Here is a 922,746-nt window from a genome sequence, read left to right as displayed (position 1 = left end):
TGAGATCCACATTCGCGGACTTCATATCGACAAGGGATCTCGGCGCGTTTTTATGAACGGCGAAGAGGTCGCAATTACAACCAAGGAATTCGATCTGCTCGTATTTTTGGCGAGTCATCCGAACCGTGTGTTCAGCAAATCCGATCTGTTCGAGCGGATTTGGGGCATGGATTCCAGCGGAGATATAGCCACAGTTACTGTTCATATTCGCAAGCTGCGCGGAAAGCTGGAGACAGATCCCAAAAATCCGGATTACATTGAAACCGTATGGGGTGCGGGTTACCGGTTTACCGTATAAGTTTCGAGAAAAATTAGCTTCAGTTTATATTTTGTTAATAATTTAGCCCTTAGGAGTTTCTTTTTGTCCTCTATTCTATAGATACAGGCAAGAACAACCTATAGAGGAGGAATTCAATCATGAATCCGACAACCCGAAAAATTGCTACATTTCTAACCATATCTGCATTAGGTACAGCAGTATTCCCGCTTGCTGCGAACCAAGTACATGCAGCTACATACGTTACCAACGTTGCCGCAACAACGGTACAGCTTAGCAGTCAGCAGATTGAGGCTGCCATCAAGGAATTGAACGGCTTGGGGATCATGAACGGTTATGCCGATCAATCCATGGGTGAACAAAGAGCCATCACCCGCGCGGAACTAGCTTCACTGGTGTACAAAACCTTCAGTCTCGAGAACAAGACGGGAGAAAGTGCAGAATTAACCGACGTTAATCCGGCTGCATGGTATGCGCCTTATGCAACGAAGCTCGTTGAACTGGGCATCATGGAGGCAAACGAGGGGCAATTCAATCCGCAAATCCAAGTATCCGATGCAGAACTTGAGCAGGTTGTATCCAAAGCGATGCAGCGTGACGTGAAATCCGTTCACCATTGGATGAGCACGTTCTATGCCGAGAACGGGGCGTCTACTCGCGGCGAAACAGCGGTACTGCTCAATACGGCACGCAAGGCCATTCCTTCCGAGCAGGCTCAGATTGAGAGTGTCAGATCGCTGAATGCCATTACGTTAATCGTGACTTTTGATAAACCACTCACGGCAGCAGATGAAGTATTTGCCAAAGCGCAAACGGACTTTGCGCTCAGCGGCGGATTGACGTTAACCAATATGCCTCGCCTGAAAACAGGATCAATTGCAACATACATCGTTCCAACGTCTGTTCAGAAAGCTGGTGAGGTGTATACCCTCACTTATAAAGGCCAGGATGCGGGTTCCTTCGAAGGCAGCGGAACGAAGTTAAATATGACGAAGGTTAGTCAAGTAACGAACGATACGTTCGAAATTGAAGCATTGAAGGAAAACGGTGTAGTCGATTACGGTTATATCATTTCAGCTTACAGCGGTGGTCGAGGGGCAAATGCATTTGTGCTGAATGACCAGGAACAAGCGGGAGGACAAACGTATCAAATTATCTCTTCCATGCAGGCAAGACAAGTTATGATTACGCCTGAAGGCGGAGAACCGATTGTTGCCAGATATGTTCCGTTCACGCAATCAACAGACGGCAAACAAGAACCGAAGTTCCGATTGCCTGAAGGACAATCGCTGCAATCCGGTGTCCAATATACGGTATCTTCTGACTGGGCGAATATCGATAATGCTACATTCACTGCACAGTCGTTTGATGCGCTGCAAGTTGCAAGTGCTCAGGCGGTGAGTGAAACTTCCATTGAAGTTACTCTTGCACAAGATCCTGGGGATGAGCTGTTTTCGGGCCGAAGTGTAACGTTAACCTCCCCGAGCGGTGACACCCTGACGGCAACATATAAATACTCAAGCCGGAAAGGTGCAACAGGAGTTTTCGACCTCGTTAACGATGGCAAGTTAATCCCAGGCACTACCTATGAGATCAGCCCCGTTGGGGATTGGAGTGTCGCTTCATCGGTTACAGTAACGCTGCAATAAGGAGGCAATATGAGCAAGTTGCTTTTAATGGCTATTTTAATCAGCAGTGTGTTCATCGTCCAAGGCTGTGCACCGGCAGTAGAAAATAACTCTACGGTGGAGGAGCAGGCAGCTTCACTGAACGAACAGCTCCTAACGGCAGCGGAGGAATCAGACCCCCAGAAGATCAAAAGAGTGCTTCAAGAGGGTGCGGATATCAATGCTCAAGATGAGGGAGGAAGAACCGCTGCCATGATTGCGACCTACAACAATGATCTGGCATCGGCTCAAATACTGATCGAAGCTGGTGCAGATGTTAATATACAGGACGATATGGAGAACAACCCGTTTCTGTACGCTGGCGCAGAAGGGTATCTGGATATATTGAAGCTCACGATTGAGGCGGGTGCAGATCCAGCGATGACGAATCGCTATGGAGGAACAGCACTGATTCCCGCTTCAGAGCACGGATATGTGGATGTAGTACGTGAGCTTCTCACTCAAACTTCTGTGGATGTGAATCATGTCAATCAATTGGGCTGGACGGCATTGCTGGAAGCGATCATTCTGAACGATGGGAATGAACACCAGCAAGAAACGATCCAGCTACTCATTGACCATGGCGCAGATGTGAACCTTGCGGATAGTGATGGTTTGTCACCTTTGAGCCATGCCAAGAAGAAAGGGTTCAGGGAAATCGAAGAGATTTTGCTTCAGGCTGGTGCGAAATAGAGTGTGAATTGGATCTTTAATAGGATGAAAAGAAACACCCACCCTAGAAACGTAGAATGTTGATTATCTATTGTGCATATGATTTGTAGAAGAAGTCGCCGATATGGCGGCTTTCTTTGTTTTAGGGAAAAGAAGTTCAGGCGAAGAACCGATGAAATGTAATCCGGACAACTCGTTTTCAGGGCTTCAAAATCGTAAATGCAGACTGATTTATAGTACTGTTTATCCCCTGGATTATATAAATCTATCTTTATTGGTGTAATTTGGTTTATCATAGGAATGGATGAGGTTTTGCGGTGTTGAATTTCAGGTGAGAAAGGAAACAAGGTATGGAACAAACCTATAAAACGATTTATCCCAGGGCGAAAGTCAATCTGATTGCCATGTCCATGTTGCAAATTTATCTATTTGTTAATCTCAATAGGAGCGATGAAAGATGGCCTACGCTGGTATACTCGTTTATGACCATATACGTTTTGACTTATATCATTGTGCTGTTAAAAATGTTATTTACGAAACTGACGTTTACGTTCGGAACAGAGTATGTTGTTTCCTCGAAGGGAAAGAAATTCGAAGCTTCTCAAATCAAGTGCATCTATATAAACTATGACAGAATTGGTTTTAAACTATATGGTCGGTATCTAGTGCCGATGGATTTATGTTTTTATTTTGATGAAAACGAGGAGTACGTAGGGTTGCAGCAGCTGCACCAATGGGCACAGCACAATAAGATAGAAGTGAAAAGGAAATTCTTTCAGGCATGGACGTAGTATTCAGTTCAATAAGAACTGGACAATCCGTAAGGGAGAGATTAAATCAATCGTGATAACGCTCAGAAAGATTACATTGGATAACCGACGTGTCATATTTAACCTGGAGGTAGCAGAAGAGCAACAAAAATATGTTGCTTCCAATCTTTCGAGTGTAGCCTCGTGTTTTGTTTTAGCGACCAATGGAGGTTCACCTTTTCCATTTGCAATCTACGCAGATGAACAACCTGTTGGGTTTGTAATGATTACGTATGGAATTACCGGTTATGATCTTCCCAAAATTGCTGACAATAACTACTGCATTTTACGGCTCATGATTGACAAGCAGCACCAGAATAAAGGATATGGCCGTGAAGCAATGAAGGAGGTAATTGAATTCATTCGTACTTTTCCGGCTGGTCCAGCCAAACTTTGTTGGATTCCATATAGCCCAGATAACCTGGCTGCGAAGAAGTTATATGAGAGCTTAGGCTTCAACGAGAACAGTGAAGTTTGCCACGGCGAGATTGTAACCGTATTAGAACTCTGAAATACTCATATAAAAATAAAACCATGACAGTCCTAATGTCATGGTTTTTCTCATGGTTGGAGGAATAGTAAGCTACCATTTACCGATAAAAATCAGTTTATAATGGAAAGTTACCTATTTCCAGTACATCATCTTACCTATAATTAACTATATAGGATCATAGCCTACTTAAAGAGGAGAAAATACATGAAGGATTTTTTTCGTTATGACTCGATGAAAGACAGAAATGCTCTGCTGGATAGAGCCAGAAATGTCGCTCTATCTGCATTACAGCAGTATGATTTGGCGTGGGAACGCATCCAGTATATTCAATTGTCGGATACGATTACTTACAAAGTTGAAACAAATACATCTGATTCTTATTTGCTTCGGATTCATTCCGATCGTTGGAGTAAGGAAGAAATACAATCAGAACTTATATTTCTTCAATCCTTGAATGCAGTGGATGAAATTCTTGTCCCCGTGGGGATCGTCTCTCTTACAGGTTCTCATGTATTAGAGGTTGATACGATTGAGGGTTATAGAAAACCGTATGTGACGGTGATGAAGTGGGTGGAAGGAGAGCATGTAAAGGGTGAGATTACGGGAGCTCTTGTTTCTAGAATGGGATCGATGATGGGAAAGCTGCATGAAGCAGTTTCCGGCTTAAACTTGCCTCCCAACTTTGTACGCCCCGTTTGGGGAGCAGACTCTTTTAGAGGTGAGATAGCGAAGCTTGAGCGTTATTATACACGATTTTTGTCGGATCAAGCCTGGACGGAATATCAGCATGCTGTCGAGAAAATATTAAGTACTCTTTCTGGTATGGAGAAAAATGGTCAAAACTACGGAATAATTCATGCTGATTTGCATGCCGATAATATCGTTTTCAAAGATGATCTACCGTATCCAATAGATTTCGGAAGATGTGGCTTTGGCTATTTTCTCTATGATCTGGCAGGCAGTTTATTGGGTCTTTATCCCAGAGAACGAATGACCTTCATCCAAGGTTACGAGAACGTGAGAAGACTGGGAACAGATTATATTCGAGACTTGGAATGTTTCTTCATTATGTTCATGATTGAAACCTACTGTCATCACGCATCTAACCCCGAAGAGAGCACAAGATTAATGGATGAACAACCTTATGCTCAAGCATACATTAGAGAATTTTTAAAAGGGAATCCTTTTTTGTTTGTTCCGATTGAACCGGAGGACATGGATAAGGTTCAACAGTGAATTTGAAATTAAGAAATCATGGAATCCCTTGATACGAGTTATGGTTGATTCTTCACTCCCCATTCACATAACTCCTCCATAATCGGTAGCAGGCTCTCTGCTTTGGCGGTGAGACTGTACTCGACTTTGGGAGGGACTTGTGGATATTCCTTCCGGCTCACCAGACCATCTGCTTCCAATTCTTTAAGTTGTGAACTTAACATTTTGTACGTAATCGCTCCAATCTGCCTCTTTAGATCATTGAATCGAACGGTTTGACCTTCAGCCAAGAGGTAGAGGATCACCATTTTCCATTTACCCCCGATTACAGACACCGTATAACCAAAGGGGGTATCCTGGATGTTCTTCACTTTACCTTTATATTCAGCCATGCTCATATGTACACTATCCTTCCGGGTAGTACCTATCATTAAAGTGCGTACTACGATATTATTCTCGTTCAGTTTATACTAGCCTTACTTTCAAGTAAAGGAGAGTATCGCATGTCTACAAAAACAATACGCCTGCTAATGCCACAGTGGCAAGGAGGCAATAATCCTAACTATTCTTTTGGTGCCGAACTTCTAGCCTGGCTGGCTCCAGATAATGATCAACCACTCATTAAAGTCCCTGTTCAACCTTATGATGGAACTCCACTTGTGAACGAGAACGGCATGAATGGAAGAACACAACTAATAGAACAACTGGAGGCTGCCGAGCATATCATCCAGGCTCACAAGCCGGATCGCATTATTATGTTTGGAGGCGACTGCTTGGTCGAACAGGCTCCTTTTGCCTATCTTAACGAACGATATGGTGGCGACCTCGGGTTAATTTGGATTGATGCACACAGTGATTTAGTTCGATATGTTGGCTATGATAACGGACATACGCTACCACTCGGGAATCTTCTGGGTGAGGGAGATGAGGAGTTCTCGAGCCATGTGAAGGTTCCTCTGAAGCCCGAAAATATCTTTATGGCGGGATTGGCCGTTCCTACGGAGCAAGAAGCAAAAGTTATCTCGGAAGCATTCGAAAGAATGGGTGTGTATTCGAAGGAATCGGACACGGAAGTCATTCAAAGACTGGGGATCAAAACAGCTGGAACAGAGGAGCTATCCAATAATCCAGATGCGATCAAAAAATGGATTAGAGAAAGTAATATCAAACACCTGGCGATTCACCTCGATTTGGACGTACTGGATCCCCAAAAATTTCGCTCATTGCTGTTTGCTAACCCTGACGAGCCGTATGTTTTCTCACCTGCGGGAACCATGCAATTACCTAAGCTTCTGCATTTGATTAAGGAGCTGTCGGAAGAAACGGAGGTCGTGGGCCTGGGCATAACCGAGCATATGCCGTGGGACGCGATTTATATAAGAAATCTGCTCAGCGAGATACCGATATTAAATACGTAAATGAAAAAGATTCAAACTTGATGTGGCTAACATTTCCCCGGAATATTTGATACTATTTAGGTAGTCTGAATCAATAGGAGAGAGATCTAAGAAAGGCAGGCTATCTATGAATCTTATATTTCCGCAAGTTAGCACATTAGAAGAAATCGCTGAATTGTCCCGATTGGCCGCCGAGATTTGGCAGGAGTATTACGTATCCATCATTACGCTTGAACAGATTGATTACATGATCCAAAAATACCAATCTGAATCAGCCATAACAGAACAAATTCATGAGCAGGGTTATGAATATTACTTCATTCAACGTGAAGAAACGCCTGTCGGCTACATGTCTGTAAGAGTAGAGGAAGATAAAATGTTCCTGAGTAAATTTTACATCGGCAAGGAACACAGGGGCCAAGGCTACGCCAGCCTAGCGTTTGCTTTTCTGGAGAAGCTATGTATGGAACGAGGTATTCATCTGATCTGGTTAACTGTCAATCGTCATAACGAATCAAGTATTGCTGTCTATGAGAAAAAAGGATTCCGAACTGTCCGGGAACAGGTTGCGGATATCGGCAATGGTTTTGTAATGGATGATTTTATTATGGAAAAGGCAATCCACATTTCTTAAACGAAAGATTCAGGTAAGTACAATATGATGAGACAGATGGTGAATAATTTTTTGATCATCATGAGCAATGAAGTCGCTGTTATAGCGGCTTTTTTTATTTAATAAAACACGGAACTGAAAATAGTTATATAAATGAAAGCCCTTTCTTCATTCTATGATATACTACGTTGTAACTGACATACCATGAATAACGAAGAGATTTTCCAGCAGGTTATCCTCTCACTTTCACGCGCAAAGGAGATGTCTTGATGTTTAATGTTCTTGTTGTGGATGATGAGTGTGTTCAAAGAGAAGGAATCAAGGAATTGATCGCACGTTATGGCTTTCCTTTTCACATCATGGAAGCGGAGAACGGAAAGAAAGCAGAGCAGCTATTGGTACGAAATACGATTGATATTCTGATTACCGATGTTAAAATGCCACTCATGGACGGACTGGAACTTAGCAAGATCGCACGCAAAACGCAGCAGAATATAGATATTGTCATTTGCAGCGGATACGATGAGTTTGAATACGCGCGTAGTGCGATTCGGTTGGGTGTCGTCAATTATCTGCTCAAACCGCTTGTGAAGGAAGAGTTTCTGCAAGTGATGGTGGATATTACGAAGATGAGTCCGTACGCTGGGAAGCCTGAGCCTGAAACCATGGAAATGAGGGTGATCCGGCAGGTTAAGGACTATGTGAAGGATAATCATCAGAAAGATATCTCTCTAACAGAAGCAGCTCACGATGTGTATCTGTCTCCTGGATATTTAAGCATCCTGTTTAAGAAAGAAACCGGAGAGAACTTCTCCAAATATTTGACGGATTACCGCTTGAGCCGTGCAAGCCATCTGCTTGCTCACTCTAATATGAAGATTAATGATGTTGCGATGGCTGTAGGCATTGACAACCATTCTTATTTTGCCAAGCTGTTCAAAAACAAGTTCGGCGTTAGTCCGTTACAGTTCAGAGAGTGCGGGGTGCTTCATGATCGGGTGGATCAAGAGCAGGTTCAATGATATCAGGTTCCGCAATAAATTATTACTATCTCATCTCGTTATTGCCCTCATTCCGATTCTTCTGCTTGGGCTGCTCTCCTTCATTCAATCCTATCGTATTCAGATGAAAGAGCTGCGAAGCGAAGCTGAAGCGAGCTTGGAGCAGGCAGCCAGCATTATGGATTACAAAATCAATCGCTACAATACGCTAAGTGAGTTTATGGTACTTAATCGAGATTTCTCGCAGATATTCACCAAAGACTATGATGAAAATTATTATCAGATGTACCTGGATTTTCGTGACATTATGGAGCCCATGATCTCAAACATCAAATTGATGGACGATGATATTGAAGGAATCACCTTCTATACCTCCGGAGAACTGCTCGGAATTCGCAATAACATTTTGCCCATAGGGGAGCTCAGGAGCAAAACATGGTACGACGGTTTCCGGGGCAGGCGCTGGATTGTGGATGGGGAGAAGCTCTATCTGGTTCAGGAACTGATCAGCAATCCAAAAGACAGCAACTTCATGGTCATATCCATACAGCATGACAGCATATTTGGGGATTTGGATAATCTGTCTGAGCACATATCCGTTCAAATCGAAGCCCAGGATCAACAAATCATTTTTCAGGAAAACAGAGAGCAGAATGCTGCAGCCGAAGTGGTAAAAAGGGAGCAGGGTGACCTGAGTTTGAGCCGATCCCTTGCCAGTAATGGCTGGACGATCCATTATAGTTTGCTAAATACCAATGCGTATGCGAATGCGATGAGCATTTTTCAAATTACGCTGTTTGTCATTATCCTCAGTCTGATCATTACTTTTCTGCTGATATATATCATCTCCAATAACTTTACCCGCCGAATTCTTCGTCTCAAGACGAAGGTCGACAAGGTGGAACGAAACAATCTGGACGTGATCATACAGAGTTCATCCCGTGATGAATTTGGTGAGCTGACAAACGGTATCGGTAAGATGCTCAGAAGGATCAACAGTCTGATCGCTCAGGTGTATCATGCTGAGATCGCCAAGAAGGAAAGCGAATATAACAGACTGATCAGCCAAATTAATCCTCACTTTCTGTATAATACACTCTCATTTATCCGGTGGAGGGCCGAGAAGAAGTCAGATATTGAAACAAGTTATATGGTATCGGCATTAGCCCGCTTCTACAGAACGACATTGAACCAAGGGAGACATATGACCACGATTGAAGCTGAAATCCAGCATATTAAGGCATACCTGGATTTGCAGCTTATTATGAACGATGGTCTGTTTGATGTGGATTACGATATTGACGAAGAGGCATTGCAAGCGAAGGTGATTCATTTTGTTTTACAGCCCATTGTTGAAAATGCCATTAAACACGGCTTTGTTGAAGCAGCAGCGACGGATTACTGCTTGCTGATTACAATTGGACGAGTGAGCGAAGGCATAAAATTAGCCGTTACCGATAACGGCGTAGGCATGACGCCTCAGCAGATCACTCGGTTGCTAACCAGTGAGAATGGGGGTTGCGGCGTACGTAACGTGAATGACCGAATCAAGCTGTACTACGGACAGGATTATGGACTCGTCATTCGGAGTGAACCTGGTCACGGAACAGAAGTGTCTATGGTGATTCCGGCCTCTTCAACGTAAACAATAGTTAAACCAATATAAAACGTTACGAAGTGAAGGCGGTTGCTGCGGCAGCCGCTTATTTGGTTTCCTCACAAGGTAACTACTCTGTCTGAAGGAAGATGGAGGTCATGAAAAAAGTAATACATATCCGAAAAAAATTGCATATACGTCAAAATTGAAAACGCATACAATTTGGTTATCAAGCAAATCAAATAAAGGGGATGACAGGATGAACAAACGCAGTAAGATCGCTTCACTGCTGATTGCCAGTATGGCGCTGGTTGTATTCAGCGGCTGCAGCGGGGGAAACAGTGATAACGCTCAGCCTCAGATATCGGAGCAGGACTACGAACCTTACGGCAAATATGAGACACCCGTCGAATTTACTATAGGTCGTAATACCAACCATGTGAATAACTTGCCTCCCGGCGATACCATTGAGGACAATTTGGCCACACGTTATGTAGAAGATCGGGTGAACGTCAAGGCCAAGGTGGCTTGGGAAACGGACGACATGGATCAGAAGCTGTCCTTATCCATGACCACGGGTGATCTGCCTGATGTTATGCTGGTCAGCCGTGAGATATTTAACCAGTTAGTTGACAATGATCTGATTGCCGATATGACAGAGGTTTACGAGAAAACAGCATCCGAAGGTGTGAAGAGCATCTATGGCTCCTACGGAGACTTGCTGCTGGATCAGGTTAAGGTAGACGGCAAAATCATGGGGCTTCCGATGACGAACATTGGTAATCAGCATCAATTGCTGTGGGTCCGGAAAGATTGGGTGGATAAGGTCGGCGCGAAGCTTCCGGAATCTGCTGAGGATGTATGGAATCTCGCCAGAACATTCGTGGAGAAGGACGTATCTGGCACAGGCAAGACGGTGGGCATGGTGATGGATTCCAATGCGATGAACTTTACACCAATATATGCGGCCCATGGTGCGTTTCCAATGAACTGGATCGAGAAAGATGGCCAGGTGGTATACGGATCCGTTCAGCCAGAGATGAAGCAAGCGCTGGCAGAGGTTAGTGCCATGTATAAGGAAGGCTTGATTGATAAACAATTTGCTGTCCGGTCGAGTGAAGAGAAAGAGGCACTGGTGATCAACGGACAGGCGGGCATGGTTTTTAATCCATGGTGGATCGGCTATACCAACTACAAAGATTCCATCAAACAAGATCCGGATGCAGTTTGGGTTGCAGTATCGGCACCACTGGACGATAACGGCAAGTTCAGAACGATACGGCAGGATCCGGTAGGAGGCGGTATTGTTGTAGTAAACAAGAACTTTGCCCACCCTGAAGCGATTATGAAGTCAGTCAACCTCACAACGGATTTCCTCTATGCCTTAACTGAGGATGCGATCAATTACAAAAAGGAACATCCCGATGAGATGCTGACTGATGCGAGCCGCTGGAACAATGATCCAACACAGATTCCGATGCAAGTCGATTATGACGATGTGTTGAAGCGGTATTACGAAGATTTAATGAAAGCTGATGAGACCGGAGATGCTTCCTCTGTTCAGGAAGACCGGGTCGTCTCATTCAAGGCCTATCAGGAATTCAAGGAGAAAGGGAATGCCGTTGACGTAAACACATACGGCGAATACCTCTCACGGATTGAGGGACAGCGTGAGGCGAATAATCCCAATCTGGAAGTCACTCCTGCAGGCTTTTATGGGACAACAGAGACCATGAAGCTGAAGTGGGCGAACCTGCAGAAGCTCGAAGAGGAAACAATCCTCAAAATTATTATGGGGCAAGCTTCTATTGACGAATTTGATACGTTTGTCGACACATGGAAACGGACGGGTGGAGACGAAATTACTGAGGAAGTCAACGAAATGAGCAAAAGGTAAAATAGCCGGATTGTAGTAGAAGCGTAATATAGCGGAAGCCTGATGCTGGACTTCCGCATGCGCTTTTACCGATAAGACCTGCCTACAGGAGGCAGGATGGAGGTGAAACGGGCAATGGCACAAGCGGAGGCGACGATACATCCAAAGACGGAAGTAAGTTACCCAGGCAAAAAGAAACGTAAGCGATTTGATGAAATGACCTACCATTTTATGCTGCTGCCCGGCATGGTCATGCTGTTCATTTTCTCCATAGTGCCCATGTTTGGCGTAATCATAGCCTTCCAGAAGTTCATTCCTGCCAAAGGTATATTCGGTTCCAAATGGGCAGGACTTAGTAACTTCACTTATATGTTTCAACTGCCGGACGCGAAGCAGATATTTGTAAATACGCTGGTGATTGCGGTCGGGAAAATTGTGCTGGGATTAATTGTCCCAATCGTTTTTGCCCTTCTGCTTAATGAGGTGCGTCTGAAAGTGTTCAAGAGTTCGATTCAAACCATTGTGTACTTACCTCACTTTATGTCTTGGGTTGTCCTGGGTACGATGCTGACCATGATATTTTCCTTTGACGGCATGATAAATAATTTCCTTGAAATTCTCGGTTTGGAGCGCATTATGTTTTTGGCGAGCAATGATTGGTTCAGGCCTCTGTTAATCGTAACAGATACCTGGAAGGAGTTTGGTTACGGAACCATTGTCTATCTGGCTGCATTAACGGCGATTAACCCTGCCTTGTACGAATCCGCTGCAATGGACGGTGCGAATCGCTGGAAACAGACTTTAAACATCACGCTCCCGGGAATGTTCCCAACCATTATCCTTCTGGGTACGCTGAGCCTTGGGAATGTGCTCAATGCAGGATTCGATCAGGTATTCAACCTGTATAATCCACTTGTATATGAAACGGGTGATATCATTGATACCTTCGTGTACCGCATGGGTCTGATTAACATGCAGTATTCATTCGCGACGGCCATTGGTTTGATGAAATCGGTTATCAGCTTTGTTCTGATCGTCATCTCGTACCGGCTGGCTTCGAAGTATGCGGGGTACAGAATCTTCTAGGAGGGTTAGCATGATTCAATCCAAAACACTCGGTTCCAGGTTATCCCGCCTGTTGATTATGTTCACGTTGATCCTGATCACATTCATGTCCCTGGCTCCGATCGTAAATACGATTATGGTCTCCGTCAGCAGCAGTACGGCTGTTAATGCCGGCCGGGTCTACTTTTTTCCAGTGGAACTGAACTTCTCTTCCTACGCACAGATTTTGAAAGATACGAAGTTCTGGAATGCTTTTCTGATATCGGTTGAACGGGTGCTGCTGGGCGGTGCAATTAATATGATTCTGACCATCCTTATGGCCTATCCGTTGTCACGGAGCGTCACACAGTTCAGATCACGGAACACATACATGTGGATAATTGTATTTACGATGCTATTCAGCGGGGGGATTGTTCCATGGTACATGGTGATTAGCAAGCTCGGATTGATCAACAGCATATGGGCGTTGATTCTGCCGGGTGCGGTTCCTGTATTCAATGTAATTCTTCTCATGAACTTCTTCAAGGGAATTCCCAAGGAACTCGAAGAGGCTGCATTTATTGACGGCGCGGGTCCAATGAAAATTTTGCTCAAAATCTTCATTCCGATCTCGATGCCAAGTCTGGCGACCATTATGTTATTTGTCATCGTTGGACACTGGAATAACTTCTTTGACGGCATCATTCTGATCAATGACAGCTCCAAAATACCGCTCCAGACTTATCTGCAGCAGCTCAGTCTTACACGAGACCAAATGCAAAATCTCTCCGTTGAACAGCTACAGCAATATAATAAAATTTCTAACACCACATTGAATTCTGCCAAGATTTTGGTCTCCATGATCCCGATATTACTGATTTACCCTTTTTTACAGCGTTATTTGATCCACGGAATTGTTCTCGGTGCAGTGAAAGAATAATAATCGGATGACTAAGAAGGGATGGAATAAGATGAGAAAAAAGAAAATCATTAGCCTGACGGTTGTACTCAGTATTATTTTGGTAACCACCATGGGTGCCAGCGGTGGAGGCAAAAATCAATATACCCGACAAGCGCAGTGGGCACAAGAGAAGCTTCATGAGTACTACTGGAACGATGAAGCAAAAATGATGAATAACGCTTATCCATCGACAACGGAAGGAGAACAGGCTCTGAATTACTGGTGGAAAGCTCATGCGGTTGATGCACTGGTAGACGGATATGAACGGACAGGAGACGAAACGTACACGGAACGTGCGGAACAACTGGTTCGCAGTATTATTGAACACAATGGTTCGCTTCATAATGAGTTCTACGATGATATGGAATGGCTGGCCCTTGCCGCTCTTCGGCTCTATGATGCGACAGGCAGTGAAGAGATGAAAGGCTACGTGCTTGCTCTCTGGGAAGACATTAAGACAGCCTGGTGGGAAGATGATCTGGGCGGCATGGCGTGGAAGAAGGATCAACGGTATAACCGTAATGCATGTTCAAGCGGACCAGCTTCCATCCTGGCAGCAAGATTGTATGAGCGATTCGGCGATCCTCAGGACTTGGAATGGGCGCAAAAAATATATGAATGGGAGAAACGGTATCTCGTAAATCCGGAGACGGGACTCGTCGCAGATGGCCTGGTGCTGCGTGAGGACGGCACGCTTGATGTGAATGAAGACTGGATCTTCACATACAACCAAGGCACGTTCATTGGTGCCGGAGTGGAACTCTACCGCATTACGGGAGATCAGGTGTATTTGCAAGATGCGGAGAAGACAGCAGCAGGTTCCCTGAAGACTTTGACGAATGAGAAGACGGGAATTTTCAAAGAGGACGGGGATGGCGATGGCGCTTTGTTCAAAGGCATATTGATTCGTTACATGGCTGAGCTGTATGACATCGGGCACAACAAGAGTCTGAAGAAAGCGATCTACCGCAATGCTGATGCGTTACTGAAAGGCAGTCGGAAAAACGGATTATTCGGTCAGGCGTGGGGTCAACCGGCCCAGAACCCACTCCACCTTACTGCACAGCTCAGTGGTGTCTTTCTGCTGGAGGCCGCTGCGGAATTGGAGTCAGGCAAACCTTCCAAGCCAGTTAAGCCAAGAAGATAGGAACACTTAGAATACATGGATTGCACGGATTATGATTTCATAGAGCATAAGGGGATGGGGAAATGCATTATGATACAGAACTTCCAGAGGCGATCAGACGCTTAACGGACGCGGTGCGCGGGAAGCAACCCGAAAGAACAGCGGACATGTTTGAACGGTGTTTGGCTAACACTTGGAAGACCACATTGAAACGGAAGGATGATGGCACAACGTTTGTTATTACAGGGGATATTCCTGCCATGTGGCTTCGCGATTCTGCGGCGCAGGTAAGACCATTCCTGGTCCTTGCGGAAGATCCGGAAATCCGTGACATGATTCAAGGGGTGGTACGGCGCCAATTCGATTATATTTTGCGAGATCCCTATGCGAATGCATTTAACGATTCTCCCAGTGGTGCAGGGCACCAGAAGGATGTAACCGATATGAGTCCGTGGGTATGGGAAAGGAAATACGAGATCGATTCACTGTGTTATCCGATTCAGCTCAGTTATTTGTTGTGGAAGAATGCCGGGAGTTCGGACCATTTGGATGAAAACTTTCGTACAGGAGTACACCAGATAATCGCATTATGGAAAAGGGAGCAGAGGCATGAATCTGATTCAACGTATACGTTTGAACGCTTCAATTGTCCAGAATCGGATACATTAGTTCGGAATGGTAAAGGATCAGAAACAGGATACACCGGGATGACCTGGTCCGGCTTTAGGCCTAGTGATGACGCATGTATGTACGGGTATTTGGTTCCATCTAATATGTTTGCTGTTGTTGTGCTTCATTATGTAAAGGAAATAGCGCAAGAAGTCTTTAGGGATCAGGAGCTTGCAGAAGAAGCAGAGAAACTTGCAGTACAGATCGATAAAGGCATTCACGAGTATGGCATATTAGTAGATGAAGAATGTGGACCTATCTATGCATATGAAGTTGACGGACTAGGGGCTGCCAATTTGATGGATGACGCCAATGTCCCTAGCTTGCTATCCCTTCCTTATCTGGGGTATACGACTGCAGATGATCCAGTCTATATGAATACGCGAAAATTCATCTTGAGCAAGCGTAATCCATACTATTACCAGGGAAAGTCGGCTTCTGGAATTGGTAGTCCACATACGCCGAATCAATACATCTGGCATATTGCACTTGCGATGCAAGGCATGACGTCTCAGGACGACATCGAAAAACAGTTTCTTCTTAATGTGCTGCTCGCGACAGACGGAGGAACCGGGCTTATGCACGAGGGTTTTGACGCCGACAATCCGGAAGAATTTACCCGTCCTTGGTTTTCGTGGGCTAACATGATGTTTTGCGAACTCGTTCTTATGTGTTCCGGAATTACTGTTCAACGTTAACTGTGCAAAGAGTCTTGAGAATGTCAGTTTAAGTTTAAATGTATAGGTTTTTATTAGACAATTTTGAAAAAAAGAAGCATCGAATCCCTTCATATAGGGTGACGATGCTTCTTGCGTTTATTCAATTTTTCTAGAAGTACGGAGACTACTTGCTAGGGGGCAAATGCTTACTTTCTCGAATAAGGGAGAAATAGTCATCCGCTCGCACTACCTTAAATTCCGGTCCCAATTCTTCAGTGACTGCCAAGGCATCGGATGGAGTCATGCTCCAGGCAAGCAATCCAAGGGAAATGAACAACGGCGATGTTCCATCCCAGTTTGCTTTTGCCTCATTCAGTACCTGTAACCCATCCTGGACTGTACTTATTCCACGAATCGTAGACACCGGCAAGCTCTTGCCAACGATCTCAACGCCATAGTGGTCTTCATAGCTAATGAATAACCCTGGAGAATGATAATCCTCTTCGTAAGCGCTTGCCTTAAATGGTGTGAGAGGTATATTCTCGCTGTCTTCCCGGTTCAGAACATATGAGATCGTCATGCCCGTCTTTTTTAGATACTTTTCGGTCTGTTGCAAAAACGACCGGAAGCTGGAGTCTGGCCATGCACCCGGATAGAGGTAACCTGCTCCGGATGGTCCGGCAATCAGCAGATCATTGGGAGTTGCTGTATTCACATAATGATTCAATATCGCCGGTGCACCCTCATAAAGAAGCGGGCTTGAAGTCCAATTGATTGGAACCTTGCCTCGTGCAGGATCATCCCACATTACACGCATACGGTGCTGGTTGTACTGAAAATTATCACCTTCAGTGAAGGTATACGTTACGTAGATTTTGTTCTCCAGCTTCGGACGTGGAGATTTTTTAACGGGCTTGAACTTCGCCTCGGTTCCCGAGAAAACGGTGAGATTACTGAACCAGTCGGCAGCAAGTACGTAGACCCCATAACGCGATGCAATCTCAACGGAGCTGAACTCACCTTCCACATCATTGCTGAACCATCCAAGGTAGGGAGTTCCCGGATTCACGTCGGACATGATTTTTTCAAAAAGTGCTTTTTGTTCAGGCACGTTGGAGTCCAGCCAAAAAACCATCGCTTTATTGGCGACTGCATAGTCCCGCAAATAACCGTAGGGTTCCTGCTGCTCAGCAGAGAGCGGACGGATATTACCCGCTGAAACTTTAAACTGGTTCCACATGTCCACCTCAGCCGTCAGTTCCTGAGTTCCCGCAGGAGGGCTGAATTCATATACAAAATAATTGCCATTATCGGCGAAACGGTGACCGCCCTGACCCTCTGCGACCTTGGAATTTTGTCTATCGTACAGCAAAAGTTCTTCTTCTGGCGTTCCAGCAACGAAGTTTGCTATGACTTCGCCATCTGCCTTCACCGTAACTTCATGTACTGCGGGGCCCCAGCCATCTTGGGTTAAGGCATCATCAAACCGGAGATAAACCTTGGATTCCCCAAGCAGCGAAGAAAGGTCAAGCGGGTAAGTGTCTCGGTTGCTGGCATCTCGTATGGGCTGCTTCTCCTCTGCAATGGTCACAAACGACTCGGGAAGACCGGATGGAATACGGATGGCTGTATCCGGATCAAGTCCGACTAACATCTGGTGGGTTGTATTCTTCCACAGATTCTCATATTGCCAGGTATAAGCATCAATCCGACTGCTGAATTTACCCTGTAGATCATCAAGGATATTCAGGTTATACGGTGCTTTGGACAATTGGGCTGCCAGCTCGGGACTTGCAACAACAGCATCCTTTAGACCAGCAAGAGTGGTTGCCACATTAATAGAATCAGGTAACTTGGGATCATACACAATCATGCCTTTGACTTCGCTGCGATATGCCGAGAAGACGTCCCAATAATCCTGGTGTAGCGTATAGGGCACATGGAGATCCTTTAGCCAGGTCAATTTTCCTTCTTCCTGGGATTCGATCAGATAGATTCGCGGTTGTTTCCGGTTAACAATTCCCTGCAGCGTTCCAAGCAGCAATTTGATATCACCTGGTGCATCATAAATGTCAGCAGCATCCAGATGTTTTGGCTTCTTGAAACTGGGGAGCTCACGGTTAGATTTGGAATCCCCAGATTTAGCTGTTTGAACATTGCTTTCCGAAGCGGATACCGAACCAGCAGTTAAGGAAAAAGCGCAGACGAAGGCTAAACAGAGTATCGTGAATCTACGAGCCATGGCGAATTCACTCCTTGTTATAGTCGGAAATTAGAGCGTGTGTATCCCTTCAGTGATTCCGCCCTCCTTTTTTGGCAGAAAGCCAATCAACACACCTCAACTCAATATATATTAAATATATACATATATGTTATTGCAATAGATTCGACAAAAGTTCCCAAAGTGTAAGAAAAAGAGACATTTTAATCATGCCATCATCCTGGAGAGGTTAGATTGAACTGCAGATAAGTTCAGCTTGTTTGTTGCGAATGCTTGTGAAAGAATATATTATATATCTCAAATATTATGAATGAATTGGTGATGTGATCCGAATGAACACAAATGATCGAGTTCCGTTGTATCAACAAATCCAGGACTATGTCAGAAACATCATAACTACACAAAAGATGAAACCCGGTGATCGAATACCGACAGAGAAGGAGCTGATGGATCAGTTTCAAGTCAGTAAAATCACTGTAGCCAATGCCTTGACAGGGTTAGCGAATGAGAAGCTGATCGCCCGAGTACCGGGCAAGGGAAGTTTTGTTGCGGAAGAAAACGATATGGTATCAGTGACGTCAACGCCGGCGAATGCAGCAAAGGGCAGAGAAGGCACAATGTCTACGGGAATGGTCGGTGTGATTATGCCCTCGATCCATGACTACTTCGCCATCAGACTTGTTGAAGGGATTGAACAAGCTCTTAGCGAGAAAGGTTATCGAAGCATGATCATGTTTACACATGGCAGGTTGGATAAAGAGAAGGATGTCATCAAGGAACTGAAGGCTCTTGGCGCTGAAGGTCTGTTAATTTTTCCTGTCGATGAGGAAAACTATAACGAGGAGATCCTGGGCATGAAACTCTCGGGTTTTCCATTTGTACTGATCGACCGCTATCTGCCTGGTGTCGAGACACACTATATTGCGGCGGACGGAAGACGCGGTACCAGACTTGCTGTAGAGCATCTGTGGGAGCTCGGGCACCGGGATATCGCCATCTGTTCAGATTCGCCCCTGCAGACCGTCACGGTCCAGGAACGGATCGAGGGTTATATTGAGGCCTTGAAAGCTAAAGGGTCTTTAATCAATCCGGCCCATATGATCACAGATTTCCAACCCTTGAGCTTGCTGAAAGATGCAGAATCCCATCCCTTGTATAGGTATATCGTAAACCGTATGGTTACTGCATACATTTCGCTTAACGGAAGGCTCGGTGTGCAGATTCATCAAATGGCCAAACAAGCAGGGCTAAGGGTACCTGAAGACGTGTCCATTGTAAGCTTCGATGATCCCACGTCTATCGTAGAGGAATTCAGCATATTTACCCACGTGAATCAGTTTGAGCGAGATATGGGATACCAGGCTGCCGTTAAATTACTTGAGGTGTTGCATGATCACGACAAAGCGAAAATCTACAGTAAAATACTTATTGAGCCTGAACTTGTGGTGTGCCAAACCACGGGCAAGGTTCGTCAAAGCTAATATGGATTTACAAGAAAACCTTCTCCGTCAAGTACGGGGGAGGTTTTTTGTTTTAAAAAACATATTGAATATATTCAAATCATATATTATAGTCTAGAAAATGATGGATAGTCATACAACACAATCCAAGCGATAGCGTCACTAGGGGGTTAGAATGTGTCACGAGACCGGACAGAAGAGCGCACCGGATTTCAGGAATCCGCTCCGTATCATCCCGATTATGATCTACAGACTGACTTTGTCATGGTATATGGCATTGACGAATCGATGCCGAAACGCATCAAGCAATGGAAAGAGAAAGGATATATTGTTCACCTCATGACCGGGGTTGCCTGGGGAGATTACACCAGCTACCTTGATGGTGAGGTGGATGGCATGCCCCACTGGGATGAAGCTCAGACGGATCGTCACCAGCAGATGATTCTTCATGGGGATCAGCCCATTATTCCGTACATGGTGCCTACGCTTTCATTTGGACGTTATTTAGCGGAGCAAATTCGAATCGCTGTAGATGCAGGTGTTGAAGCTATCCATCTGGAAGAACCTGAATTCTGGGTGAACGGTGGATATTCTGAAGCTTTTAAGAGAGAATGGCAGCTGCATTACAAGGAGCCTTGGATTCCGCCGCATGCCTCGCCTGATGCCCAATATCGAGCTTCGAAACTAAAGGCATACTTATATACGCGAGTCCTGGATCGGTTATGTGCCGAGATGAAGGATTATGCATTGCAACGCTATGGCCGTGTCCTACGCTTTTATGTTCCAACGCATAGCCTGATCAATTACACGCAGTGGCGGATCGTCAGTCCGCAATCACAACTTGTTGAACTGGCCTCCGTTGATGGATATATTGCACAGATCTGGACGGGGACATCCCGTACACCAAATGTGTATGAAGGGATTCGCAAGGAACGCACATTTGAAACCGCTTACCTTGAGTACGGTGTAATGCAGGAACTGGTGCGCGGAACCGACAGACGCATGTGGTTCCTGCATGATCCGATCGAGGATAATCCGAATTATACCTGGTCGGATTACAAGCAGAACTACTTGAAGACCGTGGTTGCATCACTTCTGCATCCTGGGGTTGCCCATTATGAAGTCGCCCCATGGCCTCGAAGAATCTTTCAAGGGACTTATCCAGCGGAAGAAGGTTCTAGTAAGGAGAAAATCCCGGCAGACTATGCAACGACGCTGCTCCAGGTCATGCATACCCTAGGTAACATGGATCAGAATGTGACCGAAAAGGATGGGAACTCGCTGCAAGTTGGCGTTCTAATTGCCGATTCGGCTATGTTTCAGCGAATGAAGCCTGATCTAGAGGCGCCTAATCCTGGAAAATATGATGGAACGGACCCTGAAAGCTTTCAAGAAGAGGGTGATACCGAGCTGCTCGATTTCTCTCCTTTTTACGGTCTTGCGCTTCCACTGCTAAAACACGGGATACCCGTTCGTCCCCTTTTACTCGATAATGTACGACGGTATCCGGGTTATCTGTCACCTTACCATGTCCTTGTACTCAGCTATGAGTTTATCAAACCTGAGTATCCGGATATTCATTATGTACTGGCACAATGGGTGCAGGATGGCGGGGGGCTGATCTATGTTGGGGATGATAGTGATCCTTATCATGATATACGTGCGTGGTGGAATCTTGAGCTGCAGGATAGGAAGTCTGGAACCAAATATTATTCCCCACGTGAGCATTTGTTCGAGCAACTTGGTCTGAAGGGGATGGGAAGCGGTGTCCAGCGGGTAGGAAAGGGCGGATTTGCGTGGTTGAACGAACATCCGGCTGAATTCACCCGATCCAAGTCAGGATCTGATCGTCTCCGCCAATCCGTTCAAAATATGATTGCTGTGCTCCAGCGACCAGCTATCCAGTGGGAGTCGAGGCCATATTTCAAAATCAGTCGGGGTCCCTACATCATCGTATCTGCTTTGGATGAGTCGGTAAGCGAGGAGCCACTTGTCATATCGGGTCCAGTTGTGGATTTGTTCGATTCGAAGCTGCCGGTGCTGAGACAGGTCGTTCTGAAGCCTGGCGAACAGGCTCTGCTCTATGATGTTGAATCAGGACGTCCAGCGGCTGGAGAAGTTTCCCTCATCGCGGCTTCTTCCCGAATCGAAGCTCTGTCCGTGTCGGGCACAGGTTTTCGATTCGTGGCGAGAGGGCCAGCCCGCCTGCAAGCTACTGCACGGCTGTACAGCGCAGCGATACCAGTATCTATCCAGTACATTGTTCAAGGCAAAGCAGTTCCCGCTTCTTGGGAATGGGACCGAGATACGCTAACCGTGCTTATTCAATACGAGCATGGGGACGAGAACCGTACGGAGATACATGTGCGATGGTCTTCCTGCTGATTCCTTAGAGGCAATCATCGTAACAGAGAGGAGCAAAAGTATGCCATACGAACCGATAAGGCCGGAACGTTTAAAACAGATGTTAAACAAACTTCGAGATGCCATTTATGAACCGATTACCGAACTAGAAGTAAAGGCATGGGTTTCACCAGAGCCTGTATCCTATGAATCTCGGATGTCGGGTAAGCAAGTGAATCTCCATCAAGGAGAACACTGGGGTGAGCTCTGGGACTGTGCCTGGTTCCGTTTTGCAGGCAAATTTCCAACCCGTGATGAGGTCAATGCTTATGAGAGGATCGTCCTATTGTTGGATGTCAGCGGTGAACTATGTCTCGTCGATCATGAAGGAACGCCTGTCCAGGGTTTGACGACCATTAACTCCGAATTCGATTTCTCCTTAGGCTTGCCCGGCAAACGTGTCGTTGAGCTCAGCAAGGGATATGTAAGCGGAGATGATATCGAAGTATGGGCAGATGCAGGCAATAACGATTTGTTTGGCAAGTATCAGGGAGGCACTCTAAGAGAAGCCGTTATCGCGGTCTGTCGGGAAGACATTCGCAATTTGTACTACGACACTGAGGTTCTCCTGGAAACTGCAGAACATCTGCCCACCGGATCAGCGCGCAAGGAAAGAATATATCAGACACTCTATGACGTATCGTTGCAGCTGACTGATTTTTCGGAAGAGCGTATCCGGCTAGCGAAGAAACGAACGGATGAACAGCTCAGTTTACAAGGTGGGGATCCGGTCTTAACGTTGAGCGCCGTAGGTCATGCACATATCGATTTGGCGTGGTTATGGCCGATCCGTGAGACGATCCGAAAGGGTGCCAGAACGTTCTCGACCGTGCTTCGCATGATGGAACGTTATCCCGATTATGTATTTGGTGCAAGTCAGCCCCAGCTGTACGATTGGATGAAGCAGCATTACCCCAAATTATATGATCAAATCAAGGAACGAGTGCGTGAAGGCAGATGGGAACCTCAGGGAGCCATGTGGGTTGAGTCGGATACAAATGTGCCTGGTGGTGAATCTCTTGTTCGGCAGATTCTGTATGGCAAACGCTATTTTCAAGAAGAGTTCGGGTTGGAAATGAGATCACTTTGGATGCCTGACGTATTTGGTTATTCGGCAAGCTTGCCCCAGTTATTGAAGAAATCCGGAGTCGATTACATGATGACCCAGAAGCTCTCCTGGAGTGAGTACAATCAACATCCCCACCATTCGTTTATGTGGGAAGGGATTGATGGCTCAGCGATATTAACGCATATGCCTCCCGAGGATACGTATAACAGTCCGGCAGCACCTCGTTCCATTGCCAATGCAGAGCAGAAATATCTCGATAAAAATGTATCCGAACATGCGCTGATGCTCTTCGGGATAGGAGATGGGGGAGGCGGACCGGGAGAAGAGCATCTGGAACGGCTCGCACGGACCAAGAACCTGTTGGGATTATCTCCCGTAGTCCAGGAGCCTTCCTGGGCATTCTTCGAAAAGCTCCATGGTGAACGAGAGAAATTCCAGACGTGGCGTGGGGAGCTGTATCTAGAGAAGCATCAGGGCACCTTGACCAGTCAAGCGCGAAGCAAGCGGTATAACCGAAAAATGGAGAAAGCATTGCGTGAATTGGAATTCGCCTCCGTTCTGGCGGCAGCCCAGTTAGGAAGGGGTTATCCCTCCGGTACACTCGAAACCATATGGAAGGAAGTCTTATTGTACCAATTTCATGATATCCTCCCGGGATCTTCAATTAAACGGGTATATGATGAATCACTCGCCAGATACGAAGAACTATTGATCCAGACAGAGAACATGATTGCAAACACCTATAGCAGTTTGGCGGATCAGTTCGCTTCCAGCCATATGTCCACATCGGAGGAATCTACAGTGGTGTTTAATTCATTGCCTTGGCAGCGACAAGAATGGCTTAATATCCAAGGACGGTGGATTAAGGTTCAGGTTCCCTCCATGGGATACGCAGTTCTACCAGAATATCCTAACGAGAGTACCACCCGTAAGGTCGGAACTTACATTGAATTTGGATCGGGAACACTGGGTTCAGAGTTACATGTAAATGTGGAAGAACGAATCATAGAGAACGACGCATTCATCGTAAAGTTTGATCAGGAAGGTGCCATCATCTCAATCTTGGATAAAGCAGAATCGCGAGAAATCATTCCTCAAGGAGAACAGGGAAATAAACTGCGTGTGTATCATGATGAAGGAGACGCTTGGGACTTTAGCCATGACTATGCAGTGAATCAGGGTATACCGCTAACACTGCATGACATTCGTGAGCTTCGCGAAGGGCCAAGGGTTGGACTAATCTTTCAATACAGATATGGAGAATCCGAGTTTACCCAGAGCGTTATTCTTACTGAGGGCAGCAGGCGAATCGATTTTGAAACGAATGTGCATTGGCGAGAAAACGCCAAGATGCTTCGCACGTCATTCCCAGTGAATGTCCGTACAGAACAGGTTCATTGTGAAATCCAGTTTGGGAGTCTGTCCAGACCGACCCATCGCAATACAACGTGGGATTTTGCCAAAGATGAGATCTGTGCCCACCAGTGGATAGATCTATCGGAGCCCGATTATGGAGTGGCGTTACTCAATGATTGCAAGTATGGTCACAGGTCCATGGATAATGTGCTTGACCTTAACCTGCTTCGCAGCAGTTCGTATCCTGATCCGGAAGCAGATCGTACGGAACATGCTTTTACTTATTCACTATTTCCGCATCAAGGAAATCATGTTCAAGCCGAGATCTATCGAAGAGGCAATGAACTGAACATTCCTCTGCGGATGATTTCCTTGTCCTCTGTAGGGAATAAGCAGGCTGGAGATATTCCATTATCAAAGTCCTTCCTGCAACCGGAACATGCACACGTCATGGTGGAGTCCGTCAAAAAAGCAGAAGATGGGGATGAGATCATCGTTCGCTTGTATGAAACTTCGGGAACACATGCCAATACGGTTATTCATCTTGGATTCGATGCCGCTGAGGCATGGATAGCTGATTTGATGGAAAATATTATTTCTCCGATCCCGATGACAGATCCATCTAAGATCACGCTATCGTTCACACCATTTGAAATCATTACACTGCGTTTGAAGTTGCTGCAGGTATAGCAGTGACAGCGAATGTCCGTCATTTTGAGAAAGGAGAGGTGGGAATGTGATCAAGACGAGAACAACCAATAATCGATTGATGAAGCGAATCTGGCAGCATAAACTCTTCTATTTGTTTATGCTGCCAGGCATTGTCTGGTTTTTTCTTTTCTCCTATGTCCCCCTGTACGGAATCCAGGTTGCCTTCAGGGATTACAACTTCATCGGTGGATTTACCGGGAGTCCATGGGCTGGTTTCAAGTATTTCGAACAGTTCTTCAATTACTATCAATCCGGTGACATTATCCGTAACACGATCATCATTAGCTTAATGAAATTGCTGATCGGATTTCCGATGCCCATCATTCTCGCACTTCTGTTAAATGAAATTCGCATGATCCGGTTTAAGAAGACGATTCAGACATTATCCTACTTGCCATATTTCGTATCCTGGATTGTTGTAGTTACCCTAATGCAAAGGCTGCTGACACCGTATGGTGGACCAGTCAATGACTTCATGGGTGCCATGGGAGCGGAATCGATCCAGTTCCTGAACAATCCATCGTGGTTTTATCAACTGATTGTTGGATCGGATATCTGGAAGAACATTGGCTGGAATTCCATCATCTTTATGGCTGCCATCGCAGGGATCGATCAGCAGCTCTATGAAGCTGTCAAGATTGATGGTGCAGGCCGTTTCAGGCAGATGTGGCACGTGACACTTCCAGGCATTCGCAACGTGGCCATCATCTTGTTCATCCTTGCCGTAGGCAGCCTGATGAGTGCAGGTTACGAACAGCTGCTTCTCCTGAATGGACCGGCAACCGCGAGCATCGGGAGTGTACTGGATGTGCACGCCATCAACTCCGGGATTCGCGAAGGGCGACTAAGTTATGCTGCAGCGGTCGGGCTATTCCAGAGTATTATTGGACTTGTCCTGGTACTTACTGTTAATCGCATTGCTCGCAAAGTCAGTGATGTATCCCTGTTCTAAGGAGGTGAAGATATGGAACGAAAATGGTCTGTATTCTCGGTGTTCAACTATACCTTTCTTGCGTTGGTTGGTTTCTCCATGATATATCCATTTATTTATATTTTGGCCTATTCGTTAAATGAAGGTAAGGACTCCATGCAAGGGGCGATTTATTTTCTGCCCCGGAAGTTTACATTGGAGAATTATGCCGAGGTCTTTGATAATGCACGGATCTGGAAAGCGTACCAAATCACCCTCATGCGCACCGTGCTGGGTACGTTCCTGCATGTCATATTGTGTACCCTAATGGCTTATGCACTCTCCAAAAAAACGCTGCCCGGCCGCTCCTTTTTTACTTTTTACATCTTTTTGCCCACGATTTTCAGTGCGGGTTTCATTCCGTTCTTTATTACGCTTCAAAAGCTGCATCTGATTAATACCTTTTGGGTGTACGTTTTGCCTCTGCTATTCAATTTCATGCATATCATCATTATTCGTACGTTTCTGCAAGGTATACCGGAGGAACTGGAGGAGTCTGCCCGCATTGACGGATATGGCGATTTCCAGATCTTTGTAAGAATCATCCTGCCTCTTTCGGGTCCGGTGCTCGCAACCATTTCACTATTTATCGGAGTAGCCCATTGGAATGACTGGTTCTCTGGTGCCTACTACGTATCCAACAAAGATCTCATCCCGGTGCAGACCTTATTGCAAGAAATGCTGACGGAAGCGGAAGCACTATCCAATTCCATGCAGCGAGCAGCCCAGCAAGGTGGCCAGACGGTAGGCGGAGTCGGTGGGGCCGGAGCAACACCCGAATCCATGCGCATGGCCCTGCTTGTCATTACGGTTTTCCCCATCTTGTGCATCTATCCGTTTCTGCAACGCTATTTCGTCAAAGGGGTCATGATTGGCTCGGTTAAAGGTTGATCATAACGGACTTACCTGCCTAGACTCTACCGTGATTCATTGATATCCATATCCAGGAGGCGATTGGTTTGAATAGGATTTGGTCGAAAGGCATGTCCATATTGCTTGTATCCATTATGACTGGAAGTTTGCTAAGTGGTTGTATGAATTCATCAGAGAATGGAGAAGGCGATGGAGAGGGTAATGGCACCACGCTAAAAATACTGCACAATTGGAATGGTTCTGGTGGGTCGGACAATGGAATCACTCCTATAGAGGAAGTCATTAAGGAAAAGACCGGGGTGACCCTGGAGTGGGAATATACCAAAGGCAGTGAGACAGAAAAGGTAAATCAGATTTTCGCCACGCAGGATTTGCCAGATATATATACCGGACCTGCTTGGGGAGGCGAGCTTGACGGAATCATCAAGGCAGCCAAAGAAGGTCAATTAGTCGATATATCTGATAAGTTGGACAATTATCCTAACCTGGCCCAATCCATTGCGGAAGAAAATGTACCACCAGCTTTGTATGAAAAAGCGATTAATGCGTATGACGGGAAAAAGTATCTGCTTTTGCAGAACCAGCCTGCTACAAACGAAGACGGTATTGATTGGCTATACGGGTTCTATGTACGCAAGGACATTGCCGAAAAGGTCGGTGTGGACCCGCAGTCGGTGGTAACGAAAGAGGATTTTTATGCCTTTCTCAAAAAAATCAAAGACGCCAACCTGCAGGAGAACGGGCAGCCCGTGTTTCCGCTGGGCGGATTCAGTAACGGCTGGTCTGTAGGTATTGGCAATACGATGTTCTATTCGGGCGCTGGCTACGTAGACAAAGGCGATGGTACGCTGGAGCACAGTTTCTTCACTCCAGGTTACGAAGAATATATGTTGTTCTATCGTAAAATGGTAGCAGAAGGGCTGTTGGATCCTGATGTTTTTACCCAGACAGATCCGATCGCCAAAGAAAAAATTAATCAAGGTCGTATTGCTATCCTTGCGGCACATTACCCGGCCATTTTGGATGCTTCCAAGGAATATGTAACCTCACATCCTGGAAGCGATTACATCCCTGTCGGTCCATTAGAGCGGGCTGATGTCGACCCGAGTCGACCCGTGGATCTTGGCATTCAGGGCAACAACGTAACGGTTATTACCAAAAACTGCAAAGGCGCATGTGTAGATGCAGCGCTCAAGTTTTTGGATTACATGGCCTCTGACGAGGGTTTTATGCTGTCCCGTTACGGAGTACAAGGTGTTCATTGGGATTTGAAGGATGGCAAGCCTGTAGCCAATAAGGAATGGTTTGATAAATTCGCAGCGGATCAATCCGGTAAAGTTCGCAAAAACGTAGGTATTTCCATTGGTTTGGAATCGTTAACAGGACTTGATCGCATCAACTCGTACGCGGGTGGGGACATCTGGGCAGATCAGGATAGAGTGGATGCAATGGATCATGCTCGAAAGGTACTTCGTCCAAATGGGATACAGGTGATTACAGCTTATAATCCGGGTGATGTCATCACCAAAGCGCCTGAATGGGAAATGTTGAAGCCATCCATGGACCGGATGGGAGATGCTTGGAAAGAAGCCGTTTTTGCAAAATCGGATGAAGCTGCCATGAGCATTATTAACGAGTTGAGGGACCAACTGAGGAACACCGGATACGATCAGGCGATGCAGTTTACCAACGATAATTTGAAAGGAAAGGAAGTCGTAACCGTCCAGATGCCGAACTGATTTAGATATTGGTTGAAAGCAAAGAATAAGAATCCAAAGGCTTTGCCATGCCTTCCAGAGAAGGCAGCGGAGCCTTTTGGGTTAGTTGCGGCTACCAATATGAAGTTGATGATGTGCTTAGATATATTGTTTTAATTAGAAATAAGTTAAATAAGGAGAGGTGAATCATGACAACGACTTTCAGGCCACCAGCTGTGCCGTTGGTAACGGTCGACCCCTATTTTAGCGTATGGTCAGCGGCCGACCAACTCTATGAAGATCACACTCGGCACTGGACCAACAAAACTCAGGGAATGGTAGGCATGGCCGTGATCGATGGCAAGATCAGAAGATTTATGGGGAAAATAGGTCTACATGATCGTTCTGCAAATGTATTGGAACCCGGCGTACTTGTACAAACGAGTCTGACTGTTGAGCCAGTAACAACTCGGTATACTTTTGAGGGGGAAGGCATCGAGCTGGACGTTCAATTTACCACGCCGCTATTATTGGATGATCTTGAGTTGTTATCGAGACCCGTGACGTATATTTCCTTCCATGTTCGTGCAATCGATCACAGGAAACACGAAGTGAAAATCTATTTTGATGTGACAGGCGAATGGTGTGTGAATACAGCATCACAACAAGTCACCTGGTCATCTTCTGTGATCGACAATCAATTTCATGCATTGTCCATGGGAACGGTTGAACAGCCGATTCTAAAGCTTGCTGGCGATGATACGAGAATAGATTGGGGATATATGTATCTGGTGGTTCCTCTATCCCCCCATAGCAAAGCGGTTCATCATTCGATATCAGGCCGTGTGCATTATGCTCGAACAGGCCAGTTGAAGGTAGAAGAGGATGAATATAACCCAAGGGCTGTCTCTGAAAATATGCCTGTTATGGCGGTGGAAATGGATATGGGACTCGTCGAAGAAGAAACGGCTTGCCGATATCTGCTGTTAGCGTATGATGACATTCACTCGATCGAATATTTTCATCAACCCTTGAACGCTTACTGGAGAAAGGACGGAATGACCTTTCATCATATGCTGGTCATGGCAGGACAACAATATGAAGAGATAAGTCAGAGATGCCAGATCTTCAACCGTGAACTCCTGGAAGAAAGTCAGGCGGCAGGGGGAGATTCGTATCGAGATATACTGGCCCTCACTTATCGGCAAGCGATTGCTGCACATAAACTGGTTGCTGATTACGATGGCAGCGTATTATTTTTCTCCAAAGAAAACTTCAGTAATGGCTGTATTGCTACGGTGGATGTTAGCTACCCATCGATTCCGCTGTTTCTAAGATATAATCCGGAAATGGTCAAAGGCATGATGCGTCCAATCTTTAAATATGCCAAGAGCAGTGAGTGGGCGTTCGAATTTGCACCCCATGACGTGGGGACTTACCCCCAAGCGAACGGCCAGGTCTATGGCGAGAACAAACTTGAATACCAGATGCCGATCGAAGAGTGTGGGAACATGCTTTTGATGGCGGCGGCGGTAAGCAAGTTTGAGAAGCATGCAGAATTTGCACGTGAGCACTGGGAACATCTGAAGAAATGGGCATCATATCTGCTGCAGCATGGTCTGGACCCGGCCAATCAGTTGTGCACCGATGACTTCGCAGGCCACCTTGCACACAATGCAAACCTGTCCATCAAAGCGATATTAGGCATTGCTGCCTACGCTTATATGTGTGAACAGCTTGGAATGCGGGAGGAGGAGACCTTATATCGTGAAGCGGCCGCAAAGATGGCACAAGAGTGGGTATACATGGCGGAAGCCGATGATCACTACAAGCTGACGTTTGACAGCCAAGACGAAACATGGAGTATGAAGTACAATCTGGTGTGGGATCGTCTATTGGACTTTAACCTGTTTCCCAAAGAGGTTGCTGAGAGAGAACTCAACCATTATAAGCAAAAACAAAACCGGTATGGCACGCCTCTGGATAGCCGGGATACGTATACCAAATCCGATTGGCTCGTATGGTGTGCCTTCATGAGCGAAACGAAAGAACAGTTTGAACAGATGATCTTGCCACTATGGCAATTCATGAATGAGACAACAAGCCGTGTACCCGTAACCGATTGGTACGATACCCTTACCGGCCAACAAATGAATTTTCAGAATCGATCCGTCGTAGGGGGATTTTTCATTTATCTATTAAACAAGGGAACATCCCATAGTCATTCTAACTAACAAGTGAAGTTAAAAAGGATTGACGTATCCTCATCTGGGAACTAATGTAATAATGTAATGAACCGGAATCATTGAGGAGGCATTATGAAATTACGTTCCCTTTCTTTTTTATGGAAGCTATTGTTATTCTCTATTATCATAGGAACTCTCCCGGTAATTGTTCTCGGTACCTTTTCCTACTATAATTCCTCCTTGACCGTTCAGGAAAAGGTGAATGAAGGTAATAAATTGTTACTGCAGCAGACGCAGATGGGTGTAGAGCAAATGCTGAGAACCGTAGATAACTCGGCAACGCAGTTTTTGCAGTCTCCGATCGTTAGACAGGCATTCACCAAGCCGATTACGAATCAGGATTTTGAAATGGTTCATGAGCTGTATAAGGGTATTGCTACCATTCAAACGTATGAGCTCGGGATTAAGGAAATCTATTTGTACAGTCTGAACAAGAAATGGCTGGTCACAAGCACAGGTGTGAATGAGTACAGCTCCCCTGAATTCAAGTCACAACTTGAGTTATTTTCTCGTGAGCAGGCTGGCTCTTTCTGGAGCAGAGGGCATGACAATCAGCCGGATTCGTTGGAATCTGTCTATTTCGTAAAAAAGTACCCGTTTAACGCTGCGAATCCAAAAGGACTGATTAGTGTAGCGCTGTCTCCCGACGTGATTCGAAGAACGTTATCCGTTCAAAACGGAAAAATAGCAAACGCTTTCATATTGGATCGTGATTATAGGCTTATCCATCGAAGTGATAGAGGTTCATCACCGGGAAGCAATATGTCGGGAGAGTCTTATCTTCAAAGGCTTAAAGAAACTGATGCGACTGCCGGGCAGTATATATCGAAGCTTGAGGGGGAGAAGGTAACCGTCACATATCGTAAATCCTCTTACAATGGCTGGATTTATGTATCGGTTGCCTCTAACGAACAAGTAAATCAACAGAATCAGATCATTGGCTGGATTACCTTGCTCGTTTGCTTTTTGATATTGCTGGTCACTCTCGTTCTGGCCTGGTTCGGATCGAAGAGAATGTACAGCCCGATTCAATCCATCTATTCAACCCTTGCAGCTGTAGCTTCCCCGCAAGCAGGGAGGGAGAAAGCTGCTGGTGAGCTGCAAGTTATTGGAGAGCGGGTAAACGATCTGATCCGCAATCACTCCGTTGTCATGAACGAACTACAGGGCCAACAACTGCAGCTGAAAGAATTTTTTATGCATAAATTGCTAAAGGGTGAGATTGGCCATACCGATTTTGAAGAGAAATTGGGACTGTATGGCGTGCAGCGGGCATGGTCGTCCATGAGCCTGGTGGCGATCCAGATGGATACCCTCAAAGGTACCCGCTACGAGGAGAGGAATCGAGACTTACTGTTGTTTGCAATCAGTAATATGGTCGGTGAACTAATACCCTCCGATAACAGGTTGGTACCGGTGGTGACCACCGATTACCAAGTTACCCTAATCGGGTCATCCAAAGCGGGAGCCGAGCTCAAGGAAGAGTTATTCATGTTGTCTTTGAACGCCCAGAAGGCGATTGCCCAATACCTGGGAATACGGGTTAGTATCGGTATTAGCCGTCCGTTTCACTTTTTTGACCATGCCAGGAATGCATTGAATGAAGCCATGACATCACTGAAATTCAGTGTGGGACTTGGACAAGAGTCGATTCTGTTTATTGATGACGTGCAGCCACAGAAGAATGATCCGGGCATGTTTCCACATGACCGAGAGCAGGCGCTATTCGATGCCATACGAGCAGGAAACCTGGCTCAATCTGAGATCGAATTGAAAAAATTTATGGAGGACCTGTTTCCGGCCCAAACACCATTTCAGCATTACCATTTGTCACTCTTGCGGCTGCTGGTGAATTTCCTTAAATTCGGTCATGAACTTTCTATTCCAATGGAAGGGCTTGAGGGAGACGAGTCTTCATTAATTGATACTTTATTCAAACTGCGGAACGTTACTGAAATGGAGTCCTGGTTTTGGACATTATTTGTTGTGCCATACGCCCAGGAACTCGAAAATCGCCGTGAAACGCAGTTCAAGCATATTTCGGAAGCCATCATCGACATGATTCAACGGGAGTTCGATTCGGAGTTAACGTTGGAAAGTTGCTCAGCACGAATCAATTATCACCCTCATTATGTGAGTCGTGTGTTTCGTCAGGAAACGGGGGTTAACTTTGGAGAGTATCTGACAATGTATCGGATGGATATGGCCAAGCGATGGCTTAAGGAGACAGATATGAAAATTGCTGAAATTTCAGAACGCCTGCAATACAATAACGCGGCCAATTTTATTCGCTCCTTCAGGAAAATTGCAGGAACTACGCCCGGCAAGTACAGGGAAGAACAATGACGGTTCCCATACAACTCATAGAAAAATAGCCCCTAGGATCACAGGATGAGTTGAGATCAAGATCATCGTCCTAGGGGCTTTTAATCGAATTAGGAGATCAAACCAGATATTACTTTTTTGCAGACTTGGCGTAATCCGCATTAATCTCTTCAATAATATTGCTTCCGCCGCCTTGCAGCCACTTCTCCACTGCCTGATTCCAATCCGCTTCACTGGCGGTGCCCATAATGAATTTGACCGTGGCATCCTGAATGATCTTGTTTAATTCATTGCCCAGCTCAATGGCGGTATTGGAGATGTAGGGAGAGGCTGGATTCTGGATGGCAAAGGTGGCGTTGTCTTTGAACAACTCGGTGCTGAGTTTCTCCAGTTCGGTACCGAAGTTTTCCACCTGATCCTGCAAGATCATAAACTGATTGCTATCCGTCATCTCTGCCCGTAATTTAGGATCCGGGTTCTGCTTGTATTCTCCGTTTTCCACCGTGTACTGTTTACCTTCAACGCCATACTTCAGCAGGTTTTGCATGTCCTTCTCCGATACCTTATCGAAGTAGGCAAGAATTCGCTTCAATTCATCTTCGGTTTTGACACTCGTTTTCGGAATCATATACATGCCCAAATAACCTGTGCCTGCTCGCGTGGCGTCTCCATTCGGGCCGGAGATCCGGTTAATCAGATCAATTTTGGCATCGGGTGTAACCTTCCTGATATTCTCTTCGATGTTTTTGCCATCCAGCATATTGTCAATCCATACTCCGGCTTTGCCTTTGTACATCACAGACCGACCGTCCTGAACCAGCGCAAAATCCTGATTGATGAGCTTCTCATCATACAATTTCTTGTAAAACTTCAGGGTGTCCATATACGCACTGGTCATGTGAGCAGGGATTAACTGCCCGTCTTTCAGTTCCCACTCATTTGGACCTCCAAGATACACTAAGATGTCCTTGAATCCAGCGATATTATTCCCCTGCATACCTACCGCAAGACCGACGGTATCCTGTCTGCCGTTTTGATCCGGATCCTCTGTAGCAAACGCTTTCAAAACTTCATAAAGTTCATCCACATTCTTCGGAGCTTCCAGTCCCAGATTGTTCAGCCAGTCCTGGCGGATCATCAAACCGAAACGGGCAATATCCCGTTCGCGATACAGGCCATAGATTTTGTTGTCAATGGATGAGTTGCTTAACACAACATCAGACATCTTGCTCAGATTTGGATAACTTTTGAGATATGGTCCCAATTCCCAGAACATGCCCGACCGGGCAGCATTGATGATAAAAGATGCTTTTGGCTCCAATGCAACAAAAGTTTTGGGCAGCTCGCCGGAGGCAACCGTAGCACTTAATTTATCCGTGTAGGATGAGGAGGGGACCCAGGACACGGTTAGATCGGTATTCGTTTTCTCCTCAAGCAAAGCCAATATGGAGCTGTTCGCATTCATCTGTTCGGCACTATACGTTGGCAGCATCATGGTCAAGGGAAGAGCTCCTTGCTCACCGCCCGCACCAGTTCCTTGAGCCTCGTTGGAGTTGTTCCCGGCACAAGCTGTGATGATTAAGCTTAAGGAAGCGATGAGAGCTCCAGTACTAATCAATGACTTTCGATGTTGTTTTTTCATATATAATCCCCCTAATCGTGAATTCATTGCTTAAGTTACGGTCAACCTTTCACAGAACCGAGTAATACACCCTTGGCGAAATGCTTTTGCAAAAATGGATATACGAGCAGGATCGGCAGAGTAGAAACAACAATGACAGCCATCTTAATGGATTGTTCCGGTGGGGAAACATAGTCGGATTCCATTGCAGTGGAGTCTCCAATACCGCCAGAGGCCAAAATAACGAACTGCCGCAATAGCACCTGAATTGGCCATTTGGTGTTATCGTTAATATAGAGCACAGCGCTAAAGTAAGTATTCCAATGCCCTACAGCATAAAACAGCGAGAAGGTGGCAATTGCCGGCATGGAAAGAGGGAGCACGATGCGAAAAAATACGCTCAAATCATTGCATCCATCGATCTTGGCTGACTCTTCCAGGCTCTCGGGAAGCTGCTGAAAGAAGTTGCGGATAATGATCAAGTTAAAAGCACTGATGGCTCCTGGTATTAGCAAGGACCAGTACGTATTGATCATACCTAACTGTTTGACCACAAGAAATGTTGGAATCATGCCGCCACTGAACAACATCGTGAATACGATCAGCATGAGAATCGGCTTGCGGAAGTCCATGTCCCTGCGAGCTAAGGGATAGGCCATTAAACAGGTCAAAAATATGTTAATCAGTGTGCCGAACACGGTAATGTAGATGGTAACAAGCAAACTTTTGACAAGAGTGGGGGTCGAGAAAATGTACTTGTATGCATCCAGTGTAAACTCTGTTGGAAATAAAATGAACCCACGCAGCAATAATTCCTTCTGAGTGGCGAAGGAGCCGGCAATAACGTAAACGAAGGGGAGTACCGTGAGCATAGCAAACACAGTCAACAGCATGATGTTCAGTACATCGAAAACCCGACTTCCCACGCTAGGTTTAATAGGCATTCCATGATGAGCTCCTTCCTTAGTAAATTCCTTCCTCGCCAAATCTCTTGGCCAAATGATTGGCTACAACCACAAGCACCAAACCTATCAAAGACTTGAACAAACCAACTGCCGTGCTGAAGCTGTATTGCCCTTGGCTAATCCCCACGGAGTATACGTAAGTGTCGAACACTTCTCCGACCTCACGATTCATGGCGTTGAGCATTAGGAAGATCTGTTCGAATCCGGTGTCCAGGAAGTTCCCCAGGCGAAGGATCAATAGAATGATGATGGTGCTGCGAATGGCAGGCAGGGTAATATGCCATAGCTGACGAAGTCTGTTTGCTCCATCCATCCGGGCCGCTTCATACAACTGCGGATCGACCCCTGACAGGGCCGCAAGGAAAATGATCGTGCCCCAGCCGGTTTCTTTCCAGATCACCTCAGCGGTAACGATGGTTCGGAACCACTCATTGCTTGCCAGAAAATTTATTTTCTCCCAGCCAAAGTACACCAGAAGATCATTTACAATTCCGCCTTCTGTAGTTAAGAAGATGTAAGCAATCCCCACCACAACTACCCATGACATGAAATGTGGGATATATACCAGTGTCTGAATGGTTCGCTTAAACAAGTGGTGGCGAAGTTCATTTAACATGAGTGCAATAACAATGGGCAGGGGGAAGAAAAACAAAATGTTGAGCATGGCAAGGACAAGCGTATTCCGGAAAAGAACGATAAAGTTAGGATCGTTAAACAAACGCTCAAAATGTTTGAGCCCTACAAAAGGACTATCCCAGAAGCCAAGGAATGGTTGGTAATCCTTGAAAGCGATGAGTATTCCATACATGGGCCAGTACTTAAATAGAAGAAAGTACAGCAGGCCGGGCAGAAGCATGAAATACAACCAACGGTTTCTAACCATTCTGCCTAACAGCGTTGGTGCTCTGGAGGCTGGGAACATGAGTGTTGTGGCTTTTGTATTTCTTTGCATCTGACTTCATTCCTTTCCTCAAGATTCTCCTATGGGGATGCAACAACCATAGCTGTATCATAGTGGAGAGATAAAATTACCGTCGATAGTCCTTGATTGTGGAGATGTTCATTAGAGCCCGGAGTAGCGGGCTTTTACAGCGAGTAGTCATCCGTTGCGCCGGTGTTCATTACTTGCTTTTTGCCCTGTAAACAGTGATATAGCGCTATCAAGAAGCAACCCTTTTGAAGCCACAACAAAAAAGGAACCCATTAATTGGGCTCCTTATCTATCTTAGAATTCTTCCTATGGATCGGGGTTGTCCAACCAACCAAGGCTATTACTGAATATATATCCAGAGAGAAAGTACGAACTCATACAAAAAATAAAGCGAAAAACCGAGCAGAAGTATACCTGCAGCAACAGAAACCAAATGGATCATTCGCGGGCTCATCACTTTTCGTGTGACAGAAACCAGGGTGACCAGACCCAGGTCGTGGATTAAAATGCCGCACAGCACCCCGCAAGCCGCAATAGCAAAACTTTCCTTCCCGGCAGAACGATATGAATCAGACAGTACGGCTCCGAAGACCGATACCCAAAAGATCAGATTACCCGGGGAGATGGCAACAAGCAGGCCGTTACGGTATGTCTTCCAAAAGGACTTCTTCACCTTCGCGTCGGCTGACGTGATATCCTGATCTGCATTTCGGATCGAGTCATAGCCGAGATAGGCAAGAAACCCGGCTCCAACAAGCCAGAGAGGAATCTGAACATAAGGGAGGGAAAGGATGGAGGCAAATCCAAAATACATGGCGAGAATCAAAGACGTATCCAGGGTCATTCCGCCCAAACCAACTGCCCAGCCGTGAATGAAGCCATTTTTCAAGCCCTGTTTGGCCATCTCTATGGTGATTGCTCCAATAGGCATGGCGATAGCTAGTCCGATCAGAACATATTTGATATACAGTTCCATTTCCATATTCATTTCCCTTTCCTGAATCCGGTTACTGAGACACTCCTCCTAATATCTGCAGAGTACAGCTTATTCGGAGGAGAGCACGTTTAGGACAAGGAAGGGTAAACTCACTTCTATTCCTGAATCTTTTCCGCTTGAAGAGCGCGAAGAAAAGGACAATGTGAAGGGGAGGTAGCATCATCTCTCAGGAAATACTGCTTGTATTCAAGATTCCCCTGCGAACCGTATTGTTTTAATTCAGGATGAGCGGGTACGGCATCGTATGCTGCAAGTCGTTCACGAATCTTGGGCCCAATGGCTGCAGCTTTCTTGGGGTGAGCATTCCATTGGTCCAGTACCCAGCGAGGCGTCATTGCGAGCATGAAATAAGGAAAATTTCGACTCTGCCTGGAAATGTGAGCCGGGGTCCCGCAATAGACGAAATATCGTTCATCATCATAACAGAACTCCCATAAGGGATTCTCCGGGTTCTCCGGAATATCTTCGGGCCATGGCTTTACATCCAGATTACTGACCTGGCTTAACAGCTGCCAGAATACCGATTCATACTCCAAAACCGATCTTGACTGATCCGTTAATTCAAGAAAGACAATCAGGGATGAATATTCACCAAAAGAACGCGATGCCCGGCCGTATTCCGAAATGATATCTGCCAGCTTACGATCAACGGGCTCGCAATCCAAGCCAGAAACAAAACCATACCGGAGATGCCCCATGGCGAAGGCCTGAGTCGCTGGAATACAAGGGAAACGTGCTTCCCGATCACTCATTTTGGAGGCAAACAAACAGTACGCATCCTTTTTCCATGCTTCCAGAGGAGCATTGTCGTTCTCCAGTTCAGAAGGTTGATACAAAAGCGACATGAAACAGTCCTCCTTTTACCTATAGGATATCGGCCAGAGGCAGATTGGTGACTGTCCCACATCACTTCCGTGTGATACGCAGGTTTATACCATTCAGTAATTCAGAAGGCGCCCATCGTCATTCCATTGACCGTAGATTTTGTTGTCTCTAGTGTGTGTAATGAATTTATCCAATCTGTGATTGAACATTGCAGGGTGATTCTTAACGCTCTGTATCGTATCAATGCGTACTCTTGTATAGAGGGCGGGAAAAGCCATGAAATTCTTATATGTTTCTTGATCCTCTCTAAGCCTGATCTCAATATCCTCAGCTATGCGAAAGGAATCCCCTTCCATGTTCGGCAGCACCTTTCTTCCTTCATCACTCATGAATCCCAACGTTTCAAGACGCCTGACCCGTTCTTTGTTCAATTCAGTCCAGGAACTGTTTTTGCTTCGGGGTGACAGTCTCTGTGCAAGCTCTGTGTCAGACAATTTTTTCTTTATCCCATCGATCCAACCAAAGCAAAGACATTCTTCCACCACGTCCAAATACAATAGGATTCCCGGCTTTGGCTTCATGCTCACCACAACCAAGCAGGATGTTTCAGTCCTGCAATGGGTCTGCAACCATGATCTTAAGTCTTCTCTTGAGCTTAGGGAGAGCACATTCTGAATTTCCATTCTTCGCCTGCTCCAATCCATATTAACATGATGAGCTGTACATTTAAGAGGATTTCACGGGTTCCTGATACCAATATAGACAATAGTCATTCATGGTGGATGCATGTCCCATTTGACGCAGCATTGTAGAAATATTGCCCCTGTGGTAGGTACCGTGATTCACCACATGCAGCAGCATCTTGGACAACGTTGTTTCGCAGATGCCGGCGTATGGGTTATCAAGCTGGATGGTTTGCTCCAAATCGGTTTGACGCTGTATCCATTCATGGTACCGCTCTGTCAACTCGGCGAAGGAGTTTATATACTCTTCCACAGTAGGGAGCGTTTTTCCATTCAAAGGCATGCATTCTTGCAGCGCCTCACGCATTTCCATACCAGATAAAATGAGATACCACATCTGATCAACTGCGTAGATATGGCTTAGGGCATGGGCGATCGTGGGGAACGAACTGTTCAATTCCTCACTCAGTACCGATGAGGGTAATTCCTTGATCCTGCCCAGGATAGTTTGGTTCGCCCAGGTGTGGTAATTGAACATCTCCGTTGGAACATTTGTCATTTGAATCGTCTCCTTTTATTGTCGAATCGTTTGTTTTTGAATCTGTAGTAATTATAAAAAAAGAAGTATGACAACAGAGTGTCATACTTCTTCGTATAGCAGGAGTGCTTGTTGAAGCTGTTCTTTCAGGATTCCTCGTAGTTCAGGCGGTTCAATAACTTCGACTCCACTTCCTAAACTTAGCAGAAATGACCTAAGCCATTTTGCCTGAAGTGGTTGATAAACGGGAATTCGCATAGTCATACTTCCATCTTCGTTAAATTGCTTCTCTGCCTGATGAAAATGATCTAATGCTTCAGCTAATGCCTCAGGGGCAACCCGAAAGACAACGTCACTTATCTGATTGTGCCAATCCTCGTTTCGCAGTACAGTCTCTTTCGGTACCTCGTTATGCGGTAGAAATGTGTCTTGGGTTAGCGATAGATTCATCATTCGAGATAGACGGAATTCCCGGTAATCCTGTCGTGCTCGGCAAAAACCATACACATACCAATTTCGATATTTAAAATAAAGCATCACCGGTTCCAACTCACGGGTTGTACGTTCATTCCGGGTATTGATGTAATCGAATCGGACAACGAGGTGCTTTGTAATCCCAGACCGTAACTCGCGAAGCGCATGGTGGTCGGTACGGTGAGTCTCCAAGTTCACCGCCAAGCTGGGACCCTGCTGCTCGGACCCAACCGTTTGCAACCGTTCAATCGTGCCCTGGGCACGTTCATCCTCAAATACGGTGGAGAGACTGCGTAGAACCGTAATCAGAGACTGAACATCGTACGACCCGAGCAAGCTTTTGTCCATTTTGTATCCGTCCATCAAGCCATAACCGCCGTTCATTCCCTGATAGGAAACAACTGGAAAACCGGCAGCGCAGATCACATCGATGTCCCGATATATGGTTCTTGAGGATACCTGGAACTCTTCGGCCAGCATGGAGGCAGAGACAACTTCGTTGTTCAGCAGCTTATAGATCATAGAGATTAATCGTTCCAATTTCATGAGTAAGGACCGCCTTATACACCGATTTTATCATTGTAGTTGGTCGTTCGTTATTATATCACAGTATGAATTGATGATATAATAACAATAACAATACAATAAAAATCGATAATTATTTATTGTAAAACGATAAATAATATGATAAATTCAAATCAATTAAAACAAGTGAGGTGCTTTTTGTGAAACGAGGTTCAACAATCTTTTTAAAAATGGCTGTTCTGCTTATTGGACTTCCCATTCTTGCCTTGTGCATCTTCGGCATACCTTGGTTAGCCAATCATCCTGTGAATCCAATTTATGCCGGCTCGCTATACCCCATTGTGTGCATTATGTATGTCTCCGTCATACCGTTTGTCATTGCGCTGTTCCAGTCGTTCCGTCTTCTGAGCTACATTGACAAGAACGAAGCATTTTCTTCAATCTCAGTGAAATCTTTAAAAATAATAAAATATTGTGCTATTGTAATCTGTAGCCTGTATGTTGTGATGCTCCCGTTCGTTTTTCTCGTAGCAGATAAGGATGATGCCCCTGGGCTTATCATTGTTGGAATGGTTCCTATTTTTGCTTCATTAGTCATTGCGGTGTTTTCCGCTGTTCTCCAGAGACTGTTACAGGAAGCCATTGATATTAAATCCGAAAATGACCTAGTGGTTTGAGGTGAAAATATGGCTATTATAATCAATATTGATGTGATGTTGGCAAAACGGAAAATGACGGTTACCGAGCTTGCAGAGAGAGTTGATATCACGATCGCCAATATTTCCATATTGAAGAACGGGAAGGCAAAAGCGATACGTTTGTCTACGCTGGAGGCAATCTGCAAAGCACTGCAATGTCAGCCGGGAGATCTGTTGGAATATAGAGCTGATGAAGACGAAGACTCCTTAGAGAAGTTATGATCGCGAGTGAAGAAGACTCTGCATTTTGTGTGCAGAGTCTTTTTTATGAGAAATGTTCCTCTTTCATATGATTGTGAATATTTCGGAATTGCATTGGGGTGACGTTTTCTTGGCTTCGAAAACATCTAATGAAGTAGCTTGACTGTGAAAAACCGGTCTCAAACGTGATTTGCTTAATGGAAAGGTTAGTCGTAGCTAACAATTGCTTTGCATGCAATAACCTGGATTCCATTAGGAATTCCGGAAAAGAGATTCCAAACGTTTGACTGAACTTGCGGCTAAAGTATGAAGTACTATAACCGGCGATCCCGGCTGCTTGTTCAAGAGTGATGTGCTCATTACTGTGGGAGCGGACGTAATTTGCTGCTTCACGAATCCGCTCTGCGGTTGGATGCACGGAAACATTGATTTGGCTCGCTCCGGATTGTAATCTTGTCAAAAGTTCATATAGCGTTGCGGCAATACTGTGCTCATCCTCAACCTGAAATCCCCTGCCTAATTCCAGTAATCGATCCATCAGAGCTGTAATCATTGGAAAGTTGGAACACTGAAACAGCCATGGCTCGTCAACTCCTTTTCCATTCAATAATTCTTCAAGATGAATACCGTAGAAGTGAATCCAACGAATACTCCAGGGTTCATCAGAGTCCGAATGATAGGTTTGCCTGAGACCAGGACCGTAAAGAAATCCCTGTGCACGCGTTAACTCATAAGAATTGGTTCCGCTGTGAAGGAATCCTTTTCCGTCATATACAAGGTGCAGATTATAGCATTGATCCAAGTTGCTTTCTTTGGTCCGATATTCCCGATTCACACGATGCTTCGGAAAATTACTGTAGCCTCCAATAAAATCCGGGAAGCAAGTATGCCTGGGGAAAACCGGCTTAGGAAGAAAGAGGTGCTCTTTCACGCGTAACCTCCATTTGAACGCAAAATTTTGATGTCATTATTAAAAACAAAGCTATTCATCAGTTCTATCATTATTTATGGATGTCAATATTTTATTATAAGTCGCATAATCTTGTCATTTATTATACGCGGTTGGTCCAATAGAATGAAGGCAGTATCGTAAGTTAAGGGGGACAATGAGATGGCGAAGTCAATACAAATGGACGAATTAAAACTGGGTGTCTGTTACTACCCGGAGCATTGGAATGAGCAATTATGGGAGGACGATTTCCGCAGAATGCAGGAGATGAATATTACGGTCATTCGGATGGCTGAATTCGCATGGTCTATCATGGAACCTGAAGAAGACCGATTTGATTTCCGTTTTTTTGGACGTGTAATGGATCTTGCGCACCAGTATGGTTTAAGTGTCATTCTGGGGACCCCGACCGCAACTCCGCCAGCGTGGTTAACAGAAAAGTATCCTGAAGTGTTAAACGCCAATAAGGATGGCGTATTGTATCGACACGGCATGCGACGTCATAACAACTACAGCAGTCCGATCTACAGACAGCAATGTGAAAAAATAGTGCGCAATATGGTTCTGGCATATAAAAATCATCCGGCTGTCATTGGATGGCAGATCGATAACGAACTCAACTGTCACATGGATGTTTTCTATGCTGAGGCAGACCATGTCGCCTTCCGGGCGTGGCTTAGAGATCGATATGGCTCACTAGAACAGCTCAACCAGGCATGGGGAACGGTATTTTGGAGTCAGACCTATACAGCGTGGGAACAAATATATCTTACACGGAGCATGGTCAATTCTTCACCTAATCCTCACCTGGCACTGGATGAAAAGCGCTTCATATCGTCGAATACCATTTCGTTTGCCAAGCTTCAAGCGGATATCATACGTGAATTGGACCCGGAACATTGGATCACAACAAACGGTACGTTTGGACATTTGGATAATCATGAATTGACGGAGCATCTTCTGGATTTCTTTTCCTATGATTCGTATCCACAGTTTGCCACGATATTTCCAGGTGAAGACGAAAACCCATTGCAAGACCGGGCATGGAGCATGAAATTGTCCAATGTACGCAACATGTCACCGAATTTTTGTGTAATGGAACAACAGTCAGGGCCAGGTGGCTGGGTTGATAGCATAGGTATGGGCACGCCAAGGCCTGGTCAGATCAGATTGTGGTCGTACCAATCCATTCTTCACGGAACAGACTTACTGGTATACTTCCGCTGGCGTACAGCCACATTCGGAACCGAGATGTACTGGCACGGCATCAACGATTATCACAATCAACCCAACAGGCGAGTGAGAGAGGTTGCACAGGTTGGGCAAGAGTTTGCCCAAATCGGACGTGTTATTGCGGGTACGACATATCTGGCGGACGTTGCCATCCTGCAGGATTACGATAATATGTGGGACGGAGAGTTAGACGAGTGGCATGGTCCGCTTCATCATCAGAGCACACGTGCTTGGTATAAGCAGCTGCAATATCGCCATATCCCTACAGATGTAGTTACCCTGCGACCAAAGACCGTATTGGAAAACCTGTCCAAATATAAGGTAATCATCTATGCTCATCCGGCAATCATGACGGACGAAACAGCAGAACTTCTTCGAGCATATGTGAGCCAAGGAGGTACGCTGTTATTCGGTGCACGTACCGGATATAAGGATCTCAAGGGACATTGTTATATGAGACCGTTCCCAGGAGCGGTTGCGGCGTTATGTGGAGTAACGGTGGAGGATTATACCTTAGTCAAAGGAACCGTTACCGGAGCCAAGCTGCAATGGAAGGGAAAAAGTGAGCAAGGGCCTCAGGGAATACAAACGGTTGGGTTCAACGAAATTCTTCATGTGGAAAATCCCGAGGTACAGGTTGTCGCCGAATATGCTTCCGAATACTATGCAGGTCATGCTGCAATGACGAGACGTGCAGTTGGTCAAGGAGAAGTATGGTATTATGGCGCAGCATACAATGAACCAGTAGTCGATGCTATCATGGATGAAATAGGACTGTCTTCACCTGTCGATGACTTGGTAGAGGTGCCTTCCGAAGTTGAAATCGGTATCCGTTCCGCAAAGGATAAAGCATATCTATTTCTTCTCAACTACTCGGACCAGGAGGTCTTCATCAAGTTGAAGAAGGAAGTCAAAGAGTTACTTTCGGGAACATCGTATAAGGATAAGGTGAACCTGTCACCCTATGGTGTGTTCATTTTTGAGATAGGACAATAGCTAGTACAGAGGGCAGTCGAACGACTAAGTTCGGCTGTTTTTGGTTGAGAAATAAGAATTTAAACATTATTTGAAAATAATTTTTATACTTTTGTGAACCAAATGAAGCCTTTGACGATCTAATGATTAGATAGAATTGAGGAGGAGGGGAAATCTTCGTGGATTTAACCGAGAAAGCAGAACTTGCACGAAAAGGAGATAAGCAAGCATTTGTATCATTAATACGGACGCTTCAGCAAAGCCTCTATGTTATAGCAAGATCAATCGTAAGGAACAACGAAGATAGCGCAGATGCGATACAAGAGACCATTACCAAAGCATTTACTAGTATACATACTTTGAAAGAACCCGCTTATTTTAAAACCTGGATTATTCGGATCCTAATCAACGAGTGCAATCGTATCAACAGAAAATTGAAGCGAATTTCTCTTATTCCTTATGACTTGAGACAAACATCTTATAAGGATGAATATGAACATATTGAACTGTTTGACATCATTGATGAACTGGATGATCAACTTCGAACGATGGTCACGCTCTTTTATATCGAGGATATGTCGGTCAAGGATATTTCCAACGTGCTTGAAATTTCTGAAGGTACTGTTAAGTCACGTTTGTTCAGGGCTAGGAAACAACTCTGTGAGCTTGTACAAGGGGAAGGGGAAGATAAATATGAGTTATCATGATCCAGTTGATCACGAAATTAAACAGTTTTTAAAGCCGAAATCACAAGACCTTGTCCTCCCCGATTCAGTTACACTTGCTATGGAGAATGCTTTTTCTTCCCTTTCTGAGCAAAAGTCGAGAAAGAAATCTCGCTTTAACAAATGGAGATGGACTGCTGCAGCTATAACCATCTGTTTTGCCCTAGCGGCGGTCATGATCTATACAGTGCCAACGTTTGCGGAAATAATTAGATCTCTGTTTTCCAAGGACAATCCCGATATCGGACTCCTGCGAGCAAAGGAGCTGGGATTGGTACATAATCCACATATTAAAGTCAATGACAAGGGCTACACCCTTGTTATTGAGGAAGCTGTAGCAGATCCTACACGAGTGACGCTTGCGCTCCAACTTTTTGATAACAAAGGAGAGCATGACCGGGACAAGCTGAGTCTTGGAGAATCGAACACCATTACTATTAAAGATGCTGAAGGGAAAACCGTGGGCAGTATGTACGATATGGGATATACAAATGATTTTTATTATATGGTGGAGTTCTTCAGTGAACCGCTGCAAACGGACAAGATTACAATCGAGGGGAATATTAATACGCTTGGAAACAGAAATGTACCTGCAATAGAAGGGAATTGGAATTTTAGCTTTGACTTGGATATGAAAGAGGCAAACAGCAAGACCCAAGTAGAGGAACTCTCTGGAACTTATACAACACCACATGGACTGACTGTTAATTTAAAACGGATCACACGAATGGTGCAGGGGGTACGATTCGAACTGGAGACTGAGCTTGATGATGCAGCAATGGCTAGATCCCCAGGTGATTTGTGGGAAAACCAAACATTGAGCTTTCACTTTGAGAACTTAAAAAACGAAGAGATACATTCAGTGAATCCAAGAAAATCCGGTTACATGGACAGCCTGATGACATTTGACTATAGTGTGATTGAAGAAGGGAAAATGCGATGGAGCTATACTTTTAAGTATCTCCCTGAGCATGAACCTTACCGCTTTGTTCTGGATGGATACTCAATTGCTGAAGTGGATGGTAGCAAGTTTTCCTTTAGACCTGCGGAGTTATCAGAGCCTAAATCTTTTAAGGTTTTGAAGGATAGAGTGGAAGTGATAGGGACTTCGTTGGAAAGATCGCAAAGTGGTGGCGAAACCAACGAACTGGCTGTTTTATTTTACGGAGAAATGGATAATGAAGTTCGTAATGATGCATGGAAAGCATATGATTCGGCAGGTAAACAATATAATGTAAGCAAAAGAGGATCATCGGGATTGGAAAATAGCTTGCCTGATCATTGGAGAGAGGGATTTATCAGCATGGGAGATCGTAAAATGAATAGTCCTTTTGAATACCGAATTGAGGGCTTAGATCATATTCCAGAGGAGCTCAGTCTGGTGAGAGAAGTGGTCGATAAACGCTATAAAGATCCTAACTGGTCCGTAATAATGAATGAATAGCAAAAAAACGAACTTATCCCTGTCAGGGAGTTAGTTCGTTTTTTTCTCTTTGTTCTTATCCGGCAATGACCTAGTGGCTATTAAAACAACAATAAAAACGAATACTAGTATTGTATTAGACGGTATTGTTTTGAATATGTAATCTTGAACCAATAGAATGATGATGGATACGGCCAAGATAATTCTCATAACGCGAGCCGATGAACGGCTGGAGTCTTTGGAATGTTTGGACATAAGGAATATGACATACCACCCCCCAAATAAAAGGAGTAAAGAACCTGAGTTTACGATTGCAAACATTGAAGAACACCTTTCAAAGAGCGATTTCGTTAAACGATTAGTTCATATTTCATAGTTAAAATTAGATCCTTACCGATGCTTGAGTTGTGATAGATTTCTCTATGGCCAGAGACAAACGCACATCCTTAAGAGCTTCAGTCAGGGGATAAAAAGGACTATTCTCTCTCACAAAGGTAGACATTCGCGTCAATATTTCAACCATGGCCAGCTCTTCATCAGAAAACGGGGCAGAAGGGAAGGGGTTACGGTACATGCACTCTTGGCCTGCGCGAAGCTCACGGAGGGACAGCGGTCCCAGACTTCCTTCCATGCCGCTTTGAATTCGTTGGATGGCGTATGTATCGTACACATCGGTACCCAAGCTGATGGTGACCTCGTTATCCCGGATCTCCCCATGGGAACCGCGAATCAGAACCCGGTTTTGACGGAGCGGCGAAAAGTATTGAGAGCGGGTGAAATCGAGCACAGCGCTCTTTCCGTTACGGAACGACAGCATGGCGATATCTTGCACTTCATTTTCGATTCGATCCTGGACTTGTCGACCACGGTAAGGTACTTCCAGAATCGGAAGTTCGAAGCGACGGGCAACGATTTCACAGCTGATTTCCGTGAGCGACAGCCAGTTACGAATCAGACTGATCCCGTGATAACCGTGTGCTATTGATGCTTGCACATGATGAACCTGACCCAAATTCCCTGACTGTATGAGGGACGTTCGAGCGATATGATGCGGCTGCAGCGGATACTGTTCTGCAACCTGAATCTGGCCGTTTTTCTCGGCAAAAGTGGACATGATTCCAAGGCTTTCTTCATCGAATGCCGGTGGTGTTTCAACCAAGAGAGGCACTTGTAGTGAAACAAGTTCTTCAAGGACGGCAGGGACGGATGCTTTGGAAACAGCAACCAACAGAAAATCACAGTGGCGGGCCATTTCATGAGGAGTCTCGTAAAGGGTCAAGCCCCAACGTTCGGCAGCTTCCTGATATTTGGCCGGATTGCGAACGACTATGCCGCTGATTTTGAACACATGGGGGAGCTGCTTCGCGATCCGAAGATAAGCTTCTGCTCTCCAGCCGAATCCTATAATTCCAAAACAAATCGGTTGACTCAAAAGAATCTCCTCGCTTCTCATGCTTCTTCTAAATGAAATATGTACTAGATAAGTATGTTACCTATATTTTCTACTCAAGGATATCACGAAGCAAAGCATTTTCAATAAAAGTATGAAAAAAAAGCCCTGAATTGGTTCGATCTGAACGAATTCAGGGCTTAATAACATTTTAAATGGAAGATGAAACGGATAATTGTCCAACCGCTGCGGCCGCTTTCACTGGATACAGCGCGACCCGATATTCCGGAATGGGTTCAATGCGACGAAACTCGGCGAGCTCTATTCCCTCGAAGCGCTCGATTTGTGCCTGATTGACAAAGGTATGAACCGTTCCTCTGCGCTGCGGGGTTATGGACAAGTGCAATTCAGAGGATTCAAGCTGAGTGTAGAATTCCTTGAGGCCAATGGACCAGGTCTTTCCGTAAGAAATGTGATCCGTTATGAGCCGTCCATTCAGGAACGCTTCAGCCACATCACCTTCATAATCCACCTCAAGCCATACATCGTGAACATGAGAGGGCCACTCTCCGGCAAATTGCAGCAGAGCCGATTTCTCTGTGGGTTTCTTAATCAACACGTCTGGCGTATATTCAGGCAGATCTATGGTATAGGTAGTGAAGAGAGCTGCTCCATCTTTTTGAGAGTGAACCGTGGCACGATGGGTTTGTAAATGGTGCTCGGGCTTGGGATACAGCGAAACAGCAAACCGGGAAGCTCCTGTTGATGTGCAGATAAGCTGGTGATTGCTGACCGTAACGGGACAATCGCTAATGACCAGCGTTTGTTGTCCCCACAGTTCAAAGGTATATGCTTTCTGCGCTTCTTCTCTGGAAAGCACCACAAAGCGTACGCTGCTCCCGTCAGTGGTTAGGAAGTTGACTGAATGGTGTTGGTCCACGTTCGGTTGAATCACATAGTAAGATCCTTGATCCATTAATACACTTTCGTTACACTGCACATCCTTTAGATTTGTTTTGGAAACGACGAATTCCGGTTTCATCCCTTCATGCGCATAGAAGAAAACCGTTTTTTCTGCAGAAGTCTCGACCACTGTGAGCAGCGGAGACGTTGCACTAAGTAGTGACACGCCATGAAGATCCAGATGGAACGGCAGCATCAACCCGATTCCTTCAGGCAGCTCAAGTTCACCTTCGGCAGGGAAGGCAACGTGACCCTTGGATGTTTCCAATTCGATTCGTATACTGCGGCGGGGCATGTCCACCTGGTCCTGAAAATTATTCAAGAAAACAAAACCAGAGCCGTCCTCATGTCTGACACACCAGCGTAATGTCTCTGTATCTGTCGGATCTATGGTAGATTGTCCCTCAGGCAGGACCGTTTTCATCGGAGCAAGGACAGATCCGAAAGACTCGAGAAACAGAGAGATGGCGCGGATGCGGTCATAGGATGCACCGACTCTGCCGAATTCACCCAAGGGAGACTGGTAGTCATACGTAATCTTCGGCAGGAATTGCTCATTCAGATAACTCTTCTTGCCAACGGGATTGGAGCCGCCATGATACATATAATAACCGAGCAGATTGCTGCCGCTGGCTAGCTTGACAAGGGTCATGGCCTCGATGCTGTTCTCGGGAACGTACGGCCTCACGTTATAACTGACCTGCATGCCACCGGCCATTTCGCAATAGGCAACGGGATATTCGCGCGTGTCATACTGAACGGGTTCCGCAGGAGTAACATGAAGATCGCGATATATAAATTCCTTGCTTGGAGGCTGGTCAGGCAACCAGGAAGTATAGGCATAACCTGCAAGCATGGGCAAAAAGCCTTCCTCGGGAACGGCAGCGCCGCCCCAAGCGGTAGCCGTGAAGAACAGAGGACGAATCCCTACATCCTCCGCAATACGGCGCAGCTCGGCAAGGTGAGTTGTACCTCCGGTTCCAGAGGACAGAAATTTCCCTGTTTTGTAACCCCATGCATCATTCGGCGCCCCGGCGTGCATGAATTCATTTTCCAATTGCACAGCTATAACAGGTCCTCCGTCCTGATACAGGCTGCCTTTCATCTGACTGGCGATTTCCCGATACATCCTGCGTGTAAGCTTCAGATATTCGGGATCATTGGAACGGATCTCAATAGGCTTGGATACTACCCAATCCGGAATTCCTCCATTACGAACTTCGCCGTGGCAGAACGGACCGATGCGAAGAATGAGGGGCAGATCCAGTTTGGCGCAAAGATCGATGAAATGGCGCAGGTTCCGATTACCACTCCATTCAAAAACTCCTTCTTCTTCCTCATGAAAATTCCAAAATACATATGTTGCAGCGATGTGAATGCCGCCGGCTTTCATTTTCAGCAGTTCTTCTTCCCAGTGCAAGTATGAAAACCTGGAGAAGTGAAATTCTCCCACGACAGGAATGAAGGGCTCGCCATTACGAGTCATATAATAACTGGTAAATCCAAAGCTATCTCCTTTGGGGTTTGCTCCACCATTCATTCCCAATTTTCCTGAATGGATTTCCTTATTATCTGCATCCAATAATGATAATTTCGAAACCTGGCTCATTGCTGGGACAACCTCCTTGTGATATGTTTTATACGACGAATTCTACTGTTTTAGAAAATATAAGAAATATCGATACAGCTACATTTTATACGGAATAGATCATAGCGAGGTAGTGTGATAATGGCTGAAAAACATGTGGATTATGCTATACTTGGACACCGGCCCTTTGGAATATTGATCGCAGGACATTATAAGGAGTTGAAGGGATATGAGATTCACCGGCCAACGGGGAGCATCGATTGGTTATTAATGTATACGCTTTCTGGAGAAGGAGAAATACAGCTTGGCAAGAATTCGATCACCTGCACAGCTGGGGATGTGGCGATCCTCATGCCAGGGCTGCCGCATCATTATCGAACGAAGCGGGAACATTGGGAATTTATATGGGTCCATTTCATTCCCGATCCCAACTGGAGTACATACTTGAAGCTTCCTGAAACCTCCGATCGTTTCGTATACCAGCGAATTGTTTCGAAGGAGACACAGCAGGATATGCAGAATGCTCTTCGAAGATTGGTGCGTCATGGGTTTTCGGAAGGGAGCTCCGAACAGCATCGCCGATTATCTGAGCTTGCCCTGGAGGAGACGTTGATTCACATTCAACAGACATATCCTCCGGATGTTCCAGCAGCAATGGATCCCCGAATAGCGGAGATCATGTGGTATTTGCAGTTGCATCCTGCGCAGAAGATAAGCATACCTGAACTCGCTAATCGCTGCTGTTTATCCACCTCACGCCTCTCTCATTTATTTAAGGAGCAGGTAGGCGATACGATTCTGAACACCGTTTACAAGTTCAGGTTGGAGAAGGCAGCACAGCTTCTGGCTGGCACGAACCGGCAAATCGCGGAGATTGCCACGGATGTCGGATTTGAGTGCGGCATTCATTTTACAAGAAAGTTCCGCGAAGCGTTTGCCGAGACACCGTCAGCATTTCGGAAACGAAAAAATAACCTTCATGCGTGATTGTTGGAGTGTCCCCATATAGTCCATGAAAAACAGAGGATATTGAATGGTACTCCGCCGTTCATTTTTCTTACTATGGATACATTGACAGTTCACAAAAGGAGGAAGCGTTATGAGCACAAGAGAGCCGTCTGTACCTGTATCCAAGGGAGTTCACGTATGGGAGGAACAGACTGAGATCCCTACCTATGGCACAGGAGAACCAGACAAAAATCCAATGTTTCTGGAAAAAAGGGTCTACCAAGGGTCCTCTGGACGCGTCTACCCCCTTCCGGTCATTGATAAAATCATGGATGATAAAGAAGTGAAATTGTATCGAATGGCTATTCTCGAAAATGAATATGTGCGTATTGAAATTTTGCCTGAGATCGGTGGTCGCATCTATCGGGCGTTAGACAAAACGAACCATTATGATTTCGTTTATTACAATCGCGTCATTAAACCTGCCCTCGTAGGGCTAGCCGGGCCCTGGATATCGGGTGGAATTGAATTCAATTGGCCGCAGCATCATCGTCCAAATACGTTTGGACCCGTAGAACATACCATGACTGAAAATGAAGACGGAAGCGCTACCGTATGGGTGAGTGAGATCGACCGTATGTATGGAACGAAGGTTACAACAGGCTTCACACTGTTTCCGGGCAAAGCCTACCTCGAAATTACGGCACAGATGTTTAACCGGACTTCAGAGCCGCAAACGTTCCTGTGGTGGGCCAATCCTGCTGTTGCGGTTAATGACCATACCCAGACGGTATTTCCTCCGGACGTTACGGCCGTATTCGACCATGGCAAGCGTGATGTGTCCAGATTCCCCATTGCAACAGGAACCTATTATAAAATGGATTACTCGGAAGGCGTGGACATTTCACGTTATAAAAACATCCCTGTACCTACATCGTATATGGCCTACAAGTCGGATTATAATTTTGTTGGCGGATACGACCATGGCGTCCAAGCAGGACTGCTTCACGTAGCAAACCATCATGTGTCCCCAGGTAAGAAACAATGGACCTGGGGTAACGGTGAGTTCGGCCAGGCGTGGGATCGCAGTTTAACCGATGAGGACGGACCCTATATCGAGCTGATGACAGGTGTGTTTACGGACAACCAGCCAGATTTCACATGGCTTCAACCTTACGAGGAAAAATCGTTCAAGCAATATTTCATGCCGTACAAAAATATCGGTGTCGTGAAAAATGCATCGATTGATGCAGCGGTGAACCTGGAAGTAGATAAGACAAGTTCTACCGTGACGGTGATGGTCTATGCCACATCGGTGTTCGAGAAGGCAAGGATTGAGTTGAAGGGCCGGAAGAAAACGTATTTGAAAGATACGGTTACGACCTCACCGGAACAGACCTATCAATCGGTTGTAGCCTTAGATCCCGAAGACCAGGCACATGATCTGATCGTAACCGTCCATGATGCGTGCGGGCATGAACTTGTTTCTTACCGTCCGGCGAAGCCATCCATAGAACTGGTGCCTGAACCATCCAAACCGCTTCCTCTACCGGAGGAGATAAAGAGTACAGAACAGTTATATCTGGCAGGATTGCACCTGGAACAATATCGGCATGCCACCTTTGAGCCTGAGCATTATTATGAAGAAGGTTTAAGAAGGGATGCCTCCGACATTCGTCTTAATATCGCATATGGCATGACGCTGCTTCGTAAGGGCTGGTTTGAACGGGCGGAAAAACATTTCCGGACGGCCATTAAATCGTTGACTTGGTGTAATCCGAATCCGTACGACAGCGAAGCTTATTATCAGCTTGGTCTGGCTCTTCGTTTACAGGAGCGGAATGAAGAAGCATACGCTGCGTTTTATAAATCGGTTTGGTCTGCGGCGTTTCAGGACAGTGGCTATTATGCATTAAGCCAAATCGCCTGCGAACGAGGGCATTATGCCGAAGCTTTGGAGCTAGCGGAAAGATCTCTGGTACGAAATAGCAGAAACTACAAGTCAAGACTCGTGAAGACCGCGGTTTTACGAAAGCTTGGCCGATATTCGGAAGCGGCTCTGTTCGCGGAGGAAACCTTGAAGCTGGACATTGCCGATTTTGGGGCAGCCTGCGAGAAAGCTAAAGTGTTGGAACGATTGGGACGTCATGAAGAAGCCGATGATACGCGAATCAAGCTCGGAAAAATCATGCGTAACGATGTGCACAATTATATGAACCTGGCTTCGGATTATGCAGGTAATGGCATGTACGAGGAAGCAGCAGAAGTATTGGAGCAGATTCGTTTGATACACGGCAATCACACCTACCCGATGGTTCACTATATGCTCGCGTATATGTACGACCGAATGGAACCTTCGGAGAAAGCAGATCAGGAGCGACGGTTAGCCCAGAACGCTTCACCAGATTATTGTTTCCCAAACAGCCTGTTCGAGCTGCACGTACTGCAGCATGCAATTGCCATGCATCCATTGGACAGTAAGGCACACTATTATCTGGGCAATCTGTATTATGATAAAAAGCGAGCAGCAGATGCCATTCATCATTGGGAACAATCCGAGGAAATCGACAATCATTTTGCAACAGTACATCGGAATCTTGCCCTGGCTTACTATAATAAACGGAACGATGCAACAGCTGCGTGTGAATCGCTTGAAAAGGCTTTTGAGTGTAATGAAGCAGATGCCCGCGTATTCTACGAACTGGATCAATTGTACAAAAAGGTAGGCGTTACGGCTCAGGAGCGGATGGCCAAACTTCAGCAGCATATGCAACTTGTGCATCACCGAGATGACCTTTACCTCGAATATGTAACCTTGCTCAATATACTCGGCCAGCATGAAGAGGCGTTAACAGCTCTGTTAGAGCGTCGATTTCATCCATGGGAGGGCGGGGAAGGTAAAGTCACGGGACAATATGTTCTCGCGCTTGTTGAGCTTGGAAAGCAAGCGAGTCAACAGGGTCAATTCGAGGAAGCCGTTACATTCTTAAAACGTGCCTTCCAATATCCCGAGAATCTGGGAGAGGGTAAACTGGAAGGTGCTCAGGAAAATAACGTACATTACGAGCTTGGTTACACCTACAGCAGATTAGGCCGGCAAGAAGAAGCGGTGTATCACTGGACAATAGCCTCGCAAGGTTTGGAAGAGCCCGCCAGTGCCATGTATTATAACGATCAACCGCCAGAAATGATCTTCTATCAGGGGCTAGCATGGATGAAACTAGGCAATCCAAAAGAAGCAAGACGCCGATTTAACAAGCTGATTGATTACGCAGAGAGACATCTATTTGATGATGTGAAAATTGACTATTTTGCCGTATCTTTGCCGGATTTTCTCGTATTTGAAGATGATTTGAACAAGCGCAATCAGGTCCACTGTTTGTTTATGCATGGTCTGGGTTTGTTGGGGTTAGGAAAAGCGGCTGAAGCGAAAAAACGTTTTGAAGAAACGCTGCAATGGGAGCCATATCATCTGGGAGCACGAATTCATCTGCCGATGTGTTCATTGGTCAAACAAAATCAAACCATTTATAATGGTTAGAATGTACAATACGTTCTACGGTATACAGCATCAGAGGAGGACAAGTGCAGCATGAACCTTTTTCATATCCAATCCACAATACACGGCATCGATCGAACTGCAACTTTCCTGGAAGATAACTTTGTCGGGATCGATTGGCCAGCTACAGGGGATCTGGAACAAGTACCGGCTGAAGAATGGAAAGAGCAAATCGTGCAGCATTATGCAATACGTGAATCGGAACTGAGTCGGGTAGTAGGGACACTACAGACGTTTGTAAACATTATGCAGGATGGAGACAATGTCTTAATTCATGACGATGAGTGGGCATACGTTGGGGATGTGGGCGACTATTTTTACGATAACTCCACTAGCATTGGAGAAGATTCGATATGTCATCGCAGAGGCGTAACATGGTTGGGACGAATTCCACTGACAGCAATAAACGATAAAGTACGTGCTCTGATTTCGGATACTTCTATAATCTCAACATTCGGGCATCCACGATCACAGGCTCAATTGGATCCGTGGCTTTCAAGAACTCACGAAACGGAAACCACAGACCGTAATTCGGTTAGCGTAGATGACGTTACGGTCCGGGAAGCTCTTGAGGTATTGAAAGATGCATTGCACAGTGAAGACGTGGATATTCGTATTCGTGCAGCGACGGCCATTTTACAATTTGCCAAAAAATAAAGAGGACAAGAACCAGGTAAGTAGTAGCAACGGAAATGGATATCACATGTGAATATGCTAACAATCGGATGAAGCATTAGCCCTGATGTTCACACCAAAAGAAGCACGCTAAGCCCTCATGAATAGAGTGGGCTTTGCGTGCTTTCTTACATAATATAATGTTCATTCAGATTGCATGAAGGCTGATTTGATCGTGTGTTCGATCAGTGTAGCGATTGTTACCGGACCAACGCCACCCGGGACGGGTGTAATGGCGGAGGACTGAGCCAAGCAAGATGAATAGTCCACATCACCTACATTGCCTTTATTGTAGCCTGCATCAATGACAACTGCACCAGGTTTAATCCAGCTTCCTTTTACAAAACATGGTTTGCCGACGGCAGCAATCACAATATCTCCCGACTTCACGATTTCGTCCAGATTGACGGTTTTGGAGTGACAGGTGGTTACCGTTGCATTTCGGTTAAGTAACATGGCTGAAACGGGCTTGCCCAGGATTGGACTTCGCCCGATAACGACAGCATGTTTGCCTTCGATCGGAACCTTATAGAAATCTAGAATACGAATAATGGCCTGTGGTGTGCAGGAAGGGAAAGCGGCGATTCCAAAAGCATTTAGTGCAAATCCTTGGGTGGTAACGCCATCCACGTCTTTCTCTATGCTAATTGCATCAAAAGCGGCTCTTTCATTGATATGATGCGGTACCGGGTGCTGCAGCAGAATGCCATGTACGGATAAGTCTTGATTTAATTTGTTTATTTCTTGAATTAATTGTTCAGTCGTCGTTTCTGCAGGCAAAACCACTTTAATGGAATGTACGCCTACACGCGCACATGCATTGCCCTTCATACGTACGTACGTTTCGGAAGAGGGGTCATCACCGACCAAAATGGTAGTGAGACAAGGGCGTATTCCCTTCTCCTTCAACAAGGCAACTTTCGCCATCATTTCTTCCTTCATGAAGTCCGCTACCGTTTGTCCATTTAAAATTAGTGTCTCTGTGCTCATCTTCATCATCGCCCTTTCCACATAAAAAGAGGCAAGGAAATAAAACTTCCTTACCTCTGCCCAGGCGTACGGCTTGATTAGAAATCATATGCTCCCTCACGGTTCACCGTGTTCGCCAGTTACATATGATCATTACATAATAAATTGATAGTACTTCATTTTGAAATTTACTTCAATCCTTTTAGGTTTAAATGCAAGGACTTTGCTATACTTGGAACTGTGTCTAGATTGGTATATACTTTTTGGAGTTGAGAAGATCAAAAGGAGATTATAAGTAGTGTATATTAAAAAAATGGTTAGGTACCGTACTCATTATTCTTGCGACGATGCTGTTCGCAGGCTGTTCACTTGAATCGCTATCTGTAGATGAATCGTCTCAGACCCATGCTGTCTTGAACCAATTTGATGAAGTTGCCCATTATATTACCGAGCATCAGGAACTTCCGGATAATTATATTACCAAGAAGGAGGCCAGGGCTCTGGGCTGGGTACCAAGTGAAGGAAATCTGCAAGACGTGGCCCCAGGAAAAAGTATCGGCGGTGATCTATTTCAGAATCGGGAAGGGCTGTTACCCAAGAAAAAGGGGAGAACATGGTACGAGGCAGATATCAATTATTCCGGGGGAACCCGGGGAAGTGACCGAATTCTCTATTCCAGTGATGGCTTAATATACAAAACAACCGATCATTATCGTACGTTTGAACAAATCAAATGACCAAAGGTAGGATGGTATGAAGACAGTAATCATTGATGGAAATGATATTCATGGTAAAGAAGAATTGCATGATATTCTACAGGCGAAGCTCGGGTTAGATGATGATTATGGTCGGAATCTGGATGCGCTTTGGGATGGCTTAACAGGTTTCATTTCCATTCCACTGACCATTCAATGGCTTAACTTCGAGGCCAGCAGGGCTGCGCTTGGGGAATACGCTGATCAACTGTTGGAATTAATGCGTGAAGCAGAAGAAGAATTGGATCAGTTCCAATTTGATCTGAAAATGTAAAGTCGAACGGGCAGTCCGCTGAGGACTGCTTTTTTTATTATGCAACATGTTCCTTGAGATTTCCGTTAATGAGTTAAGGAATCCATAGGAGGTGAGGGTCATCCCCAGGAAGTTGTTGTACTTTATTTATGTTCTATCACTGGTTAGTCTGACAACATCTTGTGCGAGCACGTCCACGAATGCAGATGCTGATAACGATCTAAGCGGACTATATATTGCAGCATTGGAAGAGGTCATAATGACAGATTCAGCTCTTAATAGATCGATGGAGTATATATTAATAGACTATAATCAGACTCCTGCATTAAGTGACTCTGACGGACAAGAAATAGCGAAGTTCTTACAAACGAAATATAAGGTGGACGTTTATAACCTAACTTATGAAAAATTGCTTAAGCAAGGTTTATATGAAGGTGATGAAAGCAATCTTCGAGGGATTCTACTGCGGATTGAGAAGGTTGAGCTGGCGGAAGATCAGAATAAAGTCATACTCGTGGTAAGTAAATATCGATCGAATGAGGGTGCCATCTCTGTAAAACTAACGTTGCAATATAGGGATAACAATTGGATGGTAGTTGATCTTGTTACCTTGAAAGAGAGCTAATACTGGAGAAGATTGCGAGACTATAAAGTTTTACGAAGACTAAACAATCTGTCTTAAAAGTCGCCCATGGCGGCTTTTTTTGATCCTAGAAAGGAAGTCTGTCAACTGGAATGTTGGCTGTAGAGAAATACTATGATACAAACTATTCTAACTCTCGTATTATGTTGGATAGAATCAATAAAGTTGTAATTGTTATTGGTAACGCTCTGAATACCATTATTACTACTTACAAATTAGATAGCGTCAGCACAATTCAGAATCGAGTTTCTGAAGGCCGTTGGATTAAGGGCGGTGTTAAGTTTAAATAATTTAAGTTTTACTTAAAAAAACAGACTGGGGAGAGAAGATTAATGCTCTCTCCAGTTTTACAATCATGGAGGTAAACAATGCCTATTTTAAGAGATAAAAACTTCCCGGTTAATTACATTGAATTTACTGTCGTTAAACATAATCCCTCTCCAGGTGAAGGTGGTTATTATAATTATAAATATGTTGTTAATTCTGAAATAGTGAAAGAAGCTAAATTTGGTAGGACAAACATGGTTTTAAACAGCTTCATTCCAATGCTGAAAGAATTCCCTGAGGAAAAATGGAAGGGTTACATTAGTCATTTTGAAGAGAGTATGGAAATAAAATGGATGCATGAATACAAAACAGATCTCTACTTACTTATCTTTATGGATTTAGGTCATTTATACACTCTGAAAGCGTCCAAAGAAGGTATTAGGGAGTTCGGAAATCAATTTGAAGAAGAACTTAAGTCTTTTTTGAATTAATTTTATACGATGTGATCCCGGTATTTCATCCTTTATTTTTCCAATATTACCTAACCAAGTCTTAAAGAGATGAAGGGGCCTATTTATGCCAACCTATTTTGAACCAAAGCTTACAGCTTTGGTTTTTTGTTTGGATTTTGTCGTTCTTTGCTTTGCTGAAATTGAATAAATCAGGTTAATGGATCTGCATTACCACACATCGGATAAATCAATAAATATTATATGTAAACAAATGTATATAAATTGTAAAATTTATAAATTAATGAAACATTTTAGCATTATGCTGCGTCTAAATTATTGGAACAACACCTAAGATTCTGAATGGAAAGGAGGTCGTACATTGAAGCATATATCCCTTATTCTTATGATTTGTCTTGTCCTGTTTGGTTGTTCCGATTCCTCACTGAATAACGATGCTATTAGTACACCCGATCAAATTCAAAAAGATGGCGATCAAATTATAGCTAGTAAACAATCTGGGGATTATGAACTCAGATTAATCATCAAAAAATCAAATAATGATACATTCATTTTTGAACCAGGTCTGAAGTATATAGGCAAGGATGCCGATAATCAGATCCTTCATTCAAAAAAAATACTTGATGTAGATTTGCAAACTGATGGGGAAAGTATCCTTCCTCCAAGGTCAACAACAACTGAAGGAATAACAACAAAATTAGTGAAGGACCAATGGTATTCTGAAAGTTATGAAATTACACTAAGTTCAGATCAACTTCAGCAAATAGCAAGTTCAAACGTCAGTGTCGTCCTAAACGCAGTGTTTCAATCTGATCAATCGAGCTTTGAAGATGAAAAAACAATGATAATCAACGCAGAAGAGGTCATGTAAACTGAATATATACGAGGAGGCATCTATGGATCTCAAAAAAATAACTACATTAATCTTTGGTGTAGCCCTTACATTATCTATTAGTGGAGTAACTTATGCTGAGAACATTGAGAAAGATAGCCAGGCCTATACAAACGAAAAGTATAATTTAGAAGAAAAATTCAGAGATGAATTTGGTTTCGAAAAGAGCACTAATCAACTCCTCTCTATTCAAAACGAATCTTCTGTTCAGAAATATGGTGTCTCTCTATCAGAATCTGAGGAATCTGAGATGGATAGAAGAGTTGAGATTGAACAAAAATTTATACCTGATCTTGAAAAAGCGATCCAGGATTCATCAATGTCTGAAAATTATGCTGGAATGTATATACAACAAGCTCCCGAATACAAGATTATAGTTAGATATACAGGAGGTTCTAATAAAAATATTACTAGTAGCAATCAAGAGGAACAGGCGTTTGTTGAAACGGTAGAACAATTTACAACTAACGTCTCTAACAATGCAGCTTCGTTAATCTTGCCTAATGAAATTGTGTATGAAAAGGTTGATTATAGCGAAAAACAACTAATGGGCTTTGTAGAGAATATAGTCAGTAAGCTTGATCTTTTAAAAGAACAAAATGTTAATGTAACGAAAATTTATTCAGATTACCCTAATCAGAAAGTTGTGGTTTCCCTCGGTAATGAATTAGGTCCTGAAAAACAGGAAATTGTTCAAACAATGTTTAACAAATACCCCTTGGAATTTAATGACGACCCGGGGCTTATCGAACAGACTGCAAGAAACACATATACAGGAACAATAATGGGTGGTCATGAGATAAATAGTAGTGGGAAATGTACAGCGGGCGTACCTGCAAAATCAAGATCAAACGGAACCCTATTTCTTGTTACTGCAGGTCATTGCGGGAGTCAAGGTACAAATTTTAGTCAAGGAGGATACCTTCTTGGACCCTTGTCTAATATCTATATGGGCTCATACGCCGACTCTGGTGCTATTAGGTTAAGCGGTGGGAATCACACTCCAAGTAATGTCATTTATAACACTTCTGGAATCAACCCAGGTAATCCAACAAGGCTTACTGGAGTTCAAGCGCTGTCTTCAAGTAAAATAGGAGAAACTGTAATTAAGTCAGGCGCTACTACGGACACAACTACTGGCACATTACAGAGAAAAGACGTTTACTTTACTACAGCTGGCAGATATCTCTTTGAAACAAGTACAGTTTCACAACCAGGCGATAGTGGAGCACCTGTTTTTGCAGGTTCTGGTTTTAAAGGAATAGTGCACGGAAGAATTCTCAGTAATGACAGCATGCTATATACTCATGCTGAGAGAATCCTGAACGGATTAAACTTAGATCTTTATGTGCTTTAAAACTTTTTCAGATGAGAGGGACGGCTTTCTAATCCAATCTATCTCAAGTTAATCATTTAGGATCACATTTTCCCCAAACTAATTAAAACAAAAAAACCAAAGCTAATGCTTTGGTTTTTTGTTTTAATCCTCTCTGGCTAAAAATCAACATTCCATTTAGCAGCTAACAATAGTATCAGAGCGCACATAATTTACTTCCAGAAAATAATCAAACAGATAAGGATATTCATCTGGCTTCATTTACTCGTCTTGCATGCCATAATGACCGTGAGCGACACATGCTATCGCGGTAATAGAAGAATAGTAATACCTGTTATCCGTTGAGATGTGGATAGGAGATACCCATATTGACCTGTATGAATCTAGGTAACAAAAATAGGAGTCCCAATGGAGGGGCTACTAAACGCACTAATTATCTTCTTGTTAATGTATCAACCCTTAAAGCAGCTCCAGTCATGGGTACTTCATGTTCTTGACCATCCTTGCGTAATTTAACATGTAGTTCTTCGATTTGGTGTGACTGGTGATCTATTAAGTCAATGAATTCAACTGTTGAAGTGATATCATGTCTGTGGGGTGAAACATTCAATATTACTACATTTTACAAAGAGAAGTTGAAATTAGCTTGTCAAATAGACTGCATCATGATAAAGTGATAACGATTATCAATATCAATTAAAAAGGGTGGGTTTACATTGTTGAAACGGTCCAATTCGATTTTGCTTATACTGGCACTAACCGTGCTGTTTGTATTAAGTGCATGCGGTCAGTCATCGACGACCAGTACAGCAGCGGATACTAGCGCAAACACGGCTGAGCAGACAACTGATTCAACATCTGCAGCTGAACCAGCGGCGACTGATGAAGGAGAGACGGTTACATATCAATCGGATGCAGGAGAAGTACAAGTACCCAAAACACCTCAGCGTGTCGTTGATTTGACGGCTTTCACAACAGGTTACTTTGTAGCACTGGATGTTCCGGTGGTAGGAGCCCTCTCGGGTGCAATGGGCAATAAGTATATTAAGGATCAATTGATAAGTGAAGGAACAACCGATCTGGGTGAGCAGCCTACAGCGGAACAACTGGTAAGTCTCAAACCTGATCTGATCATCGCTTATACGGGTACAGAGGGTCTTGATCAATTGTCTCAAATTGCTCCTGTGGTGCAGATCGAGTATGGCAAACTCAATTATAAAGACTTGATGCTTGAATTAGGCAAACTGACAAATAGAGAAGATGCAGCGAAAGCCTGGATTACAAACTGGGAATCACAGATTAACGAATGGAAACCCAAAGTAGAAGCCGCCGTAGGCGATCGAACGGTGTCCATCCTGAATCCATATGCGAAAGGATTATATGTATTCGGCCATAACTATGGTCGTGGCGGTGAAATCCTTTATGGAGAATTTGGCCTCAAGGCCCCAACCAAGGCTCAGGCGGAAGCGATTGACAGTGGAACAGGCTTTGCCTCGATCTCCATGGAAGTGCTGCCGGAATACGCAGGTGACATCATCTTTACCAGCCCGTGGTCTGGAGATACAAGTGATGCCGAGGTCGTATATAGCAATACGTTGTGGGAGAATCTGCCTGCAGTTAAGGCAGGACATGTCTTCCAGCTGGATAACACTTCGGACACATATAACGACCCTATCACTTTGGAAGGACAATTGAAATTTATTACGGACAGCTTGCTTTCAGTGAAGTAAGCAGTAGAATAACACTCCTGACCGTCACAAAGTGACGGAGGAGTGTTATTTTTTTATAGCTGAATTATAATACGTAGGATTCTCCATCCTCAGGAACAGCAATGTTACTGGTGATCCCTTTATCCTTCAAAAAGCTTCTTAAGTCTTCTCTGGAAAGACCCCAATGGTTAACTGCTTCCATATGGACTACAATGATTTTCGCGTCTGGTGCAGCTTGGTATACTTTATAGATATCGTCTATGCCCATAACCAAGGAACCACCTTCCAGAAACTGATTATCTCCTCCATTCACAACGATAACCTCAGGTTTGTGAGTTTGGATCACTTCTTGAACAGACTCGACCCAAACGGTGTCCCCAGCTACATATAATGTTTGCTCATTTGTGTGTTTAAAGACTACGCCGCATACTTCGCCAGCAAGCTTCAAGATTTCTCCTCTGCCATGCTCCCCTTTTGTTTTAAACAGTTGAATTCCATGAAATACTGAATATTCATGAAGAATCTCTACGTTGTTAAAGCCAGCATTTTTAACTTCAGACGCATCAGCTTCGTTCTGTACAAACATTTTGATATCTTTGGGCAGCGCTTCTTTTGCCGCATCATCAAAGTGGTCCAAATGAAGATGAGTAACGATCACCGCGTCGATACCACGGACTATATTTTCAATAGTTGTCGGAAGGTCGACCAATGGATTCATCTGATCCTGCCTCGCAGAATTTGGGAATGGAGGATACACGCCCTTGTCAGCTAGGAATGGATCAATTAAAAAATGTTGTCCTGCGTATTCAACGATAATCGTAGCATTTCGGATCTGAGTTATTTTCATTGTAATTCTCCTTTGATCATGAATATATAAATAGCTTACACGCTCCGCATGTCTGCGTACATGCATAGAATCAAGTCTTTCTTCTCATTTGCTTGAATAATGAAAGAATTTCTTTTCATGATGGGTTTGTATGTAGAATAGAGTAAGCTTTACTTATCTCATGAATTGGGTTTTCATTGGTGATGATACTAAAATTAAAAGGGGGAGGATAACGAGTGCTCGATCACATAGATGAATTAATTATTAAAGAGCTGTCCGAGAACAGTCGCATTACGATGAAAAAGCTGGGGGAGAAGGTTCATCTCACTGGACAAGCAGCTGCTTCGAGAGTTTTGAAGCTGGAGGAAAACGGAATTATTGAAAAATACACCGTCCAAGTAAATCAAGTCAAATTAAACTGTTTAATCCATGCGTTTATCACGATCAAACTGACGAATCCACATCATCAGTCATTCCTGTCCTTTGTTAAAAAGGAAAATGATTATGTAATTAATAACTATAAAGTGAGTGGAAACGGATGCTACATTCTGGAGACCAGATTTCCATCCAATGAAGTGTTAGATCAATTCCTTGTTCGTTTAAACGAACATGCGAACTATAGTCTTTCCATTGTGATTAACAAACAAAATTGAATATGAAACAAGAATAAGGACGCCTGATCCCTCCAACTCTAGCCATCGGAGAGTACTGGATTGGACCGAGCATCCTTATTATTAGTCTAAAAGTACGAGGCGTAAAAGGTTATTTTGTTTTCGAACCATCAACTTAGTCATCGGAATACACAGTTGCGTTAAAACTTTCGGGTCCAAGTCGGACATTGCTTACGCCGGTATCCGGACCGTAGGAGAAAGTCGCATAGACCGAATAAACGAGCTGGCCATTTCCCGGCGGTGCCACATTATAATCGGAGCCCGTAAAACTGAGCACACATGGGCTGAAGAAGGGATTGCCGAGAACAGTCTTTTCGGCCCGGTACACAAGCTGCTGCGAGGCTCCCAGACCACGATATACCTCAATAGCAAGAGAACCGTTATTAAATAACTGATTGGCTGTTACTGTAACGATACCTGAGAAAAGCGTTCGGATGATTGGGCCCGGATTAATTATTTGCAGCCCAACTTGAGCAAACAACAGCGGAACGCTGTTTGTGAAACTGGGAGTGAGAACGCCCTGACCTTTAGAGCCCTGGGAAGTTCGTGCATCTAATGTTTTAACCATGTGAAGTCCTCCTTTCTTCAAAGCTAAGGAGAGATAGGGACGTGGTGTCAATCGTCGCTGTATGCGACCGCATTGAAGCACTCCGGTCCAAGACGAGTGGCTTGTTCAGTTGCGGATACAGGGACAAACGTTGCAAAGCAGGAGTAGATGAGCTGCCCATTGGCAGGTGCAGGCACATTGTAATCCGATCCTTCAAAGCTTGCAAGAATGGTACTATCAGCAGGAAATACAGGCTGGGAAACCACATAGATCGGTTGGCCCGTATAAGTTGCCCCTCTGAATATTTCAAAACGAATAGAAGAAGGCAAGGAAGACACATTGGACACCGAGATCCGATAGGTCCCATTGAATTGGCTGCGGATCAGCGGCCCCGGATTGAAGATATTGAGTCCAACAATCCCGAGCAGGGTAGGTGTATTTGCGCCAAGCGGAACGTTAAGCGGGGTAATGCCGGCTGACCCCAGAGACGTACGGGCGTCAAGTGTACGAACCATAGCAATTCCTCCAATCTATCATTTTGTAATTAGGATATGTTGTTCAGTGGAAGGAGTTGTCCGCTTAGCGGCAAGAAGTTAAGGGTTTGAGAGAGGGGCTTAATTCAAACGGATTTTTGTTTGGAGACTTGCTACAAACGTGTATACTTGAGAAACAGGGTAAGATGACAAAACACGCTGATCTAAACTACTTTTCTACATAGGAGGAACTTCGCTTGGAAGAATTTGAAGAATTTCTGGCACGGATGGATAACCCGGAATACCGTGCTCGAACCGAAGAAGTTTTGAGTTGGGTGGCTACGAAATTTCCAAACTTAAAGGCAAAGATTGCGTGGAATCAGCCGATGTTTACGGATCATGACACCTTCATTATCGGATTTAGCGTAGCCAAACAGCATTTGGCTATTGCTCCTGAGAAGGCAGGTATTCTTCAGTTTTCAGATGAGATTGTTGAGGCTGGCTATGATCATACGAAGGAATTGATTCGAATCAAATGGAGTCAACTCTTGGATTTTTCACTGCTGGAGAGAATTATTGCTTTTAATATTACAGATAAGGCAGACTGCTCGACTTTTTGGCGGAAGTAAAAGCAAAGCATGATATAACAGCGTTTCGCGAATGACAATGGTTAAGTAAAGTTTAAATAGAAAGGTGTGAGCCAGATGGGGCAACATACTGGTAATCAAACTACAGGTGATTTCGAAGAGACATCTGCTGAAGAGACTGTAGGATATGGCATGAGCGATACACCGGATTCATTAATGGTATCGTTCATGGAGGCGGAGTATATCGTTGGCGGTCATGGCAGTCGCAAAATCAAGGTTCTCCAGGAAGCATTTCAGCATATTGACGGTGAGATGGACAGCGATCATTACGGGAGCGGAGAAACCATTGAACATTTCCAGCGGCAGATGGCTGAAGTACTGGGCAAGGAGGCGGCTATCTTTTTCCCAAGTGGTACCATGTCACAGCAGATAGCGCTGCGGATTTACTGTGAGCAAAAGGGACTGAAGCGTGTAGCTTATCATCCCCTGTGTCACATTGAAATTCATGAAGAGAATACGTTGAAGGAGCTTCATCAGATTGAAGCGGTTCTGCTTGGAGACAAGGACCGATTGATACGATTGGAAGATGTACAAGCTATCGAAGGCGACATAGCCTGTCTATTGCTTGAATTGCCCCAACGGGAGATTGGCGGCCAGCTGCCTCCATATGAAGAACTCGAAGCCATCTCGGCTTATTGCCGTGAACAGGGAATCAAGCTGCATTTGGACGGAGCCAGATTGTTTGAGATCACACCTTATTATCAGAAGTCGGCAGCAGAGATCTGCAGCTTGTTTGATAGTGTGTATGTATCTTTTTACAAAGGCATTGGCGGTATTGCCGGAGCCATACTGGCTGGAGATACGGATATGATAAAGGAGTCCCGAGTTTGGAAACGCCGGTTTGGTGGGGATCTGATCGGTCTGTATCCTTATATTCTAAGTGCCCAATATTATTATGATCAACGCATTAATAAAATGGGAATCTATTATGAACAAGCGAAGCAGCTCGCTTCATTGCTGAATCAATGTTATGGAGTACGCACGTTGCCCGAAGTACCCGTGTCGAATATGTTTCATGTGTACATCGAACGAACCCCAGCTGAGGCTGAACCCATTCTTAGCAGAATGACGCAGCATTTTGGAATAGGGTTAACTTCGTATCTAAACGAAAACAGTGAAACCGGGCATTGTTCATTTGAACTTTCGCTGGGAGATCGATATGAAACGGTACCGGAAGATAGGCTGCAATCTGCTCTGATATGGCTGGATGAACAACTACGTTTGCATGGTCCGAAGCGCTGAGTAGGACTTCATTGTGTAGGAAATCGATCGAACTGGAAAAATCAGTCTTTAGTCGGAGGCGTGGAAAGATGATGTCCGTATAATTATGATTTGAAAGGAGACGTCATATCATTAAAGTATTGGACATCTTTATGACAAATGGAGGTTGAGGGGATTGAGTAGGCAAGTCCAAGGCACTAATGCACCAAGCCTGTTTCGCAATCGGTTTCTTCAGACAATCTTGTTATCCAGCGTTCTCCTGCAGATCGGCATCTGGGTTCGGAATTTTGCAATCCTATTGTATGTGGCGGAGACAACGAATAATGATCCATACGCCATTTCACTCATCAGCGTGGCCGAGTTTGCCCCGATTTTTGTTTTTTCGTTCATCGGAGGTACCTTTGCTGATCGCTGGCGGCCGAAACGAACGATGATTTGGTGTGATGTATTATCTGCCGTATCGGTATTTGCAGTTCTCCTGACCATCCATTACGGCTCATGGCATTCTGTTTACCTCGTTGCATTTATTTCGGCAATTCTGTCGCAGTTCTCCCAACCTTCAAGCATGCGATTGTTTAAGTATCATGTTGCAGAAGAACAGCTGCAGCAGGGCATGGCTCTATTCCAATCGCTGATGGCCATCTTTATGGTGCTTGGCCCGATGCTTGGCACCTTCGTATACAGCACGTTTGGCCTGGAAATATCCATCGCTGTTATGGGCATCGTTTTCCTGCTATCCGCACTCGTTCTTGTTCGTCTGCCCGAGGATCAGATGCAGACACAAACAGCTGCGGTTAAAGGGCAGTTCCGAAAAGAATTCGTGGAAGGGTTTCGTTACGTTTGGCAAAGTCAGGTGCTCCGGATGCTCGGGCTAGCGTTTATACTTGCTGGTCTCGCCGTTGGCGTAGCCCAAGCGCTCAATCTGTTCATTGTTACGGAGCAACTCGGTAGGAGCAAGGAATTCCTGCAATATCTTCTGATGGTGAATGGTGCAGCTATGCTAATTGGTGGGGGAATAGTAGCCACATTTGCAAAGAAGGTTCCACCACAAATTCTGCTGGCGATTGGAATGGTAGCCGGTGCGGTCTGTACAGCCATCGTGGGTTATTCGACAAGTGTACCCGTCACGCTGACCGTTCAATTTCTGAATGGACTGGTGTTCCCATGCATTCATATTGGAATCAGCACCATGATTCTGAAATGGTCGGAGGCTTCCATAGTGGGCCGCGTGAATGGCGTTTTGAATCCGATGTTCGTAGGCATGATGGTCATTTCCATGTCCTTCGCAGGTGCGTTAAAAGATGCCTTTTCACTGAGCACCATCTATAGCGGAGCAGGGTTTTTATTTCTCATTGGCGCATTGGCCATGATTCCAATCATGAATCACAAAGCACCGGATAAAGCACCACCTGTTGCACAAGAGGCATAGTATCAGCGATATCTACACGTAATTTTTGATTCAAAAGAACCGACAATGAAAAGTGTCGGTTTTTTTATTTCAGTTCGTTAACCACCGAAAAGGTATGGAGCTATGTGTCTGAATTTCAAGGGGAGGGAGAACAAATGCTGAATGTCGAATAAAAGGGAAAAGGAGTGTGATTATTGAATGAATAAACGCTCATTGCAGATTAACGTGCTGCCGGGTTTTGAACCCGAAATCGGCCGATGTCTCTGGTGTTTGGAGGATGTACGGAGGACTGTTCTGGAAAGGGTGAGTGCATTAAACCCTGACCTGCTCGATCGGAAAATGGATGGAAGGCACAGTATTGGCTCGTTGTTGTATCATATTGCGCTTATTGAGGCAGATTGGTTGTATGTTGAAGTCCTCCAAACCGAATATGAGACGGATATTCGTTCCCTGTTTATGCAAGAAGACAGGTCGGAAGATGGTTCGCTGGTGCAGGTCGCAGGTCAAACCTTGGAAGAGCATCTTCATCGGCTGCAGACTGTACGCGACAAGCTGCTTTTTCATTTTAAAACCATGGATATGACCGATTGGAGAACTCCAAGACAGCTTGAAAGCTATGACGTAACCCCTGAATGGGTTATATATCATTTGGTTGAACATGAGGCTCATCACAGAGGGCAAATATTCGAACTTTTACGGAATCTGGTATAGAATCGGAAGAAGACGATACGAATCATATGGAATTATCGAGTTAGACAGTAATGGAGGAAAAATAAAAGATGACGTTGGAAGAATTAACGGAGTACTGCCTATCCTATCCCAGCTCATATGAAGACCATCCTTTTGGAGAAGGTTGGACTGCGATACGGCACCAGGGAAACAAAAAATTGTTTGCACTCATATTGCACAATTACAACGGACATGTCAGTGTGAATCTGAAGTGTGCTCCAGAGCGTTCAGATTTCCTGCGGAACGCATTCCCGGAGGTAACGCCCGGTTACCATATGAACAAGGAACACTGGAACACGGTTAATGTGGAAGGTGATCTGCCTGTGGAGGATGTGCAGGGAATGATCAAACACAGCTTCGAATTGACAAGGCCCAAGCGGGTAAAAAAGAAGAGCGAAGCTTAAATCAGGGGATGTTATATCCTTTAAGCTAAAGACCAAAACAAAAAGACAAAGATAAAAACCCACCTGATTGGTGGGTTTCTTTGGGTTCCCATTTATAACTGCGAAGCGAATGTAAAGCTGATTAGCCCTTGACTGCTCCAGCCGTGAGGCCGCTTACGATGTATTTCTGACCGAATAAGTAAAGGATGAATACAGGCAGTGAAGTCAGTACAAGATTGGCAAAAATCAAATTCCAGTCCCGGCTGTACTTGCCGTAAAAATTGTAGATCGAAAGCGGCATCGTCCATGTTGAGCTGTCTGTCAGGAAGTAAACCGGGATGGTGATGTCATTCCATACTGACATGAACACCATGATGGCTACCGTCGCGTTAACAGGCAGAATGAGCGGCGTGACGATCCGGAAGAATACACCGAACACGCTTGCACCTTCCAGAAACGCAACTTCGTCAAGTGCTCTTGGAATGGTTTTGATAAAACCACTGTACAAGAATACACTGAACGCCGTATTAAGCGCGGCATAGATCAGGATAACGCTTGTAATGCTTCCGTAGAAGCCCAACCCTTGCACGACCCGAATCGTTGTAATGATCGACATGGGAGCAATCAGCCCCATGAAGAAATACATGTAGATCGCTCCGGAGGCTTTCGTTTCTCTGCGTGCAAGAATGAATGATGCAGCCGAAGAAGCCACGATATTGATGATCGAGGATACGCCAGTAATCCAGATACTGTTGAGAAATGCCCTGGATAGACCGCCTTCTTCGAAGACGCGGGCATAGTTCGAGAACTGCCATGTATCAGGTAAACTAAGGGAGAAGCTGAGTACCTCGGCGCTTGTTTTGAATGAACCGAAGATCAGAATCACGAGCGGCAGGAGAACAATTAGGGAGGCCAGGATTAGAAATCCTTCCACAATGTAATTGCGGATGGCAAGTTTGCGAGTATAGCCCATGTTATTCAGTAACCTCCTTACGACGCATGAAAATCAACAGCGGAATGGCGATAATGGTGACAACGACGAACAGCAGTGTGTTGACTGCGGTACCGAGTCCCCAGTTGCCTTCACCGAAGGAGCGCAAAATAATGGTACCCACAACCTGAGATGCGTTGCCCGGACCTCCGCCGGTCATGACGTACACTTCCGAAAATACTTTGAGTCCACCGATAAGTGTCAGCATCAGGTTGATGTTGATGGCGGGCAGCAGCAGCGGCAGTGTGATTTTAAAGAAGCTTTTCCATGAGCTTGCTCCGTCAATGGTAGCAGCCTCGTAATATTCCTGGGAGATGGATTGCAACCCGGCCAGATAGATGGCCATTTGAAACCCGGCGCTTTGCCAGATGGAGACGATGGCGATTGTCCAGATGACGATGGACGGGTTGGTCAGCCAAGCCTGGCTTAAGGAATGCAAGCCTACAGCTTCGAGCAAGTTGTTAATCGTGCCTTCGGTTCGCAGCATCGGTGTAAACAAAATACTGATGACGAGAATGCTGAGAATGGAAGGGGAATAGAAGATGGCACGCAGCAGATTTTTGGTTCTTAATCTCATGTTAAGTCCTACGGCCAGCAGTAGACCGATAACATTTTTGCCGATGACAGTGACAATCGCAAAGATCGCCGTGTTTTGCAGCGCCAGAATCAGCGTTTTGTCAGAGAAGATCTTCTTGAAATTGTCCCAGCCGATGAACTGAAGCTCCAGTCGATCCAGCCGCCAATCCGTAAATGAATAGTAGAAGCCTGCGATGGCAGGAATGACGAAAAAGATCGAGTAGATCAGCAATGCTGGATATATCATGTAATATGAATAAAGATTTTTAGCCCTTTTCATGTCTCACACTCCGTAATAGCCCGGACAGCATAGAACTTGAGACTCTATGCTGCCCAGTGTTTTATCTTCTTAGAAACCGGCCACACCTTTGTCTTGCATCAGCTGGCTGAACTTCTCGTCCCATGCCTTCAGTACCTCTTCCGGTGTTAGGCCCCCTGCAAATTGATCCTGCAGCAATCTGTACAGTTCACTGCGGTCAACGAGCATGTAAGCATCGGTCGTAAGCACCGTTTTCTTAGGCGTAATGTAATTGTCCACGATATCCTGCTTGTAGGCAGGCAGCTCAGGCGTTGTTACATCACTGAAATTGGATACATAACCTTTGGAATCCACGATCTGCTGCGCAACTTCCTTGGAAGCAATAAAGTTCAGAAACTGTTTGGCTTCTTCCAAATGCTTGGATTTCTTAGGAATGAACAGTTGGCCGCCGAGTGGACTCGCACCCAGACTTGCATCCTGGGAAGACGGAATAGGGAATACGCCGAGTTCCATGCTAGGATCCTGCTCGGCAACGCCTTCGATTAACCAGTCACCCATAAACATCATGGCTACTTCCTTGTTCAGGAATTTACCCACGGCCATATCGTAGCTGTCACTAAGTACGTCTGTGTTGGTGTAGCCTTTGGTGTACACTTCGTACTGCTGCTCCAGGAAGGTTTTGAACTCCGGGATATCGGACCATTTTTTCTTGTTGCTGTTCAGGTCATCAAAAAACGTAGGATCATTCTTGGCTACAAAATCGGCAAAAGCTGCTGCAGGCCAGATGTTGGCTGCCCAGGCATCTTTGTAAGGCATAAATACGGGTGTGATGCCACTTGCTTTGATCTTTTCGCATATGGCCAAAAACTCTTCGTAGTTTGTCGGAATGGATAAACCGAGGTCTTCAAAGATCTGCTTGTTGTAAACAACACCTTGCATGCCTGTATCCTGGCTGACATGGAAACTGTAGAGATGACCGCCAGATGAAAGGACGTCCTTGTTCACAATTCTGCTGGCCCAAGGCTCGTTATCCAAAATTTCAAAATTACGTTCCAGGTTCAGATCCGTCACTGCGCTCGCCAGGTTGTATTGAATGATGTCAGGTGTTTCATCGACCGCCAGCTTGGTTTGCAGTACGGTCGTGGTCTGCTCTGCTGGAATGAGCTGCAGATTTACGCGTACGTTTGTCTGTTTTTCAAACTCATCCAGAATGTCCTGCTGAATAAAGGCAGAGTCCTGCGAACTTTTGGAGATGGCAAGTTCCAGTGTGACCTTGGCACCTTTGCTGTCTCCGCCAGCAGCTGTTCCGGAATCGCTTCCCCCAGATCCGCAAGCGGTTAATGAAATGGATAAAAGACTGGCCAAAACAATGGATGCTGCTTTTTTTCTTTTATGCGTCTTCAATGCAAATCCCCCTCTAAAACGTTTTATGAATTTTATATGAATCCGTTTACAATCTCGATTATAAATTTTTATCTCTCCCCGGTACATGTCTGTGCTTGAACGTTGATGTGTAATATTCTGAACTTGAAATCGCTATCATTTCAATTGTTCACATGATACAGTAGGACATAAATGGTTGAGAGAGACATCACGATGGGGGAACAGGAGGACTTACAGAAAAATGATAAAGTTGATACATCGGGCAACGCAATTCAGTTTGCAAACGAAGGTGTTTTTGACATTTCTGGCCCTGCTATTGTTTGTGTTGGGCTGTTTTATCGTTTATGTGAACATGGTCGTTATCCGCCCGCTTAAACAAAAAACGGAGCAGGATCTGCTCGTGACAGCGACAAAGGTAAGAGAGCAGGTTGATCTCTATGTAGAGCAGCAGAACCAGTTGTCCCAGCGAATATTGGCCAGCAAGGATATCTTTGCAACGATGGAGAAAAGTACCGCGGCTCATAGTAATTACGAAAGGCTGAATCAGATCCGGAAGCTGAAAGACATTATGTTTCAGGCCATCGGACCCAGCATGAATATGAAGGACATGACAATCTATGACAAGGAAGGTGTGCTGCTTACATCATACCTGGGAAGTGGAGATCTTCCCGCCTTGTTGAGCAATATGGTCGCTAACAGCGGGGATAGACGAAAGTGGGAAGGGAACGGATTTATTCTGTTGCGCCAAACGGATACGATCTCCTTCGTTCGCACGATCAATGATCAGAACGGGAAGGTGTACGGTTATCTTAGCATTCAAATGGATCAGGCTTACATACAAAAACTCACTGAAGGAATTGCTGCGGGCGATGTGTATATTCTGAACCAGCAAGGTGACCAAATGACCGGATCGGAATCCGGAACCAATTTGTTGAAATGGACCAAGCCGTTATCCGACGAAGGATTGGACGTGGACAAACACAATAACTACATCACGCATTCGACTTCCCCCAGCACGGGGTGGATTACTTATATCGTTACACCCAAACAGTCGGTATTAGGCTCCATCCATTCGGTACAGAGCATGTCCATTCTGCTGATTACAGCATTGATGCTGGTGTCTTTTGTGTACATCTTCCTGACCACACGCAATTTACTGCTTCCGATCCGCAAGCTTCGCAGCCAGATCTGGCGTATTAATTACAGCAACATGAATCTGAAGGTAGACGAGAGACCGAAGAATAATGACTTGCTGCTGCTGAATGAAGCTTTTCAGGATTTGATGGAACGATTGCAGCAATCTATAGAGCGTGAAAAGGCGGCATTGCATGAGGAGGTCATGGCACGAAATTCGGCTTTGCAAGCTCAGATTGCTCCTCATTTTATACACAACGTCCTGTATCTCATCAGCATCGCAGCACAGGAGGGAAAGACCAAGGTCGTATCGGATATGTGTAAACATCTCTCGGACAGTCTGCGGTATATCGTCTCCTCGCCTTACGCACATGTGACTCTGGCTGATGAACTGGAGCACACCAGACATTACTTATCCCTTGTACAGCAGAAGTACGAGGAAGATTTGGAGTGGGAGATTCATGCCGACGCTTTAGCAAGCGAAATTCGACTGCCGAGGCTGGCCATCCAACCTTTTGTAGAAAATTGCATAGAACATGCCTTTTCCAATACTGCGCCGCCTTGGCGTATTCAAATTACGGTGAAACAATATAACGGGTTATGGGCTCTAGAGATTAAAGATAACGGAGAAGGCTTCCCTCTCGATAAAATTCAGGAGATCCTCGCAAAAGTTCAGGAATCTGATGCTGGAGAAAACCAGCTTCTCCATCATCCAACGTCCCTTGGTAATATGGGGATGCTCAATAGCGTCAACCGGCTCAAGCTGATGTATAGCAACCGGCTCTTTTTCAACATGTTCAACAATCACGCACATGGCGAAAAAGGAGCCACCATTCAAATCATCGGCTCGCTGACAAAGGATTTCTACTAGGCAAAGGAGAGACATGCGATGTATAACGTCATGATCGTAGAGGATAGCAAACCGATACTGCGTAATATAAAAATGCTTTTGGATGCGCTTACCCTTCCCATTCGCGTGGTGGCCACAGCGACGAATGGAGAGGATGCCCTGGCAGCGCTTCAGCATGAGCCCATTAATCTGCTCTTAACCGATATTCGGATGCCCAAAATGGATGGCTTATCGTTGATTGAGCAAGCAAAGATGGCGAACCCGGACCTGAAAGTTATTCTGATTAGTGGTTATAGCGACTTTGAATACACACGAAAAGCGCTCAACTTGCAGGTGTTCGACTATTTGCTGAAGCCTGTGGAGCAGGAGGCGTTAGAAGAGGTCATGATCCGGGTTATTGACCAGCTCGATCAACAGAAATCCAAAAATCAGATTGAACTGCAAGAGATTGTTGATCCTCAGTGTTATGCCGAATTGCAAAAGGGAGATGATTTCTCGTTGTTTGCTCAGATGATGGTTATATTGCGCAAGCAACCTTTTACTCCGGGAAAGGAACAATGGACACAGCAGACGCTTCGGGAAGCAATGGAGGATTACTTTGCTCCGCAGCCTTGTCGCGTGTTACGGAGTCAAACGCCGAATCAATTTATCGTTTTTGTTAACAAGGGAGCGCTTGCTCTGTATTCTTCCATGCATGAATGTCTGGAATCATTACGACGGCATTTGGTTATGCATAACATGGATGCGATCATTGGGGGGCAACTACTGTCGTCCTCTGATTCGGAAAATCTGCCTCAACTATATCATCAAATAACGTCAATATTGTCTGCGCAGCAGCGGTTGAAACAAGGCTTGGCGCTCGATACTGGAAATCCCGTTTCAATGGCCAGACTGGAATCAGGATGTCTGGATTCCGTATTGGAATCCGCTTTTGTGAAGATGATACAGGCTCACCAGAAAGATCCGTTTACGCTGAAGCTGTCCGAGCTGCTGGACCGTTGGGCGGAGGGTCATGTACATGTGAGAGAGGTAGAGCGTTTCATCGGGCTATTGGTGGATACGTTCGCTCATCTGTATGAGGAACAAGGCTCGGGAATGAGGCTTGGTCTTGAACATCGGGCCAAACAGCTCTTGGAAGAAACGACATACGCCGACTTCTGCCGGGAACTAAAGGAATGGACAGGGCAGTGCTTTGATATGCTGCAGTCGCACGTTCGAAAAAGCAAGGAGCTCCTATTCGAGCAAATTGATGAGTACATCAAGCTTAATAAATATTCCCACTTGTCCATAAACGACATCGCTTTGAAGTTTCACGTCAGCCCATCTTATGTGAGCAGGGTGATCAAAAGCGTAACGCAAGCCACGTTTGTTCAGTATTATACCCGGCTGAGAATTCAGGAAGCCTGCAGGCTGATGGAACAGCAACCTGATATGAAGTTTAAGGAATTATCGGACCTTCTATCCTTCAGTGATCAGCATTATTTCTCTAAGGTGTTCAAGGAGTATACGGGATACAGCCCTACGGAATACAAAGAATTGATGCCTAGCAATGGGTATCATAAATAAAATTCATTTACGAAAGAAATATCATAGAATCTGTAACCTTACAGAAAAATGGGCAAAAAACCTAGCTCCCAAAGGATACTAGGTTTTTGGTGTTTTTTTAATTCGTCATCGCTTGACCCATTTTATCCTTTTTATGAATATCTTCCGTTCCAGCAGCAAGAGCAGTTTCATAATAGGCACATTTGTGTTCAATGACTTCCATGGTCTTTCTGAGTTCTTGCATCTGTGCTTCAACACTCGCCTTACGTTCAATAAACATGTCGTATCTCTCCTGCAGCGTGGAGTCACCTTCGGAACACCATTCAATGAAATCCTTGATATCCTTAATCGGCATACCGGTAAGTTTCAGACATTGGATGATCTTCAAAAAATCAATGTCGGATTCTTTAAACTTGCGCACTCCGCCAGGGGTACGTTCTACAAAAGGCATAAGGCCTTCTTTATCGTAATAACGCAATGTGTATACAGTGAGATTCAACTCTTTAGCAACTTCGCTGATCGAATATGTCATACGGATTCTCCTTTTCTTACGGCATAGACTTCGAGTTAACTCTAGTTTCTGTGGGGAATCTTATCATGGTATATACAGGATGTCAAAGTGAGCAAATACATAATGGAGCTGGAGAGTATCTTTGATAAATTTCTTGAAAAAATTGAAAAAGACATTTGACCTAGAGTTAACTAGAGGGATTAAGATGACTTTGCGAGAGAAAAGAAGGAAGGGCGGTCAATTGTATCAACCGTGATTCTTGTCCATGTATGGACCTTTTCTCTTGGAAAATGAACATCTTAGGAGGTTTCTATTATGATAACTGCTAAAGCACGTGCTGTGGACGGACCGGATCAATCGTTCCGCTCAGCTGAAATCAAACGACGCGATCTGGACACACATGATGTCCTGATTGAAATCAAATATGCCGGCATTTGTCACTCTGACATTCATACGGCTCACGGTGAGTGGGGCCCTGTGAATTATCCGCTGGTTCCTGGTCATGAAATTGCAGGAATTGTCACAGAAGTAGGACCTGAAGTTTCAAAATATAAAGTGGGTGACCGAGTAGGCGTCGGATGTATGGTTGACTCCTGTGGGGAATGCGAAAATTGCCGCCGCGGAGAAGAACAGTACTGCCTTAAAGGCAATATTCAAACGTATGCTGGGGTTGATAAATACGGTGAACCCACACAAGGTGGATATTCGACTCACATCGTTGTAACGGAAAATTTCGTTGTCCGGATTCCGGATAACATTGCGCTGGATGCAGCTGCACCGTTACTCTGCGCAGGGATCACGACGTACTCGCCTCTCCATCATTGGGGAGCAGCTCCAGGTAAAAAAGTAGCGATTGTAGGTATGGGCGGGCTCGGTCATATGGCTGTCAAAATCGCACATGCCATGGGTGCCGAGGTAACAGTGCTGTCTCAATCCCTGAATAAAAAGGAAGATGGTTTGCAGTTTGGTGCAAACCATTATTACGCCACAAGTGAAGCTGAAACGTTTGAGAAACTTGCGGGTTCCTTTGATCTGATCATTAACACGGTAAGTGCCAATATCGACATTAACGCTTATTTCGGATTGCTTACGCTGGATGGTACACTCGTAAACGTAGGTGCACCTGGTGAGCCGCTCGCAGTTAACGTCATGTCTCTCATCGGTCACCGTCGATCATTTGCAGGCTCCATGATCGGTGGTATTCGTGAGACTCAGGAAATGATGGACTTCTGTGCGAAACATGACATCACACCTCAGATCGAAGTGATCTCGGCTGATCAAATCGACGAAGCTTACAAACGCGTACTTGCTTCGGATGTGAAGTACAGATTCGTTATTGATACAAGCACAATGTAAGTGCTGAATTAAAATTAAACTTCATGTAAAAAGACTGTGAGGATGTCTCCAAAGTGTTAACTTTGAGGACATCCTCGCTTTTTTTACTGGCAGTTAGTTATAAGTTAAAATGTGAATTTCTATTGTTTAACTCGGGGATTTTCTTTTAGATATAGTCGCACTTGAATTCAGAGAATTCTGCGAGAGCCCCTTCGCCATAGGCATATAAACCGATGACTACACCAGTAAATCCGCCAGCAACCTCAGAGGAAAGGTATTTCGTATGTGCACTGCCTAATTCGATCTCCTTATCCTGGTTTCCCAGACTAAAGGTATACCGATCGTTGGTTGCCCGGATCTTCAATGTGGCTTGGTTAAAGCTCCCGAGCTCCACTTCGTTTTCAACCGATTTGATATCTCCAATATTAAGGCGCTCGATAACCTTATATCCTTCAGCGTTTTTCCGTATAGCCAAATCGTAATGGTGGTGTTCATCCATATACAGGCTGATGCCTGCTTCTCCATCCGTAAGATCAACATTACATGAAATGATGGCATTAAAGTCCTTTTGTCGGATACCGATGAAGGTAGGGGTGCCCGGTTGATCGAGCGAGACGTCTGTTCCTTTAAGCGTTAGCTTGTTGGATTGTAGCATATAATTCTGCTGATGAGGATGTCTGAGATAGCACCAATCCTTGTCCCATTCTGTGTTGTCAAAAGTAAATGACTTCTTCTCAACCTGAACGACAGATTCGGATATCCGGTCAGTTTCAAAAGCTAATAACGTCGTTCCATTGTGACCTGCTGTAAACCAGCCGTCTTCATCAAATGTTACAGGTGCTACAAAAACTTCGCGACCAAGATGGTGAAACGTCTGCCATTGTCCGATCTGCCGGAATCCCAAGTGGAAGAGCCACCAATTTCCCTCAACATCCTGAACCAGATCGCCATGCCCAACACCCTGCAGTTCATAACCGCCCAGGTTACGGTTGGTTAACACCGGATTGTGAGGATAAGCTTCAAAAGGGCCGGAGACAGAGGATCCGCGTGCATACGTTTCCATGTGACCATATTCGGTGCCTCCTTCAGCAGCCAGCAGGTAATATAGACCGTTGATCTTATACATATGAGGACTTTCCAGGTAACGTCCCCCAGTTCCTTGCCATATTGTCCGGCTCGGCGTAAGCTTCTTGCCTGTTTCAATCTCAATTTCACATTGAACGATCCCCGAGACGCCGAAATCGTCAGAACCGTTACTCATGAAGTACGCTTTTTGATCTTCGAAATATAAGTCCGGATCGATTCCACCCTGGTCCACAAATATGGGCTCAGACCACTCACCATAGATATCGTCTGTCCACACATAGAAGTTTTGGCGAGTCGTATCATTCGTGGTCGTCATATAGAATCGCCCGTTATAGTGACGAAGGGTAGGAGCGAATACGCCTCCTGAGCTGTTCACATGTTCGAGTTGTACCTGACTCGTTTTCGTTAGACAATGACCAATCTGCTCCCAGTTAATCAGATCTTTACTCTCAAAAATCGGTACTCCGGGGAAGTATTGAAATGAACTGCAGATCAGGTAATACGTATCGCCAACTCTGCAAACGCTTGGATCTGGATAGAACCCTTTGATGACGGGATTGTTAAACTTCATTCGTTCTTTCACCTCGATGATAAATTCATAAAAATAAGAATTCTAATAATATGAAGCTACTGAAATTAAACACCAACCCAAGGTGTATTTCAATAGAATGGGGTTGTAATTTCATTGAATATTCTTTAAATTTATATAAATGTGATTTCATCAAGAGTGACCAGGAGAGTGTAAATGATGATCCAATCGAACGGGGAGCCCCGGTTTATGCCTTTATACGATGCGCTTGCCAGTGAAGTTCGCTGGCGGATTATGGAATTGATAGCCGATCAAGAGATGAGCGTCAAGGATATTGCTGCACAGATCAAACTTAGCCCATCCATTGTCACGATGCATATCCGAAAACTGGAACAAGCCGAATTAATCGGAAGCCGAAGAGTCCGGCGAAATGGGGGAACACACAAAATGTGTTTTCTCAAACAAAAAAAGATCGAAATTGAGCTGCCTGCGCCCAGCAGAGTCACGAACATAAGAGAACAGACCATTTCCGTTGGTCATTATACTGCTTTTGATATTCATCCCACTTGCGGACTGGGTACAAGGGAAAAGGAAATTGGGGTATGGGATGATCCTCGTTATTTCCTGGATCCTGAACGGGTTCAGGCTTCCATCCTCTGGTTCGGAAGAGGTTATGTGGAGTATAAAACGCCTAACTATCTATATCCCGACCCTAGTGCTGATGCTATAGAAATTTCCATGGAGATTGCTTCTGAAGCCCCAGGCTTGGGAGATGATTGGCCATCTGATATTACCTTCACCTTTAATGGCATTGTGCTGGGAACCTGGACAAGTCCGGCAGATTTCGGTAGGGCGGCACGCGGCAAATATACACCGGAATGGTGGCACCGCAACGTGAATCAATATGGATTATTGAAGACGATACGAGTGGATGCTTCCGGGACAACCATGGATGGCGAGTGGATGTCAGACGTGACTTTGAATGATATTAAGCTGGGTGAACCGTTCTGGACACTCAGGTTTGCCGTTGAAGAAGAAGCGGATCATGTAGGAGGGTTAACGTTGTACGGGGCTGGCTTTGGTAATCATGACCAGGACATTGTGATCCGTGTATATGTCGATGGCAAATCAGATTATGGTTAACATATCCATTCCATTTATGCTATAATACAAAACAAATAAGGCTTGTTACTGATCTTTTTCAGGCAATACCTATGTATATACATGCTCAACGTTTCTTTGAGTGTGTATATATATGGGTTTTTTTGCGTTTACATACATCATTAAATTATCAATAAGGAGGGACTTGCATCACTGAAGCAATGTCGGTTACCAAGCAATATTAGCTATTAACAAAAATTAAAATATACACCATTAATTAAATTATTTACTAGAATAACCGATATATAGATTTGTTCTAAATTTATCATGAGAGGGAGATCCATTTGAACGAAAAAGAGAAAAAGAAAAAAGGTTCATTTTTCAAAAGACTGGCATTTGTTTCACGTTTAATGAGCACCAGGCTCATTGCAGCTTTCCTTACGGTTCTCATCATTCCAACCGCACTTATCGGATATTTCTCTTATCACAGTGCACAAGACCAGGTTCAAAAAAGTATGACAGATCCCATGAATACAATATTAACAATGACAGGACAGCATATTAATAATCTGGTGGGGACAAAAGCAGAACTGCTAGGTTACATAGACAGTATGTTAAGCGCTGATGCCAGTGAGATAAACATTGAAGCAGTCCAAGCAGAATTCAACCAGTTAGCTGATACATATCCTGATATTCTAGCGATTACCGTAGGTACCGAACAGGGCAGCTTTGTTACTTCTCCAGAGATCGAGGAGGCAGTATATGATCCACGCAGTACGGAATGGTACAACAATGGTAAAAAACATAGTGGATCGGTTTATTTTTCTAATTTCATGAAAGACCCGGATTCCGGGAAGATTTATGTGGACATATCCAAGGCTCTCTCAAGTGGACAAGGCGTAGCAAACATTAAACTTGATCTGGCGCCATTAGCAGAAGAGATATCGTACGTGGATGTAGGAGGTAATGGAAGTTTGATTGTGGTCGACTCCAATCGAACCATCGCAGCCTGGGCCGGTGCCATTGTTGAAGGTGGAGGAGGAGAGCTTGGCGGTGCACTTATTGATGGAATACCAGTCCATCCCAATACAGCGTCAAGTCCTGATGAACCCATGGCATTCTCCCAATTTGTCCGAACGGACCTGGAATATGATTTGGAAGTTTATAACGGTGTTAATGCGTTAACAGGCTGGAATGTCATCGCTTTGATGGGTCATGAAGATTTCATCGCAGCTGCGAAACCCATTCTGGTTACTAGTTTTACCGTTATTGTGATCTCTACATTGTTAGCTGCAGTTATTATATTCTTTATTCTTAGATCCTTTATGGTACCTATGCAAAAATTGCGAACGGCAACACGACGTGTGCGTGAAGGAAATCTGACGGAACGGGTTAATCTTAGAAATAAAGATGAATTTGGCATATTGGCGAATGATTTTGACCAAATGACCATTTCATTACAATCCGTGGTTAGTGAACTTAATCAGACATCGTCTTTACTAAATCATACCTCACAAATGATTCAGGAAAGCACAGAACAAACGACTGCTTCGGTTCAACATGTTGCTGAAACCATTCAGCAGACCGCCGAAACGGCTGTCGTTGGAGCAGAAAGTTCGGAACAAACAGCGAATGCGGTGGAAGAGATGGCCAGAGGTATCAGCACCATAGCTGAATCGGCTGCTGCCATTGTGGATTCGGCTGAGGAGACAGAGCGTGCAGTCGCGGACGGCGGGAAAACCATCAACCAAGTCGGAGACCAGATGGAGCACATTCTGACGGCCGTCGAAGAAACCTCAGCCTTGATTAACGAGCTGTCTAATCTATCAGCTGAAGCCAACAGAATGAACGAGGCGATTGCGGATATCTCTCGCCAAACGAATCTTCTGTCACTGAATGCTTCAATTGAAGCAGCGAGAGCAGGAGAAGATGGAAAAGGTTTTGCTGTCGTTGCAGGTGAAGTACGCATGCTGTCCTTACAATCCAAGCAAAGCGCAGAAGAAATTGGTGCAACCATCGGCAAAATGTTCGACCTGATCGAGAAATCCACTTCATTAATGAATGAAAACGTTCGAAATCAAGTTGGCGAAGGGATGCGGATCAGCCGGGAGGCTTCAGCAACCATATCGAACATTGAACAATATACGGCTCATATCGTGGATCAAATCCAGGACATATCTGCCGTATCAGAGCAGCTGTCAGCAAGTACGGAGCAAGTCTCTGCTTCGGTAGCAGAAATGGCCAATATTTCTAAAGTGTCTGCTGACAGTGCCCAGACCACTTCGGCAGCTGCCCAAGAGCAAATGGCGGCTATGGAGGAAATTGCTGCATCATCCGTCCAATTATCCAATACGGCTGAGAATATGCAAAATCTGGTCCGTCGATTCACTCTTTAGGTTTGTTATAGGGTTAGGTTTATATGAAAAGGCGCTCCTTCTGGGGAGCGCCTTTGTGCTGTTACCTTAGTCGCCTAAATGCTGTGTTGAGGATCTACAAGATCAGGAAGACACCTGTTTTACGGATTGGATGCAGCATCATCCCCGTACATATCTTTTTGATTCCGCTTGCGAAAGCTTCGTGGCGATTCACCAACCGTTTTGGTAAAAAGAATGGTGAAATAGTTAGGGTTTTCATAACCAACCAGCTTGGAAATTTCCCATATTTTTTTCCTGGTCGAGACTAACAGCCGGGTTGCCTCACCCATTCGACGTTGGATCAAGTAATGATAGGGGGAGGTGCCGTAGCGATTTTTATACATATGAATCAGGTAATAGAAGTCGATATGAAATTGTTCAGCGAGTTCCTTCAATTTAATATTTTGCCGGTAGTTGGTATCCAGATAGTCTTTAATACTCTCAGCAAGGGTGCTGCTCCGTATGATCTGCCCAGCCGTTTGTTGATGGCGGGACATGCGTTCGATGATCAGCAGTACTGCTTTCAACACATGCTGGGAGATGCGCTCGTATCCATCCTCACGAATGGAGAATTCACTGAATAAGGTCTGCATTAACGAATGAAGTTCTTCCGAATATCGGTTTGCCCGAATAATCGGCTCACTATGTGGTGGTACAACCCAGTCGGCATCACCCTGGATACCCTCTCTGTAACGAAAGCCACAATAGAAGGTGGATAACGGATATTCAGGATCGGATTTTTCTTCGTGAAGTGTCCCTTTATTGTAAATGAGCAGGTCTCCCTTTTGGGCCAAGTGCTTCACACCATTAATGGTGAAAGAACCTTTTCCTTCATTTACGTAAATGATCTCATGCAGATCGTCATGTTTATGAGTCGGAAAACTCCAATGGGGATTGCCCGCCAGCTTCCCGACATAAATAATGATACAATCCTGATCTTCATGGAGTTGTCCGGGTTCGTGGCGTGTATTCATCTATGTCTTCCCTTCAAGATTCTATGATGAAAAATGACAACATTCATAATGTTTTAAATTAAAACCACAACAACCTTAATTGCCGTCTGGCAAGTCTGACAGTACAATTTCACTATCCAATATGTACTATATATCGAAACTGAAGGGATGGGAAAGCAGAAAATACATAGAGTAAGAGCTGTCTTGTGAATTAAAGCGCTTGCAACATTAGAAAGGATTAGTGAATTCAAATTGATGACCAGGACTAGAGAAAATCTACTTATCTTAACGCTTACGCTCGTCAGCTTCGTACTCGGAACAACCGAGTACGTCATCGTAGGTGTGTTGAAAGAAATCGAAAGTTATATGAAAGTATCTCTCGCTGCTGCAGGCGCCCTTGTCTCAGGCTTCGCTATTGCATATGCAGTAGGAACTCCATTCGCCGTGGCATCCTTGGCCAAAATATCCAGAAGAAGCTCGATTTTAATTGGGTTCGCCATTGTGCTTGTGTTGAATGTATTAACCGTGTTCTCAACCACGTTCCCTTCCTTGATGGCCATTCGTATCGTTTCGGCCGTGGCTTGCGGACTTACGATATCGCTTTCGATCTCGATCGCAAGCGACGCCGTTCACCGGGAGCGGAGAGGGGAAGCTATCGCCTGGATTTTGGGCGGTTTTTCCATTGCGAATGTGCTAGGTGTGCCGCTCGGTACATTTATTGGACAGCATCTGAACTGGTCCATGACATTCGTCGTTACGGCTTGCATCGGTGTCGTGCCGTTTGTATTCATGTTCCGAATCCTTCCGCGCCGCACGACAACCGTCACCGGCTCGTTTGGCGATCAGATGGCTCTCTTTATGAAGCCGCGCATATTGTTGGCCTGTTTAATCCCGGTGCTGGGTAATAGCTGTATCTTTGTCATATTTACGTATATTACACCGCTTCTCAGCGAGTCTATGGGCGTGCCCGTGCGTTGGATTAGCGCTATACTCCTGGTCTATGGAGCCTGCAGCATTCTGAGCAACTGGATCGGTGCCAAAATAGCCAAAGGTGATTTTCTGCCCAAGTTGAAGTGGCTTTTTGTCATCCAGGCGGTTATTTTCCTCGGACTGAGTTTCGCTGTGTCCAATCTGTGGCTTGGTTTGACGTTCCTGCTCCTGATCGGCTGTCTGTCGTCTTCCATGAGTGCAGCATCCCAGCTATATCTGTTTGATGTATCTGGAACAATTGCGCCGGAATCCAAAGCATTTGCTTCCACACTGCTGCCTGTGGCAGCCAATGTGGGTATTGCGCTCGGTTCTGGTGTCGGTGGACTTGCTGTCAATTTGGGCGGTGTGGCGTGGGTGCCTCCGGTAGCCGTGGTATTAGCTTTGCTGGCTTTTGCAATTACAAGAATATGCCAGCGATCCATTCAATTGAATTCTGAAGAAGTGACCACTTCAAACGCGGCCTAGATTAAATGAGTACAAAAATGACCAGGTATATGGGGCTTTACCATGTACCTGGTCTTTATTTTTATAATGGATTAAGAGGTATGATATATAGTGTTCCATCGTCACCATATTCTGCATAAGCGATATCTTTTATATTGTCATAGCCCTGCTTTTGGATTTCTATCAGGACCATATCCATATCGATATGTTTACCTTTCATGGACTTCTTAAGCAGTTCTCCTTTATCAATTACGGTTACGGCAAAACGATCAGGTGATGTCTTCATGCCCAAATCTTGAGCAGTAGGGGGTTCATACTCAGGCTTGCGAAGAACGGATAACGATCCGTCGGTTTCCAGTATCGCATACTTCACTTCCTGAATAGAAAATACATTCTGTTTACGGAGCATGGAAAGCAACTGTTTAAATTCAATGTCATATTTTTTTAATAAGCCTTGATTGACTTCTCCATTATCAATTAAGAGCACGACTCGTCCTTCTGCGACATATCCGAACTTCACAAATCGTGTTGTAGCTTTCTCGAAAAGATAAGCGAGTGCAGTCCAAAGTGCCAATGCGAATAATAGATGAGATACCTTGACCTGGTCATCATACAGCGTATTTCCCACAATCTCACTGAGCACTAATGAGGATAGGAAATCGAGTGGTGTAAGTTGGCTTAGCGTTTTTCTGCCTGTAATGAAAGCAATGGCCCAAAGCCCGAAAAAGCTAATGACTAGCTTAATGCTTAACTCCATGAACATTCCTATCCCTCCCAAGTTACAATTCTTGATTAACATTACCCGGTATATTCATCAAATAACATGATGGAATTTTTACCAATGTAGCTGAATCTGTAAAATGTCCTCGGGATTGTGCAAGGGAAAGAGTAGGAAAATGCAATGATTTGGTGAGTTTGTATATAAGGAGATCTGATAAAATGATGTATAGATTCCCGTTCCAACCAAGCGATCCACATGAAAATGATCATTAGGAGGTAACCCAATGAAAAAGCCCATGATCGGAGTTCTGCCACTGTATGATTCCAACCAAAAAAGTTACTGGATGCTTCCAGATTATATGAAAGCAATAGAGGATGCTGGCGGGATTCCAATTATGCTGCCGTTGACTACAAATCTCGAGATTATCGCAACCTTGGCGAATGAGCTGGACGGGTTCTTGTTCACGGGCGGACATGATCTTAATCCGGAGCTTTATCATGAACATGTAGAGGATACCTGCGGAGAGTTATGTATCGAACGCGATATGATGGAGTCACTGCTATTTCAGAAAGTAATTGAACTCGATAAGCCTGCTTTTGGCATATGCAGGGGCTTACAGCTGTTTAACGTGATACTTGGTGGATCTTTGTATCAAGACATTCCTACACAATTTGAAGTAAGCAATACCGTTAATCACAAGCAAAGCCCGCCATACACGAATCTTGTACACGATGTACATATTGAAAAAGGTAATTTGCTGCATGACATTATTCAAGCGGATACTGTTAAAGTGAACAGTTATCATCATCAAGGGATCAAGACGTTATCCGATAAGTTGATACCAGCGGCAATTGCTGAAGATGGACTTGTTGAATCCGTAATTATGCCGAATCATAAATTTGTACTGGCTGTTCAATGGCATCCGGAGTACAGCTACGCAGTAGATGAATATAGCCAAAAGTTGTTTTCAGCGTTTGTTAGCTCTAGTACATCCCTCGGCTATGATATCAATATCGACGAGATAACAGCATAAAAAATAAAAGCAGTTCGATCCGTGTGATCGGCTGCTTTTTTCAATATGGACGTTTGATTATTATGAACCCATAACGCCTTTAGTAATTTTGGACAAGATTTTATGTAAACAGACATGCAGCATGGATAGTATGGTGACCACAACTAGAAGAAACGCAGCAATGCTAAGTACTTTAGTCGGCATTAGGTCCGCAATCCAATTTCCTCCCAGGTATATACAAACAAATGCAATGAAGATTGCCAAACCGTAAGTAACGATGATTGCTATAATTTGTTTCGGTGGACATTTCCTTAATAGATGTAGTTGCTTCCATATTAAAAATATTAGTAACATTACACTGATTATTGTTGTGATGATTTCCTGGATTTTAACCAACTCCTCTCTATTATAGAACGTGGGTATTACAGAGGAAGTTTTAACTATAATGATGTTCTGAAGATGATACTTTTTATAGCCGAGATTTGTGATATAGGTTGGTTGATGATTGTAGATGAATATGTAAAAAAAATGTATGCACAGAGAAGTTCCGTGTTAAACTTGATTCAAATCTTGATGGAGGTGGAAAGTTTGCGATTACCACTTTACATATTGCTCTTATTGTTTGTACTAACAGGCTGTTCTGCAGAAAGTGCAGATACCATTATACCTGATGAATTGAATCCGAACAGCATCACGTTAACTCCTGTCGATTTGACCCAAGGGGAAGCAGCAAAATTAAGACCTTTCCTTGGAACAATGTCCGGTGCATTTAAATTAAGGTATGAGGGAGAGAAACCGGGCGCCAGTTTGGATATGGACATTTGGGAGAATGGAAGGAAAGTTGATTCTGCAGGATCTATAGGGGACTTATTTTTCAAGCCGGAAGGGCAGATAGAAAGCGGCACTGAAATTGAAGTTATTATATCCATTGATACAGTAAGAACAGAGGAGCAAAAAGAAATATGTATTGTTAAGATCAGTGCAGGTTCAGGCTTAGCTACGTTTACTCTTCCTTGGAATTCGGAGTTGAAAGGACGAGGGTTGATTCAACATACTGAAGCGTTAACATTTACAACTGATCGTCCGGTTCCTGCGTTTGCCATGCATGCCACAAGTTCAAATCAGGTATTTGCTGGAGACTTCTCAGAGGATACATTAAGCAAAACGGAATGGGCGCTTGTGTTCACTGTGCGTTTTGAAGAGTAGAAGATTCTGAAAAGATAGTGTTTGAAAATATATTATTATGGATTAGATCGTGGAGCAGCTGCGGTGGCAGCTGCTTTCTTATATTGTTCTAAGTTAAGTTGAATGAAATGACTCACACAAAGTACTAATCGATGTTTTCGATACGCCATTTGCCTTCTTTGTTTTTTGTAAAGAAGTATGTAATGGCTTCATTCTCAATACGCCCATCCGGATGTTTCTTGGCATGTTGAACGCCTATCCGGATTTGTTCACGCCCATCCATTTTTATTTTATCTAGCAGGTCCAGATCATAAAACATAAACTGAACGTTTTCTTCATCGAAGAAGAGTGCTTCTTTCCGGGAACCTTCATAGAGATGAACATTAAATTTTTCTTTATTATTTTCAACTATGCCTTCAAGATTGCCTTTGAATTTAGTGATGATATCATCGTTAAAAAATTCTTTTTTGTAGCGTTCAAAATCAATGAACACACCTTTTTTAAAGTCTTCCGCTTCAATCTCCTTGAATTCTAATCCCTCCGGATCAATTAATCTTTCCAGTTCCGTTGTGGCATTTGTTGAAGCAGGTGTTTGACTAACTGGTGTTTTGCTGCTTGGATAATGTCTTTGGTTAATATCATTCATTAATTCTCCATCGGATGTTGCACAAGCAGTTTGAAGCAAGAGCACAGTCAATATAACAGAAAAAATGCCATGATACCCTATCTTCAATTGAGAGATCCGCGATTTCATTTTCACAAGCCTCCTAGTTACTATCTACTATTTCAAATTAATTAACAAAAGGAATGGCAAAAGGTTTGAAATGACGAAAGAAAGGTTTCAACCAACCTCTAATTATAAAATTTAATCGTATGAAAAATTCACAACAGCAAAAGCTTTCCACGTACTTTGCTTCTACGCACATTAACACTCCACGTTTGCTCACCCTCGTTGTTGTAAAAAATTCACCATGATTAAGAAAAACACAAGAACTTTTTTTGAGAATCATGATTATATTAGCCTGGTGAACCCTTTGAAATAAAACAGAGATGGAAGTAACAAGCGAAAAATAATATGAGAACGATCGGTAAAATAATTCTTTACTGATCATTCTCATTATGTTAGGATGATTCTACAGGAAAACAAACCAATGATTTATCCGTAAATTATTCTATAAAACCTTATAAACACACTGCAGGTGTGTGAAGGGAAGGATTCAATTGGCAAGAAGCAAAGAATTTGAGGAAAACGAAGTTTTGGACAAAGCCATGAAACTGTTTTGGGAACAGGGATATGAAAAAACGTCGATGAGTGATCTCGTCGAGCACATGGGCATCCATCGCAGAAGCATTTATGACACGTTCACAGATAAACGGACCTTGTTCTTCAAAGCAATGGAGCGGTTCGGAAACCGTACCGATGCCAAATTGGCTGCAGGTGTCAAGCAATCGCAAACAGCCAAGGAAGCTCTTCAATTTATCTTCAATTATATGAGCAGCCCTGAAGAAGGCGAGCCGCCTGGATGCATGTTTGTAAATTCTGCAGTAGAAATGGCTTGCCGGGATGAAGACGTAGACGCCAAAGCTGTGGGAGCCTTTGAAAAAGTGGAGCATCTTCTTGTGGAGATCGTCACCTGGGGGCAAGAAAACGGTGAGTTCTCAAGTCAATACGGCACACAAGAACTAGCAGAGTATCTGCAGAATGCCTTAATAGGGATAAGGGTAATGGCTCGGACGTCAGTGTCAAAGGAAAAGCTCCAGCGTATATCCGCAATGAGCATGCTCATATTAGAAAAATAAGAAGAGTATGTTTTCTTTATCAGATATTTAGCAATGACATACTCAATAAAACCAAAGACGGACTGTCAAGTGCAGGAGCTTGCTCCTGCCTTAACCAAGTATAGAACGAGTTTTTGCACCGTTATTAGAACGATCATTCCCGTAAAGGGAACATGGAGATTTTTAATATGAAAACATTAATTATTGTAGCCCACCCGGATTTGCAATTTTCGCGGATCAATAAAGCATTGGCTGATAACATGAGCGAGCAGCCGGATACAACTGTACATGTGCTGGATGAGTTTTATCGAGATCACATTAACAAATAAATCATAAAATTTCCGAGGAGGAACAGAAATGACGAATAAAATTGCATTGGTTACTGGAGCGAACAAAGGAATTGGGTATGAGATTGCCCGACAATTGGGGGAATTGGGCATTACGATTTTGGTTGCCGCAAGGGGCCAGGCTACAGCCGATGAAACAGCAAAACAACTGAACAAAAAGGGCATTGACGCTGTGGGTATAGAGCTGAATGTGACGAACTCCGATCATATCGCGGAGGTAACCAGATGGATTAGTCACACCTACGGACGATTGGATATTCTGGTCAATAATGCGGGAGTGTGGGTTGAAAAAGAGGAATACGAAGGCGATGCACTACGTGATACGTTCGAAGTTAATACATTTGGTCCTTATTACCTCACAGAGTCATTGATGCCTCTGCTTCTGAAAAGTGAGTCTGGCCGAATTGTCAATCAGAGCAGCGCTCTCGGTTCCATACAATTTCTGCTTACCAATGAGCTTGCGCAGCGGATTGCCACCCCTGCATATTCAGCATCCAAGGCAGCGTTAAACATGCTAACAGCATATTGGGCTCAAAAAGCGCAAGGAACGAATCTTAAAGTGAATTCCGTACATCCCGGTTTGGTGAAAACGCAAATGGGCGGCGAAAAGGCAGAGTTATCGGCAGAGGACGGTGCGAAAACTGCTGTGCGTCTGGCTACCTTGTCTGAAGACGGTCCAACAGGTGGCTTCTACTATATGGATAGTCAGCTTCCTTGGTAAATCAATTTTTACAGTAGAACGCTGAGAATCTGCGCAAAGCGCATCTTCTATTAGAAACTGGACGGACAGTCGGTAAAGTTGTACTTGAGCATTTTTAAGCAAACGCATGCACCCGAAGCCGCATATTTGCGGCTTTTTGTTGTTATAGTATGCGTGAAGAAAAAAGCAACAAACATTCCTACCCATACGTCTAATATAGCAGATAGGCTCATTGTGAGGTGAGGAGGATTAAGAATGAGAATAGCGTTCATAGGTATGATGTTATTCGTTCTATTATTTACACTTAGTGGATGCCAAATCTTCTCAGCAAACGAAAAAGGGGATTATGTCATTCTGAAGGAAGAAGAACGAATCCTGGTAGCTGAGAATATACTTCGAGAAGAAGCCGATCGCAGTCTTGCTGATCTCAGAGAGAAAAAGGTTAAAGTAATCCAATATATTGTTGAAGATTCCAAACTCATTGACAAAATAGAAGTAGGGGACAAAGTAAAAATTACTCCTGAAGTTAATGAGGAGGGGTTCTATCTTGTTAGACAATCTGATCCACCTCAAATTATAGCGGGCAAGATCGAGATAGAGGAAAGAAGCAATTGATTCGAAGATTTCTAAGTAAATTAGTACAAATAAAAGAGCAAACAATATAAATGGGTAAAGGTGTAAAGTTTCGATATCTTTAGTAACTATACTAATGCTTGTAGATAAACATGATTCCATTGATAACTTATTGTGTCCGAGACTGCAGAATAGACGTGCATTTCTTGCAGAGAGGGGGGATTAATCAATTGAAAACGGTTTTCTTCAGCGGGGATGATGTTTGATAAGAAGCTAGTGTTAGATTATGCAAACTGCAACATGTAGTCTGAGCAGCTGAGAAATCATATCAAAATGTCAAAAACAACAAGGAAAGTTACACGGAAAAAGGATCTGCTGACATGGGTAACGGTTCGTCCAAAATGAGGAAAAAATATTTTTTGAGTTATCCCTTGATTTTTTTAAAATGGTTTGTTATTGTTTAACCTGTGATTTTGGAAAGCAGATATGTCAATTGGGATTAGAACTTTCCAGCAGATAATTTTGACCACTTCCTTCAGGGAGTCAAGGCCATACGGACAGCCGGGTCAAACGCCGATTGGCAACTTATGTTGCCTTATTGATTGAGTTAAAAGCTCAAATTTTATAAGTTGGTTACTTTACAACCAGTGCAATTGCACATCAACTTGTGAAACGGTCAATAAGAGTGGTAAAGGCGAATTATTTGCTATATAGACTCTGATCTGATATTGATATACATGAGGGAGCTTTCCACCAGAGGAGTTCTTTGAACTTTTTTGGTTATGGAGACTTTACGTTTTTTCACGATGTATATCGACAAGCAAGTGTGATGATGCGCGGGTTGCGGCATTTATTCACCTTGCTTTTTTTGTTGTCAGGAATTGACTGAAGTTGGAAAATGAGAAGACCTTGAAACGGACGTTTGAATCAAAAAACAAAAAAATCTACATATTGGGATAGGAGAATGTAAAAATGGGAAAAGCACTAATCATCGGCGCCGGCGGCGTGGCTTCTGTGGCAGTACACAAATGCGTTCAAAATAGCGAAGTTTTTGAGGAAATCTGCATCGCGAGTCGTACCAAATCCAAATGTGACGACCTCAAAGCTAAGCTGGACGGCGGCAAAACAAAAATTACGACAGCACAAGTGGACGCAGACAATGTAGATGAACTAATCGCTCTGATCAACGAAGTTAAACCGGATATCGTCATGAACCTGGCTCTGCCATATCAGGATCTGACAATCATGGATGCATGCCTTGCAACCAAAACGCATTACATGGATACTGCAAACTATGAGCCGGAAGATACAGCAAAATTCGAATACAGCTGGCAATGGGATTACAAAGAGCGTTTTGAAAAAGCGGGAATTACTGCACTGCTCGGCAGCGGTTTTGACCCAGGCGTAACTGGCGTATTCTCTGCCTATGCCCTGAAGCACTATTTTGACGAGATCGAGTACATCGATATCCTGGACTGCAACGGCGGCGACCACGGCTATCCGTTCGCAACTAACTTCAACCCGGAAATCAATATCCGCGAGGTTTCGGCAAACGGAAGATACTGGGAAAATGGTGAATGGATTGAAACCAAACCGATGGAAATCAAACGTGTCTATGACTTCAAGGAAGTTGGCGAAAAAGACATGTACCTGTTGTACCATGAAGAGCTGGAATCTTTGGCGAAAAACATTCCTGGCTTGAAACGGATCCGTTTCTTCATGACATTTGGTCAAAGCTATCTCACTCACCTGAAAGCTCTTGAAAATGTGGGCATGACTTCAATTGAACCCATCGAATTTGAAGGCAAACAAATCATTCCACTGCAATTCCTGAAGGCAGTACTGCCTGATCCGGCATCCCTTGGACCACGTACTGTGGGCAAAACGAACATCGGCTGCATTTTCAAAGGTAAAAAAGACGGCAAAGACAAAACGTACTACGTTTACAACATCTGCGATCACCAAGAGTGCTACAAAGAGGTTGGTTCCCAAGCCATCTCGTATACAACAGGCGTTCCAGCAATGATTGGCGCAGCAATGGTTATGACAGGCAAATGGAACAAACCAGGCGTATACAACGTGGAAGAGTTCAACCCGGATCCGTTCATGGAAGAGCTGAACAAATGGGGACTTCCATGGGTAGAAGACTTCAACCCGGTTCTTGTTGACGAACTGCCAGAAGAAGCCAAAGAATCGGAGCTCGTTCGTTAAGATGCGGTTTGAGCAATTACCGACTCCATGCTTTGTTGTTGATGAGGCGCTTATTGAGAAAAATGTGAAAATCCTTAACGGCGTCATGCAGCGTACAGGTGCCAAAATTGTGCTCGCCCAAAAGGCATTTTCCATGACAGCGATGTACCCGTTAATCGGACAATATTTGAGCGGAGCAACGGCAAGCGGGCTGTATGAAGCCCGCCTGGGCCATGAGGAAATGGGCAAAGAAAATCATGTCTTTGCTCCGGCCTACCGCGAAGACGAGATCGATGAGATTATTTCAATCTGCGATCACATTATTTTCAACTCTTTTTCGCAGCTAGCAAAATTCAAGGATAAGGCACTTCAGGCTGGCCGCAAGATTGGCTTGCGTATTAACCCAGAATGCTCGACTCAGGAAGGGCACGAGATATACGATCCGTGCTCTCCGGGTTCGCGTTTTGGTGCCAAACAGGAGGATTTCCGGGCAGAGCTGCTGGAAGGCGTCTCCGGTTTGCATTTCCATACATTATGCCAACAAAATTCCGACGATCTGGAAACAACGCTGAATGCGGTTGAAGAGAAGTTCGGACAATGGCTGCCTCAGATGGAGTGGATTAACTTCGGCGGTGGGCACCACATTACGCGTGAGGATTATGACATTCCAAGACTGGAAGCATGCATCAAACGTATGCAGGACAAATATGGTCTGGAAGTATACCTGGAGCCAGGAGAAGCTGTTGCGCTTAACGCAGGTTATCTGGTGACCTCGGTGCTGGATTTCCACAAAAACGGAATGGACATTGCCATTCTGGATACTTCAGCCACATGCCATATGCCAGACGTCCTGGAAATGCCATATCGTCCGCCGCTTGTCGGCTCCGGAGAAGCAGGAGAGAAGCCTCACCTCTATCGTCTTGGTGGTCAAACCTGTCTATCTGGTGATGTCATTGGAGATTATTCGTTTGATGAGCCTCTGAAAGAAGGAGATCGTTTGGTCTTTGAAGATATGGCGATCTATTCTATGGTCAAAACGAATACATTCAACGGAATGCCATTGCCAGCCATTGCTGTGAAACGAAAAGACGGCGATTGCGAAGTGGTCCGTGAATTCGGCTATCAGGACTTCAAAATGAGATTGGCATAGCTAGCTATTATATATATCATCAATAATAAACCGGATTCCGTGACTAGGAATCCGGTTTTTTTATGTCTCATCTTTAGATGCACTAATACGACTATAGTGATTTATAATCTCGGCTGATCACATCTATAACCCGTTTTCCCCAAATCGATGACTCCGAATCTGGTTCATTCCAAGCATAGGTGATAAGTGCTTTCCATAATGCCCATCCACGTGCACGGTTAATCATATCTTGGTCAGCATTCATTCGGCGGAGAAAAATATCACGACTCCTATCATCAAAAAAGTTCCATGCCATCACCAGGTCGCTGGAAGGATCACCTACGCCCATCGTTCCGAAATCAATGACACCGCACAATCGGCCGTTTTGTACGAGCAGATTTCCTACAGCAACGTCACCGTGCAGCCAGAGCGGTGCAGCTTCATATTTTGTGGCAAGGGCAAGCTCCCATATTTCCAATAACAGCTTTGGATTGTACTGACTGGGTAAAACGTCTATGACGGATCTGGTGTCCTGGTCATAAACAGCCAGGTTTCCTCCGCGATGAAAATTTTGGATGCCTGCGGGAATACCTTGGCTTGCATCAATCGCTTCCAGTTCAATTAGAAAACCAGCGAGATCCTCAGCAAATGTGTTCAGATCAGTAATATTTTCAACTGTGACTGTGCTGCCTTCAATCCATCGGTTAACAGACCAGGGAAGAGGATATTCTACCGTTGGTTCACCTTTTGCAATTGGTGCCGGAATCGGCAAGGAGAGATAAGGCTTGAAAAAGGGCAGCCATGTCAATTCCTTTTGAACAGCAGAGGCATATCGCTCATGACTCGGTAAACGAACAGTCATCTCATTTCCTAATCGATAGGTCCGATTATCGTGTCCACTTTTGTCTACGGGTGCTATGGATAAGTGCTTCCACTCGGGAAATTGACTCTGGATCAGCTGACGTACCAGTTCTGTCGTAATTTCAATCATGTTATTCCCCCCTGCGGAAGTGGTTAGGTGTTCGTTGATGCTGTTTTTTGAAAGACTGAATAAAGTGATTCACATGATTGAAGCCCACTCTATGAGCTATCTCGGTTATTGTATAGTCGGTAGAACTTAATAACTCGCAGCTTTTTTTAATTCGATACTTAATCAAGTAGGCGTAAGGGGTCATATGAATTGTACGCTTAAAACTTCGGGTGCATTCCGAAACACTCAGATGAGCTGCATCCGCAATGTCCAGCAATGTAATCGGCTCTGCATAGTTCTGATGGATGAAACTGAGCATGAATTGAAGTCTCTCCTGTTGCCGCTTCACGTTCGCTGATGCTTCCTCTGTCGATAGCGAGAAATTGGAGATTATGGTCAGCCACAGCTGTACCGTCTGAATGGAAACCTCGTATTCCCAGCCCCATTGTTTGGTCTTCTCAAATTTTGCTTTCATATCCCACAGCATTTCTAATACTTGGATTTCCCATGTAACTTCGCCTTTGATTACAAGTGATACGAAAGACGAGTTGGTATAGGGGACGACATAGTTTCTCTCCATAGCACTATCAGAGTAGAAAGCCAGCAGTTTCTCCGGAAAATTAAAACTGACATACTGTCCGTTATGCGTCAAATGGGTCGTAACATGAAGAATGCTTTTATTGATCAGAATGGCCTGACCTGCATGTAATTCATGATCCATCCCGTTAACCTGGATCACCAGTGTTCCTTTGGTAACCAATGTGATCTGTAAATCTTCATGCCAATGCAGGTCGTTAAACCCTCTCCCTTCAGGGATGCTACCGTGGACCGTATGCGTGTACATGATATAAGGGAAGGAAGTATCGGGATATTGGATGGTCTCATGCAAGGGTTTTTCCATGGGGTTAAGTCCTCTCAAATGACGATATTTCGATATAAATGAAAGATATAGTTACACAAATTAACCATAAGCGGTGATATTATTATATCAGATCTTGGGTTTCTCAATACAATCCTGTGCACAGACGATTGGATCAAACATCTTGGAGGACGTACATGTGAAAATAAATCAATCGTCATTACCGCTTCATCCATATGTATTGCTTTTGATCAGCATCCTGTCTGTTTCGATCTCGTCTATTATGATCAAATCCTCAGATACGGCTACTGCTGTGGCAGGAATGTACAGATTGTACATCTCCGTAATCATTTTGCTTCCTTTTGTATCCTGGAAAACCCTCCAAATCTCTGGGATAACCAGAAAAGAATGGTTTACCGTCCTACTTGCAGGACTATTTCTTGGATTACACTTTTTATTTTGGATGGAATCCTTGGTCCACACTTCGGTGGCGAGTTCCATGGTCATCTTGTCATTGCAGCCTTTATTCGTAATGATAGGCTCTTATTTTATGTTCAGAGAGCGAAACAGCTTGTTAACTATTTCTTGTTTAATTACTGCCCTCATAGGTTCAATTATTATTGCTTGGGGGGACCTCGGGATTTCGCGAGAGGCGATCTTAGGAGACGGGCTATCCTTATTGGGAACGATTTTGGTTTCTGCTTATATGCTTGCAGGGCAAAAGGTAAGCCGGAAAATAAACTCCAATTTCTACAGCATCCTTGTTTTTTTTCTGGGCGGGACCGTGATGCTGGTTTATTGTTTGTTCGATCATATCCCTTTGGTGGGTTACCGTTCTTCGGATTGGACCTATTTCTTTTTGCTTGCCATCATCCCAACCATTTTTGGTCAAAATATTTTTAATCTGTTGTTAAAAACGATCGGAGCCACGACGGTTTCGGTAGGGATTATTGGAGAGCCTGTTCTGGCAATTATTCTTGCCTATCTGTTTTTGGGAGAAACGATTTCCGCATTTCAATTAGCAGGTGGATTGATCACATTACTAGGCATGGGCATGTACTTTTGGATCCGTTCCTCAAGTCACATCGTAGTTAAACAAGAATGGATTTAGTGTATTATATTGGAATAAAACAAAAATGAGGAGATTTTACACATGGCAACGATTGATGATTTTATGAAGCTGGATATCCGTATTGGAACGATTATTCACGCTGAGTTTTTTACAGAAGCTAAAGTGCCTGCGATCAAGCTTGAGATTGATTTTGGAGAAGAGATTGGCTATAAAAAATCGAGCGCACAAATTACGAAAAGATATGAAACGGAAGTGCTCATAGGGAAACAAGTTATTGCTGTTGTTAATTTCCCTCCGCGCCGGATAGCCGGATTCAAGTCGGAGGTATTGGTTCTAGGAGGTGTACCCGAAAAAGGGGATGTCGTGTTGTTAAAACCGGATACTGAATTACCACCAGGAACACCTATAGCGTAAAAGATACTCGGGATAGCGATCGAAGTAAAAATCGTACGATGTAGAAGCAACAAATAACGACGTAAAATATAGAGGCTATTTCAAGGCAGTCCATCTGTCTGTGAAATAGTCTTTTTATTTTTCATAGATAAAAGTGATATAAACGGTTGTTATACTGTCATGTTAAGCGTGATTTGATCATAAGATGGGGAAATAAACTGGACAAGCGAGTAGGAGTGAGGAAGTCTTGAGTGTTCAACTTCTGATCAGTTATATTTTCCTTGGTTTGACGCTTGCTGCTCCCATTGGGCCAGTGAATTCAGCCCGATTGGACAAAGGCATCAAAAATGGTTTTTGGCATGCCTGGATGGTCGGAGCAGGTTCCATGATCGCCGATGCCGCCTTTATGCTGTTGATTTATATGGGTTTGGTTCAATTTCTCAATATCCCCTGGGTACAAATTCTCCTCTGGCTCGTTGGCGGGTTCACACTAACCTATACTGGCATCGAGAGTATTCTGCAAATGAACAAACTGAAGCTACATTCAGCCAAAAATCGTAAGGATTCCCTCTTTCACTGCTTCATGCTGGGATTTTTGATGTCCATTACCAGCCCGATGTCCATCATTTTCTGGTTAGGGATTTATGGATCCATTCTGGCCAAAACGGCAGTATCATTTGGGACAAGTCATCTGTTGATTTACAGCAGCATGATCTTCATTGGATTGACGCTCTGGGATTTGCTTGTGGCGGGGTTAACTACAGGAATGCGGCGTTATCTCAATCAAAGAAGCCTCTCCATCATATCCGTTGTATCCGGTTTGTCTCTGGTTGGGTTCGGCGTTTATTTTGCGCTTCAAGGGCTGCGTGCATTGTTCTCGTAGAGGATGGGCGTACACCCAAATGCTTCAATTCTGGAGTGGGACAACGCGACACCGCCATGATAGGCACATAGACTGCTCTCATCAGTTATGCAGAAAACTGCATGATAATCAAACTGAAGGGACGATGTACTTTCATGCTGCGAACGATAGTTGTACCGAACATGTACAAACCGATGCTGAACCTAAGGGAAACTGCCGAGGCCATACATTTTTCAAAAAAGAAGTTTCAGGAACGATTGGAGCAGCATTTAAATCTCATACAGGTACCCTCACCTGTTCTTTTGCAAGAAGGTACAGGAATTAACGATAATCTGAACGGGGTAGAGCGTATCGTTACTTTCGATGCATCGGATATGGAAGAAGGACAGATTGAAGTTGTTCAATCCCTTGCGAAGTGGAAACGGATGGCTCTGAAAACATATAGCTTTCAGGTGGGTGAAGGATTATACACCAATATGAATGCCATTAGACGGGATGAGTGGATGGATAACCTCCATTCCATCTATGTGGATCAATGGGACTGGGAGAAGGTCATTGCTGAAGATCAACGCAACCTAGAGACCCTGAAGGAAGAAGTAAGCAAGATCTATCGTTCAATTCAAGCAACAGAGCAAGAACTCTATACTCAATACTCATGCCTGGAGCCCATTCTGCCCGATCAGATTTTCTTCATTACAACACAGGAGCTGGAGAACCGATATCCGGATCTTACCCCAAAAGAGCGGGAAAATGAGATTACACGTCAATACGGTGCTGTTTTTATCATGCAGATAGGTGGGCTGCTGAATTCAGGCATTGTGCATGACGGTCGTTCACCGGATTATGATGATTGGACGTTAAACGGAGATATTTTATTATGGTTTCCGGTGCTGGAGCAGGCTCTGGAAGTCTCATCCATGGGAATACGTGTGGATGCCGCTGCACTTGAAAAGCAATTGAACTTGAGTCAAGCGAACGAACGGGCCGCTCTTGATTTTCATCAATCTGTCTTGAATGGAGAACTTCCTTTCACGATTGGAGGCGGGATTGGTCAATCCAGACTGTGTATGTTTTTGCTGCGAAAAGCACATGTTGGAGAAGTGCAGGCGTCGGTGTGGAATGACAGAACGTGGCGGGAATGCGAAGAGGGAAATATTCCTCTTTTATAGATCGTATGAAGCGTTTGAAACAGAAAAAGGATATCCTTCGCGGGATATCCTTTTTTTTGCTATGTCGAGACCTTGTGTTTTTTCCACCATCTTGTCATGATCCAGGTGACCAGAGCAATAACAAAAATCATGAACAGACTTACAAAAAAGCCCACTCGGATGTCCGGTTTCATTAGCGTCCCGCTAACAGCGCCTAATAACAGAATCAATCCGGATATGCCAAGTATCATATCTCGAGTTCGGATTCGAAGTATTTTGAACGCCGCAATAATGATAAAGGACCAATTATACATCTGTAAAATCCCTGCTGCAGTAGTGATGTACTCATATATCTTTCCTGGAAGCAGGAGGGCTGTCACAATGGAGGCGCACAGTCCAACCGCAGCAAGCGCAAGGGAAGGTAGAGGAAGTTGTTTAAACTTCAGCTTCGCCTTAAATAACTTAGGCGCGTCTCCATCCTTGGACATGGTCACCAACAGGTTAACGACAGCAAACAAGGAAGCACTCATAGCTGAAAAACCGGCCAAGATGATGGCCCCATTGAATACATGGGGAAAGAATTCTAAATGATACGACGATAGAGCCGTGACAAATGGGCTTTCCTTTTCATTCATCTTGGTATAGTGCACCATGAATACAGCCAAGCCGATCGATAACATGTAAAGAATTGAAAGGCCGGTTAGCATGACCTTCCCAGCTTTGGGTGCATCCTTTTTATCCTGTAACTGAATGGACATGAGACCTATGGTCTCTACACCACCATATGCGTAAAACGCATAGAGAAGAGATGACCAGAAGGCAGGGAATTTTCCGGGAAACAGTTCAGCAGCTGAACTTGGCATGCCAGGCCGTCCACTGCTTCCTCCATGAATCCAGCCAAAGAGTGCGGCTGCGGCCAGCAGAATAAACATGACTATGGCTGCCGTTTTGACCACGGCGAGGACATTCTCAATTTTGTCAAACCACTGTGTCCCGAGTAAGACGACGAAAATGGACAGTACGGCGTAACCGGCCGCGAATATCCAGAGCGGAACATTTGGAAACCAAAATCGGGAGAGAATGGACAAGGCCGTTAACTGGCTTCCCATAATTAAAATTTTGGTGCTCCAATAATTCCAGCCGCAACCAAAGCGGGCCCAACGCCCAAAGGCTTTACCGGCATAATAGCAGAACGAACCTTCCTGAGGATCTGCAGTCGTCATTTTAGCCAGAAAATGAAACACAATATAGGTACCCAGCGCTGCGATCAAAAAGGATAGTACCATTGAGGGTCCGGTCTGTTTGATACCTATTCCCGAACCCAGAAAATATCCGGTACCAATCGTGCAGCCAATGCCGAGCAGGGATAGCTGCCACCATTTCAACTTTCCGTTCTCCTTGCCTTCCGATGATGAGGAGGCATCTTGTGCTGTACAGCTTAAATCCGTCAATGTAGGTACACCTCTCCTTCTCAGATAAGGTGAACCAATTGAGGATAAAGTATGCCTCTTCTTGTCACTTACGCTTTTTTCGGAAAAAGAATGAAGGTCCGTTGACATGGCTTTAAATGGTGCCTTACAATCTAAACGTCATTGGATGGTGTCTACTACCAAAACCGCCTAAATCAAATGGGGTCATCAAAACCAATAATTACTTACAAAGTCCAAGCCATGGCTGTATCTTAATCATGAATAAATCGGAGGGTTCTTACGCATGAGTGAATCTAATCAGGAGTACATTGTACTCACTGGTGCAAGGGAGAACAACCTCAAGAACGTATCCTTGCGCATCCCGAAGCGTAAAATTACGATCTTCACCGGAGTATCCGGATCTGGCAAATCATCGATTGTCTTCGATACCATTGCCGCAGAATCCACACGATTGTTGAATGAAAACTTCAGTATGTTCGTGCGTACGTTTTTGCCTCGTGTACCGCAGCCGGATACCGATGCCATCGAAAATCTGAGTATGGCGGTGATTGTGGACCAGAAGCGGCTCGGCGGTGGATCTCACTCTACAATGGGTACGATCACCGATATTTCACCCATTCTTCGCCTTCTATTCTCTCGCGTTGGTCAGCCTTACGTCGGGCCAGTCAATATGTTCTCGTTTAATGACCCACAAGGCATGTGTCCCGAGTGTAACGGAATCGGACGAAGGCTTGGCGTGAATATGAGCAAGGCTGTGGATATGGATAAATCTCTAAACGAAGGTGCTCTCATGCTCCCGGACTATGCCGTGGACGGCTGGGATTGGAACATGGTGCTGCAATCAGGGGACTTTGATCCCGACAAGAAGTTAAGCGAATACTCCGAAGCGGAATTAAATCTGCTTTTGTATGGTAAGGCAAGAAAAGTAAAGATGGACTTCGCTGGTAAAGCAACGAATATTACAGTAGAAGGAGTTATAGAGAAATTCACCAATAAGTACATCAAGCAGGATGTGAAGACAAAATCGGAACGCACGCAAAAAGCGGTGATGCCGTTTATCTCAGAAGGTCCTTGCTCCAGCTGTAACGGTGCACGACTTAGTCAGGCAGCGCTCAGTTGCAGAATTAATGGACTGAATATTGCAGAGATGTCTGCCATGGAAGTGGGCCAGCTTATTCGCATCATTCAGGAACTGGATAATGCAGCTGCAGCCCCGGTCATTAAGTCCTTATCAGTACGGCTGCAGCATCTGGTGGATATTGGACTGGACTACCTGACATTGGATCGTGAGACAGATACGTTATCCGGCGGAGAGTCGCAGCGCGTCAAAATGGTAAAGCACCTAAGCGGCAGCCTTGTAGATGTCACTTATATCTTTGATGAGCCTAGTGTTGGCTTGCATCCTCGTGATGTACACCGATTAAATGAATTGCTTCAAAAGCTGCGTGACAAGGGTAACACCGTCATTGTTGTTGAGCACGATCCGGATGTCATCAAGGTTGCAGACCATATCGTGGATGTCGGACCTCACGCGGGTAACCGCGGCGGTACCATTGTATATGAAGGTAATTTTGTTGGACTGCTGGAATCAAATACACTGACTGGCACCCACATGAAACGGCCTCTGCAATTGAAACAAGACTGTAGGCAGCCATCTGGCAAATTGTCTGTTCAGGATGCAACCTTGCATAACTTGCAGAATGTGAGTGTAGACATTCCGACCGGAGTGCTTACGGTGATTACTGGTGTTGCCGGATCGGGGAAAAGTACGCTAATTAACGAAGTATTTCTCAGCCAGCATGCAGATGCAATCGTCATCGACCAATCTGCAGTGGGTGTATCAACACGTTCGAATCCGGCCACGTACACGGGCATTATGGATGACGTGCGCAAAGCCTTTGCCAAGGAAAATAAGGTGAATCAAGGCTTGTTCAGTTTTAATTCCAAGGGAGCGTGTGATAACTGTCAAGGACTTGGTGTCTTATATACAGACCTATCCTTTTTGGACAGCGTGAAACTTCCATGTGACGTATGCGAAGGCAGGAGGTTCAAAGAAGAGGTGTTAGCGTACAAGCTTGGCGGTAAATCTATTGCTGAAGTGCTGGAGATGACCGTTGAACAAGCGCTCGAGTTTTTTCAATTAAAAGAAGTGGTACGCAAGCTTCAGGCGATGAGCGATGTCGGACTAAACTATATTACACTTGGTCAGCCGCTGAGCACACTCTCCGGCGGGGAATGCCAAAGAATCAAACTCGCAAGTGAACTGCACAAAAAAGGCAGTATCTATGTAATGGACGAGCCAACGACGGGTCTTCATATGTCGGATATCGGCCATCTCCTGGAGATCATGAACCGTCTCGTGGATGCAGGCAACACGGTCATTGTTATCGAGCATAATCTTGATGTGATCAGTCAGGCGGATTGGATTATCGATATGGGACCGGATGGAGGCAGCAAGGGTGGACAAGTTGTATTTGAAGGTATTCCATCACAGATCATCCATGCAGAACAGTCGATTACGGGAAAATACTTGGAAATGAATTGAATGAATATTTGACGTCCGGCACATGATTCAGAATGCCTGTTGACTACTTGCTTGGATGGAAAAGGAACATATTTACGGAGGTTTACGTTGATGTTGATCAGAGAGATAGAAGAAAGAGATAATCAACAGGTGGAAAATCTGATCAGAACGTGTTTGATCGAATTTGGAGCAAACAAGCCAGGAACAGCTTGGACGGATCCGCACTTGGGAGATTTCTATAATCTGTACAAGAATGAGGGGTCAAAATATTGGGTGGTAGAGCAAGATTCAATGGTCGTAGCGGGCTGCGGTATTGGACCGATCGAAGGTTTTCCACGGATATGTGAGTTGCAAAAAATGTATGCTTTCAAAGAAACCAGAGGTACAGGTATTTCAAGCGAATTATTGCACGTTGTCCTGAATTATGCGAAAAATCATTACGAACAATGTTACCTTGAAACCCTGAGCAATATGATTGCAGCCAACAAGTTCTATGCCAAGAACGGTTTTATTGCATTAGACAAGCCTTTAAATGGAACAGAACATTATGCATGTGATACCTGGTATATAAAAACGTTATGAATGATTGATTTTTCAAGGGATTCTCAAGTAACCGATAGACCCATCAAAATAGGGTTTATCGGTTTTTTTATTCTGAGATACGGTTTTGTGCTGCCATCACATTGTCTTAAATTTATAGCATATCAAGCTTAAAAAAGTGCATACAGACATTTCAAGACGAGTGGTATTCTAAATTCGATATGCATACCAGATAGATAATGACAAAATCCTATAGAAGAAAGAAGGACTGATGCATGCTTACATTAGACGACAAAACGGTATGGGTAAATTACGTTGTAGACAAAATTACAGCAAAAATGGATTGGGTCAGTGAGAAATCCAAAAACAAAATCCCGTATACGACCATTGATGGCGAACATGATGACAGGTCGGTCCATAACCCAACCCATTCAATAGACGACGGAATATGCTGGTGGACGAATGGATTCTGGGGAGGTATGATGTGGCAGTTGTATAACGCGACCGGAGATACAAAATACAAACAAATCGCTGAGATCTCTGAAGTGAAATTGGATTCCTGCTTCCAGCAGTTCGATGGGCTGCACCATGATGTAGGATTTATGTGGCTGCCGACTAGTGTCGCCAACTATAAACTTACCCGGAATCCGGATTCCCGCAATCGAGCTCTTCATGCGGCCAATCTACTTGCTGGCCGGTACAATCCAGCGGGCGAATTCATCCGCGCCTGGAATGATATTGAGGGTGAAGATACAAGGGGATGGGCGATCATTGACTGTATGCTTAACATTCCACTCTTATACTGGGCATCCAAGGAAACAGGTGATCCGCGTTTTCAGCATATAGCGAGGAAACATGCCGATACCACCATGAAGACCTTTGTAAGACCAGACGGTTCGGTTAACCATATCGTTGAATTTGATCCAACGGTGGGCGGGGTCATCGACACCTATGGAGGACAAGGATACAAGGAAGGTTCTTCTTGGACACGGGGACAAAGCTGGGCAATATACGGCTTTATGATGAGCTATAACTGGACGCATAAGGAGGAGTATCTGGATACGGCTAAACGAGTAGCCCACTATTTTATCGCGTGCATTCCTGAACACGGAATCATTCCCATTGATTTTAGACAACCTGTAGAACCTGCTTTGGAGGATTCAACAGCAGCTGCTATTGCTGCCTGTGGCTTGATTGAGATCGCCAAAATTGTCGAAACTCACGAGAAAGGCCTATACTTGGACGCAGCGATAAAGCTCCTTCAAGTGCTAGATCAATCACGGACAGATTGGACTTCCAGCTGCGATTGTATTCTCCAAAACGGCTCAGCAGCTTATCACGCCAAAAGCCACCATCAATCTATCATTTATGGCGATTATTTTTTTATTGAAGCGATATTCAAACTAAAAGGCACGGATTTATATATATGGTAGAAACTTGACTATAACGTTAAACCTGTATACAACAACCCACGACCGTGGGTTGTTTCGTGTTATTGGAACACAATGAAGAGCAACGAATGATAACGTGCTATTATGCAATAAGAGGATATATCCTTCTTCGTGCTTGTGATAATTTCTGGTCTAGATACGAAGCTTATGTTGGAACCATTTGCTCTTTATGAAGATTCGGATGGTTCATTTATTTTCACCAAAGGTTAAGGAAGGTGCTTCTATGGAATACATAAAATTATTACTTGCAGATGACGAACCCATCATATTACGCGGGCTAAAAAAACTGATATCCTGGGAACCTCTTGGAATCAGGATTGTGGCTGAGGCTAATGATGGGACCGAACTTCGAGATCTGATAAGCAGACATGAACCTCAACTCATTATTAGCGATATCAGTATGCCAGGCGGAAGTGGTATAGATGTGATTACGGAATTGAACGAACAGGGATACAGCGGAAAGGTTATATTTATTAGTGCTTTTCAAGAGTTTGGATATGCTCGTCAAGCGATCCAGTTAGGAGCACTGGATTATCTGGTAAAGCCAATAAATAAAGTTCAATTGGAAAGGGTTGTTGGAAAAGCAGTTTCCATGATCCGAGAAACAACGGACAGTGAACGAAACAAAAAGATGTTGAATTACTATGAGGAAAAAAATCGGACCCATACCATTGAGCAGCTTCTTGACGGATTACTGGACGGTGATAAGAATACCATGGCTGACCTGACACAATTGGGTGTCATTGCAATTAGTCGATATATTACGGTTTGTGTATTGGAAATGGATGACCATGCTCATGCCTCCCGGTGGGAAGAGCGTGAACGTAATTTGGTGAACTTTGCAGTGTCCAACATTATTCGAGAGACAATGGATCAGGAGCCGAATAAGGGAAAGGGTTTGCTGGTTCAAAAATCAGGATTGTTCACCATTCTGATTCAGCATGAGGAGAAGGACTATCCGCTTCAATTGGCACAAGACCTTCGTCATAAGATTCAGCAATATTTGAAGCTAAGTGTATCGTGCGGAGTTGGTCCGAGCTTGCCAGGCATGGAGAAAGCAGAAGAAACATACCGCGATGCATTGAAAGCGCTTAACAATACATTTTTTATTGGAACTAATCAAGTCATTCGGTTTGGGGAAGCCATCACGGAAAACCATAGAGAATACAGATCCATAACCGAGCTTCAATCACATGTATTAAAAGCATTAACTGGCATGGAAAAAGAAAAAATCGAGCCGCTGATTAAGGAGCTCCTTGAACAAATCAGGATGCAAACAGGGAACAACAAAAAACTCGCCCTTACAGGGGTATATAATGCAGTCATGTCGTTGAGTCAGGAATTGGAAAAGTTCGACGTAGAGTTAGAGGAACACCAACGTGGGTTTTTCGAGAAACTGACTGAATGTTCTTCTTACGCAGATGTTGCTCATGAAGTCGAAGCGGTTATAACCGAAATGCAGCAGCGAGCTGCAAGTAAGGTGTCAGGGAAAGAACGCGCGCTGCTTACGAAAGTCAAATCGTATATTGAAGAAAACTATCACAGTAACATCACACTGGAATCCATGGCTGCCCTGGTCTATATGAACTCCTATTATTTCAGCAGTTTCTTCAAAAAGCACACAGGCCAAAATTTTAAAAACTATGTCACAGAAGTGCGTATGAGCCAAGCGCTAAAGCTGCTTATGGAGACGGAACTCTTGATTTATGAGATTGCTGATCGTGTAGGCTACAACAACGTAAGGCACTTTAGTGATATGTTCAAAAAAAAGTATGGGAAGGTGCCGCAAGACTATCGGCAGACCTTCCGTAGGCACGACCCATAACGAATAAAGAAGGTGTTCCCTTCATGCGCTTCTTGACCAAAAGCATATTTGCCAAATTCTCAGTTTCCTTTATTTTAGTGGGGCTAATCCCGCTCTTTGCACTCAGCTATTTCTCTGTACAAATATTCTCGAATTATGTGGAACGGTACACGACGAGTAATCAACAGCAAATGATCATGTATATGAGTTATAATCTGAATTCGGCATTCCAGCAATACAATGACATTTCCAAGCTCATGTATAACGTACGTTACGAGGGCTTGGCCGAAAATATAAACCAGAATCAGACGTTCAATGTCAATGAGCTGGAACAAATCAATTCAATTCCCATCGACTCGTTTCTAAAAACATTAGTGTTTAGTGACAATTATATAACAGGTGCTTATTTTGTGAGGTCGTCAGACAGAAAAATCTACTCCCAAGAAAGAGAGAATAGAGCCCTTACAGAGGATGCACTTCCGGTCCGTGAATGGAAAGAGAAGTTGAGAAGCCAGCCTTCAAAGGCCGCGCTTTTCCCGACTCATGATGATGATTACTTTATTGGTTCCAAGCGTGAAGTATTTACACTTGCACGCAATTTGATCGATACCTCGGGACGGCTTACACGAGAACCTAAAGTGGTTGGTACACTGTTCCTGGATGTGGATACCTCCATGTTCCAGCAATTTCTAAACGAGCTTTCACTTGGTGCTCAGGATGAGTTGGTTCTGCTCAATGATCGGAATGAGATCTATTTCAGCAACCACAGGGACAGGACCCTGGATGAATTCATATTGAAAAGTAAAGATACCGAAATGCTGGTGCTTCGGGAAGACATTCCTTTCATTGACGGTCAATTGGTCGCCATGATTCATCGAGCGGGCTTGTTCGAGCAACTTTTCTCCGCCAGGGCTACCGTATATATGGCAATCCTCATATGTTCCATTGTATTAATTGTTATGGGGGCTTGGTTTTCACGCCGACTTGCTGCACCGATTCGCAAACTGATCCAGCAAATGGCCATCGTGGAGTCCGGTAAACTGGATACCAGACTTCCCGTTACCAGCAATGATGAAATAGGCAGACTGACTCATGGATTTAATCGAATGGTTGAGCGGTTGCAAGAACACATTGATGAAGCCTATGTCGCTCAGATCAAACAAAAGCAAACTGAACTAAACGCGCTGAAAAGTCAAATAAGACCGCACTATCTGTACAATACGCTTGAAGTTATTCGCATGAATGCAGTGGACAAAGATGCAGAAGAAGTCGCTGATATGATTCATTCCTTGTCTAATCAACTGAAATATGTCATCGATTACGGCGAAGATCGGACAAGTCTATCGAGAGAGCTTGAACATCTGCATGATTATTTCTATATCATTTCCATTCGTTATGAAAACAGATATGTACTCCAATGTGACATTGCTCCTGATGTGCAAATGGAATGGAAAATCTTGAAATTGTGTTTGCAGCCTATCGTCGAAAATGCCATTCAGCATGGACTTCGTCAAAAGAAAAAGGGGACCGTTAGGGTAACGATAGAGAAGAGAGAGCAAAATCTGGTGATTGTTATTTATGATAATGGTATAGGCATAAGCGAAGAGAAGCTGACAAGCATTAATGAAAGTTTGCATATGCCAACTCCTTATAGCAGATCCGTTGGGTTGAAAAATGTGCATGAAAGAATCCGATCAATGTATGGTGAAAAGTATGGTCTCTCTGTGAGTAGTCAGGAACATATCGGGACGTCTGTACTGCTCAGCTTTCCTGTTCCTGAATAGAGTCTCCTTAAGAGCGGATGAACCTGTCTGCTCTTTATTTATTCTTAAATTTCCTGCACATGAGGCTTAAAAAAGTTCATACAAGCAACAACCAGGCAATGCTATTCTAAACTTAGAAAACGCTTACCTGAAAGGGGAAGCTGATTTCAACTTTGTTGATAAGGAAGGGAGTTTATAAGATATGCTGAGTAAATCAAAATTCAAGTTAACGGCTGCATTGCTTGCAGTGACTCTGACATTAGGTGCTTGCAGCACAAGCAGCAGTACGAATTCCGATGGAAACGGGTCAACGAGCAGCAGTGAGAAAGTCAGTTTCACCATTGGTTATGCTTCAGGAGATCCTGCTGCCAAAAAGGCAATTGCCGATTCCATCAAAAGGTTCACGGATGCCAATCCGAGCATTGAAATTAAGGATATGAGCGAGAACACAAGCAATTCCTATCTGGACTGGTTGAAAACAAAGGATGCAGTTGGCGAATTTCCTGATCTTGTTGAAATGAGGGATACGGAGGTTTTTGCGGATGCAGGCAAAATCGTTGAACTTCCTTCAGATCTGATTGAGCTGTTTGATTCACCGCCTGAAGTTGACGGGAAAATCTGGAATGCCCCTATTGCCAATAATGTGCCTCAAGGTATGATATACAGCAAAAAAGCCTACGCCGATGCGGGGATCACTGATCTTCCCAAAACATATGACGAATTCATTTCCATTCAGGAAAAATTAAAATCCTCCGGTATAACTCCGATAGTCGTTGGTGGCAAAGATATCTTTCATATGGGGTTCTGGGTGAACAAGTTTCTCATTGATGAGGTATATGCGGAAGATCCTGATTGGAATTCCAAAAAAACAGAGCAGGCCGTCAGTTTCGCAGATGATAACGTCGTGCAGGCGATGAAGGACTACAAAGAGTTGTTCCAAAATTATGTAGACAAAGGTTGGCTAAGTACACCGGATAACCAAACAGCTTCTTTTCTTATCACAGGAAAGGCGGCCCAACTCTACTCAGGTACTTGGATGTTCTCACAGATCGAAGAAGCCGATCCAAGTTTTGAATACGGTTTCTATGCGATTCCTGACCGAGAGGGTCACGTGAATGTGATCGGGCTTCCATCGCCTGCCGGATGGACACTTTCTGCCGAAGCAGCTAAGGATCCGGAGAAGACGGAAGCAATCAAGAAGTTTATTCGTTTCTTCTTCGAGCCAGAGCAGTACTCTCAATATCTTGCAAGTGTGAACGGAATTCCTTCCACCAAAGCAGAAGTGACATATGAGACTGGAGAAGCGATGCAAACGGCGCTTGATCTGATGTCAGATCCGAACGTAACCAAGTCCTTGGCGATTAACAATTGGTGGGGAGAGAACTTAATACCGCCACAATTCCGAAACTGGTTTTATAAAAAACTGCAGGAAATGGTCCTGAATGATGCTGATGTGAAAACGTATATGGAACAGGTTGATGCGGAATACGATAACCAGATCAAGGCAAATTCGATGTAAATATAATTCTTGGGGAACCGTTCTAGGTGGTTCCTTCTTGGATAAGGAAGGAGTGTTTGAATTGGGAATACCTGCGTCAACGGAAAAAGGAACATTGGCGACTGCATCTGCTCGAAAACGGAAGAAAAAGCATCATCCTTTTGCCGTTGTTTTTATACTTCCATCGTTAATTCTATACACGCTATTTGTTATTGTGCCTACTCTTGGGAGTGCTTATCTAAGCTTTACCTCCTGGGATGGCATAAGTGAAGATATCCGCTACATCGGTTTTGCTAATTTTATTGAGATATGGAGCAGCCCGCGGGTTCATAATGCCCTCAAAAATACGCTCATTATGACGGTGAGTCTGGTTGTTCTGGAAAACATCGCTGCGATTGCCATGGCCCTAATGGTGGATAAAGTCCGTTGGTTTAAAAATTTGTTTCGGAGCCTATTTTACTTTCCTACCTTACTAAGTGGAATCGTAATGGGCTTTGTGTGGGCTATGATCCTGAATTACAACTTTGGTGTGGTTAATCAAATACTGAACAATATGGGTCTCGGAAGCTGGACAGTGGATTGGTTGGGAGATCCCAAATACGCTATGCTGTCCGTGATCCTGTCTACGGTTTGGAAAGGTGCGGGTTACTATATGATCATTTATTTGGCTGGGCTTCAGAGCATTCCCGCTGAACTGTCCGAAGCGGCCAATATTGACGGTGCAAATGGCTGGCAGCAATTTCGATTCATTACCTTCCCGCTGCTTGCGGGGTCCGTTACCGTATGTATGGTTCTCTCGATGATTAGTGCGCTGAAAATATTCGATCAAATTGCGGTAATGACTGACGGAGGACCTGGTTTTGCAACAGAAACACTGACTTATATCATATATAAGGTTGGTTTCGGGGAGTTAAGGCAGGGATTCGGGACAGCTCTTGCCATGGTACTGTTTGTGATTATTCTCATTATCACCGTGATTCAAGTGAAAATCCTCCGGAAGCGGGAGGTGCAATATTAAGATGAGTATGCAGAGACACCAAAAAACAAAGGATATCATTCTCTTCGTCACTATTCTGATATTCGCTATCCTTTTCTTTTTTCCAATTTTCTTCAACTTAATGTCTGCCTTCAAAAGAAACGGTGAAATCATGCGAAATGCTCTATCGTTACCAACGTCATTGTATCTTGAGAATTTCAAGTATCTGTTGACCGAAACAGAGTTCCCGAGGGCAATTTTGAATAGTCTGATCCTGACCGTGGTCTCCATTGTGATGCAGATATTGATCATACCTATGGCAGGTTATGCCATTGAAAGGAGAAATGCCAAATGGACGAATTTTGTATTCCTCTACTTCCTGGCAGGAATGATGATTCCATTTCAGGCTTACATGATTCCGTTATTTAAAGAATTGAAAATGCTTGGCCTTTATGGCAGTCTCGCTGGTCCAATATTGGTTTATATCGCAGGTGCTATTGGATTTGGTTGCCTGTTGTATACCAGCTTTGTTAAAGGGATTCCCAAAGAAATCGAAGAAGCAGCGGAGATTGACGGCTGCAGTCGTTACAGCATTTTCTGGAGAATTGTATTCCCGCTGCTCGGACCGGTTACAGCCAGTATGATTATATTAAACGGCCTGGGCATCTGGAACGATTTTCTCATGCCAATGCTCGTTCTTCCTTCCGGTGAGCCCAAAACCATGGTTGTTGAAATTTACCGCTACATCGGTGAGTTCTCGTCCAGATGGGATATGATATTTGCTGGAACAGCCTTGTCGGTTGTACCCCTGCTGATTGTTTTCGTTGCCTTACAAAGATACTTTGTGAAGGGGATCTCTGCCGGAGCGACAAAAGGATAAACTTCTATTAACTTCGTGTAACAGCTTATTAATGTAATGAAATGTGAGTCGCCATCACTTTAGTAATGGCCAAAGACGCCTACCCAATTCGAATCTATAACTGGTAGGCGTCTTTTGTTTATCTTTTGTCTTACAAAAGCATAGGTAGAGGTGATTATGAGACCATTCGATCATAAGGAATTCCAAAGTGAGTTTAGTCGACTGGCCTACATACGAATCGGAGTTGATCTGATCAAGTTGGTGCAGAGATTAATAGAAACGATAGAGTCGTACGCCGTGCGGAGGCACATTTGTCTGCAGTACGCCTCCTGTAAGTTCGGCTGGGGTTTCATTCCACAGCTCGGTGCCGGAGGTGTAGTCCGTGAGACCAATGTGGTCAACAGCCAGACTTAGGGGCAGCTCGGAATCACCTACATTGAATAGTGCAGCGTAACGGGATTGATCAGCGGCTTCAGCTGTCCAGACAATGAGATTACCTTGGCGAAGCGTTTCCTTGGCTCCATGACTATCCTGATTCATGCGCAACACTTCCCGGTTGGTTAACAGGGAAAGAGTCCATTCGTCACAGTCGCGAAGCTCCCCGCCGAAAATGAGCGGAGATCGGAAAATGCTCCAGAGCGACATCATCGTCAGCTGCTCATCACGGGTGAAGCGGGTCCAGCGATCCGCACCGCCCCCGTCAACGGATCGGATTCCGATATGACCGAGTGGGAGCATGTCGCAGTCCGGCCAGCATCCTTCCTGCGGGATACCTTGCCAAGTTCGGCAGCGGTCAAACATATCCAGCAGAAGCGGCCATTGATCCCAGAAGTCATCCGTGACCCGCCACATGTTGGCATGATCAGCGAAGAACGCCGAGTATTCCACAGGAGCGGGACCAGGAGAGAGACTCAGTACCATGGGCCGGCCACAGCACTCAATGGCTTTGGAGATTAGCTCAATCTCAGGCTGATGGGTATCATACAGCCTGGAGGCAGCGATGTCGTCTACCTTGACCAAGTCAACGCCCCACTCGGCGTAGAGTTCAAAAAGAGAATCGTAATAGGCCTGTGCACCTTCCTTCGATGCATCAACGCCATACATATCTGTATTCCATGGACAGATGGAATTGGTATGTGCGATATCTCGTGCTGTTGCGGTTGTATTCAGAATCGGGCTAGCTGCATGCGCAGCCTGTCTTGGAATACCGCGCATGATGTGAATGCCGAATTTTAATCCAAGGCTATGTACATAATCGGCTAATGGCTTGAAGCCTTGACCGCCCTCAGCAGAGGGAAAGCGGTTCTCGGCAGGCATAAGCCGGGAATATTCATCCATCACCAAAGGAACAAAGGGCCGGTATTGAGAGGAGTTTGCATAAGGCTCATACCATTGAATATCGACGGTAATGTAGTTCCAGCCAAATGATTTGAGATGTTCAGCCATGTATTCCGCGTTACCGCGAATTTCTGCTTCCGTTACGGCTGCACCGTAGCAGTCCCAGCTGTTCCATCCAAGCGGTGGTGTAGGTGCTGCAAGCTTATGATTCATTGTAAATCTCCTTTACTAATTAATTATTGCTCTGGTTATGTTCATCTTAATAAAGGAGATTAGCAATATCTATAGTAATCTTGGGAGCTGAATGGTACTATATTGCTCTTAATCAAAGAACAACTTGCGATAAGCGAGGCTCTCGCCTCCGCTGCGGAATTCGCCTGGTGTAAGTCCGGTCATGGTTCGAAAAGCTTTTATAAAATAACTTCCACTGGAATACCCGATTCGCTCGGCAATCGCTTCAATGCTAAGTTCGGTCCCCCGAAGCAGTGCCATGGCCTTCTCAATGCGAATACGAGTTAGATAAGCAACGGGAGTTAATCCCGTGCTGGCCGAGAAACGTCGAATCAGATGATATTTGGACAAAGAGACATGTTCGGCTAACTGATCAATACTAATCATTTGTGAATAATTTTGCTCTATAAATTCAGCTGCACGCTTGACGTTATCTGACCAGGTGTTCCTGTTCTGCAGAGTCGTGATCTGTAATCTGGCCAGCTCGGTCATGAATTGATATACCGAAGAAGAGGCGATCAAGGGATCGGAGATCCGGCCAGCCGCTGCATCGTTCACAATCAATCGTAACAACTTTATAGGTGCACAATCTGCTGGGAGAAATGGGACTTCCCCTGCTTCGCGTAAAAATTTGCGCCAATGAGGCAGAATCAGATTCGGCCGGAAGAGCAAAAATAGAAATTCCCACGGCTCACTGGACTCAGGGTGATAATAATAGCGATGGGGTCCAGGAATTTCCGCGAGAAAAGCTTGTCCCGCAGTGACCCGGTGCCTCTGTGTTTCTGATTCATACCTACCTTCGCCAGAAAGTGTGTACTGAAAAAGAAGGAGCGGCCCGTCATTTCGCACCAACCCGTCCCAATGATAAGAAGGAGTGCTGATGGAATCACAACCTGCCGCAAATAATATGCACAATTGCAGTTCGGGATCATCAGCGAATCGAAAGCCATATGTACCTTTGGGGATGTTCATGAATGTCTCCTTATGATTCTAAGAATAGGATGCGGTTAGCTAGTCGAATAAGTTTGATTATAATAGAAATAGAGGACGATTGTTATGCTTACTGTTTTTGATCATTCATGAGTTCTGTTGACGGGCATGATGGATGAAACGTTCCAAAATCTTCTGGATCATAGGCATGAAGAAATTCAATATCAATCCGCCTAAACAAACGGTTAGAATCGTTCCCATACCGATGGGGCCTTTGAGGATCAATGCTAATCCTAGAAAAATAAGATAAATGAATGTTCTTGCTGCAAAGAGATTGGTTCGGGTAAGTTCCTGTATAATTAATGTCAATCGGTCCAGTGGGATCGGAGCAAAATGGGTCAATAAGTATGTAGCCGTTCCTAGTCCGATAAGGATCAGGCCGATGACCATGTATGCCATCTTACTAAGCCACAGCTCAGGTTTAGCCCAGCTGTGCAGCATAAAAAGCCACATATCGATCCCAATCCCCGTAATAAATGCGGTTAACAATCCTAATACTTCCGGTCTTCGTTTCAGTATGAGTGAATTACAACATAGCAGAAGTAACGCTATGATAATTTCCCAACTTCATACAGAGAGGCCGACCTGAACGGACAAACCCACCAAAAGGGCGTCAAAAGGGGAGGTTCCAAGGTCGGATTGAATCGTGAGTGAAATGCCGAGAGTCAATATTAAAATTCCAATGCAAAAAAATACTACCTTCAATTTGTTCTACCTCTTTTTTGTTTTTTTTGTTGCAAATACAACAATTATAAAGTAGATTGAATATAACCCTTTTTTATTGCATTTGCAACAAAAAAAGAGTGGTTGAGTCGTATGTAGATGAACAACAACACGACAAATGTTTATTTTATAAAGGGGCGAATTCTTAAAATGACAGTAAAAATTACAAAATGCTTCCGTGAAGATTTGCAGAAACTCCAAGAGATCAGTATCGAAACATTTCAAGATACATTTCAAGATCAGAATACACCCGAGAATATGAAGGTATATTTGGAAAAAGCATTTCACTCGGAGCAGCTGGAAAGGGAGTTATCCAATCATGCATCCGAGGTTTATTTCATTTATTTTAACGAAGAACTCGCTGGTTACTTAAAGGTCAATGTAAATGATGCGCAATCCGAGAAAATGGGGGAAGAGTTTCTTGAGATTGAGAGGATTTATATCAAAGGCGAATACCAAAATCATGGGCTTGGTAAGCATCTGCTGAATAAAGCGATGGAAGTAGCGAATGACAAGAACAAAAGCAAAATTTGGCTAGGAGTATGGGAAAAAAACAGGAATGCAATCGCTTTTTATAACAAGATGGGATTTATTCAAACAGGTGCCCACTCCTTTTATATGGGTGATGAAGAGCAAACTGATTTTATTATGAGCAAAACGCTCGCATAACACAGCAAAACTTTATAGTTCTTGTATTGTGAGTTTATAAAAGGGTAAACGAGCAAAAAAGAGCCTGAATACTGCATTCAGGTTCTTTTTTTGCTACGCAGAGAAGGAGAAATCTTCTGATGAAAGATGGATTCCACTCACATGGCCTCTTCAATCTCTGGCAGCACCTTGGATGCTGAAGAAGATCTCATTCGCTGATTCGCGTACAGAAGGAGGCCTAGAGCGATCCAGCCTGTACCAAGAAGCAGAGAGGAGGCTTCAAGCTGAGTGATGAGATACAGAATGAACATAGCTCCCAATAAGGGGAAGAACATTCTCACAATCCAGTCCTGCAGAGTGCGCTTTTTCTCCCGAATGATGTAGTGACAGATAACGGAAAGATTGACGAACAGGAAAGCCGTTAGCGCACCAAAGCTGACAAACATGATGGCTGTCTCCAGACTGATGAATAATGCAGCCAGGGAAATGACGCTGACCAGCACAATGTTGAACACAGGAGTACGGAATTTGGGGTGAATTGAACTGAACTTTCGAGGCAGCAAGGAGGATCTTCCCATGACAAACAGCAGCCTTGAAACGGTTGTCATAGATGACATGCCTTGCGCGAGTACGGAGAAAATGACGACAAACGTAAAGATGGATGCTAGTGTTCCTCCGCCTATGGCCTGCATTAATTCGAATCCTGCAGAGTCCATATGTGTAAACGTGAAGGAAGGATACATCTGTTGAATTAAATATGCTGTTGCGAAGTACATGATACCGGCAACACTAACAATAATCAGAATGGCCCGAGGGATCGTTTTTTCGGGTTTTCGCGTTTCTTCTGCCATCGTTGTGATGGAGTCAAAACCAAGGAACGAGAAACAAACAAGAGAGGCACCAGCTAGTACGGCGGAGAAAGGAACGCCTTCCACGGACTGAAGAGGATTAAATCCGGCAGACACGCCTTGTGTCATCGCTTTGTATACAAGAAACGCACAGAAGCCTGCTATAAATATAATCTGCATCAAAACGAAGATTTTGTTAACGTTTGCTGACGTTTTAATGCCGATCACGTTGATGGTCATCACAATAAGGGTAAGAAGCACAATCCAGACAGGAGAAGGGATGGAGGGAAACTGGGCATGAAGATTAATGCCAAACATGAGTACAGCCACAATGCAGGAAAACAGATAATCAAGCAGAATCACCCAGCCTACCAGAAAACCGATAAACGGATTCATTGCCTGACTTACATAGGTATATGCGGAACCTGACACAGGAAAAGCCTTGGCCATCTGTCCGTAGCTGCCAGCTGTAAATAAAATGGCTACAAAAGCAAGGACGTAGGCAGCCAGCAGCATGCCCTGAGAACCTTCATGCAGAACGCCGAAACTTGTGAAAAAAATCATGGGAGACATCCAGGCCAGCCCCATGGTCACCACATGGCTCAAGGAGAGATTTCTTTTAAGTGTTATATTTTGTGACATTGTAAAACCTCCTTCAGAAATCAAAAATGATACATCGTTTTGCTATGTCATGACACTTCACATTTTTACAGGGGTTTTATTAAAAATCAAGTTATTTTTTTAGATTTAAACGAACATTAGTTCATTTTCTATAGAAGGTATTTCGTTATTTTGAGAATATTAAGAAAAAAGTGCAAGCCAAATTCAAATTTCTGTCTTTTGTTTTGAAAAAAGTATTGTGAAATGTAATTTTACATGTTAGTATTCATAACATGAGTTGAATAAAAATGTTTTCTAGGGTTCCGAGCCATCCACTGGCTGACTGGTCCGAGAGAAAACGCATTGGGTAGCTAAACCTAATGTACACGGCGGGATAAAAGCCCGGGAGAATCGATCAAAGAGCAATCTTTGATGTTTCTCCCGGGCTTTTTTCTATACTTTTCTACAGGAGGAATGAACAATGACAGCCCTATTTACAATGACGATGCAGCCTGGTAACAAATGGTCTGCTCATGTAGGAAGAGGAAAAGCAATCACATTAACGGCAACAGGGGATCGTGCCAATCTATCGGCTTTGTTATTCCATGCACAAGATCCAGCGGAACGCTACAACATGCCTGATACGCTTAAAGCCCAACATACCGCCTTTTTGACAACTGGCAATATATTAATGACGGATCAAGGAAAGGCGCTTGCTTCTATTACGGAGGATACGGTAGGCTGGCATGATCCTTTATCAGGATACACAACTCGTCAAGCTACAGATGAAAAGTATGGGAAGACAACATATCAGGACCAGCGCAATGACTGGCTGAGAAGTGGGGAAGAGAACTTCAAGGTTGAACTGTTCCGCCACAATCTGTCCCCACGTGACATCGGGGTTCCGGTCAACTTTTTTTCCAAGGTCGTTTGCGAGCTGGATGGAACGATGAAGTACATGTTGCAGGAAACGGCAGCACGTTCGGTGACGATCCGTACGGAAATGGATATTCTGCTCGTGTTATCGAACACACCACATCCACTTGATCCTTCTGGACAATACCCGGACGCATCCATCGTTGTTTCCGTGGCAGATGCCGAACCTGTTTCTGAAATGGACCCGTGTGTAGTGCACTGCGAAGAGAACCGGAGAGCCTTTGAAAATACGTGGAATGCATACGCTTTGCTGAAGGGAGCCAACTAATATGAGTACATTTCAACCTGTAGACAGTCCATTGCTGACGGAACAAGCCATGTATGAGCAAGTTATCCCAGCCGGTGATGGCTGGTTACATGATCTGCTGCCAGGCCAAGTTCTTCGTATTGTCGATATGGAAGGCAATCAGGCCGTTGATACGCTGTTCTATTCCACGGAGGATCCGACAGATCATTATAGCGCAGTAAGAACGATGACCCGCCAGGGAAATTTGTATTTGACAACAGGTTCGACGCTGCTCGCCGAATCAGGCCGAGAGTTGATGCGAATTACGGCTGATACATGCGGAAGACATGACACCATCGGCGGCGCCTGTTCCGCTCAGAGCAATACCGTCCGCTACGCTCATGATAAGCTGCCCATGCACAACTGCCGGGACACCTTTATGCTGATGCTCTCTCAGCGGGATGAATTTACCAAGCGTGACCTCGCGCCAAATGTCAACTTTTTCATGAATGTGCCCGTGACGCCGGAAGGGGAGTTAACCTTCGCTGATGGACTGTCCGCACCAGGTCGTTATGTTGAACTGCTTGCTTTGGCCCCGGTAACCGTTCTGATCAGTAACTGCCCGCAGTTGAACAATCCATGTAATGCTTACAACCCCACACCAGCCAAAGTGCTTATATGGAATGCAGAAGGAGTGAGTGCCCATGTTTAAAAAGGTATTGATCGCGAATCGGGGTGCCATTGCAGTACGAATTATTCGGACCTTGCGTCAAATGAGCATCTCCAGTGTAGCCATCTACACGAAGGCAGACCGAGACAGTCTTCATGTTGAGCTTGCGGACGAAGCCATACTGATTGGAGAAGGTCCGGCAAGAGAAAGCTACGTCAACGCCGAATTGGTGCTCCAGACTGCAACAGAGACAGGGGCGGATGCGATCCATCCCGGGTACGGATTTTTGAGTGAGAACGCGGCCTTTGCCAAAGCATGCGCCGAGCAAGGTATTACGTTTATTGGTCCTTCTCCTGAACATATTGAGCTGTTTGGCTTGAAGCATACAGCCAGAGCAATGGCCGAAGAAGCTGGCGTACCCTTACTTCCAGGCACGAGCTTGATGCATTCTCTGGATGAAGCAATTCAACAAGCTAGTGTAATCGGCTATCCCGTGATGTTGAAATCGACTGCCGGCGGTGGTGGAATCGGCATGCGGGTCTGCGAACATGAAGAGGTGCTTCGGGAAGCATTCGAATCCGTAACTCGACTGGCTTCCGCCAATTTTAATGACGGGGGTGTGTTCCTCGAAAAGTATATTGCCCGTGCACGTCACGTCGAGGTACAGATTTTCGGCACAGGTAACGGTGAGGCAGTGGCTTTGGGGGAAAGGGACTGTTCCGTGCAAAGGCGCAATCAGAAGATCATTGAGGAAACACCGGCGCCATGCCTGCCAGATGTTGTCCGGCAGGAGATGCACGAGTGTGCCCGTAGACTGGCAATTTCGGCAGGTTACCGCAATGCGGGAACAGTGGAGTTTCTGTATGACCCTGATAAACAGCAGTTTTATTTTCTCGAGGTGAACACCAGACTTCAAGTAGAGCATGGAGTTACAGAAGAGGTGCTTGGCATTGATTTGGTGGAATGGATGGTCAAGGAGGCAGCTAACGAGAGCCATTCACTGAACGTTACGGTGCCGGCCCCAACAGGACACAGTCTTCAGGTACGCTTGTATGCTGAGGATTGCATGAATGATTTTCGGCCGAGCGATGGGCGTATTGATGCCATTAACTGGCCTGAAGACGTGAGAGTTGAAAGCTGGATTCAGCCTGGATTGAACGTAACCACGTTGTATGATCCGATGCTGGCAAAATTAATTGTGCACGCCAATACGCGCAATGAAGCTATTAGCAAAATGAAGCGTGTCCTACGTCAGCTCCGGGTATATGGTGTCACCACCAATCAGTCGTATATCGAAGCATTTCTGGATAACGATTCATTCGCGAATGGGGAAGTATACACCCGTATGCTATCGGACTTTAAACCGTTGGACCATGCGATCGAAGTTATAGACGGAGGAGTTCAGACTACCGTACAGGATAGTCCCGGCAGAATCGGCTACTGGGATATCGGTGTACCGCCGTCCGGCCCGATGGATCAGCTTGCTTTTCGCATTGGTAACAGGCTGCTAGGCAATGATGCACAAGCGGCCGGACTGGAGATGACGCTGCGCGGGGGAACTTACCGCTTCAGGGATGAAATGACCTTTTGCCTGACAGGAGCAGACATGAAAGCCGAACTGGATGGCGTCAACGTTGAACCTTATACACCGACAATTGCTTCTCCGGGCACGATCCTGACTCTTGGCGAAGCCAAACAAGGCATGAGGACTTACCTGCTCGTATCCGGGGGTCTCGACATGCCGACTACACTTGGCAGCTCAGCAACATTTACCTTGGGAGGATTCGGTGGACATCGGGGGAGTGCACTGCGAACGGGTGCAGTTCTCCGGGTGCATGAAACCGATGAAAATGTTCGGACAACGCTTGCTCCTCTCACAGCAGATCGCAGACCGAAATACAGCAATGAATGGACGATCGGCGTGATACCGGGGCCTCATTGTACAGACGAATACGTACTTCCAGCGTATCTGGATCAGTTGATAGAGACAACATGGGAAGTGCATTTCAACAGTTCCAGAACAGGCGTCAGATTGATCGGTCCAGCCCCGCTGTGGGCAAGAGCTGACGGTGGGGATGCAGGACTGCATCCTTCCAATATCCATGACAATGCCTATGCCGTGGGTGCACTGGATTTGACGGGTGATATGCCGATCCTGCTCGGTCCGGATGGACCCAGTCTTGGAGGTTTCGTCTGTCCGGTGACTACAGCCACCGCTGAATTATGGAAGCTGGGCCAACTAAGTCCTGGTGACAAGGTGCGTTTCAGACTCGTGACCGTCGAAGAAGCCGAACAGTTAAGAGCGGAACAAGAGCTGTATCTGAGGGAACTGGATGTTCAGCAAGTGTTGCCCGTTTTACCCGAAACATCAACTGGTGAGTATATGCCAATTCTGGCCCATGCGGTAGAAGGCAGACGCTTCTCCATTACCGTTCGCTGCTCTGGCGATGAAAATATTCTGGTCGAATATGGAGAACGGGAGTTGAACCTGTTATACCGATTCCAGGCATACGTGCTCATGGAAGCAATCAAGGAGAGTGGAAACATTCCTTATATTGAACTGACACCAGGCATTCGCTCTCTGCAAATCCACCTGGATGCTTCCCGTATGACAGTAAAAGAAGCGGCGGCACGGATTATGGAGCTGGACCTGCAGCTTCCTGAGCTGGAAACCATTGAAGTGCCTTCACGAATCGTCAAATTACCTTTGTCTTGGGATGATCCGGCGACGCAACTCGCCATCGAGCGATATCAGCAAAACGTCAGACCTGATGCACCTTGGTGCCCCAGTAACCTGGAGTTTATCCGGCGTATGAATGGACTAGGCTCGCTGGAAGAGGTGGCCGAAATCGTATTTAACGCTTCGTATCTCGTCATGGGACTTGGTGACGTGTACCTAGGAGCTCCTGTAGCCGTGCCACTGGATCCGCGCCATCGGCTCGTAACCACCAAGTATAATCCTGCACGGACGTGGACCCCGGAAAATGCCGTTGGCATAGGCGGCGCGTATCTCTGCGTATATGGCATGGAAGGCCCTGGTGGATATCAATTTGTTGGGCGTACGGTACAAATGTGGAATTCGTTCAGGGAAACCAGCAACTTCGAGGCAGGAAAGCCTTGGCTGCTGCAGTTCTTTGATCAGCTTCAATTTTATCCTGTTTCAGAAGCTGAGCTGCTGAAAATGCGCGAGGAGTTCCCGCGAGGAGGCTTTAAAGTTGAAGTGGAGGAAACCACATTCCATTTGGGATCCTATCTGAACTGGTTGAAAACCATTGAGAAAGAGTCCGGAACTTTCCGTCAGCAGCAGCAGAGCGCGTTCCAGGCTGAACGAAATTACTGGAAGGAACTCGGTATTGCTGAGTATGTATCCGAGCCTGAAGCAGCGGCAGCCCTGGAAGTAGTAGAGGTGCCAGAAGGGAGTTTGGGCATGAGCAGTTCGATGTCGGGCAGTGTATGGAAGGTGCTGGTTGAGCCTGGTCAGGACGTGCGAAAGGGAGACACTATTATAATAGAAGAAAGTATGAAAATGGAGTTCCCGCAGCTTGCTCCAACGGATGGAATTATTGCTTCCCTTTACGTTTCGCCAGGTGATCAGATCAAGTCGGGAGACTGGATCGCTGCCATCATTCCTACGATCAAGGAGGAGGTTGCACAATGACGATAAATGCCATCCCCAAATACATGTCGGTGAAGGCACTACGTACAGGATATCTTCGAGGCAGCTTCACACCTGCGGAAGTGGTAGAGAGCATCATTGAGCGGGCAAAGGATACCGAGGACTACCATGTCTGGATCACGCCTCCGTCCTTGGAATGTATTACTCCGTACTTAGAGAAACTTCAACACTTGTCCATTACCGAATATCCACTGTGGGGCATTCCATTTGCCATCAAAGACAACATTGAGGTTCAAGGGTGGCCTGTCACGGCTGGTTGCCCTGAGTTCTCATCTGTTTCTGAACAACATGCCGTTGTTGTAGAAAGGCTTATTGCTGCTGGAGCCATACCTGTAGGTAAAACCAATCTGGATCAATTCGCGACAGGACTGGTCGGTACGAGAAGTCCTTATGGAGAGACGCATAACGCATTGCGGTCCGAACTGATCAGCGGAGGATCAAGTTCAGGCTCGGCGGTTGCAGTGGCGCTTGGGCAAGTGGCCTTCTCACTTGGGACAGATACTGCCGGATCCGGCAGAATTCCAGCCGCGCTGCATGGCCTGGTTGGTTACAAACCTGCAGTAGGTGCATGGCCTTCCTCTGGTTTGGTGCCTGCATGCCGCAGTATTGATTGCATCACCGTGTTTACCCATGACCTGGAAGATGCTGTTTCTGTTGACCGGACCGTGCGCGGGCCACATGCCGAAGACGCTTTCTCTAAAGCACGCCCTTTGGGTCCAACAAGTGCACCTGCCAAATGGTTGTTACCCAAGGGAGAGCTGACTTTCTTTGGTCCCTTTGCAGAAGCATACGAGAAGGCTTGGCAAACCGCCAAACAAACACTGCTGCAGTCGGGATTACATGTCGAAGAGGTAGATATATCGATGCTGCAAGAGGCCGCAGCACTCCTGTATGAAGGACCGCTTGTTGCTGAACGATGGGCCGATCTGGAGTTGTTCGTCAGGCAGCATCCTGGAGCGTTGTTTCCGGTAACGGAGAAAGTGCTTCGAACAGGCAGCAAAGAAACATTTACGGCTGCTGCACTATTCCGTGCACAACACCGTCTAGCCGAAATTCGGAGAAAGACAGAAGAGTTGCTGCAAAATGCCGTCCTGGTATTGCCGACCTGCGGTGGAACATGGACAAGAGAACAAGTGCTGCAGGATCCGATTCAAACCAACAGCCAAATGGGATTGTACACAAACCATTGCAATTTGCTTGATTTGAGCGCAATCGCTGTTCCGGCAGGCAAGGTAGCAGAGGATATGCCTTTTGGAATAACCCTGTTTACTTTGCCTGAGCAGGAAGCTTCCATGGTTGAAGCGGCAAGATTACTTGAGCCACACCAAAAACGTCTGTTGGTTGCTGTCTGCGGACTGCATATGAAAGGCATGTCATTGGAGCCTCAGATGACCGGGTTAGGGGCCTTTTTTGTGGAAGAGACCCGAACTGCTCCAGTGTATCGCCTGTACAAACTAAACACGAGTCCGGCCAAACCGGGTCTGGTGCATACCCTTGAAGGCGGTGTATCTGTTGATCTGGAACTGTGGAGTATGCCGCTTTCTTCCTTCGGTGCATTCACTGCAGCAATTCCCGCTCCGTTGGGCATCGGAAAAATTCAGCTGCATGACGGCAGGGTGGTATCGGGATTCATTTGTGAAGCTTCGGCAGCTCAGAATGCGGTGGATATGTCTCACCTGGGTGGCTGGAGAAACATCGTTTCAAATGATGTAGTAGAGAGAAGTAATTGTTTGTTTAAGGTTGGCAAGAAGCAATAACGTTGATTAATCAATTACTGAACATATCTCACATTGAAGTCGCTTTTATAGCGGCTTTTTTTTGTATTGTGATCATATGTAGATCTAACAAATGTTGGAGCGTAGAAAAGCTGAAAGTACTATTCTGGACAACTCATCTAAAAATTCATCTAATAAACCAATGAGTGTTCATATTATTTATTATGTTAACCGAATTCTCATTTTTAGAAATGGCATTTTGAAAATTTAAGAAGATGGGAGATCCTAATATAGGATTTGATTAAAAATTGTGGGGGATACCATAACACATAGTAAGAGAAATAGGCAAATATATGAGACAAATGAGATAACAGGTGCTCTTCCGACTGTTGCATAATAGGACTAGGCGTTTCATGGATTGCCTATACTATAAATTGTCTTGTTTAGCCTGAATAGGAGGAATGAAGAATGGAATATGTAACTTTAAATAATGGTGTACAGATGCCGATCCTCGGCTATGGAGTTTATCAAATTCCAGATCAGGACGAATGTGAAAAATGTGTGCTTGATGCGATAAGTGTTGGATACCGTTCCATCGATACCGCACAGGCTTACCGTAATGAAGAAGCTGTGGGTCGTGCCATTCAGAAAAGCGGCGTGCCGAGAGAAGAATTTTTCATCACGACGAAAGTCTGGATTTCCAATGCAGGCTATGAAAAGGCGAAAGCTTCTATTGAAGAGTCTTTGAGAAAACTCCAGCTTGATTATTTGGATCTGCTCCTGATCCATCAGCCGTTTAATGATTACTATGGGACATATCGGGCAATGGAAGAATACTATAAGGCTGGTAAGATCAGAGCCATCGGGGTAAGCAATTTCTATCCGGACAGATATATCGACCTTGTACAGTTCAGTGAGGTTGTACCTGCAGTCAATCAGGTAGAGACGCATGTTTTTAACCAACAGGTTAAAGCGCATGAGATTATGAAGAAATACAATACGCAGATTGAATCGTGGGGTCCTTTTGCTGAAGGAAGAAACGACCTGTTCCGTAATGCTACTTTGCAACAAATCGGGGATCAATACAATAAGTCGACAGCACAAGTCGCTCTACGCTTCCTCATTCAACGCGGTGTGGTCGTTATTCCGAAGACGGTCAATAAAGATCGAATGGAGCAAAACTTTAACGTTTTTGATTTTCAATTAACCGCGCAGGATATGGAAAAATTAGCTGCTCTGGATACAGAAGAAAGTGCATTTTTTTCTCACTATGATCCGCAAACCGTTGAATTTTTGACCGATTACGCCAAAAAAGGGTTGGAATAAAGCTGTAATAGATATGTACTCCTGATGACCGTCCAATTGGACGGTCTTTTTTAGCTGTAAGACGATGAGGATGCCGGTGATTCTACTGCTGCGAAGTTTATTATTTGAATTAGTACCAATACTACATATCCAAGGGGGCTGGTGAAAGTGAAGTTACAACACGAATTTTACAAGCAAATTCGTAAAAATATGGATCTCATTTGTGACTTCATGGGAAACAGTTCTGATTTTGTTATTCGCGAGATCACCATAGGCAGTTACCACGCGGCTCTTTTTTATTTGGACGGTATGACAGACATGCAGAAGGTACAGGATAATGTCATTCGTCCGTTGCACGAGACTTCTTCGGATGATATCAGTTTGGCTTTTTTAAAAGATAGTGTTCTTGATGTTGGTGAAGCAAGTTTTACTGATAACTTTCAAGATGCGTTGGATCAGATTCTTTCAGGTGGATTGCTCCTATTAATCGATGGAATGAATGATGGATTGGTCATTTCTCTGCCTGGATGGGAAGAACGCAGTATAACGGAGTCGAAGACGCAGCCTGTGATCCGCGGTCCACAAGAATCGTTTACGGAGAATTTGCGTACGAATACAACGATGGTCCGGCGCAGGGTGAAGGATACAAGAGTTCGGCTAACGAGCGTCAAGGTTGGCGAGAAAACAAAGACAGACATATCAGTCATGTATATGGATGGAGTTGCCGATGAGGAATTGGTACTAAATGTGGTATCCAGACTGAAAAACATGAATGTGGATCGCGTGCTTGAAGGGCAGTACCTTGAGGAATGTTTAGTCGAGAAAAAGCAGTTTACTATTTTCCCAATCTTTTATAACTCGGATCGTCCAGATTCAATCGCAGCGGGCGTAATGGAAGGGAAAATTGCGATTTTTGTCGATGGAACTCCCTTTGTCATTCTGGCACCTGCCGTGTTTGTTGATTTTATCCAATCCGCGGAGGACTATTATCAATCCTACATTTACAGCAGTATCATTCGAATACTCAGATACATCTCCATGGTCATCTGTATGCTGGCTCCGGCGATATATGTTGCGTTAACGACATTCCATCAGGATATGATTCCTACGGTTCTTCTATTGAGTTTATCTGCGCAGCGTGAGGGTGTACCGTTTCCTGCATTTGTTGAGGCCATGATTATGGAGATCATATTTGAAATCCTGAGAGAAGCAGGTCTGCGGATGCCGCGAACGGTCGGTCAGGCCGTCTCGATTGTGGGGTCCATAGTCATCGGCCAGGCAGCCGTAGAAGCTAACATTGTTTCACCTGTTATGGTCATTGTCGTCGCCATTACGGCCATTTCAAGTTTTGTCATCCCGTCCTATACCATGGCTATTCCTATCCGGATATTACGATTTGTGTTTATTGGAATGGCCGCCATGTTTGGCGTATACGGTTTGACGGTCGGCATCCTCATACTCCTGGTACATTTAAATGGTCTACATTCATTCGGTGTGCCGTATATGAGTCCAATAGCCAACTATCAATCGTCCAAGCAGCGTGATGCCATACTACGGTTTCCATTTAGGAATAAAACCAATCATCACAATAAACAAAAGGAGTAAGCCAATGAACTCGTACCGTTCCACCATGTCCACAGTGCTAGTATACATCTTGCTTATGGTCGTTGTTACGGGTTGTTGGAATAGTAAGGAGTTAAACGAAATATCCGTCGTGATGGCTATGGGTATTGATACCGTAGATGACCAGTATGAGATCAGTCTGCAAGTGGTTGATCCGTCTCAAATGTCTCGTAATCGGGCAATGGAACGGTCACCTACAATCGTTTTTTCCAGCCGTGCGAGCACTCTGTTTGAAGCCCTTCGAAAACTGACAACGGAATCCTCTAGGAAGATGTATATGTCTCACTTGAAGTTTGTGATCTTCGACGAGGATACAGCAAAAAAAGGAATCAAGAAGCCGCTGGATTTTCTGTTCCGTGACCATGAAGTGCGTCCTGACTTTCATTTGGCCGTTGTCAGAGGCAGCTCGGCTAAGGACGCCGTTACGTTTGTAGCTCCTACCGAGGTTTTACCTGCAATGGATATGTATAAAGCTTTGAATGTGTCTGAAAAGACATGGGCGCCCACTTCCGCGGTCAATGTCAAAGACCTTCTGCAGCGTTTGAAGAAAGATGGCATCGAGCCGGTCTTGACTGGCATTCGACTGAACAATCTGGACAAAGGTCTGAACGTGGATAATGTGACCAAGTCACCACAGCATGCGAATTATTTATTTACGGGAATTGGTGTCTTTCAGGGGGATCGCCTGATCGGCTGGATAGAAGAATCCAAGAGCAAGGCATTTACCTACATATCGAACCGTGTTTCCAGTTCTGTAGCTTCCATCGGGTGTCCGAATTCAGAAGGGAAGTTTGCTTTTGAGATCATTCGCAACAACGTCAAAATTAAACCGGAAATAAAAGACAATGAACCGAGTATCACTCTTGTCGTGGAAACAGAAGCCAACATCGGAGAGGTTGCATGCACTGCTGACCTGAAGGATGAAAAGGCCTTTAATGAATTTCAGGAAGCAGCCAGAAATGAACAAGAACAGATCCTGATGGAAGGCATTCAGAAGGCACAGCAGATTGGTTCCGACATATTTGGGTTCGGAGAAGCTTTTCACCAACGGTTCCCCCGTGAATGGCACCAATGGAGAGGGGATTGGAAGCAGAAATTTCAAAAGCTTGAGGTAAAGCTTGATATCCATTTCCATTTGAACCGTGTTGGGAAAATAACTAATCCCATCGACGCTGAACCGCAACATTAGGAGTGAATGTACATGCTGTATGTGGTACTGATCATTTCGGTCTTAGCTATGTTATATGAATTTAAATATTTGAGGGAAAAGCGTTATGTCCGCGAAATTGTAGTTAGCTCAGTATTGTTTACGATCGGCGTCATTTTGATTGTCCTGCAAATTGCACACCTTGAACTGCCTAGTCCGCTGATAGGGATCCAGTTCATATTTCAACCGGTAAGTCAGTACATTGCAACAATATTATCTTAAAAGGGGGCATTGGAGTGAATGCCAAGTTGACCGTTTGGCAGGCCACTATGTGGTTTGTGCTGTATCAAATAGGGAGCGCTTATTTGGTGCTTCCAGCAGCTCTTAGTTCTGTCGCGAAACAGGATGCTTGGCTTTCCATTCCCATTACCCTGGCCTTTCATTTGCTTTTGATACCGCTCTATACTTCCATCGTCAGACACATGAAGGGCAGGACTTTTGTGGAGTATCTCCGTAGTCTTTTTGGACCCATGGGCGGAGCGATTGCCATCGTTTTCATTTTTGCCTTTCCGTTTCTGGAGTGTATCATGACGCTCCGAAATCTGGGTGATTTCGTCACGACGTCCATTATGCCTGAAACTCCTTATGATGCCATATATTTTATTATGCTTATAGCTGTATATTGCGCCGTCCGATCGGGTCCGGTTGTCATTGGACGTTGTGCCGAAATTCTTTTCTTTTTCCTTATGGCCCTATATTTGTTGGTCAGGATAACACTGTTTTCGGATGCGGATCTGAACAATCTTCTTCCTATCCTGGAGAACGGTCTGAAACCTGTTGTTCTCGCATCCATTAATTTATTGGCTTTTCCTTATCTGGAAGCGGTCCTTTATCTTTTTTTTGCACATCACTTCCCGGACCCGAATAAGTGGAGAAAATCGGTGATCGTAAGTGCTCTGATTAGCGGTGGCATGTACTTTTTCATGGTTTTGCAAATCATCGCCGTGATCAGCGCGGGTGTAGTAGCCGATTTGACGTTTCCAACGTTTTTTATTGATCGTACCATAAGCATTGGCGAGTTTCTTCAACGATTTGAGATCATCCTTGCCATCGTTTGGTTTGTGACCATTTTTTTTCGGCTGTCCTTGCTTCTGTATATCTCTGCGCAGGGGCTGGCAGATGCTTTTCGGCTTCGAAGCGCCAACGCTTTGTTCGTTCCTTTGATACTGATTGTGTTAACCATGGCCAATTTTATCTGGCCGAGTATTTCATTCATCATTGAATTTAATCAAATATGGCCTTACTACGCCATGATCTTCGGTATTGTGTTCCCTATTGTGCTTTGGTTGACTAGCAAGATGAAGGGGTCATTAGATTCCATTAACAAGTAGCATCGACTCTGAATTAAGAAAATATAATGTGAGCAACTGGTCGGCTGAGCGGTTACCTGGTATCACAATGATCTGGATTTAATGTAAAACACCCTGATTGCAGATCCATCCACAATCAGGGTGTTTACGTATTAGAAACAGCTGAACGAGCTGATTCGCTGCAGATCAATGCCGGTGTACAGCCAGAAGAAACCATTCCAACGAAAACCAGCTACTGAATTTCTGCCGACAAAAACCGGGTACATCCAGAAGCCTGGACCTCGATTCGGCCAAATAAACGTGTATCGGAACAGACAACCAGATATGGCTCTTGGATCTACAGCAAACAAGGAAGGGGATTGCTGTGGAACGAATGAAGGCGGTGGCCCAGGTGGGGGCTGTACGCCTTGCGGTCCACCACCTCCACCACCAGGGAATGAGGGAGGCCCAGGCATTCCTCCAGGACCTCCGGGGCCACCAGGACCGAAAATGCCTCCTGGTCCACCAAACCCACCACCGGGTCCAAAGGGAGGTAAAAATGTCATACAACATCACTCCTGTTCATTAGTCTAGGGTATTGTATGTAGGCACTTGAGCAGGGGGAATGGGTTGAAGCCCAATGATGGCCGCAAATTTTATGGGCTTTTCGGTTTTATGAAAGCAGCTCTTGTCCCGATACAGGATCATAGTTGCTTATGATCAGATGATTGCAAAGAATTAATTGTATAATACATGAGAAACGTAATCTGGTAGAGAGAGGGTCATTATGCAGCAATATTATCAAACACTTCAGTCTATGGCTTCTCAAGCTTCCATATCATCTACAGAATGGGACTGGTTTGTGAATGCCACTACTGTTAAGCGTATTCCCAGTGGAGTTGCGATTGTCCAATCAGATGATGAAGTAAGTCATGCCTATTTCTGTACAAATGGGTTATTTCGTCTGTATTATACATTGCCTGATGGAAGAGAATATAATGTTGCCTTCACGCTGGAAAATGACTTTGCAACTTCCTACGGGGCAATGATAACCGGGTCTACATCAATGTATACAATTCAGGCTATGGAAGATTCCACAGTGATCGAGATCCCCAATGCTGCCTTAAAGATGCTTATGGATCGAAGCCATATGTGGGAACGATTCGTTAGAACGGCCGTTGAACGACTTTATATCCGAAAAGAAGAACGTGAAAGAGAATTATTATACCTGTCTGCGTTAGAGCGATATCAAGCTTTTTTAGTGAAATATCCAGGGCTGGAGAAGAGAATCCCCCAATATCACATTGCTTCCTATTTAGGTATCTCACCTGTATCACTAAGTCGAATACTACATTAGAGTGATTAACCTATGTTAATGCCATCCTGATTTAGGCACGTTAAAATGGTATCAAAACAACCATTACTCAGACGAGGTGACAGAAATATGCGGCAAATGATGATTGTATTATTGGAATTTTACCCCTCCTGGTTAGCACTACCTCGTGAAGAGCGCAGGAACTATGCGGCCTCATTACAGGAAATTATCAATAAGTACAGTCCAGAGATTAGTGTGCGATTCTTTGATGCTGAGGCTTTGCCAGGCAAAGACTACACTGATTTTGTGGTATGTGAGACCGAAAATATCAAACAGTATCACTATATGTGGGAAGAAATCCGTGATTCGGAGCCGTATACCAAGGGATATATGAAGATTAAGGATGTCATTATGGGTTTGGAAGATGCATTTCAATCCTATGAGAAAGAGGCATTACGCATGCCAGTAGAATAAAACAACTATCTTTTAGCATCACCAATTAGTAAATATACAGCCACTACACCTCGTAAGAGGTGTTTTTTTACTGGGAATATAGCAATAATTATAGGATGAAATGTTAAAAGGCAAACGTTTAAAACGCTGTTGACATGACACCAATTGGTGTCATATAATCAATTCGACACCAAATGGTGTCTGATTAGAACATATCACAACATATAAGGAGTCACATAAAAAACAAACAAATCCTCCGTATCATCCATGTTCTGATACAGCAGATTGGAGGGAAGTGGTGTGAGTGAGAACCTCAGATTTCGCGATGTATTCGATGCCATTGCAGATCCAACCCGGCGCCAACTGATGCAGCTGTTAACAGAGGCAGAGGAGGTACCGCTTCATGAGCTGACGTCACAGTTTGAAATGGGCCGGACAGCGGTATCCAAGCATTTAACCATTCTTAAAGAGGCGAATCTGGTTGTTGACCGAAAAGTCGGCAGGGAAACGAGGTACAGACTAAATGCTGCACCATTAAAAGAAGTTCAAGATTGGGTGGCTTTTTACAGCAAGTTCTGGAGTATAAATATGATGCGCTTGGACCAATTATTAAAGGAGGAAGAAGAATGAGTTTAACATTAGAACTCGATTATCAATACACGACGACTGTCGAGAAACTCTGGTCAGCTTTAACCGATTCAAGCAAGCTTGCCAAGTGGGTGGCCAACATTCACACCGGTCAAGGAATGGATAATGATTTCAAACCAGTCGTTGGGCATCGTTTTCAATTTCGCACACAAGCTACGGATTACTGGAACGGCATTATTGAAGGAGAAGTCCTGATCGTGGAAGAACCGTATCGATTGTCCTATACTTGGGAAAGTGGTGAGAAGCACACGGTCACCTGGACCTTACAAGACTTAGGAAACGGTAAGGTAAACCTTCATCTTGAACAGACCGGAATTTCCAACCCTCAAGCACTGGCCGGGGCCAAGTATGGCTGGAGTAAATGGTGCGATGAGCTTGAGAAAGTTTTGGTTTAATTAAAGGGGGAGTTTCGATGTTACAAGGTGAAAGAAATACAAAAATTGATCCTTATTTCAACAAGCTCAAGACTTGGAAAGAAGAATTCGGGTTGTTGCGAGAGATTGTTCTTGATTGCGGGCTGACTGAAGACTTTAAGTGGATGCATCCCTGCTACACTTTGGACGGGAAAAATATCGTTCTGATCCACGGTTTTAAGGAGTATTGTGCCCTGCTGTTTCACAAAGGGGCCTTGCTAAAAGACCCTCACGGGATCTTAATCCAACAGACAGAGAACGTACAGGCGGCCCGTCAGATTCGGTTCACCAATGCTCAAACGATTGATGAAATGCAGCTGATGATCAAAGATTATATTGAGGAAGCTATCCACATAGAAAAAGCAGGTCTGCAAGTTGAGCTCAAAAAACATGACGAGTATGCCATACCTGAGGAATTAGCCAACAAATTCGTTGAAATACCCGATCTAAAAACGGCTTTTGAAGGGCTGACACCAGGGCGCCAAAGAGCATACATTATGCATTTTTCTTCACCCAAACAATCCAAGACCCGGGAATCAAGAGTCGAAAAGTACATTCCGCATATCCTTGACGGCAAGGGCTTAAATGACAAATGAATGAATGATTGTAGTCAAACTAAAGATCTGCTATTAAGTCGCTAATTTAGCGGCTTTTTTATTTGGTTTAAGTCTTACAGGAGCCAAAACTAACGGGGCTTTCAATGGGTAACACGAACGAATAAAGCTATACTAACAGTCATAATTAATGCGATAAATTTGTCAAATTGGTGATAATTAATATAAACTATACGTTATGAGTTGTTATCCAAGGAGGAAATTGAATGCATCAAAGAAAGAAACCAAAATCGAATAAGGCAAGAATATTTTCAAAAGTAATATTGATTATCATCGGGGCTTTTATTACGGCATACGGTCTAGAAGCCATATTGATCCCCAACAATGTCTCGGACGGTGGTGTGACCGGTCTGAGTATCGTGGGTTCACAATTGTTTGGATTGCCACTCGGGATGCTGATCGGTATAATCAACATACCTTTTGTATGGCTGGGATATAAGCAAATAGGTAAAAGTTTCGCGCTTTATTCCATTATCGGTATTGCCTCACTCGCAGTAAGTACCAGTCTGATGCACCATGTACCTACAATTATTGAAGGCGACACATTGCTGGTTACCGTTGTTGGCGGGATTATCATCGGTTTTGGTATGGGTCTGGCACTTCGTAACGGCGGGGCATTGGACGGAATAGATATGCTCGCTGTACTGCTTTCACGAAAAGTCCCTTTTGGTACCAGTGATCTAATTTTGTTCCTAAACATGTTTGTATTTATCGTTGTTTCATCTGTATTTGGTCTGCAAGGGGCCATTTTGTCGGGGCTAGCTTATTTTATTGCTTCTAAAGTCATTCATATCGTTGAAGAAGGCTTGAGCGGTTCCAAAACGTTTAAAATTATCACGAATCAACCCGAAATCATGGTCGAAACCATTCGTGACCGATTAGGTCGTGGAGCAACCTATACGGATGCATACGGCGGTTACTCCAATGAACAGTTCAAGGAAATCACTTGTGTGATCAACCGTATGGAAGAGAGCAAAATTAAAGAAATCATTCATGAAATTGACCCGAATGCTTTTGTAGTTGTGTACGATGTAGCAGAAGTTAAGGGCGGCAGCTTCAAAAAGAAAGATATCCACTAATACTTAAGCATAATGGAGAGACACAACATAGTTACAACCAAAGGTCGCTAATATAGCGGCCTTTTTTATGTGCTCAAACATCAATTAAAGGCTTCCGATCCGTTTCAAATGGGAACAAGGTTCGAGCAGCCTCAATAAAGGCATTTACCGCAAAAGTCCGTTCATTCTCAGGACTCGTTGCGACATGAATATCCCGATAGGCTTCAGGTGACAAACGTTTCAGACAGATGCCCGGCGGCAAATCCAGGAGGGACAACTCGGACATGACAGCCAAACCTTCCCCGGCAAGAATCATCTGAAGTGATGTTCTGTAATTGTAAAGGATGTACTCGACTTGTGGCGTGACTCCGGCACTTTCAAACCACTTCAGGACAGGCGGCTCGTATCCGGCTTTCCAGAGCAGCATGGGCTCATCCCGCAAATCTTCAGGGTGAATGATGTCTTTCTCCGTTAAAGGGTGATCTTCTCTCATGACAGCATATATGCCTTCACGATAAAGAGGGAACGAATCTGTCGTCTCTTCAGAAGGAATGAGCAGCCCGACATCGATCTGTCGATTCTCCAACCATTCCTGCACCTCCGCAATCGTGCCTTCCATGATACTGAACTCCAGGTTTGGGTATTGCTGCTTCATGTAACGGATCAGTTTTGGAACAAAGTAGGACGAAGCTACCGGAAAAGCACCGATACGGACCGAGCCAATCTCCAAACCTTTTTCGCTCGAGATTTCCTGATCGATTTTCTCATAGCCTTGCAGGATTTCTCGGAAAATCCGGACGATGCGTTCACCGATCGGTGTGAGTGCAACACCGCGACGGCGGTCTCGGATCAGGAGCGTAACTCCGAGATCACGCTCCAGAGTAGTGACTGCACGGCTGACTGCGGGCTGTGTCATATTCATTTTTTCGCTGGCGAGAGTGAAGCTGCGGGTCTCCGATATGGTGACGATCAACTGCAGAAGAGATTTGTTCATATCAAATTTGGTAACTCCCTCATAAGTAATATTCATTTTATTTATATATAAGCGTATTGTATCATGTTTATAGAAAAGCAGAAAAGACAATCCCGAAACAAAATGTACTTGATTTCACTGACCCATAGCACTTTAGATTCGGGGATCTGTAATAATACAAGCGGATAGGAGAATGAGGATGATGAAAGTAAGAGCGTGGCTATTTTTGATCTCGGCTAATTTATTTTGGGCTGGAAACTTGATGTTTGGAAAGGCCGTAACCTCCGATTTTCCGCCGACCTGGGCGTCCTTCTTAAGATGGGTGATTGCGGCAATCGTATTGATTCCGCTTGCGCAGCTGGTGGAAAAGCCAAATTGGCTGAACGTATGGAAGAAAAACTGGGGCATTCTGCTATTCTTATCACTGGTAGGCGTTGTATCCTACACACTCCTCACATACACGGCATTGCAGCACACATCGTCTACTAACGGTAGTTTGATTAATAGTCTGACTCCAGCCGTAATGATTGTGTTGTCTCTGGTTTTCCTCAAAGATAAAATAACCGGATGGCAGGGCGCAGGATTGGTATTATCCTTCCTTGGTGTACTGACTGTACTGACGAAAGGCCATTTGCTTGGGATATTCAGTACGCATTATAACCAGGGAGACGGTATCATGCTGGTGGCGGTATTTTTATGGGCCCTCTATTCAATCGTAGGCAAAAGAGGACAGCATCTTCCCCCAATAACGTTCGTAGGTTTTACAGCTTTTATCGGCGTTATTGGTATGATTCCGTTGTTATTCCTCGAGCCGCTGCATATGGAGAATATTACGACTTTTGGTATAACCGGTATTATTTATCTGGGATTATTTCCTTCCATCGGCTCATTTCTGTTCTGGAACCAGGGCGTTAAGGAACTCGGGCCGGGGAAAGCCAGTATTACGATGAATTTGATGCCCATATTCACTGCAATATTGTCCGTCATGGTGGGTCAGGAACTGCTGATTTCCCAAATCGTCGGCGGGGTGATCGTCATTATGGGAATGTTGTTATCGGCAAACTTAATGTCACGGAAGGAAACGTCCAGAGCATTTTGGAAACGTACGGGGAGAACCGTTTAATATCGTCATGGCTTACATTCATCAGACAAAAAAAGAAAATAAAGAAGACTGAGACTGATGTCCCTGTCTTCTTTGCGTTTAACCTATTTTGCCGCCAGATTCATCTCTACGCACATGAGTATGAAGGCGCCGGCCCCGTGCAGATCGTTTTCACTGGTCGGCCGAGCAATATAGTGGGCATAATCGCCGATTCCCGTGCCAATACAGATGTTGCCGATGATGACGTTCCCGTTCTCGTCAAACTTTAATGTATCAATAACGCCTTGGTAACCTTTCCAGGCATACTGCAAATATTTAGGGTCCAGATATCCGAATCGAACCGCTTTGGCAATGGCATGTGCAAAGAGTGCCGTACATGAGTTTTCATGCCAGTTATCCGGACGATCGCCTTTGTCGATGACTTGATACCATAACCCGGTGGCAGGATCCTGATAGTTGGTCAGCGCAATCAGCAGATCTTGTACAATGGTGACAAGCTTCTCTTTGTCCGGATGATCCTCCGGCATGTGTTCAAACATTTCAAGCAGAGCCACCGGATACCAGCCAATCGCGCGGCCCCAGAATTCCGGAGCAAGACCCGTGACGGGATCGGCCCATTTGGCTTCTTTTGTTTCATCCCATCCGTGATAGAGCAATCCAGTATCAGGGTCTTTTGTATGTTTTTCCATAAGCAGTGCCTGATAGACCATCATGTCGATGTAATCGCTCTCACCAAAGGTTTCGGCAAATTGCACCGCGATAGGCCCTGCCATATATAAACCGTCCAACCACATTTGATTTGGATAATGACCCTTATGCCAGAATCCGCCGGAGGCATTCGTAGGCCAGGATTTCAGCAATGGGACCAAGGTGTACAGTGCTTTTTTGTAGCATTCATCTCCCGTCTGCTCGTAGAGAGTGAAGAGAAGAACGCCCGGCTGGATGTCATCAAGTTCATCAGACTTATACTTTTTGATGCTGCCATCCTCTAGGATCTGACTATCGACCCAGCCCTTCATGTAATCATAGAGCTTTTGTTCTCCCGTCTGTCGCCAGCATTTCTCCATACCAGATAAAAAGACACCCTGATGGTAATGGAATCGGTCTGGCGGAAGATTTTCCGGTTCGAATGTATCCATTAGTGCTTCACAGGCTTTTAACGCCCATTGAATTGGCGTTGTGGTAGATGAGGTGGTTTGCATGTATCCTTCCTCCTTGATTGGTTGTACTCCCATTTTACCACCGGATTATGTACATCTTTTGCGGAATCTGGATATTTCTTCTTATTTCTTGCGATATAATATAAACATCTAGTACTGCACGGAAGGGAGCAACAGTTCAATGGGGAACCTATATTTTGAGAATCCGGAGAGTACATTTCTGGTATCCCACCGGAAAGCATTAAGCCATCATATGCCGGTAAGCCATTTTCACAGCACGTATGAAATCTATGTCCTGATGTCGGGGGAGCGCGAATTTTTCATTCAGGACCGGACCATTACGATATTGGAGGGCGATGTGGTCATTATTGCTCCTAACGTTTTGCATCGCACGACCAATGCGCAACGGCCGAAGCATGAGCGTCTCATTATTAATATGCATGCGCAGTATTTTTCAGTGGATGGCTCGCATGAAGAAGCGCTTCAACCCATGCTGAATCGGGATTATTTGATCCTAAAAGGTTCATTGCGCAGCAGGGAGCTGATTGAAATGCAAACCAGAGCCATTATGCAGGAGATGCAGGAGCGCGGAAGCGGATTCGAGTTGTATGCCCAGACACTTGCCTTGCAGCTGCTCATCATGTGCTGTAGATATTTCAGGCAGCAAGACGCTGAACCGCTGGCCTCACCAAGTCTCATGCATGAACGGATTTCAGAGATTGTCCGTTATATCAACGAACATTACATGGAGGAACTGTCGCTTCATTTGCTGGCGGATAAGTTCTATATCAGTCCTTATTATTTGAGCAGATCCTTCAAAGAGGCGACAGGGTTCGCTTTTGTAGAATACGTCAATAGTGTACGAATCAAGGAGGCCAAGCAGCAGCTTGAGCGCTCCAACCTCAAGGTGAACGTGATTGCGAGGAAAGTGGGTTTCGGGAGCGTAACGCATTTCGGACGAGTATTCAAAACCGTTACAGGCCATTCACCACTACATTATAGACGTAAAGGGGAATGAATTTCATGCATAAGCTTGGCTCTCTTATGGAACACTTCTGTAGTGCGGATAAATAGCACGGATTCCATTTTTGGGGAGGTGAGATCTATGAGCAAACCGGATAACCGTGAGGATAACGTGCAGCATTTGCAAAATGCGGTACAGAACACGATCGAAAACTACAGGGAAGCCGAGGATTATCTCGAAGAATTCGGAGATGAAATTCCGGCAAAGGAAAAAGGTCAGATCGAGGAAAAAAATGAGCGTCGTAAACATAGCATTTCCGGATTCCGCGAAGAAATTCAAGACGAATCCAAACATCAGCAAAATTCATAATGTGGAGACTATTTTGATTTTGTAGGAGGGTTAACATTATGACGAATCAGGATCCACAAGAACTTCTTAAGCAAAAACACGAGCAGGACGAGCATAAAAGGCAGTTCACTAACTTTGCTCGAAGCGTTTCCGGTCAAGGAGAAGTGGAAGCCGGACAAGAATTCAGTCATGACCGGCAGGATGACGATCAAAACCGCATGAAATCTGTTGAGAACAAACGCGCTTAAGCATAACTATTTCATAAATAAGCCGATCCATTTCCGGATCGGCTTATTTGTTAACTTTACTTTTGCTTTTATTGTTATTATTTTATACCGTTGTAACCCTCACCTGAATTTCAGTCAGAAATTGATCGGTAACGATGGTATCCCGATTATCGATTTCATAAATTTCAAAAGGATCTCCGATTATGCGCAGCCCGTGTTCGCTTGCATACGTAATGACATCCAGCATTTTCTCATGGCTTTGACGATAATCACCCCGATAGTAAAGTGATAAATAATCACCAGCAGGCAACGTATAATCCGGGTCCATTCGTTCGGCTTCATCCGAATTAAATATAAAGAACACCGAATTAAATACATCTTTCACTCCTTGCTCCAAGTCCTCAAGCGAGACCGATGCGCCATACAACTGATTGCCAAAATCCAGGACGTGACTTTTATGCTTCTGGTGCAGCTTCTTGACGGCATAATCCATCTCTTCATCTCTGGTGATACGAGTATTGAACTGCAAGCATGGTCTCTCGGAGTAAGTTTTGATAGTGAAAATACCCGTCTTGATCTGCATCGCTTCGGTCAGTACCTTGATTCTGCTCTGAATCATCTGCTGCGTCGTTTCAAGCTTGGCGATTTGTTCCTTGATCAGCTCTTCTTCCTTGAATAATAATTCAAGCGTATTTTCAACACTTTGATGATCCAGATACGCCTTGATCTGCTGCATTGTGAAGTCCAGCTGACGCAGGTCGCGTATGATGTTCAATTTATACATATCATGAAGACTATATAAGCGATATCCGTTGGAATCCCGTGAGGGAGCCAGCAGTCCCAGTTTCTCATAATAACGAAGGGCATCAACACCTATACCGTAGAGCTTCGCGATTTCATTGATTTTATAATCGTTTTTCATGGTGTTCCCTTTCTATCTGCACTTATCTATTTAATGCGTAAGCGTAAGAGTCGGAGACGCCGTACACTTCGTTGTACAATACTTTTCTCATTGCTTCAAACTCGCTTGAGGTCAAACTTTCCGGGTAACTCATGATCTGCAAGGGTAAGGGGCGGTGTCCTGTACGGAGTGCAGGCTGAACATACGCATAATCCTCCAAGTGGAATCCCAGTCGTTTGTAGAAACCAATTCTTCTGCGTTTCAACTCATCCTCAGGCCGTTCAACTTCCAATATAACGGGTTTGTCGGATTGTTTCATGAAACGCTCCATCATCCGTTTGCCTATGCCGCCTCCGCGAATGGCTTGTGAGACTGCTACATTCTCAATGTACCTGAATTCTTCGAACTCCCAGCCTGCGAGAAAGCCGGTCGCTTCATTCTGCTCATTCTTTTCTGTCAGTAGTTGATAACGCGCATTAGACAGCAATCTCTTCTGTTCCGGGTATGGCCGATACTCGGATTCGGGAAAAGACTGTTTCATGATTTCAAATATTTGATCAAATGGATCGATAAACATTAGTATTCCCCCTGACTTGTGAAAACCATATCTGCTAAGGAATACGATAAACCCTGGTACGATACCAGAGTCAAGTCGACTGGAATCGTTGTTCTAAACCGGACCTCTCAAATCTATACATGAAATCGGCTCCTGTACCCTCAAAATGAAACTACAAATTTTTCCGAGCGTATCAGTTGTTTGAAGGCCAAAGATATCTCTATCGAATGGAGAATGCCCATGAGTGGAATGAAGATGACTGACACCGGAATATCCGAAAAAGTGAACGCAGCAGTGATGAATGCGGTGGTCTATGATAGCTACGGAACGCCAGAGGTCTTGCGAGTAGAACAGGTAGACATTCCGACGCCGAAGGACAACGAAGTATTAGTTGAAGTCTATGCGACTTCAGTTAATTCATGGGATTGGGATCTTCTTCGCGGGAAACCGTATATTAACCGAATAGGTGCCTTTCGTCACCCTCGTTACCGGATTCTTGGTGCAGACATTGCAGGAAGGGTGATCTCGGTGGGATCGGCTGCCAAACGATTCAAACCGGGTGACGAAGTGTTCGGAGATCTATCCGGCTGTGGCTGGGGCGGATTCGCGGAGTATGTGTGTGCGAACGAGGAGGCGCTGACTCCCAAGCCCGCGGGAATCACGCATGTTCAAGCTGCAGCCATTCCACAGGCAGCCGTTCTGGCTCTGCAAGGACTGAGAAGTCAGGGGAATCTGCAAAAGGGAGAACATGTCCTTATTAATGGAGCAGGTGGCGGGGTTGGGACGTTTGCCATTCAATATGCCAAATTGCAGGGAGCAGAAGTGACCGCGGTGGATCGTGGTGAGAAACTGGATATGCTGCTTGAAATAGGTGCCGACCATGTGCTGGATTATACCAAGGAGGACTTCACGGCGAGCGGACCAAGCTATAACCTGATTCTTGATGTCGTCGGCAACCGTTCTGCCTTCGCACTGAAGCGGGCGTTAGTGAAGGGAGGCACCTATGTCATGATCGGGGGGCTGATGCCTCACATTTTACTTACCTTAGTAGGGAGTCCGTTCGTTTCTTGGCTGGAAAAGAAGAAATTAACCCTTCTTATCCATAAACCGAACCATGGAGACCAGATGATCTGGAAGGAGCTTGTTGAATCAGGCCAGGTTACTCCATTTATTTATCGGGAATATGCTTTGAACGAAACATCTCAGGCAATTCGTGATCTTGGTGAAGGACGGGTGAGAGGAAAAGCCGTTGTCTGCTTGAAGAAAGGCTAATCAAGATGAGTATTTATGCGATGTACGATATAGAATGGATAGGCGATACTGAACTGTTTTCTTTTATAATTGAACAAGAAGATTGCAGCCGCATACTTGCGGCTTTTTTGTTTTGCTTCTCTGTATTACGCTAACCTAAAAATTCTGTACTTTAATGCACAAACAAAATGCACTGTAAGCCCCCTTATAATCAATTACTGAAAGCGATTACAAATATTAGGGAGGGGTACAGCACATGTCGAGGCTTTTGAGACAAAAAGTGGGTAAAAGGATGCTCTCAATGGTAACGATTGCGAGTCTGATGATGGGTTCATGGGCCACTATACCGTCATCTGTATCAGCTGCGAACGAAGTGGAGTTCAAAACTCAAACAGGAGGCGTGTTTAATGGCATGCCCTTGTTTGACGGTAATCCGGAGCATTTAAACTCGTTCGTTGATGCTTACTTTGATTACACCGGGCTTGAAGGACCGGCAGTCTATGTTACAGGTTCTCGTAACCATTATACTCTTACGAAGGGAACGAATGCTGGCAAGGTGATTCCTGGCGCATTGTCTGCTGCAGATAACGTGCAGGGTGTATCGACGGATTTTCCTGCGCTCATCGGCATGGGGCAGAGCTGGAATAAGCAGCTTTTGTCCGATATCGGAGAAGTGATGGGCAGTGAGAAAATCAGCAAACTGAAGGTCAAACAGGGAGAATCCAACATCCACGGCGGCAACGGTGCTTCTCTAAGCGTTGCGTTCACAGTTGTCAGCGACATGCGAATCAATCCACTCAGCGGCCGCTTCGACGAAGGATTTTCTGAGGATGCGAATATGGCGGGCGTGTTGATTAACAAGATGGCTGCGGGTCTAAGCGGAGTGGACCAACCCGCTAGTGAGGATGGATTTTGGATGAGAGCTGCCGTAGGAACCAAGCATTATTCCGTCTATAACGCACAATGGTTCAGGCAAACCGCCAATAACAGCGCGGGAGCGCGTTCATTATTCGAGTATCAAACGAAAGCAGCACTGCCGGGCTTCGAATCGGGTGCGTTAGCTGGTACGATGACGTCCTATGGACGGACAAACGGCATTCCTAATATCCTTTCTCCACTACAGCTATTGGCCAATATGAACGCCAAATATGGCGTATACAGCTCCCCTGATTTTAATGGAGATGCCATTGTATCTAACGCAAACCAACTTGGGAACGGGTACGATGATCGGTATGCTGTGGATCGTGGTCATGCTACTGTCCTAATGGCTCTAGCCAAAGCAAATGCGGGACGTCCTTCAGGTACGACGCCTGCCGACGTGACTGACCTTGTAGCCCTTGTGGAACAAGGAGAGTACGGCATAACCAAGGAAGAGCTTATTGAAGCAGCCAGACCCCATGTGAACCAACTGGTGCGTCTCGGAGTTTTTAATGAAACCGATGAGCAAGGCATTCCGAAAGGTTATCCGTTCGCGAGTGAAGCCAAGGACGTACGAACATCTCCACCTTCGGACTACAACGAGGTGGACCATCAGGAAGTAGCACTTCGTGTAGCTCAGGAAAGTATTGTGCTGCTCAAAAATGACAGTACGCTTCCACTGAAAAAAGGAAATCGTGCGGCTGTTTCCGGAGTGTACGCCGATGCGAGATTCAAAACGACGTATTCAGTGGGCACGACACCAACACTGGAAAACTCCGGTGAATCCCCGCTGCGCTCCATCATTAAAATGAATGGCAGCAGTAACGTAAACTATGTCCCGGGAGGTGAAGTCATTGCATTGACCTCCAAAGCCAATCAACAAACGGTTACCGCAGATGTGTACAGTTCAAACGACGGGATGGATGGAGCGCAGCTGATCACGACTCCGGATGCGCCAGAAGTGGACAGTTGTTCCCACTTGTTCCGCGTATATGATTGGGGGCAAGCGGGGTCCAGTTTGTTGTCACTCCATAACCAACGCTGGATTACTTCTCCTGCGACCAATCATGCAGCGGTAGGTAATACGGATGGCACCAGCCTGAATCTGACGAATAACGATTGGAGCCTTCCGGATATGATGGGAGACACAAGTGCCATCCCTCCAACGCTGCGAATGGAAAATAATGAAGATGGATCCATATCTATTGTGGCCAATGGCTACCGTACCGGATTCTCCGGTGACTTTACCAATTGGTATTATGCCAACGGGCGCTTCATCCAAGTAGATGGGGAAGGAAAACTAGTGACTGCATCCACTCCACTTGGAAGCAAAGAAAATGCCGCGAATCGCCCGGATGTGGTGAAATTTGAGAAGATCATTGTGAAAAATGCGGGCGAAGAAGCCGCAGTAAGAGCAGCTGAAGACGATTATGCCATCGTCTTTGTAGGCGCGCCACCACGTCACAGTGCGGGCGAGGGAAATGACCGCTCCAGCTTGGATATGGGTGAGGCAGATTATGCATTAGTGGATCATGTATCTGCTGCGTTTGCAGCCGAAGGCAAGAAAACCGTCGTCGTCGTTAAATCGAGCTTTCCTGTAAGTATGGAACGCATTCAAGACAATCCAAACGTATCAGCCATTGTGTATCAGCCATACGGCGGTCAATACGATTCGTATGCACTGGCCCAGGTGCTGTATGGAGATTACGCACCGACAGGACGCTTGACGTCCACATGGTATGCGGGCATGGATGCTTTCCCGGCGATTAATTCTTACGTTGTTCCGGAAGGAAACTCATCCGGTCTTGATACAATCGATCCCCGGTTTACGGTAGATATGACGAATGCAGATCCCATTGAATCCGGGTTGACGTACATGTACACGGATGCCGAGGTGACCTACCCGTTTGGATACGGGCTGTCTTATTCTGATTTTACGTACGATTCTCTGAACGTGCCATCTTCGGTTACAGGCGAGGAGCCGTTCACGGTATCGGTCCGTGTAACCAATACAGGTGACGTGGCGACATCTGAGGTCGTGCAACTGTACGCCCGTAACAGCAGTTCCGCCTACGGTGCTTATGCTCCCAAAAAGAAATTGGCCACATTCGAGAAGATCTACCTCGAACCAGGTCAATCGAAAGAAGTACTGCTGCAAGTTGATCCGCAAACGCTCGCATTATGGGATGTGAATCGGAACGAATGGATCGTTGAACAAGGCAGCTACGATTTAATGATCGGAAGCTCGGCTGCTGATGCGGACGTGAAAACTTCAAATTCATTAAGTATTCGTGGGAAGTCTATGGCGACCTTGTCTCTTACCCAACCGATCAATGTATTTGATCATTCGTTTGCTTCCAACGAGGTTGTCTATCACGAAGTGTCCAAAGAACGTACTGCAGCCCAGTTAAAAGCGAAATCGATCGTAGGAGGCTACTATGCCGTTCGTTCGAAGCAAGATGGATCGTGGGTTGCCTTGCCGAAGGCCGATCTGACAGGGGCGCAGAAGGTGAAGGCATCCGTCGCCTCTAATGCACACGGGGGTACGATCTCATTGCATGCGGATAAACCCGATTCTGTCCCACTTGCTGTATGGAACGTCCCGGTGACGGAGCCAGTCTCTTACAAGATCAGTAATGCTAACGTCTCGGTCAAGGAGTTAGGTTACGTTGAAGTAGAAGCTGATATTTCTTCTGCCGTGAGTGGTGTGCACGATCTGTACCTGGTATTTCATGAACCGGATCTTCGAATCGAGGGATTGTCATTCACACTGAAAGATACGGAGGTCAATCCTGGGAACCCAGGCACGAATCCGGGGTCGAATCCAGGTTCGCCAAGCACGCCTGGCTCGGGTAGTGTTGGTACACCTGGTGAGACACCCGCATCAGAATCCGAGAACGAAGGCGAAACCGATTCGGGCGGTACTCCCATTGCTGCAGTTACCGTACAAGAGGGAAGCGAGATGGATCAGCAGAGGGTAAAAAGCATTCAACAATCTGGCGTCCAGGTTATCGGGAAGCCGTGGAATGTGACCATGAAAGATAAGCAGGGTGCGTTCGTCATCGCAACGCTGCCGGTTACGGCTGTCGTTGGTTCAGACGCTACAACAATTGCGTACATTGGAGAAGGAGGCGCACTTACTCCGGTTCCCGGAGTGCTGACTCAGGACGCGAAAGGTAACAAAGTATGGAACGTGCTGCTTAATCAAGGAGGCACCTACGCAGCTATTCAGGCATCACGCACATTTGTTGACATTGATTCGTCGGCATGGTATGCCAGAGAAATAGCTAAAGCAAGCAGCTTGCTTCTGATCAACGGCGTTTCGGATTCACGCATGCAACCGCAGGGATCAACAACATCCGTCCAAACGTTAAAGGTAGCTCTGAATGCGTTAGGCATCGAGCTAGAAGCATCTGCACCCAATGAAAAATGGTTTGATCCGGTATTACGAGCTGCGTTGAAGTATGACCTGATGGAAGAAGGGCAATACGAGTCTAACGCCCCAATGTCCAGGGAGAACATGGCGGTGGTACTCGTTCGAGCATTGAAATTAGCTGGAGTGAATACAGAGCTGTCGGAAGCCGAGATCGATTCCTGGCTGGAAGACTTCAAGGATCAGGGTCAGCTAACGCCAATACATCGGAAAGCCATGGCAACAGCCATCAAGCTAGATTTATTCCAGGGTTCACCGAACGGACTTCTGCAACCACAGAGCACGCTGACACGCGCCCAACTTGCTGCAGTCATTGTCCGAGTGCACGATCAGGTTGCAAAATTGTTAGACCACTAAGCAGCACAACGAATAACAAGGAACCAGGCCATTAAACGTGGCCTGGTTCCTTGTTGTTTGCGGAGAAGGATTTATGATGTTTTCGAAATTCCTCAGGAGTCCAGCCCGTCAATTTTTTAAATACCCGGAAAAAGTACTTTGGATTATCATAACCCAGCTGTTTCGCAATTCGGTAGATTTTGTCGTCCGTACTCGCTAACAGGTGTTTGGCTCGCCCGATACGTAGACGGTTCACATAATCGGTAAAGTTTTCGGAGGTTTTTTCTTTGAACAGGTAGCTGAGGTAACTCGGGTTCAGATAGAACAGGGAAGATACCCATTCCAGCGTCAAATCCTTGGCAAAGTGATTATCGATATACTTCTTGACGTTATCGATTACCTGATCCGATGCGTAGGGGTTATCATCCTTCAGGAGAAGTGCGGCTCCTGTCAGAACCTTACTCATGTATTGCCGGATGCATTCCATATCGAACGAGACGTTTAGAACGGCCTCAAGACTTGAGGAAGCATTCGTGCTGCTCCCGTTTTGGAGATAATCATTTAACAGCCTCTTGGTTTCTGTAATGATGTCCCGGCACTGCTCCTTCAAATGAGTAAGCAAGGTGTCAGGCTGCCGGATGTAGTAGGCAAAAAAATCGGTGATGAGTTCTTCAACCTTTTGTGCATTTCCACTCTCAATGAAGAACAGCAGTTCAAACATTCGAGTCCACTTCAGCGGAGTGAACGGAACGTTTCTCTCGGAATATATGTAACATTTGCCGAAATCGGTAATGGATCGTTCATCCAAGGCAAGAATGGTTTGATGGTGAGCTTCTCGGACCCCTTCGATACCTGTGAGAGGAGAACTGATCCCGATGCAGATGTCTGCAGATTGGGCTTTCGTTAAAATCATGTTTGCTGTTTGAATAGCCTTTTCCTGCAATTCTTGAATTGTGCATTCCGGATCATGAATCAGGAAAAACAGCAGCTGATCCGATTGTGGATGAGCAATGTACAGACCATTCGAAAATGTAGGCAGCTGCTGTGCCGAGAGCGGTTGAGGGCTATAGATCGTCATTAGAACCAACTGCTTAGATGCAAACATGGCGGCAAATTCAGCAGAACGGAAATAAGGTATTTTGCTAGATGCATTGGGAGCCAGTACAACATTCAGGAAGGCCTGCATGTCGGCACCGATTTTCATCTGTTCCGTTTCGACGGTTCGGAGAATGACCTCACGCTCCAAGGAGCGTTCCTGTTCGATGGCATGGATGGCCTGGTGGAGCGTGCTGTGAATCTCGTCTCTACTAAAAGGCTTCAGCAGGTAATTTACGACCTTGGCTGAGATGGCCTCCTGCATGTAATCAAAATCGGCATGACCGCTAATGACAATGAGCTTTATGCGCGGATATTGCTGACCTACCGTTCTGATTAGCAGTTTGCCATCGACCTCAGGCATGCGCATGTCCGTAAAGATAATGTCCGGCTTGGATGAATCAATCAGAGCTAATGCATCTGCACCGTTATCCGCCTCGCCAAGAAGCTCAAGCGAATGATCAAAAGTCTCTAATTTTTTCAACAGACCTTTGCGTATTAACGGTTCGTCATCCACTACGATAAACGTGTACATTTCGGTCACCTCTTTTCCCAGTAGGCTGGAATCTCAATCGTAATTTGCGTTCCCTTGTTCATCTCGGTATCGAATGTGAGGCCGTAGTTCTCTCCGTAATACAGTGCAATTCTTGAATGTACGTTTTTGATACCAATACTTTGTTTCTGCCGCTGGCCAACGGTGAAAAATTCGGGTGGCTGCAGGAGCAGTTGTCGAAGCTCTTCCGCCTGTGTCTCTGACATGCCAATACCATCATCCTGAATTTGAAAAACGATTCGGTCATCCTGAAAGAAGCCTGTAATGGAGATCGAGCCTTTTCCGCGTTTGTTCTCAAGCCCGTGATAAATGGCATTTTCCACAAGGGGCTGCAGCAATAATTTCAGCATGCGACGGCCTTGAATCTCCGGATCCACATGAAGATTAAACCTGATCTTGTCACCGTACCGGATTTGCTGGATGGCCATGTAGTTTTCGACATGTTTCAGTTCCTCGCTGACCATGACCAATTCGCTATCCGTTTTGATGCTGTAGCGGAACATATCTCCGAGGGACTTGGTCATCACCACAATGCTCTCGACTTCTTCAATCTCTGCGATACTATTGATTGATTCCAAGGTGTTATAGAGAAAATGGGAGTTAATCTGCGCTTCGAGCGCTTTCATCTGTGAATCCAGCATGAGAATTTTGTTTTGGTAGCTCTCCCGTATATGTGTATCGATGTCCTTCATCATTTTGTTGAACTCGTGATACAAAATGCCAATCTCATCGACTTGTTTTGTCACTTGAGGTTTGATGGTTACGAATCGGTGAGATTTGGTTTTACGCATCATTTTGGTCAATTCAATGATCGGTTTGGTAATCAGGTTCGACAAGAAGAAGGAAAGCAGAAGGAAGATGACACCACAGCTCACGGCTACATAGAACAAAAGCTTCTGCGATATATTGTATTCCTCATACAGCCGATCCATGGAGATATTGGCGATCACGTTCCAATTGCGTCCAGGTACCTTCTGGATCACCGTCATCAGGTTATCCTGGATTGATTTGTACTGGGCATTGCTGCCGACTTGCTGAGTTGCCGTAACCAGAGAAGCGGAGAGAGGCGTACCCACCTTGATTCCGTCTGATGAATAGAGAATCTCCCCAGCATCATTTGCTAGGTACAGATTCGATAGACTTGGGGCCGGATTGCGATTCAGTCCGTCGAAGATGTTCATACTGCAATCCAGCATAAACACACCAAGAAATTCGTTGTTTTTTGGATCATAGAGTGCTCTGGAAAAACCGATCGATTCCTTGGCGTTAATGATATAAGGTTTGATTCCGACTTCACCGATGTATAGATCGCCTTTACGCTGAATCGTATCCAAGTACCACTCATCACGAAGAGCGATGTAATCGAGGCGCAAGTCGGTGCCGCTGCTGCCATAGCTAATCCATTTGCCATCTGGCGTAAACAGGTATAACCCATTGATGTAATTGTAGCCAAGCAGGATGTTTTCAAAGATTAATTTCAATTTGCTGCGGATCATGAAGATTTCATACTGATCGTTCGTCCCGTTTAGCTTGATGAGTTCGTCACTCACCGTGCTGTAAGCGGTTGCATTAGAGGATTGCTGAAGTAACGTGACGGAGATTCGGTCAATGTTCTGCAAGATCTCTTCCATGCTTTTGACCGAATTGCCGATGGTTGTCGACGTCACGAGTGAGGTCTGCTCATTCACCAGCTTCGTATAACTGCGATAAGAACTGACAGAAACGACGATAATCGGCACAATCGACACGAGGACGAGGACCAGAAAAAGTTTTGTTTTGATGTTGAACAGAATCATACGTGCTCCTCCCGCCATTGTCAAATCTAAAAATAGTGCACCAAACGAGCCAAAGCAAATGCACTTAAGCCCACCGTATGATGAGAATGTGCACAAAGCAAGAATAAACATGAATTGGGGGAATGACAAGATGAAAAAAAGAAAACAGCTCTGGTCCTTAACATTGGTGCTCCTCATGATCTTTCTGAGCGCATGCAGCTCTGCTAGCCAGGAGGGGAGTGAAGCGGATAATAGCAATGGGGGAACAGATGAGTCTGATAAGGCGATTACGTTAACAATGATGCTTTCGGGAAACAAGGCCTCTGAAGGAGAAGACTTTGAGCTGGAAACCTTACCGCGCCTCGTTAAGGAAAAGTTCCCGAATATTACGCTGGAAGTGCAGAAGCTGCCTGACGATCAGTACAACACTTCTGTGCGGACCAAGCTTGCAGCCGGACAGGGGCCAGACATTTTCTGGATCTTTCCCAAGAATGCGGCTGGCGGCGTCAATGATTTTGCGAAGGCAGGATTCGCTGCAGATCTATCCGACCTGACGTTCTGGGATAATATCAGCCAGGGAGCGAAGGAAGACATGTCCTACGAGGATAAACCTTATGGAGTGGCTGAAGGACTGGATTTTCTGGGTGTTTACTACAACAAGGAATTGCTACAACAGGCAGGGTATACCGAGTTTCCGAAGGACTGGCCCTCTTTCCTGGAATTGTGCCAAAAGCTGCAAGCTGCGGGGGTCACTCCAATTGCAATGGGGGATAAAGACCCTTGGATGATTCAATTCGGCATGTACCCGATTGCTGCCAACGTTGTGTATCCGGATGAGATGGATTTTGATGTGAAGCTGCAAAACGGTGAGAAATCTCTGACTGATCCCAAATGGGTTGAAACGATCTCCAAATATAAAGAACTTTATGATAAGAACTACGTGGTTAAAAATTCGCTTGGCATTGGAAGTGCCCAATCTGCTCAATTGTTCATCGATGGGAAAGCAGCCATGACCTTTACCGGAACGTGGGATTACGCTTCCATGACCTCCAAAGGAGCGGCTGAGTTCACACGCGGATTTGCCTCACTGCCGGGTAATGAGCCTGGACAGCCGGTGTTTGTATCGGCGGCAACGTCTGCCGGGTACGCTCTGAATGCGAAATCGGCGAACCTGGACGCCGCCAAGGAAGTGCTGAACTACCTGTTTGACGGTGAATCAGACCTTTTCAAAGCGTTTGTTGAAGCCAACAGTTCCATCAGTGTCTATAAAGATGTGCAGCTTGAGAATGAATTGTTCAAGGAAGTCAACGACAACTATCAACAAACCGGAAACTCCGTATATTTCAGCAACCAGATGTGGCCAGCAGGAGTGTCGGATGTCATGCAATCGAAATTTGCTGAAATCATCGCAGGTCAGAAAACAACGCCTGAGGATGTGGCAAACGCCATGGAAACCAAGTTCAGAGAGCTGTGGAAAAACTAGAATGATGCTGTCTGCGGCAAAGGGGAGGAAAGGTAGCCTTTTTTCCCCTGCTGCAGGCCTTCTTGGAAAGGATGGAGCAGGATGAGCTCTACTGTAATGAAAAAGTCCATGTACTGGTTTGCCGTGCCGGCATTACTCTTCTACCTGACCTTCTGGATCTTCCCGATCCTGCGGTTGTTCCAGTACAGCATAACGGACTATAACGGATATGCCCAGGCTTACAACTATATCGGATTCGCCAACTATAAGGAATTGTTCGGCAGCGATATCCTTGGCACTTCATTAAAAAATACGCTGATCTATACGTTCGTCACGGTGATCGCCGGCAATATGATCGGTTTGGCACTGGCTCTGCTGTTAAACATGAAAATAAGAGGAACCGGGATCTATCGTTCGCTGGCGTATATTCCCACCTTGTTTAGTGCAATTGTGGTTGGATTTTTGTGGAGCTACGTCTATATGCCGGATTACGGGTTGATCTCTTCCTTTCTCGATAAATTGGGTATCGCGAATGAATTGAATTTCCTGGGGGATTATTCGACTGCCCTATATTCAATTATCTTCGTGGAAATCTGGAAGACGATCGGAACCACGATGATTATTTTTCTCGCAGGGCTTCAGACCGTTCCGACCGACTTGCTGGAGGCCGGTCGAATGGACGGCTGTGGTTCTTGGAGATTGCTGCGGCATGTCGAGATTCCATTACTGGCAACAGCAATTACCATCAACGTAACGCTAAGTTTGATCAATGGCCTCAAAGCCTTCGATTTCCCGTTTATCATGACGAATGGCGGCCCAGGCACGGCTACTAATACGCTGATTTATAGCATTTATAAAATGGCATTTACGGAACAGCTCTTCGGTAAAGCTTCGGCGCTTGGTGTCATTTCCTTTGCCGTAATTATCGTTATTACCGCCGTCTTTGTGCTGAAAATGAACAAACGGGAGGTGTCGGCATGACGCTTCGTAAATGGCTCAGCAAAGGGTCCATTCAGATTGTTGTACTCGTCGTTATGGCCCTGAATCTTATTCCGCTGATTATTGCTTTTTCAACTTCGCTGCGCGATCCGAGCAATAATACAAATCCGCTGGCGCTATTTCAGGAATTATCGCTGGCAAGTTATAAATCAGCCTTTGAGCGTATGCATTTCCCTGAAGCGCTCTGGAACAGCATTGTATTGACAGGTGTATCGGTCATATTCGTGGTTCTATTCGCGGCCATGGCTTCGTATCCGATGGCACGTTTGAAGACAAAGTTAAGCAAGTTCATGTATTTGTTTTTCTTGTCGGGACTCGTGGTACCTGCGCAGATGGTCCTGATCCCGATCGTACAAATGATCAACGCGCTGCATATTCCAACAAACCAATACACGCCCATCTTCATGTTTATTACCTGCAGTCTTCCGTTCTCCACTTTCCTATATACCGGTTTCATTCGAAGTGGTGTTCCTGAAGAAGTGGAGGAAGCTGCACACATCGATGGGGCAGGATTGTTCCAACGCTTCTGGACGGTGGTATTTCCCTTACTTATTCCCGTGACCGTATCCGTCATTATTACGCAGGGTGTCTGGATCTGGAATGATTACTTCTTCAATATGATCTTCATCTCGGGAGCAGATGACTCTCCACTGCCACTTGCCATGCTTGGATTTCTTGGGGATCAGCAAAATCCCACGCAGTGGAACGTGTTGTTTGCAGCGTGTTTTCTGTGTGCTTTGCCGCTGCTGCTCGCGTTTCTGTTCCTGCAAAAATATTTCATTGGCGGCATGACCGTCGGGGCGGTCAAAGGATAGGGAGGACAAGTCCATGAATGAACACATGATAAAAACGACCTGGTTAGACCAAGCAAAGCAGCTTACCCCTGAACTGAATCAACAGAAAGTTTACCCGGAACGTATGGTGAATGTGGTTCAAGATGAGGATGCTTTCCAAGGGTGGAGCGTCGAGCCGGTTGGCTCGACTGCTCAACTGTACGATCGGATGTTGAAAAAAGGGGATCGGATCACGCTGGATTTTGGAACTCACCATGTCGGTTATTTAACGCTATCGCTTCAGAACGTGCGGAGTAATGCCGATGCGCCACTCAGACTTCGATTGACATTCGGTGAAATGCCATGCGAAGTTGGTGAGGATTTCAGTGAATACAACGGATGGCTTAGCCGGTCCTGGCTGCAGGATGAGATCATCAACGTGGATGTGCTGCCGGGAACGATCACGCTGAATAGACGTTATGCATTCCGTTATCTGAAGATTGACGTCCTTGAAACCTCAATTCGTTATGATGTCCAACTTACTGATCTGTACTGTACGACCGTTACCTCTGCCGATTGGGCAGCAGTCCCTCCATTGCGACAAGGCATCGGACCGGAAATAGCGAACATCGACCGGGTGGCTGTGCAAACGCTGCGGGACTGCATGCAAACCGTCTTTGAGGACGGACCCAAGCGGGATCGACGTTTGTGGATCGGAGATCTACGGCTGCAGGCACTCGTGAACTATGAAACCTTCGGCCATAACGACCTTGTGAAACGCTGCCTGTATCTCTTTGCCGGATCAAGGCTTGAGGGTGGTCAAGTGGGTGCTTGTTTATATGAGTATCCAGAGCCATATGTGGACGAGACTTATCTGTATGATTATGCGCTGCTTTTCGTAGCCGCTCTATACGATTATTACGAAGCGACAGGAGATCGAGTCACGCTGGAAGAATTGTGGCCGGTGGCATACGAGCAGATTCACATTGCACTCGCGAGATTAGACGAGCAGGGAATTGTACAAGACGATGACGCATGGTATTGCTTCCTGGATTGGCATGAAGAACTCAACAAGCAGGCTGGGGCGCAAGCGGTACTCATCTATAGCTTGAGAAGAGGCTTGAAGATTGCTCATGAACTGGGAAGTACAGAGCAGGAGACTTGGATCACCGTTCAAACTCAGAAAGCCGTGAATGCAGCGCTGACATATTTATGGGACGAAGAACAGAAGTATTTCATTAGCGGGAAAGAGAGACAGGTCTCTTGGGCATCCCAGGTATGGATGATACTAGCTGAGGTTATCGATGCACCAATCGCAGCAGCACTGCTCGAACGACTGAAGCATCATAACAATGCCATTGGCATGACTACCCCCTATATGGTTCATCACTACGTGGATGCATTGCTCTTGTGCGGAGAAAAGGAAAAGGCGCTTGAGCAAATTCGGAATTATTGGGGAGGTATGTTAAAGGACGGAGCGGATACCTTTTGGGAGTTATACGATCCGAACGACAAAACGTACTCTCCTTACGGCAGCAATTTGGTCAACAGCTATTGTCATGCATGGAGCTGTACTCCAAGCTATTTTATCAGACGATATTTTTCATAATACCTTATTTCTGTTCAGTAAGATTACCAAGTCGCGATTTCTGCGACTTTTTTTAATTTTAAGGCACTGAATTCGAATTGTTGGCTGCGCGCAGACGAATAAAACTGAACTTGTATTTGGAGGGTTTTCAGCTTGACGGACAGGTTCGTACGGGGCTAAGTGGATCTGGAGGAAACTTACCTGTTGCTAAAATGACATTCTATTGTACAATATTTTCGCAACGGATTAGTTTAGTGTTAGAGGTCAAGTCTTGGATTTCAGGAGAGGTTGATGGAGTTTGATTAAACGAATTCAATTAGAACCCGGAACGTTTAGCCGGTGGCTTCACGGTGTCTCATTTAAACAAAGAGTTCGATTCTCCTTCATCATTATGATAACGCTTGCAATAGGCTCGGTAGGCTTGACAACGTATTGGATAGCTTCTAAGGAAATTCAAAAAAACGCATTCGAATCCAGCCAAGAGACGGTAAACAAAACCAACCAGATCTTGGACGATAAGCTGTCGGGCATCTCCAATTCGGTTCGTTCTCTAATGTTCAGTTACGCTTTTAAAGACATGATGCTGGATGTTCAGAGCAACGATATTTCAAACTATTATGTGCACTTGTCCGAACTTCAATATGTATTCTCCCAAGTTTCCTTTAATGAACCACTGATCGACAGCATCCTTATAGCCACGCCCATCGGAGACTTTTACCCGATGTCGCAGCGTCGTACGCAAAACCAATCCTTTTATGAATCCAGCATGTATTATGATGTCAAGGAAAATTACGGAGGAATCTGGGTGAAGGGACATATTGACAAGTTTTTTACCGGAAACAGTCGCGTCCTATCCTTTGTGACGAAGGGAACACTAGATAACAATTCCAATACCCATGTGTTTATCGTCGTCAATGTGAATGAGAGAGGGTTGATTGGTACGGTCAACAAACATTCTTTGAATGATGACAGTGACTATTTTGTCATTGATTCAAAAGGCGAGGAAGTGATTCGAACAGCGTGGTCCTCCAGCCATAACCTGATGAAGGACAGCATGCTTTTGGCGAACTTATCCGAAAATACGCAAGGTTCTTTTTTTCATGTATTCGACAATACCGATTATCTGGTGAACTATTCCCGGTCTTCCATCATGGATAACTGGAGTTTATTCGGTATTCAGCAGAAGGATAAACTGCTGGAGCAAATGAACAGTGTCAAGCGAACCACTTTTTTTATTATGCTTTTCTTTTTACTTCTTGCCTGGTTTTTATCCGCGAAATTGACGGCACTCCTGTTAAATCCGCTATATAAACTGCAGCGGCTTATGAAGCAGGTAGAGGATAACCGCCTTGACGTCCGCTTTAAAAGCCATTCTACCGATGAAGTAGCTCAGGTGGGCTATCAATTTAACCGAATGCTGGATGAAATCAACCGGCTCATTGATGATGTAAGACGAAGCGAATCCGGAAAAAGGAAGGCAGAGATGCGAGCGTTAACCGCACAGATGGAACCTCACTTTTTATACAACACCCTTAACACGATCTATTGCAAATCCATATTAGGTGAAAATGATGAAGTCAATGAAATGATTTTATCTTTATCCCAAATGTTCCAGTTAGGGTTGAGCGGAGGGAAAGACTGGAACACGCTTGAGGAAGAGCTGCTCCATGTGAAACAATACTGCCTCCTTCAGCAAAAATGTTATGAAGAGATGTTCGATTTTGAAGTGACTTTGACTCACGATTCGTTACTAACTTCTCTCTTGCCGAAAATTTTGCTCCAACCGATTGTGGAAAACAGCATTCAACATGGTTTTAAGGATATGAGCTCAGGTGGTCGGATTAGCTTGCACGTCACTCTCCAGGATAATCTATTGCATCTGACTATAGAGGATAACGGAACAGGAATGGATGTTGAACAAGTAAGCAGGCGGATGCGTGAGCCTCGGAATTCCAACAAAGGGTATGCCCTGAACAACATTGTGAATCGGCTCAACCTCTTTTATGGAGAAAAAGCCGGAATGAAGCTGACCAGTCTTCCTGGAAAAGGATCAAGAACGGAAATATGGATGCCCATTCTAGAAGGAGAGGTGGAAGCATGAGTCATGAAGAACCAATGGTAAAGCTCTGCATCATCGATGACATTCGAAGCGTGGTGGATATGATTGCAAGGAAGCCCCCTTGGAAGGAGCATCATATTGAAGTGGTTGGTACAGCACTAGACGGTGAGGAAGGAATCCGCCTTATTCAGGATAGGAAACCCGAAATCGTGCTCACAGATATCCGCATGCCCAAAAAGGATGGTCTCGCCATGACCCAAGAAATCCTCGAAAAATCCCCTTCTACCAAGATCATCATTCTGAGTGCATATACGGATTTTTCATTTACGAGACAGGCCATTCGTTTAGGTGCATTTGACTTCGTGAAGAAGCCGTTCTCGATCGACGAGATCGTCCAAGTCGTATTAAAGGCGAAGAAGGCTTATTTGGAGGAATGGCATGAACATAGCAAGATGCTGGAACTGAAGCAGAATGTGATGAATAGCTTGCCCGCGCTGCAACAGGAACACTTGTCTCTCTTAATTCATCATCGGACGAATGCAGCGACTGCCTATCTTCGATGGCAAACGCTTGGCATTCAGCTTGATTCCAGAGACTTCAATCTCTTTATCGTTGAATTGGATCGTTTCATGGACAAATACAAACAGCAGCCTGCGAGGGAAGTGGAGCTTATCCGATTCAGTCTGCGAAATGTTCTGGAGGAAACGATTCGAGGTTTCACCCGTGGTGTCGTTTTTGGCGAGGCATTAAACCGTTTTGTCTGTCTGATCAATTGCAGGGATATGGAGCTGGCTGAACGGATATCTGAAGCATGCCGGACGAATATGTATCTATTCACACATTCATCCATTTCGATTGGGGTTGGAACCTGTGTGGATGCTATTGATGAACTGCCTGATTCATATCAAAAGGCATTACAAGCGCTGGAGTATCAATTCTATACCAATGGCTTGAATAGTTATACGGACACTTCGGAGGATGAGAAGACGCTCTTGAATTACACTGCTTCGACGGAGCAGGAATTGCTATTTTCCTTGCGCTCCGGTCATCGTGAGAAGTGTCGGTTGATTTTGGAGCAAATTTTTAATGATCTATTGCAGCGGGATCCCCTGCCCAAGCCTCAGCAAGTCGAGAACATATGTTATGAGCTGTCATCCAAAATTTGTAGAGTGATGTCGGAACATTACCCGCATGAACGGGTGAAAAGGCTTGAGGATCAATGGAATGCAGTAAGGCGTTCAGGTCTCGTTTCATTCCAGCTGATGCGGGATACGGTAAAGGGAATATGCCTTGAGGCTTGTTCGTGGATTGAACATGAACGATCCGATGAATCCACAAAACTGATCTATCAGGCGAAGGAATATATATGTGCACATCTGCATACCAACTTATCCCTTGATGTTTGTGCCAAGGAGTTTAATATCAGCCCCGGATATTTTTCAAATCTATTCAAAAAAGTGCTGAATATATCCTTTCAGCAGTTCGTCGTTCACCAGCGGATGGAGAAAGCCAAGGAGATGCTGATCGACGATTATCAGGTCCAGGAGATCGCTCAAAGTCTTGGTTACGAACATCGCCGCTATTTCAGCGAAATGTTTAAGAAGCATACGAACATGACCCCATCGGAATTTAAGCTGTATAGTACAGGGAAAATCAGTACATCTGCCGATCTGGTCTAGAGCTGCACGTTTATAGATTAAGCCTTGTTTCCGAACGTTATTTGGATGCAGGGCTTGTTTTTTTGAAAGAAGTCACATTGATGAAGAAACCTGCCCTTGATGTGTGGTTACCCGCATTATGGAAGTGTAAAGTACCCTCTATACTGAAGGAGAAAGAACGGGATTGCAGATACGATGGGGAGGTAAGGTAGATGAAAATCAGCAAAAAATTTCTCATCTCGGCGATGTTTTTGGTGCTTACAGGGAGTTTGGCAGCTTGCAGCAGCCCAAAATCCTCGGATCCAGGATCGGGAACAGAAGCTAATGCCAAGACAAAAATCGCATACTGGACGGGAGATCGCCATGATTCCGAGTTTGTCAAAGAAACGATCAATACATTCAATCAAACGAATAAGGACAACATCGAGGTTGAGCTTGTCATCAAGGGAGACGACTTCGATCAGGCACTGGATATGTCTTACCAGACCTCAGAGCCGCCGGATGTGATCCGCGTGAAGGAAAATACCATTCAGACGTTCTATAAAAAAGGATTTCTATCCCCCATTGACGAGTTTTTGACGGACGAGATGAAGGAAAAGTTCCCGGTTATGGAGGACCTGAACAGTTTTGAAGGTAAGCGCTACAGCCTGCCAAACTATGGCACGACGATGCGATTGATTTATAATAAGGAACTTTTTGAAAAAGCAGGCATCGAGCACCCACCAACCACTTTGGATGAGCTGGTCGAAACGGCCAAGAAATTAACCGAAGCGGGCAAGGCCAGTGGAGCCTATGGATTCGCTCAGAATTTTAAAAGTCCTTCGAGTGCATTTGGGCGCTCTGCGCGCGTGATTGCAGAGGTTAGTGGGTTCGGAGGCTTTGGATATGATTTTAAGACGGCACGCTACGATTTCAGTGGTTTTAAGCCGATTATTGAGGCTTTCAAAAAGATCAAAGAGGATGGCAGCATGCTGCCGGGCGTTGAGTCGCTGGATATTGATCCGCTGCGTGCACAATTCGCGGAAGGCAAGATTGGCATGTATTTATCCTTTTCCGCAGAGGCAGGGGTCTACCAATCGCAATTCCCGGCGAAGATTGACTGGGCCGCAGCACCCGTGCCATCCATTAATGGACAATTCAATGGTGCCTCCGGTTTCCTGGGCGGACAGTGGTTGGCTATTAGCTCAAAGTCTGAACATAAAGAAGCTGCATGGAAATTTCTCACGTACATGTACAACGAATCCATCCTGAAACAGTACCAGGAAAAAGGATTTGGAATATCGATGGTTCCTTCCGTTAGTTCGGTTGCCGCCAAGCCGGAAGTGAAGGGAATTGACGGATTCCTTCCGAACCAATACGACGGTGTCTGGCCGGTGTATCCGTCTGTACCAGTCCAAGGCATAAAGTCGGATGATGCGTTTTTCAGTTATATGCTAAGCGGTGGCGATTTGGATTCCATCATTAGCGATTTGAACGCTCGATATAACGCCGCTTTGGATGCTGCTATCGCAAGCGGGGATGTGAAGGCAGAACCGATCACTGACTTTAATCCTCTTGATCTTGCCGGGAAATATGCCAAATAGATGTAGTCACAGATGTCACAGAGGAGTGAGAGGATATGAATAAAGCGAAGAATGTTGCCTTCTCCTACAGCTTTCTTTTCCCTAGCTTTATTCTGACCATGGTTTTAGGCATTTACCCCATGATATGGGCGCTGAGATATATGTTCTACGACTACAAAGGGTTTGGCGCCGAACGATTTGTAGGATTGGCCAATTTCGAGCGCGTCATGAGAGATCAGCAGTTTTGGGAATCTGTTGCCAATACGTTTATTTACGCCGGAGGCAAACTTCTGTTATCCATTCCGCTTGCCTTGATTTTGGCTGTTATTCTGAACTGGAATATCAAAGGAAAGAACCTGCTCAGAGCCATCTTTTTTATGCCGACGATCATAAGTACGGCGGTCATGGCAGTCGTCTTTTTTACGATCTTCAACTCGTATAATGGCATTCTGAACCAATTTCTGATGAAGTATCTTTTTATTCAGAGTGCCGTCGATTGGCTCGGCGTGGATTATGCGATGCTGACCGTCATTCTGGTGGCCGTATGGGGAGCGGTTGGAAATTACATGCTTTTATTTCTGGCGGGTCTGCAAAATATTCCCCAGGATGTTTACGAGAGCTCTGCACTGGATGGGGCAAACAAATTACAGCAGTTCAGATACATTACCATTCCAATGCTTGGCCCCGTCATGCAGATGATTATCATGCTCGCCATCATCAATGCGCTCAAAGGTTATGAAAGCATCATGGTCATGACCGATGGAGGTCCGATTGGGAAAACGAATGTCATGTTCCTCTACGTATACAAATTATTTTTCCCGCCGGCAGGCGGAGCAGCTGCGACGCAGATCCAGGAGTTTGGTTATGGCAGCGCTGTTGCCTTTGTTACTGCCGTGATTGTTGGCATCATCACAATACTTTACTTCTATGGCTCTCGAAGAATGAGTCAGAACGATTAAGGAGGAACGTTCATGAAGATCGCCTGGAATACAATACTATGGACGTTTCTGATCGTTGTTGCATTCCTGACCCTGTTTCCTGTGGTAATCACCTTTCTTGGTTCTTTCAAAACCAATGCCGAGCTTACGGCCGGGGCTACATTTCTGCCGGCCGATTGGCAGTTTTCCAACTACCTGGAAGCATGGAAACAGGCGAATTTTTCAACGTATACACTGAATAGCCTCTTCGTTGCCACCGCCTCGACATTAGGTACTTTGCTCGTAGCTTCCATGGCAGCGTACGTCGTGAACCGCATGGATTTTATCGGTAAAAAGATTTACGTCAGTCTTCAGGCATTTACGATGTTTGTGGCCATCGGTGCAGTCGTGCTTCGACCTCAATTCGACCTCATGATTAAGCTTCATCTGCATGAGTCTCTGTGGGGAGTCATTCTGATTCTGATCAGCGCTCATGCTTCGGCCTTTTTCATCCTGCTGAGCTTTATGAACGGGATTCCCAGGGAGTTGGACGAAGCAGCTCGGATCGACGGCTGCTCATCGGGAAGGACATTTTGGAGAATCATTATTCCCTTGCTTACGCCAGGTCTTGGCGTATGCGCGTTGTTTGCCTTTCGAGGAGCGTGGAACGAGTATCTGCTGCCCTTTGTATTTACGCTTAGCAAACCTGAATTACAGACGCTGACCGTCGGCCTGGCCAATCTGAAATACGGGGTTGCCGCAGCTTCACAGACACACTTCATGATGGCTGGAGCGTGCCTCTCCATTCTACCGATTCTGATCGCGTATATTTTTGCTAACAAATCCTTTATGCAAATGACCGCCGGCTCATTAAAGGGCTAGCAGCAACCTATCTCACAAGGAGGTATATAGCCATGAATACACTTCATATCGGTGATCTGACATCTAGTTCCGTCATTAAACGTTATCCGGATAACCCGGTTCTGGATGCATCCCGGGTTCCATATCCGACTGCACTTGTATTTAATGCAGGGGTAACTAAATTCAATGGAACATATGTGATGGTGTTTCGGAACGATTACGGTTCCACCGAGCAGCGGACTCTTGAACCACATCATACCACTGACCTTGGGGTCGCTTTCAGTGCAGACGGTATCCATTGGGAAGTACGCCCGAAGCCTTGCTTTAAGCTGTACGATCAAGAGATCATACGTGCATATGACCCGAGACTTACGGTGCTCGGAGGGCGTTGTTATATGTGTTTCGCTGTGGATACGAAGCACGGTATACGCGGTGGCGTTGCAGTTACGGACGATTTTGAGAGCTTTGAAATTTTAAGTCTGTCTACCCCGGATTTACGCAACATGGTTTTGTTCCCCGAGAAAATCGGTGGAAACTATGTGAGGCTAGAGCGGCCATTCACCGTGTACAGCCGGGGAGGAGTGGACCGGTTTGACATGTGGATATCCGAGTCTCCGGACTTGAAATATTGGGGCAATTCCGATCTGTTATTGGCTGTTGAAGATGTTGCTTTTGCCAATGACAAGATCGGACCCGCTGCACCTCCGATTAAGACCAAACATGGATGGCTTACGACATTCCATGCTGTGGATATTGATCACGCTCGGGGAAAAAACGGTTGGGAAGCATCCTGGAAAAAGCGGTATACTGCCGGCTTAATGCTGCTTGACCTGGATAATCCCAAGAAGATCATTGGCAGGGCCAAGGAACCGTTAATGGCACCTGAAGTAAGTTACGAGATCGAGGGAGGGTTCCGCAATAACGTAATCTTCCCTGGCGGAATGATCCTTGAACCTGATGGTGAAGTGAAAATGTATTACGGAGCAGCGGACGCAGTGGAATGTTTGGCAACGGCACATATCGATGATCTGATCAAGCTATGCCTAAACGATTAAAACGAGGTGGATAAATAATGACAATATGGAACCTGCTAAAGGATCCGCCTGCCCGTTATCGAACAAAACCATTCTGGTCATGGAATGACGATTTGAATAAGCGCGAGCTTTTAAGGCAGATCGAAGAAATGCATGAGGCAGGCATTGGCGGTTTTTTTATTCACGCCCGAGGAGGCTTAACGGTACCATACATGGGTGAGCAGTGGATGGAATTAATCGGATTCTGCATCGAGAAAAGCCAAGAACTCGGTATGGAGGTGTGGCTGTATGACGAAAATGGCTGGCCCAGCGGCTACGCTGACGGTAAGCTGCCTGCCCTCGGTCATTCCTACCAGCAAAAGCGTCTGTCTTATGAATGGGCTCCCTTTAGGCAAGAAGAAAAGATGACGATTGCCACCTATATTCAGATTGAAGACAGGCTGCATCTCCTCGATCAAGATGATCCACGCAGACCCGACTTTCGAGTGTATTACGAGGTCAATCCCTATTATATCGATACGCTTAGTAAACATGTGGTAAGCACATTTATTACGATGGTTTACGATGCGTACTGGTTAAGGCTTGGCACAAAATATGGTTCAGCAATCAAAGGGATATTCACGGATGAACCACAGTTTGGTCGGGGCGAACTTCCGTGGTCATTGGAGCTTGCGAATGTATTTGAGAGCCGCTGCGGTTATTCCCTATTCGAAGCACTTCCAGAACTGTTTCTGGAAACCGATAACTGCCGGAAGACGAGGCATGATTATTGGTCGTGCGTAACCACAATGTTCACAGAAGCCTATGCCAAGCAGGTAGGAGCGTGGTGCGGGGAAAGGGGGTGGATGTCTGTCGGTCATGTCGTAGATGAACAAACGCTGATGAGTCAAGTTACCTCGGTAGGCGATCCTCTTTGCTTTTATGAACATCTGCACATTCCGGGTTGTGACTGGCTCGGCCGATCTGTTGGCGAAGATCCGCTGGTTCCCAAACAGGTCAGCTCCGTTGTCCGTCAACTCGGCAAAAAACAGGCCATGACCGAAAGTTACGGCTGTTCGGGATGGAATATTAGCTTTCAGGATCTGAAACGAATCGGAGAGTGGCAATTTGTTCATGGCATGAATCTCTTGTGCCAACACTTGCAGGCTTATACGTTAAGAGGTCTACGTAAGCGCGATTATCCGCCTTCTCTTTTTTATCAGCAGCCTTGGTGGGAACACTATCATCACTTTAACGATTATTTTGCCCGGTTATCGATGCTTCTGGTGGAAGGTACCAGACAGGCCGAAGTATTGCTGCTGCATCCCATCAGCACCGCTTGGGTGGAACAAACAGGGGCGGATTCAGCACGTATCGAGCCATATCATCAATCGTTTGCACAGCTGTCCCGTTGGTTGTGTCAATCGTTCATCGAACATGATTACGGCAGTGAGGGAATGCTGGAGCGTCATGGCCATGTTGATGGTGGACGATTCGTTGTAGGGGAAGCCAGCTACTCGGTTGTTGTCATACCCCCAAGCGTCACCTTAAGCAGCAGGACCGTCCAGTTGCTTCATCAGTTTATCCTCCAAGGGGGAATGTTAATTGCGCTAGAGCCGTACCCGCGTTTGATTGATGGCGAAGAGAATGAAGACATCAATCGATTAATCCATGCTGCCCTAAAACCCACCAATACCCGTTTATCCATAGCCAAGTTGATTTCCGGTAAGGTTCCACCATCGATTTCAGTAAATGACAGGTGGGGAAATCCAATTGCATCCGATATGGTTAACGTCCAGACACTGAAGCTTGGTGACTCTTTTCTCTATTATTTGGTGAATTCAGGTGACGAGGCATATTCAAATACGGAAATAACCATTCATCAAAAGGGAACGCTTTCTCGTATTGATTTGCAAAGTGGCGACTTCAAATCAGTGAACCAAAAGACAGTCGATGGCGGTACACAGGTCGTCTTGACGCTCTATCCTGCTCAATCCTACATGTTCCGGCTCGCACAGAGTGATGTGCAATGTTATTCCGATCCAATTAAACGGCTTCAAACGCACTTAACCGATAGTCATATTCATCACTTGGATAACCAGTGGAAGATCGAAGAAATGGATGTGAATAGCATTACGCTGGATACCTGCAGGTATCGTGTGGAAAATGGTGAGTGGTCCACTGAAATGCCTCTTATTTTCATTCAGGAAAAGTTGCTGCAGATCGGTTCCCCTGTTCATATGGAGTTGGAATTCAGTGTTAACCTTGCTTTTGAACCCACTGAAGAACAAAAATTGTATTTGGTCGTGGAAAATCCGGAGAAAATGCAAATCGTTGTGAACGGAAATCAAGTAGAATCGACCAGCTGTGGTTGGTGGAGGGATATTTCTTTCCAAAAGATAGATATCGGAGGGTACCTTACTTCAGGACTTAACAGGATTAGGCTCCACCAGTATTTCTGGAATACACCCGAAACGTATGCAGCGATGACTCGGGCAAGCCAATTCGAATCCGAAGCGAATAAGCTTACATTAGATACGGAAATTGAAAGCATATATATTATCGGTGATTTTGCTGTCAATTCCCAATCAGGTTATGTTGATGATACACGTGGAGTCAAATATACGGATGGACCGTTTGTGCTCGCCGACGCTCTACAAGTATGCTCGCTGGAAGAAGGCTTGATCAGTCAAGGTTTACCGTTCTTTGCGGGGAGCATTAGAGTTGCGCAGACTGTTCAAATACAACTAGATGACGGAGTTTCCTGGTATTGGGACTTCGCTTCACCACCAGATGCAACAGTCACCAGGTTAAGGATCAACGGAGCAGATACTGATGTTTTCTTATGGGAACCGTTTGTCTCGAATATTACGGAATATCTTGAACCAGGAGAAAATCTCATCGAGCTCGAATTGACTGGAAGCTGCAGAAACTTACTCGGGCCTCATCATCATATTAAAGGGGAACCCATCAAAGTAGGCCCCGACAGCTTCAAGGATAAACCCGGATGGACGGATAAGGATCTGGAACCGAATACATCTATTTACCAAAATCGCTATGCTTTCGTGCCGTTTGGACTCTCTGCTGCTCCCAGGATGATTTGTATTCCTGAATGATTGGAACATTATGAGAATTCAAATTCAGAAATATTGTATGCGCTTTCGAAGTGGAGAAAATAACAGGAGGCGATATGTAATGGGATGGCTTAGAACAAATTTTCGTGCAAACATTATGCTTACCATTGTTTTTGCTTTGCTGCTGACACCCTATTCGAATTCTCACGTTAAAGCATTGGAAAGTGGAGAACAGCATCTTCAGGCAAGTCCAGCCACAATTATAACCTACGAGCCTTCGGTCCGGTATGCACCTTCCGTAAATTACACGCTTAAGGCAAACGGAGTGCCTGTTCCTGTAGTAAAGGGGTTCAGCGACTATGACTATGCGCATTTTTCGATGTCAGAAGGTCCTGTTACTTACGAATTAACGATCCTGAACACGGACAAGGTGCATGAGTATTCAATAAGTCCGAAGAAACTCGGAATTCAAGCCGACAAGATCGAGGGCAGAACCATCACCTTTACAACTCAATCCGACGAATACCTCATCGTCATGATGAATAATCGCAAGACACGCATGGTCATCGCTGCGGATCCACTCGAAACGGATGTCCCCGCTACAAGCGGCGAGGGAATCTTTAATATTGGAGCAGCACCGTATCATGTAGCATCTTCGGGTTCGTCAGCAGCTGGAGTTTCAGCCAGAACCCAGGCCATTCAACAGGCCATTGAAGATGCCAGCGAATACGGAACCTTAAATGGTGGAGGAGCTCAAGGGATTGTTTATGTACCTGCAGGGACTTATTATATTGGCAATTTGGTCTTGAAAAGTAATACGGCGATCTATATGGCACCTGGAGCCACTTTGGTAGGTACGGGCAAAACTGCAGATTATGCGGAGCACTGGTTCAAGGATTCGATGGGACGACCGGCAACCTGGTGGATCTCCACCGCCTTCCAATCCGAGAACATTCGAATCTATGGACGGGGTACAATTGACGGCAATGGTCAAGCCTTGCATGATGACAAAAGTACTAACGGAAAGGGAATGATTAATAATCTGGTCGTTCCGATTGATACGTCCCACTTTGTGATGGAAGGCATTGTCATCAGAGAGTCAGCAGGATGGGCTGTGGTTACGGTTCGTTCAGATGATCTTGTCTTCCAAAATCTAAAGCTATTTAACAGTTTGGGGATGGGCGAGAACGACGGTATTGATGTTTGTGAATCCCAAGATGTCATTGTACAGAATGCGATTGGAATCTCGCTTGATGATCCGTTCTCCACAAAATCGTGGAAATCAGATACGGATATCGCTTCTGGAAAAGTGCCATGGCCGGGTAATCCTGAGCCTGTTCGGAATGTGCTGTTTGAGGACACGATAGCCTGGACGTTATGCTACGGATATAAGGTTGGCCAAGGCGTTATGCAGAATCAGTCCAATATCGTATTTCGCAATGGCGTTGTTTATAAAGCGGCAGTGGGGTTCGCGATTCATCACAAATACGGCACCGGCTCAGTTAGTGATGTCCGGTTTGAATCGATGGATGTTGAGGACATCAGTGGAAAGAACGAAGATAATAGTGCCTGGATGACCCTCTTCACGGTGAATAGTGGCAATAACGGTGTTGGACCCATCAGTGATATCATGGTTAAGGATATTACGGTACGTGACGCTGGTGAAAGTTTTGCGAAAATGAAAGGGTTGGAAGGCGCCAAGATCACGGATGTGACTTTCGAAAACATTTATATGCCTGGAGCAAGCCAGCCTGCGACTACACTTCACGAGATGAATTTTTTGAGCAAGGAACATTACGAAGATATTACAATCAGACCGGTTCAAGATGAAGAACCGCTTCCAAGAACCAACTTAGCGCTTCATCGACCGGCAGTAGCTTCATCTCGGGATGGAGTCGAAGATACCGCCCCATTCGTAAATGATGGGAATTTCACTACTCGCTTTGGTTCAAAACGGGGAGTGGACCCAGGTTGGGTATATGTGGATTTAGGTGAAACTAAAACGATAGATGAAGTGAGGCTGTATTGGGAAACTGCTTATGGCAAGAGCTATCGAATACAGGTTACCGAAGATCCGAGTCATGAGGGGAATTGGAGAGATGTATACAGTACCACAACAGGTCAGGGTGGTATAGAGACCGTAACTTTTGACGAAGTGGAAGCACGGTATGTTCGAATGTATGGAACGGTTCGGGCAACCATATACGGTTATTCGATTTGGGAGTTTGAGGTTTACGGTCCCGAGTAAAAACCAAATGTCAGCGGCAGTCTCATCATTGAATCGGTCTATTCCGAGACTGCCGCTTTTATATTGGTTTATTCTAAAATTTAGACCTTTCTCCAAGCACGGTTATGAAGAGAACAGTGCTTCCGTTGCAACCGGCTTATGGACCGGGAGTGGCTGAAGAGCAGTGGTCTGATCAATGTGGACAACCGCATCATAACGGTCTGCCATGCTGGAAGGTACATAATTGCCAAAACGTTCAAGCTTTGGATCATACACCACACCGATGGCTCGGTGGCCAATGATTTTATGCAGTAGGGAGGACGCTTCGGAGAGCATGACCATGCCATTTCGTCCGCCTCCTGCCTGGTGCATATAGTCCTCCCAGCTTCCTGGCTGTCCGGGAGGTACAATCATTTTCTCAACAGGATCTCCCCAGGCTCTTCCGGCAAGGACTTCTCCTTCGTAGGTTCCGAAACCAACGGCAAACACCCGATGTTGCGGATCCTCACGCAGCAGCTGACCTACATTCACCATGCCATCTTCCTGCATGTCCGTTGCCCGTGCGTCTCCGATGTGCGTATTATGCTCCCAGACGATGGCTTTGGCAGAAGCCCCATAGTAGGACATAATTCGCTTCAGTGATTCCACCATATGTCTATCCCGTATATTCCAGGACTCCGGTCCGCCGCGAACCATTGTTCGATAATAGGCTTCTGAGCTGGAAGTTACCAGCATGTTAACCTCTGCGTTCAATTCTTCTTCACTAGCCGGGTGCGCCATACGCTGTTTCTGCATCTGCTTTAATAGTTCGACTACTTCATTCTCGCAGCTCTCGGAGAGTAATCCTGCAGCAATACCATAACTCTGATGGTCCTTGTTATATGGATCGAAGCAGGCATACGTGCGGCGGGCCTGCTCCAACTGAGGAGACTTGGTTTTCTCCAAATATCCAATAATAGCCTCCATCGATTCCCATAAGGAGTACATATCGATCCCATAAAATCCGATCTTAGAACGTTCATTGCTGCTACCGTGTTCAGCTGCATTATATTCTTTAAGCCATTCGGTAAAATCACGAATATCTGTATTCGCCCACATCCAAGTCGGCCAGCGAGTAAAATCACCCAGTGCCTCTGCAGCTGAAGAATCGGCACCTGGAGCCCCTTTTATATACCGATTCAACCGATAAGCAGCGGGCCAGTCCCCTTCAACACCTATAATGTTGAATCCCTTGGTTGAAATCAGCCTTTTCGAAAGCTCAGCCCTGCAACGATAGAAGTCAGCTGTTCCATGACTCGATTCCCCAAGGAGCACAATATCTACATCACCAATCGCATCAACCATTCGGTCCAGATTCTGCATTTCGTCCATAGGGATAAATAAGGCACCCAGTTCTTTCAAATATGCACTCTTCTCTGAGCGAGAGTCATTGGAATTCATGAAATTCTTCCTTCCTATAGGCGGTATGAGAGAATTATTTCCGAATTGTTCACTGAATAACCAAATCAAGCCGCTGAGGTGGAAAACATAAATTAATGGTGTCATTTATAAGGCCTTCTTTAATGCTCTATTTTCCGCTGCTTCCAGGGTCCTTACGGATTTTCACTGATAGAAGTTGTTCTGAATCAAGGCGAAAATAACAAATAGTGCACCGTAAATTTCATTCATGCTGATATTATATCCTTGCAACACCCCATAGCACATGGAGGAGCATGAAGAAAATACCAAAAAAGGACCAGACAAAATTAGTCAGGTCCTTTTTTGGTATTGCATATAAAGTAACACGATGGTATGATCAGTTCGCGAGAATATTTTGTATGTAGGCATAAATTATCTATCTTATATTTTTATTGTAGCATGCCGCTAAAATCTTGTCAAAGGATTTTTTTCAATTTGATGATTAGGAGAGATGTTGAATGAATTCTATGGTTCTGGGTTTCCAGGAGATCGAAAGGACACAGCTTTGGCTTGTTGGCGGGAAGGGATTGAATCTAGGCGAATTATCCAAGAGGGAAGGGATTCAAGTTCCTGAGGGATTCTGTGTTACAACGTTGGGATATCAAAAAGCCATCGAACAGAACATCACATATCACTCTTTGCTCTGTCGACTAACGATGCTTCATGCAGAAGAGCGTGATCAAATTGGTGAAATTAGCAGAGAGATTCGGCAGCTCATTTTGGATTCGGAAATTCCGTCCGATGTTGTCGAAGCCGTAAGCCGCTACCTCAGCCAATATGGAGATGAACATGCATATGCGGTGCGTTCCAGTGCAACAGCAGAGGATTTGCCGCATGCTTCTTTTGCAGGGCAGCAGGACACCTATTTGAACATTATCGGCAAGGAAGCCATTCTGCAGCATATTCGCAAATGTTGGGCATCCCTATTTACGGATCGGGCGGTAATCTATCGTATGCAGAACGGATTTGACCATAGCCAAGTATATTTGTCCGTTATTATACAGAAGATGGTTTTCCCGCAGGCATCAGGAATTCTATTTACTGCTGATCCTATTACGTCCAATCGAAAGGTGTTATCCATTGATGCCAGTTTTGGACTAGGAGAAGCATTGGTGTCTGGTTTGGTATCTGCTGATAGTTATAAAGTACGGGGAGAAGAAATTATTGATAAAAGGATTGCAGCCAAGAAACTCGCGATCTACGGACTAAAAGAAGGCGGAACAGAGACTCGGATGATCGAACCTGACCGGCAAAAGACTCAAACACTTACCGATCAACACATATTAGAATTGGCCCGGATAGGAAGACAGATTGAAGCTTACTTTGGTTTCCCGCAGGATATCGAGTGGTGCTTGGCGGATGACACATTTTTTATTGTGCAGAGCCGGCCGATTACGACGTTATTTCCGATCCCTGAAGTGAATGATCAAGAAAATCACGTATACGTATCTGTTGCCCATCAACAAATGATGACCGATCCCATCAAACCACTTGGCTTGTCATTTTACCTCATGACAACTCCTGCACCCATGCGTGTAGCGGGCGGAAGGTTGTTTGTTGATGTAACGGCTATGCTAGCCGCACCTGCCAGCAGAGAAATGATATTAAATAATCTCGGTCAATCCGATCCGCTCATCAAAGACGCTTTGATGACCGTGATTGAGAGAGGGGATTTTGTAAAATCGTTACCAGGCGACAACAAAGTGCAGAATCCCGGTGGTGGCAATAAAGGATTGCCCCCAGTAGGATCTCCATCACCAATCAATGAACAAGATCCGTCCATCGTTTTTGATTTGATCAAGAACAATGAAGCATCTATTGAAGAGTTAAAACAAAACATTCAAACAAAATCCGGATCTGACTTGATTGATTTTATCCAGGAAGATATTCAGGAACTTCGAAAGATATTATTTGACCCGCGAAGTTCAGCTGTAATAACAGCTGGTATGAACGCTTCCTTTTGGCTCAATGACAAAATGAACGAATGGTTGGGTGAGAAAAACGCAGCAGATGCAATTTCCCAGTCTGTGCCAAACAATATCACTTCCGAAATGGGGCTCGCGTTATTGGATGTCGCAGATGTGATTCGTCCTTATCCTGAGGTCATTCAGTACTTACAACATGTTAAAGAGGATCAATTTCTGGAAGAGCTCGTTCAATTCAATGGTGGGCAGGAAGCATCAGAAGCGATCCATGCATACCTTAACCGATATGGAATGCGCTGTGCCGGAGAGATTGATCTGACCCGAACACGTTGGATTGAAAAACCACTGACACTTGTCCCCCTGATTCTGGGTAATATCAAAAACTTTGAGCCTAACGAAGGCAGTCGGAAGTTTGAGCAAGGGCGACAGGAGGCTATGAGAAAAGAAGAGGAGTTATTAGGACGATTGAAGCAGCTGCCTGATGGAGAGCAAAAAGCAAAAGAAACAAAAGAAAAGATCGATCTCATTCGAAATTTGAGCGGGTACAGGGAATACCCCAAATACGGCATGGTTCATCGTTACTTTACTTATAAGCAAGCTTTGCTCAAGGAAGCTGAGCGACTAGTTCAGGCGGACGTTTTGCGGGAAAAAGAAGATATATATAATCTTACTTTTGAAGAGCTTCGGGAAGTGATAAGTCACCGTAAAGTTGATTATCAGATGATCAGTACGCGAAAAGACGAATACAAATTATATGAAAAACTAACTCCACCACGTGTGATCACGTCAGATGGCGAAATCATTGCAGGTAAGTACAAAAGAGAAAACCTACCAGCCGAAGCATTAGTTGGTCTTGCTGTCTCATCAGGTGTTATCGAAGGGCGTGCACGTGTGATTCTGAACATGGAGGAAGCTGAGCTGGAAGATGGAGATATCCTCGTTACCGCTTTTACAGACCCGAGCTGGACACCGTTATTTGTATCCATCCAAGGGCTAGTCACCGAAGTAGGTGGACTCATGACCCATGGAGCCGTTATTGCACGTGAGTATGGCTTGCCTGCAGTGGTTGGCGTGGAAAATGCAACGAAACGGATTAAAGACGGGCAGCGAATTCGTGTGCATGGAACAGAAGGGTATATCGAAATCTTGTAGTGTAGTTACACCATCAAAAAGGCAACATACAATAGAGTATAACACTGCGTTGGTTGCTGCTAGAGAAATGTATTTAACTTCAAGTCGCTAGTTTAGCGGCTTTTTTTCTTTTTGTGGAACAAGTTACTTCGGATGGTAGTCAACGCTTACAAATGGTCGTATAGTAGTGATATGTGATTCGTGGAGTTACCATGGTTCACATTGTGCATTAATAAACGATTCTACATAGAAGGACGGATAAACATGGACTTTAAACCGCTTGCTTCATTTATTGATCGCATCACATCCTGGAGAATTCCGTGGGCAGAGGTGCTGGTCATACATCAAAATGACACCGTTTTCCACTATCGTAATGGTTATGCTAACCTGGAGGAGAAAACACCAATCGCCGATGGGGCCATCTTCAATCTCTACTCCATGACCAAAATCATGACCTGCGTTGCAGCACTTCAGCTTGTAGAAAGAGGGCATATGCTGCTCAGTGATCCAGTGTCCGACTACCTGCCTGAGTTTGCGGAGATGAATGTGAAGAAAACCATGCCGAATGGCGAAATCAGACTGGAGAAAGCGACAAGGGCCATTACGGTACGTGATTTGTTTACCATGACAGCGGGCTTCTCGTATGACGTTGGTGCGCCATCCATCCAAGAAGCCGTGCAAAGCACCAATGGAAAACTGCCGACACGTGATTTTGCGAAAGCGCTCGCGAAGGAACCGCTTCTATTTGAGCCAGGTACGCATTGGAACTATAGCATGTGTCACGATGTGCTGGGAGCATTGATCGAGGTTGTAAGCGGCAGACGTTTCGGGACATATCTGCAGGAACAAATCACCGGACCCCTTGGCATGAACGATACAGCTTTCGATCTGAACGACGAGCAGCAGTCACGTCTGATTCCACAGTACGCATACAATGATGAACTCGAAAAAGCCATCCGCATGGATGGTAACGGGTTCCGTGTAGGCACGGAATTGGAGAGCGGTGGGGCGGGGCTGTTGTCCACCGTACGGGATTATGCGCTGTTCCTGAACGCGCTCACTGGGAAAGGCATCAGTCCTGATGGCGTTCGCATTTTGTCACAGGCATCCGTGGAATTGATGCGGACAGATCATCTGAATGAGATGACCCGCGCTGATTACTCTTGGGATCATATGGGGGGATATGGTTTTGGACTCGGTGTTCGTACGCATATCTCCAAGTCGGAAAGCGGCTCATTGAGCCCGCTTGGCGAATTTGGCTGGAGCGGAGCTGCCGGATGCATGGCGATCATCGATCCGGACTCGGGGCTCACCGTGATGTATGCACAGCATCTGCTGAACAGCCAAGAGCCTTACATTCAGAGACGTTTGCGAAATGTTGTCTACTCCTGCATGTAGTTTGAAGGCCGAGTGTCCATACTGAAATGAGTTCTCTGGATGGAGCCGTTTACCAGAGTATCGAATGTCGAATAAACTTTGAAAACGAAAGAAACAGCAGCAGGCGCCCAAACCGTGTCCGCAGCAACCGAGAAGCAGCTAGCCTCCATGCAAGAGATTAGCTCTTCTTCTACCTACCTGGCTCGTATGGCGGCAAGACTTCAAGAGTTAACAGAGAAATTTAAAGTCTAAATGCAGTTTTCTCATAATTGAGCAAATAGCTAACATGAATGAAAATTCATACGATCTGTTTCGTTGATGAGTGCTAAATTAAACATATGTAGTATCTATTTCTAACAACCGTTACCCGATGATTACATCGGGTAACGGTTGTTTAATTTTCTGGAATCAAGCCCGGTTATAAAATTGATATAATGAATGCAGTTTTTTTCGGAATTTGTGCAAAGTTGAAACCTCACGTTGATATTAACCATCTAACATACATCTACGTGAAAGGAGGGGGATTTATTGGACGTAACCAAAGAAGTAAGAAGAGCTCAAAGAGGCAACGTTCAAGCTTTCGAGAATCTGATACAAGCACATAAAGTCGTTATGTACCTTCTAAAAGCGTTCGAAAAGATCAAGACACTGCGAGAGCCTGTTTTTTTCAAAACTTGGCTGCTACGGATTGTCATTAACGAATGTAACCTGATTCATCGGCAAAATAAAAAAGTGACGGACCTCAGTGATTTTGCTGTTCCTTTTACATTTGAGAATGGATATGGACAGATCGAATTGGAACAGCTACTCGAGGCGTTACCCGGAGAAGACAGGCGACTCCTTGAGCAGTATCACATTAATGATATCTCCATCAAGGATTTGGCTGAGATCTATCAGAAGTCTGAGAACACGATCAAAACGAGGTTACGCCGCGCTCGTGAAAATGCACGACATATCTTGGAGAAGCAGGAGGGCTATGCATGGAAAAATGGGAGCAGCAACTAAAGGAACAAGTGAATCGTCCACTTCCTGAAAACATGGATATGTTCATGACCCAAACGCTTAGCGAACTATCAACAAATCAAAAACATAAAAGGTTACATAAACGATTGTTCTATGCATCCACAGCAGTAGTTGCTTCGTTAGCCTTTACGGTAGGCATAGCGTCTTTGTCTCCTGCATTTGCAGATGCTGTGAAGTCCATTCCGATCATTGGATCTGTCTTTGAGTTAATAGGGGAGGATGGAGTGAAAAAAGCTAGCAAGCTAGGATTATCACAGAAGCTCAATCAGCAGGTACGAATTGGTGATCAGGACATTACGTTTACAGAGAGTCTATACGACGGTTCTAATATAAACCTTGGCTGGATTACATCGGATCATGACAAAAATATCTATGAGTTTTTGAATAACATCAGTTATACAGTGAATGGTAAGCGCATTTCAGATTACGCTGCGAATGCTCCTGCTCTTAAGTTGGAAAATGGCACTTATGGTGGATTGCTTCAGATTGATCCCAAAGATAAGCTGCCAGACAAATTTACCCTGGGTGTTGTGTCCCGTGATGAGAAAACAACCTACGTTGAAATTTCGGTTGAGCGTCAAGGAAGTTATCTAACGATTCCAATTGCCAAATCGGGAATGTGGAACGACTATGAAATGAATTATGATGCACTTGCGCTGTATCCAACGACAACGGAGTTGACCTTTCGCCTACAAGGTACTAATAGTGCAATCGGGATTTTAAAATTTATGGTGAGGGATGAGCGTGGTCATGTTTTGAGAACCACTGGTAACCAATTCTCGAGTGCTCAAAACAATAGTGAGTACAAGTACCTTTTTGAACCCTTTAACTCTAAGCCCAACAAAGTCACAATCACGCCTTATATAAGTACAGCCTATACAACGGAAAAATTAAACTTGGAATGGAAAGGGAGACCGATAACCGTTCCACAAGGAGCAGTGGGATCTATCATTGTATTGGATCAGCAATGGGAGAAAAACCAACTGACCCTTACTTTTGAAGTCACAGGAGAACGCATTAATGAACAAGTAAGCAATATTTGGCTTTACGATCGAATGGGTAATTCATTTCCAAGAGTCAACCCACCCATTCGGATTGAAGGTAGCGATAAGTATGAGGTCACGTTTGCCAACGTCAACAGCACGGAGTCCATACAGATCGCCACACCTGTATTCAATCCAACGAATTATCTCCAGGACCTTGAAGTCACAGTTGATTTAGAAAAAACGAACTGAAGGCATAACATATTTATCCATGCGAAATGAAGCTTTCCTCGTGAGGTATAAAAACTGAAAGTTATATATATCCATATAAATCACTTCATATGTATCAAACAGGAAAAATAATGTTACACCATTACAAGTCGCTAAGTTTAGCGACTTTTTTGGTTTCAAGTTTGGAGTTCGTCTTTCTAAAGCAAAATGAATATGCACGAGAATAATCGTCATAATAAGGAAATGCTGCTTGAAGAAGGGAGTGGAGGGTAGTGACTGAGTCATCTGGAACGAACACGAATGATGAATGCATAACTGAAAACTTGAACGAATCCATTGCCAAAATTCAAGAAATCTTTACGAATACTCATGACTTGATCATTCGAAAGTTGTGGATCAAACAAACTGGTGAACAGGCAGCCATCATTTACATGGACGAAATGACTGACAAAACGATGCTTCATCACGACGTTCTTGCACCACTTCAGCTGGAGTCCGGTAATCCTTCCGAAGACTTCATCACGACCGTGGGGAATGTGAAACCTCAATCCAAGTGGGCAGAGCTTAAGCTTGCCATTATGATTGGCTACAGTGTGCTTTTCATCGATGGGCGAAGTGAAGCCTATACACTGGATACCAAAGGTATTCCTCAACGTGCAATTGAGGACCCTCAGCAAGAGCCTTCATTGAAAGGGGCGCATCATGGATTTATAGAAAACGGTGCACAAAATATAGCCATGATTCGACGTTATATTGCGGACAAAGAATTAAAGCTAAAACGGTATATTGTTGGGACACGCGGACAGACGGCCGTATCCCTGCTTTATTTGGAGGACGTGGTTGAACCTGAGGTCGTTAAAGTTCTTGAAGAACGCATTCAATCCATTGATGTGGACGCCATTATTAACACGGGCGAATTAGTTGAGTTTATTGAAGACCAACCGCTTGCCTTGCTTCCGCAGATTATTACGACTGAAAGACCGGATACTGCTGCTTCGCGAATACTTTAAGGTTGGTTCATTACCAATTTGATGTAGAAGTTGATCTACGAATCGCTGCCACCGGGGCAGTAGAGTAATCTACAATAACTCGCTATGTATTCGGTCATATTTACAATAAATAACGTCTTGAATTGGAGAATTTCACATATTACATTCTCTCGGAACGGTGGATCCAGACCATTCCTATGTTTATGAAATATCGCAATATCTGCTCGTTTTTCTGGTGGTTAGGGGATTGGGATGGGATGAAAGTCGTCTTACAGAAGATCAACAAAACGGAATCGACAATGCAGTTAAACTCATTGAACGAAAGTTGCCTTTTGATGGATGCGATTTTCATATTTAAAAAATCTCATATCATCCTTGTGAGCAGTAGATATTAAACGTAATATTTATTATGTAAACTATATTTTTTGGAATCTTGATAACGCGATTGAGCATTTAGCCATTCGTATCAAAATTAAAACATGTAATACACATTTCATAGCAGATGGAGAAAATTGAACACATAACTAACTCCGTTACACCTTGATATACTCAAGCGGTAACGGAGTTAGATCAATATTTGTTTCCCTTAATCAGGGAAAAGTGGATTTCCCTTCATTCCGATCCAAAGTCCGGATGCTTCCAACTGACCAGCCAGATGGAGCAGCCAGTCTTCACGCCCTTTGGTTGCCATAACCTGTACGCCCATTGGCAAGCCATCAGGTGTCAGGTGTAGCGGAACGCTCATCGCAGGCTGGCCTGTCAGATTTGCGAGCTGGGTGAATGGGGTGTAGGTGAGACTTGGCTCAAACATCTCATAGATTAATTGCTGCTGATGCACCTTGTCCAATTCGCTAATCTGCATCAGATGCTGGATTTGCTCCTCATGAGGAGTCAGTTCTCCAACTTTTGGTGCAGGAAAGGCATTAACGGGTGTTACATAGAAGTCATATCGCTCGAAGAGCGTTGACATCTGCGCGGCGGCTACGTCCCATTCTGCAAGACTGTGAACGAATTCTGCAGCCGATACCTTTTTGCCTGCTTCAGCCAGAACCCAAGATTCAATCTCCATATCACTCGATGTCAAAGGTCTGCCCATCGCATGTTCCATGGAGGCGATCATCGCCGCCATTTCACCGCTGTTCATCATGTAATAGTTCTGCATCAACCGAACGCCATTGACCGGGCTCAGTTTTTCCTCAACATGATGACCTTGTTCCTCCAGCCAGCGGACCAGTTTGTATACCGCTTCCTTCGCATCCTCACATACGGGTGTTCCCACCGGCGAATCCGTGGTATAAGCAATCCTCAGTTTGCGTTGATGTGGATAGTTCATATCTGCCAGGTAACTGCCCGGAAAGAGTGGGGCATGGAACGCGGCTTCAGGCTGAATGACCTGCAGTGTATCCAACAGGGCTGCACTGTCTCGCACCGTACGGGATAACGCAAAGTCGATGGATGCACCTTGCCATTGCCGGCCAACACCGGGCCCTACAGGAGTCCGTCCGCGAGTGGGTTTTAGTCCGAAAAGTCCGCTAAAGGAGGCGGGAATCCGGATCGAACCACCGCCATCACTGGCTCCGGCGAGCGGAACAATTCCCGAAGCCACAGCAGCAGCTGCGCCGCCGCTTGAACCTCCTGGAGAATGGTTTGTGCTCCATGGATTGCGACTCGGGCCGTGAAGACGTGGTTCAGTAATATTTTTGAGGCCGAATTCCGGTGTATTCGTATGTCCAATGATGACGAAGCCAGCATCACGGAGTCGGGATACAAAGTTGGAATTGCGTAATGCCCGATGATCCTTCAGAAGACGGGAACCGGAAGTCAGAATTTCCCCTTCTAGCGACTGCGAGATGTCTTTGAGGAGTAATGGCACGCCTGCAAAAGGCTGTTCGCCTGGACGAACGTAGCCAGCTTCCTCGCGTGCACGTGTTTCATATGTACGAATGACCGCATTAAGCTGAGGGTTAACTTCTTCCATACGTGCGTATGCCGCTTCCAGCAATTCAACGGGGGAAACTTCCCGCGCCCGAACCAGTTCAGCCAGACCTATGGCATCATAGGACGTATATGAAAATGAAGACATGACGATCGTTCCTCTCCGAAAATATGAAATAGAATAAGTACCTTTCATATGTCATCGTACCACTGGAATTATAAAAAGACAAAAGGCACTGCAGATCCAGATGGATGTGTCAGTGCCTTAACAAGTATAAGTAGGATCTTATTTACTCGGCCCGAAGCTTAGGAGCTGCGTCTGAAGCTGTGGTAGATCGTTCCTGCTGTTTGGAGATGGCGAACAATGCAATCCAGATCAGAACGAATCCAATCAACTGTTCCCAAGTGATAAGCGTCCGGAACGCAATCCAGTTCACAAGCACACCAGCCATTGGGAAGCTCAGCTCAGCCAGTGTGGCCACAGAGGCTTTCGTGGAAGAGAGGCCTTTATAGTATAACAACAGACTCAGCAAACCAGGCAAAAGCGCCTGCCCCAAAATGTTGAGCCCAACAGCCGCCTGTTCTCCTGCACCGGATGGCAAGGTCCAAGCTGCACCTTCGTTCCAGGTCATGAGAATCAAAAGCGGAAGAGCAACGACGAAGCGGAGCGAGGTGACCGTCTCATAACGGGTTTGCCCCAGCATCAGTCGTCCCATTACCGTAGAGCCACCCCATAAGGCAGCAGCGCCAAGTGACAACAGGCTGCCCGCATGAATCCAGTTGTTCCAGTTTCCAAGCGGAAGTGTGAATCCAAATGTAAGCAGATAGGTTCCGATGAGAGCAACAATAAATAACCAGCCGAAACGGCGCGGTAGTGTTTCCTTTAATAAGAACTTAGCCAAAACAATCGCGAAGATGGGCTGCATTTTTTGCAGCAACAAGACGGTATTGGGATCATTATGTGTCAGTGCCAGCGTGAATAGGACCGTTGCCAGTGCTGAGCCGCCCCATGAGATAAAGATAACAGCGATCCAGTGACGGGCTCGCAGATTTTTCAGGTCGGCGCGGAATTTCCATAAGACAGGTATAGCTATTAAGCTCACGATGATATGTTCCACCAGTACAATTTGAGTGGAGGTCATCGTTTGCAGCAAAATAATGCGGAACAATGGATCTACGCCCCAAAGGGCTGCACCGAGAACAACGAGCCAAAATCCGGTATTGCTTCGTTCCTTGCGATAAACGGTTGATGCATGCTGTGTCTTTTCCATATTCAGGACTCCTTCGTCAGAACACGGAATCTTCAGTTGGCAAAATCGACAAAAGCCCCCGTTTTGGCATACACCAAATAAACGGGGGCTCATCCATGAACATATCGTCAGGTAAGAAACCTTCCCAATAAGCGGTATGTCATGTGTTGATCTTCTCTCATCCGGACTGTACCGTCGGCCTTGGAGTCACACCAAGTCAGTCGCTGTTACCCTAAGCAGTCAACAGCGAGTCGCGGGCTGGTTCCAGAAGGAACATCACCGCCGGTTGGGAATTGCACCCTACCCCGAAGATCCTATTCAATTTATAGGTTATTGTACAAGTTGTAACTTTAATAAGTTCATCTTATTCCTGTAAGCGCTAGCAGTTCAAGCAATTTTTTTAGAAAATGATATTCCAGCTTCCTTGCTGCCTGCGCAGAAGCACAATCTGGCCGGCGTGATAAGCATCGTGAAGCACCCAGCGGGCGAGTTCGTGTCCCCACTTTTCCGCTGTGTCCATATATGAAGCTTCCAGATCCGATGGCTGTAAAGAGGCTATTTTTTCACGAAGCCCTGCAGCCACTGTATTGAGTTCTTGCACAAGATGATTCCATCCATCGTAGTTCTTCGGCTCCCCAGGGTCGCCAAAAGTGGAAACATTGCTTTCAGCTGGAGGTTGAGAAGGTGTAGTCCCTTCAAGCCGACTTAACAAACGATTGTTGTAATAATACATATGGTTGACCATCTGCCAGATGCTTAATCCACCGGACGGAGGAACCCAGGCCGCCTGTTCGGCTGTCAGTCCTTCAATCGCTTTTGACAAAGGGACGATCCAATCAATCTGATCCCAGGTACTATCTTTCTGAATGAGCAATAGATCTGTTGCCGTGGTATTCATTAATATACCTCCCTGAATACATGGTAACTAGCTAAAGTTGTTCAAAGTAGTTACAATTAATGTAACACAATTACTGATTTTTGTAACCATCATTTTTATATATAGATAGTTACACTTTTCGGAGGTACGAATGGACAGACTTTGGACGGATTTTGTAAACAGTGATTACCACGATTGGCGCGGGGGAGAGCGGTCAGAGGATCGATTAGCGAAGCCTGAGTGGCAGCAACGCTTTCTGGAAAGGTGGAGCCTGCAGGCTGCCATACCTGCTTCAATGGAGGAAGAGAACTCGATGAGAATACTTAGAAATGAATTACATGCTTTGGCAACCGAGCTATCTCATGGAGCATTATTAACAGATGAGAACCGAAAATGGCTTAACGCTATCATGGAGAAAGGCCGCGGGTATCGAGAACTGACTTTTGTTGAGCAGAAGCTGGAAGTGGAGTGGATTTCAGTCGGCACAGAGTGGCAGCAGATTATGGCAGAGGTCGCAGCTGATTTTGCAATAACACTTGCAGAAGGAGAGGCAGCGAGAATTCGAATCTGTGACAATACGGACTGCCGCTGGATCTTCTATGATGATACACGAAGTCGTACTCAGAAATATTGTGATGACAAAATGTGCGGAAATCTGATGAAGGTAAGACGGTTTCGGGCCAAGCGAAAAGCAGAGCGAAAAAAGTGACCTTACCGTACAGGATGTAATGTCATTCCTTAAAACAAGAGAGAAAGCCGCATCTATGGATGTGGCTCTTTGTCGCGGTATAACGTTTAATCCCTTGTTTAAGACAGCTTTTGCAGGTTAAGGACAGTGAAAATAGACGAAAATAGCCCACATTTTCAATAATGCATATAACAACGCATTAATGATAAAAGCGAGCGAAAATAAGGTGTTAAAAAACTGCGCATAATATAAATTATGCGCAGTTTTGTTTTATATCGATTTTCATTTTGCAAGTTAACCATCAGTTCACGATATTATTCGCCTTAAAAGCACAAAATAGTACAGTAATCATAAAAATTTAGCGTAGTAACGCCACAGCGTGTAGGATACGATTGATTTTTGTAGGTGACCGGTAAGATAGAACAAACGACTTTTTTATAGAACAGATCGAGAATGAAGCAGATATGAAGGTATACTTCAATCTACGTTCGTAATGAGAGGAACATGTTTATGTCAGAGAACCAGAAACGATCTTCGCTGCTTCGGAAAAAGCCAATTGCCTACGGGGAAGAAAACAGCAGTGTGCTAAAGAGGGTGCTTGGTCCTTTGGACTTAACCACTCTAAGAGTTGGAGCAATTATTGGTACGGGAATTTTTGTACTAACAGGAGTCTCAGCGGCAAAATATGCAGGTCCTGGATTAGTGCTCTCTTTTTTGCTTGCAGGCATCATCTGTGCATTCGCTGCACTTTTTTATTCCGAATTTGCATCCAGCGTACCTGGTTCAGGCAGTGCATACACGTATAGTTACACCGCCTTTGGTGAAATCATGGCCTGGATCCTTGGTTGGGATCTGATCCTGGAGTATGGATTTGCGAGCGCAGCCGTGGCCAGCGGATGGTCCGGGTATTTTCAGTCGCTGCTGTCAGGCTTCGGATTGCAGTTACCCCAGGATCATTGATTTTGACAGGCCTCGTGCCTTTCCACATGCTGAATGTTAGCGACCCGGTTGCTTTTGCGTTTGAATTCGTGAATCTGCACGGTCTATCCTGGATTGTGGCCTTGGAGCAATTACCGGGATAACTACCGTTTTGCTCGTCATGATGTATGGGCAGACCCGACTATTATATTCCATGTCACGTGACGGATTGCTCTCACCGGTGTTCTCGAAGATCAGTGGTAAAAGCCAAACGCCGGCAACAGGTACATGGGTGGCAGGGATCATCATTGCGTTATTCTCAGGTTTCATCTCACTGGGCCATTTGGCTGAGCTTACCAACATCGGTACATTGTTTGCATTCGCCGTCGTGATTCTGGGCATTATCGTTCTTCGGAAAAACAACCCTGATCTCAAACGCGGCTTCAAGGTACCTATTGTTCCCTGGATTCCGATTCTTAGCGCAATCGGTTGTGTGTATCTCATGACACGCCTTGCTGCTCTGACATGGATCACGTTTTTCGCTTGGCTGGTTATCGGATTAATCATTTATTCCACGTATGGTCGACATTACAGTCACGTGAATCCTCTACGGCAGGGATCAGCAGCTGATCAAGCCAAAGGGAAATAAGAAATAAACAGAGTTGCTAATTGCCACTAAATATTCTTGCTGGATTCACTACCCCATAATGCATGGCTAACGCTAGGGCAGTATGGGGTTTTCTATTTTAAATTGAAGGGGAAAACGAGGAAAGAAGGTTGGCTTAAGCTATAATTTCGGGTATCTATTAAAGGACATGTTCATTCTCGACCATATCAGTCGGGGTTGCGGTCAATTCAATTATGAAATATATTGAGGGATGTGACATGCCATCAGACATAGGAGAGGGGATGTATCATGAACACACCAATACATATCAATCAGCTTCACCGAAATCCGAATTTCGGATTTGCACTAGCAGACTCTAGCGTACTTGCAGAGGCGAAGGTGACTATCTCACACCCTGAGGAGAAGGACGTCTTTCAGTTGGAAATAGACCCTGATCGCAAGTTGAAAGATGGACGCAAGGTATCCGTCATTGCACAGCAGCTTGATGCACCGATCCACCGGGATGACGCTGCGATCATATATGGTCAGGAGCTTGGTTCCGTTCAATATTCTGTTTCTTTGAAACCTGAGAGCACGATTTCATTGAGCTCCATAGAAAGTGTCGAACAGCCTGTTCAATGGGGATGGGCCGATTTTACAAAAGGTGACTATGAACTTCGGATTTCATTGCACCTGAAAACACCCCGGATTGCAGAAGGCCCACTGGAGCCTGAACAAGAAGCCATGGTAAAATACTCACAGGTCGTTACGGTATGCATGACGTTATTTCCATCAGAAGCGATTCAGCATCAATCTGCCGTTTCATCCAAATGGGGCAGGAATCATCATGTATTTGACGGTTATGGTCGTGGTGGATTTATATTAGCGGATCTACCACGTATGTCGAAACGAGTGGAAGAACTTATTGGTTCTGGTAATCATAACTTGATTGAACAATTCGGAGAGGGTGACCTTTCGGACACTTTACTAGATGAAGGGCTCATGGCTATTGCATGGAGGGTGTCTCCGTGGTGTTACTCACTCTACTCTGCACCCGACAAGCAAGCGTCCTCAACACTTGCCGTAGACAAACTTGGTGAGGAGCCTGAGTTCAGAGGAGTTTACCGGATTGCTCCGGCTGTACAGCAGTTAAGCATCGTACCTGCTCATGAACTGGCCAACTGGCCGGCATGTGCCGAGAAAGATTGGCCTTTGATTGATGTATCAGGGGAAGGTGAGACTTTGCATATGGACCTCTATGTACAGATCTGCGAGTCTGTTAACGGTTTGTACGAAAATCCGCTGCCATCATTTGTACTTACTCGCAGTGAAGGTCGTCCGAAGGAAATCAGTCCACTGATTGACGTGGTCATTGTTGATTAAATGAAACGAAGTTTAGATTATGAGAATGAAGTGAGCAGCGTTGTCTGGTCTTACTTATACACTAATAACGAATCGTGGTGACGAAACAGATGATGAGCGAGGAAATTCAGGAGCAATACGCTGATGAACTTGAAGCTTTTCATATATGGATGAAAGACGCCGGATACACGGGACACACCGTCAAATCATACACCGGTGACGTTGCCGAATTTCTCGATTCTATTCATGGAAAGTCGCTGGAGCAGGTGAAAAAGCTGCATGTCTTGTCATTTCTGTCGCGTGCCCGCGAACGGGGAGTTAGTGATGCTACGAGAAACCGCAAACATGCAGCGGTAAATTGCTTTTTTAAGTCACTGATTGAATTAGAAGTGTTAACGAATAATCCGGCAGCAGGGATCAAAAAGTCCAAAACCGAGAAAAACCGAGCCCCAGTCTTTCTGGATGAGAGCGGTCTGGAGCGATTTTTGCAATCGGTAGAGGGAAAATATCGCAAGCGTAATCTCGCGATCTTTTTGTTAATGGGCTATATGGGACTGCGGGTTGGTGAAGTCCACGCGCTTAACTGCAAAGATTATAATGTAGAGCGGCGCACGCTGGATGTCTTCGGTAAAGGCCGTAAATGGCGCACACTTCCTGTTCCGGAGATGGTTGCGGAGCTGTTATCCTTGGCTGTTGAAGAGCGTTTGTCTCCATGGCGGGCCAAGGAAGAAGCGTTGTTTGTTTCGCAAAAAGGGAAGCGATTATCCATTCGCAGTATCCAGCTCATATCCACAGAAACCTTCGAACGTTTCCAGCAGGAGTCTCCGACTCATCAGCGTTTGCACTATTCGAGCCACAAGCTTCGACACTCGTTTGCAACCATGATGCTGCGGCGTGGCGCTGACCTGCGTACCGTCCAGGAACTGCTCGGTCACGCATCGATTCAAACCACAACTGTATATACGCACGTCACCAGCCGGGAGAAGGAAGAAGCGATGGCTCTGCTGGACGTCAAACTTCCAGAGTTCGTAGGTGTCACAACCACCTCATGATTAGGAGAGATGTGAGAAATGGGAGGGAACAAAGACACACCGAGGATGGACGGGCCACAAGGGAAAATAGCATCTCTATGGGAATTGCTCCTGGTGTCAAGTAAACTTGGATTGACTTCCTTTGGAGGACCTACTGCACATTTGGGTTATTTTCACAATGAATACGTACGCAAGCGCCAATGGATGGATGAGCGGAGTTATGCGGATCTTGTGGCGCTGTGTCAGTTTCTTCCTGGTCCGGCAAGTAGTCAGGTTGGGATTGGAATCGGTGTAATTCGTGCAGGTATTATTGGAGGCCTGATCGCCTGGATCGGGTTTACACTTCCTTCAGTGATTGCTTTGGTGTTGTTTGCTTTCCTATTGAAGGATTATGATATAAGTAATTCCGGATGGCTAAACGGTTTGAAGATTGTAGCTGTTACGATTGTCGCTCAAGCGATTCTGGGAATGGGTCAAAAATTAACGCCTGATAAAATGAGGGTTACGCTCGCTGTGTTGACTGCTACAATTGCTTTATTATGGACTGCTGTATACAGTCAAATCGTTCTTATCTTATCAGCAGGATTGATTGGTTTATGGTTGTATAGGAAATCAGCTGCCCTGCAAGTTCCTGATTTTGTTGTCCCGATAAGTCGAACAGTCGCCGTAATGTGCTTAACTACCTTTTTTGGTCTGTTCCTAGCACTACCGATATTGCGACAAGTTACAGGGATTGAGTGGTTATCCTTATTCGATTCCATGTACAGATCCGGTTCACTGGTCTTTGGTGGAGGGCACGTCGTTTTGCCACTTCTGGAGCAGGAACTGGTACCCAGGGGGTTATTGAGTAAAGAAGATTTTCTGGCTGGATATGGGGCAACGCAGGCAGTACCAGGACCATTGTTCACTTTTGCTGCTTATCTCGGAGCAATCACAATGGGATTATCAGGGGCGATTATTGCGACGGTAGCCATTTTTTTGCCTGCTTTTTTGCTCATCATCGGTACGCTCCCTTTTTGGAGCTCCCTCCGCAAAAATCAGCATATGCAAGCGGCACTGGCTGGAATCAATGCTGCGGTCGTTGGTATTCTTCTGGCAGCTCTCTATCAGCCGTTATGGACGACAGCCGTTAAGTCGCCTGCTGATTTTTCGTTGGTATGCATTCTCTTTATCATGCTTGTTTTCTGGAAGTGTCCGCCATGGTTCATTGTCATTGCCGGAATTATAGGTGGTATGGTGTTTGAACTAATTTAGAAACAACTAATGAATCCGTAGATTCATTAGTTGTTTTTTTTGTTATTCGATGATTTGAAAGAAGTGATTCTGGTTTAGTGGAAGGATACAATGAATATATAAAATAAAAAATTATTAAATAGAATAATAAAACATAATAAATATTATGTAAATAAAAGCGGTCATCGGACTACTTCCAGGCAGATACTATTTAATACATACGAAAGGACCATCCGAATCAGCATTATACATGATCAAGATGGTCCTTTGGTTATATTAAAATAATGACATTATTCCAATCCGGCAATCTGTTCCTTTAATTTGTTTGCTGAAGCCTGGAAAGCGACTTTCTCTGTCTCGTTCAGTGGAAGCGGCAATATCTCACGCACACCATTGCGATCGACTACACAAGGAACACCCAGATAAACATCCGATACGCCATTGTAATCTTCCAGCAATGTGGAAACGTTCAGTACGGAACCTTCGTTACCCAAAATGGCTGCTACAATGCGATCCAAAGCAAGCGCGATTGCATAGGAAGTGGCTCCTTTGGCATTAATAATCTCATAAGCTGCATTTTTGGTACGATCAAAAATGTCCTGCTGCGTTGCCTCATCCAGTTCGAGATCGGTTCCTGCCACGTTAGCAAGGCTCCATACCGGTACTTCGGAATCACCGTGTTCCCCGATAATGTGCGCATGAATGCTGCGAGGATCAATGCCTTTGTTTTTACCAATCAGGTAGCGAAAGCGCGCGCTGTCCAGCAGGGTACCGGACCCAATTACTCGTGAAGCAGGCCAGCCGCTCTGTTTCCAGGACGTATATGACAATATGTCTACAGGATTGGTGGCTATGAGCAAAATACCGTGAGAATTCACTTCGGTAATCCGTTCAATGATATCTTTGAAAATGCTTGCATTTTTCTTCAGCAGATCAATGCGGGTTTCACCAGGCTTCTGGGAAGCTCCGGCTGTAATGATAATGATGTCTGCGTCTTTGCAGTCCGAGTAGTCACCAGCCCATACTTTGACGCCTCCGGTAAATGGTAGCCCGTGGTTCATATCCAGCATTTCGCCTGTAGCCTTATCATGATTCACATCCACAAATACCAACTCGGATGAGCGCTGTCTTAACATCAGCGTATATCCCGTTGTTGTTCCCACCGCGCCCATGCCAATAATGACTACGCGACTTGGTTTAAGCAATGCACTGTTTACCATGTTCATATCCTCTCCTTTTTGGGGTAGACTTCCATCCATATTAAGGTATAAATGTTTGAAAAGGAAGCGATGTCTATAAACTTTTTCACTTTAGTTGTCTGTTTAAGGAAGATTGAGTCGAAAGTACGGCATGGGTATCCAACCATGGAACGAGTACATGTTTCGGCTTACCTCCCGATACCCTATTACCCAAGATGAGCCTTTTCGACATGGTTTGTGGTAGAATGGGAGAAGTGGATTCGAATGAATCGTAAAAATGTATACCGATTGGACAGGCATGCGCGCCTGCTATTGGATGAGAGAGGTGAACTCCACTTGCGTTTGCAATGGACCAAAATCGCGCAGACAGCATTGCTGTCTATAGGAATAGCTGCTCTACTGGCTGCCTGCACCGACTCAGGTCAGACCCCGGTGGCAGAACCGCCCCAAGAGCAGGAAGAGATCGTAAATACCGGACAGACGTTAACGGTTGTTCCTCCGGAGAACAGTACGCAGACTGCTGCAGATACGGCGGAATACCAGATCCAGACACGTCTGACCGACTTCCAGCTGCTTAATGACAATGGAGGATTGGCATGGGGTGTTACGAGAAACGCACTGCGTTTGTATTACACTCAGGATCAGGGCGTAACCTGGACGAATATTTCACCTTCGGAGAATGTACAATTTCCGGCCAACCCGCAGTATGGGCAGAGCATTTATTTTGTAGATCGTACTCATGGATGGATTGTTCGTGAAGGAATGGGTGGAACCGACACGATGGTCTTACGCACGAATAACGGGGGAGTAAGCTGGAGCTTGTCCTCCTTGTCCAAGACAGACAAAGTCACAGCCATCTCCTTTGTATCTCCAGAGAAAGGCTGGATTCTGACTACGGTGGATACTTCGATCGGGAAACAGGATAAAAAGCTGTATGTCACCGAGGATGGGGGGATCACCTGGAAGGAGATGTCGTCCAGTGATGAGGATGATAAGCCGGCTTCGACGGAGATTCCGACACGCGGATATACAACTGGCCTGACTTTTTCAGATCCGAAACACGGCTTCTTGACAGCTCTTGAATTTGGAACTCCGAAACTGTATGTTACCACGGATGGCGGAGAAAACTGGAAGACTGGGCCTACATTTTTTGACCGGGATGACTTCAATGGATGTGGCAATTTCAACATTGGTTCACCTCAGTTTTTTGGACGAGAAGCGAAGGGAGCTTGGATGCCTTTATCCTGCTCCAGCGGGGATTATACCAAGTTCCACGGATTCTTCACAGATGACGGCGGTAAGAGTTGGACGTTATCGACATTCGGCCTGAACAAGCAGAAGGGGATCAATCGTAACCTGACTCCCGCTTTCATGAATGCTTCAGAAGGCTGGGTCGTTCAGTCTGGGACAACTTACCAGACCAAGGATTCGGGAAAAAGCTGGAAGGCACTGCCGGGCAGTAAAGTTTTGGACGGTATCCTGGAGGATTATCCGGAGATCGTGAAGCTGCAGATGGTTTCCTCCAAACTGGGCTGGATTCTGGTAGAGAATACGGATACCAAGAGGTCTCTGCTTCTGCAAACCATAGATGGCGGAATTCATTGGAAAGTGCTGTAGATACAAAGGAATATAGATGTTCTAAGAAGGAAACCGGCGGGTTTCTTTTCTTTTTACATACTTTGTGAAATAAATCACAAAAACAAATATTAAATGATGTTATATTGAATTCAAGAAGAGATGGGAGTGATGAAGATGAGAACCAATGAACAAACTCAATTCACGCAGGCGGACGAATTAACAAGATACATGCTTCAATTATGCTACAATTGCGATGATGCCAATCGTTGCACAACCGAAGAAGAAGTGCGGGCCTGCATGGCTCAATACGTGCAGCCAGAAGAACCGGAGGGCGCGGAAGCAACCCGCGGTTTCATGAATTTGATGTACGCCTAACAAGAGGTGCCAATCAAATAACCATACAGAACTGAAATCCTATTGAGTAACGTAATGCCCCCAACTGGGGGCTTTTTATTGCAGAAAACATCAAATTCATGATGTTATAAAATTAAAGAGGTCGTTCGCGCGATTCATGTCTATCGTTCCTTACAATTTGAATCCCGATAACAAGTTCCATAATACTCGCGCATATATATTTACTGGAGACGGGTCAAGACTCTGGCTGTCCTAGGTGTAAGAACGGAGGGGAGAGACATGGGCATTGAATCATCCTGGATGTTTGATTTTTTCGGAACCGTCTTTCCGGTCGTGTTTGTTCTGATTATAGGCATTGTGCTTCTGTCCATGGGGAAAGAAGTATGGAGATGGGGGCGTAACAACGCCGAGCCTCTGCTTACCGTACCTTCGCGGATAACGGGCAGAAGAATGCAGATCAGTCAGTCGCAAGCTGAACCAGGCAGTTCAGCCCGTACACTGTATTACATTACCTTTGAAGTAGAGAGCGGAGATCGGCTCGAATTCAAGGTGAACGGAGAAGAGTACGGACTGTGCTCCGAGGGAGATGAAGGCCGTCTTTCTTTCAAGGGAACGCGGTATATAGGCTTCGAGCGCTACAACCGCCTGTATTCAGAAGGTGTACGCGGATAATCCGGCTGGCTTGCGCCATTGTGGCGTAAGCTTTTTTTAATATTCTTTTTCTTGGACAAGCGTTTCTTAATGGTGGTATCGTGTTTTTATATAAGGAGAGAGTCTTTATAACAATAAGGTTTCTTGATTCGACATATTTCATATGCGCTGACAGAAGCATGTTAATAGAGGAGGAGTTCATTATGTCATTTACAGATCAAGTCGTTGTTGTTACGGGAGCGGCTCAGGGGATCGGACGCAGTGTAGCCGAAGCGTATGCGGTTGCTGGAGCCAAAGTTGTACTAGCCGATTATCAGGAGGCGGAAGGTGCAGCTGCTGCAGCTTCGATTCGCAATGAAGGCGGAGAAGCCATCTTCGTACAGTGTGATGTTCGCAAGGAGCAGGATATTACGAATTTGATCCGTACAACCATCGAAGAATTTAAACAAATCAACATCCTGGTGAACAATGCCGGCGTAGCCAGGTGGAAGTCTCCCTATGAGCTGACCTTGGAGGAATGGGACGATGTGCTCAATACGAATGTAAGAAGCTGCTTTCTCGCAAGCCGTGAAGCGGCCAAACATATGAAACAAAATGAACATGGAGGCTCTATAGTCAATATGGCATCGACACGTGCGTTTATGTCTGAACCTGAGACAGAGGCCTATGCAGCGTCAAAAGGAGCCATTGTGGCCCTGACACATGCGATGGCAGTCTCACTTGGCAAGGACGGCATTCGGGTCAATTGTATCAGTCCGGGATGGATTGAGACAGGCAATGTGGACGAATTGAAGCCGGAAGATCATGAGCAGCATCCTGCAGGACGTGTAGGCATCCCTTCGGATATCTCCCGAGCATGTTTATATTTGTCGGATCCAAGCAATACCTTTGTCACAGGGACCAACCTGATGATTGATGGAGGTATGACGCGAAAAATGATATATGAGGACTAGAACCGGGATTCCCTCGGTCTGTTGTACAAATTGAATGCCATAGAAGCCGTAAGCCCAAGTTAAGCACTTGGGCTTATTTGAAATTTAGAAGTCGGTTGCTATAATGAATGAGATTTTACAACAGAACAGGAATGGAGGGAGTATATGTTCGGGAATTCATCCCGGAAGATCATTGGCCTATTACTGCTGATTGGAGGGATCATAATGACAGGATTTGCTTCGCCTGTGGAGGCAGGTACCGACATACGGGCAGCCTGGGTATGGCAGGCCAAGTCTGTCCAAGATGGTGGAGGAAACGAGCTGCTGGCTAACGCAGCTAAACATAAGATTAACAGACTCTATGTGAACGTGGATATGAATTTATCCAATGAAGTATATCGCACGTTTATCTCCAAAGCCAGCGAGGTAGGTATTGCTGTTGAAGCCCTTGGAGGGGACCCGTCGTGGGCCGTTCAGGGCCGTGAAGCACCGATGCTCCGTTTGGCTGCATGGGTTGCAGAATATAATAGGGGAGCTGCTGCGGAAGAACAGTTTGACGCCATCCATCTGGATATCAAACCCTACGTTCTGCCAGCATGGCAAGAAGATTCAGAGCCACTGGTTCAGTCCTGGGTTGCCAATATGGAATTGTTGCTCGAACAGGTCGAGGCAAATGGTACAATCAACATTAATGTTGATCTGCCTTTTTGGCTGGATTCTTATACGGTTGCTGGTACAAAAACGACAGATGATACGGTTAACCCGCCGTTATCACGCTGGTTCATGGAACAATTCAATCATGTTACTTTACTAGCCTACCGCGATAATGCACAAGGGAATAACGGAATTATACAACTGATTGAACAGGAAATGAATTGGGCCGATGCCAGCGGTGCGTCAGTCACCGTTGGCGTGAATACGAAGCCGATGCCTGGTGAAGAGTTTACGACTTTTGCCGGAAAGGGAGCAGCACAACTGGAGAGTGTCATGACAGAGGTTGCGGAATCATTACGCAATCACGCTTCATATGCAGGCTCTGCCGTGCATGATATCGTGTACTGGGGACAGCTTGAACCGGAAGAACAGCCTGCGCCGGAGAAGCCAACCCTTCAGCCTGAGATTCGTGGAACCTACATCTGGGAGGCTTCCCAGGTAACGAATGATGGCGGCCAACATATTCTTGATTTTGCCACGGCGCAGAATATTAACTTTTTGTATGTCCGGCTTGATCTGGATCAGCCCTATTCAAGTTATCGCAGTTTTGTTAAACGAGCCCAGGCACAAGGGATCGAAATTCATGCCATGGGCGGCCATCCCATCTGGGGAAGATCTGAAAACAGACCACGGATCGAGCGCCTGATCAATTATGTGAAAAATTATAATGCCGAAGTTGAACCGGAAGAACGGTTCAAGGGCATTCACCTGGATATTGAGCCCTACACACTGCCGGAATGGAATTCCGATCGGGATGCACTTTTGACAGAGTGGGCTGCCAATATCGCCTTTTTCCAGGAAGAAACGAAGAAGGACAGCAGTTTGGAGACCAGTGCCGATCTGGCTGTATGGCTGGATAGCTTCCCTTTGCCAGGACAGGACATGTCTGTCAGTGAGTTTATGATCCGCACATTGGACCATGTCTCTCTCATGGCTTTCCGTAACACGGCTGAAGGGTCCAATGGCATTGCAGCAGTAGTCAAACAGGAGATGGAGATTGCCGAACGTTTGGGCAAGCCGCTGCTGATTTCCGTAGAAATGAAAGAGAACCACGAAGGCGCCCATATTTCATTTTACGATGCGGGTGCTGCCGAGATGGAACGTCAGCTTGCGAAGCTGCCTGATCTACTGAAGGAATATGAAGCGTACCAAGGTAACATGGTACATGCTTACGATTACTGGATTAATGCCAAGCCTTAATTAGGCTGGTTATATAGGAAATGTTTTGTCTCGGGACTTCACATGGGGTGAGGTTCCGAGTTTTTTTGTGAAAAAAAAGACGGAATCGTGTCACCGAATAGGCTCCTGCACAATACGATGTACGGTGATGAAGAGCTGAAGCAAGGGAGGAAACAGAACATGGCTGTTATTAAAGCCAACTCGGAAGACGTCAGACTGCTGGCAAGGCTGATGAGGGCAGAGGCTGAAGGTGACGGCGTACAGGGCATGCTGCTTGTAGGTAATGTAGGTGTGAACCGGGTACTGGTGGACTGTCTGGATTTTGGGGATATTCGTGACATTAACCGCATGGTATTCCAGAATCCCGGTGGGTTCGAATCGACTCAAAAAGGCTACTTCTATCAGCGGGCAAGACAATCCGAAATTCGTTTGGCACAACGTGTAATTAATGGAGAACGGATCTGGCCGGCCAGCAATGCCCTGTGGTTTTTCAGACCTGTGGGTGACTGTCCTGCAACCTGGTATAACCAGCAAAATACGGGCCGTTTCAAAGCACACTGTTTCTTCAGTCCGACAGGTGAAGATTGTCCGGAAGTTTACTAAATTTTGGGAGGAATTACAATGATTAATCAACCATATCAACCAACAACACAGGCACTGGGTCAACAAGCCAACTCGCAAGTTCAAGGAACATCCTATAAAATCGGTAACGGCATGCCTTCGATGTCGCCAACACCTGGCATGGTTTCTCCAAGCATGGTGTCACCGAGTTCCACAAGCGTGCCACCGCTTGTATCCAGCGGAAGCCCAATGACACCAACAGGTGGAGTCGTGACTACGACTGCTCCGCAGTTTGAACAATCATACATCGAAAACATTCTGCGTCTGAATCTCGGTAAATTTGGTACGTTCTACATGACATACGAAGGTAACAAAGAATGGAATGCACGCATTTTCCAAGGAGTCATTGAAGCTGCAGGACGTGATCATATCATTATCAGCGATCCGAAAACAGGAAGACGTATTATGCTGTTAATGGTTAACTTTGATTATGCTACGTTTGATGAGCCATTGTTGTACCAATATCCGGGCGTCATTGGAAACTTCCCTCAAGCTCCAAGCAGATTCTAATTCGTAAGGTAGCGGGGTCATACTTTCATATAAATACAAATCAGGCTGTCCCGCATGTGGAATCGCATCCACAAGCGGGACCGTTTTTTTAGTTATAATAGAGATTGTAGTAACCTTTACTCGCAATCATGGCACTTATACATATACAGGCTGAGCACGACGCTTACAGAGAGGAGTTTACATCATTGAATGAGTGGATTGAGGGAGCCATCCGGGGCGAACCTGAGGCTTATGAGCAGCTAATGAAACAGTTCCGCGGAATGGCGCTTGCTGTAGCCTATCACAAACTGGAGGATGCTTTCTGGGCTGAAGATATCGTACAGGAGGCGTTCACGGAAGCATTTGCTAATCTGTCGAAGCTGGAGAATGCGGAAGCCTTCCCAGGATGGTTCAAAGTGATCGTTGAAAGGCAGTGCTATCGTTGGTTAAGGCGCAAACAGCACAGCACTTCCCCTGTACAGGATTTACTGTACAATGTGGATTCGAGCGATGAGGGAGATAATCCCGAACAACTTGTTTTGCAAAAGGAAAGGTATCGCATTCTTCGCGATTCGATATCCAGTCTGCCGTCATCCATGCGGCATGTGGTGGACATGTTCTATTTTCAGGGATATTCGCTGAAGGAAATATCTGATTTCCTCAGCGTGTCTGTTCCAGCACTGAAGAAAAGGCTGTTCGATGCCAGGGCGAAGCTCAGGCGTACATTACCGGTTGCGGACGTTATTACCGTATTTAATGAACTTTATGAAGGGGGCAAAGGCATGCTGCATATTACGAATGGAGACCATGCCGCAGATCGTTTGCGGCGCAGCGGGATCGAAGGAGAGGTTATCGTCTGGCGAGAACTTTACACATTTGGTCCTGTAGCCAAAGATATGGGGAACGAGATGGAGAGAAGCAAGCGCGCAGCCTATCTGGAACAGCAGCTAGGAATTCCCCAGACAGAATATCTGCAAATCGCGGAGCTGGAGCGAAAGCTGCATGCGTTCCATCAGTACAAGGAGATTGTACTTTGGTTTGAATATGATCTCTATGATCAGGCGATGTTATCCTTTCTGTTGCATTATTTTAATGGTCAATCGCTTGGGGATACCAAGCTGAATCTATTATGTATCGATGCTTATCCGGAAATCGAGGTCTTTCGGGGACTGGGCCAGCTTACACCCGGACAAATCGGACGTTTGTCAGGCACCTGGCATGTGATGGGAGCTGAGGAGATTCAAGCGGGAAGTCAGTTCTGGCAAGCATACACCTCTTCCGATATTCAGGATCACATGGATTATTTACAACAAAACGGTACGGTTCTCCCATTTGCGCATGCTGCCTTCGAGGCTCACTTGTCCCGTCTGCCTTCACAATCGAATGGTCTGACTTCAATTGAACAAGCGACATTGGAAGCTGTGAATCAAGGTGTCGACCATCCATATTCGCTTTTTAAACATGTGAGTGAGCGGCTCCATGTTTTGGGGATGGGTGATTTGGAATATTGGGCACATCTAAGAAGAATGACCAAGGAGCCCTATCCTTTATTACTACTTAGCGGAGTAGAGACGTTTCCTGATTTTACACAGCACAATGAAAACTTCCGTAATGCCGTATTGTCTCTGACCGATCTCGGTATCCAGGTATTGTCTGAGGAAGCGGATTGGGCAGAATTACGAAGAGACGAAATGTGGATTGGAGGTTTGTGGAACGCACAAGGTGAAAAACCGCATTGGCGTTGGGATCGGACGTCTCATTTCCCTGTCGAAATGAGCACATAACGTCCTTAACTTAGCGCAGAACCATCAAAGAGTATTCCCCAAATTTGGATATCAACGGGGAATACTCTTTTTCGTTTCGCATTTTTGCTTGCATTCGCTTCAGACATCACCACCTCCTATAAGATAAAAAATCAATAACCCGCTTGAGAATTATTCAGCTACTCAGTTAGCAAATGTAAATAAGACGGCGCATTCGCTACCTTTGTAAAGTATTTAGCTGGTTAGCATCATTTCGTTGTCATAGGACACGGATTGACTGTGTAGTTTAGAGTTATATAATAAAAGAAGCATATCCTTTTTATTCGACACAATCCAGAAGGAGGTGGAAGCATTGGGAAGTTGAACCTGCATATGAGCGGCAGAATGGCTAATATCCTACATTTTCGAAGGAGGTGGACCTATTTGCCGAAGAATGACGGCGAATAGGATGACAATTTGAGTGACCCCTTACCGAGTATATTAAATTTATTTTTAATTGCTTTGCTTGTACTGATGAACGGTTTTTTTGTCTCGGCAGAATTCGCGATGGTAAAAGTTCGCGGCAGCCGAATTGAGGCTTTGGTGGAAGCAGGCAACAAAAGAGCCATCTATGCTTCCAATATTGTACGTAACCTGGATGCCTATCTGTCTGCGTGCCAATTGGGCATAACGCTGGCTTCACTGGGACTCGGCTGGCTCGGAGAGCCTGCCATTGCACATTTGCTTGAGCCCATGTTTACCGCGTTTGGACTCGGCCCGGTATATGTACACGGAATTTCAATTGTGATTGCATTTGTTATTATTACGATTTTGCATATTGTACTCGGGGAACTTGCTCCCAAGACGATGGCAATCCGCAAATCGGAGACGGTCACGTTATGGTCTGCGGTACTGCTTACGTTCTTTTACAAATTGATGTATCCCTTTATCTGGGCTTTGAATGGTATGGCGAACAGCCTGCTGAGATTGTTTCGAATGGCACCTGCTTCGGAGCATGACTCGGCACATAGTGAAGATGAAATACGCATTCTGATGAAAGAAAGCAATAAGAGCGGTTTAATTGACAATACTGAATTGGCGCTTGTTGATAATATATTTGATTTTACGGCAACATCCGCCCGTGAAATTATGATTCCGCGGACGGAAATGATCTGTCTGAATGCCAATCAGTCCATGCTTGAAAATCTGGAAATCGCCAGTGAAAGCATGCGAACCCGCTATCCAGTCTATAACGGTGACAAGGATCACATTATCGGCTTTATTCACATCAAGGATCTGATGCGGTCTCAGCTCACAGACACTATTTCTGTAATCCGACCTATTCTTGCCGTACCGGAATCGACGCCGATCAGTGATCTGCTGAAGCGTATGCAGCGCAGCAAGACACAGATTGCCATTCTGATTGATGAGTACGGAGGAACTTCAGGAATGGTAACGCTGGAGGATATTATGGAAGAGATCGTTGGCGAGATCCAGGATGAGTTTGATCAGGAGCGTCCTGCCATTGAGAAAGTGGATGAAATGGAATACTCCATTGATGGCATGATGCTGATTGAAGAAGTCAGTGAGCGATTCGAACTGGACATGGATCGGAGCGACTATGATACGATTGGTGGCTGGCTGTACTCCAGAGTGGAGACGATCCCGCCTGAAGTCGGTCAATCCGTGGAATATGGAGGATATGTATTCGTCATTCAGGAGACGGAGCATAAGCGGATTTCACGGGTAAATGTAATTAAGCTGGAAATGTTAGTGGAGGAAGAAGGGGCTTGAACCAAGCCGCTTATTCGAATAATTTCAATAAAGCAGTCTAGAGATGTGAATCATTTCTAGGCTGCTTTTTTATGCTTTTCACGTTTCTCAATTATGGATGAGGCGCATGGATTACGAGATTGGCATAACGGGATTCGGTGACGAAAGCGCTCTGAATGCCAATCCGTTTAAAAGTGACGTAAACTTGCTCCCCTGTAGCAAGATCATACTGGGAAGATTGAAGCCATGGAGAACTTTGCTTCTAACGGACTTGACAAGAAATAAGGAAATCCGCATATTTAACATAGATACTTTATAAAGTTAATTTATTAATAAAGGGATAATTACATCAAGAGAGGAGTTACCATGATGGCAACCTCGTTTCACAACGTAATCTATCTGACTTTAATAAGTCTATGGCTTCCGGAGCTATTTAGCGCTGAAACAGTCAATCGTTTACTCCTCCAATCTCAGAAAGTGGGGAGGTGAGAAGATGGCATATATTATATTAGCCGCGATCATCTGGGCTGGAGCTTATGCTTGTTTAACTATCTCGAAACAGTCTATTGAAGTGGAGTCGATTCGCTCATTTGATGATTTGTTTGAGTGAAGTTGTAGGGGTTCAGATAAATAATTTGACATGGAACCAGTTTCATGAAAAAAACGTCAATTGAATGGGAGTTGAAAACATGACTGAGGAAGAACGGATATTGAATGGGATTTTATTCAGTCCCAGCCATCCGGAACTAAAGGCCATTAAACTTCGTTCGCATAACTTAAGCCATCAATACAGCCAGATGTTCGAGGATCAGGCAGAGGAACGTGAGGCGATTCTGACGCAGATCCTCGGTCGCAAAGGGGAGTCCTGCTTCATTCAAGGTCCTGTGTTCTTTCATTATGGGGTACACACAGAGATTGGTAATCATTTTTTTGCGAACTATAACTTAACTGTGCAGGACGATGCCAAGGTGACCATTGGAGACCATACCAGTTTTGGACCTAATGTAACTATTGTTACTCCCATTCACCCGTTTATCGCCTCCGAACGCCGGCAAATGCTTGATCAGAACGGTGATTCGAAGTCTCTATGTTACGCCAAACCCGTAACGATTGGAAACGATGTATGGCTATCCGCTAATGTAACCGTATGCGGAGGAGTTACCATCGGAGATCGCTGTGTAATCGGTGCCGGTAGTGTGGTGACCCAGGACATTCCGGCAGACTCCTTCGCAGCAGGTGTCCCCTGTAGAGTCATTCGCCAAATTACGGAGGCAGACAGTATGCGTTATAAACCGGAAGTTCTGGCGGATTGCCGTGTGATCGAATAGAAATTCATTATTAAGGGAGCCAGTGCTTGTCCTGATCCGGATAAGAACTGGCTCCCTTTGCTGACCATGGCTTCTTCTGGGAACCCCGAACCATCATCCTTGACCCACGAATCCTTTCCATGTTAAGTTTTTTGTATCTGAAATTTGAAACCAAACGATTTTAAAGGGGGATAGAGTTATGACTGAATTAGAGGTTGTAGATGTTTATGTGAACCTGTCACTGGATATGAACGTTGGCATGGTTCACCAAATCATGAATCGGAATTCGGAGCTTTATCCATTTACGCATCGATTTACCTCGCGTTAAGCTTCGAGTGCTTGGATTAATCCAAGATCGGATAAAATAAGGGAATCATGTCATGGTCATAACCTCATTTATTTAGCATCTGAATATAAATGAAAAGGATGATCCCTTATGTCAATTATAAACGTATCAAACCTGACTTTTGCCTATGATGGCAGCTACGATAATATTTTCGAAAATGTGAGTTTTCAATTGGACTCCGACTGGAAATTAGGATTTACCGGAAGAAACGGGAGAGGGAAAACGACTTTCCTTAACCTCTTGCTTGGTAAATATGAATACAGTGGTACCATCTCGGCTAATGTTGATTTTGAGTACTTTCCTTTCCCTGTTGAAAATAAAGACTCGATGACTCTTGATGTGATTAGTGATGTATATCCAGACTATCAGCATTGGGAACTGGTGCGGGAGCTTAACCTTCTTAAGGTTTCCGAAGATGTTTTGTATCGACCATTTGATTCCCTATCCAATGGAGAGCAAACGAAAGTCATGCTGGCTGCCTTGTTCATGAAGGAAAATCAATTTCTGCTCATTGATGAGCCTACCAATCATCTTGACATGCATGCGAGAAAGCTCGTCAGTAGTTACCTAAGCAGAAAAAGTGGTTTTATCCTGGTTTCGCACGATAGATCCTTCCTGGATCACAGCGTAGACCATATCCTTTCGATTAACAAAACGAACATCGAAATTCAAAAAGGCAACTTTTCCGCCTGGTGGGAGAACAAGAAGAGACAAGATCAGTATGAACTTGCAAGCAATGAGAAGCTAAAAAAGGACATCAAACGTTTATCTGACTCAGCCAAACGGACTGGTGGGTGGTCACATGAAGTTGAAAAGTCCAAAAACGGTACTCGAAACTCCGGCTCAAAGGTGGATAAAGGTTACATTGGCCATAAGGCTGCCAAAATGATGAAACGTTCCAAAAACATTGAACAACGGCAGCAATCTGCCATTCAGGAAAAGTCCAAACTCCTCAAAAATATTGAAAGTGCAGAACGGCTGCAGATTCATCAGTTGGATTTTCACAAAAATGAAATTGTTCAATTGGAAAATGTGTCGATTGCATATGGCTCAAATACAGTTTGTAAAGATATTAATTTTACGGTTGAAAGAGGAGACCGTATCGCTCTTTACGGTAAAAATGGTTCTGGTAAATCAAGCATTCTTAAATTGATTTGCGGCGAGGATATTGCTTATACAGGTCATCTTCGCAAGGATCCTCAGGTTAAAATATCGTATGTGTCACAAGATACATCTGGTCTTGCTGGAAGCTTATCAGAGTATGCGATTACAAAGGGTATTGATGAGAGCCTCTTCAAATCGATATTGCGGAAACTGGATTTCTCAAGACTGCAGCTGGATAAGGATATTTCAACGTTTAGTGCCGGACAAAAAAAGAAAGTACTGATTGCGAAAAGCCTCAGTGAGGAAGCACATTTGCATGTTTGGGATGAACCGCTCAACTTTGTTGATGTCATTTCCCGCATGCAGATTGAAGACTTGCTGCTTGAGCACTCGCCAACCCTTCTTTTTGTGGAACATGACAGTGAATTTTGCTCGAATATTGCCACGAGTATTATTGAGTTATGAATAGAGCAGATGTGACACTTTAAAGGCTATACGACATGGAAAATATTTAGGTTTCACTCCCGCTACAGATTCAACAGTAAGAAGACGCTACCGACACGAAGGTCGGAGCGTCTTTTTTTATTTTTGAAACCTATGAGCCACTCCGTCCGTTTATACCTTACACCAAATCAAATAGGACATTGGAGGAGGAATGAATATGTTGAAAATGAGGCTGTCATCCATTCTGAAAATTACCCTTGTTGCTGCATTATCGGTGCCTGGAATCTTATCCATCCCCGTAAGCAGCACAGCCGCAGCTAGTCCAAACATCGTATCTGGTGCACTCACCGCACCGCCGCCGCCGGAGGAGCCAAGTTTTCACTCGCTAGCAGCACTGAAGTATATATATCAGGCTGCAGGAACCGTTTCACCAGGAGGTGGGCTGACAGCAAACGTAAATACATCAACAACCACCTACAAGGAAATGAAATCCCTTCAGGTTGAATACCGGCTGGAACGCTGGACGGGCTCAAATTGGGTGACGTATCGGTCAGGTACCAAAAGTAAAACACAAACACAATCCCTGACGGCACAGTCGACCTGGACGGTGATCACAGGTTATTACTACCGGGTCGTTAGCACACATACTGCCAATGACGGAACGAATTCTGAGAATACAATCCATATTTCAAATAATGTATTATTTTGATTCATTGTCTCGTGCTGCCAGGGAATTTTTGTTCCTGCAGGTCATTGGCAATGGCGATCATTTCTTCCTGCGTGACCGTTCCAAACAAGCTCATGTTGACCGAACCCATCATCCACTGAAAGGTATTATAGGGCGGGCCGATGGATACAAAAGCATCACTACCGTCAGCTAATTTGACTACACTGGTTTCACGAAGCATGGTTCCTTCGATGACCTGCCCAGGCTTAACATAGTAATAGTCAAATTGAATAATTTCTTCTTCACCATTGACGCTCTCACCCGTGTAGCGGACTCTCATACGATCGGATTTATAATAGTCATCTGAATCAATCGGAATTTCAGGATTCACGATCAGTTCAAATTTTACCTCTTTAAAACGCTCGGGTATAGCTCTCGACAACAAAAAGTCACCATTGAATCCCGAGCGGGCGATTTCTTCCGTTACGACTATATCATCAAATAAAATGTCTTTCTCCACGGGTTGTTTTCGCAACGCCTCGGCCTCCTCGCCAGTTGCAATTATAGGAGCTTCGTTAATTCCGGGTTCAGGCGGTGGGAGTGTTTTGGCGGTAGAAGGATCTGCGCCGAGCTTTGTGGTGCGATCTTCAATAACGATGGATTTCATACCATTGCCCCAATCCTTGATGGACTGAACAAAAGGGGACACGGCCTGCGTTCCGGATGGCAGACTGAAAATGACGCCACCGATCGTTAGGGAGGCAGCTACCACAACGGACAATTTCAAAGTGCGCATTCTTTTCTTTCTAACGGCTATCCGGGTAATTTCCTTCTGAACACGGAGCCAGGATTGTTGCATCTGCTGGGAGTCGGGAGCGGGGGGAGCAGAGACAGCCTGATGGAAAGCTTCATCAAACGCCAGATCAAAGGCGGCATCAAAATACTCTTCTTCTTGCTCTGTATTAAAGTGCTCAATATGTCTATCTGACTTGCCTTTGCTCAATGGTCCCACCCCATTCCTTATGTAATTGCTTCTTGATACTGCCTCGGGCCCTGAACAAACGTTGTTTCACAATTTCTTCCGAAGTTTCAAGCAGCTCAGCCATTTCCCGATAGGACAGACCTTCTTTCCAGCGCAGCTCTATTAATACCCGGTATTCCGGTTTAAGTTGCTCTAGATAGAACTCAATAGATTCCTGCATCATTTGCGTCTCCACGGTGCTCTCTACGGAAGCTGCTGTCTGATTGATCGTCTCCATATCTATAAAAACACTATCCGTATCCAGTTGGTTACGGTTATTTTTATTTTTTCTCAGATAATTAATGGCGGTATTCCGGGTGACGACCTTGAGCCAGGCTTTCAGTTTGACTTCGTTCTCGAAGGAAGGTTTGTTTTTAATAATTTTAATGAATGCTTCCTGGATAATGTCTTCTGCTGCAGCACGTTCCTTGATGATATAAACGATGAGGCCATGAACCATATTATAGTATTCGTAATACACTTCTTCCTGAAGTGTGGGGCTCAAATTATGGAAATCTGAGGCCAAGAGTAATTGGAGCCGATTGGCCATGATGTTCTCCTTTCTGGTGAACAATCCACAAACATTGGTATCATTTCATTTTACAACATTATATGGAAACGATACAATGGGAGGTTGCACAGGCAGCGGTAGAAAGGTTTACTCAGATCGCAAAAAGACTGCCCGCCAAACCACTCATTTGGGTTTAGCAAAGCAGTCCAAGAACAAACAATATGGAATGTTATGGAGTTAGAAAATGCTTAAAATGCCCAATCCCCATTCAGGAAAACGGCTTCCCGTTCTCCGCTTGCTGTAATCCCGTAAATGTTCGTTTCCGGAGAACCCATCATGAAATCTACATGCGTGATGCTGGAGTTCATGCCACGAGCAGCAAGTTCTTCGGACGACATGGTTTTACCGCCTTCGATATTGAACGCATAGGAACTGCCGATCGCCAGATGACATGAAGCATTCTCATCATACAACGTGGTGTAATATAGAATGCCGCTCTCGGAAATCGGAGAATGGAAGGGCACAAGCGCAACTTCGCCGAGATAGTGGGATCCCTCATCCATGCTGATTAATCTTTCCAGCGTATCTTGGCCCTCTTCCGCATGAAAATCGACGATACGGCCATTCTCAAAGGTGAGAGAGAAGCGATCAATGATACTGCCGCCATAACTAAGCGGTTTGGTGCTGGACACTTTACCGTTGACGCCATGTTTGCTGGGAGCCGTGAACACTTCCTCTGTCGGAATATTGGCGACGAAGCGAGTCCCTTGTTCGTTCACGCTGCCCGCTTGAGCCCATATATGACCTTCAGGAAGTTCGACCGTCAGATCTGTTCCAGGGGAGATAAAATGCAATGCTTTATACTTTTTGCTGTTTAGGGCAACCGCTTTATGTTCTAACCGATCAATATGTTGTTCCCAAGCTTCAACAGGATCATCCAAATCTGCTCTGACGGCGGCAAAAATGGCTTCCCAAAGCTGTTTTATCTGCTCCGTGGCAGGTAGGTCGGGGAACACTTTTGCTGCCCAGTCCGGGGAAGGGCAGGCTACACCTGTCCAGCTCATTTTGTCAGCCTGCTGATACTGTCTGTATTTGGCCATGGCTTGTCCGTATGTACGCTGGTGAGTCGAGATTCGTTCAGGATCAATCCCTTTGAGCAGATCCGGACTTGAAGAGAGTACGGTCAAAAAGGCAGCATTATTCGCTGCCAGCTCTTCAAGCTCCGCAGCATGCCACTTCGGCTGCTCCTGAAAGGATTCCAGCGGAGCCATTTGAAACCTGAGCCGATTGACGGTTTCATCGCCGTATTTTACGATAACTTGTTTGGCACCGGCTTCGTAGGCTTTACGAACGAGCAGTCGTACAAATTCAGCCGTATCAATCATAGCGCTGATGACCAGGATTTGACCGGGTTGAACGTTGGCCCCCACCTTGACAGCAAGCTCGGCATAACGGTCCAATTTTTGTTCAAAACTTAACATGGTCGTGACCTCCATATCTATCAATTTACCTGCTTACGCAGGAAAAGAGAGGAGAAATCTCCTCTCTTCATGTAGCGAAAAATTAAAATGCCCAGTTGCCTTGCAAGAAGATCGGTTCTTCTTTTCCTTCAGAAGTGACACCGTGAATGTTCATGTCTGCAGACCCAACCATGAAATCCACATGGGTAAGGCTCGAGTTCAAACCATTATCGATCAATTCTTGCTTCGACATCGTTTTACCGCCTTCCAGACAGAACGCATAGGCATTACCGATTGCCAAGTGGTTGGATGCATTCTCATCGAAGAGGGTGTTATAGAACAGAATGTTCGTATCGGAAATCGGTGATTTATGGGGAACAAGAGCTACCTCACCAAGATAGTGCGCACCTTCATCCATTTCGATCAGGTTTTGCAGGGCATCATGTCCCTGTTCAGCAGTGAAATCAACAATGCGGCCATTCTCGAACGTAAGAGAGAAACCATCGATCAGATTACCTCCGTAGCTCAGTGGCTTGGTGCTGCGCACAGTGCCGTTAACACCTGTTTTCAGTGGAGCTGTAAATACTTCCTCCGTTGGCATGTTGGCGATGAAGACATGACCCTGTTCATTCACGCTGCCACCGGAAACCCAGATGTGTCCTTCAGGAAGCTCGATGGTCAGATCTGTCCCAGGGGCAGTATAGTGCAGTTTTTTATATTTTTTCGTATTGAGCAGATCGGCACGGGAATCCAGGTTTTGCAAATGTGTTTTCCATTCGGAAACGGCATCCTGCTCTCCAATGCGAACGGTTTTGAAAATAACATCCCACAGCTTATCCATTTGCTGCTCCGCAGGCAGATCCGGGAATACTTTGGCAGCCCATTCCGGCGAAGGCACTGCAACGATGGACCAGCTGAATTTATCAGCCATCTGATAAGCACGATATTTCTCCAGTGCTTTACCGCGCACTTTTTGGCTGGTCACGATACGTTCTTGAGCCACACCATTCAGGAGATCAGGGTTCTCCGCGATGACATGAAGGATGGCCGCACCTTCTTCAACGAGTTCAGTCATTTCGCCCGCAAACCATTTTGGTTCGATCGAGAATGCCTCATCCGGTGCGAGATCATAGTGAAGACGTGTTACGGTTTCATCACTCCAGTTTACTTTGACCAGCTTGGCACCCGTTTCATAGGCAGCCTTCACGATCTTGCGTACAAAATGTGCTGCAGTGATTGGTGCATTTACAACGAGTGTTTGTCCAGGATGGACGTTTACTCCCACTTTGACAGCTAGTTCCGCGTACTGCTGTAGATGAAGCTCAAAATTATTATTCATGCTATATTCTCCTCCTGTATATAAGGTTTTCGTAGCTCGTTCACTGGAACACGAAGCCCTCATTTCATGTATGTAAGGATACTCCCGAGGGCCTTCATTTGAATATGGTATACGTTGCTACGTTATATATTGTACAATTAACCAATAATAATTACCAAACTAGGTTTACCATAATTGTTGTAGACCTGTTACAGATGAGAGATTAAAGGAGTGTATGTTGGTGAATATCGAAATTATTCGTGCCGAGATGCGTCGGGAAGACGAGAAATCCTATATTGGAACAACCGTTTTTCGTGCAGAAGGGGAAAAGTCCATTTATGAGGTAACGTTCATGAGCAAAAACGGAAAAGACTGGGATTACAGCCTCCATTTCACGGAGCAATCCGGTGATGAAGAAGAACTTCTTCGGATGGACGAGCTGCTCGAAAACGACGATGATGTATACGACAAGCTGCTTGACGCGGCTTTGGATGCCTTCCCTGCATAATCAGAACAGAGGTAGTTGTTCTATTATGTGAATAAACAGACTATACTAGACGGTGTGTGCCCAAACGGGTATGCATCGTCTATTTTTATGAGATGAGGGAATAGATATGCCAAAAAGGGGCAGTCTATGGATGGCAAACAGAGGGACAATCGCCTGAATGGGAGGTAACCGTGGATGACATCTGACAATCTGATCACAGCAGGAATGACGGGGCTTGAAGAAGTCGCGCACGATATCCTCAGTCTGCGTACATTATTTGTTAATGTAGTATTCATCGGTGAACCGGGAAGCAGGAACTGGATTCTAGTGGATACCGGTATGGCGGGATTTACGGATCATATCGTGCGGATCGCAGCAGAACGGTTTCAGGGACCGCCGTCCGCCATCATATTGACACACGGTCATTTCGACCATGTGGGTACTGTGATTGAGCTTGAACAGTTCTGGGGTGTGCCTGTCTTCGCTCATTCACTAGAATTGCCTTATTTAACAGGCTTAAAAGATTATCCACCAGCTGATCCCTCCGTAGGTGGCGGGCTGATGGCGAGATTGTCTTTTGCCTATCCCAATGAAGCAATCAACCTGGATGATCGGATTTTTAGCCTGCCGGGAGATCATACGGTACCTGGAATGCCTGGCTGGCAATGGATCCACACTCCAGGGCATACACCGGGTCATGTGTCGCTCATTCGCGAGGAGGACCGTTTTCTGATTGCAGGTGATGCCATCATTTCGGTTAAACAGGAATCGCTATGGAGTGTGCTGCTGCAGGATGAACAGATGCATGGCCCGCCTGCATACTTTACGACAGACTGGGACGAGGCACATCGATCCGTTCATGTGATCAGGAACTTGGAGCCACGAGTAGTGGTCACGGGGCATGGGCATTCACTGACAGGTGATTTTTTGCGTGATTCGCTTGAGCAGCTTGATCTGGATTTTGAACAGGATGCTGTGCCGGATCACGGCAAATATGTCGATTAAACGAAATGGAATTGTCATACAGAGGACAGCCGCGGGCAGCGCAGCTGTCTTTTTTGTCGTCAGATGATGAGAATGTTCTATATCACAGATTGGTATTTTGTGCCCAGTCATGATATATTCGAGCCGTATAATATAACCCTAGTATGCAGGAGGTACATATAACAATGACACAGCAGAATTCAGCGTATGAGGAGCAATTTGGCGGAATTCCGGCGGTATGGCTTCGCTTTAATCAATTTGAGGCGGCTATCATTCCAAGCGTGGGTGCCAATCTGGTTGCGTTTCGTGATACTGAACGCGGTCATCGCTATCTTCGTGAACCGGATTTGAATAATATGGATGCGTTCAAGGCTGCCCCGGCCGTATATGGCATTCCCGTTTTGTCTCCACCGAATCGGTATGAGGATGGCCGTTTTCCTTGGAATGGCGAGATCTATCAATTACCTGTAAATGAACCTGCTACGGGTAATCATTTGCACGGATTTTTGCACGAGGCGGATTGGAAGGTAGAGGGATACGGAACGACTGAACTGGAGAGTTATATCCTGCTCAGCCAAGAAATTAAAGAAGGACACCTTTTCCATCAATATTTGCCTTTCACGTTTACGGTAACCCTTCGATACTCTCTTGACAGCACCGGACTCCAGCAGCAGCTGAAGGTTCGCAATAACGGCAAAGAGCGCATGCCGAATTTGTTTGCGTTCCATACAGCCATTAATGTCGCCTTTGTACCAGACAGTGATGTATCGGACTACACCACCAAAATCACTATTGGTCAGCGTCGTGAACTGAACGAACGTTCTTTGCCTACCGGCCAATTTCAACCGCTTTCACCGAATGAGGAGAAGTTAAAGGCAGAGGGTGTCAGCCCATTCTTCGAATCCATGGATAATCACTATACAGCGGAACCACAGAATGGTCGAAATTACATGGAGCTCACGAACCAACGTACAGGGGATAAGTTCGTTTATGATGTTGGAGCTTCGTACAAACACTGGATGATCTGGAACAACAACACCGAAGGCGGATTCTTCTGTCCTGAACCCCAGATGAACCTGGTTAATGCTCCGAATGTGCAAGGTCTACCTGCCGAAGAAATCGGATTAATTGGACTTGAGCCTGGTGAGATCTTTGAACAAGCCAGTCGTTTGTATCCAATCTACTCGTAATCTCGTGAATCCATAATCGATGCATGTTTTGAGGTGCGCTTACAATTTTGTCGAAAAGGTGAAAACCTGAAGGACAATCATGTATAATATGACGAGATAACTAAACTTTCGAGAGACTTAAATCATCTTTTTGGAGGAGGAAAATCAAGTGGAATACCGCATTGAAAGAGATACGCTCGGAGAGATGAAAGTACCAGCAGACAGGTTGTGGGGGGCCCAGACGCAGCGCAGCAAGGAAAACTTCCCGATTGGTCGCGAGCATATGCCGATGGAAGTCATCCGTGCACTTGCCATTTTGAAAAAGAGTGCGGCAGCGAGCAACCATAAACTTGGCAAGCTGTCTGCCGCCAAATCGGATGCGATTGCTTATGCAGCGGACGAGATCATCGCCGGACGGATCGACGATCATTTCCCGCTCGTAGTATGGCAGACCGGAAGCGGCACGCAATCCAATATGAACGTGAATGAAGTCATCGCTAATTTGGGTAACCAGCTTCTTGAGCAGAAGGGCAAGGAAGAACGTTTGCACCCGAATGACGATGTAAACATGTCTCAGAGTTCGAATGATACGTTCCCGACTGCTCTGCACGTTGCAGGTGTGCTTGCTGTCGAAGACCAGCTCTTGCCGGCGATTGCTGTACTCAAATCTACCTTTGCAGACAAGTCCCAAGCCTTCAAGGATATTATCAAAATTGGACGTACCCATCTGCAGGATGCTACCCCAATTACATTGGGACAGGAAATCAGCGGCTGGGAAGCCATGCTGGACAAGAGTGAGCGCATGATTCGCGACAGTGTTCAGTATATGAAGGAACTGGCGATTGGTGGTACGGCAGTGGGAACGGGAATCAATGCTCATCCTGACTTTGGCGATTATACAGCCAAGGAGATCGGCAAACATACAGGTAAGGATTTTGTATCGGCACCGAACAAATTTCATGCACTGACAAGTCATGATGAGGTCGTTTACGCTCATGGCGCTGTTAAAGCGCTTGCAGCTGATCTGATGAAGATTGCAAATGACGTTCGCTGGCTTGCAAGTGGTCCGCGCAGTGGTCTCGGAGAGATCCGTATTCCAGAGAACGAACCGGGCAGTTCCATCATGCCAGGTAAAGTGAATCCAACCCAGAGTGAAGCGCTGACGATGGTGGTGACACAAGTGATGGGGAACGATGCGGCGATCGGATTCGCAGCAAGTCAGGGTAACTTTGAACTAAATGTATTCAAACCGGTCATTATTTATAATTTCCTGCAATCTGTACAACTGCTTGCGGACTCCATCATTGCCTTTAATGATAAATGTGCAGTGGGGATTGAGCCTAATCTGGGTCAAATTGAACATAACCTGAACAACTCGCTTATGTTGGTTACTGCTCTTAATCCGCACATCGGTTACGAGAATGCAGCCAAAATTGCGAAGCTGGCCCATAAGGAAGGATTGTCGCTGAAAGAGGCTGCTCTGCAGACAGGACTGCTTACCGAAGAGCAGTTTGATCAGTATGTGGATCCAGCGAAGATGATTGCTCCAAAAGCTTAAGCTTTTTATAGTTAAAAACGCTAGTGCCAGAAACGACCTGCATATGCAGGTCGTTTTTTTGAGATAAGATTGTGTACTAAACCTTCAGCCTGTAATCTGAATTTGATACAGCTTTCAACTTCAGAACATTCAGACCGGCCGAATTAGATTGAAATTGCGTATAACCCCCAGAATGACAGCTTTCAAATATGCCAATTCAAAATATGCGGTGAATGGATATAATACTTGTCAGACTTCATGTATCCATATAAACTACATATGCAGATCTAAATTTTTGTGCGGTGAATTGTTGATTTTATTGGAGGTTTCCGCGTTGTCGAAGAAGAGAAGGTTTACGATACGCTCCAAAATTTTGTTGGGCTATCTTGTGGTTGTCCTGTTATTCGGAGCTGCCTTGCTGGTTTTATCGGCTCAGATTAACGAATTACAAAAAGAAAACGATTTTATAAGCCATCATGACCTGGAAGTGCATAACCTGACCAACGCCATTGAGAAGGATGTACTTGATATGGAGACCGGACAGCGAGGATTCATGCTTACAGGAAAAGACAGCTACCTGGAGCCTTACAATCAAGCACTATCGGAGTGGAATTCGAATTATGACCAATTGTACGGGCTCATCAGTGATAATCCCTCCCAGCAACAGAGTTTGCAGACGATAAAAACGCATATTGTACGCTGGATCGAGATTGCAGGAGAACCTTCCATTGAATTGAAAAAACAAGGTGATCAGGAGCAAGTGGTTGCATTTTTCCAATCCGATCCCGGTAAAAACGAAATCGATTTACTTCGTGCCCAACTTACAAGCTTTCGTAGTACAGAGGCTGCTTTGACCGAAGCGCGAGTAAGCAGTCTTGCAGAACGTAGCTCCACTCTGCTCACTATCATGTACACATTATGGGCCGCTATTGCCGCATTTTCAATCGGAGCAGCAATCATGGTGTCTGGTAATATTGTCAAAACGCTGCGTGAGGTAAGACAAACCATTAGCGATATAATCAAAGGCGGCAACCTGACAGAACGGATTCATGTGCGGACGGAGGATGAAGTAGGTGACCTTGGGCGGGAGACCAACATGCTGCTCGACAAGGTGCAGGAACAGAATCGGGTGAAGGACCAGATTACGAGTGTCGCTACACTTTTGCAGAATCCGAATAATCTGGAGGGATTGTCACGCCTGTTCCTGAACGAGCTTGCCGCTCTGCTGGAGGTTCCCTACAGTGTACTGTACTATTGGAAAGATAATCGGCTGCTGCGTGTAGCTGCTTATGCGGCAGACGGGGATAAAGAGCGCTCGCTTGGCAAAGTGTCACTCGCACCGGGCGAAGGGCTCGTGGGTCAAAGTGCGCTGGAGAAACGGATACTGCGCATGAACGATCTGCCACAGAACTATATCCGAATCTCTTCGGGATTGGGCCATACTTCTGCGACATCTCTTACTGTCGTGCCCGTTATCTTCGAAGGTCGAACGATCGCGGTCGTGGAGTTGGCTTCATTAAAGCCATTGCTGGAGAAAGAACTCGAACAGCTAAGTGAATTAATTGAAATATTCAGCGTATCTCTCCACTCCACGGCGACTCGCATGGAACTTCAGCAGTTATACGATGAATCCCAGGTTCTGAACGAGGAACTTCAGGCTCAATCGGAGAAGCTTCAGGTACAGACCGAGGAGATGATGTCCCAGACGGAAGAAATGCAAATGCAAACTGAAGAGCTGCACATGTTGAACGAGCGTCTGGAGGTACAAAAAAATGCAGCTGAGACGTCAGCCAGCGAGCTTGCCAAAGTGGCAGACGAACTGCGAACTAGCTCGGGGTACAAATCCGAATTTTTGGCTAACATGTCGCATGAGCTGCGCACTCCGCTGAATAGTATGCTCATCCTGTCCGAGATTTTGGCTGAAAACAAACATCAGCACTTGAGTAGTGAAGAGCAAAATTACGCATCTGTCATTCATACTTCGGGCAAAGATCTGCTTAATCTGATCAATGACATTCTGGATCTATCCAAAGTGGAAGCAGGGGAGATGGACATTGATCTTGGGGACGTTTATCTAGGCGTGCTGCCGGAAACGATGAATCAGTATTTCTTAAAAACCGCTGAGCAGAAAGGAATCGACTTCCGAATTCAGATGCAAAGCAATTTGCCAGAGACCATTGTCACGGATGAGATGCGCTTGCATCAGATTTTAAGAAACCTGCTCTCGAACGCATTCAAGTTTACTCACGAGGGCGAAGTTGCCCTGACCATCTCCCGAATGAATCTGGCAAGCCCGGAGGCTGGTGGCCCGGAAACGGATGTTATTGCTTTTTCGGTCAGTGATACGGGGATCGGCATTGCTGATGATAAGTTGCTGCAGATCTTTGATGCATTTAAACAAGCGGATGGTGCTACGGCAAGAAAATACGGTGGGACCGGGCTCGGTTTGTCCATTTCTCAATCGCTTGCGACTTTACTTGGGGGCTCCATATCGGCGACCAGCCGCGAAGGGCAAGGCAGTGTATTCACCCTTTTCTTGCCATTGAGACCAGAGGAGCCTGAGACAAAGAGCCATTCACGACTGTTTATGAATGAGGTAGCTACAACGATTCCAGTGGTAGACCCTGTATCAAATACATCCAAGGATGAGATTTTGCTGACTCCTTTGGAAGAATCGCTATTGAGCGGGCGCCAGGTTTTTGTCGTAGATGATGATATTCGCAACGTATATGCACTTGCCAATGCACTCGAACAGTATGGCATGCATGTCATTACCGCGCAGAACGGGTATGAATGTCTGGAGATGCTGGAACGCGGAGAAGCCAGTCCCGATATCATTTTGATGGATATCATGATGCCGGAATTGGATGGTTACGATACGACACGTCAGATTCGGGAACGATTGAATCTCACCCGAATGCCGATCATCGCCTTAACGGCTAAAGCCATGAAAGAAGATCGCGATAAATGTATCGCAGCAGGAGCGTCGGACTATATTAGCAAACCGCTGAATATCAAAGAGGTATTATCCCGAATGAAATTATGGCTAAGTCCGGAGACGCTAGAGATTTAAGAACTTATTTATCGTAAATTAATCATTTCATACAAATTTAGAAAACCAATGATAAATTGCAAAGCCTAGGCTGCAATGTTGTCATTGGTTTTATTTTTACCATGTAAGCTTTGAATCTGAAAATGATGTTATAATACTTAACAAATGTAGTGGTTTTAATAAATAAAGTGTGTGTAGGTTAGAGGATTTGAGTTACTTATTTCCATATTCAGAGAAAAATATAACTCATCAGGTTATATACGTGGGAGGTTGTGTCCGTGCAGCTTACGGTGAAAGAGGCTTTACAAGTATATCCTTTGTCTGAGGCCAGACTCGTTGCTGGTGGGGAAGGGACTTCACGGATGATGAAATCCGTTAACGTCATGGACGCTCCAGATATCGCGGATTGGATTAAATCCGGAGAGCTGCTATTCACTACCGCTTTTATCATGAAAGACAACGAGACGGATGCACTTCGCTTGATGCGCCGACTGAATGACCGTGGATGTGCAGGGCTTGGCATTAAACTCGGGCGTTTCTGGCAATCCATCCCCCAAGGAATTATTGAAGAAGCGGATCGTTTACGCTTGCCGCTGCTGGAACTGCCGTTTCAATTCACTTTTTCGGATCAGATGAATGCTCTGTTCAAGGCAGAACACGAGCGGAGCCATCGACTGCTTCATGAAGTCGTACAGAAACAGAAAAAGCTGATGCATTTTGCATTACAACAGCAGCAGCATCGGAATGTGTTCGCCGAGCTTGCAACCGTATTGAACTACCCGCTTGCAGTTATTGGCTCACGAGGACATGTGCTCTATGGCAGTGAAGGGATTGCGGGAGATGCAGTGGTACAAGGCTGGCCATGGAAATCCGTTATGCACCGAGTAAAATGGAATCAGGGCAGTTGTCATCGGGTTCCCATCAAACAAAATGATGAAGAGTACGGGTTCCTGCTCGTGTTTACGGATTCGGCACTCTCCCTTCGGGCAGAGGAAGAATTATTTCAGCAGGCCGCAGACGTACTGGCTTTTTATATGGATATGACCTACCGCGAACATATTAATCCGACCGTGCAGGATGAAATGCGTACACTGTTAACCCAATACCTCGATAACAAAATGACGGTGGAGGAATTGACCAGACTCAGTGAGAACAAAGGCGTTCACCTGTTCCAGGGAACGTATCAATGTGTGCTCATTACGCTGGAACCTTCGGTCTTCGCTGAGGGGAAACTGCTCAAACAAATTCATCGCGAACTGCAATATAACCCATTGATGCAATTTACGGCGTCGCAGCATTTTCAGATGGAAGATGGGATCCTGTCCATATATACGTGCCCCACAGGCCGCGACTATGGTGAGGAATTATCGGGTTTTCTGCTCAGTCGCTTCGCGGATGTGTTATCTGGCCAGGAAGCCAAAGGAGAATCTGTGCCAAGATTCTGGATTAGCAAGATGAAACATGAGCCCAAATCATTGCGTGAAGCTTACCAGGAATGCCTGGATACTCGGCAGCTGGCACAACGCTTCGGCATGAAGGATCGTGCACTGCAGTTTGAGATGTTGGAGTTTGCATACGTGTTCCAGCATGTCCCGGACAGCATTATGGAGAATTATTGCAATAAAGTGCTGGAACCCCTGCTTGCTAGAGATGGCGACCCTAATCAGATATTGATGAACACGCTCGAATCCTTCATTGAGAATGATGGACTGATCAACGAAGCTGCCAAGCAGCTGTTTGTTCACCGGAACACCATTACCTACCGCATGGAGAAAATCGGAAGCCTGCTGCAGATGGACTTCAAGAAAACCAATGACTTGCTAAAGTTAAAACTGGTATTTACGTTCCGCAAATTTGGCCGGGATAAAAGACCGGCAAGACCATGAATATTCATTAAACAGAGAGCTAGCAGCTTCAAGTAGAAAGACACAAGGTATAACGCAGAGAAATTGGTTGGTGCAGGCTTCTGTGCATCATTACAATAATAAAAATCTAGAAAAAAACCGTACGCCCCTTATCGGGCGTGCGGTTTTTTTAGGTTTTATGACATGCAAAGCCTTAATCCCTGTGCACAGATAACAGTTCCCGAATATGATGTTATGTTATATTACAAAATTGCGTACATATTATTGCTGCATCCCACCCTGAACCGTAAAATGAAGAACAACAATTCATAAAAGACCGGAGGTTCTGACATGAGCGATTTTATTAAACTCGTTAACAGCTGGTCTGTCACACAGTTCGTGCATACCTTTGGTGGATTATTTGAGGAATCACCGTGGGTGGCTGAACGTTCCTGGACTTTGCGTCCCTTTGATTCATTGGAACACATGATGAATGTCATGAAGCGTGTCGTTGAAACGGCTGATGACAAGGTCATCCTGCAGCTGCTTCGCAACCATCCCGATCTCGGCGCAAGAATCAGCATGAGCAGCAATTCCGTGAAGGAACAAGCTGGCGCAGGACTGGATTCTCTCTCGCCTGAGATGTATAGCGAACTGAACCAATTAAACAAGGAGTATACAAGCCGATTTGGCTTTCCATTCATATTGGCAGTCAAAGGTCATACTGCTCAGACCATTCTCGATTCGATGCGTCAGCGCCGTGGGCGGGACAGGGAGGAAGAGTTTCAGACGGCTTTGAAGGAAGTTTTCAAAATTGCATCCATCCGTCTGGAGAAGTGGCTGGTTCAAATTGGTCATGAACATGAAATTGGACCGAAGCCTGCGGGGGCCCCTAAGCGAACCATGTATTACGGCAAAGGCGACGTGTGGTTGTATCGCTCCTATGCCAAACCTCTAACCGGGATCGGATCGGTTCCGGAATCTCCATTTACCGGAAGAAGCAACGTTCTGTTCGGCATGAACATCAAGGTAGCTGTACAGGGTGAGGCATTCTTGCCTTCGTTTACGAAAGGAGATAATTCCTGCATAGTTGCAACAGACTCCATGAAGAATTTTATTCTCAAACACGCTGCGAGCTATACCGGTGCTACGGTTGAAGGTTTTCTTGCGTATGTGAGTCAGCTCTTTCTTGAGACATACCCTCAGATGACGAAAGTTCAGATGACAGCGGATCAGATACCTTTTGAAGATGTACCCATCGGATTCGATGGAAGTTATCGATCAAGCACGATGGTATTCCGTTATTCGCAAAATGATCGGGGTACGGCTGCAATAGAGGCAGAACGAAACGGTAACCAAATTGAGCTGAGTAACCATTTCAGCGGGGTAGCCGATCTGCGACTAATCAAGGTTAAGGGCAGTGAATTTGCGGGATTTATCAAGGATGAGTATACAACACTGGCTGAGGCGAGAGATCGTCCCTTGTTCATTTTTCTGGATATCAACTGGCGTTACGACGACCCAAGAGATGGGATGGACGATACACGTGGACGTTATGTGGCCGCTGAACAAGTACGTGATATCGCTGCTGCCGTGTTCCACGAATGCCGTTCTGCGTCCATTCAGCACCTGCTGTATCAGATCGGACTTCGTGTATTGAAGCGATTCGGTCAATTGAGTGAAGTTTCGTTTGAATCCAACAACCGGACATGGGATACGGTGCTGGAAGAAGTGACCGAAGGAGAAGGCAAGGTGTATACCGAACCCAGACCGCCATTCGGGTTTCAGGGGTTTTCAATGACAAGGGATGATCTTGAAACAGAGGACAATGACTCGAAGAGAGTAGGTAGATCGTAATGTCGAAGATTGGTGGACGCATAACCACACATGTACTGGATACATCCAAAGGAGTACCGGCTGCGGGAGTTCGGATAGAGCTTTATTTTGTACAAAAGGATGTAGAATCGGAATCCAAGTTAAAAGTCACGGAATCGGTGACCAACGGTGATGGCCGTCTGGATGCACCTTTACTGGATGGAGGCGGGCTGGAGCAGGGAATTTATGAGCTTCATTTTGATGTCGAAGAGTACTACGCGACGCGTTCAACCGAAGAATCGATGCAGGCATTATGGACGGTCGTACCGATCCGTTTTGCCGTATCCGATACTGCAAGTCATTATCATATCCCTTTATTGATCGCTCCAGGAGGCTATAGTACATACCGCGGAAGTTGAAGAAGTTTGAATACTGGTACTGACTCAGGGAGGGCATCCAAATGGCAAATTTTGATTCGATCATCCGGGGGGCCCGGGTCGTGTTAAGAGATCGTGTGCAGGAGCTGGAGATTGGTATTACAGATGGGAAAATCACGGCTTTGTCAGCCCAACTGAAGGCTGATGAAGGAACTGAAGTCATAGAAGCAGCTGGCTTCACTGTAATGCCTGGCGTAGTGGATATTCATGTTCATTTCAATGAACCTGGACTGGCAAGTTGGGAAGGATTCCGTTCGGGATCCGCTTCGCTCGCTACAGGGGGAATTACCACTTATGTTGATATGCCGCTTAATGGGGTACCTCCAACGACAAGTCCGGAAGCTTGGGATATGAAAATGAAAGCTGCCCAGGCCCGCTCCTATGTCGATTATGCATTTTGGGGAGGACTGGTTCCGGGTAATCGGCAGCAGTTAACGAACTTAGCCGAGTCCGGTGCAGCCGGATTCAAGGCATTTATGTCAGAGCCAGGTGGAGAAGGAGAGGACATCTTTGCGAGAGCTGATGAGCAAACGCTTTTGGACGGAATGCACGAGATTGCCAAGCTGAATCGCGTACTTGCTCTTCATGCCGAAGACGAAGAGATGGTTGCACAGCTTGGCGCAAAAAGCGTTGCCGAAGGAAAAACAGGTCCAATGGATTATGTGAAATCCCGTCCGGCAGAAGCTGAAGTCTTCGCCGTAACCAGGGCGCTTCAATACGGAGAGCAGACGGGTTGCCCGCTGCATTTCGTGCATATCAGTACGAGGGAAGCGTTAGAACGGATTGCGGAAGCCAAGCGGCGCGGGCAGGACGTCACCTCGGAAACTTGCCCGCATTATCTTACGCTCACGGACGAGGATGTGGTTCGGTTAGGCGCTGTAGCGAAGTGTGCCCCACCTCTCCGCAGCCGCGCTGAACAAGAGTCGTTATGGGACGCTCTGGCATCCGGGCTTATTGACGTCATCGCATCCGACCATTCACCGTGCCCGCCATCCATGAAAGAATCCGATAATTTTTTTGAAATATGGGGCGGTATTTCGGGTGCGCAGAGCACGCTGCTGATCATGCTTGATGAAGGTTATCTTCGCCGCCGTATTAGCTTACCTTTACTTGGAAGAGTTCTTGCTTTGGAGCCTGCCAGAAGGCTTGGCCTTGAGAGCAAAGGGGAAATTGCGGTCGGTAAAGACGCGGACCTAGTGTTTATTGATTGGAATACGACGACCACATTGAAAATGGATGATTTGTTATATACCCACAAACAGAGTCCATATATCGGACGTACATTCGCGTGCGCCGTTGCAGAAGTGTTCTGCAGGGGGATCAGAGTATACAGTGCTAATGCAGGGCTGTCCCCTAATCCTGCAGGACAGTTTGTTGCAGCTGGTTCGTTTGGAAAAAGTGGAGCGCGCGGAACGGAGGAGCAGCATGACAGAGTTTGAAACATTCATGGGTTCCGGGACGGAAGTGCAGATTGTTCCCTTGCCGCAGCTGGCAGAAGTGAAGCTGCAGGCCATGCTGGATTGGCTGTCCGCATTCGGTGCAGATGCCAAGGGTGGTGTTACTCGCTTGCTGTACGACAAAGCCTGGTGCGAGGCACAGTATGCACTCGCAGCACGGATGGAGGAAATGGGACTGCTTCCCGAATTCGACCAATCCGGTAATCTATATGGCACGTTACAAGCAGCAGATTCAGTAGCGGGAGCTGAACAACTCCCCATTGTGACCGGATCACACATTGATTCTGTCGTGTACGGTGGAAGATATGACGGTGCCTACGGTGTAGCGGCAGGTGTACTTGCGCTGGAATACTTACGCCGGCATTTCGGGGCACCGAAGCGTACGCTTCAAGTGGTTTCGCTATGTGAAGAGGAAGGCAGCCGATTTCCGTTTGCCTATTGGGGATCACGAAGCATTACGGGAGTCACCTCTCTTGAAGATATTCAACATTTGACGGATAAGGACGGGATACCTTTCTCACAAGCGATTCGAGAAGCCGGTTTCGGATCAGACAGTGGCTACAGAACGGCTGCCCAAAAGTACGGTGCCTTTATCGAACTTCACATCGAACAAGGCCAGATACTTGAACGGCTTGGTCATTCAATTGGCATTGTATCCGATATCGTTGGTCAGAAACGATTAAGTATTACTGTTAGCGGCGAAGCAAATCATGCGGGTACGACGCCTATGTCGTGGCGGAAGGATGCACTTGCAGGTGCAGCCGAGATGATCACGGCGGTTAGAACAATTGCTATGGCAGCAGGTGAACCACTTGTAGCAACTGTTGGCCGGATCACAGCTGAACCTGGTGTAGGTAACGTGGTCGCGTCACACGCTGAATTCTCGCTTGATATTCGTCATATCCGGCAGGAGAGTATTGATCGGTGCTGGCAAGACATGCTTCAGGCCTTCATCGGTATTGCATCCAAACTTCAGCTGGAATTGAACTGGGAAGAACACTTGTCGGTCACACCGATTCCAATGAACGAACAGATCACAGCGGATATTCAAGACATTTGCAAGCAGGAGCAGCTGTCCTATATGCAAATGCCCAGCGGGGCTGGACATGATTCGCAGATCTTTCAGCCAAGCTGCCCGACAGCGATGATTTTTGTGCCAAGTCAGGCCGGGATCAGTCATAGCCCCCTTGAATTCACAGCTGAGGAGGACCTGATGCGAGGATTTCGGGTTCTCGTTCAGCTACTCTATAAATACGGTTACGGGAGTTGATTGACCATGTCCAACTATAGAGAATTATCCCCGTCCTTGCGAACCATCATGACCCCGGGACCAGTTGAAGTCGACCCCAGAGTTCTAAGGGCCTTGTCCTTCCCGATCCTTGGACAGTTTGATCCGGAGTTTACGTCCCTGATGAATGAAACGATGGCTATGCTGCGTGAATTATACATGACGAACAATGAGTGGTGTTATCCGGTGGATGGCACATCACGTTCCGGCATTGAAGCAGTGCTGGTTAGTCTGATCCAGCCGGGGGATAAGGTACTGGTCCCCATATACGGACGATTTGGACATTTGCTTGTAGAAATATCGGAGCGCTGCGGTGCCGAAGTAGTAATTATTGAAGCCACTTGGGGATCGGTCTTTGATCCGGAAGAAGTGATTAAGGCCATTCATACTCATAAACCAGATCTCGTGGCCATGGTTCATGGAGAGACATCCACCGGTCAGATGCAGCCTCTCGCTGAGATCGGCAAAGTATGCCGGGAATTGGATCTTCTCCTCGTCGTTGATGCGGTTGCCACTATAGGCGGTACGCCCGTTAAGACGGATACCTGGTATCTGGATGCGGTAATGGGCGGAACGCAGAAGTGTTTATCTGTTCCTTCCGGCATGGCCCCGTTGACATATAACAGCCGCGTGGAAAAAAAACTGATGAGCCGCAAAACGGTCGAACGTGGACTCCGTGACGCGACAAGCGCGAGGGCAGAGGCCCGAACCATTGCAAGCAACTATTTTGACCTGAGTCAGCTGCAGGATTATTGGAGCTCTGCCCGGTTGAATCATCATACAGAGGCTACTTCGATGCTCTACGGTCTTCATGAAGGTCTGCGAATTTTACTTCAGGAAGGACTGGAAGCCCGTTTCGAGCGGCATCGGATCAACGAAAGCGCGCTCGTCGCCGGAATTCAGGGTATGGGACTTCAGATTTATGGAGACATGTCCAGCAAACTTCCGGTGGTTACATGTATCCATATTCCTGAAGGGATCGATGGCGAATCGGTTCGAGGCATGCTTTTGCATGATTTCGGGATCGAAATTGCGAGTTCATTTGGCCCTCTTAAGGGGAAAATCTGGCGGATCGGAACGATGGGCTTCAGCTGTCAGCGCAAAAATGTACTGCATGTGCTTGGTGCACTGGAGGCTGTTCTGCTCCGTCATCACCACGGGCTGCCTGCGGGCGAGGCTGTGCAGGCTGCACTGGACGTGTATGCCGGAAAGGAGGGAGCTTTATGTTAAACCACATGCCCGTTGCCAGAGAGGTGATGATCACCTCTCCACATTATCTGGCGAGCGCGGTTGGAAGCTCTATTTTGCAGAAGGGCGGTAACGCTTATGATGCAGCTGTCGCCGTAAGCGCAGCACTTGGCGTAGTTTACCCGCATATGACTGGGCTTGGAGGAGATGCCTTCTTCCTTATTCATGATGGAGCAAGTGGAGAGATTACCGCTTACAACGGAAGTGGCCGCTCCGCTGCAGGTATTCATGCTGATACGTTCAAAGCGATGGGCATGAATGCCATTCCCCAGCGCGGTGTGCTAAGTGCAATAACGGTTCCGGGAATGGTGGATGCATGGTGGGAAGTGTGGTCACGCTACGGGAAAATACCGTGGGAGCAGCTGCTTGAACCGGCAGCACAGTATGCTGAGAAGGGATGTCCTGTGTCGCGCAATCTTCGCCTGTGGCTGGAACGGGATGAAGAGTTCATTATGGGGCACACGCCACTGCGCGCGGTATTTGCTCCTTATGGCACACTGCTTCAGGAAGGTGAGCTGCTCGTCCAGACCGAACTCGCTGCTTCCATTCGCCTGATTCAGGCGGGAGGACGGGATTCCTTTTATGCAGGAGAGCTGTCGGATCGCATGACTTCGGCCATTCTTGAAGATGGCGGCATGCTTGCACCTCAGGACTTTGCAGCACACAAGGGGGAGTGGGTGAAACCTGTCAGCACGGAATATCGGGGTTATCAAGTGCACCAGCTGCCACCCAACTCGCAGGGTTTCTCGATCTTGATGATGTTAAATATGCTCGAACATATAGACCTCTCTTCCGTAGGTCGTACTTCGCCGGAGTTTTACCATCTGATGGCCGAAGTGGTGAAAAAGGCGTTTCGTGATCGTGATCGGTATCTCACCGATCCAGATTTCCGTGAAATCCCGCTGGACCAACTATTATCGAAGACATACGGGGATGAGTTATGGAGTGAGATCCAGTCTGCGCCTCCAGTAGCACAGCCCTTCTTGTCCAAAACGATCGGACAGGATACGGCTTACGCTGCTGTTGTCGATCAGGAAGGCAACGCGGTCTCGTTTATTCAAAGTCTGTACTTTGATTTTGGCGCAGCCTACGTTCCGGGAGATACTGGCGTAATTATGCAAAATAGAGGGTCTTTTTTCTCTCTCGATCCAATGGATGCGAATGTGCTTGAACCGAATAAACGCTCTTTTCATACGCTCATGCCTGGTCTTGTCACCCGTAACGGGAAGCCTTATATGCTTCTGGGTACACAAGGCGGAGAAGGGCAGCCTCAGACGCAGTTATCCGTGCTTACCGGCGTTCTCGACTATGGTCTGAACATTCAGGAGGCGATCGGTCTCCCTCGATGGGTGTATGGACGAACCTGGGGCGAAGAAGGCGACACTATGCGAGTGGAGAATCGTTATCATGATGACGTATGCGAAACGCTGGCCAAGTGGGGGCATAACGTGGAGATCAGAGCCCCATGGGATGACATTATGGGACAGTCACAAGGCATCGTTATCCGTGAGGATGGCATGATTAGCGGAGCTGCCGATCCCAGAGGAGATGGCATGGCCATCGGTTGGTAACCACGCTTGGTTGTTGCTTGTATTGATTTCTCATGAATACAACGCAAGAGAAAAGAGATAGATACGATGGGGGAGATTATCATGGGAACGATCCTGCTGAAGGGTGCACAGCTCGTCACAATGAACGCAGAAGAAGACGTATTTACAGGCGATCTGCTGATTGAGGATAACAAAATCAAAGAGATTGCCGAGCGTATCGACGTTCAGGCCGATCAGGTCATTGATGCCCGTGGCAAAGTACTGCTGCCAGGGTTCATTCAAACACATATTCATTTGTGCCAGACACTCTTCCGCGGCCGTGCGGACGACCTGGAGCTCATGGATTGGCTTCGTCAGCGGATCTGGCCACTGGAAGCGGCTCATGATGAGGAATCCGTCTATTATTCGGCGATGCTTGGGCTCGGCGAACTGATTTCGAGTGGAACCACGAGCATTTTGGATATGGAGACCGTCCATCACACCGATTCGGCTTTTCAGGCAATGGCACAGAGCGGCATTCGGGTGATCTCAGGCAAGGTCATGATGGACCATGGCGACGAGGTGCCTGAACCGCTGCGTGAAAATACGGCAACCTCACTGCAGCAAAGTGTCGATTTGCTGGAGAAATGGAATGGCTTCGGAGGCGGGCGCATTCAGTATGCCTTTTGTCCACGATTCGTCGTTTCTTGTACAGAGGAACTGCTTGTTGAAGTACGTGATCTATCGAACAAGTATCAGGTGAAGGTGCATACGCATGCTTCGGAAAATCGGGGCGAGATTGAACTGGTAGAACACGAACGTGGAATGCGTAACATTGTCTATCTGGATCATATCGGTTTGGCTACCCCGCGTTTGGTCCTTGCACATTGTGTCTGGCTCAGTGAAGAGGAGAAGGAAATCATTCGCAAGCGAGGCGTAAAAGTCACCCACTGTCCCGGATCAAACATGAAATTGTCCTCGGGTATCGCGGAAATTCCTGACCTGCTTAATCGCCAGATCGCTGTAGGACTCGGTGCGGACGGCGCACCATGCAACAACAACCTGGATATGTTTCAGGAAATGCGCCTGACGGCGTTAATTCAAAAGGTTCCCCATGGACCGACAATTATGGATGCACGCACGGTTCTGCGCATGGCAACGATGGGCGGTGCTGAAGTGCTTGGTCTGTCGAAGGAAATTGGCAGTCTGGAGGTGGGCAAAAAGGCAGACATGGTGTTATTGGATCTGGATGATTTCCATACGTATCCTTCTTATGAGACAGATGTCTATTCCCGTGTAGTTTACTCCGCGACTCGGAGCTGTGTGGACACGGTCATTATTGATGGAAGCATTGTGCTCAAAAACCGGAAGATCCAGACCATTGACCGTGGCATCGTTCTTCGCGAGTCGGATAAGAGCATTGCACGCTTGATGAAGAGAATCTGACCTAGGCTAAGTTTCTGGGAGAAGCGTTGAATTACAGCTGCTGGCAGAAGACATTTCGGAAAGGTGGAGACGAATATGGAAATGCATGATCTGTGTGCAATTGCAGCAGGCGAAGCACGCTGTGTACTTGCGACGGCGGTCAAGGTGGAAGGTCATGCTTACCGTAAGCAGGGAGTCTCTATGCTCTTGACCGAAGATGGCAGGATGTATGGCAGTATCAGCCCGGGATGTCTGGAGAGTGATCTGCAAGCACGTGTAAAACGAGTGCTGGACACGGAACATATAGCATTTGCCGAATACGACATGCGCCCTGAAGATGATCTCTCCTGGGGCGAAACGATTGGCTGCGGAGGATTGGTCGTTGTCTTGCTTGAGCCTGTCTGCGGCGAACTGAGAACCGTATTGACTGAGATGCACGCTTGTTTCGAATCTGGTTCAGCAGCGGAGTTGACCCGGTACTTTCAGAATAAGCATTCGCGTGTTCAGTATGGATGGAATCGGGTTAAGCCAATCGATAGGAAACTTGAATCTGCCCTATGTCTGTCACTTGTAACAAAGGGAAAAAAATCAGCTGAGGCAGAGTTCTGGAATTTGCCAGTACGGATAACTGCCATGTACACCCCCAAACCACGTCTAATTATAGTCGGAGCGGGAAATGATGCCATACCTGTTGCCAGACTTGCCAAGGCAGCAGGATTTCGTGTCATTGTTGCTGATTGGAGAGAAGGTTTGTGTACGTCCGAACGGTTTCCGAATGCACATCTCGTCCTCGGTTTCCCCTCTGAAATCATGTCTGTACTGGATATACACCGCGGGGATTATCTCATTCTGATGAGCCATCAATTCCCGCGTGAACGCGAGTTCTTGGAGCTATTGTCAGGCAGTGAGTACGCTTATCTCGGTATTATGGGGTCCAAAACACGAACAGCACGATTATTGAATGAATTACCGCCGCTTCCGCATCTCCATTCTCCCGTTGGGTTAAGTATCGGTGCAGATGGTCCAGAAGAAATCGCCATTAGCATTGCTTCAGAACTGGTTGCATGCAAGCGTGCTGCCTTGACTGAGAATCGGTTAGCTCAAAGGGGGAATACGCGTGCGACTAACGGGCATTCTGCTTGCAGCAGGTAAGAGTACCCGTCTTGGCCGGAACAAATTAGCACTGGCTATGCCTGATGGGAGAACATTGGCGGCCTGGTCGCTTCAAGCGGCACTCGATTCTGACCTGGAACAGGTCATTTGTGTGGTGAAACCGGAGGATTCCTTGGCATGGCTTCCCGAAAACATGCTTCTTTCATCTTCCAATACCTATAGGAGAGAGGCTAAGCTTCAGATTGCTCTCAGTACAGCATATTCGTCTGGCATGGCCGCATCACTTCAAAGTGGCCTAAAGGCAGCCAAGGAGTACGGGGCGGAGGGTGTAGTGATTCTTTTGGCGGACCAACCTTTGATAAGGGCACAGGATATTAATCAGGTTTCGGCAGCGCTCGCTGCGAACAAACAGTCTGATTATGCAGCTGCTGCGGACGGCGAGGGCGGCAAACCTCCTGTTGCCTTTCGCTCCCACATGTTTGAACCCCTCCAATCTCTTGGCGGAGATGAGGGGGCGCGCAAGATTATGCATAATGACACATACTCGGGAATCCGGGTCACTTTGCCTGAATTCTGTTTCTGGGATGCCGATACCGAGGTGGAACTGAAACGCATTATGGATTATGTAAGTGAATCAGCTCATAAGAATTAATCTCGATCCAAGAACATGCCCCACAATTGAAAACAAAGCAGGAGAAGTTGCCGAGTATATCTCCTCTCTTAACATGAACAGGTCATCCAGTTAGTTGGATTGGCCTGTTTATGTCGTTTCATCATTTTAAAGAGAAGCAGTGTCAGGTTTGGATCGTCCTATCATGCATGAAGCACAAAACGTGGATCGTATTTATACATTTATCCAAATCGATGTGAAGCTAATTGACGCTGCCCCTTCAGTCTCATATGATTTGAAGAATTATTTGGATCATGCGCCATGAATTTGCTCATGAAGCTTCGACTATACGGATTGGATCCAGAGATGACAAGGATCTGCTTGGTGATATCCAGCGGCCCATAGATGCAGAAAGAGAGAGGAGATGGAACGATGGTTATACCGGCATATGGATCAGGAGCGATGCCATTGGTATGGCAGCCGGAAGATCTGGAAGAACTCCAGATGTTGAAGAACAGGCTGAACGGAAGCTTTTGTTATGCTGCAGGCGCAACATTGCTGCGGACCCAGTGGGAAGGCGGTCTTGTACCCGCACCGGAGCACATGATCAGTCTGGCCCGTATTCCAGAGACAAGTGACGTTTATATGGATGGAGAACGAATTGTGATCGGGGCCCTGACCCGGTTGAATAGATGTATAACGGACGGGTCGCTTCAGCATCTGCGGTTACTGAAAGAGGCCGTGAAAACGATAGCTGCACCCTCCATACGCAATGTAGCGACAATCGGCGGCAACATTGTATCAGGAGTCGGAGATACGTTACCTGCATTGCTCACCTATAATGCAGAACTGCATTGGATGACAGACACAGGGTTGGAAACTCGTACACTGGACTCCTGGTTAAAAGGGGGACGTGACGGCAGTCGCAATCCGAATGATGTGTTAATCTCGATCCAGATCCCGATGGAGAAGTGGTCTGTCACCAATCCTGATCGTCCTACAACTGACGTGAGAGAAATTGAATTTTATCGTAAGCTGGGCCGGCGGGAGACATTTAGCGCATCTCTGGTGACCATTGCTTTTCGGGGAGAGATTGCTACAGATGGTACTTGGAAAAAGGTTGCGATAGCTGCAGGCGGAGGATCCGGCATGCCCATGCGACTCCCCGAGTCGGAGCAATTATTACTCAGCGGCAAAGCCTCCATTATGCAAACCACAGCGCTTGCAGATGCTGCAGCCTCGGAATTCGTGACCTATGGTGATGCATTTGCTACCGAACACTACCGGAAGCGGACTGCAGGTAATTTGCTGGGTGCTGGACTTTGGGAAGCACTTCATTAATTCAAGTTTGGTAGTCCTGATCCTAAATCATGGAATGAGAGGGTTCTATTTCGTTCTATAAATTGGATTGCGAATCTTATGCTAGAAAAGGGGGGAGAGACCATGCTGCTGAATCGGGAACATAGTGGAAAACGGTGGCATCTGAGACCGGATGGGATTCCAAAGGTAACAGGACAACTTCAATATCTGACGGATATGACTCTACCCGGAATGCTTCATGGAAGAGTTCTTCGCAGTACCTATCCTTATGCGCGCATTTTATCTATAGATACTACAAAAGCAGAGGCGATGGAGGGAGTGTATGCCGTCCTTACCTCCAAAGACGTACCCGGACTTAATCGTTTCGGGATTGCAACACCCGACCAGCCGGTGTTTTGCGACGATGTTGTGCGTTATGTTGGAGATGCCCTTGCGGCAGTAGCTGCGGATTCCCCGGAACGGGCAGCACTGGCTCTGGATGCCATCCAAGTGGAGTATGAGGAGCTTACTCCGCTGGACAGCACGGATGCAGCTCTCGCCCCTGGCGCACCAGAGCTGCATCCACATGGACCAGGCAATGTGCTGCATCGCACCGAAATCAAACGCGGGAATGTGGAGCAAGCTTTTGCTGCATGTAAACATATCGTTACAGAAACGTACTATACACCTCGTCAAATGCACGCTTATATGGAGACGGAAGGTGGTTTGTTTGTTCCGGATGACGAAGGAAGGCTGAATGTCTACGCAGCAACGCAGCACGGGTACAAGGATCGAATGCAGCTCGCGCGGATTATCGGTTGTCCTGAGGAAGATATCCGTGTCGTATCATCACCCATCGGCGGTTCTTTCGGCGGGAAAGACGAATTGAACGTACAACCTTATGGAGCACTTCTTGCATTGACCAGCGGACGCCCCGTGAAAATGCACAATTCCCGCAAAGAATCCGTCCGTGCAGGTCTGAAGCGTCATCCGATGAAAATTGAAATGCAGACCGGAATCAGTCGCGAAGGCATCATTCAAGCTCACCGGGTTCGCATTACGGCGGATACAGGCGCGTACGCTACGCTTGGAGCGCCAGTGCTGAACTTCTGCACGGAGCATTGTCTCGGTCCTTACTCCATTCCTAATGTGGATGTGGAGGGCGTGTCCGTGTATACCAATAATGGGCTTTCAGGTGAATTTCGCGGATTTGGCGGCAATCAGGCCATTTTTGCAGTGGAGGGCCAAATGGATCGACTTGCGGAGATCATGAATATGGACCCATGGGAATTTCGGAGACGGAACATGAGGGGAAAGGCTGACCCTGGTCCGTTAAATCAGCGAATTCTGGCTACAGATGGACTGTCACAAGTATGGGAAGCGATGGATCGTTCTGAGTTATGGCAAAAACATCAGCACCCTACGGCTAATCCTTCTCTGCCTCCCTGGATCAAGCGCGGGGTTGGAGCTGCAATTGCCATGCACGGTGCCGGATTGGGTTACGGGATCCCGGACCCGGCAGGAGGCCGCTTATCCCTTAATGCCGAAGGCAAGATTGAGGTGGCATTCAGTTACGAAGAATTTGGTCAGGGATTGATCGCTACATTGGAGATCATGCTCTGCGATCTGTTTCAGTGCAGTACTTCGGATCTCAGCATCATCATTGGCGATACGGATCGGGTTCCTCATAGTGGTTCGAGCACTGCTTCACGTTCGACAACCATGGCCTGGATGGCTCTGCAACGATTGCAGACTCCATTTCGTTCCAGAGTGCTAGCGGTAGCTTCTGCCTTGTCGGGTATCCCGGCTGATGAACTGGTGACAGGACCTGGTGGTGTATGGCGTGAAGGCCAACTGCCTAGTGATGTTATGGCGGCAAATTCAACGGAACAGAAGACAGTGGGGCAAGTGACTGGAACATCACTTGTTGATGCCCTGGAGACTTCTTCTCTCTCTGTTGATAAGACGATGACATCGGGCTTCATTATTGCCTATACAGAGTTGGTGAGCCAAGGCACTGCGGAGGAATGGGTGTTTGATACTCATTTCGACTATCCAACCACACCGGATCATGTGGTGGGCGGACACTACTTATATACGTACGCGGCGGTTGCGGCAGAAGTAGAAGTGAACACTTTAACAGGAGAAGCCAAATTGCTCGATACACGTCATGTGGTAGCCGCAGGACCCGTTATTAACCCAATGGGATTTATCGGACAGATCGAAGGCGGAAGTGTGATGGCGCTCGGATTTACGTTAACGGAGGATGCTGTCATGCAGGACAGTCGATATCTTATAACCAATCTGGACACGTATCTTATTCCAACGATTCGGGATATTCACACCAATTTGGAGGTTGAGGCTATTGAAGACCTTCCTGAAGGAGATCCTTTTGGACCAAGAGGGATTGGCGAGATTGGATCTGTGGCGCTCGCTCCGGCAATAACTGCGGCAATTCATCAGGCTACCGGTGTTTGGGTGAATCGATTGCCCGTTCCGCGCGAACAATTGGTTCAATCGCTACATGTACCTTTACAGGAAGGGGTGAGTCCCTCATGAGCAAGCCACTTGGTAACACCTGGTCAGCAGTAGTGAATGGGGAAGAGAAGCAACTGAACATTGCTCAAACGACCCGGCTGGTCGATGTGCTTCGGACTCATTTGAATCTGACCGGAACCAAGGTGTCCTGTGAGGTTGGTCGCTGCGGTGCATGCATGGTGCTTATGGATGGAGAGCCGGTCAACTCCTGCCTGGTTATGGCTTATCAATGTGAAGGACGTGAAATAACGACCATTGAAGGGCTTCATGGTGAGCCGGAGGGAAGTCTGCATCCGATTCAGCAGGCCTTTGTTGAAGAGGGCGGGTTTCAATGCGGTTATTGTACACCAGGGATGGTCATTGCCACGAAGGCACTGCTTGATCATCATCCTCAGCCTACACAGGAACAGATTGAAACGGGATTATGCGGCAATCTGTGCCGCTGCACCGGGTATGGAGGCATTATAAGAGCAGTTTGTAAGGCGAGTGAAAGTTGTGGTGACTCAACTATTGCATCAACAGACGATGGTAGAAACAAACGAATGACAGCTGTACAGCAAGAATAAGAATTGAGGGGAAGAAAGACCAGAGAGAGGGAACTCCTTTTTCTGGTCTTTTTCTGTCTAATCCATACCCATTTTACCAATGAAGGTGGAGCATACGATGACCCAAAATGAAATTGGTTAGATATAAATAGATTATCTCGGCTGAAATTTACACATAATATTTATTATGTAAACTTATAATTTTCAATGCCCCCTATAAGCTGTATCTATATTGCTAAATGAGGATGATTGAAGATCATGATGATGATCTGGACAATCTCATTCCTGACTTTACCAGCAAATGTTTTAATATTTCATTTCAAATATGATGTGATTTCGGGAATCGTCATGTTATAAATGTCTCGCTGTAAATCGTTTTCGATATGAGGTAAGTAAGGATGGTTTGAGCCAGATATATTCCGTTTATTATGTTGTTTAACTATTGTTAGATGAATTATTTATGGTGAATCAATTCTGCTATAAGCTGTTCGCTAGAAAAATGAGGTGCTGCTACCAAAAACGATTGAATATTTTAAATTTTTCAACAATCAATGAATGTACCAACAGAATAAAATTCATCAAAAAAGGGAGAGTTACATTACTTGATCACTTCCAAACGAAAAGCGGAAAAACTTCCAAATGGGGCGTGCCGCCTTGATTTTAGATCATTTTGATATGGATTTGCGATGGATTTAGTAGTGCTTTCCATGTATGCTTTTGAAAACTGGAAAGGAAGTGGGAAAAATGGAACGCGAACTGGCGTTGGAAATTGTCCGAGTAACAGAATTGGCTGCGTTAGCTTCAGCCCCCTGGATGGGAAGAGGTGACAAGAACAGTGCAGATGAAGCGGCTACTTTGGCCATGCGCGCCATGTTCGATTCCGTGTCCATTCGCGGCACGGTGGTAATCGGTGAAGGAGAAATGGATGAAGCACCCATGTTGTACATCGGCGAGGAAGTGGGTAACGCTGAAGGACCCGAGGTAGACGTTGCTGTAGATCCTCTTGAAGGTACAGAAATCGTGGCCAAGGGCCTGAACAACGCTTTATCGGTTATTGCAGTGGCGGGAAAAGGAAACCTGCTCCATGCACCGGATATGTATATGGAGAAACTGGCTGTAGGTCCAGCACTTGTCGGCAAGGTCAGCATCGAAGACCCGGTAGAGGTTACGCTAGAGAAAGCGGCGGCTGCATTAAACAAAAACATTTCAGATCTGACCGTCATGATTCTGGACCGTACCCGGCATGAAAGTACGATTAAAACACTGCGCAAGGTTGGCGTACGGATCAAGTTCCTCAGCGACGGCGATGTAGCGGGTGCAATGGCACCTGCTTTCCCTGAGGCAGGCATCGACTTATACGTCGGTTCAGGCGGAGCTCCTGAGGGCGTGTTGGCTGCAGCAGCGCTCTCTTGCCTCGGAGGCGAAATTCAAGGTCGATTAATGCCAGCTAATGCAGACGAGTTCCAGCGATGCCTGCAGATGGGCATTGATAATCCTTACAAAGTGTTAACGATGCAGGACATGATCGGTACAGAGGATGTTATTTTCGCTGCAACTGGTGTAACGCCAGGAGAAATTTTGGGCGGTGTACGTTATCTTGCGGATGACCGGGCCGAAACCGATTCGATTGTTATGCGTGCCAAAACCAAAACGATTCGGTTTATTCGCTCGGTACATTTCCTGCCCAACAAGGAAGTGCTGCACAAGGTAAGAGAGCTTCAGGCCAGACCGGAACCTTCGGATTCCATCCAGAGCCCGGCTAAAATACTGGAGCAGGCAGAGTTTAGCCAATCGTCGGTAGATCAGAGTGTGTTGACATAAACATGACGGAGTTCTAAAGGTCTAAAAGTCGCTGTCAAGCCATAGGCTAGCTAATAGACTCGTCCATGACGCTTTGGACAAGATTTGTGCTCTTAGGTTGATCAAACAGGAAGGGAATCTACTTATACGGATCCTCTTCCTGTTTTATGTTAAAAGCATTGACAACGGTTACAACACATGAGAAAATGTACGCGCGTACATAAAATCAAATTCTATAAATAGTATCGTATTTAAAGGACGTAAGGAGGTGAAATCCATGGCATCCCGCAAAGAGGTGGCTGACTTGGCAGGGGTCTCCGAAGCTACGGTGTCTCGTGTACTTAACGGGGTTGGACCGATCAAAGAGGAGACTCGCCGCAAAGTATTGGAAGCTTCCAAGAAGCTGGGATATGTGCCCAGTGCAATTGCACGCAGCTTCGCCAGAAGCAAAAGTGGTAACCTTGGTGTTGTTTTGCCTTATGTTCCGAAGGCGCATCTGTTTTCTGCCTATTTTTTCTCGGAAATGCTGAGCGGTATTGGAAATAAGGCCAGAGACAGCGGTATGGATCTGCTGGTCATGTTCAGATCACCCGGCGAAGTCATGAATTATGCCGACCTGTTTCGACGTCAAAAAGTGGACGCCTGCATTATTCTTGGTGCCAGAGATGACCCCGGGGAACTGGCAGCCATGCAGCAGTTACAAGAGGAAGGTCATCCTTTTTGTGTCATGAACCAACACTTTGCAGGTGAAGCCTTTGTGGAAGTGGATGCTGATCATGTAGAAGGCAGCAGGCTCGCCATTCGCCACCTTACCGATCAGGGTTACCGCAACATTGTTTTTCTCAACGGTCCGGACAGTTATTCCAACAGTCAGGAGCGGCTGCAGGGTGTCCGGATTGGTTTACATGAAGCCGGAATGGAGCTGGATCCTAGCCTCCTGCTTGAAGGGAATTACAGCAGAAGAAGCGGTGTGGAGGCTGCAGCCACGATTGCAGCGAGGCTTGACGAGATAGACGCCGTGTTTGCTGCCAATGACCGCATGGCTATTGGTGTTATGCACGGATTGCGTGAGCGCGGGATTAGGGTTCAGGATTTCCCGGCTTTTGTCGGCTATGATGATTCCGATGCTGCCGAGATGGCCGTGCCACCGCTAACGAGCGTCAGGGTTCCTTTTTATGAGATGGGTGAACTGGCAGCTTCGAAGCTCATTCATGGTTCTTTGGTTGGAAGCGCTTCAACTGAGGATTCGGAATTTTCATCTGAATCGCCAAGAGCGTTATTGCCTGCAGAGTTAATCATCCGTGCTTCATCGATTCGTAAGTAGTTTAGAGCATGATTTTAGATTCCAAAGGAGGAAAAGAACATGTCAAATCGTCTACGTGTCGGAATGGTAGGATACAAGTTTATGGGGAAGGCCCATAGCAATGCTTATCGCAGTCTGCCCATGTTTTTCCCGTCAGCACCGCTACAGCCTGAAATGTCGGTCATCTGCGGCCGGAATGAAAAAGGCGTACAGGAAGCAGCGAACCAGTTCGGCTGGTCCGAAAGTGTAACCGATTGGCGTGAATTGGTGAAGCGCGATGATATTGATCTGATTGATATTAACGCACCAAGTGATGCGCATAAGGAAATTGCGCTGGAAGCAGCCCGTCAGGGTAAACATTTATTCTGTGAGAAACCGCTGGCCTTGTCGCTTGCCGATTCGAGAGAGATGCTTCAAGCAGCAGAAGATGCTGGAGTAGCCCACATGGTTGGATTCAACTATCGCTTCTCCCCGGCTGTGCAGCTTGCCAAGGAATTGGTTCAGAGCGGTCGCCTGGGTAAAATCTATCACTTCCGCGCGTTTTTCCTGCAGGACTGGATCATGGATCCTTCATTCCCGCTTGTGTGGCGTTTGCAAAAGGAAGTAGCTGGCTCGGGATCACACGGGGATCTGGGTGCACACCTAATCGATCTCGCACGATTCCTAGTGGGAGAGTTCCAGGAAGTGATCGGAATGAGCGAGACGTTTATCAAGGAACGGCCACTTGCTTCCGAAATGACTGGACTCAGTGCCAAAGGCAGCTCGAATGCGGATGCACCGAAGGGTGAAGTGACAGTTGATGATGCTACATTGTTCCTGGCCAGGTTCACAGGAGGCGCACTGGGCAGCTTCGAGGCTACACGCTTTGCAGCAGGTCACCGCAGCACGAATTCATTCGAGATTAACGGCAGCCTAGGCAGTGTCCGGTTTGATTTTGAACGAATGAATGAACTGGAAGTTTATTTTACAAAAGATGAAGAAGACGTTCAGGGATTCCGGCGCGTTCTGGCTACAGATCCGGCACACAAGTATGCCGAGGCATGGTGGCCAGCAGGACACACCATCGGATTCGAGCATACGTTTACACACGAAATGCTGGAGCTGGTTACAGCCATCTCAGAAGGACGTCAGCCGTCACCAAGTTTCCATGATGGGGTTGCCTGCCAGGCGGTGTTGGAAGCGGTGGAACGTTCCGTTGCAGAACGGCGCTGGGTTTCGCTTGAAGAGATGTGAGCAAGTAAATAGTACGTTATGAATACCGGAGCATTTGAGATGAAGTGAAGATCAAACGATCAGCGTTTTAGCGGTGTACTTGCAGGATCTGAAAAAACACTATTCGAAAGCGAGTGATGAAACGATGAGTAAGGCACTGATTGTGTGGGGCGGCTGGGATGGACATGAACCGGAGCAGGTAGCAGCGATTTTTGAACGCATTTTGAAGGAAGAGCAGTTTGAAGTCGAGGTTTCGAATACACTAGAGGCCTATGCGGATGCCGAGAAGCTGCTGGGTCTGGATCTGATTGTACCCCTGTGGACGATGGGACAGATTGAACAGGAACTGGTGAATAACGTATCGGCTGCCGTTCAGAGCGGTGTTGGCCTCGCAGGTATTCACGGCGGGATGTGTGATGCGTTCCGGAACAATGTCGATTGGCAATTCATGACCGGCGGTCAGTGGGTTGCGCACCCGGGCAATGATGGCGTGGAGTACACGGTTAATATCAAACGAGGTTCAAGTCCGCTGCTGGACCACATCGAAGATTTTCAGGTGAAAAGCGAGCAATACTATCTGCACGTTGACCCTGCAGTGGAAGTGCTGGCTACAACTCGTTTTCCGGTCGTGGAAGGTCCCCATTCAGCGAATGGGCCAGTGGATATGCCGGTTGTATGGACGAAGCGCTGGGGTGCTGGTCGTGTGTACTACAACTCGCTCGGTCATCATGCGGATATCGTAGAGATGCAGCAAGTCACTGAAATGATGCGCAGTGGCTTCAAATGGGCTGCAGCAGGCAAAGCGGTTGCTGAAAATAAAGCAGGCAAATCAGCCGCAGTGTACACAGGCATGGCCGATAACCAAACTTAATTTCCGCTCATTATGTGATGAAACAAGTGTCATACGTTAGAAAGGAAATCTTGACCAGCATTCCACAATACCGATCCGCTTGAAGGGGGCCCACCTGCATGAAAACAATGAAAGTAGGCATTATTGGCTGTGGTAAAATCAGCAGTATTTATATGGAAAACTGTCATCGATTCGAAATTTTAGATCTGGTTGCCGTAGCGGATATTGACCGCAAGAGGGCTGAAGAGCAGGCAGCAGCCTATAACGTTCCAAATGTATACACGGTAGATGAAATGTTAGCGAATCCGGAGATTGAACTGATCATCAATTTAACGATTCCTGCTGTCCACGCAGATGTTTGTTTACGCTCTCTTGAAGCGGGAAAACATGTCTACGTCGAAAAACCACTCGCCGTTACACGTGAGGAAGGTCAGGCTGTACTGGAAACAGCCAAGCGCCAAGGATTGCTGGTAGGCTGCGCGCCCGAAACCTTCTTCGGATCAGGCATTCAGACGTCACTCAAACTGGTGGAGGATGGCGTCATTGGCAAGCCTGTAGCTGCTACGGCATTCATGATGAGCCGCGGGCATGAACACTGGCATCCCGATCCGGAATTCTACTACGCTTCAGGCGGCGGACCGATGTTCGATATGGGCCCTTACTATCTGACAGCTTTAGTGCAACTGCTGGGTCCAATCAGCTCCATTGCTGGCATGACAGGCAAAGCGATGGAGGAGCGTACGATAACGAGTGAGAAAAAGAGAGGACAGACCATCCCGGTTGATATTCCAACGCATGTGGCAGGGCTATTGCAATTTGAGCAGGGAGCCATTGGCACGCTGATTACGAGCTTTGACGTTTTTGGAGGAAGCTCACTGCCACCAATTGAGATCTATGGCACACACGGCACGCTGCAGGTACCTGATCCCAATACGTTTGGCGGCCCTGTACGTTACCGATTGCTGGGTGAACAGGATTGGACGGAGGTTCCTCTTCTTCCAGGATATCAGGAAAATACACGCGGAATCGGTGTTGCCGATATGGCTTATGCTGCTCATAGTGGCCGCGCTCACCGTGCAAGCGGAGACCTTGCCTATCATGTGCTTGAAGCGATGTGGGCATTCCATGACTCATCCGATGAGCAGACTTTCTATAAAATGAGAAGCACCTGTCAGCGTCCTGCTGCTCTGCCGGAAGGTTTGGCACGATATACCCTTGATCAATAATACATCGATTATCAAATGCTAATATAAACAAAGAAGCCCTGTCTTCCGCTTAAGGAGACAGGGCCCTTTATTCTGGAATACCTACCATATCTAAGGTTCAAATCCCGCCTGACTGATCCAGATTTCATGTTCCGCAAATTTCTTTCTCATACGCTCTTCCACGATGCGATAGGCCTCTGGCTGATACCACTCGTCCATACCTACCTCCTGATAAAGCTTTTCCACGCCCAGTCTGCGGGTTCGTTTGCCTTGGCTGCCATCCCCCATGAAGTAATCATCAATACATACACGCTGAACCAGAGGCCGAAGGAGGGAAGGGAAGTTATCGCTGCTGGGCAGCACAGGGGCAATCGCAACCTGGGTAGCTATACCTGCATCCCTTAATTGTTCCAGTGCACGTAATCTTCCGGCAATGGGTGGTGCAGCCGGACTGAATTGCTTACGAACATCATCCCGATCCGTCTCAATCGTCATGCTGACACGCACACGGTCACCCAATTGCTGCAACAGATCCACATCCCGTGTGACGAGAGGACTGCGGGTTTGAACCAATATGAAATCCGGAGGTTGCTCGATCATGACTTCGAGCAGTGAACGCGTAATTTGTTCCTTATATTCGACAGGCTGATATGGATCTGTACTGGATGACATAAATATCGTGACTTTGCCTTTGGAGCGAGCACGCTTGAGCTCCTTGGCAAGTACGCTTGCAGCATCCTGCTTAACGTCAACCCAGCTGCCCCAATCCTCCTTGCGGAACAAGGAAACAGGCATTTGTCTTACATAACAGTATGAGCATCCAAAAGAACAACCCGTATAGGGATTAAGCGTGTGTGTATACCCGTTAAGGAAACCGGTCCCTTTGTTCAACAGTGTCTTTGATGTTTTATATAAAAATTGGGGTTTCTTCATTTGAGTTGCCCCTGTTCCCGATATTGAGCAGGTGTCTGCTCTGTAAGCTTGCGAAACACAGCACTGAAATAGGCCGGATTGGCAATGCCTACTTGGCGACCGATATCTGAAACCGTGAGCGAAGTGCTCACGAGCAGCTTTTTCGCTTCGGTTATTCGAATGTTCTGAATATATTGAAAGGGAGTCAACCCCGTAATCCGCTTGAATACGCGATGCAGATGATACGGGCTGCCATGGCTAATCTGGGCGAGCATATCAAGAGTAAGAGATTCTGAATAATGATGTGTAATATAGTCCGTTACGACGGAAACCCATTCCTGGTCAGGAACACGCTGTCCTGTAGGTTTGCATCGTTTGCACGGTCTAAAGCCTTGCGCTAGTGCATCTTCAGGGTGACGGAAACCCAATACGTTATCGTATTTTGGTGCTTTGGATTTGCATGAAGGTCGGCAAAAAATGCCTGTCGTCCTGACACCGTAATAAAATTTCCCGTCATAGGAGGCGTCATTGCTGATAACGGCATTCCATTGCGGTTTATCTATCGAAAAAGAAAGGGGTTCGTGATTTTCCCGAAGCTTCATAGGATCACCTCACGACACATTATACCCTTGTTCGAAAGATGTTCAACAGCTTTTCACATGAAAAAGCAAGATCTCAATGGCAAGAAGAAAACGATCGCTTCCGTCCCATGGAATGAAATATGCTACAATGAGCAGGATGATGTACATGCGAAATTCATATATGAAAGAGGTAGGTAATAATGGTCCGTTTCGGAGTTGTAGGTACCAATTGGATTACAGAAAGGCTTCTTGAAGCTGCAGCACATGTGAAGGGCTTTGAATTAACAGCTGTCTTTTCACGGACGGCCGATAAGGCGAGTGCATTTGCAGATAAATATAACGCCAAACATCGATTCACTAACCTGGAGGAAATGGCAGCGAGTGACGCAATAGATGCTGTCTACATTGCTACGCCAAATACATATCATGCCGATCAGACAGCGTTGTTCCTGAGAAACGGCAAGCATGTATTATGTGAGAAGCCCCTTGCTGCCAATGCTGCAGAGGTTTCCCATGTCATAAACACAGCTCGTGAGAACAACGTTGTGCTCATGGAAGCGATGAAGTCAACGCTGGTTCCCTCGTTCAAAAAGGTACAGGCCCATCTGCATAAAATTGGACCCGTGCGCAAATATATCGCGGGTTATTGTCAGTATTCATCCCGTTACGACAAGTACAAAGAGGGCATTGTGCTCAATGCATTCAAACCAGAACTTGCCAACGGCGCTTTAATGGATCTGGGTGTGTACTGCCTGTACCCGCTAATTACACTGTTTGGTGCGCCAAATCAGGTTCAAGCTCAAGCCATCATGCTGGATTCAGGCGTCGACGGGCAAGGCAGTGTACTGCTGGGCTACGATGAGATGGAAGCTGTGGTGACTTACTCCAAAATCTCCAATTCCCTTGTACCAAGCGAAATTATGGGAGAGCGCGGGAGCATCATTATAGATAAGATCGGTTCCCCTGAACATGCGGAAATACGATACAATGACGGTACGGTAGAACCATTGACAGTCGAGCAGACCTATCCTGCTATGTATTACGAGGTGGAGGAATTCGTTAACCTCGTTCAGCAGGGGAAAAAGGAATCCGAGATGAACACCTATGAGCGCTCCTATGCAACCATGCAGGTGATGGATCAGATCCGTAAGCAGATTGGTCTGGTTTTCCCGAACGATTAATGAAGTTATAGGAAAGTGAGCTGAGACGAGATGAGTAGAGAAGAGCAGCAAGCAAACAAGAGCCTGGGTCTTGAATTGGAGAAGATTATTTTTATTGGACGAACGTATGAGGAATACATGCTGATGTTCAACCTTACTCCCGAAGATCTCCATGGCAGATCCATCCTGGACTGTCCGGGCGGGGCATGTTCATTCAGCAGTCATGCTCGCAGACAGGGGGCGGATTCCATGGCAGCCGATACGGCGTACCAACATGAAATAGACCAATTGGAATCTAAAGGACAGGAAGACGTTAAACAAACCTTGAAGCAATTGGAACAGGTGCGTGACAGATACAGGTGGGACTATTTCGGTTCAATGAATGGTTTGAAGCAAGCAAGAACGAGCGCCCTTCGGGATTGTGCGGCAGATATGAGAAGTTTTCCCGAGCAGTATATCTATGCCGAGCTTCCCGCGCTGCCTTTCGCTGATGAACAATTTGATATGACTTTATCTGCACATTTTCTGTTTACGTATGCAGATCGATTGGACTTCAGTTTCCATGAGCAAACCATTCTTGAATTGCTGCGCGTAACTAGACAAGAGCTGCGGATTTTCCCTACAGTCGATCTGTCGGGGAAACGCTATGCACATATGAATGAGCTCAAATCCTTGCTGGAGAGCCGAGGATTAGGTGTTACTGAAATCAGGACGACATATGAATTTCAGCAGGAAGCCCATACCATGCTGATCATTGCAAAACCCGAATCCTAGGTCATGTGATAACAGGTCATTCGATCTTTGAAACACACGTTAACTGTTGCACTACGGGGTATATTTGATGTAGTATTGCAAACCTCGTTATAATAAGTGAAACACCAGAAGAGGGTAGGAGGTCTATCGGATGAAAAAAGTACTCATACTTGGCGGGACACGCTTCTTCGGCAAACGTCTGGTCGATCATTTGCTGTGGGAAGGCAAATCGCAAATTACCGTTGCGACGCGCGGCAAAACGAACGTGGACTTCGGGCCGGAAGTGAACCGGATCAAGATGGATCGTGAGGATCCGCAATCTCTAGCTGAAGCAGCACAGATTGACCAGTGGGATGTAGTGTACGATAACATCTGTTACTCGCCGGATGCTGCGAAGTCGGCGTGTGAGGCTTTTGCGGGGCGCACACAAAGATATGTACTTACATCAACGCTCTCCGTGTACGGCGATCCCAAACCGGGATTCACGGAAGAGGATTTTGATCCATACACGTATCCATTGAGATACGGGAATCACGAGGACTTTTCATATGGAGAGGGCAAGCGGCTTGCGGAGGCTGTGTTCTTTCAGGAAGCAAGTTTCCCGGTCGTGGCGATGAGAATTCCAATTGTACTCGGTATAGACGACTACACGAGAAGACTGCATTTTCATATTGAACATGTGCAAAAAGGGAAACCGATCGGCATGCCGAATCCGGACGCCGAGATTGGATTTATCAATTCAACGGAAGCGGCCAGATTTCTTGCCTGGTTAGGGCATTCGACGATTATCGGACCTGTAAATGCAGCCTCGAAAGGCTCCATTACGCTGTCTGCCATGATGGATCTGATTGAGACTGTCACAGGCATGCAGTCCCAAGTGTTACGCGAAACAGCTCAGGAGGATATGTCGCCCTTTGGGATCTCGGAATCATGGACGATGGATACAACCAAGGCAGAACAGGCGGGATATACATTTGAAGCACTGATGGACTGGTTTCCGGGTCTTGTACGTGAAGTGGCACTGGCATTGCAGTCCGAAGGTTAAATGTTGAAGAATAAGCTTACAGGAAAACAGGACGCTCAGGAGCGGGTAACCCTTGGTGTCCTGTTTTTTTTATCTAAAGCAAACCTGGTAAGACCCATCATTATCCCAATGAATCTGTCTGCCCTAACGGTACGGAAGCTGAAGCACGGATACGAAGCTCCGATGGAAGAATGACCGTTTGCGAATCAGACGGCGCGGTACCTTCAATTCTATCGATTAGCATATTCATGCCTTTGGCTCCAAAATCATAGGCAGGCTGCGCAGCTACAGTCAAGAAAGGATCAAAAGCAGAAGCCAGATCCAGATCATCAAAACAGACGACTGAGATGTCTTCCGGCACACGCAGCCCTCTTTTGCGCAGCAGACGAATGACCCCAATCGCGAGCATATTATTGGCTGCGAAAATAGCCGTTGGTTTATCCGGTTGCGTAAGTAACTGTTCCATTCCAGCCTCGTCACTGAAATCACGATAACCCGTTCGAAGCACAAGCTTCGGGTCAACCTTAACTCCTGCTTCACGTAATCCCTCAGCATAGCCTTCTTCACGTAATCGGGCAGTGGATACCTCGGAAGAACCGTTGACGAGCGCAATGCGGCGGTGACCCAGTTCCGTAAGATGTCGAATCAATAGAAGTGCACCCTGCCGGCTGTCTCCTGCAATTACATCCGATGTAATCCCCGGTACTGTGCGATCCAGAATGACAAACGGGATGTTCCTCTCATGTAATTGCTTCAGGTGATCGAGAGATCGATCCCCCGCGGGGGCGAACAGGACACCGTCTACACGTGTGGACAGAATTGTCTCTACGTAGTTCTTTTCCTTGTTGTAATCTTCATCGCTGTTTCCGAACAAGAGCCGATATCCACGAGCGTTAGCTGCATCCTCGGCGCCGCGTGCAAGTGTCGTATAAAATGGGTTGGTGATATCTGTAATCAGCAGGGATAACATCTGTGTTCGCTGGAGTACAAGACTGCGTGCATTCGAATTAGGGATGTATCCGAGTTCATCAATGACCTGCTGTACGCGTTCCCTGGTGGCCGTGCTGATGCGGCCAGTTTGATTAATCACTTTGGAGACCGTCATGGCAGAAACATTGGCTTTCTTGGCAATATCATAAATAGTGATCAATAGAATCTAACCTCTCATAACATAGTCTTACCATTCTATAGGAAAATGCCGATTGACAGCAATATGGGTGCATGCTATGTTAGGGTTACCGATAACCCAAATGGTAAAAAGATCGATTTTCTTCATCGTGAACATGTTACTTTATCCGTTCTTTTTCCGCTCTAACCATGTGCTCCGAGAGAGACAGGACTACATCATTGTGATCCATACATAGAGTGGATTTTTGTAAGATTCTAATTTGTAAACGCATTCAAAATTTAGTTTATTTCTTGTCTTCGACTGGTGTACCCATGGGTATCGGGAGTACTTCTCCATGAACAGACCGTATTAATGCATCCTGAAAGACAACGTGAAATCAATTCGTACCTATCCAGAAACCAACTGAAGGAGGACGTTTTAGTATGACACATCAGGATTACCGTTATAAACAGGCTTTTCCCAAGATTGGTATTCGCCCCACTATTGACGGCAGACGTAAGGGAGTCCGTGAATCTCTGGAGGAACAGACGATGCGCATGGCAATTTCGGTAGCTGAACTGCTCACTGCAGAACTGCGTTATCCGGACGGTTCCCCGGTCGAATGCGTCGTTGCCGAATCCTGTATTGGCGGTGTGGCCGAAGCAGCAGCAGCGGCTGAGCTGTTCAATCGTTCCAATGTGGGGGTCACGATTACCGTTACCCCATGCTGGTGTTATGGAACGGAAACGATGGATATGTCCCCATCCATTCCAACCGCCATCTGGGGTTTCAACGGGACGGAACGGCCTGGGGCGGTCTATTTGGCAGCCGTACTCTCTGCCCATGCTCAGAAGGGCATTCCGGCGTTCGGGATTTACGGCGAGGATGTTCAGGATGGCGGGGATACAACCATTCCAGAAGACGTTCGTGAGAAATTGCTTCGCTTCAGCCGGGCGGGGCTTGCAGCCGCTACGATGAAGGGTCGGGCATATCTGTCCATTGGTTCGGTATCCATGGGGATTGCCGGATCGATTGTGAACGATTCCTTTTTCCAGGAATATCTCGGGATGAGGAACGAATATGTGGATATGAGCGAGCTGACCCGGCGGATTGAGGAAGAGATCTATGATCCCGAAGAATATAAATTGGCGATGGCTTGGGTAAAAGAGAACTGCATTGAAGGACCGGATAACAACCCATCCCATCTTCAGACAGACCGGAAGCGCAAAGAGTATGAATGGGAAACCGTTGTGAAAATGACTCAGATCGTACGTGATCTGATGGCAGGCAATCCAAGATTGGCAGAGCTCGGTTTTACTGAAGAATCGATGGGGCACCACGCCATTGTGTCTGGCTTCCAGGGACAGCGGCAATGGACGGATCATTCGCCTAACGGCGATTTCCTGGAGTCGATTCTGAATTCATCGTTTGACTGGAACGGTAAACGTTCACCTTATCTGGTCGCTACAGAAAATGACAGTCTCAATGGAGTGTCCATGCTGTTCGGCTCGCTGCTCACCCATACAGCTCAAATTTTTGCTGATGTACGTACGTATTGGAGTCCGGATTCGGTAGCACGAGTGACTGGACACCAATTGGAGGGGAGAGCGAAGGATGGCATTCTGCATCTGATCAATTCGGGCTCCGCAGCACTTGACGGTACTGGACAGCAATCCATAGATGGCCATCCAGCCCTTAAGCCTTTCTGGGAAATTACAGATGAAGAAGTTCAGAGCTGCCTGCAGTCGACGTCATGGAGACCTGCCTCCGTAGAATATTTTAGAGGGGGCGGCTACTCCGCTGATTTCCTGACCAAAGGCGGTATGCCAGTTACAATGACACGCCTTAATCTGGTTAAGGGTCTTGGTCCTGTATTACAGCTCGCACAGGGTTACACCGTGGATCTTCCTGATGAAGTGCATGATACGCTGGATCAGCGGACAGATCCGACTTGGCCATCCACATGGTTTGCCCCGATTTTAACAGGAGCAGGTGCCTTTACCTCTGTGTATGAAGTCATGAACCAATGGGGCGCCAACCACGGCTCGATCTCATACGGACACATCGGAGCAGATCTCCTTACTCTGGCTTCAATCCTACGGATTCCGGTGAGTATGCACAATGTTCCTGAGTCGGAGATATTCCGTCCACGAGCATGGGGGTTATTTGGAACAAGCGAACCGGAAAGTGCAGATTATCGTGCTTGCAGCGTGTTTGGCCCGTTATACCGTTAGACTATCCTGTCAGACGCCATAATCTGCTATTCAGAATGTGGCGTTCTTCCAAAAAAAGGAGGCAAGAGAGATGGGAAATAAGGCAAACCATGTGCTTGCTGCTGACTATGGTGCCGGAAGCGGCCGGGTGGTTAGGGGGAGTTTTGACGGTGAAATGCTTTCGTTACATGAAGTACATCGATTCAGTAATGATCCTGTCCAGCTTGCGGACGGATTGTATTGGGATTTTCTCAGATTGTTCCATGAACTTAAGCAGGGCATTGTAAAGGGCACGCAGGGACTGACTAATCCGGTTCGTTCGATAGCCGTCGATACATGGGGCGTTGATTATGGTTTGGTGGATGGAGCGGGAAGATTATGCTGGAATCCCCGTCATTACCGTGAATCGCGTAATGCCAAGTGGATGAAAGAGACGCTGCTTTTAGTTAATGAAGAAGATCTATATACCATGTCAGGCGTCCTGCCTCAGCAGATTAATACGGTATTCCAATTGGTTGGTAGCTTACGGGACAACGCTGAATTAGTACCCGATATGCGGATGTTGTTCATGCCGGATCTGTTTCATTTTTATCTCTCGGGACAACTGGCCTGTGAATACACAATTGCCAGCACAAGCGGACTTTTGCATGCCGGAGAGGACCGCTGGAATGAATCACTGATTGGCCGCCTCGGTTTACCTGAGACACTCTTTCCCCCCATTGCTCGGCCAGGCACCGTGCTGGGACGGTTAACGGATGATCTGTGCTCGGAGTTAAGGATCGAACCCATGCAAGTCATATCGGTGGGCTCGCATGATACAGCATCAGCACTCGCAGCTATTCCTGCGTCAGATCCGAACTTTGCTTTTATCAGCTGTGGAACGTGGTCATTAATGGGCATGGAACGTGATTCGCCAGTATTGGATGAACGCAGTCGAAGATTGGGATTCACGAACGAAGGAACGGTCAGTGGCAAGACAAGAACCTTGAAAAATCGATCCGGTCTTTGGCTGCTGCAGGAGTGCAAAAGGCAATGGGAACGGGAAAATAACATGTTCACTCATCAGGAACTGGTTCAACTCGCTGCCTCCGCCCCAGCGCTTCAAAGCTTTATCCTTCCGGGGGATGAGATATATTTAACGCCCGGTGATATGCCTGAGCGAATACGCCAGCAGTGCACTGCCAGCATGCAAACTGCTCCGGAAACGATCGGAGCAACTGTACGCTGCATTTTGGAGAGCCTGGCACTGGAGTTCAGGCAGACACTAGATGAACTTGAACTTGTTACGGGTAGTAGACCTAACGTCATTCACATGGTCGGCGGAGGAGTACAGAATCGTTTACTGTGCCAGTTCACGGCCAATGCAACCGGTGTTCCTGTTGTAGCAGGACCTGTGGAGGCAACTTCGGCCGGGAATTGCATGCTGCAGTTCATGGCACATGGTGAAGTAAGCAGTTTGTCAGAGGTCCGTGAGATTGTAAAGGCTTCCTTCGCACCGGAAACCTATGAGCCAGAGGATTGCCTGCCATGGCAGGAAGCCTATGGAATCTATCAAAAACTGAATGGGCGGTTAGCGGAGGGTTTTATATAAAAAGAAGTCGAAGGAGTGGAGAAACTCATGACTGAGCAGCTGTTAAGAGAAGAACTAACCAAATATGCCCGTAAGTCGGTAGCTCAGGGGCTCGTGGTTGGCCCTGGAGGCAATTTGAGTGCCCGTTCAGAGGGGACGATGCTTCTCTCTCCGAGTGGTTATGCACTTGAGGATATTGAACCGGAGGAATGGATTGCGGTGGATATCGGGACAGGAGAAACCCGCGCCGGATCAACACGTCCTTCCTCAGAAGTGTTAATGCATCTGTACAGTTATCGCGTGAATCCTGATATTCAAGCAATTGTTCATACGCATCCTGCATATACGATTGCCTTGAGCCTCGTGTACGATGAGCTGCCTCACCTTTTTCCCGATCAGTCTGCACTTGTAGGGGATATCGGGTTCATTCCTTACGTTCTTCCCACGACCAAACTGCTTGCCGATGCAGTCGCTGCTAAGGTGGAGTCCCATTCGGCCCTTATTCTCGTAAATCATGGACTGGTCACGACAGGGAAAAATTTGCGTGAAGCCTATTATCGGACCCAAGTGGTGGAGGAAAGTGCAAAAGTGTACATGATTGCCAAGGCAGCTGGTGAGCCCAAGATCCTTACAGCTGAACAATATAAGGAGATCCAATCTTTGGAGAGTGAAGCGTATCGGGTTCAGCTGTTACAACAACTCAAGTCATAATATAAGTATCGGGCATTATTCGCTACATTTAGTCAGGATTCGACAATAAAAACAAGAAGCCGCAACTTTTTCCGACACCTATTGCATATCCCGAAAAACCGAGTATAATACTTGGTAAACAGACGAAAAGGGGATGCAATAAACGATGAAAACACATGCTGAATTAAACTCACTTCTTGTTGACGATTATCTGGATCTCCTGAATATAGCTACACATTTAGGTGATGAAGAGTGGAAAAACTCCATTTTGCAATCACTAAAAGAAGAAGTGGATGCTAATCGTCACTTGGATTCTCAAGAAGTAAGACAGGATCTCTGGACCCAGTTTGAAGGGATTAATGAGCAGATGCACGATCTCCTGATGCAGCTCAAACATGCGGATTCTCCTGAAGAGAAAGAGCAAATTGCTGAAATGCTCTGGGGGTTGAAAGTGGACCGTAATGCCATAACCCGCAAGCTTGAAACCATAAGTCGTGCCAGCGCCGGTCAACAATAAGTAGTAGATATCATTCAATTATATAAAAGCCCGCTGAGTGCGCCCTTTAGTAATTACATGGGCACTCAGCGGGCTTTACTGTTTCTATTCCGTCGTTAAAACTGCTTCGCAACTGTACGAGCCTGTTCAATTGCATCCTGTTTAATCTGATCCGCCCGTTCTCTGAACTGGTTGTGGCCTTCAACGAAAATCCCATCCAGCTTAGGAACACCGAGGAAGGACATAATGATGCTCAGATAGCGATGCCCGGATTCCGTTTGAGCTGCAGGACCTTCGGAATATATACCGCCGCGCGCCTGAATATGCAGTGCCTTTTTATTCGTCAAAAGTCCGATCGGACCTTGTTCCGTATAGCGGAACGTTTTGCCAGCCACACAGATGGAGTCGATGTAAGCCTTCATGATCGGGGGAAAAGAGAAATTCCACATCGGAGTAACAAAAACATATTTGTCAGCAGATGCAAACTGATCTGATAGCTCATTCAGGCGGGTGACTTTGGATTGCTCCTCCGCTGTTAGTTCACTGCCCGATTGGAGTTTTCCCCAGCCACTGAACACATCTGCATCAATATGCGGAATATTGGAGCGATACAGATCAAGATGCACAACCTCATCCGAAGGATTGCTCTTCCGGTATGCATCTATAAATGCTTGACCTGTGGCCATACTGAAGGAGGTCTCATGATCGTGTGGATGGGCAGTAATATACAATAGGGTTGGCATGCTATTCGTCCTCTCAGTCATGTATTTTGGTGAATAAAAAAAAATTCTCAAACGATAAAGCGACCGCTGTAGTTTGCATCTATAAGTTCTTTTTATACTTAAATACGTAAATCTCGTCTTATGTCATTAGCTACAGAAGGAATAGTGACCTGGTACTTCATGATGTATAATAAACTGGACTAGCAGCGAATTGAATGTATGTAAGCAATATGGAACAAGGAATTTCAAACGATACCATGGATGAGTGAGATGAATGCAGATGGGAATGGACCTGGAGAAACAACGATTAAGCATTGAGGCAGCCAAATTGTATTATCAGTCGGATTACAGCCAGCAGGATATTGCCGTCAGGCTGGGCGTGTCCCGGCCAACCGTATCCCGCTTACTCCAGTATGCCAAGGATCGCGGGTACGTTCGCATTGAAATTATGGACCCGCTCGAGGACATTGATATTATTGCCGGAGAACTCAAAGCCAAATATGATCTGGATACCGCTCTTGTATGTTTTGCACCATTGAAGAGCGATGAGGAGATACAGAAGCATATCAGCAAAAGAGCTGCGGACTATCTGCAGGACACCGTTCAGGATGCAGATATTATTGGTGTGACATGGGGAACGACGATGTATGCCGTAGCCAAACAGCTGCGGGCCAAACAGGTAAAAGGTGTTGAAGTGGTTCAGTTAAAGGGGGGCGTAAGCCATTCCCACGTGAACACGTATGCAGCAGAGATCGTGCATTTGTTCGCGGAAGCGTTTCACACTGTTCCACGATACCTGCCGTTGCCTGTTATTTTTGACAATATTGAAGTCAAGAAAATGGTGGAAGCCGACCGGCACATCGGTCGGATCGTAGAGCTTGGCAGGCAAGCCAACATTGCCTTGTTTACGGTGGGTACGGTTAAGGAAGATGCACTCCTGTTCAAGCTGGGATACTTCAACGAAGAGGAACAGCAGCTGCTGATGAATTCGGGTGCAGGTGATATCTGCTCACGTTTTTTTGACGCCGAGGGTCAATTGATCAGCGAAGAAATTAACAGTAGAACGGTAGGGATTGATTTAGCCGAATTGCGGAACAAGGAGAAGTCAATCCTTGTTGCAGGTGGACAACGCAAGATCGAAGCGATCCATGCAGCGCTTAAAGGTCACTATGCTAATATTTTGGTAACAGACCAGTACACAGCACAGGCTTTGCTTCGATTCTAAAACTAATGATGACAACATCTGCCACGGAAGACTGGCGGATGTTTTGCTTTTTTAGGCAGAAGCTATAAGCGTAGTTTCGCTCACTAGAGGCATTGAACAAAAGTTCATATTGATTTTTACATATGTTCATGTTAGTGTAAGGCTATAAATAATCAGTTCAGATAAGGGAGAGATTCAATTGACTACAGCTCAATTAGCCAAAATGATCGATCATACCTTGCTTCGTGCGGATGCAACGCAAAGTGAAATCAACAAACTGACAGAAGAGGCAAAACAGTACCAATTTGCTTCGGTATGCGTTAATCCGGGCTGGGTTTCCTATGCAGCAGGGCAGCTTCAAGGCAGTGGCGTGGATATCTGTACCGTAATCGGATTCCCTCTGGGAGCTTCCACTTCCGAGACCAAAGCGTTCGAAACGACAGACGCGATTGCTAAAGGTGCTACGGAAGTGGACATGGTCATCAATATCAGCGCATTAAAAGATGGTAAAGATGACTACGTGGAACAGGATATTCGTGCAGTTGTTGAAGCGGCGGCGGGTAAAGCATTGGTTAAAGTCATTATCGAAACTTGTCTGCTTACGGATGAGGAAAAAGTACGGGCATGCCAGGCAGCCGTCAAAGCAGGCGCTGATTTTGTCAAAACGTCCACGGGTTTCTCCACAGGCGGGGCAACACCAGAAGATATCGCTTTGATGCGTCGGACTGTTGGACCTGACATGGGCGTTAAAGCATCAGGCGGCGTACGCAGCCTGGAAGACATGCAAAAAATGATTGAAGCAGGAGCAACTCGTATTGGTGCAAGCTCCGGTGTGAAAATCATGCAGGGTGGACAATCTACATCCTCTTACTAAACACAGGTCGTTAATCTGTTCTTCAGAATCCGGTATGTACACCGGTTATGGGGAGCAGATTCCCAACCTTTATAAAATGGATTATTTGTAAGCGCTTCATAAAATTTCTGAAAGTTAAATTTTATTGTATGGCCTTTGAGCTGAATTCAACATCTGGCTTAACTACCTTCAAAGGAGAGATCAAATGAAATTTCTGATTGCCATTCTTGGCTTACTTGTTGTGTTTGGACTGGCCTATATCGCAAGCAACGGCAAGAAACAAATTCGCTACCGACCACTAATCGTCATGATTGTTTTACAGATTATATTGGCTTATGCCTTGCTGAACACCGGCATTGGTACGTTCTTGATTGGTGGATTCTCCACGATATTTGAAAACTTGCTTGATTACGCAAACGAAGGGATTGCCTTTGTATTCGGCGGTCTCACGACCATTGAGGCTGAAGGCGGCGGGGTACCGTTTTTCCTGAACGTGCTGATGCCGATTGTCGTCATCTCTGCCCTGATTGGTATATTGCAGTATATCCGAATCTTGCCTTTTGTTATAAAATATATTGGTCTGGTATTAAGCAAAATCAACGGAATGGGCAAACTGGAATCATATAACGCGGTTGCTTCCGCCATTTTGGGGCAATCTGAAGTGTTCATCTCCGTAAAAAAACAAATCGGTTTGCTGCCGAAGCATCGGCTGTACACGTTATGTGCCTCGGCCATGTCCACGGTATCGATGTCCATTGTCGGTGCCTATATGTCCATGATCGATCCGAAATATGTGGTTACAGCGCTTGTGCTGAACCTGTTTGGCGGTTTTATCATCGCTTCCATCGTGAATCCTTACAGGGTAACCGAGGAAGAAGATATATTGGAAGTGCAGGAAGAGGAAAAACAATCGTTCTTCGAGATGCTGGGTGAGTACATTCTGGACGGATTCAAAGTGGCGATCGTTGTTGCAGCAATGCTCATTGGATTTGTTGCCCTGATTGCGCTCATTAACGGCATATTTAGTGCTGTTCTCGGCATTTCGTTCCAGGAACTGCTTGGTTATGTGTTTGCACCCTTTGCGTTTATTATGGGCGTTCCTTGGAAGGAAGCGATTCAGGCGGGAAGTATTATGGCAACCAAAATGGTGTCGAACGAATTTGTCGCCATGCTGGATCTGTCCAAACAAACTGCACTGTCTGCCCGTACGACAGGCATCGTGTCGGTCTTCCTCGTATCATTCGCCAATTTCTCCTCCATCGGTATTATTGCCGGTGCGGTCAAGGGACTTCATGAAAAACAGGGCAATGTGGTGGCCCGCTTCGGTCTGAAGCTGCTTTACGGTGCATCGCTTGTCAGCGTGCTGTCTGCGATCATCGCCGGACTGTTCTTGTAAGCCGGATAATTGGAAGGAGTGCATGAGTTATGTCAACATTTAAAAGAGTACATCTGATCGTTATGGATTCTGTAGGTATCGGTGAAGCGCCGGATGCGGCAGAATTTGATGATTACGATGTGGATACGTTTGGTCACATTGCACGTGAACGCGGGGGTTTGAACATGCCGAATATGGCAAGTCTCGGACTGTCCAACATTAAAGAAATCGAGGGTATTCCTGTCGCGGATGCACCTAAAGCGTATTATACAAAAATGCAGGAAGCGTCCCGGGGTAAAGACACCATGACAGGTCATTGGGAGATCATGGGACTCTATATTGATACGCCTTTCCGCGTATTCGAGAACGGCTTCCCGGATGAGCTGATTCAGCGCATCGAAGAGAAGACAGGCCGCAAGGTCATCGGGAACAAACCTGCCAGCGGTACGGAAATCATTGATGAGCTTGGTGAAGAGCATGTGAAAACAGGTGCCCTCATCATCTATACATCCGCGGATTCGGTTTTGCAGATAGCAGCACATGAAGACGTGGTTCCATTGAAAGAGCTTTACGAAATTTGTGAATTCTGTCGGGAGATTACTCTCGATGATCCATACATGCTGGGCCGCATTATTGCTCGTCCTTTCGTTGGTGAAGTCGGTAACTTCAAACGTACAGCCAACCGTCACGACTATGCGCTCAAACCATTCGGCCGTACGGTAATGAATGAGCTCAAGGACGGGGGATTCGATGTGATTGCCCTCGGTAAAATCGCAGACATCTATGATGGCGAAGGGGTGACTAAGTCCGTCCGGACTGTGTCCAATATGGATGGTATGGACAAACTGTCCGAGACGATGGATGAAGAATTCACAGGGCTCAGCTTCCTGAACCTGGTCGACTTCGACGCATTGTTCGGTCACCGCCGTGATCCTCAAGGATATGCTCAAGCACTCGAGGATTATGATGCACGTCTACCTGAAATTTTCGAAAAAATGACAAACGATGACCTGCTCATCATTACGGCTGATCATGGTAACGACCCAACATACCGTGGTACAGACCATACACGTGAGTATGTGCCACTGCTTGTGTATTCCCCACGTTTCAGCGAGGGTAAGAAACTTGAATTGCGCAATACATTTGCAGATCTTGGTGCTACGGTAGCCGATAACTTTGGCGTTCAATTGCCGGAGTATGGTACAAGCTTCCTGAATGATTTGAAATAGGATACGGTTGTTTAATCGAAATCAGATGCAGGATTGGATTGGAAAATAAGTTAGACAGGTTCACCGGAGCAGCTTAGGCTGTCCGGGAACCTGCTGTAACTATATTAATGGATAAACTGGAGGAGATTTAAACCATGAGTACACATATCGGAGCCAAACCTGGAGATATAGCAGAAACGATCCTTTTGCCGGGAGATCCGTTGCGCGCTAAATTTATTGCGGATACGTATCTGGAAGATGTCGTTTGTTATAATGAAGTTCGCGGAATGCTGGGCTTTACCGGTACATATCAAGGACACCGCATTTCGGTGCAAGGTTCAGGCATGGGTATTCCTTCGTTCGCCATCTATGCCAATGAGTTGATCAGCGAATATGGCGTCAAAAACCTCATTCGTGTCGGAACATGCGGAGGTATGCAGGAGCATGTACGTGTTCGTGACGTTATTTTGGCACAAGCGTCCTGTACGGATTCCAGCATGAACAAGCTTGTGTTTGGCGGGTATGATTTCTCTCCAATCGCAACATTCTCCTTGCTGAAAGAAGCCTATGACCGTGCGACAGCCAAAGGCTTGAAAATCCATGTCGGTAACGTGTTCAGTTCCGATTCGTTCTATCGTGACGATCGTTCCGTTACCGAAAAATTGATGCAGCACGGCGTACTCGGCGTGGAAATGGAAACAACAGCACTGTACACGATTGCTGCGAAGTTTGGCGTTAATGCCTTGACCATTCTGACAGTAAGCGACCACTTGCTGACCGGTGAAGAAACCTCAGCCGAAGAGCGCCAAAAAACGTTCAACGACATGATGGTCGTAGCACTGGAAACAGCAATCACGCTGTAGGTTTTATTATTCAAATCAATTGGTTTTCTATTGAAACTTTTGGTGAAGCACGTAGTGAAGGCACCGGAATCAATTCTGAAGAAGCGAAGCGTTCGCCTTTGTCTCCGAGTTTCTCCATTTGAAAAATGGTTCAAAGAAACTTGGAGACAACAGCGATTGGAAGAATGATCCGGGGACGAAACGGACTCTGCACAAAGTGTTCTATATAAATCACATACACGAGGAGAGATCATCATGAGAATGGTAGACATTATTGCCAAAAAACGTGACGGAAAAGAACTGACAACAGCTGAAATTGATTTTGTTGTTCAAGGATATACCCAAGGGGAAATTCCGGATTATCAAGTCAGCGCTTGGGCGATGGCGGTTTTCTTCAAGGATATGACGGACAAGGAACGCGCTGATCTTACGATGTCGATGGTCAATTCGGGTGAAACGATCGATCTGTCCGCCATTGAAGGCATCAAAGTAGACAAGCACTCCACCGGGGGCGTTGGTGATACAACGACATTGGTGTTGGCGCCGCTCGTTGCTGCGCTGGATGTTCCTGTAGCGAAAATGTCCGGACGTGGTCTGGGTCACACAGGCGGAACGACAGACAAACTGGAGTCCGTTGCCGGTTTCCACGTCGAGCTGGAGAAGGAAGAATTTATTAGACTCGTAAATGAACATAAGGTAGCGGTAATCGGTCAAAGTGGTAATCTCACACCAGCTGACAAGAAGCTCTATGCACTTCGTGATGTTACAGCAACGGTAAACTCCATTCCGCTGATTGCCAGCTCCATCATGAGCAAGAAAATTGCAGCAGGCGCAGACGCCATCGTACTGGATGTAAAAACGGGTGCGGGTGCATTCATGAAAACGACAGAAGATGCAAAAGAACTGGCACATGCCATGGTCAGCATCGGTAACAATGTAGGGCGCAAAACGATGGCGGTGATCTCCGACATGTCCCAGCCGCTGGGCCTCGCGATCGGTAACGCGCTTGAAGTAAAAGAAGCTATCCTGACACTGCAAGGTAAAGGACCGAAAGACCTGGAAGAACTGTGTCTGGCTCTTGGACGCCAAATGGTATTCCTTGCGGGCAAAGCAGACTCCTTGGAGCAAGCGGAAGAGAAATTGAAAGAAGTGATCCAGAACGGAAAGGCACTGGAGAAATTCAAGCATTTCCTGGCCAACCAAGGTGGCGATGCGTCTGTAGTCGACCATCCGGATCGTCTGCCACAGGCAAAATATCTGATAGAAGTTCCGGCTGACCAGGATGGTTATGTCGCTGGAATCGTTGCGGACGAGATCGGTACCGCTGCGATGCTGCTTGGTGCGGGCCGTGCGACAAAAGAGTCCGAGATCGACCTTGCTGTCGGCTTGATGCTGAACAAAAAAGTAGGTGACCCGGTGAAAGCTGGGGAGTCACTGGTAACGATCCATGCCAATCGTGAGGATGTGGCAGACGTAATCGCGAAGATCAAAGAAAATATTACGATTGCAGATCATGCCGATGCTCCTGTGCTCGTTCATGATATCGTAACTGAATAAATATCAGGTCATCAGAGTGTGATTCATCTTCGATCTGTACCCGAAAAACCCGAAGCCATAATTTATGGTTTCGGGTTTTCTCTTTGCGTCCTTAGCGTATATTTACGTTAAATTAGCTGCCCACCAGTCTTTTATCGTTAAGTAAAATGGCGATCAGTTTTGATTTTCGTTTTGATCGGTACGTGGTGCATAAGCGCAAAGAAAGACGCGTACGCCTTCAGTGATGATACGTTTGGTTTGTTCCTCTTCAAAAGTCCCCGTTTTTCTCGGTTGATCAAATACCAATAAAAACGTTAAGGCAGCGAAGTGCTTTGTAGCCATTACAGGATCTGGCACATCGAGCAGTCCGGTTTGTCCAAACTCGGTAAACCTCCTGATAATCCCCTCTTCCGTTGCGTTATCCAGCTTTTCTAAAAACGAGGCTGGCAGGTTGGCGGCTTCCATTGTAACCAGACGGATCAGAGCGCTGTAATCGGACGAACCGTTCGCAGAAGCTACGAATTGTTCGCAGAATAAGATGAGCGCCTGCTCCAGATCCTCGAATTCCCAGAGGTAGTCTGATATCCCTTGCTTGATCATGTCCAGAACCGCCCGACTGGTTTCTTCCACAACAGCAAGCAGCAAGTTCTGTTTGTCGCCATAATAATCATAAACGGTCCGTTTGGAAACTCCCGCTTTGGCTGCGACTGCATCGACGCTGGAGCGATCAAACCCATCTGAAAGAAACAGGTCTCGTGCCGCTCCAATAATTTTGGCTCGTTTGTCTGAAGAGCCTTTGCGGATTTTTTTGTTTTCCGTGTTATCCATGCTTACGTTTCCCCCTTACAGGTATACTATCAAAAATGAGTTCCACTTTACAAACTACACTGCACGGTGTAGTATAGCGAATGTAGCATATCAAATTAATAAACAAGGGAGGATTCTATCCATGAAAACCGTGCAGTCTTCTGTTGATGTTCTCATTGTCGGAGCCGGACCAACAGGGCTTACACTTGCCTGCGACCTTGTCCGTCGAAACGTCGACCATCGTATTATTGAACGAAGCGCCTTATATAACGTAGCGTCACGCGCCAAAGCAATCCAGCCCCGCTCGCTTGAAGTCGTCGATGATCTGGAGGCCGTTCGTTACATTATTGAAACGGGTGTCGTGGATTTGCCTGTTCGTTATTATACTGCAGATGGCAGGAGTGTGGACAAGCCGGCTATTACCGCTGCAGCCAGCGCCGAACTTGAGACACCCTATCGTGATCCGGTCTGGATTGCTCAATTTGATGTGGAAAAAGCATTGCGCGACCGATATGCAATGCTTGGCGGTCAAGTTGAATTAGGCATGGAAGCAGTAGGGCTTGTTCAGGATTTGGATGGTGTAACGGTAACCGTGAAAACACCACAAGGAGAAGAGTTGATTCGCGCTCGTTATGTCGTCGGCGCCGACGGGGGCAAAAGCAATATCCGCAAGTTGATTCAGTTACCGCTGGTTGGAGAAACACACGAAGATGAGCGATGGTATCTTGGCGATGTACGATTGGAAGGGTTGGACCGTGACCGTATCCATATCTGGACATCTTCGGAGGGGATGGTCGGGGTAACACCGCTGCCGAAATCCGATATTTGGCAACTGCAGGCAACAATTCCGGCAGACATCGAAGAACCAGAGCAGCCGTCGCTAGAGGCGTATCAGGCCATGTTTGACCGGCGCGCCGGGGCCGGACGTGTTCGGTTCACGGATGCTTCCTGGCTGTCCATCTACCGGGTCAACGTCCGTATGGTTGAAAGTTACCGCAACGGCCAGGTTTTTCTTGCCGGCGACGCCGCTCATGTTCATTCGCCCGCTGGCGGCCAAGGCATGAATACGGGGATGCAGGATGCATACAACCTTGGATGGAAGCTGGACGCCGTCTTACACGGAGCAGACACCGCCTTACTCGACACGTACGATGAGGAGCGTCGCCCTGTAGCTAAAGCCGTGCTCGAGGACAGCACGAAAAAGATGGGAGGGGTCATAGGAACGGCGACTGAAGGCGGAGGGTTGTCCCAATCCTTAAGCACTATATCCGACGATCTGACGAGTGGGCTTCTCATTTCCTATCGGTCAAGTTCTCTTACCCGCCCGTCTGCTCGAACGAATGCTACCCGTTCATTTCCAGGAGATCGTGCTCCTAACGCTACGGGCCTGCAAGGCACCGGGTTTGCAGGAGGCGTCTTTGACCTATTGCGCGGCCCGCAGTGGACGCTTTTGGCTTTTGCAAACAGCATCGATCCTTCGCTGAAGAACCTCACCAACGACGAACTCCATGTGCATTATATCGTGCCAACGAAGGTGGAGGGGGCGGAAGGCATAATCGACACAGCAGGGAATGCCTATCGAATTTACGATGTAGCAAGTAGTGAACTCGTATTGATTCGTCCCGACGGTCACATCGCACTGCGCACCTCCACTGATGATACCGCATCGATTTCGAATTACTTGAATTCCATTTATCGCGAAAACTGATTTGGAAAAGCCGGCGGCGATCTTTTACAACATCTCAGGTGACTGCCGGCATTATTAATGAACTGAGTTTAAATTGATGATACGGGAAGGACTGTTTCTATGGAAGAAATTATTCGAACCGTTAACCTGACAAAGCAATACGGAAATAAAGTCATTGTAGATCGCGTTTCGATTTCCGTTAAAAAAGGAGAAATCTATGGATTTCTGGGATTGAATGGCGCAGGGAAAACGACAACCATTCGGACTCTTCTCGGAATGAGTAAGCCTTCTTCCGGAGAAGTGTATTTGTTTGGTCAGCGCTGGGCGAATGGGAATCCAGATTTGTCGAGACGAGTAGGTTACATGGTGGAAGTTCCTTATGCCTACCCTAACTTTACGGTTAGGGAAAACTTGAATTTGATGGCCAGGTTGCGAGGGTTACCGGTTCCGAGGGCAGTTGACGAAATTATGGAGCAATTGAATTTGACCCAATATGCGGATAGTAAGGCAAGAGATTTGTCACTTGGTAACGCGCAGAAACTTGGATTGGCCAAAGCGTTAATTCATAAGCCGGACGTTCTGATTCTTGATGAACCAACCAATGCACTTGATCCAGCCGGAATTGTCGAGATAAGGGAAATGCTGAAAGCTCTAGCTTCTCAACAAGGGATTACCGTGTTTATATCGAGCCATATCCTTGAGGAAATGTCCAAAATGGCTTCTCGAATCGGCATTATTCACAAAGGCGTTTTGCTTGAAGAACTGACAGCAAAAGACTTTGAAACCATCCGCCGAAAGCAGCTGATGGTCGGAACGAAGGATGCCCGGAAGGCTCAAGCTATTCTTTCAGACTCCGGGTATGCAGTACATTCGACTTCGAATAACTGCCTTGCACTTCAGGATGATCATGCCGTGAAGCATCCCGAACATATTGCGAGATTGCTTACTCATCATGAAGTGCCGCTCACCATGCTTAACATTGAAGAAGAAAACTTGGAACATTACTTTCTCAAAGTAATCGGAGCAGAGGAGGGAAAACGGAATGAGATCATTGTCGACTGCCTGTAGCGTTGAAGTTTACAAATTGCGTCGATCCTTTGTTTTATGGGGCACCCTTCTGTTTATATTGTTTGTCATCACGTTGTTCTTGGGACAGCCCGATTGGCCTTCTTTTTTTGAACGGACTGCGTTTTTGTATGCATCCGTGTTTGGGCTGCTGGGGTTTGGATTGGTGACAAGCTGGACATTTGGCCGTGAGTATTCTGATCGGACGCTCAAGGATTTGCTCGTTTTGCCTATATCTCGGGGTAAAGTAGCGATTGCCAAATATATCGCAATTATTTTCTGGTGTTCTGTAATGATGTTGATCAGCTTTGCATATGCCTTAGTGCTTGGTTTTGCTGTTGGGCTTCCTGGCTTTTCGTTTGCAATTGTACAACATTATTTATTTCTAATACTTATCATTGGCGCTCTCCACCTATTATTAAGTGCACCTCTTGCCTTATTGGCCTGTATATCGCGCGGTTATCTGGTGCCGATCGGCTTTGCTTTTACAACTTTGATGCTGGCATTGGTATTCGGTCCGACTGCCATTGGCACGTATCTGCCTTGGTCTGTACCTGCTTTGCATTTGAAGGAAAACGGCATCGCATTATTCCCCTTGGAAGGTATCAGTTATTTTCTGGTGTTTTTAATAGGACTGGTAGGCTTCATTGGGACGGTTAAATGGTTGCAAAACATGGAGCAACGATGATTTACTAGAAAATGCTTCTGCATAGAAATACATTTGGAAGGAGACGATGCACGTTCAACTGTGCCTTCTATCTCTTTATATCTCTTTATATCGCTTTTAAAAACTCTGCGTATATTTTTGTGAAATGTTGTCCAGTCCCTCAAGTAGGGAAATGTGCAAAATGATCTCTTTATTCACTCTGGAGTTTCTCATAGGCCATGACAGAATCCGCGTTGGTGTAAATATAAGGCGTGGATGGCTCGGAAACCGGAGTTATTTTCGTTGCTCGGATCTCAATGGTGTCCTTGCCATTCACCTGGGCAGAACCGATGCTGCCATCAATCTGTACCCAGCTGTCGGTGGGGAAGGTGTCGGCATCCGGTATGTGAATCATTACGCCAAATGGCGCCGCATCTGCCGGGCAGCACATGACGAGGAACCGACCAAGCGCAAAGTGCGACTCATGATCCATACTTTCATCTCGATAGACAAAGCCAGTGAGGGAGATCGGCTTGCCTGCAAATTGTCGTTGAAACATGTCAATGGTTCCAAGCGTTTCCGAGAAAATCTCGGGAAAGACCTGGATGACCGGTTCTGCATATAATTTTTCCGCCAACTCAGCAAATTCTCGGCTGTATTCATCAGGAGGAATAAATTGGACTTTACTCACTGACCCGGCTGCAGCGGTTGGTTGATTCTGTGCGAAATCCTGGACATTGAGTCTGGCAGGTTCCTCTGGTGCAGGCTCTTTACGCCGAATTTCGGGAGGAGCATAAGATAGCGACATGCCTTTCTGACTGGCCATGGAACTTCCGAGTGCTTGATCAGGCAGTAGAAAGCCGAGTAACAGGGGAAACATAATCAGACCGTAGGTCACCAAGCTTCGAAGCCATCCGGACGGAGGTGGATGCTCACAGTCGCAATGAATCTGGCCGTGACCGAAAAGTCCGTGCCAAGCCATAATGACCGCAATGAACATGAGTGGTATGGGACAGCATAACAACAAACGCTGCATCGTTGGTGCCAGATAATAATGTAGAGAATCATTCGCGTTCAAATGGAAGATGTATACGGCAAGACTACCCATCCATATCGCACGAATTAATGAATGCCACTGGATGGAATGCCTCCTTGGAGTGTGAGTGTGGATGTGAAAGGTTCCAGGATGAGTCATCGAATCACCTCTTATCATTATTGAAGTGAACATACATGCTTGATGAAGCCACTATAAACTTCTCAGTTGAACCAGGCAGTAAACTCTACTGCGTGGTACAGAACATTTCATATCACCAGCTTCATTATGAATAGATACTGAAATGTCATTTAGTTTTTTTCACCCTATACCTATACCAGAAGGTTAACCAGCCACGATCCGGCGAAGACGAGAACAATAATGGCTATGCTTAACCCAATGACAAACCTTGTGCGGAAAGTAGACAGCAACATTAGTGTGCTCTTGAAATCGAGCATGGGACCAAGAACAAGAAATGAAATCAGCGGACCAAGTGCGAAGGTATGAGAGAACGCAGAGGCCACAAATGCATCAGAAGTGGAGCAAAGAGATAATACATAAGCAAATCCCATCATAAACACATAGGAGGCAACCGGACCGTTCCCCAGCGCAATCAAATCACTTCGACTAATAAACGTCTGAATGCAGGCAGTAATCAGTGCACCAATGACCAAATACTTGCTCATATCCACAAATTCATCTCCGGCATGGATAAAGAAGCTGCGCCAGTTTTTCTCGTGATTATGGTCATGCTCTTCAACATGAGTATGTGAGTGTGCCATTTTAAATCCGGAGTGAGTCTTGACCTGTGTCACGGTAACCTTGGCTTTGCGAAGAGGATTCTGCCGCACAATCAAATAAACCAACAAGCCAATTGAAGCTGCAACTGCAAAAGCCAGTCCCATGCGGGCAATCGTGATTTCGGGATGAGATGGAAAAGCGAGCAATGTTGCGGTAAACACGATAGGATTGACTACAGGACCACTAAGAATGAAGGTAACCGCGATGTAGGCGGGCATGCCTTTATGCATCAACCGCCGAACAACTGGTATCATGCCACATTCGCAGATAGGAAATATGATTCCGAGTAAACCAGCCACCAAGACACCACCAATGGGGTTCTTTGGCGTGAGTTTACGTACCATTTCTTCCGATACGAACCACTGCATGAGCGAAGAGAGCAGCACACCGATGAGCAGAAAAGGAGCAGCTTCAAGGAAAATGCCTATGAATACGGTTTTCATATTTTGCAAAGCTTCGCTGTTCCAGGCCTGTTTCAGATCAGAGGACATTGTGATGAGCACGGGAACAAGAAAGGCACAGGGAACTAGGATGGACAGGAGCTTCAGATTGGCTGCAAGCTTCATACAACAGACCTCCACAACCGGACTTTTAGTAAACTATATGCTTGTACCTTCAGCAACATACGCAGTTTGGTCTTTTAATCATAAGTTTTACGATTTATTGGTTAACGTTAAATTGAGAAGTTGACAAGCTAATAGTTCGTCATGTATAGTTTTGGATGTTAATCGTAATAATTACGATTAAAGTCTAGAAAATAAATCGTATTGGTTTTTCCATTAAAGAACCTTGGAGTGGAGGAATGGGCATGTCTGAAATACAAGACAAGCGCCGGGTACCGGTGACCGTATTAAGCGGATATCTGGGAGCAGGCAAAACAACCCTATTGAATCATGTGCTTCATAATAGGGAAGGCATGAGAGTCGCTGTTATCGTAAACGACCTGAGTGAAGTAAACATTGATGCCGGATTAATCCGGGATGGAGGCGGACTATCACGTATTGACGAAAAGCTCGTGGAGATGTCTAATGGCTGTATCTGCTGCACGCTGCGGGAAGATCTCTTGAAAGAAGTGGAACGTCTCGCTCTGGATGGTTCTTTTGATTATATCCTGATTGAATCGACGGGCATTGGAGAACCTGTTCCTGTTGCACAGACGTTTACATATATCGATGAAGAACTCGGGATCGATTTAACGAAGTTTACCCGTCTCGACACCATGGTAACCGTTGTGGATGCTGCGCAGTTCTGGCGGGACTTTTATTCGAAGGAAACATTGAGGGATCGGGGACAGGAAGCAGGAGAGGGCGATGTCCGGGGAATCGTACACCTGTTGACTGATCAGGTTGAATTCTGTGATGTGCTGATCCTGAACAAGTGTGATCTCGTCTCGGAGGATGAACTGTTGAAGCTGGAGAAGGCGCTGCATGCGATGCAACCCGAAGCCAAGCTGATTCGAACGACACACGGGCAGATTGATCCCAAGGAGATCTTGAATACGGGGCGGTTTGATTTTGAAAAAGCCAGTCAGTCTGCAGGATGGATCCGCGAATTGATGAAGGAAGAACACACTCCGGAAACGGAAGAGTATGGCATTCACTCGTTTGTCTATCATCGGAAACGTCCGTTTCATCCGGAACGATTGCTGCGCTGGATTGCCAAGTGGCCGGAGAGTATCGTTAGATCCAAAGGTTTGATGTGGCTGGCTACACGGAACCATATGGCCATTTCTTTCAGTCACGCAGGCACTTCCAAGCAGCTTGGACCCGCCGGTTTATGGGTAGGTGCAATGAGCGAAGAAGAACGGCAAATGCACTTTGGAGATACGTTGCCAGCCATTCCGGATTGGGATGATACATGGGGAGATCGGGTAACGAAATTAGTATTTATCGGAATCGATATGGACCGCGCAGAGATTGAGCGTACATTGGACGAAACACTACTTACCGAAGAGGAAATGCTGCTCAACTGGCGTAAATTGGAAGATCCCTTTCCAGCATGGAGTTGACAAAAGAAAAAGGATGGGATAGTATCATTAAACAGTAATCATTACGATTAAACAAAAGGAGGCACAACCATGAGAGTCATTGTAACTTTAGCTTGTACCGAGTGCGGGGATCGCAACTATACCACGACGAAGAACAAACGTAACCACCCGGAGCGTCTTGAAATGAAAAAATATTCACCACGATTGAAGAAAATGACGATTCACCGGGAAACGAGATAAATTTTTTTTCGTTTTTAAATCGTAATACTTACGAAAAGAGGACCTAACCATGATTCTATCCTCCATGCGCAACGTGGTTTTTGGATATGGCAAAGAACCCGTTATTGATCAATTATCGCTGGATATTCATGTGGGAGAATTTGTAGGCATTACTGGACCCAATGGTTCTGCGAAGACAACCATGCTGAAATTGCTGCTGGGGCTGTTACAGCCCTGGAGCGGCACGGTACATATGAATATTCAGAACAACCCTGGCAACAAAATGGAGATCGGGTATGTGCCCCAGCAGGTGGCATCATTCAACAGCGGGTTTCCCAGTACAGTCATTGAACTGGTGCGATCCGGATGTTACCGCAAACTTGGTCTATTTCGAAAATTCTCACCCGAACAGGAAGCCGTAGTCGAACGCAGTCTTCGGGAAGTCGGCATGTGGGAATATCGCAATACACGGGTAGGCGCGCTGTCGGGTGGACAGAAGCAGCGCATCTGCATCGCCAGAGCTCTGGCAGGACAGCCCCAAGTGCTTGTACTGGATGAACCGACAACAGGCATGGACAGTCGCAGCCGGGAGGGCTTCTATGATCTGATGCGACACTATGCAGATGTACATGGATTGACCATTATTATGGTGACACATGGCCTTGAAGAGATGGGCAACCGATTGGACCGGACGATCACCCTGGAGCGTCAAGAAAGTGAGGAATGGCAGTGTTTGAGTACGAATTCATGCAGCGAGCCTTTTGGGCAGGCGGACTGATTGGCATTATTGCTCCGATTCTTGGAGTCTACCTAATGCTTCGTAGGCAGGTGCTGATGGCCGATACGCTGTCCCATGTATCACTGGCAGGAGTGGCGCTTGGTTCGGTCATGAATCTCAACCCGGTAATCTGCGGCTTCGCGATTGCGGTCATGGGTGCATTATTGGTCGAACAATTGCGGAGAAGCTATCGTACGTATAGCGAAGTGCCTGTAGCGATTATCATGACGTCAGGCTTGGCACTGGCCGTGGTGCTCATGAGTCTGAAAACGAATTTGTCCAAAACCTTCAGTTCCTATCTGTTCGGTTCCATCGTTGCAGTCAGCAATATCCAGTTGTGGATGATGGCAGCTGTATGTGTCATTGGTTTGGTATTTTTCATTGTATTACGCAGACCTTTATATAATTTGACGTTTGACGAAGAGACAGCTTCCATTGGAGGCGTTCAGGTAAAAGGTTTATCATTTGCTTTCGCCGTACTGACAGGTCTGACGGTTGCTTCAGCCATGCCGATCGTTGGCGTACTGCTTGTATCCGCATTGATTGTGCTGCCAGCTGCGCTGGCCCTTCGAATCTCTCGCAGCTTCGCTGCTGCATTGGTGATTGCCATTATAACCGGGTTGATCGGCATTTTTGGCGGATTGACAACATCTTACCATTTGAATACTCCGCCTGGCGGGACGATCGCACTCATATTGCTGGCCTTTCTATTGACTGGAATATCAGCACAAAAGCTGATTCAACTATACAACCGTAAACGCCACCGCAAGGAAATAAAACAGCAACGCGCAAGGATTTTAATACAATCAAGGGAGAATACACCACATGAAATTCAGTAAAAAATCAGCAATGGGACTGTTGTTCAGTCTCACACTTATCGTAGCTGGATGCGGACAAACCAAATCAGCATCCGAATCGGATGCGACTTCGACAAGCGCTCCGGCAGCAACGGAGAAGAAATTGGACGTACAGGTCAGTTTCTACCCTATGTATGAGTTCACCAAAAATGTAGCAGGCAATCTGGCTGATGTACATACACTCGTTCCGGCTGGTATGGAGCCTCATGACTGGGAGCCAACACCACAGGATATAGCAAGCATCGAGAAAGCAGATGTACTCGTCTATAATGGCGCTGGCATGGAATCATGGATCGATCAAGTGAAGGACAGTCTGAGTAATGACAAACTTGTACAAGTTGAAGCAAGCCAAGGCATTGATCTGCTTGAGGGCGTAGAAGATGGCCATCATCATGGGGAGTCTAGTGCAGAGGAACACGATCATGATCATGCAGATGAAGCAACGACAGAAGAGCATGACCACGATCATGGAGAAAAAGCTGCCACTGAAGAGCATGATCATGAACATACAGATGAAGCGGCGACTGAAGAACATGATCATGAACATACTGCCGACACAGAGGAAGGGCATTCACATGAACATGGCGGACTTGACCCGCATGTTTGGTTATCGCCTGTTCTGGCCATTCAGGAAGTGCGGAACATCGAAGCGGGACTTGCGCAAGCTGCACCGGAGCATGCAGAACAATTCAAGCAAAACGCGGATGCGTACATTACCAAACTGGAGACACTGGATCAGGAATTCAAAGCGGCTGTAACCGACAGCAAACGAAAAGATTTCATTACACAGCATGCAGCGTTCGGCTACCTTGCACAGCAGTATGGTCTGCAGCAAGTACCTATCGCCGGGTTGTCTCCCGAACAGGAGCCATCAGCTGCACAGATGGCAGCTGTAATCGATTTTGCCAAAGAACATCAGGTCAAAACGATCTTCTTTGAAACATTGGTATCTTCCAAAGTATCCGAGACCATCGCCAGTGAAGTGGGTGCCAAAACAGCAGTGTTAAATCCCATTGAAGGATTAACCGAAGAGGAAATTGCTGCAGGTCTGGACTACATCGGTGTTATGGAGCAGAATTTGGAGGCCCTCAAACTGGCATTGAATGAATAAGCAGTACTCCATTTGATGCCAGCCATCGAAAAAGGTACAATGGTACAACATGCTGAGGAACGGCCGTGCCATTCCTTTGCCTTTTGCCACGCAGAGAGCACAGCGATGTGCTCTTTTCGTTGTGTAAGACGATCGGAGGACCAATGGGGGATAAGGAGGAGAAGAAGCTTATGGGTCTAGGTGAAGAACAGGAAGTATTGCTAAGTCAGCAGCCGCCTCATCTATGGAGAAGACGCAAGCAGGAGCTGCTGCACTGGACGGAACGCGATAAATATACGGTGTCTGCGAAGAAAACGGTGTTGTGGAATGGCCTAGAAATAGATGCGGAGCTGCACGAAGCCTTATCCTTGCTTCAGGAAGCTGGCGTTGCGACCGAGTTTTCATGTGCCGGAGTTAGTCCGCTAGATGAACCGGTAGACCATTCCCTGTATGCTTATGTTACACTAGTGCAAAGTAAAACCGCTGATCAATTCGTTCAGTTTGCGCTGGAACATATGCGAAATCGCCTGCTCGTTACGCTCGAGGTCGAGAAGGGACGGTATGATTTGTCTTCTTTCTTCATTGGACATAATCGCAGCTTCTGCTGGTGGATGGAATATTGCGCAGCACATTTCACAAGGAGAAACGGGAAGAGGGTTGAAGCGTAATATAACGATGGGCATGTTTAGTCGGAGATAAGGAGGGAACACGAAATTGAATAAATGGCTCAAAACCATATTATTTTTGGTGGCTTCAGTCTTCCTAACTCGTTTCATTCCGTTTTCTTCGTTGTTCCGGAATTTGGACACGATGATTCATGAATTCGGCCATGCCGTAATGACCCTCCTGCTATCCGGGAAAGTATTGCGGATCGAATTATACGCGGATCACAGCGGCGTCACCTACTCATCCATGTTAACACCGGGCAGATCGATACTTGTGTCATTGGCAGGGTATGTTACAGCATCCCTTTTTGCCTGGCTGTTATTCTACCTATACCGAAAAGGGCTGCATATGTGGGGCCTGGGTATCATGACCGCTGTAGCGCTGGTTTCCCTTTTGTTATATGTAAGAGGAGAATTTGGCATGTTATGGCTCACAGGTTTCATTGCCCTGAACGTTGTGATCATGATCTTTGGCGCCAAAATCGTGAAGTACTACTATCTGTTACTTGCTTTCCTGACGCTGGAAGAGTCCGTGGTTAGTGCCATGTACGTCGGTTTAATGTCCTGGACACAGCCTTCACGGGCAGGGGATGCAGCTAACTTGGCCCAGCAAACGTTCCTGCCAGCCCTGTTCTGGGGTACACTCTTTGCTCTGTTTGCGTTATGGTGTGCGAAGGGGGCACTGAGTCTGTTTTTCCGCAAGGAAAGCACATCTCGCAGTTCACGATCACGTGGTGTACGTTCGCGAAACGCTTAAATGCAATCAGAAAAGGCACTTCCTTTTGGGATAAAGGAGGTGCCTTTTTGCATAAGTTGTGATTTGGTATACCACTAATCTCCGAGATTGTCCCATAGGACGTAGAAATAATAAATTTCTTCCATAATCGCCTGATCATCTTCAGCAGCAACGCCTCCCCTGATTCGAGCAAGGGTACCCAGAATGTCATAAATGGTCTCTCGTTCAACACTATACTGAATTCGATTGACAATTCGTTCCCAGGCTTGCATGGCATATTCAACTTGAGACTTGGCCTCAGTCCACTGTTTCTTCTCCACTTGCTTTTCCAATGTTTGTACGGATTCGAGCAAGCGGTCCTGTGTGCCAAATGGTTTTTTGAGAAACGACCCCGTGGCCATAATCGCTACAAACAGAACAAGCATTAAAATCGGCAGTACATACAGCAACCAGAAACGTGTTTTCATTCAACCGCCTCCATACAGATAGTAAAAGAAAATCAGAATGGCCCCTTGTAATCACCCATATCCGTTTTTTCTGAGAAACGGTCTTCAAAAAGATCGACATACAGTTTGTCGTTAGGCAAGATCGCTGCAAAAGCGATGTCCTGGATGGTGATGTTTTTCTTTTTTAACTGTTCCGTCAGCCAGTTCATGTCTTTATTTCGTTCTTTCAGGTTCTGCCTGATTAGGACACCATCAATAATGAGCTCGGTCATCAGTTTGCTTTTGGGTGGATGCATATGCATGTCTTTTGCTGTAACTGGCTGATTCTCGGGTTTCAAAACGACGGAGAGACTGCCGTCTGGTTCAAGGATTGCATAATCCAGTGTCGTAATGTCAAATACGTCCTTTTGACGCAGCATCATGGTCAATTCATCGAATTTCACTCGCATTTTATGCAGGTTCTGTTCAAGGATTTTACCGTTCTGTATGACGACTGTAGGATCGGAGTCCATCAGCTTGGAAATCGTTCGATTTTTAAGTGTTATGAATTGAAAGATAATCGTAATGATTGTGAAAATGGTTAACGCTACGAAATGAATCCATGCCTTGGACGACAAATCAGTAGCAAAGGTTCCCGCAATGGAACCAATGGTAATGCCATTGATGTAATCGAAATACGTAAGGTTACCCATTTGCTGTTTGCCGAGCACTCTTGTATAGATGATCAGAGTCAAAAAGGCAATAATGGAGCGTACGACCACAACCCATGTTTCTTCCATCATATATGTATCACCTTCCTACACTTGGCGAACTGGAACGTCATTTCTAATAGAAGACATTCAGCTGCCAATGTTTATTGTTGACTATTACAAGCTTTTCCTCGACTGGATGATCTTATTCGGAATACGTAAAAACCCGAAACCGGGGATTACACACTCCAGGTTTCGGGTCTCTATAACATTTTAAAGAATTGAGCTCAAAGCATCATTATTAAGTTAGCTTAGATATAGGTATAGATCAGAGCCATTAGACGCCAGCATAAGCCATAAATCCTCCGTCGACAGGGATAACCGTGCCTGTAACGAATGCAGACTGCTTCTCATCCGCGAGCCACATTAACGTGCCCAGCAGGTCTTCAGGCTTCCCGAACCGGCGCATGGGTGTGTGTGCAATGATTTTGCTGGAACGTTCAGTAGGAGAGCCATCGGGATGAAGCAGCAAATTGCGGTTTTGTTCCGTAAGGAAAAATCCCGGCGCGATGGCATTAACCCGGATTCCCGATTCGGCAAGATGTACTGCTAGCCATTGCGTGAAATTGTTAATTGCAGCCTTGGCAGCACTATATGCTGGAACTTTGGTCATGGGTGAAGGTGCACTCATCGACGAGATATTAATGACTGTCGCTGGTACATCACGGTCAATCATTTGTCTTGCAAAGATCTGGGTCGGAATAAGGGAGCCCACAAAATTCAGATCCATGACCTGGCGGAATCCATCCACACTGACGTCAAAGAACGTAGTGACATCAGGCTGCTCAAGATCTTCCAATCTGAAAATTTCATTCGTCGTATTGGCACTGGCATGATTACCGCCTGCACCATTAATCAGGATGTCGCATGGACCTAGCTTTTCCTGTACAGTTGCCGCCGCAGCCTTCACACTGTCCACTTGGGTTACATCACAAGCAACCGCAATGGCGGTTCCGCCAGCTGCTTCAATTGCAGCAACGACTTCTTCACCTTTGGAAACCGTACGATTGAGAATGGCTACACGGGCCCCGTGACGCGCAAGTTCTTCGGCCATGGAACGACAGAGAACGCCGGCACCACCTGTAATTACCGCTGTTTTGCCTTTCAGACGTGAAGATGTTTCGAATACATAGTCGCTCATGCTTTTGTCCTCCTTTGCAGGGAATCCCAGACGCCCCAGAGATACATGATGCCCAACGCGCGATCGTAGAGACCATAACCTGGTCTGCATTGTTCGCCCCAGAGGTGACGTCCGTGGTCTGGTCTTGCATAACCTTCAAATCCAATGTCGTGGTAAGCTTCAACTACGCCTGCAATATCAACGTTACCATCCTGGCTGCGATGTGAAGTCTCAATGAAGTCCCCGTTTTCATATACTTTGACATTACGAATATGGGCAAAAGGAATCCGGTCACGGAATTCATGAATCATGCCAATAATATCATTATCCGGGTTAGCTCCAAGAGATCCGCTGCACAGCGTTACAGCGTTGTAAGGGCTATCATAAAGATTCAGATATCTACGCAAGTTATCCTGGCTGATAATAATTTTCGGCAAACCAAAAATAGGCCATGGCGGGTCATCCGGATGGATCGCCATTCGAATGCCAAGTCGTTCTGCCGTAGGAATGATCTCCTGTAGAAAATAACGGGCATGCTCCCACATATCTTCTTCGGTCACATCTTTGTAAGCTTCGAACAGACCAGTCAGGTACTGCAATCGTTCCGGTTCCCAGCCTGGCATCGTTAACGCAGAATTTTCGGTGATGCGCCGAACAAGCTCCAGAGGTTCAATATTCGCAAGCTTGTTGCTCTCATAAAAGAGGGCAGTGGAGCCGTCCTCCATCTCCTTATGAAGATCCGTGCGCAGCCAGTCGAAGATAGGCATGAAATTATAACAGATGACTTTTACGCCTACCTGAGCAAGCTTTTCCATCGTTTTTTTGTAATTGTCGATGTATTGGTCCCGAGTAGGCAGACCCAGCTTGATGTCTTCATGAATATTGACGCTTTCCACCACGTCCAAATGCAATCCTGCCCGATCGGCCGCGGCTTTGACAGCCAATATTTTGTCCATTGGCCATTCATCGCCTGCCGGAACATCATGCAGTGCCCAAACAATGCCCTCCACACCCGGAATCTGCCGGATATGGTCCAGCGTCACCGTATCATTGCCTTCGCCAAACCAGCGAAAAACCATTCTCATCACGTTCACCTCATCATGTGTAGTTAGGAAAAAGCAAGACATGTCATTGTTGAAAATAAGAAGGATATGTATCCCGAAGGATGGCCAGATCTGTGACGGTCAGGTGAAGATGCTCCTGCATAATTCGTTCCGCCGTCTTGGCATCATGCTGCTGAATGGCCTCCATCATGGCCCGGTGTTGATGGATCAGATGATCCCACTGATGATCCGAAGACAAACGAAGCATACGGCTTCGATTAAGGTGCACGTTCATTTGCTGGATCACGGTCCATGTCTTGCTTTTGTTGCAGCCTGCAAAAAGGGTGCTATGGAATTCCTCGTCCAGTTGAAACATTCGTTCATCGTCCGGTTGGAGCAAACATGCTTGCTGCTGAGCAAGGTTCTGCTCCAATAATTTCATCTCCTGATCCGGAAAATACTCGCATGCAAGCCGGATCACGGCCCGTTCCAGCTGCTCACGCATGAAGCGTGCTTCCTCAACGAGGTCTACCTGAATAAGAGAAACATACGTACCGCGCTGTGGATACACTTCAAGCAAACCTTCCTGTGCAAGTCTTACAAAGCTCTCCCGAATAGGAGTACGGCTTACTTGAAACTCCAGCGAAATTTCCTTCTCGGAAATAGCAGTTCCGGGAGGCAATTTCAGACTTAGAATCAATTGCTTCAAGGTGACATAGACTACATCCCGTGTTGAGGAGGATTGCTTATTCATGGACGACAGACTGTTTAGGGAAGACGACAAACCGGCTTTGGACGAGAACTTTGGGGTATATTCCACAACTTCAACTCCTTCAACGCCATACTACCATACTTGTATGGTAGTATGGAAGCGCTTTTACCATATTTTAATTGAAATAAATATTGAATGTTTGAGTTTTATCTGAGGAAGAGGTAAGATGGGTGTTAATACGTTTAAACATTTAAACCGAAGGACATTACAATAGACTAAGATTAAACAGATTGAGGTGAAAACATGGGTCAAAAAGCAATAAACATTTTCCAATCCTGCATTCCTTTGTTCCAGGTGCTTAGCGATAACCACCGTCAAAACATTTTGTTAATTCTGAGCGAACGAGGTCAGATGACCGTTAACGAAATTACAGAACAATCCAGCCTGTCCAGGCCAGCAATATCACACCATCTCAAGTTACTGCTTGAGAAAGGGCTAATATCCGTGGAACAGAAGGGTACCCAGCGGTATTATTCAGCGTCCCTGAAGCCATCCGTCGAGCGGTTGAAAGAACTGGTTGCTGCGTTGGAGGAAGAGTGCCTGTAGAAATTAATGAATCACAAAGATGAGGCAAAACCCTTTTCAGTCTCATACGTTCGTTTGTTTAAACATTTTAAGTAGAGGAGACCAAAAGATATGAGCACCTTTCAGGAATTAGATCGTGATGCGGTTAAGCTGATTTTGGAGCAGCAGCACCAGTTTTTCCGTTCTGGGGCCACGCGTTCAGCGGAGAGTAGAATTGCGCGTTTAACCCAGCTGAAACAGGCCATTCAGAAATATGAATCAAAGCTCACCGAGGCGCTCGATCAGGACTTGGGCAAAAGTGAGTTTGAATCCTATACGACCGAAATTGGTTTTATGATGGACAGCATCAAGCACACGATACGAAAAGTGAAAAAATGGGTCAAACCCGTTAAAGTAAAAACACAGATGGCCCTGGTCGGCTCCAAAAGTTACATCATTCCCGAGCCATATGGATCCGTGCTGATTATCGGACCTTTTAACTATCCGTTCCAGCTTCTGATTGAACCTCTGGTTGGTGCTATTGCCGCGGGAAATACCGCTGTACTCAAAGCCTCGGAAAACACGCCGGCCGTTTCGGCAGTCGTCCGAGAAATGATCGCTTCGGTTTTCGAGCCGGCTTACGTACATGTCGTGGAAGGCGCCAAGGACACAACGACAGCGCTCATTAATGCTCCATTTGATTACATCTTTTTTACGGGCAGTGTACCGGTAGGCAAAATCGTCATGGAGGCAGCTGCCAAAAACCTCGTTCCTGTCACCCTGGAGCTTGGAGGTAAAAGTCCGGTCATTGTGGACGAGAAAGCAGATCTTAAAGTTGCTGCTGAGCGCATCATATGGGGTAAGCTGCTCAACACAGGACAGACCTGTATCGCTCCGGACTATTTGCTTGTGCATGAACGGGTGAAGGAGCAGTTGATCTCGGAGATGAAAACAGCTGTGGAATCCTTCTTCGGTACCGATATACAGCACAATCGCGATTATGGTCGGATTGTCAATCAGGCTCATTTTAGACGATTAACGAATCTCATCGAAAGGGACCGGGACAAAGTGATCTATGGCGGTCACTCTGATGAAGCGGATCGCTACATTGCACCGACACTGATTGATGCTGAATCCTGGGAGGCAGCCACGATGGAGGATGAGATTTTTGGACCGATCCTGCCCATAATCAGTTATCGCAACATTGATGATGCGATTGTCGGAATTTTAAAGCGTCCAAAGCCGCTGGCTCTCTATCTGTTCACATCAGATATCCAGCTTCAGGATAAAGTGTTGAGTGAAGTTTCTTTTGGAGGCGGTTGTATTAATGATACGATCACCCATGTAGCCAATCCACGTCTGCCTTTTGGCGGCGTAGGACATTCCGGTATTGGCTCTTATCATGGGCGGTACAGCCTGGAAACCTTCTCACATATGAAAAGCGTGCTCAAAAAAAGCACCAAACTGAATTTGTCCATTTTGTACCCGCCGTACGATGGCAAACTGAAGACGATTAAGCGCCTGTTGAAATAAGTACTGCTGCACGAGCAGCGGGTTTGCAGATTCATCTGTTTCACGCTTCAGACGCATAGACTCTCAAAATCACTGTACAGCAGGTTGTTCCTGTCTGAAGCGGGATGGTGACATGCCTGACCAACGCTTGAATTGACGGCTAAAATGGGCAATATCCTTATAACCGAGCATCGCAGCAATACTTTGAACCGACAGTTTCGGATTGCCAAGCAGAACCTTCGCTTCGTGCAGAACCATCTCGGAGAGTGCCACGCGCGGAGACTGACCAAATACCTGCTTGAATACTCGGTTACAATGCGAGGAGCTAATCCCCAGTTCCGCTGCAATGTCATCAATGCCATAGTGGCTGTCCGTTTCATGCCCTTGCTTAAACTGCTGGCTTACGAGCCCTTGCAGTCGATTACGAATCTGGTGGGCAAGCTCAATCCGTTCGTAGCCTTCCGAGAACAGGTGCGCCGCCTCCTGAGAGACGGCTTCCCACAAGTGGCCGAATAATTCGAATACAGCAGACTGCAGCTGCATGCGCTGTACCATCGTATTCGAGGTGGTTTCTTCATTTGCTGAATTCATTAATTTTCGCAGGACTGGCTCTATTTGTAGTGTGACCGGATTGTCAGCATGAAACAGGACTTGCTTGATTCGTGCAAGTAATGAGAGGAACAACTGATCATCAATATCAAAGTGCATGCAGAAATAGGTGAATCCCTGGCCGTCCCGGCTCTGGCTGGAATGAACGCTTCCTGGAGGAATCAGAAGCAGTTCGCCAGCCTTTTGTGTATACAATTGCCCGTTCACCGACATGAGCTGAACACCTTCTGTCACATAGTTCAGCTCGTATTGCGGGTGTTCATGTGCCGGATAATTCCAGTCCGCACTAACACTCCGCAGATGAATGGCGAATAGATTGACGGTGGTCTGCACATCCGGGTAAAAGACTTCATGCACACTTTCGCCCAGAGCGGGAGGCAAATAAGTAGAAGACATAGGAGACCTCCTTTATAATAGAAACTATCAAAATCTGCAGTCAGCCTTTCGTGGCTGATTTGCTCATATTGAAATGTAATCGCTTTATTTTATTATAAACCACCAGCTTGATTTGGGTAAATATCCGATTGATTTGTCCATGGTCTAGGGCGGAACGACCATGTTAGGATGAGGCTATGAAAACGCATGCAAACCATTTTGAGAGGGGTCATCGTTCATGAGCTCAACCAAATCAATCTTTTATAACGCCCACCACTCACCGATCGGGGCTTTTGCAAGTTTTACACTTGGATACAAAGGTGCCAAGGGCGGACTCGGCCTGGAGCTGGGGAAACCTGCAGACCAAAATATATATATAGGATTACAATCCCGCGAAGGCGAACATTATGAGGCACTGCCTTTTTTTGCAGCGACCGAGGATGAGAGTGTCCGCTACGATGTAGAGAAATTGGAGAACACGGAAAATACCATAGAAGAGGGAGCCGGAACACAGGCGCAATCCCAAGAGTTATCTTCAACCCCATCTCAGCGTCCGCTCGTTTCTGCATTTCGGGATGAAGAGATTAAGCGTGAATTCAAATCGGGTACAGACACTTGGACAGCAGGAGATCTGACTTTCCGGATCTATTCGCCAGTTCGTCCTGTACCTGAACCCAAGCAGGGTGATCTTGAACAATTAAAGGATGCTTTGGTTCCAGCGGTTCTTGTGGAGATGACGATTGATAACACGCAGGGGCAGCAGACACGGAAAGCCTATTTCGGATATCAGGGTAATGATCCGTATTCGGCAATGCGCATGATCGGCGGACCCGAGGGCGGAAAGCTCACGGGTGTCGGACAGGGAAGGCTTACAGGGATTATGTCTACAAATGATGGACTATGGCCTGCCCTTGGGTTCACGCTGGATAAGATCCTGCAGGAAAAACATGTGGAGAACCTGGCTTTTGGATTGGGCGGTACTGCCGCGTTGCTGATGGAAGTCCCTGCTGGCGAGAAGCGTACATATCAATTTGCGGTTTGTTTTTACCGTGGGGGCATTGTCACTTCCGGTCTGGATACGACGTACTGGTATACCCGTTATTTCGCGGATATCCAGGAGGCGGGCCAGTACGCCCTGGATCGTTTCAATGCACTGACATCTTCCTGTGTGGAAGCAGAACAGCGTCTGGGCACCAGCTCTCTGTCGGAAGATCAGGCATTCATGCTCGCTCATTCCATTCATAGTTACTATGCAAGCACACAGCTGCTGGATGCAGACGGAGAACCGTTCTGGATCGTCAACGAAGGCGAATACCGGATGATGAATACCCTTGATCTGACAGCGGATCAGCTGTACTTCGAACTTGCCTTGAATCCGTGGACAGTACGCAACGAGCTCGAGTGGTTTGTGAAACGTTACAGCTATACGGATCAGGTTCGCTTCCCTGGGGAGGATCAATTACATCCAGGCGGATTGACCTTTACTCATGACATCGGTGTAGCGAATGTATTCTCTCGTCCAGGTCACTCGGCCTATGAACTGGTGGGGATAGACGATTGCTTCTCCCAGATGAGTCATGAGGAGCTTGTAAACTGGCTGTGCTGTGCAACCGTCTACATCGAACAAACCAAGGATCAGGAATTTGTGAAGCAGATGCTTCCCGTCATCCGGGATTGCTTCGAAAGCATGTTGAACCGGGATCATCCGGATGAGGAGCAGCGCAACGGACTGATGGGTCTCGATAGCAGCCGCACGAAGGGCGGAGCAGAAATAACGACCTATGACAGCCTTGATGTCTCACTCGGTCAATCGCGGAACAATATTTATCTGGCGGGTAAATGCTGGGCTGTATATGTTGCACTGGAGAAGCTGTTTGCTGCGGAGAAGCTCTCGGATTTATCCCTTCAGGCGGGACGTCAGGCTGATCGCTGTGCAGCGAGTGTTGCAGCTCAGTTGACGGAAGGGGGCTACATCCCGGCCGTCATTGCGGAAAATAACGATTCCCGTATTATTCCGGCTATTGAAGGATTGGTATTCCCTTACTTTACAGGTTGTGAAGGTGCACTGGATGTTGGCGGCCGTTTCGGTCCTTATCTGCAGGCACTTCGAACCCATTTGAAAACGGTTCTAGTACCCGGTACTTGTTTGTTTGAAGATGGGGGATGGAAGCTGTCTTCGACAAGCAATAACTCGTGGTTAAGCAAAATATATCTGTCCCAGTTTATTACTAGAGAAATACTGGGCATGGAGTGGGATGAATCAGGGCAGGCATCCGATGCAGCACATGTGAACTGGCTGCTGCACCCCGAAGAATCTTACTGGTGCTGGAGTGACCAGATTCTGTCGGGTGTTGCCGTGGGCAGCAAGTACTATCCACGCGGAGTTACATCCATTCTGTGGTTGCTGGAAGGCAAGGGTAATCGTTTGGAACAGATCTATGCTGGCAAGGAGGCGGTACGATGAGTCGTTCAATGGTTCAAAAAAACGTAGCCGGCCCGCAGTATGATGCGTGGCTTGGATATCTATCAGGTGAGTATAGTCGTAAGGGAGCTGCAAGTCAGGCAGTCCCTGCTTGGGCAAAAAATATATATGCGATAGAGAAACATGAAGTAATCGCTACAGCTCTGGAAGAACTTACGCAGGGACTGGAAAAATTGTTCGGTGAGAAAGAAAAACCCGTGGTTACAATAGCCGATCTTGCGGATGAGACGGCTCAGCATGCTCCTGGTATATGGATTGGCACGTGGGCAGGCCATTCACTACTTGCCGATGCGTTCAGTGATAGTGAGCTTGCGGCTGTTCAAGGTGAAGGCTTTGTCATCCGTGAAGACGAGGAACAAGGCAGGCTCTTGATTGGTGCCGAGACACCTCAAGGTGTACTGTATGGTACATTCCATTTGCTCAGAGAGCTGGTTCTGGCGCAAGGTCGTTCAAGTGAAGCTGATGCATCTGAAAATAAATGGAGTCATGTGACTGAACAGCCCCGTAATGCTCTGCGGATGATTAACCAATGGGATAACGTGGATGGCAGCATTGAGCGCGGTTACGCCGGTGGATCGATTTTTTATGAAAATGGAGAATTTACGCAAGAAATCGAACGGATCCGGGATTATGCCCGTTTGCTCGCTTCAACAGGCATCAATGCCATATCAATCAACAATGTCAATGTCCATCAGCGCGAAACATTGTTTCTGACAGAACGCTTCCTGAGTGATGTTGCTCGTGTGGCCTCTGCATTCAGAGCGTACGGCATTCGACTGTACCTGAGCGCAAACTATGCAAGCCCGATGGAAATCGGCGGTTTGCTTACCGCAGATCCACTGGATGAACAGGTACGCGAATGGTGGAACATTCAGACTGCCAAAGTGTATGCGGCCATTCCTGATTTTGGCGGTTACCTGATCAAAGCGGATTCCGAAAATCGGCCGGGTCCATTCACCTATAATCGGGACCACGCTGACGGTGCGAACATGCTTGCTGAAGCACTTCGTCCATTTGGAGGATTGGTTATTTGGCGCTGTTTCGTCTACAACTGCAAGCAGGACTGGCGTGATCGCTCCACAGACCGTGCGCGTGCTGCCTATGACCACTTTAAGCCGCTGGATGGCCGGTTTGCAGATAACGTCATTTTGCAGATCAAAAATGGTCCGATGGATTTCCAGGTTAGAGAAGCCGTTTCTCCGCTGTTTGGAGCGATGGAAAAAACCAATCAGGTGCTGGAATTTCAGATTACCCAGGAGTATACAGGCCAGCAACGCCATCTGTGCTACCTGGTTCCACAGTGGAAAGAAGTACTGGATTTTGATACGTACGCGAAGGGGCAAGGATCGGAAGTTAAACGTATTGCGGATGGTTCCCTGTACAACAGACCTCATAGCGGCTTTGCAGCGGTTTCGAATATTGGTGCAGATGCATGCTGGACAGGACATCCGCTTGCCCAGGCCAATCTGTATGGGTATGGAAGACTGGCATGGAATCCCGAATTGTCTTCGGAAGAGATCGCGGATGAATGGGTCAGACTCACGTTTGGACATGACGAAGAGGTTGTTCGTCTGATCTCTGATATGCTCTTGAACTCGCTGGAAATCTATGAGAATTATACGGCACCACTCGGAGTAGGCTGGATGGTTAATCCGGATCATCATTATGGTCCCAATGTGGATGGATACGAATATTCCAAATGGGGAACGTATCATTTCGCAGATTGCAAGGGTATCGGCGTAGATCGAACCGTACAGAGCGGTACAGGCTATACATCGCAGTATCATACGGAAAATGCGGAACGGTATGAGATTGTCACAACCTGTCCGGATGAGCTGCTGTTATTTTTCCACCATGTTCCTTATACACATGTGCTGCATTCAGGCAAAACCGTCATTCAACACATCTATGATACACACTTCAAAGGTGCGGAACAGGCAGAAGCTTTAGCGGATACATGGAGAAAGCTCGAAGGTAAAGTCGATCCTGAAATATTCGAAACCGTAGCCTCGCGTCAGCAAAATCAGGCCGAGCATGCCAAGGAATGGCGGGACATGATCAATACGTATTTCTACCGCAAGAGTGGTATTGAGGACGAGCAGGGACGAACCATCTATTAATAGAGACATCAACTGCACGTACCGTTTGTACTTGAATTTAAGGACAGCATAGGCAACCATGAGGAGGCGAACAACGAATGGGACAGCATCAATTACCCGAGACCATGAAAGCAGCTGTAATGACTGAACCAGGACGAATCATCACCCGGGAACAGGCAGTACCCAAGCCGGCAGAGGACGAAGTCCTTATTCAGGTCATGGCAGTGGGCGTATGCGGGTCGGATGTACATTATTTTGAACACGGAAGAATCGGCAGATTTGTCGTGGAAAAGCCCATTATCCTTGGGCATGAATGCGCCGGTATCGTAGCTGCTGTAGGCTTGAACGTATCGCGCTTAAAAGCGGGAGATCGGGTTGCCATTGAACCAGGTGTTACTTGTGGACGCTGCACGGCATGCAAAGAAGGACGTTACAACCTGTGTCCGGATGTACAATTCCTGGCAACCCCACCTGTTGATGGCGCATTTGTACAGTACATGACCATTCGTGAGGATATGGTTTTTCCAATCCCGAATCATCTGTCATTTGAGGAAGCTGCCATGAACGAGCCTTTCTCTGTGGGAATCCACGCTGCACGTCGAAGTAAACTTGCTCCTGGAACCACGCTGGCGATTATGGGCATGGGGCCTGTTGGACTGATGGCTGTGGCAGCTGCAAAATCATTCGGAGTCGACAAAATTATCGTTACAGACCTGGAGGAAGTTCGGCTTGAAGCTGCTCGGCGCATGGGAGCCACACATACCATTAATGTGCGGAACGAGGATGCACAGGCGGTCATCCGTGAGTTAACGAATGGAGTCGGTGTGGACACGGCATGGGAAACTGCCGGGAACCCCAAGGCCCTCCAATCTGCATTGTACTCATTGCGACGGGGAGGCAAGCTTGCCATTGTGGGTCTGCCGGCACAGGACGAGATTGCACTGAATGTTCCTTTTATCGCCGACAACGAGGTCGACATTTACGGAATATTCCGATATGCGAACACCTATCCAGCCGGGATTGAGTTCCTGAGTTCGGGTCAGCATGATGTGTTGTCCTTGATCACCGATCGTTATTCCCTGGATGAAACTCAACAAGCGATGGAGCGGGCACTGCACAATAAGAGCGGCAGTCTGAAAGTGATGGTTTATCCCAACGGTATTTGATTCTCTGCTTAGGAAGTCCCGAATCCGGGGCTTCTTTTTTTGTTTTTTCACCAAATTAATGATTATACAAGCTCCCATTACATGGTATAATTCATGGAGATTTTAATATATAAATGGATACAAACCACTCAAGTTGGTAAGCTACTTAGCGAAAGGAACTGAAGGTTGTGAGAACACATGAATTTACGATTCACTCTGATTTTCACCGGGATGATCTGATGTCTGTATCTTCTCAAGCGTCACGTTTTGCCTCGGATATTTCGTTGTCGTTTGTCGGGTCTGAGCATGAGCATCGTGTTGATGTTAAAAGCCTGCTTGGCATGGCGCTTCTTCCGATTCGTCATGGTAGTGTAGTCAGATTGCAGACGAGAGGAAGAGATGAATTGGAGGCTCTGGAGTATATGCTAGATGTACTGGAGAAGGGAATAACTTAGAACGAAGATCAGGTGCAGATTGTAGCGAATAGGTAAAATTTATCGTTTCTTCAAATCCTGCTGGTACTTTGTCCAAAAAAAGAGTATAATAAAATTTAGTTCTATTCAAGGAAGTACCCATTTAAAGGAGTGTAAATAGATTATGCCAAAAGCTGATATCCATCCAAAGACACAAACTGTCATTTTTTACGATGCAAGTGCTGATTACAAATTCCTGAGCTCTTCGACTAAATTTTCGAACGAGACAATGGAATGGGAAGATGGTAACACTTACCCTGTAATCCGTGTGGACACTAGTTCCGCATCCCACCCTTTCTTCACTGGTAAACAAAGAAACGTGGACATCGGTGGTCGTGTTGATAAGTTTAACCGTAAATACAACCTCAAAAACTAGTCTGTCCATAGATGACAAGATCAACCTCGGGAATTCGTTCTCGGGGTTTTTCTATGTTCTTCAGAATCACTTACGAGGTATACCCATGCTCCAAACTCTGACATATTTTATTAAGGATTGCGCTTACATATCATTCAGAGGTAAACTAGGAAAGGAGTGAAATCATATTGGAGGAGGAAATAGAGATGAGTAGCATTACACATATGGTTACGTTTACACTTTACGCTGGCAAGGATACACCTGAGGCTGAGGCTTTTCTGAAGGAAAGTGCGGATGCGCTTGCAGCCATTCCGGGCGTGGAGAACTTTCAGGTACTGCGTCAGATAAGCGCCAAAAATGAGTTTGACTACAGTTTCTCAATGGTTTTCGCCGATCAAGCAGCTTACGATGCCTACAACGATCACCCGGTTCACCGCAAATACGTGGAAGAACGTTGGGAGAAGGAAGTCAGCCGTTTTCAGGAGATTGATTTGATTAAACACGGGAATATGAATTAAATAAATGGTTTAGGGCCAGAAATGATACGTTCCGAAATCGTTTTAGTTCATCAAGCTGCATTAGCAGTTATTCATTCATTGATTTAGAACCAGAGAGGTGCTGTCTCCATGCAATTGGATCTTACAGGCAAGACCGCGCTGGTCACTGGCTCCACTGGACAACTCGGGAGAGTGATCGCCCGTACGCTGGCTAGTTGTGGGGCCAATCTCGCGCTGCATTACATAAACAATGAAACAAAGGCTCTCGAACTTAAGCAAGAGATTGAGGCGAGTGGCAGACAGGCAGTGATCGTTCAAGGGGATATTACGAAGCAGGAAACGGCTATGCAGATGCGGGATCAGATTCAGGCTGGTCTCGGCGTCGCCGGGGTTGACATTGTCGTCGCTAATGCGGTTATTCAATATGAATGGACCACCGTACTGGAACAATCTCCTGAGGACTACATCAGCCAGTTCGAATCTTGCGTGCTGCAGAGTGTATATCTTGCAAAAGCATTTATTCCGTACATGAAGGAAGCCAAAGGCGGTCGATTTATCGGCATCAATACGGAATGTGCCATGCAGAACTTTGCGACACAATCAGCATATACCGCAGGTAAGCGTGGTATGGACGGATTGTATCGGGTACTTGCCAAGGAAGTCGGAGAGTATCAGATTACTGTTAACCAGGTCGCTCCCGGCTGGACGATAAGCGATCGTGACCGCAACAGCGAGCCTGGACATGATGAGGCGTACACACGTACGGTCCCTTTGAAACGCAGGGGTGAAGACCAGGAGATTGCCAATGCGGTAGCATTTTTGGCCTCGGATCTGTCCTCTTTTATTACAGGTGCCTATATCCCGGTCAGTGGCGGCAACGTAATGCCAGCTATTTGATTGAGATGTGTTCATTTAATTGCTAATATATTGTTGGAAAAGAAACAACGAAACACCCCTATCTAGCTCCGTGTAGACGGAGCTAGATAGGGGTGTTTCTGTTTGATATACCCAAAAATACATATGATTTTGATTCGGGTTTCGAAAGATTGGGGTATAAGAATAGGTATATTACCGGGGTGGAAACATAACTCAAAATAAGCGATTAAAGGAGATCAGTCATGAAAAAAACAATCGCAGATGTACTGGTTGAAGCATTATTAAATGCAGGAATCAAACGGATATATGGTATCGTGGGAGACTCTCTTAATGCAGTACTGGATTCCATCCGGCGATCGGGTAAAATCGAATGGATTCATGTTCGCCATGAAGAAGTGGCCGCATTTGCTGCTGGAGCTGATTCCCAGGTAAGTGGAAGTATCGCTGTATGTGCTGGCAGCAGCGGGCCGGGTAATATGCATCTGATTAACGGCTTGTACGACTGTCACCGAAACCGCGTGCCGGTCCTCGCCATTGCTGCTCATATTCCTAGTGATGAGATCGGGAGCGATTATTTCCAATCGACTCATCCCGAATATCTATTCCAGGAATGCAGTCATTATTGTGAGGTTATTACGACAGCCAAACAAATGCCTCGTTCCGTTACCATGGCATTGCAAACTGCTGTCTCGCGTTCAGGCGTATCCGTCATTGTTCTTCCAGGAGACGTGGCAGGTCTTGAGGCAGCGAATCTGCCGGTTCCCGAGCATGTCTATCATGTGACTCAGCCTGTAGTTCACCCTTCTGAACAGGAACTGCGGAAATTGGCCGATTACCTGAATCAGGACAAAAAAATTACGCTGCTATGTGGGGCGGGATGTGCAGGTGCGCAAGAGTCCCTTATGCAGCTGTGTGATCGTCTGAAATCCCCAATGGTTATAGCTTTGCGGGGTAAGGAGTATCTGGAGTACGACAATCCCTATTCAGTCGGCTTGACCGGCTTAATTGGATACTCATCCGGTTATCATGCCATGATGGACTGTGATGTGTTGTTGATGCTCGGAACGGATTTTCCTTATCGTCAATTCTATCCGGAGGATGCGATCGTCCTTCAGGTCGACATACAATCATCTCACCTTGGTCGACGCACGAAGCTGGACTATGGGTTGTGCGGAGATGTCAAATCGACTATTGAGGCTTTGATGCCTTTACTGACACACGAGCATAATGACAAACATCTGCGTAAGAGCGTGGACCACTACCTAAAGGTACGAAAGGAACTGGATGAACTTGCCGTCGGAAAACCCGGAAAAAAACCGATCCATCCGCAGTATTTAACCAAAGTGATTAGTGATGCTGCAGGGGAAAATGCAATTTTCACATGTGATGTAGGTACACCGACGGTATGGGCCGCACGCTATCTTGAAATGAGTCGCAACCGAAGATTACTTGGTTCATTTAATCATGGTACCATGGCAAATGCACTTCCACAGGCGATAGGAGCACAGGTCGCGAATCCGGGAAGGCAAGTGATCTCGTTGTCCGGAGATGGCGGGCTTGCAATGTTGATGGGGGATCTACTAACACTCAAACAGCATAATCTTCCGGTAAAAGTGGTCGTGTTCAATAACGGTGCACTGAGCTTTGTAGAACTGGAGATGAAAGCGGCAGGATTCCTTGAATCGGGCACAGAACTTGTGAATCCCAACTTCGCTATGGTTGCACAGGCGATGGGTATCGAAGGCATTCGGGTGGAAGATCCCGCCGAACTGGAGGGAGCGGTGGAGCGTGCCCTTCAGCATGATGGACCTGTTCTGATTGATGCGGTGGTGAATCGTCAGGAACTGTCCTTGCCTCCGAAGATCAATATTAAACAGGCTGAAGGATTCACGTTGTGGATGATGAAGGCTGTACTGAACGGACGTGGCGATGAATTGATCGAGCTTGCGAAAACCAACTTGCTTAGATAATGATGGGTGTGGTTCGAATGCTTGTAATGTACATCTCATGAGAATGGAGAGTGAAAATTTCACTTAATGGTGAAGACTCTCCTTCTTGAGATGGCCAGACTGTGATCCATATCATGGTATGCACTTATATAATATGGTTTGTTTTTATGTTGTAAGTCCATTAAAATAGGTAAAGTCAGGCAGGATTTATGTCAGTATAAACCTACATATGTCGCAAATTGTTGAATTACGTTTCATAAGCAATGTGTCGATCCGATGACAAGATGACTAACACAACTGGAGGAGATCAGAATGAGTCACACAGGTAAAGTAGCCATTATTACCGGAGCAGGAAGTGGATTGGGTCAAGCAGCTGCACTGAAGCTGGCAGAGAAGGGCGCATCCATTGTGGTTGTTGATCTCGTCGAAGAGACCGGACAAGAAACAGTTAAACAGATTGAGAAGCTCGGAGCCAGAGCCATTTTCGTACAGGCAGATGTCAGCAAGGCCAGTGACGTAGAGAATTATGTCAAAAAAGCAGTAGAAGAATTCGGGCGAATTGATATGTTCTTCAACAATGCAGGCATTGCAGGACCTGGAGTCAAGCTAATCGAACATACGATTGAACAGTTTGACCAAATTATCGATATTAACCTGAGAAGTGTATTTTATGGTCTGAAATATGTCATTACCGAAATGCTTAAAACAGGTGGCGGTGCCATTCTCAACACGGCCTCGACTGCGGGTATTGTCGGCGTTCCGGCCGTTGCCCCTTATGCAGCTACCAAGCATGGCGTCGTTGGTTTGACCCGTACAGCAGCCATCGAATACGGTAAAGACAACATTCGGGTAAATGCAATTGCACCAGGAACAATTGAGACGCCAATGGTTATTCAATTCGGCAAAGACAACCCGGAGGTGTTCAAAGCAACCGTGGACAGCATTCCATCCGGACGGCTTGGGAAACCGGAAGAGATCGCGAATCTGGTTGCCTTCCTGCTTGGAGATGAAGCTCCTTATATCAATGGGGCTGTATATCCGATTGACGGCGCAGTCACTGCACAATAATAATTGGAAAAGTAAGGAAAAGAGGGGGCCTGTAAGTGTACAGGCCCTCTCTTTTTGCTGTTGTCTACAAATTCAACTACACATCTTTTTTCATGCAACGTTATTTGCGTCTATTGGTGAAGGTTTAATTGAGGTAGAGCGGTAAGAAAGCATCATGATGATCAATGCAATAGTAACGCCGGCAGCTCCAATCCAGGTAATGGATGACAACGAAACCGAGTTGACGGCGATTCCGCCAATTCCAGCACCGGCAGCCATTGCGAGCTGCATCACCGAACTGTTCAGACTCAGCATGATGCCAGAGGATTCGGGTGCCATGGTAACCAGATTATATTGTTGAGTTGGGCCCGATGACCACGCTGCAAATGACCAGAGAATGAGAATGGCGAAAATGGTCACAGAAGCGTGGGCCGTCAAGTTCAGCATCACCAAACTGACAATATGCAATGCCATACCTATGAAAAGAGTACGTTTCACCCCTATACGATCCGCGCTGTATCCCCCAACTTTGGAGCCGATCAAACTCGCAATGCCAAAGGCAAGTAAGGCCGAACTTAGCACAGCTTCACTCATGCCTGCGACAGAGACCAGATAAGGTGAAATGTAAGTATATGCAATGGAATAACCACCAAGCCAGAAAAACGTCACCAGCAACGCCAATCCAATTCGAGGTTGCTTCAGCAGAGATAATTGTTTTTTCAGTGGGACAGGTGCTTCTCCGTCCGATGACGGAATGGATAATGCAATCACAATCATGGCAATCACACCGAGCACGGCAATCCCTGCAAAAACAAGTTTCCAGTCCCATGAGGCTGCTACGATTCTTCCCAAGGGTACACCAATGATCAGAGAGGCTGTGAACCCAGTGATGACCGTGGCGATAGCACTCGCTTGTTTGCCTTCAGCAGCAACTTTGGAAGCCACCGTCAAGGCGGTAACTACAACAACTCCGGCCCCTAAAGCCATTAGTACACGGGCAGCGACGAACAGCCCATACCCTGGCAGGAGATAAGCGAGAACATTGGCTACAACAAACAGACCAAGGAAATAGAGCAATAGCTTGCGCCGATCGAAGCGGAAAGTCAAGGCAATGATAATCGGTGTGCCAAGTGCATAAACGAGTGAAAATATGGTGATCAGCTGCCCGGCAGCAATTAACGAAATATGCATGGTATCTGCAATACGATCCAAAATACCCGCGATAACATATTCGGAGGTTCCTACAAGAAAGCTGACTAAGGCGAGAACATAGATTTTCCAGGTGTTGGACATGAGAATATAACCTCTTTCTAATTATAATTTTTATATTATTAGAAATATAGAAATAAAGACGAGACAAACGATTTAAAATCATTCTTTATCGACTAGATGTTAGGATCAAAAACCTGTAACAGTTTAACAGTAAGATTCGATATTTCTAGTTCTATTGAAATATTGAATAAATTTTTTACTTGTTCAGCAGATAAGGAGCAAATTTTTGCACAGTGTCCGTATTCAAGCTGTAGTAGATATAGGTTCCTTTCTTTTGAGATGTAAGCAGACCACAATCGGACAACTGTTTCAAGTGATGTGACAAGGTGGAGAGGGCCACGGTTACAAGTCGATTTTCCAGATCAGCAGGACAAAGATTGCTTTCAGCAGACAAAATCTGAATGATTTTGTAGCGTGTTTGCTCACCCAACGCTTTGTGAATTTTGACAGCTTGCTCTATTCCAATTGAGGTATGGTCCATAACGATCTGTCCTTTCGTCTTTATTTCTTATTTCTAGTAATATTGAAATAACTATATCATTATTGCAAACAAAAATAAACTCCCTACAATAAATTCGTTTCTTCAGTCATTTAGGAATGATCTGACCAAACAAAAATTTAGCAGAGAGTTTAACGAACTCACCACGACTTATGTGCGATCTAAAGCATCAACATAATCTTTGGCATCTTTAAGAGAAAGGTTTGTGGCTTCGCGAAGCTTTTTAATGGCCTTTATCTTATTGCCTTGTTCTATCATTAGAATCAACTCATGATCAAGCTCTGACAACTCCGTTTGCGGTCCGGACGAAGGTGACAGGCTAGATGGTGAAACAGAATAATTCAATGGGGAACGTGGCGTTATGCTAGCTCCATTCTCCAATCGTTCCACATCCCGTTTGAGTTCATTCAGTTGGCTTTGAAGACTAGTCACTCTGGCGAGTAGTATCACAATTAGAAGTAAAAAAACAATAAAAATAATGGTGTTAATCTCCATGGTGTAAAATGCCTCTCTTTCATTACGTGTGGATCATTTTGTCATTTGAGTTGAACCGGAATTTCCTTCACTCCCCGAACAATCATGCCGGGTCTCCACTCCAGTTCGTTAACATCCGTCTGAAGCTGTATCTCAGGATAACGGGCGAGCAGCGTATTAATGGCAATCTCGCCTTCCAGACGTGCCAGAGGAGCACCAAGACAGAGATGAATGCCTTTACCAAAAGCGAGGTGTGAACTCTTCTCCCGTGTAATGTCGAAGATATCGGCATCCTGGAATTTGTCCGCATCCCGATTGGCGGAATCAAGCGCTACGATCACAAGCTCGCCTTTGGCAATACTCTGTCCGCGGAATTCAACATCTTCCAGTGCCCAGCGGGACGTACTGAATTCGACGGGACCATTGTAACGAAGCATCTCTTCAATTGCATTATGAATAAGCTCTGGCTTCTGAATCAGCAGATCCCGCTGCTCCGGATGTTCAAGTAAGGCTAGCACACCATTGCCAATCAAGTTAACTGTGGTTTCATGGCCGGCAATAATAAGCAGGGAGACAACCCCTAGCAATTCATTTTCAGAAAGTTGTTGTCCCGATTCCTCCGCGATAACAAGCTGGCTTATCAGGTCTTTGCCCGGATTTTCGCGCACTTTGGCAAACCAGTCGGTCAGGTATTCGGTAAACTCCTTCGCATGCTGTTCAAACATCTCAGCGTGATCTGAACTCGACGCATCAATGATGGAATTGGACCATACGCGAAACTTGTCCTGATCCTCAACAGGTACACCCAGAATTTCGCTAATGACAATAATCGGAAGAGGAAAAGCATATTCATCAATCAGATTCATTTTATCCCTGGAACCTATGTTGTTCAGCAGATCATCGGCGATGTCCTGAATGTGGCTTCTCATATCTGCAATCAATTTGGGCGTGAACGCTTTCTGTACAAGTCCTCTCAGGCGGCGGTGATCCGGCGGGTCGGAGAATAGCATGTTATTTACAAAGACAGTTTGATTTTCGGGTCCATATCGTTTGGCTACATCCTTACTGAAGCGTTGATCCTTGAGCACCTCGACCGCATCCTCGTACCGGGTTATAATCCATCCAAACTCACCATGAGGAAACATGACCTTGAAAACAGGGTCAGTCTCTCTCAATTTTGCGTACACGGGATAGGGGTTTTGTGTGAATTCCTTGGTAAAGAATGCCGTTTGTGAAGTTTCATTCGTATTCAATTCAATTCTCTCCTCTCATCCAAGAGCTCAAATATGAAGTCCTCTGCTAAAAGGATCATATGTATGCTTCTGCAGCTTGATACATAAAGTCTGCATCCTCTATATATTCAATATAAAGACTGTTGAACCCTTGTTTTTCATTGGAATAGGTATTCTTAAGTTGGACAGAGAAGAAGAAAGCGTACCCATGGACAGGAACATTTTGTTGGAAGAGGCAGGAAAATAGAATCTACAAAAAGAAACAGTAGTGAATCCTCGAGTGAAAGTTGCGAAAAGAAAGGAGTACTCTGTTATGAATGAATCACGACTTCCCTTGAATCGTCACCAGATTCCCGCGAGTCCGCTTGTACTTGGCTGTATGCGATTTGGAGGTGAGTGGGACGGACTTCCCATCACCGATGATTTAGTACATGAAGGTCACAAGGCCGTCGAGGCAGCTCTCGAGATCGGCATTAATCATTATGACCTGGCTGATATTTATACACGTGGCAAAGCAGAGCATGTTTTTGGACGAATCCTGTCAGAGAGACATGGCTTGCGAGAACAAATTATCATCCAATCGAAATGCGGCATACGTTTGGTGGGGGATGACGAAGGGCCACAGCGATACGATACTTCCGGAGCCCATATCCAAGCCAGTGTTGACGGTATCCTATCTCGGCTCGGCGTGGAATACCTGGATATTTTGCTGCTCCACCGTCCCGATCCCCTCGCGCATCCGCAGGAGATCGGTGAAGCACTTGCGAAACTTCATCATTCAGGCAAAGTCAGACATTTTGGTGTATCCAACATGGGTTCGGAACAGATTCGGCTGCTGCAGCTGAATAGTTCGGTGCCTCTCATCGTGAATCAGCTCGAGATGAGTTTGGACAAAATCGGATTTGTGGAGGCGGGGGTTACCGTGAACCGTCCACAAGCCAAGGATCAGGTTTTCCCTTATGGCACGATGGAATATTGTCAGGCAGAGAATATCCAGCTGCAGGCATGGGGTCCGCTCGCACAGGGGAGATTCACGGGCCGCGTGGTTGAAGGTCAGAGACCGGAAATTGAACATACAGTCCAGGTAGTGAATCAAATTGCCAGGGAACGGGGCGTCACGGCTGAATCCATTGTACTCGCATGGTTAATGAAACATCCGGCCGGGATTCAACCTGTTATTGGTTCAATTCGGCCTGAACGTATTCGAGCCTGCCGGGATGCAACACGGATCGAACTGACGCGATATGAATGGTATGAACTGTATTCGGCTTCCTGTGGAAGAAGAATGTAAGCAGGGTACACGTGATTACAGGTTAGCGGGATCATTTTCAGAAACCAGAACGAAACACAGGCCGGCGGTCTGTGTTTTTTTGCGGACACACAAATACATAAATGTGCTATATTCCATGTCCATAGACTTAGTTAAAGTTCTGATAAGAGGGACGTTTCAACCATTTTTCCTGCTTTCTAGGGTGGTTCAGAGACCTCTGTGATAAAATAATAGGAATAAGAACATACGATCTGTTTTGTGGAAGGAGATTAATGATAACGATGGAAATGCTTAAGCCACCGGCTGAAACATTATACGAAACTGAATTGCGCGCACTTCGGGAGGAAGACAAGGGAAGACGGCCCCCTAATTGGTTATTATCCCCTGCTTATGTGCGAGACTTCATTATCGGCAGGGAAAAGCCTGCAATGTTGGATGGGGAAGCCATTCCGATTACTCGAAAATTTTACGGGAATGACGTATTAATTGAACGTGCCGTCGTAACGCTGGCGGGTAATCGCGGCTTAATGCTGGTGGGAGAACCGGGAACAGCGAAAACGATGCTCAGCGAGCTGCTGACCGCAGCGATCTCGGGAACCAGTCTGAACACCATTCAGGGTACGGCAGGCACGACAGAGGACATGATCAAGTATTCTTGGAACTATGCCATGCTCCTTGATAAAGGTCCATCTGAAGCAGCTCTCGTACCCTCCCCGTTGTACAGCGGCATGAAGAAGGGTATCCTCACCCGTTTCGAAGAGATTACACGTTGTCCCGCCGAAGCGCAGGATAGTCTGATCAGTATTCTAAGTGACAAAGTCATGAGTATTCCTGAACTCGATGGCGGTGTGTTGTTTGCCAAGCCGGGGTTTAACGTTATCGCTACAGCGAATATTCGTGATAAAGGCGTTAACGAGATGAGTGGTGCGCTGAAACGCCGTTTCAACTTCGAAACGATCAAGCCGATCAGCAGTGTGAAGATGGAAGCGAAAATTATCGAATCCCAGGCACGAAGCCTTTTACTACATAGTGACATTGATATCGAAATTAATCCGGATGTGGTCGAACTTCTTGCCACGACATTCATGGAACTTCGTACCGGTATGAGCCGCGAAGGGTACAAGCTGGATACGCCACAAGCTTCCATGAGTACTGCAGAAGCCGTATCCGTATACGTACAAAGTGCAATGACTTCGTACTATTACGAGGATAAGGGAATCGCTTTGGATCGTCTGGTGCAGAACATGCTGGGAACTATTGCCAAGGAAAACGACAAGGATCTGTCCGTTCTCAAAGCCTATTTCTCTAAGGTAGTGAAGGAGCGCTCAAGAGACGAGGGAATTTGGAAGGACTATTACGAGGAGAAAAAATGGATCGGGTAGAGCAACCATTAGAGTCGGATGTTACCCAGTTACAAATTCTCTTTGAGTCTCAGGTGTTTAACTTGAACAAGGGTACGATTTATTTTCCTATAAGGCACCATAGCCCGGTTTGCTCCTATCATCTGTTACAGCTGATTGAGGCATACAAGCCGGACAGTATTCTGATCGAAGGACCCGAGAGCGGTAATCCATTTCTCTCCGTATTGGTTGATGAAGCAACGATCCCTCCAGTCAGCTTGTATTATACCTATGAGAGCGAGGATGACCGCGCTGCGTGTTACTATCCGATGCTGCGCTATTCCCCTGAATATGTAGCGTTACGGGAAGCATCAAGGCTTGGCATTCCTGCACAGTTTATTGATCTCGATTACTATCATTTCTCCAACAAGGAGAGAGCAGAACAGCACGAAATATCTGTTCAGGACGAGACACTGCTGGCCAGTTCGGATTTTATCAACCGTCTGTGTCAAAAAATGAACTGCCGCAGCTTCGATGAACTGTGGGAGAAAGTGTTTGAGATCGGCGGCTTGGAGAAATCCACACAGAAGTTTGTGCAGGATGTATTCACGTACTGTACGTTATCTCGTATGTGTTACACAGCTGAGCGGTTAAGCAGTGCTGGTGATCTTGCCAGAGAGGAACACATGCGAAGTTGTATTCATGAGGCTTCCCAAAAATATGAGCGTGTGCTTGTCATCACAGGTGGATTCCATACTTACGGACTACTGAGCCTGGATGCCGACAAGTCTCCGGACAATCCTGTGAAGAAGAACATAAGCTCTACAACCAAGGATTCGGTACATCAGCAGATGTATCCTATGGTTTATACCTTTGCGGAAGCGGATCGTCTGAATGGTTATGCGAGTGGTATGCCTTATGTGTGTTACTACGACACGATATGGAGCGAGCTGCTTCGCAAGAAAAGTACAGCTTATAGCGTAACGGCGGTGAATCTCCTGTCCAAGCTTACGCGTACACTGCGTAAAGGTCATGAGCACGTATCAACCAGTGACGCGATTGAGGCATACAGCATGATTCAGGGCCTTGCAGCGCTTCGGGGCAAAAAAGAAGGCGGAGTCTATGAGCTGATGGATGCGGCACTGTCTTCTTTTGTCAAAGGTGAGCTTACACTTGCTACAGAAAAACCGCTGCAAGAGCTCCAGCATCTCCTGACCGGAGATGCGATAGGAAGTGTCGCCCCTAATTCATTCAGCATTCCGATCGTTGAAGATTTCAAAGTGCGCTGTGCCGCATCGAAGCTGCAGATTCGTACAACTGGACAGCACAAAAAAGTACTTGATCTGTATGCCAAACCAGAGCATCGGCAGCTTAGTCAATTGTTCCAATGCATTACCTATCTGGTTCCCGAATTCGCGAAACGTCAATCCGGACCAGACTGGATTACCCAGCGGGACATGAATTTGGTCCGGGAAACCTGGATCTATATCTATTCGTCAAGAATTGAAGCAAGATTAATTGAAAACTCCCTCTATGGCGGTACCATTCAGGAAGCGGCTGCCCGGAAGCTGGCAGAACACATGCAGGATATCCCGGATCATCATAGTGGTGATCTTGCAAAATCCATGCTTCAGGCTCTGCTTATGGGTTTACAGGATACCGCAACGCAATTGTATGAACAGGTGCGATCAGCACTCAGAAAAGATGGGAATTTTCTATCCCTGTGCGGGAGTCTTGACATTCTGGACCGAATTCATCAGCATCGAAGATTGCTTGGTTTATCGGATGACAGTCATCTTCCGGAACTGGTCGCCGAAGCCTACAATAGTGCAGTGGATAAATTATTGCAGCTTGCGAGAACGAATCCTGATGAACACAAGTCTATTATTCAGGGATTGAAGCTGCTGGCGATGCTGGCCGAATCTTCCGAGGAACGTTACCAGGATGAAACCTTCAGATCTCATTTGAATGAACTGCTGGCAGACCACAAGCTTCCGGCTCAACTCGAAGGTGTATGTTTGGCCATATCTTCGGGACTCGGCGATCGTTCAAGGGAAGAGATCGTTGATCGTGCTCGGGGATACATTCGCGGAACGCCTGATCAAATGCGGCAGACTGCACTCTATTTACAGGGCGTGTTTTCCGTGGCACGAGACGCATTTTTATATGAAGATCAGCTGTTATCTGAACTGAATTACATGATAGAGCAGCTTGATCATGATGAATTTATGTTGATGATCCCGGAACTTCGTCTTGCATTCACCTATTTCACACCTATGGAGACGACACTGATTGCGGATCGGGTTGCGAAGCTGCATCAGGTTCAGTCTGAAGAGATGGCGATGCCTGGCGTAGACGAACAAACGCTGATTCAGGTGAAATCTTGGGATGAAGCCATTCGGAAGGAGTTTGAGGCATGGAAGCTGATTTGAACAGAGGGAAGATAGCTCCAGATCATTTGAAGGGCGTTTCTGATCCCAAACAGGCTGAAACTCTGAACCGGTGGCGGCTGATCTTAGGCGAATCTGCTGAAGAAGGATTGTCCAATGCAGAGGCATACGACGCGGACCATTTTAAATATACCGAAATCGATGAAATTCTGGGTTATCTGTACAATCGCGAGTACGGGGAGGAGCAGGGATACCGAAAAGAAGGAGGACGCGGTTCCTCTAATCTTACGGTCCCAAACTGGTTACATAAGGTAAGGGAATTATTCCCCAAACCAACCGTGGAATTGCTGGAGAAACAGGCATTGGACCGTTACGGGCTGACAGAGCTGTTAACCGATAAGAAGCTGCTTGAGTCTCTAGAACCCAACATGAATCTGCTGAAAAACATCATGCAATTCAAAGGACGAATGAAGGGGGATGTACTCCGAAGTGCAAAAGAAATCGTACGAACTGTCGTTGAGGATCTTCAGCGCAAACTGGAATCCCAGACCAGAGCCAGCATCATGGGTAAACGCAGCCGTTACACGCCTAGTTCTGTACGTTCGCTGCGCAATCTCAATTTTAAACGAACCATTACCAAGAACCTGAAAAATGTTGACCGAGCCAACCGCAGATTTGTGATTGATCGTCTCTATTTCGACGGTAACATACAGCCGCACAATAAATGGAACGTTATCATCTCTGTGGACGAAAGCGGCAGCATGATGGACTCCGTCATCTACAGCTCGGTAATGGCCAGTATCTTCTATCGTTTGAATGCGCTGCGCACCCACTTGTTTATATTTGATACCCAGGTTGTCGATCTGAGCGACAGGTTGGATGATCCGGTTGACGTTCTCATGAGTGTACAGCTCGGCGGAGGGACTCATATTACTAAAGCCCTGCGTTATGGTGAGACGTTGATTGATAATCCCGGCAAAACGATTTATATCCTTGTGAGTGATCTGGAAGAGGGGTATCCGATCCAACAAATGTATAAAGCGTGTAAGGATATTATGGATGCAGGTTGCAAATTGCTTGTCCTCACTGCACTTGATTTTAATGGGGATACCGTCTACAACAAACATGCTGCACAAACCTTGACCAATATGGGAGCGCATGTTGCCGCAATTACCCCCAACGAGCTTGCGGACTGGATCGGCGAAATGATCACGTCATGAGTTTATAAAAACCAAATTCACTCAAATATAAGGAGGAATGCGTAATGCTTACTACAGATCGCGCTGTTGAGGCGTTAGTTGAGAAGTTTGCTGAGATGTGCTCGAAGGATTACTCACTGAAAACCGATCGGAGTCAAGAAATCATTGATTATGTGCTTGGAAATACGGACAAGTTTCCTGAAATGTTGGGGAACTCCAGTCACTATGTCTATTATACAATTGACGCTCTCATGAAGCTTGCCAAGAAAGACGATGGAGATATATTTTTCCGGGCAGGGGCAATCGTCATTCACCTGGAATCCCATTACTCCAGACGTAATTCATGGGCTACCGATGGCTTCACCATCTGTCTCGGCAATGATTCAGAAGCTTACGGTCTAAGCGGCAAGAGCAAAAATCCGGACCGGATAGGCGGTTTGCTATCCCGTTTGGAGAAAATCCGTCAATTTGCCGGAGAAAAAGAAATTGTGGACGAGCTCAAAAGCAGACTAAGCCGTGTGCAGGTGTTTGTTGATTCCAAAAAAGGCAATGGCTATGGCAACCATGAGCGGGAAATTATTGACGCTCTGCTTCTCCTGAAACTGTATTCCCAACTGGACGGCGTTACCTCACAGGCAGCGCAGTTACAATTACTAAGCAACCACCTGCCTGAGTTACTTCAACTGGTGGTTGCTGATGTTGCAGAGCAGATCCGCCCGACGTTACATAAGCTTATTGAGCCACTGGTTGTGTGCTCCATGCAGAGCCGGTCTAATCGGTCCGTGCATGATCTGGATCCGGAATTTCTTCAGCAAAAACGGAATCGCCTGATTGAAGAGCTTTATCCGGGTACTACATTGAATAAAAAAGAGCAGCTATCTCAGAATGTGTTCCACCAGACCATGATTCTGATAAGCAGCTCGTTGTTGTATTTAATCAATATCCATGGGGGCAAGGATCGGTTCCTCGAAAACAAAGGCGAAACGGGTCATGCTCTATTGGAAGCAATAACTACTTTGCATGAAATATATCCTTTTGAAATGCGCATGTACCTTATGAGCATGGATTCCAGAGCCAAGAATGCCGACGGACTGCTTGCTGGTCTGCTTCCTCTGGAAGAGCCATACCAATTAATCGAGCTCATGAATAACGAATTGAATATGTATACGATATCATGGCATACCATTCAGTCGGCCATTACGAGTGATCCGGAACAATCCATACGAGCTTATCATATTCTGAAAACCCCGTATCTCAAGTTGGTTATCCAAAAGATGTTGGAGGATCAAGGCCTGGAAATACCTGATGCGGACGGTACGGTTGAACAAGCCGTCTCTGCAGTACTCCGAGAGCCACTCGATGGAGGTCGCAGCGGCCTTGCCATCGCACGATATCTGGAAGGCCAGACTTCCTTTGATGATTATTGGAAAGACTCAAACAGCCGCAGTCTGTTTAACAATCTGAATCGTGATAAAAAACGCATTCAGAGCCTTATTGCCATCAGTTTCCTGCCCGTGGATTCAGAGGCGATGCGCCGGTTTGTGATTCTAGCTACATATCCAGAGTGGACGCTTGATATCGTCTCAGATATGTATCGATCATACGCTTTTAGCGGTGAGAAGCTGCTGCAGCGTTATGGACAAGATCCGGAGGTGCAGCAGGATAAACTGTTAACCAGCCTGATCTCACTTAACGGGATGACGGATTACAGGTACAAAGCAATGCCACAGGATGAGTATCGCCGGATCATCAAGCAAAATCTGGATTATGCTCTGGGACAGTATAAAAAGCTTCCCACGGACACACGTATTTTAATTCTGGAGATTACCTTCGAGCAACGAAGCGAACTCAAGGCGGAGAAACTGGCCGAGGCGATTCGCGCTGGGTTGCAGGATTCATCCAAAAAAGCAAACGGAATGGCATTATCCGAATTCAATCGTTTGGCTGATCCAGAACTGTTCACAACGATCTATCGTTCAGAGAAGAAAGCAAGCGTGAAGGAAATGGCGCTTAGTGCGATTCGCAGTCTGGATCAAAATAAGGATCTATACCGTGAGCTACTAAAAGGAGAGAAGTCGGCAGAATGGAAGAACTTGATCCAAATTCTGCTGGATACCGCAGATCAAAGTCCGGAGTACGCCCATGCTGCGCTCGCTGATCAGGCGGATGCCAAAAAGCTGGCTAGGTTTAGTTGGTTATCCCTAAAGGATTTACCTTCGCTCATTCGTTCTGAAGACAATCAACCGTTGGATGATCGAATCAAGCAATATATTCTGGTGCAATCGGTAGATCATACATCTGCGCCGAATGAAAGGCTGAATGAACTGCGTGAGTATGCCAACGAGGAATCGTTATCGCGATTCGCCACTGAACTGCTCCAGTTATGGATTCAGGACGGTGCTCCTGCCAAGGAGAAGTGGGTGATGTATATCTCTGCACTCTTTGGAAGTATCCAAATCGTGAACATGTTGACGCCTCAAATCAAGGAGTGGACCGAAAACAGCCGAGGGGCCATCGCCGCAGATGCTGTGAAGGTACTGGCATATCTGAAAGAGCCATCTGCTCTGATGGCCATAGACAAGATTAAACGCAGCGTGAAGAACCGTCAGGTGAAGGGCGCGGCGGAAGAAGCACTGCAGCTTGCGGCCGACAATTTGGGACTTACGCCGGAACAATTGGAAGATCGACTTGTCACCACCCTCGGTTTTGATGAGTCCGGCACACTGCGGCTAAGTTATGGTGAGCGTTCATTCCTGATTAAAGTGAATGGGGATCTGCAGGTTGTCGTTCTGAATGAAGAAACGGGTAAAACGGTGAAAAGCTTGCCTGCCCCTGCACAGAAGGACGATGCAGAGCTTGCGGCACAATCCAAGGCGCGTTTTACCCAGCTGAAGAAAGATCTCAAAACGATGGTGGGCATTCAGGCACAGCGACTGGAAGAATCACTATCCAAGCAGCGTCTATGGTCCGCAGAAGAGTGGAAAGCACTCTTTGTTCAAAATGTGATCATGCAAAAATTCGCTGTAGGTTTGATCTGGGGTACGTATGAAGATGGTCAGCTGATCAGCACTTTCCGCTATATGGAAGATGGCACGTTTAATACCGTGGATGAGGATGAATACGAACTGCCTTTGAATGCGCAGGTAGGACTCGTACATCCTCTTGAACTTGAAGCATCGATTTTGGAAGGCTGGAAAACGCAGCTCGAAGATTACGAAGTGAATCAGCCTTTCGAGCAGCTGGAACGTGAAATTCATCTGCCTGAGGAAGAGGATATCAAGCTGGAGGAGTACGCACGTCTTCCCGAATCGGAATTTTCACCAACAGCTTTCCCCAAAGCACTGGAGAAATACGGATGGATCAAGGGGCCGGCAATGGACGGCGGCTGGTATCATGAATTTTACAAGGAGTACGATGAATACGTAGCTGAATTGCATTTCAGCGGTACCAGTATCACCTATTACGAGGGGATGGACGATATCACGCTGGAATCCCTTCATTTCTTCAGACCGGAGAACAAGAAAAACTATTATTACAGCAGCAACAAGAGCGTTGCTCTGGGGCAGATTCCGGGCCGTGTCTTCAGTGAAACGCTCTACGATATCCTAAGAGCTTCGGGGCGTTGATTACGTGAGTGAATTTGAACAGAAATTCAGGACATTTTTGAAGTTGTGCACGGAAGATTATCTGATAAGACATGCGAATAAGGGATTATACAAACGCTCATTGAAAGACATGGATAGCGGTGTGACTGTGCAATATACGTGGAATGAATCATCAGTGAGCTGTAAGTTAAGTGATGAAACCCTCTGTACACTCGAAAATACGCTCGATCACTGGAATTGCTCCTGTCCGTCAGATCACATCTGCAAACATGTTCTGATCTCGATCCTGTATTATCAGCGTGAACATCAGACGGATGAAGATGCTACGGGTGAAGCTATTCAGACAGAGACGGTACTATCTGAAGTGACTGACAATGCTTCACATTCCATTTCGATTGCTATGGATGCAGATGAGTTAACTCCAGATCATGAATCCCGTTTCCGCTGGATGACAGAGTTTGACCTGTCTACGTTAATCAAATCGTATAGTTCTTCAATGATCGAAGAGGTTTGCTTCCGGCTAAGGTACCCCGAACAGATTGAAGTGCTGAAGGATTCGCTCCTAACCGTGCGACTTGTTAGACAAGACATCGAGGTTTCATTCACCGAGGAACCCAGTCTGGCGAAGGCGCTGTGTAAAGTTAAACAAACGGCTGGAAATATGGCGAAGCTGGAAGCTTTACTTCGATATCGCAGACAACAACATGTGGACGATTCAAACGTACTAAGCGGAAGAGTATATGATACCAAGTTTTCAATGCAAACGGTCCGTGAATGCCGGAACATGCTTGCCGATCTGTTAAAAACCGGGCTGGCCAGGCTGCCGAAGTCCTTTATGGCCCAGCTGGAGACGTTTGCTGTAGCTGCACACAGCGGTAACCTGCCTGATATTGAGCGAAGTTTACGGGGAATTCAGGGTGAATTGCAACTATTTTTCGATCGACATGTCCGCTTTTCCATGCAAACCATGCTTGATCGGGTTTCCAAACTGTATCTCGCCCTGCAGGTCCTTGAGCAGGAGAATACTTCTGCCTTTATGCAGAGCCAGCTTATTGGCAGTTTTCGCAGTAGATATTATACGGTTCCACAGTTGCATCTGTACGGTCTAGGGGCAGATGCATGGGAGACCAGGTCCGGTTACCGGGGCATTACGTATTATTTCTACTGTTTTGAAGACGAAGAAATATACACGTACAGCGATGTGCGAGCTGTTTACTATGACGACAATTCATTTTCATACGCAGAGCATTATGGGGCGTTTACACCATGGCTCACCAACGTAACCTTCCGTCAATTCGCCGGGGAAGAGCTGCAGTTTCAAACGGTAAAAGTGAATAACGACCGCAGGCTCTCTTCAGGAGAAGGCGCGAAGCTGGAACTCATGACGCGATCAAACGTGGAAGATGTTAATCTGAACAAATACATGAATGATGTTCCTTCTCTACTTCGTGAGGATTCACGGACATTTGAACTGTTTACCAACCCGAAGGAACGTCTTGTCATCCTTCGGGTTGCCCGGATCGTAGATCACAGCTTTCATAAACGAACTCAACATCTTAACCTTACCATTGAAATGGAGGAAGGGGAGCTGCTTCATCTGACGCTTCCCTATTCCATGGACTGGCAAATGATGATCCAGCGTCTGGAGTCCGGATATGGAGCCGCCTCCCTCGAACATTTTTATGCTTTTGTTCGGATGGAACAGGGTAATCTCTATCCGATCAGCTTTCTGAAGGGGCAGAGGGTACTCAGCCTGAAATTGGATATAGGCTATGGAAGGACGGGAAGACTTGGAAGACTATAGTCAGTTCATGCAGCAGATTGGCAGCTGGGCAGAAGAATTACTGCTGCGCGGAATATCCCAATTTACCATGAAGGATGTAAACGTGCTGGAACAGTTTCTTGAGCAGATCAACCGGTTCCAATTAATATTTCTCAAGGAAATTGTGGAGCTATTCATTGCGGAAGGGCGCAACCTGGCTCTTGGTAATGGCAATGAGGAGCTTCTGCTGAACCATTATTGCCGCTTAACCCAATATGTACGACTAAGTGTTCAGGAAACGATCTGAACCGAACCCAAAGATTTGCAGATGCGAAAGCCTCTGCAGATCTTTTTTTTGTGGGGAATGCGTTAATGGGTTGGTAAATCCGATTCATCCAAGTTAACAACGTGCAGCCCACTATTCAGGAGTAATATTCGTTTAGATGTCATATCCCGGTTTATGATGCATACCATTAGGCGAATGCGGTCATAAGGGAGGAAACAGACATGTCGATGAGCGAGCCGCTGTTAACTCAAATCGTAAAACAACAACTTCCGGCCGGCGCTAGTGTTGTCACTATACTTAAACCTGTCGAACATCCAGCCATCTATGCGGCAGATCTCACCGGAGACGGGATGCCGGAGATCGCTGCGGTTTATAAACTGGATGGAGAATTAACCCTGTTGATTTTGAAATTTGTGCAAGGTCAGTGGACGAAGATGTCAGTCACCAAAGGATTGGGGTACAACGCAACCTTGCTGACAGCTGCGCCTGTAACATCCACGGCAAGAAACAATCTAATTGTCGGCTGGCAGCTCGGTTCCATCTGGTCCAAACTTGCTGTATATGAATGGACAGAAGCAGGATTAACGGATGTGGCGCCAGATGATCTATATTTCAGTCATGCCGAGATTATTGATATGCCAGGTCAGCATGGAAGAGATGGAAAAGTGGAGATTGCCCTTTGGACGCATGATACAGGAGAGGCATATCGGGTTGACATTATCCGGTGGCAAAATGGGAAATGGGTTCCTGCCACAGATGTGTATATGTATTACTTTCCCAAGGTCGTGCAGTACTATGAACAATTAACGCAGCACTATCCGGACTACACCTTTTACTGGTACTATCTTGCTGACGCCCAGTATCGCGCCGGGTTATTGCCGGCTGCCCTGAATTCAGTTCAAAAAGCATTAAGTTTCAACGAGCCTTACCCATCGCGGGAAGCGCTGCTTGAATTGGAGAAGCAGATCAAACAAAGTATGGGAGGTAGTCATGTACGTGAAACTACCTGGTTATTCCCGATTTCGGTAAGAACGATCCAGGGAACCCGGTGGGGCTATATGGATGCACAGGGTCGGATCCGGCTGGAGCCCGTACTTGATGACGCTCGTGATTTTCAGCCGAATGGCCTGGCTGTAGTTGTGAAAGACGGCAAGGCTGGCGTGATTAATCTGAATGGCCAGTATGTCGTTCAGCCTGTATACGATTCCATTAATTCATTCGAAGAAGAACGGACAATTGTGATTGACGCTCAAGGCTTTAAAATGATTGATGAACAAGGTCGTGTGCTCACGAAACGGGCTTATCCCTTTATCGCGAATATGAAGGATGGGCGAGCACTTTTCTATGATACTTCCGGAGGTCAGTCAGGTGGAGATGTCAGTCGTTACGGCTACCTGGACGCTGCTGGTCATGAGGTGATCCGTGCACAATTCAGTTCAGCCTACGATTTCAGCAACGGAAAAGCGGTTGTTCAGGTCAGAGACAATGAGTTCGCACTCATAGACCGTAATGGAAATCGACTGGCTACATACCCTTACGCGTATGTAGGACCGTTAGGAGACGGTTTACTTGCTTTCCAGAAGGAGACACCCGGAAAATACGGATATATAGATGAACGAGGTCAGATCCAAATTGAACCTAAATTTACGACAGCACTTCCTTTCAACGGTGGGCACGCGATTGTGAATACAGCAGAGGACTACAAATCGATTTATGGTGTCATTAACAAGCAAGGAGCTTTTGTCATTCAACCGGCTTACAATGATATCCGAGATATAGGGGAGCACCGTTTTGCGCTGGGGCAGGCCATTGATCAGGAGCAGCCTTTCATTGGCTCATTGTATGCGATTGCAGATGTTAATGGCAGAAGACTTACAGAGTTCATTTACAGGGACGTAGGCGACTACAAAGGGGGGCTCGCTTCTGCATCGGATGGAAGACAGACTGTTCTGCTTGACCTGAGTGGACGCCCAGCACCAGGATATCCCCGAGTAGAAGGTTCCGGTACACTGGAAGTCGTAGCATCGGATTTGATCAAAGCAAACGTTGATCAGCGTCTTTTGTATGTCAATCGAGCCGGACAGATCATCTGGCGGCAAAATACGATCGTTCCCCTTCAGCCACCTTACCGTGTTCGTGAAGAGAAGTATAAACCCAATATCGATTATCTGGTTTATTATCCGCAGGTGGAGGGATTAACCGACCAGGCCGCACAACTGGCACTTAATTTGAAATTGAGGAACTTGTCTCAAGTTAAACCGATTCCTCCAGACCAAAAGCTGGATTACAGCTACACAGGGGATTTTGATATTACTTTTTATCAGCAACAGCTGCTTCAGCTGCAGCTTACGGGATATAACTATCCCTTTGGGGCTGCACACGGTATGCCTACAATGATCTATGCCATTATTAATCTCAGCAGCGGGCAGCTGTATGAGTTAAAGGACTTGTTTAAGCCGAATAGCGACTACGTAAAAGTATTAAGCCAGATTGTAGGAGATCAGATCAAAAATGATCCTCAGTATTCTTATGTATTTCCGGATACCTATGAAGGAATTAGCCCGAACCAGCCATTTTTCGTGACGGCAGACGCGCTGCATCTGTATTTCAATCCATACGAGATCGCTCCGTACGCAGCCGGATTCCCGACATTTACGATTCCTTTTGTCCAGATCAGAGACATTATTAATACCGAGGGTTCGTTTTGGAAAGCGTTCCATATGTAATTTTAAATTCATAGCGTATATATGTGAGGCCATAGGCTAATTATGGCTTCTTTTTTATTTGATGATTTGGAAAGTGTGCAACATGGTTTGACACCATGATCGAAGACGAAGAATATAAGAGCCTTGATGATTAAATGGAAAGTTTATTTATGCTATCTGAAGATTTACGCAAACAAATTAAATTAAATTAATGTCTTGGTAAAGGAGTTTTTTCAATTTAACCAGTTTGGAGGAAACATCTTGTATAAAGCTGGCTTTTGGATAAGGCTCGGTGCAAGTATTTTTGATGGTATTATTATTGGGCTGCCTTTGATGGTTATCGCAGGGCTCATTACAGGTAACTTTGACAGCGATGAACCTATAGCGCAAATATTAAGTGCATTATATTCCATTTTATTGCCGGCATTCTGGAACGGAAGAACGATTGGAAAATGCATCTGTGGAATTCGAATTCGAAAATACGATACACAGGAGCCCCCGGGAATTAGAACCATGCTGATGCGAGTAATTGTAGCAGGACTTGTATATGGAATAACTTTTGGCATTGGTTTTATTGTAAGTGTCATCATGGTTGCTGTACGTGAAGACAAACGTGCAATACATGATTTTATCGCAGGTACCGAAGTCGTCTGGGACTAAACATGAGAAGGCGTGCCCTGGCCAACATATACGATGTATTCAAATCTCTTCATATTCACTCACGTTACAGATTATGAACCTTGTTCGTGGTCTGTTTTTTTGTGTTGTCAGTAGAACGGTCATAAACCCGCGCCAACACGGCAAATTCAAAACATTCCAGATGATTATTTAGTGAATTCGTCTATCATTTTGGCTAAATGATCAGTTGCTTGCGGACGAAATCAACATATCATTTCATCTTTTGCGAATATCTCTGCAATGCGCTCTCCCTTACTCTGAGATAGAGCACAGACATTCCCAAAAGGTGGAGGATACGGTCCATGAGAAGAAAAGTGTTATCTACGAGTTTGATGATTCTGTTATTAGGTACAACGATCCTGGGGTGTTCGTCCGGAGCCAGTACAGCGGGCGATACCGATAAAGGGACACCAAGTGGATCAACGGAAGCAACCACCTATCCGATTCAAACGGATAAGACGCTTACGTACTGGGGTGAAATTAACGGAAACTTGATCGGGGTCAAAAATTCGCACAGTGAAATTCCATTCTTTCAAAAATGGCAGGAAAAAACCGGCGTGCCACTCAAATTCACCGCACCACCGACAGGTCAGGTCAGAGAATCCTTTAACGTGATGCTGGCATCCGGGGATTTGCCGGACATGCTGGAGTACAATTTCATCGGAGATTTCCCCGGTGGACCAGAGAAAGCCATTAATGATGGTTACATTCTCAAGCTGAACGATCTGATTGACCAATATGCTCCGAATCTGAAGAAATACCTGCAGGACAATCCGGACATCGACAAGATGGTCAAAACGGACAGTGGCAGCTACTATGTATTCCCGTTCATTCGGGGAGATGAGTATCTGCGTGTCTTCCAGGGACCCATCATTCGTAAGGATTGGCTGGATGAGCTGGGACTGCCAGTACCGGAAACGATTGATGAGTGGACAACAACCCTGAGAGCTTTTAAAGAGAAAAAAGGCGCTGCCGCTCCATTCTCTGTTGTAAGTAAGCCACGATTCTTTAACGATTCCGGTAATGGTGCTTTCCTTGGCGCTTTCGGTGTAAACCGCGGATTTTACCAGGAAGACGGACAGGTCAAATTTGGTCCTGCGGAAGAGGGTTTCAAAGAATATTTGACGTTATTCCAGGAATGGTACAAAGAAGGTTTGATTGATAAAAACATCTCGACAGCGGATACCAAATCCGTTGACGGTAACCTCGCTTCGGGTGCTACTGGCGCAAGTGTAGGTAACGCAGGCGGAGGGATCGGCAAATGGCAGCCGCTTGTAGAGGCCAATGATCCGGATGCCGTCCTGGTCGCTGCACCATATCCGGTGCTTAACAAAGGTGATATTCCTAAATTCGGCCAGCTTAATCAGGGCTATGCCTCAGAAGGTACGGTTGCCATCACGACGGCAGCCAAGGATCCGGAACTTGCCGTTCGCATGCTGGATTACGGCTACAGTGAAGAAGGGCACCTGTTCTTCAACTTCGGTGAAGAGGGTGTCAGCTATAACATGGAAGGTGATTATCCGAAATTCACGGACTTGCTGCTGAAGAATCCGGATAAACTCGCTCCTGCACAAGCGATTTCACTATATGCCCGCAGCAGCTATAACGGTCCATTCGTTCAAGATAAACGTTATGCCGAGCAGTTCTTTGCTTTGCAAACCCAGCGCGATGCGATTGATATCTGGAAGAATACACAGGCCGCAAAATATAATTTGCCTTCAATCACACCTACACCTGAAGAGAGCTCCGAATACGCGACCATCATGAATGATATCAACACGCTCGTCGATGAGATGACCATCAAGATCATTCTGGGCAACGAGCCGGTGGATCAATTCGAGAGCTATGTCGCGAAAATGAAATCGTTGCATCTGGATCGGGCAATTGAAATCCAAACCGCAGCACTCGAACGCTACAACAAACGGTAATTGTAAAAGGGGAGGGCTCTGGCCCTCCCGATTGAAAAGAGGTGAAAAGGTACATCATGAGCAATCGTCAATCCTTTAGAAGCCGGTTCGTGCGGGACTTCATGATGAATAAGTATTTATACATCATGATGATTCCTGTGATTGGATATTATTTAATATTTCATTACGGTCCGATGTACGGCGCAATTATTGCCTTTAAAGATTATTCTCCGATGAAGGGCATTTTGGGGAGTGATTGGGTTGGGCTGAAGCATTTTGAAGAGTTTTTCAACAGTTATTATTTCTTGCGTGTGCTGAAGAACACCCTTCTTATCAGTTTGTACACGCTGGTCTTTGAATTCCCCGCACCGATTATTCTGGCGCTGCTCATCAATGAAGTTCGCAAACGTACGTTCAAGCGGGTCGTTCAGACGATAACGTATATGCCTTATTTCATCTCTCTTGTCGTCATATGCGGTATCATTACGGACTTCACGAACGCGGATGGTTTAATCAACCGTCTGATCATGATGCTCGGATATGACGGTCAGGCGATGCTGCAGAAGCCCGAGCTGTTCCGTCCAATCTATGTCCTGTCTGAAATATGGCAGCGAATCGGTTGGGAATCCATTATCTATATCGCTGCGTTGATGAGCATCGACCTGGAGCAGTATGAAGCGGCGAAGATCGACGGAGCGAGCCGTCTCAAGCAAATGTTTCACATTACGCTGCCCGGGTTGCTGCCTATTATTACAATCATGTTCATTCTCCGGATGGGTAATATGCTGAATGTTGGGTTTGAGAAAATCATTCTCCTTTATAATCCGGTAACATATGAAACAGCTGACGTCATCTCCTCCTTCGTATATCGAAAGGGATTGCTGGAGTTCGGATGGAGTTACAGCTCGGCAGTCGGCCTATTTAACTCGGTGATCAATCTCGTTCTTCTGATTTCGGCGAACTATATCAGCCGCAGAGTGAGTCAAAACAGCTTATGGTGAGGTGGGAACTTTGATTAAGGAAAGCGGTTGGTTTGACCGGATCTTCACAATCTTCAATTATACATTTCTAATCCTGCTTGTCATCGTCACATTGTATCCGCTTCTCTACGTGTTATTTGCGTCCTTAAGTGATTCGGCGCAGCTGTTAGCAAACAAAGGTCTGCTGTGGAAGCCAGTGGGCTTTAGTCTGGAAGCTTACAAGAGCGTGCTTGCCAATCCGGGTATAGCCACAGGATTCCGCAATACGTTGTTTATTCTTGTGTTTGGCGTCATCGTTAACCTGTTCATGACAGCGCTCGGAGCGTATGTGCTGTCCCGTAAAAACGTGATGTGGAACAAGGTGTTCATGTTCTTTATCGTGTTCACGATGTTCTTTGGCGGGGGGTTAATTCCGCTGTATCTGGTTGTCAAAGGCGTTGGCCTGTTAGACACACTGTGGTCGACCATTCTGCCTTTTGCCATCAGCACGTTTAACCTGATCATCATGCGAACGTCATTTATGGGTATTCCGGACAGCCTGGAGGAATCGGCCAAGATTGATGGAGCGAATCACTTTACCATTTTGTTCCGTATTATTATTCCGTTGTCCATGCCCGTCATTGCCGTGATGATTCTGTATTACGCGGTAGATAAGTGGAACGGGTGGTTCTATGCATCCGTGTTTATCAAGAGCCGAGAGCTGTTCCCGCTGCAATTGGTGCTGCGTGAGATTCTAATTGCCAATTCCACGGAGAGCATGTCAGCCGGAGCATCGGCCGGGGATCGCTTCCAGATCGGGGAGACCATCAAGTATGCAACGATTATGGTAGCGACGATACCAATCCTGTGCATCTATCCGTTTTTGCAGCGCTTTTTCGTAAAAGGTGTCATGGTTGGTTCATTGAAAGGTTAAATCTGAGAATTGAAGAGCGGTAAGGAGGTATGACAACATGAACGTATTAAATGAAGTGAACAAGGACGTGTGGGATCAGATTAAAAGTAAAGCCGATCAGATGCTTGTAGCCATCGGTAAAAAGTCTCCGCATGTTGCTGGAGCCAATGGCATCTATGACGACATGAGAATCGATTGGTGGACCTCGGGATTCTGGCCGGGCATGTTATGGATTGTGTACGATATGACGGGTGATGAGAAATATAAAGAGGCTGCATGGAATTGGGATGAGCGGCTATCGGAACGGTTTCTCGAAAATAACTACTTTGATCACGATGTGGGCTTTCATTTCCTGCCCACGGCTGTCATCAAATACAAGCTCACCGGAGATGCTGATGCGGCTAGACGTGCCTTATTTGCTGCCAACTTCCTGGCTGGGCGCTTCAATACCAAAGGCAGCTTCATTCGGGCCTGGAAAGGAGACATGCTGGGCTGGTCGATCATCGACACCATGATGAATCTGTCGTTGCTTTTCTGGGCATCGGAGGAAAGTGGAGACCCACGTTTCAGCCATATCGCCAAAGCGCATACAGATATGGTCATGAAGCATTTTGTCAGGGAAGATGGCTCTGTGCATCATATCATTCGGTTTGATCCCGAGACAGGCGAACGGGCAGAAGCGATAGGGGGTCAGGGAGCGGCGCCGGATTCGGCATGGAGTCGTGGAGCTGCTTGGGCTTTATATGGATTAACGAATACGTATCGTTATACAGAGGACCCGTCATATTTGGATGCTGCACAGCGTGTGGCGAACTTCTTCATTTCCAGCCTGCCTGAGGATAGCGTTCCGCATTGGGATTTCCGTGCTGAGCCGGAAGAAGGGGAGGAGATTTCACGGGATAGCTCCGCGGGTGCCATTGCTGCTTCCGGATTGCTTGAGCTTGCAGATGTGCTTCCTGATCCAGAGGGCAAACTCTATGCTACCGTTGCCAAACGTATCCTGAGTTCCCTGCGGGATCATTATGGAACTTGGGATCTTCCTGAACACGAAGGTATGCTTCTGGAGGGAACCGGTCATAAACCGGCAGGTCAGAACGTAAACGTCTCACTTATTTATGGTGACTATTTCTACGTCGAAGCGAGTGCCAAATTAAACGGTTGGAAGCATCGCATTTTCTAAAAATGTTCTAAAAACAATTAAAAACATTCTCATTTTGATACCGAATGCCCGATAGACGAAAGTAGTCTATTCGGGCTATTTGTGCTTGATTTGACGGGAAAAATCGATGCTTGCTGCCCTTTTTGTCAATTGAATTGAACTTTTTATCTATATCCCAATCTCGCTCTTGCCGTTATAATAAATTCCTGATCCAAACATCGATAATCTACGAAGAGTTGGGTGATGAGTTGTTGCTAAACATTCGATATTTGTGGCAAAAACGAGAAAGCATAATTGTGACCTGGCTTTTCTCTTACAGTGCTGTTTTGATTGTGCCGATTCTGATCAGTTTGGTTATTTACATGCAAGCAAATGAGACATTGAAGAGTGAAATACATCGGGCCAACGATTCTTTATTGAAGCAGATGCGATATACGATCGATACACAAGTCGATCTGATGAAGCGGTTAAACATGGAGATGACGTGGAGCCCGAATCTGCAAACGCTGATGTATTCCAATCAGCCAGCCAAAGAGGCGCCGTACACGGCTTACCAACTGGTAAAGGAACTCCGTCTCTATAAAACATCCTACGCATCCATCGATGAATTCTATGTCGTGTGGAAAAAAGATCAATCCATTCTTCGTTCAGGTAATATTCGGGATATGCGAACGGCATTTCATACCATACATAATACAGGTGCAATGTCTTTCGAAGCGTGGCGGGATCAGATTCTGGGTACAGAGATGAATCAGTTCGTCATACTGCCACATCAGACTGCAGCACCGACGGAGTCTTCCATTGCGTACATTACACGTCTGCCCGATGATTTGAATGGTCAGGAGACGGGTACGGTTGTCGTCATGGCGGATACGCGAAGATTCCAGGAAGCAATTGAGAGCATTTCCGGTTTTAGTGATGCCACGCTGCTGATTCTGAATCAGAATAACGAGATTCTGATGAGCAATCATCCCGGGTCAGAGGAATTGAAGCCATTCATGAATGGCAATCAGGTTCAGTTGGATAACGCGAAGGTAGGCAAGTCGGAGATGTTCTACATGGACTCTGCGGTATCCGATCTGAAGTACGCATTGATTATTCCCAGCAGCCTGTATTGGGAAAAGGCAGTATATGTCCGCAATTTTACGTATATCAGTATCGTGGTAAGTCTCATTAGTGCGGGTGTACTGACCTGGTTCTTCATGCGCCGGAATTACTCCCCAATTCAACAGCTCGTGGAATCACTAAAAGATAAAAATAGTCAGAACGAACCCGCTGATCGGAACGAACTTCGATTTATTCAGAAGGTCATTATGAACACACGATCAGAAAAGAATGAGATTGTTCAGCAGCTGCAGAAACATCAGCAGGTGCTGCGCTTCAATATGATTAATCGGCTTCTCAAAGGCAAACAGGATACGCTCGTGCCCTATGAAGATGCATTCCGTTCCTTTCATATGCCGCTCTATTCAAGTGAATTTGCTGTTATCTTATTTGTCATTGAGAATGAAGAGAATCTCTATGGAAAACTGCCGGGTATTGATATCAACGAACGAAACAAGTTAATCCATCTCATTATTTCAAATGTGGTTGAAGAACTGGCTTCAGAGCGTCAGCACGTCGGATATGTGGCAGAAGTCGATGATATGATGGTCTGCCTTGTAAATATGAAAGCGGATTCTTCGGATTGGAACCAGGATCTTCATCACATTGCGGCAGAAGCGCAGCATTTCCTGGAACGCTATGATATGGAACTGACGATTTCCATCAGCGGACGCCATATGTCGTGGATTGGCATCGCCGAAGCATACCAGGAAGCAGTAGACGCGATGGAATACAAAATGGTGCTTGGCAAGAAAGGCATCATTACCTATGGGGATGTACGCAGCGATGCGATGGCGGATGACCCATTTGGCTACTACTATCCGCTTCAGGTGGAACAGCAGCTTCTTAATTTTATCAAAGCGGGAGATACCGACCAAGCCAGTGCTTATATGAACGAGATTACAGAGCGAAATTTTGATAAACCGATTATGTCGCTCACACTTGCACGTTGCCTGATTTTTAACCTGGTAGGTACAATGATCAAGGCTATCAATGATCTGGGGGACAGGGATAACCATACGCTAACCCAATACCCGCATCGGATTGAGGACATTATTGCGGGTGATACCATTCAGGAGATGCAGGAGGCATTGCAGAACTTGCTTGAGGAGGTATGTTTCTATGCCGCTGACAAGCGCGCAACGAATGTATCTCAAGAACGTGAGGATTCCCTGCGTCATCTCAGTACCCAAGTCACACAGTATATTGAGAGTAACTATACTGACGTGAATTTGAACGTCAACGCAATTGGTGAGCATTTTGAGCTGAAGGGCAGTTACTTGTCCAAACTCTTCAAGAATCAGACTGGTGAGGGTCTGCTGGACTGCATTCATAAGTGTCGTATCCGACAGGCTAAAGAAATGATGGAGCATAAACAGGAATCCATTACCGAAATATCCCGATTGGTCGGATATAACGATGCAGCAACTTTCATCCGGGTATTCAAGAAATATGAAGGCATTACGCCCGGTAAATATAAAGAAATCAGTTGATTTGAAAGGAGACCGGAACATGAACGTATTGAGGAAGTTGCCATTCATAACAAAAGTAACAGGATTCATCCTGCTGCTTGGCATGCTGACTGCTTGCGATCAGAACGGGACAGATTCGGATGCCAAGCTGGATGAACGTTCCGGCTCATCAGATTACCAGACCATCTCAATTGCTTCACCCAATGACAATGGGAAATTAACCTACTGGGCAGAATTGAATGGTAATGCAGCAAGTATCAAGTCCAGCTTCAATGAGGTTCCTTTTTTTCAGGAATGGCAGCGGAGAACCGGAGTCAACCTACAATTCATCCGGCCTCCCGCCAATCAGGCCAAAGAAGCGATTAATGTGCTGCTTACGTCCGGAGAACTGCCGGATATGATTGAATACGAGTGGAGCAATTATCCCGGCGGGCCCGAGAAAGCGATTAAAGATGGATATATTCTGAGATTAAACGATGTTATTGATCAGTACGCACCTCATCTGAAGCAGTACCTGACCGAGCATCCGGACATTGATATGCAGATTCGTACAGCCAGCGGAAGTTATTACGCGTTTCCTTTTATTCAAGGAGATGATGAGCTGCGAACCTATCAAGGGCCGATTATCCGGAAGGACTGGCTGGATGAACTTGGACTTGATGTGCCAACAACGATTGATGAATGGCATACGATGCTTCAGGCATTTAAGGACAAAAAGGGAGCTGACGCCCCGCTTACTTTTCTAGGTGTTCCGAATCCGTTGTTCGGTATTGAAGGCGGCGGTTTTATTGGCGCTTTTGGCATTAAAAAGGGGTTCTACGTGGAAGATGGCCAAATTAAGTTTGGGGCACAAGAACCTGAATATAAGGCGTTCCTATCCTTATTTCGTGAATGGTATGCGGAGGGACTCATTGACAAGAATCTAGCTGCCGTCGATTCGGAGACTCAGGATACAAACATGACCACAGGACGCAGCGGTGCGAGTATCTGGAATGCAGGGGCGGGAATTGGTACATGGCTCCCCATCTTGCAGGAGACGGATCCCCATGCAAAGCTTGTGCCAGCGCCATATCCTGTCATGAACAAAGGAGATCGCCCGAAATTTGGTCAACTTGCTCCCGCTATCGGTTCCAGTGGAGTCGCTATATCCAGCAATAGTCATCATGTAGAAGAAGCAGCACGGATGCTCGATTACGGATATGGGCCTGAGGGACATTTGCTGTTCAACTTTGGTATTGAAGGTGTCAGTTTTGAGATGAAGGACGGGTATCCGACGTATACCGAGACTATTTTGAAAAACCCTGATAAGTGGTCGCCGGCACAAGCGCTTGCGATGTACACGAGAGCGAGTTATTTCGGTCCATTTGTCCAGGATACGCGATATATGGAACAATATTATATTTTACCGGAACAGAAAGAGGCGGTGCAGTTATGGTCCAGTACAGATGCTGTTCTGCATCAGGTACCAACCCTTCCCAAAACCGAGAAAGAAAGCACGGAGATGTCAGTCATCATGCAGGAAGTGAACAAAGTGGTAGACGAGATGTCGCTTAAAATCATTTTTGGCATGGAGCCGGTGGATGCTTTTGATACGTATGTCGAGCAAATTAAGTCATTGCAGATTGATCGTGCGATTGAGATTCAGCAGCAGGCGTTAGAGCGATATAATCGCGCTGTATCCTCTAAATAAATCTTTATATTGTATAAAATGGGCATTGAAGTGTCGTTTTTGTTAATGTAATTTCGTTCCCTCGTGCTCTACAATCGGTTATGACATGCTGAGTTGGCATGCACATGACTCTTGCTTAAGCAGGATCGGAGGTGACTACAGGGTTTCTTGAAACCGCTCACATACTCTGAAATCCAAAAGGAGGAGAACGAAAGAATGCGTAGAAAGTGGCCTTTATTATTGTTGGCATTTATGTTGACTGTTGGATTGTCTGCACCTGGAGTCCATGAGGTTCGAGCGTCGGAGGGTGACTCCCAGCCATCTATTGATCGTATTAGTGAGATTCTATCTCTGGGTACGGATGGCAGAAGCAGACTCTATCCAAACGATTGGTATCCGGGATTTAAAGACGAACAGGGAAGGTTTCTGCATGACTTTTCGTATGCCGGTTATCGGCGTGGGGAAACAGAACTACCTAAAACGGCTAAAAACAAACGTATTGACGTTACCAAATCACCTTATTTTGCCGATCCTTCAGGGAATCGAGATGCAACGCAGGCTATTCAAAAGGCAATTGATGATGCTATTGCGTTAGGTGGGGGTGTCGTGTATCTTCCCATGGGTACATATCAGGTTAACCCTCAGGACGGCAAGGATTATTCACTAAACATTCCTGCAAGTCGTGTAGTCCTGAAAGGTGACGGGATGAACAAGACTCATATCTATAATGCACAGCAAAATATGAAAAACAAGGATATTATCCGGATCGGCAACGGAGATTGGAAGAAAACCGGAATCTCTACGAAACTTCGCAAGTCGGTTACTGATCCAACTGTCCTGCTACCCGTTGAAGATACAAGTGGGTTTGAAGTGAATGATTACGTGGTCATTTCATTCGAAACGACGCCAGGTTTCTTACGTGAACTTGGCATGCAAAACAAGTGGTCGTCACTTCTTGGTAAAGTAGAACCATTATTCTATCGCCAAATCGTGGGCGTAGATTCAGAGAACAAAACGATTACGTTAGACATTCCGACGCGTTATCCCATGAAGCTGCGTGATGATATTACGATTAGTCAGACCGCAGATCCGATTGTCGAGGTAGGTTTGGAAGATTTCTCGATTGCAAACATTCAAAATGCGAAGTCGGGGCTTGGTGAAGATGACTTCAAAGTCGTTGGCACTGCTGGGTATGAAGCCGATAATGCCAAAGCGGTCAATGTGATTGCAGTGGCCAACAGCTGGATTCGAAATATTAACACCTATAAGCCAACTGGCAATGCGAATTATCATCTGTTATCCAAAGGGATTATTCTGGACCGTACGAAGAACGTCACTGTGGATCATGTAACCATGCAGTACCCGCAGTATCGTGGAGCGAATGGGAACGGTTATTTATATCAATTTATTGGCAATGATAATTTCATTAAGAATAGTAAGGCAATCGGAGCTAGACATAGCTTCACATATGCCAACTTCTCTGCGAACGGGAATGTCCTGCAAAGTTCGTATTCTGAGAAGCCTTCATTATTGACTGATTTTCATATGTATTTAAGCATGGCGAACCTGATCGACAACCTGGTCGTTAACGGGGACGGGATCTCTGCCATTACACGGGATTATGGATCATCCGAAACGAATCGTCATGGGGTAGTAACCACGGAAAGTGTGTTCTGGAATACGACCGGTCAGGCGGCACACCCTAGTAAATCCGGCGTTATAGTAGAATCAGAACAATTCGGGAATGGATATGTCATTGGAACAAAAGGAAAGGACAGCGGCGTGAACGTCAACATTGTGGGTTCCATACCGGATGCGAATACGCAGCCATTTGATATGGCAGAAGGTATTGGGGAGGGCGATCGTTTGTCCCCGCAAAGTTTATATCAGGATCAGAGCAAGAAGCGAATCAAAGATATTCATCTGGGGCTTCAATCCCTGTTGGTTAATGGCGAAGCTATAGGGGGTATGCAGTTCTTAAGAACGGATTACGATCATACTTTGCCTTATGGCACAACCGAAACGCCGATCATTTCTGCAAAAGCTTATGCCCAGGATGCAAAGGTTAAAATTAAGCAACCGCAAGGAACTAATGGAACTGGAGAGATTACTGTATCTTATCGGGATCACACCCAGAAAGTGCGAGTGAAGTTTAAGGTAGCTGATACACCCGTACTTCCAGAGAACACTTCCATCAGTCCTAATAAAACAGTACCCGGCTGGAGAGTCGCAGGGAATGCGATCAGTGCAGGCGAAAGCGGAGAATTATCCTCGTTTCTAACATTAGATAATGGTGAGATCGTAAACATTGCAGAATTGAATGTTCCTGTGACGTACACATCAAGTGATGATACAATCGGATATACAGAAGGAACTACATTCCATGCGGTAAAAGCGGGAAAAGTCGACATCATCGTGAGCTGCGTCTTTAATGGCGTAACGGTCGAGGCACGGGAGAAATTTGAAGTTAAAGAGCCTGTGGCCGAACCGGAGGGACCTTTCGCTGTCGTAACCAAGGTTACGGCAAGTGCAGATGATGGCAATCTGCCGATTCATACGATCGACCGTGATCCGGACTCCAGATGGTCTGCAGATGGAAAGGGACAATACCTGCAGTTGGAGCTTGAGCAACAGACTCAAGTAGGGCAGGTAAGCATTCAATTCTATAATGGGCATACGCGATCCAATTATTTTGACTTGGAGATATCAGTTGATGGTATTAATTACCAAAAAATATTAAGTAATGTGGCAAGTCAAAAACAGGCTGCTTATGAGACATTTGAATTTGAACCAGTTCAGGTCAAATTCATTCGATATGTCGGGCAAGGAAACGAATCCAATACCTGGAACAGCATTATTGAATTTTGGGTAAACGAGAATTAAAAATGACGTAGGATCAGATTAAAAGAATTCGATTCAGATTTATAGTATCGAATATCGAATATAATATGTGCTTATTTTAAAACTAAAATGGGTGCATATTATATTTGGATAGATTGGATAGCTGATTGTGAAGAAGTGATATTAGAGATGTTATTGTGATTCGTATACAGATCACATATTTATCCATATGAAATTGAAAAGATCTCGGGGGTTATAAATCAAAAAAGCCACATTGATCCATGTGGTAAGTTACTAAAACTATGGTACTGTTTCACAAAACTCGTATTTTGTACATATGTATTAAGTTTGGTACAAGGTCTTCATTACCAACAAAGAACTGCAATATTAGGCTGTGCTACTATAATTAACCTGATTCACAAACTGCCCCTGCATATGAACGCCGTTACATTTCTAACGGCTATATCCATCAGCCTCCTCCGTGCCATAAGCGTGCGGTGGTTCTGCAGATAGCACGCCACGCGCGGTTGATCAACTCATCAATGGCGGATGTTAGGGGGCAGTGTAGGCTAATGACATCAGCCTCTGCAAGTAGTTCAGGAACCTCCACTCCCTTTGCGCCCTTCCGCATAGGCTGCCAAGTCCTCTGCTGTGCTTTCTCTACGCCGCGTATACAGCACGTGCATGCCAAGCGCCTTGGCAACTGCAGCTACCTGCCTACTGATTGGCCATAGCCGACTAAACCAATCGTTTTGCCAGCTAGTTCCACCAACGGTTCAGCTATAGTAAAAGGATAAGTAATAATATCCTCATACAGAAACTACAATTATTTAATAATCCAAATATCTTATGATATCATCTGAATTCAATACGGTTATACCAATATTTCTTAGTTCCCATATGCCCTGATCGTAGACACCTGATATAGCATCAGCAGTCATAACTACATTGGATCACAGCCATATTAGATACCCAGAAAAAGAAGAAAATACTGGAGTTACTCGATGAAAGTTATACATTAACAAAGGATGCTTAACCTATTTGAAATTATTAAACGAAAAATAGCAACTAAGGATGATACATTCTTAGTTGCTATTTTTTACAGACCCCTAATTCTCAAAAGGTTACTCCTAATAATATCATCGGTATTAGCGTAATTGAGTATTTAATTCCCTAGCTCTCGATGCAGCAGAATTTATCGAATAAGTACTTTACAGGTTCCCCTCCAAAAGAAAAGACATGCATGGTATTACGTAGTCTTGCTCTTCGTCTGTTCTCAGTAAGGAAGACCTCCTTTAAATTTTTTAAAAGAAGTATATAGAAGCGTTGAGATGAAGATTGATTAAACGCATTTCTATCATACTCAGTATACTAACAACCCTGCTCAGCAAGGGCATTATACAATATTTAATATATAAAGGCGCGGTATAATTAAGGTTTGCATTCGACGATCCCGGCCAATGCAAACGAATAAACAAACAGCGACAGACAAGACTCCATATGTTTAGAAAGTCTTGTCTGTCGCTGTTTGTTTGATTTCCAACCTAGAGAAACATACATTCAATGTTCATAACAAATTATTTTTTCACTTTACGTTTGGGTTTTGTCAGGTCAAAACTATGTTTTACCATATCGTGAAGATCATCCTCCGGAAGTTCTCCATCTAGGATAACCGTATTCCAATGCTCTTTGCTCATATGATATCCCGGTTTAACTTCTTCAAATGCGTTTCGAAGGAATTCGGATCGATCAGGATCACATTTTAAATTAACACAAAGATGGCCATCTTTTTCAAATATTAACGCAAATATCTTCTCGTTTCCTTTGTGGCGTATGGCTGTCCAACCATCTCCAAAAGGATGATCCTCATATGAGGCTGGATATGACAAACCGTATTCCACGATTTCTTCTAATTTCATTTTAATTTTCTCCTATATTACAATGTATTTATTTTTGATTGTTGTTCTGCTTGTGCCATGCTGAAATTTCTTCCATCCTTTGTTTGATTTTAAATTCAGACCCTTGTGTTGTCGGATGATAATATTCGCGTCCGATCAGGGAATCTGGCATAGTCTGCATGGTTGTTAGCTTTTCTTCTGTGTCATGGGCGTACTGATACCCTTTACCGTAGTTTAGTTCTTTCATAAGCTTCGTTGGAGCGTTCCGAAGTTGCAAAGGAACAGGTTCACTCATGGAGTGTAAGGCGTCTTTTTTTGCATAGCGATAAGCCAAGTAAGCCGAATTCGATTTGGGAGCCAGAGTCAGATAAATAACGGCTTGTGTTAGATGAACATCACACTCTGGCATTCCTATAAATTGACATGCTTGAAACACCGAAACAGTGATTTCCAACGCCCTATTGTCTGCTAAACCTACGTCCTCACTTGCAAACCTAACCAGCCTACGAGCGATAAATAAAGGATCTTCACCGGATTCCAACATTCGTGACAACCAATAAATAGATGCATTGACATCACTATTTCGCATGGATTTATGCAATGCAGAAATGATATTGTAGTGTTCTTCTCCATCTTTGTCATACAATAGTGATTTTCGATGAATAATTTGAAGCAGCCCTTCTTTGCTAATTAGAATAGCTTCATCTTGTTTCTCTCCATTTAGCACAGCCATTTCTAAGGTGTTTAATGCCACTCTGGCATCACCATTTGAATATTCTGCGATAGCAGAAAGTACTCCCTCTTCAAAACTGATCTTCTGATCTCCGTATCCTTTAGGATCCACAATCGCTTTTTTTAATAAAAAAACAATATCTTCACTGCTTAATTGTTGAAGGACAAATACTTTGCTCCGAGATAACAAGGCTGAGTTAACTTCAAACGATGGGTTTTCAGTAGTCGCACCGATGAGAATAATGCTTCCTTTTTCCACATACGGAAGAAAAGCATCTTGCTGCGCCTTGTTGAAGCGGTGAATTTCATCGATGAATAGAAGGGTTTTCTCCCCTAGTTGCCTGTTTCCCTCAGCTTCCTTCATTACATTCCGGATATCTTTAATACCGCTAGTTACAGCACTAAAATCAATAAACTTAGACTTGGTTTGATTGGCAATAATTTTAGCTAGTGTTGTTTTCCCAACACCTGGAGGACCCCAAAATATCATAGAAGACACTTGATCATTTTTAATCATATCTTGCAGAACTTTTCCAGGGCCAAGTAAATGTTTTTGTCCTATAAAGTCTTCCAACGATTGAGGACGCACACGATTAGCCAACGGTCGATCATGTTCATTATCAAATAATGTTCCTTGTATCACAGTATCACTCCCTTTTGAACAACAAATGTGTGTCCTTAAAACTCTTGTAATGGTTATACCAAATTCTTTAGAGGTGTTCCCCACTCATGTACTTTAGACATAATTAAAAAAATATAATTAAAGGTTCTGCTTTCGGAATTCTACGGGTGTAAAACCAGTTTCCCGTTTAAAAAATTTACTAAAGTGAGTCGTTTCTTGGAAGTTAAGCATTTCTGCAATGTCGCTAATCAAGTAATCTGTATGCATTAACAAACGTTTAGCTTCGAGACTAATTCGAGCTGATATGAAAGCTTTAGCACTTATTCCAACAGCTGCGACTGTAACCCGTGTTAACGTTTTTTCTGTGCAATTTAAAAGGGCAGCATAGTCACTAACATGATTTAATTTGGCATAATTTTTCTCCACTAATTCTTGAAACTTTAAAAACTTTTGTGAGACCTGATAAGTAGAAGGGATTTTTTTTTGTTTTTGAATGATGTTAAGCCAAGCTACAAATGCATAAAGCTGAAACCGTAACAATATATGAACATCTTCTTTAGCTACTTGAATTAAGGAGTCTTGAACCATTTGCTCTATCAAAGTGTTTGCTCGCTGCAGCTCTGTAGTATTCAGCGTTAAACCCTTAGGGGTTCTGCCAATATCAAACGTTAAATTGAGTTCGTTCAACGTAAGTGAAGTAGGAAGAAGGAATTGTTCACGGAAAAGAATAACCCATCCATCCCAGTTCTCATCGTTTCCAAAATTATGGACTTGTCCAGGTGTTACTACTATCAAAGTTCCTTCCTTACAAGGGATGGGCTCAAAATCGATCCATTGAGTACAAGTTCCTTCGGTGACACAAATGAGCATATAAAACTCATAACGATAAGTGATTTTCATACTTTCCTCTGGGGTCCGCTCTTTGAGAGAAGATACACTAAAAATCTCCATATCATATGGGTAAGAAAACACTGGTTTATATATAAGAGGTTTTATTTTATTTTCCTGTTTGAATGAATCCAACGTTCACACAAACCTCCCCTAAAAGCATTTGATAAATAAAAATGTCCTTAAAATATCATTAAATATCCCATTTTTGCCTTCATCATATCTAATTAATGACCTAAAATGATCATATCACATTTTTGGAACGAAACAAACTTGTAGTGGGTCAAAGTGACACACAATTCTGATGTGCAATACCTTAGGACAAGGTTTAGTCGTGTTATCAAATTTTAATGGTATGGTTCTAACTTAATTTAACTCAAAAAAAATATTACGTTGTTGTCTCAACAACGCAGCACATATTATCCGTAAATTAAATTTTCACGTTACTTGTAGTGATTGATTCGATAGCTCTTTATTTTAATTGAGGTTCAGCATTCACAATAAAGGAGGCTAACATGCAGGTTAATAGTATAACAGCAAAAAAAATCTTAACTGAAATGAAAGGAGATTCCTCTGTCGGTTTCACACATTCATTAAATCCGTATAGTGGTTGTGCTTTTGGATGTAGGTATTGCTACGTTAGAGAAATGCCTATTCAAAGGTACAGTGATACTCCGTGGGGAGAGTGGGTAAGCATCAAAACAAATGCGGCCGATAATTATCGGAATGAGATAGTCAATCTCCGCGAAAGAAATAAACCCATTAATCTTTTTTTATCTACTGCAACAGATCCCTATCAACCACTGGAACGGAAGACGGAGCTAACTCGCTCTATTATAGAAGAAATGATCAAACACCCTCCAAATTTCCTTCAGATACAAACACGAAGTCCTCTTGTCGTAAGGGATCTGGATCTCTTACTTGAACTCAATCAAAAATGTGAGGTCCTTGTCTCCATGACTATAGAAACAGATCGGGAAGATATGAAACAATTGTTCGCTCCCCATGCTCCAGGCATTAAATTACGCTTGAAGGCATTAAAAGAAGTGAATAACGTAGGAATTGCTACCCAAGCTTCCATTTCGCCTGTTCTTCCATTCACACCCGATTTTCCTAAAACACTGGAGTCTTTCGTTGATCGGATCTATATCGACACACTTAACATTGGAGATGGGACAAGGGGAAAACGTTCTGAGCGCTTAGGAATGCCATTTTTGTTTAAAGAGAACCAGTTGGCCGAATGGTACCACATGGATATACATCTTAGAGTGGAAAAGTACTTTAAAAAGTTTTTTCCCGAAGAAATGATATTTGTTTCTTCCGATAAGGTGTATCCCTTAAAAGGAAAAGTATTTAAATAGTCGGGTCCTACCCTACTCTTGTGGATAGGAAGATAAAGGAGAATGAACTATTGAATTTTACAGCTATTGATTTTGAAACTGCAAACTTAAACCGATCGAGTGCGTGCTCTCTGGGTTTAGTTCAAGTTAGAGATGGGATTGTAACTGGTGAATATGAATGGTTAATTGATCCACAACAGCCGTTTAATCGAATGAATATTGCCATCCATGGTATTACACCTTCCATGGTTGACAAGCAACCTATATTTAAAGAACTTTGGACAACCATTGAACCATTAGTATCTGGAGAAATTATTATTGCACATAATGCTGTTTTTGATATAAGCGTACTAAGGTATTGTTTAGATGCCGCTGAAAAAAGCTATCCAGGGATACAATATTTATGTTCGTACAGAATTGGGAAAAAGCTGCTAAAAGAGCTTTCCTCCCATAAATTAAATATTATCTCGAATCATTTCGGAATTAGCCTAAATCACCATAACGCACTCGATGATGCCCGGGCATGCGCCCAAATTATGTTAAATTTTATGGAACAGCAACAGGAATGTGATCCGCTTCATTTTGCGAAATCCCTGGGATTTCAGGCGGGATCAATGTATTCAGATGGGTATACGCCTTTCAGGAAACGTAAATCAATCAAAAACAAGTAAGAAACAAAGCGGAATAGATTTGTGTAGTCTCTGGGTTATTACCTCCCTACACCAGTCAATGAACCACATGTTATCAACCATTGACCTTTTGAATAATTAATCTGTTTAACATTGTATAGAATGGATTTTATATGTTCATCACCCAAACTGTAACCAACGAAAAAAATGGATGTTCCATAGAAAATGCAAATAGTTTAGCAATGAAATAGATTTGTTTTTTAAAAGTTTTCGTAATGTTCAATGGTCGGTAGCTGCGGCATTCAAGATATCGTCCCTCATGTTGGACGTGTACACACCAACACAGCATACTTAAGATGGAACTGACTGATATGTCCTAAATATGTCATCCTAAGTCTAGATTTCACCTTTTCTTATTACAAATAATGGACTAAAATTATCATATCGCTTCACCTATGAAAGGAGAAACACAAATGAAACCTGACCACACCCTCAACGGAAGAACCGAACACATGAACAACACCGCTACGGCTGCCCGAGCGATCCGCTCCTGGCTGGGCATTCCCTACGCCAGCGCAGAACGCTTCCGCCGCCCCATTTTGCTACCGTTCAACCCAGATCTGCCATACGACCAGAAGGGACCTGCACCGCTGCAACCCGGCGACAATAGCTGGTTAGAGGCCGACAACGGATTAAGCGAGGACTGCCTGAACCTCAACGTTTGGGCACCGGAAGACGCTGGGGACGAACCGCTTCCCGTGATCGTCTACATCTACGGCGGCGGCTTCGAACACGGCGCGAACACCCAGACCACCTCGAACGCCTCAGGTCTCGCCGCGACCGGCCGCGCTATCGGGGTGTCCCTGAACTACCGGCTCGGCCCGTTCGGCTGGCTCTCGCTCTCTCAGTACGGGGGCCCGTTCGCGGACGCCACCAACCTCGGCCTGCAGGACATCATCACCGCGCTCAGATGGGTGCAGGAGAACATCGCCCGCTTCGGTGGCGATCCTCAGAACGTTACCGTCACCGGTCATAGCGCCGGCGCGTACTCCACGATGGCCCTCCTCGCAGCTCCGATTGCAGACGGCCTCTACCAGCGCCTCGCTGCTTTCTCCGGCGGCGCATCCCGGATCGTTCCCGCCTGGTGGGCCGAAGAACTAGCGAACACGTTTCTCACCGAACTCGGCATCGCAGACGATCCCGAACAACTGCACACCATGGATGGGAAGCTCCTCGCCGAGACGCTCATCAAGGTTAGCCCACGCGACATCGGCGACCGACACGGTATCGACAACACGACTATAGGCATCGTGAACGACCACTCTCAGACCGGGGCCATTCTTGCCGACACGCCGCTGCGTGTCCTCGAATCCGGGCGTCACCGCGACATCGACATTCTCTTTAGCACGGCGACGAACGAGGCAGACTGGTGGGTCATCAACGCGACCGAGAAGTTTGACCCGGGCAGCATCGACAACCTTGTTGACGAGCTGGTAACGAAGTCGAGGATCCCCCGAAGCCGTGCACGGCGTATCGTCGCCGCCTACGACGTCAACGGACGCACTCCGGTCGAGGTCCGCGGGGCGCTCCTTACCGACTACTTCTTTACCCTACCCGCCGCCCGTGCGGCACTCGCCCACGCCGCTGCAGGCGGCAACGCCCACTTGCTCGCCGTTGGCCCTGTCGAGGGTGCTCTAGCCGTACACGGCACGGAGATGTACGGCATCGTCGGCCAGCAACGCCCCCGACATAGCGACGAACAAGCCATCCGGGACACCTTCGTCCGCGACACCCTCCTCGACTTCGCCGCAGGCAACCACGACCGGCTTTGGAACTCCGTGACCACGGAACCTATCACACATGGGATTGGCAACCCATCATTCGACCCTACCGCGCATGCAGCCGAAGTCCTGCGCACCTTCGCGGGCATTGAACGGACCTGAGCTGCCCCAAACGTGCACGGGGTCGCGCACCGATCAAACTCAACTCACTTTGCATCGCCGGCGGCCCCACCGGCAGCACGTGAGATGACTACAAGTACCGATAAAAGGAATAAGATGCCCTGTTGAGGCAGCAAGTCCATTATCCATTCCAGAAAACACTCTTCAAGTCATCTAATTTACGCTATCCTGCCCGTTGGTTAATGAATAAACAGGGAGAACATAGATTAGATAAACGGCTAATCGGTAATAGGAACATGTTCGTGTCCAATACAGTAATCGGTACAAGTTCTTGTCCTTGGCTTGGGACAAGAACTTGTACCGATAAAATAAAAAAGCCGCTAAATTAGCGACTTAAATGGGACCATGTTCTTGACCTTCGACACCGTCAGAAATACTTCTAGTAATTTCCACTTTAGCTAATTCGCTGTACCTTCCTTCAAAATGGCAATTATCCTATATTACCATTCATAAAATACCAGCGGTCACCTCTATTATGAAGGTTCCCTTTTTTCTTCAGGGTCCTTAATTTTTTTAAAATAGAAGCTTGTGAATTCGTTTCTTCCGTTACTAATAAATCTTGAATCCAAAAATGAAACAATCTTCTTTGCGCTTATTTCTGGGTGTTCTTTTATACAAGTGAGGATAATGTCCTCAATTCCCATTGGTTACATCACTCCTCTATTTAATCAAAGTATAATCTATTTTCGGCTCTTCAAATTCATATTGAATATCTATTTTCTGGAAAATAGAGTCCCAAATAACCACGCAAAGTATATGATTCATATTCTTTACGGAAAATACCTTTTTCTTGTAAAATAGGAACCACCAAGTCAACAAAATCTTTTAGACCTGTTGGATATTCTTGTCGTACCAACAACATATCTATGGCACCCGCTTCATACCATTCCTGAACTTGATCGGCTACTTTCTCTGCCGAACCAAAAAATAACGTCGCAATAATAAAATCTGCTGCGGATCGCCCTTCTAAATCAACCCGTGCGTAGCGGATGTTCGCCTCAATTTTCGCTAAGCACGGATCGACCAGCGGGGCGCGCTAGGCGTTTTTCAGTACCTACTACCCGTCGATGAGCGTCATACTGCAGATGATCTTCTGGTCTGTCAACGGGTTCCTCCTGTCGATCCGGTTGCGATGCGGGTGTCGAGTCCGTACTGCGTTGGCAGTCCGAGGTGATCACGGAGGGTCTTTCCCTCGTAGCCGTCGTGGAAGAGGCCGCGTTCGCGCAGGATCGGGACGACGTGATCGACGAAGTCACCGATCCCGGTGTGGAAATCGTCGAAGTTCGTCACGAATCCGTCCGCTGCCCCGGCTTCAAACCATTCCTGGAGATGGTCGGCAACTTGCTCGGCGGTGCCGGCCACGTAGGGATTGGGATCGAACACACCATGGGCGAGTATGTCACGTGGCGACCATCCTGCTTTGGCCAGCTCGACTGCGCGAACAGACCGTGCGTCGTTTGGATACGCGCGGACGGAAGCGAGCTGCGCCGCGGTAAGGGGCTCGTCGGGCAGTGTGAGTTCCTCGTGCAGACCGAGATAGGCGCTCAGGCGTGACAGCTGCCCATGGACATCTATCCGGTCATCTAGCGCGCGACGTGCGTTCAGGGCTTGGCGTTCAGTGTCGCCGACGGTGTAACCGACGAATGCGACGAACTTGATTTCCTCGGGGTCCCGTCCGGCCTGTGCTGCGGCCTGTCGCACAGTGTGACGTATGGCTCGGCCTTCCTCGATGCTGGATGGCATTCCGATGACGACGTTGGCGTACATGCCGGCTGCTTGCAAGCCGTATCCGCTGCTGGCGGGCATCATGATGACCGGTTGGCCCTGCTCGGATGGCGGGACAGGAAGGGGTCCGCGTGCTCCGACGTGCTTGCCTTGCAGGTTGACCGGGCGGATGTGGGCCGGGTCGGCATACATGCCGGCTTGGTCGGGCTGGCCCGCCTCATACCCCCAGCTTCCCCAGAGCGCCTGGACGACCTGCATCGTTTCGTGGAGACGTTCGTATTTGTTCTCCCTGGGCGGTAGTACCTTGCCGAAGTTCGCGAAGGCGTCGGGTTCGTAGCTCGGCACGGCGTTCCATCCGGCCCGGCCGCGGCTGATGACGTCGAGGACCTTGAGCTGACGGGCCAGCAGGTATGGCTCGGTAAAAGAGGTGGACGCCGTGCCCATCAGTCCAATTCGTTCGGTCGCCTGTGCCACCGCCGAGAGTGTAATGATCGGGTCCATGTTGAACATGGAAGGTGCTGTGGACAGGTCTCCATTCATGAAGAGACGGTCAGGCAGAAAGACAAACTGCAGTCCCCCTCGTTCCGCTGTCCGTGCCTGCTCCACCGTGGCATCGATGTTCGTGTAGGACCGAGGGTCCACGTGCGGCATCCGCCATGTGGCGGGGTGCATACCAAAGTTGTTCCCCAGGGTCACGCCCAGGATCATGTTCTTGTTTTTCATATTTCTATTATTCATTGATAAACCTTCTTTTTTACTAGAATTAGTAAGAGAATGTTGTCACCTTAGTAAAACAGACATAGCTGTAGTATTGCTAAATAGCCATTCTATACATCGCCCTGTCACTGAAGTGAAAACAACATGCCTTCCTCCTGTAAAATCAATAAAATGATTGTATAGTTTCTTTAATAGTTAAAAATTCACCGTAAGATTCTCGGATAGATTTTAACATTACGACATTTTTTCCAATTTGGCTCAAATCGTTCAGGTATGTCTACTTTCAAAAACCTTCATACAAGCATACGCGTACGAAGACCGCCACGTTTATTAAGGATTGTGTGTCTAGAGCTATTATGCTTTCATCAATTCAGCGAATAATGTATATCCTTTTAATCGCGTACGCTGATCTGCATAAAAATCCGCGACCATAATCTCGTCGATGAGTGCTCTACGTTCAAGTTCTTGAATTTGTGTTTTAACTTGCTCGGGATTCCCAATAATAAAACGCCCTTTATTTTGTTCACGGATGGCTAGTTCAAGTGGAGTAAATTCATAGTTAGCAGCTTCTTCCACCGATATTAATTGCAGTTCTTCTGTTTTTGAACCCTTATACATTCTCATCCAGCTAATTTCAGCGGGTAATGCCGCTAGCTTTGCCTCTTCCTCAGTGTCCGCCACGAAAATAAATTTCGATAAAATGCTATATGGCTTTTCTTCATGACCTTGCGCTTCAAAGCGATGTTTATATTGCTTTAATAATTGAACGTCTTGACGAGGGTTTAATTGACCTGCAAAAGCGAATTTTAAACCAAATTTTGCCGCTAAGCTTAAGCCACCATCGGATGAGCCTAGCATAAACATATTTGGCTTATACGGTGCACCAGGAATTTTTAGCTCTTGTAATGGATGTCCTACTGGGAAGGATTTCGTTAAATGATAGATGATCTCTTGAATCTGATCAGCTGTATTTACCTCAATCATTTTCTCCCTCGTCATCTGGAGTGCAATTTTTGCTAAAAGGTCTGTACCAGATGCACGTCCCATGCCTAAATCCACACGATTCGGAAACGCTGCTTCTAATATTGCAAAGTTTTCCGCCACTTTATAAGGGCTATAATTAGGCAACATAATGCCTCCTGCCCCGATGTTCATATTTTTCGTTAATGTACCTGCGAGCATCATTAATAAATCTGGTGCCATACTAAAAATTGTCGTTGCGTTGTGATGCTCTGTAAACCAGTAGCGCTTATAGTCTAAAGAATCAGCTAATTCCAATGTTTCTTTTGTATTTACTAGGGCTTGTTGCGGGTTTTCTCCCTTAAAAATATGCACATAATCAAGTATTGAATAGTTCATATTGTCATCTCCAGTTTAACTGCCTTTAGTTACTTTAATTGCTTGGCTAGTTCTCTTAATTTTTTTCTGCATAATGTTACGGTATAAAAGCTAAATCTAAATTTCCTCTTAACGTATCTGCATGATAATCAATTTTAAAAACCACGTTTCTGTAAAATGGGAAGGACACGATGATAAAAATTTTCGAAGCTTTCCTCCCTGTACCTATATATGAATTATTTTTTTGCAAAGCCTTGTTTATTTAAATACTCAAGCATGAAGGGTTGTTTACTTCTTTCAAGATGATCTTCGATATGATCTTTCCATCCCTTTACTCTCTTCACTGTGAAAGGCGCGCTGACAGGACGATCTTGATAATACTCACGCATTTGTTGATCATAAGCTGCTAATTTTTCTTCATCGAGTGGCTGGTACTGATTATTAAACATGACCATCGATTGAGGCAAACGTGGTTTTAGTCCAGGTTTCTTTCCATTAGGCTGGCCTATACATAGTCCCACTAAAGGAATTACATACTCTGGTAAATTTAATACCTCCGTTAATTCTGCTATATTAAGTCTTACTCCACCGATATATACACCACCGAGTCCCATTGATTCAGCTGCAGTTAACGCATTTTGAGCCATTAGCCCAGCATCGAATGAACCGATTAAAAGAAATTCAATGTAGTCAAGGTCAACATTTGGGGCAATTTGATGATTCCGGTTAAAATCTGCACAAAAAATCCAAAACTCTGCTGCTTCTTCAATATAAGGCTGATAGCCAGATAGCTGCATCACTTTTTTTCGAAGATCTGGATCTTTAATTCTAATGATAGAAACGGCCTGTAGAAGGCTAAATGACGAAGTTTGATTAGCTGCCTTAAAGATTGCCCCCACTTGTTCCTCTTCCAGTGGTTGATTCGTATAAGAACGAATGGATGTATGATTATGAAGCAATTCAACGGTACTATTCATTTAATCCTCTCCTCTATTATTAAATATTAGTATTCCAATCTTCCGTATTGAAAAGGAACTCCCATATTTTCACGCAGTGTTTTTCCTTCGTATTCTCTGTGGAACAAACCACGTTCTTGCAAAATTGGGACAACCAGGTTCACAAAATCAGCAACTCCATCATAGGCTATATCCGGAACAACCGAGAAGCCGTCACATGCGCCTGCCAAAAACCATTCTTCTAAGAAGTCAGCAACTTGTACGGGGGTACCTGCAACTACCGGGTGATAGTTGATAACCCCATGAGCAAGAACATCTCGAATAGATAGTCCTTGTCTTAGCCGCTGTAAAGCGATCTGAGAACGTGGATCCATTGGATTGGCATAGGCTTTTTTCAACAAGTCTTCCGGTAAAGGTTGATCAATATCTATCGAATTCACCGAAAGTGGTAAACCAACCATGGAACCAAGGTAGCTTACCCTGCTCGGAATCTCCTGAGGATTAAAACTCATAAGCTGTCTTCGCCGTTCTAAAGCTTCTTCTTCGGTTGAACCTATGGAAAACATAAAACCTGCATACATCTTAATGTCATCAGGATTACGGCCAAAACGTACAGCACTTTCTCGAAGCGCTTGCCTGTGTTCTCGAGCAGATTCTATATCATAAGGATTTGCATACACACCAGACGCGTACCTCCCCGCCAATTCCAATCCTTCATTCCCTCCACCTGCTTGAAAAATAACGGGCTGACCTTGTTCAGAAGGGGGGATTGGCAAAGGACCACGCGATGCATAATACTCCCCTTTAAGATTTATAGGTTTAATTTTGTCCATGTCAGCAAATTGTCCGTCTTCTACATCTAACGTCCACGCGTCTTGTTCCCAACTTCCCCACAATGCTTGGACAATTTGGATAGATTCATGAGCCATGTTATATCGTTCTTTCCGACTGGCAACCTGAGCACCAAAATTCGCTGCAGCTGCTGGATTAGATGTGGTGACCGCATTCCATCCTACACGTCCATGACTTATAACATCCAGTGCTTTGAATTGACGTGCTATATTATATGGATAATTAAATGTAGATGAGAGCGTAGCAACAAGCCCAATATGTTTCGTTTCCCTGGCTACAGCCATCAGTGCTAACAAAGGATCCATAGGGAAACCAGGGGTTTGAGGGCCTAAATTAACGTCTAATACAGGAGTATCCGCGATGAAGATCATATGGAATTTTCCTTTTTCGGCTAATTTAGCTCGTTCCACATAAGCATCCGTATTCGTGTAAGCTGCTGGATCAGTGCCGGGCATTCTCCAAGCACTGAATTCACCTCCGTATCCCGAAACCATTTGTAGCGCTAGTTGCATTTCTTTTCCTTTATTCATGTTTCTTTTCTCCTTAATTTTTAATAGACATATGAACAAAAAATCTAATGAATTATTTAAACAGGCAGTCTTATATCGTTAACAGATTAAGTATAATTACTGTTTATTCGGATTGATTTAAATTATTTAGCCTGCTAAATAAATGAGTTTAGTTAGCATACTAAGTATGATCATAGGAGAAAACTTAGACTAAGTTACTCTCCATTTGCTTCAAAAGCCGCCTTAATAATAAGCGATCTTCCGGTGAAATTGACTGCAGTAATTTTTCTTGCTGCTCTCTCCATTTGGATTCAACCGGTTTCTCTAATTCTCTGCCTTTGTCTGTTAGAAAAATCCGCATAACCCTTGCATCATGTTCATCACGTTTACGGTATATAAACCCATTATGCTCTAGTGACTTAACCATGTTTGTTACCGTAGGCGGTTCGCATTTTAAATGTTCACATAATTGCATTTGTGTTACTCCATCGCCTAACCACAAACGAGAAAGCAAATTATCTTGACCTACATAAAGGTTAAGTTCCCTCAGTGATTCGCTATAATCTCGACGCATTTGGGAAGAAACTCTATCTAACGACTGACGAATATCACAGTCCACTGTATCTGTCATTAATACATCTCCTCAGCCAGTCAACCAGCAATAGTTAGCCCACTAAATATATCACGGTGATATCTTTGTGTCAAACAGGGGGCAATTACCTTAATTCAACAAGGGATCTGATGCCATCATCGTGATATTATAATTATCAGTTGCATCGTAGGCAGATATTCACATAGCTACAACGTTCCCCTGCCCGTTAGCTTAATGGATTAACAGGCAATTAAGATTAGATATACACCTAATCGGGAATAGGAACATGTTCTTGTCCGAATACGGCAATCGGTACAAGTTCTTGTCCTCAACTGCAAGTTTCATTACAATATTACGCTTCTTTAATACCTAACCGCTGAAATTTAAATCTTTCATCGTTTCAGTTATTCTATAACAATGTGAGCATTTTCATTTATTATGGAACATAAAGCGGTTTTATGCGTATTCGCACAATGTTTAGATATTCATCTAATCGGAAATTGGACTATGTTCTTGTCAATTCCGGCAATTGGTACAAGTTCTTGTCCCTCGACATGCTTCTCTACACTTTATTCTAATTGTCTATATCACTTTCCCTTAACTTTCTAATAAGAAACTGTTCTTCGATACATTGTATTGCCTCACACTCATCTTGACCATCAATTCTTACAATGATTTCTGCGCCAGGATTGATATCCAAAGACATAATCTCACGGAATGAAGTGATTGGATCTTGTTCGAGACAGGCAATTCTACCTTCAAACTCTATAGATATGTTTGATCTATACATCCTACCAGCTGTAACAAGTAATGTAGCAGGACGAGCAAAACCAGTAGTTATAGTCATTTTAAAGTTTTTCTTCAACAACGCTAATCTCACCCCTATATAGCATTCATTTTAATTCGACAGCTAGTCTAAGATAAAACTCACGATATGAAAACTCCCATTCAATGTATGAAGGGAGTCTAGAAGGCGTTGCCATCTTACACTATTCTTTGTTAATGGTTGACTCAATCTAAATCCTCACCATTAGACTCAATCACTTTTTTGTACCAGAAGAAGGAGTCTTTACGACTACGTGCAAATGTTCCTTTTCCTTCATCATCTGCATCAACATAGATGAAGCCATATCTTTTTTTCATTTCACCGGTACCCGCACTAATGATATCTATGCAGCCCCAAGTTGTATAACCGATTACAGGAATGCCGTCAATCTCCACAGCTTTCTTCACTTCCTTAATATGCTCTCTCAAGTAATCGATACGATACGGATCATGAATGCTTCCGTCCTCTTCCACTTTGTCCACTGCACCGTAACCATTCTCTACAATCATCAGAGGTTTTTGATATCGATCATACAACGTATTAAGTGCATATCTCAATCCTTGTGGATCGATCGTTGCGCCCCAATCGGACTTTGGCAAAAAGGCATTGGTATAACCCGTATTTACGCTGCCGTGATCGAATGCCAAATTAGAATTTTTACCTACGACTAGCGTGAAATAATAACTAAAACCAATGAAATCTACTGTGCCTTTTCTTAGAATCTCATCATCCCCATGCTCTTTAAGAATTTGAATATTATTTCGTTCAAATTCTTTTAACTTGCTTGCAGGATAATACCCTCTACACATAACATCGCAGTAGAAGAGCATCTTGTTCGTAAATTCAGTATTGGCACGGATGTCGTCCGGATCACATGAATTTGGATAAGAGAACAGACCTCCGTACATCATTCCTATTTCAAAGTTTGGATCGATTTGATGTCCTAATTCAACGGCCTTTGCACTAGCTACAAACTGATGATACGCCGCCTGCATTAAGGACTGTTCATCCGTATTGACTATACCTCCAGCCAGCCACGGCATGATAGACATACAGTTGATTTCATTGAAAGTCAGCCAATACTTAACTTTGCCTTTATAACGATTGAAAAGAGTCTCACAATATTTTAACGAAAAAATCAACGGTTTTTCTGTTCAGCCAAGATTCGTATTTATCAACCAAAGCTAATGGAGTTTCGTAATGCGATATTGTAACCACAGGTTCAATTCCATATTTACGGCACTCATCAAATACAGCATCATAGTGTTTTAAGCCTGCTTCATTTGGAGTATCGTCATCTCCATTTGGAAAAATACGCGTCCAATTGATCGACATTCGGTATGCCTTAAATCCCATTTCGGCGAACAAAGCAATATCTTCCTTATAATGTCCGTAATGATCCACGGCAACATGGCTTGGATAGAGAAACCCTTCCTTCACATTCCTAGTGTTTATTCTTTCCTTTGTAGCACTACCTGAAGTCATAACATCAGCAGTGCTTAGCCCTTTGCCATCTGTAAGATAGGCTCCCTCGCTCTGATTAGCAGCAGTTGCTCCACCCCATAAAAAATCTTTCGGAAATGTCATATATATACCTTCTTTCTAAAACGTTATGATTATATTTTTTGCTCTATTGTTTCTGTTGTTATCTTAATATAATCACACCTAAAAAACTGGTCAAAAATAGACCAGTTCTGGGTTTAGGAAGTATGTTGATAATAGAACTTATTGAAACATTACATCAAACAATCGTAATAAAGTCTGACTACTGACTGCGGTATTTTCAATTTTTCCACATTGTAAAACTTCATCAAATACATCTTGATGTTGGTGTGTCTTTGAAAATGTAATGAGTAATTTCTTCCCCATTGTTCTTGTGATTTTCTCAAGAAAGAACTCCTCAGATAGTATGTATCCTTGAATAGAGATCGTGACAACGAGATCCTCCTCCGTCAGTTCGTCGAGAGCAGCCATTTGTTTAAACAGATTAGTGTCACATTCGCAAAATTTCCCGGTTAGAAGTAACTTTTTCTGTAACTCCATAGCTTGTAGTTGATGTTTTTCAAAGCTTAGTATTACAATTCTGCTCGATTCATTAATTTGTTTAACAACCCGTTCAATCTGTTCTCCGGGGATATTCTCGATTATTTCTACATTTTCTTTTAACTGCTCGATAAACCCGTATGCATTTAAATTTGAATCTGTTTTTTCCAAACATGCACCGTACTTGTTAACAATCATATTCCTTAAATTCGAAAAATTCCTAAACCCTATTTTTTTGCAAAAACGATTGATTGTAGAAGGAGCTACACTACATGCTTCTGCTGCTGTTTCTAATGAAAACCCCTCAATCTTATCGAGATTTTCCAATAAGCGTTTTGCAATATGATAATTTATATCCTTATCAAGAGAATTATTCATATATGCTAAAAGTCTATAAATCAACGCTTCCACATTTCTCACCTCTGATGAATAGTTTACCGTATTTTATCAAAGTGTCATTTTCAGACCTTCATTCAGTATAACTCCGAGTACACTTTCTTATGTGCAAAAAATTTAAGTACTCTTTACCCAGTGCATTTTATTCATTGGACTCTGCTACTCTCTGATTACTACAAGCTATTAACCAGCGTCTTAAAGCCAGCTATCCTAGTAATACCCGAGAAAGCCTCTAGACACATATCATGTCTGGAGGCTTTTCGTTTTGGCAAGGTATAAATTAAAGTTTGCTTCAATTATACATGGCACTTTGGCGATTAATGTGCAATGTCTACGTAAAAAGGTGTAAACTCTGCTTAAGCCTTCGCAAAGACATTTCGTTCTGGATCGGCTATCCTAATGCCCGTTAATCAAGTCGCCATCGATATATGGTATTATATTTATCATTTGAATCAGTTCCATCTATTAATTAAGGTGACGTTCTCCCTACCCCAATGAGCCATTATTTCAATTATTTTACCTGATTCATCAAATTTCATGACGTCAATAATATCTATAGTAACTACTTGTCCCCCCACGTCCATATAGAGTTTAAATGCCATAGCTGCTGAATTCCCGTAAGATGTAGAAATCGGAGATATTAATTCGGCTTTTATCGGAATATATTGCACATCATCTTCTTTAGGAGTTTCTGTTTTAAAACCCTTGGTAGTTAATCGAGGTTTTGTACCAATTGGATCTTCACCCCTAACATTATCTGCAAACAAATTATGCATAGCTTCTGGATTCTTATTATTAATTGCTTCGATATAGCTTTGCATAGCTTTCTTCATATGTTCTTGTGTAGGCATGTTTGTTGGAATATTCAATGTTTCTTTATTTTGCGTAATATCTTTTAGAACATCTTTCCAGCTCATTTCTTTCCAATTAAGTTCTTTGTTCATTTTTTATAATCCCCTTTAATTTATATTCGCTTAATTAACTTTCTTAAAAATTAAAATTAAAATTAAAAGGATTCTTTCTTCTATTTCAATAATATTTTGACGTTCTCCCTACCCCAATAAGCCATTTGTTCAATTATTTCACCTGATTCATTAAACTTTATGACCTCAATAATATCAATTGAAATATCTTGACCATCAACTTCCGCGTAAAATTTGAATGTCATAGCCGCTGCATTCCCAAAACTTGTGCTAATGGGTGCTACTAATTCTGCTTTTTTCGGAATAAATGGCACATCAAAGAATTTTGCGAAATCTTCTGTCAACCCCTTTTTACCTAAGAGAGTTGTTGTTCCAACTGGATCTTCAGCTCTTATATCATCAGCATAATAAAAAAAAGTAGGTGTAGTACCTATTTTATTAATCATGTCAATATGACCTTGCAGAACCTTTCTCATATACTCTTCCGTCGGTATACTTGTAGGGATATTTAATGTTTCATTCTTTTGTGTTAAATCTTCCATGAATTTCTTCCAACTAAATTCTTTGTTGTTCATTTTTAAATCCCTTTGTGACATATTGCTTTAAATGGTTATCTTATTTGTTTTTATTTTATTAACTTTCAACAAGGCTTACATTATCCCTACCCCAATGAGCCACTACTTCAATTATTTTGCCTGATTCATCAAATTTCATAACGTCAACAATATCTATAGTAACTTCTTGTCCCCCAACATCCATCCACAGTTTGAATGCCATAGCTGCTTGATTCCCATATGATGTACTAATTGGAGATATTAATTCGGCTTTCTTCGGAGTAAATTGCACTTCTTCATCTTCAAAATCTTCTGCTGAAAATCCATTGCTAATGGTTAAAGCTTTTGTACCAAATGGATCTTCAAGGGTGTAATTATCGGCAAACAAATTAAGTGTACCTTCATGATAGTTTTTATTAATCATATCAATATAGCTTTGCATCGCTTTTTTCATGTGCTCTGGGGCAGGCGTGCCTGTAGGGATATTAGATGTCTCTTTATTTAGCGCAATATCTTTTAAAACTTCTTTCCAACTAATTTCTTTCAAATTAAGTTTGTTGTTCATTTTTTATAATCTCCTTTTATATTGGTTTAGAGGATCATCATTACAATACATATTAGGTCAAGCAGTTCAATCCCGTACACCACCTCCTTCAAAGGATAACTCCCTTCTAAAGAAAACGAATAAGAATTAAGCTTTTTCATTTATTAAGCTTTATTTATGAAATCGCTTATGATTTCGTACGACTTGAGGCGGTCCTTGTGATCATAAAAGTAAGAAGTTAATATAATCTCATCTGCTTGAGTGTTTTCAATAAAGGTTTGAAGTTGATCCTTAACGGTTTGCGGACTCCCCACAATACTTCCTTTTAAGGATTGAGAGATAAATTGCTTTTCATTTTCGTTCCAAATCGTATCCATATCCGCTGGAGGTTGGATAGGTGCTGCCTTACCCCGAACCATGGCCAGGCTGCTTTGTTTTAAGGAAGAAAAGAGCCAATTTGCCTTCTCATCTGTATCTGCTGCCGACAGGTTCAAACCCATCATGACATAAGGCTCTTTTAATGATTCTGAAGGTTTAAAATTCTCCCTATATGTTTGAATCGCAGGGAATGTGTAAGATGGAGAAAAGTGACCTGCGAATGAAAAAGGAAGGCCTAAATAAGCGGCTAACCTTGCACTGAAATCACTCGATCCTAATAGCCATATCGGTATTTTCAACCCCTCCCCTGGAATCGCTTTTACTGGATTCTCTGAGTCGGATTTAGATGGATCAAAATATGCCATTAATTCATTGACTTGTTCAGGGAATTCAATTGCTCTTTCCCTTCTTAAAGCTCTCGCTGTGGATTGGTCACTGCCTGTTGCCCGGCCTAATCCTAGATCGATGCGATTCGGATATAGTGATTCCAAAGAACCGAACTGCTCTGCGATTACCAATGGCGCATGGTTAGGTAACATTATTCCACCAGATCCAACTCGTATTCTATTTGTACCTGCTGCAATGTGGCTTATTAGAACAGATGTAGCCGAGCTTGCGATAGGCGCAAGATTATGATGTTCTGCCAACCAGTAACGATTAAATCCCCAGGCTTCAGCATGCTGTGCAAGATCAAGCAAATTTTTAAAAGAATCCGCAGGTGTACTTCCCTCACTAACTGTTGCCGAATCAAGTATTGATATTGGAATTGCACCTAACTTCTTTTTTGTTGCAGTGTTTTCAACGGACATGTTTGTTCCCCTCTTCTTTAGAAAATGAAGCACTAGCTTGTATTTTAGGATTAGTTGGCCACGTAAATTAGACGATTCTTACTGTAATTAATGAATTTCTAGGGAAAATTTAAAGTGAACTTTTTTAGGTTATCCACTAATTCGTTTATAGCCCATTTCGCAAGATGCTAAAATCCCTTTAATAGAATTTTTAAAAAATACTCTTTTTACTATTCTCCATCAAATGATGTCTTTGAATTATTCATTTGTATATACACATGATAAACAAAAAAAGAGTGTATCTTCTTCTAATTGAACGATAATATATAACTTAACTATTCAGTTGTACATGCAAACGATTAATTAAAAAAAAGAGTTACAAGCCCTCTTTTTTTAAGATTTCACTCGCTTCGTTAAGGTTCTTTGCAAGTTCATTACTTTTTTCTATTCCCAAGATTGAAAAATATCGTTTGTCAAGTTTATCAAAACATTTATCCAATTTCTCGCAAAAATCGATCCCTTTTTTTGTCAAATGTATATGTGCTTCCTTCCATTCTAATCGTCGATAAACTAATTCAAGTTTTTCAAGTTTATCAATAAATCTTGTACTCGTGGAAGGAGCAATTGACAATTTATCAGAGATTTCTTTTTGTGTGATTCCAGGATACAGATTTACAATTGTTAAGAGATACAAGTAATTTGGGGACAGATCAGTCTCTGCAAAAGCCTCTTCTGCAATCTTTGTCATGTAACGAGCAAAACGATTCGATGTGAAATATAAACATAAAGACAAAATTGATTCATCTCTTATCACTTTTATTCACCTCTCATTTGCATATACAAATTAACACATGATCCATTTGAAGTCAAGAGTTAAAACAGATGTCAACTTCTAAAATGCGATTTTTTAACTAATTAACCTTCATAATCGAATTCAATTCTAAGATATTCTTTCTTCTTTTTTAAGATCTTATTCCGCACAAAAGCCAATCGCTCTATGTTTGTACAATTGTTCGAAGTTTGCGCTAACCTGCCCGTTATGTTAATGAACGGGCGAATAACGATTAGATATACATCTAATCGGTAATAGGAACATGTTCTTGTCCAATAAGGCAATCGGTACAAGTTCTTGTCCTTGGCTTGGGACAAGAACTTGTACCGATAAAATAAAAAAGCCGCTAAAAAAGCGACTTCAATGGGAACATGTTCTTGTCCCTCGACATGTATGCTTCGTAAGAGTCCCTCGACAATTTCAGCTGCTTCCTTAGTTCTATTAAGCTATTGTTTCCCGTTAGTTTAATGAATTGGAGCAATGAAAATTAGAAAATACCTATCTAGTCAATTAAAAGAAGCCCATTTCAATACCCGGGCAACATACATTTTTGTATGAGTTACTTACTTATAAACTCAACCATCTTCTGATGCAATTCCTTCTCGGAACATTGATAGATACCATTAAAATCCTGAGGGTTGCGGATCAATTTGTTTAAAAGGTCTATTCCATATTGCTGAACAACAAACTTCACGAATAGGTACGAGAACTGAAAACCCTTCATCGTATCAAAATCCCAGGTATCATTATCTAATTGTTCGAACGTTGGGATTGCTAAATGTTGAATAGCCTCTTTCGTTGTATCTTCAATATAGTCCTGAGTCATCAGTTTGGCTTCATATCCACCAATCCCCTGCCTTATCCATTTTGGAGCCTTCGGATTGATTTCACTTATTAGCCACATGGTGAACAAATGAACTGTTCCTTTGAGAATTGATTGATAGGTATGCTCCGGTCCTGGATTTAATGGAGATACAATCTTAAGAATACTTCCTTCATAGGTACCCATGAACCAATTCGGAGCATCTGCTTCTCCGACCGCTTGGTGAAACGATGGCAGATCAGGATATACTTCAATAGTTACTTTTCGTGATGGATGATAATTGTACTTTAACGAGATTCGTTCAATATGATCACTTAGTTCATTGAACAGATCATGGTGTACCTTTTTGAGCCGGTTATTTAAACCCTCGTTTTCACCCTTATTAACAATTGAAATCAAATCTTGAATAGACATGATCGTAACGCCTCCCCATTCTTTCAGTTCCTTTTTAAGTTTTTCTAAAGCCCTATAGAGTCTGTTTTTCACTGCACTTTCACGCATCCCTACGATCTTAGAAATTTCAAGCAATGTGCAGTCCACGAAAAAGCGTAATGCAATGATTTCTTGGTCCTTCTCATCTAGCTGTTTTAGTGCAACTCCAATATCAATTCGAAAATCAACATATTTCGTAAATTCAAGGGAGATCGACTGGGATTCATATCCTGTGAAATCAAACGGAGATTCTTTTTTTCGCGATAACCTTCGATATTCGTTTTTCACTGTATTCTGAGCAATCTTGAATATCCACGTGAATAAATTTGATTTACCTTGAAATTGGTGAAGATTCTCGACAGCTTTTAAAAAAACCTGTTGAGTCAAATCATCTGCAACCATCGGATTCAACTTCAACGAAAAGTACTTGCAGATTCTTTGTCGATACCGCTCATAAGCGTCTTCAAAGTTGGTGATACTTTCCTGTTTATCCGGATAAACAGGATTTGTGTCATGAGCTCCTGACATGGTAAAGAACCTCCTCTTGATTTACATTGAATTAGACACCAGAGACAGTCAGAAGGCCACGAAAAAGTAAAATAAATATGTATTCAACCTTTCAGGCTTGTGGTTTGCTCAACTACTTACTTACAGTACTAGGCAGATATAGATTCTAAGTAAACAAAAAAAAGAATGTAAAAATGGAGCAGAGCCAACGCAGCAAACTGCTCCAAGATGATTTTGATTGAGCTAACGTTTCCCGTTAGCTTAATGACTTGTGACGCCTTTCACCGTGATGAATTCATTCAAATGCTAAGTAAATACATCATTATACAAACAAAAAAACCACTCCCGACTTGAACTGCACCCCAATTGTTAGACACAACTACCAATTGGAGGTGCAGTTTTTTTATGACTAATTTCAGTTCAGAATCTCGAAACTTCTTTCGATGAAATGTTGAATAACCGCCCCGTAAAGGGGCGGTTTTCTTAGGCTTGCATAAATGATTCTAACGGTTCCAGAATCGCGAACGTCTTCTTTGCATCCTTCTTCCGTTGCTCATCATAGAGTTTGGTCAACTCTTCGAATGATTTAGCTTTAATCTTCGTATAACTCGATTTGGTGTATCTGATTATGTACGTCTTTACCCCTTCCTCTTCACTCCACTCGTAAACGACATCATATTGGTCCCTCAAATTCTTTAAATGAAGTGACCGGCGCAACACTGCAAAGTGTTCTTTAATGGCTTCATCGCATTCCTCCATAATCTTCTCATATGTGCAGCCAACTCGTATCAGAATCTCCGATGCCCGTTCATCGCCGTATCTCGCGAGAAATTCCTTCAACGAAACCAGCGCATATAGCAATATTTGTTCCTTGTCATTCGGATTCCTATATTCATAACAGCCTACAACCAATTTGCGGTCGGTCATCTCCTCCTTACTGAATTGCATATTAAACAGATACTCGAGTGTCTTTTGCTTCATAACGGTTTCCAACATCTGTTCTTTATCAATCCTGATGCCCGTTGTCACCCACGGAAACGGTAGTTGGCAGTTACCTTCACGCGGTATGCTGCCCCTAAGATTCAAAATCGGCATACCCGTAGCAATTGCGTACGACCTGTTATATCCTTCGTCCGCGAATATTTCCTGTTCTTCTAGCATGTGTCCTGCCTCCTTTTAGTACCAAGTTCCATTCGGTGACTATTGCATATCCATAAAACTACCACTTTTTTGTGCTGGTCTCTTATTAGTTCATCAGCGCTTTTCATTAACCCACGAAGATATTTCTGGAATATATTGTATCACAAGAGAAAAATAAGTCCATTTAATGGTTCCGTTATCCTGGCCGTTGACTAATGCCGGCTGCCAGTCTAACAATTTATTTTCACAGAACAGCTGAAGCCCAGGCGACCGGCACGCCGCTGCTCTCTCCGATCCGGACGAGATCCGCGCAGCTTCATAGCGCCCACCGGCACAGCTCACACCCAGGACGGCCCACTAGTGTACTCCTTTTACAGGCTAAGAGTGATGTCCGGATTATAAATTCCTGAATGACGTTAACCTATTTGTCTGCGACTATAATTATAGGTTACTGAGTGCTGTGAAGTCATTACGGATGTAGTATATAATGGTAAAAAAATAGACCTTATAACTTGACTGTATTTTTGAGCACATCGGATAACGAATACGCGGAGGGATGGTTTTGAACCGGAGGATTTGGTTTCTGGCTGTAATCACATTGATATTAACAGTAGCATTAACAGCCTGTGACAGACATTCGACATCAGAAAAAAAAGCAGCAACCGCGAAGATTGAAAAACACCTTGCGGAAAAGTATGAAAAGGACTTTGCAGTGGAAACAGCCGATGATTTCTTTATACACGTTCCGGGAGAACTCACTGGAGATATAGTGGGCTTTGAAACACAGGCTTATCCGGTAGATGCGCCCGAAGAAACGTTTAAGGTAGAGTATTGGGAAGAAAAGGGCATCATTGAGGATGACTACATAAATCACCTTATGGCAGGGAAATCGAAAAGCGAATTATCGGAGCTCATATCTCCCATTTTGGGCAGGGACATTAAAATCGACGCCGGATATGATAATAGGGCCTGGGGAAATATGCCGGAAACTAAATACACTCCCGCTACATTAACCGGGGATTATGATTACTCTGCTCTTGTAGACGTATATGTGAAGCAAACGAAGAGCATAGATAAAATGGCTGAGGCAAAAAACATTGACTTAATCCAGAGAAGCTTGCTGCAAAAAGGGATAGAGGATGTAATTATCGCTTTCTACTACATGAGTCCTGATGAATTTGAGCTTATTGAGCAAATCAGAAAAGAAGATGAAGAGAACAATCTCTATCAGATATGCCGGGCCTCTGCCTCATGCATAGTTGCTTCCGGAAGGGTAGATGAAGGCGAAGTTGTGGACGGCTATAACTAGATATTGGCGGAGTTTGACGTGTATAGAGAGGCTCCTTATCAGGCCGAGGAGTAACAAAAGCAGCTGATTCGTTCTTTATTAATTGTTTCGTCATTTAAAAGAAGCAGGACAGAGATTCTCAACTATTGAAGAATCTCTGCTTTTTTTTGATCTCCTGTGGGGTGCTTCAGCACGGAGCAGCGGTTCTTTCGCAGGGCGTCCGGAGGGAAAATAACAGTATTCCAGATAAGCGCAGGTTGGCGGACCGAGTTAGATTCTGGAGAAGATTTTCACGTGTCACGCGTAGACTATATAAAGGGGCAATACTAATATGAATACACATATGATTGAGCAATTTTTCGTAGACGGCCCAGGCCGTCCTTTGTCCGTCTCCGGAAGTACCGAGCGGCCAAGCACGCCTAGGAGCGCCCACAAGCGGAAGCCCAGGCGACCGGCACGCGTCCGATCCGGACGAGATCCACGCAGCTCCATAGCGCCCGCCGGCGCAGCTCACACACCCAGCACTTTCCTATTAAGCTAACCTGCCCGTTAGTTGACAAAGCAGCCGACCACTTGAGCACACCCCAATTTGTTAGATGTTGTCTAACAATTGGGGTGCATTTCACACATGGGTCAGTTGCTTTCTTCAAAGTGTTAAGATAACTTTTCCCGCTAGCTTAAATTGATTTTTGTCAATATTGAGATAGCTGATCTCGAGTACTTAAAGTTTCGTAAGTGCAATCCTAAAACCAAGATCATCTATCTTGAAATCGGGCATGCTTTTTCTTCTGCTCGTAGAACCACAGTTATTCTCCACTTCTGCCCAACTCCCTCCTCGGAAAACTCTATAGTTCCCATATCGCTCCGTATCATATAGGTCCCAGCACCATTCCCAAACGTTTCCGATCATATCGAAGATCCCCCATGGATTAGGAAGCAGTTGTCCTACTGGATGAACTGCTCCATGGGAGTTCTCTTGATACCATGCAATTTGATCAATTTTCGCATAACGATATCCCGTGGTTCCCGCTTTGCACGCATACTGCCACTCAGCGTCAGTTAATAAACGAAAGCCATTCGCTGTTTTGTTATATCTTGTCTTCTCACTTTCATTCGTGATTGTATAGCATTCAGTCCTACCAAGCACTCTAGACAATTCGTTACAAAAATTGATTGAATCTTTCCACGAAACATCCGTCATTGGCGAGTAATTTAGAATTATCTCTTCTTCTTTGTGCATGATTAAATGATACAATTGCTTTGTTATCGGATATTTCATTACATAGAATGGTTCAATCGTTTCAGTCCATGTGACTGAATTCTTAACACTTCCAGGGTTTGATAACGTGTAATCCGAACTAAGCCATTTATCCGTATTAAAATAATCACGTAATTCAATGGTTCCTCCCTTAACCGGCACCATCAAATTAATTAATTCTTGTTGAAATCGTTCTTTGTCACTTTTGTACTTTGGATTATTCATCATTCCCACCTCTCCATATTCCCTAGATTTACTTAGTTAGCTGATGAAATCCCTTTCGCTGCTCATATTTAAGTCCCTCAAGAAAGATGATCTCGTGTCCGCCTCACATAAACATTCTCCCATGCAAATTCACTATCCTGCTCAATGAGAAGCAATCACTTATTTCCATACCTTTTCTCCTTGATGTGGGATAAAAAATCAATGCATAAAAATAGCCGCAACTGCGACTTTCAAAGTAAATATGTTTTGTTCTGTCTAACATTGCCAGAGGACTAAATACTTCGTAATTGTTATCCTGTTTTATTCCCATTCTGTTAAGATCCGATACGATATATAGACTCCATAAATGGAATCGAACCACAGAAGTAAAAGTCGGATTTTTTGAAGGAACAACGGTTTGTGTGCGTATCATATTGATCTGGAGTTTAGTTTGTTTTGTTATACTATAGTTTCCCGTTAGCTTAACGTCGGTGCGTCTTAGTTCATTTGCCTTCCTCATCGGCCGTGGGACCGTAGAGGCCTGGTAATGGAATGTCGAGAAGCCGCAAATAAACTCCGAGCTGCGCCCGGTGGTGAATCATGTGGCTAAATCCGAAGGTGCGAAGCGCGATCGCCCGCGGTTGGCGCAGGATGATATGGTCACCATTCCGCAAGGTCCATTCCTCGCCGAGCATATTCTCGTCGCATTCGGCTAACAGCTTTTTAAGCTTGAAGACGTTCGCGTCGAATTCCTCCAGCACGTCTTCGCGTGTTTCCAAGGGTTCCCGCGGAAGCGGAACGGTCGAAAGATTAAATTCAGGGTAAAGAAAAATCGCCATTTGCCAGTTCAGCAGGTTGATCAGGTGCGTGGCCAGTCCGCCCAACGTCATCGATTTCACGTGTGGTTTCCACGTCATATGCTCTTCAGGCAAGCGCTCCAGGATGCGGCGCGTAGTGGTCAGCTCATGCACGGCGTCTCCGACGATCAGTTGTTTCACCATCGATTCTCCTCGTCTCTCTTTTATTTAAAATGTACTCAATATATACTAGCATATATTGTAAGTAATCTGCCCATTAGTTAAGAAAACGGCAGTCGTTGTTACTAACCACCAGCCCTATTCAAGTTCGCTAAAAAACTATATTTTTTCAGGTTCTATAGGTTCTATCACTTTGAATAAGAATGACCTGTCATTTATGTATTCTGTAATATAGGCCAGAGCATATTTTTGTTCCTCGATTAAACTAGGTATTTCTCTAGTATCAGACGAGTGATGACAATAGTTTTCAATCATAAACATGATGAAAAAACATTCTAGGTCGCGAATGTAATCCTTGCCAAGTTTGACTACGCTCTCATATCCTTGAATAAGTAACCATCGATGTTTAGGATAAAGCTCCAACAATGCAGCTGCCATATCATACAAATAGTATCCAAACCCGCATCTTCCAAAATCAATTGGGTATGGGAGTCCGTTGTTGAATACAACGTTTCCGGAATGCAAATCCGCATGAATTAGACCGTAATTTCGAACATCTCGTTGCATGCTGGCCAATTGATCAATGATCTTATCTATGGCTTTTTGATATAGCATCCATGATCCGCCCGATAGAAATCGTGGATAATAACGCTCTAATTTGGTTATTTCTTCCCTGAAACTAGAAATCCCCCAATGAGGTCGAACAAAATTATGTGATGCATCTAAACTTGCTGAAGTTTCATGCATTTTCCCCATCATAACGCCAATGCTGAACACATGACTATCTGTGAACTCTCCACTCCAACGCTCTCCCTCGACCCATTTCATTATTGTGACACAAGGTTTCCGATACCCATCCTCTGTTTCACATTCCAAAACATAAGAGCCATTGCGACTCATAATCCCTTCAGGTACTAAGTCACCTATTTTCCTTAATTCATTAAGAAAAATAAGTTCAGAAATGATCTCTTCTTTGTTTACTCTTTCTGAATGAATGCGAAGTAAATAATTACCCGTTGTATTGGTCTCTATTTTGTATGTAATGGTACCTGACAATTGAATAAAACGAATACAATTCCATTCAATTTCATACTCTCGAATTGCCCATAGAGCAACATTTCTTGCTCGTGAGAGCAAACTTTGTCTTGTTTCGTCTGTATCAAAGTGGAAAAAAGGTTTCAAGACTTCACCTTCCCTGTCTTTAATATTCTCGCCCCAATTTCTGATAACATCTTATTCACGAACTTCGTAAACAATTCCATATGTAGGGTAATCGCGTTGTTTGTCCATAAACATACTCATCGTAATGCTTCCCCTTGGTAAAAATCATTTCTCTGAGTATCCCTCCTTGGACAAATCCAAGATGCTCCTGCCAAGCACGTGACCCATCATTGAAGGAATACACATATGCGTTTGCCTTACAATAACGTAATTCCTCAAAGTAATAACGGAGCAATATCCTTATAGCCTCGGAAGCATACCCTTTTCGCCAATGTTTACGAAATAGAGCTACCCCGTATTTAAAGGTGCCATTACGTGTATCACAACTGCTTGCGGTGATACTGCCAACGAGAGTTCCTTCGAGTGTTTCAATTGCAAGAAATACATTATCACCTTTTGACGCATTGGAGACTGTGCGTTCCGCCCAATCCTTTGTCCCATCCTCGGACCTCGGAAAATAAATAGAATCGGATAGTCTTGCACCTTCCGAATCTTGATCATTTTCATGGAATTCCTTCCAATCTGATGTTATCACAGGGCGCAATCTAACTATTGTGCCTGTCCAAATGTTTGTAGCCATTCTTTTCTCACCCTTATTACCAAAGTGCACCACTCACTCTCAGAGGAAATCTACTTAATTAAACTCCCGTTAGCGAAATAGCGGCTTTGTTGCTGTAATCGTCCAGCAACGAGCTTGTGTAGTACAAAAGCACCTTATCAGGTAAATTGATAAGCTCCAGCCCAAGCACCAACAATACATCCGACTCATGCAAGATTATTAAAGCGGAAAATAAGTTTATGTCCATCGAAGGTTTCCCCGAATTCCTCCATGTAATTGCCATTCGTATATTTAGAAACCGTTTTTCTCCAAAACCTTTGTCCAACAACGTTTTTGGCTGAAGGGTTAGTAAACAGCTCCCAATTCCCTCTGAATTGTTGAAACACCATAGTTGCCGCCAGTTCAGCAATCCCTTGACCTCTTAACGATTGGATTAAAAAGAAATCATTTACAAAATAATCAATTCCTTTATTACAGTACGGAGGGGTCGCTACTCGAATAAACCCCGCTGGTATCCCATTTGCCGAAATTAAATAGGGAAATAGGATGCCAGGCGGCTTCTCCCACCAAATATTTTGAACCTCATACTGCTCACTTAATGTTCTGCAGTCGTCATTCTCCTCATAGATCCCATGTGCATTTGGAAGTCTGTCATAATGGCCGGATAGGTCATATAGGTACAACGGTAGCAGGTTTTTAATCACATATGCATTATTTTTGTCCGTTAATTGTACGTCAACTTTCATTGCACTTCTCCTTTAATGGGGTATGGATTTTCTCGAAATTTTACGCAACATATTGTGATATCGCAATAGAAATATTCATTATAGCTAAACAATACTGCCGGTTTGCATAATAAAAGGGAGCAGCTGCTAACTGGCAAGTTGCTCCGTGCTATGTAGTTCAACGAATATCGGATAACCTTGTTTATTACAAAACCTATGAATAAGGAACAACCTCTCTAATTACTCACTTTTTCAGAACTCGTGCTGAAGCGAAAGACTAGCATTTCTCCAACATCAGGATGATGACCAAGTTCTTCGGAGTATTTCCCGTTGATACATGTGTTAAGTGTTCTACGCCAGAAACGTTTCGCACGTTCGTTTCGTTCGGTGGGATTTGTTTGCACTTCCCATTGCCCTGGCATCTTTCCAATAATCTGTCGCACCGCTTCTTCTCCAACACCCTTTCCTCGATAATTACGTAATAGAAAGAACTCATTCATGTAATAATCGATATAGTGAGGACATGGTATGAAAGGGGAAGTAGCCACAAAAGCAAGCCCCGCAGGTATATCATCCACTGTGATAAGATAAGGGAATAATACGTTCGGGTGTTCCCACCAAATATCAAACACGCGATTCTGTTCAATCAAAGTTCGGGTATCATCATTCTCAAACACCCCATAACGATTGGTCTTGCGTTCCCATACTTCAGACAAATCATGCAGATAAAGAGGATAAATATTATTGATAATGAACTTCTCCTCCATACCGCATAGTCTAGCGGTAACATTTAACTTATTTACTTCATGATTAACGCAATCCATTTTGCAACTCCTCCGATTCCGATACTCTCAATCAACGATATCACTGATACCATAATTCTTGTCTAGCATCAGTATAAGGTGAATATCGCATCCTTTATAGGCAGAGTATTTATCTATTCATTTTTTACATAAAACAAAAGGCCCGTGTTGGTTTTATCCAACATGAGCCTTTTGTTATGCCTGCGTTTTATAAACAATCTTCTTAATGCTGTCATGGGATAGACAGTAGGAACTCGCGAGTTGATCCACATTCATACCCTGCCTGAAAAGCTTCCGAATTTCTGCATTCCGGTTCAAAAGAAATTCACGTTGCCCTGAATCATGTCCCCACTTTTTTCTACATCCTTTGGGTGCGGGGATATATAAAGTCTTGCCTTGTATATAATTTTGTATTTCACGAAGTAAATTTTCTGGTAAAACCTCACTTGCTGAAACATATTTCATCAGCTTCGCCCCTTCATCTAATATCGATGGTAAGTTGCAAAGCCTACATGAGAAACGGTTTCTTGCCGTTAATTCCTTGTTATACGGTAAGAATAATAAGCTCCATGCAAACAACCGCGTTAATGTCATATAGACTTTGCATGGAGCAAGTCTCGAAACCTTGCATCGGTAAATTTTCACAAAGCATAGATTCACTAACACACTTCATAGCGATATCCCTCTCTCTGATGATATTTACTTATATAATTATTTCTTCATCACCATGATGAATTCCTTCTGAAGAAAGGATTAAACCATTAAACTAAACTGCCCGTTAGCTTAATAAAACAGATAAATAATTTAATTGACTAGAGGCCGATGAATGAAACCAAATTCCTTTTCCCTTCCAATCCTTAAATTATCCAACCAATACCCTTATCTAACCAAAAACGAAGCGAAAGGAACACGAATACAAGAATTGTGTGATTGGGATGGCGGAATTTGCTACTTTTAGAATGGCAGACTCCCGAAATTCTTTCGAAGTATAGATAAAACCCAAAATTCCAAAGGCCTGCTCGATGCCTCTACATAGATACTCTGACTGGAGATTCCCGCCCTTCCATTCTTCAAAGATGATCTTGATATCTCTCGCGGTTATGGACTTTAAAAAAAACCTAAGTCCGGATACAAAAAAATCGTTACGCATGCGAATTTTTAAATTCATGTGCTTTTTTTTTCGCCACATGATATCCATCATGATACTATTTAGATAATTACCTAATCCGAAATGACACATTGTTCTTGTCCTCAGCTTGGGACAAGAACTTGGTTCCTTAAAACAAAAAAGCCGCTATAATAGCGACTTTGAATGGAACAATGTTCTTGTCCCGCGACAATATAAAGCTCGGGATGCTCTCTGCCCCCCGCATTCGATAAATCGGTTTCTACGAATGATAACATCATTCACCCTCCCTGATTCAAATCAGCTACACGCGTCATTCGCAATCAGGATCCCGCTCATAACGGTACGTTCGAACTGATTATCTTCAATTAGGGCCTTTCCGGAACTGGTCGCAAGGATGCCGCGGGTTGGAATTCTGGAAAAATGATTGTTACGTATCTCGACATCCGGATTCCATTTGACCGGGGTTATCGTGTGTGATTCATCTGATTATGGTTATAGAATAGAATTCTTAATATAAAAAGAACGATAATCGGCTTATATTCATGGCTCTTTTCGACAATCTGTATATTTTGTTGTCACTCGACACCGTTTATACCTGATTAAATGCTACTAGGAAATTAGTGACAATGATCTTGCCGCTAGAGAGCAGCGTATCGAGGATTAAAGAGTTTTCAGCAATTTATACACACATGGCTGTCAATCATACTGCTGCACTGGTCCAACGTTCACGGTATGCACTTTAAATCGTGCACTTCAGGGATTTATCCGTATCTTTCTTCTCCAAAATGTCTCCACATTTGCGTCAAAATCCTACAATGGGGTCACATTTGTGCATTTTTTAATGACACAAATCAAACCCCATAAAATAAAAAAAAGCCCAGAGAATCAGGCTTTAGTACTTTCCGTAATGGGGGCGTGTCATTAGACATATATGATGTGTCAATTCTGACGCAGCTAGCTGCCCCAATCCCGGCAACGACTCATAGCTTCTTTTCCACAAATATGTGCGTCCATTCTTCTCGGTGACGAATTTGACCTCGGAGGTTCCATTCTCGTTGATAAAGCTTCATCCGAAGTGTTCGTCTCCTTATCGACAGGAATGGTCAGCTCTCCGTCCTCGCTCTCGGAACTGTGAATCACTGCTGGCGTAATAGCCTGCTTGCTTCATTACAGCTTGCGGTACCCTAGTCTTTACGGGCTTAGCAAATGATTTGTCCGGCTTGAAGCTCTTGATTTCGTCCTTTTCCTTGAGTGCTAGCAGCAACAATTCGCTTGCCAACAGTTGATTTGTTCCACTATTACCGCCGGAAGTTAACACAGCAGGTGCCATATTTTTCTCAGGAAGCTCTGGCCAAATGCCTTTCTTGTATTCCTCCTGTTCCATCGCCCGAACCGACTTGTCTGAAAGAATATTGTTTGTCTGTCCCATAAATATTTGCGAGAATCGTACCATATCTTCTGCTGTGGAATGAATCCCCCCCGCTAGCAATCACATTAACAAAATAAGTTCTAGTGCGGAGACTGAATGTCTCGGCAGGACTATCCCTCATCAAGGTTATGTGGCTTTGGGCCAGCCCCTCAATTAACGTCTATGAGCTTTTAAACCTTCAATAAATATGCGTTGTAATCCATCAAGAACTCGTTGGCTCGTAAAGCCTTCATCTTGGAGATGGTAATCGATATTGTGAAGCACGGCCAGCAAGGCTTCAATGGTATATGGAATGTCCACCCCGGATACGTCTCCCTGTTCAACGGCCTCATTTAGCAGATTTATGCTTATATTGCGCATCCATTGACATAACGGAGATTGTAACGGACGATGCCCGGTTGAGGCCCGACCCACCTCACAGAGCCAAGGAACTTTTGTCTCTAAAAAAGAAACATATCTTACTATTACATGGTAAAGCCGGTCCAAGGCAGCGGTTTCTGGGGATTGATCAAGAAATGCTTGAACTTCATCAAACAAGGGTTGGTACTCTTCACACGCGATCTCCAGACAGATGTCGCCCTTATCCGAGTAGCGGCGGTATAGGCTTGCTTGACCTACTCCAGCAGTCTTCGCAATCTGATGCATATTGACATTGTCAACACCGTTTTTGATGAAAAGTTCTCTAGCTGACGCCAAAATTCGTCTTCGGTTTAACTCCTCTCTGGGAATTTTCGGAGAGGCAGATTGCGATTCTGAATTCACTATAAACATCTCCCTTTATCTTAAATTAACTGTTATTTAATGTGAAAAACGGACAATATGTCCGTTTTTCGTGTATGGGACATGTTGTCCGTCAAATTCATATTATCATACATTTCGTGAAAATTAAAAATACATTCACTTGGGGGACCGATAAACCTTTTTTTTATTTCTTGGTATAGTACTTTTTGTAAATTGGAGGAAAATGCGGTTCAATGCCCGTTAGGTCCAGTTCCATCAAACTTGCGATCGTAGGAATAAACTGCTCGTACGCTTTTTTGTTGTCGCTCGTCGTTTCTGTTCCGGTTTCGGTCGATGCTTTCCTGTTAACTTCAGAGTTAAGTTGCTTCTGTTCCATAGGATACCCTCCATCAAATTTAGTCAGGCTTACAAATCCGGATGTCTCATGTGCCAGTCGGTATTCATCTCATAAGTATTGCCGATACCTAGTACTGTCGCTTCTTCGAAGGGGCGTCCAATCAATTGCATATTAATCGGCAGACCGGAAGGTGAGAACCCGCAAGGCATGCTCAGGCTAGGCAAGCCGGTCAAATTGGTCGGAACCGTAAATGAGTTCAATCTGAATACACTAGCATTATCATCTGCACGCGGCGCGGTGATCGGTGTTGTCGGCGTCAACAGGATGTCGATTCTGGACAATGCATTCAAAAAATCATTGACAATTAGTTGTCGGGCCCGCTGAGACTGGAGGTAAATGGAAGCCGGAATATCTCTGCTGCTTTCGAGAAACATTCGGACATCCGGACCATACTGTTCTAATTCTGTCTCAAGCCACTTTTCGTGGTTGGAGTACATTTCCGTCATCATAATGGCCATCGTCGCGCTTTTAACATGTTTGATCATGGGCAGGCTGACTTCGATGATTTCCGCTCCCAGTTCTCGGAATTTATTGATAGCGGCCTTCATCGCGGCTTCCACTTCCGGCATCAAATCCTCGTAATAGTAGCTTGTCGGCAATCCGATACGTACCCCCCTGAGACCATTCGGATACATCTTGATACCTGGCGCAGGCAGATCGACCGTCGATTCATCCTTCGGATCGAAGCCTGACATCACATCCAAGCACAGGGACGCATCCATGACGCTTCGGGTCAACGGACCTGAGTGGTCCAGTGACCAGGCCATTGGAATGATACCATACCGACTGACCCGACCGTACGTCGGCTTCATCCCTACGACGCCGCACAAGGCGGCGGGTATGCGGATCGAGCCTCCAGTATCCGAGCCTGTGCCCAGATAAGCAAGTCCAGCCGCCAAAGCAGAAGCCGAGCCGCCGCTTGAACCTCCCGTTACAAGTTCTGTGTTCCACGGATTGAGGCAAGGACCGAAGTGCGGGCTAGTTGTTGTTAATCCCGCAGCGAACTCGTGAGTCTGTACTTTGCCCAGCAGAACCGTGCCAGCCTCATGTAGCTTAGTTGCAACCGTCGAATCGTAATCGGGGACGAAGCTGTTCAATATTTTTGAACCGGCAGTTGTTCGGATCCCTTTCGTGTAATATAGATCCTTATGAACGATGGGAATCCCGTGAAGGAGCCCTTTATACCGACCATGCATAATATCGCGTTCCGCTTGCTTCGCTTGTTCAACCGCCAGCTCGGACGTTTGGGTAACGAAAACGTTCAGTTTCGGATTCAAACGTTCGATGCGATGAAGCGCATGTTCTGTAATCTCTACCGGGGATATTTCCCTTGTTCGGATCCCTTCGGCCAGCTCATGAATAGCAGCAAAGGACAGTTGGGAATTTAATTTACTCATCTCGTCATCCTCCCTATCTTTTGGACAAGTCGTCCGTCTACCAAACTAATTACCATAGCTTCCGCTAGGATTTGTTTTTCTTGCAAATAAGTATGTCAGGATTGCCAACAGGGCAATGGTAAAATAAACAACAGAAAAAGGCATCTTTAGATCAATCAGTCGTCCGACCAGCGCAGGACCGAACGCTCCGCCTAGCAGATAGGCCAGTGTGAAAATACCCATCCCCACACCCAGCTCAGCGGAACGGAGTGTCGTCGAAACTAAATTGCTGCTAGAGGTGAGGACACCGTTGAATCCAATCATAAGGATAATAATCAATAAAGCATCGATCCATGGCGGCAAATGTACGGATACACCCAGCAGTATAAATCCGCCGATGACGAGACTTTGCGATATGACAAGCACGCGGGAGCTTCCGAAACGATCCGTCCAGCCTCCGATCCGGGATCCGAGCAAGGCTGCGCAGGCGGCACCGGGAAGCATCAGCAGACCGATTTTGCTAGTCGGTAAATGAAAGGTGTTCTTCATCATGACAGGAAGAGTAAAGGTTAACCCCGTGTTACATACGAAGGTAAGAAATCCAATCCCTAGAATTCGTCGGTAAGGAACATTTTTCATGAAAGATGCATCGATAAATGGATGTTCTTTTTTCTGAATATGAATACCGAACCATAGAAGAACTGCTGCTCCTGCAATGAGCATAAACCAATAGTTCGTAACCCCTAGCAATACCAACGCCAGTCCGGCGGAGAACAAAACAGCTCCGAGATAATCGAATGAACCTCGGTCGTGTTTCTTGCTTGGAACATACTTGAATACCAAAGGGATAACAAATAGGCTTAGACTGGACACGATGAACAAAGCACGCCAGCCAAAGTATTGCTCTACGAAACCGCCGAACACAGGCCCGAAGCCGGAAGCAAAGGCAATTGTGGCGGATAACGTTCCCAGTACCCGTCCCTTGACGGCAGGCTTAAAATATAGGGTTACTGCCGCATAAGACAGGGGAGAGATGGATGAGGCCCCTGCTGCTTGCAGCAGTCTCCCAATGATGACTTGCAAGTATGAAGCTGCAAAGAAACCGATCATAGAGCCGAAAGCAAAAAGGATTAAACCAATGACATACAGCTGACGGAAGGAAAAGGACTCCGTTAACTTGCCGTAAGTACCGGCGCCGATAGCCATCAAAATGCTGTAACCGACCATGACCCAGCTCACCTGCGAGGAGGTCAGGGCAAAGTCAGCGGAAATCGACGGTATAGCCAAGTTAAACATAGTCATATTGATGTTCCCGAAAATAATGAGCAAGCAAAGTGTCCCCATTAATTTCCGCTCATTTCCAGATAAAACCATTGATTGAGTATCCATAGCCTATTACTCCATTACAGGAAGTCAGGAAAGGTGCGGCATGTTTGCGCTTGATCTCTATCGTGTCCCAAGAAAACATAGGACGGCCGAACATCCTGAATCAACTCCTGCATGCGAATAATCGATTTGTCAGCTATCTCTTGATCGAATGTCAAGAACGGTACGTTACTCTCGAAGTTATCCCGAGTATAAGCAACATCAATCGTCAGAAGCACTGGACCCGACTTTTCTGTTGTGACGAGGACTGATTGATGCCCAGGGGAATGACCCGGAGTGAAGAAAATTTGAACCCCCGGAATCAATTCATGGTCACCCTCAATGATTTGATATTGTAAATCGGGTAGCCTGCACTCTAATGGAGAGTAATCCTCGTTGCCTATGGCCGCATCATACTCTGCCCTTTGAATAAGGATAGGTGTATTGCGGAAATGTCCGTTTCCCCCAGAATGATCCAAGTGTAAATGGGAGCTAATGACCATCTGAATATCGTCAGGTCGATAACCGACACGCTTTAACACATTCACGATCGAGTCGCCGTCCGACATGTTGGGGACGACGCGCCCTTCACGTCTAGTCCCCTTGTAGTAATCGGGATTATTGATAAAAGAGTCGGGCATTCCCGTATCGATGAGTATCGGACCGCTGGTCGTTTCCAACAGAAAAGACCACACAGGCATTCCGACTAACTTCCCGGGGACAAGGGTTCGATTAACAGCCGATTGATCTAGGAAACATTCACCTACAGGTAAAAAATACAGCTTCTTGACATACATCCAGTTTCACCCTTCATATTATAAATTCGGACAACTTGTCCGGTGTGGATTTATTGTAACGGACAAGTTGTCCGATGTCAATCATCATCAGAAAATAAGGCCGATCATAACAGTATTAATTACCTAAAACTTATCTTCGCTTGTTATACGAGGTCTACCGCCCCTACCAGCTCAAACATGGTTTTTTGGAGGTCGTGGGAGAACTGTTTTTGTTACAAGGTCCAAAGCCTCTAAAGCCCCTTCGTTCTCCCGGCTCCCCCCATCGTAAAACAGCAAAAAAAAGGGCAACCAGTAATAACTGGCTAACCTGATAATACGAAAAGCCGCCGATTTCCATATTTATACTTGAGCTGGGCATGCTTCTCGAATATAATTAGCGAACTTTTCCCTTTAGATAACCAACTAATCCGAAATGACACAATGTTCTTGTCCCGCGACAGTACCACATACTTTGGCAAATGTAATCGTCGATGAGTGCTGTACGTTCAAGTTCTTGAATTTGTGTTTTAACTTGCTCGGGATTCCCAATAATAAAACGCCCTTTATTTTGTTCACGGATGGCTAGTTCAAGTGGAGTAAATTCATAGTTAGCAGCTTCTTCCACCGATATTAATTGCAGTTCTTCTGTTTTTGAACCCTTATACATTCTCATCCAGCTAATTTCAGCGGGTAATGCCGCTAGCTTTGCCTCTTCCTCAGTGTCCGCCACGAAAATAAATTTCGATAAAATGCTATATGGCTTTTCTTCATGACCTTTCGCTTCAAAGCGATGTTTATATTGCTTTAATAATTGAACGTCTTGACGAGGGTTTAATTGACCTGCAAAAGCGAATTTCAAACCAAATTTTGCCGCTAAGCTTAAGCCACCATCGGATGAGCCTAGCATTGTTCGTTATTCAAACAAAAAATACCCAGTCAAGTGACTAGGTATTAACTGTGTCTGTCTATCAAAAGTATTATCTATTACTTCACTGACTTTAAGAAGATTCGTTATCCCCATCGATAACATAGTTACTTAGACTTATTTCTCCAATTAACTATTGTATTCAATCATAACAGCAATCATAATAATTAATTCAGCTACCTTCTTGTTTTTATTGAGCCCTCGTTTCTACGTTAGTTCAATCTCCTAGTATTCGTAAAAGATTAAACGAAAATTAACGTGAATAATCTCATGTCCTAATGATATTATTCCCCACCTCTAATGTACTTTTCATCAGCCTCATGCATGAAGAGTTGGTGCAATGGACTAGCGATTTGTATTGGTAAAATTTACTCATTAAACTGTGTTCTCATCTTTGTTAAAGTGGATAAGCATTATGAAGACAAAGACGGGAGTTTTAATTGACATGAACGTTCGCACCAAATCCATCATTGGGCCTGCTTTGCGTGACGACACTAGCGGGTACGTATTTCAGTTATACGGAGCATCAGAATAATCGACAATGGGAGGCGTAATACGCAATACGGGTCGCATATGCAATCGATCTACTTGCGCGAATTCGACTAATGCGCTTGCAGAGTCCCTTGCGGCATCTACGTTTACAGATCGGCAAGCAGCCCTTCAATCTGCGATTGAAAGTGCCAATGTTATCTTGCAATATGTAAGGAGTGCCTCCGCTACAATGAACTTTCCATCTTGGTCCTCGTATGAGTCGTTCATCACGGACGGCAGCTGCTACTTGGCCTATCCCGCCAGCGAGAAGGGAATCTCGCTCAACCCGGATCAATTAGAACAAATTCAGCGTTTGAGAACGTTCGCGAAGACCGCCCGCCCGTATCTCAAACAGGTGAGAAAGAAAGCTGTTGATTCCTCTTCATCAGATGTACAACAGATATCAACTGAAATGGAAGAAGCTTTGTCTCAGCTCGACTCGGTCTCCACGTATGGAAATAAAGCCTTTAACGAGTTTCTGTACAACCAAAATCCTTACATACCTTTGAAGCCAGGAACCGTTTTCGCCGGTGAAACCACTTATAAGGCTACGGAGCTTGCGGCCAAAGCGAAAATCTTCATGGGAGAGGCTTGGAATAAAGGAGCAGGTAAGCAAATCGTCCACATAGCCTCTGGCGGGAGCAGCCCCGAGTTCGGAGAAGTCATGGATTTCAGGTTATCGGACACTGATGGAAAATCAACCAGCTCCTATACTGCAACACTAAGTAAAAGCGGACACGTGCTCCAAGTTAGACGCAAGGGCTCGATTTCCAATGATACAGCTGCAGGGCAATCTATGGACTTAAAGCAGGTTATTGCAGTTGCGGACGCCTGGATGGCTCGTTGGTCTGACGAACGTCTGACATTAGTAGCGAAAGAGATAAAAGAAACCTCTCACGTATATTCCGGTCCGGGAGCAAGTTTCCATTTCGCAGATGAAAGTCGTATGGCAATTTGATCGCAATACCGGTACGTTGAAGAGCTTTGATGCGTCTAATTATTTTTCCCATTACAAATAAAACCTTCCCCATTCACCCGAAGCTGACAGCGGAGCAAGCCTCCGCGAAGCTTGGCCCAAAAGTAAAGGCCTCAGGTAAGCCAAAGCTGGAGCTCCACAACGACAAGCTCGTATATGCATTTCCCGTCACTGGGATCGAAGGCGTTTCTCACGTATACGCAAACGCCCGCACAGGCGCTGGCGAAGGCATTGATTATAACTTGTAACCACAACAAAACGAGGCAGCCCCGCGAATAGCTTCGCCGCGGGGTGCCTCGTTTTTGTGTGCCAATCTTGGGTCAGCACTTCTTTCGTGCACGGAACCTTCGGTATGTCTGCGGGTTGTCCAGGTCGATTTACAGTAACGTTTCCCGTTAGTTTAACGAATCATAGAATTTCTAATTACTTATTTTTTATTCGTTACATATACGGAAAATTTATGCCACTAAGAGAGCCCAATAATGTGGACTCTCTTTAGGATTTTAGCTGAGTTATAGTTCAACTTCTACATCCCGATCTGGATCGGTGTATTTATAAATACCGGGGTTTAGTTCGATTATCTCATCCAATGGAATACCACTATAGCTGTCAATATTTATTCCTATAGATACCATTCCCTTAGGTGTAATTTCAGGTACGACTTCTTTGCCGTTGATCCGTAAAGTAGTTTGGTTCACACCCCTAAAGCCTGGAGATTCGGAGTGTGATTCTACAATCAAACTTTCCCCTTCTGTATAATACGTGAACTGAATCTCAAATCCATCAACATTGAGTTTGGTATATTGCTTTTCTTGTTTTGGTTTATCTAAAGTAATCCAGTTTTTAGTCGTATCCCGTTTCTCAACGACAGCATCTTTTAATATCAGCTTCATTGGAACATCAGACCAGTTTTTATACCACTCCGGAGATTCAAATTGAATTAAATGCTGAAAGCTTCCCGGAAGGTCTTCTTTCAAATTTCTCCCTCCAGTAATTATGCTATCCCCTATAGCCAATTGTGCAGTGTTGTAATGAACTATTCCATTCTTTAGAGAACCTTCTTCGTTTATTAGAATTTGAACATCTAAAGGAGTAATCACAAGTTGTTCCAAAGTGATGGCTGATTTTTTTTGAAATTCAGACCTAGTAAGTAATTTTCTAGTGTAAAGAGCCTCACTTGCTTTTTGGCCATCTGCTTTAAAGTCAAACTTCCAAGTTCCCAATATCTGCTTGGCTTCTTCGATGTAACTGAAATGAATATTAGCGTCCGTCCACTCTGCTTTGGTCATATTGAATACCTGCTCAATTAACAGATCTTTATCTTCGCTCGGTAAAATAGTTGGAATTGCGTTTAATTCGTTCTCACTGGTTTGAACTACTAAATGAGGATTACCACGTCCAAAGTCAGATGGTGAGGCAGCGACTTTATAGCGGATAACCGTTTGATTATTATCCTGTCTAACGGATTCGATACGAATTGAAGGATATTGTGCAACTCCTGTCACAATTGTATCTCCAGCTTGGTGATTAGAATTTAAGGGAAGCTCCCGATCACGGTATAAAATAAGATTTTGGGCTTCAAACGAATATTCTTTGGTTTTATCCTTTAAGGTATCAGGTGTTTCATAGACCCCAATGAGTTTCTGACTAGTCGGATCGTATCCTAAGTAACCATATACTTTCATCTTCGATCCGTTTTCACTTTTCATGGTATTTATCTCTGTGGCAAATCCTGTATATTGCTTCAGATCAAATGAAGTGTCCAGAGATATGAGCATCTTCATTTTTTCTCCATCAGTCACAACGCCGTTCAAATTCATGGTCACACCAGAACTGGAAGATTGTAGATCGTATTGCTGACCAATTCCGTTGTTTAACGCTTTTGCTACGTTACCTCCTCCGATTCGCTCCCAATCAATCGTCACACTAGCAAACACAGGGATGGCGACAAGTAAAAAACAAGAGAAGACGATACTGATAGGAATAACTTTACCACGTTGCCGAGTAGTCTTCTGAAAAGTTCGCAAATTGACTCGGCGATTATGTGCTTCCTTTTCTATGGCTGTCCACATTAAGTCATAATCCGGCTGAGGAGTCTCCTTAACCTTTTCAATAAAACGATTCATTACTTCTCATCTCCTTTAGTTGAGGTTCAACCATTTTATTAAGAAGTTTTAGTCCCTTGCTTAGTCTGGATTTTGCAGTTCCTACTGGTATGTTCATTACTTTTGAAATTTCTGGAACAGTCAATTCGTTGATAAATCGAAGGACAACCACCATTCTAATTTTGTCAGGGAGCTCACTATATAGCCCTTGTAGCTCATCCTTCGTTTCTCGTTGGTTTAAGCATTCTTCGACAGGGTTGTAGTCTTGAGTTTTGGATAACAAATAATGCCGCACTTCTTTCATCCATCCTGTTTTACGTCTTCTCAAAATACTGTTACATTCATTTGAGGCAATTCTTAATATCCAAGATTTCAAATTCCTTACCTTAGTTCTGTCTGCCATGATTACTTTGACAAATACTTCTTGGCAAATATCCTCAGCATCAGCTTCATTTTTCATTAAATAGTAACAAAAATAATAAACATGCTCTTTATACATTTCGAAAATCTCTCGATCATTCATTCTCTAGCACCCCCTTTTGTTTTCTCATACATAAGACTGATAAGGTTATGTAATCGTTCATTTTGGTTACACAACTCAGGAAAGTCCTTGATTCTATAAAAAAAGACGCTGAATTAGCGTCTTTGAGTTGTACTATGTTCATACATTACAAGAATGTTTCGCGAGCAAATAAATACTTTTTATAAGATATAATTCTCTGCTGTTGTTTAACTAACCTGCCTGTTAGTATAACAAAAAAAAGCTGTTGATCAGCTGCCCATTGGTTTTTAGTGCTAATGTTTTCTTGCTAGTTCAACAGATCAAATGACTACTCGGGTACTATCACTTTTTTCTCTCGTTTTGTCCATCTTATTGTTTGTTCAGCTAAATTAAGTGATTTAGTTTCAATCATTTTTTGCGTGAATTGCTCATGTCCTTTTGTCAAAAAAAAGATATCGTGTATCTTGAACGAACTTACAGAAAGGAAGAATGTTATGCACAGCCTGTTACACGCAAAGGGCGTGACCAAACTCTACAGTCCCGGACAAAGACCTGCCTTGAACGGAATAACTTTTGAAGTTCACGCCGGAGAGTTCATCGGCATCATGGGGGCTTCCGGCTCAGGAAAAACTACACTGCTTAATGTATTGTCCACCATCGACATGCCAAGCGGAGGACAAATCACCATTAACGACATTGATATCAGCGATCTGGACGATACTCGTTCTGCCGATTTTCGCAATGAACATCTCGGGTTTATATTTCAGGAATACTTCTTGCTGGACAGTTTAACGGTTATGGAGAACATTGCTGTCCCACTAGCTTTGCAGGGGCTCCCTGCGGCAGAAATCGATCGCTCCATACGAGCTTTAGCCGAGCGCTTCGGCATATCCCAGCAGCTTGGGAAATACCCGAGCGAACTCTCCGGCGGACAGAAGCAGAGAGTTGCAGCAGCAAGAGCCATTGTCAAGAAACCGGCGATCTTATTCGCAGATGAACCGACCGGAGCACTGGATTCCAGTTCAGCAACCGAACTGCTGCGTACCTTAAGCGAAGCTAACGAGGAATTGGGTACAACGATTATGATGGTTACTCACGACGCTTACGCGGCAAGCTTTGCCAAGCGAATCCTGATATTTAAAGACGGACGGATATTCAATGAGCTTAACCGCATGGATCGAGACCGGCGCAGCTTTTATGAGACCATTCTGGAGCAGATCGCGCTGTTGGACGAATCCCGCTGAAGAGGTGCAATGATGAAATTAACAACCATAGCTTTTAAAAATGTAAGGAAGAATCTGTCGTTCTACTCTCTATACCTGTTCTCGGTCGCTTTTATTTTGACGGTATTTTTCACCTTCGTGTCGTTCTCGATGAATGACATCATGATGGAGAAAATTTCGGAAGACGGCCGCGTAGAAACAATGACTCGGACCATCTCCGTCTTTTTAATGGCTTTTGTATTATTCTATATGTCCTATTCCAATACATTCTTTATGAAACGCAGAATGAAAGAGCTGGGCATTTATGCGCTGCTGGGATATCGAAAGTCCGCGATGCTGAAATTACTGACCTTCGAGAACATCCTGATCTGCATAGGAGCACTTCTCATCGGTATCATAATGGGTGGTTTTGCCCACAAAGGAATCGTAAGCGGCATCTCTATGCTGCTCGATTTGAGGATCAACTCCGGCATCATTCCGTTATTTAACGGAAAAGCCGTGTTCTACAGTCTAGTATTTGTCTTTGTGGTTGTTCTTGCCCTAAGCTTTTCGAATTGGAGACTACTTCGTAAAACGACACTGTTAAGTCTTGTCCGGCTTGAAAAGGCAGTCGAAAAACCGATCAAGATCCGAGTTCCCGCTGCTGTATTGGGTCTCTTGCTCATCATTGCAGGTGATTGGGTGGCCATTGATGCGATACGAGGAAAAGAATCTCTATGGAAATCTATTGGCGTAAGTCCTATGGGTCTACTCATGGTGATGCTGATTACAGCCGGTACTTCATTGTTTATTTACTCTTTTGTACCATATCTCATGCGCAAGCTGGAAAAGCGGAAAAGCCTGCTGTACAAAGAAATTGCTATTGTCACGATACCCAAATTTATATACCGAATCCGGACAAACGCTAAAACCTTAATTATGCTATCTTTGCTAATTGCGGGCACTTTAGGGGTATTCGGTTCTACGGCATTAACTATGTATTATCCCGTGGCGGCAATAACCCGAATCATTCCTTCCGCAATGGAATTCCCGGTTGAGAAGCCAGAACAGGCTGAACGGGCTATTCAAGCATTACATGAGGTAATTGGCCCCGGTCAGTATGAAGCTCTTCAAACAACCTTTTTGAACGTTCGTTCCCAGTCGGACAATCTACCTACCGAATACACACTGGGCAAGGAGCCGGGATTTGAATTGATCGCTTTGTCCGACTATAACCGGCTGCTGGCTCAACAAGGTAGGAAAATAGGCCACAAGCAACTGGAAACGAATAGCGCCCTTTTGGTAAAATATCGTTCCGATCCGGAAAAGAAGGATGTCGGCCAAATCTATCGGCTCTCCCTTCCGGACAACCAGTCGCTTGATGTCACAGTCCGGGACACAACGCTGGCCAACCCCGTCGGCTTTAACATCAGCGTAGGCATCCTGGTCATCTCCGATGAATTGTATTATCGGTTAGCAGATCACAAACTCCCCGAGTTTTCTGTCATGAGCATAGATGGTCCGGACTTAAGGCAAAGCAAGACGGCTTATGAGGCACTGCAGCCCCTATTGAAGGACAATCCTTATTTTGCCAGCGCCTATGCCCGAACCTATGAAATCATGTACGCTAACAGCTCCACCTTTTTATTGCTCGGTTTTCTGACGGTGCTCTTTTTCATTGCGGCTGGCAGCATCCTGTATTTTCATAACATCTCTGCAGTTACTTATGAGCAGAAGGATTATGAAATTCTCAGCAAAATGGGTTACAGTAAGAGGAAGATCCAGAAAATGATACGGAGGCAGATTCAAGTCATGTATGCCATCCCGTTCGGGATCGGTTTTGTCCATAGCATTTGCGGGTTGGTCTGCTATAAATCGCTGCTCATCGACGATGTCCTTGGCCAAAGCCATCAAATTATCGTACCGGTCGCAATGGCCTTGGCCATTGCCGGAGTTATATTCTGCCTTTATTATTTCATTACCAAGAGAGCTTGTTACCGGGCCGCATTTCCCCGTTAATTCAATTCGCTGTAAGGTTATCGTTGAAGGAGGCGAACCAGATAAAAAACAGCTACCTGTACAGACAAATGATACTCATCGCGAATGAGCTGATGATTATCTTTTACCTCGCTTACGGGCATTTGTCCGGACTTCGGAGTGTTACCGCCGTTGCAGACGTCATCCTGTTGGTCCTAATGACTTTAATCGCCGCGGACGCCATATACATCAGCAACATAAATTTGAAAAATAGCGGTGTATTGACCCGGTTTACATGGTTGTTAATCTTATCGGGCTGGTACACATTATGGAGCATCGATTCGGGAGAGGAGCAGTTAACCAAACTGCTCTCTTTCTCTGGTTCGGTACTTTTATACGTCTCCTACCGGTTTATATTCGCTTTTTTCTTTCAAGATTCGGCTTACATGTACCAAAAGCAGACGGACCTCTTATTAAAAGCGACATGCGTTATAACGCTGCTGGCAGGCGTGATCCGGGATTCATGGTTTCATTTACTTTTTCTAGTTCAGCTATTGCTTAGCTTTGGAGCAGGCGTCTTCCTATGTTATGTGCATCGAAAGCGAATCCTGTTTGTTCTCCGGAGCGAATGGAAGCAGTTTGGCGCTTCGGCCTTGGCGGCAGCTGCGATATTTGTCGGCTATGTGCTGTGCTTTGGAACACAACCGGAATATGTCGAGGGACTTGGAGTCTACCCGCTTCTTATCCTGCCCTTGTTCAGCATCCACCGAATTGCATTTACATATGCCGGGGACCTGCCTGTCATGCTGTTTCGAGGGAAAAGGGCGCTGGCCCTTTTGTTCGGGACGGTGGGTTGGTTTAGCTCGATTGCCCTGCTGCTGCGGCTTCAGCCAAGCGAATATTTTGTCATCGCTCACGGCCTGCTCGTATGCATACAAGTATATGCTCTATTGTTGTATCTTCACGCTAAGAAACGGTCAGACGAGGCCAGCGAAAATTCGATGAGGAGTATGGACAGCTATTATGCAAGGTCTCTGCATCAAATCGAACGGGAGGAATCGATCAAAAGAGATTTTTCGCATTATCTGCATGACGACATCCTTCAGGACTTGCTGTCTGTTCGGAATATGATGAACAAATCGGACCGGCCGGATGTCCGCAGCTTGATCATGGAAGCGCTGGACCGTCTGAACCTGTCGATCCGGCAGCAGATGCAGGAATATCATCCCACCCTGCTTAATACTTTGACTTTCAAGGAAAATCTGAGAAATCTTTTGAGCATGGTTCAGCAGACGTATCCAACGAGAAGATTTAACATTTCATTTGATTGCGAAGATACCTTTTTCTTGGTTGAGCCTTACAACTATATCGTGTATCGAGTGCTTAAAGAGCTTACCACCAATGCCTTAAAACACTCGAAAGGAACCTCTCTCTACATCAAGCTCTCTCTGAATACAGGCCATGTGGAGTTAATGGTACAAGATAACGGCATAGGCTTAAAGCCATCTGATCCTAACAGGACGGGAATGCCGAAAGGTATGCAGTCGATTCGGGAACAGCTCGCTCTGATCGACGGTTCAATCATCCTGGACTCGGCCCCTGGTGGAGGTCTGTCAGTGAAGGTATACTTTCCAATGAAAGGAGAAGGATCTTATGCGCATTATTTTGATCGATGATCATGCCCTGTTTGCCAAAAGTCTGGAAATCGCTTTGGAAGGCACTCCGGAAATCGAGAGATTTCAATCCGTATCGAACGTATCCGAAGCGGTTTCCGTCATCAAGAGGGAGCAGCCCGACATTATATTGATGGACATCCACTTAAGTTCCTCCGGGAATGAGGACGGGATTCTGCTTGCCAAGCAAATACTGCATGAAGTTCCGGAAGCCAACATCGTGATGCTGACCGGCTATGATCTGCCGGTATACCGGTATGAGGCGCAAAAAATAGGGGCCAAAGGTTTTCTGAATAAACATATGGACCCCGAAGAGGTTGTTCAAGCCCTGCTGGATATCCAGAACGGGCTGCTTCATTTCCCCACTTCCATCGAATTTATCGAGACGCTGACAGACAGTGAGAAGCAGATTCTTCAGCTGTTAAGCGATGGATATAAACGCAGGGAAATAGCTGGCATGCTCTATATCAGTGAACGAACGGTCTCAAACCATCTGCAGCATATTTTTGAAAAGCTGAAAGTCTCCTCCTCGCTGGAAGCTGTTTCAAAAGGAATTCAACTGGGTTACATTCAGCCTATTTTTAAGACAAACTAAAGCGAGCACAAGTATGCTCCCCATTGTCCTGCCCGTTAGTTTAACAAACATTTAGCCTTGTTACTTAATCTCCAATCTTCTTACCATCCTTATTATAGTATTTATATTTAAATGCATAGGTTTCATCCTTTGATTCAGGTTTGTCGGTGCAAGTAACAGACTTCTGGTTGACGTTAAACTCCTGTTGTATCATTTGTTCATTTACACGTAATTGCATTTTTAGCAATATCATTAGCCTGATTTGTTACAACCATAAAATTCATTAATGAGCATGAAGAAGGACTGAGATCCACGCTAGCAGGCCTGGCTGCTCTTCTTGAGTAACGGCAAACCTTCCGATATACTCGCAAATATGTATGAAGTTTTCGCGAAGTCATTAATTTAACCTGCCCGTTAGCTTAATGAGCCATCATGAGTAATTAATATTTATTTTTTGAACATTTTTCTGTTCTCTATCGTCTGTAAAGGTATACCTTTACGGCCATAAAAAATGGGTTGTCCCATAAGTACTTCTCTGGCGCTTCATAAGACAGTTCACTCTATGAAAAAATCAGCCAAATGAAAGAAAGGGCGGTGCCAGGGAGGTCATCCCTGCACCGCCCTTTCTCGCTTTCGGTCTATTACCGCCTTCTTGAGCAGATTGTAGGCGAGCGATAGCCACCCGACCTCAAGGCTCACTTTTCGCAGGCCTCGAATCAGAAAACGTCTGAATCCCGATTGTTTTTTTATGTCTTTTGTGCTGCTTTCATAGCGAAACCATTGCTTGCGTCCAGCCGCACATGTCCATGTATCCTCTTCCTCGTTGTATTCCCAGTTGTCCAGTTTGCTCATGCCTTGCTTTCAATGGCTTTATATTTTGATTGGTGTAGCGTTTGAAGTATGTTGGGTCCTAGCTTTTGAGAACCCGCTTGCGCAAAAATAATATACCAATCACGGCTGCTCCCAGTGCCAGAAGGACATATACGGCATTGGAATACAAGTCCATGTAACCCACGATCTTCTCCCAGGAAGCTCCGACTGCCGAACCCAAATATACGAGAGCCGTATTCCAGATCAATGAACCAATCGTTGTCAGGACAAGGAAAGGCAGAAAACTCATCCCGGTGCTTCCGGCAGGAACGGAGATGAGGCTGCGAATCAAAGGTACAAGACGACCCAGAAAAACGGCCCATGATCCATGCCGATCGAACCAGTCATATGACTTCCGGATATCTTCGGGTTTCAAACGCAGAAATTTTCCATATCTCAAGATGAGTGTTTCCAGCCTGTTTACAGATAACATTTTCCCGACCCCATAGAGGCAGATTGCTCCTGCGACCGAGCCGGCGGTTGCGGCAGCGATGACTCCGAATATGCTCAGACCCGATTTGGTGGTCATGAACCCGCCAAAGGTAAGAATGACTTCCGAAGGAATGGGGGGAAACAGATTTTCCAATGCGATGAGCAGAAAAACGCCCAGGTAACCATACGCATCCATAATTTCGGTTATCCAATGTTCCATATTGGCACACCCCTTAGCTTTTTCAAGAAAAATACTCCTTCACTTTCTGGTAAAGGAATTTATCGAACGTTTTATATAGAACAAACAGCGCGATGAAGCATACGCCGTAAACGGCCAATACAACCTGCATAATATACAGGAACAATATTTCTTGGGTAGTCATCTGATCAATGATGGTTAACAAGCATGCCGCGGCGAACGCAAGCAAAGCGTAACCCATCAAATAATGATGCCCGTGGATTTCGAAAGGCCGCGTATGTTTGGACATCGACAGGAATTCTTTGACTTTAAACTGGTTAATGGCCTCTTTGGCAGCCTCCTCTTTCGGCCTTCCTTGCCGCTCCAGATCCGCTGCGAAATCTTCCAGATAATTCTGGAGTTCCAGTTTATCCTCTTTATTTAAAGCAAGCTGGGCAACGTAAGTATGGATATCATTTTGCCTGCGGTATAGACTATTCATCTGAATATGTCTCACATAGTTCGTCAAACTCCACACCAATGCCAACGTGAAAGAGACATAATAAGATAACGCCAACCAAAATTGGTCCTCAGGATTAAAATACTCGTCGTAAAAGAACGTAATGCTGCAGATCGCGATCGAGAGCAGCAAGATCCACCCGAACCTTATTTCTCCCAAACTGAATGCTTTCCGTAAAAAAATCATCATTATACTCACCTCCCGGGTTCAAATGAACCGATTCACGATCTCGGTTGTAGTCTTCCAGTCCATAATGAACTTGGCAAACAATCGCTTGCCATCTTCGGTGACCGAATAATATTTGCGCCGGCCTCCATGACTTTGATCCCCCCAATATGCTGAAATCGCTCCTTGCTTTTCCAGACGCTTCAAAGAAAGATACAGCGTGGCTTCCTGGATTTCGAATGCCCCCTCCGTTTGTTCTTTAATGGCCTTGGAGATTTCGTAACCGTAATTGTCCTGCCTGACCAATACAGACAAAATGAGGAGATCGATCGTTCCTTTGAGCATTTCCGCATTCATGGCATTCCCTCCAGATTAATTACTCAATATTATTGAGTACATAACGATCTTAAAATATATTACTTAATAATGCAAGGTACTGACAGACATTTTTTCTTTATGATTTCCAAAATATAATCCAGGGGCCAAGGTAATCCTTCTGCTAACTTAACAAGTTATATACAAGGGCAATTTTTATACCTATTTAACGGCATTTGTTTTACTGATAATGAAGGAGCACATATTTTTTACTTCAGGAGGAGTCTTCAATGAGAAAAACTGTCATCATGTTAACTGTTGAAAGAAAAAAAAGTATTAGACTGCCGTTGTTGATCTGACGAGATTTCAGAGTTTGAATAAGCTTCAGGTATTGAGAAATAAGTTTTAGACTACCCCGAATATTTCAAACGACTGCAGCTCTGAACGAGAAAATAAAGTCATAGACTACGCTTTGTTGTTGAACTAACGTTTCCCGTTAGCGCAATGACTTACTCTGTTGAATTTCGTGTTCCTCAACATGAAGCGGCATCAGAGAAGGCGGATCGTACCTTATCGCGGCCTTTAAACGACAAAATGGTGCCGATAGCCTAGCCCCATAGCCGCAACGAAATAATGAGCCTAATCCGACAGTGCCCGCATGATGTTGGATTTCGCCTCTACCGCAATCGCTTCATTCCCGTCATCGACCGCTTGCATTAAGATCAGTATGGGGATGTATACCGCGATCAGCCGCGCCAGCAGCTTCGTTTCCTCGTCCGCTCCTCCGTACGTTTCGAAAAACACGCCGCGAGCGTAAGGTGGTAAAAAGCTATAAGCAACGCTCAAATCACAAGCCGGATGGCCTACGTTCAGATCGCCCCAATCAATGATGCCGGTTACGATCCCGTTCTCATTCACAAGCATATTTTTGAAATGAAGATCGCCATGTAGCAGTGCATTCACCACCTCAACACGGTCCTTTTGCAGCCTGCTAATATACGCTTCGATCACACCGGACTCCTCCGGCGACAAGTGTTCAGCCACCTTCGATAGAAAGCCCTCCAATTTCACTTTGCGCGATGCTATGTCCGTCAAGTTTCGATGATCTTGCTGAACTCCGCACTTCAGCGCCGCCTGCACCGGAAACTCATGCAATCTCCGTAAAAATTTCGCCAACGTCTCTGCCGATAAAGCCCGGCATTCTTCCGTCAAACCGATTGGGAAATCTCCTGGCACGTAGGCATGGCCAAGAAATGGTGCCGGGTATTCGTCACTTGCTTCGCCATAAAACAACGGTTTCGGATAGGGGATGGTCATATATGCCTCCAGCTTCGGCAGCAGCTTCCTTTCCATGCAAATCGAGCCAACCGCAATCGTTCTTCTTGGAAACCGGAACACGTACTCGTCACCGATGAGAAAAACCGTATTGTCCCAGCCCCAGCCCAATCGCTTTACTTGCTTCGATGACAGCTGAGGGAATTGTCTGCCGATCAGCGTCCGCGCCTGCTCTTCGTTAACCTCCCACTCCGCATCCCATACATTCGTTCCTCCCATGAATTGTCTGCCTCCTCATTCCTTACATTATTTAGATGTTTACATTCCCTGGAAGTTACGCATAACTGTCCGTTAGTTGAACAAAAGCAGCCGATCACATGAATCAGCTGCTTTATTGGTTTTATTTAGTATCGTTTCCCGTTAATTTAATAAATGTTGTTGACTAAGAAGACGGGATTCAAATCAGTGAATTACATTTCCCGCCCAATCCACGAATATGAGACTATCTTTATCCATCAGACCCCATTCAATTATGTTTTTTACCAGACCTGGCGCTATAACATCGTCATCCCACAAAGGCGTCTGTACTCTAACCCATCCTTTACGTCACCATTTTCTAACCCGGCAAACTCTATGCCTATAATTACGATGAAGGGTATTCGTTCTTTTTGGGATTGGTCAACTTCGTAAGAGACGATAAATTTTTTATCATCTGTAACAATAAAAAGTTTAATTCGTCCGTAATCTTCATCATCTTCTTTGTCGTACCAATAATAACTTCTTCCGCCATGAACGATCTTTCTTTTTCCCTTTGTATTTACACCCAAATTTGTCGTCCCCACTTTTCGACTTTAATCCCGCTACACTTGTGCATGCTAATTAATCATTGTTCAGGTTGGGCATTTGGTATCTCAAACTAATAGTGTTGGGCCATATCGTATAATATCAGTACTTCCACCCCTTCTCCAATTGCATTAAATGTGCGAGTTCCCAGCATCATTATAATAATCCACTTTTTGAGTTAATCGCCACGCTATCCTGCCCGTTAGTTTAATGAATTAACGGTTATAAAACCCCGCACTTAGATATTCATCTAATCGGTAATAGGAACATGTTCTTGTCCAATACGGGAATCGGTACAAGTTCTTGTCCTTGGCTCGGGACAAGAATTTGTACCGATAAAACAAAAAAGCCGCCTGTCCCTCGACAGCAACCTATCCCATTGCTATCTCCATAACACTGAGTACTGGTGAGATTGGTGTCGTTACAGCAATCGACCCACATGTCCCACACCATCCCCGTATTCGTGTACTTAAGGATACGAACGGCCAAATGTTAAAAACAGCTTATGAAATTGATTTGTCTATCGTATTATCGATCATGATTACAGCAGTGGATGGCATGGATAGTTTACCTCCTATTTCTGTGGATCCTTATTACTTTGAGAGATAAAAGAAAATGAAGAAGAATAGATGTTTGATAATGATGCAAAATTTGATTTGGTCTAAACCCGTTTTAATAAAAAGTGTCGAGTGCCTCAAGCGAAAATACTTCTTTAGGTCCATCTCGGATCTTGTTTACCCAATTTCAAAATCAATTGCAATCAGCCCTCCATAGGCACAAGCCATCTGATCCAGCAAACCGGACGGTTTGTTCCAATAGTGATTCTCCGCGTATTGACCAATCTTCGCCAGAGTTACGACATCCAGCGTACTCTCGTTGTATAAATGATTCAAAATCGTACAGATCAGCATCTCGAACGATGCCGACGAGCTCAGCCCCGACGCCGAGAATACGTTACTAGAGATGTAGACCTGGAAGCCACCCACCTTATATTCCGAACTCCCCGAATCAAAGCCGTAGTGCCATCGTCTCCCGCCTTCGGTGCCAAATCCGTGAGATCGATTACATATTTCTGGTCATAACCTTCCGAATAAAAGGTAATTACCGAATCTGTCGTTGGCGCAGCCACCGCAATCGTATCCAGCGTAATACTGCCCGCGAGCACCTTACCATGGTTATGATCCATATGGTTGCCCCCGATTTCGCTGCGTCCAGCCGCGCTGAATAACTTGCTGCCCTCTTGTACGCCAAAATACATGATTGTGAAGACATCAACTTAAAAAACGCTTACAAACTTTCAATTCTACCCTACCTTTTCGGACGAAGCTGAGATAATGGAAAAGTAAACGGGCATGAAGTAATCCCGCTATCGTTCATCATTCACATAGAAAATTAAATGCTGCATATCCATAAGAGGATTATTAATGACTACACAACCATTGGCACTGATCCAATCCACTTCGGGCTAAGCGACGGGCTTAACGTCACTCCAATGTAAATTGATTAATTCAGAAAAGGTGCAATGCTCTCCTCCAACGAAGTTATTGGTTTGCCCATCAATTGCTCAAGGTCCTTAGACGTAGATCCGGTATCAATACTGCTTAAAAAAGGATAGATCCAATGCTGTACCGACACATCCTCGATGTGCATGACAGGTTTATCCGCCAATGCTGTGAGCACCTCAGCCAGATCAGCAAAGTTCCAAGTCTTTGGCGCGGCCAACTCATATATCCTCTGCTCATGCCCTTTCTCTGCAAGCACGTTCGCAATGGCTCGTGCAAGATCACTGCGTGTAACCGCATTAAACCGCCAATCTCCGGCTGAAGTTGTTAGCACGCCACTTTGTATCGCCTCCTGTAGTCCAAGGACATTCACAAAATCAATATACAGCCCATTGCGCAAAATCGTATACTTCATCCCCGAATCAAATATGACCTGCTCGGTAAGTCTATGCACGCTACTCGAACCTTTAAGACTCGTCTGTGGGAAAGCAAAACTGGTATAAAGGATATGTTCAACTCCAGCGTTCTTCGCCGCATTGATTACACTTGTATGTTGAGTTAGCCGGACTGTATCATCGGTATGTGAGCTGGAAATCAGCAGCAATTTATTCACACCGGCAAAGGCTTTCTGTAGCGTTTCCGGCCTATCATAGTCAATACAGCGAACCTCCCCACCCTGATCCTTTAAAGCTTTTAAGGTTGCGGACATCCCCCCATTACGGACACCTGCGATAATTTCTGTAGCGGGGACCCGGACTAGCAGATTTGCAATAATCAGATTGCCTAGTTGTCCTGTGGCTCCTGTGATCATGATCGTCATCCTGCTTTTCCCTCCTGTAAATGAATTGCATCAAGTAGTTAAGTTATTAACTAAATGAACAGAGTGATTCACTGGACTACAACACATTCCTCGCTGAACCAATCCCATCCCTTTCCAAACATATCCTGCCTCAGAATCGACTGGTCTTAGATTCGTTTTAAAGTGTATTAAGGATCAAGACCTGTTCAGCTTCTGTAACAGAACAATCAACTGATGCTGCTCCTGTTCATCCAACTTGCCCATTTGTAAAGCCACAGTTTCACGGTTACCCGGTAGATGCTCCCTCAATAATGTCCGTCCTGCATCGGTAATGGAAATCACCGTCTTGCGACCATCTCGGGCATGTTCAGCCCTCGCAATGTATCCATCACGCTCCAGCGGAGTCAGCAGCAAGCTAATGTTGGCCTTGGTGACACCGATTTTTTCGGCAAGGACTGAAGGCAGCATCGTTCCACCATCTTTTGCAATCTCTACAAGTATGCGAATTCTTGCTCCATTCAGCCCTTGGGATTGCCAGTATTTCTCCGACACGGCCACCAGATTGGCAGTCGCCTCAACCATCGTAAAAAAAGCTTCATTGGGCAGCGGCAGACTAAGCAAATATTCTTGCAGCGTATCTTGTTTAGGATCAATTGGCAGTAAGTTCTCTTCTTGCAGATTATCCATGTGTTCTGTCATCTCCATTTAGTTAATAGCTTAACTATATGGGCAAAGATAACTTACCCCATAGAAAATGTCAAATCATTTCTTTTCTATGAAAATCAAAACGCTCGCATGCTGGACTTCGTCGATTAAAGGTAGCCGTTTTATTCCTTTATTATGATATTCCTATTTTTACGAATATAAAGTTTAGAAGTTTCAGATCTCTACAAAATAAAATATGTACAAGAAAAGAATGAATAATCAAGAAATTAACAGAGCTTTAATCAAAGAACCTCAAGAGCATTTAACTAATTAACCACTATAAGCACTTCTACTGTTGTATCAGTTATTAATGTAACTAACCTGCCCGTTAGTTTAACAAAAGCAGCTGATCACTTTGACCTGCTGCTTTCTTTGTTTTATTACGCTATCGTTTCCCGTTAGTTTAATGCACCATCGTCATTCACAGAATCATTCACAATCAATTTGGTAATTGTTTTTCTCCTTCTTTTACCTGCTTCTCCTATCCAAATCGCACACAATAGCAAGACAGCGCCAATAAGTTGTTGAAAAGTCATCTTCTCACCAATAATCAAGATTGAAATAAAAAGAGAGGTTAAGGGATCAACGTAACTCAATACAGCGATGCTCTGGCCATTAAGTCCCTTCATTCCTGCGAAGAAAAGATAAAAACCAATACCACCATGAAAGATACCTAAAACAAGCATCAATATTACTGTGGTGCTGTCAACCGAATAAACAGTGCTACCCTCTGTAATCAATACAAATGGAATTAACATAATAACGGATAGTCCCAGCTGCAAGAGCGTATTTGCTAATCCATCTAGACCACGAATAAACTTGTTAATCAGAGTCAATCCGGTATAGAAACCGGCAGCCACTAATCCATAACCGATACCGATGAGATGATGTCCATTAGTCTGCATCCTACCATTATGCAAAATGAGGAAAAGCCCGAGCAGAGCAACGATAATACATACTGCCTTTTTGTAAGACATCTTTTCTTTTAACACCAGAGGGGAGAGTGTTACAACTAAAACAGGTGCAAAATAGTAACTTAATGCCGCATTAGCAATGGTAGTCTCCTTATATGCTTGGAAAAGAAAAATCCAGTTTCCACTGAGGGCCATACTTGCAAAGATTAAAGCAACAGCATTTTTTTTCACTTGTTGCCACGGCATTTTTTGCTTTGAAGAAACGAAAATGATTAAAAGGAACAGGGCACCAACTAAGCTTAAAAATAGTGCAATCTTACTTGAAGACAAATCTATATATTTTGCGAACACGCCAACTGCACCAAAGATAATCATCGATATAAGGAAATAAATTGTTTCTTTCATTTTTTGTATCGCTTCACTTTCTTAAATTTGTATCACTTTTGGTAAATGGTCAGTGTAAGGTAAGAATTTATGGATTACATCCGATGTTCTAATTTTCATATAGCCTGTCGTTGTCCCGTCGCTACATCCATACCATTCTTGGGCCACTATGTCTTCGTCAAGTACAACTTGAACAACTTGATCTTTATCCAATAAGACACCAAAAATAGTTGCAGCACCTACTTTCACACCTATCAAATGTTCCAATTGATCAGCCGAAGCAAATGACACACGAGAAATACCAAGTTGATTGCTAAAGTCTTTAGCTTTAAATTGCTTACCAGCTGTAGTAATAAGTAAATAGAATTGGGTTTGTTGTCTATTACAAAGAAAAAGTGTCTTCACCATATTTACATTTAGTTTTTCATTAATTTCAATACAGTCCTCCATAGAGATTGCTTCATCTGTATTTACGCGCTCAAAAGATATTTGTAGATTTTCTAATGTTTCATAAGTTTTTTCTTGTAGTTGTGTCAGGTACTTCTCCGGCGTTGAGGTTAAAATATCACTTATAAAAAACATGTATAAGATCCTTTCATACTGTAGATTTTTTATATTTGTGTTTGTTTGAATAAAAGTGTATCATCGTTTTCACTATTACAAAAGCGACTGTTTATCATGTTTATCATGACAAAACCAGATACAGAGAGGAGAACAAAGGATATGGATAAGAATATTCAGAAATATTTAGCCTTAATTAAAACTGTTGAATACGGAAGCTTTACCAAAGCAGCCGAAATGTTGAATTATTCACAGTCGGGTATCAGCCGGATGATCAACGATTTAGAATCAGAATGGAAAATATCCCTTCTAGAACGCGATCGCTCTGGCGTACGTCTGACTTCCGAGGGTCTTAAAGTACTTCCTTATGCGAAGAGTGTATGCAATGAATATGAGAAACTACAATCCCAAATTGACGAACTACATGGACTCCAATCTGGGATTATACGGATTGGAACATTTTCAAGCGTGGCTACGCATTGGCTTCCCAATATAATCAAAGCATTTCAAAAAGAATATCCGAACATTGACTATGAACTTTTACTGGGTGATTATACGGAGATTGAAAGCTGGATTTCGGAAGGTCGTGTGGATTGTGGCTTTCTAAGGCTCCCCACACAAACCAAACTTGACACGACATTTTTAGAGGAAGACAAGTTGCTTGTGATCATACCGGAAAACCACTCCATGGCGAGCTGTGATCGTTTTCCTGTCAAAGCATTAGGTGAAGATCCGTTTATGCTCTTAGAGAAGGGTGCAAAAGCTGAAATTTCAGAAATTTTTGAGCGATGTAATATTACACCAAAAGTTCATTTTACGACATGGGACGATTATGCCATCATGTCGATGGTGGAAAGTGGGTTAGGGATCAGTATTCTTCCTGAACTTATTTTAAAACGTACCCCCTATCGAATTGTTGTAAAAGAACTTGAATTCCCAGCCTACCGTAAAATTGGCCTAGCAATGAAAGATAAAAACTCTACCTCTCTTGCTCTCAAACGGTTTTTAAATTATCTACAATATAGAAATATTACTGAAAACTCATAATTACTTAGATTTTTTGAGTAGAAAAGAAGGATTTTTTATAAAGCAACATTAATCTAACCAGCCCGTTAGCTTAATGAATTAAAAATAACGATTAGACATACGCCTAATCGGCAATCGGACTATGTTCTTATCCATTCCGGCAATCGGTACAAGTTCTTGTCCTTGGTTCGGGACAAGAACTTGTACCGATAAAATAAAAAAGCCGATAAAATAGCGACTTCAATGGGACCATGTTCTTGTCTTTCGACATTTTTCAACATACCGGGACAAAGATGTGGCCACTACATTATCTATTATAGTGGCCACAATTCTATTTGAACTTAGGGTTTAGTGCTGCTACCTCTGAGCATCAGCTCAACTGCTTGTGGTGTATAAGAACTCATTTCTTTAATGTTGAGTCGAATATTTTCATTTTGATATAGGCAATCGTATTGGTTAATCAGCGACTCATTTTAACGTGATGGTACTCGACATAAGTTTTCTACTCATTAATACGACACTTGAGAGCAATAATCAGAAACGCCCGATCTCTCATTTAATGACTTCTTTCCATGGAGGAACAATTATTTCTTCACATCCCTTCCCTGCTATATCAAACCATGCACTGAAGAGGTTTCACTATATTGAGTGACTAATTTTTCAAGAACCCACAATATAATTCTTCTATCAATACTATTGTGCATCTTTATTTGATAATTTATAAGTTGTGTTGTAAAGTGCTCTAAATGCTCTTCAATTAATAAAGGAGCTGTAGTAGAAATCAATTCATTACTGAAAGGATTAAATCCATAAAAATTCTCTTCCATCAATAATGATTTTCTCCAAAAAACATAGGCATATGCATAGGGGCAAATTGCTGGGAAATCAGACATGCATCCTCTTTTCTTAGCTCCATTAATTGAGTGATGCAGTCCTGATGGTTCCCAAGGAATTCTTGGAATAGAATAATCTTTCTTCTACTATTTGAAACGCATTTGAGCAAATTTTTTGCTGTTCTTTTCGAAACAAGTTTGAATAAAAATAATCTTGCTGAATAGATTCTATTGGATCAAAATATTTAATTTCTTCTGGCTCATTTTGAAGTAACAATTTTAAATTACAATGCTGTTCATGAACAATCCATTTCGTTTAGTTGAAGCCAGCTGAGAATGGACTGATTTATTTGAGGGGGCTCCTTCCAATCGTTCCAATTTGAAAAACGAAGGGTAGCAAGGCTATATCCACACTTACATTGAAAAGCATTTTCCAGTTGTTTGTTAGACAATTAGAAGGGTATTGTCTGCAAACAATTTGGGCAGGTATCAATAAGTTTATCTTCATGAAATGCACATGTACCGAAGAGCTTAAACTGATGTAACCAAGAATGGAACCAAGCTCTTGGCAAAAGCGTCAACAACCGAACGGTCAAGGAAAATATGGAGCGCACAGTTAGAAAAAGCGGTTTAGGATCTGTTCGATCTCATTTGGCTCTGTGATCTCAGGACCGAAAGCAGCTTTAGGTTGTTTATTGTTATTCCAAGGCTCCAACGTACAAGCATCATGAACATTTGCTATTTTCCAGGTCAGTGCATTGGCAAAAGTTGTACCTGTGTTCTGTCCATGAATATGATTAATCCATATTGGTTCGTTGATATGAATGAATTCCCTGGGAACCTTAAATGCATCGCGCCAGGTATAACGGGCCGCTTGTCCTCTCAAATACTCATCCACTTTGATAATAGTTACACCGTAGCTGGGAAGCCAGAAAAAAAATTTTCCCAGCCGCTTTTGTACCGAGTCGTAGATGTAACCGTATTGCGGTATTAAGGCAACCGTATCTTTGTGAGGTTTATAGGCGTGCAGCTTTTTGATAAAATCTTGGTGATACATATCGTCACTGGACAGATACACACGGTACAAATACTTGAACTTTTCAATATCTCGGATAATATGAGACTGGTAATCTTTAGGTGTTACAAAACAGATATTGGAAGGCAGGGAAGGATACTTTTTTAGTATCTCATTTATAAGCTTCTCTGACTTCGGATCATACAGCACATAGCAGGTAAAATCCTGAGAAGATTGAAGGAGTAGGCTTTTGAGTGCATATTTCATGAATAAATCTATTCTATATTCTATCCATCGCATAGTCAGTCGATCCGCTGTCGCTCCCCAGTTATTAAAGAGCATTTCTACAATGAGTTTTTTTTCCTTAGACACGCGCATAGCCCTCCTTTGATGTTCAGGAATGATCTAGGATGTGGAGAGCGGATATTTCCGCTCTCTTTGAATTCAATCAAGCACACCTTTGGTCAGACCATGAATTCCCGTAATACCTGTTCAATCTCGCTTCCATTCAGCCGATCTTTAAGTGGAACCTTTTTTACCGAGGTATTACTGGAATGAACGACATTGATATAATTGCGTGGAGCCAGCAACTCATGTGGCAGATCGATGACATTCCCATGAGTGCCTCTGCCCGGTAACTTGATGCGGTATCCTGAGGCGTATTGCTCCGTTTTATACAGATACACATAGAACTGCGGTGAACGATGGAACGTCGGTGCCATCTCATTATTGACGCTGTCCCACAGATATCCGTTCTGGTTGATTAGTGCTATCGTCTCTGGCTTTGGCTGCACGCTATAAAGCTGCTGGACAAACGTTCTGTGGTACAGGTCATCCGAATCTAGTCTGGCAATATAGATATCTTCATGTCCTTCAGCAAAGGAGAGTATGGCGCGAACACTCTCGATATGCGTACCGAAACGGATATTGGCCGGCAATGGTTCCTGCTCTGCCAAAATTTCCTGCATCAACTCTCCTGATTCCTTCGAGAGCTTTACTACGGTCAGGAAATCCTGATTCGTCTGTGCCTTGAGACAGTTCAGCGTATATCTGCGAAAAATGTCCATTCTCCGCTCCAACCATTCCCTCGTCAGACGCTGCGGGTCAAAACCGTAGTTGTTGAAGTTAATCTCAATCACGACTTTTCTTTTCATATTTCCGCCTCCTCTTAAAATCTTGCAACCCTTCCTGTCTAAACGAACTTACTGTCTTCATCCAATTCTGCCACTCTATAAGTTATGAAAAACTAAACAAGACGTAACGGACACTTGAACTGATCTTGATGAAGGTATGGGGTAAATACCCCACAAGTTTAGACCGAGTGTAAAAAATTGCATGAAAGCTTCCAATTTTACAGCACTAAAATCGAAATGGGTCACCATATGCACCTACTTCAATCGGCTCTCTCTTTCTGTACATGTTAGGAAGATTCTCATATCCAATGTAATTAAATCACAGTACATGAAAAACTTTTGCATAAGCTCCTACTGTTTGGTGCAATGTAGTGATACAGAGATTATAAAGATCTTATTACAACCATGGAGGGATCGTTTTGACTAAGAGCAAACAGCAACAAGAGGCGCATGGAATCGGACAGATCGAACATCAGCTGAATCATCAGATGGAGGCGGCTGCAGAAATTCAAGGACAATCGAAACTCGACCAAGAAATTAAAAAAGCCACGCACCGTCATCTTGATCAATCGAACAAGCTTTCAGAATAAGGAGAATTCTCATGAACAAACAAAGAGCGATTGAAATTTCGGAATCGGCCATTATGAAAAATGTAACTTACCAGGATGCCCCTATCGTAATCCAGCATGTGAATGAGGATGAAACGGCTCGAATCTATCCGATCGGAAACTCGGAGCAGGAAATGACCGTTCCTTTGTCCAGTCTGACTGAGTATCCTTAGAATGCGACGGATTAGGAACGCAATCACCTTTCAACACACCCTTAAAACTTATTGGTGTACAATAAAACCGGAGCGTTTAAGCTCCGGTTTACAAAACATCAGATAAATTTATTTCATAATTAAAATGAATGTGAAGGCATCGATTTTTATATTGTGCTATTCATAGTCTATTTTAAGAAGAACATACTCTTTCTTTGCGTTTAACTTTGTAGGAACCTACACTGGAAGAGAAAAGGACGCCCCATGATTGCTTGCCGATTTTGCCTTCCGATGTGCCAGAATCACCCAGCTTATTTCGTGTCTTAAACTGCGGGACAGCATACAGCCGTGTTCGGCCCGAATTTCCCTTCTGCAACAAGCGCTTTTCCCTCATCCCCTGTGTAGCCTAATTCGCTTTCTCACTCCATTACTGTTCGTCTTGTCGGTACTGACTGCCATTTAAATTTAGTGAGAGTTGAGTTTATTGGAGGGCATCTGCTTGAATTGGTTATATATCGTCATGTTCGCTTCCCTATGGCTGCTAGGCATCATGATGATGTCACAACATTTCCGCAAAAACATCTGGATATGTCTTTCTTTGGCTATGCGGTGGCATGGCAAGTTTTACCTTTTCCATCCATTTAACGATCGTTCCTTATCTGCTTAGCAAGAATTTGCTGAACCCACTCTCAAGCAGCCTTCTTTATACAGCCAGCATTGCGGCCATAACCGTTTATTTTTACTTGTTTGCTTATGTTTTTTGCATAAGCGGGATATGGTTCGGTGTTATCCGCAAGAGAAAAAACGCAGTTCTGATCAGTATTGCTTTAACCATACCCGCAGCTTGTCTGCTCGGCGACCATCTGCTGAACGGACTTCTGGACAGCTTTGTAATCAGCCGCTTTCGCTGGTGGGACGGCTTCTACTTTATTCTGGGCTGCTGCCTGTATTTCGCCTCCTACCTATTAGAAAAGGACCCCGAAGCAAGACGGTCAAAGCGGCGAGCAGCCTTCTTGTTCTCAGCAGCTATCCTTTGAGCTTTCTCAACGGACTTCCTTGGCTTTAAAACACTTCGTTTGGAACGATGGCAATTTCAACTGGAAAGTAATAACGCGTGGAAGAACAATGTGTTCGTTGTGCTTGGTCTAGTCTTGGGCATATTATATTTCACGCTTAGATACGGGTTCCTCGGCATTAAATTGCGAATCGAACGTGAACGGCTGAATTCCTCGATGCGCGCTCTGACACTGGGGGTACCGATCCTCAATCATTCCATTAAAGCGGATGTCCTCAGCTTGGGATAAGAACTTGTACCGATAAAAAAAAGCCGCTAAAATAGCGACTTTGATTGGAACAATGTTCTTGTACCCCATTGACGATTGACGTTGTTCTTCCCTTCATTTTATCCGGGTAACGCCAAACCTCCTCTTGGTGCAGATTCTTTTGTATTTCTACTCGCTTTGCACAGTGAATTTATATTAACTTTAAGCTTTGCGAAGCATTTGTCTCTCGCTTAGGTGTGAAAGCATATCCTTCGTCATGGCCTTTAAGTCGTAGCGGGCATGAAATCCCCATTCTGTTTTTGCTGCCGTCGCATCAATGGAATGCGGCCAGCTATCGGCTATCGCCTGTCTCTTCGGATCAACGTCATAATCTAGGATAAAGCTGGGAAACTCCTCCCGAATTGCTGCAGCGATCGCCTCCGGATCCACGCTCATTGCGGTGACATTAAATGAGTTTCGGTGTATCAACCGGGAAGAATCCGCTTCCATTAAATCGATGATAGCGTTTAGGGCATCCGGCATATACATCATGTCCATGTTTGAGTCTTTGGCGATATAAGATGTATACCGGCCAACCGTCACGGCTGCGTAATAAATTTCCACCGCATAATCCGTCGTTCCTCCGCCGGGAGGCGTCATATAAGATATCAATCCTGGGAATCGCAACCCCCTAGTATCCAGGCCGTACTTGTGGAAATAATAATCACAAAGCAGTTCGCCGGACACTTTGTTCACGCCATACATCGTATTAGGCCTCTGGATCGTATCCTGCGGGGTATTGTATTTCGGAGTCGTAGGGCCAAAAGATCCAATGGAGCTTGGAGTGAACAATTGGCAGCCGAGCTCTCTGGATATTTCAAGTGCATTCATCAATCCGCCCATATTCAAATTCCAGGCAAGAAGGGGTTTCTCCTCTGCGGTAGCCGACAGTAGCGCAGCCAAATGGATGATGGTATCCACTTCGTACCGCTTGGCGATTTCGAACATTGCCTTATCATTCGTCACGTCCAGCAGCTCGAATGGTCCTGATCGGGTAATTTCGTGGGCTGATGACCTGAGATCCGTAGCAACGACGTGATCCGCACCATAAATCTCACGTAATTTAACAACTAACTCAGAACCGATTTGGCCCAGTGCTCCGGTCACCAAGATCTTGTTCATAAGACATTCCTCCCGAAATATACTCCCGCGAATGCAGCTAAATCAGCTTCATTTCCTTGCCAACTTTCTCATAAACAGAGATCACCTGGCCCAGCATCTCCTTGGTATGGGCAGCTGTCGGCATGTTGCGTATTCTTCCAGTTCCTTTCGGGACCGTAGGAAACAGGATTGCCTTGGCATAAACGCCTTCTTCATAGAGCCGTTTGCTGAACTGTTGGGTGGTTACTTCATCGCCAATGATACAAGGTGTGATCGGAGTTTCACTTTGGCCTACATCATATCCAAGCCGGCTCAAGCCATCTTTCAAATGATTGCAATTCTCCCACAGCTTATCGATCAACTCTTTGTCATTCATCAAAATGTCGATAGAAGCGCTACAAGAAGCGATTGCAGCCGGAGGTAGCGATGTCGAGAACAGAAACGGACGGCTTCTCAGCTTCAACCATTCGATCAGTTGTTTTTTACCCGCCACATAACCGCCGACAACGCCGATCGCCTTGGAAAGAGTACCAATTTGAAAGTCAATGCGGTCGGACAATTCAAAATGTTTCACGGTTCCCGCACCTGCTCCGAGAACGCCCGAACCGTGGGCATCATCCACATAAGTAATCAGATCGAATTCTTCTGCTATTTTCACGATTTCGGGCAGCTTTGCTATATCACCATCCATGGAGAAAACCCCGTCGGTGATGACCATAATTTTATGGTACTGACCGGATTCCTTGGCCTCTTTCGCCTGCTGTCTTAAATCATTCATATCCGAATGCTTAAAGCGAATCACCTTGGCTCTCGACAGGCGGCAGCCATCAATAATTGAAGCGTGGTTCAGCTCATCGGATAAAATCGCATCATGCTGGTCCATTACCGCGGATATAGCAGCCATATTACAGTTAAATCCCGATTGATACACGATAACGGCTTCCGTTTTTTTGAAACGAGCCAGTTTTTCTTCAAGCTCAATATGAAGATCCATCGTACCATTAATTGTTCTCACAGCCCCTGCCCCTGCCCCGTATGTCTGCGCCGCCTTAACTGAAGCATCAATCAGGCGGTAATCTGTTGCCAAGCCCAAATAGTTATTAGAAGACAAATTGATTAGGGACTTTCCGTCAATACGAATAACAGGACCATTTGCACCCTGCAGTGTATCGATGAAGTTATATAGACCTTTATTCTTTAGATCTTCGATGTTCGAACTTAAAAATTGGTCCAATGCTTGACTTGACATTCGATTCCCTCCTCGATATACGTTTGTCCTCATACAGGAGACATGTTATTCTTCGAAAAACCTTGTTATAAAGGGGGTTAGACTAATTTCAATGTAGCATCTTTTTTTATTCTTTGTACACATGTGGAGGACAAAAACCAAAAAAAAATACGCAAATATACATAGTGATTATTCCCCCATCCCCGGAAGCAATCGCTATTAAATTTTTGTTTATAACTTTTGCTGCTCGGTAACTTCTTGTGCAGCCATTATTTCTTTTGTTTATTCCTTTAAATCAATCGATTCCCCCCCAGTCTAAACGGGATTCTTCCGTGGCCAACGCAATGAGATGAGTCCGTACGGGAGCGCTTGCCGAAGTTAGGCTCGCCTCACCACTTAGATATCCATATAACCGGAAAAAGGACTATGTTCTTGTCAATTCCGGCAATCGGTACAAGTTCTTGTCCTTAGCTAAGGACAAGAACTTGTACCGATAAAATAAAAAAGCCGCTAAAATAGCGACTTCAATGGGACCATGTTCTTGTCCCTCGACAATTGTTTCTCCTGCTTTTCAATTTTCAGTAAAATTCCTTTAAGCTTTCCGGATTTATCGCCAAATGAGTTTTTAAACCGAGTTTCTCCCGGGGTTCGTTTAAACAACACAAAAAAAACCGTCGATCTTTTCAGATTAACGGTTTCAAAAACCAATTTTTTTACATATGTCTCGACTGTTTTTTGGAGCATCTTATGCTTATCGCTTGGAATAGATAATCCAAATTGCTAAGATTAATATAAGTTTTTTGAAATTTTTTGTGCCATGCACTCAATTCTAGGGATCATCAAGTTGTCATCCATCATTTTAATTTTATCAGGTTTAAACAACTGAAATTTCTTAAGATTGTAATAGTCAAATAGCACCTGATACACAGTCAAATGGTTCTCCATCAGGTACTTTACATCTAAAACGTTACTTAAAATCTCATCTTGCATAATGATAAGCCTCCCATCAATCTTATTAAAAAAACCCTCTTTTATTCCTTCATCATAAAAAGCCAATTCCTGATATTCTCGTTGCTTCATGGCTTCTTTTAGTCGCTCATAGTTCTCAGGATAACTATTTTCAAGTTCCCTTAAGAAAATGTCTGTGATGTACTCTTTTAATAAGATTGTTTGTTCAAATGTTTGCTGAAATCGCTGAACAAATACTTGATCAGCATCAGAATCTTCAATAATTTCGTGGATGTATTCGACAAATGTACTCACAATAAACGAAATAATATCTTCTTTGGTAGAGAAATATTTATATAAAGTCGCCCTGCTTATATCCATAATCTTTGAGATTTCATCCATTTTCAAACCTTGAAACCCATTTTTTCTAACGTGAAATAACAATCTATTAGTAAGCTTTTGCCTCATCTGATGTTGTTTTTCAATCTGCCGATCCATCTAACTGCCCCCTTATAAATTATATTATATCTCATAATCATCATTTTAAACAAACTATACTAAATAGACATTTTATATACTTTTTGTTTACTTTATTCAACTCCCATGCTATTATGTTTTTTGTTCCTATGAATAACAGTGATGAAAATTCATATTGAACGAGCTAAGATTGGATACCTTTTTATCTAGGCTTTAAACACTAGGTGATAGTATGATTTAAGGAGGAACAAAAATGCAAACCCGAAGTCTTGGTCAACAAGGTTTAAAAGTCTCTTCTATTGGTTTGGGTACGATGGGGATGACAATGGCATACGGTCCTTCAAATGAAGATGAAGCAATAACAACTATTCGTCGAGCTTATGAGCTTGGAGTTAACTTTTTTGATACGGCAGAATTATATGGATATGGCAATGGTCACAATGAACAGTTGCTGGGTAAAGCTGTAAAGGATTTTCGTGACAAGGTAGTACTGGCTACCAAGTTTGGCTTTGATATGACAGCCGAGCAGATTGGAACACGTTTTAACAGCCGGCCAGAAAATATTCGTAAGGTAGCTGAGAACAGTCTTCGCTATCTGCAGACTGATTACATTGATGTGTTCTATCAGCATATCCCAGATCCCGATGTTCCTATCGAAGAAGTAGCAGGGGTCGTCGGAGACCTTATCAAAGAAGGCAAAGTTAAATATTTCGGTTTGAGCAACACCGGTTCAAACACAATTCGTAAAGCTCACGCGGTTACCCCGGTCTCTATGCTTCAGACTGAATACTCGATATTCGAACGGGAGATTGAGGACAACAATATACGAAAAACATTGAATGAACTCGGTATAGGTTTAGTGCCTTACGCTCCTTTAGGCAGAGGGTTCCTGACAGGTGCTGTTAAACCAGCCCAAGAGTACGCGGAAGGTGATATGCGCCGTTACGATGAGCGCTGGCAAGGCGAAAATTATATCTACAATTTACGAGCAACGGAACAACTTAATGAACTGGCTTCTAACAAAGGTATTTCTGTAGCCGAATTGGCACTAGCTTGGCTTCTCGCCCAGGGAGAAGATATCGTTCCGATCCCGGGTACACGAAGTGCTAAGCGGGTTCAGCAAAACGTTGCTGCTGCTAACGTTAAACTTACAGAAGCTGATCTTCAACGTATTAAAGAGATCCTTCCACACGGATCAGCCGGTAGCCGGTATCCAGCCGGAATGATGGAGAATTTCACGAGAGATTCATAATTTTTATAGAAAATTAAAAAGATGAATAAAAAAACAGCTAACTAAGGACATAGTCATAGTTAGCTGTTTTTTATAAACACACTTAAAACTCCGTATCATCCTGTTCGAAAAATCCTATATGCTTAAGTGTGTTACAATGATTTTTCACATATGCTTCAACTGAGTATCATTTTTCCTCATTAGGTTTACTGCCTCTGAGCATCAGCGCAACTGCTTGTGGGTGAATTAACGGCAAAATAACGATTAGACATACGCCTAATCGGCAATCGGACTATGTTCTTGTCTCGTACGGCAATCGGTACAAGTTTTGTCCTATAAGTGCGCTGTTTCTACTTTATGGGGTGGTCTCGCGGTAAGCTGGCAATGAATGATGGTATCCGAAAACTTCCTTATGTATTTTTGGTTCGGGCAGTAATTTCAGCATCACTTTATGTGACAGCAACGCAACTACATCGCAGGACTTCTTACAGTAGTTAAGATCAGCTTGAGCATATTTATTATGTAACTGCTTGGAGATTTTCAGCCGCTTCAGGAGCCTTTATAGATTAATGAACTAACGTTTCCCGTTAGCTTAGTCCACAATAGCTAAAGGTGTTTGGTACAGTTATATAATTGGCATGCCCACTTGTTGTTAGTGTGTGTAAGAATGGTTATAGAAGTATTATCTATGTACGTTTTTTGGAAATGTTGCGGCAAAAGATGTTGTAATGACAGCCCAATCAATGCTCCATGACTTATAACTAATATTCTTTTATCAACATATTCTTTAATCAGTTTTTCGAGAAAAGTTAGACCTCGCTTTGCGACCATTTGGAAATCTTCCATACCAAGATTTTGCTCACGCCAATTTGCTCCCCAACGAGTGAAACGCTCTTCCTCGGTGGTGCCCTCAATTAGCCCGCAATTAATCTCTCTAATACGTTCATCAGTGAATACGGGTACTCCTAAACATTGCTGAATGATTTCGGCAGTTTGCCTAGCTCTCGTTAGATTACTGGAGAATATAACATCCCATTCTTCGTTTGAAAGTCTTTTTGCCAGTGCAGCTGCTTGCTCTATTCCTTCTTCGTTTAACGGTATATCAGATATTCCTTGAGCCTTGCTAAGATTATTCCATTCAGTAACCCCATGTCTAATAAGACCTATTGTGGTCGCCATACCTGCCCCCTTAATGACTACAATTTCCCCCATCATTGCCCAATCAAATAGTACCACATATTGGAACTATACTGCCCGTTAGTTGAACAAAAGCAGCTAATCACAATGATCAGCTGCTTTCTTGTTGTTAATGAGCTAACGTTTCTTCGTTAACTTAACGATTAAAAACTTATAATCCTCGAAGAATCCCCTACGGTTTCCAGTGTTGAAGCACTGTAACATGACCTCTTTTTTCACTGTCCACTATGAGGGGAAAATACCAATCGTAAAACAGCCCGACTCAATTTAATCAAAAAAGCGAAACCAGCGTATTTATTTCATTATCGATCGATAAGATGTTTCCCCAGATCTTATCATTAAATACTCCGTCTTCACTGATTAATTGACTCTGCTGCAATGATAGATCTTTATAGAGAGTAGATAGCTTTTTCAAAAGATCCATCTGTTGTGTTGAGAGTTTATTTTCTTTGAATGTTTCGTAAGTATAGTCACTCGTGTTGGGGCCGTTGAGCAGATGTTGATACTTGTTATCAAGAGCAACATGCAAGGCATCGGATTCATAACCGTAAAGTGTAAGCAGGGAACGTATAAATTCGATTTCAACCTTATTATTTTCCACCCCGTAGGTCAACGTATCGCTTATCCGCAATTGAGTTTGCCATATTACTCCGTTTAATAAATATAAATTATGTGGATTATCGTTTTGTTTTTCCTGGAACTTTTCTTGAACTACGTATACTACACCACAAATAATGATCAAAAGGCCTAAGATATAAATGATCTTTCTTTTCAAGTGAACACCCCGTTAAAATTTTGGTTAAATATAATGAATTGCCTCCAATAAGTGATAGTAACTAAAATTCATGACTATAATATGTCATAATTTTTGGCATTACAAAGAAAGCTAGTGATATTCCAATATTACATAGGAATACTGCCTTAGCTTTAATAAACATTTTATTCGTCCCATCTGTTTGCTCCTCAAAGAAGAAGTATGCCGCAGTACCTCCATCTAAGTCTGCGGAAGAGAGCACTCCTGCAGTTTTACTTGGAAGATCGGCTTTCTTAGCAATAGCGCCGTTCCCTGTTGTACTCCTTATTTTGCGTTCAGCATACGCTTTCCAACTACTCATGACATTCGAATCTATTGTCGCTGTAGTTACCCCTAATGTAGCGTTTTGATAAGCAGCCCAAGTGGTAGCCAGTAGGTTATAGGCTTTTTTCAAATATCCCTTTAAGATTGGAATTTGTATGGCTTTAACTGGTGTGCTATCAAGGGGATAACTTAGATCTTTTCGATAATTGATTAGTAATGATGAGTTACCTGCACCAACAACGAACATGTCTAAGTAAGCCGTCATCACTTCTGTTCCATACATATTATCCTCTGTGGCTTTAAGATACTCTTCTAGAGCGGGTGGTAACTCCATGCCTTGTTTCGATCATAGAAGAGCCATTTTCCGCTTGGGGTCTCTCTCTAGTGTATATATTGACGCCCAGAGTAGCATATTTTGCTGCCGGAAAACTACTTGGTGTGCCTGTAGCTGTTCCAGTTTTACCTATCGCTTGAATTCTTTTGCACTCTCCAATATGTAAATTTAGCTTATTAAACTTATCACATATAAGTGTATGTTTTAATGTCCAATTAATGGTAAAAAAATAGGTACTCCACTTGGAAGTTAGGCTCTCGTTTGATTTATCATTAGACCTGAGCATTGGATAAAACAAAAAGATTCCGTTCTTTAAGAGGAAGTCGTCAAAGTTATACCCTTTAGCTTATAAAAGAAAATATCTCGTCCTACTTGTTAGACAGTTCACCCCATTGAACTTCATCGCGCGCGATAAATCTGCTCCACTAGCACTAGCCGTATGAGCCTTTATAGGAGGTAGAATTGAACAGACACTATATTTTAATTCATCATTTCTATTTGGCATTCATATAAGAAACTCTGGTGTTAAATATTTCCAAATGCCAGACTAACCTACCCGTTAGCCATCCATGCCCCTCTCGGGGCACCACAGCGTAATGAAAATTCTGATGCGGCGTTTTATGCTATTCTTACGGCAGGTGAGGAAGGTCGTTAAGCTATGGTGTCTCGAACCCATCCGTTAGCCTGACTACAACGGCCATGGTGCACCACGGTATGTCGCTCCTTTTTGGAAGCACTGGGGGTGTTCGTGGGCTGGCCTAGTTCCTTGGCAGAATGAAAGTGCCGGAAAACGAGAATCCTCGAAACGCGCAAAGGCAACAAATATCTCTGAGCGGCACTAATTGAAGTCGCCCACTCCATCATGGCCATAGTTTACCACCTTCTCACACGGCGAGAAGATTACTAAGATTTAGGCAGTGACTACTTTGAGCAGCGACAGCAAGAAGCGATCGTAAGACAAGCCGTACGAAGGCTCGAGTATCTTGGTTTTCAGGTTGCGTTATCTGCGTCCGAGGACTCTTTAACGTTCTAACTTCTCATACATCCTGAGAAGCACAGTTTTTAAAAACCACTAAAGCTGGGCTTAGTTTCATGCTGCCATTTCTGGATTTCTGCTAAGAGTAATTTCGGGATAGATTCACTTTTTTCGCATAATTCTATGACGACAAGACGGCTGCCAAGTAAGGGTATCTCTCTAAAAGAACAGCTCGGTCCCTGCACAGATTACAGAATAAGAACGGACTGCGGGGGTGATATTGTTATGATTAAAAGAGAAACGTTATTTTGTTTTTTTAGCAGCATGGCGGAAATATTTTATCACCCTTCGATACATTGTCTTGTCCTTTAATTGGTTGAAAATATAAGGGTCCGGTTTGACGTTCACCTCAATAATCCAGGGTTTCAAACTCCGATCCAGCCCAATATCAACGCCGATTTGCTTAAGGTACGGGTATTTTTTCTTCATGTGGCGTGCAATACGTAATCCAAGCTCATTCATCTCCTGGATGAGTTCATTTCTGCGTTTCAGGGATGCATGAGATTCCAGCAGTCTGTGAACATCCATTGGTTTACCACCGCTGTGATAATTGGTCACGATTTTTTTCGGATGACCGAGTCGGCCGATGATTCCCGTAGCCTCCCACTGATTGTCGGGACTTAACTGTATCATGACTCTGATATCAAAACGCCTCTTGTTGTGCTTAAGCAGATCGATTCCTCTCTGAATGAGATAGCTTCTTTTATGCACCAGACGTACAAGACTTGCATGGAACGAGTCAAAGTTATCAAACGACAGTCGTTTTTGTTCAATCTGATAGGCAAAATTCTGATGACTCAGCATCTCCGCCTTTATGACACCCATTCCGTAAGTGCCAATCTCGGGTTTAATATAAACCATACCGTATCTGCTGATCATGGACCACAGGTTGGCTTTGTTATATCGCTGCGTATCAGGTATAAATGGTTTAATAGAACCATTATTGAGGATCACTTTTGTTTTCAACCATTTGCTTCTTAACGGCTTCAATTTATCAACCCCCATATAACACTTCTCCCTTCAACAAATGAATCCAACCCTGATGTTTCATCAAGATCATGCATTATATGTAATACCGATAAAACAACCCTAAACAGATGCCCTTGTTCGTAAAAATGGTATATTCGCACATGCCCTGACCAAACCAATTTTGCACACATATCATGAACAAGATGTGACCATTTGTCCAGGGAGTTGAGAAGATGCCAGTTCAGCATGGAATAAAGTTAAATCGTGCGCCTATGATCGATGTTCTTATACCTGCGATCGAAAAAGATTTGAGCACCCTTCCTCAAGTTATCGATAGTATTCGCCGTTACGTGCGGCACCCGATTGGACAGATTTATATTGTTTCCCCGACCAGCAACAAAATCAGAAACCTTTGTTCCCGCAAACACTGCATTTTTGTTAATGAGCGGTCAGTCCTGCCTATCACCAAAAACGATATACACTATCAATCATCCCGCTGGGACCGCTCAGGCTGGTTATATCAACAACTGCTTAAAATGAACGGGGATCACATTGTGAGAGCGAAGCACTTTCTGGTGATGGATGCGGATACGGTGCTCATTAAACCTCATTCATTTATTGTTGAAAATAAGACGGTATTTTACTGTCGCGACTGGAGTCAGCCAGAATATTTCAACACCTACCGCAAGCTGTTAGACATGAAAGCGCCGCGCCCACGCTCTTTTGTCACCCATTATATGCTGTTCGAAAAATCGAAACTCTCCGCTTTGAAAAAGAAAATCGAAACGATCCATCAGCTGCCGTGGTACAAAGCGATTATCTCAAATATCAATAAGAAGAAGCAGTTTGGGTTCTCCGAGTATGAAACCTATGCCAATTTTATGTATTCGAAAAACCCGGCCAGCATAATCCTAAAGAGTTCCATGAATAAAAGTCTGAACTTGAACGCTTCTTCGTTAAAAGAACAACAAATTCGCAATTTTGCGCTTAAATACCGATCTCTTTCCTTTCACAAACGTAAAATCTATAGCAAAACTCCCCGAGCTTAAGGAGGAAGCCAATGCATATCGTACTGCTATGTGGCGGCTCAGGCAAAAGGCTTTGGCCGCTGTCCAATGAGCTTCGCTCCAAGCTGTTCGTGGATATACTTCCGTCACCTGAAGGCGGAAGGGAATCCATGATCAGCAGAGTATGCCGCCAGCTTGACAGCTCAGACCTACTCGACTCAACGCTCATTATTTCACATCAGAACCAGACCGACATTACCACCCGTCATACCAAAGGCAAGATACCCGTCATTGGAGAACCTTTTAAGCGTGGGACTTTTACTGCAGCTGCCTTGGCGAGCTTGTATCTGAAATCCTGCGGAGCGGCTGAACCTGACGATATGATTTGTATCGCGCCAGCGGATGTGTTCGCAGACGAGAACTTTTTCAGGAGCTTCAAATTACTTCCGGAAATATTGAAACAGAGTCATGCCGATATCATTTTAATTGGGACAAGGCCCACATACGCTTCAGAACAATATGGATACATCCTGCCAGGAAAAAAAGAACCTAATGGTTATGCACCGGTTACACAATTCATAGAGAAACCTGAATTGGATGTCGCTGAAACCCTGCTACAGCATGGCGCATTGTGGAACTGCGGGGTGTATGCCTTCTCTCTTGCGTTTATGTTGTCCCATATTGAAAAAAATGGCCTTCCGGTTCATTACGATCAATTGTTAACCCTGTATGAACAGTTGCCTGAACGCAGTTTTGACAAACAAGTTGCTGAACAATCGCAACGGGCTGTTGTACTGCCATATGAGGGTGTATGGCAGGATATCGGGAGCTGGGATGCTCTGTGTGATCAGTTGGATTCCAATGTATTGGGACACGGCAGAATATCCGAATCCTCCCCGGATTCCTACATCGTTAACGAGCTCCCCTACCCGATCCACGTCATCGGAGTCCCAGGTATTATCACTGTCGCAAGTCCGGACGGAATTCTCATAGCCAATAAAAAAGATTCAAATGAAATTAAAGAGCAATTGGGCAGTATTCCACTGCAACCGATGTACGTCGAGGCAACTTGGGGCAGCTATCGCGTCATGGAGAGATCGGTAGAAGACGAAAATACAACCGTAACCACATTGAATATGACGCTTTTGCCTGGCAAACATATCGGATTACGCCAGCATCGATTAGGGTGCCGAGCATGGACTGTCATTTCAGGCAGTGGGCAGGTGCTTATTAACGGGCAGATCAGGCAGGTGACCACAGGCAATCAGTTTGCGATTACCTTGAATAGCCTCTTTTCTATTCTGGCCGAAACCAGGATGGTCATTCTTGAGGTTCAGCTTGGCGTACCGGAGAATGAGGAACGCATGCCTTATGAAGCAGAGGATTGGAAGGTAATGATTGAGCTTGCAGGATCTTATAAATCACCAGATTAATGCAAGATGAAGAAAAAGCCGCCCATAAGGCGACTCCTTATGCTTACTAGACAAAGGTAAGCCTTACGGAAAGGGCTTTATCGTCCTTCGCACTCGTGAAGGACGATAAAGCTTTCCATACGTTCTTAAAGCTTATTGAGGAGCAAACGGATCACCAACCTATGATCATTTTGGAATCAACAGGACATTACCATCTTCCTGTTACTCGTTTTCTCGAAGATCATCATTAATTGTTTGAAGTCGTTAATCCGATGCTGGCCTATCAGCCAAGAATACTAATAGAATGTAATGCATGGTTTCGACAAAGGTAATAATTTATGCTTCATATCCGCTCCCCTCTATTCAGTTCGACTATGTAATTCAACTGAATAGTCAATTTATGTTTATCAGCTAAACCTATATGATTCGAAATTGGTATTGAATTTGGGGTGTAAACTTGCATTTATAAACCGATCGGTTTATACTAACACAAACGGTATAGAAAGCGAGGAAAATGTAATGAATATTTTAACTCCCCCATTCACTCGTGAGACAGCGATCCAAAAAACTCGTATGGCCGAAGACAGCTGGAATAGCCGAGACCCTCAGCGCGTCTCACTTGTGTATACTGAGGATTGTTATTGGAGAAATCGGAGCGAATTTATAACAGGCCGCCAAGAAATTGTCTCTTTACTAACTAGAAAATGGGCCAAAGAACTGGACTACCGCCTGATCAAGGAGCTTTGGTCATTTACAGATAACCGTATTGCCGTTCGATTCGCATATGAATGGCATGATGATAGTGGCAATTGGTTCAGATCGTATGGAAACGAGAATTGGAAATTCGCTGACGACGGCTTGATGAAGCGTAGATTTGCTTCGATTAATGACATGCCGATTAAGGAAGAGGAACGAAAATTTCATTGGCCTCTCGGCACGCGCCCCGCTGAACACCCAAGCCTAAGTGAGTTAAACCTATGACTCGCACTGTTTTTGAAAAGTCTGATGTCATCCCTCTCGTTGCTGAGGTATTTCGTGAATTAGGTTATGAGGGCGCATCTTTAAGTAAAATAACAGCTCGTACGCGTCTATCTAAAGGAAGCTTATATTATTTCTTTCCGGGTGGAAAAGATGAGATGGCTACTGAAATTCTTGCTCATATTGATCAATGGTTTATCAAGAACATTTTTGAACCACTCGAAAAGAATGAACCCCGTGCAGCCATTGATCATATGTGGCAAGAGGTCGATACTTATTTTCAATCTGGTCAGCGTATATGCCTTATTGGTGCATTCGCATTGGACGAAACAAGAGATCGATTCGCTGCTGTAATTCGGCAATATTTTATAAGATGGATTGAAGCCTTAAGCGCGGCACTAATTCAAACAGGTATCTCTAAAGCGACGGCTGACCAAATTTCAGAGGAAACAATTGCTAGTATCCAAGGGGCATTAATTCTAAGTAGAGCACTTCATGATGAATCCTATTTTGAACGTGCGTTGGCAAATCTATCACAACGAGTCTCAAGTTATGTTTCTAAAAGCAACTCTGGTCACTGACACAAAAGTGTTCTTAGTAAAAATAGCGTAATTTCCTCACCCAAAAAAACAGGTAATTCTTTCTTAACCATTTCATTAGCGACTTTATGGGGGGCAATATCATGAGCAATGTTGTCGCAGATCAATTGGGATTTGTTCGCCGTCAGGCAGTTGAATATGTGAGGAGTATAAATGACGCTGCGTCAGATATAATTCCACCAGGTTTGAAAAACAATATAAAATGGAATCTAGGCCACATGTATGTTATACATGAGAAGTTCGCTTTCCAACTTACTGGGGAAGAAACCAATTATCCTGCTAATTTTAGCAAGTTGTTTGATCCAGGAACGCAACCGTCTGACTGGAATATAGAACCTCCAACGATGTCTAAATTAATCGCCTTGTTAGCGGAACAAATTGAAAGGGTTGAATCGATACTTTCAAGCAAATTGAAAAAAGAAATCAATCCTCATTACAAGTCTTCTACAGGACTTATCTTTACAAATGTAGAAGAATTACTGGGTTTTCTGATTTACCATGAAGCAATGCACTTTGCAACAATTAAAAATATCAAGAGCATAATTGATAGTTAGGATTATTAAAGAATTTGTTAAATCGAATGCCTTGCCATGAAATACTGAGTGTTATTTTATCATAATATTAGTATTGTCCCTTCACTAAAACGAACAAACCGGCAAATGCAACAGGGCGCCAACGCTGATTCCTTGGACTTATCTGTAAAGCGAAATCGAAGGCACCCATTTGGGTGCCTTCGATGTTCGTACTGTCTCTCTTTGGCAAGTTGGATAAACGAACTCAAACCCATCAACCAACCTTGTTGGGTCACTCATTCACTGCACAGAACGTGCAAGTGCTGCAACCGAACCGCGGAAATCGGGTCTGCCGTCAGCCGTCCACAAAAGCTCCGTCACAAATGTATGGCGATTCGGATCGTACAGCGGATCTCCTATAACTTTCTTGTACGTTCTTGCATGGAACACAAATAGCGTCTTTTCGTCGGTCTCTGACACCGTGAAGGAATTATGACCGGGACCATACATCGAGATGCTCTCATCTGTCGATAAAACCGCTGACTGCGACTTGCGCCATGAGGCGGCATCGAGCAAATCAGCATCCGCATCGGCTTCAAGCAGGCCCATGCAATAATTGAAATCAGTAGCGCTAGCCGAATAAGAGAGGAATACCCGATTGCCCTTGCGAAGAAATGCCGCGCCTTCGTTCACTTTATAACCAATGATCTCCCAGTCATATTCCGGCATCGAAATCATCGTTTGCGACCCAGTCAGCGTCCACGGATTGCTCATTTTAGATATATACAGATTAGAGTTACCTTCGATATTCGGATCCTTTTGTGCCCATACGTAATAACGGCTGCCATTATGCTCAAAGGTAGTGGCATCGAGGGCGAAGCTTTCCCACGCGGTACGAACCTGTCCTCTTTCCGTCCAACTGCCTTCGAGCGGGTTGGCATGTTCATTCTCCAGCACGTACATCCGATGGTCGAACAAGCCTTCATTCGTATCCGTCGTGTGTGCGGCAGCGAAATACACGTACCATTTGTCATCAATAAAATGCAGTTCAGGCGCCCAGATATTGGCACTAAGGATACCAGTCTCGCGCTTTCTCCAGATCACTACAGGAGTTGAAGTAACAAGCCCCTCAAGGCTCTGGGCTCTACGGATTTCAATCCGATCATACTCAGGAACAGATGCTACGAAATAATAATATCCATCCGAATGTCGGTAAATAAAAGGATCTGCTCTCTGCTCAATTAATGGTTGAATGTCGTGTAACGCTCTTTGTTGGATTTCCATCTTATCACCTGCTTCATCATAATATACACTACCCTTTAACAGCACCTGCAGTCATACCGTCTATGAAATATTTCTGGAAAGCAATAAACAGTATGAAAATTGGAATGATGGAGAAGAAGGAGCCTACGATCAATAGGTCATAGTTATTGCCATAAGGAGTTAACAACGTTTTCAAACCGATTGGAAGAGTAAATTTACTCTGATCTCCGAGCACCATGAATGGCCACAACAGATTATTCCAGCTATTCATACCATTCAGAATGGCCATTGCTGCAAAGGATGGCTTCATAATCGGCATAATTAGTCTGAAATAAATCGCATATTCGTTTGCGCCATCAACCCGCCCAGATTGAATAATCTCTTTGGGTATGCTTCTTAGATATTGCCTGAAGAAAAATATCGTCGCGGCATTGGCTACACCTGGAAGAATGATTGCTGAATAGCTATTCACCATTTTCAAATCATTAATCAGGCTGTACAAAGGAACCAGCAGTATTTCGAAAGGCACCATCATAATGAGCAAAACACATATAAAGAGGAAGTTCTTACCCTTAAAATCATATGCTGCGAAACCATATCCAACAAATGCGCTTACAAAAAGTGTTAAAACCACTTGAACGATGGTTAAAGTCATACTGTTCCAAAACCATACAAAATAATCATGTTCTCCAGTAAACAGATAGATGAAATTGTCAAAACTCATGATACTAAAATCCAAACTTAGGTTAAGACCATATCTAATTAATGATTCACCTGGTTTAAAGGAAGATAGGGCCACTGCATAGAATGGAATCATAATGATAACGAATAGTACAATAAACAAACAAATAATTACTATTCTGGAAATAAAATTATTCCTCGTCTGACTTTTGCCCACTTTAATCCTCCTCCTTTTTGAACATTCCACTAAATTTCAACTGCGTTAAATTGATAATCATAGCAATGACTAACAGAATGATCCCAACTGCAGCTGCGTAACCCAGCTTATTCTTCTCAATCCCTTGTCTATACAAAAATCCAACAATGGTTAAGCCAATATTTTTGGGTGAATTGTTACCGTTAAACATCATCAGGCTCTCGGTAAACATGGCTAAACCTGCATAAACACTAATTGTCGTAACATATACCGTGGTCGGCTTCAATAATGGCATTGTGATCGTTCTAAACTTCTGCCAAGCAGATGCCCCGTCAATTGAAGCAGCCTCATAATATTCATTGTCAATGCTTTTCAAACCGGATAGATAGTAAAGCATATTAACACCTGTCCATCTCCAACATGCGAGGATTAACAGTGCTGCCATACTCCATTCTCCGTCTTTCAGGAATTTAATAGGCTCTACACCAAATAGACCTAGGAAACTGTTCATTAATGAACCTTCCATTTCACCAAATGTAAGGCGGAAAATAGTACCCGCAACTGCTACAGATGTCAATGCAGGGAGAAAGAACGAAGATTTAAAAAACTCTCTTCCCAGCATTAACTTACTGTTGATCATAACGGCGAATAACATGGGAAAGGGAATTAACAGCACTAAGGTTCCTAACATGTATACAACGCTATTTTTAATCGACGTCAAAAACACTTTATCTGTAAGTAATTTCGAATAATTCGCTTCACCAATCCATTTAGGATCCTGTCCCAACATCTTATCTTGAAAGCTCATTATGAATGAATTTACAAGCGGATAGAACCAGAATAACAAAAATATGAGTATAAATGGCAATACAAAAACATAAGGCGCAACCTTTTGAGAGTATACAAATTTCTTTATCATATTCTCAATCTCCCTTGACTATGGTTAAACCTGCCGACTACTATACCTGCCGACAGGTTTAATCAAATCATTTACTTATTATATTTATTTCAATTCTTGTTCAATTGCTTCTTGTGCTTCATCCAGCGCTTCCTTCACGTCTTGGCCATCTTCAAAGATAGCATTCAAGGTAACCGTATTGAAAATATTGCCGATGGTCGGTGAAGCTTTAACGGACTTGATCGCTCTAATTTCGTCCTTGATTTCATTCAAAGTATCAAATGCATTTGTTTTAAAGTATTGGACGTATTCATTATCAGGGTTTTTCGTTACTGCATCATCTTGCCATACTTCCATGTTGATTGGGTCAAATCCAAGTGTATTCCAGATTTCAGTCGTAGCTTCTTTCGAAAGCTTAGCAAAGGCTACAAATTCTTTGGCCAACTGAACGTCTTTACCATTCTTAGTAACCACTGTGCCAGTACCGCCTAAGCCAACAGAACGAGGATTACCTTCTTCAAATACAGGCAATGGAGCAATTGCATACTTCCCTTTAAGGTCCTTCATTTCGTTTACAAAGCGGGACATGTACCACTCAGGCATCAATGCGCTCGCGTAGTTGCCTTTGTTGTATTCGCCTTTTGCTTCTTCTGTGTCGGGTTGACCGCCAGGGATCGTATGAATAACATTGTTCTTCTGCAGATCGACTAACATTTCATACGCTTTAATCATTTCAGGCGAGTTCACTTTTGGATTACCATTTTCATCTGTAAAATCAGCGTTTTGTTGAGCTAGCAGCAGCGATGCTTGCCACGTAGCTGATGTATCAGCAGTACCTAAGTACTTGCCAGTCTTTTCATAAACCTTGATACCTGCTTGTTTGTAATCTTCCCACGTTTTGATTGTCTTGTAGTCAACACCTGCTTGTTCGAGAATTTCAGTGTTGTAGAAAGCAAGCGTAGCACCTACGTGATAATCAAAGCCATAAACCTGGTCGGCTTTGGAGTAAATCTCCACACGTGAAGGAACAACAACGTCTTTGTATGGTGCAAATACATCATTCAAAGATTCCAGTGGAACGTTGTCACCTTCCAAGAATTTAGGGAATTGACCCAGCTCGATATCCGCGATATCAGGAGCACCTTTTCCGCTTGTAACTGCCAATAAGAGCTTGTTGTGCATATCGTCGTAAGGCATAACCGTTACATTCAACTTAATCTGTTTGTCTGGGTTCTCTTGGTTCCATAACCCCAGCATTTTATCCAAATGCTTGCCGTGCAAATCTACGAAGGTCCAAAATGACAATTCCGTTGCATTCTCACCGGCATTAGCGCCTAATTGCTGTGTTTCCGTTTTTGAATCAGAAGGTGTACCACATGCTGTAAAAACAAGTGACATAATAAGGACTGTAACGATGGAGATTAAAGTACTGCGTTTTTTCATTTTTTCGTCATCCTCTCTTTTTTTGTTATGCATTTGAAAAGTCGGCTGACTAGTTAGTTCTGTTAATTTAAGCGGGTTCAATCTACCTTGGCACCACCATCCTTAACATAAATTCTAACCGTTCAAAGATAAGACCCCTTCGCAACAAATTCTCAGATTCCATATTGTAAGCGCTTTACATGCCGTATTATAATATAGATGAAATATGCTTTATATAACCAATTGATTATAAAATCATAAAGTTTATAGGGAGATGCAACTTTTGAAAAAGCTGGCGCTCTACAAACAAATTCGTGAAGATATTCTACAGAAAATTAAATCAGGGCGGCTTCGGCCAACGGACCGAATTCCTTCTGAGCAAGAACTAATGGACGAATTCAGAGTAAGTAAAATAACCGTCAGGAACGCCCTAACCCTACTAGCTGACGAAGGATTAATTATACGCGTACAAGGCAAAGGCTCTTTCGTCTCTTCTAGTCTCGTTGTTTCCAGCATCAATTCTCTGCCATCCCCATGCAGCGCGTCCTCCATGCCGCTCATCGGCTTCATCATTCCGACGATGAGGACCCGTGTCATTCAGAAGCTCGTTGATTACACGGAACAATTCCTGCATGAAGCCGGTCTCAGCATGATACTTAGCATCACGCGCGAGTCCTCCTCTATTGAATCCAACGTCATTCGTACACTGACGGAGCTTGGTGTGAAGGGGCTGATCGTTTTTCCGACAGAAGATGAGAAATACAACGAATCATTACTGCGTCTGTCGCTCGATAAATTCCCGTGTGTGTTCATCGACCGCTATCTGCGAAACATTGAGACGTACACCATTACTTCCGACAATTACGGCGGTGCGTACAAGGCTGTCTCCCATTTGCTATCCAAGAGTCATCAGCAGATTGCACTCATCTCACCTGAAAATGCCAATACAGCCGTCGAGGATCGCACGCTCGGCTTCGAGCAGGCGTACACAGATCAAGGCATCTCGATTGACAAGAGCTTGTGGTGTCACATCCCTCTCGACATTCTACGCGGCGAGCAAGCATTGGACTATGTAAGCGACTTCTTGCAGGAACACAGCGAAATTTCAGCAGTCTTCTCCTTGACTGAAGAAACCGCACGCCTTACATCGGCCGCTATCCGTCGTCTGAACGATCACTCAAATATCGATTTGCTATCTTTCGATAATCCACATCTTTCTGGCGTAGCTTATGTACAGCAGGATGAACAGGAAATGGCACGAACAGCCGTAAAGCTGTTACGTGAACAAATGGAAGATATTTATTCTCCTAAGAACGCCGTCATTCCCGTGCAACTCATCTTCCCTTGACACGACAAACGTTGCAGCCAGGTGATAGGTGAACTGGGCATATCGATTGGTTTTACCGGCGATGTTGTTCATGATTGTCTGCCCGACTTTTTTAAGACTCACGACAAGATTTGGACCTACTTCACCGTGCCAAAGTACTTCCGGCGGCAATCCTCATTCGGTTCGATGACTACTTTCGAACACTGAAGGAACTCAATGACCCTTTCATCCAACGGCGCTGGGAAACATCATAGACCAAGAATAGCGAAAAAGCGAAAGTACCGTCAAAAGCACGTTCGCTGCCAGCATCGACACTTCTGACACTTTTCTTTCCCAGCCTCGGGGAGTCTCCTCCTAATCGAAAATGAGATCATGTTCTTGTCTATTTCGGCAATCGGACTATGGTCTTGTTAATTCCGGTAATCGGTACAAGTTCTTGTCCTTGGCTTGGGACAAGAACTTGGTTCCATAAAAATAAAAAAGCCGCTAAAATAGCGACTTTTAATGGAACTATATTCTTGTCCCGCGACACTTTCTTTCTGTTGCTTACAGAGCGTTTTTCGCCCTTTTATAAGTAATAAAGATAATGCAACTGAGTAAAGTATATCATTACTCTTCCCACTAACTTCTAACTTCTCTAGTAAAGTGTCACTTGATCTTCTTTGTCTCATAATAACGTTGTATTCATTAACTCAAAGTAGGAATTAACTTAAATAAACAGGTTATGATTTGCTTGGGATGCTTCTCCCAGATAGTAACCGACCCCACCAATTGTAACTTGATCTATTAATTCTTCACGCTGAATGCCCATTAAATCCATGGACATTTGGCAGGCTACCAACTCAGCCCCTTGCGCAATGACGGACTCTATCAATTCTTCTAAAGACGGAACATTATTATTTTTCATCAAGCCACGAATAATCTTTGGACCAACACCAAGCATATTCATTTTGGACATACCAAGCTTCTTGCTGCCACGTGGCAGCATCATATCAAACATTCGGCCAATCATGGTTTTGGATACAGGCTGCGTCTGATGCTTCCGAATAACATTCAATCCCCAAAATGTGAAAAACATCGTTACTTTACGCCCACTTGCTGCAGCACCATTTGCAATAATAAGCGAGGCAATGGCTTTATCCAGATCGCCGCTGAAGACAACCATCGTGCTAGCAGGATCTTGGTGGCTAGACAAATTGGAAACGGGTTGCACTGATTTCTTGGCAATGACAGCCTCTATAATTCCGCCTTTGATTCGTTCCAGGTGTAAGAGCGCGGATCCAGACATGGTTGCCCATGCTTTCACATCCTCATAGAATCCTGGATCGGAAGCTTTTACCCTCAAGGTCTCTCCATCAGAAAGTTGACCCATCTTTTGCTTAACTTGTATTAATGGACCAGGACAACTTAAGCCGCATACGTTCAATTCATTATCGATGCGTTGGGGCTGTTCAGAAGTTGGTTTGATCGTCTCCGATTTTGGCGCTTCGATCACTGGTTTATTATTTTTCTTACCCCCATGATTATTATGATTGACAGAAGAAATTGGGGTAGGCTTAAACTGAGCTTGACGGTATGTTTTGTAGCCTCCACTCAAGTTTTTCACGCTGAAGCCATGCTGACGCAAAATTTGTGAAGCAGTATATCCACGCAGACCAACTTGGCAGTATACCCAGACGTCTTTTGAGTTATCTAATTCATTTAACCGCTGGCGAAGCTCATCCACTGAGATATTAATTGAACCCGGAATATTCCCATTGCGGTACTCCAGCTCACTGCGTACATCCAACAGTATTGACTGCTCCGGCTGACGTTCGGACAACTGATCATAGGTGAAGGTTTCAACACGACCGGTCAAAATATTCTCTGCTGCATAGCCAGCCATATTCACCGGATCTTTTGCAGAAGAATAAGGTGGTGCGTAACTCAGTTCAAGCTCTGTTAAATCTCGGATGTGACCCCCAAAATGAATGGCTACGGCAATGTCATCAATCCGTTTATCCACTCCGTCATAACCGACGGCTTGTGCACCTAAAATCTTACCTTCCGGTGTGAACAGCAACTTAAGCGTAACCGCACTGGAACCTGGATAATACGATGCATGAGAGGCGGGATGTACGATTACAGATCGATATTCCACGCCGAGACGCTTTAGTGTTTTCTCATTACTTCCTGTCGTAGCTCCTGTCATTCCGAATACTTTAATAATGGATGTCCCTTGTGTTCCTTTATAGGTCGAACTTAGTCCGGCAATTCGATCGGCAACAATTCTTCCTTGTTTGTTGGCAGGTCCGGCAAGTGGAATAGCTGTCTTAGTACCATGAATGGTTTCAGTTACTTCGATAGCATCGCCAACAGCATAGATATGTGGCTCACTGCTTTCCAGAGCTTCATTAACAATGATATGTCCACGTGTGCCCAGGGGAATGCCGCTACTTTTCAGAAAAGATGTATCCGGGGTTACCCCTATCGCAAGAATAACCAGGTCAGCTTTCAGAACATGACCATCAGCAAGCTCTACTCCAATGCCCTTCTCAAGAGAATGAAATCCCTGAACACGCTGGGAGAACAGCAGGTTTACACCATTCTGCTCCATCTCCTGGGCCAAAGCTGCTGCCAGTTCAGCATCAAACGGGGTGAGCAGCTGTCCATTTCCCTCAATTAACGTTACATTCAATCCGGCTTCCTTTAAATTCTCTGCCATTTCAACACCAATAAATCCACCGCCTATAACAATTGTTGATTGGTTGTTAGATGAACTAATTTGTTTTTTGATCCGATCAATATCAGGAATGCTGCGTACGGTGTATATCAGTGGATTGTCCTTACCCGGTAAATCGGGAACGATTGGTTTTGCGCCTGGTGACAAAATTAACTCGTCATAGCTTTCTTCATAGTGACCATGCTCTTGGCTCTGCACTCGAACCGTACGCTTTTGCGGATCAATCGCCATGACCTCGCTGCTTGTACGCACTTCAATACGAAAGCGATCTGCCATTCCTTTTGGTGTTTGTACCAGCAAACGCTCTCGATCCTCAATCGAGCCGCCAATATAATAAGGTAAGCCGCAATTGGCAAACGATATATAGGGGCCTTTTTCAAAGATAATAATCTCGGCATGTTCATCCAGACGGCGCAGACGTGCAGCCGCAGATGCCCCGCCTGCCACACCGCCAACAATCAGTATTTTTTTGCTCATGATTCACAGTTTTCCTTTCCAAACAAAGTAGTTATAATCTGTTCAACCCGTTGATCTGCAAGCACATAATTCACTTCAAGACCATTCCGCTCTGTAGCGACAATACCGGCACTGCGAAGCTTCTGCAAGTGCTGAGATACGGTTGATTGCGGTAGATCAAGACATTCCTGCATATATGAAACATTACATTTCTTTTTTCGCATCAATCCACGGACAATACATAAACGAATCGGGTGAGATAAAGCTTTCAGCAGATTAGCGGGTTCGTCGAACTGTTTTAGATTATTGATATCAAAAGCGGGTGTGTTCAAAAGTGTTCCTCCTAAATCAATATAACGCAATATTACGATATAATGATTTTGATGTCAATATGCACTCTTTTATTCAAATTCATCTCCCATTCTTTATTCTGAGAAAAAGGTATAACACACTTTGTAGGAGGAATTATACCTTTTTTTTAAACAAGCTTAGTCAGTAGAAGTTATATAATTCCGTTTTTTTAATTCTTGTATAGAAAAATATAAAGTATAGTTTCCATACTCGAGAATTTTGTCCAGAAAAAAGATTTAATTGCTCTTGAGAGCTAGTTTTAATTTTTAAATGGTAACAGCCTTCTCCTGATACTCGGTGAACCTCTAAGTATTATGAGATTTTAACTACATATGCTTATTATTTAGATATCAATCGGTAATCGGTACAAGTTCTTGTCCTTAGCTAGGGCCCCGAACTTGTACCGATTACATAAAAAAAAGCCGCTAAATTAGCGACTTCAATGGAACTATGTTCTTGTCCCTCGACAACTTTGTAACTTTAGTTCCCAATGTTCATCCACAAGGTCTTGCCCCCACATCAATTGCTCATTTGCTTCAGTTAGCTCAAATCCGAATTTACTATATAATCTTCGAGCTGTTTTCAGTTGACTTACCGTTTCTAAAGATAATTTTTCATATTGCGTGTTTTGGCAATAATTAATTAATGTTTGTATTAATTTCGTTCCTACACCTTTTCCACGAACAGACGTATCAATAAAGAACCATCTTAATAGAGCTGTTTTATCATCTTTTTTGACTAAACCTATGCATCCAGCAAATACCCCATCTACTTCTGCAATCCATATCTTTTCGATTTCTGCTTCAAAAGTACTTCGGAGATAAGCTATAAATTTTTCATCAAATCCACAGTTTTCTGTATAGAATTCTCTTTGTTTCTCAATCATTATTTTCTTATCATCGTCTGTATATTGATCTCGTATAGTAACAACCGATTCATCTTCATTTTGTTGTTTGGTTAATATATTTTCAATTGTCACCATTGAATCCAAAAGTTTTTGTTGATCTCTCAAACTTATATCTTCCAAAAGCTTCGCTAATTGTTGATTAGCTTTATTTTCTAGACTCTGATAAACATCTTTTCCTTCTGAAGTCAAATGAAGGAAGAAAACACGACTATCATTTTTGCATTTTTCCTTATAGATAATATTTTTATTTTCAAAACTTTTTAATACTCTACTGACATATCCCTTATCTAATTTTAATTCTTCTTGTAATACTCTCGCTGTACAAGCATTTATTTTATTTATTTCATATAACATTCTAATCTCTGGTAAAGATAAAGAGTCATCATACACATGTTGATTAAAGAAAGATTGGTAGTTAAGATAAAAACGATTGAATTTTCTGATTCCACTGACTAAAGAAAGATTAGGTTGTGGCATGATAAAAAAAACTCCTACAAATTAAATTAGTTGACAAAATCAACTTGTTAAAATAATAAGTGATTTAGTTGAAGAAATCAACTATTTTCTGGAGTTTTTAAAATCTTCTCGCTTAACCTACAAAGACCATCTTGAATCATTAATTGCAACATTTATCCGTCACCCATTTCTGTTTTGTTTCTCAGCCGTGAAATTACGATTAAGTAAATTATCGGCGATACGCTCGACTGGCTTGTAGATCCAGCTTTTGCATCAGACGTAGTTCCCTCGTTGATCCAATAGACCAAGCTCACCCTGCTCACGTTATTGCGCTTCGGTTAAACCTAGTTTTTTCCAACGATATGAAATAAAAACGACTATAGATCATCCGAATCCATCTGCTCTATGGTTGCTGCAGGTAACCATCCTTCAAGCAGTGCTCCTCCTTCCGGATGATTGCTTGCGGCAAGTTCGCCTCCGTGCTGCCTAACAATTCTTTGTGAAATGGTTAAGCCTAATCCGCTGCCACCGGTTGAACGACTTCTGGATGTTTCCCCTCGATATAGGGGTTCAAATACATGCTCAAGTTCTTCGGCAGTGAAGCCCGGCCCGGTATCGCGTATCGTAAACTTAACCTTATCACCAACTTTGTTACACTGGACTTCGATGTCACCACCTGCAGATGAGTGTCTTACGGCATTATCCAGAAGATTATTCATGGCTCGCTCTAATAAATGCATATCTCCGTGAATGTTGCAGCCTTCTGTTACATGGAATGAGATCGATATTTCTCTTTGCCGAGCCAGCGGACTCAGACTGTCTAACGAATTCCGGATCACTCGGTTCAAATTAACCGTTTTCGTGTTCAGTTCAGACTCCATATACTCCATTTTTGTAAAAGTGAAAAGATCCTCTACCAAACGATCCAATTGTGCCGATTTATCCTTGCAAACCGCCACATATTGGGCCATTTTCTCCGGAGATTGAGCGATCCCTTTCTCCAGACCATCCAAGTAGCCCCGCAAAGCGAACAACGGTGTCCGTAAATCATGCGCAACAGCCGCGATGATGAATCGGCGCTCCTCTTCCAGTTCAGCCTGTTTTCGATAGGACTGCTCAATTCCCTTGACCATAACATCGAATCCGTCGCGGACTTCAGCGATTTCAGTGACCCTCGACATGGGTAACCGAACTTCCCAATCTCCTGTTGCAATTTGTCTTGCTGCGATACCCATCTTCTCGAGTGGTTTTAGAACGAATCGTCTCATTTCCATTCCGACAACAAAAATCGCAAGCAGTAGCCCGACAAAAGCCGACATCACTTGAAATTGGTTGGATTGAGGTAAGTACAGAACAACCCTTCCCAGCAACTGGCCGTCCTCGATGACGGAGAACCGCTCAGTTGATAAATTAGTGCCGCGTCTGTCAGGATTGGAACGATAAATTTCCTGATCTTCTGCGGATTGAATGAGAACATCCATCTTTGCTTCACGCAGCGCGGAATACAATTGGTTTTGCCAGACTGGATCTGACCATTGGTCTGTGTCCGATTCAATTCGCTGAGTCATTTCCGATATATTTCGTTGCCGGGTCTCGTTATGCAGCCGACCTTGCTCGAAGCTGAGTGTCTTGGTTTCCAAAAAGTGCGCAGTAACATAGAAGATCCACGGCAATAAGAGGATAAAGAAGAAGCAAAGCATAGTAAACGTACGAATGCGGAGTGACCTCATATTACCCTCCCTCAAAGCGATACCCTACTCCCCATACGTTGACCAGGAATAGCGGTTTATTCGGATCAGCTTCGATTTTCTCGCGAAGCCGACTAAGATGGACCCGAATTGTATGCCTGTCGCCCACCCCATCCCAAAATTTCGCTAGTAATTGTTCATAGGAGAAAACATGTCTCGGATGTTCAGCAAATAATCGCAGTAACTCATACTCCCTGGGGGTGAGCACGATGTTATTCCCATCCACTAGTACTTCTCTTGTGGACAGGTTTAATTTGATGCGGCCGTAATCCAAAACCCTGTTATCCATTTGTTGTGGGGAAGCGAAACGTCGCAATACGGCTTTTACTCTGGCAACAATTTCACCCGGCGAAGCGGTTTTGACGATGTAATCATCGCCTCCGAGAGTAAGGCCTCGAATCTTATCCACATCATCGCTGCGAGCACTCAAGAACAGGATTGGTACATTGCTCTCCCCGCGAATCCGGCGACAAAACTCAAATCCATTTTGTCCCGGCATCATAATGTCAAGAACAATGCAATCAACAGAGTTTTCCTTAAATATGTCCCACGCTTGAGCGGTGTCGCAAGCGGTTTTCACTTGAAAGTGGTCATTCTCTAGAAAATCCCTTAATAGCTCAACAATATCTGGGTCATCGTCTACAACCAGAATCGTCTTTGATACGCTCATGTTTATCCCACCTTTGCTTTCCTAGTTTATCATTTTTTATAACAAGAACTAACGCGAGCTTATGTATTGTGATGATTTGTTTATACTTTTGTGATCTTTTTTCATCTTTGTTTGAGATATTCGTTTGGTATGCTTCTATTTGCGCACACGACCAGTCCCAACTTCAGGTGATCGTTTCGAACACAATGATAAAGGAGGTATACATATGGGTTTGGAAAATAACGCCTTCTCGTTCTTTCCTTTCGGTGCTTTGTTTTGTCTCACACTGTTTTCTTTCCTGGCGGTTCGAGTATACGCGATTCGTTATCGTCACAAAAACGGTCATCAAAAGAATGACATCGATATGATTCTGAAGAACAGAATGGCCAACGGTGAAATTGATGAGAAGGAATATCGTAAGCTGAAAGATTTTTTGACTAAATAGAGACAAGGAGGATTTATGGATGCTTAACATTCAAATCGTGTTGTTTGACGGCTTCGACCTGTTGGATGCGATAGAGCCTTACGAGGTCTTCTATGCTGCCGCCATGAATGCTAAAAATGCGTTAAACGTAGAGCTGGTCACCGCCGAAGGACCAAGATCCGTGCCTAGCGGGATCAACGGGTTAAGGATTGAAGCGAGTGGCAGATTGGACCCGGAACGAGCGGGCATCATTCTCGTACCTGGCGCGTCCGGCGACGTCGAAGGAGATGGGCCTGATTCGGTTCCGGCTATTCTGAGCCGGGCCATGGATACCGAATTGACCGGCATGATCGAGCAGGCTCTCCAGCACAAAGAGAAGATAGTCGCTACAGTCTGTGGCGGTTCTCTGGTGCTTGCCATGGGAGGCCTCTTGGAAGGCAGACCTGCGGTAACGAACCATCTGGGCATGGACTTACTTGGTGCAACTGGAGCAGTTCCCATCTCGGCTCGCGTTGTGGACGACGGCAATCTGGTTACCGGCGGCGGCGTAACTTCAGGACTCGATGTAGCGCTGTATCTGGTGGAACGTGAACTTGGGCCTCGTATCGCTCACGCGGTAGAGCAGTTATTCGAATACGAACGAAGAGGCACGGTTTGGAAGGATATCGGGATAACACCAAGCGTTAATAAACCATTGACGAGCGAAGAGACAAACACCGTGGTGAACCAAACAGCGATGACCCCCACGCCCCGCACCGTGCACAGCAATAGCGTACAAGCAACGGTCTTCGACGGAGATTGGGATACCGCCCTCGCTACGCCCGTTGGAAAGCTGGAGGTCTTGCTCTCGATATCGACAAGACACGGTATGATCCATGGCACGGCGACGCAAGGAGATGAAACCATCGAGTTTATGAACCCGGTGCTCCAAGATGACAAGCTGGGCTGGTCAATTCGAATCACAAAACCCATGCGTTTGAATCTCAAATTTGAAGTTGTTGTCAATGGAAATCACATGGTTGGTATAGCTAAAGCCGGCCTCCTACCAGCATCCAAATTAACAGGAAATCGAATTTCCTAGCTTCGGGAGTTGCGAACGGATGAAGAAACGAAAATCGTTATATCTATTGCTGGCCTGTGTCAGCATTCTATTAATACTACACGCCTTGGTGAAAAACTATTGGATCGATCCAGGTGCTTCGGGATTTTTAAGCCATAAGACCGGGCTGAAGCGTGAACTCAATCTCACGGTTTGGCTTAATGTCATGTACGTTCATGTTGCATTCGCATGTGTGACCATGGCATCGGGACTGCTTAACTTTTCGAATCGAATATTTGAAAGAAACCGCAGGCTGCATCGCATTAACGGCTATGTATATATCATATCCGTTCTGCTGGTTGTGCTAACTTCCGGATATATGGCCCCCTACGCGACAGGCGGCAAAATAAGCAGTATGGGATTCAATCTGCTGAATATGATCTGGCTGGTTATCACCATTACGGCGCTCCTTCAAATCAAGAGGAAAAGGATTATTCGACATCGCAACTGGATGATTCGAAGTTACGCCTTTTGCTTCACTAACATGTTGATCCATCTCATTACTTCCCTTTTTCATCAAGGATTCGGGTACGTTTACCCTACTAGCTACACCATCGGCGTTTACGGCTCTATTGCGCTACTACTAGTTATTCCTGAAATCATCATCAGAACAAATCGAAAGGAATGGGTATCAGGATGAAAAAAATACTTAGCTTATTCACGTCGCTAACGCTCGTTCTATGTCTATTATCCACCGCAGCAAGCGCAGAATCAAACAAGAATCCAGATCCATCCAAGGGTAAAAGCGTGCATGTACAAATCGTATTATTCGATGGGTTTGATCTGCTGGACGCATTAGCGCCATATGAAGTATTTGCTGCTGCCGGAATGTACACTGGTGGAAAAGTTACTGTAGAATTAGTATCTGTAGAAGGTAAGCGTTCGGTGCCGAGCGGGCTGAATGGACCTGCCCTCGATGCGCAAGATGTGTTAGACCCTGATCGTTCCGGAATTATTGTTGTTCCTGGCGCTTCGGGGAAGCCAGCGGGGAACACCGCAGATGCTATTCCCAACATATTAAGGCAGGCTAAGGATTCGGGATTAACAACGATGATGAAACAAGCTATGTATAATAAGGACGTTACGGTGGCTACCGTGTGTGGAGGTTCATTGCTGCTGGCTATGGATGGATTGTTGAAAGACAGATATGCAGTCACCAATCAGATAGGTATGGGTGCGTTAGTGGATCTCGGTGCAATTCCGGTCGACGCAAGAATCGTGGAAGATGGCCCTCGTTTGGTAACTGGCGGAGGTGTTACTTCCGGACTTGATGTGGCCTTGTATTTGGTTGAGCGTGAAGTCGGACCACAGATTGCGATTGTCATCGAGAAGTTATTCGAGTACGAGCGTAGAGGAACGGTGTGGCAAGCAAACGGCATACCGCCGATTAACTTTGAGACGAGCCAGGAAACGGCTAAAAAAGAGCAACCGTCTGCACCGGAGAAAAAAGTCGAGAAGTGAGGAATCGAGCATAAGTCGCAATGAAACATCTCGTTTCAATCTACTCGGCTATGAAACTGACTACTCCGGGGGGAAATAACGATTATAATCCGCAAAGGTAGGCATAATCTTTAACCAAGTCCATTTCACCTTTTAATTGAACTAGATCAAGTAATTCATCAGCTATCTCTTGTACACGCGAGCGCAAACTTTCCATTTGAAGGCTTTTGACACCAAATTTCGCAAACGAGTCTGGGTTTCCCGGACGGTGTTGATCGTTTTGGAGCACCGTTCCTCCCTCCATTCATCTTCAGCGTCAGCATTTGAACAGCTAATGGGATATAGAAACAGCGGCATTCTAGGACAATATCCTAGAATGCCGCTGTACGTTCCCCGTTAGTCTAACAATGCATCATCTATGCAGTTCCCAAAGGAGTTAATGCACAATGAGGACTGGGCAATTTGAAAGCTGTGAAACCTTGTGGCTGACACTTCCAAGCATCATTTCTTTTATGCCCCTTAGCCCACGGCTTCCGATAATAATAAGTTGCTGCTCGGTATCCTTTGCATAATTTAATATTTCATGTGCAGGATCTCCCTTAAGATGAACAGTTTCCGGGTTAATCCCCGCAGACTTTAATTTAGATTTGGCTTGTTGCAGCTGTTCCAGACTCGCTTTCTCCATTTCGTTCAGTATGTCTTCCAAAAAATTATCTGGTACAAATGTCATGCCGTTCGACACATAATCTTGGCTAACATTAACCAAGGTAACTTGAGTTTGTTTATTTTGGGCTATTTCAACGGTTGCATCAAGGAGTTTGTTCGTTATTTCAGCTTTATCAATAGCCACCATAATTTTGTCAAACATATTTATCGTCCTTTCCGTGGCAGTTCGTAACTATTTCGGCTACCTACAAAACGGTTGCTTGCTGCTCCTATACCGACTAAAAAGAGTAAGACCGATGCGCCAAGCAGAATGAAAAGTGGCAGGTTCCAACTATTTGTCACATCATGCAGATATCCTATAAGCGCAGGACCGATTGCGGCAAGAAGATATCCAATTGATTGCGCCATGCCAGACAGTTCCGCTGCTTGGTGCGCATTTTCAGTACGTAACCCGAAAAACATCATGGCCAAACTAAAGGCGAAACCTCCACCAATTCCGAGTATGATGATCCACAACAGAATGATATTGGAGCTTCCGTAAAGAAGTCCTAGCGTTCCCGTCAAAAGCAAAATGGTTGTGATGACCACTAACAAACGTTGGCTAGACATTCGCCCAGCAATAACGGGGACAACAAAGGTAAATGGAAGCATAGCTAACTGCATGATCGAGAGGTACCATCCAGATTGGTTGGACTCAATTCCTTGCTGCTTTAAAATTTCAGGCAACCATGCGATCAACACATAGAAAACCATGGACTGTATACCCATAAACAAAGTTACTTGCCAGGCAAGCGGGGATCGCCAAACATTCACATCGTTGCTGACCATCTGTTGACTCGTCATGGCTTTTTGTTTCGTTTGATTTCTTAATTGGGGTAACCAACAGAGGATCGATACAAAGCTTAGAATCCCCCATATTCCCAATGCTCCCTGCCATTTTAGCCCTGCGTTCATGGCTAGCGGTACACTGATTCCCGATGCGATTGCTCCACATAAATTCATTGAAATGGAGTAAACTCCTGTCATGGAGCCAATTTTATTTGGGAAATCCCGTTTAATTATACTGGGCAATAATACATTACAAACGGCAATTGCGAATCCAAGAACTGCTGTCCCAATAAACAGATTAACTGCCCCAGATAAAGATCGTATTACAATACCAACAGTCAGAAAGATTAGGGCAAGCAAAATGATACGCTCAACCCCATATCGTCGTCCTAATTTTGGTACTAAAGGCGATAATAAAGCAAAGGCAAGCAAGGGTACCGTTGTGATCAGGCCTGCTAATGTATTTGAAATATGAACGTCATCCCTTATAAGACTCACTAAAGGACCAACTGAGGTTAAGGGAGTTCGTAAATTAGCTGCAATAACAATAATGCCGAGAATGATCAGCCCTATAGAGGTTGGCACGAATTTTTTATTTTGTTTGTTCGGCATTCTTTTTTTCTCCTTCCTGTATTCATACGTACTATCTGTTTCTATTTGACAATAACCATCCGCGCGAATAACAAAAGTATATTATAATATATTTTATTTAACAATAGATATTTTATAATATACCGAATATTAGCTAAACAACAAAAATACAACTCCGAATTCACGCCATGAATTCAGAGTTGTATTTAATAAGTGGAAATTATCGACTTTTAGAAACCATATTTTAAGGATATATGGAGCACTGTTTCGCTTTCTGTATGGTTGGTATAAGAGTGAGGACAATCTGCACGAAAACTGATCGTATCATATTGATTCAATGTGTAAATCTCTCCATTGACTTGAATTTCAATGGAGCCAGTCATTACTGTCGCAATTTCAGTAGTATTCACATGATGACCTTCGGGGTGATACGAGCTATTTGGCTGTAAGTAAGCCCGACACATTTCAATATCGTTGCTTGCGTTTTTAAAAATGGGTTCAATGATCCAATTTTTTTGATCATTAGAAAATCGCAGTCCCTCGCCTGCTCGATACAAACTAACAGGTTTCTCTGATGTGAACAAAGCCAATAGCGGTAAAGATATGCCTTTTGAAATTTTCCATATAATCGCCAACGTTGGATTTGTTTCTCCACGTTCGATATTCCCCAGAGTAAGTTTGCTTACGCCCGTTAATTCCGCTAAGTCGTCTAAGCTCATATTTTTTTCTTTTCTGTACTTTTTCAAGGCACCGCCCATTTGTAATACCATTTGTTTTGATTCATTGACTTCATCCATTTAATATTCACCTCAACAATAAACTGTTATAGCTAGTATATTGTTTATCTAGATTCTTTTCCATACGATTAGTATTTGTTCCGTCACTAGCTTCTGCTTGAGTTTTACAACATTATACTTTATCTTTAAAATTATTATTAATTGAGGAGTCAAATGTTTTTTCACTGGAGAGTCCTCGTCCGGACTGCTCTTGAAACGCCAAGAACAGCGAAGTCTATTCCATTGCTTCAAAAGTTGTTTTAATATTATATATTACGTTAGGCTCAGGCATAGGAGAAAGCTTATGAAAGGTGGTTTAGCAATGAAGATTCTCATAGTTGGCTATTTTAGCGAGACCTCAAAATCAAATATTGCAAGGTATTTTCCGCAAGACTGGAACGTTGTAGTTGTCCCGCCCGGAAAAGAAATGCTGCATCATATTGAAGATTGCCAGGTAATCATTCCTGAACATATTAAAGTGGATCACAGCCTGCTTTCTAACGCAAAAAAATTAAAATTAGTACAGACAGGTGCGGGATTCGATAATGTAGATGTCTCTGCTTGTACACAGCTTGGCATTTGGGCGGCCAATGCTGCAGGAGTGAATGCGCAAGCAGTGGCCGAACACGTAATGGCATTGATATTTTCTTACTATAAAAACATACCGTTCCTTGACACCTTCATGAAAAACAAGATGGATGAACATCAATTGGACTATACCGGGAGCGAATTAAAAGAGAAAACGATCGGTATTATCGGTTTGGGCGCTATCGGAAAAAAAGTAGCTGCGTTTTGCAGGGCTTTTGAGATGAATGTGCTGGCTTATACGAGAAATGCCAATGTACAATCGGACGGTTTTGTGAAAATGACGGATTTCGATACTCTTATAAGCACATCGGACATAGTCAGTGTACATATACCCTTGAACCAGCAAACCAAACAGCTGATCAACAAAGCGACATTCAAGAAAATGAAGAATACCAGTCTTTTTATCAATACAGCCCGCGGCGGGATTGTCAACGAAAGAGACTTGATTGATGCATTAAAAAACGGGGATATTTCAGGCGCATGCCTGGATGTGTTTGAATCTGAACCGCTTCCTATTGACAGTGAGCTCCGGAATCTGGGTAATGTGATACTTACTCCCCATACAGCAGGAATGCCTGATGGTCGGAAATTTCATAAAAAAAGATATGATTTTTTTATAAAGAATATAAAACGTGTAGAAAATGGTGAAGAGCCTGAAAGCAAGCTCAATCAGTTATTATAGTTTTGGTGCAACAACAATGAGCTATCGGATGCAGCTTCGTGTATCTGGGTGCTTCCTGATAAATCCGAGCGGGGACGGGTGATGCCGCCGCCAGGCCAGCAATTGCACCGGGCCACTCACTTGGTTGTATCATGATGATAAAATCAAGGAAGACATATCTGATGGGGCCAGCTGCTTCGCAAGCCCCAGTCTAATACTCTATTTTCTTCATACAGTACCCACGCCAGAAAATAGAATTGTCTGTTTTGAAGTATATAGAGTTCTGACTGCAACTTTCATTTGCCACCTACCATTCCTCCTAAATCGGTATATAGATATACTCTATTAAAATTTCGAAGGAGTGGACACGACGTCTTACCCTGACACAACTCGGCAACCTATGAAGCATAAGGTTTTTCCTAGGGAAGGAGCCCCTTAGCCTTTGCTTACTCCACTCTCAGGTCATTTCTGGCAGATTTTCAAGGATCTACTGGAATATTCCGGGTTGATACCTCACCCTTTACTTGAACAAAAGCAGCCGATCAGATCACTATGGTCAGCTGCTTTTTGAGTTATTTAGCTATCACGTTTCCTACTTAATTTAATCATTTAGGATAGAACCTGATCAGGACTACGGAACATGTAGCCGTATCCCCATAAGGTCTGAATAAATTCACTGCCCTTCGGATAATCAAAGAAAGACAGCTTCTCCCTTAATCGTTTGATATGGGTATCCACCGTTCGATGGTCGTAAATCTTATGATGGGATGACTTCCATACTTCCCTTAGCAATTCCTCACGTGAAAAGGCTTTTTCCTGATGCGTAATCAAAAAATAGAGCAGATCGTATTCTTTCGGCGTCAGATGGACTTCGTTGCGTTGTACAAGAACACGCCGGGCTAAAGGTTGAATCACAATCTCGGCAATCAGAATTTCGCTACTTGAGGACGAATTGAAATCGAAAATATACGTCCCTTGCGTGCGAGCCATGATACTTCGAATACGCAATACGACTTCCCTCGGACTGAAGGGTTTGACCACATAATCATCAACCCCTGCCTTAAAACCTTCGATTCGATCCTTTTCTTCCGAGCGCCCGGATAGCATCATAATCGGAATACCCAGGTGATTGTGTTTCACGTATTTACAGATCTCAATGCCACTCATGTCGGGCAATAACCAATCTAGCACCATGAGATCGTATTCCCCATCGTTCATGTAGCAATTCCGAATGGCTTGTCCGCCACTGTCGGCCTCTTCTACAATGAAGCCCTCATTCTCCAGATATTTTTTCAGCAGCATTCGGACTCGCGTTTCGTCATCTACCAGCAAAATTCTTTTATGCCTAATGGTCATGTCTTACCACCTCCATTCAGATGCGTTACACTGCAGCTTCTCCAATCATTTGCAGCTCAATTTGCTTCATTTCATAAAAATATCCTTTCTTCTTCATCAACTCCGTATATGAACCCATTTCCACAATACTACCTTGCTCAATGACCACAATCTGATCCATTTCTTCCAAACCGATAAGCCGATGACAAATTAGAAGAAGTGTGTCTCCATCCGCTTGTTCGTACAGATGCTTCATGACGCGTTGTTCTGTCACGTAATCCAGCGAAGACGTCGGTTCGTCCAATAACCATAACCGCCCTTTGCGGAGCATGGCGCGAGCCATGGCCAAACGCTGCTTCTCGCCGTCCGATAAGTTCTCCCCTTTTTCAAACACTTCATCCGTTAATGTCATCGTCGGCAACTGCACTTTAGTGAGAATGTCTAATAACGTATCGTCAGCATGTTCTTCTCCATCAACCAAAAGATTGTCCCGGACCGTTCCCCGGAAAAAGTGGCTTTGCTGCAACACTACATTTGCCGTTTCCCAAACGCTCTGCTCATCCAACTCTTTCACCGAAACACCGTTTAACCGCACTTCGCCAGCCGTTGGTGCACGCAGTTTGAGCAGTAATTCGATCAGGGTTGACTTACCAGAACCGCTTGGGCCAACAATCGCTGTCTTAGAACCCGGTGAAATGTTCAGGGAGATGTCCTTGAGCGCTGGCCTCCATTCCCCTTCAAATTGAAACGTCACATCGGATAGCTCCATGGAAACAGCATGTTCATTAGACAATGTAGAGCTTGAGTACAATGACTGCACAGCAGAAGGCGGCATTGTTTCCGCCAATCGTTTAGCTGCGTGCTCACTATCTTGCTTATACGCAGGTAACGTGGCCATCGCCGCTGCTTCTTCAAATACGGTTAACGAGGCCATAACCAGCATAGCCAAAAATACCCCAGCAAGAGCCCCATCCATTATCAAATAGGCTCCAAGGGCCAGCACCCCCCAGGAAATAAGAAACGTAACAAATGCATGCAGGGATTGTCCACGCAACAAATGTTCGGCTGCTCGTTGCTGTTCGCTTGCCAACACAGCGGAAGTCTGCTGAAGCTGCTGCTCCCGCTTGGCCAATTGCCCATAAACTTTTAGATCCCGGAAACCATATAACACCTCTGTTACTTCCGTGGATAACAGCGCTCGCTGCTCGCGAACACGACCATGCATTTTCCGTTGTCCAAGCAGTACAATACCTGGTACAACCAAGGCCGTTCCCAACATCCCGAGCACAAACAAGCACGCGATCCAAAACGAAAAGGAAGCAGTAAACAGCATAGTGGCCAAAAAGACCATGACAACGATGATCGGCGGATAAGCGACACGCAAAAAATAATGTTGTAAGCTTTCCACATCCCCAACGATACGCGCAAGCAGATCCCCGCTTCTATTTTTGTTCAAAATCCCAGGCGTTAACGGAATCAGCTTGGCAAAAAAAGAGGTGCGTAAACGGCTAAGCATAGAGAACGTCGCTCGGTGAGAGTACAAGCGTTCTCCGTAACGACTAGCCGCTCGAAGGAATCCAAGCAATTTGACCAGTGATGTTAGTACAATTAAGGTGTATAGCGGTGGGGCAAATACCGTTTGCGAAATCATATATCCACTCGCGGAAAAGAGGGCCACACCGGCTATACCGGCAATAAATCCACCCAAAATTGAGAGGAAGATGTCCTTCCGCTCTCCCATCATTGCTTTTGACAAAATAGCTAACTCGCTCATGCTGAACCCCCTTTTCGTTGAACGTTGACCATTTCGGCATACGGAGACAAGCATTTCAATAGCTCGTCATGGCTTCCTGAAGCTACTACCTCTCCATGATCCATAAACAAAATCTTGTCGGCCTGTCGAATCGTATATAAACGGTGAGCCACCGTAATCATCGTCGCCGTCTTGGCTAAAGTTGCAATGGAACGTTGTAATACACGTTCGGTGTGCAAATCAAGCCCCACCGTAGGCTCGTCAAACAAAATGATGGCCGGCCGCTTTAAAAAGGCTCGCGCCAAGGCAAGACGTTGCTTTTCCCCACCGGACAGCCCGCGGCCCCCTTCACCAACTAAGGTATCAAATCCGTGTTCCAGTTGCGCGGCAATCGTTGCAAGTCCTGCTTGCTCCGCCGCCTGTTCGATTTCGGACCTGGTGACGTTACGACCAGCAGCAATCGCGATATTTTCAGCGAATGTGCCTGCAAAAATATATGGATGCTGCGTAATGTAGCTAATATGTTCGAACCATGCGGACACATCATGCTGTGAAAGCGGGTTTCCATTCACCATGATTACCCCCGACGTCGGTTTTAGCAAACCAGCAATGAGATGCAACAAGGTCGTTTTACCAGATCCACTTTTTCCAACAATGGCAATGTGTTCTCCAGGTCCAACCGAGATCCGTTCAGCCTGAAGTTCAAATGAACTGGATCCATACTGAAACCGGACTTTATTCAGTTCAATGGAGGGTGGCATTGGAATAAGCTCGGTAGGAGAGCCATGGTGTTCTTCCAACAGCTCGTTAGTATCGCTAGAGTACGTCTCTTCATGATCCATATGCTGCATAATTTCACTACCGTTGGTTTCCGCAAGCATCTTTTCAATCCTGCGAACCGCTCCCATACTTGTTCTTCCACTGTGAAAAGCCGTTCCCATATTCTTCAACAGACTGTAAAACTCCGGAACAAGCAGTAATACGAGAAAAGCAGTGTGGAACGACATCGTTTTGAAAACGAGCAACTGAATAGCCAGTTCGAGAGCAACAATACCGATACTTAACATGACGATCGATTCCAGCATGAACGTATTCGTAAACGCAACCCTCAAAATACCCATGGTTGCATCCCGATATCCTAGGCTGCTGCGTTCAATGACCTGCTGCTGACGCCGAGCCCGTCCAAATATTTTCAATGTAACCAGCCCTTGAAGCGAATCCAGAAACGTTCCAGAAAACTCGGCCAGTTGCGCATATTTTTCTTCGGATTTATTTTTCGTTTTCAGCCCCACCAAGATCATGAATAGGGGGATAAACGGAGCTGTAAACAACAGGATGAAGCCCGTGTTAGCATGTTGGAAAAACGTAACAATCAAAATCAGAATCGTAATCATTGCGACTTCCACCATACGAGGCATGTATTGACTGAAATAACTGTCAGCTTCATCGACGGCATCCAGCGCAAGGCTCACCTTTTCCCCGGTTTGTCCGTGAATGGCAAAAAGCATAGAATTCTGGGTCAATTGCTTCAACACGTCTGCTCGCATGTTCGTCTTGGCGGTGGCAGCCATACGTAAGCCGATTCTGCCGTTACCATATGACAATAGCGTGCGTACAGCCATAACGACTAACAATACACCGAGTAAACCGGTAACCGATGAAATGGAGGCTTTTTCCACGAATATCCTTTGGACTGTTTGTGCCAGCAATGCGGCCTGACTTACTATAGCCGCGCCCAGTGCAAGCGAAATGACTACGAGGTAAACGAGACGTTTTCGTTGCCCAGACATTTGTTGTGCGATCAAGCTTGTTTCTTTTTTCACATAACTCCCCTCCTCTATGTAAAACTCCTGCAAGGAGTCTTACCTCACCTACGATAATCATCGATCAGCTTACTTTTTACCTTTTACATAGTCCGCGTCAAACAGGAAAAGTCTGAACACCAGAAAAAGAGAAGGAATCAACAAACACATTCCGCCGATGAATACAACAACCAGCGCGAAGCCCATCGATGGTGCAGTGACGCTGCTCTGAATCGTAATATACGGGTCAAGGATATAAGGATACTGCCCAATCCCGTAAGCGAAAAAGGCGCAGAAAAATTGCAGCATAATGCATATGAAGGCTAAGCCATAGCGACGTCCGCTATATAACAGCCACATTGCAATCATAAAGAAAGCAACAGAGAGTGCAAGCAACCACCATAAATCCATCATATTTTGAAAATGTCGTTCATTGTGTTGACCCAAATAGATAAATGCAGTTAGTGCGATGATAATAGTCGGCGTACTCCAGAACAGTGCGTAAGTGCGCATCAATTTTAATGCACCCTGATCTTCTGCTCGGGAAGCGTAAAACGCCAGAAATGATCCACTTATGAACAGCACGGACACAATCGCCAGTCCAACAATGCTCCATGATAACGGATTGGTCAATAGCGCCCAGTAATCCAGAGAAACCGACTCACCGTGCTGAAAGATAAAGCCACCTTCAGACAGTGTCAAGGCTACTGACAACGACGCCGGAATAAGCAAACCCGACGCTCCGTATAAAAACAGATATACGAGGTTTTTTTTAGAGCCATAATTTTCAAAAGCATAGAACGAACCGCGAATGGCGAGCAAAATGACCGCAATGCTTCCTGGGACAATTAGCGCCGAACCATAGTAGTACGCCGTATCCGGAAAGAATCCAATTATGCCAATGTAAAAGAAAACAAAAAATACGTTGGTGATCTCCCATACGGGCGATAAATAACGCGAAATCAAGCGATTAATCAGATGGTCTTGCTTCGTCAATCGGGCATAAAAGGCAAAGAAACCTGCTCCGAAATCAATGGAAGCCACAATTAAATATCCGTACAGAAACAACCAGAGTACCGATATTCCAACCAACTCGTAATTCATTAAGAGTGCCCCCCCTTTGTTGTTGTTTTATCGCCCGCATGCTGCTTCCATTTCTCCATCTCGGTTTCCACCGGATTATTGTTGAACAAGCGCCGAAGGACGAGAACGCAAACGGTACCCAGTACGATGTACAGAAGAAGGAAAAGGAAAAATAGAATTCTCACACTTGGCGAGGTCGTAGCTGCCTCTTCAACGCGCATATATCCTCTTAAGATCCATGGCTGCCGTCCAAGCTCGGCGTAAAACCAACCTAGTTCAACGCCTAGAAAAGCAAGCGGCGCGCTCAAAGCAATCACTCGAAGTAACCACTTGTTGAGCTCATTTCTCTTTTTCCAAAATACAAACAGGAAATACAACAATGAAATGCCGAGCAAAGCGAATCCGATGCCTGCCATCAAGTCAAACAAATAATGCACCAAAAGTGGTGGCTGTTCATCCAGCGGAAATTCATCTAGACCGGTTACTTCCGCATTGAAATCACCATAAGCCAGAAAACTGAGAAGTTTAGGCAGGTGAAGTGCCCCAATAATTTCATGCTCGGCATTAAGCCAACCTAACAGAATCAAATCCGCGCCGCTTTCGGTCTCAAAATGCCATTCCGCTGCAGCCAGTTTTTCCGGCTGGTGCTCAGCTAAAAATTTGGCAGATACATCACCGGCTAACGTATTGAGCAATCCAAACACCATAACAACAGCCATCATAAGATTCAATGCTTTTTTGTGGTATCCAGTGACACCTTTACGAAGGATTGTAAAAGCTGCAATTCCCGCTAACAGTGCAGCTCCTGTCAAATAGGCTGAGCTTAATACATGGAACACCTTGGAGAACGTTGCCGTATTGAGCATCGCTTGCATCGGGTCAACGGCCGTGAATACTCCTCCTTCCATGGTGAATCCCCCAGGCTGGTTCATGAATCCGTTTACCGTCGTAATAAATACCGCAGACATTCCTGCCCCTGCCACAATGGGAATCGTTAGCAACCAGTGCTTGTAAGGATTTTTGAACCGGTCCCACGTATACAGATAAATGCCCAGGAAAATTGCTTCAAAAAAGAATGCGAACACTTCCATAAATAACGGAAGAGCAATAACATTTCCTGCCAGCTTCATAAAATTCGGCCACACTAAGGCCAGCTGCAGTGAAATCGCCGTGCCTGTCACAACCCCAACGGCAACGGAAATGACAAACCCTCGCGACCACCTTTTGGCCATCAGTATGTAGTGGGGGTCTTTCTTGCGGATACCGATGAACTCGGCAATCGCGATCATTAGTGGAACACCAACACCTAAGGTCGCGAAAATAACGTGAAACCCCAATGTCATTCCTGTCACCAGCCTGCTCCACAGCACTGTATCAATGTCCATTCCTTTGCTGCCTCCCTTCAAAATTCGTCAATCATTAGTAGGATATTGCACATGCCTAAGTTGACTTCTCCCTATTTACATCTAATAGCAGGTTCTGCCATATTCAACAGATTCGTTTTCTTGCGTTCAGCGCATCATCTACTTTCACACCTCTAGAAAGAGAAATTTTTCACAAAGTAAATGACAAGAAGGAGACCTGCTCCCTCAGTCTTCCTAATCTGTTCTTTGAATATGCTCAGCACATTGCAGAACCTGATATTTAAAATTATTATATCTTTGTCATTTAGCAATTCAATTGTGGTCACGCATTTGCCCCTAAACGTTCAAGAAAGGATCAATTCTTTCTGACATCTCGGTGAATAACTTAAAAACCACCCAATAGAGCTATTGATTGATTAAGCTTTACGTGATGTGTCACTACTCTAATGTTTGATATCTTATTATAAGTGCAGCATTCCATCAGCACCTTTAAAAAATTTACAATATACTGTTATTTTCACAGCAACCTGATAGGTGACACTTTTTTCTTGTCCCACTATTAGTGCCAGCCTTTATTCTTCGAAATAACTTCTTAATTCATGGAACCATAAAGTGCTTGCAAATGACTTTTGACCCTCTTGTGTCCTGCTGGAAAAACTGTTAATTGACCTGTTCTTTAAATGGAACTATACTGTGTAGCAAAGAAGGTGAGTAGATGAAACAAATAAGCAGTCGCTTTTCGATGGCAGTCCATATTCTCTCCATGATCACGCTGGACCCCATATATAGTACAGGCGATCGGATTGCCCGCAGCATCAATAGTAATCCTGTTGTAATTAGAAGGATTATGGCCCAGCTCAAAAAAGCCGGGTATATTGAAACAAAACCAGGAGTTGCGGGAGCATCTCTTCTGGTATCTCCTGATAGGTTAACCCTACTGGATATCTTTCAAGCGGTCGAATCCGTAGAAGGAAATCAGCTTTTCAATTTTCACAAGGATACTGACCCCAATTGTTCGGTAGGAATGAACATTGAATCGGTTCTATTACCCCAACTCTCTAATGCGCAGAAGGCCATGGAGCATGAACTGGCTTCTGTTTCCTTAGCTCAGATTGTGGAGCAAATACGGATGAAAGCAAATGCAAAATAAAGCTGCTCTTTTGGTAGAGTAGCTTTATTTTGCATTTTTTAATTTTTCACCAGTCAAAGAGTAGCTTGCGCAGGCTCTACATATTCAATAAAACTACCATCGGGATGTTGAACAAAAATGCTTGGACCAATAGGACCATACTGATCCCTTATAATAAGGGTATTTTGTTTTTTTAATTCTTCCTTCAATTCGTTCATGGAATCAACATACACCACAGCACGGAGTGATCTAGCAGGCTTCATGGCCTCGGGACTTCCAGAAACAATAACGTATGGGTATACAGTGGCTAAAGATAAGCCAGCTTCGGGAATATCCCAAGTGCGATCCATAGGTCGGTTAGCAAGCGACTCATAATAAGCAACGGTTGATTCCAGTTGCTCAGTAAAAACGGGGATAAAATGATTAATGATTTTCATGTTAGCCTCCAATTTTTTATTTTTTAATTATAACTACAATGGTTATAACTAGTTAAGTTATATACGATCATCTTGATCTTGTCAAACTTTTTGAGGGAGTATTCTCATGATATTATGTACTTGTTTCGTCTAATTGAGATCCGTTTGGTCACTCGCTTCCTGACAATAACAACGTTCTATGTCGGCTTAACTTAGCATTGCTTCTTTATATATACGATGGTCTGAGCTGCTCCATGCCTTACTGACGCTGGCCTTTATGCTTCTTAGCTATAAAAACGGCATGAACGAGTACATCAACAAAAGGACAAACGGCCATAAACGCCGTTGTTTACACATACGCCGACCGCGATTGGGATAGGCATGATAAAGAATGACAGAAAGCGTTTTGTTTCCGATATCAAAGCTGGAAGCTGATGCTAAAAAGAACAAACCAAGAAGAAACACTGACATTTCCCCTCTACTTCCTAACTTTATTCTTCTATCTTCGCTTTTTTTGATTTTGAACTAACCTGACCGTTAGCTTAATGAAACGGATATTACGTTACAATTTGTTTTCTTTGGGGATCTGTTCTTAACTTCAGGAAGGACTTTGTTCTTGATAACACGTCTCCCTATTTTAGCGACTTTGAATGGAACAATGTTCTTGTCCCGCGACATGTTCCAACATGTATTTAAAGGTAAATTAACGATTGATAACTGTATCAAGAAATCAATGCAGTAAAAAGACACTGATATTCTATTCATCAGTGTCTTTTTTATGGCTACTTTTTCACCAACATCATGTTTCATCATTGAACTCAGACTAATTCACTTTAGCCCTATTCGCTGTAACTCAATTCACTCACTTGTAATCATTCGATTAAAGAGTAGTAGTTTAAAGCAACTTAATTAGCTCTTCCAGCTCATCAACCATTACTTTTGCCAATTCAAAATTAGTATCTTTCAGAGCCAATTCTATTTTCATTTCAACCGCTTTTTTCTTTTGTTCAGTTTCCAAATAGTTTTTATCAAAATGAATCGCATAAATCATCTCACTAAATTCTTGCATGCTCATTTTTCTAATCGCCTTATCTTCAATGATTAAGACATAATCCATACCATTTACAACAGAATAAAAATCATGAGAAATCATGAGAATTGCACCTTTATAGTCCTCAATGGCTTTCTCCAGTGCAATTTGTGTATAGGTATCTAAGTGGCTTGTCGGTTCATCAAGAAGTAATACGTTTGCTTTACTGGCAGAAACTTTAGCCAATTGAAGCATGTTTTTTTCTCCACCAGATAAAGATTCTATCTTTTGATTAAGGATTTCTCCTTCAAAGCCATGGTTTGAAATATACGATCTAATCTCATCATAAGTTTTAAACCCAGCATCGATGAATTCATCTAGTATTGTATTGGAATCCTTTAGCATTTCGCCTTGAACCTGAGATAAATAAGCCACGTTAACATCAGCATTTATTTCAATTGAATCATGATTATTTTTAAAGATTTCTCGGAGTAAAGTTGTTTTCCCGGTACCGTTTGAACCGATAATGGCAACTTTATCTGTAGATTTTATCTCAAAGTTAACATTGTCTAAAAGCAAGTCATCAAAGGCAACGCTATAATTATTGACATTTATAACAGTGGTATCTTCAAGTTCATGATCCATACCAAAACTAATATTCGGTTGCTTAATATCAACAAATGGCGCTTTAATTCTACGCGCTTCCAATCTTTCTGTAAACCTAACTCTAGCTTTTAATGCTCTGCCTCTGGATGCTTCTGTATTATAAGTTGCGATAACTCTAAGATTATTAACGATGTTCTCGTTTCTCTCTATTTCTTCAGCTTCAGCGACTGTAAGTTCTTGTAACTCAATTTTAGTCTGAAGTAGTGAGAAGTTATAATCAATATATCGCCCATCAAACTCTTGAATCTCCGTGTTTTCAAGGTGAATAATTTTGTTGAAACAATGATTCAATAAATATCGGTTGTGCGTAACCACCAGCAGCATGCCCTTGTGGGCATTAATAAGCCTTTTGAGCGCATTTAAGTTTTCAAAATCTAAAAACACATCGGGTTCGTCCATAATCATCAAGTCTGGGCGACTAAGCATTTCCTTCATCACTTGAATGAGTTTGAATTCTCCGCCGCTCAGGTCGGATACGTTAAGATCTTTGAGCTTCATGAGGTTTGCCAGGTTTAGCTGCTTATTAATGGTGTTTTCAAAATTATTTCCGTCCATCGAATCGAATGCGTCTAAAGCCAATTGAACCTTTTCCAGCAGCGAATCCATGTCTGATGTGGTTTCCATTTCAGCATAAATCGCGTTGATTTCATCTTGTATCTTGATATATTCTTCTCCGATATACTCAAAAACGGTCATTTCTTTGGTATTGTCTGCTTGCGAGAACTGACTTACATGCCCGATTTTGCAATCCGGATCTATCTCTAACTTGCCCTCAAACAAATATCGTTCCGGATCCATCAGTATATCGATTAACGTACTTTTCCCACTGCCACTCGTTCCGATAAAAGCGCAATGTTGACCTTCTTCTAATGTAAATGAAATGTTTTTATATAATTCTTTTTGCGGAAATGAGAAGGATAAGTTATCAACTTTTATCATTGTGTTACCTTTCTTTATAACTAAAATGGTGACTATTATTAAATGTCTTGTTGAACACAGACTTTTAGAGTAACACTGTTTATCCCCAAGTACAATCATTTTTACCCCTTACCCTCACCTCCTGCATTTCCAAACAAAAAATTCGCCCTATTTATGATGCGGTTCACCGTGATCTATCTAAGCACAAAGTACAGAATATGGAACTATCGTTCCGCTAAACCAAGGGAGAGTAGTATTTCTAACATATTTCATTCCAACTCTGAAACTGATTCGCCACTAATTATCGTACCGTTATTCTTACCTTCACAAATTTCTTTCATCGAGCCTGGTTTATCGAAGTTAAACACATGCATTGGCAGATTGTAGTCTCTTGCTAAAATGAAAGCTGATTGGTCCATTACCTTTAAGTTGTGTTTTAAAACGTCGTTGTAATGAAGCGAATGAAATTTCCTTGCATCTTTATCAAATTTAGGGTCTGCATTAAGAACACCATCAACACCTTGCTTTGCAACTAATAAAGCGTCACAATTAACCTCGATGGCTCTTTGTACTGAAGGATAGTCTGTTGTAACGTAAGGTTGACCGTTCCCCCCTGCAAAAATTACAATATAGCCTTTTTCTAGATGGTGAATTGCTCTTAGACGGATGTATGGTTCTGCAACTGAAGTAATAGGTATTGCCGTCATTACTCGCACTTCCTTTTTGGTCTTGGCTTTAAGAACTCCACGAAGCATTAAACTATTTACTACAGTCGCAAGCGTCCCAATGTTATCAGCTTCTGCCCTATCTATCCCCCAGCTTTCCGCCATATTACCTCTGAAAATGTTACCCCCACCTATAACTAACGATACTTCAACGCCTAAATTTACTACTGACATAATTTCATCCGCAATATGGTCTAACCTTTCTGGCTCAAAACCAAATTCAGAGTTTCCTGCTACTGCTCCACCACTTAGCTTAACGAGAACCCTTTTATACCTTGACAATTAATACACCCCCATAAAATAAAAACACTAAAGCAATAAATGCTTTAGTGTCCTAATGGAATGGAAATATGAAATTACGCAAGTCGATTGAATGTAAGTCTTTCGTCTCCACCTCATACTCCCACTCCTTCATGTTTTTTCCATCGAGTAATTTTACATTACGTGAAGGTAAATTGCAATTACCATAACCTACATATTTTACTTGTTATCGTATCGCTTTAAATTATATTCAAAGTCGGTCTATGGATGTGCTAACGCCATTTCTGAGAGTGCCAAGCACAAAATTGATGTAAACTCCCCCCCCTTCGGCAACAGAAGCCATTCTGGTGTGTTCTACACTATATCTCCATAAATGAATTATCGGTCTTGAACGGATTAGATATATGCCTAATCGATACTGGAATTATATTCTTGTCCCTCGACACTCGACAAAAAAAGCCGAATGGATCGTTCTCATCCACTCAGCTCTTAGGCTTACTTTACAATAATTTGTATAACATCCATTACTGCTGTTCCACTTCCATTCATATACTCACCGCGATATTGATGAATGCCAGGTCATTCGGAAAGTGTCGGTTGATCTGGCACCTCATCTTCAGGCAGCTCCGAACTAACGGAATGCCGTTCGAACTTCACTGCATCAGCCCTCGTATAGATCATATCCGCAGGAAGCGTTGGTGGATCTACCGTTGTTGGAGTCTCCCTGGTTAAACGAACATACTCGCTGCCGTCTCCCGTAAAGTCGAACGTTCCTAGATTAACCCAACCCGATGAGCCGACCGTTGCATCGATATAGGTGACCTCGGTACCCGTCTTATGCTTCACTTCTACTTTGACATGGTTATCGTTTGCCGTCGTATGGACGAGCTTGTAGATCGAGACCGTATATTTCCCCTCTGGAAACTGTCCTTTCCACGTTGCTGATGAACCTTGAACTGTAGAGTAACGGGACTTGACCCCAATTTTGTATCCGGCTAAATTGCTTTGGCTCCAAGACCCTTCTGTCGTATATAACCCCGTTGTATTTGTACTATCGACGATAACCGTTAGGTCCTTGATCATGATGTTCAAAGGCGATGTGGTTAAGGTCACACCGTCAATCGTGACAGTAGCCCATACCTCAATGTGATCCGTTTCTCCATCAAGATTGAGAAGAGTCAACAACCCGCTACCATCCACTTCAGCCAGATCTGTACGATCAACGAAATACTGTACATCGGCCTGTGTCAGATCACCGATCAAACCGTTATCCAAATAGCCGATTACACTCAGTTGTACGTTTTGAGTCATCTGCAGCTCGTTTCGATCCGATTGGATCACCGCCGACTCCAATTGCGGTATTCTATTTGGATCCACCCACATGATCGCATCCGCAACTACCCTTGACTTGTTGGCCTTATTGGTTAGTTCCACGTACCCGCTATCGCCTGCTGCAAAAGGATAATCACCTAGGTGCACCCAAGTACCATTTGCCGTTGTCTCATCAATGGTAACCGCCTCAGAGCCCCCGCTATAATAAACGGTAAATGAGGCATTCGTTGCCCAGTTTTCACTTGCAGCGGTTATTTGTGGAATCTTGTAATACACACTGTAAGTGACACTTTCCGGAAGTTCAGGCCGCCATCTCATTGTGCTTGTCGCTGTGCCGGTCGTAGATTTGGCATACACATAGTTATCATAGTAATAGTCGTTGGCCGTCGTATCCCTTATCCAGACGCCTTCTGTCACCGCCTCCGTATTATCCACAATGATAGATGAACCATCCTGCCCATCATCGGGTTGGACTGGAGTTTCCGTTACCTGATCAGGCAGATAGAGTGTCCGCTTGCGGGTCTGTTTCCCTTCCGACTCCACATAATACGTGAAGGTTTGGGATAAATCGTTCACCCGTATCGACCATTCCATTGGGTATATCGTATCTGGGACGGTCGTATACGTAGCCCCTCCATCCAGGGAATAATGAATGGTCGCGGGTTTCGTCGTTTTTGCCTGCACATAAGCATCGTAGACCGTCTCGTCGGGCTTGACGATCAGCATGCCTTTAACCGCATCGATTGGACTGTGGATATCGAAGAAATAGCTTGCATCCGATGTATCCGCCGTTCTGACCTGATGCAGCGGTACATCAATGTTAAGTCCTTCTACAATGATAGCGGTGATGCCCTTACTCGAAACCGTGGCTTGAATGATTCCACCACTCATAACGGTTTGCTCTGGTGTACCATTGTCGCGGATGATCGTTACAGTATAATCTTGTGCCGGATTGAACCCAATGATTTGTTCATTCAATTCGATCGGAGTCTGAACTTCTTCTGATGATGCGTTGCTCAGCCCAATGTAGAATTTATCCCCGCTCTCTCCTGTTATCCAGTTCAATTGAGGATGATTTGTCTTAATAATCCCCTTGGGCATCCAGAGCCAAACGTCGGAAAACCCATAAAATTGACCTGGTTTATTCCCATAGAGGTGATATTTGAACCATAAAAAATTCGTTTCAAATACGGAAGGAAATGTAATACTCCCGTTCGATTTCAATGATTGTTCACTGATCAAATAATCCATCGTTTGCCCGAGCTGCCCCGGAATATGGTGATAATAGATGGATGTTGCTCCGCTTGGACCTTCCAGAGGAAAGTCCGGTTCAAGTTGGCTAACGGCGAAGCCTTTATAGTAATAACCTGGATAACTGGAATATCGACCAATAACCGCATTATGAGCAATATCCTGCAGCAGTTTATCCCCTGTATAGAGCGACAATCTCAGCATGAATGGAGCTTCCTGAGCATTCATCCGATAATAGCCGGTTGTACTTCCTGCTTCAAACGTCAATCCGCTCGGTGAAACAAGCCAACGATCCGCTTGAACGCCTCCGGCAATATCTTCTGGAAGCTTGAGCCTAGGATATTGAAATTTACCACTTTCCGGCCAATGGAACGACTCCGCGTAATTATATGTCTCAGGCTGCGGAATCGTAACGTTACCTTCAGGAACCGGACGAGCAACGAACATGGTTGCATACCGTTTGGCTTCCTTATAAGCGGCATTCAAGTATTTGGGATCCTGAGTTTCCTCATACAGCTCCAGGATCTCCATCCATAGCTTGCTATAATAGTAAATGAACTCATTTTTACTCACATCGACGGATGCAGGCGTATCGATATGCTGCGTGATATAGCTGTCGGCTGCATCCTTGGCAGCTTGCAGATACTGCGCATCTCCCGTCATCCGATACATCATCAGGGGTTGAATGACAGGCCCCCGGTCTTTCTGGTCAGGGTCACGCACGAGGTATTCTTCCTGTGCCAGCGCCCCAATCCCTGCCGAAGTGCCCATCATCTGATTGACAGCGGCTACGCTTGAAACATCGAACGGCAGGGTGGCCATTTTCCATAACGAAGGCACACCGTATACTTTCTTCTGCGTCGGCGACCAACCGATACCATTTCGCGATACGCCATACTGGACGGACGGCAATGCTCTCGTATCGTAAAGCTGGTCATCCCCAGTCAAATAGTAAGCCCCAAGAAGAACCGCATTCGAGCTTGTTCGAACGCTATCCTCGTTTTCGATATCAATAAAGCCCTTGGCACGGCTCCACCACCCGCTGGGTGACGGGACATAATTAACAGAGTCGTCCCCTTGCGGCTCAATCTTAAGTAGATCGATCATATTGAACATCGCGTCAGTAAGCGACTGATCTGAAACATTTTCCCGGTATGATGAATAATCGTACTCATTGCGAAGAATATCCGCGTAGGACTCATACAGATTGCTTTTTTGAGCGATTAGCCCCATATGAAATTGATACGTGCTTTCTGCGGTCATTTGCGAATAAGTCCCTAATTGAGGCGCATACAGGATTGGCTGCACGCTGCCTTCGTTGTTGACAAGGCTCATGCCAAGCCGTTGTTTCGTAACGCCTCCCGTCGGTTCAAATTCAACCGGAAGCTCTTCCGAAGGTACAAATACCCCATACGTCAATGGATTTCCCTCACTATCATTCTTCTCAACCAGACTCATCGGAGCGCTCAGCTCCCGCAAGCTTGTGGATTCCACTGTACCTACCATTTTGGCATGGGACCTGAATCCATTTAACACTTCATTGATGCCTGAGACTGCCTCTGTTGTGAAGGACTGGTATCCAATCACGTAGTTGCCGTCTCGGCGAGGGGTGAAGGCAAAGGAAACATCGGGTTTGTCCCCTGCCATGGACCAGTTCACTTGTAAATCGTAATCACTTCCATGCGAGGAATCGGTTAATACCGCCGTGTGGCTGTCGGGAAAAGTGATTCCGTCAAATGTAATCCAGCGTTTGTTCATTGTATCGTAGTAATTGGTTCGGCTCCCCGCATTCCCATCTAATAAAACCCATTGCTCCTCAAGTCTTTCCGATTCATTATTAATTGGAACCCAGTTTCCCGAGTCCGTGTTCTTGTAGAACATGTCACGAACGATGGATTTGCCTCCATCCCATGCTGCCTCATAGAAGGTTGCCTTATAGTTCGCATTTTCAATGCTGCCTTTTTCGGTGTAACTGAGATTCGCTAAAGTACGGCTCCGCAGCGGGGGCAACGGTGGAGCTTGCTGCCGGATATTTCCCTCAAACTTGACTGCATCGGCCCGCGTAATAATTGTCCCCGTCGTAGGTTGCGTTCGAGTTAGCCTGACAAATTCGCTATCATCACCACTAAACTCATACTCCCCCAAATCCACCCATCCAACCGATGGACCTGACGAGGGTCTAAGATCCATAAACTTCACATCCGTAATCCCGTTATGAACAATCTCAATCTTCACATTGCTATCTGCTTTATCCGCCCAATCCAGCTTATAGAACGATATCCTCGCCGTCCCTGCTTCCAAGCGTGGATTCCAGGTGATGCTTCTACCTACAGCATCCGTATATTTGGAACTGGAATTATTGTATCCCTTTACTCCTGCGCTTGTGGTCCAATAAGGAGCGGAGAACCCGTTGTTGACGTTACCTGAATCAACAGTGACGACATGATCAATGGTGAGGCTTCCATCATCAATGATGATCGTCTTATGTGGCTCTTTCTGCTCAATATTCCCTTCGAACTTGACCGCATCAGCGCGCGTAAGGATCGTGTTCGTGGTGCTGGTAGACCGGGTCAACTGAACGAATTCTTCACCAACTCCGGAAAAATAATACTCTCCCAAATCAACCCATCCTACTGGAGCGCCAGATGAGGGTCTTAGATCCATAAAGACTACATCAGTCGTTCCATTATGAACGATTTCGATTTTTACATTACTATCTGCTTTATCCGCCCAATCCAGCTTATAGAATGATATTTTCGCGGTTCCTGCTTCCAAGCGTGGATTCCATGTTATCGTTCTGCCTGCTGTACTCGTATATTTGGTGCTGGAAAGATCATACCCCTTCACCCCTGTACTTGTGGTCCAATTTGGAGCCGAATAACCATTGTTCTCGTTACCCGCATCAGGTGTCACAACATCATTGATCTGGATACTCCCGTCATCGATGATAATCGTCTGATAAGGTAAGGTCTCCGCATAAGCGGTCCTTATTCCGATCAGGCTGAAAGGGACTACGACCGTCAACATGAAAACGATGAAGAAAAACAGCTTCCTTTTGACCATACAACTCACAGCCTCTCCTCAAAATGATAACGCTTCCAAAAATTCATTGCCTTTTGCTCGAATCATCGTAAAAAAGCAATTATCTTACCCTTCTGCCTAACCCCACTCTGTTGTTTTTATCTTAGCAGTCACATCACCGTAAAATTTCTTTCATTTTAAGAATTTCTTATACGATTTTAAGTAAAAAAAGAAACCTACATCCTAATTGATTGCTCAGTTGCAGTCAGATAGAATATAGGTTTTTCAGTGTTCCAAATGTCCCTAATCTTCCAAGTGGACTAATCCATTATAATGGCGGCTGCACCAATAGCAACTTTCCAAGCTGAATGACCGTTTGATCATACCAAGCCGGATGCTGCCGAACATGCTCCATACTTCGTTCATTGCCGCTTGCCTCAAACACGGCCGCTTTGTTTGTCTTCTCGTGATCGATCTCGAAGCAAACCGTATGTTTCCCATTTGGGAGCTCCGGCAAGAAAACATATTGATTTCGATTATGATCGTTATAGGGTGTGAATCGATCGATAAGAAAGGGCTCCCCTCCATCCACCGACACCTTCAATCGGCCAGAATCCGGCCCCCCGATATCGAATAAGCCGATGTGTGTTCCCTCAAACTCCACTGTGATCGCCTCACCGGGATCAACTGCTCGCCACAGACCGGGGAACAACCAATCATACTCACGCACTAAAGGAAAATCATCAGGGGTCATGTAAGACCACCCTGCGGAGAAATGAGTAAAAATATTCAGTGGCAGCATGGTTGCATACTCCCAAGGATTGTCCGGGACCAAAGGGTCCTGCGGCAAGTGATGTTCGACCTTTCCCACGTGATCTCGAAGTTCTCTCATTTTCTCAAACGACCGTGTGATTGTATCTGTGTAAATCCGATGTCCTTCGGGAATCGTTGGATGGATCGAATCATGTGTGAAAATAACGACTCCGGGGATGGATACATCTGACTTTGAGGTGAAAATAAGCTTTCCATCCGATACCAATTGACTCACCGCTACGCCCAGATGAATCGAAGGAATACCATAATAGTCGGCGACTTCATCTTGCATAAGAGCTCCCTTCTGGTATTCGCCGGATTGAAATGAGGTCACATCCCGCTCCTTAACCGTATATACAAACAGGATATCGGTAAACCGGCTGCGCTTGCGGATCTGTCGGATAATCCCTTCGATCCGCGCCTTGGATTCGGGAACTCCTCCATCGTTACCAACAAATTCAACAAACACAAGATCAGGCTGATGACGCAGTACATCGGTCTCCAAACGGGCGCAGCCGAGGTCCGATCCTGTCCCATCAATACCTGCATTCACAGAGCGGATATCCGCATTGGGATATTGCCCGCGTAGCCAATCCGCCGTCATGACCCTGTACCCTTCCGAACGCGTATTACTGCCGCCAAAATAGACGATGGTCACACTTTCTCCATTTTCCAACTTCTGAATGACATTAGGCAGCCCTCTTCGAGGAAAAAATTCCTTCATCACGACTTCACCCGACCTCACTTAGCATTTTTAGGAGCAAAAAATTTTACAGCAAACACTTCATAATAAGGCGAACCATACGTTGCACAAAAATCAAACCGGATTCGGGTTACACCTTTTGCATGCACCTGATGTTTATTCAACGACAGATAATTCCCACGGATATTAATTTCACTCTCGGTTCCGTCTTCTAAAGTTAAGGTCACATCATAATCCTGGATAAGTGGCTCGATCGGATCGTCGAAATGCTCCAAATTCAGCTGAGAATTGAAAACAAGATGGATTTCATCCAGATTCTTGGGGCTTGCAAAACCAAATTCCAACCATTCCTGTCCTTCCGAACGTTCCGAAATCCAGCCGTTCGGCAGACCATAAGGTCTGGAGAAGCCATTGACGACATTCGCGGGATTATACATATTTTGGGAGGGCGATAGGTCTTTGAAACAAATACTCTTATTAAGCTTTTTTAGCCTGGACGGCTCTTCCGGTCTATAATAGAAGCTCACCGCTCCTGTCATTTGTTCTTCATTGCCATATACGGCAAGGCTCGTCGTGCCTTCCAATACGATGTAGATTTTGTCATCAGCAGGCTTCTTACAGCTGAAGTCCAGTGTAATCCAGTCATCGTAACCCGCTGTAATCACCAAGTTGTAGCCTTTCAGCTCGCTGACGGGAATATAGTTTTCCTTCCGCTCCCCGCCAAACAGCTTCACTTGCAGCGTTTCCGAATGCTCGGATCTATTTTTAATCTTGATCTGTACGCTTTTAGCCACGGATGTCTGAATCGGCAAGACCAAACATAACGTTTTTTCCAAGGAGATCTCTTCGGTTGGATGAAGATGTTCATAGCTGCGCTGAGACGAGGCACGAATCGTTAATCCGTCAGCGAAATAAGGGTCCAACGGCTCTTGAAGCCCTACAATCGTTTGCCCGTCTCGAAGCAGCTGCCTCTGAAGCTCACCCATATGGGCTTTGACGATGGCCGCGGGGTCTGTCTCATATTTTACGCATAACGCAGCAGCCGTTCCTACCGCCTGGCCCATACAACCACAGGTTGCCATCACCCTTGTAGACCCAAAAGCCGCATGGGTAGCGCTTATATTGCGGCCAGCGAACATCAGATTGGGAATATTGCGTGAAAACAAGCTGCGGAAAGGGATATTATACAATCCCGGCACGAAATTCCACGCTGTAGCAGGCCCCTCATCGTAGATGCCTTTATTCGCATGCAGATCCATATACCAGCCTCCGACGGATACAGCATCTTCGAAATGAGGCTTTGCTGTAAGATCGTTCTGAGACAGCATGTGTTCACCTATAAACCGTCTCGACTCCCGTTTTCCCGGAATCGGGCATACATAATCCAGGATAAGATTGTCTACATCATCAAATTCACCGCTATTTTTGATATAATCCCATATCCCATACACCAATTTCCGCAGTTCCAAGGCGATGTCTTCATTATTCTTGATAATATCCATATGTCCGCCGTATTCCAGCCACCACAATCCGCCAAGCCCGTTGATTTTTCTTGGAAAAGACCGATGGTTTAATCCTTTTCTGATACTATCAAAAAACTCCAGCTTCGTAATATCATACGCAAAGCCAGGCCTTTTGTAAGGAACGGGATAGTCTACGTTACGGGCTTGAAATAGAATCGTATCGCCCATGGTGTAGTGATCCGCCACTTCTGGAGCGAGCTCCTCCTTGTATTCATGCTTTGCCTCTCTTCCCCATCGGAAGTCAGCACCTGCTTGGTATCCAACAATTCCATCACCGGAGCAATCGATATAGGTTGGGCTTTCGAAACGAAATTTTCTTTCGGAAGCTAATTGAAGGCCCTCCACCCATTTAATTCTGCCGTTCTCCATGCCCGTTTCATGTACACATGTATTCAGGAATAGAGAAATGTTCGGCTCATCATAAACCATGTCGAGCAAAACCGTATCCGAAAGCGAAAGCATAAGTTTCTTGTTGTATAACGGATTGTAATGAAATATCTTCAGCTTGAGTTCTTCTACCAACCCGCCTTCACGAGCATAGTAGGATGGACTGTTTCCGAGATATGCCGACCCGTTGATATGAACCCTTACCTCGCTGCTCGCATTTCCCCCAAGAACCGGTCGATCATTAATAAGTGAAACCTGCAGACCTTGGCGTGCAGCTGCAATGGCAGCGCATATCCCTGCAATACCTCCACCTACGACGGTTACATCTGCTTTCATAAGCTCCATATTGATAACCTCCATGATTAGATGCTCTTATCATGGTAATGGTTTTGACCGGTCTTTTTTTACAGGATTTCACGAAAAAATCATACTTTTTTTACATCCTTATTTGGATTCCTACCGTGTCATTTTGATCCGGTATTGCTTGGGCGTATCCCCCGTATATTCTTTAAAAAGTTTGCAAAAGTAACCTTCATTGACAATGCCTACTTCCTCGCATAATTCCAATAACGAATAATCCTTCACATTTAATAGTTCGAGTGCTAATTGAATTTTTTTACGGTTGATGTAGCTAATCACGCCTTCGTTCATTGTTTTTTTGAATAAGCTGCTAAAATACGATGGCGCTAAATTCACTTCCTCCGCGATGGCCTCTAACGTTAGACGCTGTTTCAGGTTTTTCTCTATAAAATGCATAGCACTCATGATTTCTGCACGATGTAATCGTTGGCCTGCATGCACGTATTCGAATGTGAAGTCGCCAATATAGGCGAGCTGCTCTTGAAATGCCATAAATTCCATAGGGAATTCTGGAACTTCCGTGGTCATCTTGTTCCCCGATTTAAACTTTAAAGTAATATCTCTGTACAGGTCTCTAATCATTGGCGCCATGATCGACTTGTGGATTTTATGGTCCGAAACAAATTGCAGCAGCTCGGCAAGTGCATTGTCGAGCTCTTCCTTGGAAATCTTACGTTTCATCCGTACAAGAAAATCAGCCAGCTTCTGCTCAAAGTCTGCTTTTTTGTCATTATGGTACTGGAACCGATGCATCGGAGTTTTCACTACTTTTTCGGTATGATAATAGAAATCATCACTCACATTTTTAGCTTCTGTATACGCTTGTTTGATCGATTCCCAGCCTCGGTGTGGACTACCAAAAGCGACGGATACCCTTTGATTCAAATATTGATGCAAATGAGAGATGATCTGGCCTCCCAAGGATAGGCAAGCATATTCCGTTTCCATATCACTGCGGTTATTTTCCCATGATAAAAAGCCAATAAAACGATTATCGGACAGATCGGCAGCTACGCCACTGCCACCATTCGTCACCGTTTCTTCGATGATATTCGTTATCGCATATTTCAAGATGTTTTGATCTGCGGCAGCGTATTCGTTGCGGAAACTTTCATACGTATTCATCTCTACGATAAAGCAGCAATAGTTGGTTTGAAAAAAATGAAACTGCATGCGATTGGCAAAATCCGATGCCCGATGAGAAGGAATTTCACCTCGGATCAGTTCGTTAAAAAATTGTTTGCGGACTCTATATTTATTTTCAAGTACAGATACGTTTAACGAGTGAAATTCCGCTTCTTTTTTCTCAAACTCATTTAAAATTCCGGCTGCCTTATCCAACGCTCGATTCAAATCGGCTTCCCTTAGCGGAACCTTTACAATGTACTCCAATACGTTCGCATGAATAGCTCGCTGAGCGTATTCGAAGGATGAATAGGCGGTTAGAAGTATGTATTGGGTATGGGGGAGCTCCGCCTTGAGCTGTTCAATCATGGAGATGCCATCCATTCGCGGCATTACAATATCGGATATGACGATATCCGGCTTCAGTTTTATGATCTCCTCGATCCCATTCAGCCCATTATTTGCTTTTCCCACCAGAACAAATCGTCTATCTCTATGGGAGAGCTCACTAAAAAACAATTCCAATCGTTGAATGATCAGGTCTTCATCGTCAACAATGAAGCAGGTATAATCTTTCCCCATTATGCATCTCCTTTTTGCAATTCTGCCGGGAATAAAGCACGTATACGGGTTATTTCCTTAGGTATGCTAATAATATCCAGTCCGTATTGATCTCCGTAGTGGAGTCTTATTCGACCATGAATATTATTCAGCCCGATTCGTTTCCTTTTCACTTCCTCTTCACTCGGTTCTGAGCGTAAAATATGTTTTATTTTATCGGCCGTAATTCCCTCACCTTGGTCAACGACTTCGATGATGACAATGTCACCCTCCCTATATGCATGAATTGTAATAGGGCCCTCAATTCCCCCACCGTTATAACCATGGAAGATACTATTCTCCACAAGAGGCTGCAGCAGCATTCGAAAAACCGAAAAATCCAGTAACCCTGCTTCGATATTTTCAATCAAATTGAAGTTTCGATTATACCGAATGTTCTGAATCTCGATATAGTCCGCTACATTGCGTAATTCCTGGCGTAGGGAAACCTTCTCAGAAGCATCGTCTATCCCGTATTCCAATAATGAAATGAGCGACCCGATCACCACATCTACTTTCTCTATTTGTCCGACACGTATCACATTGCTGATCGAACCAAGCGTGTTATACAGAAAATGTGGGTTTATTTGAGACTGTAACACCTGGATTTCCAGCTTCCGCTCAAGTTCATTATGAAGCTCGGCTCGGCGAATCAGTTCAACAATTTGCTGTAGCATACGATCAAATGCGCGTGAAAGATCTCCAAACTCATCGTTTCGGTTAATGGTTATTGTCGTTGTGAGGATGCCTTGCTCTACCTGCTTCATTTTTGTTTTGAGTGTATAGAGTGGTTTCCTTATAAATTTGGCAACCAAAAAAGAAATGAACAAACTTAAGAGAAGGCCTGCAGCCAGAAGCTCAATATAATAGGTTTCCAATCTGGACAACGCTGCTTTCAAGCGTGATTCATCATTAACGGAGACAATAGTCCAGTTGAATTTCTCCGTCGGTTTTTTCAAAAGGGAAACCGGTGTACCATCCTTGGTATGCAGTTGAAGGTTGGTTTCTGACGTATCCAAAATTTCTTCCGCTGACGTCTCTCCGATTGAAAACGTATGATCCTGAATATTCAGTGGTCCCATATTCTCAGAAAAGCCGGCTATGATCTTGCCTGACGCGGTGATCAGAGCCAAATTCATTTGTTCCTGTTTATTGATCTTGAACAAGGTTTCTTCAATGGCATTTAGATCCAAATCAACCGCAATGGCCATAGGAAACGGAGCACCGTTAAGATATCGAACCATCGTAACGGTCCAGCCGGAATACTTTGATTTGTAAGGTTCACTAACAAAGGTAGTCCTTCTATTTTTGTCAGCCGCATCATATAAAGGCTCCCTTTCCGATAAAGGTTCATCGAATATTCGTGTAGGTGCACTTCCGCCTAGAATGGATAAATCACTTTTGATCAAATAAATATTACTAACATAGTTACTGTTGAGTTCATACAGCTCTCTTAATTGCTCTTTAATCACTTCGGTATGGTTAATATTAGCTTTCACCGAAGTTTCAACCGAGAAGAGGATCGTTTGGAAGGAAGAAAAGTTAACGGTGAAATACTGGTCTACCTTGTCTAATATTTGATTGGTGTAATAAATATCATTGGTTCTTATTTCCTTTTGGACATAGCGATAAGACAATTGGCTTATCAAGATGATGCAGCCTAATACAAAGGCAAACACGATAAAAAATAATTTTAAAGGCAAGCTGATTCTTCTTCGCATCCATCATCTTCCTTTTAGTTCCGTTTTAAACTAAGAATAGCATATGCTAATAAAGAGAGGGGCTACGAATAGCCACTCTCTCTTCGTTTATTTTACTTGATAAGGCCGGCTTCTTTAAATTGTTTGATTGCTGTTTCCTTATATTTCTGCATGTCAAACTTGGTATCCAACGTTTGGAGGAAATTGTCCCAGTTGGAAAGAGGCTCTTTGCCTGTCATAAATTTAACTAAGCTTTCATTAATGAAACGTTGGCGGTCCGCATCCAATGTATCGTTAGGGTCTGGGGTCAATAAATTTCCGGGCAACGTTGGCCCGACATATTGCTGATTGTTCTTGAAAGCTTCCGCCGTCTTCGGATTCTGGAAGCTGAAGTACTCCGCATCATCACCACGGCGCGGCATTCTATAATGATCGACCCATAGGTACTTCTCTTTCATTTCCTTCGATAATTCGGAGGTTTTATTTTTGATCTTGCCGTCTACGACATCCCAATGAATTCCTTTGATTCCGTATGCAAAATTCGGATAGGCTTCTTCATCCGTAAAGAGATAATTTAGCAGAGACAAGATGCGAATGATTTTGTCCTCGTCCGCTTTCGCGGATATGGCCCATGAATTACCTTGGAACGACTTTCTCTCTACAATCTGATCCCCGTAAGGACCTTTCATTGGAGGAATAACAATCCATTCCGGCACCTCTCCACTAATTTCTTTCATTTTCTGCTGATAATCCGGCTCCAGTCTGCGGGCATCTCTGATCATGAAGCCAACTTTACCTTTAAACATCTTTTGGTCCAACAGATCAGGCGAATTCATCGTCACCCAGTCTGGGTCAACCACTTTGGCTGCCATCATTTTATTAATGTAAGCAAGTGCCTCTTTCATTTTGGGATCGATAAACAGGAATACTGGTTCATTATCTTTTACTTCAATGGCCGAGGGAGGATTGACACCAAACATCCACATCAAGCTATCAAAGCCGTAGGTTTGCAGATTGCCTTCTTTATTCATACCGCCGATGAATCCGTACGTATCGTTTTTGCCATTACCGTCCGGGTCTTTCTCTGTAAAGGCTTTCATAACTTCGAACAGCTCATCCGGTGTCGTTGGCACTTCCAGATTCAACTTTTTCAGCCAATCGTTGCGGATGAAGAAGCTCCGGCTGATACCGTTTACATTATCATAACCTGGAACGCCGATCGTTTTCCCTTGGTATGACATCGCCTCCCAGGAGTCTTTGCCAAACCGTTTTTGTAGTTCAGGAAACTGATCCAGATAGGGTGTCAAATCCGCAAGAACGCCTTGGTCGTAATATTGCGCGAGATCAGCACGACTCTTCAAGAAGATCAAATCTGGAATATCTCCGCCCGCAATGAGTGTATTCAGTTTGGTTGTTGCTTGCCCAGCTTGAGGAATCATCATATCCAAGTCGATGTTCATCTCTTCTTCCAACATTTGGCGTTGAATATCCTCATCACGTGGAGGGATCGGAGCGGCAGCATTGAACGTACCTTGGTTAAACATTGAGATTTTCATTTTGGTTGCAAACTGGCCAGACTGCCCTTGCGAATTACTCGAAGCTGTCGATGTAACTTCTTCATTTCCCCCACATCCTGACAATAGCGTTCCAAGTCCTAAGATTGCCGACAGAATAGCAAATGAAATCTTCTTACGCTGCATATTGACCTCTCCTTTGCTTGTATATTATCACGGTTTCCCCGTAATAAGTTAGGTTGGATCGCCTTTTAACCTTTAACGGATCCCAAGAGCACACCTTTGGTAAAATGCTTTTGTAAAAATGGGTAAACGATCAAAATCGGAACCGTAGTCACAACAACGGTAGCCATCTGCACAGCGAACGTACTTACAGCTCCAGAATTGGCGAGCGACTCAGCGCTTTGTGTTGCGACGTTAAGCAGGATGTTGCGCAAGACGACTTGAAGCGGCATGAAGTTGGAATCATTGATATAAACAATAGCATCAAAATAACTGTTCCAATGCCCCACTGCGTAAAATAAAGAAATGGTGGAAATGACGGGCAAAGACAGTGGTAAAATGATCCGCCATAACGATTGAAGTTCACTTGCACCGTCAACCCTCGCTGATTCCTCGATTTCACCAGGCAATTGCTCGAAAAAGCCTTTAATGATCACCAGATTAAATGCACTAATGAGATTCGGAATAATCAATACCCACGGACTGTTTAGCAACCCCAGAGAGCGAATTAGTAGATATGTCGGAATTAACCCCCCACTAAACATCATGGTAAACACAATGAATAGTAAAAACGGACTGCGTCCCGGCAAATATTTCTTGGATAACGGGTATGCTGCGATGACTGTAAAAAACACATTTAACGCAGTGCCTATGATCGTTCGAAACAACGTAATTTTATACGCCTGCCAGATCCCATGAGAAATGAAAACTTCTTTATAGGCCAGAAAGGTAAAGGATTCTGGTATAATCACAATCCCTCTTCTTAACACTTCCGATTCTGGCGTCACGGAGACAGCAACCACATACAGAAAGGGCAGTAAACAAAGTAGTGATAAAAAAATAAGAATCACATATACGACGGATTGCCAGACTTTTTCCCCGATTGTCAAATGGATCATTTTAAGGACCACCTCACCAAATTTGCCCATCGAATTTTTTGGCGAGCTTATTCGCTGCCAGAACTAAAACAAATCCAATCACAGCTTTAAACAATCCTACAGCAGTAGCCAAGCCAATCTTGAGACGCTCCAACCCTTCACGGTATACCCATGTGTCGATAATGTCGATCTTCTCCTGGTTAAAGGTGTTGGCAAACATGAATATTTGGTCAAAGCCAGCATCCAGAATATGGCTTAATTTAAGGATCAGCATCAGAATAATGACTCCTCGAATGCCTGGTAACGTGATATGCCAGAGCTGTCTCCATTTGGAAGCGCCATCCATTCGAGCCGCTTCATATAAGCTTGGATCAATACCTGCTAATGCGGCGAGGTACAGTATCGCTCCCCATCCAATATCCTTCCATATTTCAGATGCGATGACCAGCAGTCTTCCCCAAGCAGGCTCCGTTAAAAATGAGATGGGCTGAAAACCACTTTCCTTCAAAATCATATTAAAAAGGCCATCGCCTGGGGCTAACAAGGCTACCATCAATCCATATACAATGACCCAAGACAGAAAGTGGGGTAAATAAGTAATGGTTTGTACGATTTTCTTAAACCATTGGGTATGAACTTCATTGAGCAGTAAAGCAAGTAAGATGGGAGCGGAGAATCCGAACAATAGCTTATAGAGCGATATAACAATCGTATTTTTCATGATGTCCCAGAAATAAACGCCGTTCATAAAATCCGTAAAATTCTTAAATCCCACCCACGGACTATCCCATACTCCCAAAGCCAGGTTGTAGTTTTTAAAAGCAATCAATATTCCCGCCATAGGAATGTATTTGAATACGGCAAAGTAAATTAAGGCCGGTAATAAAAGAGCATACATCACTTTATATTTTTGGATCGTCCTTATCCATGACTTCCGCTTTTTGGAGAGGGGAATGGCTTCCACTGCCAATTTCACTTGCATATCATCACCTCGTCTTTGTTTGTATTTGTATATTAGCACCCCCCTATCGGATAAATTTCTGAAATTTCAAGAATTTCTTATAAGATATTAAGGAAGTGTGCTTCACAACGAAGGGGAAGCCGCCGCTATCGCAGAATTATTAGGACATCAAAAACCCAGTACTACAAGAATCAATACAAGCGTAAAAAAAGCTTAGATCCATGGTTTTATCAAATCTAGAACATATGTAGCGTTCGTTGTTAAATAAATCATGCAATAAAACAACATCTCCATACCTTTTTTTTGGAAACAGAAAGTCAAACTGCTGCCGGAATAGATCAGTCCGGTGGGATGGTTAAGTTGCCTAATTGTTTTTATTTAAAGTTTCCGCATGCGTATTTGGCCTTCTCATGCGCAGTAGTGTACTTATTGAGGTTTGAACTACATGCGCTAAATATTTAGATATCCATCTAATCGATAATCGGAAGATGTTCTTGTCCATTACGGCAATCGGCACAAGTTCTTGTCCTTGGCACGGGACAAGAACTTGTACCGAAAATATAAAAAAGCCGCTAAAATAGCGACTTCAATGGGAATATGTTCTTGTCCCTCGACATCAATGAATAAGTCATCCAACAATCTTGTTCGAACGTTTTTGCACCGCTAAGTCCAACAATTTAATAAGTTGTGGCAGACTTATCTCCTGAAGGTTTTGGCCACTGAGTATCCCAGACCTGGTTTAGAACCAACGATAACCTTGTTTTAATTCATGTTCACCTGCTTTATGTGCTATAGGTAAGCCTTCTTTGGAAGGTGAGTTTACATCTGCTGATAAATCTATGGCGCACAATTGTATATATGTACGCCATGCAAATTATTCCTATTTTTCATTATTGGTGTATCTACTCCTTAACTCCGTTGTGCTTCTAATTCTTTCAAGGTAGGATAATCCGTGTAGCCTTTACTTCCCACTGCGAAGAAGGTTTTAGGATCTGCCTCATTTAATGGAGCTCTTGTTTTAAGGCGCTCTACTAAATCCAAGTTAGCTAATGACCATGCACCAACTGGTACGATATCAGCTATGCCGTTATCAAGATCGGTACTCAGATCTTCCAGAGCAGGTTCTGCCCGGTTGACTAATAGTGGATTGGTCCATATGGAGCGGACGTCCTGGAGCAGCTTTTCATTTCCAAGATGCATCACATGAAGGTAAGCCAAATCCAGCTTCGCTAATTCTTGGACCAGGTAGAGATACAGTTCAGGACTTTGTTCCCCATCTTGAATTCCCCCAAGAGGTGTTCCCGGTGAAATACAAAACTTGAATTGTAAATAGGTCCAAAACTGCAATAATAGACAAAGCGAAACCACTGTACGCACCTATTCAATTCTCTTCAAATTTCTTTTCTTAAATGAATAGTACGAGTCAGATGAGATTATAAATTATCTCAAATTAACAAGCAATATTGGCAATATATTTATTCTAACGAGATTAAACAAACCGACGGGTGTTTCATTATATGTAGGTTTGTTTTATTTTATCCACAGCTGGCTTTCCGAAATATTACAAGCTGGACTAGTACATACTAAGGAACAGTTGGCAGACGCTTACATAATGGAGGGCTCTTCATGGTATTTACAATCACAATTATCATCGTTGCACTATTTGCAATATGGGGAGCCGTCGCTCCTAATCAGCTGGCAGATGTAGCTAACGTTGCCTACAACTTCTCTATTCAAAATTTTGGCTGGTTTTATTTGCTAGCTACACTGTTTTTCCTGATCTTCGCTTTCTATCTGGCGTTCAGCCGATTTGGCGGTATTAAGCTGGGGGATGACGATGATGAACCTGAATATTCTACGGTTTCCTGGCTGTCCATGCTGTTTAGCGCTGGTATGGGCATTGGGCTGGTTTTCTGGGGAGTTGCTGAACCGCTGTCACATTACTTATCTGCACCGGAAGGAGCGGTACCCGAAACAACGCAAGCAGCAAGACTCTCAATGCGTTATTCCTTTTTCCACTGGGGACTGCATCCTTGGGCTATCTATACCGTCATCGGCTTAGCGCTTGCTTACTTCCAGTTCCGGAAAGGCTACAAAGGACTGATCAGTTCCACCTTTATTCCTTTAATAGGTGAGCGTCTTGCTGCAGGATGGCTTGGCAAGGTCATTGATATTCTGGCCGTCATTTCCACCATCTTCGGTGTTGCGACTTCGCTTGGATTGGGTGCACTTCAGATCGGCGGGGGTCTGAATTACTTATTCGGTATTCCTAACTCGACGATGTCCCAGGTTGTTATTATCACAATTGTAACTGTACTGTTTTTAATCTCGGCAACCTCCGGTCTGGATAAAGGTATTAAGATTCTGAGCAACACCAACCTCGTTATAGCTGTGCTATTAATGGTGTTTGTATTGGTGACTGGACCGACTTCTTTTATATTTGACACTTTCACGACAACCTTGGGCAGTTACCTGCAGAATATTATTAACATGAGTTTGAGACTGACGCCGTTCTCAAGCGAAACCTGGATTGGAACATGGACGTTATTTTACTGGGCATGGTGGATCTCGTGGGCTCCCTTTGTCGGCACTTTTATCGCAAGGGTATCCAGAGGAAGAACCATTAAGGAATTTGTAATTTACGTCATGGTTATTCCAAGCCTTTTCGGATTTATCTGGTTCTCAGTTTTCGGCGGAACAGGACTTCACCAGGAATTGTTCAATACCGCTCATCTGGCGGAGGCCGTCAAGGAAGATACGACAACCGCTCTGTTCCTTATGCTGGAGCAGCTGCCTTTAGGCACGATTGTAGCATTCATCGCTACCATACTGATTATGATCTTCTTTATTACGTCTGCTGATTCGGCTACCTTTGTACTGGGCATGCTGACTTCAGATGGCAAGCTGGACCCGAGTACAAGAGTGAAATTAACCTGGGGGATCATGCAGTCCGCCATCGCGGTAGTACTGCTGATCAGCGGAGGGTTGAACGGCCTCCAGACGGCCTCCATTGTGGCAGCATTGCCTTTCGCTGTTGTCCTTATCGGTATGTGTTTCTCCCTACTCAAGGCTCTGCAGTCTGAGGACAGAGAGCGCCAGCAGAAGGAAAAACGGCAGCGCCAAAAGCTGAAACGTCTGCTGGAGGAACAAGAAATCTCGCTAAATAAAATTACCGGCAGGTAATGTATACTCAATCTCTATAGAAATGGTACCTGCCTTCAGGCAATCGGTACAAGTTCTTGTCCTTATCTTGAGACAAGAACTTGTACCTTAAAATAAAAAAAGCCGCTAAAATAGCGACTTCAATGGGGATATGTTCTTGTCCCTCGATATCAGGTTTATGTGATGTTCTCGATTGTCTACAGTACCGTTTACGAGGACCTATATGACATCATGCGCTAGAGCATTCCCTGAAAAAGAAACCGACCTTGGTCCTGAAAAAAACAGAATCAAGGTCGGTTTTATTATAACTGCAAGAAAATCTTATACAGGACCTGAGCAGCTTCTGCTCTGGTCGTCGTTCCGGCAGGACTCAAGGTAACATTACTTCGCCCGTTTATGAAACCCATTTTAACCATTGCAGCCATGTCGTCAACTGCGTACTTTGCTACATTTGCCGCATCTGTAAATCTCTTGAGATCCTCAGCTGTACTGGTCTGATGGATTTTGTCCACTGTCCGCAAAGCCCGCATGGTCAGCACAGCCAAATCTTGTCTAGCAATTTCCGTTTCCGGATAGAAGCTGCCGTTCGTGCCCAGGGCGATCCCGAGTGCTTTGGCGATTCCGATTTCCTCATAATAGAGGTCTGTTTGCTTCATATCACCGAAGGTGGTGTTGAACTCTGCTTTGAGATCCAGTGTCCTTACCAACCAAGCTAGATACTCACCTCTTGTGACCTTTTGGCCAGGACTAAAGCTTGTTGCTGATGTCCCGTCGATGAATCCTTCGGAAGCCATTGTTTCAATCGCTGGTGCGTACCACGAATCCTTGATGACATCATTGAAGTACTTCTTCGTATACACAACTGCATATTCACCTGTGTTGGCGGCTGTAAAAACCATGGCTTGCAGAGAACTGTCGTATTTGCCATTCAGTAGCTGAACAAACGTACTGTTTGCAGCCACATACGAAACTGTAAGGTATTTGGAATTGGCGAGCTCTTCAACACCAGGTGCATAAGGCAGTCTGATTTCAGCCGGTGAATTCAAAGCTACCATTTCTACTCCATCTAATTGGACAGTTAATGCAATAACAGGCCTGCTGGTTGTCACGGATTTTACTTCTGAATGTAGCTTTGCAGGATCTAGCCGGCTCAGTGACAGTTCCACACTCTTGGCACCTGATGCATACTTCAGCATATTAGAAGGTACGGTTATGGTACCAAATTCCGTATGAATCTCGATCTTGATGTTGGCATGCTCTGCGGTTAGCGCAGCTGCAGGAAGCTCAACTGCATAGGAATTGGCTCTCTCTGCTTTCGGTATGTCCACCATGAGCGTTTTAACATTACTGCTATTCGCCTTTGCATGCTCAAGAGCCTTATTAAGGTCTTCCTGCCGGATGGGTGCTCCTTTAGCTTTGCCGGTTTTGGTATCCGTCTTTGGTGCCACAATCTTAATCAAATTCCCTTCGACTTTTATGTTTTCAGTAGTTGGTGAAGGTGCTGTGACTGACACAGGTGCATTCGTTGACGGCGGTGTTTCCGTCGGCTTCGGATTGATGACTGGATTGCTGATAACGACAGTAAGGGATTGGCTCGCATAATGAGTTGCCGTTTCTTTATATCTCACTTCGTAGATTCCGTTACCAAGACCTGTAACCTCGGTGCCTGTGATCGCATTCCAGATGCCAGCGTCTCCTCCCTCTTGCCGGTATTCCATTACAGGACTTACACCAGTGATCTTACCGTCCTTGGCCCCAACTGCACTGACATTTACAGCCTTGACCTCTGTACTGGACGGCGGACTCTGCTCCTGCTTGGTTCCGTCAGGCACAACAATTAGGATCGCAGGACTTGGATTGCTCATATCTGTTCCAGCGTACCGGAGCTCATAGCTGCCGGCCTCCAGGCCTTCAATGCTGGTTCCACTAACCGGCATGTAACCACCTTGATCCGCCTTTCGGTACTCCATATCGGCAGTCACATTTTCAATTCTGCCATCATTCCCGCCTGCTGCTGTAGGCGGTGTAATGACGAGTCCTTCCGCTGCTGGTGCCTCTCTGTCTGCCTTGGCTTCATTGCGAATGTCCACGGTTACCGGCGGACTTGCCTTTAGGCTGTCTGTGGCTGCATACCGAATCTGATAGCTGCCAGGCTCCAGATCGCTGATACTTGAACCTGTAACAGGTGTGTAGTTCTCTTCGCCCAGCTTGCGGTATTCCATGGTATCATTCAAACCCTCAATTATGCCTTTAATGTCGGTGTCCGAATTGGCGTGTGAGATCACCCATCCACTCGCATCTGGTGCAGGCTGCTCCTGTGTCTGCCCTTCCGGAATAACGACTTCCTTATCCAGGCTCGCGCTCAGCGAACCGGTCTTCATATAACGGACATAATATTTACCGGCGGTGAGGCCTGTAACCTCCGTTCCTGCAATTGCAGTATATGCTTCTTCGCCTTCCTTCTTATACTCCATTTCGCTTGTAACACCAACCAGTTTGCCGTCATCTCCATCGGGAATGGACGGTGCCACACCGGCCGGTGTGACTGGAGCCTCACGATCAGGAATGGATATGGCCTGGTGAACTTCCCATTCCCATAGGCCTACACCGTTATCGCCTGCCTGCGATTGTTTGGTCAGGGTAACCCGTAGTGCCTTTACCTCCAGCATCGGTTCAAACGTGTACGGATTTGAAGATTCTGCTGGAGAATGTTCAACCACTTTGATTCCTTCTGTAACCGTTCCCGCTGTTACCCATTGATCGGTAACGCTATCCGCCGGGATGTAGGAATACACAATTTGGGTAGGCGGTTTGATCCCACCGGCATCTGACCACAGCACCAGATTCGAACTCCGGATAGATGCACCCTGCGGCCATTCATATTGCACCCACTCCTCTGCGCCTTCATGACCCCAGGTTCCCCAATGCGAAATGTTGTTGCCATCCTTCTTACCGTCGTTTACTGCAGCCAGACTCTCCCAAGGAGAGGTATAGCTGGAAGAAGCATTTGCGAGGAAGGCCATATTGCCGTCTCTCGGACTGAGCAGACGCAAATCCGTCAGCAGCTTCTCAAGCGCCAGGGTAACTTCTTCGTCTGTGGCATTCGTATTCCTGATCACAGCAGACGCTTCTGTCTTTGCCGCTTCTATTGGCGCAATACCTGGATCTGCAAGGTTCGAAGCATTTAATGTATTTACATAGTTATAGACCTTGATCAGTTCTGACTTATCTACCGCTCCGGTATAGCCGTATACCTTCCATTCCAGAATGCCGCTGCCATTAACGGAAGGCTTCATGTCCATACGGACACCGGTAATATATGCGGGCTCAAAGGTAGTTGTATTGTATTTATTAAGTTCATTGCCCAATCCCTTTATGGCCCGCGGGGTGTACCATTTCCCATCTTCACCGCGAAGCATAAGCTGCATATCCTTCGGACGGAAGTTCCCGCCGTTGTCTTGAAATACATATACATCCATGGAAGAGGCCAGGAATGGCTGATCCCATTCATACGTCACCCATGCCGCATCTCCTTCTCTACCCCAGTTATGCCATGCACTGTTGGAAGCACCGCGGTTCGGCGAGAAATCTGCCGAGCTTTTAGGTTCAATGCCGTTATTCATCGCTTCCGGATATCCGTCGCCACCAGAGAAGCTAGCAGAGGCCTTGGCTGTCAGCGCCGCATTTTGCAGCTCCGTATTCACGACATATACGGTAGTCCGAACCTCTAAAGAACTTCCATTGACGTTTCCTCTCGCTTCGAATTGGCCTGCACTAGCATAGCTGCTTGGATCAATGGCATCCCAAGTGATTTCCTGCTCTAGATACCCGTATTCTGATAGAATATAGATTTGTCTAGGAAGTTCTGGTTCAATATCCTTCTTGGTGACAACGCTAAGTGCCCGGTAAACGTCAACGGTATCTTCCTTGATATCTATCGTTACATCCTTGCTGGCCTTCTTGTCTCCGTCTGCCGCACTGAAGGTAAACGTGTAGATGCCTGCCGTGCTTACACGCGCATAGGCTGCTGCTTTGTCACCATCCACAAATGAAATGTCCGCTGAACCTTCAGGCTTTTGCTTGACGGCCCAAGTGTACTTCAACTGGGGTTCTTCTGCCTCGCTATGCACAGGGTCAGGAATGGCCTCCCCGGACAATACCACGATACTGTTATTGGCAAAATCCTGAACCGCAGTCACTTGACCAATTGATGGAGGCTGTTTATCCGGCGGAGAAGCCAGTTCGAAGATTACCTGGCTGGAGCCAGTCAGTTGTCCATCACTTGCTATAAGTTTAACCGTATAAGAGCCTGCTTTGGTACCCGTAGCCTGTGTAATGCTTGCTTTCGGATGAGTAAAGGTTAGCTTGCCGCCTTCCGGGGCGCTGACCACTTCCCATTGATAAGACAGAGTCCCTTCCGGAGCACCATCATCGGTTACAATCCCATTCAGCATAAATGGAATCAACGCCTGTGGATGTTGTGTCGCCATCTCTACAGTGATTTGCGGAGCTTCATTTTCGCCGCCGGCAGCCTTTTCAATGATCAATTCAGCACGCTGCACGCTACCCATCTGAAACATGGCAACGCCGTTATTGTTCTGAACATAGAACTGTCCGACAGCTGCACCATTCAGCTTCAAGGTATAGTAGCCATTCTCCATCCCCACTCCATCGAACAAAATCCGTGAAGTATGCTCTTTCCCTGATGGATTCAGGAGCTGAAGAGTATAACCCTTACCATCTTTTTGAATTTGTGCGCTCTCTACTTTATCGCTTTCCAGCTCCAAATAGATTTTCTCATCGATCAGATTGATCCGCTTGCCGAAACCGTCTTTCGGCGTAATGTTGTAGCTGTTTCCTTCGTCAGTCACCAGCGCTCCATAACCGAACAGCCCAAATATCGGATCTGTAACAATATCGGAGCTGATGCTGAGCAGGGAACCATAGAGGCCTTCTTCCGATTCGCCCGAAAAATCATTCCAGCCGTTACTCATGACGCGTGAGCCGCCATCGTATACATCCTTCGTACCCGTGCCTCCCTTATACATCGAATATCTCCAAGAGGTGCTGCCAACTGAATTAGCCGAAATCTGTCCCATATTGACGGCGTTGAAGTTCGAAATCTTCCCCGCATAATTTCGCTGCTGTGCAATAGCGGTCTGCTCCACCGATCTGCCGTCATTCTCATACCTTAGCCAGTCATCCATAATGTAACCTGCTAAAGACGCAGTATATTGGAAATTCCACCAGCCTTCACCCCCGCGGAAAACGGGCACGGAATAATGGAACCAGGTTGGTTGAATCCCCCGCATGGCACGTGTTTTCCAATCGGCCATTTCCATACTTTTCTCAGCTGCACCTGCAAGCGTGTCTGTAGAATAGTACGTGCGCAGCGCCTTCGCTGCTGCATAAGCCCCTTCTTCGCCAGTATTATCATATTCAAATTCCGAGCCGTAAGGATAAGAGGCTCTCGTCATATTCCGTCCCTTGTCGAGAGCGAATTTCTTCTGTAGATTGGCTGACTCGGTCTGCATTCCCTCTTCCTTCAGTGCTTCAATCATATCCGGGATTTGCTGCTCGCCATAGAACCCAATGGCTTCGGTGGAAACACGCTTATCGTAGATGTTATATGCTTTTTCCAGATAAAACTGAGGCGATTCCCGGTACTCGATCAGATTAGGATAAGCCTTCTGGATCCGGTACATGTTGAAAAATCCGGTAGCTTCCATGATTTCGGAGAAGGTACGTGTATAAGGTTTATCTTTGTCGGTGTACGCTCCAGAGTCTTTTAGCCAGTTCGCAACGATGTAGCTATCCTGAGTATTCTTCATGTATCGTTCCCACATGAAGTCGATCAGGTATGTCTCGATAGAGCGAATTTCATCGGGGTTGGGGGCCAGATAGTTCTTCATCGTCATGAAGTTGATGTTGTCATGGCTCCAGTCATCCCCCCAATGGCTTGTATTTAGATCGATGCCGCTTGTAAGATACCAGTCGAAATAGTTCCCGTAAGTCGGACTTTCCGGATTCTTATCCTGTGTTTGCTGGACCATGAATTCGGAATGGGCATCCGAGATTGCATCCAGCTCGGTTAGAACATTGAATTCAAATTGAGTGAATTTATCCACCCATTCGTTGCCGTCCTTCAGCTTATATTCGATACGCACGCTGTTGTTGCCGATCGAATCAAACTGGAGTGAATAGATATGATGCTGTTCACCATTTACGATCTTGGTCTCCACAAACTCAACCGACTCGTTGTAGCCGGGGTTCCCGTCAGGCAGTCCACGTCCGACCCGCGAGTTGTCAACCATTTCCTTTCTGCTCTTCCCAGGCTTGATATCCGGAATATGCGCTTCGTCAAACGGATCATTCTCTGCCACATTTTGAATATCGATGGATTGTACATCAACGATACTGTCGTCGTAGTGCAAGCCTAGCTTGACAGGCATATTGATCGCTGTCTGGAAGCCCGGCACCGCTACGGCATCAATCATGCCTGATTTATATAGGATGGACCGGAGATTGGCTTCACGGTCTTCCATTGAGGTCGAACTGTTATTTGGGCTTTCGGCACTTTCCTGCGGCGTATTGTCTCCTCCACGGACCGCTGAGAATTTGAACTTATACGTCTTGGACTCATCCGGTCCTAGGACGAGGCTGGAAGCATCGGTAAAGTATCCGCGTCCCGTTTTTTGGATATCTTTGGAATGGATATAGAGTACGTTCAGCCCCGGATACCAGCCGCCACTGTCCCCTGTCCAGTTCTTAAAAGTATCTGCAGCACGCACCTCTCCAGCTTCATGCATCCAATAATCCACATACTCGATTCGAGCGCCGCTTTCCGGCACCGGAGTGAAGAGCATAAAGTTTCCCTCACCACTGGTGCGGATGGCATAAGAATACCCACTGTCAGCACCTGCGAAATTATGCACCGTCACACGGTCATCATAGGTATCGGATAAGGTCTGATATTTGTTATTCCAAGGCATCGGCAAGCCGATATCCCCGAATTCGATATACTGATTGCTCTTGTTCTTCAGCGTAATTTCCCAAAGCATTGAACCGTCATTGGTCTCCATATCAAAAACGGATTTCACATCGAAGCCCTTCATTACCCGCTGGTCTGTAGATCCCAGGTTCTGTCCAATAAAGTTGACTTCTACCTTCTTGCCGTCTGCTGATGCGGTCTTGTTAATATAGGGGTTATCCGGATTAATGGTCGAATATTGGGTAGACCCCCCGGCAGCCAATGTTTTATTGGTATCAACTTCTACAAAGCCGTCCCTGTTGTCAGGGAATTGTTCATTGGCACCCGTACGGTAAGAGAAGATCATTTCACCCATCCACTGGTGCTCGGTACCATTCTGCGGCGATGTCGTGTTAGGTAGGACGAAATTAATTGGCTTCCCTTGTTTATTCGTAGGATTGTTGTTGATAAAGAGCTCTTCAATCTGGCCTAAGTCGCCGACTTTGGCCGACAGGCTGGCATTGGAGATATCGGTTCCTACTGCAGCCGCCGTGACCTCAGGCAATGCGCTAACCAGCAACGGTAGACTTGGGATAGCCAGGAGCAGCGCGATCATCAGCGGCTTCCACTTCTTCGAAATCATTGTCATTATAACCTCCTGTATACATGTGTTCATATCCATTAAAGGTTTAATTCTCTTATACCGGTAAGTATAGTGTCTTCTACGTAATACCTTTGACCGATCCATCGAAAATGACGTTCATGCTTTCGTCTAAAGTAGAATCTCTAAGTCGTTTGTTAAGATAATCGAATCTTATAACCGTTACTCCACATACGCGGAGCTTACATCATTTAGCATCCCTTCAGATGACGATTGAATGCCCCCATCTCCTAGTTCGAAGCAGAGGCAATAATACATGAATAAACCTTGAGATATCCATTTCGTCAAATAGAGGGAGTTTGATTTAACCTTTCACCCCGCCAACCGTGAGACCAGAGATAAAGTAGCGCTGAAAGAAAAGAAACAGAATCAAGATGGGCACAATGGCAAGCACGGCTCCTGAGATCAGTTCCTCATAATGATTGCCCAATGGGGATACGAAGGAAGCCAGCCCAATCGGCAGAGTAAACTGTTCCGTTGTTCGCAGCACAATGAGTGGCCAAAGAAAATTATTCCAGCTGTTCATCGCCTGCAAGATGGCAATTGCCCCAAATGCCGGGGCCATCAGCGGCACCATGATGCGGAAGAAGATGCCAGACTCGGTACAGCCGTCAATTCTGCCTGCGTCCATAAAATCCTTGGGCAACCCCTGAGCAAATTGTCTGAAGAAAAAGATCGGCAAAGGGGCCACCACAAAAGGCAGAATGACGCCCCACACCGTATTAATCAGCTTCAGTTTAATCGTCAGTTCATACAGAGGCAGGATAATAATTTCCATCGGAATCATCATCACAACCAGCACGAAGGTGAAGATCAGATTCTGTCCTCTAAAGCGGTACACGCCGAGTCCGTAACCGACCATGGACGAAAACAACAGGCTCAGTACCGTGAACATCGCTGTAATGACCAGACTGTTTTTGTACCATGTAAAGTAGTGACCTGCTGCTCCCGATCCGGCGAAGATCGTCTTATAATTGTCCAGGCTCATTAAGGCCCAGTCCCATCGAACGTTGAGGCCGTACCGGAACAGTTCGGCAGCAGGTTTCAGTGAAGCAAGCATCAGTGCATAGAGCGGAAATAACATCAAAACAGCCAAACCCGCGAACAACACCAGTAACAGCAGCGAAGCAGCATTAATTTTATTTTTTCGTGTCCCCAAGTACTAATCCTCCTTCCTGAACATGCCCAGCACGGTCAGCTGAAGCATGCTGATCAGAAGCGTGATGACCAGTAATGTGATGCCAATGGCTGCACCGAACCCGAGATTAAAATATTGGAATCCCTGCTGATAGATATAACCCACCATCGTCAGACCGATATTTTGCGGGGAGGGTTTGCCTGCCCAGAGCATGTAGCTCTCCGTGAACATCGAATACCCGCCATACAGCGTGATCGTAATCACATAGATGGTGATCGGCTTAAGCATCGGCACCGTAATACTCGTGAATTTCCTCATTACTCCAGCACCATCTATATCTGCGGCCTCATACAGATCCTTGGGAATGCTCTGCAGTGCGGAGAGAAAGTACAGCATGTTAATGCCCATCCAGCGCCAGCCTGCGAGCACGACTAGTGCGACCATTGCGAGGGACGAACTGTATAACCACTGCTGCCTTGGAATGCCAAAAACATTCAGAATGGAATTCATCAGTGCCCCGTCGAGTTCTCCGAAGATGAGCCGGAATACAACCCCTGCTACAACTACCGAAGTCAGTGCAGGAATAAACAAGGCTGAGCGAAAGAGATTGCGCGCCATCATGCGACTCGAATTGAGAAATACGGCAAGCATCATGGGTACCGGAACCAACAGCAGCAGCGTCCAGAAGGTGTAACGTGTGCTATTCCACAGTGCGGCCTGAAAGTCGGCGTTCCAGAGTTTGCTGTAATGCTCAAGCCCCACAAACTGAACATCTCCAGGGAGAACCTGCTGAAAGCTCATCATTCCGGCTCGAAACAACGGATAAGCGAAAAAAATGAGAAATGACAAGATAAACGGTAACACAAACCAATACGGAGCCCATGTTCTTGAGTTCATTCTGATGCTTCTGCGCCTGCTAGCGCGTACGGAAGACGCTGTTTCCTTATGCAACTGCACGGTAGACCAACCTCCAACCTGGAATAAGCTATATACTCTATATCAAAAACGAACCGACCACACCATTTACCGAGTCAATTCAGCCTGCACGTCATTAAGCACTTGTTCAGGATCCTTCAGATTAATGAAAATCTCTGGCATCGCTTTATTACGCACCGCATCGAATACTTCAGGCGACTTCTCCCGAATGTGGACTGGAGCAATCTCATCCTTCACCCCGAGCAGGGTGTCGAAAATATCATCTCCGAAATAATCCGTGTATTTGTTCGACTCCTTCATGGCTGCATCTGTCCATACGTCTGTGCGAATCGGGTCAAATCCAAGCTGCTTCCAGATCTGAATGTTACCCTCTTTGGACAGTTTGGCATAAGCGAGAAATCGCTCGGCGAGTTCAATTGAAGCGGACTGGTTGGTAATGGACGTTGCAGTCCCCCCCATGCCTGCGGAACGATTACCGCCCTCTTCCCAAGCCGGCATTGGACGAATGATCATCTTGCCCTTGAGATCGGGAATGTGGTCGGTGAACCGGTTCATGAACCAGAACGGCATAAACACTGCTGCTGCATTCCCCTTATCCATGTATCCGAAGTATTCTTCCGTGTCATGTCCAGCACCTGGCGCGACAGCAGCAACACCTTCTTGGACCATTTTCTGAAAGAAATTCATCGTTTCAATATTGATGGGGGCATTCACCGTTACGTTGCCATCGGCATCCACCTGATCCGACTTCTGCTGACTAATGGCTGGCCACCAGGACCAGTTCCCGTTCCCTTCAAATGTGATCATCGGTTTGCCTGTCTTCTCGAGCACCTGCTTCCCTGCCTGCTCGAAATCGCTCCATGTCTTGATCTCATCTGCGTTAACACCCGCTTGATCCAGAATGTCCCGGTTGTAATACATGACGGTTGCCCCCACATGATAATCAATGCCGTAGTATTTGCCTTCCTTGCTGTAGATCTCCACCCGGGATTGCACAATGTTATTCATTTCGGGCTGAATCATGTCCGTCAGGTCGACCAGCTGTGGTACACCTTTCATAAAATTGGGGAACTTGCTCTGCTCGATATCAACCAGATCCGGTGCGCCCACACCGGATTGCAAGGCAAGCAACAGCTTGGTATGCATATCGTCATATGGAATCGTGGTTGCTTCCAGTTCAATCTGTTGATCCGGATACTCCTGATTCCACTGCTCTGCCATGCTCTCATAAAACTTCTGATGGGCATCCACAAAAGTCCAAAAGACCAGTTTCGTCACTCCTCCATTTCCTTCCTCTCCAGATGTCCCGCCTGATGCTTCCTTTGTGGTACTACAACCACTTAGAGCCATTACCACCACAAAAAGACATACCCCTAACCATACCTGCATTTTCTTCATGTTCAATCCCCTTTCCAAGGTTGTAATCCTGAATCCGTTTAAGGATAGAAAACCTAGTTTCGTAAGCGCTTTATTTTCTATGTTACTTGCTGTATTATAAAAAATAAATGCTCGATGCCAACATGAATTTTAAATATTTCAACCTGTTCGGAGGTGCCGGATTGGACTCGCCCATCCTTCATTTCATCACCCCGCCCATTCCCTATTTTATTGATTGCGGACGTGCTTATTACGAAGAAGGTGAATATCATATCAGCCGCAGTGACATCGGCGTTTTTGACCTGATTGTCGTTACACGCGGTTCACTCGCCATTAGCGAAAATGGGACGGAATGGCTTCTGAAGCAAGGAGATGCGCTGATCCTTAAGCCGGATGGACACCATTACGGCAGCGCAGCCTGTAAGGCGGAAACAGAAATGATCTGGATTCATTTCCAAACCTATGGCAGCTGGAGAGAGTCTGCGAACATGGACGAATGCCTCTCCAATCAGGCCGAACTAATCGAGACACATAAGGTAAGCGCATATCTGAACCACTGTGATGTCTGTTCCATCTTCATCCCCAAACATATGCACATTGCAACCAAAGATATGGAACTGCTGGAGCATTTCTCTCAGCTTGATCAGGAGCCTCAGTCCATGCGTAATTGGAAACGACAGGCGACCTTCCAGCAATTTATGCAGCATCTGGACATTGGGCTGTCCTCACTGTCCGACGTTGCTGCCATCCGGATTGCCGAGAAAGTTGAACTCTACATCCGCCACAATTACCCTCTACCGATCTCCAATCCGATGCTGCAAAAGGAACTCAACTACCATCCAAACTATCTCGCACGCAGCATGCTGAAAGTGTATGGCATGACACCCATGGAATATCTGTTGCATTACAGAATCGAACAGGCCAAAAAGCTCCTGCTGCAAACCGCCTGGCCCGTTGCTCGCATCGCCGAAGAGATCGGCTTTAATCATGTATCCTACTTCTCTTCCTGTTTCTCCAAAAAAGAGGGCATCTCTCCTTCCAACTTTCGCAGCAAGTTCACCAACACCGAAAATAAACCGTCTCACTCAGAACCAATACCCTGAAAAATAAAAAGCGTCCGCTCACCTGAGATCGCGTTATCCTATAACGCGCATCCCGGGCCTATTGGACGCTTTCCCTTGTTGTTCTCCCCTTACTGAAGAAGCACTAGACGCATTTAAACCTAAGCTTCACCTTCGCAATGCCCTGCTTTTGGTTCCTGTTCCGCAGGATGGGTAATCGTCACTGTAGCAACAGCTTTAGCTCGTTCACTTCCGCTGTTTCTTGAACGGTGAAAGTACCATCTACGCTCGCTCACCATCTTCTCTCCTGATAGACATCCCCTTATTTGCACTCTCGAATCCAAACGCTCATTTCCCCTTCATCCCGATTGGCCCAAGTGAAGTATGGAATGAACCGAAGCTCGGCAGGCTGTGTATCCCAGTGGACATCACTGCGATACAGATGTATTCCCCAGTCTTCATGAGATACAATTCGCTGCCCAATGGTTGTAAGTGCCGGAACCCCCAGAGGCATCCATTCCCCGCTACCGATATGAAACTTGGCATCCCGGGGCAACTGAATGCGATGCAATCCGCGCCCATTGTCGACTTCTTCGAGACAGTATATAAACGGTCCCCGCTGGATGGCTACTTTCCCGAAAGTGGCTTTGATGTTGTCATGCCCTTTCATCCGCAGCAGTTCCATAGGGAAGTGAAGCTTAATCTCATCACCAGCTCTCCACGTACGGTTCACCTTTATGTAACCGCATTCAAAAGTGAACTCATCCTGTTCGGTTTTCTCCCCATTAATCCACAGCTCGGGAATGTTGCACCAGTCTGGATTTCTCAGAGCTATCGTAAACAGCATTCCCTCCGGGGAATCGGGCCGAACAATCAGCTTCACTTCTCCGGTGGATGTATAATCAGAGTCCATGAAGAGGGCTGCTCTTCTCCCCTGAAGTGTGAATTCCCCTTCTCCGCCGATGTACAATTGCACATATAGCGTAGCTTGTTCCTCAACTGGGGTATACACATATTGATCCAATGAGGCAAGTAATCGTGCAATGTTCGGCGGACAGCAGGCACAACCAAACCACCCTTGCCGGCGTGTTCGCACGTGGGCATAATTAGGATTCACACGTTGAATCTCCGGATCGACTTCAAGCGGATTCACATAGAAGAAGCGTTGCCCGTCGAGGGACATTCCACTAATCACCGTATTGTACAAGGCTCGCTCCATAACATCTGCGTACCTGCTATCCTGCTCCATCTGCAGCATGCGCTTCGCCCAAAAGATCAGGCCAATCGAGGCGCAAGTCTCTGCGTATGCGGTATCTCCCGGCAGATCATAATCGCCTGTAAATGCCTCTTCTTTGGCTGATGAACCAATGCTTCCCGTAATGTACATTCGCTTACTCACGGTGTTACTCCATAACCGTTCACAGGCTTCTTTCAGCGATGTATCCCCCGTCTCAGCAGCTACATCTGCCATAGCCGCACACATGTACACCAGTCGAACTGCATGGCCTTCTGCTGTCGACTGCTCCCTAATGGGGAGATGGGACTGGGAGTAGGTGTGCCGGTGAACCATATCCAACTCGCCAAAATGTAGGGTACGGCCCCTTTGTTCCCATTCCTCTACAAAAAAATGCGGTCTCGCTCCACGCTGATCCAGAAAATAACGGCTCAGTTCGAGATACTTCTCTTCCTTTGTCGTCTCATACAGCTTGAAGAGTGCAAGTTCAATCTCCTGATGCCCATCATAACCAGGCAATTGTCCAGGCTCTGTACCAAACACGGTGCCTATATGATCCGCCAGACGAATAACCACATCCAGCAGCATGCGCTTGCCTGTGGCATGATAATACGCCACACCAGCCTCAATCATATGTCCTGCACAATAGAGTTCATGACATTCGGCGAGGTTCGTCCAGCGCGCCCCAGGTTCACGCAAGGTAAAGTATGTGTTGAGGTAACCATCGTGTTGCTGTGCCCGTGCAATGGTTTTAACAACGGAATCCACTAGGACTTCTAGTTCCGGATCGGGCTTCGCGGAGAGCAGGTACGAAGCTGCCTCAATCCATTTCGCAACATCGCTGTCCTGAAATACCATCCCATAATGAACGCCCTCTTCCTCCCCTGCAGCGATGCGGAAATTCCGAATGGCCCGGCTTGGTTCAGCTCCTTCGATACGATCATTGAGCGCCTCCCATTGATAGGGAACAACGACGTTGCGGACCAATTCGATATAATGCGACCAAAATGGATCATTGATTTTATGGCTATACCCTCGAGTCTGTGGATGGTGCGGTGCATCTGGTTTTGTCATGGGAACCTCTCCTTGTTCTATTTAATATCCTTATTTTACAAATCATTACATCAGGGTGAAATCATCATTTCCAACTGAAATTTAAACGATTACAACCTTGTACGACCGCCTTCCTTGTTACAATTGTTCTTGTTCAGGTTTTTCTCCTCAATAAGATACACGGCAGGCATAATCTTGTTTTGGAGTCTGCAATTCGGATGCAACCTGACCGATCGTGCCGGTTAAAGCCTCGCGATATAATTCGTTTCCCATAGCCTTCGTCTCTTCAACAGTTTGGTCTGGTAGGATAAGACCACCCGTACCCTATATCTCGCTAGCGGAGTTCTGTATCCCATTTACAAATATCATTCTTAATGTGTGGAACAAACTGGTCAGTATAACACCTCCCTTTTCTTATGATGAATTAAATAAATAATGGTTGCCCTCAATAAATATGTTGGGCAACCATTAATTTTGTAACATTTAGATTTTGGAGTTGTCCTGATTCTACTTTTCTAGGTTTGTAAGCAATCGGTAAATAACCGTCACCGCTTGCGCACGTGTGGTCTGGCCATTAGGGATAAAGCGGCCATCCGGCATGCCTGTAATTAAACCACCCTTACGAACAGCCTCTACTGCTGATGAGGATTCAGAAGAAAGATCCTCCAAATCAACAAACTTCGCAGAATCATCCTCCTCTTCGGTTGATAATGTAACATTTAAATTACCTGCAAGCCTATAAATCATTACAGCCATTTCCTCACGGGTAATGGGTTCATTGGGGCCAAAAGTGCCATTTGCTTTGCCTTTGACAATGCCCAGCTTATGAGCACTTGCGATTGGTGTGCTATACCAAGTCCCTTCTTTGACATCACTAAATGATGGTTTTGCTGATTCATCCAACAGATCGAATGAGTTCATTAACGTTTTGAGGAATTCTGCACGGGTTACTTGAGATGTTGGATTAAATTCTCCAGCTCCCGTTCCCTCAATAGCTCCTCTTGCTGCAAGTGCTTCAATGCCTTCCACAGCCCAGTTCACATTGGTCAAGTCCTTAAAGGTAGCGCTTACACCAAGTACTCCGAACATGCCGTTCTGCTCCATGTTAAACTCAAACATTTTTGTGGATTCATCATATTTACCGCCGACAATAGCGTGGGCCACTCCGGCATCGTTCAGCGTGAAGGCCACAACCTGATGCCCTTTTATCCCTTCCTTCAACTGATAAGGCATGGCTAGTCTAAGTCCTTTTCCATGTAGTTCTTTAGAAGATATACTTTTCCCATCTGCATTCACCGTGATGTTGCTGACCAAGTCTGCTTCTAGAAGTTTTCCAGCTTGTTTTGGCAACTGGCTTGGTTCGACGGCTTCAAAGACCACTCCCAGATTAGTGATGTCCCTAATCGTAGTTAGGAATTGATGAGGTATCGTCAACACGGTTGATCCCGTTTCAATTTTTACACTGGTTAAAGACTTCGTAGTACTAAGCGTCTTCCACGGAAGCAAGGCTTCGACTTGTTGTATTTCCAAATCCTTTTGGATGACAATGGTTAACTTTCCGTCCTTCATATCCTCCAGCGCTGCTTTGATATCGCTGTCTCTGAGTTGAACTTTGACCTTACCCTCTTTGCCGGTGGCAGCTGCTTTCACTTCGATTCTGCCTTGGCTCACGGTAATTGGCGTAAGCTCTTTCGTATCCGTAGGTGTAGGAGCTGGTGCTGGAACTGGTGTTGGAGCCGATGGCGATGGGCTTGGAGTCGGTGTAGGTGTCGGCAACAGTTTTAATCCCGCAATAGCAGAATCCAGCGCAATAACCGCAGCATCAATGTCAGCCTGTGAAGCGGATCCGCTCGTCAACAATTGTTCGGCAGTGGAGATCTTTTCCGTTAAGTTCTGCCAGCTTGCCGCCGTGTAGCGTTCTTGCTTCAATGCCCTTGCTTCATTCAGCTTTGCTTGAAGCACAGCTGTATTCACTGGCGGATTTTCTGTAACCTTCAGGACAGTGTACGTCTTCGTTGTGATTTGATCAGAACCTGTTAACGTCACTTTGTATCCAGTCTTCAAATCAATGGCCGACGTCAACCCATCGGATTCGTAAACTGCAAATGTTACACTTGCGGGAACGTTTAAACCGGCTTTAAGTTCCTCCAGCGTCGTCGATTCAGGAACAACAATTTTCTTGGCCAACTGATCCACAGAACCGCTCGGAATGTTGATACCGATAATAGTTACATTGTGTTCCTCTACCGGCTCTAGGGCTTCAAAAGCTTCCAGCAACGCTTTGTACGCTGAATCGATATCTCCTTCGGTCGAAGCGTCATTATTATACACGTCACTAGCTAACTGCAAAGCTGTTTGCAACGTTTGCCATTGTTCCGGTGTACCACTATAGTTCTCTTCGTTCACGGAAGGATCTGATACAGCATCAATTGCCGCTTTTAGCCGGGACTTATCGTATTTGACATAAATACGAAGGCTTGCTCTTAGATCGGTTCCTTCCACACTGCCAAGTACAACAAAATCGGTAGCGATGGATAGCTTATTTTCGGGAATCTCATCCCACACGACATTGGCCAGCCCTTTCGTTTTGTCTTCATAGGTCACGGTGACTTGTGAAGGCAAATCAGGCATGACGTTGATAGTCGTATTGACCGATACTGGCTCAATGGCCGTTATTGCACCATGATCCGTTTGAGGTGGCTCTTCCCCCTCAGGTTTGGCCGAGATAGCCCGCCATTCTTTTAAACCGGTGTACACCGAACTGCTTTGGTTTTTCATCGTTAAACGTAATTTGTCAGTCGTGATTTCATTGAAGGTGACTTGGTTGAATTTGCCCTTTTCCATTTTCTTCTCACTAAGTCCGCTAACCGCCACATACTCGCCCGCCTCCTGATTCCAATACTCAAAGTCGTAATCGGCAGGAACCTGTACGCCGCCTCCATCATCATAAAAGTACATTGAACTGCCAGACAGGGTCACAGGCGTTTTCCATGTATACTCCACCCAATGACTCTGGTTAGGCGATCCCCAGTTTCCGTACTGCGTTTCGATCTCTGGGTTGCCGATGCTCCCGGGAACTAAAGGAATATACCCGTCATTCACCGATTTCAAAGATTCCCATGCTGATGTGTAGGAGGCGTTTGGTGTAGCCAACAGAGCAGCATTACGATAACGAAGACCCTCTTCTGCAAGGCGCACTCGATTTGTCATGGACTGCACTTCATCCAGCGAATAATCATCTCGCGCAAGCAGTTCCTTGGCTTCAATCAACGCTGCTTGCAATGCCTGCCACGACTCCGGCGTGAAATCATCGGCATTGCGGACAAGTTTGCCCTGCGGCGATACCCGGTCTGCAAACTTGGCAATGACATTAGATAATTCGGCCGTAGCTACGTATACCGTGATGGGCACTTCTACCTTCGTGACTTCTTCCCCATCACTAACGCTCAGCTCGTAGACGTATTCTCCTACCGCGCCAAATGTCACATTCAATGTGGCCTGATCCAGTGCCTCTGCCTGCACTGCACCAGCGTCGCCTGATACTAGATTCCATGCATACGTCAAACGCCCGCTTGGCAGACCATCATCTGAAATTACTGGCGCCAACTTCAATGGAGCTCCTTGCTCCACGTTCACCGGCAGGTCTAGTTGCACTTTTGGTGCAAGATTCTCCGAAGGCGTAACGTTCAGGTCGTTATTGTAGATTTGAATCTCCTTAATTCCTGTTGAATAGCCCGATGCATGCGTAAAATGGACTCGGATAGCCTTTGTGTTCACCGCATTAAATTCAACATTATTGTAATTCGCGGCCACATAATTCGGATAACGGAATTGCCCTTCTACAGGCTTCCATGTGGTGCCGTCCGCATCCAAGTATTCCACACCAAACGTTTGTGGAGCTGCATAGCCGTTTGGCAGTCGGTCATTATAAAAGTAAACTTTTACATTATCCACCGTTTGGGCTCCATCAAATTGAAACGTAACTGAATCAGATGGGTTCGGCGAGCCGCCGAACAACGCAGTATTCGAGGTATGGTTAATGGATGCAATCGTAGAACCGTCTGCAAGTCTGCTCACATTGGAATTGCTATGGATATAGCTGGATTCAACCGTAGTACCAGATGCCGTTGCCAGGTTTACGCCGTTATGCTCCACATCAATTCCAGCTTTATTGAACATATCAACTGCTTTTTCATTGCCTCCCAGTGAAGTATCGTCTGCAGAAGCCAGATTAACAGCACTGCCAATTTCATAAATAACGTTGGTGTTTGTGTTGTCTCCAACCGCCCCTGGCACGTCTCCGTCCGGTTTTTCTACCTTGCCCGTGGCAGTATCAAAAATGATATGCGACATTTCATCCGTCGTCATGACACGTTCGCCATTGATGAACAATGAGTATCCGACGGGGATATCCTTGTAATATGGATCGCTATCGCTGTACTTGGCCGGGTCCTGCCACACAATGGACAGATTGGCATCATGATAACGCACATTGTCCACGGCGAAATGGTCATATTGGATATCAAGTGGCCATAGCTCGATTTTATCGTCCGCTCTTGGTTGAAGGCCTGCCATATCTTCCATGACGGAATAATTCATCATGCCCAGCGTATCGTGGTGAATCCAGGCACGAACCATCTTGCCACTTGGGTTTGGCGGATTCTGCGGTGTCCAAGGTGTACCGAAGAAATAATCCTCGAGCCAAAAAAACTCATTGGAATCCAGGTGATCGGTATTGCCTGGTTCAACCGTATGTAACCAAGCGCCCCAGTCAAACAATGTTTTGTAGGTGTCGGTATTGATATTCTCCACCGGATAATGACGTAAGGAAGCACGAATCGTATTGATGTAATTCCCAAAGTTGCACCAAGCGAACTGGTCCGTTCCGAACGCGCTGGTCTCTCCATTTTGGAACGCTTCCACACGTTTCATGATACTGTGCTGATCTGCCGTAAAGAATGGGAAAATCGGGTAATAGTTCGGATCACCGTAATCGGATAACTGGGTCAAGTACTTGGATTCGTATCCTGCCTCCCCTTCTTTCGGCACTACACCGAAGTTAAACACAAACATATTGTTGTCACGCCATGGATTGAATACGTCTTGTTGGTTGATGACTTTTTTGTGCAAAAAGCTGCCTTCGCCGTTCGTATCAGCTTCGCCGTCACCGTCAAAATCCGCTTCGTCGTACCACATGTTGTTCAGAATGGCGGTCCGAATTCGCTGCGCAACCTCTTCCATGCGTTTCGCGTTTGCGTCATCCCCGAGTTGTTCGTACATTTGTTGCGTGGCTACTGCGTTTGCATAAGCTGTGGAAGAACCGTCCAAACGCGCATAGTTTCCATTTCCTTTCCAGTGCATGGACACCGTGTCTCCATCATTGCCGGTAATTGGTCCGTGATTGTAATAAACCAAATCAGGATTGGTTCCCCGGAAATGATTCAGTGTACCCGTCACATCGCTTGCCGAGAAATCAGCGAATTTTTTCAATACCTTTTCTCCGCCACCATAAATCTTGTACGCTTCCCAACCGACTTGCGAGGTGTTTTGCATCATGTCCCATGTCCAGATATTTGGTCGTCCCGGATTGTTTTTGTAGTTGGCGTTTTCAGAATACTCGCCTTGGGCTAGCCAAGTGCCGTATGCATAAGATGGATCTCGCAGCCACTTCAAATCTTGCAACACCCACGGAACACTTACTGTGATGCCGTTGTTATAACCCAGCACCCCTTCCATGTTCATCGGGAATTGCCAGTCGTTTCCGGGAATGTTTGCTTCCAGCAAGTTGAAGCGATTGGACCACCAACGATAATACAGAACCTTCTTCACATTTTCGTCAGGAATATCGATGTAGGGGATATTTTGTGCCCACCATTCGTTGTATTCCTTCACTTGATCACTGAAAGCCTTTTCATTATTACTTGCTTTAAATTCAGCATACTGCGTTTTCGAGGCCGGGATCTCTTCGGCCAACCATCCCATGACCACTTTCTCATCCACCGATGTGCCTGCAGGCACCGTAATCTCTTTGACCAAATCATTGCCAACAGGCATCATGCCATCTCCGCTGAGATGTACGTCTACATGGGACATCGCTTCAACATACTCTTCTCCGGCGCGTCCAACCATGATTGGAGCAGCCACTCGTTTACCAATCAATTCATCTCCCTCGGTTTCCGTTACAAATGGAGATTTGACGGTCATCGTTAACGTAATTGGCGCATTACCGTTATTGGTTAACTTCAGTAAAGTGACAGCACTGTTAGAGGAGGTAATGAATTTACGTTGACTTATGTCCAATCCGCCGCTTTTGTAAGTCTGGTCAGCATGGCTCGGATAGTTTTTACGAGCACCCTTGTCTTCAACGACTGCCCCCGTAGACAGGGTAATGTTGTACATCGTATCCTTGTTGAGAGTATCCGCATAGTGTACCGTCCCAACAAAACCGAGCTGCCGGTTATCCTGCGTTTTCATGTACAGCGCGCTCCCCCGGCTGAAGAGCGTGTTGGCACTGCCATCATCGTTGTTATCGTCTGGGATGACACCCTCGTTAACCAGCAACTTATCGAGCCATGGCAAGTCGGCATAATCTGCAGCGAATTGGTCAAAATCAAAATCTTCGATCGCTTTCATCATTTGACCGACAGTTTCCTGACTAAAATCCACGGGCTCGCTTACGATCTGATTGTTCTTCCACGTTGCATCGCCATAATCGGTACCTACGCCTTCATGAACAAAGTCCGTCGTATAGTTCGCCGATGCAGGTATGATGCCTGTATTCAAGGTTACGACGGTGGCCAAAGCGGCCACCCACATTTTTGTTGCCCATTTCCTCTTCTTTTTCGCCATTGCTTCGTCTCCTCCTTATTAACCTTTAATTCCCGTTAACGTAATGCCTTCTACGAAATATTTGTTGCCGATCAGGAAAAACACCAGGCAGGGAAGTGTTACGATGAGTGCAAGCGCCATGACCTGCTCATAGTTTGGAATACGCATTCCGTTCACCATGTACAAGCCCATAGGCAAGGTATAATCAGCCTCGGTTTTCAGATAAATCATGGTGTAGAAAAATTCATTCCAACAATTGATGAAACTGAATAGCGCAACAACGATCATGGCAGGACGAATGAGAGGCAGCATGATCCGGTAATAGATGCGGAAATAACCCGCGCCATCGATTTTGGCCGCCTCGCTCAGTTCAGCTGGGATTGTCATAAAGAATTGTCTTAGCAGAAAAACGAAGTATGCATTGCCGCCTGCGCAAAAAAAGGCTGGAATAATTAGGGCAGGTTTGCCTGCAAGCCCAAGCGATGTATATAACGAAAATTGTGGCAGCAGTGTAACTGCACTAGGCAGCATCATACTGCTGATCACGAGCACAAACCAGGCGCCGCGCATGGGGAAACGTAATTTGGCAAACGCATATGCTGCAAAGCTGGTCGTGATCACGGTGCCAATGACATACGGAATGACGATGGAGACCGAATTCCATAGCTGCCGCCAGAACTGAATTCGTTCCAGTCCTAGCCTGAAATTCTCAAACCCAAGCTCCTTTGGAAAAAATACAGGCGGTCTGGCCAATATTTCCGAATGACTCACCATTGCGCCGCGTAACAGCCAGTACAATGGAAAAGCAAAAATGAATGCTAGCAGGAGAGATAACACAATCAAGCCGAAATGAATTGCTCTTCTTCGGTTTTTAGCCTGCTTGATGCTCGTATACTTCATCGGTGCATGTGCCGTTTCCATCATCTCACCCACTTTCGTTTGCCCATAGCATCATCACGTTTCAGCGCGCCCTGGAAGTAAAACAACACTCCCGTAATCACCAACGTGATGAGAAATACGATCCAAGCTTCTGCCGATGCTAAACCTCGCATGCCAACTTGCACAAAGGAATGGTCATAGATCATGACGTTGATAAAGTATGTCATTCGGTCAGGCGCGCCATTTCGTGACAATACCACGCTTTGGGTGTAAATCTGGATTGACGTCATCATACACATGATGAGCTGAAAAAAGAGTACGGGTTTGATCGTTGGATAAGTTACCTTCAAAAACTTATGCCAGGCGTTGCCGCCGTCCATCTCTACAGCTTCCAGCAATTCACCAGGAACGTCCTGCAATGTGGCGATAAATACAACAATCGTCCCGCCGCATGTCCACAGACTCATGATAAATAAGGTGTAGAAGATCCGAAGTGGGTCGTTGAGGAAATCCCATGGCGCAATGCCCATTTGTAGTAGAACCCAGTTGACGAGCCCGCCTTTGGCCTGATTTTGCAATAGCATCTGCCATACGATCGTTGTCGCTAGCATCGGTATGACGGATGGGAGAAAGAAGATAGCTCTTAGCAAATTTCTCCCAATAAACTTACGGTTCAACAGCAAAGCAACGATCAGGCAGAACACGATAACGAGTGCAACGTTTACAAAGGAATAAACCAGCGTAACCGTAATCGATTTTTTAAATTCAGAGCTCGGATTGCTGAAAATATACCTGAAGTTATCTAGCCCAATCCATTCCATGACCTGACTGCCGCTCATAATCGTAATTTTATGAAAACTGTAATATAAACTGGCGAGCATGGGGTACATCGTCAGCACCAAAAATCCGATAATGGCTGGGGCAGCAAATAGATATCCGGCAATGGCCTCTTTGGTGGCGCCTTTTGCAATTTTTCTGGCAGAAACGATTTCCGAACCGATTTTGCGTTCTGGATTCATAAGCATAGCCTCTCTTTTCGAATTCAAACTTCCTTCCTATGGTTAGGAGACCTTGCCGCTTTCCCACAGCGACTTGATTGCCGGCATAATTGCATCATAAATTTCTTTGACACTTTTCTGGCCGGATAATGCCTGGTCAATCGACTTTTCGTATTCTGTGTTCATTTTTAAATAAGCCGGAACATAATACGCTGGCCATTGGACAATGGCACCCTCGGTCGTAGCATAGCTAAGGATGGTTTCCTTTGCGCTAGCTGGCAGATCAGCCGTCCATTGATCAATTAAAGCTGGATCTGTATACCAGTCCGCCTGATTGGGCAGCCATGCTCCGCTTTTCAGCAAGTCTAGGCTGTTTTCTGGGTTAACCATATAGGCGTAGAACTTTTTTGCTTCCTCGATATGTTTGGATGTGTTGTACACAACGAGTGGAGCTCCAGCATTCATGGTTACTGCTTTCTCCATTTTCGGGAGCACGCCTACACCAATATCCTCATTGCCTTTGATATTTGCTAAATCCCAGGATCCGCTCACAGCCATAGCATAACCCCCGCTTAACGCATCCACAGCGGAGCCAATTCCAGAACTCCAAGTATAGCTAAAGGCAGAAGCAACTTTATCTTTGTTCACAAGATCAGCCAGTTTTTGAATACCTTCTGTCGTTTGTGGCGTATCCCATTGAAACTCTTTTCCATCCGGGGATACAATGCCTCCCCCATTGGCGTTCGCTGCCCAGAAATGATGAAATTCACGCCCTGCCGTAAAACCAAGACCATAGTTTTCAGTCAATGCAGCATCAAATCCAGCATCGGCAGCTGTCTTACCACTCGAATCCTTGGTTAGCTTCTTAGCATTGGAAACAAAGGTATCCCATTCCCAGGCTTCCTCAACCTTGGTAGGTGGATATGAAATGCCAGCCTCATCAAATTTCGATTTGCTATAGAACAGCAGTTCCATTTGGTTGGACAAGCCTACACCAATAACTTTCTGTTCTGGAGTATGGATGGTGATTGCAGGAAGTTTCTCCGGAATGGTTCCATCCGCAAGCAGGTCGGAAATGTCCTCTAAAATGCCCATCTCATTATACTTTTGAATGTCAGCTTCCCCCATGTAACTGATGTCCGGCAGTTCTCCGGATTGAAGCCTCGTCTGGATGAAGGTGTCAAATGTGCCGTCTGCCGGCAGCACCTGCGCATTAATTTTCACCCCGGTGTCCGCTGTATATTTTTCTGCAGCGGATTCCACCAGTTGCTTCTGTACATCATCCCCCCAATACAGCAGCTCAAGGGTGATGCCCCCAGCGGACGGATCCCCGTTGCCTGCTGCTGCGTTTTTGGCATTGCCGGAAGTGTCCGAATTGCCGGAACAACCTGCTAACGTGGAGAAAGCCAAGGTTAATGCGAGAGACAGAACCAACTTGCGCTTACCAAACCTCATGTTTGTTTCCTCCCTTTTTCAATGCTATTTATTTCAAGTCAACGAATTTAATCGTTTAACTTAAAAACATGGTCTTGTTTCATATCCGGATGTTTATATGGTGCTGATTGTAACCAATCCTGTACTTCCCTTTATAGAACAAGTTGGAAACTGCCAAGTTAGAAGACTGTCATAGGCAAACTCTGAACTTTCCATTTTCCAGGCGAATGCTCTTTTGCAATGTTCCTAGAGGAGCTCTGAACTCTAAGTCTTCTTCACGGAATACATACCTGGACGGATACGCCGCATAACTTTTCACGGTCCAACCATCATGCTCTTCTGTCACGAATCCGTTGACACATCTTAATGTGCCTTCTCCATCTCGATAGAGGTACGTCGTAGTTCCAAACCCCAGCAAATAAGCTACTAATTCCTCACCCATATCCCAATCATCCCCCGATACATCGGAGAACAAAGCGGCAAACAGCGGATCCTCTGCTCCCACGAACACCGATTGCCCAAAACGATTACGCGACAATTCCGGCATGTTCAAGTTGGGTGCAGATACACTATACGTCGATGCGGCTTCACCTTGCTCCAGCCTGCGCGGGGTGGATTTTACATTCCAGTCATAGCAATGAAAGATTGCCATTGTAGAGCGATAAGCTGCTTCCAGATATTCTGTATTACCGAGATGTTCATACGCAACCAATGCCGACGATGCCGCTAGTCCGCCCCATAAGGAATGAATCATTGGAGACAGTGCTTCCCACCATCGATCCGGATTCTGCTGCCTATAGTCGTTGCTGAATCCGATATTCGCCAAAATAAGCTGACCATATTGTGAAGCCTCGTCGGTATGCCCAAGGAAACATAATGCTGTGCACGTTGGACCAAATCCGGCATTATCATAAAAGTGCTCTGTAACGGCTCCGCCGTAGTGCCGAACACCAATTTCCATTTCCCGACCAAAGCGATCCCATAGCTGTCGTAGTTGATTATGTAATTCAGCATATCTTTTGTCTTTCAACGCTTGTAGTAGTTCACGTATGTAAAGAATAAACACGCCATTTAGACGCGATTCGTCCTTTTCTCGCTGACCTAAATGGCAGTCTGGATCAAGTCGCAAACACATAACTTCGGCGGCCCATTTCAAATACTCGGAAGGAGAATGCAGATGAAGCAGCTCTTCATCCATTTGTGATAATAGATAAAAAACATGCCCGATATAATCGAAATCATAAATACGATAGAAGTCACCGTACAATGGTTGCGGCCGGGACAAATCACCGTCTATGAACCAGTGCACCTTCATATCTAGCACCGCAGCTGCTTCCGCCTTTCTAACCTGCTCGGGAACAGGTGAAGACACCCAATTTTTCATTAATAGGAATGCCAATTTTCCCAGTGACTCGCCTTGGTTCGATAATGGACGGAACGCATGGGGCCGAATACTTGCCTCCCCGCCTTCATAGCTATGTGATGCCAGCCATTCTGCTCGCTTTTCAAGCAAGGTATAAACGGGTTCAAGGACATTCCAAACCAGCATGTCACGACGTCCGTCGTTGAGTATCAACTCCAGTTTACGTTCTCCCGGTACGTCAGCCGGTAGGGTTACTATGAACTCCTGTTCAACGACGGGGTTGCTAATTTGATTAGAGCCTACGTCTAGTGACATAGACTTTTCTGAAGGAACCAGTAGTGTGGAGATATCCTGCTCTTCAATGCCATTCTGGTGTCCAGGCGCACTGTATAGCTTTAACGACCTTATTTCAAGATCCCTAGGCAAACGGACTGAGGCTGTGAATTGTCCTCCTTCAGGCACAACGGGTGTAAAGTTCCAGTGAGGATGTCCGAGGACCTTGCCTTGGTGGTAGAAATCCGTCAGATTCTGGAATGACACAAATCCGTACTCCCAATTTTCCGCTTGCCCGGGCATTAACGTTAAAGAGTTGTAAGCGTCATCATAGATCCAATCGGTAAGTACCAAATCTTTCAATGAGGTCCCATCCTCCACTAAAGAAAGTCTGTGGAATAACAAGCCGTCCAAAGATGGAGAAACTTGCTCCAGAAAGCGGTTACAATAACGACAATGAGAACCCATGGTGGATGTATTCCCTCTGAGCGTGTAGATTCCCAGATGAGGTCCGTCGTTACTTCGTCGTACAGCAGCAAACTTGGCAAAGTTCCCCCCGATGTGCGTAAATACGGCGCAGGATTCATGCATGTTACGGTAAACATCTTGCGTCCGAAACATAATGTAGGCGAGAGAAAACCACACATGCAACCCTTGAATTTTAATGTTCGTATCCGATTCATTGGTCAGATTGATACCCCAGCGGAATTGATCGCCTTCCAGCAAATATGAAAACAAGATCTTGACCTGTACATCTTTGAACTCAACAGTAACATGGTGCGTACTATGTTTCGTAATATTTGGCTCAAACATCGAGCTTTGAACAAACCTATCATTCAACTGCATACTCCATTCGCCAAAGAGCTTATCCTCATCCTCTTGGAATCCAACCTCTTGCAAATAATGAGGATCTACGACCCAATTCATCTCATGCGGGTCATCTTTCATCACCAATGACTGAACGGTACCACGTTCACCAAACTCGATCCTGAATTTTTCATTACTAAGAATGGTCACTCAGATCTCCCTTTCATTGATCAGAATTAAGTTAAACGTTTAAATTAATTCAAAAAGAGAAACTTAAATTCCTCTTTGGTATTGCAAAGCCTACCTGCGTTGGTTCTATATATGGAAACTGGCATGCGTCTTTTTAGCTTTTAAGCTTCCGAACGGAATCGCGTTCGATCAAGCGACATTCCGGCATGGTTAGGTTTTGAATATCTTCTCCATTGATTAGGCGGTAAAGGGTTTCTATCGCTAAATATCCCATCTCATGAAGCGGTAATCCCATTGTTGTCAGACGTGGGCTCAGGTAATCGCTGAATTCCCGATCATCAAAACCAACTACAGAAATATCTTCAGGAACGCTTAGCCCCTTTTCCTTCGCGGCCTGAAGAACCCCGACGCCCATAACATCGTTCATTGACAGGATCGCAGTCGGCGGATTGTCCATGTCGAGTAGCTCGTTAGCGTACCTATAGCCCGAATCTCTTTCCCAATCCCCCATCTTTATTAAGGAAGGATCAAACGGCAATTCAAAATCGGTGACTGCTTTGTAATAACCGTTTAATCGGCGTCTTGAAGGGATTGAATCCATTAAGCCACTAATAATTGCGATGCGACTGTGTCCCATTTGTACCAAGTACGACATCGCTTCATAAGATGCCTGTTCATCATTATACTGAATTGAAATATCGTCTTGTGTGTAACCGTAGGTGTATATAATTGGTTTGCCTTCAACATTGATTAGACCTGTCAAGTCGCGAGTGTGAACTCCGATGTAAATGATACCATCCACCTGTTTACCAAGCAGTTCAGATACAGCACTGCCTGCATACTTACGGTAAGCTTCGACGTCTTGAAAATTGCGGCCAATACGCTTGTCAAGCCTAAGGTTGACGAGCAGTATATGCAGGTCGTGGCGGTCTCCAAAATCGTTGATGCCATCGATAATATCCGGAGCATTAAAGACAGTCACATCCTCTGTAATAACACCAATGGTGTTGGTACGGTTACGTTTGAGGCTTTTGGCAATCTCGTTCGGTTTGTAGTTTAATGCTTCGATGGCCTCCTGGACCCTTCTATGCGTTTCGGGACGGACATTGCGAGTGCCGTTGAGTACATAGGAGACTGTAGCGATAGAAACATTAGCCCTAAGTGCGATGTCCTTTATGCTGGTTTTTCTCATGGGTCTCTCCTGTCTAAGCATACGAACCATCGTTCATTAGCTGTTTAAACGTTTAGATTCCTTTTAATGATTGAATAATACCTCACAATCACTGATTTAGCAATCGTTATTTGGATTTTATTCCCACATTTTTTTGTGATGAGACACTAGCCTTGACTTTACCATGACTAAGAGCAGATCTCTTTTCTTAGACATTGAATTAACTTTAAAGTTCCATATACTATCGAACATAAAGACCCATTTAGCATAATAAAATACAACCGATCGCCGGCGCTCTAATGTCCCCCAATACAATAAGATTTCCACTTAGTATTTAAACGGAACTGGGCATCACATAGTTACCAAGAAAAAAATAAACCGACTGATCCTCTCCTTCTATGACTTTACACAGCTCCGTTAAATAGTGCTGTGCAGCAAGAACAGTAATGTCTATATTTCGTTCAGTAGAAATCTGGATCGCTTTAAAGCCCCTTTAAAAGCGTCTGAGTTGAAAATATCGGGTTCATTGATGTAATTCTATTTAACCTCCATCAAAGCCCATTTTTTCGGGAAGACAATTATTTAGTGCTTGAACTGCAATGAATTCGTATTGATAACCACTTTTTCATTCAACTAACGGAAAACACTAGTAGAGTCTCTATTGGAATATTTTCCATTTTGCGGACGAGTCTTCCTGAAATACTGCATACCATATCATAAAGACTATTGGAGGTATGCTTTATGACGAAACTGTTGGATGCTAGAACCTCTCAAAATGCAAGCTATGGTAATACAATCTCCATCCCCTTGCCTGCCAATACTCCTGTAGCAATCGGGGAGGTTGGTCTAAATGCAACTAACGCAGGTGGAAATATACGTGTACAATTTTCTGGGATAGCTGAGCTTGCATTCCCCACCGCTCCACCATTTGACTCCGTGATTTCAATTTCAATTGTACGAGGCACTGATTCACTTGTTGCATACGCCCTATATTCGGTCAGTGTCTCCGAAGCAAATCCTAACGCTGTACAAGTCGTTACTATTAATGCATCCGATTTTAATGTCCCACTACCTCCATCAAATGAATTGGTTTATACCTTATATCTTTTTTGCACAGCAGATGCGACTCGAATAGGTATGGAGAGTTTTAACGTAGCCGCATATTCGGATTAAGTGGAACGCTGCTCTCCGTATGATTTCAACTGTTCGGTCACTAAATTTAAGAGTGAAATCGTAGTTTCACGGTTATCATTGTTTGTCTGGCTTAGTTCTACATCTATTTTTAATTATCACTAACTCCCTTCACGCACGAGCTTTTACCGAAAATGCCCGTAAATTTGTATACTTGTCCTGTGTTTTTTTCTATACAGAAAAGAAACCAATGCACATAACCACCAATGTCTTTACCTTGCTTGATCGGTAGAGCTGATCAAACAATAATAATATACTGAAGACAATCTTCCTTTTTAATGAATATCGTTTGACCGCAAGAGCATAACTGCAGCTTCACATTGCCCATTGAACAAAAGCAGCCGATCTCATGGATCAGCTGCTTTCTTGGTATTATTGAGCTATCGTTACCCGTTAGCTTAATGCCGTGGCATATAAATTCGGTCAGTATCCGTATCAATTACAACACCTGGCCTAACATCTATTTTGTGCGAAGAAGGCAGACGCTCAAATTGAAACATCCTACAAAAAATATCTGTAAATTCACTTATGTTGGTACAACCGGTTTTAGCTATTTCATATTTCTTTCTTAAATCTGAAATTGAACATGTCTTGCCGATAATAAGTACAATTTCAAAATAACCATCAATTTCAACTATCAAATTCATCACCGCCGGTTGCTATCCAGCCTGTAAGCTCAAAGGTATGGGTACAATAAGATTAATAACGGCATCCTTAGTAAAAACTAAAGTTTCCCTTTAGTTCAATATACTATTTACTGAATACAAGTTTCATACCATCATGACTAGCAACAAATCCAAGTCGTTCATAAAACCTATGGGCATCTTTTCGTTTTTTATCTGTTGTCAGCTGAATCATCTCGCAACCCATTGTTTTAGCCTCATTAATTGCATAACGAAATAGCGACTCGCCAACACCTCTACCTCGATAACCCTTGTCAACACGAACACCCTCTATTTGACCCCTTGTTGTACCTAATCTTGAAATCCCCGGAATAATAGTGAGCTGAAGGCATCCAACAACTTCGTCTTTATTCATAGCAACGATGATGGAATTACCAATCTGTTGTTCAATCTTGGCGAATGCCTCAATGTATTCTTTTGGCAGTGGTATTTCATAACGTTCTCGGGTGACACCGAATTCATCGTCCGCTAATAATCGAACAATTGCAGGAAGATGGTCCACAGTTGCTGTTTTAAATTCCATAATTACCTCCAATATTATATTGAATTCCTCCGTAAGTTACCATAACAGAGCAGACTCAAAAATCTTGCTTCAAATACCAATTAACTGCATTTTTATACAGCACTTTTTCACTTTGTTCCTCATCTAGAGTATTATAAATAAGTTCAATATCAGAATCATGATAAGGTCGCTTTGCTCTCGTCGACGGCAAATCTGTCCCAAACATTAAAGCATCTGGATTGACTGAATAAATGGAACGAATAGCCTGCGCTACATCGATTTCAACCCTGCCAAAGCCCGTTGCTTTAACTCTAATTCCTTTATCAACTAAGGAAAGAAGATGCTTAAATCCCTCTTTTGATAAACCCAAATGATCTACTGAAACAGCCGGAAGACTGCTCAATGTTGATGCAATTTGAGGTAAAAAAGTGGAGTCAATATATAATTCTGCATGCCAGCCTACTAACTCATGGACTCGTCTTGCAAAGTACTCCAAATGAGAAAGATCTTCTGAACCTCCTCGTTTGACATTAAAACGGATGGCTCTTACACCGTAGCTATTAAGTTTTAAAATTTCATCATCCGATGTATCATGTGGTAATTGAGTCACCCCAACATAGTTTTGGCCGAGTTTTTGTAATGAATCAATCAAATAAGTTTGATCGAATCCTTGAAAGGAACCAGATACAATCGCACCACCTTTGATATTATAATCCTGAACCTTTTCAAGATAGTCTTTACAAGTAAAAGGATTAGGTAAGAATCCCTGGTTTTTGATTAAGGGGAATTTCGGATCAATGATGTGTAGGTGAGTATCGAATATTGTTCGCATAATTTCTCCTTTCCTCATAACTAATTATGTTATTTGTTCCGCCAGGTGAAACTTAGTTTCGTTTATGTAACAATTGTAACTTACAGGTTTTAAAAAGAAAAGCAGCAGATCACATTGATCAGCTGCTTTCTTTGTTTTTATAAAGCTCTCATTTCCCGTTAGATTAATGCATTAACTAAAAATTACATCAGTAATAAGTAAATGACAACCGAGTAAGCTACGTCATCTGCGTCGCTGTATTAAAAATATCACCACCAAGATGAACAAGGTTAGAATAATTACAAGAACTAAAAAGATTATGAATCGATGATTTAGTTCATTATTAACAGAATGCATTTCTAGATGATTATCTTGAGAGCTCGTTTTCAAAGGTTTATATCCCGTTCCCAAATCTTTAAGTTCTTCTTGTGCGGATTCCAGATTTTTAGTTCCCTCACAAAGACCTGTTTCAAGTCGATCTAGTTTTCCATATGCAAAAACGATAAATTCTTCATTCACTTCAAACCCTTCATAGCCACAACTTTCAGAACTCCATGCTGTGTAAACAGTCGTTTGAGAATTCAATTCTCCCTTCTAAACTGTTTTCACTTCGAATTGTGCTTTTACAGGATCTGCGGAAGACCATTTTTTTGCTTTAACTGGTTTTGTCAAGCTCAATAACTTGCCGGATTTTCTAAGCTTGGGGGTTCAGCACAAGAGCATGCTTTGACAGTTAAAGGCGCTGTCATTAAACATGTAGTGAGTAAGAATAAAAAAGACAGCAAGATCTTAGTCATTCTATTCCAAATTTGGATCCCCCCTCGGCAAAGTGGAAAATTCCAACCTAACTGTTTAGACGTTTTTGATGAGAGTTTGGTTGCGTTAACCTGCCCTATGGATGAGCTGGTTTTATTCATTTCGAGTTGGTTTGAAATATTTCCGGACGATGAACTGGCATCTCGATCATATTCCAGCCTTTAGCGTTATAGTCACTCAAAAAAGACCATCATTCCCACTTAGATATTCATCTAATTGGGAATGGGAACACGTTCTTGTCCATTTCGGTAATCGGTACAAGTTCTTGTCCTTTGCTCGGGAAAAGAACTTATACCGATAACATAAGGAGCCATCTTCGATAGTTTTTTACAAGTCATAATGTACTCCGGTTAACTTCTCGGATAGTAACCAAAGTTTTTCCGCAAGCTGCACGTCCAGTGCCTTTTTGGGGAAATCTACAAATTTCGGTTTCTTAGCCTTTAGTGGATTCATTCCTAGCCCTATGTAAATATCTCCGGTGATTGTCGAATCCGTCGCCGCAATAAGTGATGGCCAAGATGATTGATCAGGAGGCGTTCCAAATATTTTCATTAAAAGCAGTCCAAATGCTTTGGTTCCCTTCGGTGCGTTTCTCCCGATTCCTGTAGGACTTGTACCGGGATGTACTGCTATAGAAATGATACCTCTCTTCTTCGCACGTCGATTTAATTCTCGGGCAAACAGTATGTTTGAAAGTTTCGACCGATTGTATCCTGCCATTGGTCTGTATTTTTTGTCCATTTTTAAATCAGAAAAATCTATATCACCCATTTGAGCTGACTGTGCGCTAACTGTAACGATTCGACCTTGGTTCTTTTCAATTAACGGAAATAACAGACCTGTCAACGCGAAGTGGCCAAGATGATTGGTCCCGAAGTGCATTTCAAAACCATCGGTCGTCAGTTCACGCGTGGGAACTGCCATTACCCCTGCGTTGTTTATAAGGACATCTATTCCTTCCACTTTCCCCTGGATCGTGTCGGCAAAGCTTCGAACTGACTTCAGATCAGCCAAGTTTAATGGCTCCACCGTTACATCAATATCTGGTGCCGTTTGTTTCATCTTTATGATTGCTTCTTCGCCGCGCCTAGGATCACGGCTTCCAATCATCACTTTGGCACCGTGCTTCGCAAGCTCTAATGCTGTATAATAGCCTACCCCGGTATTGCCTCCCGTCACGATAGCGGTTTTTCCTCTTAAGTTTGGGAGATCGTCTGGCGTCCAGTTTGGTCTCATGATTTATTCCTCCGAAAGGTTATATTTTAAAATGTAATTGGGTCACTATTACATGCAAAGCTGTTTCAGTCAGTCGTGAATAAACGAGGTTTGATTGATATAACGAGCATGTTCGACTGAATCGATCATGAATCTAGCCACGTCATCACGAGAAATTTTAGCTAGCATGGAAGGAGTAAAAGCACCGTGCTTAAATTGCCCTTTGCCTGGCTCATTAGTGAGCCTTGAAGGCTGAACGATAGTCCAATCCAATCCACTTTTCCGTACAATACCATCCTGCCTTTCCTTATCGTAAAACTCTCGGAACGTTATTAAAGAAACCAGTTTTACAATCGTTCTCATCCCAATACCGAGCTGATTCCTGCTCTCTCTGCTGGTGCCAAAGCCCGTAAGAACGACCAGTCTCTTTACTTTATGCCTTCTCATCGCATTCACAATTGAATGAGTCCCACGAAAGCATAGATCTGAAGGACTTCCTGCTGTAGCTCCTAAAGCTACAAACACCGCGTCTTGCCCCTCAACTGCCGATCCTACATCCTCTTCACTAAATACATTGCCTTCTACAACTGTTAATCCCTCCCGGGTGAACGGGATTCGATCTGCGGCACGTACAAAGGATTTTACGGTATGTCCCTTGTTGATTGCTTGGTCAATTAGCTGTAAGCCCGTACCCCCGCTAGCTCCAAAGATGGTAAACTTCATTGTTCTTTTCCTCTCTTTTAACTATATTACATTAATAAGTGAACAATCATTTATTAATGGTGATAAGAACAGCGATGCTATGCATCGCTTAAAAAATTTGCTATGCCTTAATAGCGTCCCAACTCATCTTGATGGCAGAATCTAATTGTTTACTATTTAATATGGTCCCGTTCTTCAAATGTGCTTTCAACAATTCGGCTATTGGCAAGATGGAGTAAACAACTAGCATGTTAATATCCTCCTTCTTCAATATCTCCTGTCGGATGCCGGCATCAAACATCTCGAAGATCGGTTGAAACTGACTTGCCGTATCGTCTAGGCACCATTTCTGGGGCAAAGGTGAATTCATTACTTGCTCCAGAAACAAAAAATATTCTTTGAAGGATTGAATAAAATCAACATAATTGCGGATGATAGCCTCAAATCGTTCGTAAACTGGTCGGGTATGATCCACTCCCTGAAACATTTTCTCGCTCATCTTGCCTTTAATCTTCAAGTAGGTCTTGTAGAGCAGATCCTCTTTGTTCTCATGGTAAATGTAAATTGTCGCTGCCGATACATTCGCTCTTTTGGCAATTTTTGATATCGACGTATCAGAGAAACCGATCTCATTAATTAGCTGTACGGTCGCGTCGAATATGGCTTCGACTTTGTTATCATCTCTATATCTCATGAATCAAATAATAAACGATCGTTTATTTATTGTCAACATTAAGGTATTGCGTGAGTGGTTGGGGATTTTCCTTTAACCGCTGCCAGTTAGCTTAATGACAATAGGAGCATTTGCCAGGTTCAAAACTGAATTAACGTTTTCGTTTGATTAACTTTTTTCTCGCATCAAATAGTGAGTACAGAAGTTTTTTGTTCAATCACAGCTTTTATGGTCAAAACACTTTGATCGATGGATTGATGGGTTGTGTCAATAATATTGGATTCAAAATGACCCAAATTGTTAAATTGCTCCCACATCTTCTCTACCAACTCAATGTTGGAATCTTCGTCCAACTTGGAACGATTGATTGCTCGTTTCATGGTTACTTCTTTAATCGCTCTTAAGATAATATAGTGTACTTCATAATTATCTTGTACGACTTTTAGCCACGGCTCTAAGAACCAAGGACCAACAATTCCATCTATAATCACATCGAACCCACCACTTGCAAAACGTTTTGCAGCTTCCAAATAGGCTTCAATAACAATTAAGTTTTGTTCTTCTGATTCTGGTAAAAATGGAGGAATTGCCCCCTTTTTAATATAGTGATAGAAATCATCAGTGTGCAGATGCACCGACTTTGGTAAACTAGACTCATTAGCAACAATTGATGCAATTGTACTTTTACCAGTTCCTGGTGAACCAGTGATTATAATAATTCTTCCTTGTTTCATAAATATTCCCCTTAATGAACTAAATGTAGGTTTAAAAGAACACCCTTCAAACAAGCAGTGGTAGGGTTAATTTTAGAATCCTTTACATATCCTTCTTCACGACTTCTCATCCAAATAGTTTGTATCTTTTAAATGAAATATCATTCCCTCAAATAAAGTAAAGTTTCCCGTTGATTTAACGAGTTTTGATTATTTCTTGCCAGTTAAAAGGCAAGTCATAATCCCTAATGTGCTTATACTCAAGAACCACTATTGATCCGGAGTTATCTATAGTAAACCTCATCGAGTCGAGTCCAACATCCAAATGTGGTCCTACGTACGGGATAGTTTTCACCTGAACATCAATATGTGAAGAATGATATTTAACGTCTACATCAGTTCCATCCAAAAAAGGCGTAAACGTAGGTGATACGGTTAATTTATTTTTGTAGTAGTAGTTAATCTGTTCCTGTATTTTTGGAGCTAACAAAGTAAGTACAAGCCGTTTCAATGGTTCATCGTTTGGCTTTGCAAAAACGGGCTGGATTGTCATCAAGAAAATGCTGACTGCTAGCAATGATCCGATAAATCTTTTCATTTCTTAAGCCCCCATCCCCAGATTTTTAAGGGTAGTTTTCACTAAATGAAGATAATTTATTATGCTAACCTGCCCTATACGCCTACTACTACTGTCCAGTGTATATAATCACCCCTTGTAATATTTAAGAAATTCATAAAATAACTTCTTAAACAAGATAATGGCTTATGTAACTGTTCATTCCTAAAATTCAATATCCATAGATACTTCTCCTTTAATAAGCTTTACTAACCTGCCCGTTAGCTTAATGAAACAGATAAAGATTCTCATCAGAATTGGTACAATGTTCTTGTTCCACGACATTTTTTATGAGAAACCTGTCAGCTCGATACCATTCTATAAACGAGTCAATAAACGAGAAAATACCTGCCCCTCTCCCGGGCAGGTATTAAAGGTGAATCGTATGAATGGCTTACCAACATCGGTCACTAAATATTAGTCCAGAAGGCTGTAAATCTGAATGCTCTCCACCTTGGCATCCTTGATATGAAACGACATCACATCCACATAATTGGATGGCTCGTAACGGAAATCATCCTCCTCATTAGGGGCTCCATCACCAAGCAGTTTCCCCTCAGGGTAGGCGTTTTTTAGTGTATCCAGGCTATCTCCTGCTTTAATGTTTCGCACTGTCGCGTACTTAGGATCTGTAATTTCGATATGAAAAATGGAGTCTTGTTTCCCCTCCGGTATACTGATTGTTTTAATCTCCAGACCAGGATACGTATAAACCTTTTCTGTAAAACCGATTAACGTATCCATGTTTGTTCCATCGTCGGCACTGTACGTATGAGATTTCAGGTTATCCGGTTTGCCCAGCATCTGTTCCATCTGATCTTCATTCGCTGTATCCGAAATCGCAATGGTGTGCTCATTATAGACAAAAGCAAGCTCCTTCAGCACCACATTGCCTTCCTTCTCCATCGAACCTTCCTTAATCGCTTCACCACTCTGTTCCACTGAATTTTCCGAAGCAGGTGCGGAATTCGATACTCCTTCGCCTTTGGCCTGTTCGTCGGGCGTATTTTTTTCAGCCGAGTTCTGCGCCGCTTCTGGCGAATTGGCACCACTTGACTGACAGCCCGTCAGTGCCATCGTTAGTAAAATACTCAGCAGGATAACAGCTGTAGCTTTGTTTATCAATTTCATCATGATCCCTCCATAAATGTGTGATTTCTTCTTATGAAGTGATTATAAAAAAAGCATTTGTTAGTCTCATAACAGAAATGTATCAATCTTGTAACGTTAACTATTTATGCACGGGGTAACACAATCGTAACGGTCGTTCCTTCCCCGATTTGACTTTCCATGTCAATATATCCATTAAACCGCTCTACAATCTCTTTGCAAATGGAAAGTCCAAGACCTGAACCGTTTGCTGTGCTTGCATTTTTCGCCCGGTAAAAGCGTTCCTGCACTCGCTCCAGCTCATCGCCCGCGATGCCGATTCCTTGATCGCTTATCCGAATAACCACCTCACTCGGCGTATGTTCCATCTCTACTTTAATCTGTGAGTGATTGTCTGCGTATTTGATGGCATTGTCCACAAGGTTGGCGATCGCATGGGACATTAACATTGGATTTATGTTGGCGTAAACTCTTGTCGTTCTGTCTTCATCCGGTTCTCCCTCCGCTTTACTAACCATGATCTCGATCCCTTTATCCTTGGCCTTCGCTTCCATATTCATTGCAACTTGCTGAATCAGTTCGTTCATTTCCGTCTTCTGGGCTTCCAGTTCGTTAGAACCAGCCTTGTCGAAGCGGGATAGCAACAACAGTTCATTAATCAAGCGCGTCAGCCGATCCGATTCCTGCAGCAGATGAGCATAGATTTTTTGCAGCTCCTTGTTCTCGTTCTCCCCTTCAACCAAGTATTGAGAGAAACCACGAATGGCTGCCAAGGGTGTTTTTAACTCGTGAGATACGTTGGAGACAAATTGTTTCTGGTACTGAATGTAATCATGAAGCTGCCGCCCCATGGAATCCAGCCCATCTGCCAGCATGCCCAGCTCATCCTTCCGGTTTAGATGAACTCTCCGAAACTCCTGTCTAGAGAAACTTTGCGCAGCGCCAAGCAACAGCTTAATCGGCTTGGTTGTGCTGCGGGCAATCCACAGACTGGATAACGTAATCAGTACAATAAATCCACCTGCACCCGCAAACAGGATATTACGGATTTGATCCATAATTGCATAAAAGTAGGAAATGTCCTCCACGAACTCATACACATAAGCGTTTTGATAGTATTGATCCTGAATGGGAGTGGCAAAATAAAGCAGATGATCTTCCGTTACAGTGTAGGCATAACTGCCGCTGAGGGCTTTCTCAATATTCTTTTCAAAAATAAGAGGTTTGCCATCATTAATGATGATGCCATCCACAGCCAAGCCCAGCAACTGCTTTGAGCTATCATAGATACGTACTTCCTTGCCTGAAGCTTTCAGCTTCTCCAGAGCAAGTCTGACGATTTCTTTTGTCTGCGGCTCTCCTGTCGATGATCTATGCTGTGCCAACACCTCACGGAAGGACAACTCGGACAGATCCGCCTTCTCCATCATCTGTTTTTCAATGGTAATGAAGCTGTAGTAATCGATGGCTTTATTCACCGCAAAAATGATGATGCCAAAGGACAGCACGGAGAAAAATAAATAATTCAGCAGTAACCGGGTTGCATACTTCAGGCCTCGCCACCTCCAAGTTGATAGCCAAATCCATAGATCGTCCTGACATACTTCGGTTCGTCCGCGTTATCCTCCAGCTTCTTCCGTAATCGCATGATGGTCATATCCACACTGCGACTGTCTCCCATAAAGTCATATCCCCATCCGATCTGCAGCAGCTCATCCCGGGTAAAGATTTTGTCTGGCCTTTTGAGTAACGTTTCCAGAATTTTAAACTCCTTGGCCGTTAAAGACACGGGTACACCGTTTTTCAGCACCCTTCGGCTTTCCAGATCAAATGTCAGCTCTTCATGAATGATGCGTGTAGATTTCACTTCTGTTCCTTCACTTGATTCCTCCTTGCTCTCGATTCTTCTCAGAATCACCTTGATCCGAGCGAGCAATTCACGATTGTCAAAGGGTTTGGTCATGTAATCTTCCGCTCCTAGCTCTAGTCCGAGCACCTTGTCGATTACCTCATTTTTGGCAGAGAGCATAATCACAGGAACGGCACGTTTCCCGGTGATTTCCTTGCACAGGTCATATCCCGAGCAGTCAGGCAGCATCAAGTCAAGCACCACCAGGTCCGGCCCAAAAGCATCCACCAGCTGCAGGGCTATTTTACCGTTTTCAGCCGTTTGAACGTCGTAGTTTTCTCTTCTCAGTACGAGCTCGATTAAATCTCGGATTGCGACTTCATCGTCAATGACAAGTATTTTCTTCAATGTGCACCCCTTCTAGCCTTCTTACCCAGCTTCAATCATCATTTACCCTCATCTTAGCACAGACACTTTGGACTCCTCCACCAACTGGAAGATGAGGTATATTCCACTGAGCCCGACATAACTTGTAATAAACCCGGGCCGGTGATTGGCGGATTTCATATTATTCCAGCCATCGTTGGCTCGATTATTGCCCTGCTCATCTTCTTCGCTATGGCACGCGGCGGAGCCTTCCGAAGACGTTAACAAAGAGAGGTGGAAACCGATACCGTCGTTCATTAGATATTTTTATAAAGATGCTGTCAGGGCATAAAGGTACAGGATAAACATAAAAAGGACCGAAAGCATTCATCGATGGAAGATGAACACTTAAGGTCCTTTTTTATTTTTGTGGAAAATAGCCATTGCTTTAATCATGCTCACCTGTTTTATGTGATATAGGTAAACTATCTTTGGTAGGTGAGTTTTCATAACAAGCAGATTATCTGCTCATAAATCTATGGCGGACAATTGTATATATGTACGCCATAGATTTATGCAAAATATTGCTATTTTCATTATTGGTGTATCTACCCCTTAACTCCGTTGTGCTTCTAATTCTTTCAAGGTAGGATAATCCGTGTAGCCTTTACTTCCCGCTGCGAAGAAGGTTTTAGGATCTGCCTCATTTAATGGAGCTCCTGTTTTAAGGCGCTCTACTAAATCCGGGTTAGCTAATGACCATGCACCAACTGGTACGATATCAGCTATGCCGTTATCAAGATCGATACTCAGATCTTCCAGAGCACGTCCTGCCCGGTTGACTAATAGTGGATTGGTCCATATGGAGCGGATGTCCTGGAGCAGCTTTTCATTTCCAAGATGCATCACATGAAGGTAAGCCAAATCCAGCTTCGCTAATTCTTGAACCAGGTAGACATACAGTTCAGGACCTTGTTCCCCATCTTGAATTCCTCCAAGAGGTGTTCCCGGCGAAATACGGAAGCCTGTTCTTTCTGCGCCAATTTCTTCTACAACGGCTTTCGTCACTTCAATCGCGAAGCGGGCCCGGTTTTCGATTGATCCTCCATATTCATCCGTCCGTGTATTCGAATTTTCACCAATGAATTGATTAATGAGATATCCGTTAGCTCCGTGAATTTCAACGCCGTCTGCACCAGCTTCAATTGCGGCTGCTGCTGCCTTGCGGAAATCGGCAATGGTCGTCTGAATATCTTGATGGTTTAACTCGCGAGGAACAGGAATGTCCTGCATGCCTGTAGCGGTAAACATCTGAACACCAGGCGCAATCGCTGACGGCGCGACGGGCTGACGATGATGAGGTGTATTGTCGGGATGCGACATACGTCCAGCATGCATTAACTGGATGAACATAAATCCGCCTGCTGCATGAACGGCATCCGTGACTTTTTTCCACCCTTCAATATGGTGTTCGGTATAGATCCCCGGCGACCAAAGGTATCCTTGACCATCATCAGATGGTTGCGTGCCTTCGGTAATTAGAAGCCCCATCGATGCTCTTTGCGCATAATACAGTGAGCTTAATTCTCCCGGGGTACCGTCTACTTCTGCTCTGCTGCGAGTCATCGGTGCCATAGCTAAACGATGCGGCAATTCCAGGTTACCGATTTTGGTTTCACTCCACAATTTATTCATTTTTTCCACTCCTCTTTAATTTTAGTTCAAACAGTAAGCGTAATTAAAATAGATGCGGGTATAGAGTAGAAACGCCACCGGAGAGTCCAGCTTGAATCATTCGACTGTTCTCATCGGCAAGAATCTCAAAGCTGCCGCTTTCGATGCCATCAATAGCCATTTTTGCAACATCTGAAGGGTTCGATTTGGGAGCATCAACACCGGCTGTCATGTCTGTCTCCATAAATCCTACATGTAAGCCTGCAACTCTAATCTGCCGAGGATACAAATTCAAACGCAGATCGTTCGTTAACGCCCATTCTGCAGCCTTTGCAGCAGTATAAGCCCCCGCAGTTCCGCCACTGAACCAAGATAATACGGAAAGAATATTCAGCACCGAGCCTCCCCCGTTGTTTTCGATGACTGGTGCAAAAGCGCGAACCATGGATAACGTACCGAAGAAATGCGTATCCATTTCCATTTGGATTTTTGCCAAATCCCCTTCCAGCAGTGAAGCGCCTGTAGATGATCCTGCATTGTTGATTAAAAGGGTAACGTCTTTAGCAAGGCTGGCAGCTGCTGCTACCTCTAGTGGATTGGTTACATCAAGCTTTACAGGTGTAACGCCTGGAATATCGATGGTGTCGGGATTTCTTGCCCCTGCGTAAACCTTAGCCCCTCTAGAGAGAAGCTCAAGCGTAAGCTGGCGGCCAAGACCCCTGTTTGCTCCAGTAACAAATGCGACTTGTTCAGAAATGTTCATTGGATTAGCTCCTTTTTTTGTTTTTTGATTGTAATCATTCATTATAAAATCAGGATTCAAAGGATCGAGAATGATCGTTCTAATAAGGGTTCAAAAAGCACTATTATATAAAGATTATTTTAATGAGGGATAGATAAACGATTTAAGAACGATCATACTAGAAAATGCAGATTACGGAACAGAATCGCCTTTTCTAATACCACATTCTCTTCGAATTCCTTACTATCCGGTTCCCTTCCTGTTATTCAAGATAACATATCGAGAACGATCGGTAGAGAATTTTGAGGAGTCACCATTTATTCATGCTTATTGCATTGATTTTAGGAGCATTCGCCCCCACGTATGTGTGATGAAATCCGGTGCGAACTTCATGGAAAAGCGCATTACTTTCGTAAACCCCGCATTTATTCGCAGTTTATTTTTCTCCATCCCTTTAATACCAACATGTACAAGCTTCTCTAACGGCAAAGAAATTATCTTATTCAAGAAGCCTTCGTTAAAAGTGTCTGTGAGATTGGTTTCAGAAATAACCGGCGGACAAAGTTCCACTACATGTATGTTTTTACCTTTAGCCCGAATTTGCTCACGTAATGCATCACTAAACATGTGAATGCCAGCTTTTGTAGCAGAATACGTTGGTGCGTTGGCAATAGTAATATTAGCAAGTATAGAACTAACGTTAACAATCATTGCCTCCTGTTGTTTAGCTAACAGTGGTAAGAATGCCTTGGTAATGTAGATTGTCCCATTCAAATTTGTGGAAATTTCTGCAGTAAGATGCTCGTAAGTGACTATCTCATCAAACAAGTCGAATTCGTGTATAATACCTGCATTATTCATAATAATATCCAGTTTGGGATAGTGAATGATTAGTTCCTTCGCAAGTTTCTCTACACTATTGGGATCACTAACATCAGCTACTATACCGATAAGGCCGGGATTGTTTTTTACGATCTGGTCGATTCGTTGTTGTGAGCGCCCTGTTATGATTACAGTATTCTCCATATCGAGCAAACGTTTTGCAAAAGCAAAGCCGATGCCAGACGTACCGCCGGTCACCAAAATGGTTCTGCCTTTCAGTTTCATAATCATCACTCTCTTTTTTCAAAATCGGATAATCACTTTCCCTTTTGGATGACCTGTAGCAACAAGATTTAGGGCTTCATGGATATCTTCAATGCGGAACTCTGTAGGGTCTACCGCCGGTACGATCCGGTTCTCTTCAATAATCTTTGTAATCTTCCGTAACTGCTCTCCATCGCTGCCTACAAAGATGAAATGATATTCGATCTTCTTTTTCTTAGCTTTGTGGTCATACTTAGCTCCGGCAATACTGAATAACTTTTGTTTCCAGCCAGGCAATCCCATTGTTTTGGCGAAACGTTTATTAGGGCCTGTTCTTAGAGAAAGGAGATGACCGCCTGGCTTAATAATGGAGAGTTCATGATCAAATTCACTGGGTCCCAAGGTATCGATCACATAGTCAAGATCGCGAAGTCGTTCCCAATAGTTCTCCGTTGTGTAGTCAATGTAATGATTCGCTCCAGCGGCCATTGTACGTTCGCGTGCTGTTGGACTTCCACTAACGATGACCTTAAGCCCCATGCTTTTAGCTATAGGAATAGCCATTTGGCCAAATGAACCAGAGCCGCCGGGAATGAATATGCTTTCGCCAGCTTTTGCAGCTAGCTCTTCATGTAAACTTTGATAGGCTGTCAATCCTGTTAAAGGGGCAGCCGCACCGGTTACAAAATCCAGATTATCCGGTAAGGGAGCGATGGCATCCGCATGAATCGCCGCGTATTCGGCAAACGCTCCGATTTTTTGCAGCGGAAGGCGCGAATAAATGGCATCACCAACTTGGAAACCAGTGACGTTCTTGCCAATCTTCTCGACAATACCTGTGAGCTCATTACCGAGTGTCAGTGGGAACTCATAGTCCTGAATTAACTTCACGCTTCCAGTAGCAATAAGCAGTTCCAAGTGGTTGACCGCCGCAGCTTTCACCTTAACCAGAACTTCGTGATCCGTTATTTCCGGGACTGGGATATCGCGCACTTCAACTTTAAACTGCTTTGAATATTTGGGAATCTGTGCTGCTTTCATAAAAATATCCTCCTATACCCAATTTACCAAGTAACATTTAATAAATTTTGTAACTTGCATAGCAAGCATAATGTTATTTGTTACAAAAGTCAACATTTGTTACTGCATATCTTATATGCTAAAATAGATTAAAGGTATGATTACCGGTTGGTAAAAACTAATTAACGAAAGAAGGGTTGGCAGCACGGTGTGAGACTGGGGTATAACTGTAACTGATCGATTCAAAAAAACGCCCCATATTCACCGGCCATAACAAATGGCTAAAATTACGCAGCAGCTTATCATTGAAACCGCCGAGGCATTAATTGAGCGCACGGAGAAGCCCGAAGTAACGCTCTCACAGATAGCGGATGAACTGAATATCACCCATGCAGCACTCTATAAGCATTTTAAAAATAAACAAGAACTCTGGGCAGCTGTAGCAAAAGACTGGTTTAATCGGATGATTTCAGAACAAATCCGTATAAACAGGGTTAATTTGGCCTCGCCGCAGGAAGTGCTCCACGATTGGCTTTGGGCATTTGTGAATGCCAAAAAACGCGCTTATAATGAGAATCCTCAAATGTTCGCTTTGAATACACAATATGTGGACAGTAATCCATCGGTATTACGTGATGTGCTCTGGGATTCATATCAGATCATTGACGAGTTTATGAATTATCACGATCCTCACTTTGAAAGGGCAGAGGCAATTCTATCTGCTTTTGCAGTGTTTAGTCTCCCCTCTTTTAAAGAATCCTGGAATTCACCAGACTACCAAGAGCGGTTTGAACGCATCTGGAGTTTAATCAAACAGGGTGTTTGAAATGATATCCTATATATAACAAGGAGCAGTGCTGCCTGCCTGAGGTCACTGCTCCTGTTTCATTGCCAATGCTGCCGTCCTTCCTTGCCGGCAGACCATCCATATGAGATTGTTGGCTTGATTGAGAACTATGTACAGATAAATATCTTGCATCAACCCTATACTCCTTACCCTATAACCAACCAATTGATCGCTGCGACTACAAAGTGAAATAACGTTAAACCTAAACTAACCTGCCGTTAGGTTTAACGAAGTAGCAGAAATATTTTTTGTATGATCAATGTACAATGTACTTATTGCAGCTCGGAAAAAGCATTTAGTTCTCTACAACCCTTAGATATTAATCTAATCGGCAATCGAACTATGTTCTTCTCCATTCCGTTTAGGTTAATGCCACTGATGTGAATTCATCCATAGTCGTATATTATTCACTGTATAAAACGCTATAATAGCGACTTTGAATGGAACAATGTTCCTGACCCGCAACATATCCACTCGCAACGGCATCAAACAGCTTGTGGTAGTCCTCTCTTTCCATTGAAGCCATTATTATAAATGCAGGTGGAATATCAATCCCCTTGCATTCTTCGGTACTTAGTCGGAGAGATACCATTGCGCTTTTTGAACGTTTTGCTGAACTGATATATGTCAGAATAGCCACAAGATCTCGCGACATCTGTGACGGAATCGCTTGTGAACCGAAGCCGGCGAACGGCATGTTCATTGCGAAGCTGATCCAGATACTCTTTGGGACTACACCCGTAACGGGCTGCAAAGTTTCTGCGTAAATAAACAGGAGAGAAACCCGTCTGCTCCGCCAGTTCGGTAATCAGCAACTCGGTAGCAAATCCCGTATCTAGCTTCTCCTTGAATTTACGAAGAGCCCCTACTATTTCGTCCTCATCATTGTGCCTCCCTCCTGCTTCCGCTGCCTCATGTACTTTTTGCATCAATTGATACCAGACCGATTACACTTGTGCCTCGCGTACGAGATCACCAGGCACCCATTCCTTTTCGGCTTCCCTGAATAGCTCCCCCATTTCCCCCGTCAGTTCACTCTGTAAAGGTAAGAGAAATGGAAGCCGGAGCCGTTCGATCGGTTCTGGGGCACTCCATTCATTCTCATTTTTTACTAGAGAAGCGCAATCAAACAACAGCATCGTCATTCGAAGTGGGTGCGCCTCGGAAGACTTCATATAGAGTGGCAACCCTGGCCAAAGGTATACTAACGACCCACCTCCAACCTTCATATCCCTATCCTCACAACGGAAAATTCCCTTTCCGCTGTAAATGTAGTAGAAGGTATGCCCGGATACGGTCTGCCGAATATCTTCTCAGCCTGGCAGGGCTGGCTTAGCGATTGAACGAAGGTGTTTTTGTGACCCGCCTTAACGATACGATGAAGTCTGAACCTCCAAAGATTCATTAATTACCTATAATTTAGCGTTTTGCTCAAAAGGTTATGTGTCGTGTCGCCAGATTTGTATTATCATCTGGAGTAACCATTACTTTAGCCTGAAACTATGAAGCCATCAAAGAACTCAGGACACATTCTATCTACCACCTAGCCTTTTAATTCAGTATATTAAGCAAATTAAGTATACAAAAGGTGTTGTAGATTTAAAGAATTCTGTATATGGCTTATCTCAAATTCGTTGGCTGATTGCGATTACGATTAGCGGCATACAGCATGAGAATGGCAATCAGCAGGCTGATGATAACCGGAACTACAGATCCCTCAAGTCCAAAATCACCTCCAGTGAGAAGATAAGGACCTTGCACTTTCACAATTAACAGACCGGCTGTAGTGTGTCCAGAAACAGGAATACCAAGCAGACCTTCAAGGGCATTCCAGGAAAAGTGAAGTCCCATGGCAAACCACAGGTTCCGTCGCCACATAAACGCGGCTCCAAGCAGAACACCTGCTTCTAAGGTTATGGCGAACGCACTCCATAATGTTGCTCCTGTATTCCCAAGATGGGCGATTCCAAAGAATAGAGAAGTCACAGCGAGTGCTGTCCAGCTTCCCAGCAATCTATTTACGGCTTGAAACATTAGTCCACGAAAGATAAGCTCCTCGACAATGGCTGCGCCTAAAGCTGCTTCAATAGAAGCGATTAGAACAGGAACCGTATCCGCATCATTCGCCCATTGAAAGGAGTAACCTCCCAATGAAACAATAATAATAGTCGATAAGGCAATAAAGATAACCCCGGTTAATGCTCCCATAACAGCTTCAAACCCAGCGCCCTTTTTTGATAACTCAGGAATGGATCGACGGGCCAAATATTTCATGGTGAGTATATAGACTATGATGGCTAGAAAGCCCAACGTTAGTGTCAACAGAAGAGAAAGCAAGCCCGGTACTTGCTCTGCTAGCGGCCGGATGGATGCATCCACAAGAATAATGCTGATAGCCCCCGCAATCATCCAGATGATTGGAAAGCGCCAAAATAATTTCCATTTGCTTAATTTCTCATCCATTTGCGAATGCTCTTTGTGTGCAGATCTTTTCTTCATGTCCTGAATCAGCTCCTCTATAGTTTAATGATAGTTATGAGTATAGGCTGAAAAAGTCATAAAGTGACAGTGCGCTTTTGTCATATTAAAGTCATGTGACTATACCCCTAAGAAGCCGGCAACTATATAAGTTGCCGGCTTCTTAGGTAGGTTGTCTTAGTAATTCATGATTCCCGAGTCTCTGGCTTTACGGGCTGCCTCTTGTCTTCCCTTAACATTAAGTTTTGAGTAAATCGTTGAAATGTAATTCTTAACCGTTCCTTCACTAAGAAACAAAGACTCTGCAATATCTTGATTACGCAACCCAGAAGCAAGCTTTTGCAATATTTCAGTTTCACGGCTACTAAGCCCATATTCATTATTTTTAATAGCGGATCCCGTATTCATACTTTTGATCATTTTACTCGCCATCTCTTGCGAGATTAACGTCCCGCCCGCATGAACCACCCGTATGCCTGCAGCTAGATCCTTGGGATGGATGGCCTTAAGAAGATAACCTTCTGCTCCATTGCTTAATGCCGCCATGACATACTCCACTTCCTGATAGGAGGTCAGCATAATAACTTTGATTATAGGCATTCGCTCTTTGATCAGAGCTGTTGCGTTAACACCATTCATGACTGGCATATTGATATCCATCAGTACCATATCGGGCCGAAACTGATGACAGCCTTGGACTGCTTCTTCCCCATTTTTCGCTAATCCAACGATTTCTATATCATCTTCCATGGACAGTACGATATGTAGGCTCTCCAGAATTAATTCCTGGTCATCCGCAAGTAATACTTTAATTTTCCCCATGCAGCCCCACTCCTTTCAAGGGGATTTCACACCTGACTTCGGTGATCGTTTCAGCTCCCACCTCTGATGATACAAACAGGCTCCCCCCCAGCCGCTCTACTCGATGTTTCATCGTAGTCAACCCGAAGCCATATTCCAATTTTTCAATCGGTTTCCCATTATTCCGAACAACCAATTGCAGAACGAATTCGGAAAATTGAAGCTCCACATTCAGTTGTGACGCTTTTCCATGTTTTAGTGCGTTCGTAATAGACTCCTGGATGACCCGCAGAATCGCCTGGCGTACTTCAAAATGCGTGTGCTGCTCTGTTCCTAATACATTTAACGTCAGAATAATTCCGGTATGTTCCCGAAAACTGGCCACATAGGCCTTAACCTGCCGTACAAGATTCGACTCCTCTTCTTCCCCAATCTCATGAACAATATTTCTCATTTCGTCCAGATTTTGTTCAGCCAATGCTCTTAAACGAATTAACCGTTCCTTGACCTCGGCAGGCTTACGATCCATAAGAGCAATGGAAGCATCCAGACTCATAATGAGTGAGACAAAGGAATGCCCCAGGGTATCATGAAGTTCCTTGGACATACGATTGCGCTCTTCAAGCAGAGTCATTTTCTCAATTTCAGCAGCGTAGTGGGTTAACAGCTTATTTTGCTGCTCTACTTCAACCACAAGTTCATTTTTCTGGTAATACGCTTTGGCCACGAAGCTAGCCCATATGCCGATAAAGCAGAATAACACATTATCTGTCCCGCTGCTAAAGGCTTGTTCCCAAGGTAACTTTAAATAAGACTGAAAGATAAAAGGAATGAATAGAATTGCGGGAATGACCCATAGTGTCTGCTTGGTCAATAAGTACCCCATTGTTAGACTCGGCAGCAGGTAGTCTGCTTTGGAAGTCAGTTCCGGATGGATGACAGAGTTCACATAATAAGTACCTCCCAACAATAGCTCCGCGATACAAAACCAGACCTTGCTCATCCGCCGTTGAGGAAACCAGAATATCATAGGAACGATCAGCGCTGCCATTAGCCAAATGACGTTTAACCATGTTCGGTTCGACAGGTCACTTTCTGTAAACAGTCGTGATGACAGCAAAATGTAATGGTACAAACGAAGAGCAAAAATACCCCAATCCATAAAAGACAATATCTTTCTCATGTCATCATCCTACACTGTTTTTCAGTAAAAATATCCATACTTGTGAATCTAGTGTATCACTATATATTCAACCCAACAATTCTTTGAGGTGTCGATCCTTCATGTAGGTTCCCGGTGCTTCAGCTCGAGGCGATAACGCTGCTCATTTTAATAACGTTTTCGTTGGTTTTAACAGGTTATATTCCTTTTCCACCAAGTGGATGAAGTTTAATTTGCTCTATACCTGCAATTAGGGGTCTTGCCATCTGGATGAGCACTTTTGCCTCTCCTAAGGACAATGTTGTTTGATGAGCCAATGGATCATTCCATATTTCAGTAACCCCCTTGTTTTCTGCTTATCAAATACTCCAAGACAAGCAAAATCCCAGATTGTTCAACTATTTTTAACATAGAATCGCAAGTTTAAGTTAGTCTTTTGGCTTATACTTTGCTTTTAAAATTCATGTTTCCAATCCAATCGTATATTGCACCCATAACGATGTCTGATTTTCACTTCACAATTTTATAAGGTGGGCTTCTTTTTATGGTGACAAATGTGATTATAACTAAACTCTGCTGCCAGTTAGTTGAACAAAAGCAGCCGACGTGTTGATCAGCTGCTTTTTAGGTATTATTAAGCTATTGTTTCTACTTTAGTTTAATGAACATTTACAATTACTAATTCAGGAGAAACTGATCAGAACTGAACTTACCGAGAATAGCAACTCGCCTTCTAATCTCCATCGTAAGAGTAATTTCCAACAATGGTGTTCGGCTTAGTTGCTGTACGTTTTTGGATCCCTTTTGATGGGTTTTGGCGTATCATGATTTTTATCCTTCCAAAATACACATCTCATCTCATTACAATTAAACTCCATCAGATTCCTTAATTCGCCTGATTCCTTTCACGATCAGCTCCTTGATATTCTCCCGCAGCGAGTAAATGACCGGTGCCGAAGGGATGTCGAATTTCAGATGTGAGTGGGGAATTTCCGTAAGTAGGGTGCCGATAGGGCTTCCATGATTGTCATAGATCACGTTCCAAAATATTCTCGATCTCTTGTCTTCTGTACCCCATTGTTCAATGGAGTTCCGGAAAATCAAGCGCTTGGCGATAACGAAATCATTCTCTTCAAGCTTTTCCATAGTCCTGAAACCAGTACCTTCCAGATGCTCGAATATGAATGGCAAAAGTTGATCTAAATAAAGACCATAGGCTGCATCTTCGATTTCAACAAAAGCAGACGTCAATTGTTCATGCATGGATTCGTACACAGCCCTCCACTCGGACTGGATATAACTGTTGGCTACCTCACTTATTTCTTCGATTGTCATGTCTTGCCGAAAAATCTGGAATCTATTTTCCACAAGCAAACGCCTCCTTTTCTTCATTTCAATTCCATTGTATAACTTTCAAGCCAATTGGAAGGTTTAGCATCAAAAGAGAAGGAATATCAACTATTATTATAGAAAAACCTTATAAGTAAATTTAATGTTGATCCATTGTATCGAGGAGAGATGACGAGTGACGATGCGCCCAAAACAGATGGCGGCGAAATTCAAGATTAGCGCTAGTACGATTAGGAATTACGAAGCAATAGGCCTAATACCTCCAGCTGAAAGATCTTCAAATGGATACCGTATTTATACAGACCAGCACGAAGCCTATCTTTCGTGTATCCAAGCCATGGCACCAGCATTCGGAATGGAAGTGACGGCCGAGGTGCTTCGTTGTCTCCATCGGGGCAAACCAAATGATGCAATGTGGATCATTAGGGGAAAAGAAGTTGTTTTGTTTGAGGAAAAAGAGAAATTAGATAAGTTAATTCAGGATATTCGGATATACGCTAATGAGAATAAGTCTGCTTATGCCGAGAAAGCGTTCAACATCAACGAAGCATCCAAATTAACGCAGGCTCCCAAATCAGCAATCCGCTATTGGGAGCAAATGGGATATGTAAGGGCAGATCGTGACCCTGACAACCGTTATCGTCAATTTAATGGATCACATTTACTGAAAATCAGGTTGATTCAAACGCTACAAAGCTCCGTATATTCAGAAGATACCGTACATTTTAGGCAAGCCATCGTCGCGGCCGAACATACGGATCTTCAGGGGATTTTGAATGTGGCTGAGAATATCAGGACTTATCTAGATAAGGTCATCGAATCCCAAATATGTGGGATATCCTACTTACATCACTTAATTCAGTTTAAAAAAGATTCAATCTTCGACGGAGTTAGAATCATTCAACCAAATCAGAATGAACATGACGATTAGATTATGAAGGATTAAAACTGTTCAACTAACCAGAGCAACGAAAATTCTTTCTTGAAGCGGTAATGCCCCAATCTATCCTGTTGTTGAGCTATCCTGCCTTAAGCTTAATGAAACAGATAAAGCTTCTTAGCATTCTTAACCGTTTCAACAATGAACAGGTGCTTGCTTTCGATCTAAAACAACCTAGTTCCTGATAAAAAAATCGTTATTCAAGCGAAGTCTTATATTCACAATGTTCTGTCCTTAGCGTGGGACAAGACTTGGTACCTTAAAACAAAAAAGCCGCTATAATAGCGACTTGAATGGAATAATGTTGTTGTCTAGCGACATGAAAGGGAGCAGTGCCCATTGGCTAACTATCCCCTAGTGGATTTTATTTCTTACTTTTTGAAAAACGTTATACTAAGATGTTCTTGCTTGGCTGAACATTTTATTGACTTCTTTTTTGACATCCGTTTCCGGCATACCGGAATCGGATTTTTCATTTATAAGGATTCCCCATTACTCTCTATAACCTGTTTATACCAAGCAAATGAATCCTTGCGATATCTTTGCAGTGTTCCTTGACCTGCATTGTCCTGGTCTACGTAAATGAAGCCATAACGTTTACCCATTTCGGATGTGGAACAGCTAATTATGTCGATAGGTCCCCAGCTTGTGAAGCCCATCAAATCCACACCATCCGCTACTGCTTCCTTCATTTGCTCAATGTGCCGACGCAGATATTTAATCCGATAGGTGTCATGAATGGAGCCGTCTTCTTCCAGTTTGTCAGTAGCCCCAAGGCCGTTCTCAACAATGAATAGAGGCATCCGATAACGGTCGTACAAACGGTTCAGCGCAACACGAAGACCGATTGGATCAATTGGCCAACCCCATTCGGTAACTTCCAAGTAAGGGTTTTTCACTTGACTAACCAGCATGCCAGAGTTGCTGTTGTCGTTCGGGTCGTATTTTCCGATATAGGTCATGTAATAACTGAATGCAATGAAATCGACCGTGTTATCTTTAATAATCGCATCATCCTCAGGTTCCTTCACCAGTTCAATCCCGTTCTCCTCAAAATATCTATTCATGTAGGATGGGTATTCGCCCCGTGCCTGAACCTCTGGATAGAACAAATTCATCTGATCTTCCTTCAGCGTTTGCAGAACATCCTCTGGTTTACTTGATGCAGCGTACGTTTCCAGACGGCAAATCATACAGCCGATTTGGGCGTTTGGCATCTTCTCTTTACCACTTTTTACAGCCAATGCGCTTGCTACAAACTGGTGATGAGTCGCTTGATAGGCAACCTGCTCTTTGCTGCCTTTGATTTTATCCTCAAGGATACCGCCACCCGTATACAGGCTAGTAAGGATCATGTTCATTTCATTAAACGTAATCCAGTACTTAACTTTGTCTTTATAACGGTCAAACAGGGTGTTGGCGAATTTCAGATACAGATCAATGAGTCTGCGGTCCTCCCAACCATTGTACTTCTGAGTTAAATGTATAGGCATTTCGTAGTGGGAGATGGTCACAAGCGGTTCGATGTTGTGTTTCAAGAGCTCATCCAGCACATTGTCATAGAATGCCAGACCCGCTTCATTAGGCACCTCTTCTTCCCCTGTAGGGAAAATGCGTGTCCATGCCATAGAGATCCGTAATACTTTGAATCCCATCTCAGCGAACAAGGCAATGTCTTCTTTATAACGATGATAGAAATCTACTCCGTTGCGTTTCGGGAAATACACATCGGTGTTTCCTCCCAGGAACTCTTCAAGCTCTACGGAATTGACGTCAAAGGTAAAATCCTTGCCATTACGAAGTTCCTTGGGTACGAATGGAGCCATGTCCGAAGTCGATAGCCCTTTCCCGTCAGCATCAAAAGCTCCCTCCAACTGATTGGCTGCTGTAGCGCCTCCCCACAAAAAGTCTGCTGGGAATACTTTTTTAATGTCTTGTTTTGTCATGATGGTTGTGCTCCTTTTATATTGTAGTTTGTGTTTAAAGTTGGAATCACTTCATATGATAAAAATGAAAAACGTTTAGCGAACGGTGAGAAGAAGCAATTCATTCATTGAAATCACCCCCTTCACATGTACTGGCACAACATCCAAATAATCCGGTGTATTCGTTACAATGACGGGTGAAACAATATCCAGTCCCGCCGCTTTGATGCTCTCCAGATCGAATTCAACAAGCGGCTCGCCCAAGCGGACTGCTTGTCCCACTTCAACTTTGACATCAAAGAACTTCCCTTTGAGCGAGACCGTATTTAATCCGACGTGGATGAGTATATCAATCCCATCCGTGGATTGAAGCATAATGGCATGTTTACTTTTGGCCACCATCGTGACTGTTCCATCAAAAGGTGCGGTCACTTTGCCTTCTGTCGGTCTGATTGCAATCCCTTTACCTGTCAGCTCATCCGCAAATGTTTTGTCTGGAAGCTCTGAAAGTGGAACAAGTTCCCCGGTAAGTGGACTCTGTATTTCACCTTTCTTCTCTTCGATGGAGTGAACCGTAACTGGCAATCCGTTCTCCTTCGGCAAGGTTTCAGGTTTCACTTCCATCGGTGGGAAGTCTGACGCAGGCAATGGCTGTGGTTCCGAATCATCCCATTTCAGCATCAAAGTCAAGATGAACGAAACGATGAAACTCATGGCGACTCCAATTAACGCATACCAGAAGTTGGACATTCCCCCCTTCGGGTCGATGTATAACGGCAGTGATAGCAATCCGGGAACAGCAAAACCAAAACATTTCAGGCCAACTGCTGTTATAAACCCACCGCCAACGGCACCACCAACGATTGATGCGTAGAACGGTTTTTTCAACTTTAACGTAACTCCGTACAATGCAGGTTCAGTAATGCCCAGTAAAGCGGAAATGCCACTCGACAGTGCAATCGACTTCATGTTCGGGTTTTTCGTTTTGAGAAATACCGCCATTACTGCGCCAGCCTGACTCATGTTCGTGACCAGGTTGATGGGTAACAAAAGCACGTCATAACCGAGTTTGCTCAAATTTTGCAGTGTGCCCGGGAAAAATGCATAGTGCATTCCTGTCATGACGATTAATGGCATCAAGCCGCCAAGGATAATTCCCGTCAAAGGACCGGAATGGGCAAAGAGCCAAGATATACCTATTTCCAAATAATTGCCGATGTACGTGCCTAACGGGCCGATGGCAATCAACAGAACTGGAACCGTAATGACCAGTACAATCATCGATGTAAAAATGACCTTTACCGGCCCTGGAATAATCTTGTCTACCCAGCGATACACGTAGCTAAGCAACCACACACCCAAGATAATCGGAATGACAGACTGCGTGTAATTCACGATTGACACAGGGAGGGAAAAGAAACGAATCGGTTCAAGGTGATTGGCATTGAAAGCATCCAGAATGGTCGGGTACATCATTGTACCTGCCAACGTCAGAGCAATATACTCATTCACCTTGAATTTGCGAGCGGACGATACGGCTAACAGGAACGGCAAAAAATAAAAAGCAGCATTGCCGATAGAAGACAAGATCTGATATTCACCACTGGTTTCGTGCAACAGTCCCAAGGACACCAGCAGTGCCAGAATTCCTTTGAGCATACCGGTGCCCACAATAGCCGGCAAAATCGGTGTGAATATGCCCGAGATGGTATCCAAAACGGCGTTGATGCCTCTGGAGCGTGGAGGCTGTTTGTCATGCTCCGTAGAGGTTCCCTGCTTTAGTTGTCCCTCCAATTCCTCATATACCGCCGCGACGCGATTCCCGATAACAACCTGAAATTGATCGTTCTGAAACTGTGCACCGAGGACACCGTCCAGTTTTTTGATCTGCTCCAGTTGAACCTTTTTTTCATCCTTGACGTTGAAACGGAGCCTAGTGATGCAGTGCCAGGCCTGGGTGATGTTTTCTTCTCCTCCTGTTAATTGGATGATCTCCTTGGACAACTCCCTATGGTTCATGCTGATTCCTCCTCTATTTTTGGCGAAAAAAAAACCAAATGTTTAACCGGTCCGCCGCAGGTGCAGAGTCGGTAACATTTGGTGGTGCCTGATCGAATCAGTAACACTCCATATTCAATTCTTATTCATACGTGATGTGTTAGTCCGCATCGGAATGCGACGTCACTCTCTCGATGTGAATCATTAGGTAAACCATCTCATCAGGAGTAATGGTGAACTCATGCTGCCGTTCCATAAACTCCTTTATTTCTTGCGCACATTGAAAGCTGGAAGGATAACGTTCCGATAACACGTCATACAAAAAATGCTGATCCTTGAACGAAAGTATCTCCCGGTTCATTTGGCGGACGATGAAGTAACGCAGATGGGTGATGAATCTGGAATAGTTCACAGACTCCTGATCCAGCGCAATGCCGAAATGTTGGGACATGATCTCTAGGCTTTCATTGATCATTTTAGTAATTTTTATCGTTTGGTTCATGCTGCCTGAGTCGAGCTGCGAATTCACGAAGTGAAGTGCAATGGAACTCGCTTCGCTAGGGGACATCGTTACGTGAAAAGCTTCGTTAATCCGGTCCACGGCTTGTACGCCCACACGATATTCCACAGGATACAGATGCCGTATGTCCCAGTGAAGGGGATTCTGCACATCCATACCGCTTTTATGGCGTTCAAGTGCAAAATGAATATGATCCGCAAGGGTCAACAGGATCGAACTGTTAAGTTTTTTCCCAATCTTCTCCTGACCTATTTCAATAATCTCATCGGTTATATCGATGATTTGCAGAGGAATATCGTTGAAAAATTGTTCGATTTGCTGGTATTTGTCATTGGCTTCAACTCTGAACATTTTCTGGATCTGGTCCCGATCAAGGTATTGCCCTTTGGCCTTTTTGAAACCAATGCCTGTGCCTATGACAATCACCTCGCAACCTTCGTCGTCTTCGACAAGGGCGATGTTGTTATTCAGTGACTTTTTGAATCTCATGCTGCCTTCACCCCCTATATGACAAAAGCACCACCATTGTCTACAAACACAAGTATACACTCATGTTATCCAGACTGTGGTGGTGCCTGATCGAATCAGTAACACTCCTTATTTAGCTGTATTTTATACCAACAATGTAATCGGTGTCAAGCTTAGGAACAATTACTTGTCTAGGCCGGCAATCGGAACAAGTTCTTGTCATTGACTCGGACATAACTTGTACCTATAAACAAAAACCAGCTGATATTTTCAAGCATTTCAGGTTGGTGGATTTTCCTTTTCCGCGATATACTTTTTTCGACTAACCCAAATAACCTCCACGTGGAGCCTTACGATTATTTTCCTCGGCGGCGTACAAATCCGTTCATTCACTTCTTGGATCCACGGCATTATCGTGCTCTCCCAGTATAAAATGTTGGATGCAATTTGCTAGTTGTTTCGCATGAGTTAGGATAAGCATATGATCGGCCCCTTGGATTTCGGCAAACTGAATCGCAGGGACACGCTTGAAATGTTCGGCGATATTATACATGTCCGGCCATTCTATTGTTCCTTGTATGAATAGAGTACTTACTGCAATTTGCTCTAACCGTTCAATCGTAGGCGGCTCTGGCCACAGGACCTCAAAGGATCTCCACTCGGTAAATACTCTTGTCATGTAGTGAGCATGCATTTCACTGAGAAAACTCCCATGGGGGCTAGCCATCGTAGCCCGATAGTTCGGCCCAGCTAAGGACAACCCCACAAGCTTAGAAATATCGGGAGCGGCCGCATTCACCGATGTCATATAATTGGTGAATTCCTGCGAATATACAAATCCCGTCAATGAAGGAGCAATCACCACAAGTTGCTTCACCATGGAAGGATATAATAACGTAAAATCAGTCGCGACCTGCCCACCCATGGAATGGCCGACAAGTGTTACACGATTTAGCCCGAGATGTTCGAGAAGTTTGCGCAGATCTTCCACAAGTGAAGTCGGCTCTTGCATTGCAGCCGAGCGACCGGTTCCTCGACCATCGAAGGTAATGATATTGAAGGATTGCGCTAGTTCCGGCACCATATACCTCCACACCCTTGAGTCGACACCTCCCGAGTGAATCATGACTATCGGGGATCCCTCCCCTTCGATTTCGTAAAAAAGCTCCACTTGTCATCCTCCTCACTAAGGCAATAATATCCTGTTAATCATTGTAAATTATGACAGGACGTACTGTCGATAACAAAAAATATTCACGCAAATCGTATGAAGTTTTCGCGAAGTCATCACTCTAACCTGCCCGTTAGTTTAATGAAACAGATAAATATCTCTATTCGATAAGTACCATCTTCTTAACTTTCTAGCAATAGAACTAAGTTCTTGGATTATGTCAGTAAAAACCTTTTCTGATACAAAAAAATCGTTATTTATGTGAAGTCTTATATTAATATTCTTTTAGCAGCTTCTTCTTTATCTTCAGGCGATCCCGATGTGAGAAAGGGTTCTTCTTTTTTTAATAACATTGGAAAGACTCAGACAATGAAAGAAACTCCAGTATCTACCGCAGTTTATAATAGTGAGTCTACGAATTTCACTTCTGGAAAGCAGTTATTCGGTCCTTTCATTAAGGTTCCATTTTGATTTTTTAGGTACAAATCGAAGAAATCCAGCATGTATGCATTGATAGCGAAGTTTGCTCTTGCGGGTGCGATCTTTCCTGTAATGCCTAGCATGTTGAAAATCGGAGAAATGAACTGTACATCGGTAAAATTCAAATGTTCCGTATTTTCTATATAGAGGATTTGCCCCCCTTCGTCGACCGCTAGTCGCATCCTCTCAAGCTCTAACTTTTTGTCTTCCGTTACTTGATCCTCCCACTCTCTTGTTGAGCCCATACGTTTAAGCTCTGCATCCGTGTAGACCCGTTTTTCCATCACCATTTTTAATTTTTCGAGATAGCTTTCCGAGTTGATAAACAAAAACGGCTTTCGCAGACCCTCTCTGTCACTCAAACGATAAAGCCCTCCATCAAGGTCTATTCCAACCGCGATTCGCGGATCGTATGAAGCGTCATAAGCCGTCGCTCCGCCAATGGAATGACCAAACACCCCGATATGACCGAGATCCATCCTCCCTTTTAGATTACTTGGAATCTGTCCCGTTTGGATAAGCTCGAATTGGTCCAGCGTAAATATTACATCCTTAGTTAGCACTTTTCCCAACTTGTCGCGAATTCTTCTAGTCTCCCTATAATCCTGATCAGGCGAGAATAACTCGTTGGTTGTGTCGGTTGTGATTCGACCGTCCGGAAATTCGGTTGCAAATGTATTGTAGGTGTGATCGATTACTGCCACGATATATCCGTGACTCGCGAGATGCTCGGCTTGCGTCGTGTGGAGGAACCTGGAAGAGCCAAACCCTGGACTTGCAAGAATCAGTGGGTATGCGTTCAGTTTCGAAGAGACTTTGGCCTCCAAATAAGCATGATTGGATACATACTTTAGATGTTGAAAAAGAAACCCGGGAAGGCCATAATTCCCAGCCATATAACGTAAAATCTGAGTATCAGGAATAAAAGGAGCGTAATTTCCAGTGCCAGCCTGAGCCGGATACCATACCTGAACCATCAATTCCCTTTTACCTTTCGCGGTTTTTCCAAATGTCTCCTCCCGGCTTGAATCGATAAAATGAAAGACTTGCGTGCCTACCTTCAACTCGCCGGTTGGCACCGGAAGGTCGAAGACCGGAAATACGTAGAGGAAGCCCCCAGTGGCAATTAGCCCTATCACGATAAATAGTCTGCCGAGTACCCTTCGGATTCGAGAGATGTTCCAAACGAAATTCGGCGTTATGAAAATGCCTATAACCGAAAGAATAAACATCAGAATTATGAATCCGTATAGAAATAAAAGTTGAATCCTGTATCCTTCGACAAGCAAATGTACCACTAAAAAAATGAAGCTTGCTCCGCTTGTCACGAGGAGGGTTGATTTTCGAATACGTTGATTGTAAACGAACAGGAGCACCAACAAACAAACACTTAAAAAGAAAAGCAGCATCTCTAAAAATCTCACGCCAACTCCCCCTTAAAAATAATCCTATCAGTGGATTAGTCTAAAGGAGCAGCTATGTTACTACCATTGATTTATATGACAATTGCCTTACACACTTGTAAGATTGAGTGATAGTCCAGATAACAGCCGGTTGCTGAGTTGTGATTTCTTCAACTATCGTTTCCCGTTAGTTTAATGACTTTTCACTACTTAAGATTGCTTCCAATATTTTTTTACCTGTGGAGTCTATCATAGTTCCTTGAGAAGGCTCTTTTTTAGTAATCCATTTTATGAATTGAGCAATATAATAATCCATCAGCACATTGGTGAAAAAAGAATAATTTGATAGCAATACAACTCCTACACGGAGTTCCTTGTTGAAAGCTAAATAACTATTAAAACCAGCTGTACCCCCGTTATGCCAGAGTATACCTTGATCTAGAAGTTTATCCTCACCCCAGCCAAAATAACGGTTTGAATTTCCGATCCACATCGGGAGATGACTTTTTTGTAGCGTAGAGGCTATCGGATTATCATCATTTAGATTGGCTTGGACAAATAAACTCAAATCGCGAACAGAGGACTTAATTCCTCCAGCTCCTTCATGTATAGAAAGATCCCAATGAGGGACTCTTTTCCCAGTAGAAGCATGTCCATTCAAAAACCTGCCATCCTGTTCTGAATCCAGCATAACGGCTCTCTCATCCATCTTTAATGGACTCGTTATATATCTTTTTAACAGTTCGTCATACTTGCTTCCTGACACCTTACATAGAATGTTTCCCAGTATGGCCACACCGATATTGGAATATCCAAACGAACCGATGCTATCCGTGTAGTCAGCATTAGATAAAAATGCAGTTAAATCTTGCTCGGTATACATTGAATAAGGATTTGCTCTTTTTTTAGCCAGATTGTGGTTGGTTGCCAATATAGGTAATCCCGAGGTATGAGTAGCAAGGTTTTTCAAGGTAATTTTATTCAAATAATCATTTTCAACATTTGGCACGAACTTACCAACCATGTCATCCGAGGAAAGCAGTTTTTCCCGTTCCATTTCCAATAGAAGTAGGATGTAAAAACTTTGGTTATGGATCCGATTTCAAACAACATATTTTCAGGAGGGACGATACTGTTCTTTTTACTATTACCAAACGAAAAGTATTCAATATCTCCCTCCCTAACAATCCCGATAGCAAGATGTAAATGTTTCTTATCTTTCGTGTAATCTAATACAAAACTATGTAAATCCAAATCCTTCATAGTAAAAGTTACTCCTTTTAGTTTTAAGATGCTTACATAAAGCGAATGTTGCGATCAGCATATTTTTCAGAATTCCAACTCTATATTACCATAACTTGGAATTGAGGTATGGAAAATATGTTTCCACGTTAAGCTGCTCGTTAGTTCAATGGATGAACGGAGTAAATGAAGATTAGATATACGTCAATCTTTAAAATGAGCATGTTCTTGTCCAGTGACATAATACCAAAATAGAGCAGCTGCCAATTGGCAAGCTGCTCTATGATTTTTTTGAAACTCCTGTTGAGCATCTCTCGTTTAAGGAATCTTAACCGGTACATTGAAATCATCCACGTTAATATGTCCAAATCCACTAGTGGATTGATCAACTACCTTAATATAGAGCTCCTCACCGATGTATTCCGAAGCATCCCAGATTTTCCTTTGGTATTCTTCATAATTCGATGCTGTCTCCTTAAATAACGTTTTACCGTCTGATACTCGGACTAGCGCAACATAAAGCTTATCCATATCACGGCCACCACTTAAAAGGAAATTGATTTTCCCATTCCCGCCAAGGACAAAATTTACTGTTCTCAGCGTCCCCGTTAAGCTGTCACCACCGGCTGACTCATTAAATCCCCATAAGTGATATCCGCCAGGAATCTTATGTGACGGATTGAAATAGATCGTGTCCCAGAAAAAAGAAGTGTCGGTCACATGTACATCCTGGAACGCATCTCCTTCCGTGATCCAACCGCTCAAATCTCCTGTAGCAAAATCATGGTTAGGTAGTTCCGTAATATCCGTATACACGGTGTTGTCCCAGTTGGCTGGTATGTCCACTGGTGCTGCCGCCTCACCGGTTAGGGCTTTCATATTCCATACTTCCATTGACTTGATCGTGATATCCTGATCTGCCCAAATCTGCAAACCCAATGAGTCGTATCGGCCGACGTAAACGCGGGTTGTAAGTTTTTTCTTATAATTGGCAAAGGCTTCAACAACCGAACGATCGAGGAAGATGTGAAGCTTCACATTTTCTCCGTCCAGATCTACGTATCCACCTTGAATGCCATCCACGCGTACATCCGGATCAATGCTGCTCTTCGTCCGATCCACATTAAAAGTCCCGTTAGATTTATCGTAGTAAATGAATGTTTCTTCCTGACCATTATCGGATCGTCGTACCTTAAGACCGAATTTTTCCGCATCACCTGGCTCAATTTCCATGACAATCTCCAGCATGTCACCTTTAACATCCTTAATCAATTGATTCGCAGTAGTCATATTTTCATCTGAAAAATCAACCACCTTATCGCCCCGAAGACTCTGCAATTCCTCAATCGGTTCAATGCGCAAGTCTTCATGCTCATCCAGGCTGAGTGAAACGGGCAAAGCGAGGTTATGAGCCCACCCTGCTTGGTATTCCGCTTGTGGTGTTCTTACATTTTGCACCATGGAGTAAATGACCGTTCTTCCATCGGGTGTCACCATACCACTTTCTGCAGTTAAATATCCATCGCCAACATCCATTTTGGAAGGAGACTCCTGATCAGGAATAAACCTAAAGTTATCTCGGTCCCATGTACCAATCCAGTAAAAAACCTCAACATCTCTTTGAACATCGTTTGCTGGAGGAACATGTTCTGGCTTTTCATGGGGGTTAATCATGAAAATATACTTTTGCTTCCCTGTACTGTCTTTGCCTATTGGCAGTAGTACCGGAAGTTCCCACACGGTGCCCAGTTCCGGATAGACGCTTCTGTCACTAACGTACAGCGGCCCTTTATATTCCCAATTGTACATGTCGTCGGAAACATACACTAAAGCTGTGCCGCTGCTGAAGTCTTCAAGACCGGAGGTCACTAACTGATACCATTTGTCTACCTCTTCGTCGTACCAAACAAATGGGTCGCGAAACTCATTATGGATACCATTTCCGTTCTGCTCTGTAACTGGTTCAGGGAATTTCACCCATTGTTCTAAATTGGGGTCGGACAAATCGGCCGGTGTCGCAATTCCTGTCCTTTGATTCGGAGACAGGGAGTCATTGCCGGCGGTATAAAACAAAACGGGATTTCCGTCGCGATCATATGCAGCACTGCCTGACCATGCACCATCCGGATCAAGCGTGCCTGCTTCGGGGGCAAGAGCAGGCCTCACATTTTCCCAATGCACCATATCATCACTCACCCAATGTCCCCAGTGGATTTGATGCCAGTATGGACCTTGTGGGTTATGCTGATAAAATAAATGGTATTTGCCGTTATAGTAAATGGGCGCATGTGCTTCATTCATCCAGTTTTGCGGTGGCATCGCATGATACTGAGGACGGTGCTGATCACCGTCAAACACACTCGGGTCCTCATCAATATCACCATCCGGAATATCTGGGACCGAACCGCCGTGAAGTGACTTCACCTTCTCATACTCAGCAAGGATCTCCTGACCAGTGAGAGCTTTGTTTTGCAGCTTCACTTCATCAATGAGACCGGAAAACATATTGTAAGAGAATAAACCGGCTAATTCTACGGGTTTATTATTTTTACCAATAATCAAGCTTTCTGCAGATGGTGTAATTGGAATGTTGACGGGGGTTGTTTGGGAGGCCACTTCCTCACCGTTCAGGTACAACTTAATCATTCCATCCTTTTTATCAAAAGTAGCAGCTACATAATTCCACTTGTATTTTTCGAGTGGATGATCCTTTACCCAAACTTGAATCCACTGGCCTCCAATCCCGACCTGCATGGACCATGTACCGTGCCGATACATGCCTAGAGCAAAACCTTCCGCTTTATCCTGATCGGACTGGTTTACGATTGCAGACAACTTGTTTCCGTCTCCCCATTCGTAGCTGCGTGGGGCGACCCATGCTTCAAGCGTTAACGCGTCACTTACAGGAAGGACATCCTTTCCCTTGACCTCAATTTGATTGGAGTAGCCATCGAACAACAGGGCACCGCCTTTTACTCCGCGCGGAGTCCATCTCGGGTCCTTGGAGGCCATATATCTGGCATTGTTAAATACGTAGTCCACATCATGCTCAAGGTTGCTTATTTGCTCAAGTGCCTTCTTCCCCGCACCTTCATCAAGGTTCATATAGAAAATGTCTCCCGTTCCATGAGCTTGAAAGGCATCTACTGCAATGCTAGCGTCACTGGATAGGTCTACAACCTTTATATAGAGCTTTTTGTTATAATGTTCCTGAGCTTTCCAGGAAATTTTCTCGTTATCGCTCACATTGCTTGTATGGAAAAGTAATGCATCGCTGCTTGCATCATAAAGACCGACGAAAGCGTCGTCAGGACTGCCTTGGATGTTTAACACAGTGAAATCAATGGTCCCGGTGCCCTGCAGCGTAAACGTATTGGAAGTGATGGTACCTTTTTCTTCCATAGAGGACTTGACATAGAAGTTCCCATCTTTGCCGGCCCGTGCTTCGTCAGTCACTTGGAAAGCATTGCCTTCTACGTTCCAGCCTTCCAAATTTCCAGTTTCGAAACTGGGATTTCCAATCTCTGTCGGCATTATGTTCTCTGCCATGACACCTTCTTCGGGTACAACTTCATGGAAGGTGTGAAAAGCGTCCGCAAAGATTACTCCCCAATCGGAATGACCACGATCAACGATCTCCACATATAGCTTCTTGCCTATATACTTGGACAGATCGGCTTTATATTGCTCCATATTCGCGAGTCTCAGGCCCTGTGCCGGATCTGGGAACCCGGACTCGTTAAATTCGGTGTTTCCGTACCTGGCAATCACGTTTCCTGTATCCGCATCGATGACGCTCATATACAATTGATCCGTATGCTTACCTCCGCCCAGTCTGAAGGTAATCCAGCCTGTTCCCCCCAACTCGAAGGTGCTGGAACGAAGCGTACCCGTCGCCGTCTCGTTATACTTCAACCCGTTTAAATGATAAGTGCCTTCCTGGTTATACGGGATTTGTTCGACCCAATAGGTTGTTTCGTTCGATACGCTGTTTGGACCAAACGCCTCACCTTCTACAACCGTCCAGCCTGTTAAGCTCCCGGTTTCAAAGCTTGGATTTTCAATTTGATATCGTTCAAAATCCGGCTTGATATCTGTGGCTGCAATTCCTTCAGCCGGTTCAGATTCATGGTACATGAAGAAGGCATCCGCAAATATCACGCCCCAATCCGAGGTTGCATTGTCTACGATCTCGACATACAGCTTCTTGCCCAGATATTCGGAAAGATCGGCCTTATACTGCTCCATGTTCGCAAGCCGCATGCCCTGGTCAGGATCTGGGAAGCCAACATCAGCGAAGGCGCTGTTACCGTACCTAGCAATAACTCGCCCTGTATCCGCTTCCACGATATTCACATATACCTTATTAGGATTTTTTCCACCGCCAAGCTTAAAACTGATCCATCCGCTTCCGCTCAGTTTAAATGTGCTAGAACGAAGTGTCCCGGTTGCTGCTTCGTCATTCTTCCACCCGTTTAAATGATACTCACCTTCCGCGTTATACGGGATTTCTTCTGCCCACCAAGTGGTTTCGTCTGATACGCTGTTTGGACCGAACGCATTGCCTTTAACTACAGTCCATCCCGTCAAATCGCCAGTTTCAAATCCGGGATTCTGGATTTGATAAACTGCATCCGTAATGGACAAATCCGCATCAGCTTTTGAAATGAGATCTCTTTCCACCTCAGTTTCGGCTGCAGCCGATATGACAGGAGCAACAAGCTGGAGAATCATTACCCATATGACCATTCTGGAGATCCAGGTTCTCCTTGTTTTTACATTCCTCATTCAAGAGCCTCCTTCATGATTTCATATTCAGAAAACATCGATATCGGATTTTGATAACTCTCCTGTAAACAAGGATGAAAAGTAAAGTAGCAAGAAAGGAGAGAAAAAGAACGATGAAGTTAGCGATACTAAAATATTGAATTCACTCTTTTAACTTCGGTCCCTAAAAGGGGACGGCGCTCTTAAGCGCTCTGTTTACCAAATGGATTTCATTTCCCATATATCCATTGATTTAACCAACAGTTCACCATCTCCCCAGATCTCAAGCCCCAAAGCATCCTTACGGCTTGGATACACCCGGGTCGTTAGGCTTTTCAAACCGTTGGCATACGCTTCGACCATGGAGCGGTCCAAATAAATGTGTAGCTTCAAATTTTCATCTAGGAGGTCGAGCTTACCACCTTGAACTCCACTACATTGTTCTCCTGGATGAAGCGTGCTTTTCGTCCGATCTACAGCGAGCATACACTCGTTTTTATCATAAAACAGTAGTGTCTCTTCTTCTCCCTCCGGTGTACGTCGAATTTTAATTCCGAATTGTTTGGCAGTCCCCGGTTCTATTTCCAACCGGATCTCTAGCATGTCCCCCCGAACATCTTGTAGCAAATCATTTGCCTCAGCCAGTGGCTTGGCACTTAACGAAAGCAGCTTGGTGCCGCGTAAGGATTGAAGTTCTTGAATCGGCTCAATACCTAACCGTCCATCGTCTCGCAAATACACACTTAGCGGTAAGCCTCCATTATGAGCCCAACCCGATTTATATTCCAAGTCGGGCGTTCGGTCACCTTGAGCTATCGTGAATACGATCTTTCTACCAGTCTTGGGATCAACCATTCCGCTCGGACCCGTAAAATGGAAATCACCAACGTCAATCAGCTGAGGCTCCTCTTGATCCGGAATGAATGATACGTTTTGCTTGTCAAATTGACCAATCCAATAGAATACCTCGACATCTGCTCCCTGTCCCACAGGACTTACGAGCAGGAGATGTTTGTTCTCTCCCTGCTGGTTACTACCTAGTGGAAGGAACACGGGGAGCTCCCAGATCGGTCCAAGATACGGATACTTCTGAATGTCAGCTTCAAAGAATGGCCCTTTGTACGTCCAATTCAGCATATCCTGTGATACAAAGGCCAGTGCTGCCCCACCTTCTCCTTCCATTCCCGATCCAACCAAAGCGAACCACTGGTTGTCTTCCTTCCATACATACGGATCGCGGAAATCGCCGAATGCACCCATCCCATCCTTTTGTACAATTAAAGGCTCCGGATGTTTGACCCAGTGAACCAGATCGGGCTCTTTATCCAGAGAATACGTGCTTCGAGCAAGGGCCACGCTCTGATTCGGCGAAGCCTTATCATTCCCTGCCGTAAAAAACAAGACAGGTAGACCGTCTGCATCATATGCTGCACTTCCCGACCAGATCCCGTCCGGGGCGAGTTGATCTTTTTCAGGGGCCAGGGCTACAGGAAGATCCCGCCAATGAACGAGATCCTTACTTACCCAATGTCCCCAGTGAATCTGATGAAAGAACGGCCCAAGAGGGTTATGCTGATAGAATAAGTGGTATTGTCCGGCAAAATAGATGGGTGCATGAGGCTCGTTCATCCAATGAGCCGGCGGACTAACATGATATTGGGGTCTATGTCGATCAGCCAGCAGCGGTGTCCGATCTAGCTTGATCTCATCGTAAGATAGCTGCGGCAGCGCTCCTCCATAAGCGTCCAACACATCATGATAAGAACCGACCACCTCTTCCAAGCTTAAAACCCGACTATAGATGTTGAGCTCATCCAGGATACCGCTAAACATATGAAGGCTAAATCTTTCAACTAACAGGCTACTGTGGTTATTCTTACCGATGAGCAGTTCCGTGTCTGTTGCTTGGGCTATGCGGGAACCCCGAGGCAAAGCCGTCGATGCGATTTCTCTGCCGTTTAAATACAGCTTCATCTCTCCTTGGTTCCCATCAAATACAGCATTTACGTAAGACCATTCGTTCTTTGGGAGTTCATTACCGTCTGGTGACCATACTTCCTTCCAATCTCCTCCTTCAAGACCGACTTGAAAGGACCAGGAGCCGTGACGGTACATACCAAGCAAATACCCCTCGTTTCGATCTTTATTGTGGTGATTCACTATGGCAGCCAATTTGCCTTCAGAACCCCATTCATAAGAACGCGGTGCTACCCAAACTCCTATACTGAGAGCGGCTCCACTCTCTAGCTGGTCGTTTGATTCTCCTTTTTTGACTGGATGGGAAATATAAGTCGAGTATCCATCAAAAAGGAGGCCACTTCCGATTACTCCTTGTCTCCACTGGGGGTCACGGGGTTCTGTGAATTCTGCTTGATTAAATACATACTGAATATCATCTTTTAATTGCGACACGCTCTCCACAGTGGTGGCACCTGATCCTTCATCGAAAGCCCAGGACATCATCAACCCCCGGTTATTGGATGCTTGGATCATACATCCGCCCTCCTTGAAGTCTGTTCTGTAAGGTTTTTAGAAATGTGAATGGACCGAAGAGTATCTATACGCAGTGAATCAAGTATCACTTGTCCTGATTTCACTTGAATGGAGATCGTATCCATCGGAGCATCCGGGAAAATCTGGTCAGTCAATACAACCAAACCTTCATTCCCATACACTTCAACTGCGTTGCGATCTAGCCAAATATGAATCTTAATTTTTCCATTTTCCTGAGCCATGGGGGCACCATGCTTGCTAGAGAATGAGGAGTGAAATTCATGCCGACCCGACTTCGTGCGGTCAATAAATAACCATTGGCGAACAGGATCATATCCGACAACCGTTTCACTCTCTCCGGTGGATTTCATGATGATATGAACCTCGTCCGTAGAACCAATATCCATGTCCGCTTCGATCTCTAGTAAATCATGACTAATTTTGCGGGTAAACGGTGTCCTAGGTGTAACTTTACGTCAGACCAGCTCATGGACTCATTTCGTAACTGCTCTATTTCCCGAACAGGCATTTGAATGAGTACAACGCCTTCTTCCCGGCTGGTCAAAGACAAAGCACGAGGCAGCGTCATGGACCCTCGCCAGGATTCGGTCGGTGTATCGTTGGCATATTTCCAATTACTCATCCAACCAATCATTACTCGCCGTCCGTCTTGCTCAGGTATATCTGACCAGGTAACCCCTGCATAGTTGTCCCGACCATAATCCAGCCACATCACATGATCTGCAGCATGATCGTTGATGAATGTTTGTCCATCAAAATCGCCGATAAAGTATTGTGTGCGGGACCCTTCGGGACAAGCAGGATTGTCGCCAATGCTTATGATGAGTACCCACTTGGTCTTCCCAGTGTCATCGATTGGTAATTCAAAGAGATCCGGGCACTCCCAAACGCCATCGTGTGAGCCTTCCATTTGTCCGAACTCGCCTGTCAGTGACCATTCACGCAAATTCTCCGATCCATAGAAGCGAACATGGTCTCCAGCTACGATAGCCATAATCCATCGTTTACTTTTGGAGTGCCAGAAAACTTTAGGGTCCCGGAAGTCAATCAGACCGGGTTCAGCGAGAACCGGATTTCCCGCATATTTGTGCCAAGTCCGGCCTTTATCACTGCTGTATGCCAAGCTTTGCCTTTGCCTGGGCTGTCCGCTCTCCGGATCTGTATCCGCATGAGTGAAAATCGCTATTAATCCATGCGAACCGTTGAACAGACCGCTACTATTATTCCAGTCAACGACACAGCAACCGGAAAAAATGGCTCCATGTTCATCTGGGAACAAAGCGATAGGTTCATGCTGCCAATGAATCAGATCCGGGCTTATGGCATGGCCCCAGTGCATCGGCCCCCATTTGGTGCTAAAGGGGTGGTATTGATAAAACAGATGATACTCTCCTTCGTAATAAACTAATCCGTTCGGGTCATTCAACCAGTGTGAAGGAGGTGAAAAGTGAAAACCAGGTCTCCAACTATCCTGATTGAGCTGTTTGGATTTCATTAACTTATTTATCTCATCTGTCGTCGGCATCGATTGAAGAGCTCCCTTCCGTGTTGTCACTAACGCCCCGCCGGCATTAGCAAATGTCAAAGCGCTGTTGATTTGGTCCTGTGTTATCTGATGTAACGGAATCCCACCTTCTAGCAGCTTAAATAGCAAACAACCCATGAATGCGTCACCCGCTCCTGTCGTGTCGACAGCTTTCACCGAGAAACCTGGGATATATCCTTCATGAGCAGGCAATCGGTAATAGCAGCCCTTTTCGGCTAACGTTACGACAATTACGGTGATACCAAATTGCTGTTGCAGTGATAAAGATCCTTTTTCTATGTCATTTATACCGGTGATGAAGGAGAGCTCTTCCTCTGAAATCTTCAGAATATCAGCATATTTCATACCCCAAAGGATATTCTGTTTTGCCTCCTCTGTCGTTTCCCATAGCGAAAACCGAATGTTCGGATCGTAAGAAAGCATCGCACCTGCTTCTTTGGCCTTCACAACAGCAGTTCTTGTTGCCGAACGAGCAGGCTCATGAGTCATTGATAGCGATCCGAAATGGAATAATCTACAACTTTCAATTCGATCAAGCGGGATATCTTGTGGGCTTAACAAAGTATCCGCGCCAGGTTTACGATAAAAGCTAAAAGATCGGTCCCCTTTATCATCCAAATGGACAAAAGCAAGCGTTGTATTGGCTTCCTTGGTAAATGACAGCCCTGAAACGTCAACACCACTGCTCAATAAAGTTTCATGCAGTAACGACCCGAAACGATCTTCTCCAACTTTGCTAACAAAAGCAGTTTTAACTCCCAATTGAGATAGCGACACGGTTACGTTAGCTGGAGCTCCCCCAGGATTACACTCAAACTGCTCGTTGCCTCTTGCTGTAGGATCAGCAGGTGTAAAATCTATCAATACTTCCCCAATGGCAATTACATCAAGCACGGCTTCTCTCCACCTATCATTTAAGTTATTTATTTAACGTTGCATTATAACGATCCAACCCATTTTGATAGATTTCCATCAATTCATTCAATCCCATCTTCTCCAGTGTTTTCACATAATTGTCCCATTGTTCATCGACACCGCCATCAACAATGAATTTACCGCGTTGAGTGTTCACGTATTTTATGAGTTCCGATTCGATTCGATTGATTTTGTCCAACTCTTCAGGTTCAAAGAAGATACTTGGATAGTTTTCCTTTTCCATGTAAGGATCATAGTATGTCTCTAAATCTTTAGCACGCTGCTGTGCTCGAGGTTCCATATCCACTACTTTTCCGAAATCTTCAATGGTTATGACCCCGGGTCCCCCTGTGCCTGGAGCCACTTTTTGGCGGAATTCCCCAGCAGAGGTTCCTTCAGGCAGCGGAAAATTTACCAATTTTCCACTCTCATCCTTTTCGAAGACTACGTCCAGTGGACCCCAGTGAATTTGAGCAGCCATGTATGGTTCATATTGCTGATCAATCCATCGCATTGTAATCTCAGGATTTTGGTTTTCTTTTGTAATTACAAAGGCACCACGACCGGGACCGCCTCCATTGCTCCGTCCGATGGTTTGGTCACCATCAGGTCCTTTTAATGGTGACAGCAACGCGTAATCCTGGCCTCGTTCAGTCCCCACAACCTCTTCCTTCTCCCACCAGATGTAAGAACCGAGCGTTTCATCCGTTGTTTTTCCCTTGGCCAGATACTGTGCTGCATCCTGAGTGAAGGACTCGGGGTCAATGAGGCCCTGTTTATACCATTTCTCGTTAAAATATTTAAGCGCTTCCTTGTATTCCGGCTGGGTTGCAGTAAAAATGACTTTACCATCCCGTACAACACGGTGCTCCAGGTTATCCGGAAGTCCAAACGCTCCGAAAATACCCGCTATATCCATGCACCATTGCATGTGCATAAAACTTAATGGAATTTCATCGGCTTTACCGTTTCCATTGGGATCCTGGGTCTTAAATGCAACCAGTGCCGCCGTGTATTCATCCAAGGTCTGCGGCATATCTAATCCCAGTTTGTCGAGCCATTTTTTATTGATCACGTGAAAGAAGGGATTGGTGCCAAGGTTGTTCTCTTCCCAAGAAGGTAACCCGTAAATATGCCCATCCGGAGCTGTGATAGAAGACTTGATATCAGGTCGACGATCTAAAAGCGCTTTCAGATTAGGTGCATATTGATCAATTAAATCTTCCAACGGGATGATGGTCCCGTCTTTCCCATAATTAATTAATTCGTAATCCGTAAATCCCGCTCCGTAAAAGGCATCCGGCAAATTGCCACTGGCTAGTAACAAATTCTTTTTTTCTGTAAAGTCGGTATCCGGGATATTTTCCCACTCAATCTTCACGTTGGTTTGTTCTTCAAGCCGTTTAAAAATTTCCATTTGCGAGTACTCCGGTGCCAATGCGGCTTTGGGGGATATCATTTTCAAAGAAATTGCGTCTTCGACAATCGGAAGACCCGTTTTGTTAAAAGCGATAGCCTGATCGGAATTCTTTGCTCCACTGTTATCTCCTGAGCATCCACTTATGACAACCGCTCCCGTAAGAATTAAAATACCTGCACCTTTAAATACCGATTTCATCGTACATGAGCCTCCCTAAGAAGTTTTCTTTAAGCTTGCAGATGCTTTGATTTTGCCGTACATCCCCCCTCTCAAGTACCCTATCCATATCAGCCCTTGATCGAACCGATCATTACACCTTTGACAAAGTACTTTTGTAAGAATGGATATAAAATGAGCAGCGGCAAGCTCGAAACGATGATGACACCATATTTGATAAGCTCCGTGACGCGCATCTTGGCTGCATATGATTCGACATCCATCATCATGCCGGAATTCACCTGATTCTGGACGAGTATATTGCGAAGCACCAACTGCAGAGGGTACTTGCTCTCGTCGTTCATATAGATCAAAGCATCGAAAAAACCGTTCCAGAAACCTACCACATGGTATAGAACCATGACGGCAATGATTGATTTTGACAATGGCAATACGATACTCCAGAAAAATCTGGTGTTGGAACAACCATCAATTGAAGCAGCCTCCCACAGTTCATCGGGGATGGATGATTGAAAAAATGTCCTTACGATGATGACATTAAATACACTGCCGGCTCCAGGAATAACAAGGGCCCAGATGGTATTCAACATATGGAGATCTTTGATCAACAGATACGTAGGAATAAGTCCGCCGCTAAAAAACATGGTGATCATCAAGAACCACATCAATCCGGATTTTCCCACCAGATTTTTACGAGCTAACGGATAGGCAGCAAATACGGTAACGGCTACTCCAATCAATGTTCCTAACCCGGCATATAAAATGGAGTTGGCATACCCGATCCAAATGGATGAATCGCTAAATATTCGTGCATATCCATCCAACGTAAAACCTTTTGGAACTAACCAAACATCCCCAGAGTAAATATGATTGGGATCACTGAATGAAGCAATCAACACAAAATACAACGGAAATAAAACGAGCAGCATAACCACGCTCAACAAGGTTAGGTTGATAACATCAAACCAAACATCTCCACGGCTTTTTCTTTTCAATAGTTGATTCAAAGAGAGCTCCCCCTTACCAAAGGCTTGTTTCCGTCAATCTTTTGGCAATTCGGTTGACGGTGACAATCAGGATGATATTGATGATCGAATTGAACAGTCCGACTGCCGTAGAAAAGCTGTATTGTGCCTTCTGAATCCCCATCTCATAAACATAGGTCGGAAGAATATTGGAAGTGGCGTAGTTCAAATCGTTTTGCATAAGAAAAGCCTTCTCAAAGCCGATACTCATGATGTTACCGAGCGCGAGAATCAGCAAGATGACGATCGTCGGCAGAATGCTTGGAATATCCACATACCAAACTCGTTTCCATTTACTTGCTCCATCCATAATTGCCGCCTCATGCAGTTCGGGATTCACGCCCGCCAGAGCAGCAAGGTAAATAATCGTGGCAAATCCCGTCTCTTGCCAGATCCCCGACAAGATGTACAACGGACGGAACCACCCTTCGTCAGCCATAAAGAGAACCGGCTCACCCCCGAGCCAGGTAATAAGATGGTTAACGATTCCGCTGTTAGGCGATAAAAAAACATGGAGCATACCGACAAGAACAACGGTAGAAATAAAGTGAGGTGCATAAATCACAGTCTGGATAAATTTCTTATAACGCTTGCCTAACATCTGATTCAGCATAATTGCAATGATTATCGGGACTGGAAATCCAAACAGTAACGATAGAAAGCTGAGTGTTATCGTATTGGTTATGATCGACCAGAAGTTATAGGAATTAAAGAAATCAATGAAATGCTGGAGTCCTACCCATTCACTTCCCCAAATTCCCTGGCTCGGCGAAAAGTCCTTGAATGCAATTTGTACTCCATACATGGGGTAATACTTGAAGACGAGATATATGATTATAATGGGTAAAAGAAACAGATACAGTTCATAGTCGCGCTTGACACGAGTCCACATGTGGTTTCTCACTTGGCGTGAGGTTTGGTATCCAGTAGAGTTTTTTGAATTCACCTTCGCATTCCCTCTCTTCGTTGAAGTAGCACTGCATTGAAACGTTTCCAATAAAAATTGAAACGTTTCCATTTTTACGTGAATAAAACCCCTCTCCTCCATTTTCTCATGCATTTGAAGCGACTTGGTTTTTGATTTCTTAGATCGTTAGCAAAATATTCGCTAACGATCAATTATATAAGTTACGTAGTCTCACCTTGTCTGAATTGCACAGGCAGATGATATACGTCCTTTTCTAGCGCCGCGCCTTCGAACTTTTGATATAAAAGTCTAATGGTTGTACGTGCCATTTCCTCTACGGGTTGCCTAATAGTCGATAATATGGGGTGGAAATAAGGGTGATCTTGGATGCCATCATATCCGACGACCTTAACATCTTCTGGAACACGTATCCCCAGCCTGCTCGCCCTGTCGATATAATTGGCGGCTAACAGATCCGTAATGGCAAAAATACCGTCTACATCGCGATGAGTACTAAAGAACTCGTTAAAATAGCTGTTATCGTCGATAATGGGGTCTGGCTTCTCGTATATGACATAGTCAACGTTCATTTTCTGTGCTTCATCAACAAACCCTTTTCTACGGTTCATCGTTTCGCTAAAGACAGAAGTAACGCTTCCAATAAAAGCTGGTTTTTTGGCGCCTGCCTCTACAAGTTTCCTTAAAGCGAGACGTCCTCCTTCATAATTATCTGATGTCACACACGTGATTTTTTTGTTGAAGTGTCTGTCAATACTCACAATCGGAATGTTATTGCTCACACTGCTTTCGATATCGTTATACGTAATACCGACAATCCCGGCGACTTTGTTTTGTCGCAGCATATCCAGGTAATATAGTTCCTTTTCTGGCTTGCCTCCGCTATTGCACAGCATAAGTTTAAAGCCTTCCTGATCTAGCTCATCTTCTATGTAATAAGCCAGTTCAGAAAAAAAAGGATTCCAGATACTTGGGAGTAGTAATGCTACAGTCTTTGATTTCTGCATCTTGAAATTGCGAGCGACTTCATTAGGGAAATAATTGAGCTCTTGTATAGCTTTTTCTACTTTTCTGCGTGTTTCAGGTTTTACTGCGCCTGAGTTGTTAATCACACGGGAAACCGTACCAACAGCTACACCAGCTAGACTGGCCACATCTTTAATACTTGACATTTAACCTCCTACTTAAGCTTTGTTATGAAATTCATAATAACACCAAGTTGGAAACGTTTCAATATATTTTTTGAAACGTTTCCAAACAGTGATAAATCAACTATTATCAGAGTAGGTGGATACACACCAAGTATACCAGTTGGCCAAAGGGAATTTCTCCGTCCGCATTCACCTTAAGGGGCCAAAAGAGTTAAGAAAGTTGAACCGAAGTTTTAATCACATGGCTGAAGAACTCGGTAGTCTTGAACTGCTGCGTTCCGATTTTATTAATAATTTTTCGCATGAATTCAAAACACCGAAATGCCATTAAATATTCGCCTTCGTATTCCGAGATCACAATCGTTATGGATTCGAAGGATCAACATGTCAGTATATCTATTCACAATAATGGCCCAGGGATTGATGCGAGTCAGCAAAAACACATTTTCGATAAATTCTATCAAGGAGATTCTTCTCACGCCTCCCCTGGCAATGGATTGGGTTTAAGCATTGCACAAAAGATTGTTGTACTGCATGGCGGGAAGATTCAGGTTGCAAGCTCAGATGACACAAGTACAACTTTTGAAGTGATTCTTCCTTCGATTTAGCAACAATCCCTTTTTCTCAGCATCTAGATTGAGAAAATGGGATTGTTCGCTTCTGGCAAAATGTCCAAATCCCAACAACAACTTCAGGAGATTATTTTTTATTTAAATCACGGTTTTTCAGAAGTAAAGTCATCTCTTCTGACGTTTCCTGCATACCTCTAGCAAACCATTCTTCAATCCATCCGAATAATCCATATGAAAAATAAGCTGCTACATAAGCACCGAAGTTTGGATATTCTGGTTTGGGTCCAAATAGTTCTTTGAGTATTTCCTTCAGCAAAGCTCCCCAAAAGTTCATCTTCCGATGTACCACCACTCTCTTGATATTCCGTATACCAACTGTCTATTAATTTATAAAGATATTCTTTCAGAACATCCTCTTTTTCATCATAATTACCGTGATGCGGATACCTCTCCTATTCCTGTAAAAATGGTATTTGAGATGGTAGGACCCCCCAGCTTTTATCCAGAGGACTGGGTTACCTACGGTTTGGATCAGAATCCAGAGGCAGCAGCAAACTTATTCAGCGTGATGTCTGGTAACACGATTACAACAGATATGTTAGGAACAGCAATCTATGATGAAGCAGTCAAAGATATTTCACCGTTTATGTGGATTGATAATAATTCTGTACCAACGCTAGCTGCCTATGGCAAATACGATAAGATCGCGCTCCGTTCGGAACAGTAAAACATCTGATCAACGCATTGGAAGAAAACAATGTTCCCCATGATTATATTGAGTTTCCCCATTCAGGTCATGGTCTTCAAAATGACAATAAGCTGTATTTAAAATATATAGAAAAGTTGAATGAGTACCTGGAACGATATATGGGAAGGGAGTAAAACAAATTAGATACGCAGTCCTGTCTGTAGCTTTATTGTTCAAGGATCACGGTGTTGAGTTGTTTGGACGGGAATATGGACATATCAAGATACTGAAAAACAAACAAAGGCGTCGCTTGCAGCGGCGCTTTTGTTTGTACTGATAACATAAAAAAGCCGCTAAAACAGCGACTTCAATGGGACTTTGTTCTTGTCCCTCAACAAACTTTCCTATAATGCCACTATTACGTTCCTTATGGAAACGCAGCAATAAGACTGGAATCATACTTTTTCCTTCTTGCGTGCCCAAACAACAACCGAAAGCACAAGCAGCATTTTGCTTTACTCTTCATGGGACTCTTTTCAGGATGCATTTGATCTACCAACAATGGGAGAATATGCATATCAAGAAACCAATGAGTCCGATTTACCATCCAATAGCCGCACCATCGCAGCGTGGGTCCGTGCCCCCGAGCAGGAAGCCATTGTCATCGATCATAATGGCATGCGCATGCCCCATGACTCCCGCAAAATCTTCAACTATGTGCACCGCGTGTCCAGCCAGCCGTAAACGCTGCTGCACTTCTGCCGCGATCCGGCCCTCCACTCTCAATGCTTGCGTTGCCTCTCCCCATGTTCTTCCCCACACCCAGCGGGGTTCATGCACAGCGATTTGCGGGGTCATGCCATAATCCACCATGCGGGTCAGCAGCGCGGTCTGTGTCTGCGGCTGTCCTTCACCTCCCTGGGTTCCGTACAAAATATACGGCTTCCCATTGCAGCAAGCCATCGCCGGCATCAGGGTATGAAAGGTTCTTTTGTCTGGTTCAAGCCTGTTCACATGCGACGGCTCAAGAGAAAAGAACGAGCCCCGGTTTTGCAGCAAAATACCGGTGTCTCCCCCAACTACGGCCGAGCCAAACTCAAAATAGAGGCTTTGGATAAATGAAACGGCATTGCCCTCACTGTCTACTACCGCCGCATATGCCGTATCATGGCCTACCGGCTGGGTATCCATCGGCATAGCTCGCTCCATATCGATACAGGCCGCCAGCTTCGCGGCGTAGGATTTGGACAGCAGTCGGTCCAGTGGGATGGAGGAAAATTGTGGGTCTGTTAAATATCGGTCGCGGTCGCGGAAGCTCAGCTTCAGCGCCTCCACAAGCAGGTGATAGTACTCATAGGAACCATGCTCTATACTCTCAAAATCAAACTGTTCGAGAATATGAAGCGCCATGATGCCGGTAAAGCCCTGTGAGTTCGGCGGGACCTGATAAAGGTCAAGACCACGGTAACTCCCTTTGACCGGCTCCACCCATTCACCTCTGTGTCTCGCAAAATCCTCCAGTGTCAGCAGACCGCCCTGCTCCGCAAGTGAGCGAACAATCTCCTGACCAACACTGCCTGAATAAAATACGTCCCTCCCGTGGTCCGCAACCTGCAGCAGGCTGCTTCCCAACGCAGACTGCACAAATCGGCTGCCTTGCTCCGGGACCTTTCCTCCGGGTAGATAGATGGCGGCCGTCTGTGGATAAGCTGCCAGCACATCGAAACGCTCAGCCGTATTGACATGCTGGTCCGGCGACAGTGGGAAGCCTTCCAGCGCATAACGGATCGCGGGCTCAAGCACTTCTGCCAGCGTCTTCGAGCCATATTCCTGTAATATGGCATCCCAGCCGTCCACCATACCCGGCACGGTAATGACGCTTCGGGGTCCCCGCTGCGGGATGGCTGATTCGCCGGCGAAGCAGGCCGCGGTAATCCGACTGCCCGAACGTCCACTCGCGTTATATGCCCTGACCTTTCTCTCTTCGGTGCTATAGGTCAGCCAGAAGGAATCGCCTCCCAGTCCCGTCATATGGGGGTATACGACGGCAAGACAGGCGCTCACTGCCACGGCGGCATCAAAGGCGTTACCTCCCTGCTGCAAAATACGCGATCCTGCCGCGCTGGCCAAAGAATGAGGACTGACTACCATCGTCTGTGTGCCTGTGACTTGTGGAGCCATCCTGCCACCTTCTTTCTCTTCTATGTTCAACTGAGGGTAATTCCTGTTTGTTGCTAATCATGTTACCAATTCAGACGCGAATGACTGAGCTGTATGCAAAGCAGACTGCCATCTGCCGGAGGCATACACCCAGCGACTCATTTTTGTACCTGATAGCAGCTGCGTGACATCCGAAGCATCCGTGACAACAAAGTTGCAGTCATGCCCTTCTTCTATTCCATACTCGTCGCGGCCCGTGATTTCAGCAGGTATATCCGTGATCATCCGCAGCAGCTGTACTAAATCCCGTTCACTGCCCATATGGGCAGCATATGATGTGATTTGGGCGATCTGTATCAGATCCCCGCGACCGAACGGATGGAACGGGTCTTGAATATTGTCGGAGGCCGCAGCAAGCGGAATGCCTTCTGCAAGTAGCTCGCGAATGCGTGTTATGCCCCGTCTTACCAGGCCGCGATCTTCCCGTCCCTGAAGATACAGGTTCACCGCAGGCAGCGTTACCGCGTTCAGACCGGCTTCCTTCATCTTCGCCATCACATGCTGTGCATCTTTTACCGTCATTGCGGACAATGAGCACAGATGATCTGCCGTCACTCTGCCCTGATAACCGTAGCGAATCGTATGCTCTGCGATGCTCAGCACGCTTTTTTTTCCGGGATTATCACTTTCATCTGCATGCAGATCAATGGGTACGCCAAAACGTTCTGCTAACCGAAAAATCCTGCCAATCTCTCTTTCAGAATCGTCTGCCAGATGAGGGGCTCCCCCCAGCACATCAATTCCCATCCGAAGTGCTTCCTCGATTGCCTCATCCGCAGCTTCATGATTGCCGCGGAACGGTACCATGAGCGCATATTGGATAGCCATACGGCCCTTCAACTTCTCCCGTACTTCCAAGGCTGCCTCAATTGTCCGAAAGGCCACCTCTCTCCCCAAATGAACAGGGAAGTCGAGGTGGCTCCTTATGGTCGTGGTCCCGTAGCTTAGTGCCATTCTGGCTGCAGTCAGCATGCGTTCCGCTAGCTGCTCCTTGCTGAATGTCTGTACAGCCTGGCTGTAATTAAGAATGGCTTCATGAAGTGTACCGGATCGGTTCGACACCTGCTCAAGCGAGAAGGCCTTATCCAGATGCATATGACAGTCAACCAGGCCAGGAAGCATCATGCCGCCCTGCAGATCGATGCAATCCGCGTCTGCGAGCCGTTTCAGATCCGATCCAGCCTGATGCGGGACCATCAGTCGGGAAGAACCACTTTCCCGTGCATCAAGGAAACGATCTTGCCGACGGATACTAACCCATTTTCCAACCTCCGCCTTTAGTTCATAAAGACCAAGGTCTTCCCGATGCGGAAGGCATACATTAATGAAACGCAGCCCTGCACTCATTGTGCGGTAGCCAGCGCCTGAAGCACGGCCAGATCCTCCTCGTCAAGCTCGGTGGCCGGACCCGCTTTGATCATATCCGAGAACATTTCGTCCGGTACCATGGTTGTCAGACAATACAGACGTGTGCTGCCCGTGTTAATAATATCGTGATGGTTGCCCGGTGGAATGATAATGAATGAGCCTTGGCGGATCGGAGTCTCATACTCGTTGCCAACTTTGGCTAGCCCCTCCCCTTTTAACACATAAAAATATTCATAAGCTTCCCGGTGTTCATTGGATGGAGTTCTGCCTCCAACCTCGAAGATCTCCACAAATGAAGTGAAAGGAACCTGCTCCCTGTCGCACAGCAGGATGAACTTATTCGTATCCTGTGCGGAAATTTTGTGGACGGGACAATTCTCAAAGTTACCAGCAACCAGACCAGGAATGTTCACCATATACATTCAACCCCACTTTGATTGATTTTATTTTATGCTTCGCTTTTTATCTTTTTACCGGCAGCCTTAAACAGGATATGTCCTGTTCTGTACTGCGAACAGCCGTGGTAGCAATCTTCAACCCACCTGTTCCCGTGCTGTTCATCTCGTCCCTGACACCGTTTGGATGCCGGTCGAATAACGGGAAGGCACTGCCTGTCAACTCAAGCCGGACATACGAGCCAGCCGGAAGGGTGGCCGCCAAGGGACGCAGCCGGATCTGCGCTGTTCTCCATTCATTGGAAGCATCTGCTCCTTCACTGCAGATTTCCGTGCGACCCACACTCAGTAGCCGGGCCGTCCCTTTCTCGGATACGGTGGTGAGGATGGCTACCAGATCCGTCGGACCCCCCAATGTTTGGTACTGCACGGATAACTCCGGGGACCCAAAAACCGGGATATCCTCTGCAAGCGGTCCTCCCGTATATACCAAAATCTCTTGCCGTTCCTGAATGGCAGCTCGGTCGGACGGCAGGTAAGAGTCCAGGCGCATCGGCAGACGTGAGTCGTACACGAATACATCCGGCACAGCCTCCTCCACATCTTCCTTATGCTTTTCGAGTCTCCCCCCTCCTGCCGCACCATTCGCCGGGGTCTGTGACCCGGACAGATAAAACCATTCGGACGGAGAGGGCCCATCCTCAAATTGCGAAGGCAGCTGTTCCGCCGTATGCCATTCATGACTCAATTGGTCAAAATATCGGATCGGCAGTTCACCAGACAGTTCCATGTCTTCCTTGCCCTTCAGCCAATAATTAAACCAGCGCAGCTGCTCCAGATGATGACCACCATCCGCCTGCTCGCCATGATCGATTCCGCCCGCTCTGCGCCCCCATGGAATATGGGCCCACGGGCCGACAAGGAGCCGATGAAAGCAATCCGGCGTGGCCGTAGCTTGCAGAGCTTCGAACGACTGTAACGTGCCCATGAGGAAACCGTCATACCATCCCCCAATATGAAGCGCCGGCACGGATTCCTTTACGATATCGTTGATCCAGTTCATCTGCTCCCAGTACTCATCGTACGCTTGATGATCGATCCAATCATAAAATGCGGGAAAGTATTGCTCCAGAATCGGATGTCTTTCATTCAATGGCATTTTCCAAAGCATCTCCTCGGGGCTGCGCATGAGTCGTGAGCATTGCTCTGCCGTTTCGAAGTCACCCGCTCTTTGTGCCGTGTCACGAGCCAGTTGGAAAGCCCACGGCAAATGATTCCCAAGTGCGAAGGAGCCATGCGGGTAAAATAAGCCGTGGTACATGTCTGCCGGACACATGCTCGGTGCAATCGCCTTGAGCGCAGAGGGGTGAAGGGAAGCTGCTGCCCATTGTGTTAGGCCTTGATAAGAGAAACCGTACATGCCTACGTTCCCGGTCGAGCCGGACAGACCGGCTGCCCATTCGATGGTATCAAATCCGTCCTCTGCTTCTTGAACAAACGGATTAAATTCGCCTTCCGACTCACCCCGCCCCCTGACGTCCTGGATTACAACGATATATCCCTTACTTGCATACCAGACGGGGTGGGCATGCGTAACGGTAGAAGCAATTGACCGTCCGTAGGGCTGGCGCATCAGCAGCACAGGATATTCTCCTGTCTCGTCCGGCAGGTAAATATCTGAATACAACGTTATGCCGTCGCGCATCGTGCAAGGAACCTTTCGGCGGATGACCACATTTCCAAATTTCATGCAACTCGCTCCTTTGCTGTAGATACGGATTGACTATAAAACCCGCATGGCACGTTAACTGCTGCAGGTTGCGCCATTCTTCCGTCACCCGTTGATCAGATACCGCTAACTGCCGAACGCTTTAATTTCTCCTGATTCAAAATTTCCTTCGGGTCATTGCGATGTTTGATTTCCCACAAACGATCATGGGCGTATGATCGCCCGCCTTCCTTCAGATCCCATGTATGCGGATTGTTGACTATAACGCGGTTTTTCTCGTAACATTCCATCAGCTGATTCAGGTTTTCCTCCGTTGTGAAGGGAACCAGCGGCAGGCCGGAGATCAGCAAATTTCCGTTTTGCCGGGCAAACTCGATATGATTCATCACTTCCGGATATTCCTTTTTCATAGAGGAGATTTGCTCAAGGGCACTGGATGGTTCAAAATTGAGCTGCAGGTAGGTCAAGCCAGGATCTGCCTTGCGCGCCCACAAAGTTGTATGATTCCATGTGAAATCGGAGACACCTACACCTTTGTGATACTGTTCGGCAGAGACCTTCATAGCCAAGTTACCTCCATACTCCGATAGGATACGTTCAAGCTGGGATTCGTTGGATGTATCCACTTCCAGTAATGCGACAGCATGGTCAGCGGGGAGATCAAGCGGAAGAAAATAGGATGGTACCGGCCATTCATGGATGGAAATTAGCCGTTTCACCAAGGAAGTGTCCTCAGCTACCGACTGCCCGAAGCGAAAAGCCTGTTCAAAACTGTCAAAGGTCACGGCCCATTGCATCCATTCCACTCGGGGAGCCAGATTGATTTCCACTTCGGACAAAATGCCGATTGTACCGTAGGTATGCAGGTAAGGCAGCACTTCGTCTCCCTGGAGCTCAATGGAACGGGGATGAACCTCAACGGTCTTGATTTTTAGAGAACGTACCAGCCCATCCCAGATCGTCCCCCAGCTGATCGAACCGATGCCGCCAAAACCGCCGCATAAAAAACCGCCGATCGTCGCGGATTGAAAGGTGGAAGGCATCGTACGCAGCTCATAACCCGCCTTGCGGGCAGTGGATTCCATTTTCCCGAGTCTAGCCCCGGCCTGGATCCGCATCGTGCCTTCTCCCATTTCGAGCACCTTGTTGTATTTGGCCAGATTCAGGACGATTCCGCCTGTGACCGGAACGCATTGGCCATAGTTGCCGGTGCCGTTCCCCCTGATGGTCAGCGGAACTCCCAGCTCTGCTGCAATGGAGAGCAGATTGTCAAGCTCTTCCTCGGTACGCGGACTGGCGATGCACTCGGCGACCTTACCCTGCAGCTGACTGGCCAGCACAGGAGAGAAGTGATGATAATCCATCGAATATTTGGCAAGGGCTGCCTCCTCCCACTGCAGCAATTCCGGATCCATGCGTTCTTTTAATACGGCTATCCAATGTTCATTCATTCGGTTCCCCTCCCGTATGTTGTAATACTGATCTCAATAAAGGAATCTCTTAGGAATTCGGCAAGAACTCATCCGTAAATACTTTGCTGACATCAGGCTCCTCTTTCAAGGCCCCTATCTCCTTAAGCTGCTTTCCAAGCTCCGTCCAGCGTTCCTCTGTCATGTAACCAACACCATGTGTCGCCGCATCACCTTCGTATACGAACGGGATAAGCGCTTCTGCGGCATAGTTCAGCTTTTCTTTCGTAAAATCAGGGTTTTCCTTTAAAATGACGTCATTCACGGTATCATAATTGGTCTTGTAATAATCCCAGCCCTTCATCGAAGCCTCGACATAACCACGCACAATATCAGGATGATCCTGTAAGTACTGCTCCGTGGTGAACAGCACATTGGAATACGGGTTATAACCGGCATCTGCCAGTAGCAGGAAATTAATATCCACATTCTGCTGCTTCATCTCGTAAGGTTCACTGGTTACATATCCCTGAATGGCAACCGATTCATCAGCTACAAAAGGAGCCAAAGAACCGGTATAAGCCAATTCCTTCACGTTACCCAATTGGTATTTACTCTTCACAAAATCCCAAAACACCGAGCCTGTCCCCACGTATACGGAACGGTTGTTCAAATCGGCCAGGGAGGACATGTTCTGATTGGCATGAACCATAAGTCCCTGCGGGCTTTTCTGGAATATCGTCGCAATCGCTACAAGAGGGATTCCTTCTTCACGAGCGACCAGCAATTGATCCGCTGTAGCAAGTCCGAACTGCGCCTTTCCAGAAGCCACGATCTGTGTTGGAGACACCTGCGGCCCACCTGCCTGGATGGTCATATCGAGACCAGCCTCATTGTAATATCCTTGTTCCTTTGCCGCATACAGCCCCCCGTGTTCTGCTTGTGCAAACCAGTTCGTCACCTGTGTAATTGCCGTGAGTTCCTCGCTTCCCCCCGTAGCAGAGGCATTCTCAGCAGTTGGCTGATTCCCGCAAGCTGCCAGCAATGTGGATAAGGAAAATATTGCTGCGAGTAAAAATACAGTTCCCTTTTGTCTGTACTTGTTCATCTCATTACCACTCCCCAAGGAAAATTACTGATGATTTATAGGACTTCCCCTACCGGATTTCGAAGCGTCATAAAGCCACTGATTCTACACTCGGCGACATCTCCTTGCTGAATCCGGGCGGACCCGGGTGTGCCTGTCATGATCACATCTCCCGGATAGAGAGTCATCATCTGTGAAAAATACGAGACAATGAACCATGGATGATACATCATGTGAGACACCGTATTGCTATGAATAACCTCATCATTCAACACAGTTTCAACCACGAGGCTCTGCAGATCACTTATTTCATCAGGTGTTATTAGTTGTGGTCCAAGACTGAAAAATGTATCGAATACCTTGGATCGCTGCAGGAATCTGGGGTTCCGTGCGTGAATGTCCTGGTTAGTCATATCCAGCGTTGCGGCAAAACCTGCAATGACCTCCTGCGCACGTTCTTCCGGCACATTTTTGCAGGTTCGGCCGATGATAATACCAAGCTCTGCTTCTGATGTCACATTCACATCCTGTGCCGTCAGCTGGATATACTCTTCCGGCCCGATCAGGCTTGAGTCCGGCTTCATGAAGCAGACTGGCTCACGCTCTGGAGGAGTAGATGCGAGATCGATCGCTTTTTGCACATAATTCATGCCAATTCCCCATATTTTACGAGGGTGGCGGAAGAGAGGAGCGGATATAGCTTCTTCTGAAGGTATGAAAGGGATTGATGAAACTGTTCTATCCCCGTGCTTCTGATACCACTGGAATAGCTCCTCTAGCTGGCCTTGCTGCAAAATCTCCATAACGGAGGTGCCCCATGAGCTTCCTTCCGCCCTGTTGATCTCCTCTAGAAGAAAGAATCGTTCCGTATGTTCAATCGCGGCCTGTTCACGATCGCCGTGTTTCAGACTGACGAGCTTCACGGGGTGCTTCCTGCTGGCTGCTGAACCGGTTCAGTCCCGCGGACATTGGTGATTTCAAAATCACACAGTTCCTCCAGCGCCTCTGACAAAATCGTTGAGATTCTATCCTGAATAATGCTGCCTTTCTCCGGCGTGGCCGTCGTAGCATCACCAGCAATACCGGTAGCGGAGATATCAGCCATCTTCCAGGCAAAACGAATTTTCCCTTCTAATGTAAGAAAGCGGTAAGAGGACATGTCAGGAAGCTCTTTGACGAGGAACTCCTTCTTCACCCATTCCGGTTTAATGGACATCACGAGAGAGGTCTCATAATCGCCACCATGAATACCGTATTCCAGCTCCTCGGAAGACAGGAGATCCTCTGCCACATTCAGACTGCTGGGACTGAGATAGAAAACCATCATTCCCGTTCTGATCCGTATTTCACGTGATACTGTATTTAGCAAATCCACGTTGCCGCCATGGGTGTTAAACAACAGTAACTTGCGAAAACCACTAGCCTTCAGACTTTCTGCAATGTCCAGCATGATGGCATGCAGTGTGCTCGCCGATAAGGAAATGGTGCCCGGAAGTCCGATATGTTCATTGCTTTTGCCATACGAGACCGGAGGCAGCAGCCAGATCTCCTTATCCGCCCGCACCCGCTCCAGCGTTTGTGATAATGTCGCTTCCCCAATCAAAGTGTCCGTATATACGGGCAGATGGGGGCCATGCTGCTCCACAGCTCCGACTGGGAGAATAACCAGCGCCTTATCCTTCGGCAGTTCTTTGACCTGTTTGCTTGTCAGACGGGGCAAAAATCGCTCCTCCCACGCTGTTCCTTCATATCGTTGAAACATAACTGACACCCTTTCTCCTGCAGCTTTATTGTTTTTACGCGTAGCTTGATGTCCATATTCGAATAACGCTCTTATCTTTTTACTTCAGAATTTACTGCTGAAAAAAAGGATGTGACCCATTCCAGCAGACGTTGATCCTGTCCCGGACCGGCAATGATTGAAATACCGACCGGGCGGCCCAGTACCTCCGCAGCCGGAATCGTAAGCTGCGGCAGACCCGACAAGCCGGAAATGCAGGTTAAACGCATCGTTCTCACTCTTCGTTCTTCAATTATAGGCCCGCCCAAGCCCAGCTTCGGGGCCGCTCCAGTCGTCGTCGGAATCACAAGCACCGTATCCGTTCTGAGCAGGTCAGCCATGTGCTTGCACACCTCAACCCGGCGTTTGGCTGCCTTCTCCTGATCGGCAAGTTCAACAGTGCTTGCCCAGGAGAATCGCCCGGCCGTATCTGGTCCGAAGGTCGGCTGCTCACGTTCAATCCACGCCCCGTGCTCCTGCCATATTTCATAGCCCTGGATCGTCCTGAACATGGTCATCCATTCAGGTAGACCCTGCGGGGCGATGCGAACCGTTTCATGGCTCGCAGCCATGCCGCACAGCAACTTCAGGTAAGGGGTAAGCGCCTCTTTGCTCTCCGTGTCAGCAAGCTCCCACGCATCCTCACCGATGAGCACCCGGCTGAAGCCTGTACCCGAGTCTGTCTGCGGCAAAAGCACTTCTCCTACCCGGCACAGCGTCTCGAGATCACGTGCCATCCAGCCGACGGTATCGAAGCTGGGAGCGAGTGGGATAACGCCTTTCGCGGAGACAATGCCATGCGATGGACGCATTCCATAAATTCCACAGTACGAAGATGGAACACGGACCGATCCTCCCGTATCCGTTCCAAGGGAGAAGTCAGCAAGCCCAGCGGCGACAGCAACCGCCGATCCGCTAGATGAACCGCCAGGGATACGATCGGGAGCCCTTGGATTCACAGGTGTTCCATAATGAACATTTTCACCATTCAAGCTGAACATCAGCTCATCCGTATGCGTCATCCCCGTTAGCCTAGCTCCTTGCTGCAATAGCAGGTTGAGCGTTTCAGCGTGTTCCGTTGCCGGCCCATGCGTCTGGAGCCAACGTGGATTACCCGCGCCATTTGTATTGCCACGGACGGCAAATACATCCTTGACCATAAAGCTGAGTCCGTTCAGCCTACCCTGTCCTGTCGGTTCAACGATCACCTGGTTGACAATGGCGTTCCATTGGTCCTTCATTGCTTCATCCCATCCTTCCGCTCAGCCTTCTAACGATGCCAGCTCTTCCGAGGTGTTTCTTTCTATAGGAGTCGCTCCCCCGCTCAGCTCTTGTACCAACCAGGTGGAATCCGTAACGAAGCCATAACATTGCTTGATATTGTACAATGTCGCTTCTATGCAGAAATCCGGGGAGCTTGTTGCCGAGCAATCCTCCAGTAGTATTCCGTCATATCCGAGACAAGCCGCGTCCTGCAGTGTGTGCATGACACACTGATCGAGATTTACCCCGGCAAACAACACCGTTTGAATATTGAGATTGCGTAGAATACTGTCCAGTGGTGTATCCCAAAACCCGCTCATTCGATATTTATCCACATAGATATCATCGGGGGACGAATCCAGACCATCGACAATTGCCGTTCCCCAACTGCCTTTCTCCAGCACCTTGGAGCCGTTCCCGGGCAGCGGGTCCCCGATGCCGTTGCCCCGCCCATCCGAATTGTATACATGAAGCACGGATGGCGGCACATTCATTCTGTCTTCCCGATTGCCCCAGTTCACCCATATCACAGGCACTCCCGCTTTGCGCAGCTCGGGCATCAGTCGGTTCAACCTGCTGACCGGGTTTAGGAGCGGAGAGGTATCGACCCCAATGGAATCCAGCCATCCACCCGGTGTACAGAAATCATTCTGCATATCGATGACAATAACAGCCGTATGCTCGAGATCAAATATGACTTCCTGCGGCTGTGCAGGGAGGGTTACTGACTTGCCGTACTTTTGCGTTCGCCTCAGATCCACCAGCGTTTCGGACACTTGCCAATAGCTCTTTCGATTTCCAAGTTTGAACATATTAAGTCCCCTCATTTTTTCTGAAATTTCTGATTTGAAGCTTTACATACTTTTGGTTCAGGTTTATGGCTTCATCAGATACTCCGTTGTAAACGCCTGGGTAACATCTAGTGCCTTCGTTAATCCTCCACCCTTGATCATCTGATCCTGGAGGGTACTCCAGCGTTCCTTTGTCATGTAACCAATACCATTTGCCTCAGATTCATTGTTAAGAATAAAGGGCTTTTCCTGCACTGCTTCATAATTCATTGCTTCTACCGTCATATCGGGATTGTAGGTTTGAATAAACGGGTTTACCTTTTCATAGTTGTCTAGATAATAGCTCCAACCTTTCTGACTTGCCTGCACCACAGCTTCAACAACATCAGGGTGCTCTTTAAGGTAATCTTCCGTCGTGAAAAGAACGTCTGCATAGTTCGCATAACCGGAATCGGCGATTTTCAGATAGTCCACCTCAACCCCCTGCTGAGAAAGTGCGTAAGGCTCATTCGTGATGTAACCCTGATTGAGCGAACTGGGGTCATTGATAAAATTGACCAGCTGCCCGTTATACTTCATTTCTTTTACATCTGTCAGATTGTATTGGCTCTTGATATATTCCCAGTAAGGCACCGCTGTGCCGATGTATACGGTTTTGCCGTTCAGGTCTGTGAAATCCTGAATGTTCTCCCCCTTGTGGTACATCAGAACCTGCGGTGTGCTTTGAAAACCGGCAAGGATACCGACAACAGGGATTCCCTGTTCCCGCGCCTTCAAAATTTCATCCGCATAAGAGATACCGAATTCAGCTTTGCCTGCAGCGACAAGCTGCATGGTTGACACCTCGGGGCCTCCAGGCTGAATTGTCATGTCGATCCCCTTGTCCTTATAATAGTTCTGCTGCAATGCCGCAAAATAGCCTCCATCTTCCCCTTTGGCGTACCAGCCCTCGATCAGTTTCACCTGCTTCAAATCTGTTCCGGCTCCCCCTCCCGCCGGGGCGGCGGATTCTAGAGCGGAGGAATTGGAGCATGCGCTTAGAAGCAGTAGGATCAAAGAAGCAGCCGACAGCAGCCATTTCTTGTAACAAAAGTTCATATGATGTTTGGACATGTTGGATCTCTCCCCCGGTTCTGATATCATTTCATTGCTGATTCATGCCATGACTTCAAAAGTTTGTTCGACACCATGTTGATGATCAGGAAAAATGCGATTCCTAGGGCGGATGCCGCTAAACCGCAGGCGAACAGATAAGGAGTTTGCAGGCGGGTTGCCGCAACGGTAATCCCGTAACCGAGTCCGCCTTGTCCGCCACCAATGCCTGCAATGTATTCACCCACGATCGCTCCGACAACCGAACTGGAGCATGAAATTTTCAGCCCTGCCATAATGTACGGAAGTGCCGCCGGAAATCTCAGCCTCCAAATGGTTTGCAGCTTGCTTGCATTATACAAATAGAATAAATTCTTCATGTTCTGATCCGTTGAGTTCAATCCGATCAGTGTATTCGATAAAATCGGGAAAAAGCTGATTAAGAATGAAATGATCACAATGGCATTTATTCCTGCTCCGAACCAGATCACTATGATTGGCGCTACCGCAACGACCGGAATAGTCTGTAGGATAATAGCGTAGGGATATACGCTTTTTTCCACTGTTTTGGACAGGGCCAGTAGAATGGCCAATGAAATACCGAGCACTACACTGATCGTAAAACCGATCAACGCCTCCACAATGGTTGTGCTTACCGACGTAATCAGATTTGCGCTGTTCTCAGCAGCGGCTGCGGCAATATCGGATGGCTTGGGCAAGATATATGGGGGCATTCCGAGTATCCGCACGATTAATTCCCATCCACCGATAAACAGGACAAACACGACTATTGGCGGCAGAATTTTTTTCAGCAGTCCAATGACTGGGCTCTCTTCTGCCGGATGATGGCTGCGGGCATTGTCCTTCCCAGAAGCTCGGATACCCGGTGTCGTTTCAACGGCTGGATTAGCTACCATCTCTTCCATGTTGCTTCCCTCTCCTCTCATTTCTGGCTATCAATGATTCAGTACATTGGACACGCTGCGTACATATTCACCGAATTCAGGCTGGGTCCGGAATTCATCATCCCTCGGATAGGCAAACGGAATATCAATGAAATCCGAAATTTTACCGGGACGAGGCGTCATCACCACGACTTTTGTTGATAGAAACACACTTTCAAACACGTTATGCGTAATGAACAGAACCGACATCTTCTTGTCCTGTTCCCAAATATTTAGCAGTTCATTCTGCAGCGTCTGCCTGGTAATTTCATCAAGGGCGCCAAACGGTTCGTCCATTAACAGCAACTTGGGACGAGATATCAACGCTCGTGCAATAGATACTCTCATCTTCATTCCGCCTGACAACTCACGTGGCAGCACCTTCATATAATCCTTCAGGCCTACCAGCTCTAAAACCCGCTCCCCTTCGGTAATTCGCTCCCTTTTGGATACGCCACGCAAAGTAAGAGGCATGGTGACATTATCAATCAGCTTGGCCCACGGGAGCAGGGTATGCTCCTGAAATACAAAGGCAATTTCATTCTGTTTACGCGCTTCCTTTGGGGAAGTACCCAGCACGGTCAGATGACCGGAGGTCGGTTCCGTCAAACCGGCAATCATATTGAAAATGGTAGATTTCCCGCAACCGGAAGGACCGACAAAACATAGAAATTCTCCTTCCCCCACATGCAAATTCGCATGCTGCACAGCTACAGTGCCATTGGGGTAGATTTTGCCGACATCATCGATTACAAGCATGGAACGACTGTCCTTTTGGGTCGCTGCCTGTTGATTTTGGGTGAGCTGCATCTGAATCCCCTCTTCTCTTTGAAGTTGTGTCCTATCATATAGCCAAAAAATATGCATGTAAATATTACTGACACAATTTTGGTTTTTTATCTAATGGTATACGCTTTACGTTGGTTCAAAAACAGAACATTCGATGTTTTGGGTTAACTTATATTACATATATATAACAAAAGGGATTGCGAAAATTCGACAAGACCCTATATAATTGCTTAAAAAGTTACGTGGTGTCCGGTACCTGATTCAGATATGTATCGTTTGGGAGGATGGATTGACATGCATTTAACTATAGAAGATGCGTTGGCGGTGTACCCGTTATCAGAAGGCAAGTTGGCAGCCGGTAAAAAAGGAATTTCTCGAACGATTAGCTCCATCAATTTGATGGATGCGCCGGATGTGATCAACTGGATGAAAGAAGGGGAGCTCTTGTTGACTACAGCTTATGCGATTAGGGACTCACCCGAGGAATTTGTTAATTTGCTGCAAAAGCTGAATGAACGTGGAGCCTCCGGGCTTGGCATCAAGCTTGGTCGATACTGGGCGGAAATACCAGAGATAGCCCTGCTGGAAGCCGATCGGCTGGGCTTGCCCCTAATTGAACTACCTTTTCAATTCACCTTCTCCGAGCAGATCACCGCTCTCTACCAATCCGAGTTCCAACGCGATACCCGCCGGCTGAATGAATTGCTTGAAACACAGAAGAAGCTGGTTGATTTTGCGATGCAGGCGGATGAGTACACCAATTATTTTCAAAGTATCACAAGCATTTTAGGGGTTCCTTTAGCCATCGTTACCTCTGAAGGACAGACCTTGTATAACATGACCCGCTGTTCCGATATGGAGCTGTTGAGCGATTGGCCCTGGAATCAGGACAATCGATTTTACAAGTCGGCGAGCAACCTGTTGTATCGGGTACCCCTGCTGAAAAACGGAAAGTCATACGGTTACTTGCTGATACAAACTGAAAATCTGCTGGAAGCACATGAAATGGAAGGCATTTTTCACCAAGCTGCCGTCATTCTTTCCTATCATCTGGAGGTCATCCAGAATCAGGAGGCTACTGCGGCAGGCAGTCGTCTTGGCACGGCCATGGAACGTTACTTAAAGGGGAACGCCTCTCTGAAAACGGTGCTCGAATTTGCCGAAGCATTGGGAAGCACATTTTGGAACACGCCCTACGTTTGCATGGTATCTTTCTCAAGAGCGGATGCTTGGGACCATGAAAGTCAGAGGCGCAAACTTAGGGAGATTCAGAATAGGCTTCAGGATCATCCCAAAACGTCCTCCTTGGAATCCCACCATTTTTATGTGATGAACCGCATATATTCACTCTTCCCCCTTCTAGAAGAAGAGGCCAAGGATCGAAGGAAATATGAGAATTCGGTACGTTTGTATGCGGATTTGATGCATTCATGGGACCACGGAACAAGGACATGTTTTATCAGTAAAGTGAGAACGGGCATGGAGGAGTTCATCGACGGCTTCTGGGAGTGCGGGGAGGCTGAGAGAATCAGCACGGAGCTTGGTTTAAGCGAACCGGTTGTCATGTTTGCTGACCTGGAGTTTATGTATCTCTTCAAGCATATTCCGCAGGAGGTTATGATTAGGTACTGCTCTTATTTATTCCGTCCACTGCTGGACAAAGAAGAGGAATACACCAGCGAGATGATGCACACACTTGAAGCCTATTTCGCCAACAACGGCCAAGTGAATGAAACTGCACGCGAGTTATATATCCATCGCAACACCGTACTGTACAGGCTGGAGAAAATTTCGGGGCTGCTGAATCTGGATTTGAAGAATACTGATCATCTGCTGCTCTTAAAGCTGGGACTCATGTTTAGGCATCTGATGACGCCTGAGAGACAAATTTAAAAAAGAGCAATTGTCGTCGCACTCTGTTCCACCCCAATAAAAAAACCTCAGCAGGTTTACCGAGCTGAGGTTAATAAATTCATTATACTTGTTCACGTTTATCTTTAGCTGCTGCCACTCTAGTGTCTTTTGATTCCGCTTCAATTTCGCATCAGGTGCTTCGAATACTCCCTAATTGACTCACTTGAGCCGCACCTAGCTTATTCATTTAATAACTTCAACCTTTTTATCCCCTGCTGTCTTCGCTACCTCTAACGTTGTGGTACCTTGGATCGCAACGATCACGCCAGTAGCCAGCATAGAAACGATTAAAGCTGCGCTGAGAGTTGTGGACATTTTCTTCTTGACCATAACCATACCTCCGGTATCTATTATGTAATAAGCAACTATAGTTTGACGAGTCGAAGGTGACTACATGATTACAAAAAAAGAATTACAATATTTCGCTTTTCTTGTGAAGTAACCCACTTATTGATTGTATTATAACCTACTGTAAATGATTGTAAATGGATTTTTTTCCAGGTTAGACAAACAAAATATTCGACGCGGCAAATAAAGCTGTAGACTTTAACTCCGTTATTTGGCCTCTTCCAGCACAACTACATGGCTAGAATGAGAGAAGCAACAGTTATATTTCACGCCCCTCCGCCTTGGCAACCGTCAAATATTCCCAATCTTCTCCGAGCCTGATCGGACTGCATCCATCCGCTTGGAACTTCATGACGGCATCATCATACTGCTTTTTCTGCGCTTCGCTTAGATTGGCAACGTATCGCTGTCTCGCCTGTTCAAATTGTCCTTCTGTACCGTAACGATAGTAAAAATAAGGGCTGAGGATTCTTTTTGGCATCTTAGCATTTTCTTCTATGGCACATTGAGGATCAGATAAGAGCTGCTCGATCAATGGTATTTCGTGCTGTGTAATATGCTCAGTAATAGATATGAGGCTGTCCTTAAATGCCTCTTTCCCGAATAACTCATACCATCTCAGTTCAGAATGCTGATAGTAGCTTTCTGGTAGACCCGTGTGTGACTTTCGTTTGTTATGCGTAACTTTAGAGTGCACCATCACTTCTATACTCGTTCCAGCTACATTATGTCTATTGGCCTGAAGATAGATGGATATCAACAATTCCTGTGTTTTCATCTCGAGTGCTTTGCGGGATTTTACAACTTTGAAGCCAGCGAGTGGTATCAATTCCCGCAGTGATTTTAACGTAAACTCTATCAACTCATGGGCCGATGACTGTTCGCTAAAAGCATACTGACTAAGAATGGCGTTCATGCTTGCATCTATACTTGATTCAATACTTGCACTTTGACCTGCGTTTTTGTTCATCGTAGATCACCAGCAGAGGATGCGTAAAATACGTCTCCATGCATATGTTTAATTCGATCCCAGTTAGCGGGATTGGTTGTGTCTAGGGAACGGTTCTCCATTATGGCTTGATATAAAGCGGTCTTTTCTTCCAAATGCGCTAAGTGCTGTTTGGCTTCTTCAAACTTAGCAAGAGCTGCCTCTCTATGCTCCATCATAAGTGTGTACCGTTGTGGGATCGTTGAATCTCCTTCGAGACAGTAATCAACATACATTTTAATATTTTCAATCGGCATCCCGGATTGTTTGAGACATTTGATGCCATGTAACCAGTTGATTGATTCTTCGTCAAACATTCGAATATTATTTTGATTGCGCTGTACACTTGGCACCAAGCCTTTATCTGTATAAAAGCGAATAGCGTGCTCGGTGAGTCCTGTTATCTGCGCGGCCTCTTTGACGGTATGCATGAGAAGACCTCCTTGAAAAATATAAATTCCGAAGTATGCTTGCCTTCGTGTAACACGAAGGTGATAGGCTCATTGTAATGCAACTCGACCATGAAGGTAAACCCTGTTGAGGTGCCCGAATTCGAATCTAGGGCCATTGCATTATATATAAATATTAGGAGGAATTATTATGCAAACCGTAACATTAAACAATGGGGTAAAAATGCCGATTATCGGCTTTGGTGTTTACCAAGTTCCGGATGCTGAAGAATGTGAGAATGCAGTATATGAAGCGCTGATGGCTGGTTATCGGTTGATCGACACTGCATCCGGTTATTTAAATGAAGAAGCGGTCGGACGTGCGATTAAGCGCAGTGGCGTGCCTCGTGAAGAGCTGTTCATCACGACCAAGCTCTGGGTCCAGGATGCCAGTTATGAGAGCGCTAAGCTCGCTTTTAACAAATCCTTAAATAAGCTGCAGTTGGATTATCTCGATTTATATCTAATACACCAGCCGTTTGGTGATTACTACAGTGCTTGGCGTGCAATGGAAGAACTGTACCATGAAGGTAAAATCAAGGCGATCGGTGTGAGTAACTTCCTGCCCGACCGTCTGATGGACCTTATCGTGCATAATGAGATCGTGCCAGCTGTTAACCAAGTCGAAACTCACCCGTTCTATCACCAAACCGAGAGTGCCACCTTTATGAAGGAACAAGGAGTTCAACATCAGTCGTGGGCTCCATTCGCTGAAGGGCTTAATAACATGTTTGGCAACGAAGTGCTGACATCCATTGCTGCAAAACACAGTAAGTCTGTCGCGCAGGTCGTGCTGCGTTGGCTTGTCCAGCGTGGAATCGTTGTAATTCCGAAATCAGTAAATAAAGAGCGGATTGTCGAAAACTTCAACATCTTCGATTTTGAGCTCAGTACCGAGGATATTGAACAAATTATGGCCCTTGATACGCGGAAGAGTCTTTTCTTATCGTATCACGATCCGGAAGTCGCCAAAATGATGGGAAACTGGAAAGTTGATCTGTAAACCATACTGTAATGTGCAAAAAGAATGTTGATCTGTCAGATCAACATTCTTCGTTTTCTTAACCATTGATTCAAAAGCAGACTATTTCAGGACTCATAATTGAAGAATTCTACATCTACATAACCTTGTTGTGTTTCGAGATTCAAGTTGTATATCCCACAAGGTTTACCATGCAAGTTCCAAACCGATCTCAGCCATTTGCTGAATGCATTAACCGATGGTCCCCATATTCGTTACCAACTTTTCAAGTTTATCAGCGTCATCCATCGTTAACGAATTGAACTGAGTATCAGCCAAGTTATACAGATTGGGAAGTATACAATCTATTAAGTGTCTGCCTTTATCCGTTAGTTGTACGAATATCACTCGACGATCCGAATGACAAGGGATCCTAGTTAGCAGCTTTTTATTCTCCAATTTATCCAAGATATACGTTAAAGCACCACTAGTCAAAGAAACATGTTGAGAAATCTGTTGAATTGCTTGTTTCTCTTCATGTTCAAGCGACACTAACACAGAAAGTTCCGTGAAATTGAGATCTGCTTTCTTTAACTCGCTCCGAAATTGGTCCTGAATCATTTTTGACATTTGAATGAAATGAAGACATGCTTGATATCGGAAATTATTCATTGTTTCTCACTCCATTTTATATATCTCAGATTTAAGATTCTTTATTTAAATATTACTTGTTATATGTACTTTTGTCAATTTCAGACCAACCTCAGAATCAAAATTTCTTGTTACTGATAACTAAAAAAAGCCTCCATATTCAATTACCCAGGATCTCAGATAAACGCAAAAAAACCTCCCAAGCTTCAATGAGCTCAGTTCGGTTTTTATTCACAGCATGATGACACAGCTATCTCAGTCCAACATCTTTAAAACGATTGCCGATGGTTTCAGGAAAGGCCTGCTTAATGGCATCAATGGCACGTTGTTCCGTTTCTCCCGCTTGATGGAGAAGCGCTATTACAGACTGAACACACCCCGTTTCTTTGACATCCCATAAATTGCACTGATCAACCCAACCAATCATCTCCAAATAAAGATCTGACAAGGACGTATATTCTTGTATAACCTGAACCATCTGATAAGAGAGGTATCCAAGACCTGCAACATAGGAGGCAATATTTTCTCTTGATTTGCAATAATATCGGAGGACTGCAGCAGCTTGCCTTGGTTCATAAACTCTTGATTCCAGTGCTGAAGCAATGGCAGAATATGCAGCAGATCCGCAGGCGTAATCCTGAGGTGGCAGCATGTAATCATGGATTTCCCATTTGTATACGGCCTGAATCAACGATTCTTTGCAGACTTCCCATACATCTACCGTTCTACAGGATTCAAGCACTTGATAATACCAATAAGGCGTACTATTTCGCCCAAAAGAATCGTAAGACAAACGAGTAACGTCATGGCCTTCGCTGTTAAAGAGGAGCAAAATCCGCTCCACATCATCATACCCGGCAGCAATAACAAATTGGTCATGCCATACTATGGCCCCCACACCCCGATCAATGGATGACTTAATGTCCACCAATGCCTGTTTTTGATACAAAGGAAACGTCGGTGCAAATGAAACCCTGCTGCCTGACTGGCCGTTACTCCAATAAAATCAGCAGCTACAAAGTTCTCTGCCATCCAGTTGTAGGCTGAGATTGATTCTTCGGTCAGATGCCGATCTACGACCAACCGAAACACAGTTGCTGTCATGCCCGCAATCATGTGACGCGGGAATTCCGTCCACTTCTTATGTATTAAAATGCGGTGCATCACATCTGCATAGGAACCCATGCCGCTACTTATAATGTTTGGATCCTTAGAATACTTGAACCTCTTTTCCATGTAGTTTGTGTGTTCACCGTTATTATAGAGGTCATGGTACGACATAGAATGTCGCAGCAGTTCGTATTGAAATCAGATCAATCCACAAAAATGAAAAGCTCGCACAGGCAGGGTAACATGACTTCCCTGCCCAATACGAGCTTCTACGTCAAATTGTACTCAAACGGTTTGATCCGGGTGAGTACGTTCAGCAATCGTTTATTTCATCGAGCGATATTCCAGTAAATCTGTCAAATTCGAGATCTTCTGCAGCAGCTTCTCTCCGATATTGGTTTCCCTCACCAGTTTCCGCGCCAGTTCTTTGTCCACCAGTCTTTTTATAGATAATACATCCGTTCCGTTACACAGCACATCTTCTTTTGAATTAAATTTCTGATGGGCGACGAGCTGCATGCCAAAGGAATTATACAACAAGGTATATCCCGCGATGCCCGTTGTGGATTGATAAGCTTTGGAGAAACCGCCGTCAATGACGACCATTTTGCCGTTTGCTTTAACAGGGCTCTCTCCACGAATTTCTTTTACTGGCGTGTGTCCGTTAATGACATGTCCATGATCCGGATTCAAATCGAACTCCAGCAAGATCTTTCGACAGATCTCTTCCTTTTCACGTAAATGGTAGTAAGGGTTCTTTCTCTCCTTATGGGCTTCCTTATCCTGGATAAAGTACCGTTCAAAAGTGGTCATTTCTCTCTTGCCAAAGAGCGAGGAACATTCCCCAGTCCAGATGTACCATACCATATCTGTCGCCAGATCATCTGTCTCTTCCGGATGTGCAAAGGCGTAACGTAGGTTCTCTTCAAAAACATCGAGCAGCTGACGGCCCGCATAGGTCTTGTCTTCAATCTGCATTTCTTCCATATTTCCTTCTTCATCCAAAGGAATACAGCCGTGGATTAACAAATTCCCGTTGTATCTTAAATAAAGGCTGCCCTTTTTGATAAGAAAATTCATATGCCGGGCCAGCTTCTCGGAATGCTGAACAGAGAACAGCAACTTTTCCATCACCTGACGTTCTTCGTCCAGCAATTGTTCAGGGTTCTGCGGATTTACGGTTGCAAAACAGGTGTTTTCCAGCTGGTATGTTTTTCCGCAGATGTTGATTTCATTTTTGTCGTAATCGATCTGCTCCAGCAGAAGTCTTTCAGACATATTAAAGTCTGGGCGTCTTTTGATAATCGGGATTTCAAGCTTAAACTGAATCATGGCAATGGCTTGGTGAATCTTGGTGATCTGCAGAATTTCCTGCTCCGATACGTTATGGCCGCCCTGCAGCTTAGGTCTGAAAGATGGATTATCTTCATAGTATTTCTCCGCGAGGTTTAACAGCGGGCGAAGATTGATTCCGTATACATCTTCGATGATGTCCAGATTGTCGTATCTCGCGCAGATCCGGATAATATTTGCAAGGCAGACCAGTGAACCTGCATAAGCGCCGATCCAGAGCACATCATGGTTTCCCCACTGAATGTCTACAGAATGGTAGTTGATTAACGTATCCATAATTTTATCGGGATCCGGCCCCCGGTCATAAATATCTCCAACCACATGAAGGTGGTCAACCACCAGACGCTGGGTCGTATAAGCAAGGCCGATAATGAGATTGTCCGCCTGACCCAAGGATATAATTTGCCTATATATTTCCTCGTAATAAGGATCCTTATTGTTAGTCGTATCCGTCTTGTATAGAAGCTCTTCTACAATATATACATACTGTTTCGGCAGAGCTTTCCGCAATTTGGAGCGCGTATATTTGGAAGAGGCATACGAAACAAGCTTAAGCATGTGTTCAATCGTTTGTCTGTACCACTGGTTCAAAGCCTGTTTATTGCTCAGGTCCCCTATAACCAGCTTTATTTTTTCTTCCGGATAATATACTAACGCCGCAAAATCATTAATTTCCTGCTCTGTCCAAACCTCACGAAATAATTCTTTGATTTTTTCTTTGACGGTACCTGAACCGTTTCGTAGTACATGCTGAAAAGCCTGGAACTCCCCGTGCAAATCACTGACAAAATGCTCGGTTCCTTTTGGAAGATTGGAGATCGCTTCAAGGTTGATAATCTCTGTTATGATTTTTTCTTCCGTATCATATTTCTCAGCAAGTAGATCTAAAAATTGCTCATCCAAAACAGATGTCCCCTTTCAAGGAATTATCGTGATGTATAGTTGGGTTCAATCTTTGCAAATGCAATTATAACCACTCTAATTATGTTTTTTTACCAAACACGGAATTCCTTCTAAAGGCTATCCGCAAAGGTCATTATACTCCAGTTTCTCATGGTTCAACAAATTTCATTGAATGAATGTACTTGGCGTTTGCTTCATTTAAGCCTACTGGACAACATCAGTCCATATGGAAGCAACGTCAAGCTATGGCTGAATTCACATGTATCGTATAAGTTCATTGTAGTTATTTTGAAATAACAATTGTGTTTACGTTATTCATAACTTATGAAACTAGGATTTAGGAAGGAAGCGAGATTATGAGCAATCATTCGTTAATGGGGTTTGCCCCTGCACTAGGATGGAATTCATGGAATACCTTCACGTGGGACATCAATGAGCAGTTGATTCGGGATGTTGCCGATGTGTTTGTTACGGAGGGTTATCTGGACGCCGGATACGAGTACATCGTCATTGACGATTGCTGGAGTCTGAAGGAGCGGAATGCAGATGGCAATCTGGTCGCAGACCCCGCTAAATTTCCGAGTGGAATGAAGGCGCTTGCAGATTATATCCACGACAAAGGTCTAAAATTTGGCATGTATTCCTGTGTTGGTACACATACTTGTGCAGGTTATCCAGGCAGCTTCGAGCATGAATTCCAGGATGCTGCGTTATTCGCCGAGTGGGGCGTGGATTATTTAAAATATGACTACTGTTTCAAGCCGCGCCATATCTCAGGTGAGTTGTTATACAAGCGCATGAGCCTTGCACTCAAAAACTGCGGGCGGGATATCCTGTTCTCTGCCTGCAATTGGGGAGAAGACAACGTATATGAGTGGATTCGTGAATCAGGGGCTCATATGTATCGCTCCACCGGTGACATTCGCGACAACTGGCAATCGGTCAAGGACCTGGCTCTGTCTCAGCTCGGCAAACAAAGCTACACTGGCTCCTTCTGCCATAATGACATGGACATGCTCATCGTAGGCATGTATGGCGGGAGCAACAACGACTTTATTGGAACCATCGGCGGCTGTAACGACACTGAATACAAAACCCACTTCTCGCTCTGGTCCATGATGGGATCACCGCTCATGATTGGATGTGATGTACGCAAGGCCAATCAGGCCACCAAGGATATTCTGTTGAACCCGGACCTGCTTGCCATCAATCAGGATGCGGAAGCACGCGGAGCCTATCGTATCAAACCCGAGCCTCAATGGTTCCATACAGATGATGTATTCATGCTGGTGAAGGTGCTGACAGACGGCGATCTTGCCATCGGATTTTTCAACCTGAGCGACAGTCAACGCGAGCTATCCCTTCAGTTCTGGGATATGGGGCTGCCTTACGCCGCGGGTTATTCCCTGTCACTCTACGATTGCTGGGAACACAAGGAGCTGGGTGTATTCCGCGAGCGTTATGCACCCGTGGTTGGCGCCCATGATTGTCTCGTCGTGCGAGCCAAATTGGTGAAATAAATGGCACAGAGCAGGTTGTGTACCACTTGCCAGGTTCCGCTCTCGTCGGATGATGTGGGTATTTATCTCAAACTGGTCTCTCTCACAGCCCAGCAATTCCTCTGTATCGACTGTCTCGGTGTGAAGCTGAATTGTGGGCGGGAGCCGATTGAGAAGCTGATTCGTTACTTCCGTGAATCCGGGAACTGTGCACTTTTTCGATAAAAGCAATTTGTAATTTGTCTTAACAGTTAGCTCACCGATCGGTATTTCCTACAGGTTCTGCTTGTTTCTGGTGCAACAGCATGTAAGCTGATGGTGTATGTGATGTTGCCTTTTTGAATACTCTCGAAAAATAAAGCGGATCATTATATCCAACCGAATAAGCGATGGATTGAATGGACAATCCGGAAGACTTCAGCAGCTCACAGGCGCGCCGAATACGGCATGCCGTTATATACGCCGAGACGGATTCGCCTGTAGCTTTTTTGAACCTGCGGAACAGGTAGCTTCGCTCCAGATTCACGGCCTGTACAATCTCCGCAACCGTCAAGGTCGATTTCCAGTAGTTCTGCTCAATATAGGTTTTCGACAGCCACACATAATCTCTGGCTTCCTCCTGCGTCTCGCGTGGGAAGTACTCCATGTAATAGGATAATAACAGGTGCAAACGCGCATCCGCCCTAACCACTTCACTTGGTGATGCCCCGGCATTCCAGGCCAGGTGAAACCAGGGTGCCAAGGTTTCTGGCGCAGCTGGCAGTACGGGATGCTGAACCGAGAACTGTGTCAGTTCTATAAGTCGTCCTGCGTCTCGTCCATTGAACTCCATCCATACGTATTCCCACGGGTCGGCGGGATCGGGGTAGTAATAGATTTCTTTTTGCGGAAAAATAATAAAGCTCTCTCCCGCACCGAGCCGAAATTGCTGGCCTCCGGTTTCCAGTGTACCCTGCCCTTGAATGATATAATGCAGCGCATAAACATCACGCACGCCCGGTCCCCACTGGTGAAGATTGACGGGTTTATGGGCGCCGCTTATAAAATAAACTTGAATCGCCCTGCTCCCGTCTGTCCATAATGAGTCCACATCCGGCTCCTCCCTTCTTGATACCAGTCATTATATATGATTTTGTGGAGTTTTGATTTATTTTGATGCTAGAAACTTCCTTTCAAGTTGCTTATGATCGGAATAGTGGTCTCATAACCAAACAGAGATATGTAAGCGCAACCACACACATCTTGGATCGACATGAATAAGGATGCTCAATTCAGAGAGGAGAATGTTGTGTTGCTTAGAATCGTTCAGGTAGAAAATGGCCAAGTTCAGGGGCTGCCTGCCGCAGACCCACGTGTTACAAGCTTTAAAGGTATCCCATTCGCCGCCCCACCGGTAGGCCAGAACCGCTGGCGTGCACCACAACCTGCATCCGATTGGGATGGGGTGCTGCAAGCTTTTGATTTTGCCCACACCTCTATGCAGGCCCCGACCGTCATTGACGATAATAACATCTATACGCGAGAGTGGTCTGTTGATCCCGATCTGCCGATGAGTGAGGATTGTCTATATTTGAATGTGTGGACACCTGCCAAACGAACGGATGAGAAGCTGCCTGTGTTTGTCTGGTATTTTGGCGGTGGGCTTCAGGTGGGTCATACTGCTGAAATGGAATTTGATGGTGAGCGCATTGCCCGCAGGGGCATTGTCGTGGTTACCGTCAATTACCGTCTGAATGCGTTTGGTTTCCTGTGCCACCCCGAGATTAGCGCTGAATCCCCACAAGCACCTGCGAACTTTGGACATCTGGATCAACAGGCAGGTACGGCCTGGGTGAAACGTAACATCTCTGCCTTCGGCGGTGATCCGGATCAGATAACCATTGGTGGACAATCTGCAGGCGGCGGCAGTGTGCTAAGTCAGATGACTTCCCCGCAGAACAAAGGCCTGTTCCAGCGAGCTGTCATCATGAGTGGAATTGCGACCAAACTGTATCCCAATGTGCGTGTACCTTCAGTCCGCGGCACACTGCGGGATGCCGAGCAGAAGGGCGTTGATTTTTTCCGTTTTCTGGGCGTATCCACTTTAGACGAAGCCAGACAGCTGGACGCGATCACTTTACGGGATAAAATCCTGGAATATAATAGCTTCTGGGGAACAGTCATCGATAATCAGTTCTGTACGGGTGATCCGTTCATTCGTTTCATGCAGCATGAACGCGAACTCGTTCCCGTCATGCTTGGGCATACCTCTTCCGAGTTTTGGACCCAGCCTGCGGTAAGCAATATGGAGGAACTGAAGCAAACGGCGACTGAACTGTTTGGAGAGGATGCGCCTGCCTTTTTGCAGCGCTGTGGAGCCGATACTGGAGATCTCGATCATGTATTGCAGCAGGCATCGATCCGCATGATTGAACATGCGATTCAACTTGTGATCCGCTCCAATAGTGGTCATCCATCCGAGACACCGCTCTATTATTATAATTTCGACGCGGAGATTCCGGGCTGGGATCAGCCAGGCACGTTCCATTCCGTTGATCTGTGGTTTTTCTTCGAAACTCTTGCCAAATGCTGGCGACCTTTCGTCGGTAAACATTATGACCTGGCACGCCAGATGTGTAATTATCTGTCCAATTTTATCGCGACAGGTGATCCGAATGGTCTGGATTCCACGGGCAAACCCTTGCCCTATTGGATTCCAAGTAGTACCGAGCAGCCTTACCGCATGGAATTCGGTGATACGTCCCAGTTACAGCGTGCAGAGCCGGGACCAGTACTTGAATTGGTCATTGAACAGTATTTCAAAAAGCAAAATGAGCCCGTTGTGTAACATTCATCCGTGTACATGAATCATACAATGAAGAGCCATGCAAGAATGCATGGCTCTTTACGTTGTCTCGCCTGTCGATACTTGGTCCGGCTGCTCACCAAATGCTGCCTAATATAGGAAGTTACCCTGTTATTGATTTAGTTCAGATAAAATGACCATCCAATTTTAGCAGTCTTTCCGCGAAAACCTCGTTTGCTCTGGTAGGAATATGACCTATCCGACGAACTAAGGAAAAGTTTCGTTCGATGTGGATATCTGGAATGGTGATTTCCTTCAACATGCCAGCGGATAACTCCCTTTTTACAACCCAGCGGGACAACATGGCGAAGCCTAATCCAGAGAACACCGCTTCTTTGACGCCCTGACTGCTGTTGAACACATAAGAACGGTTTACCCGGAGTCCTGTCTGAGCCAGAAATCGATCACTAGATGATCTGGTTCCTGAACCCATCTCGCGGAGTATCCACACTTGATCTTGCAATTGTTCCAGATCCGCATTCACCGAAGCGTTAAGAGGATATCCTTCCGCTGCCACAATAATCAATTCATCCTTCATGAATGGTGTCACGGTCAGATCTTGGGCCTCAATGTCCTCTTCAATCAAACCAAAATCCATTTTATTATCTCGAATTGCTTCCACAACTTGAGATGAATTTCCGATGAATACTTCCATGGCCACTTCAGGGTATTGCCTGGCAAATGACGAAAACAGGCGCGGTAAAACATATTCTCCAATCGTAAAACTAGCCCCAATCTGCAATGAGCCACTAACATCATCCTGCAATCTGGCAATATCCAATTTCGCCGACTCATATAGATTCACCATTTCCTTGGCACGTACATATAGCAGCTCCCCAGCCTCCGTCAGCTTCACCCATTTGGGCGAACGATGCATTAACTTTGCATCAAATTCCTTTTCTAATTTACGAATGTGTAAGCTAACACCGGGTTGTGATAAATGCAATAGTTCTGCCGCTCTAGAAAAATTGCGCTGTTCCACTACAGTTATATATACTTTCAAGCTTTCCACGATCATAAAGTGCATCTCCCTTGATAGTATTTAACCCCAAATATCACTCAATCATTATGATTCGTTATGATAAGCATTTTATTCCGGTATTTCTCTTTTCAATCGTAACTAATTATAGTTACAAGTGAACAAGAAATAAAGAAATCGGACGTGATATCCATGAATTCAACTTCTGTTTTGCTACAAGAGAAAAAGAATAAACAAGGGTTTCTGCTGGGAATTGGGCTTACTTTAATGCTTGCCCTTGCTGCAAAATATGCAGCCGGCTTTCCTTTTCTACACATCATGGGTCAGCTTGTACTTGCTATTTTGTTCGGCATGATCTGGAGAGCAGTCAGGAATGTACCTGATCATATGGTGAGCGGAATTTCCTTTTCAGCTAAAAAGCTTCTGCGATATGGAATCATTTTGCTTGGCATGCGGCTCAATTTGAGGGATATTCTTCATGCGGGGCCCAAGGTTGCCTTGATCTCCTTCCTGAACATTACCATAACCATTTTTGTTGTGTATGGCATTGCCAAATTCTTTCACGTCGAGAGGCGTTTGGGGCTATTAACTGCATGCGGAACAGCGATATGCGGAGCTGCAGCAGTTGTAGCCATTGCACCACAGATCCAAGCCAAAGACGAAGAAGCCGCCATCGGTGCAGCTACTGTAGCGATTCTGGGAATCATTTTTACGATGGTTTACACCCTTCTATATCCATTTCTTCACTTGTCTGCATCAGGATACGGCGTGTTTTCAGGCGCTACATTACACGAAATCGCGCATGTGATTGCAGCTGCAGAACCAGTGGGCCAAGACGCTGTTGACCTGGCTGTCATTGTTAAATTAACGCGTGTAGCCATGTTGGTGCCCGTCGCTATCTTGATCGGATTCTGGACGAATCGTTTGGATCGCTCCAAGAATTCAGGAAACAGCAGATTGAATAAAAGAAGCCTGAAATCCCTCCCGATCCCTTGGTTTATTTTCGGATTCCTCATGATGAGTGCTCTCAATACGCTGCAGTTTATTCCTTCAGATTTGACGAATCTAATCATTCTTGCCGCTTATATGCTGATTGCTATGGCCATGGCTGGTCTGGGTCTTAGTGTAGATATAGTTACGTTTCGGCAATTGGGCCTAAAAGCTTTTGCAGCCGGCTTTATTGGCTCCATCGTTCTTTCCCTCATCGGATATGTATTTTTAAAACTATTCAATCTCGGCTGATGAAAATAGTGTGCCATCTATCCCACATTAGACTAACCTTACTACGATAACTGAAAAAAGCCGCTAATATAGCGGCTTCGATGTAATCATCTTCTTGTTCCAAGTTAATATGTCTACGAAATAGTGACATACCCTGATCTCTTTTTATACTTCTTTATCAAATACCATTTCTTTAACCTCTGTAATTGGCATATCTTCCCCAGTAAAAAGTTTATTAGCAAGTGCGCCCTGCCATAGGACCATCCCGAGACCATTGATTGCTTTGGCACCATTTGCTTTTCACACGTACCTGTTCTTCTTCTGCAACTCATTCACATATAGAGAAGTTGTATCAAAGCTGACGTTTTCGTTCGTTGAATGCTTCACTGTAGTGGGTTATATCACAAATTTCCCAATGGCATCAGCCACGCCATCATTATCATTTGAATCGGTTATGTAAACGGCACATTTTTTCAGTTCAATGATCGCGTTCCCCATGGCTACAGGAAATCCGGACAGATGGAATAGGCCTATATCGTTAAAATCATCCCCAAACACCATTACATTTTCTGAAATCACCCCAATTTCACTTAACACCCATTCCACGGCTTTTTCCTTAGAAGCTGATTTATGCATGATTTGGATCAATGCTCCTCCATCCGTTGCGATGACATTCACATGATCACCAAACTGCTCGCTTAGATCCTTCCATGTGTTACAACCTAGAACTAATATTTTGGTCGGAGATAGAGAGTCTATATAATGTTGCTCAACAACCTGAGGTTTCAGATCATTCGAACGGATACCGAATTGAGCGCAGTGGGAGTCAAGAATTGGTTTACTTGTGTACCATGAATCATTAACCTCGTATGAGATTACGGATTGAGGCATGTTTAACTCAATGAATGTATTAATCTGTTGGTTGATCTCCAAAGGGATTGGAATATGGCGCTCATTCTGTGTGGATTTGCATGTAACTAAAGCGCCATTGTAATAAATCATGTAATCTACAAACGGAAACTGCTTCACAAATTGATTTGCCGCTCTAGGCGGCCTTGCCGTGGCAACGATAATATGTATCCCCAAATCAAAACATCGTTTAACAGCCTGATAATTCCTGGGAGATATCGATTTATCACTTCCGAGCAAAGTTCCGTCCAGGTCCAGCACAATGGCCTTAATCGTAGACATCCGAATCCTCCCCACACAGCTAAATTGGTAAAATAATACTATGCTTTTAGAGGTGTTGTCAACGAGAACAGTTATGTTATCCAGTGCTGAACAACTATTGATCGTGGGCTTATTTCCATCGTTTGTTTCTACGGAGTACACGTGCATTAGACGTTAAAGAACAGATACCAGAAATGCATGGTTGTAATTCTACGAAAAAAACGACATTCTCTTTACAGAGCATTGCCGTTTCTTGGTTTCTGGTTTCATTCATTATTTAAAAAAGACATAATCACTGCATTACCTTACTTGCCTAAACCATCCCAGAAGGTTTGGAATCAATGATTTTAATATGGTGTTCCTTTAAACTTTGTTTGGATTGGTACATCTCTAAGGCGATTTTCTTTTGGGTACCGTCTAAGTAATCAACATAGACCGATTTCATCTTAAAGTTTGAAGCGTATATTTTATGCTTATCTACCTCCAGAGCACTTAACAGATAGGGAAGCTCCACCAGCCTCTTCACGAGTGCAAGTTCCTCAGAAGTCTGTCTCACCGTACACGCCTCCTTCTTCAAGTTTGACCGTGACCAATTGATCAAAATCGACCCATTCAAATCCATTGTCCATTTCAATTTTGATTTTCTTTCCAACGGTACTGACTGAAGTAACGATTCCATGTATATATCGATTGCCCGACTCATTAAACACTTCAATGGTGGCTTGTAATGTATAGTTGAGTGACATATCTACATTTTGAGCCATGATCTCCCACTCATCTTCATGAATTAGCGGTTTGTCTTGAACATGAATTTGAGTACGATGCTGTATGATTCGTTCTTTATGTTGTGGAAGCATCATGCGGCTCGATTCCCATAATCCATTGGCCTCAAGTTTTTTGCTCATTTGTAGTGCCCCCCAATTTTAGATGCTCTATCGATTGCTTGACCAGCAGCTGTAATGGAGCTTGCGCGAAGTATGGCAATGTCGCCAAATCGATCCTTAATGTCGTCCATCACCTGATCAATAGCCCGTTTGTGCTCCTGATCATCAAAGAAAGATAGTTGATATGTATCCGCGTCGGATAATTGAGAAAGGGATACGCCTACACGGCGCACCGGTTGCCCATCCCAGTGTTGATGAAATATGCGTTTGGCGATCTTGCACACATCAACGGTTATGTTTGTTGGATCAGACAGTTTAACCTGCCTGTGAAAACCAGTTGGATGGTCGAAATCCGCTCCAGACACACTCACGGAAACGACACTACCCATCAGTCCTTTTTTACGAGCTCTTCGGCATACTTCAGTACAGATATCGAGGATTACCACTTCGATCTCCCAAGCCTCTGTGTAATCTCTAGGCAAGGTCATTCCATTTCCAATATCCTTTTGTGTACTATGTGTGTTGACGGTTACCGGCGAGTTACATATTGACCGCGCTCCTCGCTGTTCACTTGAATCGTTTGATATTGGGGATTGATTGATATGACCTCACTCTGTGTACGTACATCAATTCGAAAACGATCTGCCATACCTTTAGGTGTTTGTACTAACAAGCGGTCACGCTCAGTAATCGTTCCGCCTATATAATAAGGTAAGCCGCAGTTGGCGAATGAAATGTAGGGCCCCTTTTCAAATATGACTATTTCAGCATGTTCATCCAGCCGGCGTAGGCGGGCAGCTGCTGACGCACCCCCCGCTACTCCACCTACAATGACTACTTTCTTGCTCATGATTCAGATTCATCCTCTCCAAATAAAACAGTTATAATCTGTTCAATACGTTGGTTTGCAAGTATATAATTCACTTCGAGGCCATTTCGCTCCGTATCAACAATTCCTGCACTGCGCAGCTTCTGCAAATGCTGGGAAACGGTTGATTGCGGCAGATCCAGACACTCCTGCATATAGGAAACATTACATTTCTTTTTACGCATCAACCCACGCACAATGCACAGGCGTATAGGATGAGAAAGGGCCTTCAGTAAGTTAGCAGGTTCCTCAAACTGCTTCAAATCACCGCTATCGTTAAAACCGAGTTTATCCAAACGTAACCCCCCCTCTGTATCGTTATATTAGAATAATGCGATATAGTAAAATCAAAGTCAAACTCCTGTATTTGTTATCCTCTATCCTTGGTAGTGAATGCTCTTCTTGGATACGACTAAGCTACTTTAATCTCGCTTCCTTCACAAACCAATTCATGAAACTTACTTATGTCACCAACAGCGTAAATATCATAACGTAAAATGCCTCCAATGCCCTTCGGAAACAACTTCTACTGTTCCATCGATCACTTTGATGGCGGTTTGATCATCAATCGCATATGTAGGCCCTTGAACGCCAGCGGCCCATCTTTCAGCAGCAGCCATGGTGTTTTCCGGAAGCTTTTCATGGTCAAGATGCGGAAAAATTGCAAAGTCAACCAGACCCAGTGTCGCATCACCACCGCCGAGTGGAATCCAGCCAACAAAGTATTCCCCAATGTTGGGTGCCATCACCATACTACCCGCGCTCATTCCCACATAAACTGCCTGCAGCGATGGTAAGAGGTCTGCCAGTCCGGAGTGCCGCATCCAGTGGTTCAGGAAGAGGGCGTCGCCGCCCGCCACCAGCAGAACGTCTATTTCCTGAACCAGCGGCACCCAGCGGTCTTTACTGATGCTTGGCAGCGAGGTGAGCTCTAACACACCAACAGACTTCCAGCCCAGATTAACCATGGGGTTCTCGGATTTCCCGCTGATGAACTCCCAGGTATTGACGCCAGGTCCGACCCAGGGGTGTCCATACATTGCGGTGGGAATACACAGTGCGTTGGAGTCGGCGATCGGCTTGTCCAACATGTCCACTAACGCGTCGCGTATGCTTTTGTTATTAACGCCCGCAGAAGTTAGTAATCATTTCATAGCTTCACTCCTAGTCGCTTGGAACTTCTTAATTCAGCTTATTAGCTATATCATCTACCCTATATCCATTAAGACCATCTCGTCGAAACGACATTTGAACTGTTTCTGGCTGCTCTCCCTTCATCACCGTCATTTCTAAAATAAATTCTGTCTGCAGAGTGTCTGAACCTTGGATCGGTAACACATGGACATTCGAGTACAAAAAGTTGTCTTGGTACTTTTGACGAAGAGCACTCATTATTTGAGGATTCAATTCGACTATCAGTGCCTGTTGAATTAACGTGCATGGCGTTGTGCCTGTTGCTTGCAGAGTGTCTTCGCTCGAAGCTGTGGTTTCTATTAGCGAAGCTAACCCAAGGGCTAAAACGAACGTCAAAATTATTTTTATCAAATGCAATCACCTCATAGTTGGGATATTATATTTTTCCCAAAATGAGGATTTGAATGCTGTTTTCAACTAATTTCCTACAGCTTTTTTGAAGAAAGTAGACATTTGGTTGAAACCGTACAGACTGTTGCTAGTAAAAGTAATGGTTTGTCCCTTGGTGTTTGTTAAAAAATGTTCATTCCAAGAATCAATCATGGAGGTAGTCAATTCAGCCAATTCTTTATTAGCGAAATACCCTAGAGAGATGTGAGGTGTATAGGAATATCCGGACGTTTCTAATCCGAAATGTCCCTTATACTCTTCTATAAGGTATTTTCTTTCTTTTTCAATCTTATGTAAGATGGCTTGAGAATGAGAATTCGCAGGTTTTAGACTTGCTACTAGCACAGAATTCCCCCACTTTAGGAGTCTATCAAATTGAAATGTAATGGGTTCTTTCATGTTGATATTTAGTGGCTGGTTTTCGATACAGAGAAACTCATTTTCTCTCAGAAAGGAATGCGGTAAACCTTCAAGCAGATCTTCGGCTTTGAACCTATGTTGGGGTGAGACAGCTTGAACGTTGGCTTCATTCATTCCATCCCAAAGCGTCACATGATAAGACTGAGAAGGCAAAGGGCAAAACAGATATGTATTGTTCAATTCTGTGAATATTGTAAGAGTTTGATATAAACTTTTGTATAATCTTAATTCTTCAGTTTCAATATCACAACTAAGTAACCTCATCTCTCTACTTTCATCTAAGGGTAATAATCGGTCTGATGGATTATCAAATAGAATTGAGAATCCTCTAAATTGTGACCACTGGGGCGTAAATCCAGAAACTTTAGGATTAGTAATGAGAAACATATTCACCCTCCATTTAACAATCTACTTTGACTATATTATTTCCATGCCAGTAATTGTAATCCCTTTTATTTCATTAAACTGTCCTACCCGTTAATTCAACGCGATTATGATAAGGTTTCCCATACATCCTGTTCAGCTAATTAGCTGTCCCTCTAATCTATTATTTCTCTTCTATTAATAGGTAGAAGCACGATCGTTGCGATTAGTAGAATCATATATTAATACATAGACATGAATAACTATGAAGGAAGTGATAAGATGCTGGATTATGTAATCTCTCCTTCCATTACGATACTAGGCAGCAGCGGAGGTGCGGCTAAAGCGGTATTAGCCATTCTTAATCAATCCGTTCAAGATAAAAAAGACCCTATACACTCTATCATTAACCAATCACAAATCCACCTCATTGATATGAACCAAAAGGATAAAGCATATTATGCTCAACTCTGCCCCCATCTTTCGAAACAAATCAAAATCCACAAGTTAGATCTTAAAAATGTCAGCGACTTTCGGAAACACCTTACTAAAACAAACACAAAAGTAGTCATTGATGTATCATGGGCCGATACGATCGAGATGCTCAACTGCTGTAACGAACTAGGCATATTATATGTTAATTCTGCCCTTGAGAATGAGGAGGTGGATAATAATGAGAGCCTGCACGGGTTTCCCCTTGCAGAGCGAAATATTAAATATCAAACTAGAAAAACTGATTTCACCCATACAACCGCCATTACATGCTCAGGTATGAATCCTGGCGTCGTACAATGGATGGCTATAAAACTGATGCAAGAAAATCCAGATAAAAAACCTTTAGCCTGCTACATTGTTGAGCATGATACCTCCTTTTTTGCGGACCAAACATTAATTGAACCTAACACCATTTATACTTCTTGGTCAGTCGAATGTTTCCTGGATGAAGCCATATTAAGCTATCCGATGTTTGTTCATAATCATTTGCCTCATTATTTTTATGAACAGGTCTATTCAATGGAGTACAAAGTAAGGTTAGGAGACAAGGAATTTTACGGATGTCTGATGCCGCATGAAGAAGTGCTAACACTAGGTGAGTTGTTTGATATGCAGATTGGATTTATTTATCGTGTTAGTGAGTATACAACGAATTTAATTCGAAACCATTTAGATCGAGTAGACGATTTATGGAATTGGAACCAGCGCATAATTGATCCAGACATAGGGGAGGTTGAAGGTGCAGACCTCGTTGGAGTTCTTTTGGTTTACGAGGATCATGAAAAGTTTATGTATAATTCGATGAAAAGTAGTAGCATTTATGCTCAGTACAAAACAAATGCCACGTATTTTCAAGTCGCATGCGGCATTTATGCTGCCTTGGCCAGCCTAATACTGGATGATATTCCTGTAGGTATTTATAACGTTCATGAGCTCCTGCTCAAAACCGAAAGCAAGTACGAACAATATCTAACGTACCATATGACCGATTTTGTCGTGGGAGAAAATAAAGATTCCGATGGATTACTTCATCAAAGATTAAAATGGACTAAATAATAGATGGCTTAGAGTACAACCATATCCAATAAGCAGACGAAGACGGACAAGTCTATAGAGCAGGTATAAGGTAAAGGATAGTACTGCACAAAAATGGAAAGAAGCCGCCTCTCAAGAATCTCCCCTAGTTTTCACTTCCAAAATTTCATTCATCTAAACTGCCCCTTAGTTCAATAAAAGACAGCCGATCATGTTGGTCGGCTGCCATTTTTTGACGACTCCAATGTTTTTGTACGCATGAAATATTGGGTAAACGCCTTTTCTTCATACGGCTGGAGCCAAGTAAAATCGGGTTGGTTATCGGTGAACACACCTGTCATCAATTCGATATAAGGTCCATCTTCATCCGTCAGGCTTCGGTCCCAGGCTTGGCCGAACTCCCCGTTGCCCCACGTCCATTGCTTCTTGCCTGGGGAGACATGATGATTGGCTACATGCAGCAAACCTGCTTGCACGCCATGGTCGTAACCGCCTACAAAATTGTAGTCCGATTTATATGCCATATAAGAAGTCGGGACCGGGATATTTTTGTACCTGGAGATATCAACGCCTTCGGAATAATCCATTTTGTAATAAGTCCCTGTAGCAATCGGGAATTTGGATACATCCCTTTTTCCGTGATCAAAGACTGCTGTGACATCAGGTGGAAATACGGTCTGTGTCTGATCATTGACAGCCATGGCCGGGTTGGCCCACCACAAAAACGTTTGCGGCTCGGAGGTCCGGTTATACATTTGCGCCATAACTTCGATATAGGCCTTACCTGGATGCAATGTGAAACCCGTAGTTAATTTTGTGCCGTACATGCGATCAATCTCACTAACCCATACGGTTGCGCTGCCGTCCTCATTCTCGGTTGCCGTGTGCTTCGATGCGAACGTATTTGTTTTCAAGAATGACCATGCAATAGGAGTTGGATTCTTTCTCATCCAGGATTTTATCGATGACCGGATGCGGGTAGACTCGTCCGGAACTCCCTGGTACACGCGTTTCTCCAGAAACATGGGATTTTTGTCAGGTTTTCCCGTTCCATAAGTGGGAATTTCAACCTGTTCATCCCATACCCGCACCTGATTAGAAACGGCTGATGAATCTGTTGTACTATATTGAGATCCTCCTTTGTGTTATAACATTTAATGTAATGCCGCTCCCCCTTTTATACAATTAACGAAAGTCGGTAGTTGATGGATTATATTCTTAAACTTGATTGCACAAATGTGGGTAATGAAATAACCGCTCTATTCAATAGAGCGGTCTCTAATAAGTTAAATAACGATTAAATAGTCTGTTATTCTGAAGCCATGGCATCAGCTTTTGTTGGATGGACGGTGCCAAATGGATGTTGCGGTGGAGCGTAAATCACATAGACTTTAAGTGGTTTGTTGCCTGTGTTCGTTATGTTATGCCACTTGCCAGCAGGTATCATGATTGCATAGTCTTCGAAGGCATTCACAACAAAATCGAGATTCTCTCTACGATCCCCCATTTGAACCAGTCCTTGACCTTCTTCAATCCGAATAAACTGATCCGTATTCGGATGAACTTCTAATCCGATATCTTCACCTACATTTATGTTCATAAGAGTTACTTGGAAGTGTTCCCCCGTCCATAAAGCTGTACGAAAATTATTATTAAGCTTAGTTACTTTTTCGATATCTACCACCAAAGGTCTCTTCCCGTAATCCTTTAGAAGAATCACTTGCTGCCCTGTATTTTCCATACCCATTTGAGATCCTTGGTCTAGTGAATGATTGTTTCTTCCTGTATAAGTTGGATAATAATATGGATTATGTCCAATCGTGTATCCACCATATTGATGTGCTGGTGTGTGGTAGTAATACAATTTGCACCATCCCTTTACAAATATTATGAAGTCAGTATATGACTACATACAGGGAATGTGCCTAGCGAAACAAAGGGCTGAACTGGTTCCTCAGTTTTCATGGATACTTTTTTCGGCTGAAAATTGATTAGATACATCTTTAAAGTGAAGTTGCATCAATTCCTCCAGGGTTTTTTCTTCATTATCCTGCGAATCACTTTAAGCCCGACACCAATCATGTTCATTCTGGACAAGCCAAGCTTGTGACTATTTTCTGAGTCAAATTTCATTTCTAATCTCCACCTTGAAGTAAGGAAAAAGCCGCTAAGGTAATAGCGACTCTAATAGGATATATGTTTTGTCTCTCGACAGTACCTAATATGAAATACCTACACGATATCTGATATAAGAGTCATCATTAACTTGATTGTAGGTGAATTCTGCTGTATCACTCACGGATATCTCCGTGCCGCCTTCAGGAAGAACATCACGTTCTACACGGTAAACGCCTAAATATTCTCCATCCGGTAAATACGTAGGACACACTATCGTCCATTTCAATGTTGATTCTTGAAGCAGCGAGTACACACGGTGATGTTCCTCGGCAGCACGGGTGGATTTACGCCTCGATTCACTGGATTGATATCGTAGAATACTCGGAGAAAGCCTGCTCTGCAGAATACCTGCTGTCCCTACAGTAATGATTCGATTTATCCCTTCTTCACGCATTGCTTCAATGATTAACGGCATACTTTCGGATAGTGTATGGGTTCCATCTGTGTTCAGTGCACTAATAACGACATCGGCACCACGGATAGCACGCATAATATCTTCTTGATTCAACACATTGCCTTGAATGATTGTTAAATGTTCATCATGAACCTGGCATTTTTCAGGATGACGAACCAGTACAGTTACATGATGCTGATCCTTAAGTGCGTAGGCAGTGATCTGACTGCCAACTCGTCCAGTTGCACCCAATACTAGAATTTTCATATTTCTAATGCCTCCATCTTCTGCACTGTTCCATCTATTATCTTTTTAATTAATAACAAGTAGCTTAGACGGCAACAACATTTCTGAATAAAATTATCAGACAGTATATGACAAAATCAATAGCAGACATATTTTAAAAAGAAAAAAGCCGCTGATCAGCGGCTTATTTACCATCAATTGAACGTATTACATCATCATCATCAACAGAACGTAGGAGCTTAATTCTAATTTACTTGTAAGCCACAAATGTACGAATTAATATTCGAACAAACTTCCTCCATTGCTCAGGATCTACAGTTTCACAACGGCTCTGTAACAGTCCGTCTACTGATGGCAAAACCTACTATTCACTGGATAAGCCAAACGCTTTGTTCCGTTCCTTAAATCTCTCGTTATGTGACGAAACATAAGCCATTCTCGGCGCCTCGGGATCGATATACCGTTTGGCGCTGTTAAGTGCTAAGGCGGCATCCGTGAATGCCCCTGCAATCAGGTTAAGCTTGCTTTCGTAGTTGGCGAAATCGCCAGCTCCGAAGATGCCCGGCAAGTTCGTCTCTAGTCTCGGGCTGACGAATATGTTCCAGTCATCCATATCCAGTCCCCAATCCTTGATCCCTGTAAAATCAGACTTCAGTCCATGGTTGACGATAACCTCATCTACTTCTAGCTCGCGTGAATCCCCTGATTCGATGTGGTTAATCGTCACACGTTCAATCGACTTTCCGTTGCCGCTGTATAACTGCGTGACTTCATATGGCGTAAGCACGTCGGCAGAGGACTCCTTCATTCGAACAACGTTTTTTTCATGCCCGCCGAAGTGGTCGCGTCTATGCACGACAGTGACCTGAGCAGCGATGGAAACCAGCTCGTTCGCCCAATCGACAGCGGAATTCCCCCCTCCCGAAATAAGGACCCGTTTTCCTCTAAAAGGCTCCAGTTCCTGCACCGTATAGTGCAAATTGGATACTTCATAGCGCTCAGCACCTTCCAGCTCCAGCTTCGCCATTCGCAGAATGCCGCGGCCAATGGCCAGAATGACCGTACGTGTCCAGTGCTTCTCTCCCGTTGCCGCCTCCAGGATGTACGTCGAATCCGCTTGTTTCTCCAATCCGACAATGTGCTGGCCGAATACAATGGTCGGGTCGAACGTCTTCGCCTGCTCCGCCAATTGGGAGATTAATTTCTCGCATAGGATTGGCGTAACCCCTCCAACATCCCAGATCATCTTCTCGGGATAAATAAGCATCCGCCCACCCAGTTCGTCTTTCGCTTCGATTAGCTTTGTCTTTAAATCACGCATTCCACTATAAAAAGCAGTATACATTCCCGCAGGACCACCGCCAATAATTGTCACATCATATAATCCAAGCTGCTCAGTCAATTGATGCCCTCCTCCAGCCGGCTTATGTAACATCCGCGCTTATGATAATCATTATCAATATCATTGTAGCTTCGACAACGTGACAATAACAATGGACAAAACCGACGGTTACTTTATACAAAATGGAAGATGCCGTTCCGCCAGTCACAAGCGAAACCAAATCAAGCTAACGATCACAGGATATCATCGATTTTTTTGCCGTTGGAGATCATTCCATTATACATCCAAGTTAGAAAATCCACCTGGTGCATAATGTGGTCCGCCGAAATACGCTCTTCACTTGCTTACTGACTATTAAGTGCCATCACTACATCGTTTTAAAATGAACAACAAATAACCGCCGAGTTAAGGTTAGCTCCGCAGTCATAATGTCTTCATTATTTAATAATGGTTTCCCTTCATAAGAGCTACATTTGGAGCTTGTTCAATCCATTTAACAGAATGGTTGTCATTTGAATATCTCCACCGCGATCAATATGCGCAGACCACTTCGGAAAGACCTCCCCGAAGAATTCATTTCCCACATCGGTTAAATCAGTGCTTCGCAATACCAGGTCTTCTCTGAGCGAGCCATCCCCACTCTTGAATTTTTTAGTAGAACACCAGTTAATTGTTATAGATCCTTTCCATACCGTTGTCATTGAAGTAACTTGCTGTCGATAAGACAAGCTTTTGCTTTTTTAACATCGTAGGATAACTGTATCTTAATATACTCATGCTCATCACCTCGGGTTTCGCCTAATGGTTATGTCTAACCTTTCGAATACATAAAACACTAGTCAAATAGGAGAAATTCAGTGGCCAAAGGACCAACATTTCATTCAGCCCCACTGATCCTAAACTCAAGATATACGACTTGCTTTGCTACATCATTCGAGTTTTTATTCCATTTTTCAACATCCATGTTAAAATCGATATAACTAAATAAACGCTAATAAGGAGTATATTTTTACATGAAAGCTATTCTTATTGACGATGAAGTTTTAGCGTTATCTTATTTGGAGCTTCAACTACTGAAGATGGAAAACTTCAGCCTTGATATTATCGGTAAATTTACCAACCCATACGATGCCTTGGATATCGTTGAACATGCCAAAGTGGATATCGCCTTTATTGATATAGAGTTACCTGAGATCAATGGTATTGAACTGGCGGAACGATTGTTGGAGTATGACCCTGGTCTGATGGTGGTATTTGTTACAGCCTACCAAGAATACGCTGTGGACGCCTTCGAATTAAACGCCATAGATTACATTGTGAAGCCGGTCCGCTTTGACCGGTTGTCCAAAACAATGAATCGGATATGGAGCAAGAGTACAGCCAGATTGGATAACCCTGATCCCCATCAACCCCTCAGGATGACCATGTTCAAACAAGTCATGATTGAGGAGCCACAATCACCTGGACAATTTACGTTAATGCAATGGAGAACCTTCAGAGCACAGGAGCTTTTCCTGTATCTGCTTCAGCATAGGGGACAGCTTGTTCGCAAGTCGTCTATCGTTGACTTATTATGGAGCAATACAGATGTGAACAAGGCCTACTCACAGTTGTATACAACCATTTATCATATTCGCAAAACTCTTACTGCATATGGCAAGAGATTTCAGATTAAGAGTGCAAATGAAGGATACTTATTAGAGCTGGACCATATTATTTTGGACGTATCACTATGGGAAGACTCTATGCAGACAATTGATATCTCAGAGGACAACCTGGAGCTTCATCTGGAGAAGATAAACAGCTATACGGGTGAATATTTGCAGGAATACGATTATTGGTGGGCAGAGGCAGAAAGGCATAGACTTAAACAATTATGGCTAAACACAGCTCTAAGTGTTGGCAGTTGGTATGAAGATCAGCAGAGATTTGGCGATGCGTTGACTACATACTTGCAAATTCACCGCCTCTATTTAATAGAGGAAAAGTCTTCGTTTGCCTTAATGAAGCTGTATGACAAATTGAACGAGCCACAGAAAACGATAGAATGTTATCAAGAACTCACGACACGACTAAAAGAAGAATACGATATTCTCCCAGGAAACGATATTCAACAATGGTTTAAGGAGTGGCAAGAGAAACAACTTCCCTCTTAATCCGCATTTTAGATGTATAACAGATAAGAGCTTATTTATAAGCCCACTATAACGTATGATAAAGGATTGTTCATGTTGCCATCATTCACACCTATTAAGAAAATAATATCCAGACACAGGATGGCTTGGCTCATCCTCATTTACTTAGCAGCTTTAATTGGAGTAAGGTTTTTCTGGTATACGGAGTTCTCCCCTCCTAATCAGCCACATGCAGCCCAGGGAGAACTTGATTTGTCCCACTGGAAATTTACTGATCAACAGACGATCACACTGAACGGGCAATGGAACTTTACCCCGGGTACCTTCATTCATCCAAGCACATCCTTTAGGGATACAACACATTCTGCTAATTTGACAGAGGTTCCCGGTACTTTTAACGATACGAGTCCAGAATCCAATTTCGGAACTTATCGGCTTCGCTTACTTTTGCCTACATCTAATGCGTCTTATGGCATTCATATTCCTGAAATCAAGACTGCTTATCGCTTATATGTTAATGGAAGCCTTTTATACGAATCAGGTCATCCTGATGACAACCCGATTGGAACGATCTCCAAGGTTGTACCCTATACAGGTAACTTTACAGTGGAGCAGTCCACCATGGATATTGTCATTCATGTCAGTAATTTTCACTATCATAATAAAGGTGGCATTATTCAATCCATTAAATTTGGTACTCCATCTGCTGTCCTGAATGAAGTACACTTCAGCGAAAATATGCAGTTGCTCGTCGGTATTATTCTGCTGCTTCATATGCTATATATCGTTATTCTTCTTTTCGTAGGGCAGCGACAGAAAGAGCTTCTTTATTTTGCCGGAATTATTTTGTTTGCCCTGATTGTTACGTTAATAGACGATGACAAAATGATGCTTCAGTGGCTCCCGATCAATTTTGAATGGGCAGTACGTATGAGAATTGTTGGTTACTCCGCCCTTTGTTATTGTCTGGTGTTATGTACAAAGCACCTGCTTGGCGTACATAGTTTTAAGAAACTGATTTTTATTTTTTCTATATTCTTTTACTCATATGTATCCAGTACACTTCTCTTTCCGATCAGTTGGCTGGATTATACCTCCAAGATTCTGGGTATTTTCATGATCACGGCCATCTTATTAGTACCGATTATTTCAAGACAGGCTGTGAGGACAGGTCAAGAAGCAGCCACTTCAATATTACTTGCCGGTATTGCCGTATCGTTCAATATGTTATTTAGCGGATTGTTCAAGTCATGGTTTGATAAAGACCTGCCCTATTACCCGATCGACCTGATTGTAGCCTTTGTTGTGTTTGCATCCTTTTGGTTTGTACGTTTCACCAAAACAGCAATACGTGCGGAGAAACAAGCGGAAGCGCTCAAGAAAGTGGACAAACAAAAAGATGAATTTCTCGCGAATACGTCGCACGAGCTTCGTAATCCTCTCCATGCAATCATTAATATGTCTCAATCCATCATCATTCGGAGGGGCAGTAAGCTCGATACATCTGATCAAGAAGATTTGATGCTAATTACCAAAGTTGGACAACGCATGTCACGTCTGCTCGATGACTTGATTGATATTACCCTACTGAAGGATAGCCGGGTTACGCTAGAACCAACAAGTGTCTCTCTACCGGCAGTGGCCAAGGGAGTAGTCCATATGCTGAACTATATGACGGTAGATAAGAACGTGAAGCTGCAGAACGAGATTCCTGATACATTACCTAACGTCGCAGCTGACGAAAACCGACTTACCCAAATAATGTTCAACTTAGTTCACAATGCATTGAAATATACCAAGGAAGGCTGTGTTTCTCTTCGTGCGGAGATCCTGAATGAAGCTGTTTATGTTCATATTATAGATACGGGTATTGGAATTGACGAAGAACTGCAGCAGCGCATATTCTCCCCGTATGAACAAGTGGATTCCAGCATAACTTCTCCAGGCAGCGGCTTAGGTCTGGGACTCAGCATAAGCAAAAATTTAGTAGAACTTCATGGCGGAACACTGGAGCTGACGTCTAAAATTGGTCAAGGATCTGTCTTCACATTTTCCTTACCTCTGGCAGACGCCGTACCGGCTCTTAAGGGTGTACAGAACGGTGAAGAATTAGAGTCTCATTTCAATCACCTGGGATCCGACGTGATGAATGCAGCGATGGAAGCAGCTGTTTCTTCAGAGAATAGATACAAGGTGGATCATATCAAGGGGTCTATTCTTATCGTGGATGACGATGCCATCAATCTGAAGGTTATAAAATCATTGCTGGAGCTGGACAACTATGAGGTTACCGCTGTAAATAGTGCTGAAGAGGCCCTTAGACAAATTAACCATAAACAACAGTGGGATCTGATCGTAACCGATGTGATGATGCCGGAAATGTCCGGATATACCCTGACTGAAATGATACGAAAGAAGTTTACGATTTTCGAGCTCCCTATACTGCTATTAACGGCTAGAATCAGACCAGAAGATATTCATACCGGGTTTCTTGCGGGTGCTAATGATTATTTAACAAAACCGGTTGATATGTTAGAGCTTCAGTCAAGAATTCGCGCTTTAATCCATTTTAAACAGTCTGTTGACGAGCAATTACGTATGGAAGCTGCATGGCTCCAAGCTCAGATTCAGCCTCACTTTTTGTTTAATACAATCAATTCCATTGCTTCGCTTAGTCTGTTAGATCCAGACCGCATGATCACGCTGCTCGAGGCATTCGGTGATTACTTGAAGGGGAGCTTTAATTCAAGGAACTTAGAGCGCCAGGTTCCTCTGTCCCATGAGCTTGATTTACTGCGAGCTTACTTATATATCGAAAAGGAACGATTTGGAGAGCGATTGGAAATAGAGTGGAATCTGCCTGATCCGTTGGAGGCTAAACTTCCTCCACTTACGATTCAACCTATCGTAGAAAATGCCATCCGGCACGGAATATTGAACCGTACCAGTGGAGGAAAGCTAACTCTATCTGCTACAAAAGAAGCGGATTACATCCAATTCATCATACATGATAACGGAGTGGGTATGGATGAGACCAAGCTGTCCTCCCTATTAGATAGTAATAAAAAAGCGGGAACCTCTGGTGTGGGATTAACGAATACCGATCGACGGCTCAAAAAAATGTATGGACAAGGCTTAACGATTCAAAGTAAACCTGGTGAAGGAACTACGGTTTCCTTCTTCGTACCGAACCCATAGCATACAAAAAGAAGGAGCGAGCATGATTTCATGCTGCTCCTTCCTTTATTAATTTCAAGCCAAAAGCTTGCCTTTTACGATATCGCTCGCCGAATGGCGCCATTGGATGCTTTTCTTATAAATGAACCATGTTAGATACGATAATCTCAGTTTACATACTAGGATTACCTGGTTCCTCATTTCCTAAGTACATCTCGGTTTTTTCTCCATTGAATAACTGCTGAATTTGCTTTCGCAATTTGGAAGGATACAATGGTTGTCTGATCAGGTTATCGATATCAAGCCATTCATAACGGACTTGATGTTCGTCATCTTGGAAAAGTAAATGGTCCGTTAATCCTTTATATTCACATAAAAACACAAAATCCACACGGTGAAACGCCTCGCCATATACGCCTTCAATGACAAATTCCAATGAATTAGGAATGATCTCTACTCCGATTTCTTCTGCGACTTCACGCTTTACGGCTTCCGTTAATGTCTCCCCCGCACTTTGGCTTCCACCAGGCAGTATATAAAAAGCATCGCCATCATCGTCTATCTTAATTGCCAACATTTTTCTGTCTTCAATAATTAAGGCCTTTACGGAATTTCTTATCCTTCTCTCCATCTTATCTACTATCCCCTATATTCCTATTGATTTTATCCTCAGGTTCAGTTGCGCTTAAAACTAAGTTAGCATACCAGTCTCAACATATTCTGAACACCTCTAATGTATTTTTCGTCAATATTAGCGTACAGATTTAGTCAACGGGCGAGGCAATTTGTATTGGTAATATTTACTCATTAAACAGTGCTCACATCTTTGTTACAGTGGATAAGCATTTATGAAGACATAGACAGGAGTTTTAATAAACATGAACGTTCGCACCAAATCCATCATTGGTCTGCTTTGCGTGACGACATTAGCAGGGGCATATTTCAGTTACACGGAGCATCAGAATAATCGACAATGGGAGCAGCAGCAACAGCGCAGTACGCAATACTGGGCGAATATACAATCAATCTACCTGCGCGATTTTGATTATGCGCTTGCGGAATCTCTTGCGGCATCTACAATTGCAGATCGGCAAGCAGCACTTCAATCTGCGATTGAACATGCCAATATTATCTCGGAATATATAAGGATCGGATCCCTTACCATGAACTTTCAATCTTCGTCCTCGTATGAGTGGTTCATCACGGAAGGCAGCCACTACTTGGCCTATCCCGCCAGTGAGAAGGGAATGTCGCTCACCCCGGATCAATTAGAACAAATTCAGCGCTTGAGAACGTTCGCGAGGACCGCTCTACCGTATCTCGAGCAGATGAGAAAGAAAGCTTTTGATTCCTCTTATTCAGATATACAACAGATTTCGACCGAAATGGAAGAGGCCTTGTCTGAGCTCGACCCGGTCTTCACGTCCGGCAATAAAGCCTATAATGAATTCCGGTACAACCAGAATCCTTACATACCTCTGAAGCCAGGAACCGTTTTCGCCGGTGAAACCACGTATACGGCTACGGAGCTTGCGGCCAAAGCGAAAATTTTCATGGGGGAGGCTTGGAATAAAGGGGCAGGTAAGCAAATCGTCCACATGGCCTCTGGCGGGAGCAGCTCCGAGTTCGGAGAATTCATGGATTTCCGGTTATCGGACACTGATGGAAAATCAACCAGTTCCTATACCGTCAAGCTAAGTAAAAGCGGACACGTGCTCCAAGTGAGACGCAAGGGCTCGATCTCCAAAGATGCTGCTGTAGAGCAAAATATGGACTTAAAGCAGTTTATCGAAGTTGCGGACGCCTGGATGACTCGCTGGTCTGACGAACGTCTGACATTAACAGCAAAAGAGATAAAAGAAACTTCCATTTATCTCGTCTATATTCCAGTCCGGGAGCAAATCTCCATTCCGCAGATGAAAGTCGTATGGCGATTTGATCGTCGTACAGGTGCGTTGATAAGCTTTGATGCGTCTAATTATTTTTCCCATTATAATAAAAACTTCCCCCTTCACCCGAAGCTGACAGCGGAGCAAGCCTCTGCGAAGCTTGGCCCATACGTAAACGTCTCGGGTAAGCCAAAACTGAAGCTCCACAACGACAAACTCGTCTATGCATTTCCCGTCACCGGGATCGAAGGCGTTACTCACGTATACATTAACGCCCGCACAGGCGCTGGCGAAGGCATTGACTACAAACTGTAAGCCAAAAGAGGCAGCCCCGCGAATACCATCGCTGTGGACTGCCTCGTTTTTTTGTTTTGCTGTCACATTAGATTAAATTTCTCAGTAACACATTCTGGCTCTTTCTACAGATCACGCTTACCGTTCATCCGTAGCACAATGAGCTGGATATTCTGCTTCTACCGAAGCAGATCGATTTATTAATCCGATCATTGGGTTTGTGACAACATTTCAGACGATGTCGGTGTAAACGTATACGTTCCGCCAGCTTCTGCGTTGAAAGAAATCGGCTTAAGGCCAGGACCTTCCAACTGACAAAGTCCAGCAATTGAACTTTTTACGGTGACTTCAGTAATTTCTGATTTCGCCCAGGAAAATCCAATGGTATATCCGCCACGGGCCCTGAGCCCCTCCACACTCCCGTCACACCAATTGTCTGGTAAGGCAGGTAGAAGCCGTATCACATCGGTGTGGCTTTGCATTAACATCTCAGCAATTCCAGATGATCCCCCGAAGTTGCCGTCAATCTGAAACGGAGGATGATTGTCAAAAAGATTGGGCAACGTGGAGTGCTCCAGGAGAGCTCTTACATTTTCATAAGCCTTCTGCCCATCCTGTAGTCTTGCCCAGAAGTGAATGATCCAGGCCCGGCTCCATCCGGTGTGTCCACCCCCATTGTCCAATCTACGTTCGAGCGTTGTACGTGCAGCCTTTGCGAGTTCCGGCGTGTGTTCTGGAGTGAAGCTTTCTCCAGGGTACAAACCAAATAGATGCGAGATGTGCCGGTGCCCCGGTTCCACTTCTTCGTAATCCTCCATCCATTCCTGGATTTGGCCGTGTTTGCCGATTTGAGTCTTCGGAATTCGCGTCAGAACAGCAGCAAGTTCTTCCCTAAAGGTATGGTCCCTTCCGATCAACTCTGCACTTTGAATGCATGCAGTGAATAGAGCTTCAATGATCTGAAAATCCATCGAAGCGCCTGCACATAGAACCCCTACCTCACCATTTGGCAGCTTGTAGCTATTCTCTGGAGAGACGGATGGACAGGTAATCAGACGGCCATCTGCATCCTCAATTAGATAATCAAGGAGAAACTGCGCAGATTCCTTCATCGTTTCGTATGCTTCTTCCAGAAAAATGAGATTCTGACTATATCGATAATGCTCCCATAAGTGCAGGCATAACCAAGCAGCACCCAGCGGCCAGAAGGAAGCGGGCAGGTAGGTATCCTGAGGGGCTGTGTCTGCCCAAATATCCGTATTATGATGTGCGGTAAACCCGCCGCAGTCATACATCTTTCGTGCCGTAATTCGGCCAGGCTCCCGCATTCGCTCAATCAGATCGAACAATGGCTCATGGCACTCGGCTAGATTGCAGTTTTCGGCGAGCCAGTAGTTCATTTGGGCATTAATGTTGATCGTAAATTTGCTGTCCCAAGGCGGAGTGAAACTGTCATTCCATATGCCTTGAAGATTAGCAGGCAAGGAACCTGGCCGGCTTGAGGAAATCAGCAGATAACGACCAAACTGAAAATAGGTTTCGATCAATTCGGGATCTTCTTCTCCCCTTTGGAACTGTTTTAATCTCTCATCCGTCGGACCATCATGACGATCAGAACGTTTGGACAGGTTCAATGAAACCCTGCTGTACAGTTCATGATAATCCGATGTATGCCGTACATGCAGTGTTTCATAAGGAATCCGACTGAGCTCGTCTATACGAAGTTTAGAGTATAATTCCGGATCTTCCTGGCGGAAAGTCGTTTCCGCAGCAAGCAGCAGTGTGACCGAGCTCGCCTCCTTCACCAGCAAATACTCGCCAAGGAGCTGACAGGCACCTCCATCTGGTATCGCTTTCAACACAGCTGCGAAGGAGCTGCCGTCTGTACCACCGCAATCACCAAGCATAATGAGTCCGCTTTGCTCCCACTTCTTGGTTTTCTCCAGGTATCTCCAATTCTGTCGATTAAAACGGGCTTTCATAGACAAGGCATTCTTCTTGTCTGTTGAGATTCGGATGATAATGGCTTGATCCGGATGGCTGGCAAACAGCTCACGAGTATAACGGATACCATTAACCTGATAGCTAACCCGGGAGATGCCCCGGTTCAAATCCAGCTCACGTACATAATCTTCAACAGGACCATCATGATTGCCGAATGATAACTGCAGCTCACCAAGTGGCACATAATGTCTCTGGGCTTCAGGAAGCCCGGCCATCGTCATGCTGGCCAACTCTTCAGCCTCCCGAAGTTTCCCTTCCATGATTAACTTGCGGATATGGGGCAGATTGGGCAGTGCATCATCGTTATTCCGATCCCGAGGGCCCCCATACCACATCGAGTCTTCATTTAACTTCAAACGCTCCTCCGCTACGCCTCCAAATATCATTGCCCCAAGCCGACCGTTCCCGATTGGCAAGGCCTCGTTCCATATCTCTGCCGGTTTGCTGTACCACATGCGATGATTGTTCCGATTAGATTCTTTCATTCTGAACCTCCACTATGAATTTCAATGAATGATAAGAGATTAATCACATAATAACATCCCAACAAAGAATAAAAATAACGTATTCATGCAGATCCATACTCTTTCATGATATGAGAATCGAGAAGATCATGTATTGGGAGATTTTCTTCGATAAACATCAATGAGATTGGCTTCCTGCAATAAAAGATTACGGACCTGATTCGCAAGAATGCGAACCGGCCCGTGTTTGATAATAATAGATGATTTGTCGCCCAGGATTGGTATATACCTACCCATTCTCCCTACTTGGAAATGGATGAAGAATCATACGCTGCCTGCATAATTTCCAGATAACGCTTGATGTTGAGGCCTTCCAGCCCTTTCACATAATCATCCCAATCCTTTTCCAGACTCTTTGCTCCTGTGATGAATTGCAGGGCATTCTGGTCAATATAATCCTTGAGGTTCGTCTGCATCATGCTTGTTTCGTCCGCATTTGCCGGGTCCACCCATAGTGCCCAATGCGGAAAAACTTCCTCGGGTTCTTTGCCTTCCATCAAGAGTGTTGCCTCATAAAGTCGGCGCTCATAACCGTCACCTGCATAGATGTCCTTACCTTGTACTTCGGCATCGCGGTATGCTCTGTGGTGATTATACTGACTCAGCGCACCCCAGCTGTCATTACGAGGCTCCTCACCTGTGGGGAGGGGAATGGCTTTGTAGAGTGGCTCTACCTGATCATTAAGGGCCACGTCTCCTTCCCTCCGGCTTCCGCCAGCTGGTGCCTTCCTCACCCAAATATGCACTCATGGCTCCTTCTTGTGTGTAGAGATAATCCAGCATTTTTATGGCTGCAATCTGTGTCTCTTCACTTGCTTTGTTTGTAAGGACAAACGATGCTCCAGGGTCAATAGGATAGTTATAGGTCGCATAATTGGCATGCGGCCCTTTCAAAGGAGGAATCGGATTATAATCCTTCCCATATGGAGCACCCTCGGCTGTATTAACAAAAAGAGATGGGTGCATGGCTGCACCTGCGCCAAGTAGCTGCGCATCCGCATTATCTCCGATTTTTTTAAAGGCCCCCACATTCTGAGTGAACGCACCGGGGTCAATCAAACCTTCATCATACAGCGACTTGATATAGGCCAGTCCTTCCTTCCACTCCGGTTTGTTCGCAACCGTATCAACCCGGCCATCCTTTGCAATGAGATACGTTCTGTCATCGTCGTAGATAAACCCGTTCATCAAATAGGGAATGATGTGCACGCCGAAATTTTCAATGGAACCGCTCAGCGGAACTTCATCCGCTTTACCGTTGCCGTTCGGGTCCTTGGTTTTGAATGCTTTTAGCACTTCCTTAAATTCTTCCGTCGTTGTAGGCTCGGATAAGCCCAGCTGCTCTAGCCATTTCGTATTCATCCACATTTTGTTCGGATATGAGCAGTGGAAACATTCATTCAAGCCCGTCAGACCGTAAATATTACCGTCGGGTGCAGTGTTCATTGCTTTATAATATTCACTGCTGTCCAGTACCTTTTTGATATTCGGTGCGTATTGCTCAATTAGATCATTGAGCGGCACAATGACTCCTTGCTGACCAAATTTCAACAAGTCCGTTTGAGAAAAACGGTCCACCCATGGAATGAGCAAATACAGATCCGGGTAGTCCCCCGAAGCCAATGATATTTGTCTTTTTTCAGCCGCGCCGTCGAAAGGAACCGTCGTCCAGTTTATCTTCACGTTAAACTTCTCTTCCATCTTCTTCGTAAACTTGTTCGTTTGAAGGTTGGTATCCGAACTTTGATGGGCAAACACATTAATGGTTACGTTGTCCCCGGATGAAGGGTCGCTCCCCTCTTCTCCGCTGCCCGGATTGGAGGATGAACATCCCGCCAGTGCCACAGACAGAAGCAGTATACAAGCAAGTACAAATGACCCTGTTTTTCTCAAATAGACCCTCTCCCTTACGAATGAATGTAGCGAACTAGCCCTTGACGGAGCCAATCAACATGCCCTGAACGAAATATCGCTGCACAAACGGATAAATGACGAGTACCGGCAAACTGGCCATAACAATAAGTGAGAACTTCATCAACTCGGCCATTTGCTGCTGCTTCACCATCTCTCCCACATCCATATTCCCCGTGCTGTTACTCAGAATCAGAATGCTGCGGAGAATCAACTGAAGCGGATAGAGCGATTGCGTTTTTAAATAAATCAGGGCATCAAAATACGCATTCCACTGCCCAACGGCATACATCAATGACAAAACAGCGACGATGGGTTTGGCTAGAGGCAGAATGACGCTGAAAATGAAACGGATATCACTGCATCCGTCAATATCGGCTGCCTCGGACAGCTCTTCCGGGATGGAATTTTGAAAAAAAGTACGCGCGATAATCACCTGCCACACCCAAATGGCATTTGGAATTAGCAGAGCCCAGCGAGTATCGATCAGTCCCATGGATTTGACCACGAGGTAAGTTGGAATTAATCCGCCGGAAAATAGCATGGTGAATGTAATAAACATCATGAGTGGGCTGCGCCCAACAAAGGTCTTTTTGGAAAGCGGATAAGCAATCATAATGGTCAGCGCTACACTAATGATTGTTCCTATTGTGGTGTAAAATAACGAATTGGCGTAACCCATGATAACCTGATCGTTGCGCAATACAGACTTATAGCCGTCGAGTGTCATATCAACAGGCCACAGCCAGACTTTTCCGGATGTAACTGCTGCCGGGCTGCTCAGAGAAGAGCTTACGATATAGATCAGTGGATAGAGTACTGCAATCAAGACAACCGTCAGAATGAGGTAGATGATGGCTATAAACACCCGGTCCCCAAAAGATTCTCTGATGGTACTCCTCTGACTAACCGCTGAACCGGCTTGGGACTGCAACTTGCTCATCTGATTCCCCCCTTCCTTATCCGCATTACCACAAGCTTGTATTGGACAGACGCTTGGCGGCAGCATTGACTGTTAACAATAGAACCAGGTTAATAAGCGAATTAAAGAGGCCAACTGCGGTAGCAAAGCTGTAATTGGCATTCAGTAAACCCATTTTGTACACATAGGTGGAGATAATCTCGGAAGCCGATAAGTTCAACGGATTTTGCAGCAAATAAATTTTTTCAAATCCGACGGCCATGATATTGCCAACGCTCAGAATCAGGATAATGACTGCCGCCGGCAGCAGGCCGGGCAGATCGATATTCACCATTTTCTGAAACCGGTTAGCTCCATCAACCTTGGCTGCCTCGTACAACGAAGGATCAATACCTGCAAGTGCTGCCAAATAGATGACTGCGGAATATCCCATGCTCTGCCAGACATCTGAAAATACATAGATGGAACGAAACAGCCCAGGCTCTCCAAGGAAATTGACCGCTTCAAAACCAAGCGTTCCTGCGATTGTGTTCACAATGCCCAGCCGCGGCGATAGGAAAAGCATGATGATGGATACCATAACAACGGTTGAAATAAAGTAAGGTGCATAAGTAACCATCTGTACCGTTTTTTTGAATTTGGCGTTCTTGACTTCGTTCAACGCCAGTGCTAGAAGTATCGGGACTGGAAAACCCACGACCAAACTGTAAAAGGAAATATACAGTGTGTTTTTGATCAGGGTAGCGAACGCCGGGTTTTGGAAAAGCAGCTCAAAATATTTGGTGCCCACCCACGGACTTCCCCAGATCCCCTTTATTACGTTGTAATCCTTGAAAGCGAGCACTGCATTAACCATAGGCACATACTTGAAAATAATGAAGTACGCGACGGGAGGAATCATCAACAGATAGAGCTGCCAGTGCCTCCTCCAGCTTCTGGACAAGGCCAGTTTCACTGCAGACCGCCTGCCTTGTTTTACTACCGTTTTGCCATTCGAGATTGTTGTTCTCAGAGTCATCCCCCCAGGAGGTAGCCTATATGAATAAGGCCCTCTTTTTATTGATAGCGCTTTCTTGTTCGTAATCATAAGAGGGCTCCCTCAGTCACGTAAAGGTACACTTTACTCGTTGAGGTACGAATCAAGGACAACAAGGCCGAGAAGCCTGATATGGCTTTAATTTCGCAATGATTTTTTTGATGTTTCTGCTTGGATTGATAATCATGATTGTGCCAGCTTCATTCCATTTCGTTCTCCATCTGGCGAAATGAACTAGGCAAAATCCCACGGACTCGCTTGAAGGCTCTTCGGAACGAATGTGCGCTGTTGTATCCGGTGGTCAGGGCAATCTCATCGATCGTCCGTTCAGTCTCACGCAGCAGTTCAGCAGCTTTGTTAATTCGTACCTTCTCCACATAGTCGGAAAGGTTCTCTCCGGTATACTCTTTGAATAACTGCGAGATATATTTTTCCGGTTTACCCATTTGTTCTGCAATGCGATATACCGTTAAGGTTGCATCGGCATAGCGTTCCTGAATGTAAGCCATCGTTTCGTTGATAATTTCAGCATGCATATTGGATTTTTTGCGTTGTATGTCCAGGCAGACGTCTTTCGCCAGTTGATGAAACTTGTCCCGGAGTACGGTAACACTGTCCGTTACCTGAATAGCCGCAATCCGATTCTTAAACTCATCGACAAGTTCTTCGTCCAGCATGATCTTGGGTTCCAGCTTCAGAAATGTTCCCTTCAATTCCACAACGAACTGCTGTGTCATGTCATAAGACAGCTCTCGCTCAGTAAAATTGCGGTGGAACAACTGATCCAGAACCCGATCCGATTCTTCCATTTCACCCGCCTTCAGCGTATTGAGCAGACGCTGTTCGGACTCCATCGGATAGTAATACAATTCGGTTTCCTTGACGGTGTCCTCGAATCTCACCAGATGCTCTGTTCCCATATGAATGGCATATTCCAATGCTTGTCTGGCCTCGTTAAACGAACGGCCAACATCATTCCACACCTCATAAGAAGACCCAATTCCAACAGTGGTCGATACCCGGTATTCCCGGTAAACTGCATTCATCCGTTTGCTCAGTTCGGATACCGTTGTGTGCAAGGATATATCCGAAGGTTCTACGCTAAGCGGTTGTACAAAAGCAATCTGATCTGTTCCCCAGTCTGTTATCAAGATCTCTGAATTCCATGTCGTCAAGGCTTCACGCACGATAAGCCTCGCGACGCTTAGTTCTTGAATAATTTCTTCGCTATCGGGACTTCCATAACCGTCTACCTTCACAATCCCTACAACCCCTCGGCTCGTATGAAGAGGTATATCGGTCTGGGAAGAGAGCGCCTCCAATTCGGGGATGGTGTAAAACTCACCTGTCAGCAGACGTTTGATGAATCCATCCCGTAACATGGGAATCTGTTCATTTAATGCATTCTTAAGTACATGGTTATTGGTAATTAGGCTAGTGATATTGCTTGCCAAAAAATCATATTCGTTGCTTGTCTTTCCAGGCAGCCCTATATCCTGTTCCCGGAAGACCGACAGAAGCCGGTGAATCGGTGCGCTGTGTCGGTAAGCCAGCATTAGCCCAATCAATAATCCAATACCAAGTGTTGCTAGCGTAAAGGTAAAGGTAACCTGCTTGATCTGATCGGCTTTTACCATAAGCGCACCTTCGGGGATGCCAGCCATGTAATTCCAGCCGTTTTGATTGGAGTGAATGGAAATAAGTAGCCGCCCGTCGTCCATTGGCATCACTTCATCGTTCTTGTTAGCAGGCATACCTTTCAAGTTTTCCGCCTCGGCTTCATCTATACCACGCGAAAAAATAATATCTCCACCCGAATCTGTCACCAATGTCCACCCCCCATATTGCTCCACAATAGGTTGAGTCAAACTCGCCATCTGATTCTCATCAATCATGACGCCAATGGTAGCCTGCGGTTTGTTGAAGCTGTTTAAAGGAAGCGACTGAAGAAACGTGATGGCTGGAGCATTCACAAACACATCACTTCGAATCTCCTTCTTATAATTTTGTAGGGGAATGATTTCATTTAAATGCGGCTTTTTTAATACGTTCTCTTTCCACTCTGCAAACGTGACGCCTTCCACGCGGTTGGCAGCAAAATAATGTTCAGGTCGGTAGTAAACCGTCGTAGGCGTAATAATGACATTGTAGTTGGGGATATAGATGAAAAAATGAGACAAATAATCATTCGTACTGCTGTACATGGACAGGCTGCGCTGCATGCGGCTCAAACCATAGACATTATTAACGTCATGCGGCTTGGGATCAGCTATTAAACGGTTTAAATCCTGGTTAATGGCCAGTTGTCTCGTGAAATCCTCAACCAGCATCAGATTTCGTTCAATAATTTCCTTGCTCAGGTTGAGCGATTTGAGGCTGTTCTCAATCGAGCTGGTCCTCGCTGCTTCAATGGATGTTCGATAGGAGGCATATCCGGCAATTTGAGGAATCATGAGAACAATAAGATACGAAATCATGAATCTGCGAAACAAAGGCGAGAATTTGGACCATAAGCGCTGCATATGTACCCCCTTCTTTCGTAAACGTTTACAAAACTGTTTTGTTAATGATACACCTTTCATTTGCACAAGGTGAAGGTACAACTTCGGCTTTGGGGTACAAATCCTTAAATTCCTGTCCAATACCGAAATCAATCGAACATCAACAAACCTTTTGCATTTCTCCGCACCATGCGTTAATATTTTTATATTGACAAATTTGCAGGTAAAAAATAAGGAGGTGAACGTAATGTCTCCCCGTACCAAAGAACAAAATGAACTTATTCGCATACAGCGCAGAGAACAGATTCTGGACGTCGCCGCCCGCTCCTATTTTCGCACGGGCGGCAGCTTTGATATACGTGACGTTGCCCGCGAGGCAAAGCTTGGTTACGGCACAGTGTACCATTATTACCCCAACCGGCATTTATTAATAGAAGATGTGCTGGGCAGCGGCTTTGAGAAATGCGAACAAGTTATCGAAAAATGGACGAACAGCAACAGAAGCAACCCGGATGATAAGCAGGTATTGACCTATTGCATAGCGCTGCTCCAGCTATGGCAATCGGACGCCCGTGCATATCTTGTCTACAAAATGGCAGCAGAACATTATGCAGGCTTGCCTGAGAAGGATCGCTACCACGCCAAGAAACGATTCATGGAACGGCTTTACGTTCCACTTCAATCGATCACCCAGTGTGAAGATGATCACATAGACCATATGCTCGCCGTGCTGGTGGGCTGCTGTGGATTGTACTATTATGCAGGCAATTCCGACCTTGATGTTAATCGAATTGCCCGTCTTGCCATGCAAGCTATTAAGAAGGAGTCTTGATACGAAAATGGTCATTTTAAAAAGCAAGTATGAAATTGAGGCTATCCGCAAGGCATGCCAAGTGGTGGCTGAATGCCATCGTACAATTGCCCCGCTTATCAAACCAGGCATTACGACTAATGAGATTGATCGCATGTTCGAGGAGATTATGTTGAAGCACGGCGCAAAGCCATACCAGAAAGGCTATAAAGGCTACCCATATGCGACCTGTGCTTCCGCCAATGATGTGATTGCACATGGTTTCCCCAACAATAAGCCCCTTGAGGAAGGCGATATCGTGACGATTGACACGGTTGCTGAGTTCGATGGTTGGCTCGGTGATTCTGCCTGGAGCTATGCGGTCGGGCAGATCTCGCCAATGGCCAAGAAGTTGATGCGGGTCACGAAGGAATGTCTTGACCTCGGGATCGCGCAGGCGCAGCCCGGCAATCGGCTCGGCGACGTGACAAGCACGATTCAGCGGCATGCGGAATCACACGGCTTCGGGGTCGTACGCGACCTCCTCGCCCATGGCATAGGCCGCGACCTGCACGAGGAGCCGACTTATATGCATGTCGGCAAGCCTGGAAAAGGCCACCGCATCAAGGAAGGTATGGTATTTACGATTGAACCCATGATTACCGAAGGATCTTACTCCCTGACAATTGATCCCGACGGCTGGACCGCACGGACGATCGACAACAAGCTTGCCGCCCAATACGAACATACCATTGCTATCACGGCTGAAGGTCCCCAAATTCTAACCCTGCAATAGAACAAATAGAGGTCTGACAACGAGATGGTCGACTTCTTTTCACATTCTCCGTTAGATGAATAAAAGCAGCCGATCACATTGATCAGCTGCTTTCTTTCTATAGTTGACAATCGTTTCTCGTTATTGAGTTGCTCTACGATATCCTTTTAGTAATCCCACTGCGTTAGATCCTGGATAAACCTACTCGCAAACACCAGTTCATCAGCAGTATACTTATCCAAAAACTTCATAAATCGCTCTTCAATTTCTTTATGGATCCGATCATGGATAACATGAATTTTGTGACCCTTTGAAGTTAAACTATAATAGACTTCTTTTTTATTGTCATTAATCTGCTGTCTTTTGATTAACGCCAGTTTTAAAAGTTTTTTACTAATTCTTGTGATGGACCCTTTCGTTAATCCGGTTTTTTCTGAAATGGAGGTGACATTTATCGGTGAGAAATCTCCGATACATGCGATGAGGTGAATCTCCGATAAGGTCAAATTCCCCTTTTCACCAAATTCCTTTTCGAATTTATGTATTTCCTCACTCATTCGGACGGACAACTTGCTTTCCCTTATGTCCTGTTGACTCATAAGATGAATAAAGCTTTTAAAAATCCATTCTTTAGAAAGATCCATTTGCTGCATATTCTTTGGTCTCCTCTATTCGCATATCTTACCTTATTATACATGATTGTTTCGCAAAAAACATTGGATACGCTTATATCGGAGAACACGTGGACCATAATTTCTTGGATATGGTCGTTAGCACTCCCATGCACTGACCCTCCCAATACCCAAAGAAAAAAATTATCACTCCTCCCCATTGGGATCGCTCCAATTTTCTTTCAGCAAAAGACAGGCGGGGAGAAAGCCCGGAAAGTGATGAATCCGAAGCTCCCGGGCATATTTTTGTTTCCCTCAAAACAATAATAGTAAAAAAAGTTACTTTTTGCTGATACTCTTAATTCCTTCCTCAATGCATTGTTCCAATTCACTTTCTTGATCGGAAATAGCCCATGCGATATATCCATCCGGTCGAATCATTGCTGTATGAACATTGTTCCAGTCAATAGCTGGTTCCACCAGCGTCGCGCTAACATATGTGAAATGCTGGATGGGCAGACGGCGAATGATGCTTTCCACGATCGGATCATTACCCAGGCTCAACAATACATATTTACCATCCCTGAAAAGTTCGTAGCTGCTCAAGAGATCGCCGTTTCCCTTACGCAATTTGATCTCTGCAAGCCTGCGACCATTTAACGGGTGAGCAGAAACCGTGTTCAGCACATCATAGCGAACATCCACGGCTGCAATTTGACTCGCTAAGTGGTAGTTTGCTTCCGGGTATTCCAACAAATCTGCTATCATTCTCCGCAAATGGATCGTTGTAGATGAAAAATCGGTACCAAATAGCAGGGTTTGTACACGTGTATTCCGAAGCAATGCTGAATTGACGGGAAAACGCTCTTCATGATAACTATCGAGCAACCCATCGGGTGCCCACCCTTTCACTTGCGCAGCCAGTTTCCACCCAAGGTTCATGGCCTCTTGCAGTCCAACGTTCATGCCTTGGCCTCCCGCAGGGAAATGGATATGAGCAGCATCCCCTGCAAGGAAAAGTCTTCCCTCTCTGTAACGGTCAGCTTGTCGGGTAGCATTGCCGAAGCGAGTCATCCAGTACGGATTCGAGATCCCGTAGTCGTCCCCTAATATGCGGAGCATTCCCGAGCGTAGTTCCTCCAGTGTAACAGGTGTGTCTTTTGGTATAGATTTTCTATCCGGATCGATAAAGACTACACGATGCAACTCTTTAGTCACAGGAACGATCATGATCATCCCGTTCTCGTTAAAGCTGGAAACGACACTCGTTGCAGGCGGGCGTTTAAATACAACATCGCCTTGGACCGCAGTAAGTGTTGCATCTGTTCCGTTAAAGGGAATGTTCGCCTGTTTGCGCACCATACTTCCGGCCCCGTCTGCACCAACCACGTACGCTGCTGTTAATGTCATTTCACCTTCAGTTCCAGTGACCGTCACTTCTACATATTCTAAATTTAGAGAGATGGACGTTACTTCCGTTCCTCTTCTTATCTCTGCACCTAACTCTCTGGCTCTCCGCTCCAGTACCTTTTCAGTTTCCGATTGGGCGATAAATAATGAATAATTGGATGAAGAGTCAATGACCGTAAAGTCCAATCGAGTTTCCAAGCCTGCAAAATGCCCGGTCGGCAGCGGTTTACCAATCTTCAACAATTCCGTTTTTATACCGCGCAAGTCCAGAATTTCTAATGTACGAGGATGGATGCTGAGTGCTCTAGAGTAAGGGGTGGTATTTTCTAATTTCTCCAAAATACAAACCTTGACCTCCGCCAAAGCGAGCTCCCCTGCCAACATCATGCCGACGGGTCCTCCGCCGATAATAATCACATCATAATTCATTTTCATGTATCTCCTCTCTTAGTTGGAAATCGATGCCATTGCATCCACTTCAATCAACCATTCCTCATAGGCCAGCGCCTGAACACCTATAAAGGTACTCGCAGTTTTGGGCCATCCCTCGCCGAATACTTCAAATCCGGCTTGGAAGATTGAATCAATCCATTCGGGCTTATGGTTTACGACATAAATCCTCATTTGAACAATACTCTTCGCTTCAGTATCAATTGCCTCCAAAGCTAGTTTCAGATTGGCAAAGACTTGCCTGGCCTGGAGCAGATAGTCACCCTTTCCAATCAACTCGCCTTTTTCGTTTAACGCAACTTGTCCGGAAATAAAAGCTAACGGTGAAGCGGGTATAATGACGATTTGTGAAATGAGATCTGTCACCGTTTGCGTAAGGGTACTCGGATTTATTCTTTTCATACGCCCTCCCAATATATTGTTTTGTGTAAAACAAAAATATAATATCACCAATAATGAATTAAAACAATAATAATTATATAATTTGTTTCTATAAAAACAATAAATCCGCATTATGAATTCGTTCTTTGTCTTTAACTTGCACTGTTCCTCACTTTTCTTGCCTTCTGTTCATTAGGGAAGTTATGTTTCAATAGAAAAATGCTCCCGCATCCGTGACCAGAATGGACGGGAGCACTTCAATTAGTCACTGAAGTAATGAGACTGTTTGAGGTTGGAGATCGGCGATCAGTGTAGGTTGCACGGGCCTCCATCCAAGAAGTTCCTGAGTTGCAACGCTTGATCTGGGGATATCGAGTACAGCAAGTGTGCTGAGAAAACCGAAGTGGGCATCTGCCTCTTTTCGTGATACTGATTACAGGCATGTACGAAAATCCAGATTCGTACCCATCCAACTTATAGATTTCTATAGATATGAATATCTATTCCAGTTTTCGAAGGTATGCCTTCGCCCATTAGTTCATCATTGTTCAAGTAGGACAGCGCTTGGCTGTTCGTGATGATTTTAGGAGAAGTTCGGAACAATACATTCTCCAGTTTCTCATCGAACATCCCATTATTCTCAATATACATTTTACACGCTTCACCTGTATAATCCTTACCTTGAAGCATGTATCTTGCAGATAAGCTATGCCGACTGCCATTTGGGCCAATAATTTGAGTATCTACACCTCCAGGAAGAATATCACCTTCGAAATATTTCCCTGTGACATGGCCACCAAAAGAAATCATAACTACGGAGTCGCCATCATTAGTATTGGAGAGATCCGTAGTATCCCCTATCGCAACATGTACCGTGAATACTTTTTCCCATGCCATGAAATTCACCTACTCTTTATATGATTCGCTGACTCCCAAATTCTTACGTCATACACCATTAAATCATGAGTAACCCCCATCCCAGGAACCGACTAGCGGTTCAAAAGCAGGACGGGGGCTTGGCTAATTATTGTCTACATTTGAAGAACGGAGCACTTATTGGACTGCAGTGACATTGATGTTATCCACATTCGGTCCTTCTGTGCCGGTTGTTACCACTTTAATCGTATTGGTTCCCGCGTTCATGGGGACCTGAATGGTTTTTTCACTCCAAGTCGACCAGCTTCCGGTCGCCGCAAAGGGTTCGTTGCTGATGACTTTGGTTCCGTTGACGAATATGTCGAGATTACGCGTTCCGCTTTCCAGGGCGTAACGAAATTTCACGTTTTTGGTACCTGTTATCGTGTTATTGATGGCATTCCACTGAATGGCCGAACCTGTATACGCATTAAAGTTCACGTATCCGGTCCCAGTGTATCCCGGGTAGAGAGTCTCGATAGCGGCATCGGTAAGTGTAGTACCCGTTTCCGCCTCGTACGTGGTTCCGCTGCCTGGAGTGACACTACTACCGGTAATGTTGGCTACAAACGTTGTTACGCTTTGGGCTGGCAGTTGTGCTGTAAAGGCTCCACCTGACACCATAATCGGTGCTCCGCTTGCCAGGTTTCGGCTGCTATCCGTTACCCAAGAAGATACCGTGGAAGCGTTACCATTCTGGAGGACAAATTTTTGGTTTACAGCTGAGGTGCCGCGATTAATCGCCACAATGACCACCTTGTTATCGCCTTTATAGGCCGAAACGAAAGTATTGGTATCCGGATTTTTGGTTGCATCGACTCGGTAATAGCCTGGTCGCACGAATTTGGAGAAGTGCGCCATATTATATCCACGTTTGCTAATGCTTCCATCCTCGTTCATCGGGCCGTATTGTCTCCGAATGTACCACCATACATAAGCCTGGAAATCTCCTTCAACCATGGCATTATGCATATGGTAAGATACGTCCAATGCCTCAGGCCAGCGATCCGACGAGTTGTTGTCACTGTTCGGGTAATACACTTCGGTCATCCACAGTTCTTTGCCGGCTCCCTTTTGCTTAAAGAGAGGGTATGCAAAATCTTTGAACTGGGTTCCATACGTATGCGCTCCCAGAATATCCATATTAGCGAGTGCCAGAGGATCATTCAGAATCGGGTCAGACATGTTTTTCAAGTACTGGAACGATTCAGGTGCCATGACTTTGGTATTCTGAATGGATCCAGCATTCTCCTTCATGAAACGAAGAATCTCCTGAGGTGTCCACCATGTCCATTCATGGGCATAATCCGGCTCATTTTGTACCGAAATGGCATACAGATCCACACCGTTATCTTTCATATAAGTGACAAAGTCGTTCAGATGCTGCGCGTACGCGGCATATTTGTCGTATCTCAATCGTTTGGCGTTCGTATCCCCGTTGTGATTGAAGGTTTCAACCATGTCACTTGGAGGATTCCACGGTGAAGCAAATACGAGGGCACCTTGCTCAATGGCTCTTTTCGCGGTAGCAACCTCTCTGTACCAGTTGTTTCTATTTTCGTCGACATAGATTCTTAGAATGGAAAAACCAAGCTGATTCGTTCCGTTGCCAAAGGCGGTTTCACGCTGAGCTGCCGTCAAATCGCCGATCCAGGCTGGATGGTTAATTCCTCCAAAGCCCTTGATAAGCTGCTTTTCGGAAGACAAATTAATGTTGGCATCACTTGCTGCTGATACATGTGTCGGCGTTAACATTAAAGGCAGGGCTGTTAAACAGGCCAACAGAACATGAACTGATTTTTTTAAATTCATCTTAAATTTCAATATCTTCACCTTCCTCATATTATTTTAAAATGAAAGCGTATCCAAATTTACCAACTTGTCCAGCATCGAATAAAAATTCACGTACCACTCCCTTTCAAATCAAAAGCAAAAACTAGATTTTATTTGTAAATCTTACTATATTATTCATTCAGCTAAAACCTGACAAAATATAGGTAATTTCTTGATTGCGAAGTAGCTATTCAGCAGTCAGATAAGCAGCTTGGCAGATGTCAAAGCTATAAAAAAATGACCCCTGAACAATACAGGAGTCATCTGTTAAGTACTTAGCAACTTCAAGGTTAGTTCTCCAACTGTTTACTACAAAGGTCTTAATTCAGCATTGAATCGGTCCATTTATGTCGTTTCGTTGTTTGTATTCTTATACAAAAAGTAATCAAAATCAGCATGCTTGCGGGTACCGCCAAGATCCTGCACACAGACACCAATATAAGTTCCTGTAAACCGGATGTATTCCGGAGATTCATCGGACAGATGTGTGACATCCAACCATCCACCAGCAGGATACCAAGATGGGTCATCATCACATGCATAGTAAAAGCAGGCACGGTCATACTCATACACAACCTTCAACCGAATCCGACTCACTGATTTCAAGGGAATATCCTCCAACAGTTCATCGTATATTCCGTATCTTGACTGAAGAATTCCCAAGCATATTCCCTTCTCTTCATGATAGGTAACCCGTAAATAGAGATAGTCTTTGGTATCGTAGTACAGTATTAGTCCTGCCATTTGCTGTGGATGGTCCGGGGCAAATTCCAGGCACGTTTCAGCTTCACACCTGAAATCCTGAAGCCTCCGGGCGACCATGCTTTGTCTGTGTGTCGAGCTCATGGACTCCATCCCGCGCAAGCGCAAGTAACCTGGACGTTCCGTCAGGCTGAGCCAAGATGGATCGGGTGGGATACGAAGGGTATTCCAATCGTTCCGGAGCTCTGATCGATCGAAATGGTCCATTTCCGGTGCTGGTTCAAATGGAACCGACGAGATTTTCGGTGCAGGCACCGAAACCTCCGGATGCCGACCACCGTTTGAAAGCTTCAGCCAGCCTTCATCGCTCCACGTACACGGTTGAAGAGCAGTCTCACGTCCTAGGATGCAAAATTTCTCATGAACTGGCCTTCCGACCAGATGAGCCATATACCATTCACCCGTGTGAGTTTCGACAAGACTGCCATGACCGGCCTTTTGCAGAGCTAGATCCGGCCTGCCGTATGAAGTGAGAATCGGATTAGCAGGGTCCACCTCATAAGGGCCTTGCAGGGAACGAGAGCGAGCAACCGTAACGGCATGCTCATAACCCGTACCGCCTTCAGCCGTAATCAAGTAATAATAATCTTTGTGTTTATATAGATGAGGCGCTTCTGTCAGTCCCAGTTCTGTTCCCTTAAAAATGTTAATGGCAGGTCCGATCAGCTTTTGGTCCTGAACAGAGTATTCCTGCAACACGATGCCTGCAAACCGATTTTTGCCCTTCCGATGATCCCAGATCATGTTAACCAGCCACTTGCGACCATCTTCATCGTGAAACAAGGAAGGATCGAAGCCGCTGCTGTTCAGAAAAACCGGTTCGGACCATGGCCCTTCAATAGCTGTTGCGGTCACAAGGTAATTGTGAGTATCTTTGAAAGCCCCTACACGACTTTTGACATCTGTGTAGATCAGGTAAAATACGCCGTTGTCAAAGCTAAGGCATGGCGCCCATACCCCTCCGGAATTAATGTTTCCTTCCATGTTCAGCTGAGTGCTACGGGTCAGCGGAGAAGTTATCGGCCGCCAATGAACTAGGTCCCGGGAATGGTGAATTCGTACACCCGGGAACCATTCGAAGGTGGAAGTGGCGATATAATAATCTTCCCCCGCCCTGCATATGGACGGATCGGGATGGAAACCGGTAAGAATGGGGTTGGTAATCATATTCATTATAGAAGCAACCTCCGGTATTAAAATAATGGCAGATACAACAAATGATAAAAATGCATCACCATGCCAGTGCTTTTTTGCCGGCTTCCAGGACAGTTATGATCCGGTCCACATCATATATATTCCCTCTCCATGTTCCGCCGCTGACAGCTTGCAGCGCAGCCCACAGCCTGGTATCATCCGGCAAATTTTCATCAGGACGCATATCTGGGTGGAAGGTCCTTTGAGCCAGAATGATAGCTCCTTCTTCCGGCGAAAACTCCGTATCTCCTTCTCCAATGAAGTTCACGCTGCCCTCCAGCTTGCCCCGATCCACAACGATGTCAATCAAGTCGCCGTTCCGGAGTTTGCCAATGGGCCCTCCTGCCAGCGCTTCGGGCCCAACATGGCCAATACATGCTCCGGTTGAAACTCCCGAGAAGCGGGCATCGGTGATGAGCGAAACATACTTCCCAAAAGACAAATGCTTGAGCGCAGAAGTAAGCTGATACGTTTCCTCCATCCCGGTTCCTGAAGGTCCACGACCGAGCAGTACAACAACGTCGCCAGCCAGAACCCCGCCAGTCTTAATGGCACGGATTGCCTCGCGTTCGGTTGTAAACACCTTGGCCCGGCCACGATGCCGATACACGCCATGCTCATCCAGCACATCAGGATCAATGGATGTGGATTTGATGACAGAGCCTTCTGGCGCGATATTCCCGGTTGGAAAGGTCACGGTCGAAGAAATCCCAAGACGCTGTGAGTGCTCTAAGCTCATGATCACACTGTCCGGATCAATCCCGTCCTTCTCTTCCAATTGCTTGCGTATGAGATGACGACGTTCCGACGATTCCCACCAATCCAGCACTTCACCCAGTGACGCACCTGTTACTGTGAGTACAGATTCATCCAGCAGGCCAAACTGTCTAAGGTGAAGCATGACCTCAGGAACACCTCCGGCCTGAAAAACCCGTATGGTTGGATGGAAGATCGGTCCGTTCGGCAGAGCACTAACCAGTCTTGGAACGTTCTTGTTCACCTGTATCCAGTCCTGTACCGTTGGCACAGTTAAACCCGCTGCATGGGCAGTAGCCGGGATGTGAAGAAGCAGGTTGGTAGATCCGCCGAATGCGGCATGAACGGCCATGGCATTGCGAATTGAAGCATCTGTAACAATGTCTGCCATCTTGATCCCTTGGGACTCCATGTTGATCAGTGCACGCGAAGATTGGCGCGCCATCTCGAACCAGATGGGCTGCCCTGAAGGTGCCAGAGCGGCATGCGGCACCGTCATGCCCATTGCCTCTGCTACCACCTGGGCGGTTGCCGCGGTCCCTAGAAACTGACAGCCGCCGCCCGGTGTAGCGCAGGCCCGGCACCCTAGCTCCGATGCCATCTCAAGAGAGAGCTCTCCATTCGCGTACCTTGCGCCAATGGTTTGAATTTTACCTGCATCCTCCCCATCCGTAGGCGGAAGCGTAACGCCGCCGGGAACAATAACTCCTGGCAGCTGCGGCATACCTGCAAGTGCAAGCATCATGGCGGGCAATCCCTTATCACAAGTTGCAACGCCAAGCACGCCTTTTCGCGTGGGGAGGGATCGAATCAATCTGCGGAATACCATCGCGGCATCGTTCCGGTACGGCAGTGAGTCGAACATGCCGGTTGTTCCTTGAGACCTGCCGTCGCAAGGGTCGCTGACATAGCCAGCAAACGGGATTCCTCCGTGGCTCGATATTTCTTCTGCGGCAGCTTTCATCAGCAAGCCGACTTCCCAGTGTCCCGTATGGTAGCCAAGAGCTGCGGGACTGCCATCTTCATTGCGGATACCGCCCTGCGTACTTAAGATTAGGAACTGTTTTCCGTTCAATTCTCCAGGCTTCCAACCCATTCCGACATTCTGAGACATGCCGAACAAGTCGCCGCTTGGAGCATTCCGCAGCAAATCATCGGTTAAAGGCAGACGTCCTGTTGCCCCTGGAGCATGCGCTATAATATCATAGCTGCTTAACTCCTTCTCCCCCATAATCGACATAATCTGTTCGTACATGGTAGCCTCCCACAGTTTATGACTTCACAAAGACTGTTTTGATTGCCGTAAAAAACTCGATGGCCGCTTGCCCCTGTTCTCTGGAATGCGAGCTTGACATCTTCATTCCACCGAACGGTGCCTGCAGTTCTACGCCGGCAGTTTCCGCATTAATTCTTACGAGTCCGGCATCCATATCCCGGATGAAGGACAGCATGGCCCCGACATTTTGTGTATAGATTGAAGCACTCAAACCATAATCGCTGTCATTTGCCGAAGCAATGGCCTCTTCCAAGGAATCCACAGGAATCAAGGCCAGGACCGGACCGAATATTTCTTCCCGGGCAATGGACATATGCGATTCGACACCTTCAAATACCGTCGGCTGTACATAAAATCCTTCTGCGAGCTCAGGATTGTCCGGTCTTTTTCCTCCAGCGAGCAGTACGGCACCTTCATCCTGTCCTTTTTGAATGTAACCAAGCACGGTACTCAGCTGGCTTTCACTCGCACATGGACCCATCCAGCTTCCGGAAGACATCCCGTCACCCAGACGGATTTCCTTGATTTGCGACAGGAGTTTTTCTTTAAAGGCATCATATACTTTTCGTTCAATAATGACCTTGCTGGTGGCCGTGCATTTTTGGCCAGTTGATTTCAAGCCGCCGCTGATCGTGGCCTCAACAGCCAAATCCAAATCAGCGTCTGCCGCGATGATAATCGGGTTTTTGCCACCCATTTCAAGCTGATATTTGGCTCCACGAGCAAGTGCTGCGGCGCCGACCCGCTTTCCAACTTCATTGGAACCAGTAAAAGTTATTCCGTTTACATCGGCGTGCTCAGCAAGTGCGGAGCCGATTACCGAGCCTTTTCCGCTCACGAGATTGAGAACACCAGCCGGGATGCCGGCCTCATCAAAACATTCCAAAACCTTGGCTGCTGTAACCGCCGTTTCCTGAGCTGGCTTCAATACAACGGTGTTGCCATAGATCAAAGCCGGTGCTGTTTTCCAGATGGGGATAGCCACCGGGAAGTTCCAAGGTGCAATGACACCTACTACGCCAAGCGGCACACGGGTCGTGAACATTAGTGCCTCCCTATCTGTTGAGGGAATCACATCACCCGTTTTTCGCATGCCTTCCCCCGCATAATATCTCAAAATGGCGACGCCGCGCATCGTTTCTCCTTTAGCTTCCGGGAATGTCTTCCCCATTTCTCTGGTCATGGCTTCCGCCACCTCGTCGGCCCGGCGCTCCAGCACATTAGCAGCTTGAAAAAGATAATTCCCCCGTTCCGCACCCGTTAAGTTCCGCCAGGCCTTCGCTGCTTCTTTTGCCGCTGCGACTGCATGGTTCAGGTCCTCTACACCCGAGGCTGGCACATAACCCACGATTTCTTTTCGATTCGCCGGATTAATGCTTGGTTCCGTCGATCCGGACGTTGGTTTTACCCATTCCCCGTTAATAAAATTGTTATAGGTCTGCTCTAACTGAAATGCGCTCATCGCATTCATCCTCCTTCTAAACTAGTTTGAAATGACAGGATTGATCAGTGTCCCGATATCACTTATGGATATTTCAATGCGGTCTCCTGGTTCAAGGGTGAAATCATTCGGAGGCACGATGCTAGTGCCTGTCAAAAGTACCGTACCGTCATACACATCGTTATCCCTTGCCAAAAAGGAAACCAGTTCATCCAGCTTGCGGTTTAATTCACTCGTACTCGCTTCACTTTTAACAACCATTGATTCATCCCGATAGATCTGGCAGACAATGCTGAATTCATAGGGATTCTTCACCGTTTCCGCTAGTCGAATAGCTGGACCTATGGAACAGGAATTGCGCCATATTTTGGCTTGTGGCAGATACAACGGGTTTTCCCCCTCGATATCGCGGCAGCTCATGTCATTTCCGGCGATGTATCCCACAATGCTGCCATCCGCGGCAAGCACCAATCCCAGCTCAGGCTCCGGGATCTGCCAAGTAGAATCGCTGCGCAGCGTGACAGCCTCATTCGGCCCGACAGTCCGGGCTGCTGTGGATTTAAAGAAGATCTCCGGTCTCTCTGCGTCATAGACCTTATCGTAGAAAGTTTCCGCATCCAACTTTCCATCTGTAGCTTCATAATTCCGCGCTTCCCGGCTCCGCTGATATGTCACACCTGCTGCCCACACTTCCGGTGCATCGACTGGTGTGATCAGGTGCAGAGAAGTCCAATCATCGGTCAGCTTGTTTACCGGTTTAAGAGCGCTTTCAATCCATTGAACCGGAGTAACACCCTTCTCCCTCGCCTGATAGATTAAAGTCATAAAATCTGCTTGCGGCAAACGATACGCTTGTTCATCATCCGTAACGGCTGCCAACCATTTCTGATGTCCATCCAAAAATCGAATAATTCTCATTCCAGCTTGCCCCCTATCTCCCTACCGGGTTGATAACATTACCATAGCACCAGCGATGTTTCATGACGATGTACTTATCACTCCGACGACTTACCCTTTTCACGCATTATTTTTCTGTTAAAATAAATCTATTCGTATTTGGAATACAGAGCGTTACGAGGAGGTAGCTGTGACCAAACTTTCAGAAGCCGTATATTTAGGCCGTCTGCCCGATGTTCGCATGTCTTTTCAATTGTTGGGACTGCATGCAAGACAAGTAGATTCCAACTGGACGTATCCGTCTCATGAGCATTCCATGTATGAAATTCACTGGATGTTGGACGGCGAGATGAACATGGTGGTCAACGGTCAGTCGTACAGTCAATCCGTTGGAGACCTTCTGTTTATCCGTCCGGGTATGACTCACTCCTGCACAGGTGCCGGACCGAAGGGTTTCACATACTTTTCTGTTCATTTCAGCGTACACGATACCTCCTTCTGCAGAGAACTCAACCGCTGCAAGGACATTTATTATCCGGCAGATTCGAGCCTGGCTTCAGGACTGTCCTCTTCACTATGTACCTTGTATGATCTGGCCACAGAACACTTATCCATGCCGTTGTCTTCCTCCAAACAGATGAAAGTCCATGCCGCCGTATTCGAACTGCTCGGCTCCCTGGTTGGCCAGTTATCTCAGAACGCATCCGTTACCTTATCGAGAAAAGAAACCATCGCCCACCAAATTGCCGAGCACATTGAGGACTCCGTAAGATATATCCACCTTCATGGTGACGTTCGGGAAAGCGAACGAACCTGGATCCAAGACATCGCGAAGTCACTGAACATTAGCCCTTCACAGATCAACCGGATCTTTCGGGAGGTATATGGTACAGCCCCGCGCAAGTTTTTATCAGAAACCCTTCTGAACGAAGCCCAGCGGCTGTTAAAACAAACAGACCTGAACATTGACCATATTGCGATGATGCTTGGATACAAGACCAATGCGCATTTCAGCCGTCAGTTCAAGCGATGGACGGGCATCACGCCAAGCGAATTTCGCATCCATTCCCAGCGGACTGCTGGAGCGGAGCATCTCGGTGATTGAAGTACTTTTCCACATGAAATAAGCAGCTGCCGGGTTACCAGCAGCTGCTTTGCTTCGTCTTAAGGGTGTTTCAATCTGTGTATCCGTTATGCTAATGTAAAAGAAGCCAGGCTCGCGCCTCCTGCTCCCCTGTAAGTCAAATACAAAGCCTGCCTGCCGTCTGGAACGGTAATGTCAGTCGTATATTTTTTCCATTCATTTGTAAAATGTACCGGGATCGTTCCCAGTACAGGACCGTCCCATGCGGTTTTAATCTCAAATTCTCCATTGCAATATCCACGAACCTTCACACTGACCTGGCGAATCCCATCACATTTGAAATATTTAAAACCTGCTGTGGCTGAATCCACCATATTGGCAATATATCCGACCTCTTCATCACCGTCTCGCCCATCCTGGGTAATCTTCGGAAAGCGGCTGTCCAGCCAAGCACCTCCTCCAAAACCACCGGTATACATTTGATCATCTTTTGCAAAAAGATTACATGCAAGGTATGCGGGATATTCCCCTTTTCCTTCAAGAGGGCCACCATTCACGCCGCAGGAAGTCATTTCTACCTGAGATATCATTCCATGCTCGTCAAAAGAGATGCGTTCAATGCAGCCCTGACGGTTAAATGCGTCCCCATTGGTATGGCGATGATAGAAAATGTACCAGTCTCCCTTGATCTCAACAATGCTGCCGTGATTGTTCCCGCCATAATACATCGGCTTGTCAGCTGGTTTATAGGAGTCAATATGTAGATCGCAGTTGCTTATGATTACACCCTGATATTCAAACCCTTTGTTAGGAAATTTACTGGTAGCATAGCATAATTCATGCATGACAATTGAGGAGTAAACCAAGTAGTAGGTATCCCCTCTTTTCCGGATGGAAGGGGCCTCGAAAAATTCATGTCCTTCGAATCCGCTGCCTTCGCTGTATGGCTGACTCGGCGCTATGAATACGGGCTCATCCACAATCGTCAGCATGTCCGGACCAAGCACCGTCGCCATCGCACCGTGTCTCGATCGGTCTCCAGGCGCACAGAATCCGGTATAAAGATACGTACACTCTCCTTCGGTCAGCACACCTGGATCAAATTGGGGCTCGTCCCCTTCCCTTTCCCCCAGGCGAGTGCCATCCGCATATTTCACGTATCCATAGAATTCATATTTGCCTGCAGGTGTATCGCATACAGCAACAGAAACAACCGGCACTTTATCCAGCACATAATAAAGATAATATCGTCCGTCAGGACCGAGCGTAACGTCTGGGGCGTAAAGGCACATACTGCCGCCCGGATTAAGCGGGTCATCTGCCTTTTGGTAGAATACACCTTCATTGCGCCAATTCCCGAGGTCATCCACAGGCGCCGACCAACATACGTAGTCGTTTAGACAAAAGACATGTCCGTTAAACCGGTCATGCGAACCGTACACATAAACTCTATCCTCAAATACATAAGGCTCACCGTCAGGGACGTACTCCCAGGATGGAAGATATGGATTTAACCCCTGTTTTTTCATAAAAACTACACTCCTCGTCAAAGTAATTAAGCAATATGAATCGAAAATGAATTCGGTATAATAGAAAAATAGTCCGTCTGACAAACTTACATGATATAGGTGAAAATCAATGACAAATATATTTTACGTTGAATATGACGCAGCACATCATAGCAATTTTGTTTTTGATATTCCCCAAGGACATCCCTGCTGGCTTTTGGTCATTACACAGACTCCCGCTCAGTTCTGGGTAGATGGAAAACTCAAGGAATACCCTCCTCATTGTGCTGTTCTTTTTGAGCCTCATCAAAAAATTTACTACCGGGCTTCCACAGGGAAATATATTAATGACTGGATCCGCTTTGCAAGCGATGAACCTTACGTAACCGAAACTTCGCTTCCCTATGGCAAGCCTTTTCCTTTGGATGATCCTGAATATTGCCACAAGCTGTTCCAGTTGCTCGTCGTAGAGAATTCATTCAATAAGGACTACAGAGAATCATCCATTGATTGTCTGCTCCGAACCCTGTTCAACAAGCTGCTGGAGTCTTACTTTCAAGAGGAAATTAGTCCTCAGCACTACAACCTTTTAAAGCTGCGTGCTGCCATCCATAACAATCCAAGCCACCCCTGGACCATATCGGAAATGGCTAAAATTATTAGCATCAGTCAGGGATACCTGCAGTTGATTTACAAAAAATTGTTTGGCCTCTCGTGTATGGATGATGTTATTCACAGCCGGATTCGCCTAGCCAAAGAATATCTCAGGCATGATCAGTATACGGTTGCGGAGATTGCAGACCGGTGCGGTTACCGCAATGTGGAGCATTTTTGCAGGCAGTTCAAACAAATGACCGGTTCATCACCCAAGAAATTTCACAAACGCGCGAGTAACTTAACTCCCGGCCCAGCAGATTCCAAAAAGGTTATCCTTTGATTCCGGTCATGGTAATCCCCTGAATAAAATATCTCTGTCCGATGAAGAAGAGGATCAGCACAGGAATAACGGTAATTAATGAAACGGCCATCAGCATCTGTATTTGCGAGGAGCCAAAAGAATTCTGGAAGAACTGCAAACCGATAGCGAGTGTGAAATTCTGATCGCTGTTCAGATAAATCAGCGGAGACATGTAATCATTCCAATGAAAGGTTATCGACATTAGACCGACCGTAATCAAAGCCGGTTTGATTGCAGGCAGCAGGATTTTGTAATAAATCTGGAATGCATTGGCACCGTCGATATATGCGGCTTCATCCAAATCTTTCGGAATCGTTTTGAAGAATTGCCGCAGCAGGAAAATGTTAAACGCACCTCCCCCAAAAAAGGACGGAACGATAAGAGGCATCAAGGTATCGAGCCAACCAAGCTTGGTGAACAAGAGGTAAGTAGGAACGAGAGTGACCTGACTGGGGAGCATCATGGTAGCAAGCACGAGCGTAAATAACAATCCGCTGTATCGAGATTTAAACCGCGCAAAGCCATAGGCTACGAATGAGGCAGAAAGAACCGTTCCAATCGTCGCAAGTCCTGTTACGATTAAGGTATTCCATGTATAACGGGTGAAATCCGCGTATTGCCAGCCCTGAATGAAGTTATCCCAAGTAAACGTTTCCGGGATGATTTTGGGAGGCAGCGTATAGGCTTCCGAAGGGATTTTAAAGGCGGTTGAAAGCATCCATATAAACGGAAAAATAAACACGACTGCAATGATCGTCAATATCACATAACTCAAGCTGACTTTAATCCGGCCGCTGTTTTTTTTACTTTTGTAATAAGCCTCCATGGTTGCACCTCCCAAATTTTAGTTATCGTAATAAACCCAGTGTCGGGAAGTCCGGTTTACGATTAGCGTGATGATCATAATAACGACGAACAATAACCAGGCCAGAGTTGACGCATAACCCATCTCGTTGTATTTAAATCCGCTGTTATAAATATGCATCATGTACGTGTAGGTGGAATAGCTGGGGCCACCCTCGGTCAGAATGTAAGGCTGCATAAAGATTTGGAATCCACCAATGATCCCCATAACGAGATTAAAATAAAGCGTTGGCGTGATCAGGGGCAGGGTAATCTGCGTAATTTTAACGAAACTGCTCGCTCCATCAATCTCAGCACTCTCATATAAGGCTTCCGGAATATCCTGCAGTCCCGCCAGCGTAATGATGATGGAATTTCCGATCGTCCAGACTCCCATAATAATAATCGCCGGCATCGCCCATTTCGTATCGCTCAACCAGTTAGGTCCTGTGATACCGAATAGAGAAAGGAAATAATTGATAAAGCCAAACTGGGCATTGAAAATCCAGCCCCAAAGCAAGGTAACCGCAACCCCCGATGTGATATACGGGATATAGAAGCTGGTTCTGAAAAAACCAACGCCCTTTATTTTTTGATTGAGCAGAAGAGCAATCAGAAACGACATGAGTAAACTGGCCGGAACAGAAACCAACACAAAATATAATGTGTTTAACAAAGAACGGTAAAAAAGTGGATCCTGTGTAAAGGCCCTGATGATATTATCTAAGCCGACAAATTGGCCTGAGCCGGTCATATCCATATCGGTGAAAACCAAAAAGATAGAATAACCCATTGGATATAAGGTGAATATTAGAAAACCTAAAAGCCATGGCGAGATAAAAAGGAAGAATTGTTTCTCCTCCCTGTTTTCAATGCGGTTGTTTCGCGCCTTCATTCTTTCGCCTCCAAAGCTGCCTCCTATTGAGACCGGATTAGGATAGAAGGGGGAAGATCGATCCCCCCTCGTTGTAACCAGGTGTTCATTATTCGTTTATTTACTTTGATGAATGGAGTCGAGAGCGGACTGAATTTGGGATGTATAGGCTTTGGCCGCTTCCTCTGCGGTTTTCCCTTGAACGGTGACCTGCTGCCAGGTTTGCTCATAGAGGTCCCCCGCCTTTGCAATGGAGCCACCCCACGGGAAAGTTATGGCATCCTGCAACCCTGTTACGAAATCCACCATGGAGATATCTGTGCCTTCAATTTTCAAATTGGCAAAAGTACTCTCCGCTGATTCTTTTGCCGCAGGAAGATTTACCTTACTGTACAGATCTCCGACCTCTTTATTCAGGGAGACCGTTTTAATATAAGCCCACGCCGCTTCCTTATTTTTAGAATCCTTGTTCATGGCGAAGCCTGTCTGGAATTTAATGTTGACGGTTTTACCGGATGGATCTTTTGGAGGCATCACGATACCCCATTGAAAATTAGAACCGATATTTTTGGCGATTGTCGAAGCTTCAAACACACCTAGCGGATACATCGCAGCTCTACCTGCAGCGAACATTTGGTCCATAGGCATGCTCTTGGCGGCTGCATCATCTGGCATTGCTTTTGCATTCACCAGGTCTCCGAACAACTGGTACCCCTTCAGGGTATTGGGATCATCCAGAGTCTGTTTGCTCCAATCCTCGTTATATGGCATCCCGCCGTATATAAAAGGAGCGAAGCTCTGCAAGATCCAGTGGGACACAATGCCATAGACCCGATTTGCACCTTCACCCGAGGAGACCTGTTTGGCTGTTGCCGAAAAATCATCCCAAGTCCAGTCATTCGTTGGATACGGGAGCCCCGCCTTGTCAAAAATGTCTTTATTATAAGCAATCATAAAATCAGAAGCGGTTGTTGGCATCCCTTCGCGTTTTCCGTCCGCATCGACATATCCCCCATCAACCCCCTGTGTTAACAAGGCCTCGAGGTCCAGTTGATCCTTCTCAATATAAGGGTTTAAATCTTCGAACCATTTGGATCTCAACCCTTTCCAGTCTGGAGATATCATGATCACATCACCGGCATTTCCAGCAGCCAGAGCTGCATCGAGCTTGACATCAATGTTATCTGCCGGGAGCCAAACTTCATGTACCTTCACTTTTGGATACAATTTTTTGAAAATTTTGGTGGCTTCCTTTCGAGACTGGAGCTCCTCGCCACCGCCCCACCCAAATACGGTAAGGTCACCGGAAATTTCTCCATTACCCGATGAATTTTCCGCTGCCTGATCACTGTTTGCTGAGCAGGCGGTGATCACTGTCACGAATATTCCGATAAGCAGAATGATTGCAAATTTTCTCATATATATCCTCCTTTTTATACTTAGGCGAGCGACTGGTGTCGTAACCCGATGAATGAATTTAGATTCTCAATGGCAATCGAATAAAAAGGAAATACTAATCTATCCTCATGTAACGCCGAGGATCTACAACCTTCCCAACCTGAATTTGTCATTACATTGCAAGGTGAAATTACAGTTAGCACATATTAAAACACCACTCTTTCTGCCTTGTTAGCGCTTCCATCGTTATTTAAAAGTAAGGTTTCTTCGTGCTTGATACAATGACATATCCTTAAGAATTATTGATGAATAATCATATTCTGAATTTGAAATCCAGGGTTTCAATTCAATGAATGCCAAAAAAGACGACTCTGATCTCCGCTGTTCAAAACGGTTAGAGTCGCCTTTTCTCTTTCTATTCTTTCACCTTTCTTACTGGAATTATGATGTGCGATAATGGCTTCGATAGTCCAGAGTAAGAAGGCCATTGGCAGACGCATTGGCTTTTTCTGCATCAAGCAGGCGGCGGAACAGGAACACCAAATTTAGCAGCAACAGGTTTTCGGTTTCTTTAAGCGGAATACCTATGATTCGTTCCAACTTTTCCAGTCGGTAAGCCGCTGTATTGCGGTGAATATATAACCTGGAGGACATTTCATTAATGTGGCCATTACATGTCGCATACGTTTCCAACGTCTGTAGAAGCTCAGGGTCATAGCCTTCTACTGTAAGCAGGCTGCCAATATAGCGGTCGATGTATTGCTGCATTTGCTCTCGCGGAATATCTTGGACCAACTTGAGGAGATCCTCCTGAACGGTGGACAATCTGCCAGCTTTTGCGGTCATTGCTTTCCCTCCTTGAGATGGGACGTACTCTTTCAAAATCAGCATGACTAGCTACTTACTTATGTTCATAGCTCCAGGGCATACGATTCTGAATTCCCTGCCGGTGCCTTGGTTAAGAAATGGCGAACCTTCACTATACGTCAATCGGCCTCGCAGCAGTGTCATCTTCACTTTACAGCCAAAGCTACGACCAATGTATGGTGAATGGCGATGCTTCTGATAAAGGTCTGACGCTTTAAGGGTGTAGGGAGCATTGAGGTCAACCAAGGCCAGATCGGCATCGCAGTTCACTGCAATGCGTCCCTTAACAGGAGCCAGCCCGAATCGTTCGGCTGGGGCCCCTGACAACAGGCGCGCCAGCAGCGGAAGCGGAACCCCCCTTTTCAGGTAGCCTTCGTCCAGCATCAATTCCAATGTGCTCTGTACACCGGCGATGCCGCCCCAGGATTCAAACATATCATCGCCTGTCTTCATGCTGGCTGGGCAGGGTGAATGATCCGAAGATAAAAAGTCAAACCATCCTCGCTGTAATCCGTCCCATAGCTTCTCCTGTTCTTCCGCATCACGTAGTGGAGGTGCACATTTCGCCACGGCACCCATGACCGCAAGGTCTTTGTCGGTCAGGCATAGATAATGCGGACAAGTCTCCAGGGTCACATCGACTCCCTCATGCCGGGCTTTACGAATTCGCCCTGCAGCGGATTCGCTGCTGATGTGGACAAAATGAACCCGGCAACCGCTCTCGGCTGCATAACGCAGCGCAGTTTCTACTGCTTCCACCTCTGCCTCTATCGGACGCGAGGATGTATAGCTCTCCGGGCCGAATCGACCCAGGCTACGTGCTTCACGGGTGAGTCGAGCTACGGTGGGCTCATGTTCAGCATGAAGCGCCAACAACTTTCCCGTCTCTGCAATCACTCGCATCCCTTCTCTCAGGGTTTCGTCGTCTGACCGACGAAACCCGTCCTTGTCCTTATCTCCCGGAGAAGACATGAAGGCCTTGAAACCGATCACTCCGGCGTCCGCCAACAGCGGCAGCTCTTTAAGATAGCCGGGCATAAGTCCACCCCAAAATCCATAATCAGCATACGTTTTACCTGCCGCACGATCTCTTTTTTGCTGAAGGGCCCTAACTGTAACTGTAGGAGGAACAGCGTTGAGCGGCATATCAAGAAAGCAGGTTCCACCTCCGGCAGCAAGAGCAGCGGAACCCGTCTTGAAACCTTCCCAGGATTCCAGACCCGGCTCATTAAAATGTACATGAGTGTCGATAACGCCAGGCATCACAGTCAGTCCATGCGCATCAATGATTTGGGTACCCGCCGGATCAATGTTTTCTGAGATTTCAGTAATCAATCCATTCCTAATACCGATATCCTTTCGCTCCACGGCAGCTTCCGTAACGATCGTTCCCCCTGTAATGACTAGATCATACGATGTTGCGGATTTCATGCTCCATTCCTCCTTGTCCATGCTTAAGGTGATAGCAGCACACCAGCAACATCCTATGTGTTAATGCCGATCAACCTTGCGGGATTTGTTGCTACCATCCGGTAAATATCATCCGGAGAGAATTGATAATCGAGCATGCTAGCAATCATTGTCCTCATGCCTTGTACAGGCGTTGAGGCCGCACGGATCCCATAGTCCGTACCAAGAACGAACTGATCTATTCCCACTTCACGGATGGTTTTCATCCATTTCGTCGCATTCGAGAATCTGCCGAGTTCAGCTCCCATATCCATATATTCTCGTTCTACATAGTAATGGGTCCGGGGGACATCAGGATACAGCCAATCCACAAGACAGGCCTCTAGAAAAGCACCCCTGGCGGCAGCCGATTTTTGCTCTTCGATTGTCATTTGTCCGCGGACGGGATGAGCGATCAACACCTTCGCAATACCGTATTGTTCTGCAAGGTCCAGTAGACGGAGCGCTTCCGGCACAGATACATGACCCGTATTCAGGTATACCTCCGGATGTTCTGCCACCATGCTTAAGATCTCATCCAGCGCTTCTGGAACAGGCCCTTCCAGCGGTATTGACGTCGCCACAGACAGTTCTCTCTCCACAAACTGCGGATAGACATCCTTAAACGGAACAAGCTTGCCGTCGATCAGTGTGGACTCACGCTCAGCTGAATGGCGTGTACAATGTGAACCGAAGCTGATGAAACGGCAGCCCTCTTCCATATGCAGTGCGGTTTTTACAGAACGCGGATTCATACCGCCATGGCAGGAATTCATCAAATAACCCCCATACGTGTGAATGCCCGGTACATGGCGGTTCACTACCCAGGCCATCCCTGAAGCCCAGCCGAATACATCATAGTACACGATGCTCCTCATGCCTGCAGCTGCGGCTTCTTGCGCTACCTGAATCGGGTCCAGATGCCCGGGGTTAGAGTTCAATACCGGACCGGCATGCACATGACTATCAATGGCACCAATCAGAAGCTCATCTGGCAGCTCCATTGACCTCCGGTAAAAAGATTCATTCCATTTTGTACGGTCTGGAGTCCGCTTCTGCGGTTGTTCTTGATTGGAATCGAAAGTAAGCATAGTAATCCCTCCGTTAATTATGAATTTAGACAGATAGCGATTATCCTTTAACAGATCCGGCCATGACGCCGGCAATAATCCGTGAGCTGAATACAAAATAAATAATTGTGACAGGTAGCATCGACAATATCATTCCGGCCATAAGCTGTGGATAGTTGGTGCTGTGCTGTGATTTGAAATAGGACATCCCGAGCGGAACCGTGCGCAGCGACTCATCATTGAGCAGTACCAGTGCAAAAGAAAATTCATTCCAACAGGAGAAAAATTGTAGAATTGCGACCGTTGTCAGTACAGGTATGGCTATCGGCAGGATAATACGGTACATGGTACCACTGAAGCTAAGGCCGTCGATTGCTGCTGCTTCCTCAATTTCTCTTGGAATGCCCATCACGTAGCTGCTGACCAACATAATTGGTAAAGACAGATTAAAGGCAATATAGGGGATGATGAGCGTATACCATTGATCTGCCAGCCCCCAATTTTTAAATAACAGGTAGATGGGAACAAGTAGAGCGTGAATGGGTACCAGCATACCGAAAAGGTAATAAAAGATCATTGCTCTCTTCCCTTTGAAGTCCAGCCGGGCCGTAATATAGCCTGTTACATATGCAATTGCCGTAATGCCAATGACGGACAGGAAGGTGACCCGCGCACTGTTCCACGATAGCTGCAGCATATTCGTCAGCTTAATCGCTTCCCAATAATTACTAAACTGCGGTGCACTTGGCAGACTAAGAATATTGTTGGCGAATTCTGCTTGTGTTTTCAATGATGAATAACCGATCCAGAGCAGCGGTATGATACAGCTCGCGGTAAAGAGAAGTAACAAGGCGTTCACGGCCAGCTTGGCTGGATTGGGAAGGAACCGACGGGGACTGCGCTGCGATTGTAGTTCCAGTTGTAACTCCATTTTTACGCACCTCCCTTGGAGTGATTGCGGCGCTGGAGTAAAAGTGTGGAGAGCAGGATCATAAGCATAGTGAGCGTAATGATGGCTATGGCGAGCGCAGAACCGTATCCATACCGGAAACGCAGGAAAGACGTTTCATACGCATATAACGCCATCACCGAGGAAGAGTTGCCTGGACCGCCCCCGGTCAGTGCGTAGATATGCTCGAACCCGCGCATATTGTTGGCTATACAGAGCAGTGAAGCAACGACCAGGGTAGGTTTGGCCAAAGGAATAATGATATACCAGGCTTTGCGAACTCCTGTTGCTCCATCCAGTTGAGCAACCTCCAGAACTTCCTTATTGATTGACGATAGCCCTGCCAGCATAAGCAGTGTGAAGAACCCGATGTTTTGCCAAGACAGAGGTATGGAGGCCAGCAGAACGATTGGTCCCGTCAGATCCAGCCAGGATTGCACCAATGCACCCAGGCCAAGCTTGGTTAGTCCGGCATTGAGTAAACCGTAGTTATAGTTGTAGACCAGCATCCATAGAAAAGCGATAATTACCGGGGCAAGTGTTGAGGGGAAATAGCTCATTGTCCGATGCAGCCCTTTTAGTTTTACCATCTTGGACATCAGCAGCAGAGCAAAAACAAAACCGAACCCTACTTGTCCAATCAAGCCATAGGCTGTCATCAGTACATTGTTCAGAAAGGAATGCCAGAACACATCATCCTGAAGAATTTCCTTGTAGTTTCCCATGCCGATATACGTTTTTTTGGGACCTCCTGTCCATGAGTAGAAGCTGTCTCGAAGAGCAGCAAGGATGGGAACCAGCACGACAAATGAATAGATAAGAAGACCCGGAAGCAGATATGCCACAAGCACCCAGCCTTTCGGTCGCAGCGCCTTGCCCATGTTCTCACTCCTTCAATAATAAGTTATGGTTGATTTAAAAAAGTCTCATAGGCTTGTTGAGTTTCCTCAGCCAGCTGCTCGGGTGTTCTGGAACCAGCCATTACACCTTGGATCCCCGTATTTAGCACTTCTACGATCGAAGCATCAAACCAGAGGTCAAAGATTTTAGTTGCGTCAGCTGCCGCGCTGGCCTCGTAAGCAGCCAGGGCTACCGGATGCAGCTTCCCAGTATCGAAGTCTCCGGGATCATAGGCCGGGAATCCTCCGACTTCTGCCATTAGCTTGGCGCTATCCGAACCGGTCATATACTCTAGCATCGTCATGATGGCGTCTAACTTTTCTCCGGCTTCTACCCCAGAGTTAACGCTATAATAGACACCGGCGCCTCCGGAAGAACTGAGTGGATTGCCAAGTCCGTTCTCGACGCCCGGAAAGACGGCAACTCGTGTACTCGCCTTAATCTCATCCGGAGCATTGTTCACGATATTCATTGCTGACCAGATTCCGCTGACAAAGGCAGCCGATCGACCTTCAAAGTAATAGTTAACCATGGTGTCGTTGTCGACAGAATTCAGGTCCTTATTCAGATAACCAGCTTTCGCCAGCTCACTCATGATGCCAATTCCCTGTATGAAACCTTTATCGGTAAACTTAGCACCATCGCCGTTCAAAATGGACTCCGTCCATTCCGGGCCATTGATCCGATCAGTCAACGCACTGATCCAGCTGGACATGGCGTATCCTTTGGACTTGTCTCCGTATGAGAACAGGTTAATGCCTTTTTCGGCCAGCTTTTCTCCGACATCCATCAGATCCGGCCAGCTCGATGGGAACTGGTCGTAACCGATGCTTCCGAACAAATCCGCGTTATAGTAGATCAGATGCGTAGGCCCTGCTGCAATGGGTATCCCGTAAATTTGACCTTCACGGGTTCCGGCATCCAGTGTTCCAGCACGGTAACCGTCTCGCCATTCGGGACGCTTGTCTAATTCTTCGTCCAAAGGGAGTACGATTTCGTTATCCACAAAATTGGTCATCCATGAGCCAGGTACGATAAATACATCGGGCATATCATCGGCCGCTGCTAGTGCCTGAGCTTTAATGGAATAGTCCTCGTTCTGAAGCTGCTCCTCTATGATCTCGATATTCGGATAATCTTCTCTGAACCGCTTCAGTCCATTAAGTACAGCGGTATCCTCTGGACTTTTGCCAATATTGGATTCCTGATACCTGTGCAGAAGCGATATCGTAATGGTATTGCCGCTTTCAACCGCTGATTCTTCGTTATCACCACTTCCGCAAGCACTTAGCACAGACGATGCCACCACCATTAACCCCAGCATGAATGACCGTTTGTTCAAATCTCTCCACTCCTTTGGATGCATTTTCAGATCATATAGAATCCAAAATTGGATACAATCCTATCCAAAAAAAATCACTTCTGAAAGATCTCTTTAAAATTCAGGACATTGGGCGCCGTTTCTGTGAAATTTAGCGAACGTTCGATTTGCCATAGATGTTCTGTCATAATGCGGGCCGCCTGCTCCCCGTCTTGCTGCTGAATAGCTGCTAGCAAATCTACATGATCATGGCAGAAGCTCTGATCCGTCCCATACAGGGCAATGATTACAGAGGTGAGCGAGATCAACTCCTCCAGAAAATGATAGTAGTAATAGTTATCCGATAGTTCTGCCAGCTTAAGGTGTATATCTACCGTGACATCCAATGCACCAACGATATCGCCTTCATGGCTAGCCTGATGCTCCTCCCGGATCAGAACCTCGAGCGGGAACAATTGCTCCGGCTTCACCGTTCTGCATAACTTTTGGACCATTGAGGTTTCGATGACCCTGCGCATTTCAAATACCTCTCTTGCTTCATCCACACTAGGACAAGAGACAAAAGCTCCCCGGTAAGGAATAACCGTGACCAGCTTCTCCATTTCAAGCCTTCTCAGCACATTTCTTATTGGCGTGCGGCTGACCTCAAAAGCCTCCGCCAGTGCATCCTCAACCAGTTGTGAGTTAGGCAGCAGTTTGTGCTGTGTGATCGCTAGTTTGATATCCCGGTAGATTTCCCTCTCCTTTCCTTTGGTCATATGCATTATCACTCCATCTCTCTTTAGGGATACATACTAATTAAGAATGAATGTTATCTTAATTGAATATTATGATAGTTTTAGTACTATTGAACGTCAAAATATGTAACGTTATTTCGGAAAAATGCACAACAAAAACTATTTTTTATTATTCTTTCTTTATGTAACACCCCAATACAAATTAAACCTAACACAATTGTGATATTTATCTACTCATTCAGGCAATTAAAAAGTTAAATAAAAAAAGCCGCTGAAATAGCGACTTTCATCGAAATCGTGTTCTTTTCCCACGACAGACGATATAGTATCAGTAATCTTACATCTCCTCCTGTTCCAATTTTGCGGTTGAAATCCCTCCATGCCTTCAAATGGTTAGCTCCGTGTCGGGCATAATGCTCTAGGTGTTCAAAGCTCCTCCAATATTGGATGAGTGTAAGTCCGCGCCCTGAAAAGTGATAGGAACCATCCATGAATCCGAGCTCCTCTTTGTTCTGGTACAGCTCCTGAAGCATTGGGGACATGGCATTTCGTAACAGGCAGCCATTTATGTACCGCCCACCATTTGTTAATCCGAAACCCAATTACGAATACAACGAAGGAACGCACCGTGACTCACAATTATGATATTCTGGTCTGAGTGTCTGCCTGATATGTCGGTAAGGCGCGGGTCGGTTACTTAGCTCAATGATACTTATCCCTTTTCTTTCGAGTTCTCATGAATAAGACGGAAATCACCGCAAGAATTATTGCAAATACGATATACAAATCAATATCCTGCTCAAACATAAACCACATCTTGTGTTCTAAATTCACTTGTTGTTTTGGCCCGAACCCTTCACCAAATAGTTCAGTTGCTTGGTTAAGATTATTCATTTCGATTGTCGTACTGCACGGACTACTGCTTAATTCGCCATCCATTTCACTAATGTATATGAAGTATTTGTTGCCTTCCTTGAAATCAAAGCCCCAAATGTAGTCAGTTGCGACAATGATTTGAGAATCAACTTCAGTTTTCCAACTTCGTTCAACTTCCACTAATATGTATCTAACTTTTTCTTTGGTTCCCATTATCCCTTCTTGCTTCAAGTCAACTTTAATTTGCATTACTTCACCGTAAACAGCTCCACTATATCTCTCTAACCCTTCTTGGAGGCTTCCCTTCTCAGCACAGGATAGAGCTTTAGCATCTTGTCCATATGAAAAAAAGATTATGGTAGTGAAAAGATATATTAACGTGAGAAAACGATGTTTCAATTTCTCCACCTACTTATCAGACTTATTTCGTACATCTTATTGACTATTTCTACATACAAAATGTTGCACTAATCTGCCCGTTAGCTTAATTAAGCAGATCAATTGTATTCCGGGCTTGGGAGTGGTGACAAAGATGGAAGTATAGCATGTCTAGAAGTCGACTAGGAGAACCATGTTTGGGACCGAAAAAAAGACGTTGTCATACGCTATGACAACGTCTTTTTTAGTTAACAGATTCACTTTCCTCTGCTTCAAACCTATTTTGATCGCATCACGCATTAAAACTTGGTCCAATCCAGACGTGGAAGGGCTTTTCTTTCAAATAAAGTTAAATTTGAGACCCAAACTGTACCAACAGCTCAGCATGTTCTTGAGCTAATCCCTTACCACTCTTGGCTTGCACTTGATGGATAAATCCGTTTATTGCGCCCTTTTTCCCTCCCTCATTACCCGATTCATCGGCTCTTTGTACTTTGATCAATTGTTCCTTCAATCTCTCAGCCAGCTCTTGATCATTAGATAGGAACTTGTCAATAAGTCCTGCAATGCCTTCATAGGTAAGGATCACTTCATAAGAAAAGGAGGACTGTTCTGCGTTCCCAGCTATATCATTCACAGATGCATTAACCACATGCACCCCAATACCCGTCAAATAGGCGGGGCGATCTGCAAGCACAGCATCGCAATCACTTTTGGCTACACCTGATAATGCATCTAGAGCGGAACATTCGATCCGAATCACATCATGCACTTCATAGACGGCTTTTCCTGAAAATTGAATTACGGGGGCCGTTTTGTCTATCTTGACTTCGGTAGTAGTAGGTGCCCCGGACACGCCATATGCCGATTTTGCCCCATAAGTTACTGACGTTACGCCTTCTGCGCTTACTGTAAACGCAGTGGTACCCCCTACGGTCTCACGCTGATCAATTCTCTCAGCCCCCGTAGTTTCGTAGAAGAGGGAGGCCGCTCCTTCCGAGCTCAACGTTATGGAAACATCTTCATGATGCCAGCCCTGCTCATTTGCCTGTGGATTAAAGGTAACTTCAGTCAAAGGGACCGTATTATCCTTAACTGTTACGGAAAAATCGTCATAGTAAGCTGTTGAGATATTATAGCGGCTGGTTACTGCGATCAGTCTGGCATAAGCCGTTCCTTCCGGTGCCGTACCGCGGAGGGTTACGTTTTGCCATTGGTGAAGTCGCGATTCATCCAGATGCGTTTCCAAAGTGGACAAACTCTGCCCTTCCGCATTATAAAATCTGAACATGAACCCGGGCTGGCCTGATTCAATATAGATTTGAGCGCTTGCGGTATACTCTCCCCCAGGCGATAATGCGATTGGATCGCTTTGCACCGCGACAGAGGCGGTACGGATCAGATCCGTTGTTTTCAGGCTGTAGTCACCCGCATAGCTCTTGTCGCCGCTTCGCCCAAAATAAACATCCCCGCTGGTCGCAAACATCGAAGTCCAGCCCGGCAGCTTTCCGCTTCCTTCCGGCTGCTCCACCCCGGCATTGTTTACCGGCAAAGGCAGTTCCGGCGTTTCAGGTACAATCTCTCCATCGATATTGATTCTATAGAGAATCGTATTCGTTGCGAGATCGGTGAAATAAAGATTGCCATCCATTCCAAGATCAAATCTCGATGCATCCGTTAATGTTCTGAAATCCAGCGTTTCCGGATCAATCACCGTCAGCTTGTTGTTAAACAGCACATACAAAAGTCCGTCTTCCGACCACCGCATCGGATGATGGTGCCACTGGGTGTAATAAAGCTTTGGATAGATTTTTTTATATTTTACAAGTTTGTACGTGTCCGGATCGATCGCAAAAATATATTCATAGGATGCTCCCCAGATCAGGCCATCCGGTCCGAGAGACAGGTCTCCAATGAAAATGGGATCGATAAGTTCGGGAATATCCAGGGTAAACTCCGTAATTTTCTGCTCATTCTGAACATCCCATACAAAAATTTTGGCCTCCTGTTCGCTTGGCGTGGAGCCCAGTCCTCCCCTGATGGTCGTTGATCCAAAAATCTTTCCGTCCACATAAGCGGTACTAAGCACACTCTGATTTTGGACTACGTTACGATGGACTTTGGTTTCCCCTGTCGCTGTATCATGGACCGTAAGCGATCCTCCCAACGTACCGTATCCAGAGATGGTCGAAATAAACAGTTTACCGTCCCCTTCAGACATATGCACAAGCCGTTCCTGATCGTTCCCGAGTACAGCGAGACGCTGCGGATTCGTGCTTCCCGGTTCTTGATTCAGATCATAAACGTACAAGCCACCTTCCGGGTAGACTCCCATATAGACTTTGTTTCCAATTGGATACACACTGTCCGCCTGACCTATGCTGAAAGGTTTTGCCGTCATGGTCTCTAAGTCAACCAACGAAGACCTTGCTTGGGAACCCGTTGTTATCAGCTGTGTATTCGATACGCTTTGAAGCCGGTTGACAACACCCGGCAATCCCGGGATGATCGGCGGTTTTACAATTACTTTTTGGGTATCGATATTCAGCATGGCTACCCCGCCATCATATCGGACCGTAACAAGTGTTTTTCCTGGCAGTTCTGGATTGTTCTGAAACTCTACCCAATCCGCGCCTCTGAATCCGCTCTCATAGGTCATGCCGGTTTCCTCTACCTGATGCGTTGCCAGGTCAAAGGTTTTCAGTTTTTTCTCTGACATGTAGTACAGCTTTCCATCGACTGAGTCGGTCGCATGAAGGCCGGTTACCTGCTGGAGCTCCACATCAAGCCATGATCCTGTTGTGGTATCGTAGATGTAACCCTCACCCGGTATACCGCTTCCATCCGTATAACGGGCGAATAAATAACGATTATCAATCGTGCTCAGATCGTATACCGTATCGTTTTTGACGGTAAGCGAAGCGGCGATATCCGTTTTTTCACCTGTAGCCAGATCCACACGCACGATCTGTTCGTGGGCCGTACCGGCATAAATATATCCCCCCTGGTAAGCAATGGAGCGCACATACTCCTGGTCAAGCGCGCCAATAACGCGGCCGTAATCCCTCACTTGCTTGGTGGCTGGGTCATACTGCCAAACCTTGCCGCCAGGATAAGTTCCGACGTACACTCTCCCCTGTTCATCTGTCGTGATGCTGTTGGAGACAGACTGCCCCTCAAATTGGGCCACTTGAACGGCCTCATGGGTGACTGGAGAATACTCCCATAACCGAGCACCCGATCCTTCGGCCGCCACATAAAGCGTACCGTTCGGCGCAACCGTATGAGCCCAGGAGCTTTCGGATGGCGCAAGAGAAACGGTCCGAAGCAGTTTGTACTCTTCGAGGTCAATCACATTAAGGAAGCCCGGCTTTCCTTTGCTTGTGGCATACATCACCGGTTTTCCATCCTCGTAACCTACGGTTCCGTTAAAGACAGCTACCGTGTAGTTGTTGGGAATAAGTAATTCTTCAGGTTCGCTGAAGTTTTTTTGAGCAAGTTTGGATTCCTCCGCTTGGGCAGGAGCAGGCTTGACGGGAAACATCGCAAATACAAGTAAACAACTCATGAACATGGTGATCAGGTTGAAAATAGGCCTTTTCATCACTTATCTCCCCTTCTTCATGTCATTAAAAATACTTGATTAACGTGGCTAGGGTCCCTTGAGCCGAATCGGATTGGTAATTTCCGTAGGCTTCAAATGCTTCTTCCAACGCATACATATGCGTGATGGCGGGACTTACCGTAATTCGCTTATCCGCAAGCAACCTGACGTACTCGTCCATATTTCTTCCTTCCGTCCACCGCACGAAACCGATGGGATAATCCTGATTGTCTTTCTCGTACTGCATGTCGTACCTTCCCGGCCCGCCCGCTCTCGAGATAAGGACCTGGGCTTCTTTGCGAAACATTAAATCTCTTGAAAACTCCATGGACAAATCACCGACGATCACGACTTTTCCCCGGTCACGGAGCCACTCAAGCGCCTTGTTAATCAGCGTTTCTCCGGGCCCGCCAGCACATAAAAGGATGGAATCAAATCCGAATCCCCCCGTTTCGTTCATCACAAAACGTTCCACTTCCTCTTCACTCGAAAAGCTCGCTTGAATTCCCATCTGGTTCCGAAGCAGCTGAACCCGCGCTTCGCTCAGATCGAATGCAGCAGTGTGGCATGCACCAGCAGCAGCAATCTGGGCCACCAGATTACCGAGAATTCCCAGTCCAACAACAAGCACTTTGTCGCCGAACCTCACGTCGGCTGTGCGCAGCGCATGTATGGCAATCGCTCCGAGCCCTGTAAATGCGGCCTCCTCAGGTTTGACATGATGAGGCACTTTGGTTATCAGATTAGTCGGTACCGAAATCACTTCTGCATGTCTTACGTAGGGCACACCGTAACAAGCCACTCGGTCTCCCGGAAGAATATCGCTGACTTCACTTCCTGTTTTCTCCACAATCCCAACAGCACTATAGCCAAGGAATACGGGAGATAAGCCTGATCTCTTAATCGCACTCATCTCCGTACCTGGACTAATCCCCGAATATTCGGTTCTCACTTGGACATGTCGTTTGTTCAGTTCGGGGATATCCGATTGTAGTATCGTGACTTTTCCTTCCTTCGCGGCAACGATTTTCATTCGATATGGCTCCTCCTTATGTCTATTTAGCCTTTCTCCGAACCGAGCATCACCCCTTTGGCGAAATACTTCTGAGCAAACGGATAGATGAGCAGAACCGGAATCATGGAAAGCACGATAGTTGCGTTTTTGATGGACTGAGGGGCCAGCGCCGATCGATCCACGAGTCCCGCGTCGTTTTCTGCGCTGTAGATCAGCATATCCCGCAGCACGACCTGCAAAGGATATTTGTCCGGATCGTTCAAGTAAATCAACGGGAGAAAAAAGCTGTTCCAATGCCCCATGAAATAAAAAAGTCCGATGGAAGCAAGCGCAGGTTTGGATAAGGGAATGACAATGTTGAACAGAATTCGGTATTCGGAAGCACCGTCGATCAAGGCTGCTTCGCGGATCTGGGAAGACATGTTTTCGTAAAAGCTTTTCAAAATGATCAGCTCCATTGTCCAAATGGCATTGGGAAGCACAAGAGCCCAAACCGAATCTGTTAACCCCAGCTGCTGCACGACCACATAAGTGGGAATAATGCCGGGATTCAGGAACATGGTTAGAACAATGGTCATCATAAAGAACTTACGTCCGAAAAATCCTTTTTGGGACAAGGGGTAAGCGGCAACAGCCGTAAAGAGTAAGTTCACCAACGTGCCGAATGCCGTATAGAAAATAGAATTCAGGTAGGCTCTTGGAATCGTGTCATTTTTAAGCACCTCGATATAAGCCTCAAGGTTTAGACCTTTCGGAAAAAGAAATACCTTACCTTGAATGACCGCTGCTGTATCGCTTAAAGAAACGGCAGTGATGTACACGATGGGATAGAGCGTCGCTACAGCAACAAGACAGAGTATCAGTGTATTAATGACACTAAAAACAGATATTTTGCGCTCTCCTACCATAAGCCGTTTCCTCCCAGCCGTTTGCTGAGCGCATTGGCGGACAGCAGCATCACCATTGCCACGAGCGCTTCGAATAGTCCTACAGCGGCTGCATAACTATAATTCGATTCAAGCAGCCCTTTGCGGTAAACATAAGTTGAAAATACGTCGGCAACGTCATAGGTCATCGGATTGTACAGCAGCAGTACTTTCTCATAACCGACGCGAATCATGGAGCCGGTTTTCAATATAAACATGATGAGCATCGTGGGAAACAATCCAGGAAGCGTTATATGGCGGATCATATGGAAACGGCTGGCGCCGTCCACCTTGGCCGCTTCATAGAGCGTAGGACTGATTCCCGCAATCGCCGCCAGATAAATGATCGATTCGTATCCTGCGTTCGCCCATATTTCCGAAATGACATAGATTGGACGGAACCACCCCGGATCAACAAGAAAGTATTTTTTCTCAAAACCGAACGCAGCCAGCATTTGATTCAAAATACCATGGTTTGGAGAGAGAAAATCGATAATCATGCTGCTGATAATGACCACGGACAAAAATGCTGGCAAATAACTGAAGGTTTGAACGGATTTTTTAAACCATTTGTTTCGGACTTCGTTCAGCAGAAGGGCAAGCATGATCGGAAAAGGAAAGCCGAAAATGAGTGAATACATCCCAAGGAGAAGCGTGTTCCGGAACAGGATCCAGAAGTCTTGGTTCGTAAAAAACGTGATGAAATGCTTAAATCCCACCCATTCGCTGCCGAGCACTCCCGTAAATACGCTGTAGTCTTTGAAGGCAATAATCAGTCCATATAGTGGCCCGTAACGAAAGATGACGTAAAATAGGATGCAAGGAAGAAACAGCAGAAGCAGCTGCCTGTCGCGCTTGATATGATTCCACGTTTTTCTAAGACGGCTTCTGAAGCTCTTCTTTGGCACTGCATTATGGTAAGCTGCTGAATGTTCCGTGCCGATGTCTGCCATAAGATTTTCGCCTCCAATACCTTTTCCCATAAGGAGAGTAACGTTCCTTGCATCGTCCCCTCCTGTTGATTCACAGGCTTAAGGCCTTTTATTTGGACTCATCGTATCTTTTTTGAGCTTCATTATAGATCGTCATCAGTTCCTCCACACCGCTTTTTCTGATTTGGGCTTTGAAATCCTCCCACTCGGCATCTCCATATCCGGCGTCAAGAATATATTTCGCGTTAAATTCTTCAGCTGATTTTTGCAGCGAGGTCTGCAGCTCGGCAATCTTGGACGTTTCTTCGTCCGTGAAATTAAGGATGGGATCCAGCGGTTCAAAACGATCCTCGTTCACGATTTTATCCTGCGCCTCCTGCTCTTTTTCCGAGAAACGATAGTAAATGCTTCGATGGTCCGGTCTTAGGTACGCTCCTTCCAGCCACATGGCATAACGATCCTCAAGCACGGTAATATCCACAAGTGGAAGATCCTTCAGCTCCGGGTAGACCGGATATCCGTCCTCGCCCCATTCGAAGTTAACCCCTTCCACCCCGATGGTCATCAATTCACTTCCGGATGGGCTGGTCAGATAGTCGAGCAGTTTGAGCGAGGTTTCTGTATTTTTGTTCTTGGCTACGGCAACGCTGAAATCCGAAACTTCTGGCAGTGTTCTGATATTGCCGGTCGGTCCGACGGGATTGGCATACCTGAGGTCATAGTCTGGATTTTGCTCTTGGATCTGGTTGTAAAAGAGATCAAGGCGTCCAATCCAATCAAACGTGACAAACGATTGGTCCGTCGTCATCTTGGTCGTCCAGGAATCCTGCGTATCCGTCAAAAATTCTGGATCAAGTAGTTTTTCGTTGTACAGCTTCTTCATAAAATTGAGCATGTCCTTATGCTCTTGCTGTACTGCAGCGTACTTCCAAGTGCCATCTTTTTCATCGTAATAGGCCGGGTACTGATCCGTGTTGCCGAGCCCCCAGCCGAAGGCCCAATCCCTGAAGATATTGGCCAAGCTTTTTGATGCGTACGGGTAGGAATCGGGATACGCTTCTTTTACTTTTTTCAATGCTTCGTAAAACTCGTCCGTGTTCGTCCATTCCTTGATACCAAGCTCATCAAAGATATCCTTCCTGTACATAAATCCGTGATTCACCTTGCGATTCAGATTGTAAATAGGCCAGGTATATACATTGCCGGCTTCATCGCCGAAGGATTTGATGACCCAGTCATTTTCTTCCATATACAACTTTTTGAAGTTAGGGAGCTGATCAGCGTATTCATTAATGGCAACTACACCGTTTTGTTTGCCGATTTTTTTGAGTTCGGCCGGTTTTAGCCCTGTAAAAATGTCCGGCAGCTTACCGGATGCCACAATGACTTTTAATTTATCCTGGTAGGTTTGTGGGGAATAGGTTTGAAAGTTAACTTTGATACCGGTCCGTTTTTCAAGCTCCTGGACGACCAGTTTGCTCGGACCGAGATCCTTCGCGTTGCTTGGAAGCATGTAAGTGATGGTAGTTGGCTCATCTACAAGTGGCAGAGTCAAGCCACCTGTATCACCGTACTGTCTGTGTTCCTGGGGCGGCAAGGCGGCAGAACCGCCTTTGTCCGTACCGCTGCTGCATGCGGCAAGGATTGAGGTTAACAGCGTGATCGCAAGCAGCATGGAAATCCTCTTTTTCAGCTTCATCAAACATTCCTCCTTCAGATAGGTGGATCTGATTAACTTGAGCAAGGGGTCACCCTTATAAGGCTTTATCACATTTCCATGAAGACGGTGCGTCTTTGCAGCCGGCTTTGCTCTGCACACTCCAAAAACCGAATGACTTCCAGCGTTTCAGAAGGATGCACAGTGCATACGCCGTTTTTGAACAAGTTCATGACAGACTTAAGAAGTTCTTTATAACTCGGTTCAAGCGAGACATGCCGGGTGGCATTTCTGGTGTGCAGGCTAATTCCAAAAGACTCTGCGCCACGTTGGATTCCGCGGATCGTTCCCATTCTTCCCTCTTTCCAGGTTCCGATAATGAGATCATCGTAATCCGTGGAAAAGGCGGTCACCTCCCTGCATCCGGGGCCCATGATTTGATAGAGCAATTCTGCCGCATGGATGCCGTACCAAAAATAATGTCCCTGCGTCGTTTCGACGTGCATTGGGCCATACACGTCCACACCCAAGATGTCTCCTCTTGTGCATTCAGGCAGGGCTTCTGCATAACGTAAGCTCGAAGCACTCATTAACGGGGTTTGATTTTCTTCAGCAAGTTTGATGATATGACTTGCGTCTGCGGTTGATAAAGCAAAGGGCTTATCGATAAATACGGGTTTTCGGTAAGGGCAGATTGCCTTGAACTGATTCAGATGCGTCCTTCCGTCGGCACTCAAGATTAGGATCACATCGGTGCTTTCTGCAACTCGCTGCATCGTGGGCATCAATCTCACTCCGTATTCTCGCGTCATCCGGGCGGTGAAAGTGTTAACACGGCTCACGCTGAGCGGAAAATCCGGAGATCCGCCCGCATATGCGGCCGTCACGGTCACATCTGAAAAAAGAGTATCCTGGCTTTCGTGAAGAAAACGGGTAAATGCCAGGGCATGCGAGCTGTCAAGCCCGATGATTCCGATATTCATGGCTGAGAAGGAGAAGCAAGCCTAAGCCACTCATCCAGATGCTGCTTCACAAAATCGTCATCATGAAGGTGAGGATACTGGAGGTATACACGATCGATCTCCTCTTTTTGCCCTTCGGATAAAGTCTCCTGCGGATTCAGGCACCAGATTCCTCTCATGAGCCCCTGCCTTCGAAGAACCTCGTGTATCCCCGGTATACAGCCGGCAAACTGATGGGCAGGATCAAAAAAAGCGGCATTGGCATCTGTAATCTCCACGTTGCGCGTGAGCCATTCCAATGACAATAGCGATCCCTTTTGCCCGCGGAGACGTTTCACTTCTTCGAGCAGCTGGACCGCTTTATGTGTCCAGACAGCGAAGTGACCCAGCAGCCCGCCCACGATCTGTTTCTCAATGGTGCCTTCTTCCGTTTCAAAGCGATAGGTTGTGAGTAGATCAATGAGGATGTTGTCGTCGTTTCCCGTGTACAGCGCAATGTCATCCCGACGGCTTGAGCAGCAAACTGCTCGCACGACATCGATGGTTTGATATCGGTTAAAAGGAGCCATTTTGATGGCGACGACATTATCGATTTCGGCAAAAGCCTGCCAAAAAGCGAAGCTCAACATACGGCCGCCGACAGAAGGTTGAAGATAAAATCCGATCACCGGCATGATTTCGGCTATCCTTTCCGTACGCCGAAGCAGTTCATTCTCGCTCCATACGTCAAGTCCACCCATGCTCAGCAGGGCAGCATCATATCCGAGGCCTTTGCTGATCTCAGCTTCTTCCACCGCCTGTTCCATGTCCCCACAGATGCCTGCCACTTTAATGAAAGGCCGTTGTAGGCGGGCTTGCTCCGTTTCCTCCGCCGCCAAGCGGAGCACACGTTCGTAGAGGTTAACCTTAGGATCCCGAATCTCGAATTGGGTAGAATGCACGCCAACTGCAACTCCGCCGGCTCCTGAAGCGATATAATATTGGGTCAGCAGCCTTTGATAGACTTCATCCAGCTCTCTGCGTTCATTCAAGGCAAGCGGATGAGCAGGAATGACTAGACCTTCATGGAGTGCAGCTGCCTGCTCCGGCGTAAGTAATGCTTGTGTTTTGTGCACTAAAACCTCCCCTTTCTTTCCGAAAAATGGGTTGGTTTATTCCACGTATGTCCGCCTGATTCAACCCATTCGGCAATGAAATCAATCATTTCCAGCAGGCTTACTCTCGGATAACCGAACTCACGATACGCCTTGGCTGCATTACTGAGCAGCGCCGTTTCGGATTCGCTTCCCTCAAACGATGCAGGAAGACCAAACCTGTCGGCAAACTGCTGGGCCGCCCAGCGAACTGACATGGTCTCAGGGCCGGTCACATTCAAAATTTCGGGAGGGCTTTGGCACTTGAGCAGGCTCCTTAAGGCCATCTCATTGGCATCACCCTGCCATATTACGTTGGCATGCCCCATCGCAAGCGAAACCGGCTTGCCTTCGTGGACTTTTTTGGCAATTTCGAGAAGCACTCCATAACGCAAATCAATGGCATAGTTTAAGCGGTACAACAGCATCGGCGTGCCATACTTGTGAGAGAAGTATTCAAATATCCGCTCTCTCCCCAGTGTGGATTGTGCATATTCTCCGAGAGGTTCAGGAGGTACCGATTCATCTACTCCTCCGAGACCCACCGGGGAAAAAGGATACACGTTACCTGAAGAAAAAACGACGATACGCGAATCTTTATACTTTTTTGCCACTCTTCCGGGCAAGTAAGTATTCATTGCCCATGTAAAATACTCTCTACCCGTTGTACCAAACTTGTTGCCTGCCATATATATGATGTTTTCCGCTGCTGGCAGCTGCATTAACTCTTGATCGTTTAGAAGATCGCAGGAAATCGTCTGTACACCAGCACTTTCAAGATCGTTCTTCACCTCCTGATCCTGAAATCGGGATACAGCCGTCACTTTCTTGTTCATTCCACCCGCCTTGATGGCTTCTGCGGCCAATTTAGCTAGACTCGGACCCATCTTCCCTCCTGCGCCTAATATAAGAAGATCCCCTTCCACTTTATGTAAGTCGTTGATTAGCCGGTCTGATGCCTCCGAAAGCTTTGCTTCCAATTCAGCCACGGTCTTCATCCGAATACGGTCACCTCTCCTTGTTAAGGCTTATAATTGGATCATATGTGGTACTTATTTTCAATAAGAAATTAGCATATACCGTATTATCTGTCAACTGGTTCTTTTGTAGTTCATAAAAAAGCACTTCCCAAAGGAAGTGCTTTTTTATGTCGCCTATTCGTTTTTTATAAATGGAGACTTTTGGATGGAAGCAGCACTTCAGCAAGGCCTTCTTCATCCGTTAAATAAGACATATACTGCTTCAGGCTTTCTCCGAAACGGATCTGGGTTTGCATGGAAATCGACAGATCGCGATACGTCATGTATTTCGAACTATAGTCTCGATGAAGCTCCAACCTGGACGGTTTGTTTTTAAGCTCTACAGAAAACGCTTCCGTAATATATCTGCTTGCAGGTAAACTGTATGTGTTCTGCCTAATATAGGTCTGTGCCTCATCTGAAGTGAGATAATTCACAAAGCAGGCTGCCGTGTCCTTATGGCTCGATTCTGCGCTCAGAGCAATGGCTGTGGACAGAAGAAGTGTCTTATCATTCTTAAAATGCGGCAGCTGAGCGATATCAAAGGAAAAATTCGCATTCTTCAGCTCATTAAGCATGTAATATGTGGTTAGCATGACCGATATCTTCTGCTCTTTAAACAATTTCTCAGCTTCGAATTCACCTTGTGCCAAGGCCAGTGGAAATATTCCTTCCTCTGTCACAAGATCCCTGAGCCAGCGTAATCCTTCTGTGGGCAAGGCAGTTCCGTTCTGAGCTGAACTGGTTTCAATCGAAGATGGATCATCCTCATTTTGCATCCAGAAAATGGGCCACCGATTCATGGAAAATAACTGAAATGCGATGCTGTATCGATGAGGCGCCTTAAGCTCCCTGAGCAGCGTTGCAAGTTCATCCCAGCTCCAGCTGCTGTTTGGTTCTCCAAGTCTTTTCTCCCTCAGATGCTCCTTGTTGTAACACAAAATAACAGGTGAGTACACGAAAGGCTGTGCTGCCAGCACACCCGATTCCTTCTCAAAATAAGATGTAAGAAAAGGGTATATATTATCGTGCCGATCCTGGTCAACAAACAAATCAAGATACCTTTTTTCCTGGAATTGATACATATCCTGCAAGTTGATGGTTAACGCATCGACAATCCCCAGTCTGATAAGATTGGCGATATTGTCTGAATTCATATAAGGAAGCTCAATCGTTTCCACATGAATATGTGGATGCTTCTCGTGAAATCGGTTAATTAGCTCTTCCATTCCCGCTTCTTTATACAACGAGGGATATACACCAAATCGGATGGTTTCTTTGGAGGTAGGCTTTGTCACCTGTGTGCCCACCCTGGGAATTTTAACAATCAATCCCTCCTGAACAAGCTCATCCAGAACGAATCTCACGGAGTTTTTGCTGAGTTTATACTGTTCTGTTAGTGCCAACTCGGAAGGCAGAAATTCTCCCGGACTGTATACTCCAGAGTTGATTTTTTGCTTCAGGTCAGCAGACATATGTCTGGTTCTGGTCTGAAAAGTATGACGATCTATTTTCGCCATTGGCCGTTCCACCTATCCTCTTCATCTTTTTATGTTCCGCTGTATTTCATTGTATTTCCTGATTATTATTTTTATTATACCAGATATGAACCAGTTTCACACGCTGTGTGTAAATTAATTCACCTAAAATACATTTTAAAATACTCACACCTCGATGGATCATCTGGATGAAGCAAAATATCAGCTAATCGGAACAAAAAAAACCGCCATTAGATAAGCATATGTGGCGGTTTTGCAAAGTGACCAATCCGGCTTTAACCCATTCCTCTGAAGTTAGTTTTCCTCAAATGTTCAATGACTTTCTAGTTACCTAACAGTTTAAAGCGTTTAATCGTCCAAAGTTGTATTTTCACTTCACCACTAGAAGTTTTCATTAGAATAATATTTGGATCAGACGTAAGTTCATATTGACCTATGTAATACTCTCCACTAACTAAGTGTATAGATATAGATGAATTATGAGTAACCAAGGCCTCTAGAAAATTGTTTAGCAACATGTAACTTCCCCCTATAAATAAGTGAAAGAACCCTGACAAATAGCTATACTTTCTAAAACTTACCCGTTTTCTAAAACTCCAAACATTCTATAAATAGTGACCTGTTCTATCCTGCCCAATAGTTGAACAGCTCCAGATCTCTAAATGAGAGTTCGCCGCTAACACAGGATAAAAGAATCGGCGATAGAGTTCTCTCCGTCGTTAACCGCGTAGATGTACACTACCCCTTTAGATAGTATCTATCATTAAAGTGCGTACTATATTTTTATTTGCGCTCATTTTATACTAACCTTACTTTGAATTGAGGAGAGAAAAAAATGACTAATATCAAAACCTACAATCACGACCTTTGGGATCACGGTATCGCTCAGGGGTACAGCGTCAACGGCACGGTTTACATTTCGGGACAATTTTCCCACGATACGGAGGGCGCCTTTGTTGGCGAAAACGATATCGAGGCACAAACCCTGCAGACGCTGAAGAATCTCGATCGCGTGCTAGCAGAGTTTGGTATCACGAAGTCAAACCTCGCTTATGTGGAAATCTATCTGACCAACGCGCAAGAGCATATCGAGACATGCATCCAACTCTTCAAGGAATATATGGGACAACACCGACCGGCCGGTAGCTGTATTGGCGTGACATTCCTGGCATCTCCTGAGCAACTGATCGAAATCAGCGCCGTCGCACACATGGCCTAATCTCAAGTACTGTATTTTTTATGTCACACCAAAACTGGGGTTTTAATCACCAGTTAGGGTAAAGAAACTGCAGCCGCTCAATTGGTCGGCCGCAGTTTTATTTATATTTAGCTATCGTTTCCCGTTAGCGTAATCGTTTAGCATTCCTGAAGTGAATAGTGCAGGACAAAGAATCCCACAGGTTCTTCCTCAAAATATAATAAGATAAGCCAATAACGCTGGATTTTTGCTTTATCGTTTTTTATTGTGCTATCCTGCCACCAATTAGTTGAACAAAAGAAGCCGACCACATGGGTCGGCTGCCTTCTTTGGTTATAATAAGCCTCTTTTTAAATACAAAACTGCTAAACGCCCCTGCCTTCTTACTGTTATATTCCTTTTAATATTGATTGCTTTCAATAAGCATTAGGATAACTGCTACTATTAGACAACAACAATGAGTGCGGGAAGCAACCTAAAAAGGGTTTTATGGAGCCTTCTAATCAGTTGTTAAAATAGTGAGACTGTTCGAGGTCGGGGATCAGTGCACGTTGCACCGGCCTCCACCCTAGAAGTTCCTGAGTTGCAGCGCTTGATCTCGGGATATCTAGCGATGCTAGCGTGCTAATGAAGCCGAAGTGAGCGACTGCCTCTTCACGAGAAATGCTAATTACAGGTACGTTAAGTTGTTTACCAATAACACCTGCAATGTCACGACGACGGCATGCAGATCTGCTGTGAGTGCCCCGGCGAAGTTCGAAAAGTCGTGATTGAATGCCAGATGAATGACACCATCCGCAGCAGCCGCACCACTACGAAGGCTGTCGAGGTCTTCGATGTCGCCATGGTGCGCTTCGGCCCCGAACTCTTTTAGTTTTGCTGCGCTATTGTCTGAACGCACAAGACCAACGACCTGATGACCTGCATCAATGAGTTCGCGTAAGACAGCGGAACCAATGTAACCTGTTGCTCCTGTTACGAAAACACGCATGATGAAATCCCCCTTAAGCGATTAACCATTGTTGTATAAAATATGATTACCACGCAATGGGTCCATCCTCATCCGAGAATGTTCCTGTTGGACCGTCCGCACCAATCATTGCAAGCCGAACCGCTTCACGGGCCCCTTGTTCAACACTACGAGTGCCAGCAAAATTATTGAGTGCAGTCGATGTAAAGCCTGGACATGCCGCATTAACCTTAATATTTGTCGATTCAAGTGCAAAGGCAAAGGCAAGTGTCACTGCATGAACTGCCGATTTTGAAGCCGAATAGGCCCCAAACATCGCACGATGCGAGTTTTCCGGAATGGAGTTCCAACTAAGGGATCCGCCAGTGCTGCCCATGTTGACGATGCGTGCTGCCGGAGCCTCACGCAAAAGTGGCAGCATGGCCTGAGTAACAGCAATGACACCAAAAACATTCGTTTCATAAACCGTACGAATGTCTTCAAGCGAAGCGATGGTCATAAGACCACTGGCCGCGCCACTGCTTGGAAAAGAATCACTCGGTTTACCAGCATGTGAAATACCCGCATTGTTTACAAGTACATCGAGACGACCAAATTCGTTCTGTATATGCTCTGCTGCAGCGACAATGGAGTCCTGATCCGTTACATCAAGCTGGATAGCGTTCGCACCCGAACCGATACTTTTTGCTGCAGTTTTTCCATTCTCGGGGCTTCGTGATCCGACAAGAACAATGAATCCTTGTTCCACTAGCTCCTTCGCAATTTGTAGACCGATACCTTTGTTAGCCCCAGTGACCAGAGCGACGAGTTTATCTTGCATAGTAATAATCTCCTTTATTATCGATTGGTGAGCAAACATAAACCGAAGTTGATGTGTCAACCTGAAACGATACTAACACGTTGAAGTTGACACGTCAACCATGTTATTATGCTTCTATGGATAAAAACGAACTAAATGAAGAAGAAATGCGAATATGGCATATGTGGAAAGGTTCCTTTCAGGCTATCTTCGGGCGTGTAGTTAAGGACATGTCCGATCACACAGGACTATCAGAGGGTGATTTCGGAGTGTTAGATCGATTAGTCCTTTTGGGGAACGGTAGCCTTCGCCAACAGGAATTAGCCGACTCTATGGACTGGGATAAAAGTCGATTATCTCATCATCTGAAGCGTATGGAAAAACGTGGGCTAGTAACGAGGAAACCACTCGACACAGATCGCGGGATTCAAGTCATGATCACTTCTGTTGGAAGATCAATATTGGATGATGCTCGTCCCTTCCTCTCCAAGGCAATACGTAAGCATTTTTTTGAACACTTAACCAATCAAGATATTGAGTTAATAACTAAGTTAGCTGAAAGGACAAACACAAGATCTTAGTTAGTTGAACAAAAAAAGCCGACCACATTGGTCGGCTGCCTTCTTGCTTTTATTAAACTATCGTTCGTTGATAGTTCAATCAAGTATGATTAGCACTGAAGAGATTACCAAGGCTGCATTCCGCCCCCCATTTCACAGCAAGCAAACGGATATTTGCTTTTCGTATACGAGGGATTGAAGCCCCACTCTCAGATTCAACTCATAATGCACATTTTCAGCATTTATACAAGGGAGTATAAGCATATCCTTAGTATGATGATCTATTACAATATTTCGATATACCCTTCTGTTCCATGCAAACGGATTCGCTGTCCATCCATTATGATTTTGGTCGCATTTTCCACACCCACAACGGCTGGTAATCCATATTCACGTGCGATAACGGCTCCATGAGTCATCAGTCCACCAACCTCCGTAACCAAGCCTTTTATGGATAAAAACAGTGGAGTCCAGCTGGGATCCGTAAAGGTGGTCACAAGTATATCGCCGTCTTCCAGATCTGCCTCCTCCATATTCAGGATTACACGCGCCCGCCCTTCAATTACGCCTGAAGAAACCGCGAGGCCGACAATCGCTTCAGCAGGGATATTTTCCCGTTTATATTTGCCCGTAATAATTTCGCCATCAGACGTGATGACACGTGGTGGAGTTAGCTTTTCATACAATTTGTACTCCTCTTTTCGTTTCTCAATCACTTGGTAATCCACTTTATGTGTGCGTACGACTTCCTGCAATTCTTCAAAAGTGAGATAGTAAATGTCTTCTTTATCACGAATAACATTGGCTTGTACGAGTCGTTCCGCTTCCTTTAATAAAGCCTGCTTATAAACGAAGTAACGACTGACAATGTCGTACTTCGGATATTCACGATAACCGATGAAATTACGGATCACGTCGATCATTTGTTTGGTTTCTTCGGCTTTTTGTTCCCCATCCGGTAATTGTTTCAATTGAGCTAATAAGTCATGTTCTTTCATTAGAGCTTGCTGTCGTCCAAGTTCAAATTTTTGTTTGCTGGCGCCAGGCTCAAGGTTTTTGATATTACTGAGGATCATGGGTACCAGAACACTTGGTTTTTCACTCCAGCGTGTTCGTGTAATATCAATCTCTCCGGCACATCGCATTCCATATTTATTAAGAAAAGCAGCAATAGCTTCATATACGTGCTGGCCGCCTTCGAATTGAGCCATTTTATCCATAAAATGATCATCTCTTACTTGTTGGAGGTACGCAATGATCTCCGGATAGGGACGAATCACATCGGCAACATTCAGCAGCTCCATACCCATTTCTGAAGTGATATTATTAGGTACAGATAAGGATAGAGTGTCTGCTGCATTTTTCTCACCTAACCAGTCATCCATTTTTTCATTAATCCATGCAGAAGCATGAAATGCGGCCATGATCACACTCAAATTCTTCGAATCGGACGAACGCTTCCTCCGCTGCTGCATATCTTCCAGGATACAATCAAATATATCCAACCCAGTTTTCGTTTGAATGTTATGCTTTAGCGCAGATATCGATGTCTCACTATTCTTTATCAAAGTAGTAACAATTGCCGGATCACTGCCTGCTTCTTCACGAATTTCGGCAGGAGACATGCCCTGATGGCTTTTTATGGGTCCTTGTTCGCTTTGGTCAGTCGGGTCCAATTGAATAAAATCGCCGCGTTCTATAATGGTAATAAGTGCGTCTTTGATGAGCGGATCGGAGTGCCCTAGAACGCCCAACAAATTCTGCCTGCCAGCCGATGTAGACAGCCCCTTCGTGATATCCACAAACAGCCTTCCACCCCCCGTTTTAAACATGGGCGGGTTGCCTGTTAGCTTCCAGATGGACATCCCTAGTGGTTTCATTGGATCAGTCATCATTTGCTGATGACCGACAGATACATACACGTGATTTTCCTGGTCATGTGCTTCAGGAATAGGATATAAAGTGGTGATTGGTCGGCTCTGGACAATATAAAATGTATCACCTTCAGTACACCATTCGATGTCTTGGGGACATCCGAAATATTCTTCGATCTGTCTACCCAAGCGTGCGAGTTGTAAAATTTGTTGATCCGTAAGTGTTTGCGTCTTTTGCTGATCAAGCTGGAGTTGCTTGGTCTCTGTTCCTCCTTCCTTTCGTCCATAAATCGCCACTTTTTTGGTTTCAATTCTCTTGCTGACGATTTCCCCATTCTTAACTTGGTAACAATCGGCCGATACTAAGCCGGAGACCAGCGCTTCTCCAAGCCCGAAACTGGCATCGATAGAGATCAGTTTTCGGTTGCAAGTGATGGGATCAGCAGTAAATAATATTCCTGATGCCTGTGGGAAAACCATTTTTTGAACGATAACGGATAAATAAACTTGGCTGTGAACAAATCCATTCTGCATACGGTAAATTACCGCGCGTTCGGTAAACAGAGAAGCCCAACATTTGCGAATATGCTCCAAGATGGCTTCTTTGCCCGAAATATTTAAATAGGTGTCTTGTTGGCCAGCAAAAGAAGTATGGGGCAAGTCTTCAGCAGTTGCACTTGACCGCACAGCATAGGCATATTCCTCGCCAAACCGGGAGAGAGATTGACCAACTGCTGTAACAACATCGGAAGGAATGGCCGCTTCCAAGATGGCCTGTCGAATCTTCTTGCTGATTTCATTAGCATGTTCTCGATCTTCCACTTTAAGCTCAGATAGCTGGTGTATCAAAGCATGAACCGTTTCATTTTGTTCGATGGCTTTTTGGTATCCCTCCGTTGTAACACAAAACCCTTCAGGCACGTGAAGTCCTTCCATTTTGGATAACGCCCCTAAGTTCAACCCTTTTCCGCCAACAAGCATAAGTTGTGTGTGATCTATTTCCTGAAAATCGAGAACCAGTGAATTCATTCAACCTCTCCTCTAACCAGTGAATTTAGAAAAACAAAGAGCTTGTACTGTGCGCAAACTGACCACGTATTCCACCAACCTGCGGCTCTAGTCATCAACTCTTGTTTATCGTATGTTTTTGACCTATTTCAGCTGCTTCTATACCAAAACACCTATCTTTCGATCCTCCTCCCCCCCATTTTTGGGGCAAAAATGAGCATTGACAAATCCAAGTCCAAGATGTAAAATAAAATTAAGTGGAATAAAATATACATACTTTCTTGTTTTTTTTCAATGCCGTTATGATTATATCATAGCGTTATTTTTCGTTCAATTACATTCATATAAAAATGAGATAACACTTGAATTTCTCGGGGCCATCTCTTTTTTTATATGTTCAGTTTTAATCAAACAGATATCAAGATACGAATTGGCAACACGAACCCTTCCACCACGCTGTTCTTAACTATACTATTGCAGCCTTCATTACTACACATAAAGACGGAATTACTTAGCATACTTTCATATGTATTCAAAATAGAAGTTGCGGAAAAACGATTATTTGATCCATTTAATAAAGTCAGACAATTACCAGAAGCTCCCCTGCTCCTGCACCGACTTCTAACCAAGGCTTTTTAGAAAGGAACCGCCACATTCCAAACGGGCGGTTCCTTTTCTGTCTTTACAGGACAAACTCAGTAATCATGCCACTTTCACTTAGTCCCTTATTTAGAAACCCTTAGACTAAGAAAGCTTTGGAGATGATGACTAACAGAATAAAGAGCACCAGAATAGCACCGATTGACGTGAAACTACCGTATCCCCCACCAATTCCTCCAACATTACCATTACCATATCCAACTTCACTCATGTTTCTTCCCCCTCTTTTGTGGTATGTGTTAACTTATTCAGAAATGCATCATTTGACAAGGCTATGTATTAAAAAGGGCTTGCAGCGCTGCTACTTCAGCTCTACAGTACGCATCGGGTTCGCAGTTCAATCCACCATCAGGTCTCATTCCATTTGTGGCGGCTGTACTCTCCGCTTAACTCAAAGCTCGGGGAAGAATCCAAGAACCTGATCGATTCATCGATTGTTAAACAATGATACACTTTGATTGCTACCTGCCATTATTATTATTCAGGATCCCCCGGTTCCTCATTCCCCAGATACATATCTGTTTTTTCACCTTTCGATAATCTTATAATCTGCTTTCTTAATTTGGATGGATACAGCGGATGGTTGTTGAGATTTTCAATATCAAGCCATTCATATCTCACCTGGCTGTCCTCATGCTGTAAAATAGAGTTGTCAATTAGTCCTACGTATTCGCATAGAAAAATCAAATCTACGCGATGGAACGCTTCACCATACACCCCTTCAATGACAAATTCCAATGATTGAGGAACCACATCTACTCCAATTTCTTCGGCAACCTCCCTCTTTAAGGCAGCGGTCAGTGTTTCACCCGCATTCTGGCCTCCACCAGGCATAGTATAGAAAACATCACCATCATCATCCAGGCTTCATTGCGAGCATCTTTCCTTCTTTCATAATCAATGCCTTTACTGAATTTCTTATTTTTCTCTCCATCTTTATCCCTCATTTATCATATTTCTTCATTAAGATCGCCTGCTCGTTCGTGATATCACCATATGTCAGGCCAAAGCTAGCTTCACGTTAGCACATATTACTCAACAAATTCTGAACATTCAAGTCAGATTACGTAAACGAATAAAAAGCTGTATAATAATTCGGGCTGCCTTGGCTCGTCAGTATTTTAATTGTTCTTTTTAAGAACTAGAAGGTGGAATTATGGATCTTGTATACATTTGGAAACAAGAAACGCCCGCTATGAGAACAGATAAGATAATATCTGTTGACGTAGTGAGCGTCTTCTTTTTGGTCGTTTATTCTGACTATCCTTTTATCTCGTGTTCTAAATATGCTTTTTGTTTTGCTTTAGATCCAAAAGATCTATATCATTCCATCGTTGATTTTCCAGATACTTTAAACGTAAGGTGGGGTTTCTCCCCCAGAATTGCATTGGCTTCTGCTCGAAACTGCCTGGCAGCCTGTTCCGGTGTGGTCCGGCCAAAAAGCAGCTGGTCATAGATCTCTCGCAGGACTGCAGTTACTTCTGATCCGCCAACCGGATCGGGGGAGTCCATTGGGCTGCTATTGCTTTCTACCCAATCCACATAATCGAATACTTGTTGAACCTCCGGGTCGACAATTTGCCTGATCTGCTCCTTGACCCTTGATGAGAGAGGGACACCCCGTTCACCCTTAAGCAATTTATTCGCTTCAATATCATTGACGAAAAAGCTGATGAACCGGGCTGCTTCTTCCTTATGTCTGGAATTGCTTGCAACAGAGAAGAACATGCCTGGCTTCAGAAAAAGTGCTTCCTGGCTGTGGGGTCCCGGCATGGGGGCAATAGCCAGAGGCTTGCCGTATTCCCGGGTCGTGGCAATAAACTGGTTCGAATAGCCCCAGTTAAACAGGGCTTGGCCCCTATAAAATGGATCCCTATCCGGCTTGCCAATATCCGAGGCCCAGATATCCGGCGGAAAAATGAGCTTCTCTTTGGCCATTTGCTGCATACGGCCAAAGTAATCAATGAACAAGGTATCATCCTCGTACCCCAGCCGCTGTCCATCCTCAGCATACAGCTTCAAGCCATGCTGCCTCAGAAAGTATGCAAAAAATTGTTCCGGCGTGAAGTAAGTGCCTAAATAAATATCCTTGCCATGCAGGCTGTTTCCCATGGCGTAAAAATCGTCCCAAGTCCAGTCCTCCATTGGTTCTTCGATACCCTGGGCGCGCAAAATCTCTGGGTCGTAATAGCCCATCAAGGCATTGACGCCCAGACTCATACCGTAAACTTTTCCATCCATTTCACCGATCTGGACCTTGGCTTCGTCCATATCGCTGGTGTCAATCAAGCCACGATCCATGTATGGCGCAAGATCTTCTAGCAAGTTGAGGGAGCTATATTGAGACAAATAGGAGATATCCATTTGTATAATGTCCGGCAAGGTATTCCCCGCTGCGTATGGGGCTAGTTTTTTCCAATATTCATTGAAGTTGCTGTACTCATACTTGATATGGACATGGGGATTCTGCTGCTCATACAGTTCTATCACTGCAGCGGTTGCCTCATTGCGCATCTGTCCACCCCACCAGGCCATATGAAGCGTTATGGGCTCTTCTTCGACAATCATGCCGGGTCTCGAGACAAGCTGGGGAGCGCACCCCGCAAGAATCGTTAGGAGACACAGTATGCCGATGAATCGAAACCATATACTCACATCTCTTCCCCCTTTGGTGGTGGTAGCAGCAAGGTAACCCGGGTTCCCCTGCCCGGATTGCTTTCCAGAATCATGTCGTACTCTTCCCCAAAAGCAAGATGGAGCCGATCCCGGATATTCAATAACCCGATCCCGCTTCCTCTGGTTTGGACCTCACCACGCAATACCTGTTCGACGTATTCTTGCTCCATGCCAGGACCGTTGTCCTCTACAAATACAGCCAGCTTATTTTCCCGCATTTGAGCGTACAGACGAATCATGCAAGGACCTGGCTGCAATTCCAGTCCATACTGGATTGCGTTTTCGAGCAGGGGCTGTAAAGTCATTTTGGGGATATTGCACTGCAAATAGGCAGAGGGCATATCGATTTGCAAATCGAGTCTTGTTTGAAAGCGGTATTGCTGAATCGTAATATAATGACTCACAATCTCGAGTTCTTCCGCGATGGTAATCACATTTTTCTTGAAACTGATGGAAGTACGCAGCAAATATCCGAGAGACAACACCATGCGTGATATCTGTTCCTGCCGGTTCTTTTTGGCCAGCCAATGGATGGAATCCAGAGCATTGTACAAAAAGTGGGGATTAATCTGAGCTTGCAATGCTTTAAATTCCGTTTCTTTGATCACCAGCTGATTAGCATAATTCTCCTTGATTAACGTATTGATTCGAGTAATCATAAGCCGGTACGTACGCTGCAGCAAACCTAGCTCGTCCACATGCTGGGAAACCGGAATAGTAATGGCGGTATCCATGTTCTCCAAATTTCCGTACTGGATGTCCCTCATCTGGGTGATCAATTGCTGAATTGGCCTGGTTAAACTGCGAGCAAAAGCCATACCAAGTGTCAATACCACAACAATTGCAATCACATAAACCACGATGAGTGCGTTCTTCAATAAAATGATGCGCTCAAATATCTGTTCATAAGGTGCCATATTATAATAAACCCAGCCTGTCTGGGCAGACTTCTTCTGTGCCACAAGTACGATTTGGTCATCCAGCTCTTTGATCTCATACCCCCCGCTCCCTGGAAGCGGTTGCAAATCTGCAGACAGGCTATCTGAAAACTCCCGGAACGGATAGATCACCTTTTGCCCTGCTTTGAGCACAATATCGCTGTCCTTGTTATCTATGCCGGCATATTCCTCAATTAGTTTGTCGATGTTGATCCGAAAAAACAGAATGCCTACCGGCTCCAGCGTCATCGGCTCGTAGCTTCTCACTTGACGCACCATGGCCAGCATCGGATCGTCGTCATCCGGAAACAGCCACCTTACCGCTCCGTTTGCTCCTTCCGCTGCTCGGATCATCCGGTCATATTTTTCACTGGAAAAAGTCAGCGCTTCGCCATATTTAACTAACCCGCCTTGGGAGTCAATAAGATGAACGGACTGCACATATCGTGCAGCCCCACTAGCGTGTTCCCATACTCGGTCAGCCATCCGGTTTCGCTCAACAAATCCCGTATAATCCGTATCGTCCTGGGCTAGCGACTTCAGAGACTTTTGAATGACTCTATCCGAGATCATCGCATGCGATAATGCCTCCAGCTTCCTGAGCTCTGCATCCACTGTGGACGAGGAGAGGTTAAGCAGACTGGACGATTTGTCATACAACTGTCTGTCATAGACGGAGTACGTATAATATAAGGAGGTAAATGCCAGGGTGATGACCAGAGCCATCATCAGCATAATCATCAGAAACACTTTCATTTTAATGCTTAATTTGCGATAGGCTGTCATGGCAAGCGCGCTCCTTTGCACCACGTGTTCTCTATACTTATAACACATGGAGGAGAAATTTCCTGTCGAAACAAACATGAACAGCCATTAACTGACTTTTATTTTGACTGGTAGCGGTCATAGGCCGCCTGATGTACGGCAATCGCCTCTTCGATACCCATGCTTTTAATGGTCTCGACCATTGTATCGAATTCCGCGATGGGTTTCTGGCCGTTAATGATTGCGGTCATTGTCTCATTCAGATACGTATCGACCTGGCTCATGATCGAGGTGCTTTTACTGGCTTCTTGCGTAGTCAAGCGAATCGTTGGAAGGGTCAGCGCCGAGCTGGCTTTCATCCATTCCTCGTTAGCTGCACGCTGCCCGTCATCGAAAAGAAGTGCATCCAAATACCTGCTGTCCTGATTGATTGGACCATCCATGATGGATAGTGCATAGCCAGCCAGTGCCTGGTCATAGGTCAACCCCTGTGGATTATCGGTAATGACTTCGGTGAATTTCACACCATCACCTTCTTTCACATAGCTCTCATTCTCGATGCCAAAGTTGAACAGATCACTACCATCCTCACTGTAATTATAGTCCATCCACTGTACGATGTACTTCAATTTATCCTTGTCCGCCGATGAAGTGATGGCCTCACCGTAACTCAGCACTTTGTTTTCCAAATTAAAGGAAGAATACCCTGTGCCATCCGGGGATATCGGCCATGGAGCGCCCGTCACATTAAAGTTCGGGTCTGTGTCGCGCATTAGGTTGAAGTACTTACCCATTCCGCTAAATACGCCACCCTGATAGGCTCCCGCCAGGTTGTTGGTGATTTTGTAATCAAACGCCTTGCCATCATTCGTCATGATTTCGGGATCAATTAATCCTTCCTTGTACCAAGTGGACATGTTCTCCAGAAAGTCACGATACCCTGGCTGTATAGGTCCGTACTCCACCTTGTCTCCATTCAGCTGAAAGCCACCGATGACACCAAATCCGGGTGCAAAATCATGCAGCTTGGTCAGATTTCCGGGTCCCCAGTTCCCCGTAAATGGCAATTCATCCGCTTTGCCGTTACCGTTCGGATCCTGCTCCTTAAAGGCTTTAAGTACCGTATGCCACTCGTCGATTGTCGTAGGCACCTCCAGCCCCAGTTTATCCAGCCAATCCTTGCGTATAATCAATCCTGAAGTAGCGTTCAGCTTCAGTGCATCCAGCTTCATTAACGGGAACATGTAGATCGTTCCATCATCCAGGGCAATTTGCTTTTTCACATCAGGATCGGATTCAATGATTCGTTTCAGGTTTGGAGCATATTGATCTATCAGTTCGTTAAGCCGAATAATTCGGCCATCCTTAATCATTTTCTCCGGGCCGCCAACAGCATCCGCCCAGTTGTAGTAGATCACATCAGGCAGCTGCTTCGTCGAGATCAGCAGATTGAATTGGTCACGCTGCTGTCCCAGAGGCGGATGCGTAAAATTTGCCTTGATGCCGGTCAGCTCTTCTTTCTTTTTGTAGGCTGCCGTTTCGCCGAAATTCCCCAGAGAAGCCGTCAGTTTGGCATCATTGGCACGCCAGTATTCAATGGTAAATGGCTCGCTTGTAATCGGCAAAGGAATTTCGGTAAGTGCCTCTGACGGAGTTACCGTGTTGTCGTCAGGTTGGGTGGTTTCGCTTCCTCCGGTGCAGCCTGCCAGCAGCGCCATCGTCAGAAGAGAAGAGAGCATGATGGACCCCATTCTTTTTTTCATGTCATTCGCCTCCACATAAGTCATTTATAATATCAGAAGTCGTGACCTTAGGCAGTCGCGGCTCCTAAATATTTCAGTTGAATTGCTTTTATTGTTTGACAGCACCAATTAATGCTCCCTGAACGAAGAAACGCTGGATAAACGGGTATACGAGCATGATTGGCAGTGTAGAGATGATAATCGTTGCATATTTGATGTTTTCTCCGATGGCAAAACCGGTATCTGTCCCGGCGCCCATGGCTTCCGTACTGCTGCTGATCAGAATATCCCTCATAATGATCTGGATGGGATAAAGCTCCTGACTGCGTAAATAAAGCATCGGTCCTACGTAATCGTTCCAGTGATCCACGGCATAATACAGCATCATCACGGCAAGGATCGGCTTCGATAACGGCAATACGATACGGAACAGGATCAGGAAATCGTTTGCCCCGTCCAGCTTCGCTGATTCGATCAGACTGGTTGGAATGCCTTCGAAATTCGTTTTCATAATGAGGAAATAAAATGTACTGATTGCTCCTGGAATAATCATGGCTAGTCTCGTATCCACAAGGCCCAGATTCTGAATCAACAAAAACGTCGGAATCATGCCGCCACCAAAAAACATGGTGAAGGTAATCATTTTCATTAATGTTTTTCGCCCCATCAGATCCTTTCTTGACAATCCGTAGGCAGCCAAGGAGGTCATCAGCAGGTTAATCGCCGTACCGGCGACCACGTAGAACAGCGTGTTCATGTAGCCCGTATATATCCTTGTATCTTTGAAAACGGACTTATATGCTTCCAGCTGAAAGCCTTCCGGCAGCAGCATCAGAGATCTGGAACGCAGCATCTGATCCGGGTCGCTGATGGAGGAATTGAATACGTATAACATGGGGTAAAAGCAGATCACCATAATGATGATTAGAACAAGAACATTAATTGCATCAAAGATGCGTTCCCCAACAGACCTTTTCATCGTTTCACCTCCGCTTACCAGAGACTGGTTGAGTTCAGTTTTCTGCTGATCGCATTGGCGATAATAAGCAGAGAAAAATTGATAATGCCGTTAAATAACCCGATAGCCGTGGAATATGTATAATTGCCTTCCAATATCCCTGATCGGTACACGAAGGTGGAGATAACGTCTGATGTTTCATACGTGGGTGCTGTCTGCATCAACAGGATCTTTTGAAAATCGGAGTTCATGACCGCACCAAGACGAAGGATTAGCATTATGACAATCGTTGGCATGATGCCTGGCAGCGTGATATGCAGCAGTTGTCTCCAGCGTCCGGCACCATCGATTTTTGCAGCTTCATACAGCTGGGGATCAATGCCGCTGAGTGCCGCCAAAAAGATAATGGATGCCCAACCAGCCCCCTGCCATATGTTCGATAAAATATAAATGGGACGGAACATGTCCTTTTCGGCCAAAAACATGACTGGCTGCAACTCGAAAAATTCCCGAATGACATTAAACAAGCCTCCATCGAGTGTTGAGAACGTTTTCAACATTCCGACCACCACAACGACTGATATAAAATGAGGCATGTAGCTGATCGTTTGCACTGTGCTCTTGAACCATTTCTTGCGAACCTCGTTCAGCAGGATGGCCAGCAAGATGGGTGCCGGGAACCCAAATACAATGCTGTAAAAACTTAAAATGAGTGTGTTTTTAATCAGCCGCCAAAAATAGTAACTCTCGAAAAACATCGTAAAATTGTCAAAACCAATCCACGTTCCTGCCAAAATCCCGTTGACGGGGCTGTAGGATTCCTGAAAAGCCATCAGCAGCCCGTACATTGGGCCATAACTGAATATCAAATAATACGCGACGACAGGAACGAGCATCAGATATACATATTTGTTTCGAGCCAGTTCCTTTTTGACAACACCCCATCTGCCTGGTGGTTTCAATGTACCCGCTTGCACCACCGGACCTCGCTTCAGTTCCATTCTCCTTGCCTCCAATTCCGATGTTCATTCGTTAACATCCTAGGGTAATCATAAAATTTGGAGGCCATGCTTCCCATGCTCATTTCCGCTCTCTTCATGCTCAAAACCGACTTTCCACCGACAAAAAAATACCCTGTATGCCTTTCGAGGCATACAGGGTGTATGATGCAGAGAATAGATTGAACAACCGCAAGACTATGGAGCCTTCCTATATTCGGAAGGTGAGAAACCCGTATATTTCTTAAACACTTTGCTAAAATACGGCCAGTTGGCTCCAAAACCGGTCTTCTCGGCGAGCGATGAAACCGTGCAGCTGCTATCCTGCTTCAAAAGTTCCAATGCTTTGCCCATTCGGTAACGCAGCACATAATTCGTAAATTTCTCTCCGGTCTCCTTTTTAAATATTTTGCCGATATAGTCCGGGTTCATGTAAATCTCACCAGCAATAGCCTGAAGTGTCAGAGATTCATCCTCATACCGTGACTCCACAAGTTCCTTGACAGCTCGCACCATTTGCGATTGTCTGGAGCGCTGCTGCCGGTAGCGTTCCAGTGCAATATCCCGTGCTGCATCCAGAATAAACTGCTGAAACGACTGAAGTGTACTCGTTTCCATCATACAGGGCAATCGATCCATGTATTCTTTCATCTCCGCAGGACTGCTAAGCCGAATGATCTCCATGAATGTTTGGATGAGATAGGACTTGGTCTGAAATATGTCATAACGTTGATCAGACAGTAAGCAGAACGTCTGCTTCAGCTCATCCTCCGCCACCTGCCAATGTCCGGCCTGGATGGCCGCAACGAGCCGCTCCTGATCCATCTCAAATTCAGAATAGCCATGTTCCTCCGGAGACAGAATGTCCCTTTCCATAATAAGGCTGCCCTCACCCAGGTAAAAGCGATGGTTCAGGTACGCTATGGTCTGCATATACAACTGACGTGTCTGTGCCAATTCTCCCGGCTCACTGAGAGCCATCGTCAAATCGTAGTGATAGTACCGGGTGAATGTGTGACGAATCTCGTCGATGTTTTGAAACAATTGCTCCTCTAGAAGTTTGTCTTCCATGATCAACAGCACATGACGCCCCAAGGTTGTGCTGAGAATGGGATTGTGAAAGATATCTTCGGCGATGTTCTGAATGGCAAACAGATGCAAGTACTCATGCTCTCCCTCAATCTCAACCAGCAGCATTCGCACCTGCTGACTTCGAAAATGCACGCCGAACAATTCGCCGAAGTGTCCCCACTCTTTGGCTCCATAGGTCTTGTTGGTGACGAGTTCCTTCAGGAAGTATTGCTGCGCATGGGGCAATACACGTTCCAGGTTGGTTTGGATCGTTTGCACAAACTGGGCCTGATCCGTCCATTCATCCTTTTCGCCCACCAGTTCAGCGATGGCCTCCATCAGGCTCTCTTCACTGCAAGGCTTAAGCAAATAATGCTTAACTCCGTACTGCATTGCTCTCTTGGCGTACTCGAATTCAGTAAAGCCTGTCAGCATAATAAATGATACATCCTGGTACTTTTCGGCAACCGCTTCAACCAGCTGCAGACCGTCCATGCCAGGCATACGTATATCCGTAATGATAATGTCAGGACGCTGAATCTCTATAAAAGCAAGCGCTTCCATCCCATCCTGAGCGGTGCCTATCAATTCCGTACCAAGCCGATTCCAATTCATCACGCTGGCAATTCCGTCAAGAATCATCCATTCGTCATCAACCAGCAGAACCTTGTACATTCGCTATTCCCCCTGTTGGATATGCTTATGTCTCTATTATAATGAGATTGTCGCCTCAAGACGAAGAATGAATTGCAGTCTAATCATGAAATACCTTTATTTCCTTGTCACGAAAACTTAATATACGTTCCATGTGGATCTTCCACAAACCAACACGACTGTTTTTTTGTTTCCACGTTTTAAGCACTTCATTGGATCAAGCCATAACAAAAGCAAACATGATACTGTATAGAGGATATCACCTTGTGAGCATTAACTTAGGTTTCACCCTTTGTTTGTGACCCGGATCATCGCCTTGCTCATATCTGCAATCGGTACAAGTTCATTTCATTGGCTACAGACAATAAATTGTACCGATAAAACAAAAGAGCCCCATACTAGGGCTCTTCTACACTTCATCATCCACATCCTTTCTCTCCGTCTCGAAAGAGTCCATATTCAGATGTTTAGTGCAATTATACACCGAACAGTCCCATCGAGATCGTTCTGATGTATGCAGCATGGTGATCGAAGTATTCGATAAACTTTCTGTCATATCAATATGGGGAATGAGCCTCTTCAGAATCATTCCAAGGAACGCACCGTGACTCACAATTAAAATATTTTGGTCCGGGTGTCTGTCTGATATGTCGGCAAGGCATTGCCTGCCTCTTTTTACGATATCATCGTTTGATTCAATGCCAAGATCCTGTTTAAACCATCCATACCCCCACCGATTGACGCGCTCCTGTTCTGTCGTTCCTTCGATAAGCCCACAGTTCATTTCTCTCAAGCGCGGGTCCGTTCTCACATCGATATTGTTGATCTTACCGATGATTTCCGCTGTTTCAAGTGCTCTGGACAAATCACTAGAATAAATATAATCCCAATGTTCTGTGCCTATTCTTCTGGACAATAGTTCAGCCTGTTGTCGTCCCTTCTTATTGAGCGGGATATCTGAATGGCCTTGTGTCCGATATTCATCATTCCAATTCGTTACTCCGTGTCGGATCAATCCTAGCGTAGTCATCTGTGTCCCTCTTTTCCTATGTATCATGTAAGTCTCACCAATGATGAACCAGCAAAGATCCTGTTACAATATCTGAGCATTAGGTTGATTACACAACATACTGTTGAAAACCTTCAATTTTTAGAATTAATATGGAACTCACCACAATTATTATTGCAAGTACGATATACAAATCAATATCCTGCCTCCAACATAAACCACATCTTGTGTTCTAAATTCACTTGTTGTTTTGGCGCGATTCCTTCACCGGGTAGTTCAGTTGCTTGGTTAAGGTTGTTCATTTCGATTGTCGTACTGCACGGACTACTGCTTAATTCCCCATCCATTCACTAATGTATATCAAGTATTTGTTGCCTTCCTTGAAATTAAAGCCCCACGTGTAGTCAGTTGCGACAATGATTTGAGAATCAACTTCAGTTTTCCAACTTCGTTCAACTTCCACTAGTATATATCTAACTTTCTCTTTTGTCCCCGCTATCCCTTGTTGCTTCAGGTCAACTTTGATTTGCTTTATTTCACCGTAAACAGCTCCCCTATATCTCTCCAGATCTTCTTGGAGGCTTCCTTTCTCAGCACACGAAATGTTGCACTTCATCGCTTAATGCCCGTAAGTTGAACAAGAGCAGCCGATCGCTTTGGGTCAGCTGCTCTCTTTATTGTGTATTGATCTATTATCGTATTCTTTTAGTTAAAATTGTTCTTGTCCCCTCGATAGAGCCGTTTGGTTCACATTGTCACTTCTTTGTTTTGATATTCAACTAAAAAGTGAAACCAGGGTATTTATTTTATCATCAATCAACAAAATGTTCCCCCAAACCACTTCATTGAATATTCCATCTTCATTGAACAATTGACTTTGCTGTAGCGATAAATTTTTATATAAGCTAGATATTTTGCTAAGAGAATTCATCTATTGTTCAGTTGGTTTGTTTTCTATGATCTTTTCGTAAATATAGTCACTGGTATTGGGTCCATTAATGAGGCGTTGATTTTTTTTCAAGAGCAACATATACATCGGATTCATAACCGTATAGTGTCAGTAAAGATCTTAGATATTCTGTTTCAAATTCATTATTCTCTAAGGCATAGGTTAACGTATCACTTAATCGCAGTTGTGTTTGCCATATTACTCCGTTTAAAGGGTCACCAAAAATATCCAATTTAATTTTTTTGCTCTTTTTACACGAACCAAAACCTCATACCCATTTTACTATACAACAATGTCCGCACACCAAGCCCTGGCTATCTCATAAATAAGGCACTGAAAATAAGGACGTCCTGCAAGAAATGAATCGTCAGCGCCCAGAAGAATCCCTTCGTTTCTAACATCGATTTGGCCAAAAACCATCCGATGAATGCAGCCATCAATACGCCCGGTACCCCGCCTGGGTGACCAAAATAATGAACAGTACCAAAGATTATTGCTGATAATCCTTGCGCTGCATACGGCGACAAACCATATTTGCCAACAACGGCAACAAATGAAAACCGAAAGATGATTTCTTCAGAAAAAGCATTCATTAGTGCAAACACAAGGATGAGTATACCACCGGGATACAGCTCCAGACTCACGCTTTCCCCATGCACCACTTGGATGTAGATAACTACGGCCGTAACCAAGGTAATAATAATCATAAAATTCAGGCCCAAGTGTTTCCATGTCTCCGTTTCTTTCGGCTTAATCCCAATCCACGGTTCAGGCCGAATTCGCCCGTCCCGCTTTTTCAGGTTTAAATATGCAAGTCCACCTTTACCTGCCATCCCATATACAATGCCAATTATGATAAAAGCTAGTAACAATACCGTGATCTGATAACTAATCTCTAGGTTGTATACAGTGCTTTCGAACATGTTCAAAGTGAGTAGCGGACTGCTTCTAAACCATAACAGCAGAGGTGCGCAAGCAACGACCACAATCGTGATCAACAGAATTGGAACCAGGTTGAAGCGTTTTTTATTCATTTACATCCCCCTGTTTGGATGAGTTAACGTTTCCAACGCATGTTGACACCATTCCATGGTCATCCGAAGGTATCGCTCCCCATAGTCGAGGGTTAACAACCAGAGCTGGGCTTGGTTGCTTTCCCCCTTAGGAACACTCGCTTTTATTCCTGCAAGCATCGTGATAAGCTGCTCACTCGCTGCTAATTCTTCCTCGAGAAAAGTGACTAGTTGCGGGATATGATGCTCATCAGAGACAAAAAGCTTCATAAGCAGTTCGTTCCTCATGACAGGTTCCTCAGGCGGCAGGGTTAACCAGGAATCAAGTTGGTTACATCCCTGTTGTGTAATGCCGTAGACAATTTTACGTCTTCCCGTCTCTGCTTCTTCCACAACAGATACAGAGCCCTCTACCTCCAGTTGTTTGATGCTCTTATGAATATGTCCATACGATTCGTTCCAGAAAAGGCCGATGCTCTCCTTTGAAAACTTTACAAGCTCATAGGCACTCATGGGCTTGATTCGAAGCAAGCCGAGAATGGCAAAATGGGTGGTATTGATTCTTTTCATAAGTCCCTCCCCGTTCATAATGTATCTTTAAGATATATTTAATTAACATATTACTCCATGGAGATAAAGATTACAATTCATTTTTAGCTCTCTTTGATCTATGAAAAATCATATGCACATTTCAAGATTACTCAGCTAGTTTTTTATACATACAGTTCAATCTTCCACTAGATCTAAGACTTAGCATCACTCAAGGACTTCATTTTGCAGCCTATTTTTTCGATATATGATGTACAGACTTTATTTAAATTTTAACTATTGAAGTTATGGGAGCTGTAAATGGATGTAGTTGAGGGGGAAATGCAGTGAAAAAGAATATTGTATCCATACTAAAAATGAGATCTTTGAGAACAAAGTTAGTCACCTTATGCTTGGCTATACTAATTGTGCCGACAATCGTTATCGGATTCACCTCGTATACGGTTTCGAAAAATGAAATGAATGAATCCGGCAAGGCCGCGCTTGAAAATAGTGTGCGGATGGTCATTGGCATGATTAGTCTCCTTAATGAGCAAGTTGAGAACGGAGATATGACATTGGAGCAAGCACAGGAAAAACTTCGTGTCGAGCTGCTCGGTGAAAAAAATGCAGATAATAAGCGGCCTGTAAAAAGTGAATATACTGTAGGGGAAACAGGATATCCATGGGCAGTTGATACGGATGCTCATTCCGTGATGAATCCTTCAAATGAAGGTCAAAATCTAACAGATGTCGTAACGGAAGATGGCGTGTTTTTGGGAAAAGAGCTCGTTAACGTTGGAACAGCCGGAGGAGGATTTGTTACCTACAAATGGGCTCTACCCGATACAGGTGAAGTAGAAACGAAAGTTTCGTATGTTGAAATGGATCCGCATTGGGGGTGGATCATCGGTTCGGGCGCATATTTAAGTGAATTCAACAGCGGGGCAACACAAGTGCTCTATCTTGTCATAATCGTTACGGCCGTTGCTGTTGTTCTCGGATCCATTATCGTCAGCATCGTCTCCGGACGTCTAACCAAGCCTATCCTTAAGATTGCAAAGCGACTGAAATCCGTTGCGGGCGGGGATCTAACGGTTGAAGAAGTTAAAATAAAGTCCAAAGATGAGATCGGTGAGCTTTCCAGAGACTTTAATGACATGATTAAAAACATGAGAACTCTTATTAGCCAAGTCGATCTGTCTACCAAGCAGGTAGCTTCTTCCTCCAGAGAATTGACCCTTGGAGCTGAGCACACTAGTCAAGCAACTGAGAATATCACCATTTCGATCCAAGAATCTGCAGCTGGTGCACAAGAGCAGCAAATGATGCTTCAACGGACAACCAACTCCCTTGAAGAAATATCCATTGGGATCCAGCGAATAGCGGAGAGCTCATCAACCATTGCCGATTCTTCTGTGGATGCAATGGAACTGGCGAACATCGGTGGTACGGCCGTAGAGCACACAGCGAAGCAAATGAATCTGATCAACCATTCGGTTAATGAGACGGATGTGGTCATGAGGATGCTAGATGAACGCAGTCAGCAGATTGGTACGATGCTGCATGCCATTACGGATATTGCAAAACAGACTAATCTTCTTGCTTTGAATGCTTCGATTGAGGCTGCTCGTGCAGGCGAAGAAGGCCGCGGTTTCTCCGTGGTTGCTGCTGAAGTGAGAAAGCTTGCTGAACAATCGAACCAGTCATCCGGGGAGATTTCCACGTTGATTCAGGATATGCGTAACGATATTGAACAGTCGCTTAAAACGTTGGAACGAGTTAAACAGGACGTCGACTCTGGTATACAGATTGCGAATGAGACGGAACAACAGTTTAACAAAATCGTGGGGTCCACAAACTTTATCGCCCAACAAACGGAAGAACTCGCCAGTGTTACACAGCAGATCACTGCAAGTGTCCAGGAAATAACAGCAGGCCAGGAGCAAGTCTCCAATCTTGCACTTCAAGCTGCAGACCATTCACAAAATATAGCTGCATCTTCAGAAGAACAACTGGCTTCCATGGAGCAAATTACAAGCCTAGCCACAACCTTGTCGGAAATGTCACAAAAGTTAGAGCGTTTGACCATTCAATTTAAATATTAAGATCACTCATCTAAGTTAAAAAAGCAGCCGATCAATTCAACTTTGATCGGCTGCTTTTTCGTTTTTAATGAACGATTATATTCTGCTGGTTGGCACCTACAACTCCAGATCTGCAGCCCGGGCGTTCGCTTCAACCTGCTCCGGACTCTTGCATCCTGGAATGACGCAGCTAACGGCTGGATGCTTCAGACACCAGGCGAGAGCCCACGAGGCCATATCGACACCTTCCGGGACTTCATTCTTCTGGATTTCACTTACCAGCTTCAGTTTCTCATCAATCTCTTGACGCTCGCGTCCCTTTCTGACATTGTCATTGAATACCGCGCCCGGCTTGTATTTGCCGCTCAGATAGCCGCTGGCCAGTGGGACTCTTGCGAGCACACCAAGATCCTGCTTCTGGCATGACGGGAATACCCTCTCCTCTGGCTTCTGGTCCAGACGGTTATACACAACCTGAATAGCCTTCGCGTTCAACTCGGTAGCTTTGCTCGTCTGATGCAGATTATCGTTGCTGCCAATGGAGATACCGAGATTTCGAATTTTACCGGCCTGTACCTGCTTGTCCAGCATGGTCCACAGCTCATCGTTATCGAACGCCTCATCTGAACCGGAATGGAACTGATACAAATCGATATAATCCGTCCTTAGGGCTTTCAAGGATTCTTCCAGCTGAACACGGATCTGATCCACACTCCAGGCATTTGTCCAGTGATCATGCCACTGATGGCCAAACTTAGATGCGATCACCCAATCCTCACGCCGGTCTCGGGACATAAAATCGCCGATAAAGCTTTCCGACATATGGTGAGGTCCGTAACATTCGGCTGTATCAATCAAATTAATACCCAGTTCTTTGGCCCGATAGAGAATCTCATCGACTTCTTTCTGGGTATAATCCTTACCCCAGTCCCCGCCAAACTGCCACGTGCCCACGCCTACAACGGATACATCCAGCTCGGTCTTGCCCAATCTTCTGTACTTCACTCTTCTCACCTCGAGGTTTAATATGTTGGTCAAGTGACCGGATTGTACAATAAGTATTAGATTAACGATAACGCTTTCATGATAATGGATATCTCCAGATTAATCAATCTGAAGCATTCTCGTTTTCTTATCCAGGTAGAGAGTTCCTGTTCAATGAATCATCAAATGTTTTCAATATAGATATATAAATGATCTTGCTTTGCACGCGTTTCAACGCTCAATTGACGAAGGGCAACATAAAAAAATCCCCTTAGAATATCATCGGGTAAACCGTAGGTTTACTCCAATATCATTTCCAAGGGGTACATTGGGGACTTTCTGTCAAAGATCAGATCAGGAACTTTTCTGTTTGTTCCATTGGATACCCGGACGGATCTCCCACTTATACTTTATTGCTTAAACCAACAATTGTTTCGAACGGTCGCAGCATCATTGGCAGCTTGTCACTCTCGTAATTGGTAAGCCAAATTTCGGAGAAGTTCAGATTAAGCTCCTCTTCTCCAAGCTCCGCGATCTGTCCAGTAAGATTGACTACGACCAGCACCTGTTGCTCTCCCAATGTACGTGTATAAGCAAATACACTAGGATGATCTGGCATAAGAAGCTCATAGATACCATATGTCAACGTATCGTATTCTTTTCGCAGCTGAATCATTTGTTTATAAAAATGTAGAATGGAACGTGGTTCCTGAAGTTGTTTCTCTACATTTATATTAACGTAATTGTCATTCACCTTAAGCCATGGATTACCGGTGGTGAAACCGGCTTGTTCTGCCGATGACCACTGCATCGGCGTTCTGGAGTTATCGCGACTCGAAGCCCAAATGATGTTCATGATCTCCTCATGCGACATCCCTTCTTCGCGTTTGATCTGATATAGGTTCTGATCGGCTACGTCGTTATAATCCTCTATGGAAGGGTAAGCCACGTTTGTCATGCCGATCTCTTGCCCCTGATAGATGAATGGGGTTCCCTGCATGAAAAAGTACATGGCTCCAAGCGCGGTGGCACTTTCATACCAATACTCCGCGTCATTTCCCCAGGATGAAACTTTGCGAGGCTGATCGTGATTTTCAATAAATAGAGCATTCCAGCCGATGCCTTCCAGCGATTTTTGCCACTTGGTCAAGACATTTTTCAATTTGGGAACATCAAGCTGCCTGTCCGTGCTGTTATTCCACAGGTCAAGGTGTTCGAATTGGAAGACCATATTAAACTTGCCCCGGACTTCACAGATCCAATCATACAGATCTTCTTGGTCCTCTACCTTAACGCCATTCGCTTCCCCGACAGTAACCACGTCATATTTGGATAATGTTTCTTCTTTCATTTCCTGCAAATAACGCTGAATTCCTTTGACATTCATATGCTTTTCAAACGAAGAGATGTATTTGACGCCTTCTTTGATTGGCATGTCCAATAGGCCCTCTTCTTTGTGAATATGGCTGATTGCATCGACACGGAAACCATCAATCCCTTTATCCAGCCACCAATTCATCATTTCATAAATGGATTTCCGAACTTCTTCATTTGCCCAATTCAAGTCCGGTTGCTTTTTGGAGAACAAATGAAGATAGTACTGTCCGGAAACTTCATCATATTCCCAAGCAGAACCGCCAAAGATGCTTTCCCAGTTATTCGGTTCTTCCCCGTTCTTCCCATCTCTCCAGATGTACCAGTCTCGTTTGGGATTATCCAGCGAAGCTCTGGATTCGATAAACCACGGATGTTCGTCACTGGTATGATTGATCACCAAGTCCATGATGAGTTTCATGCCCCGATGATGAACTTCGTTCAGTAATTGATCAAATTCCGCCATCGTGCCGAATTCATCCATAATGGAACAATAATCACTGATGTCATAACCATTATCATCGTTGGGTGATTTATACATCGGGCAGATCCATATCAGATCAATACCAAGATCTTGGATATAATCCAATTTTGAAATAATTCCCTTAATGTCGCCAATCCCGTCCCCGTTGGAATCCATAAAGCTTCTCGGATAGATTTGATAAGCGACTGCTTCTTTCCACCATACTCTTTTCATTTGACGCAATCCTTCTTTCTCAACCACGATATAAACTGCACTAATCGAACACACAAGGGCACTACGAGCGCAGTACCATCTTCCGATCGCTGTTATCCCCAGATTTTCTGAATCCCCTTCTCTAAGGGGAAAATCTGGTGATAAGCGTATGCTTCCGATGCAGCTTTCCTTCAGAAAGCTCTTAGGCGAACGCTTCGCTTCTCCAGATTGGTTCTGCCTCGCCGTTAACGTGTGTCTGTATAAGCAGTTTATATAGACTTTATTTATAGTATTATGCTTTACGCATGTGTAAGGTACATTCTTGCTTCGTATGGACGCAATACGTTCTCGGGCAGTTCACCTGCATAATTGGATATTAATAGCTCATTAGTCTCTGCCAATTGTTCCTGAAGCGGGAGTTCAATCGTATTTCCTTGAAAATTGCATACAACAAGGATTTTGGTTCCATTTAGCGTTCGGGTGTAAGCAAACACATTTTGATCATCAGGGAAAACCAGCTCATAATCGCCATATATGATCACTTCATGTTCTTTTCTTAATTGAATTAACTTCTGATAATAATGGAATATGGATTCAGGGTTATTCAAACTTTCCTCGGCATGGATTTGCTTATAATTCGGATTCACCTTAATCCAAGGTTCCCCTTGTGTAAAACCTGCGTTATCGGAAGCATCCCATTGCATAGGTGTTCGCGCGTTATCGCGTCCCTTGGCATAGATCGACTCCATAACGCTGCTTTCAGAGTAACCTTTCCCCATTCTTTCCTTATAGAAATTGAGCAATTCAATATCCCGGTAATCTTCAATGCCATATTGCACATTCGTCATGCCTAATTCTTCACCCTGATAGATATAAGGCGTGCCTTGCATGCCATGAAGAAGGGTCGCCAGCATTTTCGCCGATTCGCTCCTGAATTCTCCGTCGTTTCCCCAACGTGAGACGATTCGTGGCAAGTCATGATTGTTCCAAAACAGACTGTTCCATGCGTCGCCCTTAAGCTCCGTCTGCCATTTGGACAGCACTTTTTTCAATTCCATCACATCCAAAGGCTTAAGATCCCACTTTCCTTTGCCTTCTTGTTCATCCAAGCCGATATGTTCAAATTGAAATACCATTGAAAACTCACTGCCATCCGGGTTGCTGTACAGTTTGGCGATTTCCGGGGTCGCGCCCCATGTCTCTCCTACGGTCAGCAGGTCTTCCGCGTTTTGGAACGTCTCCTTGCTTAGTTCCCTGATATATTTATGCAGATTTGGCCCGTTGCCCGTAATCTTCGCATCTGGTTCTTTGCCAATTAAGTCGATTACATCCAGTCTAAACCCGCCGACTCCCTTGTCGATCCACCAATTGATCATATCGTAAATCTCCTGCCGGACTTTGGGGTTTTCCCAGTTGAGATCCGGCTGTTTTACGGAAAACAGGTGCAAATAATACTGCCCGATCTCAGGCACCCATTCCCAGGCTGAGCCCCCAAATGTGGACCCCAAGTCGTTCGGAGGCGTTCCCTCCACGCCATCTCTCCAGACGTAGTAGTCATGGTACGGATTGTCTTTGCCTTTTTTGGCTTCTTGAAACCAAGGATGTTCATCCGACGTGTGATTCAGGACCAGATCCATTATAATTCGAATGTCCCGTTTCCCGGCTTCATGAATTAACGTTTCCATATCTTCCAAAGACCCAAACATGGGATCGATATCCTGATAATCTGAAATATCATACCCAAAATCATCTTGAGGAGACTTGCAAACGGGTGATAACCAAATCGCACCGATGCCGAGCTCCTGCAAATAATCCAACCTTGACACAATCCCCTTCAAGTCGCCGATTCCATCTCCGTTACTATCTTGAAAACTCCGCGGATATATTTGATATACAACGGTTTCTTTCCACCATTTTTTATTTTCCATGTTCCATTCAACCTTTCTTGCTTCCCCAGATTAGTGCTGCCTCTCCGTTAAGGTGGGTCACAGCATCTCGCTATTCTTTGACCGATCCAACAACTATGCCTGTCACAAAGTATTTCTGCAGCAGAGGATAAATCAGCAGCAGTGGAATGACCGCCACGACGATTTTGGCCGCATTCAGGTTTTTGTTCGAAATTTCAGTCAGGTTGCTGAGCTCGCTGGAATTCGTACCGGCTTGAAGCAGATCAGCAATATTCACGTTAAGGGACTGAATATAGGTCATAAGCGGATAATTGCTGACTTTGGTCATATAGATCAAACCGCTGAAGAAGTCATTCCAAGTCCCCACGATACTGAACAAGGCGACTGTCGCCAATGCGGGAATGGACACGGGAACATACACTTTGAACAAAACTTGAAGCGGATTCGCCCCATCGATGAAGGCTGCTTCTTCAAGCGCTTTAGGTACAGCAGAGAAGAAGTTCATCACGAGGATGACACTGAATATCGGAACAGCGCCTGGCAGAACAAGTGCCCATATTGTATTGAGCATATCCAGGTTTTTGATCAGCAGGTAAGTCGGAATCATGCCTCCGCTGAACAACATGGCAAAAATCATAACATTCATATAAATGTTTCTGCCTTTAAATTCCCTTTTCGATTTGGATAGCGGGTAAGCCATCAAAATAATCAGAATCATGTTAAGCACAAGGGCTAGCGCGACACGCAGAACAGATATGCCAAAGGAACGCCAGAACTGTGCATCATCGATAATTTTCGTATACGCTGCTGTTGTAAAATTGACCGGAACAAGACCTACCGCATTGGCGGATACGGCCTCGCTGCTGCTGAATGAAATGGCAACAATATTCCATAATGGAAGAAGGCAGACCAATGCCAGCATGATTACGATGGCATAGATGACAAACCGGCCAATTCGATCTTTGAAGTTTGCAGAATAGGACACAGGTTTGGCCTCCTTAGAATATTTTTCGGTCCGTATATTTTTTGGCGAGTTGATTCGCAGACAAGAGCAACACGATGCCGATCACGGACTTGAACAAGCCAACAGCCGTACCGAAACTATATTGTCGCCCAACGAGACCAATCCGGTAGACGTAGGTATCCAGAATATCGCCCGATTCATAGACAACCGGATTATACAGATTATAGACCTGATCGAAACCTGCACTCAAAATATTGGTCAGGCTCATTACACCCATCAGCAGAATAATAGGCAGCATACCCGGCAATGTAATATGCCATACTTTTCTCCACCAGCTGGCTCCATCCATTCCTGCCGCTTCATATAGACCGGGGTCAATTGACGTAATAGCAGCTAAGTAGACAATCGAACTGTAACCAAACTCCTTCCACACGTCTGTTCCTATAATTAGTGGCTGAAACCAGGTGTTGCTGCCAAGGAAATTAATATTTTCCAGGCCAAAGAACGCGAGCATTTGATTCACGATTCCGTCCAAACTGAACATGTTGACAACGACGGATGCGAGTACTACCCAGGATAGAAAGTGCGGCAGATAAACAATCGTCTGCACGGATTTTTTAACGTATTTGATACGAATTTCATTTAACAAAACAGAAAAAATGATGGCCATCATCGTTCCGAGCAAAATCTTTCCAATCGCAATGATCAACGTATTGCTGACGACCTGCCCGATATCCGGCAGCTTAAACATATAAATAAAATGCTTCAGCCCTACAAATTCAGAGCCGAACATGCCCTTGGCCGGTATGTAGTCCTGAAAAGCTGTAATGACACCGACCATTGGAATATAGCTGAATACAAGCAAAAACAAAATGCCCGGAAGCATCATCATATGGTACATGGCACCCGTGCCAAGCCTGCCTCTTGCTTTCAATTTCCCCTGTTTCATGGATGAGCCCCTTTCCTGAAGAAAGGCTGCATATCGCAGCCCCGCTACTGATCATGGATGTTTATTGTTTCGCTGCGATCTCGTCTTCAATTTCCTGAATGACTTGATCACCGCCTTGTTTCTTCCAGTTGCTGACGAATGTATCGAAGTAATCAAGCGGTTCAGAACCTGTCACGATTTTGATGAACGATTCCTGCTCGAGCTTCGTCAGATTGGCCCACGTCTGTTTCATGCTTGGTGTAGTGCCAGAGTAAGCCGGAGTCATCCAAACGAATTTATTTTCCTGTGTCAGTTTGTCGATTAGTCCAACTCCATTTATGCGCGAATGATATTTTGACCAAGCGGTCACGTCATCCGTATCCATGTCGCTCAAGTACGTTTTGATGCTTCCGATATTGTTCTTCGACTCGGTGGTGCGAACCTCGTCCAGGCCAATTTCTCCTTTAATTCCACGAACGACATCAGAGTAATCATCCAGCAGTGATGTCGCCGAGTTGACTTCGATATTGAAAGGTCTGGTCGAACCGTCTACCCCGGTTTCCTGGTACTTGGCGGCTTCGGGCATCGTAGTTGCGACATCCTTGTCGTTAGCCAGTTTATCGTAGAACAGGTTTAGAATTTTAACGGCCAGTTCAGGGTGCTCATATCCTTTTCTCACCACGATGAACTGATTGGATGGATTCGCGTGTGCTACGTTTACATTGCCGTCTTCATCCTCGAGTGTATACGCTGAGAATTTCGCATCTTTATCCATCTGCTTCACGCTGATCAGTCCCCAGTCAGGGATATGCCACGGTCCAAAAGCGATACCACTCTGGCCATTGGCGTAGAGTGCAGTAATATCATCAAAGGTGCGGGTTCCGAATTGGGGATCAATGATGCCATTCTTGTACCAATCCGCCATGATACCCAGCATTTGCTTCGTTTCTTCTGTCGTGGAACCATACACGATTTTGCCGTCTTCACCATTCATCCAATATTGCGGGAACGCGCCCTCGGTTGAGGCAACACCCAGCATGGTATAAGCAGAAGCATTGTAATCGGTGGTATTCAGTGTGTTTACAAATGGAATACCGACCGGATTTCCGGTTTGACCCGGATCTCTTTTCAGGAATTCTTGTGCCGTTTTCTCTACTTCACCCAGCGAGATGGCACCGTCTCCATCTGCATCAAGTTGGATCCCTAGCAGATCCAGCCAATCTTGGCGCACCCAAACCATCGTTGGTGCCGAATCCAGGGAAGTCGCCGGAAGGCCCATCAATCGTCCATCAATCGTCGCATTGTCTAATGCTCGACCGTCATAGGAATCGTACATCTGTTTGATGTTATCCGTGGCATATTGATCGTAAATGGCTGTCAGATCTTCAATCAGATCATTATCAACCAGTTCTTTCAATTCATCTTTGGAATCAACACGCATCATGTCAGGCAATTCCCCGGATGCGATGGCAAGCGAAACTTGACGGCTATAATCTTCGCCATTGGCTTCAAATTGATCGGTAATCTGAGCGTTAAATGTATCTTTGACCAGTCGAGTATACGCGTTGTTTTCATAGGTATCTCCAGCCGGCAGTTTCGGATTGGCTGTGGTCACCCGTCCCATGGTGACGGTGATTTCGTCTTTGTAGGCACTGAACGGATCCCCCGGCGTTACCTCATATTTCCCTGCTTCCTCTGCAGTAGGAGGATTGGTAGAGCCTCCACACGCCGCAAGAAACGCAACCATCAAGGCAGACATTGACAGCACCGCGAGACGTTTCGTCAACGGTGTGATTTTCATGGACCATTTTGTTCTCATCTAGTTCGATTCCCCTTATTCTGTTTCTCATTTTTTGTTTGCGCTTTCAGTATAAAATGAAGTGAAGATTAGTCGAGATAGGGATTGCACGTCCGTTTGGATAGAGGAATGATTACAGTTTTCAGCAGGGATCCTATAGCTCTCATTCATTTGTGAGCATTTACCCTACCTAAGGAAGAACATTCGTCTAACTATGCTTATTCTTAATCCAAAAACAAGAGCCGGCAGCTCCTAAAGCAGGATACTGTCGGCATTAATTGAGCAACAATCGACAATGTCTCTCGTATCATTTACATGACATCCTACATCGCTCATCAGGGTATGAGCTCCCTTTCTACACTGAATGGATGTTTGCTCATTGAGAAGGTGCCAGCTATTTAACTTCTCTGCGTAGCTGTCGATACTCACTTGGCAAAAGGCCTGTCAGTTCGCGGAAAATGCGGCTAAAATATTTTTCATCCGTATAACCCACTCGCTCTGCAATCCAGAATATCGTGTTGTTCGTATTGAGCAAATACTCCTTGGACTTCTCTACCCGGATGAATCTGGAGTACTCATTAAAGGTTTTCCCCATCAAGTCTTTGAAACATTGACTGAAATAACTTCGGCTGATGTTGAGTTGTTGGGAGAGAGCTGAAGCTGTATACGCCTGTTCCAAATCATTCTGCAGGATGATCACCGCTTTTTTCACGGCATCGATAATTTCCTGTGAATACGAAGTCTGTTCATCGGCCTTTCGAATACCTGCAGCAGTCTGCTTCATCCATTCCTCAACCTCGTACCAGGAATCAAAAGAATGGATCATGGGGATTCTTCCAAGTGTTGTTTGGGCAAAAAGGTGATTCCACTCCATAACGATTGAATAAAGCAATCCCATCAACTGTCCTTTATGTAATCGTAATGATTTGAACTGTTCAATGAGTTGGCCGTAGTAACTGTCATGGTGAGTCCATGGTGTTTGGAACCAAGTTTGCTTAATCCGGTTAATGTCATCATCCTGCGGCTCTATTGAAAATGTCTCTTCCTCATTCATCGAAACGGAAATGATTCGATCATTGGGGTTGTACGCATAGAATAAAGACGTCTCTGTATAATTCATAATCCAGTTTTTGATTTGCGACCACGTTCGCTCTTGGACGTCAGACAGAACCAATAATGTACTTTGAGGAACTTGGTTCAGGGACTCCTTCAAATGATTAAACAGTTGATCTTCTTCGCAGTGGGATGCTGCCCACATCCAGCTATTCCGTTCAATCTCCCACCTGATCTCATCTCCATGGATGGTCAGCTCGATAGGCCACGCCTGTTCTGATTTGCGATCTTGGGAAACGAGTACATACACATTTGGATAATAGACATTGATTTCATTCTGCGAAGGCATCTTTAGGTTCGTACTCTTCAACCCGTCAATTCGGGTATGTATACGCTGCAGAACATGTTCGAATTGCTCTTTCTCCAGCTGGACTTTGGCTATATAGTCGATGGCTCCCAGCCTAAGCGCTTCCTGGATATAATCAAAATCCTGATGCAGTGTTAAGACAACGATATGCAGTTCCGGATAGAGCTGTCTCGTAGCTCGCATCAGTTCAATCCCTGACATGACCGGCATCGCAAGATCCGTCAACATCAGATCGACCGGTTGATTTTTCAGAAAATCCAGTGCTTTCGCTCCGTTGCTTGCTTCTCCTACAACTTCCATGTTGAACTCGTTCCATGGCATCGCAGAGCTAATTCCTTTGCGAACCAGCTTATCGTCATCTACAATCAGTACCTTAATCATGCCGAGATATCTTCTCCTTTAATAGGCAGTATGAGCAGTATGCTTGTCCCCGTTCCCAATTCACTCTCGATCACCAGTTGTGCTTGATCTCCGTACTGTGATTTCAACATGCGGTGCACATAATTGAGACCGATCCCCATTCCTACTTTTTCTTGTTCAGCTACACGATTGTTCAGCAGTTTATGAATAACTTCCTCGGTCATGCCTGCTCCATTATCTTGTATCATAATGTTCAACGTTGTGTTGCATGTCACTTCGATTTGAATAAAACCCTCGTCACTCAATCCATGATAAAGCGAGTTTTCAACCAGCGGCTGCAGAATAAAGCGAGGCACAGGAATTTGAAGCACTTGTTCATCTGCAGTAATGCGAACATCAAATTCAAAGTCATATCGGATTTGCTGCAAAATCAGATACTGCCTTAACGCATCAATCTCCTCTTCCATTGTGGATACTTGTCCTAATTTGCCCAAATTGTAATAGAGCAGCTTGTTCAATGACTGCACCAGCTTGTCGATTTCCCCTTGTCCGTTCATGACAGCCAACCAGTGCACCGTATCCAGCGTATTCATCAGAAAATGCGGGTTGATCTGATAGAGCAGTTTTTCCACTTCCAGGTCTGCACGAATCTTCTCTTTCTGCTGTACTTCCTTGAAGAGGTCGCCAATTTGATGCTGCATATTTGAAAATTCACCGAGCAGAAAATCGAATTCGGGAATCTGGGTGCGAGCTCGGCTTCCTGTCGTTTGTGGATTTTGGGACATCCCATTGATTTCCGAATGGAACAAGCCGAGTGGTTTGTAGACCATCTTCCACAGGAGCCACGCCAGAAATACGGTAAAGCCGAGGAAAAATAAAGCGACCAGCAATATTTGAAGTAACCACTGGTTTTTCTCCTGTTGATATTGAGCCTGCGAAATAACCGATACGACACTCCATTTCTGTGACGATTCCTCCTTGAACCAGTGATACCCCCGGGATATTCCGTCCTTGGCAGGATCGGCCGTCAAGCTGGAGAAATTCTCTCCGACCTTCATGGCTTCCGGTATCTCACTGTACACAATGTTGCCTTCACCATCCAGGATCAGATGAGATAAAGTGCCGTTGTACTGATTGTATCTCAAGGTATCCTGTGTAAGGCGGAAGCCGGACTCTACGTAAATGTACACGTCGTTCCTTTCGGGCTGCTGTACTCTTCGCATGGCAGACAGAACGAGTTGGTCATCGAACCGGTTCATGCTGATATGCGGACCATAGTACTTAATGCCATAGGTTTGGAAGAGTACAGGCAGAGTCTCAGGAGAAAATCGATCCTTAATGGGAAAGTTGCCGAACTGTGTAGTGCCATCTTTCTGGAAGTAGTATAAGGTCAAACCGATATTCGGATTGGTAAAGGTAACCACGCTTAACTCGCTCTTTAATTCATCCCGGGCCTCCATCAATTTGAGGATATCCGAGGAAGGTTTCAGGAATTCATCCAGCTTTTTGCCAATGGTTCCTCGGTAAGACAATTGCTGTGTAACGTGATTCAGATTGGTGATCGAATTCTCCAGTGAGGATGTCACCTGCTGTAAATTGCTGCGGATACCATCATCGATTTTATTTGCGAAAATGGAGTCAATCGTATAGTAAGAGATCGCAAATATGCTGATAAAGGGGATAAACGCACTGAGAAAGAACAATAAAAAAATCCTTTTTTTAAGTGTCATTCTGACCTAGTCTCCTTCTGAAAATAAAACAGCAAGCCTCCTGGTTATGGAAGCTTGCTGTGAGTATACATACAGCTATACCGATTTTCGTTTTCCCCATAGGCCCCGGCCTACTTTGAAGCTCGTCGGCATTTCAATCCATTCAGGCGGACAAAATCAGGCCACTCCGACTACTCTCGTCCAAGTCCAATTTCCTTCATAATTATAGATCGATATTCAAATAAGTCAAACGCTTTCATGCTTCAGAACATCCGGGTAAGCCTGCTAACCGTTCAAATACTCGTAATACGTCTGTTCCATAGATAAACGAGGCCGCCGATAATACCGGCAGCCTCGCTTTCATTTATATTAAACCTTTGTCTCTCGTTGCTTAATATTAAATACTCTTTTATTCATAAATCATCATTGTTGCAATTGTTGCTCTTGTCATTTACTTTTGAGCCAGAATAATGTAGATAGACTGGTTGGCAATTTTGGTGGACGGGTAGATTTTGTTAACGATCGAGAAGCCAGCATCTAGGATTGCAATTTCCATGTCTTTCGAAGAAACCCTTGGACCCGTTGAAGTTTCTGTCTTCTCTAATTCGATACATAAGAGCAAGCCTCTGTCTTTCAAACTTCTGTTGATTTCTTTCAGAGCTGTTGCAAGTGGTTGAACCTCGTGTAAAGAAATTGAAGCAATAGCTATATCAAGGTTATCTAACGGAATTTTTTTAAAGTCACCTACAACAGATTGAATGTTCGCGATGCCTCTCTCCTTCGCTTGGGTTTCCAAATATTCAAGGACATCCTTATCATTATCCAGCGCATATACAGTGTTCACTCGTTCAGCAATAGAAAGTGAAATGTAACCAGTGCCTGCTCCAAGGTCCAATACATTGTCGGTTTTTTTGACAGGTAAAAGCTCCAATAATTCCTCTGCTGGAAATCTCTCGATATTTTCTAAATTGCTAATTTTCTTTTGTAATTTTGGATTCATGTTGATCTCTCCTTTGATTGTAGATAAAACAACTCTTTGATAACTATAATTAATTTTTATCTTATTGTAAACCGCAACGTCTCAAATTTACATTCTGAACTCGATCTCCCAATGCGGCTTACTGTCCCGAATCGTTGAACTTAAGATTTTTGGCCTTATTCAATGCTAGCCAGGTCATGCATCATACGTTCTTCCTGCTTCTTTTCATCATTGATTTTTTTGAAAAAAAAGGTTATTTTATAAACAGCTTAGCGATAAGCAAGTTCCTTACACGAAGGGAGATGTTTTTAATGGCAAATACTTATATGGTGGTTTTGTCTTAAAACTGAATAGTAGGCATACGTAAAAAAGGTGGGAAAACTCCCGTATTATTTGCTATGCCATCCAAAGTAACCTTTCGTGAATATTGCTGTTTGCAGATACGATGAAGGTCGTATCTTTTTTGCGTCCTGATGCCGCGCGACAGCAGCTTTTTTAGAGGCTGCTTGTCCGTGGCATTTTTGCGTCCAAAAAACAACATTAAAGGAGCTAACAAACAAACATGATTGATTTAAAAACCTATGGCTATACAGAAATAGATGCAATTCAAGGCGGATTATTACCCGGCAGGGTGACAGAGCTTCGGCGCGAGCGCTTCTCGGTCATGACCGAGCGTGGTGAAGTAACAGCGGTTCTCAAAGGAACGTTCTATCACGGCGCGGAAACCCGCGTGGACTTTCCGTGTGTCGGAGATTTTGTTTTGCTGAAATACAACGAGAGCGGAAACTCTCTCATCGTTACGGTACTGCCCCGCCATTCCAAATTTTCGCGGGCGGATTACTCCGGTCATGCCACAGGCTATACCAAAACCGTGCTGGAACAGCTCGTCGCAACCAACTTTGACTATGTGTTTATCCTTTCTTCTCTAAATAGGGATTTTAACGTTACCCGCATCATGCGGTACCTGACACAAGCCAGGCAGAGCGGCGGCCAGCCGGTCGTCATTCTGACCAAGGCTGATCTCGTCGAAGATTATACGCTCCCACTCTCAGAAGTCACACAAAGTATCCCAGATGTGCCGGTTCACGCGATCAGCAGTCATACAGCCCTGGGGCTGAGCGAACTCGATTCCTATTTCATGCCTGGAAAAACAGTCGTCTTTCTCGGCATGTCCGGCGTCGGTAAATCTTCTCTGCTCAATGCGTTGATGGAACAAAACGTCATGCAGGTTCAGGCGATTCGGGAGGGCGACAGCCGGGGGCGGCATACGACAACCCATCGTCAGCTGTTCATGCTTCCCTCCGGTACGATGGTCATCGACACGCCGGGTATGCGTGAGCTTGGGCTTTTTGATGCCAATGAAGGCATACGCGCAAGCTTTGCCGATGTGGAGGAATGGTTCCCTCAATGCCGATTTACGGATTGCCGCCATCAGACCGAACCAGGCTGTGCCGTTCTCTCCGCGATTGCCGACGGTTCGTTTTCTCGTGAGCGGTGGGAGCATTATCTCACCCAACAGCATGAGAACAAGTATGTCCAGGATAAAACGAGTTACCTTATCGACAAAAGGGCAAGGGACAAAACGCTCGCCATGCAGAGCAAGAACACGAAGAAAAACGGGGGTTGGAAGATATGAATATTAAATCCGAAACACTGAACGATGTCTTAAGCAGGCGGTTTGAGAAAGAGATCATCTCGGCGGATTACAAAACCATGCCGTTACAGGGCGGTACTGTGGGAAATGTACACTTGGTTACGGGGATTGCCGAAACTGCGGTAGGCGAAAAATTATCTTACCGTATCGTGCTGAAAATTCAGAAGCAATGGAATCGTTACAATGATCCGGATTCATGGCGCCGGGAATATGATCTTTATGCGTCTGACTTGGGGGAATCGTTCTCTGATACCTTGCGCTGGCCAACATGTTATTACGCCGAGATGAATACCGAAGAAGAGGAGTTCCAGTTATGGCTGGAATATATCGATGGTGTAACAGGATTAGACTTAACCGGTGACATGTATGAACAGGCTGCGTTGGAGTTAGGACGCTTTCAGGGCAAGCTGTATGCGAAACAGCCCACTGTACTGCAGAGCCTGACAAACCTGAGCCATGCGGATCTCATGAAGAATACGTATCTGCACTACCGGTCATGGCCCGTCGTCTACGATTATATCCGTTCGGAGGACTGCGAATTTCCGCAGCACATACAGCAAATGCTCATCGACATCGATGAACATTCAGACAAAATACTTACACGCATTGAAAAACTCCCCCTCGTGCTATGCCACAGGGACTTCTGGGTGACCAACCTGATCTATGCCGATGGGAAAATCGCGCTGATCGACTGGGATACAACCGGATGGGGCTATTTGGGTGAGGATCTTGCAAGCCTGATTGCGGATGAAGCGGATGTTAATTACATGGTCGATTACTACGAGCGGTGTGTTCCCGCGTATTACCAAGGATTTTCTGAATATGCCGATGCACCCCCTGTTGCGGACCATTGCGTCTATGAAATGATCCTTCTTGTATTTGGCTACAGGTTTGTGGAGAGTTATCTCCACACAGAGGATAATGGCGAGAAGACGAAACTTGTCCAAATGCTCCAAAAAATTCATGAAATGAAGAACATCACTGTTTAAATTTGCTCTAAAAAGAGAAACTCCGAAACCCTTGAATGTAGTGGGTTTTCGGAGTTTCTTTTGTAGTACCAATCGATTCGATGATATGGAATACTACTCTTCATCATTATTTTGACATTCTATATACCGGCCATAGTGCCAATCTCAAAATTTGACGGCCCCAAAAAGCAAAGACAGTCGTTCCAGTCCATGAGCTGCGCCTATTCTCGCTGTACTGGTCGTTGATTATATAGGTCCTTGTGGAAGCCGGGCTTTTCAGTCCAAGTTTCTCCCACTCCGTTGGTTCATTCGAACCCCCGAGTCTTAGAAGCATCTTCTTCGCTTCCTTATTGATTTTAGACGGAATTTGCTCGTATGCCTGTGTAATTTGCGTATGAAATTCATCGATTGGATTGCGGCTAGCAATGCTCTCCAAGTGGATGCTTTCGCGAAGGTAAGAAACGTATGTCAGATGTTCAGCCCAGGATTCGTCAATATAAAAAAGTCGCACCCTCTGTTCCGAAGGGCTCATTGGCAGATCGCCTTTTAAAATTTTAAGCCGCTCCGCGTACAGAATTCGCCTCTGGTCTTCGACCATATCTGAATAACTGTTCAGTTCCTGATGGATATCAAAGTTCTGACCCATAATAACATGCTGAATATGCTCAATTTTACTGAAAAGCACCGCCCCCTCAAGTGCCCCATCCTGCTTCGTAACTCGAACCATCTTATGGATGCCGAACTGAACCATTAGCTCGTCTTCCAGGCTTACGAAAAATACGGAGGCTCCGGGGTCGCCCTGGCGGCCGGCACGCCCGCGCAGTTGGTCGTCAATCCGCACGCTTTCATTCACATATGTACCCATCACGTATAATCCCCCCAGCTTGGCGACAACTTCTGCCTGCTCACGATTGCCGCCGCCGAGCCGAATGTCTACTCCGCGTCCTGCCATATTCGTAGAAACCGTTACGGCACCAATCTCTCCTGCTTTAGCGATGATTTCGGCTTCTTTTGCGTCGTTTTTCGCATTCAAAACATGGCAATGTACGTTGACGTTCGCCAGCGCTTCCGCTAGCTTATCGGACTCCTCGACGCTAGATGTACCAATGAGAATCGGACGTCCCGTCGCATGGACGGACAAGATTTCTTGTATAAGCGCCTGTAGTTTGGCTTCTTTGTGAGTATAAATTCGGTGCGGGTAGTCGATCCGTATGTTTGGTTGATTTGGCGGAATTTGCACGACCTGCAGCGCATAGATATGTTCAAACTCCATTGCTGAAGCTTGCGCTGTAGCCGTCATTCCGCAAATTCCCGGATACAGGCTAATGAAATGTTGGATGGTTATTGTGCCAAGAATTTTCCCGCCTTCTGTCCACTGTAGCCCTTCTTTGGCTACAAGCGCGGCTTGCAGCCCGTCGGGTAAATACCTGTTTTCTGCCACGCGGCCTGTATATTCGTCAATCAACTCGATTTCACCGTCTCGGACGATGTAATCGACGTCTCTTTTTAGTAACGTTTCCACATGCAGCGCACAATTTAATGACGTTAACAAATGACCATTATGACGATCGTACAAATTGCCGCAGCCGAGCAGTGACTCCGCCTTCGCAGAACCAGCTTCATTCAAGTAAACGTTCCGCTGGAACTCATCGAATTCATAATGCTCTACCTGTTCGAGCTGCCGAGCCACTTCTGCAAAACGAATGTCGTCATTCTTGAAAGAGCCCGACTCTCCGCTAATGACTAGCGGCACCCGCGCTTCGTCAAGAAGGAGTGAATCCGCCTCGTCGACAATGACGTAGTGGAACGGACGATGAACCATATCAGCTTCATTTAGTGCAATCGTGTCGCGTAAGTAATCAAACCCCGCTTCTTTAGCCGTCACATAGGTAATATCATTCCCGTAGGCTTCCTTTTTCGCGTCCAGGCTCATTCCCGCTTGAACCGAGTTTACGTTTAATCCGAGAAAACGATAAATTGGACCCATCCACTCGGCATCTCGATTGGCCAAATAATCATTAAACGTCAGCACATGCACACCTTGTCCAGTCAGCGCATTTAGATAAGCAGGCATAACAGCAGAGAGTGTTTTTCCTTCACCCGTATGCTGCTCAATCAAAAATCTTTCATGTAGAGCGATGGCTGCCATGATCTGTACATCGTAAGGTTGTAATCCAAGCTTTCTCTTCGCTACCTCGCAGACTAACGCATAGGCATCGACAAGCAGCTCATCCAAAGGTCTGCCCTTTATTGCTTCCTTTTTCAGGCGAAGTGATTCCCCTTGAAGCCGCTCATCGTCCCATGCCTCCAAATTCCGTTTCCTGATGAGTTCCACTTTGTTTCGATAGCCTTTTAACTGCTGCCGGTTATCGCGATCTTTGAATTCCTTCATAAACTTGACGACCAAATTCATTCGTGTGATTCCTCCTCCGTCGAAGTGCACAAATCTATAATGATAGCAACCTCTCTAAACAGTCACATAGGCGTAGAGGATACCTGAATCCAAGCCCTCTCGCTCACTGAAGTACGATTGAATTCTACATAATGAGTTCCAAAAACTCATCCAGATGATTTGCCGCTATTTTGACTTCTTCGAATTCAGGTTCGTCTCCACGTACGATCGCACCTGTTTCATTGGATAAATCAATCGCATAAAAGGAATAACCACCATTAACGGATATCATGATTGGCAGGTAATGATTTCATCATGTCGTTATTTCTGATTTCCATTGATCGTCATCCATGGCTGCTTCCAAGCTGAGCAGTTCAAATTCATTCCATCGAAATTCAGTTTTTTAGATATGGCTTTACATACGCATTTACTTGGTGGAAGTTTCCATAAAATCTCCAAATTTTGAATCCAAATTGTTCTCTGCCTAGGGCAAATACTTAGTTCCTTAAAACAACGCCAGCAGATAGAGCCCAAAAATTCAGTTTCTTATCTCCCCTACCAAACTTACATACATTTGTTTTTACATATGATGTGAACTATAATGGTTGATGCACAAAATTTCAGACTTCTTTGGAGGAACATACGCATGAGATCTTTTCAGTTTTACAATCCAACCCGATTAATTTTTGGTAAAGGGCAAATTGAAGCATTAAAAACGGAAGTCCCTAAATATGGTAAACGCGTTTTGCTTGTATATGGCGGTGGCAGCATCAAACGGAGCGGACTGTACGATCAGGTGATCGGCCAGTTGGAGGAAATCGGAGCAGAGGTTACGGAACTGGCCGGCGTTGAACCGAATCCTCGTCTTTCCACGGTACATAAGGGTGTGGAGCTATGCATAGCACATGACATTGATTTAGTTTTGGCTGTTGGTGGCGGCAGTGTGCTTGACTGTGGTAAAGCAATCGCAGTAGGTGCAAAATACGATGGAGACATGTGGGATGTTGTCGTGCGCGAAGCAACTCCGCAAGGCGGACTTCCGCTGGGAACGGTGCTCACCATGGCGGCGACGGGTTCCGAGATGAACAATGGTTCAGTTATCACGAACCAGGATACGCAGGAGAAATGGGCCTGGTTCAGCGAGTATTCATTCCCTGTGTTTTCCATTCTTGATCCGGTAAACACCTTCACTGTACCTCTTGATCAGACGGTATATGGGATGGTGGATATGATGTCTCATGTATTTGAGCACTACTTCCACTTGGATAGCAACACACCGGTTCAGCTTGGATTCTGTGAAACCATTCTTCGCACGGTAATGGAGACTGCACCCCGTTTGATCAAAGATCCGAAAAACGTTGAACTGCGTGAAACCATTCTGTACTGTGGAACTATGGCGCTTAACGATATTTTGAATATGGGTCTTGCTGGAGACTGGGCAACTCATAATATTGAACATGCCGTATCGGCAGTTTACGACATCCCTCATGGTGGTGGTCTTGCAATTCTCTTCCCGCACTGGATGAAACACAATCTGGATGTGGATGTAGATCGTTTCAAGCGTCTGGCAATTAACGTGTTTGATGTTAACCCTGAAGGTAAATCGGACAGACAGGTTGCTGAAGAAGGCATTGAAGCTTTACGCGATTTTTGGAATTCCATTGGCGCGCCTAGCCGTCTTGCGGATTACGATATTGATGGCAGCCAGATTGACGCGATGGCTGATAAAGCCATGCGTTTTGGTCCGTTTGGATTTTTCAAAACATTGCAGCGTGAAGATGTGGTCCAAATTTACCAAGCATCCCTGTAATGACAAATCAGCATTCACCCTTACAGGTGAGCTAATAAACAAGGACGTTCCTCTTCAGGAACGTCCTTGTTTTGTGTATTAACCATAGGCGTAATTAGGTGAACATACTTGGGCTGAACTTCAGCATTTTATGTGGTTCATGGAATGCACAAACTTTTCAACCTACTCTCGCACCGTCACAGTTGACTTGGATGACCTGGTTTCCCCTGAAGCGTTACGTAGCACGGCTTCATACTCATAGATTCCAGGTACCCTACCAGAGATTGCGGTAACCGCCGACTGTGCAGTAGGCGTATTCGATTCCAGCGATTGTGTGTCGATCAAAACGCCATTCTCATAAAGTTCGTATTCCGTTGCGTTCGTTCCCCACCACAGATTCATGGTGATATTGTAGTTGCCGTCACCGTCCCAGTTATCATTCGACAGAACGGCTTGCCCTGGGGAAGCGTCCGTGACGGTCACTGTCAGGGGTACACTCGTGGTCGTACCTAGTGTATTAATCAATTCCCCAGTATAGATATAGGTACCATTTTTCTTTCCGGTAATATCTATTTTAACAGCCTGGGCAGATGGGGATTGATCGACCAGAGAAATTTCCTTGATCAATTCTCCATTCTCATACAGTTTGAACAGATTGCCGTTATTGCCCCACCACAGATTCATCGTGACAGTATAATCCCCATCTTTGAGCCCTGTGTCATAACCGTTATTATCGGATAACACCGGAATCCCCGGGGCCCCGTTCGCTAGTGGAGTTGCCTGGTTAAGCCATTCCTCCCACTTAAGCAGCGCATTTGCTTGCTCATCCGTATATACAGTGCCTCTAGCTGCCTGAACGTCATTACCGTAGGATGCAAGAAGTTGACGCGCCTTTGCTCCTTCATGATGGTTTGCTGCCTGTTTAGCCTGCTCTAATGTGTTCGCAAGCTGTTCAGCAAGAACACCAGCATTAGGATCGTTTGATTCATCTGCAAAGGAGTTGGTCAGATTGGTCAGGCTGTCAAATGTAGCAATAACTCCGAAACGATATTCGACTGTCTGTTCCCGGCCAGCTAAATCGGAGACACTTGCCGTAACCTGATTCAAACCTGGTTCCAGCGTATATGCCGGTGTGTCCAGAACCACACCTGTCGGTTCTGCCACACCGGATATCGTGTCAGAGGCTGTATAGCTGATTTCCACCTGCTGATCAATGGTGTATTCCGATTGACCATGAATTTCAATGGTTGGAGGTACGAGATCAATGGATATGGTCAAAGACTGTTCATTCTCTTGGTTACCATCCACATCGACGCTCCAGTAGGTGATGGTGTGTGTACCTTCTTCACTTAGAGTCAACTGTGTTCCACTCACCGTTTCGCCACCATTGATTTGATAATAAGTCCCTTCAATTTCGGAATCTTCATCGGTTGCTGTAAAGGTTACTTGTACTGGAGACGTATACCACTCGTCATGTGCATCCCCTTCCACTTTCACCGTGGTTTGCGGAGCCTTCTGTTCAGGTGATTCCCCTTCCAATGTGACTAAGGCTGACAGCGGTATATTCAATTCTTTTACAAGGCGTGCCACAAGCTCAGATACCTTGATTGCACCGTTCATCTGCAAATGCGTATTGTCTTCCGTTGTGCCTACCCACATGAAGATCGATTTGGTTCCTTCTGTGCCAAGCTCCTGGAAATACTCCCAGCTGGCTTGATTCAGATCGATGATAAGCGTTTCCGTCTCCTGCGCTGTTTCTTTCATCGCCTGAACGTATTCCGGGAAGCTCTTGTTTAGGACGTCTCCGGTAAAATCACGACGGTTCACTGGTGTGACCAGAACTGGGATCGCCCCTCTTTGCCGAGCACCATCAATGTATTCTTTCAAATAGACCTTAAACTGCTCAGGCGTAAGGTAACGCTCTGGACGGGACGGCGTGGAATCGTTATGAGACCACTGCATGAACAGATAATCGCCCTCATGAATATCGAGCAAAAGATCATTGAGATATCCACCGACCAGGAAGGTTTTGCTGCTGAGCCCACCCACTGCCCGGTTATCAACGCTGACTTCCTTCTGATCAAAATATCCGCCCAACGTTTCGCCCCAGCCTGCTTGTGGACGATAATTCTCCGCATAATTGGCTACGGTGGAATCGCTCGCCAGATAAATGACCGGTTTATCACCCTTGCCGTTTTCAGGCAGACGCTCCAGCTTCAGTGCATTAATCTTTGGTGCATTTCCAGAGAAGTTGAAGTTAAACACGCCGTCAATCAGAGCAATGTCATATGTGATTTCTTTAAAATCGCCCTTGGCAATGGTTGTGAGCGGCAGCTTCGTCATCTGCTCCACAACAACATTCGCGCTAGTCGATTCCTCCGCATCCCCAATGGTCATCGTTACCCGGTAATTGTCGGGTTCCATTTCCACCAGGAAAGAAGTACCATTCACCCGTGTGAAATCCTCTTTGAGTGCATCTCCGGTTTCCCGGTTCACATCTTCGGTCAGTGCAGTATCGGCAAAGCCGTACCCATTGCCTTCGATGTACGCTCGTCTGGCATCTACCTTAATGTATCCATCGGCTGCACTGCCGGAACCAAAATCAAACTTATACTCGCTAATCTCTTCCCCAGGTTCACTTGTCAATGAATCCCTCGCGACAGTTAACATATTAACTACATGGTCAATTTGAGCCTGGGTGGCTTCCGTATCGAATATTGCCTCGGCAGCTGCCAAAGCCCGGTTCACTACGGCTTTCGATACTTCTGTATATTCCGACAGATCAAGTGCCTTGATCTCATCGTACAGAGCGATCAATGCAGTCTGATCGCCGCCCTCCGAAGAGAGCTGCGTGCCTTCAATTCGCACGTTGTCGATCTGGGTAGTCCAGTTCAACGTGCCTCCACCGCCTTTTCTCGTTCCCAGGAAACGCATGGATCTGACGTTGTCCGCATATGCGCCGGAACTCAGTGAAATATCTGCAATCGTTTGTGTAACTGTCGGATCCGCTAGGTTCGTCAATGTCAGATCGAGTGTTCTCTCGGCAAAATTAACGGTTGCATCTACATTGACCCACTGGTTCTTGGACATTTCTGTCGCCGTTCCCCCTTCGGGTATGGCTGTATCCCCTGTGCCGTATTCCGGATTATATGCACCGATAAAATAATGAATTTGGGTGCTTCCGGTTTTGGTATACAGCGTGAACAGGGCATTCTCGTTAGAATCCTGGATCGTGAGATGACCTTCTGACGGGTAGGCGCTCACATTACCGGATTGCCAGTCAAAGTTCACGTTCACCTGATCGCCGTTTACGGCATCGAACAGACGGAACACTTTGGCCCGATGGCCCGATCCGGACCCCGTGACAGACAGGACCTTATTTCCTGACTGTTCAACAACCGTTCCCGTCATCGTTCCTGCAATACCCGTGGCATTGACCATCGCATACTGGTAGTCGGCAGCGTCGCCTTCAAAATCCTCCTCATAAAGCTGGATATCCGGCTCCGGTTCCGGCTCGGAAATATCCGGGTCGATGACCAGAGAAGAAATGCTCAGCTCCATGTCTTTGACCGCGCCTGCAACCAATCCGGCAATTTTCTGTGCACCATAACTGCTGAAATGAGTGTTATCGTTGATCCCATTCGGGTACTTCGGATATTCACCCGGATTAGCGTAAAGGAATACTTTTTCCGTTGCAGCATTACCAATTTTGTCGTAGTACGCAATGCTTAGCTTGCTGAGATCAATCAGCGGCACGTCAAGCTCCTCCGCCACTTCTTTGGCAGCCTGCACATATGCCGGGAAGCTGACGTTGAATTCCTGAGTTACCGTATTGAAATCTCTGCGTCCAACCGGAGTGAGCAATACTGGAGTAGCGCCGCGCTGTTTCGCACCATTCACATAGCGGGCCAAGTAGATCTTATAATCTTCCGGCGATGCATAACGGTCAGGTATCCCTGCACTGGCATCGTTATGACCGAAGGAAATGAAGAAGAAGTCCCCCGGCTTGATACGCTGCAGAATCGTATCCAGACGGCCGTCTACCATAAATGATTTGCTGCTTCGGCCGCCGATCGCGTCGTTCACGATCACTGCCCCATTTGAGAAATAACGACCGAACTGCTGGCCCCATCCTTCTTGTGGTGCCTGCATTTCACTGTAAGTTTGCATGGTTGAATCACCGGCCATATAGATCGTCGTTGCGGCACCGGCCGCTTTCTCCGGATATTTCTCAATGATAATGTCCTGGATGTCTATGGCTGTACCCGTGAAGAGGAAATCAAGCTGTCCATCCACCAATGCGATATCATAGGAATACTCCAGCGGTTCTCCCACTTTTACATTGGTCACGGCGAGCTTTTGGACGAATTCCGACTTGACCCCAACATTTGAGTCATTCGCATCATTGCCCAATCGCAATGTCACCTTATAGTTGGCATTTGGCAAGTCAACGGCGAAGGTCGTACCTGCCGCGACCGAAACCTGGTTTGCCCCTACGTTAATACCGCTTGTATCCTTAAATCCATATCCCGGATCTTGCGCGTAAAGCGTGTCCTGTATGTTCGTACTTCCAGAGGCTGTCTCTGTACCGAAATCAAAGCGGTAGACCTGTACCGGCATCTCTGCTTCGCGGGTCAGTGCCAGATCGGCTTTCGGGAAAGATGTAGCTTCTGCTCCAAGATAAAAGCCTGTATGCGGCGGCTGGTTGTAGGCAACATTTTGCCAGGCGACGCCAAGTCGATACACGGGGTCCTGCATCAGCGTAGGGATCCGATAGTCCGAAGGAATGGTCGTTGTATAGAGACGATATTCCGAACTATCTTCACTCCGCAGCAAAACTTCCTCACGCCAGTCGCCCAGAATGTCCGCCTGAAGCGCTGGATTTCCCTTGGTATGGTTGTTCGTTAACGTACCAGTCGCCCGGAAGATTTCATCCAGCTTTTTGTTTTCGTAATCCCACTTATAGATGAGCGGAATTCCTTTGGCTGTACTGTTATCCCACTCATGATCAAACAGCTCCCGCTGAAGATCTCCATCCCACCAAATTGCAAAGTTGGCGGTTTTGGGTGAGTCTTCTGCAGTGTAAATCGCTTCTCCGGCAGCCGAATACGTGCTTGTTACGGGAACACTCTGTCCGTTCGTAATGGTCGTAGCCCATGATTCGTAGCCCGGATAGTTCGGATCAATGTCCGCGGACATCCCGCGACCGGTGTCGATGCCTGTTTTCTGCCCCCAGATAATTTCGCCTGTTGCGGCATCGCGCATCTCCAGTCCGTATGCAGCATCCGAATGCTCATGCACGCTTACAATCTGGTATCCATCCCGAATCGGATCAAGCTGCCCGGCATGCATGGCATCGCCGTGGCCGAGTGCTGTGCTGTACATCAAGCTGCCGTCATCGTCTATGGCCAAGGCTCCGAACATGATTTCGTCCTTGCCGTCATTGTCGGCATCCAGCACACTTAAATTGTGGTTGCCCTGTCCTTGATATTGTGTTCCTGTTTCGTTCGTGTCGAATGTCCAGCGCTTGACGAGTTCCCCGCCCACATAATCATAAGCAGCAAGCACGGTGCGGGTATAATACCCACGACTCATCACGACACTTGGCTTCGTGCCGTCCAGATACGCAATGGCGCCAAGGAAACGGTCTACACGGTTACCGTAGCCATCGCCCCATTCGCTAACATTGCCTCTCGGCGGATCATAATCCACGGTGGATACGGCCGCTCCGGTCTCACCGTCAAACAGCGTGAGATACTCCGGTCCAGACAGTATGTATCCGCTCTCGTTGCGGTAATCTTTCGTCCCATCCCCAATGACCGTGCCTTGTCCATCTTTCGTGCCATCCGCCGTCTTAACAACAACCTCGGCTTTTCCGTTGCCATCCAGGTCGTATACCATTAACTGCGTATAATGTGCTCCTGCGCGGATGTTGACTCCCAGGTCAATCCGCCACAGCTTCGTGCCGTCCAGTTTGATGGCATCGATATAGACATTGCCGGTATACCCGGCCTGCGAATTGTCTTTGGAATTGCTTGGACTCCATAGGAAAACGATCTCATATTCGCCATCACCGTCCAAGTCTGCTACAGAAGCGTCGCCCGCGTAATAGGAGTACGTTCCACCGTCTTTGGTCCGGCCGTCGGCCGGTTTATCCAGCGGAATAGGCAGATAATCGTTATGCCAGACCGATACAACCTCCGGCTGCATTTGCTCCTTACCCGCAATGATAGTGGAAATCTGATATTGCGAGCTGTCAAAACCCGTTGTGTCCACATAGTTTGTCACATCGCTTATGGGTGACGCATTCACTTTAGTTCCGTTTTTATATATATTGAAAGCGATCTCATCCGGATCCGTGTTTAAATATCTCCAGCTCAAAAATACGCCGTTGTCTACGAGAACCGCAACTAGACCTCGGTTAAGATATTCCCCCTGGCGGCCCGTCAGGATGTCTGATGATTCTGCACGCGCCGGAGCTGGGGGTATGGCCAGTGAAATAACCATAAGGAAAGCTAGAAAAGATACAAACATTGATTTCTGGATGGAAACAGTTCTTCGTTCCATTGAGTTAGCTCCTCCTTATCTAAAAATCGTTTTTAGAATTTGGGGAAAGAATTTTTTTTGTCTTTAAGGCAGCCCCACAGTATCATCAATTCGATCTGCCCTACTTGTTGTTTGTCGTTCGCTGTACATTTGAAGCACTGATGCTTTGTTGCTTAAAAACTTGTTTTCGCTCTCCAAAGAAACACAAACTACTGTCACCCCCTTCTAATGTTACCGCTTACAATTATCTTACAGGTGTAAAAAAAGGCAGACAATCTAAAAAATGTGACGTATTATATAAAATAATTGACTTTTTTAGGCAGGGGATGAAAGTATGGTTCATACGGTCTCTTATGCTTTTCGTAATGACGATACATCAATCATGACACTAGACTCTATTGGATGGCAGATCGTCTCAAGCGAGGAATATCGCTGTCCAAGTGATAATAGACCGGACCCGGGGCACGTTGTTTTTCAATACACGCTTAATGGTCAGGGTTATCTGGATATTAAAAATCAAACGATTTCCTTACCGAAGGGACATGCACTACTCGTTAAAATTTCCGGAGAACACTGCTATTACTATAAGCAAGAGAATAACGAACCCTGGGAATTTATTTGGATCAACATTCGCGGGGATGAAGCGAGTCGAATTTGGGATTTGATTCATGAAAATGAGGGGCATGTCATTCTACGAAACGGAGATTCTCCCTTGATTCAAGAGTTATGGCAAATTATCCATTTGATTCATCAAGAGAAAGTGACGGACAAGTATCGCTTGTCCATGCAGGTCTATCAGTGGTTGCTTATCTTAGTTCAGACGAGTCGGGAAGCGGAGAGGGATATCGGTGTCCTTTCGATTACAACGATCGAGAAATGCAAAAAGTTCATCCGGGAGAATTATGCTTCCCCATTAACGTTGGATCTGCTGGCCAGCCATTGCGATATCAATAAACACTACTTGTGCAGATTATTTCAGAAATCGGAGAAAACATCACCCCTAGCCTATCTCAAAGACAGACGAATTGAGGTTGCAATCCGACTACTCCGCACGACGGAACTTCCCATTTCCCAGATTGGACAACAATGCGGCTTTGAGAGTCCCAGCTATTTCGGCAAAGTTTTTCGGCAATATATGTCCATGTCACCCAAAGAATATCGTATGAATAAGTTAGCATTTCCTTACGAGGCCATTTATTATGAATAACCGATCTCGTTGTTGGTAGTCATCATTCCGACTTTTCAAACGCATAATCTTCGGCCTCGTACTGAAGCAGGCGCAAGAGAAGAACAAATCGACTGACCGATTCATCCCCAAATGAATAGGTCGTTCTTTCCATTTTGCATTAGGGACAAGCACTAGTGCAGATAACAAAAAAAGCCGCTATAATAGCGACCTTCAATGGAACAATGGAACTATGTTCATTGTCTTTCGACATTTTTACGATTATACTCCACACTATAGGTTTCTCAGTCAATCGATCTTTATAAAGAGGGTTAGTTGTTCTTCTATTTTTGGAACTTAACAAAGTTGGGATCAGTCTCTGATCCTTACAATTTGCATCATTTTCACACAACTAAATCACCTCTGGTTTACCGATCGCGTGCTTAAATATTCCATCCGTCTCCCTTTACATCGTTATCGTTCGGAATTAATTCATACAAGGCACGAATATCACAATCGATGGAATCGGCGATCGATATGGCAATTTTGAGCGGCATCACTCTCTTGTTTTCAATAAAGTCGTAAACTCGTTCGGGTTTAAAAAGTAACTCTTTTGCCAGCCATTCCGCTGACTTTCCAGACTCCATCAACCGTTCATTCAGTAAGCAACGTCCTAATTCGAATTTCAAAAAGTGAAACCTCCTGTGTAACATCAGATTTAACCTTAATCACTGTCCATTGCCAGCATGGATAGGCTTAATAAAGGAAGCCGTACCGATGCAGGTCCCCTCAGCATGTCTTTCCAATTTGTCGGGCGAGTTCCATCGTCACATTATCGTTTTCCGTTCATTGAACAATGACTAGCTAAATCCACCATTTCCTCTTTAGTGAACACTTTGCTGTCAATTTTAATAAATCAAAGAAACAAACCGATTACACAAGGGATACCCTCCATGGTTTTTGTAGTATTATACCCTTGTTTATTTCATCTAATGTTAAGGAAAAGCATAAAAAGCTAATCGGAAAATGGGATCCATCCTAGTCCCTCGGCTGCAGTTCGATAATGAGACTTATCTAGAAACGGGTTAATGAACCGCTTAAGACCGTAAATCCGGTAGGTCTTGCAATATTCAACAGCATTTCGTCCCACCTTAACTGCGGTATGTCTAAAAACTGTAGAACACAACGCTCTCCTGGTTCTAACTTTGGAATTTCCTGAGCATATACATCCCCGTCCGTATCGATCATCCTCAGTGTATATCCAGATATTCTATAGGATGGAATGTCATTCGAGGTTTCTATGATTACTTCCATTTTGCCCAGATCATATTGCAGAGTTAAGGAAATGTTGATCGGGGAGGCCAATTGACGCAGAACTTCATATGAAGGCTTAGGCGTGCCATCCAGATACATGGAACCGTGCACACGTTGACGCAGCATCCCCTCACCTGCTTCGCCCATCTGTGTCCGATAATCGTTTAGACTGAAAAAAATAATCGCAGCAATTCCAGAGTGGTTCCGGTACTCACTCGTGTTGTCAGTAAGAATCTGTATACGTCGTTTGTCTCCACCCTCGTAAGCGGGCTCACATAGTCCATACTCTGCAACGATCACAGGTTTATCTTCATAAGTCTCTGTAATGGTATCAATAACGGCTGGCCTGTCTAAATCGCCATGCCATGTTCCAATGTAATCATTCCACATGATAACATCACCAACACCCGTTGCATCTTTGGCGGAATTTTCATGCACCGTGTTGGATACGTAGTTAATAAATCGAGTATCATCCAGATCGCTAACAAGCGCTTTTAATTTCTCAAAATAACGGACGGTGACAGGGGATTGCCCATTCACCTCGTTGCCTATTCCCCAAGCATAAATACATGGATGGTTGTAATGCTGTTGAATCATCTCCTGGGCATGCTGCATGGAGGTTTGAAGCCATTCGGCGTCAGGATCAAGCGGTGCCTGCCAATGCGGAATCTCTTCCTGTACCAATAACCCGTTTCGATCACACCATTCCAGTAACTTGCTATCTTGCTGCCAATGAAAACGGGTGATGACGCAATTGGCCTCTTTAATATGTCGGAGCATCTCTTGAAGTTGGCTCGACGTTTCAGCCATTCCTCGATTCGGGTGTGAGCCCGGCATCCATTCAACCCCCATGAGGCGTACAGGTTCTCGGTTAAGTAGTAATGTACTTCCTTTTGAACGAATCTCTCTAAAACCAATTTCAACGGTTACCTCATCCGAGAGGACCTCACCCACGTTTAAAGAAAGATTCACCTTGTATAAATGAGGATGGTCAAAATGCCACAACTTGGGGCTTTCCACCTTAATATTTTTAAAGTGCAACAGGCTTTTGAAGCTAGACTTCTCCCATTCTTCTGAAATGATCGTGCCATCTTTGCTCGTTACCCTCACAATCATCTTTAAAGATGTGTTGTTAGCCTCTCCATATTGTCCCCACAAACAAATCTCGCCTGATATTAAACCGTACGGGGAGCAGCATCCTTCTCCTTCATCGCTAAAGACAGGAACCGCTTGAATTTTGGTATAATCAATCGCTGCGCGCCCGCTAACGATGAGAGATACACCGCGTATAATTCCGCCATCGTCTGCCCAATCAAAGCTATTACCCATTGGAAGGGCTGTCTGACTATTCTCATTATTTGCCGATACCACAACCCTGTTGTTTTCTCCAAAGACAACAGTACTTGAGATCTCTAAAACAAATGAGGTGTAACCTGAATTGATATGTTCTCCTACCTTTTGTCCATTTACCCATACAACTGCATCACGATATACCGCATCGAACTGCAGTCGAAGTAATTTGCCCTCCCATTCAGCGGGTGCAAAAAAGACGCAACTATACCAGCCTGTGCCACGAAACTCCTGCAAACCATTTTGCACATTCCATGTGTGTGGAATTTTGATGTTCTCTCCTAAAGGAGGACCCTCTTCATGCCATTTTTGTTTTACTCCTTCGTTCTCTGTATCTGCCTGAAATATCCATGATTCTTCCAATGGAATACTTAATCTGGCTCTCATTCAAATTCCCTTCTTTCTCATATTTTGTGCTTTATTATAGAGAAGCAGAGTGCTCAAAGCCATTCAGCATCTTCTGATTTCATGGACTATATGCTGAACTTTTCAGGTTAATAATCATTTCTGTACGCTAACGAGATGAAGGAGGGAATTCATAATTTGTCATCTCGGCAATATGTACAACTCCTTTTCCTTAACCCGAGACAAGACCTAGTACCAATAAAACAAAAAAAGCCGCTAAAATTAGCGACTTTAAACGTCTGCGAATAACTATGGAAAAATGAACGATAGTCTGATATTGTATCTTCTTTTTTGAACTTTAGCGTCGCTGAGAAAGCATAGCTCTTGAAGTTGTGATCCATATGGATAACATGAGGATCAGTTCATAAACATTCGTTAACGCTGTGCTTGCGATCGGTATCTGGAGCCCCTGACCTACAAATAAAAGTGTCGTTCCGACAAACAGCCATACCCATTTTTGTTTCACAAGAACGATTAGGCCAATTATCAAGAGCCAAAAACCAACGATGATCACCATGAATGGCGGACTTGTATGACTTTCTGACGTGTACCTCAATACGCCGTACTCCTCTATGGGAATGAGGCTTTTAACCTCATGTAAAGTTGAACTAACCATTTGGTAAATGATAAGGCCTACTGTTAATAACCACGCAGTAATATGTGTAATAATATGTTTGGAAAATTGGACTTGTGATCTACGTAAAATATAGTAGCCTACAAGAATTAAAGTGGGGGTAGCAAAGGCATGGAGCCAAAATCGAACACTGCTAAGTGTCTTGAGTAGCTCCCCTTCACCTATGAAATGACCTGCTGCAATAATTCCGTTATCATACGCAAGGCTGAACAATACGAAAATCTGGAAGATGGAGTAATTGAGCCATTGCCTTTTTCCAGATAATTGAGTGGCAATTCTAATAACAAGTATCAAATAAATTAGTGCCAATGCCGAATAAATGACAAGATCCAAAATGGTTCACCTTCCCTTATCCTTTTTTATCAATAGCAGCTTTCATTACCAGAATAGTGAATTACCCTGTACATTAACCCACAATCAACAACCTTATTCAAATAAATTATTTAGCCCCCCTTTTCATAAGTTATGGTTGGACATTGAATTCCAGTATGATTTTGTACATAGCGTTCGATCGAAGGATGGTAAGTTAGATCTCACAATTAGATGGAGATTTTATTATTAGTAGAATTTTGCTATGCTGAGTTAAATATGTTAACGGGAGACTGAGCATTGATACATAAAATACTGATCGTAGACGATGAAGCAGATCTGCGAAAGCTGCTGACGGATTATTTCGAAATCAATGGGTATGCCGTCTTAACGGCCAAGGACAGCCAAGAAGCGCTGCGGAAAATCGAACAACAACCCGACCTTGTTTTGCTGGATATCAACATGCCTGAGCAGAACGGCCTGCAAGTATGTGAGAAGATCCGTAACTTTGTATCATGTCCAATTCTATTTTTAACAGCTCGAATTGAAGATACCGATAAAATAGCCGGATTTCGGGCCGGAGGTGACGACTATATCCTTAAACCTTTCAGCATTCACGAGTTGGGGGCCAGGGTTGAAGCGCATTTGCGCAGGGAGCAGCGAATCCACATCAAATCCTCGGTGAGGTTTAACGAAGACCTGGTCATTGACTATACAGCACGGGGGGTCTTCTACCGTCATAAGCAAATCCCACTGGCCAAAAAAGAGTTCGACATTATCGAGTTGCTGTCTACGCATCCCAATATCGTGTTTGAAAAGGAACGCATATACGAAAAAATTTGGGGTTGGGACACCCAAGGCGATAGTAGTGTCATCGCGGAACATATTCGTAGAATTCGCTCTAGATTAAAAGAACACGGGTGCAATGACCGAATCGAGACCGTTTGGGGAGTAGGATACAAATGGCCAAGCTCATGAATGGACGGTTATTCAAACGATTTACCTTGCGGCAATCTTTTATTTTGTTATCTGTAGCCACGCTTATTGCCGTGCTTGCCGTTATAACTCTGGAGTTCAACTGGGCGGAAAAGCTAAGGCAGCGTTTCGGAGAAACGGATTGGGTGCTTCCTTCCCTTGTCGCGGCAGTGATGCTTACTGTGACAGCCGGAATTATCACCATGGCCATACTCTTTTACAGATGGAAACTAAAACGTCCGCTGGAACTACTAAACCGAGCATCCGAGAAAATTTCGGCCAACGATCTAGACTTCCGCATCTCCTATGACAGCCGGGACGAGATGGGCGAGCTGGTTGCTGCATTCGAAAACATGCGCTCCACATTGGAGAAAAACGTAAGGATGCTCTGGCGGTCTGTTGAGGAACGCAAAAAACTAAATGCAATTTTTGCTCATGACCTGAGAACACCGTTGTCCGTGTTGAAAGGGAACACCGAGCTACTCGCTGCTTATCTGCCTGAAAAAAAATTGTCTGAAGAAAAGGTGCTGGAACTTATCCATACCATGAATCTTAACATCGTGCGTCTGGAGAACTATACGGAGGCCATGAACTCGATTCAGAAACTGGAGGATGTCCCAGTACGACGCCAATCGATGGATATAATCTCATTCACGACTCTGCTAAACGACAGTGCTGAACAAATTGCAAGGCAATCTGGCAAAACCTTTGTCTCATCCATGGACTATGATAACGTCGTAATCAACGTGGACCCCTATATCGTCATGCAAATTTTCGAGAATATGGTGGCCAATGGAGTTCGATACGCTGTCCGTCAAGTGAATGTTCACTATGACATTCAGCAAAGCTTTATGAAAATCACCGTCTCAGACGACGGGCAGGGCTTCTCCGAAGAAGCTCTCAACAAGGCTGTGCTCCCTTTCTACCGAGGCGAGGTGTGGGATGCGACCGAACATCGCGGGCTGGGCCTTTACATTTGCAAGGTGTTTTGCGAAAAGCATAACGGGATCCTGCAGGTCGATAACGGACCTCAAGGCGGCGGTATCGTCACTGCAAGTATTGGGGTCCAAGTTGATAAATAGTTGAAAATGTTCTGATAGCATTTCCTTATCTTGAATTGGGGAGTTGCTATTGATGCTTATAATGAAAAAAAGAATGTTTATTGCCATCAGCTGCTTACTATTGTTATGTTCCATATGGCCGAACTTCGTTTCCGCCACGAAAGCCCGAGACAGGTCAGAAATTCTGCAAAATATCGACGAATATATGAATCGGAGTATGGAAGTCAATCAGATCAGGGCTGCCTCACTGTCCATTGTTAAGGGCAATGAGGTCTACTACGCAAAAGGCTATGGAACGTTCGAAAACGGCCAAAGCGTTACTAGCGACACTCATTTCCCCATTGCTTCCTTAAGCAAGTCCTTTACCGCACTAGCTGTGCTGCAGCTGGCGGACAACGGCCTGATTGACCTGGATGCAGCATACAATTCATATTTTCCAGACAATCTTGCACAGGACCCCCGCGTTCACAACATCACGGTCCGCCATTTATTGAATCAGACTAGCGGTCTCAATGACCAAATAAATCCGGATATGACGAGGAAGCCACAATTCCAAACCCTGCATGAGGTGAACCGGTTATTAACCGAGGTACAACTGGCCCATAGCCCTGGAACAGCCTACAGCTATCATAATCCCAATTACGTGCTGCTGGCGAACCTCGTGGAAAATGTGAGCGGAGAGCGCTTTTCGGATTATCTGAATAAACATATCTTCCAACCGCTGGGGATGAACCATACCTTCAGTGTCAGCACAACGCAGCAATTCTATGAGAATGTAACGATTCCGCTAGGACATTACTTGAGTTTGGGACGTGCCGTAGGACAAACGGAACCGATGTGGTTTATCGAAGGCCCGGCCGGTATCGTTTCAACCGCGGAGGACATGTCCCTTTGGATGCTTGCACAATATCACGAACACCTACTTTCTCCTACCCTAATGAAACAATATCACGCGGCTGGGGCCATCGGTCCTTACGGCATGGGCTGGCTTGCAGACCAAGACGAATCCTGGGGCCGAATTATCTCCCATAGCGGCATTTTCTGGACATACAAGTCAGAAGAAAAGATATTTCTGGACGAACAGATGGGCATTGCGGTGATGTTTAATTCCGGATTAAACGCTTATGTGAATTACTCGACTTTTATTGATGAAATCGCGAAGATTATGAGAGGGGAGAAACATGCTACCTCATTTGTGAACGGTCGAAATATGGAAATGATCATGATTACGCTAATCGTCGCCACGCTCTTATGGGGCGTATATGCCTGTTTTCGCATCCGACGGAGGAACCAAATCCTAACGATCCGTAAAATGATGTGGATAACGATCGGAAGAATTATTCCGATTGTAATCCTCGTGTTCCTGTCCCCATTGATGACGTTTATCGGCGGAGGACGCGTGCTGCCTTGGTTCGGCATCTGGACTACGCTGTCAACTCCCATCATATGGCTTGTTGTATGGTCCATTGTTAATCTCGTGCATTTGGCTTGCTATTATTACGTCTATGTACAGCATAAAAAGTACAGCTAGTTAAATTCACCCCAGTAGGTCACGTCATTCAATCGATAATATGAAACTTCCTGACCGTTTGTTGAACGAAAGCAGCCAATCATGTGATTGCCTGCTTCCTTGGTTTGTTGAGCTGCATCTTCCGTTTGTTTAAGGAGCTACAATTCCCCATGATTCACGGTAATGATACGAATAAGGCATCCATTTCTCTCCGGACTTCTTCAATTTCACTTCAACCACTCTCTGCTAAGCGTCATAAAACAGTGATTTTAACCAGCCTTATTTCACTTAGGATACAATCAAAAAAACAGCCGGTCAGATTTGAACCTTGCAGTTCAAATCTGTCAGCTGCTTGCTTGTTAATATTCAATCTATCGTTACTGTTATTCCTTGGTAGAAGACTCTGTATCTGCAGCGGAGGTTGCAGTATCCGCACTTTCTTCTGCTGGTTCAAGTGTATTGACAATGGTTGCTTTGGAACGCAATTCGGTCATCCAATTGGTACTGAGTTCACCGACTTGCTGCTCCACCAGTATTTTACGAATATCTTCCTTTTTGTCTTCCTGTGTGGGATTGGTTGCTTCTTTAGAATCTGTCTTCTTGATGATGTGGTAACCAAAATCCGATTTAATCGGGTCACTGATCTCATCGATTTTCATGGAGAAAGCTGCTTTCTCAAAAGGTTCTACCATTTCACCTTCTCCGAAGAATCCAAGATCCCCACCACTCGCTGCAGAGGCTGTATCTGTGGATTTATCTTTTGCCAGGGTTGCAAAATCGGCTCCTTCATCAAGCTGTTTCTTTATTTCATCAGCTTCTTCTTTTGTTGCCACAAGGATATGGGATGCTCTTACCTGCTCCGGAGTGGCGAACGTCGCTTTGTTCGCCTCATAATAAGCACTGATATCCTCATCTTTTACTGTCGTTTGCGGCTCTAAAATTTTACGGATCTTCACTTGTACTTCCGTATTTTTCTTAAGTGAATCCATGGTCATACCGGATTGTGAAAGTGCCATATTAAGCCCTTCTTCACCGCCATACTGGGTTTTTAGTGATTCAATCTCGGCATTCACATCTTTTTCCGTAACAGACACGTTGGCCTTTGTTGCCTCCTGATCTATCAATTTCATCGTAATCATGGAGTTTAGTGTGCTCTCGCCACCTAGAGAAATCAATTCATTATACAGCTCGTCCTTTGAAATGTCCGTGCCATTGACCGAAGCCACAGACTCCCTGCCTCCGCCGAACGGTGGATATATGAGTACAACGATAAGTGCAGCAGCTAGAACTCCCGAGATTACCATCCAGACCACACTGTTTTTCCCTTTAGCCGCCTGTGGATGAACCTCTGATGGGTTCCCTTGAATCTCCTCTTCTTGCATTTCCGGCACCAAGGTTGTTTCTTGCTGTGGTTCCCGCTCTTCTGTCAAAGAATCTTTCATTTCTTCTTCATTGCCGGATTCTGACGGTTTGTTATTATCCATTAAAATATGATCCCCCTTAGGTCTTTTCCTAAATCTACTTTTTAATTAAATATAATGTATTCGGAAAATAATACCTTAAAATAACATAAAAATTCTCGAATCTGCTTCATTCTTTTTCACTGATGTTTCCTATTCGTTAAATCATTTAGCATTTAGTTCCCAATTGAATATCTACAAAATGAAGAAAATATTCCTCTATACAAAAAATAAAAGCCGCTATTGAGCGACTTTAATGGGATCATACTGTTCTCCCTCGACAGTATTAGCTAGCTAATACTATATACCTTTGATTTCTTCATATATACACCCTGTTCCTAACCCAACCTCAAGTGTCGTAACTGACCAGGTAATGATGAAGCTCTGTGTTATAGCAGCCGATACTGTGCTCAATTAGTCTTCCTTCCCCGTCGAAGGAGTTACGCAGGCGCTTAAGCACATGCATCCCCGGTGGGATCTCCAGCAGCTGGCATACCTCGGGAGGTGCCGGTTCTACAAAGAAACGGTCCCTGAAGTTCTCCAGCATAATGTCGTTCTCCTCCAGTGAGTCATACAGCGACTGTATGTCTGTATCCATTTCTTGCGTACCTCCACCAGGCAGAGCAGCTGCAGCCAAGAAGTGTATCAGATGAATATAAGGCTGTCCGTTCAGAATGTAGAGTCTTTCAATCCGCTGGCAATACGGCCCGTAGCGGCCATATTCCTCCGTTCCGGCATCATTGGTGACTAACCGGGAATTCAGTACTCTCTTTTCCAGCTTATGGCCCTCTTCTACGAGCAGCTCCGTAAACCGTTTCCCCTTAGAGAGCTTCTGATGAGAAGTATTGCGCATCACAATCGTGCCAATTCCGCTTTTCTTCTGCACATAGCCTTCTTGGGACAGCTCCTGAACCGCACCGCGGACCGTCATTTTACTGACGCCAAATTCCTTCTCCAGCTGCGGCTCGGAGGGAATGATGCTTCCGAGAGGATAAACGCCATGGAGTATCCGGTCTTTGAGAATTTTTTGGATTTGCTGATATAAAGGACCTTGCTTGCGCTTCAGGGACACTCGCTGTTCACTACCTTTCAAGATCTAAGGTATGGTCTGACAGCGCCCGGAGCACCTCACTCTCGCTAAAAAGCGCTGTATCGCCTTGAGTAGTATGGGCCAGCATCGCTGCCGCCGCTGCCATATTAACCGTCTGCTGCTGCGGGTATTGCTGCAATTCCCCGTGGATCATGGCACTGGCAAACACATCGCCGGCTCCGATCCGGTCATACACCGGGAAGGTCAGCTTGGGGGAAAACACGAACGTAGCTTGATGATAGATATATCCTGTTAGGGAATGCGTGTTGTCTGCGTTAATCTCACGGTGGGTTCCCGCTACCGTTCCGATTCCGAAGCGTTCGACAACTTCGGGAATCGCTTGTTTCAACTGTGTTATTCTATCATAATCTCCGGTTCCAATGCCAAGAATAAACCGCGCATCCTTCTCATTCATCAATACCAGGTCCGCAAGCTCGAGCAGTTCTTCATAGTGCGGACGGGCCTTAATATAGCCATCTGTTCCCCATAACGCAGGACGGTAATTGCAATCAAAAACAACCTTGCCCCCCGCACCCTTCACTTCCACAGCAAGCCGTTTCATTTGCTGGCGCACGCCTTCATTCATAGCCAGCGTAATGCCGCACAAATGAAGAACGTCGACCTTGGAGGCAAGAGCTTCCATATCATAGTTGCTCGCCTCTGCGGTATTGAAACTGCTGCCCAGCCGGTCGGTGTAAGTGACTCTGCCGGGCCGGGCTCCAAAGCCATTTTCCAGAAAGTACATCCCCAACTGCTTGCCGCCACGGCTGATTAGTGAAGTGTCCACTCCAAGCTTGCGCAGATAAGCGATAGCTGCTTCGCCCACCGAGGTTTCCGGCAAGGTGGTTATAAGAACACCGGTATGGCCGTATTTGGCCAGTGCTGCCGTTACATTCACCCCGCTCCCGGAGAAAGAATACTCCAGCCTGCTGCTCTGGACCAACGTTTCGTAGCCCGGAACCTGCAGACGCATCATCACTTCACCAAAAGCAGCAATCCTAGGCATACTGGTCCACCAGCGATTTCATCATATCGAGCAGTCTGCGAACATCCTGCACATTCGTACTCCCCGTCTCTGGCTCGAAAATAGAGGAATAAACATGTGGGATAACCTGTGGCACGCCTGCCTGAAGTGCAATCTCCAGTATGGCTCCGAAGTTATCCAGATCGATTCCGCCCGTAGGCTCCAGAGCAAATCCAGCTTCTCCGCAGGCCTTGGCAACCGCACGGTACTCCTCCTCCAGCTTCAGCCCCTGCATCGGATAATATTTGAGCGCATTGCCGCCCATGTCACGCACCAGTGCAATGGCGGCATGAACGGGAACAATAGCATGCGGAGTCGTCCCTGAACTGACGGGGCCGGTCGATATATTTACATAGCCTGGCTCCCCGCATGGAGAGACCAGGCTGTTAATCCAGCTGTCCTTGGCTCCCAGATTGACGCGGGTTGCCCCCACCGCCGGAAATACCTGGTTGATATGGCTTCCCGGATAACTTGCGGCAATCTCCGCCACAACTGCTGCCTGGCGGTTGTCACCGGCCCCGAGCCCTATGGATACAGCATCTTGAATAGCCTGACCATATTCAGTCATAGCGGCTACCGCTTCCTCCGCCGAAGCATAATTTTTGGAGAGCACACCTACCAGTACATATCCTTCCGCAGCTTCGTATACTTCCTTAGCGTTCCCGATACTGCCAGCCAGTACATTAAGTGCTGCCCTGTTCTTATACAGACACTGCTGAATATTCGTCATTCTGGTGTTCCCCCCACGATTTCATGTATTCTGCTGACGATGACCTGAAGATCATCACCTTGCAGCGACCTTGGATCAATATCGAAATAACCCTGGTTTACGCCATAGTCCCGGGTATATACCGCAACCTCGCCTTCACGCAGCTGGTCATTCACATCCCTCGCATCCAACCCTGCAACAGCGGAATCAATCTGGATGCGTCCACGGAAAATCGCTCTGCCCGCTTCATCCTGCACGATACGGACTGAAACCCCAGGAAGCTCGGCCAACAGCTGAAGAGTGTCAAGGGTCTGCTTTTCCTGTTCGCTGTTATCGGCTTTATCCTGGTATTCCTCCAGCGCCTGAAGCAGCCCGAAGGTAGTCTCTTTGCCGACCTTCATGCTCCGGCCGATCCCGTGCAGCTGGATCTTTAACCACTCGGTGTATTTCTTTTTACCGGCAACAATCCCGGAAGTAGGACCTTCAATTGCTTTGGATCCGCTGTAAATCGCCAGATCCGAATATTGGACATATTTAAGCAGATCCTCTTCTGCAGCCGCGTCAACAATTAGCGGGACTCCGCTGCGCTGCGCAACCGCCCAGGCCTCTTCCACAGAGATCATGTTCTTCTGGACGGCGTGATGGGATTTGACATAGAGAATGGCCGCAGTATATTCACCGATGGCCTGTTCAATATGCTCCTGACGACCTTCATTGGCGTATCCAACTTCCACAACCCGGCCGCCGCCAAGGAATACCATGGTTTCAATAGGTGCTCCATACTGCACATTGTGACCTTTTAGCATAATAATTTCATTCTTCAATACCGGCTCTTGATGCAGGCGAAGACTGAGCCGCGGATCTCCGGCGGTCACCATGGCAGCCACCGACAGGGCTATGCCGCTGGATGCCGAGTTCACAACAACCGCCCCTTCCGAACCAAGCAGGCGTGCAATATATTCTCCCGATTTGTCTACAAGATCCGCAATTTCCACGTATTTCTGTCCGCCTTGTTTCATTGCCTCCATGACCGAATCCGTTGGTGCGGAAACGCCAAGAATGCTCATTCTACCGCTGGCATTTATAACACGCTTCAGTCCATATCTAGCTTGTAATGAGTGATCCATTAGCATATACTCCTTTAACCTTAATATAGTGTTGCGCGACCCGGACATCGCCTTCCGAATCCTTAAGGTGTTTTTCACCCGCTTCCAGGGCAAACAAAGTCAGGTTTGCCCGCTGTCCCACCCTAATCTGTCCGAGCTCCGGCTTGCCGAGCCACTCTGCTGCGTTGATTGTAACCGCGCGAATGACCTCTTCCAGACTGTAGCCAAGAACCAGAAATTTGGTCAGTACATTTGACATACTGTACACCGGCCCGTTCAACCGGTTGCTCCGGTAAATATCCGTGCTGATCGTATTCAGTTCAATGCCTGCTGCCTTGGCCTGTTCTGCAATCCGGAACGAGAAGCTCGCTGTGCCATGTCCCACATCCAGATGAACTCCCCGGGCTGCTGCATCAAGCAGTCCCTGCAGGGGTGTGCCGTCCGCATGGAACAGATTGTTCGACTTGCCATTTAGATAATGGGTGATTACATCGCCCGGCTGTAATAGCCCCAACACTTCAGAGATTGCGGGTGGAGCGGAACCGATATGCACCATGAGCGGCAGCTTCGTTTCTTTCGACAATACGCGTGCCAGCTTAAGAGGCTGTATGCCGCTGTCTTTGACGACGCTTCTGCTTATGCGTGCTTTCAGGCCTACGATGAAATCAGGATAAGCCGCTGCCGCTGCCTGGGCCTTGGCCAGGTCTATCCATTCCAGCTGTGACAGTTCATCTGTCCGTTCAAGGCCGATCCTGGAAATATTCAACATAGCAAACACCTGCGTCTCCGCCTTCAGGCTGGCGGTATACAAAGCCCCAATCCGGTCTGCACCGCAGCTTCCGGCATCCACGAGTGTCGTTACCCCTTGCTTCACACCAATTTCGTCGATGTCATCGCCATAGGGATCAAGCTCCGGAACAGCATGCACATGCAGATCAATCCATCCGCTGGACACATATAATCCCAAACAGTCTTGACCGTTCTCTCCTTCAGCCTGGCCTGGCGGTGTAATGGCAGTGATGATCCCGTCCCGAATGGCAATATCTATGATCCGCCCGTCAACAAGCTGCAAATTGCGCAGCACATGCTCTGTGCCCAATCAACCCATCTCCTTCTTCGACCCAGGTATACAGGCAAAATTCACATATGATTTATTTCATGAAACCTGTACATCCATCTATTAAAAATAAACCTAATGAGCTACTTTATTCCAAAGATTATAATGTTATAATGTTTATGCTAACTTAAGTATAATTCAGAACAGAACAGTCATTTATAAGCCCAAGATTACGAATCCGAACTTTTTAAAAATTGGAGGGACAGCTTCATGGCTAATCCGGCACTCAAGCCATCCTTGCTCAACAGATTCAGGCTCAGCTGGAATCATTTCAAATCAAGACTTCTGCTGAAATATGCGTTTTCCTACATCCTCATATTTCTTATCCCTCTGACAGGTGTAACTATTTTTGTATATGAAAACGCTGTCAATGGCCTTCGTGTTGAAATTGAACAATCCAATGTCAATCAGCTGAACCAGGTGAAGAACACCATAGATACCCGTATGAATGAGCTTCAGGAAATTGCAGGGAGAATCGCTTATGACAAGCATTTAACCCCCTACATGGTACGGCATCCCTACTACAGCATGGAGGCGGTTCAGGCACTGGCGAATTACAAAGCCAGCAGCAACATAGCAGAGGATCTGCTTCTCTACTTCCACAACGATTCCAACATCTATTCTCACCGTGGTCTCGCTGATCTTCATGTCACGTTTGATACGCTCTATCAATTCGAGCGCTGGACCCCGGATGTATTGCGACAGGACTTGAATGATACTCGGCAGCCTCTGGTGCGTCCCGCTGAGAATGTGACGATCAATTCCCGTACGGATCCGATGCTCGTCATGCTCGTACCCATTAAACCGAATGACCCCTTTCCATACGGAACCGTCGTGTATTTAATGAAAGAATCCAAGCTAACCGGGGTCATGGATTCGATTTTGAGTGACTTCACGGGGAGCACCTATATTTTCGGTCCCACCGGAGAGGTATTAACCGCGAACAGCCATGGCGTCACCCTACCTCAGGACGAGCTTAAGAAATTATCCGGACTTCAACCTGGTATTCATAATCTACAGCTGGACGGGGAACAACACTCTGTCGTTTCTGTACAATCGGAAGAGAATGGCTGGACCTATGTAACCACGATGCCAAGCTTCCAGTTCTTCAGTCGTGTCGCCCATGTCCAGACCCTGATACTGATCGTCTTCGGTATCACGGTCATTACCGGCATTGCTGCCGCACTACTGCTGGCCAAACGGCAGTACCATCCGATCAGGGATCTGATGGAATTTGCCAAGCTGAAAGGCAGCGGCAATGATGCTCCCAAGCTTCGCAATGAGTGGGAATGGATCCGCCAGACTCTCCACGATTACAGTGCCAAAATTGATCTACAGGAGCCCTTCGTCCGCAATCAGTGTATGCTGCTGCTGCTCAAGCACGGCAAGCCGGATGATCCAGAGATTGAGCAGATGATCTTCAGCACCGGCTTCAGGCATCCTCAGGGAGAAGGCCTCTATTTCTCGGCTATTCTGTCCTGGGATGACACCCAGCCAGGCGGCAACTCCTGGCAGGAACGTCATCTGCTGCAGGGAATACTCAGCAATGTATGTTTGCCCGGCCCTGGTGCACAGATCTTTGGTGTGGAGTTCTCGGTTAAGGACCAGTTTGCCCTGATCATTTCACTTCCGGGCGGTGCAGACATGCCGGTTCAGAACCAAATGGAACAGGTTATTGAAGGAATTCAAGCGATCATCCGCGAGCACTCACAGCTGTCTTTAAGCATCGGTGTCGGTATGGCCTACACGGACCTGACCCGTCTTAACCAATCGTTTATCGAAGCTGCAGCAGCACTGGAGCACCGAATGATCCGGCGCAGCGGACAGGTAACCTACTTCGAGCAGCTTGCAGAGCTGAACCCTTCCGCAACCGAGAGTTTCTGGATTCCACGCAAATCCATGCTGAAGCTGGAGCAGAGCCTGAAGCAGGGCAACGAATCGGTAGCCGTCCAGATGATTGCTGATACCATCGATATGATCAAAGACGAGCCACTGCAGATTCATCTGCTGCGCTGCATCTGCTTCGATCTGCTGAACGCTTTTCTGCGCACCGCCTCCGAACTTGGTATGGACAGTGTCTTCGCCAATATGCCGGAATTGACCTCCTTCGAAACGCTTGAAGAACTGGAGAGCCGCCTGCTCTCTCTGGCCGCTGACATTTGCGCGCAGGTCGAGCGGAATACAGAGACAAGCGAATCTTCATTAATGGATGACATTCTGGCTTACGTGGACGAGCAGTTCGCAGATTACACACTCAGCCTGGAGCATGTGGCACTTAAGTTTGCCATTTCAACCTCTTATTTAAGCCGGAGCTTCAAAGAGAAGACTGGCAGCAATTTCTCACAATATATCTGGCAAAGGCGTGTGGATGAAGTTATCCGGCTGCTGGAGAATACTAGCGCACCGCTCAAAGAAATTATTGAGCAGGTCGGTTATTTGGATACGCCGAATTTCATCCGCAAGTTCAAAAAGGAAATCGGTCTGACACCAGGACAGTACCGTAAGGAACATGCTTTGAAGGGCGCTGTTGCGAAAAGACCGGTTTAATCCCGGTCTTTCTCCCGTTCTTGCTGGAATGGAAGATAAATTTATATGTTTTGTTGTCCCTGCCCTGCCAAGCACCTAAATCACAAACCAAGTGGGACCTGTTGTACTGTCCTATTGTAGGTCGGTATCGTCTCAGCGTGAAATCGTCAGAATTATATGCTATCGAACCATAGTTATTCGTATATTTTGATGATCAAGCTTCACGTTAAGGGTTATTTTCTACTGCGCTTCCTGAAGGATATGCTCTACCAACTCATCCAGAGGAACTGTGGCGAGCGCAATCGCTGTATCCGTTACCCCGTAATAGATATAGAGTAGTCCGTCTTTCACTACATTTCCGGTCGGGAAGACGACATTCGGAATCTGGAATCCAAATTTCTCGTAGTACGTCTCCGGCTCCATAATGAAATCATGGGTCCGTGCAATGATCTTCTCAGGCTGCTCCAAATCCAGCAGCATCGCTCCAACACGGTAGACAATATCTTCATCAACGCCGTGATAGAGCACCAGCCAGCCCTTGTCGGTACGGATTGGAGGCGTAGAGCCTCCGATCTTCCGCGATTCCCATGACAGGTTTTCGGCGGTGGCGAGCAGCTTGGGCTCTTCCCAGTTCATCAGATCCTCGGAGTAGGTAATCCACATGGCCGCCTTCTCCGTCCCGTAGGCTTCTCCCACATATTCCTCGGGGCGGCGCAGCAGCACGAATTTGCCGCCTATTTTTTCGGGGAACAGAATATTGTCCCGGTCATTAATATCAAGAGGGGTCGTGTCCGCCACAAACTCCCAATCCAGGAGATTATTCGATTTCAAAATGGAGGACCGGGTCAGCCAATGCCCCTCCTCTTCTCCCCATCCCTCCGGATATTCCGGGATAGAGCGCAGGGGAACACCTGCACCGGTAGGGTAATAACTCATAGCACAAGGACGTAGGGCATAGTTCAGATAGAAGGTCCCGTCGATTTTGACTATCCGCGGGTCCTGCACACTGCCGTACGGGAATCCCAGCATATCAGGCGTCACAATGGGCTCATCCTTCACATGGGTAAAGTTTACGCCGTCTTCGCTCTCCAGCAATCCCAAATAGTTCTTGCATGGAGTCAGGGAACCTGCGGTGCGCTCAATCATATAAAATTTGCCGTTATCCATTATGACCGCCGGGTTGAAGACCGTAACTTTGCGCCATTCATAGCCGCCCGGGACAACAATAGGATTATTCGGATGTCTCGTAATTTGCATGTCTTTTCCTCCTGGCATTCATGTTCATGGTATAGTTTGATCGTCTGGACCTCATAAGGTTTCAAATAAAGCGCAACCGCGTCTCCGGAAGTCTTCACAGAAAATGTCACTCTCAAGCACCTTCGGACAAATCAGCCCAGCGGGTGGCAGCGGGATGAACCAGTAATTGCTGCCCAGCACTCCATCTGGGTGCTTCTCATAGTACTGCCAGCCGAAAGGCTGTACGAATTGTCCAGCTTTTCTCTCCAAGGGTCATGCGCTGCAGCAGGTCCTATACTCGATCTGCTACAGCGCGTATTTTGTCCCTATAAATCATGTCTTACAGTACCTTTCTGCTTAGAGGCAAGTTTAGTTGGACTTCCAACGGTCATACGCAGCCTGGTTGATTTCAGCCACACGCTCTCCGCCCATTTTCTTGACGGTAGCCACATAATTGTCCCAACCGGTTAGCGGCTCTGCACCGGTGATGAACTTTGCTTCCATCTGTTTCACATATGTGCTCAAATCCGAATTCAGGTTGCTGATTTCAGTCTGCTCTTCCACGGTGAGGAACAGCGTAGGGAACGGAATCCGTGCGCCTTGATCGAGAAGCTTCTGCTGGGTTTCCTGTTCTACCCAGAGATCAAAGTCTGTCTTCAGCCCTTTGCTAATATCATCCATGGACAGGGTCGGAGCAGGAATGCCGTAGTTTGGCGTCAGAGTGGCTCGATAATCTTCCATTTCCTTACCGTCCGGTACAGGCAAGTACTTCTTGACCCGGTTCTCTTTGTCGGTGTATTCCCAGAGGATGCCCTCCGGCCCTTTATTGAAGAACATGGCACCTTCATAAGAATAGAGATAATCCACCCAGCGCATCGAGGCTTCCGGCGCCGGATTGCTCTCCGTGATGGCAAAGGCACCCGTTGTTATTCCTCTGTTCTTCGCAATCGCCGGAGCATCAACCGATTCGCTGCGAACAGGTGCAAACATCGGATCTTCCGTCGAAGGCTCTCCGCCCTTGGACATGTAGGCATGCCAGTCGGAGAAGAGGGCGACTTGGTTGTTCTGTGCTTTGGCCTTCTTTTGCTCTGCTGTCTGCGAGAAGCTCTCATGATCCAGCAGGTCTTCGGACCATAGGCGGTTCATATAGGTCAAATATTCCTTGTAGCCTTCTTCAAGCGGTGTATAATGCACCTTATCCGCATCGTCCACGTATACCTCTTCTTCATAAATACCGAAGGCGCCTAGCAGCCAGGTACGGATATCCCGGAGGTTCGCAGCGGGTGTTGTCACCGAGGAAATGGGAATTTCATCGGCTATGCCATTGCCGTTCGGATCTTCCTCCTTCACACGCTTCAGGTAGGTATACAGCTCCTCTGTCGTTTCAGGAAGCTTGTCGATATTCAGCGCCTTTAGGAAGTCCCCGTTATACCACATCGGATTGCGGTACCAGTGCTGACTAAGTTCTACTACCGGCAAAGAATAGATATGACCGTCCGGTGCTGTGATTGATTTGCGGACATCCGGATTCTCCTCCAGCAAGGCCTTGAAATTCGGAGCGTATTCTTCGATCAGATCCTCCAGAGGAACGAGGATACCCTGTTCTCCGTAATTCATCTGCTCTGCAGTCGTCAGACCGGCAGCATAGAGAATATCCGGATAATCCCCGCTGGCGAGCACCAGATTCTTCTTGGTCTCGAAGCTGTCCTTCGGTGCATTCCTGTATTCCAGCGTAATCCCCGTCTTCTCCTGCATTTGCTGGAGTACCTTCATATTCTCCCAGTTCTGGATTCCTACATCCGGCGCCATAAGCGTGAGGGTTAGGGATTCATCGACAATGGGGAAACCCTCTTTATTCACAGTGACCTCTCCGGTACTGTTATTTGCTGCTCCTTCGTTTGAACTGCTGCAGCCTGCGAGCAGTGCAACAACTAGAGCCGAAGACAACAGAAGCTTCCATGGTTTGCGTGTGGTCCGCATGAATGATTCCTCCTTGTTATATACACATTCTAATCGTTCAGCCTTTAACAGAGCCAATCATGACCCCTTGGACAAAGTAACGCTGCAGGAAAGGATAGACTGCCACGATGGGCAGTGTGGAGACGACAATGACTCCATATTTGATGAGCGATGCCGTTTCCGCCTTATTATTCATGGCGGTTGCCACCTCGCTATTGATTGAAGCGCCCGTGGTTTCGGCCGACATTTCCTGAAGGACAAGGATCTGGCGCAGAACCATTTGCAGCGGATATTTGGCTTCATCATTCAAATAAATCAAGGACGGGAAATAGCTGTTCCAGTGGCCAACTCCATAGAATAAGGCCATAACGGCTATAATGGGTGCCGACAGCGGCAGAATAATGCGGATGAACAGCTTCAGATTCGTACAGCCATCAATGTGAGCCGCTTCCTGCAGTTCTTTTGGGATGGTCGTCTGAAAAAAAGTGCGGGCCACGACAATATTCCAGACTGAAGCGGCCACCGGCAGAATCAATGCCCACATGCTGTTGATGAGTCCGAGATTCTTGACCAGTAGATATGTCGGCACAAGTCCGCCGCTGAAGAACATCGTGAACAGAATGAGACCCATGAACAGCTGACGCCCGACAAAATCGGATCTGCTCAGCGCATACGCGGCCGGCAGGGTAACGGCGAGATTAACCAGAGTTCCTACCACCGTATAAATAATCGTGTTCAAATAACCATTCCATATCTTCGGGTTCTCGAAAACAAGCTTGTAACCATCCAGTGTCACATTTTTCGGGAACAGCCACATGGCTCCCGAATTGACGTCCTGCGGCGAACTGATTGAAGCACTGAGGATGTAGATCAGCGGATATAGAACAACCAGCAGTGAAAGTACCAAATAAATATAGGTGCTGATTACAAACAGCTTGTCTCCCTTGGATTCTTTCATGGCAGTAACCAAAGACTTCAACTCCTTTCTACCAGAGGCTGTTCTCACTGGTACGTTTGGCGATCTGATTGACAGTAATAAGCAGAATAACGTTGATTACCGAGTTAAACAATCCCACAGCCGTTGAGAAGCTATACTGGGCGTCCACCAGGCCGGCGCGGTATACATAGGTGGAGATCACATCGGAAGCTTCCATATTGAGTGAATTCTGCAGCAGCAGAATCTTCTCGAAGCCCAGGCCCAGTATATTCCCCATATTTAAGATCAGCATGATTGTAATGGTGGGCACAATCGTCGGCAGATTGATATGCAGCATCCGTTTAATCCGGCTTGCTCCATCCATAATGGCCGCTTCATGCAGCTGGGGATCTACACCGGACAGAGCCGCGAGATAAATGATGGTTCCCCACCCGGTGCTCTGCCAAACGCCCGAGAAAACATAGATTGTCTTAAACCAGGCCGGATCCGTTAGAAACTGTGCTGGTTGAAAGCCCAGAAACTCGATGAACCGGACAATCATTCCACTGGAAGGCGACAAAAAGGTAATGATCATGCCTGCCATAACAACAACAGAGATGAAATGCGGCGCATAAGTTACCGTCTGAACCGACTTCTTGAACGGACCGTTGCGTACCTCATTAAAGGCTAGCGCCAGAATAATTGGAAGCGGAAACCCGATCGCAAGTTCATAGAAACTGATGCTGAACGTGTTCCAGAGCAGATCCCAGAAAAAATAGGAATTGAAGAATCGTTCAAAATGGTCGAAGCCGACCCATTCGCTGCCGGTAATTCCTTTCGAAGGTACGAAATTCTTAAAAGCAATCTGAATGCCGTACATCGGACCGTAATGAAAAACGAGGAAATACAACAGCGCAGGAAGCATGAACAAATAGAGCTCCCAATTTTTCCAGATTCTTTTGCCAAGGGATTTGTTCTTCCATGAAGGATTTACGGATACTGCAGTATAACTCCCCTTCATTCCCCCACTCCTCTCTATGGTAGTTTTCGTTACATAAATTCATGTCTCACTTCGCATTCTGGCTGTTCCCTTTCATGCTAGCGCTTACAATTCAAAGTGTAGTGAAACTTACCTGACACAGTAAATATGTAGGTTGTGCATTGTCATGTTAGAGAGAGTGTAAATCCGCGCTGCTGCGGTACTTTTCAGCTTGCCGTAATGCAAATGCCAACCGATGGAGCATGTCTATAATATGTGAATTATGAACCTCTCTTCTCCCTGCAAAAGTTACATATTGTGATCGCCGGGCAGGTATGCAAATATTTGCTACGAATGCCAAGACTGAATCATTGACTGATGATATTAGGAGGTTTCTGTCTTGACCCGTACAACTGCCCACCTAATCTCCCACACTCTCTGGGACCGGGAATGGTATATGCCATACGGGCGTCATCATGTTCTGCTGGCGAAGCTGATGAACGAACTTCTGGAGATCCTGGAAAAGGACGAATATCAGATGAAGGAATTCTCCGCAGCTCCGTCGGCAAGGCCCAAATTGTCACCTATGCCCTGCAATCGGTACAACCCAACTTTAACAATATAGGAGGAGTTTGACTATGAACCTGCCATCTTCCATTACCGCGTATTTGAAAGAGGCCGACGAACGGCTTGCCCATCATCCAAAATTGCAAAAGCTGTTCCGCAACTGTTTTCCGAACACGCTAGAGACAACAACGAAGCTGCTTGAAGACGGTACCACCTTCGTATTCACCGGGGATATCCCGGCCATGTGGCTGCGCGATTCCACGGAGCAGGTGCGTCATTATATTCCTTTTGCCAAAAACGATCCCGAGCTGCAGCGAATTCTCCGCGGTTTAATTGCAAGGCAGATGTTCTATGTCAACATTGATCCATATACTAACGCCTTCAACGAAACGGCAAGCGACAAGCATTACCGGGCTACGGATGACTGCAATCTAAACCCATGGATGTGGGAGCGCAAATACGAGCTGGATTCTCTGTGCTTCGTTGTACAGCTGGCGTACATGTACTGGAAGGAAGCGGAACAAACGGATATTTTCGATACCGAATGCTACCGAGCGCTGAGCTCCATCGTGAACGTTATCGAAACGGAGCAGTACCACGGGGAGAAATCGCCCTACCATTTCATCCGGCAGACGCTTCAGGACACGGAGACCTTGTACAATAACGGACGCGGCATGCCTGTCAACTACACCGGTATGAGCTGGTCCGGCTTCCGCCCGAGTGATGATAGCTGCCAGTTCGGCTACAACATTCCCTCGAATATGTTCGCTGTGGTGATTCTGGACTATATCCGCGAGATTGCAAGCGTCGTCTATGAGGACGAAAGACTGGCGGCCCGGGCAGCGAAGCTGCGCAAGGAAATCGACTTCGGCATCCGGACGTATGGAATTGTGAATCACCCGAAATACGGCAGAATCTACGCCTATGAAACGGATGGATATGGTAATTATTCACTGATGGATGATGCTGGTACACCGGGATTGATATCCATTCCTTATATTGGTTATGTGGGTGTGGAGGATGAAATCTATCAGAACACCCGCCGATTTGCCCTCAGTTTCGACAACCCCTTCTACTTCGAGGGTAAACATGCCAAAGGCATCGGCAGTCCGCATACGCCAGGTGGTTATGTGTGGCATATGGCACTATCCATGCAGGCGCTGACAGCAGATAACGATGAGGAAATCAAAGGATTAATTGATATGCTGGTCCGGACCGATGCAGATACCGGATATATGCATGAAGGGTTCCACCCGGATGACCCCTCCGATTTTTCACGCGAGTGGTTCGCCTGGTCCAACAGCCTGTTTGCTACGCTGATCAGCAAAGCAATGGACAAGGGAATTGTTTAAGCCCTGCCTGCTGATCCGAACCCTCAAAAAAACACTACCGCAAAGAAAATATTGTACTGCAACTAAAAAAACCGCTGCGCCCCTTAAAATAGAAGAAGGGCTCAGTCGATTCAGGAGTAATGATCGAATATCTAAGCAAGGAGCTAGCAGCAGAAGCTCCTTGCTATTTTTTCAAATAGTTCAGCTATCAACTGTCATTCCCCGTTATTCAAAGCCAATCTCATTTGATGTAATAGTGCTTATTAGCCCCGTTAAAGCCTTGCAAACGTGATGTAATCGATTTGGACAGGCTCTGCCGATTCGATTCGAAGTGCACGGTTGATCTGTCCTCGGTGATACTGCCCATGTAAAATGACCTGTGACAGGATATCTCGGACGGACGTTTGGAACGGAACCCCGCTTTGGTTCGCATAATCGATCATTTCGTCCAACAGGGATTCATCAAGCCCTTTAATATAGACCCGATACTGCTCGGCGTTTTCTTCGAACATGGTCCGGATCACCGTGAGATCTTCCGCCTCCTCCCACAACGAATATTGCGCGCTGCCTTTGCCCTGCAATCGGGACAACCAGACCCGTTCAGCCACCGCGACATGCCTAACCAACTTCAACAGTTCCTTGTTCTTCATCTCGCTCTCCTGAAGCGCATCCAAGATGCGTTCGTCCGCCCAATACAGATGCTCCATCATGCGCTTGATTGTTTTCATTTCGATTTCCCTCTCTCTTCTCAGTGCTTATTTTCACCCGTTGAATTCTAATCAACTAGATTCGACAACCGCCTATTCTCTTCATTATGCAACTTAACAATATAAAATCTCAAATCATTATTGTAATATTTTAACACGAAAAAAATAGTTGAAAACAACTTAGCTTTCAATTGTATTTGACTTATCAACTATTGACTAATCAAATATTGATGCCTCAACTAATAGATAAAGGGAGAGTAACTATTATGAAAGCATACCAAAAAACAAACGACTTCAATGAAATTATATACGGACGCCGCTCTATTAAGACTTATGATTCATCCGTAAAAATCAGCAGAGAAGAAATGACTCAAATCATTAATGAAGCAAGCACTGCCCCTTCCTCCATAAACATGCAACCTTGGCGCTTCCTTGTTGTGGATACTCCAGAGGGAAAAGAGAAACTCGTCCCACTGTCCCGCTTCAACAAAGAAAAAGTGGCTCAAGCTTCTGCTGTCATTGCCGTGTTTGCGGACAAAAACAACTTCGATTATGCTGAAAACATTTATGGGAAAGCCGTTGAGCTTGGCTTAATGCCACAGGATGTTAAGGACTTTCAATTAAACGCATTCAAACCGATCTATAACAGCATGTCTGATGCTGAAATGAATGATGTCATTATGCTTGACTCGGGTCTCGTTTCCATGCAATTGATGCTGGTTGCCCGTGCGCATGGCTATGACACCAATCCAATCGGCGGTTATGAAAAAGATCAAATTGCCGAAGTGTTTGGATTGGACAAGGAACGTTATGTACCCGTCATGCTACTGACAATCGGAAAAGCTGCAAGCGAGGGATATACTTCTTACCGCCTGCCAGCCGAAGAAACCACATTCTGGGCTTAAGTTAAATCAGCTGCATGTTTTGGTGCGAGTAAGCACCAGATTGTGATATAGTTGCCTTTAGCTGCTGAATGTCTTGGAAGGGATTTGCCTTCGTTACCAGGCTGCTTTTCCAAGATATTCGGCACCATTCAAGGAGGGGCACACATGAATTGTTCACTGGAGCAAGAAAACTTGTTAATTCTACTTAAAAATATAAGTAATCAACTAAAACCCAAATTTGAACGTTGTACGGGGATCAGTTCCTCACGGTACATTCTGCTGTATCATCTCTATATTCATGAAGAGGTTACTCAAAGTCATTTGCAAAAGGCCATTCACATTGACAGTGCTGCCATTACACGCCATTTGAAGCAGCTGGAAGCAGATGGTTTGGTATCAAGAAGAAGAAATCCCATCGACCAAAGAGAAACGTTTGTCCGGTTAACTGAACAAGGACTCACGCATATTGCCAACTTTAAGCAGGATCGAAACCAGTTCGTTCACCAGATGATGCTTGATTTCAGTGAAGAAGAAGTCGCACTGATGACTGATATGCTCACACGTATGCAATTCAATATGAAAGATCTGTAAATGTAACGATGCCAGTCAACAATTTTGAGAAGCCAACTTGTTCTGGCTTTAACGATGCAAAGCTGTTGAAATCGTACAGCTAGCAGCTAACGTTTAGCCAAGTTCATTTTGGGTGGAATGTAACCCAGGTACCGGCCTATCTTTACGATTTTCCCCTGATGGTGAAATTCGTGGGTGATGGTGTGTGTAAATAACCATAATTCTGTTAATTCTACGCTGTCACTATACCAAGATGCTTGAACTTTAGGGGATAGCAATCTGCTTCATGGACATGCAAATTTCGTATAGATGCTCCACTTAATGTTTCAACTTCTCTCACGTAATCTTCCTGAGTTACCGTCTCACAATAACGAAATAATGATTCCCTGGTTTGTTGGATCATCCTATACTGAGTTTCAAAAATATCCATCTTCTCCCCACCTGTATTTGTACTTTATCCATTTTATTGCTGCATCTCTTTTTAATAATTCTGCACTGCATTTTTGACGTATACGGAAAATCTAACGCCTAATAAAGACTTTAAATGTCTATTATAACGATTATATTTTCATACGTAAGTAAATCTACTCTTAGTAGTTCGTCATCCAGTCAGGATCGGCATTGCTTTGTCCACTTTAGCCATTGGTACGACTTCTTGTTATCAACTTCAGTTTTGATGTTATACAAAAAAACAAAAAAGCCGCTATATTGGTATTATCCCCTTTTAGTAGACATGAGAAAAAAGACATCTGTTAAGATGAACTTAATCATGTAAACGAAGGGGATTTTTTCATGGCTAAAAAAGGTCAAACATACCGGCAGTACTCCTTGGAGTTGAAATTGGAGGCCGTCCGGCTGGTCAACGAAGAACATATGAGTATACGTGAAGTAGCGACGCGTTTAGATATTCAAAATAAATCTCAGGTACAAGTGTGGGCAGCCAAAGCGAAACAGGGAATGAGTCTAGAACCTGCTGCACCCAAACGGGGACGCCCTAGAACCAAGTTTTCCAGTATGGAAGAAGAGATGGCGTATTTGCGGGCGGAAATTGAATACTTAAAAAAGCAGTATCCAAATCTACACAAGGAGTGACGAGTAAAGCAGCCAGATTTCAAATCATTGAGGACCTGAGAGCACGCCATAGTCTGGCTTGGCTCTTGAAGTTAGCTGCGGTTTCCCGCTCGGGTTATTACAAGTGGAGAAAAAGCATTGCAGCAGCAAAAGAGCGTAGACACAAGGAACATGAACTAGAATCCCATTTGCTTGCCATCCATCGCGTGCATCCTTACTTTGGCTATCTTCGAATGACCGTTGCTTTACGACGGGAAGGCCTTCGAGTCAACCACAAAAAGGTGTACCGATTAATGAAACAATTAGGCATCTGTTCTGTCATTCGAAAAAAGCGTCGATTCTTTGGAAAACAAGCCTCTGTGGTGAACCCGAATCGGCTTGAGCGCCAGTTTCGGGCGGATACACCACGAACGAAGCTGGTTACGGACATTACCTATATTCGTGCTGGAGAACACTTTGTGTATCTCTCTGTTATTCAGGATTTATACAATAATGAAATTGTAGCGTGGCATCTTTCTGAACGAAATGACCTTGCTTTAGTTCATGAAACGCTGGATAGACTCCGTCAGCACGTGGATCTGAGTGGTGTAATCCTACACTCGGATCAAGGATTTCAATATACTTCGAAGCCCTTTAACCGTAAACTGAACCAGCTCGGCATGTTAGGCAGTCATTCCAGGCGTGGAAATTGCTTAGATAATGCTTGTACCCGAGTCTTTTTTCTCTCATTTAAAGACCGAGAAAATATACTTGAATAAGGCGGCAAACAAAGCAGAGGTTGAACAGCAAGTAAGCGAATACATATTGTTTTACAACCAAAACCGATTTCAGAAAAAACTAAACGACCGTTCCCCGATAGAATACCGGGAAACGGCCGCAGCTTAAATTTTGTCTTTTTAGAACTGTCTACTTGACGGGGTTATGACCATATTAGCGACTTTTAATTGAACCATATTCCTGTTCCTCGGCAATTTTATAAGAGACAACGACCTACTTCTCCATCGGAAGCGGTGTAAAGAGCAGATTAACCGGCAGGTTGCTTCCTGGCGCGGCCGAGAAAAGAATTGTTACACTTTCCGAATTGGATCCTGTGCGGTAGAGTACGCTCTGTTCACTCGAGTTGTTGACAGATATGCTACCATCAACAATTTGTACAAGCTGGCCGTTCACGAGCGCTACTCCAAAGTACTTTCCTCCACGCGGATTAAAAGAGATTAGTGTACGCGGTGCCACATTGCTGAGCGTGATTTTGTATAACACCCCAAAGTTACCTGCATTGGAAGCCTCAATGTAAGCCATTGGATCTGTTCCAACCAAATTCGGGTCACTAACGTTGTCTCCTAGGGGCAAACGTGCTGGTGTAGCTCCCACTTGCTGATCGTACGTTATGATACGTGTTGCATTCGGGTACGTGCCACGGTTGTGCACACCATCCCGATCAAGTACAGGAAGCGTCGGTAAAGCTTCGAACGGATCTTTATTTTCTTCAACCAGGATAACATTATAGTCCAGGGTATAATCGCTGAATGCGTCGGAATAGAGCGAGATTACTTGCCCTTCCTTCATTGGAGTTTTATTGAGTTCGGTCAAGATCAGCTTGCTTTCTCCAGGTTCTATATACTCTTTCTTTTGATCAGCTCCAGTCTGAATCGACTTGAACCATTTATCAATCGACAATTTGCCGGCTACGGTAGCAAACGGAGTAGGTCCAGCAAAGCCCATATTTTGTTGTTCGAATACTGCTGGATATGGGTTGTTGTTCGTTGCAATAACATACATTTTCACTCTTTTGCCTGTATTGTTCACATGGTGAATCATGAAACGGGTCTGCCCCGAAGATGATTCTTTATACACGATGCCTTCTGTATTAACCGTTTCCGGACTGTTGCTGCGGATGAGCAAACTTGCCTCATCTCTATAGGTATAAGGCACTTTCTCCATGGCAGTCACTTCGCCACCATTAAAGGTAAACTTCTGTCCAACCGGAGTGAAGAGTAAATTAAAATCCGAAAAATTATATAACGTCTCATCGGTTATGTTTATCACTTTGGAATACGTATTAGTAGCACCATGGTTGTCGGTAACGGTCAATGTCACCGTCTTGGCTCCAGGTTCAAAGAATGCAAGCGGATTGTTATCCCAAACCGTTTTCTCAATCTTACCTTCATCATCTGTACTTTGGTCGATATATGTTATTTTTTCGCCCATCTTATATTGTTCCTTGTCCGTTGTGAACAAAGCCACAGGAGGAAGATTAGGCTGCAAAACTTGAATTGTAACCGAATAGGGGTCGCTCCATTGACCGTTTGAATCCTGAACTTGATATGATATCGTATATGTACCAGCTTGATCAAACGATTCCTGACGACCTGTCCAGCGTTCGCTGGCAAGCTCCAGTCCATTTGGAGAGTTGTAGGAAGTCACATAATCCACTTGATCTCCCGCAAAAATTTCCTTCTGGGAAATTACAAAGCTTGCAACGGGTTTCTTATGTAGATTCAGCACCACTGTTTTCGCTGACTGATTCACCTTGTAGGAAATGTTGAGAGCTTGAGTAATGGAAGTTAACGGCACCATAAACGTATTTTTTTGCTGATACGCAGGGCCTTTCATTGTTCTGGACTCCCCATTAACGGTATAGACCTTGCTGTTCGTTTTAAATCGGAGCTCATTTTCACCACTGATAATGATGGTTTCCTTGGTTTTGTTATCGTATTTTACCCCGTACCCCACACGGTCCACCAGTGCACGGATCGCAACATAGGATACACCGTTTTTTACAGTCATTGGCTGGCCAGCAAGATACGATATCCCATCCTGATCCATTTTATTGCTATTCATGTACAATGTAAGGTCTCCACCTGATGTACCGGTAGTAGTCTGACCTGTTGAAGGCTGCTCGACTTGAGCTGGAGTAGCTGTCGTCTTGTCATCTTCTGAGGTTCCTTCCTGAATCGCAGAACCGTCCTCGGATTCATCCGTTGTTGTTTCTTTACCACTAGCAGGCGGATCATTTTCTGTCGCAGGTGTTGTCTCCACGCCCACTGATTTGGTGGCTTCGTTGCCTTCTTCAGAAGATTCAGCTTTTGAGGATGCTGTGCTGTTTTTTATCTTTATTTCATTCTCGGTAAGCGGCACTTCTTTCTTCATGACCTCTACTGATTCTACTTTGGCGGGCTGGACAACTGCTGCATCCCCTTGATCCACGGGTTGTGCGTTTGCTGAACCAACTGCAAATGCTTGCAGTACAGCTACAGCGGTAACTATGGACATATTTCTTTTCAGATTCATTCTTTGTTTTTTCCCCTTTCGCTCCCTCGCAAATTTCAATCTATTAAAAGTCATACTATTAAACGCACGAATCCGGAAAAAGTTACTAAATAATTTGTATATTATGGTTTTCGTACAGCTATTTTCAATAGAGATGCTGTTCATATAACAAGATTAGTGAGTCATTTCAAGCTCTTGTTCGTTAGATGATAAATTGAAAGCAGTTGATCTTGTTGATCAGCTGCTTTCAATTTATAAATCAACCTCTTCCGCTGAACCGTTTAATCGCTTCCTCAGTCACCGGCTGAAAGAGGTTAATGAGATTGCCGTCTGGATCACGGAACAACACAGCTCGATTCCCCCACGGCATTGTGGTTGGCTCCTTAACCCATTCATCGACCAATGGCTTCAAACGTTCGTATTCGGCATCGACATTATGAACGCGAAACTCGAGGATGACACTGCGATTGTCGCCAGCCACAGCGGAATCAACTCCGAACAATGGCACCGTCTGGGAGTGACCGATGGCCAGGGTGCACGATGGCACAACGAGTTCAGCAAAGACTGGTGCAGGACGTTCCGCCGAAACACCCATGACTTTCTCATAGAACTGGACAAGACGATCCACATCATCGGTAATAATACGTACAGAAGCAAATTTCATAAATACCATCCTTCCTTTTCATGAATCATAAAATAACGCTACTGACAACGGGATGTCAGTAGCGTTTTAATTTTGTATCCCTAACCTTGGGAAGCAGAAATAATTTCTCTAGCTTTAAAAAAAAGTTAAGCCGAGGCTTAACTTTTAAGAGGAAGTATACGATTACTCCTAATGAAGTGTCTTCTGTGATCTCCATAAAATTTCTTCTTTTATATGTGGAGAACATACATGTTTCTTAATAAATCTCAACATCGGCTGATTTTCCACTTCCACAAAGAAGATCAATTCTTTATAAACCGGATCCATTGTCAGCCTCCGGCTAGCCTCGGCCATCAATGCTACACCTCTGGCCATACGCTGAAATGGAATACGGACAAACATGGATTTACACAGGATGGTCTTGTCATCAAAAGGTTCAAAGATCAGCCATCCCACAACCTCCCTGTGGCGGCGCAGAATCACACTTCGACTTTTGTCAATTAATTCTTCTTCTGCAAACGGGTCCAGAATTGAGGGGTACCACTCTCCAAACCCGCCTTTTATCCATTCCCGTTCCTCCGGGGAAATCGAATGGAAAGGAGTGGTTGTGAAGCTTTCAGGCAAGGAAAAGCGTCTTACCCACGGGAACTCTAATGGAACCTCCAGAGATGAACTGTAAACATAAATACCAGGTTGCGGGAGATCAAAGCCACAAGCTTGAAAAAAAGTCGATAACATGGGTTGATCTATTTCGCTCTTCAGATATTCAACAGTCAGTTTCTGTACTCCGGCCTTTCTTAGTAATAAGCACAGCTTATTCATTAAAGCTAGGCCAATTCCAATCCGGCGATACGATGGGACAATACAAAAATCTAGTAATTTTGCCGATCGTTGAGAATCAGCAGCAGGAAGATGGACTAATGAAATTCCTGCCGGCTTCCCTTCAACTAATGCACCCACAGCAGCGTAGAAATGCGGCATTTGCTTGAGGACCGCGTGGTGCTCTATAGAAAGATAATCCAGAAATTCGATTGGAACTGCCCTTTGAAAGATAACAAACTCCAATCGGACTGGCTGGCTCAATCGAGTATAGCGGGAATAGAAACTTCCCACTGGTCTTGCTCGAAGTTGTTTTTCGCGTAATCTTGATAGCCATTAAGCGTTACTCGAAACTTTCCAGGGGATGCAAAGTTATATTTGTTAAAGGATTGCTGCGTCAACAAGATTACCAGCTGATTATTTACTAAGGAATACTGGTAATCTGTTTCCGGACTACTCATTTCCAAAGGACTGCCATTTAGTGTCTTGTTATCTTCTGCTGTGAAATCACCACTAGGTGCATATTCCAGTGTAGTACTACCCACAGAAGGGAACGGTACAGTGATAGACTCACTAAAATTCAGCGTAATGTTGCCGTTATTATATGTCGCATCCGTCACGGTTGGCTTGATTTGATCAATTGTAACAGGAAGTAATACCTGTTTAGTTTGGTCATTTCCCTCCTCATGAAGGGTGAATACAAGCTGAGTATTATCTCCCAATAACATGTTAGAAGGCATTATCGACAATCCACTATTTCCATTTGGAGTAATCGTCAGTGCATCAGAGGTAGAAGTGACGCTTACGCTGCCCAGCACATGCTGTTCTGTATCGATAATATCAAAATCGTTGTCTACAGAATTGTATTGGAAGTTCTCTACCGATTCGCCCCGCTTAACCTGAATTAAACTCTTAATGCTGCGCTTATTGTAGTTTTCAGGATTGGCTGATACAGATAGTGAGATCGGTTCATTAACTGCTAAACTAGTATTAACTACAAAGAAAGCACTTGGTGCAAGAGACAATGAAAGTGAGGATTCATAAGCCTTTGAGTATTGAATTTTGTAATCACTAATTGACTGAGCCTTTTTGCCTGATATCGTGCGAAGAGCATTTTCCTCGGCATGAGGCTGATATGAGATATACAGATACTCATCCACTTGCACCGGGAATTGCAGTTTAATCATTACTCGCTTCCCTGAAATCACGACATCCTCGTTACTCAAAGGTATAGGATATAGAACGTCACCGTCTAAGCTTTTTACAACCAAATCAGAGGTAATTGTATCCCCGTCTTCGTTAAAAGCAGTGGGAATATGAGTCGTATCCAACTCTTCATCATAATTCAACACGATCGTACGGGCGTCCAAAAACTCGATTGAAGTCATTTGGATGGTGTTCTCTATCAATTCAATCGATGCTTCTGAAGGTGCGGAAATATTACCCGCTGCATCGACCGCTACTGCCCGGTACATTCCGGCAGCCAGTCCCTCGGTCGAGATGAAGGTTTGGATATTAGCTGCTGTGATGGCTTCTTTTGCAGCACGGTGCTCTGTTACTAATGCATTCAGCCCGGATACTTCCACTGGAATGCCTTCATATGGCACCAAATAAACAAAACCGGTTTCGGAACTGGTTACACTTACGCTCCCTCCAACTGGAACAGGGGTGGAAGACATGATAGCTACCGTTGGAGCTAAGCTATCAGTTGGGACAGTTGGGCTTCCACTGTTACTATTGTTGCCGCTGCTGCTTCCGCTGGAAGAAGGCACGGTTGGAACAGGCGCCGTTTGTTCAGGCGTTATGGTCGGGGGGACTGAATTATCCTGCTCCTGGGATTGCTGATTTGCGAGCTCGTCTTTTATTTTTTGCTGAGCTGTTAGGAATTTACTGGCTACCATAGCTACCTGTTCACGGCTGGCACTGCCTTGCGGGTTAAAGGTGCCGTTACGATTTCCATTAATCAGTCCAAGCTCAACAGCCGTTGCTACCGCATCTTTGGCATAATCTGCGATGGAGTTTGCATCCGTGAATTTCAACTGCGATGCTTTACCGATTGTAATATCAGCACCTGCAGTATAGTTTAGTGATCTGGCAAACAGTACCGCCATATCCTCCCGGGAAAGATTTTTTCCCAAGCCGAAAGTACCATTTCCAAGTCCCTTGATCAAGCCTGCTTTAGTTGCAGCTTCCACGTATCTGTAGGAGTAACTATCTGCCGGAATGTCCGAAAAAGTCGGCTGTACAGGCGCGCTTTCCACATTCAGACCTAGAGCTTTGGCAAGAATGATTGCGAAATCCTGTCTGTTTATCTTGCCAGTCGGATTAAACTTGCCATCACCTTGCCCGTTGATAATTCCGGTCTCAGCTAGCTTCTGAATGGCGTCTTGGGCAAACGAACCTTGGATATCGGTCAGTTCCGTTGAAGCGAAAGCAGGCTGGATGCTTGCACTAAGCAGAGCAGTAGTTGTCATGACTTTGATGAGTAGCTTTTTCTTCAAATGATTTACCCCCTATATAATTTAAAAATAGACCTATCTCTCAATGAGTGAAAATCTATGCTTATTCAATTTCGACATTTTTCTCACAATTTTTTATATGTAAAAATATATTTTTTTGTTAGGAATTTTTTCATTTCAATTCTCAAAACAAAAAAAAGGCCGTCTATGAAGACGACCTTGACTCTTCTAAGAAACGCTAGAATAACAATATGCTACTTCTGCGTTACCGCCATACTACTCCTTGCCACTTCCGACCCTTTAATTCCGGGGTCAGCGATATTGTACTTTTTGACCATCTGAGTGGATATACTGGCGAATACCCAGCAGATCAGCAGCGAAGCAACGAGCAGCCACATCAAGAGATTCGGAGAATAGTTCATTATAACTGGAGTGAACACGGAGCAGACAGCCGTCAGAATGCGTACGATCGCGATGGATACACCTGTGGCACTAGCCCGCATATCTGGTGAATAGAATGCCTGTGTCCAGATCTTGAAGATCGATTCCCCGTGCAGATTGTTACAGGCGGAATAGACGAAATAAGCTATAGAGAACACAACCCAAGAGGTTGCGCCAAAGATGCCTGACACAACGAAAGATAAGGTACACAACAGCAAACCCATGTTCATCATGGTATAGCGGTACTTCGTATCGGCGAAACGCATATAAATGAAGAACAATACTGCGATCGCGGCCGCATTGGCGATGAAGCCCAGGGCTGTCGAATAGGATTGTGAACGACCGTTAATCGTCACGAGAAAATAGTTTACGAACGACCCCCAAGTGTTGGCAGGAATGTTCCAGAATAGATAAAAGCCAGTCACGGACAACAGCGGCATCAGGTATCTCTTCGAGGCAAAGATGGTCTTGATCGTCAGTCGCATCTCCGGCTGAGTCGAGGTATTTTTATGGGCATTCTCCTCGTACAACTCCTGCTCGACTTGGCGAAACTTGCTTGAGAACACACGCACTCCCCAGTTCAGCAGCGCCACAGCAGCAATCCAGATGAACAACATTCGTGTTCCGGTCATTCCCATCGTCGAAGTGGCGAAGCCCAGCGCCTGCGAGAGCAGAATGCCGAGGATCCAGAACATGCCGGTGATGGTGATGACTTTGCCGTGCCGTTCAGGCGCGACGCGCTCCGTAATAACAGCAAGCGAGGTGGGCAGATCTGCTCCCGACGCCAGCCCAGCGATGACCAGACCAACGAGCAGCGTCTCCAGATTACTGGCGAACCCGATAATTAAGCTGCCGATCGCCACCAACAGAATGTCAATGTTGAACACCCGCACGCGGCCGAATTTGTCCGATAGCCGTCCGCCGAACAATGCACCGATCGCTACAGATAATGTCAACGTTGTGCTGATAACGCCTGTCCACCATGCGTTCACGCCAAAGTGGTCGGACCAGATTGCCAAGGCGATGCCGGCGCTTACTAGCAGTGCGGCATCGAGGTACGAAGCAATCCCCGCAATACTTGCAAGAAACCAGTCTTTGCCTGACAGCTTTTCGTTTGCTTTATTCATGTTTATTCTCCTTTATTTCATGAATATCGAATATCTACAAAATAACGCTTATAGATTGACCCTCCGGCAGTTCGATCATGCGGTCGGCAAGGCGAAGGGTGCCTCCGGCAACGCTGGAGGTGACAGCCACTTGCCCCTTACAAAGCTCGATCGTCACCTGTCCCGATCCGACCGGCAGCGTACAGATCAGTTCGTCCGGAAGCTCGGCCCGGGGTGCGACTTCAAAAGTGGAGTATCCGGGTGAAGTCGGCCGAGCACCAAGCAGATAGCGACCAATCAGGTAGATTGGGCTCGCGCCCCACGCATGACAGAGGCTTTTGCCGTATTTGTCCCCGTACATCGCATATTTCTCCGGCCCAGTCTCGCTTGGATCGTAATACTCCCAGAAGGTGGTTGCGCCCTCGTCCAGCATGCCGCCCCAATAAGACTTGATCTGTTCGATCACATAACCGAATTCGCCGATCTTCGCCATCACTTCGAGCTCCCAGAACTTGAAGTATGGCGTATGAATGGCGCCGATGTTTGGATTCAGCAGAACACTTCGCTTGATGTTCTCTACTCTCGCTCCTTCCACGTAGTCAAACAAAATGGCGAAAATATTGGCGTGCCTCGTCACATTGCGTTTGCCGGATTCGTAGCTGTCGATATAACCTCCCTTCTCCTCGTCCCAATAGAATTGCTCGATGTTGTCCTTGAGCTTCACCAGTTTCTCATCCAGACCGTTGATCGGCTTCCCAAGTGCCCCGCGAACGGCAATGACGCTCTCGTAGGCACGGGCCAACAGCATCTGTTCCGCGCATAGCGGCCCTTGCTTATCAAACTCTGCCCAGTCGATGTAGATCCAGTCGCCTGTTCTCCCATAAATAAATCCATTCTCATCGATCTGCTGCTCGCAATAATTGAGGAGTGATTCCATCTTTGAATATACAGTCTTCAAAAATCTGCGATCTCCGAACGTCCGATAATATTCCTCCAGACCAATTAGCCAGTAGAGCGAATAGTCGACGATGGTGTTCAAATGCTGACGGAACGGTTCGCTGCCGCGAAGCCCCAAAATGGTACGCTCGACGATCTCTTTGTTGAAGAAGCTGTACTGATTAATGAAGTAGCTCTGATACGCGTCGCCAGACCACACCCACTTGTCCCGTTTAATCCCATCTAGAAAAAATATATCGCTGCATGCACGGAATGTCCGGTCGGCAATTGTCCAGATCTCGTTTAATCGTTCATCCGAAGAACGGAAATCGCTCACACCTCCGAAATCGACGAATTGACGATCTGCTTGGACAATGACCGAGTCGTCCTCCACGCCAGGCAGGAAAATATAACGAAATGCCCTCAGACACGTGGCGAATGTATTCTCTCCAATCCGCTCAATTCCGGCATCTTCCGGTATCTCAATGCTCTGCTTCAGATAACAATGGTCCACGTCCAGTGCCTCTGTTCTGCTCTCTCCATAGCAGAGCGTAACCGCTCTGAAATTCGCCGTGGAACGTAAGCTGCGTCACGGCCATGATGTCGCAGCCAAAGTCCAGCAGCATACCTCCATTCACCCGTTCGACGGAGATCGGCTCCCTCAGCTCGTGCGTGTACGGGAAGACCGACGGGTTCTGCTTCGCTTGGGTAAACAGCTCGCTTAATCCTACAGGAAGCTCGTGTTCGAGGTGATTGGATGCCAGCCATGATTCATCCGATCGAATGATCGCACCCTGAACCAGTACGCTCGGTAGTCCCTCCAGATGTGCGACGACCGCCTCAATCTTCACTTTGCCTGGCGCGCAGGTTACCTCCTGACCAAAAGGGTACTTCTCAACCTGTTTGCTACCGTCCGGCAACTGTCGCTTGACGGCAATGTATCCTTTTCCCTGGACGAAAGCTTTAAACGTTGTCGTTTCCATGAGTTCATACGTGCAAGAGAACTCAACCTTGTGATTCCAACCGGACGCATACCAGTATGCCGGCCAATCAAAGCCGCGCTCCTCACGGCTGAAATTTTGCTTCATGATGTGATAAATCTCAAAATCTCCGGGAAACCATATCCAACCATTCAATGTGTTCATCCCTTCCCTAACATCTTGTTAACGCTTACAATATTAAGTATAATCTAAGGATATTCCAGAACGAATGGCATTATCTTATATAAAAATGGTCTTTATTCAGGTTTTTACTTCATTCCAATCGATAACATCATCAAAAAAATCAAGTATAGGGGTTGCGAATAATGGAATTGCTCACATTGGACGAGCAATTGTGCTCGCACACGGAAATTGAGCGAATGCAGCTGGCTGACAAACAGAATATCAATGAGCTGAATCTGCCTTACGCCCTGCAGCGGGTACCTAAGATTCCAAAAGAAGCCTTTTTCCTTGATGGTAATATCTTCATCAACAAGCAGCAGCGGTTCTCCCCGATTCCGGCGCATACACACGACTTCGTTGAGATCAACTATATGTATTCGGGCAGCTGTACGCAGTACGTCAACGACGAGAAAATCGAACTGCAAAAAGGGCACATCGTTGTTATGGATAAGGATGTGGTTCATCGGGTCGATGAAATTGGTGAGGACGATATTCTAATCAACATATTGGTACACGAGAACTTCCTGTCCACTGATATACTGTTTGAAGCAGTTCAGGTCCACTCGATCTTCAGCGAATTTCTTGTCAACGCAATCCGGGAGAAATCAGCCTACCGCAATTTTCTGCTGATCGACGCCTCAGAGAATACAACCATCCTGCCCGTGCTGCGCGGCATGATGGTTGAGCATTTCAGCAGGAAGCCTTTTCGCGAGGAAATAATTAAGAATTACTTCTCAATCTTCAGCTACGAGATCAGCCGCGAATTGGAGAAATGGGCGCTGGAAGGGACAAGAAATCCGGCCAAACCCAAGCTGATGGAGATCGTTCACTATATCGACCGGCACTACCGGGACGCGACGCTAGAGTCGCTTGCCGAGACGTTCCAGTACAACAAAAATTATCTGTCCCTCAAAATCCGGAAGGAGCTAGGTAAGGGATTCCTTGAACTGCTCAATGACAAGCGTCTAAGCGTTGCCAGAAAACTGTTGCGGGAGAGCGACCTGAACACAGCGGAAATCGCATATGAGATCGGCTACAGCGATCCGAGTTACTTTTACAAACTGTTTAAACAACGTTACAAAAAGACACCCTTCAAGTATCGGAATAAAGAATGAAGTAACCCCTTTCATAGGCGCTACTGTTCAAGGTGAGCTTAAGAAAACAAAACATCTTACCAAGAGCCCAAAAGTGCAGGAACAAAAAAGGCGAGCCGATACGCTCGCCAATACGTGACTTTACAGCAACTACAGGGATGAATTAACTCTCGTTTTACGCACATTGGATCATTGAAAAAGGAATAGAACTGGAACCCGGAATATCAGTTATAAGATCATTTCGAAATCTATCATGATTAGTAAATCGTCGGGACCATTCCCCCATCCATACGAATCGGTGAACCTTTGAATGGAGCTGCATAAGGGCTGCATAGAAATGCAGCAAGTCTGCCGATCTCGCTCGGTCTGATGAAACGCTGCAACTCGGATTGCGGAAGATTGGCAGCCATGAACGCTTTTTCTTTTTCCTCAAAAGTCATGCTTTCATCCTGATAAACGCTCTCAATGATCTGTTGTACATGCTCTGAAAGTGTTGGTCCAGGCATAATCGTATTGACCGTTACTTCCGTCCCCACTGTCAATTTGGACAGACTCTTCGATAACGAAAGCAGCATGGATTTGGTGACGGCATATTGCGGCATATGACCTGGCATCACGGCTTCTTCACTCGCTATAAAGATGATCCGGCCAAAGCCGCTGTTTAGCATATCGGGCATATAATATTTGGTCAGTGCATTTGCGGAAATCACATTCGTCTGAATGTATTTTTCCCACACGGTGTCATCTACGTCGTAATAAGACATGATCTCATATATCCCGGTGTTATTTACCAAAATATCAACGTGCGGGAACTTAGCAAACAATGCTTCCCGCTCGGCAGCATTGACGATATCGGCTGTCGCATTTTGAGGCGTAGTATTTGGATAGGCAGACTTGATTTCTCCGACTACGCGTTCAACATCTTCATGATTCCGTCCATTAATAAGTACATTGACTCCTTCTTTGGCCAACTGGATGGCAATCGCTTTGCCAATTCCTTTCGTTGAACCTGTTACCAACGCTATTTTGTTATTTAACCCCATATCCATGATGCATTTCTCCCTTTTCTGCTCTTGTAATTAATGAATATTATCATATCCGATTCCTTACCCGGCGGCATTTGATGCTGTCAAGGAATAGGTTGTCATTCTTTTGTACTTTCTTCTGCTGACAGACACATTCGGACTGATAAGTATTCTCTCGCTGACTTACGGGTCTAATGATACTCTTAACGTTTCTATATGTAACTAGCAGTGAGCGACAACAAACTAGCAAATCACGCCTTTCTCGAATGATATGTTCCAGTAAGCAAACTAGGAGAAATGGGAACCTGAATGCACTTGCTTACTGAGAAAATTTATACATCAAAAAACCGTTGAAATGTATCAGGATCAACGGTTTGAAAATTAATATTTAGTTTCCGATTTAACCGTTCTATTCTTCGAAAAATGACGAAACCAGACCCCCTGCCTTCAACTCACTTTCGCAAGTTTTGTGCCGCGAACTGAGGATATCGCGTATACGACGAGTGCTGTCCAGATCAGTGCGAAGCCGACGAGAAGAACCGGCGAAACCGATTCCTTAAACACAAATATGCTTAGGAATAGCATGATTGTCGGCCCGATGAATTGTACGAATCCGAGTGTGGACAGCGACATGCGTGCGGCCGCACGCGCAAAAAATAATAGCGGCAGCGCCGTTACCACACCGGAAAGAATCAGTCCAACGAACATGGATGGAGGCAGCGTCCATGCCGTAGACTCTCCCATGACAGTCAAATAGATCCAGTAGCCAAGCGCGATGGGCAGGACTACAGCCGTCTCTGACAGCAAGCCTACAGAAGCGTCTTGTACCGTCTTCTTCTTAGCAAGTCCATACAAGCCAAACGATACAGCCAGTGAGATCGCGACCCACGGAAAACGACCATAGTCGATAGCGATAATGAGTACCGCGACCCCAGCGATGGCAATGGCGAGCCACTGGCCGCGGTTTGGCTTCTCATGAAGGAAGACAACCGCTAGCAGCACGTTCAGCAGCGGGTTCAAATAATAACCGAGACTTGTCTCGACAACGTGCCCATTGTTGACCGCCCAGATGAAGATGAGCCAATTCACTGCAATCAGCAGTCCGCTTGCGGTGAGGGATAGCAGGTGTGATCGGTTAGCAGCAATCCGCTTCATATCACCCCAGCGGCGCTGGACGGCGACGAGAATACCCATGAAGACAAACGACCAGACGACCCGGTGGGACAGAATCTCGCCTGCCGGCACATCGTTAAACAATTTCCAATAGAGCGGGAGAACCCCCCACATAATATAAGCAATAATAGCGTTGACTAACCCGTTATTCATGAATCCAATTCTCCTCTTCTCTCTCTGATGTCTGAACGGATTATACGCCTTGATCCTAGCTTAAGTAAAGGAAATAATCGGACAAGCAGGGAGCCACGCTCTTATTCGGCTGCCGTTATTTTAGAGAAAATGTATTTGATATTTGAATCTTTAGCCGTCTTTATCGCAACGGAGAAGTGCTTCGCATCACCAAATCCAGCAGCTTCAAACGGTTTACCTTCCTCGATCCAATGACCAATTGTACTTCCACCAAAACGGTACAGGACATTGAACTCTTTTTTTAACTGAGCAATCCCGAATGTCTTATCCTGCTTATCTTCAAACAACACCGCTTTCCCATAATCATTCATTACTTCGGAGCGCACAATTTGCACATCTCCTGGTATTGCATTCGTTTCGTTGAAATGTAATCCTTCTATGGTTACGATCAAAAAAATTCCCAATAAAAATAGGCATGCAATATAAATGGTTTTTTTCATGACCTTCCCTCCAGGTATCTTGCAAAGAACATATTTTTTTGTTAAGTATTAAACCGATTTTAAGTTCCACAACTTGTCGGGGATAACAGACCTTATCGAAACATGAAAATCAAAAAAGCAACCGACTGTTAGCCAGCTGCTCTCTTGAAATATTGCTGAATCAGTAATAAAAGGATAAGAGAAAATATACAGCTTACTATTGCAATGATGATCTGAAGACAAGTGAATGAGATTTTTTCCAGAACATTTCTTTTCTTTTTTTGAATGAAAAACGAGTAAATTAGCACAGTAATCACAACAGGCAAATATTGATGAAGGTCTGGTCCCGCTTTACTCGGTAATACTCTGTTAATATATCCGCCTATAGTCTCATCAATGATCATAAAACTATATATAACTCCGATGATCGCAGAAATAAAAAACGAAAAAACCACCTGAATTAGATCTTTACTCAGAATGATAGGACCAAGTTTTCGGTGTAAGTCTTTCATCATAAACGATTAGCAGCCTCCTCATTTTATTCATTTCCCCCTATACTTTACCACACCCTTCCAATTTGTGCTGTCTCTGCTGCCAGCAGTAGAGTATAGTAGGATTAGTCAAAAATATATTTCAGGAGGCTACAGCCATGTCACAGGATATCTGGATTAACCTGCCGGTCAAAGACGTTGAGAAATCGACTGCCTTTTTCAATGAGATTGGTTTCGATGCGATGAGCGTTGGTAGCGAAAGAGCTAAGCTAACCATCGGCCAAACAACACTTCTGCTCTTCCCGGAGGCGGTGTTTGAGAAATTCACAGGTTCAACAATCGCAGATACTTCCCATTGTGCAGAAATTATATTTTCACTTGGTGCCGAAAGCAGAGAAGAAGTCGACGCGATTATTCAAAAAGTAGAATCTGCCGGAGGAAGTATCTTTGGCAAACCGAGTGAAAATGAGGGCTGGATGTACGGTGCCGGATTTGCCGACCTGGACGGTCACCGGTGGAACCTGCTGTACATGGATGAGAGCAACATGCCGAAACGCTAATCGAAAAACGCCGGTCACCTTCTTAAGGTCACCGGCGTTTTATGATTCCCCTTGCTTCTTACTGATTGCTCATAACATGAAGATAAAAGTTCAGATCGTTCTCCAGATGTTTTTTCATCAACTCTTCTGCTTTCTCGCCATTTCTCGACTTGATTGCATCATAAATTTCTTCATGCTCATCAATCAGATGAGGACGATTATAGATCACAACGGTCTTCCTGAACAGATAAATAATAGCCTGCATCCGGTCTATAATATCGATCATGAGCGGATTATTACTTGCTTTTACAATGTCATTGTGAAAGCTTTCGTTAGCCGACATAATCTCATCTTTGGTCCCCGATCTCCCGATCTCCACATACGTATACAGTTCCTCAATCTCGTTGTCTTTCAGGAAATTCGCCGCGCATTTGGCTGAATACCCTTCCAACAATATGCGAACATTAAATAAATTACGTAAATCCTTTTCCGTCGGCTTAACCACTTTTTTTTGAACAATTAATCCTTCGTTCTCCAATTTTCGTATAGAATCCCTTATGGGCGTTCTGCTAACTCCAAGCTCTGCAGCCAGTTTCTCTTCAACAATCTTCGTACCGCTAGGAAGCTCACCGTTTAAAATCTTGTCACGGAGAATTTCATAACACTGATGATACGCCGGTCGTGAGCTATTATTTTCATGCACTAACTTCACCTCAGTTTCATTTCTCATCATAAATATAGTACCAAATTATGTTCATAAAAGCATTCCAATAAACGATGTCTAATCATAAAAGTATACGTTAATTCATAAATTGTATACAATTTTATGAATTAACGTATACAATTTTTATTTTTTAGTATACAATGAAAACGCAAACAACGATGTAAGCGGTTGCCGAATCAAACTTTCTTGTTTTCAGCATTCCAAGTTAACTTCAACGTGGTTTGCATCCAGTTTGTGTACTTAACTCAATTCATAGGCATAGAAGCCTTTCTTAGAAAAGTTACTAGGAGGAAAACATCATGGCTAAAAAAATTGGTTTTATTGGATTAGGTATTATGGGGAAACCGATGGCTCTAAACCTCAGAAAAAAAGGACACGAATTAACCGTTAATGACCTAAATCAGGAAGCGGTTCAAATATTGGTCGAATCAGGTGCCACTGCAGCTTCATCACCAAGAGAAGTCGCTGAAAACTGTGAAATCATCATCACGATGCTCCCTGCGTCTCAACATGTGCAGGCAGTTGTTTTGGGTGAACAAGGCATTTTATCCGGAGCCAAAGAAGGCTCGGTTATTATCGATATGAGTTCCATCACTCCTGCTGTTTCCATCGCTCTTGCTGAAGAAGCTGCGAAAAAAGGCGTCGGCTTCTTGGATGCACCCGTTAGCGGCGGAGAACCTAAAGCCATTGATGGTACATTAGCAATTATGGTAGGCGGCAAAGAAAGCGTATTCGAACAAGCCAAGTCCGTATTGTTTGACATGGGGACAGCTGTTACCTTGGTTGGAGATAGCGGATGTGGAGTTACAGCGAAGCTCGCGAATCAAATTATCGTTAACTTGAATATCGCTGCGATGTCCGAAGCACTTGTCCTGGCAGCTAAAGCGGGCATTGATATCGATAAAATGTATCAGGCGATCCGAGGCGGATTAGCGGGCAGTGCAGTTCTTGATGCCAAAGTTCCGCTGATTCTGGAAAGAAACTTTGCTCCAGGAGGCACGATCGCGATCAATATGAAAGATATTACAAATGTCATGGATACAGCTCACGAGATTGGAGTACCTCTCCCACTATCCAGTCATCTGTTAGAAATGTTCCATGCGCTAAAGGTTGACGGAAAATTAATGGACGACCACGGGGGTATCGTGCAGTATTATGAAAAATTAGCAAATGTCGAAGTAAGGGGTCTTGGACATGAAAACAAATAACCGATCTGTAGAAGAAGTTTTCAGCAAAATTCCTTCTCCTGATACGAACCTTATCCATGGAATGATTGAACAAGAGCTTCAACACTTTAATCCCAAAATTATCGTTTTGGATGATGATCCAACGGGTGTTCAAACCGTACATGGGATCTCGGTCTATACGGATTGGTCCATAGATAGCATCGACAGAGGATTTAAGGAAGACCATTCGATGTTCTTTATTCTCACCAATTCACGTGGATTTACAGCTGCTGAGACGACAAAAGCACACCAGGAAATTGCTGCAAATATCGTAGCAGCTGCCAAGAAAAACAACCGTGAGTTCACCATTATTAGTCGTGGAGATTCCACACTTCGAGGCCACTATCCACTTGAAACTAAAGTGTTAAAAGACACCGTTGAAGCAAAGTCAGATATACGGTTTGACGGTGAAATACTCCTCCCTTTCTTCAAAGAAGGCGGACGCTTCACAATCGATAATATTCACTATGTTCAATATGACACGGAACTGGTTCCTGCTGGAGAAACCGAATTCGCCAAGGACCGCACCTTTGGTTATACCAAATCACATTTAGGGGAGTGGGCTGAGGAGAAATCGAATGGTCAGTATAAAGCCGATCAGATGACGTACATCTCGCTTGAAAGTCTGCGTGCCATCAACATTGATCTCATTGAACAGCAGCTGTTGAAAGTGGAGAACTTCAATAAAGTTATCGTGAATGCGGTTGACTATTCCGATGTTCAAGTCTTCACCATTGCTTTAATTCGAGCCATCAATAAAGGTAAACATTTTATGTTTAGAAGTGCTGCTGCACTTACGAAGGTCATCGGAGGCGTTAGTGACAAAAGCCTGCTCACGCGTAAAGAAATGATGAGTGATAACACAAATCATGGCGGATTAGTCATCATTGGATCCCATGTTAAAAAAACAACGGAACAGTTTGAAGAACTGAAGAAGTCCAGTGCAGTAGAATTTGTTGAATTTAATGTTCACCTTGTTCTGGAACCCGATCAATTCGAGAACGAGCTTCATAGAGTTGTGGAGACAACCAATGAACTGATTCTTCAAGGCAAAAATGTGGCTGTCTATACCAGAAGAGAACGATTGGATCTTGGAGAAGACAGAAAAGAAGAGGAATTAAAACTATCGGTCAAAATTTCGGATGCCGTCACGAGTATTGTCAAACGTTTGGAAGTAAGACCATCGTATATCATTGCTAAAGGTGGGATTACCTCGAGCGATATTGGAACGAACGGCCTTGAAGTAAAACGAGCTACCGTTGCTGGGCAGATTCGGCCTGGTATCCCGGTGTGGACAACGGGGAGCGAAAGTAAATTCCCCGGAATTTCCTATGTCATCTTCCCGGGAAACGTGGGTACCAAAACGGATTTAAGAGAAGTCGTTGAAATGTTGAGTGCGAAGTAATTCAAAATAAGTTTAGTATGGCCAAACTGTAAGGAGTAACACTGATAAATGACTAATAAAAAACAAATCGTGAACTCCTTACATTTTGGTTTCCTTGATCAAGCCAATATAGAAAAGAGGAAAATATATGCCAATTATCTCCGTTACCATTGGGGTCATTCTACTGCTCATATTAATGATGGCTTTTAAGTTAAACGCTTTCATATCCTTGATTATTGTTTCCCTGGCTGTTGGAGTACTGGAAGGAATGACACCAATTCAGGCTGTCGAATCCATCGAATCCGGTTTAGGCGGAACACTCGGACATTTAACGATGATTATCATTTTTGGAGGAATTCTCGGGAAGTTAATGACCGATTCCGGTGGTGCGCAGCGTATCGCCACCACCATGATAAGTGCCTTTGGTCAAAAACGGACTCAGCTAGCGGCGGTTATTACGGCAGCTATTGTTGGAATCGCTTTATTCTTCGAAACTGGAGTGGTGGTATTAATTCCATTGGTATTTACCATCGCGAGAGCTGCACGTGTGCCTGTTCTATATCTGGGAATGCCCGTTATTGCAGCCCTTATCACTATGCACGGATTCGTTCCTCCGCATCCTGGACCGACAGCCGTTGCGAATGTCTTTGGAGCCAATATCGGATTAACGATGATCTTAGGCATGATTATTGCGATCCCGGCATTTATCCTTGCGGGTCCTGTTTATACCAAGCTGTTCAAAAAAGAAGCATTACAGATCGATATCCCAAAAGGGCTATTTAATCCCAAGGAATTCAAAGAAGAAGAGCTTCCTAAATTCGGAATCAGTCTGTTCACAGCTCTTTTACCGGTCATTTTGATCGCGCTTCAAACCGTTGTCGAAATTTTTGCACCTGAATCAGCCATTTCACCAGTAACTGATTTCATCGGTAATGCGAATGTGGCTTTATTAATCTCAGTCATTGTTGCCATTTTTACTTTCGGATTAAATCTGGGCAAGAAAATGCCTGAGATCATGACCTCACTGAGTGAATCTGTAAGTGGAATCGGAATGATCCTCTTAATCATCGCTGGTGGTGGTGCGTTTAAGCAAGTTTTGATTGACAGTCATATTGACCAATATATTTCGGATCTGATGTCAGGCTCAACCCTCTCTCCACTCCTTTTAACCTGGCTGATCGCAGCCATCTTAAGGATTGCCGTTGGTTCTGCAACCGTAGCCGGTATGACAGCAGCTGGTATTGCCGCACCTCTGGTTGCTGCAACAGGTGTAAGTCCGGAATTGATGGTTCTCGCAGCAGGTGCGGGTAGTGTTACTTTCTCTCATGTCAATGATGCAGGATTCTGGATCTACAAGGAGTACTTCAATCTTAGTATCGGTAAAACGATAAAAACATGGTCGGTCATGGTAACGATTATCTCCCTGGTGGGACTTGCTGGTGTTCTGATTTTGGATATGTTCATGTAAATCGTAAATATGTAATAAAATCATAAAGGCACGTTCTTATTAGAACGATGCCTTTTTTTGATCATACGTTGTGCTAACCTTTGACACTCTCTGTTCCAAATACCTGAGTTGAGTGATTATAAGCATTCGCCCATTTTACTTTCTTGAATATATTGTAGGAATTCAATCTGAAGGGCGGATTTAAATATGAATCTTACTTATCATGAAGCGATCCTGTTTAATTCAAATGTTGGGGGTGGTTCGTACGACATTTGGCTTTATCAACCTTTCACAGGACGGACCATGAAGCTAACCCAGAATCTTGGCGCGGAATTTTCAATTCCATATTGGTCGCCAGATGCCCAAAGTTTTACTTTTATTGGCAAGAATAATATGGTGTTCGTATTCAATCTAAACAGCAGGAAATGGGCACAGATTGACCAAATTGAACCTTATACTCTACTGAGCTGGTCACCGGATAGTCAGTACTTGGCTTATGTAAAAAGCAATCGGATTGTGATCTACAATATCTACGCTCATACCAGCGGTTCGATCGTTCAATATGGAGTTACCGATGTCCAGTGGTTTCCTTCAGGAGAGGCGTTCCTGTTTGCAGCACCTGATGAAGCAGGCAATACTCAACTATTTAAGATCAACCGGGATGGCATGAACAAACAGCAAATAACCAAAAATACGGAAGGGCCACTCCATAATGTCAGAATATCACCTAACGGGGAGTTTGCCTTATATACTTCTCCGGGAGCCAGCATTTCCTTGATCACTACGGTGAACCTGTCTACAGGAGTGAGCTACCAACTCCAAGGCGGACCACAGGCGAAGAACTATTTTCCCGAATGGTCCCCGGACTCTTCAACGATTGCATACAGTGCTACAGACATCGTAAACAATCAATACGTTTCTCTAATCCAGACTGACAGCCGAGTTGGCGGGCAGCAAAAAACATGGGCGGTCTCCACCTGTTTCTCCACACCACTTAGTTGGTCGCCGGACGGGAAACGACTTGCATACTTATCCGGATGCAGCAATCAAGAACAAGCAGACGAAATTTGGGTTATTGATTTGAATTCCCCTAATAACCCGATTAAAATTGTTGAAGCCAAGTGGATTACATCTCTACAATGGTCACCACAAGTGCATGATGTTGAGCCCTACAAATTATTTCTCAATCAGATCTACAGAGTATCCTTCTACTATCCACAGAACTGGCGCAAAGTTACCGAAGAACGATTCGAAGGATCGGACGGATTTTTTCAGATATCGGCGATATCTTCAGAAGAGGAAATTCACTCCGTATGCAGAGCCGAAGCCTTCCATGTCCTGCAACCCTATGGAACCAATCCACGAATCTTTCCTGCATTGGTTCAAGCACAGGAAGCCTGTTTCATATTTCCTTCGGAAGACCAACCCGTAGAAATGAGAAATCAGGCGGCACTTATTGTCAAATACCCTTCTCCTGTTGTGATTCAAGGAAGTACGTATTCCTATTTCATCTTGTGGGCCGATCAGGATCACTTAATCTCGCTGGTAAAGACGCTTACTTTTATTTAAGCTAACATAGCAATTTAGAGAAAAAGGTGCAAAACGAAATTATTATCGTTCTGCACCTTATTTACCAAGCACATCATTTTGTCTAATGAGATAGAAAAACCGCCCTAGAAATAGGCGGCTGTTTTCTGTGAATGATGTGATATTAACTACCTGGTGTACCTTTCGATATCGTCTAAGCTAGATTGTGACTCTCTTCTATAATGATCTTCATGCTGACGAACGTCATTCTTCAACTTTGCTAAGAATCCCCACCCCATAAAGGCAAGTAAGAGCACGGTAATCAACGCATAAGCGAAACTAAATAAATTCATGAAAAAATGAATAAAAATGGTTGCCAATATGAATCCCAAAATCCACAATACCCACTTTGTGCTCTTTTTCAATAATCTTCCTCCTTGAATAAATTCCTAATTTTGCCTACTATGTATCATAGTACATACGAAGGTGATTAATAAATGGTTTCAATTCAAGGTTTTTGTTGAGTCACAAGTAGATATTAGCGATTTAACCGTTTAAACCATTCTTCGAGCCCCTTCACTACCTCTTCCAATTGCTGTTCTTCAGTAATGGCAGGTGTATGATCTCCTTTTTGTTCTCCGTATGAACCAAACTGCCCATGATTTCCGCCTTGAATGCTTACAAATGTCGTGTCTTCCGGAAGATTTATTTTGGCATCTTCCCAACTTTCGATGTTCAGTACACCATCATCAGTACCTGTGATCTGCAATGCAGACAAGTCGGTCTCCGTTAAGCTTCCACTTTCGTCGGCGTATGATGCTAAGTAAAAGACACCTTCCAGCGTGTCTGTATGCTGGGCAGCATACCGTGATGCGAAGACCCCTCCTAGCGAATGTCCACCAATGACAAAAGCTTCGTCGGGATGTTCTTCAATAAATGAATCTGCCTTGTTCTGCCCGAACATGGCTAAATTTAACGGCATATTTGCTACATATACTCTATGCCCTTCTTCTGCCAGTTTTTTAGCAAATGGAGCGTAACCTGCCGGTTCCACCAAGCCTCCCGGATAAAAAACAATGTTTGGTTCTACGGTCTCTGCGCCCTCAGGTTCAAATCGATAGCCATTTTTGATCTTGGTTATGCTAATCTGTCCATCTGGTTTCAGGGCAGCTTCAGCTCGTTCCGACGGATTATACGTAATCGATTGGAGATAAACGAATAGTCCAGCTACGATTATAATTACCGATAAACAAGACCATATCAGGATTTTTTTCCACTTGTTATTGCGTTGTGCTGTTTTCACCCTAAATTCCACCTTTATTCGTTACTGTGTTGGCTTCAATTTATTATACTTACCGGTAAGTATAATAACAAGTTGATTTTGCTTATGAGCGAGGTTTGTCATAAAATATTCAAATGGAGGAGAGTGTGCAATGCCAGAAAATTCATCCAAACGTATGCCTGGAAGACCCAAGCAAACGGACAACGAAATTTCAATTCAGCAAACGATCATTTTAACGGCTTCCAAATTGTTCAAGGAATACGGCTACGAAACTGTCACGCTCCAACACATTGGAAAACGATGCAATGTGTCTAAACCAACCATATACTATCACTTTGCTAGCAAGCCCGAACTTTTTAAGGTGGCTATGATCACCATGTTCCAGAATGTTCGCCGAGTAACCTCAGATTTGCTTGATGATGCTGAACATCTGGAGGATGGACTTATACGATTGGCCGAGGCCAGGTTGGCGAATCCGCATGCAGAGGTTGAAACAATGATCAGAGAAGCTGAGCCTTTTCTTGAAGAGAATCAAGTTCAGGAAATTAGAGAAGCCGAAGTCCGCATTCACGAGGTATTAGCAACCCATTTCCGGTTGGCTATGGACCAGCAAACGCTGCGCGAAGACGATCCCATGTTCTTAGCGGAGACTTTTTCGACCCTGATGTTAATGGGTAATCGGGAAAATACTCCGCAAAAGTATGAATCTAATCTTGCACTGGGCCGAAGATTAGTGGGCATCTTTCTGAGAGGTGCGAAGTCAACTTGACTTTTTTCTCAGCCTAACTAGGGTCCATTGAGATTAACGGAGGAACGAAAGCGGAATTCTTGAACTGTTTGGTTTAAATGGGTACCCGCAGTCGAGCTTAATGCTTGGCTGCTGTGCCTCCCACCCGATACAACGTGTTCAGCGCGCGTTTGATGAGCATGAGCACAGGATATAAAGAAATTCGTTCCCAAAACAAAAAAGTCGCTAAATTAGCGACTTTTCGTTCGTAGTAAACACGTTTGAGTCTAAACATGATTGTGGTTACAGCTCCTGTAGAACAAACTAAACGTTTAGTTCGGACTGAGCATGTGGGGAGGTAGGATGTGATACCTTTCTAACCAGTACGAAGTAAGTGATAATTGCAGCAAGACTGGTTCCTAACAATGTAAGCCCTAATGGAACAGCCGTGTCTTCACCGGCAACTCCGACCAATGGAGCCACCATCGCGCCAAGCAAAAAGGGAACGACCCCGAGTAATGCTGCAGCACTTCCGGCACTTTTGGCTTGACTCTCCATGGCAAGTGGAAATGCCGCTGTTGACGTAATCCCTATAGAGCATACAAAGAAGAACAACGGAATGACCAGAGCGTAAAGTGGGCCATGAGCAAGGGCTACAATCAAAGCAGCAACACTTGCCGCTAATGCTAGCCATAGTCCCGACAATAGAAGGGTCTGCTCAGGAATACGTTGTGCCAGCCGTCCCACGATTTGAGAGCCGATGATCAGGCTGATCCCGTTAGAAGCAAATAATATAGCAAATACCGTAGGTGTGACTCCATATATATTTTGATAGATAAAAGGTGTTCCTGCTACATATGCAAAGACTCCAGCCGTCATAATCCCCTGTGCCAGCATGTAACCGACAAACTTCCGGTCACGCAGAAGCTGACCATAGTTACGCAGTTGAAGTTTGAAGTTGGGGGCGACGCGTCGTTCCGGCGGGTTCGTCTCCTTCAGACTCCATTTGGTCATTGCCAATAAGAAAATCCCCAGAACTGCAAGTGAGATGAACACACCAATCCATGACGTAAATGAAAGAACGCCACTGCCCGCGATGGGTGCTGCCAAAGGCCCCAAATTCCCTACAAGCAATAACAAAGAGAAGAATTTGGTGAGCTCGTGTCCACTGTATAGGTCGCGAGCTATCGCGCGGGAAATGACGATCCCTGCTGAAGCCGCGAAACCTTGAGTGAAGCGAAACAAAATCAACAGCCCAATATTTGGAGCGTAGGCGCACGCCAATGAACAAATAATGTAGGCGGCCATGGAGATCAGCAGCGGTGTTCGTCTACCGTAAGCATCGCTCAGTGGTCCCATAACCAGTTGCCCCATACCCAGCCCTAGTAAGCAAGCAGTAAGACTGAACTGAACAAGTGAAGCATTCGTATTGAAATTTGCTGCAATCTCAGGGAATGCTGGTAAATACATGTCGATCGTAAATGGGCCTAAGGTTGAAAATAAACCCAACAATAAGGCCAAGCCTGCAACATTCCATTTGTTGCCTTTAATCATTGATCCATACCTCTCTCTAAAAATTACTTTAAACCTTTAGACAGTATAGCTCTTAGAGTTAACTTTAGGTCAAGCTATATTTGGGAAACTTGTGGTGCAAGTAAATTCGGAAGATATGTATTCTAAAAGTATATCTACACTTTACTCTATAAGAGTTGTCCTCTGAGTACTTTATACATAAAAGAAACCGCCGAAAACAATATTCAGCAGCTTCATTGCATTTGATTTAATATAACGTTGGAACTGGAGAACAATTGTAGGAACCAATTTCACGCAATCCAATTGAATACTGATTCCATCTCCCACCAAAAAATCTATAGCCGTAAGCTATTGATTCCCCGACCGCTGTCAAGAAAAACCAAAAATTATCTCCATTCCTAAGCCACATATACGTGAAACGATTAATGCAATTTTGAAGTCCCAAGGAATTAGCAGGATAGGGAAACATGGGTTGTGGGTATGCCATATTTTCAGAATCACTCCTTATAGGTAATTGACCTATCACCACATTATGCCCAAAATTACTATTTGGGTTGGGTGTAAGCCCAGGAGATCCGCTGTTACACAACTGAATTTACATTGATTTTGACTCTTAACTGAAAAAAATACTCCCAGACGTTTTTCAATTCTATTCCTCACCTAACATAGCCAGAGGACTAAAAGCTTCGTAATGTATGTTAGCCTGTTCTATCCCCCACTCTGTTAAGATCCGATATATCGACTCCATAAATGGAATGGAACCACAGAAGTAAAAGTCAGCTTTCTTTGAAGGAACTACGGTTTGCAGCCACTTCAGATCAATTCTTCCTTCGAAATCAAAATTGCGAGCTTCCCGATCATGCGCAGTTGGAGAAGAATAACATACCACTGATTTCAAGTTGTGGTGACTCTTCTCCATCTCAAGCAGTTGTTCCTTAAAGGCATGTGTCCCACTGTTGGCAGTGGCGTGGATAAAGGTCACTTGACGATCCGGTTGTTCTTTGACAACCGTATTCAGCATACTCAAAACAGGCGTGATTCCGATTCCTCCACTGATAAAAACAAGAGGCTCTTCTGTGGTCGCTATTATAAAGTCACCAGCTGGAGCGGAGAATTCTAATGTATCACCTACTTGAACGTGTTCTTGCAAGTAATTCGATACCAATCCATCCGGATCATCGTGACTTGCCTCTTCACGTTTCACTGTAATTCGGTAGTGTTCGCTGTTTGGAGCATCAGACAGGCTATAGTGACGTATATGAGTATACGTTTCACCAGGTATGTTTGCTTTTATCGTCAAATACTGACCGGCTTTGTATTTGGCAATGCTTTGTCCATCTTGTGGCTTTAAATAAAACGAGGTAACCTCTCCTGTTTCCTTTTCTTTTTTGTCTACAACAAAGGTACGATAATCTGGCCAGCCTCCTACTTGGTTCTCCGTCTCATCATATAGTTCTTTCTCAATACTTATGAACGCATCCGCAATGAAGCTATAAGCTTTGCCCCAAGCTTCGATGATTTCATCGGTAGCAGCGTCACCAAGCACATCCTTGACTGCTTCTAGCAGCGTTTCGCCTACAATGGGGTACTGCTCGGGTTTGACTCCTATGGCTCGATGTTTTTCTGTGATTCGTCTGATAACTGAAGTTAATGCATCCAGGTTGGTGATGTATTCGCCAGCTGCATAAACGACATAACCCAATGCTTCCTGCTGAACCCCTCTTTTTTGATTCGTTTGATTAAAAATGTTGTTCAGTTCTGGTGCTTTTCTAAATAACAGTTCATAAAATCGTTTTCCTATTTGTGCACTGTGCTCTTTCAATACAAGTGCTGTTGATTTGACGATTTCTATCGTTTTGGAATCAAGCATATATGGTACCATTCCTTCAGATTAAATTTTGTGTTAAACGGTTAAAGCTTCTCCAAACCAAAGGAAGGGTATACTTGGCTGACAAGCCATCGGTTCAGCTTTCATCCTTAAAATGAAAATGTTCATGAGGAATCACATCCATCATCTAAAATCGCTAGCCACTCTCCTGAGTAAAAAAAAGTTTAGACAAAAGTAAAATAAGTGCATGTTCCTCTCTTCTCGATTCTCCTCTCTGAGTCAAAAGTAAAAAAACTTACGCGTTCTCGTCAATAACTTTGATATCGCGTTATTCCTTTCTAGATTACAATATTTTCAAGAATAGATTCGCTGAAATATCGCTAATAAGGGGGAACTGAAATGAACAAGAAAAGCAAAATGGTCTTGTTGTCTTTATGCATATCAACCGTATTACTGGCTGCGTGCACCAATGATGGCAACTCCGGGAAAAGTTCAACGAATGATGACTCAGGAACCAACGAAACTGGAACAGTAACCATACACACCGTAACCTCTGAATACACTTCTGCGAAATATCCGAAGGGTGACGATATTACCAACAATGTGTGGATTAGAAGATACAAAGAGAAACTGAATATTGATGTTAAAACAGACTGGGTTAGTGATGAATACGATACAAAACTGAATTTGGCCATATCATCGAACGATCTTCCTGACGTATTTCGGGTGAACCCTTCACAATTACGGCAGTTAGTCGAAGCAGATATGGTCATGGACCTTACGGATGCATTTGATCAGCACGCCTCCGAGCGCCTCAAAGGTTACATGAAAGCGGATGCAGACAGTTTCGAATCTGGTAAAAAGGACGGCAAGTTGTACGGGATACCTCAAATGCACTGGGGACTTATTGAGCAACCGGACTTCGTCTGGATCCGAAACGATTGGAAGGAAGAATTGGGTCTAGATGATCCGAAATCGGTTGAAGACATCAAGAATATTGCACTGAAATTTATGGAAAAGCACGGTGGTTATGGCATCGCGGTAGATCAATCGCTAGATTATCTGAACCTGCTTGCCATTGCATGGAACGCCCATCCCGATATCTGGATTGAGAATAACAGCGGAGAGCTGGTATATGGTTCGATTCAACCCGAGATGAAAGCCGCACTGGCTGAATGGGCCGAATGGTATAAGCTAGGCATTATCGATCCGGAATTCGCGATCAAAGACTTTAACGCGATGAATGCCGATATTGTAGCCGGCAAAGTGGGCATGCAGCCTTACTATCAATGGTGGGGCTATAATCCTGGAGTCGATACAATATCCAATTTGGGCAAGGATGCCATCTTCTACCCATATATCATCCCAACAATTGATGGAAAGGAAGCGAAACAATCGATCTCCTTCGCTAACGGCAACTATATTGTCATGAAAAAGGGATTTGAACACCCTGAAGAAGTCATCAAAATCTTGAACGACTATGCTTATATCGTCGATGAAGGCCAGGGCAAGGAATCCAAAGAAACGTTATCCGCCTTACTGGACAACGATATCGCTCACGTGGTTGGAGCTTTCCGAGTCCTTAATCCGAACTCCGACTATGAGCAATTTGAGGCTGTATCTGCAGCACTTCAGTCCAAAGATACCAGCGGGCTCACGACATCGGGAATGTGGCAAAAATATAACAACAGTGTTGAATTCAAGGATAATGCAACCCCAGGAGCGGTCGGTGATTATTTGCAACAAGGCGCTCCAAAGAATGCCTATGGTCTTGCGAAAAAAGTACTCGATAGCGGCAACTATATCAAGACAGGACTATGGGGAGTTACCCCGGAGGTTCTGGCGAGCTATGGTACAACCCTGGATGATATCCTGACAGAGGGATTCACCAAGATCATCATGGGCACGGAAAGTATCGATCATTTCGATGTCATCGTCGAGAACTGGCGAGCAGCAGGAGGAGATGAAGCAACCCGGGCAGTAAATGAAGCTTACGGAAAATAATAAGGTTAGAAGCGGGGATGAGAAATTTCTCTCCCCTTTTATTTTGCTAGAGATGCAATCTTCATTACCGTGAACGGAGGAATTAGAAATGCTGAGAAAATTAAAACAGCAGAGTCCCTACCATTTAATGTTGATACCAAGCTTGGTTCTGGTTTTCATCTTCAGTTACATTCCATTTTACGGCCTCGTGATTGCCTTTCAGAAATACAATCCGGGGCTGGGGTTCAATTCCCCATGGGTAGGATGGGACAATTTCTCGCACGTATTTAGTCAGCCCAATTTCATTAGGACCATCTGGAACACGCTGTATATGTCTATCTTCAAGATCATTGGTGGCATCATTGTGCCCGTCATCTTCGCGTTACTGCTTAACGAAGTAGTAAGAAGTTCAATTAAACGTACGTTCCAAACACTGGTTTATATCCCCAACTTTCTCTCTTGGGTCATTATGGCTGGCATCATGCTTGATATTCTTAGCGCTGATGGCATCATCAATACATTTTTAGGGGTATTCGGGGTGGAGAAAATCTCCTTTCTTGGCACACCATCCATTTTTCCATGGACCATGATTGTGAGTGATATCTGGAAGGGCTTCGGCTTTGGAACCGTCGTTTATTTAGCAGCCCTAACGAGCATAGACCCCGGACTTTATGAAGCTGCTGTGATTGATGGCGCCAAACGGTGGAAGCAGACCCTTTATATTACCTTGCCACTTCTCATGCCAACCATCGTCTTGATGACCGTATTGTCGCTTGGAAATGTACTCAACGCCGGTTTTGATCAAATCTATAACCTATACTCCCCTGTCGTCTATCAGACGGGCGATATTATTGATACCTATGTATATCGGTTAGGGATTCAACAGGCGCAATATTCCATCGGTACTGCTGTCGGGTTATTCAAGTCCATCATTTCCACTATACTGATGGCCCTATCTTATTTCCTGGCCTATAGGGTAGCAGGCTATCGTATTTTCTAAGGAGGATCATCACGATGATCAACGATAAAAGTATAGGCAGACGTTTGTTTCATATCGTGAACTACACCGTATTAATGATCATCTCTCTGCTTTGTATTCTGCCGTTTATCAACCTGCTGGCTGTTTCTTTTAGCAGCAGTGCGGCTGTATCTGCAGGAAGTGTTACATTCTGGCCCGTGGAATTTACGACTAAAGCGTATGAATTTGCATTATCTGGCGGAGCATTCTATTCTTCCCTTTGGGTAGCCATTAAACGAACCCTGCTCGGAACATTCATTAATCTTGCCCTGATCGTGCTTACTGCGTATCCGCTCTCAAAATCGAAGCAAAAATTGATGGGTCGTAATGTATATATGGGATTTTTCATCGTGACGATGTTATTTAACGGCGGTTTAATCCCAACCTATCTCGTGGTGGTCAAAATGGGACTGATTGATTCAATCTGGTCATTGATATTACCCGGGGCTCTACCCGTCTTCAGTATGGTCATTCTTATGAATTTCATCAGGGGATTGCCAGAGGAAATCGAAGAATCAGCTATTATTGATGGTGCAGGTCCTGTACAGGTATTGTTCCGTATCCTACTCCCCCTTCTTAAACCTGCTCTCGCGACTGTCGGTTTGTTCAGTATCGTTGCCCATTGGAATTCATGGTTCGACGGAATAATTTATATGAACAATCCGGCCAATTATCCGTTACAAAGCTATCTTCAGACTCTTCTGCAGAGCTTTGAACAAATCATGCTGAAATCAGGTTCTGATTACACGCAGCTGCTCTCCATGATGAACGCCAGAACCGGGCGTGCCGCCCAGATGTTTTTGGGTGCCATTCCTATTTTGCTCGTTTATCCGTTTCTGCAGAAATACTTTACGAAGGGTTTGGTACTTGGTAGTGTTAAAGGGTAACGTAAGAGGCTTGCAGCATTTGCTGCAAGCCTCTTTATTTTTTAATCAGGTACATTCGTAATGGCAGGCAGGAGGATGGAAAAAATCGTACCTTCGCCCACCTTACTCTCTACCCGTACTCCATAGGGCTTGCCAAAATGAAGTTGAATGCGCCGCTGTACATTATAAAGACCAATCCCATTGGAACCCGTGCCTGTATCAACCCTTCCCTCCATAACATTATGGACTGCATGCTGTTCCATGCCGACACCATTATCGCAGACTTCTATTGAAATATCATTGCCCTGTGGCTGAACTCGAATCGTAATTATGCCGTCTTCTTCGATCTCGGCAAGACCATGAAATATTGCGTTCTCGATAATTGGCTGTAAAATCATCTTCGGCATAAGATAATCCAGCAGCCCATTTTCAATCTCATATCTCATCTGAATAGACCCATAATACCTGACGTTCTGAATGGTTGCGTAATTGACGATATTATCTAATTCCTCACGAACGGTTACCAATGTTCCATCCGATTTGGTCGCATAACGAAGCATCGATATCAGTGCATCTGTCATCTCCACGATTTTGTCAGCCTGCTGCATGGATGCAATCCATTTCACCGATCCAAGTGTATTGTACAGAAAATGAGGGTTAATCTGGTCATGAAGCGCTCGCATCTCCGCTGCCGCTTTCTCAATTTCTTCTTTTTGCATTCTCTCGACCATTCGCTTCAGTTCATGTGACATCTTATTGAAGCGAACCGATAAATGCCCGATCTCGTCTCGTGAACGAACATCTTCCACCTGTTCGAACTGGCCTTTTTCAACCAGTGCGATATTGCGTAGAAGTTTCTTGATCGGACGCGTTATCACATGAGATAAAAAGATTGAAATAATGGCAGCAAAAAGAGACATGACGACAGCCAGCATGACCAGATTGCGACCCAGTATTTTTCCATCTGCAGTCAGCTCATCTAAAGGCATATATAAGTAAGTTGTCCATTTTTGCTGACTAAGCGGACTGGTTACTACGATATTCATTGACTCCACTGGACGAACGTTGTCTCGGAACAATGTCCCGATCAGCTGGTCATTCACGTTATACACAATTTTGTCATCCTCGTCGACAATCATAAACCTTGAACGGAGCCCTTCCTGCAGGTTGCGATTGACAATTTCAATGAATTTGATATCGATACTGACGACGATGACACCAAGCAATTTTCCATTTGTCACATCATGAATCTTTCGTGCGTGTGATACGGCCAGGACTTTATTTTCCAATTGCTTATCGATGCGGGTTGTCAACGTGATCGTTCGGTCATTGGAATGCATGAACTTTTTGAACCATAACTCGTTCGCCATCTTGAAGTTGGGATCTATGGGCTGGTGTGGACTAACGAACAGATCCTGTCCTCCGTTCAGGTTATAGAGGTAAATGGAAAATACGCGGTCCTTCATCATGATGTAATTCATTAGAAGATTATAAGCCGCAATCTCATTTTGCTCCTTACCATCCCGCAGGAAATCCTGTATCGGAAAGCTTCCATCATGTGTCGCCGATAAACTGTCGCTGAGTCCATTGCTGGCCAGCAGCGAGATCTTTTCTATCTCCTTGAGAAACTCATCAATGCGAATGTTCGTCTGCTTCGCCAGATCGCTCAGCAGCTTCGTGTAATTCTGTGCCAATAGCCGTTCAGAAGAGTAATACGAATTGATGGTCATCACGAATACCGGAAGGATAATCACTGTCAGACAAATCACCAATATTTTGTACTTGATGCGGAAGAGCCCGGTACGCTTCATATGCTGCACCTCTATTCACGGATTACATGGTTCCAAGCATCTGCTCACGATATTCCTCTGGAGTAACGCCTACTGACTTTTTGAATATTTTACTGAAATACGTGTAATTATGGTATCCGACCGTGTCTGCGATCTCATATACTTTTAATTCTCGGCTTAATAGATAAGTCTTGGCGTGTTCGATTCGAACCCGTGTCAAGTAAGAGATAAAGTTCTCTCCTTTCTCCTGCTTGAACAACCGACTGAGATACGACGGATTCACATTAATCTGACCAGCAACGCTTTGCAAAGAAATATCCTCGGCATAATACTTGTCAATGATTTGAATCGCCACATCTGCATAGGTAAGCTCCTGCATGATTTGGGAATCGGTTGTGAAGCAATCTACGATATGTGTCAGCATTTCTTGATGAATGTCCTTCCAGTACTCTCCCCTCAGAACCGTTTCATAGGGCGATTTTTCTTCTAAAGAAGGCTTGCTGCTTCTTGGATCCCGTGACAGATGGGAGTGCATCATTTCCATGACGGTGATATATTGCTTACGAATACTGTTCTCATCCGCCCGCTTTGCTTCCAGATCCAATCGCACCCTTTCAAAGAACTTCTCCGCCTCTTGAACGTCTTTACTTACCCACAACTTCAAAAAGTCTTTTTGTTGCTGTGTGCTAAGTATCCCATTTACTTCTTTTCGAGCCGGAGCTTGAGCCAGATCCTCGTAAAACAATACCTGGTTGCTACCTGTGAAGAAACTCTCCCTCAGTGCATATTCCGCCTCTTGACACGCCTTCTTAAGAAAGCGAAAGCCGGAAACCGTAGTACTTACACCAGCCGTGAGCGATAGATTCATAAAATCCTTTATAGAAGATAGAAGCTTATTGCATAGTTTATGGATATCAACTTGGTTGGTTCCGCTACCAGAAGGGAGATTGACGATAACCCAATATTCGGATGAACTTTCAACTAAAATCTCTTTGTCCCATTTCGACGGAATGATCTCTTCCATAATATTCACTATGGAAAAACGGAGCAGCCTCTCTCCCTTCTCGACATATTTCCTCTTCACATCCTCGTAATAGTTCACGACAAACTTAATAACCACAAGGCTGTCAGATCGTATGCGAAAATGCAGTTCCTCTGCTTTTGTAATCATATCTTTTTCACTTATGAATCCGCTTACAATATCCTGAAAGAAACTGTCCTTGAGATGTCTTAGACTCTTAGAATAATCATGCTGCACAAATGGTACATTAGACAGGCTCTTCTGTTCGTTTTGCAGTTTCTGTCTTACCTTCGTCAGGAGCTCAATCAGGGATATTTCTGTAATCTCACTTTTGATCAAATAATCTACAGCACCAAGCTTTAATGCTTCTTTCACATAATGGAGTTCATCAAAATTACTCAGAATGACATACTTACAGTTTTTCAGTAATAAAGATGCTTCTTTTATAAGCTTAAGACCGTCCATGATGGGCATCTTGATATCCGTTATAATCAGATCGGGAGAAACCTCGAGCGCAAGCTCCAAGCCTTCCTTCCCGTTTCCAGCTTCACCGACAACACAAAAACCAAATTCCTCCCAGTTAAGCATGGAACGAATTCCAACCCGCATTAGCAGTTCGTCGTCCACGATCATCAGTTTATACATGAGGACCCCCAGTATATGTTTTTCTTGATGTAATCCTGTTCTATTGATTGTTGAAAAATGAGAAAAGCTTGGACCTTTTTTAGCTATTTTACCATTGCAAAGTAAATGATCCTATCTCCTCCAGAACTATTATTGTGATCCATATGAAAAGCAAGAATCATATCTACTCACCGAATATATTGGCCCTATAAACTTTATACAAATTGGCTCTGTAGAATCATCCCATTTGGCTCATAATTCTATGTAATTCTTTATCTGCATACTAGAGGAGTGAAATGAATATTCCATGGATTAACTGCTTTTCCCCTGACCCCTATGAATGAACATCAAATCAACGAAAGAGAATTTGTGAATATCGTAGAGCGGATGGTTACAGCTGGAGTTGACTCGATCGGAGCTCTTGGATCCACAGGCAACTATGCCGATTTAAGCCGGTCAGCGCGTTTACGGGTCTTGCAACTTGCTGTCCGTTCCGCCGAAAGCATTCCTGTGATGACAAGCATTAGTGCAATACGCACAGCAGAGGTGCTTCAATTAGCAGAAGATGCACAACGGGCAGGAGCTAATGCCGTGCTGCTTGCTCCTGTTTCTTATCAGACATTAACGGAAGAAGAAGTCTACTTATTATATGAACACGTTACAGCATCGCTCTCTGTTCCACTTTGTGTATATGACAATCCAAGTACTTCGCACTTTCATTTTACGGACGAGCTCCATGGTCGAATTGCTACACTTCCCCATGTACATTCCATCAAAATTCCGGGTGTGCCTTCTGATCCAGAAAAAGCCAAAGAACGGGTGAACAATCTTCGTGAACTTGTTCCTTCACATGTGACGATCGGAGTGAGCGGGGACGCGTTTGCGATCACTGGCTTGAACACAGGATGTGAAGTAGGGTACTCCGTACTAGGCGGCTTATTTCCCAGGTTATGCTTGAGAATAACCCGGTTAACACTGGAAGGTCGGGCCGCTGAGGCAGATCAATACTGGTCACAGCTTGAACCAATCTGGAAGCTATTCAGGCAATACGGAAGTCTTCGTGTCACAGCTGCAGCTGCAGCAATCATTGGCTTGACTTCAAGTCCTGGCCTCCTTCTTCCTTTATAGCCACTTCACTCATCAGTAAGAGAAATGTTGGAGTCTGTACTTCCGGAGATTAAACCCTTGGAAGAATCCTCTTAGAGCCATTTCCCTCGGTTTAGAGGAATGGCATCTATGGCACTTGTTTAACAAAGTTGAAATATTGTAGTTTGACTATGTGCACCGCTAAACCTGTAGGATTTTGAACTCTAAAATTAATTGGAATACGCAACAGGAAGCGATCCGTGTACTGCTAACACGAGCTCGCTTCTTTTTTGTCTTAGGACTGTTTTTGCAAGTCACTACTGTTTTACCTCCATAACCGATTTCTTACTTATAAAAAAAACCGTTAATATTTTCGGATTAACGGTTTCAAATCATGATTTATTTACATAAGTGAGTTCAACTGGATCATCCTCTTTTATTTCAATTCACTGGTGAACTGCTTTATTTTTTCAGAGATTTCTTTGGGATGGGAACGATATAAATAATGTCCCGCGTCCATTAGGACCATTTCAGCATGTGTAGATCCCTTTATTTGCTTTTCATGTTCGGGAACCCATTTATCCGTTGCGGCATTATTCGCTTGAACAAAGAGGAGAACAGGTAAATTTGTAGGGAATGTTAGCTTCTCAGCTTCAGTAAAATTGGTATACATGTTCTCTGCCTCGTTTAATTGCGTGTTGTTATACATGTTTTTACGAATGAACATGTCTATTTGCTCTTTGGTTTGTTGATCATACGGCAGTCCTTCATAAGGGTCCGTGCTCAATTTCAATTGTATACGATGGAAACCCAGGTTACGGAACCATTTAATCGGAGTTGTCACCGATGAATCAATCGTCTGTTCTTCTTTCAGTGTTGGAACACTGCTATCCAGCCCGATAAATGCTCTCACTTCGTCCGGATATTCGTTCACATAATCAAGACTATAGATCCCTGATATGGAATGACCCATGAGAATGTACTGGTCAATATGGAGACTTTGTAATGCTTCATGAATTTCACTTACGATATTAGCTGTGCTGCGCTCCTTCTCGGTCTGATCGCTCAAACCATAACCGAAAGGTTCAACGACAACAACCTTGTAATAGGGTGTTAGTTCTGCGATAAGCGGTTTGAAATCAAGTGCGGGTGCCGCTGTTCCATAACCAGGTAGCAGGACAACCGTTTCTTCGCCTTTACCCTGAATCGAAACATTCATTTGTTTCCCATCTACTGACACCAGCTGACCGTATGGTTCCGTTCTTTTTTGTTCTGAATAACTGCTGACTTTGTTAACCGTATACACGATGGCTACAAAAAGCAGGATGGCTATAACGATTGCAGCGATGACTTTTAGTAAAATATGTAACACTTTCTTGAATAGTGTTCTTTTCTTTACTTCCTTTGCTACTTGTTGTGTCAATCTCTTTCAGCTCCTCTTGTGATCTGTACAATGTTCTTCCGGTCCACTGATGCAAGTTTAACCAACCAAGTTGTCCTCTGAATGAATACAATATGAACGGAATATGAACAGTAAAATGGCAAAGGATACATGTTTTTGTACTCGGTTTAGGGGTAGGAACTTTGACTACACAACAAAAAAAATCGCTGAATAGCGACTTTTAATCAAGCAACGTTCATATCTCTTGGCGCTCACGTCAATTCAAAGAAATGGAGCATGAATTGGAAGGTTCTGCAGCATCCAATGTCTACCGTCTATGTTTAGCTGAATTCCAGGCATCTAAAAATTCATGTACACTCTTGTATCGTTGATCACGATCCTGACTAACCGCTCGAAGGGCGACTTCGTAAAGTGATCTGTTTGCTTCCCATTTTGAATATGAATGATCCAATTCGCCACCTAACAGTCCAAATGCGATCGCTCCCATGGTGAATACATTCGTTCTTGCATCAATAGGCGAACCTAGTATAAACTCTTCCGGAGATTTTGAACGTGTTGCTCCCCAAAAGTTCTCTCCCATGTCATTGACAGAAGGAGACGTTCTGTAGAAATCAATATCACAGATCTTCGTTTCATCCGTTGTAAAATCATACAGAATACTACCGTCATAAAAATCAACAGCAACGTATCTTTTGGACTCCACGTGTTGATGAAACTCAAATATCTTATCCAGGGACTGCATCCTTTGCTCAATAGATAATTGTTTATATTTATAGAAAGGCGACTCCGGATGACCATGTTTTGCTTCACCTGCAAATAACCAGTGTGAATGCAAGCATTCACCAGTAAACCATTCAAAAATAGCAGCATACCCTTCTCTCGTTTCAAAATGATCTATAAGTTGAATGAGATTGGGGTGAGCCAAGGTTTTGTACAACGGTACGGCACGCTTTAATCTGGAAATGGCATCTCCGGGCTTCCCAGAAAACTCCATGGGTCTGCAACCCGCATATTTAACAAATTGCTTCTTACCGTTGCAATCAACTCCGAAACTAATGTTACCCGAATCCTGCTGGTCAAACACGCTAAAAACGGTGCCCATAGATTGAAGCCATGTAAAATCATGCTCTTCTTGAAGTTCGAATGATACACGATCCATCTTGAATGTAATCGGTCTTTGATGCATATTATCGTCCCCTAAACTTTTTAGGGATTCACGTCGTTTACGGGCTACTTAAACGTGTTCCCCCCATTTTGAGCTGCCCTAGTATCGTTTAAATGTCTTCCCATAAGACATCACTCCTCTCGTACTCTGTACCACTATTATCCATCTGAATGTAAATTTTGCAAATCTCCATTACGTTTTATCCTTTTCAAGAAGCTCACGAACCTTGTACTTTATCCACAAAAAGAGGATCAATGGTAGAGCTGCGTTCGAAGCAATAAAGAATGATCGAAAACAAGAAAAAGTCGCTTAAATAGCGACTTATTGTTCAAACGCTCTTATTTAACAATCCAGAAATTTAATTGGATACTCTTCATGAATTTTGATCAATACTGAAATACCGCCGGGAATTGTTGTACAATTCCGCTCGTCATCATATCCGCCATCTCTAACGCCTGTTGTTGTATGGGATCACTTATTGCAACATTTCTTACGTAATCTTTCGCTATCCGAGTTGCCACCTCTTCCGTAAGGAGACGTAAATGCTCATGCATCATCCGCTGCCATTCGATTTGAGACCAGTATGGATTAATTTGGGCCAGAAAGGCTGCAATTGCATCTGCATTCGCATACCACCGTTTCTGAGCATCTTCCGCGGCTGTGGTGTTACCCGATTTCAAGTCACTGACAAGTTCTGCGGCAATCGTTAAATGTTCTCTAAACAGTTTTTCAAATTGATTGGCTATAGCCGTTCCGTACAACGGTTCAAGCACCATGGCGAAATCACTTGGATTGCGTAAAAGTCTTGCGGTTGTTGGCTGGACATCCTCAAGCCCATCGACGATACTGTTCACGGTTAATCTCGTCCAGAACACATGTTGTTCCCATAATGATCTGAGCTTCCTGTTTAAATCGACGCTGGCTGGCGTCCAGCTCAAGTGATCTGCTTTTCGATAGACAGGATAATAGTAGGTTGGAATATAATTCATCATGATTCGTCAGCTCCTTTTCTACAACAATATATAGGCATTAGCCTTCATTGGTGCATTCTAATGAGCAAAGTTGATTCTTTTGTGATTTCCTAACTTTTTATGAAAAAATAAAAAACCAATGGACGAATGAACGTCCACTGGTTTACAACTTCTATATCGTTTACACGGATTCTTCCCACATCTCTGGTTCAACATGTACATGTACAGTATACACGTCATGTTCTTTGAGCAATTCGTCTTCAACCTCGGTACATATATCATGTGCTTGCTGCAGGTCCAGGTCAGAACGAACCGTAATGACGACATCTACAACCGCATTATTTCCGTAGCTTCTCGCTCTTACATCTTTCACTGTCTCTACCCCATCAATAGTAGCAATGGTTTTTCTGTACTCCCGAATAAGCTCCACATCAAAACCGTCTGTCAAATGGTGTGTAGCCTCTTTAAAAATATCCCATGCTGTTTTACAAATGAGGAAACCCACGATGACTGCTGTTACCGGGTCAAGCCAAGGTAAACCAAACTGCGAGCCTACAATTCCAACGACGGTACCGGCACTTACCCAAGCATCGGATATATTGTCGCGAGCTGCAGCCATGACCGCCTGGCTCTTAATTTTAGTAGCAAGTCGTTTATTATAGCGATAGACCAGGTACATCACAACTGCACAGAAAATGCCAGTATATGCGGCAATCAGATCCGGTGATTCATTTTCCCCTTGAAAAACGGAACCAATGGCTTCGAATAAAACTTGTAAACCAACAGCCATCATGATGAACGAAGCAACTAACGATGCAACGGTCTCCGCTTTCCAGTGACCATATGTATGATCTTTATCTGCTGGACGTTGAGCAAGCCTGAGTCCAATAAGGACGGCGATCGAGGCCACAATATCGGTTGCGTTATTCAAACCATCTGCTTTGAGCGCTTCCGAGCCTGCGATGGAACCAATAACCAGTTTTAATGCGGTCAGGCATATATAAGCAACAATGCTAATAATGGCTCCTCGTTCACCCATTTTTAAATTGTCGTATTTCAGTTGATCCACGAACAACTCCTCCTGCACTCTCCAGTCTTCTAGCACGTTTTTGATAGTATCATCGCGAGATTGTGTGGGTCTAGAGAAACGTTTTGGGCACAGTGAAACATAATCTGAACACGGCAAGACTGTTATAACAAACTAAAAGAATTGGAGCGGGTAAACTTTATCCCATGCTCTGAGCGACAAATGGAAAAAGCGAGCCATCTGCCCGCTTTTCTTAGCCCAGTATCGTACCCGTTTTCGTTCTTAGCGTATTAGTTCATGTCGTGAGTTTTCATCTTGTTCAATTCCCTATTTCTCTTCAAATGAAGTGATTTTCTGCCCGCACTCCATTCAGCAATTAAGAAGAGCAATCCTAGGATCAGATAAAGAATAAATCCTAGCGTACTTTCAATACGTTCTGTAACAAACATCCATGTGGAGATTCCAATATAAGCTACGGGTATAACTGCCCCCCAATAAGCATTGTTTCTGGTTGAAAAAAAGTACTGAACTGCCAGTATTCCAACAATGATTAATAACCTATAAACGTCGTTCATCATTCACTTTTCCTCTCTTGTTTATATTTCTGAATAATTAGTTTTGCATCATCTACGCTGATCCGGTCATCAATGGATAAATTCTTGATGAATTTAATGAAATCTTCGTTATCTTCTGCTTCGTTGACCTTTATTTTCTCGATGAGCCGATCGAGCTTAATTCTTACGGTTGGATACGAGACTTCATATATCTTCGCAATTTCTTTTAGCGACCCTGAGTTCAGAACAAATTTTCGGATAAACTCCATATCCTCATTTTCCAAAGCTAAAACCCAATTAGGCACGTCTTTAATATCCATAATTCCCCTCCTTTTATCCAAATAATAAACTTAAACTTAAATAAAGTCAAACTATTATTTAATAATATTAAATATAAAGTTGATTTAAATATAAATATTATAAAAAAATAAAAAAACACAAAAAACCATTGAGCTCTTCACAAGCTCAACGGTCCTTTTATACTGAAAGTCAATTCTTCAAGGCCGGAATCAGAGTGCTCCACTCTTCCCCGTTGACGGTTCCCTCGAATAGGTAAACTGGTTGGTAATAACCTTTTGAATCGTAAGTGTAGGTCAGCTCATAACTCTTTACAATTAAATTTTCGCCTTTTTGCAGGTCATTATACATGTAGAAATTCCCTCTGAGAACTTCTTCATACGCTTGCGCCGGACTGCTCACATCAACGGTACGAATATATTTATTTTTATTCATGGAATAGAACAATTCCTGTGGAACGAGTCCTTCTGCCGCAGGAACAATGATGATCATCCCCTGATCAAAGTCTCGCTGTTCTTTTGACATATCGGAGTTGGTCATACGCAAATCCCATCGAACGGTATCTTCATTTTGTGTGCTAAATTCAGCTTGTTGAGGCAGTAATCCATGCTGACTTAGCCACTTACCATAGGCCGCTCCTTTTTCTGTTAGCACCTCCGGCTGCATTGAGACTGTCGCATACTGATCAGGTGCTAACCACCAGTTACCGCTATTGATGTTGTAATTAAAGGTGTAATCGCTCCCACCATCGTCGTATAGATTCCAGATCCGGTTGAATCCGTCAATGGAGATGTGACCTCTCTGTTGCAGATGAAAATGATCCATTATTAATGAAACCATCTGCTTGGCATATTCCATGTTATGAATCTCAAAACTTCGATATAGCGCAACGGGTTCAGCATAGTCCGGCAGCTTCGTGCTCAGCGTCACACTGACTTGATTCATTTTCTGGGAAGTGGCTGGACGAATGGAAAGGTTGCCGAGTTCTTGGCTGGAGTAAATGATAAATGCCCCTGTAAATAACAAGGTAAAGGCCAGAGGAATGCAGAACGCACGAAACACGGCTTTGAAGGAGATTCTTTTTTGTTGCCTGATATCAAGAATCGCACGCATTAACCCATATCCGGCTAAACTGCCCAGCGTATTGTGCAATATGTCATCCAGTTCAAAAATCCCTCTGCCTGTCAACATCTGAAATGTTTCTATACCTATTGTGATTATCAGCGATATGATTAATATCGACTTGAAGGCACGTGTCTTCATTCCCAGAAGCGGAAGCAGGAAACCTAGCGGTGCGAACATCAACATATTGAAAATAATAAGCTGGAATTCACTCAGCGACCATTGATTCCATGCACTTACATAACCGCTGAACAACTCCAGGTTTACCCATCCGCCAAAGTTAGCACCTCTGCTAAATGTAGTTAACATCATGACCATGATCAGCCAGCCCATCAACGAAAATGAAGCTATAAACTGCCAGAAGGTTATGATGCGTTTTCCACCTCTTTTTCTATACAACCTATACGTTATTAACACGATTCCCAAGGCTATGAGACCGACTATTAATGCAACACCCACGACAGGCAATAGTTTCTGTACCACTTGAATGAAATCCATCTGTTGTCCTCCCATAATGATTGGCTGCACTGAGCAGCCCTTTATGGTTCAAGTATACCGACAGTGGAAAAAAGCTCCTATCTATCAAGCTTTCATGAATCTTTCAATCGTGTAAGATTGCGCTTGAGATTCTTGACAAAATAAGCATGCTTCAAACAATAAACCCGGAATGCAACAAAAAAGGAGAGCGGCCTGTATAATTACAGGCCGCTCTCCTTCTATATTAAACCGTTTTTTAGTGATCCAGAAATACAAGCTGAATGAAGAACAATACCGCAAACACGTAGAATACAGGATGAACATCCTTGCCTTTACCACGAAGCAGCTTCAGAACCGGATAGAAGATGAATCCTACGCCAATACCTGTCGCAATACTGTGCGTTAGCGGAGTAAGGATGATAATCAGGAAAGCAGGAAATGTTTCTTCGAGATCCTTCCAATTGATTTTGCTGATAACACTGATCATAAAGTACCCAACAATAATCAGTGCCGGAGAAGTGATCGCCGGAATGCCGGATATCACACTTACGATCGGTGTGAAGAACAACGTAAGCGCAAGCAGTACACTTACCGTTACCGCCGTCAGTCCCGTTCTTCCTCCTGCAGCTACTCCTGTGCTGGACTCGATATAAGCCGATGTTGGGCTGGTTCCGAGCAATGCCCCAGTAGTCGTCCCTACAGCATCTGCCAAGAGCGCACCACGTGAGCGCGGAAATTTACCGTCCTTCAGGAGTCCTGCTTGTTCAGCAACACCCAGCATCGTTCCCGTTGTATCGAACAGGGTGATTAACAGGAAGGTAAAGATGATCGTATACAAACCATTCGAGAATACGCCTGCCAGGTCCAGTTGGAAAGCCGTTGCCGTAAGGCCTTCCGGCATGGATACAATCGATTCCGGCATTTGGAATAGTCCCATCATCCAGGCAAGAATCGCTGTAACTACCATACCGATGAACAGATAACCTTTTACATTGTAAGCCATGAGCACAACCGTAATTATCAACCCGATAATCGTCAGGTAGGTCATTGGCTCTGCCAAGTTTCCGATGGTAATCAAATTCGATTCCGAATCGGCAATAATTCCGGCATTTTGCAAGCCTACCGTGGTAATGAACAACCCGATCCCTGCCGTTATTGCGTGTTTAAGACTCGCAGGTATGGCATCGAGCAGCATGTAACGGAATGAAGTAAGTGATAAAACAATAAACAAAAGCCCTGCAATAAATACCGCTCCCAGTGCAACCTGCCAAGAAACGCCATATCCGGCTACCACACTATAGGCAAAGAATGCATTCAGACCCATACCCGGCGCGATGACAATCGGATAGTTGGACCAGATCCCCATAATCAGCGTTGCCACAATGCTCGCCAGTACCGTTGCAATGAATACGCCGTTGAATTCCATTCCCGTGCTGCTGAGTATTCCCGGGTTTACAATCACTATGTACACCATCGTGAAGAATGTCGTGATCCCTGCGATGATTTCTGTTGAAACGCTCGTGCCTCTTTCTTTTAGTTTGAACCAATTGTTCATGGTAAAGCCAGCCTCCAACCTTCAAATTATTCTGCATAGGAAAAAAACAAAAAAATCCCAATCTTCGTATAGGATGGTATTATTCCCGCTCCTATATTCGTCATTAGGATTGAACAGCTAAGCTTCTAGACCAAAAATAGAGATCCTCATATCTGTTTTAACCTGATGTCCATTTCGTATTTTAATAAAAGTAACATACATTGTCAACGAATCACCCTATTTGTTCACACTTATTTACGAACTATATAGATATTTTATATATTATTCATTCGTTTTTTTGGACAGAGATACAGTTTCATATTAACCATCGGGAGCTGAAAACGAAAAACAATAAGAAACCACGGTACCAGGTTCGGTACCGCAGTTTAAGGATTAACCATACTACTCGATTTGCTTCATGTACTCTTTGAATTCCTCGGCAATTTCTTTGAATTTTGTATGATGCAGGTAATGTGCGCCTTCCATCGGGATCAGTTTGCCCTGTGCAGATCGTTTGGCTTGCTCCTCATGCAGCGGAACCCACTGCGGATTGTTTTCATTATTCGATCGAACAAAGAGAAGCACTGGCAGATCAGGAGGGTAAGTGAGTTGTTCTCCATTTTTGAAATTGGAGCCAAGATGCCTTAGCTCATCCATCATCGTTGGATTGGACGCAACTTGATTCGAAATCAAGTCCATCTGTTCTTTGGTATGTTCATCGAAATCAAGGGATTGATATGGATCGCCGCTCACTGCTTTTAGCAATCTCATCCAACCTGATTCTTGAAGAAACTGCATCGATTTCAACGGCAATTTGACATCCATGCCGGGTTGATTGGGAACACTGCTGTCAATGCCGACAAAAGCTAGAACTTCATCCGGATACGTGTTCACATAGGAAACACCGTAAAGTCCTGTGATCGAATGTCCCATCAGAATGTAACGGTCTATACCGAGCTGCTGCACAGCTTCGTGATATTCACGGATGATATTCTCCGTTGTTCTCTCTTTCTCCGTTTCGTCACTCAATCCATAACCGAAAGGCTCGATGGCCACGACTCTGTAATCGGGAGACAATTCATCAATTAACAATTTGAAATCAAGCACAGGTGATGGAGTACCTTGTCCTGGAAGCAGAACAATGGTCTGTTCACCGTCTCCTTGAATATAAGTATTCATCTTTTTCCCATCCACATGGACATACTGACCATACGGTTCGATTTTCTTTTTCTCGACCCCGTTACTGATTGCATTCACGACAAATACGATGCCCATGAACAGCACAAGTACCCCGACTATACCTCCGATTATTTTCAACCATAAGTTTCTTTTCTTCCGGATTTTCTTTTCCGTTGTTTTTATTTCCACCGTTTTTGTCACGTCCATCTTCTCCTGTCTTCGCTTCTGAAGCGTCGCCTTGGCGACATAGTTGAAGTGTAACCAAGCAAGATGTCCACTTCATGACGACAATATGAACTGAATATGAACAAGTCAAAAAGAAGGCACTGAAATCGCTAAATCAACGTACTTGTGAATACGATCCACATTCATTGGGCCATGTTCTTGTCCCTCGGCACGAAGCGCCAAGCCCGATATCCCCATGTCCCAGGGACAGAACAAAGGGGCTAGGCGGGAAATTCACCGCTTAACCCCTTTGTTTTATCAATTCTACTTACTCAACAAGGCATCTGCCTTCTTCGCCGCTTCAGCTATAGCTGCCTCTGCCGTAACAGACGAATCAACAACCGCACGAAGAATCTCATCCTTAATCATCTCACCAATCTCAGGGTAAACCTTCTGCATTGGACGAGGACCTGCATATTCCAGTTGGTCTACCGCAACTTTGAACAGCGGCTTTTCCTTATAAAGCTTCTTCATTTCATCGCTTTCCACCGCGCTGATTCGGCTAGGCAAGTACCCCGTGAAGGAGCTCGCATAGATCGTTTGCTCTTTCGAGGTCATCCACTTGATAAACTTCCACGCCGCTTCCTGCTTTTCTGGAGACAGGCCAGAGGTCATCACCAGGTTGGCACCGCCAGTCGGCACACCAAACGTATTATTCGCAGGCATAAATGTCGTTCCAAGTTCAAAGCCCTGCTCTTCTGCAACCTTCATATTATTGGTCAAGTCTGCCGTGGAAGCGAACAGCATCGCCGAACGCTGATTATGGAAATCCGTCTTGGCTTGCGTACCTGCATCATCGGTCGTACCGATACTCATAATGCCTTCATTCTTCATCTTCAGCCACAACTTCACGGGTTCAATCCCGGCTTCATTATTGAATGCCGCACTTTTCCCATCCTCGCTAATCATCGTTCCTCCGCTCTGTCTCACAAAAGCCTCATAGAACCAAATATCGACAGGCATTGAGATCCCGTAGCGCTGATCCTTAATCGTGAGTTTACGAGCGTAATCTTCAAATTCCGCCCAATTCTTCGGTCCAGCAGGATCAAGTCCCGCTTCCTCTAGCATCGTACGGTTGAAGTACAGAATAGGTGTACTCCGTAAATACGGAAGAGCATACAGCTTGTCGTTCACGTATGAATTTCCCATCAGACCTGGAATGAAATCATCCATATCAAGTTGATCCTTCTCTACAAAAGAGGTCAACTCCTGCGTCATGCCGGATTCGGCAAATACACCAACCGAAGCAATTTCATTTTGCCACACTTCAGGAGCATTACCCGCTGCAAAAGCAGCCTGTGCCTTGGAATGTTGATCTGCATATGATCCCTGATATTCGGCCTTCACAATCACTTCATCCTGGGATTCATTAAACATTTTCACCAGGTTCTCATTGTTCTCGGCGATCTTGTCTCCCCATGAGTACCAATATGTAATCTCTACCGGTTTACTCGCCGTACCATTAGAGCTACCGGAAGCCGCATTATCGGTTGAACCTGCGGAGTTGGAATCACCACAACCCGTTATTGCAAATGCAAGCGTTGCTGCCAACAAAATGGAACCAAATTTTTTCATGGATAAACCCTCCTATGAATGATGAATTGGATTACTTTACACCCGAATAGACAAATGCTTTAATAATTTGCCGTTGTCCAAATAAGAAAACGATCAGAATCGGAACCACCAAAATCATGTTTCCAGCCATCAAAATGTGCCAGGCAGCTCCTCCGTCCACCTCGCGCAGCTTGGAAATCCCGATCGGAAGCGTTCTGGCTGCATCGGAGGTCGTCATCACGAGCGGCCAAAAATAATCATTCCAATGCGCAATGAAGCTGAACAATGCAAAGGTTACCAGCGTTGGACGGGCCATCGGCACCATAATCCGAAGAATGATCTTCCATTCTGGCGTTTGATCAAGCCGTGCTGCTTCAATAAGTTCTTCCTGCACCTGCTTGAAAGACTGCCTGAGCATGAAGATCCCAAAAGCGCTGGAAGCGAAGGGTAAGATGAGTGCCAGCAAATTGTTAATGAGTCCCCATTTGCTTAGCAGCAAATACACAGGCAGAAAAATGAGCTGACCGGGAATCATTAATGTCACCATCGTGATTCCAAATAACAGCTTGTCTCCTTTGAAGGAGTATCTCGCAAACGCATAGGCTGCCAATATAATGGTTGTGAATTGGAGAAGAAGGATACTGATGGATACGACAACACTGTTCATTAAATATTTCAAGAAAGGTCCCGATTCCCACGCCGCTTGGAAATTGCTCCACATCACCTTGGAGGGGATCCATTTAGGTGGAAAGATCACTGTCTCCGGGTACGACTTCAATGATGTTGAAATCATCCATAGAAAAGGGATAGCAAAAATCGCAACCAGTACGATCGTGGCAGTAACGTTTAGAGTACGCAGAATTGACTTTCTTGCCATGATATCTCCCTTCTCCTTTCTATTGGTAGTGAACCTTGCGGCTCAGCAATTTGAAGTAGACTAGTGTTAGCAAACCAACGACAACAAGCAGGATAACTCCCGCTGCCGAAGCGTAACCGATCTTGAAGTAGCGGAATCCATATTCGTAGATATAAAAGACGAGCGTGTTGGTTGAATTGATCGGACCTCCATTGGTCATGATGGCAATGGTTTCAAACACCTGGAATGAACTGATCAAATTAATGATAATTAAGAAAAACAGGGTCGGTGAAAGCATCGGCAGCGTAATTTTGTAGAACTTCCGCCACCAATTGGCCTCGTCCAGTGCTGAGGCTTCATATACATCCTTCGGAATGCTTTGAAGACCAGCGATGAAGATGAGAGCGTTGTAGCCCACGCCCTTCCAGACCGAAACAAGGACAAGTGACAGTAAGGAACTGTCGGGACTGCTCAGCCACTCCAGCTTGGGCAAACCAACCATATCCAACAAACCGTTCAGCAAACCGAATTTGGGATCCATCAACCACATCCACACCAGGGATACAGATACAAGTGAAACAATATGTGGACTAAATAACGCACCCTGCACAAACCCATACCATGCGCCTTCCCGATTCAGCCATATGGCTAGCAGCAGCGAAATCACAATGGATAAGGATACGGAAAGAAGCGTATAGTTCAAGGAATTGCTAAGGACCTGAAGAAATGCACTATCCTTAAATAACTCGACAAAGTTGTTGAAGCCTACAAACTCCTTGACCGGATTAATGAAGTCCCAGTTGTAAAAACTCAGGAAGATCATATAGAAGATCGGATATATGAAAAAAATGGAGAATATCACGATAGAGGGAGCTACCATGACATAGGGACGGAATCTGGACCAGACGGTCATGAATATTTCCCTCCCAGGACAATGAGCTCTCGAGCTTCGGACCGCTCATGCTGACGAGCACGGACTTCGTTCCGATCAAAATAGTAGAGGTCCTGCACAGATACCGTAATGTTCACTTCAGAAGCTGACTCTAAGGGCTTCAAAAAGCTCTTCACAGACACAAGCCCGAGCGCGGATTCCAGTTGATAGATGATTTCTGCGCCTAGTGTCTCGCGTGTCATGATATGGGCCGGGAAATGAACATTCCCTGTCTGCGGTCGGCTCTCAAGCGACATCGTTGCTTTCTCCGGCCTGAAACCAATCTGCCCAATATCGTCATGCAGCTGCCCATTCAAATATGGCTGGATACGTTCACGATCAATCACATTCATCGGCGGTGTACCGATAAACTGAGCTGTGAAAACATTATCGGGATCATCGTAGATTTTCATTGGACCATCTGCTTGTTGAATAATCCCTTTATTCATGATGACGATACGATCTCCCATCGACATCGCCTCAACCTGGTCATGCGTAACAAAGACAAAGGTTGCGCCCAGCCGTTTGTGAAGCTGAATCAACTCCGTTCGCATTTGATGGCGCAGCTTGGCATCGAGATTCGATAATGGCTCGTCCATCAGGAAAACCGCAGGACTCTTCACCATGGCCCGTGCCAAGGCAACCCTCTGGCGCTGACCTCCGGACAGCGCTTGCGGCTTCTTATGCAGATACTCTGCTAGGCCTACGACCTCCGTGATTTCCTTAACGAGGCGTTCTCGTTCGGGCCGGGGCACCTTGCGATTCACGAGTCCGAATTCAATGTTCTCCTTGACTGTCATCATTGGATACAATGCATAGTTTTGAAATACCATGGCCACATTACGCTTGCCCGGTTCGACTCCATTGACACATTGGTCCCCGATCCAAATTTCACCGCCCGTTTCTTTCTCAAGTCCAGCGATCATGCGGAGTGTCGTCGATTTTCCACAGCCAGACGGGCCGACCAATACCGTAAAGGATCCATCCTCGATGGTCAGATCCAGACCCTCAATGACTTTATCCTGCTTGAAGCTTTTTTCAATCTGCTTCAACACAATTTGTGCCATGACATTCCCTCCTTTTTCTTTTACTGAGCGGCCGATGCGAATTGCACAGATAAAACAAGGTCACTCTCTTCTCCTGATGCACCAGCGACAGGGCCAAAGCCTGGCATATCACAACAAAAGCTCTCAATATCAGCAAGCAGACCAGCACCCTGTATAAGATGGTGAGTTATCTCTACTTTGCCCTCATGGACTTCAATAACACGGTATGCCGGCACGTCCAGGCAAGCTGCGGTCTGAACATAATGCCATTCACCTTGCTTAACGATGGAGTTCATGTGATTATGCCCGCAAAAATAGATGCCGCCTTCTGGCCGACTGTTCAATATGCTCTTCAGTTCATCCTGTGGACGGATGTACAGCTTATCGAGCGTCGAACGCGCAGTCGTATCAAATACCGGATGGTGCCCGAAGAGAAGTACTTGCTTCTCATGCGAATCGGCAAGCTCGCTTTTGAGCCATGCCAGCTGCTCTTCGTCCAGCTCCCCTCCCCAATCTGCAGGATTCATTTCCTGGGTCGTATCCAGAAAAATAAGCCTGGCATGAGGTGTGTCAATCGCCCGATAGCGATCCTGACCTGTTAGCTTGGAGATTTCATGCTTCGGTATCGAATACGTGTCGTGATTGCCAAGCACATGAATGAAGTTCCGTTCACTACTGGAAAGGATGGAGTATATCGATTGGAATTCCTGGGCCGTTCCTTCATGCGTTAAATCGCCAATCGAGACATGAAAGTCCGCCTTTTCCTCCAAAAAAGCCTTGAGCATATGCTCATATACACGAACTCTCGCAGCTTTCATTTCTTCAGTTCCGTGACTCATGCTTGAATAGTGATAATCACCAAGTAACGCCAGACGCATGAACTCCACCTCCATATTTTTTTGAAACCCATTGCTGCTTAAGTCCTCTTCACCTGCAGCACAGTTGAATGCTTGGAGTTGTCTTCTTCCTCCATGATGCATTCGTTGAAGGAAGCCCATATATAATCAGGAATGATGCCTGTTTCTTGGATATCTCCTCTTGAAGAGATACCCGTAAGCACGAGGGCGGTCTTCATTCCATTTTGCTGACCAAATAAAATATCTGTTTCCAACCGATCACCGATCATAAGGCATCTGCTGTTGTTCACATTCAAAAGCTGGAACGCCTTCTCAGCATAGTAACGGGAAGGCTTACCAATCACGGCGGAGGCTTTCTGCTGGCTAGCTGCCTCAATCGAGCTTAGAATCGATCCGGTATCGGGAATGATATCATCCTGGACGGGACAGCAGCTGTCCGGATTCGTTGCGATGAGAATCGCTCCATGACGAACTGCTTTTGCCGCTAGATGAAGCTTATCGTAATGAAACTGTCGATCCATTCCGACTAATACATGGGTTGATTCATACGGATCTTCCGTGATAGATATCCCGATGGCCCTTAGCTCTCTTCGCAAAGCCTCCTCACCAACAATCAGCACCTTGGCATCAGGGGCGTATTCAACAAAATACATTCCTGACACATATCCTGCAGTCAGAATTTCGTCGAGCTGACATGAAATCCCCAAACTCAGCAGCCTCTTGTAGCAATCCTCCCTGGTATGCACGGGAGTATTCGTCAGGAACAATAGACGCTTGTCGCGTGATCGCAAGCTGTTTATAAAGCTATTTACGCCAGGAAGGATCATCTGGCTGACATAAATCGTCCCGTCTAAATCGAAGCAATACGCATCGTAATCATACACATTTTCCATGACCTTACCCCTGCCCACTCACACTGAGCCGGACAGCTCCAACACATCCATAAAAGATTCGAGCTCGTCTGTGCAGACCCACACGGACGGATACTCCTGAAATTTCTCCATTATGGAAGTCTCGTTGATTGTCCAGGCCATCAATTGAATTCCCAGCTCTTGACATCGATGAATATAATGCTCGGTCACAAATGCGAAGTGCATGGACAGGAACGTCGCTCCGATCGCTAAGGACCAGTCCAGAATAGCCTTCGAACAGCCAAAGGTGATGAGACCGATGCGTACCTCGCTAGATAATTGTCTGATCTTCTCCAAGGCATCAAAATCAAATGACGTAATGACGACCTGATCCAGCATGTTAAATTCCTCAATCACTTCGAGTACCTTCTCCTCCAGCTGAGGATAATAGTCACCCATCTGCTTAAGCTCAATGTTAAGCCCAATTTTCCCCTTCAAAGCTCGCAGCACTTCTTCAAGGGTTGGTATATGCTCATCCTGTTCTATTTTGAAAGCTTGCAGTTCAGAAGCTGCATAATCGGCTACCCTGCCCGATCCATTCGTCATGCGATCAACGGTATGATCATGAATGACAACGGGGATTCCATCTTTGCTGAGATGTACATCCAGTTCAAGATGGGTGAACCCAAGTTCCACTGCTTTTAAAAAGGAAGACAACGTATTTTCCGGATATTTCTTTGGATAGCCTCGATGAGCGACGGCTTGAATAATCATGCTCTATTACCTCCCGTTGTATTTTTTGGACAACACAAAAAACCCAGCAGCAAATCACCCTCCTTCAACATCAAGGTTGTATTGATTTACGTACCACCGGGTTTTCTCGTCGTCTCCACCCAAGGATAAATGTATGAAATTACGTCCAGAATTTCTCATGCCCTATTGAAACGAAATCTGCTCCGCTTTTTAAAGCTTGCTGTATCTCTTCTTCGTGCCGGATTAGTCCTCCAACAATTAACGGCTGTGTGATGCGTTCTTTCAGTTCTTGGATGACTCGAGGCATAAGTCCTGGCATCAGTTCAACCTCATCAGGTTTATAGCTCTTAATCATCCGCACTGCAGTCTCAATGGCTGCTGAATCAATGGCAAATATACGTTGAATGCTTAATATGCCGGCTTGTCTGGCTGCTGACACCGCATTGCTCTTCGTTGTCACAATCCCATCGACTTTAAACACATCAGCAAGATATTGAATGGCAGAGGCATCTCGTCCAATTCCGGATACCATCTCCGTATGTACATAGGCCTGTTTACCGCTTTGATGCAGTCTCTCTATGATCGAGCCAAGATTCGTAATGTTTCCTGTCATCAGAATAACTCGCTTCACATCGCTTGCTATAGCCTGTGCAATTTGCTCATCTACCGTGATGGAAGCGATGATCGGATAATTCTTCATGATTCAGTCCTCATTCCCTCGTTTGTCATCTTAAATGATAAAGGGGGAATATTCGTTTGATATCACCGGCATGTAAACGGGATATTAATTTCAACTCCCAACATAGCCATCTTCATTCTCCCCTTACAGAGTCCGTTAATCAATAGTTACTGCCATGTTTGGAGCTGCACGCCGACCTATTTGATATTTTAAATACAAACTTTAGGTTTTGCCTTTTTACAAGAAAATCTTTTTATAATGTAAAAACCAAAAAAACCTGTCACTTTGACAGGTCTTTCCCATACCATCATACTCGATTTCTACAACTTCCATTCATATCGAATATCAGGTAAGTTTTCTTCATTTTCATGTCCTCTATCAATGATTTCAAATCCATTTTTCTCATAAAATCTTTGCGCATTTTTATTAACTTCAAATGTATATAATGTTAGGTTTCCACTTGCTTGTGCTTTTGCTTTGTTTAGTAAGGTTTGCCCTATTCCATTGCCTTGATAATCAATATGAATATAAAGTTGGCTTATCTCCGTTTCATTATAGGCAATCATTCCAACTACTTTTTCATCAAGTAACGCTAAATCTATTTGATACTGTTCAGATAGTATATGATTAAAAAAATAAAGATGGTCTTCGAAGCTATGGATGTCAGCCTGACCAATTGCCCGTTCCTTACTGGCTCTCCACATTTTCACTGTATGTTCTGCATACTTGGAATTATACTTAGATATTTTAATTTCAAGTTTGTTCATTAATATACCGCCTTTAGTTTCAAAGTTATTTTAAAAAATAAACATTTTATTTTCACTATATTCTGTAATCAATCCCAAATTTCCTTGTTAGTTTAATCGTATCCTTTATATTCCTCCAGTTAATATTAAATATAACTTCGAGTATCATTGTTCCTTCCAAACTTATAGACGGCTATTAAAGATAAGGCTACGGAAAAAGCAATCAAAATGATCAGATTCAAGGATAGTTGCCCCATGGATACCCCTTGTTGTAGGTTGCTAAAGGTATCCAGAAGCCAATACTGGGGAAGAAAGTGCGCGAGCTGCTGCATCGTTGTCGGCATTAACTCAAGTGGGAACATACACCCAGAGAGCAAGCTGGTAGGTATAAGGATCATATTCTGCATGCCGCTGGCTGCTGCAGAGCTGCTGGAGAATGCCACGATTACAAGTGATAGACCTATGGCCACCAGAGCAAATAACACAAGAATTAGGAACATGCTCCAGTAAGAAATACCCGGATCGACACGAAAAACATTTATCATGATCAACAGTGTCACTGCAATCTGCAGCATCATCATAGTCAAATTAACGATGATATTCGATAAGACATAGGTTCTAGGATTGATTGGTGAGGATAAAAGGCGATAATAGGTTCTATTCTCTCTTTCCTTAATCAGAATTCCAGATAAATTCGAAGCGGACACCAGCATGAGGACGAGCAAGTAACCTATTGATTGATTGGTTTTGTTGTAATTTACGGATTGATCCTCTACCTTCTCTTCTGATAATCTGAAGTCTGTATTTTGAAATCCCTCATATAGGGAATCAAACTTAGCCTGATCTCCTTTAGCCACCTTGCCGATCGAAGCCAAATTGTTAATATGTTGATCCAAAGAGGCTTTCACATGTCCGGTAACCTGGGCCCCTTTAATGGATACGATCTTAATATGTGCGGGCTTCCCAACAACCAAACTCTGTGCGAAACCTGCGGGAAGGATAATTGCTGCATCAAGATTGCCGGCAGCAATCAGCTCTTTTATCTCATTTTCCTCAATCTCACTTATAACCATGGAATCCTGTCTGCTCACCGAATCTATAACACTCTTCGTAATCGTCTGACCTCCATCATGATTAACAATACCCATTTTCAATTCGGTTTCTCCCGAGCCCCCTTGGACTAGAGTCGCGAGTAGAATCCCCATAACAGGAAAGACGAAGTATACAAATAAACTCAAAACATTTTTAAAGGTAGAAATAAATGTTTTCCGTATTAACCATAACGTGTCTCTCATTCTTACAACCCCTCCTTTCTACGCATCATCGTTAATGCGATACCCAGCAAAACGACCGCGAATCCGATATTTAACAGCATGGCGTTAATCGCTGCTGACAGACTGTCTGCATAGATCATTTCAAGGAGTGCAGCATTGGACCATTGCAGCGGAGAAAGTGAAGAGAGAGTTGCCATGATCCCTGTAGCCTTCTCGACCGGGAAGTATGAACCGCCGAGAAATGCAGCTAATTGGATAATAATCATAACAACAGTGCCTGATCCATTGCCCTTGATGATATAACTGAACCCGAGTCCCATACTCACAGCGAAAATAATTTCAGTAAAGAGCGTTAGAAACACTAAACCCAAATTTTCTCCCCAATAAGCATTAAACATGTACTTACTGATAAGCACTACGATAGTTGTGAGTATTAAATTCAGCACGACAAGCCCTGCTAATTTACCCGCGAAAATTTCTATTTTCGTTACCGGTGAAGCAAGCAATCGGACAGCGGTGTTCCTTTTGCGTTCAACATCTATTAATTGTGCGCCCGTCAAGGCGCTATATAAAATAATCATTGTCGTAATCGCTATAGCGAAATAGTCCATAGCACCAGGTTTTCTTGGCGCATTCAACGACTCCTCTACCACATAACTTTTAGCGCCGCTTCCGATCGTGATCGCATCCACTTGCTCCGTGTCTGTACCTGATATTTCAGCCGCCAATCGGTAACGATCTGTAAAAGACGCAAGCACACTCTTAGCAATGTCGCTTTCAATCAAGCTCTGACTACTACTGTAAAAATTCAACCCACTGTCCGAAATTTCGACGTAACCCGCATAGCGGTTGTTCTTCACTTCAATTTTCCCATCCGTCTTTTCGTCTGCCTTCTCGAGTTTAATGCCGGCTTGACGCATCTGCCCCGTGAAGTCGTCCCAATACGTAGATAACTCACTCGATGTGCTATTATTCTTATAAAGTACCTTGATCTCTTCAACCGTTAAACTGCCGTTAAAAGCATTCGTAAGCGCTGTTCCCAAAATAAGCATGGTTAATAGCGGCGAAACCACTAAGAACAAAAGCATCTTGGGATCGCGGATAACTTTCAACTCTTTAAGCATTATTCTAAATACATTCATTGCACCTGCGCCTCCTTTCACTTCTTTCTAAATCAGTCGCGCAGACTTCTGCCTGTCAATGTCAGAAACACCGTCTCCAAACTAGGCTCATTCTCTTCCACTGAACGTATTTCGATATCGTCTGCCATCAACTGCTGGATGATCCGGTTCAAGTTATTGACCTCCGAATCAGAGGTGATCTTAACGATTCGATCCTCCACCTCAACCCGGTTTACGCCAGCAATTCCCTCCAACTTGTTCTTATTCAGATTTTCCGCTGAACGAACCTCAATACCTATATTTTTCTGATTCGTAATGATAGCTTTTAATTGACCTTTCGTTCCTTCCGCGATAATCTTGCCGTGGTCGATAATGGCGATTCTTGTACAGATCTCCTCGACCTCTTCCATGTAATGGCTGGTGTAGAAGATCGTACTGCCCAATTCATTCAGTTTCTTCACGGAACCAAGGATATAGTTGCGGGATTGCGGATCAATCCCCACCGTTGGCTCATCCATGATAAGCAGCTTTGGCCGATGGGCGATTGCACAAGCTATGTTCAATCTTCGCTTCATACCGCCCGAGAAATTTTTGGGATAGCTTTTGTGCTTGTCGCCCAGTCCCACAAATGCTAGTGCTTCAATCACCCGTTCCTTTAACTCGGCTCCTCTTAGTCCGTATAATCCGGCGAAAAAATGAACGTTCTCGTATGCAGTCATATCCTCATAAATAGCCAATTCCTGCGGCACGATCCCGATGTTCATTTTCGCGAATTTGCCATGCTTAGCGATACTCTTGCCAAGAACTTCAATTTCACCCTTGGTAATCCGGAGCAGAGAGGCAATCATGTTAATCGCTGTACTCTTACCTGCTCCATTCGCACCCAGAAATCCGAAGATCTCGCCATCCTTCACGGACATCGTGATATTGTCCACGGCAATAAAATCTCCAAATTTCTTCGTAAGCTGCTTAATTTCAAGTACGTTCATTCGTAACACTCCCGTTTCGTCTTTAGGATAATGTAATTGTAATAAAAAAGGATGCCCCTGTGACAGTGCACAAGTTCATCCTTCACCCCTGAGAATCTTCCTATCTAATCATCGTAAATCTCATATTATCCGTGAGGAATTAATGTAGTGACACTGAAGCCTCGTGAGCCATCGACGATAATCGTACCAGATACGCTTGCTGCCCGTTCTTCCATGCCGATTAATCCCAAGCCCTTTATCACCTTCTGCTCTCCTTTACCGTTGTCCGATACTTCGACCTTGATCAAGGATCTCAGTACCTCGATATGGATGGAGATGAAAGTTGCGTTTGAATATTTCATGGCATTGGTCAGCGCTTCCTTGGTGTTCTCCTGAATGACCTTCCATTGGATCGGAGTAATGATGTCGACATTACCTTCATGAGTGAGTGAGGTTCTGATCAAATGCTTCGCTGAAAATTCATCAACGAATAATCTTATCCGATTCATTCCGAGTTGCTCTGTCGGAGGCTTTACATTCTTAAGCACAAGGCGAATACTCTCGATCCCATCCTTAGAGATATTGATTGCATTTTGCAGCAGTTCCGCAGCCTTGTTCGGATCGGAGGTGAACAAGCGCTTCGAGGCTTCCATCTGGATCAATGCACCCGTCATAGAATGCCCGATCTTATCATGAATTTCCTGAGACATTCGGTTGCGCTCCTCCAGCTTTATCGTATAATCGGCCTGTCTGATATATTCGTTGTTCTCATTTAAGCTCTTAGTCAACTGTTGGATGTGCTCGTTTCTTTTTTCTATGTCCTCTTTGAGTTCAGCATTTTTATTTATGTAGGTGTTAAGCAAGTGGTAGTATAGGAAACTTAGCATCGCAACGAGACCATATGTAACCAAGATGGTTTGAGGTTCTGGAGACAGCAACAAGAGTGGAACCATCATAAGTAATAGAATAATTCCGCGTTTACGCAGATATATAGTAAATAGTTCGTATATGTTCAGAGGTAACAGGAGTAACAATAAGGGTTGGATGTATGTCGAGGACACTGCGGTAACCAGCAGAGACAACAGAAGCACAATCGTCGTGATACTAACTTTTTTAGTGATATGAATGGAAATATTCAAACACAGGTAGATTAGGATGTACAGTATATACCATGGCGAAATCGAACCTACAGATACATAGGATTGAATAACCACATAGCTTAAGAGGATCGCTTTTATGCTCATTGTCCATAGTTCTATAGAGGTTCCCCTCTCCGTCATTTAATCCACTTCCCCGGTCAGAAAATAAATCGCAATTTGTGTACGATGCGTAAAGCCCTTCTTACCTAGAATAGAAGTAATGTGGTTGGCTATCGTGCCTTCTGAGATGAATAGCCTCTTCGAGATTTCACGATTGGAAAGCCCTTTCGCAATGAGTAACATAATGTCGTGCTCTCTATCCGTGAATAAGCTTCTGTCGATCTTACTCCCTCTATCTTCTTTCTGATCTTTATCCTTGTCCAGTAGCAAACTAGTTTTCAGCTTATCCAGCACAGCATCCTGCAGTACATTATGTCCGTTGTATACAGTTATGATGGCATCTCGAATCCGCTCCGGATCGTTATTCTTGAGCAGGTATCCCTTCGCTCCGTTGCGAATCGCATCGATAATAAACGCCTCGTCATCGAAAGTGGTCAGGATTAACGCTTTGGTTCCTGTCTGTTCGGAGATCAGCTTGGTCGCTTCCACACCATTCATATTGGGCATCTGCACATCGAGCAGCGCCACGTCTACTTCATTCTCCAGGCAGAAATCTACCGCTTCTTGACCATCTTGAACCGTCGCCAATACTTCGAACTCATCGAAAGTGGTCAGGATGATCCTCATGCCTTCCCGGATAAATGGATTGTCATCGGCAATAATGATCTTTATTTTCAACACTGCTCACTCTCCGTTCACCGCTATTTAGCAATAACCAACACATATCATATTCATTTATTAGTATAGCATTCTTCTTTTCGTTCATTAATGAATAAATTTTGATAAGCTTTACCCCTGCATTCTTTAGATAATTGGTCAGCTTTCAGCAAGACTGCTTGGCTTCAGCCGATCTGGTTATTTTGCCAAAATACTTCTACAGCATCGTTAACGTAATTTCCGCTATCTCGGGATCGCTAGTTCCGTCATTAACATTGTTCTGGAGGATGTAGGCATTCAACATTTACTTACTTGTAAACTTCTTTTAGAAGGTCGCGTGAAGCGAGAAGTAACTCATAGATCCTTAGAAGATTCACTTCATGTTAAGCTTTAATAAGAACAGGTCAGCATCGACGAGATCGAATACTGACCTATTCTACCAAGATATTAAATTATGCTTTGATCAAATCATTAATTAGTTGTGCCGCTTCCTCTCATGAACTCTGCTCTATATTGCATCCTGAATGAAGCAACTACTCCTTCACCGAACCTAGAGTAATGCCGTGGATGAAAAAGCGCTGTAGGAATGGATATACAATAAGTACGGGAAGCATGGCAATGAAAATTTTTGCGGCATTCAGCGTTTGATTGGATAACTCGTTCATGCGTTTATATTGGTCTTCCGTCATGTTGGACGCGTCGATGACCACAACGAATTGCTGGATTAACGTTTGCAGTGGATAATGATCCTGACCTGAAGTCAGCACCAACCCATGGAAGAACTCGTTCCAATGGTAGACGATGGTGAACAATGTGACGGTCGCCAGTACCGGTACGGCCAGCGGCACATAAATGGTGACCAACATTCGCCACGGCCCGGCCCCGTCCACGAGAGCAGCCTCGTCCAGTTCCTTGGGCAGATTGCGGAAATAGTTCACGATCAGAATAACGTTAAATACCGGTACTCCCCCGCCAAGAACAAGCGCCCAGATGGTATCATACAGCCCAATTGCCTTCACGGTCATATACCAGGGAATCAAGCCGCCGTTAAACAGCAGCGTGAACACAAGAATCCACATGAATACATTGCGCATCCGGAATTCACGCGGGCTTCGTGAGAGCGGATACGCCATCATCGTTGTCACTACAAACGTGATTGTAGCACCAAGCACAACCCGCTGAATGGAGATCCAAAAGGAATTGAAAAAGGAACGATCGCCGATAATTTGCTGGTATGAATTGAAGTTGAAGCCAACAGGCCATAACCATACTTTTCCGGCAGCTGCCGCTGATTTTTCGCTTAAAGACACGGCCAGCGTATACCACAGAGGTAATATGCACAGGAATGCAATCAGGAGCAGCACAACCAGAAGCGTGATATCGAACACCCTGGATCGCAGCGTTGTTTCTCTTATCATCTCGCTCGACTCCTTCTCCTAATCAGAATATGCGGTAATTGGCGAACTTCGAAGCCAGCAGATACGAGACAATGATGAGCACAAAACTGACCACCGATTTCAGCAAACCAACCGCGGTTGCAAGTCCATACTGCATGTTCAACAAGCCTTCGCGGTATACCCAAGTATCGATAATGTCACCTGTTGAGTAGAGCAGTGGATTGTATAGATTGAAAATCTGGTCAAAGCCTGCATTCAGTACGTTCCCCAGGCTTAGCACAGCCAAGAGCACAATCGTGGTACGCAAGCCTGGCAAGGTTACATGCCAGATTCTCCGCATCCGGGTTGCTCCGTCAATTGAAGCAGCTTCGTACAGGGAGGGACTGATGCCCGTCAGGGCAGCCAGATAGATGATTGTGTTGAAGCCGAACTCCTTCCATACGTCACTGCCGACCACAATAAACGGGAACAGGTCTGCACGGGCAAAGAACAATACTGGTTCGATGCCAAGGATGTTCAGCAATCCGTTGACCGGACCCGTGTACGAAAACACGTCGAGCAATATGCCGGATAGAATAACCCAGGACAAAAAATGCGGAAGATACACGATCGTTTGCACCCACCGCTTGACCACCATGAGACGCAGTTCATTGAGCATGATCGCAAAGATCAACGGCACAATCAGGTTACCGGCAATTTTCATGACGGCAATATTCACTGTATTGAAGAAAATGGTCTTGGTATCGTTCAGGCTGAACATATATTCGAAGTTCTCCAGCCCAATCCAGGTCGATTTCCAGATGCCTTGGCCCGGGTTGAAGTCCTGAAAGGCAATGGCAATCCCGAACATGGGAATGATACTGATGAACAGCAGCCACAGAAATCCGGGCAGCAACATGATGTAATAATGTTTGATGAAACTTCGATTTCGCATCCGTTGTTCCTCCTCTGCAATCTCCCATCCCTGATCTTCTCAAGAAGAAGCGCCGGATGACTGACCCCGGCGCTCTGGACAGCTTCTACTTGACGTACTCCTTCACTTCCTCGGTGATTTTGTCCCCGCCTTGCTTTTTCCAGTCGCTGACGAACGTATCGAATGTATCCAGAGGTGCAGCTCCCATAATGATTTTCAGGAAGGTTTCATCCTCCAGCTTTTTCAGATTCGACCAGCGGCTTTCCATCGTACGGGTTTGGGAATAGAGAAGGCTATATACCTTGTTATAGTCCTGCTGCAAGGACGATGATCCGACCAAGAGTGAATAGATGCGGCTCCATACACCAAGGTCTGCCTGGGGGTCCCAATACTGGATGTCCATATTGTCATACGGCTCTTTCTTCACTTTTTTGACGTTCTCAATATCCGCAGCAAGCAGTTTATAGCCCGGATCGGTAAAGTCTTCGGGTTTCTTCGTGCCAGCGAGTACTTCCTGCAATGCTTTCGCCGAATATTCGCTCTCATCCATGTAGGACATCGGTACACGCAGCGGATAGTGGCCCACAGGCACAGAGATATCGAATTTTGACTCATCGCGAATGAGCAGGTTCAACATTTTGATGACGGCTTCGGGATGTTCATATCCTTTGCGCACGACAACGAATACGGTAGAAGGGGCGCCCATGTGAGCGTTAAATTGTCCATCGTCATCCAGCGGCAACAAGTATGCCTGCCAGTTGGCATTCGGATCGTTTTTAATCGCGTCAGGCAGAGGTCCGTATCCCATCCACCATGGCGCGAAGAAGATACCTGCATTACCGTTGACCACAGGCTCGGACGCGCTTTTGCGAATGCCGAGTTCCTTGTCAATTAGCCCATTCGCATACATGTCGCGCAGTTTGGCGAGCGCTTCCTTCGTTTCCGGCAGAATGGAACCGTAGACCGGGTTCCCCGCATCATCTTTTAACCAGTAACCAGGATAAGCCTTGTAAGCCCCGAAGATCGGATCAAGTCCATACGTGTTGTTGGTTGATTCCAGAAAGTTGGCGTATAACCTACCGCCGTTCTGCTGTCCGGCAATCCCGATCGTATCGTTCTTGCCGTTGCCGTCCGGGTCCTGTTCCACAAAAGCTTTCGCTACGTTCTCCAGTTCCTCCACCGTTTTGGGCGGCTCAAGTCCCAGCTTGTCGAGCCAATCCTTTCGTATCCACATTTGGTGAACACCATCGGAGTGTACTTGTATACTGGGAATGGCGTACATCTTCCCGTCAAATGTCACAGCCTCGGCAGAGACACCGTTTGTTTTCTCCATGTAACTTTTCATGGCTGGTGAAGCATATCGATTAAATGCATCGGTCAGGTCCTCCAGCTGGCCAGCCTTCACCATCGCCCGCAACTGGGTGTCCTTGACCACGAGCGCATCGGGCAGATCGTTACTGGAGATTGCCAGGTTGACTTTCTGCTCGTAGTTCGTTCCGGTGGCCGCCTGCCAGGTGACCTTGGTATCAATGTTCAGGTTGTCCTTCACATAACGCGAGTACTGGTTGTTCTCCGGTGTATCCCCGGCAGGCAAGCTTTTGTCCGTTGGATCGACCTCTTTGCCATACGTCAGTGTAATCGCCTGATCATACTTGCCAAATGGATCTGCCGGCCCTTCTTCAACAACACCAGGCGTGGAATTGTTTTCCGCCGTTTCGTTCTCCTCATTGCCTGTGCTGCTGCAGGCGCTCGTGAATGCGAGCAGCAGCATCATTCCCACCATGACCATTTTTTTGCCCAAATGGATGCTCCCCCTTTAATGGAATGTCATTAGCGTCCAGCACCAACAATATAACACGGCCGGAAAACGTTTATGGATAGAGAAGCGAACGAGAAACAGGAGGTGAAACGTCCGTTTTTGATAACGCTTACAAATCATTCATCCTACCTTCTCTCCATCCGTCTACCCTCACCTTGGGGCATTGCGGTATTCGCTTGGCAGCATGCCTACCTGCTCACGAAAAATCCGGCTGAAGTATTTTTCATCTGCATAGCCCGTATGCTCCGCAATCCAGACAATCGGTTTAGCTGTTTTGGTGAGGTAGTCCTTCGCTTTGCCCATCCGGATCTTGCGAAGGTATTCGTTAAAGGAGTAGCCGACCATTTCCTTGAAGCATTGATTGAAATAACTGCGGCTAAGATTGACCCGCTTCGATACATCGCTGGCGAATAAAGGTTTGTGCAGCTCGTCATGTATGATTTTGACGGCGGTCATAATACTGCTGCTTACCTCCTTACGCAGATACTGTCCACCCGATAAATGAAGCGCTTCTGCCCGAAAGTTCGCCATCCATGCCACCACCTCATTCCATGAGGCAAAATGAACAGGCGTGGTCATTTCCGTGTGGACGATGTATTTGAACGTGCGGTTCCATTCGGCTGTTATGCTGTAAAGCAGCTGCATCAATCGGGGCACGGGCAATCTCATCGTTTTCAATTCGTGCAGCAGTTCAATCATGTAACCCTCCTCATGAACCCAGCGAAATGATTGCAACTTGTCCTTAATGCTCCCATCGCCCACTTCAACGAATGTTGACCCAGGCTGTTCACATTCGCAGTCCAGTTCGTTCACTGCTCGAGTACCTCGTTCAGGCTCTCCATAAAACAATGCATCCTTCCCGGATACACCAGCGGCATCGTCATTTGACCGTTTTCGCCTGTCGGCCAGGATACGACCATGGATGCGCCCAAGCACTTCCTCGAACCGTTCTTTCTCAAGCTGTACTTTGGCAATGTAATCGATGGCGCCCAGACGCAGTGCTTCCTGAATGTATTCAAAATCCTGATGGAGGGTCAGGACCGCAATGGGCAAATCCGGGTACTGCTTGCGGGCAACGCGGATCAACTCGATTCCTGACATAACCGGCATGGCCAGATCAGTAATCAATAGATCGACGTGGTTTTCAGACAGGAATTCAAGTGCCTTCTCTCCGTTCCCCGCTTCGCCAACGACCTTCATTTCAAATCTATCCCAAGGCATTGCGAGCATGAGCCCTTTGCGCACCAGTTGATCGTCATCGACGATTAGCACATTGATCATGATGATTCCTCCCCTTCACATTGAATTGGCAGCTCAATGACGATCCGGGTTCCTTGCCCCAGTTCGCTGGATACGCTCATGCTGGCATAGCCTTCATAATAAGACTCCAGCATACGCTTGACATAATTCATGCCGATCCCCATGCCGACCCGATGACGTTCGGCCTGTTCTTGTTCCAGCAGCGCTTTGATTTTCTCTTCGGAGATACCCTTGCCGTTGTCGATAATCGAAATTTCAAGCCGATCGTTGTGCCTGCTTACTTCGACTTCGATCCTTCCCTTGTCATCCAGCCCATGGTACAGCGAATTTTCAACGAGCGGCTGCAAAATAAACCTCGGCACGGGTACGTTAAGCAGTTCGTCATCGATGTGTATGCGAACATCGAATTGAAAATTATAGCGGATCTGCTGCAAGATTAGATACTGCCTGAGCGAGTCAATCTCTTCACGTATGGTTGAGCTCTGGCCACCCTTGCGCAAATTGTAATACAGCAGCTTGTTCAGCGAAGTCACGAGCCGGTCGATCTCCTCCTGTCCATTCATGACAGCCAACCAGTGCGCAGTATCCAGCGTATTCATCAGGAAATGCGGATTGATCTGGTAGAGCAGCTTTTCAATTTCGAGGTCCGCCCTACGTTTCTCTTTTAACTCTACTTCGGAATATAACCTTGCAATGTGGGATTTCATTCGCCCGAATTGCGTCAGCAGCATTTCAAATTCCGGTATGCGCGAGTTCGCATCCACCACGTTGAAGTTGCTGTTCAGCATCAGCTTCATTTCCCGGTGAAATTGGGACAAGGGCCGATATACCATTTTCCACAGCAACCAGCCGATGGCCAAACTGACTGCGGCGAATAGCACGGTTAACAGAACCATCTGCATCATCCAGCGGTTTTTCTCCTGATCGTAATCTGCTTTCGATACGAGCGAAACCACGCTCCAGCCCTGGTTACTGTATTGCCTGTACCAGTAATAGCCCGAAGCGATTCCCGAAGTTGCTGAAGCCTCTGAGAGCCCGCCAGAAACCGGAAAAGTCGCGTTTTCGGGAAAAGCATCCCTTAATTCGCTGTACGAGACCCGTCCGTGATTATCCAAAATGAGATGGGCCGTATTTTTGCTGACATCGTCCAGATCAAGGATACTCTGGGTAAGATTAAATCCAGTTTCGATATATACATAGGCATCCTCCCGTTCGGGCAGATCCACCTTGCGCAGTGCAGAAAGAACATATTGATCGTTGAACCTGTCGTTACTGATATGGGGTCCAAAATAGGTGATTCCGTAATAACTCGCCATGATCGGCAGTTTCTCCGGATTGAATGAATCCTTGACCCCCATGGTTTCAAAGAGATAGGTACCGTCTTTACGAAAATAATACATCGATAACCCGATATTGGGATTGGTAAACGCAATCAGGTTCAGCTGGTTTTTGATCTGGTCGGTCAAATAACTGCGATCATAAGGCTGATCCGCAAGCATGAGCTGCTCCAGCTGTTTACCAATGCTTCCTTCGAAGGCGAGCTGTTGAGATACATGGTTGAGGTTACTGAGCGTGTTTTCCAAGGAAAGCGTCACCTGTTTGAGGTTGCTCTGGATACCGGATTGCAATTTGGTCGTCAGAATGGAATGAATTGTTCGGTAAGACAGGTAGCAGGATAAGAGGAAAGGAATGAGGGCTACGGCCGCAAAAAGCAAAAGAATTCGATTTTTCAACGTAATTCGTTCGATACGGGACTTGGGTACATGTTCTGTATTCATGCATTCATCTCCGCTTCCGGGTTTCGGGTGTGCCAGACATGGCGGAAGGCCCCCGATAATATACGAGGGACCTTCTGTCTTGCCAGTATTGAAACCACGCGTTATGTTCAGCTGCCATTCTAGACATTTAACGTTGGAGTTGCTTGGATGACCCACGCTTCAGTTGCGCAGCCAGACGCTCATTTCACCCGGTTCACGGTTCCCCCACAGATAATAAGGAATGGCTGTAAAACGTACCGGAATGCGAGGTTTGTGGATCGGTTGGTACGGTTGATCCTCTGGCCATGCTGACCCATCCGCAGTTAGTCCGTCGCCCTCAACAACAACGCATCCGCCAAGTAAATTCGGTGCATCACGCTCCGTTAAGTTCGCTGCCTCGGCAATGGATAATGAAGCGAGCGGCGCTCCGTTATCCGCCTCTTCCACGCAATATACAAGTGGTCCACGCTGAATGGCTGCTTTGCCAGCATCAGCCCGAATTTGCGGATGAGCTTCAATCAAGTGCGTTTCCAGCGGCAGCAACCATTCCAATGAATCTCCTTCCGCCCAAAGTCGGTGGATATGAGCATAACCTTTGTTCAATGTATATGCCTGTTCTTCGCCATTCACTCGCAAAACAGGCTGCCCGCTCTGGAACCAGTTCGGAATCCGCAGCGCGAGTGTGAATGTAGCACCATCTGAGCTATCTGGAGCAAGCGAGATGCCAAATTTAATTTTGCCATTCCAAGGAAGCTCGGAATATTGACTCAGGGTGACTGCCCGGCCTTCGGTTGACGGGAATTGTACCGTACTGCCAATGTATAAATGAACATGAACCGCGTTCTCTTCCGCAGATACATCATAGATATAATCGTTGAGCGAGCTAAGCAAACGGGCCACGTTTGGCGGGCAGCAGGAACAGCCGAACCACTTCTGGCGGACTGGTTTCACATGATGTTTGTCCGGATTGCGCATGCTGGCCTCGGGCCATACTTCAAGTGGATTGACATAGAAAAAGTGTTTACCGTCCTTGGACATGCTGCCAAGCACGTTGTTGTACAGCGCACGTTCCATCACGTCCGCATACTCACTCTTCGCCTCCAATCGGAGCATCCGACGTGCCCAGAAGATAAGTCCGATGGAAGCGCAAGTTTCCGCGTACACCGCGTCATTGGGCAGATCATAATCGAAGGTGAATGCCTCACCCAGATGCGTTGCTCCCACGCCGCCCGTAATGTACATCTGTTTGCGGGTTGTATTGGCCCACAGCCGTTCGCAAGCCGCTCGCAAGCTGTCATCCTTCGTCAAGTGGGCGAGATCGGCCATGGCCGTATACATGTAAACGGCACGTACGGAGTGTCCAACCGCAGCTGTCTGCTCTCGTACCGGTAGATGTGATTGATACATCTCCAGATTTGGCGAGCCTTGCGACCAGATGCCTGTTCTGCCGCGCTGTTCCCATTCCAGGACGAAATAGCTTGGGCTGCTGCCCCGCTCATCAATGAAATATCGGCTTAGATTCAAATAACGTTCCTCTCCGGTCGCGTGATACAGCTTGACCAGAGCCAGTTCAATCTCCTGGTGCCCGCAATATGCCCGCTTCTGATTCTCCCCTGTACCGAAAAGCGTGTCGATTAAGTCAGCGAAGCGGCATGCAATGTCCAGCAGTTTACGTTTACCCGTTGCATCAGCGTAGGCCACCGCAGCTTCGATCAGATGTCCGGCACAGTACAACTCATGGGCCTCATACAGGTTAGTCCACTCTTTGCCCGGTTCCTTGATCGTAAAATAAGTATTAATGTACCCGTTATCGCGCTGAGCCTGACCAATCAGATCGATTGCTCCGTCCGCAATATTCTCCAATTCGGAATCAGGATGACTCCGCAGCGAATAAGCAACCGCTTCCAACCATTTATATACATCACTATCCTGAAACACCCATCCACCGAATTCTCCCTGTTCCAGACCGGCCGCGATTCGGAAATTTCGGATGGCATAGCTGGGTTCCGCCCCTTCAATCCGATCATTCAGCGCCTCCCATTGATAAGGGATGACCGTTTGACGTACCAGTGCGGAATAATCCTCCCAAAATTGGTCTCGGATATGAACCTGTGTTGTCTGCATGATATGTACCTCCTATATTAATTGACTCTTTACGAACTCAATTATATGCTTGGTATTACTGACTTAATAGGAATGGAATGAACCATTTTCTATAAAATATGACACAGGCGAAAGGGTGTGATCGTTCTGGGCGAAGACACCATGATTGAACTTCAAATGCCCCCACTCCCCTATTATTTGGGATCGGGCCTGACGGAGTATAAAAGCGGGGACCAACATCCCCATCGCAGCAACATCGGGGCGTATGATTTGCTGATCCTTGTCCGCGGAGAGATGTACATCGGCGAGAATGGATCACAATGGACGTTAACAGAGGGAGACATGCTGCTGCTGGTGCCTGATGGAGAACACTATCCTCTTCGGCCTTGCGATCAGGATACCGTTTTTTATTGGGTTCACTTTGAGCATGCACCCAGACGGGATGCACCTCTGGCAGAGCAAGCGGAGAACAACCCGTCACCCTATTCAACCAGGCCATTTATTAATCCTTACACGCTGCGATTGCCTAAATACATGCATTTGCCTGACTCACGGACGGTGTTTGGTATGGTAGAACAACTGCTTGCCCAGCCGTCCACCCTTTCCTTTTGGCAGGAACAGCAGCTTCTTGGAGAGCTGCTCAGCTTGCTTGAAGAAGGAAGCTTCGGTCCAACGGATTCAGTGGCTTCCCGATTAGCCGAACGGACGGCGGCTTACCTTCAGGCGAACTATCAGGAAAAAATCACCAATGAATCCATTGCGTCCGCCCTGCACTTTCATCCGAACTATATTGTTCGATGTATGAAGGCGAGATACGGATGCACGCCATCCGATTATCTGCAGCAGTTTCGGCTGGAGAGGGCCAAACGCCTTCTGGTGACGACCGATTGGTCCATTGAACGAGTCGCCGAGGAAGTGGGTTTTCGTTACTCCCCGTATTTTTCGTCCTGCTTCAAACGGGAATTTGGCTTTTCTCCGTTGCAATTTCGCAGGCAATACTTGAAATAAGAGAGAACAAATTCATTTCAAATTCTGAAATCCTCACGATCGATCATGGAGCTAGCTATCGTCATAAAATCTTGAGCCCCAATTTCAAAATGTCCTTTGCGGAATGTAAAACCCCAATTGCGATTTCCGCGTGTAAAGTCGAGTTCGTTTAACAAAGAGGCAATCTTTACTTCTCGACACGGAAAGTAACGGATATTTCGGCGAAAGGGTACAAATGATTCCGTCATCTGATATGTATAGACTTGGTTGTCCGTAACCTGGCCAATAGCGGTAAATGCCTGAAGTGGCTTCCCTGTCGACATGTCTGTACGGGGAGAATAGTAGATCAGCCAATCACCTGGAGACATCAGCCGCAGTGCTGCCGCCTTGCCGTGGCACAACTGGGCAAATCCGCCTTCTACGCCTGCGTTGACATGAGAAGCAGATACAACGCCAATCCAGTATCTGCTTTCCTGACTTGTTATACCCACCATTAGACATCCCCTTCTCTCTGGCCCATGTCTAATTTCGTTTTCAAACGATCCAGTTGCAAAAAGTGATGTCTGTAATGCATTTCAATCAATAAAAACCACTCCTGAGCGTTCAGTGCTCCAAGACTTGGATGAATGACCTTATCCGTGACTGGCGATTGACGTAAAACAGCTTCCATATCCCTCATTCCTTCTGTGACCCGATGAAGCCCTTCTATCAATTGCTCCACGTTCTCGGGTGACTTTGGCGTGTAAAGCGGCGAAGCAGGGACCTTAATCCGAATGGGAGGGAATTGTTCTTGTTCAAACACCCTTTCCCCCAGCTCTGTTTTACCCTTATTCGCGTTCACCATCGGTTCGCTGTGGACCAAACATTGCTCCATATTATGCAGGTGCATAAAGAGCGCTGATTGAATCAAATGCACATACATCTGTCCAATGGACCATTCCTCCTCATCCATCTTTCTATTTAATTGCTCCATATCGAGCAGTTTTAATTCTGCCAAATACCTTTCTACAGAACTTTCAAAAGAATTCAATACATGCAGTGTGTTTCTCATCCTTCCAGCAACCCCTTTTCATCTTAGATATATTCAAAGTATAAAAAAGCACTACTGACAGGGGTATGTCAGTAGTGCTTTAAAATATTTTTCGCAACTTCCTGAATTCGCAAGCGCAAAGACTCCGGCTCAATCACTTCGACATCACCACCCCATCCAAGTAAATGATGCATTAGTTCCTCCGTATGCCGGACACGTAAATGAAAAGTCACACCTTCCATATGATCCTCTATGGATTCAATATAAAAGTTAACATGTTCTATGATCTTGTCTGCAATTTCAGGGTTTGCCCTGATCAATACCCGTTCATTCCGATCATCAGACGGCCGATAATTGCTTAAGTCAAAACCATCCGGCAAAAGAAAGCGGTCCTCCATCACATGAACTTCTGTCATTCGGGACAATCGGAAATGACGAATGTCTTGTCGCATATCGCAGTGTGCGATTAAAACCCAATGTTCATGCAAAAGGGATAATCCATACGGAGAAACCTCCCGGAGATTGCTTCGATTCCCATCTGGCCCCGGCATTTTTTTTCGGTACATAAAACGAATCTTGCGACGTTCCAAAATGGCGTTACGTATTTGCTTCAGGTACGTTTTAACCCTCTCACCAGTTAACGGCTCACTTCCATGAAGAAGTCGCATCGTTTCCCGAACACGTGTAGACTCGTTTCGAACGGATTCTGGCAAAATAGCTTCAATTTTACGTTGAGCCGATTTGGCTTCATTCGCGTAAGTTCTATCCAATCTCTGTTCAATAAAATCAGCCCCCATGAGCAGGGATACAGCTTCTTCTGCAGTGAAGCTAACCGGGGGAAGAAAATATCCTTTCATTAATGAGTAGCCCTGACCAGGTGCTCCTATAATCGGCACCCCAGCTTCGCTTAGTGCTTGCATATCCCGATATATCGTTCGCACACTGGTCTCAAACCGGGAAGCCAGATCTTCTGCCCTTAGCGTTTTGCTGCGCTGTAATTCAAGGGTGATAGCTAGGTGCCGCTCCGTTTTATTCATACTTCTATCCTCCGCTTATCCATCATCCAAACTGCATTCATTCTATCATAGTGAATTACCCTTTATTTTCATAGGGTGGAAAAGTTCATGAGTGAGACCGTGATTCATCCAAGGATGCTTATGGAAACCTCATTTAGTTGGAGAAATGGATTGCAGGAAATCAGCGATTTCTTCCATGTATCCCTTCGACGTGATGTTCCTTGGTGCAAACAAGCTGATCAATAACGCACGCGCTTGGGAATCGGCTGTCGAAGTGGAGAGCATGGAGTGCTCCGTGTTCGGCAGGACTTTAACTCGCAGTAATTCGGATGGTGATACATGTTCCCTGTAAACTGCTTCTGTTTCTTTCACGTCAACGTTAATATCATGATCCCCTAGCATCAGTAAAACAGGGGAATCGAAATTGGCTATATCCTTTGTTGCGTCTGAGGTATAGTTCAGGCTCACGAACTTCCAGCGTTCTCTGGACATCGCCTCTTTTTGCCCAGCGACGCTCACATATTGTTCATAAGAACTGCCTGTCTTTAGCAGCGCTTTGATTCGGTTATCCTCATTCACCTGCTGCTCAATCTCATTCAAGGAGTGTCCTTCCTTAGCCATTGCACTACGCGTGTTATATTCTCCCTGCGTCAGCCAATTGATTGCCGGAGAGACAAGAATGCTAAAAGCCAGAGGCTCTTTGCCAGCCAGTTTAGGAATCACCCATCCAGCCTGACTTGCCCCCCATACGCCAATGCGATTGGCATTAATTGCAGGCTGCTTCCTCGCCCAGGCCAGCGCCTGTCGTGCTTCCTCCACTCGATCATCCATACTTTGGTCCAGCCAGCTGCCTTCTGATCCTCCGATCCCTCTCTTGTCGAGCGAGAGTGACGCATAGCCAAGCGCAGCAAGCCGTTCCCAGAGCGGTTTATATCCATCATTATGCGTCGCATCAATGGGACCGTCTCCATGAATGAACAATACGAGTCCAACCTTGCCGTTATATTTCTGAGGTAATGTGAGTATCCCCGTCAGTTTGCCTTGAGGTGAATCAATCTCTACAGCTTGTTGGACCATGTTGAAGCTATTCTGTAGTAAAATAGTTGTACCAGCTCCTCCCATCAACAGCAGGATGATCAGGAGCGATATTCCCCATTTCTTTTTCACGTATCGTCTACATCCCTTTCTTCCCTAGAGTTACCTATCCTTCGTATATCATGTAATTCCATTCCTGTTCACCCAGCAGCCACGTCATGAATAAGCTGCGCTGTACTTCCAACGTCCGGAATCCCATGCGTTCATACAGTCGTTTGGCTCGAACGTTGCTCCCTGACACATGAAGGCTTGTATAACGGATTTCCGGTCTTGTCATTGCTTCACGAAGCGCCCATTCCAGCAACGATTGGCCCACGCCTGATCCCCGAAAATGTTGATGGACGGATACATCCGCAATATACATTTCCCCACGTGCCGGACGATGACTCAAACATGCCAATCGTACAGCACACCCTAATGCTTTTCCCCATCCAGCTCTTTGAATTCCTTTCCATAAGGGGAGCAGATCCGTCACTGTTCCACTTGGACGCTTCTCGCCTGACCAAGACTGAAACTGCAGAGACAGACTGCCAATGACGGAGCTTTCCTGTAAGGCAACGATGCGCTGGCCATTTCCCCGTTGTTCATCCAACATGAGAAACCATTCTAATAACAACAGTAACTGCGCGTCTTTCAGCCCTGTACCAAGTTTGCTGGAGAAGCCTTGAAACAGCAGTTGACTGACTGAAGCTTTGTGCTCCTCTTTCATTCGCTCCATGTGAACGATAGGATGGATGATCATTGACTCTCCTCCGGTTTCGGCGCATCCTTGCCGTAGGGATTAACACACGCGAGCAGCTCGTAATATATGCTTTCTTGGGTGAATAGAGACAGATACGACTTCTCCACAAGAATTCGTGGTCCGGTTAGAAAAAGGGAGCTGCCATCGGCGTAGGCCTGAAACTGATTGAAGTGTTGCTCCAATTCTTCGTCGTCTTGTATCGAGAAACGGTAAGATAAATACTCGCCAGCTGGCAAAACCATGTCTCCTTCCATGTCATGCACTTCCGTGCACAGCAATACACGATGGTTTCCCTCATACACGTAATGAATGTCCGCTTCAAACAACTCTGGCAGCGTATCCCTCTGCTGAGCCAACATTCGAGCATCCAGTTCGCTCTCCATGTCCATTTCGAACCAAGAAGACAGAACAAGCTGATTGCGTTGAATAACCTGGAAAGAAGCGTTCTCCTGCCCATAGCGCTCGTTCTCATCCAGCACCTTACGGATAAAGCCGCTTAACGTTCGCAGCCTGTCCATCTCGGCTTCCATCTTGGATACCGACTGTACAAGTAATCCCTGCATGTCATCCGGTGTACCTTCTTCCCTCCAAGTCCGGATGACTTGTACGGACAACCCGACTTTACGGAGAAGTAAAATATGCGCCAATCGGTAAATCTCGTGGATGCCATACATGCGATATTGATTTTCATCTATGTAAGACGGGAACAATACGCCTTTTTCCTCAAAATAACGAATTTGTTGGACTGAGACACCCATCAGTTTGGCAAACTCACTAATTGTAATTTCCTTTTTCAACTCTTTTCCTCCCCAAACTCCTTGACTATAAATCTAAGCTTATACCTTAGGTCTGACCTAAGGTCAAGTTGTGAAAAAATCGTTGAACAGAGACAGCATTGAATAGCAACGTATTGATTCATCAGAGAATTGCTATTTCAATATAAAAAGACCATCAGATGATGGTCCCGCATTTTGCTTTATAGTTACGTGTGCAACATCATTTCAGTATCACTCTATTCGTTTCTCGGATTTAAATAAAATCGGACGGGTCTACTTGTGTCTCCCCAGTACCTAGTAATGGCCTACATACATCCAAGGCACGATAGGCGGAGCGTTCCAAGTAACAGCTCCTTGCCCACAAAATCTGAAATCAACAAATGCATCAGCCTAGAGCCCACCTTATCATCCCCTTGATTCATTTCAGATGTTCTTATTCCAATGATAGTACCACATATTGGGATTAACGCTCAAAATACTTCGATGTTCCCTGAACAAAAACAGCCGATCCATTGATCGGCTGCCTTGATGAAGGCTTTGGTATTAGTTAATCGTAAATGCAGACCACTAATTCTGTGATGGTATCATACCCACTAATATCTTAAAGTCCATAGTAATTTTTCTCAGATCCATCCGTAAAATCTGTTCTCTGGACTCTTGTGAAGCCCCCCAAGATAACGGAGTCATCTCAAGCAAAGGTGGAATGAGGTGCTCACTGAGGCTAACTTGATATTGAATGTTTTCAACAGCTATTAAATTGAAGCGTTCGTTGAAATAACGAATTGTAGGTGTATTGGAATAAACCTGTTTATCTGTACCTTTGTAAAGGATGTCTCTTAATTCAGCTAGATAATGCTGTTCAGGAATAACTTTAATCAACAAACCATGATTCGTGAGCAATCTCTGGAATTCGGAATAATTGGCTGGGGAAAGAATGTTTATGATGAAATTGAATTGCTGGTTAGCCAATGGGATGTTTGCAATGTCTGCAACACACCACATGGCTTTTGAATATTCCGCTGCAGCAAGGCTGATCCCCTCTTTAGAAATATCGATTCCTACAGCCAATATAGGGTTACGTTTTTTCTGATTTATTTTGGTTTGTATTCTATTCAAATGAGAGCCTTCTCCGCAACCTGCATCCAGTATACGTATTGGTTCATTGTCCTGGAGGTGACTCACGATAATATCACTTACCGCAGCTTGCAAAGGATTAAATAACCCGCTCTGGCTAATTATTCTTCTCATTTCAAAGATTTGTTTGTCATACTTAGAGTTTGTCGAGCGTGAGGAAAGATTGATATATCCTTGCTTCGCTATATCAAAACAATGCTGATTGATACACACTAAACTTTGTAAGTGCATCACTTTCATCTGTTGGCTGCATATTGGGCAACTAAATATCTCCAGCGAGTCTTTGATTCTCTCTGCACGAATTAACTTTTTACTTTTTTTGAACACAAAAAAGCACCCTTTCATTCGTATTAGGTCAACGAAAAAAGGCACAGTCAAACAAACCCGGCATCTTGTTTTAAAAATTCCGGGGTATGTGAGCTGTACCTGTCATTACCTTAAACGAATGAATTGGATGATCATATTTAAGCGCTCCTTATATTGAAAAACCTTAAAGCACTTAAATAGTAACATGTTTCGCATGTAAGGGGAACTACTATGGAGTATAAAACATGTCACTATGGATAAGCTGGATCCTCTCCCAGTCACCTGTATCGGCTGGGTCTGGAGTACGATGCTCCAATATGCCTGGTTTTGCATCGCGTTGCAGCAAAGTGTCCATACTACGTACCAAATATGTATAAGGAAGAGACTCAAATGAGCGGTAAATTGTACTGGCCGACAACAATTGCTAATCCCCCTCTTATCCTAAGCTGGAGGAGGACATAGCCTGCGATGTACTCATTATTGGCGCTGGAAGTTCGGGTGGCCAGTGTGCAAATATCCTTTGTGACCAGGGTATGTCCATCGTAGTTGTCGACAAGAGAAAAGTTGGAGAAAGTAGTACCCGCATTAATATCCAGGTAAACTAGAATAGAAACAACCTGCTGCCCCTATTGATTCGGTACAAGCCTGAAATAACATGCCCAGGTTCTTGTCTTGCCTAAAACAAGAACCTGGGACACAAAAAAAGCCGATTTCACAAAGGAAATCGACCTTCTTCAACGCTCTTGAGCTCATTACTCTGTAATAATAATGGGACCATTTTTAGTCAGGATAATCGTATGTTCGATTTGAGCCACATAGCTTTTTTCTGTAGCAAAAGTCCAGCCATCCTTCTTCTGGTATACTTCTTCTTCAGAGGTTGAGATAAACGGCTCAAATGCGATTACCATCCCTTCCTTCAGCAATTCATCATCCGATGTATCGTTGTAATTATAAATATGATCGGGTGCTTCATGGATTGTACGTCCAATGCCATGTCCTGTAAGGTTTTTAATAACTGTTAATTCATGTTGTTTTGCAGTTTGGAATACAGCTTTTCCGATCCCGCTTTTTTTGGAGCCGGGTTTTGCTTTTTTAAGACCTGCTTCAAATGCTTTTTTTGCAACGTCGCATATTTTCGTTAATACTTCTTCTCCTTCACCAACTACAAAGGATATTCCCGTATCTGCAAAATAACTATTCTTTGAACCAGATACATCTATGTTAACGATATCTCCTTCCTGAATAACACGCGGTCCAGGAATTCCATGCGCCACTTCGTCATTAACACTGATACATGTATACCCCGGAAAATCATATTCGCTTTTTGGAGCTGATACGGCCCCTTCTTTGGCAAAGAGCTCTCCAGCTATATCATCGAGTTCTTTCGTCGTTACGCCCGGAATTGTTCGTTGTACCAATTCATCCCGAATAGCCGCAACAATTTTACCAATTTCCTTCAAACCATTAAAGTCTTCTTCTGTTTTTGCAATCATCTTTTCCTACCTCACTATCTTTTATCATCAATGAACTTCATCAATGTTATTCTCTCGAAAAACTCACACAATGTAAATGGGTCCCATAACGCTAAGCTAAACCTACCTGACTCGTTTGGAGATGGGATGATCCTTGTTCATTTCCAACAGATCCCACAAGTTACCATATAAGTCTTTAAATACAGCAACTATTCCGTAAGATTGTTCTTTTGGTTCTCTAACAAATTCTATCCTTTTGGAGACCATTTCATTATAATCTCTCCAAAAATCGTCGGTGTTCAGAAATAGAAAGATGCTCCACTTTGAACCCCTTTAGTGTAAACCATTCATTTATAATAACGCAAAGAAACGCGCTTAACTATCCCGCCAATGCGGATTTAATTTTTTGTAAGGTAATAATTTCTTCGTATTGGTTCATTCTATAAAGATGTATCTAAGTACTTTGCAGAGAGAAGGCTATCAGAGATTGAATGGGTTAAATGAATGGCTCAAGCAGATTGCACATAATTACGTTCTGATCGTTATTGCGGCAATATTATTTTTTGCAGTTAAAGCCGTAATCGGGTTTATTACGTATCGGCACTATGATAAAAAATTAGAGATGTTAAACCAAAAACTCAATACCCTTCTTGAGGATAAAAATAAAACGGATTAACGGGTACAGTGGCTAGCTGTCTTAAACCATATTCCCTCCTTACTCCTTAGCTTCATTCTTTATAAAATGTACAAGTCCAGTCAATAATAAGAAATTGTTACAGTTGATGAATATGAGGAGGGATTGTATGTTAGGGAATATTATTCTGGGTTTTATTATTCCTGTTCTAATTGGTGGATGGATCTTACGAAGACATCCCAAAATCCTACTTGTTTTTTATCCGTTGGGAGTAGCTGCTTCTTCTTGCATCAACGATGTTGGTTTTAACTTTTTCTGGAATATCCTCCCTAACTCCAATAATCAGTCCTATACCGCTCTCCCAATGGATCTGGGCATCTACCCCATCTCAGGGTGTCTCATGATGCTTGCAATCCTCAAAAAAGGCGCAAAACCCTGGCTGGCCATATTAATTACATCTTTAATTCTAACCCTCATTGAGTGGTTGGCAAAAGAAATGGGAAGAGTGGTGTACTTCAATGGATGGAATATCTACTGGACTGCCCTCTCCTACATTCTTCCTTTACTTCTAGCGTACGTTTACGGCCTTCTGTTCAAGAAGGTATTTGTATATCCAGAACAATAGAAAGGGATTCAAAATCTTTCCTGCGCCAGATCTCTGGCTCAAACTTAGACAACAACGAAAAAAAGAAAAGCCCCCAAAGGGGCCGTAAATCGATCGAATTATGCCTCTTCCTGTTCGGCCTGACTAGGCCCAGCCATGAGACCTTGGACGGCACCCATGAACGGCTTGATGGACTTGATCATACCATAGCCCATTTTCACGACGGGCACGAATTGTTGGATCATGCCGAATAACCGCATTCCTCCGCCAAGTAATCCTCCTACACCTCCAGCAGAGGCCCCGCCACCGAGCCCGCCAAACAAGGAACCCATCATGGGCAGAAAGGACGAAACCTGGGCTTGCGGCATTTGGCGCGAACGGGTAGGCCCCTTACGAGTACCTTTACCCTGTTTTCTTTTCTGAGAGGAACCTCCCTTACTGCCTGAAACAACTTTCCGGTTTCGGTTAGAACGCTGGGAAGTGCCTCCTGTTGTCGGAGTGCCCGATACCGTTCCTACACCAGTTAACACCACTCCACCGTTATTCACTTCAGCGATATAACCAACGTATGTTTCACCATTATGAAGAGTCACGCAGACGGGTTTGGCCTTATATCGCTTTGCCTTTAAGCGTATATCGTTGATGTTAGCCATAAAATTCACCTCGCTCTACTGAATCTCCTGTAGTTTACGCAATAAATGGACTGCTTGCCTGTGCGAATGAGGCATCCGTGCGGTATTCTCTGCAGTATGGAACTTATGGCCCCTTTAATATTAAATGATCATAAATTTTCAAATAATTTCATTCTTTCATAAGGAAAATGGCTGCATTCCATATTCATCGAATTCAATAGCTCGTGCTTCTTTTCCATGAAAAGAGTCTCAAAGTTATCATCTGATGAACTCCCCATCTCACTCCAAGAGTAAGGATGAGTTAAAATTTGAACACGTTGCACACCTTCAAGCAGCTCTGCGTTAGGATATCCAAATTTCCATTTATGTTGAGAATCCGATAAATAAAATATGTCGGACTTGTTTGTATTAATTAAATTATTGTCGTGGCAGTAATTAAAATATCTACTGGCATAGCTGTTTATTACGTTGTCTATTTGTAAATCCAAAGACAAAATTAACTTCGTGGGCCTGTGGATCGAAAAACGGTCTATCGGAGTCCCAATAAAACACGATAAAATATCTAGTTCTTTTTTTATTCCATTTACTATGTCGCCGTTGTTATTCTTTGGTAAGTGATAATGTAGTCCAATTCGATGACCCATGCGAATAATATCCCTTATTATTGATATGTTCTCTTCAGAAAAGGGGTTATAACAGTTATTCGATATTTGAATGAAGTATGAAGATCTAATATCCAAATGATTCGACTCAAAATAGGCTAGTATATGTGCTCTAGATAAAGAGAATTCAACATCATGTCTAAGGATAACAAAAGATTTTGTTGCTTCCGTAATCTCTGAATAGTCTAAAATGGGAAGTCCCGTTTCTTTGAGTACTCTAATGATCTCTTCATATTCTTTATAAGTAAACATGCTGCACCATCCAAAGTATTTTATTTATTTTCCCTATAACAGAGCACAACAGATTTTTATTCTATAGATTATTCATATTCGGTATAATCAAGGCGTAACCCAAGAATAAAGTACCTATATCTTCAAATTATAACTTGAAATGGTACGGACTTAAATTACTTTCTTCTTGCATATTACCATTCCAAATAAAAAACTAACTTCAACTAACACGATGAGTACGCAAGTTAAGCCATGGCAATGAAAAACAATTAAAATCTTATCTAAACGGTACGGTAATCGGAAAGAGAACTTTTTTCAGCAAAAATAAAAAGGATTCTTTCTTCTTAAATCGTTTGAAAACATTAACTATGACCAAAAAGGCCAGCCAGTAAATACTGACTAACCTATTCATGCAAAACGATATTCGGTTTCATACCCGCTTGTAATTCTGCCTTCATCTGAAATGAACCTGACACTTAAACCGATTTCTATCTCAGCGGTGCAAAATGGCTGATCGACGACAGAATCTTCTCTGTTTGATCAATGATATCAGACGTAAGTTCCAGCTCGGTCGCTTGGATGTTTTCTTCAATTTGTGCCGGTCTGCTGGAGCCAATGATGGCTGAACTTACAACAGGCTGACGCAGAATCCATGCCAAAGCAAACTGCGACAACGTTGCACCAAGTTCATTAGCCAGTTCCGATAGCTGTGCAGTACATTGGAGTACGTCTTCACGCAGATAACTGTTGATAACTCCATTCGTTTGGTCATTAGAGGCCCGCGTTCCTTCGGGGATCTGCTGTCCAGGTTTGTATTTACCCGTCAATACACCTTGTGCCAGTGGAGAAAATACGATAAGGCCCTGCCCTTCCTGCTCGCATTGTCTAATAATGCCTTCTCTCTCAATATAACGCTCAAACATGTTATAGATCGGCTGATTCGAGATTAACGGACGCAGATTCAGGCGTTTGCCGATACCAGAGGCTTCCGCAATCTGTGCTGCCGTCCATTCGCTGACACCCGCATACAAAATTTTGCCTTGTGCTTGCAAGTCATCCAATGCTCTAAGCGTTTCCTCAATGGGTGTTTCAGAATCAAAGCGATGGCATTGGTATAAATCAATGTAATCGGTACCCAATCGCTTAAGGCTCGCCTCACACTGCTCCATGATGTGTTTGCGGGATAAACCACGATCATTCGGTCCCGATCCTTGCGGGAAAAACAGCTTCGTGGCAAGTACATAACTGCTGCGTGCATACTGCTTCAACGTGCTGCCCATCACCTCCTCCGCACCAGGGTAGGAATTGGATGTATCGAAGAAGTTGATACCCAGTTCATACGCCTTATGCATACAAGCGCGTGCCGCTTCCTCTGATGTAGCCGATCCATAGGTCAGCCAGCTTCCCAATCCAATCTCGCTCACTTTCAATCCGCTTCTGCCTAGTCTTCTGTACTTCAACAAAATCACTCCTTCATTGAATGGTAAAATGCGAGCTTGTCTCCTGAAAACGCTCTATTGAACAATCTTAGGATAGTGGTTAAACTTAGGTTTAAGTCAAGCCATTCAATCGATTTTTTTGAAAGGAAGATTTGCTTGGAATTTACGATTAAACAAGTGGCGGAGCGCACCCATTTGCCGCCTTCCACTTTGCGTTTCTACGATAGAGCAGGTTTAATGCCTTTGCTGAAAAAGACGGAATACGGTACACGCAGATATTCCGAAATGGATATATGCTGGTTGGAGTTGGTCCGCTGCCTGAAGGACAGCGGCATGTCCTTGGAGGACATTAAAGCATTTATGCTGCTATGCCTGGAGGGCTCTTCCACCAGTGAACAGCGCAAGATTATGTTGGAGCAGCATCGGCAAAATATTCTGAAACAAATGGATACGCTGAACTGCAGTCTTGGCACGATTGACTATAAGCTGGAGCATTACAACGAAATTGGTATCTTTCACATCGACACCAAGTAGTATATCGAATGCTTATTTAACAAAAAGAAGATGCCCATCTGAATCGGTTAGTTCAGATGGGCATTTGCATTCCACCAACTCTAAATAAAAAGTTTATAACAGATCAAGCCGATCCAGATGGCAAACACGATCCATATAAAAATAAACAATCCTCCAACAATCCAATTTGTGGGTTTACCGTTTTTTCGAATCTCCTCCGCTTTGTCCCTGCAATCCCGGATGACTTCTTGTGGAATCAGCTTCAAAGCAATTGTAATGCCTAACGGAACTATAATCAGGTCATCGAGATACCCAAGAACAGGAATAAAATCAGGAATCAGGTCTATCGGACTGAATGCGTAAGCGACCACGCCGACCGCAAATAATTTTGCATACCAAGATACCCGAGGATCCTTGTACGCCAGGTACAAGACGAATACATTCCTCTTGATCTCCCGCGCCATGGCTTTTACTTTATCCATCCATTTAACTTGTTTCATCTTCTACCCTCACCGCTTGTCATTGTCATGACTAGATCATAAACCATTCACATCCGGTTTGGTAGCAAATCATGAATAAGATTGAGGCGTGGGCTTACAGTCCCATTCCCTATCCATTTCGAAGCCAGGCACCTTTGCCATTGCAGTAATCGGCTTAAATAAAACGTGAATATACCAGGATGGATTGGGGATCTGCACTTGGCAGGTCCTCTTCTTTGTAAATATTTTACACACTACATACAGAGGACTCGGACTTCTTTTACAGTCGAATGATAATCTTCTTATTGTCGGACAAATGAATAAAGCTACATATGTTCATGTTTAATAATAAAAGGAGGAATTATCGTGAAATTATCCAAAAAAGTACTTCCTGCGGCTGCACTCAGCCTGGTCTTTGCCGCTTCTACTGTCTTGTCTGCGGGTCAAGCCAATGCGGTACAAGCCGTTAGTGTAGAGACAAAAAAAATCAAGAATATCATCTTCCTCATCGGTGACGGCATGGGAACGGCTTATACTTCCGCTTACCGTTATATGAAGGATGACCCTTCGACTAAGGTCATGGAGAAAACGGTATTTGATCATTATCTTGTGGGCGCTCAAATGACCTATCCGGATGACGACACACAAAACGTTACGGACTCGGCTTCCGCGGCGACCGCAATGTCTGCTGGTGTGAAAACTTATAACGCTGCCATTGCAGTTGACAATGACCATACTGAAGTCAAAACCGTTTTGGAGCAAGCCAAGGAAAACGGAAAATCCACCGGACTTGTAGCTACCTCAGAGATCACTCATGCCACACCTGCCGCCTTCGGTGCGCACGATATTAGTCGGAAGAACATGGATGCAATCGCAGATGATTATTATGATGAATTGATCAATGGGAAGCACAAAGTTGATGTTCTGTTAGGCGGAGGAAAAACCAATTTTGTACGTGAAGATCGTGACTTGACCAATGAATTTGAAAAAGTCGGATTTAGCTATGTGACTGATCGCAGTGCCCTTCTCAAGGATACAAATAAACAGATTCTCGGACTATTTGCTGACGGAGGTATGGACAAGTTGATTGACCGTACGAGCGAAACGCCTTCGCTGGCCGAAATGACAAATACAGCCATTGATCGCCTGAGCTCAAACGAAAATGGGTTTTTCCTCATGGTTGAAGGAAGCCAGATCGACTGGGCGGGTCATGATAATGACATCGTTGGCGCTATGAGCGAAATGGAGGATTTTGCAGCAGCTTTCGAGGCGGCAATTGATTTTGCCAAAGAAGATGGAGAGACCCTTGTCGTAGCAACGGCTGACCATTCCACTGGCGGACTTACGCTCGGGAAAGACGGAGAATATAACTTTTTCGTGGATCCGATCAAAGCCGCAGTACGCACGCCTGACTACATGGCAGCTCAAATCGCTAAAGGGGCTTCCGTGGAAGAAACACTTAAGAGCTATCTCAAACTTGAGTTAACTTCCGAGGAGATTCAATCGGTAAAAACCGCAGCTAAAGACGCAGATGTCACGACGATCGACAATGCCATCGAAGCGATAATTGATAACCGCTCGTTCACTGGCTGGACGACAGGCGGACATACGGGAGATGACGTGCCAGTCTACGCCTACGGTCCGGCAAGCCATCGATTCTCCGGCCTGATCGACAATACGAATAATGCAGAGATCATCTTTGATATTCTAAAGAAGCATAAATAATAATCTGCTTCTAACAGCAGCCCTTCTCTTTTTCCGACAGGAAATGAGAGAGGGGCTTTTCTTTATTATCATAAGTTACCTTAATAAAAGAATGGTTATAAGAAGAAAATATGCAGCTGTTGGCTATTGATTTAACTTTTCAGGGTTCTTCACTTTAATCGATACCACTTCCCCGCAGTCCAGACAAACGGTATAGATCTTTTCAGAACCAATCGCCAATTTCTTATCCACTGGACGGAGATTTATAAAATCCGCAGCTTGTACAAATGAATTTCCTCCACAATCATTACATCTCTTTTCTGTTATCTCCATGTAAACTGAGTCCTCCTCGTAATTAAATTGAAAATTAAACCATTTTCAATATACCGTATTAACCAAATCAGGACAATATTAACTCATGTCATAAATGATAATAACACTGCGTTTATAACCGTTCTCCGCATTGGAAGATGATAAAAACAAAAAGTCGCGTACACCGCGACCCCTTGGTTACCGTCTGCTTTCCACTACTCAATCCGCCTTGCTTGCCAATGATATCTCGAACTGTGAACCATTTTTCCCTGCAAATACACATGAGCGCATATTGCACACTTGTCGCACCATACTTCCCGGTCAATAATTGAGCTTTTTCCATAACAGCTGCTTTGGTCGCATCGTACGTTAGATCACTCCCACTACCCGAGGCTGGTGCTGCCATCGCGGACATGGGGGCCAGCATAGTGATCGCCAAGGTAACGGCGGCTATGGAGGTAATTTTTTCAGTGCCAATCACATCATCTCCTGTCTGGTTTAGATCAGATCACTACTGCAAATTGGATCACCTGCAAGTTTATTCTATAAACATGTATTGTATATGACATGATTATGAACGGAAGATGAACGGTGATATTCCAAATCCGGAAATTAAGTTCGTTCATGCGGGATACCCGTTGAAGCTCATGTCGAACATCCCGCTTCCTAAGGCAGATTGGCTACACATTTTTAGAAACTCACACAATCAATGATATGGCTTGCCTATTTCGCGTTTGATTTTAAAGCTCGCAGACTAGAGACTGAGTGCACTTACTTGCTCCGACAAAACAAAAAAAGCCGCCATTCAGGCGACTTCCTTTGAGTGAGTTACATGTGTGAGTTGCATTGAAGGATGTTTAATTATGAATCAGCATATACACTATTTTAGCCATTTCTGCACGTGTAACTTTGCCTTTCGGGTCAAACCGAAGGTGAGCTTTGCCCGTCATCAGTCCGAGTGCATTCACATGCTCGACAGCATCTTGAGCCCAAGCAGATACCTGGCCTTGGTCAGCGAACGCTTCTTGTACCGTGGATTGCTGTTTCTCCATAAACAATACTTGCTGAGCTTTCATCAAAATCACGGCTGCTTCCTCGCGGCTGATCGAATCCTTTGGCCTGAAGAGATTACCGTTTCCTTGCACAATACCAAGTTCGGTCGCCTGAGCAACGGCTGCTGCGTAATATGCATGGGTTGGTACGTCGGCATAAACCGCAGTTTTTTCTGAAGAATCCAACCCAGCAGCACGCATAATTAAGGTAATGAAGTCCCCTCGGCTTACCTGCAAGGCAGGACCGTAGTTCTCATCATCCATTCCCTCAATAAGATGTTTGGCCGCCAATGTATTGACGTAATCTTCTGCCCAGGAGTCTTTCATATCCTTAAATGTTTTATGATATTCCAAGATCGCGTACAAACCTGGGTGCTCCGTTTCAAATGTTACAGTTCCGGCTACGAAGCGGCCGCCTTTGTATTCGATTTCTTGTCCGAGCAGATAAACGCCTGCATACTCCGATTGAATCCGCTTTTGCTGTTCTGCCGTCAATGTTCGATCCATCGTGACCGGACTGCCGAATACCTGAACCTCCATCTCGTTTTCGCCCTGAAGCATAAATATGCGAAGTGATTGTACAATCTCTGGATTTGAATAATATAATGACTTACTCAAACTGTCACTTAACATTTGCTTCGCAGCGTTATGATATAAAGTACTGAAACGCAGCAGCAGCTGATCTGCCTTTCCCCATTCTTCCGGCAGAGAATCAGCCGGGATCGTAACTTTTAACCACGGTGATGAGATTACCATGGAAAGGTCATTAGCTTTCGCCTTTTTCGCCGCGCTGGCAGGAAGATATACGCCAAACTCCCCATCCTGCTCTTGTTTGCCATCAAGCGTAATGACTACTTTCCCTCCACTCGCTGAATCGGTGGCTTGCTCCAGCTCTTGTGCTTCAGCACGATAGGTTCCATCAGAAGATGGATGGAGTGTGATTTGGCCATTACTGATCGGAGCTGCTGGCTTCGTCACACTATCATTTCCTGCTGGAACTCCCGGATTACTGCTACCCGAACCTCCTCCATTTCCCGGAGTCTGTTCCCCCGGAGCAGAAGCCCCTGTAGAGAAACCCCAAATATCGGATAAAGCACTGCCGCTATACTGATCTTCTGCTTTGGCGTACCACTGATAGTAGCTTTCGTTTGAAAGTCCCTTCCATTCCACTGAAGCTTCTCGCCCGCTCGCAACGTTAGCTTTTGAGCCAATTTTCTGATCTGTGTAAACGTTCACCCCGATATAATCGGTGGCTACTCGCTTCGTTGTTGGTGCCAAACCAAGATCCAAGCTAAACTCATCTTTGCCTTGTTCGGTCTCTGGATCATAGTAGTTGTAGTCATCTAGATAAGGTGAATACGTTTTGATATGGAGCTTGTTGTTTGCCATGTCAAACTGCATAAGCCGAATATATCCAAGTCCTCCTTCAGGAGCACCTTGATAATCTGCCAGCATTTGATACACGTTACGGTCAGGAATGCCATCTCCGTTATCATCCAGCTGATCAACCTTAAGTTCGGCATCGTGATAGTGTCCGGAAAGGGCAGCAATCACATTTTGGTTCGGTTTTACAACCTTCTCAAAAATCTCGTCCGCAATCGGTGAACGGTTATTGGATACGAGCAGATACTCATGCAAACAGAGAATCGCTTTGCGTTCCGGATACTTGGAGACAATGTCGTTCATCCATTCAATTTCTTCCTCTCCAAGTCCCCATCCCATGTACACAATGACAAAGTCATTACCGTTCGCTGAAACCAAATCATAATGTCCTCTATTATTCTCGTATGACCCACCAAATACCTGATTGTTCTTGAACCTGTCCTCTCCAAAATACTGCTGAAATTTCGCGTAATCGTTGTCCTGATGTCCCACATCATGATTCCCTGCCAATACTCCATACGGAATGGAGGCATCCTCAAGCACCTTCATATTTTTATCCGCTTCAATCCACTGGTATTCCTGATCTGCCTTATCAACGACATCCCCGGTATGAATAACGTATTTGATATTCATATTTTCTTTTTGTCCGGCGATCCAATTCACGATGTTTTGATAGATTTGAGGATAGCTCTGGGAGTAGTACTGCGTATCCGACATCCAAACAAATGAAAAATCGTAGGGGTCCTGTGATTCCGGCGCAGGTTTGTAACCTGTGGTGACAGCCTGTTCCGTAAGTTCGTCCTGCACCATAACCTGAATAACATGATCATTCTCGTAATCACCCGCTTTTACCACTGCCTTTAATTCAAAATCTTCTGATCCAGCAATGACTTGATCCAGCTGAATCCATTTTTGCTCGCTCATGCTCCAGGCATACAAGCTTACTTTCCTGCCTTCGAGTGACTTGCCCTGCCATTCGATTTCGACGCGATCCGTGTTTTTCACGGATGGATCAAGCTTTACTTCAAAGCGTTGGTAAGGGAACTGCTCTACCGAATCATTGACGAGATATGTTCCGTCGAGCGCAGCAATTTTTTTGTAATCCTCTGCATTCATGGCCTTTTCTCCCGGAGGAGTCATTTCTTTAGGCGGCTCGGTAACGGAAGTATTCAAGTAGCCTGTAAAACCTTCGGCCCGGCTTCCATCGTATTTGTACCCTTTGTAGAACGTCACATCCATGGCATCGTTGCTTGGATCCTGAACTTTAACCGTCAGGTTAGCATCGGAGCCAACATTCGTTTGATTTTGCTTGGGAGCCACTAACTCCGGCGGAAGTGGATTTTCATCGGGCACTTCAAAATTCACGTTTTTCTCCGAAACGTTGCCCACTTTATCGGTTGCCTGAATATTCAGGACATGCTTCCCGCCTTGAATTTCTCCCGACGAGGATCTTAACGGGAGAGTAATCACATTGTCATCCAGCTTCACACTGACCATCTCCACACCGGCTATCGCATCTTTGATTTCGGCATCAATGACGAAATTTCCACGGTACGTCTTACCTTCTTCGACCGTCGGCTTGATGTCAGGTGCCGTATTGTCCACCAAGACTCTGGCCCTTTTTTGCGCTGCACCATCGGTTACCGTTACTTCATGAGCTCCATCCGGGACTCGGGTTGTGTCCCATGCATAGGCTTTAGCCGTAAGATGTTCCGGTTTCAGGTCGAAATGGAAACCAATTGATTCGTTTTTCCCTGCAGAATCACCCATTTTGATCTGTTTCTCTTTTTCAGCGTAGGCCGGATCCCATATTTCAGTCCCGTCAGCCAAAAGCAAGCGAACGTTTTTGACTTCAAAGTCATCTTTGTTCTCCTCCGGTCGTTGATCAAACGGCGATGTTTTGGAACCCGCCCGAATATAGATCACATTGTCGCCCTGAAGCAAACGGTCTGAATCAATTGGAAAAGACAACGTCGTATAGCTCGTAATTGGGTTCATGAACGTATAGAGAATCGATTCGTCCCCCAGTTCCGACGGCCCCATCGTTACTGCGTTTTTGAAATAATAATCGACGTTAACTGCTTCGAATACGAAGTATGCATCATGTTCAAGCGCAGCGAAGGTTTCACCTTCGGGTAAAGCTTTGCCGTCGATGGTAAGGCGAGCATCCATACCCTCCGTTTGCGAGGTTCCTTTAATTGTATGGACACCTTGAATGATATCCTCATCTTTAACATTCAGGCGAAGCGATTCATCGCCTACTCCACCGGTCACGGATATGCTGGTCGTTTCCGTTCTCGTTTCGTTAATGCCATCAGAAGCGACAAAGTAATACTCAATGGTTTTGCGTCCGATGAGATCAGCTGATGTCATTTTATAATGGTACATCGTGTCATCGTAATCTTCCGTCAAACGATGTGCCGTGAATTCAGCCTGTTTGTCAGAGCGGATGAATACTTCCACAGACGTCACTTCGCGGTTATCTCTGGCATCGACGATGAGTTCCAATCCCTCGGATTGGTCAACTTCTGTCATGTTCGTCATGTCCTGAACCGTTGGCGGGACTGCGTCCGACTCCATATGAATGGGTACGGCAGGAACCTGCTCCGGCGTGATGCCGCCTGGCGATGGAGATTGCAAACCCGAACTTGATTTGATCATCATTGTGCTTCCATTTACAGGGTAGGTGTAAGTGATCGCCCTGTCTTCCTTCGTTTCATCCCCTTTGGTACCTTCTTCATAAGTCTGATCGGCATCATAATAGGCAGAAGAAATTTCCTTGCCTGTATTCGTTTTGATCACGAGCGCTCTGCGTCCGGAATTCGCCATGCCATCACTCTGGATCGATTGCAGTGTAGCATTTGGGATTAGATTGGTTTGGTAAAATTGGTTGAATTCCTCCACGGTATAGGCCGTGTTTAAGTTATTTTTAATCCAAAATACAACCGATTGTTGCGCTGGAATAACAAAATCCGGATTAACGGCTCCCCATTCCACGTCGGCACTTGGTCCTTTATCAGGATAACGATAGTACAGGCTGTAGTTTTTAAAATTAACCGGTTGGTCCGTATTGTTATATACCTCGATATACTCATAGGCATCCGTGGACGTCCCCGGTACGTTCGCCGTATTCGGCACAAGCTCAGTAATAAGCAGCGTTGGTGCTTTGGACGGATCGAATGCACCCAATTGAACCTGTGCAGAATATGGCTTGTCCAGATTACCTGCTTGTATCCGGTATTGCAGTTCAGGCTCTGTAAGTACAGACGCCGGAATCGTTGCGATATACTCGTCTGTGTCATTTACATTAGTCATGGTGATGACGGTGAATCTCTGTTGGGAAGGCGTTTTGTATAACAACTTGACTGAAGGTTTGGTCCCATCCGCATTTGTCCCCAGGTTTTTAATCTGCGCTTTCACTTCAAAATCCTGAATGGCCAAGGCAGCAGTTGGAACCATATGCACAATTTCGGTTTGAGATCCTTCATCCACAACAGGTGGAACGGCTTGTTCAGGATCAATGACTCCTGGTGTGGCAGCAACTTTCCCGGAATTCTCCAAGACGCTCATCTGCATGCTTCCGGCAGCCGGATACTTGAAAAAGATCCCCATATTCGCTTTAACCTGAGCCGGTTCATAAGCTGCGGCAACAATACTTTCGCTCATTTGGTTTTTAATCACAAGTGACCTGGCGCTTCCGTTCGCCATGCCACCTCCGCCCTGAATACGGAATAAGCGCTCCCCTTCGATCAGGGCTGTTCCGTAATTGTCATTGAATTGCTCTGCCGTAAGATCGTTGTTGCTTCCGTTCAAAATCCAGAATACGGCCGGGCTTCGAGCAGGAATGATGATATCCGCATCTTCTTCTGTCTTCCAATTATCCTTATTATTGTAGAAGAAATAATAATCTTTGAAGTTAATGTCATGATCCGTATTATTGTAGACCTCAACGAACTCGTACGCATCAGAGCTGACGTTAGGCAAATTGGTCGTATCCGGTACCATCTCAGTAATCAGCAGCTCTGGTCCTGAGGACTGCTGCATGTGGGACATGGAAGGTCGAATTGCCGTTGAGTATCCTGTAGATTGAATGATATTTCCTACCTCATCCGTAATGTCAATGGCATAGTTTAACTCGCTTCCGACCAAAGTCTCACCAGGAATGTCCCCCGCGTAGGTATCTGGACTCTGCGCTGCGGATACAAGTTCTACCGGAGCATACATTTGGCCATCTACCGAATAAGTGATTCGTCCAGTCCACGGCTGGTCGGTGCCATATACCGTTGTGGTAACGGTATAGTTCTGCATTTCGTAAATCCAATCAGCCGGGGTGTGGTCTACCTGAACGTTTACAGCTTGAGTGACTTGTGTCTGTTCCTGGCTGTCTTCCTGCGGCAGGCTTTCTGCATGAACTGCTGGCAGTGATGTGAAAGGCATCCCGGTTGTCAAGATCATGCTGCTTAATAAAGCGATTGCAATACTTCGCTGAAGAATCCTTCTTCTGTTCAATTTAACCCGCATCTCCTTTTATTCCATTTTTGCTTGCTCCACTTTGACAAACATTGTTTCATCATAAGTGGGATTTGTTAGGAGAGTGCGCTCCCTAAGTAAATGGAAAGTTAACGATAGTACCCTTTCTCGATTAACTAGAGTTGAACAGATCCAACAAAAAAAGCCGCAAATCGCGGCTTTTCATGGAATTCTATTTTCTATCAGGCAAGGAATAGATATCAACAAATTAACGTCCGTCTACGAGATGTTTAAATTCTTCAATGTTCGTCTGAAAATCAGGAACCGTTTGTGTCTCTTCAGCAGATTGGACCAGCTTTACAACCAAATCGTTATAAGGCGTCGCAATTCCTGTACCTGCCGCTTTGCTCGAAACGACTCCATTAATGTAATCAATCTCGGTTTTACGTTTTTTCTCCAGATCCTGAAGCATGCTTGCTTTGAGCAGGCGGGAAGGTTCCATCACATATTGTAACGTTTTAATCCGTTCCGGAATATCCTGTTCACTTTGGAGTTCAAGGGAGGCGATATCGAATCCGTTCATTTTGACAAATTCAATCCCGTTCGCATGTCCGACCTTAATCGTTTCGTCCGCGATATGAACAGCACTCACAATACCGACTTCATCATCCAGAATGTCTCCGTATTCTCCGTTCAATGCCGCCGACAGACCACTGAATGCATTATTGATCAGCAGCTTGGACCATTTGGTTCCCACTAAGTTGTCGGAAATGTGTGTTCCACCCACCAGGTCCAAAACCGATTTTACACGCTGAATGCGATCGGACATTTCTCCATTTAATTCGCCAATCTGAAAAGCATACTTTTTGAATTGTGTATACTCGGTTGTAAGGCTTGATACACCCGGTTCCATGAACGTGGCGCCAAACTCAACGGATCCGGCAATAACACGTGCTGCACCTACAATGGAAGCTACGTTTTCTTCAGGAATCCCGTTCTGCAAGGAACACACGATGCTCTCATCATGTAAGAACGGAAGCAATTCCCGAAGGATGGTACCGTTGGATAATTGTTTGGTCAATAGCAGCACAAGATCATATGTCCCAGATTTTTGGTCAGGGGTAATGGCTTTAACTTTTGCATGAAACTCCGTTGTACCAACCACTTTGGCTCCCGTTTGATTCAAGGCATTGACATGCTCCTGATACGCATCAATTAACTCAACATCCATACCACCATCCGCTAGATAAGCGCCTACGATGGTTCCTAAAGAACCTGCTCCTAAAATTGCAATTCTCATGGTAAACTTCCTCCTTATTTCTGCTCCAGGTAGTTATATACAGGCTGTGCGGCGTTCAAAGTCAGGTCTGTCAGGATATGCGAAGCTGAAACGACTTCCAATACAGGCAAATCGGCTAGGGGTGCCAATGCATGTTCAAAAAGCTGTAATCGTGCTGGTCCCGTCCATGCTTCCTTCACTTCGATATCCGTAATTTGGGTTCGAATCAAATCACATATTCTTAAATTCCCACTGTAATCCGTAGCAATCTTCATCATAAAGTTAGGGCGGCAGATTTCACTTTTGGCGAGTTCCTTATCCATCGGAGCATGCTTATATCCCATCGTTGCGGTTGCGACACGAAGCGTTCCGTAATCAAGCGTACCCACAAGTGTATCTGAATCAATGTATAGTTTGGGTGCACCTAACTTTTTGGGATACGCCGTGAGTTCTCTGCCACTTGCAATCGCAGGAAAGTTATCCACGTACATGGAATGCACATAGTCGCCATCCTCACCATTGAACTGCACAGGGATGACCTGTCCGGCTTCGGTATACGCACCTAATCCGGAGACATCCGGCATCCACATCACTTCAAATTTAACCAGCGGTTCAGCGATTTCCAGAGGCTCTGGCACTGCTGCACGTAGAGCTTTTTCATCCGTTCGATAAATAATGTTTAAGTATTCCCGATTCACAAATTTATAGGGCAGCATGGGGTAAGCCGGTGCCGTTAGGGGTGTATTCAGATTTTTGGCTATGTTATTCACATCGATTTTCATGAAGGACACCTACCTTTTAGTTATGTTTTCATCTCTCACAAATAAAATTCTACATTAATAATTAAATTTAATATAATACATAATAAGTACTATATATATTTATTGAAATAAATAAGGAGTGCGAAACGAATGGAATTGCTGCAGCTCAAATACTTTCAGACCGTTGCCTATACCGAACACATTTCCAAAGCAGCTCAACAACTAAATATTGCTCAACCTTCCTTAAGCCTGACAATCAAAAGACTGGAGGATGAATTGGGTACTACCTTGTTTGATCGAAAAGGAAGAAACATTCAATTGAATGCGTCAGGAAAAATTCTGTTGAAACACGTTAACCGGATTTTTACGGAGATTGAAAATGCTCAAATGGAGATCCAGTCGGAAGAACAACACGTATCTAACATCATTCGAATCTCGATTACGAATCCAAGATTCCTTACCGGGCTAATTAGCGAATATATTAATAGCAACCCGCAAACCCAGATTCATCAAGGCATTGGAACGAAGAACGAAATCATCTCAAGCTTGCAAAAAGGGGACATCGATGTAGGAATAACAGGTCATCCGATCCAGGATGAGGAGATTGAGAGTTGTGTACTGGTTAATGAGGATATTGTTCTGGTTGTACCTTCCCATCATCCGTACGCTGGAAAGACAAACATCTCGCTACATCTTGTTGCAAACGAACCCTTCATATCTCTTGCCGATAATGTGGAGTACAGCAACTTTACCACCATGCTCTGCGGGAAAGCAGGCTTCGTACCTAATCAGGTCTTTGAAGTAGATTCCCATACACTGCTTGAGATTATCAAACTTGATCAGGGAGTCGCTTTGTTACCTGTTTCCGTATGTAGAAAACTGGGGTTACACTATATAAAAATTGCTGATGATTCAGCGATCTATCCCATAAGCCTATCTTGGATCAAGCAAAAATCGTTATCTTCTCCGGTTGAACATTTTCGCGATTTTATTTCTTCGTACTATGATGTGAATGCTGATATGTATAAGGTGGATTAAGAACAGAATAAAAACATAATAAAAAGGCCCTTCTGTTAGGAAGGGACCACTTATTTTCCACGTACGACTCGAAACCCCTGATCGGGACCAAATCCATTGGCGTCAAATTTACCCGGAAAGGAAATCTCATTGTTGTTAACACCGCCCATCCAGCCGCCCCCCTTGACTACACGCCAGGTATTCTCCGGGCTCTCGGGATGGCTGTACCAGTCCCAGCACCATTCTCTCACATTCCCTGACATATCATGGATGCCCAGTTCATTGGCCTTCATGGTACCCACTTTCTGGGTTTGATTTCGGTTGCTCTCAATCGCAGGCCAGCTCCAGTCGCCAGTCAATATCTTGTCCCCTGCATTGATCCAGTACCAGGCTACTTCATCAGGATTGCTGCTTCCACTATAGACGTAGTTCATGCTTTTTTGGCCTCCGCTTGCAGCATACTCCCACTCTGTTTCAGTCGGCAAGCGATAACCGTCTGCGCCTTCATTTACAGTGATCGTCCATTTGAGATTGTCGTTTTCGTTTTTGTTGCTTGGATCGGTCGTATTCTTGTCGATATTATAGTAGGGTTTCAGGTTTTCCTTGATGCTGCGCTGATTGCAGTATTCCACGGCATCGTACCAGCTCACCATTTCAACGGGCAGGTCGTCTCCCTTGAAGCCGGATGGATTCTCGCCCATGATCTCCATCCATTCCTTCTGCGTAACTTCGTATTTCCCGATATAAAAATCAGAAACGGTTACGTCCTTACCGCTAAACGTCGACTTGGTGCTCTTAAAGGTTCCACCCTCCACGTATACAAAATGATCCCCTACATCAGCATTCGTTGATGAACAAGCGCTTAGGCAAGCCACAGCTGCAATGAACAGAAATAGCATCCACTTTTTCATTCTATGTCTCCTTCTGGTTCCTGGATTGAAAGCAAGACAGGCCTTGGACCTGTCTTGCTAGATCTCCTGTTCAGGAAATTACGATTGAACCATTCCCTGGGAATGATGACCAGAAGCTAGGACGTTACCAAACGGTCACGTTGGAGCTTCCGCTGCTTTGATATCCTTCAGTTGCCATCACCTGATAAGACCAGCTGTTGCCCAGATACATGCCTTTGCTTGCCCATGCATTCACGTGATTGCTGAACGTAATTGTAGAATTCACACCAATGGGACGCTTGGTTTGTCTCACACTCCAATATTGAGGGAAGGTCTGCGTTCCATCAATGGAAGGTGCGTTGTATCTCATGGTGGTATAGATATCATATGTGCCGCCATCACTGTTCACTGTGCCTTTATATGTTCCGGTTGGACGGTATGTTCCCCAGTTGTCGACCACGTAGTATTCAATAAGTGCATTCCGTGTCCACCCGTAAAACGTCAAATATCCGTTGCCAGATGGAGAGAATACACCCGCATTGTAATTCACTACTCGATTAGGTGTACCGTAAGTCCACCCTTTACCGACAACAAAGTTCCCCGTGTTCTGCCAGTTTACACTGTAGTTTCCTCCCGAACCGTTCACGGCATTAACTGTACCCCCTCCATCTGTCCAGTTCTGCCAATAATCTGTTGCTGCGCTGGATGTAGCGGCAAATACTCCGAAGCTCATGGAAGCGGCAAGGACAACAGTTAACCATTTTTTTCCGAATTTAAACATGGTAAAAACCTCCTGATATTTGGATTAGTTTTTGAATAATTCGGTACTTTTTTGGGTAGACACTGGAGTTGGAGTTGAGTTGGTATTTATTTAAAAAGACGTTTGGAAAACAGATACAAATCATTTTTCCACACTGGCCAGTCATGACCTCCGCTCTCTTCATACCAGATGTGCGGTACGTCCTGCTGCTCCAAATATTGATGTACGTCAACGCTAATTTGGATAAGATTATCCTGATCGCCACAGGAGATCCAAAGAAGCGACAAAAGCGAGATTGCTTCCTGCGGATTAGGAAGGAGCAGCTCTGGCGCTTTGGTGTTTGGAGCGGGAGAGAAGGCACCGACCCAAGCGAAATGGTTGAGATTGCCCAACCCTATGTTTAAGGACTGTCCTCCGCCCATGGATAAGCCGGCGATTGCCCTATTATCCCTGGTTGTACTTGCGGAATAATTAGATTCAATATAAGGAATAAGGTCATGAATCAAGTCGGATTCAAATCGTTCAAAGGCTTTTATTTTCTCCGGGTCAAATAGATCTCCCTCGGCTCGATCGTTTGGCATGGCGCGACCGTTGGGCAAAACAACAATCATGGGCTCCAGCAGGTTATCGTTGTAAAGATTGTCCAAGATGATCTGCGGGCTACCATGCTGCTGCCATTCCATCTCATCTCCACCGATCCCGTGAAGCAGGTAAAGAACAGGGTATGTGTTTTCGGAAGAAAATCCTGGAGGTGTGTACACCAGTGCTTTCCGGGTATTCCCTACCGTAGTGGAATCATACTCTATCGACTCTATTGCTCCGCGAGGTATATCATTGCGGTATTGGTCAAATCCAGCCGGTGCTGAAGATATCATGTACACTACTCCCTTCATAGGTGCATTTAGCTATTGGATTAATCTCCGGCCTTTGTTTTGTTAACTGACATAGCCAAAACCAAGAATCGTGAAGCGTTTATCCTCATGCCCTTCTGCCATTTCGATCTCGATCGTATGCTCTCTGACGTGCTTATCTTGAATTAGGAGCATGGCATGACAGCGTGTCCAATTTACTTCATGCGGATTGGCTTGTTTGGTGAGAACACCATCCACTTTGATAAGGGCTGTTCCGAACTCGTCGCTTCCGGAGTCTTTGAAAATTAATAGAAGACACCTGCAGCGCATTTGCAGCTTAAACTTTTGCGCTTCGGCCCTATCACCGCGGGTATACATCCAATTGTGCGGGAAGAGCGGCGTAGCATAATCGTGATCATCCATCTCGGCCATCTGCAGGTCGGTATCCGTCTGCGCGAAGCACCCCGGGTTGATTTTGGCAAGCTGATTGCCGTTTTTTCGATCAAGCAGTTTCACGTGGACGAAATCATCCCCAATCACAGGCGGCCTTCTCAGATCATGATCGTCCTGGTCCAGTTCGGCATGATTCACTGCATCAAACAGGTGACCCAGTGCATCGGCCATGATCTGATGTCCCAGGTTGGTCGGATGATATATATCATGAAAATATTGTTCTTTGGTTACGACGTTACCTTCTTGCTTGGTCTTGTGGAATTGCTCGACAAGAGCATCCTTCATGCTCACCATGGGCAGATTGTAATGCCAGCCCACCGGAGCTAGGCGATCCTGTAGATTCCAGTCGTTCTCAAAGACACTGAACAAAAGGATGACTGCAGGCTTGTTATCTGCAGCAAGCGCTTTCAATATTAAACTTTCATAACAGTTCCCCCGGGTTTCATCGTCCGCATCATTAACTGCAAACTCAATAACGACGATATCCGGTTGAATTTGGCCATCTCCAAGCACATCACGATCATAGCGTATCATTCCCAGTTCGGAAGGCGTTCCGCCTACTCCGGCTTTAACCAGCTGAATGGAACGACTGTCTGATGGAGCAAACATCGCCTTGAACCGCTCATACGATCGATAGGCGTAACTACGGAGATGAATAGGAATTGCGCCAGCGCCGTGGGTGATCGAACCACCGATATAAGCCATAACAACAGGTTCACCCTGTCCAGCCTTCTGAATTGCCCGTTTTAATCTGGCATTGTGACCTTTGTTCAAAAGAGATTGGCTAATCATTTTGTGATATTCAGGGGAGCAGTAATCGAACGTTGCCTCGTTATTCGTCTCCTTCACTCCAACGGGATCGCGCGGTGCAGTTATCCCTTGGTGTATATCTGCTTCTGGTGTATCTCCTGCATCGCGAACCATGTTTACCACCATCCTTTCTTCGATCATAAAGTTCATTGTCATTTGAAGGAATCCAAACGGGTAAAACTTTATGCTTGGTGGGTCCTTCTTCACGAGTGTAACACTTACATAATTTTACAGATACCCGATAAAGTATAGGACTTGCAGCAATCATATCATTTCATTTTGGTCATGATAATCGGAAAAAGGAAAGAACTAAGATTTCCAATGTAAACGCTTTAATTTATACACATTTACCGTGATATAATGGATTTAACGTTTGCAATAAGAGGAGGAAAACCCATGAATATCACCGGTCAAGGCGCCTATGATACAAATACATACAACAATCTCTTCCACAAATTTGGTTATGATGAACAGGAAATAAACGCACGGCTGGAGGAGTCATGGAACGAGCTGTTTTATGGAGAAGAGGATACGCGAATCTATTACCCGATGGGTGAGGACAAAGGCTATTTACTCGACACCGGTAATAACGATGTTCGCTCCGAAGGCATGTCTTATGGCATGATGATGGCTGTTCAGATGGACAAAAAAGAAGAATTCGATCGGCTCTGGAATTTTTCCCATACGTTCATGCAGCATGCTGAAGGTCGATACAAGGATTATTTTGCCTGGCACTGCCAACCTGATGGAACCCGCTTATCTCAAGGTCCTGCACCTGATGGTGAGGAATTTTTCGCGATGGCTCTCTTCTTTGCTTCTAACCGCTGGGGTGATGGAGATGCGCCTTTTAACTATAAGGAACAAGCCAGAAGAATCCTCCGCGCATGCATTCATCAAGGTGAAAATGGCGAGGGAGATCCCATGTGGGACCCGGAAACCAAATTGATCAAATTCGTACCGGAATCTCCATTCAGTGATCCATCCTACCATCTCCCCCATTTCTATGAGTTGTTTGCATTATATGCGGATGAAGACGATCAAGCCTTCTGGAGAGAAGCAGCGGCGGCAAGTCGAGCTTATCTGCATACCGCCTGTCATCCTGTAACCGGACTTTCGCCTGAATATGCGAACTATGACGGATCACCCGCTCCTGTTCAGCCGCATGGTGATTTTAGACACTTTTACAGCGATGCTTACCGGGTTGCCGCGAATATTGCTCTGGACTGGGAATGGTTCGACAAGGATCCCTGGCAGGTGGAGCAATCCAATCGAATTCAGTCCTTCTTCAGCAGCATGGATGTCGCCGAATATCGCAGATATACCATTGAAGGTGAACCGTTCGATGAACCTTCCTTGCATCCGATCGGTCTGCTCGCTACCAACGCGATGGCCTCACTGGCTGCAGATGGTCCACATGTCGAACATTTCGTACGCCTCTTTTGGAACACCCCCCTGCGGCAGGGTGAGCGCCGCTATTATGATAACTGTCTGTATTTTTTCAGCTTGCTGGCTTTAAGCGGCAGATATCGGATATATTAATCCCTCTACAATGAGTCATCGTACAAATGGAGTTCCTACGCATCACAGCGCATCGCGCAGACTGAAATCTCACGTAAAGAGGACCTTTCCGGCGATAACAGCCATGAAGGTCCTCTTGTGCAATAATGTTAATTGCTAACCGCGATAAATTTCCATTGTTGATTCGTTGCACCCGTGTACGTATTCTGCTGCAACTTGGCACCATCGGATGTGGAAGCGTTTTCTACTTCAATCGCTTTGTTGCTGTTCACGTTAATAATACTCCAATATCCATTCCCCAGATCGTTGACTTTGAAATGCTGTGCGGTCGTGTTCAGATTGCTCATGAGCTGAACCGCTTCACCGTTCGTGAGGGTACCGTTGCGAATATCAATCACTTTGTCCGGTGAGTTCACGCTGGTTAGTGTATAACTGCCACCGCCGATGGAGGTCAGAACCCACTTCTGAGGATTGCCGCCCAGATCGCTCCACTGCTGAAGCTGTAGATTGTTTTGATTTTGTCCCCCAGGAACGTCAATGACCTTATTAGAATGTCTGGCCACAATTTTGTAGGTTGCACCTGACACAAGCCCGGTTGTGGGTCCACCACCATTTCCACTACCTGGATACGATTGAGCACGTTCATGGTACCAGTTGAACAGGAATCGTCCCATGGCACTTCGTGAAGCATCGCCATCCCATTTCAGTCCAGCCGTTGGATCGGCAAAAGAACTGCGCTGCCCTGGCTCAAGAATGAAGCCGTTCATGTGAGCCGCAATACTAACGTTTCCAGCCGCGTTGAAGATGGTTTTGGTATTGGTACCGAAACCTTCGTTGCTGCCATTAAACAGGTTCCAATAGGCCGAATCACCAGGTTTGTTCTTAAACCAGGTTACTTCCGTGATATTGATCGGATACTTGTCTGCTGCTGCTTTCACATTGGTATTCCACTGATCTTGCAAAATGGAGAAGTTATCGTACGCGCCGTAACCCGGATACCAGTGAACGGCATATCCGTAGTTGTTCAGGGGATCCGTCAATGGATGGCTTGCCGTCAGACTGTAGAACTGGTTATACCCCAGACCTGCAGCCCAGATTACGTTATCGGCACCCTGGTTACGAATCGTGGAGATGATGGAGTTCTGGAAATTGCGCAAGTCATTCCAGTGATCCACAAAATCATTTTCCCCGTTGTATCCGCCCCAATGTCCATTCGCATACGATTTCACTGGCTCGTTAATGAGCTCAAAGTGAACGTTATCGGCACTTTTAATCTCGGGACGAGATGCAAGATATCCCCAGATTTGATTGAATTTCTGCAGGTTGGAAGCGGTGGTTGCCTGGTCATCCTTCAACGTAAAGTCGAGTCCCAGGACGACATACACACCTTTGGTTTTGGCATATTGAATGTATGGGATAATGACGTTCTGCGTAACGGTCTGCACACCGGCAAAATTGTATGTACCCGCCGCCACATCACCCATGTCCTCACGATCAATGAACAGACGTACCTGATTCATGTTCCATCCATGATTGCTGCCGTATTTCGGACTTGTGTCCGCAAATGTATCGGTAATGTCTTTCAGGTAGGCCAGTGTAGCCGCATGACGATTGTTGCCGTGCAGATTAAGATAATAATTGCTGTTCTGATACGTCCAGTAGGCACCTGAAGGTTGATGCCAACCGTTCAGAAGCACAGGCTGATTGTTGCTGTTCACCAGATTCTTGCCACTTACGTGAAGTTTGCCCATAGGCATGCCAACCCACGCCTCTGCGCGGCTTCCTCCCCATGGAGCAATCGTAATCAGTAAAGCCAAAACGAGTAAAAGTTTACAAGACATCCACATCTTTTTCACTTTATATCCTCCTGTCATGATCGATTGCTTATCCTCAATGCAATATCCGATGAATCGCAGCAAAGCCTAAAAGTAGACTAAGCATCGGTTGGCGCACGCTTCCGCAACCCGTTCCACACGTTCAGGGGCAAGACTCCTCCTCCTCTCTTCAGATCGTATCGATCTGTCTCGGATCTTTCTTCACGGTTAAGCCTAACGTTTTAGCCAACGATTCCTGTACGTTCTACACTTTCCACGAAATAACGCTGCACGAAGAGATAGATAACAATCAAAGGCAGAATGGCGAGCAATATTCCCGTATCCTGAATCATGCTTAGATAAAAAGGATCCGCCTTAGAGGCTCCATCACTTACTTGTTGGGCCAGATTATACGGAAGCGAAGACAGTTGGGTCGACATGACCTTACTTGAAGTCAGATACGTGGTCGTGTAGAAGCTATCATTCCACTGCCATACAAAGGAAAACAGCATCACGGTCACCATGGATGGAATTGCATTCGGCAGCATAATTCGGGCAAAGGTCCGCCCAATGCCTGCACCGTCCACATATGCCGCCTCTTCCACTTCCTTCGGAATGCCGCGGAAGAACTGACGAAAGATGAAAATATACAATCCGGCTTTAAGCGAATTGGCGGTAATGGCGGTCAGAATGAACGGCCAGTAGGTATTCAGCAGGTTCACCGATTTGCCGGTAATCAGTGTCATCAAGCCCATCAGGTCGAAGCTTTTCAGGTTGAGATACACCGGAATCAAAATCGTCGTGGGCGGAACGAGAATCGTGAGAATGACACCTGCGAACAGCAAATTGCTCCCCTTGAACTTCAACCGGGCGAAACCGTATCCTGCCAGGGCACAGGACGCTGTCGTTAACAGTGTTGTTGTCGCTGACAGAGCGAAGGTATTGAACAGAGTCGCCCAGTAATCCATAACCCGGATAGCCTGCTGAAAGTTATCGATCGAGAAATTCTGGGGGATCCATACCACCACTGCGGAATACAGGTCACCCTTATCTTTTATGGACGTAGAGATTTTCTGAAATATCGGAAAGAGGATAACAAAGGAAAGTCCAGTAATCAGTACGAACCGAATCACTGACCAGAGCCAGCCTTTCCAGTGTTCCAGCGATAATAATCGAGAAGTCGTCACGCTGAACGTCCTCCTTTCTAATCTTGATAGAAGACTCGTTTCGAGAACATAATGGATACAATCACGAGAATGATGGCAATCGCTAGAAAATACACCCATGCCATCGCCGAGCTGAGGCCAAAGTCAAATTTCACGAATCCGGTATCCCGGATCAGTTCAGTCATGGCGTTATTGGCAAACGAGTCGATAATCGTGTAGATCGCATTGACAAAGATCAGCGGACTGACCATCGGGAATGTAATCTTCCAGAATGCTTCGTACCCGGTAGCACCTTCCATTTTGGATGCCTCATAGAGCTGAGGAGAAATGGTCTGAATGCCAGCCAAAAAGATCAAAATTTGCACCCCCGACTGGCTGACAATCTGATAGATTCGATCAACGGCACTGCTCAGATACGTCACGATCCATTCGCTCACCCCGGCATCCAACATCAGATTTTCGAGCTCAAATGTACCTAGTGCGCTTCCTCCAGTACTATTCTGATTAACAGCATCAATCAAGCTGGTGCTTTCCAGTGACATGATGACACCGGATGCCAAAATAACGGGCAAGAAGAATATGGAACGTGCCACAGCCCGGCCTCTGAACTTCTGGTTCAAGATGACGGCGAGAAACAGGCTAAATATGACAATAAGAGGCACATTGACAAGCACATCGGTAATCGACTCGATCAACGCTCGGTTAAAACTGGTATTGACGGTGAGCGCCTGAATATAGTTGGCAACCCCGGTGAATTGAATGGCAATGCCTTCCGCATTGGCCTGAATCGTGCTCATGCTGTAACGCAGTGACGCGAGCAGCGGGATGAAGAAAAATAATACAAATCCGACCAGCCATGGAAGCACGTAGATGACGCCCCACATGGCTTTCTGCTGAGCATACGTACGACTTCCCGATTTCCATTTCAGGAGTGTCTTCAGAGCTGCTCACCACCCGTCACATAACCTTGGGCTTCCACGGATTGGCCCTCAACCTCTACAGGAAAATCATTATAATTCACGATCACGAAGCCACCGCCATCATAGGTTGTTCGGTACACACCTTCCGCCAATGCTTCATGCGATTTCATGGATCGCCCGGCAAATGGAAGATTGGTCTGATTGACCTCGTTGTACATCTCGGCAGCCAGGTCTACCCACTGCTCGTAATTTGCCGCGTACAGATCGTCATAATCGGTCTGTTTGACTACATGATTAGGCGCATTAAACCAGGCAAAGTACGGACTTGCCCCATATTCAATCAGCTTCAGCACATATTGTCTTGGGTTCGTATACGTCGAGAGATTGTAGGGAGATCCCGTATAACTAATATTTCCATGAACCACCAATTGAAAGAATGGAACCTCCTCATCCTCCAGTTTGAACTGACTGCTGTTCATTGGAGCATCCGTTAGTCCGGTAACATAAGGCAGCGCGTAGCCATTTCCACCTTCGGCCACAACGGAGCCTGCCTGCTGTTTGATCTGTTCTAGGGCTTTGTTGACTACGCCCAACGCTTCCGTTCGATCCAGCTGCTTCTTGGGATTCATGTCGCTGTTCAGCTGTTCAGCCAGATCCTGCAGGCTCAGTGATTGCGCTTGCTCTGCTTTTGAAATAGACTTCATCTCATCCAGCATATCTGTTGTAACCTGATCCAGCTTGTTGGGCGAAAGTACATAGGATGGTGACCTTTCCCGGTCACGGCGCTGTAAGGCTTGATTCATCGGATACACAACAGCCGGTTCCTGGGTTAACGTTCGTGAAGCCTCTTTATTTGGTTTGAACCCTTTCTTCGACTGTACATTCAGCAGAGCTATATCCGGATAAAATCCGATACCCGCTTCCCGTGCGTAATCACTAAATTCGCGCATGCCCTTCTTGCCACCAATGGCTCCATCCACCAAAATGGAATCCGGCAGTCGGTGGTGCAATCCATCATTGAACCATCCGGCGTAGCGAACCTGAATGTTGGATACATTTTTCTCCGTGAGCGTGGACAGAATCTGCTTGGCTTCCTCAAAAGTCGTAAGCGCCTCAGTCGAATCATAAGGGATACCCAGCATATGCTGCCGGGTTGTCATCCCGCCGAACAATTTCAGATAAAATGGAATGCCCGCCTGTTCTTTACCCGCTTGCTGCTCGGGAAGTCCTCCAGTTTGCAGCAGATAATTCCGATAGAGTTCCGCCAACCCTGAATAGGAAGCCTTCTCCCCGCCGACAAAGGCGTAACGGACAACAAAGTCTGACGCTGTCGGTTTTTTCTGGAATTTGGGAAGTGTTCGCACCATGTCACTTGCCTGAAGCGTTACATCGCTCTTATTCATGACATAGAAGCTTGGATATACGTTGTTATAGCTGTTCAGCTTGCCGCTGATATCCGCATTCACCACTGCCACAGCGTCCCCCTCCTCGATAATGCCAAGGAAAGCTCCCTCTTTGCGAATCAGTCCAAAGACCGGCAACCTGGCTTTGGCTTCCGCCGAGCCGGCTTCTCTCAACTTCATCGTCAAATCCGGGCCGTAAACATCTTGTTGATAACCGGGATACTGGAGCTTGCCATTGTTAAAATGGATTAGTGCTCCCGAGCCGTCCGGTACAAATATTGAGCCCTCTTCATTCATCCCTCCGGCTCCGAAATATTCCAGTACGGATATGGTGTTGATCGGATATTCTTCCGGAAAATGAATGCCGGATGCAGGAACACGCACCAGCAGATTCTCACCATCCAGTTCGTATTCCAGCGTCATCATGAAGAGCCTCGGTCCACTTCGCTCCTGATCGATCCCGTGCTCGGCATGGTCCTGTGCCAGGTCTTCTTCCGTATAACCGGCCGTGTCAAATGCCTTGAGAGCACGAGACAGCTGAAGTCCCTGCAGAGCCTTGTCGATTCGAACATAAACACCTTCTTCTTTGTCTTCGGTATACCCGATCTTCAAGGCGCGTTCTCCTGCCTTGTCGAGCTGTGCTAACAGCTTTTGCTCAAATCGTTCCTTGCTGATTTTGACCGGTAAATCTTCAATGGAGCGCTCCGTGCTCCCGAACTGATAGTGAACCCGGACCCCGCTTGGCATAGCCTCATAGCTAACCTGCTTATGACCGATGCTATCCGTATAAGAGTTCACCGTACTGCTCTGACCCTGGTTGTTAAAAAAGCTAAGTCTGGCTTGGGATGACAGAAGATCTTTGTTAATGCCGGCCGCAATCCCGTCCTGCTCTCGATCTGCCGGATTGCTGCGCCAGATCTGTCCGCTCTCTCTGTCCAGGACAGCAATCTCTGCCGTCTTTTCATCGATAAACAGCTGCAAGGCTTCATTCCTGGCAATACCAATCATGTCTTGCAGTCGAGGATCGCTGAAAGAAGATTTCAGTTGTTCTCCGGGAGGCAGGGAGGGAAGATCGGCCTGATCTACAGCTGCTGCTGCCTCACGAGCTTGCGGTGATAGCGAGACCTGGCAACCACTTAGAAGCATACTGCCAATCAGCAGCATTCCGGTTATTTTTTTTGCTACAGCATATTTCACTGGATGTCCTCCTTCCTTAGCCCCGAAGCACGATTTCTTGATAGATGGTTACGACAAACGATACGATCTGCTGCACCAGACTGAAGAAAAGCAAGCACAGAAAAGCCATAAAAGCCATGGCTACAAGGGTAAGCAGCATCGTAAGCACCGTCTTAGCCGGTGTGTACTGATGAACGGTCATGTTACCCACAAATAACAGATACACCGTCCAAGCAACAGCAAGTGCATTGGAGAAATAATAAAAGGCTGTCTCCTGCGCGGAAATGACGAGACTCAGCCAAATCCACGGGAAATGAATCAGGAGCAGCGGCACCAGTGCAAAACACGTCGACATGAAAATCTCCGAAAACTTGCCTTCTCCGTCCATCAGGGTCGTTAGCGACCAGTTGGCCACACACCAGAACAGTACCGGGATCATGACATACAACACTTCAAGCAGGCTGTTCAGATACTTGGGATTGTTAAAATTAATGAGAAAACCGCTGTACTGGGCATGCAAAATCTTGGTAACCATCAGCAGCAGCATAATCATACAGGCAATCAGCAATGTCGTTCGTTGATTACGTTCATATTTCAGTTCCCAGTACCCATCGAACGGGTGAAAGATGAGGTGAAGCGGATACTGGTAAAGCTGCTTACTTGGCGCTTGCATTTGTTGTCCTCCTTTTCTGCCTGCGAACGATGACGACGGTAACAAACGCAGCAACAGCAAGGAATAGACCGGACATCATCCACGAAAAATGCTCACGCATCAGCTCCTTGCGGAACAAAAGAAAAGCTTTGGAGTAACCCTGCCGCTCCATGCTCCGTTTGAAATATTGCGCAGATTCGGCGTAATCCTTCTGGCGAAGCAGCGACTTGCCAATACCCGCATAGGCATACTCCAGGTTCGCATTCATCTCGGCGGCCTTGGCGAACAGCACCGAGGATTGATCTTCATCTCCGTTGTAATAACTGCGCACCGCTTCGTGCAGCGTGCGCCCGTATTCCGTTATCTCGAATACCGTAATCTCACCGAGCGCCTTATCCAGCACAAGCATTCGGTCTCCTGCACGTTCCAGTGCAACTGGTGTGTTAAACTGTCCCAACCGATTGCCTATCCCCCCAAAAATATGGAGCAGGTATCCATCACCGTTATAGGTGAATATTCTCCCTCTGTTGGAGTCAAGCACCGAATACATGTCACTGTCTCCCACGTCTACATCAATCAGGCGCGATGGCCCAGCTTCATTCGTGTACATCAGATCACCTTGTGGGTAATGATATCCTTGTCTGCGCAAAATATCGGTCCCCTGGGCATTCAGCTTCTTGATTGGATCCTTGCCGCGGTCACCGCTCGTGGCATAGATGAATCCCTCTTCATCCATATCCAGGTTGGTGAATTCCGTCGGCGTGAACATGACCATCTGACTGCGCTGCTCACGCGTGGCAAACCGTTTCCATAAATACTCTACCGGGTCAACTTGAACCCTATTCGCTCCGATAAAGGAGGAAAATGTACCGTCGGCACTGAACTCCATGAATCCGTCAAATACACCCGCTGCCATGACGTAAATACGGTCTCCTTTATCCATGACAACCCGAACGGGTTTGAATTGAAAATCCGCCTGTAACAGATCCGATTTCGGCTCAGCCACAACCTTGACCAATTGGCCTTGTTCATTCAGATGGACGACCCGTTGATTGTCGGTATCCGCAATGAGAAGATCCCCTTTATCACTCACATACAGCCCTTGCGGATTATTGAATTGCTCCTCCTTTCCATCACGTTCAAAGGAATCAATCGTCCGGACCAGCTTCAAATTACGATCCATTTCCACAATGCGACCATTGCCGGAATCCAGTACGAACACCCGCTGATCTGCTGTGACATGCATGTCACTGGGTTCTTTGAATGCACCAGCGTTTACTTTTTTTCCCGTAATGATGGACGTGGCCTCGTATGCTGCAGGAGCCGGAACGGAATCGCCCCAGTAGGAATATTGGTAAGCATCCTGCTTGCCATCTGCACTCACGGGTGCTGCCTGCTGGCTGAACCACAGGAGGCAGACCATGCCCATGATGATCCAGCCCTGCTTGTTCCATGTGCTTTTCCGCACCTCGCTGCCTCCTTTCTACTCTTTCATGCCCGAAGTAGCCATCGTCTGCATGACGCTGCTCTGGGAGATGATGAACAGGGTAATCGGTACGATCATAAGCAGCAGTGCAACCGCTGCACCAACCCCCGCTCTCGCTATTCCTCCCTGAACAATCTGGCTGAGCGCGTAGTGCAATGTTTTAAGATTTTCACTGTAAATAAAACTTCCACCGTCTGTACCCCAGAGGGCGGGAAACTGCAATATCATCAGAGTAAGCCAAGCCGGCTTCACATTAGGCATCACAATACTCCAGAAAATCCGGTATTCATTCGCGCCATCAATCTTCGCTGCCTCGAGCAGTGCATCCGGGATCTGTTCCATGAATTGTTTCATCAGAAACAGTCCCAAGGAGAACGCTAGGGATGGCACGATAATCGAAGCATGACTGTTAATCCAGCCGAGCCAGGACATAACCATGTAGTTCGGGATCGCAGTGACATGCGGCGAAAACATGAGGGACAGAATGACAATCGTGAACAACACTTTGGAGCCGGGAAAACGATATTTCGCCAGTGGATAAGCTGCCGCTGAGGCCAGAAGGATATGTCCTGCCGTCCCCAGGATCGTAATGAGCAATGTATTGGCAATATAGCGGGATAACGGTACCCACGAATTGCCCATTAGATTGATCAGATCCGCGAAATTCTCCGTTGTCGGATTGTTCACCCAGAAGCGCGGTGGAAAAATAAACAATTCATCCAGTGGCTTAAATGCGTTGTTAACAGCATAAATGAGAGGCAACACCATAAATGATCCAAACACGGCCAGCAGGGCAAACAGCATCAGGCTGACGGTAAATGACCGATTCAGTCTTTTGGGCATGCCGAACACGGCACGTACTTTGCTGGTCATTGTCATTCACCTATCTTTCTCAGCATTTTTTGCGTCAAGACGTTCGTACCAAGCATCAGTGCAAACAGCACCGTTGCAATGGCCGAGGCATAGCCCATCTCGAAGCGAATGGTGCCGAAGTCCATCAAGTGGGTAACGACCGTATGCGCTGCATAGTTAACACTTGGGAAACCGGCCAGGGCAATCGAAATTTCGGCTACAGCAAATGAAGCCGTAATCTGCATGACTGCGCCAAACATGAGTTGGGGTCTCATCGATGGCAGGGTAATATACCAGAGCTCCTGCCAGCGATTTTTGATCCCATCCACTGTACCGGCTTCCACCAGCGAGCGGTCAATCGTCTGCAAACCTGCGATAAAAGCCAGGAAGCTGGTTCCAAGACTGAGCCATAGTTGAACGATAATGACGATGGCCAGCACGTATCTCTCATCTACGAGCCATTGGATGGGTTCCAGGGTGACGCCCAGACGCATCAGGAAGCCATTCATGTACCCGTAGCTGTCACCGGAGAAGATGATCAGCCAGATGAAAAACACGTTACCGGATATGGACGGAGCGTAGAATATCAGCGTCATAACCGCCCGGATTTTGGGCGACAGTTCATTGATGATCCACGCAAACAAAAAGCAGGCAATATAACTGACTGGGCCGGTGATGACGGCAAACAGCAGCGTATTTTTCAGAGCAATTAAAAAGACATCGTCCCCCAGGAACAAGCGTGAATAGTTTTGCCAGCCGATAAAACGCGGCAGCTCCAGCATATTGAAATGGAAAAAGCTGAGCCCAAGCGAAATGCCGACCGGAATGACAGTGAACATGAAAAAGATCAACATAAACGGTGCCATCAATACGTAATAGTGTCTGCTGAGATACAGATCCCTTTTCAAAAGGGACCACCTGCCCGCTGGACGCGTATGGATGGCAGGAGCGGCTGCTGTCTTGGCTGTTTTGGCTTGCAACCGTTACCCTCCCTTCCTTCTACTTCAGATTAAATTCCTTGCGCTTTAACTCGATTTCATCATCGATATACAGGACATAGTCCGACAGGGCCTCACGCGGGTTTTCGTTGGCGTTGACCACTTTACGGAATGCATTGTCCAGATGCCTGCCTGTGAAATAACCTCCCGGAAGCTGCGGGATACCTTGTACCCATTTCCATTGTTTCTCCAGATTTTGATAATCCTTCACGGGCCAAGGCAGCTGCTGCAGTGCCTTAATATTGGCCGTGGGATAGCGGGCAGCCGCTCCCATCAGGCCTTCCATTTCTCTTCCGTATTCGATCTGGGTCTGCTCATCGGTCCACCATTTCATGAACTTCCATGCAGCTTCCTTGTTGCCTGCACTTTCGAGCATCATCACGGCGCTGGTCGCACTGGCTACCTCATGCCGTATAGAACCGTCCGGAAGCTCAGTACCCGGAACAATGGTAAAATCCCAGAGGTTGCGAATTTCCGGTGCCATGACCGTCAGCATGTTGTACGTGGTATAATCAGCGATGCCAATCGGCATTTCCCCAGTACGGAACCGGTTTGGAAAGTCTGCCTTGAGCGGAAATTTGTAATTGGTATAGAACTGGGTCCAGCGTTTAAAAGCATCCATTGAAATCTCCGAATCCAGTGCACTCTTCTTCTGATCTTCCGTATAGAATGTGCCATCATTCTGATACAACAGCATGGCAAAAGTGGAGTTCGGTACTAGGTTTGCATTGTTCAGCGTATCCTCGATGGGCAGATAGAACTCCATGTTGTGTTTTTGCAGCACCGCGATGGCGTTATAGACGTCCTGCCATGTCTTCGGCGGTTCAAGGCCCAGCTCATTCAGGATATCTTTACGGTAAAAAAGCATCGGGAAGTGCTGCTGCTCCGGCAGCGCGTAGACCCCGTCATTGTAACGGTAAGGCGTCAGTCCGCTTTCACGGAACCGTCCGGAAACTTCTTCGAAGTCCGGGAACTTGCTCAGATCCGCTGCCGCATTTCTCATCGCATAGTTCACGGGTATGTCCTCACCCATCTGCATGGCCACGTCCGGTCCTTCCCCCGAAAGCGTTGCAGGCAGCAGAATGTTGGGCGGAACAAGACGCAATTGTACCGAGACATCGGTATCCGGGGTAAACGAATCATCGATCAGACCCTTAAGCACCTGGGCTTGGTCCCGTCCAGTTGTAATCCAGACGGTAATCGCGTCTTTCTTTTGCTCCACGTTGCCGATACTGTCGTAATCTTCCGTATAGGAAGCCACATAGGCTCCCAGTTCATGCTTTACTTGCTGGATGGCCGAAGAATTTGCATCCGGCAGTGACCCACCTGGCTGGGATACGACAAGGTAATCCATCGTAATGGGCTGCTCTCTCACGGTCAGAATCCAGGTGCCAAGTCCGCCCACGTTAATCTTGAATGTATCCAATCGTTTCGTTACTGTCTCTGGTCTGGCCACCATATCCTTAAGCTGAACGACCATTGCATTCAGAATCGCAACTTTATCGCTCTGCTCACCCGTGGCCTGCTCCAGATAGGCTGCAACCGAGCTAAGTGTATCCGCCTGTCGTTGAAACACCTCGGTCATCTCCGGAATACGCCGTTCGAGCTGATAGTCCCGCAGCGGATCGGGTTGGTTCGAAGTGATCATTAATATTTTGCGGTACATCTCGTTCAGTTCCAGCACGCTGGACTCCAACGTACGGAGCAGCGGGGCAATATCACCCAGTGTGACTGTCATCCGAATGCGGTGTTTCCCTTTTTCAAGATGGAACTGATAGGGCTGTTCTTCTCCGGCTCCGAGGACTTGCGTTTGCCAGGAAGGACTGTAATTAAAACGAATGCGTTTCATTTCCTTAAACGGTACCTTGCCGTCAATGGTGAGACTGCGGGTGGCATAAATGCCGCGCAGTTGGTCCTGCTTCACCTTCAGCGCGATCTGATATAACCCGTCTTCCGGCACGTCAATTTCCCACTCAATCCATTCACCCGGTAGTTTCCAGTTTATTCCTCCAATGGCGTTAATCCGAATCTTCGAAACGTGATATGGCTCAAGTGAAGGACTGGATCGATCCGAGATGGGTGACAGTGTCGGCGAGGACTTGCTCGCTGCCTGCTCTGCCTGAACCTTCAGCATGACGGGCTCAGCCGGTTTCAAGCCACGTGTCTCATAACTTGCCTGCAAATCCGCATAGGAAGGGACGTCCTCTTCCTGATACAGTTCGATATAATCAATGGCCATGCTCTCTCTTAACGAGGTGAGCGTTAAATCCTGTGTACCCTTTTCAAAATAAAATTGGAACGGCTCCTCGAAGTAACCTGCGCTATCCCTGAAGGAAGCGAGCTGCCACTCGGGCTGTTCCACCTGTCTTGGCCTGAGATCGTTGCCGCGGTCATCCCGCCTGATGTCTTCTTCCCGATTGCCCCACACCCTGTCGAACAGCAGGACGTCAGCACCCCTGAATGGAACCTGCCCGTTTAGCTCCAGCCTGCGTTCAATCCCTGAACTCTTGCCTTCAACAGGATAATAATGGATGCGGACATGGTACAGACCACTCGCTTGTACGGGCACATCCCAGCGGATGCTTCCGGTTTCAGGCGTAATGACGGCTTTGCCATCCAATCCCTCATATCCCTGTACAACTTCGAACGCTCCGCCGTCCGCCCGAACATAAGATTCGCCTTCAATTCGTATGACGTTATCCGGCTTGGCGCTGCTGGCATGCATACTCAGATAATGTTCATAGCTGCTTTCATCGTCCGTGTTCGAGACCGCTTCAAAATCTTCGAGCGCATGTACCATTCCCGTGCTTTGATCACGCGATGGATAGATCGTCCAGATCGAGAACACTAAGGCCAGGACAAGCACCAGAATCAGCCCCATTTTCTTACGTGACCGCATGTTCGAATGTATCCCCTTTCCTGTAAGCGTAGCGACCATAAAACGGTTGACTAACTAACCCGGACAGACCACACTAATACTGATGCGTTCTGCCGGTGTATAGTGTAGGTGCTTATTTATATACCTCATCAATCGCTGCCTGGAAGGGAGCCTTGTATTTCTCAATCAGCGTAGATACGGATACGCCCTCTTTAAGCTCTGCATCAAAGTCCCAGAATGGCAAGGAAGGGAATGTATTGTGGTCGAGTACAAGCATGCCCTCTGCAACCTCTCTAGCGTTATTGATGTCCGCCTCATCCGTCAGATGTGTCTCCAGCGTGGATTGGCCGGGATACTCGTAGATCGAATCGATCTCGTTAATTTTCTCCCAGATGTACATCAGTTGTTCCGGGTTCTCCACCGCTTTAGGAATTGTAATTGCTTGGTAGCGTGATTCACCGGAGTGATATGCCGAAGCACTTGGTCCTTTGGGAAAAGGTACAAAGCCGATATCATAATCCTTCATATCCGTCATAATGCCTTCCACCTCGTACATTGCCCCTGCGTACATCAGCGTATTACCTTGACGGAAGAAGGTGGATGGTTCTGTCCAGTCGCCGCCTTCTGAAGCTCTGCCGACTTTCTCAGTTGCCAGTTTGGACAGGAAGTTCAGCGCTTCTTTGGTCTTCGGATCTTCCAGGTTCTGCTTATCTTCTTTGGTCAGAGAAGCTTCGTTGGAATACAAAATGGGTTCAAGAAGGCCTGTCTGAGCAAGTCCCCACGTATCCAGCTTGCCATCATTGTTTCGATCCTTGTTTGCTTCTTTTGCGACGCTGAGGAATGTATCCCAGTTCCATTCATCGGCATCCACATATTCCTGCAATGGCTTCAAGCCCAGTTCCTGCATAAGGGTCCGGTTGTAGAAAATGCCATTAATAAACGAAGATTGATCTTCGGTAAACCCGTAGCCCTTGCCTTCGTACTGCATATATTCCTTGGTCGTTTTCTGGTTGAATACCTTGTCGTTTTTGATATAGTCATCCACTGGCCACAACAGATCCTGTTTGGTCAATGCGGGGATGGCGTAGTCCTTACCGAGCCTTACAAAGTCACCAAGCGGTTCACCTGCCATCAGGGAAGCCACCACTTTCTCCTGATACTCACCAAAGTCGATGGAAACATATTCGATGTTAAAGTTGTGTTTTTTCTTCAGTGCTTCTAGATTTTCGAGGCGCTGAATATTGTCCGGGTTATTGTCCTGAATCTCCATATCCCACCAAGCAACCACTTTGATGGTCCGGCCGCCCATATCAAAATCCATCTCCGGCGTGGAGTTTTCATTCTCGGGCTCAGTTTCGGCAGGTTTTTGTTCCTCCTGAGGTGCCGGTTTCTCCGGTTCAGGTTGTGCGGTTGGCGTAGAACTGCATGCAGCAATTAACAGCATGACCGCGAATACCAGGCTCAGCAGCATAAACTTGTTTTTTCTCATCGTTTTCCCCCCTGATTGTCGTTTGCTCCCACAGTGTATCTCTCGGATGAAAGCGCAAACAACCTGATGAAACTTAGATATTTACCCTGTCAAATTATAGAAAGGCGGGCTTTTGAAGAGATACGTCCTCTTTTTATTGTGAATTGGTAAAGAAATGCACTGTCTGCAAAAAGTTGCACATTGTATGCGCTTTCTTTTATTCCCATAATAAAATTATGCCTTTATCCAGAGATGAACCGCCCGAACGAAATTCAGGAAGGTGAGGTCATGCTTCTTGTACAATATGCTGCTTGTCGATTACAGTCGCCGTTGGTGCAGAGAACTTCAGCATCTGCTGAACCATAACAAATCGCAGTATGTGATCGGTGAATGTGTCCATTCTGCTCCTGCAGCCCTGACTGCTTTATCTGAACGGCAATTTGCCATTGTTGTTGTATTTACGGAGCAGTGTGATACAGCTGGGCTGTGGTTATGTCACCACATACGGAAAACAAGTGATATTCCAATCCTTCTACTGGGTGGAAGAGATCACTACCGACTTGTGCGGAAAGCACTGGCTTATCAGGTAAATGACTATTTGTCTGGTCCAGTCCGTCCTTCTGATCTGCTGAACAGTTTACTTGGAATGCAGAACAGGCTGAGCTCTGAACCAGTAAAACAAAGTATACCTAGTAAATCCCCTATTCCAATCTACGGAAAAGCAATGAACTCCAGTCATGTCATCCGCCTTGTCAAAGCCTATATCCGGGATCATCTGGGGGATGAAATCACGTTAAGGAAAATTTCCGATATGCTGCATTTCAATTGCGCATACCTGGGACAGAAGTTCAAGCTGGAGGAAAATATGTCTTTCACGGATTACTTGCTTCAGCAGCGTATGGAGAAAGCCAAGCAGCTTCTATCCTCAACCAGTTTGCGAATATACGAAATAGCTGTAGAGGTCGGTTATAAGGATATTGATTGGTTTTACAAAAAGTTCAAATCGTATACCGGTTCAAGTCCCAATGCCTATCGAAGACAGAAAACTCATACGGCATAGGTATGAATGAATCTTTTTGCTATTTGGAACTCTTCCAGTCAAACCAAAAAACGCAGGAGCAACTGCTCCTGCGTTTTTATCATATCCGGATCCTTTTGACATCTGATGAAGACAGTTAACCTATCGTAAATGTACGGAAGCATAATTGACTCTTGTAACATGTCTCAGCCAATCATTTCTGTTTCCTTGGATTCCCCTATCGAACCAGCAAGGATTCGCGGTATTCCTGCGGCGTCATACCTGTCAGCTTCTTGAACAGACGCGTAAACGAATGAGCTGCTTCATATCCGACATGCAGCGCGATTTCCCGCACCATAAGATCCGTATGGGCCAACAGCTCCTTGGCTCTTCGAATGCGGCAATCGTCAATAAACTCAGACAAGTTGATCCCTGTTTCCTGCTTGAAAAACCGGGAGAGATAGGATGGGTTGAAATGATTCAATTCAGCCAGTCGGACCAAGGATAAATCCTTCTCAAGATTATTTTTGATGTACGTGCATATCGTTTGGGTCACCAAATTAGCCCGTTCCGCTTCATTGGCCTGTTTGAATTGAACCAACTTATCAGCTGCCTGATACAGGTTGTGTACGGCCTCCCTTATACTTCGATAATCTCCGAGATGAAGAAGGCTTCGCTGATCAGGGATCTCATGCGGAAGCCCCCAACGATTGAATGTGGTGTACAGCATCAGTGCCAAGTGATAGTACGTCTCCATCGCTCGCTCCATAGTCATGTCCTGCTGCAGTAATTCGTTGATCAGCTCTTCAAAGACGTCATAAAAAGACTGGAACCTGCCGGCTTCCAAATAACCGATCATTAATTCGATCCGGCTTGAAATGCGGAAGTAATCCTTGGAAGCCCCCACTGCAGGTTCTTCGGTTTTATCTGTTAACACCATGGATACCCCGTCCCCGATCTTCATCCATTGCAGGAGACGCAAACGTTCGTATTGTCTTGGAATTTGGGACCATTGACAGCCCTGCCCGCTTAATGCGAATGCAATGGATACACCTAAGGAAGACTGACAAGCTTCTTGTACAAGTTCCAATGTACCTTCGACATAGGTGACAAAATCATCGTCCGGGCTGACTTTCTCTCTATTCGGTTGAATCAGCCAGACCGCATCGCCATAATGATCGGTGACGCTGGCAGATGTCGCATGTTCACGGATAAGCGAAGAGCCGATCACTCGAATGGATGCCTGAACATGTTCGAGATCAGCCGGGTTTCCAGGCATCGTGTTGAATCGACCAAGCACCAGGAACACCGGAGAATCGGATTGCAATTCAATGTTTCTTCGGGTCAGTTCAGCTTGGATCTCATCTGCTGAACCGGCCGGCTTACATTGCTGAAGAAGCTTACGCACATAGTCCTCCTGCTGCAGCGCGGCTAATCTGGAAGTAATCTCACTAGACTGTTCCAGCACTTCATTCATGGTATGACTTTGCCGAATCTCTTCGATCACCTGTTCAACGACGGTCATCACTTTGTCATAGCCCTCTGTTTTGAGTAAATACCTTACGTTGCCCATTTGAAAAGCCTTGTAGGCATAATCAAAATCACTGTGTCCTGTCAAGAAAATAACGCGGCATTGCGGCCATCGGGCCTTAATCTCCTCGGTCAGCTCCAGGCCGCTTGTTCCCGGCATGCGGATATCTGTCAGGACAATGTCTATCCTTGAGCGCCGCATCCAAGATAACGCCTCCGCAGCAGAGTAGGCTTTGCACACATCAAGGTTGTCAGGCATATATCTGGCAAACGTCTCATACAGACTATCCGTGATAATCTCCTCATCGTCCACGATCAAAAGTCTATACATTCGTTATTCGTCTCCCCTTCCTTCCGCCTGAATCCGAACAGCGACTCTTAACCCCTGCAGCTCACTCCTGGAGAGAAAAAGACCGCTTTTTTCCCCATAGGTCAGTCTAAGGCGTCGGTGTATATTCATTAATCCGGTCATTTCATCTGTACTTGTTTCATTCAGTAGCCGCTCTTGGAGGAGCTCAATATCTTCCATGCGCAGCTCGTTTCCGTTGTCTTCCACGACAAATTCGATATAGGATTCCTTCATATAGAAATGTACGCGCAAGAGACCCATATCTGTATTTTTCTCAAGACTGTGCTCGTAAGCATTCTCAATAATCGGCTGAATAATCAGCCTGGGCACCTGAATCTGTTCCATCTCCAAGGGTACCTGCCCGAAGTCCACCTTAATGCGTCTGGAGAATCGCAGCTGCTGAATTTCCGTATAGATTCTCGAATGCTCCACTTCCTCCTTCAAGTGAACATGATCTGTCCCATTTCGGGTGATAAAGCGGAAATACTCGCCAAGCATGTTCGTAAATTGTTCAATGCGATCCGTGTCTCCTGTTCTGGCGAGAGAACTTAAAATAAAGAAGCTATTGTACAGAAAATGCGGATTAATCTGGGATTGAAGCTGTCTTAATTCTGCCCGCTGCATCATCATCGTCATTTTGAAATCACGGTCAATCAGCTGCCGGAGATTTTCGATCATCAGATTGAAACGGCTGTACAAAAAACCGAATTCGTCTTTTCGATGATGGTTGATTGGAATGTCCAGCACGCCTCCCTCCATTTTCTTGAACCTTTTGACAAGCAGCAGCAGCGGCATGTGGATCAGCTTGTAGCTGGAATACAGATACGCTGTAATGGCGATGAATGAAGTGATGGCAAAAATCCAGGCCCATTGAACAAATCTGCTGAGAGGTTTGGTTACGATTTCCTCCGGCAAATAGGTGGCTACGGACAAGCCCAGAGTATTCATATGAAGCTGGTTCACATGATATAAGGTCCCCTCCACATTCACCTGAAAGCTTTCATGCAGATTTGCAAGGCTATATTTACGGTGACTTGACAGAATGACATCACGCTGCTGCTGATCTGAGATGGCATGCCCTGTTTGGTCTTCAATCAGCAATGTTGCACTCTCGGGATAAAGATTGAGCTGTGACAATTCATTCTGAACTTCAGCGTTATCCAGTTCCACTTGGACAACAAACAGTGGGGCCTCTTCTCTCTTGCCTGATAGTCGCACGGCGCTAAGATTAAGGTTGTCTTCTTTTACAGTAAAGCGAACGCCTTTCCCTACATGATTTGAGCTAAAGTAGCTAAAGGAACCCTGATCGAAGTCATCAATGCCCTGCACGGCTGATATGCTCTTGTTGACTGAAGGAATATGTACGTAAACGTTCTTGATGTAAGCACTGCTGTTCTTGAAAGCGGCCAATCGTTCAGATAAATAATTCAACGTTTCACGTCTCTCCACTTGATCCATCATGTTCCAGAGGATGGCAAGCCGGTTCAGTTTCCGGTCTTCAGCGATATCGAACTGCTGCAGTTCCATCCATTCAATCTCCCTGTTCAGCTCCATAGCAAATTGGTTCAGACGCCGATCCGTCGACAGGGATATTTCCTGGCTTGCCGTATCGTAACTCCAGTGATATAGATAAACTCCAAGAAGGATCAGAGGAGTCACAAAAACCAAATAGGTCATGATTAATCTTGCAAATATGCTGTTAAGCCACGACTGGGCAGGAATTCTGAACAATCCTTTCACCTCCTGTCCAACAGGCTGAAATAGGATTTTGGGCTAATCCGAGGAGGCGAACGTTGAATGATCCCTTGCAGCATTGGTTCTGAACCACACATTCACCTCCGATGTAATTTCTTCTCCACCCAGCTTATACCAATCGTCCACGAACTGATCGAATTCTTCGATAGGCGAACCAAGAATAATATTCATGTAGACTTCAAGCTGGAGGTCTCGAAGAATGATTTGCCGATCAACCATGGTTTCGGTAATTCCGCCGGTGAATTCATCATATAGAAGCTGTCCGTTTCGGTCATAACCGTCGGCAATACTGAAGGCCCCCGAGGGTCCATAAGTTTGTTTCCATCCCCAGCCACTCTTTAAACCTTCGGATTCATAAGCAGCCATTCGTTTATGGATCGCAAGTGCTTCGTTCTCCAGGCTTGAGAAATCCCCGCTGTTACTGGCATCACGAATAGCTCTGTAGGCATCCATGTTTTTCGTCCCTGGAAAGGGTGTTACCGGCGAAAGCATCCACACAGCGCGTGAATCATCATTGTAGTAGGTTTCATACTCGGCCTGCTCACCCCAGTTTTTATCCAGATGCAGATTCATGAGCTTTACGATGACCTCAGGATACGCAAATCCTTTCCTTACCGCGAAGTATTGTCCTGTATTGGAGCGGAGCGGGACCCTTATGCCTCGTCCTGACTCCGCCACAAGAGGATAAGCTTGCCACTCCGCATCGGTGTCAGTATCGCGCGTAGTCTGAAGCATGAAGGGGGTCCACTGTTCACCATACAGCATGCCGATTTTACCGTCCTGAATCAGTCGGTACTCCTTGCTTCCGTTTTTGTAGGCAAATTCGGGATCAAGCTGACCTTCAAGGTATAGCTTCTGTAGCATTTCCAGCGCTTTTCTCACCTCCGGTTGTATGCCACCGTAGGCCAGATTTCCACCCTTGTCCTTAACCCATATGTTCGGGTAGGCTCCGTAACCGGCCATGAATCCGGATACACCCATGACGGGATCCCACAGATAACTAGTCATGGCAAGTCCATAGGTGTCCTGTTTACCGTTTCCGTCAGGATCTCCTTCTGTGAACGCTTTTGATATCTGCAGGACGTCCTCCATCGTTTTGGGCGGCTGCAGGTCCATATCTTCCAGCCAATCACTTCTGATCCACAGATACTGCGCGGTTTCTATGGAAGAAGACGATTCCGGGATGGCCATCAGTCTTCCTTCAATTGTGGCAGCGTCGAACGCACCTCTACCCTCAGCCTCCAATATTTTTTTGGTAAGCGGAGAGGCTTGCGACTTGTACACGTCTGTCAGATCTTCAATCAATCCGGCGTTGCTTAACTGCCTGAGCTGATAAGGATTAACTTTGACTACGTCCGGAAAACGACCTGCCGCGAGGGACACCCCCAGCTTCTGACTATAAACGTCACCCGTTGCAATCCAGTCATAGTGAATCTGAATGCCCAACTCTTCTTCGTATAAGCGAGTCCAGCGATTATCCACCAAACTCTCACCCGGTAATTGGTCGATCATTCGCTGCAGGTCCTCTCCGGTTTCCCTGACAAAAGTGACTTTTATCGGTGGAACATATCTTCCTTCCTCTTCAAGAGGTTGTCCCTGCTGCCCAGCAGGGACGGGCTGTGGTTGCTCCAAAAACCCTTTTGTAAAGCCTGCAGGCATGCACACCACAAGGAGCAGAATTAAAGCCCATCTTGTTCTGTACTTCCATTGATTAGGCACAGCGACTTGCCCCCAGTTCTGTTGGAATGAACGATACTATTTATTTGGGATCATCCCGAATCCGATCATTATATAACCAGCTTGGCCTATATGCGTACAAAAAGCCGCCATCAGGCGACTTTAGCCGTACCATCGTGTATTTAGTTGCTTAGAGGATCCGGTATTGAAAATCGGAAAAATCGGCCGTTCCTCCAATGATCTGGGTTGAATACAGGAACAAGGCAATCCGGCAGCCCATGAAATGATCCAGTTTATAGAACATCTTGTGGGGAATGCCAAGTGGCTTCCACTCTGTGCCATCGAGATTGGCAAAAGAACACTCATCCTGATTGTTCTCGAACTGGCCTGACGCTTGGAGTGTAACAACTGGTCCCGCTACGCGAATTCGCGCATGCTCCGTCGCAGGCTCCTGATCAACCAAATTGCCGAATATGCTGGAATCCTGACTTTCCCGTGCCTGCATGACAAGATAGAACTGTCCCTCATCCCTTGTTAGTGCAATCAGACCGTAAGTGCCTATTAGAAAACCTATTCCTGCATAATCACCATCGTTCAATCCGCTGCCGTCAAGTGTGACGTTTACCGTACAAGCGGGCCCCATCGCACGCTGGGTCAGTGTATTCACAGCAAAAGTAAGGTTTGGGCTGAGCTGGCCGGTCCGGATTCGGTATACGCCAGGCTTCTCGGTTACGGACCACAGCTCATCATGTGGCGTATGGTTCCATTGCCAAAAATCACGGAGGCTTACCCTTCCGTCATCCTCGATGTGATACCCGAAATCGTCACTGCCTACCAGCGGGCTATAACGATAATCTGGCCTTGTGCTAGGAATATCTATTTTTCTAGGTGCTTTGCTTGCAAAAACGGGAATACCGTCTTCAAAATGCATGGGAACAAGTACCGGAATACGGCCCACGGCACCATGATCCTGAAACAGCATGGCATACCATTTACCATCCGGGGTATTGACGATCCCTCCTTGAGCAACACCTGAATTGAAATAGCCCATATCGTCGTTAAAACATTCCCCACCGACAAATTCACCGTCCAGCGTATCCGCCATGTAGTAAGCCTGGGTTCTTCGCCCCGCCTCTTTGGAAATGTGAATCAGGAACACATAATACTTTCCATCAATCTTATAGAAATGGGCACCTTCGTAGCCAAGATGGTAAGGTTCTCTCTCTTTCACGATTAAACGCTGTGTTCCTCCCGGTTTAGGTCCTGACAGATCAGCCTTTAACTCGATCAGATGAATCTCGGCATTACCATGTACCAGATATACTCGGTCGTCATCGTCAAAGAACAGGGAGCAATCATGATAAAAGCCCTCAACGAACCGTTTCTCCCATGGCCCCGTGATGGAGGAAGATGTGTACAGATACGTCTTTCGCGTATCATTGGCTACAAAGACCACATAAAACGTTCCTTGATGATACCGAAGTGAAGCTGCCCACATTCCTTTGCTATAGATTTGCTTGCCATCTTCCAGTCTTTGGGCGGGGGTGTCATCCAGCCGGTCATATACGTAGGTTGCCACTTCCCAATGAATCAGATCATACGAACGCAGGATGACGCACCCGGGCATCATATGCATTGTTGTACTGACCATGTAATACGTATCTTCTACACGGATGACATCAAGATCCGGGTAATCAGCCCATATAATTGGATTGGGATACATACCTCTAGTACACCTCACTTGGTTTTGGGTATTGTTAAGTCAAAAGCACCTTTATAAGCTGACTCCTCAGTCAATCCCATTTTACATGTTTTAGTGATGATACGACAGATCAATTAAACATCTTTTTCCTACGTGATGTTCGCTTCAAGTAAATGCCACAATGTAGCATAATAACCTTCCATGCCATAGTCATCATGGCAAGAAGGTTATTATGAGATGACAATACGTTTTTTAAAACGCTTACAAAATTACCATGAAAGACGTAAGGTGGTCTAAAAAACCGAACCGGTGCCCCAAGACAACAATGATTCAAGGGCACCTTCATGGTAACGGTTTGATCGTAGAGGCCGCATTCAGACCATCCAACCCGACTTGTTACTTCTCTGGGTATGGATCAATCATACGAATGGTGCCGTCCGGATTGTACGTCAACTCGGCAAATTTTACGCAGCGCTTGTAGTCAACACCGCCGGACAGGGAGCAATCATGATAAAATAAATACCATTTATCCTCACATTTAACAATGGAATGATGTGTTGTCCATCCCAAAACAGGCGGTAATATGGTGCCCTGGAACGTGAATGGTCCCATAGGATTGTCCCCTGTAGCATACACCAGCTTGTGCGTTGTTCCCGTGGAGTAAGACAAATAATATTTGCCATTATACTTGTGCATCCATGGTCCTTCAAAATATCTGCATTCTTCGTTGCTGGCGGTAAGCGGCTTGCCTTCCTGATCCACGATCATAATCTCCATGGCCTCCGAAGACATCGAAAGCATATCCTCGCTGAGCTTGGCGATTCGTGGGCCAAGGGCAGGCGCATCCGGAGCAGGACCTTCGGCATCCTCCACGTAGCTTCCCGTCTGCCACTTCTCCAACTGACCGCCCCACAGCCCGCCAAAGAGCATGTAGGCTTCATCGTCCTCATCAATGAATACGGCAGGGTCGATGCTGAAGCTGCCAGGGATGTACTGCTCCTCCGGTTGGAATGGACCTTGGGGAGAAGAGCTTGTTGCTACGCCTATCCGGAAGATGCCATCATGATCGCGTGCGGGGAAAAACAGATAATATTTTCCGTTTTTGTATGCAGCATCTGGCGCCCACATCTGACTGGATGCCCACGGGACATCCTTAACGTGCAGCACTTCACCATGATCCACGACCGGTGAATTCAGATCGGCCATGGACAATACGTGATAATCCTCCATTTTGTATTGGTCTCCGTTGTCATTCACCGGACCGTCATGATCCAGATCATGAGATGGATAGATATAGATCCGATCCTCAAAAACGTGTGCTGATGGATCTGCAGTATAGATGTGGGTGACTAACGGTTGATGTGGTTTAGGCACTTCAGACATTCAAATACTCCCTTTCAAAAGAGATCGATTCAATTTCAACATTTTTTCGGTCACTTGAACGATATAAGTATCACTTTTTCTCCATTGCAGCATGCTTCGGAATCTGAGCAACGCGCTCATAAGCCGGTTTGGGAGCATGCGACTCATCGAACAAAAATGGCCAATTTTTCCTGCCTTTGACCGGGAAATGATCAAGCCAGGTATAATCATCGGCTGCCCCCCAGAATGTGACGGCGCTGATGTGTTCACGATATTCGTAAAGCAGACGGAAAATGGATTCATATCGCTCGGCTTGCAGTTCCAGCATCCCCTTCTCAGGACGAGTCAGGTCCGTACGTCGGTCTTCAAAGCGAAATACCGATACGTCAAGTTCAGTGAGCTGAAGCTGAAGACCAAGCTGGGCATAACGCTCAATTGCAGCACGCATGTCGTCCAGTGTGGGGTCGTATAAATTCCAGTGTGCCTGCAAACCTACCCCATGAATCGGTACGCCTTGATCCAGCAGTGAACGAACAAGTCGGTAGATGCGCTCCCGCTTATGCGGGTTGGACTCGTTGTAGTCGTTATAAAACAAGAGAGCCTGTGGATCTGCTTCATGAGCAAACTCGAATGCTTTGGCAATAAAGTCCTCCCCGGCAATATCCAGCCATTTGGAAGGCCGCAGAAATGCACTTTCATCATTCTCATCGGAGATGACCTCATTCACAACATCCCAGCAGTAGATCACATCCTTATATCTGCCGACGACAGTCTGAATATGCGAGCGAAGCCGTTCGAGCAGTAGATCCCGCTCCGCCTTTCCGCCCGTTTCGTTTTCGAACAACCAATCGGGAGTCTGATTATGCCAGACCAGCGTATGTCCTCGCAGTGCCATGCCTTGCTCTCTGGCAAATGCAGCTATAACGTCTGCGTTCTCGAACGTGTACAGATTCTCCTCCGGGTGTATGCTTGAAAATTTCATTTCATTTTCTGCTGTCAAGCTGTTGAAGTGGTAGGCCAGCAGCGAGCGCTGGCTGTCGATCGTCCGGGGATTAACCGCTGCACCGATATGAAAAGCATCCTTATATAAAGCCTTCAATGATTCCTCTTCACGCCTGGATTCCATAATTCCCCTCCTCCTGATTACCGAATAAGTAATATTAGTTCGTCTCGTTAGATCAGTTAGCTAGATTTCATAATCGAACCAATCGAAGCGTGCAGGTGTATGACTTGCCTGGCCATTGCCAGTGGCATATAACCCCACTACCGCTCCGGTAAAGCACATTTTATGCACAAAGTCCTCCGGAGAGATGCCCCGTGCCGAACCCGTGCCAAGACTTACCCAGTCCAGTTCATCCAAGGAGCAGCTCAGCTTATAGTCCTTCTCCGTTGATTCAATCCGAAGAAACAGCTGCTCTGCTTCAGTCTCATTCTCGTACACGAGCTTCGACTCTCCACGTACCGTCAGACGGGCAAAAATGAGGTTGCGTCCTTCCGACCTTTTAACACCAAGCTCATAATGCGCATCCTCATCCCTGCGAATGCACATGCCCGCTTCTTCTCCATCCGTAACCGGGACAAATGTCATGCTGGTTGTGTAGCAGGCCTGAAGATGCTGCTGTCTCCGGCCTACAAACGTAACCTGACCAACGTCGCTGAGATTTGCCTCCTGCCCGTAAAGTGTCAAAGAACCCGGATTTTCCGTTATGGAGCATGCTCCTTCTGACGGATTGCGCACAAACATCCACTGCGGACCCAGTTCTTCATTGAATTCATCCCGGCCTGCAACAATTGCTGCATTACCATCCGCTTGAGAAGGAACGGACATCGGCATACGTTGAATCGTCATGTCCAGACTTACCGTGCCTTCATTGTTGTCAATGTGCGGCCAGCCCTCATTCCAGACAACCGGTGCCAGGAATGTTTCGCGTCCAAGCACGCTATATCCATCTTCTGTCAAGCGGACGCCAAGGAATACAGCCCACCAATCACCGTGATGATCCTCCACCAGATCGGCATGGCCCAAATACTGGATAGGGTGGTCCAAATGGCGGTGAGTCAGAATCGGCTCTGGATACCGTTCGAAAGGACCATACGGATGTTCGCTGCGACCGATGATTTCGCGATGCTCCTTGGCCGTCCCTCCGGAAGCAGACATCATATAGTACATCCCGTTGATTTTGTACAAGTGCGGCCCCTCGGTCCATGGTCCACCATCTCCGTGCCATACCACCTGCGGTTCGGACAACGCCTCTCCTGTCGTGATGTCGATCTCATATTGAATGGCATGAGAATCGTAGTCCGCTCCTTGCTGAGCCGTAACATACACTTTTCCGTCATCGTCAAAAAACAGAGAGGGGTCGATTCCCCCATACGGAATGTGAATCGGATCAGACCATGGTCCGGCAGGGTTGGTTGCCGTAACATAAAAGTTCCCGATACCTCTAACATCTGTCGTGATCATATAAAACGTGCCTTCGTGGTATCGTAGCGCAGGGGCATAAATCCCGTCCGAGCTCTTCTGACCAGTCAAATCAAGCTGGCTCACCCGATCCAATACGTTGCCGATCTGCTCCCAGTGAATCAGATCCGGGCTCCGAAAAATCGGAACTCCCGGAAAATACTCAAACGAACTGCAAACAAGGTAAAAGTAATCCTCTGCCTTCACAATGCTCGGATCCGGGTAAAAACCAGGAAGAATCGGGTTCGCATAGCGAATTTGTTGTACTTGAAGCTGTGACATTTATTCCTTCACACTCCCTACATTAAGTCCTACGACAAAGTATTTTTGCATGAACGGGTATACAAGCAAAATCGGAACGGAAGCCACAATGGTCACGGCCGCGCGAATGGAAATTGGGGTTACCTGAGTCGAATGCTCTGCCCCTATACCATTGGCAACGGAAGGATTGCTGTTGGCGTTCATGCTGGAAGACAACAATTTCATCAATTCGTATTGCAGCGTGCTGAGCTCTTGACGTGATGACGTGTACAGAAAAGCATCGAACCAGGAATTCCACGCGCCTACTGCGACAAAGAGCGCAATGGTCGCCAGCACAGGTTTACATAGTGGGAAAATGATTCTCCAGAAAATTCTGAAATCGCCTGCACCGTCGATTTTGGCTGATTCAATCAAGCTTTCGGGAATGGTGTAGATATACGTACGAATGACGATCAGGTTAAACGCACTGACCAGTGATGGCAGGACATACACCCAGAAGGAATTAATCAAATGTAGATCCTTCATCAGGAAGTACCCCGGAATTAGTCCTGCATTGAAATACATCGTCAGCACAAAAATGGTCGTAATCAGCTTGCGGAAAATATAATCGCGCCGACTCAGCGTGTAAGCGAGCATGGTGGTCAAGAAAATATTCAGCACGGTGGATAGTACTGTACGTGCAACGGAAATAAAAAATGCATTATAAATCGTGCCCGATGCAAAAACAGCTTTGTAATTCTGCAAGGTGAAATCACGAGGCCATAAATATAAGCCTCCCCGAATGGTGTCATTCCCTGCATTAAACGAAACAACAATCGTGTTTAAAAATGGATACAGCGTCACGATTACGAGCAAAATCATGAAGATCGTGTTAAAGGTGCCGAACAGAAACGGTTCAAGACCTCTGGCACCAGGACGGCGTACAGAAAGCGCCGATGTATTTCCTAAACCGGACAATGGTGTTTTTTTCATCTTATAAGAGCCTCTCTTCCCCAAGCCGCTTGGCAGTCCAGTTCGCTACAAGCAACATCGTAATGCTGACCACGGTCTTGAATATCCCGCCTGCAGTCGCAAGCGAATAGTTACCCTGTGCAATCCCGTATTTGAGCACGAAGATATCAATCGTTTCCGCCCAGTCAACAACCAATCCGTTACCCAGCAAATACTGAACCTCGAAGCCGGCCTCCAGAATATGCCCAATCGACATAATTAGCAGGATGACAATGGTAGGCTTGATTCCTGGCAAGGTGACATTCCACATTTTTTGATATCGATTGGCTCCATCAATATCGGCAGCTTCATACTGTGCCGGGTCAATAGAGGCCATGGCCGCCAAATAAATAATAGTGCTCCATCCAACTTCCTTCCAAATATGGGAACTTGCAACAACGCCCCAGAAATATTTACCTTCCGTCAGCCATAGAATAGGCTCATTGATTAAGTGCAGTTTCATGAGGATATCGTTGATAATGCCGTCCGATGCAAGCGAAGTTGCTACGATGCCGGTAACGATAATCCATGATAAGAAGTGAGGCAGATACGAGATGGTCTGTACCGTCCGCTTCCACATGACCTTCTTGATCTCATTGAGTAATAATGCCAAAACAATAGCGGTAACGAAACCCAGAATCATATTGATAATACTCATGGCGAGCGTATTGCGAAGCACGCGTAAGAAATTGTCATCGGTAAACAAAAACTGAAAATGCTTGAACCCTACCCAGGTTTGCTGCGAGAAACTCCGGGCCGGTTTATAATCCTGAAAGGCCATCGTCCAACCCCATACAGGTACATACGCAAAGACAATAATGTACGCAAGCAGAGGAACAGACATCCAAATGAGTTGTCTCTGTGCTTTAATATTCTGCCAGGTAATCCGCCTGATTTTCGGTTTTTTCTTCGGGCGGAGCGGCTCGGTACCCACTACAATTTCCTCCATAATATCAAGCTCCCTATCCATCTTTATAATCAAAGGAAAACGTCGAAACAACGTATCTTCCAAGGTAAACGACTACGTCCTGCCACAACCATTTTTAAAAAAAATCAGGAAGGAAGGTTATCTTCCTTCCTGACACTAAGTTGTTTTTATTTCACAGACCAGTTATCAATTCTCCACTTCAACACTTCATTGATACGATCTTCATATGCCTTGATGTCAAGCTTTTGAATCTCGGAAACGTATTCGTTCCAAACATTGTCAAACTCTGATGTACCGGCCAAGATTGCTTTTGGCAAATATTTGGTCGACAATTCGTTCAACTTCGTATTGGCAATCTTGGCTGGAGATCCCTCTACCACATCGACAGACCAAGCAGGGTAAGTCACCGGATTCTCTGGTGGAGCACTGAAGAAATCGACATAGCTTTTGAAACCATATGCATCCAAAACTTCCTTGTCAAACGGTTTCAGGCTTGCCTGGTATTCTTCTGGCTGATTACTTGCCGAAGTTGCGTTGCCATCGCTAAAGTACCCTTCCGTTTTTGGCGCAGTTCCATAAAATGCGTCAGCTTTGTTGGCAAGCTTCCAAGCAGCATCTGCTGCATTGTCGCGTTGTTCTTGTGTCTTCATGAAGCGGCCTTCTTCATTGACATAATAGTCTTGATCCACAATGCCCCAAGTGAGTGTTTTCTGCCATTCTTCCTCCATCAGTTTATCGAGCACTTTGAGGATTTTTACAGGGTCTTTGGCACTCACGGTAATACCGAAACCATTGTTGAGATTCAGTGCTGCACGGTCACGATAATAGTCTTTGATGCTGCTGTCATACACAAGCGGGAAACCTACATAAGTGCGTTCAATTTTGTCTTGCGTTATGAGTGAATCTTCCGCGCTTTGGAAATTCCAATGTTGATCGAACATGCCGAGTACGGAACCACTAGACAATTTGGCCATATATTGGTCGTAGTTCTGTGCAAACGCTTCCTTATCAAGCAAGCCTTGGGCATTGATTTCATTTAGCTTCTGATAGTACTGTTTGGCATAATCCTTATCGGCGAAGATCTCCGCCTTGCCATCGTTGACGACCACTCCGCCATCATTCGGATGACCGATCAAATGCTGCGGCGGGTTCAGCAGGCCCCAGTTTTTCCAGTCATAGTTCAGGACCTCAAAACCGATGGTCGGCTTGCCGTCAATAGTCGGATATTTCTCTTTGTATTTCGCGATCAGGTCGAAGTATTCATCCAGTGTTTTTGGAGTCGGGTAACCGAACTCTTTCAGTACGGCTTTTTGAATCCAGAACGCGGGACCGCTGTAATAGGTGTCAGCCACTTCGCCGTTGTATGCACCATAGTTCGGCAGATAGTAAATATGTCCATCATTCGGGTCCTTCATTTGATTCCAGTACTTCTCATAATGCTTTTTCAGATTAGGCGCATGCTCCTCAATCAGATCTTCAAGCGGAATGACAGAACCTGCTGCTGTCAGTTTGGTATCCGCAGAGATCAGATCTGGATAATCTCCACCGGCAATCATGACGCCGAGCTTTTGGTTTTTGTCACCGGCCAGGAATTCGAATTTGAATGTTACACCAAGCTCTTCCTTCATTTTCTTGTATATCTTGTTGTCAGCGGTTGGCTGCTGCCCGGCCTCGTTCAGAAATACCGAGATTTCTATCGGATTGTCCGGCCCTACCTCTGTTCCACTTCCCTCTTCTCCGCTGCCCGGATCATTTGTACCGCCTGAACAACCAGCCAGCACAACGCCCAGTGACAACAACAATGTTGCCCCCATACGGAAAAGCTTCTTTTTACTGTCCCCCATAAAGCACCTCCAAAGTTTGATCTTGCATTCATGAAAGCCCTTTCATTTGAATAATTTCATTATAAATTTATCTCCACATGGAAAATACATTCGAATTATAGCTCTTTCCGAGAAAAGCTCAGGTTTTCGTTGTATAACTTAAAGGTTTCTACAGATGGTGGTTTTCAGATGATATTTGGTTAGACATTTTTCTTATATTCATTAGGTGACATATCCAGCCTTTTTTCAAACTGCTTTAAAAAATGATGGTACGTGGAATATCCAACTTTCTCAGAGACCTCACTATTCTTGTATTGATTCAAACGCAGCAGGCGACAAGCTTCCTCAATCCGCAAGTTATGTAACAGTTCATTGAAGCCAATCCCATTTTTTCGGATGAGCAGCTGTCCAAGGTAGGCTGGATGAAGAAAGAATCGTTCCGCCAGCATCTTAATGGTCAGTCCCTCCCGGTAGTGCACATGAATGTAATCGTTGATATCCTGTACAATCCCCTGCGCCTCGAAGGCATTCTCCTTAAGCAACAGCTCGAAGCAGACTCGCCCGCACGATTGCAGCATGCCGATCAGATCATCAAATGTCAGCAGCCCTTCATCCAAATTCGGGATATCAAACAGACGGTTTGAAGCTCCTGATTCCTCCGCCAGTCGAGCCCTCATCGTTGTCCGAATTTCATGGAGCAGATAGATCACAAATTTGCGGGCCTCCTCCGGGTGGACTCGTATCTGCCGAAAGGATTGATCAATATAATCCACTGCGGACCGGTAGGCAGCGTGATCAATAAGTTGAAAGGTCTCCAGTATTCTCTTCAGAAGTTCTACCTGATCGTAATTCCTTTGGAAAGAGTGATTTTGGAGCCTGTCATAGTCCATAATGACGTTCCGATCCGGTTCATAAAAGGCATGCAGGAGCGCTGTCTCTGCTGTTAGCCGGGAATGACTGATGCGCATAAGGGAGGATTCGGCTGCACCAATCGCCATAAATGAACGAAAGCCCGCCAGACGGCGGGCCAGTCCCTCCAATCGATTTCTTGCCGCGTTGTTCATTCCCCTGGAGTCAGATTCAACTTCGCCAAAGACAATAGAAACAAGATCATTTCGCAAGCGAATCATATACCCGGCTTCTGATCCATCCATAAACTCTGCTGCAATCGCGCTCCACCTGCCGTAATCCTCTCCCGCAATCTGAATGAGGCATACATTCCAAACATCAGATGACCGGGACAGGGATTCCATGAAGCGGGCATCTTCTGCGGAAAGATCCTCCCCCATGAGAGCCTTTTTCATCGTCAAATGTTCCTGCTCTCTCTGTGCAATCTGACCAATATAAAGCTGCTCCTGTGCCTTGATCAGTTCCTGTCCCATCTGACGAATCTCTCGCTCCGCCTCTTCCTCATCCAGCGGTTTAAGCAAATAGCGGGAAACTTTGAATTTAAGCGCCTTTCGTGCATAATCAAAATCGCTGTACCCAGTAAGAATAATGAATTTCGTTGCCTGGTTGCCTCTGCGTCTCCATTCTTCAATCATCTCAAGGCCATCCATCATTGGCATATGAATATCGACCATGACAAGATCAGGCTCCAATTCCTCCATTCGTTTCAAACCTTCCGCACCGTTTTCGCAGACCCCACATACCTCAAATCCAAGATCTTCCCAAGGTATCCATAACTGCAGGCCTTCGAGCGCCAAGGGCTCATCGTCGATTAACAGCACTTTAAATGCCATGGTCCACCCCTCCTTTTACATCCTGACGTTCCAACAGCTGCAACGGGATTTCGAAGGATACCTCAGTACCTTCACCGATTCTGCTTAACAGGTTAAAATTCACTTTATCGTCATAGTACAATTCGAGACGGCGATATACATTTCGTATACCAATATTGTATCCTCCGCTCTCTTCCTTGCTCCGCATGTGGTAGAGAACCTCTTGCAGCCGCTCCTTATCCATGCCCTTGCCATTGTCGGATACAACAACGCGCAGATGCTCATTTACAATTTCAGCTTGAATCTTCACACAACCAACTCCCTCAATCGCTTGAATGCCATGTTTGCAAGCATTTTCGGCCAATTGCTGGATGCTCATTTTCGGTATTTTATATCCTCTCGCCTCATCGGCGATGTCAATGCAGTATTCAAATTTGTCCCGGAAACGGAACTTCTCAATTCCCAGGTACATGACCGTGAAGCTCATTTCCTCCTCCAGCGTGACCACATCGTCCTTCCAGTTCAACAACCGGCGAAGCAGCTTGGACAGATCTTTGATTATATCCTTAACGTCCGCATAATTATTTTTGGTACTAACCACAAGCAGCGCATTCAACGTATTGAATAAAAAGTGGGGATTCATCTGGCTTTGCAGCAAATTAAGCTCGGCGCGGATGCGTTCAGCCTCCTGGCTCCGCTGCTGAATTTCAAGTTTGTACACATTGTTAATCAATGAATGGATTCGTGCCGTCATCATATTGAAATTGCGAATCAAATGACCAATCTCGTCTTGTCCACCGTCAATGTTGATCAATTCGAATTTCTCGTTACCCACCTTCTGCATATGTCTCGACAGTCGCTTAACACGATAATTGTAGGAACGGAGCATGACATAAATGAAAATGGAAGTGATCAGGGTAATAATCCCGGCCAGCATCCCAAAATAAAGCTGCATCGATAACATCGCTTGTTTGACACGCGTTCCCTGGGGAACACCAATGAGTTTCCAACCCTTCACATAGCTGGCATTACCTATTGGAACGATATGTATGTCTTTGTCTTCCGCCTTGCCGATATCGAACAAAGCATAATTGCTGTCCACCTCGCCCTGATACTTGTCATCCGCAGACACGATAATTTGATTCTGAGCATTCACCAGATACAGATCCAGAGAACTTTTTTCCCGAGCAATCACGTCATAAAAACGATTGACGTAGAAATCGATACGAACCAGCTTCTGATAAGAGTTGTCGGCGTTGTAATAGTCCATTTTTTCGATCACGCTTAAATATGAAGAGGTCGCCGCACGATCATTCGTTGCCTGATCTCGGTACGCGAGCAATCTTAGGGATTCCCCACCCGATTCCCACTGCTTGAACCAGGTGCTGGAGCGCATTGTGTCGTCCAGAACATAATAATCCCCGCCAGGCACAATGGTGGGATTCTCGGTGTAAACCCCTATTCGCTGAATTTGATTGTTTACCGGAATATAGGAAGTCACCCGGTGGCGAAGCTGTTCATCGAGTGTGTTATAGAAATCCAGTTGGCCGTCGTACACCCGATCCATGGATTCGGACAACAACTTGTCCGTGATCAAGGCATGACTGACAGCGATACCGCCATCAATCATGGTATGGATATCCTTTCGTGCACGCTCCAGTGATATTTGCAAATTTTGCTCCTCTCGCTCCTTGATCAGGCCGGACATCCGATCCATAAACAGAACATTACTAACAAAGATGGGAAGCAAGATGCCAATTACATAAATCAATATAAATTTATAATTCAAGGGAATATCGTTCACGATGCTGCGGAAACGGATTTTTCTAAACATGTTAGCTATCGCCATCCTTCGTTCAAGCTTCTCATCTTTCCAGGGACCTATTGCTGCTTTCGATATACAGAAGGTGCCGCGCCAGTCATTCGTTTGAACTGACATACAAAATAGTCTGCATTCGGGTAACCCGAATGTGCCGCAACATCGGCAATACTCATGCAGCTTTGACGCAGCAGCCTCTTCGCTTCTTCAATCCGTTTATCGTTTAAGTACTCCCGGAACGTTTTGCCGGTCTGCTGTTTGAATGCCTGCCCCAAATAATTGGCATTCATATGAAACCGCTGTGCGAGCTCCTGAAGCTGCAGCTTCTCGCGGAACTCCTGATTCACATACTGCACTACACGAAACACCGTGCTGCATTCCTTCTCTTGCCGCTGCTCCTGGAGCGCCTTCAGCGCGTTCAGACTTAACAGATGTGCGTATTCCCTAAACGCAGGAAATGAATTGATCTTGGTGATACCGCCTGCCATGTTCTGAACGTGAAGCATAAAACTGCCCATATCGCCATCCAGCTCTTTCAACTCCTTGAGAATACTCATTTCAAGGGCAAGCAATTGAACCCGGACGTATTCCATATTGGAGAAAGGCAATCCTAAGTCAGGATCAGCAAGAAGTGCTTGAATCTTCCCTTCCAACCTATCCTGTTCACCAGAAAGAATGACTTCCATCAGATTGGCTAAATCTTTTTGATTTACGCTGGCCAATGGGTCACTCTGCGGCAGATCCTGATGATGAACAAATCCGCCCCCTCCCTGATAACGCTTCCATCTCAAAGCAAACAAAGCTTTCTCGTAGGCAGACCGCATACCGAATTCTGTGCCCGAATGATGTCCAACGGCCACAATCATGGACGAATGACCAGCATAGGTCTCCACGATATTTCTGCCCATTGACTCAAGCAGCTTCAAAGAATTATCGATATCGGCAGCGAACACTCCGAGGTTTCCTTCAGCATCCACAAAAGGTTCCGACCAATGGACACCACCAAAAGCGTGTATTCGCCTTCTTACGTCATCTTTACTTATATCCGTCGCAATTAGAAGACAGGCCATATACTCATGACCTTCCATGTGCAGCATGGTATTCACTTCGTCCTGCAGCTCCCTGCTGTCTTCCCCTTGAATCAGGCGCTCAAATAAACAATTCACATACAGAGCACGATCACGCTGGTGTACTTCTGCCGAAATCTGTTCTTCCTGAATTTTACGGCCCATCTGTTCCAATATGTTTTCTATCTCGATCTCATCAATTGGCTTGAGCAAGTAGTCCTCTACTCTCTGCTCCAGCGCTGTTTTCACATACTCGAAGCTGTCATATCCACTTAATATAACGAATCGGGGTGCTTTGGCCAGCTCATGCTTGGAACGGTCGATCAGTTCCAGGCCACTCACGGAGGGCATATGAATATCTGTAAACACCAGATCCGGTTGAAGACTTTCGATCATGGACCAGGCGGCATTGCCATTCTCCGCCTCACCACAGATGCGAAAACCGTATTTGTCCCAATTCACCATAGTTCTCAGGCCTTCGAGTACCCACGGCTCATCATCCACCAATAACACATTCATCATTCGTATTCCCCCTTATGAATGATTTTCTCTATAGAACGAAGTCATTTTATTCCCATACTATCATATGTAAGCACAACTTTTAACCGGACAATTGCAAGGTAATATCGATGCTCCTGAATTCTTAGTCATGCCATTACAGCACATCTAATGGTTTTTAAAGTGAATCGACGGGCCTTCAGCAATTGCACAATACACTTCTAGCCTTCACTAGAAACCGTGTTAAATGCCTCAACTTGCAGCATTCACTCGGTACGGTAAAAAGCAAAAAAAGCCGCTCCAATAAGCGACTTTCTCTTCATGCTATGGTATGTTTCTCCAGCCTCCATAAGCAGAAATATCCTCTGCTCCTTCTTCAGCGTAGCCTTCGCATATAAATCCGGACACTTCTGTCCCATCCGCTAATTCAATTTTGCCTATACCTAGCGGGGCCGGAATGAATGAAGTGAACACGCCAAAAGATGCTACAGGCATCTCCCACAATTCAAGCGCGAAAGCGCTGCCTCCTGCCTTCTTTTTCAGCAACCCGGGCTTAGCTGGTATTGTAGGCAGCTTCACCATTTGATACTTCTCCGCCGTATGCGACTCACGAACGAATTGACCCCCGTATTCCAGCATCTGCTTCTCCAGCGGATAACCCCTCATGTGCAGGCCGCAGACGGCAACCATCATCGTTTCTTGCCTTTTCACTTCTACAGACGTCACAGCCGCTTCTAGAAACGAAGCCGCAGCTCTATCCATCAAGTGCTCATTTCCCGACAGTGAAAAGAGCGTAATTCCAAAAGGCATTTCGGCCGCGGCATCACCAGCCGGTACAGCAACCGCGCATAAATCCAGAAGATTGCAATGGTTCGTATACCGTCCCATGTCCGAATTCGTGGTTACCGGGTCGGCTTCAACCTTTTCTCTCGTCCACGTTCCTCCACAAGTAGGCATGACAAGAACTGCTCCTCGAAGAAGCTTGTTGCTTTTCATTCGCAGCTCCTGAAGCTTATGCATCGCGGTAAATACGGAAGCTGCATCATGCTTGCCTGTTCTGGCCGATCGCAAGACTTGCTCAGTCACCGGGAAGGTGACCCCAGGCGTTGATTCAATAAATTCACCTACACTGGCCCAGCGCTCCGCTACCCAAGGTCCATCATACAGAAGCGACGCAGCCTCCTCAAAGAAATCGTAATCGATATACTCGACTGGCAGCTTCAGCTTTTCGATCCTCTCCACTGCTGCATCCCACGCCTTGCTGTATTCCTCAGCCAACGGACCAAAAAACTTCAATGCTTTTTCAGGCAAATATACTTTTTCGGGAAGCTTATCGACCATTCGCGGTATTTCCTTGGACCATGGGTCGAGTGGTTCAAGGCCCCGCACTAACACATCGATAATCCTTGCTTCCTGTAGAGAATGGGTAAATACAGTCACACAGTCCAGACTTGCACAAGCAGGAACAACGCCCTTTGTCGGCCAGGCTCCGAGGCTCGGTTTATAGCCGATGATACGATTCAGTGCTGCGGGTACCCTTCCGGAGCCCGCTGTATCTGTACCTAATGCGAATGCTACCTGTCCTCTCGCTACGGCGACGGCAGATCCCGAACTGGAGCCACCGCTAATCCATTTATCATTCAGCGCGTTATGCGTCTCACCATAAGGACTTCGGGTACCAACAAGCCCTGTTGTGAATTGATCCATATTCGTTTTCCCGACAGGAATGGCTCCTGCGTTCAACAATCGCTCTACAACTGCAGCATGCCTGTCTGGAACATATGCATATTCGGGACAGCCAGCCGTCGTTGGTGTACCAGCCAAATCAATGTTGTCCTTAATGGCAAATGGTACGCCCCACAGCGGCAAGGAAATATCCATTGTCTTGAGATGGTCCAAGTACGGTTGAATTCTCTCCAGCCTAGGCGGCGTGATCCAGATATTCATCCCTTCGTCCTCATGGGAACGGCAGATGATCTCTTCGATGACCCGCTCGGGCTTCAGCTTCCCGCTCCCATATTGTGCTTGCAGCCAGTCTATTGTCAGCTCACGCGGTATATCCATATCCGGCTTACTCATCCATCATCCCTCCTTAATGCGTACATTCAGATCAGGCTGGCCGCATTTCATTTAATTTCATCGCCAGATGCAACTGCAAAACATCATCGCCATTATCCATGCTGATGCCCAGCAATTCACACACCCGCTCTACCCGATAGGAAACGGTATTATAATGGGTGAAAAGCTCCGCTGACGTCTTTTTCACATTTCGATTATGCTTAAAATACACCTTCAATGTTTCAAACAACTGGGAATTATGCTTAGCATCGTACGCAAGCAATGGCTGAATGAATCGATCGCGGTACTCTTGAACCTCCTCCGTATCCGGCAGATGGTATAAGAGTTGGAACACGCCCAGCTTCATATAATCCACATAGGGTTCACGATAATCGCATATGGAGCTGATATGATGAATCTTTTTGGCATCGTTATAACTTTCGTATACCTTCTCCGCAGCTCCGGTTCGATTGCCGATACATAACGAGTAGTTCTCTGTAGGGAAAATCACCTTCATATCAGCGATAATGGTTTCCACCGCCACATTTCTACTACCATGCATTGCTTCTGCGAAGAGAAGAACCATCTCTCCCTCCAGTATGGTTGCTTGAAGGCCCTCGCATATGGATTTGGTTCTTAGCCTTTTAATCGCCTGCTGCATGGTCCTAATGCTTGGTTTGACGTTTAGAAATCGCACTAATGCTACTTGCCGCGGCCGATCATCTTCGAGAGGGTGTCCACATGCTTCCGCGCGCAGCCTCAGATCCTCAATGGTTACAATTCTGCCCGTAATCCAATCCTGCAGAAACTGGTCGACGTATTTCAGCTCTACTTCCCGCCTGGCATTGGCATTGATCATCTCGAGCCCTACCAAAACGCCTACGCGATCAATCGTCAGCCGATCGACAACGGAGTGCTCTTGATTCCATTCCAGCAGAACCAGCAAGCATTTATCGTATTGCTTGTCATTGACGGCGGATACATATACACGAATCCGGCGTTCGCCAAGCGTTATAAAGCTTACGCCGAGGCTGCTCTCCTCCCTCAGACCGGACCATAGCATCGGGTTATCTGCCTCCACAATCTCCTCTGCCTGGGGAGAAAGAAACAAATGATTGGCGTCATCAAGCAATACGATCGGATTGTTCAATATGCCATCCAGCGTTTGCAGAAATTCGTCCAATCCTTTCCCGTACAGGAGCTGTTGGGACAGCTTGTGAAAACGGCTTTGCAGCACTGAAAGTTCCCTTGCCTCCTGCACCAGGACCCGTTCCATAATATCCCTAACAACATCCGAAAATACGGTCGCGGCCGGAAGCTCGAAGATCGGAAAGCCCAATTGGTCAGCCAGCTCGAGTGCACGGTCAGGAATATGATCGATGAATCGTTTGGTTTTAATCCCCAGCGCCGATACACCTTTCTCCACCAGCTGCGGTATGATATCCGCAATGGCCTCCGGCTGATCACGAAATGGAAATCCACTGGTAATCAGTAACTCTCCAGGGCGTACCCAATCGATCACATCGGGCACTTCCATTACGTTGACACGGTTAATCACTCGCTGCATGCCACTTGCTCCAGCCAAGACGACAGCTTCCTTAAAGTCGGGGATCAACAAAACATCACTGCACGTGAATCCTGCCTTCTTGTGATCTGCCATCTCCTATCCCGCCTGACTATTTCAATTTGGTGGTAAAGACATCCTCCACTAATGTCGTATTAAAAAAGGAGTTAACCGGAGCATTTTCTTCAACCGGCAAAAAAATACTGATCTGCTCTGTCGGCTGTACATCGTCATTGGCTACCGAATGAATAACGCCTGCCGGGACATGGAACGTATCTCCTGCCTGGTAGCTCTTCCATTCCCCATTGCACAGCAGTTTCACTTTACCTACGGTGATGTGAATGATTTCAGCTACATCATGATAGTGAGGCAGTACCTGACCGCCGACTCCAATCTTTTCCCACAAAACAGAGCTGGAACGAACCCCCATCTGATCCGCCTGTTCCGCAGACACAATTTCGCGGTGATACAGGTGAATGTGATTCGGCATTAATCCCCATTGCATGTCTTCTCCAGTGATAACCTCAGTTTTCTTGGCTGTAATCATCGTGTCATTCCTCCATTTGTTTTTTATGGATGTATCCCGTCTAATCCCTGCGTTTAAAAACGACAGCCACTGGCCCGCCGCCTGCCGGCCCTTGATGTTCGGCTCCACCAGACACATAGATCATGGGATCACCACACACTGAAGCAAGCACACCTCCGACGACAGCTCGCGCATGTCTCGTATGGTTGATATCCGAATCATCAAGCATCGTATGCCGGTGACCCCGGATGAACCCGGTGGGATCAGCCTCTGCCTTAGCCATTACCTGCACCATTTCAGCATCTGCATGAACATCCAGCAGGAGCTTGAGTGCTGGGGCGTCAATCGAATCTTTCATTACAGCATGGTCGATAAAATACGGACCTTCTGCAAAGTCGGAATTGCCGAAAACGATTACCTCACAATACGCCAGTTCGCTACCAGCCGACGTGGAGGCTACGCTGCTGAACAGATGCCATGAATTGCAAATGTCCGTAACTTGAAGTCCAGCTCGTTCCACCTCGCCAAGAGCAACTGCCGCACCTAGTGCGGAGGCTCCTCGTGAATATCCCATGGATTTGTAGGTATCTTCCGTCACGGTGGTTTGAGATCTGCTTAAGGCATCATACACGCCTTCCGACGTTAACAGCGGACACTTAATTTGCACAAAATGTACATCTGCCGAGGATTCGATGCCAGCTTCCGCTATGGCTCGCTGAACGGCCGCAGCCACTTCGTCCACTTGAGCCAGCCTTCCAATCTCTTCGGGAAGAAAATCCCGTGTTTTTGCGACGCCAATGGCCAGCGATTTCTGATCTTGTCTCTTACCATCTTGGTTGTAAGCACCTTTGCGGCTAATCACTGTAAAGTGAGGGCTCAATATGCCCTCGGTTCCTCCAGACATGACATAGGATATCGTAGAGGTTGATTCTTTCCGGTATCCGCCAAAAAATTGCTTTAACGCCAGCACAGCATAACCACGCGTAAAATCGTTCACGCAGCCATTGCCCTCTGTTTTGCCTAATACCGCAACCACATCTTGAGCATCAATGATTCCCTCTTGGATCGCTTTCTCCATCGCAGCCGTATCGTTAGGCGAACGGCTTGGAATACGGTTCACAGTGCATCTCATCATAGGTCATCCGTCCTTTGCCAGAATATAATTCTTCTCTCAAGTAAGCTGATGGCCCAGAAGAGAACCAGTCCGCATAGTGCGGATGCTATAATTGCGGAAAACATCACAGGTGTATCCATATGGTATGAAGAAACCAGGACGACATAGCCGAGCCCTTTGTTAGCGCCGACAAATTCACCAACAATGGCACCCACGATAGCCAGCGAGGTCGAGATTTTCAACGCAGAAAACACATAAGGCAAGCTTGCAGGCAGACGTAATTTCCAGAAAATTTCCGACTTGGTGCCTTTATATGTGGAGAACAGCTCCCATGCTTCGTGCTCAATGGCTTTCAGACCCTTTACGCTGTTAACCAAAATAGGGAAGAAACAGATTAGCATAGAGGCTACGACCTTGGAGGAATATCCCGTCCCCATCCATACGACCAGAAGCGGAGCCAGAGCGACGAGCGGAGTCGTTTTGAGTGCAATCGCCAGCGGGAATACTCCCTTTTCAATGGGTTTGGAATGCACGAAGATTACAGCGGTAATCAATCCCAGGACATTGGCAAGCACGAAGCCTGCCAATGCTTCCAGCAGCGTGACCAGCATATGTGACCATAAGGAGCTGTCCATTACCGATAATATGCCTGTGGGAGATGGAAGCAAATAAAGGGGTATGTCGAAAAGGCGTACAATGAGTTCCCATAATATAAGAAAGGCAATGGCGAATACGACAGGATACATGGCATCTTTGATCTTGGTTTTCATAGGTGTTTGACCCGCTTTCTTAACTCATTGACAGTCTGGTGGAAGGCCGGAAGTTCATCCATGCCAATCTCCCTCGGTGAAGGCAGCGGAACCGAAATAATTTCCTCTACGCCGGCAGGCCTTGGTGACATCATGATCACGCGGTTGGATAGCAGCACGGATTCCTGAATCGAGTGGGTAACCATAACAACTGTACTTAGGCTCGTTTCGGGACTCTCCCATAGACGCAGCAGTTCGAAATTCAGCTTTTCTCTCGTAAATTCATCGAGTGCCCCAAAGGGCTCATCCATAAGCAATACTGTCGGATCTGCAGCGAGTGCCCTTGCAATCGCAATCCGCTGCTGCATGCCCCCGCTCAGCTGATGCGGAAAATGATTCATGAAATCCTGAAGTCCAACCAACCGCAGCGAGGATTCCGCTTTTTCCTTAATCTCTTTTTTGGTGAATTTCTTCTCTCCGATCGTGAGAGGCAGCGATATATTTTGGATTGCGGTTAGCCAGGGCATCAATACAGGCTTCTGAAACACCATGCCGAGCGAGAGATCCTTCGATGGATAGACGATCTCTCCTCCTGCATTGGGTTGAAGCAGATCGAGCATTAACCGGAGCAGCGTTGACTTCCCGCATCCGCTTGGGCCGAGGATCGAAACAAATTCATTTTTATAAATATCAATCGACACATTATTCAATACGTTGACGTCACCAAAGGATAAGGAGCAATTTTTCAACGTAACCGCGATGTCGCTTTTGGAAGAAATGGTTGTCTGTTGTTCATGCAGCCCTGAAGCTTCTTTCTCCAGACCACTGGCCGTTGTTAGCATAAAATCACACCCTATTCGATAAATTCGTTTGAAAATACGTCTTCAAGGTTTTGCTCTTTCTTCAAGAATTCCAGATCAATCAAGTTCTGCTGCAGCACGTCCCACGCCTCTGATTCCATCTTGCCGAGTGGAAGATTCTCTGGCTCCAGCAAAGGAATGCTTGCGTTCATCATGCTCACCTCGTGATCAATGGTCAATTTATCCCCGTATTTCAAGCCAAATTCGGCAGCCTCTTCAGGGTTCTCAATAGCGTAGCTCCAGCCCTTCATGGAAGCTTGTACGAAGCTTTTCACCATTTCGGGATCACGCTCGATGATGTCCTCTGTCGTAAACAACGTATCTGCATAAAAGTTAATATCATAATCGTTTGGCTCAATAATATTGACTTCATTCCCCTGTTCCTGTACGGCGAGGACCTCATTGATGACATAACCTGGCCATGCCTTTACCTGTCCGCTGAGCAATGGGCTGAGATCATATTTTGCTGGCATTTCCTCCACCTTGGTTCCGTCTATACCCGCATTCTTCACCATTGCTCGGTAAGTCAGCTCTTCATTACCTCCAAGCTTCACACCGATCTTCTGGCCGACCAGATCCTCCATTTTCGTGATCCCTGAATCCTTGAGACTAAACAACACAAATGGCGTTTTTCTGTAAATGGCGGACAGCGCCTTCACGGGAACCCCTTTCTCCCTGGCCATCAGTATCTGATCTGCGCCCGTCACGCCGAATTGCTCCGCACCTGATGCAATCATCTGTACAGAAGGAAAATCAGCGCCGCCTGGTCTGATCTCAACATCCAATCCCGCTTCTTTGTAAAACCCCTTTTCTACGGCGGTATAGAAGCCAGCAAACTGTGCTTGATGAACCCATTTTAGACGCAGAACCACTTTTTTCAGTTCACCGGATTCTCCATCTCCTGATGCTGAACTAGGCACATCGTTCGACCCGCAAGCTGTTAGTGCGAGCAAACAAACCGACATTACAATAAGCAGTGACTTTCTGGACCATCTCCACATATGATTTCCTCCCGTGTTGTTGTTTTTCTATTGCTGTGGCGGTGTTGCTTAAAAGGCTGCTAGCACCTTTAAAACCTCGCTGGAGTTACTGACGCTGCCAAACACGCCTCCCTGCATTTTGACCATCTGGAGCGCTGCATGATGATTATCAGGGTCGGTTGCTCCCGTGCAGTCTTCCAGAATCAGACATTCATATCCTCTGTCGTTGGCTTCACGCATGGTTGTATGCACACAAACATCCGTTGTAATTCCCGTCAAAATCAGATGAGTGATGCCTTGATTCTTCAGGATCAGATCCAGGTCTGTGGCATAAAAACTGCCTTTACCCGGCTTATCAATGATCGATTCACCTTCAATGGGAGCAAGCTCCTCTATAATCTGCCAGCCCGGTTCACCTCGAACCAAAATGCGTCCCGCCGGTCCGGAAGAACCGATCTCTGCCCCGATCTGTTTGCTGCGCCAACGTTTGTTTGCAGACAGATCGGATAAATCCGGTTTGTGCCCCTCTCTCGTGTGGATGACGTGAAATTGTTCAATCTGCCTGACCCGCTGCAGTAGTTTTCGTATGGGTTCGATTGGTTTGGCCGTCAAGGACAGGTCGTATCCCATCTGTTCCACATATCCTCCCTTACCGCAAAAGTCGATTTGCATATCGATGATGACTAATGCAGTTCTTGCGGGATCGATACTCCCGTCGTAAGGCCAACTGTAAGGTGCTGCATTAATTTGCATAGATATTCTCCTTTTAGAACAGAGACTGAGATCCCTGTGTTGATTAATTTAAATGTTATATAACCTGACTTATTCCTTCGTTTTTTCTTCTTGTGTCATATTATATTACGAAGATTTCTGGATGTCTTTGTAGTTTTCCATAAAAAAGATTCATTATTTTTTGTTGTTTTTCACAATCATTCAATTCATGTGTTATAAATTATTACATAACCTTTTTTTCCCCTGGTCTAAAGAGCAACATAAAAAAAAGCCGCTGATTCAGCGACTCTCGATTAGTATGCATTGCTATGATGAACACCTATCTATGACCTTATATAGGATTCATAAAGTTTACTGTGCAGTTATGTAGCCACTCCCTGGTTCAGGATCATACTGTATTCGATAAAGTCGATCCGTTCCACGCGATACAGATCATAGATCTGCTCCCCGGCATTGATGGATCCGTATAATTCAGCATGCGAATCATTGGCCAGTTTTACATAGGGCAGTTTTTGTGCAGCTTTGCTCGACCGGATATTTTGTTTGCGAATCTTCAAAAATACCGTTTCTATGGCATGTTCGAGAAATAGTTCACTCAAAAAGACGGATTTCGCCCGTTGACTGTACCCATTTCCAAAGTAGGGTGCTCCGATCCATGTGGCCAGAAACCCTGTGTGATTTACGATATGATACAAATCAATGGTTCCAATTGGCACTCCCGCTTCGTTCAGAATCGTTCGGGAAATGGTGGTTCTCTGTTCTTCTTCATCCATCAACTGTTTGGTCAGGAATAAGTATTCCTCATGCGACTGGCATTGGTAACGAACATAAGGTGACACTGCGGGGTCCATCAATAAGCTGTACAGTGCGTGGCATTCATGCAAATCGCGTTTTTTTAACATTCTGTCTACCACCCAGTCCTTTTAGTCCGCTATATCAAGCAAATTAAGTATATAAAAGGTATTGTGGAGTTTAATGAATTCTGTATGCGGCTTATGTAAAATTCATTGGCAAAATGCTACTTGTATCAGAACGAATGCATTAAAAAACGGCATGTCCCTCCCTGGGAGAGGACATGCCGTTTGTACGATTAAACTTCCCTTTTGATTACTGCATACCTTGCATGATGGCATTAATGATGCCTTGCTGGGTAACCGTATTGTTTGAACGGTTAAACAAGCCAAAACCATGCTGTCCATTATGGCCATTGTCCCAATACACCGGCACGGCACCATACTTTTTGGCAGTTGCTGTTACCGCTTTGGCATAAGCTTGACGATAAACGTTATTGCTAGAGTCATATGCCGTTTTATCGATCGAGCCGAATTCTCCAATCACAACCGGATAGCCCTGCGTTACAAATTTATCGTACATCGATTTGAACTGCGAATCCAAATAATCCTCCTGTCCCCAAGTCGATTTTTTCGAAGGATTGGTAGACGTCGCTCCCCACTGCGTGATATTCCCGTTTTCCTCACCTGCAAAATCCCACGGAGAGTAATAGTGTGCCGAGATCATAATTCTCTTCTGGGAGCTGGGGATTGTAGATGATCTGAAATGATCTGTCGGAAGAGCAAAACCATAATTGCCCACCGTATAGTCAATATTGGTGTTCCAGCCTGGAATCAGTAGCCATCTGGCGTTGTTGTTGCCCCCAGTCTGCCGGACCGTGTCCACAAAGATTTGATTATAGGCGTTCAAGTTAGCATAGTACGCCGCATTCGGATTGCCGTAATTTCCGTCGAACACTTCGTTCATCGATTCGAAAATGAGACGCTCATTATAATTGCTGAACTTGGTAGCAATCTGCTGCCACACCTTTTGGTATTTCTCTTTAATTGCAGCCTGATTGCTGCCATTCACAAGAAGCCATCCGCCCGGGATGGAATTATACCCATCTCCATGAATGTTAATGACGACATATAAACCTTCATTATATGCATAATCAACAACGGTTTGGACTCGATTCAACCACGCAGCATTAATTGTGTAATTGGGAGCGCTTCCAATATGATTGAAGTAGGATACAGGAATGCGGATTGTCTTGAAACCTGCTGCCTTTACCTTTTTAATCAACTCTGGAGTAACGACAGGATTGCCCCAAGCCGTTTCACTAGGGACGCCATTCACTGTTGCTTCAAGCTGGTTCCCCAGATTCCATCCTGCACCCATCTCCGATACGATCTGTGAAGCGTTCAATGATCTGAAATCCGCTGCCGCTGCTTTAGTACTCCACCCAGTCAATGCCGCAGCCGCAAACAATACAAGTGCCAAACTGCAAACGCCATATTTCTTCATTTTTTTGAGCATAACCAAACCTCCGCTTATTTTTCATTTTTACAAGCAGTGCCGTTACTCTCTTTATACCAATTGAATGAATCGAGAAGATGCCCCTCCCTTCTATATCGATCACACCAATGAAATGGTCGCCTATCATCAACAGAATAACACAAAAATGGAAAATAAAGAACAATATTCTCTATGGAATCTTCGACGAAAAAATTTGTCCCAATCTCGGGTATATCCCGTCATACTTAGAAATTCTTTAGAAATATCCTACCCATATATTCAGAGTTTTGCTCTATCATTGCCATGACTATTTACCAATTAAACATACCATTCAACTTTTTTCGGAGTGATGTAGACATTGAAGGATTATTGGCTTTTGCAACAATTTCAGCTATTTCTCGCCTACTTATTCCCAATAATATTCATATGTTTTTTCGTTTTATTATGCGGTCTAGTGACTTGGCGCATGATTAGAGATATTGCGGCTTTGGAAAGTGCTGTACACCTTATTTCGGAAGAATTGGATCAATTCCAGGAACTGGCGACACAGACGCATAAGGACGACAGCGCCAATTGGAGATGGCTTGGAGGTTTAACGAATGACGTGGTTATTGCTTTGGAAGAATTGATCAGGAACATCGAGCTAATCCAATCGGTATCCTACGAATACAAGGAAGATTACATCCAGCTCGTACACAAAGCATATGCAGCAGCATACCAATTGCGAGAATTACTCTATGACGAACGTTTCTATTAAAACGAAATCAAGCCTTGCCATTTTTTTTGGCAGGGCTTGTAAGGTTGAACGAAGATAAGTTGTTTTGTTGGCTTACTTAAACAATCTTTAGATTTTCTTTAGAAATATACTCATCATTTCCTTAGTTTATTTCATTATGATCTTGCTATCGAGGAGGTAAAACAATGATCAGTAATACAATCTTAGAGCTGCTGAATCAGTATGGATATCTGATTTTTTATTTCGCCTTCTCCCTGGGCCCCTTCGGAATTCCCATTCCGAATGAGATCACGATTATCAGCGGGGCCATCCTGAGCCACACGGGAGCAATCGATGCTGGAATCACTTACTTCTGTATTTTATCCGGACTATTAACCGCGATTACGATTGCTTATGTTGCAGGTAAATTATGCAAGGCTAAGAACCTAGGCAATTTTCAACATCATAAACATTTCATCAAAGCTGAACGGATTCTGAATCAACGAGGCCACTGGGCGATGTCTATTGGTTTCTTTATTCCAGTCGTACGATATGTTCTTCCTCTGGTGATCGGGCTGAGCGGCGTCCATTTCAGAAGATTTGCGATTATTTCCTATTCCAGTGCCTTGCTGTGGACTATAGCCTATTTCGCAGCTGGCACCTACTTTGGAGAATCCATTCTATCTACGCTTCAGCTATTTCGCTTCTAGTCCAACTCATATTTACAAAAATTTTATATAAAACCCATGGAGGATCCTAATTTGTTGAATTCCAATGAGACTATTCTTTTTTTGAAAAGTTTTCTGAACAGCCCCAAACATGTAGGCAGCGTTATACCAAGCTCTCGGTTTCTGGCGAGCAAAATGGTTAGTCATGCACCTTGGCTTGAGATTCAAGCCGTTGCCGAGCTTGGAGCAGGTACAGGAGCCATTACTCGTCATATTGAAAGTCAGATACAGGATTCAACCAAAGTATTCGTGTTTGAAACGAATAACACCATGAGAACCAATTTGCAAACGACATTTCCGAGGTTCTCCTTCTATCCAAATGCTGCTCACTTGGTTGCTTCCATGAAGCAGGAAGGCGCTCGGCAGCTGGATTGTATCTTTAGCGGATTACCGTTTTTCAACTTTGAACCTGAACTCAGGAATACGATAATAGATCAAGTCCATCAAGCTCTCAAACCTGGAGGTTTATTCATCGCCTTTCAATATTCACTCCAAATGAGAAAGACACTCTCCAAATATTTTATCATTGAGAACATAGATGTAGTGCCCATGAATATCCCTCCTGCGTTTGTTTATGTCTGCCGCAAAAAGGAAACAATTTAAACATTCTCAATGATGGTTTACACTGATAGATACCAATTCATTTTATTTTTTTGCAGTACGAGAAAAGGAGCTAGAATTAATGAATACCGTACTCGTTGTTGATGATGAACCCGATATCCGCGATGTCATTCATGTCTATTTACGTAACGAAGGATATCACGTCATCGAAGCAGCTGATGGTCAAGAAGCACTTGATATTATAAAAACAAAATCGGTTCAGCTCGTCATTCTGGATGTCATGATGCCCGTCATGGACGGAATTAAAGCCTGTCTTAAAATACGGGAAGTATCCAACACTCCGATCATTATGCTATCAGCTAAGGAAGAAGATATTGATAAGATTACAGGCCTGACTACCGGAGCCGATGATTATATGGTTAAACCGTTTAATCCATTGGAACTGCTTGCTCGCGTTAGAGCTCAATTGCGACGTCAAACCCTGATTGGAAAAACCGAATACAATTCGCTCATCCTTATCAAAGACCTTGTCATCGATAAAAGTAAACACTCCGTGAAGTTGAAAGAGAACGACATCCCGCTAACGCCGCTGGAGTTCTCAATCCTTGAACTGCTTGCCAGCCACCCTGGACAGGTTTTCAGCTCCGAGAAGATATACGAAACCGTGTGGAAAGAACCTTACGGGTATTCGGATAATACCGTGATGGTCCACATTCGGAATCTGCGTGAGAAGCTGGAAGTAAACCCAAGGGAACCTCAGTATATAAAAACGGTATGGGGAGTGGGTTATAAAGTTGACTAAACCACTGCCGCAGTCCAAGCAAACGAAAAAGATCCAGTTTCATATCTTGAATCGATTGGTGATCAGTTTTGTTATCTCGATTATTGGTTCCGTGTGCGTGAATAACATTCTTATTATGACGGTTTCCAAAATCAGTGAAGGATTAGACTGGCACGGGCTTCTTAACTTTTTCCCTTATGTAATTACGCCTATTTTTATCTTAATCTTCACATTTACTTTTTTGATTGCGACACGAAAAATAGTCAAAGACCTGATCGCCTTGGAGCAAGGCCTTCAATTCATATCGGAAGGTCATCTGGATTACCGGGTAGCCGTTAATCGTCAAGACGAATTGGGACGGGTCGCGACCAATATCAATCTCATGACAGAACAGCTCCAACAACAGATTGTGAAAGAACGTGATTTGGAGAAATCCAAGATGGACTTGATTACAGGCATTTCACATGATCTGCGCACACCTCTTACTAGCATTATTGGATATATTGAGCTTCTACGAAGCAATTCCTTTCAAGACGAGGCCGAATACACACGATTCATAGAGAACACCTATAACAAGGCGACGCATTTAAAAAAATTGCTGGATGATCTATTTGAATATACCCGTCTTACCTCCGTCGATACTCATTTGGATCTGAGAAGAATTGATTTGTTTCAACTTCTGGACCAGATGTTATTCGAATTCGAACCTCTTGCCATGGAAAATGGCATCCATATCGAGAAAGATATCGGTATCACACCAATCATGGCCTATATTGACAGTGATAAGATGGCTCGCGCCATCGATAATCTATTGATGAATGCCCTGAAGTATTCCTTGAAGCCCGGTACGATCTATATTCGAATGGACATGCATCCTGAACATATTACGATTGAAGTTGAAAATAAAGGAACACCGCTGACGACAGAACAGATGGACAAACTGTTTGACCGGTTTTATAAGGTCGATTATTCAAGAAGCAGTGAGGGCATCCAATCGGGATCAGGACTCGGCCTTTCGATCGCAAGGAATATTGCGGAATTGCATCATGGCAGTTTAACTCTACAGCACGAGGATAATGTATTTAAGTTCAGGTTAAGATTGCCCTCGGGTGTTCGATAGATGCCGCGACTCTCTTTTTACGCATTGAATGAGCTTGGGCCACGAACTGGTGCCATTACACGCATCATGAAAGCATATCCTCATTTCACGTTCCATTCCAATGCCTCCTATCTAGTGAAGAAAATGAATCAGGAGCAAATTCAACAGCTGGATTGTATTATTTGCGGATTGCCATTTTTAATTTTACCAGGAAAATGAGAGATCACATTCTTGTACAAATGACACAAGCTCTCCGGCCAGGAGGCTTGCTGGTCCTATATCAGTACTCACTTCATATGAAGCAAACACTGGCTGAAGAGCTGATTATTGAGAATATCCAGTTTGTCCCCTACAACCTCCCACCTGTTTATGTGTACACCTACCGCAAGAAAGACGACGATGCCTAGAAAACTTCTACACTCTCACTTAAATTAAAATGCTCCCATGACTTCATGAAATTCATGTTCTCTTAAAACAAGAAAAGCCGCTTTATTCAGCGGCTACTTCCCCTTAAAGCTCAAGTTCATAGGTTTGTTCGATGTGGCGAACTCCCCAGGCATCGTTCTCTTGTTCTTTGGTTTTGACAAAACCTCGACCGTTGCACTGATGATGATGCCTCGCTTATGAACACTTAGGCGTGTTATGCTCCGATTGTTTTGCTGTGTTGTGATTTTCTTTTCCGCGAGGGCTTTGGCCACTAAGAATGGATCGGGACGCACTTTCCTATGAATTATCCCAAATTCAATTCTTGATTAGCTCATTTCCATACCATACCTCCGGAATCATCTCACGCTCCAGCTCCAATAGTTCTTTGATGATCTTGTCCGCGTCACTGATGGAACTTACAAGCGGATCCGTCAGCATCGCTCTTCTTAGCTTCTCATAGCTCTGCTCCACGACCGCCTCTGCCGTAAGCTCATGGACATCCAGTACAAGCTCCTGCATCCCTCGAATTCCTCGCGGCATCTCTCCGACGTGGACCGGCTTCGCCCCCTCCATGCTTACGTCACACAGCAGCTCCAGGAACGAATCCTTATTCATATTTGTCACCGCACCATTATTGAGCGTATTAATGAAGAACCGTTTTCCCAGATTCCCTACCATATTTTCGATAATGTCCGTTGCATGATCCGGGCCGAAGGTACTCATGTAATCAGCAATGGGAATATTCCCCGAAAGGAAGTTGTCCACTTGGTGCCACATCTCATCGTGACGCTGATATCGGTCCTCCGTCTCCCAGATCGATAAAGGCGGGATACGATCCGGCGTTTTACCATGACCTTGCCAATACCGAACATATTCCTTGGTATGTGCAGTACACGTTGGGATATACCCGAAAATATCATACAGTTCATGCGTAATGGCGTCGTTATGGAGAGCTTTGGCACCTTGGTCACCGCCGTTGTTCTCCTCGCCAGCCGATTTGCGCATAGCCTCCGCGATCGTCGGCATGACATCCTTGCCTTCGAACTCCGCTTTTAGCAACCAGGTAAAATGATTGACCCCGGCAATACGGAAGTCAAACTTCCGATCCAGTTCCTCGGTGAACTCGTTTCTGTCTCCGATGATCCCAGCTCGCATAGCATAATGAGCTTTCTTATGGGGCATATGATGGCTGTCGCAAAGCGCGAACGATTTCAGCTTCGGTGCATAACGGTGTAATGCGATACCATGGACGGTAGACGGATTGATATAGTTGATCACCCAAGCATCGGGACACAGTTCTTCAATATCTTTGGCGCATTCCATAATGACCGGCAATTCCCGCATCGCACGAAAGATCCCTCCTGGTCCGATCGTATCCCCTGAGCACATTCGGATGCCATATTTCAAAGACACCTCGCAATCTATACCCCGATATTTCACTGATTGCTCTGCAAAACTGAGTACAACGAAGTCGGCACCTGGAAGCACCTTTCTCCGGTCCGTCGAACCTTCCACTTTCAAAGAAACATTGTTCTCCCGAGCAACCAGCTCCGCAAGTTTCACCATTTTTGCCAGTCTCTCCTCGTCCGTATCCACCAAAGCAAGCGTTCCCTGATTCAAGTAAGGGGAATGAACCATCTGCCATATGGACTGACGACCAAAGAATAGACTCCCTGCTCCGATGACGACAATTTTCGGCTGCGGCATGTTCGTAGCGTTCATAAATAGCCCTCCTCATATGATATAAGTCCATTATAGAAGAGTGGCGAATAATCGGAATGTGCAATAGTTTTCAAAACATGTCAAATCGTATGATATTTAACAACCTCTAAAGCCTTTGATATACTGAATTAAATCTATAAATGTCATAAGGTAAAGGAGGCTGAGGAAACCCGATGAGTGAAAACAGAATGAACATGAGTATACTCAACGAACTCTCGGAGTATATTCATCTACGGATGAGCTCCTATTTGGAACAAACTCACGATAAAGACTGGACCGAACACAAATCGCATCCTGATTATGATCTGTGGTTTATTCAATCGGGTTCCGTAAAAATCATGATCGACGGGCTCGAATATACTGCGGTCCCTGGAGACGCGGTGTTTTTTTATCCCGATATGCCCTATATAGCTTCAACGTCCGAGGAAGTTTGCCGATTTATATACATCCATTTCGATTTCAGCATTGGCGAACAGCAGCGAATTCTGAGCGGTTTTCAACTTCCGGGGATTGTGCCAGGCAACCTGATCCAGGAGGAAACCACACTGTTTACCAAAGTATTTCGTCGATTGAAAGAGGGCAGCGGCACGTCAGGGAACCAACTCTACTTAAAAGCATCACTTCTTGCCGTAATTGCAAAAATCATTGAGCTACACGGGCAAGGTGCCTACGTTGGTCAGTTTCTGAATGGGAAGAAGCCCAGAAAAACCGAAGGAAGCCTGGAAGTATTACAGGATGTATTTCAATATGTGGATGCGAATCTGCACCGTTCCATTCGGATGAACGACCTCGCGGTAATCGCAGGAATTTCCGAAAAATATTTTATTTCCTATTTCAAGAAAACCCTCGGGATCACACCGGGTCAGTATATTTCACAAATCAAAATGAATCGCGCCAGGGATTATCTCTACGAAAAAAAGTATACGATTCAACAAATCGCCAGCTTTCTTGGCTATCCTGATCCTTTTACGTTCTCGAAAGCTTTCAAGAAATATTACAACGTGCCACCTTCCAAATTTGAATAGCCTTGCATCTCCGAAACAGATTCAAATGACAATGTCTTTAGATCTAACATTATTTGATACTTAAAGATCTCCAATTAACTCATTATCTTTATCATAGAATTTATATTTAAATTCGTAGGTTTCACTCTTTATTTCAGGTAAATCAATCCAAGTAACAGACTTCTGATTGATGTCAAACTCCTGTTGAATCAATTGTTCATTGATATACAATTGCATTTTAGCAATTTCATTAGCTTGATTTGTTATGATCATAAAAGTACTTAACTTAGCTTCCTCACTCGATTCTCGAAGGAGAAATGAAGCAAAACTTTGATTCGGACTTTTTTCTATATGTTTCCACTCATAATTACCTCTCTTATTTTTAATAAAATGAATATAAGCAGGACTATTGTCAGATAAAAAACCAACCATTCTTATATCATCAAAATCTCTTATTTCTAGAATCTCTATAGACTCGTTCTCGTATCCATCAATCGAGGCAACAACTTGCTTGATTGATTCTTCATCATTCCCATACCGTTTATCTAACTTGTCTAAAGGAAAAATGACAATTAAAACAATAATAATTATGGTAAATGAAACATTAACTATGCTGCGTTTCTTTAACATGAGCCAAAATCCTCCTCCAGATCAATTATAATCGCCTGCTCTTCAGCTTTATAAAAATGGAGCAACTGCCAACCGGCAAATGCTCCATGCAAGTTTAATCTAAGATGTCCCGATTGATGAAGGTCCGGTTCCGAAGAAGAATGCTTTTTTTAGTACATTGTCACTAGATCGTGCTATCAATTTTCTATCGTCTCCATTTGGGTAACCACCCAACCTATATCATCAATTAAATGCACCTTGTACTTTTGAGTGGCTTGGTTCAGTTCGTTATTAAATTGACATTCGCATTCAAGGAGATACTCACGCTCTCTGAATTTTTCTTCCATTAAAGTGATATTTATAATCTTATAATTATGGGTTTCATAACTTAAATATTGTTCAATCGAAGCTTCGGGACTAGAATCAATCTGACTAGCCTCATAGAAAAATCTAAAATAGATTACAGAATAAACGATAACAATAGACAAGAGAACAATAGAGAGTATTATGGAAAGTACGAAATTAAGCTTGGTAATCTTCATTAGAGTCCGTGTTTCCTCCCATTAGCTTAGAATGGCATGTATCATTAATGAGAATTAAAATACAGTTTATTGAACTACTGTGGATGAATTAAATAAGGGGTTCTTATAGGTGTAATTAAGAAAAGGGTAGATGAATCGATATTCTCAGGCAGTATCACCAGGGTTTTAATTCACCAGCAAACCTTAATCTGACTTTCCCACTCCCTATAGATCGCAGTAAATCGACCAAAAGCTTGGCATTTAGAGAGATGGTAAAATCCACTCCTCTCATTTCTACTAGAGGTACTTCATTTTGAATATCGCCTATATCCGGTGTTTGGGAAAACAGCAGTAAGGCATTCTTCGTTGCTGCTAAATGAATAACACTTTTATTTGCTAACACAGATACACATTCCACCGCACTTAATAAACGGTTTGATTAAAGTAAAAGTTCAGATATATATGATTTCGGAATGACGTTCATTGATGTAGGAAAAACTCCGGAACAAGATGAGTAGTCCATCTTCCTGTTCCACAGCCTAGGTCTGCTATAATTTCCACTTTCAATTTCTTTAGCAATGCAAGGAAAAATTCATCGTCTCTTCCCCAATGATTAATCTGGTCATACACTAATGGAATCATATACAATGCCTCCCCATTTACATAAACGAATACATTCATCGCCGAAGCCCGAGACCAGAAGCTATTGACAAAGGGATGCCAATTGTTAAAAGTAATGCCCATGAGTCACGCGCAAACATGTGAACGAACTCCCATACGTTTGAAGGACCAGAATGAGGCCCATCATGATAGGGATCGTTAAAAATCAGAGGAACAGCTGCAGTGATAATAAATATCGCTCCAAGCACAAGTAGGGATTGTAATGCCATTTTTCTCATCATGGACTACACCTCTAATTCAATTTTGTCTCAGTTCTTTTGAACACAACCGCCTGCGACCACCATGTTCCCCTATTATCGAAGCTTGATTACACTTCTCCCCAAAATATCTCCGTTTCATAATCAAATAAAATAATACCATCCTGTTTATTTCTATCAAATATATGGCGCAGTTCCGTCATCATCGGAGTATAGTTCGGATGCCCTGGTTCAGGGCTGTAGGAAGATGATAACAACCTGCCTTTCAAACCCTCGAAGTCGAACTCTTGACTCATTCGAAAGTTCGCTTCCTGCATCGTGCCTTCCCTGAAAAAAGAATGAAGCATGGACTGGGAAATGTTCTTATGATTCACTTTTTCGTAGTCGGTTCCGTATGTATGCAGCAGCTGATCGTACTCTACACGAAACGAGTTACCGGTGGTCAGACGGGAATTCCAGATCAATATGACTTTACCTCCCGGCTGTAAAATTCGCCTGAACTCGTTCTGTGCTGCCAATCGGTCAAACCAGTGAAACGCCTGTGCGCATACGATAAACTCAACCGATTGATCAGGTAATCCCGTAGATTCTGCAGAGCCTGATATTGTCTGAAAGTTCGGTTCACTCGCTAACATCTGCTCTGCAGCTGTACGCATGGCCTGATTCGGTTCGACGGCTATGACATGGCTTCCATGTTCCAGAAGCAACTTTGAGAAGATCCCTGTACCTGAACCAATATCTGCAATCTTGCTGTTCGAATGCAAACCAACGGAGTCGTACAAATAGTCAATCGCCTCTTTCGGATAGCTCGGTCGGTATTTCGAATACGAATCAACCCGGTTTGAAAACCGTTCTCTATTATTCATCTATCATCAGTCTCCTTCGAATTAGACGATCTAAACATCACTATTTTCTCTCTTTATTTCAGAAACCCTTCCTGTTTATTCCAATAATCTTTCCATAAAAAAAACAGACCCCGGGCAGCTTATGCTCGTGATCTGTTATTTGAATGGAACTTTTGATGCAATCCGCGTTTTACTTTAAATGAATCTTGAAGACGTCTCCAGCTTCACCACCAAAGACGATAAAACCACCTTTGGGAAGCTCAATGGATTGTTGAGGGGTTGCAATGGAAAAGTGAACCACTTCGCCCTGCTCATTATATACGGCATAACCCCCGCCATTCGGCGAATTTACAGTCAACGATTTGTTCGCAGAACGAGTATCGATAGCATACCAGCGGGCTTGACCGTTGGCCGGAATGGTGGTCTTCCCTGTTTTTCCGCCAAAGATCGGTGTAATCGCATCCTCTGCAATATATTCCTGTCCATCCTGAATCAAAATCTCAGCGTTATTCTGGGTGTAGAGCTGCAGATCAAATGCGTCTCTTCCGTTCATCACGGGAATCTCTGCGACATTCACTGCATTGTCTGAATCTACAATTTTTGTGCCATTTGCGTAACCGTTCTCCGTATCAACGGACAGATTTTTGATCAGCATCGAAGGAAGCAGATAAAAAATGGATGTAATTTTTTCATCTAACGCGTAATATTTGGAGCCGTTGCGATCTGCCCACTTCTCTTTTGTAACGGTGTCCAAAGTGTTACGGTCCAATTTTTGATAATCATACGTGTTCATCACCGTTTGACCTAAACCTGGCAACGTTATAACCGCCTGAATCTTAACATACACTTTCCCGTTGTGTTCCTTCACGAAACTGGCCTTCACACTTCCATCCGTACTAGTGAATTGACCATCCCCTGTGTGGACATACTTCTGCTCTGGAATGATCCCCCCCTGCAACGCAGGCAGCGTGATTTCGTCGTTTTTGATCTCGATATCCAGTGTTGTACCTACCGTGCCATACAGACCCGAATATGCATTCAACTCCGTCGGCATTTTTACTTTCACGGGTGGAGAGAATGTCTGATCCGCCTTGATTTCCCCGATGATACCTTGATCCTCCAGAACTTCCAGCAGTACTTTGCTGGCAAACATCTGATTGTAGATGGAGGACCCACCTGAGGACAGAACGGCCATCGAAATATCATGCTCAGGTATGGTGATTAAAGCGGCATGATACATCATGGTGTCGCCACCTTTGGAAAGCGCGGTAATGCCATAATCGCTAAACGGGGCAAGGTCAACGGCATCCCATCCCAGGCCGTAATTGAACGTGTTTCGCTCTTCTGATACCCATATTCCTTGACGATATTCATGATTTTGCATGGACTTTACCGATGATTCGGACAAGATGTCCGGTCTGTTGCCCATCAACACTTCTGCGAATGCTGTCAATTCCTCGGATGTGGAATAGATTCCACCTGTACCGAGAATGTTGGCATTTTCAACGGGCATTTTTGTTTCAATTGTAGGCCAATACGCTTCAGACAATTGATCTCTATCGAATGAATCCAACGGTGTTTTGGTTGCTTCCAGCTGCAACGGGTTGCTGATAAACTTGGCAACATAATCGGTGTAACTTAATCCACTCACTCGTTCAACCAGGATCTCAAGCAATTGGAAACCATCGTTGCAGTATACGGAATACGCACCAGGCTTGGATTTTAGCTTTTCACTCTTGAGTTTGAGCAATAATTCATCGTGGTTGCGCATATCATTATCGTCAAACAACATGCTGTTCCCATAATGTGAACCGTAGAGCCCCGATGAATGATTCATCAGCATGCGCGGGGTAATTTGAGTGTACCGCGCATCCGCCATCTCAAAGTCTTGAATATACGTAGTAAGAGGCTCATCCAGATCTACTTTACCGGAATCAACCAGCATCATGGTAGCAGCGGTGACAACCATCTTGCTCACCGAGCCAATGCCGAACATACTCTCTTTAGTCACTGGCGTCTGTGATGCCTTGTCATGTAGTCCGGTGCTGCCTGACAATATGATTTCCCCTTCATCCCTAATGGCATATTGCAGACTTGTGACTCCATAATTTTTCACCAGGTCTGCAGCAATTCGTTCTGCCTGATTTTCAATCGAAGTGCTCATATTCGCCTCTGCCTTGACGTCTGTCATCGGAGTAATCACAAGCACCGCTGTAAATAACACACTCAATAGTTTCTTCATCATTAGCTTCCTCCCTCAATACTTTCTATATGATGAATTCATCATATCTGGGAAGAGACACACCGAACGATAATGAACCCTGAATGGAAAAAAACAATCCCTGAACGGCATGTTCAGAGACTGTTTATTTCAAATGGTAGCACGACCATGTTATTGAATGTCCGATGATGTTGTTCAATCGTCATATGCCCACCATACTTTTCGCACATTCTCGATATATTCGTAAGGCCGATTCCGTGATACTCCGGATTGGACTTCTCACTCATCAAATGAGTTAATTGTTGCTCTACATGATTCAACACCTGGATGACAATTGCAGATGCAGTAGAATGAATCGCGATCAGGATATACCTGTCTTCAGCCTGCCTGACTTTCTTGGAAGCCTCGACTGCATTATCCAGCATATTGCCGAGTACCACACACAGATCATAACGATCAATATGGACCTGTTGTGAATGAAGCTGAATGCGGGCATCAATTTTGATCCCGTTCGCCTGCCCTACGGCAATGGTATTGGTGACAAGCGCATCGATCACGAGATTGCCGGAGTTCACCCGCTGGTACACGCCTTCAATCTTATTCAAGGTAAGCTTAATATGATCAGATGCCGCTTCATGTTTGTTTTGCTTGATACATTCTTCAATGTACAGAAACTGCTGATGAATATCATGGATGATGCCTTTCACATTTTTGAAACTGTGCACCGTCTTCTCGTAGTTGGCATCCTGATAATCCATTTGACGCTGCAACTGGGCATTTTCGTTCGCGAGCTGGACCTTCTCCACCATATTATCGAATACATAGACAATGAACACATTGAGAAAAAGCGAGCCCAGCACGGAAACGACATAATAGATGTTTTTCTCACTATAGCTCGAGGCCACATTAATCTGATATAACGTAATGATGGGTACAATCAGAAACAAGACATAGTAGCGATAATGCAGGGCAAAACTTCTGCGTTTGGCAATAAGACGAACAACCTGAATGACAATAAACATGATACTGCAGCCAAGCAGCATCACCTTATAGAACACCCCTTGATAATCCCCGTCGAACCGATCCCATGTGGTGTAATCCGTAGCGTCCCAAACACTCATAATATATACAGCAATATAATTCACCATGGTGATCAGTACGGCATATAGGACCGTGAAAACCAGTTTTAGCTTCAACTCCACTTCATAGGATTGCGCCAGACTGAAAATAAATATTAACGCAACCAAAGACGAGATGACCGAAGGTAATGTAGAAGCCAAATAGAAAAAACCTACGACAATAAACAGGGCAAAATAGACCGCTCTGTGTGGCTTTTGCCTGGACTTGCCCAGTACCGAATCGAAATAAAAATTAACCTGGAACGCCATAAGCAGGGTAACGACGATGACAGACAAAATCATATATGGTTCCATATCACTGAATCCTCATGATCATATATTTGGTATAGGCATCCTTGACTTCCTTGACTTTGGAACGGCCAATGGGCAATTCGGTACCATTCAACATGACTACCTGGGAGCCGCTAAACTTCTGGACATGCATCAGGTTAATGACGATCGAGCGATGAATCTGCAAGAAGCCATGATCTTTCAAAGCATCAGCATAACTCGATATAATGCCTTTGCTTTCATGCGTGCTTTCTTTTGTCACAAAATTCAGTTTGTTTTTGATCGTTAAACTCTTCATGACCTCAATCCAGAGAATATCATCGTATTTCAACAGTACTTCTTCATAAGCTGATTTGATTAATACAAATTTTTTGTCCATCGCTTTCAGATATTGGCACACTTTGATCATTTTCTCTTCGAAAATATGCGGCTGGATCGGTTTGATCAGATATTGAAACGTAACCACATCGAAGCTCTCTACCATATACTCGGGATAGCTGGTCAGAAACATGATTTGCACATCCAGAAACTTCATATTTCTGATTTCCTTGGCTGCCTGTATGCCGTTCATCCCGTTCATCTCCACATCCATAATGAGAATATGGAAGGTGTCTCCGACATTTCTATAATGTGAGACGAGCTGTTCACCGGATGTAAATAATGTAATTTGGAAATCCATATTCGTTTTAAGAGATAAGGAGATCAACATCGTTTTCACGTGTTCTCTTTGTTTCTCCTCATCATCACAGATTGCTATATTAAACATGTTTGAACATCCGCCCTTCATTGACGACGATTCTGAGTAATTTCACTCTCAAATATACTATTTTATCATAAGTATCAGGACAAAATTTGGACGAAAAGCATGATTTAAACCCTAAACTGCATGGAGGCAGTTGGATCAGGCAAAAATCCAAGTGTTTTTAAAAAGTAAAAAGAGCCTACTCATAGAGTTGGCTCCTTTTTGAATGTGAAGATATAGTAACACATTCATTAATCATATAAATTTGTTATGTTACATGCCCATATCATCAGCAAGGGTCTCAACACCAGTGAAGATGGAATCCCCATAACCCCAGAAGTTGTTGAAATCAATAACATAGATTTTTTTGTTTTTCACTGCGTTAATACTTTGCACTTGCTTGTTGGCCAGCAACTTGTCAATCGTTTCCTGGGGATCAATACCGCCAGCATATTTGGAAATGATCATGACATCCGGATTGATCTCGATGAGCTTCTCCAGGCTGAGTGTGCCTGTTTCATTAATCAACATATTATGAACGTTAATTAATGACATCGCACTTTCGATAAATGTATCTCCATTTCCGTTATATATCGCAATCGTGCCATCACCATTATCAGAGAAGGACGCATAGTTGATCGTTTCAGCGCTAGCCCGAGCCTTCAATGCTTCCTCGCGTACTTTAAGCTCCCCAATATAGGCCGCTGCGTTAGCTTGTACGTTAAAGATCTCGCCTAGCTCGGTGATATCCTTATACAGACTATCCAACGAAGCATCAGTTACACTCGTGTTCTGCACAAACGTTTTGATCCCCATATCATTCAAGCTGTTGACTGTACCCACACCCCAGTCGGCATCCTCAAACAGCCCGCCGCGTCCCATGATCAGGTCAGGTGAAGCGCCAATGGTCACTTCCTTACCTACATATCCTTCGGCCAGAACAGGAATTTTCTTAAACTCATCAGCAATATCGTCAGGCACACTACCAAACAACGCGGCTACACCCACGAGCTTGTCCGTCAAACCAAGGCGAATCATTAGCTCGGCTGCACCTTGGGTATTGGCAACAACGCGTTCAGGTGCCTTGTCAAACGTTTGTTCCTTCTTCACCCATGTGCCGTTCTCTATTGTATAATTTGAAACGGTTACCGGGTAAGTTGTTTCAGCAGCAGCTGAAGTGTCTGCATCGGTTTGTTCCCCATCTGTTGCTGCATTCGCGGCGCTGCTCTCCGCAGCTTGCTGTGAACTGCCATTTGCATCTTCACTGCCACCATTGTTACTTGAACACGCTGCGAGTACCAGAATCATTGCAGTAATCAAACAAAGAAACATCCCTTTTTTAACGGGTACCAACATGTAAATAATCTCTCCCTTTTGAATTCTCTTGTCTTTTTGACCATTATGTAAAAACTATTGTCAGTATACAGTAAATGTTGAAGCGTGTAAATGAGAACAATAATCAGTATCAATAAGCGAGGGTATAATGTTCTTAATACGAAAAAGCCGCTTCACCAGCGGCTTACAGTGTAACTATTTTCTTACCTCGACACACCCGTTCATTAGGCCTTTATATAACAAACATTCATAAGGTTCACCAAAAACGCTCCTTAAAACCCTTCAACACCGATATCCCTTCTACAAAGTAATAATCGCCGTAAATCAGTGGAACATCGACATTTCTCTGCTCTGGGAAATGACCTGTCCCATGCAAAATAAGGCCTTCTTCTGTTTCCGAGTCCCATGCTCCATAATTCATGTACAAGGAATGAAGAATCCTTTCTCCACTTCTGCGATACATCTCTGCTTCCAATCCATCAACCTGATCAGCCAAAAGCAGCAGTCCGGAAGCGGCGCAAGCTCCGGCAGATGAGTCACGAATCGAGGAATTTCCTTCAGGTGTACGAAAATCCCAAGTTGGTACCTGGTCTTCCGGTAGATTGGCCAGGAAAAAATGGGCCGTTCGTTTGGCTGCATCCAGATACTGCGGGTTACCCGTATAATGATAGCTTAGACTCATGCCGTAAATCGCCCAGGCTGTACCACGGGACCACGCCGACTCCGGTGAATACCCTTGGCCTCCCTTTACTTCGAGCTTTTCCCCGGTTTCCGGATCAAACACGACGATATGGGCAACGGAGCCATCCGGTCGGTAAAAATGCTGCAGCACCGTATCCGCATGCTTGACTGCGATGTATTTATAACGAGGATCCCCCGTTACACTGGATGCCCAATGAAGCAGCGGCAAATTCATCAAGCAGTCAATGATGGCCCAGCCTGCAATATGCTCCCCATTCCATGCACGAATATAATTTCCCTGGACGTTAAAACGTGCAGCCAGGAGATTAGCGGCAAGCAGAGCTCTCCGTTTGGAATCCTCTGCTCCCAGAAGCTTATATCTGGCACCGCTTGTTAACGTCCACATGAAACCGATATCATGATCAACCATCCGAGAATCCATCAGCAATGCATCAAGCTGGCGTTCACAGGATTCTGCGGCTTCCTTAAGTTCTTCGTCTTTGGTGTCCCGGTACACTTGCCACAGCATTCCTGGCCAGAATCCCGCAGTCCACCAGGATGGTCGCTCTAACTGGTATTCTCCATTTACGCTTGCGTGAGGAAATCCATCCCCGATTCGACGAGAAATCCGTTTCACTTTTGCCTTCGATTGATCCCATGCCTCCTGCACCCAATCCGGTTGAATCGACATTTCAGAATGCCTCCTTTTCGAATGTGCCCTTCTAGTGTTTATCATGATAGGCTTTATCCAAATTAACTTCTCCTCCGGACCATGCCTTCCGTGAAGTCCACTCGGCCTCTCCCTGCCAGAAATCAGCGACTGGTGGCAGTCCTAACGCAAGAAATACAGTTGTACACAGGTACAAACTGCCTGTCGATATATAAACTTCACCAATTTCCGGCTGGCTTCCGGCGAACCCTATTCGCAGCCAACCCGCATCATCAAACGTCCCGGGCATCTCAATCTGCCGCTTGATCACAGCCGTAAGCGCGCAGCGAACTTGGGCTGGTTGCACTTCTACCGGGAGCTCCTCTCTGAGAGCCATGAGGGATAAGTGCTGAAATGCTCCGAAACGATAGGCAAGTGATCGCCCAATGGGCGGGAAGGTGCCTTCCGGTGAAATCAAGCGTTCCAAGATGGCTGCATAGCGAGTTGCTCTGTGCAGCACCTTGACTCTAATCGTCTTCCAATCCTCGAATTGATCACCTAACACATCCAATATATCCACGAGCATGGGTTGAATCACAAAGCTATTATAGTAATCCCAATGAAAGTCAGGACCGTCACCATACGCACCATCACCCATATACCATTGGTCATGCTGCCTTACAGCATAATCCACTCGCATGCGGTCCCAGGTTTCTTCGCCCATTCGGGCAAGGGCCGCTTCAATGATTGCACTAAACAACAGCCAGTTGCTGAATACAGGGCGTATCATCCGTGTTGCCAGCAGGGCTGATTTCAGATTTTGTTTCGCTTTCTCATCAAGCAGTTCATACAGCTCACGTGGAGCCCGAAGCACCGCATTCGCAAGAAAGGCTGCGTCAACAACAGGTTGGCCGCCCTGTGTGAAATTCATAAAATCGGGTGAAGCCGGATCTGTTGCTGCTTCGATTGCACGCCTAGCCAGATTCGCCATCCTGGCTCGAATTTCTCCCTCCTCTCCGGAACGAGGGCCATGTTCAAGCCATGGTGCAATCCCAGCAAGTGTCCGCCCCAAAGCTTCTAAATAGGCGTAGTCTGCTCGATCTTCCCCCTTCGCTTCGACAGGCATATCGATAACAAGTTTGCTTTCCGATAAGGAATAGAGTACAGGATGTGCTATGCGAACCAACGTATCCACCCAATACTTTCTATCGACCGACACGTATCCTTCCTCCTTCAGCATAATCATTTTTAGAAAATTATAGATGGTTGTTTACACCCGAACAATAAACTATAATCATCAAAAACTGACCTATTGTGCTTAGGAGGATATGGAATGCTAACGTTACTTTCTTGCGGCTATCGCACCATTCACCATGAAGGGATTGTGAGAAACCGACCGAATGGTTCAGGAAACTACACCTTTGTGTTTTTTAATAGCAGAGCAGAAGTGAGATTGCATGACAACACAAGCACGGTTGAGAAAAACACGTTCATTTTGTTTCAACCTCAAACGCCTCATTATTACCGTGAGCTGGAGAGTCCATTTATTAATGATTGGTTTCATTGTAACGGCAGTGATTTCCACGAGTTTCTCCCTAGTATTCAATTTCCTATGGATACACTTATTGAAGCTTCAGATCCTTTGTTGATTTCCAGAAGCATTATGGATCTTCAGAATAGTTACCGACTTGATGGAAAGCTGCGGGAGCGCATTATTGATTGTGACCTTCGATCTTTCTTCATGAAATTAAGCGACTTGCGGGAAAGAACGGCTCCCCACCAACTCAGCCGTTATTACGTCCAATTCACAGAGCTGCGCAACGATATCTATCGCTCTCCTCAGCAGAACGTATCCGTGACAGCACAAGCTTCACGATTAAATTTGAGCAAATCCTATTTTCAACACATTTATAAAGAGCTATTTGGTTGTTCTGTTATGACGGATATGATTAATGCCAGGCTTGAACACGCCAAATATCTTTTGGATCACAGCGAGCTCTCCATCAATCAGATTGCGTACTCCTGTGGATATGAGAATGACACCCATTTTATGAGGCAGTTCAAGAAGTTGGTTGGCGCCTCGCCAAGGAAATACAGATTCAGAAGTGAACCTCGTTGAGGTGTATTCCTTTGCTCTTCAATCCCACTCTAAAAATCACAAAAAACCGTTATTCAATTAACGAATCAACGGTTTCATGGCTAAACGATATGTTGTGAATGATGTGAAATTTCTATTTCGAGCGCAATTCTAGTAAAGATATCCTAACAAGTCTAGCTCTCCTTCGGTCCAACGCATCTCATTTACTTCCTTGATCATTAATTCGCTGATGGCCTCATGCCCTATTCCATTCGTAGTTTGGGATTCATCATTAATTTTCAGCCATTTTACCCGATTTTCAACTCGTTTGTATCCGTTTTTTAGATAAAGAGCCATGTTATCTGCAAACAGAAGATGAAAGTCAATATTCTTACCGATTGTTAACGTATCAATTTCCACAAGCAGCCTTGACCCTAGTCCTTGAGAGCGCTCATTTTGTGAAACGCACAAATCAATGACACCCAGTACTCTTATGGCTTTACCATTTAGATTCATTACCCTATAATCCAGACCCACTTGTCCTACGAGTTCACTCTCATCGTTAAAAGCCAGGAATCTAAATTGCGGTACTTGCTTGAAGTAAATTCGATTCTCAGGATAAACTCCAGGAAAACTCTTGATTAATAACGCTTGTATATTCTCGGTTAACTCGGTACCAATTTCAAATTCGAATACCTTAACTATTTTCAAATGATTCCTCCTACACATAGATAATGGTTCAAAGCTTATACATTGCCTTTCTACACTGGTTCGCTAAACCCTTTTATATTAACGCAATAGATTGCTACATGATCCTTAGCACTCAATTCTTGGTTGAACAATTTAGGGTTTTCCATATCGGCCAAATGACCACCTCTACTCACTTACTCCCATTATGTAGAAAATAAAAAGAGACCCCCATGTGGGTGCCTCTTTAGCTTTGGCCATAAACTTTTAGTCCATGAGAATCTGGTGGCTCACTTCGTTGCATTATCGTAAACTTCATCTGTGACAGGTTCAAGCCATTCAGGTGTGCCTGCCGTGATCGCAATATGTTCAAACCAACTGTCTTTTGCGGCACCATGCCAATGTTTTACGCCATCATGTGTGACAATAACATCCCCGGCTTTCAGGAACTGGGCAGATTTGCCTTCCTCCTGGTACCACCCTTCTCCACCGGTAACTAACAATAGCTGAAACCCGTCACGGTGAATATGCCAGTTGTTGCGGCATCCTGGTTCAAAGGTTACGTTCCCTACGCCAACATTCACTTTGGGATCAGCAACCAAGGATTGAAGATAACTTTGTCCTACAAAATACTGTGCATATGCTTCATTTTTCTCTCCTACCGGAAATATAACACCGTTCTTTACCTCTTCATGTTTGGCCATATCTGATTCCTCCAATAAGTGGATTACAAATTATCTTTCTTCACTTTCCGGAATAACTTCATTAATGCAAGCGAGTGCATTTAGTGTTCTCGGAAAACCGATATAAGGCAGACAATGTGTGATTGCTGCAATCAACGTTTCCTTGTCATTTCCCACATTTATATTTCCTTGCACATGTGCCTTCACTTGCCCTTCGGCTCCTCCTAATGCACTAACCATACCCAGTGTTAACAACTCCCGGACTTTCAAATCAAGTCCATCGCGGGTGTAGAAATCCCCGAAGCAAAAAGCCGAAAGGTACTCCTGAATATGCTGCTGATTAGAAGGTGTATTTGCTCGCATTTTTTCAATGACATTACCGAAAATCTCGATCTGTACGGCAAGTCCTTTCTCCAAACGATTATCTTCTGATACCTGGCTTTGGCTTTCAATAGGCAATGCAATATTACGGGAAGCGAATACCTCATTCACTTCATTAATGGCGTTTAGTGTTCTCGGAAAACCGATGTATGGGGCACACTGGTAAACGGCCTCTTTCATTTCTACCGGAGTCACCCCAATATTCAACGCTGCATGAACATGTGCCCTGAGCTGAGGTAATGCCTGGTTGACCGTAAGGACCACTAAGGTCAATAGTTCCCGCTGAATGCCCGTCAAAGTACCTTGACAGAACACTTCTCCAAAAATAAAACGGCTTAGGATATCCTGAAATTCAGGATCTGTTGCATATGAAGAAGGTACGCCTTCACCAAATAGTTGTTGGTATTTTTCCTTACTCTTTTCGATTCGATCCACGTGCTCCGCCTCCCTTAAGCTTCTCTTTTATTATTTCAGTCAAGGAAACCTAAATGATTAAGATACTACATATTGATGCGTTACCGCACATGTGTATAATATAAATGGAAAGTGGTTTAGCTTCAATAAACAAACCATCTTCATTCGTGCGTTATCGCACAGATTCAAAACAATGTGTGAATACGATCAAAAAGGTGTGAACCCCCATGTCCAAATTGGATCGAAGAGTGCAAAAATCTCAGGAAGCCATTAAGAATGCATTTATCCAACTGATGTCTGAGAAAAATCTGGATCAAATTACGATTCAGGATATTTCCGATCGAGCTAACGTTGGTCGAAGAACGATCTATGATCATTACATGGATAAATTTGATTTGCTCGACAAACTCATCGAAGAGCACATCAACGAACTTCGAAAAATATGTGAAGCTGCATCTGATTTAAGTTTTGCCGAGGGAAATCTACTCTGGTTTGAATACTTTGAACATCATCTCCCCTTCTTCTCAACCATGTTATCAAGCAAAGGGGCCTCTGTATTTCGTCATCATTTCCTTGCATTTGTTATTGAGGAATTGGAAGGAGAAGTGAGTGTAACCGAAGGAATAAATCAAGGATTAAGCAAGGAGATCATTCTTAACTTCTTTGGAGCAGCAATCGTGGAGGTTGTAGAGGCGTGGCTAACCAATGGATTATCTGAGCCCACCCAAGTCATTGCAGAACAGGTTGGGACTTTGTTGGATCGGAATTTTTAGCAACGGATTGCAATATGAGATATCACCGCAGAGGAGTATTGAACCATGATCTTTATTACCAAAAAATTGTTGGAACGGCTAACTCAATCTCATAGAGAACCTAACATGTTTATGTGTTATTCCACTCCGCAGAGCTTGTCGGCGAAGACAAGCCGGGCTATATTGCTTATAAATGAGGATATTTTGATCATCCTTTTCCTCAATTTTTTTTCGACTAAAGTCGTACATAAAGTTGAATTCCGAACAGCGGAATTACAAGATCAAAAATATCATTCTGGAACCTTATTATCTGCAACATGGTCATTCCACGTTCATGGTCGGCGATGGAAATTCATGATTTCCAAAAAGATCCTTACGCTCGGCTCGATGCAAAGCGATTTTTTACATTTTATGAAACAGCATATCTATATTTAATGTTCAAATATTCACATTGGTCTCCGGCCGTATGAATAAAGAGCAGGCGATCTAATGGATCGACTGCTCTCCTGTGTTCAATCAACAAGATGTGTAATCCATTGACGTAGACCGTCTGTCCATAATTCTTCAAACTACAAGCACTCTAACTGCTAAACATGTCTATGAAGCTTGACATTGCACTCTGATGTTGTCGCAGTGACGTACTCCATGTAATTCACTGAACCATTAAAGCTCAGATACGCTTCATAACGCATGCGGATGGCAGGTAGTGTAATATAATCCAGCACCTGTTCCTTTGGAACCCACCTGCACTCACTCGTTTCCTCAGATGCAGCTAATTCCCCACCTTCTAATTTGCACACGAAATCAAACATGACCTTTGTTGGAACATCTGTCACGCCGTCATACCACTTATGTACTGCTGTATTAGAGACGACACTAACTAAATGACTAACGCTGGCATCAATGCCACTTTCCTCTTTGATTTCACGTATGACGCCATCCATCAGGTTTTCTCCTACTTCAGTAATCCCGCCTGGATACACCCATCCATCATCATGAGCTTTTACCAACAGGATATTTCCTTGTCCGTCTTCTACAATTCCGCCTGCCGATACGATATGCGTTGGAAAGACCATCTAACAACCTCCTCTTTAGTATACCTGTATAATTATTCCACATCATTCATCCAGCTTCCTGCTCAAAAAAGGCTGCTCAGTCGCAACCTCACAAACTCTCATGATGATTCACATCTACACCTGTATTGGATTGGTACTGATGATTTTTCTTGGCATAAACGCGGAATTGAGACAGCAAAGGCTCCTGCTACCAGCTGGAATGGGATTCTCGGATCCATTCTTGCGTATGTACTTCTGTTATAGCACCACATTTTCATTTTCCGTAATGTTTAGTACATTTAACTTTTGGATACAAGCCGCGGGAAATGTGATATGGTCTAGAATGTATTTGTTGTATCACATACGCACTACATGTTGAGGAGAAGATTACAAGTGAATGACAGTAAAGCAATTGAAAAACCGAACAGATTAACAGATCCACTGGTTGTAACCCTAATCGCAAGCCTATGCTGCTTGTTATGGGGAAGTGCTTTCCCCTCCATTAAACTAGGGTATATCGCTTTTAACATCATGCCAGAAGATATTGCCTCCAAGTTTGTATTTGCCGGATATCGTTTTATACTCGCAGGCTTGCTGCTCCTGACCCTGTATCGCTTGTTTAGAAAACGCAGGTTTAACCTGACTGGACGGCAATGGACTAGCCTCTCTATGCTGGGAGTCATGCAAACAGGCCTGCAGTATATGTTTTTTTACATAGGTGTATCGAATACGACCGGTGTCAAAGGTTCAATCATGAACGCGACAGCTACCTTTTTCAGCGTTGTACTTGCCCATTTCCTGTATCAAAATGATAAGCTAAGCAATAAAAAAGTCATTGGTTGTATGCTTGGATTTATCGGCGTCATTATTGTCAATTTCAATACCGATCTACTTTCATTTTCCGTTTCGTTTACAGGTGAAGGCTTCGTCATTGCAGCTGCATTCATATTTTCCATTACGGCCATCTACGCGAAGCATTTAACCTCTTCCATGGATGTATTGGTCGTAACGGGTTTCAGCCTGTTTGTCGGCGGATTGACGCTGGCTATGCTGGGTCTGCTGCTGGGCGGACAGGTTACACATTTCACCCTGGAATCCACCAGTAACTTAGTTTATTTGGTACTCCTGTCATCCGCAGCATTTTGTTTATGGAATATGCTTCTTAAATACAACAAAGTAGGAAAAGTGTCTGTATACAACTTCCTTATCCCCGTGTTTGGCGCATTTCTATCTGCTGTATTTTTGGGCGAAAGCATTATGGAACTGAAGAATCTGGTTGCCCTCCTGTTCGTGTCGCTCGGCATTTACATCGTGAATCGAGCAAGCTCTGCATAGCATCCGGCTGTTTGTAAACAATCTGTCCCGTAACGATAGAAAAACCAAGTTCATCTCCTCTTTACGGGATCGAACTTGGTTTTTCTTTACCTTATCTATTAATTTCGTGCCTGGTTAACCCTGGCAATAAGTTCATGAATAACCTCATCAGGTGAACGCTCGTTCATCCATTGTTGACCAAACATTTGGAATACCTTGATCATAGGGAAGTCTTCCCAAAATCCCACAAATTCCTCGTTAAGATATACCTTATCTGTAACATGCTCGTTCATTTCATTCAGGCATTTCTCCAATTCCTTCTTCGCTGCCGGATCACTCATCCATTCGCTGAGAAGGCTGAATTTGTGGAACGTAATTTCTTCCTTCCCGAAGTCACAATGCAGACGCTCACTGATTCGGAGGTCTTTGGACGAGCTGCCGAGTGAAATTTGAAAATATCCGGTCTCTGCTACCCAGCGGTTATACTTGGTGTTGTAGTATGAAAAATCTCTCTCTTCCAGTTCAAACGTAACCTTGCGTTTTTCACCAGGCTCCAGTTCGACTTTGACAAAGGCTTTTAACTCTTTCTCTGGACGGGTCCATGTGCACTCTTCATCGTGCACGTACAATTGCACTACTTCTTTCCCCTTGCGCTTACCGGTATTTTTTAATTCAAAGGATACGGTAACACCTCTATTTGTCTGAGCCACTTTCAGATCCGTATATGAGAAGGATGTGTATGATAATCCGTGCCCAAACGGAAATTGAGGTGCCAGTTCTTTGCGGTCGTAATATCGATATCCCACAAAAAGACCTTCACGATAATACAGCTTGCCGTTCTCTCCGCGAATCCGCATATGAGAAGGATTGTCCGATAGCTTCACGGGGAAGGTCTCGGATAGCTTGCCCGATGGATTCGTATGCCCAAATAATACATCTGCAATCACTTTACCCATGCCTTGACCTGACAACCACGAGTGAATTATGCCCGGTACATGCTGTAACCATGGACGCATCGCCAGTGCGGAGCCGCTGCTCGTTACAACGATGCACTTGGGCTGAACTGCGGCTACCGCCTGAATCAAATTCACTTGATGCTCAGGAAGATCAATTCCTTGCAGATCATGCATCTCCGATTCGGCATATTCCGGTTGGCCAACAAACAGTACAGCAACATCAGAATTCTTGGCTAATGTGACGCTCTCCTGAATTAACTCATCGTGAATGGAGTCATCCTCCGGGTATCCTTCTGAATATCCCATCGTAATATTCTCGCCGGCCAGATTCTTTATCTCGTCCCACGGAATGTCTACTCTTGTCGGCGTTACCTTCGCACTGCCTGCCCCCTGAATTCGAGGCTTCTTGGCAAACCGCCCAATCACGGCAATGGACCCCAATGATTCCGGCTGCAGCGGAAGAATTGCGTTCTCATTTTTCAGAAGCACAATACTTTCGGCTGCCGCTTTACGAGCAAGTGCATGGTAATCCGCATCTTCAGAAGTCCCCTCGCCTTTGTTGCCCGTTACCCGCTCGACCAGCTTCAAAATGCGACCCACGCTTCGATCCAATTGTTCTTCGGAAAGGCTTCCGTTCTGAATCGCCTCAATGATGGCTTTGGCATTGTAATGAGCAGGACCTGGCATCTCCAGATCAAGCCCAGCCTTCAGACCGCGTATGCGATCATTGACAGCTGTCCAGTCGGATAAAACAACACCTTCATATCCCCACTCTTCTCTCAAAATGTCATGCAACAAATGTTCGTTCTCACTCGTGTAGGTTCCATTCAATAAGTTATAAGAACACATGACCGTCCAAGGGTCCGATTTCTTAATAATTCGTTCAAAGGCACTCAGGTAAATTTCGCGAAGCGTCCGCTCGTCGATTTCCGAACTGGTCACCATCTTCTCAAACTCCTGGTTGTTACCCGCAAAGTGCTTGACAGAAGCACCCACACCTTCGCTTTGGATCCCGTTAATGAAAGCTGCGCCAAGTTCACCCGACAAGCAAGGGTCTTCCGAATAGTATTCGAAATTTCTCCCGCCAAGCGGCGTTCTTTTCATATTGACACCCGGCCCAAGCAGCAGCTCCACGTCCATAGCTTTTGATTCTTGTCCTAGTGCCACACCCACCTCATGCAACAATTCCGTGTTCCACGAAGAACCGATGGCCGAACCCGTAGGGTAACAAGTGGCGGGTACATTTTCCGTTGTGATGCCCATTTCTTCGTCACTGTTCGTTTTACGGATGCCATTCGTCCCGTCGTACATATGAACTGGCGGAATGTTCAACCGCTCGATTCCTTTCGTCATCCACATATTCAATCCCGCGCAGAGTGAAGCTTTCTCGGCCAGAGTCATTGCCGACAACAATTCATTGATCGATTTATTCATAGTACTCACCCTTTTTATTTAATTTTGTTCCTGTTCTTTCTTCAATTCCTGGGCATCATACAGTTTGAAAAACGGGAACCAAACCACAAATACAATCAGCAGGACCACCGCCAGCAAAATAAGACCGTTAAATCCAGACATAATGTAGGTGGACAAGCCGATCGGTGTGTACCATAGCTGGAAGATCTGGCTCGGGATCCGCACCCAACCCCAGTCGAGAGCCAAGTACACAATCACTGGCGTGATAAGTGCGTTAATCCACATGGGTACCATGAGTAATGGATTAAAGGCAATCGGTGCACCGTACACGACGGGTTCATTGATGTTGAACAAGGACGGGATAATGGTTGCCTTGCCGACAGATTTCAGTTTTTTCGAACGTGCCATCAGGAACCAAACCACTAACGGTAAGGTCGCTCCCATTCCCCCAATACCCAGCCATCCGGAGAAAAAGGTTTCAAACGTGTTGATATTGACAGGATCCTGTCCGGCTGCCACAAGAGCTGCATTTTCTTCGATTGCAGGTATCCAGATCGCGTACCAGATCGGTGTCATGACCCAAGGGCTTACGCCGAAGGAATACAGCACTACACCAATAAAATTGAACAATAAAAATCCAGTTAAACTTTGTCCCAAGGCATTGATTGGCTCAAACACGTTCACGATCAGTCCAAAAATATCAAAATGAAGCTGATATACGAGAACCCATCCTGTTGTTAATACCAGGGCGATCGGGACGAGAAAATCGAACCAGTCCATAATGAATTCGGGAAGTGAAGACCCCTTTTTGAAGAACGAAAATTTGTTGCACATGATCATCACAAGCGCAACGAATACACCCACCAGGAGTGCTGTGATCATCCCCGATGGTCCAAATCGTTCAAGGATGAACTGAATGGTACCGTCTTCGTTTACCGTCGGGTTGAGGAGCATAACAAACAGAGATACCCCCGTCATTCCCGCCAGCAGCTTGATTTTGTGCCGCTCCTTTTTCTCCATCACCACATAAGGCGTCAGAAAAGCAATAAACAACCCGAGCAAACCGAAACTGAATGTCGTGATGGGTGTCAAGTCCGGCATGCCCGGAATGAAATCCTGCAAAATCGAAATCAATGTAATAATCGAACCGATGAAAATCATCGGAATGGCGACCATAATGGCTTCTTGAATCGAAGAAACCCAAATATTATTCGTAAATGCCTCCAATCTTGGCGCAAACGAATCTGTCATCCATTTCATGAAACGCTTCATCCAAACTCCCCCTGTCTTCCTCTTAGCTGCACAACCATAGTATATAAATCTTTGTTAACGCTTTCTTGTTGGAACTTGCCGCATCATGGTTCGTTTTTTGCCTAATTGATATCCTAGGTTCTAGCTTGTCTGCCTCAGCGAAAAATAAACAACAAAAAACATCCCTCCATTACGGAAAGGATGTCTTAAGGATACTTTTTTAATATTGTCTATCCAAAATGAGCAGCATCACGCCATGTGGCGGAAGCACAATTTCTCTGCGCCAACATTCATCCCTAACCATTTCTGTCCCCATGACGGGTCCGCTCCTGCCGTTTAAATAGGCGATTTCTTCTTCCGTCAGGGAATATGGCGAACCCATGCGAGCCCACTCATCAAATACCGATCCATGCTCCCGATCCAGTTGATAACTGGTGCATTTATAAGGTCCTGAGAGCTTGTTAAGCGTGAGCTCAAAAGCTTTGCTGCCTTTCTCCTCAAATACGTCATAACGGGTTGAACAGGATAGCTCGGACCAATCTCCACTCGCAAACAGCCGATCTACATGCACATAGTGATAGAACAGAAATTGCATGCTTCCGTCCCTTTTTCGCGTTCCGACATAACCGTCTCCTTTGATCAGCAGCTCATCACCGAGCTTCTGCATAAGCTCATATGCATAATAGCTAGGTTTCTTCAGACCATCGCGGTTAATCAGGCCGAAGCCCCCGTAGAAAGGAGAAGCGGGAACGATGCTTTCTTCGAATACATCGGTAAAGGACCAGAACGCCATTGCTTTCACGTCACCGAGCGTATTCATGGTGTGGTAAATGACAAACGGAGCCATGAACATGGTATCGTGCAGCAAGTTACGGTCATATATCGAAAAGTTCCACTCGGTCACATGAAGTTCGACATGACTGTACGAAGCCGCCTTCATTTTTTGCCGCAGAAGATCAATACTCTCTTTATAAAAAGATGGAGGCATGATTTGGGTTAAACGATCCTCTTCAACTTTCAGCTTGGGATACTCCGAATAGATATGGAACGAGAAAAAGTCGAGAGCAACTTCCCGCTTGCGGCAATATGACAGAAACTCCTCAGCCCAAATGTCGTTCCAGAGAGATCCATAACCCATAGCTGGGCCTCCCACTCTCAGCTCGGGCAATACCGATTTGATGGCATGGGCGGTCGATTCATAAAAAGCGAAGTATTCTTCCTTGCTTCCTGCCCAACAAACGCCAGCCAGGTCAGGCTCGTTCCACACTTCGAAATACCATTTCTTCACTTCTTCCGCCCCATAACGATTCAAACAGTGTCGAATGAACTCACGCACAAGGCCTTGCCACTTGGCAGGGTCGGATGGCGGACTAATATTCCCCCTCCACCAAAACAACGTTTCTTTGGATCTCGCCAGCTGGTTCGGCATAAAGCTTAATTCCACGAATGGCCTCACTCCCTGATCCAGCAAGAAATCATACAACTTGTCCACGTAAGACCAATTATAAACGGAGATGCCATCCTCCGTTTCGCTGTACACCATCATCTCGTCATTAAATATGCCGTGAAATCGAATATATTGAAAAGGTACTTTTCCTTTCAGTGAGGACAGCTGCTTCCGCCAATCTTCACGCAAGCCTTCAATAGCTCTTCCTGCCGTCATGGTGATATTCCAGTGCTTTTCGTAGACAATTGATGTCTGGTCTGCACGAATTTCAATGTGAGTTTGGTCTGACAGATGTGCAGACGGTACAGGGAGCGTGTCCTGATCCGCGTCAACCTTAGCATCCAGATATCGATACAGTGAGCCAATCGCATTCAACGTTTCCATCTCGTAATAATCGCCGCTTGAAGATTCCTCATACGTTTTGGGCTTGCGGTTTACATTCAGCTGATGGGGTTCCGGTACTCGCGAAGCTTCCCGATAGGAGCCTGGCGTGCAGCCGTACTTTTCTTTGAAGTATTTGTTAAACAGCTTCACATTGGCAAATCCGCAATCCAGTGCGATATCCGAAATATTTTTATCATTCGCTGCCAGCTGGGCTTGAGCTTTCTCGAGGCGAATGAGCGTCAAATACTTTTGGAAAGGTATCCCGATTTTGTCGGTGAAGAAGTGGGAGAAATAATGCAAGCTTAAATGCTCGGAATCCGCCATATCCTGCAGCGTAATCTTCTCATTGTAGTGAATATCAATATATGTGAGGACCCTGTTCAGTCTTTTATAGTCATAATCCTTGCTTCCTTCTTCCAATGCGGAATTTATTCCACTGGAAAAATACCTCTGCAGGCAGCCGCATAACATCTGTAATCTGCCCATGGTAAAGTTTTGATAACCCGGCGTTTTTTTGTTAATCTCCCATACCATTTGCGCAAGATATTGTTTAATACTATACAGGCGTAGAGCGTCCTGCTCCACGTTCATGGCAGAGTTACAGGAGATAAAAGCATTATTGTTCATCAACTCGGGACCGAATTGCAATGTTAATAGCACATTGTCCTGATTGGTTCGTTCAATCTTGTGGACGGACATGCTGTTAACGACAATCAAATCATCTTCATGCAGTGTATATTGCTGCTGGTCCAGATACATGATGATTGAACCATGAAGAACGTATACAACTTCCACTTCCTTATGCCAATGGAAATCAATATGTTTCACCGAGTTCACGAAGAGTTTCATAGGCAGATCGTCCTGATGTTGAATAAACTCATATAGATAGCGAATGGTCCGCACCTTCCTTCATACCGCTTATTATAGGCACAGCATTTTGAAGATATCAACAAGCTAGACCGTGCGGTGTCCGTTACATCAAGAGCGACAAGCTTTGTTTTTTGCAGAAAAAAGACAAACTATACTGAAGAGCGCAACTTTGTGCTGGTAACACATCTTGGGCGGCTATATAACCGCCGTGGTTTACTTGGATATGAAGTCGAATTTGTTCAAGTTTCCGTATGCAGCTCTGCATTTTCCCTCAAGAATAACAAAAAAAGCCGATCAATTGTACTCAATTGACCGGCTCTTCTTCATAACTGTTGCAACAACTTATTCAACTTGGAAGCCCTTCTATCTTACCAACCGCGATCGGACATGCGCTCATCCGCAGACAGTTTGGAAATCTCAATCCCTTTCATAGGGGTGCCCAGGTTTTTGGACACTTCGGCAATCAGTTTGTAATCCGTGTAATGCGTTGTCGCTTCAACGATAGCACGAGCGAATTTCTCAGGACTATCTGATTTGAAAATACCGGATCCAACAAATACACCGTCTGCGCCCAAATGCATCATTAGTGCAGCATCTGCAGGAGTAGCTACACCACCAGCTGCAAAGTTAACGACTGGAAGCTTGCCGTTCTCATGTACGTCGAGCAGAAGCTCATAAGACACACCCAGGTTTTTCGCTTCAGCATACAGCTCGTCCTTGGACATGTTTTGCGCTTTGCGGATTTGGCTGTTAATCAGACGCATATGGCGAACAGCTTCAACAATATTGCCCGTTCCAGGCTCACCTTTGGTACGAATCATCGATGCGCCTTCACCAATACGGCGAAGAGCCTCTCCCAAATCTTTGGCTCCACATACAAATGGTACAGTGAACTCATGTTTATCGATATGGAATACTTCGTCTGCAGGCGTCAGTACTTCACTCTCATCGAGATAGTCCACACCTAGAGATTCAAGCACTTTGGCTTCTATGTAATGACCGATACGCGCTTTGGCCATAACCGGAATGGACACCACTTTCATAACCTCTTCAACGATTGTCGGATCTGCCATGCGGGCTACACCGCCGGCTGCGCGAATATCAGAAGGCACCCGCTCCAGAGCCATAACAGCTGTTGCCCCAGCCGCTTCCGCAATTTTAGCCTGTTCAGCGTTCATGACGTCCATAATGACGCCACCTTTTTGCATCTCAGCCATTCCTCTTTTAACACGATCTGTACCTGTTTGCATGATTGTATTCCTCCCATTTAACTTTTGAGTGCTTTTCAAAAGGACATCTTATTTCAGCAAATGTAAATGATCTATTTTTCGATGCCACTATTGTTTCCCTTCAAACTATGAATTAGTATAAAATGATAATGGACACATAAAAAGATCCAATATCACCGGATTTTATTGTACCACTTTGAATGGTTTGAACCACTTTATATAACCATGGGAGGATCTATGCAATTTCATGCAGCCTACAATTCATATTTGAACCGACAATATACCAAGATGAAGGCTCTCTATCATGCGGTGCGTGACGCTATTCAGGAAGGCAATCTCGTTTACGGTGAAAAGCTCCCCTCTTCAAGGGAGTTAGCTGCGTCGTATCACATTTCCCGAGGAACAGTGAACCAGGTTTATGATACATTAACTGCTCAAGGTTACCTTCAGTCAGAGCATGGAAGAGGTACTTTTGTCGCTTATCAAGCGGATTTTAGCAATGAGGAGTACCTGGTGAAATCCTGTTCTCATCACTTGTCCGCTTGGGGGAACCGTATTCAGCAGCTTGAGCAGCAGACTGCTCAACAAACAGCACATGCGCGTGATCACAGAAATGAGAGCAACGAAGTTATCGATTTCGGCAAATATCAACCGGATCTATCCAAATTCCCTTACGAGGAATGGAATAATCGATTGTATGCGGAGATACGGCATCGTGAGGATCACTCTAGCCATACTTCTGCCTCTGTAAGCTCAACAGGAGACCCGAAATTGAGAGAAGCCATTGCGGCCTACCTTCGGAGAATGCGGGGGATTCATGTAGATGCGGATCATATTGCCGTCACTGCCGGGTCTATGCAGGCTATAGCGCTGCTAACTCAATTGCTTGCAGATCCCGGCGACCATGTCGTGACGGAAAGTCCTTGTTATATCGGGATTTCTCAAGCCATTCTGGCTGCGGGTGCCAAATTGATTGAGGCCAACCTCGATGGCCAGGGACTGGTTCCCCAAAACTGGGATGCACGTATGCTGTTTGTCACGCCCTCAAGACAATTTCCAACGGGCGAAATGCTTAGTCTTGAACGCAGACAAACTCTGCTGGATTGGGCACATCGTCATGATGCCATGATTGTCGAGGATGATTATGATAGTGAGTTCCGGTATCGCGGCATGCATGTTGAACCTCTCAAAACACTGGATAAAGAGGGGCGTGTCATTTACCTTGGAAGCTTCACCAAAACCTTGCCATTTGAAGTCCGGCTGGGCTACGTGGTTCTCCCTCCGACCTTGGCAGACACTTTTAGAAAGGCCCAGGCATTATACGAACCAAGACCCGTCAATCTAATTGAGCAACGGGCGCTCGCTGCATTTATGACAAGTGGTCAGTATGAGCGTCACCTGCGCCGGATGAATCGTCTGTACAGCCGCAAGTTCCATATGCTGCTCAAGCTGTTGAATCAGCAGCTATCCACATGGTTTGATTGGGTCGAAAATGAAGCGGGTCTGCACGTGTTCGGTTGGTGGCGAGGTGATGGGTCCGCTTATGAAGCCTTTCGGGCATCGGCTAGATCTGAAGGAGTCATATACTCGGAAGTCAGCAGCTCAACGTCGGATGGCATGAAGGTTGGTATTTATTTGTCGTTTGCCCATTTGTCAGATGCACAAATACAGGAAGGTGTAGCGAGATTACAAAAAGCCGTAATGAAATGACTTCATGATGAGGTCTTCGTCTCTCGATAAGGCCTGTTGGAGTGTTATCACGAAGAAGAGCAGCTGAACCATTGGATAGCTGCTTGCATTGTCGTACTAAGCTACCCTCCTTGTCATGAAGCCTACGTGTTACGAGGAGCACAAGGTGCCGAAATACCCGCTGTTCTCCCTGACATACATGGCATAAAAAATCCCCTCTGGTGTGCAGGGAGAGTTCACGATCACGAAGATCTCTCATTGTCCTGTTAACCCGAGGGGATGTTTGGTTCATGCGCAAGAATTGCTTAATGCATTGTTTTTTACTTATTTATTAAATGTTACCTTCTCCGAACCGCCTTCAAGAATGATTGATGTGTCCCGTGGCTTCGTTTCCGCGATTTTGCGGCCGCCTCTGAATGAGTAGAGCACGCCGGCTTGTTTGCGGATGGCTTCATATTCATTCTCGGCTTCCAGAACGATGAAGTTGGCCGGCTTGCCTTCTTCAATGCCGTACACATCCTCGATATGGAGCGTTCTTGCGCTGTTTTTGGTAATCAGGTCGATAGAATTCACGATCTGATCGTAACCAAGCAGCTGCGAAGCATGGATACCCATATGCAGCACCTGAAGCATGTTGCCCGTACCGAGCGGATACCATGGGTCGAAGATGTCATCGTGACCGAAGCACACGTTCAGACCTGCTTCTTGCAATTCTTTGACACGAGTCAGTCCTCTTCTTTTTGGATAAGTGTCGAAACGTCCCTGCAGGTGGATGTTCACCAGCGGATTGGAGACGAAATTCAGGTCAGCCATTTTCAGCAATCTGAACAGTTTGTACGTATATGCGTCATTATATGACCCCATTGCGGTTGTATGACTCGCTGTCGTACGGGAACCCAGACCACGTTCGTAGGCTTCCTTGGCAACGACTTCCACGAAACGGGATTGCTCATCATCGATTTCATCACAATGGATGTCGATCAAACGGTCGTATTTCTCGGCAAGGTCAAATGCAACCTTCATTGAATCGACGCCGTATTCTCTCGTGAATTCGAAGTGCGGAATACCTCCGACGACGTCAACGCCCATTTTCAGCGATTCTTCAAGCAGCTCCACGCCGTTCGGATAGGAATGAATGCCTTCCTGCGGGAAAGCAACAAGCTGGATATCAATGTAAGGCGCCATTTCTTCTTTTACTTCAAGCATCGCTTTAACTGCCGTCAAGCTTGGATCAGTAACATCCACATGTGTGCGCACATGCTGGATGCCTTGTGCCATTTGCCATTTCAGCGCCGTTTTGGAACGGGTTTTAACGTCTTCATGCGTCAGGAATGCCTTGCGTTCCGACCACCGCTGAATGCCTTCGAACAGTGTACCGCTCAAATTCCATTCCGGCTCACCCGCCGTTAACGTTGTATCCAGATGAATATGAGGCTCAATGAACGGTGGCAATACAAGCGAACCACCCACGTCGATGACTTCCTCATTGGCCGAAGCAGCTGGCTCCTGTGTGATTTGTTCGAATTTCCCGTCTTTTACGACGATATTCCATAGACCTTCTTTACCCCGCAATTTCGCGTTCTGTATAATCATTTATTTTCCCCTTTTCTTTGGATTCTTTCGCAGAAATGATCAGCATGAGTACAATGTAGGCCACGGCTGTACCAAGAAGTGCATTCAATGGCGTGACTCCTGGTGCCAACTGGGCAAATGCCACGCCGATCGCCCAAGCCACCATCGCTATCCAGTTTACCTTCTTGAAAGTCATCTCCGCAAACGGTTTATAATCTCTTCGCTTCACGAAGAAGTAGTCTGCAATGATGATAGCCCCAATGGACGGTACGGCTGCGCCAAGTACATTCAGGAAACCAACGAAGTTGTTGTACATCCACATCGCAAAGATGGTGCCCACGATGCCGTTGACGATGACGAAGAATTTTTTCGAAATTTTAGTGATATTGGCAAAACCCAGTCCGGAAGCATAAAGGGCATTATCGTTCGTTGTCCAGATATTTAGTCCCAGGACGATAATCGCAGGTATGATCAAACCTTGCAGGAACATGACTTCTGAGATATCTGCCAGGTTATACGCCATGGCGCCGACTGCACCGAACAGGAACATGAGCGAGTTACCCAGGAAGAATGCAATGACTGTTGCGGTAACAGCCTGGCGTGACGTACGGGAAAACCGGGCAAAGTCAGGTGTTAACGTTCCGCCGCTGATAAATGATCCGATACAAATGGTTAGTGCAGCTGCTGCAGTGAGCGACTGTGCCGGCGTGTAATCAAACAATCCTTGCAGGCCGCCCAACGTGTCTGCGCCTTGGAACATGGAGTAACTCCCGAGAATGGCAATGGCCGGAACTGCAATATAACCCAAAATAACAAGTGACTTCATGCCGTAGATTGCAGATGCCGTCATGGCGAGACCAAACACGAAGATTAACAGGTACACATTCCAATCCATCGCTTTGGCGACGGGAATCGCGAACATGGCTACACCGACACCGAACCATCCGACCTGTGTGAAGCCGAGCAGGAACGAAGGCAGATACGACCCTTTCTCACCGAAGGCATATTTGGCCAGCAAGTGTGTGGACAAGCCTGTTTTCGCCGCGATATGTGCCAGTGCGCCCGTATAGATTCCCAGCACCAAATTACCCGCAAGCACGATGCCAATGAACTCCATAAACGTTAAGCTGACACCAAGCGTCCCTCCTGCCAGCATGCTTGCCGAGAAGAACGTGAATCCCAGCATAACGGACAACGTCTTCCAAAAATGGTTTCTCTGCGTTTTTGGCACTGCCTGCCATGAAAACTCTTGATCTTGTTTGCTCATCAGAATACCCCCAACTTAAAGTGTCCTGATACCAAAAAGCAGAAAAAAGAGGCTACTCGTCAGGTCGTAAACTGACAAGTAGCCTCTTTTTTGCATCATAACCCGCGCGAAGACGCAGAGCATCCCTGAACGGAATATGCCCTGTTTCACGCGTGATTATAAAAATCCGCTGCCCTTGCCAGCCTCTCTGGACTGAATTAAAGGTACCAGTATTCAATTACGTTCTATTATTTTGGAAAAAGCCGCAAATGTCAATGTCATTATTATCCAATCAATATATTAGTAACATGCTTCAGGATGTAAACTGGCCCGTACAATGCTCATTCCCTTGCTTTAATTCGCACTGGCAACGTGCCCTTAGCTTCTTGTTGGCCGAGCAGCACGTTGATTCCAGCTTCTGTATTGGGTTCTTGTTTGCCGTATACGGCAAGTCCCGAGCGAATGTTCTTCAAATAGATCGTTTCATACGGGTTACCGAGCGACAACAGTGTGTAGCGTTGGTTCCGACTGTTCATCTCATTAATTAAGGCTTGATAAGCGATCCATCCAAACTGACTGGCCACGTTACGGAACTGGTAGGAAGCCAGGATGACATAATCCGCACTGGCAATCGCCTCTTTCGTTTGTGCTTGTCCAATTACGGCAATTTCCGTCTTTAATGATAGGCTGGTTGATGCCTGCTTCAACTGTCTCTCAAGCTGCTTCGCCTGCTCTTCCTCCGCTGCAACAATAACGACCCGATCTCCTTGTTGAAATGAATCTGGATGCATACCGTCACGGCTGGCCAACAGAGTGACCGCTCGCTCTGCGATTTCCCGTTCCACCTTGCGATGTCCCTCTGAACCGATAACTTGGTTAAGCTCGGCTAACTTAGACGTAAGGCTTTCCCTGCGTTCAAACAAGCCATATTTCGCTTTCAGTTCCAAAATGCGCTCAACGGAGGCATGAATGGTTCCGATCGGAATCGATCCGTTCTTCACCGCGTTCACGAGTGTTTGATGAGCAGCTGCAGAATCCTGCGGCATTAGGATGATATCGACGCCTGCGTTGACCGCCCGTTCTACCGCTTGGTCTTCACCAAAATGCTCCGCTATCCCATCCATGGTGAACGCATCTGAAATGATGAGTCCCTCATATCCCAGCTCTTCCCGAAGCAGACCATTCAATACCTTTTTGGATAACGTGGCAGGAACAGGCACGCGTTGTCCGTCTTTGAGCGAAGTGACCTGTTCGTTGTCTATGGCAGGAAAGGCAATATGTGCAGTCATGATCATCTCCACCCCATTCTCGATCGCAGCCTGAAAAGGTTTCAGTTCCACTGAATCGAGCCGCTCGCGGTTATGCGTCAGCACCGGCAATCCGAGATGGGAATCCACCGTTGTGTCCCCGTGTCCTGGAAAATGTTTAACTGCCGCAATGATGCCTGATTGATGCAGCCCTGTTATCGTTGCAAGACCAAGTCTTGTTACTAAGTCTGCATCTGAACTGAACGACCGCATACCGATAATTGGATTATCGGGATTGCTGTTAATATCGAGTACTGGCGCAAAATTGATGTTCAGCCCCAGCGCTTTCAACTCTTCCCCCGTCAGCTGCCCGGCCGCTTCGGCCAGAGCTGTGTCTCCCGTTGCGCCTAGAGCCATTTGCCCCGGCAAATTGGTGCCGCCAGGGATTCGTTTAATAACGCCGCCTTCTTGGTCAATGCCCAGAAACATAGGAATGTCCCCTGCTTCCGTTTGCAAATTGTGTGTGAATGTTGTGACCTGCCGAGTATCTACAATATTTTTATCGAAAAGGATCAAACCGCCCAGATACTGATCATGGATGTTAGTTTTCAACCCTTCGTTGACTGTCGTCGTCACTTTACCGTTCCATTGCCGGATGTCAGGCATGAGCATTTGACCGACTTGTTCACTAACAGTCATATAAGAAATCAACTTGTCCCAATCCTGTGCCCGAATGGCCGCCTGGCGTTCGAACTGAATCACTCGCGACATAAATACGGCATATTCCGCACGCGTGACCGTTTGATTCGGACGATAGGTGCCATCTGAATAACCGCCGACCAACCCATTGGAACTCATGACAAGAATGGGCGCAGCTGCCCAATGTTTCTCCGCATCGGACCAATTAGCGGTTTGCTTGCCTTCCGAGAGGGAATATGCGCGCGTAAGGAATGCCGCCGTTTCAGCTCGGCTAAGCGGTGCATCCGGACGGAAGGAGCCATCCGGGAATCCGCTGGCGAGTCCATTTTTTGCAGCTATCGCAATTTCTTTATCAAAAGGGTGTGTCTTGGGAACATCCGAGTAAGTCGTACCTTCTGCCGGTTTCTCAAGCTGTTCCGGATATAGCTCCCGCACCAAAAAGGTGACAGCCTGTCCTCTTGTTACAAGTCCAGCGGGCTTAAATTTCCCATTTCCATATCCTGCGACGGTTCCCCGTTTGGCCATGTACTCAATACCGTCTTCTGCCCACTTGGAATACTGCAGATCGTTAAAACGCTCTTCCGCACTTGCATTTCCTGCCCATATGAGCATAGAGCCGAGAACGGCACCGAATATGCCTATCATCTTTCGTTGCATCTGTTTCACTCCTGTTGCTAGTTCTATGTAAGATAATTAGACGCTTTCGATAGGCATTTTGTTGCGTTTTTTACACGTTATTGCCTGATATGGCATGAAATCCATTATCTCTTGCTCTTATGTTACGCCATGACCCTTGACCCTCGATTGGAACACTTGACTGTTACAGGCGCATCACAGATAATTAGGGTTTCACTAAAAATAGACGAAGAGGAAGATTTTACATGAGGGAGTAAGGTGATTGTCATGAATTGGTTAAATGAACTCTATAAATCACAAAAGCATGAGCCGAAAAAAGACCTCGAACGCTCGCTCGTTGAGGGCGTCTTTCGGGTGTATGACCGGTTTCCCCGAATGGGCCTTCGCGAGCGGATTGGACAGCAGGATATGTCTCTGGATATAACGGATGCCTATGTTAACGGACGTAATGCCATGATTGAAGCCGGGGTGGGAATCGGCAAGTCTTTTGGATACCTCATCCCCAGTCTGCTTATTAATCAGGTATCGCATCAGCCCATTATTATTGCAACATCCTCCATTCAGCTTTCGGAACAGATACATAAGGATCTTAGAGTCATCGGCAGCCGGCTCGGCTTCACAACAGTTCGCTCCGTGGTGGGGAAAGGCATGGGGCAGTATGCCTGTCGAAACAGGGCTTCTGAGTTATTCAAGCCAGAAGAACCAACCTCCCCCTTATCCACCCTTGCCCAGCGAGTTATCAATTATGAAATTGATGAAAGAGCGGATATTCAAGGTGGAATTAGCGATGCCGAATGGTCCAACGTGTCCGTGAAGGATTGCAAATTCGAACGTTGTCACTATAAGAATGCATGCTTGTTTTACGATATGCGAGCCAAAATTAATGCAAAACCGAACGAGATTGATTTTATTATTGTGAATCAGGATCTGCTCATCCGGGATCTGATGAAGAAAAAGGAAGGAACACGGGGCATCATTACAGAACGTCCGGCTCTGGTCATCATTGATGAAGCCCATAATCTGGAGGCGAAAGTTAGAGATGCACGAACGCTCGAGTTCACGTTCCGGGGCATCTGCCGTACGCTGGACGACGCTGTTCAATTGCTCATGAAGCAGTCCATGGATAAGAGTCTCCATTCCCAATCCAAATTCATCAAAAGATGTGCTGAACTTATTTTTAAACAGATCGACGCAGACCTACTACGAGATGCCAAGCAGGATAACGACCGTATTAAGATCTCCGAGATTCAAGGCATTTCATTTCGCCAAGTCTCCCAATATTTGAAGGACCTAAGTCTTCGCTTATCGGTTCTGACCTCTCGTAACGAGCGGGAGATTGACGATGTTTATGAAGCAATGAACGGACTGATATCCCTCATCAATGTCTTGGCTAACGAAAAAGAAAATAATCTTATTTGGGCAAGCAGGACTCTTCGGGCCGCCACAATCAGCATCTGTCCCAAAGATATAAGCCAGTTTTTGAAACACACGTTATTTAACGGCAAAACTTCTGTGGTCCTCACGTCCGCAACGATGTGCCAAGGCGGAGAAAGTTTGGAAGAACAATATTCTTATTTAACGCAATCACTTGGTTACAGGGGCGATTATATGGATCGCAAACCCTCTCCTTTTGATTACACCAGCCATGCCATGATGTACATCTCGAACCATGTTCCACAGTATCATCATGAACAGCGAGACCTCTATCTGGAAGCCGCCTGCCAAGAAATGATCCAACTCTGTAATCTAACCCAAGGACGAACATTGGTCCTTTTTTCAGCCAAGGAAGACATGAAGGTTATTCATAAGAAGTTAATTTCGGGTGTGAGCAAGCATCCATGGGCAGTACATGTTCAAAAGGAGGGATCTTCCCAAGATGGTGTGATTGCTGAATTTCGGGCAAGTAAAGGCGTGCTTTTGAGTACCGGTGTTTTCTGGGAAGGCGTGAATATCGAGGGTCCTGACCTGTCGCAAGTCATTGTTTTCCGTCTGCCCTTCCCTGTTCCATCCGATCCCATTTATGAGTATAAGGCATCTATATCGGAGAATTCCTTTATGGAGGTGTTTGTACCGGACATGCTTCTTCGATTACGGCAAGGAACCGGACGATTAATTCGCAGCGAAACGGACCTTGGCGTGCTCAGCATCCTTGACTCTCGTCTCAGTGCCGCAGCGAACAAGAATTACCGGGAACAAGTTCTCGAAACGCTGCCTTTTAAAAAGGTGACAGAGGATTTTTCGGTGCTGAAGAAATTTGTCCAGGAAAAAGGCATCCAACGCCAAGTTTGAAATTAGAACAGACTGTTAAATGGGACTATCATTACACGTTAGAGTGTCCGAAATTACGAGCGTTCCACATGCAAACAAAAAGCTGATGCGATTCCTATTATTCGCATCAGCTTTTTGTATGTTTACATTAATTCTCATGATCCTTAATGACTTGCTCAATCCCCAGCAATATGAGTTTCAGTCCGAAATCAAACGCCTGATCCGTCCCCATCACCTCAAATAGCCCGCTCTTGTACATTCCCCGGAACAGTCCCGCTTCCATCTCACTCATAGAGTCCAGAAGTTCGTTCATCTGCCCGCTTGGAACCGCTCCCTCCTCCTCGAGCATCACGGTGATATTGCGCTGATGCTGATAATCGTCCAGAACGAAATAGAACACATAGTTCGTGAGCGTGATGACAGCTTGCAATTTCTGCTCTTGCTCTAGTGGAGTTGATTCTACGCAGAGCAGCAACCGGTTGGTGAAACGGATCATGTCGGGTTCGTGGGGCAGCGTCATCATCATGAGCTGCGTGGAGCAGGGATACCGACGGAGCACACTTCGAACGGTTTTTGCAAGTCCCTCCAACTGCTCTTTCCAATCCCCTTCGGAGTTGAATTCCTCCAGAATGATCTTCGATATCTGGTTGGCCAGACGTTGATAGAGATTCTGCTTGCTCTTGAAGTACCAATAGATAGAGGGAGCCTGAATCCCCAAACGATTGGCCAACCTCCTCATGCTGAACTTCTCAATGCCCTCTTCACCAAGAAGAGCCCACGAAGCTTCCAATATTTTGTCTTCCGAAATTTGAGGCTGTTGTTTTTTCACTCATATCCGCCCTTATCTAACAGTGTAAGTTTAGCTTTACAGGTTCATACGTCCATGATATCATCTTACACTGTAAGGCACAAACTAACACTGTTAGATTGTCAAAAAAACTAAATTACATGAAGAAAGTAGTGACCCACATGGATGCAGAAAACCTCCATTATTTTGAGAAAGCACCAATCACCAAAGCCGTAGCTCACTTCGCTATCCCCATGATGCTCGGCACGTCAATGAATGTCATATACTCCATATTGAATGCCTACTTCCTTGGTACACTTGGCAATACAGCCATGTTAACCGCCCTTGCGTTAACCTTGCCTTTATTTGCCGTCATTATGGCATTAGGCAGCTTGATTGGCATGGGTAGCGGTACCTTTATCTCACGTTTGTTAGGCGAACAGAAATATGATGACGTCAAACATGTGTCTTCCTTCGCGTTTTACAGCAGTTTGGTTCTCGGCTTGATCGTGATGGCCATCGGTCTTCCGTTGATCGACCCCATCGTTCATGGCCTCGGGGCAACGCCGGAATCGTTTGGATTTACAAAAGAGTATGTCACCGTAATGCTGATAGGCTCCCCATTCGTGATCTTATTTTTCACATTGGAGAATCTCGTACGCTCAGAAGGGGCGGCCATCACATCCATGGTTGGTATGATTCTAAGTGTGATCGTAAATATCATACTTGATGCTATAGTCATTTACGTCTTTCATTGGGGTGTCATTGGTGTTGCATCTGCTACCGTTATCTCCAACCAGGTTGCGAGTGCATTCTACGCCTTCCATATGGGAAATAAAAGTCGTTTCCTCACGATCTCCGCAAAATGGTTCAAGGTTAGCAAAGACATTCTAGGCAATGTATTCAAAATCGGTGTTCCCGTCTTTATCATGAGCATCTTCTTGGGTGCCATGTCACTCGTCTTAAACCATTTTCTTGCCGACTATGGAGATCAGGCTGTCGCGGGATATGGGATATCATCACGTTTGTTACAATTTCCGGAGTTCATTCTGATGGGATTATGCGAGGGAGTGGTGCCGCTGCTCGCTTTCACGTTTACGGCGAATAAGCTGCGTATGAAACAAACCATTGGATTTACAATCAAGACCATTGTTGTGTTAGCTGTTGGTTTCGGGGTCATTGTTTATTTCATCTCCGATCATTTAATCGGGTTATTCACGAGTGATCCGTACCTCATTGAAATGGGAAGTTATATTCTTCATGTGACATTCTTATCCCTGTTCATCTCAGGAATGACGACGCTGTTCACCGGTATTTTCCAAGCAACGGCACAAGGAACCGCCGCATTTATTATGTCCATTATTCAAGGCGTTACATTGATTCCTGTGCTCTTTATCGCCAACCATCTGAACGGTTTCCACGGCGTGGTCTGGTCGCTCGTTATTGCTGATGCTGTCGCCTTCCTTGTGGGTGCTGCCATGATGTATATTCTGCGCAACAAACTGCAGCCGGATTTGGAACACCTTGTACAGTAAGGAGATTATCGTTACTCTGTGAGACAAAGACAGAACGCTGTAAAACAAAAATAAGCCGCTCCAGTAGCGACTTATTTCTTGTATATTATTTCAATATTCCTTTTCTGATATCATTTACGGATTGGTTGACCATAGACCCGCGTGCTTCAACAGTACTCGTGGGTGCAGCTTCAGTTGTGCCACAATCAGGTCAGCCAGATCTTCAGGCTGCATCACCTTATCGGGATTGCCGTCTGTCAACTTGAGCTCGACCGCCATATCCGTAGCCACTGTGCTAGGAGTCAGAGCAGTAACACGAATGTTTTTCTTGCGTACTTCAAGCATCAAGGATTCAGTGAGTCCATTAACAGCCGCTTTGGATGCAGTATATGCGCTCGTAAGCGGCGCACCTTTTTGTCCTGCCGTAGACGAAATGTTAATGATATCGCCAGCATTGCGCTCCATCATCTCTGGCAAAACCGCACGGGTCGTGTAGTATACCCCTTTGACGTTGACATCTATAATATTCGTCCATTCTTCCGGTGTTAACTCCATGAATCCGCCGAATTTGCCGATACCGGCATTGTTGATCAGAATATCGATCGCTCCGAGCTCTCTTCGAACAGACTCTACTGCTGCAGTGATGGAATCCAGATCGGCCACATCCGCTGCAGCAATGGATACATTCACATTGTACGGTTGAAGTTCTTCCTTGACCTGTTGCAAATTTTCAAGCGTACGGCCTACAAGACCTACGTGAATGCCCTCTTGTGCAAATGCAATTGCAATCGCGCGACCAATCCCTCGACCCGCTCCTGTAATTAATGCTACTTTTCCTGCAATGGACTGCATATTATTGTTCGCTCCTTTGAATGTTAGATAAGTTAAGCTTGAACTAAGTTTTTGCTAAAAAATATTCGTTTTCAACTTCTATTCCATTCTAACTGTCCTGACTTGGATTGAAAAGAATGCACTTTTTGGTGCGGAGGTTACCGAATGGTAACTACCACATCAATTTACTCTATTTCTTCTTTAAGTTGACTTAATCGATTCAATCCCCAAGCATACATCATTTCTACAATGGGCAATATGCTCATCCCTACTTCTGTCATCGAGTATTCAACCTTGGGAGGAACATCCGGATAGACTTCTCTATGAACAATGCCATCCTCAGCTAACTCACGCAGCTGGCTTGTCAACATCTTATGTGAAATTTTAGGAAAGAGCTTCTGTAAATCGCTAAACCGATGTGGTCCTTCCACTCCCAAATGCCATAGGATGACCACCTTCCATTTGCCGCTAAGGATCGATAACGTATACTCTTTCTCGCAATGGTAATCTTTTTGGGCTAATCGATCTCTGATATCTTGTCTCAGCGAATCTGTCATGTAATCATCATTCCTTTATGGTATTAACCTTTAGTTGGACATGACGTTGTCATGCATCTATAAAATTTGTATAGCAACCCTTCTATTATACCACCACAAGTTTGACTAGAAGAAGATAACGTGAAACGGATGTGAACAAGAACCTACGAAGAGGAAATCGAAAAATGATCTATCCTGCTGGTCAGACATATTTTTTCTCAAAGGTCCTGTTGCAAAAAAATATAAAAAACTCAAAAAAGCAGCCAATCTCTAAGATTTATTACATATATTTACAAAGCTTGATGCTTGTGCTATGTTTGTTTTGAAAGCGCATCCATGACTGGTTTTATTGAGAATTCTTGATCTTATTTCACAATGAAAAGGGAGATGGGAATGAAAAATCAGCTCACAAAGGCAAGCGCACTGATGTTGGCATTTATCCTCTTGTTTGTATGGATGAACACGCCTGTTCATGCAGATCCTCCACTATTCACCACGGAAAGCGAAAACGCTCAGCTGACGTCCGATCTGCAAGTCGTTACTGAAATTTATGGACAACCCAAACCTGGCTTCTCCGGAAGCGGATTTGTCTGGATGCAGAATTCCGGCACGATCACCTTTACCGTGACTGTTCCGGAAACCGGTATGTATGCCATCTCCACTCAGTACATGCAAGAATTGAGTCCTGATGGCAGGCTGCAATATTTAACGGTGAATGGCGTTACTAAAGGCTCATATATGCTGCCCTATACGACAACATGGGCGAATTATGATTTTGGATTCCATAAGCTGAATCAGGGGACCAACACCATTGAAGTGAAAGCAGGCTGGGGCTTCGCTTATTTTGACACCTTCACTGTGGATCATGCCGATCTCGATCCTCTCGATGTGCAGCCTATCCTCACCGATCCTCAAGCTACACCGGAAACCCAGCTTCTAATGAATTATTTGACAGAAGTTTACGGCAGCCACATCATTTCCGGACAGCAGGAGATTTACGGAGGCGGAAATAACGGAGATACCGAATTGGAGTTTGAATGGATCCATGATCTGTCCGGTAAATATCCCGCCATTCGCGGCTTCGATTTCATGAACTATAATCCTCTGTATGGCTGGGAGGACGGAACAACCCATCGCATGATCGATTGGGTTAACAACCGTGGAGGGATTGCTACAGCTGCGTGGCATATCAATGTTCCTCGCAAATTCGACACCTACCAGCTTGGAGAATTTGTCGATTGGAAAGAAGCAACCTATAAACCGACCGAAACCAATTTTAATACGGCGAATGCGGTCATTCCCGGGACGAAAGAATATGAATATGTGATGCTGACCATTGCGGATTTGGCGGAGCAGCTGCAAATTTTAGAGGATCATGACGTGCCAGTTATTTTCCGGCCCTACCATGAGGCTGAGGGTAATGGCGGGTTGAATGGTGAAGGCGCTTGGTTCTGGTGGGCTTCCGCTGGCGCAGATGTATATAAGCAGCTGTGGGACCTTTTATATACCGAGCTTACGGAGACATATGACCTGCACAACTTGATCTGGACCTACAACAGCTATGTGTACAGCACATCTCCTGCATGGTATCCTGGCGACGATCAGGTGGATCTTGTCGGTTATGACAAATACAATACGATTTACAATCGCTATGACGGTTTGTCCGGCGTTCCGAATGAAGATGCAATTACATCCATTTTCTATCAGCTTGTTGATTTGACAGGCGGCCAAAAGATGGTGGCCATGACGGAGAATGATACGGTCCCAAGCGTACAGAATCTGATGGAGGAAAAATCAGGATGGCTCTACTTCTGCCCTTGGTATGGCGAACATCTTATGAGTCCTGCATTCAACAATCCGGCCACTCTAAAAACACTCTATCAAAGTGATTATGTCATTACGCTCGATGAGCTGCCGAATTTGAAGGTGGGTACCGGAACTCCAAGCGTCTCCATTACTCCTGCAAACGATGAATGAATGAACTTAACGAAATGAACATCTGAAAGGTGAAAAGGCTCCCTTTTAACGAATTTTCGGAAGCGTTATAAACGAGATCCCGAACATACAGCATGCCCCTCCGCTCAATAAGCGGAGGGGCATGTTTCGTACTGCAAACAAGATTTCACTACTTCGTGATTCTGCTCCATTTTGAATTCATCCCATTAAATATTAACGCCATAAAGTATCAGAATCGTGCCATGGAAAGGTTGAGAATCACTCTGGGCATATATTACAATAAAATCCAGAGCTATAAATCCCAAAGGAGGAACTAACATGCTTGAAAGACCAGCGACAGAGGAGTATGCAGCTTATTACGAAGGATACATAAAACTTGTTCCCGAAGGGAATATCATCGAACGGTTGGAGCAGCAGTCCAATATCGTACAATCTCTTCTGTCTTCATTGACAGAGGAGCAAGCCAATTACCGTTATGCCGAAGGCAAGTGGAGCGTGAAAGAGGTCATCGGTCACCTGACGGATAACGAACGCATCATGAGCAGCCGGCTGCTTCGCATCGCCAGAGGCGACCAAGCGAATCATCCAGGCTACGATCAGGACGTCCTTATGCAAAGTCACCCATTCGATGCGTACACCGTGGCCGATCTGAAGGAAGAATATGCGGTCGCACGCCGCTCAACCCTTCTCTTGCTCCGTCACATCACGCCGGAAGCTTGGCTCCGTAAAGGAATTGTTAGTGATAACCCAGCTTCGGCTCGATCCATCGCTTATGTTATGGTTGGACATGAACTGCACCATCTGTCGATCCTTCGCGATCGGTATGCGGTAGATGTGAAATTATAATGAATTCAATCTTTTGAGGTGCTTCCCCATTTGTGTTATTGGACAGACGTTGAGCCTTCGTTCTCCGAAAGGTCACCATCTGTCCGATATCCTCTCATCCTTCCATCCAATCTTACGTTGATTCCTTATGATTTACTTTTCAAAAGTGATCGCATTTGCATCCCTTTCCAAAGTTAACGCGGAGTAATTATTCAGTACTGGCTTATCGCCTTCAAATTCAATGGGTAGAGTCACATAGCTGGATTGAAAATAATCCGCAGCATTCCAGCGATCCGCAAAGTAGAGATATTCCTGCTCTGATCGCTTCAGTACAAAAGACGGCTGTGTGTGATATGTCGTTTCATCGCCGAAATTCCTGAGCATCTCCCATGGGCCATCCATAGCATCCGCCATCGATGCCTTCCCTTGATTTGGCTCCCAACCTGTACAAAAAGAGGTCAGCATGTAATATTTCCCGTTCCGCTTGAAGACCGCCGGCGCCTCCCGGTACTCCCCCTGCCACAACTTTCCGACCAGACTTTCGACATTAAGGTAATCTTGCTGCAGACGATAGATATGAAGATCCGCATTGTCTCTGGCAGCTGAGATAAAGTAGGCCGTCCCGTCATCATCCTGAAAGAGCGTGCAGTCACGCGACATATAGCCATATGGATTGAAACTGCCATGATAGATAAAATGCTTATCCGGATAATCGGATGTTGCAATAGCGCATGCAGCATCGTTGTAGTTCGTTCCGTTCTCATAGTGGACCCAAAGAACAAATTTTTTGGTTTCCTGATTAAATAACACTTTTGGTCGTTCGAGATTCACCTTTCCGCCGCTGCCATTCATTAATTTCGTATTGGTCCTTACTCTGATCGGGGCAACCGGAGTTGAAGTGGTAAGGATATGGTTTCGAAACTCCCAATTGAATAAATCTTTGGAACGATAACAGCTGACATAGAACTCATTTCTGCGGTCTTCCCCATACCAGTAATAATAATGATCATGGAATAACATATGTCCACCATGTGCATGAATGGGCTGACCATGGATATCACTCCAGACGGTACCATTGGTTAATCGATTATTCACACCGTTACTCCTCTCTTCTATATCTCTTTCATGTTGGAAGGTTCATTATTGTTCATCTGCTCCAAATACCTTAACTTCCCACAGCCTTGGTGTATACCAGTTGTTCGGGTTGTTATGGAGCTGAGCGTTCTGCATACGGATTCTTACATACCTGGCCGTACTTGATAACGTATCCGAAGTGAAACCGTATGAGGTATTATGGGTACGATCCAATGCTTCCGTCCAATTTACATTGTCCGTACTTGTCTCAATTTTATATTTGTAAAACCCTTCAGAACCTTTTTGCATCCACCAGGAGATTTGCACGTTATTGATTTCTTGAACGGAACCGAGGTCTACCTTCCACCAATGTGGCCAGGAGCTGCCTGTACCGATCCATTCCGTTTGATAGTTTCCATCGTTCGCATAACCCGCCGGGTTCGTGCCGGTAGCCGTTTGTGCTGTTGCGGGCTTGCCTTGGGACAGCAGTTTTCCGTTCTGGACAGGGACAACGGCATCATCGCTCGCACTGTACAGGACTTGATCAAAATAATCATAAAATGCGTAACCATTCGAGAACCAAACGGGAAGAAGCCGCTCCTCTGTTGTGCCGTTTTCCGTGCCAGCCCAGCCGAACATCCATCGATACGCAACCATAACCACATGGTTACCCGTGTTTGGTTTTACCCGCATGACCGAACCCGATTGTGCAGAGAAGGTTGACGTGTTGCCTATCGTTCGTAATTCAGACCAATCTCCATCGATGCTTGATGCTGAGGAATACATAGGGATACTCGGATACCAACCCGCAGCTTGGGAAGAGAAGAGATAATAAATGCCATCCTTTTTGATCACTTTGGGCAGTTCCCGATGTTGATTATCATAAATTACCGAAACCTGGGATTCCACATCCAGCCAATCCGAGGTCAATCTGTATAAAATGGTATCAGAATTATTATTGGCGGTTGAAATCAAATAAGCTGAATCGTCGTCATCTTTGAAAATGGAGATATCCCGTGACTCATTTCCTTCCGGCCGAAAGCTTTTGTGAAAAGTAAAGTTCTCTCCAGGCGTGGCTGAAGCTACCGATACTCTGGCAAGTGTATAATCGGTGCTGTTCTCATAATGGGCCCAAAATACGAATTTGTTCGTAGGCGCATGGTATAAGATATTAATCCCTTCGAACTTGGAATCCGCCAGATCCGGATGGTCTGTATAGGAAAGTACCACCTTGTCATTCCCATACGTGATATCGTCGGTTGACGTCTGTTGTATCATTTGGCCAAAACCGCCTGAGGACTTTTGAACAAAATTAAATCTGTAGTAGGTGTCACCTACTTTAAGTTCATTCGGAAGATTCAAGGTAGAATGCATGGTGTTGTCAAATGTTGTGAGATTATCCGGAAGGGGATAAGGTGCATATTCAGGCGAGACAGCCGAGGTTAACAAGGAAGTTCCGCCATATGCTTTCACTTGGTACCTGTATGTGCTGCCTACAGTAAGGTCATAATCATCCGTGGTCGTTCCAGTCAAGGTCTGCAATAAAATAAAGGGCTCATTGTTCTCGGATCTATACAACTCATATTCGTTCGCTCCAACAACAGGTCCCCAGTGTATTTTGGCATTGGATACTTCGGATGCGTTCTTAAGCATAAACAGTGTAGCTGCAATCTGGGTCTCCTCGCTGTCCGCAGCGTGAACATGTTGAGCCGAGAACATTAGATGGCAAGTCAACAATACCATTGCAATGACGATAGCCATCCCTCGTTTTCCTTTAAGCATGTCTCATCATCTCCTTTGGTTAGTAGATCAACCTTCCTTATCCGGAAGGCTGATCTTGGTGAGGCGGGACAGTTATTTCAGCTTCATGAGTGCCATGACATCCGTTTCGCTGGTTTGGGTGTACCAATCATTCACTTCTTCAATGATTTGATCTCCACCTTTTTCGTGCCACTGCTTCACAAAGGTATCAAAGGCTTCAATCGGCTCATTCCCGTATATGATTTTGGTAAAGGTTTCTTGCTCCATGGTAGTCAACTGCTCCCACACATTCTGCATTGTTGGTGTAGGCGGACCGTTAAACTCGTTTGGAAGCAGTGCCTCCCGATTTTCATAAGAAATGCGATATCCGTCTTTGGTTGTTTGATCCTTTGAATCACTTTGGATAAGCACCCCCGTATCGGCCTTGACTCCGTTCGCCAGATCGAAATACGATTTGCCGGGGCCATCAACACTCGGTGTATTTTTGGTGAATGCCATTTTCCCAACACTTTGTATCGCTTCCAATGGCTTGTTGAACTTCTGTGGATCGAATGTCACCTCATCATTGACGATATCGTAATCGTAACCCTGAGCGTAGCCATATTTGAACTCACCCGTACTGAACGCGGCATCGTACATCTTATCGTAGTACAGAAAGAATGCTTCCATGTTTTGAAAGTCCTTGTTGAACATGAACACACCATCGTTCAGTTGAGCGGACTGGTATGTCTTATCACCGTTCACGCCTTGAATGGTCGGATAAGCATTGATTTTAGCGCCCTCTATATTTTTCTCCACATCCTTCACACTGTCGTAGAGCCAAGGGCGGCCGATAATGATGCCTGCTTTTCCTTCGGTAAAATCGGACAGAGCGTCCCATGCACCCTGAGTGGCCAGTTCTTTGTTCAAATACCCTTTGGCATACCAGTCCCGAAGCTTGGCAAGGGCTTCCCTGTTGCCTCCAGCTACTGATCCATAGGTTAATTTGCCATTGTCGTTAACCCATTGCCGCGGAAGGTGCTTACCTGTGTATGCGCTGAAAATCATGACCGGATCACTGACCCAGCCCGTGTTGTAGGAATCCTTGCCCGAGAATGTAAACCCGTATGTGTCCTGCTTGCCGTTACCATCCGGGTCCTCCGTGGTAAATGCCGCGATGACTTGCTCAAACTCTTCTATCGTTGTTGGCGCTTTCAATTTTAATCTGTCCAACCAATCCTGGCGGATCAGCATGACTTCACCCTCCGTCAGATTCGGTGCGATCGCCATCCCGTACACCTTGCCGTCCCTGACCACCGGATTAAACGTCGTTGGGTATTGTTTGTAAATCTCTCTCAACCGGTCAGGCATGTAGGCTGCAATATCTTCCGTTATCTCCTTGACCCGCCCCGAATCGATCAAATCATTGACCAGCATGGTGTCATACACCGGCAGAACGTCAGGCAGCTTCTCGGAACCGGTTAACGCCAGCCGAAGCTTGGTATTATATTGGGAAGCATCCCCGCCTAGCAGGGTGGTTTCGATCTTGATGCCCAGATTTTCTTCTCCCCAGCGGGTTAACACATTGTCATTCAAACTTTCTCCATTAATATATTTGCCTGCATTTTCATCCTGCTGTTTCGCGATGGTAATCTTGAACGGAGGATCGTATTTTCCGTCCTTAAGCACCGATGTCGGTGCCGATTCGGTTTGGCTTTCCCCACTGCTGCAGCCAGCCACAAGTATGGTTGACAGGATAACCGTGCTAACCATTTTCCATAGATTTCTTCCTTCTTTCATAGAACATGCCCCCTTCGCTCATATCGTACTGTTTTCTATTCATCCGACTGTTCATGATCCTAATGAAGAGCTATTCTTTGACAGCCCCTAGCACAATCCCCTTCACGAAATATCGCTGCAAGAATGGATAAACCAAAATGATAGGCAGCGTACTGACAAAAATTTGGGCGGCCTTGATGCTCTGCTCCGACATTGCCGCGACCTCAGACTGGCTCATCGCCATATTCTGCATATTACTCTGCACCACGACCGTCTGCAGGAAGGAAGCCAGCGGATACCTGCTCGCATCCGACATGTACAAAATCCCGTCAAACCAGGAATTCCAGTGTCCTACCATGATGAATAAGGACACGGTAGCGATTCCGGGCAGTGATAGCGGCAGATAGATTTTGCTGAGGATCACGAAGAAGGAGGCTCCGTCAATGAACGCCGCTTCTTCCAAGGCTTTTGGAATCGTTTTGAAGAAGTTAACGAGAAGAATGAGATTATAAGCTCCGAAGGCTCCTGGCAGCACAAGGGCCCAGATCGTATCCTTCAACCCAAGGCTAGTCACCAATATGTAAGAAGGTATCAGTCCCCCGGAGAAGAGCATGGTGAAGATAAAAAACCACATGAGCGCGTTGCGGCCCCGAAATTCTTTGGACAGGGCATATCCTGCACAGGTCAGGATAAACATGCTGATGGTTGTCCCCAATACAGTTCGGATAATGGATGTCAGCATGGCGCCATTAAAATTGGAATTGTTAAACGTTTTTACATAGGCATCCACGTTGAACCCGACCGGCCAAAATGACACCATATTACCGCTAATGGCCGCTTTGCTGCTGAGCGATTGCGCCAACAGATGAAGCAGTGGAAGAAAACACGCCAGTCCCGCCAGGATCATGAACGCATAATTAAAAATGGAAAACACTCGGTAGCCTGTCGTCTTATGGTACATTATCCCTCTCCCTCCTTGTTAGAATATTTTATAATTGGCGTACTTATAGGCCAGTCTGTAGGACACGACGATCAAAATCAGGCTGATCCCCGATTTGAACAGACCAACAGCGGTCCCGAATCCGTATTGCCCGTTTAACAAGGAAGAACGGTAGACATAGGTGTCGATAATATCTCCCGTACTGTAGACAAGCGGGTTATACAGATTGAAAACCTGATCAAATCCGGCGTCCAGAATGTTACCCAGACTTAGTGTAGAGATGACGATAATCATCGGCAGCATGCTGGGCAAGGTGACGTATCGAATTTGCTGCCGGCGTGTGGCTCCGTCAATCTCGGCCGCTTCGTAATAGGAAGGATTGATTCCCGCAATCGTAGCCAAATAGACAATCATGCCAAAGCCGAAGCTCTTCCAAACATCACTCACAACGACGGTGTACCGAAAGAGATCAGGATCACCCAAAAAGTAAATCGGATCGCTCCCGAACATCCAGGTCAATATTTGATTGACGCCTCCGTCCAATCCCAGAATGTCAATCATCAGTCCCGCGACAGTGACCCAGGACAAAAAGTGCGGCAGATACACCAGTGTCTGTACACTCTTCTTAATCCCGATATTTCGTATCTCGCTCAGCAAAATCGCCATGATGATCGGAACGATTATTCCGACGATAATTTTGGAAACCGCAATAACCAGCGTATTGACGATCGCTTGAGTCGCTTCATCGTACTGGAAGATCCTTTCGAAATTTGCTAACCCGATCCACCGGGAACCTGAGATGCCAAGCCATGGTTTGTAGTCCTGAAACGCCATAACCAAGCCAACCATCGGGCCATACGAAAAGATACAGACAAATACGAAAGCGGGAAGACATAATACATACAAAGGCCAACTTTTCTTGATTTCCGTTTTCCATGGACTACGCCGGGAAATCTTTGTTTTTACTTTTTTTGCGGATGTAACGGTGCCCATCTCATTAATGCTGCATACCTCCTTTATGACAACTCCTGGAAATCAATCCTCCCGTCAAGCTTAACAAAAGCGCTTTCAATCCAAAATGCCAAAATTTCAAGATCATCACCCCATTCTGAACCACTTTAAACCGCTTACATTTAAGTGCTCATGCTGCACTTCCGCTTTTCGGTCGTTTGGCTTATATTAAAGTTAAATGGATATGGGCCTTATACTCCAGGCTTCTCGTTAGGAAAGGGAAACACGATGCTAAGAAAAATGTACATGAAACGATTCATCTATTTCTTTGTTTTTTTTCTGCTGCTGACGTTGAGTTTATTTTTTGTGATGAACCGTTTGAGTTCCAAGACACTGGAGGAGAATCTGATTGGAGCTTCCAAGAACCAGCTTGATTATGTGAAAGGCATTTTGGACGGAATTATGTACGAGGCTAACATGTACGGGGTCCAGTTTGCAGCCGACAGTGACGTCCGGTTTTATCAGAATCAAGTGATCGAGCTGAGTAACTACGATTCCCAAATGAAGAAAAATGAAATCGTTGATCGCTTGCGTCAAATTCTGCTTTCCAGCCGTTCTATTGAATCGATCGGCATCTACTGGAAGTCCGAAGAATCGTTCCTGTCCACCAACAATACACTTGAGGCAAGACTCCCGTTTAAGGAAGTTCAAGAACGAGGATGGCGAATTGTCCAAGGCAGCTTGTATTACTTTGCCGTCTACCCTTATATCCAAAAAAACGGACAGGTTGAACCTGCCCAATATGTGGTTGGCGTGAAACTGAAAACTGATTATTTGAAGAGCCTTCTCAAAAAGGCAGTCAACAACGACAGCTCAAATGCTTTCTACCTGTTTAACCAAAAGCAATTATGGAGTGAGAAAGAAGTCGATCATGATTTATTGAAAGCGGTTACCGATATGCTTACACCCCAACCAGAGTCCACTATAAAATATGATTATCACACCAAAACGGATGATTACTATGTTCTTTCAAGGTATATTGAACCGATCGACGCCTACCTGATTACATACACACGAACGAATGATTTTCTGCAGCCGCTGGACCGCAGCCGTAAAGTTTTCCTTGTGAGTATTTTAGCGGTTTTGACACTTGGCCTGTTTGTTATCTTTACGTTTTACCGGAATTATTACCGTAACATTCGTCTGCTGGAGAAGAAGTTCCTGCAGGTTGAACATGGCAATCACAACACAAGGATTACCGAAAACACCGACAAGGAATTTTACAGCCTGTTCCGCAGCTTCAATCACATGGTTGCAGAGATTCAGGAGCTATTCGTATCCTTAAAAACCGAAACGGATCTGAGAAGAAGTGCGGAACTAAAACAACTACAAGCCCAAATAAACCCTCATTTTTTATACAACAGTTTGTTCTATATCATGTCAGTGGCCCAGTTTTCCCCGGATGCCGTTATGCGAATGAGCAAGCATCTGGCCGAATATTATCGCTATTTAACCAAATTGGACCGGCATGAAGTGACGCTGGAGAGCGAGCTCCAGTTTGCGGAACATTTCCTGGTCATCATGACGCTCAGCAAAAAAATCGAGTACAACATTGATCTGCCGCCCGAACTTGCCTCTCATGCCCTGACGCCGCTGATTATTCAGCCTGTAGTCGAGAACGCCATTCAACATGGAATTGAAGGACGACAGGGAGCGCACCGGGTAACTATTGACGTTAAACAGACGGAAGCTGCTATTATGATCAGGATCTCGGACGACGGTAAAGGTCTTGCACCGGATGAAATCCGCAGACTCGAAGCTCAGATGGAGAGCGACACACCGCCTGAGGGAACAAGAGGCGTCGGGCTCTGGAATGTAAATCGACGTCTGAAAAATACGTACGGCGAGCTGAGCGGGCTTCAATTTTTCATTAATGATTGGGGCGGCTTGTCTGTTCTGCTGTTGATCGATATTTCTGCAGAGAAAGGAGAAACATATGCGACTACTGATCGTGGATGACGGACACTACGTTGTGGAATATATGAAACACTTGCTCGACTGGAAGTCCTTCGGCATCAACCAGATCGAGACGACGACCAATTCGATTGAAGCCAGAGAATGGTTGAATCAACGGCATGTAGATATTCTAATCACCGATATCCGAATGCCCGAGGTTTCAGGAATTGATCTGCTTCAACATATTCATCAACATAACTTGCTTACCAAAGTCATTATCCTTTCGGGCTACTCCCAGTTCGAATATGCGCAGCAGGGGATTCGATTGGGCGCACTCGATTATCTGCTCAAACCTGTAGACAAGGACGATGTGGAGAAAGCCATGGCTAAAGCCATCGGGAATATTAAACAGACAAGACCCCGTCCAACGATCCGTTGGGAAAACTTCGATAGTATGGGTTATCTGCTCTCTCTGCTTGGGGAAAACGAGACGTTGAGAACGGAATTTGAAGCATATACCGATTTTTTAGGAGATTCCCTTTTTTGCTGTATGAGAATAGAGAAGTACACACAAGCTGATGTGGAAGAATTGAAACATAAACTTGGAGATCCATTGGACCGTTTCCTCTGGTCTTTTGGAACGCAACTGGTTGGTTTTGTCCCAGCAGAAGTTGCTGAGATACTGACGTCCAAACCAGGCCATCCGGTCTTGTCCCCACCATTTTCGATAACTGACCAGAACGAGACCCGTCAGCTGTTCTACGAATTCTTCCTGGGTGAGAACGTGCAGTCTGCGGATTTCAACGGGGTCTTTGACCTTTCTCCATCATGCGGGGAATGGGAGCTGGCAGGCAACATTATGAAAAGCTATGATCGAATCCGTTTACGAAAGGAAAAAATACTCTTTCTAATGGAAACCATCCTTTATGTATATCTGGTGGATAAGGAACCGAAGCCTTCTGAGACTGCGGATTGGATATTCAATCGACTGCGGGAGCCGGACGAACTATGGCCGACTCTCATGGATACGGTCAGTCAGATCAGGAACAACAAGCAGATGTCCATTCAAACGATCGTGGGCAAAGTGCAAAAGTACATCGAAGACCATATTTCACATGGCCTCAGTCTGGATGAGCTGGGAAAAGTCGCCCATCTTCACCCTGTCTACCTTTCCAAACTATTCAAACAGGAGACTGGAGAAAATGTGTCCAACTACATCTCGAAGAAAAGGTTGGAGAAAGCCTCCCACCTGCTGCTGGATTCTGAACTCCGCATAGCCGATATATCGCAAATGGTCGGTTACAAGAAAAATCAGTATTTTATCCAATTGTTCAAGGAAGAATTCGGGGTCACTCCCTATCAATACCGCAGGAATATGATCCACCAATAAGCATAACAGCAAGTGGCTAGACTGCTTGGAAGAACCGAAGCCCTCTTCACCCCAGTTATGCCTGGGTATGAGTAACCATTTCCTGTTTAACTCGATGTGCCCGACGATGATCTGTACCATAGAGCTGACTCCTAGTTCTAAGGTACAGATCATTTTTTGTTGCTTGATTACTTCCCATAAAGAGAAGGAACGATGTAGATAACATGATGTGACAAACACACAAATTCTCAATCAAGGTAATTTGATTATAACACTACCTTGACAGTCACAGTAGTATGACGTATTATACAATTGCGAGGTGATTACATGAGCCAAAACAAAATTACATCCGACCTACTACGCGGCCATACCGATACAATGATTTTACGGCTCTTATCCGAAGCTGACAGATATGGGTACGAAATTGTCAAAATGATTGCTGAGCGCTCAGGAGGTGAGTACGAATTAAAAGAAGCCACCATGTACTCCAGCGTTCGGCGACTTGAAGCGGAGGGTGATATTGAGTGGTATTGGGGCGATGAATCTCAAGGCGGACGCCGTAAATATTTTAGAATTACCGAAAAAGGCAAAGCAACTCATGCCAGCAACAAAGAAAACTGGGAGTACGCGAAGCGCGTGCTTGAAAACTTATTATAAGGAGTGTTGAGGTTATGAATGAAAAGCTCACTCACTATTTGAACGGTGTTTTTGCACCGTACGATGGGGTAAAAAGTGTCACCGAATTAAAAGCAGACCTGCACTCCGATTTGCAGGAGAGGTTCCGTGACCTCAAAGCCGAGGGTAAGGATGATGAAACTGCTTTTGAGATGACCATTGAAAGCATCGGCGATATTGAACAGACCGTACAGGAGGTTGCCAACCTCTCCCGCTCGCTGGAGCGGCAGGTGGTAACCAATTTTAACGCAAGTAACCTGTCAACGAGCGATTTTGCGGGGGTTACCGCGCATAAAGGACAATTTAAGTCCAGCGCACTGCGAGGCTCTAATTTCACGGAAGCGGATTTAACCGGAAGTTCTTTTTTCAGCAGCGATGTGCGGGATGCTCATTTTGATCGAGCCAATCTGACAGACTGCATCCTGTCTACTCTAGACCTTGCGAATGCGAGCTTTAATCAATCCATCCTTGTACGCACGAACTTTAGCAAGTCGGGTCTGGACGGGGCAAAATTCACAAATGCTAGACTGACAGACGTTACGTTTTCCTTGACTGACCTTAGAAAAGCCATTTTCAATAACTGTATCTTTGACGGTGTGGAATTCAAGTCATCCGATCTGAGCGAGCAGCGTTTCGATGGGCAAACCTTTATCGGGGTCAAATTTGACAAGGTGGCGTTGTCCGAGGTTTCATTCCAGAACGCTACTCTCAAAAACGTGTCTTTTCCAACGTCATCCTGGTCCAAAAAATATTATCGTATGATCAAAACCGTCTGCTTTGACGGTGCGATGATGGATAAACTCACGTATGCTGCCCTCAAAGGCATGGAAGCCAATGTGTCAAAAGTTACCGTTATCTAAGGAGGGGATCCTATGCAAAACAATTCCATTCATGTGATTGGCCTGCAAAAGTCCTACAAGCAGCTGCACGTCCTGAAGGGCGTAGATTTCGAGGTGGAAAAAGGCAGCATCTTCGCCCTTCTGGGCTCCAACGGTGCCGGCAAAACAACTGTTGTCAAAATTCTCACTACGCTGCTTAAAAAAGACAGTGGAACCGCCACTGTAAACGGATTCGATGTTGCAACAAACCCCGATCATGTGCGGCAGGCGATCAGCCTGACCGGCCAATTCGCCGCCGTGGACGAAATTTTAACCGGACGAGAAAATCTGATTATGATTGCCAAACTGCGATATCTCCAAAAACCGCGTCAGATTGCGGAAGATTTGCTGCAACGCTTTGGTCTGACAGATGCTGCGGACCGCAGGGTATCGACGTATTCGGGTGGAATGCGCCGCAGACTCGACATTGCTCTAAGCCTCGTGGGAAAACCACAGATCATTTTTCTCGACGAGCCAACGACCGGACTTGATCCCGAAGCACGCATCGAGGTATGGAAGATCGTAAAAGAGCTGTCGGATGGCGGTACGACCGTATTTCTGACCACACAGTATCTGGAAGAAGCCGAGCAGCTTGCTCATCGAATCAACATTCTCCATGAGGGCAGGATTATCGCCAGCGGCACACTCTCCGATCTCAAAAAACTAATCCCGTCCGCAAAAGTGGAGTATGTCGAAAAGCAGCCTACACTTGAGGATATATTCCTTGCAGTCATCGGCAAAAAGGAGGCCAATTGAATGGAAACGGTAAAAAAACACTTTTTCAGTGATATGAGCGTTATGCTGGGACGTTCCATGCGCCATATTCTCCGCAGTATGGACACCATCATTACGGTTACGATCATGCCGATCGCCTTCATGCTGCTGTTCGTCTATGTATTTGGCGGTGCTATTCAAACCGGGACGGATAACTATGTCAACTATCTTTTGCCCGGTATACTACTCATTGCGATTGCCAGCGGAATTTCGTACACGGCTTACCGCCTGTTTATCGATGTGCAGCGGGGCATATTTGAACGGTTTCACTCCATGCCGATTTCACGCTCCACCTTATTGTGGGGGCATGTCCTGACCTCGCTGGTTTCTAACGCTATTTCCGTTGTCGTCATCATATTGGTAGCACTCGTCATGGGTTTTCGTTCACCGGCCGGAATCCTCTCATGGCTTGGCGTCGCGGGCATTCTCGCTCTGTTTACACTGGCCTTAACCTGGGTCGCAGCGATTGCCGGACTATCCGCAAAATCTGTGGATGGTGCAAGTGCCTTCTCCTACCCCATCATATTCCTTCCTTTTATCAGCTCTGCATTTGTTCCAACTGAATCCATGCCTTCGGTCGTTCGTGTCTTTGCCGAAAATCAACCGGTCACCTCCATTGTCGAAGCGATCCGCGCGCTGCTCTTAGATCAGCCAGTAGGCAATGATATATGGGTCGCTCTGGCGTGGTGTGTCGGGATCTTGCTGGTTGCATATTTCCTCGCCATGAGAGTGTATAACAAGCGGGTATAAAAGAATTCATCATCAATAGTTCTCTCTCTTCTGATTATCTCCATTTCAATCTTCAGTGCTCTAATGTGCGGCAAAAATAACAAATGGCCCAAGTATGCTGCTTATTAAGTAGCTACTTAGGCCTTATTATTGTAAATAGTTCCCCGACTGAGGTGCTGAGGTTCATACCATAATCATTAGAATCCACATACCGGTATGGAAATGTTCTTCCTCCATCCGGGACAGGGATTTGATCCTTTCAAATAAAAAAACTGCTACATTAGCGGCTTGCATGGCTTAAAATATGTTTTGGTTCATCCTCATTTCTGTCTACTCCCTTATGCTTAGAAGCGATGTCTTCGTCCTCAACACTCACGTTCTTGATCACCCACTGCTCTACATGTTGGACAAAGCGCTTTGTCGCTGGTGAAGCATCCTTTATGGAGCGGACAGCCAAACCCAAAAAGCGATAACGGGGTTCCTCCAGTTCCAGGCAACAGACTTGCTGCTCATATCCCTGCATAACCAGCTCAGGCAGAATGCTCACACCCAGTCCATTCTTGACCATGGCGATAATGGCATAGTCGTCCTTAGAGAATAAACGGACATTCAGATGAATGCCGGCCTTCCCCATAATTTGCTGCACATCATAGTCTGTTCCTCCCTGATGCATGATGAAGGGATGATGCTCTGCGAGAGACAACGGGAATTGAGACAAGGTGTCAAAGGGCTCCGTTTGGGGGACAATGCCCATCAGCTTTTCCTTTTTTAGCGGAATGACATCAAAGCCTTCCCGTGAAGGGATAGTAATAAATCCACAATCCACCTTGCCTTCGGCAATCCAGTTCTCGATCTGTTCATAGCTGCCTTCCATCAGTTGAAACTCTACATCGGGATATTCAGCCTGATACGCCTTCATGATGCCAGGCAGCCAGTGAACCGAAACGCTGGTGAAGGTTCCGATGCGGACAGTGCCGGTTTCGATCCCATGAATGGAGGCAACGACTTGCTTTAAATGTCCATTCCAATTCAATATTTCCACGATGGGCTTAAGCAGCTTCTCCCCATTCGGAGTCAATTTCATGCCGGAGCGCCCACGAAGGAACAGCACCACGCCGAGTTCAGCCTCCAGGCTGCTGATGGCATGGCTGACTCCTGATTGTGTTACACCCAGCAGATCGGCTGCCTTGGACAAACTTCCCTGCTCGACCACCTTACTAAAAGCTTCATATTTATGTATGCTCAATTCGTCACACCTTCACTATCCCGAATGTATATTATGATCACTTCGCAGCCAGCGAAAGTCACGTTCCGCTATCACTATCCATGATTTTTTCTCAAGCTTAGTATAACAAACCTTCAATATTCCTGCCGCAAAAATCGGAGTATACTGATGAAGGAAAATCGGCATCGTTCTTGAACACGCTGAAATACCAAATCTACTACACTGTTTAAAGGATGCGTGTCAAGTTGAATACTCAGAAAGCCAATTTGCTTGTTTTGCTCGTTACCTTGGGTTGGGGATTTTCTTACCTGTTTATGAAAATGGGGCTGGGCTCCATGGAAGAATTTAATTTGCTTGCGCTGCGTTTCGGGATTGCATTCCTCGTGACCGGATTTGTTTTTCACAAACGACTGCGGCGTATGGATAAAACGACCATCGGGTATGGAGCGCTGCTCGGTGCCATTTTGCTTGGGGTATGCGTCTCTATTCTATACGGCTTAAAAACTACCACTACCTCAAATGCAGGATTCCTGGTTGGACTTACGGTTATTTTCGTTCCCTTGCTGAGCGTAATGTTTTTTCGGAACAAACTGGAGATTAGCCATTTCATCGGAGCTCTTCTGGCCATAGCAGGGATTGGATTACTGACATTGAACAGCGATTTGCGAATTCATCCCGGCGACATTCTGTGCATTGCCGCAGGAATCGGTAATGCGTTATATATTCTGGTCTCTGGTGCGGCGGTGAAAAAAAACGATTCCATCACCGTGGGTATTCTCTCATTGGGCTTCACGGCTGTGTATGCCATGATTTTCTCTTTCATCTTTGAGTCCCCGATCCTTCCAAGTACGTTTAATGGATGGTTGGCCATACTTGCTCTTAGCCTGGTTTGCAGCGCTTTTTGCTTTATTGCCCAGTCGGTCTCACTGAAGTACATCGCGCCCGTTCAATTGGGATTAATGTACGCACTTGAGCCGATCTTCGCTGCTCTGGTTGCCTTTGTTTTTGTTGGAGAGCGACTGAGCATGCAGGGATATTTCGGAGCCTTGCTGGTAATAGGCGGGATTCTCATCTCCCAGTGGCTCGAACAGCGGAAAAGGATTGCCACGTATACAGCTTCAACTTCATAGAAATCAGCGTTTTAAGGTCGTCGAAATCAGCCCAACTGGGTTGGTCTCACGACCTTTTGTTGTCCCAACAATTAATAAATGAAACCTCCTCTTATTAATCCGTCTTTCTCCTGTGCTATAATAAACCCAAAGATTATTTTGGATAAATTTAGGAGGGTTATATGTTGAGTAGTGTTAGTTTCCCAGGAATAGTCATACTAATCTTATTTATTTCATTAATAATATGGGTTGTTCGCAAACTATTGGCATCCTTACGCCGGTAGATATGCGTTTTTTGTCTCGCAGCGCAACATCGCCTTTAATCCTCAAAACAAAAAGCCGCTACAATAGCGACTTTAAATGCCCACGTATTTCTCTATCCAATCATGTCCGGTGTTGTAGTATACGTCTGTCTTCTTCATTTATAAGTCATTAAGAATGACTGCCGGACAGATCGCTCCGACAGTCATACGCTTAACTCGTAGTATGCTTCTCTTCATATTCGCTTGATAATTCCTTAAGCGATCTGATTTTACCATGAGGATGCTGTTCTTGCTTTCGTGACTTCCAAGCAGCTTCCTGCCTTTTCTTCTGGCGAGCCATAAAAGATCTCCTCCTCAGGAAATTAGAGTGATACTACTTCTCTATAATGTGAATTATCACTTGCTTTCATTCATGCACAGCTTTTATTTGAATAATCTACTATTCAAATATCAATCTGCTCTTATTGAGCAGTGTATCCGCCATCCACGATCAGACTGTTTCCTGTCATATAAGATGAATCATCACTAGCCAGGAACAGAACGGCTTTAGCCATTTCTTCCGCTTGGCCAAGACGTTTCATTGGTGTTGCTGCCGAAAGAGCCTGTTTGCTCTCTTCAGGAATAATCGGTGTGTCGATAAAACCTGGGCAAAGTGCGTTAACGCGAATGTTACTTTCTGCATATTCCAGCGCAAGCGAACGAGTCAAATTCACAACGCCGCCTTTGGCTGCATTGTACGCTGCAGAACCAGGTGAACCCACCCATCCGTACATGGATGCCGTGTTAACGATCGTGCCTCCGCCAATTTTGAGCATTTCGCGAATCGATTCACGTGCAACCAAAAATACGCCGTCCAGGTCTACGTTGACCGTATTGCGCCATTCTGCATAGTCCAGCTCATGCGAAGGATGTACACGTCCGATGCCTGCGTTGTTGAATACAATATCCACTTTACCAAAAGTCTCAACCGTTTGTTTGAAAATATCAGCTACTTCCTGCTCACTCGTGATATTGGCTTTGATAAACAGAGCATCTGCTTTAAGCGCTTTCAGATCCTGCTCGAACGCCTTGCCTTTTTCTTCATTCAGGTCCACCAAGACCACTTTGGCTCCTTCGGAAACGAATAAGCGCGCTGTCGCTGCGCCGATCCCGGATGCTCCTCCTGTGATAACTGCAACTTTATCTTGAAGTTTGCCCATGAATAATTCCTCCAGTATACTATTTTGAATAGCGCCTATATCAATAGTGCTATATGATGTTTACAAAACTAATTGTATGCTTAAAATTGTAACAATCCAATCATTAAGATGCGATCAAGTGTCTACCTAGTAGACACTTCTCTAAATAATGTCTATATTTATAGGAGATTTTTTGAATGAATGATGAACTTATTGTGACATCTCAACATCGTAATCGTACCAAAGAGCACCTTAACCTAGCCCTGATCCAGCTCATTAAGAAAAAAGGCTTCCATGCGGTGTCTGTCAAAGATATCGTTGACCAAGCGGGTTATAATCGCAGCACATTTTACCTACACTACCAGGATAAGTTCGTACTCGCCGAAGAATTGTTGATAGAGAAGCTTGAAGGATTAAGGGGTGCCGTGGGTAGACCCTATTTGCATGGCCAAAAAGTCTTCACGAACAAACTGAATTCGGACTCCTTTCAAATCGTGGATTACATCCATGAAAGCCGAGACTTCTTCGAGCTGATTCAATACGATGACACGTTACCTGGTCTGCATACAGGTTTTCCTCAGACCATACTCAAAATCTATGAGGAGCAATTTACTTTCGAAACCATCAACAACTCCCCTGTTAACATGGAATATTTCAAATACTACACGGCTTACGGTTTTTTTGGTCTATTAAACAATTGGATATTAAGCGGTTTTCGTGAATCACGCGAGGACTTTATCAAGAACGTCATTGAACTTTCCAAAACGCATATCCACTCTTTTCATTATGTGGGGAACAAAGTGGGCCCTGATACTGACTAACTAGCTTAACTTAGAAAACTACAAAAAAAGCCTCTATATAAGCGACTAAATTGGTTAATATGGGTATATTGGATAATATAGTTAACCACTTAAGGAGGCGGAAGTAAATTGGCTATTCGTAGTGCTACCAGTAATAAGACCCCTAATGGCATGAATCATTACATGTATTCCAAACGAAATGCATGGTCTGGGGTTCTATTCGGAATTGGGGCGGTTGCCTTCATAGATGAAACCGTTTTTCATCAATTGCTGCATTGGCACCATTTTTATGATAAATCCACAACAAACATTGGTTTGGTCTCAGATGGACTTTTTCATGCTTTTAGTTGGTTTGCAACCATTGGTGGATTGTTTATGTACGCGGATCTTCGAAGACGGAGTGCTCTTGTCCGCGCTAGATGGTGGGGAGGATTTTTAGTTGGAGCCGGGGGCTTTCAGCTATACGATGGGTTGATCCAACACAAACTGATGAGGATCCATCAGATTCGATATGTGGAAAACGTTATTCTCTACGACATGGTATGGAACATCTTGGCTGCTTGTATGCTTCTGGTCGGGTTCATTCTTGTTTACCGCACCAGAAGCAGTCAAGGAGCAGGAAAGGCATACTCCAATGTACATTAATTCTCACCTTCATCACTACCAAGGTACTGAACAGCAGCATTTAGCGTGGATCGTCGTTCCACAACTGCTTCTAGCCTTACCCTTTGTGATTGCTTTGGGCGTGTATATTATTGCTGCAATTCGTTCCAATCCTGACAAGCCCTGGCCTTTGAATCGGATCGTTTACTGGTGTATTGGCGTTACATCAGCAGTTCTTGCGATAACTGGACCCCTTGCTAGTCTGGCCCACACTAATTTTGCTGCGCATATGCTCAGTCATTTACTATTGGGTATGTTCGCACCATTACTTATGGTCATGGCCGCACCGATGACGCTTCTGCTGAAGACGTTAAGCACCCCGTTAGCAAGACGTCTTACACGCATGCTGAAAAGTTGGCCATCTCGCCTGCTGACTCACCCGATCTTCACAACTTGCCTCAATATAGGAGGACTGTGGCTGCTATATACCACGAACCTTTACTCACTCATGCATGAGCATATCGTTCTTTATCTCTTGATCCATGTCCACATCTTCATCGCAGGCTATCTGTACACGCTATCCTTCCTTTACATCGACCCTGTGTTTCATCGTTTTTCCTTTGTATACCGGTCAATTGTACTGATCATTTCCTTGGCAGGCCATGGCATTTTGTCGAAAATCATTTATGTTCAGCCTCCTAGCGGTGTGTCTCTGGATCAGGCAAAGGTCGGAGGCATGCTCATGTACTATGGCGGAGATATGATTGATTTGGTCTTGATTATTATCTTATGTTCACACTGGTTTAGATCAACTCGACCACGAATGGTATGGCATCCTAACTGACTTTAGATCTGTTTAATCACTTTGGCCGGGACTCCGGCAACAACAGCGTTTTCCGGGACGTCCTTCGTCACCACTGCTCCCGCCGCAACTACAGCGTTGCTTCCAATGGTTACACCAGGTAAGATTGTGGCACTGGATCCGATCCACACATTCTCACCAATCGTAACAGGAGAAGGGTATGTTACATTTCTTGTTTCGAGCGGAAGCCCATGATTGAGAGTAGCTATCGTTACATTCATTCCGATCATGGTTCCATTTCCGATGGTAATCCCGCCCCGATCCTGGAATGAGCAGCCTGTGTTTAGAAACACATTCTGGCCAATGGTAATATTCTTGCCGAAGTCTGTATAGAACGGTGGGAAACAGGTGAACGTTGAATCGATTGGTTGGCCTGTCAGTCTGCTGAAAATCTCAACAATTTCTTCTTTGGTGTGAAAGGACGTATTCAGTTCCATCGTTATTTTTTGAGCATCATAGCTGCACTGTACTAAAAGCCCATGTAATTCTTTATCTTCACCAGAGATAGGATTCCCTTTTTTACAAAAGTCGATAAAATCGTATATATCCATGATATAACCTCACTTTGGTTGAATTGATCCTTATCTTTGATCTTCTTGCCCAGGCATCATTCAATGCATCTATCTCATTTGTGCTGAGCTGCACACGATTTTGCCGCATTTCCATATTAATGCTTATAGTTAACTCTAGGGCAAGCAAATATGAAAAGATAATCGAACATCTCTTCTGTCCAAAGTGATCTCCCGGGAAATGCCTTGCCATTAAAAACCAAAAAGCCGCTTATCGCGGCTTTTTGGAATTCGTGTAAACACTCTTAAACACTCTTCCTCTGATCCGAACGCTGGTTGAATGTTATTTAATATCCTTACCTGTCCATAATCTGACACGATCTTTAATCCACTCCGTATATTGCTGTTCCATCTCGACTGCTCCTGCCTGATCGATCTCGGCAATCATACCGTCGTAGATCGCATCAAAGGAAGCCGGGGTAGCCGTGATGGCCTCGGCGATGCGTTTCTGGATGATATCCTGCGTTTTCTGCGAAATCACGTTGTAATCGCCGCTATCCGAAGGTATAGGCATGTTATACGCTGCTCCCCATTCTTTGACCGGGAACTCTTCTTCCGAAGGGAATAGATCCTTCCACGTACTGATTCCGTAACCCGCAAGAGCTTCCTTCTCTGCATCCGAATAACTTTGCTGTATTTGTTCAGGATAATTGGTTGTAAAATAATTACCAGTCGAATCCTTAACTCCATCGCCGTAGTGCGCTCCGAAAATATAGTACAGACCCACTCCGGACTCCTTGGTAAACGTGTTGTTGTCTTTGTTTTTCTTTTCCTGAATCTCTGCAGGTATGGAGCGAACTCCATCTTCCAGGACATAATGCTCTCCCTCAACTCCCCAGTTTCTTAGAATCTGGCCTTCTTCGGAAGACATCCAGTCCAAGAATTTAATCGCCCGAACAGGGTCGGGACAGTCCACCGTTATGCCGATTCCATACCCATCAAAACCAATGTTCTGGAAGTCCTTACGCTGGAAGCTCTCATCAAGCGTTACAGGATAGTATCCGTACGTCATGTCATCCTTCCCTACACTTTTGAGTGCATTTTCTGCATCACTGTAACCCCAGTTCGGGTCAAGCAGGGACAGCACTCGTCCACTGGCGATTTTGGACTTATATTGATCGTCTTTTTGAACAAAACTATCTTTGTCCAAAAGTCCTTCATTGAACATTTTGTTCAGCCAACGGAAATATTCTTTTTCTACCGGACGCTTGTAATGGAGTTTGGCTTCGTAAGTTTCAGGATCGATGAAATACTCCCCGTCTCCCGGCCCCCCGGTGGCCATGGCGGCTGGATCTGTTACGGTAATCATCCGGCGCCATCCGTCTGCGCTAAGTGTCAGCGGAATGGTCGGCTGGCCGTCTTCTGTGGTTGGATGCTTTTCATAATACTCTCTTAGCACATTTTCGAAGTCATCCAACGTTTTGATTTCCGGATACCCCAGCTCTTTGACTACACGATGCTGAATGGCAGCGCCGTTATTTGCATCAAAGCTGATCTGATCAATGGCTCCATTCGTAGGTATCCAGTAAATGGAGGGATCTTCATTACTATATTTCAATCGATTGAAATGCTCCCCATAAATTTTCTTCAGGTTCGGTGCATGCTCTTCAATTAAGTCCGTCAAGTCCAGCATGGCACCCGCATCTACCAATCTCGTTAAATTCCCTTTCGGAAAGATCAAATCCGGATAATCGCCGCTTGCAGCCATGAGGGAGATCCGGTCATTGCCTCCTCCGCTTGATATATCATATTCTGCATCAATAGTTACACCTGTTTCTTCAGTAATCTTTTTGCCTACAGCATCCTGCATCTTGTTCCAGTTAGGACTCGCATCTGCCCCGAAAAAAGTAAACGTAATCGGGCTATCCGAGTCGCCACCCTCCGAATTGGCATTGTTTGCTGTGCTGCTGCTGCATCCGGCCGAAATAAGTAAGGTGCTTGTTAAAAGACATGTTCCTATTGCTTTGGATAGTGTGCGCATGTTTTTTTGCCCCCTGTATCTGAATTAACTTGTTTCCAACTCACTATGCCTTTTATTGATATCGCTTTCAAGAATACGTTTTCGACTTTTCCGGTTGAATCTCTTTAATCTCTCGCCTCACTCCCCGTTTTTTCTATATAGTAGTATGTGTGCCTTCATTCAAACCTTGATTATTCAGTCAGAAATGTAGCATGATATAGACAAATCTCGATTATGTGGTGGTGATTTCTTGAAGAATGTTCGTCTAAAATGGTTTACGAGAGACGAGGAATTTCCATTTTTCATTCAATACGGGGAGCATGCAGAAGACTTTTCCCTTCATAAACATACGGACTTCTCTGAACTCGTCATTGTGCTTAACGGCCATGCAACACATATCGTTAATGATGAAATTTCATTTATTAAAAAGGGGCATGTGTTCGTCATTAACGGGGAAAACACGCATGCCTATAAAGACCCTTGTAGCTTTGAGATATGCAATATCATGTATAAGCCGGAAATGATGATTCAACTTGGTTCCGATTTGCGTTCGTTTGAAGGTTATCATGCGATGTTTGTTTTGGAACCGCTTTATCATAACAAGAAATCAATTAACAAACATATGTATCTGTCGTTAAACAATATGGAATTTATCGAAGAGTTTATCGCAGACATGATTGACGAATATCACGGGAAACGGCCGGGTTACAAAACTTTACTGACTTCCAAGTTCACTGAACTCGTAGTTTACTTATCCAGGCACCATGAGTCCAGCGGAAAAACTTCCGAAGGCCAAGTCATGCATTTGGCAGCAGCAGTATCCTATATTGAAGATCATTACCTGGATCACCTCACATTGGAGGATATCGCGCTATATGCCAACATTTCCGTAAGGCATCTGAACCGGATTTTCAAATCCTTTTATCAAACGTCTCCCATTGCCTATCTTCAACGATTGCGCATGGAGCGTGCTTGTCAGCTCTTAAGGTTAACAAGTCTGCCCATTACGCAAGTTTCATACCAGTCCGGGTTTAATGACAGCAACTACTTTACAAGATTATTTACAAAGACGTACGGGATGTCTCCAAAGCTTTTCAGACAAAAGGAAATGGTCATGGCCGAATCCATCTCTGAATAAAGCAAGCTTCGCTTGGATTTCCATTCGTAGAAAGTTTGTTTTCATTTATGATCTGTCATAACACCCCAATAAATAAAATAAAAAATCCCGCCCTGGCGTACTCGTCCAGAACGGGATATAAGATCATTTAGTTGTTTGCATTTTCCTTGGTCACCAGCTTCAATTCTGCCGGGATGGACTTCTCCACCTGTTTGCCGTCCATGACATCCAGAGCAGCTTGTACAGCCAGTTGGCCAATCAGTACGGGCTGCTGAGCAACCGTTGCCGTCAGTTTTCCGTCCTGAATGGATTTGATTGCATCATCATTACCGTCAAATCCGATGACTGGAATGTCTTTGCCCGAGCTTTGAATCGCTTCAATCGCACCAAGTGCCATCTCGTCGTTATGGGCAAATACAGCCTGCACATCCGGATTTCCTTGCAGCAGGTTTTCCATCACATTCAAACCTTTGGAACGATCGAAATCCGCAGATTGTTTGGCAACCACGTCAAGCTTCTGGTCAGCCACCTCGTGGAACCCTTTACCCCGCTCACGTGTAGCGGAAGCCCCTGGCACGCCTTCAAGTTCAATGACTTTGGCACCTTCACCTAGCTGTTCAACGAAATATTCTGCTGCCATCTGTCCGCCTTTGACATTATCGGATGCAACCAGAGCTGCTACCTCACCTTTGTCTGCGGAGCGATCCAGTGTAATTACGGGAATGCCTACGCTGTTGGCCGATTGAACTGCCGTAGAGATGGCCGCAGAGTCAGCAGGGTTAATCAGGAGTGCATCGACACCCTGTTGAATCAGATCATCCACATCATTGGTCTGTTTCGCCGAGTCATTTTGCGCATCGACCACGATAACCTGAATGCCTTGTTTCTGAGCTTCGGCAACGACTCCGTCCTTCAATGAAACGAAGAAAGGATTGTTTAGTGTCGATATCGAAAGGCCAATTTTTTTCTGTCCTTTATTTCCTGCAGCGTCCGGCTTCGCCCATTCAGGCGGCTCCAGAGAGCACCCGGCCAGAACGATGATCATGATCATGCTTACAAGTGTTAATGTCCATTTTTTCATAATTGTTTCTCCCCTTAAGCCGTTTTCTTGCGGTCCAACAGGACAGCAATCGCAATGACGACACCTTTTACAACCATTTGATAAAAGGAGTTCACGCCGAGTAGGTTCAAACCATTGTTCAGCACGCCGATAATCAGAACACCAATTAATGTACCCACGATCCGTCCACGTCCACCCGTCAGGCTTGTTCCGCCCAGGACAACGGCTGCGATCGCATCCAGCTCATAAGAAGTACCCGCTGTAGGCTGTGCGGAATTCAGACGTGATGTCAGAATGGCACCTGCCAGCGCTGCAAGCATACCCGCAAGGGAATAGATCATAATTTTGACCCGTGTCACTTTGATACCCGAGATGATGGATGCTTTCTCATTACCGCCAATAGCATACGTTTTGCGGCCAAAAGCCGTTTTATGCAGGATCGTCCACAGAATCACAAATGTAATCAACATCGTTATAGCAGGTACCGGAATACCAAGCAGATAACCGCGTCCAAAGAGTTGGAACAGCAGACTGTCCCCGAGTCCCGTAATCGGGTTACCATTCGTATATACAAGTGTTAAGCCTCTGAATATGGTCATCGTCGCCAATGTTGCGATAAATGGAGCCATTTTACCCTTGGTTATCATGAGTCCATTCACCATACCCATGACACCGCCAAGCGCCACCCCGATGATGATGGATAAAATCGGATCCAAGCCAGATAGCATCATGTTCGCGACAAAGGCGCTTGATAAAGCCAGTATGGAGCCAACCGACAAGTCGATCCCTCCCGTCAGAATGACAAAGGTCATACCGAAGGCAATCAAGGCATTAATCGATACCTGGCGCAGCAGATTCAAGATATTAAGCGGTTCCAAAAAGCTTGGATTCAGTACGGATACAATAATAATAAGAATAATTAAACCGAGCAGTGGTCCTAATTTCTGTGTCACGTTGGATAAGCGGAATCCGCTTCCGGTTGTTTTGTTGTTCTGCATGGTTGTCATTTCACTGTCCCCCTGTGGCCAATGTCATAATGTTTTCCTGTGTTGCTTCTTCCCTGGTTAGCTCTCCGCTGATCCGCCCTTCATGCACGACCACAATTCGGTCACTCATCCCGAGTACTTCGGGAAGCTCCGAAGATACCATGATGATGGCGACACCGCGTTCTGTCAGTTCATTCATCAATTGATAGATTTCACGTTTCGCTCCGACATCCACGCCTCTCGTCGGTTCATCCAGTATGAGCACGCTGGGTCCGATACCCACCCATTTGGCGATAACGACCTTTTGCTGATTGCCCCCCGACAGATTACGCGCAGCAGTCTCCGATGATTGCGTCTTGATCTGCAGACGCTTGATCAGGGTATCGACGAAATCCTGTTCTTTGGCAGTGGAAATGAACCCTTTACTGGAGAAGCTGAACAGATTCGGCAGCGCCATGTTCTCCCGAATGGAGAAGTCCAGTACGAGGCCTTCATCCTTACGGTCTTCTGTAATGAAACCGATGCCGTGTCTCACTGCATCCGAAGGTTTACGGATGTTCGCTTTTTTGCCACGGATCCATACTTCGCCACTGTTCATGGTGTCCAATCCAAAAATGGCTCTCATGATCTCTGTCCGTCCCGAACCCATAAGTCCCGAGAACCCGACAATCTCACCTGCTCTTACGTTGAAGCTGACATTCTGGAACAAGCCCTTAATGCTAGCGTCCCGTACTTCCAGAACCACTTCGCCATAGGAAGGATTCCGGGCTGGATACCGCTCGGTTAGTTCCCGACCAACCATTTTTCTTACCACTTCATCAAAGCTTGTCTGCGGAATCGGCTTGGTATCCACCGTTCTGCCATCACGCATCACCGTAATCCGGTCGCAGATGGTGAAGATCTCCTCCATACGGTGAGAAATATAGACAATGGATACTCCGTTTTTCTTCAGTGCAGTAATTACGCCAAATAACTTCTGAATCTCGCGTTCCGTCAGCGCTGCGGTTGGCTCATCCATGATAATGACCTTCGCGTCGGTCATCAGTGCTTTGGCAATTTCAATCATCTG

752 protein-coding genes, 19 pseudogenes and 3 riboswitches (2 of these 774 only partly in view) are annotated in these 922,746 nt (G+C 45.2%); of the genes and pseudogenes, 311 read left to right on the top strand and 460 right to left on the bottom strand.

The features are described 5' to 3' along the window. The 5 genes from ABGV42_RS06975 to ABGV42_RS06955 form a co-directional block, all read left to right on the top strand. Positions 1–298, top strand: the end of a protein-coding gene (locus ABGV42_RS06975) for a response regulator transcription factor (RefSeq protein WP_347381014.1). The gene continues 395 nt to the left of window position 1, outside the view; 298 of the gene's 693 nt are visible here — the last part of the coding sequence; its start codon lies off the left edge, out of view; the stop codon is at positions 296–298. Between the two features lie 119 nt (positions 299–417). Beyond that, positions 418–1,926, top strand: a complete 1,509-nt coding sequence (locus ABGV42_RS06970; RefSeq protein ID WP_347381013.1) for an S-layer homology domain-containing protein — start codon at positions 418–420, stop codon at positions 1,924–1,926. A gap of 9 nt (positions 1,927–1,935) precedes the next feature. Next, positions 1,936–2,637, top strand: a complete 702-nt coding sequence (locus ABGV42_RS06965) for an ankyrin repeat domain-containing protein (protein WP_347381012.1) — start codon at positions 1,936–1,938, stop codon at positions 2,635–2,637. Between the two features lie 822 nt (positions 2,638–3,459). Continuing rightward, the gene (locus ABGV42_RS06960) at positions 3,460–3,936 is read left to right on the top strand and encodes a GNAT family N-acetyltransferase (protein WP_347381011.1); all 477 of its coding nucleotides are present in this window, start codon (positions 3,460–3,462) and stop codon (positions 3,934–3,936) included. 186 nt (positions 3,937–4,122) lie between these two features. After that, a complete protein-coding gene (locus ABGV42_RS06955; RefSeq protein WP_347381010.1) occupies positions 4,123–5,154 on the top strand; it encodes a phosphotransferase enzyme family protein in 1,032 nt (343 codons plus the stop codon). A gap of 38 nt (positions 5,155–5,192) precedes the next feature. Here ABGV42_RS06955 and ABGV42_RS06950 read toward each other — a convergent pair whose 3' ends face one another. After that, a complete protein-coding gene (locus tag ABGV42_RS06950) occupies positions 5,193–5,531 on the bottom strand; it encodes a winged helix-turn-helix transcriptional regulator (RefSeq protein WP_347381009.1) in 339 nt (112 codons plus the stop codon). Positions 5,532–5,636: 105 nt separating this feature from the next. On the opposite strand from ABGV42_RS06950, the gene ABGV42_RS06945 reads away from it, so the two are divergent. The 9 genes from ABGV42_RS06945 to ABGV42_RS06905 all read left to right on the top strand — a co-directional run bounded on the left by ABGV42_RS06945 (position 5,637) and on the right by ABGV42_RS06905 (position 16,115). Continuing rightward, positions 5,637–6,551 (top strand): arginase family protein, encoded by a 915-nt coding sequence (locus tag ABGV42_RS06945; RefSeq protein ID WP_347381008.1) that lies wholly within the window; start codon positions 5,637–5,639, stop codon positions 6,549–6,551. Between the two features lie 106 nt (positions 6,552–6,657). Further along, complete coding sequence (locus tag ABGV42_RS06940; RefSeq protein ID WP_347381007.1) at positions 6,658–7,164, top strand: GNAT family N-acetyltransferase; 507 nt, start codon at positions 6,658–6,660, stop codon at positions 7,162–7,164. Between the two features lie 248 nt (positions 7,165–7,412). After that, positions 7,413–8,165 carry a response regulator transcription factor gene (locus ABGV42_RS06935; protein ID WP_347381006.1) on the top strand — a complete coding sequence of 251 codons (753 nt, stop codon included), beginning with the start codon at positions 7,413–7,415 and terminating at the stop codon, positions 8,163–8,165. Next, positions 8,134–9,789, top strand: a complete 1,656-nt coding sequence (locus ABGV42_RS06930; RefSeq protein WP_347381005.1) for a sensor histidine kinase — start codon at positions 8,134–8,136, stop codon at positions 9,787–9,789. The genes ABGV42_RS06935 and ABGV42_RS06930 overlap by 32 nt, the downstream gene beginning before the upstream one ends. A gap of 211 nt (positions 9,790–10,000) precedes the next feature. Continuing rightward, positions 10,001–11,638 carry an extracellular solute-binding protein gene (locus tag ABGV42_RS06925; protein WP_347381004.1) on the top strand — a complete coding sequence of 546 codons (1,638 nt, stop codon included), beginning with the start codon at positions 10,001–10,003 and terminating at the stop codon, positions 11,636–11,638. A gap of 195 nt (positions 11,639–11,833) precedes the next feature. Further along, positions 11,834–12,703 (top strand): ABC transporter permease, encoded by an 870-nt coding sequence (locus tag ABGV42_RS06920; RefSeq protein WP_347383161.1) that lies wholly within the window; start codon positions 11,834–11,836, stop codon positions 12,701–12,703. 10 nt (positions 12,704–12,713) lie between these two features. Then, positions 12,714–13,601 (top strand): carbohydrate ABC transporter permease, encoded by an 888-nt coding sequence (locus ABGV42_RS06915; RefSeq protein WP_347381003.1) that lies wholly within the window; start codon positions 12,714–12,716, stop codon positions 13,599–13,601. 31 nt (positions 13,602–13,632) lie between these two features. Beyond that, positions 13,633–14,769, top strand: coding sequence for a glycoside hydrolase family 76 protein (locus tag ABGV42_RS06910; RefSeq protein ID WP_347381002.1), 1,137 nt, complete (start codon positions 13,633–13,635; stop codon positions 14,767–14,769). Positions 14,770–14,831: 62 nt separating this feature from the next. Continuing rightward, a complete protein-coding gene (locus ABGV42_RS06905; RefSeq protein ID WP_347381001.1) occupies positions 14,832–16,115 on the top strand; it encodes a glycoside hydrolase family 125 protein in 1,284 nt (427 codons plus the stop codon). 145 nt (positions 16,116–16,260) lie between these two features. Here ABGV42_RS06905 and ABGV42_RS06900 read toward each other — a convergent pair whose 3' ends face one another. After that, the gene (locus ABGV42_RS06900) at positions 16,261–18,318 is read right to left on the bottom strand and encodes a GxGYxYP domain-containing protein (RefSeq protein ID WP_347381000.1); all 2,058 of its coding nucleotides are present in this window, start codon (positions 18,316–18,318) and stop codon (positions 16,261–16,263) included. Positions 18,319–18,629: 311 nt separating this feature from the next. Between ABGV42_RS06900 and ABGV42_RS06895 the strand changes: the two genes are divergently transcribed. The 8 genes from ABGV42_RS06895 (at position 18,630) to ABGV42_RS06860 (ending at position 33,428) form a co-directional block, all read left to right on the top strand. Then, on the top strand, positions 18,630–19,778 hold the full coding sequence (locus ABGV42_RS06895; protein WP_347380999.1) for a GntR family transcriptional regulator: 1,149 nt from the start codon (positions 18,630–18,632) through the stop codon (positions 19,776–19,778). A 156-nt stretch (positions 19,779–19,934) separates the two neighbouring features. Continuing rightward, the gene (locus ABGV42_RS06890; protein WP_347380998.1) at positions 19,935–22,142 is read left to right on the top strand and encodes a hypothetical protein; all 2,208 of its coding nucleotides are present in this window, start codon (positions 19,935–19,937) and stop codon (positions 22,140–22,142) included. Between the two features lie 40 nt (positions 22,143–22,182). Further along, complete coding sequence (locus ABGV42_RS06885) at positions 22,183–25,275, top strand: alpha-mannosidase (protein WP_347380997.1); 3,093 nt, start codon at positions 22,183–22,185, stop codon at positions 25,273–25,275. A gap of 46 nt (positions 25,276–25,321) precedes the next feature. Continuing rightward, on the top strand, positions 25,322–26,248 hold the full coding sequence (locus ABGV42_RS06880; protein ID WP_347380996.1) for an ABC transporter permease: 927 nt from the start codon (positions 25,322–25,324) through the stop codon (positions 26,246–26,248). 12 nt (positions 26,249–26,260) lie between these two features. Continuing rightward, a complete protein-coding gene (locus ABGV42_RS06875) occupies positions 26,261–27,157 on the top strand; it encodes a carbohydrate ABC transporter permease (protein WP_347380995.1) in 897 nt (298 codons plus the stop codon). A gap of 68 nt (positions 27,158–27,225) precedes the next feature. Next, positions 27,226–28,878: an extracellular solute-binding protein gene (locus ABGV42_RS06870; protein WP_347380994.1), complete on the top strand. Its 1,653-nt coding sequence runs from the start codon at positions 27,226–27,228 to the stop codon at positions 28,876–28,878. Positions 28,879–29,045: 167 nt separating this feature from the next. Further along, positions 29,046–31,070, top strand: a complete 2,025-nt coding sequence (locus ABGV42_RS06865) for a glutaminase family protein (protein ID WP_347380993.1) — start codon at positions 29,046–29,048, stop codon at positions 31,068–31,070. A gap of 84 nt (positions 31,071–31,154) precedes the next feature. Further along, positions 31,155–33,428 carry an AraC family transcriptional regulator gene (locus tag ABGV42_RS06860; RefSeq protein ID WP_347380992.1) on the top strand — a complete coding sequence of 758 codons (2,274 nt, stop codon included), beginning with the start codon at positions 31,155–31,157 and terminating at the stop codon, positions 33,426–33,428. Positions 33,429–33,537: 109 nt separating this feature from the next. Here the strand turns inward: ABGV42_RS06860 and ABGV42_RS06855 are convergent, their stop codons facing one another. From ABGV42_RS06855 to ABGV42_RS06820, 8 genes are all read right to left on the bottom strand, one after another. Further along, positions 33,538–35,049: an extracellular solute-binding protein gene (locus tag ABGV42_RS06855; RefSeq protein WP_347380991.1), complete on the bottom strand. Its 1,512-nt coding sequence runs from the start codon at positions 35,047–35,049 to the stop codon at positions 33,538–33,540. A 41-nt stretch (positions 35,050–35,090) separates the two neighbouring features. Beyond that, complete coding sequence (locus ABGV42_RS06850; protein ID WP_347380990.1) at positions 35,091–35,972, bottom strand: carbohydrate ABC transporter permease; 882 nt, start codon at positions 35,970–35,972, stop codon at positions 35,091–35,093. 19 nt (positions 35,973–35,991) lie between these two features. Continuing rightward, a complete protein-coding gene (locus ABGV42_RS06845; RefSeq protein ID WP_347383160.1) occupies positions 35,992–36,915 on the bottom strand; it encodes an ABC transporter permease in 924 nt (307 codons plus the stop codon). A gap of 349 nt (positions 36,916–37,264) precedes the next feature. After that, complete coding sequence (locus ABGV42_RS06840) at positions 37,265–37,900, bottom strand: LysE family translocator (RefSeq protein ID WP_347383159.1); 636 nt, start codon at positions 37,898–37,900, stop codon at positions 37,265–37,267. Positions 37,901–38,016: 116 nt separating this feature from the next. Further along, positions 38,017–38,766, bottom strand: a complete 750-nt coding sequence (locus tag ABGV42_RS06835; RefSeq protein ID WP_347380989.1) for a YqcI/YcgG family protein — start codon at positions 38,764–38,766, stop codon at positions 38,017–38,019. A gap of 93 nt (positions 38,767–38,859) precedes the next feature. After that, entirely contained in the window at positions 38,860–39,429 is a 570-nt protein-coding gene (locus tag ABGV42_RS06830; protein ID WP_347380988.1) for a YdeI/OmpD-associated family protein, read from the bottom strand. A 43-nt stretch (positions 39,430–39,472) separates the two neighbouring features. Next, a complete protein-coding gene (locus ABGV42_RS06825; protein WP_347380987.1) occupies positions 39,473–39,988 on the bottom strand; it encodes a DinB family protein in 516 nt (171 codons plus the stop codon). 81 nt (positions 39,989–40,069) lie between these two features. Continuing rightward, complete coding sequence (locus ABGV42_RS06820) at positions 40,070–40,987, bottom strand: helix-turn-helix transcriptional regulator (RefSeq protein ID WP_347380986.1); 918 nt, start codon at positions 40,985–40,987, stop codon at positions 40,070–40,072. 179 nt (positions 40,988–41,166) lie between these two features. Here ABGV42_RS06820 and ABGV42_RS06815 point away from each other — a divergent pair, with 179 nt between their 5' ends. Together ABGV42_RS06815 and ABGV42_RS06810 are read left to right on the top strand one after the other, a co-directional pair. Continuing rightward, positions 41,167–41,643, top strand: a complete 477-nt coding sequence (locus tag ABGV42_RS06815; protein WP_347380985.1) for a DUF2975 domain-containing protein — start codon at positions 41,167–41,169, stop codon at positions 41,641–41,643. Positions 41,644–41,652: 9 nt separating this feature from the next. Then, positions 41,653–41,886, top strand: coding sequence for a helix-turn-helix domain-containing protein (locus ABGV42_RS06810; RefSeq protein WP_347380984.1), 234 nt, complete (start codon positions 41,653–41,655; stop codon positions 41,884–41,886). A gap of 43 nt (positions 41,887–41,929) precedes the next feature. Here ABGV42_RS06810 and ABGV42_RS06805 read toward each other — a convergent pair whose 3' ends face one another. Continuing rightward, positions 41,930–42,796 (bottom strand): helix-turn-helix transcriptional regulator, encoded by an 867-nt coding sequence (locus tag ABGV42_RS06805; protein ID WP_347380983.1) that lies wholly within the window; start codon positions 42,794–42,796, stop codon positions 41,930–41,932. A gap of 180 nt (positions 42,797–42,976) precedes the next feature. On the opposite strand from ABGV42_RS06805, the gene ABGV42_RS06800 reads away from it, so the two are divergent. The 3 genes from ABGV42_RS06800 to ABGV42_RS06790 all read left to right on the top strand — a co-directional run bounded on the left by ABGV42_RS06800 (position 42,977) and on the right by ABGV42_RS06790 (position 47,191). After that, on the top strand, positions 42,977–45,043 hold the full coding sequence (locus ABGV42_RS06800) for a beta-galactosidase (protein WP_347380982.1): 2,067 nt from the start codon (positions 42,977–42,979) through the stop codon (positions 45,041–45,043). A gap of 158 nt (positions 45,044–45,201) precedes the next feature. Next, the gene (locus tag ABGV42_RS06795) at positions 45,202–45,729 is read left to right on the top strand and encodes a sigma-70 family RNA polymerase sigma factor (RefSeq protein ID WP_347380981.1); all 528 of its coding nucleotides are present in this window, start codon (positions 45,202–45,204) and stop codon (positions 45,727–45,729) included. Continuing rightward, the gene (locus tag ABGV42_RS06790; protein WP_347380980.1) at positions 45,716–47,191 is read left to right on the top strand and encodes a DUF4179 domain-containing protein; all 1,476 of its coding nucleotides are present in this window, start codon (positions 45,716–45,718) and stop codon (positions 47,189–47,191) included. Before ABGV42_RS06795 ends, ABGV42_RS06790 begins: the two co-directional genes overlap by 14 nt. Before the next feature lie 361 nt (positions 47,192–47,552). Here the strand turns inward: ABGV42_RS06790 and ABGV42_RS06785 are convergent, their stop codons facing one another. Both ABGV42_RS06785 and ABGV42_RS06780 read right to left on the bottom strand, forming a co-directional pair. Continuing rightward, a complete protein-coding gene (locus ABGV42_RS06785) occupies positions 47,553–48,602 on the bottom strand; it encodes a Gfo/Idh/MocA family protein (protein ID WP_347380979.1) in 1,050 nt (349 codons plus the stop codon). A 169-nt stretch (positions 48,603–48,771) separates the two neighbouring features. Beyond that, positions 48,772–51,132: a beta-galactosidase gene (locus tag ABGV42_RS06780; protein WP_347380978.1), complete on the bottom strand. Its 2,361-nt coding sequence runs from the start codon at positions 51,130–51,132 to the stop codon at positions 48,772–48,774. A gap of 120 nt (positions 51,133–51,252) precedes the next feature. On the opposite strand from ABGV42_RS06780, the gene ABGV42_RS06775 reads away from it, so the two are divergent. From ABGV42_RS06775 to ABGV42_RS06765, 3 genes are all read left to right on the top strand, one after another. Further along, positions 51,253–52,098, top strand: coding sequence for a helix-turn-helix domain-containing protein (locus ABGV42_RS06775; protein WP_347380977.1), 846 nt, complete (start codon positions 51,253–51,255; stop codon positions 52,096–52,098). Between the two features lie 112 nt (positions 52,099–52,210). Next, positions 52,211–55,600, top strand: coding sequence for a tetratricopeptide repeat protein (locus ABGV42_RS06770; protein ID WP_347380976.1), 3,390 nt, complete (start codon positions 52,211–52,213; stop codon positions 55,598–55,600). Between the two features lie 51 nt (positions 55,601–55,651). Then, positions 55,652–56,275: a hypothetical protein gene (locus ABGV42_RS06765; protein WP_347380975.1), complete on the top strand. Its 624-nt coding sequence runs from the start codon at positions 55,652–55,654 to the stop codon at positions 56,273–56,275. A gap of 162 nt (positions 56,276–56,437) precedes the next feature. Here the strand turns inward: ABGV42_RS06765 and ABGV42_RS06760 are convergent, their stop codons facing one another. Continuing rightward, complete coding sequence (locus ABGV42_RS06760; protein ID WP_347383158.1) at positions 56,438–57,283, bottom strand: bifunctional 5,10-methylenetetrahydrofolate dehydrogenase/5,10-methenyltetrahydrofolate cyclohydrolase; 846 nt, start codon at positions 57,281–57,283, stop codon at positions 56,438–56,440. Positions 57,284–57,334: 51 nt separating this feature from the next. Next, positions 57,335–57,416, bottom strand: a riboswitch (ZMP/ZTP riboswitch). A 193-nt stretch (positions 57,417–57,609) separates the two neighbouring features. Here ABGV42_RS06760 and ABGV42_RS06755 point away from each other — a divergent pair. The 7 genes from ABGV42_RS06755 (at position 57,610) to ABGV42_RS06725 (ending at position 63,608) form a co-directional block, all read left to right on the top strand. Continuing rightward, the gene (locus tag ABGV42_RS06755) at positions 57,610–57,999 is read left to right on the top strand and encodes a ribonuclease domain-containing protein (RefSeq protein WP_347380974.1); all 390 of its coding nucleotides are present in this window, start codon (positions 57,610–57,612) and stop codon (positions 57,997–57,999) included. Positions 58,000–58,015: 16 nt separating this feature from the next. After that, positions 58,016–58,291 (top strand): barstar family protein, encoded by a 276-nt coding sequence (locus tag ABGV42_RS06750; RefSeq protein ID WP_347380973.1) that lies wholly within the window; start codon positions 58,016–58,018, stop codon positions 58,289–58,291. A gap of 238 nt (positions 58,292–58,529) precedes the next feature. Further along, positions 58,530–58,895 (top strand): hypothetical protein, encoded by a 366-nt coding sequence (locus ABGV42_RS06745; RefSeq protein ID WP_347380972.1) that lies wholly within the window; start codon positions 58,530–58,532, stop codon positions 58,893–58,895. Positions 58,896–59,281: 386 nt separating this feature from the next. Further along, complete coding sequence (locus ABGV42_RS06740) at positions 59,282–59,671, top strand: hypothetical protein (RefSeq protein ID WP_347380971.1); 390 nt, start codon at positions 59,282–59,284, stop codon at positions 59,669–59,671. A gap of 340 nt (positions 59,672–60,011) precedes the next feature. After that, positions 60,012–60,521, top strand: a complete 510-nt coding sequence (locus tag ABGV42_RS06735; RefSeq protein WP_347380970.1) for a hypothetical protein — start codon at positions 60,012–60,014, stop codon at positions 60,519–60,521. A 25-nt stretch (positions 60,522–60,546) separates the two neighbouring features. Further along, on the top strand, positions 60,547–61,899 hold the full coding sequence (locus tag ABGV42_RS06730) for a S1 family peptidase (protein ID WP_347380969.1): 1,353 nt from the start codon (positions 60,547–60,549) through the stop codon (positions 61,897–61,899). A gap of 695 nt (positions 61,900–62,594) precedes the next feature. Next, positions 62,595–63,608: an ABC transporter substrate-binding protein gene (locus ABGV42_RS06725; protein ID WP_347380968.1), complete on the top strand. Its 1,014-nt coding sequence runs from the start codon at positions 62,595–62,597 to the stop codon at positions 63,606–63,608. 64 nt (positions 63,609–63,672) lie between these two features. Here the strand turns inward: ABGV42_RS06725 and ABGV42_RS06720 are convergent, their stop codons facing one another. Next, positions 63,673–64,434: an MBL fold metallo-hydrolase gene (locus ABGV42_RS06720; RefSeq protein WP_347380967.1), complete on the bottom strand. Its 762-nt coding sequence runs from the start codon at positions 64,432–64,434 to the stop codon at positions 63,673–63,675. Between the two features lie 215 nt (positions 64,435–64,649). Between ABGV42_RS06720 and ABGV42_RS06715 the strand changes: the two genes are divergently transcribed. Continuing rightward, on the top strand, positions 64,650–65,066 hold the full coding sequence (locus tag ABGV42_RS06715; protein WP_347380966.1) for an Lrp/AsnC family transcriptional regulator: 417 nt from the start codon (positions 64,650–64,652) through the stop codon (positions 65,064–65,066). A 133-nt stretch (positions 65,067–65,199) separates the two neighbouring features. Here ABGV42_RS06715 and ABGV42_RS06710 read toward each other — a convergent pair whose 3' ends face one another. Next, complete coding sequence (locus ABGV42_RS06710) at positions 65,200–65,652, bottom strand: hypothetical protein (RefSeq protein ID WP_347380965.1); 453 nt, start codon at positions 65,650–65,652, stop codon at positions 65,200–65,202. 47 nt (positions 65,653–65,699) lie between these two features. Beyond that, entirely contained in the window at positions 65,700–66,146 is a 447-nt protein-coding gene (locus tag ABGV42_RS06705) for a hypothetical protein (RefSeq protein ID WP_347380964.1), read from the bottom strand. Positions 66,147–66,361: 215 nt separating this feature from the next. Between ABGV42_RS06705 and ABGV42_RS06700 the strand changes: the two genes are divergently transcribed. The 5 genes from ABGV42_RS06700 to ABGV42_RS06680 all read left to right on the top strand — a co-directional run bounded on the left by ABGV42_RS06700 (position 66,362) and on the right by ABGV42_RS06680 (position 70,513). Beyond that, positions 66,362–66,733 (top strand): iron chaperone, encoded by a 372-nt coding sequence (locus tag ABGV42_RS06700; RefSeq protein WP_347380963.1) that lies wholly within the window; start codon positions 66,362–66,364, stop codon positions 66,731–66,733. 150 nt (positions 66,734–66,883) lie between these two features. Further along, on the top strand, positions 66,884–67,993 hold the full coding sequence (locus tag ABGV42_RS06695) for a threonine aldolase family protein (protein ID WP_347383157.1): 1,110 nt from the start codon (positions 66,884–66,886) through the stop codon (positions 67,991–67,993). A gap of 154 nt (positions 67,994–68,147) precedes the next feature. Next, entirely contained in the window at positions 68,148–69,401 is a 1,254-nt protein-coding gene (locus tag ABGV42_RS06690; protein WP_347380962.1) for an MFS transporter, read from the top strand. 177 nt (positions 69,402–69,578) lie between these two features. Then, positions 69,579–70,091, top strand: coding sequence for a DinB family protein (locus ABGV42_RS06685; RefSeq protein ID WP_347380961.1), 513 nt, complete (start codon positions 69,579–69,581; stop codon positions 70,089–70,091). A gap of 68 nt (positions 70,092–70,159) precedes the next feature. Continuing rightward, the gene (locus tag ABGV42_RS06680; protein WP_347380960.1) at positions 70,160–70,513 is read left to right on the top strand and encodes an MmcQ/YjbR family DNA-binding protein; all 354 of its coding nucleotides are present in this window, start codon (positions 70,160–70,162) and stop codon (positions 70,511–70,513) included. A 121-nt stretch (positions 70,514–70,634) separates the two neighbouring features. On the opposite strand, the gene ABGV42_RS06675 is transcribed toward ABGV42_RS06680, so the two are convergent. The 3 genes from ABGV42_RS06675 to ABGV42_RS06665 all read right to left on the bottom strand — a co-directional run bounded on the left by ABGV42_RS06675 (position 70,635) and on the right by ABGV42_RS06665 (position 73,722). Further along, positions 70,635–71,465 carry a carbohydrate ABC transporter permease gene (locus ABGV42_RS06675; protein WP_347380959.1) on the bottom strand — a complete coding sequence of 277 codons (831 nt, stop codon included), beginning with the start codon at positions 71,463–71,465 and terminating at the stop codon, positions 70,635–70,637. 1 nt (position 71,466) lies between these two features. Continuing rightward, positions 71,467–72,339 (bottom strand): carbohydrate ABC transporter permease, encoded by an 873-nt coding sequence (locus ABGV42_RS06670; RefSeq protein ID WP_347380958.1) that lies wholly within the window; start codon positions 72,337–72,339, stop codon positions 71,467–71,469. Between the two features lie 69 nt (positions 72,340–72,408). Continuing rightward, on the bottom strand, positions 72,409–73,722 hold the full coding sequence (locus tag ABGV42_RS06665) for an ABC transporter substrate-binding protein (RefSeq protein ID WP_347380957.1): 1,314 nt from the start codon (positions 73,720–73,722) through the stop codon (positions 72,409–72,411). A gap of 220 nt (positions 73,723–73,942) precedes the next feature. Here ABGV42_RS06665 and ABGV42_RS06660 point away from each other — a divergent pair, with 220 nt between their 5' ends. After that, positions 73,943–75,706: a sensor histidine kinase gene (locus tag ABGV42_RS06660; RefSeq protein WP_347380956.1), complete on the top strand. Its 1,764-nt coding sequence runs from the start codon at positions 73,943–73,945 to the stop codon at positions 75,704–75,706. An 18-nt stretch (positions 75,707–75,724) separates the two neighbouring features. After that, positions 75,725–77,251: a response regulator gene (locus ABGV42_RS06655; protein WP_347380955.1), complete on the top strand. Its 1,527-nt coding sequence runs from the start codon at positions 75,725–75,727 to the stop codon at positions 77,249–77,251. Between the two features lie 97 nt (positions 77,252–77,348). Here ABGV42_RS06655 and ABGV42_RS06650 read toward each other — a convergent pair whose 3' ends face one another. Next, positions 77,349–77,762, bottom strand: a complete 414-nt coding sequence (locus tag ABGV42_RS06650) for a MerR family transcriptional regulator (RefSeq protein ID WP_347380954.1) — start codon at positions 77,760–77,762, stop codon at positions 77,349–77,351. 294 nt (positions 77,763–78,056) lie between these two features. Between ABGV42_RS06650 and ABGV42_RS06645 the strand changes: the two genes are divergently transcribed. Further along, entirely contained in the window at positions 78,057–79,097 is a 1,041-nt protein-coding gene (locus tag ABGV42_RS06645; RefSeq protein WP_347380953.1) for an NAD(P)-dependent alcohol dehydrogenase, read from the top strand. 145 nt (positions 79,098–79,242) lie between these two features. Here ABGV42_RS06645 and ABGV42_RS06640 read toward each other — a convergent pair whose 3' ends face one another. Further along, entirely contained in the window at positions 79,243–80,733 is a 1,491-nt protein-coding gene (locus ABGV42_RS06640; RefSeq protein WP_347380952.1) for a glycoside hydrolase family 43 protein, read from the bottom strand. A gap of 177 nt (positions 80,734–80,910) precedes the next feature. Between ABGV42_RS06640 and ABGV42_RS06635 the strand changes: the two genes are divergently transcribed. Further along, positions 80,911–81,834, top strand: coding sequence for an ArsR/SmtB family transcription factor (locus ABGV42_RS06635; RefSeq protein ID WP_347383156.1), 924 nt, complete (start codon positions 80,911–80,913; stop codon positions 81,832–81,834). Positions 81,835–82,136: 302 nt separating this feature from the next. Continuing rightward, entirely contained in the window at positions 82,137–84,188 is a 2,052-nt protein-coding gene (locus ABGV42_RS06630; protein WP_347380951.1) for a methyl-accepting chemotaxis protein, read from the top strand. Between the two features lie 119 nt (positions 84,189–84,307). Here the strand turns inward: ABGV42_RS06630 and ABGV42_RS06625 are convergent, their stop codons facing one another. Next, positions 84,308–85,180 (bottom strand): helix-turn-helix domain-containing protein, encoded by an 873-nt coding sequence (locus tag ABGV42_RS06625; RefSeq protein WP_347380950.1) that lies wholly within the window; start codon positions 85,178–85,180, stop codon positions 84,308–84,310. A gap of 234 nt (positions 85,181–85,414) precedes the next feature. Between ABGV42_RS06625 and ABGV42_RS06620 the strand changes: the two genes are divergently transcribed. After that, positions 85,415–86,614, top strand: coding sequence for an MFS transporter (locus ABGV42_RS06620; protein ID WP_347380949.1), 1,200 nt, complete (start codon positions 85,415–85,417; stop codon positions 86,612–86,614). Positions 86,615–86,675: 61 nt separating this feature from the next. Here ABGV42_RS06620 and ABGV42_RS06615 read toward each other — a convergent pair whose 3' ends face one another. Further along, the gene (locus ABGV42_RS06615) at positions 86,676–87,356 is read right to left on the bottom strand and encodes a DUF421 domain-containing protein (protein ID WP_347380948.1); all 681 of its coding nucleotides are present in this window, start codon (positions 87,354–87,356) and stop codon (positions 86,676–86,678) included. A gap of 241 nt (positions 87,357–87,597) precedes the next feature. Here ABGV42_RS06615 and ABGV42_RS06610 point away from each other — a divergent pair, with 241 nt between their 5' ends. Together ABGV42_RS06610 and ABGV42_RS06605 are read left to right on the top strand one after the other, a co-directional pair. Continuing rightward, positions 87,598–88,347: a gamma-glutamyl-gamma-aminobutyrate hydrolase family protein gene (locus tag ABGV42_RS06610; protein WP_347380947.1), complete on the top strand. Its 750-nt coding sequence runs from the start codon at positions 87,598–87,600 to the stop codon at positions 88,345–88,347. Between the two features lie 438 nt (positions 88,348–88,785). Next, positions 88,786–89,532, top strand: coding sequence for a hypothetical protein (locus ABGV42_RS06605; protein ID WP_347380946.1), 747 nt, complete (start codon positions 88,786–88,788; stop codon positions 89,530–89,532). Positions 89,533–89,656: 124 nt separating this feature from the next. On the opposite strand, the gene ABGV42_RS06600 is transcribed toward ABGV42_RS06605, so the two are convergent. Next, a complete protein-coding gene (locus tag ABGV42_RS06600; RefSeq protein ID WP_347380945.1) occupies positions 89,657–90,265 on the bottom strand; it encodes a hypothetical protein in 609 nt (202 codons plus the stop codon). Between the two features lie 467 nt (positions 90,266–90,732). On the opposite strand from ABGV42_RS06600, the gene ABGV42_RS06595 reads away from it, so the two are divergent. From ABGV42_RS06595 to nspC, 6 genes are all read left to right on the top strand, one after another. Beyond that, on the top strand, positions 90,733–91,311 hold the full coding sequence (locus ABGV42_RS06595) for a TetR/AcrR family transcriptional regulator (RefSeq protein WP_347380944.1): 579 nt from the start codon (positions 90,733–90,735) through the stop codon (positions 91,309–91,311). Between the two features lie 167 nt (positions 91,312–91,478). After that, entirely contained in the window at positions 91,479–91,619 is a 141-nt protein-coding gene (locus ABGV42_RS06590; protein ID WP_347380943.1) for a hypothetical protein, read from the top strand. A gap of 28 nt (positions 91,620–91,647) precedes the next feature. After that, complete coding sequence (locus ABGV42_RS06585) at positions 91,648–92,358, top strand: SDR family oxidoreductase (RefSeq protein ID WP_347380942.1); 711 nt, start codon at positions 91,648–91,650, stop codon at positions 92,356–92,358. A gap of 234 nt (positions 92,359–92,592) precedes the next feature. Further along, a complete protein-coding gene (locus tag ABGV42_RS06580; protein ID WP_347380941.1) occupies positions 92,593–92,952 on the top strand; it encodes a DUF3221 domain-containing protein in 360 nt (119 codons plus the stop codon). Between the two features lie 930 nt (positions 92,953–93,882). After that, entirely contained in the window at positions 93,883–95,121 is a 1,239-nt protein-coding gene (locus tag ABGV42_RS06575) for a saccharopine dehydrogenase family protein (protein WP_095287196.1), read from the top strand. A 1-nt stretch (position 95,122) separates the two neighbouring features. After that, positions 95,123–96,250: a carboxynorspermidine decarboxylase gene (gene nspC / locus ABGV42_RS06570; protein ID WP_095287195.1), complete on the top strand. Its 1,128-nt coding sequence runs from the start codon at positions 95,123–95,125 to the stop codon at positions 96,248–96,250. A 91-nt stretch (positions 96,251–96,341) separates the two neighbouring features. On the opposite strand, the gene ABGV42_RS06565 is transcribed toward nspC, so the two are convergent. Continuing rightward, complete coding sequence (locus ABGV42_RS06565) at positions 96,342–97,220, bottom strand: aminoglycoside phosphotransferase family protein (protein ID WP_347380940.1); 879 nt, start codon at positions 97,218–97,220, stop codon at positions 96,342–96,344. A gap of 1 nt (position 97,221) precedes the next feature. Next, positions 97,222–98,100 (bottom strand): AraC family transcriptional regulator, encoded by an 879-nt coding sequence (locus tag ABGV42_RS06560; RefSeq protein ID WP_347380939.1) that lies wholly within the window; start codon positions 98,098–98,100, stop codon positions 97,222–97,224. 241 nt (positions 98,101–98,341) lie between these two features. On the opposite strand from ABGV42_RS06560, the gene ABGV42_RS06555 reads away from it, so the two are divergent. The 4 genes from ABGV42_RS06555 (at position 98,342) to asnA (ending at position 101,554) form a co-directional block, all read left to right on the top strand. Then, positions 98,342–99,169 (top strand): DMT family transporter, encoded by an 828-nt coding sequence (locus tag ABGV42_RS06555; protein ID WP_347383155.1) that lies wholly within the window; start codon positions 98,342–98,344, stop codon positions 99,167–99,169. Between the two features lie 42 nt (positions 99,170–99,211). After that, positions 99,212–99,544 (top strand): chaperone CsaA, encoded by a 333-nt coding sequence (gene csaA, locus ABGV42_RS06550; RefSeq protein WP_347380938.1) that lies wholly within the window; start codon positions 99,212–99,214, stop codon positions 99,542–99,544. Between the two features lie 226 nt (positions 99,545–99,770). Continuing rightward, a complete protein-coding gene (locus ABGV42_RS06545; protein WP_347380937.1) occupies positions 99,771–100,406 on the top strand; it encodes a LysE family transporter in 636 nt (211 codons plus the stop codon). A 161-nt stretch (positions 100,407–100,567) separates the two neighbouring features. Beyond that, a complete protein-coding gene (asnA, locus tag ABGV42_RS06540; protein WP_347383154.1) occupies positions 100,568–101,554 on the top strand; it encodes an aspartate--ammonia ligase in 987 nt (328 codons plus the stop codon). Positions 101,555–101,613: 59 nt separating this feature from the next. Here asnA and ABGV42_RS06535 read toward each other — a convergent pair whose 3' ends face one another. After that, positions 101,614–102,984, bottom strand: a complete 1,371-nt coding sequence (locus ABGV42_RS06535; protein ID WP_347380936.1) for an amino acid permease — start codon at positions 102,982–102,984, stop codon at positions 101,614–101,616. A gap of 262 nt (positions 102,985–103,246) precedes the next feature. Here ABGV42_RS06535 and ABGV42_RS06530 point away from each other — a divergent pair, with 262 nt between their 5' ends. The 8 genes from ABGV42_RS06530 to ABGV42_RS06495 all read left to right on the top strand — a co-directional run bounded on the left by ABGV42_RS06530 (position 103,247) and on the right by ABGV42_RS06495 (position 114,399). Further along, positions 103,247–105,508, top strand: a complete 2,262-nt coding sequence (locus tag ABGV42_RS06530) for an excinuclease ABC subunit UvrA (RefSeq protein WP_347380935.1) — start codon at positions 103,247–103,249, stop codon at positions 105,506–105,508. Between the two features lie 90 nt (positions 105,509–105,598). Continuing rightward, a complete protein-coding gene (locus ABGV42_RS06525) occupies positions 105,599–106,069 on the top strand; it encodes a GNAT family N-acetyltransferase (RefSeq protein ID WP_347380934.1) in 471 nt (156 codons plus the stop codon). Positions 106,070–106,302: 233 nt separating this feature from the next. Beyond that, on the top strand, positions 106,303–107,460 hold the full coding sequence (locus tag ABGV42_RS06520; protein WP_347380933.1) for a glycoside hydrolase family 88 protein: 1,158 nt from the start codon (positions 106,303–106,305) through the stop codon (positions 107,458–107,460). Positions 107,461–107,701: 241 nt separating this feature from the next. Further along, the gene (locus ABGV42_RS06515) at positions 107,702–109,303 is read left to right on the top strand and encodes a response regulator (RefSeq protein WP_347380932.1); all 1,602 of its coding nucleotides are present in this window, start codon (positions 107,702–107,704) and stop codon (positions 109,301–109,303) included. 23 nt (positions 109,304–109,326) lie between these two features. Further along, on the top strand, positions 109,327–111,066 hold the full coding sequence (locus ABGV42_RS06510) for a cache domain-containing sensor histidine kinase (RefSeq protein ID WP_347380931.1): 1,740 nt from the start codon (positions 109,327–109,329) through the stop codon (positions 111,064–111,066). Positions 111,067–111,247: 181 nt separating this feature from the next. Then, positions 111,248–112,564, top strand: coding sequence for an ABC transporter substrate-binding protein (locus tag ABGV42_RS06505; protein ID WP_347380930.1), 1,317 nt, complete (start codon positions 111,248–111,250; stop codon positions 112,562–112,564). A 94-nt stretch (positions 112,565–112,658) separates the two neighbouring features. Next, on the top strand, positions 112,659–113,561 hold the full coding sequence (locus tag ABGV42_RS06500; RefSeq protein WP_347383153.1) for a carbohydrate ABC transporter permease: 903 nt from the start codon (positions 112,659–112,661) through the stop codon (positions 113,559–113,561). A gap of 217 nt (positions 113,562–113,778) precedes the next feature. Next, positions 113,779–114,399, top strand: a complete 621-nt coding sequence (locus tag ABGV42_RS06495) for a carbohydrate ABC transporter permease (protein WP_347380929.1) — start codon at positions 113,779–113,781, stop codon at positions 114,397–114,399. A 249-nt stretch (positions 114,400–114,648) separates the two neighbouring features. On the opposite strand, the gene ABGV42_RS06490 is transcribed toward ABGV42_RS06495, so the two are convergent. The 3 genes and pseudogenes from ABGV42_RS06490 to ABGV42_RS06480 all read right to left on the bottom strand — a co-directional run bounded on the left by ABGV42_RS06490 (position 114,649) and on the right by ABGV42_RS06480 (position 117,642). Then, on the bottom strand, positions 114,649–115,929 hold the full coding sequence (locus ABGV42_RS06490) for a glycoside hydrolase family 27 protein (protein WP_347380928.1): 1,281 nt from the start codon (positions 115,927–115,929) through the stop codon (positions 114,649–114,651). A gap of 108 nt (positions 115,930–116,037) precedes the next feature. Continuing rightward, positions 116,038–116,919 (bottom strand): AraC family transcriptional regulator, encoded by an 882-nt coding sequence (locus ABGV42_RS06485; protein ID WP_347380927.1) that lies wholly within the window; start codon positions 116,917–116,919, stop codon positions 116,038–116,040. Positions 116,920–117,024: 105 nt separating this feature from the next. Further along, a pseudogene (locus ABGV42_RS06480) lies at positions 117,025–117,642 on the bottom strand (YczE/YyaS/YitT family protein). A gap of 168 nt (positions 117,643–117,810) precedes the next feature. Between ABGV42_RS06480 and ABGV42_RS06475 the strand changes: the two are divergent. After that, positions 117,811–118,329 carry a GNAT family N-acetyltransferase gene (locus ABGV42_RS06475; protein ID WP_347380926.1) on the top strand — a complete coding sequence of 173 codons (519 nt, stop codon included), beginning with the start codon at positions 117,811–117,813 and terminating at the stop codon, positions 118,327–118,329. 137 nt (positions 118,330–118,466) lie between these two features. Here ABGV42_RS06475 and ABGV42_RS06470 read toward each other — a convergent pair whose 3' ends face one another. Then, on the bottom strand, positions 118,467–119,798 hold the full coding sequence (locus ABGV42_RS06470; protein ID WP_347380925.1) for an APC family permease: 1,332 nt from the start codon (positions 119,796–119,798) through the stop codon (positions 118,467–118,469). Between the two features lie 262 nt (positions 119,799–120,060). Continuing rightward, a riboswitch (guanidine-I (ykkC/yxkD leader) is annotated at positions 120,061–120,167 on the top strand. Between the two features lie 70 nt (positions 120,168–120,237). On the opposite strand from ABGV42_RS06470, the gene ABGV42_RS06465 reads away from it, so the two are divergent. The 9 genes from ABGV42_RS06465 (at position 120,238) to ABGV42_RS06425 (ending at position 132,445) form a co-directional block, all read left to right on the top strand. Then, positions 120,238–120,960, top strand: coding sequence for an urea amidolyase associated protein UAAP1 (locus tag ABGV42_RS06465; protein WP_347380924.1), 723 nt, complete (start codon positions 120,238–120,240; stop codon positions 120,958–120,960). A gap of 1 nt (position 120,961) precedes the next feature. Then, complete coding sequence (locus tag ABGV42_RS06460) at positions 120,962–121,630, top strand: urea amidolyase associated protein UAAP2 (RefSeq protein ID WP_347380923.1); 669 nt, start codon at positions 120,962–120,964, stop codon at positions 121,628–121,630. Next, positions 121,623–125,246, top strand: a complete 3,624-nt coding sequence (gene uca / locus ABGV42_RS06455) for an urea carboxylase (protein WP_347380922.1) — start codon at positions 121,623–121,625, stop codon at positions 125,244–125,246. Before ABGV42_RS06460 ends, uca begins: the two co-directional genes overlap by 8 nt. After that, complete coding sequence (locus ABGV42_RS06450) at positions 125,243–127,021, top strand: allophanate hydrolase (RefSeq protein WP_347380921.1); 1,779 nt, start codon at positions 125,243–125,245, stop codon at positions 127,019–127,021. The genes uca and ABGV42_RS06450 overlap by 4 nt, the downstream gene beginning before the upstream one ends. Before the next feature lie 426 nt (positions 127,022–127,447). Further along, positions 127,448–128,305, top strand: coding sequence for an aldo/keto reductase (locus ABGV42_RS06445; protein ID WP_347380920.1), 858 nt, complete (start codon positions 127,448–127,450; stop codon positions 128,303–128,305). A gap of 189 nt (positions 128,306–128,494) precedes the next feature. Next, positions 128,495–129,889, top strand: a complete 1,395-nt coding sequence (locus ABGV42_RS06440) for a spore germination protein (RefSeq protein WP_431523639.1) — start codon at positions 128,495–128,497, stop codon at positions 129,887–129,889. Positions 129,890–129,893: 4 nt separating this feature from the next. Further along, entirely contained in the window at positions 129,894–131,096 is a 1,203-nt protein-coding gene (locus tag ABGV42_RS06435) for a Ger(x)C family spore germination protein (RefSeq protein WP_347380918.1), read from the top strand. Between the two features lie 12 nt (positions 131,097–131,108). Next, a complete protein-coding gene (locus ABGV42_RS06430) occupies positions 131,109–131,336 on the top strand; it encodes a hypothetical protein (protein ID WP_347380917.1) in 228 nt (75 codons plus the stop codon). A gap of 14 nt (positions 131,337–131,350) precedes the next feature. Continuing rightward, positions 131,351–132,445, top strand: a complete 1,095-nt coding sequence (locus ABGV42_RS06425; protein ID WP_347380916.1) for a GerAB/ArcD/ProY family transporter — start codon at positions 131,351–131,353, stop codon at positions 132,443–132,445. A gap of 131 nt (positions 132,446–132,576) precedes the next feature. On the opposite strand, the gene ABGV42_RS06420 is transcribed toward ABGV42_RS06425, so the two are convergent. Then, positions 132,577–132,969 carry a collagen-like protein gene (locus ABGV42_RS06420; protein ID WP_347380915.1) on the bottom strand — a complete coding sequence of 131 codons (393 nt, stop codon included), beginning with the start codon at positions 132,967–132,969 and terminating at the stop codon, positions 132,577–132,579. 221 nt (positions 132,970–133,190) lie between these two features. Here ABGV42_RS06420 and ABGV42_RS06415 point away from each other — a divergent pair, with 221 nt between their 5' ends. The 6 genes from ABGV42_RS06415 to ABGV42_RS06390 all read left to right on the top strand — a co-directional run bounded on the left by ABGV42_RS06415 (position 133,191) and on the right by ABGV42_RS06390 (position 136,925). Beyond that, positions 133,191–133,760, top strand: coding sequence for a Crp/Fnr family transcriptional regulator (locus tag ABGV42_RS06415; RefSeq protein ID WP_347380914.1), 570 nt, complete (start codon positions 133,191–133,193; stop codon positions 133,758–133,760). An 87-nt stretch (positions 133,761–133,847) separates the two neighbouring features. Then, positions 133,848–134,192, top strand: coding sequence for a darcynin family protein (locus ABGV42_RS06410; RefSeq protein WP_347380913.1), 345 nt, complete (start codon positions 133,848–133,850; stop codon positions 134,190–134,192). A 279-nt stretch (positions 134,193–134,471) separates the two neighbouring features. Next, positions 134,472–134,801, top strand: coding sequence for an ArsR/SmtB family transcription factor (locus ABGV42_RS06405; protein WP_347380912.1), 330 nt, complete (start codon positions 134,472–134,474; stop codon positions 134,799–134,801). Beyond that, complete coding sequence (locus tag ABGV42_RS06400; RefSeq protein ID WP_347380911.1) at positions 134,798–135,214, top strand: SRPBCC family protein; 417 nt, start codon at positions 134,798–134,800, stop codon at positions 135,212–135,214. Before ABGV42_RS06405 ends, ABGV42_RS06400 begins: the two co-directional genes overlap by 4 nt. A gap of 17 nt (positions 135,215–135,231) precedes the next feature. Then, entirely contained in the window at positions 135,232–135,828 is a 597-nt protein-coding gene (locus tag ABGV42_RS06395; protein WP_347380910.1) for a YdeI/OmpD-associated family protein, read from the top strand. 224 nt (positions 135,829–136,052) lie between these two features. Then, a complete protein-coding gene (locus ABGV42_RS06390; RefSeq protein WP_127535726.1) occupies positions 136,053–136,925 on the top strand; it encodes a YitT family protein in 873 nt (290 codons plus the stop codon). A gap of 73 nt (positions 136,926–136,998) precedes the next feature. Here the strand turns inward: ABGV42_RS06390 and ABGV42_RS06385 are convergent, their stop codons facing one another. Then, positions 136,999–137,898 carry a LysR family transcriptional regulator gene (locus ABGV42_RS06385; RefSeq protein WP_347380909.1) on the bottom strand — a complete coding sequence of 300 codons (900 nt, stop codon included), beginning with the start codon at positions 137,896–137,898 and terminating at the stop codon, positions 136,999–137,001. A gap of 178 nt (positions 137,899–138,076) precedes the next feature. Between ABGV42_RS06385 and ABGV42_RS06380 the strand changes: the two genes are divergently transcribed. After that, the gene (locus ABGV42_RS06380) at positions 138,077–139,000 is read left to right on the top strand and encodes a DMT family transporter (RefSeq protein ID WP_347380908.1); all 924 of its coding nucleotides are present in this window, start codon (positions 138,077–138,079) and stop codon (positions 138,998–139,000) included. 83 nt (positions 139,001–139,083) lie between these two features. Here ABGV42_RS06380 and ABGV42_RS06375 read toward each other — a convergent pair whose 3' ends face one another. Then, positions 139,084–140,181 carry a glycoside hydrolase family 88/105 protein gene (locus tag ABGV42_RS06375; RefSeq protein ID WP_347380907.1) on the bottom strand — a complete coding sequence of 366 codons (1,098 nt, stop codon included), beginning with the start codon at positions 140,179–140,181 and terminating at the stop codon, positions 139,084–139,086. Between the two features lie 139 nt (positions 140,182–140,320). Between ABGV42_RS06375 and ABGV42_RS06370 the strand changes: the two genes are divergently transcribed. The 3 genes from ABGV42_RS06370 (at position 140,321) to ABGV42_RS06360 (ending at position 141,699) form a co-directional block, all read left to right on the top strand. After that, positions 140,321–141,157, top strand: a complete 837-nt coding sequence (locus ABGV42_RS06370) for an AraC family transcriptional regulator (protein ID WP_347380906.1) — start codon at positions 140,321–140,323, stop codon at positions 141,155–141,157. An 87-nt stretch (positions 141,158–141,244) separates the two neighbouring features. Continuing rightward, entirely contained in the window at positions 141,245–141,472 is a 228-nt protein-coding gene (gene tlp / locus ABGV42_RS06365; protein WP_347380905.1) for a small acid-soluble spore protein Tlp, read from the top strand. 38 nt (positions 141,473–141,510) lie between these two features. After that, positions 141,511–141,699, top strand: a complete 189-nt coding sequence (locus ABGV42_RS06360; protein ID WP_347380904.1) for a hypothetical protein — start codon at positions 141,511–141,513, stop codon at positions 141,697–141,699. Positions 141,700–141,781: 82 nt separating this feature from the next. On the opposite strand, the gene ABGV42_RS06355 is transcribed toward ABGV42_RS06360, so the two are convergent. Together ABGV42_RS06355 and ABGV42_RS06350 are read right to left on the bottom strand one after the other, a co-directional pair. Continuing rightward, a complete protein-coding gene (locus ABGV42_RS06355; protein WP_347380903.1) occupies positions 141,782–142,600 on the bottom strand; it encodes a MerR family transcriptional regulator in 819 nt (272 codons plus the stop codon). 22 nt (positions 142,601–142,622) lie between these two features. After that, positions 142,623–143,156, bottom strand: coding sequence for a GNAT family N-acetyltransferase (locus ABGV42_RS06350; RefSeq protein ID WP_347380902.1), 534 nt, complete (start codon positions 143,154–143,156; stop codon positions 142,623–142,625). A 219-nt stretch (positions 143,157–143,375) separates the two neighbouring features. On the opposite strand from ABGV42_RS06350, the gene ABGV42_RS06345 reads away from it, so the two are divergent. Together ABGV42_RS06345 and ABGV42_RS06340 are read left to right on the top strand one after the other, a co-directional pair. Further along, complete coding sequence (locus ABGV42_RS06345; RefSeq protein ID WP_347380901.1) at positions 143,376–144,407, top strand: NAD(P)-dependent alcohol dehydrogenase; 1,032 nt, start codon at positions 143,376–143,378, stop codon at positions 144,405–144,407. A 235-nt stretch (positions 144,408–144,642) separates the two neighbouring features. Further along, positions 144,643–149,094: a glycoside hydrolase family 3 C-terminal domain-containing protein gene (locus ABGV42_RS06340; protein ID WP_347380900.1), complete on the top strand. Its 4,452-nt coding sequence runs from the start codon at positions 144,643–144,645 to the stop codon at positions 149,092–149,094. A 31-nt stretch (positions 149,095–149,125) separates the two neighbouring features. Here the strand turns inward: ABGV42_RS06340 and ABGV42_RS06335 are convergent, their stop codons facing one another. Both ABGV42_RS06335 and ABGV42_RS06330 read right to left on the bottom strand, forming a co-directional pair. Beyond that, positions 149,126–150,703, bottom strand: a complete 1,578-nt coding sequence (locus ABGV42_RS06335) for a response regulator (RefSeq protein ID WP_347380899.1) — start codon at positions 150,701–150,703, stop codon at positions 149,126–149,128. A gap of 5 nt (positions 150,704–150,708) precedes the next feature. Next, complete coding sequence (locus ABGV42_RS06330; protein ID WP_347380898.1) at positions 150,709–152,517, bottom strand: sensor histidine kinase; 1,809 nt, start codon at positions 152,515–152,517, stop codon at positions 150,709–150,711. Positions 152,518–152,647: 130 nt separating this feature from the next. On the opposite strand from ABGV42_RS06330, the gene ABGV42_RS06325 reads away from it, so the two are divergent. From ABGV42_RS06325 to ABGV42_RS06270, 12 genes are all read left to right on the top strand, one after another. Beyond that, complete coding sequence (locus ABGV42_RS06325; protein WP_347380897.1) at positions 152,648–153,979, top strand: ABC transporter substrate-binding protein; 1,332 nt, start codon at positions 152,648–152,650, stop codon at positions 153,977–153,979. 81 nt (positions 153,980–154,060) lie between these two features. Further along, positions 154,061–154,939: a carbohydrate ABC transporter permease gene (locus ABGV42_RS06320; protein ID WP_347380896.1), complete on the top strand. Its 879-nt coding sequence runs from the start codon at positions 154,061–154,063 to the stop codon at positions 154,937–154,939. Then, on the top strand, positions 154,936–155,772 hold the full coding sequence (locus tag ABGV42_RS06315; protein WP_347380895.1) for a carbohydrate ABC transporter permease: 837 nt from the start codon (positions 154,936–154,938) through the stop codon (positions 155,770–155,772). The genes ABGV42_RS06320 and ABGV42_RS06315 overlap by 4 nt, the downstream gene beginning before the upstream one ends. Positions 155,773–155,785: 13 nt before the next feature. Further along, complete coding sequence (locus ABGV42_RS06310; RefSeq protein ID WP_347380894.1) at positions 155,786–157,339, top strand: sugar hydrolase; 1,554 nt, start codon at positions 155,786–155,788, stop codon at positions 157,337–157,339. Positions 157,340–157,616: 277 nt separating this feature from the next. Next, positions 157,617–159,419, top strand: a complete 1,803-nt coding sequence (locus tag ABGV42_RS06305) for a sensor histidine kinase (RefSeq protein ID WP_347380893.1) — start codon at positions 157,617–157,619, stop codon at positions 159,417–159,419. Beyond that, positions 159,416–161,056 carry a response regulator transcription factor gene (locus tag ABGV42_RS06300; RefSeq protein WP_347380892.1) on the top strand — a complete coding sequence of 547 codons (1,641 nt, stop codon included), beginning with the start codon at positions 159,416–159,418 and terminating at the stop codon, positions 161,054–161,056. The genes ABGV42_RS06305 and ABGV42_RS06300 overlap by 4 nt, the downstream gene beginning before the upstream one ends. Positions 161,057–161,247: 191 nt before the next feature. After that, positions 161,248–162,618, top strand: a complete 1,371-nt coding sequence (locus tag ABGV42_RS06295) for an ABC transporter substrate-binding protein (protein WP_347380891.1) — start codon at positions 161,248–161,250, stop codon at positions 162,616–162,618. A 35-nt stretch (positions 162,619–162,653) separates the two neighbouring features. Further along, positions 162,654–163,556, top strand: a complete 903-nt coding sequence (locus ABGV42_RS06290; protein WP_347380890.1) for a carbohydrate ABC transporter permease — start codon at positions 162,654–162,656, stop codon at positions 163,554–163,556. Positions 163,557–163,568: 12 nt separating this feature from the next. Beyond that, entirely contained in the window at positions 163,569–164,396 is an 828-nt protein-coding gene (locus ABGV42_RS06285; protein ID WP_347380889.1) for a carbohydrate ABC transporter permease, read from the top strand. 32 nt (positions 164,397–164,428) lie between these two features. Next, entirely contained in the window at positions 164,429–165,430 is a 1,002-nt protein-coding gene (locus ABGV42_RS06280) for a glycoside hydrolase family 130 protein (RefSeq protein ID WP_347380888.1), read from the top strand. A gap of 17 nt (positions 165,431–165,447) precedes the next feature. Next, a complete protein-coding gene (locus ABGV42_RS06275) occupies positions 165,448–168,504 on the top strand; it encodes a glycosyl hydrolase (RefSeq protein ID WP_347380887.1) in 3,057 nt (1,018 codons plus the stop codon). A gap of 79 nt (positions 168,505–168,583) precedes the next feature. Beyond that, complete coding sequence (locus ABGV42_RS06270; protein ID WP_347380886.1) at positions 168,584–170,710, top strand: discoidin domain-containing protein; 2,127 nt, start codon at positions 168,584–168,586, stop codon at positions 170,708–170,710. A gap of 102 nt (positions 170,711–170,812) precedes the next feature. Here ABGV42_RS06270 and ABGV42_RS06265 read toward each other — a convergent pair whose 3' ends face one another. Next, positions 170,813–172,129: an erythromycin esterase family protein gene (locus ABGV42_RS06265; RefSeq protein WP_347380885.1), complete on the bottom strand. Its 1,317-nt coding sequence runs from the start codon at positions 172,127–172,129 to the stop codon at positions 170,813–170,815. A 476-nt stretch (positions 172,130–172,605) separates the two neighbouring features. On the opposite strand from ABGV42_RS06265, the gene ppsA (ABGV42_RS06260) reads away from it, so the two are divergent. The 6 genes from ppsA (ABGV42_RS06260) (at position 172,606) to ABGV42_RS06235 (ending at position 179,827) form a co-directional block, all read left to right on the top strand. Beyond that, a complete protein-coding gene (gene ppsA / locus ABGV42_RS06260) occupies positions 172,606–175,224 on the top strand; it encodes a phosphoenolpyruvate synthase (RefSeq protein ID WP_347380884.1) in 2,619 nt (872 codons plus the stop codon). A 243-nt stretch (positions 175,225–175,467) separates the two neighbouring features. After that, a complete protein-coding gene (locus tag ABGV42_RS06255) occupies positions 175,468–176,601 on the top strand; it encodes a serine hydrolase domain-containing protein (RefSeq protein WP_347380883.1) in 1,134 nt (377 codons plus the stop codon). A gap of 78 nt (positions 176,602–176,679) precedes the next feature. After that, positions 176,680–176,832, top strand: coding sequence for a hypothetical protein (locus tag ABGV42_RS06250; RefSeq protein ID WP_347380882.1), 153 nt, complete (start codon positions 176,680–176,682; stop codon positions 176,830–176,832). 276 nt (positions 176,833–177,108) lie between these two features. Next, positions 177,109–177,585 carry a sigma factor-like helix-turn-helix DNA-binding protein gene (locus tag ABGV42_RS06245; protein ID WP_347380881.1) on the top strand — a complete coding sequence of 159 codons (477 nt, stop codon included), beginning with the start codon at positions 177,109–177,111 and terminating at the stop codon, positions 177,583–177,585. Then, on the top strand, positions 177,561–178,838 hold the full coding sequence (locus ABGV42_RS06240) for a DUF4179 domain-containing protein (RefSeq protein WP_347380880.1): 1,278 nt from the start codon (positions 177,561–177,563) through the stop codon (positions 178,836–178,838). Before ABGV42_RS06245 ends, ABGV42_RS06240 begins: the two co-directional genes overlap by 25 nt. A gap of 251 nt (positions 178,839–179,089) precedes the next feature. Then, a complete protein-coding gene (locus ABGV42_RS06235) occupies positions 179,090–179,827 on the top strand; it encodes a spore germination protein (protein ID WP_347380879.1) in 738 nt (245 codons plus the stop codon). 565 nt (positions 179,828–180,392) lie between these two features. Here ABGV42_RS06235 and ABGV42_RS06230 read toward each other — a convergent pair. The 3 genes from ABGV42_RS06230 to ABGV42_RS06220 form a co-directional block, all read right to left on the bottom strand. Continuing rightward, positions 180,393–181,889 (bottom strand): amidase, encoded by a 1,497-nt coding sequence (locus ABGV42_RS06230; RefSeq protein ID WP_347380878.1) that lies wholly within the window; start codon positions 181,887–181,889, stop codon positions 180,393–180,395. Between the two features lie 142 nt (positions 181,890–182,031). After that, positions 182,032–183,012, bottom strand: coding sequence for a DMT family transporter (locus tag ABGV42_RS06225; RefSeq protein WP_347380877.1), 981 nt, complete (start codon positions 183,010–183,012; stop codon positions 182,032–182,034). A 145-nt stretch (positions 183,013–183,157) separates the two neighbouring features. Then, a riboswitch (FMN riboswitch) is annotated at positions 183,158–183,308 on the bottom strand. 83 nt (positions 183,309–183,391) lie between these two features. Continuing rightward, the gene (locus ABGV42_RS06220) at positions 183,392–183,889 is read right to left on the bottom strand and encodes a DinB family protein (RefSeq protein ID WP_347380876.1); all 498 of its coding nucleotides are present in this window, start codon (positions 183,887–183,889) and stop codon (positions 183,392–183,394) included. 130 nt (positions 183,890–184,019) lie between these two features. Between ABGV42_RS06220 and ABGV42_RS06215 the strand changes: the two genes are divergently transcribed. The 5 genes and pseudogenes from ABGV42_RS06215 to ABGV42_RS06195 all read left to right on the top strand — a co-directional run bounded on the left by ABGV42_RS06215 (position 184,020) and on the right by ABGV42_RS06195 (position 189,728). Then, positions 184,020–184,577 carry a CGNR zinc finger domain-containing protein gene (locus tag ABGV42_RS06215; protein WP_347380875.1) on the top strand — a complete coding sequence of 186 codons (558 nt, stop codon included), beginning with the start codon at positions 184,020–184,022 and terminating at the stop codon, positions 184,575–184,577. 489 nt (positions 184,578–185,066) lie between these two features. Then, positions 185,067–186,123 (top strand): annotated as a pseudogene (locus tag ABGV42_RS06210) (amino acid permease). A 267-nt stretch (positions 186,124–186,390) separates the two neighbouring features. Then, positions 186,391–187,464, top strand: a complete 1,074-nt coding sequence (locus ABGV42_RS06205; protein WP_347380874.1) for a hypothetical protein — start codon at positions 186,391–186,393, stop codon at positions 187,462–187,464. An 89-nt stretch (positions 187,465–187,553) separates the two neighbouring features. After that, positions 187,554–188,495 (top strand): tyrosine-type recombinase/integrase, encoded by a 942-nt coding sequence (locus ABGV42_RS06200; RefSeq protein ID WP_347380873.1) that lies wholly within the window; start codon positions 187,554–187,556, stop codon positions 188,493–188,495. An 18-nt stretch (positions 188,496–188,513) separates the two neighbouring features. Next, the gene (locus ABGV42_RS06195; RefSeq protein WP_347380872.1) at positions 188,514–189,728 is read left to right on the top strand and encodes a chromate transporter; all 1,215 of its coding nucleotides are present in this window, start codon (positions 188,514–188,516) and stop codon (positions 189,726–189,728) included. Positions 189,729–189,997: 269 nt separating this feature from the next. On the opposite strand, the gene ABGV42_RS06190 is transcribed toward ABGV42_RS06195, so the two are convergent. Beyond that, positions 189,998–190,927, bottom strand: a complete 930-nt coding sequence (locus ABGV42_RS06190; RefSeq protein ID WP_347380871.1) for an L-lactate dehydrogenase — start codon at positions 190,925–190,927, stop codon at positions 189,998–190,000. Between the two features lie 243 nt (positions 190,928–191,170). On the opposite strand from ABGV42_RS06190, the gene ABGV42_RS06185 reads away from it, so the two are divergent. From ABGV42_RS06185 to ABGV42_RS06125, 13 genes are all read left to right on the top strand, one after another. Further along, the gene (locus ABGV42_RS06185) at positions 191,171–192,523 is read left to right on the top strand and encodes a VPS10 domain-containing protein (RefSeq protein WP_347380870.1); all 1,353 of its coding nucleotides are present in this window, start codon (positions 191,171–191,173) and stop codon (positions 192,521–192,523) included. A gap of 129 nt (positions 192,524–192,652) precedes the next feature. Further along, the gene (locus ABGV42_RS06180; RefSeq protein ID WP_347380869.1) at positions 192,653–192,859 is read left to right on the top strand and encodes a hypothetical protein; all 207 of its coding nucleotides are present in this window, start codon (positions 192,653–192,655) and stop codon (positions 192,857–192,859) included. 258 nt (positions 192,860–193,117) lie between these two features. Then, entirely contained in the window at positions 193,118–193,510 is a 393-nt protein-coding gene (locus tag ABGV42_RS06175) for a DUF2500 domain-containing protein (RefSeq protein WP_347380868.1), read from the top strand. 182 nt (positions 193,511–193,692) lie between these two features. Next, complete coding sequence (locus tag ABGV42_RS06170) at positions 193,693–194,442, top strand: SDR family NAD(P)-dependent oxidoreductase (RefSeq protein ID WP_347380867.1); 750 nt, start codon at positions 193,693–193,695, stop codon at positions 194,440–194,442. A gap of 204 nt (positions 194,443–194,646) precedes the next feature. Beyond that, the gene (locus ABGV42_RS06165) at positions 194,647–196,335 is read left to right on the top strand and encodes a hypothetical protein (RefSeq protein ID WP_347380866.1); all 1,689 of its coding nucleotides are present in this window, start codon (positions 194,647–194,649) and stop codon (positions 196,333–196,335) included. A gap of 159 nt (positions 196,336–196,494) precedes the next feature. Beyond that, on the top strand, positions 196,495–196,917 hold the full coding sequence (locus ABGV42_RS06160) for a cell wall hydrolase (protein WP_095358035.1): 423 nt from the start codon (positions 196,495–196,497) through the stop codon (positions 196,915–196,917). Positions 196,918–196,935: 18 nt separating this feature from the next. Next, entirely contained in the window at positions 196,936–197,445 is a 510-nt protein-coding gene (gerQ, locus tag ABGV42_RS06155) for a spore coat protein GerQ (protein WP_431523603.1), read from the top strand. A 185-nt stretch (positions 197,446–197,630) separates the two neighbouring features. Further along, positions 197,631–199,208, top strand: a complete 1,578-nt coding sequence (locus tag ABGV42_RS06150; protein ID WP_347380865.1) for a sigma-70 family RNA polymerase sigma factor — start codon at positions 197,631–197,633, stop codon at positions 199,206–199,208. A 435-nt stretch (positions 199,209–199,643) separates the two neighbouring features. Then, a complete protein-coding gene (locus ABGV42_RS06145; protein WP_347380864.1) occupies positions 199,644–200,960 on the top strand; it encodes a hemolysin family protein in 1,317 nt (438 codons plus the stop codon). 668 nt (positions 200,961–201,628) lie between these two features. Then, the gene (locus ABGV42_RS06140; protein ID WP_347380863.1) at positions 201,629–202,267 is read left to right on the top strand and encodes a sugar O-acetyltransferase; all 639 of its coding nucleotides are present in this window, start codon (positions 201,629–201,631) and stop codon (positions 202,265–202,267) included. 178 nt (positions 202,268–202,445) lie between these two features. After that, entirely contained in the window at positions 202,446–202,574 is a 129-nt protein-coding gene (locus ABGV42_RS06135) for a hypothetical protein (protein WP_347380862.1), read from the top strand. Positions 202,575–202,682: 108 nt separating this feature from the next. Then, positions 202,683–204,161 (top strand): Lsa family ABC-F type ribosomal protection protein, encoded by a 1,479-nt coding sequence (locus ABGV42_RS06130; RefSeq protein ID WP_347380861.1) that lies wholly within the window; start codon positions 202,683–202,685, stop codon positions 204,159–204,161. Between the two features lie 196 nt (positions 204,162–204,357). Further along, positions 204,358–204,849 (top strand): hypothetical protein, encoded by a 492-nt coding sequence (locus ABGV42_RS06125; RefSeq protein WP_347380860.1) that lies wholly within the window; start codon positions 204,358–204,360, stop codon positions 204,847–204,849. Position 204,850: 1 nt separating this feature from the next. Here the strand turns inward: ABGV42_RS06125 and ABGV42_RS06120 are convergent, their stop codons facing one another. The 4 genes from ABGV42_RS06120 to ABGV42_RS06105 form a co-directional block, all read right to left on the bottom strand. Next, the gene (locus tag ABGV42_RS06120) at positions 204,851–205,810 is read right to left on the bottom strand and encodes a hypothetical protein (protein ID WP_347380859.1); all 960 of its coding nucleotides are present in this window, start codon (positions 205,808–205,810) and stop codon (positions 204,851–204,853) included. After that, positions 205,788–206,378: an RNA polymerase sigma factor gene (locus ABGV42_RS06115; protein WP_347380858.1), complete on the bottom strand. Its 591-nt coding sequence runs from the start codon at positions 206,376–206,378 to the stop codon at positions 205,788–205,790. The genes ABGV42_RS06120 and ABGV42_RS06115 overlap by 23 nt, the downstream gene beginning before the upstream one ends. Positions 206,379–206,587: 209 nt before the next feature. Next, a complete protein-coding gene (locus tag ABGV42_RS06110; protein WP_347380857.1) occupies positions 206,588–207,820 on the bottom strand; it encodes an aminopeptidase in 1,233 nt (410 codons plus the stop codon). Positions 207,821–207,902: 82 nt separating this feature from the next. Further along, entirely contained in the window at positions 207,903–209,138 is a 1,236-nt protein-coding gene (locus ABGV42_RS06105; RefSeq protein ID WP_347380856.1) for an aminopeptidase, read from the bottom strand. A gap of 214 nt (positions 209,139–209,352) precedes the next feature. Between ABGV42_RS06105 and ABGV42_RS06100 the strand changes: the two genes are divergently transcribed. The 23 genes from ABGV42_RS06100 (at position 209,353) to ABGV42_RS05990 (ending at position 239,885) form a co-directional block, all read left to right on the top strand. After that, a complete protein-coding gene (locus ABGV42_RS06100) occupies positions 209,353–209,625 on the top strand; it encodes a hypothetical protein (RefSeq protein ID WP_221192408.1) in 273 nt (90 codons plus the stop codon). 174 nt (positions 209,626–209,799) lie between these two features. Then, positions 209,800–210,609 (top strand): MBL fold metallo-hydrolase, encoded by an 810-nt coding sequence (locus ABGV42_RS06095; protein ID WP_347380855.1) that lies wholly within the window; start codon positions 209,800–209,802, stop codon positions 210,607–210,609. A 164-nt stretch (positions 210,610–210,773) separates the two neighbouring features. Beyond that, entirely contained in the window at positions 210,774–211,778 is a 1,005-nt protein-coding gene (locus tag ABGV42_RS06090; RefSeq protein WP_347380854.1) for an aldose 1-epimerase, read from the top strand. A gap of 148 nt (positions 211,779–211,926) precedes the next feature. Next, positions 211,927–213,315 carry a class II fumarate hydratase gene (gene fumC / locus ABGV42_RS06085; protein WP_347380853.1) on the top strand — a complete coding sequence of 463 codons (1,389 nt, stop codon included), beginning with the start codon at positions 211,927–211,929 and terminating at the stop codon, positions 213,313–213,315. A gap of 313 nt (positions 213,316–213,628) precedes the next feature. Further along, complete coding sequence (locus tag ABGV42_RS06080; RefSeq protein ID WP_347380852.1) at positions 213,629–216,367, top strand: CHASE3 domain-containing protein; 2,739 nt, start codon at positions 213,629–213,631, stop codon at positions 216,365–216,367. Positions 216,368–216,624: 257 nt separating this feature from the next. After that, complete coding sequence (locus ABGV42_RS06075) at positions 216,625–218,232, top strand: PucR family transcriptional regulator (protein WP_347380851.1); 1,608 nt, start codon at positions 216,625–216,627, stop codon at positions 218,230–218,232. 309 nt (positions 218,233–218,541) lie between these two features. Next, positions 218,542–220,047 carry a factor-independent urate hydroxylase gene (gene pucL / locus ABGV42_RS06070; protein ID WP_347380850.1) on the top strand — a complete coding sequence of 502 codons (1,506 nt, stop codon included), beginning with the start codon at positions 218,542–218,544 and terminating at the stop codon, positions 220,045–220,047. Beyond that, positions 220,047–220,424 carry a hydroxyisourate hydrolase gene (gene uraH / locus ABGV42_RS06065; protein ID WP_347380849.1) on the top strand — a complete coding sequence of 126 codons (378 nt, stop codon included), beginning with the start codon at positions 220,047–220,049 and terminating at the stop codon, positions 220,422–220,424. The genes pucL and uraH overlap by 1 nt, the downstream gene beginning before the upstream one ends. A 41-nt stretch (positions 220,425–220,465) precedes the next feature. Beyond that, on the top strand, positions 220,466–221,881 hold the full coding sequence (gene allB / locus ABGV42_RS06060; protein WP_347380848.1) for an allantoinase AllB: 1,416 nt from the start codon (positions 220,466–220,468) through the stop codon (positions 221,879–221,881). Further along, positions 221,868–223,169, top strand: coding sequence for a Zn-dependent hydrolase (locus ABGV42_RS06055; protein WP_347380847.1), 1,302 nt, complete (start codon positions 221,868–221,870; stop codon positions 223,167–223,169). Before allB (ABGV42_RS06060) ends, ABGV42_RS06055 begins: the two co-directional genes overlap by 14 nt. A gap of 6 nt (positions 223,170–223,175) precedes the next feature. Then, the gene (locus ABGV42_RS06050; RefSeq protein WP_347380846.1) at positions 223,176–224,417 is read left to right on the top strand and encodes a pyridoxal-phosphate-dependent aminotransferase family protein; all 1,242 of its coding nucleotides are present in this window, start codon (positions 223,176–223,178) and stop codon (positions 224,415–224,417) included. Then, positions 224,411–226,006: a gamma-glutamyltransferase gene (gene ggt, locus ABGV42_RS06045; RefSeq protein WP_347380845.1), complete on the top strand. Its 1,596-nt coding sequence runs from the start codon at positions 224,411–224,413 to the stop codon at positions 226,004–226,006. The genes ABGV42_RS06050 and ggt (ABGV42_RS06045) overlap by 7 nt, the downstream gene beginning before the upstream one ends. Before the next feature lie 81 nt (positions 226,007–226,087). After that, the gene (locus ABGV42_RS06040; RefSeq protein ID WP_347383151.1) at positions 226,088–227,410 is read left to right on the top strand and encodes a 5'-deoxyadenosine deaminase; all 1,323 of its coding nucleotides are present in this window, start codon (positions 226,088–226,090) and stop codon (positions 227,408–227,410) included. 75 nt (positions 227,411–227,485) lie between these two features. Then, complete coding sequence (locus ABGV42_RS06035) at positions 227,486–228,541, top strand: XdhC family protein (RefSeq protein ID WP_347380844.1); 1,056 nt, start codon at positions 227,486–227,488, stop codon at positions 228,539–228,541. Then, positions 228,507–229,154, top strand: a complete 648-nt coding sequence (locus tag ABGV42_RS06030; protein WP_347380843.1) for a nucleotidyltransferase family protein — start codon at positions 228,507–228,509, stop codon at positions 229,152–229,154. Before ABGV42_RS06035 ends, ABGV42_RS06030 begins: the two co-directional genes overlap by 35 nt. A 390-nt stretch (positions 229,155–229,544) precedes the next feature. Beyond that, a complete protein-coding gene (locus ABGV42_RS06025) occupies positions 229,545–230,453 on the top strand; it encodes an FAD binding domain-containing protein (protein ID WP_347380842.1) in 909 nt (302 codons plus the stop codon). Positions 230,454–230,555: 102 nt separating this feature from the next. Beyond that, complete coding sequence (locus ABGV42_RS06020) at positions 230,556–232,970, top strand: molybdopterin cofactor-binding domain-containing protein (RefSeq protein WP_347380841.1); 2,415 nt, start codon at positions 230,556–230,558, stop codon at positions 232,968–232,970. Continuing rightward, positions 232,967–233,515, top strand: a complete 549-nt coding sequence (locus ABGV42_RS06015) for a (2Fe-2S)-binding protein (protein WP_347380840.1) — start codon at positions 232,967–232,969, stop codon at positions 233,513–233,515. Before ABGV42_RS06020 ends, ABGV42_RS06015 begins: the two co-directional genes overlap by 4 nt. A 723-nt stretch (positions 233,516–234,238) precedes the next feature. Further along, on the top strand, positions 234,239–235,315 hold the full coding sequence (gene glpX, locus ABGV42_RS06010) for a class II fructose-bisphosphatase (RefSeq protein ID WP_347380839.1): 1,077 nt from the start codon (positions 234,239–234,241) through the stop codon (positions 235,313–235,315). Between the two features lie 256 nt (positions 235,316–235,571). After that, positions 235,572–236,618, top strand: coding sequence for a LacI family DNA-binding transcriptional regulator (locus tag ABGV42_RS06005; RefSeq protein WP_347380838.1), 1,047 nt, complete (start codon positions 235,572–235,574; stop codon positions 236,616–236,618). Positions 236,619–236,657: 39 nt separating this feature from the next. Further along, positions 236,658–237,830 (top strand): Gfo/Idh/MocA family protein, encoded by a 1,173-nt coding sequence (locus ABGV42_RS06000; RefSeq protein ID WP_347380837.1) that lies wholly within the window; start codon positions 236,658–236,660, stop codon positions 237,828–237,830. A gap of 124 nt (positions 237,831–237,954) precedes the next feature. Beyond that, positions 237,955–238,680 (top strand): ThuA domain-containing protein, encoded by a 726-nt coding sequence (locus ABGV42_RS05995; RefSeq protein ID WP_347380836.1) that lies wholly within the window; start codon positions 237,955–237,957, stop codon positions 238,678–238,680. A gap of 98 nt (positions 238,681–238,778) precedes the next feature. Next, positions 238,779–239,885: a Gfo/Idh/MocA family protein gene (locus tag ABGV42_RS05990; RefSeq protein ID WP_347380835.1), complete on the top strand. Its 1,107-nt coding sequence runs from the start codon at positions 238,779–238,781 to the stop codon at positions 239,883–239,885. A gap of 90 nt (positions 239,886–239,975) precedes the next feature. Here the strand turns inward: ABGV42_RS05990 and ABGV42_RS05985 are convergent, their stop codons facing one another. Then, the gene (locus tag ABGV42_RS05985; protein ID WP_347380834.1) at positions 239,976–240,797 is read right to left on the bottom strand and encodes an SPL family radical SAM protein; all 822 of its coding nucleotides are present in this window, start codon (positions 240,795–240,797) and stop codon (positions 239,976–239,978) included. Then, a complete protein-coding gene (locus ABGV42_RS05980) occupies positions 240,794–241,378 on the bottom strand; it encodes a bifunctional transcriptional activator/DNA repair enzyme AdaA (protein WP_347380833.1) in 585 nt (194 codons plus the stop codon). The genes ABGV42_RS05985 and ABGV42_RS05980 overlap by 4 nt, the downstream gene beginning before the upstream one ends. A gap of 179 nt (positions 241,379–241,557) precedes the next feature. Between ABGV42_RS05980 and ABGV42_RS05975 the strand changes: the two genes are divergently transcribed. The 3 genes from ABGV42_RS05975 to ABGV42_RS05965 all read left to right on the top strand — a co-directional run bounded on the left by ABGV42_RS05975 (position 241,558) and on the right by ABGV42_RS05965 (position 244,315). Further along, positions 241,558–242,538 (top strand): Gfo/Idh/MocA family protein, encoded by a 981-nt coding sequence (locus ABGV42_RS05975; protein WP_347380832.1) that lies wholly within the window; start codon positions 241,558–241,560, stop codon positions 242,536–242,538. 30 nt (positions 242,539–242,568) lie between these two features. Then, entirely contained in the window at positions 242,569–243,291 is a 723-nt protein-coding gene (locus ABGV42_RS05970; protein WP_347380831.1) for an SAM-dependent methyltransferase, read from the top strand. Between the two features lie 130 nt (positions 243,292–243,421). After that, the gene (locus tag ABGV42_RS05965) at positions 243,422–244,315 is read left to right on the top strand and encodes an NAD-dependent epimerase/dehydratase family protein (protein ID WP_347380830.1); all 894 of its coding nucleotides are present in this window, start codon (positions 243,422–243,424) and stop codon (positions 244,313–244,315) included. 100 nt (positions 244,316–244,415) lie between these two features. Here ABGV42_RS05965 and ABGV42_RS05960 read toward each other — a convergent pair whose 3' ends face one another. After that, complete coding sequence (locus tag ABGV42_RS05960) at positions 244,416–245,444, bottom strand: LacI family DNA-binding transcriptional regulator (protein WP_347380829.1); 1,029 nt, start codon at positions 245,442–245,444, stop codon at positions 244,416–244,418. 401 nt (positions 245,445–245,845) lie between these two features. Between ABGV42_RS05960 and ABGV42_RS05955 the strand changes: the two genes are divergently transcribed. The 4 genes from ABGV42_RS05955 (at position 245,846) to ABGV42_RS05940 (ending at position 250,392) form a co-directional block, all read left to right on the top strand. Then, a complete protein-coding gene (locus ABGV42_RS05955; protein WP_347380828.1) occupies positions 245,846–247,636 on the top strand; it encodes an L-fucose isomerase in 1,791 nt (596 codons plus the stop codon). 70 nt (positions 247,637–247,706) lie between these two features. Beyond that, positions 247,707–249,206, top strand: coding sequence for a rhamnulokinase (locus tag ABGV42_RS05950; RefSeq protein ID WP_347380827.1), 1,500 nt, complete (start codon positions 247,707–247,709; stop codon positions 249,204–249,206). A gap of 27 nt (positions 249,207–249,233) precedes the next feature. Continuing rightward, positions 249,234–249,896: a class II aldolase/adducin family protein gene (locus tag ABGV42_RS05945; protein ID WP_347380826.1), complete on the top strand. Its 663-nt coding sequence runs from the start codon at positions 249,234–249,236 to the stop codon at positions 249,894–249,896. 145 nt (positions 249,897–250,041) lie between these two features. Further along, positions 250,042–250,392, top strand: coding sequence for a hypothetical protein (locus tag ABGV42_RS05940; RefSeq protein ID WP_347380825.1), 351 nt, complete (start codon positions 250,042–250,044; stop codon positions 250,390–250,392). 95 nt (positions 250,393–250,487) lie between these two features. On the opposite strand, the gene ABGV42_RS05935 is transcribed toward ABGV42_RS05940, so the two are convergent. Beyond that, positions 250,488–251,114: an FMN-dependent NADH-azoreductase gene (locus ABGV42_RS05935; RefSeq protein ID WP_347380824.1), complete on the bottom strand. Its 627-nt coding sequence runs from the start codon at positions 251,112–251,114 to the stop codon at positions 250,488–250,490. A 265-nt stretch (positions 251,115–251,379) separates the two neighbouring features. On the opposite strand from ABGV42_RS05935, the gene ABGV42_RS05930 reads away from it, so the two are divergent. The 6 genes from ABGV42_RS05930 to ABGV42_RS05905 all read left to right on the top strand — a co-directional run bounded on the left by ABGV42_RS05930 (position 251,380) and on the right by ABGV42_RS05905 (position 258,132). Further along, complete coding sequence (locus tag ABGV42_RS05930; RefSeq protein WP_347383150.1) at positions 251,380–252,318, top strand: sugar-binding transcriptional regulator; 939 nt, start codon at positions 251,380–251,382, stop codon at positions 252,316–252,318. Between the two features lie 202 nt (positions 252,319–252,520). Beyond that, positions 252,521–253,171: a deoxyribose-phosphate aldolase gene (gene deoC, locus ABGV42_RS05925; RefSeq protein WP_347383149.1), complete on the top strand. Its 651-nt coding sequence runs from the start codon at positions 252,521–252,523 to the stop codon at positions 253,169–253,171. 184 nt (positions 253,172–253,355) lie between these two features. Then, positions 253,356–254,546, top strand: coding sequence for a NupC/NupG family nucleoside CNT transporter (locus ABGV42_RS05920; protein WP_347380823.1), 1,191 nt, complete (start codon positions 253,356–253,358; stop codon positions 254,544–254,546). Between the two features lie 29 nt (positions 254,547–254,575). Next, entirely contained in the window at positions 254,576–255,754 is a 1,179-nt protein-coding gene (gene deoB, locus ABGV42_RS05915) for a phosphopentomutase (RefSeq protein ID WP_347380822.1), read from the top strand. Positions 255,755–255,888: 134 nt separating this feature from the next. After that, complete coding sequence (deoD, locus tag ABGV42_RS05910) at positions 255,889–256,596, top strand: purine-nucleoside phosphorylase (protein WP_347380821.1); 708 nt, start codon at positions 255,889–255,891, stop codon at positions 256,594–256,596. Between the two features lie 234 nt (positions 256,597–256,830). Beyond that, positions 256,831–258,132, top strand: a complete 1,302-nt coding sequence (locus ABGV42_RS05905) for a pyrimidine-nucleoside phosphorylase (protein ID WP_347380820.1) — start codon at positions 256,831–256,833, stop codon at positions 258,130–258,132. Positions 258,133–258,285: 153 nt separating this feature from the next. On the opposite strand, the gene ABGV42_RS05900 is transcribed toward ABGV42_RS05905, so the two are convergent. Continuing rightward, a complete protein-coding gene (locus ABGV42_RS05900; protein ID WP_347380819.1) occupies positions 258,286–258,939 on the bottom strand; it encodes a TetR/AcrR family transcriptional regulator in 654 nt (217 codons plus the stop codon). Between the two features lie 121 nt (positions 258,940–259,060). Here ABGV42_RS05900 and ABGV42_RS05895 point away from each other — a divergent pair, with 121 nt between their 5' ends. The 3 genes from ABGV42_RS05895 to ABGV42_RS05885 all read left to right on the top strand — a co-directional run bounded on the left by ABGV42_RS05895 (position 259,061) and on the right by ABGV42_RS05885 (position 262,358). Next, entirely contained in the window at positions 259,061–260,626 is a 1,566-nt protein-coding gene (locus tag ABGV42_RS05895) for an FAD-dependent monooxygenase (RefSeq protein WP_347380818.1), read from the top strand. Positions 260,627–260,725: 99 nt separating this feature from the next. Then, on the top strand, positions 260,726–261,673 hold the full coding sequence (locus ABGV42_RS05890; RefSeq protein ID WP_347380817.1) for an ABC transporter ATP-binding protein: 948 nt from the start codon (positions 260,726–260,728) through the stop codon (positions 261,671–261,673). Next, positions 261,648–262,358: an ABC transporter permease gene (locus tag ABGV42_RS05885; RefSeq protein ID WP_347380816.1), complete on the top strand. Its 711-nt coding sequence runs from the start codon at positions 261,648–261,650 to the stop codon at positions 262,356–262,358. Before ABGV42_RS05890 ends, ABGV42_RS05885 begins: the two co-directional genes overlap by 26 nt. Positions 262,359–262,527: 169 nt before the next feature. Here ABGV42_RS05885 and ABGV42_RS05880 read toward each other — a convergent pair whose 3' ends face one another. Together ABGV42_RS05880 and ABGV42_RS05875 are read right to left on the bottom strand one after the other, a co-directional pair. Further along, the gene (locus ABGV42_RS05880) at positions 262,528–263,511 is read right to left on the bottom strand and encodes a TIGR03943 family putative permease subunit (protein WP_347380815.1); all 984 of its coding nucleotides are present in this window, start codon (positions 263,509–263,511) and stop codon (positions 262,528–262,530) included. Between the two features lie 170 nt (positions 263,512–263,681). Beyond that, positions 263,682–264,716: a permease gene (locus ABGV42_RS05875; RefSeq protein WP_347380814.1), complete on the bottom strand. Its 1,035-nt coding sequence runs from the start codon at positions 264,714–264,716 to the stop codon at positions 263,682–263,684. A 242-nt stretch (positions 264,717–264,958) separates the two neighbouring features. On the opposite strand from ABGV42_RS05875, the gene ABGV42_RS05870 reads away from it, so the two are divergent. The 7 genes from ABGV42_RS05870 (at position 264,959) to ABGV42_RS05840 (ending at position 270,503) form a co-directional block, all read left to right on the top strand. After that, positions 264,959–266,158 (top strand): GTP-binding protein, encoded by a 1,200-nt coding sequence (locus ABGV42_RS05870; RefSeq protein ID WP_347380813.1) that lies wholly within the window; start codon positions 264,959–264,961, stop codon positions 266,156–266,158. 69 nt (positions 266,159–266,227) lie between these two features. Beyond that, the gene (gene rpmG / locus ABGV42_RS05865) at positions 266,228–266,377 is read left to right on the top strand and encodes a 50S ribosomal protein L33 (RefSeq protein WP_036613813.1); all 150 of its coding nucleotides are present in this window, start codon (positions 266,228–266,230) and stop codon (positions 266,375–266,377) included. 49 nt (positions 266,378–266,426) lie between these two features. Next, the gene (locus ABGV42_RS05860) at positions 266,427–267,134 is read left to right on the top strand and encodes a metal ABC transporter ATP-binding protein (RefSeq protein WP_347380812.1); all 708 of its coding nucleotides are present in this window, start codon (positions 266,427–266,429) and stop codon (positions 267,132–267,134) included. Next, complete coding sequence (locus tag ABGV42_RS05855) at positions 267,080–267,973, top strand: metal ABC transporter permease (protein ID WP_347380811.1); 894 nt, start codon at positions 267,080–267,082, stop codon at positions 267,971–267,973. Before ABGV42_RS05860 ends, ABGV42_RS05855 begins: the two co-directional genes overlap by 55 nt. Next, complete coding sequence (locus tag ABGV42_RS05850) at positions 267,960–269,102, top strand: metal ABC transporter substrate-binding protein (RefSeq protein ID WP_347380810.1); 1,143 nt, start codon at positions 267,960–267,962, stop codon at positions 269,100–269,102. Before ABGV42_RS05855 ends, ABGV42_RS05850 begins: the two co-directional genes overlap by 14 nt. Before the next feature lie 170 nt (positions 269,103–269,272). After that, the gene (locus tag ABGV42_RS05845) at positions 269,273–269,749 is read left to right on the top strand and encodes a hypothetical protein (protein WP_347380809.1); all 477 of its coding nucleotides are present in this window, start codon (positions 269,273–269,275) and stop codon (positions 269,747–269,749) included. Positions 269,750–269,795: 46 nt separating this feature from the next. Further along, the gene (locus tag ABGV42_RS05840) at positions 269,796–270,503 is read left to right on the top strand and encodes a M50 family metallopeptidase (RefSeq protein WP_347380808.1); all 708 of its coding nucleotides are present in this window, start codon (positions 269,796–269,798) and stop codon (positions 270,501–270,503) included. A gap of 74 nt (positions 270,504–270,577) precedes the next feature. Here the strand turns inward: ABGV42_RS05840 and ABGV42_RS05835 are convergent, their stop codons facing one another. The 5 genes from ABGV42_RS05835 to ABGV42_RS05815 all read right to left on the bottom strand — a co-directional run bounded on the left by ABGV42_RS05835 (position 270,578) and on the right by ABGV42_RS05815 (position 274,594). Next, positions 270,578–270,949 carry a DUF4363 family protein gene (locus ABGV42_RS05835; protein ID WP_347380807.1) on the bottom strand — a complete coding sequence of 124 codons (372 nt, stop codon included), beginning with the start codon at positions 270,947–270,949 and terminating at the stop codon, positions 270,578–270,580. 32 nt (positions 270,950–270,981) lie between these two features. After that, entirely contained in the window at positions 270,982–271,710 is a 729-nt protein-coding gene (locus ABGV42_RS05830) for a DUF421 domain-containing protein (RefSeq protein WP_347380806.1), read from the bottom strand. Between the two features lie 244 nt (positions 271,711–271,954). Beyond that, positions 271,955–272,818, bottom strand: coding sequence for an SDR family oxidoreductase (locus ABGV42_RS05825; protein ID WP_347380805.1), 864 nt, complete (start codon positions 272,816–272,818; stop codon positions 271,955–271,957). Then, positions 272,815–273,882, bottom strand: a complete 1,068-nt coding sequence (gene uxuA, locus ABGV42_RS05820; protein ID WP_347380804.1) for a mannonate dehydratase — start codon at positions 273,880–273,882, stop codon at positions 272,815–272,817. The genes ABGV42_RS05825 and uxuA overlap by 4 nt, the downstream gene beginning before the upstream one ends. 43 nt (positions 273,883–273,925) lie before the next feature. Continuing rightward, positions 273,926–274,594, bottom strand: coding sequence for a GntR family transcriptional regulator (locus ABGV42_RS05815; RefSeq protein WP_347383148.1), 669 nt, complete (start codon positions 274,592–274,594; stop codon positions 273,926–273,928). Between the two features lie 261 nt (positions 274,595–274,855). Here ABGV42_RS05815 and ABGV42_RS05810 point away from each other — a divergent pair, with 261 nt between their 5' ends. Both ABGV42_RS05810 and ABGV42_RS05805 read left to right on the top strand, forming a co-directional pair. Next, positions 274,856–275,158 (top strand): ArsR/SmtB family transcription factor, encoded by a 303-nt coding sequence (locus tag ABGV42_RS05810; RefSeq protein ID WP_347380803.1) that lies wholly within the window; start codon positions 274,856–274,858, stop codon positions 275,156–275,158. Positions 275,159–275,248: 90 nt separating this feature from the next. Beyond that, on the top strand, positions 275,249–276,649 hold the full coding sequence (locus ABGV42_RS05805) for an aldehyde dehydrogenase (protein WP_347380802.1): 1,401 nt from the start codon (positions 275,249–275,251) through the stop codon (positions 276,647–276,649). Positions 276,650–276,718: 69 nt separating this feature from the next. On the opposite strand, the gene ABGV42_RS05800 is transcribed toward ABGV42_RS05805, so the two are convergent. Further along, a complete protein-coding gene (locus tag ABGV42_RS05800) occupies positions 276,719–277,633 on the bottom strand; it encodes an AraC family transcriptional regulator (RefSeq protein ID WP_347380801.1) in 915 nt (304 codons plus the stop codon). A gap of 217 nt (positions 277,634–277,850) precedes the next feature. Between ABGV42_RS05800 and ABGV42_RS05795 the strand changes: the two genes are divergently transcribed. The 9 genes from ABGV42_RS05795 (at position 277,851) to ABGV42_RS05755 (ending at position 288,556) form a co-directional block, all read left to right on the top strand. Beyond that, the gene (locus ABGV42_RS05795; protein ID WP_347380800.1) at positions 277,851–280,076 is read left to right on the top strand and encodes a glycoside hydrolase family 52 protein; all 2,226 of its coding nucleotides are present in this window, start codon (positions 277,851–277,853) and stop codon (positions 280,074–280,076) included. After that, positions 280,073–282,214, top strand: a complete 2,142-nt coding sequence (locus ABGV42_RS05790) for an alpha-glucuronidase family glycosyl hydrolase (protein ID WP_347380799.1) — start codon at positions 280,073–280,075, stop codon at positions 282,212–282,214. Before ABGV42_RS05795 ends, ABGV42_RS05790 begins: the two co-directional genes overlap by 4 nt. 77 nt (positions 282,215–282,291) lie before the next feature. After that, complete coding sequence (locus ABGV42_RS05785) at positions 282,292–283,359, top strand: NAD(P)-dependent alcohol dehydrogenase (RefSeq protein WP_431523602.1); 1,068 nt, start codon at positions 282,292–282,294, stop codon at positions 283,357–283,359. Between the two features lie 167 nt (positions 283,360–283,526). Continuing rightward, positions 283,527–283,793 (top strand): HPr family phosphocarrier protein, encoded by a 267-nt coding sequence (locus ABGV42_RS05780; protein ID WP_347380798.1) that lies wholly within the window; start codon positions 283,527–283,529, stop codon positions 283,791–283,793. A 142-nt stretch (positions 283,794–283,935) separates the two neighbouring features. Next, positions 283,936–284,187, top strand: coding sequence for a type B 50S ribosomal protein L31 (locus tag ABGV42_RS05775; RefSeq protein WP_095357971.1), 252 nt, complete (start codon positions 283,936–283,938; stop codon positions 284,185–284,187). A gap of 185 nt (positions 284,188–284,372) precedes the next feature. Beyond that, positions 284,373–284,684, top strand: coding sequence for a Dabb family protein (locus ABGV42_RS05770; protein WP_347380797.1), 312 nt, complete (start codon positions 284,373–284,375; stop codon positions 284,682–284,684). 108 nt (positions 284,685–284,792) lie between these two features. Continuing rightward, complete coding sequence (locus tag ABGV42_RS05765; protein WP_347380796.1) at positions 284,793–285,560, top strand: SDR family NAD(P)-dependent oxidoreductase; 768 nt, start codon at positions 284,793–284,795, stop codon at positions 285,558–285,560. A 221-nt stretch (positions 285,561–285,781) separates the two neighbouring features. Beyond that, positions 285,782–287,509, top strand: a complete 1,728-nt coding sequence (gene poxB, locus ABGV42_RS05760; RefSeq protein ID WP_347380795.1) for a ubiquinone-dependent pyruvate dehydrogenase — start codon at positions 285,782–285,784, stop codon at positions 287,507–287,509. Between the two features lie 291 nt (positions 287,510–287,800). Further along, complete coding sequence (locus ABGV42_RS05755; RefSeq protein WP_347380794.1) at positions 287,801–288,556, top strand: SDR family NAD(P)-dependent oxidoreductase; 756 nt, start codon at positions 287,801–287,803, stop codon at positions 288,554–288,556. Between the two features lie 90 nt (positions 288,557–288,646). Here the strand turns inward: ABGV42_RS05755 and ABGV42_RS05750 are convergent, their stop codons facing one another. From ABGV42_RS05750 to ABGV42_RS05735, 4 genes are all read right to left on the bottom strand, one after another. Next, positions 288,647–289,828, bottom strand: coding sequence for an MFS transporter (locus ABGV42_RS05750; protein WP_347380793.1), 1,182 nt, complete (start codon positions 289,826–289,828; stop codon positions 288,647–288,649). A gap of 175 nt (positions 289,829–290,003) precedes the next feature. Next, on the bottom strand, positions 290,004–290,288 hold the full coding sequence (locus ABGV42_RS05745) for an ArsR/SmtB family transcription factor (RefSeq protein ID WP_347380792.1): 285 nt from the start codon (positions 290,286–290,288) through the stop codon (positions 290,004–290,006). Positions 290,289–290,456: 168 nt separating this feature from the next. Then, the gene (locus tag ABGV42_RS05740) at positions 290,457–290,801 is read right to left on the bottom strand and encodes a ribosomal protein L7/L12 (protein ID WP_347380791.1); all 345 of its coding nucleotides are present in this window, start codon (positions 290,799–290,801) and stop codon (positions 290,457–290,459) included. A 41-nt stretch (positions 290,802–290,842) separates the two neighbouring features. Further along, positions 290,843–292,033: a cytochrome P450 family protein gene (locus tag ABGV42_RS05735; RefSeq protein WP_347380790.1), complete on the bottom strand. Its 1,191-nt coding sequence runs from the start codon at positions 292,031–292,033 to the stop codon at positions 290,843–290,845. Between the two features lie 292 nt (positions 292,034–292,325). Here ABGV42_RS05735 and ABGV42_RS05730 point away from each other — a divergent pair, with 292 nt between their 5' ends. The 16 genes from ABGV42_RS05730 to ABGV42_RS05655 all read left to right on the top strand — a co-directional run bounded on the left by ABGV42_RS05730 (position 292,326) and on the right by ABGV42_RS05655 (position 319,313). Further along, on the top strand, positions 292,326–293,303 hold the full coding sequence (locus tag ABGV42_RS05730) for an aldo/keto reductase (RefSeq protein WP_347380789.1): 978 nt from the start codon (positions 292,326–292,328) through the stop codon (positions 293,301–293,303). Positions 293,304–293,563: 260 nt separating this feature from the next. Continuing rightward, a complete protein-coding gene (locus tag ABGV42_RS05725) occupies positions 293,564–294,664 on the top strand; it encodes an ATP-binding protein (protein ID WP_347380788.1) in 1,101 nt (366 codons plus the stop codon). After that, the gene (locus ABGV42_RS05720) at positions 294,652–297,054 is read left to right on the top strand and encodes a DUF5682 family protein (RefSeq protein ID WP_347380787.1); all 2,403 of its coding nucleotides are present in this window, start codon (positions 294,652–294,654) and stop codon (positions 297,052–297,054) included. The genes ABGV42_RS05725 and ABGV42_RS05720 overlap by 13 nt, the downstream gene beginning before the upstream one ends. After that, entirely contained in the window at positions 297,039–298,232 is a 1,194-nt protein-coding gene (locus tag ABGV42_RS05715) for a VWA domain-containing protein (protein WP_347380786.1), read from the top strand. Before ABGV42_RS05720 ends, ABGV42_RS05715 begins: the two co-directional genes overlap by 16 nt. A 44-nt stretch (positions 298,233–298,276) precedes the next feature. Next, positions 298,277–301,837 carry a DUF4132 domain-containing protein gene (locus ABGV42_RS05710; protein ID WP_347380785.1) on the top strand — a complete coding sequence of 1,187 codons (3,561 nt, stop codon included), beginning with the start codon at positions 298,277–298,279 and terminating at the stop codon, positions 301,835–301,837. 4 nt (positions 301,838–301,841) lie between these two features. Continuing rightward, positions 301,842–303,620 carry a hypothetical protein gene (locus ABGV42_RS05705; RefSeq protein ID WP_347380784.1) on the top strand — a complete coding sequence of 593 codons (1,779 nt, stop codon included), beginning with the start codon at positions 301,842–301,844 and terminating at the stop codon, positions 303,618–303,620. Then, positions 303,607–303,885: a hypothetical protein gene (locus ABGV42_RS05700; protein WP_347380783.1), complete on the top strand. Its 279-nt coding sequence runs from the start codon at positions 303,607–303,609 to the stop codon at positions 303,883–303,885. Before ABGV42_RS05705 ends, ABGV42_RS05700 begins: the two co-directional genes overlap by 14 nt. A gap of 200 nt (positions 303,886–304,085) precedes the next feature. After that, positions 304,086–306,590, top strand: coding sequence for a WG repeat-containing protein (locus ABGV42_RS05695; protein ID WP_347380782.1), 2,505 nt, complete (start codon positions 304,086–304,088; stop codon positions 306,588–306,590). A 240-nt stretch (positions 306,591–306,830) separates the two neighbouring features. Continuing rightward, positions 306,831–307,229 (top strand): RDD family protein, encoded by a 399-nt coding sequence (locus tag ABGV42_RS05690; RefSeq protein ID WP_347380781.1) that lies wholly within the window; start codon positions 306,831–306,833, stop codon positions 307,227–307,229. Positions 307,230–307,549: 320 nt separating this feature from the next. Further along, entirely contained in the window at positions 307,550–309,175 is a 1,626-nt protein-coding gene (locus ABGV42_RS05685) for an extracellular solute-binding protein (RefSeq protein WP_347380780.1), read from the top strand. 56 nt (positions 309,176–309,231) lie between these two features. Further along, positions 309,232–310,155 (top strand): ABC transporter permease, encoded by a 924-nt coding sequence (locus ABGV42_RS05680; protein WP_072732961.1) that lies wholly within the window; start codon positions 309,232–309,234, stop codon positions 310,153–310,155. 10 nt (positions 310,156–310,165) lie between these two features. Next, positions 310,166–311,047: a carbohydrate ABC transporter permease gene (locus tag ABGV42_RS05675; RefSeq protein ID WP_063563855.1), complete on the top strand. Its 882-nt coding sequence runs from the start codon at positions 310,166–310,168 to the stop codon at positions 311,045–311,047. A 37-nt stretch (positions 311,048–311,084) separates the two neighbouring features. Then, a complete protein-coding gene (locus ABGV42_RS05670; RefSeq protein ID WP_347380779.1) occupies positions 311,085–312,206 on the top strand; it encodes a glycoside hydrolase family 88 protein in 1,122 nt (373 codons plus the stop codon). Between the two features lie 275 nt (positions 312,207–312,481). Continuing rightward, positions 312,482–314,782, top strand: coding sequence for a helix-turn-helix domain-containing protein (locus ABGV42_RS05665; RefSeq protein ID WP_347380778.1), 2,301 nt, complete (start codon positions 312,482–312,484; stop codon positions 314,780–314,782). 19 nt (positions 314,783–314,801) lie between these two features. Beyond that, the gene (locus ABGV42_RS05660; protein WP_347380777.1) at positions 314,802–316,451 is read left to right on the top strand and encodes an extracellular solute-binding protein; all 1,650 of its coding nucleotides are present in this window, start codon (positions 314,802–314,804) and stop codon (positions 316,449–316,451) included. Between the two features lie 195 nt (positions 316,452–316,646). Next, positions 316,647–319,313, top strand: coding sequence for a discoidin domain-containing protein (locus ABGV42_RS05655; protein ID WP_347380776.1), 2,667 nt, complete (start codon positions 316,647–316,649; stop codon positions 319,311–319,313). Between the two features lie 427 nt (positions 319,314–319,740). Here the strand turns inward: ABGV42_RS05655 and ABGV42_RS31855 are convergent, their stop codons facing one another. The 4 genes from ABGV42_RS31855 to ABGV42_RS05640 form a co-directional block, all read right to left on the bottom strand. Further along, positions 319,741–319,962: an NAD(P)-dependent oxidoreductase gene (locus ABGV42_RS31855; protein WP_431523638.1), complete on the bottom strand. Its 222-nt coding sequence runs from the start codon at positions 319,960–319,962 to the stop codon at positions 319,741–319,743. Between the two features lie 886 nt (positions 319,963–320,848). Continuing rightward, complete coding sequence (locus ABGV42_RS05650) at positions 320,849–321,190, bottom strand: MmcQ/YjbR family DNA-binding protein (RefSeq protein ID WP_347380775.1); 342 nt, start codon at positions 321,188–321,190, stop codon at positions 320,849–320,851. Positions 321,191–321,218: 28 nt separating this feature from the next. Then, positions 321,219–322,544 carry a replication-associated recombination protein A gene (locus ABGV42_RS05645; protein ID WP_347380774.1) on the bottom strand — a complete coding sequence of 442 codons (1,326 nt, stop codon included), beginning with the start codon at positions 322,542–322,544 and terminating at the stop codon, positions 321,219–321,221. Positions 322,545–322,661: 117 nt separating this feature from the next. Continuing rightward, a complete protein-coding gene (locus tag ABGV42_RS05640; RefSeq protein WP_347380773.1) occupies positions 322,662–323,546 on the bottom strand; it encodes an AraC family transcriptional regulator in 885 nt (294 codons plus the stop codon). 380 nt (positions 323,547–323,926) lie between these two features. Between ABGV42_RS05640 and ABGV42_RS05635 the strand changes: the two genes are divergently transcribed. The 3 genes from ABGV42_RS05635 to ABGV42_RS05625 all read left to right on the top strand — a co-directional run bounded on the left by ABGV42_RS05635 (position 323,927) and on the right by ABGV42_RS05625 (position 327,323). Then, complete coding sequence (locus tag ABGV42_RS05635; RefSeq protein WP_347380772.1) at positions 323,927–324,772, top strand: SPL family radical SAM protein; 846 nt, start codon at positions 323,927–323,929, stop codon at positions 324,770–324,772. A gap of 50 nt (positions 324,773–324,822) precedes the next feature. Further along, the gene (locus ABGV42_RS05630; protein ID WP_347380771.1) at positions 324,823–325,422 is read left to right on the top strand and encodes a 3'-5' exonuclease; all 600 of its coding nucleotides are present in this window, start codon (positions 324,823–324,825) and stop codon (positions 325,420–325,422) included. 431 nt (positions 325,423–325,853) lie between these two features. Then, the gene (locus ABGV42_RS05625) at positions 325,854–327,323 is read left to right on the top strand and encodes a carboxylesterase/lipase family protein (protein ID WP_347380770.1); all 1,470 of its coding nucleotides are present in this window, start codon (positions 325,854–325,856) and stop codon (positions 327,321–327,323) included. Between the two features lie 491 nt (positions 327,324–327,814). Here the strand turns inward: ABGV42_RS05625 and ABGV42_RS05620 are convergent, their stop codons facing one another. From ABGV42_RS05620 to ABGV42_RS05540, 17 genes and pseudogenes are all read right to left on the bottom strand, one after another. Continuing rightward, positions 327,815–327,985, bottom strand: coding sequence for a hypothetical protein (locus tag ABGV42_RS05620; RefSeq protein ID WP_347380769.1), 171 nt, complete (start codon positions 327,983–327,985; stop codon positions 327,815–327,817). Between the two features lie 56 nt (positions 327,986–328,041). Then, positions 328,042–328,203, bottom strand: a complete 162-nt coding sequence (locus ABGV42_RS05615) for a hypothetical protein (RefSeq protein ID WP_347380768.1) — start codon at positions 328,201–328,203, stop codon at positions 328,042–328,044. 239 nt (positions 328,204–328,442) lie between these two features. Continuing rightward, positions 328,443–329,804 (bottom strand): NtaA/DmoA family FMN-dependent monooxygenase, encoded by a 1,362-nt coding sequence (locus ABGV42_RS05610; RefSeq protein WP_347380767.1) that lies wholly within the window; start codon positions 329,802–329,804, stop codon positions 328,443–328,445. A 333-nt stretch (positions 329,805–330,137) separates the two neighbouring features. Next, complete coding sequence (locus ABGV42_RS05605; RefSeq protein WP_347380766.1) at positions 330,138–331,142, bottom strand: MsnO8 family LLM class oxidoreductase; 1,005 nt, start codon at positions 331,140–331,142, stop codon at positions 330,138–330,140. A 215-nt stretch (positions 331,143–331,357) separates the two neighbouring features. Beyond that, positions 331,358–332,098 (bottom strand): oxygen-insensitive NADPH nitroreductase, encoded by a 741-nt coding sequence (gene nfsA / locus ABGV42_RS05600; RefSeq protein ID WP_347380765.1) that lies wholly within the window; start codon positions 332,096–332,098, stop codon positions 331,358–331,360. A 26-nt stretch (positions 332,099–332,124) separates the two neighbouring features. Beyond that, positions 332,125–333,459 carry an NtaA/DmoA family FMN-dependent monooxygenase gene (locus ABGV42_RS05595; RefSeq protein ID WP_347380764.1) on the bottom strand — a complete coding sequence of 445 codons (1,335 nt, stop codon included), beginning with the start codon at positions 333,457–333,459 and terminating at the stop codon, positions 332,125–332,127. A gap of 184 nt (positions 333,460–333,643) precedes the next feature. Continuing rightward, positions 333,644–334,069, bottom strand: a complete 426-nt coding sequence (locus ABGV42_RS05590; RefSeq protein ID WP_347380763.1) for a MarR family winged helix-turn-helix transcriptional regulator — start codon at positions 334,067–334,069, stop codon at positions 333,644–333,646. A gap of 535 nt (positions 334,070–334,604) precedes the next feature. Continuing rightward, on the bottom strand, positions 334,605–334,898 hold the full coding sequence (locus ABGV42_RS05585; RefSeq protein WP_347380762.1) for an HPr family phosphocarrier protein: 294 nt from the start codon (positions 334,896–334,898) through the stop codon (positions 334,605–334,607). A gap of 143 nt (positions 334,899–335,041) precedes the next feature. Next, a pseudogene (locus ABGV42_RS05580) lies at positions 335,042–336,443 on the bottom strand (glycoside hydrolase family 1 protein). 138 nt (positions 336,444–336,581) lie between these two features. Further along, positions 336,582–337,310, bottom strand: a complete 729-nt coding sequence (locus ABGV42_RS05575) for a MurR/RpiR family transcriptional regulator (protein WP_347380761.1) — start codon at positions 337,308–337,310, stop codon at positions 336,582–336,584. Positions 337,311–337,747: 437 nt separating this feature from the next. Beyond that, the gene (locus tag ABGV42_RS05570; protein WP_347380760.1) at positions 337,748–338,239 is read right to left on the bottom strand and encodes a nuclear transport factor 2 family protein; all 492 of its coding nucleotides are present in this window, start codon (positions 338,237–338,239) and stop codon (positions 337,748–337,750) included. An 80-nt stretch (positions 338,240–338,319) separates the two neighbouring features. After that, the gene (locus ABGV42_RS05565) at positions 338,320–338,793 is read right to left on the bottom strand and encodes a nuclear transport factor 2 family protein (RefSeq protein ID WP_347380759.1); all 474 of its coding nucleotides are present in this window, start codon (positions 338,791–338,793) and stop codon (positions 338,320–338,322) included. A 58-nt stretch (positions 338,794–338,851) separates the two neighbouring features. Further along, the gene (locus ABGV42_RS05560) at positions 338,852–339,337 is read right to left on the bottom strand and encodes a nuclear transport factor 2 family protein (RefSeq protein ID WP_347380758.1); all 486 of its coding nucleotides are present in this window, start codon (positions 339,335–339,337) and stop codon (positions 338,852–338,854) included. Between the two features lie 143 nt (positions 339,338–339,480). Further along, positions 339,481–340,503 (bottom strand): LLM class flavin-dependent oxidoreductase, encoded by a 1,023-nt coding sequence (locus ABGV42_RS05555; protein WP_347380757.1) that lies wholly within the window; start codon positions 340,501–340,503, stop codon positions 339,481–339,483. Between the two features lie 355 nt (positions 340,504–340,858). Continuing rightward, on the bottom strand, positions 340,859–341,296 hold the full coding sequence (locus ABGV42_RS05550; RefSeq protein WP_347380756.1) for a MarR family winged helix-turn-helix transcriptional regulator: 438 nt from the start codon (positions 341,294–341,296) through the stop codon (positions 340,859–340,861). Between the two features lie 577 nt (positions 341,297–341,873). Continuing rightward, positions 341,874–343,097 (bottom strand): RNA polymerase sigma factor, encoded by a 1,224-nt coding sequence (locus ABGV42_RS05545; RefSeq protein ID WP_347380755.1) that lies wholly within the window; start codon positions 343,095–343,097, stop codon positions 341,874–341,876. Between the two features lie 462 nt (positions 343,098–343,559). After that, positions 343,560–344,237 (bottom strand): hypothetical protein, encoded by a 678-nt coding sequence (locus tag ABGV42_RS05540; protein WP_347380754.1) that lies wholly within the window; start codon positions 344,235–344,237, stop codon positions 343,560–343,562. Between the two features lie 541 nt (positions 344,238–344,778). Between ABGV42_RS05540 and ABGV42_RS05535 the strand changes: the two genes are divergently transcribed. Then, positions 344,779–345,525, top strand: a complete 747-nt coding sequence (locus ABGV42_RS05535) for a hypothetical protein (RefSeq protein WP_347380753.1) — start codon at positions 344,779–344,781, stop codon at positions 345,523–345,525. Positions 345,526–346,225: 700 nt separating this feature from the next. Here the strand turns inward: ABGV42_RS05535 and ABGV42_RS05530 are convergent. The 15 genes and pseudogenes from ABGV42_RS05530 to ABGV42_RS05460 all read right to left on the bottom strand — a co-directional run bounded on the left by ABGV42_RS05530 (position 346,226) and on the right by ABGV42_RS05460 (position 359,371). Further along, complete coding sequence (locus ABGV42_RS05530) at positions 346,226–346,987, bottom strand: formylglycine-generating enzyme family protein (protein WP_431523637.1); 762 nt, start codon at positions 346,985–346,987, stop codon at positions 346,226–346,228. A 482-nt stretch (positions 346,988–347,469) separates the two neighbouring features. After that, positions 347,470–347,967 (bottom strand): DinB family protein, encoded by a 498-nt coding sequence (locus ABGV42_RS05525; RefSeq protein WP_347380751.1) that lies wholly within the window; start codon positions 347,965–347,967, stop codon positions 347,470–347,472. A 135-nt stretch (positions 347,968–348,102) separates the two neighbouring features. Beyond that, positions 348,103–349,125, bottom strand: coding sequence for a phosphotransferase enzyme family protein (locus tag ABGV42_RS05520; protein ID WP_347380750.1), 1,023 nt, complete (start codon positions 349,123–349,125; stop codon positions 348,103–348,105). Positions 349,126–349,180: 55 nt separating this feature from the next. Then, a complete protein-coding gene (locus ABGV42_RS05515; protein ID WP_347380749.1) occupies positions 349,181–349,744 on the bottom strand; it encodes a GNAT family N-acetyltransferase in 564 nt (187 codons plus the stop codon). 185 nt (positions 349,745–349,929) lie between these two features. After that, positions 349,930–350,469 carry a GNAT family N-acetyltransferase gene (locus tag ABGV42_RS05510; protein ID WP_110821544.1) on the bottom strand — a complete coding sequence of 180 codons (540 nt, stop codon included), beginning with the start codon at positions 350,467–350,469 and terminating at the stop codon, positions 349,930–349,932. Positions 350,470–350,684: 215 nt separating this feature from the next. Next, the gene (locus ABGV42_RS05505) at positions 350,685–351,272 is read right to left on the bottom strand and encodes a GNAT family N-acetyltransferase (protein ID WP_347380748.1); all 588 of its coding nucleotides are present in this window, start codon (positions 351,270–351,272) and stop codon (positions 350,685–350,687) included. 174 nt (positions 351,273–351,446) lie between these two features. After that, positions 351,447–351,716: a CD3324 family protein gene (locus ABGV42_RS05500; RefSeq protein ID WP_347380747.1), complete on the bottom strand. Its 270-nt coding sequence runs from the start codon at positions 351,714–351,716 to the stop codon at positions 351,447–351,449. Positions 351,717–353,308: 1,592 nt separating this feature from the next. Beyond that, positions 353,309–353,860: pseudogene (locus tag ABGV42_RS05495) on the bottom strand (serine hydrolase); the annotation flags it as partial. Positions 353,861–353,962: 102 nt separating this feature from the next. Next, positions 353,963–354,580, bottom strand: a complete 618-nt coding sequence (locus tag ABGV42_RS05490; RefSeq protein ID WP_347380746.1) for a TetR/AcrR family transcriptional regulator — start codon at positions 354,578–354,580, stop codon at positions 353,963–353,965. A gap of 154 nt (positions 354,581–354,734) precedes the next feature. Continuing rightward, entirely contained in the window at positions 354,735–354,926 is a 192-nt protein-coding gene (locus ABGV42_RS05485; RefSeq protein ID WP_347380745.1) for a hypothetical protein, read from the bottom strand. Between the two features lie 29 nt (positions 354,927–354,955). Continuing rightward, the gene (locus ABGV42_RS05480; RefSeq protein WP_347380744.1) at positions 354,956–356,344 is read right to left on the bottom strand and encodes an amidase; all 1,389 of its coding nucleotides are present in this window, start codon (positions 356,342–356,344) and stop codon (positions 354,956–354,958) included. Positions 356,345–356,389: 45 nt separating this feature from the next. Further along, the gene (locus ABGV42_RS05475; protein WP_347380743.1) at positions 356,390–357,712 is read right to left on the bottom strand and encodes an MFS transporter; all 1,323 of its coding nucleotides are present in this window, start codon (positions 357,710–357,712) and stop codon (positions 356,390–356,392) included. Positions 357,713–357,726: 14 nt separating this feature from the next. Continuing rightward, the gene (gene aiiA, locus ABGV42_RS05470; RefSeq protein WP_347380742.1) at positions 357,727–358,485 is read right to left on the bottom strand and encodes a quorum-quenching N-acyl homoserine lactonase AiiA; all 759 of its coding nucleotides are present in this window, start codon (positions 358,483–358,485) and stop codon (positions 357,727–357,729) included. Between the two features lie 317 nt (positions 358,486–358,802). Then, positions 358,803–358,877: pseudogene (locus tag ABGV42_RS05465) on the bottom strand (IS200/IS605 family transposase); the annotation flags it as partial. After that, positions 358,859–359,371: an LLM class flavin-dependent oxidoreductase gene (locus tag ABGV42_RS05460; RefSeq protein ID WP_347380741.1), complete on the bottom strand. Its 513-nt coding sequence runs from the start codon at positions 359,369–359,371 to the stop codon at positions 358,859–358,861. The gene ABGV42_RS05460 and the pseudogene ABGV42_RS05465, both read right to left, overlap by 19 nt. 739 nt (positions 359,372–360,110) lie before the next feature. On the opposite strand from ABGV42_RS05460, the gene ABGV42_RS05455 reads away from it, so the two are divergent. Both ABGV42_RS05455 and ABGV42_RS05450 read left to right on the top strand, forming a co-directional pair. Further along, positions 360,111–360,878, top strand: a complete 768-nt coding sequence (locus tag ABGV42_RS05455; protein ID WP_347380740.1) for a hypothetical protein — start codon at positions 360,111–360,113, stop codon at positions 360,876–360,878. Between the two features lie 29 nt (positions 360,879–360,907). After that, positions 360,908–361,144 (top strand): PepSY domain-containing protein, encoded by a 237-nt coding sequence (locus tag ABGV42_RS05450; protein ID WP_347380739.1) that lies wholly within the window; start codon positions 360,908–360,910, stop codon positions 361,142–361,144. A gap of 264 nt (positions 361,145–361,408) precedes the next feature. On the opposite strand, the gene ABGV42_RS05445 is transcribed toward ABGV42_RS05450, so the two are convergent. Then, positions 361,409–363,022 carry a DUF4179 domain-containing protein gene (locus ABGV42_RS05445; protein WP_347380738.1) on the bottom strand — a complete coding sequence of 538 codons (1,614 nt, stop codon included), beginning with the start codon at positions 363,020–363,022 and terminating at the stop codon, positions 361,409–361,411. Next, entirely contained in the window at positions 363,006–363,524 is a 519-nt protein-coding gene (locus tag ABGV42_RS05440) for an RNA polymerase sigma factor (RefSeq protein WP_347380737.1), read from the bottom strand. Before ABGV42_RS05440 ends, ABGV42_RS05445 begins: the two co-directional genes overlap by 17 nt. Positions 363,525–363,997: 473 nt before the next feature. Between ABGV42_RS05440 and ABGV42_RS05435 the strand changes: the two genes are divergently transcribed. From ABGV42_RS05435 to ABGV42_RS05420, 4 genes are read left to right on the top strand one after another with little or no spacing between them, the layout of a single operon-like run. Further along, positions 363,998–364,747, top strand: coding sequence for an ABC transporter ATP-binding protein (locus ABGV42_RS05435; RefSeq protein ID WP_347380736.1), 750 nt, complete (start codon positions 363,998–364,000; stop codon positions 364,745–364,747). A 12-nt stretch (positions 364,748–364,759) separates the two neighbouring features. Then, complete coding sequence (locus ABGV42_RS05430) at positions 364,760–366,724, top strand: ABC transporter permease (protein ID WP_347383146.1); 1,965 nt, start codon at positions 364,760–364,762, stop codon at positions 366,722–366,724. Positions 366,725–366,747: 23 nt separating this feature from the next. Next, on the top strand, positions 366,748–368,358 hold the full coding sequence (locus tag ABGV42_RS05425) for a sensor histidine kinase (RefSeq protein ID WP_347380735.1): 1,611 nt from the start codon (positions 366,748–366,750) through the stop codon (positions 368,356–368,358). Further along, the gene (locus ABGV42_RS05420; protein WP_347380734.1) at positions 368,336–368,950 is read left to right on the top strand and encodes a response regulator transcription factor; all 615 of its coding nucleotides are present in this window, start codon (positions 368,336–368,338) and stop codon (positions 368,948–368,950) included. Before ABGV42_RS05425 ends, ABGV42_RS05420 begins: the two co-directional genes overlap by 23 nt. 585 nt (positions 368,951–369,535) lie before the next feature. On the opposite strand, the pseudogene ABGV42_RS05415 reads toward ABGV42_RS05420, so the two are convergent. The 11 genes and pseudogenes from ABGV42_RS05415 to ABGV42_RS05365 form a co-directional block, all read right to left on the bottom strand. Then, positions 369,536–369,790 (bottom strand): annotated as a pseudogene (locus ABGV42_RS05415) (transposase); the annotation flags it as partial. 49 nt (positions 369,791–369,839) lie between these two features. Then, positions 369,840–370,451 carry a DedA family protein gene (locus tag ABGV42_RS05410; protein ID WP_347380732.1) on the bottom strand — a complete coding sequence of 204 codons (612 nt, stop codon included), beginning with the start codon at positions 370,449–370,451 and terminating at the stop codon, positions 369,840–369,842. A 22-nt stretch (positions 370,452–370,473) separates the two neighbouring features. Continuing rightward, positions 370,474–371,118, bottom strand: coding sequence for a hypothetical protein (locus ABGV42_RS05405; RefSeq protein ID WP_347380731.1), 645 nt, complete (start codon positions 371,116–371,118; stop codon positions 370,474–370,476). Between the two features lie 18 nt (positions 371,119–371,136). Then, positions 371,137–371,451 carry a PadR family transcriptional regulator gene (locus ABGV42_RS05400; RefSeq protein WP_347380730.1) on the bottom strand — a complete coding sequence of 105 codons (315 nt, stop codon included), beginning with the start codon at positions 371,449–371,451 and terminating at the stop codon, positions 371,137–371,139. Between the two features lie 597 nt (positions 371,452–372,048). Then, positions 372,049–372,963 carry a phosphotransferase gene (locus ABGV42_RS05395; protein WP_347380729.1) on the bottom strand — a complete coding sequence of 305 codons (915 nt, stop codon included), beginning with the start codon at positions 372,961–372,963 and terminating at the stop codon, positions 372,049–372,051. A 275-nt stretch (positions 372,964–373,238) separates the two neighbouring features. Beyond that, positions 373,239–373,511: a hypothetical protein gene (locus ABGV42_RS05390; RefSeq protein WP_347380728.1), complete on the bottom strand. Its 273-nt coding sequence runs from the start codon at positions 373,509–373,511 to the stop codon at positions 373,239–373,241. A 759-nt stretch (positions 373,512–374,270) separates the two neighbouring features. Further along, positions 374,271–374,782, bottom strand: a pseudogene (locus tag ABGV42_RS05385) (galactokinase family protein); the annotation flags it as partial. 248 nt (positions 374,783–375,030) lie between these two features. Beyond that, on the bottom strand, positions 375,031–375,849 hold the full coding sequence (locus ABGV42_RS05380; protein ID WP_347380727.1) for an SDR family oxidoreductase: 819 nt from the start codon (positions 375,847–375,849) through the stop codon (positions 375,031–375,033). Positions 375,850–376,023: 174 nt separating this feature from the next. Then, positions 376,024–376,515 carry a MarR family winged helix-turn-helix transcriptional regulator gene (locus ABGV42_RS05375; RefSeq protein ID WP_307535844.1) on the bottom strand — a complete coding sequence of 164 codons (492 nt, stop codon included), beginning with the start codon at positions 376,513–376,515 and terminating at the stop codon, positions 376,024–376,026. Between the two features lie 416 nt (positions 376,516–376,931). Then, positions 376,932–377,852, bottom strand: coding sequence for a DMT family transporter (locus ABGV42_RS05370; protein WP_347380726.1), 921 nt, complete (start codon positions 377,850–377,852; stop codon positions 376,932–376,934). A 21-nt stretch (positions 377,853–377,873) separates the two neighbouring features. Further along, a complete protein-coding gene (locus ABGV42_RS05365) occupies positions 377,874–378,413 on the bottom strand; it encodes a prolyl-tRNA synthetase associated domain-containing protein (RefSeq protein ID WP_347380725.1) in 540 nt (179 codons plus the stop codon). A 141-nt stretch (positions 378,414–378,554) separates the two neighbouring features. Between ABGV42_RS05365 and ABGV42_RS05360 the strand changes: the two genes are divergently transcribed. Beyond that, positions 378,555–379,439: a LysR family transcriptional regulator gene (locus ABGV42_RS05360; protein ID WP_347380724.1), complete on the top strand. Its 885-nt coding sequence runs from the start codon at positions 378,555–378,557 to the stop codon at positions 379,437–379,439. Between the two features lie 587 nt (positions 379,440–380,026). Here the strand turns inward: ABGV42_RS05360 and ABGV42_RS05355 are convergent. The 3 genes from ABGV42_RS05355 to ABGV42_RS05345 form a co-directional block, all read right to left on the bottom strand. After that, positions 380,027–380,311: a hypothetical protein gene (locus ABGV42_RS05355; RefSeq protein ID WP_347380723.1), complete on the bottom strand. Its 285-nt coding sequence runs from the start codon at positions 380,309–380,311 to the stop codon at positions 380,027–380,029. Positions 380,312–380,867: 556 nt separating this feature from the next. Beyond that, on the bottom strand, positions 380,868–381,638 hold the full coding sequence (locus tag ABGV42_RS05350; protein WP_347380722.1) for a glycosyltransferase: 771 nt from the start codon (positions 381,636–381,638) through the stop codon (positions 380,868–380,870). 92 nt (positions 381,639–381,730) lie between these two features. Next, positions 381,731–382,420, bottom strand: coding sequence for a glycosyltransferase (locus tag ABGV42_RS05345; RefSeq protein ID WP_347380721.1), 690 nt, complete (start codon positions 382,418–382,420; stop codon positions 381,731–381,733). Positions 382,421–382,818: 398 nt separating this feature from the next. On the opposite strand from ABGV42_RS05345, the gene ABGV42_RS05340 reads away from it, so the two are divergent. The 3 genes from ABGV42_RS05340 (at position 382,819) to ABGV42_RS05330 (ending at position 384,196) form a co-directional block, all read left to right on the top strand. Continuing rightward, complete coding sequence (locus ABGV42_RS05340) at positions 382,819–382,989, top strand: hypothetical protein (RefSeq protein WP_307535863.1); 171 nt, start codon at positions 382,819–382,821, stop codon at positions 382,987–382,989. An 11-nt stretch (positions 382,990–383,000) separates the two neighbouring features. Then, complete coding sequence (locus tag ABGV42_RS05335; RefSeq protein ID WP_110821305.1) at positions 383,001–383,180, top strand: H-type small acid-soluble spore protein; 180 nt, start codon at positions 383,001–383,003, stop codon at positions 383,178–383,180. Between the two features lie 593 nt (positions 383,181–383,773). Then, positions 383,774–384,196 carry a hypothetical protein gene (locus tag ABGV42_RS05330; RefSeq protein ID WP_347380720.1) on the top strand — a complete coding sequence of 141 codons (423 nt, stop codon included), beginning with the start codon at positions 383,774–383,776 and terminating at the stop codon, positions 384,194–384,196. Between the two features lie 447 nt (positions 384,197–384,643). On the opposite strand, the gene ABGV42_RS05325 is transcribed toward ABGV42_RS05330, so the two are convergent. The 3 genes from ABGV42_RS05325 to ABGV42_RS05315 all read right to left on the bottom strand — a co-directional run bounded on the left by ABGV42_RS05325 (position 384,644) and on the right by ABGV42_RS05315 (position 388,256). After that, the gene (locus ABGV42_RS05325) at positions 384,644–385,603 is read right to left on the bottom strand and encodes an L-threonine 3-dehydrogenase (RefSeq protein WP_347380719.1); all 960 of its coding nucleotides are present in this window, start codon (positions 385,601–385,603) and stop codon (positions 384,644–384,646) included. Between the two features lie 37 nt (positions 385,604–385,640). Next, complete coding sequence (locus ABGV42_RS05320) at positions 385,641–386,831, bottom strand: glycine C-acetyltransferase (protein WP_347380718.1); 1,191 nt, start codon at positions 386,829–386,831, stop codon at positions 385,641–385,643. Between the two features lie 765 nt (positions 386,832–387,596). Further along, the gene (locus tag ABGV42_RS05315; RefSeq protein ID WP_347380717.1) at positions 387,597–388,256 is read right to left on the bottom strand and encodes a TetR/AcrR family transcriptional regulator; all 660 of its coding nucleotides are present in this window, start codon (positions 388,254–388,256) and stop codon (positions 387,597–387,599) included. Positions 388,257–388,488: 232 nt separating this feature from the next. Between ABGV42_RS05315 and ABGV42_RS05310 the strand changes: the two genes are divergently transcribed. Beyond that, positions 388,489–389,487, top strand: coding sequence for an aldo/keto reductase (locus ABGV42_RS05310; RefSeq protein WP_347380716.1), 999 nt, complete (start codon positions 388,489–388,491; stop codon positions 389,485–389,487). A 585-nt stretch (positions 389,488–390,072) separates the two neighbouring features. On the opposite strand, the gene ABGV42_RS05305 is transcribed toward ABGV42_RS05310, so the two are convergent. From ABGV42_RS05305 to ABGV42_RS05290, 4 genes are all read right to left on the bottom strand, one after another. Then, entirely contained in the window at positions 390,073–390,645 is a 573-nt protein-coding gene (locus ABGV42_RS05305) for a histidine phosphatase family protein (RefSeq protein WP_347380715.1), read from the bottom strand. A 289-nt stretch (positions 390,646–390,934) separates the two neighbouring features. Continuing rightward, positions 390,935–391,438 (bottom strand): hypothetical protein, encoded by a 504-nt coding sequence (locus ABGV42_RS05300; RefSeq protein WP_347380714.1) that lies wholly within the window; start codon positions 391,436–391,438, stop codon positions 390,935–390,937. A 61-nt stretch (positions 391,439–391,499) separates the two neighbouring features. Next, the gene (locus ABGV42_RS05295) at positions 391,500–392,075 is read right to left on the bottom strand and encodes a hypothetical protein (RefSeq protein ID WP_347380713.1); all 576 of its coding nucleotides are present in this window, start codon (positions 392,073–392,075) and stop codon (positions 391,500–391,502) included. 1,279 nt (positions 392,076–393,354) lie between these two features. Next, entirely contained in the window at positions 393,355–394,116 is a 762-nt protein-coding gene (locus ABGV42_RS05290; protein ID WP_154894201.1) for a YheC/YheD family protein, read from the bottom strand. A 197-nt stretch (positions 394,117–394,313) separates the two neighbouring features. On the opposite strand from ABGV42_RS05290, the gene ABGV42_RS05285 reads away from it, so the two are divergent. The 5 genes from ABGV42_RS05285 to ABGV42_RS05265 all read left to right on the top strand — a co-directional run bounded on the left by ABGV42_RS05285 (position 394,314) and on the right by ABGV42_RS05265 (position 398,630). Further along, complete coding sequence (locus ABGV42_RS05285) at positions 394,314–395,129, top strand: DUF6492 family protein (protein ID WP_347380712.1); 816 nt, start codon at positions 394,314–394,316, stop codon at positions 395,127–395,129. Between the two features lie 11 nt (positions 395,130–395,140). Then, a complete protein-coding gene (locus ABGV42_RS05280) occupies positions 395,141–396,520 on the top strand; it encodes a sugar phosphate nucleotidyltransferase (protein WP_347380711.1) in 1,380 nt (459 codons plus the stop codon). A gap of 498 nt (positions 396,521–397,018) precedes the next feature. Continuing rightward, the gene (locus tag ABGV42_RS05275) at positions 397,019–397,480 is read left to right on the top strand and encodes a nuclear transport factor 2 family protein (protein ID WP_347380710.1); all 462 of its coding nucleotides are present in this window, start codon (positions 397,019–397,021) and stop codon (positions 397,478–397,480) included. Beyond that, positions 397,477–398,058 carry a TetR/AcrR family transcriptional regulator gene (locus ABGV42_RS05270; RefSeq protein WP_347380709.1) on the top strand — a complete coding sequence of 194 codons (582 nt, stop codon included), beginning with the start codon at positions 397,477–397,479 and terminating at the stop codon, positions 398,056–398,058. Before ABGV42_RS05275 ends, ABGV42_RS05270 begins: the two co-directional genes overlap by 4 nt. 101 nt (positions 398,059–398,159) lie before the next feature. Continuing rightward, on the top strand, positions 398,160–398,630 hold the full coding sequence (locus ABGV42_RS05265) for a DinB family protein (RefSeq protein WP_347380708.1): 471 nt from the start codon (positions 398,160–398,162) through the stop codon (positions 398,628–398,630). A 258-nt stretch (positions 398,631–398,888) separates the two neighbouring features. On the opposite strand, the gene ABGV42_RS05260 is transcribed toward ABGV42_RS05265, so the two are convergent. From ABGV42_RS05260 to ABGV42_RS05245, 4 genes are all read right to left on the bottom strand, one after another. Continuing rightward, positions 398,889–399,872, bottom strand: coding sequence for a glycoside hydrolase family 43 protein (locus tag ABGV42_RS05260; RefSeq protein ID WP_347380707.1), 984 nt, complete (start codon positions 399,870–399,872; stop codon positions 398,889–398,891). Positions 399,873–399,900: 28 nt separating this feature from the next. After that, positions 399,901–400,719 carry a carbohydrate ABC transporter permease gene (locus tag ABGV42_RS05255; RefSeq protein WP_431523636.1) on the bottom strand — a complete coding sequence of 273 codons (819 nt, stop codon included), beginning with the start codon at positions 400,717–400,719 and terminating at the stop codon, positions 399,901–399,903. Between the two features lie 31 nt (positions 400,720–400,750). Then, positions 400,751–401,647 (bottom strand): carbohydrate ABC transporter permease, encoded by an 897-nt coding sequence (locus ABGV42_RS05250; RefSeq protein WP_347380705.1) that lies wholly within the window; start codon positions 401,645–401,647, stop codon positions 400,751–400,753. Between the two features lie 84 nt (positions 401,648–401,731). Beyond that, entirely contained in the window at positions 401,732–403,069 is a 1,338-nt protein-coding gene (locus tag ABGV42_RS05245; RefSeq protein ID WP_095357893.1) for an ABC transporter substrate-binding protein, read from the bottom strand. Positions 403,070–403,322: 253 nt separating this feature from the next. On the opposite strand from ABGV42_RS05245, the gene ABGV42_RS05240 reads away from it, so the two are divergent. Beyond that, positions 403,323–404,396 (top strand): GntR family transcriptional regulator, encoded by a 1,074-nt coding sequence (locus tag ABGV42_RS05240; protein WP_347380704.1) that lies wholly within the window; start codon positions 403,323–403,325, stop codon positions 404,394–404,396. A 688-nt stretch (positions 404,397–405,084) separates the two neighbouring features. On the opposite strand, the gene ABGV42_RS05235 is transcribed toward ABGV42_RS05240, so the two are convergent. From ABGV42_RS05235 to ABGV42_RS05215, 5 genes are all read right to left on the bottom strand, one after another. Then, positions 405,085–407,574: an FAD-dependent oxidoreductase gene (locus ABGV42_RS05235; RefSeq protein WP_347380703.1), complete on the bottom strand. Its 2,490-nt coding sequence runs from the start codon at positions 407,572–407,574 to the stop codon at positions 405,085–405,087. Beyond that, positions 407,571–407,885: an ArsR/SmtB family transcription factor gene (locus ABGV42_RS05230; protein ID WP_347380702.1), complete on the bottom strand. Its 315-nt coding sequence runs from the start codon at positions 407,883–407,885 to the stop codon at positions 407,571–407,573. Before ABGV42_RS05230 ends, ABGV42_RS05235 begins: the two co-directional genes overlap by 4 nt. A 467-nt stretch (positions 407,886–408,352) precedes the next feature. Then, complete coding sequence (locus tag ABGV42_RS05225; protein WP_347380701.1) at positions 408,353–409,288, bottom strand: bifunctional helix-turn-helix transcriptional regulator/GNAT family N-acetyltransferase; 936 nt, start codon at positions 409,286–409,288, stop codon at positions 408,353–408,355. Positions 409,289–409,644: 356 nt separating this feature from the next. Then, entirely contained in the window at positions 409,645–410,997 is a 1,353-nt protein-coding gene (locus ABGV42_RS05220; protein WP_347380700.1) for a sensor histidine kinase, read from the bottom strand. A 1-nt stretch (position 410,998) separates the two neighbouring features. Then, positions 410,999–411,685 (bottom strand): response regulator transcription factor, encoded by a 687-nt coding sequence (locus ABGV42_RS05215; protein WP_347380699.1) that lies wholly within the window; start codon positions 411,683–411,685, stop codon positions 410,999–411,001. 205 nt (positions 411,686–411,890) lie between these two features. Between ABGV42_RS05215 and ABGV42_RS05210 the strand changes: the two genes are divergently transcribed. Genes ABGV42_RS05210 through ABGV42_RS05195 form a run of 4 tightly spaced genes read left to right on the top strand, consistent with a single transcriptional unit; the run spans position 411,891 to position 414,648 of the window. Then, positions 411,891–412,109 (top strand): hypothetical protein, encoded by a 219-nt coding sequence (locus ABGV42_RS05210; protein ID WP_347380698.1) that lies wholly within the window; start codon positions 411,891–411,893, stop codon positions 412,107–412,109. A 19-nt stretch (positions 412,110–412,128) separates the two neighbouring features. Further along, a complete protein-coding gene (locus ABGV42_RS05205; protein WP_347380697.1) occupies positions 412,129–413,169 on the top strand; it encodes a DJ-1/PfpI family protein in 1,041 nt (346 codons plus the stop codon). 19 nt (positions 413,170–413,188) lie between these two features. Then, a complete protein-coding gene (locus tag ABGV42_RS05200; protein WP_347380696.1) occupies positions 413,189–413,827 on the top strand; it encodes a DUF2306 domain-containing protein in 639 nt (212 codons plus the stop codon). Next, complete coding sequence (locus tag ABGV42_RS05195) at positions 413,824–414,648, top strand: DJ-1/PfpI family protein (RefSeq protein WP_347380695.1); 825 nt, start codon at positions 413,824–413,826, stop codon at positions 414,646–414,648. The genes ABGV42_RS05200 and ABGV42_RS05195 overlap by 4 nt, the downstream gene beginning before the upstream one ends. 97 nt (positions 414,649–414,745) lie before the next feature. Here the strand turns inward: ABGV42_RS05195 and ABGV42_RS05190 are convergent. From ABGV42_RS05190 to ABGV42_RS05175, 4 genes and pseudogenes are all read right to left on the bottom strand, one after another. Then, positions 414,746–414,879: pseudogene (locus tag ABGV42_RS05190) on the bottom strand (cytochrome P450); the annotation flags it as partial. 184 nt (positions 414,880–415,063) lie between these two features. Further along, a complete protein-coding gene (locus tag ABGV42_RS05185) occupies positions 415,064–415,495 on the bottom strand; it encodes a universal stress protein (protein WP_347380694.1) in 432 nt (143 codons plus the stop codon). Positions 415,496–415,497: 2 nt separating this feature from the next. Further along, positions 415,498–416,733: a CynX/NimT family MFS transporter gene (locus tag ABGV42_RS05180; protein ID WP_347380693.1), complete on the bottom strand. Its 1,236-nt coding sequence runs from the start codon at positions 416,731–416,733 to the stop codon at positions 415,498–415,500. A gap of 209 nt (positions 416,734–416,942) precedes the next feature. After that, the gene (locus ABGV42_RS05175; RefSeq protein WP_347380692.1) at positions 416,943–417,509 is read right to left on the bottom strand and encodes a helix-turn-helix domain-containing protein; all 567 of its coding nucleotides are present in this window, start codon (positions 417,507–417,509) and stop codon (positions 416,943–416,945) included. Positions 417,510–417,792: 283 nt separating this feature from the next. On the opposite strand from ABGV42_RS05175, the gene ABGV42_RS05170 reads away from it, so the two are divergent. Then, positions 417,793–418,758: an NAD(P)-dependent oxidoreductase gene (locus ABGV42_RS05170; protein WP_347380691.1), complete on the top strand. Its 966-nt coding sequence runs from the start codon at positions 417,793–417,795 to the stop codon at positions 418,756–418,758. A 588-nt stretch (positions 418,759–419,346) separates the two neighbouring features. Here ABGV42_RS05170 and ABGV42_RS05165 read toward each other — a convergent pair. From ABGV42_RS05165 to ABGV42_RS05145, 5 genes are all read right to left on the bottom strand, one after another. Continuing rightward, complete coding sequence (locus tag ABGV42_RS05165; RefSeq protein ID WP_347380690.1) at positions 419,347–420,093, bottom strand: response regulator transcription factor; 747 nt, start codon at positions 420,091–420,093, stop codon at positions 419,347–419,349. 25 nt (positions 420,094–420,118) lie between these two features. Continuing rightward, positions 420,119–421,846 (bottom strand): thiol reductant ABC exporter subunit CydC, encoded by a 1,728-nt coding sequence (gene cydC / locus ABGV42_RS05160; RefSeq protein ID WP_347380689.1) that lies wholly within the window; start codon positions 421,844–421,846, stop codon positions 420,119–420,121. Further along, positions 421,843–423,648 (bottom strand): thiol reductant ABC exporter subunit CydD, encoded by a 1,806-nt coding sequence (gene cydD / locus ABGV42_RS05155; RefSeq protein WP_347380688.1) that lies wholly within the window; start codon positions 423,646–423,648, stop codon positions 421,843–421,845. Before cydD ends, cydC begins: the two co-directional genes overlap by 4 nt. Positions 423,649–423,717: 69 nt before the next feature. Further along, positions 423,718–424,731, bottom strand: a complete 1,014-nt coding sequence (locus ABGV42_RS05150; protein ID WP_347380687.1) for a cytochrome d ubiquinol oxidase subunit II — start codon at positions 424,729–424,731, stop codon at positions 423,718–423,720. Further along, positions 424,731–426,095 (bottom strand): cytochrome ubiquinol oxidase subunit I, encoded by a 1,365-nt coding sequence (locus ABGV42_RS05145; RefSeq protein WP_347380686.1) that lies wholly within the window; start codon positions 426,093–426,095, stop codon positions 424,731–424,733. The genes ABGV42_RS05150 and ABGV42_RS05145 overlap by 1 nt, the downstream gene beginning before the upstream one ends. 694 nt (positions 426,096–426,789) lie before the next feature. Between ABGV42_RS05145 and ABGV42_RS05140 the strand changes: the two genes are divergently transcribed. Then, entirely contained in the window at positions 426,790–427,224 is a 435-nt protein-coding gene (locus tag ABGV42_RS05140) for an Rrf2 family transcriptional regulator (protein WP_347380685.1), read from the top strand. A gap of 53 nt (positions 427,225–427,277) precedes the next feature. On the opposite strand, the gene ABGV42_RS05135 is transcribed toward ABGV42_RS05140, so the two are convergent. From ABGV42_RS05135 to ABGV42_RS05080, 12 genes are all read right to left on the bottom strand, one after another. After that, positions 427,278–427,640, bottom strand: a complete 363-nt coding sequence (locus ABGV42_RS05135) for a VOC family protein (protein ID WP_347380684.1) — start codon at positions 427,638–427,640, stop codon at positions 427,278–427,280. Positions 427,641–428,514: 874 nt separating this feature from the next. Then, a complete protein-coding gene (locus ABGV42_RS05130; protein ID WP_347380683.1) occupies positions 428,515–430,254 on the bottom strand; it encodes an ABC-F family ATP-binding cassette domain-containing protein in 1,740 nt (579 codons plus the stop codon). A gap of 248 nt (positions 430,255–430,502) precedes the next feature. Beyond that, positions 430,503–431,240 (bottom strand): UMP kinase, encoded by a 738-nt coding sequence (gene pyrH / locus ABGV42_RS05125; RefSeq protein WP_347380682.1) that lies wholly within the window; start codon positions 431,238–431,240, stop codon positions 430,503–430,505. 558 nt (positions 431,241–431,798) lie between these two features. Further along, positions 431,799–436,865 (bottom strand): hypothetical protein, encoded by a 5,067-nt coding sequence (locus ABGV42_RS05120; RefSeq protein ID WP_347380681.1) that lies wholly within the window; start codon positions 436,863–436,865, stop codon positions 431,799–431,801. A gap of 286 nt (positions 436,866–437,151) precedes the next feature. Next, the gene (locus ABGV42_RS05115; protein ID WP_347380680.1) at positions 437,152–438,360 is read right to left on the bottom strand and encodes a GDSL-type esterase/lipase family protein; all 1,209 of its coding nucleotides are present in this window, start codon (positions 438,358–438,360) and stop codon (positions 437,152–437,154) included. A 17-nt stretch (positions 438,361–438,377) separates the two neighbouring features. Next, entirely contained in the window at positions 438,378–440,594 is a 2,217-nt protein-coding gene (locus ABGV42_RS05110; protein WP_347380679.1) for an FAD-dependent oxidoreductase, read from the bottom strand. A 111-nt stretch (positions 440,595–440,705) separates the two neighbouring features. Next, positions 440,706–442,316 carry a response regulator gene (locus ABGV42_RS05105; protein WP_347380678.1) on the bottom strand — a complete coding sequence of 537 codons (1,611 nt, stop codon included), beginning with the start codon at positions 442,314–442,316 and terminating at the stop codon, positions 440,706–440,708. Next, positions 442,316–444,055: a sensor histidine kinase gene (locus tag ABGV42_RS05100; protein WP_347380677.1), complete on the bottom strand. Its 1,740-nt coding sequence runs from the start codon at positions 444,053–444,055 to the stop codon at positions 442,316–442,318. Before ABGV42_RS05100 ends, ABGV42_RS05105 begins: the two co-directional genes overlap by 1 nt. 92 nt (positions 444,056–444,147) lie before the next feature. Further along, complete coding sequence (locus tag ABGV42_RS05095; protein ID WP_347380676.1) at positions 444,148–445,734, bottom strand: extracellular solute-binding protein; 1,587 nt, start codon at positions 445,732–445,734, stop codon at positions 444,148–444,150. A 65-nt stretch (positions 445,735–445,799) separates the two neighbouring features. Then, positions 445,800–446,669 (bottom strand): carbohydrate ABC transporter permease, encoded by an 870-nt coding sequence (locus ABGV42_RS05090; protein WP_347380675.1) that lies wholly within the window; start codon positions 446,667–446,669, stop codon positions 445,800–445,802. 13 nt (positions 446,670–446,682) lie between these two features. Then, positions 446,683–447,630 (bottom strand): ABC transporter permease, encoded by a 948-nt coding sequence (locus ABGV42_RS05085; RefSeq protein ID WP_347380674.1) that lies wholly within the window; start codon positions 447,628–447,630, stop codon positions 446,683–446,685. A gap of 888 nt (positions 447,631–448,518) precedes the next feature. Further along, positions 448,519–448,986: a hypothetical protein gene (locus tag ABGV42_RS05080; protein WP_347380673.1), complete on the bottom strand. Its 468-nt coding sequence runs from the start codon at positions 448,984–448,986 to the stop codon at positions 448,519–448,521. Positions 448,987–449,235: 249 nt separating this feature from the next. Here ABGV42_RS05080 and ABGV42_RS05075 point away from each other — a divergent pair, with 249 nt between their 5' ends. Beyond that, positions 449,236–450,792 carry a glycine betaine uptake BCCT transporter gene (locus ABGV42_RS05075; RefSeq protein ID WP_347380672.1) on the top strand — a complete coding sequence of 519 codons (1,557 nt, stop codon included), beginning with the start codon at positions 449,236–449,238 and terminating at the stop codon, positions 450,790–450,792. Between the two features lie 281 nt (positions 450,793–451,073). On the opposite strand, the gene ABGV42_RS05070 is transcribed toward ABGV42_RS05075, so the two are convergent. The 4 genes from ABGV42_RS05070 to ABGV42_RS05055 form a co-directional block, all read right to left on the bottom strand. Beyond that, a complete protein-coding gene (locus ABGV42_RS05070) occupies positions 451,074–458,390 on the bottom strand; it encodes a DUF5695 domain-containing protein (protein WP_347380671.1) in 7,317 nt (2,438 codons plus the stop codon). Positions 458,391–458,706: 316 nt separating this feature from the next. After that, on the bottom strand, positions 458,707–459,561 hold the full coding sequence (locus ABGV42_RS05065; protein ID WP_347380670.1) for a carbohydrate ABC transporter permease: 855 nt from the start codon (positions 459,559–459,561) through the stop codon (positions 458,707–458,709). A gap of 3 nt (positions 459,562–459,564) precedes the next feature. Beyond that, positions 459,565–460,437, bottom strand: coding sequence for a carbohydrate ABC transporter permease (locus tag ABGV42_RS05060; RefSeq protein WP_347380669.1), 873 nt, complete (start codon positions 460,435–460,437; stop codon positions 459,565–459,567). Between the two features lie 126 nt (positions 460,438–460,563). Next, positions 460,564–461,874, bottom strand: coding sequence for an ABC transporter substrate-binding protein (locus ABGV42_RS05055; RefSeq protein WP_347380668.1), 1,311 nt, complete (start codon positions 461,872–461,874; stop codon positions 460,564–460,566). A gap of 161 nt (positions 461,875–462,035) precedes the next feature. Here ABGV42_RS05055 and ABGV42_RS05050 point away from each other — a divergent pair, with 161 nt between their 5' ends. Then, positions 462,036–462,956 (top strand): helix-turn-helix transcriptional regulator, encoded by a 921-nt coding sequence (locus tag ABGV42_RS05050; RefSeq protein ID WP_347380667.1) that lies wholly within the window; start codon positions 462,036–462,038, stop codon positions 462,954–462,956. 119 nt (positions 462,957–463,075) lie between these two features. Here ABGV42_RS05050 and ABGV42_RS05045 read toward each other — a convergent pair whose 3' ends face one another. The 8 genes from ABGV42_RS05045 to ABGV42_RS05010 all read right to left on the bottom strand — a co-directional run bounded on the left by ABGV42_RS05045 (position 463,076) and on the right by ABGV42_RS05010 (position 479,164). Continuing rightward, positions 463,076–463,210 carry a hypothetical protein gene (locus tag ABGV42_RS05045; RefSeq protein WP_347380666.1) on the bottom strand — a complete coding sequence of 45 codons (135 nt, stop codon included), beginning with the start codon at positions 463,208–463,210 and terminating at the stop codon, positions 463,076–463,078. A 26-nt stretch (positions 463,211–463,236) separates the two neighbouring features. After that, positions 463,237–465,222: a glycoside hydrolase family 127 protein gene (locus ABGV42_RS05040; RefSeq protein WP_347380665.1), complete on the bottom strand. Its 1,986-nt coding sequence runs from the start codon at positions 465,220–465,222 to the stop codon at positions 463,237–463,239. Positions 465,223–465,708: 486 nt separating this feature from the next. After that, a complete protein-coding gene (locus tag ABGV42_RS05035; RefSeq protein WP_347380664.1) occupies positions 465,709–472,050 on the bottom strand; it encodes an S-layer homology domain-containing protein in 6,342 nt (2,113 codons plus the stop codon). An 18-nt stretch (positions 472,051–472,068) separates the two neighbouring features. After that, the gene (locus tag ABGV42_RS05030; protein ID WP_347380663.1) at positions 472,069–472,953 is read right to left on the bottom strand and encodes a carbohydrate ABC transporter permease; all 885 of its coding nucleotides are present in this window, start codon (positions 472,951–472,953) and stop codon (positions 472,069–472,071) included. Then, on the bottom strand, positions 472,950–473,927 hold the full coding sequence (locus ABGV42_RS05025; protein ID WP_347380662.1) for a carbohydrate ABC transporter permease: 978 nt from the start codon (positions 473,925–473,927) through the stop codon (positions 472,950–472,952). Before ABGV42_RS05025 ends, ABGV42_RS05030 begins: the two co-directional genes overlap by 4 nt. Before the next feature lie 42 nt (positions 473,928–473,969). After that, positions 473,970–475,361, bottom strand: coding sequence for an extracellular solute-binding protein (locus ABGV42_RS05020; RefSeq protein ID WP_347380661.1), 1,392 nt, complete (start codon positions 475,359–475,361; stop codon positions 473,970–473,972). Between the two features lie 169 nt (positions 475,362–475,530). Next, positions 475,531–477,993 (bottom strand): hypothetical protein, encoded by a 2,463-nt coding sequence (locus ABGV42_RS05015; protein ID WP_347380660.1) that lies wholly within the window; start codon positions 477,991–477,993, stop codon positions 475,531–475,533. A gap of 133 nt (positions 477,994–478,126) precedes the next feature. Further along, positions 478,127–479,164, bottom strand: a complete 1,038-nt coding sequence (locus ABGV42_RS05010; protein ID WP_347380659.1) for a LacI family DNA-binding transcriptional regulator — start codon at positions 479,162–479,164, stop codon at positions 478,127–478,129. 720 nt (positions 479,165–479,884) lie between these two features. On the opposite strand from ABGV42_RS05010, the gene ABGV42_RS05005 reads away from it, so the two are divergent. Beyond that, positions 479,885–480,316, top strand: coding sequence for a hypothetical protein (locus ABGV42_RS05005; RefSeq protein WP_347380658.1), 432 nt, complete (start codon positions 479,885–479,887; stop codon positions 480,314–480,316). 416 nt (positions 480,317–480,732) lie between these two features. On the opposite strand, the gene ABGV42_RS05000 is transcribed toward ABGV42_RS05005, so the two are convergent. From ABGV42_RS05000 to ABGV42_RS04925, 16 genes are all read right to left on the bottom strand, one after another. Further along, positions 480,733–480,975, bottom strand: a complete 243-nt coding sequence (locus ABGV42_RS05000) for a hypothetical protein (protein WP_347380657.1) — start codon at positions 480,973–480,975, stop codon at positions 480,733–480,735. Positions 480,976–481,084: 109 nt separating this feature from the next. Further along, entirely contained in the window at positions 481,085–481,540 is a 456-nt protein-coding gene (locus tag ABGV42_RS04995; RefSeq protein WP_347380656.1) for a GNAT family N-acetyltransferase, read from the bottom strand. A gap of 55 nt (positions 481,541–481,595) precedes the next feature. Next, positions 481,596–482,351, bottom strand: a complete 756-nt coding sequence (locus ABGV42_RS04990; RefSeq protein ID WP_347380655.1) for an amidohydrolase family protein — start codon at positions 482,349–482,351, stop codon at positions 481,596–481,598. 222 nt (positions 482,352–482,573) lie between these two features. Further along, positions 482,574–482,915: a hypothetical protein gene (locus tag ABGV42_RS04985; RefSeq protein WP_347380654.1), complete on the bottom strand. Its 342-nt coding sequence runs from the start codon at positions 482,913–482,915 to the stop codon at positions 482,574–482,576. Between the two features lie 558 nt (positions 482,916–483,473). Continuing rightward, on the bottom strand, positions 483,474–484,382 hold the full coding sequence (locus ABGV42_RS04980; RefSeq protein WP_347380653.1) for an oxidoreductase: 909 nt from the start codon (positions 484,380–484,382) through the stop codon (positions 483,474–483,476). A gap of 69 nt (positions 484,383–484,451) precedes the next feature. Beyond that, the gene (locus ABGV42_RS04975; RefSeq protein ID WP_347380652.1) at positions 484,452–485,084 is read right to left on the bottom strand and encodes an NAD(P)-dependent oxidoreductase; all 633 of its coding nucleotides are present in this window, start codon (positions 485,082–485,084) and stop codon (positions 484,452–484,454) included. 100 nt (positions 485,085–485,184) lie between these two features. Next, on the bottom strand, positions 485,185–485,757 hold the full coding sequence (locus ABGV42_RS04970) for a TetR/AcrR family transcriptional regulator (RefSeq protein WP_347380651.1): 573 nt from the start codon (positions 485,755–485,757) through the stop codon (positions 485,185–485,187). Between the two features lie 164 nt (positions 485,758–485,921). Beyond that, positions 485,922–486,470 carry an AAA family ATPase gene (locus tag ABGV42_RS04965; protein WP_347380650.1) on the bottom strand — a complete coding sequence of 183 codons (549 nt, stop codon included), beginning with the start codon at positions 486,468–486,470 and terminating at the stop codon, positions 485,922–485,924. Between the two features lie 175 nt (positions 486,471–486,645). Then, positions 486,646–487,047: a DUF3888 domain-containing protein gene (locus ABGV42_RS04960; protein WP_347380649.1), complete on the bottom strand. Its 402-nt coding sequence runs from the start codon at positions 487,045–487,047 to the stop codon at positions 486,646–486,648. 435 nt (positions 487,048–487,482) lie between these two features. Next, a complete protein-coding gene (locus ABGV42_RS04955) occupies positions 487,483–488,199 on the bottom strand; it encodes a hypothetical protein (protein ID WP_347380648.1) in 717 nt (238 codons plus the stop codon). A 101-nt stretch (positions 488,200–488,300) separates the two neighbouring features. Beyond that, complete coding sequence (locus ABGV42_RS04950; protein WP_347380647.1) at positions 488,301–489,653, bottom strand: sensor histidine kinase; 1,353 nt, start codon at positions 489,651–489,653, stop codon at positions 488,301–488,303. Positions 489,654–489,724: 71 nt separating this feature from the next. Then, positions 489,725–490,432, bottom strand: a complete 708-nt coding sequence (locus tag ABGV42_RS04945) for a response regulator transcription factor (protein WP_347380646.1) — start codon at positions 490,430–490,432, stop codon at positions 489,725–489,727. Between the two features lie 573 nt (positions 490,433–491,005). Beyond that, positions 491,006–492,085 carry an alkene reductase gene (locus ABGV42_RS04940; RefSeq protein WP_347380645.1) on the bottom strand — a complete coding sequence of 360 codons (1,080 nt, stop codon included), beginning with the start codon at positions 492,083–492,085 and terminating at the stop codon, positions 491,006–491,008. Between the two features lie 43 nt (positions 492,086–492,128). Next, the gene (locus ABGV42_RS04935) at positions 492,129–492,827 is read right to left on the bottom strand and encodes an SDR family oxidoreductase (protein WP_347380644.1); all 699 of its coding nucleotides are present in this window, start codon (positions 492,825–492,827) and stop codon (positions 492,129–492,131) included. A gap of 306 nt (positions 492,828–493,133) precedes the next feature. Then, the gene (locus tag ABGV42_RS04930) at positions 493,134–493,913 is read right to left on the bottom strand and encodes an SDR family oxidoreductase (RefSeq protein ID WP_347380643.1); all 780 of its coding nucleotides are present in this window, start codon (positions 493,911–493,913) and stop codon (positions 493,134–493,136) included. An 18-nt stretch (positions 493,914–493,931) separates the two neighbouring features. After that, positions 493,932–494,933: an NADP-dependent oxidoreductase gene (locus ABGV42_RS04925; RefSeq protein ID WP_347380642.1), complete on the bottom strand. Its 1,002-nt coding sequence runs from the start codon at positions 494,931–494,933 to the stop codon at positions 493,932–493,934. A 256-nt stretch (positions 494,934–495,189) separates the two neighbouring features. On the opposite strand from ABGV42_RS04925, the gene ABGV42_RS04920 reads away from it, so the two are divergent. Beyond that, positions 495,190–495,738, top strand: coding sequence for a TetR/AcrR family transcriptional regulator (locus ABGV42_RS04920; protein ID WP_347380641.1), 549 nt, complete (start codon positions 495,190–495,192; stop codon positions 495,736–495,738). 569 nt (positions 495,739–496,307) lie between these two features. Here ABGV42_RS04920 and ABGV42_RS04915 read toward each other — a convergent pair. The 6 genes from ABGV42_RS04915 to ABGV42_RS04890 form a co-directional block, all read right to left on the bottom strand. Then, a complete protein-coding gene (locus ABGV42_RS04915; RefSeq protein WP_347380640.1) occupies positions 496,308–496,688 on the bottom strand; it encodes a helix-turn-helix transcriptional regulator in 381 nt (126 codons plus the stop codon). An 18-nt stretch (positions 496,689–496,706) separates the two neighbouring features. After that, a complete protein-coding gene (locus tag ABGV42_RS04910; protein ID WP_347383145.1) occupies positions 496,707–497,012 on the bottom strand; it encodes an AraC family ligand binding domain-containing protein in 306 nt (101 codons plus the stop codon). 367 nt (positions 497,013–497,379) lie between these two features. Further along, positions 497,380–498,258 (bottom strand): CPBP family intramembrane glutamic endopeptidase, encoded by an 879-nt coding sequence (locus ABGV42_RS04905; protein WP_347380639.1) that lies wholly within the window; start codon positions 498,256–498,258, stop codon positions 497,380–497,382. A gap of 156 nt (positions 498,259–498,414) precedes the next feature. Beyond that, positions 498,415–499,059: a response regulator transcription factor gene (locus ABGV42_RS04900; RefSeq protein ID WP_347380638.1), complete on the bottom strand. Its 645-nt coding sequence runs from the start codon at positions 499,057–499,059 to the stop codon at positions 498,415–498,417. Continuing rightward, a complete protein-coding gene (locus tag ABGV42_RS04895; protein WP_347380637.1) occupies positions 499,046–500,221 on the bottom strand; it encodes a sensor histidine kinase in 1,176 nt (391 codons plus the stop codon). The genes ABGV42_RS04900 and ABGV42_RS04895 overlap by 14 nt, the downstream gene beginning before the upstream one ends. An 846-nt stretch (positions 500,222–501,067) precedes the next feature. Next, positions 501,068–501,568 carry a DUF6022 family protein gene (locus ABGV42_RS04890; protein ID WP_347380636.1) on the bottom strand — a complete coding sequence of 167 codons (501 nt, stop codon included), beginning with the start codon at positions 501,566–501,568 and terminating at the stop codon, positions 501,068–501,070. Between the two features lie 163 nt (positions 501,569–501,731). Between ABGV42_RS04890 and ABGV42_RS04885 the strand changes: the two genes are divergently transcribed. Then, positions 501,732–502,481: a MerR family DNA-binding transcriptional regulator gene (locus ABGV42_RS04885; protein WP_347383144.1), complete on the top strand. Its 750-nt coding sequence runs from the start codon at positions 501,732–501,734 to the stop codon at positions 502,479–502,481. Between the two features lie 485 nt (positions 502,482–502,966). On the opposite strand, the gene ABGV42_RS04880 is transcribed toward ABGV42_RS04885, so the two are convergent. The 14 genes from ABGV42_RS04880 to ABGV42_RS04815 all read right to left on the bottom strand — a co-directional run bounded on the left by ABGV42_RS04880 (position 502,967) and on the right by ABGV42_RS04815 (position 526,158). Next, entirely contained in the window at positions 502,967–504,436 is a 1,470-nt protein-coding gene (locus tag ABGV42_RS04880; protein WP_347380635.1) for a glycoside hydrolase family 1 protein, read from the bottom strand. 75 nt (positions 504,437–504,511) lie between these two features. After that, a complete protein-coding gene (locus ABGV42_RS04875) occupies positions 504,512–506,434 on the bottom strand; it encodes a beta-glucoside-specific PTS transporter subunit IIABC (protein WP_347380634.1) in 1,923 nt (640 codons plus the stop codon). Between the two features lie 139 nt (positions 506,435–506,573). After that, positions 506,574–507,422 carry a BglG family transcription antiterminator LicT gene (gene licT / locus ABGV42_RS04870; protein WP_347380633.1) on the bottom strand — a complete coding sequence of 283 codons (849 nt, stop codon included), beginning with the start codon at positions 507,420–507,422 and terminating at the stop codon, positions 506,574–506,576. Between the two features lie 364 nt (positions 507,423–507,786). Beyond that, on the bottom strand, positions 507,787–508,527 hold the full coding sequence (locus tag ABGV42_RS04865) for an alpha/beta fold hydrolase (protein WP_347383143.1): 741 nt from the start codon (positions 508,525–508,527) through the stop codon (positions 507,787–507,789). Positions 508,528–508,970: 443 nt separating this feature from the next. Next, the gene (locus ABGV42_RS04860; protein WP_347380632.1) at positions 508,971–510,476 is read right to left on the bottom strand and encodes an alpha/beta hydrolase family protein; all 1,506 of its coding nucleotides are present in this window, start codon (positions 510,474–510,476) and stop codon (positions 508,971–508,973) included. A gap of 166 nt (positions 510,477–510,642) precedes the next feature. After that, on the bottom strand, positions 510,643–511,518 hold the full coding sequence (locus tag ABGV42_RS04855) for a serine hydrolase domain-containing protein (protein WP_347380631.1): 876 nt from the start codon (positions 511,516–511,518) through the stop codon (positions 510,643–510,645). Positions 511,519–512,015: 497 nt separating this feature from the next. Next, positions 512,016–516,485 carry a GH32 C-terminal domain-containing protein gene (locus ABGV42_RS04850; protein ID WP_347380630.1) on the bottom strand — a complete coding sequence of 1,490 codons (4,470 nt, stop codon included), beginning with the start codon at positions 516,483–516,485 and terminating at the stop codon, positions 512,016–512,018. 195 nt (positions 516,486–516,680) lie between these two features. Next, a complete protein-coding gene (locus ABGV42_RS04845) occupies positions 516,681–518,957 on the bottom strand; it encodes a GH32 C-terminal domain-containing protein (protein ID WP_347380629.1) in 2,277 nt (758 codons plus the stop codon). Next, entirely contained in the window at positions 518,954–519,364 is a 411-nt protein-coding gene (locus tag ABGV42_RS04840; RefSeq protein ID WP_347380628.1) for a GH32 C-terminal domain-containing protein, read from the bottom strand. Before ABGV42_RS04840 ends, ABGV42_RS04845 begins: the two co-directional genes overlap by 4 nt. Positions 519,365–519,378: 14 nt before the next feature. Continuing rightward, positions 519,379–521,418: a PfkB family carbohydrate kinase gene (locus ABGV42_RS04835; RefSeq protein WP_347380627.1), complete on the bottom strand. Its 2,040-nt coding sequence runs from the start codon at positions 521,416–521,418 to the stop codon at positions 519,379–519,381. Positions 521,419–521,443: 25 nt separating this feature from the next. Further along, positions 521,444–523,057: an ABC transporter substrate-binding protein gene (locus ABGV42_RS04830; protein WP_347380626.1), complete on the bottom strand. Its 1,614-nt coding sequence runs from the start codon at positions 523,055–523,057 to the stop codon at positions 521,444–521,446. Positions 523,058–523,146: 89 nt separating this feature from the next. Beyond that, positions 523,147–524,043, bottom strand: a complete 897-nt coding sequence (locus tag ABGV42_RS04825) for a carbohydrate ABC transporter permease (protein ID WP_347380625.1) — start codon at positions 524,041–524,043, stop codon at positions 523,147–523,149. Between the two features lie 13 nt (positions 524,044–524,056). Continuing rightward, positions 524,057–524,953 carry an ABC transporter permease gene (locus ABGV42_RS04820; RefSeq protein ID WP_347383142.1) on the bottom strand — a complete coding sequence of 299 codons (897 nt, stop codon included), beginning with the start codon at positions 524,951–524,953 and terminating at the stop codon, positions 524,057–524,059. A gap of 236 nt (positions 524,954–525,189) precedes the next feature. Beyond that, positions 525,190–526,158, bottom strand: coding sequence for a LacI family DNA-binding transcriptional regulator (locus ABGV42_RS04815; protein WP_347380624.1), 969 nt, complete (start codon positions 526,156–526,158; stop codon positions 525,190–525,192). 115 nt (positions 526,159–526,273) lie between these two features. Here ABGV42_RS04815 and ABGV42_RS04810 point away from each other — a divergent pair, with 115 nt between their 5' ends. Then, positions 526,274–526,468: a HAMP domain-containing protein gene (locus ABGV42_RS04810; protein WP_347380623.1), complete on the top strand. Its 195-nt coding sequence runs from the start codon at positions 526,274–526,276 to the stop codon at positions 526,466–526,468. A 34-nt stretch (positions 526,469–526,502) separates the two neighbouring features. Beyond that, on the top strand, positions 526,503–526,745 hold the full coding sequence (locus tag ABGV42_RS04805) for a sensor histidine kinase (RefSeq protein ID WP_347380622.1): 243 nt from the start codon (positions 526,503–526,505) through the stop codon (positions 526,743–526,745). Positions 526,746–526,836: 91 nt separating this feature from the next. Here ABGV42_RS04805 and ABGV42_RS04800 read toward each other — a convergent pair whose 3' ends face one another. Further along, positions 526,837–527,043 (bottom strand): TetR-like C-terminal domain-containing protein, encoded by a 207-nt coding sequence (locus ABGV42_RS04800; protein WP_347380621.1) that lies wholly within the window; start codon positions 527,041–527,043, stop codon positions 526,837–526,839. Between the two features lie 6 nt (positions 527,044–527,049). Between ABGV42_RS04800 and ABGV42_RS04795 the strand changes: the two genes are divergently transcribed. Continuing rightward, positions 527,050–527,436 carry a hypothetical protein gene (locus ABGV42_RS04795; protein ID WP_347380620.1) on the top strand — a complete coding sequence of 129 codons (387 nt, stop codon included), beginning with the start codon at positions 527,050–527,052 and terminating at the stop codon, positions 527,434–527,436. A gap of 561 nt (positions 527,437–527,997) precedes the next feature. Here the strand turns inward: ABGV42_RS04795 and ggt (ABGV42_RS04790) are convergent. The 13 genes from ggt (ABGV42_RS04790) to ABGV42_RS04730 form a co-directional block, all read right to left on the bottom strand. Continuing rightward, positions 527,998–529,578 carry a gamma-glutamyltransferase gene (gene ggt, locus ABGV42_RS04790; protein WP_347380619.1) on the bottom strand — a complete coding sequence of 527 codons (1,581 nt, stop codon included), beginning with the start codon at positions 529,576–529,578 and terminating at the stop codon, positions 527,998–528,000. A gap of 57 nt (positions 529,579–529,635) precedes the next feature. Then, positions 529,636–530,964, bottom strand: coding sequence for an amidohydrolase family protein (locus ABGV42_RS04785; RefSeq protein ID WP_347380618.1), 1,329 nt, complete (start codon positions 530,962–530,964; stop codon positions 529,636–529,638). After that, positions 530,961–531,401 (bottom strand): cupin domain-containing protein, encoded by a 441-nt coding sequence (locus tag ABGV42_RS04780; RefSeq protein WP_090898515.1) that lies wholly within the window; start codon positions 531,399–531,401, stop codon positions 530,961–530,963. Before ABGV42_RS04780 ends, ABGV42_RS04785 begins: the two co-directional genes overlap by 4 nt. Before the next feature lie 46 nt (positions 531,402–531,447). Then, a complete protein-coding gene (locus ABGV42_RS04775) occupies positions 531,448–533,130 on the bottom strand; it encodes a CocE/NonD family hydrolase (protein ID WP_347380617.1) in 1,683 nt (560 codons plus the stop codon). 95 nt (positions 533,131–533,225) lie between these two features. Next, the gene (locus ABGV42_RS04770) at positions 533,226–534,560 is read right to left on the bottom strand and encodes an FAD-binding oxidoreductase (RefSeq protein WP_347380616.1); all 1,335 of its coding nucleotides are present in this window, start codon (positions 534,558–534,560) and stop codon (positions 533,226–533,228) included. 49 nt (positions 534,561–534,609) lie between these two features. Beyond that, complete coding sequence (locus tag ABGV42_RS04765) at positions 534,610–535,626, bottom strand: ABC transporter substrate-binding protein (protein ID WP_347380615.1); 1,017 nt, start codon at positions 535,624–535,626, stop codon at positions 534,610–534,612. Positions 535,627–535,661: 35 nt separating this feature from the next. Then, positions 535,662–536,528, bottom strand: coding sequence for a fumarylacetoacetate hydrolase family protein (locus ABGV42_RS04760; RefSeq protein ID WP_347380614.1), 867 nt, complete (start codon positions 536,526–536,528; stop codon positions 535,662–535,664). Beyond that, positions 536,525–537,367: a creatininase family protein gene (locus ABGV42_RS04755; protein ID WP_347380613.1), complete on the bottom strand. Its 843-nt coding sequence runs from the start codon at positions 537,365–537,367 to the stop codon at positions 536,525–536,527. Before ABGV42_RS04755 ends, ABGV42_RS04760 begins: the two co-directional genes overlap by 4 nt. A 71-nt stretch (positions 537,368–537,438) precedes the next feature. Then, the gene (locus ABGV42_RS04750) at positions 537,439–538,626 is read right to left on the bottom strand and encodes an amidase (RefSeq protein WP_347380612.1); all 1,188 of its coding nucleotides are present in this window, start codon (positions 538,624–538,626) and stop codon (positions 537,439–537,441) included. Between the two features lie 21 nt (positions 538,627–538,647). Next, complete coding sequence (locus tag ABGV42_RS04745; RefSeq protein WP_154894133.1) at positions 538,648–539,460, bottom strand: isochorismatase family protein; 813 nt, start codon at positions 539,458–539,460, stop codon at positions 538,648–538,650. A 63-nt stretch (positions 539,461–539,523) separates the two neighbouring features. Continuing rightward, complete coding sequence (locus tag ABGV42_RS04740) at positions 539,524–540,552, bottom strand: ABC transporter substrate-binding protein (RefSeq protein WP_347380611.1); 1,029 nt, start codon at positions 540,550–540,552, stop codon at positions 539,524–539,526. A 26-nt stretch (positions 540,553–540,578) separates the two neighbouring features. Continuing rightward, a complete protein-coding gene (locus ABGV42_RS04735; RefSeq protein WP_091037235.1) occupies positions 540,579–541,457 on the bottom strand; it encodes an ABC transporter permease in 879 nt (292 codons plus the stop codon). 30 nt (positions 541,458–541,487) lie between these two features. Beyond that, positions 541,488–542,285: an ABC transporter ATP-binding protein gene (locus tag ABGV42_RS04730; protein ID WP_347380610.1), complete on the bottom strand. Its 798-nt coding sequence runs from the start codon at positions 542,283–542,285 to the stop codon at positions 541,488–541,490. Positions 542,286–542,558: 273 nt separating this feature from the next. Between ABGV42_RS04730 and ABGV42_RS04725 the strand changes: the two genes are divergently transcribed. Beyond that, the gene (locus ABGV42_RS04725) at positions 542,559–544,157 is read left to right on the top strand and encodes a PucR family transcriptional regulator (RefSeq protein WP_347380609.1); all 1,599 of its coding nucleotides are present in this window, start codon (positions 542,559–542,561) and stop codon (positions 544,155–544,157) included. Positions 544,158–544,361: 204 nt separating this feature from the next. Here ABGV42_RS04725 and ABGV42_RS04720 read toward each other — a convergent pair whose 3' ends face one another. From ABGV42_RS04720 to ABGV42_RS04710, 3 genes are all read right to left on the bottom strand, one after another. Next, positions 544,362–544,508 (bottom strand): hypothetical protein, encoded by a 147-nt coding sequence (locus ABGV42_RS04720; protein WP_186812001.1) that lies wholly within the window; start codon positions 544,506–544,508, stop codon positions 544,362–544,364. Between the two features lie 277 nt (positions 544,509–544,785). Further along, the gene (locus ABGV42_RS04715) at positions 544,786–545,496 is read right to left on the bottom strand and encodes a hypothetical protein (protein ID WP_347380608.1); all 711 of its coding nucleotides are present in this window, start codon (positions 545,494–545,496) and stop codon (positions 544,786–544,788) included. Continuing rightward, positions 545,493–545,945, bottom strand: a complete 453-nt coding sequence (locus ABGV42_RS04710; RefSeq protein ID WP_347380607.1) for a MerR family transcriptional regulator — start codon at positions 545,943–545,945, stop codon at positions 545,493–545,495. The genes ABGV42_RS04715 and ABGV42_RS04710 overlap by 4 nt, the downstream gene beginning before the upstream one ends. 169 nt (positions 545,946–546,114) lie before the next feature. On the opposite strand from ABGV42_RS04710, the gene ABGV42_RS04705 reads away from it, so the two are divergent. Beyond that, a complete protein-coding gene (locus ABGV42_RS04705; RefSeq protein WP_347380606.1) occupies positions 546,115–546,966 on the top strand; it encodes an aldo/keto reductase in 852 nt (283 codons plus the stop codon). A gap of 210 nt (positions 546,967–547,176) precedes the next feature. Here the strand turns inward: ABGV42_RS04705 and ABGV42_RS31850 are convergent, their stop codons facing one another. The 4 genes from ABGV42_RS31850 to ABGV42_RS04690 all read right to left on the bottom strand — a co-directional run bounded on the left by ABGV42_RS31850 (position 547,177) and on the right by ABGV42_RS04690 (position 550,941). Then, on the bottom strand, positions 547,177–547,545 hold the full coding sequence (locus tag ABGV42_RS31850) for a MarR family winged helix-turn-helix transcriptional regulator (RefSeq protein ID WP_431523635.1): 369 nt from the start codon (positions 547,543–547,545) through the stop codon (positions 547,177–547,179). Between the two features lie 280 nt (positions 547,546–547,825). After that, positions 547,826–548,503 (bottom strand): hypothetical protein, encoded by a 678-nt coding sequence (locus ABGV42_RS04700; protein WP_347380605.1) that lies wholly within the window; start codon positions 548,501–548,503, stop codon positions 547,826–547,828. Next, the gene (locus ABGV42_RS04695; RefSeq protein ID WP_347380604.1) at positions 548,461–548,811 is read right to left on the bottom strand and encodes a hypothetical protein; all 351 of its coding nucleotides are present in this window, start codon (positions 548,809–548,811) and stop codon (positions 548,461–548,463) included. Before ABGV42_RS04695 ends, ABGV42_RS04700 begins: the two co-directional genes overlap by 43 nt. A 198-nt stretch (positions 548,812–549,009) precedes the next feature. After that, positions 549,010–550,941 (bottom strand): fructose-1,6-bisphosphatase, encoded by a 1,932-nt coding sequence (locus tag ABGV42_RS04690; protein WP_347380603.1) that lies wholly within the window; start codon positions 550,939–550,941, stop codon positions 549,010–549,012. Positions 550,942–551,297: 356 nt separating this feature from the next. Between ABGV42_RS04690 and ABGV42_RS04685 the strand changes: the two genes are divergently transcribed. Further along, complete coding sequence (locus ABGV42_RS04685) at positions 551,298–552,461, top strand: glycoside hydrolase family 27 protein (protein ID WP_347380602.1); 1,164 nt, start codon at positions 551,298–551,300, stop codon at positions 552,459–552,461. Continuing rightward, positions 552,462–552,665: a hypothetical protein gene (locus ABGV42_RS04680; RefSeq protein WP_111269726.1), complete on the top strand. Its 204-nt coding sequence runs from the start codon at positions 552,462–552,464 to the stop codon at positions 552,663–552,665. 31 nt (positions 552,666–552,696) lie between these two features. Here ABGV42_RS04680 and ABGV42_RS04675 read toward each other — a convergent pair whose 3' ends face one another. Further along, entirely contained in the window at positions 552,697–553,530 is an 834-nt protein-coding gene (locus ABGV42_RS04675; RefSeq protein WP_347380601.1) for an AraC family transcriptional regulator, read from the bottom strand. A gap of 201 nt (positions 553,531–553,731) precedes the next feature. Here ABGV42_RS04675 and ABGV42_RS04670 point away from each other — a divergent pair, with 201 nt between their 5' ends. After that, positions 553,732–555,267, top strand: coding sequence for a carboxylesterase/lipase family protein (locus ABGV42_RS04670; RefSeq protein WP_347380600.1), 1,536 nt, complete (start codon positions 553,732–553,734; stop codon positions 555,265–555,267). Positions 555,268–555,409: 142 nt separating this feature from the next. On the opposite strand, the gene ABGV42_RS04665 is transcribed toward ABGV42_RS04670, so the two are convergent. Further along, positions 555,410–556,303 carry a LysR family transcriptional regulator gene (locus tag ABGV42_RS04665; RefSeq protein ID WP_347380599.1) on the bottom strand — a complete coding sequence of 298 codons (894 nt, stop codon included), beginning with the start codon at positions 556,301–556,303 and terminating at the stop codon, positions 555,410–555,412. 153 nt (positions 556,304–556,456) lie between these two features. Between ABGV42_RS04665 and ABGV42_RS04660 the strand changes: the two genes are divergently transcribed. Then, entirely contained in the window at positions 556,457–557,506 is a 1,050-nt protein-coding gene (locus ABGV42_RS04660; RefSeq protein ID WP_347380598.1) for a YeiH family protein, read from the top strand. A gap of 144 nt (positions 557,507–557,650) precedes the next feature. On the opposite strand, the pseudogene ABGV42_RS04655 reads toward ABGV42_RS04660, so the two are convergent. The 10 genes and pseudogenes from ABGV42_RS04655 to ABGV42_RS04610 form a co-directional block, all read right to left on the bottom strand. Next, positions 557,651–557,776, bottom strand: a pseudogene (locus ABGV42_RS04655) (quinate/shikimate dehydrogenase); the annotation flags it as partial. Positions 557,777–557,881: 105 nt separating this feature from the next. Continuing rightward, positions 557,882–558,676 (bottom strand): Cof-type HAD-IIB family hydrolase, encoded by a 795-nt coding sequence (locus ABGV42_RS04650; RefSeq protein WP_347380596.1) that lies wholly within the window; start codon positions 558,674–558,676, stop codon positions 557,882–557,884. A gap of 292 nt (positions 558,677–558,968) precedes the next feature. Beyond that, positions 558,969–559,211 (bottom strand): hypothetical protein, encoded by a 243-nt coding sequence (locus ABGV42_RS04645; RefSeq protein WP_347380595.1) that lies wholly within the window; start codon positions 559,209–559,211, stop codon positions 558,969–558,971. Then, positions 559,195–559,560, bottom strand: coding sequence for a YolD-like family protein (locus ABGV42_RS04640; RefSeq protein WP_347380594.1), 366 nt, complete (start codon positions 559,558–559,560; stop codon positions 559,195–559,197). The genes ABGV42_RS04645 and ABGV42_RS04640 overlap by 17 nt, the downstream gene beginning before the upstream one ends. After that, positions 559,557–560,039 (bottom strand): hypothetical protein, encoded by a 483-nt coding sequence (locus tag ABGV42_RS04635; protein WP_347383141.1) that lies wholly within the window; start codon positions 560,037–560,039, stop codon positions 559,557–559,559. Before ABGV42_RS04635 ends, ABGV42_RS04640 begins: the two co-directional genes overlap by 4 nt. Positions 560,040–560,083: 44 nt before the next feature. Beyond that, positions 560,084–560,389 (bottom strand): annotated as a pseudogene (locus ABGV42_RS04630) (NAD(P)/FAD-dependent oxidoreductase); the annotation flags it as partial. Beyond that, positions 560,386–560,703 (bottom strand): ArsR/SmtB family transcription factor, encoded by a 318-nt coding sequence (locus ABGV42_RS04625; RefSeq protein WP_347380593.1) that lies wholly within the window; start codon positions 560,701–560,703, stop codon positions 560,386–560,388. The pseudogene ABGV42_RS04630 and the gene ABGV42_RS04625, both read right to left, overlap by 4 nt. A gap of 189 nt (positions 560,704–560,892) precedes the next feature. Then, positions 560,893–561,552: pseudogene (locus ABGV42_RS04620) on the bottom strand (Type 1 glutamine amidotransferase-like domain-containing protein); the annotation flags it as partial. Between the two features lie 37 nt (positions 561,553–561,589). Beyond that, positions 561,590–561,952, bottom strand: coding sequence for a hypothetical protein (locus ABGV42_RS04615; RefSeq protein WP_347380592.1), 363 nt, complete (start codon positions 561,950–561,952; stop codon positions 561,590–561,592). Positions 561,953–562,018: 66 nt separating this feature from the next. After that, positions 562,019–562,798 (bottom strand): hypothetical protein, encoded by a 780-nt coding sequence (locus ABGV42_RS04610; RefSeq protein ID WP_347380591.1) that lies wholly within the window; start codon positions 562,796–562,798, stop codon positions 562,019–562,021. A gap of 258 nt (positions 562,799–563,056) precedes the next feature. On the opposite strand from ABGV42_RS04610, the gene ABGV42_RS04605 reads away from it, so the two are divergent. Beyond that, positions 563,057–564,325, top strand: a complete 1,269-nt coding sequence (locus ABGV42_RS04605) for a saccharopine dehydrogenase NADP-binding domain-containing protein (RefSeq protein WP_347380590.1) — start codon at positions 563,057–563,059, stop codon at positions 564,323–564,325. A 210-nt stretch (positions 564,326–564,535) separates the two neighbouring features. On the opposite strand, the pseudogene ABGV42_RS04600 reads toward ABGV42_RS04605, so the two are convergent. From ABGV42_RS04600 to ABGV42_RS04580, 5 genes and pseudogenes are all read right to left on the bottom strand, one after another. Beyond that, positions 564,536–565,395, bottom strand: a pseudogene (locus ABGV42_RS04600) (DUF5107 domain-containing protein); the annotation flags it as partial. 218 nt (positions 565,396–565,613) lie between these two features. Continuing rightward, on the bottom strand, positions 565,614–566,168 hold the full coding sequence (locus tag ABGV42_RS04595) for a cupin domain-containing protein (protein WP_347380589.1): 555 nt from the start codon (positions 566,166–566,168) through the stop codon (positions 565,614–565,616). A 354-nt stretch (positions 566,169–566,522) separates the two neighbouring features. Continuing rightward, positions 566,523–567,143, bottom strand: coding sequence for an NAD(P)-dependent oxidoreductase (locus ABGV42_RS04590; protein ID WP_347380588.1), 621 nt, complete (start codon positions 567,141–567,143; stop codon positions 566,523–566,525). A gap of 343 nt (positions 567,144–567,486) precedes the next feature. After that, positions 567,487–568,524: an NAD(P)/FAD-dependent oxidoreductase gene (locus tag ABGV42_RS04585; protein ID WP_347380587.1), complete on the bottom strand. Its 1,038-nt coding sequence runs from the start codon at positions 568,522–568,524 to the stop codon at positions 567,487–567,489. Between the two features lie 407 nt (positions 568,525–568,931). Next, positions 568,932–569,165: a hypothetical protein gene (locus tag ABGV42_RS04580; protein ID WP_347380586.1), complete on the bottom strand. Its 234-nt coding sequence runs from the start codon at positions 569,163–569,165 to the stop codon at positions 568,932–568,934. A 312-nt stretch (positions 569,166–569,477) separates the two neighbouring features. On the opposite strand from ABGV42_RS04580, the gene ABGV42_RS04575 reads away from it, so the two are divergent. Both ABGV42_RS04575 and ABGV42_RS04570 read left to right on the top strand, forming a co-directional pair. Beyond that, positions 569,478–570,620, top strand: coding sequence for a response regulator (locus ABGV42_RS04575; RefSeq protein WP_347380585.1), 1,143 nt, complete (start codon positions 569,478–569,480; stop codon positions 570,618–570,620). 231 nt (positions 570,621–570,851) lie between these two features. Continuing rightward, positions 570,852–573,797 carry a hybrid sensor histidine kinase/response regulator gene (locus ABGV42_RS04570; protein WP_347380584.1) on the top strand — a complete coding sequence of 982 codons (2,946 nt, stop codon included), beginning with the start codon at positions 570,852–570,854 and terminating at the stop codon, positions 573,795–573,797. A gap of 151 nt (positions 573,798–573,948) precedes the next feature. Here ABGV42_RS04570 and ABGV42_RS04565 read toward each other — a convergent pair whose 3' ends face one another. Further along, positions 573,949–574,407 carry an NUDIX domain-containing protein gene (locus tag ABGV42_RS04565; protein WP_347380583.1) on the bottom strand — a complete coding sequence of 153 codons (459 nt, stop codon included), beginning with the start codon at positions 574,405–574,407 and terminating at the stop codon, positions 573,949–573,951. Between the two features lie 247 nt (positions 574,408–574,654). On the opposite strand from ABGV42_RS04565, the gene ABGV42_RS04560 reads away from it, so the two are divergent. Continuing rightward, on the top strand, positions 574,655–575,980 hold the full coding sequence (locus ABGV42_RS04560; protein ID WP_347380582.1) for a hypothetical protein: 1,326 nt from the start codon (positions 574,655–574,657) through the stop codon (positions 575,978–575,980). Between the two features lie 188 nt (positions 575,981–576,168). Here ABGV42_RS04560 and ABGV42_RS04555 read toward each other — a convergent pair whose 3' ends face one another. The 5 genes and pseudogenes from ABGV42_RS04555 to ABGV42_RS04535 form a co-directional block, all read right to left on the bottom strand. Beyond that, positions 576,169–578,448 (bottom strand): glycoside hydrolase family 95 protein, encoded by a 2,280-nt coding sequence (locus ABGV42_RS04555; RefSeq protein WP_347380581.1) that lies wholly within the window; start codon positions 578,446–578,448, stop codon positions 576,169–576,171. A 281-nt stretch (positions 578,449–578,729) separates the two neighbouring features. After that, positions 578,730–580,380 (bottom strand): annotated as a pseudogene (locus tag ABGV42_RS04550) (ABC transporter substrate-binding protein). A 34-nt stretch (positions 580,381–580,414) separates the two neighbouring features. After that, on the bottom strand, positions 580,415–581,341 hold the full coding sequence (locus tag ABGV42_RS04545; RefSeq protein WP_095357727.1) for a carbohydrate ABC transporter permease: 927 nt from the start codon (positions 581,339–581,341) through the stop codon (positions 580,415–580,417). A gap of 25 nt (positions 581,342–581,366) precedes the next feature. After that, the gene (locus tag ABGV42_RS04540) at positions 581,367–582,221 is read right to left on the bottom strand and encodes an ABC transporter permease (protein WP_430203747.1); all 855 of its coding nucleotides are present in this window, start codon (positions 582,219–582,221) and stop codon (positions 581,367–581,369) included. 335 nt (positions 582,222–582,556) lie between these two features. Continuing rightward, positions 582,557–584,878 carry a helix-turn-helix domain-containing protein gene (locus tag ABGV42_RS04535; protein ID WP_347380579.1) on the bottom strand — a complete coding sequence of 774 codons (2,322 nt, stop codon included), beginning with the start codon at positions 584,876–584,878 and terminating at the stop codon, positions 582,557–582,559. A 226-nt stretch (positions 584,879–585,104) separates the two neighbouring features. Between ABGV42_RS04535 and ABGV42_RS04530 the strand changes: the two genes are divergently transcribed. Together ABGV42_RS04530 and map (ABGV42_RS04525) are read left to right on the top strand one after the other, a co-directional pair. Then, positions 585,105–585,689, top strand: coding sequence for a TetR/AcrR family transcriptional regulator (locus ABGV42_RS04530; RefSeq protein ID WP_347380578.1), 585 nt, complete (start codon positions 585,105–585,107; stop codon positions 585,687–585,689). A gap of 7 nt (positions 585,690–585,696) precedes the next feature. Then, a complete protein-coding gene (gene map / locus ABGV42_RS04525; RefSeq protein WP_347380577.1) occupies positions 585,697–586,443 on the top strand; it encodes a type I methionyl aminopeptidase in 747 nt (248 codons plus the stop codon). A 146-nt stretch (positions 586,444–586,589) separates the two neighbouring features. Here the strand turns inward: map (ABGV42_RS04525) and ABGV42_RS04520 are convergent, their stop codons facing one another. From ABGV42_RS04520 to ABGV42_RS04480, 9 genes are all read right to left on the bottom strand, one after another. Next, entirely contained in the window at positions 586,590–587,075 is a 486-nt protein-coding gene (locus ABGV42_RS04520; protein ID WP_347380576.1) for a MarR family transcriptional regulator, read from the bottom strand. Positions 587,076–587,372: 297 nt separating this feature from the next. Further along, positions 587,373–588,872, bottom strand: a complete 1,500-nt coding sequence (locus tag ABGV42_RS04515; RefSeq protein ID WP_347380575.1) for a monooxygenase — start codon at positions 588,870–588,872, stop codon at positions 587,373–587,375. An 18-nt stretch (positions 588,873–588,890) separates the two neighbouring features. After that, the gene (locus tag ABGV42_RS04510; RefSeq protein WP_347380574.1) at positions 588,891–589,295 is read right to left on the bottom strand and encodes a RidA family protein; all 405 of its coding nucleotides are present in this window, start codon (positions 589,293–589,295) and stop codon (positions 588,891–588,893) included. Positions 589,296–589,748: 453 nt separating this feature from the next. Beyond that, positions 589,749–590,171, bottom strand: coding sequence for a DUF3237 family protein (locus tag ABGV42_RS04505; RefSeq protein WP_347380573.1), 423 nt, complete (start codon positions 590,169–590,171; stop codon positions 589,749–589,751). Between the two features lie 156 nt (positions 590,172–590,327). Then, positions 590,328–592,013, bottom strand: coding sequence for a carbohydrate-binding protein (locus tag ABGV42_RS04500; RefSeq protein WP_347380572.1), 1,686 nt, complete (start codon positions 592,011–592,013; stop codon positions 590,328–590,330). Positions 592,014–592,367: 354 nt separating this feature from the next. Continuing rightward, a complete protein-coding gene (locus tag ABGV42_RS04495; RefSeq protein WP_347380571.1) occupies positions 592,368–593,957 on the bottom strand; it encodes a glycoside hydrolase family 43 protein in 1,590 nt (529 codons plus the stop codon). Positions 593,958–594,015: 58 nt separating this feature from the next. Further along, a complete protein-coding gene (locus tag ABGV42_RS04490) occupies positions 594,016–595,989 on the bottom strand; it encodes a YjhG/YagF family D-xylonate dehydratase (RefSeq protein WP_347380570.1) in 1,974 nt (657 codons plus the stop codon). Positions 595,990–596,005: 16 nt separating this feature from the next. Then, entirely contained in the window at positions 596,006–597,472 is a 1,467-nt protein-coding gene (gene gucD, locus ABGV42_RS04485) for an alpha-ketoglutaric semialdehyde dehydrogenase GucD (RefSeq protein WP_347380569.1), read from the bottom strand. Positions 597,473–597,493: 21 nt separating this feature from the next. Further along, positions 597,494–598,369, bottom strand: coding sequence for a fumarylacetoacetate hydrolase family protein (locus ABGV42_RS04480; protein ID WP_347380568.1), 876 nt, complete (start codon positions 598,367–598,369; stop codon positions 597,494–597,496). Between the two features lie 169 nt (positions 598,370–598,538). Between ABGV42_RS04480 and ABGV42_RS04475 the strand changes: the two genes are divergently transcribed. After that, entirely contained in the window at positions 598,539–599,453 is a 915-nt protein-coding gene (locus ABGV42_RS04475; protein WP_347380567.1) for an AraC family transcriptional regulator, read from the top strand. 86 nt (positions 599,454–599,539) lie between these two features. On the opposite strand, the gene ABGV42_RS04470 is transcribed toward ABGV42_RS04475, so the two are convergent. After that, positions 599,540–600,961: a family 43 glycosylhydrolase gene (locus ABGV42_RS04470; protein WP_347380566.1), complete on the bottom strand. Its 1,422-nt coding sequence runs from the start codon at positions 600,959–600,961 to the stop codon at positions 599,540–599,542. A 109-nt stretch (positions 600,962–601,070) separates the two neighbouring features. Here ABGV42_RS04470 and ABGV42_RS04465 point away from each other — a divergent pair, with 109 nt between their 5' ends. Further along, positions 601,071–601,877 (top strand): helix-turn-helix transcriptional regulator, encoded by an 807-nt coding sequence (locus ABGV42_RS04465; RefSeq protein ID WP_347380565.1) that lies wholly within the window; start codon positions 601,071–601,073, stop codon positions 601,875–601,877. Here the strand turns inward: ABGV42_RS04465 and ABGV42_RS04460 are convergent. From ABGV42_RS04460 to ABGV42_RS04360, 21 genes and pseudogenes are all read right to left on the bottom strand, one after another. Next, a complete protein-coding gene (locus ABGV42_RS04460; RefSeq protein ID WP_255247782.1) occupies positions 601,867–602,724 on the bottom strand; it encodes a carbohydrate ABC transporter permease in 858 nt (285 codons plus the stop codon). The two genes, ABGV42_RS04465 and ABGV42_RS04460, sit on opposite strands and share 11 nt — an antisense overlap. Positions 602,725–602,742: 18 nt before the next feature. Further along, entirely contained in the window at positions 602,743–603,636 is an 894-nt protein-coding gene (locus ABGV42_RS04455; RefSeq protein ID WP_347380564.1) for a carbohydrate ABC transporter permease, read from the bottom strand. Between the two features lie 96 nt (positions 603,637–603,732). Next, entirely contained in the window at positions 603,733–605,034 is a 1,302-nt protein-coding gene (locus ABGV42_RS04450; protein WP_347380563.1) for an ABC transporter substrate-binding protein, read from the bottom strand. 420 nt (positions 605,035–605,454) lie between these two features. After that, positions 605,455–605,859 carry a PucR family transcriptional regulator gene (locus tag ABGV42_RS04445; protein WP_347380562.1) on the bottom strand — a complete coding sequence of 135 codons (405 nt, stop codon included), beginning with the start codon at positions 605,857–605,859 and terminating at the stop codon, positions 605,455–605,457. 51 nt (positions 605,860–605,910) lie between these two features. Beyond that, a complete protein-coding gene (gene allB / locus ABGV42_RS04440) occupies positions 605,911–607,311 on the bottom strand; it encodes an allantoinase AllB (protein ID WP_347380561.1) in 1,401 nt (466 codons plus the stop codon). A gap of 53 nt (positions 607,312–607,364) precedes the next feature. Then, complete coding sequence (locus ABGV42_RS04435; RefSeq protein WP_347380560.1) at positions 607,365–608,420, bottom strand: DUF6282 family protein; 1,056 nt, start codon at positions 608,418–608,420, stop codon at positions 607,365–607,367. 40 nt (positions 608,421–608,460) lie between these two features. Beyond that, positions 608,461–609,330 (bottom strand): carbohydrate ABC transporter permease, encoded by an 870-nt coding sequence (locus ABGV42_RS04430; protein WP_347380559.1) that lies wholly within the window; start codon positions 609,328–609,330, stop codon positions 608,461–608,463. Positions 609,331–609,332: 2 nt separating this feature from the next. After that, a complete protein-coding gene (locus ABGV42_RS04425) occupies positions 609,333–610,229 on the bottom strand; it encodes a carbohydrate ABC transporter permease (protein ID WP_347380558.1) in 897 nt (298 codons plus the stop codon). 23 nt (positions 610,230–610,252) lie between these two features. Continuing rightward, entirely contained in the window at positions 610,253–611,590 is a 1,338-nt protein-coding gene (locus ABGV42_RS04420) for an extracellular solute-binding protein (protein WP_347380557.1), read from the bottom strand. Positions 611,591–611,664: 74 nt separating this feature from the next. Continuing rightward, positions 611,665–612,327, bottom strand: a complete 663-nt coding sequence (locus tag ABGV42_RS04415) for a GntR family transcriptional regulator (protein WP_347380556.1) — start codon at positions 612,325–612,327, stop codon at positions 611,665–611,667. 317 nt (positions 612,328–612,644) lie between these two features. Continuing rightward, positions 612,645–612,933, bottom strand: a pseudogene (locus tag ABGV42_RS04410) (monooxygenase family protein); the annotation flags it as partial. Positions 612,934–613,008: 75 nt separating this feature from the next. Continuing rightward, on the bottom strand, positions 613,009–613,581 hold the full coding sequence (locus ABGV42_RS04405; RefSeq protein ID WP_347380555.1) for a hypothetical protein: 573 nt from the start codon (positions 613,579–613,581) through the stop codon (positions 613,009–613,011). Between the two features lie 328 nt (positions 613,582–613,909). Then, positions 613,910–617,164 carry a hypothetical protein gene (locus tag ABGV42_RS04400; RefSeq protein ID WP_347380554.1) on the bottom strand — a complete coding sequence of 1,085 codons (3,255 nt, stop codon included), beginning with the start codon at positions 617,162–617,164 and terminating at the stop codon, positions 613,910–613,912. Positions 617,165–617,189: 25 nt separating this feature from the next. Beyond that, on the bottom strand, positions 617,190–618,197 hold the full coding sequence (locus ABGV42_RS04395; RefSeq protein ID WP_347380553.1) for a zinc-dependent alcohol dehydrogenase: 1,008 nt from the start codon (positions 618,195–618,197) through the stop codon (positions 617,190–617,192). A 26-nt stretch (positions 618,198–618,223) separates the two neighbouring features. Continuing rightward, complete coding sequence (locus tag ABGV42_RS04390; RefSeq protein ID WP_347380552.1) at positions 618,224–619,087, bottom strand: carbohydrate ABC transporter permease; 864 nt, start codon at positions 619,085–619,087, stop codon at positions 618,224–618,226. After that, positions 619,081–620,058 (bottom strand): ABC transporter permease, encoded by a 978-nt coding sequence (locus ABGV42_RS04385; RefSeq protein ID WP_347380551.1) that lies wholly within the window; start codon positions 620,056–620,058, stop codon positions 619,081–619,083. The genes ABGV42_RS04390 and ABGV42_RS04385 overlap by 7 nt, the downstream gene beginning before the upstream one ends. Positions 620,059–620,146: 88 nt before the next feature. After that, positions 620,147–621,736 carry an extracellular solute-binding protein gene (locus ABGV42_RS04380; RefSeq protein ID WP_347380550.1) on the bottom strand — a complete coding sequence of 530 codons (1,590 nt, stop codon included), beginning with the start codon at positions 621,734–621,736 and terminating at the stop codon, positions 620,147–620,149. A 68-nt stretch (positions 621,737–621,804) separates the two neighbouring features. Further along, a complete protein-coding gene (locus ABGV42_RS04375) occupies positions 621,805–622,677 on the bottom strand; it encodes a Gfo/Idh/MocA family protein (protein ID WP_347380549.1) in 873 nt (290 codons plus the stop codon). Then, positions 622,674–623,771 (bottom strand): dihydrodipicolinate synthase family protein, encoded by a 1,098-nt coding sequence (locus ABGV42_RS04370; RefSeq protein ID WP_347380548.1) that lies wholly within the window; start codon positions 623,769–623,771, stop codon positions 622,674–622,676. The genes ABGV42_RS04375 and ABGV42_RS04370 overlap by 4 nt, the downstream gene beginning before the upstream one ends. Continuing rightward, the gene (locus tag ABGV42_RS04365; RefSeq protein WP_347380547.1) at positions 623,771–624,787 is read right to left on the bottom strand and encodes an NAD-dependent epimerase/dehydratase family protein; all 1,017 of its coding nucleotides are present in this window, start codon (positions 624,785–624,787) and stop codon (positions 623,771–623,773) included. The genes ABGV42_RS04370 and ABGV42_RS04365 overlap by 1 nt, the downstream gene beginning before the upstream one ends. Positions 624,788–624,954: 167 nt before the next feature. Continuing rightward, positions 624,955–626,328: an extracellular solute-binding protein gene (locus ABGV42_RS04360; protein WP_347380546.1), complete on the bottom strand. Its 1,374-nt coding sequence runs from the start codon at positions 626,326–626,328 to the stop codon at positions 624,955–624,957. A gap of 814 nt (positions 626,329–627,142) precedes the next feature. Between ABGV42_RS04360 and ABGV42_RS04355 the strand changes: the two genes are divergently transcribed. After that, on the top strand, positions 627,143–627,526 hold the full coding sequence (locus ABGV42_RS04355) for a RidA family protein (RefSeq protein WP_347380545.1): 384 nt from the start codon (positions 627,143–627,145) through the stop codon (positions 627,524–627,526). Positions 627,527–628,175: 649 nt separating this feature from the next. On the opposite strand, the gene ABGV42_RS04350 is transcribed toward ABGV42_RS04355, so the two are convergent. Further along, positions 628,176–628,496 carry an NAD-dependent epimerase/dehydratase family protein gene (locus tag ABGV42_RS04350; protein ID WP_431523601.1) on the bottom strand — a complete coding sequence of 107 codons (321 nt, stop codon included), beginning with the start codon at positions 628,494–628,496 and terminating at the stop codon, positions 628,176–628,178. A 46-nt stretch (positions 628,497–628,542) separates the two neighbouring features. Beyond that, the gene (locus ABGV42_RS04345) at positions 628,543–629,295 is read right to left on the bottom strand and encodes an SDR family oxidoreductase (protein ID WP_347380544.1); all 753 of its coding nucleotides are present in this window, start codon (positions 629,293–629,295) and stop codon (positions 628,543–628,545) included. Positions 629,296–629,411: 116 nt separating this feature from the next. On the opposite strand from ABGV42_RS04345, the gene ABGV42_RS04340 reads away from it, so the two are divergent. Next, a complete protein-coding gene (locus ABGV42_RS04340) occupies positions 629,412–629,855 on the top strand; it encodes a MarR family winged helix-turn-helix transcriptional regulator (protein WP_347383140.1) in 444 nt (147 codons plus the stop codon). A 263-nt stretch (positions 629,856–630,118) separates the two neighbouring features. Here the strand turns inward: ABGV42_RS04340 and ppsA (ABGV42_RS04335) are convergent, their stop codons facing one another. The 13 genes from ppsA (ABGV42_RS04335) to ABGV42_RS04275 all read right to left on the bottom strand — a co-directional run bounded on the left by ppsA (ABGV42_RS04335) (position 630,119) and on the right by ABGV42_RS04275 (position 646,719). Then, positions 630,119–632,737, bottom strand: a complete 2,619-nt coding sequence (gene ppsA / locus ABGV42_RS04335) for a phosphoenolpyruvate synthase (RefSeq protein WP_347380543.1) — start codon at positions 632,735–632,737, stop codon at positions 630,119–630,121. A 718-nt stretch (positions 632,738–633,455) separates the two neighbouring features. Further along, a complete protein-coding gene (locus tag ABGV42_RS04330) occupies positions 633,456–633,587 on the bottom strand; it encodes a YjcZ family sporulation protein (RefSeq protein WP_347380542.1) in 132 nt (43 codons plus the stop codon). Between the two features lie 266 nt (positions 633,588–633,853). Continuing rightward, a complete protein-coding gene (locus ABGV42_RS04325) occupies positions 633,854–634,210 on the bottom strand; it encodes an NUDIX domain-containing protein (protein WP_347380541.1) in 357 nt (118 codons plus the stop codon). 489 nt (positions 634,211–634,699) lie between these two features. After that, positions 634,700–636,031, bottom strand: a complete 1,332-nt coding sequence (locus ABGV42_RS04320) for an ABC transporter substrate-binding protein (protein WP_347380540.1) — start codon at positions 636,029–636,031, stop codon at positions 634,700–634,702. Continuing rightward, positions 636,028–637,776: a sensor histidine kinase gene (locus tag ABGV42_RS04315; RefSeq protein ID WP_347380539.1), complete on the bottom strand. Its 1,749-nt coding sequence runs from the start codon at positions 637,774–637,776 to the stop codon at positions 636,028–636,030. Before ABGV42_RS04315 ends, ABGV42_RS04320 begins: the two co-directional genes overlap by 4 nt. 98 nt (positions 637,777–637,874) lie before the next feature. After that, the gene (locus ABGV42_RS04310) at positions 637,875–639,518 is read right to left on the bottom strand and encodes an extracellular solute-binding protein (RefSeq protein WP_347380538.1); all 1,644 of its coding nucleotides are present in this window, start codon (positions 639,516–639,518) and stop codon (positions 637,875–637,877) included. An 88-nt stretch (positions 639,519–639,606) separates the two neighbouring features. After that, on the bottom strand, positions 639,607–640,476 hold the full coding sequence (locus ABGV42_RS04305; protein WP_347380537.1) for a carbohydrate ABC transporter permease: 870 nt from the start codon (positions 640,474–640,476) through the stop codon (positions 639,607–639,609). Between the two features lie 14 nt (positions 640,477–640,490). Next, positions 640,491–641,456, bottom strand: coding sequence for an ABC transporter permease (locus ABGV42_RS04300; protein WP_347380536.1), 966 nt, complete (start codon positions 641,454–641,456; stop codon positions 640,491–640,493). A 195-nt stretch (positions 641,457–641,651) separates the two neighbouring features. Next, entirely contained in the window at positions 641,652–643,199 is a 1,548-nt protein-coding gene (locus tag ABGV42_RS04295) for a response regulator (RefSeq protein ID WP_347380535.1), read from the bottom strand. 388 nt (positions 643,200–643,587) lie between these two features. Beyond that, positions 643,588–644,208: a histidine phosphatase family protein gene (locus ABGV42_RS04290; RefSeq protein WP_347380534.1), complete on the bottom strand. Its 621-nt coding sequence runs from the start codon at positions 644,206–644,208 to the stop codon at positions 643,588–643,590. 310 nt (positions 644,209–644,518) lie between these two features. Further along, positions 644,519–644,803, bottom strand: coding sequence for a hypothetical protein (locus ABGV42_RS04285; RefSeq protein ID WP_347380533.1), 285 nt, complete (start codon positions 644,801–644,803; stop codon positions 644,519–644,521). A 647-nt stretch (positions 644,804–645,450) separates the two neighbouring features. Continuing rightward, the gene (locus ABGV42_RS04280) at positions 645,451–646,170 is read right to left on the bottom strand and encodes a CPBP family intramembrane glutamic endopeptidase (protein WP_347380532.1); all 720 of its coding nucleotides are present in this window, start codon (positions 646,168–646,170) and stop codon (positions 645,451–645,453) included. Beyond that, the gene (locus ABGV42_RS04275; RefSeq protein WP_347380531.1) at positions 646,171–646,719 is read right to left on the bottom strand and encodes a PadR family transcriptional regulator; all 549 of its coding nucleotides are present in this window, start codon (positions 646,717–646,719) and stop codon (positions 646,171–646,173) included. Between the two features lie 305 nt (positions 646,720–647,024). Here ABGV42_RS04275 and ABGV42_RS04270 point away from each other — a divergent pair, with 305 nt between their 5' ends. Beyond that, positions 647,025–648,785, top strand: coding sequence for a methyl-accepting chemotaxis protein (locus tag ABGV42_RS04270; protein WP_347380530.1), 1,761 nt, complete (start codon positions 647,025–647,027; stop codon positions 648,783–648,785). A 96-nt stretch (positions 648,786–648,881) separates the two neighbouring features. Here ABGV42_RS04270 and ABGV42_RS04265 read toward each other — a convergent pair whose 3' ends face one another. The 9 genes from ABGV42_RS04265 to ABGV42_RS04225 all read right to left on the bottom strand — a co-directional run bounded on the left by ABGV42_RS04265 (position 648,882) and on the right by ABGV42_RS04225 (position 661,884). Beyond that, positions 648,882–649,769, bottom strand: coding sequence for an aldo/keto reductase (locus ABGV42_RS04265; RefSeq protein ID WP_347380529.1), 888 nt, complete (start codon positions 649,767–649,769; stop codon positions 648,882–648,884). Between the two features lie 382 nt (positions 649,770–650,151). Continuing rightward, entirely contained in the window at positions 650,152–651,819 is a 1,668-nt protein-coding gene (locus ABGV42_RS04260) for a glycoside hydrolase family 13 protein (protein ID WP_347380528.1), read from the bottom strand. 278 nt (positions 651,820–652,097) lie between these two features. After that, on the bottom strand, positions 652,098–653,726 hold the full coding sequence (locus ABGV42_RS04255; RefSeq protein ID WP_347380527.1) for a glycoside hydrolase family 13 protein: 1,629 nt from the start codon (positions 653,724–653,726) through the stop codon (positions 652,098–652,100). Positions 653,727–653,796: 70 nt separating this feature from the next. Next, positions 653,797–654,690 carry a carbohydrate ABC transporter permease gene (locus tag ABGV42_RS04250; RefSeq protein WP_347380526.1) on the bottom strand — a complete coding sequence of 298 codons (894 nt, stop codon included), beginning with the start codon at positions 654,688–654,690 and terminating at the stop codon, positions 653,797–653,799. 13 nt (positions 654,691–654,703) lie between these two features. Beyond that, positions 654,704–655,618 carry an ABC transporter permease gene (locus tag ABGV42_RS04245; RefSeq protein ID WP_347380525.1) on the bottom strand — a complete coding sequence of 305 codons (915 nt, stop codon included), beginning with the start codon at positions 655,616–655,618 and terminating at the stop codon, positions 654,704–654,706. A gap of 61 nt (positions 655,619–655,679) precedes the next feature. Next, the gene (locus ABGV42_RS04240; protein WP_347380524.1) at positions 655,680–657,416 is read right to left on the bottom strand and encodes a sugar ABC transporter substrate-binding protein; all 1,737 of its coding nucleotides are present in this window, start codon (positions 657,414–657,416) and stop codon (positions 655,680–655,682) included. Between the two features lie 373 nt (positions 657,417–657,789). Beyond that, positions 657,790–659,196: a response regulator transcription factor gene (locus tag ABGV42_RS04235; protein WP_347380523.1), complete on the bottom strand. Its 1,407-nt coding sequence runs from the start codon at positions 659,194–659,196 to the stop codon at positions 657,790–657,792. Continuing rightward, complete coding sequence (locus ABGV42_RS04230; protein WP_347380522.1) at positions 659,193–660,905, bottom strand: sensor histidine kinase; 1,713 nt, start codon at positions 660,903–660,905, stop codon at positions 659,193–659,195. Before ABGV42_RS04230 ends, ABGV42_RS04235 begins: the two co-directional genes overlap by 4 nt. Before the next feature lie 430 nt (positions 660,906–661,335). Continuing rightward, positions 661,336–661,884 carry a class I SAM-dependent methyltransferase gene (locus ABGV42_RS04225; RefSeq protein WP_347380521.1) on the bottom strand — a complete coding sequence of 183 codons (549 nt, stop codon included), beginning with the start codon at positions 661,882–661,884 and terminating at the stop codon, positions 661,336–661,338. A 610-nt stretch (positions 661,885–662,494) separates the two neighbouring features. On the opposite strand from ABGV42_RS04225, the gene rsgA reads away from it, so the two are divergent. Together rsgA and ABGV42_RS04215 are read left to right on the top strand one after the other, a co-directional pair. Then, positions 662,495–663,499, top strand: a complete 1,005-nt coding sequence (rsgA, locus tag ABGV42_RS04220) for a ribosome small subunit-dependent GTPase A (protein WP_347380520.1) — start codon at positions 662,495–662,497, stop codon at positions 663,497–663,499. After that, a complete protein-coding gene (locus ABGV42_RS04215; RefSeq protein ID WP_347380519.1) occupies positions 663,496–664,506 on the top strand; it encodes an aminoglycoside phosphotransferase family protein in 1,011 nt (336 codons plus the stop codon). Before rsgA ends, ABGV42_RS04215 begins: the two co-directional genes overlap by 4 nt. 106 nt (positions 664,507–664,612) lie before the next feature. Here the strand turns inward: ABGV42_RS04215 and ABGV42_RS04210 are convergent, their stop codons facing one another. Next, entirely contained in the window at positions 664,613–666,898 is a 2,286-nt protein-coding gene (locus tag ABGV42_RS04210) for a DEAD/DEAH box helicase (RefSeq protein ID WP_347380518.1), read from the bottom strand. A gap of 625 nt (positions 666,899–667,523) precedes the next feature. Between ABGV42_RS04210 and ABGV42_RS04205 the strand changes: the two genes are divergently transcribed. Then, positions 667,524–668,687 carry an iron-containing alcohol dehydrogenase gene (locus ABGV42_RS04205; RefSeq protein WP_347380517.1) on the top strand — a complete coding sequence of 388 codons (1,164 nt, stop codon included), beginning with the start codon at positions 667,524–667,526 and terminating at the stop codon, positions 668,685–668,687. A gap of 162 nt (positions 668,688–668,849) precedes the next feature. Here the strand turns inward: ABGV42_RS04205 and ABGV42_RS04200 are convergent, their stop codons facing one another. Beyond that, positions 668,850–675,233: a GDSL-type esterase/lipase family protein gene (locus ABGV42_RS04200; protein WP_347380516.1), complete on the bottom strand. Its 6,384-nt coding sequence runs from the start codon at positions 675,231–675,233 to the stop codon at positions 668,850–668,852. A gap of 313 nt (positions 675,234–675,546) precedes the next feature. Between ABGV42_RS04200 and ABGV42_RS04195 the strand changes: the two genes are divergently transcribed. Beyond that, positions 675,547–676,419 (top strand): AraC family transcriptional regulator, encoded by an 873-nt coding sequence (locus ABGV42_RS04195; protein WP_347380515.1) that lies wholly within the window; start codon positions 675,547–675,549, stop codon positions 676,417–676,419. 401 nt (positions 676,420–676,820) lie between these two features. On the opposite strand, the gene ABGV42_RS04190 is transcribed toward ABGV42_RS04195, so the two are convergent. The 3 genes from ABGV42_RS04190 to ABGV42_RS04180 form a co-directional block, all read right to left on the bottom strand. Beyond that, positions 676,821–677,066 carry an XRE family transcriptional regulator gene (locus tag ABGV42_RS04190; RefSeq protein ID WP_347380514.1) on the bottom strand — a complete coding sequence of 82 codons (246 nt, stop codon included), beginning with the start codon at positions 677,064–677,066 and terminating at the stop codon, positions 676,821–676,823. Between the two features lie 385 nt (positions 677,067–677,451). Beyond that, on the bottom strand, positions 677,452–679,428 hold the full coding sequence (locus tag ABGV42_RS04185; RefSeq protein ID WP_347380513.1) for a glycoside hydrolase family 2 protein: 1,977 nt from the start codon (positions 679,426–679,428) through the stop codon (positions 677,452–677,454). Positions 679,429–679,744: 316 nt separating this feature from the next. Continuing rightward, a complete protein-coding gene (locus ABGV42_RS04180) occupies positions 679,745–680,413 on the bottom strand; it encodes a hypothetical protein (protein ID WP_347380512.1) in 669 nt (222 codons plus the stop codon). Positions 680,414–680,692: 279 nt separating this feature from the next. Between ABGV42_RS04180 and ABGV42_RS04175 the strand changes: the two genes are divergently transcribed. The 3 genes from ABGV42_RS04175 to ABGV42_RS04165 are packed head-to-tail and all read left to right on the top strand — an operon-like array spanning position 680,693 to position 683,956. After that, positions 680,693–681,367 carry a response regulator transcription factor gene (locus ABGV42_RS04175; protein WP_347383139.1) on the top strand — a complete coding sequence of 225 codons (675 nt, stop codon included), beginning with the start codon at positions 680,693–680,695 and terminating at the stop codon, positions 681,365–681,367. After that, on the top strand, positions 681,352–682,446 hold the full coding sequence (locus ABGV42_RS04170; protein WP_347380511.1) for a HAMP domain-containing sensor histidine kinase: 1,095 nt from the start codon (positions 681,352–681,354) through the stop codon (positions 682,444–682,446). The genes ABGV42_RS04175 and ABGV42_RS04170 overlap by 16 nt, the downstream gene beginning before the upstream one ends. A 52-nt stretch (positions 682,447–682,498) precedes the next feature. Further along, entirely contained in the window at positions 682,499–683,956 is a 1,458-nt protein-coding gene (locus tag ABGV42_RS04165; RefSeq protein ID WP_347380510.1) for a serine hydrolase domain-containing protein, read from the top strand. Positions 683,957–684,318: 362 nt separating this feature from the next. On the opposite strand, the gene ABGV42_RS04160 is transcribed toward ABGV42_RS04165, so the two are convergent. The 6 genes from ABGV42_RS04160 to ABGV42_RS04135 all read right to left on the bottom strand — a co-directional run bounded on the left by ABGV42_RS04160 (position 684,319) and on the right by ABGV42_RS04135 (position 690,423). After that, positions 684,319–685,419 carry a peptidylprolyl isomerase gene (locus tag ABGV42_RS04160; RefSeq protein ID WP_347380509.1) on the bottom strand — a complete coding sequence of 367 codons (1,101 nt, stop codon included), beginning with the start codon at positions 685,417–685,419 and terminating at the stop codon, positions 684,319–684,321. A 325-nt stretch (positions 685,420–685,744) separates the two neighbouring features. Next, entirely contained in the window at positions 685,745–686,467 is a 723-nt protein-coding gene (locus ABGV42_RS04155; RefSeq protein WP_347380508.1) for a GntR family transcriptional regulator, read from the bottom strand. A gap of 10 nt (positions 686,468–686,477) precedes the next feature. Further along, positions 686,478–687,491 carry a sugar kinase gene (locus ABGV42_RS04150; RefSeq protein ID WP_347380507.1) on the bottom strand — a complete coding sequence of 338 codons (1,014 nt, stop codon included), beginning with the start codon at positions 687,489–687,491 and terminating at the stop codon, positions 686,478–686,480. Beyond that, positions 687,484–688,239: a 2-dehydro-3-deoxy-phosphogluconate aldolase gene (dagF, locus tag ABGV42_RS04145; protein ID WP_347380506.1), complete on the bottom strand. Its 756-nt coding sequence runs from the start codon at positions 688,237–688,239 to the stop codon at positions 687,484–687,486. Before dagF ends, ABGV42_RS04150 begins: the two co-directional genes overlap by 8 nt. After that, positions 688,236–689,345, bottom strand: coding sequence for a DgaE family pyridoxal phosphate-dependent ammonia lyase (locus tag ABGV42_RS04140; RefSeq protein ID WP_347380505.1), 1,110 nt, complete (start codon positions 689,343–689,345; stop codon positions 688,236–688,238). The genes dagF and ABGV42_RS04140 overlap by 4 nt, the downstream gene beginning before the upstream one ends. Next, positions 689,323–690,423, bottom strand: a complete 1,101-nt coding sequence (locus tag ABGV42_RS04135) for an amidohydrolase/deacetylase family metallohydrolase (protein WP_347380504.1) — start codon at positions 690,421–690,423, stop codon at positions 689,323–689,325. The genes ABGV42_RS04140 and ABGV42_RS04135 overlap by 23 nt, the downstream gene beginning before the upstream one ends. Before the next feature lie 228 nt (positions 690,424–690,651). Here ABGV42_RS04135 and ABGV42_RS04130 point away from each other — a divergent pair, with 228 nt between their 5' ends. After that, a complete protein-coding gene (locus ABGV42_RS04130) occupies positions 690,652–692,988 on the top strand; it encodes a helix-turn-helix domain-containing protein (protein WP_347380503.1) in 2,337 nt (778 codons plus the stop codon). 219 nt (positions 692,989–693,207) lie between these two features. Here ABGV42_RS04130 and ABGV42_RS04125 read toward each other — a convergent pair whose 3' ends face one another. The 4 genes from ABGV42_RS04125 to ABGV42_RS04110 form a co-directional block, all read right to left on the bottom strand. Further along, positions 693,208–694,224: a glycosidase gene (locus ABGV42_RS04125; protein WP_347380502.1), complete on the bottom strand. Its 1,017-nt coding sequence runs from the start codon at positions 694,222–694,224 to the stop codon at positions 693,208–693,210. Between the two features lie 348 nt (positions 694,225–694,572). Then, positions 694,573–696,183, bottom strand: coding sequence for an extracellular solute-binding protein (locus ABGV42_RS04120; RefSeq protein WP_347380501.1), 1,611 nt, complete (start codon positions 696,181–696,183; stop codon positions 694,573–694,575). 37 nt (positions 696,184–696,220) lie between these two features. Next, positions 696,221–697,132 (bottom strand): carbohydrate ABC transporter permease, encoded by a 912-nt coding sequence (locus ABGV42_RS04115; protein WP_347380500.1) that lies wholly within the window; start codon positions 697,130–697,132, stop codon positions 696,221–696,223. 16 nt (positions 697,133–697,148) lie between these two features. Next, positions 697,149–698,099, bottom strand: coding sequence for an ABC transporter permease (locus ABGV42_RS04110; RefSeq protein ID WP_347380499.1), 951 nt, complete (start codon positions 698,097–698,099; stop codon positions 697,149–697,151). 358 nt (positions 698,100–698,457) lie between these two features. On the opposite strand from ABGV42_RS04110, the gene ABGV42_RS04105 reads away from it, so the two are divergent. Continuing rightward, a complete protein-coding gene (locus ABGV42_RS04105) occupies positions 698,458–698,682 on the top strand; it encodes a hypothetical protein (RefSeq protein WP_347380498.1) in 225 nt (74 codons plus the stop codon). Positions 698,683–698,695: 13 nt separating this feature from the next. Continuing rightward, the gene (locus ABGV42_RS04100; protein ID WP_347380497.1) at positions 698,696–699,976 is read left to right on the top strand and encodes a glycoside hydrolase family 125 protein; all 1,281 of its coding nucleotides are present in this window, start codon (positions 698,696–698,698) and stop codon (positions 699,974–699,976) included. 251 nt (positions 699,977–700,227) lie between these two features. Here the strand turns inward: ABGV42_RS04100 and ABGV42_RS04095 are convergent, their stop codons facing one another. After that, positions 700,228–700,683, bottom strand: a complete 456-nt coding sequence (locus ABGV42_RS04095; protein ID WP_347380496.1) for a DinB family protein — start codon at positions 700,681–700,683, stop codon at positions 700,228–700,230. 245 nt (positions 700,684–700,928) lie between these two features. Between ABGV42_RS04095 and ABGV42_RS04090 the strand changes: the two genes are divergently transcribed. Both ABGV42_RS04090 and ABGV42_RS04085 read left to right on the top strand, forming a co-directional pair. After that, on the top strand, positions 700,929–701,567 hold the full coding sequence (locus ABGV42_RS04090) for a nitroreductase family protein (protein WP_347380495.1): 639 nt from the start codon (positions 700,929–700,931) through the stop codon (positions 701,565–701,567). Between the two features lie 144 nt (positions 701,568–701,711). Beyond that, the gene (locus ABGV42_RS04085; RefSeq protein WP_347380494.1) at positions 701,712–702,137 is read left to right on the top strand and encodes a MarR family winged helix-turn-helix transcriptional regulator; all 426 of its coding nucleotides are present in this window, start codon (positions 701,712–701,714) and stop codon (positions 702,135–702,137) included. A gap of 86 nt (positions 702,138–702,223) precedes the next feature. Here ABGV42_RS04085 and ABGV42_RS04080 read toward each other — a convergent pair whose 3' ends face one another. Continuing rightward, complete coding sequence (locus ABGV42_RS04080) at positions 702,224–702,394, bottom strand: DinB family protein (protein ID WP_347380493.1); 171 nt, start codon at positions 702,392–702,394, stop codon at positions 702,224–702,226. Between the two features lie 514 nt (positions 702,395–702,908). On the opposite strand from ABGV42_RS04080, the pseudogene ABGV42_RS04075 reads away from it, so the two are divergent. Next, positions 702,909–704,072, top strand: a pseudogene (locus ABGV42_RS04075) (IS3 family transposase). 105 nt (positions 704,073–704,177) lie between these two features. Here the strand turns inward: ABGV42_RS04075 and ABGV42_RS04065 are convergent. The 7 genes from ABGV42_RS04065 to ABGV42_RS04035 form a co-directional block, all read right to left on the bottom strand. Next, a complete protein-coding gene (locus ABGV42_RS04065) occupies positions 704,178–706,478 on the bottom strand; it encodes a copper amine oxidase N-terminal domain-containing protein (protein WP_347380491.1) in 2,301 nt (766 codons plus the stop codon). Between the two features lie 238 nt (positions 706,479–706,716). Continuing rightward, entirely contained in the window at positions 706,717–707,121 is a 405-nt protein-coding gene (locus tag ABGV42_RS04060; protein WP_347380490.1) for a VOC family protein, read from the bottom strand. Positions 707,122–707,289: 168 nt separating this feature from the next. Next, complete coding sequence (locus tag ABGV42_RS04055; RefSeq protein WP_347380489.1) at positions 707,290–708,165, bottom strand: GNAT family N-acetyltransferase; 876 nt, start codon at positions 708,163–708,165, stop codon at positions 707,290–707,292. A gap of 14 nt (positions 708,166–708,179) precedes the next feature. Beyond that, positions 708,180–710,420 (bottom strand): S-layer homology domain-containing protein, encoded by a 2,241-nt coding sequence (locus tag ABGV42_RS04050; protein ID WP_347380488.1) that lies wholly within the window; start codon positions 710,418–710,420, stop codon positions 708,180–708,182. Between the two features lie 212 nt (positions 710,421–710,632). Continuing rightward, entirely contained in the window at positions 710,633–711,946 is a 1,314-nt protein-coding gene (locus tag ABGV42_RS04045) for an MFS transporter (RefSeq protein ID WP_347380487.1), read from the bottom strand. Positions 711,947–711,980: 34 nt separating this feature from the next. Then, positions 711,981–713,375: a hypothetical protein gene (locus tag ABGV42_RS04040; protein ID WP_347380486.1), complete on the bottom strand. Its 1,395-nt coding sequence runs from the start codon at positions 713,373–713,375 to the stop codon at positions 711,981–711,983. Continuing rightward, entirely contained in the window at positions 713,344–714,006 is a 663-nt protein-coding gene (locus ABGV42_RS04035) for a hypothetical protein (protein ID WP_347380485.1), read from the bottom strand. The genes ABGV42_RS04040 and ABGV42_RS04035 overlap by 32 nt, the downstream gene beginning before the upstream one ends. Before the next feature lie 161 nt (positions 714,007–714,167). Here ABGV42_RS04035 and ABGV42_RS04030 point away from each other — a divergent pair, with 161 nt between their 5' ends. Beyond that, positions 714,168–715,139 carry an AraC family transcriptional regulator gene (locus tag ABGV42_RS04030; RefSeq protein WP_347380484.1) on the top strand — a complete coding sequence of 324 codons (972 nt, stop codon included), beginning with the start codon at positions 714,168–714,170 and terminating at the stop codon, positions 715,137–715,139. A gap of 236 nt (positions 715,140–715,375) precedes the next feature. On the opposite strand, the gene ABGV42_RS04025 is transcribed toward ABGV42_RS04030, so the two are convergent. The 4 genes from ABGV42_RS04025 to ABGV42_RS04010 all read right to left on the bottom strand — a co-directional run bounded on the left by ABGV42_RS04025 (position 715,376) and on the right by ABGV42_RS04010 (position 718,442). Further along, a complete protein-coding gene (locus ABGV42_RS04025) occupies positions 715,376–716,167 on the bottom strand; it encodes an SDR family NAD(P)-dependent oxidoreductase (protein WP_347380483.1) in 792 nt (263 codons plus the stop codon). 423 nt (positions 716,168–716,590) lie between these two features. Further along, positions 716,591–717,469, bottom strand: coding sequence for an EamA family transporter RarD (rarD, locus tag ABGV42_RS04020; protein ID WP_347380482.1), 879 nt, complete (start codon positions 717,467–717,469; stop codon positions 716,591–716,593). A gap of 101 nt (positions 717,470–717,570) precedes the next feature. Then, positions 717,571–717,948, bottom strand: coding sequence for a hypothetical protein (locus ABGV42_RS04015; protein WP_347380481.1), 378 nt, complete (start codon positions 717,946–717,948; stop codon positions 717,571–717,573). A gap of 128 nt (positions 717,949–718,076) precedes the next feature. Next, on the bottom strand, positions 718,077–718,442 hold the full coding sequence (locus tag ABGV42_RS04010; protein ID WP_347380480.1) for a hypothetical protein: 366 nt from the start codon (positions 718,440–718,442) through the stop codon (positions 718,077–718,079). A gap of 134 nt (positions 718,443–718,576) precedes the next feature. On the opposite strand from ABGV42_RS04010, the gene ABGV42_RS04005 reads away from it, so the two are divergent. Then, a complete protein-coding gene (locus ABGV42_RS04005) occupies positions 718,577–718,978 on the top strand; it encodes a VOC family protein (protein ID WP_347380479.1) in 402 nt (133 codons plus the stop codon). A 58-nt stretch (positions 718,979–719,036) separates the two neighbouring features. On the opposite strand, the gene ABGV42_RS04000 is transcribed toward ABGV42_RS04005, so the two are convergent. Then, the gene (locus ABGV42_RS04000) at positions 719,037–719,660 is read right to left on the bottom strand and encodes a GntR family transcriptional regulator (RefSeq protein WP_431523600.1); all 624 of its coding nucleotides are present in this window, start codon (positions 719,658–719,660) and stop codon (positions 719,037–719,039) included. Positions 719,661–719,980: 320 nt separating this feature from the next. Between ABGV42_RS04000 and garR the strand changes: the two genes are divergently transcribed. The 4 genes from garR (at position 719,981) to ABGV42_RS03980 (ending at position 725,307) form a co-directional block, all read left to right on the top strand. Further along, positions 719,981–720,889 carry a 2-hydroxy-3-oxopropionate reductase gene (gene garR, locus ABGV42_RS03995; RefSeq protein WP_347380478.1) on the top strand — a complete coding sequence of 303 codons (909 nt, stop codon included), beginning with the start codon at positions 719,981–719,983 and terminating at the stop codon, positions 720,887–720,889. Further along, entirely contained in the window at positions 720,876–722,312 is a 1,437-nt protein-coding gene (locus ABGV42_RS03990) for a four-carbon acid sugar kinase family protein (RefSeq protein ID WP_347380477.1), read from the top strand. Before garR ends, ABGV42_RS03990 begins: the two co-directional genes overlap by 14 nt. A gap of 127 nt (positions 722,313–722,439) precedes the next feature. After that, on the top strand, positions 722,440–723,759 hold the full coding sequence (locus ABGV42_RS03985; RefSeq protein WP_347380476.1) for a gluconate:H+ symporter: 1,320 nt from the start codon (positions 722,440–722,442) through the stop codon (positions 723,757–723,759). 186 nt (positions 723,760–723,945) lie between these two features. Then, positions 723,946–725,307: a TolB family protein gene (locus tag ABGV42_RS03980; RefSeq protein ID WP_347380475.1), complete on the top strand. Its 1,362-nt coding sequence runs from the start codon at positions 723,946–723,948 to the stop codon at positions 725,305–725,307. 146 nt (positions 725,308–725,453) lie between these two features. On the opposite strand, the gene ABGV42_RS03975 is transcribed toward ABGV42_RS03980, so the two are convergent. After that, positions 725,454–725,690: a hypothetical protein gene (locus tag ABGV42_RS03975; RefSeq protein ID WP_347380474.1), complete on the bottom strand. Its 237-nt coding sequence runs from the start codon at positions 725,688–725,690 to the stop codon at positions 725,454–725,456. 113 nt (positions 725,691–725,803) lie between these two features. Then, positions 725,804–726,568 carry an alpha/beta hydrolase gene (locus ABGV42_RS03970; protein WP_347380473.1) on the bottom strand — a complete coding sequence of 255 codons (765 nt, stop codon included), beginning with the start codon at positions 726,566–726,568 and terminating at the stop codon, positions 725,804–725,806. 130 nt (positions 726,569–726,698) lie between these two features. On the opposite strand from ABGV42_RS03970, the gene ABGV42_RS03965 reads away from it, so the two are divergent. Then, entirely contained in the window at positions 726,699–727,316 is a 618-nt protein-coding gene (locus ABGV42_RS03965) for a TetR/AcrR family transcriptional regulator (RefSeq protein WP_347380472.1), read from the top strand. A gap of 97 nt (positions 727,317–727,413) precedes the next feature. Here ABGV42_RS03965 and ABGV42_RS03960 read toward each other — a convergent pair whose 3' ends face one another. From ABGV42_RS03960 to hmpA, 3 genes are all read right to left on the bottom strand, one after another. Then, entirely contained in the window at positions 727,414–727,569 is a 156-nt protein-coding gene (locus tag ABGV42_RS03960; RefSeq protein ID WP_347380471.1) for a hypothetical protein, read from the bottom strand. 29 nt (positions 727,570–727,598) lie between these two features. After that, positions 727,599–728,828 (bottom strand): multidrug effflux MFS transporter, encoded by a 1,230-nt coding sequence (locus ABGV42_RS03955; protein ID WP_347380470.1) that lies wholly within the window; start codon positions 728,826–728,828, stop codon positions 727,599–727,601. Between the two features lie 628 nt (positions 728,829–729,456). After that, on the bottom strand, positions 729,457–730,677 hold the full coding sequence (gene hmpA / locus ABGV42_RS03950; RefSeq protein WP_347380469.1) for an NO-inducible flavohemoprotein: 1,221 nt from the start codon (positions 730,675–730,677) through the stop codon (positions 729,457–729,459). Positions 730,678–731,034: 357 nt separating this feature from the next. Here hmpA and ABGV42_RS03945 point away from each other — a divergent pair, with 357 nt between their 5' ends. From ABGV42_RS03945 to ABGV42_RS03935, 3 genes are all read left to right on the top strand, one after another. After that, the gene (locus ABGV42_RS03945) at positions 731,035–732,639 is read left to right on the top strand and encodes a hypothetical protein (protein WP_347380468.1); all 1,605 of its coding nucleotides are present in this window, start codon (positions 731,035–731,037) and stop codon (positions 732,637–732,639) included. 88 nt (positions 732,640–732,727) lie between these two features. Then, positions 732,728–733,618, top strand: coding sequence for an ABC transporter permease (locus tag ABGV42_RS03940; protein WP_347380467.1), 891 nt, complete (start codon positions 732,728–732,730; stop codon positions 733,616–733,618). A 14-nt stretch (positions 733,619–733,632) separates the two neighbouring features. Then, on the top strand, positions 733,633–734,523 hold the full coding sequence (locus ABGV42_RS03935) for a carbohydrate ABC transporter permease (protein WP_347380466.1): 891 nt from the start codon (positions 733,633–733,635) through the stop codon (positions 734,521–734,523). Positions 734,524–734,564: 41 nt separating this feature from the next. Here the strand turns inward: ABGV42_RS03935 and ABGV42_RS03930 are convergent, their stop codons facing one another. After that, positions 734,565–736,313 carry a cache domain-containing sensor histidine kinase gene (locus tag ABGV42_RS03930; protein WP_347380465.1) on the bottom strand — a complete coding sequence of 583 codons (1,749 nt, stop codon included), beginning with the start codon at positions 736,311–736,313 and terminating at the stop codon, positions 734,565–734,567. Positions 736,314–736,335: 22 nt separating this feature from the next. Further along, positions 736,336–737,958 (bottom strand): helix-turn-helix domain-containing protein, encoded by a 1,623-nt coding sequence (locus ABGV42_RS03925; RefSeq protein WP_347380464.1) that lies wholly within the window; start codon positions 737,956–737,958, stop codon positions 736,336–736,338. A 279-nt stretch (positions 737,959–738,237) separates the two neighbouring features. Between ABGV42_RS03925 and ABGV42_RS03920 the strand changes: the two are divergent. Next, positions 738,238–739,062, top strand: a pseudogene (locus ABGV42_RS03920) (dihydrodipicolinate synthase family protein); the annotation flags it as partial. A gap of 397 nt (positions 739,063–739,459) precedes the next feature. On the opposite strand, the gene ABGV42_RS03915 reads toward ABGV42_RS03920, so the two are convergent. From ABGV42_RS03915 to ABGV42_RS03775, 29 genes are all read right to left on the bottom strand, one after another. Continuing rightward, entirely contained in the window at positions 739,460–740,446 is a 987-nt protein-coding gene (locus ABGV42_RS03915) for an alpha/beta fold hydrolase (RefSeq protein ID WP_347380463.1), read from the bottom strand. Between the two features lie 286 nt (positions 740,447–740,732). Further along, a complete protein-coding gene (locus ABGV42_RS03910) occupies positions 740,733–741,611 on the bottom strand; it encodes a serine/threonine protein kinase (protein ID WP_347380462.1) in 879 nt (292 codons plus the stop codon). Between the two features lie 365 nt (positions 741,612–741,976). After that, positions 741,977–742,582, bottom strand: coding sequence for an acetylglutamate kinase (locus ABGV42_RS03905; protein ID WP_347380461.1), 606 nt, complete (start codon positions 742,580–742,582; stop codon positions 741,977–741,979). 160 nt (positions 742,583–742,742) lie between these two features. Beyond that, positions 742,743–743,630, bottom strand: a complete 888-nt coding sequence (locus ABGV42_RS03900; protein WP_347380460.1) for a cation diffusion facilitator family transporter — start codon at positions 743,628–743,630, stop codon at positions 742,743–742,745. 248 nt (positions 743,631–743,878) lie between these two features. Continuing rightward, positions 743,879–744,163 carry a hypothetical protein gene (locus tag ABGV42_RS03895; protein WP_347383137.1) on the bottom strand — a complete coding sequence of 95 codons (285 nt, stop codon included), beginning with the start codon at positions 744,161–744,163 and terminating at the stop codon, positions 743,879–743,881. Beyond that, positions 744,163–744,462 carry a DUF2089 family protein gene (locus tag ABGV42_RS03890; RefSeq protein WP_095286658.1) on the bottom strand — a complete coding sequence of 100 codons (300 nt, stop codon included), beginning with the start codon at positions 744,460–744,462 and terminating at the stop codon, positions 744,163–744,165. Before ABGV42_RS03890 ends, ABGV42_RS03895 begins: the two co-directional genes overlap by 1 nt. Positions 744,463–744,631: 169 nt before the next feature. Then, positions 744,632–746,059: a VanZ family protein gene (locus ABGV42_RS03885; protein ID WP_347380459.1), complete on the bottom strand. Its 1,428-nt coding sequence runs from the start codon at positions 746,057–746,059 to the stop codon at positions 744,632–744,634. A gap of 235 nt (positions 746,060–746,294) precedes the next feature. Further along, a complete protein-coding gene (locus ABGV42_RS03880) occupies positions 746,295–747,593 on the bottom strand; it encodes an NCS2 family permease (RefSeq protein ID WP_221806291.1) in 1,299 nt (432 codons plus the stop codon). A 381-nt stretch (positions 747,594–747,974) separates the two neighbouring features. Beyond that, on the bottom strand, positions 747,975–748,952 hold the full coding sequence (locus ABGV42_RS03875) for an alpha/beta hydrolase (protein ID WP_347380458.1): 978 nt from the start codon (positions 748,950–748,952) through the stop codon (positions 747,975–747,977). A 288-nt stretch (positions 748,953–749,240) separates the two neighbouring features. Beyond that, positions 749,241–750,551 carry an ABC transporter substrate-binding protein gene (locus tag ABGV42_RS03870; protein WP_347380457.1) on the bottom strand — a complete coding sequence of 437 codons (1,311 nt, stop codon included), beginning with the start codon at positions 750,549–750,551 and terminating at the stop codon, positions 749,241–749,243. A gap of 31 nt (positions 750,552–750,582) precedes the next feature. Beyond that, on the bottom strand, positions 750,583–751,407 hold the full coding sequence (locus ABGV42_RS03865; RefSeq protein ID WP_239297170.1) for a carbohydrate ABC transporter permease: 825 nt from the start codon (positions 751,405–751,407) through the stop codon (positions 750,583–750,585). A 19-nt stretch (positions 751,408–751,426) separates the two neighbouring features. Next, complete coding sequence (locus ABGV42_RS03860; protein WP_183519332.1) at positions 751,427–752,299, bottom strand: ABC transporter permease subunit; 873 nt, start codon at positions 752,297–752,299, stop codon at positions 751,427–751,429. Further along, the gene (locus ABGV42_RS03855) at positions 752,296–753,384 is read right to left on the bottom strand and encodes an ABC transporter ATP-binding protein (protein ID WP_347380456.1); all 1,089 of its coding nucleotides are present in this window, start codon (positions 753,382–753,384) and stop codon (positions 752,296–752,298) included. Before ABGV42_RS03855 ends, ABGV42_RS03860 begins: the two co-directional genes overlap by 4 nt. Positions 753,385–753,404: 20 nt before the next feature. Next, positions 753,405–754,241, bottom strand: a complete 837-nt coding sequence (locus ABGV42_RS03850; RefSeq protein WP_347380455.1) for a metallophosphoesterase family protein — start codon at positions 754,239–754,241, stop codon at positions 753,405–753,407. A gap of 38 nt (positions 754,242–754,279) precedes the next feature. Beyond that, on the bottom strand, positions 754,280–755,113 hold the full coding sequence (locus ABGV42_RS03845) for an HAD-IIA family hydrolase (protein WP_347380454.1): 834 nt from the start codon (positions 755,111–755,113) through the stop codon (positions 754,280–754,282). Between the two features lie 18 nt (positions 755,114–755,131). Further along, positions 755,132–755,845 carry a glycerophosphodiester phosphodiesterase gene (locus ABGV42_RS03840; protein WP_347380453.1) on the bottom strand — a complete coding sequence of 238 codons (714 nt, stop codon included), beginning with the start codon at positions 755,843–755,845 and terminating at the stop codon, positions 755,132–755,134. 139 nt (positions 755,846–755,984) lie between these two features. Further along, on the bottom strand, positions 755,985–756,524 hold the full coding sequence (locus ABGV42_RS03835) for a glycerol-3-phosphate responsive antiterminator (protein WP_347380452.1): 540 nt from the start codon (positions 756,522–756,524) through the stop codon (positions 755,985–755,987). A gap of 299 nt (positions 756,525–756,823) precedes the next feature. After that, positions 756,824–757,270, bottom strand: coding sequence for a GNAT family N-acetyltransferase (locus ABGV42_RS03830; RefSeq protein WP_347380451.1), 447 nt, complete (start codon positions 757,268–757,270; stop codon positions 756,824–756,826). Between the two features lie 125 nt (positions 757,271–757,395). Next, the gene (locus tag ABGV42_RS03825) at positions 757,396–758,544 is read right to left on the bottom strand and encodes an ABC transporter permease (protein WP_347380450.1); all 1,149 of its coding nucleotides are present in this window, start codon (positions 758,542–758,544) and stop codon (positions 757,396–757,398) included. A 2-nt stretch (positions 758,545–758,546) separates the two neighbouring features. Continuing rightward, positions 758,547–759,665, bottom strand: a complete 1,119-nt coding sequence (locus tag ABGV42_RS03820) for an ABC transporter permease (protein ID WP_347380449.1) — start codon at positions 759,663–759,665, stop codon at positions 758,547–758,549. A 32-nt stretch (positions 759,666–759,697) separates the two neighbouring features. Then, the gene (locus tag ABGV42_RS03815; RefSeq protein WP_347380448.1) at positions 759,698–760,633 is read right to left on the bottom strand and encodes an ABC transporter ATP-binding protein; all 936 of its coding nucleotides are present in this window, start codon (positions 760,631–760,633) and stop codon (positions 759,698–759,700) included. 125 nt (positions 760,634–760,758) lie between these two features. Next, positions 760,759–761,871 (bottom strand): sensor histidine kinase, encoded by a 1,113-nt coding sequence (locus tag ABGV42_RS03810; protein WP_347383136.1) that lies wholly within the window; start codon positions 761,869–761,871, stop codon positions 760,759–760,761. 21 nt (positions 761,872–761,892) lie between these two features. Beyond that, the gene (locus ABGV42_RS03805; protein WP_347383135.1) at positions 761,893–762,549 is read right to left on the bottom strand and encodes a response regulator transcription factor; all 657 of its coding nucleotides are present in this window, start codon (positions 762,547–762,549) and stop codon (positions 761,893–761,895) included. A gap of 512 nt (positions 762,550–763,061) precedes the next feature. After that, the gene (locus ABGV42_RS03800) at positions 763,062–763,946 is read right to left on the bottom strand and encodes a carbohydrate ABC transporter permease (RefSeq protein WP_347380447.1); all 885 of its coding nucleotides are present in this window, start codon (positions 763,944–763,946) and stop codon (positions 763,062–763,064) included. 22 nt (positions 763,947–763,968) lie between these two features. Beyond that, positions 763,969–764,859: an ABC transporter permease gene (locus ABGV42_RS03795; RefSeq protein ID WP_347380446.1), complete on the bottom strand. Its 891-nt coding sequence runs from the start codon at positions 764,857–764,859 to the stop codon at positions 763,969–763,971. 85 nt (positions 764,860–764,944) lie between these two features. Continuing rightward, positions 764,945–766,639 carry an extracellular solute-binding protein gene (locus ABGV42_RS03790; protein ID WP_347380445.1) on the bottom strand — a complete coding sequence of 565 codons (1,695 nt, stop codon included), beginning with the start codon at positions 766,637–766,639 and terminating at the stop codon, positions 764,945–764,947. Positions 766,640–766,807: 168 nt separating this feature from the next. After that, complete coding sequence (locus tag ABGV42_RS03785; RefSeq protein ID WP_347380444.1) at positions 766,808–767,938, bottom strand: response regulator; 1,131 nt, start codon at positions 767,936–767,938, stop codon at positions 766,808–766,810. Then, positions 767,935–769,695, bottom strand: coding sequence for a sensor histidine kinase (locus ABGV42_RS03780; protein WP_347380443.1), 1,761 nt, complete (start codon positions 769,693–769,695; stop codon positions 767,935–767,937). The genes ABGV42_RS03785 and ABGV42_RS03780 overlap by 4 nt, the downstream gene beginning before the upstream one ends. A gap of 159 nt (positions 769,696–769,854) precedes the next feature. Then, entirely contained in the window at positions 769,855–771,798 is a 1,944-nt protein-coding gene (locus ABGV42_RS03775) for a glycoside hydrolase family 127 protein (RefSeq protein WP_347380442.1), read from the bottom strand. Positions 771,799–771,939: 141 nt separating this feature from the next. Between ABGV42_RS03775 and ABGV42_RS03770 the strand changes: the two genes are divergently transcribed. Then, positions 771,940–772,785, top strand: coding sequence for an AraC family transcriptional regulator (locus ABGV42_RS03770; RefSeq protein ID WP_347380441.1), 846 nt, complete (start codon positions 771,940–771,942; stop codon positions 772,783–772,785). 17 nt (positions 772,786–772,802) lie between these two features. On the opposite strand, the gene ABGV42_RS03765 is transcribed toward ABGV42_RS03770, so the two are convergent. The 7 genes from ABGV42_RS03765 to ABGV42_RS03735 form a co-directional block, all read right to left on the bottom strand. Continuing rightward, entirely contained in the window at positions 772,803–773,258 is a 456-nt protein-coding gene (locus tag ABGV42_RS03765; RefSeq protein ID WP_347380440.1) for an EVE domain-containing protein, read from the bottom strand. Next, positions 773,258–773,815, bottom strand: coding sequence for a DinB family protein (locus tag ABGV42_RS03760; RefSeq protein WP_347380439.1), 558 nt, complete (start codon positions 773,813–773,815; stop codon positions 773,258–773,260). Before ABGV42_RS03760 ends, ABGV42_RS03765 begins: the two co-directional genes overlap by 1 nt. A 68-nt stretch (positions 773,816–773,883) precedes the next feature. Beyond that, a complete protein-coding gene (locus ABGV42_RS03755) occupies positions 773,884–774,831 on the bottom strand; it encodes a helix-turn-helix transcriptional regulator (RefSeq protein WP_347380438.1) in 948 nt (315 codons plus the stop codon). 129 nt (positions 774,832–774,960) lie between these two features. Continuing rightward, complete coding sequence (locus ABGV42_RS03750; RefSeq protein ID WP_347380437.1) at positions 774,961–775,977, bottom strand: alpha/beta hydrolase family protein; 1,017 nt, start codon at positions 775,975–775,977, stop codon at positions 774,961–774,963. A 34-nt stretch (positions 775,978–776,011) separates the two neighbouring features. Then, positions 776,012–776,647, bottom strand: a complete 636-nt coding sequence (locus ABGV42_RS03745) for a GNAT family N-acetyltransferase (protein WP_347380436.1) — start codon at positions 776,645–776,647, stop codon at positions 776,012–776,014. Then, on the bottom strand, positions 776,644–777,444 hold the full coding sequence (locus ABGV42_RS03740) for a MerR family transcriptional regulator (RefSeq protein WP_347380435.1): 801 nt from the start codon (positions 777,442–777,444) through the stop codon (positions 776,644–776,646). The genes ABGV42_RS03745 and ABGV42_RS03740 overlap by 4 nt, the downstream gene beginning before the upstream one ends. Positions 777,445–777,990: 546 nt before the next feature. Beyond that, positions 777,991–778,884 (bottom strand): putative RNA methyltransferase, encoded by an 894-nt coding sequence (locus ABGV42_RS03735; protein WP_347380434.1) that lies wholly within the window; start codon positions 778,882–778,884, stop codon positions 777,991–777,993. A 369-nt stretch (positions 778,885–779,253) separates the two neighbouring features. Here ABGV42_RS03735 and ABGV42_RS03730 point away from each other — a divergent pair. Continuing rightward, positions 779,254–779,453: pseudogene (locus tag ABGV42_RS03730) on the top strand (FAD-dependent monooxygenase); the annotation flags it as partial. 162 nt (positions 779,454–779,615) lie between these two features. Here the strand turns inward: ABGV42_RS03730 and map (ABGV42_RS03725) are convergent. After that, positions 779,616–780,356 (bottom strand): type I methionyl aminopeptidase, encoded by a 741-nt coding sequence (gene map / locus ABGV42_RS03725; protein ID WP_347380433.1) that lies wholly within the window; start codon positions 780,354–780,356, stop codon positions 779,616–779,618. 102 nt (positions 780,357–780,458) lie between these two features. After that, positions 780,459–780,650: pseudogene (locus tag ABGV42_RS03720) on the bottom strand (VOC family protein); the annotation flags it as partial. Positions 780,651–780,822: 172 nt separating this feature from the next. On the opposite strand from ABGV42_RS03720, the gene ABGV42_RS03715 reads away from it, so the two are divergent. Both ABGV42_RS03715 and ABGV42_RS03710 read left to right on the top strand, forming a co-directional pair. Further along, positions 780,823–781,011, top strand: a complete 189-nt coding sequence (locus ABGV42_RS03715) for a hypothetical protein (protein ID WP_347380432.1) — start codon at positions 780,823–780,825, stop codon at positions 781,009–781,011. A gap of 127 nt (positions 781,012–781,138) precedes the next feature. Next, positions 781,139–781,594, top strand: a complete 456-nt coding sequence (locus ABGV42_RS03710) for a CBO0543 family protein (RefSeq protein ID WP_347380431.1) — start codon at positions 781,139–781,141, stop codon at positions 781,592–781,594. Positions 781,595–781,692: 98 nt separating this feature from the next. On the opposite strand, the gene ABGV42_RS03705 is transcribed toward ABGV42_RS03710, so the two are convergent. The 3 genes from ABGV42_RS03705 to ABGV42_RS03695 form a co-directional block, all read right to left on the bottom strand. Then, positions 781,693–782,226: a hypothetical protein gene (locus tag ABGV42_RS03705; protein WP_347380430.1), complete on the bottom strand. Its 534-nt coding sequence runs from the start codon at positions 782,224–782,226 to the stop codon at positions 781,693–781,695. Positions 782,227–782,354: 128 nt separating this feature from the next. Beyond that, positions 782,355–783,119, bottom strand: a complete 765-nt coding sequence (locus tag ABGV42_RS03700; RefSeq protein ID WP_347380429.1) for a hypothetical protein — start codon at positions 783,117–783,119, stop codon at positions 782,355–782,357. Positions 783,120–783,586: 467 nt separating this feature from the next. Then, entirely contained in the window at positions 783,587–784,558 is a 972-nt protein-coding gene (locus ABGV42_RS03695; RefSeq protein WP_347380428.1) for an aldo/keto reductase family protein, read from the bottom strand. Positions 784,559–784,693: 135 nt separating this feature from the next. Here ABGV42_RS03695 and ABGV42_RS03690 point away from each other — a divergent pair, with 135 nt between their 5' ends. Beyond that, positions 784,694–785,071: a MerR family transcriptional regulator gene (locus ABGV42_RS03690; protein ID WP_347380427.1), complete on the top strand. Its 378-nt coding sequence runs from the start codon at positions 784,694–784,696 to the stop codon at positions 785,069–785,071. 80 nt (positions 785,072–785,151) lie between these two features. Here the strand turns inward: ABGV42_RS03690 and ABGV42_RS03685 are convergent, their stop codons facing one another. Continuing rightward, entirely contained in the window at positions 785,152–785,550 is a 399-nt protein-coding gene (locus ABGV42_RS03685; protein ID WP_347380426.1) for a YkvA family protein, read from the bottom strand. 345 nt (positions 785,551–785,895) lie between these two features. Here ABGV42_RS03685 and ABGV42_RS03680 point away from each other — a divergent pair, with 345 nt between their 5' ends. Next, on the top strand, positions 785,896–787,254 hold the full coding sequence (locus ABGV42_RS03680) for an alkaline phosphatase (protein WP_431523599.1): 1,359 nt from the start codon (positions 785,896–785,898) through the stop codon (positions 787,252–787,254). Between the two features lie 123 nt (positions 787,255–787,377). Here the strand turns inward: ABGV42_RS03680 and ABGV42_RS03675 are convergent, their stop codons facing one another. The 5 genes from ABGV42_RS03675 to ABGV42_RS03655 all read right to left on the bottom strand — a co-directional run bounded on the left by ABGV42_RS03675 (position 787,378) and on the right by ABGV42_RS03655 (position 796,511). Continuing rightward, a complete protein-coding gene (locus tag ABGV42_RS03675; RefSeq protein WP_347380425.1) occupies positions 787,378–787,566 on the bottom strand; it encodes a hypothetical protein in 189 nt (62 codons plus the stop codon). 112 nt (positions 787,567–787,678) lie between these two features. Then, positions 787,679–788,026, bottom strand: a complete 348-nt coding sequence (locus ABGV42_RS03670) for a hypothetical protein (protein ID WP_347380424.1) — start codon at positions 788,024–788,026, stop codon at positions 787,679–787,681. A gap of 376 nt (positions 788,027–788,402) precedes the next feature. Beyond that, positions 788,403–794,489, bottom strand: coding sequence for an S-layer homology domain-containing protein (locus ABGV42_RS03665; RefSeq protein WP_347380423.1), 6,087 nt, complete (start codon positions 794,487–794,489; stop codon positions 788,403–788,405). A 229-nt stretch (positions 794,490–794,718) separates the two neighbouring features. Further along, the gene (locus ABGV42_RS03660; protein WP_347380422.1) at positions 794,719–795,750 is read right to left on the bottom strand and encodes a ketopantoate reductase family protein; all 1,032 of its coding nucleotides are present in this window, start codon (positions 795,748–795,750) and stop codon (positions 794,719–794,721) included. 14 nt (positions 795,751–795,764) lie between these two features. Beyond that, positions 795,765–796,511 (bottom strand): acetoacetate decarboxylase, encoded by a 747-nt coding sequence (locus tag ABGV42_RS03655; protein ID WP_347380421.1) that lies wholly within the window; start codon positions 796,509–796,511, stop codon positions 795,765–795,767. 129 nt (positions 796,512–796,640) lie between these two features. Between ABGV42_RS03655 and ABGV42_RS03650 the strand changes: the two genes are divergently transcribed. Continuing rightward, complete coding sequence (locus tag ABGV42_RS03650; protein ID WP_347380420.1) at positions 796,641–797,528, top strand: LysR family transcriptional regulator; 888 nt, start codon at positions 796,641–796,643, stop codon at positions 797,526–797,528. Positions 797,529–797,578: 50 nt separating this feature from the next. Here ABGV42_RS03650 and ABGV42_RS03645 read toward each other — a convergent pair whose 3' ends face one another. From ABGV42_RS03645 to ABGV42_RS03630, 4 genes are all read right to left on the bottom strand, one after another. Then, positions 797,579–798,418, bottom strand: a complete 840-nt coding sequence (locus tag ABGV42_RS03645; protein WP_347380419.1) for a formylglycine-generating enzyme family protein — start codon at positions 798,416–798,418, stop codon at positions 797,579–797,581. A 124-nt stretch (positions 798,419–798,542) separates the two neighbouring features. Continuing rightward, entirely contained in the window at positions 798,543–799,178 is a 636-nt protein-coding gene (locus ABGV42_RS03640; RefSeq protein WP_347380418.1) for a glycoside hydrolase family 11 protein, read from the bottom strand. An 86-nt stretch (positions 799,179–799,264) separates the two neighbouring features. Continuing rightward, on the bottom strand, positions 799,265–800,032 hold the full coding sequence (locus ABGV42_RS03635) for an alpha/beta hydrolase (RefSeq protein WP_347380417.1): 768 nt from the start codon (positions 800,030–800,032) through the stop codon (positions 799,265–799,267). A gap of 60 nt (positions 800,033–800,092) precedes the next feature. After that, positions 800,093–801,385 carry an SGNH/GDSL hydrolase family protein gene (locus tag ABGV42_RS03630; protein ID WP_110823073.1) on the bottom strand — a complete coding sequence of 431 codons (1,293 nt, stop codon included), beginning with the start codon at positions 801,383–801,385 and terminating at the stop codon, positions 800,093–800,095. A gap of 282 nt (positions 801,386–801,667) precedes the next feature. Between ABGV42_RS03630 and ABGV42_RS03625 the strand changes: the two genes are divergently transcribed. Then, positions 801,668–802,810, top strand: coding sequence for a glycosyl hydrolase family 8 (locus ABGV42_RS03625; protein ID WP_347380416.1), 1,143 nt, complete (start codon positions 801,668–801,670; stop codon positions 802,808–802,810). 128 nt (positions 802,811–802,938) lie between these two features. Here ABGV42_RS03625 and ABGV42_RS03620 read toward each other — a convergent pair whose 3' ends face one another. From ABGV42_RS03620 to ABGV42_RS03575, 10 genes are all read right to left on the bottom strand, one after another. Next, positions 802,939–804,636 (bottom strand): RICIN domain-containing protein, encoded by a 1,698-nt coding sequence (locus ABGV42_RS03620; protein ID WP_239299211.1) that lies wholly within the window; start codon positions 804,634–804,636, stop codon positions 802,939–802,941. Between the two features lie 209 nt (positions 804,637–804,845). Continuing rightward, positions 804,846–805,790, bottom strand: coding sequence for a carbohydrate ABC transporter permease (locus ABGV42_RS03615; protein ID WP_347380415.1), 945 nt, complete (start codon positions 805,788–805,790; stop codon positions 804,846–804,848). Positions 805,791–805,807: 17 nt separating this feature from the next. Continuing rightward, positions 805,808–806,653, bottom strand: coding sequence for a carbohydrate ABC transporter permease (locus ABGV42_RS03610; RefSeq protein WP_347380414.1), 846 nt, complete (start codon positions 806,651–806,653; stop codon positions 805,808–805,810). Between the two features lie 53 nt (positions 806,654–806,706). Beyond that, positions 806,707–809,289: a DUF5696 domain-containing protein gene (locus ABGV42_RS03605; RefSeq protein WP_347380413.1), complete on the bottom strand. Its 2,583-nt coding sequence runs from the start codon at positions 809,287–809,289 to the stop codon at positions 806,707–806,709. Positions 809,290–809,305: 16 nt separating this feature from the next. Continuing rightward, entirely contained in the window at positions 809,306–809,941 is a 636-nt protein-coding gene (locus tag ABGV42_RS03600) for a Yip1 family protein (RefSeq protein WP_347380412.1), read from the bottom strand. Then, positions 809,925–811,388: a hypothetical protein gene (locus tag ABGV42_RS03595; RefSeq protein ID WP_431523598.1), complete on the bottom strand. Its 1,464-nt coding sequence runs from the start codon at positions 811,386–811,388 to the stop codon at positions 809,925–809,927. The genes ABGV42_RS03600 and ABGV42_RS03595 overlap by 17 nt, the downstream gene beginning before the upstream one ends. Positions 811,389–811,403: 15 nt before the next feature. After that, a complete protein-coding gene (locus ABGV42_RS03590; RefSeq protein ID WP_076288847.1) occupies positions 811,404–812,279 on the bottom strand; it encodes a carbohydrate ABC transporter permease in 876 nt (291 codons plus the stop codon). Between the two features lie 2 nt (positions 812,280–812,281). Beyond that, positions 812,282–813,199: a carbohydrate ABC transporter permease gene (locus tag ABGV42_RS03585; RefSeq protein ID WP_431523634.1), complete on the bottom strand. Its 918-nt coding sequence runs from the start codon at positions 813,197–813,199 to the stop codon at positions 812,282–812,284. Between the two features lie 58 nt (positions 813,200–813,257). Then, positions 813,258–816,155 carry an extracellular solute-binding protein gene (locus ABGV42_RS03580; protein WP_347380410.1) on the bottom strand — a complete coding sequence of 966 codons (2,898 nt, stop codon included), beginning with the start codon at positions 816,153–816,155 and terminating at the stop codon, positions 813,258–813,260. A gap of 112 nt (positions 816,156–816,267) precedes the next feature. Then, entirely contained in the window at positions 816,268–817,623 is a 1,356-nt protein-coding gene (locus ABGV42_RS03575) for an extracellular solute-binding protein (protein ID WP_347380409.1), read from the bottom strand. Between the two features lie 283 nt (positions 817,624–817,906). Between ABGV42_RS03575 and ABGV42_RS03570 the strand changes: the two genes are divergently transcribed. Beyond that, entirely contained in the window at positions 817,907–818,662 is a 756-nt protein-coding gene (locus tag ABGV42_RS03570) for a helix-turn-helix transcriptional regulator (protein ID WP_347383132.1), read from the top strand. Between the two features lie 196 nt (positions 818,663–818,858). Here the strand turns inward: ABGV42_RS03570 and ABGV42_RS03565 are convergent, their stop codons facing one another. The 23 genes from ABGV42_RS03565 to ABGV42_RS03455 all read right to left on the bottom strand — a co-directional run bounded on the left by ABGV42_RS03565 (position 818,859) and on the right by ABGV42_RS03455 (position 849,456). Continuing rightward, positions 818,859–820,481 (bottom strand): response regulator, encoded by a 1,623-nt coding sequence (locus ABGV42_RS03565; protein ID WP_347380408.1) that lies wholly within the window; start codon positions 820,479–820,481, stop codon positions 818,859–818,861. A 3-nt stretch (positions 820,482–820,484) separates the two neighbouring features. Then, a complete protein-coding gene (locus ABGV42_RS03560; protein WP_431523597.1) occupies positions 820,485–822,239 on the bottom strand; it encodes a sensor histidine kinase in 1,755 nt (584 codons plus the stop codon). A gap of 33 nt (positions 822,240–822,272) precedes the next feature. Beyond that, a complete protein-coding gene (locus ABGV42_RS03555) occupies positions 822,273–823,973 on the bottom strand; it encodes an extracellular solute-binding protein (RefSeq protein ID WP_347380406.1) in 1,701 nt (566 codons plus the stop codon). A 148-nt stretch (positions 823,974–824,121) separates the two neighbouring features. Then, positions 824,122–825,654, bottom strand: coding sequence for a glycoside hydrolase family 43 protein (locus ABGV42_RS03550; protein WP_347380405.1), 1,533 nt, complete (start codon positions 825,652–825,654; stop codon positions 824,122–824,124). A 375-nt stretch (positions 825,655–826,029) separates the two neighbouring features. After that, complete coding sequence (locus ABGV42_RS03545) at positions 826,030–827,016, bottom strand: glycoside hydrolase family 43 protein (RefSeq protein ID WP_347380404.1); 987 nt, start codon at positions 827,014–827,016, stop codon at positions 826,030–826,032. 70 nt (positions 827,017–827,086) lie between these two features. Continuing rightward, complete coding sequence (locus ABGV42_RS03540; RefSeq protein WP_431523596.1) at positions 827,087–828,121, bottom strand: endo-1,4-beta-xylanase; 1,035 nt, start codon at positions 828,119–828,121, stop codon at positions 827,087–827,089. 60 nt (positions 828,122–828,181) lie between these two features. Next, positions 828,182–829,738 carry a glycoside hydrolase family 43 protein gene (locus tag ABGV42_RS03535; RefSeq protein ID WP_347380403.1) on the bottom strand — a complete coding sequence of 519 codons (1,557 nt, stop codon included), beginning with the start codon at positions 829,736–829,738 and terminating at the stop codon, positions 828,182–828,184. Further along, positions 829,739–830,578 (bottom strand): carbohydrate ABC transporter permease, encoded by an 840-nt coding sequence (locus ABGV42_RS03530; protein WP_347383130.1) that lies wholly within the window; start codon positions 830,576–830,578, stop codon positions 829,739–829,741. It abuts the gene before it with no gap. Positions 830,579–830,690: 112 nt separating this feature from the next. Continuing rightward, positions 830,691–831,656 (bottom strand): ABC transporter permease, encoded by a 966-nt coding sequence (locus ABGV42_RS03525; RefSeq protein ID WP_347380402.1) that lies wholly within the window; start codon positions 831,654–831,656, stop codon positions 830,691–830,693. Between the two features lie 146 nt (positions 831,657–831,802). Next, the gene (locus ABGV42_RS03520) at positions 831,803–833,479 is read right to left on the bottom strand and encodes a sugar ABC transporter substrate-binding protein (protein ID WP_347380401.1); all 1,677 of its coding nucleotides are present in this window, start codon (positions 833,477–833,479) and stop codon (positions 831,803–831,805) included. Between the two features lie 179 nt (positions 833,480–833,658). Then, positions 833,659–835,200: a response regulator transcription factor gene (locus ABGV42_RS03515; RefSeq protein WP_347380400.1), complete on the bottom strand. Its 1,542-nt coding sequence runs from the start codon at positions 835,198–835,200 to the stop codon at positions 833,659–833,661. After that, positions 835,190–837,013, bottom strand: coding sequence for a sensor histidine kinase (locus ABGV42_RS03510; protein ID WP_347380399.1), 1,824 nt, complete (start codon positions 837,011–837,013; stop codon positions 835,190–835,192). The genes ABGV42_RS03515 and ABGV42_RS03510 overlap by 11 nt, the downstream gene beginning before the upstream one ends. A 47-nt stretch (positions 837,014–837,060) precedes the next feature. Continuing rightward, positions 837,061–838,587, bottom strand: coding sequence for a response regulator transcription factor (locus ABGV42_RS03505; protein ID WP_347380398.1), 1,527 nt, complete (start codon positions 838,585–838,587; stop codon positions 837,061–837,063). A 300-nt stretch (positions 838,588–838,887) separates the two neighbouring features. After that, positions 838,888–840,642, bottom strand: a complete 1,755-nt coding sequence (gene atzF / locus ABGV42_RS03500) for an allophanate hydrolase (protein WP_347380397.1) — start codon at positions 840,640–840,642, stop codon at positions 838,888–838,890. A gap of 31 nt (positions 840,643–840,673) precedes the next feature. Further along, positions 840,674–842,281 (bottom strand): PucR family transcriptional regulator, encoded by a 1,608-nt coding sequence (locus ABGV42_RS03495; protein ID WP_347380396.1) that lies wholly within the window; start codon positions 842,279–842,281, stop codon positions 840,674–840,676. A 16-nt stretch (positions 842,282–842,297) separates the two neighbouring features. Beyond that, positions 842,298–842,732, bottom strand: coding sequence for a cupin domain-containing protein (locus ABGV42_RS03490; protein ID WP_347380395.1), 435 nt, complete (start codon positions 842,730–842,732; stop codon positions 842,298–842,300). A 40-nt stretch (positions 842,733–842,772) separates the two neighbouring features. Next, positions 842,773–843,846 carry a ring-opening amidohydrolase gene (locus tag ABGV42_RS03485; RefSeq protein WP_347380394.1) on the bottom strand — a complete coding sequence of 358 codons (1,074 nt, stop codon included), beginning with the start codon at positions 843,844–843,846 and terminating at the stop codon, positions 842,773–842,775. After that, positions 843,843–844,595: an ABC transporter permease gene (locus ABGV42_RS03480; protein WP_127536827.1), complete on the bottom strand. Its 753-nt coding sequence runs from the start codon at positions 844,593–844,595 to the stop codon at positions 843,843–843,845. Before ABGV42_RS03480 ends, ABGV42_RS03485 begins: the two co-directional genes overlap by 4 nt. Beyond that, a complete protein-coding gene (locus ABGV42_RS03475) occupies positions 844,592–845,416 on the bottom strand; it encodes an ABC transporter ATP-binding protein (protein ID WP_347380393.1) in 825 nt (274 codons plus the stop codon). Before ABGV42_RS03475 ends, ABGV42_RS03480 begins: the two co-directional genes overlap by 4 nt. Positions 845,417–845,427: 11 nt before the next feature. After that, positions 845,428–846,435, bottom strand: a complete 1,008-nt coding sequence (locus ABGV42_RS03470) for an ABC transporter substrate-binding protein (RefSeq protein WP_286456983.1) — start codon at positions 846,433–846,435, stop codon at positions 845,428–845,430. Between the two features lie 48 nt (positions 846,436–846,483). Continuing rightward, a complete protein-coding gene (gene biuH, locus ABGV42_RS03465) occupies positions 846,484–847,167 on the bottom strand; it encodes a biuret amidohydrolase (RefSeq protein WP_347380392.1) in 684 nt (227 codons plus the stop codon). A gap of 341 nt (positions 847,168–847,508) precedes the next feature. Further along, positions 847,509–848,048: a GNAT family N-acetyltransferase gene (locus ABGV42_RS03460; protein WP_347380391.1), complete on the bottom strand. Its 540-nt coding sequence runs from the start codon at positions 848,046–848,048 to the stop codon at positions 847,509–847,511. A gap of 205 nt (positions 848,049–848,253) precedes the next feature. Then, positions 848,254–849,456 carry a glycoside hydrolase family 5 protein gene (locus tag ABGV42_RS03455; RefSeq protein WP_347380390.1) on the bottom strand — a complete coding sequence of 401 codons (1,203 nt, stop codon included), beginning with the start codon at positions 849,454–849,456 and terminating at the stop codon, positions 848,254–848,256. Positions 849,457–849,901: 445 nt separating this feature from the next. Between ABGV42_RS03455 and ABGV42_RS03450 the strand changes: the two genes are divergently transcribed. The 6 genes from ABGV42_RS03450 to ABGV42_RS03425 all read left to right on the top strand — a co-directional run bounded on the left by ABGV42_RS03450 (position 849,902) and on the right by ABGV42_RS03425 (position 853,726). Next, the gene (locus ABGV42_RS03450) at positions 849,902–850,192 is read left to right on the top strand and encodes a hypothetical protein (protein WP_347380389.1); all 291 of its coding nucleotides are present in this window, start codon (positions 849,902–849,904) and stop codon (positions 850,190–850,192) included. Between the two features lie 164 nt (positions 850,193–850,356). Then, entirely contained in the window at positions 850,357–850,860 is a 504-nt protein-coding gene (locus ABGV42_RS03445) for a DedA family protein (RefSeq protein ID WP_347380388.1), read from the top strand. Positions 850,861–850,914: 54 nt separating this feature from the next. Then, complete coding sequence (locus tag ABGV42_RS03440; RefSeq protein WP_347383129.1) at positions 850,915–851,481, top strand: class I SAM-dependent methyltransferase; 567 nt, start codon at positions 850,915–850,917, stop codon at positions 851,479–851,481. Positions 851,482–851,560: 79 nt separating this feature from the next. Next, entirely contained in the window at positions 851,561–852,241 is a 681-nt protein-coding gene (locus ABGV42_RS03435) for a response regulator transcription factor (RefSeq protein ID WP_347380387.1), read from the top strand. Next, the gene (locus ABGV42_RS03430; RefSeq protein WP_347380386.1) at positions 852,234–853,340 is read left to right on the top strand and encodes a sensor histidine kinase; all 1,107 of its coding nucleotides are present in this window, start codon (positions 852,234–852,236) and stop codon (positions 853,338–853,340) included. Before ABGV42_RS03435 ends, ABGV42_RS03430 begins: the two co-directional genes overlap by 8 nt. A gap of 194 nt (positions 853,341–853,534) precedes the next feature. Beyond that, positions 853,535–853,726, top strand: coding sequence for a hypothetical protein (locus tag ABGV42_RS03425; RefSeq protein ID WP_347380385.1), 192 nt, complete (start codon positions 853,535–853,537; stop codon positions 853,724–853,726). A gap of 334 nt (positions 853,727–854,060) precedes the next feature. Here ABGV42_RS03425 and ABGV42_RS03420 read toward each other — a convergent pair whose 3' ends face one another. Beyond that, positions 854,061–855,467, bottom strand: a complete 1,407-nt coding sequence (locus ABGV42_RS03420; protein ID WP_347380384.1) for a glycoside hydrolase family 4 — start codon at positions 855,465–855,467, stop codon at positions 854,061–854,063. Between the two features lie 173 nt (positions 855,468–855,640). On the opposite strand from ABGV42_RS03420, the gene ABGV42_RS03415 reads away from it, so the two are divergent. Beyond that, positions 855,641–856,492 (top strand): AraC family transcriptional regulator, encoded by an 852-nt coding sequence (locus tag ABGV42_RS03415; RefSeq protein WP_347380383.1) that lies wholly within the window; start codon positions 855,641–855,643, stop codon positions 856,490–856,492. Between the two features lie 60 nt (positions 856,493–856,552). On the opposite strand, the gene ABGV42_RS03410 is transcribed toward ABGV42_RS03415, so the two are convergent. From ABGV42_RS03410 to ABGV42_RS03360, 11 genes and pseudogenes are all read right to left on the bottom strand, one after another. After that, on the bottom strand, positions 856,553–857,101 hold the full coding sequence (locus tag ABGV42_RS03410; protein ID WP_347380382.1) for a hypothetical protein: 549 nt from the start codon (positions 857,099–857,101) through the stop codon (positions 856,553–856,555). Positions 857,102–857,277: 176 nt separating this feature from the next. Beyond that, positions 857,278–857,622 carry a hypothetical protein gene (locus ABGV42_RS03405; protein ID WP_347380381.1) on the bottom strand — a complete coding sequence of 115 codons (345 nt, stop codon included), beginning with the start codon at positions 857,620–857,622 and terminating at the stop codon, positions 857,278–857,280. 154 nt (positions 857,623–857,776) lie between these two features. Beyond that, positions 857,777–858,022: pseudogene (locus tag ABGV42_RS03400) on the bottom strand (hypothetical protein); the annotation flags it as partial. A gap of 59 nt (positions 858,023–858,081) precedes the next feature. Then, positions 858,082–858,243: a hypothetical protein gene (locus ABGV42_RS03395; RefSeq protein ID WP_347380380.1), complete on the bottom strand. Its 162-nt coding sequence runs from the start codon at positions 858,241–858,243 to the stop codon at positions 858,082–858,084. 346 nt (positions 858,244–858,589) lie between these two features. Then, positions 858,590–859,345 carry a class I SAM-dependent methyltransferase gene (locus tag ABGV42_RS03390; protein ID WP_347380379.1) on the bottom strand — a complete coding sequence of 252 codons (756 nt, stop codon included), beginning with the start codon at positions 859,343–859,345 and terminating at the stop codon, positions 858,590–858,592. 169 nt (positions 859,346–859,514) lie between these two features. After that, positions 859,515–861,566: a serine hydrolase domain-containing protein gene (locus tag ABGV42_RS03385; RefSeq protein ID WP_347383128.1), complete on the bottom strand. Its 2,052-nt coding sequence runs from the start codon at positions 861,564–861,566 to the stop codon at positions 859,515–859,517. 113 nt (positions 861,567–861,679) lie between these two features. Continuing rightward, on the bottom strand, positions 861,680–862,978 hold the full coding sequence (locus ABGV42_RS03380; RefSeq protein WP_347380378.1) for an ATP-binding protein: 1,299 nt from the start codon (positions 862,976–862,978) through the stop codon (positions 861,680–861,682). Between the two features lies 1 nt (position 862,979). Further along, complete coding sequence (locus ABGV42_RS03375; RefSeq protein WP_347380377.1) at positions 862,980–863,720, bottom strand: LytR/AlgR family response regulator transcription factor; 741 nt, start codon at positions 863,718–863,720, stop codon at positions 862,980–862,982. 249 nt (positions 863,721–863,969) lie between these two features. Next, on the bottom strand, positions 863,970–865,052 hold the full coding sequence (locus tag ABGV42_RS03370; protein ID WP_347380376.1) for an ABC transporter substrate-binding protein: 1,083 nt from the start codon (positions 865,050–865,052) through the stop codon (positions 863,970–863,972). Between the two features lie 235 nt (positions 865,053–865,287). Then, complete coding sequence (locus ABGV42_RS03365; protein ID WP_347380375.1) at positions 865,288–866,403, bottom strand: glycoside hydrolase family 88 protein; 1,116 nt, start codon at positions 866,401–866,403, stop codon at positions 865,288–865,290. A 31-nt stretch (positions 866,404–866,434) separates the two neighbouring features. Next, positions 866,435–867,601 carry a DUF2264 domain-containing protein gene (locus ABGV42_RS03360; RefSeq protein ID WP_431523633.1) on the bottom strand — a complete coding sequence of 389 codons (1,167 nt, stop codon included), beginning with the start codon at positions 867,599–867,601 and terminating at the stop codon, positions 866,435–866,437. A 93-nt stretch (positions 867,602–867,694) separates the two neighbouring features. Here ABGV42_RS03360 and ABGV42_RS03355 point away from each other — a divergent pair, with 93 nt between their 5' ends. Continuing rightward, complete coding sequence (locus ABGV42_RS03355; protein WP_347380373.1) at positions 867,695–868,480, top strand: helix-turn-helix transcriptional regulator; 786 nt, start codon at positions 867,695–867,697, stop codon at positions 868,478–868,480. Between the two features lie 129 nt (positions 868,481–868,609). On the opposite strand, the gene ABGV42_RS03350 is transcribed toward ABGV42_RS03355, so the two are convergent. The 3 genes from ABGV42_RS03350 to ABGV42_RS03340 all read right to left on the bottom strand — a co-directional run bounded on the left by ABGV42_RS03350 (position 868,610) and on the right by ABGV42_RS03340 (position 870,624). Then, on the bottom strand, positions 868,610–869,149 hold the full coding sequence (locus ABGV42_RS03350) for a GNAT family N-acetyltransferase (RefSeq protein WP_347380372.1): 540 nt from the start codon (positions 869,147–869,149) through the stop codon (positions 868,610–868,612). Positions 869,150–869,415: 266 nt separating this feature from the next. After that, positions 869,416–869,829, bottom strand: coding sequence for a cupin domain-containing protein (locus ABGV42_RS03345; RefSeq protein WP_347380371.1), 414 nt, complete (start codon positions 869,827–869,829; stop codon positions 869,416–869,418). A gap of 30 nt (positions 869,830–869,859) precedes the next feature. Then, entirely contained in the window at positions 869,860–870,624 is a 765-nt protein-coding gene (locus ABGV42_RS03340; RefSeq protein ID WP_347380370.1) for a carboxymuconolactone decarboxylase family protein, read from the bottom strand. Between the two features lie 206 nt (positions 870,625–870,830). Here ABGV42_RS03340 and ABGV42_RS03335 point away from each other — a divergent pair, with 206 nt between their 5' ends. Beyond that, positions 870,831–871,376 carry a TetR/AcrR family transcriptional regulator gene (locus tag ABGV42_RS03335; RefSeq protein WP_347380369.1) on the top strand — a complete coding sequence of 182 codons (546 nt, stop codon included), beginning with the start codon at positions 870,831–870,833 and terminating at the stop codon, positions 871,374–871,376. Positions 871,377–871,942: 566 nt separating this feature from the next. Here ABGV42_RS03335 and ABGV42_RS03330 read toward each other — a convergent pair. Further along, the gene (locus ABGV42_RS03330; RefSeq protein ID WP_347380368.1) at positions 871,943–872,431 is read right to left on the bottom strand and encodes an NUDIX hydrolase; all 489 of its coding nucleotides are present in this window, start codon (positions 872,429–872,431) and stop codon (positions 871,943–871,945) included. 372 nt (positions 872,432–872,803) lie between these two features. Between ABGV42_RS03330 and ABGV42_RS03325 the strand changes: the two genes are divergently transcribed. Then, positions 872,804–873,745 (top strand): DMT family transporter, encoded by a 942-nt coding sequence (locus ABGV42_RS03325; RefSeq protein WP_347380367.1) that lies wholly within the window; start codon positions 872,804–872,806, stop codon positions 873,743–873,745. Positions 873,746–873,843: 98 nt separating this feature from the next. Here the strand turns inward: ABGV42_RS03325 and ABGV42_RS03320 are convergent, their stop codons facing one another. The 4 genes from ABGV42_RS03320 to pdxS form a co-directional block, all read right to left on the bottom strand. Beyond that, positions 873,844–876,114, bottom strand: coding sequence for a beta-glucosidase (locus tag ABGV42_RS03320; RefSeq protein WP_347380366.1), 2,271 nt, complete (start codon positions 876,112–876,114; stop codon positions 873,844–873,846). Positions 876,115–876,132: 18 nt separating this feature from the next. Next, complete coding sequence (locus ABGV42_RS03315) at positions 876,133–877,365, bottom strand: PTS sugar transporter subunit IIC (protein WP_347380365.1); 1,233 nt, start codon at positions 877,363–877,365, stop codon at positions 876,133–876,135. A gap of 199 nt (positions 877,366–877,564) precedes the next feature. Then, positions 877,565–880,024 (bottom strand): GH39 family glycosyl hydrolase, encoded by a 2,460-nt coding sequence (locus tag ABGV42_RS03310; RefSeq protein WP_347380364.1) that lies wholly within the window; start codon positions 880,022–880,024, stop codon positions 877,565–877,567. Between the two features lie 389 nt (positions 880,025–880,413). Beyond that, the gene (gene pdxS / locus ABGV42_RS03305) at positions 880,414–881,298 is read right to left on the bottom strand and encodes a pyridoxal 5'-phosphate synthase lyase subunit PdxS (protein WP_347383127.1); all 885 of its coding nucleotides are present in this window, start codon (positions 881,296–881,298) and stop codon (positions 880,414–880,416) included. A 213-nt stretch (positions 881,299–881,511) separates the two neighbouring features. Here pdxS and ABGV42_RS03300 point away from each other — a divergent pair, with 213 nt between their 5' ends. Then, positions 881,512–882,984 carry a PLP-dependent aminotransferase family protein gene (locus ABGV42_RS03300; protein ID WP_347380363.1) on the top strand — a complete coding sequence of 491 codons (1,473 nt, stop codon included), beginning with the start codon at positions 881,512–881,514 and terminating at the stop codon, positions 882,982–882,984. 303 nt (positions 882,985–883,287) lie between these two features. Here ABGV42_RS03300 and ABGV42_RS03295 read toward each other — a convergent pair whose 3' ends face one another. The 3 genes from ABGV42_RS03295 to ABGV42_RS03285 form a co-directional block, all read right to left on the bottom strand. Further along, the gene (locus ABGV42_RS03295) at positions 883,288–884,556 is read right to left on the bottom strand and encodes a cytosine deaminase (RefSeq protein WP_347380362.1); all 1,269 of its coding nucleotides are present in this window, start codon (positions 884,554–884,556) and stop codon (positions 883,288–883,290) included. Then, positions 884,525–885,802 (bottom strand): cytosine permease, encoded by a 1,278-nt coding sequence (codB, locus tag ABGV42_RS03290; protein ID WP_347380361.1) that lies wholly within the window; start codon positions 885,800–885,802, stop codon positions 884,525–884,527. The genes ABGV42_RS03295 and codB overlap by 32 nt, the downstream gene beginning before the upstream one ends. A 320-nt stretch (positions 885,803–886,122) precedes the next feature. Continuing rightward, positions 886,123–888,384: a glycoside hydrolase family 3 N-terminal domain-containing protein gene (locus ABGV42_RS03285; RefSeq protein ID WP_347380360.1), complete on the bottom strand. Its 2,262-nt coding sequence runs from the start codon at positions 888,382–888,384 to the stop codon at positions 886,123–886,125. 246 nt (positions 888,385–888,630) lie between these two features. Here ABGV42_RS03285 and ABGV42_RS03280 point away from each other — a divergent pair, with 246 nt between their 5' ends. Continuing rightward, positions 888,631–890,652: an ATP-dependent DNA helicase gene (locus ABGV42_RS03280; RefSeq protein WP_347380359.1), complete on the top strand. Its 2,022-nt coding sequence runs from the start codon at positions 888,631–888,633 to the stop codon at positions 890,650–890,652. Positions 890,653–890,779: 127 nt separating this feature from the next. On the opposite strand, the gene ABGV42_RS03275 is transcribed toward ABGV42_RS03280, so the two are convergent. Next, complete coding sequence (locus ABGV42_RS03275; protein ID WP_347380358.1) at positions 890,780–891,460, bottom strand: TetR/AcrR family transcriptional regulator; 681 nt, start codon at positions 891,458–891,460, stop codon at positions 890,780–890,782. Between the two features lie 140 nt (positions 891,461–891,600). Between ABGV42_RS03275 and ABGV42_RS03270 the strand changes: the two genes are divergently transcribed. Next, a complete protein-coding gene (locus ABGV42_RS03270) occupies positions 891,601–892,953 on the top strand; it encodes an MATE family efflux transporter (RefSeq protein ID WP_347380357.1) in 1,353 nt (450 codons plus the stop codon). A 114-nt stretch (positions 892,954–893,067) separates the two neighbouring features. On the opposite strand, the gene ABGV42_RS03265 is transcribed toward ABGV42_RS03270, so the two are convergent. Together ABGV42_RS03265 and ABGV42_RS03260 are read right to left on the bottom strand one after the other, a co-directional pair. Continuing rightward, positions 893,068–893,784, bottom strand: a complete 717-nt coding sequence (locus tag ABGV42_RS03265) for a 3-ketoacyl-ACP reductase (RefSeq protein ID WP_347380356.1) — start codon at positions 893,782–893,784, stop codon at positions 893,068–893,070. A gap of 164 nt (positions 893,785–893,948) precedes the next feature. Beyond that, positions 893,949–894,320 (bottom strand): winged helix-turn-helix transcriptional regulator, encoded by a 372-nt coding sequence (locus tag ABGV42_RS03260; RefSeq protein WP_347380355.1) that lies wholly within the window; start codon positions 894,318–894,320, stop codon positions 893,949–893,951. A gap of 372 nt (positions 894,321–894,692) precedes the next feature. Between ABGV42_RS03260 and ABGV42_RS03255 the strand changes: the two genes are divergently transcribed. Both ABGV42_RS03255 and ABGV42_RS03250 read left to right on the top strand, forming a co-directional pair. Next, complete coding sequence (locus ABGV42_RS03255) at positions 894,693–896,276, top strand: glycosyl hydrolase (protein ID WP_347380354.1); 1,584 nt, start codon at positions 894,693–894,695, stop codon at positions 896,274–896,276. Between the two features lie 297 nt (positions 896,277–896,573). After that, the gene (locus ABGV42_RS03250) at positions 896,574–897,101 is read left to right on the top strand and encodes a DinB family protein (protein ID WP_347380353.1); all 528 of its coding nucleotides are present in this window, start codon (positions 896,574–896,576) and stop codon (positions 897,099–897,101) included. A gap of 132 nt (positions 897,102–897,233) precedes the next feature. On the opposite strand, the gene ABGV42_RS03245 is transcribed toward ABGV42_RS03250, so the two are convergent. The 5 genes from ABGV42_RS03245 to ABGV42_RS03225 all read right to left on the bottom strand — a co-directional run bounded on the left by ABGV42_RS03245 (position 897,234) and on the right by ABGV42_RS03225 (position 903,606). Then, on the bottom strand, positions 897,234–898,175 hold the full coding sequence (locus ABGV42_RS03245; protein WP_347380352.1) for a family 43 glycosylhydrolase: 942 nt from the start codon (positions 898,173–898,175) through the stop codon (positions 897,234–897,236). Positions 898,176–898,220: 45 nt separating this feature from the next. Next, on the bottom strand, positions 898,221–899,936 hold the full coding sequence (locus ABGV42_RS03240; protein ID WP_347380351.1) for a discoidin domain-containing protein: 1,716 nt from the start codon (positions 899,934–899,936) through the stop codon (positions 898,221–898,223). Positions 899,937–900,008: 72 nt separating this feature from the next. Then, positions 900,009–901,694: an extracellular solute-binding protein gene (locus ABGV42_RS03235; RefSeq protein ID WP_347380350.1), complete on the bottom strand. Its 1,686-nt coding sequence runs from the start codon at positions 901,692–901,694 to the stop codon at positions 900,009–900,011. Positions 901,695–901,764: 70 nt separating this feature from the next. Then, positions 901,765–902,634: a carbohydrate ABC transporter permease gene (locus ABGV42_RS03230; RefSeq protein WP_347380349.1), complete on the bottom strand. Its 870-nt coding sequence runs from the start codon at positions 902,632–902,634 to the stop codon at positions 901,765–901,767. Between the two features lie 18 nt (positions 902,635–902,652). Beyond that, the gene (locus ABGV42_RS03225; protein ID WP_347380348.1) at positions 902,653–903,606 is read right to left on the bottom strand and encodes an ABC transporter permease; all 954 of its coding nucleotides are present in this window, start codon (positions 903,604–903,606) and stop codon (positions 902,653–902,655) included. 246 nt (positions 903,607–903,852) lie between these two features. On the opposite strand from ABGV42_RS03225, the gene ABGV42_RS03220 reads away from it, so the two are divergent. From ABGV42_RS03220 to ABGV42_RS03195, 6 genes are all read left to right on the top strand, one after another. Beyond that, positions 903,853–905,583, top strand: coding sequence for a sensor histidine kinase (locus ABGV42_RS03220; RefSeq protein ID WP_347380347.1), 1,731 nt, complete (start codon positions 903,853–903,855; stop codon positions 905,581–905,583). Further along, a complete protein-coding gene (locus ABGV42_RS03215) occupies positions 905,561–906,910 on the top strand; it encodes a response regulator transcription factor (RefSeq protein WP_347380346.1) in 1,350 nt (449 codons plus the stop codon). The genes ABGV42_RS03220 and ABGV42_RS03215 overlap by 23 nt, the downstream gene beginning before the upstream one ends. A gap of 306 nt (positions 906,911–907,216) precedes the next feature. Next, positions 907,217–907,546, top strand: a complete 330-nt coding sequence (locus tag ABGV42_RS03210; RefSeq protein ID WP_095286527.1) for a PadR family transcriptional regulator — start codon at positions 907,217–907,219, stop codon at positions 907,544–907,546. Positions 907,547–907,560: 14 nt separating this feature from the next. Further along, a complete protein-coding gene (locus ABGV42_RS03205) occupies positions 907,561–908,424 on the top strand; it encodes a pentapeptide repeat-containing protein (protein WP_347380345.1) in 864 nt (287 codons plus the stop codon). Between the two features lie 12 nt (positions 908,425–908,436). After that, the gene (locus tag ABGV42_RS03200) at positions 908,437–909,198 is read left to right on the top strand and encodes an ABC transporter ATP-binding protein (protein WP_347380344.1); all 762 of its coding nucleotides are present in this window, start codon (positions 908,437–908,439) and stop codon (positions 909,196–909,198) included. Next, positions 909,199–909,966: an ABC transporter permease gene (locus ABGV42_RS03195; RefSeq protein ID WP_347380343.1), complete on the top strand. Its 768-nt coding sequence runs from the start codon at positions 909,199–909,201 to the stop codon at positions 909,964–909,966. Between the two features lie 259 nt (positions 909,967–910,225). Here ABGV42_RS03195 and ABGV42_RS03190 read toward each other — a convergent pair whose 3' ends face one another. Beyond that, positions 910,226–911,191, bottom strand: a complete 966-nt coding sequence (locus ABGV42_RS03190) for a LysR family transcriptional regulator (RefSeq protein WP_347380342.1) — start codon at positions 911,189–911,191, stop codon at positions 910,226–910,228. Positions 911,192–911,415: 224 nt separating this feature from the next. Between ABGV42_RS03190 and ABGV42_RS03185 the strand changes: the two genes are divergently transcribed. Continuing rightward, on the top strand, positions 911,416–912,300 hold the full coding sequence (locus ABGV42_RS03185; protein ID WP_347380341.1) for a DMT family transporter: 885 nt from the start codon (positions 911,416–911,418) through the stop codon (positions 912,298–912,300). A gap of 453 nt (positions 912,301–912,753) precedes the next feature. On the opposite strand, the gene ABGV42_RS03180 is transcribed toward ABGV42_RS03185, so the two are convergent. Beyond that, positions 912,754–912,882: a DUF6254 family protein gene (locus ABGV42_RS03180; protein ID WP_220039431.1), complete on the bottom strand. Its 129-nt coding sequence runs from the start codon at positions 912,880–912,882 to the stop codon at positions 912,754–912,756. A 121-nt stretch (positions 912,883–913,003) separates the two neighbouring features. Next, positions 913,004–913,741, bottom strand: coding sequence for an SDR family NAD(P)-dependent oxidoreductase (locus ABGV42_RS03175; protein WP_347380340.1), 738 nt, complete (start codon positions 913,739–913,741; stop codon positions 913,004–913,006). 176 nt (positions 913,742–913,917) lie between these two features. Between ABGV42_RS03175 and ABGV42_RS03170 the strand changes: the two genes are divergently transcribed. The 3 genes from ABGV42_RS03170 (at position 913,918) to ABGV42_RS03160 (ending at position 915,967) form a co-directional block, all read left to right on the top strand. Then, the gene (locus ABGV42_RS03170; protein WP_347380339.1) at positions 913,918–914,541 is read left to right on the top strand and encodes a TetR/AcrR family transcriptional regulator; all 624 of its coding nucleotides are present in this window, start codon (positions 913,918–913,920) and stop codon (positions 914,539–914,541) included. A 150-nt stretch (positions 914,542–914,691) separates the two neighbouring features. After that, positions 914,692–915,165 carry a DUF2243 domain-containing protein gene (locus tag ABGV42_RS03165; protein WP_347383126.1) on the top strand — a complete coding sequence of 158 codons (474 nt, stop codon included), beginning with the start codon at positions 914,692–914,694 and terminating at the stop codon, positions 915,163–915,165. After that, complete coding sequence (locus ABGV42_RS03160; protein WP_347380338.1) at positions 915,155–915,967, top strand: cytochrome c oxidase assembly protein; 813 nt, start codon at positions 915,155–915,157, stop codon at positions 915,965–915,967. The genes ABGV42_RS03165 and ABGV42_RS03160 overlap by 11 nt, the downstream gene beginning before the upstream one ends. Before the next feature lie 2 nt (positions 915,968–915,969). On the opposite strand, the gene ABGV42_RS03155 is transcribed toward ABGV42_RS03160, so the two are convergent. Both ABGV42_RS03155 and ABGV42_RS03150 read right to left on the bottom strand, forming a co-directional pair. Further along, positions 915,970–916,536: a DapH/DapD/GlmU-related protein gene (locus tag ABGV42_RS03155; RefSeq protein ID WP_347380337.1), complete on the bottom strand. Its 567-nt coding sequence runs from the start codon at positions 916,534–916,536 to the stop codon at positions 915,970–915,972. Positions 916,537–916,837: 301 nt separating this feature from the next. Next, positions 916,838–918,535 carry an ABC transporter substrate-binding protein gene (locus ABGV42_RS03150; RefSeq protein WP_347380336.1) on the bottom strand — a complete coding sequence of 566 codons (1,698 nt, stop codon included), beginning with the start codon at positions 918,533–918,535 and terminating at the stop codon, positions 916,838–916,840. A 229-nt stretch (positions 918,536–918,764) separates the two neighbouring features. Between ABGV42_RS03150 and ABGV42_RS03145 the strand changes: the two genes are divergently transcribed. Beyond that, positions 918,765–919,652, top strand: a complete 888-nt coding sequence (locus ABGV42_RS03145) for an AraC family transcriptional regulator (RefSeq protein ID WP_347380335.1) — start codon at positions 918,765–918,767, stop codon at positions 919,650–919,652. 127 nt (positions 919,653–919,779) lie between these two features. Here the strand turns inward: ABGV42_RS03145 and rbsB are convergent, their stop codons facing one another. The 3 genes in view from rbsB to ABGV42_RS03130 are tightly spaced (at most 14 nt apart) and all read right to left on the bottom strand, a layout consistent with a single transcriptional unit that may run on beyond the window. Beyond that, positions 919,780–920,712 carry a ribose ABC transporter substrate-binding protein RbsB gene (gene rbsB, locus ABGV42_RS03140; RefSeq protein ID WP_347380334.1) on the bottom strand — a complete coding sequence of 311 codons (933 nt, stop codon included), beginning with the start codon at positions 920,710–920,712 and terminating at the stop codon, positions 919,780–919,782. Between the two features lie 14 nt (positions 920,713–920,726). Continuing rightward, a complete protein-coding gene (gene rbsC, locus ABGV42_RS03135) occupies positions 920,727–921,689 on the bottom strand; it encodes a ribose ABC transporter permease RbsC (RefSeq protein WP_431523632.1) in 963 nt (320 codons plus the stop codon). A 10-nt stretch (positions 921,690–921,699) separates the two neighbouring features. Next, a protein-coding gene (locus tag ABGV42_RS03130; protein ID WP_347383125.1) for a sugar ABC transporter ATP-binding protein crosses the window boundary here: on the bottom strand, positions 921,700–922,746 show its 3' portion. Its footprint extends 435 nt past the window's final position; only the last 1,047 of its 1,482 coding nucleotides appear in the window; the start codon falls outside the window, past its right edge; it ends in the stop codon at positions 921,700–921,702.

The organism is Paenibacillus pabuli (assembly GCF_039831995.1).
In the GTDB taxonomy this organism is placed as follows: Bacteria; Bacillota; Bacilli; order Paenibacillales; family Paenibacillaceae; genus Paenibacillus; species Paenibacillus pabuli_C.
Note: the sequence above shows the minus strand (reverse complement) of the source record. Positions and strands in the feature narration are given on the sequence as shown.

Bases quoted from the DNA above. Each gene is read 5' to 3' on its own strand.
- ABGV42_RS03515 (WP_347380400.1), bottom strand. From the start codon at position 835,200: ATGGCATTTAAAGTGCTGTTAATCGACGATGAGCCCTTGGCGCTCGAA.
- ABGV42_RS06610 (WP_347380947.1), top strand. From the start codon at position 87,598: ATGAAAAAGCCCATGATCGGAGTTCTGCCACTGTATGATTCCAACCAA.
- ABGV42_RS03385 (WP_347383128.1), bottom strand. From the start codon at position 861,566: ATGAAGAAACTATTGAGTGTGTTATTTACAGCGGTGCTTGTGATTACT.
- ABGV42_RS04005 (WP_347380479.1), top strand. From the start codon at position 718,577: ATGTCACAGGATATCTGGATTAACCTGCCGGTCAAAGACGTTGAGAAA.
- ABGV42_RS05360 (WP_347380724.1), top strand. From the start codon at position 378,555: ATGGATAAGAATATTCAGAAATATTTAGCCTTAATTAAAACTGTTGAA.
- ABGV42_RS04210 (WP_347380518.1), bottom strand. From the start codon at position 666,898: ATGAATTTGGTCGTCAAGTTTATGAAGGAATTCAAAGATCGCGATAAC.
- ABGV42_RS05990 (WP_347380835.1), top strand. From the start codon at position 238,779: ATGAAAACAATGAAAGTAGGCATTATTGGCTGTGGTAAAATCAGCAGT.
- ABGV42_RS03215 (WP_347380346.1), top strand. From the start codon at position 905,561: ATGCGACTACTGATCGTGGATGACGGACACTACGTTGTGGAATATATG.
- ABGV42_RS06910 (WP_347381002.1), top strand. From the start codon at position 13,633: ATGAGAAAAAAGAAAATCATTAGCCTGACGGTTGTACTCAGTATTATT.
- rbsC (WP_431523632.1), bottom strand. From the start codon at position 921,689: ATGCAGAACAACAAAACAACCGGAAGCGGATTCCGCTTATCCAACGTG.
- ABGV42_RS04555 (WP_347380581.1), bottom strand. From the start codon at position 578,448: ATGAAAGAATCTAATCGGAACAATCATCGCATGTGGTACAGCAAACCG.
- ABGV42_RS04895 (WP_347380637.1), bottom strand. From the start codon at position 500,221: ATGAGAAAGATATTGTCTTTTATGGATTGGGGTATTTTTGCTCTTCGT.
- ABGV42_RS04130 (WP_347380503.1), top strand. From the start codon at position 690,652: ATGGCTAATCCGGCACTCAAGCCATCCTTGCTCAACAGATTCAGGCTC.
- ABGV42_RS06000 (WP_347380837.1), top strand. From the start codon at position 236,658: ATGTCAAATCGTCTACGTGTCGGAATGGTAGGATACAAGTTTATGGGG.
- rarD (WP_347380482.1), bottom strand. From the start codon at position 717,469: ATGAATAACGGGTTAGTCAACGCTATTATTGCTTATATTATGTGGGGG.
- ABGV42_RS04045 (WP_347380487.1), bottom strand. From the start codon at position 711,946: ATGAATAAAGCAAACGAAAAGCTGTCAGGCAAAGACTGGTTTCTTGCA.
- uraH (WP_347380849.1), top strand. From the start codon at position 220,047: ATGTCGAAGATTGGTGGACGCATAACCACACATGTACTGGATACATCC.
- ABGV42_RS05625 (WP_347380770.1), top strand. From the start codon at position 325,854: ATGAAACCTGACCACACCCTCAACGGAAGAACCGAACACATGAACAAC.
- ABGV42_RS05670 (WP_347380779.1), top strand. From the start codon at position 311,085: ATGAACGTATTAAATGAAGTGAACAAGGACGTGTGGGATCAGATTAAA.
- ABGV42_RS06185 (WP_347380870.1), top strand. From the start codon at position 191,171: ATGAATCGTAAAAATGTATACCGATTGGACAGGCATGCGCGCCTGCTA.
- ABGV42_RS06750 (WP_347380973.1), top strand. From the start codon at position 58,016: ATGAAGACAGTAATCATTGATGGAAATGATATTCATGGTAAAGAAGAA.
- ABGV42_RS04540 (WP_430203747.1), bottom strand. From the start codon at position 582,221: ATGATTCCTCCCGTCGCGTACTTCATTATTTTCAAGTATGTGCCTATG.
- ABGV42_RS06580 (WP_347380941.1), top strand. From the start codon at position 92,593: ATGAGAATAGCGTTCATAGGTATGATGTTATTCGTTCTATTATTTACA.
- ABGV42_RS06740 (WP_347380971.1), top strand. From the start codon at position 59,282: ATGCCTATTTTAAGAGATAAAAACTTCCCGGTTAATTACATTGAATTT.
- rbsB (WP_347380334.1), bottom strand. From the start codon at position 920,712: ATGAAAAAATGGACATTAACACTTGTAAGCATGATCATGATCATCGTT.
- ABGV42_RS03990 (WP_347380477.1), top strand. From the start codon at position 720,876: ATGAAAACAAATAACCGATCTGTAGAAGAAGTTTTCAGCAAAATTCCT.
- ABGV42_RS05020 (WP_347380661.1), bottom strand. From the start codon at position 475,361: ATGAGGTTTGGTAAGCGCAAGTTGGTTCTGTCTCTCGCATTAACCTTG.
- ABGV42_RS04315 (WP_347380539.1), bottom strand. From the start codon at position 637,776: ATGACAGCCTATCGCAAATTAAGCATTAAAATGAAAGTGTTTCTGATG.
- ABGV42_RS06005 (WP_347380838.1), top strand. From the start codon at position 235,572: ATGGCATCCCGCAAAGAGGTGGCTGACTTGGCAGGGGTCTCCGAAGCT.
- ABGV42_RS03580 (WP_347380410.1), bottom strand. From the start codon at position 816,155: ATGCGGTCACGTAAGAAAATGGGGCTGATTCTGGTGCTTGTCCTGGCC.
- ABGV42_RS03230 (WP_347380349.1), bottom strand. From the start codon at position 902,634: ATGTACCATAAGACGACAGGCTACCGAGTGTTTTCCATTTTTAATTAT.
- ABGV42_RS05730 (WP_347380789.1), top strand. From the start codon at position 292,326: ATGAATGAATCACGACTTCCCTTGAATCGTCACCAGATTCCCGCGAGT.
- ABGV42_RS31850 (WP_431523635.1), bottom strand. From the start codon at position 547,545: ATGATTCAGGACCAATTTCGGAGCGAGTTAAAGAAAGCAGATCTCAAT.
- ABGV42_RS06230 (WP_347380878.1), bottom strand. From the start codon at position 181,889: ATGTCTTCATTTTCATATACGTCCTATGATGCCATAGGTCTGGCTGAA.
- ABGV42_RS03630 (WP_110823073.1), bottom strand. From the start codon at position 801,385: ATGGTTCGCGATGCAGGAGATACACCAGAAGCAGATATACACCAAGGG.
- ABGV42_RS04015 (WP_347380481.1), bottom strand. From the start codon at position 717,948: ATGAAAAAAACCATTTATATTGCATGCCTATTTTTATTGGGAATTTTT.
- ABGV42_RS03985 (WP_347380476.1), top strand. From the start codon at position 722,440: ATGCCAATTATCTCCGTTACCATTGGGGTCATTCTACTGCTCATATTA.
- ABGV42_RS05510 (WP_110821544.1), bottom strand. From the start codon at position 350,469: ATGAAAGTTGACGTACAATTAACGGACAAAAATAATGCATATGTGATT.
- ABGV42_RS04330 (WP_347380542.1), bottom strand. From the start codon at position 633,587: ATGAGTGAAGTTGGATATGGTAATGGTAATGTTGGAGGAATTGGTGGG.
- ABGV42_RS05825 (WP_347380805.1), bottom strand. From the start codon at position 272,818: ATGAGCGACTATGTATTCGAAACATCTTCACGTCTGAAAGGCAAAACA.
- ABGV42_RS03505 (WP_347380398.1), bottom strand. From the start codon at position 838,587: ATGATGAATGTGTTATTGGTGGATGATGAGCCGTGGGTACTCGAAGGC.
- ABGV42_RS06655 (WP_347380955.1), top strand. From the start codon at position 75,725: ATGTATAACGTCATGATCGTAGAGGATAGCAAACCGATACTGCGTAAT.
- ABGV42_RS05650 (WP_347380775.1), bottom strand. From the start codon at position 321,190: ATGAAATTAGAAGAAATCGTGGAATACGGTTTGTCATATCCAGCCTCA.
- ABGV42_RS03980 (WP_347380475.1), top strand. From the start codon at position 723,946: ATGAATCTTACTTATCATGAAGCGATCCTGTTTAATTCAAATGTTGGG.
- ABGV42_RS04970 (WP_347380651.1), bottom strand. From the start codon at position 485,757: ATGAGATATAGAGATGATAACAAAGTCGAAGCCATATTCGACGCGACC.
- ABGV42_RS06315 (WP_347380895.1), top strand. From the start codon at position 154,936: ATGACGCTTCGTAAATGGCTCAGCAAAGGGTCCATTCAGATTGTTGTA.
- ABGV42_RS06520 (WP_347380933.1), top strand. From the start codon at position 106,303: ATGCTTACATTAGACGACAAAACGGTATGGGTAAATTACGTTGTAGAC.
- ABGV42_RS06415 (WP_347380914.1), top strand. From the start codon at position 133,191: ATGCAGCAATATTATCAAACACTTCAGTCTATGGCTTCTCAAGCTTCC.
- ABGV42_RS04310 (WP_347380538.1), bottom strand. From the start codon at position 639,518: ATGAAAAAAAGAATGGGGTCCATCATGCTCTCTTCTCTTCTGACGATG.
- ABGV42_RS06110 (WP_347380857.1), bottom strand. From the start codon at position 207,820: ATGTTAAGTTTTGAACAAAAATTGGACCGTTATGCCGAGCTTGCTGTC.
- ABGV42_RS03575 (WP_347380409.1), bottom strand. From the start codon at position 817,623: ATGAGAAAAAACAAGTTTATGCTGCTGAGCCTGGTATTCGCGGTCATG.
- ABGV42_RS06790 (WP_347380980.1), top strand. From the start codon at position 45,716: ATGAGTTATCATGATCCAGTTGATCACGAAATTAAACAGTTTTTAAAG.
- ABGV42_RS06475 (WP_347380926.1), top strand. From the start codon at position 117,811: ATGACAGTAAAAATTACAAAATGCTTCCGTGAAGATTTGCAGAAACTC.
- ABGV42_RS03770 (WP_347380441.1), top strand. From the start codon at position 771,940: ATGATTGAACTTCAAATGCCCCCACTCCCCTATTATTTGGGATCGGGC.
- ABGV42_RS06530 (WP_347380935.1), top strand. From the start codon at position 103,247: ATGAGTGAATCTAATCAGGAGTACATTGTACTCACTGGTGCAAGGGAG.
- ABGV42_RS04470 (WP_347380566.1), bottom strand. From the start codon at position 600,961: ATGAAAAAACAGGGGTTAAATCCATATCTTCCATCCTGGGAGTACGTC.
- ABGV42_RS04965 (WP_347380650.1), bottom strand. From the start codon at position 486,470: ATGAAACAAGGAAGAATTATTATAATCACTGGTTCACCAGGAACTGGT.
- biuH (WP_347380392.1), bottom strand. From the start codon at position 847,167: ATGCAAATTAATGCAGCACCTTACAGTTGGCCTTACGACGGGAGTATC.
- ABGV42_RS04280 (WP_347380532.1), bottom strand. From the start codon at position 646,170: ATGAATAAAAAACGCTTCAACCTGGTTCCAATTCTGTTGATCACGATT.
- ABGV42_RS06645 (WP_347380953.1), top strand. From the start codon at position 78,057: ATGATAACTGCTAAAGCACGTGCTGTGGACGGACCGGATCAATCGTTC.
- ABGV42_RS06015 (WP_347380840.1), top strand. From the start codon at position 232,967: ATGAGCAAGCCACTTGGTAACACCTGGTCAGCAGTAGTGAATGGGGAA.
- ABGV42_RS05870 (WP_347380813.1), top strand. From the start codon at position 264,959: ATGTCTGAAATACAAGACAAGCGCCGGGTACCGGTGACCGTATTAAGC.
- ABGV42_RS06940 (WP_347381007.1), top strand. From the start codon at position 6,658: ATGAATCTTATATTTCCGCAAGTTAGCACATTAGAAGAAATCGCTGAA.
- ABGV42_RS04815 (WP_347380624.1), bottom strand. From the start codon at position 526,158: ATGTCAAGTATTAAAGATGTGGCCAGTCTAGCTGGTGTAGCTGTTGGT.
- ABGV42_RS04995 (WP_347380656.1), bottom strand. From the start codon at position 481,540: ATGGAATTTAAAACAGCAACTGTGGACCATCTTCCTGCAATTGTTCGA.
- ABGV42_RS05315 (WP_347380717.1), bottom strand. From the start codon at position 388,256: ATGGATCGGCAGATTGAAAAACAACATCAGATGAGGCAAAAGCTTACT.
- ABGV42_RS05905 (WP_347380820.1), top strand. From the start codon at position 256,831: ATGAGAATGGTAGACATTATTGCCAAAAAACGTGACGGAAAAGAACTG.
- ABGV42_RS03930 (WP_347380465.1), bottom strand. From the start codon at position 736,313: ATGAAGCGTACCGGGCTCTTCCGCATCAAGTACAAAATATTGGTGATT.
- ABGV42_RS06410 (WP_347380913.1), top strand. From the start codon at position 133,848: ATGCGGCAAATGATGATTGTATTATTGGAATTTTACCCCTCCTGGTTA.
- ABGV42_RS04885 (WP_347383144.1), top strand. From the start codon at position 501,732: ATGCGCCCAAAACAGATGGCGGCGAAATTCAAGATTAGCGCTAGTACG.
- ABGV42_RS06375 (WP_347380907.1), bottom strand. From the start codon at position 140,181: ATGCAAACCACCTCATCTACCACAACGCCAATTCAATGGGCGTTAAAA.
- ABGV42_RS04095 (WP_347380496.1), bottom strand. From the start codon at position 700,683: ATGAAAACAATCAAGCGCATGATGGAGCATCTGTATTGGGCGGACGAA.
- ABGV42_RS04375 (WP_347380549.1), bottom strand. From the start codon at position 622,677: ATGAATATCGGAATCATCGGGCTTGACAGCTCGCATGCCCTGGCATTT.
- ABGV42_RS04100 (WP_347380497.1), top strand. From the start codon at position 698,696: ATGAACCTGCCATCTTCCATTACCGCGTATTTGAAAGAGGCCGACGAA.
- ABGV42_RS06100 (WP_221192408.1), top strand. From the start codon at position 209,353: ATGTTGGTGAATATCGAAATTATTCGTGCCGAGATGCGTCGGGAAGAC.
- ABGV42_RS04165 (WP_347380510.1), top strand. From the start codon at position 682,499: ATGCTTATAATGAAAAAAAGAATGTTTATTGCCATCAGCTGCTTACTA.
- deoD (WP_347380821.1), top strand. From the start codon at position 255,889: ATGAGTACACATATCGGAGCCAAACCTGGAGATATAGCAGAAACGATC.
- ABGV42_RS03840 (WP_347380453.1), bottom strand. From the start codon at position 755,845: ATGATTATTCAAGCCGTCGCTCATCGAGGCTATCCAAAGAAATATCCG.
- ABGV42_RS06650 (WP_347380954.1), bottom strand. From the start codon at position 77,762: ATGACATATTCGATCAGCGAAGTTGCTAAAGAGTTGAATCTCACTGTA.
- ABGV42_RS05220 (WP_347380700.1), bottom strand. From the start codon at position 410,997: ATGAGGTCACTCCGCATTCGTACGTTTACTATGCTTTGCTTCTTCTTT.
- ABGV42_RS03240 (WP_347380351.1), bottom strand. From the start codon at position 899,936: ATGCTTAAAGGAAAACGAGGGATGGCTATCGTCATTGCAATGGTATTG.
- ABGV42_RS04725 (WP_347380609.1), top strand. From the start codon at position 542,559: ATGCATTTAACTATAGAAGATGCGTTGGCGGTGTACCCGTTATCAGAA.
- ABGV42_RS05330 (WP_347380720.1), top strand. From the start codon at position 383,774: ATGGCAAGTTTTACCTTTTCCATCCATTTAACGATCGTTCCTTATCTG.
- ABGV42_RS04830 (WP_347380626.1), bottom strand. From the start codon at position 523,057: ATGAAATCGGTATTTAAAGGTGCAGGTATTTTAATTCTTACGGGAGCG.
- ABGV42_RS03150 (WP_347380336.1), bottom strand. From the start codon at position 918,535: ATGCGCACACTATCCAAAGCAATAGGAACATGTCTTTTAACAAGCACC.
- ABGV42_RS04520 (WP_347380576.1), bottom strand. From the start codon at position 587,075: ATGCAGCAAATGGATCTTTCTAAAGAATGGATTTTTAAAAGCTTTATT.
- ABGV42_RS04160 (WP_347380509.1), bottom strand. From the start codon at position 685,419: ATGGATAATAACAAACCGTCAGAATCCGGCAATGAAGAAGAAATGAAA.
- ABGV42_RS05105 (WP_347380678.1), bottom strand. From the start codon at position 442,316: ATGGGGAAAGATTATACCTGCTTCATTGTTGACGATGAAGACCTGATC.
- ABGV42_RS05590 (WP_347380763.1), bottom strand. From the start codon at position 334,069: ATGACAGATACAGTGGACTGTGATATTCGTCAGTCGTTAGATAGAGTT.
- ABGV42_RS03205 (WP_347380345.1), top strand. From the start codon at position 907,561: ATGAATGAAAAGCTCACTCACTATTTGAACGGTGTTTTTGCACCGTAC.
- ABGV42_RS04665 (WP_347380599.1), bottom strand. From the start codon at position 556,303: ATGATCGTGGAAAGCTTGAAAGTATATATAACTGTAGTGGAACAGCGC.
- ABGV42_RS03345 (WP_347380371.1), bottom strand. From the start codon at position 869,829: ATGGCCAAACATGAAGAGGTAAAGAACGGTGTTATATTTCCGGTAGGA.
- ppsA (WP_347380884.1), top strand. From the start codon at position 172,606: ATGAATTCTATGGTTCTGGGTTTCCAGGAGATCGAAAGGACACAGCTT.
- ABGV42_RS04380 (WP_347380550.1), bottom strand. From the start codon at position 621,736: ATGAAGCTGAAAAAGAGGATTTCCATGCTGCTTGCGATCACGCTGTTA.
- ABGV42_RS06755 (WP_347380974.1), top strand. From the start codon at position 57,610: ATGCTGTTCGCAGGCTGTTCACTTGAATCGCTATCTGTAGATGAATCG.
- ABGV42_RS04990 (WP_347380655.1), bottom strand. From the start codon at position 482,351: ATGCGAACAATATTCGATACTCACCTACACATCATTGATCCGAAATTC.
- ABGV42_RS03850 (WP_347380455.1), bottom strand. From the start codon at position 754,241: ATGCGTCTGGCGTTACTTGGTGATTATCACTATTCAAGCATGAGTCAC.
- ABGV42_RS04580 (WP_347380586.1), bottom strand. From the start codon at position 569,165: ATGACAACGGTATGGAAAGGATCTATAACAATTAACTGGTGTTCTACT.
- ABGV42_RS03390 (WP_347380379.1), bottom strand. From the start codon at position 859,345: ATGAATAATAGAGAACGGTTTTCAAACCGGGTTGATTCGTATTCGAAA.
- ABGV42_RS03155 (WP_347380337.1), bottom strand. From the start codon at position 916,536: ATGGATATATACGATTTTATCGACTTTTGTAAAAAAGGGAATCCTATC.
- ABGV42_RS03490 (WP_347380395.1), bottom strand. From the start codon at position 842,732: ATGATTACAGCCAAGAAAACTGAGGTTATCACTGGAGAAGACATGCAA.
- ABGV42_RS05035 (WP_347380664.1), bottom strand. From the start codon at position 472,050: ATGGCGAAAAAGAAGAGGAAATGGGCAACAAAAATGTGGGTGGCCGCT.
- ABGV42_RS05280 (WP_347380711.1), top strand. From the start codon at position 395,141: ATGCATATCGTACTGCTATGTGGCGGCTCAGGCAAAAGGCTTTGGCCG.
- ABGV42_RS04140 (WP_347380505.1), bottom strand. From the start codon at position 689,345: ATGGATCACTCATTACAAGCTAGATATGGACTGAAGCGTGTTATAAAT.
- ABGV42_RS06800 (WP_347380982.1), top strand. From the start codon at position 42,977: ATGGCGAAGTCAATACAAATGGACGAATTAAAACTGGGTGTCTGTTAC.
- ABGV42_RS05210 (WP_347380698.1), top strand. From the start codon at position 411,891: ATGGGTTTGGAAAATAACGCCTTCTCGTTCTTTCCTTTCGGTGCTTTG.
- ABGV42_RS05170 (WP_347380691.1), top strand. From the start codon at position 417,793: ATGAAAGGTGGTTTAGCAATGAAGATTCTCATAGTTGGCTATTTTAGC.
- ABGV42_RS06950 (WP_347381009.1), bottom strand. From the start codon at position 5,531: ATGAGCATGGCTGAATATAAAGGTAAAGTGAAGAACATCCAGGATACC.
- ABGV42_RS05405 (WP_347380731.1), bottom strand. From the start codon at position 371,118: ATGATGATTTTTTTACGGAAAGCATTCAGTTTGGGAGAAATAAGGTTC.
- ABGV42_RS05835 (WP_347380807.1), bottom strand. From the start codon at position 270,949: ATGAAAACACGTTTCTGGTTGCTGTATGTACTGCCGATTTTAATGCTT.
- ABGV42_RS05195 (WP_347380695.1), top strand. From the start codon at position 413,824: ATGAAAAAAATACTTAGCTTATTCACGTCGCTAACGCTCGTTCTATGT.
- ABGV42_RS04400 (WP_347380554.1), bottom strand. From the start codon at position 617,164: ATGAAAAGGCCTATTTTCAACCTGATCACCATGTTCATGAGTTGTTTA.
- ABGV42_RS05845 (WP_347380809.1), top strand. From the start codon at position 269,273: ATGGGTCTAGGTGAAGAACAGGAAGTATTGCTAAGTCAGCAGCCGCCT.
- ABGV42_RS04640 (WP_347380594.1), bottom strand. From the start codon at position 559,560: ATGAGCAAAAAACTTGAGGCCAATGGATTATGGGAATCGAGCCGCATG.
- ABGV42_RS04565 (WP_347380583.1), bottom strand. From the start codon at position 574,407: ATGGAGAGAAGGATAAGAAATTCCGTAAAGGCCTTAATTATTGAAGAC.
- ABGV42_RS05305 (WP_347380715.1), bottom strand. From the start codon at position 390,645: ATGGCGACCACAATAGGTCTTATTAGACATGGGGTTACTGAATGGAAT.
- ABGV42_RS06720 (WP_347380967.1), bottom strand. From the start codon at position 64,434: ATGAAAATAACTCAGATCCGAAATGCTACGATTATCGTTGAATACGCA.
- ABGV42_RS04325 (WP_347380541.1), bottom strand. From the start codon at position 634,210: ATGCCTGGTGGAGGCCAGAATGCGGGTGAAACACTGACCGCTGCCTTA.
- ABGV42_RS03365 (WP_347380375.1), bottom strand. From the start codon at position 866,403: ATGTCGATTCAACCGGATTGGGTGCAGGAGGCATGGGATCAATCGAAG.
- ABGV42_RS03210 (WP_095286527.1), top strand. From the start codon at position 907,217: ATGAGCCAAAACAAAATTACATCCGACCTACTACGCGGCCATACCGAT.
- ABGV42_RS04850 (WP_347380630.1), bottom strand. From the start codon at position 516,485: ATGAGGAATGTAAAAACAAGGAGAACCTGGATCTCCAGAATGGTCATA.
- ABGV42_RS05055 (WP_347380668.1), bottom strand. From the start codon at position 461,874: ATGAAGAAAATGCAGGTATGGTTAGGGGTATGTCTTTTTGTGGTGGTA.
- ABGV42_RS05500 (WP_347380747.1), bottom strand. From the start codon at position 351,716: ATGAAATATGTTTCAGCAAGTGAGGTTTTACCAGAAAATTTACTTCGT.
- ABGV42_RS06515 (WP_347380932.1), top strand. From the start codon at position 107,702: ATGGAATACATAAAATTATTACTTGCAGATGACGAACCCATCATATTA.
- ABGV42_RS04430 (WP_347380559.1), bottom strand. From the start codon at position 609,330: ATGGAGTTACAACTGGAACTACAATCGCAGCGCAGTCCCCGTCGGTTC.
- ABGV42_RS03395 (WP_347380380.1), bottom strand. From the start codon at position 858,243: ATGATTCCATTAGTGTATGACCAGATTAATCATTGGGGAAGAGACGAT.
- ABGV42_RS03610 (WP_347380414.1), bottom strand. From the start codon at position 806,653: ATGTGGGGCGTCATCTACGTGCTTCCATGGCTGGTCGGATTTGTATTA.
- ABGV42_RS06345 (WP_347380901.1), top strand. From the start codon at position 143,376: ATGAGTGGAATGAAGATGACTGACACCGGAATATCCGAAAAAGTGAAC.
- map (WP_347380577.1), top strand. From the start codon at position 585,697: ATGGTCATTTTAAAAAGCAAGTATGAAATTGAGGCTATCCGCAAGGCA.
- ABGV42_RS06885 (WP_347380997.1), top strand. From the start codon at position 22,183: ATGCCATACGAACCGATAAGGCCGGAACGTTTAAAACAGATGTTAAAC.
- ABGV42_RS06770 (WP_347380976.1), top strand. From the start codon at position 52,211: ATGAGCACAAGAGAGCCGTCTGTACCTGTATCCAAGGGAGTTCACGTA.
- ABGV42_RS04605 (WP_347380590.1), top strand. From the start codon at position 563,057: ATGCTGGATTATGTAATCTCTCCTTCCATTACGATACTAGGCAGCAGC.
- ABGV42_RS05880 (WP_347380815.1), bottom strand. From the start codon at position 263,511: ATGACTCATCCTGGAACCTTTCACATCCACACTCACACTCCAAGGAGG.
- ABGV42_RS05935 (WP_347380824.1), bottom strand. From the start codon at position 251,114: ATGCCAACCCTATTGTATATTACTGCCCATCCACACGATCATGAGACC.
- ABGV42_RS03620 (WP_239299211.1), bottom strand. From the start codon at position 804,636: ATGTGGATGTCTTGTAAACTTTTACTCGTTTTGGCTTTACTGATTACG.
- ABGV42_RS06330 (WP_347380898.1), bottom strand. From the start codon at position 152,517: ATGATTCTGTTCAACATCAAAACAAAACTTTTTCTGGTCCTCGTCCTC.
- ABGV42_RS05680 (WP_072732961.1), top strand. From the start codon at position 309,232: ATGAGCAATCGTCAATCCTTTAGAAGCCGGTTCGTGCGGGACTTCATG.
- ABGV42_RS06745 (WP_347380972.1), top strand. From the start codon at position 58,530: ATGACAGATTCAGCTCTTAATAGATCGATGGAGTATATATTAATAGAC.
- ABGV42_RS05620 (WP_347380769.1), bottom strand. From the start codon at position 327,985: ATGGGAATTGAGGACATTATCCTCACTTGTATAAAAGAACACCCAGAA.
- ABGV42_RS04900 (WP_347380638.1), bottom strand. From the start codon at position 499,059: ATGGGGAAAATTAAAGTATTACTTGCGGATGACCAGGAATTAATTCTG.
- ABGV42_RS06845 (WP_347383160.1), bottom strand. From the start codon at position 36,915: ATGTTCCCAGCCTCCAGAGCACCAACGCTGTTAGGCAGAATGGTTAGA.
- ABGV42_RS06175 (WP_347380868.1), top strand. From the start codon at position 193,118: ATGGGCATTGAATCATCCTGGATGTTTGATTTTTTCGGAACCGTCTTT.
- ABGV42_RS04715 (WP_347380608.1), bottom strand. From the start codon at position 545,496: ATGAACAAAAACGCAGGTCAAAGTGCAAGTATTGAATCAAGTATAGAT.
- ABGV42_RS04915 (WP_347380640.1), bottom strand. From the start codon at position 496,688: ATGCAAAAAGTACATGAGGCAGCGGAAGCAGGAGGGAGGCACAATGAT.
- ABGV42_RS03525 (WP_347380402.1), bottom strand. From the start codon at position 831,656: ATGGAGGAAATTGTAGTGGGTACCGAGCCGCTCCGCCCGAAGAAAAAA.
- ABGV42_RS05855 (WP_347380811.1), top strand. From the start codon at position 267,080: ATGGCAGTGTTTGAGTACGAATTCATGCAGCGAGCCTTTTGGGCAGGC.
- ABGV42_RS03415 (WP_347380383.1), top strand. From the start codon at position 855,641: ATGAGTGAAAACAGAATGAACATGAGTATACTCAACGAACTCTCGGAG.
- gerQ (WP_431523603.1), top strand. From the start codon at position 196,936: ATGATTAATCAACCATATCAACCAACAACACAGGCACTGGGTCAACAA.
- ABGV42_RS03165 (WP_347383126.1), top strand. From the start codon at position 914,692: ATGAATCATTACATGTATTCCAAACGAAATGCATGGTCTGGGGTTCTA.
- ABGV42_RS06840 (WP_347383159.1), bottom strand. From the start codon at position 37,900: ATGGAACTGTATATCAAATATGTTCTGATCGGACTAGCTATCGCCATG.
- ABGV42_RS05800 (WP_347380801.1), bottom strand. From the start codon at position 277,633: ATGTCTTCTACTTATTTGCCTCCCGCTCTGGGCGAAAGTGTGCATGAA.
- ABGV42_RS05030 (WP_347380663.1), bottom strand. From the start codon at position 472,953: ATGATGGAAACGGCACATGCACCGATGAAGTATACGAGCATCAAGCAG.
- ABGV42_RS03645 (WP_347380419.1), bottom strand. From the start codon at position 798,418: ATGAAAAAGTGGATGCTATTTCTGTTCATTGCAGCTGTGGCTTGCCTA.
- ABGV42_RS05860 (WP_347380812.1), top strand. From the start codon at position 266,427: ATGATTCTATCCTCCATGCGCAACGTGGTTTTTGGATATGGCAAAGAA.
- ABGV42_RS05940 (WP_347380825.1), top strand. From the start codon at position 250,042: ATGAAAACACATGCTGAATTAAACTCACTTCTTGTTGACGATTATCTG.
- ABGV42_RS03895 (WP_347383137.1), bottom strand. From the start codon at position 744,163: ATGAACGACGTTTATAGGTTATTAATCATTGTTGGAATACTGGCAGTT.
- atzF (WP_347380397.1), bottom strand. From the start codon at position 840,642: ATGAGTAAGCCGGATATGGATATACCGCGTGAGCTGACAATAGACTGG.
- ABGV42_RS06925 (WP_347381004.1), top strand. From the start codon at position 10,001: ATGAACAAACGCAGTAAGATCGCTTCACTGCTGATTGCCAGTATGGCG.
- ABGV42_RS05530 (WP_431523637.1), bottom strand. From the start codon at position 346,987: ATGAATAATCCAAAGTACAAAAGTGACAAAGAACGATTTCAACAAGAA.
- ABGV42_RS05785 (WP_431523602.1), top strand. From the start codon at position 282,292: ATGGGACAGCATCAATTACCCGAGACCATGAAAGCAGCTGTAATGACT.
- garR (WP_347380478.1), top strand. From the start codon at position 719,981: ATGGCTAAAAAAATTGGTTTTATTGGATTAGGTATTATGGGGAAACCG.
- ABGV42_RS04415 (WP_347380556.1), bottom strand. From the start codon at position 612,327: ATGACCAAAGGAAAGGAGAGGGAAATCTACCGGGATATCAAACTAGCG.
- ABGV42_RS04590 (WP_347380588.1), bottom strand. From the start codon at position 567,143: ATGAAAATTCTAGTATTGGGTGCAACTGGACGAGTTGGCAGTCAGATC.
- ABGV42_RS04610 (WP_347380591.1), bottom strand. From the start codon at position 562,798: ATGTTTCTCATTACTAATCCTAAAGTTTCTGGATTTACGCCCCAGTGG.
- ABGV42_RS05120 (WP_347380681.1), bottom strand. From the start codon at position 436,865: ATGGTCAAAAGGAAGCTGTTTTTCTTCATCGTTTTCATGTTGACGGTC.
- ABGV42_RS04060 (WP_347380490.1), bottom strand. From the start codon at position 707,121: ATGAAATTTGCTTCTGTACGTATTATTACCGATGATGTGGATCGTCTT.
- ABGV42_RS04505 (WP_347380573.1), bottom strand. From the start codon at position 590,171: ATGGCATGGGAAAAAGTATTCACGGTACATGTTGCGATAGGGGATACT.
- ABGV42_RS05145 (WP_347380686.1), bottom strand. From the start codon at position 426,095: ATGGACATTGATACAGTGCTGTGGAGCAGGCTGGTGACAGGAATGACA.
- ABGV42_RS03510 (WP_347380399.1), bottom strand. From the start codon at position 837,013: ATGTTTAGAAAAATCCGTTTCCGCAGCATCGTGAACGATATTCCCTTG.
- ABGV42_RS06190 (WP_347380871.1), bottom strand. From the start codon at position 190,927: ATGGTAAACAGTGCATTGCTTAAACCAAGTCGCGTAGTCATTATTGGC.
- ABGV42_RS06400 (WP_347380911.1), top strand. From the start codon at position 134,798: ATGAGTTTAACATTAGAACTCGATTATCAATACACGACGACTGTCGAG.
- ABGV42_RS03865 (WP_239297170.1), bottom strand. From the start codon at position 751,407: ATGGCAAGAAAGTCAATTCTGCGTACTCTAAACGTTACTGCCACGATC.
- ABGV42_RS03170 (WP_347380339.1), top strand. From the start codon at position 913,918: ATGAATGATGAACTTATTGTGACATCTCAACATCGTAATCGTACCAAA.
- ABGV42_RS06460 (WP_347380923.1), top strand. From the start codon at position 120,962: ATGAGTACATTTCAACCTGTAGACAGTCCATTGCTGACGGAACAAGCC.
- ABGV42_RS04305 (WP_347380537.1), bottom strand. From the start codon at position 640,476: ATGAAAAGGTCTGTTGGGGAACGCATCTTTGATGCAATTAATGTTCTT.
- ABGV42_RS06395 (WP_347380910.1), top strand. From the start codon at position 135,232: ATGTTACAAGGTGAAAGAAATACAAAAATTGATCCTTATTTCAACAAG.
- ABGV42_RS06920 (WP_347383161.1), top strand. From the start codon at position 11,834: ATGACCTACCATTTTATGCTGCTGCCCGGCATGGTCATGCTGTTCATT.
- ABGV42_RS03820 (WP_347380449.1), bottom strand. From the start codon at position 759,665: ATGAATGTATTTAGAATAATGCTTAAAGAGTTGAAAGTTATCCGCGAT.
- ABGV42_RS04730 (WP_347380610.1), bottom strand. From the start codon at position 542,285: ATGCAGCTCACCCAAAATCAACAGGCAGCGACCCAAAAGGACAGTCGT.
- ABGV42_RS05555 (WP_347380757.1), bottom strand. From the start codon at position 340,503: ATGTCCGTTGAAAACACTGCAACAAAAAAGAAGTTAGGTGCAATTCCA.
- ABGV42_RS05615 (WP_347380768.1), bottom strand. From the start codon at position 328,203: ATGTTGTTGGTACGACAAGAATATCCAACAGGTCTAAAAGATTTTGTT.
- ABGV42_RS05480 (WP_347380744.1), bottom strand. From the start codon at position 356,344: ATGAGTAAATTAAATTCCCAACTGTCCTTTGCTGCTATTCATGAGCTG.
- ABGV42_RS04750 (WP_347380612.1), bottom strand. From the start codon at position 538,626: ATGAAGGACCAATGGAACGCCATTGTCAACCAGGTGATCGTTGAACCG.
- ABGV42_RS04705 (WP_347380606.1), top strand. From the start codon at position 546,115: ATGCAAACCGTAACATTAAACAATGGGGTAAAAATGCCGATTATCGGC.
- ABGV42_RS03435 (WP_347380387.1), top strand. From the start codon at position 851,561: ATGAATACCGTACTCGTTGTTGATGATGAACCCGATATCCGCGATGTC.
- ABGV42_RS03885 (WP_347380459.1), bottom strand. From the start codon at position 746,059: ATGGATTTCATTCAAGTGGTACAGAAACTATTGCCTGTCGTGGGTGTT.
- ABGV42_RS05075 (WP_347380672.1), top strand. From the start codon at position 449,236: ATGGTATTTACAATCACAATTATCATCGTTGCACTATTTGCAATATGG.
- ABGV42_RS03295 (WP_347380362.1), bottom strand. From the start codon at position 884,556: ATGATTATACAGAACGCGAAATTGCGGGGTAAAGAAGGTCTATGGAAT.
- ABGV42_RS03330 (WP_347380368.1), bottom strand. From the start codon at position 872,431: ATGGTCTTTCCAACGCATATCGTATCGGCAGGCGGAATTGTAGAAGAC.
- ABGV42_RS06050 (WP_347380846.1), top strand. From the start codon at position 223,176: ATGTCCAACTATAGAGAATTATCCCCGTCCTTGCGAACCATCATGACC.
- ABGV42_RS05715 (WP_347380786.1), top strand. From the start codon at position 297,039: ATGGAAGCTGATTTGAACAGAGGGAAGATAGCTCCAGATCATTTGAAG.
- ABGV42_RS06730 (WP_347380969.1), top strand. From the start codon at position 60,547: ATGGATCTCAAAAAAATAACTACATTAATCTTTGGTGTAGCCCTTACA.
- ABGV42_RS05980 (WP_347380833.1), bottom strand. From the start codon at position 241,378: ATGAAGCTTCGGGAAAATCACGAACCCCTTTCTTTTTCGATAGATAAA.
- ABGV42_RS04290 (WP_347380534.1), bottom strand. From the start codon at position 644,208: ATGACTACGCTAGGATTGATCCGACACGGAGTAACGAATTGGAATGAT.
- ABGV42_RS06635 (WP_347383156.1), top strand. From the start codon at position 80,911: ATGATCCAATCGAACGGGGAGCCCCGGTTTATGCCTTTATACGATGCG.
- ABGV42_RS05400 (WP_347380730.1), bottom strand. From the start codon at position 371,451: ATGAATGCGGAAATGCTCAAAGGAACGATCGATCTCCTCATTTTGTCT.
- deoC (WP_347383149.1), top strand. From the start codon at position 252,521: ATGATCGATCATACCTTGCTTCGTGCGGATGCAACGCAAAGTGAAATC.
- ABGV42_RS03890 (WP_095286658.1), bottom strand. From the start codon at position 744,462: ATGGATATTAAAGACGTGCCTAATTGGGTTTTAGCTTTGGAAAATGAG.
- ABGV42_RS04455 (WP_347380564.1), bottom strand. From the start codon at position 603,636: ATGAAGGCGCGAAACAACCGCATTGAAAACAGGGAGGAGAAACAATTC.
- ABGV42_RS03220 (WP_347380347.1), top strand. From the start codon at position 903,853: ATGCTAAGAAAAATGTACATGAAACGATTCATCTATTTCTTTGTTTTT.
- ABGV42_RS03795 (WP_347380446.1), bottom strand. From the start codon at position 764,859: ATGCGAAATCGAAGTTTCATCAAACATTATTACATCATGTTGCTGCCC.
- ABGV42_RS04960 (WP_347380649.1), bottom strand. From the start codon at position 487,047: ATGAAAAGATTTATCGGATCATTGCTAGCAGTCAGCATTTTCTTGATG.
- ABGV42_RS04785 (WP_347380618.1), bottom strand. From the start codon at position 530,964: ATGAGTGCAGGGCTGCGTTTCATTAATGTATGCCTTCCGCATCGGGAA.
- ABGV42_RS06310 (WP_347380894.1), top strand. From the start codon at position 155,786: ATGAATGAACACATGATAAAAACGACCTGGTTAGACCAAGCAAAGCAG.
- ABGV42_RS03480 (WP_127536827.1), bottom strand. From the start codon at position 844,595: ATGAAAACCAAGATCAAAGATGCCATGTATCCTGTCGTATTCGCCATT.
- ABGV42_RS05275 (WP_347380710.1), top strand. From the start codon at position 397,019: ATGAATATTTTAACTCCCCCATTCACTCGTGAGACAGCGATCCAAAAA.
- ABGV42_RS03235 (WP_347380350.1), bottom strand. From the start codon at position 901,694: ATGAAAGAAGGAAGAAATCTATGGAAAATGGTTAGCACGGTTATCCTG.
- poxB (WP_347380795.1), top strand. From the start codon at position 285,782: ATGAAAAAAACAATCGCAGATGTACTGGTTGAAGCATTATTAAATGCA.
- ABGV42_RS04940 (WP_347380645.1), bottom strand. From the start codon at position 492,085: ATGAATAAATTGTGGAGTGAAACCAAAATCGGTAACCTGGAATTGCCG.
- ABGV42_RS06810 (WP_347380984.1), top strand. From the start codon at position 41,653: ATGGCTATTATAATCAATATTGATGTGATGTTGGCAAAACGGAAAATG.
- ABGV42_RS06220 (WP_347380876.1), bottom strand. From the start codon at position 183,889: ATGAATACCACGGCAACAGATCTATTGCTCATTCAGAAAGATAGTACC.
- ABGV42_RS03475 (WP_347380393.1), bottom strand. From the start codon at position 845,416: ATGCTAACAACGGCCAGTGGTCTGGAGAAAGAAGCTTCAGGGCTGCAT.
- ABGV42_RS03420 (WP_347380384.1), bottom strand. From the start codon at position 855,467: ATGAACGCTACGAACATGCCGCAGCCGAAAATTGTCGTCATCGGAGCA.
- ABGV42_RS04260 (WP_347380528.1), bottom strand. From the start codon at position 651,819: ATGAAAAGAGTATGGTGGAAAGAAGCAGTCGCTTATCAAATCTATCCG.
- ABGV42_RS06765 (WP_347380975.1), top strand. From the start codon at position 55,652: ATGAACCTTTTTCATATCCAATCCACAATACACGGCATCGATCGAACT.
- ABGV42_RS05970 (WP_347380831.1), top strand. From the start codon at position 242,569: ATGAGTAGAGAAGAGCAGCAAGCAAACAAGAGCCTGGGTCTTGAATTG.
- ABGV42_RS05100 (WP_347380677.1), bottom strand. From the start codon at position 444,055: ATGCGAAGAAGAATCAGCTTGCCTTTAAAATTATTTTTTATCGTGTTT.
- ABGV42_RS05805 (WP_347380802.1), top strand. From the start codon at position 275,249: ATGAGCACCTTTCAGGAATTAGATCGTGATGCGGTTAAGCTGATTTTG.
- ABGV42_RS05010 (WP_347380659.1), bottom strand. From the start codon at position 479,164: ATGAGAAAAACCAGCATAAAGGACATCGCACTTAGGGCTAATGTTTCT.
- ABGV42_RS04255 (WP_347380527.1), bottom strand. From the start codon at position 653,726: ATGGAAAATAAAAAATGGTGGAAAGAAACCGTTGTATATCAAATATAT.
- ABGV42_RS06055 (WP_347380847.1), top strand. From the start codon at position 221,868: ATGACAGAGTTTGAAACATTCATGGGTTCCGGGACGGAAGTGCAGATT.
- ABGV42_RS05635 (WP_347380772.1), top strand. From the start codon at position 323,927: ATGCAGGTTAATAGTATAACAGCAAAAAAAATCTTAACTGAAATGAAA.
- ABGV42_RS04205 (WP_347380517.1), top strand. From the start codon at position 667,524: ATGAGATCTTTTCAGTTTTACAATCCAACCCGATTAATTTTTGGTAAA.
- ABGV42_RS05900 (WP_347380819.1), bottom strand. From the start codon at position 258,939: ATGGATAACACGGAAAACAAAAAAATCCGCAAAGGCTCTTCAGACAAA.
- ABGV42_RS04185 (WP_347380513.1), bottom strand. From the start codon at position 679,428: ATGAGAGCCAGATTAAGTATTCCATTGGAAGAATCATGGATATTTCAG.
- ABGV42_RS04780 (WP_090898515.1), bottom strand. From the start codon at position 531,401: ATGGTGAACATTCCTGGTCTGGTTGCTGGTAACTTTGAGAATTGTCCC.
- ABGV42_RS04110 (WP_347380499.1), bottom strand. From the start codon at position 698,099: ATGAAGGGGAGTTATACTGCAGTATCCGTAAATCCTTCATGGAAGAAC.
- ggt (WP_347380619.1), bottom strand. From the start codon at position 529,578: ATGGCTCCACAAGTCACAGGCACACAGACGATGGTAGTCAGTCCTCAT.
- ABGV42_RS04150 (WP_347380507.1), bottom strand. From the start codon at position 687,491: ATGCCTAGGATTGCTGCTTTTGGTGAAGTGATGATGCGTCTGCAGGTT.
- ABGV42_RS03270 (WP_347380357.1), top strand. From the start codon at position 891,601: ATGGATGCAGAAAACCTCCATTATTTTGAGAAAGCACCAATCACCAAA.
- deoB (WP_347380822.1), top strand. From the start codon at position 254,576: ATGTCAACATTTAAAAGAGTACATCTGATCGTTATGGATTCTGTAGGT.
- ABGV42_RS06435 (WP_347380918.1), top strand. From the start codon at position 129,894: ATGAACTCGTACCGTTCCACCATGTCCACAGTGCTAGTATACATCTTG.
- ABGV42_RS05725 (WP_347380788.1), top strand. From the start codon at position 293,564: ATGGAAATGCTTAAGCCACCGGCTGAAACATTATACGAAACTGAATTG.
- ABGV42_RS03360 (WP_431523633.1), bottom strand. From the start codon at position 867,601: ATGCTGAAGGAGGAAGGATACGTGTCGGTCGATAGAAAGTATTGGGTG.
- ABGV42_RS04340 (WP_347383140.1), top strand. From the start codon at position 629,412: ATGGATAAAAACGAACTAAATGAAGAAGAAATGCGAATATGGCATATG.
- ABGV42_RS05260 (WP_347380707.1), bottom strand. From the start codon at position 399,872: ATGGAAATCCAACAAAGAGCGTTACACGACATTCAACCATTAATTGAG.
- ABGV42_RS05205 (WP_347380697.1), top strand. From the start codon at position 412,129: ATGCTTAACATTCAAATCGTGTTGTTTGACGGCTTCGACCTGTTGGAT.
- gucD (WP_347380569.1), bottom strand. From the start codon at position 597,472: ATGAGCGCATTTCAGTTAGAGCAGACCTATAACAATTTTATTAACGGG.
- ABGV42_RS06525 (WP_347380934.1), top strand. From the start codon at position 105,599: ATGTTGATCAGAGAGATAGAAGAAAGAGATAATCAACAGGTGGAAAAT.
- ABGV42_RS03445 (WP_347380388.1), top strand. From the start codon at position 850,357: ATGATCAGTAATACAATCTTAGAGCTGCTGAATCAGTATGGATATCTG.
- ABGV42_RS04710 (WP_347380607.1), bottom strand. From the start codon at position 545,945: ATGCATACCGTCAAAGAGGCCGCGCAGATAACAGGACTCACCGAGCAC.
- ABGV42_RS05200 (WP_347380696.1), top strand. From the start codon at position 413,189: ATGAAGAAACGAAAATCGTTATATCTATTGCTGGCCTGTGTCAGCATT.
- ABGV42_RS03260 (WP_347380355.1), bottom strand. From the start codon at position 894,320: ATGACAGATTCGCTGAGACAAGATATCAGAGATCGATTAGCCCAAAAA.
- ABGV42_RS03195 (WP_347380343.1), top strand. From the start codon at position 909,199: ATGGAAACGGTAAAAAAACACTTTTTCAGTGATATGAGCGTTATGCTG.
- ABGV42_RS03710 (WP_347380431.1), top strand. From the start codon at position 781,139: ATGTTAGGGAATATTATTCTGGGTTTTATTATTCCTGTTCTAATTGGT.
- ABGV42_RS05375 (WP_307535844.1), bottom strand. From the start codon at position 376,515: ATGGATAATCTGCAAGAAGAGAACTTACTGCCAATTGATCCTAAACAA.
- rpmG (WP_036613813.1), top strand. From the start codon at position 266,228: ATGAGAGTCATTGTAACTTTAGCTTGTACCGAGTGCGGGGATCGCAAC.
- ABGV42_RS06135 (WP_347380862.1), top strand. From the start codon at position 202,446: ATGACTGAATTAGAGGTTGTAGATGTTTATGTGAACCTGTCACTGGAT.
- ABGV42_RS05365 (WP_347380725.1), bottom strand. From the start codon at position 378,413: ATGTTTTTTATAAGTGATATTTTAACCTCAACGCCGGAGAAGTACCTG.
- ABGV42_RS05095 (WP_347380676.1), bottom strand. From the start codon at position 445,734: ATGCAGCGTAAGAAGATTTCATTTGCTATTCTGTCGGCAATCTTAGGA.
- ABGV42_RS05475 (WP_347380743.1), bottom strand. From the start codon at position 357,712: ATGGATACTCAATCAATGGTTTTATCTGGAAATGAGCGGAAATTAATG.
- dagF (WP_347380506.1), bottom strand. From the start codon at position 688,239: ATGACGAATATTCAGCAGTGTCTGTATAAGAACAGGGCAGCACTTAAT.
- ABGV42_RS06850 (WP_347380990.1), bottom strand. From the start codon at position 35,972: ATGCCTATTAAACCTAGCGTGGGAAGTCGGGTTTTCGATGTACTGAAC.
- ABGV42_RS06265 (WP_347380885.1), bottom strand. From the start codon at position 172,129: ATGAATTCCAATGACTCTCGCTCAGAGAAGAGTGCATATTTGAAAGAA.
- ABGV42_RS04345 (WP_347380544.1), bottom strand. From the start codon at position 629,295: ATGCAAGATAAACTCGTCGCTCTGGTCACTGGGGCTAACAAAGGTATC.
- map (WP_347380433.1), bottom strand. From the start codon at position 780,356: ATGATTGCAAAAACAGAAGAAGACTTTAATGGTTTGAAGGAAATTGGT.
- ABGV42_RS05140 (WP_347380685.1), top strand. From the start codon at position 426,790: ATGAAACAAATAAGCAGTCGCTTTTCGATGGCAGTCCATATTCTCTCC.
- ABGV42_RS05770 (WP_347380797.1), top strand. From the start codon at position 284,373: ATGAGTAGCATTACACATATGGTTACGTTTACACTTTACGCTGGCAAG.
- ABGV42_RS03405 (WP_347380381.1), bottom strand. From the start codon at position 857,622: ATGAAGATTACCAAGCTTAATTTCGTACTTTCCATAATACTCTCTATT.
- ABGV42_RS03705 (WP_347380430.1), bottom strand. From the start codon at position 782,226: ATGGCTAACATCAACGATATACGCTTAAAGGCAAAGCGATATAAGGCC.
- ABGV42_RS05920 (WP_347380823.1), top strand. From the start codon at position 253,356: ATGAAATTTCTGATTGCCATTCTTGGCTTACTTGTTGTGTTTGGACTG.
- ABGV42_RS03520 (WP_347380401.1), bottom strand. From the start codon at position 833,479: ATGGGGGACAGTAAAAAGAAGCTTTTCCGTATGGGGGCAACATTGTTG.
- ABGV42_RS03965 (WP_347380472.1), top strand. From the start codon at position 726,699: ATGCCAGAAAATTCATCCAAACGTATGCCTGGAAGACCCAAGCAAACG.
- ABGV42_RS04085 (WP_347380494.1), top strand. From the start codon at position 701,712: ATGAATTGTTCACTGGAGCAAGAAAACTTGTTAATTCTACTTAAAAAT.
- ABGV42_RS06695 (WP_347383157.1), top strand. From the start codon at position 66,884: ATGAGCGATACACCGGATTCATTAATGGTATCGTTCATGGAGGCGGAG.
- ABGV42_RS05135 (WP_347380684.1), bottom strand. From the start codon at position 427,640: ATGAAAATCATTAATCATTTTATCCCCGTTTTTACTGAGCAACTGGAA.
- ABGV42_RS05540 (WP_347380754.1), bottom strand. From the start codon at position 344,237: ATGCTAGAAGAACAGGAAATATTCGCGGACGAAGGATATAACAGGTCG.
- ABGV42_RS03255 (WP_347380354.1), top strand. From the start codon at position 894,693: ATGAAAAATCAGCTCACAAAGGCAAGCGCACTGATGTTGGCATTTATC.
- ABGV42_RS04285 (WP_347380533.1), bottom strand. From the start codon at position 644,803: ATGAAGTGCAACATTTCGTGTGCTGAGAAAGGAAGCCTCCAAGAAGAT.
- ABGV42_RS05660 (WP_347380777.1), top strand. From the start codon at position 314,802: ATGAACGTATTGAGGAAGTTGCCATTCATAACAAAAGTAACAGGATTC.
- glpX (WP_347380839.1), top strand. From the start codon at position 234,239: ATGGAACGCGAACTGGCGTTGGAAATTGTCCGAGTAACAGAATTGGCT.
- ABGV42_RS05830 (WP_347380806.1), bottom strand. From the start codon at position 271,710: ATGATGGAAGAAACATGGGTTGTGGTCGTACGCTCCATTATTGCCTTT.
- ABGV42_RS05875 (WP_347380814.1), bottom strand. From the start codon at position 264,716: ATGAAGCTTGCAGCCAATCTGAAGCTCCTGTCCATCCTAGTTCCCTGT.
- ABGV42_RS06820 (WP_347380986.1), bottom strand. From the start codon at position 40,987: ATGAAATTGGAACGATTAATCTCTATGATCTATAAGCTGCTGAACAAC.
- ABGV42_RS04435 (WP_347380560.1), bottom strand. From the start codon at position 608,420: ATGCTTACTTTCGATTCCAATCAAGAACAACCGCAGAAGCGGACTCCA.
- ABGV42_RS06830 (WP_347380988.1), bottom strand. From the start codon at position 39,429: ATGGAAATTCAGAATGTGCTCTCCCTAAGCTCAAGAGAAGACTTAAGA.
- ggt (WP_347380845.1), top strand. From the start codon at position 224,411: ATGTTAAACCACATGCCCGTTGCCAGAGAGGTGATGATCACCTCTCCA.
- ABGV42_RS03955 (WP_347380470.1), bottom strand. From the start codon at position 728,828: ATGATTAAAGGCAACAAATGGAATGTTGCAGGCTTGGCCTTATTGTTG.
- ABGV42_RS06965 (WP_347381012.1), top strand. From the start codon at position 1,936: ATGAGCAAGTTGCTTTTAATGGCTATTTTAATCAGCAGTGTGTTCATC.
- ABGV42_RS05335 (WP_110821305.1), top strand. From the start codon at position 383,001: ATGAACAAACAAAGAGCGATTGAAATTTCGGAATCGGCCATTATGAAA.
- ABGV42_RS03285 (WP_347380360.1), bottom strand. From the start codon at position 888,384: ATGCAACGAAAGATGATAGGCATATTCGGTGCCGTTCTCGGCTCTATG.
- ABGV42_RS04820 (WP_347383142.1), bottom strand. From the start codon at position 524,953: ATGTGGACTCGTGTCAAGCGCGACTATGAACTGTATCTGTTTCTTTTA.
- ABGV42_RS04355 (WP_347380545.1), top strand. From the start codon at position 627,143: ATGACTAATATCAAAACCTACAATCACGACCTTTGGGATCACGGTATC.
- ABGV42_RS06835 (WP_347380989.1), bottom strand. From the start codon at position 38,766: ATGTCGCTTTTGTATCAACCTTCTGAACTGGAGAACGACAATGCTCCT.
- ABGV42_RS05110 (WP_347380679.1), bottom strand. From the start codon at position 440,594: ATGGAGCTTATGAAAGCAGATGTAACCGTCGTAGGTGGAGGTATTGCA.
- ABGV42_RS03815 (WP_347380448.1), bottom strand. From the start codon at position 760,633: ATGAACGTACTTGAAATTAAGCAGCTTACGAAGAAATTTGGAGATTTT.
- ABGV42_RS03450 (WP_347380389.1), top strand. From the start codon at position 849,902: ATGATTAGAGATATTGCGGCTTTGGAAAGTGCTGTACACCTTATTTCG.
- ABGV42_RS05355 (WP_347380723.1), bottom strand. From the start codon at position 380,311: ATGTCTGATTTCCCAGCAATTTGCCCCTATGCATATGCCTATGTTTTT.
- ABGV42_RS06340 (WP_347380900.1), top strand. From the start codon at position 144,643: ATGTCGAGGCTTTTGAGACAAAAAGTGGGTAAAAGGATGCTCTCAATG.
- ABGV42_RS06780 (WP_347380978.1), bottom strand. From the start codon at position 51,132: ATGAGCCAGGTTTCGAAATTATCATTATTGGATGCAGATAATAAGGAA.
- ABGV42_RS03960 (WP_347380471.1), bottom strand. From the start codon at position 727,569: ATGTTTAGACTCAAACGTGTTTACTACGAACGAAAAGTCGCTAATTTA.
- ABGV42_RS05755 (WP_347380794.1), top strand. From the start codon at position 287,801: ATGAGTCACACAGGTAAAGTAGCCATTATTACCGGAGCAGGAAGTGGA.
- ABGV42_RS05435 (WP_347380736.1), top strand. From the start codon at position 363,998: ATGCACAGCCTGTTACACGCAAAGGGCGTGACCAAACTCTACAGTCCC.
- ABGV42_RS06825 (WP_347380987.1), bottom strand. From the start codon at position 39,988: ATGACAAATGTTCCAACGGAGATGTTCAATTACCACACCTGGGCGAAC.
- ABGV42_RS05395 (WP_347380729.1), bottom strand. From the start codon at position 372,963: ATGGGAGGAACGAATGTATGGGATGCGGAGTGGGAGGTTAACGAAGAG.
- ABGV42_RS06350 (WP_347380902.1), bottom strand. From the start codon at position 143,156: ATGTTTATCGATCCATTTGATCAAATATTTGAAATCATGAAACAGTCT.
- ABGV42_RS06485 (WP_347380927.1), bottom strand. From the start codon at position 116,919: ATGAACATCCCCAAAGGTACATATGGCTTTCGATTCGCTGATGATCCC.
- ABGV42_RS03785 (WP_347380444.1), bottom strand. From the start codon at position 767,938: ATGATCAATGTGCTAATCGTCGATGACGATCAACTGGTGCGCAAAGGG.
- ABGV42_RS05850 (WP_347380810.1), top strand. From the start codon at position 267,960: ATGAAATTCAGTAAAAAATCAGCAATGGGACTGTTGTTCAGTCTCACA.
- ABGV42_RS03375 (WP_347380377.1), bottom strand. From the start codon at position 863,720: ATGTTTAATATAGCAATCTGTGATGATGAGGAGAAACAAAGAGAACAC.
- ABGV42_RS05250 (WP_347380705.1), bottom strand. From the start codon at position 401,647: ATGATAAAGAAATTTGTATACTCTCAAAAGGTTGCGCCTTATGTTTTT.
- ABGV42_RS04930 (WP_347380643.1), bottom strand. From the start codon at position 493,913: ATGAAACTGAAAGGCAGAACCATTTTGGTGACCGGCGGTACGTCTGGC.
- ABGV42_RS05975 (WP_347380832.1), top strand. From the start codon at position 241,558: ATGGTCCGTTTCGGAGTTGTAGGTACCAATTGGATTACAGAAAGGCTT.
- ABGV42_RS04195 (WP_347380515.1), top strand. From the start codon at position 675,547: ATGGTTCATACGGTCTCTTATGCTTTTCGTAATGACGATACATCAATC.
- ABGV42_RS06385 (WP_347380909.1), bottom strand. From the start codon at position 137,898: ATGAACAAATCTCTTCTGCAGTTGATCGTCACCATATCGGAGACCCGC.
- ABGV42_RS06625 (WP_347380950.1), bottom strand. From the start codon at position 85,180: ATGAATACACGCCACGAACCCGGACAACTCCATGAAGATCAGGATTGT.
- ABGV42_RS05240 (WP_347380704.1), top strand. From the start codon at position 403,323: ATGCAACTTTTGAAAAAGCTGGCGCTCTACAAACAAATTCGTGAAGAT.
- ABGV42_RS04880 (WP_347380635.1), bottom strand. From the start codon at position 504,436: ATGACAAAACAAGACATTAAAAAAGTATTCCCAGCAGACTTTTTGTGG.
- ABGV42_RS06945 (WP_347381008.1), top strand. From the start codon at position 5,637: ATGTCTACAAAAACAATACGCCTGCTAATGCCACAGTGGCAAGGAGGC.
- ABGV42_RS05310 (WP_347380716.1), top strand. From the start codon at position 388,489: ATGCAAACCCGAAGTCTTGGTCAACAAGGTTTAAAAGTCTCTTCTATT.
- hmpA (WP_347380469.1), bottom strand. From the start codon at position 730,677: ATGCTTGATTCCAAAACGATAGAAATCGTCAAATCAACAGCACTTGTA.
- ABGV42_RS04685 (WP_347380602.1), top strand. From the start codon at position 551,298: ATGAGCAATCATTCGTTAATGGGGTTTGCCCCTGCACTAGGATGGAAT.
- ABGV42_RS04575 (WP_347380585.1), top strand. From the start codon at position 569,478: ATGAAAGCTATTCTTATTGACGATGAAGTTTTAGCGTTATCTTATTTG.
- ABGV42_RS06290 (WP_347380890.1), top strand. From the start codon at position 162,654: ATGAATAAAGCGAAGAATGTTGCCTTCTCCTACAGCTTTCTTTTCCCT.
- cydC (WP_347380689.1), bottom strand. From the start codon at position 421,846: ATGAGCGAGTTAGCTATTTTGTCAAAAGCAATGATGGGAGAGCGGAAG.
- ABGV42_RS06355 (WP_347380903.1), bottom strand. From the start codon at position 142,600: ATGAAAAACGATTATAAAATCAATGAAATCGCGAAGCTCTACGGTATA.
- ABGV42_RS06130 (WP_347380861.1), top strand. From the start codon at position 202,683: ATGTCAATTATAAACGTATCAAACCTGACTTTTGCCTATGATGGCAGC.
- ABGV42_RS04775 (WP_347380617.1), bottom strand. From the start codon at position 533,130: ATGAAATTTGGAAATGTGGTCATCCGCCGAAAGGTTCCTTGCACGATG.
- ABGV42_RS04495 (WP_347380571.1), bottom strand. From the start codon at position 593,957: ATGAATATGATTACCAACCCCATTCTTACCGGTTTCCATCCCGATCCG.
- ABGV42_RS03660 (WP_347380422.1), bottom strand. From the start codon at position 795,750: ATGAGAATTGCAATTTTAGGAGCAGGTTCTTTAGGAACCATCGTAGGC.
- ABGV42_RS04510 (WP_347380574.1), bottom strand. From the start codon at position 589,295: ATGAAAAGAATAAATCCGAGTACCCTTACGCAAACGGTGACAGATCTC.
- ABGV42_RS05285 (WP_347380712.1), top strand. From the start codon at position 394,314: ATGCCAGTTCAGCATGGAATAAAGTTAAATCGTGCGCCTATGATCGAT.
- ABGV42_RS06560 (WP_347380939.1), bottom strand. From the start codon at position 98,100: ATGGAAAAACCCTTGCATGAGACCATCCAATATCCCGATACTTCCTTC.
- ABGV42_RS04695 (WP_347380604.1), bottom strand. From the start codon at position 548,811: ATGGAAAAGAGGTTCAAGTATTCTAAGGATCCAAACATTATAAGTAGC.
- ABGV42_RS04905 (WP_347380639.1), bottom strand. From the start codon at position 498,258: ATGAAGAAAAGATCTGCACACAAAGAGCATTCGCAAATGGATGAGAAA.
- ABGV42_RS06685 (WP_347380961.1), top strand. From the start codon at position 69,579: ATGAATAAACGCTCATTGCAGATTAACGTGCTGCCGGGTTTTGAACCC.
- ABGV42_RS03880 (WP_221806291.1), bottom strand. From the start codon at position 747,593: ATGAACAATTGGTTCAAACTAAAAGAAAGAGGCACGAGCGTTTCAACA.
- ABGV42_RS05370 (WP_347380726.1), bottom strand. From the start codon at position 377,852: ATGAAAGAAACAATTTATTTCCTTATATCGATGATTATCTTTGGTGCA.
- ABGV42_RS04765 (WP_347380615.1), bottom strand. From the start codon at position 535,626: ATGAACAAGTACAGACAAAAGGGAACTGTATTTTTACTCGCAGCAATA.
- ABGV42_RS06215 (WP_347380875.1), top strand. From the start codon at position 184,020: ATGGACAGACTTTGGACGGATTTTGTAAACAGTGATTACCACGATTGG.
- ABGV42_RS05695 (WP_347380782.1), top strand. From the start codon at position 304,086: ATGTCGATGAGCGAGCCGCTGTTAACTCAAATCGTAAAACAACAACTT.
- ABGV42_RS05115 (WP_347380680.1), bottom strand. From the start codon at position 438,360: ATGAAGGAATTTTTTCCTCGAAGAGGGCTGCCTAATGTCATTCAGAAG.
- licT (WP_347380633.1), bottom strand. From the start codon at position 507,422: ATGAGATTCAAAAAGTCACTGAATAACAACATCGCCCTTGTCGAAGAC.
- ABGV42_RS05895 (WP_347380818.1), top strand. From the start codon at position 259,061: ATGAAAACCGTGCAGTCTTCTGTTGATGTTCTCATTGTCGGAGCCGGA.
- ABGV42_RS03495 (WP_347380396.1), bottom strand. From the start codon at position 842,281: ATGGCAGATCACAAGAAGGCAGGATTCACGTGCAGTGATGTTTTGTTG.
- ABGV42_RS05750 (WP_347380793.1), bottom strand. From the start codon at position 289,828: ATGTCCAACACCTGGAAAATCTATGTTCTCGCCTTAGTCAGCTTTCTT.
- ABGV42_RS06675 (WP_347380959.1), bottom strand. From the start codon at position 71,465: ATGGGCTATACTCGCAAACTTGCCATCCGCAATTACATTGTGGAAGGA.
- ABGV42_RS03180 (WP_220039431.1), bottom strand. From the start codon at position 912,882: ATGGCTCGCCAGAAGAAAAGGCAGGAAGCTGCTTGGAAGTCACGAAAG.
- ABGV42_RS03925 (WP_347380464.1), bottom strand. From the start codon at position 737,958: ATGTATAAACTGATGATCGTGGACGACGAACTGCTAATGCGGGTTGGA.
- ABGV42_RS04745 (WP_154894133.1), bottom strand. From the start codon at position 539,460: ATGTTCAAACTTGGAAATCGAAAGAGCTATTGGCAAGTGTCCGAAACG.
- ABGV42_RS06865 (WP_347380993.1), top strand. From the start codon at position 29,046: ATGACAACGACTTTCAGGCCACCAGCTGTGCCGTTGGTAACGGTCGAC.
- ABGV42_RS05180 (WP_347380693.1), bottom strand. From the start codon at position 416,733: ATGCCGAACAAACAAAATAAAAAATTCGTGCCAACCTCTATAGGGCTG.
- ABGV42_RS06590 (WP_347380943.1), top strand. From the start codon at position 91,479: ATGAAAACATTAATTATTGTAGCCCACCCGGATTTGCAATTTTCGCGG.
- ABGV42_RS05965 (WP_347380830.1), top strand. From the start codon at position 243,422: ATGAAAAAAGTACTCATACTTGGCGGGACACGCTTCTTCGGCAAACGT.
- ABGV42_RS06615 (WP_347380948.1), bottom strand. From the start codon at position 87,356: ATGTTCATGGAGTTAAGCATTAAGCTAGTCATTAGCTTTTTCGGGCTT.
- ABGV42_RS03780 (WP_347380443.1), bottom strand. From the start codon at position 769,695: ATGAATACAGAACATGTACCCAAGTCCCGTATCGAACGAATTACGTTG.
- ABGV42_RS04975 (WP_347380652.1), bottom strand. From the start codon at position 485,084: ATGAAGTTTACCATCTTTGGAGCTAGCGGGGGTACGGGCTTACAGCTA.
- ABGV42_RS05655 (WP_347380776.1), top strand. From the start codon at position 316,647: ATGCGTAGAAAGTGGCCTTTATTATTGTTGGCATTTATGTTGACTGTT.
- ABGV42_RS06255 (WP_347380883.1), top strand. From the start codon at position 175,468: ATGGACTTTAAACCGCTTGCTTCATTTATTGATCGCATCACATCCTGG.
- ABGV42_RS05545 (WP_347380755.1), bottom strand. From the start codon at position 343,097: ATGTCAGGAGCTCATGACACAAATCCTGTTTATCCGGATAAACAGGAA.
- ABGV42_RS04865 (WP_347383143.1), bottom strand. From the start codon at position 508,527: ATGATTCACTCGGGAGGTGTCGACTCAAGGGTGTGGAGGTATATGGTG.
- ABGV42_RS05740 (WP_347380791.1), bottom strand. From the start codon at position 290,801: ATGGAGATTAACACCATTATTTTTATTGTTTTTTTACTTCTAATTGTG.
- ABGV42_RS05995 (WP_347380836.1), top strand. From the start codon at position 237,955: ATGAGTAAGGCACTGATTGTGTGGGGCGGCTGGGATGGACATGAACCG.
- ABGV42_RS05185 (WP_347380694.1), bottom strand. From the start codon at position 415,495: ATGTTTGACAAAATTATGGTGGCTATTGATAAAGCTGAAATAACGAAC.
- ABGV42_RS03225 (WP_347380348.1), bottom strand. From the start codon at position 903,606: ATGGGCACCGTTACATCCGCAAAAAAAGTAAAAACAAAGATTTCCCGG.
- ABGV42_RS04365 (WP_347380547.1), bottom strand. From the start codon at position 624,787: ATGAAGACCGTGGCTGAATTGGAAGCAAAGCTTTCGGAGGCATCAGAC.
- ABGV42_RS03945 (WP_347380468.1), top strand. From the start codon at position 731,035: ATGAACAAGAAAAGCAAAATGGTCTTGTTGTCTTTATGCATATCAACC.
- ABGV42_RS03570 (WP_347383132.1), top strand. From the start codon at position 817,907: ATGCTGCTTGTCGATTACAGTCGCCGTTGGTGCAGAGAACTTCAGCAT.
- ABGV42_RS06600 (WP_347380945.1), bottom strand. From the start codon at position 90,265: ATGAAATCGCGGATCTCTCAATTGAAGATAGGGTATCATGGCATTTTT.
- ABGV42_RS04740 (WP_347380611.1), bottom strand. From the start codon at position 540,552: ATGTCCAAACATCATATGAACTTTTGTTACAAGAAATGGCTGCTGTCG.
- ABGV42_RS03310 (WP_347380364.1), bottom strand. From the start codon at position 880,024: ATGAAACTCTTCGTGAACTCGGTGAAACATATTGATTTCCATTGGCAT.
- ABGV42_RS05710 (WP_347380785.1), top strand. From the start codon at position 298,277: ATGCTTACTACAGATCGCGCTGTTGAGGCGTTAGTTGAGAAGTTTGCT.
- ABGV42_RS03545 (WP_347380404.1), bottom strand. From the start codon at position 827,016: ATGTCTGAAGTGCCTAAACCACATCAACCGTTAGTCACCCACATCTAT.
- ABGV42_RS06440 (WP_431523639.1), top strand. From the start codon at position 128,495: ATGGATCTCATTTGTGACTTCATGGGAAACAGTTCTGATTTTGTTATT.
- ABGV42_RS06760 (WP_347383158.1), bottom strand. From the start codon at position 57,283: ATGAGCACAGAGACACTAATTTTAAATGGACAAACGGTAGCGGACTTC.
- ABGV42_RS05890 (WP_347380817.1), top strand. From the start codon at position 260,726: ATGGAAGAAATTATTCGAACCGTTAACCTGACAAAGCAATACGGAAAT.
- ABGV42_RS03800 (WP_347380447.1), bottom strand. From the start codon at position 763,946: ATGATAAGAGAAACAACGCTGCGATCCAGGGTGTTCGATATCACGCTT.
- ABGV42_RS05025 (WP_347380662.1), bottom strand. From the start codon at position 473,927: ATGAATCCAGAACGCAAAATCGGTTCGGAAATCGTTTCTGCCAGAAAA.
- ABGV42_RS06640 (WP_347380952.1), bottom strand. From the start codon at position 80,733: ATGAAGTTTAACAATCCCGTCATCAAAGGGTTCTATCCAGATCCAAGC.
- csaA (WP_347380938.1), top strand. From the start codon at position 99,212: ATGGCAACGATTGATGATTTTATGAAGCTGGATATCCGTATTGGAACG.
- ABGV42_RS03830 (WP_347380451.1), bottom strand. From the start codon at position 757,270: ATGAACAAACTTGAAATTAAAATATCTAAGTATAATTCCAAGTATGCA.
- ABGV42_RS04390 (WP_347380552.1), bottom strand. From the start codon at position 619,087: ATGGTAGGAGAGCGCAAAATATCTGTTTTTAGTGTCATTAATACACTG.
- ABGV42_RS03870 (WP_347380457.1), bottom strand. From the start codon at position 750,551: ATGAAAAAATTTGGTTCCATTTTGTTGGCAGCAACGCTTGCATTTGCA.
- ABGV42_RS06915 (WP_347381003.1), top strand. From the start codon at position 12,714: ATGATTCAATCCAAAACACTCGGTTCCAGGTTATCCCGCCTGTTGATT.
- ABGV42_RS05295 (WP_347380713.1), bottom strand. From the start codon at position 392,075: ATGGAGTTACCACCCGCTCTAGAAGAGTATCTTAAAGCCACAGAGGAT.
- ABGV42_RS06710 (WP_347380965.1), bottom strand. From the start codon at position 65,652: ATGGTTAAAACATTAGATGCACGAACTTCCCAGGGCTCTAAAGGTCAG.
- ABGV42_RS05090 (WP_347380675.1), bottom strand. From the start codon at position 446,669: ATGATCCATTTGACAATCGGGGAAAAAGTCTGGCAATCCGTCGTATAT.
- ABGV42_RS04010 (WP_347380480.1), bottom strand. From the start codon at position 718,442: ATGATGAAAGACTTACACCGAAAACTTGGTCCTATCATTCTGAGTAAA.
- ABGV42_RS06470 (WP_347380925.1), bottom strand. From the start codon at position 119,798: ATGTCACAAAATATAACACTTAAAAGAAATCTCTCCTTGAGCCATGTG.
- ABGV42_RS03860 (WP_183519332.1), bottom strand. From the start codon at position 752,299: ATGACCGTCTGGTCCAGATTCCGTCCCTATGTCATGGTAGCTCCCTCT.
- ABGV42_RS06280 (WP_347380888.1), top strand. From the start codon at position 164,429: ATGAATACACTTCATATCGGTGATCTGACATCTAGTTCCGTCATTAAA.
- ABGV42_RS05560 (WP_347380758.1), bottom strand. From the start codon at position 339,337: ATGAACAACAAACTTAATTTGAAAGAAATTAGTTGGAAAGAAGTTTTA.
- ABGV42_RS06855 (WP_347380991.1), bottom strand. From the start codon at position 35,049: ATGAAAAAACAACATCGAAAGTCATTGATTAGTACTGGAGCTCTCATC.
- ABGV42_RS04770 (WP_347380616.1), bottom strand. From the start codon at position 534,560: ATGAATGAACATTGGATAGCCGTATTAAAAGAACGCATGGATCCGGAA.
- ABGV42_RS05410 (WP_347380732.1), bottom strand. From the start codon at position 370,451: ATGGAACATTGGATAACCGAAATTATGGATGCGTATGGTTACCTGGGC.
- ABGV42_RS05060 (WP_347380669.1), bottom strand. From the start codon at position 460,437: ATGAACTCAAGAACATGGGCTCCGTATTGGTTTGTGTTACCGTTTATC.
- ABGV42_RS04215 (WP_347380519.1), top strand. From the start codon at position 663,496: ATGAATATTAAATCCGAAACACTGAACGATGTCTTAAGCAGGCGGTTT.
- ABGV42_RS05070 (WP_347380671.1), bottom strand. From the start codon at position 458,390: ATGACAATGATTTCGAAGAAGTGGAAGCCGCTGATGATCGCGCTGCTC.
- ABGV42_RS06510 (WP_347380931.1), top strand. From the start codon at position 109,327: ATGCGCTTCTTGACCAAAAGCATATTTGCCAAATTCTCAGTTTCCTTT.
- ABGV42_RS06390 (WP_127535726.1), top strand. From the start codon at position 136,053: ATGCATCAAAGAAAGAAACCAAAATCGAATAAGGCAAGAATATTTTCA.
- ABGV42_RS05945 (WP_347380826.1), top strand. From the start codon at position 249,234: ATGACTGAGCAGCTGTTAAGAGAAGAACTAACCAAATATGCCCGTAAG.
- ABGV42_RS06860 (WP_347380992.1), top strand. From the start codon at position 31,155: ATGAAATTACGTTCCCTTTCTTTTTTATGGAAGCTATTGTTATTCTCT.
- ABGV42_RS04845 (WP_347380629.1), bottom strand. From the start codon at position 518,957: ATGATCCAAGCATCCAATAACCGGGGGTTGATGATGTCCTGGGCTTTC.
- ABGV42_RS06195 (WP_347380872.1), top strand. From the start codon at position 188,514: ATGGGAGGGAACAAAGACACACCGAGGATGGACGGGCCACAAGGGAAA.
- ABGV42_RS06900 (WP_347381000.1), bottom strand. From the start codon at position 18,318: ATGGCTCGTAGATTCACGATACTCTGTTTAGCCTTCGTCTGCGCTTTT.
- ABGV42_RS06205 (WP_347380874.1), top strand. From the start codon at position 186,391: ATGAACACACCAATACATATCAATCAGCTTCACCGAAATCCGAATTTC.
- ABGV42_RS04755 (WP_347380613.1), bottom strand. From the start codon at position 537,367: ATGTTTCAACGATATGAAGGAACAGCGTGGGAGGAGCGATTTTTGCCC.
- ABGV42_RS05150 (WP_347380687.1), bottom strand. From the start codon at position 424,731: ATGAATTACGAGTTGGTTGGAATATCGGTACTCTGGTTGTTTCTGTAC.
- ABGV42_RS06660 (WP_347380956.1), top strand. From the start codon at position 73,943: ATGATAAAGTTGATACATCGGGCAACGCAATTCAGTTTGCAAACGAAG.
- ABGV42_RS04425 (WP_347380558.1), bottom strand. From the start codon at position 610,229: ATGGGCAAGGCGCTGCGACCGAAAGGCTGGGTGCTTGTGGCATATCTG.
- ABGV42_RS06775 (WP_347380977.1), top strand. From the start codon at position 51,253: ATGGCTGAAAAACATGTGGATTATGCTATACTTGGACACCGGCCCTTT.
- ABGV42_RS06125 (WP_347380860.1), top strand. From the start codon at position 204,358: ATGTTGAAAATGAGGCTGTCATCCATTCTGAAAATTACCCTTGTTGCT.
- ABGV42_RS05445 (WP_347380738.1), bottom strand. From the start codon at position 363,022: ATGAATCGTTTTATTGAAAAGGTTAAGGAGACTCCTCAGCCGGATTAT.
- ABGV42_RS06705 (WP_347380964.1), bottom strand. From the start codon at position 66,146: ATGGTTCGTACACTTGACGCCCGTACGTCTCTGGGGTCAGCCGGCATT.
- ABGV42_RS05290 (WP_154894201.1), bottom strand. From the start codon at position 394,116: ATGGGGGTTGATAAATTGAAGCCGTTAAGAAGCAAATGGTTGAAAACA.
- ABGV42_RS04980 (WP_347380653.1), bottom strand. From the start codon at position 484,382: ATGAGACCAAACTGGACGCCAGACGATCTCCCAAACTTAAGAGGAAAA.
- ABGV42_RS06300 (WP_347380892.1), top strand. From the start codon at position 159,416: ATGAGTCATGAAGAACCAATGGTAAAGCTCTGCATCATCGATGACATT.
- ABGV42_RS06555 (WP_347383155.1), top strand. From the start codon at position 98,342: ATGATCAAATCCTCAGATACGGCTACTGCTGTGGCAGGAATGTACAGA.
- ABGV42_RS04090 (WP_347380495.1), top strand. From the start codon at position 700,929: ATGAAAGCATACCAAAAAACAAACGACTTCAATGAAATTATATACGGA.
- ABGV42_RS05005 (WP_347380658.1), top strand. From the start codon at position 479,885: ATGACGAAACTGTTGGATGCTAGAACCTCTCAAAATGCAAGCTATGGT.
- ABGV42_RS06565 (WP_347380940.1), bottom strand. From the start codon at position 97,220: ATGATTGAAATTACGACAGAACTGGTACGTCAGCTGATCCAGAGTCAA.
- ABGV42_RS05490 (WP_347380746.1), bottom strand. From the start codon at position 354,580: ATGTTTATAGTGAATTCAGAATCGCAATCTGCCTCTCCGAAAATTCCC.
- ABGV42_RS06240 (WP_347380880.1), top strand. From the start codon at position 177,561: ATGGAAAAATGGGAGCAGCAACTAAAGGAACAAGTGAATCGTCCACTT.
- ABGV42_RS04920 (WP_347380641.1), top strand. From the start codon at position 495,190: ATGGCTAAAATTACGCAGCAGCTTATCATTGAAACCGCCGAGGCATTA.
- ABGV42_RS05225 (WP_347380701.1), bottom strand. From the start codon at position 409,288: ATGCCACAACCTAATCTTTCTTTAGTCAGTGGAATCAGAAAATTCAAT.
- ABGV42_RS03535 (WP_347380403.1), bottom strand. From the start codon at position 829,738: ATGTCACAGCTTCAAGTACAACAAATTCGCTATGCGAACCCGATTCTT.
- ABGV42_RS05345 (WP_347380721.1), bottom strand. From the start codon at position 382,420: ATGAAAAGAAAAGTCGTGATTGAGATTAACTTCAACAACTACGGTTTT.
- ABGV42_RS06585 (WP_347380942.1), top strand. From the start codon at position 91,648: ATGACGAATAAAATTGCATTGGTTACTGGAGCGAACAAAGGAATTGGG.
- ABGV42_RS06320 (WP_347380896.1), top strand. From the start codon at position 154,061: ATGAGCTCTACTGTAATGAAAAAGTCCATGTACTGGTTTGCCGTGCCG.
- ABGV42_RS05815 (WP_347383148.1), bottom strand. From the start codon at position 274,594: ATGAATAAGCAATCCTCCTCAACACGGGATGTAGTCTATGTCACCTTG.
- tlp (WP_347380905.1), top strand. From the start codon at position 141,245: ATGAGCAAACCGGATAACCGTGAGGATAACGTGCAGCATTTGCAAAAT.
- ABGV42_RS04445 (WP_347380562.1), bottom strand. From the start codon at position 605,859: ATGACCGCAAAAGCTGGCAGATTGTCCACCGTTCAGGAGGATCTCCTC.
- ABGV42_RS05985 (WP_347380834.1), bottom strand. From the start codon at position 240,797: ATGAAGAAACCCCAATTTTTATATAAAACATCAAAGACACTGTTGAAC.
- ABGV42_RS04805 (WP_347380622.1), top strand. From the start codon at position 526,503: ATGGATTCGAAGGATCAACATGTCAGTATATCTATTCACAATAATGGC.
- ABGV42_RS05950 (WP_347380827.1), top strand. From the start codon at position 247,707: ATGGGAAATAAGGCAAACCATGTGCTTGCTGCTGACTATGGTGCCGGA.
- ABGV42_RS04350 (WP_431523601.1), bottom strand. From the start codon at position 628,496: ATGCGTGTTTTCGTAACAGGAGCAACAGGTTACATTGGTTCCGCTGTC.
- ABGV42_RS05265 (WP_347380708.1), top strand. From the start codon at position 398,160: ATGAGCAATGTTGTCGCAGATCAATTGGGATTTGTTCGCCGTCAGGCA.
- ABGV42_RS06035 (WP_347380844.1), top strand. From the start codon at position 227,486: ATGGAAATGCATGATCTGTGTGCAATTGCAGCAGGCGAAGCACGCTGT.
- ABGV42_RS05570 (WP_347380760.1), bottom strand. From the start codon at position 338,239: ATGAACAAAGAACTTAATTGGAAAGAAATGAGCTGGAAAGATGTTCTA.
- ABGV42_RS06020 (WP_347380841.1), top strand. From the start codon at position 230,556: ATGCTGCTGAATCGGGAACATAGTGGAAAACGGTGGCATCTGAGACCG.
- ABGV42_RS06370 (WP_347380906.1), top strand. From the start codon at position 140,321: ATGGGGAACCTATATTTTGAGAATCCGGAGAGTACATTTCTGGTATCC.
- nfsA (WP_347380765.1), bottom strand. From the start codon at position 332,098: ATGAATAGTACCGTTGAATTGCTTCATAATCATACATCCATTCGTTCT.
- ABGV42_RS03470 (WP_286456983.1), bottom strand. From the start codon at position 846,435: ATGTGGAGATGGTCCAGAAAGTCACTGCTTATTGTAATGTCGGTTTGT.
- ABGV42_RS03355 (WP_347380373.1), top strand. From the start codon at position 867,695: ATGCTAACGTTACTTTCTTGCGGCTATCGCACCATTCACCATGAAGGG.
- ABGV42_RS03160 (WP_347380338.1), top strand. From the start codon at position 915,155: ATGTACATTAATTCTCACCTTCATCACTACCAAGGTACTGAACAGCAG.
- ABGV42_RS06575 (WP_095287196.1), top strand. From the start codon at position 93,883: ATGGGAAAAGCACTAATCATCGGCGCCGGCGGCGTGGCTTCTGTGGCA.
- ABGV42_RS03485 (WP_347380394.1), bottom strand. From the start codon at position 843,846: ATGATGAGATGCACTGTGAACCGTATTCCAAGCCGTTCGCCTAACGAT.
- ABGV42_RS03775 (WP_347380442.1), bottom strand. From the start codon at position 771,798: ATGCAGACAACACAGGTTCATATCCGAGACCAATTTTGGGAGGATTAT.
- ABGV42_RS03335 (WP_347380369.1), top strand. From the start codon at position 870,831: ATGTCCAAATTGGATCGAAGAGTGCAAAAATCTCAGGAAGCCATTAAG.
- ABGV42_RS06285 (WP_347380889.1), top strand. From the start codon at position 163,569: ATGAAGATCGCCTGGAATACAATACTATGGACGTTTCTGATCGTTGTT.
- ABGV42_RS04680 (WP_111269726.1), top strand. From the start codon at position 552,462: ATGGCACAGAGCAGGTTGTGTACCACTTGCCAGGTTCCGCTCTCGTCG.
- ABGV42_RS06875 (WP_347380995.1), top strand. From the start codon at position 26,261: ATGGAACGAAAATGGTCTGTATTCTCGGTGTTCAACTATACCTTTCTT.
- ABGV42_RS03910 (WP_347380462.1), bottom strand. From the start codon at position 741,611: ATGCATCAAAGACCGATTACATTCAAGATGGATCGTGTATCATTCGAA.
- ABGV42_RS05430 (WP_347383146.1), top strand. From the start codon at position 364,760: ATGAAATTAACAACCATAGCTTTTAAAAATGTAAGGAAGAATCTGTCG.
- ABGV42_RS06200 (WP_347380873.1), top strand. From the start codon at position 187,554: ATGATGAGCGAGGAAATTCAGGAGCAATACGCTGATGAACTTGAAGCT.
- ABGV42_RS03540 (WP_431523596.1), bottom strand. From the start codon at position 828,121: ATGGAATCCAGGCGTGAAGAGGAATCATTGAAGGCTTTATATAAGGAT.
- ABGV42_RS06140 (WP_347380863.1), top strand. From the start codon at position 201,629: ATGACTGAGGAAGAACGGATATTGAATGGGATTTTATTCAGTCCCAGC.
- ABGV42_RS06605 (WP_347380946.1), top strand. From the start codon at position 88,786: ATGATACTTTTTATAGCCGAGATTTGTGATATAGGTTGGTTGATGATT.
- ABGV42_RS05610 (WP_347380767.1), bottom strand. From the start codon at position 329,804: ATGAATAATAGAAATATGAAAAACAAGAACATGATCCTGGGCGTGACC.
- ABGV42_RS05525 (WP_347380751.1), bottom strand. From the start codon at position 347,967: ATGGTGAAACAACTGATCGTCGGAGACGCCGTGCATGAGCTGACCACT.
- ABGV42_RS03300 (WP_347380363.1), top strand. From the start codon at position 881,512: ATGCAATTTCATGCAGCCTACAATTCATATTTGAACCGACAATATACC.
- ABGV42_RS06620 (WP_347380949.1), top strand. From the start codon at position 85,415: ATGACCAGGACTAGAGAAAATCTACTTATCTTAACGCTTACGCTCGTC.
- ABGV42_RS04720 (WP_186812001.1), bottom strand. From the start codon at position 544,508: ATGGTCAAGAAGAAAATGTCCACAACTCTCAGCGCAGCTTTAATCGTT.
- ABGV42_RS06325 (WP_347380897.1), top strand. From the start codon at position 152,648: ATGAAAAAAAGAAAACAGCTCTGGTCCTTAACATTGGTGCTCCTCATG.
- ABGV42_RS03935 (WP_347380466.1), top strand. From the start codon at position 733,633: ATGATCAACGATAAAAGTATAGGCAGACGTTTGTTTCATATCGTGAAC.
- ABGV42_RS03825 (WP_347380450.1), bottom strand. From the start codon at position 758,544: ATGAGAGACACGTTATGGTTAATACGGAAAACATTTATTTCTACCTTT.
- ABGV42_RS03905 (WP_347380461.1), bottom strand. From the start codon at position 742,582: ATGATGAATTATATTCCAACCTACTATTATCCTGTCTATCGAAAAGCA.
- ABGV42_RS04235 (WP_347380523.1), bottom strand. From the start codon at position 659,196: ATGATTAAGGTACTGATTGTAGATGACGATAAGCTGGTTCGCAAAGGA.
- ABGV42_RS05565 (WP_347380759.1), bottom strand. From the start codon at position 338,793: ATGAACAACAAAGAATTTAGTTGGAAGAAATTCATGGAAGATTTAACA.
- ABGV42_RS04395 (WP_347380553.1), bottom strand. From the start codon at position 618,197: ATGAAAATCGTTGCCGCGAAGGAAGGAAAAGTCACGATACTACAATCG.
- ABGV42_RS04490 (WP_347380570.1), bottom strand. From the start codon at position 595,989: ATGTACGAACAGATTATGTCGATTATGGGGGAGAAGGAGTTAAGCAGC.
- ABGV42_RS06360 (WP_347380904.1), top strand. From the start codon at position 141,511: ATGACGAATCAGGATCCACAAGAACTTCTTAAGCAAAAACACGAGCAG.
- ABGV42_RS06090 (WP_347380854.1), top strand. From the start codon at position 210,774: ATGACACAGCAGAATTCAGCGTATGAGGAGCAATTTGGCGGAATTCCG.
- ABGV42_RS03855 (WP_347380456.1), bottom strand. From the start codon at position 753,384: ATGGCACAAATTGTGTTGAAGCAGATTGAAAAAAGCTTCAAGCAGGAT.
- ABGV42_RS04225 (WP_347380521.1), bottom strand. From the start codon at position 661,884: ATGAATCCAAAATTACAAAAGAAAATTAGCAATTTAGAAAATATCGAG.
- ABGV42_RS05215 (WP_347380699.1), bottom strand. From the start codon at position 411,685: ATGAGCGTATCAAAGACGATTCTGGTTGTAGACGATGACCCAGATATT.
- ABGV42_RS03175 (WP_347380340.1), bottom strand. From the start codon at position 913,741: ATGGGCAAACTTCAAGATAAAGTTGCAGTTATCACAGGAGGAGCATCC.
- ABGV42_RS03460 (WP_347380391.1), bottom strand. From the start codon at position 848,048: ATGTTAAAAAAACGCGATTTGCATGAATGCCACGCACTGTACAGCTTA.
- ABGV42_RS06380 (WP_347380908.1), top strand. From the start codon at position 138,077: ATGATGAAAGTAAGAGCGTGGCTATTTTTGATCTCGGCTAATTTATTT.
- ABGV42_RS06420 (WP_347380915.1), bottom strand. From the start codon at position 132,969: ATGACATTTTTACCTCCCTTTGGACCCGGTGGTGGGTTTGGTGGACCA.
- ABGV42_RS05165 (WP_347380690.1), bottom strand. From the start codon at position 420,093: ATGACCATTAGGCATAAAAGAATTTTGCTGGTAGATGACGAAACGCGA.
- ABGV42_RS06905 (WP_347381001.1), top strand. From the start codon at position 14,832: ATGCATTATGATACAGAACTTCCAGAGGCGATCAGACGCTTAACGGAC.
- ABGV42_RS05270 (WP_347380709.1), top strand. From the start codon at position 397,477: ATGACTCGCACTGTTTTTGAAAAGTCTGATGTCATCCCTCTCGTTGCT.
- ABGV42_RS04275 (WP_347380531.1), bottom strand. From the start codon at position 646,719: ATGAAAAGAATCAATACCACCCATTTTGCCATTCTCGGCTTGCTTCGA.
- ABGV42_RS04200 (WP_347380516.1), bottom strand. From the start codon at position 675,233: ATGGAACGAAGAACTGTTTCCATCCAGAAATCAATGTTTGTATCTTTT.
- ABGV42_RS03425 (WP_347380385.1), top strand. From the start codon at position 853,535: ATGAGAGATCACATTCTTGTACAAATGACACAAGCTCTCCGGCCAGGA.
- ABGV42_RS05455 (WP_347380740.1), top strand. From the start codon at position 360,111: ATGAACTTTCCATCTTGGTCCTCGTATGAGTCGTTCATCACGGACGGC.
- ABGV42_RS04545 (WP_095357727.1), bottom strand. From the start codon at position 581,341: ATGAGCAAGTTGCAGTCCCAAGCCGGTTCAGCGGTTAGTCAGAGGAGT.
- ABGV42_RS03625 (WP_347380416.1), top strand. From the start codon at position 801,668: ATGAATATCACCGGTCAAGGCGCCTATGATACAAATACATACAACAAT.
- ABGV42_RS05450 (WP_347380739.1), top strand. From the start codon at position 360,908: ATGCGTCTAATTATTTTTCCCATTACAAATAAAACCTTCCCCATTCAC.
- ABGV42_RS03760 (WP_347380439.1), bottom strand. From the start codon at position 773,815: ATGAGAAACACACTGCATGTATTGAATTCTTTTGAAAGTTCTGTAGAA.
- ABGV42_RS06170 (WP_347380867.1), top strand. From the start codon at position 193,693: ATGTCATTTACAGATCAAGTCGTTGTTGTTACGGGAGCGGCTCAGGGG.
- ABGV42_RS04875 (WP_347380634.1), bottom strand. From the start codon at position 506,434: ATGAACCATAGGGAGTTGTCCAAGGAGATCATCCAATTAACAGGAGGA.
- ABGV42_RS03765 (WP_347380440.1), bottom strand. From the start codon at position 773,258: ATGGTGGGTATAACAAGTCAGGAAAGCAGATACTGGATTGGCGTTGTA.
- ABGV42_RS04535 (WP_347380579.1), bottom strand. From the start codon at position 584,878: ATGCAGCGCTTATGGTCCAAATTCTCGCCTTTGTTTCGCAGATTCATG.
- ABGV42_RS04025 (WP_347380483.1), bottom strand. From the start codon at position 716,167: ATGGATATGGGGTTAAATAACAAAATAGCGTTGGTAACAGGTTCAACG.
- ABGV42_RS04800 (WP_347380621.1), bottom strand. From the start codon at position 527,043: ATGAACTTTTGGGGAGCTTTGCTGAAGGAAATACTCAAAGAACTATTT.
- ABGV42_RS04170 (WP_347380511.1), top strand. From the start codon at position 681,352: ATGGCCAAGCTCATGAATGGACGGTTATTCAAACGATTTACCTTGCGG.
- ABGV42_RS05685 (WP_347380780.1), top strand. From the start codon at position 307,550: ATGAGAAGAAAAGTGTTATCTACGAGTTTGATGATTCTGTTATTAGGT.
- ABGV42_RS04480 (WP_347380568.1), bottom strand. From the start codon at position 598,369: ATGAGAATTATTCGATTTTTGGATGGACATCAGAAATGGTTGGCAGCC.
- ABGV42_RS05320 (WP_347380718.1), bottom strand. From the start codon at position 386,831: ATGTCAAGTCAAGCATTGGACCAATTTTTAAGTTCGAACATCGAAGAT.
- ABGV42_RS03265 (WP_347380356.1), bottom strand. From the start codon at position 893,784: ATGCAGTCCATTGCAGGAAAAGTAGCATTAATTACAGGAGCGGGTCGA.
- ABGV42_RS06225 (WP_347380877.1), bottom strand. From the start codon at position 183,012: ATGGAAAAGACACAGCATGCATCAACCGTTTATCGCAAGGAACGAAGC.
- ABGV42_RS03200 (WP_347380344.1), top strand. From the start codon at position 908,437: ATGCAAAACAATTCCATTCATGTGATTGGCCTGCAAAAGTCCTACAAG.
- ABGV42_RS06465 (WP_347380924.1), top strand. From the start codon at position 120,238: ATGACAGCCCTATTTACAATGACGATGCAGCCTGGTAACAAATGGTCT.
- ABGV42_RS06450 (WP_347380921.1), top strand. From the start codon at position 125,243: ATGACGATAAATGCCATCCCCAAATACATGTCGGTGAAGGCACTACGT.
- ABGV42_RS03315 (WP_347380365.1), bottom strand. From the start codon at position 877,365: ATGAAGCGTTTCATGAAATGGATGACAGATTCGTTTGCGCCAAGATTG.
- ABGV42_RS04125 (WP_347380502.1), bottom strand. From the start codon at position 694,224: ATGCAAATTACGAGACATCCGAATAATCCTATTGTTGTCCCGGGCGGC.
- ABGV42_RS04515 (WP_347380575.1), bottom strand. From the start codon at position 588,872: ATGAATTATGATGTGATTATTATCGGCGGAGGACCCGTCGGCATGATG.
- ABGV42_RS04230 (WP_347380522.1), bottom strand. From the start codon at position 660,905: ATGACACTTAAAAAAAGGATTTTTTTATTGTTCTTTCTCAGTGCGTTT.
- ABGV42_RS03835 (WP_347380452.1), bottom strand. From the start codon at position 756,524: ATGAAGAATTATCCGATCATCGCTTCCATCACGGTAGATGAGCAAATT.
- ABGV42_RS06670 (WP_347380958.1), bottom strand. From the start codon at position 72,339: ATGAAAAGGGCTAAAAATCTTTATTCATATTACATGATATATCCAGCA.
- ABGV42_RS06295 (WP_347380891.1), top strand. From the start codon at position 161,248: ATGAAAATCAGCAAAAAATTTCTCATCTCGGCGATGTTTTTGGTGCTT.
- ABGV42_RS05745 (WP_347380792.1), bottom strand. From the start codon at position 290,288: ATGGACCATACCTCAATTGGAATAGAGCAAGCTGTCAAAATTCACAAA.
- ABGV42_RS06180 (WP_347380869.1), top strand. From the start codon at position 192,653: ATGAAGATGAGAACCAATGAACAAACTCAATTCACGCAGGCGGACGAA.
- ABGV42_RS05955 (WP_347380828.1), top strand. From the start codon at position 245,846: ATGACACATCAGGATTACCGTTATAAACAGGCTTTTCCCAAGATTGGT.
- ABGV42_RS03380 (WP_347380378.1), bottom strand. From the start codon at position 862,978: ATGGAACCATATATGATTTTGTCTGTCATCGTCGTTACCCTGCTTATG.
- uxuA (WP_347380804.1), bottom strand. From the start codon at position 273,882: ATGAGAATGGTTTTTCGCTGGTTTGGCGAAGGCAATGATACGGTGACG.
- ABGV42_RS05380 (WP_347380727.1), bottom strand. From the start codon at position 375,849: ATGACGATCATGATCACAGGAGCCACAGGACAACTAGGCAATCTGATT.
- ABGV42_RS04030 (WP_347380484.1), top strand. From the start codon at position 714,168: ATGGAATTGCTCACATTGGACGAGCAATTGTGCTCGCACACGGAAATT.
- ABGV42_RS06335 (WP_347380899.1), bottom strand. From the start codon at position 150,703: ATGTACACGTTTATCGTAGTGGATGACGAACCGTTAATACGCAAAGGT.
- ABGV42_RS04450 (WP_347380563.1), bottom strand. From the start codon at position 605,034: ATGAGAAAATTTGCAATCATTCTGCTTATCGGAATATTCGTGACAGTG.
- ABGV42_RS05085 (WP_347380674.1), bottom strand. From the start codon at position 447,630: ATGCAAGTGAAATTGGCAGTGGAAGCCATTCCCCTCTCCAAAAAGCGG.
- ABGV42_RS03640 (WP_347380418.1), bottom strand. From the start codon at position 799,178: ATGTTTAAATTCGGAAAAAAATGGTTAACTGTTGTCCTTGCCGCTTCC.
- ABGV42_RS03280 (WP_347380359.1), top strand. From the start codon at position 888,631: ATGAATTGGTTAAATGAACTCTATAAATCACAAAAGCATGAGCCGAAA.
- ABGV42_RS03550 (WP_347380405.1), bottom strand. From the start codon at position 825,654: ATGTATCCCAATCCAATTATATGGGCTGATTACCCGGATCTTGATGTC.
- ABGV42_RS06895 (WP_347380999.1), top strand. From the start codon at position 18,630: ATGAACACAAATGATCGAGTTCCGTTGTATCAACAAATCCAGGACTAT.
- ABGV42_RS04735 (WP_091037235.1), bottom strand. From the start codon at position 541,457: ATGGAAGAGATGGTAGCTAATCCAGCCGTTGAAACGACACCGGGTATC.
- ABGV42_RS03250 (WP_347380353.1), top strand. From the start codon at position 896,574: ATGCTTGAAAGACCAGCGACAGAGGAGTATGCAGCTTATTACGAAGGA.
- ppsA (WP_347380543.1), bottom strand. From the start codon at position 632,737: ATGAATTCACTGGTTCTCGATTTTCAGGAAATAGATCACACACAACTT.
- ABGV42_RS03455 (WP_347380390.1), bottom strand. From the start codon at position 849,456: ATGCTCAAAAAAATGAAGAAATATGGCGTTTGCAGTTTGGCACTTGTA.
- ABGV42_RS05775 (WP_095357971.1), top strand. From the start codon at position 283,936: ATGCCAAAAGCTGATATCCATCCAAAGACACAAACTGTCATTTTTTAC.
- ABGV42_RS04035 (WP_347380485.1), bottom strand. From the start codon at position 714,006: ATGAACACATTGAATGGTTGGATATGGTTTCCCGGAGATTTTGAGATT.
- ABGV42_RS03655 (WP_347380421.1), bottom strand. From the start codon at position 796,511: ATGAAAATCGATGTGAATAACATAGCCAAAAATCTGAATACACCCCTA.
- ABGV42_RS04925 (WP_347380642.1), bottom strand. From the start codon at position 494,933: ATGAAAGCAGCACAGATTCCCAAATATTCAAAGCAGTTTAAAGTTGAA.
- ABGV42_RS04245 (WP_347380525.1), bottom strand. From the start codon at position 655,618: ATGAAACAGGGGAAATTGAAAGCAAGAGGCAGGCTTGGCACGGGTGCC.
- ABGV42_RS04530 (WP_347380578.1), top strand. From the start codon at position 585,105: ATGTCTCCCCGTACCAAAGAACAAAATGAACTTATTCGCATACAGCGC.
- ABGV42_RS05795 (WP_347380800.1), top strand. From the start codon at position 277,851: ATGAGCTCAACCAAATCAATCTTTTATAACGCCCACCACTCACCGATC.
- ABGV42_RS05505 (WP_347380748.1), bottom strand. From the start codon at position 351,272: ATGGATTGCGTTAATCATGAAGTAAATAAGTTAAATGTTACCGCTAGA.
- ABGV42_RS04795 (WP_347380620.1), top strand. From the start codon at position 527,050: ATGTACCACCACTCTCTTGATATTCCGTATACCAACTGTCTATTAATT.
- ABGV42_RS06040 (WP_347383151.1), top strand. From the start codon at position 226,088: ATGGGAACGATCCTGCTGAAGGGTGCACAGCTCGTCACAATGAACGCA.
- ABGV42_RS05440 (WP_347380737.1), bottom strand. From the start codon at position 363,524: ATGAATGATCGAGAGATTTTCGAAATGTATAAAGAGCATGTTTATTAT.
- aiiA (WP_347380742.1), bottom strand. From the start codon at position 358,485: ATGTATGTCAAGAAGCTGTATTTTTTACCTGTAGGTGAATGTTTCCTA.
- ABGV42_RS03940 (WP_347380467.1), top strand. From the start codon at position 732,728: ATGCTGAGAAAATTAAAACAGCAGAGTCCCTACCATTTAATGTTGATA.
- ABGV42_RS04955 (WP_347380648.1), bottom strand. From the start codon at position 488,199: ATGATGAAATTGATAAACAAAGCTACAGCTGTTATCCTGCTGAGTATT.
- ABGV42_RS06935 (WP_347381006.1), top strand. From the start codon at position 7,413: ATGTTTAATGTTCTTGTTGTGGATGATGAGTGTGTTCAAAGAGAAGGA.
- allB (WP_347380848.1), top strand. From the start codon at position 220,466: ATGGCAAATTTTGATTCGATCATCCGGGGGGCCCGGGTCGTGTTAAGA.
- ABGV42_RS03845 (WP_347380454.1), bottom strand. From the start codon at position 755,113: ATGGAAAATGTGTATGATTACGATGCGTATTGCTTCGATTTAGACGGG.
- codB (WP_347380361.1), bottom strand. From the start codon at position 885,802: ATGAGCAAACAAGATCAAGAGTTTTCATGGCAGGCAGTGCCAAAAACG.
- ABGV42_RS05325 (WP_347380719.1), bottom strand. From the start codon at position 385,603: ATGAACAAGATCTTGGTGACCGGAGCACTGGGCCAAATCGGTTCTGAG.
- ABGV42_RS04935 (WP_347380644.1), bottom strand. From the start codon at position 492,827: ATGAACATTTCTGAACAAGTCGCATTTGTTACTGGAGCAAACAGGGGT.
- ABGV42_RS06165 (WP_347380866.1), top strand. From the start codon at position 194,647: ATGACAGGATTTGCTTCGCCTGTGGAGGCAGGTACCGACATACGGGCA.
- ABGV42_RS05130 (WP_347380683.1), bottom strand. From the start codon at position 430,254: ATGATAAAAGTTGATAACTTATCCTTCTCATTTCCGCAAAAAGAATTA.
- ABGV42_RS06445 (WP_347380920.1), top strand. From the start codon at position 127,448: ATGGAATATGTAACTTTAAATAATGGTGTACAGATGCCGATCCTCGGC.
- ABGV42_RS03320 (WP_347380366.1), bottom strand. From the start codon at position 876,114: ATGAATAAATCGATCAATGAATTGTTGTCGGCAATGACTCTGGCCGAG.
- ABGV42_RS04065 (WP_347380491.1), bottom strand. From the start codon at position 706,478: ATGAATCTGAAAAGAAATATGTCCATAGTTACCGCTGTAGCTGTACTG.
- ABGV42_RS03685 (WP_347380426.1), bottom strand. From the start codon at position 785,550: ATGAAACAAGTTAAATGGATGGATAAAGTAAAAGCCATGGCGCGGGAG.
- ABGV42_RS03635 (WP_347380417.1), bottom strand. From the start codon at position 800,032: ATGATATCTTCAGCACCGGCTGGATTTGACCAATACCGCAATGATATA.
- ABGV42_RS05765 (WP_347380796.1), top strand. From the start codon at position 284,793: ATGCAATTGGATCTTACAGGCAAGACCGCGCTGGTCACTGGCTCCACT.
- ABGV42_RS06270 (WP_347380886.1), top strand. From the start codon at position 168,584: ATGGGATGGCTTAGAACAAATTTTCGTGCAAACATTATGCTTACCATT.
- asnA (WP_347383154.1), top strand. From the start codon at position 100,568: ATGTACAAACCGATGCTGAACCTAAGGGAAACTGCCGAGGCCATACAT.
- ABGV42_RS06930 (WP_347381005.1), top strand. From the start codon at position 8,134: ATGATCGGGTGGATCAAGAGCAGGTTCAATGATATCAGGTTCCGCAAT.
- ABGV42_RS06025 (WP_347380842.1), top strand. From the start codon at position 229,545: ATGGTTATACCGGCATATGGATCAGGAGCGATGCCATTGGTATGGCAG.
- ABGV42_RS03675 (WP_347380425.1), bottom strand. From the start codon at position 787,566: ATGGAGATAACAGAAAAGAGATGTAATGATTGTGGAGGAAATTCATTT.
- ABGV42_RS05460 (WP_347380741.1), bottom strand. From the start codon at position 359,371: ATGCTAGGCTCATCCGATGGTGGCTTAAGCTTAGCGGCAAAATTTGGT.
- ABGV42_RS06490 (WP_347380928.1), bottom strand. From the start codon at position 115,929: ATGAATCATAAGCTTGCAGCACCTACACCACCGCTTGGATGGAACAGC.
- ABGV42_RS04120 (WP_347380501.1), bottom strand. From the start codon at position 696,183: ATGCGGACCACACGCAAACCATGGAAGCTTCTGTTGTCTTCGGCTCTA.
- ABGV42_RS06970 (WP_347381013.1), top strand. From the start codon at position 418: ATGAATCCGACAACCCGAAAAATTGCTACATTTCTAACCATATCTGCA.
- ABGV42_RS04385 (WP_347380551.1), bottom strand. From the start codon at position 620,058: ATGGCAGACATCGGCACGGAACATTCAGCAGCTTACCATAATGCAGTG.
- ABGV42_RS05245 (WP_095357893.1), bottom strand. From the start codon at position 403,069: ATGAAAAAACGCAGTACTTTAATCTCCATCGTTACAGTCCTTATTATG.
- ABGV42_RS04650 (WP_347380596.1), bottom strand. From the start codon at position 558,676: ATGTCTACGATTAAGGCCATTGTGCTGGACCTGGACGGAACTTTGCTC.
- ABGV42_RS04240 (WP_347380524.1), bottom strand. From the start codon at position 657,416: ATGAGAACAAAATGGTCCATGAAAATCACACCGTTGACGAAACGTCTC.
- ABGV42_RS06680 (WP_347380960.1), top strand. From the start codon at position 70,160: ATGACGTTGGAAGAATTAACGGAGTACTGCCTATCCTATCCCAGCTCA.
- ABGV42_RS05720 (WP_347380787.1), top strand. From the start codon at position 294,652: ATGGATCGGGTAGAGCAACCATTAGAGTCGGATGTTACCCAGTTACAA.
- ABGV42_RS05810 (WP_347380803.1), top strand. From the start codon at position 274,856: ATGGGTCAAAAAGCAATAAACATTTTCCAATCCTGCATTCCTTTGTTC.
- ABGV42_RS06115 (WP_347380858.1), bottom strand. From the start codon at position 206,378: ATGGCCAATCGGCTCCAATTACTCTTGGCCTCAGATTTCCATAATTTG.
- ABGV42_RS05790 (WP_347380799.1), top strand. From the start codon at position 280,073: ATGAGTCGTTCAATGGTTCAAAAAAACGTAGCCGGCCCGCAGTATGAT.
- nspC (WP_095287195.1), top strand. From the start codon at position 95,123: ATGCGGTTTGAGCAATTACCGACTCCATGCTTTGTTGTTGATGAGGCG.
- ABGV42_RS03600 (WP_347380412.1), bottom strand. From the start codon at position 809,941: ATGCAAGCGCCAAGTAAGCAGCTTTACCAGTATCCGCTTCACCTCATC.
- ABGV42_RS06160 (WP_095358035.1), top strand. From the start codon at position 196,495: ATGGCTGTTATTAAAGCCAACTCGGAAGACGTCAGACTGCTGGCAAGG.
- ABGV42_RS03370 (WP_347380376.1), bottom strand. From the start codon at position 865,052: ATGTTGGTACCCGTTAAAAAAGGGATGTTTCTTTGTTTGATTACTGCA.
- ABGV42_RS04360 (WP_347380546.1), bottom strand. From the start codon at position 626,328: ATGGCGAAAATAGATCGTCATACTTTTCAGACCAGAACCAGACATATG.
- ABGV42_RS04465 (WP_347380565.1), top strand. From the start codon at position 601,071: ATGACAAATATATTTTACGTTGAATATGACGCAGCACATCATAGCAAT.
- ABGV42_RS06430 (WP_347380917.1), top strand. From the start codon at position 131,109: ATGCTGTATGTGGTACTGATCATTTCGGTCTTAGCTATGTTATATGAA.
- ABGV42_RS05885 (WP_347380816.1), top strand. From the start codon at position 261,648: ATGAGATCATTGTCGACTGCCTGTAGCGTTGAAGTTTACAAATTGCGT.
- ABGV42_RS05040 (WP_347380665.1), bottom strand. From the start codon at position 465,222: ATGACAAAACCAGATGCACCGCACCATCCACAGACTCGAGGGTATAGC.
- uca (WP_347380922.1), top strand. From the start codon at position 121,623: ATGTTTAAAAAGGTATTGATCGCGAATCGGGGTGCCATTGCAGTACGA.
- ABGV42_RS06095 (WP_347380855.1), top strand. From the start codon at position 209,800: ATGACATCTGACAATCTGATCACAGCAGGAATGACGGGGCTTGAAGAA.
- ABGV42_RS04840 (WP_347380628.1), bottom strand. From the start codon at position 519,364: ATGGATATTGGTTCTACGGACGAGGTTCATATCATCATGAAATCCACC.
- ABGV42_RS06275 (WP_347380887.1), top strand. From the start codon at position 165,448: ATGACAATATGGAACCTGCTAAAGGATCCGCCTGCCCGTTATCGAACA.
- ABGV42_RS03530 (WP_347383130.1), bottom strand. From the start codon at position 830,578: ATGATTTTGCTCGTAATCGTGACGCTGTATCCATTTTTAAACACGATT.
- ABGV42_RS05420 (WP_347380734.1), top strand. From the start codon at position 368,336: ATGCGCATTATTTTGATCGATGATCATGCCCTGTTTGCCAAAAGTCTG.
- ABGV42_RS04300 (WP_347380536.1), bottom strand. From the start codon at position 641,456: ATGGAACTGAAGCGAGGTCCGGTGGTGCAAGCGGGTACATTGAAACCA.
- ABGV42_RS05485 (WP_347380745.1), bottom strand. From the start codon at position 354,926: ATGGAACAGAAGCAACTTAACTCTGAAGTTAACAGGAAAGCATCGACC.
- ABGV42_RS04660 (WP_347380598.1), top strand. From the start codon at position 556,457: ATGAATTCAACTTCTGTTTTGCTACAAGAGAAAAAGAATAAACAAGGG.
- ABGV42_RS05595 (WP_347380764.1), bottom strand. From the start codon at position 333,459: ATGAATAAAGGAAAAGAAATGCAACTAGCGCTACAAATGGTTTCGGGA.
- ABGV42_RS03565 (WP_347380408.1), bottom strand. From the start codon at position 820,481: ATGTATAGACTTTTGATCGTGGACGATGAGGAGATTATCACGGATAGT.
- ABGV42_RS06505 (WP_347380930.1), top strand. From the start codon at position 111,248: ATGCTGAGTAAATCAAAATTCAAGTTAACGGCTGCATTGCTTGCAGTG.
- ABGV42_RS03700 (WP_347380429.1), bottom strand. From the start codon at position 783,119: ATGTTTACTTATAAAGAATATGAAGAGATCATTAGAGTACTCAAAGAA.
- ABGV42_RS03650 (WP_347380420.1), top strand. From the start codon at position 796,641: ATGGAATTGCTGCAGCTCAAATACTTTCAGACCGTTGCCTATACCGAA.
- ABGV42_RS05175 (WP_347380692.1), bottom strand. From the start codon at position 417,509: ATGGATGAAGTCAATGAATCAAAACAAATGGTATTACAAATGGGCGGT.
- ABGV42_RS05235 (WP_347380703.1), bottom strand. From the start codon at position 407,574: ATGAGCAAAAAAATACTGATTGTTGGCGGTGTGGCAGGCGGGGCATCT.
- ABGV42_RS03410 (WP_347380382.1), bottom strand. From the start codon at position 857,101: ATGTTAAAGAAACGCAGCATAGTTAATGTTTCATTTACCATAATTATT.
- ABGV42_RS06955 (WP_347381010.1), top strand. From the start codon at position 4,123: ATGAAGGATTTTTTTCGTTATGACTCGATGAAAGACAGAAATGCTCTG.
- allB (WP_347380561.1), bottom strand. From the start codon at position 607,311: ATGAAATCCGCAACATCGTATGATCTAGTCATTACAGGGGGAACGATC.
- ABGV42_RS06105 (WP_347380856.1), bottom strand. From the start codon at position 209,138: ATGAATAATAATTTTGAGCTTCATCTACAGCAGTACGCGGAACTAGCT.
- pucL (WP_347380850.1), top strand. From the start codon at position 218,542: ATGAGCGATTTTATTAAACTCGTTAACAGCTGGTCTGTCACACAGTTC.
- ABGV42_RS05930 (WP_347383150.1), top strand. From the start codon at position 251,380: ATGGACCTGGAGAAACAACGATTAAGCATTGAGGCAGCCAAATTGTAT.
- ABGV42_RS05605 (WP_347380766.1), bottom strand. From the start codon at position 331,142: ATGAACTATTCAATACTTGATTATGTGCATATTTTTAAGGGAGAAAAC.
- ABGV42_RS04460 (WP_255247782.1), bottom strand. From the start codon at position 602,724: ATGGAGGCTTATTACAAAAGTAAAAAAAACAGCGGCCGGATTAAAGTC.
- ABGV42_RS05515 (WP_347380749.1), bottom strand. From the start codon at position 349,744: ATGGCTACAAACATTTGGACAGGCACAATAGTTAGATTGCGCCCTGTG.
- ABGV42_RS03755 (WP_347380438.1), bottom strand. From the start codon at position 774,831: ATGAATAAAACGGAGCGGCACCTAGCTATCACCCTTGAATTACAGCGC.
- ABGV42_RS03745 (WP_347380436.1), bottom strand. From the start codon at position 776,647: ATGATCATCCATCCTATCGTTCACATGGAGCGAATGAAAGAGGAGCAC.
- ABGV42_RS04295 (WP_347380535.1), bottom strand. From the start codon at position 643,199: ATGTACAAGGTTCTGCTGGTTGATGACGAATGGATGATTCTTGACGGA.
- ABGV42_RS04560 (WP_347380582.1), top strand. From the start codon at position 574,655: ATGAACGTTCGCACCAAATCCATCATTGGTCTGCTTTGCGTGACGACA.
- ABGV42_RS03590 (WP_076288847.1), bottom strand. From the start codon at position 812,279: ATGACCAGCAAAGTACGTGCCGTGTTCGGCATGCCCAAAAGACTGAAT.